This is a genomic window from Neorhizobium sp. LjRoot104 (genome assembly GCF_964253725.1).
In the GTDB taxonomy this organism is placed as follows: domain Bacteria; phylum Pseudomonadota; class Alphaproteobacteria; order Rhizobiales; family Rhizobiaceae; genus Neorhizobium.
In genome coordinates this window covers 669,780-1,560,798 of record NZ_CAXURS020000001.1, presented here as the reverse complement: position 1 = coordinate 1,560,798, position 891,019 = coordinate 669,780, and the positions used below count along the sequence as shown (strand labels likewise).

Here is an 891,019-nt window from a genome sequence, read left to right as displayed (position 1 = left end):
GCGCTGCGGCCATCAACATTCAGGGATCGGGAATCCCGCGATTCCTTATTAGCAAGTTGCAGGTTAAGCAAAAAGCTCTGCTGCACCACAAAACCCGGGACAGTTTGGCGGAGTGACCTATCTTAACATTCCTACGCTGTCTTTCAGCGCGGGAGAGTGACAGTTAGCAGCTTGCTTCGGTAGGAAAAAAGTCGTTTTTTACCGCGGCTTTCAGATGAGGAGTGGCAAGATATGTTGAATGACCTGATAGGCGCCTATGGAGGCAACCTCCTGATCGCAGTCGTCGGCGTCGGCATCGGGCTTCTCCTGCTTGTCGGCGTGCTGTGGATCATCCGCAGCCGTACCGGCCCTTCGCCCTTCGTGCGCGGCGGCAAGAACCGGCAGCCGCGGCTGCAGGTGCTGGATGCGGCGGCCGTCGATGCGCGCCGTCGCCTGGTCCTCATCCGCCGCGACGGGGTCGAACACCTGATCATGATCGGCGGGCCGACCGATATCGTCATCGAAAGCGGAATTTCCACTGCGGCACCTGCCATGCCGGCAACCCTGGCGACAGGGGCCAACCGGTTCCAGCCTATGGACATGACGGTTCCCGTCCAAGCGGCACCTCCCATGGAATCCCGACCGGCCGCAGTCGCCGAACCACGCCCCGCCCCGATCCCACGTCCCGCGGCGCCGGAACCGCGCGTCGAGCCGGCCCGTGAAAGCGTCGTGCCGCCGCGAGAGACACCGCGAGCAGTGCCGCCGGCGGCTCCCAACACGGGGCCTATAGCGATGAGCGGCACATTGGCGCCGCGCCCCGCGTCGCCTGCCCCCGCGTCACCTGCCCCGGCCAGCAATGCCGCAGTTCCCGAGCCGGCGGCCGCCCCCAGGATCGAGCCGCCGGCCCGTCAAGCCCCGGAGATAAAACCCGAACAGTTGCGGCCGATCGCGGCACTGGCAGCGGCTGCTGCACCTCCGCCGCCTGCCCCGGTTACCCCCCAGGTTCCGGCCTTCGACGACGCCGTCGATGTGCTCGATGCCGCCCGTGGACGGGTCTTCCAGGAAGCACCCGAGCCGCGCGTCGTGCCGGTCAGCGCCGCGATCGTGCCACCTGCCCTGCAATCGGCCGCCGAAAAGCCGAAACAGCTCGGCAGCGATTTCGAACGGATACTCGAAGAGGAAATGGCCAACAACCTCGCCGCCCGCGAGACCGCCGTCGTCCCGGCGCCGAACCGCCAGATACAGCCGAGGAACCCCGGTGTGCCGCCGGTCACCGGCGCAACGCCGGAACCAAGCCTGCAGTCGGAAGTCGCCCGCATCTTCGGCGAGATGTCCGTCACCCGCGACAAGTGAGCCAACCCGGGATTTGAATTTTCGGCCAAGAAAAAAGGCACGGAAAACCGTGCCCTGAATTCGTTTCCGACTGATCGGGCGAGTTATTCGTCCCGATAGACCTTCTCGCGCCGCTCGTGGCGTTCCTGCGCCTCGATCGACAGCGTGGCGATCGGACGGGCGTCGAGACGCTTGAGGCCGATCGGTTCGCCCGTTTCCTCGCAGTAACCGTAGGTCCCGTCTTCGATGCGCTGCAAGGCGGCATCGATCTTGGAAATCAGCTTGCGCTGGCGGTCACGGGCTCGAAGCTCGATGGCCCTGTCGGTTTCGGAGGAAGCCCGGTCGGCGAGATCGGGATGGTTGGCGCTCTCTTCTGCCAGGTGACCCAGCGTTTCGCGCGCTTCTCTCAGGATATCGTTTTTCCAGGCGATAAGCTTTGCCCGGAAATACGCCTTCTGATTTGCATTCATGAACTCGTCGTTTTCCGAGAGGACATAATTGCTAAGATCGATCTTCTCACTCAACGCGATTCTCCTGAAGAACATCTCATGCGGCGCTCTATATCCTATCCTCCCATCCCGATTCAAGCCTCGCGCTCAGTATTAAGGCATTTTTAAAACTGTCATAAAAATCCGCTAAACGGCTATTTTTTAAGCTTTTATTCTGAACATCCGAAACTCTTCTCCACAGCCGGCTGCGCTCGGGCCGGCTGTATCAGAACATCTGCGGCAGTTGACGAGTCTCGTGCCGAAAGGCTACCCATCGCTTCCATCCTCTCACTAGCGGTGCCGGGCATGACGACGATCACTCCTCCTCCTTCCCGCATCTACCTGCTGCGCCATGCCAAGTCCGGCTGGGCGGAGCCCGGACAGCACGATTTCGATCGGCCTCTCGACAATCAGGGCTTCGCACAGGCCGAGGTCGTTGCCGACAAGGCTGCCGATCGCAACTACCGGCCTGATATTCTTATCAGTTCCACCGCCACGCGATGCCGCCAGACGGCCGAGGCAATCCGACGTGCGATCAGCGAGGAGATCGAGCCTGTCTTCATCGACGAGCTCTACAACGGCTCGCTCGGCACCTATCTCGCTGTTCTGGCAGGCCAGCGAGGCAGCAACTCCGTCATGCTCGTCGGGCACAACCCGACCATGGAAGAAGTGTTGGAAGGGCTGATCGGCGCCGACCAGATGGTTGCGGCCGTCCCCGGCGGCTATCCTCCTGCCGGCTTTGCGGTGCTCGATTATCGCGGTTTTGTCGCCGGCTCGGATGCAGCCTGGACCCTGACCGACTTCCTGACCGCCTGAACTGGACCCGAGCGACGGCGTTGCGGCCTCGCACCGGCTTCCTATATAGGCGTAAACACTGGACCCGGAACGACGCCTTGCCGCCTTCGCTTACCAGCTTCTCGGATGACGCGCGCATCGCGCTCGACAATCTCGCCGACCGTGCCTCGGGCCTCGTGCATCCGACGATCAGGCTCGGTGTGACCGGCCTGTCGCGGGCGGGCAAGACCGTGTTCATCTCGTCGCTCGTCCACAATCTCCTGAACGGTGGCCGGCTGCCGCTCTTCGAGGCGTTCCGGTCCGGCCGAATCGCCGCCGTGCGGCTCGAACCGCAGCCGGACGACGCCATCCCGCGCTTCCAGTACGAAGATCACATCCAGGCACTGGTGCGCGACCGCATCTGGCCGGATTCGACCCGTGCGATCTCGGAACTGCGCATCACCCTCGACTACCAGAGCGCCAGTGGCTGGGGCCGGATGTTTTCGCGCGGCCGGCTGTCGATCGACATCGTCGACTATCCCGGCGAATGGCTGCTCGACCTGCCGCTGCTGGGGCAGGATTTCCGTACCTTCAGCGAAAATACCGTAACACTTGCCGGGACCGGCATCCGCGAGGAACTGTCGCGGGAATGGCTCACCCTTGCAAACAGCATAGATGCGGACGCCCCGGCTGACGAAATGACCGCACGGCGATTGTCGGAGGCCTTTGCGGGCTATCTCAAGGCCTGCAAGGCGGACGAACGGTCGCTTTCGACCCTGCCGCCCGGCCGGTTCCTGATGCCGGGAGACCTCGAAGGCTCGCCGGCGCTGACCTTCGCGCCGCTGCCGAACATGCCGGATGGCAAAGCGCCGAAGGGATCGCTGCGGGCGATGATGGAGCGCCGCTACGAGGCCTACAAGAATGTCGTCGTCAAACCGTTCTTCCGTGAGCATTTCGCCCGTCTCGACCGGCAGATCGTGCTGATCGACGCGCTGCAGGCGATCAATCGCGGGCCTGAAGCGGTGCAGGATCTGGAACGGGCGCTGACCGACGTGCTCGCCTGTTTCCGTCCCGGCCACAACAGCTTCTTCTCCTCCCTGATCGGGCGCCGGATCGACAAGGTCCTGGTCGCGGCCACCAAGGCGGATCACCTGCACCACGAAAGCCACGACCGCCTGGAACGGCTCACCGGCCGGCTGGTCGATCGCGCCGTCCAGCGCATCGGCATGGCCGGCGCCGGCATCGAGGTGATGGCCATCGCATCGGTGCGCGCCACCCGCGAGGCGACGGTCAAGGAGGACGGTCACCTGCTGCCGGTCATCGTCGGCACGCCGATTTCGGGTGAGATGATCAACGGCGAGCGATTCGACGGAAATAAGAAAACCGCGATATTTCCTGGTGACTTGCCGGAAAATCCTGAAGCATTCTTTCAGCAGCTGGATTCCATCAACGCGGAACTTCCCGAGATCAATGTGGTCCGCTTTCGTCCGCCGGCGCTGGAAGAGGCGAATGGCGGCATCAAGCTTTCGGTGCCGCATATCCGGCTCGACCGCGCCATGCAGTTCCTGTTCGGAGACCGCCTCGCATGAGACCGCCCGAATCACCTCAGAACAATCGGCGCCGGCCCGCATCTTTCTCCGTCGAGGAGGAAAGCGCGTCCCGGCAAGAAACCCTGCCAGTCCCTCGCCGCAGCCCGCGCAGCTTCGAGGATGGCGTCGTGGTGACGCCCGACGAACAGGATCCGTTCGTGACGCCGCCTGAACTCGCCGCGGAGGCCATCCCGGTCGCCGAGCCCCGGGCGCGCAAGAGGTTCTCGTTCGTCAATCTGGCGACGGCCGCCTTCGGTACCTTCCTGTCCCTCGCTTTCGGTCTCTGGGCCGATAGCGTCGTCCGCGACCTGTTCACCCGCGCCGACTGGCTGGGATACGCGGCGCTCACCGCGCTTGCCATCGGGCTCCTCGCTGTCGCCGTGATCGTCGGCCGCGAAATCTTCGGCATGATGCGGCTTTCTGCCGTCCAGACGCTGAAGGCCCAGGCGGAAGAGGCAGTCCTTTCCCCTCGCCCGGTCGCCGCGCGCGCCGTCGTCGCCACCCTCACCAAGATCCTTGGTCACCGGGCAGAGACCGCCAAAGGTCGCGCCAGCCTCGATGCTACGAAGGACGAGATCATCGACGGGCCGCAGCTCATCGAGCTTGCCGAACGAGAACTGCTGGCGCCGCTCGACCGCAAGGCCCGGGTGCTTATCCTCGGATCGTCGAAACGTGTCTCGATCGTCACCGCGGTCAGCCCGCGCGCCATCGTGGATCTCGCCTATGTGCTTTTCGAAGTGACCCGGCTGATCCGTGCCATGGCCGAGCTTTACGGCGGCAGACCCGGCACGCTTGGGCTTTTGAGGCTGATGCGGGACGTCATCGCCCATCTCGCCGTGACCGGCTCGATCGCCGTCGGCGACGGTGTCGCGCAACAGGTTCTGGGGCACGGCCTGGCCTCGAAACTATCCAAGCGGCTGGGCGAAGGCGTGATCAACGGACTGCTGACGGCGCGAATCGGCATCGCTGCCATGGATCTCTGCCGGCCGCTGCCCTTCCGGGCGCTCAAAAGGCCCGGAATCGGCGATTTCATCTCGGATATCGCCACTGTCGGCGGGCGGAAAGATGAACAATAGAGTACCTGACCATGGCTCAGACCGGGCCATCGTTACCAGTCGTTAACCATTCCCGCCTAAATTACGGGACACTTAAGGTTGCTGCTCGTCAGGGGAAAGTTCATGTATTCGCGCTTCTTTTCGCTTCTCGGCGGGTTCGCCATTCTGACGGTCGCTGCGACCTCCGCCGTTGCGCCGCAGGCCGAGGCCGCTCCGCGCGACAAGGCTTTCTTCCAGTCGGTCGCAGGCGTCTGGAAGGGTCCCGGCGAAATCGTCGCCGGGAAGTACAAGGGCACCAAATTCAACTGCAACCTCACGGGCGCCGCGGTCCCGGACAGCAATGTCGGCATCAAGCTCGACGGAACCTGCCGCGTCGGCGTATTCCAGCAGCCGATGTCGGCCACCATCACCCAGAACGGCCGCGGTTATACCGGCAAGTTCCTGGACGGCGCCGAAGGAAAGGGTCTCGACATCATTTCCGGTTCGGTCAGCGGCGACAAGGTCGTCATGGGCATCAACCGCAATCAGCTCAACGGCGCGATGGTCGCGAGCCTGCGCGGCGAGAACAAGATGAACATCACCATCTCGATCAAGGTCGAGGACCAGATGGTCCCGGTGATCGGGCTCAGCCTCGACCGCGACATGGATTCGATCGCCGTCGGCTCGATCCAGCAATAAGACAGCAAGGGGCGCCTCAGGCGCCCCGCCACCAGTCCTGGCTGTCGCGCGCGACCTTGATGCCGGCAATATCGGCTCCACCAAGCCAGTCGCGCACTTTCCTTCCCTTCACAAGAAGATCCGGGGCGATATCGGCAAGCGGCATCATCACGAAGCCGCGGTCGGTCATGCGCGGATGCGGCACTTCCAGTTTTTCGGTTTTCTGTTCCCGCGTCCCATAGGTCAGGATATCGATGTCGATGGTGCGTGGTCCCCAGCGCTCCAGGCGAACGCGCTTCATGCCGCGCTCGATCGACAGACAGACGTCCAGCAGGTCCTCGGGCTCCAGCGAGGTTTCCACCAGGACGCAGCAGTTGAAGAAATCCGCCTGGTCGGTCTTGCCCCAGGGCGGCGTCGAATAGAGTTTCGAGACGGCGAGAACCCGGCAATCCTCGCGCCCATCGAGCTGCCTGAGCGCCTCGGCCATCGACGACGGCGGGTCGCCGATATTGCCGCCGAGCCCGAGCGCCGCGATCTCGAACGTCTTTTCAGGCGAAATGCTCAACACGCACCTCCGCATAATCCAGGATGCCGGGGATCGGCACGCTCGGCTTGCGCACGGCGATCTCTGCCCGGCGGATCTGCGGCGACCAGGCGCAGAGTGCCTTGGCGATGTCCTTGGCGAGCGTCTCGATGAGGTTGCGGCGGTGTTGCGTCACCACCTTCTCGACGATCTCGTAGGCGATGCCGTAGTGCACCGTGCTGGCGACATCATCATTTTCGAGCGCCTCGTCCGCCTCGACATCCATGATGACGTCGATGAAGAAACGCTGGCCGAGCGTGGCCTCCTGCTCGAAAGCGCCATGCTTGGCGTAGAACGCACAGTTCTTCAGCGTGATCGTGTAGGTCGCCATCAAAGGCCCTCTCTTGCGTTGTAGGCGGAGGCTGCGGCGAGAACCGCGTCGGCCATCGCCAGCGCATCGCGGTTGGCGGCAACGTTGTGGACGCGGAAGATCGAGGCCCCCGCAAGGCGCAGGATCGCCGTGGTCGCGGCGGTGCCGACGTCGCGTTCGTTCGCCTTCTCGCGTCCCGTCAAGGCGCCGATGAAACGCTTGCGCGAGGTACCGGCGAGCAGCGGAAAACCAAGCCTATGCAGTTCGGAAAAGCGCGCCATCAATTCGATGTCGTCGTCTCGGTCCTTGGCAAAGCCGAAGCCGGGATCAAGCACGATCGCTTCTTCGGAAATGCCGGCGCCGCGAGCGATCTCGAGCGATTGCCGCAGGAAAAACTCCTGGTCCGCGATACGATCGGGCCGCTTGTCCTGCTCGCGCCCGCGGCCGGTATGCATGATGCAGACCCCGGCGGATGTTTGAGCCGCAACGGTTGCGATCTCCGGCTCGCGCTGCAGGCCGTTGACATCGTTGATGATATGGGCTCCCGCCGCCATCGCCAGACGGGCGGTTTCCGCCCGATAGGTATCGACCGAGATCAGCGCATCGGTCTCGGCCGCGAGCTTTTCGATCACCGGCAGGACGCGGTCCTGCTCTTGCGCCGCCGTCACCTCGGCCGCGCCGGGCCTCGTCGATTCGCCGCCGATGTCGAGGATAGCGGCGCCGTCGCTGACGCAGGCAACGGCATGGGCCACCGCGGCATCCCTGCTTGCGTACCTTCCGCCGTCGGAAAAGGAATCAGGCGTGATGTTGATGATCGCCATAATCTGGCCTTGGCGACTGAGTTCAAGGGCACGCCCGCGCCCGACACGCCAGGTGCTGTTGCGCTGCGATATCACTGGCCGGCCGTCTTTCGAAGGGTAACGCAAAATTTGATGCCTTTGTGTTGCGCTCAGGCTGGCTATGCCCCAAGGTCCCCATAAGTTCAACGTCGCAGGCCATAGAATGTTCTTCATGCGCAGGGTCCGCCGGTTTTTCGGTGTCTTTCTTCTCATCTGCGTGTTCCCTGCGACGGCCATGTCAGAACCGATCATCAACAAGACCTATTCCTATTTCCGGATCGGCGGCCGCACGGCCGAGGACCTCGACAAGGAACTGGAGAACCGTGGTCCCCTCACCCGCGGCACCGGCCATCGGCATCCCGGCGCCACCGAAATCAAGTTCGGCGGCGACGTCACCTATGTGGACAAGGGCGGACGATGCTCGGTCGGCGGGGCGCGGGTGACGCTTCGAACCCACATCATCCTGCCGCGCTGGACCAATCGCGGCCGTGCCACGGCCGATCTCGGCTTCATCTGGGATACTCTGTCGAAGGACATCAAGCGCCACGAGGAGCGGCACGCGGAAATCGCCCGTAACAACGCACGCCAGCTCGAACGGGAACTGCTCAGCCTCCCCTCCAACAGAACCTGCGATGCGCTGGAAAGACAGGTGGCTGAGACGACCCGCCGTGTTCTCGAGGCGCATGACCGGGAGCAGCTGCGGTTCGACCAGATCGAGGCGGCCAATTTCGACGCGCGGATGATGCGGCTGTTGCAGTATCGCATGAAGCGATCCGGCAATTGATCGATTTTTTGGGGGGTGAATCAGCCCGACCAACCGTCGCCGAACTTTTGCGAAGCTTGCGCCAGCCCTCGTCAATGACGGGTGATTTATGGTGATAGTCTAAAATACGAATCTCGGATATAACCTAAGACATAGCTTACCTACCAAGTCTTCGAAAAACGAGGCATACGAGGTAGATAGCCGCAAGATCAGCGTACCTTTCCGGTTTTCGGACCGATGTGTCGGACGCGGTTGTATCAGGTGTTCCTGAGTTTTGGTTTCCGGTGTTTTAGTTCTCCTGGCGCGTCTTCAAGCCGCAGGTGTTTCCTCCCTCCCCTGCTGGTGATGCGCCCGCCTTGCCTCGCTTGCCGCTTTTGCGGGGCGAGGCTTTTTTTTGCCCGGAAACAGGCGGTCGGTTAAGGGACGATCAGGCCGCGGATCAGGCCTGGCGCTCGGGCACGTTGACGACGAGCCCGTCGAGATCCGCCTTGATCTTGATCTGACAGGAAAGGCGCGAGTTCGGCTTCACCTCGAAGGCGAAGTCGAGCATGTCTTCCTCCATGGGCGCCGGCGGGCCGACCTTTTCGGTCCAGGCCTCGTCGACATAGACATGACAGGTGGCGCAGGCGCAGGCGCCGCCGCATTCGGCCTCGATGCCGGGGACGGAATTGCGAACCGCATTCTCCATTACGGTGGAGCCAGGCTCGGCTTCGATATCGAAGCGCGTTCCGTCGAAGGCAACGATGGTCAGTTTCGTCATGATAGGGAAATCCGGGATGTTGAAGGGTCAGGGCACACTATTTAAGCGCGCTGTCTTCCGATAAAACCCCGGCGCAGTCAATATTTCCGGGCGCCGCCGGCTATTCCATCGGCGCCGCGCGAAGCTGATTCGTCGAATCGCTTCAGCGGCAGAGCTTGTTGATGAAGTTTTCGGCCTCGACGACGGCGGCAGCGACCGCTGCCCGCAACGAGGCGTCGGAGCCATTGTCCTCGACGCGCTCGGCAGCGGCCGAAACCTTGAAAGCGCCGACGGCACCGGCGGCACCCTTCAGGCGATGCGCGGCCGCCATGACCTGGGCGATATCGGCGTTCGCCATGTCATGGAGCGCGCGGCGCGCCTGGCGTGCGAACATCTGAAGCACTTCGACTTCCAGGTTCTTGTCGCCCATGGTCTGTGTTGCCAGATGGACGAGATCGATCGGACGGGACTGAGAAGGGCACCCGCCCCTCAACGTTTCTGGAGCTTCGAACGCGATACTGACCGCTGCCATTGCCATGAACCTGTTTTCCCTGTTGCTCTTCTGATAATGTCCCGAATTGTGCGGGGCAATCGCAGCTATCCCGTTAAATTCCGGCACAATCTGGGCCGGTTTCTTTGCGTATGGTTAATTTCCGCTAAGCTCCCGGGATTTTAGGAGTTTTGCATCTTCGCATGGTTTAAATTCTGTTAACAACATTCCACGGCATCGTTCGAAGGCAGGCGTCATAATTGTACAGGGTGGCCGAATGTGCCACTACAATACGCCTAAGGTGGCGAGGAATATCGTCCTTTTGCCCCGGATGGTAGGTTGGTAAGCTTTCATTATCATCCGTTTGAAAGAACGGCCATCCGACTTGAAAATGAATAGGAAACCTCAAGTCCACTTTGTGGATCGAGGGTTTCCGGCAGGCAGCGTTCCATCTGTCGGTCTGCGGGCGGCAGCGCGTCAGATGGGATTTGCCGGGCGAGTATGTAACGAGGCGTAACCGCATGGCAAAGAACCCTAGCAGCGAGTCGATCGATGAGACGGCGTTCCAGGCGTTGGAAGATGCCCTAAAAATCAATTTCAACGATGATCAGTCGCGCCCCAGATCAGTGCCCCATGCCTCGGAGGCCAGAGTGTCAGACACTACCAAATCGCGTCAGACCCAATACCCGGACGATGCTGCCGAATCATACCGATCGGCCGCCGCCGAGACCGCTGCCAAGTCTCCCATATTCCAGCCCGCCAACGACGCGGGCAAGCGCAGTTCGACGGCGATCCTGCGGACGCTGGAAGGCGGCGCGATGCGCTCGTCCATCCGCAATGCGGTGATCGTCTCGATCCTCTGGGCAATCGGCGGCATCGCGCTCGGGCAGATGATCTACGGCAACCAGCTCTGGCAGATCACCTCGGTCGAAGGCGTTCTCGCCGCTCCCGGCATCGTCGCGCTCGCGGTCTGCATCCTCGTTCCCATCATGCTGTTCTTCGCCTTTGCGATCATGATGGCCCGCGCTCAGGATCTTAGAACCGCCGCCCGTTCGATGGCCGAGGTGGCGCTTCGCCTGTCCGATCCGGAAACCGTCGCCTCCGAGCGAATCATGAGCGTCGGCCAGGCCGTGCGCCGCGAAGTCTCGGCGATGAACGAAGGCATCGAGCGCACCATCGCCCGCGCTGCCGAGCTGGAAACGCTTGTCCATTCGGAAGTGAATGCGCTGGAGCGGAGCTTCACCGACAACGAATTGCGCGTTCGCGGCCTCGTCCACGAACTCGGCGCCGAACGCGACGCGATCGTCAACCACGCCGAGCGCATTCGTTCGTCGATCGTCGGAGCCCATGATCAGCTCAAGGAAGAGCTGTCGCTCGCCACCGAAGAAATCTCCATTCGCCTGGCGACTTCAGGCGAAGCCTTTGCCTCGATGATCGAGACGCGCGGCGCGGCGCTGATGGAAAAATCCAACGCCGCCGGCGAAGCGCTCGGCAGCCTGCTGACGACAAAGACCGAAAACCTGCTGCAGACGCTCAACTCCTCCGGCTTCGCGCTCGCCCACGAGTTCGACGAGCGGATGGATGCGATCAACACCGTGCTCTCGCAGCGCGGCCAGGAGCTTCTCAACGAATTCCAGACGCGCGCCTCCTCGCTCGACGCCAATACCGAAAAGCTCAACGCGGCACTTGCGGACCGCACCCGTCAGCTGAACGAGACGCTGCTTGCCCGGACCCGGGAAATCACCGACGGACTTGCCGAAAGCGAACAGACGCTCACCGGTTCGCTCGGCGGCATCCTTGCGGCTCTCAACAGCTCGCTCGAAGAAAAGACCTCGACCTTCCGCCAGAGCCTGCAAAACACGGTCGAAGACGTAGTCCTCGACCTCGACATGCGTTCCGGCTTCTTCGAGGAGCGGCTGCAGACGACCGTCGGCCTGCTCAGCACGACGTTCGACGACAGCATCTCGCAGTTCACCTCCGCCTTCGACCAGCGCGCCGGCACGCTCGACAGCAAGCTGATGGACAGCCTCGCCCGCATCAACGAGACGGTCGCAAGCGGTTCGGATGCGATCGAAAACATCCTCTCGTCCAGCGTCGAGCGCATCAGTTCCTCGCTGACCGACCAGTCGCTCGCGCTGGAGACGACGCTCGGCACCGGTCAGGAAATGCTGGATGCCATGCTCGGAAGCCGCTCGCGCGAACTGTCCGATGCGTTGTCGGCCCGCAGCACTGAAATTCAGGATACGCTGGCCTCCCGCGCCACCGAAATCCAGGATGCGCTCGTGACACACACGGGCGAACTCCAGGACGTCCTCGGATCAACGACCAGCCAGCTTCGGGATGTACTCGGAACACGCACCAGCGAACTCCAGTCCGTGCTCGTGTCGCGGACCGAGGAACTTCAGGAAGCCCTTGGAGCACGCACCAGCGAGTTCCAGGACGTGATCGCCACGCGCACCGGCGAACTTCACGAAGCGCTCGGAACACGTACCGGCGAACTCCAGTCCGTACTTGCCTCGGGCACCGACTCGCTTCACGAAACGCTCGGAGCGCGGACCACCGAACTCCAGGACGTTCTCACCACCCGCACCGGTGAGCTTCAGAACGTACTGGCTTCGGGCAGCGGCGAACTTCAGGATGTCATCGGCGCTCGCACGACTGAGCTTCAGGACGCGCTTGCACTGCGCACCGGTGAACTCAAGGACGTCTTTGCATCCGGCACCGGCGAACTTCACGCCGGTTTTGCGAGCGCACATCAGAACATCGAAGCAACGCTCGCCGAGCGCAGCAGCAGCCTGCTCGGCACGCTTTCGGAAAACCAGGCCAGGTTCGAACAGAGCCTGGCAATTCGCTCCGGCGCCATCGTCGCTGCCCTTTCCGGCAGTCACGATCATCTGACCGAGGTGTTGAGCCAAAAGTCCAGCGCGATCGAAACGCTGATGTCCGGAGCGCCGGAACGCCTTGCCGGCATGTTCGACGAAAAATCGGAGCACATCGCCCGCACGCTCATTGCCAGCGAACAGCGGCTCGGTGACGAGCTGGGTCGGCGCGCTTCCGAAATGCAGACGTCGCTCGATGCCAATCGCGAGCGGATTTCCGAGATCCTCGAAGACAAGTCGATGGAGATCGCCACTTCCTTCGCGCTCGGCGAAGACCGTCTTGCCGGCATGCTCGACGAGAAGTCGGATTCCATCACTCGCGCACTTTCGGAAACCGAACAGCGCATGAGCGGAGACCTGGCCCGCCGTACGTCGGAAATCAACGAGGCGCTGGGCGTCAACCGGGACAGGCTCGCGGAAATTCTCGACGACAAGTCGATGGAAATCGCCACCTCCTTCGCGCTCGGCGAAGATCGTCTCGCCGGCATGCTCGACGAAAAGTCGACGGCAATCGCCAACACCTTCATCGATGCCGACGTCCGCATCGAGCAATCCTTCGCGGCCCGCGCGGAAGCGATCCGCAACGCCTATGCCGACAACCAGCTCAATCTCGACCAGTCGCTCGAAAACCGGACAGCCGAGATCGCCCGCGTTCTCGAAAGCGGCGGCGATCGCCTCGAACAGACCGTCGGCAGTGCAAGCGGCCGCATCGAGACCGCGCTGACAACCGGCGCACAGCGTTTCGAAACGGGCATGGCGGACGGGCTGGAGCGCGTCGAAGCCGTTCTCGGCTCGACGCAGGAGCGTATCGCCGCAACCATCGGCCTTGGTCACCAGCAGCTGGAGACGACGCTCGGCTCCGGTTACGAGCAGATCCGCGACACCCTGGATGAACGCACCAAATCGATCGCGACAACACTCACCGATGCACAGAGCCAGATCGGCGAGCTGATGCAGGATCAGGTCACATCCTTCGGCACCTCGATCGCGGCCAGCGCCGGAATGCTCGAAATGTCGCTCGAAACGCAGCAGAACGCCCTGCGCGGCGCTATCGACACCGCGGGCCAGTCTCTCGAAGAGCGTCTGCGCGACAATGTCGGTACGCTCGCCGTTCGGCTTTCCGATGCCGCAAGCGAAATCGGACGCTCGGCCGACGCCTTCTCCAACCGCATCCGCCAGACGGTCGGCGGGGTTCAGGGCGCGCTCGAAGAAACCGGCAGCCGCATCGAATCGACATTCGGCGGGCTCGAAGGCCGGATCCGGGGAGAGATCCTCGAAGCCGCACAGCTGGTCGATGAGGCCGGCACCAATCTTTCCGCCACGCTCACCAGCCGCACGGCCGACCTGGAACGTGTCGCCGTCGAGGCTTCGGACCGCATCACCGAAACGATGGACGGCCGCACCGCCCGTATCGAGGAACGCCTCGGCACCATCGATCGGGCGCTGACCATCGGTCTCGACAATGTCACCAAGACCATCGAAAGCAAGGCCGTCGGCCTCGCCTCGACACTGCGCGAAGCCGTCGGCGCCGCGGCCCAGAGCATGGACAGCGAAGCCACCCGCTCCGCCGAGGTGCTGGCGCGTGCCGGTGCAGAATTCACCGAGGAACTCACCAACCGCAACGCCGAATTCACCAAGGCGATCGAGGAACGTTCGACCCAGATCGTCGGCCGGATTTCGGAAACCCAGAACCGGCTTGCCGGCCAGGCGGCAACCGTGGCGCTCGCCTTCTCGGAAGCGGGCAATGCGATTGTCCACAAGGTCGCGGAGGCCGACAGCCTGGTGAAGCGCCAGGTCACGGCAATCTCCGAGGCGCTGGACGAAGCGCAGAAGGCGCTCGACTCCCGCGGTGACGGTATCCGCACCACGCTTGCCGATACCGCAAGCCAGCTCGACACCGCCATGGACGCAGTCGACCGGGCACTCGCGGCCCGCGGCGACGCCATCCACTCGGCGCTCGACGCCCGCGCCCGCGATCTGAACTCCATGCTCGCCGGCCGCTCGGCTGAACTGGCACGCCTTCTCGATGAAAAGGCAAAGCCCATGGTCGAGGAATATGCCGCCACCGGCCGCACCGCCATCGAACAGATGACGACCGCCGCCCAGCAGGGTGCGGAGCGCCTCTCGGCCACAGCGCAAGAAACATCGGCGAGGCTTTCCTCCGCCGCGGAAGAGACGACCGCGCGGCTTTCCTCCGCTACGGAAGAATCGACGGCGCGCATCCGCAACGAGAACTCGGCGCTTGTCGATGCGATCGCCGCGCGGACCAACGAGACGCTCGCCGCCATCACCCAGCGGACCGAAAGTGCCGCCGGCACCATGCGCCACGTCGAACAGGGCCTGTCAGCCAGCGTCAACAGCCTCATCGACAAGCTGGCGGAAAGCAATTCGAACATTTCCGCCATGGTCCAGGAGACAGCGAAGGAACTCGGAAGCACCGCCGATGCCGTCGCCCATCACCTTTCGGAAGCCGACCGCAAGCTCAGCGTCACAGCCAACCGGTTCGTTCAGTCGGCAACCAACTCCGCCGATATCGTTTCCGGCTCGACCCGCATGCTCGAAGACAATATCGGGCGCATGTCGGACGTCTTCGGCAATACGCTCGAACAGGTCAGCAGCCTCGTCGGCCGTTTCGACGACCACTCAAGGGTGCTTGTCGAAGCATCCGAGCTCCTCGGTGCAGCACAATCCAACCTCGTCAGCACGCTGGACGAACGTCAGAACGCGCTCCGCAACCTGTCGACCGGCCTGGTCAAGCGTTCCGAGGAAATCGAGACGACGATGCGCAGCCTGACGACCCTGGTCGATGGCGCTTTCGAACGGGCGGAAGAACGTTCGTTGCAGGTCGGCTCGCGGCTTCGCGAGAGCCTGCATGCCTCGTTCGCCGATATCGGCCGGACGCTCGGGGAAACCCAGCACCGCGCCGAAGTGACGGCCGATGCGATGCGCGAAGCGCTGATCAGCGCCGGCAGCGATGCCAACCACGCCATCGAGACCACACTGTCGGACGCCGAGAAGCGCACCCGCGATCTTTCCGAGCGGATGCGCGGCAGCATCTCGCAGTCGCTGAGCGACGTCGAGCAGCTTCTGTCGGATGCCACCAGCCGCTCCGGCAGTGCCGCCGAACAGCTGCGCGATACGCTCAGGGAATCGGTCGAGGAAGCCATCAACCGCTTCGCCGGCGCAACCGACGAAATCCGCCGGTCGGCGCAGGATATCCGCCGCGAACTGGATACGACCCGCACCGAACTCAAGCGCGGTGCGTTCGACCTGCCGGAAGAAGCCAAGGAAAGTGCCGCCGCGATGCGGCGTGCCGTCGCCGAGCAGATCAAGGCGCTGCAGGACATCTCGGCGCTGGTCGGACGCTCGACCCAGAATTTCGAGATCTCCGAGGCCTCGGCACCGCGCCAGACGCCAACTCCCGCTCCGCAGCCGGCTCCTGCGCGTCCGCAGCCGCAGCCCGCTGCCGCAGCCATCCCGCAGCCGGCTCCGCCCGCACCCCGCAACGATCCGTATAGCGGAAACGCGCTACGCGGAACGCTGCCGCTCGATCGGCAGGCGCCCGTCGCCCGCCAACCGGAGCCGCGCGGCACCGACGGCGGCTGGATCAGCGACCTGTTGCGCGGCGCATCGCGCGACGAGATGACGGATACCCCGGCTGCACCCCGTCAGCAGCCGCAGCCGGCACCACGTGCGGCCGAACCGGCCCCCGCTCCGCGCGGCAACGGCGACAACCGCAACCCGCGCCACATGGTGGAATCGCTGAACTCGCTGTCGGTCGATATCGCCCGCGCCATCGATCATGACGCCTCGGTGGACCTGTGGCGGCGTTACCAGCGCGGTGAGCGCGACGTCTTCACCCGTCGTCTCTACACGCTGAAGGGCCAGCAGACCTTCGACGAGATCAAGCGCAAGTACGACCGCGAACCGGAATTCCGCACCGCCGTCGATCGCTATATCGCCGATTTCGAAAAGCTGCTTGCCGACGTCGCTCGCACCGACCGCGACAAGACGGTCACCCAGAGTTACCTTACCTCGGATACGGGCAAGGTCTACACGATGCTGGCCCACGCCGCCGGGCGGTTCAACTGACCAGTACTCGCCCCGAACCCAGAACCGGTTTCGGGGCGATTGTTCACCTGCCAGCCTTTTGACGGCTGGGGCCCGAGGCCCTCGATCCATCCGCTGATAAACCGCAAAATCTAAAAGGCGCCGCCCAGGCGCAAAACCAAGTCCTGCAGGATCGCGTTCAGGTACTCCGGCCGTTCGAGGGGGACGTAGTGATCACATTCCGGGATGACGTGGAGTTGTCCGTGTGGAGTTGACGCAGCCTGCGCTGCGGTCGTTTTTGGTCCCGGAGCGCTATCATCCGCTCCCGTGATGAGAACCATCGGATCGGAAAATCCTGAAAGCACCTCATCGTGGCTCGGCCGCGTGTGAAAGACGGTCACACCCTTTGCGATATCCTGCGGGGACTGACGAAGCGCAATGCCTTTTGCATGGCTTTTCACCTGATTCGAAGCACTGCCTGAAAGCAGCAGGCCCCAGTAGGTTTCCCATGCCTTCTCAAGCCCGCCGTTTCGAATGGTTTCGAGAGCGGCGGCGTGAAGTTCCGGGTCCGGTCGATGCCTGGCCTTCGTCCCGATCAGGACCAGGGCAGCGACGCGGTCGGGGGCAATGGCCGCCACTTCGAGCGCGCAGGACCCTCCAACCGAGCAGCCCACCACGATCAGGCGATCATTGCTGACCAGTTTCAAAGCGGCGGCGGCCCATTCTTCAATGGTATCACCCAGACCGTACAGGGTCGGTGCGCAAGTCGAGCGGGGAAGGATATCCATCTGGCCGGTCCACATCGAGCCGTCCAGCGGCAACGCGTGCAGCAGAAGCAATCCCAACCTTTCCCGGCCAGTCGCCATGAAACCTCATATCAACCGGGCTGGATCTTCGTGACGGCTGAGATCACATCGACTTCAGCGACCAGTCGACGATCTGGGCGCCGACCTTGGCGAAAGCGCGGTCCAGCGCCTCGATGAAATCGCGGTTCTCGGCGCCGGACACCGCAGCCGTCGCCTTGAACACGCTCTGGGCGCGCACCGTGCCGTTGCGGTCGTTGAGGATCTTTGCCGAGATCTCGACATTGGCGAGCCGCGGGCTGCCGGCGGTCACCTCGAAGGCGCGGATATCGGTCACGACCTGGTAGTCGATCGCCAGGCCCTGCCCCGGCTTGCCGACGCCGCCGAGGCGGCCGGAGTTTTCGAAGGCTTCGACCAGCTTCGACTGGACGAGGGCCGGAAGCCGGTCGCCCCAGCGGGAATCGGCGAGATACTGGATTTCGGAAGGCGAGACGCGCACCACGACCTGTTCGCTGTTCAGCAATTTCAGCGCCGTCGGTTCGGGCACGAGGATCTGCCGGTTGCGGGCGGAGACGCCCTGGCCGGACGGCGTGATCGACAGGTCGAACGTGTCGTTGTTCGCCTTGCTGCCGCAACCGCTCAGCAGCGCCGCCACGAGCGGCAGCGCAAGCAGAACCGAGCCGCGGGCCGCCGCGCGTCGCATCAGGAACTCCGAACCGGTCATCAAACCCCACTCTCCAACACTGGAGACGCCCAGCTTACCGCCGCGTCCTGCCGTCATATTCCTTCACCGTCTCGCCGCCGAAGATCAGCCGCTGCGGATTCTGGTCGAAATTGGTGATCGTCTGGTCGAGCGACTGCACCGTGCGGCGCGCGTCGTTGACCAGCGTCTGGATATCCCTCAGGCCGCTTGCCGAGAAACGCGACAGGTTGTCGGCGATCGGCCCGACCCGCGCATTGATGTTGTCGGCGACGGTGCGGAAGGATTCCAGCGTCTTACGCGCCTCGGCGAACAGCCCTTGCGAATCGTCGCTCGAAACAAGTCCGTCCACCTTGGCGAGAATGCCGTCGACACGGCTCGACGCGTCGTTGAGCTTCTTCGCCAGATCGGTGAAATCGCCGATCGCGCGGTCGATATCGTCCTTGCGGTGCGCGAAATTGTCGACCACGCTGCGGGCCGAACCGATCGTTTGGCGGGCGTCCTCGGAGGCGGCAGTGATGTTGCGGATCGTCGTCGCGACCTGGTCGGTATTGACGGCGCCCAGCACGCTGTCGGCGCGCCTTATAAGGGTCTGGGCGTCCGAACCCACCTTTTCGAGGTTGGCGGCAGCATTACGGACATTGATCACCACGTCGTCGAATTTATCCGAGGCCATGGCGACATTGCGGGTGGCGCGCTCGGTATTGGAGACCACGGCGTTGATCTTTTCCGCGTCGATCGCGCTCACCAGCCGCTCGGCGGCTGCAAGCGTCGAGTTCAGCGTTCCGGAAACGCGGTCGATCGTGGTGGAGAGCGTCGAAAGGCTGTTCAGGAACCTGTCGATGCTGTCGGAATTCTGGGCGAGCGCCGAGGTGAAGGTTTCCACATTGCGGATGGTCTGGGTCAGCGGGCCTCGCGCATCGGCGACAAAGCCCTGTATATCACCAATCGCCGCATCTGCACGGTCGAGGATCTTGTCGGCGGTGGCGAGCAGGTTGGTGACGCTGGACTGCTCGGCAATCAGCACGGCCGGCCGGCCGTTCTCGATCGATTTCTGCAGGATGTTCTCTTCGCCCTTGGCGCCGCCGGAAAGCTCGATATAGGCCGCCCCCGTCAGGCCCTGAACTTCGAGTGCCGCCTGGGTGGACTGATAGACCGGCGCATCGGCCCGCACTTCGGTAAAGGCGATCGAATAGCGCGGATCGTCCGGATCGATCGTGAGGCTGCGCACCGAACCGACCGGAATGCCGTTGAACCGAACCGGAGAGCCGACCGACAATCCGTTCGCCGAGCCCGGGATGCGAATCGCCAGTTCGGCCGTCGGTCCGCCGCGGCCGGATTGCGCCATCCAATAGACGAAGCCGAAAGCGGCGGCGATCACCAGCAAGGTGAAGAAACCGACAAGGGCGTAGTTGGCTCTGGTTTCCATAGATTACGTCACTCTTCTACTTCTGCCGCGGGCTGCTTTTCTTGGATCACGACTGACCGCGCCCGCTTGCCGCGGAAATAGGACTGTACCCATGGATCGTCACAGGCAAACATATCCTCAAGCGTACCCTCGACCAAGACCCGTTTCTCTCCAAGCACAGCAATTCTGTCGCAGACCGAGAAAAGACTGTCGAGGTCGTGTGTCACCATGTAGACGGTCAAGCCCAACGTATCGCGCAGCCTGGCGATCAGCGCGTCGAAATCGGCAGCGCCGATCGGGTCGAGGCCGGAGGTCGGCTCATCGAGGAAAACGAGGTCCGGATCGAGCGCCAAGGCACGTGCAAGTGCGGCGCGCTTGATCATGCCGCCGGACAGTTCGGACGGATATTTGTCGGCCGCATCGGGCGGCAGGCCGACCATCTCGATCTTCAGGTAGGCGAGCTCGTCCATCAGCGACTGCGGCAGGTCGAGATACTCGCGCATCGGCAGCTGGATGTTTTCCTTCACCGTCAGGGCCGAAAACAGCGCTCCGTGCTGGAAGAGAACGCCGAGCCGCGTGTCGAGCGCCATGCGTTCGTCTTCCGTGACCGTGTCGTAGTCGGCGCCGAGAATGTGGATCGTGCCGGAACGATGCGGCAGCAAGCCGAGCACGGTGCGCATCAGCACCGATTTGCCGGTACCGGACGCGCCCACGAATCCCAGGATCTCGCCGCGATAGATGTCCAGGTTCAGGTGGTCGAGCACCAGCTTCTCTCCGAAGCCGACCGTCAGGTCGCGGACCGACAGCACCACCTGCCGGCCGTTCGCCTTGTCCGTGATCCCGGTCCGGGGTGCCTCTTCCACATCGTTCTCCATCAGAAATCGATCGCGGAATAGAAGAGGGCGAACATCGCATCCATGAAGATGACGGCGAAGATCGATTTCACCACCGAGGTGGTGACGTGCTGGCCAAGCGATTCGGCGCTGCCGCCGACCTTCATGCCCTCGACGGCGGCAACGATGCCGATCGCCAGCGCCATGAACGGCGCCTTGATCATGCCCGAGGCGACGGATGTATGGTCGATCGCCTCATGAAGGCGCGACAGATAGGTATCGAAGGTAATGCCGGAATAGGCAAGAGCGACGACGGCCGCCCCGAACAGGGCCGAAAAGTTGGCGATGATCGTCAAGAGCGGCAGCGCCACGGTCAGCGCCACGAGCCGCGGAAAGATCAGCACGCCGACCGGATTGAGGCCGATCACCGTCAACGCGTCGATCTCTTCGCGCATCTTCATCGAACCGATCTCGGCGGTGATGGCGCTGCCCGAACGGCCGGCGATCATGATCGCCGTCAGCAGCACGCCGATCTCGCGAAGCTGCAGGATGCCGACCAGATCGACGACAAAGATTTCGGCGCCGAAATACCGCAGCTGGAAGGCGCCCTGCTGGGCGATGATAGCGCCGATCAGGAAGGACATCAGCACGATGATCGGCACCGCCCGCACGCCCATGCGGTCGATATGGGTGACGACGGACGCCGGCGAAACGCCGGCGCCGCGGCCGAGCTTCATCTGCGCGCCGCGGACCGCCGAGCCGAGAATATGCATGGCTGCGTAGAAATCGCCGCCGAGCGAGACCATCACTTCGCCGACCGGCGCAAACAGGCGTTCGAACAGGCCTCTCCTGTTTCCGCCGTCCGCTGGCGGCGCAGGAGCGTGCTCCGGCAAGACGCCGATCAGTTCCCGGATCGGGCCTTCGCCGCCCACCAGGGCCGCGTCTGCGCCCTGCCCGCCCTTGGCGGTCATCAGCCGGCGGATGAGCCAGGCGCCGGCCGTGTCGATGCCGGTGATACCGGAAAGATCGACCTCGACCTTTCCGCGGTTTGCGGCACTTTCGAACCGCTCGAGCTCCTTGAGCACCGGCGCAATCGTCGGGCCGCGCCATTCGCCGGCCAGCACGTACCGTTCACCGCCGTCGCCGGGCATATTTTCGGCCTTGATTTCGGCTGGCTGGAACGTCACGTGTTTCTTTCGCGCTTAAGCTTGTCAGGCGTTTCAATACGATGCGGTTGATCGCACTTTCCAGACCGGCAATATAGCTGCGTCATAGGGATTTGCCACAACGGGACGCGTAAAACCATGAGCCGTCACCTCGAAGCCACAATAGATACGTTTCCGATCTCCGGTTCCTTCACGATTTCCCGCGGCTCCAAGACCGAAGCCGAGGTCATCACCTGCATCGTCAGCGAGAACGGCTTTTGCGGCCGCGGCGAATGCGTGCCTTACAAGCGCTATGGCGAAAGCCTGGATGGTGTCATGGAGGATATCGCGGACATAGCCGACGCAATCCGCGCCGGTTTGACACGCGCAGAGCTGCAGAGACGGATGACGCCGGGTGCTGCCCGAAACGCCGTGGATTGCGCACTCTGGGACCTCGAGGCGAAGCTGAGCGGGCGGCCCGTTGCCGACGTGATCGGCGCCACCAGCCGCAAACCCTTCGTCACCGCCTTCACGCTGTCGCTCGGGGAACCGGAGGTCATGGCGGCGGAGGCGGCCCGGAATGCGTACCGACCGCTTCTCAAGGTCAAGCTCGGAACGGACGATGACGAGGCGCGGCTGAGGGCTGTTCGTGACGCCGCGCCGACCGCGCGGATCATCGTCGATGCAAACGAAGGTTGGAGCGAGGAAAACCTCGCCCACCACATGGCGATTGCCGCGGAAACCAATGTGTCGTTGATCGAGCAGCCATTACCGGCCGGCCAGGATGCGGCGCTTGCCCGGATCCGGCGCCTCGTTTCCGTCTGCGCCGATGAAAGCGTGCATGCCACGGAGGACTTGGCAAGCCTTCGCGACCGCTACGACGCGGTCAACATCAAGCTCGACAAGACCGGCGGACTCACCGAGGCGCTGGCGATGAAGGCGGAAGCACAGCGGCTTGGATTTGCCGTGATGATCGGTTGCATGGTCGGCTCTTCGCTCGCCATGGCGCCGGCCGTACTGCTTGCTCAGGATGCGGACTATGCGGATCTCGACGGGCCGCTGCTACTGGCCCGCGACCGGCCCGACGGGCTGCGCTACGAGGGTTCCCTCGTCTACCCGCCGGAAGCGACCCTCTGGGGCTGAAGTCTTGCCGCAAGCGCGATGATCGACAGGCCAAGCAGCGCCAGGACAGACATCGCCACATAGCTCGTCGGGCCGAACTGGCGGTAAAGGACGCCGGAGAGCACCGTCGAAAGCGCGAGAAAAACGCCGTTGTAGAAGACATAGGCGCCCTGCATCGAGGCTTCCTGGTCCTCGCGCACCGCCTCGACCAGCCGGTGCTGGATGCCGATATGGACAAAGGCGAAGGTGAACGCATGGGTGGCCTGCAGCGCCAGATATCCCCAGAAATCGAGCGGCATCGGAAACAGCGTCCAGCGCAGCACCGCCACCGCACAACCTATCCGCATCAGCGTCCAGGGCGAGATCCTTCGGGCGATCCAGCCGGCCGCGAAAAAGACGATGATCTCCGACAGGACGGCCGCGCTCCACAGGACACCGATCGAGCCGCTCGAAAAACCGACCTGCTGCCAGTGTATGGTGCCGAACGTATAGAACATGCCGTGCCCGGCCTGCGCCACCGATGCCCCGATCATCAGCACATGCAGGTCGAGCCTTTTCAGCGAACTCGGCTGAGGCATCCTGTCGGGGTCCGGCCTTGCGACCGCCCGGCCGAGCTTGGGAGCCGCGAAGGCAACACCGACGGTCAGGAGAAAACCGACCGCCATCGCCGACGGCACGGCCTGGAAACCCCAGAAGCCAAGCAGCTCGCCGACGAAGAGCGTCACGGCCACGAAGCCGACCGAGCCCCAGACGCGCATTGAGCCGTATTGGAAACCCCAGCGCCGGACCCCGCTCACGGCGATCGATTCGACGATCGGCGCATAGGGCGCGAAAACCGCCGCCTGAACGGCGACGACGATGAGAACCGGCCAGAAGTCGCGGGTGAAGAACATGGCGAATGCCGTCAACAATGACAGCGCGCCGGACCAGGCGAGCATCAGGGTGCGTTCCGTCATGCGATCGGCAAGCAGGCCGGCAACCGGGGCGGCCGCCACGCGCAGGAGAAGCTGCGAAGCGAGCACGATGCCGATTTCGAACTCGGTAAAGGCAAGCCCGTCGAGCCAGACGGGCAGATAGGGCAGAATCACGCCGTTCACCCCGAGCGGCGCCCCATAGGCAATCGCACAGCGCAACTGGAAGAACCGGGGCGCTGTCTGCGCCGTATTTAAGGGAATCACGATTTCACGGATGGGTTGCTGAAGTTTCAGCTTACCTAACACACACCCTTGTGCCTGCCTATGGCAAGAAATAGCCCTCGGACCGGCCTGTCGATCTGTCGCAGGCCGCTCAGGCGGCCCGCATGTCCTCGATGGATTGCGGCGCCGGCAAGGCCTTGATCTCCGCCGTGGCGGCGATGTTCTGCCAGGAGATCATCTCCAGCGTGCCGTCGAAGTTCTCGGCGATCGCCGTGCAGCTTTCCACCCAGTCGCCGGTATTGACGTAGTGGATGCCGTCGATGTCTTCCATGACCGCATGATGGATATGGCCGCAGATGACGCCATCGACATTGTTGCGGCGGGCTTCGTCGGCGACGACCCGCTGGAACTCACCGATGAAATTGACCGCGTGCTTGACCTGTAGCTTGGCCCAGGCCGAGAACGACCAGTAAGGCATGCCGAGGCGGCGGCGGATGGCGGCAAGGCCGATATTGATGACGATGGCCGCATCATAGGCCCAGTCGCCGAGATAGGCGAGCAGGCGCGCATTGCGGACCACGACGTCGAATTCGTCGCCATGCAGGATCAGGTATTTGCGGCCGTCGGCCATTTCGTAGATTTCGCGCTCGGCAACTTCGATGCCGCCGAAATGTGTGCCCGGGAAAGAGCGCAGGAATTCGTCGTGGTTACCGGGAATGTAGACAATGCGGGTGCCCTTGCGCGCCTTGCGCAGCAGCTTCTGGACCACGTCGTTGCAGCCCTGCGGCCAGTACCAGTTGCGCTTCAGCCGCCAGCCATCGATGATGTCGCCGACCAGGAAAATGGTCTCCGCTTCATGATAACGCAGGAAGTCCAGGAGAAAATCCGTTCGGGCCGCCTTGGAGCCCAGGTGAACGTCCGAAATGAAGAGCGTTCTGAAATGCCGTGTATCCATCTCACCGGTCACGAAGTCGTCCTTTCGCTGCCGCTTCTGGTGGCTTCAAAACCAGACTCGTGTTTCAGGATGATGACAGGGCGGGGAAAAGCCGCTCCCCGGCGCTCCGATGGCCGTGTTCCAATTTCCGCCGTCACCCCAAATTAGCTGCTGTCGCTGCTGATTGATTGATGTAAGGAGGGGTCTCTCCTTTCGACCCCTCAAAGACAGAACAAGCAAGCCAGGAGGAAACATGAACGCGCAGGACAAACCGAAATCGCCGACGATGCCAGCTACTGGGCCGGCCAGCGGCGATCTCGACGAGCAGGCGCTGTTCTTCCACCGCTACCCGCGGCCCGGCAAGCTGGAGATCCAGGCAACCAAGCCGCTCGGCAACCAGCGCGACCTGGCGCTCGCCTATTCGCCGGGCGTTGCAGCCCCATGCCTCGCGATTCGCGACAATCCGGATATGGCCGCGGACTATACCGCCCGCGCCAACCTCGTCGCGGTGGTCTCCAACGGCTCGGCCGTACTGGGGCTTGGCAATATCGGACCACTGGCTTCCAAGCCGGTCATGGAAGGCAAGGCCGTCCTCTTCAAGAAATTCGCCGGCATCGACGTTTTCGACATCGAGATCGACGCGCCCGGCATCGAGGCGATGGTCTCGACCGTCTCGGCGCTCGAGCCGACCTTCGGCGGCATCAACCTCGAAGACATCAAGTCGCCGGAGTGTTTCGAAGTCGAACGCCGGCTGCGCGAAAAGATGAACATCCCGGTCTTCCACGACGACCAGCACGGCACTGCGATCATCGTCGCCGCCGCGGTCCTGAACGGGCTTGAACTCGCCGGAAAAAACATCGCCGACGTGAAGATCGTTACCTCAGGCGCGGGTGCTGCCGCGCTCGCCTGCCTGCATCTCCTCGTTTCGCTCGGCGCGAAGAAAGAGAATATCTGGGTCCACGACATCGAAGGCCTTGTCTATGACGGGCGCAATACGCTGATGGACGAGTGGAAGGAAATCTACACCCAGAAATCCGAAAAGCGCGTCCTTGCCGACAGCATCGGCGGCGCCGACGTGTTTCTCGGCCTCTCCGCCGCCGGCGTGCTGAAGCCAGAACTCCTGGCACAGATGGCCGAAAAGCCGCTGATCATGGCGCTTGCCAATCCGACGCCGGAAATCATGCCGGAGCTCGCCCGCGCCGCCCGTCCCGACGCGATGATCTGCACCGGCCGTTCGGACTTCCCGAACCAGGTCAACAACGTGCTGTGTTTCCCCTACATCTTCCGCGGCGCGCTCGATTGCGGCGCCCGGACGATCAACGAGGAAATGAAGATGGCAGCGGTCAAGGCGATCGCAGCGCTTGCACGCGAGGAAGTCTCCGACGTTGCCGCTCGCGCCTATTCCGGCGAGACGCCGATCTTCGGAGCCGACTATCTCATCCCCTCGCCTTTCGATCCGCGCCTCATCCTGCGCATTGCCCCTGCGGTTGCCAAAGCCGCTGCCGAGACCGGCGTCGCCTCGCGGCCGATCCAGGATTTCGAGGCCTATCTCGACCAGTTGAACCGCTTCGTCTGGCGCTCCGGTTTCGTGATGAAGCCGATCTTCAGCGCCGCCAAGGCTTCCGAGAGGAACCGGGTGATCTTCGCCGAGGGCGAGGACGAGCGCGTGCTGCGCGCCGCCCAGGTCCTGCTCGAAGAAAAGACGGCGACCCCGATCCTGATCGGTCGTCCTTCGGTCATCGAAGCGCGGCTTGCCCGCTTCGGTATCCGCATCCGCCCGAATGTCGATTTCGCCGTGGTCAACCCGGAAGACGATCCGCGCTATCGCGACTATGTCGACGAATATTTCGCCCTGGTCGGCCGCGAAGGCATCAATCCGGAAGCGGCGCGCACCATCGTGCGCACCAACAACACGGTGATCGGCGCGCTCGCGGTCAAGCGCGGCGATGCGGATGCGCTGATCTGCGGCGTCGAAGGCCGTTACGACAAGCATCTCAGCGACGTGAACCAGATCATCGGCAAGCGGCCGGACGTCTGCGCCTTCTCGGGCCTCAGCCTGGTGATCTCCCAGCGCGGTGCGATGTTCTTCACCGACACTTTCGTCAACTACAACCCGTCCGCGCAGGAGATCGCCGAGATCACGGTTCTCGCGGCCGAGGAAATCCGCCGGTTCGGCATCACTCCGAAGGCGGCGCTGATCTGCCATTCGAATTTCGGCTCGCGCGATTCGGAAAGCGCCCAGAAGATGCGGGCTGCCCTGAAGCTGGTGCGCCAGCGTGCGCCGGAACTCGAAGTCGACGGCGAAATGCAGGGCGGCTCCGCCCTGTCCGAAACGCTGCGCAAGCGGGCCATGCCGAACAGCTCGCTCACCGGCGAAGCCAACCTGCTGGTCTTCCCGAACCTCGACGCGGCAAACATCTCGCTCGGCCTCGTGCGCAACCTGACGGACGCCCTGCATGTCGGGCCCATCCTTCTCGGGGCGGCCCGGCCGGCGCATATCCTGTCGTCCTCGGTCACGTCGCGCGGCGTGGTGAACATGGCGGCCCTGGCCGTCGTGGAAGCATCGCAGCCAAATTTACAAATTCAATCTTAAGTTGTTTAAACTCGCGATTGGCGTGAGCCCCGTTGGGGGCTCACACCGTATCTGAGATCTGTTTTCACATGCGGTGATCGCCGCTTTATGAGATTGTCAACCGGCACGTTCCATGATGCCATCTCCAAACTCTGGAGAGGATGCCGGAATTGCCGATCCCGCTTCGCGGCCTGCTGACCATACCGCTGTTTTTCCTGCCTGCCGCAGCGCTGGCGGGGGACCCCGCCGTTTGCGCGGCGCTTTACCGGAAACTTGGCAATAGCCCGCAGATCATCGGCAGCACGTCCGCGGCACGCAGCTATGCCCAGCAGCTCGGCGAATACAATACCGATATCCGGGAGCTCAGGATCGACATGCGCCGCGCCGGTTGCGGCAATGGCAGCGTCGTGGTTTTGGGCGGCCCGAATGCCGAGGTCTGCGGCCAGATGCGGGATGCGCTGGACAGAATGGAGCAGAGCCGCGATGCGCTGGCGGCGGAACGGAATAGTTCGCGGCAGATGATCCTGCCCTCGGAAGAGCGGAATGCCATTCTCGCCGCCATTCGCGAACAGCGCTGCATCCCCTCTTTCGAACCGCTGCCGCCTGTTATCGACGATCGGCGAAAGGTGCCGGGGATCGAACTTCCGAAGGAAGAGCAGCCCTATTCCGGGATCACCAACCTGCGCACCCGCCCGCCACAAAAGCCACAGGCAGCCGCCGTCCAGCCGCCGATACTCACACCGCCACCGGAGCGGGCCTACGATCCGAACAGGAAGGTGCGCACCGTCGGGCCGACCTTCCTGCCCGACGAGAGTATCGATCTCAGCAATCCGAAATCGGCAGGACCGCAGCCGCAGCAATAGTCAGCGGTTCTCCCATCGGTCATGAAACACCAGTTCGTCCAGAGTCAGGCGCTGGCGCCAGCCCTTGAGCGCCAGCTCCGGCTCGCCATAGAGCCGATCGACGTAACCGAGGCAGAGCCAGGCGATGATCTCGATGCGGTCGGGAATGCCAAGCAGCCCGCGCACGTCCTCGTCGTGAAAGATGCTGACCCAGCCGACGCCGACGCCTTCGGCCCTGGCCGCAAGCCAGAGGTTCTGCACGGCGCAGACGGTCGAATAGGCGTCCATGCGCGAATTGTGGGTACGGCCGAGCACAACCGGGCCGGCGCGATCGGGATCGCAGGTGACGCAGATCGACAGTGGCGCCTTGCGGATGCCTTCGAGCTTGAGACTGCGATAGAGGTCGCGGCTTTCATCCGGAAACATCTCCGCGGCTTCGTCATTGGCGCGCGAGAAGGCGGTCCATGCGGCCTCCCGCACCGCCTGATCGCGGATGAGGATGAAATTCCAGGGCTGCATGAAGCCGACGGAGGGAGCTGCATGCGCAGCGCCAAGCAGTCGCCTTACCAGGTCGTCCGGCAGCGGATCGGGCAGGAACTGGTCGCGCACGTCGCGGCGGGTCTCGATCGCCCGATAAACGGCCGTACGTTCGGCCTTGGAAAATTCACCGGCGGGCCGCAAGGCATGCGCAAAAGGGTCAGGTCGCATCGTTTATCCCCAACAATGCCGTCGCTCCCCAGCCTTTCGGAAGCAAGGAGAGGTCCGAAACCTTGCCGCCGTCCGCGCGGGTTCGGTCTATCGTGTCAGGCCGGTCTTCTGACTTGGCTTCGTCCGCCTCCCGCCGCGGCCTTCCCGGTTTCCCAGTGGCTGAATTCCTGCGGCCGGGCGTCCACCTCACAGCGTTGGGCACGTTCCGGTTCCACCCCGGATTCCCGATTCTCCGGCTTGTCGCCGGCACCTGACCGGATCAGTTATGCCCCTACCCAGTCTTCGCCGCAAGACGCTCATGCGACAGGGAAATAGCGTACATAGACGAATTCATCACCATCCGGCGACCAGTTGGGCGAGTTCATCGTGCCCTGCCCGCCGAAGAGATCGAACAGCGTCTCGGCATTGCCGCCGTCGATGTCCATCAGCCGGACGCGGACGTCGAGATCACGCGGATGGTCGAGGACATCGGCGTCGTAGGAGATGAAGACGATCTTGTCACCCTTCGGCGACGGATGTGGAAACCAGTCGCCGTAATCGCTGTCGGTGATCCGCTCCGCCGGACCACCGGCGGCCGGAACGCGCCAGATCTGCATGAGCCCGCTGCGGCTGGAGTTGAAATAGATCCACTTGCCGTCGGGCGAATAATCCGGCCCGTCATTGCGGCCCTCGCCAAAGGTCAGCCTGGTCTCCTCACCGCCTTCGATACCGATCGTATAAATGTCGAATTCGTCGCCGCGGATGCCGCAATAGGCGAAGCTTTTTCCGTCGGGCGACCAGCCATGCCAGTAGGACGGCAGGTTCCGGGTCACTAGCCTCGGTACACCGCCACCGACGGGAAGCACATAGATCGCCGACTTGCCGAACTCCACCTTGTCGGAAATGGCGATCAGCGAACCGTCAGGCGAAATGCCGTGGTCGTTGTTGCATTGCAGGGCAAAGCCCGTATCGACAAGTTGCGGACCGCCGTCACCGTCCGGTGACAGCCGATAGATCAGGCCCTCGCTGTTCAGCATCAGATATTGCCCGTCCGGAGACCAGTTGGGCGCCTCGAACAGGGCTTCCGTCTGCCAGACCACCCGCATCGTCCGGCTTCGGATGTTGAAGATCTCGACCGAGCTGCGCAGGGCCATGATCCCTCTCCTACCGGTCCCGGAACCGGTTGGTGATCGGGTAACGCCGGTCGCGGCCGAAATTCTTCTTGGTGATTTTTACCCCGGGCGCCGATTGCCGCCGCTTGTATTCGGCGAGATACAGGAGGTGCTCGATCCGGTGCACGGTGGCGATATCATGCCCGCGGGCGATGATCTCCTCGGTGCCCATCTCCAGCTCGACAAGGCATTCCAGGATATCGTCGAGTACCGGATAGGGCGGCAGCGAATCCTGGTCGGTCTGGTTGGGCCGAAGTTCCGCGGATGGGGCCTTGGAGATGATGTTCTTCGGGATCACCTCGCCGCTCGGGCCGAGCGCCGTCGGCGGCAGGTGTTGGTTGCGCCAAGCGGACAGCGCATAGACCTGCATCTTGTAGAGGTCCTTGATCGGGTTGAAGCCGCCGTTCATGTCGCCGTAGAGGGTGGCGTAACCGACCGACATTTCCGACTTGTTGCCGGTCGTCACCACCATCGAGCCGAACTTGTTGGAGATCGCCATCAGGATCGTGCCGCGGGCGCGGCTCTGGAGGTTCTCCTCGGTAATGCCCTCCTCGGTTACCTCGAACAGTTCGGCCAGCGCCGACGAAAAGCCGTCCACCGGCTCGGCGATCTGCACGATGTCGTAACGGCAGCCGAGCGCCCTGGCGCAATCGGCGGCGTCCTTCAGCGAGTCCTCCGACGTATAGCGATAGGGCAGCATCACCGTGCGCACCCTCTCCTCGCCGAGCGCATCGACGGCGATCGCCGCGCAGATCGCGCTGTCGATACCACCGGACAGGCCGAGCACGACCGACTTGAAGCCGTTCTTGTTGACGTAATCGCGGAAACCGAGAAGGCAGGCGCGGTAATCCGCCTCCTCCTTTTCCGGAATGCGCGCCATCGGCCCTCGGGCGCAATGCCAGGTCTCGCCAATCCGTCTCCACTCGGTGACGGCAACGGCCGGCTCGAACTGGCTCATCTGGAAGGCAAGCGACTTGTCCACATTGAAGGCGAAGCTGGCGCCGTCGAAGACCAGTTCGTCCTGGCCGCCGAGCTGAGCCGCATAGATCATCGGCAGGCCGGTCTCGATCACCTGCTTCAGGACGACCTGGTGGCGGATATCCACCTTGCCGCGATAATAGGGCGAACCGTTCGGCACCAGCAGGATTTCCGCGCCGCTCTCCGACAGCGTCTCGCAGACGCCGAGATCGCCCCAGATGTCCTCGCAGATCGGGATGCCGAGCCGCACGCCGCGGAAATTGACCGGTCCCGGCATCTCGCCGGCGATGAAGACGCGTTTCTCGTCGAACTCGCCATAGTTCGGCAGGTCGATCTTGTCGCGCACGGCGATCACCTTGCCGCCGTCGAGCACAGCGATCGAATTGTGGCGACCCTCCTTGCCCAGGCGCGGAAAACCGATGATGACGCCGGGACCGCCGTCGGCCGTATCGGCCGCGAGCTCCTCGACCGCCTTCAGGCACGCCTTCAGGAAAGCCGGCTTCAGAACGAGGTCTTCAGGCGGATAACCGGACAGGAAAAGCTCGGTGAAAAGAACGATATCCGCCTCCTCGCGGGCGGCATCTCTTCGGGCTTCTCGGGCCAGCGCCAGATTGCCGGCGATATCGCCGACGGTCGGGTTGAGCTGGGCGACGGCGATGCGGAAGGTCTGGCTGATGTCCTGGGTCATGGTACCGATTTAGCGTCCGCAGCAGATGGGGGCAACGTGTTCCGAGAGTTTTTTGTCCGTCAGGCGGATGTGGGCCGATCGTCCGGATAATGCGGCACGCCGTCCTCGGGCAATTCATAGAAATCCGCCTTGTCGGCGCAATAGATGTGCTCGCCCATGACAAGCCCGCTCGGCTGGTCGAAGGCGCCCGCCAGGATCGAAATGCTCTGTGCGCCCTCCGCCTGCCAGAACAGCGCCGAGCCGCATTGCGAGCAGAAGCCGCGCCGCGCTTCATCGCTGGCGCGATACCAGCTGAGCGCCTCCTCGCCTTCGAGCGTCATGTTCTCGACGCGAACGCTGGTCGCCGCGTAGTAAATCCCGGTCTGACGGCGGCATTGCGAACAATGGCAAGCCGTAACCGTCCGCAGCGGACCGACCGTTTCAAACCGGATCGCACCGCACAGGCAACGACCGCTGTTCTTCTGCTCCATGCAACATCCCCGACGAAAGCAACATGCTCAGTGTCGCGAGCGCGGGCCACGGGGTCAAATCTATTCGGCTGATCATGCCATCAGGGGAAATAATAGTAAAAGGCCAGCGTCACCGCCGGCCTTCTCCGATTTTCAGCTACCGTGCGTGGCAGTTCAGCCGTTGACGACCATCCGCTTTTCGTCGCGACCGCTCTTCATCCGCTCGGCGAGCAGGAAGGCCAGTTCCAGCGCCTGGTCGGCGTTGAGACGCGGATCGCAATGGGTATGGTAACGGTCCTGCAGGTCGCCGGCCGAGACCGCACGGGCGCCGCCGGTGCATTCGGTGACGTCCTTGCCGGTCATCTCGATATGGATGCCGCCCGGATGGGTGCCTTCCGCACGGTGGATCTGGAAGAAGCTCTCGACTTCCGACAGGATCCGGTCGAAGGGCCGGGTCTTGTAGTTGTTGAGCGTGATCGTGTTGCCATGCATCGGATCGCAGGACCAGACCACCTTCTTGCCTTCGCGCTCGACGGCGCGGATCAGCTTCGGCAGGCTCTCGGCGACCTTGTCGTGGCCGAAACGGCAGATCAACGTCAGGCGGCCGGCCTCGTTGGCCGGGTTCAGCGCGTCGATCAGTTCGATAAGATTGTCGGCCTGCAGCGACGGACCGCATTTCAAACCGATCGGGTTCTTGATGCCGCGGAAATATTCGACATGCGCATGGTCGAGCTGACGGGTGCGGTCGCCGATCCACAGCATGTGGCCGGAGGTCGCGTACCAGTCGCCGGACGTGGAATCGACGCGGGTGAAGGCTTCTTCGTAACCGAGCAGCAGCGCTTCATGACTGGTGAAGAAATCCGTCTCGCGCAGGCTCGGCTGGTTCTCCGCGGTGATGCCGATCGCCTTCATGAAATCCATGGTTTCGCTGATGCGGTCGGCGAGCTTGCGGTAACGCTCGCCCTGGGGGCTATCCTTGACGAAGCCGAGCATCCACTTGTGGACGTTTTCGAGATTGGCATAACCGCCCATCGCGAAGGCGCGCAAAAGGTTCAGCGTCGCCGCCGACTGGCGGTAGGCCATCATCTGGCGTTCCGGATCGGGAATGCGCGATTCCGGCGAGAACTCGATGCCGTTGATGATATCGCCGCGATAGGACGGCAGTTCGACGCCGCCCTGCACTTCGATATTCGAGGAACGGGGCTTGGCGAACTGGCCGGCGATGCGGCCGACCTTGACGACCGGAAGCTGGGCGCCATAGGTCAGGACGACGGCCATCTGCAGGAACGAGCGGAAGAAGTCGCGGATATTGTCCGCACCGTGTTCGACGAAGCTTTCCGCGCAGTCGCCGCCCTGCAGCAGGAAGGCATTGCCTTCCGCGACACTGGCGAGCTGCTTCTTCAGGCGGCGGGCCTCACCGGCGAATACGAGCGGCGGGAAGGTCGCGAGCTGAGCTTCCGTGGCGGCCAGCGCGGCCTTGTCCGGAAATTCCGGGACCTGCTGGATCGGTTTTTGCCGCCAACTGCTCGGGGTCCAATTCTGTGCCATCTCGCTCACCTGTTTCAGCCTCGGCCATCCTCTGCCGGGCAAGTCTTTAAAATCGAGGCGGCTTATAGACCTTAACAGCAGCGTTGCATAGCCGTTTTGACCCGCGTTCCCCCTCCGGCTCGTCCCTGCGATGTGCCACGAAAATCGGGCTGACGCCGTCTCCGCTCGGATCGCATGCAGTATGAAATCAGGACATGCCTTGAATTTTAATCCCGTTCTTAGCCACAATTTCACGAATTTGCGCGACGTTTCGCGCAGGTTTTCTTGCTGGGGAGCAGGCGATGCATCCGATGACACGTTTCTGGAAGGATCGCGGTGGCAATTTTGGCGTCATGACCGCCCTTCTGTTGGTTCCGCTCATTGGGACGGCCGGCATGGCGCTTGATTTCGGCCATGCGCTCACCGTCAAGCAGCAACTCGTCGGCGCGGCCGATGCGGCCGCCGTCGGCGCCATCGCCGAGAAATCGAAGGCCGTCGCCCAGGCGATGCAACTGCCCGGAGACGGGAGCGTGGCGCTCGATCCGGCCGAAGCCCGAAGCATCTTCCTCGGTCAGATGTTCGGCGAACTCGCCTCCCTGCCGGTGAGTGTCGATATCCAGGTGGCAAAGAACAACGGCATCCTGACCTCGCACGTAGCGTTCAGCGCAACCCTGCCGACCACTTTCATGACGATCCTCGGCAAGGACGACATCACCGTTTCCGGCCAGGCCACCGCGCAATACCAGACGCCGTCGTTCCTCGACTTCTACATGCTGCTCGACAACACCCCGTCGATGGGGGTCGGGGCGACGCCTGCAGACGTCGCCAAGCTCCGGGCAGCCACCATCAATGGTCGCAATGGAAAAGACAAGGATTGCGCCTTCGCCTGCCACGTCGTCTCGGAAAGCGGCGTCGAGGACAAGGACAGCTATTACAACCTCGCCAAAACGATCGGAGCAACGATCCGGATCGACGTGGTCGCCGATGCGGTCGCCGCGCTGATGACGACCGCGAAAGAGACGCAGACCGTCAACAGTCAGTTCCGGATGTCGGCTTACACGTTCGGGCGCTCCGCGCTCGACGCGAAACTCTTTACGGTCGCCAGTCCGACCACCGATCTGGAAGCCCTCGGCAAGGCGACAGAAAAGATCGAGCTGATGAGCATCCCAAGTCACGACTATCCCAACAACCAGACCGACTACAACGCGGCTCTCACCGGCATCGACGAGAAGATCAAGTCGACGGGCAATGGCACAAGCACCGCCGATCGGCAAGCAATCGTCTTCCTGGTCGCCGACGGCGTCGGGGATGCGCAGCGCTCCGACTGCAAGAAGAAGTTGACCTACACGAAAAAGGGATCAGAACAACTGCCGCGCTGCATGGAACCGATCGACGTCGAATACTGCAACGACATAAAGCTCCGGGGCGTCAAGATTGCGGTGCTCTATACAACCTATCTGCCTCTGCCGGAGAACGGCTTCTACAACAGCTGGATCGCTCCATTCCAGCCAAGTATACCGAGCAACATGCGGGCCTGCGCCACTGAAGGCTATTACTTTGAGGTGAGCCCGACTGAAGGCATCGCCGCCGCGATGAATACGCTTTTCCGCAAGATCGTCAGCGCGCCACGGATCACCAGCTAACAGGAACTGGCGGGCGCGTCAGACGCGCTCGCCGTTCTTCACCCGGTAGCTCGGATTGTACATCGTGACGAGCTCCTCGGACGCCGTCGGATGCACGGCCATGGTGCGGTCGAAACCATCCTTGGTGACGCCGGCCTTCAGCGAAATACCGAGAAGCTGTGCCATTTCGCCGGCGTCGTGGCCAAGGATGTGAGCCCCGACCACCTTGCGGCTTGCCGCCTCGACGATCAGCTTCATGATCATCTTCTCGGCCCGGCCCGACAGCGTCGCCTTCATCGGCCGGAATTCGGCGCGGTAGACTTCGAGCTCCGGATAGCGCCTGGCGGCTTCCTCTTCCGACAGGCCGACGGTGCCGATCTCCGGCTGCGAAAAGACGGCGGTGGCGATCAGGTCGTGGTCGGGGGCGGTCGGATTGTCCTTGTATTCGGTTTCGATGAAGCACATCGCCTCGTGGATGGCCACCGGCGTCAGCTGTACCCGGTCGGTGACATCGCCGAGCGCATAGATATGCGGCACGCTGGTGCGGGAATATCTGTCGACGACGATGGCGCCGCGTTCGTTTATCTCGACGCCCGCGGCCTCCAGGCCCAATCCCGTGGTATTCGGATCGCGGCCGAGCGCCAGCATCACCGTGTCGATGGCAATCGTCTCACCGTTCATGGTCCTTGCAACAAGTCCGCCGGCCGGCGCCTTGGTGACCTCCTCGATCACATCCGTAAGCATGATGCGGATGCCCTTTTCCACCATCGCCTTGTGCAGGCCCTGGCGCATGTCGTGGTCGAAGCGCGAGAGGATTTCCTTGCCGCGATAGATCAGGGTCACGTCGACGCCGAGGCCGTGGAAGATGTTGGCGAATTCCACCGCGATATAGCCGCCGCCGGCGATCAGGATGGAGCGCGGCAGTTCGGGCAGATCGAAGGCCTCGTTGGACGAGATGCAGAGCTCGTGGCCGGGCAGCGCCGCATGGGGATTGGGCGTGCCACCGGTCGCCACGACGATCTTTTCGGCGGTCACGGTCTTGCCGGTCTTCAAGAGCCGGATCGTATGGGCATCGACCAACTCGGCGCGGGTTTCAAGAATTTCCGCACCGTTGTTTTCAAGACCCTTGCGATAGAGGCCTTCAAGGCGGGCGATCTCCCTGTCCTTGGCGGCGATCAGTTTCTTCCAGTCGAATGTGCTCGCTCCGACCTCCCAGCCGTAACCGACCGCATCCTCGAAATGCTCGTGATATTGCGAGGCGTAGACGAAGAGCTTCTTGGGCACGCAGCCCCGGATGACGCAGGTGCCGCCGAAACGATATTCCTCGGCGATCGCCACCCGCTTGCCGAGCGATGCCGCCACGCGTCCGGCCCTCACGCCACCCGATCCGCCGCCAATCACGAAGAGATCATAGTCATAGGCGGTCATAATATTCTCCTTGAGAGCAGGCGGCTGGATGTGGCTCACATATAGGGACGAGAGGCCCAAAAGGAAAAGCCCGGATTGCTCCGGGCCCTTGAAATTACACGGGTGGGCTATGCCATCACGGCTTCGGCGCGGGCGCCGGGGTCGGAGCTGGCTTGGCAGCCGGAGCGGCGGGCTTTGCCGGAGCGGTGGCGGCCGGAGCTGCCGGTTTGGCGGCAGGCGCAGCAGCGGGCTTGGCCGGTGCCGGCGGAGTAGCAGGCTTTGCCGGTGCGGGTGCTGCGGCCTGTGCTTCCGCCGGAGCCGCATCGACGACCGGCGCCTGGATCGGGTTTGCGTCGATGATGCCGCGCAGCTTTTCCGAGCTCTGGTTGGTCAGGTCGCGGGAAATCCCGTTTGCCCAGATTTCGGCGGCCTTGGTCAATTCGCGGCTGACGAGCGGCTGGTTGGTCAAGAGCTTCTTGCCGGTCTCCGTGTTGAAAAAGGTAGAGATCGACTTCAGTTCATCAACCGAGAAGCTCTTGGCGTAAATGCTCGCGGCTTCCTTTTCCAGATCGGCACGGCGCGGTGCAAGCGCCAGCGCTTGCTCATCGACGACGTTCGAGATCTGGCTCTGGAAGTTCGGCGAGGCCTGGATGAACTGGGCCTTCAGACGCTCTGCCAGATTGGGCAGGATGTTGTCGTAGCGATCGGTGACGTTGAGCGCCGTGATCGCATCGCGTGCAGCGGCAAGCTGGGTTTCCGAAACTTCCTGCGCGCGAGCCGATACCGTGAAGGCGCCGGAGAAGAGGATGGCCACAGCGGCGGCACGGCCGAGAACCGCGATTCTGATCATGAGTTGGTTGCTCCTAGTTTACTTCGCCTCGAGCGTCCGCGCTCCAGCCTCACCGGCAATGATCGCTAAGGACGCCATATGAATGAACAGCCCGTGTTCCACGACACCGGGAATGAAATTAAGCTCCGCCGACAGTGCGTCTGCATCAGGAATGCGGCCAAAAGATGCATCGAAAATGTAGTGGCCGCCGTCGGTCATGAAGATATCGGCACCGGATTTGCGCAGCTTCAGCTCGCCGCTCAACCCCAGCCTGGAGGCCGCCTTTTCGATCGCAATCCGGGTCGCCGCCAGGCCGAAGGGATTGATCTCGATCGGCAGCGGAAAGGCTCCGAGCGTCCCGACCAGCTTGCTTTCGTCGGCAATCACGATCATGCGAGCAGATGCCGCGGCGACGATCTTCTCGCGCAGCAACGCGCCGCCGCCGCCCTTGATGAGGGTCAGGCTGGCGTCGATTTCGTCGGCTCCGTCGATCGTCAGATCGAGTTCCGGAAGCTCGTCGAGCGATTTCAGCGGAATGCCAAGCTCGACACAGAGCCTCGCGGTGCGCTCGGACGTCGGCACGCCCTCGACCTTGAAGCCGCCGTGGACCTTTTCAGCGAGTAGCCTGACGAATTCGTCCGCCGTCGAACCGGTGCCGATACCCAGCCTCATGCCGTCCTCGACATAGGCCAGTGCCGCTTGCGCCGCCTTGACTTTCATTTCCCGGGCGTCCATCCGCCAAAAGCTCCCCGCTGTTTTCGCCGACCCGCTGTGTACACGCCTCTCCTGCCAAACGAAAGTCCCCTCGCGGCGGGTTTTACGAAGCCCTGGATTTTACGAAGACGGGCGAATCTCGCATATTTGCATTTCAAGGCAGCATTGCTTAATCCGGGGTATCTTCCCGAACGACGTTCACGAGGTTCCATTGATCGCTCCACTCGTCATTTTCGACCTCGACGGCACGCTGATCGACACCGCACCGGATCTCATCGACAGCCTCAACTATACGATCGAGGACGTCGGCCTCCAGCCGGTGACCTTCGAGGACCTCACCCATCTCGTCGGCCAGGGCGTGCGCGTGATGATCCGCCGCGCCTTCGAACTTCGCAGGGTTGCGCTCGACGAGCCGACGGCGGCCAGGCTGTTCGACCGCTATATGGAGCATTACGAGTCACAGATGCCGGGCAGAAGCCGCCCCTATGACGGCGTCGTCGCGTGCCTCGATCGCCTGTCGGCAGCCGGCATGCGGCTCGCGGTCTGCACCAACAAGTCCGAACGGCTCGCCTTCCCGCTTCTCGAAAAGCTGGGCCTTCTGGATCGCTTCGTCGCTATGACCTGCGGCGATACCTTTGCCGTCCGCAAGCCGGATGCCAGGCATATTTTCGGTACGATCGAACGAGCCGGCGGCGATCCGGCGACGAGCATCATGATCGGTGACAGCGTCAACGATATCCTTGCCGCGCAGAACGCCGGCATTGCCTCGGTCGCCGTGACCTTCGGTTATTCCGACGTCGCGGTCGACACGCTCGACCCGGATCTGGTGATCAGCGGCTACGAGGAACTGACCGTGGAGATGGTGGAAACGCTGATTTCCGCCGACCTGAAGCGGCTGGCGGCGGCCAAATAAAAAGGCGGCACGAGGCCGCCTTCTGCAATCCTAAACTCGTTCTCAGCCGGAAAGCCGATCTTAACTCTGGGCCGCGCGGACCTTGGTCGTTGCGGCAAAAGCCTTCGCCGTCGCATCGTCGCGGCCATAGACGTCGTCGAAATACTCGACCTTGCCGTCCTTGTTCGGCCAGGCAGTGAAGTAGGCGACGTAGACCGGGATCCTGACCGGCACCTTGGCGGCGACGTTCTGGCCGGCGGCGATCCGTCCGTTCACGTCGTCGATCGTCGTGCCGAGTACGGCGGCCGCCATCTTGCGTGGTTCGGCGAGCCGCACGCAGCCGTGGCTCAGCGCCCGCATGTCGCGCTGGAAGAAGCTCTTCGAAGGCGTGTCATGCATGTAGATCGCATGGCTGTTCGGGAACAGGATTTTCAGGTCGCCGAGCGCGTTGTCGCTCGATGGCGGCTGACGCACGGAGATCTTCTCGGTGGAGCCGAACCAGTTGACGCTGCTCGACGGGACCGCCCTGCCGCCCACCGATACCTCATAACCCATTCGGTCGAGATAACTCGGATCCTGGCGCAGGTGCGGCAGCATCTCGTTGATGATGATCGACTGCGGCACGCCCCAGTAGGGATTGAACTCGACCGTTTCGATTTCGTCCTGGAAGAAGAAAGTCTGGTTGGCCTTGCTGCCGACCACGACGCGCATCGAGAACTGTTCGGCGCCGCGGTCATGGTAATAGGCCATGAAGGCCGGCTGGTTGATGAAGACATAACGCTGGCCGAGATCGTCCGGCAGCCAGCGCGCCTGCTCCATGGCGACTTCGACCTTCTCGATCTTGTCCCTCGACGTATGGCCGACCATCTTGCGCACGGTCGCATTGCCGATGACGCCATCGGCCTTGAGGCCGACTTCCGCCTGGAAGGACTTCACCAGATCGACGAGTTCCGGCGTGTAGTCCGGGGTCTGCTGGTAGGCCGTCAGCGTCGCCGCATGCTTGGTCTTCAGCGCTTCCGAACCGGTGCGCTGGATGGCGGCGATGATGCCCGCCATATCCGGGCTGCTCTTGCCCGGCTTCAGGAGAATGTCGCTCGGCAGCGAGATCTGCGGACCGTCATCGGCGGCCGCGGCGCGCAGCGTTGCAAGCTCGGCCTTCAGCGCCTGGAACTGAGGGCTCTTTGGTGCGAGATCTTCAAGATATGCCGCGGCATCGGTACCGGTCTGCGCGAAAGGCAGGACGAGCGCGAGCTTGACGTCCTTGCGCTTGAAGTCGTGGAAACCGGACAGCTTGTTCGGATCGATGCGGCCGCGCATCATGTCCTGCGCGAATATCAGCACCTTTTCCGACAGCGCCAGTTCAAACTGCATCAGCGCGCGGTCGTGGCTGTCGGCGGCGGAAACCGGAGCAGATGTCGTCGCGGAAACATTGATGGGGGCGGCCGCATCCGTCGGCGCTGCGACGCTTGCAGTGGTCAGAGTCGGGACCGGCAGGATGTAGTCCGCCGGTTCGAGACCGTATTCGCCGGCGCGCTCGAAGAGCGACAGCACACCCCTCGCCTTCTCATTGACGTCGCCTCCTGAAACCCACACGGGCTCGGCAGCCTTGCTGTAGAAGGCCTCGAGAGCGGCTGCGATTTCCGCCGGCGCCGAAACCCGGGCCTCGGTGATGAAGCGGGTGCCGTCCGTCGCAGCGGCTGCAGCAAAGCCGGCCGTTTTTACAGCCCGTTCGGCATCCGGCTTGTACGTGTAGTATCGAGGACCGGAGACTTTCGGCAACGGCTCGGGGTCGGCGAGGCTGCGCTCGGTCGGCATGCCGGTATTGCCGCCGACGCCCGGCAGGCCGTTATCGGCCCGTCTTGCCCGTTCCGCGCCGGGACCGCCGCGCAGGAGGTCGAGAAGGGTCACGGCATGTGCCGGAACGGCAGCACCGGTAAACATCGAGATACCGGAGACGAGCGCCAATGCGATCGAAGTTTTTTTGTGTTTGTGCTGCAATGTCGTCCCCGTCACCTGCATCCGCGTCTTGATCCGCGGGCTCGAATATGTATCACGCCATCTAACCGATCGCGTGAGGGATGGAAAGAAACGCCCGAGTGACCGGAGGATTTCGGCTCCGCCGGAAACAGCATCGGTGCGCAGCCGGAAGGTTAAGAAACTATTCGTTAAATTTTTACTGACGGCGGTCGACAAGCACCCGGCCACAGGGTGGATTCCCCTGTATAATTCCGCGATCCGTGTCATAAAAGGCACGACGAAAGCGTACCAAAAAGCCTGTTTCGGCGGCTTGCGGACGTCCACCAATCGTATAGTAATGCCGCCGGCCGGCTCCGACGCGGTAACGCGTTGTTGATCTTTCAAGACACCGGCAGCGACCACGAGCAAAAAGAGGCAGCGAAGATGGCATCGACCCGCACCGAAACCGATACGTTTGGCCCGATCGAAGTTGCGAGCGACCGGTATTGGGGCGCCCAGGCACAGCGCTCGCTCGGCAACTTCAAGATCGGTTGGGAAAAGCAGCCGCTTCCGGTCGTTCGTGCGCTCGGCATCGTCAAGCAGGCAGCTGCCCGCGCCAACATGGAACTCGGCGGTCTCGACGCCTCGATCGGCAAAGTCATCGTCGATGCGGCCCAGGAAGTCATCGACGGCAAGCTCGACGATCACTTCCCGCTGGTCGTCTGGCAGACCGGTTCCGGCACCCAGTCGAACATGAACGCCAACGAGGTGATCTCCAACCGGGCGATCGAAATGCTCGGCGGCGTGATGGGTTCCAAGAAGCCGGTGCATCCGAACGACCACGTCAACATGAGCCAGTCGTCGAACGATACCTATCCGACGGCCATGCACATCGCCTGCGTCGAAACCATCGTGCGCCATCTCATTCCGTCGCTGAAGCATCTGCACGAGGCGCTGGAAGTGAAGGTCAAGGCCTTCTCCCACATCATCAAGATCGGCCGCACCCATACGCAGGACGCCACGCCGCTGACGCTCGGCCAGGAATTTTCCGGTTATGCGGCGCAGGTCGGCTCGGCGATTGCCAATATCGAACTGACGCTTCCGGCACTCTCCAAGCTTGCCCAGGGCGGTACGGCGGTCGGTACCGGCCTCAACGCCCCGGTCGGATTCGCCGAAAAGGTCGCCGAGGAAATCTCGAAGATCACCGGCCTGCCCTTCGTGACGGCGCCCAACAAGTTCGAGGCGCTCGCCTCGCATGACTCGATGGTTTTCGCACATGGCGCGATCAACGCCGCCGCCGCCGCGCTCTTCAAGATCGCCAACGACATCCGTTTCCTCGGCTCCGGCCCGCGTGCCGGCCTTGGCGAGCTGTCGCTGCCGGAAAACGAGCCGGGCTCGTCGATCATGCCGGGCAAGGTCAACCCGACCCAGTCGGAAGCGCTCACCCAGGTCTGCGCCCATATCTTCGGCAACCATGCGGCGCTCACCTTCGCCGGCAGCCAGGGCCATTTCGAGCTCAACGTCTACAATCCGATGATGGCCTACAATTTCCTGCAATCGGTGCAACTGCTCGGCGACGCCGCCGTCTCCTTCACCGACAATTGCGTGGTCGGCATCGAGGCCCGTGAGGACAATATCAGGAAGGGCGTCGAAAACTCGCTGATGCTGGTCACCGCTCTCAACACCAGACTCGGCTACGACATCTGCGCCAAGATTGCCAAGACCGCCCACAAGAACGGCACGACGCTGCGCGAAGAAGCGGTTGGCGGCGGGTACCTGACGAACGAGGAGTTCGACCAGTATGTCCGCCCTGAAAACATGATCGGCCCTAAATAAGCTTATCCGACTGACAATATAACGCACAAGCCCGCCTTCCGCATGGCGGGCTTTCTCTTGCGGTCAGTCCAAATTGATTAATTCCGATAATATATCAACTTTCTGACGGTGAATATCCTTTCGGGCTCCAAGTCTGCAAACCCATTAATTTTGATGGAAAATCGGGTGTTTCAGAAATGCGAAATAAGTTTAAGAACAAGCTCTTCAGATCGTACCCCTTAATTCTTTTCCAACATTTTTCACATACTAATTCATTTAATAGCATACAGGTGGGATCTAGTGGGGATCGTCGATGACGACGGCAACGGCGCCGAGAGCGCAATCTAGCGATCTGATCGGCCAGATCATCTATGCGGTGCGTTCGATGGGCGTCGCGCCGATCCCTCGTAACTATCAGCTTTTTTACGAGGCCTATATCGGTTCCAACCCCGATCTGACCCGCGATCTGGCCGCGCTCGGAAGCCGCGCGACGCAGGAGGAACTGGACGCGCTTTCGCATCGCTATCTCGGAACGGGCCAAGTGGCGGTCATCGAAGACGCCCATACCCGGCTTCTTGGCGAACTCGACGCGCTCCTGAAACTGTTGCGTCAGGAACAGAGCTCGCTCGAAAGCTATGGCAAACTGCTTGGAGAAACCGCTCAGCGGATCAACTCCAAGAGTAACTTTTCGAACGACCTGCTGACCAGCGCGCTGGTGCTCCTGAGCGAGGCGACGGGCAGCACGATGGCGCATGGCGAGAGGACCGTCGGCGGTGTCGTGGAGCGCTCGCAGGAAATGGACCAGGTCCGCCGGGAACTCGATGAATACAAGCGTATCGCCAACACCGACTCGCTGACCCGGATCGCCAACCGCCGCGCCTTCGACGAACGCCTTGCGGCGACTTACGACAATACGGCACTCCTGCCGGTCACCGCACTGGTGCTGGCCGATATCGACAATTTCAAGAAGATCAACGACAGCTATGGCCATCCGGTCGGCGACAAGATCCTTGCGACCGTTGCCTCCGTAATCCGCTCGAACGTCCGCAAGGATGTCTTCGTCGCCCGCTCCGGCGGGGAGGAGTTTGCAATCATCGTCGAGGGCAATACGCCGGAAGAAGTGATGATCATCTGCGAACGGATCCGCCGCGCCCTTGAAACCCGGATCTTCCGCAATTCGCGCTCAGGCATCGACTACGGCCCGGTCACCATCTCCCTCGGGTTTGCGATGGCCTCGCAGGCGAGCGATCCCGGCGAACTCTACGCCAATGCCGATACGGCCCTTTACAATGCCAAGAACTCCGGCCGTAACCGCTCGGCCTTCTATGATGACGGAATGAAGAAGGACTATGTCGGCAAGAGCTGGCTGATCTACCGGAAATAAGTTTGCCCGTTTCCTGGGAAGGCCCGCTGAACGAACCCGAGCGGGTCACCACATCGTTTTGGCGGCGCGCTCCGGCCATTCGCGGTCGTAGGTTTCCTTGTCGAAATCGGCCTTGGCGGCCTTCAGAAGCGTGCCGGGAGTAGGCAGGCTCTTCGGATCGACAAAATGTTCCGGGTTCCACAGCTCCGCCCGCATCAGCGCGCGGGCGCATTGGAAATAGACCTCGTTGATGGTGATGACCGTGACGCTGCGCGGATGCCGGCCATCCATCTCGAAGCTGTCGAGCAGCGCGGGGTCCAGGGAGATGACGGCGCGGCCGTTGATACGCATCGTCGTCGTCGAGCCAGGGACGAGAAACATCAGCGCCACGCGCGGGTCGCGAACGATATTGATCAGCGAATCGATGCGGTTGTTGCCGCGCCAGTCGGGCAGAAGCAGCGTCGAATCGTCCCTGATGCGGACGGCGCCGCCGAGATCGCCGCGGGGCGAGCAGTCCAACCCTTCCGGCCCGACGGTCGCGAATGCGACGAAGGGCGAGGCTTCGATCATCTGCCGGTATTGCGGGGTGAGCGTCTTCGTCACCTTGGCGAGCGAGGCTTCCGAGACACCGTCATAGATCGCCTTCAGTTCCTCGACGGATGTGATGATGGTCATGGCTCGCCCTTTCGATATCGGCGGGCCTTAGCCCGCGCGGGCGACACTATGATGACGTCCCCTGTGGATCAAGCAGCCGCGTCGTCGCCGGTATTTCCGACGGAGGAGGTCCCGCGCATCTGACGGCCATCATCCGCAAGGAAGCCGGCAATCGTCCTGATCACGCCGCGATCGCTGACGATCCGGCGATGCCCGAGGCCATTTGCCCATTCGAGCCGTGCCGTGGCGAGCCCCTCGAAGCGGCGGGCGTGCTCAGCGGCGACCTCCTTGTCCTCCTCGGCATGCACGACCAGCAGGGGCGTTCCGAGCCGTGCGGCGCTCGCCACCGTGTCGAAGTCATCAAGCGAGGCGCCGGCTACCGTCTCCGCCTGTCGGATCAACTGCGCCTTGACGCGCGGCGGCAAGCCGACCATCCGCGAAAAATCGTCGAACAGCCAATGGATATGGCTCGGTGCGCCGATCACCACCAGCTTCGACGGAGAGATCGCACCGACCCCCTTCATCACCCCGCCGGCCGCAAGCATCATGCTCGCACCGCCGAACGAATGCCCCACCGCCGCATCGAAATGGCCGAACCGCTTCTCAGCGGCAACGATCGCCTCGACGGCCTGGCGCATGTTGAGGCTGCGGCCGCTGGAAAGCCCATGGCCTGGAAAATCGAGCACCACGACCTCGGCTCCGGTTTCGGCAAGACCCGCCGGCAGGGCAGCGATATAGGCGGCACTGGAGCCCCAGCCGTGCACGACCAGATAACGCGGCCGGCCGGGCTTGCCGTCGCCATTGAAGCGATAGGCCATCACGGTCGACCTTCCGACGGCAAGCGCGATCTTCTGGGCGGCCGAGAGCCGCTCCTTTCCCGCGTTCTCCATCGCCCTCGCCTTGTCGCCCCTGGCACGGCGCGACGGCGTCAGGCAGAAGAGCCTAAAGGCCAGCCTGGCAGCGGTTCCGGGCAAAGGCCGCCCCACGGCAGCAAATCCGAAACGGGTGACCTTGAGTGCAAAGGATGGCATAGTGAGAAAACCCAATAATGTTCAATGCTGAACAATAAAGTACAATCATGAACAAAAATCAATCCCTGCTTTGGGATCATCCGCGTTTCCGCAGTTGGATTGCCGTCGCCCGCGCCTGCCAGTTGATGCAAACCGTGCTGACCCGCGAGCTGACCGAACTCGACATCAAGCCGCCGCATCTCGACATCCTGATCAATCTCTACCGGTTCGAGGGGATCTCGCAGCAGGAGCTTGCCCGCAAGCTGCTGGTGGGGCGTTCCAACATGAGCATGGCGCTGCCGCTGATGGAAAAGCGCGGGCTGATCGAACGGCGCGGCGACAAGCAGGACAAGCGTGTGCTGCGCCTCTACCTGACGGAGGAAGGCCGCTCGGTGACGGAAGCGGCGATGGGCATCCAGACGGCGCTGATCGAGCGGACGCTCTCCTCCGAGCCGCTGGATCAATGCATGGCGATGGCGGAGTCCATGGAACGACTGATCGTCACCCTGCAATCGGAAATCCGCGAGGACAGCCGCGAACCGGCCTGATCAACGCTTACCGCGTTCTCTGCGGCGGATCGCGGGAGAGACCCTTTTCGGCGAGATCCCGCTCATAGTCGGCAAACATCTCGGCACCGCGTTCGCCGAGTTCGCGCAGGTATGGCCAGGTGAAGATGCCGCTGTCATGGCCGTCGTCGAAGCGGATCCGCACCGCGTAATTGCCGGCCGGGGTGATCGCTGCGATGCCGACATTGCGCTTGCCGGGAACGGTCACCTTCTGGCCCGGGCCATGGCCCTGCACTTCCGCCGAAGGCGACAGCACGCGCATCGTTTCGGCCGGCAGTGGAAAAGCCGCGCCGTCGCTAAACGCAACGTTCAGCGTGTGGCGGTCCTTGGAGACCCGCAGTTCCGTCGGCCAGATGTCGCTCATGCTTTTCAGGCTCCCGATTGTCATATGCCTGGCGGAGGATTATGAGCTACGGCGTTTCGCCGCAAGCAGTTTTATGGCCAGCCTGTTCATCCAGACCAACTGTCGTATACTTGACGCGAAGGCTCGAAACCCCCACTTTCGGGGCAAGGGAGATTACCACGTGAACAGTTTTGCAGGACCGGTCGCAGGTGCAGCGCCCATCATCGCCGACAAGGCGCCGATGATCGATCCGTTCGGCCGCGCGGTCACCTATCTGCGCGTTTCGGTCACCGACCGCTGCGATTTCCGCTGCACCTATTGCATGGCGGAAAACATGACCTTCCTGCCGAAAAAGGACCTGCTGACCCTGGAGGAGCTGAACAGGCTCTGTTCCGCCTTCATTTCCAAGGGCGTTCGCAAGATCAGGCTTACGGGTGGCGAGCCGCTGGTGCGCAAGAACATCATGTTCCTGGTGCGCGAGCTCGGCCAGCACGTGAAGGACGGCGCACTCGACGAGCTGACGCTGACCACCAACGGCTCCCAGCTCGCGAAATATGCCGACGAACTCTACGACAGCGGCGTGCGCCGCATCAACGTGTCGCTCGACACGCTGAACCCGGAAAAATTCAAGGCGATCACCCGCTGGGGCGATTTCCACAAGGTCATGGAAGGCATCGACGCCGCCCAGAAGGCCGGGCTGAAGATCAAGCTCAACGCCGTGGCGCTGAAGGACTTCAACGAATTCGAGATCGCCGACATGCTGCGTTTCGCGCATGGCCGCGGCATGGACATGACGGTCATCGAGACCATGCCGATGGGCGAGATCGACGAGGACCGCACCGACCAGTACCTGCCGCTGTCCAAACTGCGCGCCGATCTCGAACAACAGTTCACGCTGAGCGAAATCCCCTACAAGACCGGCGGCCCTGCCCGCTATGTCGAGGTGAAGGAAACCGGCGGGCGCCTCGGCTTCATCACCCCGATGACCCATAATTTCTGCGAGAGCTGCAACCGCGTGCGGCTTACCTGCACCGGCACGCTCTACATGTGCCTCGGCCAGAATGACGCGGCCGACCTGCGCACCGCGCTGCGAGCGTCCGAGAACGACGATTATCTCTCGGCCGCGATCGACGAGGCGATCACCCGCAAGCCCAAGGGCCACGATTTCATCATCGACCGTACCCACAAACGCCCCGCCGTCGCCCGCCACATGAGCGTCACCGGCGGGTGAGTCTCGCCGCCGGCTTAGTCCTCAGGTTCTCAAGTCCTGGTGATCGAAACGCCGCCGTCGGCGAGCATGGCGGAGCCTGTGACAAAGCTCGCCATGTCCGATCCCAGGAATAAGGCCACCTTGGCGATCTCCTCCGGCTGCGCAACCCGTTTGAGTGCGTGCAGGCCGTTGATGAAGCTGACCGTTTCAGACGGCGCGTCTGGGAAGTTGATCGGGTTGGCATCGGTATCGACGCCGCCCGGCAGAAGCGCGTTAACGCGAACGCCATGCGCTCCAAGCTCCGCCGCCAGGACCTGGACCAGTCCGGTCAGGCCGGCCTTCGCCGCCGCATAAGCGCCCATGCCCGGCATTCCCGCACTGTGCCCGACGAAGGTGGAGGTGAAGATGATCGAGCCACCGCCTCGCGCGATCATGGCGGGAGCCTGGTGTTTGGCGGCGAGGAAACCGCTGGTCAGGTTGAGGTCGAGCGTTGCGCGCCAGTCATCGGCGGAGGTCTCGGTCACCGGTCCGTAACCCACCGTGCCGCCGGCATTGTTGAAGGCGATGTCAAGCCCGCCGAAGCGGTCCACCGCCGTCGCAACCAGTCGCTGCTGCAGATCCTCGTCGCGGACGTCGCCGGCGAGCGCCACTGCCTTGCCGCCTGCCGCTTCGATCTCCTCCACCAACATGCCGAGAAGTTCAGCCCGTCTGGCCGTGACGACCAAGCTAGCGCCTTCGCTGGCAAAGAGCCTGGCTGCGGCGCGGCCGATGCCGGCGCTTGCGCCGGTCACGATGGCGATCTTTCCGTCGAGGGTTTTCATGGGAATTCCTTTGCTGTTCGCTGAGTTGCGAACATTGAAATCCCAGATCGGACCCTCGCAGACCACCCGTTTCCGGACGCCCAATAAAAAAGCCGGAACTTTCGTCCCGGCTTTCGAAGCAGCCTCAGGCCGCGTCGCTGCGGCGGAAGCCTCCCCGGCGTTCGTTGGCGCCGGCGTGGAAGTTGACGTTCGGATCGCGCGTCTTGAAGCGCTCGATCTTTTCCGACAGCATTTCCACGCGCCGGCGCAGGCCGTGGATCTCGGCATTGTTTTCCTCGACCATGGCCGCGTTGCGCTGGGTGATCAGCTCGACTTCCTGCACGGCCTTGGTGACTTCGCTGATGCCGGTCGACTGCTCGCCGGTGGCCGCCGAAATCTGGGACACCAGTTTGCGGACATCGGTGATGTGCGTGATGATCTCGGTGAGGGCCGTACCCGTCTCCTCGACGAGATGCACGCCGTTGCTGACCTGTGACGAGCTCAACGAGATGAGGCCCTTGATTTCGCGGGCAGCACCGGCGCAGCGCTGCGCCAGTTCACGGACTTCCTGGGCGACGACCGCAAAGCCGCGGCCTGCCTCGCCGGCGCGGGCTGCCTCGACGCCGGCATTCAGCGCCAGAAGATTGGTCTGGAAGGCGATCTCGTCGATAACCCCGATGATGGTCGCGATCTTTTCCGAGGAGCGGCTGATCTCGCCCATGGCATCGACGGCGCGGGATACGACCTCGCCGGAGCGGACCGCGAAATCTTCCGTCTCGTTGACCGAGACGGACGTCTGCTTGGCACTTTCGGCCGTCGAGCGGACGATTTCGCTGAGGTGGCGCAGTGCGCGCGAACTTTCCTCGAGGGCTGCCGCCTGCTGTTCCGTGCGGCGGGCAAGATCGTCCGCCGAAGCGGCGAGATTGCCGGTGCCGCCATCGATTTCCTCCGCGGTCGAGCGCACGTCGGCGAGCGTGGCACGGAGCGCCTCGACAGCCTGGTTGTAAGTGCGCGCCATCTCGATGAAGTCTTCCGGCAGGTTTTCGTCCATGCTGCGCTCGAGGTCGCCCTCGGCAAGTTTGCCGAGCATGTCGTTGAGCGCGTTCAGCGCCTGGCGCTGCTCCCCGGCGATGCGGGCACGCTCGGAGGCGCGGCGCTCGGACTCGGCGGTCGAGAGCTCTCGGGCTGCGGCGGCGTCCTGCTCGAGACGGACATTTTCGACCGCTGCATCACGGAAGACGGTGACCGAGCGAACCATGTCGCCGATCTCGTCGCCACGTTCGCGGCCTTCGATCCTGACCTCGAGATCGCCGTCGGCGAGCCGCTTCATCACTTCGGTGACGCGGCGCAGCGGTCCGCGCAGCGTTTCCACCAGCATCAGGCCGCCGGCAATGGCGAGCAAGGTGCCGACCACCATGGCAACGAGCGACAGCTGGGCGGAACGCTCGCTGTCTTCCTTACCGACCTCCTGGGCCTGGGCGACAAAATTCTTGAGTCCTGCCATGCCGCCCGTCAGGGTTTCGCCGGCGGCGGCACGCGCCTTTTTCCAGTCGGCGGCGATGGTGAGGAGCTTGGCGGTGTCCTCCTCGATCGATTTCAGGCGAGGCTGAAGCGTCGTCGAGAACTCGCGCATGGCAGGGTTTCTGGCGAGTTCGGAAACTTCTGCGCTGGCGGCCTTCAGCCTGGCGATGACGTCGAGGACGACCTTGCGCGCGTCCTCCGTCTGCGTGGCGCGCAACCGCTCGACGTAGAGCTGCATGGCGTCGATCAGGCGAAGCGATTCGGCGCTGCGGTCGAGAAGCGTGCGCAGGCTGGCAACCTCGCCCTCGATATTGGCGAAACGGCTGGCTGCATTGCCGGCCTTGCTGGTGACCTCCGCTTCCATTTTGGCCTGGAATTTCTCCATGCCGGCGACGGTGTCGCGCACCGCCTGCGCCTTTTCCGGAACGTCCTGATTGCCCTTGATGGTGGCGGCAAGAGCACTGATCGCGTCGTTGATCGGCTTCAGCTGCTTGATGCCGTTCGGGGTGAGGAAGGCCTGAACCTCCTGGAACGTCTTGTCCAGTATGCCGAGATACATGTCGGCTGTGCTGATCGCGCCGTCGTCCGTGCCGGTTTCCTTGACGGAATTGCGAAGCTCACCAATCTGTTCGGCGATCGCCTTGTAGGCATAGGCTTCCAGCACCATGCCCTTGGCGAATTTTTCCTTGCCTTCGAACTGCTTGCGGACATTGGCAACCTGATCCGAGACCCCCGTCGCCACGGTGCGCACGTCGTCGATGCTGTCGTCGAGCGCTGCAGCATTTTCGTCGCGCCTCTGCTTGATCTTCCAGAGCATGTCAGTCTCGGTGCGCATCTTCGGCGCGAGGCCGATGACGACGGCGATACGTTCGTGGTCGCCGTCGGTAACCAGCAGATCCTCGAGGACATTGACGCCGCTCTCCTGCTTGTCGATCGCCGCCTTCAAGGCGGCAAGCGACGCATTGTCGGGCTTGCTGTTGAATTCCTGGAGAACCGCCTGGAGATTTTCGAAATCACCGATGTTCTCGATCGTCGCACGCGTCACGGTCATATGACCGTTCAGCATGCTGGCCGTGTAATAACCCGCAAGGCCGACCCCGGCGATCAAAAGCACCAGCGGTATGACAAAAAGAAGGACCTTGGTGACGATCCTGCGGCTCTGAAGAAGACGATCGATAAAGGACATTTTTCCCCCACTGCAAACCAGATGCGGCTTTCGCGTCAGCGGCATTCGCGAAACGGCAACGGCACGATTCCAGCGTCATGCGGAAACGAATGCGATTTACAATCATCAAATTCGGTTGAACAACGGTTAATTCGGGACCCTTACATTTCGTTCTGGTTCTACCCGAAAGAGTACCGCCCGGGAGGCAATCGGGCTGGCGACGCGTAAGCCGTTGCTTTAAGAGACCGGGTACCGGAGGAATCTCGCAGATGGCATGGTCTGAAAATTCGCGGGGCGCACTGTTCATGGCGCTCGCCATGGCGGCTTTCACCTGCAACGACGCGCTGGTAAAGTCGGTCACCCCGGAGCTCAGCATTCCCCAGATCATGGCTGTGCGCGGCGTCATGGCAACGGTGCTGATCTTCTGCGTGGCGCGCTACATGGGCGTGACCCTCTCTGCAAAGGCGATCATGCATCCGCTGGTGCTGCTGCGGACTTTCTTCGAACTTGGCGCCACCCTGACTTTCCTCTCAGCACTTGCCCGTATTGAATTTGCCGCGATGTCGTCGATCATGCAGGCATTGCCGCTTGCGGTGACGTTGGGGGCGGCGCTTTTCTTGAGCGAGCCGGTCGGCTGGCGGCGCTGGACGGCAATCGGCGTCGGCTTCCTCGGCGTGCTCATCATCATTCGCCCGGGCCCGGAAGGCTTCACGCCGGCGGCCCTGCTCGCCGTCGGCGCTTGCTGTTTTACGGCATGCCGCGATCTTACCACCAAGCGCATAAAGGCGGACATCCCTTCGTTGACGGTGACGCTCTTCACGTCCCTCGCCAACACTGTTCTCGGGGCAATCCTGATCGTACCCACGGGCGGATGGCAGCCAGTCAGCGCCTATGCGCTGGGACACCTGGCAATTGCGTCCGTGCTGGTATTCGCAGGCTACCAGGCGATCATCCAGTCGATGCGAACGGGGGAGATCTCCTTCATTGCGCCCTTCCGCTATACCAGCCTGCTCTGGGCCCTGGTCATTGGCATTTTCGCCTTCGGCGAACGTCCGGACGCCTATATGCTAGCGGGCGCGGCAGTGGTTATCGGTTCCGGCCTCTATACCTTCTATCGCGAGCGCCAGCGGCGGGGCATGACCACAGACAAAGCCGCCGCCGCCCCGCCGGCCTGAGAGGAAGAGCCGGAGCGGAAGGGCCGAAAGGCAGGTGTGAAAGGACAAGACGACGTGCAGCAAAGCCGATTTCTGGATAGACGAACCCCACCCCATATCCTGACGCTTGTCGTCTGTGCCGGACTTGCCGCCCTCTCGCTCAATGTCTTCCTGCCGTCGCTTTCCGCCATGGCGGCCCATTTCGGCACCGACTATGCCGTCATGCAGCTCGCTGTCTCCGGTTATATCGCCGGCACCGCCTTGCTGCAGCTGGTGCTCGGTCCGCTTTCCGACCTCTTCGGGCGCCGTCGGGTGATGATCGGCAGTATCCTGATCATGCTGGTCGGCACCGTGATCTGCCTGATGGCCGCAAACGTAACCGTCTTCATGATCGGAAGGCTGCTGCAGACGACGGTCGTCGCCGGCTTCGTTCTGCCGCGCGCGATCATCCGCGATACGGTGCCGATGGAGAGCGCCGCCTCGATGATCGCCTATGTGACCATGGGCATGTCGCTGGTGCCGATGATCAGTCCGACGATCGGCGGCGCGCTCAACGACATGTTCGGCTGGGAGGCGAATTTCGCCTTGATGCTCGGCCTCGGGCTGCTGACCCTGACGCTCGTCCTCACCGACCTGGGCGAAACGAACCACGCGCCGGCCGCCAGCTTCACCGCGCAATTCCGCAGCTGGCCGGACCTTTTCCGCTCGCGGCGATTCTGGGGCTATACGTTTACTTCGACCTTCTCGTCGGGCGTCTTCTTCTCGTTCCTCGGCGGCGCGCCCTTCGTCGGCACGGCGATCTATCATCTGTCGCCGACCATGCTCGGCGCGCAATTCTTCCTGATCGCCGCCGGCTACATGATCGGCAACTTCATTTCGGGCCGCTATACCCGCCAGTTCGGCACGATGACGATGATGATCTCCGGCAGCCTGGTCAGCCTTGTGGGCGTTCTCATCACCGCCGGCTTCCTCGTCGCAGAAGCGCCCTGGCCGCTCGCCTTCTTCGCGCCTCTGGCACTGACCGGCGTCGGCAACGGCCTTACCCTTCCCAGCTCCAATGCCGGCATCGTCAGCGTGCGGCCGCACCTCGCGGGCTCCGCTTCCGGCCTCGGCGGCGCAATCACCGTCGGTGGCGGTGCCGCGCTGTCGACACTTGCCGCGGCGTTGCTCAAGGAAGAGAGCGGCGCCATGCCGCTTCTCGCCGTCATGGGCGTCACGACCGTGCTTGCGCTCGTCGCCACCGTCTATGTCCGGCAGATCGACCGCCGCGAAGGCGCGATCCCGACCAGGGACGACGGCTGATGACAACACCCGCCGCTCCTTCCATCCTGCCTCCCTGCCTGGTCCTTGCCGGCGGAAAATCGAGCCGCATGGGCACCGACAAGGCTTTTCTCACGATCCGCGGAGACACGATCCTCGGCCATGTGGTGCGGCGGCTGTTGCCCCAGGTCTCGGAGATAGCCCTGAACGCGCCTGCGGACTTCCCCAATCCGCTCGGCCTGCGCCTGCTGCCGGACCGAATTCCCGGCCAGATCGGTCCACTTGCCGGCGTGCTCGCCGGCCTGCACGACATCGAGGCCTGCGGCCTCAAGGCAACCCATCTTCTCACCGTCCCCTCCGACAGCCCCTTTGTACCCGCCGATCTGGTACGCCGGCTCGAGGCTGAGGCGGGCGATCCCAACGCGATCGTCATCGCCGCTTCGGACGGCCGCGATCATCCGGTCTTCGGGCTCTGGCCGGTCTCCATCGCCGACGATCTGGAGACCTGGCTCTCCCACCCGGACAACCGGCGGATCAAGGCGTTCCTGCAACATCACCATGTGGTGACTGCCGAATTCCCGATGGTCGATACGACACAGGGGCCGCTCGATCCCTTCTTCAACATCAACACGCCCGAGGATCTCCAGGAGGCGCGTCGCTTTGCAGAGGAGCTGTCATGACCCCTCCCCGCGTCTTCGGCATTTCCGGCTGGAAGAATTCCGGCAAGACGGGTCTGGCGGTGCGGCTGGTGGCGGAATTCACCCGTCGCGGCTACGCCATCTCGACGATCAAGCACGCCCACCACGATTTCGACATCGACAAGGTGGGCGCCGACTCCTTCCGTCACCGCCAGGCCGGAGCCCACGAGGTGGCGATCGTTTCCGGCACCCGCTTTGCGATCATGCACGAACTGCGCGGCGCGCCCGAGCCGAGCTTCGAGGAAATCCTTTCCCGCCTCGCTCCTTGCGATCTGGTGCTGATCGAGGGCTACAAGCGGGAACCCGTCCCGAAGATCGAAGCCCGCCGCATCGAGGCGGCCAACCGTGAACCGCTGGCGCCGAGCGATCCCCATATCGTCGCGATTGCCGCCGACCATCCGGTCACCGATACCACCATCCCCGTCTTCGACCTCGACGATACGAACGCGATTGCCGATTTCATCGCACAGGTGACGGGGCTTCCCGACAAATAGAAAAGCCGCCGGATCGCTCCGGCGGCCTGGTTCGGGGTGGCAGAGACCGCTTACTGGTTGGAAGCGACCGGTTTGACCAGCGGCGTGATGCGGCGCACGGTCACGCGGCGGTTTTCCTGCTCCGGACCGTCGGTGCGCACCTTGAGGTAACGTTCGCCGTAACCCTGGGTCGCCAGGTTTTCCGGCGGGATGCCGAATGCGTCCGTCAGCACCCGGGCGACGCTTTCGGCGCGCTCGTCGGAGAGGACGAGGTTGCTTTCGTCGGCACCGACGGCATCCGTATGACCTTCGATCAGGAAGGTTTCGGAAGGATCCCGCTTGAGAACCTTGTTGATCGCATCGGCGACCTTGCGCAGCGAGCTCGCCTGGTTCATCGGAATTTCGGCACTGCCGGTCGCAAACGTGATCGTATCCAGGTCGATACGCGGCACCTTGTCCCGGATACGGGCGGAGTAGCGCACTTCGTCCAGCGAATAGACCCGCTCGACCCGCTCCACCGGCGGCTGTTCCAGGAACTCGTAATAATCCCGGTCCGGGTCGGTCGAGGTGTCGATGATGTAGTCGTCGAGCGGCACGCTCAGCCGCATCGGCGGCAGGTCGTCGCCCGGATCGCGCCAGACGTAATCGCGGCCACGGCGGTTATCCATCAGCTCCGGCGAATAATAGAGGACGTATTCCTCGCCGCCCCTGACGATTCGCGAGCGCTGCACGATCTCGCCATAGCTGTTGCGGACGGTGACGATCCGCGTGCCGTCGTCGCGGACGATGACTTCACGCACCCGTCCGTCGCGCAGCTGCTCGTATTGCGGCGCCCTGCCCCGGTCGTCGTAGAAACGACGGCTGTCGTCATGGCGCACCACGGTCTGGTTGTCGATCGAGATGATCACGCGGCCGCCATCCCTGTCGCGGTCGCGAGCGCCGTTGCGGTCACGACCCGCCATGTCGCGGAACTCCCAGCCGCGGGGCCGTTCGAACTGCGGACGCTGGTCGAGGCGCTGGCCCCGCTCTTCGGACAGCTGACGAAACTCCTGCTGCTGCTCACGGGTCGCACGCGTGCCGGCCTGGGCCTCGGCATCGGATTTCGGCGGTGCAAGCTGCTGCTGGTCGGCCTGCTGGGGAGCCTGACGGCGCGGACGCTCTCCATCCCGCGGCGGGCGTGCGGAAGGCGCCTCCTTGGCGCTGTCGAGCACGGCGGCACCGTTCTGAACGGGCAATACGACCTGTTCACCGCTCTTGGCCGCAGCGGGATCCTTTGCGAGTTCCTTGGCGCGTTCCACCTGCTGGGGCGTCGTAGCCGCCTGGGGCGCGGTCGGCTGGGTGCCCGGCTGGGCGCCAGTCGCCTGCTGGCCCTGCGGCTGGCCCGGCAACTGCTGACCCGGGGCGGCCTGACCGTCAGCCGGCGTCTGGTTGCGCCTGTCCTGCGCGGTTCCGGTGCCTGGCGCCTGTCCCGGGACCTGAGCGGGAACCTGACCCGTGGCGTTGCCGCGAGCCGGGTTTTCAGGTGCGGCTCCCGGTGTCGCAGCACGATCGGTGGCAGGGGCCTGCGGGGGCTTTGGCGTGTCGGCCTGCTTCTGCGCCGGAGCGGCGTTTCGATCCTGTGCATTGCGGCCGGCCGGAGCCTGGGGCGAAGCGTCCGGCGTCTCGGCACGATTAGTCGCAGGCGGCTGGGGCTTGGGGGTTTCGGCCTGCTTCTCGGCCGGCGCCGCTTTCGGCTGCTGGACGTCGCGGCGCATGGGGGCCTCAGGCGCTGCCTCCGGTGTCGCGGCGCGATTGGTTGCCGGCCGTTCCGGCTTCGGCGTCTCAGCCTGCTTTTCAGCGGGAGCGGCCTTCGGCTGCTGGGCTTCCCTTGCGGCCGGCTGCTCGGTCTGGGGTGTCGCCTGCTCGCGCTGGCGGCGCGGCTGAGCGTCGTTTCCGCCCTGACCTTGGCCTTGGCCTGTCTCCTGCTGCTGGCGGCGCGGACGCTCCTGCGCGGGCGCCTCGGCTGCCGGACGCTCGGCCTGCGGAGCCTGGCGAGGTGCCGCTTCGCGCGGGGCAGCCTCACGTGGGGCGGCTTCCGGCTCAGCCTTGCGCTGGCGCTGCGGCTGTTCCTGCTGTTGGGCCTGGGGCGGCGCCTGCGGTCGTTCGGCCTGAGGAGCCTGCTTTTGCTCCTCCTGCGGCTTGCGGCGCGGACGCCCCTCGCCTTCCTGCGCTTCCGGAGGGATGATGATCTGCTGCTGGACTTCGATGACGCCCGGCATCCGGCCGGCCTCGACGGCGGGTCTCGTCTCGATCGCGGGTTTCAAGGGGACAGCAGCGGCCGGCTGAAGCATCAGCGGCAGCGATACGAAGGGTGCTGCGACGCTGGCGAACAGTCTGAATTTTTTCGACATGGACATTTCCTCTTCTAGGGTGTCATCCCTTTCATGCGCGTCCTTTATTGCCGTATTCGGCGGACTTACGCGGCGGCTCAACTGAATTGCTCCAAAATGGTTCCGTTGCAGCCTGTTGCGGATGGCCTGAACCTCGCATGAATGTGTTGTTCATCGGCTGATGGCAACCAGACGTGCACGTAAAATGCCGTTGCAATTTTTCCCGAGCAGGTATCTAAAAATCCACTCGGAGCGTGCTTGTACGCGTGCCCCGTCTCCCTGCGGCCGAAAAAGACCAACACCGCAGGTTGCCAACAGAGAGGATCAACATGAACATTTCCACCCGATTCCTTGCTGCCGCCTCGATCGCCGCCCTGTCGCTTTTCGCCGGTTCGGCGATGGCCCAGGAGAAACTCGTGATCGGCACCGAAGGCGCCTACCCGCCTTTCAACAACCTGGAAGCCAACGGTCAGCTCACCGGTTTCGACGTCGATATCGCCAAGGCGCTCTGCGACGAGATGAAGGTTACCTGCACCTTCGTCACCAATGACTGGGACGGCATCATCCCGGCGCTGCAGTCGAAGAAATTCGATGCGATCATCGCGTCCATGTCGATCACCCCCGAGCGGAAGGAGCAGGTCACCTTCTCCAAGAAATACTACAACACTCCGCCGGCCATCGCCGTCCCGAAGGATTCGCCGATCAAGGAAGCGACCGCCGCCGGCCTCAAGGGTAAGACGATCGGCGCGCAGGGCTCCACCACGCATTCGAACTATGCCGAAAAGCACATGCCCGACTCGGAGCTGAAGCTTTATCCGACGGCCGACGAATACAAGCTCGACATCACCAATGGCCGTATCGACGCCGTCATCGATGATATCGTCGTGCTGTCGCAGTGGATCAAGTCGGATGCCGGCAAGTGCTGCAAGATCCTGTCGCCGCTGCCGATCGACGTCGAGATCAACGGCGAAGGTGCGGGCATCGCTGTCCGCAAGGGTGAAACGGCGCTTGCCGACAAGTTCTCGGCCGCAATCCTCGCGATCCGCGCCAACGGCAAATACAAGGCCATCAACGACAAGTATTTCGATTTCGACGCCTACGGCCAGTAATCGACCGCAGAACCCGGTCAACGCCCGGCGGGAGGCTTGCCCTTCCGCCGTTTTTCTTTTTAATGGCGTCAAGACAAGACAAAAGCGGCACACAAACAGCCGCGGGGGAAAACGACCTTATGAGCGGATTCTTTTCCGCCCTCTTTTCGGCACTTGATCCGCTCTGCGGACCTGTCGGGCTTTTTTCACTCCTCGGCTCCAATAGCCTGGTCGCCTGCGGCGAAGCCGGCTGGGGCGACGAGATCGCCTTCGGCGTCAAGGTGACCATCACGCTCGCGCTGGCCACCCTTCCCGTCGGGCTGGTCATCGGCTTCCTGATCGCGCTGGCCGCCCAGTCGGAAGAAAAGCTGCTCCGGCTCGCGGCCGGCATCTACACGACGATCTTCCGCGGCCTGCCGGAACTGCTGACCCTGTTCATCGTCTATTACGGCCTGCAGATCCTCATCCAGACGGTGCTCGCCTCCTTCGGCTACGAGGGGCGCGTCGAGATCAACGCCTTTTTCGCCGGCATGGCGGCACTCGCCGTCGTCTTCTCCTCCTATTCCTCCGAGGTCCTGCTGTCGGCCTTCAGGGCAATCCCGCGTGGCCAGTACGAAGCAGGCGATGCGCTCGGCCTCCATCGCTCGCGCACCATGCTTCTCGTCATCCTGCCGCAACTCATTCGCATCGCGCTGCCCGGCCTTACCAATCTCTGGCTGATCCTGCTCAAGGACACGTCCTATGTCTCGGTCATCGGGCTTGCCGATATCCTGCGCCAGACCGGCATTGCGGCGCGCGTCAGCAAGGAAGCCTTCTTCTTCTACGGCATCGCATGCCTGCTCTATCTGATCCTTGCGATGATCTCGTCCGTCGGCCTCGGCTTCGTCGAGCGCTGGGCGAAACGCTCGGAGGGGCCGCGATGAGTTACGTCAGGGAACTGATCCCGCCCCGCGCGCCTCCGGCCCTGATCGACAAGCCGCTGGCGCCGGCGCGCATTGCCGGCATCGTCGTCCTGGTGGTCTGGGCGGCACTTGCGATCGCGCTTGCCTTCATGGTGATCAATGGATGGAACGAGGACAAATTCCAGCGCTACGGCCCGCGTTACCTCCACGGCCTCTGGACCACCATCTCGCTGGTCGGCCTCTCCGTCGTCCTTGGTGCCGTCCTGTCCGTCCCGATCGCCTTTGCGCGGATGTCGAAAAGCAAGGCGCTGAACAGCATCGCCTATGCCTATGTCTACGTGTTTCGAAGCACGCCGCTGCTCGCCCAGCTCTTCCTGATCTATTACGGGCTCGGCAGTTTCCGCCCGCAGCTCGAATCCGTCGGCCTCTGGTGGTTCTTTCGCGAGGCCTGGTATTGCGGCCTCTTCTCGCTGACGCTCAACACCGCTGCCTACCAGGCGGAAATCCTGCGCGGCGCGATCGAAAGCGTGCCGCGCGGCCAGCACGAAGGGGCGGCCGCGCTCGGCCTTTCGAAACGCAATGCCTTCCGCAAGGTCATCCTGCCCCAGGCGCTGATCGTCGCGCTGCGCCCTTACGGCAACGAGATCGTGCTCCTGATCAAGGGATCCGCGGTCGTCGCGATCATTACCGTCTACGACCTGATGGGCGAGACGCGTTATGCCTTCTCGCGCACGTTCGATTACCAGAGCTATCTATGGGCGGCGATCTTCTATCTGGCTATCGTCGAGGCGCTGCGGCACCTCTGGGCCTACATCGAGGCACGCCTGACGCGCCATCTGAAGCGTTAGCAGCACTCGTTGCACATAGCTGCTAACGTACTGTAAAATATCACGAATATGCTCTTAAGGTGCAATTGTAAAGCTTCGGTTAACCGTGGCATGCTCCCCTATCGGGTGACGCAACGACGTCAACTCGAAACAACAACGGGAACTGCTGCATGTCTGAAATGGAAATGATGCTGAAAGGCTACGGACTGACGACCGCCCAGATCTTCTACCGCCTGCCGGACCATCCCGCGCTGCTGCAAAGCTATGTCTGGCAGAACTACGACCTCGCCCCGGATTTTCCCGAGATGAACGGTTTTCTGAAATTCTGGCAAGAGAAACTCGACGGCCCGCTGCATTCGGTCCGCTATGTTCATCGCAAGCTGATTTCGGCCAGCGAATGGCGGGCGGTGAAGGGCGAGATCATCCTGCACTAGAGGACAGCAGCCGCGCGTTTCAGACATGCACTTCGCCATGGGCGAATTCGCCGTCGTCCGGCTCGCGATGCAGGGCTGAGAAAATCACTATGGCATAAAGGACCGCGACGAGCGCAATCACGCTCCATCCCGGCAGCGGACCGAGTGCTGCGTTGTGGACCGCCTCCGACCATGAAAAGACGACATCGGCCCGGTTGTCGTTGGGCAGGAGTTTGGGTGTCGAGATTTTCAGAAGCCACGCCATCAGCAGGATGGCGTACATCCACACGTAATTGCGCCTTACCCGGCGAAACAGGGCCTCGCGGTAACTGATCAGGAAACAGGGATTGCGCAGGCTGCTGGCGATCGTCTGGGCCCAGTCGGGCTTGAGGTCCGCCTGCGGATAAAGCGCCTGCGCGAAATAATGACGTTCGAGCTTGCGAACCCTTGCGCGGTAGACGTCGAAGAAACGGTAGCGCCGTGCTTCGATCAGGAGAAGCAGCGAGATCAGCAGCATCGCAAACAGAACCACCCCGTGATGCGAGGTCGGCGTCGACAGCGAGACCGACAGCAGCGCTGCCACCACCGTGATCGACCAGTTCGTGGTGCGGTCGATCCGATCGCGCCAGCTGGTCATCCGGCCAAGTTCGCCGCGATAATAATGGATGATCATGTTGGCCTTCTCGGCAGAGGTGATCGGCAGCGACGGCGCGCGTCGTTCGACATTCTGCTCCAGCCCGCTCTGAGCCTGATCGGCAGGCATGACGTTCTCCCGAAGGCGTTTCCCAAATCTGTCTCTTCAACGAATGAGCACCCGCCCTGTTCCGGCTGATGGACAAATGCCGGCCATCGGCTTAAAGCCGCTTGCGAAACGAAGGACGCGAGCCATGAAGAAGATCGACGAGGAAGCCCTGGCAGAGGCCTATAACCGCGCGCTGGCGCTGGAAAAGGCGGGCGATATCGATGCCGCCGTCAAGGCCTACGAGCAGGTGCTCGAACTCGATCCCGAGGACCATGGCGGTGCCGCCGTGCGCATCGCCGCCATGGGCCGCGGCGAGACGCCCCCCAAGGCGCCGGACGCCTATGTCGAAACCCTGTTCGACCAGCACGCCGAAAGCTTCGAGGACATTCTCGTCGAGCAGCTGGGCTACGCCGTGCCGGTGATCGTGCGCCAGCGCCTGCAGGAGCTGAAGCTCGGGCCGTTCAAGCGCATGCTCGATCTCGGCTGCGGCACGGGGCTCACCGGCGGCACGCTGCGCGACATGGTCGACGACATTACCGGCATCGACATTTCCGAGAACATGGTCGAGATCGCGCACGAAAAGGATCTCTACGAGACGCTTTACGTGGCGGAAGTCGAGGATTTCCTCGAAGACAATGACGACGAGCCCTTCGACCTGGTGACAGCCACCGACGTGCTGCCCTATCTCGGGGCGCTGGAACCGCTGTTCTTCGGCGCGGCGGAAAACATGGCTCCCGGCGGCCTGTTCATCTTCTCTTCCGAGACCCTGCCCGACGAGACCTTCGCCGGCCGGCCCTATATCGTCGGTCCGCACCAGCGTTTCGCCCATTCCGAGACCTATGTCCGCGAACGCCTCGCCGCCACCGGCTTCGAGCTCCTCGAAATCTCCGATATCAACGTGCGGATGCAGGACGGCAACCCGACCCCGGGGCATCTGGTTATTGCCAAATTGAAGAGCCATCAGTGAAATTGACGACAGATTGCAAATCTGCACCAGGCACCTCACGGTGTGCAATCCTGATCTCCCGACTGGACAGGCGGTTCAAGACGCGGCCCACGGCCACGACATCATAAGCGCCCAAGCCATCTTCTCATCGCGCCGCTTCATCGATAGCTTGCCCTCCGCAACGGAGGGATTCGGATGACGCCGCAGCGCTATCTTCTTGCCCAGGCCTATAACAATGCCTGGGCCAACCACCGCCTGCTGAAAGCCTGTGGAGAGCTCTCACGCGAGGAGCTGGACGCGACGCGGGTCAGCTTCTTCCCGTCGATCATCCACACGCTCAACCATATCCTGACCGTCGACTGGCTCTATATCAGCGCGCTCGAAGGCAATTGCCTTGGCCCCGCCGCCTTCGAGCCGGAAATACCCTTTCCCGTCTTTGCCGATCTCGATCGCGAACAGCGTGCCGCCGACCACCGCCTCATCGATCACTGTCGAAGCCTCGACGAGAAAACCATAGCCGAGGAAATCCGCATTCCCCGGGAGACCTTCGTGCAGGTCGAACCTGCCGATCGCCTGCTGATGCATCTCTTCCAGCACCAGATCCATCACCGCGGGCAGGTTCACGCCATGCTGTCGGGAACCACCGTTGCGCCGCCGCAGCTCGACGAGTTCTTCTGCACGGGCGAAGACCAATTGAGACAACAAGATTTTGCCGAACTCGGCTTCACCGAAGCCATGATCTGGAGTTGACCATGCTGTATTTCGTCATCAAGGCCCTGCACATTCTTTCGGACTTCCTGCTGATCGGCGGCATGCTGATCAACGCCTTCGTCATCGGCATGGTGCCCCCGACCATCCGCACCGGGGTGATCTCGGCGCTCAGGAAATACGACCGCACTGTCACCACCGCGGCGCTCGGCGGCGCCTGGCTGTTCGGCCTGTGGCTCGCCTTCGGCTACGGCTTCTATACGTCCGGCTGGTTCGGCTTCAAATTCCTGATCGTGCTCATGCTGTCGGCGCTGCACGGCATGCAGGGCGCCTGGATGCGCCGCATGGAAGCCGATCCGCATCTCGACCCACCGGCCTTCGTGCGTGCCGGCCTGCCGATCGTGCTCGGCTCGGTCGTCGTCATCGTTGCGCTTGCGGTCATAAAGCCGTTCTGAGCCGAGGCCGCAAGGCGATGCCCGTTCCCTCGCGCCGCCCGCTCGAAACCGAACGGCTCCTGCTGCGGCCGACAACGGCCGAAGATGCCGGCCGGGCACTCGAAATCCAGTCCGACTGGCAGGTCACGCGCATGCTGCGCATGGCCGCCTTCCCGCCGGACCGGGCCGCCACGGAAACCTGGTTTTCCGATCACGAGCGGGAATGGCGTGCCGGCGAAGCCTGCCGTTTCGCCGTGGAAATCGAGGGCCGCATGGTCGGCCTCGTCGATATCGACGAGATTGCCGACGGCGAGGGAGAACTCGGTTACTGGTTCGAGCGAACCGCCTGGGGATCCGGCTACGCGTCGGAAGCAGCGCGCGAGACAATTCGCTTCGCCTTCGAGGAGGTCGGCCTGTCGGCCCTGAAGTCGGGGCATGCGGAAGATAATCCGGCTTCCGGGCGTATCCTCGTCAAGCTCGGGTTTCGCCATCTCGATACCGTCGAGCGTTTTTCGCGGCCGCGCGGAGAAAACATCCGGCAACGCCGCTACGTGCTTTCAGCCACGAGCGGATGAGGGATCGGACAGGGAGGAGACGTGCCGGCCGACGGCTCGGGCGTCTTAAAACCCATCTCCGCAAAGGTTCTCCTCAAACCGAAATCTACGCTTTTCGCCGAACTGCGCTTTTCCGGGCGGCCGCTTTGCTCTAATCCTCTGGCCAACAAAATTGTGGAGGTTCAGCATGGCAAAAGTGGCATTTATCGGTCTCGGGGTGATGGGTTATCCCATGGCCGGGCATCTCAAGGTCAAGGGCGGCCATGACGTGACCGTATACAACCGCACGGCCGCCAAGGCCGGGGACTGGGCCGAAAAATTCGGTGGCAAGGCCGCCGCAACGCCCGCCGAAGCGGCCAGCGATGCCGATTTCGTGTTCGTCTGCGTCGGCAATGACGACGATCTCCGCTCGGTGACAATCACCGAAACCGGCGTTCTCGCCGGCATGAAACCGGGTGCGATCCTGATCGACAACACCACCGCCAGCGCCGAAGTCGCCCGCGAACTCGATGCCGCGGCACGGGAAAAGGGCGTCGGCTTCATCGACGCCCCCGTCTCCGGCGGCCAGGCGGGTGCCGAAAACGGCGTGCTCACCGTCATGTGCGGCGGTGACGAGGCCACTTTCGAAAAGGCCAGGCCGGTGATCGAGGCCTATGCCCGCATGGTCGGCCTCATGGGTCCGGCAGGCTCAGGCCAGCTCACCAAGATGATGAACCAGATCTGCATTGCCGGCCTCGTCCAGGGGCTGGCCGAATCGATCCATTTCGGCAAACAGGCCGGTCTCGACATCGAAAAGGTCATCGAGGTGATCTCCAAGGGCGCGGCCGGCTCCTGGCAGATGGAGAACCGCTACAAGACGATGAATGCCGGCAAATACGATTTCGGCTTCGCGGTCGACTGGATGCGCAAGGATCTCGACATCGTGCTGACCGAAGCCCGCCGCAACGGCGCCAAGCTGCCGGTCACAGCGCTCGTCGACCAGTTCTATGGCGACGTGCAGGCGATGGGCGGCAAGCGCTGGGACACGTCCTCGCTGCTCGCACGGCTGGAAAAGAAATAACCCGCCATGATCGGCCCCTCCTCCGACGTCGCCGGGATCATCGCGCATCTCGAAACGCTGCGCTCGGAGGAGAATATTTCCGGCATGGCCCGTTTCGGCATCGTCACCGACCGGGCGATCGGCATTTCCAATCCCGACCTGCAGAAGATCGCGCGGGCGATCAAGCGCGACCACGGCCGGGCGCTGGATCTCTGGCGCACCGGCATTCGCGAGGCGCGGATGCTGGCGATCTATACCGCCGATCCCGCGGCGCTGACGCCTGCCGAGGCACGCGGCTGGTCGGAGGATTTCGCCTCCTGGGAGATCGTCGATACCGCAGCCGACCTTTTCACCGAAACGCCGTACTGGCAGGAACTGGTTGCCGACTTCGCCAAGGACGAGCGCGAATTCATCCGCCGCACCGCGTTTGCGATGATCGCCGGCGCCGCCGTGCATCGCAAGCAGGAGCCGGACGAAACCTTCGTCGCCTATCTGCCGCTGATCGAAGCCCATTCCACCGACCCGCGCAATTTCGTCAGGAAGGCGGTCAACTGGGCGCTCCGCAATATCGGCAAGCGCAACCGCGCCTGCCACGCTCCTGCCCTCAAGCTTTCCGAAAAACTCGCCGCTTCGAGCGACAAGACCGCCCGCTGGATCGGCAAGGATGCGGTGAAGGAATTGTCAGGCGAGAAGATTTTGGCACGCCTGAAAGCTTAGCCGGCTTTTCCAATCCGGTATTGCCGCGGCGTCGCGCCTGCAAACGTCCTGAATGCCTTGATGAAGGAACTCGTGCTTTCGAACCCGCAGGCGAGGCCGATTTCCGTGATCGGTTCCCGGCCGGCCAGCAGCATTCCCTTGGCCTTCACCATCCGTGCCCGATGCCGGAAATCGCGAAAGCTCATGCCGAGCTCCGCATCGAACCGCCGCGCCAGCGTCCGTTCCGAAAGGTGTAACACCTCCGCCAGAGAGCCGAATTCGAGATCCCGGTCGAAATGTTCCAGCATCCGGTCGATGGCGGCCGCCATGCCAGGTGACCGCGGTTTCGGCAACCATGTCTCGTCCTCCTCCGCAGCCAGATCCCCCGCGACGGACGCGAGGGCCTTGAAGAAGGCATTCGCAGTTTCGTCGCCCGGGTCACGCCCTGCATCCCAACGCATGACATGGCGGATCATCTGCCGCGCCAGATCGGAAAGACCGAAGACCCGGCAGATCGGCAGCGGCGTTTCGAATTGGCTTTCGCCGAACAGGACGGAGGACGCCGTGGCCAGCCCTTGGCTGCGCACCGCAATTGCCGTTCCCCTTGCGATCAACGCGGCCCTTTGTGGCGGCAGCATCCAGCGGCGGTGACCGATATCGAGAATGAAGGTGCCGGTCGAGGCGTAGAGCAGATAGTCGGCGTCAAAAGCCCGCTCGATCTCGAACGGCTCGTCAAACACCCGATGATAGGCATGAGAAATCGTCGCCATCGCTGCCGGACTTTGCCCTATGCCGCCTGCTGTCCCCGCATCTGCTTTAGCAGTTCAGCCGTGTCGAGCAATGCGGAATGATGGACGATCTTGCCGTCCTTCAAGACGAAGGACCGATAGGCCCGCACCCGGATGGCATTGCCGGAGGGTTCGACGCCCTTGAAAGCCGCCTGATGAGTGCCGCGCAATGTCAGCTCGCACATGACGCCATCCTCTTCGGCGGCCATCCGCTCGATCGACCAGACCGCATCCGGCATGATCCGCTTCTGCACCGCCACCATGGCGCAGTGTCCTTCCGAACTGGCCGGCGAATAGGCGGCCTCCTGATAGTCGGCTGCGAAAAAATCCCCGAAGCGGTCGATCAGACCGCGGTTCCAGATCTCTTCGATATATTCGCCGACGATCGCTTTGTTGGTTTTGGCCTGGTCCTGCATGTCGAGCTCCATCTGTTTCGATGAAGCCCAGATAAAACCAAACGGGCCGTTTCAACTCGGCCCGTCCTGCCAGAAAATGATCCCGGTCCGCCAATCGGCGAATTACTCTTCGCCGGACTTCTGGTTGTCCAGCATCATGTAGTCGAGCGGCAGCTCGGTCGTGTACTTGATCTGCTCCATCGCGAAGACCGACGAAACGTCGCGGATTTCGATCTTGGCGATCAGGCGCTTGTAGAAGGCATCATAGGCGCCGATGTCCGGCACGACGACGCGCAGCAGATAGTCGACGTCGCCGCTCATGCGGTAGAATTCAACCACTTCCGGAAAATCGACGACGACTTCCGAAAAACGCTTCAGCCATTCGATCGAGTGGCTGGCGGTGCGGATCGAGACGAAAACCGTGACCTTGGTATTGACCTTGACCGGATCGAGCAGTGCGACGCGGCGGCGGATGACGCCGTCCTCTTCCATCTTCTGGATGCGGCGCCAGCAAGGCGTGGTCGAGAGACCGACCTTCTTCGCGAGGTCCGCGACGGCGAGAGTGGAATCTTCCTGCAGAATGCGCAGTATCTTACGGTCGAGGCGGTCCATCAGAGTCCTTTCGAAATGATTTTTCGTTATACACCGAATTCGTGGCAGTTAACCGAAATTTGTTTCTCGTATCAAGCTATCCACATGCTGTCGCAGCACCGGCAGCAGATCCGCCTGGAACCACGGATTCTTTTTGAGCCAGCCGGTATTGCGCCAGCTCGGATGCGGCAGCGGCAGGATCCTCGGCCCCTGATTGGCGAAAAGATACTCGCGCCAGTTCCGAACCGTTTCCGTCATGCCTTTGCCTCGCCGGCTGCCCAGATGCCAGGCCTGTGCATAACCGCCGACCGCGAGAACCAGCTCGACCTGCGGCATCGCGGCGATCACCCGGGCGCGCCACAGCGGGGCGCATTCGAGCCGCGGCGGCAGGTCGCCGCCCTTGGCATCATAGCCCGGAAAACAGAAGCCCATCGGCACGATCGCAAACTTTTCCGGATCGTAGAACTCTTCGCGGGTCACCGCCATCCAGTCGCGCAGCCGGTTTCCCGAGGCATCGTTGAACGGCAGCCCGCTCTCGTGCACCCGAAGCCCCGGCGCCTGCCCGGCGATCAGCACCCTCGCCGTCTTCGATAACACGGCGACCGGCCGCGGCTCATGCGGCAGACGGTCGCCCTCGCCTTTCACTGGCGCGTCGCGACAGATGCGGCAGGCAGCAACCGTACGGGCGAGCGCGCCGATATCCTCCCCGTCGTTGATCATACCGTCCAAGCTCATTGCCAAGCTGTCATCCGCTTCACCCAATCCATGAACGCCTCCACCATGCTCGTATCATCCATCATGCCGCGGCTGGCGCGCCATTCGCGCGGACTTTCGAACTGGCCGGCCCACAACCCCTGTCGCTCACGCCGGGCGGCCACCTGTTCCTGGGCGTACCGGCCCGAGGCGATGGCGAGGCCCTGCCGGACCAGTGTTCCGTTGACGCTCGTCGTGCCCGCCTGGCAGCGCACCAGGAGCCGATGGTATTTGTCGCGCTCGCGGCCGAGGCACTCGACCTCGCCGCCTGCGACAAGGCGGATCAGCAGCCTCCTCGCTTCTGCTCCGCAGGCCCATGGCCTGCCGTGATCGTCCTTGCAGGTCTGGTCGAGCTCCGGCGCATCCATGCCCTGAAGCCTCAGACGCTCGCCGCCCGCCGAGAGGGTATCGCCGTCGATCACATGGAATGGACCGCGCACGACGCTGTCGGCCGTCTTGTCCAGCTTCGCGGCGATCAGGACCAGAAGGACGAAGAAGGCCGCGAGAACCGCGCCATCGCGAAAAACCCTGAACGTTCTGGCCACAATCCAGCCTTATTGGAAAACGGAAGCTTCAGGAAAATGGCAAACAAAACCTTTCCCGGCAGTACTCTCTTAAGGTTTTGGACATACTCTCTCAACACCCGGGGTATCAGTTTAGTGGCCATGAGTAGCGGCGTCAGCACATCGACCGACAAGAACATCGTTGATCGCTCGCGCGGCCACCGCAACAAGGCCGTCTCCAAAGCTGTTCGCGCCACCCGCGAACGCCTGCAGTCCAGCTCCCAGGGCAACCAGATCTTCGACCGCGACATGATTGCCATGCACGTCAACACCGTGCTGCAGGGCGCATCCGTCATGCCGATCTTCATCGTCGTGGTGACGGCGATCGGCGTCTACCTCAATCCGAATGCCAATCTCTTCGCCTGGGCGCTGCTGATGTTCAGCGTCCATGCCATCAATGTGCTGCTCGCCCGCCGCGCGAGCCGCAAGGAGATCCCTTCGGCCGAGGTCCAGAAATGGCGGCGCAGGCTGCTTGCCGCGCAGATGATCGTCGGCAGCGGCTGGGCGCTGTTTGCGCTGCAGAACTGCGATGCCTGCTCCGGCGACAGCTATTATTTCTACAAGGGAGCGGTGCTGCTCTTCGCGATCTCGATCACCGCGATGAGCAGTTTCATGCTGCGGCTCGGCGTGCTGTTCGGTTTCCTGCCGATGATCCTGGCGCTTCTCGCCACCGCCGTCCTGTCGCGCAACGTGCTCGATATCGGCATGATCGCGATATGCGCTGTCGCGGTCGTCTTTTTCCACTATATCGCCGACCGGCTCTATCGCTCCAACCTGACGCTGATGTCCTATCAGTCGGAAAAGGACGACCTGATTGCCGAGCTGGAAGTGGCGAAATCCATGTCGGACGAAGCCCGCCGCCGCGCCGAAGAAGCGAACCTCGCCAAATCTCGCTTCCTCGCCTCGATGTCGCACGAGCTGCGCACGCCGCTCAACGCCATTCTCGGCTTTTCCGAAGTCATGAGCTCGGAGGTCCTGGGGCCGCTCGCCAACCCGACCTACAAGGAATATGCCGGCGATATCCATCGTTCCGGCCAGCATCTCCTCAACCTCATCAACGAGATCCTCGACCTGTCGCGCATCGAGGCTGGCCGTTACGACCTTGCCGAGGAATCGCTGTCGCTGCTGGAGATCGCCGAGGATTGCATCGGCATGGTGCAGTTGCGCGCCAGCGCCAAGAACATCTCGATCAGCCAGCAGTTCGAACCGCAGCTGCCGCAGGTCTGGGTAGACGAGAAATCGATGCGCCAGGTTCTCCTGAACCTGCTGTCGAACGCGGTCAAGTTCACGCCCCAGGGCGGCGAGGTCACCGTCAAGGTCGGCTGGACCGCCGGCGGCGGCCAGTATGTGGCGATCAAGGACAACGGGCCGGGCATTCCGGAAGAAGAGATCCCGGTCGTGCTGTCTGCCTTCGGCCAGGGCTCGATCGCCATCAAGAGCGCCGAACAGGGCACCGGGCTCGGCCTGCCGATCGTCCAGGCGATCCTTGCCAAGCACGACGGCCAGTTCATCCTGCGCTCCAAGCTGCGCGAAGGCACCGAGGCGATCGCCATCCTGCCGGCAACCCGCGTGCTGCAGAGCGTGCCGGCGGTTGCAGAAGCCCAGACGGTCGCCCGCCGCCGCAAGAGTTTTGCCTGAGGCGATCGACCTCTTTTGCACCGGCCGATTTGCGTGCATACTGCCGCCATGACCAAACTTCTCGACCGCGCCATCGAAGCAGCCAGGGAACTTCCTGCCGAAATGCAGGATGAGATCGCGGGTATTCTTCTGAGGCTCATGGGTGAGGACGACGGAGCCGTCTATCAGCTTACGCCGGAGGAAGAGGCTGACCTGGAAGAGGCTGATCGGGAGATCGAACGCGGGGAGATTGCGACCGAGGAAGAGGTCCGCGCCATGTGGGCAAAGTACGGCCTGTGAAGCTTCGATACACGACCAGAGCTCTCCGTGAAATCGACGAGGCGATCTCCTATATCGGCAGCCACTCTCCGCAAGATGCAGACAATGTCGCTGCACGCATCCGCGGCGCGCTTATGTTCTTGAGCGAGCAACCGTTCGCGGGAAGCACCACGCCAAGAAAAAATACCCGCCGCTTTTTTCTGAAACCCTATCCCTACACGGTTTACTACCGCGTTGGCGTCGACGAAATCATAGTTCAGCGCTTCCGCCATACGTCTCGCAAAATCCAACAGTAATCGCCAACCTCACGTCCACACGCTCCTGACCACCACATAAAGCGCAAAAAACCCGTTCGCACACAGCAGGCAGAAGACCGCGAAGGAGCCGAGATCCTTGGCGTGGCGGCCGACGGTGGAGATTTCCGGCGAGATGCAGTCGACCAGTTCCTCGATCGCGGTATTCAGCGATTCGACCGCAAACAGCACCAGCATCAGGATGGCGAACACGAAATAATCGAGCGCGCCGGCGCCGACGAGCGCGAACAGCAAGACACCGGCCGCGCCGGCGATCAGCTCGTGGCGAAAGGCCTCCTCCTGCCACAGGCGCGTGAGGCCCTGCGTGGAATAGCGGAATGCGGCCACCACCCGGCGGATGCCGGTCGCCTTCTCGATATTGCTGTCGACCGGTGTCTTCCCCATCCGCGGCTCAATGGCTCTTGTTGCTGACGCCGGCCTGCTCGAAGGTCGCCATGCCGGAATGGCAGGCGGCGGCCGCCTTGACGATGCCGGCGGCGAGCGCTGCCCCGGTGCCCTCGCCGAGGCGCATGCCGAGCGCCAGAAGCGGCGTCTTGCCGAGCTGTTCGATCGCACGCAGGTGTCCCGGCTCGCCGGAAACATGGCCGATCAGGCAGTGATCGATCGCTGCCGGATTGGCGGCCTTGAGGATGGAGGCCGCGGCCGTCACCACATAACCGTCGAGCAGGACCGGGATCTTTTCGACCCGGGCGGCCAGGATCGCGCCGGCGATGGCGGCGATCTCGCGGCCGCCGAGGCGGCGCAGGATCTCCAGGGGATCGCTCAAGTGGTCCTTGTGGAATTCGACCGCAGCCTTCACCGCGGCGATCTTGCGCTCCATGAATTCGCCGTGCGAACCGGTGCCGGGACCGACCCAATCCTCCGCCTCGCCGCCATAGAGCGCGAGGTTGATGGCGGCGGCGATCGTGGTGTTGCCGATACCCATTTCGCCGATGCACAGAAGATCGGTGCCGCCGGCGATCGCCTCCATGCCGAAGGCCATGGTCGCGGCGCAATCGCGCTCGGAAAGGGCGGCCTCGCTGGTAATGTCGCCGGTCGGGTAATCGAGCGCCAGATCGAAGATCTTCAGGCCGAGATCATGGGTGACGCAGATCTGGTTGATCGCCGCCCCGCCGGCCGCGAAGTTCTCGACCATCTGCTGGGTCACCGACGACGGGAAAGGCGTCACGCCGTGCCTCGTCACGCCGTGATTGCCGGCGAAGATCGCCACCAGCGGCCGATTGACGGCCGGCGCTCTGCCCGTCCAGGCGGCCAGCCAGAAGGCGATTTCCTCGAGCCGGCCAAGCGCGCCCGGCGGTTTGGTGAGCTGCGCGTCGCGCTCGCGCGCCGCCACCAGCGCCCGCGGATCCGGCCCGGGAAGGTTCTGCAGCAGGACACGGAAATCGTCGAAAGGCAGGCCGCTCACGCTCATGGAAAATCTCTCTTGTAACTCGGTCTCGTATCGCGACGGGAAAACTTGTCTTTCCCGGCAAATCGCGCTTCTGTGCGCAAACTCATAGTCGGGTCGAGAGGGCGGAACAACTGCCAAACGCAACGGAATTCATCGCGGATCTTGCCCGCTCGGTCGGGTTTCTCAGTCGCCTGCCGGTGCAGGATCGATTCTTTCGCGGCCATGACGGCACGATCTCGCGGGCAGTACGGGCTTTTCCGGTCGCGGGACTGATCATCGCGGCACTGCCTGCGCTCGCTCTCATCCTGCTGCAGTCCGGTGATCCGCTGCTCGTCAGCCTGCTTTCGCTTGCCGTGCTGACAGTTCTGACCGGCGCGCTCCATGAGGACGGTCTTGCGGATGCGGCGGACGGCCTCGGCGGCGGGCGGGACAAGGATCACGCGCTTCTTATCATGAAGGACAGCCGCATCGGCGCCTATGGCGTCGTAGCACTGGTGCTTTCCTTTGGCCTGCGCGCCGCGGCGCTTGCTGCGCTGTTCCGCCAGGATGCGGTCACGACGGCGCTCGCCATGCTCGCCGTTGCTGCCGTCAGCCGCGCGGTGATGGTCGCCCACTGGCGTGCCTTGCCATCAGCCAGGGAAAGCGGCGTCGCGGCTGGCGCCGGCTTTCCGGAGGACGGCGCCCGCAATGTGGCGCTCTTCACCGGCGCGGCCATCGCGCTCGTGCTCCTCGTCCCCGTTCTCGGCCTGCCGAAAGTGCTTCTGTCACTGATCGTGGCGGCACTCGCCGGTTTTGGCTTCACCCGCTTCGTGCGTCAGAAACTTGGCGGCCATACGGGCGATACGATCGGCGCTACTCAACAATTGAGCGAGATCGCCATGCTCGCCACTCTTGCTCTTGCGGCATGAAACCCCGATATACTGGGGCATGATTTCACCCTGTACCCTTGTCTGTTCGATCGACCTGAAGACCGGCTATTGCTTCGGATGCGGACGCACGGGCGACGAGATCGCCGCCTGGATGGACTATACCGATACGGAGCGCCGCGCGCTGATGGAAGCTCTGCCCGCACGGCTGGAAACCGTCGAGAGAAAGCCACGGCGGGAGACGCGCCGGCAGCGTTTGGCGCAGCGTCCGGCAAAGGAACGCGACACCGTATGAACGCGCTCACCGGCATTCTCATCGTGCTTGGCATCGGCCTGGCGCTTCTGATCTTCAACCACGATACCGGGCAGACCTTCGGAATCGACAACGACAGTTTCGGCCGGATCATCTACCTCCTGCCGATCGCCGGTCTTCTGTCGGTCGGCATTCTGGCCGGCCGGCGCGGCCATGCCGGGGAAGTGCTGCGCAATCTCGCCATCTGGCTGCTGATCATCCTCGGACTGGTCACCGCCTATCTCTATCGCGACGACGCTCGCAATGTCGCCGCAAGGGTGACCGCCGGCCTGCTGCCCGGCACGGCCGTCGTGGTGACGACGAGCGAAGGCGGCAACGAGGTGATCATTCACAAGACCCAGGGCAGCCACTTCCAGACCAATGTCAGCGTGCAGGGCAAGGTTCTGCCGATGCTGGTCGATACCGGCGCCAGCACCGTCGTGCTTTCCTACAATGATGCGCGTACCATCGGCCTCGATCCGCAGAACCTCAATTTTTCAGTCACGGTGATGACCGCCAACGGCCGGGCGATGGCCGCCCCGGTCCGCCTCGACGAAGTCGCCATCGGCCCGATCGTGCGGAAGAACATCCGGGCGATGGTGGCCGAAGACGGACGGCTCGGCGAAAGCCTGCTCGGCATGAGCTTTCTCTCCACCCTCGGCTCCCTGCAGATGCAGACCGACGAGCTCAGATTGCGAGACTGACGTCAGCCGAAATCCCGGATGGCCTCGCCGCCATTTTTCCGGAAATGGCTCGGCGGCGTGCCGATGATGCGTTTGAACGCGCGGCTGAAGGAGGCTTCGGCATCATAACCGAGCCGTTCGGCGACGGTCGCGACGCGTTCGCCGTCGCGCAGCCATTGCCGCGCCTGGTGCATGCGCACCCGCGCGACGTAACGTGCCGGCGTTTCGCCGACCACTTTGAGGAAGCGTTCGGCAAAGCCCGATCGCGAAGCGCCCATCAACCGCGCCAGTGCCGCGACGGTCCAGTCTCGGTCCGGCTGCAGATGGATGGCGGCCAGCACGCGGCCGACTTCGGGGTTGCGCACCGCGGCGATCCAGCCGGTCGTGTCGCCGCAGCCGTGTTCGACCCAGGTGCGGATCAGCGTCGCGGTCAGGACGTCGGCGAGCCGGGCGAGAATGCCGCCGGCTCCCACCCGGTCCATGTCCACTTCCCGCGCCATCGCGTCGAGCAGATGCGGGATCGACGGTTCGTTCCTGGCGAGATCGCTGGTCAGCATCGCCTCGGGCATCAGTTGCAGCAGCGGGTGCAGCTTGTCGATGTTGAAGCGCATCGAGGCGGTCAGCGCCACGGTGCCGCCACAGGCATCGGCGCATTGCACGTCGAACACGCCCTGGCAGACTTCCTTGCGCCCGAACCGGTCGAAGGGCAACGGTGTCAGCCCCCGCACGCTTGCCAGCACATGCGCATCGCCGCGTGGAAGAAGAGCCGCATCCCCTGCCCGCAATTCCAGCCATTCGCCCGAAGGGGTCTGCAGCCATGCGGAGCCCGATGAAATGAAATGGAAACGTGCCGCCTCCTGGGCCGGAAATGAGGTCGCCCAGGGCTCAGCGAGCCGGCAGCGTCCGTATTCGACGCCGTCGAGCCTTAACCCCCGCAGCATCTCGGTGAGCGGATCGGCGATCTCTAACGGGATTTCCTTGGACGAACGGTCAAGCATATCGGATTTTCTAGCATGGAAAGTACAGGCTGTCACGCCTAAGTCTGGTCCATCCTCCCGGTACGGTGCTCCGTGCCACCTCCCAAGACAGGACATGACCATGACTGACAGCACTTTCGATGAGGACGACGCCGTGCGCGACACGTCGTCCCCGAACACATCGGCCAGGGCACGGTGGGACGCGGTCGTCGCGCTCACTCTCGGCGTCTTCGGCCTCGTGACGGCGGAATTCCTGCCGGCGAGCCTGCTCACGCCCATTTCCGCCGATCTCGGCATCAGCCCCGGCATCGCCGGGCAGACGGTGACGGTAACCGCGGTAGTCGCCGCGTTCGCCGGCCCCGGCGTCGTGATCGGCACCCGCAGCTTCAACCGGCGCTGGACGCTGTTCGGGCTGACCGCCCTTCTTATCCTCTCCTGCGCACTGGCCGCCCTTGCCAACGGCCTGACCGTACTGCTCGTGTCGCGCGTCCTGCTCGGCATCGGGCTCGGCGGGTTCTGGGCCATGGCGGGGGCGCTTGCCATGCGGCTCGTGCCGATGAACCACCTGCCGCGCGCCATGGCGATGATCTTCACCGGCGTCTCGGTGGCGACCGTGATGGCAGCACCGCTCGGCGCCTATATCGGCTCCACGCTCGGCTGGCGGGCGGCCTTCGTGCTCGCCGGCGCCGTCGGCGTGCTGGCGCTGCTGGCGCAGGCCGTCACGGTGCCTTCGCTGCCGCCTGCCGGCCACGCCGGGCTCGGCACGCTGGCCGAAGTCCTCAAGCGGCCGAAGATCCGCATCGGCCTCATCGCGACGCTGCTCATCGTCGCCGGCCATTTCGCGGGCTTCACCTATATCCGCCCCTATCTGGAAGAGGTTCCGCGGCTTGGCGTCGAGATGGTCTCGCTCGTCCTGCTCGCCTATGGCGTCGGCGGTTTCTTCGGCAATATCGCCGGCGGCATCATCACCGAGCGCAGTTCGACGCTTGGGGTTGTCTTCGCCTCCGGCCTGATCGCGGTGGCCTCGGTGCTGCTCGTTACCCTCGGGGCTTCGACGACGGCCGCAGCGGTCGCCATCGCGCTCTGGGGTTTTGCCTTCGGCGCCCTGCCGGTCAGCATCCAGAGCTACATCACCCGGGCCGCCCCCGACGAGGCGGAAAGCGCCGGCGCCCTGCTGCTGACGACCTTCCAGATCGCCATATCCAGCGGCGCCGTCCTCGGCGGCCTGCTGATCGACGCGCAAGGGCCGCTCGGCGTGATGACCTTCCTCGGCATCGCATCCATCCTCGGCTCATCGGTGATGGTCGTGCGCGGCGGCCGCCAGGTGCAGCTCAGCCAGGGCTGAGCCGCTTCAAACGGTTATCGGCTGCGGTCAGTTGCGCAGCCGGTAACCCGTCTTGAAGATCCAGCCGAGGATCGACAGGCAGATCACCAGGAACAGGCCGACCATGCCGAGGCTGATCATCGGATTGACGTCGGCGATCTCGTAGAAACTCCAGCGGAAGCCCGAGACGAGATAGAGGACCGGATTGAAATGGCTGACCGTCTGCCAGAAGGGCGGCAGCATGTTGATCGAATAGAAGCTGCCGCCAAGGAAGGTCAGCGGCGGCACGACCAGCATCGGGATGATGTTGAGCTGCTCGAAATTCTTCGCCCAGATGCCGATGATGAAGCCGAACATGCTGAAGGTGATCGCCGTCAGCACCAGGAAAAGCACCATCATGAACGGATGGGCGATGCGGATCTCGACGAAGAAGGAGGCGGTGGCGAGGATGATCACCCCGATGATCAACCCCTTGGTCGCCGCCGCGCCGACATAACCAATGATGATCTCGGTCATCGCAACCGGCGCCGACAGGATCTCGTAGATCGTGCCTGTGAATTTGGGGAAGTAGATGCCGATCGAGCCGTTGCTGATACATTGCGTCAATAGCGTCAGCATGATCAGCCCGGGCGTGATGAACGACCCGTAGGAGACCCCCTCGACCGTCTGGATGCGCGAACCGATCGCGGTGCCGAAGACGATGAAATAGAGCGAGGTGGTGATGACAGGCGAGATGACGCTCTGCAGCAGCGTGCGCTGCAACCGGGCCATCTCGAACAGATAGATCGACTTGATCGCTTCGAAATTCATGCGTTTTCTCCGACTTTCTGTCCCACCAGCGCCACGAAAATATCCTCGAGCGAACTCTGCCGCGTGGAAAGATCGCGGAAATGGATGTCTTGCGCAGCAAGCGTCGACAGCAGCGCGGCGATCGTGCCCTGCCCCTCCTCGCCCTGGTATTCGTGCACCAGTGCCGTTCCGTCTTCGGAAAGCGTCAGGTTGTAGGCCCGGAGGCTTTCGGGCAGCGCCCTCAGCGGTTCGGACAGTTCGAGCCGCAACTGCTTGCGGCCGAGCTTCTTCATCAGCGCCTCCTTTTCCTCGATCAGCAGCAGCTTGCCGCCGTTGATGACACCCACCCGGTCGGCGATTTCTTCCGCCTCCTCGATATAGTGGGTGGTGAGGATGATGGTGACGCCGCTCGCGCGCAGCTTCTCGACAAGCTGCCACATCTCGCGGCGCAGGTTGACGTCGACGCCGGCGGTCGGCTCGTCGAGGAAAAGGATTTTCGGCTCGTGGGAAAGCGCCTTGGCGATCATCACCCGCCGCTTCATGCCGCCCGAAAGCTCGCGCAGCATGCTGTCCTTCTTGCTCCAGAGCGACAGCTCCTTGAGTATGTTCTCGACCAGCACCGGATTCGGCTTCTTGCCATAGACGCCGCGGGAAAAGCTCACCGTGTTCCAGACCGTCTCGAACATGTCGGTCGTCAGTTCCTGCGGCACCAGGCCGATCTGCGAACGGGTCTGGCGGAAGTCCCTGACGACGTCGTGACCGCCAACCAGCACCTTGCCGGTCGAAGGATTGACGAGGCCGCAGATGATCGAGATCAGCGTCGTCTTGCCGGCGCCGTTCGGGCCGAGAAGCGCCAGGATTTCGCCCTCCTCGATCTCCAGGTCGACGCCCTTGAGCGCCTGGAACCCGTTCTCGTAGGTCTTGGTAAGCTTATCTATGGAAACGACTGACGCCATGGGGAACGGTCTTCTTTAGGAATCGATTTTCGGGATGCGCCGCGAATATAGGCACGCAAACCTCCGAAACCATCCCTCGTGGAAGAATATTGCTGACGGTTTCAGAGGATAATCGACGTGAAGAACTGCGCCGAGATGACGATCAGGAAGATGCCGAAGCCGATCTCGAGCTGCCGCTTCGACATGACATGCGCAAGCCGCGCACCGATCGGCGCCATGTAGAGCGTGATCGGGATCAGCAGCGCCACGGCCAGCCAGTTGATATAGCCGGTCGAGAACGGCGGCAGGCCTGGCTTCCCCCAGCCGCCCCAGACATAACCGACGAGCCCGGGCAACGAAATCAGCACGCCGACGCCCGAGGAGGTCGCCACCCCCTGGTGGATCGACCGGCCGTAGAGCGTCATGAACGTGTTGTTGAGGATACCGCCGCCGATCCCCATCAGGCCGGACAGGATGCCGATGCCGGTACCGACCAGGAACTTGATGGAATTGCCCGGCAGGTCGTCGCCAAGCTTCCAGCTCGCACGGTTGAAGATCATCCGGAAGGCGAGCACCAGCGCGATGACCGCGAAGATCAGCTGCAGTTCGGCGCTGGTCGCCCTGGCGGCGATGACGGTTGCGATCAGCGTGCCGAGCGGCACCGCGACGATCCAGCCCTTGAGCAGATCGGTATCGACCGCGCCGCGCTGCCGATGCGCCATATAGGAGCGGATCGAGGTCGGCACGATGATCGCCAGCGACGTGCCGAGCGCCAATTGCATGCGCACGTCCTCCGGAATGCCGAGCAGCCCGAAGACATGAAAGAAGATCGGCACGAGGATCGCACCGCCGCCGATTCCGAACATGCCGGCGAGAATTCCAGCGACTGCGCCGCCGGCCAGAAGCGCCAGGATGAACGGGAAAAGCGTTGCGATGGACAAGTTCCGGTCTCCAGTCCGACATCGGGTCCGACATCGGGTCCGAAGAAGGAGGTTCATCCACTGCCGCTGTCATTTTTCCGTGACGTTCTTACAGCATTGTCCCCACCAGGCAAGCAACGGTCCCGCCTTTTACGCCGCACGTAACCTCTCGCGCGACCGTCATGACCAGAGTGTTTCAGTCCTTTTCGTTTCCGCTTGCCGCATGTGCAGTGTTTTTAAATACAAGCTCTTGAGTAACCGGAAGCACGGCTCCTCCCCGCGAGCCTCACCTCCACCCTCGCCGGCTCCCTGAGCCGGCTTTCTTTTTGGTTGCGAGGTCCAATCCTCTTCAGGTGACAGAGTGAGACCCGGCGCGCCATGGGCTTGGTCTGCGCGCCGGATCCCGTTGCCGCAGTAGGGGTAAGCCGCGGGGGGGGCGGACTGCGGCGTCGCCATTCTTGCGTCGCCGCCGCTTATGGTTCCAGTTTGGTTGCCGGATATGGTTTATGGACGATTAATGTCCACAGGTTCGCGGCTGCGCCATGTCTCGGGCGTATCCGGCGGGGTGAGGCTCAGGTTCGACCTCTGCCCGGAAGCGCATGCCGCCACGCCGTTTCCAGCGCGTCGCGGAGATCCGTCTCCTGCAATTCCGAAAGAACCGCCGTCGTCCAGCCCTGACGGCCCCAGGCATTCGGGACCGGCAAAAAGGCGTCCGGCAGCATCTCGCATTTGATCTGCTGCTCGTCCGGCGTGAACTTGAAGTTCGCGGTCAGACCATCGGCCGCCAGCGTCACGTAGATGCGCCTGACCTTGAACGCCGCCCTGTCGAAATGCGGCGCTTCGGACGTTTCTTCCAGAGAGAGGGCCAGACTGCGGAGCATGTCGGCATCGGCCATCGTCGGACCTCAGTTGCAGTAGCGCTTGCCGCTCCTGCGGGAGCGCAGGTCGAAGTGGAAATGGTTCCAGTGTTCCGCATTGCTGCCCGGACCGAGCACGGTGTTGAAATATTTGCAGCTGTCGCTGCGCACCGCCTTCAGGAGACCGCCTTCGCGCATCGAGAACAGGCCCTTCTTGCGCACGTCGATCTCGTGGCCGTCCTTCAGCACGATCTGGCCGATATCGATGGCGTTGCCCTTGGCGTGCTCGGACATCGGGTTGTAGCGCTGGTTGCTGTTGTTCATCCGCCGGCAGGAATAGCCGCCCATCGGCACGATCTTCTGGATGCCGGTGAGATAACGGTAACGGGCGGAGGGCGCGAGCTCGTTCTTCACCCATTTGGCAAAGGCGAGCGTCGTCTGGCAGTTCAGCGTGACCGCCGGCTTGACGTCGATATTACCGGAGAGGCCGGAGAGCTTCACCGGATAGGGCACGCTGCAGCTCGGGCCTGCATCGATGGGCGGCCGGTCGTCAAATTCGACGCCGAGCCGCCTCAGTTCCGCACGGCAGCTCACTTCCGACCGCGGCATCACATCGCGCTGCCAGGGCATGTCGCGCTGGCTCATCGGGCCGCTGTCGCTCATCGGATTGTTGGGCCGCAGCATCGCCACCTGCTGGGTGCCGGCAGGCGCCCTGCTTGGCGGGATGACGCGCGACCCATCGCTCCATGTCATGGCGTTGTTCGTGAGGTCGCCCTGCAGGCCGGCGCCCTGGCGCTTCGGCGGCACGATCACCCGGTCGTCGCCGTTCATTGGTTGCGAGATCGGCTGGCGGCGGGGCTGCAGCGCGCGCGGATTGTCGGTGCCGATGCCGTCGACGACGGGCTGGTCGCCGACACCTTCGGCGATATCGGAATCCTGCTCTTCGGCAAGTCCCGTCACGTCGCTCTCGTCGGGACCGAAACCGAGCTCGGCGTCGATGTTGACGCCCTCCTCCGGAATGGTCATCGGTCCGACATTGCGGGTCGCATTGCGCTGCCCGACGGATGCCTGCTGCTGCATCGCCTCGTCGCTGTCGATCATCGGCAGGCGGCCCTGGCGCGCGGCGGACGGTTGCTGCGACACGGGTGCATTCAAGGGCGCGGACTGCACCTGAGCCGGCGCCCGCAGGTAATGGCCGCCGTCATCGGAGCCGGAACCTGGATAGGCCGAATTGGAATAGCCGGTGCCGGCGAGGTTTGGCGTGTTTGCGTAATCGACGCCGCTTGCCTGCGAAACCGGCGCGGCGCTCGTCGGATAGGCCTGTTGCGAGACGGGTTCGCGCGGGATGTCGCGCATCGGCTGGATCGCCCCGACCCGGCCGTTGTCGATCGGCGCGGGCGGAACGAGATCCCCGGCGGAACAGGCGGCCAGCATTGTCGGGATCATCAGCGAGCCGATCACCCGCCGAGAAAAAGGAGCATACGCCATACCAGTTGCCACTCTTCCGGTGCCGAAATGACACACACAGGGAGTTTAGGCAAAGTCGGTAAATGAACCTTTGAGAAATCAAGGCTCTTTCGTGACCTTTCGATGCAATTCAAGATCGTTTCAGGACGCCCGCCTCCCCATGGCCTCCATCCTGGCGATCCATTTCGCGCCATTGAAATTCCCGGCATTGACCATGCCCACAAAGGCCGCGCGCACCGGCCGGATGCCGGCGAAATGCAGGATGCCCACTTTCAGCGCCTTCAGGCTGTGGCAGCCGTAGACGATCCTGTAATACCAGGCGGGCATGCCCATGGTGATCACCACCCGCGCCGACTTGCCGCTCAGAAGACCGCTGTCGAACGGTCCCCGCGACGTGTCGTAGGCAAAGCCTGGCCGCGCCACCTGTTCCAGGAACGCCTTGACCAAAGCCGGCATGCAGCCGAGCCAGAGCGGATAGACGAAGACGAGGTGATCCGCCCGTCTTATCTTCACCTGCGCGTCGAGGATCGGCGGGCTGAGCGTCCCGTGTTGCTGCTCCTTCTGCGAGGTCAGGAACGGCACGCCGATCCGGGCAAGCTCGATGCGCTCGACCGAATGTCCGCCGGCCTCGGCTCCCCTGGCATAGGCGTGGGCCAGCGCATGACAGAGGTGCGGCTCGGCGGCGTCCGGATGTCCCTGGATGATCACGATCCTCGTCATCATATTCTCCGTTGAAGGTGCCCCAGCGTTAGGGACAACGGAGGTTCGCGTATTTGATCTTCGTCAATGCGGCCGGCATCAAAAGGCCGCCGGGCTTGTCGCGCCGGCGGCCTGTGTTTCTCAGCGGTGATCAGTGCGGATCAGGCGGCGCGGGCACGGGACGCATGACCGGAGGTGGCTCCACGGCCGCCGTCAGCGAGCCTGAAGGCCGACAGGAGGCCCTGCAGGTGCAGGCTCTGTTCGGCAAGCGTCTGGCTCGCCGCAGTGGTTTCCTCGACCATCGCCGCGTTCTGCTGGGTCATCTGGTCCATGTGGTTGACGGAGGAGTTGATCTCCTGAAGCCCGGTCGCCTGTTCGCGGGCCGCCGTCGCAATCGTGTCCACATGGGCGTTGACCCGCTCGACCAGCGTGGCGATCTCGACCAGCGCGTCGCCGGTAGAGCGAACCAGCGCCACGCCGCCTTCCACCTCGCGGGCGGAATTGCCGATCAGCGTCTTGATCTCCTTGGCGGCATTGGCGGAACGCTGCGCCAGTTCGCGCACTTCCTGCGCCACGACCGCAAAACCGCGGCCCGCCTCGCCCGCCCGAGCCGCCTCGACGCCGGCATTCAGCGCAAGCAGGTTGGTCTGGAAGGCGATCTCGTCGATCACCGAGATGATCTGGTTGATGCGGTTGGAGCTCTCCTCGATCCGGCCCATGGCGTCGATCGCATTACGGACGATCTCGCCCGAACGGCCGGCGCTGTCCTTGGTCTCGCTGACCATGGTGCGGGCCTCGACCGCCCGTTCCGACGCGGTGCGGACGGTCGCGGTGATTTCGTCGAGCGCCGCCGCAGTCTCCTCGAGCGCCGCCGCCTGCTGTTCGGTGCGCTTGGACAGATGGCCCGTCGCCCCGGAAATGTCGGAAGCGCTGTCACGCACGACAAGGCTCGTCTCGGAGATCGCCGCGATCGCCTGGTGCAGCGAACCGACCGCCGCGTTGAAATCGTGGCGGAGTTTCGCATAGTCCTCGCCGATATCGGCCAGCGCCACCGAAAGGTCGCCCCCGGCCAGCGCCTCGAGCGCCCGGCCGAGTTCGCCGATCGCGCGTCCCTGGCGTTCGGCGGCTGCCGTCATCGTCCGCTCGTTGTCGGAGCGCTCGCTGGCGATCATGCGGGCCTGCTCAGCCTCGCGCGCCTGTAGCTGGACACGCTCGTCGACCGAATCGCGCAGCACGGAGAGCGCCCGGGCCATGTCGCCGATCTCGTTCTTCTGTTCTGTGCAGGGCACGGTGACACGCGCCTCGCCCGATGCGATCGACTGCAGAGCCTGCTTGATCTTGCCGATCGGGCCGGTCACGGTCTTCACCACAAACGTCGCGCCGGCGATCAGCACCAGCGCGCCGATACCGAACATCGAGGCGAAGTTGATCGCGTCGCGACGGAACATGGCGTGCAGGTCGTCGACATAGACGCCGGTGCCGACGATCCAGCCCCAGGGGGCGAAACCGGCGACATGCGAATATTTCTCGACCGGCTGCTCGGCGCCGGGCTTCGGCCAGTAGTAGTCGACGAAACCCTTGCCGGTCGAGCTCGCCTTCACCGTATTGACGAATTCGACGAACAGGAACTTGCCGTTGGGGTCCTTGTCGTTGGACAGGTCCTTGCCGTTCAGTTCGGCCTTGATCGGATGCATGATCATCCGGGGCAGCATGTCGTTGATCCAGAAATAGCCGCTGCCCTCGCCATAACGCATCACCGAGATGACGGCCTTGGCCTCGGTCTGGGCCTGCTCGCGGGTCATGGCGCCGGAGGCTTCGAGGGCCTGGTATTTCTTGAGCACGGTCAGCGCCACGTCGTTCATCTGGGCAAGGCCCGCCTTGCGCTCCCGTTCGGACGAGGCATAGCTCTGGAACAGGCTGAAGACCATCGCGCCGCCGAGGATGACCAGCGACAGAAGCACAAGACTATAAAGGCGCCAGGAAATGGCGAGACGTTGCATGAGACCCCCCTTATTTGCAAATCGGCTTAAATTCTAACGGTTGACGGTTATCAAGTGGTGAAGCCTCCCAGAATCGCGGCTTACGTGAATTAGATATGCCTAAATTATTGATTCGGATGGCTTTTTTCATGGAGTTTTCTTCTCTCCCACTTCCAGATAGTCTTCCGCAGGGAGGAATCGTCCCCAAACCCGAGAGAGAAAAACATGACCGAAAATGCCAAGCCGACCGGCGAACTGACGCTCCGGACGCTCGCCATGCCGGCGGATGCCAACGCGGCCGGCGATATTTTCGGCGGCTGGGTGATGGCGCAGATGGACCTTGCGAGCGGCATCCGCGCCGCCGAGCGCGCCCGCGGCCGCGTGGTCACCGCGGCGGTCAAGGAAATGGCCTTCGAACTGCCGGTGAAGATCGGCGATACGCTGAACATCTACACGGAAATCACCCGCGTCGGGCGCTCGTCGATCACGCTGACTGTGGAAGCCTGGGCGCAACGGGCGCGCCACCGGATGATCGAGAAAGTCACCGCAGGAACCTTCATCATGGTGGCTCTCGACGAGGACGGCCGCCCGGTGCCGGTGCCGGCCGAGGAATAAATCGGGGAACCGCCATGGACGCCGCAACCGCCACCGAGACATTCACGCATATCCGCGTGGTCATGGGCATGGTGGTCAGCCTCAGCCTGGCACGGTTGCTGAACGGCCTTGCCGGCATCGTCCAGCATCCGCGCGCCGCGCGCATCTACCCCGTCCATCTCGGCTGGGTGGCGTTCATGTTCCTGTTCCTGGTGCATTTCTGGTGGTGGGAATACCGGCTGCACGCCCTGCCGGTGATCGGCTTTGCGGCCTATCTCTTCCTGATCGCCTTCTGTGCGCTGTTCTTCTTCCTCTGCGCCCTGCTCTTCCCCACCTCGATGCAGGACTACGACAGTTACGAACATTATTTCCTGTCGCGACGGACCTGGTTCTTCGGTTTCCTGGCGGGGATGCTCGTCACCGACGTCGTCGATACGGCGCTGAAGGGCTGGGATTATTTCGCTTCGCTCGGGGTGGAATATCCGGCCCGCACGGCAATCTATTTCCTGCTCGCGATCATCGCCGCGACGACCGCAAACCGTCGCTATCACGTCGGCTTTGTCATCTTTGCGCTGGTCTACCAGCTCTACTGGATTTTCCGCGTCTACGATTTCCTGACCTAGGCGCACCCCGCCGCCTAGCCCTTCAGATAGGCCGAGGACGTATCGAAGCTCAATCCGGGAAAAACCTTGGCCGTGAGAGTGTCGGGCTCGATGCCGAACTGCCTGTAGAGCATGGCGGCGGCGACCTCACGCACGTCGCCGGTCGGCATCAGGTCGCGGCGGTCGAGCAGCTTGTCTTCGGAAAGGCCCGGCCATTTGCCCAGAACCTTGCCGCCCGGGATCGCTCCGCCGGCGAGCACCGCAAGCCCGCCGGTTCCGTGGTCGGTGCCGTTGGTGCCGTTTTCGCGGGCCGTGCGGCCGAATTCCGTCATCGCCAGCACGGCGGTCTTCTTCCAGGCGTCCTCGCCGAGCGCTGCCTTCAGCGTCACGATCGCGGTCGAAAGATCGCCGACCGCCTTCTTGAACTGTCCCTGCTGGCCCACATGGGTATCCCAGCCGTTGATCGAGAAGCTGGCGATCCGGTAGTCCTCGCGCAGCATGCCGCCGGCGAGTTTCGCCATGTCAGCAATGCCGGCACCCCGCTTGGCATCGCCATAAAGCGAGTCCGCCGACATGTCGGTCTTCTTCGCCTCCTCCATCGCCTTGGCAAACGCCGGGTCGCCGGCATACAGCCGGTCGAGAAAGGCGATCTCGTCCTGCGCCAGCGCGAAATTGCTCTGTGACGACCAGGAGTCGGCCTCGTTCGGACCGCTGAGGATCAGTTCCATCGAGGTGTTGATGTCGATCGCCTTGCGGTCGCTCGAGCGAGGGATGACCGCGAGCGTGCGGTTCAGCCAGCCGGTGCGTTCGCCCTTGCCGTTGCCGCCCGTCTCCAGCATGTCCTGGCCATCGAAATGGCTACGCTGGTCCCGATAGGGCGTCGAGACCGCGTGCACGAAGGAGAGTTCGCCCGCCTGCCACAACGGCATCAGCGCGGAGGCTGCCGGGTTGAGGCCGAAGAAACCATCGAGATCGATGAGGCCGGTATCCGGCCTCAAGCCGAGCTTCGGCCTCAGTGCCGCGTAGGCCGGATCACCATAGGGCTGGACGAAATCGAGCCCGTCCATGGCGCCGCGCAGGATGATCGTCACGAAACGGTTGTCGCCGGGCATGGCCGCGAAACTCACCGGCGTCAGGATGGGAGCCGCCGCGACGCAGCAGGCGCCGGCCAGGAAGCCGCGGCGGGACAGCCGGAAGCCATTGTCAAAGCTCATCGTCTACCTCCTGTTGAACTCTGCGGACGCCAGCACCATCGTGATGCCATGCACCTTGTTGGGCGCCTGCGCGATGATCCTCGCGGTCTCGGGATGGGCGGCTTCGGCAAGTGCTGCCTGAAGGAAGACGGATGGCTCCATCTTCTGCCCGAAGATGCGCGCAACCATTCGCGACCATGAAATTCGCTCGCTCAGCTGGCTCGGGGTCAGCCATGCGCTCGCTTCGTCCGCGAAACCCGCGGGGCTCGGCGGCTGCCAGATCGGCTGTCCCATGCGCTGCAGGGCACCGAGCGTCAGGGCATTGGCACGCCCCGCCTTCTTCTTGGTATCTTCCCTCGCCGCCATGCCGGTCAGGTCCATGGCCTTCTGGACCGGGCTTTCGTCATCGTCGCCGTCGTCCATGTCGCGCAAGAGGTTGGCGAAATTCCTCTCCGGCAGATCGAGCGCGCGGAAACCGGACACCACGAATTCGAACGGCTGCTTGATCTTCTGCCCGGGATCCGACCAGGCACGCGGATGGTCGAGCATGGCGCGGTAGACTTCGGTCAGATTGCCGCGGCTCTTCGTCCAGGCCGTGACCATCGCCGCGACGATCTCCTCGGGCGCGTCGTCGGCGATGAAATGCCGCACGAGCTTGCCGCAGATATGCTGCGCGGTCTTCGGGTTGGCGGCCAGATCTTCGAGCATCAGCACGTGGTCCTGACCGTCGCCCTCGTCGTCCCGATAGGTCCGGCCGAGCAGATCGACAGGTCCCGCCTCGGCGAACCGCGGCTGATAGACGACCTGCATGGCGCGATTATCGACGGAAAGTCCCGTCAGGATCAGCGCCGCGGCCCGCACATCGTCCTGGGTATAGCCGCTGCCGGCGCCCAGGGTGTGGAGTTCGAGCAATTCGCGGCCGAGGTTTTCATTGAGGCCGCGGCCGTTCCTGCGGGCGGCGACGGAATCCGGCCCGACGCTCTGGTCCTGGTCGAGATAGATCAGCATGGCGGGATGCAGGATGGCGGCGGACAGCAGCCCGGTGAAGGAACCGCCGAGATTGGGGCGGATCGCCTGCGCCTCGTAGAGCGGCACGATCATCCGCATCGGCAGCGACTTCATCACGCTGGTCGAGAAATGGTCGACCCAGAAGCTCGCGAGACGTTCATAGAAGCCGAGCGGCGAATGGATCGCCTGGGCAAGCCGCGCCATGGCATCCTGCCGGTAGATGCGCCGGGCCTCGTTCTGGGTTGCCTTGCGGACGTCTTCATTCGGATTTCCGGCCTTGCGGGCTTTCGCCTCGGCGGCGAGCAGCGAGACGACGCGGGTTGCAGTGTCCAGCCGGCCAGTCAGGCCCTCGCGCGGGAAACGGGGCTTTTCGGAAGCCCCTTCCTCGATCTGCCGCAGCAGCGCCCCGACATCACGGGGCGGCTCTTCGCCGGGACGAAGACCATAACCGTATCGGATGGCAGCTAGGGCCGGGTTGGGAAGAGCCATTCAATCACTCCTCGTTGGACCCGCTCAGAGTCCCGAACAAATGTGGTGGAAACCAACAGGAATTGCGGCCATTTCGTGACATGGACAATTTGTAATTCGTGACCGCCCCGGAAGTTCCAGCGCGACGCGAGAAATCGAATATATTGCCGGATTTACCGAGGGATCGGAACAACCCGAAGGCATTCGCTCAATATTGAGGCGCAGACGGCGGACGATTACATCTTCATTTAGGATAAATTGGTCGGCGTGAAGAAGATCTCCCGAAAGCAAGACTTTCTTATCGTCGCCGTTCGATAGTGCTGGGATTGAGTCAGGAACTCCAGCCCGGGCGGATCTATGGAAGCCGACTTCAGAACAGGTCAAATCGACCCGGCTCTCGCATTGGACGTGAAGCGAGCACAGGCTTCGACCATGCTCGAACGCCTCACCTCGACGCTCGCCACCAATGCCGCGATATCCGCTTCCGCCCTGTTCGTCACCACGATCGACCGTGGCCTGACGCTTTCGGCCGGCCTCTGGTTCACGGCGGTGATCGCAAGCCTGGTCCTGCGCGTCGTTCTGGCCTCGATCCTGTCGCGTTGGGAGACCGTGGAACATGCTCCGCAACAGGCACTCCACGTCCTGACCTTCGGGGCGCTGGTCAGCGGCCTTGCCTGGGCGGCTCTTCCGCTGACCGTGCCCGATTTCAGTGCGCTTGGCGGAAACAGCGGCCTCTATCTGATCATGTGCGGCATGGCGACCGGCGCGGTGCTGATGGGCGTCGGACACAATCCGGTTTCCCTGGCATTCGCGATACCGCCCAACATCTCCGTGATGGTCTCGCTCGCCGTCAGCGGCAGCGCCGGCGGCTGGCTCCTCACCATCGACGTCGTGGCGCTGACGATGGTGCTGATCCGCAGCAGCCGCACCAGCGAGGCGACCTTCGTCGGCAACGTGCTCGGCAAGCTGAAGGCGACGGCGCTTGCCGATTCGCTCTCCTGTGCCAACTCGGATATCCTGCGCGCCAACTACCGGCTGGAAGTCCTTGCCAGTTGCGATCCGCTGACCGGGCTTGCCAACCGTGCCGCCTTCAATGCCGCCCTCGATACGGGGATTTCCACCGCCCGGACCGCGGAGGAGCAGCTCGCCCTCCTCATCCTCGATCTCGACCGTTTCAAGATGGTCAACGATACGCTCGGCCACAGCGCCGGCGACGCCCTGCTCGTCGAAGTCAGCGACCGGTTGCGCTCGGCCATCGACGGCAGGGGCACCATCGCCCGGCTCGGCGGCGACGAGTTCGCGATCATTCTCGGCGGCTCCGATGCGGGGGAGCGCGCTCGCGATCTGGCCGCACGCATCCTCGATCGCAGCCGCCAGCCGGTCATGCTCGAAGGCCAGCCGACCGTGGTCGGCACCTCGATCGGACTTGCGTTCTTTCCGCTGCATGCGGATACGGCCGAAGACCTGTTCATCAGCGCCGACATGGCCCTCTACCGGGCCAAGGACGGCGGCCGGCGCCAGTGGCGCGAATTCGAGCCCGCCTTCCGCTCCCAGGCCGACCGCCAGAACCAGATCGAGCAGGAACTCGCCGATGCGCTCGATGCCGGCGATATCGAAGCCTGGTTCCAGCCGCAGGTCGATCTCGGCTCGCGGGAGATCACCGGCTTCGAGGCGCTGGTGCGCTGGCACCATCCCTATCTCGGACCGATCGCGCCGCCGGAAATCGTCGCCGCCGCCCAGGCCGCCAATCTTGCCGACCGGCTGACCGGAACCATCGCCGAAGCCGCCTGCGGCCTGCTCGCCCGCCTGCCCTCGCTCGGCCTGCCGCGCGCGACCGTCGCGATCAACGTCTCGCCGCGCGAGTTCGACCTCTATTCGGTCACCGACGTGCTCGACCGCATCACCAGCGCCCACCGCATCGACCCGGCGCTGTTCGAGATCGAGATCACCGAGGAGGCGATCCTCGATACGCTGGTCGCCGGCGAGCAGCTGAAGCGCATCGAGCGCTCCGGCTACAAGCTGGCGGTCGACGATTTCGGCGCCGGCCATTCCTCGCTCGCCTATCTCGTCGCCCTCAAGGTCGATCGGCTGAAAATTGACCGGCGCTTCATCACCGGCGTGCATCTCAGCCGCCAGAACCAGGAGATCGTCGGCGCCCTGGTCGGCCTCGGCCGGGCGCTGTCGATGGAAGTGGTGGTCGAGGGCGTCGAGAGCGAGGAAGAGGCCAATACCTTGCGCAGCCTCGGCTGCGAATTCGCCCAAGGCTATTTCTTCGGCCGCCCGATGCCGCCGGAACGCATCCCCGGCTGGATCGAAAGCCGCCGCGCCCTTACCGAACGCCGGGTGGCCTGACGCGTCCCGCGCAGAAATCCGTTTCCGATTTGTACTGGTTTTGTGACCCCCGCCCTCTTCACTTTCGCGATGACTCTCTCCATATTCGCGGCATGGCCAGATCATCGAAAAAATCGCCTGCCTCGAACCCGGAAAATCACAACGGTTTCGAGGAAGCCCCGCAATCGTCGTTCGAGGGCGCGCCGCTCTCCGGTCCCTTGGCTGGCAGCGTCTCCGACTGGGTGAAGCAGCTCGAAGCCGAGGCGGAGGCCTCCGGCGTTGAGACGCAGCGCGAGATCGCCTCCAAGGCCGGCAAGCACCGCAAGAAGATCGAGATCGCGGCGCGTGAGGAAGCCATCAAGGCCGCCCGGAAGAGCGCCCCGACGACGGCGAAAAACACCACCGCCTCGAAGACCGCCCGCGGCGTGTCGATCGGCGCCTCCTCCGATCCGAAGACGCGCGCCCGCGCCGGCCTCAACCCGGTCGCCGGCATGGACGTGTCGCTGGAAGAGGCCGGCAGCCTCGCCACCGGTTCGGTCACCGCCACCGTGGAAGCCCTGTCGGCGCTGATCGAGAGCGGCAATCCGCTGTTCAAGGACGGCAAGCTGTGGACGCCGCACCGCCCCGCCCGGCCGGAAAAATCCGAGGGCGGCGTCACGATCCGCATGGCCTCCGACTACGAGCCCGCCGGCGACCAGCCGACCGCCATCCGCGACCTTGTCGAGGGCATCAATTCCGGCGAGCGCAGCCAGGTCCTGCTCGGCGTCACCGGCTCGGGCAAGACCTTCACCATGGCCAAGGTGATCGAGGCGACCCAGCGCCCGGCCGTCATCCTCGCGCCGAACAAGACGCTGGCGGCGCAGCTCTATTCCGAGTTCAAGAACTTCTTCCCCGACAACGCGGTCGAATATTTCGTCTCCTATTACGACTATTACCAGCCGGAAGCCTATGTGCCGCGCTCCGACACGTTCATCGAGAAGGAGAGTTCGATCAACGAGCAGATCGACCGGATGCGCCACTCGGCGACCCGCTCGCTGCTGGAGCGCGACGACTGCATCATCGTCGCCTCGGTTTCCTGCATCTACGGTATCGGCTCGGTCGAGACCTATACGGCGATGACCTTCCAGATGTCGGTCGGCGACCGATTGGATCAACGTCAATTGTTGGCAGACCTCGTCGCCCAGCAATATAAGCGCCAGGACATCAATTTCGTGCGCGGCTCTTTTCGCGTCCGCGGCGATACCATCGAGATCTTCCCGGCCCACCTTGAGGATGCCGCCTGGCGCATCTCGATGTTCGGCGACGAGATCGATGCGATCACCGAGTTCGACCCGCTTACCGGCCACAAGACCGGCGACCTGAAAAGCGTCAAGATCTACGCCAATTCGCACTATGTCACCCCGCGCCCGACCCTGAACGGCGCCATCAAGGCGATCAAGGAAGAGCTGAAGCTGCGGCTAGCCGAGCTGGAAAAGGGCGGCCGCCTGCTCGAAGCGCAGCGGCTGGAGCAGCGCACCCGCTACGATATCGAGATGCTGGAGGCGACCGGCTCCTGCGCCGGCATCGAGAACTATTCGCGTTACCTCACCGGCCGCAATCCCGGCGAGCCGCCGCCGACCCTGTTCGAATACATCCCCGACAACGCGCTTTTGTTCATCGACGAAAGCCATGTCTCGGTCAGCCAGATCGGCGGCATGTATCGCGGCGACTTCCGCCGCAAGGCGACGCTTGCCGAATACGGCTTTCGCCTGCCGTCCTGCATGGACAACCGGCCGCTGCGTTTCGAGGAATGGGATGCGATGCGGCCGCTCACCGTCGCCGTTTCGGCGACGCCGGGCGCCTGGGAAATGGAACAGTCCGGCGGCGTGTTCGCCGAACAGGTGATCCGCCCCACCGGCCTGATCGACCCGCCGGTGGAAGTCCGTTCCGCCCGTTCCCAGGTCGACGACGTGCTCGGCGAGATCCGCGAGACTGCCCAGAAGGGTTATCGCACGCTGTGCACGGTGCTGACCAAGCGCATGGCGGAAGACCTCACCGAATACCTGCACGAACAGGGTGTTCGCGTGCGCTACATGCATTCCGACATCGACACGCTGGAGCGCATCGAGATCATCCGCGACCTGAGGCTGGGCGCCTTCGACGTGCTGGTCGGCATCAACCTGCTGCGCGAAGGCCTCGACATTCCCGAATGCGGCTTCGTCGCCATCCTCGACGCCGACAAGGAAGGTTTTTTGCGCTCGGAGACGTCCCTCATCCAGACCATCGGGCGTGCGGCGCGAAACGTCGACGGCAAGGTCATCCTCTATGCCGACAAGATCACCGGCTCGATGCAGCGCGCCATGGACGAGACCGCCCGCCGCCGCGAAAAGCAGATGGCCTACAATATCGAGCACGGCATCACGCCGGAATCGGTGAAGGCAAGGATCTCCGACATCCTCGACTCGGTCTACGAACGCGACCACGTCCGCGCCGACATTTCCGGCGTCTCCGGCAAGGGCTTTGCGGATGGCGGCCACCTGGTCGGCAACAACCTGCAGGCCCATCTCAACGCGCTGGAAAAATCGATGCGCGACGCCGCCGCCGACCTCGACTTCGAAAAGGCCGCCCGCCTGCGCGACGAGATCAAACGCCTCAAGGCCGCCGAACTCGCCGTCATGGACGACCCGATCGCGAGAGACGAGGCCCGCGCCGTCGAAGGCGGCGGCGGAGGCAAGGCCAAAGGTGGATCCAGGGGCCGCTCCGAGTCGATCTCCCCCCTCGAGGGGGAGATGCCCGGTAGGACAGAGGGGGGTGCAGCCACACCCTCGGCTTCCCTCTTCGCCAAACCCAGCCTCGACGACATGGGCCCGGGCACCGACACCGCGACGCCGCTGTTCCGCAAGCCGCAGCTCGACGAGATGGGCCGCAACATCGCCGAACCCTCGAAAAAGTCGCTGTTCCGCAGGAACGACCTCGACGAAATGACCGTCGGTCGCACCGAGAAACCGGTCACCGGCAAGCTGCCGCCGAAACCGTCATCGCCGCCGCCGTCATCGACAACCTCTCCGTCGTCATCCTCGGGCCCGACCCGAGGATCCACCGACGACCCCCGCCCCCTCGTGCGCGGCAAGATCGGCGCGGGGAGTTATGAGGATGGTGGGGAGCAGAAGCGGAAGAGCCGGACGAAGGGGAAAACCGGGCGACCGGGGCGGTGAATAAAAAGACAATTGAAGCATATGAAATCACAGCCGGTGGCGCATAGTCTGCGGTCCGGACTTTTCAAAGAATTTTTGTAGAATGCCGAAAATCCCCAACCCCTTCGCGGCGATTAGGCTGTAATTGTTTGGACCATAAGTTCGCCTCACATTGAGCCGACAGCTACACTCAAGTTTCGAAGGATAGCTTACCGTAAATTGTGGGGATTGATATGCAGAACACATCTCATGCTGTTATGGCTCAACGCTTTGAGGCCAAAGACAGCCCCGACGACTTTCCCACTCCTCCATGGGCAACACGCGCCTTAGTTGAGCATGTCATTAGACCTGATAAAATTACTGGAATGACTTGTTTAGAACCTGCAGCGGGTAGAGGTTATATGACCCGCCCGTTGCAAGAGTATTTTGGCCACGTGGACTCGGCGGATGCATACCCATACGGCTTTGCGCAGGTGCGTGACTTCCTAGTATACCCCTATGAGGCGCTCTCGCATGATTGGGTTATCACTAACCCTCCCTTTCGACTGGCGGAAGAGTTTTTTGAACGCGCGATGTCTGTAGCTAGGCACGGGGTCGCAATATTGGCGCGAACTGTGTTCCTTGAAAGCGTTGGGCGATACGAAAGTATTTTCAGTAATAATCCTCCGACCCTATTTGCTCAGTTCTGTGAGAGGGTGCCAATGGTAAAAGGGCGCGTAGATCCAAAAGCTTCCACTGCAACTGGGTACGCTTGGTTCGTCTGGTTTAAAAATGCTGAAAATCGCGGTTCCCAGCTAACTTGGATACCCCCCTGCCGGAAATCTCTCGAAAAACGAGAAGATTACTTTAACGTTTTCTCTCGAGATGCTTCAATCCCACTTCCGTAATCTGAAGGCCACCTTTAACTCCCCTAAGCCGGCCGTTAGTTATGTAGTTCCCATCCGCGCCTTTATGCGACCGGATGTTGCGGACACGTTGCTCCCACATCTGCTCCAGAGGGCGCTTGATAGATGGAGCTCGATCCGCCGTTGTAAGTTCTAATATTTTAGGTATTTCGGAGATAAGGTGGCTATAGGGAGCTTGTCCATTTGGCATGTCTTTTAATATTTTAAGTACCGCCTCGGAAAGCTCCGCTTCACTCGTAATTCGGAAACCGCTGCCCACTATATCTCTCCAGCTCAAAGAATAAGTTGCCTATCGTTAAATAATCAGATTTGCCGTGGACGCGCTACCCATGCGGGAAAATTTCTACTTTCCTATGCACCCGCATGCACCGTACCTTCCCCCTCCCTCGCTTAACCATCCCCTCATATCCAAACGGAGACGACTTCACCCATGCGCATGCCAACCATCGTCTTCGCCCTGCTCTTCCCCCTGCTGGCCGCAACCGCCGCCGAGGCGCGCACCTACGCATCCCCGCAGGCGGTGATCAAATCGCTCTATGCCGACACGATCGATCCGGCCGAGGACGATGCGCCCTCGCCCTATTCCGCCTATTTTTCCGATGCGCTCAACGAGAGCCTGGCGGCGAATGGCGAGGCGGTGGATTTCGATCCGATCCTGGCCGGGCAGGATGGCGTCGCCAGCAATGTCCGGCTTTCCCCGCCGATCATCCTCGGCGACACGGCCGAACTGGAAGTGTCGTTCCGCAACGGCAAACGGTCCGCGACGCTCTATTACACTCTGGTGCGCGAAAACGGCGGCTGGAAGGTGGACGACATCGCCGACCAGTCCGGCGACGACCCCTGGAGCCTTCGCGACCTTCTTGGGCAGTAGGGTGTCTGGTCTTTCTTGAAAGGCGTCTTCGGCGGTTCCTTTGAGGCAGCCCTGCTCCTTCGTCGTCCTCGGGCTTGGCCCGAGGATAAGGGAGGAAACCAGGGCTTCATCGCGTCCTGCGCGGAGGGCTCCGCGATCGTGGAGATGCGTAAGGGGGTCGCGTATGACGCACCGCCCCCGGCCCTTCGCTTTAGCTCAGGGCGTTCGAGGCTCAAAACGCTCCACTGGAGCGTTTTGCCGGCCGAAGGCCGTCGCATCTCACCCCACAAACGCCCTTTCGATGACGAATTCGCCGGGCTTGTTGTTGGAACCTTCGACGAGGCCTGCCTTTTCGAGCAGGTCCTTGGTGTCCTTCAGCATCGCGGTCGAGCCGCAGATCATGCCGCGGTCAACGGCCGGGTCGAGCGCCGGGACGCCGAGGTCGGAAAACAGCTTGGCCGACTCGATCAGGTCGGTGATACGGCCCTTATGGGAAAACTCCTCGCGGGTCACGGTCGGGTAATGCTTGAGCTTGTCGCCGACGATCTCCGCCAGGAATTCGTGGTTCCTGATTTCCTCCACGAGGTCGAGACCGTATTTCAGCTCGGCGACGTCGCGGCAGGTATGGGTGAGGATGACTTCCTCGAATTTTTCGTAGGTCTCGGGGTCGCGGATGAGGCTCGCGAAGGGGGCGATGCCGGTGCCGGTCGAGAACATGTAGAGCCGCTTGCCGGGCGTCAACGCATCGAGCACCAGCGTGCCGGTCGGCTTCTTGCGCATCAGCACCGTGTCGCCCGGCTTGATCAGCTGCAGGTGCGAGGTCAGCGGGCCGTCCGGCACCTTGATCGAAAAAAATTCCAGCTCCTCGTCCCAGGCCGGGCTGGCGATCGAATAGGCGCGGTAGACCGGCTTGTCGCCGACCATCAGCCCGATCATCGCGAACTCGCCCGAACGGAAGCGGAAACCGGCCGGCCGGGTCATGCGGAAGCGGAACAGGCGGTCGGTATAATGCTCGACGGCGAGCACCGTCTCGGCATAAACGCCGTCCGGGATTTTTGCCGGAGCCTGGGCCACTGCGAATTCTTCCGTCTTTGCTGGAGCGTTCATGCCTATCGGTCTCTTCGTCTCGTCGTTTTTTTCGCAGAAGCGAAATATACCATATGGCCCCGCATTTGAAGGCATCTGCGTGCCTTTGTCGCGGCCCCTCGGGAAAATACGTGCGGGAAATTCGCCTTTCGGCGGGTCGTCCCCGGCCTCAGGCGGTCACTGTCCGGCGGCGCCAGCTATAGCCCTCGCCCTTTTCGGCGTGGCGGGCCGTCGGCTGGTAGTGCTCGGCGATGCCCGGCAACCGGCCCTCTCCGAGCCGTTTCAGCGCCGTGGCGTTCTTCACCGAAAAACTGTCCATGCCACAGCGCAACATCAGCGGCACCTGGTCGATCAGCACGTCGCCGACCGCCCGCAGCTCGTTCTTGTAGCCCAGCCGGTCGCGCAGCAGCGAGGCATGCGAAAAGGCCCGGCCGTCGTTGAAGGCCGGGAAATCCACCGCGACGATCTCGATGCGGTAAAGATAGGGTTCGAGCTTGCGCACGTCGTCCGCCGGGCGGATCAGCACGCCGAGGCCGACATCGTTGCTCTCCTCGGCCCTTGCGATCATCTCGTCGAGCGGCAGCAGCGCCTTCTGGTCCTCGGTCGCCTTCAGCTCCTCGGTCTCGATCACCCAGGGGTCGTTCTCGACGAAGCCGGTTTCTCTCCAGATACGGGTCATTTACGCGGCCTCCGCCTTGGCGTCGCCATAGAGCGCATCCTTGAAAGGCTGCGGCCCGACGCGGCGATAGGCTTCCAGGAAGGTCTCCTCCTTGCTCTCACGAAGGCCGAGATAGGTATCGACGATCGTCTCGACGGCGTCGGTCACCTTGTTCGGCTCGAAACCGCGGCCGATGATCTCGCCGATCGAGGTATGCTCGTCGCCGGAACCACCAAGCGTGATCTGATAGAGCTCGGCGCCCTTCTTCTCGACGCCCAGGAGACCGATATGGCCGACATGGTGATGGCCGCACGCATTGATGCAGCCGGAGATCTTGATCTTCAGCTCACCAATCTCCGCCTGACGCTCGGCCGCGCCGAACCGGGTGGAGATTTCCTGCGCAAGCGGGATCGAACGGGCGTTCGCCAGCGCGCAATAGTCGAGCCCCGGACAGGCAATGATGTCGGTAATCAGGCCGGCGTTGGCGGTCGCCAGGTTCTGCGCCACCAGCGCCCGGTAGAGCGGCTCGAGATCGGCCAGCGCCACATGCGGCAGGATGACGTTCTGCTCGTGGCTGATGCGGATCTCGTCGAAGGCGAACTCTTCCGCCAGGTCGGCGATCGCGTCCATCTGCACGTCGGAGGCGTCGCCCGGAATGCCGCCGATCGGCTTCAGCGAGATCGTCACCATGCCGTAGTCTGGGTGCTTGTGCGGCTTGACGTTCTGGTCAATCCAGCGGGCGAAATTTTCGTCGGCCTTTTTCCAGCCGGCGAGCTGCGGCCAGCCTTCGGCACGGTCCGGCAGAGCCGGCGGCGCGAAATAGGCGGTGATTGCCTGGATGTCTTTCTCCGGCAGCTTCAGTTCGGTGCCTTGAAGGTGGGAGAATTCCTCCTCCACCTGGCGGGCCAGTTCCTCGGCACCCGTCTCGTGGACGAGGATCTTGATGCGCGCCTTGTATTTGTTGTCGCGGCGGCCATGCAGGTTGTACACGCGCATGATCGCGGTCGTGTAGGAAAGCAGGTCTTCCTCGGGAAGGAAATCCTTGATCTTCTTGGCGATCATCGGGGTACGGCCCTGCCCGCCGCCGACATAGACGGCAAAGCCGATTTCGCCGGCCTCGTTCTTCTTCAGGTGCAGGCCGATGTCATGCACCTGGATCGCGGCGCGGTCGCGCTCGGCACCAGTGACGGCGATCTTGAACTTGCGCGGCAGGAAGGAAAATTCCGGGTGGACCGAGGACCACTGGCGCAGGATTTCGGCGTACGGACGCGGATCGGCGACCTCATCAGCGGCAGCACCGGCGAAATGGTCGGCGGTGACATTGCGAATGCAGTTGCCCGAGGTCTGCAGCGCGTGCATCTCGACGCTGGCGAGCTCGGCGAGGATATCCGGCGTGTCGGAGAGTTTCGGCCAGTTGTACTGGATGTTCTGGCGGGTGGTGAAATGGCCGTAACCGCGGTCGTATTTGCGGGCGATATGGGCGAGCATCCGCATCTGCTTGGCATTCAGCGTTCCATAGGGGATCGCGACGCGCAGCATGTAGGCGTGCAGCTGGAGATAGACGCCGTTCATCAGGCGCAGCGGCTTGAAGGCATCCTCCGCCAGCTCGCCGGAAAGCCGGCGGCCGACCTGATCGCGGAACTGCTCCACGCGGCTCGAAACAAAAGCGTGGTCGAATTCGTCGTAACGGTACATGACTTCCCCGAACTTTCGGTATCAGACTGCGATAAAAGCCGGATCGGCGGCGCGATATCCGGCAGCATATTCCATGGTCGGGCCCTGGGCCCGGATGCGCTCGCGAAGGCGCAGAGGCCAGAGCTTGCCGTCCTGCTCCTGCACGTCGATGACGGCGACGTCAACCACGCGGTTCTCGGCAAAATCGCGCTTGCCGATCGCCTCCAGCGAGGCCACGGCCTCCGCATGGCGGGCGACGATCGCGTCCTGCAGGTCTTCCACCCAATGGCCATTCGCGTCGAGCCAGACGGCGATGCCGTCGGACAGGCGGTTGGCGGTCAGAACCTTGTCGGTCATCTTCTACAGTCCCATTTCCTCGCGAACCAGAACCTTCCCGGCGGAAAGCGGTTCGGACTTCTTGAAATTCGCACCGGCCACGGCTTCGCCGATAATCACCATGACCGGGCCGGAAAGATCGTCGCGGGCTTCCAGATCCGGCAGTTCGCTCAGGACCCCGTGGAAAAGCCGGCGGTCGGAACGGCTGGCATTCTCGATCACCGCGACGGTGGTTTCCGGCGCGAGACCGGCGCCCATCAGGCGTTCGGCGACGGAGGCGGCGACCGTGCGACCCATATAGACGGCGATGGTGGCGCCGGAAATGGCAAGGCTTGCCCAGTCGGGCAGGATATCGCCGGTCAGGTCATGGCCGGTGGTGAAGATCAGCGACGAGGCGACGCCGCGCAGCGTCAGCGGCAGGTCGAAATCGGCGGCGGCGGCAAAGGCGGATGTGATGCCCGGCACGATCTCGTAAGTCACGCCGGCTTCGCGCAGCGCCGCCATTTCCTCGCCGGCGCGGCCGTAAACCAGCGGATCGCCGGACTTCAGGCGCACGACGCGCTTACCTTCGCGGCCGAGCCTGACCAGCAGCCTGTTGATCTCGTCCTGGGATTTCGAATGGCAGTTCTTGCGCTTGCCGACCGACAGGCGCTCGGCATCGCGGCGGCCCATGTCGACGATCGCCTGCGGCACCAGCGCGTCATAGACGATCGCATCGGCTTCCATCAGCACGCGCTGGGCGCGCAGCGTCAACAGATCCTCGGCACCCGGGCCGGCGCCGACCAGCCAGATATGGCCCGCAGCGCGGCCCGTGGTCGACAGAAGCGCATTGGCGGAGCGGCGCGCGGTGGCGATATCGTTGGCATCGACGGCGTCCGCGACATCGGCGGAGAAGAACCGGCGCCAGAAGATGCGGCGCGACACGCCGCGCGGCACCAGACGTTCGGCGGCATCGCGATATTCGGCGGCAAGCCTTGCCAGCACACCGAGCGACGGCGACAGCATCTGGTCGATGCGGGCGCGGATCATCTGGGCAAGAACCGGGCCGGCACCTTCCGTACCGATGGCGATCGCGACCGGCGCGCGATTGACGAGGGCCGGCGTGTAAAAATCGCAGAAATCGGGTTGATCGACAGCATTGGCGGGCACCTTCTCGGCGCGGGCGGCAGAAACGATCGCGCGGTCGAGTTCGGCATCGCCGGTCGCGGCGAACACCATGACGGCGCCCTTGACCTGCCCCAGGATGCGGTCCGGCGACAAATCCTCCTGCACGGTCTCGATGCCTTCGGCGGCCAGCCAGCGGGCATAGTCCGGCTCCGGCGCCGAGGCGCAAGCGACGATGTCCGCATCGGTGTTGCGCAACAGCCGCGCCTTGGCATAGGCTTCGTCACCATTGCCAAACACCACAACGCTCCGTCCGCTGACGCGGAAGAAGGCCGGGAAGACCGACAGGCGTTGTTGGCTTGGAGACATGCGGCTATCCTGAATCATATAACTGCAATATCCACAATAAGGCACCTGAATTGAAGGAATGGATATGCAAAGTGGATTGCGAGCCGGTATTTCTGTTTTACGATCAACCGGTTCTTGAGCAAAAGCCACCGCGGACGATATTTCTCCAGTGTTTCTGTAGACTAAAGTGTTTTTGCCCCGATCCGCTCGTTCGGAGCCATAAACCGCCTGGACACCCGTAATAAAGAGCTCCCATGACAATCGCCGCCCGCCTTCTCGACGTCATCGAAAACGACATCCTGCCTTTGACCGAACAGGGCGTCGCCGCCGGCAACAAGGTTTTCGGCGCGGCGATCCTCAAAAAATCCGACCTGTCGCTGGTGATTGCCGAGACCAATAACGAGCTTGAAAATCCGCTCTGGCACGGCGAAGTGCATACGCTGAAGCGCTTCTATGAAACCACGCGAGAACTTCCGACCAAGGACCTGATTTTCCTCTCGACTCACGAACCGTGCACGATGTGCATGTCGGCGATCACCTGGGCCGGGTTTGACAATTTCTACTACTTTTTCAGCCACGAGGATTCGCGCGATGCCTTCGCCATTCCCCACGACCTGAAAATCCTCAAAGAGGTGTTCGGGCTGGAGCCCGGCGGCTACAGGCGCAATAATGCCTTCTGGCATTCCCACGCGCTTGCCGATCTCATCGAGAGCGAAGACGAGCCGCTCCGCACCGACCTCAAGACCCGGACGGCCCGGATCAAGGCGCGCTATGACGGGCTTTCCGGCGTCTACCAGTCCGGCAAGGACAAGAACGACATTCCGCTCGCCTGACATCCGGCATTGAAGGACAAGATGATGGAAGCATCGAAGGATATTTCGCGGCTGATCGAGATCATGGCTGCATTGCGCACCCCGGTCACCGGCTGCCCCTGGGACCTCGAGCAGAATTTTTCGACCATCAAGCCCTATACGATCGAGGAGGCCTATGAAGTGGCCGACGCGATCGAGCGCAACGACATGGACGATCTCTGCGAGGAGCTGGGCGACCTGCTGCTGCAGGTGGTCTTTCATGCCCGCATGGCGGAAGAGGCCGGCGAATTTGCCTTCGGCGACGTGGTGCAGGCCATCACCAGAAAGATGATCCGGCGGCATCCGCATGTCTTCGCCGTCTCGGATGCGGCGACGCCGGACGCGGTGAAGCTGCAATGGGACGATATCAAGACGGAGGAAAAGCGCGAGCGGACCGAACGACGGGCACGGCGCGGGGTAACCGAGGATTTCAAGGCCGGTTATCTCGGCTCCGTCCACCGCGCCCAGCCGGCGCTGACGGAGGCGCTGAAGCTGCAGCAGCGGGCGGCAAAGGTCGGCTTCGACTGGTCGGCCGCCGAACCGATCCTCGACAAGATCGAGGAGGAGATCGGCGAACTGCGCGAGGCGCTGCGTGACGGCAGCCAGGACAAGGTCGCCGATGAACTCGGGGACCTGATCTTCGCGCTGGTCAATATCGGCCGGCATGTGAAGGCCGATCCGGAAGAGGCCCTTCGAGGCACGAATACGAAATTCCGGCGTCGGTTCAATTACATCGAGACTTCGCTTGAAAAGTCGAGTCAGACGCTGGAAGACGCAACCCTTGAGCGCATGGAGGAGCTCTGGCAGGCAGCCAAGGCGATCGAGCGGCAGATCGGCTGATGGGCGTTCAGATCGGCCGAGCCGTCAGGCTATTCGGCCGGCGGTGGCGACCTTCCCTGCCCGGTTCTGGAAGAGGCGGTTGAGCGCCCTTCGGGCCGGCTTTTCCACGAGATAGAAACTGGCGAGTGCGGTCGCGAGGGCGGCCAGAAGCAGCAAAGGGGTTGGCGCCGCGCCTTCGCGGTAGAGCTTGTAGAAGGGCTGCTGCCACAGATAAAGCGAGAAGGACCATAGTCCGGCATAGGTGAGGACCTTGGCGGACAGGACCTTGCGGAAAACCGGGGCCGCGCTGTCGATCGTGGTGATCGATAGCGCCAGCATGGCGGTCGACAGGCCGAAGGAGATGACCTGGAAAGGCATTCCCTTCGCTACGACCGCAATCAGCAGCGCCAGCGGCGACACCCACCACGGGGCTTGGCGCTTGCGGAGAAACAGCCAGAGGCCGCCGGCCAGGAATATGCCCGCGACGGAGACGTCGCTACGCCAGTGGGTATAGAGAACGCTTGCGCCGAGTTCCGTGCGGATGATGCCGTTCAGCATTGCGGCAGCGCCGAGGGCGACGATCAGAGCCCCGACCGGAAACAGTCTGCGGCGCGACAGGAACGCGACGCCCGCCAGAAGAATATAGGCATGTTCCTCGACGCAGAGCGACCAGAGGTGATCCAGCAACGCCACCGGGTGGGCATAGACCATGGCGTAGTTCAGCGTGAATGTCAGGGCCAGTAATGCCGCGGTAGGGCCGTGCGAAATCTCGGTACCCTGGAAGGCAAGGGTCGTGATGACCACGAATGCGAAGAGAGCCGGATAGATTCGCGAGAAACGCCGGAAAAAGAAGGTCGGCAATTCTGCCCGCCTGACGAACAGGATTTCCGCCATCAGCCGGCCGGACAGAACGAAGAACAGGTCAACGCCGAACGTACTGACGCCCGGCTTGAAATCATCCAGCCAGAAATGGCCGAGGATCACGACGATGACCGCAATCCCTCGCCATCCGTCGAGATAATCCAGGTGTCTTCCGGTCTCTTCGTGCGGCTGCGTTTGCATCATTACGAAAACCATCCTCGCCGGCCTCGCGATGATACTGCAAGAATCCCGGTCGTCGTCCACGGCTCTTTTTGCACTGCAAAAAACCGGCAAGATGATGGCAGCGGCAACCAGTTCGGCACCAAGGCCGCGTGGGAGGCGCCGCCCTTGGGCTGAGGACTCGTCGATCAGAGTCGGAAGATGACGGTGGCGGCAGGGCAGATCGCCGACCTGAAGCTGATGTGCAGCCCTTGGAAATCTCCTCGATTCAAGACAAAGTCATCTTTGCTCTAATATCCGGGGAGGTTCCGATGGAAAACCACGAGCCGTTTTTGCGCGAGGCGATTGCTCTCTCGAGGTCCGCGATGGACCGCGGCGACGAACCATTTGGCTCGTTGCTGGTAAAGGACGGCGAGGTCATCCTGCGCGCCGAAAACAGCGTCTTCACCGGCCATGACATGACGAACCACGCCGAGATGAACCTGATTAAACTGGCTGCACAGCACAACGACACTGCCTTTCTCGCTGACTGCACGCTCTATACCAGCACGGAGCCCTGCGCGATGTGCTCCGGGGCGATCTACTGGTCGGGCATCGGGCGCATGGTGTTTGCGTGCTCGGAAACGCGGCTTGGCGAGATCGCCGGCATCGGGTTGAACGTGCCGAGCCGGGCGGTTCTGCAAACCGGCGCGCGCACCGTCACTGTGGTCGGCCCGACGAACCTCGAAGACGAAGCCGCCGAAGTCCATCAGGAATTCTGGCCGAAGCATCTGGGCAAGGCCTGAAGCCTATCGTTCCCAGTCTTCCTTGCCCTGTTTCGGGCCGTTGCCGAGCTTGCGCTCCAGTTCGGCGGCCTCGGCTTCGGACATACGGACGTCCAGGGTGACGGACCCGTCCTCGTTGTCCTCGCGGCCATCGACGACGGAATTGCTGTAGATCCAGGAGACGAGGCCAAGCTTTTCCGGCGGAATGGTGATCGAGGTTTCGGTGAGCACGCCTGAGAGGCGCCTGGAGATCTCGTCCATCAGGGGCTCGACGCCCTCGCCCGTAATCGCCGATACGGCCATGACGTTTTCGCGGCCGGCGGCGCGCTCGGCGATCGCCTCATGGGCTTCCGGGTCGAGCCGGTCGATCTTGTTCCAGACCTCGATGATGCGCTTGGCCGCTTCCTTCTCGTCGATGCCGAGATCGGCAAGGATGCGCATCACATCGCCGGCCTGGGCGGCGTTGTCCGGATCGGACATGTCGCGCACATGCAGGACGAGATCGGCTTCCAGCACTTCTTCCAGCGTGGCGCGGAAGGCGGCGACCAGATGGGTCGGCAGGTCGGAGATGAAACCGACCGTATCGGAGAGGATGACGGTGCGGCCATGCGGCAGCTTCATGCGGCGAAGCGTCGGGTCGAGGGTGGCAAACAGCATGTCCTCGGCCAGCACGCCGGCGCCGGTGATGCGGTTGAACAGCGTCGACTTGCCGGCATTGGTGTAGCCGACCAGTGCCACGATCGGATGCGGCACCTTGCGCCGCTTGGCGCGGTGAAGCTGGCGGGTGCGCACCACCTGTTCGAGCTCGCGCTCCAGCTTGACGATGCGTTCCTGAAGCAGCCGGCGGTCGGCCTCGATCTGGGTTTCGCCGGGGCCGCCCATGAAGCCCGCGCCACCGCGCTGGCGTTCAAGGTGGGTCCAGCTGCGGACCAGGCGGCCCTTCTGGTAATTCAGATGCGCCAGATCGACCTGCAGCGTGCCCTCCTTGGTGGAGGCGCGGCGGCCGAAGATTTCGAGGATCAGACCGGTGCGGTCGATGACCTTGGCCTGCCATTCCTTTTCGAGATTGCGCTGCTGAACCGGGGTCAGCGGATGATCGACGATGACGAGGCCGGCATCGTGCTCGTCGAGCAGCGCCTTGATCTCCTCGATCTTGCCCGAGCCCATCAGCGTTCCCGGGCGCGGCTGGCTGATCGGCACGATCAGCCCCTGTACGATCTCCAGGTCAATCGCCTTGGCAAGGCCGATCGCCTCTTCGAGGCGGGCTTCGTTGGAGCGCTGCGGTGCGGGTGCCTGGCTTGAGTCGCCCTGCCCCGCCTTCGATCTCGACTGCTTGAGAACCGGCACGATGACGAGCGCGCGCATATCGTCCCGGCGCTTTTCAGACTCCGGGACCATGGATTCGTTGGAAGTATCGCGATTTGAAATCTGTTCTGTCCTGTTAGGCCGCGTTCTCTTCAGTTTCGAACATCTGCATGGGCTGGCCCGGCATGATGGTCGAGATCGCGTGCTTATACACGAGCTGAGAGTGGCCGTCACGGCGAAGCAGGACGCAGAAGTTGTCGAAAGAGGTGACGACACCCGTCAGCTTGACCCCGTTGATCAGGAAGATCGTCAGGGAAATCTTCTGCTTGCGAACGGTATTGAGAAATAAATCCTGCAGGTTCTGAGAACGTTCCGCCATAGCGCCGCTTCTTTCTTTTTTGCCGGCCGATAGCCGGGATCATGATCAAGCTTGATAAAAGACGACCGGAAAGCGCCCCGTGCTTTCCCTTCCCCGATGTTTGACTATCAAATCGCTGTCTTTTCCGCAACGTCGAAAAAGGTGTCGCGAATACTTGACGACACGGTGCCCGGATGGCCGTTGGCGACCGGCTTGTTGTCGATTTCGACGATGGGCACGCAGATCCCGGTGGCGGAGGTGAAAAACACCTCGCGGGCCGCCAGCATCTCTTCCGTCCCGAACTCGCGCTCCACGACCGTCAGGCCGAGTTTCTTGGCGACATCGATGAGCGTCGTGCGGGTGATTCCCTTGAGGATGCCGTGTTCGGCCGGCCGGGTGACCAGCTCGCCATCCCGCGTGACGATCCATACGTTCGAGGAGGCGCCTTCCATGACGATGCCGGATCGGTCGATGAAGATGGCGTCCTGCGCGCCTGCTTCCTTCGCCTGCTGTTTGGCGAGCACGTTCGGCAACAAGCCGACCGTCTTGATATCGACGCGGTCCCAGCGGTTCTCAGGGAGGGTTATAACCTTGATGCCATTGGCATATTTCTTGGCGGCGACAGCGGGATCGGTGCTTTTGGCGGTGATCGTGATGGTCGGCGGTGTGCCTTCGGCGGGGAAGAAATGATCGCGGCGGGCGGCACCGCGGGTCACCTGCAGGTAGAAGATGCCGTTGCTGACCCGGTTGCGGCGGAGCACTTCGCGGATGACGAAGGTGAGCGCCGCGCGCCCCATCGGGGCGGCCATCCTCAGTTCGCTGAGCGACCGGTCGAGGCGGTTCAGGTGGCGGGTCAGATCGACGATCATGCCGTGGCGCACTTCGCAGACCTCGTAGACGCCGTCTGCGAACTGGAAACCGCGGTCTTCCACATGCACCGCGGCTTCGGAATGGCGAACATATTGTCCGTTCACATAGGCAATTCTCGACATCGATATCCCCTGCTCTTTCGGGAGCGCTGGTCAGAAATACTGGATGGAAACCCGGAAAAGCTGTTCCACATGGCGCACGGCTTCGGCGGCGGCAAAGAGCACCACCCGGTCGCGCGCCTTGATCTTGGTGTCGCCGTTCGGGCGGATGACAGCCTCGCCGCGGTAGATGGCGCCGACGCGGATGCCGTCCGGAAGGTCGAGCTCGCGGAACGGCCGGCCGACCAGCGGCGACGTTTCCAACGCCTCTGCCTCGATGATCTCGGCCGCCCCGTTCTGCACCGCATAGACCGAGCGGATGCGGCCCTTGCGGACATGCTGCAGCACGCGCGAGATCGTCACCGCGCGCGGATTGATCTGCGCATCGATGCCGAGCGCGTGGGTGACCTGATGGAAAGACGTGGAGTTGATCAGCACGAGGTTCGACTTGCAGCCGAGCGATTTGGCGAGGACCGCGCCGAGGATATTGATCTGGTCGCTGTTGGTGAGGGTTATCATCAGGTCGGTATCCTGGATATCGGCCTGGGTCAGAATGTTCTGGTCGAGCGCCGAACCGTGCAGCACGATCGTGTTGCGCAGCTTTTCGGAGACGACCAGCGCCCGCTCGCGGTCGCTCTCGATGATCTTCAGCCGCGTCCTCGGCTGGTGTTCCTCGATGGTTCGGGCGACGTAGTAGCCGATATTGCCGCCGCCGGCGATTATGATGCGGCGCGCCTCCTGTTCCTCGTGGCCGAACAGGCCGAGCGTGCGGCGGATGTGTTCGCGCTGGCAGATGACATAGGCGAGATCGCCCACTTCGAGCTGATCGACGGAACGGGCGACGGTCAGGACGCCGCCCCTGAATATCCCCACAACCGTCGCCATCAGGTCCGGAAAGAGGTCCGAGAGCTGATGCAGCGGCGTGGCGACGACCGGGCAATCCTCCATGCACTCGATCGCCACCATGGCGATGTGATCGTCGGCGAAGCGGACCACGTCGGTTGCACCGGGAAAGGAAATGCGTCGCAGCACCATCTTGCCGACTTCGATCTCCGGAGAGATCGTCACGTCGATCGACATGTTCTGGCGGCTGAAGAGATCGGCATATTCCGGCTTCAGATAGTTCTGGGCTCGGATACGGGCGATCTTGGTGGGCACGGAAAACAGGGCATGCGCAACTTCGCAGGCAACGATGTTGACCTCGTCGTAGAGCGTCACCGCGATGATCATGTCGGCGTCTTCGGCGCCTGCCTTTTCCAGCATGTCTGGATGTGCGCCGTGGCCGACGTAACCCTTGACGTCGAGCGTCTCGGTGATCGCCGCGATCAGCGTCGCCGAGGTATCGATGACGGAGACGTCATTGTCCTCCTGAGACAGCCGTTCGGCAATGCCGTAGCCCACCTGTCCCGCGCCGCAGATGATTACCTTCATAGGTCAAACACCGAGCGATTTGAGCTTGCGGTGGAGTGCCGAGCGCTCCATGCCGACGAATTCCGCGGTGCGGGAAATGTTGCCCCCGAAACGGTTGATCTGGGCGATCAGGTAGTCGCGCTCGAACATCTCGCGGGCTTCGCGCAGCGGCAGCGTCATGATGTGGTAGTCGCCCTTGGCGGAGACCTTCGGCAGCATGTCGCCAAGATCGGTCGGCAGCATGTCGGCGGAAATCGGCGAATCCGGGCCGTCGGACCGGGCGAGGATCATCAGCCGTTCGATATTGTTGCGCAGCTGGCGGATATTGCCCGGCCAGTCATGGGCCTGCAGGACCGCCATGGCATCCTCGCCGATCTTGCGGGGTCGGATGCCGGCCTGTTCGGAAATCTGGCGCATGAACATGTCGATGAGGAACGGAATGTCCTCGCGGCGCTCGGCCAGTGCGGGCACCTTGACCGGCACGACGGCCAGACGATGGTAGAGGTCTTCGCGGAACGAACCGTCGGCGATCAGGCTTTCGAGATTGTAGGCTGTGGACGAGATGATGCGGACATCGACCTTGACGCGCTTGGAGCCGCCGACCCGCTCGAACTGCTGGTCGACCAGCACGCGCAGGATCTTGTTCTGCGTCTCGCGCGGCATTTCGCCGACCTCGTCGAGATAAAGGATGCCGCGATGGGCCTCTTCCAGCGCGCCGATCTTGCGGGCCTGGCCGGGGCCGCCTTCGGTGCCGAACAGCGCGATCTCCATGCGGTCGGGCGTGATCGTCGCGGCGTTCAGCGCCACGAAGGGACCGGCCGCGCGTGAAGAACGCTTGTGGATCATGCGGGCGACGAGTTCCTTGCCGGAGCCGGAGGGGCCGAGGATCATGACGCGGCTGTTGGTGGGCGCCACCTTCTCGATCGTCTGGCGGAGCTGCGAGACGGCGACCGACGTGCCGACCAGTTCGGCCGCGTCGCCGGTGCGCTTCTTGAGTTCGGTCACCTCGCGCTTCAGCTTGGAGTTTTCGAGCGCCCGCTCGGCGATCAGGATCAGCCGGTCGGCCTTGAACGGTTTTTCGATGAAGTCGAAGGCGCCGCGCTTGATCGCCGACACCGCAGTCTCGACATTGCCGTGGCCGGAGATCATCACGACGGGCAGATCGGGATGCCGGCTCTTGACCTCGTCGAGCAGCGCCAGACCATCGAGCCTGGAGCCCTGCATCCAGATATCCAGGAAAACCAGACGCGGCACGCGATCGGATATCGCCGCCAGAGCGCTATCGCTGTCGTGCGCCGTGCGGGTTTCATGGCCCTCATCGGACAAAATACCTGAAACGATATCGCGGATATCCGCCTCGTCATCTACGACCAGAATATCAGACGCCATAAGCCAATTCCTTGTTATTATCCGTTCCCGGCACCGCCACCTGTTCAAGATGCGGCAGCAGCACCCTGATCATGGCGCCCTTGCCATGATCGAAATCGGCGGGAGCATCGTGCAGTTCGAGCTGCCCGCCGTGTTCTTCAATGATCTTCTTGACGATGGCGAGCCCCAGACCCGTGCCCTTGTCGCGCATGGTCATGTAGGGCTCCAGAATGCGGTGCCGGTTTTCGGTCGGAAGACCGCTGCCGTTGTCGATGATGTCGACCACATAGGTGTCGCTGGCCTCATCGTAGACCGAGCGCACCTTGACCTTGCGGCCGTCGCGCTCCTGATCGCTCGGCACCGCCTCGATCGCCTCGACGGCGTTCTTGATCAGATTGCCGAAGGCCTGGCCGAGCATGCGCGCATCGAACATGCCCTTCAGCGGCTCGTCGCCGAGCTCGCGGATGAAATCCACATGGGTGGTGCCCATTTCGCGCAGGAAGATCGCGTCGCGCAGGATATCGCGCAGGTCGGCCTCCTCCTTGGCGGGTTTGGGCATGCGGGCAAAGGAGGAAAACTCATCGACCATCCGGCCGATATCGCCGACCTGACGCACGATCGTATCGGTGCACTGGTCGAAGACGGCGCGATCGTCCTCGGCGATCTGCTTGCCGTAACGACGTTTCAGGCGCTCGGCGGACAGCTGGATCGGGGTGAGCGGGTTCTTGATCTCGTGGGCGATGCGGCGGGCTACATCCGCCCAGGCGGTCGAGCGCTGGGCGATGACGAGATCGGTGATATCGTCGAGGGTCACGACGTAGCTGTCATGGGCGGCGCGCTGTTCCTCGCGAGTGACCTGGACCGACAGCGTCCGCTCCTTGCCGCCGCGTATCAGGTTCACCTGCTTGCGGAACTCGCCGCGGGCTCTGCTGCGCGCCTCGGTGAGGACGTTATCGATCTCAGGCGCGACATCCTGCAGCTTCTCGCCCATCAGCTGTTCGGCGGGAACGCCGAGGAAATGCTCCGCCGACGGATTGACGATGGTGATGCGGCGGTCTTCCTCGACGCCGATGACGGCGGCGGTGACGCCTGACAGCACCGCCTCGATGAAACGGCGGCGGTCGTCCACCTCGTCCTTGGCTTCGAGGATCTCGTCGCGCTGGCTGCGGATTTCGGAAATCATCTTGTTGAAGGTGCGCGACAGGCTGCCGACGTCGCCATCGGCGGCGCGCACCGGCACGACGACGTTGAGATTGCCGGTCGCCACGCTGTCGGCGGCGCTGATCAACAGCCGGATCGGCCGGACGATACGGTCGGCGACCGCGATCGCCGTCCAGATCGCCGCGAGCAGCACGATCAGCGCAAAACCGAGATAAAGCACGGCAAAGGCGATCTGCAGCGAGGTGCGGCCGGCCTCCATCGCCTGGTATTCGGCGGTGTTCTCCTCCATCAGCCGCATCGCCGAGATGACCTTCGGATCGACGGCGCGGATGGTATAGAGATAGGAACCCGGGATGGCGTCGAGCTTGATGACGGCGCCGACGAGGTTGGTGACGCCCGGCGGGATCAGCGTCGGCTGGCCGGCCGCCGCCGTCTTCAGCGCGTCCTCGGGGATCGCCGGCAGCGGCTTTTCCGTCTTGATGTCGGCCTGGACGATCGCCTGTCCGTCCTCGCGCACCAGGAACGCACCGAGCATGCCGCGACCGCGCGCCTGGCGGGTCATCAGCTCCACGAACCCTGTCCGGTCGAGATAGAACATCGGCCGGTTGCGCTCGAGGTCGTTCGACATCGACACGGTCTGGCCCTGGAGATAGCTGGCGTTCTCGAGCATGTAGGCGCGGGCGACGTCCTGCGAGGACTGCACGATCGACTGGGTGCGCAGCGAGAACCAGCGGTCGAGGCCGACATTGAGCGTCAGGCTGGCGAAGATTGCCACCAGGACCGCCGGCGTAATCGCCACGATCGAGAACAGCACGACGATGCGGACATGCAGGCGGGCGGCGGCACGACCGCGGTTGCGCGCCTTCACCAACCGGACGATCTCGCGGGCGATCAGATACATGAGCCCGAGGATGAACAGCGAATTCAGGGCCGCCGAGGCGATCACGACATTGGTGGTCGGGGCGATCGGCGTCAGGCCGAGCAGGATGAACAGCGTCACCGACGCGCAGATCAGGGCTCCGCCGGCGAGCAGAAGGCCGGGAAGCGCGAACGACGCGCGCCGATCCTGCACTGACACCGCTGGCTCGTCTTCGGCCATCGGCGCTGTTTCGCCTTCCGTCATCGAATCCACTCCGATCCCCAAAACCCTCGCGGGAGATCGATCCAACCCGGTCAGACCGGGCGAAGCGACAGCCACTTTCCAGAAAAGGGCTGGCCCTACCCCATCAACGGCCGCCACTCCGTCGAGCCTTCACCAAACCCTGCGTGACCTTTAAGCAACGCAATGTGGCGAAAATGCAACGATGAGCGGATGGTGTCAAGCAGTCGGGAAGAAACTAACCTTCAGGCGCCACGAGAGCTGCGGTAGACCGAGACGCCCAGTTCCCGGATCTTCTTGCGCAGCGTGTTGCGGTTGAGGCCGAGGAGATCGGCCGCCTTGATCTGGTTGCCGCGGGTGGCGGTCAGGGCCGCCAGGATCAGCGGATATTCCAGCTCCGTCAGGACCCGATCGTAGAGGCCCGGCGGCGGCAGGTTTTCGCCGAAGCTCGCGAAATAGGTGCGCATGTTTTCTTCCACGGCCTGCGCGATGGTGAGCGAACCGCTGCGGGTACCCATCTTGTCGATGGGGCTGTCGGGAACATCCGAACGCAGCTCCGATTCGATGATCTCGCGGCTGATGACCTCCTGGGGATAAAGCGCCATCAGGCGGCGAACCAGGTTTTCCAGCTCGCGCACGTTGCCCGGCCAGGCATAGGCCTTCATCAGATCCAGCGCTTCGCTGTCGAAACGCTTGGCATCAAGCCCTTCCTTCTCGGCCATCTGCATGAAGTGGCGCACCAGATCCGGAATGTCCTCGGCACGGTCGCGCAACGGAGGCAGGCGCAGCGGCACGACGTTGAGGCGGTAATAGAGGTCCTCGCGGAAAAGCCCCTGGTTGATCAGGTGCTTCAGATCCTTGTTGGTGGCCGCGACGATGCGCACGTCGGTGCGGATGGGCGTCCGGCCGCCGACGGTCGTGTATTCGCCCTGCTGCAGGACGCGCAGCAGACGCGTCTGGGCGTCCATCGGCATGTCGCCGATCTCGTCGAGGAAAAGCGTGCCGCCCTCGGCCTGTTCGAAACGGCCGGTGGAGCGGTTCTGGGCGCCGGTAAACGCGCCCTTCTCATGGCCGAAGAGTTCCGATTCGATCAGGTCGCGCGGGATGGCGGCCATGTTGATGGCCACGAACGGACCGTTGCGGCGCTTGCCGTAATCGTGGAGCGCGCGGGCGACGAGTTCCTTGCCGGTACCGGACTCGCCGGTGATCATCAGCGTCAGGTCGGTCTGCATCAGACGCGCGAGCACGCGGTAGATTTCCTGCATGGCGGCGGAACGGCCGACCAGCGGCATGCCGTCCTGCATGTCGTCGTCGAGGCGGGCGGGCTTGCGCTTCGGCTCGGCGAGCGCCCGGCCGATGATGGCGATCAGCTCGGTCAGGTCGAATGGCTTTGGCAGGTAGTCGTAGGCGCCTTTCTCAGACGCCTTGATGGCGGTCATGAAGGTGTTCTGGGCGCTCATGACGAGCACCGGCAGCTCGGGCCGCGCCTTCTTGATGCGCGGCAACAGGTCGAAGGCGTTCTCGTCGGGCATGATCACGTCGGTGACGACGAGGTCGCCCTCGCCGGCCGAAATCCAGCGCCACAGGGTGGCGGCATTGGAGGTGATGCGCACTTCGTAGCCTGCCCTGGTCAAGGCCTGGTTCAGCACGGTGCGGATGGCCGCGTCGTCGTCGGCGACAAGGATCGTGGCAGTCATTTAACGTTTCCTGTGGAGTTCAAGGCGCGGCCGTCCATGGCCTCTTCCTTGTGCATGGGCATCAGAACACGGAATATCGTCCGGCGCGCCTGGCTGTCGCATTCGACGATGCCGCCATGGCCGCCGATGATCTTGGCGACCAGGGCCAGGCCGAGGCCCGAGCCGTTCGTCTTGGTGGTGATGAAGGGATCGAAGAGATGCGGCACGAGATCGGTCGGAACGCCGGGTCCGTTATCGATGACGCAGAATTCGAGCGGCAGGGAAATCTTGTCCCGGGTGCCGGCGACCGACAGCTTGATGCCGGGGCGATAGGCGGTGGTCAGCATGATTTCGCCGTCCGGCTGGTCGCCGACGGCTTCGGCCGCATTCTTGATGAGGTTGAGGAAGACCTGAACGAGCTGGTCGCGGTTGGCAAAGACCGGCGGCAGCGACGGGTCGTACATTTCGGAAATCTTGATGTTGCGGGCAAAACCGGCCTTGGCGACCGCCTTTACGTGATCGAGCACCGAATGGATGTTCAGCGGCACGCGATCGACGGGGCGCTCGTCGGAGAACACTTCCATACGATCGACCAGGGAGACGATGCGGTCGGTCTCGTCGCAGATCAGCTGGGTCAGCGCCCGGTCGTCGTCGGGAACGACGCTTTCCAGAAGCTGGGCGGCGCCGCGGATGCCCGACAGCGGGTTCTTGATCTCGTGGGCGAGCATGGAGGCCAGACCCGTCACCGAACGGGCGGCGGCGCGATGGGTGAGCTGGCGGTCGATCTTGTCCGCCATCGACCGTTCCTGGAAGACGACGACCACCGAGCCCGGTTCGCTGACCACGGGCGCGACATAGAGATCGACCAGCTTGTCCTGGCCGAGACGCGGCGAAGACAGGTCGACGCGGTATTCGTTGACGGGAGCCTTGCGCTCGCGCACCTGGTCGATCAGGGCGAGCAGCGGGCTGCCGAAGGGAATGAAGGTGGAGATCTTGTTCTTGGCGAGATGGGGAGCGCTGGCGCCGAAGAAGGCCTCCGCCTCCCAGTTCGCGAACGCGACCTTGCCGGCCGCATCCACCAGGATCACCGGGTTCTGCACCGAGTTGAGGACCGCCATGGCGAGCGCATTGCCCATCGCGGCATCCGGCGCCTGGGACTTGCTCATGCGGCCTCCTTCCGAGCGGCGGCGGGCTTTCTGGCGTCGATAGGTTGGCCGCCGAGCGCTGCAGTCATCCGGCGCGACACATCGGCCGGGTCTTTCGAAATCATGATGGCAGCCTTTTCTGAGACGGGCAGGTCGCTCGCGTAGCGATCGAGATACCAGCCGAGCTGTTTTCGCGCATGCCGGAGGCCGGCCTCTCGGCCGTAAAGTTCCAGCATCGCCTCGTAGTGTTCGATGACCAGATCGGCGATCTCAGCCCGAGATGGCGCGGCGTGGCCGGCGAGCCAGCCGACATGCCAGGGCCTCCCCTGAGCACCGCGGCCGACCATGACCGCATCGGCGCCGGAACGCGAAAGGATACCTTGAGCATCCTCGGGCGATTCGACGTCGCCATTGGCGATCAGCGGGATGGAGATCGCCTCACGCACCCGGCGGATCGCATCCCAGTCCGCCCTGCCCTCGTAGAACTGCATGCGGGTGCGGCCGTGGATGGTCACCAGCTGGATGCCCGCCTGTTCGGCGCGGCGGGCGATCTCGGGCGCATTGATGGAATTTTCATCCCAGCCAAGCCGCATCTTCAGCGTCACCGGCACGTTGACGGCGTTGACTGTCGCCTCGATCATCGACAGCGCGTGATCCGGATCGCGCATCAGCGCCGAGCCCGAATAACCGCCCGTTACCTTCTTGGCCGGGCAACCCATGTTGATGTCGATGATGTCGGCGCCGTTATCGGCGGCGATCCTGGCGGCCTGCGCCATCGGCTGCGCCTCGCGGCCGGCAAGCTGGACCATGTGCGGCGAAATGCCGGCGCCCTTGAGCCGCGCCCATGATTCGCCGCGGTTGAGAATGAGTTCACCGCTGGCGACCATTTCCGTCACCACGAGCCCGGCTCCATAGCGCCAGGCAAGCTGCCTGAACGGCAGATCGGTGACGCCGGACATCGGTGCCAGGACGACGCGATTGCGAATGGCGACAGGCCCGATCTGAAAAGGCTTGGCGAGATCTTGAAAACTCAAATGATGATCTTTCGGGCACATGAGGTAGTTGCACTATTTTTATTCAGGTCTCGGGCGTTTGCCAAGAGCAATTCCGGAACTGCGTTATTTTTGAGCGGCGTGCTGGAATTCAGGCTTTTGGTCCTATAGTTCTGCGCCTGTCAATCCAAAACGAATTACGGGTCGGGGACGACAAATCCATGACAATCGGTTCCAAGACAATCGGTATCGTCATCGTCGCCGCAGGCCGCGGGGAACGGGCCGGCTCTCGTGAGGACGGCCCCAAACAGTATCGGCGGATCGGCGACAGACCGGTCATTGCCCATACGCTCGAACGGTTTCTGACCTGGCCCCGCAGCGGCCCGATCGTCGTCGTCATCCATCCGGACGACGAAGCGCTGTTCGCGGCGGCGACCGTCGGCCTCAGGGGAGCGGGCGGCGTGATCACCACGTTCGGCGGAGAAACGAGGCAGCGCTCGGTCTATGAAGGCCTCCGCGCCCTTTCCGGCACCGAGGCCACCCACGTGATGATCCACGATGCGGCGCGACCCTTTATCGACCACGGCGTGCTCGAGCGGGTGGCGCAGGCGCTCGACGAGGGACGGGACGGCGTGCTGCCGGCCGTTCCGGTCAGCGACACCCTGAAGCGACGCGGTTCCGACGGGCTGGTGCACGAAACAGTGCCGCGCGCCGGGCTCTATGCAGCCCAGACGCCGCAGAGCTTTCTTCTCTCCGAGATCCGCACCGCCCATGAAAAGGCGGCGGCTTTGCGCCGGGAGGATTTCACTGACGATGCTTCGATCGCCGAATGGGCCGGCCTGCCGGTAACGCTGGTGGAAGGATCGGTCGACAATATCAAACTCACCGTGAAGCGGGACATCGCCATGGCCGACGAAAAACTCTCGCAGAACGGGGCCTCGACCACCCTCCCCGACGTGCGAACCGGCAACGGCTATGACGTGCATCAGCTGGAGCCCGGCGACGGGGTGACACTCTGTGGCGTGTTCATTCCGCACGACCAGAAGCTCAGCGGCCATTCGGATGCGGACGTCGCGCTGCATGCATTGACCGACGCGCTGCTTGCCACCTGCGGTGCCGGCGATATCGGCGACCATTTTCCGCCCTCGGACATGCAGTGGCGTGGCGCGGCGTCAAAGATCTTCCTCGACCATGCGGCAAAGATCGTCCGCGAACATGGCGGCACGATCATGAACGCCGATATCTCGCTGATCGCCGAAGCCCCCAAGATCGCCCCGCACCGCCAGGCGATGCGCGAAAACCTCGCCGAGATCCTCGCCATTTCGCTCGACCGCTGCTCGGTCAAGGCGACCACCAACGAGAAGATCGGCTTCATCGGCCGCCGCGAGGGTATTGCCGCCATCGCCACGGCGACCGTCGTTTATCGCGGGGACGCCGCGTGAGCCTGTTTCCCGCCGATGTCGAAGACCTGGCCCGGAAGATCGTTGCGGATTTCACGGCGCGCGGGCTGATGGTCGCGACTGCCGAATCGTGCACCGGCGGGCTGATCGCAGGGGCGCTGACGGAGATCTCGGGCTCGTCCGCCGTCGTCGACCGCGGTTTCGTCACCTATACGAACCAGGCGAAGGTGGACATGCTCGGGGTAACCGCCGCCACTCTGGCGACGCATGGGGCGGTGTCGAGGGAAACGGCGCTGCAGATGGTGCATGGTGCGCTTTATCGGTCACAAGCCGCCGTGGCGGTTGCGGTGACCGGGATCGCGGGACCCGGCGGCGGATCGGCGGAAAAGCCGGTCGGGCTGGTGCATCTGGCTGCGAAAAGCCGCTCGGGGAAAATCCTGCGCCGGGAAATGCGCTACGGCGATATCGGCCGAACCGAGGTGAGGCTGGCGACCGTCAGGACTGCGCTGGAAATGCTGGTGGAGGCCGCATGCTGACCGAGGATCCGGCCGCAGACTGGCCTGAACTAGCCGCCCGCCGACGGGAGGTCTTGCCGGCACGCTGACCGGCAATTCCGGCGTCGCCCATCAAGGATCCGGGCAGAGCGAAGCGACATCCGGCCCGAAATCTTCCGGACTGACCTTGTCGCGATCCCACCATGTCTTGCCGCCGATCATGAAGGTGGTCGCCATCCACTGATCCATCGTTTCGCGCAGCTTCTTCGCCGCCGTCTGAAACTGGGCGCTTGCCCGGACCTCCTCGAAACACTTCACGACCTTCAGAGCAGAGGGAAGCGCGCGCGTGACGTAAAGCATATGAAAATCCAGGCTGCTCAACGCCTCGCCGGTTTCGACCGCGGCTACCCTGGCCGCGTCGGCTGCCGAGAGATCGATATCCAGGGGCTCGATATGGACGCGTTCGCCGGTCTTGCGGCCGGGAACGCCGAACTGGTCGCCATCGACGCCGTAGCTGCGGCTGACGATGTCGATGTCCTGCAGCTTCGACGAGACAATGCCGGTGGTTGCGAATGCCAGCAGGGAGGTCTTCGGGTCGGAATTGGGAAGTTTTTCGGTCTGCCTGATCTGGCCGACCTTGCCGACCGGCAGCGAGCCCGGCTCTGGATCATAGGTCAGGCGCACGTTCAGGAAGATTTCGAACTGCGCGATCCGGCGCGGAAACATTTCCCGATCGACGAAAACACCCATGGCCGGCGTCGCGGCGTCTTCGGAATGGACGACGAACTTGAGCTCCGGCGATAGCCAGTATGCCCCGCTGATCGCCTTGCCCTGGCTGTCCGACAGGATCACGTATGCGCCGGGCTGGCGAAGCTTCGAGAGATCGGCCGCACCGGCGGGCATCGCCAGGAGCGCAGCCGGAAACACCGGCCACATCATGCGTGAGAGATGTCCTGCCATGCCAGCCTCCCCTGCGATGAGGAGACTATCCATCAGAGCGAAGGGCTTCGCAAGAGTGAGCGCTGTTTCGCCAGGGGGCATATGTCGGTCAGAAGAAAACCGGTAGTCCCAGGCGGCTCAGGCGTAGATCTTGTCCGCCCTGGTCTCGAAGGCTTCCGCGAACATGCGGAAGGCTCGATCGAACATCGAGCCCATCAGGGCGCCGAGGATCATGCTCTTGAACTCGTAGTCGATGTAGAAATGCACCGTGCAGGAATTCGCGGTGCCGTCCGCCGCCGGCTCGAAGCTCCAGCGGTTGTCGAGATATTTGAACGGTCCCTCGATATATTTCACGTCGATGATCCGCTCGGCGGGATTGAGCAGGACCTGGGTGGTGAAGGTCTCACGGATCGCCTTGTAGCCGACGGTCATGTCGGCGACCAAAAGCGTCTTGCCGTCGCGCTCCTTGGAGGAACGTACGGTCAGCTCTTCGCAGAGCGGCAGGAATTGTGGATATTTTTCGACGTCGGCTACGAGCGCGTACATCTTTTCAGCGCTGTGCTTGACGGGACGGCGGATTTCGAACTTTGGCATGATCCCGAGTTAAGCGCGGGATCTGAGAAGATCAAGAAGATCGCGCATTTCCCGACGGGATTTCAACACCAGAACCGGTTTGTCGCCTGCGTGCTTCTCCAGCCCGGCAAGGACTCGCGGCGCGAATTTCTGCTCCCAGGTCCAGACGAACCGTAAAAATTGCCACTCCATCTTCTCCGGGCAACCGGGCGCCATTTCCGGGCGGGTGCGGCCGAGATGTCGCATCCAGCGGCTGAGGATGCCCCAGACGTTGAGGAGGCGCGGCATCCGCACCCAGAGGACGATTTCGCTGCGCGGCACGCGGATATCGAAGGTCGAGGGGTTGGTGCCGTCCATGATCCAGCGATCCTGGGCTATCAGTTCCCTGATGAGGCGGAGCTGCTCGTTCTTGGTTCGCTGCACCCAGCCCGGCAGCCACAGGACATCCCGGTCGATCGACGTGTAAGGCAGCCCGAAACGATCGGCGATCTTCTGCGACAGCGTCGATTTGCCGTCACCGGAACAGCCGACGACCAGAATTCGGTCGGCATGGGGATCTTGTCTGCCGCTTGCGCAATTCCCACGTAACGGATCGCATTCACGCCGGATTCCATATCCATCATGCTCTCCCGTGAATCAGGCTCTCGGTATCGTGACTGGTGGTAACTGCCGATGACGACAGGAGGATTTCAATGCCAATCGGACGGGGCTATAGAGATCGCCGAATGTGATCGTGACGGAGCGTTGACACGGACCTCAGAGTGATTGATTCAACCACAGGTCATTTGTTGATGACAGATGGCATTCAGATTAATAAGATTTAACGTAGCATCCATTCGGTTGTAGTGATCCAGAGTCGCAAGTGCGCGTACAATTGGTATAATCAACCGACAACAGACGGGCGCAGCCGAAAGAGGCATCCATGGACGATTTCTCGCAGATGATAAAGCTGCTCGAATCCGCAAAGCAGCTTGCAGACATGAACCAGCTCCCCATGCTCGTCTATCTTATTGAAATGGCTAAGGCGGAAGCGCGTGGCCACAGGTTCACGCTGCGCGAAAGAAGACGCGGCCAGGACAAGAGCGAAAAGATCCAGGCAGCCGAATAAGCCTGGAACCGGGTGCCGCCCTACTCGGCGGCAGCCAGGACCTTCTTCTCGCGCGCAGCCTTCAGACGTGCGAAATCGTCGCCGGCATGATGCGAAGACCGGGTCAGCGGGCTCGACGACACCATCAGGAAACCCTTTGCATAGGCCACCGTCTCGTAGGACTTGAACTCGTCCGGGGTGACGAAGCTTTCTACCTTGTGGTGTTTTCGGGTCGGCTGCAGATACTGGCCGATCGTCAGGAAATCGACGTCCGCGGTACGCAGATCGTCCATCAACTGCAACACTTCGTTGCGCTCCTCACCGAGCCCCACCATGATGCCCGACTTGGTGAACATGGTCGGATCCAGCTCCTTCACCCGCTGCAGCAGCCGGACGGAGTGGAAATAGCGGGCACCAGGCCGCACCGTCAGATAGTTGCCCGGCACAGTTTCCATATTATGGTTGAAGACATCCGGCTTGGCGGCGACGACGCGCTCCAGCGCACCGGGCTTCTTCAGGAAGTCTGGCGTCAGGATCTCGATCGTCGTTGCCGGCGACGCGGCGCGGATCGCCCAGATCACCTTTTCGAAATGCTCGGCGCCGCCATCCGCCAGGTCGTCGCGGTCGACGGAGGTGATCACAACGTGCGACAGGCCCATCTGCCTGACGGCCTTGGCGACGTTTTCCGGCTCGTCCATGTCGAGCGCGTTCGGCTTGCCGGTCGCGACATTGCAGAAGGCACAGGCGCGGGTGCAGATCTCGCCCATGATCATGAACGTGGCGTGCTTCTTGTCCCAGCACTCGCCGATATTGGGGCAGCCCGCTTCCTCGCAGACCGTCACCAGCTTGTTTTCCTTCACGATCGCGCGGGTTTCCTGGTAGCCCCTGGAGACCGGCGCACGAACGCGGATCCATTCGGGCTTGCGCATCACTTCCTGGTCGGGACGATGCGCCTTTTCCGGGTGACGGACGCGCTTTTCATCGCCGGATGCGATCGTGTCGAGAATGGTGACCATAGTTACCTGCTTTCAACCGCTTGGAACGCGGGTTTCGTCAACGCCTGACGAGCTTGGCGACAAATAGCAAAATGCAGGAGCCGATGAAACCTGCAACCAGGTAACCCAGCCATCCGTCTGCAACATGGATGTTGAGCCGGTTGAAGATGCCGTTGGCGAGCACCGCGCCGACTATGCCGATCACGATATTCATGAAAATGCCGAAACGGACATCCATCAGCTTGCCGGCGAGCCAACCCGCCAGGCCGCCGATGATGATCGCCGCAATCCAACCTACCTGCATGAAAAACTCCGTAAAAACCAAGTTCGAAAGATATGGGCGACCACTCGCCCGTTCGCAATATTGATGGACAGGCCGGCCCCACCTAAACCGTCATCCTCGGGTTAAACCCGAGGATGAGGATGACGGCGGATGGGGCACATCCCCATCCATCCCAAACGCGGGCAGCGAGCAATGCAGAGCCTGTTACGCATTCAGCGCCTGGCCATAGGCATCCAGCACGCTTTCCTTCATCGTTTCGGAAATGGTCGGATGCGGGAAGATCGTATGCATCAGGTCCTCTTCCGTCGTCTCCAGGTTCATGGCGACGACGAAGCCCTGGATCAGTTCGGTGACTTCGGCACCGACCATGTGGGCGCCGATCAGTTCGCCGGTCTTCTTGTCGAAAATCGTCTTGACGAGGCCCTGGTCTTCGCCGAGCGCGATAGCCTTGCCGTTGGCGACGAACGGGAAGCGGCCGACGCGGATATCGCGGCCCTGCTCCTTCGCCTTGGCTTCCGTCAGGCCGACCGAGGCAACCTGCGGATTGCAATAGGTGCAGCCCGGGATCTTCAGCTTATCCATCGGGTGGACGTTGGGCAGGCCGGCGATCTTCTCGACGCAGATGACCGCCTCATGTTCGGCCTTGTGGGCGAGCAGCGGCGGGCCGGCGACATCGCCGATGGCGTAGACGCCCGGCACGTTGGTCTTGCCGTAACCGTCGATGACGATGAAGCCGCGGTCTGTCTTGACGCCGACGGCCTCAAGGCCGATGCCTTCGATATTGGCCTGCACGCCGACCGCCGAGATCATCCGGTCGGCGGTGATCTGTTGCGTCTTGCCGTCCTTGAGTTCGATCGTCGCGGTGATCGAGTTGGCGCCCTTTTCGACCTTGGCGACCTTGGCTTCGAGCAGGATCTTCATGCCCTGGCGCTCGAACTGCTTCTTGGCGAGTGCGGAGATGTCCGCATCCTCGACCGGCATGACCTGGCTCATGATCTCGACGACGGTGACCTCGACGCCCATGGTGCGGTAGAAGCTCGCGAACTCGATGCCGATGGCGCCCGAGCCCATGACCAGCAGCGATTTGGGCATCTCTTCCGGCTTCATCGCCTCGAAATAGGTCCAGATCAGCTTGCCATCCGGCTCGATGCCCGGAAGCGCGCGCGGGCGGGCGCCGGTGGCGATGATGATGTGCTTGGCGGTATAGGTGCCCTCGCCGAGCGTGTTCTTCGGCACCGGCCCCTGCGGCTGAACGACCGGCTTGGTCGACTTGCCGACAACGATTTCACCGGGCTTGGTGATTTTCGCCTCACCCCAGATGATGTCGACCTTGTTCTTCTTGAACAGGAAACCGACGCCGTTGTTCATGCGGTGGGCGATGCCGCGCGAGCGGTCGACGATCGCCTTGACGTCCGGCTTGATCGTGCCTTCCAGCGTCAGGCCGTAGTCCTTGGCGTGGGTCGCAGTGTGCATCACGTCGGCGGAGCGCAGCAGCGCCTTGGTCGGGATGCAGCCCCAGTTGGAGCAGATGCCGGCGAGGTGCTCGCGCTCGACGACCGCGACCTTCAGCCCGAGCTGGGATGCCCGGATGGCGGCGATATAGCCGCCCGGACCGGAACCGATAACGATGACGTCGTAAGCATTGGCCATAGGCGCTTCACTCCTTGATTTTGAGCGGGCACGGGATAGACCGCAGGCCCTGCTTTTGTTTCTTCGGGAGCGAAGCGCCGGCCTTTCCGGTGTCAGGCGTCGGTCTCTTCGACGACCGGTTCCACCCGCGTCAGCATCCCGTATATCTCGTCCTTCAGGGCCAGCCGCCGCTTGCGCAGCTCGACCATGCGGATATCGTCGCATGGTTCCATTCCTGTCTCGGCCTTGTGGACCTCGTGGTTCACATCCTCGTATTCACTGCAAATCCGGTGAAAATGCCCGTCCGTTTCGCGCAGGTGGCGCATCTGGACGAGATATTCCGGAAACTCTTCCGCAAGATGATGTGGCGTGCTCGACATTTCTATCACTCCATGCTGATGACATGGAGAGGTAGACCCCACCCCTTCCCGCTACTCCTTGACCCTGGTCAACCGCCTCGCACTCATCATAGCCCCAGCATCATTCGCGCGATGGGTTCGAGGCCCCGTCCGACGGCACGGGTATTGTCCGCGCTGAGATGCACGCCATCGATCGGCGTCGTCTCGGCGACCGAGCCCGCATCGAAGAAGCCGCAACCCATCTCATCGGCGAGATCCCGATAAAGCGAAGCGAGCATTGTCGACTGCTCGATGACGCCCTTGTACAACGCGCCGGTCAGCGGATTTGCGGTCTCGCAGAGCGGCGGCGGCGAGACGATGAGAATTTCCGGCGCCTCGCATTCGCGCCCCCAATCGTGGAAGCGAACGAGGCTGACCAGCTTTTTCATGCCTGCCCGGGCGCCGATCGCCGTGCCGTGGATGATCGGCTTCAGGTCGTTGGTGCCGAGCATGATGATCACCAGCTCGAGCGGACCATGGCTATGAAGGACGGTCGGCAGCAGCCGCGCGCCGTTGCGGTCACAATCTGCAAGATTGTCGTCATAGGCCGTGGTACGGCCGCCGAGACCTTCAGCAACCACGTTGACCGACGATCCGAGCGCCGCCTGAAGCACGCTCGGCCATCGATCCTCGAAGGCATGGCGACCGCCGGTCGCGGCATCCGTGCCCCAGGTCAGTGAATCGCCGTAGCAGAGAACGGTTTTCATGCACGCATCTCCAATTCCCCTCCCGCTCCGCGGACACCCTCCCCGCAAGGGGGAGGGAAAGACCGTGCTATACCAGCATCGCCATCGGGTTTTCGATGTAGCGCTTGAAGGCGGACGCGAGTTCCGCACCGAGCGCGCCGTCGATGACGCGGTGGTCGAAGGCGAAGGTTGCGGTCATGACCGTGCCCACCTTGATCTCGCCGTTCTTCACCACCGGCTTCTCGACGCCTGCGCCGATCGAGACGATCGAGGCCTGCGGAAGATTGACGATCGAGGTAAAGTTGGAGACGCCGAACATGCCGAGGTTGGACACGGATGTCGTGCCGCCCTGGTATTCTTCCGGCTTCAGCTTCTTGTCGCGGGCTCGCCTGGCGAGATCCTTCACCTCGTTGGAGATGGCGGACAACGTCTTGGTTTCAGCCTTGCGGACGATCGGGGTGATCAGTCCGTCAGGGATCGACACCGCCACGCCGACGTCCGCATGCTTGTGCAGCACGCGTGCCGTCGAGGTCCAGGAAGCATTTGCCATCGGGACATCGCGCAGAGCGAGCGCCATCGCCTTGATGATGAAGTCGTTGACCGACAGCTTGAAGGCGGGAACTTCGCCCTTGTCGGTCTTCTTCATCGGCGATGACTTGTTGATCTCGGCGCGCAGCTTCATCAGCGCGTCGAGCTCGCAATCCATCGAGACGAAGTAGGACGGAACCGTCTGGCTCGACTCGGTGAGGCGCGAGGCGATCGTCTTGCGCATGCCGTCATGCGGCAGAAGCTCGTAGGAGCCCTCGGGGAAGAGCTTCAGGACCGTATCGTCCGCCGGACCCTTGGCAAGGGCCGGAGCCGCGGCGGATGCGGCCTGCGGAGCGGCGGCAGCCTTGGCGCCGCCGGAAGACACAGCCTTCTCGATATCGGCCTTCACGACACGGCCATGCGGGCCGGAGCCCGAAACGGCGGAGATGTCGAGGCCTGCTTCCCTGGCAAGGCGACGGGCGAGCGGAGACGAGAAGGTTTTCGCACCGCCCGAAGATGCTGCAGCGGCGGCAGCCGGAGCAGGTGCAGCGGCAGCGGCAGCAGGCGCCGGAGCGGCTTCAGCAGCCTTCGGAGCCTCCACCTTGGCAGGAGCGGCTTCAGCCTTCGGCGCAGAACCACCGCCAGCGGCGGCAGCCGAGACATCCTCGCCATCGGCGGCGAGGATGGCGATCAGCGCGTTGACCTTGACGCCTTCGGTGCCGGCCGCAACGACGAGCTTGGCAACGGTGCCCTCATCGACGGATTCGACTTCCATGGTCGCCTTGTCGGTCTCGATCTCGGCGAGCACGTCGCCGGACTTGACCTTGTCGCCTTCCTTGACCAGCCACTTGGAAAGATTGCCCTCTTCCATGGTCGGTGACAGGGCAGGCATGGTGATGTTGATCGGCATCGAAACATCCTCCCCTTATTTGTAGCAGACGGTTTTCACCGCCTGGACGACTTCGCCGACATTCGGCAGCGCCAGCTTTTCGAGATTGGCCGCATAAGGCATCGGCACGTCCTTGCCGGCGATCGTCAGGATCGGCGCATCGAGATAATCGAAGGCCTGCTGCATCACGCGGGTGGCGATTTCGGTACCGATCGAGTTCTGCGGATAACCCTCCTCGACCGTGACGAGGCGACCGGTCTTCTTGACCGACTCGATGACGGTCGGCAGGTCCATCGGGCGCAGCGTGCGAAGATCGATCAGCTCGACGTCGATGCCTTCCTTTTCCAGCTCGGCGACCGCCTTGGTGGCGTAGGTCATGCCGATGCCGAAAGAAACGATGGTGGCGTCGTTGCCCTTGCGATGGATGCGCGCCTTGCCGATCGGCAGGACGAAATCGTCGAGCTTGGGCACTTCGAACTGGTGGCCGTAGAGGATTTCGTTTTCCAGGAAGACTACCGGGTTCGGGTCGCGGATGGCGGCCTTCAGCAGGCCCTTGGCGTCGGCAGCCGTGTAGGGCATGACGACCTTGAGGCCCGGGATCTGGCTGTACCAGGTCGCGTAGTCCTGGCTGTGCTGCGCGCCGACGCGGGCGGCGGCACCGTTCGGGCCGCGGAACACGATCGGCGCACCCATCTGGCCGCCGGACATGTAAAGCGTCTTGGCGGCCGAGTTGATGATCTGGTCGATCGCCTGCATGGCGAAGTTGAAGGTCATGAACTCGACGATCGGCTTCAGGCCCGCCATCGCGGCGCCGACGCCGACGCCGGCAAAGCCGTGTTCGGTGATCGGCGTATCGACCACCCGGCGCGGTCCGAATTCCTGCAGCAACCCTTGCGTGATCTTGTAGGCGCCCTGGTATTCAGCGACTTCCTCACCCATGACGAAGACGTCTTCGTCGCGGCGCATTTCTTCGGCCATCGCATCGCGAAGCGCTTCGCGAACCGTGGTCATGACCATCTCGGTGCCGGCCGGAATATCCGGGTCGGCAGCGACGGAGGCAATCGGCTGGGCCGGGACCGGCGCGGAAGCCGAACCGGTTGCGGTCGGCTTTTCTTCCTGCTCGACCTGCGGGGCAGGCTTCGGAGCCTCGGCGGGCTTTTCGGAGCCGATCGCGTCCGCACTCTCACCATCGGCGAGGAGCACGGCGATCTTGGTGTTGACCTTGACGTTTTCGGTGCCGGCGGCGATCAGCAGCTTGCCGATCACGCCTTCGTCGACGGCTTCCACTTCCATAGTCGCCTTGTCGGTCTCGATTTCGGCGATCACGTCGCCGGAGGTGACCTTGTCACCTTCCTTCTTCAGCCATTTGGAAAGCGTGCCTTCCTCCATGGTCGGAGAAAGGGCGGGCATCAGGATATCGATTGGCATTGGGTTCCCTCCCCGCGATCAGAGCAGAATGTCGGTGTAGAGCTCGGACGGATCCGGCTCCGGATCGGCCTGGGCGAAATCGGCGCTATCCGAAACGACGTCGCGGATGTCCTTGTCGATCGCCTTCAGCTCGTCCTCGGTGGCCCAGCCCTTTTCGAGGAGGCGCAGGCGCACCTGCTCGATCGGGTCGTGCTCTGAGCGCATCTTCTGCACTTCGTCCTTGGAGCGATATTTCGCCGGGTCGGACATGGAGTGACCGCGATAACGGTAGGTGAGCATTTCGAGAATGATCGGGCCCTGGCCGGAACGGCAGTGCTCGAGCGCCTCGTCGCCGGCGGCTTTCACGGCGCGAACGTCCATCCCATCGACCTGGATGCCGGGGATGCCGAAACTGGCGCCACGCAGCGAATAGTTCGACTGCGCTGTCGCACGGGCCGTCGAGGTGCCCATCGCATAACGGTTGTTTTCGACGATATAGACGATCGGCAGCTTCCAGAGGGCAGCCATGTTGAAGCTCTCGTAGACCTGGCCCTGGTTGGCCGCACCATCGCCGAAATAGGCAACTGACACACTGCCATTCCCGCGATACCTGTTGGCGAAGGCGAGACCGGTTCCGAGCGAAACCTGGGCGCCGACGATGCCGTGGCCGCCGTAGAAATGCTTCTCCTTGGAGAACATGTGCATCGAGCCGCCCTTCCCTCGGGAATAGCCACCCTTGCGTCCTGTGAGTTCCGCCATGACGCCACGCGCGCTCATGCCGGTTGCCAGCATATGCCCATGGTCGCGATAGGCGGTGATAACCTGATCACCCTCCTGCTGCGCCATCTGCATGCCGACGACGACAGCTTCCTGGCCGATATAGAGGTGACAGAAACCGCCGATGAAGCCCATGCCGTAGAGCTGGCCGGCCTTTTCCTCGAAACGGCGGATCAGCAGCATCTCACGATAGGCGTGAAGATCCTGATCCTTTCCGAAATCCGGGGTGTTCTTGCCGGTAAACTCCTTGGCGGAGGATTTCGAGGCTGATTTGGTTGCAGACTTTGCCGCTGGCTTGCGGCCGGATACAGACGCGGTCTTGGTCGGCGCCATTCATCCCTCCCTTTGAGTTCTGCGTTGAAGCGAGATTTTACCCTGACGTGTGACGCCAGATTCCCACTCTGGTTTCGGGGCGTACCATAGGCAAGAAAAGCTGCCCCAGCAATGCCATAAACGCATGGCTCACATTCCGTGTAACACGATGAAAAGGTTACAGAAATGTGAAATTAACCTAATTTCGGTTAATTTAGAAGTAGTTGTTGAAGATGACGATTTCATCGCCGCGCGAGACATTCAGCTGATAGCGGGCGATCTCGTCCAGCATGTCCTTGTCGAGCGAACCGTCGCTCAGCAGCTGAACCTGCCGCTCCAGCGTTTCGCGCTTTGCGGTCAGCTTGGCCAACTCCCCTGCCCGCGCCTGCCGCTGGCGTTCGAATTCCTCCGTGGCGATCAGGCCGAGATCGCCGTGGATGGAATGATAGCCGAAGTAGGACAGGAACGCGACTGTAATGGCGGGAAGGACAAAACGGCCGAATTTTCTTTTCTTATGATGCTTTGTCCACATGCCGCTCTAACGCCTTGTCACGCTTACGGGATCTCAAATCAGACCCGAAACAGAGCTTCAAATTCGCAGAACTTGCTTAAGCAATCGTTGACCAGAATCGAGTCCGAAAAAAGCCCGCGTCTTTCGGCGCGGGCTTTGGAATTGTGATGCAATAATTTGCTGGCCCTTCGCTTGGGCTCAGGGCGTACGTCCCTCGAAACGATTCACTGGATCGTTTCGTTGGCTTCGCCAAACAGTCCTTAACCCTTCAGGATGCCGCGGCCGGCATAGAAGGCCTGCGGACCCAGCATCTCCTCGATGCGGATGAGCTGGTTGTATTTGGCAAGCCGGTCGGAACGCGACAGCGAGCCGGTCTTGATCTGTCCGCAATTGGTGGCGACAGCGAGATCGGCGATGGTCGAATCTTCCGTTTCACCCGAGCGGTGCGACATGACGGCCGTGTAGCTCGCCTTGTGAGCGGTCTCGACGGCGTCCAGCGTTTCCGACAGCGAACCGATCTGGTTGACCTTGACGAGGATGGAGTTGGCGACGCCTTGTCTGATGCCGTCGCGCAGGCGGGCCGAGTTGGTGACGAACAGGTCGTCGCCGACGAGCTGAACCTTGGCGCCGATCTTGTCGGTCAGGTACTTCCAGCCGGCCCAATCGTCTTCGGCCATGCCGTCTTCGATCGAGATGATCGGGTATTTGGCTGCGAGTTCGGCCAGGTAATCGGCCATGGCTTCCGGCTCGAGCGTGCGGCCCTCGCCTTCCATCTCGTACTTGCCGTTCTTGAAGAATTCGGTCGAGGCGCAGTCGAGTGCCAGGCACACGTCGTCGCCCGGCTTGTAGCCGGCCTTCTCGACCGACTTCATGATGAAGTCGAGGGCTTCCGGCGCGCTCTTGAGGCCCGGTGCGAAACCGCCTTCGTCGCCGACATTGGTGTTATGGCCCTGGGCTGCCAGTTCCTTCTTGAGGACGTGGAAGATTTCCGAGCCCATGCGCACGGCGTCCTTCAGCGTGTCGGCGCCGACCGGCATGACCATGAATTCCTGGAAGTCGATCGGATTGTCGGCATGGGCGCCGCCGTTGATGATGTTCATCATCGGAACCGGCAGGACATGGGCGTTCGGGCCGCCGATATAACGGTAGAGCGGCAGGCCGGAGGTTTCGGCGGCCGCCTTGGCGACGGCGAGCGAGACGCCGAGGATGGCGTTGGCGCCGAGCCGCGACTTGTTCGGGGTGCCGTCGAGGGCGATCATCGTCTTGTCGATATGGATCTGGCTTTCGGCATCGAAACCGCCGATCGCATCGAAGATCTCGGTGTTGACGGCCTCGACCGCCTTTTCGACGCCCTTGCCGTGATAGCGCTTGCCGCCGTCACGCAGTTCGACGGCTTCATGAGCGCCGGTGGAGGCGCCCGACGGAACGGCCGCGCGGCCCATCGAACCGTCTTCCAGATAGACATCCACCTCAACGGTCGGATTGCCGCGGCTGTCGAGGATTTCGCGGGCGATGATATCGGTGATGGCGGTCAAGGGTCTCTCCCTGGGTTTGGACTTGACGTCACGAGGTCACTGAAAATGTCTCATAATCAATGACACGAAAATTACAATCGAGGCAGGTTGCGCGCTTTTAGTGAGCGGGCTCAAGCCGCCTTGGCGACAGCATCGAGGGCGAGCAGCTTTTCGAGGAGCCGCGGCATGTCCTTCAGATAGACCATGTTGGGGCCGTCCGAGGGCGCGTTGTCCGGGTCCTGGTGGGTTTCCAGAAAGACGCCGGCGACACCGACCGCGACGGCTGCGCGAGCCAGCACCGGCACCATGGTGCGGTCGCCGCCGGTGGAAGCGCCCTGCCCGCCCGGTTGCTGCACCGAATGCGTCGCATCGAAAATCACCGGGGCGCCCAGCGACGCCATGATCGGCAGCGAGCGCATGTCGGAGACGAGCGTGTTGTAGCCGAAGGAAGCACCGCGCTCGCAGAGCAGCACGTTCGGATTGCCGCTCTGTGTGAATTTGGCAAGGACGTTCTTCATGTCCCAGGGCGCCAGGAACTGGCCCTTCTTGACGTTGATGACACGGCCCGTCCTGGCGGCTGCGACAAGCAGGTCCGTCTGGCGGGAGAGGAAGGCCGGTATCTGCAGGATATCGACCGTCTCGGCGACGACTGCGCACTGCTCCTCCGTGTGAATGTCGGTCAAGACCGGAAAGCCGAATTCCTTCTTAAGGTCGGCGAAGATTTCCATGGCGGTTTCGAGCCCGATGCCGCGCTTGCCTGAAATCGACGTGCGGTTGGCCTTGTCGTAGGAGGACTTGTAGACGAGGCCGATGCCGAGCTTGCCGCAGAGTTCCTTCAGCTCGCCCGCCATCATGAAGGCGTGGTCGCGGCTCTCCATCTGGCAGGGGCCGGCGATCAGCGACAGTTTTGCGTCCTGCGCGAAAACCACCTTGCCGTCTCCTTCGCCTACGGAGACGCTGGAATTTGCGGTAACGTCCATGAACCTATTCCTCGAAGCCGAACAAAACACCCTGGCCGGGCGCCGCCGAGACGAGAACACGGCCCTCCCGGCGGACGAATGCGACGTCATTAGCAGCAAGGGTGATCTCTGTCACGGCAAGATCCGTCGTCTTGAAGATGATCACCCGGCCGCGCAGCCCCTCGCCACCCGGCATCGACGGCAGGGCGAATTCCGCTTCGAGCTGCTGATCCTGCAGGATGCGGATGCGGGCATTGGCCGCGGCAAGTTCGATCGACGCCGCCTCCGGCTTGGCCTTGGTCAGCAGCACCTGCTCCGCCAGGGGGGCGAAATCGGAGGGTGCCGATGCCGACAGGATGACCTCGCTCAGCCCCGTGACGGCGTTGGAATGGCGCTCCAGTTCGTCGCGATCGGCCGGCAGGGGATTGATCCGCTGGCACGAAAACATCAGGAAATCCGGCGCGCGGTCATCACCCGCAAAAGCCAGCCGGAAGCTCGCCTGCGTTTCGGAACCGTCGGCCAGGGTCATGCCGCGGGAAAATTCAAGCACGTCGCCTGCCGAGATGCCACGCATCTTGAAACGCGCGTGATCGGCCATCGCGTCACCCGTGGCGATGACGAGCGCGGAGAGCCCCTGCCTGTCGCGCCCCTTGCGGAAGGCCAGATCGCGGGCGGTAAAAACGTTACCGCGTTTGGCGGCAGCGCTTGCATGGCGGCGATTGGCAAGCGCCAGCGGCTCCAGATAGCTGCCATCCGAGAAGAACACGCAAGCATTGGCTGTGCCGAAAGGATGAAAAGCGTCGGGCGCAACTGTAAAACCAAGCTTCGTGAGCCGAGAACGCGCAGCGGCAAGTCCCGCCACCGGCAGCACGAGATGATCGATTGGTCTTGCGTTCACGCGAGGGCCCCCGGAATTGGAATCGCAAAGCTACTTTGGCAGCGGGCTCGCGCCGCGCAAGTGGTGTGACACGAGATATCTGGCACGCATCTATGAAGAAAAATCGTCATACTTCACATAATTTTAGGGGCTTGCGGAACACATATGGAACATATAGTGTCCGTTCTGGATTTGTTTCCGACTCTGAGGGTGCCAAAAGATGCTCACGCGCAAACAACAGGAATTGCTTCTGTTCATTCACGAACGCATGAAGGAATCCGGCGTCCCGCCGTCATTCGACGAAATGAAGGACGCTCTCGACCTCGCGTCCAAGTCCGGCATCCACCGGCTGATCACGGCCCTCGAGGAACGCGGCTTCATCCGCCGCCTACCGAACCGGGCCCGCGCGCTCGAAGTCATCAAGCTGCCGGAAGCCTATTCGCCCAGCATCCAGCCCCGCCGCGGCTTCTCGCCGAGCGTCATCGAGGGCAGCCTCGGCAAGCCGCAGCCCGTCGCGGCACCTCAGAAGCCGGCCGCCAACGACGACGTATCGAACGCCACCACCGTTCCGGTCATGGGCCGCATCGCTGCCGGCGTGCCGATCTCGGCGATCCAGAACAATACGCATGACATCGCCGTGCCGGCCGAAATGCTCGGTTCCGGCGAACATTACGCTCTCGAAGTCAAGGGCGATTCGATGATCGAGGCTGGCATTCTCGACGGAGATACCGTGATCATCCGCAACAGCAATACGGCCAATCCGGGCGATATCGTCGTGGCGCTGGTGGACGACGAGGAAGCGACGCTGAAGCGCTTCCGTCGCCGCGGCGCTTCGATCGCGCTCGAAGCCGCCAACCCCGCCTACGAAACCCGGATTTTCGGGCCGGACCGGGTGAAGATCCAGGGCAAGCTCGTCGGCCTCATCCGCCGGTATCATTGATCAGCTGCCGGAGCGGTTCCGGCAATGACCTATCGAACCCCTGGCTTCGCCAATCATAGTGGCGGTGCCGGCTCCAGGGGCGGTCCTCGCCCTCCATGGCGGCACGGACCTTCCAGCGCCGTATATCGGCCGCCTCGTTGAGGGAAATCTCCAGGGCACCCGCCTTGCGAAGCGTGGCGCCATTGATCATCAGCGCGCCGGACCGGCATTGGTCGAAGCGGGCACGCGGAGCTATGACAAGAGTGGCGGCGTCGCAGGCGGCACCGGCATAACGGCCGTCCTCGATAGCGACAACAATTCCCTTGCCCGTGCGTGCCGCGCACCAGGCTTTCTGTTGACAGGTGAAGCGGCCGGCAGGCGCTCGTTTCATTTGCGACCTTGCCGTTTCGAGTTCCGGTGGGGTCAGTTCGCGCCGCTCGTTTGTTTTCTCGCCGGGAGGCTTGTCGCCGAGCGGTTTGTCGTCGGGCGGCTTGTCCCTGGATGGCGACATTTCAGGCTTGACGGGATCGCCGAGCAAAAGAGCCCTCTTCCATTGGTCGTAGATGAAGTCGGGCGGGCGGGCGCGATTGATGGCGACCCTCTCCCCGTCTAAAAGGGCGACCGTGGTCCCGTCTTCCGAGATCAGTATATCCGGCAGGGGCATCGACCGCTCATGCCAGGAAAGCACCAGGGCGGTCACCATCAGCGGCAGGCCGATCAGTCTCAGTCTCGTCCTTAACAGCGTCAGCAGCAGAAAACCTGCGGTCGAGACGGTCAGGAACCAGGGATGCTGGCGCCCTGTGCCGACATCGCCGCCCCAGGCGGCGATGTGCTTGGCGATGGCGATCACCCATTCCAGGCCGAGGCCCATGAGCTTCATGAAGGGAGCATCGAGGCCGAACGGCATCAGCAGCATGCCGGCCAGCCCGGCGGGCATGACCACGAAGGAGATGATCGGCATGGCGGCGAGGTTCGCGGCTAGGCCGTAGGCGGCGATACGGTGGAAATGCTCGACCGAGAACATTGCTGTCGAGATGCCGCCGATCAGCGATGTCACGAAGACGCCGGCCGCAAAATTCCAGGATGCCAGCACGGGCGTCACCACAGGGTGACGGAACGGCAAAGGTTCGGGATCGCGGCCTTCCGCCCTGTGTTTCCAGAGGGCGTAGCCGGCGACCAGGGCCGCGGTGGCGGCAAACGACATCTGGAAACTCGGGCCCAGGATTTCCGAGGGCGACATGGCGATGATGACCAGGGCCGACAGCGCGACATTGCGCAGGCTGATTGATGGCCGATCGAAGAGCACCGCGACCAGCATGATCGCCATCATGATATAGGCCCGCTCCGCCGAAACGCCGAAACCGGAGATCAGGTAGTAGGCCGTCGCCATCGTCAGGGCGCCGAGTGCGGCGATCTTCTTGACCGGATAGGCCTGGGCGAAGCCTGTGAAGACGGAAAGCACGGTGCGTACGCCGACAAAAAAGATGCCGGCGGCGAGCGCCATGTTCAACCCGGAAATGGCGACGATATGGGCGAGGCCCGACAGTCGCAGCGCCTCGGTGGTGTCTTCGGAAATCGCCCGGCGTTCGTCCGTGACGATCGCCGCGGCAAAGGCGCCGGGATCTCCGGGCACGGTCTCGCGGATACGGGTTGCGATTGCGCTGCGCAGATCGAAAAGTCGGGTTTCGACGTCCGCAATCCAGCCCCGGGGTGAAGGGGCGGCAGCCTGCGTCTTCGGCGCTCCATAGAAAAATCCAACCGCGCCGATGCCGTCGAAATAGGACGAGAAGGCAAAGTCGTTGAGGCCCGGCAGGGCGGGTCCCGACGGGGGTGAAATGCGGGCGCGGCCGCCGATTGTCTCGCCGGTTTTGGCCGGCTCGTGGCGGGACCTTGAAAGCAGAGATACACGCTGCGGTGGGCGCCTGACCTCCGGATTGGAGGTCCGCTCGATGCGGACGATATAACGCCAGCGGCCCTGGGCGTCGATCTCCCTGCGCTCGACCACGCCGGCAAGCTCGGTGGTCACCGGCGTATCGAGAATGACGGTGGACCGCCTCGAGGTCTCGAACTGCGCCAGCATCATGCCTCCGAGAAAGAGCACGAAAGCAAGGGGCAACAGGTGCGTGGCACCGGACCGGTAGCGTGAGGCGATCACAAATATCGCGCAGACGCAAAAGAGGAGAAAATACGGCCAGAAAGCCGGGGTCTGCGGCAGCGCGAACCAGCAGGCAGCCCCTGCCCCGATGATAACGGGTAGAAAAAGGAAACCATGGCCATAAACCGCCTCCTCCTCCAGCATGCCCGGGAGGCCGCGCCTCAGCCGGTCAAGCCGTCGGATTGCCGAGCGGCGAAAGGACCTGCCTGACGTATGGACCGGTGGGCTGCGCTCGATTGCGGGAAAAAGCTCGGCCAGATCCCGGACCTGAACCGAGTCGGATGCACCTCCGTTTATGCGGGGATCCAGGGGCCGGGATATCAGCTTCCCTGCCTCGGCACGCGTCGGAAATGCATTTTCCTCCGGCATGAAACGCTCTATTCGCCCCACCGCCAAACATGCGGCAATGCAACCTGCGCGCTTCCTCTCCTGCCGTCAACCGACGGTTAAATATCGGGAATTCCGAGGTACGAAAAAGGCCTGCAACAGGAAGTTGGACATCCAAGCAAAAGCCGCTGCCCAATATTTTTTCGCGCTGCACAAAATGCCGTCACGACAGCTTGGCATCAGCTTTCGGATCATATAGCTAAACTGTGGACGCTTAATTCTTGTGGCGCTTTTAGGGCGCCATGCCGCCAAAAGGTTGGAGGATCAGCATGACGGATACAAGCGCAAATCTGGTAATCGGTGACAAAAAAGTCGATCTGCCGGTCAAGTCGGGCACCATCGGTCCTGACGTGGTCGATATCGGCGCTCTCTACAAACACACCGGCACCTTCACCTACGACCCGGGCTTCACCTCGACGGCGTCTTGCGAATCCAAGATCACCTATATCGACGGCGACGCGGGCATCCTGCTGCATCGCGGTTATCCGATCGAGCAGCTTGCCGAGCATGGCGACTTCCTGGAAACCTGCTACCTGCTGCTTTACGGGGAACTGCCGACCGCAGCCCAGAAGAAGGACTTCGACTATCGCGTGACCCATCACACGATGGTGCATGAGCAGATGAGCCGCTTCTTCACCGGCTTCCGCCGCGACGCCCATCCGATGGCCGTCATGTGCGGCTGCGTCGGGGCGCTGTCCGCCTTCTATCACGACTCGACCGACATCACCGATCCGCACCAGCGCATGGTCGCTTCGCTGCGCATGATCGCCAAGATGCCGACGCTTGCCGCGATGGCCTATAAGTACCACATCGGCCAGCCCTTCGTTTATCCGCAGAACAACCTGGACTATGCGTCGAACTTCCTGCGCATGTGCTTTGCCGTTCCGTGCGAAGAGTATGTGGTCAACCCGGTGCTGTCGCGCGCCATGGACCGCATCTTCATCCTGCATGCCGACCACGAGCAGAACGCTTCGACCTCGACGGTCCGCCTCGCCGGTTCCTCGGGCGCCAACCCGTTCGCCTGCATCGCGGCCGGCATTGCCTGCCTCTGGGGCCCGGCCCACGGCGGCGCCAATGAAGCGGCGCTCAACATGCTGACGGAAATCGGCTCGGTCGACAAGATCCCGGAATACATTGCCCGCGCCAAGGACAAGAACGATCCGTTCCGCCTGATGGGCTTCGGTCATCGCGTCTACAAGAACTACGATCCGCGCGCCAAGATCATGCAGAAGACCACGCATGAAGTGCTCGGCGAACTCGGCCACAAGGACGATCCGCTCCTGCAGGTGGCGATGGAACTCGAGCGCATCGCGCTCACCGACGAGTATTTCATCGAGAAGAAGCTCTACCCGAACATCGACTTCTATTCGGGCATCACGCTGAAGGCGATGGGCTTCCCCACCACCATGTTCACCGTGCTCTTCGCTCTCGCCCGCACCGTCGGCTGGATCGCCCAGTGGGCCGAAATGATCGAAGATCCGCAGCAGCGCATCGGCCGCCCGCGTCAGCTCTATACCGGCGAAGCGCAGCGCGACTACGTTCCGGTTTCCAAGCGTTAATCGAACGCCGAACCCAACAAAAAACCCGGTCAGAGATGGCCGGGTTTTTTAGTGTCCAGAACCTGGAGAACGATGCCGGCGGCGGCCTCGCCGGGTGGCACGGGCACCTGCAGCCTCTCCCAGGTGAGATCGAAACCTTCGATCATGGCGCGACGCTGCAAGGTGTCGGAGGAGAGGCGTTCCGCCCAGCGGCAAAGACTTGCCGGACGCACCACGTCGTTGACGTATTCGGGCACGACCGCATAATCGGCGATCAGGTTCGGCAGCGCGCCGGACCAGGTCTTGATCCGCTTGGCGAGCATGGTGATCAGCCAGTCGGTCTTGTAGGCCGAGACGACCGGAATTCCGGCAAGGCCGAGCTCGAGGATCACCGTGCCCGAGGCCGCAAGCGCTGCATCGGCTTCGGTGAAGGCTGCCCATTTGCCATCCGAACTGACGGTGATCTCCGGCTTTGTCTCAAAGCCGGCGGCGATCTCGCGCACCAGCTTTTCCTGGCGGGGAACGGTCGGCAGCACGAAGCGGGTCGGCCCGTTGCGCGAAACGAACTCGCGAGCTGCCTCGCCGAAGACCGGCAGCAGCGCCCTGATCTCCGCCGAACGGGAACCCGGCAGAAGCATGATCGTCTTTTCCTCCCCCGGTTCCTTGACCGGGCGCCCGGCGCGGATGCCGCGGACCTTGAGGAGCGACGGATCGGCCGTCAGCCTGTGACCGACGAATGTGGTTTCCGGCCCGCCGAGACGCTTCATGGCCTCAGGCTCGAACGGCAGCACGGCCAGGACATGATCGACATAGGCAAGCATCGCCTTGGCGCGATATTCCTTCCAGGCCCAGACGCTCGGGCAGACATAATCGACGATCGGCAGGTCCGGCAAAGCGGCGCGCACTTTCCTGGCGACGCGATGGGTGAAATCGGGGCTGTCGATGATGATCAGCACGTCAGGTTTGGCGGCAATGATGGCGGCCGCCGTCTGGTTTATGCGCTTGATCAGGTTCGGCAGGCGGGCGATCACCTGGGTCAGCCCCATGATCGACAGTTCGGAAAAATCGAAGAGCGAAGTGAGGCCCTGAGCCTCCAAACTTTCGCCGCCGACGCCGACGAGTTCTACCGGACCGTCTTGGGCTGCCTTCAGGGCCGCGATCAGATCGCCGCCGAGGAGATCGCCGGAGACTTCGCCGGCGATGACGCCGACCTTCAACGTCTTGACCATCACAATCCTCCTTGCGGCAGGCCGGGATCGATGCCGCAGACAAAAATGCCGGCAGCATCGGCCGCGGCAATCATCTTCGCTTCTTCCAGCACCAAGGCGCGTCCCGCCTCCACGGCAATGCCGGCAAGGCCGGCTTTGATGGCATTCTCGATGGTCGATGGCCCGATCGTCGGCAGGTCGGCGCGCATATCCTGCTGCGGTTTGCAAAGCTTGACGAGCACACCTTTGCGGCGGGCGGAGATGCGGCCCTCGGCGCGCAATGCCGTCACCCGTTCCAGCATCCGGTCCGTGCCCTCGACCCCTTCCAAAGCCACGACACGTCCGCCGACACTGACCGCGCCCTGGCCGATGTCGAGTTCGCCGAGACGCTTGGCGGCTTCGGACGCCCGGTCGATGTCGCGACGGTCATCGTCGGACGGCGCATGGGCGCCGAGCGGTCCGGTCTTGGCAAGCAGGCCGGGCACGATCTCGTGGGCGCCCAGCACCTCGCAGCCCATCGCCTCGATCAGCTTGATCACCATCTGGAGCACCGAGTCGTCGCCGCCGGAAAGAAGCGTGCGGACAACCGAGGGGACTTTCAGGATCGTACGGAAGGTCGGATGAATGTCGCGCCAGTCGGGCCTGCGCGCCACGCCGCCCGACAGGATAACGCGGGTGATGCCCTTTTCACGAAACAGGCGCTCGATCGTCGAAAGATCGCCGACACCAACGGAGACCGCTTCGAAACCATCGAAGCTCTGATCGGATTCATTTGCGAGCGCTACGATGAGAGGTGCTTCGCCAGCCGCCCGGGCGGCTTTCGCCACATAGAGGGGCAGGAACCCCTTCCCGGCAATGATCGCCAGCCGGCCCTTCGGCGCAAGGCTCGGGAGGCCGGCCATGTGGTATCAGCCCTTGCCGCGGAAGGTCGAGGAAATCGCACGATCGCTGTCGGCCGCGATGAAATCGAGGATTTCCATCGCTTCCTTGCAATCGGCATAGTCGTTGCGGATCGCCGCTGCGTTGGCGCGGATATTGCTCTCGCCCTCGAAGATCTGCTTGAAGGCGCGGCGAACGGTGTGGATCGTTGCGCGCTCGATGCCTGCCCGGGTCATTCCGACAACGTTCAGGCCGCCGAGGACGCCGGGATTGCCGTTCAGCATGCCGTAGGGAATGACGTCGTAGTTGACGGCCGAAAGCCCGCCGATAAAAGCCTGCCGGCCGATGCGGGTAAACTGATGCACGGCGCAGCCGCCGCCGAGAATGGCCCGGTCCGCCACATGGACATGGCCGGCGAGCATGACATTGTTCGACATGATGATGTCGCTGCCGAGCTGACAGTCATGCGCGACATGCGAGTTGGCGAGAAACAGGCAGTTGTTGCCGACCACCGTCTTGCCGCCGCCGCCGACCGTCCCGCAATTCATCGTCACGCCTTCGCGCATGACGCAATTGTCGCCGACCGTCAGCGTCGAATCCTCGCCTGCCTCATGAAGGCTCTGGGAAACGCCGCCGATCACGGCCATCGGGAAAATCCGGCAATTGCGGCCGATCTCGGTCCGGCCAGACACGACGGCATGCGATATCAGCTCAACGCCATCCTTCAGCACCACCCGCGGACCGACATGCGAAAACGGTCCGACGACGACGTTCTCACCGATGACGGCGCCGTCCTCGACCAAGGCTAACGGATGGATGCGCGCGCTGGCTGCAATGCTGCTCATTCTTCGTCCTTGCGCCGGATCATCGCGCCGATATCGGCTTCGGCAACAAGTACGCCGTCCACCTTCGCGTCACAATGGAATTTCCAGATATTGCCGCGCTGTTTCTGCTTGGTGACGTGGAATTCGACCCGGTCGCCCGGCACGACCGGCTTGCGGAAGCGGGCATTGTCGATGGTCATGAAGTAGACGAGATTGCCGCCCTCGCCTTCCTTCCTGGCGCAGATGGCACCGGCGGTCTGCGCCATGCCTTCGACCAGAAGCACGCCCGGCATGATCGGCCGCTCGGGGAAATGCCCAGTGAAATGCGGCTCGTTGGCGGTGACGTTCTTGATGCCGACTGCGGAATTGTCGCCATCGATCTCAACGATCTTATCGACCAAGAGAAAGGGATAGCGGTGCGGCAGCAGCTTCATGATTTCCTGAATATCGGCCGCGCCGAGCACCGGCTTGGTCTCATCAGTCATTCTTCTTCTCTCCTCTGCGTTTCGCCCGCTCATCCGAACGCATCATGATTTCCGCAATATCGCGGAGGAAATCCGGCATCGGGCGGGCAGGAATGCCGCCATAACGCCCGCCGGCCGGGATATCCGCCACCACACCGCTCATCGCAGCAATCTGGGCGCCGTCACCAATCGAGATGTGTCCATTAATACCGGATGCGCCGCCGATCAATACACCGTCGCCGATCCGCGTCGAACCGGCTATACCAGCACCGCTCGCAATGCCGCAATGACGGCCGATGCGCACGTTGTGGGCGACCTGGACCTGATTGTCGATCTTGGTGCCTTCACCGATGACCGTATCGTCCATGGCGCCGCGGTCAATCGTCGTATTGGCGCCGATCTCGACATTGTCCTGGATGATGACGCGACCGATCTGGACAATCTTCAGCATGCCTCGCGGACCCGGCGCAAAACCGAAGCCGTCCTGGCCGATGCGGACGCCGTTGTGAATGATCACGCCATTGCCGACCAGAGCCGCGACCACGCTCGCCCCTGCGGCGATCGTGCAGTCCCGGCCGATCTTGACGTCGGCACCGATGACAGTTCCGGCGCCGATACGGGTGCCGGTGCCGATTTCCGCCCGCGCGCCGATCACGGCCATGGGCTCGATTTCAACGCCGGGTTCGAGCCTTGCGGTTGGATCCACGAACGCAGCCGGCGAAATTCCCGGCGGAAACGAGGTGATCGGAGACGGCCGCATCGCGATCGGGTGCAGGATAGCGCCCGCCTGCGCAAACGCGGTGTGTGGCGTCTTGGTCAGCAGAACCGGAATATGGGCCGGGATGATCGAACGGATTGCCGTGTCACAGATAATCGCGGAAGCCTTGCAGCTTTCCAGTTCGTGACGGCTTTTCCGGGACAGGATATAACAGATTTCACCCTCACCGGCCCGCGCGACGGGTGCAACGGAACGGATCAGCCGATCGCCGGCGCTGCCATCAAGCAGTTCAGCCCCAAGAAGGGCGGCCAACTCGCGCAGGCTCACGCCATCATGGGGCGGAAAGAATTCATTGTGGTCCATAAAGCCAAAGCTCCGGAACAGATTTCCGCCCGCCATCGCGAGCGGAAATGATCAGAACTGGTTCGCCATGCTGAACCGGAATTCCTGGGTTTCGTCGAAGTCTTCCTTCACGACGGGATGCGCGTAGTCGAACCGGATGTTGCCGAACGGCGACGCCCACATGATACCCGCACCGACGGAAGCGCGCCAGTTCATGCTGGTGCCCTGCGCGGTGCTGGTGCCGAGCGGGACATCATTGCCGTAAAGGGTACCCGCATCGGCGAAGACGGCAGCACGCAGACCGAAGTCCTCCGGAACGGCCGGCATCGGCATCGACATTTCGGCGGAAGCCGTGAAGTAGGTCGTACCGCCGAGCGCGTCGCCGTGATCGACAGTGCGCGGACCGATACCGTCGTTCTCGAAGCCGCGGATCTGACGACCGCCGATCGTGAACTGATCGAAGACATGCAGGTTGTCACCGGTCGAAACCACATGGCCGGCACCGACCGCGATGGACCCGATCAGGTCAGCTTCGGTCGACAGAAGCTGGAAATAACGGGCACGACCGGAAATCTTGTAGAAGTCGGAGTCGCCACCGAGACCTGCATATTCATGCGTGATCGATGCATAGAGGCCTTCGCGCGGCAGCGTCTGGCTGTCGAGCGTGTTGTAGGTCAGGGTCTGCGAAATCGACGACTGGACGAACTTGCCCTGGTCGATCATCGAAACGTACGGCGACGAAAGGTTGTCGTCTACAGTACCAGGAACGCCGTCAGCACCGAAGGCGCCGTCGTTTTCGTAGTTGATTTCCTTGTAGGTGTAGCGGAACGTCGTCGCCAGATCTTCGGTGATCGGCGCCGTGACGCGCAGGGTGACGCCCTGTTCGTCGTAATCGTAGTAGCTGTTCGAAGAGGTCTTGTTCTTGAACAGGTCGAAACCGGCCGCCAGACGATAACCGAGGAAATAGGGCTCGGTGAACGAAAGATTGTAGCTGCGGGCTTCGTCGAGACCACCGCCGACTGCGACGCGGATGAACTGGCCGCGGCCGAGGAAGTTCTTTTCCTCGATCGAAGCTTCGAGCAGGAAGCCGTCGCCACCCGCCGAGTAACCGGCGCCGATACCGAACGAACCGGTCGGCTGGTCCTCGACATCGACAACGATGACGACACGGTCGGGCGAAGTGCCCTGCGAGGTCGAGATGTTGACCGTCGTGAAATAACCCAGCGCCTCAAGGCGACGCTTGGCGCGCGAGATCATTTCCTGGTTGAAGGCATCGCCTTCGCTGAAATCGAATTCGCGGCGGATGACATAGTCACGCGTGCGGGTGTTGCCGCGGATCTCGATGCGCTCGACATAGGCGCGCTCGCCCTGATCGACGAGGTAGGAAACCCCGACCGTGTGGTTTTCCATGTTGCGGTCGCCGCGCGGCGTGACGCGAGCGAAAGGATAACCGGCCGCAGCGACGCGCTTGGAGATCGCTTCCATGGTCTTCTGGATTTCGCGGGCATTGTAGACGTTGCCGGCGCGGGTCTCGACCAGACCTTGAAGGTCCTCGCTGCTGATCCCCTCGACCGTGGATTCTACCGAGACGTTGCCATATTCGTAACGCTGGCCTTCCTCGACCGTGAAGGTGATGTTGTACTTGTTGCCCGATTCATCGAGCACCGCTTCCGACGAGATGACGCGGAAATCGGGATAACCGTGGTTATAATAGAACTGGCGCAGCGCTTCCTCGTCGGCGCGCAGCTTGTCCTCGCTGTAGACGTCCTTGCGGGTCAGGAAGGACAGCGGACCGGATTCCTTGGTGATCAGCACCGACTTCAGGCGGCCGTCGCCATAAGCCTGGTTGCCGACGAAACTGATGTCGGCGATCTTGGTGCGGTCACCTTCGTTGATAGCGAAGGCGAGGTTGACGCGCCCCTGGCCGACATCGGCGGTCTGGGTGGTGATCTGAACGTCGCTGCGGCCGATCCCGCGATAGGCTTCACGCAGGCGCTGGATATCTGCATCGACCAATGCCTGATTGTACGGGCCGAGCGGCTGGGTCTGCACCACGGCCTGAAGCTTGTCGTCGGTGATCTTGCGATTGCCGTTGAACACGACCTGGTTGATGAGCTGGTTTTCGCTCACCGACACAACGAGCGTGCTGCCGGAAACACTGATTTTGACGTCCGAGAAATAGCCGGTCGAATAGAGCTTGCGGACCGATTCATCGATGTCGTTATTGGAGAAGTTGACACCCGGGCGGATGGTCAGGTTGGAACGGACAGCCTCCTCGCCGGCGCGCTGTGCGCCGCGGACCTGAACGCTCCGGATAACCGCCGCTTCGGCAGAAAGTGCGGAAGCAAGTACCAGTACACCTGCGCCCGATGCAACAACACTAGCAGACAGCGCAAACGCCGACACTGCGTTCAAAAACTTTGAACCAGCCTTCATTTCAATTCTTACCTTTTCCCGTTGTCCCTCGGCGGGTGGTGCCCGACTCCGGCCACGTGTGTCGTTTTACCTTCTTTTGACCTACAAGCAAGGCATCGCGTTAATTTCTGTTTACTTACTTCCCTTGCGTGACCCAATGGCCACGCAACTGTTGGAAACATGGTGAATAAACAGTTTCTTTTACGATTTGAAGGACATCAGCCGATCAGATTGCTGATGTCGTTGAAGGTCGCGAACACCATGAGGCTCAAAACCATCGCGAGCCCTATGCGGAAGGCGATCTCCTGCGCGCCCGCGCCGAGCGGCCGGCCACGGATGGCCTCGATCGCGTAGAAGACGAGATGGCCGCCGTCCAGAACTGGCACAGGCATGAGGTTCAAAAGCCCGATCGAGACGGAAAGCACCGCCGCGAGCTGGACCACCGCCGCAAAGCCGAGCGTCGCCATCTGGCCCGACGCCTGAGCGACCCTGACCGGCCCGCCGAGCTGGTCCGCCTTCATCCGGCCGGTCACCAGATTGCCGATATAGCGGAAGGTGCCGGTGACGATATGGCCGGTCTCCGTGACGCCTTCGGCAACGGCCTGCAAGGGGGTGAACGTCTCTATGCGGAAATTGCCGCGCTGTTCGTTGGTGACGATGCCGATCAGGCCGAGCTCGACCTTGTTGCCGAACTGGTCGGTGACTTCGGAGCGCTTGGGCACCATCGGCAGATCGAGATCCCGGCCGTTCCGCTCGACCGTCACGACGATCGGCGTGTCCGGCCTGATGCTGACATAACGCCGTACATCGTCGAAAGTCCGGATGCGCGAACCGTCGAGCGCCACGAGGCGGTCGCCGGGCTCGACGCCGGCCGCAAGGGCGGCGCTGCCCGGCTGGACTTCCGCGACCACGGGATCCGCGATAACTTTGCCGTAGACGCTGAACAGTACGGCGAAGATGGCAATTGACAGGATGAAATTGGCGATCGGGCCGGCCGCGACGGTGGCGGCCCTCTTCCAGAGCTTGGCGCCGGCCAGCGTCTGAGCCTTGTCTTCCTCGCTCATGCCCGCAAGTCCGCTCGCATCCGGCATGCTCGCGGCATCCTCGTCGCCGAAGAACTTGACATAGCCGCCAAGCGGGATCGCCGAGAGCTTCCAGCGGGTGCCGTGACCGTCGGTGAAGCCGACCAATTCGGGGCCGAAGCCGACCGAGAAGGCGGTGACGCGGATGCCGCACCAGCGTCCGACAAGATAGTGGCCCATCTCATGCACGAAGACGAGCAGGGACAGTACCAGCACGAATGGGATGATATAGCCGGTAAGGAAGCTGAGGATGGCCATCAAAATTTCCGTTTCAACATTGTACCGGCCGCCCAGACCTCAAAACCCGAAGAGGAAGCCCGCAACCGATACATCAAGATGGCCCGTCGTGGCCGTATAAACAAGCGTCAGCAGGAACGCTGCGAAACAGGCGAAAACGAGGCCGTCGACGCGATCCATGACGCCGCCGTGCCCCGGAATGAGGTGGCTGGAGTCCTTCACGCCGAACCGGCGCTTGATAAACGACTCGAACAGGTCGCCGACCTGGCTTGCGACGGACAGCAGAAACGCGATCGTTACCGTCCAGACAGACAGCCGGGAAAAGACGCCAAGCGTCAGGGCGGAGCTTGCAATCACGCCCGAAACAGTGCCGCCGATCGCACCGGACCAGGTCTTGCCGGGCGAAATGCGCGGTGCAAGTTTCGGGCCCTTGAGAGCGCGACCGACGAAATAGGCAAGGATATCGGTCGCCCAGACGACCGCGAAGATGAAGAGGGTCGCGACAAAACCCGCCTGGTCCTCGGACCGGATCGCAGCCAGCGAAATCCCGCTCAAGCCTGCGTAGAAAATGCCGCCCGGCAGCCACCAGCTGCCCTTGCGCAGCAGCACGAGAAGAAGGGCGGTGATGATCGCGCCGCCGAGGATCGGCACCGAGAGCCCACCTTCGTCTACCAGCAGGTCGATGGCGATCAGTAAAATGGCGGCCCAGCCGAAGGCATTCGCACGAAAATCGCGTTCTGCCAGCCGGGTGATCGTCGACCATTCGTAATAGATCAGGACCGCCATGGCGGCGGCCACGACGCGGAACGGCAGGCCGCCATACCAGGTGGCCGTCAGGACCACGACCGCCAGAACCAGTGCGGATGCGATGCGGCGCTTCAGTTCAGCGCTCATCAACCACCCACCGCTATCGTCTTGTCCGACAGGCCGCCGAAGCGCCGGTCGCGGGACGCATAGGTTTTCAGGGCGTCGAGGAAGAGTTTCCGATCGAAATCGGGCCAGTAGTCCGGCAGGAAGACAAGCTCGGAATAGGCCGCCTGCCAGAGCAGGAAGTTCGAAAGCCGCTCCTCGCCGCTGGTGCGGATGATGAGGTCCGGATCGGGAATGCCGGCGGTGTCCAACCTTGCGCTGATCTTCTCCGGGTCGATCTCGGAGGCCTTGAGGATACCGGCCTCGACGTCCCGGGCGAGCATGGCGACCGCACGGGCGATCTCGTCTCGCGCGCCGTAGTTGAAGGCGATGATCAGCGTCAGTGCCGTGTTGAACCTTGTCGTTTCCTCGGCTTCGAGAAGAAGCGGAAGGATGTCGCTGCGCAGCTTCTCGCGTTCGCCGATCACCCGGATGCGGACATTCTCACGGTGCAGTTCGGCCAGATCCTGGCGGATGAAGCGCCTGAGAAGACCGAGAAGATCCCTCACCTCGGTTTCGGGCCTGCTCCAGTTCTCCGAAGAAAACGCAAAGAGGGTCAGATATTTGACGCCAGCGTCGCCAGCAGCCCGCACCGTTTCGCGAACCGCTTCGACACCCTTGCTGTGTCCGACCGTACGAGGAAGCCCGCGCTTGTTGGCCCAGCGTCCATTGCCATCCATGATGATGGCCACGTGTTGGGGGATGATTGCAAGCTCGGGGTTCACCATATTCTACGCGGCTCCTTTGGCCGCCGGAATATGGCGGCAAACCAGGCCTAAATTAGACCTGCATGATTTCCTTTTCCTTGTCGCCAAGCAAGCGGTCGACTTCGGAAATCGTATCATCCGTCATCTTCTGCACTTTTTCCGACTGCGAGCGGCTCTCGTCCTGACCGATGTCGCCGTCCTTTTCGGCCTTTTTCAGACCGTCCATGCCATCGCGGCGGACGTGACGGACAGCTACCTTCGCCTTTTCCGCATAGTCATGCGCAACCTTGACCAGCGACTTGCGGCGCTCTTCGTTGAGCTCGGGAAGCGGAATGCGCAGGTTCTGGCCATCGACGATCGGATTGAGACCGAGATGTGATTCGCGGATCGCGCGATCGACGGCGTTGACCATCGACTTGTCCCAGATGGACACGCCCAGCATGCGCGCCTCCGGCACAGTGATGTTAGCCACCTGGTTGAGCGGCACGCGCGAACCATAGGCTTCGACCATCACCGGATCGAGAATATTGGCCGAGGCGCGGCCGGTGCGCAGCGACGCGATATCGCTTTTGAACGCATTGATCGCACCTTCCATGCGGCGCTTGATGTCGTTGAGATCGATTCCACTCATCCGTCTACTCCCGTATGTTGTCTGGCCGGCCCGCGACGCCGCGCCTCAATTGTCCGCTACGATGGTCTTGCGGCCGCCGCCGGTCAAGATTTGGGCGAAGCCGCCCTTCTCATGGATCGAAAAAACGATGATCGGGATGGAATTTTCGCGGGCAAGCGCCACCGCCGCCACATCCATCACCGCCAGACCCTTTTCGAGCACCTCGCCATGCGTCAGCGTGTCGAACCTGGTCGCCGTAGGGTCCTTCTTGGGATCGGCCGAATAGATGCCGTCCACCTGGGTGCCCTTGAAGATCGCTTCCGCACCGATTTCCGCCGCACGAAGTGCCGCCGCCGAATCGGTCGTGAAGAACGGATTGCCGGTGCCGCCGGCGAAGATCACCACCCTGCCCTGCGCCATGTGGTGCACCGCCTGGCGCTGCGAAAAGCTCTCGCAGATCTCTGGCATCGAGATCGCCGACAGAACCACGGTGTCGACGTTCAGCTTGCGCAGCGAGGTGGCGAGCGCCAGCGCGTTGATCACCGTACCGAGCATGCCCATGTGGTCGCCGGTCACCCGGTCGCCACCCTTCGACGCGACGGCGACGCCGCGAAAGATATTGCCGCCGCCGACGACGACGCCAACATCGACGCCCATGGCGCGCGCTTCGGCGATATCGGAGGCGACCCGGTCGGCAACTTCAACATCGATGCCGAAACCCTGGCTGCCCATCAGAGCTTCACCGGAGGCCTTGAGCAAGACACGCTTGTAGAGAGGCTGAGGCGACATGGGGGCTCCTTGAAAATCGAAATGCAATGCGGAGGGTCAAACGGGTTGCGGATACACGAAGGGCACCGGCTTGTCACCGGTGCCCTTGCGCTTTCGACATCTTTCGCTAACGAATATCAGCCTTTGGCGACTGCCGCGACTTCAGCGGCGAAATCCGATTCTTCCTTTTCGACGCCTTCGCCGAGCAGAAGGCGGGCCATGCCGGTGACTTCGATCGAAGCGCCGGCGAGCTTTTCAGCATCCTTGACGGCCTGGCCGACGGTCACGTCCGGGTTGATGACGAAGGCCTGCGACAGAAGGGCAACTTCCTCGAAGAACTTGCGCATGCGGCCATCGACCATCTTTTCGATGATCGCTTCCGGCTTGCCGGAAGCGCGCGACTGCTCGATGAAGACGTTGCGCTCGCGCTCGGCCACGGTTGCGTCGACTTCTTCGGCGCGGATGGCAAGCGGATTGGTGGCGGCGATGTGCATGGCGACCTGACGGCCGAGCGAAGTCAGGACTTCCTTGTCGCCGACCGACTTCAGGGCGACCAGAACGCCGAGCTTGCCGATGCCGTCGCCGGCCGCGTTATGGACGTAGGTCGCGACAACGCCGTGCTCGACCTCAAGCAGGGCCGAGCGACGCAGCGTCATGTTCTCGCCGATCGTGGCGATCGCGTCCTTGATGGTGTCGGCGACCGGCTTGCCGGAAGCGGGGTAGGTAGCGGCCGAGATCGCCTCGACGGAACCGTCAGTCGCCAGGGCGACGCTGGCGATGCCGCGGACGAGGTCCTGGAACGCGTCGTTGCGGGCAACGAAATCGGTTTCCGAGTTGAGTTCGATGACGACGGCCCTGTGGCCGGCGCTGGCGATGCCGATCAGGCCTTCGGCTGCGGTGCGGCCGGACTTCTTGTCGGCCTTGGAGATGCCCTTGGCGCGCAGCCAGTCGATCGCCGCTTCGATGTCGCCGTTCGTTTCGGTCAGCGCCTTCTTGCAGTCCATCATGCCTGCGCCGGACTTTTCGCGCAGTTCCTTTACCAGTGCAGCGGTGATTTCAGCCATTGTTTTGCCTCTTGTCGGTTCAAGTGCTTCTCGCCGGAAAAACGTCGGCGGACTCAAAAGTTTTGGGACGAATGTACCCGGAAGTGTGACAGCGTGATGAACACATCACGAAAGCGATCGCCTCAACGACTAAGCGGTGGCGGGTCGCCTTGAAACGACCAAGGCCAGGGATCGGTATCTCTGGCCTCGATCGAATTTCAGAAAGGAGGAGCGGGCCAAGCCGCTCCGTCCCGCCTCAGGCTTCTGCTTCGCCTTCGAGCGCCGGCTCGATCGGAGCTTCGGAAGAAGCGCCGATGTCGCGGCCCGAAGCGCCCTGCTGGCGGGCGATGCCGTCGATGGCAGCGCGGGCGATCAGGTCGGTATAGAGAGCGATGGCGCGCGAGGCGTCGTCGTTACCCGGGATCGGGTAGTCGATCAGGTCCGGATCGCAGTTCGAATCGATGATGGCGACGACCGGGATGCCCAGGCGCTTGGCTTCGTCGATAGCGATCTTTTCCTTGTTGGTGTCGATGATGAACATCAGGTCCGGGGTGCCGCCCATGTCGCGGATACCGCCGAGAGCCTTGTCCAGCTTCTCGCGTTCGCGCTCGAGGTTCAGGCGTTCCTTCTTGGAATAGCCGGAGGCTTCCGAGTTCAGGATCTCGTCGAGCTTGCGCAGGCGCTGGATCGAGTTCGAGATGGTCTTCCAGTTGGTCATCATGCCGCCGAGCCAGCGGGAGTTGACGTAATACTGGGCCGAACGCTTGGCCGAGTCAGCGATCAGTTCGGACGCCTGGCGCTTGGTGCCGACGAACAGAACGCGGCCGCCGCGAGCGACGGTGTCGGACACGACCTGAAGGGCGCGCGACAGCATCGGAACGGTCTGGGCCAGATCGATGATGTGGATGTTGTTACGGTCGCCGAAGATATACGGCTTCATCTTCGGGTTCCAGCGGTGAGTCTGGTGGCCGAAGTGAACGCCTGCCTCGAGAAGCTGGCGCATAGAAAAATCGGGCAATGCCATGCCTAGTTATCCTTTTCCGGTTGAACCTCCGCAAGGCGAACAGCACCCTCTTCGAGGATGCCACCGGGCGGAACAGTCCGGATTTCTCCCGGACGATCCCATGCCTTACGTGTGGAATGCGGCTGGCCATACATTCGATTTGCCGCAAAAGCAAGTGCTTTGCCGGAAATTGCCTCAGCGTGCCGGCGAGTGGCGGGCAATTACCGAAGGATGGCTATTTGGCCGGTTCCGGGCACGGGTCCTGCTGCGGCTTCAGCAGTTCCAGCTTGACCAGGCTGCCGGACAGCACAAAGTCGCCGTAGTCCATTGTGAGATCGCGGGTGATGCCGTTTTCGTAGAGCTTGAAGGACATGTTGTAGACCGGGGTCGGATCGCCGGTCGCATTCTCGTTGAAATAGGCGATCGTCACCGGCCAATAGGGGGTCTTTGCAAACTCGCCCGCCTTGTCGGCGTCGACATCATCCTTCTGCGCCGTCTGGGACTTGCCGATCACCGTCGTGGTCAGCAGCGCCTGGTCGCCGTTTTCCGATCCGTCGAAGACCCGCGCCTCGAAGAAACTCTTGCCCTGCTTGGCATTCGCGATAACGTCGAGCATGTGGCTGGTTGGAAAATCGCTCGACGGCAATTCGATCTCGCGGCCATCGGGCTGGGTGATTTCCACCTTTATGCCCTTTTCGGCGATCGACGCATCGCCGCTCAGCTGCTTGTCGAGCTGCTCGTCGGTGAAGGACTTGGTCTCGAAATGGAACTGGCTTGCGGCCATGTCCTCGAAGGTGGTGGTCTGCTGGTCGCTGAGGCGCGTTTCCTCGCCCGTATCGATCTTGGTGACCAGCCGGAAATTGGTGGAAAAGCCGGTGCAGGCCGAGCCGGTGAACTCATAGACCATGCGGCCGAACATGCCTTCGATGCCGGAGCGTTCCGAGGCTTTCTTGAGCTTCAGGTCGTAAATGGCGCGATGCGGGACGAGCAGCCGGGCGGCACCGTCGGTCGTCGCGTCCGCGGAGGTGGCGCCCAAAAGGCTCAGACCGCCGGCAAGGATCACCCCGAGGCTCATTCGCAACATTCACATTCTCCTGTTGGACTCAGTTGGTGATGTTATAAGAACGCCATCTGACCAAGCTAAGGCCTTGATGCAGGATTTTTGAAGATTTTACAACAAAACGGGAGTCGAAAATGACCGAAGCCATCGAAGGCCGCCTGCGGGAACTGGGGATCGTCCTCCCCGTCGCGGCAGCGCCCGCCGCCAATTACCTGCCCTATGTGATCACCGGCAACCTGCTGTTCATCTCCGGCCAGTTGCCGAACGAAAACGGCAAAGTCGCGGTCACGGGCCTTGTCGGCGCGGATGTCGACGTGGCGGCAGCCAGCCGCGCTGCGGAGCTCTGCGCGATCAATATCCTTGCCCAGGCAAAGGCTGCGTTGGGCGGCGATCTCGGCCGGATCAAGCGGGTGGTCAAGCTCTCGAGCTTCGTCGCCTCGGCACCCGGCTTTGCCGAACAGCATATCGTCACCAACGGCGCATCGAACCTGATCGCCAATGTTCTCGGCGACGCCGGCAAGCATGCGCGCGCAGCGGTCGGCATGGCCGCGCTGCCGCTCAACGCTTCCGTGGAAATCGAAGCCATCATCGAGATCGAAGCATGACCGACGCCACCTGGATCAAGGACCTTCCGGTCGCCCATCGCGGCTATCACGACATGAACCGCGAAGTCTGGGAAAACACGCTCTCGGCGTTTTCCCGGGCACTCGAAGCCGGCTTTGCGATCGAATGCGACGTGCAGCTTGCCGCCGACAGCGTGCCGGTGATCTTTCACGACCATGACCTCGAGCGGCTTTGCGGCATCAAGGGCGACATTCGCGAGAAGACCTCAGCCGAACTCGGCATGCTTTCGGTCGGGGCTACCCAGGACAAGGTTCCGACGCTGAAGCAGATGCTTGCCCTCGTCGCCGGCAAGGTGCCCCTTGTTATCGAGATCAAGGGACGCGAAGGCGACGGCGAGGACGACGGGTTCGCCGAGGCGGTGCTGGAGGTTCTCGAAGGTTATCAGGGCAAGGTGGCGCTGATGAGCTTCGACTACCACATCCTGCGCGACCTGAAAAACGCCGGCTCGCCCTACCCGCTTGGCCTCACCGCCATGGGCGACAAGCCGGAGGAATTTTTCGAGCACGACGAGGCCATGCAACTTGGCCTCGACTTCATTTCCTATCACTATCCACACCTGCCGAACACGTTCATCACGGCTCAGAGAGCGACCGGAATTCCGGTCATTACCTGGACCGTAAGGGATGCAAACGGCCGCGAACATACCTATAAATATGCCGACCAGATGACCTTCGAAGGTTTTGATCCGCGGGAGGCTTCCTCCCCCTCCCTGTAAAGCAGCGTATGACCGGCAATCTTACCATCCGTATCGAGAAATCGTTCTGCGCGATCAGCCCGGCAAGCTGGTCGCGCCTTTCGGGCACATCCAAGTCCTCCTCTTCGGAAACGCCCTACAATCCGTTCCTGTCGCACGCCTACCTGTCGGCGCTGGAGGAATCCGGCTCCGCCACCGCCAAGACCGGCTGGCTCGGCCACCACCTTCTCCTTGAGGACGACAAGGGCACGCTGATCGGCGCCGTCCCCGGTTACCTCAAGAGCCACAGCCAGGGCGAATATGTCTTTGACCACGGCTGGGCCGACGCATTCGAGCGGGCCGGCGGGCGTTATTATCCAAAACTGCAATGTACCGTGCCTTTCACGCCGGCGAGCGGACCGCGGCTGCTCGTCGCGGCAGGCTACGACAGGGATTCAGCGGAGCTGACGCTGGCGGCCGGTCTCCAGGAGGTGACACGCCAGCTCGGCATATCGTCGGCGCATGTGACCTTCGTCGCGGAAAACCAGATCGCCGCCTTCGAAGAGGCCGACTACCTGCATCGCACCGACAAGCAGTTCCATTTCATCAACGAGGGTTACGAGAACCACGATGCCTTCCTCGAAACGCTTGCCTCGCGAAAACGCAAGGCGCTGAAGAAGGAACGCCGGGCGGCGCTCGAAAACGGCATCAGTATCGACTGGCTGACCGGCAAGGACCTGACCGAGGACATCTGGGACCAGTTCTTCGAATTCTACATGGATACCGGCGGCCGCAAATGGGGCCGCCCTTACCTGACGCGAAAATTCTATTCGCTGATCGGCGAGCGGATGCCCGAAGACATCCTGCTGGTGATGGCGAAACGCGAGGGCAAATATATCGCGGGCGCGATCAACTTCATCGGCGCGGATGCGCTCTACGGCCGGCACTGGGGCTGTATCGAGGACCACCCCTTCCTGCATTTCGAGGTCTGCTACCATCAGGCGATCGATTTCGCGCTCGCCAAGGGCCTGAAGCGGGTCGAAGCCGGCGCGCAGGGCGAGCACAAGCTGGCGCGCGGCTACCTGCCTGTCACCACCCACTCGATGCACTATATCGCCCACGCGGGGCTGAGACGGGCGATTGCCGACTATCTGGAACACGAGCGCGAAGACGTGGAGCAGATGACGGAATATCTTGCCGAGCACAGCCCGTTCCGCAAAGGCGAGCGCCAGCAGGAACAGGACTAGAGCCCGGAAAGATCGGGCCGGAAGAACAAGGAGAGGACATCGCGATGAGCGGCCAGGCTTACGACAGCAACAACATCTTCGGAAAAATCGTGCGCGGCGAGATCCCGTGCCACCGGGTCTACGAGGATGCGGATACGCTCGCCTTCATGGACGTCATGCCGCAGTCGCCCGGTCACCTGCTGGTCGTTCCCAAGGCCCCGTCACGCAATATTCTGGACGCCGATCCGGCGGTGCTTTCGAAGGTGATCCCCGTGGTGCAGAAACTCGCCAAGGCCGCCAAGGACGCTTTCGAGGCGGACGGGGTCACCGTCATCCAGTTCAACGAACCGGCCGCCGGGCAGACGGTCTTCCACCTGCATTTCCACGTCGTCCCGCGCTACGAGGGACAGGCTCTGAAACCCCATTCGGGCCAGATGGAAAACAACGAGGTGCTGGCGGCAAATGCCGAGAAGATCATCGGCGAACTGGGAAACTAAGGCTTTCTAAAAGCCGACCCACCAGAGGCAGGCAACCAGCAGCGCCATCGGCACCGCAACCCCGATCCAAACCTTTCGGCCGGTCGCCAGGAAGACGGCAAAACCGATGCCGGCCGCCGCCAGCCTCAGCCAGAGCGGCGAGCCGGCGAGCGTGCCGTTCGGGAAGACGATCAGCTTTGCGGTGACCGCCATGACCAGCGCGGTCGCCACAGCCCTCACCCAGTAAAGCGCCTCGGAATCCTCGTCGAGGCGATTGCCGGTGAAGACGCCCAGCCAACGCCAGATGTCCGTCGCCAGAAAGCCGGCGACCGCGATGACGATAAATGTCCAGTATTCGGCGATCATCGCTTTATCCCCTGCCCGGCACGCTTCCTCTTGCGGCGCGCCCTGTCGATCAGATAGGCGGCCGTGCCACCGCCCAGGCCGGCGCACAGCACGTCGAATTCCGGCGTGACCAGCGCCATGATGGGACCGAGGATCACCCCCATGACAAAGGCGATCCTGACCACCGGCTGGCGGGCGCTCGCCCAGATCGAGGCGTTGAAATAGACGGGCGTCAGAAAGAAGAGCACGCCCGCGACGGCCGGCGGAAAGGCCGAGACGATATCGTAGAAGACCGCCACCACCAGCGTGCCGGTCAGTGTCAGTGTCACGCCGAAACCGGCGAAATAGATCGCCCGGTACTCGCGCGGCACGTTGCGAAGCGTGGTGATCGCGAAGACCCAGGATGTGATGGCGATGAAATGCGACAGGAGCAGCAGCAGCCAGATCGGCGTGCGCCTTGTTCGCATTTCCGGGATGACCGAGGCGACCATCGGCGTCATGCGGATCGAGGAGAGCGTCACTGCAAGGAAGCAGGCGGCAATGTTCGCACCGCTCGCCATCGTGCCGATCAGGATGACCTGCGCCGGCAGCGCCCAGATCGCAAAGGACATGAACACGGCTTCGGCGCGCGTCAGGCCCGATTCCAGCGCAAACGCGCTGAAGCCGACGATCGAGGTGAGCAGGATGAGCGCCGGCAGGGACAGGAGGCCCCGCATGCCGGTAAAGAACCAGGATAGGGCACTGCGGTCGTCATGTTCAGGCGTTACATCCGTCATTCGGCGTTCGTCTTCCGCTCAGGCCTGAAGATAGGCCGGCGGAACATGATCCGTCAGCCAGACGCCATTGTCGGCCCGGAAAAAAGCACGACCATCGCGATACATCCTGCCGGCATCCACCTTAAGCACGACGGGTTTGCCATGCCGGCTACCGACCTTGACGGCGGTTTCCTCGTCGAGAGACAGATGCACATGCTCGCGTTTGCCGGGTTTGAGACCTTCGATCATGATCGGCTCAAGATTATCCCTCGCCGTGCCATGAAACAGGACTTCCGGCGGCTCACTGGGCTCCAGCCCGAGATCGACGGCGACGGAATGTCCCTGCGCCGCCCGGATCAGCTGGCCATCTTCGGAAAGCGTGAAACGCTTCTTGTCACTGCTGGCGACGACTGCCTCCAGGATCGGGCGATCGATTGCAAAACCCTGTTCGCGGGCTTTGGCGATCAGGATATCGACGGATGTCCAACCATTTGCGTCCAGAACGATGCCCAGGCGTTCGGGTGCGTGGCGAAGCACATGGCTGAGAAGCTTGCTGATTTCGGTCGACATCCGGCAGTTCCTGACTGAGCAATGCCCGTATTCGTGACAATGCTGCCGGGCTTACAAAAACGACGATGCCGGGACAAGCCCGGCATCGCAAGACTTCAATCCGAAAGCCTATTTGGTCTTCGGCACGCGCGGCACCGTGGTGCCCTTGCGTGGGGTCTTGGGCGCATCGTCCGATGCGATCACGTCTGCATCGACCATGGCGCGGGCCCGGGCTTGGCCGCCGTCCTTGTCCTTCGGTGCCGACTTCTTCGGCGCCTTGGCCTTCACGACCTTGGCTTCGGCCTCCTCGGCAGCCTCTTCGACCTCGGCCTCCGGCTTCGGCTTCACAGGCGTCGCTTCGGAAATCGAGTCGAGGATGAGCTTGTCCTTGCCATCCTCACCCTTGCCGACGGTCACTCGCACGACGCCACCCTTACGCAGCTTGCCGAACAGGATCTCGTTGGCGAGCGGCTTCTTGATGTATTCCTGGATGACGCGCGAGAGCGGCCGGGCGCCCATCTTTTCGTCGTAACCCTTTTCGGCCAGCCAGGCGATTGCGTCCTGATGCAGGTCGAAGGTGACGTTGCGTTCCGAGAGCTGCGTCTCGAGCTGCATGACGAACTTCTGCACGACCTGATGGATGACATCCGTCGGCAGCCCTGCGAACTGGATGATCGCATCGAGACGATTGCGGAATTCCGGCGTGAACAGGCGATTGATCGCCTCTTCGTCCTCGCCGGTGCGCTTGGACGAACCGAAGCCGATGGCGGCCTTGGCCATTTCCGACGCGCCCGCATTGGTCGTCATGATCAGGATGACGTTACGGAAGTCGATCTTCTTGCCGTTGTGGTCGGTCAGCGAACCATGGTCCATGACCTGCAGCAGGATATTGTAGATATCCGGATGCGCCTTCTCGATTTCGTCGAGCAGGACCACCGAGTGCGGATGCTGGTCGACGCCATCGGTCAGCAGACCGCCCTGGTCGAAGCCGACATAACCGGGAGGCGCGCCGAGCAGCCGCGAGACCGTGTGGCGTTCCATATATTCCGACATGTCGAAGCGCAGCATCTCGACGCCGAGCGAGGCGGCGAGCTGCTTGGCGACTTCCGTCTTGCCGACGCCGGTCGGGCCGGAGAAGACGTAGGAGCCGATCGGCTTGTTCGGTTCGCGAAGGCCTGCGCGGGCCAGCTTGATCGCCGTCGAGAGGGCCTCGATCGCCGCATCCTGGCCGTAGACGACCGAACGCAGTTCCTTCTCCAGGTTGGCGAGAACCATCTCGTCGTCCTTGGAAACGGTCTTGGCCGGAATCCGCGCCATGGTGGCGATCGTCGCTTCGATCTCCTTCTCGGTGATCAGCTTGCGGCGCTTGGAGGCCGGCAGCAGCATCTGCGCCGCACCGGTCTCGTCGATCACGTCGATCGCCTTGTCCGGCAGCTTGCGGTCGGAGATGTAGCGGGCCGACAGTTCGACGGCCGACTTGATCGCCTCGTTGGTATAACGAAGCTTGTGATAATCCTCGAAATAGGGTTTCAGGCCCTTCATGATCTCGATCGCATCCTCGATCGACGGCTCGTTGACGTCGATCTTCTGGAAACGGCGGACCAGAGCCCGGTCCTTTTCGAAGAACTGGCGGTATTCCTTGTAGGTGGTCGAACCGATGCAGCGGATCGCGCCCGAAGACAGAGCCGGCTTCAACAGGTTGGAGGCATCCATCGCGCCGCCGGAGGTGGCGCCGGCGCCGATGACGGTGTGAATCTCGTCGATGAACAGGACCGCACCCGGATACTCTTCGAGTTCCTTGACGACCTGCTTCAGACGCTCCTCGAAATCGCCGCGATAACGGGTGCCGGCGAGCAGCGTGCCCATGTCGAGCGAGAAGATGGTGGCGTCGGCGAGAGCCTCCGGCACCTTGCCTTCGATGATCCGCTTGGCCAAACCTTCGGCGATCGCCGTCTTGCCGACACCCGGATCACCCACGTAGAGCGGGTTGTTCTTGGAGCGGCGGCACAGGACCTGGATGGTGCGGTTGACTTCGGCATGGCGGCCGATCAGCGGATCGATCCGGCCGTCGCGGGCCTTTTCGTTCAGGTTGACGCAATAGGCCTTGAGGGCATCCTGCGGCTTTTTGGCCGAACCCTCTTCCTGGTCGCGGGACGAGGGCTTGGATTCCGGCTCGCTGTCGTCGGCGCCGCGCGGCGTGCGGGTCTGGGAGGAACCCGCGCGCTTGCCGATGCCGTGCGAAATGTAGTTGACCGCGTCGTAGCGGGTCATTTCCTGCTCCTGCAGGAAGAAGGCCGCATGGCTTTCCCGTTCCGCGAAGATCGCGACGAGAACGTTGGCACCGGTCACTTCCTCGCGGCCGGAAGACTGGACGTGGATGACGGCGCGCTGGATGACGCGCTGGAAGCCGGAAGTCGGCTTGGAGTCCTCGTCATAACCGGTGATCAGGTTGGCAAGCTCGTTATCGACATAGTCGGTGACGGTCTTGCGCAGTGTTTCCAAATTGACGTTACAAGCTCCCATGACCGCGGCTGCATCGGCATCGTCGATCAACGCCAAAAGCAGGTGCTCGAGCGTGGCATATTCGTGATGCCGCTCGTTGGCAAAGGTCAGTGCCTGATGCAGCGCCTTTTCTAAACTAGGCGAAAATGTTGGCACGTCGGGTTCCTCACTTCTTTTCCATGACACATTGCAGCGGATGCTGGTGTTGCCGGGCGAAGTCCATGACCTGGGACACTTTGGTTTCCGCTACTTCATATGTAAATATTCCGCATTCCCCCACGCCGTGGTTGTGGACGTGGAGCATGATCCGCGTTGCCGCTTCCCTGTCCTTCTGAAAGAAACGCTCCAGAATGTGGATGACGAACTCCATGGGCGTATAATCGTCATTCAGCAGCAGTACGCGGTAGAGATTTGGCTTCTTTGTTTTTGGCTTCGTGCGGGTAATGACGGAGGTACCGCGATTTGCGTTGTCTCCGTCGCCACCCTTTTCAGCTTGCATCAAGATCGGCAGTGCGATCATCTTCATTCATTCCCCAGTCATCCGGCGGGTTCGTCCGAATGGCCGAACGGCCGGACTTCAGTCTTCCTAACTTAGTTCATTGAATGCGGATTTTAAGCCCCCTTTGCGGCCACGCAATCACTATTCCGCTAAAGAGATCACGGAACATACGGAAAAGCGGAAATTTCGGCATTGGCATGAATCAAAAAGGCCGGCAGCGTTGAACGCCGCCGGCCTTCTGTAGTGAAGGCGTCGCTTGGAGGGGCCGCTATGCGCGTTACGCGGCGTTTGCGGTCACCACGGCGGTCGACTTGGCGACCGGCGCTTCGTAGGGCTTGTAAGCCGTCTTGGCGAGATCGGCATACATGTCGGTGATCTTCGTCGACTCGGCAATGAAGCCCTCGTAAGCCGACTTTACGTAATTGGTCTGGAGTTCGAACATCGCCTCGACGCTGCGGGTGGAGGCGAGCGCTTCCATGAAACCCGTCATGTCCTGAAAGGACTTCTTGGAATAGTCGGTCGCCTCGGTGGCGATCGCCTGATAACTCTTGGCGATCTCGGAATAGCTCTTCAGCATTCCGTCGATTGCTTCCTTGCTCTTCTTGTTGGCTTCATCGAAATTGAACATCGCCGGTCCCTTTGTTCTATTCGGATGCGCTGATAGAAAGCGGCACGCCGATAAAAGTCAAGGCTGATTTGTGCGTCGCAAAATCACCTTTGGTTGCAGCCGCATCCATGCGGATGCATAGACCGATTCAGGTTTCTGATTTTACGAAGATATATCAGCCGGTCACAACTCCGGCGCAAAACGTCGCAGCCATTTTCTTTGCCCGAGGCAGCGACTCACGAATCAAAAAAGCGGGCCTATCAGCCCGCCTTCAAAACCCGGGACCGGAACGATCAGAGATCGACGTCGAGGATCGCCATGGAGAAATTGTAAGAGCGGTCGCCGTCCTCGTCGTCGATATAGATGACGCCGAGAAACTCCTCGCCGAGGTAAACTTCGGCCGAGTCGTTCTTGCGCGGACGCGCCTTGACGATCGCCTGCGGATTGATCACGCGCTTGAAATAGGCGTCGAGCCTCTTGATTTCGTCCGGTTTCACGTTTCTCTCCGTCAGCGGTTCTCGGTTGCCGCGCTTTTGGCATGGGACAAAGGCGAAAGTAAAGTCGCTAGAAATAGCCGTGCCGCTCTTTTCGATGCTCGTGGGGGCCGATGTTCAGCGAACCCCAAACGTCGACAAGCCGCAGGCAAACGCGGGCGAATCAGTCGTCGGCACCAAGAATCTGGTCCATCAGGCGCGACGGTTCCGAACACCCCGCGCTCCCGACCACCTTTGCCGGCACGCCGGCGACGGTCGATTTCGGCGGGACGGCCTTCAGGACCACCGAGCCCGCAGCAACGCGCGAGCACGATCCGACCTCGATATTGCCGAGGATCTTGGCGCCGGCGCCGATGAGGACGCCGTTGGCGATCTTCGGATGGCGGTCGGCGCCCTCCTTGCCGGTGCCGCCGAGCGTCACGCCGTGAAGGATCGAAACGTTGTCGCCGATGACCGCGGTCTCGCCGACCACGAGGCCGGTGGCGTGATCGAGGAAGATGCCCTTGCCGATGCGGGCTGCCGGGTTGATGTCGGTCTGGAAAACACTGGAGGAGCGGCTCTGCAGATAAAGCGCGAAGTCGCGACGGCCACGCAGGAACAGCCAATGCGCCAGCCGGTGCGTCTGGATGGCGTGAAAGCCCTTGAAATAGAGAACCGGCTCCATGAACCGCAGGCAGGCTGGATCGCGGTCGTAGACGGCCTGGATATCGACGCGCATGATCGCGCCCCATTCCGGCCAGTCGGCCAGCATTTCCATGAAGGTCTGGCGCAGAAGGACGTCCGGAATATCCCCATGAGCGAGGCGCTCGCAGATGCGGTGCACGACGCATTCCTCGAGCGAGCGATGGTTGAGCACGGCAGAATAGAGAAATGCGGCAAGCAGCGGGTCCTGCTCGGTTGCCACGCGCGCTTCCTGGCGCAGCGTATCCCAGATGGGATCCATCGTCGCGAGCGGCTCCTGGCGGATTTCAGTTCTTGCGGCCATCGCCGTCTCCTCGTTTGCCTACGGCAGAACTTCGTGCAGCACTATATAGAATAAGTTTACGCCAACACCAATGGCCGCAAAATTGCATTCCGTTGATCGTAAGAATGAGGAAACCTACGGCCGTGCGGAGAGTTCCGCGTAGAACTCCAGAACCGCCTTCTTGAACACGCGGTCGCCGACGGCAAGCATGTGGTCGCGGCCGGGGATATCCAGCGCAATCGCATGCGGCATCAAAGCCGCCAGTTCCTGCGCGGAACCGGCAATGTCGTCCGTGGTCCCGACCCCGATCAGCGTCGGCGCGTCGATACGACCCATGTCCGCGCGGGTCACCAGATCCCGCGAACCGCGGATACAGGCGGCCAGGGCTTGCCTGTCGCTCTTCGTCTGGTCGGCAAAGGCGCGGAACATGCGGCCGCGGGCATGGCTGACGTCATCGAGCGAGGGGGCGAGCAAGGCGTCGGCGATCGGGTCCCAATCCCCTACCCCGTCGGTCATGCCGATGCCGAGACCGCCGAGCACCAGCGAGCGCACCCGGTGCGGATGGGCGAGCGCGGAAAACACCGAGATGCGGGCGCCCATCGAATATCCGAAAAGATGCGCCTCCGGGATCCTCAGGTGATCGAGGAGCGCCATCGAATCCCTTGCCATCACCCAAGGCCGATAGGCTTCCGGATCACGCGGCTTGCCGCTTGCGCCGTGCCCGCGATTGTCCATGGCGATCACCCGGTAACCGGCATCGCCCAGCGTCTTCAGCCAGCCCGGATGCACCCAGTTGACCAGAGCGCTGGAGGCAAAACCGTGGATAAGCAGCACCGGATCGCCGGACGGATCGCCTTCGTCGAAATAGGCAAGATCGAGACCATCATGGGAAAAAGTGGAGAAGGCGGGCGCATTGAGATTCATCGGGGCAGTCCTTATTGAAGCCGGGAACATAAGGGATGAAAGGCTGCGTTTGAACCCGTGAACGACAGGAAATCAACGCGCCTGCGGCGGTTTTCCCACTACACAATCACTGAACGGGCGGGTAATGTCCGGCGCAAATCAGACACGCCGCATTCAAGTATCGGAGACCATCATGGCCGGGCACAGCATTCCCCACTTCCAGAACGACGGCGGGCATCGCTTGATCCAGATCGGCGTCAAGGAATTCATGTGCACCGGCGCTTCGGTTCCCTTCGACCATCCGCACATCTTCATCGACATGGGCGACGACAACGAGAAAGTCTGCTCCTACTGCTCGACCCTCTACCGCTACAATCCGTCGCTGAAGGCCGAACAGACCGACCCGCCGGGCTGCGTCTTCCACGTCAAGGCCGCCTGATCGGCAATCCGACATGTCCATTGAAAGAGTAGCGATCATCGGTGCCGGCATGGCCGGGCTGACGGCCGCGCTCTCGTTTGCCCGCCACGGCATCGCCTGCGACATTTTCGAGGAAGCGGCGGATCTGATCGAAGTCGGCGCTGGCCTGCAGGTCTCGCCGAACGCTTCGCGCGTGCTCTCCGAACTCGGCGTCCTGCCCGCGCTCGAAGCCGTCTGGACCGAGCCCGAGCGGATCGCACTCGTTTCCGGGACGTCGCTCCGGCCGCTTGCCCATGTGCCGGCCGGGCGTTTCGCCCGCGAGCGCTGGGGTTCGCCCTACGGCGTCCTCCATCGCGCCACGCTTCAAAAGGCGCTGCTTGCGGCGGTCGAACAGAACCCGCTCTGCGGCGTCCATCTGGATACGCCTGTCCGCAAGGATCCGCACGCGACGCTGACCGGGATCACCGGCAAAACCTATCCGCTGATCATCGGCGCCGACGGCGTGTGGTCCAATCTGCGCGCCAGCATCCCCGACAGTCCGGAGCCGGATTTTTCGCGCAACGTCGCCTGGCGCTTCACGATCCCCGGCAGCGCCCGGCCCGACTGGCTGAGTGCCGGCCAGGTCACCGCCTTTCTCGGGCCATCGACCCATGTCGTCGCCTATCCGCTGAAAGAGATCGACGGGTTCAACATCGTCGCGATCGCGTCGGGCATCAGCCCCGGCAAGACGTGGGATGCGCAAGCCAGCGATGCGCAGCGGCGGATGCTGCTCACCCAGTTCCGTCGCTGGGACCGGCGCATCGTTCAACTGATCGAAAGGGCCGAGCGGCCGACCTTCTGGCCGCTTTACCAGGTGACCGCCGGGCGCTGGCACAACGGCCGCGACCTGGCGCTGATCGGCGATGCGGCGCATGCGATGATGCCGTTTGCGGCCCAGGGCGCATCGATGGCGATCGAGGACGCCTTCGTGCTGGCAAACCGGGTGGCCGGTCCCCTGCCCCTTGCACTGGCGCTGACGGATTTCGAGAGCGAACGCGCGCAGCGGGTCGCCAAGGTGCGCGCCCGCGGCCTGTTCAACCGCTTCGCCTATCACGCCCGCGGCCCGGTCAGGCTCGGCCGCGATATCGTCCTGTCGCTGCGTCCGCCGCAATCGCTCGCGGCGGATTTCGACTGGCTTTACGGCTTCAAGGCGACGTGATCAGACCTCGGCGGCAGCCGCGAAACCGATTTCCAGGTCCTTCTTCAGGTCGGCCCCGTCTTCGAGGCCGATCTGCAGGCGGATGACCGGCCCCTCCGGCGGCGCCTTGCGGATCGTGCGGTCCGACAGGTTGACCGGCACGGCGAGGCTCTCGTAGCCTCCCCAGGAGTAACCGAGGCCGAAGAAGGTGAGCGCATCCAGAAAGGCGTGCGCCTTGGCTTTCGCCCTTTCGCTTTCGGCCTTCAGTACGAAGGAGAAGACGCCGCTGGCGCCCTTGAAGTCGCGCTTCCAGATCGCGTGGCCCGGGAAGCTCGGCAGCGCCGGATGCAGGACGCGGACAACGTCGTCGCGGCTCTCCAGCCATGTGGCGATATCGAGCGCGCTCTTCTGATGGTGCGCAAGGCGCACGCCCATGGTGCGCAGGCCGCGCAGGATCTGGTAGGAATCATCCGGCGCACCGCAGATGCCGAGCGCGAGGCGGGCTTCCTCGAGTTTCGGCCAGTGCCTGGCATTGGCCGAGACGGAGCCCATGATGATGTCCGAATGGCCGGACGGATATTTCGTGGTCGCGTGGATCGAGACATCGACCCCGAAATCGAGCGGTCGGAAATAAAGCGGCGTCGCCCAGGTATTGTCCATCGTGACGACGCAATCGTGCCGATGAGCCACCTCCGCGATCGCCCGTATATCCTGCATTTCCATGGTATTGGAGCCCGGCGCTTCGGTGTGGATCAGCCTGGTGTTCGGCTTGATCAGCGCCTCGATGCCCGCGCCGATCTCCGGATCGTAATACTCGACCGCAACGCCCAGGCGCTTCAGCATCGTGTTGCAGAAATTGCGGCACGGCGTGTAGACGGAATCGACGATCAGAGCGTGGTCACCGGCCGAGAGATAGGCCAGAAACGGTACCGAAATCGCCGCAAGCCCCGAAGGAACGAGGATGGTGCCGGCCGAACCTTCCAGTTCGTCGAAGGCCGCGCAGAGCGCATCCGTGGTCGGCGTGGCGCGCGTCCCGTAGGTGTATTTCTGGGCCCGCTTTTCCATCGTCGCGGCATCGGGAAACAACACGGTCGAAGCGTGCACGACCGGCGGGTTGACAAAGCCGTGGTAACCGGACGGATCGTTGCCCATATGCGCGAGGCGCGTGTTGGGTCCAGCGCTGGTGAACAGGGATTCGTTCGTCTTCTTCATGTCGGGGAGAGCTTTCATTGGCAATTGAAGCGCCAAGTTTTGCCGTTGGAACAAGGCCCGGTCAACCCTGAGAAAGGCGCCTGGGCCAGATACATCAGGCTGCCTGCCATATCACGGAAAACGCACGTCTTTTGATCACACGTTGCCCAAACTTTGGGTAAGTGAGCGTTTTCTGAGCCAGGTTAACGATTTTACCTCATTTCGGACGCAATTCGAAAAGGCGACACTTGACCCTGCGTTGTTTTGCGAATGAGATAGCAACGCCTGCACCGGGAGGGTTAGCGGGCGGTCGGCCGTATTCGAAAAGACAGGGGAGCGGCCGGTGTCATCAAGTCACAGAAAACCACAGATAAAGGTTGGGAAAATGAAAAAGACGCTTCTGTCAGCCGCGATTGGCGCAGCGGTCCTTGGCTTCGCATCGACGGCATCGGCCGCGACGCTTGATACCGTCAAGTCCAAGGGTTTCGTTCAGTGCGTCGTCAACACCGGTCTCGCCGGCTTTGCCGCACCGGACGCATCGGGCAACTGGTCCGGTTTCGACGTTGACTACTGCAAAGCCGTTGCTGCCGCCATTTTCAATGACGCAACGAAGACGAAATACACGCCGACCACCTCGCAGACCCGCTTCACGGCGCTGCAGTCGGGCGAAGGCGACGTCCTGTTCCGCAACACGACCTGGACGATCAACCGCGACACCGCGCTTGGCTTCAACTTCCGCACCGTCAACTACTACGATGGCCAGGGCTTCATGGTGCCGAAGAGCCTCAACGTGAAGTCGGCTCTGGAACTGTCCGGCGCCGCCGTCTGCGTTCAGTCCGGCACCACCACCGAACTCAATCTCGCCGACTACTTCAAGGCCAACAAGCTCGAATACAAGCCGGTCGTCTACGAAAAGCTGCCGGAAGTGAACCAGGCCTATCAGGAAGGCCGTTGCGACGTTTACACCACCGACCAGTCCGGCCTCTATTCGCTGCGCCTCTCGCTTTCCAACCCGGACGAGCACATCATCCTGCCGGAAATCATTTCCAAGGAGCCGCTCGGCCCGGCCGTTCGCCAGGGCGACGACCAGTGGTTCGATATCATTTCCTGGACGCATTACGCGATGGTTCAGGCTGAAGAGTTCGGCATCACCAAGGCGAATGTCGATGACATCCGCAAGTCGTCCACCAACCCGGACGTCCGCCGCTTCCTCGGCGTCGAGAAGGATACCAAGATCGGTACCGATCTCGGCCTGACCAACGACTGGGCCTACAACATCATCAAGGCCGTCGGCAATTACGGCGAAGTGTTCGAGCGCAACATCGGCCAGAACACTCCCCTCAAGATCCAGCGTGGCCTGAACGCGCTCTGGACCAAGGGCGGCCTGCAATACGCTCCGCCGGTTCGTTAATCGGCCAGACCAAGACGAGACAAGGCGGCCGACGCCGCCTTGTCTCCGCATAAAACAAAACGCATAAAAAGAAAAAGATCTCAAAAATGAGGTCACAGGGGAAAAGGCCAGCATGACAGATCACGCTGCAATTGCGCCTTCCGAAGCGCGTACTCTCAGATCCTATGTTTACGACCCCAAGATCCGGGGTATTTTTTTCCAGGTCCTCACGCTCGTCATCGTGATCGGCGTCGGCTGGTCGATTTTCGACAACACCGTCGCCAACCTTGCACGTTCCGGTACCGCTTCCGGCTACCAGTTCCTGAAGGGCCGCGCCGGTTTCGACATCGGCGCCTCGCTGATCGAATACTCGAGCGATTCGACCTACGGGCGCGCCATCCTCGTCGGCTTCCTCAACACGATCCTGGTGGCTTTCTTCGGCATCATCACCGCCACGACCATCGGCTTCATCATCGGTATCGGCCGTCTTTCGAAGAACTGGCTGATCGCCAAGCTCTGCACCGTCTATGTGGAAGTCTTCCGCAACATCCCGGTGCTGCTGATCATCTTTTTCTGGTACAAGGGCGTGCTTTCGTCACTGCCGCAGGTTCGGGACTCACTCAAACTGCCGCTCGGCATGGTGCTCAACAACCGAGGCCTCGCCTTCCCGAAACCCGTCTGGGGCGATACAGCGTGGGTCATCCCCATCGCGCTGCTGATTGCCATCGTTGCGGCTTTCGTCGTGGCGCGCTGGGCAAAACAACGGCAGATGCGGACCGGCCAGCAGTTCCATACGATCTGGGCGGCAACCGGGCTGATCGTCGGTCTGCCGGTCCTCGCCTTCCTTGCCGTCGGCGCTCCGCTGACGTTCGATTTCCCGATCGCGGGCCGCTTCAACCTGTCGGGCGGTTCCGTGATCGCCCCGGAATTCGTGGCCCTCTATCTGGCCCTGTCCTTTTATACGGCCTCGTTCATCGCCGAGACGATCCGTGCCGGCATCCGGGCCGTGGCCAAGGGGCAAAGCGAAGCGGCGGCAGCACTCGGATTGCAGCCCAGCACCACGACCCGTCTCGTCGTCGTGCCGCAGGCGATGCGCGTCATCATCCCGCCGCTGACCAGCCAATATCTCAACCTTACGAAAAACTCGTCGCTCGGCATCGCGGTCGGGTTTCCGGAACTGGTCGCCACCGGCGGCACCACGATGAACCAGACCGGACAGGCCATCGAAGTGGTGTCGATCTGGCTCGCCGTCTATCTCAGCATCAGTATCACGACATCGCTGTTCATGAACTGGTTCAACGCCAAAATGGCACTGGTGGAGAGGTAAGATCATGAACACGAAAAACCTTGCCTATGTCCGCCAGGAGATGATCGGTCCCACCCCCGCCCCGCTCAGCACCAAGAGCGCATCGGGCTGGATCCGCACCAACCTTCTGGCCACGCCGAAAGACGTCGCGCTGACGATTATCGCGATTGCACTCCTGGTCTGGACGCTGCCGGGCATGATCAACTGGCTGTTCATCCAGGCAGCGTGGTTCGGGACCGACCGTTCGTTCTGCACCACCGCCGTGCAGGGCGGCATCAATCCGAACGGCTGGAGCGGCGCCTGCTGGGCTTTTGTCGGCGACCGCTTCCAGCAATTCATGTTCGGGCGCTATCCGCTCGACGAGCGCTGGCGGCCGATCCTGGTGGCGATCCTGTTCATCGCCCTGCTCGTGCCGATCCTGATGCCGAAAATTCCGCGCAAGGGCCTGAATGCGCTGCTGCTCTTCGTCGGCCTGCCGATTGTCGCATTCTTCCTGCTGCATGGCGGCGTGTTCGGGCTCCAGAAGGTCGAGACACCGCTCTGGGGCGGCCTGATGGTGACGCTGATCCTGTCCTTCGTGGGCATTGCCGTCTCGCTCCCCGTCGGCATCGTGCTGGCGCTCGGGCGGCGCTCGACGATGCCGGTGATCCGCATTCTCTGCGTCACCTTCATCGAGGTCATCCGCGGCGTTCCGCTGATCACGGTGCTGTTCATGGCGAACGTGATGCTGCCGCTCTTCCTGCCGACCGGCTGGACAATCGACAACTTCCTGCGGGCGCTGGTAGGCGTGGCGATCTTCGCCTCCGCCTATATGGCCGAGGTGGTTCGCGGCGGCCTGCAGGCCATTCCGAAGGGACAGTTCGAAGGCGCCGATTCGCTCGGCCTCAGCTATTGGCAGAAGATCCGGCTGATCATCATGCCGCAGGCGCTGAAACTGGTCATCCCGGGCATCGTCAACACCTTCATCGGCCTGTTCAAGGATACGTCGCTGGTGTCGATCATTGGCATGTTCGACCTTCTCGGAATCGTGCAGCTGAACTTCACCGACACGACCTGGATCAGCCCCGTCACACCGATTACGGGCCTCATCTTCGCAGGCTTCATCTTCTGGCTGTTCTGCTTCGGCATGTCGCGCTACTCCGCCTTCATGGAGCGGCATCTCGACACCAACCTGAAGCGATAGCCGGCCTGAAGCGACAGCCAGCCACAAACGATAACTAAGGGGATATAAATGGCAGACGCCCAACCCAAAAAAATGACCGCCTCGGCCACCGACGTTGCCGTCGAAATCATCGGCATGAACAAGTGGTACGGCGATTTTCACGTTCTGCGCGACGTCAATCTGAAAGTGATGAAGGGCGAACGCATCGTCATCGCCGGCCCGTCCGGCTCCGGCAAATCAACGATGATCCGCTGCATCAACCGTCTTGAGGAACACCAGGCGGGCAATATCATCGTCGATGGCATCGAGCTTACCAACGACCTCAAGAAGATCGACGAAGTGCGCCGCGAAGTCGGCATGGTGTTCCAGCACTTCAACCTCTTCCCGCACCTGACGATCCTGGAGAACTGCACGCTCGCGCCGATCTGGGTCCGCAAGATGCCGAAGAAGCAGGCGGAAGAGATCGCCATGCATTATCTCGCCCGCGTCAAGATCCCGGAACAGGCCAACAAATATCCGGGCCAGCTCTCCGGCGGCCAGCAGCAGCGCGTGGCGATCGCCCGCTCGCTGTGCATGAAACCGAAGATCATGCTGTTCGACGAGCCGACCTCGGCGCTCGACCCGGAAATGGTCAAGGAAGTGCTGGATACGATGGTGAGTCTTGCCGAAGAAGGCATGACCATGCTGTGCGTCACCCACGAAATGGGCTTTGCCCGCCAGGTCGCGCATCGGGTGATCTTCATGGACCAGGGCCAGATCGTCGAGCAGAATTCGCCGGCGGAATTCTTCGACAACCCGCAGCACGAGCGCACGAGACTCTTCCTGAGCCAGATCCTGCACTGATCGACCTTACCGGGACCCAGTCATGGGGCGCTTCGGCGCCCCATTTTCGTCTCACCAACGGAACGAATAACGGGCGTTGAGGCTCGTGACGGGTTCGGGCGCATCCGAAGTCCGATCGAGCGCACCGCTGACCGTCATGTACCGGCCGAGCCGCTTTTCCACGGCGATGCCGGCTGCGAGCGTGCGAAACCCGTTGCGGCCGCTTGCCCGGCCGACCAGCGCCGTGCGGCTTGGACTGTGCGACAGGCGAACCGACTGGCTCGCGTCGAGGCCGCGCCATTCTCCCGAGGTCCCGTCATACCGCAGGCCGTAGCTGCTGCGCCTTTCGATATCGATCGTCGGCGTGGCGATTTCCTTTTCGTAATAATTCATGGTGATCCCGGCGCTGCCGGTATTGCCGTCGAGATCGACACCGACGCCGCGGTTTAGCTGATAGGCGGGCGTCTGGATCTTTTCCGCCGTAAAATTGCTCCAGAACTTGACGGGCGTATCGATCGGGGTGCCGCTCTTCGACGTATCGACACCCATCGACACGCCGGCCTCGGCTTCGAGCCGGGTCGGCAGCTTGAGGCCGAGCCTGACGGAATAGCTAGTGTCGGAATTGCGGGTCGGCTTCCAGATCAGGGGCTTGTCTTCCGCAAACCCCGGGCCCGCCGTCAAAAGCGACGCAAGCGCCAAAACCGCGCCGGCGGATGATATCCTTTTCATATGAATCCCCACACGAAGCTCAAAACAAGCAAAGGGTCCGGGCAATTCGAACTGCCCGAATGAAAACCATTTCAATGTGTTGGAGGCGTTTTCCGAGGGCCGTGGCCGCTCAAGCGCCGGTCTGTCTTCCGCCCGCGTAACGCCACGGGACTGACAGCACCCATGATACGAAACAATGCGGCCATTCCGAATCCGCAATGCGGCAAGAATGGGGTTTCACGGGCACCGCCATTTCTTGGCGGCCGCGGCGGGCTGCCTTTCAGGTGTTACGCAAAACGCTCGTCTATGTGTTGCACCGACGCCGATATCACATTGTCGATGACGACGTGGGACAGAAGTACAGGCCCCACGGCCCAAAGCGCCCGCATATGATCGGTATCCTCATGCCGGCGGTGAGCTTCCTCACTGGTGAAGGCTTCCGCGAGCAGTATCCTGTCGGGATGATCCGGCATCGGCACCAGTTCGATATAAAGGCAATCGGGATCGAGCCGGCTTTTCTCCAGATGATCGCGCGCCGCCTCCAGATATTGCTCACGCTTGCCAGGTTTGGTTATGAAAAACCCGATGATGCATTTCATCTTCCCCTCCCAAGGAGAGCCACGCCGACCGGCGATACACCGGCTTGAGTATAAGCCCACACGCAGCTCGGGAACAAATCGCCCGACATCGCGTTCCACGCGGCATCGTATCAAGCGGAGAGCGGACAGATGAAACTCAAGCTCGCATTGGGCGTGGCACTTGGCCTGGCCTGCATTTCGATGCCGGCCAAAGCACGGTCGGATTTGCGGCTCTACGGTGCAGTGCCGGTGGAAAGCAGCCCTCGGCTCATGCAGGCCTACAACAACGCGCTGGCCCGATGCCTCCCTGAAGCCGGCCTGGCGGAGACCGGAGCGATCGCCGGGGCCAGTCTGCCCGCGGTACGGCTGCGGGGTTGTTTGTATCGCAACGGCTTCTTCTACCGGGGCGTCTATGCATACCCGGTCGCCATGTCTGTGTATCACATCCGGTAGTCGGGCGGATCAGTCGGGACGTTCGGGCTGATCAAGGCTTATCGCCCGACACATCGCATGAGAATAAAGGTCATTGGGAAACCTTGGCTTTTTCCTAAATGAAGCCACTTCAAATGCGAGTCCTCGACACAACCTTTGCAAACGCAATAGGTTAGCGACACATCTGATGCTAGTCTCAGCCGAAGCTGCCGTCAACGTTCCTTGCAAAGAATGATCGATTTGGATTGCGCCAAGCTGTTGCCGCAGGACAGCGCCTTTAATGTCAGCGTCGAGCAGAAAACAGCTGAGGATTGTAGCCTTGAAGCAATTGCCATTTCCTGTCGCCTGAACGAGCATATTCGGTAAGGCTGGAGGAAATGCTATGAAGCTTAAAACTGTTAGAGTGACAAATTACCGAAGCATAAAGGATACGGGCGTCATCGATATCGAGCGTCAAAAGACGATATTTGTCGGCCCAAACGAAGCCGGAAAATCGGCGATTCTTCAAGCTATCCAGCAATTGAAGCGTCCTGATGGGGTGCCGAAACTTGATGCCCTTCGTGACTATCCGAGATCGCTCTATAACGATATCACACGCGGAAAGGTCAATCCCACCCTCACCAAGGTGGTTACGGCAACCTTTGACCTTGAGGACAGAGATAAAGAGGACCTACCGGCCGAGTTCAAGGATAAGGTGACCACCTACACCTACACTCGGTATCTCGACAATACAGGTACCCATACTTGTGATTTACCCTCGACGGGAACGACCCTAAATCAGATTCAGAAGGATTTGGACAGAATCGCTTCTCATGCAGACGCGCGACTTAGCTCTGAGAGCGGCACCGAATCCAGCAAATCCACTTCTGATTTGGAAGCCGCAGCGGCGGGGATCAATGGAAGGCACAATTTAAGCAAAGACGAGCGCATCAAGATCAAGGGATGGCTTAAGAAACAAATTGGGCACATTGAGTCTGGCTCCAGTATCGAAGAACGATATGATGCCGTCGTTGATGCGCTGGACTTTGCGGATGGCGCAGATGAGGTGCTGTCCGTTCTTCACAAGAACATGCCAGTCTTCGTCCTTTCTAACAACTACTTCCGTGTAAGGCCTCGTATTCATCTGGCACATCTCCATCAGCGTGTTTCGCAGAAACTGATGGATGACGAGAAGTACGACTACGGTAACCTCTGCTTGCTCAAATTGCTTGGTTTCGATGCACAGGAGTTGGCAAAAGCCGGTACTGTCACAGACGAGCAGCGTAGAGACGCAAGTGAAGGTAATCTATCGGCAATCGAACGACGCGCCGACGAGCGTCAGTATCAGTTGGACGCGGCAAGTGCTCGACTTACCGAGGAAATAAGGTCAATCTGGAATCCGAACCCTGATCGCGCAGAAGCAGATCGCCTTCGTGTCCTTGCTGATGGTCAATACCTCAAGGTCGTTGTCGAAGATGATCTTGGTGTTTCGGTTGAACTGGATCAAAGGTCAGAAGGTTTCCAGTGGCTTGTGTCATTCTTCGTCGTCTTTTTTGCCGAGGCTGAAGACAATTATGAGAACGCAATCCTTCTGCTCGATGAACCTGGAGTTAGCCTGCATGCCTTGAAGCAGCGTGAATTCCAGAAAACCATCACCAGATTGTCAGAGAACAATCAAACGATTTTCACCACGCATTCGCCATTCCTGGTTGGCAGCGACGAACTCGATCTCGTGCGTGTAGTTGAAATGACCGACCGGAAAGTTGGAACCAAGGTCCACACGACGGTGACGTCGAGCGATCCAGCCGGATTGCTTCCGTTGCAGGAGGCTCTTGGATATGATCTCGCGCAAAGCCTCTTTACGAAGAAAAAGAACTTCATTTTGGAGGGTTTGACCGACTATTGGTATATCGACGCCGTTTCAAACCTGTTGAACGCAGCAGGCAAGGTTCACCTCGATCCGAAGGTCGCCCTTATTCCTGCAGGAACCGCGAGCAAAATAACATATTTCGCCACGATCCTGCACGCTCACAACCTGAAAGTTGCCGCCCTGCTCGATTCCGACCGTGCTGGGGACGACGTTGCCAAACAAGAAGTTCTGGTCCACACGTTGAAACAGAAGGCTATCCTGAGAACAAAGGATTTCCTTGTAAATCCCGTCGAAAAGTCAGAAATCGAAGACCTGCTACGAGAGACGCTAGTCGAAGTGGTCAGGTCTGAGTTCGAGATCGACGTAAAAGCGATTTTTGAGAAGCAATCCGATAAACCAGCTGTCGATATTCTCGCGAAGGAAATAAAGGACTTCAGCAAGTACAAACTTGCGAAAGCCTTTCTCCGCTGGAGCAGGGACCACGACGCATCGCACTTTTCGCAAACAGAGGTGGAGCAATTTGAAAAGCTATTTGCTGCGGTCAATAAGGCGCTGTCCTGATCTTTTGCGTGACGCCGTCTAGCTCGGCAGCGTCACGCAGTTTTTTATCGGGTCTTAATCGAGACTTTAGGCCGCTGTTTTCTTTGTCCGACGCGTCCCGTTCATGAGTTCGCTGACTCTTTGGGGATCAAGGGTTCCGAGTTCGAACAATTCCTTGCCCAGAGCGACCAGGGCATCTTGTTCCTTTTCCAGAATTGCTTTTGCTCTGCTGAACTCCTTGGCAAGCTTCGCGTCGATCCTTCCCCTCAATTCCGGATCACTCCGTCGCAGATTTTCCAAGGCATCATCATCTGTTGCCCCACAATGACGGTATGATGCCCCCATACCGAGTGTTGTTTCCATCATCGTGGCCAGCCTAGTTGCTCGCGCAAGATCGGACGACGAACCAGCACCCGCCCCGTCGTAGGTTTCACCGAAAACGAGTTCTTCGGCTGCCAGACCTGCCAAGATCATCGCGATCTGGTTATCGTAGTTGGCTCGTCCCCGGTGCGCGATGATGGGCATCTCGAAATATGCAGCCCCTGCCTGATTGCTGGCACCTTTGCCGAGGCAAATTTGCTCGACCACGCGAGTACCAACATATTTCCCGACACCGAGCTTGATCCCGACCAGAGTGTGCCCGGATTCGTGAATGGCATTCGCGTACCGGTGTTCATCGGTCAGCCGGACGACTTCAGGCAGTCCTTCCAGCAAATCATCGACCGTGACCGTTCGCTTTTCCCGACGTGCGATGCGCCGGGCGTTGCGAGCAGCTTGGGCCAGGTCGGCACCGGACATTCCTTGTGTCGGAACGACCAGCTTGTGCAGTTCGTCAACCGGAATGCAGAAATCTACATGTTGCGACAAAATCCCTACACGGTCGGCCGCATCTGGCAACGGGATGACCACGTGGCGCTCCAGACGTCCCGACCGGACAACGGCAGGGTCGATCCTGTCATAGTGATTTGTAGCACCCACAACGATGATGCCTTCTCTCCCACCCACACCGTCCAACAGCTCCAAGAAGGCGTTGACGACCTGGATCGAATATTCGGAATTGTCATTCTTGAACTTCTGCCGGTCGCCGATTGAGTCCAACTCGTCGACGAACAGAATGGATGGCGAATCTTCCCTTGCTGCCGAGAAGTCCGCTCTCATGGCCTTCAGCAAGTCCCCCAAATGCCCCTTTGATTGCCACTGGCCGAGTGATGTTGCGATCAGTTTCACGCCACACTGTTTCGCTACGGCCTGAGCAAAGATGCTTTTGCCAACGCCTGGAGCGCCGCTCAGAACAATGCCACGGTCAACGTCATCCCAATCAATGTTGCCGTTGCGCCAATCAGCCAAGTCCTGTGCGAGCTGCATTCCCCAAGCCTTCGCGTCGCCATAGCCGAACATGTCTGCCAGAGCAGGAACCTCCCGAGCCGATCTACGCGTAGGCGTATCGTCGTCATGCGGCCGTACTGCTGCCAGGCGTTCCAAGACCGTCGAGATAGGCCGCCCAGGACGCAAGGCTGCCCACAAGAGCCGTTCGGGATAGGACATAGCCTGTAGCGCGGCCTGAACAGGCACTCTGATCCCCAGAACAACCCGACAGGCGATCTGCAAATCTCGGTGGTTCACGGGAGGAATGTCAGCAACGACGTCTGCCCCGATACTGATTTCGGCTGGAATCGACGCGCCATGCTCGACGACGATGATGGCTCTTCGCTTCTTCAGGCAATCATCCCGGAAATCGTTCAGCGTCTTAGACAGCTTGTCGCCCTTCAGGACGTACATGAAGCCTCGATCATCGCGCCGGAAGTCGTCATCCGGAAACAGTTCATCTAGAATGGCTGGACCATAACGCGCGGGTACGTGGTCTTCAGGCGTGATCAACACCAGAATCCCCTCGCCACCTTTTGCAAACACCGGGTGGGATTTCAGGGCTCGCTTCATGGAGCACAACAACGCGAAATCTTCTGCGGATTTCGCAACCTTCGATTTTCTCTTGAACATAGTAACCTCGGAGCAGCCCAGCTGCTTTCGAAACCTGAGGTCAGCCGCGACGGCGGCGGACGGTGGATTCGGGTCCGATCAACGCTTCATCCATATCAAGGTCGATGAAGCGGTTGAGAACCATGGACGCCAGGCCTGCTATTGGCCGGGTCTCTCGAAACACCGATAGGCATTCGGCTAGCGTAAGGGTTCCGTGCTCTTCCAGGGCCGCAAGGAGACGGACGCGATCTTCCAGGCCCGCCTGAAACTTTCCGTATCGGAGAAGGTCCTTGGCGTTTTTTAGCCGGATCGCGGGCAGATCAGGGCGGCGCACCGCTTCATACTTATGACCACTCTGATAGACCGCCTCCGCGATCCACGATGGCGTATCATCGGTGATCGCATCGATCACAACGAGATGATCATCAACTCGGGCCACGAGGTCAGGTCGATAGGTATCGCATCCATTGACGAACGCCAGCGACTGGCATCGCCATTCAGTAACGACGTCATCAACGTCGAGGAGGCAAGCCACGTCTCTGGCGAACTGGCTGCGAAAGATCACAGGGCCATCACATCGGATTGTGGCTGAAGGGTAGAAAATCTGACCCTGGGATACTGTCTTCCAGGGTTGAGAAGACGACGGTTCAACACTCATCTGAACTACTCACGTAAACGCGTGGGAACGGCCTCCAATCGGAGGCAGCGATCAAGGCGTTATTCGTAGTCGGTGTAGCGCGAGTTTCGTCATAAACGGAACAAATAAAGAACAAAATATGGAATGTCAACGGGTGTTCATCCGGCTATCGCCGTTTATTAAGCGTTTCACCGTGCCCAAAGCAGTAAGTTCACGCGTGAGCGTCCGGTGAGCCGGTTTTGGTCGTGTGCATAATTGGCGCAAGTTACGTCACAGATGAATCATTTGTGACGTAACAGGGTATGAATGGCCAAGGTTGAGATCCTGACGGGTGCGGAGCGACAGCGGCGGTGGTCGACAGAACAGAAGCGTTCGATATTGCGCGAAGCGTTCAGCGCGGATGGCAGCGTGTCGGATGTGGCACGTCGGCACGACGTTCTTCCACAGCAGATTTACGCCTGGCGAAGGAAGCTCTCGCCACCCGAATTGAAACCTTCAGAGACCGTATCGTTCGTCCCGGTGTCGCTTGTCGGGGGAGCTGAGAGCTTGAGTGACGGCTTCAAGAGGAGCGGCGCTCGGTCTCGATGGAAAGGCGTTGAAATTGTCCTGAGGAATGGCCGCTTGCTGAGAATTGCGGCTGACATGGATCTTGAGGTGCTGTCCTCACTGGTCGCTTGCGTGGAGGCGGCATGATCGGGCCTTCCGGGAATGTACGGGTCTATCTGGCCTGCGGGGTAACCGATATGCGGCGTGGCATTGATGGTCTATCGGCGCTGGTCGAAACGGTCGTGAAGGAGGCACCGAGTTCCGGTGCGATCTTCGGCTTCCGCGGCAAGCGCGCTGACCGGATCAAGCTTCTCTGGTGGGACGGTCAGGGGTTCTGCCTGTTCTACAAGGTTCTGGAGCGCGGATACTTTCCGTGGCCGACGGCGAAAGAGGGCGTAGCGCACCTGACGCAGGCGCAGCTTTCCATGCTCGTTGAGGGGATCGACTGGCGCCGCCCGGCGTGGACGTCCGCTCCTGGTCGAACGGGGTAAAAGCTATATTTTGCAGGGAGATCCGGGGCAAAAAACTGGCGTTTTTGGCGCAAATCGGCTACCTTTGCGGGTATGGAAACAACGCCGCTGGACAGTCAGGACGAGCTATCTGCTTTGCGCGCGCTCGTCGCCGAGCAGGCGGCGAAACTTGAGAGCCAGGAAGCCGAGGTCATCAAGCGCGACTCCATCATCGGGCTTTTACGCGCGCAGTTGGAACTGCTCCGCCATCGGCAGCACGGCGCTTCTTCGGAAAAGGTCGACCGGAAGATCGAACAATTTGAGCTGATGCTGGAGGAGATCGAGGCCTCCCGTGCCGAGGCTGAACTGCGCTCCGGGAAAACTCCTCTGCCGGAGTTGGACCACGCATCCGAGAAGCCGAAGCGCAAGCCATTGCCCGATGGTCTTCCAACCGAAGAGCTGGTCTATGCGGCGCCCTGCAATTGCCCGACCTGTGGTGGCACTTCGTTCCTGAAGGCGGCCGACAGGGTGGTCCAGGTGTTGGAGCATGTGCCGGCGTCGGTCAAGATTGTCCGTCATGTCGAAAAGCGCATGATCTGCAGGGAGTGCGACACGACGGTAGCGGGTGAGATGCTGACCCTGCCGATCGAGCGCGGCAAACCCGGGCCGGGATTGCTGGCCCATATCATGGTCGCCAAATTCGACGATCACATTCCCCTCTACCGCCTGTCCGAGATGTACGACCGGTTGGGGATAGACATCTCCCGATCCGTGATGGCGGACTGGGTCGGTCGCGTCTCCGTTCTACTGGCTCCTCTCATCTTGCTGATCAGAGCCCATATTGCCGCGGTCGACCGAATACATACGGACGATACCCCGGTCGATGTTCTCGACCCCGGGCGAGGAAAGACGAAGACCGGCAGGGTCTGGGTCTATGTCTTCGATGGAAGCGGTTACCAGGACCCCACTCCCGGCGCGATCGCCTACTACTATAGCCCTGACCGCAAGGGCGAGCATCCGGCTGACCACCTCGCCACCTTCAGCGGTGTGATGCATGCCGACGGCTATGGGGGCTACAAGAAACTCTACGGCAACCAGATCATCGAAGCCGCGTGCATGGCGCATGTGCGCCGCAAGTTCCATGATGTGATCAAGCTGAAGCCGTCTCCGATCGCTGAGGAAGCGTTGTCGCGGATCGGAGCGCTCTACGATATCGAGGATCGTATCCGCGGCATGCCGGCTGACGAGCGGCGTACCCTGCGCCAACAACATGCCAGACCCATACTGGGAGAGTTGAAGGCCTGGATCGAGGATACGCTTCCGACGCTGCCACAGAAGCAGAAGCTGGCCGAAGCAATGCGATACGCCCTCTCGCGATGGACAGCCTTGAGCGTTTACATCGACGATGGCCGGGTCGAAATCGATAACAACATCGCTGAACGGGCCATGCGTCCGCTTGGAATCGGAAGAAAAAACTGGCTGTTCGCCGGCTCCGACAAGGGCGGCGAGCGCATCGCCAACATACTGACCATCATCGAGACTGCCAAACTCCATGGCCACAATCCGGAGGTCTATCTCACAGACGTGCTGACCCGGATCCAGGATCACCCCAAGAACCGACTTGAGGACCTGTTGCCCTGGAACTGGACACAGGCGAAAGACCGATACGAGGCGGCGTGATGGCACGATCGAGGTTCATCTATACGCTGAAAGAGGTCGCCAGTATGATCGGCGAGAACCTCGAACTCATCGAGGAGGTGACCGCCAACTCGGACAATATCGCCGGGGGTGAATTGGTTTATGTGCGCGATGGCAGTGAAGATGGCACGAAGGGTCTGACCGAAAATGGAATCGACGACCTTCAAAATCTACTCGCCGACATCAGGACCTGGGATGGTGGTATCCGCCAGTTCCTCGTCGACGAAAAATGCGATCCCGAGCTCATCGAGCGAGTCATGGCAGATGAGGTGAAGCGCGTCCCATAGATTCCTTCAACCACGCCATAATTCGTTCGCCGGACGCTCACGTTCACGCTGCCTGAAAACACTCGACTTCCTCTGCGGAAGCGTCAAATAGACGGACACGTTCACCGTCATTATCGATTTCGGCAGATACAAACCCGCTTAGGACGTCAGAACGGAAGATAGCCGCCGTAATTCTGCCCGTCCGATACGAACCGGTATCGATGGCAATGCGATTGGAGTGAACTTCCGGCAGCTCCGACGGCGTTATCGAATGGCCGTGAACGATCATTTTCTCAAATGGTAACGTGTGATCGAGAAACCCTTTCCTGATCCACATCAGGTCGTGCGCTAATTGCTCCGACAACGGCACCTCCGGATCAACTCCGGCATGAACGAAGAAATGGTTTTCGGTCTCAAAATGCGAAACAGCGTTCTGAAATAAGGTGACGTGTTTGGGCCTTATGCGCCGCAGTACCTTTCCTGCGGCAATCAAATCACTGTCGTCCAAGCCGTAGGACTCCAATGTGTTCAGGCCACCCTGAGCGAGCCACCGGTCTTCTTCGTCTCTCGCTAATGAAAGATTGATCAGGTTACGCAGGAAAAAGTCATGATTGCCAAGGATCATCACCGAGCCTGGGAACGTCTCGATGATCCTGCAGACTTGATTTACCGCCGGAAGCGAATCCGGTCCCCGGTCGATAATGTCGCCAAGGAAAACGAACTGTGCGTCTTCCGGGGAGAACTCGTTTTCGAGGTGTTGCAACAGAAATTTCAGGACGTGAGCCATCCCGTGGATGTCGCCGACAGCTATCAAGGTCTTCTTGTTCATATCGACGATGCCACTGGTTTTACGGGATGCAGGAACTGATGTTGTTTCATATACTTGGTATCACAATACGTCATTAACAAGCACAGGCATCCACGGCGAGATCAGTTACGCCAGGATGAGCTTGAGACCGTTCATCATTGTCGCCATTTCCCGCGCCTGAGACCGCGTCGTGACATTGAACGTGATATCGAAACCCTTGCCGTCCGCCGTTGGGGTCCAACGCCCCGAAGCCGCGACGCGGCGCAATTCCTCCTTATCCTCCTGATAACGGTCCCACCTGCGACGGGTAAGTTCCGGATGCAGGGTCAAGACAAGGCAGAAAGCGCGGGCGCTGGCCGTGACCGTCATTGCGAGCTTGCGGTTGCTCGTGAAAATCTGGAAGTCACCACATGCATCGTCTGGAACTTTGAATGCCGGGCATACCTCGTTCAAACGCGAACGGAAGCATTCCCAAAGAGTGACGAGATCAGCTTCGTGATGCGCGTTTTCCTCAGCATCGTTCTGAGCCCCAGAGACCACCTGAGGCGGATTAAAATACATCGACCTGAACCCGGGCCGTTCCTGGTCGACAGCGTCGGGAACCAGATTTCCTTCCACGATACGCAGTGCCAGATCACCCTGGCTGATACCCAGATGCTTGGCATAGGAAAAGAACGTCATCATTTCACGCCTCGTCTTTCGCTGAACTGAGTCCGTTAATTTCCGGATCAAGCTGGTTACGGCTCGCGCTGAGACCCGACCGCCGCGTTTCCCGTCGACCGGCAATCCAAAGAACTCCTGTATCTTGCCCGCCTTTACCAGCACGCGGAATTCGTGACTGGGAAGCCCTGCGATATCCCATGTGTCGGTCGACGGGATCAAATCCTCGACGGCGTCCTTCAGCTTTCGAAACGTGTCCTCGTTGAACGACAAAGCATCGCCGTTCCATTTTGCATACGGCAGGAGACCGAGCTTCTGCGCGAATTTGCTGACCCCTTTTGGAGGCAAGCCAAGTTCCCGCGCTGTTTCCAACAGCGTCCGTTCACCTCGCTCCGAGGGCCGGTACCGCACGAACTTGCGTCCCAATGTGCCGACCTTGGCAAATTCCTCGAACAACACCGTCTCGATGTACGATCTCAAACGGCTAGACGGCCGGTTACGCCAATAACCCGAAAAGCCTGGCAACGATGCGTGGAAGCCATTGCGCAAGGCCTCCTCAGGGACTTTGGCGACAAACCAATCCCGGATACATTCACGCAAGTCACCTTCTTCCAGCTCAAGGATCGAGAAACCGTATTCGACATCAGTTGCCGATGGCGGACCAAGCTTTGCGGGGTTGTCACTTTGCATCCACCGGCTAAAGAAGGTTGCACCATCGATAACATCGAAGAGATCGTATCCTGCGAGCGAACCACTTTCTCGCTCACCCGAAGTCAGCCGGTTGAGAACGAGGGAATGGAGGCGGAGAGAAGTCCCCTCGGTCTGTGTCACACTCACCTTCGTAAGGGGGTAACCCTGAGGTGAATTATCGAAGTGCGGCCAGCTCCAGTTCAAGCGATGACCTTGCACATCCGTCGCCAAGAGAACCTCGTGAACGGGACATGCGTGGAGGTCGACGATATCCCACCAGACACGGTGAAAACGGTTTTCGCAAAGACACTTCGGGCAGAAGCGCCTGGTTTGGAACGAGACCTGTTTTTGCCTCAGGCGTTCATGCCCCAGCGAATAAAACCCTTCTCTCAGAATGGGCGTAGCGTACCTCAAACGGTCCTTGTACATCTGATCCAGCGGCAATCGTTCAAGGGAGTGCAGTAGTTGTTCCGGATTGATGTCGCGACCATCAAGGCCGATTTCGTTTGCGTAAACCCGAAGGCTGTCATGGCCTTCGTCAGCCACTTCCCGGGCGAAATAACCGTAGGACGGTTCGCCAACGTCCGGCTTCAATCGCCATCGGGAGAATGGGCGCGCAAGTTTGAAATCCAGACTCATTTCTTGGCTCCGATCTCGAAATAGCGATAGGAGCGATCCGGATGCGCCGGGACCAGCCTCCGTGAGGCATCTCGCAGATGTTCGCGCATGATCTGAGCTGAACCATCGTCGATTGCGAAATAGGATGCCTGCCGAATGAGGTTTACCAGACGACCAATCAGGCCGCCGCTGAAACGGTGGAGATCGTCGGCAATGCTCTTGTCAATGAAATTCGAAGGTTTCGCAAATGGCAGGCGGTCTTCGATGGCCAGCAACAGGTTCCGGAAGTTCTTCTTTTCATCGTCCTTCGAAAAAGCACGCAAAGACTCATAGACGAAGCCCCGGCCCGACAGCGTCGGCGTTGCGTCAATCGTGTCGAGAATGCTGTCTTCTCCCACCAGCAGGACGCTGGCCAGTTTCTGGTCCGCAACCATCTTCACGAAACTGATGAAGTTTCGACGGTCCGTCTGGTTGCGACCATCGTACATGAAATGGGCATCATCGATGATCAGAAGCTGGGTCTTTGCAGCCGCCAGGCGAAGCAGCGTCGCATCAACCACCAGCTTATGTTTGACCGTGAGAGATCGGGCACCGGTCGCGATGCAGATGCGGTCAGCCAATGAAGGCAATTTCATCTCATCCGAAGCCTGGACGTATACGACCGGGTAGGACTCGCCTTCATCGTCGTAGGAAGGTGGATTCTGTGACACGAAGTAATTGCAGATCACCGTCTTCCCGACGCGAGATTCACCAAGAAGTCCACCAATTCGTCCGGCTGAAGGGTTTCCGCCTTCCACCGGTACGTGGAACTTCCTGATGAATTTGATCCCGTCACGAAACTGCGGATATGGTACCAGCATCGTTTCCATCAGTGCTTGCCGGACACTGGCTGACTGCTTCGACGCTTCGACCCGTTCCTCTGCCGTCATCGGCTTGCTGTTACGCCTGTACTCCATAAGCAATCCTCTCAGAAATAAGGTTTGTCAAAATCGGGATCACGGTCGTCGTGCAGTCCCAGATTAGGTTCGTTCTCCTGGCTCCCCAGTTCCACTGGCTCATCGTCACCCGTGGCGCGGTCATTGGTGGCAGGAGTGATCGGCACCTCCTGATCGCCGTCCTCAGGCTCGGGCATCCGGCTACGACGGTTGTCGCTCAATTTCACCGCAGGTGACGCGACCTCGGGGCTGAAGTAGTCGATGTGCGTGTCGACGGCTTCGTCAGGTGTCAGCTCCACGATCCGGGACAGCCGGGCCTTGGCCGCATCCGAACGGATGAATTTCGCCAGTTCCTTTGCGGGCTCGTATTTCCGATGGCGCTTGTGGAATTCCAGCATTCGCAGTTCCAGGTCGCGACGGGCCCTCATCAAGCCCTTGCTGTCCGTCACTTTGCCAATCGTCGCCTTGTGGTGTTTAATGGCCTTCTGATGTTCGAAGAGTGTCAGGCCACTCGCGTACTTGGCGTCCCGATCAATTACAGGCACCTTGATCACGACGTTCCGATACGGGTCGTTGACATAGAGAAAACCGACCTCGTTCGGATCGCGTGTCACCTGGTAGGTGGTGCCTTTGTGCTTGCCTTTGCCATCCCGGTGGTCCGGGTGCTGCTTCAGCGCATGAAGTTCTGGTGACCAGTAATGCAGATAGTCCAGCCGGATGCCGTCTCGCTGCACGGTCACTCCATCGGTGTAACCGACGATGCGGGTAAAGACGTCCGGGTTGATCGGAGCACGCGTGGGCGATCCGATGATACCCCGGTCCCAGCGATCACAGGGATAGTCTTCGAGCGTGATCAACGGTCCCAGCCCAGCTTTCAGGCTGCAATTGTGAATCTCAGCGAAATAGTGCGTCAGAAACCCGTGCAATTCATCTAATCGCAGTTGTGGAACAGCCTTCTCCTTCTCATCGTCGAATTCGTCACGCTCAGCAGGTGATCCGGCCGTAGAACCCGGCAGACGATGGATGAGCTGTTTGTTCAGGATGGAGAACAAACGTTCGGTTGCCCCCTTTTCCCACGGATGACCGGGCCGATACTCGATCAAGGTGAAACCCAGCTCGCGTGCGGCACTACGGATATCGCTGCCGATCAGGTGCATGTCGTTGTCAACACCGATCCGGAACGGGATGCCGAACCAGGGCCAGGTCACACCTACAGGCAGCGTCGCCGGGTCCTTGGGGAAGATCGCGTGCTTCAGGCCAGCGATAAAACTGGTGATCGATGGTGCACCGAATGTGATGTAAAATCCTAACACGATGCCCGAGTGGCGATCACGAAACACCAAGATGTTCGGACGGCCAAAGGCAAAGCGCGATGTCGGATCAAAGACGAAAACATCCAGTGTGGTGTAGTCGACATCGACGACATCGAGCGGATGATCTGGCAGTGCCAAACGCATCTTCGCTGAACTCAGGCGAGCAGCCGCACCTGCCCCCTGGCCAAGATAGATTTTGCTGAAAGGATCGGCGTTTTTCAGGATGCGTTGGTAATGGCGGTCCGAGCATTTTCGAAACTCGGCAATTACATCATGGAACTCTGCACCTTCTGCGGTCAGGGATTCCATCGCCGCTTTGATGGTGAGATAGGTTCTCTCCGGATCGCTGAGGGCGATGACGAGAGCTTCGCGTAAAGCCTCATAAAATCGTGCACTCTTCCGTTTACTGGTGTTTCCGGGATTACGCTTGGGGGCCATCTTGGCGATAGGATCATCGCTCCGGACCCGAGCCTTTTTGATCCACCGGTACATGGTCGCATCGGAGGGTGGCGTCTCCTCTTGCCTCATTTTTGCAACTTCGGCCCTGGCAATGCGCAATGCAGCAGTTGTCTCTTTGAAGCCGTATTGCTCCTCCACGATCTTGAAATAGAAATCGGTATATTCCTTGGCGCGATGAGCACGTTCACGCTGATTGATTGTCAGGTTCAGTGCATTTTGCGGCTGACCCGCGTCCGGCTGCAGGCTGAAACTCATTGCCCGGCCTTGCCCCACCAGCCAGAAGTATTGGTGCGCCGTCATCGGAAACGGCGTCGCGTACTGGAACTCGTGGAACAGCATTGTTTTTGGCATTCCGGGACCGGAATTTTGCCAACCTTTGAATTCGTAGACGGAGAACGTCCGTTTATCAGCCAGGTACAGAGCAATGCGCTCGCCCATGGCGATCCCAGGAAGCTGAGAGTCATATTGATCGACCGGCGTTTCCGGCAGATTGAAATCGCGAGGCGACAGGATTGCTGTCGCCTTAGCCAAGAGAAACTCAAATTTTTCGGACGCAATCGACATTGGTTAAACCTTCAGGATCAGGGAATTCATGGTCAGCCGTTTGCCAAGGTCGAGGCGGACTTCTCCGCGCATCGCCAGTTGCATCACAGCTGTGAAAACAGGATTGGACTGAGGAAGGACCGTCGGCGCGACGTCGCCTTTCCAGACAACCGCGTGCTGCGGTGTGCCCAGGTATCGCCAGACATCATCGATAGTAACCGGATGCCCAAGTGAGGCGATGGCGTCGCGAACACGATCCAGATCGACCGACTGCGAACGGACCTCGCGGTGCTGCCACATCTGGCGCAGGTTCGAGAAACGAGGCTCGATATGAAGCGAAGCCTCGTTCAGCACCCGGAAGTCACAGCCGAAAACTTCCAGATAATAATCGGCAAGAGCCCTGGCCTCGCTGACATGCCACGGCCGCTCTTCCTGCATGTAGAAATTTTCATACTTCAGGAAGACGACAGAACCGTCACGGCGCTTGGCAGCCACATCCGCGAAATGATGCAGACGATCCTCAACTCCAGGCTCAATCTCGACCCAGGCATCAGCAGTTAGCGGATACGGAGAGATCGCCACGACATCCGGATCGGTGTCGAGGTGAAGAACGCCATCGGCCATGAGAGGAGAACGGCAACGAATGCCGCCACTGACGCATTTGCGAGTGGGAAATTCCACCGGCAGCGTTTTATGGCGTACACGCTTGGGCGGGTCATAGACCGGCTCATGCTCTGCCGAAAACAGGGAATTTAGTACCGCATAGACCGATTTAGCGCGCATTACGCACCTCACGATCCGGCAACGGTACACCCTCGTTGCCGATAGCCTTGGGCACGGTCGACATCGCACGCAGCGACATGACAATGTGCTCAGGCACCCCCAGCACGACAAGTTGCTCGACGGAAACGGGCTTACAAGCCACGCGCCCGCTATCGAAAGAGCCGTTCATCACAGCCTCCATCGTTCGCGCTCCTGACAGGAAGCGCGGTGGAACTCGGATAGGAATGGATGTCGCTGACCCTCGAAGGGGTCAGAATCCTATCGCTAGACCGTGGTGATGGAAGAAGTTCGGAATAGGCTTCATCGCACGCAGATGCCCTTCGTCACGGGACGACCGGGGTGTACAGCGATGGTAGCTTTTGAGGAATTTCATTTTATCCACCGTTCCCTAACTTGGGTTGACCTCGGTGGGATGGCGCTCAGCAAATCAGCCGAGCAAAAACGCTTTGCTAGCTGACGATTGCCGAACGGACATCCCGTTCGTTTCGTATGCATAGCTTATAGGTCACAGCGTTTTTCCTTTGCTTTTCGGCGCAGACGAGAAGGTACCTCGACAAATCCGAACAAGAGATTGCATTTTTCTCAGGCATTTTAAACGACCAAAGGAATTCTTCAGAACTCCTTCGTTTCCAGGCCTCGCGACCTCGATTTATTTCCGGTTCGGACACGTCATCTGCCCGGTGGCCGGTATATGTTCACGTATTGTTCTATATGTCAAGCGGCCTTTGTGTCATGCTTTGCATCGCGTCAGCCTGACGGATATCGACGCCGTGAGACACACCATGAAACATGACCCGCATCCCGTTCGCTTCCTCGACCTTCCCGGCATCCTCGAAAACCGTCCGGAGAAAATCGGCTACGAGGCGGCAGTCTCACACCGTGGCCTGTCCGGACGTCGTTCACGCAAGGAGAATGATGTCGCACTAACTTGGGCTGATAACCGCGACCTCGAAAACATGTCTGCTGAGCAGCAGCAGTTCTATATGCTTCGCGTCGAGAAGCTGAAAGAACTGGTTGGGAGCGTGTTGGTGTCAGGAGACGTGCCGAACGTTTACGATGTGTCGGCCCTCGTCGGCAAACTGCCCGATCAGGACATCTCCGGCTGGAACCTGTCCGACCTCGTCATATCGGGTGGCGGTGGGTTTTCATATTTCCATTTAGGACACCAGGAAGCACTGGTCATCGACAAGGATCAGAACCTGTATTTTGAAGGTGCGTACGTCGAGATGACGGAATCCGAGGACGAGCGCAGCAGGTTCGACTTCTATCTCGTCCTCAACGACCCTGAATTTTACAAGGATGGATTGGAGCGAACGACTGCGGCGACCCTGGCACGCATGGCCAATTACGTTCACATGCGCATCTGGGAAGAGAATACGATTGAAGGTGCGTACCAATTTTTTCCGTACTGGAACAGCTCCGTCAACGTCAGCGAAGAGCTACGGGACGATTGGAAGCCCGCGAGGGCTGCGATAAACACCCTCATCAAGGCCGCTACTTACATCGCTTCTGAATTCATCGGGGATATCGAGTTCCGATACAGCAAAGATGCCCCGAGACCGTTGGTCGTGGCGGCCTCCGAGGGCAACCTCGACGCTATCGAAAAGCTCACAAAGCAGGGATTTCCGATGATCAAGCATGTCGGTCGCAACATCGGTCCGATTGCTGAACTAGAAGAACCTCGCTTCGAGACGACAGCGACCTACGGGCGGTGATGCCTCAGATGCAATTTCTTGGGGAATCCTGCGAGTGAAGTAAGTTTCCGTTGCGTAGCTGTCACGATATCCGTCAATATCACTTCATTAGAGGATCGGGGCAGTCAATGAAGAATGATCAACAAGAAGCGTATGAACGTGTCCTTACATCGTCACTTGCTCGGGTTCTGGATTTCCTGAAGTTTGCGGAAACCAAGAATGCCGCCCTGCTTACATTCGCCTCTGCCTCGATAGTAGCTTCGATAAGCAACCTTAATAATGCGACGCTTGGAAGTGAGTGGAGAACGGCTTTTACCTTCGCGTTGCCATTGTTCATTCTCACTGCGCTGACGGCATTATATTCGTTTCTCCCTAAAACCCTGTTGAATAGATTTCACAAAGACCCGGAGCAATCGAAGGCCCTCTTGTACTTTGGTGATGCTGCGTCCTTCGCTCCCGCTGCATATAAAAAGCGGGTATTGGAGCGATACCTTCCGCCAGAAAATGAATCCGCCACCCAAAACTACCTAGACGACCTAGCGATCCAAATCGCTGTCAACAGTCAGATCACGAAGCGAAAACTTACGATATTCAACACCGGCGCTTTGATCGTGTTTTCGGCGATTCTTGTTGTCTCGGTGCCCGGCATCCTCGGTCTTTGTCGATTTCTGTCTGCGGCGTTCGGGAGCAATCCATGACGATGAAGGACCTGCGTGACGAGATTGTCGAAGATGTCAGCACTATTTTAGCGGCAGATTTTCAGATCGATGTGACAGGGACAAAGACGGTTCCACATTCAGGCGACCCAGCAATCACGTTTCCCAATTTGGACGCCAAGCGACAAGGCGCGAAGCTGATCCAGACCTGCGTGCTTTACATCGACATACGCCGGTCAACCGAGCTGAATATAACTCACAAGCCGAAGACTGTAGCCAAGCTTTACTCAGCTTTTGTCAGGGCGATGACGCGTTGTGCTCGTTACCACAAAGGTCACGTCAGAGGCATTATCGGTGACCGTGTCATGGTCATATTCGATACCGCAGACGCGTACGTGAATGCGGTGGAATGCGCGATTGCTATGAATACGATTTCCCAGCATGTGATCAACGTGCATTTCAAGCGGGGCGAGGTTGAATGCGGCATTGGGATTGATGCTGGGAATATGTTAGCGACCAAAACAGGTGTGCGTCGCCGGGGCGTCGATCAAGCTGCCTACCGAAATCTTGTATGGCTGGGAAGACCTGCGAACGTTGCGAGCAAACTGACGGACTTGGCCAACAAACCCGAGGAAAGCGTTCCTATTCCAATCGTGTCCGCAAACTTCAAGTCACCCCTTGGCATTTTTGCCGGGCTGGGTGGAGATGGAACCTGGAGAGACTTTTATCCCAGTGACTTCGTACGTCAGCTTTCATCCGAACTACTCGGGAATCGCATCCAACACTCTGACCCGAACTTCCAGATGATGTTGGTATCCGAACGCAGCATTGTTACGCGGGCGGCAACGAAACCCATCATGATGACCGAGACGGTCTGGAACGGATACAAGGCCGCCGCACCGGCCTCGAAATCAGTGGTCAATGGCTGGTTCTCCGAGGTGCCCATAAAGGTACCGGGCTATACAGGCAAAGTTTACGCCGGAGACGTATACTACCCAGCGCTGAAGGCCTGATCCACGCGAACCTCGGATATACGACCACCGACGTCATTGCGTCTAGGGTGATGACCGTATCGATATCCCGGGTTATTGAAGCGCAATATTTAACGCATCAGTTGTATTATCAACGATCCCCACGGTAAGAATCCATACTTGCATCTGAACCGATTCGTCGGCTTTCAGGATGGATCGCGGGGATGTCGGTGCACATTACAAAAGTCGTCATCAAAAACTACCGGTGCTTGCTGGACTCGTCGGTTGATCTCAATCCGAACCTAAACGTCATTGTCGGTGACAATGAATGCGGGAAATCGACCCTTCTGGAAGCAATACACCTTGCCTTGAGTGGGCAGATCAACGGCCGTGCTATCCAGGGGGAACTGCACCCTTACCTCTTCAATTCCAAGGTCGTCACCGAATACATCGCGGCATTGCACAAGAAGTATGTCGGTCCACCGCCTTCGATACTGATCGAGCTTTATTTCTCGGACGATCCCGACCTGACAAAGCTGAAAGGACGGATAAACTCCCTGAAGCTTGACGTTCCAGGCGTCAGAATGCTGATCGAATTCAACGAAGGCTACCGGGCTGAGTACGACGACTATATCGCCGATCCCTCGCTCATTCGAACGGTTCCAGTAGAACATTACATTGTCCGGTGGCGCGATTTCGCTGACAACGATGTGACAGCACGATCCATTCTTGTTCGACCAAGCTACATCGACGCAAGCACCCTGCGGAACAATGGTGTTGCCAATCGATATGTCCTGGATGTGGTCAAGGACAGCCTGACGCGTGAGGAACAGGTTAGTCTCGCTCTCTCATATCGGCAGATGAAAGATCGCTTCCTGGCCGACCCTAAGGTGGCCGCGATCAATTCAGGCCTCGAAGCGAAAAAAGGGCATGTTTCTGACAAGGCGATTACCGTGTCGCTCGATAGTTCGGCTCGGGCAAGCTGGGAGTCAGGTGTGATGCCGCACCTAGATGAGATTCCGATGACGCTCGTTGGCAAAGGTGAACAAAGCTCCGTCAAAATCAAGCTAGCCCTGGATGTTGCGGACAACTCCCACGTTTTCTTGATCGAGGAAGCTGAGAATCATCTTTCATTTACGAATCTCGCAAGCTTGATCGCTCATATCGCCGCCAAACGCGGAGACCGGCAACTCCTGATAACCACCCACAGCAGCTACGTGATAAACAAGCTTGGGGTCGATTCTGTTTTAATGTTCATGAACGGCATCGCAACCAAGCTAACCGCGCTCGACCCGAAGACCCGGGATTACTTCCTGAAACTGCCCGGCTACGACACGCTTCGACTGGTGCTATCGAAGCGAGCGATCCTGGTTGAAGGGCCTTCCGATGAGCTAGTTGTGCAGAAGGCCTTTCATCGAAAGCACGGAAAGATGCCCATTGAGGCAGGCGTCGATGTCATCAGTGTCAGCTCTCTCGCATTCAAACGCTTTTTGGAGATCGCTGACATTTTGAATATCAAGGTCGACGTGGTGACCGACAACGATGGGGACGTGGCTCGGCTGCAGCAAAAATACGCCGATTATCTCAAGCATAAACACATCGCAGTTCGGTACGATACCGACGAGAGCGCCAGGACATTGGAACCGCAGCTTCTGAAGGCCAATGACCGGGCTGTGTTGAATGATATCTTCGACACCGCGTACACCACGGACGAAGAGCTGCTGAAGTTCATGCAGAATAACAAGACTGAGGTCGCTCTACGGCTTTTCGAAACCGATAAAGCGTGGAACGTACCGGAGTATATCAACCGTGCGGTCGCCTAACCGGATCGTCATCGCCGCTGCAGGTGGTGGAAAGACGACACGCATCGTTGACGAGGTGTTGGCCGACAAGTCGACCCGGTCGGCAATCATCACCTACACCAGAAACAACGTTCGCGAGATACAGGCCAAGTTCTATCAGCGTGGGAAAGCCATTCCGCCGCATGTGGAAATAATCCCCTGGTACACCTTCCTTCTGCGAGAGATGGCTCGGCCGTACAGGAACCATAAATATGAGAAGCGCATAGACGGGATTTTTTGGACAGAAACGACGGTCGACAGGTTCGCCCTCAAATCGGACGTCGGCCGCTATTATTTCGGCAATTCGTCGGACATCTACTCGAACAAGCTCGCGGAATTTGTCTGCGATTGCAACGCGACTTCCCAGAACGCCATCATACGCCGTTTGGAAAAGCGCTTCGAACGGGTGTACATCGACGAAATTCAAGATTTCGCTGGATATGACCTCGACATCCTCGAACTGATGCTTAGGTCTAATCTCGAAGTCGTTCTTGTGGGCGATCCCCGGCAATCCACGTTCGCGACCAATAATTCAAACCGCCACAAAGGTTTTCGCGGACCTGATATCATCAAGAAATTTCAGGAGTGGGAAAAAAAGAAGCTGGTTGAACTGCAGCATCTGGTCGAGACCCATCGGTGCAACCAACTGATCGCTGACCTAGCCGACAGCTTTTATCCCGAGCACGAAAAGACACAGTCGCGAAATGAGGACGTGACCGGTCATGACGGCGTGTTTTCGATAAAGACAGGGCACGTCACCGAGTACATCAACAAGTTTAAGCCGCAGGTCCTACGATTGTCTGTGAGAACGGAATGCGCTGGTTTTCCGGCCCTGAACTTTGGAGAGTCGAAGGGCATGACTTTCGACCGGATACTAATATTTCCCCATAAGAAGGCGCAGAAATGGCTGAAGACGGGAGATTATGAGCTTGTCAGCGGTGTCAAACCCGAGCTGTACGTCGGGGTTACTAGGGCCCGCTACAGCGTGACATTCGTGTATGACGGAACTTCGGCTCTGGACGAGATTATTCCACATTAAGTCTATGGTGGCGTTTGCAGGAGCTATCCAGAGCGCAGTGCTGCAAAGCCGCATGGGGAGGGGTTAACCAAATGTCGGCTTAGCCCCGAGGAGGGCCTGCCAGTCCTTTTCCTTTATCGCAGTCTTCACTGCGTCCCTAAATGTATGCAAGTTGTCACCAAAGGACTTATCCAGCAGCGCAAAAACGTCTGGAGGAGCATCCGCTACCTCCAGCAAATCCTTGATGCCGTCTCGAAGATTTTGCTCCGCCTCCGCGCGCGCATCTGCGACGCGCATGTCAGCAAAGATCGGAAGGATCATCTCTAGATTTTTCTTCGTCTGCTCATCCATATTCAATTCCAGTGCAAATTTTGCAGTCGCTGGCTTGTTCATCGCCGCTACGATCAAGGCTGTTCGAAGTTTCAGCCGCTCAGTTGCATCAGACAAAGAATCTATTTCGGCTGCCGCTTGCCAAAAGAGCCCAAAATCATTCGCATCTCGTCTCGATAGACGCAAAATCCGACTGTATATGTTGTCATTCTCAAGATCACCGGCCGATATTTGATTGAGATCGAGGAACAGATGCCGGACAACTTTCTCTTCTATTTTGTTGTGCTTTTCTCGGGCCTTAGCCTTTCCCATGTCGTTGCCAGAGTAAAGAACGACAAATTCAAGATTGTTTCCATCTAATTCACCGCCGAACGTCTCATCAAATGCTTCTCCATACATAAACGTACGAAGGAGCATTCCGGTGTTTTCGGTGGATTGGTATTCATATCCGACGACCGGATAAGGCGTTTCCGGTCTGAAGAAACCGTCCCCTCGCAATTCTTTCCAGGGCTTGGTTTGATGCAGGGCTTGGGCCACCCGTCTCGAACTCATATCGGAAGGCATCTGCTGCCATTGAGACAGCGCATTTCGCGGTAGTTTGAATTGCTCTTCGACTAGGGAACGTATGACATTTGATTTTGGTGCAAGAACTTTGAAGAAGGAGTCCCACTGAACCTGCCAGCTGAGCTTCTGATCTTCATTCCATTGGCTTGGCAAAAGCATTCCGTCGTTCTCACTCCATATCGCGGATGCCATACCCGGTATTGTTTACAAAATCATTCTTTCCAATTGGAAAATCAGAAAAGTTTCATTGCAATGATCTGGAGCGTGAATTGCCCCATTCTCATCCGTTGAGTCGATCAATCGCAAAGGATTGTCGTTTCAGTCAACGGATGAGTCGGGCTATAAGGCTGGCGACCCCTGCAGGACTCGAACCTGCGACCTGCTGCTTAGAAGGCAGTGAATCGGACCCTTCACGACCCTTCATAGCTTTTCAACAGCTTTGCTGAAGCCCCTGATTCATAAGGGCTTGCGCTGGTAATGATCGGTCGTGCATTGTCACGACCTTGCACGGCCTGCCGGCCAATTCTGTTACCCCAGCGTTACCCCGAGAATTCCCCAATGGCAAAAGCTCTGACCGCAAAAGCAATCGAGGCGATGAAGCCGACCGCGACGAGACAGGAAATCCCTGACGGCGGTTTGCCGGGGCTCTACCTGATCATTCAGCCGAAGCGCGAACGCCACGGGAAGGAACTGCCGGCGGCGATGAGCTGGGCAATCCGATACCGCTTTGACGGCCGGCCGAAGAAACACACGATCGGATCATATCCAGCCTATTCGCTGGCGCAGGCTAGGGAGGAAGGGGGGAAAGCGCTAAGGGCCGTCTCTGAGGTGCGAGACCCGGCCGCGGAGAAAGCCGCAAGGAAGGAGCGCAAGCTTGACCTTGTGGAAGACGCGATTGACGAATTCATCAAGCGTCACGTCGAGAAGGAGAACCGCCCGAACACGGTCAGGGAGCGAAAGCGGCTATTCGAGAAAGAGGTCAAACCGAAATGGCGCGGCCGGAACATGCAGACTATCACCCGCCTGGAGATTATCCAGTTCATAGACAAGACTGCCGATCGGGCGCCCGTGCTGGCGAACCGGCTGCTTGCCCTGCTTCGGAAGTTCTTCGGCTGGGCCGTCGAGCGCGACATTCTCGAAGTGTCGCCTATGAACAAAAAAATAAGGCCCCCAGGTCAGGAGACCACAAGGGACCGGATCTTGACCGACGATGAAATCAGGCTGCTGCTGCTGGCTGCCGACAAGCAAGGCTATCCTTTCGGCCCCATGGTCAGGATGCTGCTTTTGACCGGCCAGCGGCGCAGCGAGGTAGCAGACGCGGAATGGATCGAGTTTGAGCTAGGCGGCAATAATCAGCTATGGGTGATCCCGCCCGAGCGATCGAAGAACCGCAAAGAACATTTCGTTCCCCTGCCCGCCTTGCTGCTTTCCATCATCGAAGCCCTGCCCCGCATCAAGCCGTCAAACGACGAGAAGGCCAAGCCGGTCTATCTGTTCACGACGAGCGGCACGACGCCCGTATCTGGCTTCTCGAAGGCCAAGACGCTGTTGGATGCCGCCATGCTGGAGATAGCCAGGAAGGAGGCCATAGAACGCGGTGACGATCCGAAGGCGGTGACGATCGAGCCTTGGACGTTCCACGACCTGAGACGCACGGCGGCGAGCGGAATGGCCCGCCTCAGCGTTCCGGTTCATGTCGTCGAGGCGGTGCTTAATCACCGGTCGGGATCGATCAAGGGCGTTGCCGCCGTTTATAACCGCTATGACTATGCCGACGAAAAGCGGGCCGCGTTGACAGCCTGGGCAGCGCGGATTGCCGAACTTATGCCCAAGCCTTAGGAGAGACTACCGGCCCGGGCGGCCCTGCTGGTTCGCTTCCATCCTTTGAAGGATCTCGCGAACAACCTGCAAATCCGCGCCGTATTTGTTCAAGCCGGCTTGCAGCTCTTTGATAGATGAGGTGATGGACACCGCCGACTGTTCCGCCACTGTGACGCGATAAGTCAGGTTGTCGATCTTCCTATCAACCTCGTTGCCGCGGTTCTCTTCGGCCCTCAGTCTCTCATTGAAGCTGGCTTCCCGGGCCCTGGTCTCTGCTAGGCGTTCTTTGTGGTATTCCTCATGGGACAGGCGCCATTTCATGAGGTCTTCGATATCCCGAGTCGTATTGGCCCAGATATAAACACCGCCGGCCAACATGCCGACGAGCGTCAGCAGGTTTAGGATCGTGTTTAGATTCCATGTGTGCCAGGTAGGCGACTTCTTTGGAAACATCATCTCTTCACTTCCCGCCATCAGTTCTCATGCCCTTTCAATGCATCAGTCTGTATCTCGTGCATCATCAGGCCGCTAAACGTGTCGAGGTCGATCGAGACCCGCGTACCTGTTCCATTGAGACGGAAGTAAACCAGTCCGTCCCGGATCTTTTCGACGTGGTATGCAGTGCCATGACAGCCGCGATAGGCGCGGCCGGCTAAAATGTCCGAGGGGTTCACGAGCAATAGGCCTTTCGCGCCTCGTTGTTCGCGCGTACCTGCAGAACCGTTTCCGGAGTGTCCCGCCTGGAATAGCTCACGGCCTTCCATGCGCGGCAAACGTCCGCGGCGATCGACTGTTCCGTTCCCGCCGCACTAGTCCCGCCGGTTAGGGTCGTCAGGGTCGGGCTGCAGCTCGCCAGCAAGAACAGAGTCACGAGCAGCGACCGCCTTATCAACGCGCTTTCCATGAAGGTTCTCCAGTTGGGCGAGCAGCGCGGTTTCAATTTCAGTCTGCTTCGCCCGCTGTGCAAAGTACGCAGCGAGCGAGAGCAGGAGCTTGAGGATCGCAAGCGCCGTCGAAACGGTCATTTCTCGACCGGCGGCTGTGGCTTGGCGAGCCCGGTGACGCCATCGCGGAAGACATTGATAACGGTCTTCAGGACCGCCAGAGCCGTAACGGCAATGGTGGTATAGGTCGGGCTGATCCAGGAGGCCGAGCATTCGAGCGCGCCAGTGGCGAGGGTCGTGCAGCCGGTCGCCATGAGGAACGCCGTGACGGCGCCGAGAACGGCAATGACGATATTGAGGATGTTATGGAAGGCATTGGAATTGAACACGGGATTTCCTTTCAGGACTCTTTGGTTGAAATTCTGCCGTTGAACACGGTCAGCGGCATTTGCTGGGTTGGGAACGGATAGGTCGCCGGGAAGCGCATCCCGGTAATCTGGTCCTTGCGGATCTTCACGACGCTGATGCTGTCGCTCTGATTACCGCCGGCCGCGTGAACGTGCGTCTTGTCGTGGCCGACGATGGTAAAGACGTGATTTCCGCCCGTGCGGGCTTTCACGCCAATGGCGCCGAGGTAATATTCGCCCTGCTTGACCGGGACGCCGAAGCGCAGCCAGTTCGCAGCCCAATAGGGATTGGCAATCATCGGCTCTTTGGGGAGCGATACGGCGATGATGGTTTCCATCAGGTCGCCGCACCAGGGCAGCTTCGACGGATCGCCCAGCGCATGCCCGTCACTCTTCAGGAACTCGCTCAGTTCCTTCTTGTCCCGGGTTTCATGCAGGCCCATCTTGCGGTTGACCAGATCGACCCACGGCGGGACCAAGGCGGAGGGAGGATTATCGATCTCCAGCGCCTTGAGCGTCTTGGGACCGATGGTTCCCGGATACTTGATGTCCAGCTTTCTATCGGCCTGGAATTTGGCAACAGCCGACGCCGTGAAGCGTCCGGTATCACCATCAGCCCCACCGGGGCCAAGGTCATAACCGAACGCAATCAAGCGCCGCTGCACCGCTTGCACGGTGGCGTTCATGTCGTTTTCCTTGTGGGGATTGGGTGGTCTCGGAGCCGTAAGGCTTATTCGGCAGGCGCGTAGGTCAGGACTCTCCCGACACCTACTGGGGCGTCGGGATGTCCTCGATGCTGTTGATCGTCATCAACCTGAATTGCTTGGTTGGCGTAGTCTCGCCGGTCGGGGCGATTAGAAAGGTGAGCTGTGTGAAAGTGAATTCGCTGTTAGTCTTCGTGATCTCCAGCACATCCCAAGCTGTGTTGTCGTCTGGATCAGTGATTGTGAAGATAGTCATTTCAGCACCTCGTTGCTTTGTTAAAGACACCAAACATTGATGGCCCTACGGCCAGACGATTTCCGGCAATTCGCCGAGAAACGCCGTCACAGTCGGCTGTTCACGCTCGCGCGCCTGAACCTTCGACATTTCGGCATAAGCGTACTGCCAGACGATATCGCGCCAGGCGACGAATGCTTGCGCTTGAGCAGCCCACGGCTCGACAGTGGAGTTGACATAGCTCGCTAACGTCACGCCGTCGTTGAATTGCTGCGCACGCGCCGTCTCGTCCACCATTGACTGAATAGCGGTCTGGTAGTCTTCAACCCTGGGCGCTGCCCTTACTGGGTCAATCTTGATAATGCTCATGCGCCGACTCCATCGGTAAGGTCCGCCTCATCAACGATCCATCCAATGCGTTGCGACCGGTCAGCCGGTATGTCTGTCACATTGATGATCTTGTATGGCCGTCCTGTAGGAACATCCTTTGCCGCGATTTTGTGAATCGTCGAGCCGTAGTCACATGGGGTGATGATAGACACGCCCCCGTCGTCGTTCTGATAAATGATGCGTTTGTTTGGATCGATTGCCATGTCTGATTACCTCACAACTATCACGGTTCCAGTGCCGGGATCCGACGCATTGGTGGCCCCGACATGGTTCCATTGGCACCGGAAACTCGTCGTCGTAGGGGTGTCATCAACGTAGGCGGAGCCGTTGTAATGACTGAAGGGGCGGAAGCCCATGACCCCGATGTTTGAGCCCGAGGCGGGCGTGCCGGACCCGACAACCCCAAAATTGCTATCTGACGTCGCGCTGGTCATGTTGTATGAGAAGTCGCCCAGGCCATTGTCAGTTATGGATGACATGTTCTTGCTGGCGATGATGGCTGGGGTTCCCGATGTCACAGAGAACCTCACCCAGGCCTTAATATCAGGAGCAGTGATATCGCCGAGATTGACGTCCGCGTTGGGCATCGTGATTGCGCGATCGGCCGTCAACGCCGTGGTGTTGAAGGTCAGGGCCCGCGGCGTTCCCGCTGCATTGAAGAGTTTGAACGTTGCGCTTGCGAACTGTGCGCTTGCGATAGTCCGCGCCGTGGTGAAGATGCTGGAAATGAGCCCCAAAAGGGTGCCCCTCTTCGCCGTCGCGCCGTCCAGGTAGATAAGCTCGTTTGCGTCGGCAAAAGTATCGTCCGAGGTCGCGCCGGTAAGAACTCCAGCCGCTGCACTGGCAGCATTCGACGCACTCGTTGCAGCCGCGCTTGCTGATCCAGCGGCGGCACTGGCGGAGCCTGCGGCGGCCGAAGCGCTGGCGGCAGCAGCAGTGACGTAGGCGTTGAGCCCTGCAATCGAGAACACGACAACGAACTTGACCCCATCGAAGAGCAGGACGCTTTGACGCCCCGTCGTGAATTCGTTTGCAAGAAGGTCGGAGCCGTCGCCATACTTCGCGTCATAGGTTCCGACCCCAGACACCTGGATAGTTACCGCGGTCGTATTGTCGGCGGTCGGAGTAATGAGATAAAGCCGATCGGCCTTGAAGCCGGACGGCTCGGACACGACGACGGCGTTACCTGTACCCCCCGTGACCGTAAGTTCGCCGACAGCCGCGCGGCCGAATAGACGATCGAACGTCATCGGAACCCAAGAGGAGCCGGTTGAGTCCCATTCCTTCAGAACGGCAGGATCAAAGTTCTTGTCGAGCCACAGCTTATCGGTCGCTGGCGCGCTCGTTCCATCAATCATGTTGTCGAATACGCCGGCCGCCCTCAGGGCAGCCAAGGTCAGTTCTGACATTCGGACCCGCATAACTGTGCTGGAATCCAGCCGGTTAGGGTTCGTCAGGAACAGGCCATAGTGCTCTGAATCGTCAAATTCAGTTACGGGCATCGTTTACCTCAACGGGAAATAGGCCGGGGTGCGACCTTGCATTGATGGGGATTTCGGAGTTTTATGGCGGCTTCCTCAAAGGAGCCTTGAGAATGGTCGCCGTAAGCGCGCTACTTATTGCCCAGCTAGTGGACCCGATCCGCATTGCCGGCGTTCTGCTCGGGATGTGGTTCGTTTGGAGTTCTTACGAGGGCAAGCGTCGGTTACTCCCGCTTGTCATCGCGCTTGCCGTGGTAGCAGTTCTTTCCGCATTGATGCTTAGCCAGATGCGGGAACTTCGGATGCCGTTCGCCTATCACGCATTCACAACCACAGTGGGCTTTGTTGCAAATTGCATCATCGCTGGAGCGGTCTACGGCATCACGCGGCTTTTCAAATCAAAATCTAAAGTCGCGACGAGGCGTTAATTCCCCGTCCCTTCCATCAGCGCAGGCTTCAGGCCAACGTTGATACCAGTTCTGAACCCGGGCAGCGTTGCGCCGGGAAGTTGACGGACAGCGGCATTCACGCCGGACTTCTTAATGTCACCGCCGATGAGCTGGTCAAGGATGGTCGTCAGATCCTCGAAGGTGCCGACCGTTGGACCGGCAATCGCACCGAAGCGCCCACGGCTGGCATAGCGAGACGCCCCCCCGCCCTGGTCCTTGTCGCCGGCCGCGAGCTGTGCCGCCGAGGTGATCCCCGGAACGCCCCACTTCTCGACTGTGTTGCTGATCTCGAAGGGTATGGACAGGACGCCCGATCGATCGACGCCGTTCGCGATCCAGAGCCCGGGGTTTTCAAGCAGGCGTTCGGCCTCGTCGAAGTCCCCACGCTCGACATATTTCAGGTAACTGATCAGCATCCCCAATGTTGTGCCGAAAATGAGCTGTTCGGCAAGCCTGTGCTGGCGCTGCTGCAGGCCGGCGATCAATACCCGCTGATGGCTGGCGAGCATGAAGCTCTTGAACTGGAAAAACAGCTTGCCGACGTTGGATTTCATCCAGAGCGGGTTATCGGCAACGCCCTTCATGATGATGGTCATGTCAGCACTCTTGTTCAGAGCCGCCGCCCAGGTGCGGGCCGCCAGGTCGTCTTCCCATTGCGTTGCGTTCGGGCCATAAATGCCGTCTTCGACCATCCCGAATTTGCGCTGCTGGTCGGCAATCCGAGCCGCCATGTTCTCGTCAATGCCGAGGCTGGCAAGATGGGCCTTTTCTGCAGGGTGGATCTTGGCGAAGTCTATCCGGCCGGTTGCCTCATCGAGGGCGCCGAAGATGTTTTTCATCAGACGGTTTTGCGACATGACGCCGACGATCGAGCGAAGCCCGTCATTCCAGTAACCGAGGCCGGTTGCTTTCGTGAACACGTTGGAGGTGTTTGAAAGGAACCGCTCGAAGGTGGAGCCGTAGCGGTAAGGGTCTTGAAGCTCTGCCAGGTTCGCAAGCCGAGACTGAAGGACGCGCTCAGTCACGACACCAAGTTCCCGGGCGTCTTCCATCGAGATCCGGAGCGCCTTGTTGCCCTTGAGCTTTGCCGCGAACATCTTGGCAGGTTCCGTCAGGGTGGCGCGCATCCCGAACTTGCCGAGGAAGGAGGCAGCGTCCGTTATGCTGGTCAGGGTTACGCCGCCCATCATCCGGATATAGTTCCAGGTCAGGGCTGCCCGGGTTATTGCGCTCCAGGAACTCCCCTCGTCCGCCGCGCGGTAGGTGCCGCGGATCATGTCACGGAAGGCCTTGAGGTTTCCGAGGTCGCGCCTTTCCGCCTCGTTCAGCGTCTCCAGATCGGCCGCCGACTTGGCGCCCTTGCGAAGCTCCGCATATTCCCGAACGATTTCGTCAAGCTGCTCCTGCATGTCGGCGCGGCCGAACCGGTCGGTCAACTCGACTTCCGCCGCCATGGTGCGGGCATAGCGGCGCAGGATCAATTCCGCGTCGTTCTCCAGGAAGTCTTCAACCTCCTCGTCCGCGATGTTAAAAACGCGATCCTTGAGCGGCCCACGCTTGACCGGGACAAGCCATTCCGGAACATCGGTCGCACCCTTGCCAGTCAGGTTGTTGAAGACCGACGAAACGATTTCCTCGACATAATCGGCGCGGTCGCCCTCATCCACGAACTCCGGGATTTCCTCTTTCTGCTTTGGAAGGAAGGGCTTCAGCTTTTCGGAAGTCGCGTTGGCCTTGGCAAGCCGAACCTCAACCTCCTTGGCCTCCTTTGCCAGAACGTTCAGTTCCGCTTCAAGCTCAGGCGTCAGCCGGCCCTCAGCGTCCACGCGCTTGATTGCGTCGGTCCTCGCCTTGATCCGGGTTTGGTCATAGCGGGCTTTGCCATAGTCGCGACGGGAGCGGGCATAATCGACCATGCGCTTGATGGCCGGCGACTGCTTCACCTGGTCAACGTTCGCGTTGATCTCGTCCTCAAGATCCTGAAGCTCTTTCGCAACGTTCTTGGCCTGGGCTTCCGACACCAGGCGCTCATTGCGAAGCCCGTCAGTCGCCTTGTCGAAGTCGTCGATTTCCTGGTTCAGCCGAGAGATACGGCTGTCCACGTCATCCAGAACCTTTTCGGGCCGCAGCTTTTCGGCCATGATTTCGCGGATCTCGCGGATAGTCGAGTTTTCGTCGATCCCCACGCTCTTCAGCCATTCCGAAACGTTGGCGCCGAGGGCGTCGGCATTGGCAAGCTCGTTCTCCTGGGCCGCCGATCGGAGAGCGTTGCCGCTGACTTCAGCACGAATAGCATCCATCAGGGCGTTTTCATCGACATAGCCGTTGGCATCGGTCGGCAGGCTATCGAATAGCTCGAACTCAGACCCGACGATATTGTCAGCAGAGCCGCGCCCGCCTTCCTTCTTGAAGAGACCGGGAACAGTCTTCGGCGTAACGCCCATGGCCCGCAGGTTCGCGTCAAGCGATGAGCCGATCCGGACACCACCGCGGCGCTTGAGGATCGTAAGCACAGGGGTTTTCGCGAGCCGCACGTTCTCAGCCGTCCGAGCTTCCTTCACGGCCTTGACCAGGCTATCGCCGGCCTGGGCTTCGCGCAGCGCGGTCACAACCTCTTTCGGCGCCCGATCCTTCAGCACGTCGAAGCGGCGGCTTTCCTCGCCACGAACGCGGCCGAGCATCGCGTCCCGCGTCTTCTGGCGGGCAGCAAGACGATCCTCAACATTCTGGAGCCGGGTGAACGCCTTGTTATAGCGGTCATCGACAAACATCGTGTCAACGACCTTGTTGCCGATCTTGCGCTCTTCCTGCCTCAGAATGGCTTGGTCTAGCTGTTCCGAGAAATAGCGACGGGCAATGTCACGGAAGCGGGTTTCCTCGCCCATGAGACGCTGACGGTTCCAGAGGCGCGTCACGTAGCTTGCCGCGGTCGTTACCTTCACGTCTTCCGGCAGCAGGCCAGAGCGTTTCGCACGTTCGAGGAGCGGATCGAAGACCTTCGAGCGGGCTTCCTGGGCAGCGCGGGTGACGAACTCATTGCCGCCCTCGTCGATATCGCCACGACGGCCGGCCCGAGCTACAGCCGTGTTGAACTCGCCTATCGTCCCCGTGAAACCGTTCTTTCGAGCATCGCGATAGAGAGCCCTGGACGACTTCAGCCAGGAGGCAACCGCGCCGCGCTCATAGAGCTTCACGAGGTTTTCCACGTCGGCGCCGAGCGTCTTCCCTTCCATGTTCATGCGCGTCATGATCGGGTTATCGACCATCTTCGCATAGACTTCGCGGACCCGCTTGGAGGGGGAAAGCATGGTCTGAACGCCGGGATTGATTCGAGCCGCAGCAGTCGCCCGCGCGACCAGCTCCGCAGCCTTGGAACCGCCGATCCCTAGATCTTCGAGATTGATGTTATCGGAAGCAGCGGCACCGGCCGACTGCATGCGCTGCACAATCGTTTGCGTCAGCGCCTCAGGATTGGGAACGTCATCGGCCAAATCTGTTTCGAGCTGGCGAGCGGCAGCGTCCCATTCCCCTTTGCTGAAGAACTTCGCGCCGGCCATCCCAATGACGCCGCCCAGGATAACCGAACCGCCGATGTTCATGGCGCTTTCGCCGGCAGTGCGGGTTTCTTGCGTTGCCTGCAGCGCGCCTTCCTGGACAGCAGCCCCGACGCCAGCAGCCACACCCACGGAAGCCGCTGAACGCACGCCACTGTAGCCAAGGCGGGCGCCCTTCACGAACTCACCGCCAGGAAGGAGGATTGTAGGATCGAGAACGGTCGAAATCGCAGCAGCGCCGAGCCAGGGAACCCAGCCGCTTGCCTTGAGAGTGGCGGCATCCCGCTTTTCTCGTTCAATATCCAACCGAACGACATCCGCCGCCTTGCGGTTATAGATCGTTTCGAAGCGTTCCGGATCTGCCTTCACCAGATCGGCAAAGTCAGGGTCTTGATAGACGTTGTACGTCTGATCGATCTTCGAAAGCTCGTCAGCGGAGCCATCGAGATACGCACCTGACGCCGCCGATCCAAGAGGGTTATTCAGGCTCAGGGTAGCCTTCAAGGTTTCGAAGAACGTCGGGTCCGGCTTGTCATACTGCGAGAGGATAAGCGGGCCGGCACCTTCAACCATACTGTTCATATCGAGAGGCATCAGTAACCACCCCCGCCGCCGGCCTTGTCGTTCGTCGAGGGGCTTTCTCGCATGATCGGCCCGCCGAATGCCTTGTCCATCCGCTGCTTTTCGACAGCGGTTTCCGCAGCCCGCGCCTTCATCCAGTCCGTTCCGACCGGATCGGCAAGAGCGCGATCGACCGCCTGCTGTTCGTTCACGTCCTGGGTTCGCTGTTCAATCATACGGGTTTCGGCATCCTTGATTTGCTTTGCAGCCTCTTCCTTGGCCTTGATTGCCGGCGCTGCAGGATCGGCCTGGAAATACCGCGGGGAAAGCTGCAACCCGTCATCGGTCTCGACAAACACGCGATAGCGTGGCGGCCGGCCGGCGCGAATATCCTTTTCCGTCTCCCCGTCAGGCTGGAGATAGATGTTTTCCACGTTCTGCAGCCCGAGGCCCTTCATGTCTTCGATTGCCTGTTCCCGGATATAGTCGTGGGTTCCGTCTGGAGCGGCCGGATAGCTCGCCTCAGGCGGGTTGCGAATGATGACGTTCGAGCCGAACACGGTGAACTGTGAAGGCCCGTGACGCTTGGCAAAGCGCTGCTTGGCAACCTCTTTCGCCGCCGCCTCGTTGCCGTTGGTGTCAACCAGCGCCTCACGGAAGGCTTCCCGATAGTCTTCCACCAGGACGGCTTCAGCTTCGGAATTGACCCCCACCTTGATTTGCTCAGGAGTTGCCAGGCCACCCACGGAAGGCGAAGACCAGCCCTTTGAAAACTCGCTCGCAACCGTGTCCGCGTCGATCCCGTCAATCAGCTTCTTGATCGGCTTCGAATCCAGGAGGGCGTCACGTGCCCGCACCTTGTCAGGGTCGTTGCCGTCGATGAGGCGCCGAGCGGCTTCCTCAGGAGTAAAGCCGAGGTCATTCGTGTATGTCCGGAACAGATCGAGGTTCTTCCGTACCGCCTCGCCACCAGGGAAGGCACCGAACGCGATCGGGGCGTTCTTCTGCAGAACGTTGGCCGCAGTCATCGCCTGCCCCATGGAGGCAACGTCGGTCGATGCGGCACCGCGGCGCAAGTCCGCCTGAACCTGCTTCGGAATGTATTTCGTGCCGGCGACGAACCCGGAGGCAACAACCGCCTGCTGGTCATCGGGAGCGCCGGCAACCATCTTCTCATAGGCCTTGTCCGCGACCTTGGTTTCGTCGGGATCGAACGGGTTGACGCTTGCACCGCCGCCAGCCAGGGAGCGGATAAAACCGTTGACCTGCCCGGTATCCTTCATGGCGGTACGGAGCGAGTTGATCAGCGCGGCCTTGTCGCCGTCGTCGATCGTATTATCCCGCAGGATGACATTCGCATCGACTTCCTCAGGCTTGGACGCGATCAGGAGGTTATAGCTATCCTTTACCCTCGTCCGCTCAAGAGTGCGCTGCTGGCTGTATTCCGTCTCCCCCCAATTCGCGAGCTGTTCGCGCCGGTCATAGGGAATGGCGTCGAGATCCGGATCAACAGGCGCCGCCTTCCCGCCCCGAGTGCTGGCGTCTTCGATATGCCAGTTCTCATTCGCCAGCGGGAACTTCAGGCCATATTGCGGCGCATTCTCATGGACCCATTTGACGACGTTGGCCGGCGCGTTCTTCAGCGATTGACCGTTAAACGCGACATCGGCAGCCCTTGCCTTGTGGCCGTCCTTGGAATTGTGGTTGCTATGACCTGGAGGCGCTACATTCCTTCTGGCTTCGTCGATCGAGCCATATTTCGCAAGGGCTTCCTTCCAAAGTTCAGCCTGTCGCTCATTCGAGCGGGCGCCGGAATAGATCCCAAGGCCAGACTGAATTTCAGGCGGCGCAGACTGGAACATGCGAGCGAGCTTGACCGAGAACCCATCGTCCAACCCGTCGATGTGGGTCGCGTCCTTGTCCGTCCGAGACTGTAGAAAAACTTTAGCCTGGGAAGCGTCCTGTGACGTGAAGGTGGCGACCTTGGCCTTGCCCAGCACCTTCTTGTAATAGTCGGCGCTTTCCTTCGGGATCACTGAATCGTCACGGCCGGCGGCAATCCACGCGTCCGCCCTCGTCTGTCCGCCATTGTAGGCGATCAGCGCGGCTTCCTTGTCTCCGCTATAGCGGGTGAGCATCTTCTTATAGAAATGCTCCCCATACTTTTTGCTGACATCGCGGTTCTTCAGATAGGCCTTCTGCTCTTCGACCGTGCCGCTTGTCGGGAACGCGCTGTCGCCCAGCTCGCCCGCAATCTCGGCACCGGTTTCCGGCATAACCTGCATCAGGCCCGAAGCGCCCTTGGACGACTCCGCATTCGGATCACCCGAGCTTTCGACTTCCTGCATGGAAGCCAGGACGGCATCAGTCCCGCCCGTGCCGCGGATCTCGTCTAGCGCCTGCTGAGGAGCGTTCTGGAACTTCCACCGCCATTTGCTTTCGGCCGCGTCGGCTTCCCATTCCTGCCGGCGGATAGCCTTCCAGGTTTCCGGCATGTCGGCGCTGTTGATCGCTTCGAGGCCCTGAACCTTGAGCTGGTCGAAAGGCGCAGCGCTGTTGCGGATCAGCTTGCGGACGTTATCCAGGCTGCTGTTTGTGTTCCGGTCGTAATAGAGCGTTTTCGCCTTGGTCTCGAAGTCATAGGCCTTTTCATAAAGACTGTTGCCACGGCCCAAGAGCGTGTTGTTGTACTTCGTCTGATCGTCGTCGCTAAGACCGGCAAAGTTTGCCTTGGCGAAGTCATCCGCCCGCTTCTGATACCCTTCGATATACTGGCGAGTGAAGCCGATCCCGCTTTCGGTCGAACCGTCACGAGCCTTCAGGAACCCTTCTTCCTCGCTGTTGAGGAAGTTCGTCAGAGCTGTCGAAACGTCGTTGCCGCGCTTGTTGCTAAGCTCCTGGACTTCCTTGTCCGCCAGGTCTTTCAGGTTGAAGGCGGATTGAACAAGATCCTGCCCAAAGCCGGCCATCGCCGCCCCGACGTTTGAGACCGGACCAGAATTCGCAATGCGGCCCGAGCGGGTACTATCGCGCGAAATATCTCGTGCTGTAGGGATTTTCACTATCAGCTATCCTTAGGACTTTGAGCCGTATGGAGTGCGAACGCTGGGAGACGGCGCGCTCTTCTGAGGAGCCCCGAACCGCGAAAACATGCTGGTCACGCCGCTGAAGAGAGCGCCGGCCGCGTTGTAGTAGGAAGCCCGCCGAGCCGCCTTCCCCTCGTACCTGGAGACCTTGGCAGCATCGTTATAGCCGCGCGCCTGCTGCTCGCCCTTGTAGATCGAGGTTTCGGCCGAAAGAGCCGTTTCGCCGGCCGTCTCGCCCATCATGTCGATAACGGACGGATCGTTCACGCTGCCGCCGCTACCGGCAATCGCCGCGCGCTGCTGGCTAAGCATGTACTGGCCTTGGCGGTACTTCTCGGATGCTTCCCGCTGCGAAGCCGCCTGCGCTTCATCGGCCTGCTGCTCTTGAACCTTGGCCTCATACTTGGCCTTCGCTTCGGCGTCCTTGCCCTGCTGGAGCGCGCCGGAAACGGACATGATAGTCCCGGCCACCCCGGCAATACCCGAGACGATCGAACCGATTGCGGCTAGTTCTGCCATTTCCAAAGAACCTTTCCGTTGACTGTCTCGTCGGTTGGCTCGAAGCCAAGCCGCCGCATCAGTTCCTCAGCGCGGGGAATTGAGGTGTCGCAAACAGCCTTGATGACCGTCGCCCCCTCCTCTTTCACCCGCTCGAAACCTTCGAGCACGTGCCGGTACAGAGAGGGCTTCCGTTCCGAGTTGGGGATTTCAAGGAAGGCGACCCACTCGCCAGCGGCGGTTTCGATCGCCCCACCGAAGCCGGCGACCAGGAGGCCGCGCCGCATCGCCTTCCCGATCCATCGAGCTTGACACTCGTTGCCGTGATAGTACCGGGCAAAGTCTTCGTCATTCGCCCATGCAACCTTAGCCACTGGTGCGGGTATCCAGGACGAGAGCGGCGGCAGTGAAGGGATACGGCGCCCGCTGCTCAATGCAGATCCGGCTATCCGTGTCCCAATCGCTGCTAATGCTCATCAGGTCAGCATCGAAGTTTTGGAAGAGCTGCCCGGGAACGATCGGCTTGCCCGCCTTGGTGGTCGTGAACCGTCGCAGCGTGTCGAAGTCCTTGCCGACCCGGAGGCCGTCGAGAACCGTGTCCAGCAGGTACAGACCGAGCTTGGACACCTTCTTGCGCTGGAATAGCGCCGTGCCGCCTGCAGCCCCATAGGCAAGCTTGGTTGACCGCCACCGCGCATTGTAGGGCAGACCTATGACGACGTTGCTCGCAGCCGTTTCTAGCACGACCTGACCAGACGCGACCGTATAGAGGTCGTCCTGATCATGCACCGCGGCGCCATCGGCCCACACAACCACGTCGAGCCCATCCAGTTGAGGAACTGAAAACGTCGTGGTTGGCGACCCCGTAAACCGAGTGAAGCCATCGGCAACGCAATTGATCGCGCCGCCCTTGCAGTCGTTGAGGTTTGCCAGGCGTTCGAGCCTTTGCGTCCCGTTACGGACGACGGCGAAATAAACCGAATCCTGGTTGGAGCCGCGGCTTGTCGAAACGCTCTTGAACTCGCCATCCGTCAGGACGCGCGACCAGGCTATAACCTTTTCAGCCGGCTCATAGGTCAGGGCCCGAGCCTCACCGTTCGCCAGGACGAACCAGACGACGGTATCAGGCCGGCGCTGGACTGCCATGTCCACGACCTGAGACCCGTCAAACAGATCCTCATGCATCGCGAGCAGATCGGTTGACGTGTAATCGACGCCCTGGGCATCGGGAGAAATGCGGAAGACGCCCGTTCCGGAGGCCTGGACGAACACGCCGTCCTTGTCCGCCTTCACCGCCCGAATGCTGGCACAGCCACGCGTCGAGGCATCGACAGGAAACCAGCTATCGGCGGTAAGAGGTTCATCGAAGGAGGAGGCCTTGACCGAGATTTCGGACATGTCGGTTCCGGCAATCAACCGCTGCAGGCCGAGGAGCCACAGAACGCCACGCGCCGAGCTGGAGTTGACGGATCGAGCAATCGGAGCCGAGGCCCCTTCCACTTCATCGTCAAAGCTCCTGAAGGCGTCCGGAACGGAACCATGGATGAGATCCACGTTCGCCCAATAGAGGCGCCCGCCGAACGTCTCGACAGCCGCCGGCCAGCCGTCATGATCCGACCAGGTAGAGCTATCCCATTCGAACGTTGCGACAGTCGAATAGAGGCGGGTCAGGACTTCGGCCGACGCCACAGTCTTGCTCGTGTACCCGGTGACGCGCACAATGCCGGACTGACTACCGCCGCTATAGGTCAGGTTGGTGACGATCGAGCCGCTGGTATAATCGCCGCTGCCAAGGGCGAAGCGGAAGAACTTGACGACGTTGTTGTCAGGATCGGTATAGGTAGTGGCCGCAGCAGCGGCAAAGCTCAACAGGGTGGTCCAAGCCGATGGATTTCCCGAACCGTCATCTACCGAAACCTGCAGTCGGACAGTGCCGGAAAAGGTTCCCGAGACAGAATAATTGAAGCGCCTCGCCACACCCACACCCGCCACGCGGATGAAGGCGCCGTTTGCGGGCGCGCTTGTGAACGTTTCATCGATCGTCTGCCCGCTCTGAAAGAGCCGAAAAAGCTTTCCGATCATCGTTGAAGCGAAGAAATCGCGGTTTGACGTGAGCGTGATGTTGCCGACAAGCGCGCTCGGCTGGAGGGACACCAGACCGTCAGAGGTGACGAACGGCCCGTCGCTCACCTTGTAGCGCTGGATACCCCATGAGGCATCGCCGCGGCGCTGGATTTCGCGCTGCTGATATACCCCCGAGGCGATATACAGCACGTCCTTGTTCTGCTTGTAGCGCAGGATATTGTCTTCCAGATCGTCCGAAGTCCAAGGCGTCGTCAGAACCATGATGCCGGCCGCCTCAATCTGGCAGGACGACATGATTGCAAGGCGCGGCTGTTCGTTGATCAGCTCAAGGAAGATGCTTGCCGTCGTCGGCGTGAAGGCGATCGAGTGAACGCCGTCGTCTAGGATCGCTTCAAGGATCAGGTCATCTGAACCTGCTGTGGAGCCCAAACGAACCTTGATCGGGCCGCGCGTGACTTCGAGGCGCAAGGCGTGTTCAACATCCCGATCGGCCAAAGCAACGGAAATCGTCTGTTTCGCCCACGCCCTGGACTGCGTTGCGCCGGCAAGCTGGAGATCCCCGCCCGATACCGAGGCGGAGGCCGTGCCCGTGCTGGCATTCGTCCAGCCGGTGAAGGCGGCAAAATCCCCGTTCGTCACAGTCGTAGCGACGGAAACGCGAGAGATCAGCGCATCGCCCTTGACCACCCTCAGAGCTTCATTCGAGAGAACCGGAACGAAAGTCGAGCCGCCAGAATAGGAATGTTCGAGAAGCTGGACCTGTCCAAAGTCGATATTGGTTATATGTTCGAGGCCAGGGCGGAAGGTCATGGAGCCGATCACGCGCGGCAAGGCGTTCTCATAGAGCGAGCCGGCAAACTGTTGGCCTTCGAGATCGAGACGGGCAAGAGCCTCGTCACCAACCTCGCCACCGTTCAGCGAATAGACTGGAGCGTTTACGGTCGGCATTAAACGTCACCCTCGCCCGGGCTGATTTCGCCGCCGACAAGCGTTCCACCGCGACCATAGCCGTCACCGTACCCATAACCACCTTGACGCGCTCGCAGCCAGGAGCCGGTTCCGATAACCTTGTTGTTCTCGTTGCGGGCATCGACGCTTTTCGCCTGCCTCAGAGCCTTGTCGAGCTTCTTGTCTAGCTTCGCTTCGAGTGCATCGCTGGACGTGAGCTTCCCCACCGTTTCAAAGGCGAGCTTTACCGCCACATAGCGCCAGAACATGGTAGGCCACGTGGCGACATCGGTCATATTGGCCTTGGAAATGTAGCGCAGGAACATCGGGTTCGTGTTCGAGTGCAGATAGCCGCCCTCGTCCGCATACTCCCGGAAGCCGCTGCGAAAGTCCGGCACGTTGGAGACGGCGACAGTCCGAGAGTAATCGTCCGGATAGTCGAAGACATACGCCCAGCCGAGCGCCGCCGTCCCCGTTACGCTTTCCTCCAGGGCAACAGAGACCTTGAACGCGTTCCAATCGCCCGCGCTGAAAGCCTCCTCGACAACGCCGGTCCAGGCATTGTCCAGAACATAGCGAGCCTCGACATCATCCGTCAGGGTGACAATGGATGCCGCCTGAAGGTGAATGAGCGCCTGTTTGTAGACCTGGAGTTTGTCGACCATTATTGACCCTTCAAAATCTCGAAGTATTTCTTGGCGGCGGTCTCCGCATCGGCCTTCGAATGGAAGCCGTGCTGGATGACTTCCCCGTTGTGGATGAAGCGCCACATGTGTTTCGGTCCACCGTGGGAGACTTCCGGCGCCTTGACATCGGCCGTCCGAACTTCCGGAGCATTTTCGGCATCGAACACGCGCAGGACGCGGACCCTTGCCGAGGTCTTGGTCACGGATACAACCCGGAGGTCACAGTCCAGCGCCATGTCATCCGAAACCACGGCGATATGCATCCCGGGCTTCAGAACACTGAGGTGGTTGGAGAAGAATTGCGGATGCGTCACGTCGTCGAGCGTCGTTTCGGACGGGACAGTCGCCGCATAACGGCCGATCGAGTAGTCAGCCTGCATGAAGCGGCCACCCGAAAGCTTAGGATTGCTCACTGGCAGATCCATGATGTTCACCTATGGGAAAGAGAAATGGAAAAGGGGTACGCTCAGATTTGAGCGCACCCCCGGGACACGTTAGTCGGTGTCGGTTGCGGTGACGGCCAGGCCGTCCGTCAGATCCACGCCGAGCGTATCGGTGCCCGTCGCTTCGTCGATGACCCAGCAGATATGCACCGCCGTTACAGCGCCCGTCATTGTGCTTGTGCGGGTACGGACCAGCACAATGTCACCCTGCCGAGCGCCCTTCTTGTAACCGTCCGACACATAGTTGGACGTGTTGACCGTTGCGATGGCATCGGTCGAGTCGAGCAGCCAGAGATTGGTCATCCCAACACCGGAAAGGCTGCCAACGAGGAGCTTGAAGCCCTGAGATACATAAGCCATGTGTGCGCCTCCTTAGCTGAACGCTGCGGTGTCGTCGGTGACGACCTTGATCACACCGGCCTGCTGCAAGATCACGGCGCCGTCGAAAATGGTGTGACGCGAGTACGAATAATCGTCCTCGTCGTTGTACCCGACGCCGACCATGATGTTGTCCTGAGCAATGGCGTGACCGACTGCCGGCTTGGCGAAAATGAAGTTCGAAGCCGTAGCCGTGCCCTTGCCGGGAAGGCCGTTGTGCATGATGTGCTTGGCGCCGAGCCAGATCTTCGGACGGTCAAGCGTCAGGCCCACGAGAACCTTTTCGTCAACATAGTCCGCCGACTTGAACTCCTGGAACGTCAGGAGCCGCGCCCATGCCTTCGGGGTCCAAAGGCATGTGATTTCGTTGCCGACCATGACATCCGCTTCGAAGAGATCCGAGAGCGCATCGACGGTTTTGCCGTAGGTCAGGGTTTGCGCAGCGCCGCTGGCGTAGGAGTTTGTAGCGGTCGCGAGGGCATCGATGATGGTGTAATCGATCTCGCGAGCTGCAGCGTTGGCGCCGGCATTCTGCATCGCTTCGCGAACGTTTGCGGGAGCGGTGAACACGTCGAAGCCGGTGCGGGTTTCCTTCGAATGCTTTTCTTCGAGGGTGACAGTCGGCTGCGTGTCGGTGCGGCTACGGGACGGAATGAGACCGTTCGTACCGCGGGAGGTCATGCGGCCGGCGGCGGCCTGCAGAGCGAACTTTGCAGTGAGACCGGACAGCACTTCTTCGGTTGTGACCGAATCCTTGAGGTAGGTTTCGCCCCGCTGGAAGGCGACAACCCATTCCTCAACGAATTGGTCTTTAGTGATGGGATAAGCCATGCACCTAGATCCTTGTGTTGATTGATGGGATTGGGGGTTTTCCAGCCGTTGGACAGGGTGCCGTCATGCTCTTTTGCGGGATGCCCTGGACATGCCAGAGGGCCGCAAGGCCGAGCCAGACGGGGCTTTCTCATCAGCTTTTCATTTCAGGAGATTTGCGGGGCCGTTCCCGGGATGCCGCGGGTAGTCAGAAAGACCGCTTACTTGCGGGCCTTAAGCTTGGTGCGTTGAGCGTAGAGCTTGGTAATCTTCTCCTGCACTTCATCGCTCTTGTATTTCTTCGGATCGGAAACGCGCAGTTGCAGCAGTTCGTCAATCCGAGCTTGGACTGTCTTGGACGTGGTTTCGACATCGCCCGTAATGATCGAGTTGCCGCCGTAATAGTCGGAGCCGATCTGCGCCATCATCTTGACGAACTCGGGCTTGTCCTGGAGCCGGGAGCCGTCCATGAGGCGAAGCCCCATCATGTTTTCGAAGCCCTCTTCCCCGAGGTGCGTCGTCATGATCTGCGCGGCGGCGCTGATATTGCCGTCGTATTCACCGCCCCACTCAGTGCGGAGAGCCGCTTGCGTGGCCTTGGCCGTCTTCGCCATGTTGCCGTCAAGCTCTTGGCGCTGCGCAACCGCGAAGTCCTGGAACCAGTCGATCGCCGCCGCCGCCGTCTTCGGATCAGCATGCTTTCCGTGCATGTGCTCCTTGAAGGAGGAGAGCGCTTCCGTGTCGAACTCGGAGGCCTCGAAATCCTGCCTGAAGGATACGGGATAGGCCGCGGGATCGTCGGGAATGCCGACCGCCTCGCGATAGGCCTTGATTTCATCAGGCGTTGACTTGTCCGTCAGCGGCGAAACGCCCTTGCCGGCATTCTTGGCAACCTGGGCAGCTTCGCGGACAGCCTTGGAAATTGCTTCCTTGGACTTGTACCGTTCGAGCTGCTTCAGAAACTTCTCATCGCCCCCCGCCAGCATTTCGCGGAAGGTCTGCAGCTCGCCTACCTCAGGACCGGCGCCAGCGTCGGAAGCGCCGGCACCGGCCCCACCTACATCAGCCGCCGCGTTCCCGGCCTGTAAGCCAGGCTTGGGAGCAGGGGCAGCATTGCCGCCCTTGCCGGTATCAGCCGACCCGCCTTGAGCGGGTGGCGTTACGTTCGTCGGCTGGGCGTCCGCTGCTGCGGTCGTGTTCTCGTCCGTCATGTTTCTCACCTGTGAGCAAATTCAAAGGAAAAGTGACGAGCTTTCGAAGCTGAAAGCCCACGTGCTGCTTGCCGGCGGCAAAGGTCGAATCCCTTTCCCCGCCAAGCTCTTCCGGCATCCACACCATATCGTTCAATCCACTGATGAAGAGGATCGCCGCCCATGCGCGTTTCTGCTGGTCTTCACTCGCAACACCGGCCGCGAGCGCCTGGAGCGCCACGCAATCAGCCTTGCGGATTTCGAGATTGTTTTCGGGCGCCCTGTTGTCAGGTCTGACCTGGACAGGATGCCACGGACGATAGGCGCGCTTGGTTTCACGCTCTGCCATCGATCACCTATGAAATGGAAACCCGGGATACCGACCCGGCACGGTCAAACGACTTCGGCCGCCTGGAGCTGCTGGGCAGCGTTGCCGACCTGTCCGGCGACTTCTGCGCCCTGCCCTACCTGCTGCATCATGGATTGCTGCGCTTGCGCTGCTTGCGCTTGAGCGCGGCTTTGAGCGGCCTGTTCAGCATCGACAAGCCAATCAGCATGACCGCCGGGAACGGACTGGAATGCGTCACGGAAGGACTGCCGAACGTCCACCTCGACGACCATCGTCGGATCAAGCTGCATAGCCTTGGCGATCAGGTCGCCGCTTTCGTGGAATGCGTTGATCGTCTGGCGGTCGCGGGCTTCCTTGAGCGAGTTGTTGAACTCGTAAACGAGGTTTTGGCCCAGCAGTTCTTCCGGCATATCGACCGGAACGCCGTTAGCATCGACAGGGCCATAGCCGCCCGCCCGCATAACCTTCTCTGTGACGAGATCCAGCGTCCGGCCTGTCCACTCGTCCTCGATAGGCTCGAACAGCGGCAGAGCGTTGCGAATGTACTCCTGCACGACCTGAGACGCCTGATAGGCGGTAATGTCCCGGCCCTGAAGTGCAGCCATCGGCTGGAGCTTGTTGATGTAGAAGGCATCAGCCAGCAGGCCACGGGCATCCGTCAGGGCATCGACGCCGAGGCCTGGGTTCTTCCCGAAATCAACCGTCCGGATCGCAGGGCCGAGGCGTTCGTCATACTCGCTATCGATGTACGTCACGCCGCGCGAACTGAGGTCGATCGGAGAGGTAACGACATCTTCCATCGCGATAACCGGAGGATCGAGCGTCTTTTCGGCCGCTTCGATGATGGACATCGCCATGCGTTGGATCATGCGAGCCTGTGGCAAGGCAATGATGGTTGCCGGCGAGAAGGCGTAGAACATGCCGCTAACGGTCTGCCAGCGGTCTACGATGTAGTCAAAGGTGAAAGCCGGCTGTTCCTGAAGGATCTTGCCGCCCTCAGTCACATAGACATCGGCCCATTTCGCGCCCTTCGGAAACTTCCGATAAGGCTCGTATTTGTCAACCGGGATGAAGATATGACGCAGCTTGAACTTGCTGGTCGTGTCCTTCTTCTTCAGCGCATTCTTGACCGGCTGGGGCAGCTCGGATTCACCGAACCAATAGGCCATTGCATGCGCGGTCATATCGCATTTGCGGTGCACGTGATCGACACGACCGTCAGGCCCCTCCGAGCCGGCGCAGTCCTTGCCGTGGTGCGTCCTGAACATCAGGTTATCGCGGGCCTTGTTATAGGACACCTGGGTCCAGCCCATGCCGAACGTTGCGAAATCCTGCTCGTTCTGTCCGGCAGCGCGGCGATAGTTGCTGTCATTGGAATACAGGATCGAGCGGTTGACCGTCGTCATGAACTCCAGGAACATCGAAGGACCGCGGCGCCGAGCAACATCAGGGTTGGACGTTGCAGCCTTGAACCATTCCCGGTCAGCAGGCCGGACCATGGAGCCGATAGCGTTCCCCAACTCGCGGCGGATCAGCACGGGCGAGAAGTCAGTCAGGTGAGAAGCGAACTCCTGCCCATAGGTGATTTCTTGCGTGAAGTTCGCCCGCTCCGGATAGAAGAACTCGGCAATCTCCTGATGGAGGCTGTCGATACTCTCCTTGGCCGCGAACATGCGACCGTCGATTTCCAGCAGATCACGGCCGGCCTTGTCGAACGACATCAGCGAGCACCAAGCGTTGAGCGCGAGAACTCACGGCCAATCGTGCCAGGCACAGGGGCGAGTCGATCGGCAGCCTGAGAACTGCCCGTTCGAATCTGCCTGTTGTTCTGCTGGCGCTTGCGCTTTGCCAGCGGATCGTCGGCGTCCGGCATCGGAGCCGGCGGCTCGGGATCGGGCATCTTTGCTGAAGCTGGTTTGGAGAAGAGAGCACCCATCTAGCGTTTACCTCGCAGTTTGTCTTTCATGGCACTGTTGGACGTGACGGATTTGAATTGCCTGTGGCGCATATCCCGGCGCTCTTGTGCGGCTTTCGGGCGTCTGAGGCCCCCCATCTTCGAGGCCGACAGCATGACGGTCGTGTCGCCCTTGTCAGGCGAGCGGCCGAGCAATTCCTTTTGCTCTTCCTTCGGCAGGACCAGGATCACTTCACCAGCGCCAGACGGCACAATGTCGAAGCGGTATGAGCAGAGGTCCGCCACCATTTCAGGATCAGGCGGAAGAGCGATGCGAGAGCCGTATTCAGGATCAAGCTGCTCACGTAGCTGCCAGACCGCTTGCGCCCTGAGGTTCTTGAACCCGTACATGCCGTCACGAGTATGTGACGTTGAGCCCGAGCCGCCTTTGAAGCCGTAGCAATCGACATCGCTATGAGCGAGCTGGGTTAGCGTGTCCCCGCCGTATCCGCCGCCGGCATCGACGACCACGCGGCAGCGGTCCCGCATTTCCTTGACGATCAGGCCCGCAACGGTTGGCCCGTCCGGAGTGTCAACGCCCTTGTAGCTGGTAAACCGGGAATACCACCAATCGCGCCGGGACTGTATTTGCGTCTTGTCAGGGCCGCCCTGGGCAACGTCGGCGGCAACGGCAGTCATCGGCACGTCTTCAGGCGGAGTTTCCGTCCAGCGGGCTTGCGCAAGCTTTATCCAGCGTGTCGGGATGACCTGCCAGTCGTCATCGTCGCCCTCGACAGAGAAGTTGCCATCCCTCAGGCGGTCCCGAAGCTCCTTCGGCAGCGCTTCCAGCGTCGAGGCATAGCCGGTTTCCATGAGATCCGGATTGTCTTCGAGACGCGAGCGAATGAAGGTTCGAGACCTGGGAAGCTCCCCCTTCGGGCCGATGTAATCGCGGCTGACTTCCACGTCTTCCCCGTCGATCGCCGTGAACCATCGCAGTTCGCCGGACTTGGCAGGGTTCGGATGCGAAGGATCGAGCCACGGCGCCCAATACTTGATCACCCATTGGCCTTGCGAGGAGGTCGGAGGATTGCCCGTCGCGACCACACGGCACCGCCGGCCGAGCGCATCGCGAAGCCATGCGATGATGTAGCGGTATTGGGATTCCGTGAACTGCGTTATTTCGTCGAAGCCTTTGAGCCTATGCGGCCGGCCCTGATATTTCTCTTTGTCCGCCTCGTTCGGGACACCGCCTAGTTCGATCGTGCCGCCACCAGGAAGCCGCCAGATATGCGACTGGCTGTTGTACCCGTCACGAGTGCCGAGGATGCGGGAAAGCTCATCCTCAATGCCCTTGACCTGTGTCGCCTGCCTTCGGAGGATCAAGGCCGGCTGATATTCGTCTGCAGCCAGGCCACAAAGCAGCGCCGTCTTGCCCCCGCCAGCCGAGCCACCATAGAAGGTCTCATCTGCTTCGGAGAACCAGGCGTCGGTCTGAGGACCAAGGTTAGGAACGAATATCTGATCCTTTGTCCCCTCAAGGGCCAGCGCCTTCAGTCCCTCGCGTTCTTCCGGTGACAGCGCGTTGAGCGCCGCCAGAACCTCGCTAAGATCCACTGGACGCCTTGGCCGACATCAGGCCCTTTGCCAGCATGAAGCCGATACGACGGGCCAGCTCATTATCGCTGACTTCCTTCGTCTCGATCGCGCCGCCATCCTTGCCGGTCACTTCCGACCGATCGGCCAGACCGAGGTCACGGGCGATAATCGAGGGGTTCAGGAGGTCGGCAGAGGCGCCTTCGAACTTCTGCGTCCGGATCGTTTCCTCTACAGCCTCACAGACTGGCAGGAAATCTTCGCGCTTGCGGTACTCATCCCAGGATCGCCGGCCGATATCGAGGAAGATGCAAAGCCCACTGATCGACATTGCCCGCATCTTCGGGAACGTCTCTTTCGTCACGACGCCCTGAAAGGCAAAGCCCTTCACCTCATAGAGCGGGTTCGCTTCCACCCACTCGAAATACTCAATGCAGGCCGTCCACAGATCATCCGGAGAGGCGAAGATCGGCTTTCGACCATGTGAGCTGCGAGCCTTCCAGAACTCGTTACCGATCGGGGCACTCATCAGGAGGCGTCCTTGACGATGCTGACCATATGGCGGCGCATGACTTCCCGGAGGGCGATAAGCCGTTCAGGCAGATAGATGGTCCAGTCCCCGGAGGCGTTCGCCGCTGCGATCAGTTTGGACGCCTCAATAGACGCCGCCTGATACGACAAGCCCGCATATTCGCGAAAGCTATGTTCGATAGGCCCAGCGAGGTTTCCGAGAACCTTAGGCGCCAAGGGACTTTCCGAAAACTTCCTTGCCATCTGCTTTTCGCGGATGGCAAGGATATGCTGGGCGACCTTCTGAGTATTGTCGGAAAAACATTCCAGCCTAGCACAGAGCTGATCGATCTCCTTGCCGAACTCCTCCGCCCGCGTCACCAACGCGGAAGTGTGCCGTGCATAGATCGCGTCAACCTGCGCTGCAAACTCATCGAGGGTTACGCTCATCAGATGGCACCCCCCGGAATTGCGAAGGAGACCTTCCGCGTCTCACGCAAGGAGAACCCGAGCTTTCGAGTTCCGGCCTTCTCCTGGTACTCGATTTCACGGCGAGCCATGTTAAACATACCGACAAGGCCGACCTTCTGGGGATCGATACCCTTCGCAGCTTCCTGCAGTGCGTCCAGGTCAGCCGCAACGGCTACAAAGTCCCACATGGTTCCAGCCGTCCAGACCCACGGCGCAACAACCTCGCTAGAGCCCTTCTTGAACATCAGCACATAGCCGCCTGTATGGGCTTCATGCAGTTCCAAGATATCGAAAGACGAACCCGCGCTTTCATCGGTCATCTCATCACCTCGTAAATTGAAAACCGCTTTGCCCGCGGCAGGGCTTGGAATGCCGGTCTCCTCAGATTTGAGGAGATCTATCGGGACTCGCTGTCTTCGATCTCGTCGATGATGCGGCCGAGGGCGTATTGCAGATCTTTCAGGTCTTCGAGCTGGAGACCGTGGATTTCCTTGTCGCCGTCGCTACGGATCGTGATCCATACCGGATGCGGCTGCGATGCTTCCACTTCGAACCGGCCGACGCGCTTCTTGGCAGGGAGCGGCATCAGAGGAAGTTCCCGCATGGGAAGCCGACGACCATCGAGGCGCCAGGCTTCAGCGTCACGCGACCAATGCGGCAGTGCCAGGACGGATCAGCGAGCATCATCGAGAACGCGGTCATGTTCAGCCCCCAGGCGCTTAGCCAAAGCTATTGCAGCGAAGACGTAGGAGAACGGGCCGAGTCGTAGATTCGCGTACATGATTTCACGCTCTGCCCTGCTCTTCCCCCGCGCATGCTGGAGGATCACCCGAGCGTTCGACCGGATGATTTCCCCCTTGTCTGTCATGGTCGGACGAGGATGGCGAACGCGGCGGAAAAACCTGTCGCCCACGACATCATTGCCAGAGCAGCGCCGGCCGTCAGCAGTTCGCTATAGTAGTCGCTGGCATCGCCGCGGCGGACAGCAGTGTTGCGAACCTCTTCCGAGAAGAACGCGAGCGCTGCCGTGATGCCGGCGAAGATCCACGCCGAATCCACGCCCTTGACCAGTCCGGCAGCGGCGATGATCGAGAGCAAGAGAGCGCTGAAGATTGCCTGAGTGGTGTGCATGTCAGTCTCCAAATTTAAAGGGTGTAACGCGTTACGGGCGTTACGGTCACGTTACCGTAACGTTACAAGGCGCTTTCAGCCGGCTCAGATTTGGGCCCGTCGATTGCGTGGCCTTGGCTATCGGCAATGAAGGAGACGAACATTCCGCCGCCGATGCCGGTAAGCTCGCGAGCGATGCCGGGAAGGATTCGCCGGGACTTGCCCACCGCCGCCTTGTCCTTGTGGCTGTCCTTCGAGACATGAAGCCATCCAGGTTCGTCCGAGGTGACTAGCATCAGGTCATGAGAGCCGGGAAGCTTTACGCCGAAAGCGCCGCTGGTAAGCTCTACAGGCTTTGGACCCATGGCGGGGAAGCCACGGCTGCCAGCATGTCCGAGTTCGATGAAGCATGTCATTGCGCGGTTCCCTTCTTGGGCTGCGTATGATCAATGATTGTCGCCACGTCACTCCAATAGCGGTCCTCTGTCGATCGGCAGGCGCCGAGAACGAGAAGCATGCAGATGACGCCTAGCCGGACGGCCATGTCTTCACCTCGCGGCTATGGAGATTTTAGGGAACGCAACGGCTGACAAGTTGTCGTCTGTTCAATCCTGTGCGGACGCAAACTTTTCGTTCGCATCAGGTGTCCCCAGATCTGGGGAGAGCTTACCGAGCAGAATTTTGGGCGCATTTCTGGGGAGGGAGGAAAGCAACTAGCTTCCCCGTGGCCCCGTGGGTGATCCTTAGACCCCCAACTGCAAATCAGGCCAAATCAAGTTGTGCACAATCTAAGCTGCAAGCCTCAGATTTGCAATACGGAGTTCGATTTCCCGCATGTTCTCAACATTTTCGATGATAGCCATCACGGCGCGCTTGCCGGAGCCCTTGGCTCGGGTGACGCGGGCATAGGCGCCAGCGAGCGGGCCGGACTCGATCCGAACCCTGACATCGGCCGCGAATGATGCGGCGACGGGCGGGCGCATGATGTCGTATTCGCCGCGGTTCTGGGCCTCGCATAGGGCAATCACGTTTTGCGTCGGGATCGGGATAGGCCCGTCACTTCCGCCGAGGACCGCCTGAACGTGGTCCATTTTGCGAAGGGCGTCGAAATCAGCCTCGCCATGCAGGCAGGCGAACACATAGCCGCTGAACAATGGAAACCGCCGCATTGACCAGCTTTTGGTCTGAAAATGCATGACTTCCCGCCTGATAACGGGGGCGATTGCGTCTATTCCGATTGCTTCCAATTCATCGAGAGCAAGGGATTGGCGACCTGGAGCCGTCCGCAAGACAAACCACATTCTGAACCTCGTTCCGTCCGTTATGATCTAACATCACGCATAGCACTTTATTGGAATCATTGCACTATTCGGACATGACGCGGCGGTATTCTTCCGAAAGATAATCACCGGTTTCCCCAGGCTGTCCCGCCGATGTCGACGTAACGTGACCTATGCCCATCATCGAAAGCTCGTCGGCCCGCTCATTGCCGGGGTTGCCGGAATGGCCCCTGACCCAAACAAGTTTCGTTGGATAGATCGTTAGGGCATCATCCAAGGCCTTCCATAGGCCCAGGTTCTTGATCTCTTCCTTGCCGCGCTTCCAGTTCTTGGCCTTCCACGAATGCCGCCACTCGTTACAGCCTCGCACCGTGTATTGGCTATCGCTGAAAAGCACCGCCTCACGGCCAACACAGTTCACCGCCATCCAGCTTAGGGCATTGAGGGCGGCGGTTAGCTCCATGGTGTTGTTCGTCGCGATCGGGTCGCCGCCGAATGCGCTATGGATCTCAGCGCCATCCTGAAAGGCGACAAAACCCCAGCCGCCTACGCCGGGGTTCGGTTCGCATCCGCCATCGCAAAAGACTTCGATCAAAGTTCAATTCCCTTCAAAGCGCGGGGACCGGGCAGTTCGCCCATCATCTCCGAAAAGAGCAGGACGTTCGAATAGGCGTGGCCCCAAGCCCCGTTCGCCCGGATCTTCACGACGTTGCCGGACTTCTTCAGCTCCAGCTCTGCGAAGATTGATTCCCCCGATCGGAACCACTGCTTGAGAATGTCTATGTTGCCAGCGCTGAAGAACTGCCTGGTATCCGCTGCCAGGTTGCGCAGCTCGGGGAGCCTCTTCAGCAGCGAATAGGCTTCCTTGCCCCGCTTCGTGATTTCGTCAAAGGTCGGATGATGGCCGGTTCCATCCACGGGCAGCGGCGGCAAGTCCTTTTGAAGGTCCGCAAGTATCCTGCTGATCTTCACCAGTTCGGAGACAGGCCGGAAGTTCGGGCGAACGAACTCGAAGCCGGCCAGCGTTCCGATGCTGCCTTTCTGGAGCACCTTCCGGCCGCTGCCGTCCCGAATGTTGAAGTCTTGCGCGATGCGGATTTCGCCCTGGCTCCACTTCAGTTCCCTGTAAAGCCGCTCGGCAAACAGGGGCGCGTCTTTGTCCAGGCGTTCCCGTACCCACTGGACAGGTTTTAGAACCCGCTCGATTTTCGAGAAGTAGTCCGTCAGATCCGGGAGCATCTTTTGCAGCTCAGGCCACGCGCGCGCGAAGCGCCGGCTTTCGCTCTGCTTCCTCCATAGGTCATCGGCCTTCTCGTAATCGCTGATATGCGTCGAGGCGCAGCGGTGCCCGATAATCGCGACCGTCTTTTCGTTGGGGAAGTAGGATAGCCGCCCGCGCCGGAACTTCGGGGTCGTCGGGCTGCATAGCGGACACGGGATCTCCGATCGAAACCGGGTTATCTCGGTCAGCAGAACTAGGCCGTCCATGTTCGCCGGCTTGTCGGTGGAAATCCCTTCGAAATCTACGGGGTCTCCGCCATGATCGACATGGGACCGCCACCGCTCGACAAACGCGATCGAGGGGGTTGCATCAAAGATTGCTAGATGGCGAGCTTCGGTCATGCCGTTTCTCCCGGCATCATCGGGCGCCAAGCCGATCCAAGTTTTCGGCATTCTTCATATATCGAGAATATGAAATCCGAGCGTTCCAGATCGATCTCCGCATCCGGGATAGAAGCGCTGTGCATTTGCCGTTCATAGGCATTAAGTGCGCGCGACAGGATGTGTTCGGCCTCGCGGTCGCTGCGCGACCTGGACAGCTGATCGGCTATTTTTCGGGCATGTCCGGAGCGTCGTTTCGACGGGAACGGTATGATCAAGGTCATGCTGCTTCCTCTCTATCGAACTCAGTTTCGATAAGCCGGTAGGCTCGCCCAAGTATCGGGTCCCCCTGGTGGTGGTCTTCGTCTCCTCCCTCGTGGATCTCTTCGAGGCGACGGCGGATGTCCTCCGCTAGGCCGCGGCTGAAACGCCGGCCGGCACTGACTTCCCTGTCGAGGGAACCGAGGAACCCGTAATCTTCACGGGTTGCGAGGATACGACGACCGACCGCGTCGTCCTCTTCTATTTTTGCTTCAGAGCGAAGCATAGATAGGGATACGTCGTCTTCCGATTTCTCGGAAGTGACGCCGACCCGGAACATGGGTTTCTTCCCAGAGTTCACTTCCGAGAGTTTGGGTGCAGTTTCCTGCGCCAGGCTAGGCGCAATTTCCTGCGCCTGGTAGGTGCAATTTTCTGCGCCTACTTTCTTGCTCAATCTCTCTTTCCGCTGATTTGTGGTTACGACCGCGACCCTGCTCTTAGCTTTCCCTTCATATTCGGAAACAACCTCGCTCAGTCGTTTCCAACTAATTTCATAAGAGCTGCTTTCATTCTTTCGCAGCTTCCTGGACACAACGTCTAGCTCAATGAGCTGCTGAACTGCGGTCTGAATTGTTCTGCGGGAAAATCCCGTTTCGTCGCGCAACCTTGCTTGCCCCGGATCACAGCGACCAGTCGCCGCATTGGCATGCCAGATCAGCCAAGCCCCGACAGTTCGCGAAGCTGGCGCGAGCTTCGGCACCCAATGCAGCGCATAGAGGGCCTGCATCTTCTGACCCTTGCCTGGAGCCTTAGCCATTCAGCTTTCCCCTTCCTGAACGGATTTCCTGCGCCAGCTTGCAGACTTCGCAGCTCTGGAGAGCCGTGAGGCTGAACTTCTGGCGAATGGCAGTGATTGGATTGGGCGGCGCCACCGTCTGCTCTGAGAGCCAGCGCGCCGCGGCGCTGACCCTGCTGTCTTCTTGAACCTCACCCATCAAGCCGCGGCCCTCACCATGTCGGAGAGGATATGAAGCTTGCTATGAAGCCTGTACCGAGCATGCGAGCCCGGGAAATCGCCACCATGCTTTTCATGCACCGTCTCGATTGCGAAGCCATATCCGCGAAGCTTGTAGACGTAATGGGAAGTTCTTGGGCCGATGTTATCCAGGCTGGACACGCCTTTGTCGCCAGCATCAACCAGCTTGCGGAGCGTCCAGCACTCCCGGCCGATGACTGTGATTGGACTGCTGGTAACCTCGTTATTGTCGTCCAAAATCTGGACTCTCATCGAGAACGTGTTATTACGAACAGACATTGACGGTCCTTCCGTTGATGTAGGGAGTGGCGCCAGAAATGGCGTTATTACGATCGAGGCAGTGGGGTTTGATCTTGCAGGATGGACCCTGCTGCCTTTCGTTGTTGAGGCTCTTCATGCAGCCTCCGTGGAGCGCTTTCGCTCCCATTCAATCAACCGAGCTTCATCAAACAGCTTGCGCCGCTTGACCTTCATCGGCTGAGGGAACTCCAGATCCTTGTCGCGGGTCCACCGAAACAACGTGGCATCCGAAATCTTGAACCGGTCGCGCACTTGGGCGCTCGTCATGTAGGTCATCAGTCTGATCTTCCTTTCGTGGACTGTGATCGGTCAGCAACATTCTTAATCTATCATAAACCATACGTTGATGGTTTGGTAGAGTCGCGTTATCCACAAAAACCGCATTTCCTGTGGGAAAATAAGCAAAGATTTCCGCGAGATAGGCCGGAAACGTGAACCAAAACTGAACCTTGTGTGTTCAAGCTTTGTTCTTCGGAGATTTTGAGTCGATTCGAATGTCAATCCACCTTGGGTTTCGCCAGCCGGACGCCAGCGCCGCCGCCGTTTTCGTCGATGAAAACAATGCCTGCACTCTCAAGTGTCATGCGGAGAAGGCGTCTATTAGATTCCCGCATATCGCCCCCCTTCTCAAAAGCCCGGATCGAGACGGCGCTTAACAGGCTCCGCTCCGCGAGGTCGCCCTGCGTCCAGTCCAGGAGTGCGCGCGCCGCTCGGCACTGTTCCGGGGTTATCATCAAACTTTCCTTTTTCACAAGTTACCTCTTGCAATCACTCTAATACACGGTTATGTTTTTCGCAAGTTACATATCAAAAACGAAACCACAAGCGTTCTTGACGAATATCAAGCCGGGAGTTGACAGCATGGTTAATTTTTTTGGAAGCGCCTTCAACATCAGCGCTCGCCGCGTCGGCGGGATCAGGTTCTTGAAGGTCGGAAGACTGACGTTCGCGTTCAGCGTCTCGCGCGCTTATCGCCCCATCGGAGCCCGCTAAAGCGGAACGGATCGGGAGGGAGCTGGAACTCCTCCCCGATCCAAGATCACAACGAAACCCTTGGAAGGAACCGAAAATGACCAACAACAAAGCTATCACAGTCGCTGCAGCCTTGGAACCCAAGATGAGCCGCCGCCAGATGCTTACCGGCATCGCAGCCGCATCGGCTTCCGTCGCCGTCGTCGCAACGCCTTCCCCGGCGAAGTCTGCAGCCGCTTCCACCGCCGAGAACCCCGAACTGCTGCAGGCTCACGCTGAACTGCTGGCATCTCGCGCCGAACATGAACAGGCAAAGACGGCGCTGGAATGGCTTGTCGATGAATGGCGGCACCTGTGGCCGCTCGCACCTGAAGACCTGCTGGGCGGCGCCAACGCGCAGTCTTCCCACGGCTGGAGAGAAACCGCGGAGCGGGACATTGCCGGTCGGCTCTTGATGCGGGACACCAGCGTCCTCACCAAACGGCTGAATGCGAGGCAGCGCGCCAAACAAGAGAAGACATGCTTCCATGTCCTCACACATGAGAACGCCAAGGAAGCGCTTGCCTCGTGGGAGAAATGCACTCCGGTCGGCCGGACTGAAAAGTCCCTCGCTCGCCACCGCGCCCACCGCGAAGACATGATCCGGAAGTATCGCAGACTGATCCCTGTCGCCAAAGCCTATGAGGAGGAGACTGCACGGCTCAGGGCTGCATCGGGCGTAGACGCCCTGAAAGAACGCATCTGGAAGACTGACGCGAAGGTGGACAGGGCAGCTTCGAAAATCTCCCGCATTCCGGCCTTCACGCCGGCCGGCCTCGCGATCAAGGCGGAGATCCTTGCCGCCAGCCCCGTCTTCGCGTCGGAGATCGGGAACCGTGGGTTCCTCGGAGACACCGCCCGCTTGATCCAGGCGGTCATTGATATGGCCGGGAGGGCATGAAGATGAAGACCAACGACGCCATTACCCCGGCTGACGTAGCGCGCAGCTATCTGATAATCGCCCTGCTGCAGGTTACCCGCGATGCGGCGGATTATCTCAACGACCACGGGGAGCCCGCGGGCAGGCTCAGGGAACGTTCCGGCAGCATCGCGGCCGTTCTCGATCATATAGGCGAACTGCATGGTGAGTTACACGACGCTGTTGAGCGCGCCACCCGCGAAGGCGATGGAGAAGCCGAATGAGCATCGCCCTCAAGAAGCGCAAGCAGCTCGATCAGTTCATGAGCCGCGTCATGGAGCCCCTTCCCCAGGGGGGCTCTAACGGACATCGAATATAACCGCATGCTCCGTGACGCGCGCCGGACGGCATGGCACAAGGGCGAAGCCACGCTGAGGCTCCATCATGCGCGCCTCGAAATCCATGACGCCATGCTGATCTTTGATCGCGTCGTGGTCGAGCAGCATCTAACAGATGAGGATGAGGTTGCGATTTACAGCAAGCGCGATCGGATGCTTGCCAACATGAAAGCGGCGACCGAGAGACAGATCAGAACGCCCGCGCCAGATCAGGCCGCTATCGAATGGAAGCGGCGGAGGATGGGGGACCTTTATTCAACCGCCCGAATCAGTCGGGAGGAGATTGCCGAGTTGATCGCGGCCGACGAGGCGTTCCTTGCAGCCCATCCGATCAAGAAGGGCCGAGCCTCGTAATCGAGTGGACAAATTGGCCACTTGATCGCGCCTAACGTTCCCTGCCCTGCCCGCTTCGCGAATGGAGCGGGCTTTTTTGCGCCCTCGTTACCCCAGGCGTTACCCCGAAAAGGACACCTGAGTTTTCAGGGCTGCTATGTTGTTGAATTTGTTGGCGACCCCTGCAGGACTCGAACCTGCGACCTGCTGCTTAGAAGGCAGCTGCTCTATCCAGTTGAGCTAAGGGGCCGATCTCGGCAGCGGCGCCCGGGAAAGCCCGAGCGGCTAAAATCAATGCGTCCAGGGCTGGCTGCGGTTGAAACGGAAGTTATCGGTGTAGGAAACGATCTGGCGATTCGGATCCTTCGGCTGAATGACGCGGTATTCGATGCCTTCCCGCCTGGCGTAGGCTTCCGCCTGTTCCTGGCTCTCGAAGGTCAGGCGAAGCTGCTGCTTCATGTCGCCGGAGGACGTGTAGCCAAGGATCGGATCGATGCGGCGGGGCTGTTCCTGGTCGAATTCCAGCACCCAGAGATGGGTCTTGGCCTTGCCGGACTGCATGGCGGTCTTTGCGGGACGATAGATCTTGGCGGCCATTCCTGTAACGCTCCATGGAATGGAACGGATGAGGAGCTCCTCCTGAAAGCGTGGTCGGAGTGGAGAGATTCGAACTCCCGACCCTCTGGTCCCAAACCAGATGCGCTACCAGACTGCGCTACACTCCGTTCCTACGTTGGTTGCGAGATACACGGTTCCCCCTTGTGCCGCAACAGCAAAATGGAACCGCGGTTACGCTAAAGCAAACAAGCCGAGGATAACCCGGAAGATGACCACAAGGGATCACCACTGATTGCCGATACGTTTGCTAATCACCTTGTCGCCCACCTTGAGCCCAAGCGACTTCGCGCGGCCGGCATTGAGCTCCAGCACAAATTTCACCGGTCCGCGCGAATCGATGATGTCACGCGAATAGGGCACCGCGTTCTCGCGGATGTGCGAGATCGTGCCATCCCCTTGGATGAACAGCATGTCGAGGGCGAGGATGGTGTTCTCCATCCACATGGAAACCGACCGCGGCGTGCCGAAATCGAAGAGCATGCCGGCGTCCGGCGCCATCACCTTGCGGTACATCAGCCCCCGCTCGCGCTGGGCATCGGTAAAGGCCAGTTCGACGGAGAACTTGTAGGTCTGGCCGGAGGCCGTCTTGATCGAAAGCTCGTCGCGCGGAAAGGTCACGTCCTGCGCAACCGCGCTGCCCGCCAAGATGAGAAAAAGCGCCGCAAGGGCGCTTTTCAGAAACGATGGAAACGAGAAACGCATCAGTGCGACCGGCTCACGGGATTGGGATTGTCGGGGTGGATTTCTGCCGCCATCAGGCCCTTGTCACCCGGTCCGAAGCGCACCAGCACGACCTGGCCCGGACGCAGCTCAGTGAGGCCGAACCGGCGCAGCGTCTCCATATGCACGAAGATATCTTCCGTCCCCTCGCCGCGCGTCAGGAAGCCGAAACCCTTGGTGCGGTTGAACCATTTCACCAAAGCCCGCTCAAGGCCGCTGGTTGCCGTCACCTGGACGTGCGTGCGTACCGGTGGAAGATCCGAAGGGTGCACGGCGGTCGACTGATCCATGGACAGGATGCGGAACGCCTGATAGCCGCGATCCCGCTTCTGGATCATCGCGACGATGCGCGTGCCTTCCAGAATAGTCTGGTATCCGTCTCGACGAAGGCAGGTGACGTGGAGAAGCACGTCCTGCATGCCGTTGTCGGGAACAATGAAGCCGAACCCCTTCGCCACATCGAACCATTTGACGACGCCGGTGATTTCGATCAGCTCGACCGGTTCGCCCGGAAGCTCCTCGAAACTGCCAACGTCTTTCGATGACATTCTGTCTGCCATATCCTGTCGGCCCCTCGATTACGCGTTACGACGTGACGATCAACTGATTCTTAGAGGATAGATTAACATCCTGCTAACCATCTAGCGCAAGTCCCTGCCTTGGTTTTATCCACGTTCATCTCTATCCAGAGTGGCTTGCTCCGGGCTTGCGTCTGCGCCATATCCAGCACGGACCCGAACGCGGTCTATTGGCGACTGGATTTATCGGAGGAAGACACCATAATGCGTTATCTTCATACCATGGTCCGGGTGAAAGACCTGGACGCCTCACTTCATTTCTACACAACCGTTTTCGGCCTTGAAGAGATCCGCCGCATCGAGAACGAGAAGGGCCGTTTCACGCTCGTCTTTCTCGCAGCACCCGGCGATCTCAGCGACGCCAAGACCAATCTCGCACCCTGCGTCGAGCTGACCTACAATTGGGACACGGAAGATTATACCGCAGGTCGCAACTTCGGTCACCTCGCCTATGAGGTCGATAACATCTACGAATTCTGCCAGCACCTTTCGGACAACGGCATCACCATCAACCGTCCGCCGCGCGAAGGCCGGATGGCGTTCGTCCGCTCGCCGGACGGAATTTCCATCGAACTGCTCCAGAAAGGCGACAACCTGCCGGTTGCCGAACCCTGGGCTTCAGCGCCGAATATCGGCAGCTGGTAGAAGTTCTCGACGCGGCGGTTCGATTTTACCCGACCGCCGCGTTCCTTCCCCAACCTTTCCTTAGGCCCCAACCTTTCCCCAGGCCCTAACCTTTCCCCAGGCTGACCTCGCCTGCCCCGACCGGCTTGTCGATGGCGCCCTTCCGCGAGATGCTCGGGCAAGATGATTCGCGGCATGACGCCCGCGAAACGAGCCGACGGGGCATGCCTTGCCAAAAACGCCTTTCCTTTGTTCGAACGTCCGCATGGCGCTGGTGATCGCCTGTCTTTCCGCCTTGACGCTCGGCGGCTGCACCACCAGCAAAAAGACGGCTGATGCCGCGACGCCCGCGCCGCGCACCACGGTGCCGGCAAGCGCCAAGGGCATCCTTGCCAAGGGCGGCACCACGGCTTCGAACCGCCATGTCGCTCCGGCCGCCCCCAAGGCGGAGGCGCAGTCAGCCCAGGCAACCGCCGCAATCGCACCGGCTGCCGTTCCCACCGCGGAAAATACGTTCCCGCCGGCGCCGGCACAGCCACAGCAGGCCTCGATTGCCGGCCTTTCGACCCAATCGACCGGCGTGCGCGCCGACAGCGGTACGATCTTTTCGGCGAACCCGCCCATGGCGGCCGCGCCATCCGGCAACGGCCCGGTTCCGGCCAATCTGCCGAGACGGAATTTCAACGCCACCACCGCCAGCGTCTACAGCATGCCGCAGGCCACGCCCGCCGCAGCCTGCGGGACCGACGCTCAGGGCAATCCTTTAAGCTGCTGATTCGACGCTATTTTCGCTTGAGTGACCAATGTCGGGAAGGCCGTCATTTTTTTGTAAAAAAGATGGCTTTAGCGCTTGCGGGAAAGAAATCCCCTCTCTATAAGAGCGCCACGAAGCGCAGGCGCCCTTCGTCTATCGGTTAGGACACCAGATTTTCATTCTGGGAAGAGGGGTTCGACTCCCCTAGGGCGTGCCACTTCCACCTCCCCCAAGCTTTTGTTTTTGTTTCCGTATCCAGCTTTCGCGCAACGTTTTGCGGCCGCGTGATTTTTTGCGTTCGCAAGCGCTGGAAAATGCAATTTTGCGCTTGCGGGATAGAAACACCCTGACTATAAGGGCGCCACCACGAAGCGCACGCGCCCTTCGTCTATCGGTTAGGACACCAGATTTTCATTCTGGGAAGAGGGGTTCGACTCCCCTAGGGCGTGCCACTTCTTTTTCTTCCCCAGCAAATGTAACGACCGACAAGACAAATTTGCTCCTCAGCAACATTCTTGGTTTCGGTATCAGCCTCGATATCTGCGGCCTGATCTCGCCGTTCAACGAAGTGTTCTTTCCCTGAAGACAAAAGAGAAAGCTGGGGATTACTGAATTTTGCCGAACAACCGTTCCAACCAAAGCGGGTATTATTTGCCCGAAGGTGGGGAACGTCTATGTCCAACAAGCCGACACAGAAGCATATTAATTACGGCTCGGTCTCATTTTCTTTAGTTGGCCTGAAAGCCCTGATGTCGGACCTCAGCGCTATTGTGAGCGAACAGGGAGAGATTGAGCTTGCGCAAACTAAAAAACGGGATGATCAAACTCAGGAAGATCACGAGGAGTTTCTTGCTAGAGCGAGAACAGATATCTTCAAAATCCTGGCAACAGTGAACTATAGTGACGGCTCGTCAGTCCACACTTCCGACCCAGTTGATATTGAGTTCGATGCAGAGGGGCATCTTATAGAGAGCTTTTACGTCTCCAACGTCACACCCTATAAGCAAAATGCCGGCTTCGACCCCTCGCACTACTTCCATCTTTTTTTGGATTTTAGCCAGCCACCTTTGCTAGACGCCGCACAACTCATTTCGAGCCCGACCGCAAACAATACGCACCTCAACATCCAAGGACGTCGGGCTGGTTGTGACCTGCCACGGGTAATTTCCTCCAGAATGGATTAGAGTCCGGCCCATAAAAGGACGGACGAATGAAGAAGCAGCGATTTACGGAAGAGCAGATTATTGCGGTGTTGAAGGAGCAGGAGGCAGGAGCGAAAGCGGCCGATCTCTGCCGCAAGCACGGAATTTCAGAAGCGACGTTTTATAATTGGAAAGCCAAATACGGCGGCATGGAGGTCTCCGAGGCGAAGCGGCTGAAGGCGCTTGAGGACGAGAACGCGAGGCTGAAGAAGCTGCTGGCCGAACAGATGCTGGATGCAGCCGCACTGCGCGAGCTTCTTGCAAAAAATGTATGGTCCGCCTCGTCCGTGCAAGAGTTCGCGACATCGCAAATGACGATTCCAGTTGCATAAATGTATCCGGCCTCTCGCGAGTGGACTGCGGTTGCAGCCAGGCCATGATGAGATCCGCACACGCCGTTCCCAATAAATGGTCCAGGCACGAAGCCCGCTTTTTTGCACAGGGCTTACGGCATGTTGATCCACTGTTTCGTCATCACTATTCCCGAGCCTTGCAATCGAGCTTGGATCCTCAGGTGAAGGCAGGGTCTCTGCGTTCGTAGAGCGCTCCAGGCCTGGTCAGGACGACCCAGACGATCCGGGCCATTTTAGCGGCAAGTGCGACGACAGCTTTGTTGGGGTGCATCCGAGCCTGAAGGCCATCCAGCCAGTTCCCCAATCGATCTCGTGTTCGGTCGAGGTGCCGAAAGCAGGATCGTGCTCCATGTACGAGGAGCTTGCGCACATAGCGGTTCCCCCGCTTGCTGATGCCGAGAAGCTTCTGCTTTCCTCCGGTCGAGTATTCCCGTGGCACAAGGCCAAGCCACGCTGCCAGATCGCGAGCTTTCTGGAATTGCCGGCCGTTTCCAATGGCAGCCAGGAGCGCAGTTGCCCCCAACGCTCCGATCCCAGGGATCGTCATGAGCCGTCTTGCGGCATCCTCTCGACTGGCTACAGCTTCGATCTCGCGTGTGACGTCGCCGATGCGTCGTTCCAACTGGCCTAGATCGGTGAACAAATCTGCAAGCAGCTTACGCATCGCCGACGAAAGGTCGTTTGACCGGTCCTCGATAACTTGCGGCAGGTCGAGCTTGAACAGGCCCGCGCCTTGCCGCAGGGCGATCCCGTATTCGAGGCAGAATGCTCGCATTTGATTGATCAGGCGTGTCCTTGTGCCGATCATCTGATCCCGCACCCGGTGCAAAGCCTGAAGATCGGCTTGTTCTTCGCTTTTGAGTGCTGCAAACCGCATCGTTGGTCGGGTCGCCGCCTCAGCGATCGCCTCCGCATCGATGATATCGGACTTGTTCGATTTGACGTAGGGCTTCACAAACTGTGCGGGGATCAAGCGTACCCTATGCCCGAGAGCCTGTATCTTCCTGGCGATCCACTGAGATCCCGCGCACGATTCCATCCCCACGATCGCCGGCGCCGCTCGTTCGAAGAACTGCAGCAGTGTGTCGCGTCGGAACCGAACCTTCTGGACGGGCACGCCATCGCTTCTGAGACCGACGACGTGGAATATGTTCTTGCCGATATCAATTCCGTAGACAGCCGCTGGGCGCGGCACATTGCGCTGTGGCATTGCAACCTCCTTCAGTTTGAAAGCCTCATGATGCGGCAGGAGGACGAGGCGGACCATCCCATTAATGGTAGGGCCTGCCGCCAAGCGTGACGCCGTCACGCATCTGAAGGCCGTGATGGGTCTTTCGGAACGGCGGGCCTGCCAGATCATATCCGCTGACCGCAAGATGATCCGCTACCGGTCGTGCCGACCGCCGGAGGTGGCGCTGCGAGCAAAGCTGCGCGACTTGGCCAATGAACGACGGCGCTTCGGTTATAGAAGGTTGTTCATCCTGCTCCGGCGGGACGGAGAGCGGTCTGGCGTCAATCGCATCTACCGGCTCTATCGCGAGGAAGGTCTTTCCGTCCGCAAGCGGAAAGCCAGGCGGCGTGCCGTCGGCACGCGTGCGCCGATCCTGGTCGAGGCGAAGGCCAATGCCCGCTGGTCGCTGGACTTCGTGCATGACCAGTTTGCCTGCGGCAGACGCTTTCGCGTGCTCAACATTGTCGATGATGTGACGCGCGAATGCCTGGCAGCGATCCCGGACACGTCTATCTCTGGTCGGCGGGTCGCCCGAGAACTGACGACGCTGATCGAACGACGCGGCAAGCCAGGAATGATTGTCTCCGACAACGGCACCGAACTCACGTCGAATGCCATCCTCGCCTGGTCGAAGGATCACAAGGTCGAATGGCACTACATCGCGCCAGGAAAGCCGATGCAGAATGGCTATGTCGAGAGTTTCAACGGGCGCATGCGCGACGAGCTGCTCAACGAAAGCCTGTTCTTCGGCCTCGATCATGCCCGCAGCGCCATTGCTGAATGGGCGGACGACTACAACCATTTCCGGCCGCACTCCTCGCTCGGATACCAAACCCCGGCAGATTTTGCCGGGACCATCGCCGCAACCGGCTCCAACGCTACGCAAGATGAAGGCTACGCGTTTCCGCCGGTTGCTCACACCGCGCCACTTGGCGTATTCAAAACCGCCGGGGCTCTAGTCGCCGCTGGATGAAAGTTCCATGGCAGGTCAGTTGGCGAACAGCCATCGAAGAGGCTGTAAGTAAGCGGATCAAAAAACGGCGGCACATTCGAAACCTCTTCCATAAGGGCTTTATTTATGACTTCGGGCTCTTAATCATGGGCCTGCCGGCTAGCATCTATGCCTGCTGGTACGCGTCGCCGTTAATCCAGCAACACTTCGGCAACGTGAATGCCGTCGTGACATCAGCGGCTTATCTCTATGTCGGTTTTTGTGCCCTATGGTTTTACCGGCTATTGTTTTCTTACACCAAGTGGGCGTTTCCACTTGTAGAACTCACCGATCAAGACACTCGGCCGAAGTTCCATCGGAAAATATGGTGGACTATTGTGACCGTCCTTGCGGGCAAGCTGTTCTGGGATTTGGGGGACCCTTATGTCTCACTCCCTCTATGGTGGAAAGCGCTCAATCCATAACAGTACTGTGCAAACATGTTGCGCAACGAGAAAAACGCCGCCCTGCCAAAGCAGGTAACGCTCGCTCCCGCAAACCCACTTGAGCGCTCTTACAGAGCCTTCACCGCGTCGAGCAGGCGAAGCTGCATCCGGCGCGTGCCCTGCCATTGATCGGCGCTGAGGCAGCCGGCGGCGTGGATCTGGGCACCCCTCGAATTCAGCAGCATGTTCCCAAGCGGCGTTTCCGCCGCCCGGAAGGCGATGCCTTCGAGACGCGAGCCGTCGGCCGCCTCCAGCGTCACCTTGATATGAGCGGTGCCGACAAGGCGGGCATCCTTCAGGCGGTGGGCGGGGATGGCAAAGACGGGCTGCGAATGGCCCGAGCCATAGGGGCCGGCCTGCTCGAGCTGGTCGAAGAGTTCGAGTGTCGCGCCCGACGCAGATAGCGCGCCGTCGATCTTCAGCACGTGATTGGCGACCAGCGCCGGCACGCCCTCGCCCGCCATTTCCTCAAAGAAGGCGCGCAGGCGGCCGAGATTGCTGCGCTCGACCGTCAGCCCCGCCGCCATGGCATGGCCGCCGCCCTTGACGAGCAGGCCGGCATCGACGGCCGCGCGGACCATGCGGCCCATGTCGAAGCCGTTGATCGAACGGCCGGAGCCCGTGCCCTTGCCGGAGGGATCGAAGGCAATCGCAAAGGTCGGCCGCTTGAATTTCTCCTTCAGCCGCGCCGCAATCAACCCGACGATGCCGGGATGCCACTTGTCGCGCGCCGTGACGATGACGTTTGCCCCCTCGCCGTTGCCGTATTCGGCAAGCACTTCGGCTTCCGCCTCGGCAAGCATGGCCGCCTCCATGGCCTGCCGCTCGCGGTTGAGCTCATCCAGCCGAGCGGCAATCACCTCGGCCTCAATCGGATCTTCCAGCGTCAGCAGACGGCTGCCGAGCGCCGCATCGCCGATGCGTCCGCCGGCATTGATGCGGGGGCCGATCAGGAAGCCGAAATGATAGGGCGTCACCGGGCCGCCCAGCCCCGCCTTGCGGAACAGCGCCGCAAGCCCGGCATTGCCCATATGGCGGGCCGCAATCAGGCCCTTGACCACGTAGGCGCGATTGAGGCCCTTCAGCGGCACCACGTCGCAGACGGTCGCCAGCGCCACGATATCGAGCCAGGCGAGCAGGTCGAGCGACCTGGCGCGTGGATCGCCGATTTCGCGCAAGTGCCGCGCGGCCGCGACCAAGACCAGGAAGACGACGCCCGCGGCGCAGAGATGACCCTGGCCGGAAAGATCGTCCTCGCGGTTGGGGTTGACGAGCGCGAGACACGGCGGCAGTTCGTGGCCGAGCTGGTGGTGGTCGATGACCACGACATCGCAGCCTTCGTCGCGGGCCGCGGCGAGCGCATCATGGCTGGTGGAGCCGCAATCGACGGTGACGATCAGGCTTGCGCCATTGGCGATCAGCTGGCGGATCGCCGTCGGATTGGGGCCGTAGCCCTCGAAGATGCGATCAGGAATGTAGATTTCCGCCTCGACGCCGAAATGGCGGAGGAACCGGTAGAGCAACGCCGAAGAAGACGCACCGTCGACGTCATAGTCGCCAAAGATCGCGACCTTTTCCCGCCTGGCGATCGCGTCACTGAGCCGGTGCACAGCCTTTTCGCAATCGGTCAGCGTGTAAGGATCCGGCATCAGCGAGCGGATCGTCGGGTCGAGGAAAGCCGGTGCATCGTCGAGCGCGACGCCGCGGCCGGCGAGCACCCGGGCGACGAGATCGGGAATGCCATGAATCTGGGCGATCGCCAGCGCCCGGTTCTGCGCCGCCTGGTCGAGACGCGACACCCAGCGCTGGTCGCCCGCGGAGCGTTCGACGCCGAGGAATGCGCGCGGGACGGGATCAACCGTTTCCGCCGAGGATGAAAGCGCGGAGAAAATTCTGGTCATGAAGCGCTTCTAGCGTATCGCGGGTGCGAGAGGAATCGATTTGACGAGATCAGTGGATGGATCGGGCCGTCTTTCGATTGGCGACCCATCACAGCAGCGACCAGACAAATGCCGAGCCGCTGATGCTGGCCGCAGCCGCGAAGAAGACAAGCAGGAAGGTAAAACTCCATCGCCCGTCAAGACCGTCGCCGCTCGCCTGATCGTTGGCGTGGACAAGACGAATGGGCCGGCAGTCATGTGGCCTGGGGTGGGCCTCACCGAGTTGCAGCCGATACCCCTTGTTCCGGGTGCTGATTTTCCGCCTATCCATAGCCCGCGTATTCATGGCGATCGCGCAAGCCTCCTCGACGGTGATTGCCACTGACAAGCTACGTCCGGAGGCCCCTCAGCGGCCAGCCGGGGAGCCTTTGCGGCATTCGTTTTCGCGAACGTTCCTGAAAGGTTCCTGCGTTTCCCACAGGAAACAGCTGGACCGGCTTTGGAACGCTGCGGCTTTTCAGAAAGCCTTGGGCCGCTCGATGCGAATCACCTGGGGCTCGCCGACGAGATAGCTCTCGGCCTTGATCGCATCGACCGCCTTGCGGACCGAATCCTCGGTGGTCGCATGGGTGACGAGAATGATCGTCTTCGGCGTGTCGGTCGCGGCATCCGGCTTGGGGCGCTGCATGATCGATTCCAGCGAGATGCCGTTTTCCGCCATGCGGGCGGCGATGCTGGCAAAGACGCCGGTGCGGTCGGCGACCGTCAGGCGGATGAAGTAACCGCCCTCGTGGCTCTGCATGCGGGCGCGCTTGTAAGGCGCCAGGGAAGCAGCCGGGGTGCCGAGGACCGGTACGCGCTGCGCGCCCGGGCTGCTCTTGGCGATATCGGCGATATCGCCGAGAACGGCGGACGCGGTCGCATCGCCGCCGGCGCCGGGGCCGACCATCAGCAATTCGCCGAGGATATCGGATTCGATCGCCACCGCATTGGTGACGCCATCGACCTGCGCGATGACCGAGTCATGCGGCACCATGGTCGGATGCACGCGCTGCTCGATGCCGCTGTCGGTCTGCTGGGCGACGCCCAGGAGCTTGATGCGATAGCCGAGGTCGGCCGCCGCATGAATGTCCTCGATCGAGATATTGCTGATGCCTTCGAGATAGATCTCGTCGGCGGCAATCTTCGTGCCGAAGGCGAGCGTCGTCAGGATGGCGAGCTTGTGGGCCGTGTCGTTGCCCTCGATGTCGAAGGCCGGGTCGGCCTCGGCGTAACCGAGCCGCTGCGCTTCCTTGAGGCAATCGGCAAACGACAGGCCTTCCTTCTCCATCCGGGTCAGGATGTAGTTGCAGGTGCCGTTCATGATGCCGTAGACGCGCGACACGGTGTTGCCGGTCAGGGACTCGCGAAGCGCCTTGATGACCGGAATGCCGCCGGCGACGGCCGCTTCGAAATTGAGAAGGACGCTCTTCTCCTCGGCGATCCTGGCGAGTTCGACGCCGGAAGCGGCGAGCAGCGCCTTGTTGGCCGTCACCACATGGAGACCGCGGGTCAGCGCTGCCTTAACGGAATCGGCAGCAGCGCCCGAGGCGCCGCCCATCAATTCCACGAAGACGTCGATATCGGCCTCGGCGGCCAGCTTTTCGGGCGTGTCGAACCAGGTGATGCCGGAAATATCGATACCGCGGTCGCGGGATTTGTCGCGCGCCGTGACCGCCGTGATCTCGATCGCACGGCCGCATGTGGTCGCCAGTTCATTCGCGCGGGTCTGGATGATCCGGACGAGCGAGGCACCCACAGTGCCGAGACCCGCAATGCCGACTTTGAGGGCGTCTGCCATGCTATTTCTTCCTGATTGCCTGGGAGGTGGCGGCCCGCATGGGCCGCCGGAAATGCTGGTCCGATCAGCGGCGCGTGTTGAGCGAGATGACGTTGTGCATCGTCTCGTCGGCCGTCGACAGGAACTTCTTGATGCTGCGTGCCGCCTGGCGGATGCGGTGTTCGTTCTCGACGAGTGCCAGACGAACGTAGTCGTCGCCCATCTCGCCGAAGCCGATGCCCGGTGCGACCGCGACGTCGGCCTTTTCGACGAGAAGCTTCGAGAACTCGAGGCTGCCGAGGTGGCGGAACTTTTCCGGGATCTTCGCCCAGGCGAACATGGTGGCGGCCGGCGGCGGCACTTCGAAACCAGCCTTGCCGAAGCTTTCGACCATCACGTCGCGGCGGCGCTTGTAGACGTTGCGGACTTCCGCGATGTCGGAACCGTCACCGTTGAGCGCATGGGTCGCGGCAACCTGGATCGGCGTGAAGGCGCCGTAGTCAAGGTACGACTTGACGCGGGTCAGCGCCGAGATCAGCCGCTCGTTGCCGACCGCAAAGCCGATGCGCCAGCCGGGCATGGAGAAGGTCTTCGACATCGACGTGAATTCGACGGCGATATCCATGGCGCCCGGCACCTCCAGCACGGACGGTGGCGGCTCGCCTTCGAAATAGATTTCCGAATAGGCAAGGTCCGACAGCACGATGATGTCGTGCTTCCTGGCGAAGCTCACCACCTCTTTATAGAAGTCCAGCGAAGCGACATGCGCCGTCGGATTGGACGGGTAGTTGAGGATCAGCGCCAGGGGCTTCGGGATCGAATGCTTCATCGCACGCTCGAGCGGCGGGAAGAAGCTGTCGTCCGGCTCGACATTCATCGAACGGATCACCCCGCCTGCCATCAGGAAGCCGAAGGCATGGATCGGATAGGTCGGGTTCGGGCAGAGGATCACGTCGCCAGGCGCGGTGATCGCCTGCGCCATGTTGGCGAAGCCTTCCTTGGAGCCCAGCGTCGCGACAACCTGGGTATCAGGATTGAGCTTCACGCCGAAACGGCGGGCGTAATAGGCGGCCTGGGCGCGGCGCAGGCCGGGAATGCCCTTGGAGGACGAATAACGGTGGGTGCGCGGATCCTGGACCACTTCGCACAGCTTGTCGACGATCGCCTTCGGGGTCGGAAGGTCGGGATTGCCCATGCCGAGATCGATAATGTCCGCGCCACCCGCTCGCGCGCTGGCCTTCAAACGGTTGACCTGTTCGAAGACGTATGGCGGCAGGCGTCGGACTTTATGAAACTCTTCCATCTTTCTCCCCGTGGAGGGCGCGCAGCGTCGGACGCGACGCGCCGGTGTCGCATGATTGGCGATTTTTTGCTTTGCGACCAAAAGCGCCGAAACGCAAGTGCTAATTGCCGATACCGATCGCCCAGATGACCTGGTTTGTCCGGACTACTTGGCGATATTGGCCAATGCGTCCTTGCCGTGCTCGGCGGCGAGCTTGCGGTATTCGGCGACCCGGCGCTGATATTCGGCTTCCGAGATCGAGCCCGACCTGCGCAGGCGGGCGAGCGACGCAAGGCGCGGCTCGGTCTTGTTGTAATCCTCGTCCTCGATCTGCTCGGCCGCGGCGCGCAGCGTCGGATCGAAGCTCGGATAGACGCCGGTGTTCTGCCTGGCGACGGGGCCTGGCGGCGGCGCGGTCTTGTTCTGGACGATGACGGCCGGCGGTGCGGTGTTTGGAATACCGTCATCCAGAGCAAAGGTGTTGCTGTTGCAGCCGGCCAGCAGAGAGAGCGCGCCAAGACCGATGAAAAGCGGTAAGCTGCCGACCCGATGCCTCAGTTTTTCCATTTCCGTAACCCAGTTTCCGTCATCGGCCAATGCACCTGAAGGCGCCGATCGCTGGCACTTGTATTCGCTTTCAGGCACAATGTACAAACGAAAACAACCAACAAACTGTGGGGAGGCTGCACGTGGCGGAAAAGACCGACGATAAAGGGCAAGCCGGACAGGAATTTCCCGGATTCGACCCCAAATCGGTCGAGGCCTATGTGGTCAAGGACCCGCAGGCGCTCGCCATGAACTTCGCCCGGGCGCTCGAAAATCTCGGCAAGGCGGCATCGGAATGGCTCGGTCCCCGCGAACGCGGCGAGATCGGCGATTCGGTCGCGGACCCGGTGACCGATCTCGTGAAGACCCTTTCCAAGGTCACCGAATACTGGATTTCGGATCCGAAGCGGACGCTCGAGGCGCAGACCCTGCTCTTCTCGAGCTATATCGGCATCTGGACCCGCACTCTCGGCCAATTCTCCGGCCAAGCGGTCCCTCCCGAAGCGGATACCCTGCCGAAAGACAAACGTTTCGCCGACGATGACTGGATGAAGAACCCGTTCTTTGCCCTCCTCCGGCAGCTCTATCTGGTCACCGCCTCCTGGGCGGACAAACTGGTCAACGAAGCCGAAGGGCTCGACGAACACACGCGGCACAAGGCCGCCTTTTACGTGAAGCAGATCACGGCAGCCCTTTCGCCGGTCAATTTCGCTCTCACCAATCCGGAAGTCTACCGCGAGACGGTCGCCAGCAACGGCGCCAACCTGGTGGCCGGCATGAAGATGTTCGCCGAGGACGTCGCTGCCGGAGGCGGTGAACTGAGGCTGCGCCATACCGATACCACCAAGTTCGCGATCGGCCGCAACATTGCGCTGACGCCGGGCAAGGTGATCGCCCAGAGCGAGGTCTGCGAGGTCATCCAGTACGAACCCTCGACGGAAATGGTGCTGAAGCGCCCTCTCCTCATCTGCCCGCCCTGGATCAACAAATTCTACATTCTCGACCTCAACCCGCAAAAGAGCTTCATCAAGTGGTGCGTCGACCAGGGCCATACGGTGTTCGTGATCTCCTGGGTCAATCCGGACGAGCGGCATGCCAAGAAGGACTGGGAATCCTACATGCACGAAGGCATCGACTTCGCGCTGACGACGATTGAGAAGGCCACAGGCGAAAAACAGGTGAACGCGGTCGGTTATTGCGTTGGCGGCACGCTGCTTGCCGCGACCCTTGCCTATCACGCGCAGAAGAAGAACAGCCGCATCGCGTCTGCGACCTTCCTCACCACCCAGGTGGATTTCACCTATGCGGGCGATCTCAAGGTCTTCGTCGATGAGGAGCAGATCTCGGCGATAGAAAAGCAGATGAATGCGGTCGGTTATCTCGACGGTTCTAAGATGGCGACGGCTTTCAACATGCTGCGCGCCTCGGAACTGATCTGGCCCTATGTCGTCAGCAACTACCTGAAGGGCCAGGAGCCGATGCCCTTCGACCTGCTCTACTGGAATTCCGACAGCACCCGCATGGCGGCCGCCAACCACGCCTATTACCTGCGCAACTGCTATCTCGACAACAAGCTGAGCAAGGGCGAAATGAAGCTTGCCGGCAAGACGATCTCGCTGAAGGACATCAAGATCCCGGTCTACAATCTCGCCACCCGGGAAGACCATATCGCGCCGCCGAAATCCGTCTTCCTTGGCTCCTCGCTGTTCGGCGGACCGGTGGATTTCGTGCTGACCGGCTCCGGACATATCGCCGGCGTCGTCAATCCGCCCGACAAACAGAAATACCAGTACTGGACCGGCGGCAAGGCCGAAGGCCCGTACGAGGACTGGATGACGAGTGCCGAAGAGAACAAGGGATCCTGGTGGCCGCACTGGCATGCCTGGATCGAAGCCAGAGACGACAGCCGCGTGCCGGCCCGCAAGCCCGGCGGCAAGGCGCTGAACGCGATTGCCGATGCTCCCGGCACCTATGTGCTCGAGCGCGTCTGATCCTTTCGCCGATGCGTTTCGATCCGCCGCTGGTGCCTGCGACCCTCCTGCAACGCTACAAACGTTTCCTGTTCGACGCCGTGCTGGAGGACGGCACGCCGTTTACCGGGTCCTGCCCCAATACCGGCTCGATGCGCGGGCTGACGACGCCGGGCTCGAAAATCTGGGTGTCGCTGCATGACAGCCCGACCCGCAAATACCGGCACATGTTCGAGATGGTCGAGGTGGACGGCGAGCGCATCGGCATCAATACCGGCCTGCCGAACCGGCTGGCGGAAGAAGCGATCCGCGCCGGGCTGATCCCGAGCCTCGGCGGTTACGAAACCATCCTGCGCGAACAGCGCTACGGCCGCAATTCCCGCATCGACTTCCTGCTTCTGGGCGGTGAATTGCCGAACGCCTATGTGGAGGTCAAGAACGTGCATTTCTGCCGCGAACCCGGATTGGCCGAATTTCCCGATACGGTCACCAAGCGCGGCGCCAAGCACCTGGAGGAACTGGGCGACATGGCGGCGGCTGGTCACCGGGCGGTGATGATCTATCTCATCCAGCGGCTCGACTGCTCGCGTTTCCGGATCTGCGGAGATCTCGACCCGTTCTATGCGGTGGCCTTCGAGCGCGCCAAATCCCGCGGCGTCGAGGCCTATGCCCTCCATTGCCGCGTTTCGCCGGAGGAAATCGCGCCGTCGGGGCTGATCGCCATGGACGAACCGGGCTAACGCTTTTCAGCGGCCCTGTAGACTGCGTCTCGATCTCGCCGGCCGACGGCGATCACCAGTACGACCAGTTGCGTGTCCCGAACCTCATAGACGAGGCGATAGCCGATGGCACGCAGCTTGATCTTGTAACGGTTCTTGGATCCATGAAGCTGGGCGGCAGCGACGCGCGGACTTTCGAGGCGCTCAGTCAATTTCTTCTTGAACTGCTCACGGATATTCGAGTCGAGCTTACGCCATTCCTTCAGCGCAACATCCAGAAACGCGAGCTCATAGCCCATCCAGCGTCACCTTGATGACGGCTTCTCCGGTCCGGCTCTCCGCAAGCGCGTTGAGCTCCAGGTCTTCCAGCCGATCCATCATCGCTTCGTAAGCCTTGGCGGGCACACAATAAAAGGCCGGTTCGTTCCGGTTGAGGATAGCCACAGGAGCCCCGTCTCCTGCTGCGACGGTTCCCATGGGATTGCGCTTCAGTTCGGAAACGCTGGCGGTGACTTCGGCGAGGACGATGCTGACCATAGCGGCTTCCTTCGGGCTGTTATCCGTACTCTATATAGCCCTGTCAAAGGTGCATTAAAAGGCCTTCTGGATAACGTCACGGCCTGTGTCTCTGTAAGAAACCGTCTTGAAATCACCGATCGCCATGGACGAACCGGGCTCTGCTGTTTTATGAACGAAGAGATTGCGAGAGAAGAACCATGGTCAGCTATATCGAGGCGGTTTCCGCCCCCCTGAAGAATACGGGTGCGATCCGCCTCTATAGTGCGGAAGATTTTGCCGGCATGCGCAAGGCCTGCCTGCTGACGGCGCGCTGCCTCGACGAGCTTGCGGCGATCGTGCAGCCCGGCGTCACCACCAATGCGATAGACCGCTTCGTCTTCGAGTTCGGCATGGACCATGGCGCGCTGCCGGCGACGCTGAACTATCGCGGTTATACGAAATCCTCCTGCACCTCGATCAACCACGTCGTCTGCCACGGCATTCCCGACGACAAGCCTTTGCGGGAAGGTGATATCGTCAATATCGACGTCACCTATATCCTCGACGGCTGGCACGGGGACTCGAGCCGCATGTATCCGGTGGGCGGGATCAAGCGCGCCTCCGAACGCCTGCTCGAAGTCACCTATGAATGCCTCATGCGTGGCATCGCGGCAGTGCGTCCCGGCGCCCGCACCGGCGCGATCGGCGAGGCGATCCAGACCTATGCGGAAGCGGAGCGCTGCTCGGTGGTGCGCGATTTCTGCGGCCATGGCGTCGGCCGGCTTTTCCACGACTCGCCGAACATCCTCCATTACGGCCGCGCCGACGAAGGCCCGGAGATGAAGGAAGGGATGATCTTCACGATCGAGCCGATGATCAATCTCGGCAAGCCGCATGTGAAGGTGCTGTCCGACGGCTGGACGGCGGTCACCCGCGACCGGTCGCTGTCGGCGCAATACGAACATGCGATCGGCGTCACGGCCACCGGCTGCGAGATCTTCACCTTGTCGCCGGGAGGCTTCGATCGGCCCGGCCTGCCGCCGCTTTCGAGGTAACGGATGGCAAGCCGCTCCGCTCCTCCCCCGGACGAACAGACCTTCTTCATCGAGGACGAGCGCGGCTTTTTCGCCGAACAGCTGACCAAGCCGAAAGCCATCAAGAAACCCGCCTCGATGGACGACGAAGAACCCGGCGCGCATTACCACGGTCACCGCGAGCGCCTCAAAACCAAGTATCGCGAACATGGCGATACCGGGCTTGCCGACTACGAGATCCTTGAACTCCTGCTGTTCCGGTCGATCCCGCGCCGCGATACGAAACCGCTTGCCAAGGCGCTGATCGCCCGGTTCGGAACCCTTGCCGGCGTCCTGGGAGCGCCGCTCGGATTGCTGCAGGAGGTCAAGGGTGTCGGCGAGGCGGTGGCGCTCGACCTGAAGCTCGTCGCGACCGTCGGTCATCGGATGCTGAAGAGCGAGCTGCGCGGCAAGCAGGTCCTGTCGTCGTGGTCTTCCGTGATCGATTATTGCCACGCGATAATGGCCTACGAGCCCCGCGAACAGTTCCGTATCCTCTTCCTAGACAAGCGCAATGCATTGATCGCCGACGAGGTGCAGGGCCACGGTACCGTCGACCATACGCCGGTCTATCCGCGCGAAGTCGTGCGCCGGGCGCTGGAGCTCTCGGCGACGGCGATCATCCTCGTGCACAACCATCCGAGCGGCGACCCCACCCCTTCCCGCGCCGATATAGACATGACGAAGACGATCGTCGACACCGCGAAACCCCTGGGTATCACGGTGCATGACCACATCATCATCGGCAAGGACGGGCATGTCAGCCTGAAAGGGCTCAGGCTGATCTGAGTTCTCACGGCCTCAGGCGGCGAAACGGCCAAACCCTGCCCTCATACCACCTGCACCATATGGCCTTGCGAAACCTCGCGATACTGGCGCGCCGGCGGCTGGAAACCCATCGGGCGGACCGGGCTCTTCAACTCGTCGTTGGAAATGCCCCGGCGGATGCCGCGGCGGGCCGGATCCGGCACCGGCACGGCGGCCATCAGCTTTTTCGTATAGGGATGCTGCGGGTTGTCGAAGACAGATGCCCGGGGGCCGATCTCGACGATCTCGCCGAGATACATGACCGCCACCCGGTGGCTGACCCGCTCGACGACCGCCATGTCATGGCTGATGAACAGGAAAGCCAGATTGAGGCTCTGCTGCAGGTCCAGCAGCAGGTTGCAGACCTGCGTCTTGATCGACACGTCGAGCGCCGAGACGCTTTCGTCAGCGACGATCACCTTGGGATCGAGCGACAGGGCGCGGGCGATGGCGATGCGCTGTCGCTGGCCACCGGAGAACTCGTGCGGATAGCGGCCAGCCATGTCGGGCGACAGGCCGACCTTGCGCAGGAGGTCGGCGGTCTTCTCTTTCGCTTCCTTCGCGTTGCCGAGCTTGTGCTTGACGAAGGGTTCGGAGATCGCGGCGCCGACCGTCATGCGTGGGTTGAGCGACGAGAACGGATCCTGGAAGATCATCTGGATGGTCTTGCGCATGTTGCGCAGGCCGGTCTGATCGAGGCGCAGGACATCGTAACCGTCGAGCGCCACGTCGCCGCCGGTCGGCTCGATCAGCCGCATGATCGAGCGGCCGGTCGTCGACTTGCCGCAGCCGGATTCACCCACCAGTGACAAGGTCTCGCCCTGAAACAGATCGAAGGAAACGTTCTCGACCGCGTGGACCGCCCCCGTCTGCGTCGCGAAGAGGCCGGAGCGGACCGCGAAGCGGGTAACGAGGTTCCTCACCGCCAGAACCGGGGTCCTGCGGGTATCGACGGTACCGGCGACTTCCTTGGGCTCGGCAGCTTCGCCGGTGGTGATATCGACGACCGGGAAACGGGTCGGCCATTTGCGATCCTGCATCGAGCCGAGCCGCGGCACGGCGGAGAGCAGCGCACGGGTATAGGGATGTTTGCCGCGGTGGAAGATTTCCTCGGTCGGGCCGCTTTCGACCGCTTCGCCGCGATACATGACGATGGTGCGGTCGGCGATTTCGGCAACCACGCCCATGTCATGGGTGATGAAGAGCACCGACATGCCCTCCTCTTCCTGCAGAATCTTGATCAGGTCTAAGATCTGTCCCTGGATGGTGACATCAAGTGCGGTGGTCGGTTCGTCGGCGATCAGAAGCTTCGGCTTCGATGCGAGCGCCATCGCGATCATGACGCGCTGGCGCATCCCGCCGGAGAACTGGTGGGGATAATCGTCGAAACGTGCCCCGGCATTCGGAATGCGGACTTTTTCAAGCAGCCGCACGGTTTCGGCACGCGCTTGCGCTCTCGTCAGTCCCTTGTGGCGGGTCAGCACTTCCGAGATCTGCCGCCCGATCGTGAAGATCGGGTTGAGCGAGGTCATCGGCTCCTGAAAGATCATCGAAGCGTCGTTACCGCGCACGCCGCGCATCTCTTTTTCAGAGATCGAGAGAAGGTCCTTGCCAGAGAGCATGATGCTGCCCTCGATCCTGCTGGTGTTCGCGGCGAGCAGGCGCATGATCGACAGCGACGTGACGCTCTTGCCTGAGCCACTTTCACCGACGATCGCCACCGTTTCGCCCTGACGCACGTCGAAGGAGACGTCGCGGACGACGCTTTTCCATTCGCCATCGACCAGGAAGGATGTCGTCAGGTTCCTGACGGAAAGAACAGGTGTCTCGGTCATCAGGGCTTCCGTCATTGGGGTTTCCACGGGGTGGCAAAGGAGGCCGAGGCGCGGCCTTCCGCCTCGCGGGCGGCTTCCAGCTCGGCGATCTTCTGGTCGATGACCCGGCGGTCGATCATGCCGTGCGGGTTTTCGCGGGTCGGCATGGTTTCGGCGACATGCAGGAAACGCTCCTGCGCCACCGCATAGAGCCGGCGCAGTTCGCCGAGCGGATCGGTGTGGTCGTCGGCATTGATGCGCAGCCAGGGATAATCCTGGTCGCGATAGAGAACGAGTGCCGCGGACTGCCTGCCGCGCTTGTCGCCGCCCGCCGCCTCGCCGGCATCCATGGCGGCGAGCAGGCGTTCGGCGAGCGGTGCGCCCTCGGCCACCTTTTGCTTGTAGACCCGCAGTGTCTCGGCGATCACCTGCGGGCCGGCCAGCATGTTGCCGGCGACCGAGACGTTGCCGTCGATCAGATGGCCGGCCCAGTCGACGCAGATTTCGCCGGTATAGGCGGCATTGCGGCCATTGGCGTCGATCAGATGAAACTGGCGCTGGCGACGGCCGTCATCGCGCGCCGTCAGCACCTCGATGATTTCCTCCGGCGACTTGCCCTCTTCGAGCAGTTTCAAGCCATCCGTGCCGTAGAGGGGGCTGACGAAGGCCTGGGTTGCGATGGCGCCCACCCTGCCCTTGATATGCGGCACCGCAGCGCCGACCGCGAAGAAGCGGCTGGCGACGGAAATTCCGAAATGACCCGTTTCCGGATCGCGTGCGACGATCGACCAGGTCATGGCTTATCTCCCCACCGCATAGGCCTGCATCAGGCGCGGCGTTGCGGCTGCCCGCATCAAGCCGTCCGCATCGCGGCGCGCGGCGGTCAAACGGCCGACACTCCAAGGATCGGCCACCGTGATCTGATGGCCGCGGCTGCGCAGCTCGGCGAGCACGTCGGCACCGATATTGCTCTCCACCATGATGTTTCCCGGCTGGCTGGTACGCGGATAGAAGGAGCCGGGGAAATGCGTCGTGTGGAACAGCGGCATGTCGATCGCCGCCTGCAGGTTCGGCTTGTGGTGGACGTAGCGCAGGAAAAACGGCAGCTGCCACTGGTCCTGCTGGTCGCCACCGGGCGTGCCGAATACCAGCGTCGGACGACCCTGGTGCAGCGCCAGCGACGGGGTGAGCGTCGTGCGCGGCCGCTTGCCCGGTTCGAGCGAGGTCGGCAGGCCGGGCTTCAGCCAGAACATCTGGGCACGGGAGTTCAGCGCGAAACCGAGGCCGGGCACGATCGGCGAGGACTGCAGCCAGCCGCCGGACGGCGTGGTCGAGACCATATTGCCCCAGCGGTCGATGACGTCGATATGCACCGTGTCGCCGCGCTTTTCGGTGAGGTGGGACATGGTCGGCTCATAGACCGCGCCCTTGCCGCTGACTTCCGCCAGCATGCCCATGGTGAGGTCGAACTGGTGGTCGTAGCCAGGCACCCGGCCCGGCCGCAGTTCGAGCGAGGCCTGCCCGCCGATCAGCTTGCGGCGCTCGGCATTATAGCCTTCCGACAACAGGTATTCGGTCGGGATCTGCGCGAAATCCGGGTCGCCGTAATAGACTTCGCGGTCGGCGAAGGCGAGCTTCATGGCTTCCACGACGACATGCACGAAATCAGGACCGGCCGGATCCATCGCCGAGAGATCAAAGCCCTTCAGCAGCGCCAGCGATTGGAGAAGCACCGGCCCCTGCCCCCAGGCCGGCGTCTTGGCGACGGTCCAGTCGTGATAGTCGTAGGTCTGCGGCGCCTCGACAGTCGCATGCCAGTTGGCCATGTCGTCGGCGGTCAGCACACCCTTGTGGCGGGCGCCGCTCGCATCCATGACCTCGGTTGTCGAGACATAACGGTCGATCGCCTCGGCGACGAAACCGCGGTAGAAGGCGTCGCGGGCGGCCTCGATCTGGTTCTCGCGGCCGGTCTTCGCTTCGGCTTCGGCGATGAGGCGCTTCCAGGTATCGGCGAGAACCGGGTTCTTGAAATTGCTCAGCGCCTCGGGAGCCGCGCCGCCCGGCAACCAGGTTGCGTAGGAGGTCGGCCACTCGCTCTCGAAGAAGCTCGCCAGCCCCTTGATGGTGGCGGAAACGCGCGCAAGCATCGGGTGGCCATGCTCGGCATAATAGATCGCCGGCTCGAGCACGTCGCGCACACTCATCGTGCCGTAGTCGCGCAGCATCAGCATCCAGCCGTCGAAGGCGCCGGGAATGACGGTCGCCAGCAGCCCGTCGCCCGGGATCAGCTTCAGGCCTTCCGACGTGTAGTGCTCGATCGTCGCGCCGGCCGGCGCCGGTCCCTGGGCGCAGATGACTTCGACCTTGTCCTTTTTCTTCGAATAGAAGATGGCCGGCATATCGCCGCCCGGGCCGCAGAGGTGCGGCTCGACGATCTGCAGCACGAACCCGGTTGCGACGGCCGCGTCGAAGGCATTGCCGCCCTTTTCGAGGATGGCCATGCCGACGGCAGACGCGATCCAGTGCGTGGAGGTGACGACCCCGAAGGTTCCGAGGATTTCCGGCCGTGTGGTGAATTCGGTCATGGGTATCATTCCTTTCAGATCATGCTTCGCGCGGCCATCATGCTTCCCGGGGATCCAGCGCGTCGCGCAGGCCATCGCCGAGAAGATTGAAACCGATGACGACGAGGAAGATCGCAGCGCCGGGCCACATCGCCATCCAGGGCGCCTGGCTCAAAAAATTCTTGGCAACGTTCAGCATCGAGCCCCAGGAAGGGGCCGGCGGCTGCTGGCCGAGGCCAAGGAAGGAAAGGCTCGCCTCGGCGATGATCGCGGTTGCGATCGTCAGCGTCGCCTGGACGATGATCGGTGCGAAAACGTTCGGCAGGATGTAACGGACCATGATTTCAAAGTGGTTCAGGCCGACTGCACGCGCGCCCTCGACATAGTCCTCAGTCTTGACCGCCAGAACCTGGCCGCGGGTCAGCCGCACGAAGATCGGCATGGCGGAAAGGCCGATGGCGATCATCGCGTTCATCAGGCTCGGGCCGAGGAAGGCGGCAAGCGCGATCGCCATGATCAGGAAGGGCATGGCGAGCAGCGCCTCGGTGATCCGCGAGATCACCATGTCCACCCAGCCGCCGAAATAACCGGAGATGAGGCCGAAAGGCACGCCAATGCCGACTGCGATGACGACCGAGAACACCCCGGCCATCAGCGACGCCTGGGCGCCCCAGATCATGCGGGACAGGATATCGCGGCCGAGATCGTCTGTGCCCAGCCAATACATGGCCGAGGGCGCCTTGCGGATCGCGGTCCAGCTCGTGGCGACCGGATCGATGATCGGCAGGATCGGCGCGCTCACCGCCAGGATGGTGAAGAACAGCACGATGACGGCGCCGACAAGCGCGCTCCGGTTCTTCTTCATCTTGCGCCAGGCGCGGCTCTTTTCGCGCTTCACCGCCGCCACGGGCGGCGCTTGATCGATCGTGGTCATAGGGTGGCCCTCAGACGCGGATTGAGGAGGACATAAAGCACGTCGGCAATCAGGTTCATCAGGATGAAGCCGACGGCCGTGCACAGCACGACACCCTGCACCACCGCATAGTCGCGGTTGAAGACGGCATCGACGATGAGCTTGCCGAAGCCCGGAATGGTGAAGATCTGTTCTGTCAGCACGGCGCCGGCCAGCAGTTCGCCGAACAGCAGCGCCGACAGCGTCACGACGGGCAGAAGCGCATTGCGGAAACTGTGGCTGAGCACGACTTCGCGCGGAGACAGCCCCTTGGCGCGGGCGGTGCGGATATAGTCGGCGCTGAGCACGCCGATCATCGCCGAGCGGGTATGGCGCATCAGCGTCGCCGCCAGCGCATTGCCAAGCACGAAGGCGGGCATGATCATGGTCTGCAGCGAGCGGACCGGATCGACGAAGATCGACTCGTAACCGGAGGCCGGCAGCCAGCCGAGCTGCACCGAGATCAGCAGGATCAGCATGATGCCGAGCCAGAAGTTCGGGATCGACAGGCCGGTCAGCGCCAGCACGTTGGCGATGTAGTCAATGAAGGTGTTCTTCTTGACCGCCGCCAGGATGCCGATCGGTATGCCGATCAGCATGGCGAAGAACATCGCCATGACCGCAAGCTGGATCGTCACCGGCAGCTTCTGGAGGATCAGTTCCAGGACCGGCTGGTTGGTACGCAGCGAAATGCCGAAGTCGCCGGTCAACACGCCGCCAAGCCAGTAGAAATATTGCACCACGACCGGATCGTTCAGCCGGTACTTGTCGCGCAGGAACTCGATGACCGCAGGGTCGCGCTCCTCGCCGGCCATCGCCAGGATCGGATCTCCGGGGAGCAGTTTCTGCAGTGAGAAGACAAAGATGGAGATGATCAGCAAGGTCGGGATGGCGACCAGCAGACGCTTTCCGATGTAGACAGGCATGACGCCGTCCCCCGTTGAGCAGTGTTGCTACAAATTGATGCGGGAAAAGTGCCGCATGGGTCCACTCCCATGCGGCACGGGAGGCTTAACCCTTCTTGACGCCTTGCAGGCGGATCATGCCGTCAGGACTGGGCACGAACCCTGTGACGCTCTTCTTGTAAGCCCAGATCCACGACTGATGGCCGAGATAGATGACCGGCAGGTCTTCGTTGAGGATCACGGAAGCGGCATCGTATTTCTGCTTGCGGACCGCATCGTCGGTCGAGGCGCGTGCTTCGTTGAGCAGCTTGTCGACGTCCGGGTTGCAGTATTTCACGTCGTTGATGCCGCCCTTGCAGGTGATGAACTGATGGATATTGCCGTCAGGATCGACGCGGCCGGACCAGTCGGAGCGGCTGAGCTGGAAGTTACCGCGGGTCTGCTCCTCGAGCAGGGTGGCGAACTCAGTCGACTTCAGGCTGACGTCGAAGCCGGCTTCGGCGACCATCGACTGAAGGATCTGCATCATCTGCTGGGCGACCGGGTTGTTCGGGATCTGCAGCTCGACCGGGACGCGGTCGAAACCGGCGGCCTTGATGAGAGCCTTGGCCTTGGCGACGTCGCGGGCCGGAACCGGGATTGCCTTGTTGAACCACGGGCTGTTTGGCGGGAACGGCTGGTTGCCGCCGACGGCCGTGCCTTCGTAGACGATCTGGTTCATCGCATCGCGGTCGATCGCCAGCGAGAAGGCCTGGCGCAGGCGCTTGTCCTTGCCGAACGGGTTGTCGGCGCGCGGACCGTTGCCGACGTTGGCGTAGAGGGCCATGTAACCGATGTTGACGGTCGCGTCGTATTTCAGGCTCGAGTCGCCCTTGACGGCTGCGACGTCGGTCGGCGCCAGGCGTTCGATGAAGTCGAGGTCGCCGGAACGCAGGTTGGCGAGGCGGACGGTTGTATCCGGGATCGGCAGGTAGGTGACCTTGTCGACGAAGATCTTGTCCTTGTTCCAGTAATCCTTGAATTTTTCGAGCACGATACGGTCCTGCTGGACTCGCTCGACGAACTTGAACGGGCCGGCGCAGACCGGCTTGGAGCCGAAATTGGCGCCGAGCGCCTTGGCGGCGGTCGGCGATACGATCATGCCGGCGCGGTCGGAAAGCTGGGCGAGCAGCGTCACGTCCGGGGACTTCAGCGTGAACTTGACTTCGAGGGGGCCGGTCGCTTCCACCTTTGCGACGGAGGTCAGCTCGCTCTTGCGGCGAGATTCCGGCAGGGTCATGTTGCGTTCGATGGTGGCGACGACGGCTGCGGCGTCGAGCGGGGTGTCGTCATGGAACTTGACGCCCTCGCGGAGCTTCATCGTCAGTTCCTTGCCGTCGGCGGACCATTTCCACTCGGTGGCGAGCTGCGGAACGATCTTGAGGTCGGGCGAAACGTCGACCAGCTTGTCGCACAGGGCGGTATAGACGATACGTCCGACAAAGGTGCGGGACTGGGCCGGATCGAGAACGTCGGCATCGTCCTGCAGGCCGATGCGCAAATCGACCGCAAGCGCCGGAAAGGCGAAAAGCGCGCCGGCCAGCAATGCGGTCGTAAGCTTGGTAAGTCGCATCATGATGAACATTCCTCTCTTGTTTTCAGGTTCCTGTTTTTAGTCTTGGCCGGTTTTCCGGCTTCTGGTGGGGACGGCCGCGCGACGGCCGTTCAGCTTACCTGGCTCAGCGGCCCCGGCTCCATGGAGCCGAGGGATGTTGCCCGGATCAGCCGCTCCTGGAGCATCAGCAGGTGTTCGCGCATCGCCTCCCCCGCCCGCACCGGATCCCGGGCGGCGATCGCGTCGATGATGGTCTGGTGCTGAGCGAAGGAGATGTTGACCGCGTTGCCGCTCGAGCGGGCGCGCTCGCGGATCGCCTGCCATGCCTCGTCCTGGCGGACGCGATTGATGACGTCGAAGATCGACAGGAAAAGCTGGTTGCCGGCACTCTGGGCAATCAGCCGGTGCAACGTCCCGTCCCACAACTCGCGGGCGTCGGCATCGCTGCTCTCGATGATCTTCAAGGCGATCTCGTGCATCTTGGCGATATCCGCCGGCTTGGCCCGCATCGCCGCCAGCTGGGCGAGTTGCGGTTCGATCCTCAAACGGACTTCCATGATCTCCATGAAGTCCGTGCCGGCGACGATCGCTCCCACATGGTTGCTCCACTCGCTCGGCCTTTCGCCGATAAAGGTGCCCGAGCCCTGGCGGCGCCAGATGAGACCTTCGGATTCAAGCACCTCGAGTGCGCGTCGCACCGCACGCCGGCTGATGCCGAGCATATCGGTCAAAGCCCGCTCTGTCGGCAGGCGGCCCTCGGAACCGAATTCTCCCGCCCTCAAAAGCTCTCTCAAGCGATCCAGCGCGTAGCTCGAATTGTCATGAGCCTCGCTCACGTTATCCTGCACCATTTAGCGTACCAATTTATAATTGGTTCAAATGGACGGCATTTACCGATCATCGTCAAGTTAATTTTTCGGCAATTTTTGCAGTGCAAAAAATTTATGCATAAAGGCCGAAATCAAGGCTTGGACGCGCCGCAATCAAAACTTTAGAATAGGCGGCTACAAAGGGATTCGTGAGTGCTGCCGCATCGCGGCAGCCGTCAGATTCGGAGCGGAGCATCCCATGAACCAATACGACCTCATCGTCGTCGGCAGCGGACCGGCCGGTCGCCGCGCGGCCATCCAGGCAGCCAAGCTCGACAAGAAGGTTCTGGTCGTCGAACAGGGCAAGAGGGTCGGGGGCGTTTCCGTCCATACGGGCACGATCCCGTCGAAGACATTGCGCGAAACGGCGCTCAACCTGTCCGGCTGGCGCGAACGCGGGTTTTACGGCAAGGCGTACCGGGTCAAGCAGGAGATCAGTGCGGAGGACCTGCGTCGTCGCCTGCTGATCACGCTCGATCATGAAGTCGAAGTGCTCGAACATCAGTTCGCCCGCAACCGCGTGCAGAGCATCCGTGGCAAGGCGACTTTCGTCACGCCCGACACGATGGCGATCGCCAAGGACGACGGCGACGTCATGCACGTCATGGGCAAGTCGATCCTGCTCGCGGTCGGGACCAAACCTTTCCGCCCCGGTTACATGCCGTTCGACGGCAAGACGGTTCTCGACAGCGACGAGTTGCTCGAAATCGAACAGCTCCCCCGCTCGATGGTGGTCATCGGCGCCGGCGTTATCGGCATCGAATATGCGACGATTTTCAGCGCCCTCGATACGGCCGTCACCGTCATCGATCCGAAATCGACCATGCTGGACTTTATCGACAAGGAAATCGTCGAGGACTTCACCTACCAGCTGCGCGACCGCAACATGAAGCTGCTGCTCGGCCAGAAGGCGGACAAGGTGGAATGCCTGCCGGACGGCAAGGTTTTGGTGCACGTCGACAGCGGGCGCAGCATCGTCACCGACATGGTACTGTTCGCCGCCGGCCGCATGGGTGCTACCGATACGCTGAACCTCGCCGCAGCCGGCCTTGAGGCCGACAGCCGCGGCCGCCTCAGGGTCAATCCGGAAACCTTCGAGACCTCCGTTCCCAACATCTACGCCGCCGGCGACGTCGTGGGTTTTCCGAGCCTCGCCTCAACCTCGATGGAACAGGGCCGCGTCGCGGCGCGCGTCGCCGTCGGCGCGATCGCCAAGGAACCGCAGAAATATTTCCCCTACGGCATCTATGCCGTGCCGGAAATCTCCACCTGCGGCCTCACCGAAGAGGAAATGAAGGAGCGCGGCATTCCCTACGAATGCGGCATTGCCCGCTTCCGCGAGACCTCGCGCGGTCACATCATGGGCCTCGATACCGGCCTCTTGAAGCTGATCTTCTCGCTGAAGACCCGCCGCCTGCTCGGCGTCCACATCGTCGGCGAAGGCGCGACCGAACTCGTCCACATCGGCCAGGCCGTCCTGAACCTCAAGGGCACCGTCGAGTACTTCGTCGAGAACACGTTCAATTACCCGACGCTCGCCGAAGCCTACAAGATCGCCGGCCTCGACGCCTGGAACCGCATGGGCGAAGGCCCCAAGGAAGCGCCCGTCGCAACCTCCCAGTCCACGGACACGACCGCCACCACTACGGAACCTGCCAGCGAGAAGAAAAAAGCCGCCTCCAAGTGAGGCAGCCGCCTCCAGGTGAGGCGGCAGGCAGCTCCGGCCAACCTGTCCGATCAACGAGAAAAGCCGCCCCGAAAGGCGGCTTTTCTTTTGTGTCTTGGAAACGCCCCGAAGGGCATTTCATCAACGCGAGTAGAATTCGACGACCAGCTGCGGTTCCATGATGACGGCGTAGGGAACGTCCGTCAGGCCCGGAACGCGGGCGAAGGTGGCAACCATCTTGTTGTGGTCGACTTCGATATAGTCCGGAACGTCGCGTTCAGCGAGCGAAACGGCTTCGAGAACCGTGACGAGCTGCTTCGACTTCTGACGGACTTCGATAACGTCGCCGGCCTTGCAACGGTAGGAACCGATGTTGACGCGAACGCCGTTGACGGTAACGTGGCCATGGTTGACGAACTGGCGGGCAGCAAAGACCGTCGGTACGAACTTGGCGCGGTAGACGATCGCGTCGAGGCGCGATTCGAGCAGGCCGATCAGGTTCTCCGAAGTGTCGCCCTTGCGGCGGTTGGCTTCGTCATAGATGGAGCGGAACTGCTTTTCGCGCAGGTCGCCGTAATAGCCCTTGAGCTTCTGCTTGGCGCGCAGCTGCACGCCGAAGTCGGAAAGCTTGCCCTTGCGGCGCTGGCCGTGCTGGCCAGGACCGTATTCGCGGCGGTTCACCGGGGACTTCGGACGACCCCAGATGTTTTCGCCCATACGGCGATCGATCTTGTATTTGGACGATTCGCGCTTGCTCATCGTATTTCCTTATCAACAGGTTACACCAGCTTGTTACCAAGCCGGATCAAGGAAACACGCCCTCCTCTGAGCTCTGATTTAAGAGCTCTGACAGGTTTCTCACGAAAGCGTCCGGAGAAAACCACGGGACATGTCAGTGAAACACCGGGTCTTGTCAGCCCGGCGTTGGCGCGGTGTTTAGGCGGATGTCACAGGAATGTCAACTGCACCGGGCTCTTAACCTTTCGGCAAGGCTGTCTGCAGGCTTTTTTGACGGAGCAAGGCGGTAGCACCATCTTATGGAAAGGAGGTGGTGTGTCATGAAATCGAAACTCTGGAGCAGCCCGATCAGGATCGAAAATCCCGAAACCGGCATGGTCCGCACCGTCAAGACGGTACGCGATGCGAAGACCGTCCTCGACCGCTTCTGGCCGGCCTATCACGGCAGCCAGCATCATCTGGCGGAACAGGTCTGCGACGAGGCGTTGAAGGGGAAATCAAAGCCTTCGGAGGCCCGGCGCGCCTTTATCGCCGCGGCGGTGGAAGCGCATTTCCACATCCACTGAGGCGCCTATTCGGCAGCGGCTCTCGCCTCACCCTCATCCGGCGCGTCGGCGCTGCCAGGGGCGGTTTCGGCTTGGAGATCCGGGAAGGCGACGATGCGCTTGCCGGAAAAGTCCGCATGCACGACGACCAGGCCCTGCTCCTCGAAATAACCGAGCAGGCGGCGGGCGCGACGCGCCGAATGAGTGCCGTAGGCACGGGCAATCCGTGCGTCCGATGGACATGGTTCCCCGCCGATCGCCGCCTTCGCCATCAGCAGGAATACGCCCTGGAGGTCATCCGAGACGCCCGATGACAGCGACAGCGCCGTCGCCCAAGCTTCGCCTGAGGCGGTTTCCTCATCGACACCCGAGCGCGCTATCGCCACGCGGCGGCGGAACTCGCCGAGCGACAGCGGCGGTCCAGGCAGGCGCCGCATCCGGGCGCGGACAAGAAAATCCTGATAGAGGACGGAATCCGTCCGGTAGGCGGATTGCGGATCGTCGAGAATTTCCGACAGCACGGCGGACAACCGTTCCTCGCGCTCTTCGGCGGACAATTCCGGTTGGGCGACGCGCGGTTCCTGCGGCGCCGGCATGGCAGCGGGCGTGGAGCGCGACAGTTCGGCGAGGATATCGGTCGTCGGCCGCGGCGCCGGCGGGGCACGGCGGACGATCGGCCGGGCGAATTCTTCGGGATCGGGCGTGAAGATCAGGTCCTCGACGTCCTGGGGTGCATCCGGCAGCGGCATCAGTTTCGGGCTCGAAGAGCGCGCCGAGGTCTCGACCGTGCCGATGACGATCGGCAGCGGGCGGCGCGACAAAGCCGGGCCGAGGGCGACGAAATTACCGCGCTTCAGGTCACGGAACATTTCGGCCTGGCGACGGTCCATGCCGAGCAGGTCGGCGGCGCGGGCCATGTCGATATCGAGGAAGGTGCGGCCCATCAGGAAGTTCGAGGCTTCCGCCGCGACGTTCTTGGCAAGCTTTGCGAGGCGCTGGGTGGCGATGACGCCGGCAAGCCCGCGCTTGCGGCCACGGCACATCAGGTTGGTCATCGCACCAAGTGAAAGCTTTCTGGCGTCTTCCGAGACATCGCCGCCGACCGACGGCGCAAACATCTGCGCCTCATCGACCACGACCAGGACCGGATACCAGTATTCACGGTCGGCATCGAACATGCCGTTCAGGAAGGCGGCGGCGGCGCGCATCTGCTCTTCGAGATCGAGTCCTTCCAGCGTCAGGACACAGGAGACGCGGTTCTTGCGGATACGGTTGGCGATGCCGGCAAGCTCCGCCTCGCTCCGCTCGCCATCGACCACCACGTGGCCGAATTTTTCAGACAGCGTGACGAAATCGCCTTCCGGATCGATCACCACCTGCTGCACCCAGGGCGCGGATTGTTCGAGCAGCCGGCGCAGGAGATGCGACTTGCCGGAGCCGGAATTTCCCTGCACGAGCAGACGGGTCGCCAGCAGCTCCTCGATATCGAGCTTGGCCGGATCGCCCCCGGACACAATTCCCATATCGATGCCGACCTGCAATGCACTTACCTCGTATGCTGTCTCTTCGCGGTGACCGTTAGAAGCCGCGACTCCCGAACTCTAACAGAGATCGGGATTCGTTTCGCCGGGCAAGATCGAAAATGCACAGGCCTTTGCGAAACCGCTCAGGATGCCGCGCGACGATAGAATGCGAGCGACCCTGCGAGCGCCAGAAGTGCGCCGCCGCAGAGCCTGTCCAGCCAGAGCGCACCCTTCTTCTTCAACAGGTGCACCGCCCGCGAACCGAGCAGCGCATAACCGAACATGACGGCGAAATCGATCAGCGCGAAGACGAGCGCCAGGATCGCATATTGCTGAAACTGCGGCGCATCGGGGACGATAAATTGCGGCAGGAAAGCCGAAAAGAACAGGTAGCCCTTGGGATTGGTGACCGCCACGAGAAAGCTTTTCAGGAAGATCGACGTTGCGGAACCCGAACCGGCGGCGGCATCACCTGCCGTTACGTCAAGCGAACCTTTCGAGCGCAGAAGCATGAACCCGAGAAATGCGAGATAACCGGCGCCCAGCCATTTGACGACCGAGAACCAGAATTCGGAAGCTGCGAGCAGCGCGCCGAGGCCGAGCGCGACCGCACCGATCAGCACGAAGTCGGAGATCATCGCACCTGCCATGCCCGGCAGCGCACGGCGAAGGCCGTAGCGCGAGCCATTGGTGAGTGCCAGCAGCACGGTCGGCCCGGGTGTGGCGATGCCGATGAACGCAACGATCGCAAAGGCAAGCAGGGTGACTTCACTCATTTCATTGCTCCTACCAGAGATTCCGACCGTCGATGACCGTATGCGGCCAATCTTCGGCATCGAAATCGTCGAACAGCCGGGCATTCACGCCAATGCGGCGCGTCTTGCCGTCCCAGGTGCCGTCCATCTGAAAATCCGGGCTGTCGCTATAGGTGGTACAACCGCATGTGCCGCAGAAATGATGCGCCACCATTTTCGAATTCCAGCGATAGACCCTGTCGCTCGCGGCATCGGCGGTCACCTTGACCTGCTTCGGCTCGTAATAGGCATGCAGTGCGCCGCGCCTGGAGCAGAAGGTGCAGGTGCAGCGGGTGAGCGCCTGCGGCAGTTCACCCTTGATCTCGAAAACGGTCTCGCCGCAATGGCAACGCCCGGTGATCATCCGCTATTCCTCCCCCTACGAAGCTCAGGCGGCCGCGCGCTTGAAGCCGACCGACAGCAGCCCGGCACCGATCATCAGCGAACCGCCGGTGCGGTTGACGATGCGCTGGACTTTCGGCTTGCGGATCGTGTTGCGCGCCATCGAGGCAAGCAGGCCATAAAGCGTGGCGTTCAATGTTGCGAGTACCAGGAACGTGACTTCGAAGACGGCCATCTGGAAGAATAGCGGCTGGCTGAGATCCAGGAACTGCGGCAGGAAAGCCACGAAGAAGACGATGCTCTTCGGGTTGAGCGCGGTGACCACATAGGTGTGCAGGAAAATCTTGAGCGGTTTGATCGAGGTTACCTCCGCCTCGCCGAGATCGGCGGCCCGTTCCGAGACCGGCGCGCGCCAGAGCTTGATGCCGAGATAGACGAGGTAGGCCGCACCCGCCCATTTCAGCACCGTGAAGAGCGCCGCAGAGGTTGCAAGCAACGCGCCGAGACCGAGCATGGAGGCGGTCATCGCCGTGAAATCGCCAAGCGCCACGCCGGCGACCGTGGCCGATGCCACCTTGCGGCCATGGCTCAGCGCATAGGAAATGACGAGCAGGATCGTCGGCCCCGGAATGGCCAGGAGAACCGATGAGGCGGCGACGAAAGCCAGCCAGTGTTCAAGCGACATGCGAATGTTCCTCCAGAGAATGGAGGGAGCAAGCCACCGAATTTTTCACTTGGCAAGCAGTGTTTTATTCAACCCTCGCGCGCCCAGCGATAGAGCACATCCGGCTCCTTCTCCTCATTGCCCGAGCCATCGGTCTCCTCGATCGCAATGAAACCACGCGTCTCGTAGAAACGGCGGGCTACGGTATTGCGCTGGAAGGTCCAGAGGAAAAGCTGCGGATATGCTGCCTTGGCGATATCGATAAGCCGGGTGCCGATCCGCTCGCCCTGTGCGTTCGGCATAATATAGAGCTGGTCGATCCAGTCCTTGCGGAAGGCGATGATGCCGAGCAATACGCCCTCACGTTCCGCGCCGAAAATCCGACATGTCGGGAAGAGATGGCCGCTCCAGTAATCGCGATCCTCCTCCGGCGTATGCAGGCCGGCGAGCCAGGGTAGCCGCTCGTCGAAGGAGGTGCGATGAACCTTAGCCGCAGCCGGCATGTCGTCTTGGCCAAGTTTGCGAAATACGACCATTCTTTAAGCCCCAAACCTCGGATCCTTGAAAGAGCGGCCCCGGCAGCAAGCCCGCCGGGGCCCCATCTCAGTCCTTTCACAGCCGGATATCCCAAGGGCTGAACCGGACATTTCGGCGGTCGTCCTTGAGTTCGGGGAAACCGATATCGCGGCGCATCCGATTGGAAAGATCCGAGATCTGGTTCTTTTCCGCACGGTGTTTCCAAGCTGCCAGGAACAGCGCACCAGCAGTCCTCCAGACGCCATGTTCGCGGCAGAGTTCATGAACCGCGACCGAAAGGGTATCGGCAACCAAAAATTGTGATTCACGCATGATTTTTCCGTCCCGGCGCAGGTCGCGACCAGGTCCTCTGAGATGAAGAAAGACGTGCTGGTGCGGACAAGGAAACGCGGTAAACCGCGTCGTCAGCCGGTCACGTCGGATCAATAGGAAAATGCCGAAAACGGCAGAAATCCAGCCTTATACGGACTGGGAGCACATGCCGGTCGGCATCGATGTGCGAGACACCGAGGCCACAATGGCCGTTCCGCCAGATAGGCGCATAAACATGATAATGGACTTCATTTCACGCCTCCTGTGTTCGATTTGCGGAATAGATAAATAATACACGGGATCTCCCGACGAGCAAGCGCGCAATCGCGAATTGCATCCGTCACGAGAAAAGCGTGGCAAATAAGCCACATTGCTTGTTGGCGCTCAGGCCCTGAGCCCAAATCCCTGCATCAGCCGTCTCGTGGCGAAGTCGGGGTTGCCGGAGGTGAAGACGGCGAAGTCGAAATTGTCGGGATGCTCGGCGCCCTCGACCAGCGGCACTTTTCGCCGCGCCTGCCGGGCGATCGCTTCGGCGGGGTCCAGCCAATCGACCGGCCAGGGCGCCAGCCGGCGAAAGACATTGGCCATGAAAGGATAGTGGGTGCAGGCGAGCACGACGATATCGGTCTTCCTGTCGTCCTTCTCGACGAAACAGGGCTCGATCTCCGCCAGTACGGCCTCGTCGGAAATCGTCTCGCCGCGGATATAGGCTTCCGCCATGCGCGCAAGGTTCTGCGAACCGACCAAGCGCACATGGCACTGGGTGGCGAAGGACTGGATGAGGTCGCGGGTATAGGCGCGCTTGACCGTGCCCGGCGTGGCGAGCACGGAGACGAGGCCGGAACGGGTGCGTTCGGCAGCCGGCTTGATCGCGGGCACGGTGCCGACGAAGGTCATCTTCGGGAAGGTTTCGCGCAGGTCGGCGCCGACCAAGGTGAAGGCGGTGTTGCAAGATATGACGCAGACTTCCGGATCGTATTCGTCGAGAAGCTTTGCGAAGAGCGAGATGATCCTCTCGCGCAATGCCGCCTCCTCCCAGTCACCATAGGGAAAACCCGCATCGTCGGCGACATAGATGAAGCCGCGTTCCGGGATCAGCACGCGTGCCTCGCGCAGCACCGTCAGCCCGCCGATGCCCGAATCGAACATCAGCACGGGCTTCGATTCATTCTTCTGCGTCATTTCCCGTGGTCTCCCCAGATGCCCCTTCGGGCGGAACAGCCTTTTCAGGCTTCGGCCCGTCCTTTTTCGACCATCCGCGGGGAAAACGGTCGAGCGAGTTGATGACGCCCCGGAACACGCTGATCTCCTGCTCCGTAAAACCCCGCCGCGAGATGACGGCGCGGAGGTTGTCGATCATTCTTGGCTTTTTCGCGGGCGGATGGAAATAATTGCGGGCGTCCAGCGCCTCTTCCAGGTGCTCGAACAGGCCGATCACCTGTTCCTTGGTGGAAGGACGCTGCTCGATCGGCAGAAAGACGGTCTCGGCAAGATCGTCGATGCCGGATTTCATCCATTCATAGGACATCAGCAGCACGGCCTGGGCGATGTTGAGCGAGGCGAAGGCCGGGTTGACCGGAAAGGTGACGATCTCGTCGGCGAGCGCCACTTCCTCGTTGGTGAGGCCCCAGCGTTCGCGACCGAAGAGAATGCCGGTCTTCTCACCGGCCTTGAACTTGCCGCGCAAGGTCTCGGCGGCGGTCACCGGCGAGCGCACCGGCTTGAAGCCGTAACGCTCGCGCGCGGTCGTCGCATAGACGAAATTGAGATCGGCGATCGCTTCCTCGAGCGTTTCGAACACCTTGGTGCCATCGATGACGTGATCGGCCTTGGAAGCGGCGGAACGGGCCTTTTCGCTCGGCCAGCCGTCGCGCGGGTTGACCAGGCGCAGTTCGGCGAGGCCGAAATTGGCCATGGCGCGCGCCACCATGCCGATATTCTCGCCGAGCTGCGGCTCCACCAGGATGACCGCCGGTCCTTCGGCTATGAGTTCACGCTCGCTGTTGGTGCCTGACATGTCCGTTTCCGTATTCAAATCCGGGGCCGGAATAGCGGTGCCCGGGGCAATCGGCAAGTCTTATGCCGATGCCGGATAAAGCCTGCCCAGCATGGTGCCGATCATTTCGACGCCGACGCGGCTGCCATGCTTGAAGATCGGCAGGTGCCGGCCGGCGCTTCTGCTCGTCTTGCGCTTGACCACGAAACACTCAGAACCGCGGGCCGAAAGCGCGTCAATGGTGCGCAACGCCTCCTCCAGCGCCGCCAGCACATCGCCCTCCGGCCTGTGCCCCGCCTGAACCGCGTTGCGGGCGAAGATGCGCGCCCAATAGGTGGCGCCGAGGAAGATGGCGAGCGTCTGGCGGACCTGGCCCGGCCGGGTGACCACCGACCAGGTCGTGCCGAGCGGGCGCGCGGCAAGCGTCACCTCGCGATAGGCGGCATCGAGTTTGCGGGAGAGAGCGACGATCTCGAAGCCGCCCCTGCCCTCCTTGACCGCGGAAAGAAGCTCGCGCAGCCCATCGAACCAGCGCCCGAGCGCGAGATCGAGGGTCGAGCGGGTCGGCGCCGGGAAGACGAGGAAGGCAACCACGGTGCCCGCAAGCGCGCCGATCAGCGTTTCCTCGATCCGCAGCTGCAGGAGGTCGAGGGTCAGCACGCCGGTCATGCCATAAATCAGGCAGAGCACGATCGAAATGAAGAAAGTCATCCCCGCATAGGAGATCTGCAGGCAATAGAAGCCGAGAAATATGCAGAGCACGGCGATCGGCGCGGCGACCACGGGATAACCGCCGATCAGGGTCGCAAGCAGGAGCCCGGTTGCGATGCCGAGCAGCGTACCCACCGAGCGCTGCAGGGCCCTGATCGCCGTATCGCCGCGTGACTTGGTATTGGTGAAGATCAGAAAGGCGGTCAAAACGGCCCAGAACCAGCGGTCGCGCGACAGCATCAGGCCGAAGACCATCGCAAGGCCCGATGCGACGGTGATCTGGACCGCGGACCGCATCACCGGGTTCCTGAGCGAGAAATCGATCCTGGCCGGCGCCGGCGCCGTGCGGGCGTCCTCGATCGACCGGAACCGGTCGCGCCGCCCCTCCTCGATCGTTTCCGTCAGCGCTACCCTCGCTTTGTGCAGCCACATCAGGGCGCGGGCGCCCTCCGCCACCCGGTCGTCGCCAACAACCGCGGAGCTGGCCGCGATCTTCTCGGCCATATCCTGATCCTCTTCGATCAGCGCGTGGACGAGCATGAAGGGCGGCAGCGCCTCGAACGACAGAACGATCGCGCTTTCCGCAGCGAGATGCGCATCGAAAATCTTCATGGTGAGGGCGGTGACCGCCTCGTCTTCCGGATCGATCGTGCCGTCACCGGTTCGCGGCAGAAACCCTTCCGCCATCAGCACCACGTCCTTCAGCCGCTCCTCGAGCTGGCGCAGTTCGCGCCGGTCGCCGTCGGTCACGGTCCCGCCGCTCGACAGAACTGCGAGCTTCATCAGGATGTCCCCCACCCTGCCCTGGATCGCCACCAGCGACTGGAGAAGATCGCGCCGCCAGTCGTCCGGCAGGAGATAGGTGCGGACCAGATGGCCGGTGACGACGGCAATCGCGGGGCCGATGGCCGCGAGCGGAAGATCCGCAAGGTTCGGCTTCAGATAGGCGCCCATGAAATAGGACGTGAACGCGAACATGCCGACCGCGAACCCGCGCGGCCCGTACACCCGCCCGACCGTGGCGCAGGCGATGACGACCAGAAACATCGGGTCGGAAATGGAGCGGTAGTCTTCCAGTGCCGCGGCGAGCCCGACGCAAACGAGGCTGACGACCCCGCCGATCAGCCTCGTCTTCAACTGGTCCGACGGCAGCCGGTCGCGGACCGCGATGCCGCCCTCGATCGACAGCATTATGGCAAGCCCGTAGGCGATCGTCGGCAGTGCCAGCCCGGCGGCGTGGGTGAGCGCAAGGCACGCGACCGAGGCGATCACCGTCAGCGTCACCCGCCCTGCCATGCGCAGGCGCGACAACGCCGGGTCGTTGGCGAGCAGCCAGTCTCGGATCTTTGCGGCAAACGTCATCAACCACCCCGGCCGGGTGCCGGCACCCGCTTCTGGCCGCCGATTATATCGCCTGGGCAGAGATTGGCGATACCGTGCACAGGCCTGGGAACTACGATCGAGAGAACGGCGCGCCGCCCGATCACCGGCGAGCTACTCGCCCTTGGCGATCGACTGCATCTCTTCGACGACCGAATCCCGCTCGCCATCTGCGACACGGTGGATGTCGTCGATGACAGGCTTGCCGGCCTCCTGGATAACGTCGAAATGCAGTTCGTTGACGCTGTCCTTCACCGCCGCCTCATCGACGCAGGTCCACATCTTGAAGGTCACTGTAACATCGGTCATGCCGTTGGCGCCCGGTGCCGAGGTCGTCTTGATGTCCTTCAGCGGACAACCGTCCTGCGACGAGGTGATCACGTCATATCCGAAGGGATCGCCTGGCTGGTTGTTTTCCGTGTCATAGGCCGGGTGCTTGGCGGCTTCCGCATAGGCGCCTTGGAATTTCTTGCTGAACAGGCGCGACAACGGGTCGGCCTCGAAGATGTATTTCCATTCGCTGTCGATGGTATTCCAGTTGTCCTCGGTGATCTTCATCACCTCCTTCACGGGATCGGTCACATCAGCCGCCGCGGTAAAGGTCGAGATCAATAAAAAGGCAAGAGCAGGCGGCAAGGTCCGCATAAGATCAAATCCGGCTGTTGGAGAGCGATTTGGGCGGACATTAATCCGGCTTTGTGGTTTGGCAAGGGCAATCGTCCGCGGGTCCGGAGGCATGGCGATTTCTCGCACGAAAAGCCGCATATGATGGCCTCAATACCTTTGCGTTCCAGCCCGGCGATGTTATAGCGCACCCACTGGTGTCCACCCGTCGGGACCTTGAGGTCCCTTCTACGTCCAAGAGGAATTCCATGCAAAAGATCAAGGTAGCCAACCCGGTCGTCGATCTCGACGGCGACGAGATGACCCGCATCATCTGGCAGCTCATCAAGGACAAGCTGGTCCTTCCCTATCTCGATCTCGACATCGAATATTACGACCTCTCGGTCGAGAACCGCGACGCCACCAACGACCAGGTGACGATCGACGCCGCCAACGCCATCAAGAAGCACGGCGTCGGCATCAAGTGCGCGACGATCACGCCGGACGAAGCCCGCGTCAAGGAATTCAACCTCAAGGAAATGTGGAAGAGCCCGAACGGCACGATCCGCAACATCCTGGGCGGCGTCATCTTCCGCGAGCCGATCATCTGCAAGAACGTGCCGCGCCTGGTTCCGGGCTGGACCAAGCCGATCGTCGTCGGCCGCCACGCCTTCGGCGACCAGTACAAGGCAACCGACTTCAAGTTCCCCGGCAAGGGCACGCTGTCGATCAAGTTCGTCGGCGAAGACGGCCAGGTGATCGAGAAGGAAGTGTTCAAGGCACCGGACGCCGGCGTGGCGATGGCCATGTACAACCTCGACGAATCGATCCGCGATTTTGCCCGCGCTTCGCTGAACTACGGCCTGATGCGCAAGTGGCCGGTCTACCTGTCGACCAAGAACACCATCCTCAAGGCCTATGACGGCCGCTTCAAGGATATCTTCGAGGAAGTCTTCAACGCCGAATTCAAGGAACAGTTCGACGCACTGAAGATCACCTACGAACACCGCCTGATCGACGACATGGTCGCCGCAGCGCTCAAGTGGTCCGGCGGCTACGTCTGGGCCTGCAAGAACTACGACGGCGACGTCCAGTCCGACATCGTCGCCCAGGGCTTCGGCTCGCTCGGCCTGATGACCTCGGTCCTGCTGTCGCCGGACGGCCGCACGGTCGAAGCGGAAGCCGCCCACGGCACCGTTACCCGCCACTACCGCCAGCACCAGAAGGGCCAGGAAACCTCGACGAACTCGATCGCCTCTATCTTCGCCTGGACCCGCGGCCTCGCACATCGCGCCAAGCTCGACGACAATGCAGCCCTTGCGAAGTTCGCCGCGACGCTTGAAACGGTCTGCGTCGATACCGTCGAATCCGGCTACATGACCAAGGACCTGGCGCTGCTCATCGGTCCGGATCAGCCGTGGCTCTCGACCACCGCCTTCCTCGACAAGGTGGACGAGAATCTCAAGGTAGCCATGGCTGCCTAAGCCCGAAATTTTCGGATAAGACTTCAACGGCGGGGAGCGATCTCCGCCGTTTTCTTTTGTCAGGGAATTTTGTCATGGCCGCCGCAATGTCAACCGCCATCATTCGCCCGCTCGAACCATCCGACCGCGCCGCCTGGGAACCGCTCTGGGAAGCCTATCTGCGCTTCTACGAGACCGTGCTGCCCAAGGAGATGTACGACCTCACCTGGAACCGCTTCCATGATCCCGCGGAGCCCATGCATGCGCTCGGTGCCTTCGACGAGACCGGCAAGATGGTCGGCATCGTGCATGCGATCTTTCATCGCTCCTGCTGGCTGCCGGACTCGAGCTGTTATCTGCAGGACCTCTACGTGCATATGAGCCAGCGCGGCAAGCGCACCGGCGAGGCGCTGATCGAGGCGGTCGCAGACCTCGCACGCGCAAACGGTGCGAGCCGGCTCTACTGGCTGACGCATGAAAGCAACGCGACCGCGCGGCGGCTCTACGACCGCATCGCCCAGAATGCCGGCTTCATCCAGTATCGAAAACCGCTCTAATTGATGACGACGTCTTGATTGACGGCGAGGCTGCCCCAAAACATAGGCATCACTCCCGGGAGGATCGCATGACGGACGAACTGGTGCTTTACACGAATCCGATGTCGCGCGGCCGGATTGCCCGCTGGATGCTGGAAGAGGTCGGCGTCCCCTATCGCACAGAGATCCTGCATTTCGGCACGACGATGAAGGGCGAGACCTATAAAAGCGTCAACCCGATGGGCAAGGTGCCGAGCATCGCGCACGGCAAGACCATTGTCACCGAATGCGCGGCGATCTGCGCCTATCTGGCCGATGCCTTTCCGCAGGCGGGTCTTGCGCCCGCCCCCGCCAAGCGAGCCGATTATTACCGCTGGATGTTCTTTGCGGCCGGTCCGCTGGAAGCAGCCGTCAGCAACCGCGTGCTCGGCTTCGAAGTACCGAAGGAACTTGAGCGGATGGTCGGCTACGGCACCTATCAGGATGTCATGGATACGCTGGAATCGGCTGTCCGGACGAACGCCTATATCGCCGGCGACATGTTCAGCGCCGCCGATGTCTATGTCGGCTCGCAGCTCGGTTACGGCCTGCAGTTCGGCACGATCGAGAAACGCACCGCGTTCGAACAATATTTCGGACGGCTTGCGCTGCGCGAGGCTTATCGGCGGGCCAGCGACAAGGACAAAGCCGCAGCTGCCGAACTTCAAAAAGCAGGATAAGCTTTAGGGATCAGCGGTCGATACCGGCCGGCGATCGCTTGGGTGACGGGGTGGGTATCGGCTTCGCGTTGCCGGCGTCGAAACGCAGCATCCACTCATTGCTCATGGAGCTGGCAAGGACCACCTGCGCGACAGGAGGTTTTACAGGCTGGCTGGCTGCCGGCTGACTGCCTGCCGAATGGACCGTCAAGGGATCCGGCCGCCCGATCGGAACCGGAACATTCATCGCCACCAACGGATCCGTGCCCGTCGCCGGGATCGACGCAACGTCGATTTCCCTCGCCTGGATCAGGCTGAACGGATCGGGATCGCTCTGCACCAGCGCAAGCACGTATTCATCGACGGGTTTCGGGGGTGGCGTCTGCAGATCTCCGTCCCTGTCCCGCTTCTCGTAGAACGCGTTGCCGCCGGCGACCGTGACATAATGCATGTTCTGGTAGGGAAAACGTAAGCCGGCCGTGTGAAAGAACATGGCGTCCTTGACGTCCGGGTTCCGCTCGCCGCGAATGATCGCATCGACGGCCGCATCGAGTTCCGGAACCGTTGCTTCATTTATCGCCCGCGTCATCACGCCCGGTGCGAACTGCCGCTCCTGGGCGACGATGCCGCAAATGGTGGACGGATAGGCGTCGGAGGTCAGCCTGTTCATGATCACGGTGCCGACGGCCATCAGCCCCTCACGGCTCGACCGCTGCGACTCGAAATACATTGCCCGCTTCATGCAATCGCGATCGGCCGGCGTGTAGTGGTAGACTTGTTTCTTCGAAACCGGTGCCGGCTTGATAGTCGTGGTAGCGGGAGAAATGGACGCCGTCGTCTGAGCCGACGTGCATGCCGACAGGAACATCATTCCAACCAGACCGATTGCCGGTCGGAGAAGGGCCTTATCGCTCGCCGTCATGAATATCCCCCCTTGCGGTATAATTCCAGAAATCGCTACGGCGGGGAAAGGGATACCTTAAAAACTGATTCAGATCAAATGGCATATGAGACAATCAAAACTGTGCGGAAAATCGTTCCGGCTGGAGGTCGGCGCTGCGGCACCCCTCTTCGAACCGAGGCCTTTCCGCGGGTGCCGGACCGACGTCTTACGATGGTCTTCCTAACGGAAAGTTGACTTCCCGCCCTGCCGTTCACGGATCCTTGCGACACTCTCTGAGGCTGCCCTTAACCAGCGGCGTCAGGACACCTATAGGGACTTGGCAGGGACTCAACAGCTGTGTATCTCTTGACCTTCTACCGGGGGGTTACATGCATACCGTTCTAAAGGCACTATCTGCGCTCTCTCTCTTGGCCGTTTCCGGATGCGTTACATCCGAGGACATCAGGGCAGGGACTGACACCCTAAAGGGACAGCCGTATCAGGTTGCCTTCCAGCGTCTTGGCTTCCCCGATCGCGAGAGTCACATCGCGGGCCATACCGTCTATAGCTGGGAGAACCAAAATTCCGGCAGCTACTCGGTGCCAACCAGCCAAACCGCGACCTCCTATGTAAATGGACAGGTCGTGTACACGACCGTCCAAGGAAGCCGTACTGAGAGCTATAGCTACAGCTGTAAGCTCGACCTCATTGTAGACCCCAAGGGCATCGTTGTTGATACAAAGCTTGAAGGAAACATCGGCGGCTGCGAGCGATACGCTTCCTTGGCTCCAAAGAAGAAGTCTTGAGGTCCAGTCGCGCGCCACGGCCTAACAACCCAGCCCCCAAGATCGTCTGGGATTCTTGGCCGGCTTAATGGCCCTCTTCCTGCTCAGTCTCGTGTTTCCTAACGGTCTCTCGGCGGGTGACAAACTTTCTAGTGACCGATGATGTTTGCATCCGCGCTTGTAAGGCCTGGGTCAGCCCCCGCCTTTGACCCTCAGCTCCGCAGCCCGGGCGCCTCGTAACCGGTGCGTTCCACATATTCCGTGTAGCCGCCGTCATAGCGCTGGATGCCATCGGGTGTCAGTTCGAGCACGCGATTCGACAGTTCGGCAAGGAAATGCCGGTCGTGGCTGACGAACAGCATGGTGCCTTCGTATTCCGACAGCGCCTTGATCAGCATTTCCTTGGTGTCGAGGTCCAGGTGGTTGGTCGGCTCGTCGAGGACGAGGAAATTCGGCGGGTCGAACAGCATGGCGGCCATCACCAGACGCGCCTTCTCGCCGCCCGACAGCACCCGGCATTTCTTCTCGACGTCATCGCCGGAAAAGCCGAAACAGCCGGATAGCGCCCTGAGCGAGCCCTGCCCGGCGCGCGGGAACTGCTGTTCCAGCCATTCGAAGACCGTCAGGTCGCCATCCAGCAGATCCATGGCGTGCTGGGCGAAATAGCCCATCTTGACGCTGGCGCCGATCGCAACGCTGCCTTCGTCCGGCTCGGTCGAGCCCGTCACGAGCTTCAGCAGCGTCGATTTGCCGGCGCCGTTGACGCCCATGATGCACCAGCGCTCGCGGCGTTTCACCATGAAGTCGAGACCTTCGTAGATCGAGCGGCTGCCGTAGCGCTTGACGACGTTCTTGATGTTGACGACGTCTTCACCGGAGCGCGGTGCCGGCTGGAATTCGAAGGCGACCGCCTGGCGGCGCTTCGGCGGCTCGACGCGTTCGATCTTGTCGAGCTTCTTCACCCGGCTCTGCACCTGTGCGGCGTGGCTGGCGCGCGCCTTGAAGCGCTCGATGAACTTGATCTCCTTGGCCAGCATCGCCTGCTGGCGCTCGAACTGGGCCTGCTGCTGTTTTTCGTTCTGGGCCCGCTGCTGCTCATAGAAGCCGTAGTCGCCGGAATAGGTGGTGAGCGACCCGCCGTCGATCTCGATGATCTTGGTGACGATGCGGTTCATGAACTCGCGGTCGTGCGAAGTCATCAGCAGCGCGCCGTCATACCCTTTGAGGAACTGTTCCAGCCAGATCAGGCTTTCGAGATCGAGATGGTTGCTCGGTTCGTCGAGCAGCATGACGTCCGGGCGCATCAAAAGGATGCGGGCGAGTGCCACGCGCATCTTCCAGCCGCCGGAGAGCTTCCCGACATCGCCATCCATCATTTCCTGGGTGAAGCTCAGGCCGGCCAGAACCTCGCGGGCGCGGCCTTCGAGGCCGTAACCGTCCAACTCCTCGTAACGCGCCTGCACCTCACCGTAGCGTTCGATGATCTGGTCCATCTCGTCGAGGCGATCAGGATCAACCATGGCGGCTTCGAGCTCGCGCAATTCGGCCGCGACGACGCTCACCGGACCTGCACCGTCCATCGTCTCGGTGACGGCGCTGCGGCCGGCCATTTCGCCGACGTCCTGGTTGAAATAACCGATCGTGACATTCTTCTCGACCGAGACCTGCCCCTCGTCCGGTATTTCAGAACCGGTGATCATCCGGAAGAGCGTCGTCTTGCCGGCACCGTTCGGGCCGACGAGGCCGATCTTCTCGCCGCGGTTCAGCGCCGCGGCTGCCTCGATGAAGAGGATTCGGTGGCTGTTCGATTTGCTGATGTTTTCGATGCGGATCATGGGCGTCTGGCTCGGAGGGTTTCATGACAACAAAAAGCCGGGTCGTCGCCGACCCGGCTTTTCTACATAATCAATGCGAAGCTTATTCGGCGCTGTCTTCAGCAGCCTTCTTCTTCGGTGCAGCCTTCTTCTTCGGAGCGGCAGCTTCTTCGCCTTCGGCAGCCTCGTCAGCAGCCTCGGCCTTCGCAGCCTTCTTCGGAGCGGCCTTCTTCTTGGCCGGCTTCTCAGTGCCTTCCGAGCCTTCCTCGTCTTCCGCCATCAGCTCTTCCTTGGTCACGGTCTTGTCGGTGACCTTGATCTCGGAGAGCAGCTTGTCGACGACCTTCTCTTCGAAGATCGGCGCGCGCAGCGAAGCGGAAGCGCCAGGGGTGTTGCGGAAGAAATCGAGGATTTCCTTCTGCTGGCCCGGGAACTGCTGGAGCTGCGCGTAAAGGGCGCGCTGCATTTCTTCCTCGGTCACTTCGACGCCGGCCTGTTCGCCGATCTCGGAGAGAACCAGGCCGAGACGAACGCGACGTTCGGCAAGCTTGCGATACTCGACGCGCGCATCTTCCTCGGTCGTTTCTTCGTCTTCGAAGGTCTTGCCGGACTGCTGCAGGTCGGTGTTGATCTGGCGCCAGATGTTGTCGAACTCGGCGTCGACGAGGGTCTGCGGGGTGTCGAACTGGTACATGCCGTCGAGCTGGTCAAGGATCTGACGCTTGACCTTCTGGCGGGTGACGTTGCCGTACTGGCTTTCGATCTGGCCGCGGACGATCTCCTTCAGGCGATCGACGGATTCGATGCCGAGCTTGGAGGCGAGTTCGTCGTTGATCTCGAGAGCGGCGGGAGCTGCGACTTCCTTGACGGTGACGTCGAAGGTGGCTTCCTTGCCGGCAAGGTTCGCTGCCGGATATTCGGCCGGGAAGGTCACGGTGATGGTCTTGTCTTCACCGGCCTTGACGCCGACGAGCTGGTCTTCGAAGCCCGGGATGAAGCGGCCGGAGCCGAGAACCAGTTCGGCATCTTCGGCGGTGCCGCCGTCGAAGGCAACGCCATCGACCTTGCCGAGATAGTTCATAGTGACGCGGTCGCCGTTGGCGGCCTTGCCGGTCTTGCTCTCGAAGGTGCGGGCGCTTTCGGCGATCTTCTCGATCTGCTCGTTGACTTCGTCCTCGGTGACTTCGACGACTTCACGAATGACGGAAAGGCCATCGGTCGGCTGCAGTTCGATGTCCGGAATGACTTCGTAGGAAAGCGTGAATTCGAAATCGACCTCGGCGTTGAGGATCTTTTCGGCTTCTTTCTCGTCCTCGGTCATGGCAACCGACGGCTGGGTCGCCGACTTCTCGCCGCGGTCGGTGAGGATCTCGGTCGGGCGCTCGCGAACGATCTCGTTGACGAGATCCGCCATGATCGACTTGCCGTACATCTTCTTCAGATGGGCGAGCGGCACCTTGCCCGGACGGAAACCGTTGATGCGGACCTTGTCCTTGGCGTCGGCGAGGCGCACGTTCAGCTGCGCTTCCATTTCCCGCTGAGGAATAACAACCTTGATTTCGCGCTTCAGCCCTTCAGCGAGCGTTTCGGTAACCTGCATTTTCATACCTTCATATCGTGGCGGCGGTGCTCAGACAGCCGTTGGTTTCAATGAGCACACGCCGGAATCTATTGACCGGCCGCGGCAAGCGCTCACCAGATACCTTCCCGATCGGCTCGCGCCACTATCGTGAGCATCTGGTGCGGGTAGAGAGACTCGAACTCCCACGCCGAAGCGTTGGTACCTAAAACCAATGCGTCTACCAATTCCGCCATACCCGCGCTTCAAACCGCGTCGAAAACCCTCGCGCTGAGGCCTTCCGGAGCGCGCGTCTCTATATCACCCGTTTCAGCCCACGCAAAGGGAAAATGACGCTTTTTTGGCAGTTCAAAAAAAGCCCGGGAAAGCGGCAATTTCGCATGCAACCCGGCCGCTGGAGCGGCGCCGAAATACCGGATCATTAACTTTTTATTAAATTCTAATGTGTACATTGCAGAGTATCAGCGATGGAAGTCATGCGCGGTTCGCATATCAACCATTCTGATATTGCAGTGCACAATACCGCTGAAATCCCATAGCATGCAAATGCAGAGATTGATTGGAAGGTTTCGATCTCTCTGCTTCGGACGGTTTGGCGCCCGTGCGAATGCGACAACTGCCCTCGGGGAGTTTCCCGTGACAGGAATTCGAGCCGCGCACTCCTCCTCCCAGCGCTGGCTCGATGGGACTGGCGATCCTCCTCCTCCCAAATCGCCAGTCGTTACAAATGACGCCCACCGGACCTCCTCCCCCGGTGGGCGTTATTTTTTGTTCTGCAGCACGCGAACTGCTCAAAACACGCGCAATATTTCATCACTTCTGCATGGTAAACGATCTCGTAATGCGCCGAATGCATAGGTGGCATACCGAATAGGCGCTGTTACTTTTTGCAGCGCAGCATATATTACCGGTCATGAGATTGAAGTCAGCGCCGAACGGGCTGCTGGCAAGGGCCTAGAAAGGGACAAGATCATGAACATCGCACAGAAGCTCACCACCTGGCGCAAGTACCGCGAAACCGTCAACGAGCTCGGCCGCATGAGCGACCGTGAACTCAGCGACCTCGGCATCGGCCGCGCCGACATCCGCCGCGTTGCCCGGACCGCCGTCGGCTTCTAAGCCACGCGCAGACATCGCTGCACCGTTTCAAAAGCGCTCCCTTCGGGGGGCGCTTTTTCTTTTTGTTCATGGAAATTTAACACCTAAAATACCTGCCTGATTTTCGGACTGAGCCGTAAAATTCGGCAATCCCCTGCACATTTGCATGGCAGTCGCACATTTTTTGCACTGCACATTCTTATTATGCGGATGTATAAGACCCTCATCGCTGATGACGACAGAGCATCAGGAAAATCTTGAGGAAACAACCATGAACCCGATCCGTATCGCCAAGAACTGGATCAGCTACCGCCGTACGATGAATGAGCTTGGAAATCTTTCGAGCCAGGCCCTCAGCGACATCGGTCTGACCCGCTACGACATCCGCCACATCGCGGCCCGCTCTTTCCGCTAATCCGCTGCTCGCAGGCGGACCCGCACGGTATGAGGCTGTTGCGGCGAGATAAAGCGGTCCGAGAGGACATCCAAGGACGTATCAAAGGCACCTTCCCGGGTGCCTTTTTGATTCCGGTTCGGCAAATGCCGTGATAATGAGCCGGCCATGAGCAACACTTCTTCCTCCCCTACCTATCCTGCCATCCATGTCGTCGGCGGCGGCCTTGCAGGTTCCGAGGCCGCCTGGCAGATCGCCTCGGCCGGCGTGCCTGTGATTCTCCACGAGATGCGCGGCGTGCGCGGCACCGATGCCCACAAGACGGACGGACTTGCCGAGCTCGTCTGCTCGAATTCCTTCCGCTCCGACGATGCGACGGCGAACGCCGTCGGCGTCATCCATGCGGAGATGCGGCTCGCCGGTTCACTGATCATGGCATGTGCCGACAGACACCAGGTGCCGGCCGGTGGCGCGCTTGCCGTCGATCGCGACGGGTTTTCCGATGCGGTCACCGAAGCGATCGGAAAACATCCGCTGATCACCGTCGTGCGCGAGGAGATCCAGGGCCTGCCGCCGAAGGAATGGGATCTGGCCATCATCGCCACCGGCCCCCTCACCTCGCCGGCGCTGGCGGCTGCCATCCAGGCGGAGACGGGCGAGGATCAGCTCGCCTTCTTCGACGCCATTGCGCCGATCGTGCACCGTGATTCGATCGACATGGATATCTGCTGGTACCAGTCGCGCTACGACAAGGTCGGCCCCGGCGGCAACGGCAAGGACTATATCAACTGCCCGATGGACGAAGCGCAGTATAACGCCTTCGTCGATGCGCTGATCGCCGGCGACACCGTCGGTTTCAAGGAATGGGAAGGCACGCCGTATTTCGACGGCTGCCTGCCGATCGAGGTGATGGCAGAACGCGGCCGCGAGACGCTGCGCCACGGGCCGATGAAACCGATGGGCCTCACCAATGCCCATAACCCGACTGTCAAGGCCTATGCGGTCGTGCAGCTGAGGCAGGACAACGCGCTTGGCACGCTCTACAACATGGTCGGGTTCCAGACGAAGCTGAAATACGGCGCTCAGGCCGACATCTTCCGGATGATCCCCGGCCTCCAGAACGCAGAGTTTGCAAGGCTCGGCGGCCTGCACCGCAACACCTATATCCACTCGCCCGTACTGCTCGACAAATCGCTGACGCTGAAAAGCCGGCCGGGCCTCAGATTCGCCGGCCAGATCACAGGCTGCGAGGGCTATGTGGAAAGTGCGGCGATCGGGCTCCTCGCCGGCCGCTTCGCGGCGGCCGAACGCAAGGGCGAAACGCTCCCGGCTCCGCCTGCGACGACCGCCCTGGGCTCGCTGCTCGGCCATATAACCGGTGGACATCTGGTTTCGGAAGACGAGGCGGGCAAGCGCTCGTTCCAGCCGATGAACGTCAATTTCGGGCTGTTTCCGGAGCTGGAGCCGGGCTCGATCGTCAAGCCGGAGGGCGTCAAGCGTTTCCGTGGCAAGGACAAGACGGTGATGAAGCGGCAGTTGCTCTCCGCCCGCGCGCTTCAGGATTGCGCTAGTTGGCTCGGTCGGGGCTGATATCAGAGGCCGGTGACGCCGGCTTTTCCTCGATATCGCGATCGGCGACACTGACATAGTTGTCGAGCAGCCAGAGGGCGACTTCGGCCGCCTCCTTTTCCGTCGAAAAGAGGTAGGTACCGTTCTGTGACGATGCGTCGAGGAACTCGACAGTGAAACCCTTGGCGTTGGGCAAAGGGGTTACCCGCACCCGGCCGGGCTCGATCAGAAAGCAGGCGTAGTGGTTGCGGTGGCTGCGCATGAAGCCGGCCTTGTTGTCATGCAGACGCACGAAGATCGCCTCGCCATTGGCCGTCACATGCAGGCTGCGGATGGCTTCATTGGGAAAGGCGCGGCCGAACTCGAGGATGGCCATGCCCGTATCGTGCAGGTTGCCGTCCTTGTCCCGGTCCTTGCCCGACATCCGCGTAATGTAATAGGCAAGCGCCATGAGGAGCACGAAGATGATCGACCAGACGACGATGGGGCTCACACCATTTCTCCTTGCGAGGGCACCGGATTGCTATCTCGCTGCTTAGCCGGCGAGCCTTGCGCGAATTTGGCGTCCGTCAAAAGCGCCGGGTGACGGAAGCCTTCATGAGCCGCAATTGGCGCCGCCACTGCGGCAGTTGCAGGGTCGAATCGAGTACCGAGGCACCGGCGCGCGCCGCGCGGCGCAGCACCGGTTCGGCAAGCGCGACGGGCAGATAGGCCGGAAAGATCGCCGCCGGGATAGTTCCGGATTTTCTCGCCTTGGCCAGATGCTCCAATCCAAGCCCGGCAAAGGCCTCTATCGCGGCCGAAATGCGCGGCTTGTCCTCGCCACGCAGAAATGTATCACGGTCGAGCCCGGTCGCCGAGAGAATATCGAGCGGCAGATAGAGCTGGTGACGCCGGCGATGGATCGGCATCAGGAGCAGGAAACCGGCGATCGCCTGCGCGACGCCCGCATGGCCTGCCGCCTCCGCAGATCTTGCCGCATCGGCGGGAGAGAGAACCAGGCTCGCGATCTGGATGAGCGCCGATGCGGTCTCGCCGGCATAACCTTCGAGCGCGTTCCGATCGGTCAACGGATCGTCGTAAAGATCGAAGATGCGCGCCTCGATCATGTCGATGAGCGTCTGGCGCGGCAGGCGGTGGCTCTCGATCGCTTCGAGGAGGCCTGCCGCGATAGGGTTACCAGTGCTGTCGCCCAGGGCGCTGCCTTCCAAGAGGTCGCGCCACCATTGCAGGCGGATTTCGCCTGGAAGCGGTTCTCGCACCACGTCGCGGACACGGGCAATCTCGGCGTTGAAGGCATAGATAGCCGCAAGCGCGCCGCGCTTGTCCTGCGGCGACAGAAGACAGGCGAGATAACGGTCGCGGTCGGTATCGCGGAGCGTCGCGAGGCAGATATCGCCGTTTTGACTGGCTGGATCGGCCATGCGTCAGACAGCGACCAGAGCTGCCGCGACGGCACGCGATTCGGCCAGCATGATATTGAAAGTGCGCACCGCGGCCCCGGTGCTCATCGGGTCGGAGGCGATGCCCCTGGCCTTCAGCGCCGCCTTCACGTCAGGCGGAATGGGCTTCAGGTTGGCGCCCATGCCGACAAGCAGCACTTCGATCTCAGCCGATTCGGCGAGCACCTTCATCAGGGAAGCGACCGTCAGCGGTTCGCCTTCCTGCAACTCCCAGCCGTGGATACCCGAGGGAAGGCAGAGCAGCGAGCCTCGATGCGACATGTCGGCAAACCGGAAACCGCCATTGCCATAGGCATCGATCGGAGCACGACCGGGGAAATGGGCGTCGCGGATTTCGATGCCTTTCGCCATGGGTCACATGCCTTCTCGAGAGGTTGCGAGCCGGAGATGGTCCGGCTCCGTGAGTCCAAAGCCCCGTAGCAAACAGGGCCCTGTCTCTGTGAAGCTTTAGGAAGCCGTTCCCGTCTTTGCCGGTTCGGTCTTGACCGGCTCGCCCTTGACGCGGACTTCGGCGATATAGGCGCGCATGGCGCGGATCTTCACGCCTTCGGCGATTTCGACTTCCACTTCGGCGTCGTCGATAACCTTGGTCACCTTGCCGGTGATGCCGCCGCCGAGAACGACCTGGTCGCCGCGACGGACGTTGGACAGCGTTTCCTGGCGCTTCTTGGCCTGGGCGCGCTGCGGACGGATCAGGAAGAAGTACCAGACAACCATCAGCGGCGCGAAGAGGAAGAGCATCTCAAGGCCGGAGCCGAACGCGGAGGCTCCCGGTGCTGCGGCCGGGGCCTGGGCGAATGCTTCGGTAATGAACATCGAAAACTCCTAAGATTACCGGAGACGCTAGGCCCCCGTTACAAGCCGCCGGAATATAGTTGCGATAAGCCGGAATGCAACAGAAACACGCCGTCCGGCGTACCGAATCCACGGCTCTCAGGCTTTTGATGCACAAACGAGCGTGTTACCGCAGCGAAAAGGCTCAAGAACTGGCCGATGCGACTGGAGAAACACCATGAGCGAAGACTTCAACACCCTGATCCTGAACGAGGTCCGCAGGCTTGCGGATGCACTGGAGCGGCTCGCCGGTCCCCCACCCGCCGTCAACGACTGGAACGCCGCCGACTGCTTCGTCTGGGTACCGGCCAACCAGCGCCTGCAGCCGGTGCCGCGTCCGAACCGCGTGGCCCTGACGCTGATCCGCGGCGTCGACCACGTGCGCGACATCCTGCATGAAAACACGCTGCGGTTTGCGGAAGGTTTTGCGGCCAACAACGTGCTGCTCTGGGGCGCCCGCGGCATGGGCAAGTCCTCGCTGGTGAAGGCCGTGCACGAGGACGTGCGCGCCGCGACCGGCATCTCGCTGAAGCTTATCGAGGTGCATCGCGAGGATATCGCCTCGCTGCCTGCCCTGCTCGATATCCTGAAAGCCTCCGGCCAGCGCGTCATCGTGTTCTGCGACGACCTCTCCTTCGATCATGACGACACCGCCTACAAGTCGCTGAAGGCGGCACTCGACGGCGGCATCGAAGGCCGGCCGGACAATGTTCTGTTCTACGCGACCTCCAACCGCCGCCACCTCCTGCCGCGTCACATGATGGAGAACGAGCAGTCGACGGCGATCAATCCGTCCGAGGCGGTCGAGGAAAAAGTGTCGCTGTCGGATCGGTTCGGCCTGTGGCTCGGCTTCCACAAATGCAGCCAGGACGACTATCTGACGATGATCGATGGCTATGCCGAACATTTTGATCTCGGCCTCGAACGGGACGTGCTGCATCACGGGGCGCTCGAATGGGCGACGACCCGCGGCGGGCGTTCGGGCCGCGTCGCCTGGCAATATATCCAGGATCTCGCCGGGCGGCTGCGGAAGCCGCTCTCCCGAGATTGAAACCCAAGAAAAGCGCTGAGAACGCAAAAAGCCCGGCACTGCCGGGCTTTTCTCCGTCCCCTGAAACGCACTACTTATTCAAGGAAGGTAATCGGGTTGACCGGGGTCGCGTCCTTGCGGACTTCGAAGTGGACCTGCGGGCGCTTGGCGTCGCCGCTCATGCCGGACGAGGCGACCGTCTGGCCGCGGGTGATCTTCTGCCCGCGCGTGACGTTGATGCTGCCGGCATGGCCGTAGACGGTGACCTTGCCGTCGTCGTGACGGACGAGAACCGTATTGCCGAGTTGCTTCAGGCCGTTGCCCGCATAGATGACCACACCGTTTTCGGCAGCCTTGATCGGCGTGCCTTCCGGCACCGAGATGTCGATGCCGTCGTTGCGGTTGCCGTCGACGTTCTGGCCGTAACCGGCGATGACCGCACCGTTGACCGGCCAGCGATACTTGCCGATGCCGGTCGACTGCGGCGCCACGGAGGCGACGTCCGACTTCTTCTCGACGTCGGCGACCGATGCGCTGTCGACAGCCGCCTTGGCTGCGGCCGGTGCCACAGACACCTGGGCGACCTGAGCAGGTGCGGAGGCGGCTGGCTTCGGGGCCGCGGCTGCGGCCTTTTCGACCGGCTTCTGCGGAATCGACGCGGTCTTGACCGGATCAGCGACTGGAGCCGCAGTACCGTTCGCGACCTTGAGCGTCTGGCCGATCCGGACGCCCGTTGTCAGGTTGTTGGCAGCCTTCAGCTGGTCGATCGGCGTGCCGGTCTCGCGGGCGATCTTGTTGATCGTGTCGCCCGGCTTGACCACATAGGTGCCGCCGACCGGCTTGCCGCCCGGAGGCGTCAGCTTGGCGGGTTCGGCCATCGCCTTGTCGCGTGCCGGGGTCGGCAGGACGGCGAGTTTCTGCTCGGGTTCGCGGGCCGGTGCCGGAGCCTTGTTCTGGAGGTCGATCGAGCCGGCGGCATTCTTGGCGGAATTCTGCGCCGTGCCGAAGGTCGGGATGAGGACGGACTGGCCGGGGGCAACGGCGCCGCCGTTTGCCTTGAGGATTTCCTTTTCCGGAACGCCGTAGCGCTTGGAAAGGGTCGAGACCGTTTCGCCGGGCCGCAGCGTCACCTTCGGTGCGTTGACCGTGGACCAGCCGGACATCGGCTTTGCGGTCGTGCCGGTGACGACGTTGTCGGCCTTCAGCGTAGACGCGGATGGAGCGACCAGCGTGTGAGCAGCCGGCTGACGGCCCGGGAACGGCTGGGCGAGCGCCTCCTGGCGGGTCGCCGGATCGCGACCCAGAGGAGCGGCGTTACGCTGCGCCGTGGCGCCGGTCGGAGCGGCGAGTTCCGAGCGCTGAACGGCGACTGGAGCGGATGCGGTGCGCGCCGGCGAGGTATATCCACCGGAGTTGCCGGGATAAGGCTGCGCCATGGCGGTATTGCGCGAACCGTAGTCGTTCCGCGGAATGGGCGGCAGAGCCTGAGCCTGCCCCGAACCGAGATCAGCCTGCGGCGTGGGTGCGCGGCCATAGCCCCCACCACCCTGTCGCTGCGGTATGGACGCCGTCGTTATATTGTCGGATTTCGAAAAGAGCCCCGAGAAACGCGTTGCGTCCGAACTGCACCCGGTCGCAGCACTGGCGAGCAGCGCCGCGACGGCAAATTTGATTACAGATTTTCCGAATTTCGGAGAACTCTTCATACGCATGACTCGACCTACAGATACGCAACCATCGTGAGAGTCATTAAAACGCGTTAGTCTTACTGCACCGTTAAAGGGCAGACATTCTCCTAAAATTTTAGGGAAATTGATAACCATGACGGCCGAAACGCCGTAAAGCCATGGAACAAAACGGCCTAAAGCGCCGCCGCGATATGCGGGACGATCGGCAGAAAAGGCACCGCAAACAGATCCTCGCGCTCGAATCGGCTGCCGGTCTTGGTCAGGCGCACCATGATGCAGGCGTCGCCGTCCATCAGGGGGGCGACCATCGACCCGCCATGGGTGAGCTGCTCGGCATAGAATCGCGGCAGCGTCGAGAAGGCCGCCGTGACGAAAATGCGGTCGAACGTGCCCTCGCCCGGCATGCCGTTGCCTCCGTCGGCCTGGCGCACGACGACATTGCGCAGTCCCAGCGCATCCATGCGGCTCTGGGCGGCGGTGACAAGGGTGCGGTATCGCTCGACGGTCAGCACCCGCTCGGCGATGCGGGCGATGACGGCGGCGGTGAAGCCGCTGCCCGTGCCGATTTCGAGCACCCGATGTCCGGGCTTGACCTGAAGGCGATGCAGCAGGCGCACGGCGAGATCGGCGCCTTCCATGAAGGAACCGCAATCGATCGGCACGGTACGGCTGGAATAGGCGTCCTCGGCAAGCGATGGCGGCACGAACTGCGAGCGCGGCGTCTGCTCAACGGCGGTCAGCAGATCGAGGTCGGAAATGCCTTCCGACCTGAGGCGCAGCACGAGCGCCGCAAAACCCTCTTTTTCGACCATGCCCGATTTCAATCGGCAGCTCCGAATCCCAGTACTTTCGCCACGCGATCCTGAACCGAATGATCGGTCAGGTCCAGCTTCAAGGGTGTTACGGAGATCTTGTTTTCCTTGACGGCCTGGATGTCGGTGCCGTCGCGGAAATGGCCCTTCCGTTCGCCGAATCGCAGCCAGTAATAGGGCAGACCGCGCCCGTCATTGCGGGCGTCGATCGTCAGGCCGAAATCGAGCTTGCCCTGCGATGTCACTTCAACACCCTGCACATCGGCGGGTTCGCAGTTCGGGAAGTTCAGGTTGAGGAAGGTACCGTCCGGCAGGTCCACGTCGATCAGCTTGCGGATGAGGTCCGGTGCGTAGGATTCAGCGACTTCCCACGGCGCATAACGGCCGTTCTCGCGGCGTACAGCCTGGCTCAGGGCGAAAGAGCGCACGCCTTGGAGCGTCCCTTCGATGGCGCCGGCGATGGTGCCCGAATAAGTGACGTCATCGGCCATGTTGGCGCCGTCGTTGACGCCCGAGAGCACCAGGTCCGGTTTTTCAGGCAGGATCTCGCGGATGCCCATGATGACGCAATCGGTCGGCGTGCCGCGCAACGCGAAATGCTTGTCGCCCACCTTGCGAAGACGCAGCGGCTCGGAGAGCGTCAGCGAATGCGCGAGGCCACTCTGGTCGGTCTCCGGCGCAACGATCCAGACGTCGTCCGAAAGTTTGCGGGCGATACGCTCGAGAACGGCGAGGCCCTCGGCGTGAATGCCGTCATCATTGGTCAGGAGTATCCGCATCAGGCCGCCCGCTCGATCTTGGTCAGGCCACCCATATACGGCAGGAGCGCGTCCGGAATTGTGACCGAACCGTCCTCGTTCAGGTAATTTTCCATGACGGCGATCAGGCAGCGGCCGACCGCCACACCCGAGCCGTTCAGCGTGTGAACGAACTTCAGCGTCTTGTCGTCCTTGGCGCGATAACGCGCATTCATGCGGCGCCCCTGGAAATCGCCGCAGACCGAGCAGGAAGAGATTTCGCGGTAGGTATCCTGGCCGGGGAGCCAGACCTCGATGTCATAGGTCTTGCGCGCGCCGAACCCCATGTCGCCGGTGCAGAGCGTCATGGTGCGGAAATGCAGGCCGAGACGCTTCAGCATGTTCTCGGCGCATTCGGTCATCCGCTCGTGCTCGGCGATCGACGATTCCTGGTCGGTGATCGACACGAGTTCGCACTTCCAGAACTGGTGCTGGCGCAGCATGCCGCGGGTATCGCGACCGGCGGAGCCGGCTTCCGAGCGGAAGGACGGGGTCAGCGCCGTGAAGCGCAGCGGCAGCTTTTCCTGTTCCAGTATTTCGCCGGAAACAAGGTTGGTGAGCGTCACTTCCGCCGTCGGGATCAGGTAACGGCCGTCCGTCGTCTTGAACAGGTCTTCCTCGAACTTCGGCAGCTGGCCGGTACCGTACATGGCATCGCCCTTCACCATCAGCGGCGAAGAGACTTCCGTATATCCATGCTCGGTCGTGTGCATGTTGATCATGAACTGGCCGAGCGCCCGTTCAAGCCTGGCGAGCTGGCCGGTCAGGACTGTGAAACGCGAGCCTGAAAGCTTCGTGGCGCGCTCGAAATCCATCATCCCGAGCGCTTCGCCGATCTCGTAATGCTCGCGCGCCGCATGGTTCCAGCGCGGCTTTTCGCCGACCATGTGCTTGACGACGTTGTCGTGCTCGTCCTTGCCGACCGGAACGTCGTCAAACGGTATGTTCGGGATGCGCGACAGGGCGTCTTCGAGGGCGGCGACTGCGTCGCGCTCTTCCTGCTCGGCAACCGGCATCGTCTCCTTGATGGTGGCGACTTCGGCCTTCAGCTTTTCGGCAAGCTCGGAATTCTTCTGCCCGAGCGCAATGCCGATCTCCTTGGAGGCGGCGTTGCGGCGGGACTGCATGTCCTGAAGTTTCTGGATGACGGAACGGCGCTTGTCGTCCAGCGCCAGAAGGGTTGCCGCCATGGGCTCCGCACCGCGCTTGTTCAGCGCCGCATCCAAAGCCCCTTCGTTTTCACGGATCCACTTGATATCGAGCATCTTGCCTTGCCTTTAGAGCGGAACGCCGCGGACTCGCAAAGCAGGCCGGATGGTTTCAAGCCTTGTCCGTCTCCGCAACATCCGAAGGTTCCTGCTCCGAAAGCTTTTCCTCGGCACGTTTGCGCTCGACGAGTCGTGCGGCGTAGATGGAAATCTCGTAGAGAAGGATGGTCGGCAGTGCAAGACCGATCTGGGACATCGGATCGGGCGGGGTCAGCACGGCCGCGACCACGAAGGCCAGCACGATCGCGTATTTGCGCTTCTCCCGCAGCCAGTCGCTGGACAGGATGCCGACGCGGGCGAGCAGCGTGGTGACCACCGGAAGCTGGAACACCAGGCCGAAGGAGAGGACGAGCGTCATGATCAGGCTCAGATATTCCGAAACCCGCGGCAGGAGCGAAATACCGACTTCACCTTCGGTCGGCGCCTGCTGCATGGCAAGGAAGAACCACATGACCATGGGAGTGAAGAAGAAATAGACCAGCGCGGCGCCCATCAGGAAGAGGACCGGCGAAGCCACCAGGAACGGCAGGAAAGCTGCCCGCTCGTTTTTATAGAGGCCAGGCGCCACGAACTTGTAGATCTGCGAGGCGATCACCGGGAAGGCGATCACCAGCGCGCCGAACATCGCCACCTTCACCTGGGTGAAGAAGAATTCCTGCGGCGCGGTATAGATCAGCTCGGACTTGGCAAGATCGAGGTGGGCCCAGAGAACCGCCCATTTGTAGGGAACGACAAGCAGGTTGAAGAGCTGCTTGGCGAAGAAGAAGCAGACGACGAAGGCGACGAAAAAGGCGCCGATCGACCACATCAGCCGGGTGCGCAGTTCCATCAGATGCTCGATGAGCGGCTGCGGCTTGTCTTCGATGTCACCGCTCATGCGTCGTCCTTCGGGCTATCGGTCTTTTTCGGCGTGCGCTTGCGCACCGGGGCCTTGACGATCGCCTCATCCACTGCCTGGGCGGCCGGGGCCGGTTTCGCCGCCGCGCGGGCACGCTTCGGTTTTTCGACGATGGCGACCGGAGCCGCGGCGGTCTCGACGACGGGTTTTACCCTTGCGGCAGTCTTGCGGACCGGCTTCGGCTTTTCTGCGACGATTGCCGCCGCCTCAGGTGAAGCAGGCGCGGACTGGGCCGGAGCCGGGACAGGTGTCGAGGATGAAGGTGCTGCCGACGGGAAGTTGGCGGGGATCTCGGGAGCCGTGTCGACGGGCGACGTGCCCTCGACAGCCTGCCGGGCCTCGATATCGGTCTCGGCGACAGCCGGCGTCGGCATCTGCGTCGCCTTCTGCAGATCGGCGCGGATTTCCTGCCCCATCTGCCGGAGCGGGTTGATCGCATCCCTCAGCGCATTTGTCGGGTTCAGCCGCTGCGCATCGGAAATCGTCTTGCGCACGTCGTCGAGTTCCGACTCCTTCAGCGCTTCATCGAATTGCGCGCGGAATTCCCCGGCCATCTTGCGCAGATTGGTCGTCATCTTGCCAAAGGCCCTGAGCATGGGCGGCAAATCCTTCGGACCAACCACGACGATCAACACGATCGCGATGACGAGAAGCTCGGTCCAGCCGATATCTAACATTCAACGAGGCTCCTGGAACCCTCCACTCGGACATTACGACCGAGTGGTATCCTTGGCCTCTTCAGCCTTGAGATCAACGGTCTTCGTCGTGGTCGTCGCGCCGTTCGCCTCGGGGGCGTCCTCGTCGCTCATGCCCTTCTTGAAGCTCTTGATGCCCTTGGCGAAATCGCCCATCAGTTCCGGAATCTTGCCGCGTCCAAAGAGGACAAGCACGATGACCAGAACGATCAGCCAATGCCACACACTGAAAGAACCCATAAGTCCAACTCCATTAGTACCGTTTCATCGATGTAAGCTCTTTATGATGCTTTTTCAAACACCAAAATGTCGCCGATGGACACCGTTATCGAGACGTCCTTAACCCTGGGCGACAATTTGTCGACCCGGATCCCGCCAAGACCCTGCTGACCGGCGCCGCGAACCACGAGCATCAGGAACCCGACGCCGCCGAGGAACCGTGTCGGCAGGATGCGCCCCGCGATCTGCCCGCTTTCCAGCGCTAGGCCGGCATCGCCCAGCATCGGTCGGATCGTGTCCTTTAGCCGAGAAACGAGGCCGGACAAGGGCTTGCAATATCGCTGCCTGCCGCCAGAAGAGAGCGCATACGGGCGTTTTGCGCATGGTGCGGCAGACCGACGCGCTCCAGGGCCGTAATCGCTTCGGCTGGTCATTCCTCCGCTTCGCCGCCCGGCGTCAGGAGGCCAAGTTCCTCGAGGTCAAGTTGCGTGATCGGGTCCTCGTCCTCGGAAAGATCGTCCGCATTGATCGGGACGGGTATCGCAAAGCCCGGCGGGATGCGGCCGGAAAGCAAACCTGCGCCCTTCAATTCTTCGAGACCAGGGAGATCGCGCAGTTCTTCCAGGCCGAAGTGGTCGAGGAAATCGGGCGTCGTGCCAAGCGTCACCGGTCGTCCCGGAGTGCGGCGGCGGCCGCGGAAACGGACCCAGCCAGCTTCCATCAGTACATCCAGCGTACCCCTGGACGTCTGGACGCCGCGGATCTCCTCGATTTCGGCGCGGGTGACGGGCTGATGATAGGCGATGATGGCCAGCACTTCGAGTGCGGCGCGTGACAGCTTCTTCGTCTCGTTGTCTTCCTTGTGGATGACGAAGGAGAGATCGGCGGCGGTGCGGAAGGCCCAGCGGTCGCCGCTGCGAATCAGGTTGACCCCGCGGGGCGCGTAGACATCCATCAGCCGTAGCATGACGGCATTGACATCGGTGCCGCGCGGCAGGCGTTCGGCCAGAAACGCCTCAGAGACCGGCTCGGCGGAGGCGAAGACCAGCGCTTCTGCGATCCGCTCGACTTCCGCCGACGAGAAGGATGGAATCTCCGCCTCTTCTTCCGCATCGATCGGAAGATCGTCGTCTTCTGGCGGCGTCAATCGACGCCTCCCTTGGCGGGCTGCGGCAGGGCGGGCAGCTGTGGCCCGGTTCCCTTGCGCAGAAAGATCGGCTGGAAGGCGCCGTCCTGGCGGATTTCGAGCTTGCCTTCGCGCACCAGTTCGAGCGACGCGGCAAAGGCACTGGCGGTCGCCGTGACCCGGTCCTCCGGCGGCAGATAGGGCAAGAGATAGTGCTGTAGCGCCGTCCAGTCGACGATCTCGCCGAGCATGCGGGTCAGCAGCTCGCGGGCATCGACCAGCGACCAGACCTTGCGCCTCTCGATCGTCACCTGGGTGACCGCCGTGCGCTGGCGCAGGTTCGCATAAGCCGAGAGAAGGTCGTAGAGCGTCGCGTCATAGGCGGATTCGACGCGATGCGGGATATGCTCCGGCGCCCCACGGGCAAAGACGTCGCGGCCGAGCCGGTTGCGGTTGACCAGCCGGGTCGCCGACTCCCGCATCGCCTCAAGGCGTTTCAGGCGGAAAGCGAGCGTTGCGGCCAGTTCCTCGCCGCTCGGGCCGTCGTCGCCCTTGGCCTGCTGCGGAATGAGCAGCTTCGATTTGAGATAGGCGAGCCAGGCGGCCATGACGAGATAATCGGCGGCAAGCTCGATGCGGACCCGCCGAGCGCTGTCGATGAACAACAGATATTGCTCGACCAGTGCCAGAACCGAAATGCGGGCGAGATCGACCTTCTGGGTGCGGGCCAGATGAAGCAGCAGGTCGAGCGGACCTTCGAAACCGCTGACATCGATGACAAGTGCTGGATCGTCCGTCGCACGTTCGGCGCCGGCATCCTGCCACAACTTGTCCATCGGAATGGCGTTCTGCGGTGTCGTCGTTGCCATTCCCCAACCTCTTGCTGTCGACCGCCGTCAGGAGACGGCGAGAAGACCGTGGAATTCCGCGCGTACCGCCTCTTCGCTCAAGCCGTCGCCCGGGCCGAAGGCGGCTTCCACCGCCTTTGCACGCCGCAGCGCCTCGCCGGCAAGCGGGATCGCTTCCTTCACGACGGCCTTCATTTCGTCCATGACGCCGTTGCAATGCAAGACAATATCGCAGCCGCCCCCAACGATTCTTGCCGCACGCTCACCGATCGTGCCCTTCAGCGCATTCATCGACGTGTCGTCGGACATCAGCAGCCCGTCGAAACCGATATGGCCACGGATGATCTCGTCGATCACCTTGCGGGAAATGGTCGCCGGCTCATCAGGGTCGATGGCCGTAAAGACGATATGCGCGCTCATCGCCATCAGCTCGTCCTTCATGGCGACAAAGGGCAGGAAGTCGTGCGCTTCGAGTTCTGCGCGCGAGACGGTGACCACCGGCAGTTCGTGATGGCTGTCGGCCATTCCGCGCCCGTGGCCCGGCATGTGCTTCATCACCGGCAGCATGCCGCCCGCCTTGAGACCGTCGGTGGCAGCCTGCCCCATTTCGGCAACCGTCTTCGGATCGAAACCGTAGGCGCGATCGCCGATGACGTTGCTTGCCCCTTCGATCGGCACATCGAGCACGGGCAGGCAATCGACATTGATGCCGAATTTCATGAGGTCGAAGGCATGCAGGCGCGACATCAGCCAGGTTGCCCGCAGGCCCTTTTCGCGATCCCGGCGGTAAAGCTCCCCGAGCACGGCGGCCGACGGATACCGCTCGATCATCGGCGGACGGATGCGCTGGACGCGGCCGCCCTCCTGGTCGATCAGCACCGGCGCATCCGGCCGGCCGATACTATCGCGCATGCCGGCGACGAGATCGGCAATCTGCGACGGCTCGACGCAATTGCGGGCGAAGAGGATGAAGCCCCAGGGCCGCTCGTTCCGGTATAGCGCCACTTCGTCGGTGGTGAGGGTCGGGCCGCTGGAGCCCAGGATCATTGCTTTTGATTCGCTCATGGCTCGACCTTAGATCATGGAACGCCCAACGAAAAACGGGGCGCCGAGGCGCCCCGTCCGATTTCTTCGCTTTTCAGCCCTTACCGGCCGACCAGGCAGGTGCCTCCGGCGGCGCGATACCGTTCGCAGAGCGCCACGGCGTCGTTCTTGCTGCCGGCCGGAATGCGGACGCGGTAGAACGTGCCCTTTCCGGCAATCTCGGCCGACTTGATATCGACGCCGCGGCCACCGATGACGCTGCCGAACTTGGACGACAGGTTCTGGTAGGATTTCTGGGCCTCCGCCTGGGACGGCAGCGAGGCGATCTGGATCACGTAGTCACCGGGGCCTGCCGAAGCGACCTGATTTGCGGCAGACGCCGGAGCCGCCGCCGGCTGCACCGGTGCGCGGACATTGCCTTGATCAGTCACGGCAGCGACCACGTTGACCGGCTGCTCGGCCGGACGCGCAATCGGAACCGGAGCCTTCGCCGCCGGTGCAGAGGCCTGAACCGGAGCGACAGGCGCCTGAGCCTGCGCGGCAGCAGGAGCCGGGGCAGCCGGCGTCGGCTGGGCGGGAGCGGCTGCGACCGGCGGCGTGACCGGGTTCGTTCTCACCACGTTGACGTTTTCGGCCGGAGCGGCCGGATTGGCGGGCGCCGAAACCGGAAGGATACCGCCGGTGCCGGCATTCGAGTTAGCCGGCGAGTTAGCCGGCTGGGGTTGCGTGCGGACCGGTGTCGCCGGCATGGAGGCCGGGACTTTTTCGGGGAAAGCGGCCGCCGTTTCGACCGGCTTTGCGCCGGCGGCGGGCAGCTTGGCGGTTTCCGGCGCGGCGAGTGCCGGGGCGGCAATTTCCTGCTCGACCAGCTTGCCGTCGGGGCGGACGATCATCGTCTTGACCTTGCGCGGCATGACAGTCACGGGCTGCTGCTCGGCAGAGGTATTGTTTTGCGCGGTCCGATCCTGCGGCAGGAGGCGCGGATCCTCCGTCTCGCCGACATCGGTCGGCTCGATATCGTTCTCGCCTTCGAGCGGCAGCGTATCGGGCATCAGGGTCTTCTGCACGACGTCGATAGGCTCCTCGTTGGAGGAGATCAGGGTGCGCTGCTTCGGATCCTTCGGCGAAACGCCGGCGACGCGGTCGTAGACCGCCTTGTCCTGGTTGGGGACGGTCTTGCCGCCCGGATTTTCAGGCGCAATCTTGATCGGTTCGTTGTCGGCCGCAATGATAACCGGTTCGCCGCCTGACACGACACCCGACACGCTGCTGCCGAAGAACGCGTAGGCACCGACGCCTCCAAGGATAACAACCCCGGCAAGGACCAGCGGCATGGCCCAACTGCGGACGGAACGGCGGGCGTTCTCGACGGTCGCGACATAGTCGGCGTCGGAATAGTGCAATTCCTCATGCTCGGCGGTCGGCAGCGGCGTCGTCAGGCTGCGGCGGAAGTCCTCTTCCAGAGCCCGCTCGAAATCGTCGAGATCGGTATAGGCCGGCGAACGGCCAGCTTCGGCCGCAGCCTGCTGGCCTCTCGGCGCGATATCGATCTCCGGCTTGCGTGCCGGCGCAGAGGCCGGCTTGCCCGGCGCGGCCAGCAACGTGGCAAGCTCGGCATCGATGTCGAGTTCGTAGTCGGGACGATAGGCCGGCGGCTGTTCCGGCTCTTCTGCCGGTAGCGACGGCACGTCGAGTTCGGCGATGGCCTCCACCTGATCTTCCGAATCGGCAATCTGGGCCGGATCGAATGGCAGATCGGCAATCGCTTCAGGCTCTTCTACGACCTGCGCCTCCACGACCGGTGCCGCCATAGCGGTAACAGGCGCAACGCGCGCGACCGGCACCATGGAAGGAGCGACGGCAGGTGCGGGTTCCGCTTTCGCAGGGGCAACCGCCGGAGGCGGTGCCTGAACCTGGTGTACCTGCGCCTCTTCGACGACGATCTCGGCAAGGTCGAGTTCGAGGCCATCGAGCGCCAACTCGAATTCTTCATCGGAGAACGGATCCGTCTCGTCCAGAGAATGCAGTTCGGCAACCGGGGGCTTGGCAACCGGCGCATCGGCAACAACGGAGGCAGCGGACGCCACGGATGCGGCGGTGTGCGTGAAGACCGGCTCCGGCTTAGCCACAGGGGTCGCGAGCGGCTGCCCGTTCGATGTCGGCAGCGTATAGCGCTGGACGTCGTAGATCAGTTCGTCAAGCGCGGAGAACCTATCCTTCTGCGGCGCAGCGGCTGGTACGGCGGCGATCGGCGCAACGGTGACGGGTGCAGGCCGCGGTTCCTGGGCCTGCGGTTCCGGGACTTTTACGGAAACCTGCGGCCCGGCAGCCGGTGCCGGCTCGATCTTCGGGCTCAGGCTATCCTCCAGAACCGAAGGCTCGAAAGCATATTCGTTCGGTGCAGGTGCCGCCACTTGAGAAGTGGTTACAGCCGCCTGTGCGGAGGCCGCAGAGACGTCCCGTGCGACGCTGAAATTGCTGAGCGGCATCCGGAAGCCGGGAATGTAGGCGCCCTTGCCCCTCTCCGTCTTTGGCTCAAGCTCAAACTTCGCTTCGGGTTCTGATTTCGCTTCAGGCTCGAATGCCGCCTCGGGTTCAGGGGCTGCCTCGGGTTCGAACGCCGCCTGAGGTACGAACCGGACCTCCGGCTCGAATTTCGCCTCCGGCTCGAACGTCACTTCAGGCTCGCTTGCCGCATAGGGCTCAGCGGCGATCGAGGTTTCCAACTCCGCGGCGAGATCGAACTCGTCCGCCGGGTCTTCCATCGACGCGGCGGCCGACATCGAACCTGCGGTGGTGAAATCGGGCAGATCGAAAACGGGCTCCATGCGCGCGGTTTCGGTAGCCGGCTCGAATTCCGGCTCCGCAGCAACATTCTCGTCGATGGCGTCAACTGCCAACGGCGGCTCCTCGTCACCGAAAAGGTCGGCGCGTGTGTCGATACCGCTATCGGCCGGCAGGAAGGCCTGCGGCACTTCTACGGCCGGGGTTTCGGACGGAACGAACTCCAGTTCCTCCGGCTCTACCGGCGGCGCGGCAACCGTGATATCGGGCGCAGGCTCGGCGAAAGGATGACGGGCATCATCGACCGCAATATCGTGAACGGGGTCGAGATGCGGCGCGTCATAGCGTTCGAACTCCTGAAGAAGCTCGTCCTCGAGATTGAAAGCCGGATCCCGCCGCGCAGACGATAAAGTATCTGCGGAAGATGATCCAGGCTTGGCAGCGACGGGGAGATCGTCGTAGCCTACGATGCGGGCGAGCTCTGCCAGCGGGTCATCATCGGCAAAGAAGTCCGGCAAATCATTCCGGCTACGCGCAAGGTTGTTATCGGCCATTACCTCGTCCACTCACCTACATTACAACGCATATGCCAGTGCAATGTGGGGAAATGGTGGCGATATCTACCGCATTTCTTCCGGTGCCGCAGTGCCCATGATTGCAAGTCCTGACTTCAAGACAGAGGCGACAGCATGCACCAGCCCAAGCCTGGCAATGCTCAATTCTCGGTTTTTATCATTAACAAAACGTAATTCCGGTTGTTCTTTACCTTTATTCCAGTGCGCATGGAAGAAACTTGCCAGATCATAGAGGTAAAAAGCAAGCCGATGCGGCTCCTGCGCCTGGGCAGCAGCCTCAATGATCCTGGGGTATTCCGCGAGCTTGGCTACCAGCTGCATCTCGTTCGGATCGTTGATCAGGCTGCTCGAGCCTTTGAGGTCGAGCGAATCAAAATCGAGACCCGGGAAGGCTTCCTTTGCCTGCCGGAACACCGACGAGCAGCGTGCATGCGCATACTGCACGTAGAAAACGGGGTTGTCCTTCGACTGTTCGGTCACCTTGGCGAAGTCGAAGTCCAGCGGCTCCGAGCTCTTCCTGTAGAGCATCATGAAGCGCACCGCGTCGCGACCGACCTCGTCGACCACCTCGCGAAGGGTCACGAAGTTGCCGGAGCGCTTCGACATCTTCACCGGCTCGCCATTCCGGTACAGCTTGACGAGTTGGCAGAGGAGCACGGTGAGCTTCGCCTTACCGCCGGAAACGGCGCGCGCGACGGCTTCCAGGCGCTTGACGTAACCGCCATGGTCGGCGCCGAGCACATAGATCATCTCGTCGTAACCACGATCGAACTTGTCCTTGAAGTAGGCAACGTCGGCCGCAAAATAAGTATAGCTGCCGTCCGACTTGATCAGCGGCCGATCCATATCGTCGCCCACGTCGGTGGAGCGGAACAGCGTCTGTTCGCGGTCCTCCCAGTCTTCCGGCAACTGGCCCTTCGGCGGCGGCAGCGTGCCCTTGTAGACGTGCCCCTTGAAGGTAAGGTCGTTGATCGCCTGGCGGATGCGCTGCGCGCCGTTGGCATGCAGGGCCCGCTCCGAATAGAAGAGGTCGTGATGGACGTTGAGGGCGTCGAGATCGTCGCGGATCAGCGCCATCATCGCATCGATCGCCTTGTCCTTGACGATCGGCAGCCAGGCGTCTTCCGGCATGGTGCGCAGGCCCGGACCGTATTCCTCTGCGAGAGCCTGGCCGACCGGCACGAGGTAGTCGCCCGGATAAAGGCCCGAGGGGATTTCGCCGATCGTCTCTCCGAGAGCCTCGCGGTAACGCAGGAAGACCGAGCGAGCCAGAACATCGATCTGGCTGCCGGCATCGTTGATATAGTATTCCTTGGTCACGTCGTAGCCGGCGAATTCCATCAGGTTCGCCAACGCATCGCCCACCACCGCGCCGCGGCAATGGCCGACATGCATCGGGCCGGTTGGGTTGGCCGAGACGTATTCGACATTCGCCTTCTTGTCGGCGCCGACCGTCGAGCGGCCGTAGTCCGTGCCCTCGGCAATCATCGAGGCGAGCACGCGCTGCCAGTAAGGGGCGCCTAGACGGATGTTGATGAAGCCGGGACCGGCGACAGAAACCTCGCTGACATCGGCATCCGCACGCAGCGCTTCGGCGATGATATCGGCAAGCGCACGCGGATTGGTGCCAAGCGGCTTGGCCAGAACCATGGCGGCATTGGTCGCCACATCGCCGTGGCTCTGATCCCGCGGCGGCTCAACTGCGATACGGCCAAAATCAAGCTCGCTTCGCTTTTCCTTGATGATATCAAGGCTTTCCAAAGCGTTCTTAATTCTGGTTTCGAAGTCGGCAAAAAGATTCATGTTCAATCATCCCCGGGGATATGCCCGAGGACCCTTGCTGGCCAGTGTCATTGGTGGCGGTGCCTAGCGCAAATCCGGAGTCTGGTCAAACAGCTCGCCATGCGCCTTGATCGCAAACGTGTCCGTCATTCCCGCTAGATAATCGCCCACGTGACGCGCCCTCGCCGTCTCGCCGAGCCCGGCAATATGGTTGACCCAATAGTGGCTGCGCATCAGCGACGGATCGTTCATATAGGCGCTGAAGAGATCCGTGACGATCTGGGAGGCGCCGGCGCGGATGCGCATGATGTCCGGATGCCGGTAGATCCGCGAGAACAGCAGCTTCTTGATACAGCGGTCGGTCTCGGCCATCTCCTCGGAGAACGTGGCGATGACATGCCCCGCGGCACGGACGTCGTCGGCGCTCTGCGGATCCACCTTGCCGAGATTGTGCTGCGCCACGTCGATGACGTCCTCGACCATGTGGGTGATCTGCCGGCGCATGATCTCGTGGGCGAAACGGCTCGGTTCGAGATGCGGATAACGCGCCCTCACCTCCGCCATCAATCTGGCGAGGAACGGGACCTCATCCAGCATCTCGAAGGTCAGCAGGCCGGAGCGCAGTCCATCGTCTATGTCATGGGTATTGTAGGCGATATCGTCGGCGATCGCCGCGACCTGCGCCTCCAGGCTGGCATAGCTGGCGAGCTCCAGGTCATGCAGTTCGCAGTAGTCGCGGATCGGCTGGGGCACTGGTCCGCGCGTCCCTTCACCAGCCGGGGTCAGGAGCGGGCCATTGTGCTTGACCAGGCCTTCGAGGCTTTCCCAGGTCAGGTTGAGCCCATCGAAATCCGCATATCGGCGCTCCAGCTTGGTGACGATGCGCAGCGACTGGGCGTTGTGGTCGAAGCCGCCATAAGGCTTCAGCATCTCGTCCAGCGCGTCCTCGCCGGTATGGCCGAACGGGGTGTGGCCGAAGTCGTGGACCAGCGCCACGCCTTCGGCGAGATCCTCGTCGAGCTTCAGGGCGCGGGCGAGCGCCCGGGCGATCTGCGCCACTTCGACCGTGTGGGTGAGCCTTGTGCGGTAATGGTCGCCGTCCGGGCTGATGAAGACCTGTGTCTTGTGCTTCAGCCGCCGGAAAGCGGTGGTGTGGACGATGCGGTCGCGATCGCGCTGGAACTCGGAGCGCGTCAGGCTGCCATCCTCGGGAAACAGACGCCCGCGCGACGCCCAGGGATTGGCGGCGTAGACCGCCCGCTCGCCACTGCCGAAACCCAGCGCCCTGGTATCGATCGTCATGCCGTCACCTGTTTGTTCATCCGTCGCCTGCCGCCCATTGACGTGCCGTTCACGTCTTCATACCTATAGTGAAGCTGTGCGCAATGCCGGTGACAGGAATCTCTCCGGGCCTTGAACCCGGCAGGAGGCGGATAATATGGAAACCAATGTAACTCTTTCAAATGCGGCGGCCAAGCGCATCGCCGAAATCGTCGGCAACGAAGCCGGCAAGCAGGCGCTGCGCGTCTCGGTCGAAGGTGGCGGCTGTTCGGGCTTCTCCTACAAGTTCGATCTCGCCGAAGCGCCCGGAGACGACGACGTGGTGATTGCCAATGGCGACGCCAAGGTGCTGATCGACAGCCTCTCGCTCGTCTACATGGCGGGTTCGGAGATCGACTTCGTCGACAACCTGCTCGGCCAGTCCTTCCAGATCAAGAACCCCAACGCGGTCGCCAGCTGCGGCTGCGGCACCAGCTTCTCGATCTGATAACATCTCCCCCGACGCACTTCGCCCTTTCCAACGCTTCCTCTTTCGCTAAAAGAGAAAGCGAACATGGAGGCAAGGGCCGATGAAGATCGCCACCTGGAACATCAACGGCGTCAAGGCGCGGATCGACAATCTGCGCCAGTGGCTGGCCGATTCCTCACCGGACATCGTCTGCCTTCAGGAAATCAAATCCGTCGACGAAACCTTCCCGCGGCTCGAGATCGAAGCGCTTGGCTATCACGTCGAGACCCACGGCCAGAAAGGGTTCAACGGCGTCGCGCTGCTGTCGAAGACCAGGCCCGACGAAGTGATGCGCGGCCTGCCGGGCGGGGAAGGTCCGGACGGACAGATGGACGAGCAGTCGCGTTATATCGAGGGCGTGTTTTCGGTGCCGGGCGGCGCGATCCGCGTCGCCTCCATCTACCTGCCGAACGGCAACCCGGCGGACGACCCGGTCAAATATCCTTACAAGCTCGCCTGGATGGAGAGGCTGCGCCAGCATGCGCAGAACTGCCTTCTCCTTGAAGAACCGCTGATCCTTGCCGGCGACTACAATGTCATTCCCGAGCCGCACGACTGCTTCGACCCGGCGGTGTGGGCGACGGACGCGCTGTTCCTGCCGCAGACCCGCGCCGCCTTCCGCAGGCTTGAAAATCTCGGTCTCGTCGATGCCGTGCGCGCCACCACGGATGCGACCAAGCTCTATTCGTTCTGGGATTACCAGGCCGGCGCCTGGCAGAAGAACAACGGCATCCGCATCGACCATCTCCTGCTATCGGCGGAAGCCGCCGACAGGCTGAAGTCCACGGCGATCGAGAAACATGTCCGGGCCTGGGAAAAGCCGTCGGACCACGTCCCCGTCATCGGCATGTTCGATTTTAGCTGACCGTCAAGGATAGTGGCGAGGCGTCGGTTATTCGACGCCTCGGGCGAATTCCTGCGACAGGGCAACCGCGCCGCGGCGATCCTCCTCGCCGACGACGGAAAATGCCTGTTCCTGCAATTGCTGCATCCAGATACATTCCTTGGCCGTACACTTGTCGAGTGCTGCCGTCATGAAGGCGAGCCCCCGCACCGTCTGGCCTTCCTGGAAGAGAACATTGCCGAAAATCGACATGGCGCCCGCATGGCCGCTCTTACGGGCCTGGTTCAGCCATTTCTTCGCCTGCTGGATATTGGCGGTACCGCCCTCGCCGGCCAGAATCATCCGGGCAAGCTGGAACTGGGCTTCGGCCACGCCGAACGTGGATGCCGCCTGGAAATAGAGTTGGCGGGCCTGCGACAGATCGGGCTTGACCGGGCTGCCGGGAATGCCGCGGCGATAATAGTTGGCCAGCGACAGAAGCGCGTTGATGAAGAAGCCGGTATCCTCGGAACCGGGTTCGACGCCCTGTGCAGCGATCTCGTTATAGATCTTGAAGGCTTCGAAATCGTCCTTGGCGACGCCGTCGCCATAGGCGTACATGTTGGCGAGCGCCCAGCGCGAACCGGTATGGCCTTTTTCGGCGGCATAACGATAAGCTTCGACCGCGTCTTCCTTCTGGCCGTTCTTGTAGGCCTTGAAGCCGAACTTGAAGAGGTCGAACGGCCCGGACTCCTTCGTCACGCCGGACTTGATATCGAAGGCCGCCGCCGATCCCGCCAAAATCGAGGCGAGCGACGCTCCAAGAAGCAATACTCTCATGGATCCGATGTCAGACTTCGGCATTTCAGTTTCTTTCACTCCGCACGCAAGTACCCGCCGCAGCCCGAGCATAGCTCGCTGCCGGAAAAAGGTTCGTCCGGGGATATCCCGTGCCTGCTCCTCCCGAGAGACGAATGAAACTGTAGCCGCCGTTTTCGGCAAGACTAGGACCCGTAACCGCAGCAATTGCGGCAGGACAGGACGGCATCAAAATCCGCCTGCCTGAGCGCAAAAAGCCCGGCTTTTCATAAAGAAACCCGCCCATGATACTCCAATTACGCGCCCCGCCCCCGCGTTCCGCGCCTGTTCTTCCTCTATCGCTGCTCCCCGTTTGTGGCGGGAAGTGGACAGAAACGCCCCTCTCGAGGCCCCCGACAATAGTCTCGAAAAAGTGTTGCCAAATCGTCACAAGAGAAACGACGAGACCGCTCCTCCTTTGAATTAAAATTCGCCACAAAAAAGCCCGGTCGCGACCGGGCTTTCAGGCTTCATCCCGCTAGACCTAAAAGTTAATGCGATAGGAAGCAGTGAGCGCATACGCCCAGTCGTCGCCAACCGTCGCATTATAGTCGCCGTAGCCTGTCGCCTGTTTTTGGCTGCCGCTCGTGAGATAACTGACAGCACCGCCCACACGCAGTTCACCCGGGCCGCCCTTGAACGAAGCACCTAGCCCAAAGGTCCAAGTGTCGGTCATGATGTCAGCGCCTGTGCCGACGCCGCGGTCCCAGGTGATGCTGGCGAGACCGGAAATCTTATCCGTGAAGGCATGACCGATACCGCCGGTCAGTGTCCAGCCGTCCTTGAAGCGGAAGTTTTTCTGCTGCGGGCCGAGACCGGTGACTGTGTAGTTCAGGGACTGCAGCACGCTCCAGTCTGTCCACTTGACGGACCCGAAGGCGAGCCAGCCAGGAGCAATGCCGCTCTGGAGATTAAGCTCCAGAGACTGCGGCAGCGTTCCGGCGCCGTTGGAGGAGAGAACTGTGCCGGTGGGAACCGCAAAACCGAGGGCACCACTGGCCACAGCGGCACCATACGGCGTCAATGTCAGGCCACCATCTGCCTCGTGGTCGATTTTCGAGCGATAGAGCAATTCCGCGCGCAGAGCATACTCGGTAATTTCATAGGCTGCCCCAATGCGGTAGCCCACTTGGCCATCGTCCTTGAGGTTGAGCGTACCGACCCGCGTCTTTTCCTCATAGTCAAAGCTCTGGATGAACGCACCACCCAGAAAATGGAGGTCGCCCGGACCGACGTCGAGTTTCACAGAGCAGGTAGCGCCATATTCTTCGGTCTTGAACTTAGCGGAGATCGTGTAGTTGCCGATCCCAGAGGTCAATGCATCGGCTGCCTGGGTCTGCGAGCCGTATTCGGACTCCGCGCCGAATGGCTGCGTGTAGGTCAGCGCGCATGAAAACGTGTCGGCTGCAGTGAACTTGGCAGCGAAAGTCGGGACAAAATAGCTCTTGGTATAGTCGCCATCAGTCGCAGTCGCGCCGTTGATCGTCTCGTAGCCGCGCTGCGGAGAGACGTAGAGCACACCACCACGGAAATTGACCGTGCCTGGATCGTATAGGATGTCCGTATCCGCATCGCCGCGTGCGAAGCCACCTGCCAGCGCTGTCGTCTGAAACAGACATACTGCCGCAGCCGCCAGAAGCCCCTTAGAAAAAAAAGTGCTTACCATAAATTCTCCCACTCCCTGGTAAGTGACCGAAATCAGTCTAGATGGTTCGTTCTAATTGACAACTTTCGGCTGTCGGGCGCTTTGCTGCGCAAACGCCCAACGGATTTACGTAAGCAAACCAGGAACCTGGGCTTTGATGCCGATTTCGGCACAAAATTGCTCTTTCTCTGTTAATGGATTTGGTAAAATTAGAATTTTATTATTTTAAGCCGGCTACCTGTGTCAATGTGGCAACAATGCGGCTTTCTGCAGGTGAGCAGTTGCACACATGCGGGACCGGACCAACAACGGTTGCGAAAGCGAAATGCCGCGTCCGTTCCCGGCGCGGCACTCGTTATTCCCCTAATTCACAATGAAGACCGTCAGCCGGCTTCGCTGATGCGCAGGAGAGCGGTCTTCAGGTTCGCCATCTGGATTTCCAGCTCCGCGAAGCGCTCGCGCTCGGCGGTAACCACCTCGGGATCGGCATTGGCGACGAACCTCTCGTTGGCCATTTTCTTGCCGATACGGTCCATCTCGGCCTCGGTCTTGCCGACCGCCTTCTCGATGCGCGCCTTCTCGGCCACGAGGTCGATCAGGTTGCCGAGCGGCAGGCAGGCGGTGGCCTCGCCGACGACGATCTGGGCCGAACCCTTCGGAGCCGCGTCGGCGAGCTCAATGGTCTCCACGCGCGCAAGCCGGCGGACGGCCGCCTCGTGACGGCGCAGACGCGCCTGGGTCAGATCGTTGGCGCCGACGACGATCAGAGGCGCGACCGCCGATGGCGGCACGTTCATCTCGGCGCGGGCGGAGCGCAGGCCGGTCACGAGATCGACCAGCCAGTTGATCTCCTCCGCAGCCGCCGGATCGGCGAATTCCGGTGCCGGCCAGTCGGCGTGGCAAAGCAGGCCGGCGCGCGTTTCAGTATGGGCCCAGAGTTCCTCCGTCATGAACGGCATGAACGGATGCAGGAGCTTGTAGGTTTCTTCCAGCACGTAGGCCGCACAGGCCTGGGCCTCCGCCTTGGCGTGTTCGTCCTCGCTGGCGAAGATCGGCTTCAGGAGTTCCAGATACCAGTCGCAGACCTGGTTCCAAACGAAACGGTAGAGCGAACCCGCCGCCTCGTTGAACCGCTGGGTCTCGATCGCCTCCGTGACGTCGCGGATGGTTTCGGAAAGCTCCGTCAGGATCCAGCGGTTGACGGTGAGCTTCGTCGCCTCCGGCAGGAAGGCCGGATCGCGCTTGACGCCGTTCATTTCGGCAAAGCGGGTTGCATTCCAGAGCTTGGTGCCAAAATTGCGGTAACCGGCGATGCGGGCCGGATCAAGCTTCACGTCGCGGCCCTGGGCCGCCATGATCGCCAGCGTGAAACGCAGCGCATCGGCGCCGTATTCGTCGATCAGGTCGAGCGGGTCGATGACGTTGCCCTTCGACTTCGACATCTTCTGACCGTTCTTGTCGCGAACAAGCGCGTGAACATAGACGGTGTGGAAGGGCTCGACCGGATTGCCGTCCTCGTCCTTCATGAAGTGCAGGCCCATCATCATCATGCGGGCGACCCAGAAGAAGATGATGTCGAAACCGGTGACCAGCGTGCTGGTCGGATAGTATTTTTCCAGCTCCCGCGTCTGGTCAGGCCAGCCAAGCGTCGAGAAAGGCCAGAGCGCCGACGAGAACCAGGTGTCGAGCACGTCTTCGTCACGGGTCAATATCTCGCCCGGCTTGAAATTCTCCAGAAGATCCTCAACGAGGGCCTTCATCGGGCCTTCGTGCGAGAGGTAGTGCTGGATGGCGGCCTGCAGCGCCTCTTCCTCGGTCTTTTCAACGAAGACCTGCCCGTCCGGGCCGTACCAAGCCGGAATCTGGTGCCCCCACCAGAGCTGGCGGGAGATGCACCAGGGCTGGATGTTCTCCATCCATTCGAAATAGGTCTTGTCCCAGTTCTTGGGCACGAACTTGGTGCGCCCTTCCTTGACGGAAGCGATCGCCGGCTGCGCCAGGGTGTTGGCATCGACATACCATTGTTCGGTCAGCCTCGGCTCGATCGGCACCCCGCCGCGGTCGCCATGCGGAACCATGTGCTTGTGCGGCTCGACCTTGTCGAGCAGGCCCGCCTCCTCGAAAATCTCGACGACGATCTTGCGGGCGGCAAAACGGTCCTGGCCTTCGAGCCGGTCCCAGGCGCCGTGAAGGGCGGCTGGATGGTCGAGGCCTTCGAGGAAATCCTCGTTGTCCTTGAGGGTGATCGTGCCATCGATATTCATGATGTTGATGGCGCGCAGCCGTGCCCGCTTGCCGACCTCGAAGTCGTTGAAGTCGTGCGCGGGGGTGATCTTGACCGCACCGGTACCGGCCGTCGGATCGGCATAGTCGTCCGCAACGATCGGGATTTTGCGACCGACGATCGGCAGGATGACGTGCTTGCCGACGATCGCCCTGTAGCGCTCGTCCTCGGGGTTCACGGCAATGCCGGTATCGCCGAGCATGGTTTCGGGACGCGTCGTCGCGACCACGATATAGTCGCGCGTCTCGAATTCGGTCGCATTGCCGTCTTCGTCGAATGTGACCGGATACTGGTAGGTGACGCCTTCCTCGAGCGGATAGCGGAAGTGCCAGAGATTGCCGTTGACCTCGTGCTGTTCGACTTCGAGGTCGGAGATCGCCGTCAGCAGCTTCGGGTCCCAGTTGACGAGGCGCTTGTCCTTGTAGATCAGGCCCTGCTTGTAGAGCGTGACGAAGACTTCCAGGACAGCGGCCGACAGGCCCTCGTCCATGGTGAAACGCTCGCGCGACCAGTCGCAGGAGGCGCCGAGGCGCTTCAGCTGGTTGAAGATCAGGCCGCCGGATTCCTCTTTCCATTCCCAGACCCGGTCAATGAAAGCCTCGCGGCCCATCTCGCGGCGGCCCGGAAGCTGGCGCTCCATCAACTGGCGCTCGACGACCATCTGGGTGGCGATGCCCGCATGGTCCATGCCCGGCTGCCACAGCACGTCCTTGCCGCGCATCCGCTCGAAGCGGATCATGATGTCCTGCAGCGTGTTGTTGAGCGCGTGGCCCATGTGCAGCGAACCGGTCACGTTCGGTGGCGGAATGACGATCGTGAAGGCTTCCGCGCCCGGCTTGGCGTTGGCGCCGGCGCGGAAAGCGTCGGCCTCGTCCCAGGCCTTGGCGATCCTCGGTTCTACTTCTGCGGAATCGTAGGTCTTTTCGAGCATTTCCTGACCCGTTTTTGTTCTTTGAGAGCTATCGCGGTGTAAATAGGATGGGGTGTTCCAAGTCAATAAAAAAGCCGCCCCGTCACCGGAGCGGCCGCCTTGGTCGATCTGGGAACGGTTTAGCGGCGCGTGCCGCGGGACACACGTTCGATTTCCTCGCGCACCAGTCGCTCGACCAGCGTCGGCAGGTTGTCGTCCAGCCATTCCTGCAGCATCGGGCGCAGCATGTCGCCGGCCATGTCTTCGAGCGAGCGGCGCTCCATGCCGTTGAACACCGAGGCGAGTTCGCTGAAGGATTTCGCGACCTGGGCGCCTGCCTCGGCGGACAGCAGGTTGGCGGTTTCCTCGATCTTCGCCGGCAGGCTGCGCGGGGCCGGTTCCGCGGCGAAGTTCGGTTCTGGCTTCGGTTCAATCTTCGGTTCCGGCCGAACCGCCGTTTCAGCTCTGAGCGGGGCCGACAGCGGCGGGTCGAAGACCGGCATCATGACGCGCTCGACCGGCTCCGACCGCTGTGCAGCCGGCTGAGAAGCCGGAGCGGCCTGCGTGACGGGAGCAGCCTGGGAAGCCGGCTCGCGGAATTCCGGCATGCGCGGCATCTGGGGACGAAGCGGAGACGGTTCTCCCTGGCGTGCCACAGGTGCGGGCGAAGATGACGTCTGTGTCGATGGTACCGGAGCCGGGGCCGGCGCAGTCGAGGCGGGCGACAGGCGCACCGTGCCGGTCTCCTGCTGGCGGGTCGAAGCGGCCCGGACCCGCGCGGCGACATCGGCAAGCGACAGGGTGCGATCCTGCTGGGCCGCCTGGCCCGACGATCCTGACGCGTAGTTCATCGTTTCGCCCAGCGATGGCGCGCCGCGATCATTGGCAGCCATCTCGGGAACAAAGCTCGTCTCTTCGCCGTCCTCGATCTCGTCGTCGCCATAGACGGGAGGGATCTGGCCGCTGAGCGCGTTCTCGGCATTCGGCTCATTGCTTTCAATGATCCGGCGGATGGACGCCAAGATTTCTTCCATGGAGGGTTCACGCGCTACATTTGGCTGAGCCATTTTCATCCCCGCTGTTACCGGCACTCGAATCGGCCCCGTGGAGGGTGAACCGAATCGACGTTACTCTAAGGTGTTGGGGGGGCTGGAAACAATGACAAGTGCCCCAGGCCTCCTACCGATACACAGTTTTGTTGGCGTTGTGAATCCCGTAAGTCACACTTGGCCGAAACAGGTGACACTTGCCTGAGACAGGTGACACTGGCGTGAAACAGACAGATGGCGACCCCGGAAACGACAAAGGGGCCCCAAGGCCCCTTCCCGTTCCACGCGTTCGAGCCGCGCGATCGATCAGAACACGAATTCCCTCGCCTTGCGGAAGCCCGGCAGCGGCTTCACCGACGCGTTGAAATAGGCGCTTTCGGAAATCGCACCTTGCTCCTTTACCAGCACCTTCGCCTGGGCGGCATTGCCATAACCGACGACCGCGACCAGCCGGCCGCCATCGCGCAGCTGCTCCAGAAGAGCGGCAGGCACTTCCTCGACGGCGCCGTTTACGAAGACCAGGTCATAAGGAGCCTCGGCGGCAAACCCCTTTTCGAGCTCGCCGGTGACAACCGCGACATTGTCGTAGCCGAGCGCGGAAAGCGTTGCGCTTGCCTGCGCGGCCAGCGCCTCATCCGCCTCCAGGGAGACGACGGAGCCGGCGATCAGCGACAGGACGGCGGTCGCATAACCGCTGCCGGTGCCGATCTCGAGCACGACGTCATCCTTGGTGATTGCGGCAAGCTGCAGCAGCTTGGCAAGCGGCGAAGCCTCCATCAGGTAACGGCCCGAAGCCACCTCGATATCCGTGTCGATATAGGCGAGCGACTTTGCCTTGGCCGGAACGAAGGCTTCGCGCGGAACGTTGTAGAAGGCCCGCAGAACCGAATGCGACGTGACATCGGTGGTGCGGATCTGATTTTCGACCATCTTCGTCCGTGCTGCTTCGAAATCCATCATCTCAGTCGTCCCAAATCATTCGGCAATGCGCCGGTTCACGCATGACCGTCTTACTGACGGGAGGTCATGCTTTCAAGACACTGGCTGGTTTCGAAGCAAAAAAGCGGAGGAGATCGGTCTCCTGGCGCACCCCGGGCTCAAGCGTAGGCCGGAGGCGCCTCTTCCAGCTTGCGGATGGTGAGATAGTCCCGGCCATAGGAGGAGCGCAGGCTGTGGTCCTTGTCGAAGGCGGACTGCTCTGCGGAGGTCAGCGGGAAGATGCCGTCGGCGAATGTGCCGGTGCCTTCGACCTCGTTGGCCGCCTGGCGGTGTACGTTGATTATCCTGGTGATCATGGCGCCTTCCCTCCGTTCCACACAACAATCGCTGAGCGAGCCTTTCTGTTCCAAGCCTAGGAGGAGAAGGTTAAAAATTAACCATGTTGCAGCGCACACAAAAATGCGTGGTAAATGCTTGGTATCAAAGCACCTTTGGATTTTAGGGATAGGTTCCGGAGAAGGGGAAATTGGAGGCCTCGCCGAGAATCGAACTCGGGTGCAAGGATTTGCAGTCCTCTGCGTCACCACTCCGCCACGAGGCCGTCCGAACGCATAAAGAGCGAGTGGTGTCGGGCGTTTAGAACGAATCGAATAACGGCGCAAGCGGGTTTGGGCCGATTGTCATTTTTTTCTGCACGAGGAGAAAAGGGCCGCTGCCGACAGATCCATAGGTCGCCTCCGCGCGGCGCCCGAGTACGCGGGGATGAGCGCCGGGCCGCATCCGGCGGGTTCATAAAAAATTCACCAAACTCACGGAACCAAATCCTTCCGGATCAGTTTCCTACGCCGCAATGCAAGGTGTGGACATGACGAGTAGCGTAACCGAAACAGATGATGCCGTGTGGAGTTCTCCGGTTAGAGTACGCATAGGCTATGGTTTCCCCGAGACGATTCGCGGGCCAAAAGAAGCCCTGGAATACCTCAACTGGCGCTGGCCGGTGCGCGAAGGTACCTATTACATCAGGGCCCTGAAGGAATGCGCCGCCTGCCTGCAGCGCAAGCTCCCCCTGGAAAATGTGCGGGAAACCTTCGTTCTTGCCAGTATCGAAGCGAAGATGCTGAACTGACTTCGATCCAATGTGGAGCGGGTCCCGCCATGAGGCGGAGCCTCAACCCTCGGCCACCTCCGGAAAGGACTCATTAAGCTTTCTTACCAGGACGTTCGTTAAGGGATTTTCCCTAAACCAGTGGGCGACGGCGATGTTGTCGTCTTTTGTCCTCGTTAGAAGGATCGCCATGACGGCGATGATTCAAGATGAAACTCAGTGTTTCTGACGCCGTAGCGGCGTGCGCAACCGTTGGTTCGCTTTCCAGCATTCTGTATGTAGGGCATCTTTTCATGACCCTGTTTTAGGCCCGCCTATCGCACGGCGGCGCTTATGCCGGCCAGTAGAGGTCGGAACGATAATCCGCTGGAATGTCGGCCAACCTGGCGATGGCTTCGGCCACGAAACCGATCTGCATGGCCAGATAACGGATTTCGCTCGGCACCGGCATGCCGGTCAGTGTTTCGCGATTGCGCCAGGTCTCGTACCCGGTCGAGCGGATCCTCCGCTCGGCCTCGCGAAGAACGTCGTCGCGGCTCGGCATGTCGCCCTCAGCCAGATCGGCAGGCTTCGCCACGCAGGCCGCAAGCCCGCCTTCGATCACTCTCAGACCCATGTTCACCCTCGTCTTCAATCCCGGGAGCAATCCTAGTGATTCGGGGTGAGATGCGCCAGAGTCTCTGCCGCAACACTCAAGTGGCGATAGTCCGGCGACTATGCTAAAATACTGTCGTTGCCGGGTGGGGGAGCATCGGGCAGCGAACATGCGGTAGGAGGAGACCGTAATGCAGTATCTGGAATTCATCACCACGCTCAATCCGGTGGTACTGGCGATCCTTGCGATCGTGCTGGCCTGCGGAGCGTACGACTATTGGGCACAGTCCCGATAGCGGGACGACGCAGGCCTCCTGATTTTCCGTGAGACGCCGGGCGTTCACGTTTCCGGCAGGGTTGAGACTCGCGCCTTTGCGAGAACACGGTTTGTTGCTATCCATGCCGCCGGTTTGAAGCGGAATGGAGAAACGAAGAGTGAGCGCAGGCATCGAATTCGACGACACCTCAACTTCGCTGAGCGGCACGCTGCGCCAGCTTATAGCCGGCATCACGGGTCAGTCGGTAACGTTGCGCCAGTTGATGGACGCGGTCGGCGAACAGGGCCTGCTGCTCATCTGCGCCGTCGCCTCCCTGCCCTTCCTCCTGCCCGTGTCCATCCCCGGCGTCAGCACCGTGTTCGGGGCGGCGATCATCCTGATCAGTCTGGCGATCACCGCAAACCGCCTGCCGTGGCTACCGAAGAAAATCCTCGACCGTGAGCTCGATACCAAGAAACTGCTGCCGGCGCTGGAAAAAGGCGTCAGCATCGTCTCGCGGCTGGACCGGTTCCTGAAGCCGCGCATCTCTCCCTTGACCACCGGGCGGCTCGTCAACCGGGTGAACGGCCTGGCGATTACGGTCGGCGGCGTGCTCCTGATGTTTCCGCTGGGTCTGGTGCCCTTCTCCAATACGCTGCCGGCGATCGCAATCCTGCTTCTATCGACCGGCATGATCCAGCGCGACGGGCTGGTCGTGCTCGGCGGCTACCTCTTCAACGTCGTGACCGTGATCTATTTCGCCGTGCTTGCCTACCTGGCATTTAGCGCCGGCCAGGGTATCGCGTCGATGTTCGCCTGATCGGGCGACCTCACCGCTGCCCGGTCTTGGATGCCCGCCGCCTTGCCCACCAGAGCGCCACACGGCGCCGCTGACGCCGCACGAAGGGCAGATCGTGCGAGAGCACCAGGAAGCCCAGCGGCAGCATCCAGAAGCCAAGGATAGGCAGGAAGCCGAGCACACCGCCGGAAATCAGGCCGAGACCGACGACGACCCGGCCGATCCGCGAGCGTGGCATGGGAATCTGTGCGCTGCCGACCGCCAGCTTGCCGCTCTGCGGGTCCATTCCAAATCGCTTCGGTTTCCGTTCGCCTGCCACTCTCGATTATCCTCGCCGGTTAAAGACGTAAGCTTTGCCCGGAAATAGGGCTTTACCGGGGATAAAACAAACAAGTTGGATTTTTTTGCAAAAACCGCTTGGCAAAAGCGAAAAGCATTTGTATTACCCGCCGCACACGCCGCAGCCCATCGCGGATGATCCCTGGTAGCTCAGCGGTAGAGCATTCGACTGTTAATCGACAGGTCGCCGGTTCGAATCCGGCCCGGGGAGCCAATTTCAACAAAAGCGCGCTTTTTGGCGCGCTTTTGTCGTTTCAGGGCTAAAAACCTCCGCTTATCTTTCACGGTGCCGCCCGCAGCCCGGGCGGCGAGATCCGTTTCATGATGTCGATAGAGAAGTCGGCGTCGTGCTCATTTCAGGCCAAACAAGTCCACCGCATTGTCACGGAAAATGGCGGAGCGCTCCGCCGGCGTCAGCGGCACCTTGAAGGCGAAGCGCGGATCGTCGAAATCCCAATGCGGGTAGTCGGTCGAGAACATCAGCCGGTCGGTGCCGATCCAGCGCAGGATGTCGAGAAGGTGGCGGTTGTTCTCCGGCTCCTCGATCGGCTGGGTCGTGTACCAGAAATTCTCGCGCACATATTCCGACGGCTTGCGCTTCACATGCGGAACCTCGTCACGCATGCGCTTCCATTCGCGGTCGAGGCGCCAGACGAGCGACGGCAGCCAGGAGAAGCCGCCTTCGACCAGTACGATCTTCAGCTTCGGGAACTGTTCGAACACGCCTTCGAGGATCATGCTCGATAGCACGGTCTGGAGGCTGTTGGAGGCCGCGTAGTGCTCCTCCAGATAAAACGAGCTCCAGCCGGACGGCGTGTTCCCCCGATAGCCGAAGGCGCTGGTATGCAGCCCGATCGGCAGGCCGTAATGCTCGGCCGCCTCGTAGATCGGCCAGTAGCGGCGGCGCCCGCAGGGCTCCAGCGTGCGCGGCGGCATGGCGATCTGCACGAAGCGGCCGTCGGTAAAGCGCCGGTCGATCTCGGCAACCGATTCCCTTGCGTCTTCCTGGGGTACGCAGATGGACGCTTTCAGGCGCGGCTCAGGTCCGGCAAACTTGTCGATCTGCCAGTCGTTGAGGGCCGCACAAAGGGCCGCACCGAGCTCCTGGTTGAAGGCGACGCTGCCGGCGGCGAGCGGCTGAAGGATGCCGTAGTCGATATTGCACTGGTCGAGCAGCTGCTCCTGCAGGAAGGCAAGGTCGGATGCCGGCGGACCGCCGTTCGGCGGCCAGGAATCGCGGCGCATGCCGTTGCCCGGCGTCATGCGCGGATAGGGCAGCGTGCCGAGCAAGGGGTTTGCCGTGCGCACGGCATAGTCCTTCACATGTTTTTTCCAGCGTTCGGGGAGATAGTCGAGCAACTGGTCCGGCCTTGAGAAGGACGGATGCACGTCGCAATCCACCACGCCCTGCATCTGGGCTTTTTCGGAGCTGCGTTCGAGTACCGGGGTTTCCATGGGGATCAGCCTCCAAATCTCGGATAGGTGGCGAGAACGTTGTCGCGAAGGATCTTGTTCACCCTGGCTTCCGGCAGGCCTTCGGGCAGCACGTCCAGCCCTTCGAAATGCCAGTGCGGATAGTCCGAGGAGAACAGCAGCATATCATCGCTGAGCAGGTGGTCGAGCGTTTTGGCGACATCCTCGACGTCGTCCGGGCCATCGAAAGGCTGCGAGGTCATGCGGATGTGCCGGCGGATGATGTCGGCCGGCGCGTCCTTCACCCAGGGCACCTCGATGCGGGTGCCGCGCCAGTCCTTGCTCATGCGCCACATCAGCGCCGGCATCCAGGTAACGCCGGATTCGATCATGACAGCCCTCAGCTTCGGGTATTTGACGAAGACGCCCTCGGAAATCAGGCTCGCGACCTGAGTGGAGAAACCCTGCGGCTGCACCACATGGTCCTCGATCAGGAAGGAATGGAAGCCGCTGTGGCTCGGCGCGTGGCGGAAATTCGATCCGGCGTGGATGCCGATCGGCAGGCCATGTTTCTCGGCCGCCTCGTAGATCGGCCAATAGGTGCGGCGGCCGAGCGGCAGCTCGGTCATGGCGAGCGTCAGGACCTGCACGAAACGCTTGTCGTCGGCCCGGCGCTCGATCTCCTCGACCGCGGCCTCGACGTTCTGGAACGGCACCAGCATCGACGCCCTGAGCCGGCTGTCGCGGCTCAGCCACCTGTCGGCGAGCCAGTCGTTGGTGGCACGGCATATGGCCGCCGCCAGGTAAGGATCGAACAGGGCGTGAGCGCCTGAAACCACGTTGAGGATGGCGCCTTCGAGGCCGAGCGGGTCGAGCAGGTTCTGCTGCATCTGCGCGAGCGGATCGCCACTCCACGTCCAGTCGGGCCGCATGTAGGGACGCGTTCGCTCAGGGTATCCCATCAGCTCCAGCACATCGACTTCGCGGGAGGTGACGATCTCCTGCCAGTAGTCGTCGAGATAGGGAATGAGGTCGGCGCGACGCGGTGTCGGCGGGTGGACGTCGCAATCGATTGCCCCGGCGGTTTCGAATCTAGCCATTTTTGTCTGCGTCTCGCTCATCGTTGACATCTGTGCTGCTTTCCTGAGCCCGGCTCATGCCGCCTGCGCTCCCATCTTTTCCTCGCGGATAAAGTCCGCCGCCTTTTCCGCGATCATCACGGTCGGGGCCTGGGTATTGCCGGAAACGATGGTTGGCATGATCGAGGCATCGACGACGCGCAGGCCGGCAAGGCCGTGCACCCTCAGCCGGTCATCGACCACCGCCATCCGGTCGCGGCCCATCTTGCAGGTGCCGACGGGGTGGAACGTGGTGTTGAGAGTGGCGCGCGCGTAGTCGAGCATGTCGTCATGGGACTGCACGGCTGCCGTCGGCGCAATTTCCTCCGGCTCGAAACGCGCCATGGCCGGGCTGGCGGCGATCCTCCGCACGGCCTCGATCGACCGTATCAGGATCTCCCGGTCCGCTTCCTCTTTCAGGAAATTATGCAGGATGCGCGGCTGGGCCGAAGGGTCGCTCCCCGCGACATGGCAATGGCCGCGGCTTTCCGGCCTGAGGATGCAGGCCGACGAGGTGATGCCCGGAAACGGATGCATGGCGCCGCCGAAACTCGGCGAGGTGGACCCGGAGACGTGGATCTGGATTTCCGGAGCCGGCGCATCCGGCGTGGTCTTGAGGAAGGCGCCCAATAGCGTCGGCGAACCGCCGAGCGGCCCCCGTTTGGTCGCAAGATACTGCATGCCCAGCAACATCCGGCCAAGCCGCGTGCCGGCGCGAGTATTCAGCGTGTGCGTGTTGTGAAGACGGTGCTGTACCCTGATGTGCCAGTGGTCCTGCAGGTTTTCGCCGACACCCGGCAATGCGTGAAGAACCTCTATTCCGGCAGATGCAAGCGCCTCCGGCGCGCCGACGCCGGAGCGTTCGAGAATGGCCGGCGAGCTATAGGCTCCGGCCGACAGAATGACCTCGCGCCCGGCCCTCGCCTCTTTGGCCTGGCCGTCGAGGCTGAACATGACACCGCTGGCCCGCCTGCCCTCGAAGGTAATGCGATCGACCAGTGCGCCCGTGACGACGGTCAGGTTGCTGCGGTTGCGGACCGGATCGAGAAATGCGCGGGCGGTGGAATGGCGTACGCCTTTCCTGATGGTGGCGACGAAGAAGGCGACGCCTTCATTGTCGCCGCAATTGTAGTCGTCAGCAGCCGGAATACCCTGCTCTATCGCCGCCCGGCGATAGGCCTCCAGGGCTTCCCAGCGCACATTGGGATCGGAAACCGCCCATTCGCCCTGCGTGCCGTGAGCCTCTGAATCGTCACGATGGAACGTTTCGGAACGCTTGAAATAGGGCAGCACGCTTTCCCAGGACCAGCCGCGATTGCCGAGCTGCGCCCATTGGTCGTAATCGTAGGCATGGCCGCGCACATAGATGAGGCCGTTGATGGCGGAACTGCCCCCGAGCATTTTTCCCCGCGGCAGCGCCAGCTGGCGGCCGTTGAGATAGGGTTCGGGCTCACCCTTGTAGAGCCAGTCATATTGGGGCCTGCCGATGAGATAGGCGAGACCGAGCGGCATGTCGACGTAGAAGCCCCGCCCCTCGCCGCCGCCCTCGATCATCAGCACCTCGACCGTCGGGTCCGCCGATAGCCGGTTGGCCAGAACGCAGCCTGCCGTACCGCCGCCCACGATGACGTAATCGTATGTACGGGAATGCTGGAACGCACCCATGGTCTCTCCTCCACTTTCCGCAACCGGCACCGCCGCCTGCCTCGCGGTTGCGGTGCCGGACCAGGCACCGAAAGAGCAAAGGACACAGCGGCCGCGCCATCGCAGCCTCCCATACAACCATGGCACATGGTCCGGTGGGAAGGAAGTCATTTGCTGTAAAAACCGAATGCAAAAGTATACATCGGCTTCCTCCTGCTATAGGTTTTCCCCACGGCAGGTTGCTGCAATTCGGGAGGAGGAAGCCGAATTGCGGGTTCAATGTATGCATCACCAGCCCTGCCGGCAGGAGTTTGTTTCATCAATCCGTTTCATTGGGGAGGAGCCCAAAGATGAGCAAGACGAAGGACGGCGCGCCGTCCATCATCCATAACGGCAGGATCAGCCGAAGAACGCTTCTGGCGTCGGGTGCGGTGCTGGGAGGCGCGATGCTGTTGCCCGGACAGGTATCCGCTCAGGCATCGACGCCCAAACCGGGCGGCACCTTGCGCATCGCCATGCCGTTCAATCCTGCCGCCCTCGACCCGATGACCGGGCGCAACGTGCCGGATTTCAACGCGCTCTACGCGCTGTTCGACGCGCTGATCGCCTTCGATCCGGCAACGCTCGAGCTGAAGCCGATGCTCGCCAGGGACTGGACCTTCAGCGATCCGACGACGCTGGTGCTCAACCTCGTCGATGGTGTGAAATTCCATGACGGCACGCCTTTCAACGCCGAGGCCGTGAAGTTCAACCTCGACCGCTTCATCAGCGACCCGCGCTCCAACGTGAAATCGGACCTGGTTTCGGTCGCGTCGGTGGCGGTCACCGGTCCAAGCCAGGTGACGCTCAAGCTCAAGCAGCCGAACTATTCGCTGCCGACCATCCTTACCGGCCGGGTCGGCTGCATCGTCTCGCCCGCCTCCATCAAGGCGGCGGCCGACGGCAATGTCGATCGCAACCCGGTCGGCACCGGGCCGTTCAAGTTCGCCGAGTGGCGCGACAACGACCTGATCCGCGTCGAGAAGAACCCGAACTACTGGCAGGCGGGCCTTCCCTATCTCGACGGCATCAATTTCCGCATCATCAACGAGCTGAACACGGCGGCTCGCACGGTGACGGCCGGCGAAACCGACCTTGCGCTCAACATGGCCGCGCAGCAGATCGCCACCGCCCGCCGCGTGCAGGATCTCACGGCCGAAGCCAATCCTTCGATGATCTTCTTCACCCTGATGATGAATTTCGCCAAGCCGCCGCTCAACGACATCCGGGTTCGGCAGGCGATGAACTACGCCATCAACCGCGACGAACTGAACCAGGTCCTGATGCTTGGCCTGGGCGAGCCGACGTCCACCATGTTCCCAAAGGATTTCTGGGCGGTGGATGCCGATACGGCGCAGTTCTACAAGCATGATCCAGACAAGGCGCGCAGGCTGCTGGCCGAGGCCGGGCATCCGAAAGGCCTGGAAGTCGAGACATGGAGCTGGCCGGACCAGACATCGATGCAGCGCATGGAACTGGTCGGCAACCAGCTCGAACAGGTCGGCATCCGCCTCAAGGTCACCCCTTCGCCTCCGCAGGTGGTCAATCAACGCTTCTACATCGAGGGTCAGGGCGCGATGATCCTCAATCCGCAGGGCGGCTGGCTCGATCCGAGCCAGACCTATGAGCGGCTGTTCGGCGCGACCGGCCAGTTCAACGCCGGCAAGATGGAGGATCCGCAGTTCCGCAAGCTGCTCACCGCGACCGGCACCTCGGCTGATGCCGGCGAACGCAAGAAGGCGTTTGCCGCCCTTCAGCGCTTCGTGGTGGAACAGGCGCTGCACCTGCCGCTGGTAACTTCGGCCGCCATGTCGATCCGTAACAAGAAGGTCAGGGACTTCAAGTACGACCGGCTGCACTCACCGCGGTTCCACCGGGTCTGGCTCGACCAGACCGCGTGATCCGCAGACCGGCGCCAAATGAAACAGCCCGGCCGAAACCTCAAACCATCATCCTCGGCCTTGTGCCGAGGATCTGCATCCGTCACCCAACTTCTCAAGGTAGATGCTCGGGAAAAGTCCGAGCATGAAGGAAGAGGTTTTGCCGACAATCTGAGCCCGATGGTCGGCCGGGTAGTTTCAGGCTGCAAAAAAGTGACTACCGGCGCTTGATGGTTGGATCCAGGAGCACGCGGATCGACTCGCCGAGCGTGTTGAAGGCAAGCGCCGTGAACAGGATGGCGAAACCGGGCGCATACATCTGCTCGGGGGCGACCTCGACATAATGATAGGCGCGCGCCAGCATGCCGCCCCAGCTCGACTCGGGCGGCTGGACGCCGAGCGACAGGAAGCTCAAGCCGGCTTCCGCCAGAAGCGCCACGGCCAGCATCAGGGTCACCTCGACGATGACGGGCTGGATCGCATTGGGCAGGATATGGCGCAGGATCAGATGCAGGCGCGAGGCGCCAAAACCGGTTGCGGCCTCGACATAGAGCGCATTCTTCACCACCAGCGTCTGCGCCCGCATCGTGCGGGCAAGCACCGGGGCGAAGGCGAAGCCGACGGCGATCATCGCATTGGTGAGGCCGATGCCGAGCGCGCCGGTGACGGCGACCGCAAGCACGAGCGGCGGAAAGGCCAGCACCCCGTCAATGATGCGGCTGCCGACCTGGTCGATCCAGCCGCCGACAAAACCGATGAAGACGCCGAGCGGCACGCCGATCGCCACGCCGATGCCGACGGCAAGGCTTGCGGCATAAAGCGCGTTGTAGGAGCCGTATATCAGCCGGCTCAGCGTATCGCGGCCAAGGTCGTCGGTGCCGAGCCAATGCGCGCCGCTCGGCGGCGCCAGAAGGTCCATCAGGTTCTGCTTGTTGGGCGCATAGGGCGCGATCACCGGCGCGAAGATCGCCGCCAGAACCAGAACGGAGAGGTAGGCAAGGCTGATCAGCGCGCGCTTGTCGGCCCATAACCAGGCCCAGAAACGGAAGCGGGCGGGAGGCGGCAGGGTCTGCCGGGTAATCGGCGCGGCAGCGGTCTGGGTCATTGCGGTCATGTTCGTATCGGTCATGTGGAGGCTGCCACTCTGGGGTCGAAAGTCGCGTTGAGCACGTCGACCAGAAGATTGGTGAGGATCACCACCAGTACCAGCACGAGCGCGACGCCCTGCACGACCGGGAAATCCTTGTTGAGCGCCGAATAGCTGATGAGGTTGCCGACACCGGGGATGGCGAACACGGCCTCGATGATGACGGCGCTGGAGAACAGCCGGTTCACCTGCAGGCCGGCAATCGTCAGCATCGTCGCCGCCACGTTGCGAAGCCCGTGCTTCCACAGGATGGCGCCCGAGCTGAGCCCCTTGGCGCGCAGCGTGCGGATATATTGCGAACCCAGAACCTCGAGCAGCGCGCTGCGCACCTGCCTCGCCAGAACCGCCACAACACCGGTCGAGAGCGCTATCGCCGGAAGGGTCGCGTAATAAAGGGCCTCGAGCGGCTTTTCGAAGACGGATACGGCGCCCGTCGCCGGGAACCAGCGATAACCGAGCGAGAACAGCGTCACCAGAATGATGCCGAGCCAGAAATTGGGAACCGCGACACCAAGCGAGGCGACGCTGGTGATGATCTTGTCGAGCGTGGTGCCCTGGCGCGTGGCGGCGAGGATGCCGAGCGGAATGCCGAGCGCGGCGCCGAGAACCAGCGAATAAAGCACCAGCAGGATCGTATGCGGCAGGCGCGAGAGGATCAGCCGCAGGACCGATTCGTTCGAAAACAGCGAATGGCCGAGATCGCCCTGCACGGCATTTCCCAGCCAGAAGAAATACTGCACTAGCATCGGCCGGTCGAATCCGTAGATATGACGGATTTCCGCGATCCGTTCCGCCGTCGCATAGTCGCCCGCGATCATCATGGCCGGGTCGCCGGGCATCATGTAGACGAGCGAAAACACCACGAACGTGGCCACGATCATCACGGGCACGAGCTGCATGAGCCTTTGCGCAACCATCCCGGGGACGCCGTACATCATTGATACTCCGTCAATCCGCAATTGACGCCGGCCAAATCAATGGCCTGCGCAGGAACACCGGATGCGCGGAAGCGCTGTCGTCCGATGCGGTGGGAGAGAGACGGGCGACCCGCCCCGCTCCGGTTTCCGGGCGATCCCCGACGCGCCGGTCGCATCGGGCAATCGCATCGCTTGCGCCTCAGGCCTCCATCCACACCTTGTGGAAGCGCGGGCGCTGCAGCAGGCTGAAGTTGAAGCCGTGCACCTTCGGCGTGCGAATGATGATGCCGGCGGACGAGAACTGCGGCAGGTGCAGCGCGTTCTCCAGCACGAAACGCTGCATCTTGTGGAGAACGTCCTTGCGCTTGGCGTTGTCGAACGTGTTCATCGACGCATCCATCAGCTCGCGATAACCCGGCAGCTCGATCTTCGCCGCGTTGCGATAGGCAGTCGCCGAGAACTGACGGTCATAGGCGGTTGCCGGATCCGGAAGGCCACCGGTCGGGGTCATCAGCATGTGACCCTTTTTCTCGGTGAGGAAGTACTGCATCGTCTGGGCCGGCTGCGCCGGCGTGACCTTCAGCCGGATGCCGGCCTCCGCAAGCTGGGCGCTGAGGACTTCCTGGCGCTGCACCGCCGCCTGGTCGGCCCAGGTGAAGGTGGAGATCTCGATGCCGTTGGCGAAACCTGCCTCTTTCAGGAGCGACTTGGCGCGGTCGAGGTCCAGCTTGTAGAAGTTCTCGGTCGCGGGATCGTTGGCCCAGAAGCCCGACGGGAACATGCTGCAATGCCCGCCGCCAAGGCCGCCCCAGAGGACCTGGTTGAGGACCGGACGGTCGAGCGCCCAGTTCATGGCCTGCCGAACGCGAACGTCTTTCAACGGCCCCTCACCGTAGTTCAGGAAGGCCGTGTAGTAGATCATCGACGGCGTCGCTTCGGCGACCAGTTTCGGGTCGCGCTTGGCGACGGCCATCTGCTGCGCGCTCATGTTGAGGACGATATCGGCTTCGCCGGCGGTCACCGTGCGGACAGCCGTGTTGAACTCGTTGACGATGCGCATGTCGACGCCGTCGAGATAGGGCTTGTCACCCCAATAGTTGGCGTTCTTCACCACCTTGATCAGCGTGTTGTCCTGCCATTCCACGAATTTGAACGGCCCGGTGCCGACCGGCGCGCGATCGACATTGCCACCCGCGGCAGCCTTGACCGAGGCGGGCGACACGATGAGGCCGGCGCGGTCGGTGAGGATCGCAGGCAGGGTGGCGTCCGGATATTTCAACTTGATCGAGACCTGATAGGGGCCGGTCGCCTCGACCTTGTCGACGACAGCAAGATCCGATTTCACGTTCGAGCGATCGTAGGTGCTGCAGCGCTGCAGGTGGAAGACCACCGCTTCGGCATTGAACGGGGTGCCGTCATGGAACTCGACGCCCTGGCGCAGTTCGAGAACCAGCGTGGTGGGGTCGGTGAATTTCCACGAGGTCGCCAGCATCGGCTGCAGTTCGAGCGTCTGCGGATCGAAGCCGATCAGGGCGTCGAACATCAGGAGAAGGGCGTTGAAATCGGGATTGTTGCGGCCCGTCAACGGGTCGAGCGCCGCCGGGTTGAACGGCATCACGGCCCTCAGCGTTCCGCCGGATCTCGGCTGGGGGGCCTGAGCCCGCGCCATTGCCGGCAACAGGGCCAGGCCGCCCGCGGCGACCGTTCCGGCCAGCAGCGAGCGACGGGTGAGATCCGGTATCTTTGCAAATGGATTTATGGTCACGTCTTCTCCTCCTTGATCATGACCGGCCTTATTCGGCCCCTATGTCAGTGCATTCGTCGCAGGTGCGACATGGTCCCCGCCGTGCCCCCCGGCAGGACCAAGACCCCTCCTATCCTTTTCGCCAAGCATCTCCTCGGCGAAGTGGCATGCGACATGCCGCCCGGGCAGCAATTCCCGCTGCTGGGGTTCCTGCGTGCGACAGACGTCGCGCACCCGCGGACAGCGCGTATGAAAGCGGCAACCGCTCGGCGGCGCGATCGCGCTCGGTATCTCCCCCTGCAGGATGATTCTCTGCCGGGCATCGGCTGCCGCCGGGTTGATCTCCGGTTCGGCCGAACGCAACGCCTCCGTATAGGGATGCAGCGGCGTTTCGATCACGGCGTGGGCGGGGCCGAACTCGACGATCTTGCCGAAATACATCACCGCCACGCGGTCGCTGATATGGCTGACCACTCGTAGATCGTGGCTGATGAAGACGTAGGTGAGGCCGAACTGTTCCTGCAACCGGGCGAAGAGATTGAGCATGTCGGCCTGGATCGACACGTCGAGCGCCGCCACCACCTCGTCGCAGACGATCACGTTCGGGTCGAGCATCAGCGCCCGGGCGATATTGGCGCGCTGCTTCTGGCCGCCGGAAATCTCGTGCGGATAGCGGTTGGCCATTTCCGGCGACAGCGACACCCGGTCGAGCATCGCGAAAGCCTTTTCGCGCCGTTCGGCCTTCGTGCCCTCGCCGGCGATGTTCAGGGGCTCGCAGATGCTCTGAAGGATGGTCATGCGCGGGTCGAAGGCGGCATTCGGATCCTGCGAGACGATCTGGTACTTGCGCCGGTGACGGTTGAGTTCGCGGCGGGAAAATTTGAACGGATCGACTTCGCCATGCAGCACGCCGCCGCCGCTTGGACTGAGCAGACCGACGAGACAGCGCCCGAGCGTCGACTTGCCGGAACCGGACTCGCCGATCACGCCAAAGATCTCGCCCTTGCGGACGCTGAAGCTGACACCGTCGACGGCCCGGATCAGCGAGCCGCGCCGGGGATTGCCGAAGCTGACATGCAGGTTATCGACCTTGAGCGCGGTCTGATCCGAAGCAGCGCCGGCACTCATGCTCCTACCCCCCTCAATTCGAGTTCTTCCCAACGGTTGCAACGCACTTCCCGGCGATCGACGTCCTCGATGCCCTCGTTCTCTATGCTCTGGGGCAGTTCGCAGGGCTGCATGGAATAGGAACAGCGCGGCGCGAAGCGACAGCCCTTCGGCATGTGACGCAGGGACGGAACACGGCCGGCGATCGAGGGCAGCGTGCCACGCGCGCGGTTGCTGTCGGGGATAGAATGCAGAAGTCCGGCCGTATAGGGATGGCGGGGGCCGGCAATGACGTCCCTCACCGGGCCACCTTCCACGACCTGCCCTGCATACATCGTCACCATCCGATGGCAGCTCTGCGCCACTAGTCCGAGATTGTGGGTGATGAACATGATGGCCGTACCGGTGCGGTCGGCAAGGCCCAGGAGCAGGTCCATGATCTGCGCCTGGATCGTCACATCCAACGCCGTGGTCGGCTCGTCGGCGATCAGCAGGCGCGGCTCGCAGACCAGCGCCATGGCGATCATCACCCGCTGGCGCATGCCGCCGGAAAGGTTCATCGGATAAAGCGTGGCAACGTGGCGGGGCGATGCGATGCCGACCGAATCGAGCGCCGCGACGGCGCGCTCCGCGGCTTCCTTGCGATCGATCTTGAAATGCCGCCGAAGCGTCTCTTCGATCTGGTAACCCACGGTAAACACCGGATCGAGGGCGCTCATCGGCTCCTGGAAAATCATGCTGATGTGCCGGCCGCGAATACGATTCATCTGCGATTCGGAACAAGACGCGAGGTCTTGCCCGCCGAACATGATCCTGCCGCCAAGGCGCGAATCGCGCGGCGGCAGGAGGCGCAGGATCGAGAGGGCGGTCATCGACTTGCCGCAGCCACTTTCGCCGACGACGCCGAGAATTTCCTTCGGCTTTACCGAAAAGGAAACATTGTTGAGGACTTCGACCCAGCCTGATTGGTCGCGCAGTGACAATGTCAGGTTCTGGATATCCAGAAGCGTGTCCTGACCGGCCGTCGTGGTCTCGGCAAGCTGCTGCATCCGGCCTTGCTCCTCCCTATAGACCCGCTGCCCGCATGATCAACAGGTGACATGCCGGCGGCTGCTATCGCATTTTCCCCACCGCGCCGAAAACCCCATCAGGGATCCTGATACGCGATGCAGACTCCTCCCGAGAGCCTAGTCGTGTATACATTACACGTCACGATGGCGAAAGCCAGAATGAAAATCGTTGTCCTCCGAAAGCCTGGTTTTCACCCCAGGCTTTCCCGGATCGCCTCCCAGCTCGCCGCATCGGGCGCAAGCAGCAGCCGCCCTTGCGCCATTTCGGGCCGATAGGCCTCGCCGCTCAGGAGACCGCTATGGCCGCCGGCTTCGCGATGGATCAGTTCGCCGGCGCATGGTCCCAGGGCTTCATGTCCGCATTCAGCAAGAAGCCCATCGCCCCGGTCGCCACCATCCGGTATTCGAAGGCGGAGCATCGCCACGTCGTGGTGCGGCCGAACCGCAGGACCCGCGGCGCGAAGGCCGCCTGCTCTTGCGGAGAGAACATGTGCAGCGGCACGAAGCCGCTCATTTCGGCGACCGGGACAGCGGCGGCAACGCTTAGGCGGGTGCGGGCGCCATCGCGGGCGATATGCCAGGCGCCCTCGCCCGGACGAGCCGCGAGAAAATCGCCGGTCAGCGGATAGTGGATCAACCCGGCGACGGTCTTTCCCCCGGAAACGATCGCCACGATCATGCCGAACAGCGGCACCCCATGGGCGAAATTCCAGGTACCATCGACGGGATCGATGATGGCCGCGAGTTCGGCATCCGCAAGGCGGTCGAGCAGTGCCGGATCGGCGGAGACCGCCTCCTCGCCGACGATCAGCGCGTCTGGAAAATGCGCCGAAAGTGCTGCGGAAAGCCGGCGTTCGGCCCCCAGATCGGCATCGGTGACGATGTCGTCGGGGGCGGTCTTGGCGCGGATGCCATCCGCCGTTACGCCGAGGAAACGGGGCAGGACCTCCGCCTCCCCCGCCTGGCGCATATCCTCCATCAGGAGCGAGAGGACGGCCTCGGAAATGATCGTCATGGCTGGCGGGCCTTTATGTAGGATTTCAGTGCGGCGGGCTGGTCGGTCTGGATGACGCTGATACCCGCATCGATCAACCGGCCCCAGATCAGATCGGGGTTGGCAAGAGCCGCACTGTCCGTCCATTCGCCACTGCCGGGCTGATCGAGGGTGTTGACCCACAGCGCCATGCGGGCTCTCGCGAAAGCCTCGCGGTGATGCGCGATCGTTTCGAGGCTGTCGAAGCGGATCTCGCACATGAAGGGCGAGAGGTTGGCAAGGACAGCAAGCGAGTCGCCGATGTTTTCCGCGGTGAAGCGCGCCATGCCCATGAACGGCACGCCGTCGATGTTCTGGTCGCGCACCCAGTGGACATCCGCCAGACCGTGGACCTTGGTCTTGAGATCGACGCCGGCATGGGCGCCCATTTCTCGGGCGCAGGCGGCGACTTCGGAGAAAAGGCCGCGATCCTTCAAATCCAGATCGGCGAAGATACGGCCGCGGATGACTTCCAGCGCCTGCCTCAGCGTCGGGATGGGCTGGTCGCTTGCAGCGCGGCCTTCGCCGCCATCGCTCTCGCGCAGCCTGATCGCCTGAAGTTCGGCCATGGTCATGCTCTCGGCGTCGCGGTCGATGCCGGCCATACGTTCGAGCGTATCGTCATGCATCAGGAAAAGCTCGCCGTCGGCGCTCTTGCGCACGTCGAGTTCGACGATCTCGCAGCCGAGCGCGATCGCGTTCTCGATGGCCGCCAGGCTGTTTTCCGGGGCGTCGTGCCAAGCACCGCGATGGGCAACGACGGCGCAGCTACGTGCGGGATCGGCGATGAAGTCTTTGTAGTTCATGTGGGTTTCTTTCATAGGGCGCCTGTGGCGCCGGGCTTTCATTGGGCGCAGAAGGCACCGGGTATGACCCGGCCCGTCACTGCATCGAAGAGATGCAGTCGCGAGGTCGGGAAGTTCAGGTCGAGTTCGAGCCGGTCGGCGATATCAGCACCGAAAGGCGTGGCAATACGGACGATCGAACCGCCGAGATCGGCGGCCAGTACCGAATGGGAACCGAGGTCCTCGCGGAACCGGAGTGCCGCCCTGACCGCATGGCCATTCGCCTTGCCATCGACGACGATATCCTCGGGTCGGATGCCGAGCTGGTAGGCGCCGGTCAGCGGGGCGTTCGCCACCACCTGCCCGTCGGCAAGCCGCAGTGCCGACCCGTCGCCGGTCACGGCCAGGATGTTCATCGGCGGGGCACCGATGAATTTCGCAACGAAAACCGAGGCCGGATGGTGGTAGATCGCCTTCGGCGTATCGAATTGCTCGATGCGGCCCTTATTGAGGATGAGGATACGGTCGGCGAGCGTCATCGCCTCAACCTGATCGTGGGTGACGAAGACGGTGGTGGCGCCGATGCGGCGATGCAGGTCGGCGAGTTCGACGCGCATGTCGTGGCGAAGCTGCGCATCGAGATTGGAGAGCGGCTCGTCGAACAGCAGAACGGCCGGTTCGCGGACGATTGCTCGGCCGATCGCAACACGCTGGCGCTGGCCGCCGGAAAGCTGTCCCGGCTTGCGGTGCAGATAGTCGGCAAGGCCGAGCATCCTGGCGACCGCAGCGACCCGCTCGGCCCGCTCCGCCTTCGGCGTGCCGGAGACCTTGAGGCTGTAGGCCATGTTCTCGAACACCGTCATATGCGGATAAAGCGCATAGTTCTGGAACACCATGGCGCAGCCGCGGTGTTTCGGTTCGAGGTCCTGAACCTCGCGGGTGCCGATCAGGATCTTGCCGCTGCTCACCCGTTCGAGCCCGGCGATCATCTGCAGAAGCGTGGACTTGCCGCAGCCGGAGGGGCCGAGCACGACGGTGAATTCGCCGGCCTTGAGCTCGACATCCATCGGCGGGATGACCACCGTCTGGGGATCGTAAGCCTTGGTCAGGCCCTGTACCGTGATGCTCGCGGCGGCGGCGCGGATGGCTGTATCGATGGCGTTCATCGTCATTTCTCCGAAAGCACGAGGCCCTGCACCAGATACCGCTGCAAGAGCGCGATCATCAGGAGGGGCACGAGGGAAACGATCACGGCGCCTGCCATGATCATCGGAAAGTCGGGGACCTCGCCGTCGGAATCCGGCAGCAGCCGCGCCAGGCCGACGACGGCGGTCTGCATGTCGGGCGTCGAGGAGGCGACGAGCGGCCAGAGATACTGGGTCCAGCCGCTCAGGAAGGTCAGCACGAAAAGTGCTGCAAAACTGGTGCGCGACAAAGGCAGCAGGATATCGAACATGAAGCGCACAGGGCCTGCCCCGTCCATCCGGGCGGCCTTGAACAGGTCTTTCGGCAGAGTGAGAAAGAACTGGCGGAACAGGAACGTGCCGGTGCCATGGGCGACCAGCGGCGCCACCAGGCCGAAATGGGTGTTCAGCACGCTCAATTCGAGCTGCACCGGCGCCCCGAAAGCCTTGGCGATCAGTCCGTTGAGGCCGGTGATGTCGAGCAGTGCATTGATCGGCGAAAATATGTTCGACGCCACCTGATAGGTGGTGATGACGCGGATATCGACCGGCAGCATGATCGTCGCGAGGATCAGTGCGAAAGCGACACCCGCCCAGCGGATGCGGAAATAGACGATCGCATAGGCCGACAGGAAAGACAGGATACAGGTGGCGATCGCCAGGCTGAATGCGACGGCAAGGCTGTTGACCATCTGGATCGGGATGCGCGTCTCGGTGAAGATGCGTGCCACGTTGTTGAGGAACTGGTCGCCGGGATACCAGGCAAGCCCGTTGCGCAGCAGGAATTCGTAGGATTGGGTTGCCGTCGCGAGCGTCAGGTAGAGAGGCCCGAGAATGTAGATCATGCCAACGAGCAGGATCAGGCTCGCGACGATGTTGAGGGAGCGTGCGTTCTCGATCATCTGTCAGCGCTCGTAGTTGATGCGCCGGCCGAGGAAGACGAACTGGGCGGCGGTGAGAAGTATGACGAAGACCATCAGGATCGCCGTCTGGGTGGAGGCGCCGGAAAGATCGTAGCCGCTGAAGCCGTCCTTGTAGATCTTGTAGACGAGCAGCGTGGTCGCGCCGCCCGGACCGCCATGGGTGATCGTATCGATCAGCGCGAAGGCCGAGGTGACGCTTTCGGTGAATTCCAGCACCAAAGTCAGGAAGAGCTGCGGCATGATCAGCGGCAGCTGCACGTCAAAAATCCGCCGCCAGGGTCCTGCCCCGTCCATCGCCGCCGCCTGATGCATGGTGCGGGGGATCGATTGCAGCCCGGCCAGGAGGATGACGAAATTGAACGGGATGCCGCCCCAGACATGCGCGGCGATCAGGGTGATGAAGGCATCCGTGCCGTCAATGCCAGGCGCCCAGATGCCCGGAAATGCCTTGTTGAGCGGCGCCAGGATGCCGACGAACGGATTGAAGACGAAGGCGAACACGACACCGATCGAGGCGCCCGCCACGCCTTTCGGCCAGACCAGCACGTTGCGGGCCGGCAGCGACAGGCGGATCTTCCTGTCGGCGGCGACGGCTAATATCAGCGGGATCAGCACGGCGAGCGCGGATGCTGTCACCATGAAGATAATGGTGCGCCAGCCAGCCTGCCAGAATTCCCGGTCGGAAAGAACCCGGGCGAAATTGTCGAAGCCGACGAATATCGAACCGCCGCCGAACGGCTGCTCGAGGAAGAAGGACCAGTAGAAGGCCTGGAAGATCGGCACGTAGAAGAACAGGACGGTCAGAAGCAGAAGCGGCGCGAGCAAAAGGACCGGCAGCCAGCGATTGCTGAAGAGAGTGGATTCGGAGGTCATGGGAAAAGCCCGCAGTGAGGGAGCGGCACGGACAGGACTTGTGTCCCGCCCGCGCCGATCAGGCTTGGATCAAGGCAGCTTGACGCTCTTGTAGGTCTGCTCGAAGCGGCGCAGCAGCTCGTCGCCACGCTTCTTGGCATTGTCGAGCGAGACCTGCATGGTCTGCTGGCCGGCATAAGCCTTCTGGGTTTCTTCCATGAAGATCTCGCGGAACTGCACGTAGAAGCCGAGGCGAATACCGCGGCTGTCTGCGGTCGGCGGCTGGTTCATCGATTCGATGCCGATGGCAGCGGTCGCGTATTTCGCGGCCTTGGCGTCGCCGCTCTTGTTGATCGCGTCGAGCACGTCGTTGGTGACGGGGACGTAGCCGGTGGCGGCGGTAAACGCCATCTGCTGTTCCGGCTTGCGCAGGAAGTCGAGGAAAGCCTTGGCGCCATCGACCTCTGCCTGGTCATGGCCCTTCATGACATAGATCGAAGCACCGCCGACCAGCGTGTTGTGGCGCTCGTAACCTTTGTACATCGGCGCCATGTTGACGGTGAGCTGGTACTTGCCGTCGAAAGCCTTGGTGGAGGCGGCGTAGGAGCCGGAGGAGCCTTCCATCATGGCGCATTCGCCGGCGTTGAAGGCGGCGGTGTAATTGCCGGCCTTGGTGTCGGCATTGAGCCTGACGAGGCCTTCCTTGCGCCAGTCGACCAGGTTCTGGAGGTGCTTGGCAACGAAAGTGGTGTTGAAGACATATTCGGCGTCGAGGCCGTCATAACCGTTGTGCCTGGAGGCGATCGGCAGGCCATGACGGGCGGAGAACTGTTCGAGCACGCGCCAGGTATCGCCATCGGTGACGAACGGGCAGGCATGGCCGGCGGCCTTCAGCTTGCGGGCGGCGTCGATCACCTCTTCCCAGGTGGTCGGGGTCTGGGTGACGCCGGCTTTCTCGAGCTCGGTCTTGTTCGTGTAGAACAGCAGCGTCGAGGCGTTGTAGGGCTGTGCGAAAAGCTTGCCGCCGGATGTTTCGTAATAGGCGCGGGCGCCGGCGATATAGTTGTCCCATTTGACGTCGGGCAGGATTTCCTGGACCGGCACAACTGCGTTCGACAGCATCAGGTCGAGCGTGCCCGCGTCGAAGAACTGGATCAGCACCGGATGGTTCTTGGCGCGATAGGCGGCAATCGCCTTCTGCATCGACACTTCGTAGCTGCCTTGGCCGACGCAGGTGACCTTGTGCTGCGACTGAGCGGCGTTGAAGGCATCGCACTGCGCCTTGATTGCGGTCTCCACCGGCCCCGTGTTGCCGTACCAGAATTCGATATTGGCGGCCTGCGCGGAACACGCGCCCGCCATCAGGGCGGCCGCGGCCGCCAGAATGGAAATCTTCATCATTGCCCTCGCCTGTTTTGGGATCGGCCGAGTGAGCTCGGCACCGGAACGAGGGCATTACTACACTTTATGTGTAACAATTAAATGACGCAGCGAAGACCTTGTCGCGAAAGGGATTTCCATCTAATCAGTGGTAAACGCGAGGTAGCGGCCAGCATGCAACCGCAATTATTACACCTCCATGGTAATTGTTACGACGGAGGTGGATCAGTGGCCTATTTTCCAGAAGCTCAGATTCCACCACAATTCCTGCGCGCCGGTGAAAGCGTCGTTTCTCCGAACGAGCGCAGCCTGCTCAAGCTCATCTGGCGACACCCCGGCCTTTCCCGCTCCGAAGTGACCGATCATACCGATCTCACCCAGCAATCGGTCTACCGGATCATCGATCAGCTGGCGGAACGCGGCGTCGTCTTGCTCGGCTCTCCGAAACCCGGCGTCGGTCGCGGGCAACCAAGCCCGACGATCCGGCTCAATCCACGCTACGCCTATTCCTGCGGGATCTCGGTCAATACCGATGTCATCGGCATCTGCCTGATGGATCTTGCCGGGAATGTGCTCGCCGAAAGCAGCGTGACGCTGCGCGAACACACGATGGCACAGTCCCTCGATCTGGTCAGAGCGCGGCTCGTGGAGGCGCAGAAACTCAATGAGCTTTCCCCGGATGCCCTTTTCGGCATCGGGTTCGCGATAGCAGGCTTTCATGTCGGCGGAACCCGCTACAACGCGCCCCTGCCGCTCCATGAGTGGTCGCTGATTGAACTCGGCCCGTTGCTGGCGGAATTTTTCGGCAAGCCGGTCTGGGTACACAATGGCGCCAATACCGGCGCAATCGCCGAAGCGATGTTCGGCGTCGGGCGCCATATCAAGCATTTCGCCTATCTGAGCTTCAACTACGGTTTTGGCGGCGGACTGATCAGCAACGGCGAATTGCTGCTCGGCGGCAACGGCAATGCCGGCGAGTTTTCGGGCATCTATGACGAAGAGGAGAACAGGCGGCGGCCGGCGCTGCAGTTGCTCATCGAAAGGCTCGTTCGCAACGGCGTCGACGTCCCTTCCATCAACTACATGCGCAGGCATTTCGACGCGCAGTGGCCAGGGGTCATCGAGTGGGTGAACGAGGTCGCACCAGCTTACAACCGCCTGGTCAATGCCATCCGGGCGATCTTCGACCCGCAGGCGATCGTCTTCGGCGGTCAGGTGCCGCGAGATCTGGCGCAGATGCTGATCGATCGAACCCGCTCTTACGACCGGCCCCGGTACGGCGTACCCCGCCCCAGCCCCAAGCTGATCATCTCGGAAATCGCCAGCGATGCATCGGCAATCGGAGCTGCGGTCACCCCTTTCCACTCGACGTTCTATTGACGCAGGCAGCCGGCCTATCTCTCGTGCGCCCGGATCACCTCCAGGAAGGCATCGCCGTAGCGCTCGAGCTTCGACTGTCCGACGCCGGAAATGCCAAGCAGCGCGTCACGGCTGGTCGGGCGCTCAGTCGCGAAGGCGACCAGCGTCGTATCGGGAAAGACGACATAGGGCGGCACCGCAAGCTCCTTGGCAATCGCCAGGCGCGCGACACGCAGCGCCTCGAAGAGTTCGGCATCGGCCCCTTCCAGCGCGGACCGGGCGCTTGCGGCGCTCGGCGAGGCGCTTCTCGATGCCTTGCCGGTCGTCGGGCGGTCCTTGCGGAAGCGAACCTCGCGTTCGTGCTTGAAGACGGCGCGGGCCTCCGGCTCCAGCTTCATAGCGCCGAAGGCGGCATGATCGACGCTGACGAACCCGGCAGCCAGCAATTGGCGGTAGACCGATTGCCAGGTCTTTGACGGGATATCCTTGCCGACGCCGAAGACCGGCATGTCGGCATGGCCGAAGCGGGTGGTCTTTTCGTTGCGGTTTCCGAGCAGCACGTCGATCAGGTGGCCCGTTCCGAAGCGTTCGCCGGTCCGATAGATCGCCGCCAGCGCCTTGATGGCGGCCTCCGTCCCATCCCAGGTTTCGACCGGCTTGAGGCAGGTATCGCAATTGCCGCATTGGCCGCCATGCGCCTCGCCGAAATGTGCCAGGATCGCCTGCCTTCGGCAGCCGGGCGTCTCGCAGATGCCGAGCAGCGCATTGAGCTTGGCGCGTTCGACGCGCTTGATATCGTTGCCCGACGTCCCCTCGTCGATCATGCGGCCGCGCTGGATGACATCGGCCATGCCATAGGCCATCCAGACGTCGGACGGCAGACCGTCGCGCCCGGCGCGGCCCGTCTCCTGGTAATAGGCCTCCACCGACCCGGGCAGATCGAGATGGGCGACGTAGCGCACATTCGGCTTGTCGATACCCATGCCGAAAGCGACGGTCGCGACCAGGCAGAGATCCTCCTCCTTGAGGAAGGCGTCCTGGTTGGCGTCTCGAACGCTGCGGTCCATGCCGGCGTGATAGGCAAGTGCGCGGACACCCTGCCCGTTCAGCCATTCGGCCGTGTCCTCGACCTTGGCGCGCGACAGGCAATAGACGATGCCGCTCGAACCCTTGTGGCGGGACAGAAAACGCAGGAGCTGCTGGCGCGGCTGATCGCGCTCGACGATCTCATAGGCGATGTTCGGACGGTCAAACGAGGTGGTGAACACCTCGGCGCGCCGCAGGCCAAGCTTGTCGATAATGTCTTCGCGCGTGTGCGGGTCGGCCGTCGCGGTCAGCGCCATGCGCGGAACGCCGGGGTAAAGTTCGGCGAGATGGCCGAGTTCGCGATATTCCGGGCGAAAATCGTGACCCCATTGGGAAACGCAATGCGCTTCGTCGATCGCGAACAATGCGATCCTGGCATTACCGATCATTTCCTTGAAAGCCGGCGTGACGATGCGCTCCGGCGTCACATAGAGAAGATCGAGATCGCCATTGACGATCGCCCGGCGAACATCGAGAAATTCTTCGCGCGTCAGGGATGAGTTGAGGGCGGCGGCCCGCACGCCGAGCTGCTTCAAGGCCTCCACCTGATCGCGCATCAGCGCGATCAGCGGCGAAACGACAATGCCGACGCCATCGCGGCAGAGGGCGGGGATCTGGAAGCAGAGCGACTTGCCGGCACCGGTCGGGAACAGGACCACGGCATCGCCGCCCGACACGACCTGTTCGACGACGGCGGCCTGCTTGCCCCGGAATGATGAATAACCGTAGACGCGCTTCAGCACATCGAGCGGGTTCTTCGTGCCGTCGTTGTCGAACAGGGGAGCAAGGCGGTTTTGGGTCGGCTGCATGGAATCGCTTTCATGAGGAAGCCTGGACTATGGCACAGGTCCGGCGGCCGTCGCGAGTGTATGCGAACATTGAGCTTAAATCGGCATGGCATGGATGAAACCTGATGCAACTATACCGCTGCCACTTCTGCTTGCAAGCCGTGCGGCTTGAAGCGCCTTTCGCAGACGTATAAGCCTCGTCTACCCGCTCCCTGCCCCTTCACTCATATCGATATCCAGCATGGCTGCAGACCAACCAGATCGACATACTGACGGCGAACCTGATCATGCCCGCGTGGCGATCAAGGTCGATATCGTCGTCATCGGCGCGGGCCAGGCGGGCCTGTCCTCGGCCTATCATCTACGAAAGCTCGGCCTTGCCCCGGACAGGGATTTTGTCGTCTTCGACCAGTCGCCGGAGCCGGGAGGCGCCTGGCAGTTCCGCTGGCCGTCCCTGACGCTTGCAACCGCCAACCGTGTTCATGACCTCCCCGGAATGCGGTTCGACGAGGCGGTCGATACCGCCGCCGATCAGGTGAAGGCATCGGTCGCCGTGCCGCAATATTTCTCGGCTTACGAGCGCGCCTTCGATCTGCGCGTCCATCGTCCCGTCAAGGTGACGGTCATCTGCGACCGGGGAGATCGGCTGAGGGTGGAAACCGACCGCGGCGCCTTTTCGGCGCGGGGTCTCATCAATGCCACCGGCACATGGGAATCGCCCTATATTCCGGACTATCCCGGCGCCGACCGTTTCCACGGACGGCAGCTCCACACGCGGGACTATCGTACGGCCGAGGAATTTGCCGGCCAGCATGTCGTCGTGGTCGGCGGCGGGATTTCGGCGATCCAGCTGCTCGATGAAATCTCGCGTGTCACCTCGACCACCTGGGTGACGCGACGCGAACCGAAATTCCGCGACGAGCCGTTCACGCCGGAGGCAGGACGCGCTGCCGTGGCGCTTGTCGAAGACCGCGTCCGCCAGGGCCTTCCGCCGGGTTCGGTGGTTTCGGTCACCGGCCTGCCCGTGACGCCGCCGATCCAGGCGGCGCGCGAACGGGGAGCGCTGAACAGGCTGCCGATGTTTTCCGGGATCAGCGAGCACGGGATACGCTGGGCTGACGGCTCCGAACAGCGGGCCGACGTGATCCTGTGGTGTACGGGCTTTCGCAGTTCGCTCGACCACCTCGCCCCGCTGCAACTGCGCGAGGCGAGCGGCGGCATCCTTATGACCGGCCGGCTGGCGACGCAGGTCGCCAGGGATCCGCGCATTCATCTGGTCGGTTACGGCCCATCCGCTTCAACCATCGGGGCGAACCGGGCGGGCGGCGCGGCCGCGCGAGAATTGGCAACTTTCCTCGGCGTTCCAGTCAATCGCGACAAATGATGCGACCTAAACGGCGCGCCTCGCAAGCTTGCCCTCTTCCGCCTTGTAAAAATATTGGCTCGCCACCAGCCAGCCCTTCAGCGGGCGAAGCGGCGGGATGCAGGTCAGAAGCATGAAGGGCAGCGTCACCAGAAGGTGAACCCACCAGGCCGGCTGGAATTGCACCTCCAGCCAGACGCCAAGAAGCACGCTCGGCACGCAGGCAAAGCACATCACGAAAAAGGCCGGGCCGTCGGCAGGGTCGGCGAAGGAATAGTCCAGTCCGCAAGCTTCGCACTTCGGCTTGAGCGTCAGGAAGCCGTTGAACAGATGCCCCTGACCACAACGCGGGCAGCGCCCGCGGATACCGGTCTGCATGGGCGGGAGAGGAGGCCATTCGTGATCCATGATCATTGTCCTTGGGAGCAAAGCGATCAAGCCGATTATTGATTGCATTCATTATATAGATTGATGCATTCAATTCGTCGATTAGCCAGAATGCCGCAGGCATTCCGGCCACGGATCGCAGAGAGGACGGATCAGAAGAAGGAGCCGGCCATTTCGGGCGAGCTTTCCAGCGCATGTCCCATGAATTCCAGGGCGGCCTTCAGCGCGGGCCGCTGGATAGGACCGCCGAGGCATACGCGCACCGCCTCCGGAGCCGGGCCATCGACAGTGAAGGCGTCGCTCGCCACGACCCCGATGCCGGCGGAGCGCATGTGGCTGCCGAACGTCGAGCGGGTCCAACCCTGCGCCAACGGCAGCCAGATATTGAAGCTGATCGGGTCGCCGCGATAGCTGCCCTTCGGCAGTATGTCTGCGACCAGGGCCTGGCGGGCCGTCGCTTCGGTCCTGACGAAATGCAGGATGTTCTCGGCCGTGCCATCCTCGATCCAACGGGTGGCCAGCGCAGCCGACAGCGGCGACGCCATGACGTTGTTGGCGCGCATGGCGCTGACGAACGGCCACGCGGCCCTGGTGTCCGGGGCGACGACATAAGCGAGCCTGAGGCCGGCGCCGAGAGATTTGGAAAGCCCGCCGATATGCCAGGTCAGGTCCGGAGCTATCGCTGCCAGCGGTGCCGGCGCGCGCAGAGGAATGAAGCCGTAGGCATCGTCCTCGACGATGGGCACGCCATATTTGCGCGCCACAGCGCAGATCTCCTCGCGACGCCGTTCGGGAACGGTCAGCGTCATCGGGTTCTGCAGGATCGGATTGAGATAGAGTGCCTTCGGCTTGTTCCTCTCGCAGGCCTCGGCGAAACCTGCCGGCAGAATGCCTTCGTCATCCATCGGCAGGCCGACAAGGCTCAGCCGGAGTTGGGCGGTGATGGAGCGTATACCGGGATAGGTGATGTTCTCCGACAGCACCGTCTCGCCCGGCTTTGCCAGCATGCCGAAGATCGCCAGCAGCGCCGGATGCGCGCCGGGAGCGAGGAAGATGCGCTCCTGCGATGGAACCAGGCCACGTCGGCTGAGCCAGGCCGCCGCCGCCTCCTTGTCGATGCCGGCACCGCCGAAACCCTGGTAACGCAGCAAAGGCACGAGGTTGGCGGCGACCGCAGTCAGCCCTCCCTGCATCCGGGCAATCAGTTCCGGGTCATCCGGCTCCGGCGGCATGTTCATGGAAAAATCAACGATCGAGGCCCGCCGCGGATCCGGCGCTGCGTCGGAGACGAAACCCCGGCGCCCCTTGTCGACACCGCCGGTCACGAAGGTGCCGCGCCCCACATGCGAACTGACCAGACCTCGCTTCTGGGCTTCCAGATAGCCGCGCGCCACGGTGGTGAAATCGACGTCGAGCAGCTTGGCCAGTTCGCGCTGCGGCGGCAACCGGTCACCGACGACGAGGTTGCCGCTCCTCAGGTCCATCTCGATGACATCGGCGATCGCCATGTAGCGCGGGGATCGGCTGCGGGTCAGGTCAGGCTTCCAAGTCTTCATCCGTGACATCCGATAGTTAGTCCTGGATTGACTGTATATTGTTGCTCACTGAGTCTGTCATCAGGAAAGAGCGGGCATTGCGCCGCAGCCCACGGACCGGAGATATCGACAATAGCCGCCAACCGTTGCCGGCCGCCCTAGCCGCTCCGGGTATCGCTCTCGCCCAGGACATCCCGGGCGGCCTGGCTCTTGTTCGGTTTGTCCGGAACATTGCCGTTGTCTTCCGCACGATCCCGGTGGAGAGCGGCGCGGGCCAGGAGCATCAAGGTAATCGGGGTCGTCACCGTCACGAATATGCCGATCAGCAGTTCGTGGATGACCGGACGCCCCGAAGACACCGTGAAAAAGATCATCGAGGCCAGCATGACGCCGCCGATCCCCCAGCTGGTGCCGAGCGTCGGGGCGTGGATGCGCTCGTAGAAGGTCGGCAGGCGCAGGAAGCCGATCGCGCCGATCAGCGCCAGGCCGGAACCGATCAGCAGGAAAAACGCGACGGCGATTGCTGCCCAGACGGGCATGTCGGCGGCAGACTGCATCATTCGATCACCTCCCCGCGCATCAGGAATTTTGCCAGCGCCACGGTCGCCACGAAGCCCAGCATGCCCATGACCAAGGCCGCCTCGAAATAGATCACCCGGCCGGTGCCGATGCCGAAGGTCACCAGCAGCAGCATGGCGTTGATATAGAGCGTGTCGAGGCCGATGATACGGTCCTGCGCCCGTGGGCCCCGGAACATGCGCACCGAAGCGATCGCCATCGCCGCCGCCAGCATCAGCTGGGCAAGCGAGACCGCACTGAAGATAATGATGGCGCTCATGCGAATATCTCCATCAGCAGCTTCTCATATCTGTTCTTGATCGTGTTGCGCCATTCCGCCTCGTTGTCGATATCGAGCACATGCAGCAGCACCGTCCGGTCGTTGGAATCGTATTCCAGCCAGGCCGATCCCGGCGTGCTGGTCAGCACCACGGCGAGTACCGCGATCGCCGTGTGGTTCTCGATGTCCAGCGGGACCGTCAGGAAGCCGGGATTGTGGCTGCGCCGGCCGCTCCTGAGAATAATCCGCGCCACCGCGATGTTCGATTTGGCAATATCGTAGAGCACGATCCCGAACAGTTTCGGCAGCAGGTACCATTTGGCGAACCTCGGCTTGTCCGGGCGCAGCGACGCCATCGCCCAGGAGGCAAACACCGCGACCAGGATGCCGAGCACCAGGTGGCCGGGCGTGAAGCCGTTGAGCAGCAGCCACATCAGGATCAGCGACACGGTGAGCAACGGATAGGGCAGCATCACTTGCTCCCTGCGTTGGTGGAGGCTACCCCGTCGTAGTCGGGGACGGGCGCCGCATTGCGCACGGCGTCGATATAGATCCTCGGGTTGCCGAGGCTGCGGATCGTGGTGTCCATGTACTGCATCGCGGGTCCGGCCTGAACAGTCAAAGCCAATGTCAGGGCAAGCAGGAACATTACCGGCACGATCTCGATGACGAGGACGCGCGGTACGGTTCCCTCGATCGAGCTCCAGAAGGTGCGGATGCCGGCGCGCGTCATGGAGATCAGCGCGGCGATGCCGGAGAGGATGACGAGGATGACCAGGACCCAGACGGTCGCCGTGGGCGGCACGCCGATCGCCCCCGTGCCCATCATCGCAGACAGCATGGCGAACTTGGCGATGAAGCCGGAGAGCGGCGGCAGGCCCGAAAGCAGGATGCCGCAGGCGGCAAAGCAGATGCCGAGGATCGCCATCGTGCCGGGCATGGTGACGCCGTCGCCCTCCTCCGGTTCGTCCTCGTCCGCGTCGCCATAGGCTTCCATGGTCACCGCAAGAACGATCGCGCCGGCATCCTGGCCGCGTTCGACAAGCTCGATCAGCATGAAGAAGGCGCTGATCGTCAGCGTCGAGCTGACGAGATAAAGCAGTGCGCCGGACGAGATCGCTCCGTCATTGATGCCGAGCACCATCAGCAAGGTTCCGGACGAGACCAGAACCGAGAAGCCCGCAAGCCTTCCGAGCGCCTGCGACGCCAGCACGCCGATCGTTCCGAATATGATGGTTGCCATCCCGCCGTAGAGCAGCACCTCGGCGCCGAAACCGGCAGACGGGCCCTCGCCGAAAAGCAGCATGGTCAGCCGCAGGATGATGTAGATGCCGAGCTTGCTCATGATCGCGAAGATGCCGGCAACCGGGGCCGACGCCGCGCTGTAGGCCGTCGGCAGCCAGAAGCAGAGCGGCCACATGCCGGCCTTGATAAGGAAGGCGATGCCGAGCACGCCGGCTCCCGCCTCCATCAGCATGCGGCGGTCCGGCTCGATATCGGGAATGCGGGCGGCGAGATCGGCCATGTTGAGCGTGCCGGCGGTGCCGTAGATCAGGCTGACCCCGATCAGGAACAGAAGTGCCGCGGCCAGGTTGACGGCGATATAGTGCATGCCCGCCTTGACGCGCAGCGGACCGGAACCGTGCAGCAACAGCCCGTAGGATGCCGCCAGCATGACCTCGAAGAAAACGAACAGGTTGAACAGGTCGCCGGTCAGGAAGGCGCCGTTCAGCCCCACAAGAAGAAGCTGGAACATGGTGTGGAAATGCGCACCCACTGCATGCCAGCGGGCAAGCGAAAAGACCAGTGCGGCGACCGAGAGCAGCGTCGTCAGCAGCAGCATCAGCGCCGACAGCGCATCGAGAACGAGCACGATGCCGAATGGCGCCGCCCAGTTTCCAAGAAGGTAGACACCGTTGAAATCGTTCGGTCCGCCTTCTATCCGCAGAAGCGCGAGCGAGACAGCAACCAGGATCAGCGTCGATGCGAGGCTGATCATCGCCTTTACGACGCGCTGGCGCTCATCGAAGAGCAACAGCAGCGCGGCCACGACCAGCGGCACGAGGATCGGCGCAATAATGAGGTGATGGCTCCAACCATTCATTTCGGCTCGTTCCTCCCATCGACATGGTCGGTGCCCGTCAGACCCCGGGAGGCCAGCAGCACGACGAGGAACAGCGCGGTCGTCGCAAAGCCGATAACGATGGCCGTCAGCACCAGCGCCTGCGGCACCGGATCGGCGAGCGTCGAATTGGGAACGCCATCGACGAGGATTGGCGGGACATTGGTCTTCACGCCGCCGACGCCGAAGATGAACAGATTGACGGCATAAGAGAGAAGCGAAAGGCCGACGATGACCTGATAGGTACGCGGGCGCAGGATGAGCCAGACGCCGCAGCCCGTCATCACGCCGATCGCGGTGGCAAGAACCAGTTCCATCAGCCCTCCTCCGACCTTGCCGCATCGATCGCCCGCAGGCGGTTGATGCGGATCGACTGGTGTGCCAGCGCCACGAGAATGAGGACCGTCGAGCCGACCACCAGCGAGAAGACGCCGAGATCGAAGAGCAGCGCGGTGGCGGCGGGCATCTTGCCGATCAGCGGCAGCTCGACATACTGGAAATGCGAGGTCAGGAACGGATAACCGAAGAACCAGGCGCCGATGCCGGTCGAAACCGCCGTCAGCAGGCCCGCCCCCATCCAGCGCAGCGGCAGAATGCGCAGACGATCTTCCGCCCAGCGCGTGCCGCCGGCCAGGTATTGCAGCAGGAAGGCGATCGACAGCGTCAGCCCGGCCGAGAAGCCGCCGCCCGGCAGGTCATGGCCGCGCATGAAGATATAGACTGAAAAGGTTATGATAACCGGGAAGAGCCAGGTCATGATCACCGAGGGGACGAGCAGGTAGTCGCGCACGGTATCGCCGGCCGAACGCTCGGGGCGATCCTCGTCAAAACGGTTCTGGATAAGCTGCTGCTCCGGCAGGTCCATGCTGTCGTCGGCTGGTCGGAAACGGCGAAGCAGCGCGAAGACCGTCAGCGCCACGACGCCGAGCACGGCGATCTCGCCAAGCGTGTCGAAGCCGCGGAAATCCACTAGGATGACGTTGACGACGTTGCGCCCGCCGCCTTGCGAATAGGCGTTTTCGAGGAAGTAGTTGGCGATCGCATCCGGCACCGGCATGGTCATGACGGCATAGGCGATGAAGGACATGCCGATGCCGCAGACGACGGCGAGCGCCAGGTCGCGGAAGCGGCGGAAACGGGCGCGCAGCGTGATGGACTCAGCCAGTCCCTCCGTGCGCTTCGGCAGCCAGCGCAGGCCGAGCAGGATAAGGACGGTGGTGACGATCTCGACCAGAAGCTGGGTGATCGCAAGATCCGGCGCCGAGAGCCAGACGAAGGTGATGCAGACGATCAGGCCCACTCCACCAAGCATGACAAGCGCCGCCAGCCGATGGTATTTAGCGAGATAGGCGGTGCCGAAGGCGAGGCAGATGCCGAGCAGCCAGATCGCCGCAAAGGCCGGATCGATGCCGGAAAAGGCGATGTCGCGCGTTTCGAAACCGGAGAGATAGAGCGGCAGCAATCCGGCGAGGAAACCGGTCGCCACCACCCAGCGAAGCTGCGGCTGAAGATTGCGGGTGCCGAAGCGCCGTTCCAGCGTCCTGGCCCAGCGCCAGGACACCTCGACGAGGACACGCTCGAAGATGCGCTGGCCCTTGAGGTTGCGCAGGATCGGCGGGCCGTCCTCGCAGGTCGCGAGATATTTCCTGAGCGCGAAATAGAGGAGCGCTCCGCCGACCAGCGCGATGGCGCTCATGATCAGCGGCAGGTTGACGCCGTGCCAGATGGAGAGGCTGTATTCCGGTGTTTCAGGGCCCAGCACGCTGACGACGGCGGTCTGCAGGAAAGGCCCGATGGAGATTGCCGGGATGATGCCGACGATCAGGCAGGCGACGACCAGAAGATCGATCGGAAAGCGCATCCAGCGCGGCGGCTCGTGTGGCTTCGGCTTGGGCAGGTCGGCCGACGGGGGGCCGAAGAAGACGGTGTGGATGAAACGCAGCGAATAGGCGACGCTGAAGGCGCTGGCGAGCGTCGCCACGTAAGGCAGGATGCGGTCGAGAATGGAATCCGCGTGGGTTTCGACCGCTTCCGCGAAGAACATTTCCTTCGACAGGAAACCGTTGAGCAGAGGAACTCCGGCCATGGCGGCACTCGCCACCATGGCCAGCGTGCCTGTGATGGGCAGATACCGGAAAAGACCGCTCAATCGTCGCATGTCGCGCGTGCCGGTCTCGTGGTCGATGATGCCGGCGGCCATGAACAGCGATGCCTTGAACGTCGCATGGTTGACCATGTGGAAGATCGCCGCGACAGTCGCCAGCGGACTGCCGAGGCTCAGAAGCGTGGTGATGAGGCCGAGATGGCTGATCGTCGAATAGGCGAGCAGGCCCTTCAGGTCCTGCTGGAACATGGCGAAATAGGCGCCGAGTAGAAGCGTGATGATGCCCGCCAACCCGACCAGATAGAACCATTCATAGGTTCCCGACAGGGCTGGCCAGAAGCGCACCAGCAGGAAGACGCCGGCCTTCACCATGGTCGCCGAATGCAGGAAGGCCGAGACCGGGGTCGGCGCCGCCATGGCATTGGGCAGCCAGAAATGGAACGGGAACTGGGCGCTCTTGGTCAAGGCGCCGAGCAGGATGAAGACCAGAGCCGGGACATAGAGGGAATGGCCGCGGATGACGTCACCGGCGGCGAGAATCTTGTCGAGGTCGTAGCTGCCGACGATGTTGCCGAGCAGCAGCAGGCCGATCAGCAGGCAGAACCCGCCGATCCCGGTGATCGTCAGCGCCATGCGGGCGCCATCGCGGGCGGCGGCATTGTTGTGCCAGTAGCTGATCAGCAGGAAGGAAAAGATGCTGGTCAGTTCCCAGAATACCGACAGAAGGATGACGTTGCCGGAGATGACGATGCCGAGCATCGCGCCCATGAAGGCGAGCAGGAAGGAGAAGAAGCGCGGGACCGGATCGTCTTCCGACATGTAATAGCGGGCATAGACGACCACCAGAAAGCCGATGCCGGCGATCAGCATGGAGAAAAGCCAGGCGAAACCATCCATGCGAAGGGTGAAGTTAAGCCCAAGCTGCGGCAACCATGTGCCCTCGAAGCGCAAGATCCCGCCATTGGTGACGCTCGGATAGAAGGCCGCGACGATCACCAGGCAGAGAAACGCGGTGGCACCGGCCACCCAGGACGGCAGGACGCGCGAGCGCGTTCGCAGCAGAGATACGGAGACCAGGCTTCCGAGGAAAGGCAGGACCAGAAGGATAAGAAGAAGATATGGTCCTGACGTTATCCCAATGCTCCGGCCTTTCTATGTGCGGCACATTCGCGAAAGCGCGTGATGCGAAGATGCCTGCGAATGCTCCATCTAGCAATCGAACTCAAATTGCCATATATGAAAGATATTGACCAATATGGGCAGTTTGGTGAGATGGGTCAAGCCGCAAAGAACGCAATTTTGACGCCGGCCTTGTGCCGCGCCGCCCGCGGGTTTCTGGATTGGACGCAGTCCGATCTGGCCGACCGTTCGGGCGTGTCGCGCAGCACCATCCGCGATTACGAAGGCAGCCGGCACGACCTTCACCGCGCGACGGAGGCGCAGCTTCGCCTCGCCTTCGAGGAGGGCGGCGTTGCCTTCGTCCATATGGAAGGCGGCCACTTCGGCGTCTGTCCGAAATCCGTCCAGACGCCGCAATAGGTCGAGCGAAGCGCGGCTCCGACCCGGCGTCGCCAGTTGGTGTCCGAGCCCGCGCGCCTTCCAGCCTCGGCTGGAAGGGAAAAAACTCGGAATTGTCAAAGCCGACATGGGGCTCCGCCGGGCTTCCATGGGTTTGCAGCTCGTGCCAGGCAGATTCGAGACCGACCTGCTGACTCAGTCGGCGATGCTGTCGGGCGCTCAGGTCTTAGGCATGCCTTCGGGCCTCAGCGCCTTCTTCAGCGCCGCGATGCGGAAGATTGCGTTCGGGGCGCCGTAGCCGCGATAGCCGCGCCGTTCGACGATCTCGAAGAAGAAACCCTCGCCATAGGTCATGCTGTAGAGCTGGAAATATTCGCCGTGCTCGTCGCGGTCGTAGAGGATGTTTTCCGCCTTCAGCCGTTCCGAGAGGTCCGCATCGAGGCCGAAACGGGCTTCGACGTCGCCGTAATAATTGGGCGAGATCTGCAACGGTCGAAAACCGTTCCTTCGCAAGGCCGCCGCGGTCGCAAAGATGTCGTCGGTGTGGAAGGCGAGATGCTGGACGCCGGACCCGAATTTTTCGGCAATGAAATGCCCGGCCAGCGTGCGGCGGTTCTCGGCGCCGTTCAGCGTGATCCTGAGCGTGCCGGAGGCGTTTTCGACCACCTGGCTGCGCACCACGCCGGAAGGATCGATGATATCGACCATCGGCGTCTTGTGGGTCTCGAAGATCGACGTGTAGAACAGCAGCCAGGTCAGCATCTCGTCATAGGCAACGGTCTGCGCCACATGATCGACCCGCAGCAGATGCGCCGGCACCACGTCCGCGTCGTCCTCGACGGCCACGAAGTCGATTTCCGAAAACCGGCCGAGATCGCTTTTTTTGTCGAGCAGATAGATCAGACCGCCGCCGACGCCGCGTATCGCCGGGATTTCGACTTCGCCTTCCGCCACCGGCTGGCTGAACGGCTCGGCATCAAGCGCCATGGCGCGCGCAAAAGCCTGTTTGGCATCATCCACCACCAGCGCCATCGCATAGGCGGAGGTGCCGTGGACCGCAAACGAGGTGTTCGCAAAGCCCTGTTCGTCGGTGTTGACGATCAGCCGGATATCACCCTGCTGGAAGATGCTGACCTTTTTCGAACGATGCGCCGCGGTGCGCCGGAAACCGAGCGTGCGCAGGATGCCGGTGAGGTCGGCCAGATCCTTTTCGTCGGTCGAGAACTCGACGAAGCCGACGCTCTCGACCTTCGCCCGGTCCGGCATCCCGGCGACGGTGAGGTTTTCCACATTCGGCGCCCGGCGCACCTGGTCGCCGAGATAGATCAGCGAGCGATGGCCATCGTCGGCAATCGCCCGGCTGGAGCCGCCGCGGAACTGGTCGTTGAAGATCTCCAGCGAGAAATACCCGTCGTAGCCGGTCTCGGCGATCGCGGTGGTAAAGGCCGTCACCGGCAGGTCGCCCTCGCCCGGCATGTTGCGGAAATGCCGTGACCAGTAGAGCAGGTCCATGTCGATCAGCGGCGCATCGGCAAGCTGGACGATGAAGATCTTGTCCTTCGGGATGGAGCGGATCGAATTGATGTCTATTCTGCGCGACAGCGTGTGAAAGCTGTCGAGGATCAGGCCGATACTGGGATGGTCGGCGCGCCGCACGATCTCCCAGGCATCGCGGTGGTCGTTGATATGCCGGCCCCAGGCGAGCGCCTCGTAACCGACGCGCAGGCCGCGTTTTGCCGCCCGCTCGCCGAGTTCGTGGAAATCGGCCGCCGCCCGGTCGATGCCGCCGAGCGAGACCGGCGAGACGTTGGAGCAGACCAGCACGAGGTCGGTGCCGAGTTCCTGCATCACGTCGAACTTGCGCTCGGCTCGATCGAAGGTGCGGCTCCGATGCGAGGCGGGCATGCCCTCGAAGTCGCGGAACGGCTGGAACAGGGTGATCTCCAGGCCGAAATCGCGGACCATCCTGCCGACATCCTTCGGGCTGCCGTCAAAGGCGAGGAAATCGTTCTCGAAGATCTCCACCCCATCGAAACCAGCCTGGGCAATCGCCTCAAGCTTCTCCGGCAGTTCCCCGCTGATCGATACCGTGGCTATCGACGTCTTCATGCGTTCGCTCCCTCCCTGCCCTCCGATGTGCTGCGGAGGCTCCTCGGTTGGTCCGGCGAGCGACCTCCCGCTCTATGCCGGCACCAGACGCGTCATTTTGTACTAAACAGTTCGTAACATCAAATGGAAGATTTTCCATGCCGCTTTTCTCTATGCCTCCGACCGGAGACTTCCGCACTATGCTCCCTGCGCGCCATCAACGTAGCGGGATGAGGGACGTTAACCCGATCAGATCTTCAACTTTCCCGTCCAGGCGAGCACGGTTTCCGCCATCGTCGCGAGATGGTCTGCGGTGGAAAAGCCGGAAATTTTCTTGCGAGGCTTCAGGTCGTGGTCGCCGTCCTCGAGCCAGAGGGTTTCGATGGTTTTCGAGAGTTCGTAGCCGGATACTTCCTCGCGGGTACCGAATTCATCGCGGGTTCCCTGGCAGATCAGCGCAGGAGCCTTGAGACCTTTCAGATGTTGGGTGCGCAGCTGCTCCGGCTTTCCCGGAGGATGGAACGGATAACCGAGGCACAGCAGACCGGCGATCCGGCCTTCGGAATAAAGTTTGTCGGCAACCATGCTCGCAACCCGTCCGCCCATCGATTTGCCGCCGATGATCAGCAGCCCTTTCGCACCGAGTTCGGCGACCGCCGCCATGTATTCGGGATCAAGCGTCTCGGCCCGCGGCGGCGGTTTGCGATCGCCGGAGGTGCGCCGCGCCGCCATATAGCCGAACTCGAAACGCGCCACGCGAAAACCCCTGGCCGACAGTGCGTCCGATACCGCCGTCATCGATGCGGAATCCATCGGTGCGCCGGCGCCATGCGCCAAAAGGATCGTGACGCGCGCGTCCTCCGGTCCCTCGATCAGAAATCGCCCTGACATCTTGCTCCCTCAATTCAGGTTCACTTTTCACACGTGCCTGTCGGATCACGCCGTTGGCGCACGTCCTTTGTATGGGCGGGCCATGGCCGCCCGCAATTTGGCGACTATATCAACGAGAGCAAGGCCAAGTCTCCTGCCCGACCATTACAGATGGAGGAATGTCATGGATATGCAGAGCCTCACCCCAGCAATCGAGCTTGTGAAAAAGAACGGCGTGCACTTCCCGAACGAAAGCGCCGCCTACAGGGAGGCGCGGGATGCGCTTCTCGCCGAGGAAATCGAACTCCGCCGCCATATCGAACGCGTCGCCGAGCAGAGACGTCATCTGCCGCCGGGCGGGCATGTGCCGAAGAACTATCGGTTCGAGGGCGCGAACGGCGCGATCTCGTTCGAAGAACTGTTTGCGGACAAGGAAACGCTGGTCATCTACAGCTATATGTTCGGCCCGGAGCGCGAGCGGCCCTGTCCGATGTGCACGTCGCTGCTCTCCTCCTGGGACGGAGAGGTTCCCGACATCCAGCAGCGCGTCGCATTCGCGGTCGTGGCGCGCTCGCCGCTGCAGCGCCTCACGGATTTCAAGAAGGAACGCGGCTGGCACCATCTGCCGCTCTATTCGGATACGACCGGCGAGTTCAGCCGGGACTATCACGCGCTCGGCAAGGACGGCAGCGATGACGCCGCCTTCAACGTGTTCACCCGCCGGGATGGAACGATGCGGCATTTCTGGAGCGGCGAGATGGGCGGCGCCACCGCCGATCCGGGCCAGGACCCGCGCGGCGCGCCCGATCTGATGCCGATCTGGACGATCCTCGATTCGACTCCGGAAGGCCGGGCGCCGCACTGGTACCCCAAACTGTCCTATTAGGACTTAAGTCCTGCGCTGCTATTGCGGCGGAACGAAAGATGATGTCGCCACGTTCTCCGGCCACCTCAACCGAAAGGGAAGTGTCCATGAAAAAGCTCATCATTCTCTCCGCCGCGGTCGGTCTCCTTGCGACTGGCGCAATGGCCCAGCAGAGCACGGTCAATGGCGCCGTGGGCGGTGCTGTTACCGGCGCGATCGTCGGCGGCCCGGTCGGCGCTGCCGTCGGCGGCGTGGTCGGCGCAGTTGCCGGCACGGCGATCGATCCGCCGCCGGAACGGGTCGTTACCTATGTGCGCCAGCAGCCGGTACAGCAGTCCGTCGTGGTGCAGGAACGCGTCGTCGTCGGCCAGCCGATCCCGCAGCAGGTGGTGCTTACCCCTATTCCGGAATCGCCGACCTATGCCTATGCGGTCGTCAACCAGCAGCGCGTCATCGTCGATCCGCGCACCCATACGGTGGTTCAGGTCGTCGAGTGATCGTTCCGCATTGCTGATGAAAAGCCGTCGTATCGAGAGGTGCGGCGGCTTCTTTTTGCGATCACCGACGGCGCGATCATTTTTTTTCGAATTCGCCGGAACCAATTGCCGGCTTCGCCGTTTTCTAGGGTTGGTATCCAGGGAGGAAACGAAAGATGCCGCAGGCAAGTTGGCAAAAACCGGTGCGCGTCGCCTTCGGGCAACTCGGTACTGAGGTCATAAACGGACCGTTCGAGGCGCTTGCGCTGCTGACGGATCGGTGGCCGGACATGCGCGGACCACACTTTGTCAAGGCGCGCAGCGTCTGCCGGGCAGCGCTCGATGGGCGCAGGTCACCGGAGGAAGCGCGCCAGCAGTTCGAACAGGCAGTCAGCGAAGCGCAATTGCATCTCAACTGAACGAAAAAGGCCGGCGATCGTCGGCCTTGATGGTTCAGAGACCGATGATATCGCCGAAAAGCCGGAGGGTGGAGCCGGAAAGGGCGATTGGCGCGAACAGCACGGAGAAACACAGGCACGGCCCGCGCTTGCCCGCGATCGGCCGGTGGTCCAGCGTTTCGTCCGCGATCGAGACATCACCCTTTCCGAAATTGCCGCGATGGTCATGAAATTCGCCATCGAGCACCAGTGTCAGTTCAAGTCCATGATGGCCGTGCTGAGGCAGCGCCCTTCCGGGTCGCACCCATAAAAGGCTTGCCTCGACATCCTTCGACTTCTCGATGACGTGATGGCGCAGCCCCGGGAGCTTCGTTGTCCATCGGATATCGTCGAGGTCCGCACCGGCATAAGCACGCAGCGACGCGGGAAATCTCGATTTCTCGATGATCCTGGCGGGAAACTCCGCTGGGTCGGCAGAGGCGAAGATTTCGGCCAACCGTCGCTTGCGGGCCGACAATGCCACGGGCGGCGTCGTGTGCAGGGCCTCACCGGCAAGGCCCTCCAGGAGACCTGCCAGTTTCGCGGCTGAAGCCTGCATTTCCAGATGCGAACCGACGAGAACGTGAGCCGGCTCAGGAAGAGAGCCGGACACGTAATGCGCGATCAGAAGATCCAGCCGTTCGAGGTTCTGCAGCATGTCCAAATGCCAGTTTCACGCAAGAAATCCGGTCAAAACGCAGTCAATCGACGCGCAACACGGATCCGTATCTGCTTCAACTGTACGTCTATACGTCTGGAGACAAATTTGGATTACTACTTCCAATATAATAGGGCCGATTTTTTTAAGGGCTTGTCGACACATTAGAGGATGGCGCTTCGGACCTCTTCCATCCGCCCCTCGCAACCGCGGATCCGGCCTCGAAAAGACGGATTTTACCGAGGCCAACCCTTTCCGGAAACAGAATTTCTTGCCCTCGGGTCCTTGTCCGCCGAAAAGACCCTGTTTACATGTGCGATGAACAAGAAGGCACCCCCGATGACCTCCCATTCCTCCGTCCTCGACGTGATCGGCAACACGCCCCTCATCCGGCTGAACGGCGCTTCCGAAGCGACCGGATGCGAAATTCTCGGCAAGGCGGAGTTTCTGAACCCCGGCCAATCGGTCAAGGATCGCGCGGCGCTCTACATCATCCGCGATGCCGAGAAGAAGGGCCTGCTGCGCCCCGGCGGCGTGATCGTCGAAGGCACGGCCGGCAATACCGGCATCGGCCTGACCCTGGTCGCCAAGGCGCTCGGTTACCGCACCGTCATCGTCATCCCGGAAACCCAGAGCCAGGAAAAGAAGGATGCGCTGAAGCTGCTCGGCGCCGAGCTGGTCGAGGTTCCCGCCGTTCCTTACAAGAACCCCAACAATTACGTGAAGATCTCGGGCCGGCTTGCCGAGGAACTCGCAAAGAGCGAGCCTGCCGGCGCTATCTGGGCCAACCAGTTCGACAACGTCGCCAACCGGGAAGCCCATATCCAGACCACGGCGCCGGAGATCTTCGAGCAGACCGGCGGCAAGGTGGATAGCTTCATCTGCGCGGTCGGCTCGGGCGGTACGCTTGCCGGCGTCGCCATGGGCCTCAAGGCCCGCAACCCGGACATCAAGATCGGCATAGCCGATCCGGAAGGTGCCGCGCTCTATGAATTCTACGCCCATGGCGCGTTCAAATCGGAAGGCAATTCGATCACCGAGGGCATCGGCCAGGGCCGCATCACCGCCAATCTCGAAGGTTTCAAGCCGGACTTCGCCTACCAGATCCCGGATGCGGAAGCGTTGCCCTATATCTTCGATCTCGTCGAGCACGAGGGCCTGTGCCTCGGCGGTTCGACCGGCATCAATATCGCCGGCGCCGTTCGGCTCGCCCGGGATCTAGGCCCCGGGCACACGATCGTGACGGTGCTCTGCGACTACGGCAACCGCTACCAGTCCAAACTGTTCAACCCGGACTTCCTGAAGTCGAAGGGCCTGCCGGTGCCTGCCTGGCTTACGCAGAAGCGACAGATCGACATTCCCTTCCAGGCGGTCTGATACCCATAACACAGAGTGATGCATGCCCGTTGAAGCTCTCTACCGCGACGATTTCTATCTATCGACAGCAGAAGCCGCGGTAACGGCCATCCACGAGGACGGCGGTATCGAGCTTGATCGCACCTGTTTTTATGCGGCATCCGGCGGCCAGCCGGGCGATACCGGCTTTCTCGAACGCGCCGACGGCACGAAAATCCAGCTCGGTCAGACCAGACACGGCGCCACCAAGGATATTGTCATCCATGTGCCGCTCGAAGGCGAGGCGCAGCCGCTGGTCGGGGAAAATCTGGTCCTGCATATCGACTGGCAGCGTCGGTACAAGCTGATGCGCATGCACACCGCCTGCCACCTTCTTTCCGTCGTCTGCCAGTATCCGATCACCGGCGCCGCGGTCGGCGAAGAGGAATCGCGCGTCGATTTCGACATGACCGACACGATCGACAGGCAAGAAGTCACGGCCAGGCTGATGGAGCTGGTCGGCCAGAACCACCCCGTCTACCTGCAGTGGATCACCGACGACGAGCTTGCCGCCAATCCGGGCATCGTCAAGTCGAAGAACGTCCGCCCGCCGATGGGACTCGGGCGCGTCAGTCTCGTCTGCATAGGCGAAAATTCCAGCGTTGACAGCCAGCCCTGCGGCGGCACACATGTCTCCGAAACGCAGGAGGTCGGGGCGATTCATATCGCCAAGATCGAGAAGAAGGGCAAGGAAAACCGCCGATTCCGCATCCGGTTCGGCGAGCCCGGCGCAGAGGCCTGACAGCGGGTCCAAAGGAGATTTGACATGAGTGAAACCAGCCGTTTCGTCGTTTCGTCCGAGCGGCTTCACAACGAGCTCGGCAGTCCCGACCTCAAGATCCTCGACGCGTCCTTCTACCTGCCGGCGCAGAACCGCGATGCGGACTCAGAATATGCGGCAGGCCACATTCCCGGCGCCATCCGCTTCGACCACGACAAGGTCGCCGACCATTCGACCGGCCTGCCCCACATGGTGCCGGCTCCGGACGTATTTGCCGAGGCCGTCGGCCGGATGGGCATCCGCGAGAACGACCGGATCGTCATTTATGACGGTCCCGGCATCTTCTCCTCGCCGCGCGGCTGGTGGCTGTTCAGGATCATGGGCGCCAAACAGGTCTTCGTGCTCGACGGCGGCATCGACGCCTGGAAGGCCGAAGGCCGACCGCTCGAGACCACCGTCCCCTCGCCCGAACCGGTCACCTTCACCCCGAATTTCCGGATCGATAAGGTGATCGACTTCCAGACCATGCTGTCGATCGTCAGCGACGGCACGCGCCAGATCGCCGATGCGCGGCCGGCTGGCCGTTTCGCCGGCACCGACCCGGAACCCCGCGCCGGCATGCGCTCCGGCCATATGCCGGGCGCAGCCAGCCTTCCGTCCGGCACGTTCTCGGTCAATGGCAAGCTGCGTTCGCTGCCCGAGTTGCAAAAGGCGATCGAGGATGCCGGCATCGATTTCGGCCGGCCGATCGTGACGAGCTGCGGCTCGGGCATCACCGCCGCGATCATCACGCTCGCGCTCGAATCGCTGGGCCATGAGGACAACGCACTTTACGACGGCTCGTGGACCGAATGGGGCAGCCGCCAGGATACGCCCGTCGTCACCGGCCCGCCTTCGCCGAAGGCGGCTTGAGCGCCATGGCCAAGAAGCCCGCTCCGCTGAAAGCCCATGTCACCAGCCTGGAAATGACCGCGCCGCCGAAAACCAGCCTAGCCGTGCCGGTCAATATCCAGACGGCGATCATCCGCGCGCCCGAAATACCGCTTCACTACTACCGCTATCTCTATCGGCAGGTGGGAAAACGCTGGCACTGGTACAAGCGGCTGCGCATGAGCGACGAGGAGCTTGCGACCACGCTCCACAATCCGCGCACCTCCGTCACCGTGCTTTACGTCAACGGCGCGCCGGCCGGCTTTTTCGAGCTGTTCAAGGAAAGCGACGATATCGTTGAACTTTCCTATTTCGGGCTGTTCGAGCGGGCGATCGGGCTCGGCATCGGCAAATGGTTCCTGCTCCAGGCGCTCTATGCGGCCTGGCAGGACAACCCGCAGAAGGTGACCGTCACCACCAACACGCTCGACCACCCGCGCGCCCTGCAGCTCTACCAGATGATGGGTTTTTCGCCGGTTTCGACCTATGAGGCGCTGGTTCCGCCGATGACGGATGCCGAGCTCCTGAAGGCGCTCGACGGCTGATGTCGCAACTTTCACCCAAGGCGCTACTCGTCGCTTTGGTGTTGATGGTCCTCATTGTCGTCATGCTGTTCCTCTCCTTGTTGGCGGTCAGGATCGCCCTCTACGTTCCGCAAACCGTGAGCATCGACCGGATCGACGTGCTGTGCTCGAAGCGGCCGCCGCGACGGCAGATACCCTGGGTTACACCACCGCGCCGATGGAGTTCGGATTGCGCCGGCTTGAGGCGACAGTTCGGCCGGTCGGATGTTTCAGAAGATACGTTCATCTCGTTTGCATATGCCTCCCCCGCCGACCGCAGGAACTACCGCGGCGTACTGCAGCGCAGCCTGAACGATCTCAGCCAACCAGCCCGGACGGGCGATCGCATCGAGATCGAAGCCTCGCGGCTGATGCCCGAAACCTTCACCGACTGGTCGAGCCCCAGCATCGACCCGGAAAATGTCATCCGCCCAACGCCAAACGGCTACTGATGCCAGCCCACCGATACAGCGGATTTCATATTCCCGATCAGCGGCAAGTATCGGGTGGCGGGACGCGTCCCGCAGGCGCATCTCTTGTTCGACATGCACAGGAGAAAGCCATGACCATCGCCTTCATCGCCATGCCCGCCGCCGATGCCGAGCACCTCTGGAACGGCGGCCCCGACGCCTATGGACGCCTGCCCGAAACCATGACCTCCGACGGCCCCGGCTATCCATGCCGTCATTGCCTGCAGAATATCGATGCCGGCGAGGAACTGCTGGTTCTCGCCTACCGCCCCTTCCCCGAACTGCAGCCCTATGCGGAAACCGGCCCGATCTTCCTGCACAAGCGGCCCTGCCGGCGCTATGCCGCTGAAGAGGTTCTGCCGCCGATGCTGTCGAGCACCGACTACATCGTCCGCGGCTACGGCCATGACGACAGGATCGTCTATGGCAGCGGTGCGGTAACGCCGACCGGGAAAATCGCATCGCGCGCCGAGGAATTGCTCGCCCGCGGCGACATCGCCTATGTCCATGTCCGCTCGGCCCGCAACAATTGCTACCAGTGCCGGATCGACAAGGTCGAGGTGCCGGTATTCGCGGATGCCGCACTGGCGATCTGAAATGCGAAGGCGCGCCGTTCTATCGAAGCGGCGCGCCGTCATGTTCGTTCTCGGGCCTGCTGAGGCTTCAATTCTGGGTATTGTCGCCCTGCTCGTCGTCGCGTTCGAGATTTTCGGCGAAATCGAGCAGCAGCCTGACGATCTCGCCGCCCTTCTTCTCGTCACCCTCGAGCTTGCGGGCGATCACCTCGCGAAGGTTGAGCATGGCGGCATCGACGCTGCGCGGCAATGACGGACCGCTGTCGCGGCCCCGCTCATGGCGCTCCTGCCGCTGCTTGATGCGCTCGGCGAGCTGCGACAGCCGGTCGAGGATGGTGGCGGCAAAGCTGCGGTTCTCGTCGAGATATTTGCGGCCTTCGTCGGTGATCGCATAACGCTTCTTGTTGCCGTCCGCCTCGGCGACGACGTAGCCGGCCTCTTCGAGATAGGTCAGCGTCGGGTAGATGACGCCGGGGCTCGGCGCGTAGAAGCCGTAGGTGAGATCCTCGATATGCTTGATGATCTCGTAACCGTGGCGCGGTTCCTTCTCGATCAGCGCCAATACGACGAGGCGCAGGTCGCCCTGCATCAGGAACCGGCCGATACGGCCATCGCCGTCATCGCCGAAACCGCGGCCGCCACCGGGACCGCCCCGGCCGCCGCGTCCAAGTCCCCCGCCAAACGGCCCGCCGCGCGCGGCGAACACTTCCTCGAAACCCTTGCGGCCGCCGCGTTCGCCGCAGCCATGTCTTCCTTCGAACCTGTGCTTGAACATTTTCTGTCTCCTCAGACTGTCTTTCGATATATCTAAAGATAGCAATCCAGAGTTCTTCGTCAATAAGATAGATATATCTAAATAATATCTGATTGATTTTGAACACAGAAAAACGCCGGACGCGATGCGTCCGGCGTCTCTCCAGCCCCTAATCGATGGCCGGCGGCCCAACTCTTCCCGTTAAGCGACGCTCAGCAGGCTTTCCGGCGCGAAGGCCTCATAGCCCAGAGCTTCCGCAACCGGCTTGCTGGTGACGCGGCCCCTGTGGACGTTGAGGCCGTTGCGCAGGTGTCGGTCTTCGGTGATCGCCCGCAGGCCGCGGTCGGCAAGCGCCAGGCCATGCTGCAGCGTCGCATTGTTCAGCGCATGCGCAGACGTCACCGGCACGGCGCCCGGCATGTTGGCCACGCAATAATGCACGATGCCATCGACCTCGTAGGTCGGCTCGGAATGCGTCGTTGCATGCGAAGTCTCGAAGCAGCCGCCCTGGTCGATCGCGACATCGACCATGACCGCGCCCTGCTTCATTCCCGACAGCATTTCGCGGCTGACCAGTTTTGGCGCGGCGGCGCCTGGAATGAGCACGGCACCGATGATGAGGTCGGCGCTGAAGACTTCCTCTTCCACCGCGTCGATCGTCGAATAGCGGGTGTGGACGCGGCCGTTGAAGATATCGTCGAGCTGGCGAAGACGCGGCAGCGACCGGTCGATGATCGAGACGTCGGCGCCGAGACCGGCGGCCATCCGGGCCGCATGCAGGCCGACGACGCCGCCGCCGATGACGGCGACCTTGGCCGGCAGCACGCCCGGCACGCCGCCGAGCAGGATGCCGCGGCCGCCATTGGCCTTCTGAAGCGCAGTCGCGCCCGCCTGGATCGCAAGACGTCCGGCGACTTCCGACATCGGAGCCAATAGCGGCAGGCCGCCGCGGTCGTCGGTCACGGTTTCATAGGCGATGGCGGTGACGCCGGACGCGAGCAGGCCCTTGGTCTGTTCCGGATCGGGCGCCAGATGGAGATAGGTATAGAGAAGCTGGCCGTCGCGGAGCTGCGCCCATTCGGAGGGCTGCGGTTCCTTGACCTTGACGACCATGTCGGACTTTTCGAAGATTTCCTTGGCCGAACCGACGATCCTGGCCCCGGCTGCCATATAGGCGCCGTCATCCGCGCCGATGCCGGCGCCGGCCTTGGTTTCGATCAGCACTTCGTGGCCATGGGCCACATATTCGCGTACCGCACCGGGTGTCAGCCCTACGCGATATTCATGGTTTTTGATTTCCTTCGGGCATCCGACACGCATTCAGCGTTCCTCTCAGTTGTGGCTCTCGCCGTTGATGTTCCCGGCCCAAAGCAAACCAGAAAATCGCCAGAATGTCCTTGCGAAGACGAATTGCGGAATATCGAATTTTCGCAGATAATTGCGCAGTTGAACGATTTTTCGAAGGATCTACGAGTGAGCGCATTGGATGCCATCGATCTTGCGATCATGCGGACCTTGCAGCAGGAAGGCCGCATCTCCAATGCGGAGCTTGCCGAGCGGGTCGGGCTGTCGCCATCCGCCTGTTCGCGGCGGCTCGACATCCTCGAAAAGAGCGGCACGATCAGCGGCTACCATGCCCGGCTTTCCAACAAGGCGCTCGACTACAAGATGATGGTGATCGTCCACATCTCGCTGTCCGGCCAGTTCGCCAAGACGCTCACCGAATTCGAGGCGGCGGTGAAGCTCTGTCCCAACGTGCTGGTCTGTTACCTGATGTCCGGCGAATATGACTATATCCTGCGGGTCGCAGCCAAGGATCTCGAGGATTACGAGCGCATCCACCGCGACTGGCTGTCGGCGCTGCCGCATGTGGTGAAGATCAATTCCAGCTTTGCGCTGCGCGAAATCATCGACAAGCCGAATGTCGGGTTATGATTGGATTCGCTCGACTTTTATGGATCGTCCTAAAGGGATTTCAAGAGGGGGCGTGTATCCTTCGCCATCAAGGAAACAACGAGGGACAAGACCATGGCCGCGATCACCGGACGGATGAAGACCCGCAGCACCGAGCGCAAGAAGACCCGCATCCTGGGCACGGTCAAATACTTCAACCAGGCGGTCCAAGGCCGTGTCACCGATCTCTCGGCGACCGGCATGGCGCTTGATCTGGGCGGACGCGTCCTGCATGCCGCGGACGGCAGTCCGGTCAGGGTCGAAAGCGAAGAACTCGGCATCCTGGAAGGCACCGTCAAGTGGCGCCGCAGCGGTCGTCTCGGCGTGCAGTTCAGCGTCAATAGTAACGCGATTGCGCAGGTCTCGTCCTACTTCCGCTTTTTTCACAGGGAAGTTCCGGCCTCGCGTTGAGACGGACTGCAGTCTTTTTCGCAGTGCATCCCATTTTCAACACATTCACGATCTGGCGAATCAGCTCGATGCATAAACTTGACCAATGTAAAGGCCGTCAAAGCGCGAAATATCTAGCCGTCACTGGCATTTACCGAATATTTACTACTTGCCGTTGAGTCGATAAGTGATAAGGTCCTAATTTATTCAGAGCAAACAAACTAAAAACCGTCCTCGTTAAGAGTAGCGGCTGTTCAAGCGTCCATGTTTTTCCCGCCTGCATTGAGCTGATAGCCACGGCGCGCAGGCAAGACCAAGGATGCTTCGATGGTTGCAGTGCCCTTTACCTCGCCGTCCCCGATATCGCGGGCGCCCCGCCGGCTCGTGACCCTCGTTACCTGGCTGGCAATGGCGCTGCTGGGTCTGGGCGGGCTGCTGGCGGCCTCGCACGGACCGCCCCATTCTGCCTTCACCCTCGGCGAGGGATTCGTTCTCCTGGTGCTTGCAACGGCTTTGTTGGCAACCTCTATCTGGGCAAAGCGGAGGATACAGCGCGATATCGACGCGAAATTCTATCGGCTTGAAAGGTTCACGCAGGCGTTCGGGCAGACCCAGGGCACCTTGCGCAGCCTCGAGGGCAGGATCGTGTTCTGGGGGATCGGCGCAGAACGCCTGTATGGCTATTCGGAAAAGGAAGCGCTGGGGAAAAACGCGACCGAGCTTTTGCAGACCCGCTACCCGGTCCCTATCGAGGAAATCAATGCGATCCTCGCCCGCGACGGCGAATGGCAGGGTGAGCTCACGCGCCGGCACAAGGACGGCAGAGAGATCCATATCATCAGCAGATGGTCATTGGACCGCGGCGAGGCCGGGGAACCGGAAGTTGCGATCGAAATCAGCACCGACATCACCTCCATCAAGCTCGCCGAACGGCAACTCCATCAGACCAATGCCCTCTTGCGCGCCATTCTGGAGACCGCGCCGGGACTGATCTATGCCAAGGACATGCAGGGCCGCCTCATCCTGGCCAACGTCTCGACCCTGGATTTGATCGGCAAGCCATGGTCCGAAGTCGAGGGCCGCACGGATCTCGAATTCCTGGACAGCAAGACGCAGGCCGAGTCCGTCATGGCCAATGACCGTCGGATCATGGATCAGGCAAGAACCGAAGAATTCGAAGAGGCCATCAGCCATGAGGGCCGCCATCCCCGGGTCTGGTCGTCGACCAAGGCCCCTTTGCGCGATGCCGATGGCAAGGTCATCGGCCTGGTGGGCGTTTCGGTCGAGATCACCGAGAGGAAACGGATCGAAGAGCGGTTGCAGCTCATGGTCAACGAGTTGAACCACCGGGTCAAGAACACGCTTGCGACCGTCCAGGCCATCGCCTCCCAGACCCTGCGGGGCGGCGATCCGATCGTGCGGCAGACTCTGGAACGACGCCTCATGGCACTCGCCGCCGCCCACGACGTCCTTACCCGCGAAAATTGGGAGGGGGCCGATATCGACGACGTGGTGACCGGCGCGCTTGCACCGTTCGGCGAGGGCGGGGACTATCGCTTTGCCGTCTCCGGGCCGTCGCTCCGGCTGCTGCCGCGGGCAGCACTCGCGCTTGCCATGGGTTTGCACGAACTGACGACCAATGCCCTTAAATACGGCGCGCTCTCGACGCTCGCAGGTCAGGTCGCGATAGACTGGCAGATTGTCGAGGGCGCCAAGCCTCTGCTGCGATTGACATGGACGGAAAGCGGCGGCCCGCGGGTGGTTGCGCCCTTGAGGCGCGGGTTCGGCGTCAGGCTGATCGAGCGCAGCCTTGCTCAGGATCTCGGCGGCAAGGCATCGGTGATATTCGACCAGCCTGCGGGGATCATCGGTACGATCGAAGCGCCGCTGGCCGACGTCGCCGTTTCGGCGGAGGTGACGCCTTTCGTGCAAACGGGTGCAAGGTGAACGACACCCATATCTTCGCCGGAATTCGCGTCCTCATCATCGAAGACGAAGCACTCGTTTCGATGATGCTCGAAGAGTTCCTGGAGCAGATCGGATGCAAGATGGTCGGCACCGCCTCGCGGCTCGACGATGCGATCATCAAGGCCCGGTCACTTCCCGTAGACATGGCGCTGCTTGACGTAAACCTCGCCGGCGAAACCAGTTTTCCGGTCGCCGAGATCCTCACCGCGCGGGACATTCCGTTCATTTTCGTGACCGGATACGGGGCGCTCGGACTGCCAGCGGAAATGCGCCATATCCCCATCCTTCCCAAACCCTTCCAGATGGCCCAACTGATCGACGCGATGCGAATGGCGGCCTATTGACGCCTGGCTTGCGCATCTCGCCCGCGCGGCATCCGGGACAGAGGCAGCCCCCATATATTCCTCTCCTCCGACGCTTCAGAATCCGCTTGGCGATGCAATGCACGCGGGTCAATATGGCGCCGAATTGTTGCTTACCGGTCCGTACCAAGGAGGCTGCCCATGTCGTCGCTCAACGATCTTCATCCGATCACCCGCCGCTCGCTGCTCGGAGGTTTTGCCGCCTCCTCGGCGCTCGTGATGCTGCACCCGTTTGCCGCCCGCGCGGCCGGCAATCAGGCGCATCTGCGCATCATGGAAACGACCGATATCCACGTCCACGTCTTCCCTTACGACTATTACGCCGACAAGCCGAACGACACGCTCGGCCTTGCCCGCACCGCCTCGATCATCGACGCGATCCGCGCCGAAGCCGGCAATTCGATGCTGATCGACAATGGCGACTTCCTGCAGGGCAATCCCATGGGCGACTACATGGCCTATGAGCGCGGCATGAAGGACGGCGACAAGCACCCGGTCATCAAGGCGATGAACGTGCTCGGCTACGATGCCGGCACGCTCGGCAACCACGAATTCAACTACGGCCTCGACTTCCTGTTCAAGGTTCTGGCCGGTTCCGGTTTTCCTTATGTCTGCGCCAACCTCACCAAGGGCGCGCTGGCGTCCGACGCCAAGAAGGACGAGCTTTTCCTGAAACCCTACGTGATCGTCGAAAAGCAGATCCGTGACGGTTCGGGCGCGACGAGCCCGGTCAAGGTCGGCTTCATCGGCTTCGTGCCGCCGCAGATCATGACATGGGACGCGAAGAACCTCGAAGGCAAGGCACAGACCCGGGACATCGTCGATGCCGCCAAAGCCTGGGTTCCGGTCATGAAGGAGGAAGGCGCCGATATCGTCATCGCCCTCTCCCATTCCGGCATCGACGGAGGCGGACAGAGCGAGCGGATGGAAAACGCCTCGCTCTATCTCGCGGGCATCCAGGGCATCGATGCGATCTTCACCGGCCACCAGCATCTGGTCTTCCCCGGCACCAAGGATTTCGACGGCATTGTCGGTGCCGACACCAAGAAGGGCAAGCTGATGGGCAAGCCCGCCGTCATGGGCGGCTTCTGGGGCTCGCATATGGGCCTGATCGACCTTTTGCTCGAAAAGGACGGCAAGAGCTGGAAGATTGTCGATTCCTCCTCGGAAGCCCGGCCGATCTACCATCGCGACGATGCCCGCAAGATCGTCGCCGACGTCAAGGACAAGCCGGAAGTCATCGCCGCCGCCAAGGAAGAGCACGAGGCGACGCTCGCCTATGTGCGGCGCGCCGTCGGCAAGAGCTCGGCACCGCTCTACTCCTACTTCGCGCTGGTCGCCGATGACCCGTCGTTGCAGATCGTCTCCAATGCCCAGACCTGGTACATCAAGGACATGCTGAAAGAGGGCCAGTACAAGGACCTGCCCGTCCTGTCCGCCGCCGCTCCCTTCAAGGCCGGCGGCCGCGGCGGCGCCGAATATTTCACGGACGTCCCGGCGGGCGCCATCGCCATCAAGAACGTCGCCGACCTCTATCTCTATCCGAACACCGTGCAGGCGGTGCTGATCACCGGAGCACAGGTCAAGAACTGGCTCGAAATGTCGGCCGGCATGTTCAACCAGGTGACCTCAGGCGCCAAGGACGCGCCGCTGCTCAACAACGATTTCCCGTCCTACAATTACGACGTCATCGACGGCGTGACCTACCAGATCGACCTGTCGCAGCCGGCCCGGTTCGACAAGGACGGCAAGCTGATCAATGCGAACTCCAACCGCATCGTGAACCTGCAGTACAACGACAAGCCGATCGACCCCGAACAGAAATTCGTGGTGGCGACCAACAACTACCGCGCCGGCGGCGGCGGCAAGTTCCCGGAGATCGCCGGCGACAAGGTGATCTTCGTGGCGCCCGACACCAACCGCGACGTGATCGTGCGCTATATCGTCGACCAGGGCACGATCAACCCGTCGGCCGACGCCAACTGGTCGTTCAAGCCGCTGCCCGGCACCACCGCGATCTTCGAGACCGGCCCCAAGGCCCGCCACTTCGCCGGCCAGATCAAGGGCGCCAAGATCGAGGATGCCGGCGACGGCGAGAACGGCTTTGCGAAGTTCCGGCTGGTGCTCTAGCATCCGACGGAACGCGTGCAATCCATGACAGCAGGACGGCAGCCCCAGCGGCTGCCGTCTTTCTTTCCAAGCCCGTCTCCAGCCAGTGACGAGAGGCCGAATGCCCGCATTTTCTTTTCAGCAGGTCGATGTCTTTTCCAGCCAACCCATGCGTGGCAATCCGCTCGCGGTGGTCGCCGATGCCGACGCACTCGGCGAGGCGCAGATGCAGGCCTTCGCCAACTGGACCAATCTCAGCGAGACGACCTTTCTCCTATCGCCCCGCGACCCCAAGGCTCACTACCGGGTGCGGATCTTCACGCCGAAACAGGAACTGCCATTCGCAGGCCATCCGACGCTCGGCAGCTGCCATGTCTGGCTGTCGCAGTCCGGCGCGGTCGCAGCGGATGAAATCGTGCAGGAATGCGAGGCTGGCCTTATCCGCATCCGCCGCGACAGCCAGCGGCTTTCCTTCGCCGCACCGCCGCTGCGGCGGGAGGGTCCGGTGGAGGCCGAAATCGTCGAGCGGGTTGCGCGCGGGCTTGAGATCCCGATAGGCTCGATCCGCGCCGTCAACTGGATCGACAACGGTCCAGGCTGGATGGGCGTGCTTCTCGATTCCCGCCGGGACGTGCTGGCCGTGAAGCCCGACTTTGCGGTGCTCGCCGGGCTCCGGGTCGGCATCGTCGGTCCGTTCGATTCGGCTGAAGACGGTACGGAGGCGCAATTCGAAGTCCGCGCCTTAACGGCAGCCGGTTTCGAGGACCCCGTCACCGGCAGCCTGAATGCGGGACTGGCACAATGGTTGATCGGCGGCGGGATCGCACCCCCGACCTATATAGCGGCCCAAGGCACGGCGCTCGGGCGGGCCGGACGCGTCCATGTGCACCAACAGGGCGACGATATCTGGATCGGCGGAGAGGTCGCCAACTGCATCAAGGGCACTGTCACCCTCTGACGCAGTTGGGGCCCTTGTCTCCTTAAGCAGCCTCGGCCTTTTGCCCGATCCGCGACAGAAGCAGCTTCAGCTCGGCCGGTGGTTTCTGTTCGATCCGCCGGTACTCCCGGCCATCGCGGGTGCGCTGGACGAGACCGAAATCGAAGAGGTCCCGGCGCAGCATCGCGGCGTCGCCGAAGAGGTGCAGCGTGTTCAACAGTTCGCTGATCTGGCGCTCGTTGAAATCGCGGCCCGCGGGTATCCTCGACCACAGGAACCAGAGGCAGATTTCCTGCTGCCCGCGCTTGGCCGGCCAGCGAATGAGCCTGCCCTCCTCGTCGAAATGCCGGGCGGTCTTCAGCACCTTCGCCTCATCGGGCGGCGGTGTGTCGTCCAGCACCGGGCGCCATTCCGCGAGGACGTCGGCCGTCTTGGCGATGGCCCGAAAATGCTGGTAATTGCGGAAACCCGCGGCCCGGGTCAGGAGATTGAGCATCTCCAGATGGCTCGGCTTGTGATCGCACCTGGCGATTTCGCTGCGGAGAGATTTGGCGAAAGCCGAAAGGTCGGCGATCTCCATGGGAAAGATGGATCTCGGCATGTCTTATCCTCGAACGCGCCGTTCCCCAAAAAGTCGGGGTGTCGCTGGTCGCCGGCTTGTCGACTCGAGCACGGGATAAGTGCTGATCATCTTGTCTTGGGCAGGTTTAGCTTCCCTTTCGGGACGGCGACGCCTCGGTGAACTGCAGACCGTGGCGTCGTTATAGCAGAGGCTGGAACAGCGTCAACTCGCAGCGGCGCTTGGGCGGTTCCGCCCTTCTGAAGGGAATAGTTACGCTTCGCGGGCACGATACTTGCTGATAAAATCGATGGACCTGGCGTGAGGAGGACTCGCATCAATGCTCGAAAAGACCAAGACCGCAGTGAGCTACGGAGACGAGCCCGGCCTGCGCTTCGCCCTCGCCCTCGACGGGCATGGCGGCTGCAGGACGATGACCATGGCCGAGGCCTGCAGCTGGACGCCGGGGGACGGTATCGTCTGGCTGCATTTCGAGCGCGATCATCCGGCAACGGCGGAGTGGATAAACACCAGCGGCGGATTCGATCCGCTGGTGGCGGAGGCACTTCTTGCGGAGGATTCTCGCCCGCGCGTCGAGCCCCTGGGCGACGGGCTGCTGATCATCCTGCGCGGTGTCTGCGCGGCTCCGCCGGAAGAAGCAGAGAAAAGCTCCGACGAGATCGATCTCGTCCCCCTGCATATCTGGGTGGACGAACACCGGCTGGTGACATTGCGGGACAGCGGCCACTATATCACGGCGCTGCGCGATATCCGGCGGGCGCTCGACAACGGCAAGGGTCCCCGGCAGGCGGGAGAACTGCTGGCGCTCGTCAGCGACAAGCTCGTTCGCGATCTGGAGCCGGTGCTCGACGATATGGACGAAGAGGTCGATGAACTCGACGAGCTGATTTTCAAGGGGGAAGCGAGCGAGGTCCGCCAGAGGCTCAAGCTTCTGCGTCGCCGCGCCGTGCAGCTGCGCCGTTATCTGGCGCCACAGCGCGACGCGCTCAACAGGATCGAGCACGACGACGCGCCATGGCTCAAGGAACGGGACAAGCTCCGCTTTCGCGAGGTGATCGACAAGCTGATGCGGTTCATCGAATATCTCGACGCGATCCGCGACCGGACCGGCATCCTGCATGACGACCTTTCCACGGTCATCGGCGAGCGGATCGCGCGCAATTCCAACAGGCTTGCCGCGTTGGCGGCGCTGCTCCTGCCGCCCAGCGTCGTCGCCGGCCTGTTCGGCATGAATGTCGGTGGCGTTCCCGGCGTCAACGAGACCTGGGCTTTCCTGATCATCGTCGGGCTCGTCATCGTTATTTCCGCGGCAACGCTGTGGATCCTCAAGCGCATTGAGTGGCTTTGAGCCCGCTTTGGTGCGCCGCGGCCCGCACAGCTTCGGCTATTCGGCAGCTTGAGGGAGCGCTTCCCGAGATTCGATGCCGAGCATCTGCTTGAAGTCGCCATGGCTCGGGCAGGTGGAAAGCCGTCGCTCCATGGCGTCGATCAGCCATCGGCCCGCAGGTCCCAGCGGATTCGCGGTCCTGCGCATGGCATAGAGCGGATATTGGCTCTGCTCGTAGGCCTGGAGATCGAGCGCCACGAGACTTCCGTTCATGATGTCCTTGCCAGCGACCGACGCCGGCAGACCGCCCCAGCCGAGACCACCCTTGATCAACTGGTGCTTTGTGGCGATGTCGCCCACGCGCCACGTCTTGTAGGACAAGACATTGAAATCGCGTCCTTTCGTCAGCCCGGACATATCCTTGACAACCATCTGGACTTCCTCGCGCACGTCTGCGAGCGTCAGAGGCCGGCCGAATTTTGCGAGCGGATGTTCGGCGGCGGCGACGGGAATCATGAACGAGTGGCCGATCTTCTGCATCACCAGGGAGTCGTCCTGCCGAAGGATCGATCCGCCTATTCCGATATCGGCCTTGCCGGCGATCACCATCTCCATGACCATGCCGAGCTCGCCGACATTGAGGTTGAGCGAGACGCTCGGAAACCGGTCGCGAAATTCCCTGAGCTCCGCGACGACGGCATCCGAGGGCACCATCACGCTCAGCGCCAACGACAGTTCCGCTTCCAGCCCCTGCTTGATGCTCTTCGCCCGGGCGCGCATCACCTGAAGGTCGGCGACGATGCGCCGCGCATCGGTCAGCATCGCCTTGCCGGCTTCCGTCAGCTTCGGCTGGCGGGCGCCGCTGCGCTCGAAAAGCGGCATCTCAAGCTGGGCTTCCAGATTGCCGATCGTATAACTCACCACGGATTGAGCCCGGTTCAGCACGCGCGAGGCGGCGGAAAAGCTGCCCGTCTCGGCAACAGCCAAAAACACCTGCAGCTGATCGAGGGTGGGGTTGGCATCCATGGGCATCATCCAAGTTTTCGATAGATAGCTTCGAGATTATCTCAGTTTTATCGATGGGCGTCCACGCCTATCTAAATTCTCGAACACCGCGGATCCACCCGCTCCCCAATCCTTCTGCGAAGCCCAAGACCGCAGATAGGATCTCCAGACAAGGAAAAAAGCATGTCCTCCATCCTTCTCGTCACTTCCAGCCCCCGCGGCGACGACTCGCTGTCCAGCAAGGTCGCCCACGACCTCGCCAACGAACTGAGCGCCCGCGACAACGGAACCTCGGTCGTGCATCGCGACCTCGGCGCCAACCCGATCCCGCATCTCGACAGCGTCACCACGTCCGCCATCCGCAAGCCCGCGGCCGACCGCAGCCCGGCGGAAGCCGCCGCCGCGGACTATTCGGACAAGCTGGTCGCCGAACTGCTGGCTGCCGATACCCTGGTCATCGCCACCGGCCTCATCAACTTCAACATCTATTCGACCCTGAAGAGCTGGATCGACAACGTCGCCCGCGCCGGCCAGACGTTCCGCTATACGGCTGAAGGCCCGGAAGGCCTCGCCACCGGCAAGAAGGTCTATATCGTGCTCGCATCCGGCGGCGTCTATTCGCAAGGTCCGGCCATCGGCATGAACCATGCCGTCCCCTACCTCACGACCGTCCTCGGCTTCATGGGTATGAAGGATGTGGAAGTGATCTACGTCGAAGGCCTCGCCTTCGGCCCGGAAGCTGCTGAAAAGGCCATCGCCACCGCCCAGCAGCGCAACAGGCAGCTCGCTCTCGCCGCTTAAGCCGTCCCTGCGCCTGACGGGACGAGCCTGCCGTGACGGCCGTGGACATTGTCCCGGCCGTCATTTTTTGCGTGGTAGAGCCGTTCGTCGGCGCGCCCGAGCAGCGTATCGAGCGCGTGTCCGTCTTCCGGAGCCGTGGCCACGCCGATCGATACCGTCACGCACTGGCCGTCGGGACGAACGACCGACCGGCAGATTGCGGTCCGCAGGCGCTCAGCGATCGTCAAAGCGCTGTCGTGATCAGTATCGGGCAGGATGAGTACGAATTCCTCGCCGCCAAAACGGGAGAGATGGTCGCTCGGGCGCGAGCCGACCTGCAGGCAGAGCGCAATTTCTTTCAGCACCTCGTCCCCCTTCAGATGGCCGAAGAGGTCGTTGACCTGCTTGAAATGATCCGCATCGACGATGATGAGGCTGAGCCCCGTTCCGCGATCGAGACAGCGGTGAATGAGCTTGGGAACATCCGCCTCCAGCCGGCCACGGTCGAAAAGACCGGTCAGCCCATCGACGCCACTCTTGGCAAGCAGTGCCTGATAGCGCTCGCGAAACGTCAGGTCGTTGAAGATGTCGGTGATCTCGCGCGTCGATCTGGCGAGCCGCGGGATCTGCTCGATCTTGAGATAGACGGCAAAGAGCAGCGAATAGAGCACCACGGACAGGAGCTTGGCATACCACCCGCCGAAGAAGACCGAAGGTGGAGCACCGAAGAGGACGTTCAGTGCCGCGTAGAAGCCGATCTGGTCGAAGGTCAGGACGGCTGCGCCGCTGATCGCGAAACGCAGCACGACATTGCTGCGCAGCACCCGGCCCAGCCTTTCGTAGAGCAGGATGATGCCGATTGCATCGACATAGAGCAGCGCCGTGCCCCACACCATCAGCCAGCCCATCTCGCTCAGGAACACCATATCGGCGGCGCGTCCCCCCGGCAATGCCACGACCTCATGCGCCTGGAGAATCTGAGCGATGCCGACGGTCAGGAGATTGCCGAGGAAGAGCCCGTAGATCGGCTGGCGGACGACTGCCGCATCCTCCTTCAGGTAAAGAAGCAGGATCATCATCAGCTTGCCGGCAAAAAAGACCGACGAGCCGGGGGAAACGGCGCCGAATGGAAGTTGAATGTAGAAGACCGCGGCGAGGTAGGTTTCCATGAAATGCATGACGCCGAGTGCGGCCAGGAACACTCCAAGGCCGAGCTGACGACGGAAATGCAGGAACGCCGTCATGACAGAGAAGTAGATCACCGCTTCCAGCAGAAAGAGGGCCAGATTGAACGCTTGCATCTCGATCCGCTCCACCCCTCAAGGTGCTATGCCGCTGTAACGGCTATCGTTTTACGTGCTCCAGCCCCATGAGGATTATGGGCATTATGCATGACTATGCAATAACGGCTGGTAGGTTTCCCCTTCGAACGTCGGGTAGTCCTGGATCTCGGGCAGCTTCTTCGGCACGTTGCGGAGCTGAGTGGCGATCGCCGGATCGATTTCGCGCGTGATCTCGCCCAGTTTCCGGGGTTTGCCGAGAAGATAACCCTGCAGCTCGTCGCAGCCCGCATGGGCGAGGAACAGCGCCTGCTCCGTCGTTTCGACGCCTTCCGCGACGACCTTCATGCCGAGGCCGGTGCCAAGGTCGATGATGGTGCGCACGATGATCTGCGCGTTGTCGACCAGGTTCAGGTTGTTGACGAAGCTGCGGTCGATCTTGATCGTGTCGAACGGGTAGCGGCTGAGATAGCTCAGCGACGAATAACCCGTGCCAAAATCGTCAAGCGCGATGTGGAAACCCATGCGCTTCAGATCGTTGAGGATCTGCACGGCGCGCTTGTCGTCCTCGATCAGCACGCTTTCGGTGATCTCGAGTTCGATCCGGTGCGGGTCGGCGCCGGTGCTTTTCAGCAGGTCGGCTAGATCGGCGACGAAATCCGCATGGCGGAACTGCAGCGGGCTGACGTTGACGCTGATATGGCCGTCGATATCGTCCAGGAGCCTGCAGGCTTCGGCGAGCACCCAGGCGCCGAGCCGGATGATCTTGCCGGAGGCTTCGGCCACCGGAATGAAATCGCCGGGGCTGATCATTCCGCGCTTTGGATGAACCCATCGCAACAGCGCCTCGTAACCGATGATGATGGCGCTTTCCGCCTCGACGCGCGGCTGCAGGTACAGTTCGAACTCGCCCCGCTGCAGGGCGATCTCCAGATCGACCTCCAGCGCCCGTCGCTTTTCGATCAGTTCGTTCATGCCGGGCTTGAATGTTCGGCAGGCGTTCCGGCCGGCATTCTTGGCGTGATAGAGCGCGACGTCGGCACAGCCGATCAGCGCGTCCACGTCCCCCGCATTTTCGGGGCACAGGGCGCCGCCGATGCTGACGCTGATATTGACCTGTTCGCCGTGACCGATATCGATCGGATAGGCCATCGCGGCGAGCAGCCGATCGCCGAACCCCTGAAGCTCGTCGATATCGGACGTGTGGGCGATGATGACGGCGAACTCGTCTCCACCGAGCCGGGCGACGATGTTGTCCGCACCGGCTTCGGCCGCAAGGCGTGCGGCGGTCTCGCGGATCACCGCGTCGCCGGCCTGGTGGCCATGGATGTCGTTGATGTCCTTGAAGCGGTCGAGATCGACCATCAGGCGCAACCCCTGCCGTTTCCGGCCTCCCCCACCAGTTCGGTCAGCCGCTCGGAAAACAGCACGCGGTTCGGCAGCCCGGTCAGCGGATCGTGGAGAGCGAGGTAACGCATGCGGCTCTCCGCGAGCTTCCGTTCCCTAAGGTCGACGAGGCAGCCGATGCGGGCCTTCTCGCCACGGTAGAGAATGTCGCGGCCCCGTGCCTCGACCGGGATTTCCTCGCCGTTCGCCAATGCCACGACGATTTCATGGCTGTTGTCGTCGTTGAGTTTCATGATGTCCGCCACACGGATCTTCTCGCCGTCTCGGAGGATATCGAAAACGGACCGGCCGATGATCTCGATCAGCGGCAGGCCGACCAGTTTGCCGAGCTGTTCGTTGCCATCGACGATGATGCCGCCCCGGTGGATCAGGATCGCCTCGAACGTGGCGTTCGCAAGCGCTGCGACGCGTTCGGAATCCTCGTTCTTGTGGCGGATCTCCATCAGCTCTCCGCGGCTGCGCTCCTCCTCCTCGATGTTGTCCATCAGCCGGTTGAAGAGCCCCGTGAGCTTTTCGGCCTCGTCGCCCTTCACCACGGGGAGGCGTTGGCGCAGGTCGGCGTTGCCGCCGAGAAGATCGGCCAGCGCGTCCTCCACATGACCGACGCCGAGGCGCGTCGCATGTTCGGCAAGGTTCAGTCCGTCCTCTTCATCCCTGGCCGAAACGCGGATCCGCATCAGCCGGTCCGCCGCCCAGAAGAAGGCGTAGCCGAGGCCGAAGGACCAGTAGAAATTGACGCCGACGCCGACGAGCTGCACATGCAGCTGCGCCAGCCTGCCGCCGGCCGGCAGCTGATCGACCGGAGCGAGCAGCGCCAGAAGCAGCGTACCGGTGACGCCGGCAAAGGCGTGCACACCGATCGCGCCGACCGCGTCGTCGATCCTCAGGGTTCTCTCGACGAAGGCGTTACCGAAGATCGCCACGGCGCCGCCGATCGCGCCGACCATCAGCGCGCTTGCCGGATCGAGAATGTGGCAGCCGGCGGTGACCGCCACCAGTCCGCCGAGCATGCCGGAATTCGACTTTTCGGGAAGGATGACACCGTCCTGGTAGAAGCCGATGACATAACCGACGCAGGTGCCCATGCCGCCGGCCAGGACCGTGTTCATGATGATCGGCGCCACATGATCGGAAACGCCGAGCGTCGAACCGCCGTTGAACCCGATCCAGCCGATGAAGAGCAGCAGCGCGCCGGTGGTCGACAGAACCGGGCTATGACCGGCGATCCTGACCGGCGTGCCGTCGGCATTGAACTTGCCGATGCGCGGGCCGATAACCATGCAGGCCGCAAGCGCTACCCAGCCGCCGGTCGAATGAACGACCGTGGAGCCGGCAAAATCGACGAAACCCATCTGCGACAGGAAAGCCGACGCATTCGGGAACAGCGCCGAACCCCAGGCCCAATGCACGAACACCGGGTAGATCAGCCCCGACATTATCAGCGAGCCGAAAACGTAAGCGGACAGCTTCATGCGCTCGGCAACGGCGCCGGATACGATCGTTGCCGCCGTGCCGCAAAACATCACCTGGAAGACGAAAAACGCCGACTGCCAGCTGTCGAGGTCCCGCAGGGAATAGAACTCGCTCTGCTTCCCGAACAGGAAACCGTCCGAACGGCCGAAGGCGATCATGAAGCCGACCGCGGCGAACGCGACGACGCCGAAGACGAAATCGAGAAGGTTTTTCTGGGCTACGTTGATCGAATTCTTGGAGCGAACCATGCCGGCTTCGAGCAGGAGGAAGCCGACCTGCATCATCATCACCAGCCCGGCGGCGACGAGCACCCATGCCATGTCCAGCCGGGAGGTGTGCGAAAGGAGATCGTCCGCGGAGGCAGGGCCCGGGACAAGGCCACCGGAAAACCCCGAGCCGATAAAAAGCATAAAATATGACCAGCGAGATCGCATTAACAGTCGACCGCAGAAAAGACATCGGAACAGATGCTTCAAGCTATCGCTAATGCTTTAATTTTAAGTGTGACTCGCAATATTTGCGGTCACAATGCGGAACGCAAATCACGCGGAGCGCGACTTCTCCCCATCTGAAAACAGCGACGGGCCATTCTGGTCGATGATCTGCTGCGCCTTGCGGACGGTATATTCGACCGCGTCGTCCATGGAGGTGAAGACGTCGGCGCGGACAAAATTGCGCACCAGCGTCTCGCCGTCGACGTCCTTCTCGATCCGTCCGGCCAGCCGGAACTGCGAACCTTCGCGGATCGGCGCCGGATGGATGATGCAGCCGCCATGCTCGACAGGCTTGGCGGAAGGGGCAGGTGCCTCGGCTGGTTTGCCGCCACCGGAGAACATCGAGAATATACTGGACAGAAACGAAGCCATGTCGGCTGCCTAACATATTCCTGCACCGGCCGGAAGCCGGGCACCCAAGGAAAAGTCACAGTCGGGCGTCTCATATCCACCGGTACGATTAGGAGCCCGACCGCATGAAATGGAAGATCGTCACAGCATCCCTCCTCTCTGTCGCCGGCGCGCTTTGGGTCGGCAATACCTCTCTGTTCTCCCGTTTTCCCAACGATAAGCCGATCAGGATCATCGCCCATCGCGGCCAGCATCAGCTTTTCGATGCCACCGATATCAAGAACGACACCTGCACCGCGAGCCTGATGCTGCCGCCAACGCATGCCCATCTGGAAAATACCGTGGCAAGCATGAAAGCCGCCTTCGATGCCGGTGCCGACGTGGTCGAACTCGACGTGCACCTGACGCCGGACAAGCAGTTCGCCGTCTTCCACGACTGGACGCTCGATTGCCGCACCGAGGGCAAGGGCGTGACGGAACAGACGCCGATGTCGGTCCTGAAGACGCTCGACATCGGCTACGGTTACACGGCCGATGGCGGCCGGACCTTTCCGTTCCGGGGAAAGGGCAAGGGATTGATGCCGACCCTGCCGGAGGTCTTCGCGGCATTACCCGAGGGCCGGTTCCTCATCAATTTCAAGAGCCGCCGGGCGGAGGAAGGCGAAGCGCTGGCCGCGCTGCTCAACAGCCGCCCGCCCGCTCGGGCAGTAGCCTTCGGCGTCTATGGCGGCCATGAACCGACCGAAAGGGCGGTGTCACTGGTCGCGGGCCTTCCCGGTTATTCCAACCGCACGGCAAAATCCTGCCTCCTCAACTACCTGGCGCTCGGCTGGAGCGGCCACGTTCCGGAGACCTGCCGCAATACGCTGGTGCCGGTCCCCGCCAATCTCGCCTTCCTGCTCTGGGGCTGGCCGGAGCGCTTCTACGACCGGATGCGGACGGCCGGCTCGGATGTGGTACTGATCGGCCCGTTCGAGGCCGGCGATGCCGGATCGTCCGGCATCGACGACCGCGACACGTGGGACATGGTGCCTTCAGGTTTTCCGGGTCTCATCTGGACCAATGTCATCGAGAAAACCCGGCCCGAGGTGGAGCGCCGTGGCTTCTGCGCCCTGCCCCGCAAACCGACGATCTGCAGCCGGTAGACTTCCCGCCGTCATGCAGCCCGCCTATCATCCTTTCCGGTTCGGAAGGAGTGCCGGATGCGGGGGAAATTCTTGTCATGGCGGACCATCCTTTATGCCTGCGCGATCCTGCTCGTCGCCTTCGGAGTGCTATTGATGTTCGGCCCGCGCATGCCCGCTGACGGTTTTCCCGCTTTCGACAAGGCCCGCCTCGGCGCCGATATCGATGCTTACCTTGCCGCGAGCGAAAACCGCTTCACCGATATCCGGCCGGGCGCCGCCAAACGCATCGTCTGGGCCGATCCGGCGACCAAAACGAAGACACCTTTCGCAATCATCTACCTGCACGGCTTCTCGGCCTCGGCCGAGGAGATCCGCCCCCTGCCCGACCGGGTGGCGGCAGCGTTCGGCGCCAATCTCTATTTCACCCGGCTCGCCGGCCACGGCCGCAGCGGCGCCGCGATGGGCGAGGCAAGCCTTGGAGACTGGCTGGCGGATTTTTCAGAGAGCCTCGCGATCGGCGAAGCGCTCGGCAACAGGGTGATCCTCATCGGTACCTCGACCGGCGCCTCGCTCGCGACGCTCGCGCTTGCCGACCCGAAGATCGCACCGCGAATCTCGGCCGCCGTCTTCCTGTCGCCGAACTACGGCATCAACAGTCTTGGCGCCTTTCTTCTGACGACGCCGGTCGCGCCGCAGCTCTCACGGCTGCTGCTCGGCGAAAACCGCGGTTTCACGCCCTATAACGACCGCCACGCCGCCCACTGGACGACCCGCTATCCGACAAGCGCGCTGCTGCCGATGGCCGCCCTCGTCAGGCTCTCGGTCGAAAGCCCGGTCGAGCAGGTCAGAACGCCGGCGCTTTTCCTCTATTCGTCGCTGGACCAGGTCATCCGGCCCGACAAGGTGCGCGCGGTTGCCGGCCGCTGGGGCGGACCGCATGAGATCTTCGATCTCGGCAGGACCGGCGATCCCGGCAACCACGTGATTGCCGGCGACATCGTCTCGCCGGCCACGACCGGACCGCTTGCCGACCGGGCCGTCGCCTGGCTGCGGACGGTGCTCAGATGACGAGGTTCGCCAGGATTTCGTTCTCGGTAATGTCCTGATAGCCCATGCCTGCGGCATCGAAGCGTTCGAGCAGGCCGGCGAAATTCTCCGGCCGTGCGGTTTCGATGCCGATCAGGATCGAGCCGAAATTGCGGGCCGATTTCTTGAGGTACTCGAAGCGGGCGATGTCGTCTTCGGGTCCCAGAAGATTGAGGAAATCGCGCAGCGCGCCGGGGCGCTGGGCAAGCCGCAGCACGAAATATTTCTTGAGACCGGAATAGCGCATGGCGCGTTCCTTGACGTCAGGCAGGCGCTCGAAATCGAAATTGCCGCCCGAGACGACACAGACCACCGTCTTCCCGGCAAGCTTTTCGCGTCCCAGCATCTCGAGTGCGGTGATCGACAGGGCGCCTGCCGGTTCCAGCACGACACCTTCGACATTGAGCATTTCGGTGATGGTGACGCAGATGGCGTTTTCCGGCACCAGCAGGACCTGATTCGGCGAAAATCCCTTCAGAGCCTCGAAATTCAGATCGCCGATCCGCGCCACCGCCGCGCCATCGACGAAATTGTCGAGCTTGGCGAGCGTGATCGGTTCGCCGGCTTCGAGGCTCTTCTTGAGGCTCGGCGCGCCTTCCGGCTCGGTGAAGAGAAAATCCTCCCGCTTGACGATATCCTTCAGGTAACCGGTCGTGCCCGACGAAAGCCCGCCGCCGCCGACCGGCAGGATGACCAGATCGGGCGTCACGCCTTCCGGCAATTGTTCGACAAGTTCGGCCGCAACCGTCGCCTGGCCTTCGATGATGTCGGCGTCGTCGAAAGGCGGCACCATGACGCCGCCGGTCTCTTCCACATGGGCGCGGGCCGCCGCATAGCACTGGTCGAAAATATCGCCGATCAGCCTGATGGTGATGAACGGGCCGCCGAACATGCGGGTCTTGTCGATCTTCTGCTGCGGCGTCGTCACCGGCATGAAGACCACGCCCGGCACCTCGAAATGGCGGCAGACGAAGGCAAAACCCTGCGCATGATTGCCGGCCGAGGCACAGACGAACGTCTTGCCCCTGGCACCTGCTGCGATCGCCTTGCGCAGGAAGTTGAAGGCGCCGCGGATCTTGTAGGAACGAACCGGCGACAGGTCCTCGCGCTTCAGCCAGATCTCGGCGCCGTAGCGGCGGCTCAGATGTTCGTTCATCTGCAGCGGCGTCTCGGGGAAAATTTCCCGCATCGCCCCTCTGGCTTCGTCCACGCCGGCTTTCGTCACGCCCGCCTTGGTCACGCCCGCCTTGGTCACGTCTGCCTCGGTCACATCGGCCATCCATTGAATTTCAAGAATGGTCCCGCTATGCCATAGGCTTACGGCTGAGACAAAGCTTCTTTCAGTTGCCGCGAACTTCGGGACAACCATTTTTTGAACGCCAATCTTCTTCGGTCGGTCATCTACATGACGGCGCTCTGCGCGCTCTACCTGTCGCTCGCCATGTTCCTGCCGGCGATGGTGGACCTTTATTATGGACATCGCGACTGGCAGGTCTTCGCGATGTCCGGCTTCATGGTCGGCGGGCTTGCGGCGGCAGCGGCGCTCGCCACCCATGGCCCCCCGCCGGTCTTCAACAAGCGTCTCGGCTTCCTGCTGGTCAACGTCCTCTGGGCGATGTTTTCCGTGGTCGGCGCCGTCCCTCTTTTCCTTGCCGAGCACGAACTTTCATTTGCCCAGGCACTGTTCGAATCGATCTCGGGCATCACGACGACAGGATCGACCGTTCTCGTCGGTCTTGATACCCTGCCGCCCGGCATACTGCTCTGGCGCTCGCTGCTCTGCTGGTTCGGCGGCATCGGCATCGTCGGCCTCGGCCTGTTCGTCCTGCCGTTCCTGAAGGTCGGCGGCGCCTCGATCTTCAAGCTCGAATCGTCGGAAACCAACGACAAGCCCTTCGCTCGGCTCGCCAGCTTCACGCGCGCCTTTCTTGTCGTTTACGTGCTCCTGACGCTTGCCTGTACCATCGCCTACGATGTCGCTGGCATGGACCATTTCGATGCGCTGAACCATGCGATGACAACGATCGCCACGGCCGGTTTCTCGACCCACGACATGTCCTTCGCCTTCTTCGACAGCAACGCGATCCTGCTGATCGGCACGGTCTTCCTGGCGATCTGCAGCATGCCGTTTTCAGTGCTGATCCTGCTTGCCGTGCGGGGTCGGCTGGATACGCTGCGCGATCCGCAAATCCCGGTTTTCGTCGGTTATCTCTGCGTCATCTCGATCGGCGTTGCCGTCTACCATCACCTGAGGAACGGTATCGAACTCGACGACGCACTGATACACTCGTTCTTCAACATGACCTCAATCCTGTCGACCGGCGGCTTTGCAAGCGACGACTATATGCTGTGGGGGCCGTTCGCGGTGCTCGTCGCTTTCTTCGCGACCTTCATGGGCGGCTGCTCCGGTTCGACGGCGGGCGGCATCAAGGCCTATCGTTTCGTGGTGATGGTCAACGTCATTCGCGCCGGACTGAACAAGCTCATCTATCCGAACGCCATCTATCCCGTGCGCTACGGCAACCTGACCGTGGATGCGGAAACACAGCGCGCCGTCTTCCTGTTCGTCAGCCTCTATATATTCCTGTGGGTGGTCGGCAGCATCGGCATGACGCTGTTCGGCTACGACATCCTCACCGCCATGTCGTCGGTGATCACCGCACTGTCGAATGTCGGTCCAGGCATCGGCCCGATCGTCGGCCCGGCCGGCAATTTCTCAACGATCAGCGATCCCGCTCTTTACCTGCTTTCACTGATGATGCTGCTTGGCCGCCTCGAAATCCTGACCGTGCTCGTGCTCCTGACGCCGGTCTTCTGGCGCCACTAGGCTTGCGGGGACGTCAGGAGGGTACGCGAAGGAAGCGGATCGGCCCGCCCGGCTCGTCGTCGTCGAAGACGGCACACGTCAGCCCGCCACCGAACACGCAGCCGCTGTCGATATTGGTACGGTTGCCGAACGTCTGCGGATTGCCGGGAAGCGGCGTGTGGCCGTGACACAGATGCCGGCCCCAGAATTCGCCGTCCTCGTCGCTGGCAAACCGCTTCCAGATCAGGTCGCGCTCCCGCTGCCCGTCCAGCGGCAGCGTCTCGTCGACGCCGGCATGCACGAAGATCCGATGCGCATCGACCAAGATCAAAGGACGGTGCGCGCACCACGAAAGTACCTGCGGCGGCACGTAGCCGTCGAAGGAAGCCATCGTCTCGCGGCCGCCATTGTCGAGCCAGATGATCTCGTCGTGGCCGCGGTTCTGGTGCGCGCGCACCATCATGTCCTCATGGTTGCCCTTGAGCGCCGTCCATCGCCACCCCTCCTTGCGCGGTCCCGCCATGACGAGGTCGAGCACGCCCCTGCTCTTCGGTCCGCGATCGATATAATCGCCGATGAAGACCACGTGCCCGGACGGCGCATGGTCTTCCACCTGCCCGAGCAGTTCCTTCAACTGCGCCACGCAGCCGTGGATATCGCCGATCGCAAAGGTAAAGCCCAAAGAGCACGCCTCCATCCAAGTGGATATCCAACGGTCTGCATCGCAAACGGTTGCAGGAAAGGCCAGGCTTGGTGCGGACGGCGGGGATCGAACCCGCATGACCAAAGGCCGAGAGATTTTAAGTCTCTTGCGTCTACCAGTTTCGCCACGTCCGCTTGGGCGTCCTGTTTCTGGGAGTTGCGCGACCTCGTCAAGCACCCAAATCGCGGAAGCGGTTCGCGGCCACGAAAAAAGCATTGCGGTTACGTCGCATGACGGAAAAGGGCGCGGCGATTTCTCGCCGCGCCCCTCACCAATTCATCTCGATTCGATCAGCCGGCGAGCTTGGCGGCCAGCTTTGCAACGTGGGCGCCTTGGTATTTTGCGCCTTCGAGTTCGATCTCCGAAGGCTGGCGCGAGCCGTCGCCGTTGGTGATCGTGCTGGCGCCGTAGGGAGAACCGCCCTTGACTTCCTCGGTGCCCATCTGGCCGGCAAAGGCATAGGGCAGGCCGACCACGGCCATGCCCTGGTGCAGGAAGGTGGGCAAGAAGCCGAGGATGGTCGATTCCTGGCCGCCGTGCTGGGTTGCCGACGAGGTGAACATCGAGCCGAGCTTGCCGACCAGCTTGCCCTGTGCCCACAGGCCGCCCGTCTGGTCCCAGAAATTGCGCATCTGCGACGCGACCGTGCCGAAACGGGTGCCGGCGCCGACGATGATCGCATCGTATTCGGTGAGTTCGTCCACGGTCGCGACCGCGGCCTGCTGGTCCATCTTGTAGTAGGAGGCCTTTGCGACCTCGTCCGGAACCAGTTCCGGAACGCGCTTCACCGTCACGTCGGCGCCTGCCGACTTCGCACCTTCCGCGACGGCATAGGCCATCTTCTCGATGTGGCCATAAGCGGAATAATAAAGCACGAGAACCTTCGCCATGATCTTCTCCATTGGAATGTCTGATGTATCAACAAGGCCGTCCGCGGCCAGAACCAAGCTCACATGTAACGGCTTCACCGGAGAACGACAGCCCGCGCCGGGTCTACGCACTGTTCAGTATCTGGAGACGATATTTCGCTTGGCGATCATAAATTCGTAACAGACGGGGTTTCTGTGTCGCTCACGACAAAATCGCTTCTGCCTTGAAAAAATTGGGCATAGGAGTGTGGCACTTACGGAGGAATATTCATGTCTGAAGCGTCGCAACCGTCCTTGATCGTCACCGCCGCCATGCTTGCCATCGGCGACGAACTTTTGTCCGGCCGGACCAAGGACAAGAATATCGGCCACCTTGCCGACCTGCTGACGCTTTCAGGCGTCGACCTCAAGGAAGTGCGGATCGTCGCCGACGAGGAGGATGCGATCGTGGAGGCGCTGAATGCGCTGCGCTCCCGCTACAACTACGTGTTCACCTCGGGCGGTATCGGGCCGACCCATGACGACATCACCGCCGACGCGATCTCGAAGGCTTTTGGCGTCGCCTGCATTCATGACCCCGATGCGATGAAGCTGCTCGCCGAGATGTACAAGCGCCGCGAGATGGAATTCACCGAAGCCCGCCAGCGCATGGCCCGCATGCCCGAGGGTTCCAAACATATCCCCAACCCCGTCTCGACCGCCCCCGGCTTCATCATCGGCAATGTCTATGTGATGGCAGGCGTGCCGCAGGTCTTCCAGGCAATGGTCGACAACGTGCTGCCGATGCTGCGCTCCGGCGCCAAAATGCTGTCGCGGGCGCTTCCCTGCCCCTATGGCGAAGGCGATATCGGCACGCTGCTGTCGGCCGTGCAGAAGGCGCATCCTGAGACCAGCATCGGCTCCTATCCGAAATATGACGGGCAGCGGTTCTCGACCGAGGTCGTCGTGCGCGCCCGCGATCCGCAGGTTCTCGATGCCGCCGCGCAAGCCGTGGCGGAGATGATCGCCGGCATCGACCGTGCCAAGATCGCCACCAATCCGACAGCCGACGCCTGACCCGCGGCACCCTGCCTTACTTCTATCGGCGGCCACTCCTTGACCGGGATCAAGGCGCGACACACGTATTTACCAGACACTGGTTCCCAATCCCGCAGAACCAGCTGATGAGGAGATACAGCCATGGCCTATAAGACCATTCTCGCCGTTCTCGACACCCCTCAAAACGCCCGGCCGATCACCGATTACGGGATCGCGCTCGCCGAACGCTTTTCCGCCCATCTGATCGGCGTCCATGCAGAAACCCTGGCAGCCGTGCCGCTGATCGCGCCGATGGAAATTCCGGACCCTTCCGCCGTGCAGATCCTGCAGGACGCGGCGCAGAAAGAGACGGCGGAGGTGGAGCGGATCTTCAGGCAGCAATCGTCCCGCGAGGGGCTTTCCATCGAGTGGCGCAGTTTCATGTCGTCGGCGGGCTACGGTTCCCATTCGGTCATGGACACCGCCCGCTCCGTCGATCTGATCGTTGCCAGCCAGAGCGATCCGGCGCATGCCGATCACCGCGCCGATCTGGAAACTTTCCTGTTCGACAGCGGCCGGCCGATGCTGCTCGTCCCCTATACGATGAAAGTGCCGCAGCCGATCAAGCGGGTGATGATCGCGTGGAACGGGTCGAGGGAGGCGGCGCGGGCAACCTTCGATTCGATGCCGTTCCTCAAAGCTGCCGACAGCGTCGAGGTGTTTTGCGTCGATCCGAGCGACCGCGGCGGCCAGACGCCGGAAATGGCAGGCGCCGAAATCGCGACGACCCTTGCCCGCCACGGGATCAACGTGACGCTGTCGACGCAGGGCAAGAGCGGCATTTCTGCAGCGGCGGCGATCGAGAACCACCTGTCGGAAGGCAGCGTGGATCTTCTGGTGATGGGCGGGTATGGCCATTCGCGCTGGTGGGAAATGCTGTTCGGCGGCGTCACCCGCAGCCTGCTCGATTCGATGACGGCGCTGACTTTGCTTTCCCGCTGACAAATCCTTGCGTCACCGGGCGAATTGCCGCTATTAGCGAGAGCCAGCAACATGCTTTCGCTAATGGTGGCCAGCCTCATGTCTCTTCCCGAAAAAGCCTTCCCCGTTTCCTGGGATCAATTCCATCGTGATGCCCGGGCGCTTGCCTGGCGTCTTGCAGGTCTCAAGCAGGATTTCCGCGCCATCGTCTGTATCACCCGTGGCGGCCTGGTACCGGCGGCGATCATTTCGCGCGAGCTCAATATCCGGCTGATCGAAACGGTCTGCATCGCCTCCTACCACGACTACGTCAACCAGGGCGAAATGAACCTGCTCAAGGGGATCACCCCCGAACTGACGGCCGATGAAGGCGCCGGCGTGCTTGTGGTCGATGACCTGACCGATACCGGCAAGACGGCATCGGAGGTACGCTCCATGCTGCCGAAGGCGCATTTCGCCTGCGTCTATGCAAAACCCTCCGGCGTGCCGACCATCGACACTTTCGTCACGGAAGTCAGCCAGGATACCTGGATCTATTTCCCCTGGGACATGGGTTTCACCTACCAGGAACCGATCGCCAAGGCCGAACGGGGCTAAGGCCTGCAACGGCGGCTTCGGGCGGGCCGGGTTCGGTTATCGCACGGCAAGAAGGGCGACGTGGAGCCTTCTCCACGTATGCGCCTCTGCCCGGCCACGAAGTCCGTCGCGTCCCGGCGGACTGTGGTGAAAATCGTTCGTGACGGCATCGCCAAGGCTCGGGGAGCCCCCCCGAGGCCTGAATTTGGCATTCATCAACAATCGCGCGTCGAAATCTCGTCGTATGCGTCAGGGTTTCACCTGCCTGATGTCGTTTTCCCACCAGGGCGTTCTAATTTATTTTTTATTCATATAAAGAAGGAACACTGTCGCCGTAGGCTTTGCCAGGCAATGGCGACACAGGCATGACGCCTGCCGTGTAACGTTCTCAGCGTACGATGTTCGAGTTCAATCCGCTAGGCTGGGATCGCCCGGTCGCGCCTGCATGACATCGAGGCCCTGGATGCGTGATTTTTTGAATAGGATGCCGCTCACCACAAAACTGGCGGCGCTTATCGTCGCGGTCAACATTTGTGGCGTTTCCGCTTTGGCCACCTATACCTGGATATCAGAAACGCGCCTGCTGATCAGCACAGCGACGGCACATTGGTCGCGCAGCGCCGAGCAGTTCGCATCGGTTGCGGCCGGCGGCGTGAAATGGGGCAAGGTCAATGCGGTGCGGGAAGCCTATGCCTTGCAGCGCGACAATCCGACCCTCGACCTGGTCCAGTTCGCGGCGTTCAACGCCGATCTCGCCCCGGTCGACATCTGGGCACGCGAAGGCGTCGCAGGCGTCCTGTCTTCAGCCGAATTGGCCCAGACCATCGGTCAGAAACCCGACCATCCGGTCGTCGATACGACACTGGCTTCCAGAGGTCTGGTCGGGATCATCGTGCCGCTGCCTCCGGACAAATCCGGCAAGGTCACGGGCTATCTCTTCACCGCCTGGTCGGTGGCGGAAATCCTCGCCACGGCGCAGCAGGAGGTGCTGAACACGCTGCTTATCCAGATGCTGATCATCACCGTCGCGGTCACGGCCTTTCTCTTTGCAATGCGCAGACTTGTCGGACGCCCAATCAGGAACCTCAGCGCGCGCATCATCGCCTTGCAAACCGGTGACCTCACCTCTGCGGTCGAATACCAGCGCAATGGCGACGAGATAGGCGTTCTCTCGCGTGCGCTGGAAGTGTTCCGCGGCGAGGCTATTGCGAAGGTCGAAGAAGAGCGTATCGCCGCGGAGCAGCGCCAATCGCTTGACGAAGAACGGGCCCGTAATACGAGAAGTACCGAGGAGACCAGCAACACGCAACGGGCTGTCATGGCACAGCTCGGACAGGCGCTGGAACGGCTTGCCGGAGGCGACTTTTCAACTCATCTCGACGGTCTCGGCCCGGATTTCGAAAAACTGCAGCAGGACTTCAACAACATGGTCGAGGCGGTTGCCGCCGCCCTGACGGAGATCAAGGAAGCCTCTCACCAGGTGGAAGATCGCTCCAGCGAGCTTGCCGGTGCCGCCGACCAGCTGGCTCAGCGCACCGAACGACAGGCCGCCGCGCTCCAGGAGACAGCCGCCTCCCTGGGTGAAGTCACAACAACGGTCAGAACCTCTTCGCAAAAGGCCGAGAGCGCCGGGCACCTCGTCGAAGAGACGAAGAAAGGCGCCCATTCCTCGGCAACCGTCGTCCGCAATGCGATCGGCGCGATGGACCGGATCCAGGCCTCGTCCAGCCAGATCGGCCACATCATCGGGGTTATCGACGAGATCGCCTTCCAGACCAATCTCCTGGCGCTGAATGCCGGCGTCGAGGCGGCGCGGGCGGGAGAGGCCGGCAAGGGCTTTGCGGTCGTTGCCCAGGAAGTGCGGGAACTCGCGCAGCGTTCGGCCAACGCGGCCAAGGAAATCAAGGTCCTGATCACCAGCTCCAATCAAGAGGTCGCGGCCGGGGTCGCGCTTGTCAACGACACGGGCGACGCCCTTCTCCAGATCGGCGACCAGATCAACCGCATCAGCGACAGCATCGTTTCGATCGTGCAGTCCTATCGGGAACAGGCCATGGGCCTGCAGGAGATCAACACCGCGATCAATCAGATGGATCACGCGACGCAGCAGAATGCGGCGATGGTGGAAGAAACCAATGCCGCCTGCCAGGAACTGCTCTCTCAAGGCCGTCTGCTGCTGAGTTCGGCCAGCCGTTTCATCGTCGCGCAACCAGCCGGAAATGGCGCCCAGGTCCATCCCGGATCGGGGAGGCAGCAAGCTCTTTCCGACAAAAGAGCCGGCTTTGCTGCTCCAATCAGACAGGCGTCCTGAAAACGCCTCTGCAGCCGCATGACTTCATAAACGTCAGCAACCTACGGAAGGGAAACACCTATGCATAAGATCATCATCATGCTCCTTCTCGGCAGCACCGTACTCGCCCTGCCCCTTGGCACGGCTCTGGCGGAGGAGGCCCATGTCGCACCGGTGACCGAATTTGTCACCGGCAAGATAAAGCCCTGGCTCAACGATGCCGTGGTCATCTCGGCGATCAAGGCCCAGAACGCCGCCAACGCCAAGCTGAGCGAGGCCGATGTCCTGGCGCTCGACAAAAAATGGCGCGCCGAGGTCGACAGCTCCAATCGTGCGACGATCGACGGCGTGCTCAACAACGCCCTATCGAAATTTCTCGTGGACAAGAAGGAAAAGTCCCAGGGCGCGATTACGGAAATCTTCGTCATGGATGCCAAGGGCCTCAATGTCGGCCAGAGCGACATAACCTCCGACTACTGGCAGGGCGATGAGGCAAAGTTCAAGAAATCCTTCGGTGTCGGCAAGGACGCGCTCTTCGTCGACGAGGTTGAAAAAGACGAATCCTCCCAGACGCTGCAATCACAGGCAAGCGTGACGATTTCCGACGAGAGCGGCACGCCGATCGGCGCGGTCACCATCGGGATAAACGTCGATTCTCTCTGAGCGGGGCGAGATTGCTTAGGCGCTGCGGCATCGTTGAAGCCGCAGCGCGGGAAACATAAGCCAGACCCTGGCCCTGCCGATCGGCAATGGCTGATTCTCTCCGGCCTCTTCCAAAAATCTCGGTCCTTGTCACGGGCCTGCCGGGTAAAAAACCGCGCGGGCCTGTCTATTGCTGGTGGCCGCAGATTCTTGACGTGGCTCGATATGGCACGGACGAACCCTCAAAACCCCGCTGAACCGGGCTTCCGGCACTTGCCGCTGCTCACGAAATATTTCTGCGCCTCGTAACGCAAGTTTCAGGCTATTCCCGCAACTGCCTGAGAATCCTCGGCTATTTCTTCGTCCCCGTTATCCACAGCCGGGAACCACAATATCTTGTGGTTATAAAAGCGTTGCAATCTACGCCTTGACGAATCTCGCGGCTCGTCCGACAGTGCCCCTTACGTTGCGGCGGCGACTGGACCGGAATTAACGAGGCCGGTTCTTCTTCGAGTTTGACGGGAAAAGACCATGCAGTCCGGCTATGAGGGACGGCCTGCAAGAACGGTCTCCGTGCGCTCGATTTCCGCTCCGAAACAACGGTTGGGACTGGCGGAAAGATTCTGTTAATACTATATGTAGTAGTGTTGCAGCCGTTATCACCACAACATACAGGTTGGCGTCGAAAGATGATTCACCTGGGATCGGGAACATTCAACCGGCTGCGCGCGTCGAACGTGTGGGCTGGAGCGGCACATCTGCGCCTTACCAACGGGCGCCAACTGACGAGGGATTTAAGGCAATGCGCATCGAACGTCGTTTCACCAAGCCGGATACAGGCGCCTACGGGGAAATCGAATTCCGCAAGGGGATCAGCGAGATCCGCAATCCGGACGGCTCGATCGTCTTCCGGCTTGCCGATATCGACGTGCCGGCGCAGTTCTCCCAGGTCGCGACCGACGTTCTGGCGCAGAAGTATTTCCGCAAGGCCGGCGTTCCCAAGATCCTGAAGAAGGTCGAGGAAAACGACGTCCCCTCCTTCCTGTGGCGCTCTGTAGCTGACACGGAAGCGATGAAGGCTTTGCCGAAGGAAGAACAGTACGGTTCCGAAACCGACGCGCGCCAGGTCTTCTCGCGCCTTGCCGGCACCTGGACCTACTGGGGCTGGAAGGGCGGCTATTTCACCTCCGAAGAAGATGCCGCCGCGTTCATGGACGAGCTTGCCTACATGCTCGCCACCCAGCGCGTCGCCCCGAACTCCCCGCAATGGTTCAACACCGGCCTGCATTGGGCCTATGGCATCGACGGTCCCGGCCAGGGCCATTTCTATGTCGATCCCTTCACCGGCAAGCTCACCAAGTCGAAATCGGCCTATGAGCATCCGCAGCCGCATGCCTGCTTCATCCAGTCGGTCGAGGACGACCTCGTCAACGAAGGCGGCATCATGGACCTGTGGGTCCGCGAAGCGCGTCTCTTCAAGTACGGCTCCGGCACCGGCTCCAACTTCTCGATGCTGCGCGGCGAAGGCGAAAAGCTGTCCGGCGGCGGCCGCTCCTCCGGCCTGATGAGCTTCCTGAAAATCGGCGACCGCGCCGCCGGCGCCATCAAGTCGGGCGGCACGACGCGCCGCGCGGCCAAGATGGTCGTCGTCGATATCGACCATCCGGATATCGAGGAATACATCAACTGGAAGGTCAAGGAAGAGCAGAAGGTGGCGGCCCTCGTCACCGGCTCCAAGATCGTCTCCAGGCACCTTAAGGCCATCATGAAGGCCTGCCTCAACTGCGAAGGCGGTTCGGGCGACGATTGCTTCGACCCGGCCAAGAACCCGGCGCTGAAGCGCGAGATCAAGGCCGCCAAGAAGGACCAGGTTCCGGAAAACTACGTCGGCCGCGTCATCCAGTTCGCCCGCCAGGGCTACAAGGACCTGGAATTCAAGACCTATGACACGGACTGGGATTCGGAAGCCTATCTCACCGTCTCCGGCCAGAATTCCAACAACTCGGTCTCGCTGAAGGACGACTTTCTCCGCGCCGTCGAGCAGGACGGCGACTGGAACCTGACCGCCCGCAAGGACGGCCGCGTGATGAAGACGCTGAAGGCCAAGGACCTCTGGGAACAGATCTCCTACGCCGCCTGGGCGTCCGCCGATCCGGGCATCCACTTCAACTCGACGATGAACGACTGGCACACGTCGCCGGCCGGCGGCCCGATCCGCGGCTCGAACCCGTGCTCGGAATACATGTTCCTCGACGACACGGCCTGCAACCTCGCTTCCATGAACCTCCTGCAGTTCAAGGACAAGGCGACCGCCCGCATCAACATCGCCGATTACGAACATGCGACGCGCCTGTGGACCGTCGTGCTCGAAATCTCGGTGATGATGGCGCAGTTCCCCTCGCGCCAGATCGCCGAACTCTCCTACCAGTACCGCACGCTCGGCCTCGGCTACGCCAATATCGGCGGCCTGCTGATGTCGACCGGCATCGCCTATGACTCGGCCGAGGGCCGCGCCATCGCCGGCTCGCTGACCGCGATCATGACCGGTATTTCCTACGCCACCTCGGCCGAAATGGCCTCGGAGCTCGGTCCCTTCCCGAACTACGCCCCGAACCGCGACAGCATGCTGCGGGTTATCCGCAACCATCGCCGCGCCGCCCATGGCGAGACCTCCGGCTATGAACAGCTTTCGGTCAACCCGGTCGCCCTAATCCATTCGGAAAACCCGGACCAGGATCTGGTCGCCCATGCCAAGGCCGCCTGGGACAAGGCGCTTGTCCTCGGCGAACAGCACGGCTACCGCAACGCGCAGGTCTCGGTCATCGCCCCGACCGGCACGATCGGCCTGGTGATGGATTGCGACACCACCGGCATCGAGCCCGATTTCGCGCTCGTCAAGTTCAAGAAGCTCGCCGGCGGCGGCTACTGGAAGATCATCAACGGCGCCGTACCGGAAGCGCTGCGCACGCTCGGTTACACCGAAAGCCAGATCGCCGAGATCGAGGCATACGCCGTCGGCCACGGCAACCTCAACCAGGCGCCCGGCATCAACCCCGGCTCGCTGAAGGCCAAGGGCTTCACCGACGAGAAGATCGAAGCGATCAACAGCGCCACCAAGGCGGCCTTCGACATCAAGTTCGTCTTCAACCAGTGGACGCTTGGCGCCGACTTCCTGAAGAACACGCTGAAGGTCAGCGACGAACAGCTCGCCGACATGAGCTTCAACCTGCTCGAACATATCGGCTTCTCCAAGAAGGACATCGAAGCGGCCAACATCCACGTCTGCGGCGCGATGACGCTGGAAGGTGCTCCCTTCCTCAAGGCCGAACATCTTCCGGTCTTCGATTGCGCCAATCCCTGCGGCAAGATCGGCAAGCGTTATCTCTCGGTCGAAAGCCATATCCGCATGATGGCGGCCGCCCAGCCGTTCATCTCGGGTGCGATCTCCAAGACGATCAACATGCCGAACGACGCGACCGTCGAGGATTGCGGTTCCGCCTACATGCTGTCCTGGAAGCTCGGCCTGAAGGCCAACGCGCTTTACCGCGACGGCTCGAAGCTCTCGCAGCCGCTCAACTCGTCGCTGATCGACGAGGACGACGCCGAAGACGCCGTCGAGGAACTGCTGGCCCAGCCGGCAGCCGCCCAGGCGGTGACGATCACCGAAAAGATCGTCGAGCGGATCATCGAAAAGGTGGTCCGCCACCAGGAAAAGCTGCCCGGCCGCCGCAAGGGTTATACCCAGAAGGCGAAGATCGGCGGTCACACGATCTTCCTGCGCACCGGCGAATACGACGACGGCCGCCTCGGCGAAATCTTCCTCGACATGAACAAGGAAGGTTCGGCGCTGCGCGCCTTCATCAACAACTTCGCGATCTCCGTCTCGCTCGGCCTGCAGTATGGCGTGCCGCTCGAGGAATATGTCGATGCCTTCACCTTCACCAAGTTCGAACCGGCCGGCATCGTCACGGGCAATGACGCGATCAAGAACGCCACCTCGATCCTCGACTACGTGTTCCGCGAACTGGCGATCTCCTATCTCGGCCGCCACGACCTCGCGCATGTCGATACGTCCGACTTCTCCAACACCGCGCTCGGCCGCGGCGTTTCGGAAGGCAAGGCGGATGTGGTCTCCAAGGGCCTGACCCGCGGCTACAAGCCGACGCTCGTTTCCGGCACCGGCGGCGACCGCCCGGCCGCCGAGATCAAGGGCTCGGCCACCGCTGCCCCCGCCCGCGCGTCCTCCGGCACCAACGTCACCGCCTTTGCGGGTGCCGCCGCCCGCAAGCTGGAACCGACGGTCGCCATCTCCACCTCCGAAATCGTCTCCTTCAAGCGGGACTACGAGGAGCGCGCCAAGGAACTCGCCGAAGAGATCGTCGAGGAACTGGCCGAAGAACAGGCCGCCACGACAGCCCTCTTCTCCGACAAGGCAGCGGACGAAGCAGCAACCGCCAAGACGGAAGCCAAGAAGGTGGAAAACGAACGCCGCATGCGCTCGATTGCCCAGGGGTATACGGGGAACATGTGCGGCGAGTGCCAGAACTTCACCATGGTTCGGAACGGGACCTGCGAGAAGTGCGACACTTGCGGTGCTACGAGCGGGTGCAGCTGAGCTGACAAAGCGCTCCGATGAGCATCTTTGACGAGAGTGAAGTAGAGGCGGGCCATCATCGGCTCGCCTCTGCCGTTTCTGCTCAGGTCGATGTTCTTGTGGCCTCGGTTGATCTTATCCGCAAAGCACTGCTTCATCAGGATATCGCGAGGGCCGATCCGGAAGAACACGCAGATTATCTGGCTATTTCGCAACTTGGCTTTCGTGCCGTGAACCACGTTGGTGCGGCAACAGAACTGCTAGATTGTGGATATTTCGTTCAGGCTGCTGGCCTGCTCCGCGACATTGCTGAAATAGGAATGCTCGCGCTGTATTTCACTGAAGTCCCTGAAGATGTGCGCCAATGGCGAAAGCTCACCGGCAAGGATCAGTGGAAAAAATTTGGCCCTATGAAGCTCAACGCCAAGCCTCAGCTGAAAGACAGCGCACGGTTTGCTTTTCTGTACGAGAAATTTCACTTCTTTTCAGATTACGGCACACATCCATCATCGACATCAATAATAGCTCACCATGATGGCAATCGATTCCACATCGGCCCGCACATCAATAAGCGACTTTATGTGAATACCTATAGCGACCTAGCCAATCTGACGTGGCACACCACCGACGCATGCGGCGATGCGTATTTCAGCATATTTAACGTGTCTGCTGCTGACCTCTACCCGACAGAAACGCGACGTTTCATAGAAACTTGGAATGGAATTGCGCCACCACTTGGTCCCTTAGTCTGAACATATTCAAAGAATGCCAGCGGTGCCGCAGACGCCCTATCTCCCCCCTTGCAGGGGAGAATGGAATTTTAACATCTTAGCTTCAGCTAAATGTCAGAAATTCCAAGAGGGGCCCGACGTCGGCGCCAACCGCAAATCCCCTCACCTAAAAAATCTGGCACTTAGCTGAAGCTAAGTACCGACTTTTCTTCCTCCCCCGCAGGGTGCGAGGTAGCCCGCAGCACCGTTGCGTCAAAACGATTGGGCCACGTGAGACGAGGCATCTCTGCCCAGCAACCAGCCAACCTCAAAGCAACCATCTATAGCTGTAGTCGGTTCGTAGAGCCACGCATCGGAATCGCCTAGCTATTTCCTCATCGAACAACGGGAAGATGGATATGGCGACGTGTAGGGATACGAACGGTGACACTTGGGAGATCTACCAAAGCGGTACCCAGTGGCGCTGGAAGCGTACAGCATCCAATGGGAAGGTCGTGGGGGCCTCAACAGAATCTTACGTGAATAAAAGCGACTGCATCGCCAATGCTAAACGGAATGGCATGACGTGCAATCCGGTCTGATTGGTCGGGTGCGGATCTCTCTTGAGGCACCCCCACCAACCCAAGCTCTCCCTCATTCCTGTGCTTGTCACAGGAATCCAGCAGCGCCGCGTCTGCGGCGCGACAGACTCTCTTCAAATTTGGCAACGCGAGAAACCGATAGGCCCCTTCTCGCCGTGCAGACGCACGGCGGCTGGATACCTGTGACAGGCATAGGGATGAGGGAGGAGAGGACATCGCCTCGCATCAAAAAAAGGCACCCTGTCTTGCGACGAGGTGCCGATCTTTTCGCTTTCTCCCATCAAAGGGAAAGGCAAATCCTAGAACTTGTAGTTCACGCCAGCCTTCAACGTCTGATCCCGCACATCGGTGCGCGAGGAAACGCCGCCCGATGAGCTGCGGACGTCGTTGGTCATGGTGTAATTGTATTCGAAGCGGGCCGAGAGGTTGTCGGTGAGCTTCTGCTCGACGCCGGCGCCCAGGACCCAACCCGGCTTCCAGCCGTCCGGACCGGAGGTGCCGTTCTTGCCGCCGAAGCTGGTGAGCGCGACGCCGGCGGTGCCGTAGACGAGCGTCTGGTTCAAGCCGACGCCGGCCTTGGCCTTGGCCGCCACGCGGCCCTTTTCCGTGATCTTGCCGCCGGGCACGCGGCTTTCCACGTTGCCGAGATGGGAGGCTTCGATTTCCGCGCCGACGACGCCGGAATCGAGGTCCATGTTGTAGCCGCCGTGAACGCCGAGAACGAGGCCCTTGTCGCCATCGAACGGGTTCAGCTTGCGGGATGCCATGCCGAGATCGGCACCGACATAGGCGCCACCCCAGCCGGCCTTCGGCGCGCCGGCAGGTTCGTTATAGGCCGGCGGCTCCGAATAGGGCGCCAGGTCGGCGGCCCAGAGGGGCGTGGCAACGGGCATGATGGAGAATGCGGCGAAGATCGCCAGGGCGAAGGGCTTCTTGTTCATGGTCTTGGCTTTACTCCGTACAGCACCTGCGTCGCGAACACATGCAGGCGGTTACTCAAAGGTTACGCACCGCGCGGCAGTCACGGTCATCCCAACCAAGCCCCTCAGGCCCGGACCGCCGGCAAGTATCCATTCATTTTTCACGAATTCATAAACACTTCCTTAACTCGCCAGCCGCTTCCGCGAACCACCCGATCAACAAGTGTAACAGTGTCGGGAGCGGGCTCCCGCGCCGCGGTGAGATGAAGCGAGCAGCCGACAGCAGCGTGGGCCGGGATACAGCGTCAATCCGTCACCGCAGCAAGAATTTGGCCGCCATTGCGCTCCTGAACGAGCAGAGCCCGTTTCTGGTTGGATTTTGCCGCGGGGATCGTCAGGCTTTGCGGCTTGCCGTTCCAGAATCCGAGATGGGTCAGTTCACGCACCACATGGGCATGCGGCAATGTCTCGCCGGCGTTTTCGCCGCGTGCGACAGGAACCTTCACGAGGCCCGCATCGTAACGGACCAGCCAGATATCAGCGGTCGAACCAGGTTTGCCGCCGCCGTCGATCGAGACCGTATCGCCCTTCAGGCTGACCGCCGGCCCGGCGAGCGGCTTTTCGGCGGCGATCAGGCCGCGAACCTCGCCGAGATCCTGGCCGACTGTCGAGGTGCGGCCATTGATGACCATCTGCGGCGTGAACGGGCTAGAATGCCCCAGCGCCGGCTCGTAGGTCACCTGGCGCCGGGTAAATTCCTCGCGACCGAAGATGTCTTTCCAGCCGAGATAATCCCAGTAGGTCACGGCGAAGCTGAGCGCCAGGATGTTGGGATCGCCGCTCAGCTTGACCAGATTGGCATTGGCGGGCGGACAGGACGAGCAGCCCTGGCTGGTGAACAACTCGACCACGACCGGATTTTGCGCGCCGGCCAAGGCTGAGGCGGCGCCGATCAGGCCAAGCGATGCGGCGGCGATCGCGATACGGAACGAATTCAGGTTTTTCACGGGGATGCTCCTTGCAGCATTGCCATCGCAGCTTCATTCGCGCGGGCTCGCGTCCCGGTTACAGGCTCACGGTTTAGTGACCCTCGGAATCGCCGAGCGGTTCGCAAGCGCCGCCGCACGTCGTGCTGGTGGCCGGCAATCCATCCGGCGGTTGCGAAAAACCCCTAAATATTCACGGGTCAGGAACCAATGGGCAGCCGGCGTGTTGGAAGAGCGCAATTTCAAACCAACAAACCGTTATCTTTCAGGAGGTTCACCATGGGACGCGGCATTCTGCTCTGGCTTCTCGGCATCCCGCTGCCGATCGTCATCCTTCTCGTTCTCTTCATGCGTTGAGGAGGCGGGAAATGCCCATTTCATCCATAGGCTCCGCGGTCGCAACTCCCGTGGAGTCGTCGAAATCCGCGATCGCATGGGGGCCGATTTTCGGCGGCGCGGTGGCTGCCACCGGCATCAGCCTCATCCTCATCCTTTTCGGCTCCGGTCTCGGTCTCACGATGGTCTCCCCCTGGTCGGGTGAAAGCAGTTCGGCCGCCACTGTCGGCATCAGCGCGGCAATCTGGCTGGTGGTGGTGCAATGGCTGTCGGCAGCGCTCGGCGGATATCTGACCGGCCGGCTGCGCACCAAATGGGCCGCCGTTCACACCGACGAGGTATTCTTCCGCGATACCGCCCATGGTTTCGTATCCTGGGCCGTGGCGACGGTCTTCGTCGCGGGCTTCCTCGCCTCGTCGCTCGGCTCGCTCGTCGGCGCCGGCGCACAGGCCGTCGGTTCGGCAGCGGCAACCGCCGGAGTTGCGGGATCGGCAGCGGCGGCGTCCGCTTCCTCCGACAATGCGTCGGGAGGCGCCGACATGGCGACGTCCTATTTCACCGATGCGCTCCTGCGTCCGCAACAGGCCCAGGCCCGCGCCCAGAAAGACGATGGGGCGGCAACCGCGGAAGTGTCGCGCATTCTGCTCAACGGCGCCGTCCAGGGCGGGGTGCCGGAAGACGACAAGGCCTATCTGGCAACGATCGTCGCGGCCCGTACCGGCCTTTCGCCGCAGGATGCCCGCGCCCGCGTCGATGCGGTCCTGAAGCGGATCGAGGACGCCAAGGTCGCCGCCCAGCAGGCCGCGGACGAGGCCCGCAAGGCGGCCGCCACGACCGCAATGGTCGGCTCGCTGTCGCTGCTCGTCGGCGCCTTCATTGCATCGGCGGCAGCCGCACTCGGCGGCCGTCAGCGGGACGAGGAGGAAGACCTGCTCGTCGCGACACACTACTGAACGCCACGATCACGATGGAGCGGCCATGCGAGGGCCTGGCCGCTCTTTCGCGTCTCAAGGCTTGACGGCGCGGATGTGCAGGAAGATCGGCGCGACACGGGTATCGGCGACGACCGGCTCGGCCAGCGCCACCTCCTCGGAGGCCATCGGCTCGCCAAAGGCCTCGATCACCAGCCCGGCGCCGACGACCATCGATACCCAGGTGGTCAGCGTCCGGTGGAAACGCGGCACCGCAAACGGCGTCAGCTTCGCCCGTTCCTCGGCCGGGATTTCCGAAAACAGCCAGCGTTCGATCCGCCCGTCCGTCTCGTCGAAATAATCGGCGACCTGCACTGCCACGGCCTCGCCCCTCTCGTCGCGGATGTTCCTGCGCGTCGGCGGCACGAAACAGGGATGCAGGATCGAGAACTGCAGGAAACCGCCCGGCTTCAGCACGCGGTGGACCCCCTTGAGCACCTCGCGCTGGTCGGCCATGTCCATCATCGACATGAAGGCGGTGACGAAATCGAAGCTCTCGTCCGGGAAATCGATCCCCTGCCCGTCACCGAGCACGTAGGTGATGCCGAGCGGATCGGCAGCCTCGGTTTCGCGGGCGAAACGAACGAAGGTCGGGGCGATGTCCAGCCCGCTCATCTCGGCCCCGAGGCGGGCGACGGCGCGGGTATTGGTACCCTCGCCGCAGCCGAGATCGAGGCCTTTCAATCCGGCAACCGGCGGCAGCATGTCGAGAAAGGCCGGCGTGTTCAGCGCATCGCGGTATTTGTCGTAACCGGCACGCGAATAGATCGTCCAGGTCTCGGCATTGCTCTCCCAATGGGCGCCGACATCAGTCGCATCCATGCTCGTCCTCCTCTCAATCGTCGAATGGGCCGCGAGCTATACCCCCACGCGATGACAGTGGAAAGACGGAAATGGAAAAGCCTCCCGGCGGTCGAAACCGCCGGAAGGCATTTGCAAGAACTCGTCTCTGCGGTCAAAAACCGGGAAAGCGGTTGCGGTGGAAACGGTACACGTCCTCGCGAAAGCCGATATCGCGCAGCAGGTGCTCGTCGATCATCGGCAGGGTCTTGAGCCTCGCCCGGCCACGCTCGCCATCGGCATCCTCCACCGAGGCGAACGGACTGAGCCAGCGGCCGGAAATCACGGCGATGGCGCTCAGCAATGTCGTTGCAGGCATGCTCCTCCCTCCCCCCTCAGGCTGCCGCCGCCGGCAGGCAGGCGTCGCAGATCGCCTGCAGATGCCGGTGGTCGGTGCCGCAGCAGCCGCCGAGCACCCGCATTGCCGGATAGTTCTGCCTGAGCGAGCGGTAGCGGGCGCCAAGGTCGAGCGGGTCGCCGATATCCAGTTCCGTCGACTCGTCGAGCTCCTGATGGCTCTTGGCGGACGCATTGGCGCGGATGCCGGAGATCCGCTTCACCCAGTTTTCGCCGCGGGAAAGAGCGTGCTCGAAATGGGTCGGGTGGGCACAGTTGACCATGTAGTAGGCCGCGTAGCCCTCCGTCGCCGCATCGGTTTCCTCGATCGCCGCCCGCAATGTCTTGCCGTTGACCAACCGGCCGTCCGTCTCGACCGTGAAGGAGACGATACAGGGCATGCCGACGCGCCTCGACGCCCGGACGATGCCAATCGCCTCGCCGATATTGTTCATGGTGATCGCCGAAATCATGTCGGCCTCGCTCTCGGCAAAGGCTTCAGCCTGGAAAGCATGGTAGTCCTCCGCCGCATGAGGCTCCATGTTGCCGTCCTTGTAGCCGTCACCACGCGGTCCGACGACGCCGTTGAGGACGATCGGCCGACCCGGCCGCTCCCAGAGCCGGCGCAGTTCTTCGACATATTCCACCGCGCGGATATTGATCGCCCTCAGAGCGTCGCGATCGTAACCGAGCTGCGGCCCCCAGTCCGCATTTGCCCGCCAGGTCGGCGTGTCGAGGATGAAGCCGAGGCTGTGTTGGCGGGCGATCGCCAGATAGGCTTCATAATAAGCGGTCAATTCCTCGCGGCCCGCGGCGTCGTCGAGCAGCGGAAAAGCCGCGAAGGCCGGAAGGTCGATGCCGCGATGGAAGACCAGCGTCGTTTCCAGCCCTCCGTCGGAAAGAAAATCGCCGCTCTTGATCTGCGGCAGGTCGTGGCGATACTTGGCCATCGTCTGTCTCCTGTGGTAAACATGGCAAGCGGGTCCCGGATGTTGTTCCCGGCCGCTCGGTGAATGACCGTTTTTCGCAGATTTAGGTGCTGGGCTTCTAGTAAGCTCATGGTACAGCCGAGCATACTTTTTAAATTTGTCTGAATTTACGGGAGGTTAGCATGTCTGAAAGGGCGGAAAATCTCAACGCTGCCGCGCTGAGGCAGCGCGAAACTGTACCAACGGTCAAGTCTTCGGAAACCCGCAAGGGCGCAGCCACCCGTGATCGCATCATGGAAATCGCGGAAGCGTCCGTGCTCAACAAGGGGTTTGCCGCCACATCGATCGACGAACTGATCGCCGAAGCCGGCATTACCAAGAGCGGGTTCTTCTACCATTTCAAGGACAAGAACGAGCTGGCGCGCGAGATGCTGCGCCGCTATGTCGCCGAAAACGACCAGGTCTTCGACGATATGTTCGGCCGGGCCCGGGAACTCAGCGACGATCCGCTGCAGGCTTTTCTACTGGGGCTGAAGTTCCTGAGCGAGTTGGTGCGCGATCTGCCGGGCGGCCATCCAGGCTGCCTGATCGCCGCGGTCTGCTATCAGGAGCGGCTCTTCGATCATGAAGTATTGAAGCTGAACTCGGATTCGATACGATCCTGGAACGCGCGGTTCCTCGAATATATCGAGGAGATCGCCGAGGTCTATCCGCCCCGCGAACCGGTCGCTCTGGCAGATGTGGCGAACATGCTGTCCTGCATCATGGATGGGGCGATCATCATGTCGAAAGCGCTGAAGGACCCCAGGCAACTGGAGCGGCAGATGCTTGCCTACCGCTCCTATATAAAGCTGCTGTTCTCGAGATAGGCGAACCGGACGTTACTGCAGCGTGCGCTGGAAAGACTGCATGTCCGCCTGAGTGCCCGGAGCGACCCCCGCTTCGCCGCCGTCGAGGCCGGTCGCGACGACCGAGACCCGGAACTTGCCATCGAGACTGCGGTCGAAGATCGCGCCGACGACGATGTCGGCGTCGTCCATGACTTCGTCGCGGATGCGGCTGGCCGCTTCGTCCACCTCGAACAGCGTCATGTCGGAGCCGCCCGAGATCGAGATCAGCACCCCCTTGGCGCCCTTCATCGAGATGTCGTCGAGCAGCGGGTTGGCGATCGCGGCTTCGGCGGCCAGCAGCGCGCGGCCGTCGCCGGAGGCTTCGCCGGTGCCCATCATTGCCCGGCCCATGCCCTTCATCACCGACTTCACGTCGGCGAAATCGAGGTTGATAAGGCCTTCCTTGACGATCAGGTCGGTGATGCAGCCAACGCCGGCAAACAGCACCTTGTCGGCAGTCATGAACGCGTCCGCAAACGTGGTCTTGGCATCGGCGATGCGGAACAGGTTCTGGTTCGGGATGACGATGACGGTGTCGGCGGCGCGGCGCAGTTCCTCGATGCCGGCATCGGCCGTCTTCATGCGACGGTTGCCTTCGAAGGTGAAGGGCTTGGTGACGACGCCGACGGTGAGGATGCCGGCATTGCGGGCAGCATGGGCGATGACCGGTGCGGCACCGGTGCCCGTGCCACCGCCCATGCCGGCCGTCACGAAGCACATGTGCGAGCCGGAGAGATGATCCATGATCTCATCGATCGACTCCTCCGCGGCAGCCCGACCGATCTCCGGCAGCGAGCCTGCGCCGAGGCCTTCGGTCACATGGGCGCCGAGCTGGATACGCCGCGATGCCTTGGACGTTGCGAGAACCTGCGCGTCGGTATTGGCGGCGATGAAATCGACGCCCTCCAGCTCCTCGGCGATCATGTTGTTGATGGCGTTGCCGCCGCCGCCGCCGACGCCGATCACGGTGATCTTCGGCCGCATCTCGGTAATCTGATATTTCTTGCCGTCCGTCATCGCAATCTCCTTGGCATCGGCACCCGCCGCGTGGGCGGCCTGGTGGCGCCCGAATCACATGTATTTTAGCTGGGCAACAAGGCAGAGGCTTGGCGAAAGAACAAGCTCCGCTGCATAGAAAGCCGCTGAGTGAAATTTTCCACAAGTTGAATGGAACCTTTTTCGGCCACGGCAATTGAGAGGATTCGATCACAAAAGAGAGAGGAGCCCAGCGTATCATGCCTACGTCCGCTGCACGTACGTCCATCGCCCCGCCGGATGACCATATCCTCACCGTTCAGGAGGCTCTCGAACCGCTCTTTCTTGCGCTCGAAGAGGAAGCGGAGATCAAGATGATTGCCGCCGCCGTCAAGGCCGGCTGGTCGGTGGAGGACGCCGTCACCGCGATCGACGAGCTTCGCCGGACAGAGCTCGTGTCCGACGGCTGGGCCCATTGATCCATCACAAAAACTCGTTCGCCTGCGCGCCGAAGATGTCCTAGACCTGCCGCACTGCATACAGCTCTGGCGAGGACATCATGAGCATAAGGAATATCTGCATCTACGGGGCCGGCGCGCTTGGCGGCGCGTTCGCGACGAAGATCGCGAGCAGCCTCGGCGCGGAGGCGAATGTCTCCGTCGTGGCCCGCGGCGCACATCTCGCCGCCATTCGCGAAAAAGGCCTGACCGTCGAGCGGGGCGGCGACACCCCGCTGCTCCATGCGCGTGTGACCGCCACCAGCGACCCGTCGGAGCTGCCGAAGCAGGACCTGATCGTCACCGGCCTCAAAGGACACCAGCTTGCGGATGCAGCCGAAGGCCTTGCCGGCCTTCTGAAGGAAGGCACGCGGGTGATCATGATCCTCAACGGCATTCCCTGGTGGTATTTCCATCGGGATTCCGAAAGCGGGCATGCGGAACGACAGCTTCCGGAACTCGACCCAGAGGGCAAGCTCTGGCGGCTGGTGGGGCCGGAACGTGTTATCGGCTGCGTCGCCTATCAGGGCGCCGAGGTAACCGAGCCCGGCACCATTCGCCTCAATGGCGACGGCCGCTTTTTCTTCGGCGAGCCCTCAGGCGAGCTTTCGCCCGACCTTGTGTCGATCTCCGAGCTTTTTGGACGCGCCGGCCTCAACATCATCCCGACCCAGCGGATCCGCGACGCGATCTGGACCAAGCTGATGGGCAATGCCGCCTACAATCCGATCAGCGCGCTCACCCGGGGCCGGATGAACAGCATCATGGACAATGCGCCGCTCGCCGCCCAGGTCGGCAAGGTGATGACGGAAACCAGGGCCGTCGGCGAGGCGCTCGGCGCCGTCTTCAGCGGAAGCGTCGATGAACAGCTCAGCCGCTCTGGCGGTTTCGGCCCCGTCAGGACTTCGATGCTGCAGGACCTGCTTGCCGGCAAGGCGCTGGAGATCGTTCCGCTGACCGGCATGGTGGTGGCGCTCGGAAAGCTTGCCGGTGTGCCGACACCGACCTGCGAAACGGTGCTGGCGCTGACCATCCAGCTCGACCGGGAAACCCAGCTGGAGCGCGAAAGCCTCAGAAACTGATTCAAGGATTTCTGAACTGGAATCCGCAAACCCGGACAACAGATTGAAAAATAGAGACTATGCCGTCGCCGGCAGCCCGGACCTCAAATTCATCTCGAAAAGAAAATCCCGCCGCGAGGAGACGGCGGGACAGGCAGATTGGAGGTCAAAATACTATTCTTTTGCGGCGGCTGCAGGGGACGAAAGCCGCCTGATTGTCTTCAGCGCAGCGCGGGGATGGTGCCGGCTGAAGTTGGTCTTCAGAGAACTAAACACATAGGTAGCCGCAAAGTTCCACCATTCGTTAACGACACATCGTTAAGATTGATGAACTTCTATGTTGGCATCAACGAGGCAGGAATGGCCGGTCCGAATTTCCGCTTTACCCACTACGATCTGAAACCGCAGCGCGCGGGGACGACGATCGAGGTGACGTTGAATGCGGTGAATAACGTCCGCCTGATGAACGCCGCCAACTTCCAGCGTTTCACGGAACTGCTCGACTTCAAATATGTCGGCGGCGTCGCCAAGCGGTCCCCTATCCGTCTGGTGATCCCGGAGGCTGGCCACTGGCATGTCATCGTCGACATGGAAGGCCATCACGGGCTGGCGGAATCCTCCGTCAGGCTGATCGGGGCACCGGCCAACGTCGTGGCCCAGAAACAGGCCTCCTGATCGTCTCAGGAGAGGCTCACTTCGTGTTTCGTTCCTTGCGAAGCTTGGCCCACCAGTCGAGCCGCTTGCGGATGTCGCGCTCGAAGCCACGCTCCGGCGGGTCGTAGAACGTCTGCCGGCCCATTTTCTCCGGAAAATAATCCTGACCTGAAAAAGCATCCGGCTCGTCGTGGTCGTAGCGATAACCGTCGCCATACCCCTCGCCCTTCATCAGCTTGGTCGGGGCATTGAGAATGTGCTTGGGCGGCAGCAGCGAGCCGTTTTCCTTGGCGGCCCGGGTGGCGGCCTTGAAGGCGGTATAGACCGCGTTGGATTTCGGCGCGGTCGCCAGATAGACGCAGGCCTGCGCAAAAGCCAGTTCGCCTTCCGGTGAACCGAGATAGTCATAGGCGTCCTTGGCGGCATTGCAGACGACCAGCGCCTGCGGATCGGCAAGGCCGATATCCTCGACCGCCATGCGCACCAGCCGGCGGCCGAGATAAAGCGGATCCTCGCCGGCGTCGAACATGCGGGCCAGATAATAGAGCGCAGCATCCGGATCGGAACCGCGCACCGACTTGTGGAGCGCCGAGATCAGATTGTAGTGGCCGTCCTGCGCCTTGTCGTAGACCGGCGCGCGGCGCTGGACGATCTGGGTGAGGCCCGTCGTATCGAAGACCTCCCCTTCCCGCGCGGCGCGCCAGACTTCTTCGGCAAGCGTCAGCACGGCGCGGCCATCGCCATCGGCCATGCGGATGAGGCTGGCGCGTGCATCCTCGTCGAGCGGCAGCGGCTTGTCTTCGGCCTGTTCGGCGCGGGTGAGAAGCTCGCTCAGGCTTTCCTCGTCGTGGCTGCGGAACGTCAGCACCCGGGCCCGTGACAGAAGAGCGGCGTTGAGTTCGAAACTCGGGTTCTCGGTCGTCGCACCGACGAGGATGACGGTGCCGTCCTCCATAACGGGCAGGAAACTATCCTGCTGGGCGCGGTTGAAGCGATGGATTTCATCGACGAAGAGCAGCGTCTGGCGGCCGTCCATGCGGCGCAGGCGTGCGGTCTCGAAGACCTTCTTCAAGTCGGCGACGCCGGAAAAGATCGCCGATATCTGTTCGAATGCCAGCCCCGCCTCCCCGGACAGCAGCCGCGCCACCGTGGTCTTGCCGGTGCCGGGCGGCCCCCAGAAGATCATCGAGCCGAGCGAGCCGCTGTCGATCATGCGCCGCAGCGCACCGTCCTCTCCGGTCAGGTGCGGCTGGCCGGTGACTTCGGCGAGCGATTTCGGCCGGAGGCGGTCGGCGAGCGGCCGCCGATTGGCGACCTCTTCCGGAACCTTCGGCGCGAAGAGGTCGCCGCTCATCGGAAGAACTGCCGGATGCGCTGGCCGCCACGTTCGATCTCGACCCTCCAGAAGCCCGGATCGTCGTCGAGCATGGTTTCCATGCCCTTGGTGCTGGTGACGGCGGTGCCGTTCAGGGAGATCAGGATGTCCTTGGGCTCGAAACCGAGGCGGGCCGCGGGGGAGTTGCGCGTCACGTCGGTCACAACCACGCCGGTCTTTTCAGCCGGGATGCGCAGTTCGGTCGCGAGCTTCGGCGACAGGTTGGCAACGCGAAGGCCGGCAAACGGATTGCGTCCCTCGATCAACCGCTCGTCGCGCGGCGTGGTTTCCGGGGCGGTGTTGAGCGCGAGGTTCACCTGCCGCTGGCCGTCGGCTGTCTGGACGGTCAGCACCGCCTGCCTGCCGAGACCGGCGGTTGTCAGCCGGTAACCCAGCGCATCGGGATGCTCGACCGAAATGCCGTTGACGGCTGTCACCACTTCACCGGGCTTGAGGCCGGCCTTGTCCGCCGGTCCGCCCTCGACGACGCGTGTCACCAGCGCGCCGCGGGCGGTCTTGAGGCCGAGCGCTTCGGCGACATCCGAATTGACCGCGTCGAAACTCGCGCCGACGAAGGGGCGTTCGAAGCTGGTCTTGCCCTGGGAAGCGGCGGCCAGAAAGACCTTCACGAGATTGGCCGGGATCGCGAAACCGATGCCGTTCGAGCCGCCGCCGCGTGAAAAGATCGCGGTGTTGATGCCAATCAGCTCGCCGTTCATGTTCATCAGCGCGCCGCCGGAATTGCCCGGATTGATCGAGGCGTCGGTCTGGATGAAGAAGCCGAAATCGCCCGTGGTGACCTGGTTGCGGGCCAGCGCGGAGACAATGCCGCTCGTCACCGTCTGGCCGACGCCGAACGGGTTGCCTATTGCCAGCACGAGATCACCGACTTCGACGCGATCGGAATCGGCGACCGGCAGGGCTGGGAAATGTTCCTTCGACTTGATCTTGAGCACCGCGAGATCGACGCTTTCGTCCTTAAGCACCACATCGCAGGGGAATTCGCGGCCGTCGGCGAGCGCGATCTTGATATCGTCGGCGCCTTCGATGACGTGGTTGTTGGTGACGACGAGGCCGTCTGCCGCAAGGATGACGCCGGAGCCGAGCGACGACTGCTTTTCCGAACGGTTCGGCATGCGCTGGCCGAAGAACTGCTCGAAGAAGGGGTCCCCCGCAAACGGATTGAGACGCTGCACGACCCGCTCGGCATAGACGTTGACAACGGCGCCGGCCGTCTGCTTGACCAGCGGCGAGAAGGAGAGCTGCATTTCCTGGCGGTTCTGCGGCACGACCTTCTCCTGGGCGAGTGCCGCCACGGGCATCAGGAGAGCAAGAGCGAGAAGGCCGGTCGACACGCGTTTCGGCATGGTCAGCATGTAAATCCTCATGTGAGAAAAATCCGGATCGATTTGTAGCGCGAGACGCTAGAAAGGAAAGGTGGCGGAACAACGGAAATTGTGGCGAAAACCGTCAAGCTTTTCACACTATATAGGGCCGATATGCGGAGAAAAACATGACCTGGTTGGCAAGTGCAAAAGGCTGGGCAAAACGGCTGAAACGCGACGTCCTGGCGTTGTGGCTCGCTGCGCGCGACCGCCGCGTCCCGTGGCATGCCAAGCTGATCGCGGGCTCAGTGGCGGCCTATGCGCTGTCGCCGATCGACCTCATCCCCGATTTTGTGCCCATACTCGGTTATCTCGACGACCTGCTGATCGTGCCGCTCGGCATCATGCTCGCCTTAAGGTTCGTCCCGGAGCCGTTGATGATCGAGTTCCGCAGCAAGGCCGAACGCTGGGCGGAACGCCCTACCAGCCGTACCGGTTTCGCCTTCATCATTGCCGTCTGGCTCTGTTGTCTCGCCTTCGCGCTCTGGAGCCTCTGGGAACTGAGGTGATCTCCAGGCGTTGCGCATGGAGAACCGGAGTGCAGCCATGAGACACCTTATCCCCGCCATCGCCCTGAGCGGCCTTCTTCTCGGCCTGACGGCGACAGCCCTTCCCCGGACCGTATCGGCTGCGAGTTTCGATTGCGACCGGAGCGATCTTGCCGCCGACGAGAAGGTGATCTGCGACACACGCACGCTCAACGATGCCGATGTCAAAATGGTCACCACCTTCGACATCCTCACCAGCCTGATGGCGATGGGAAACCGCGGCAAGCTGCAGGACGAACAGAGCGCCTGGCTGAAGAGGCGGCAGGCTTGCGGCGAGGATGTCGAATGCCTCCGGGCGGCCTATGGCGAGCGATTGAAGCAGCTCGACGAGGCTTACAAGAATTTGAACCGGCCGCTGTGAGCGGGCCTACATCTCAGCGCGCGGCGTTATGATAAGATTTCCGCGATGCGGCGAATGACCAGCTGCCTGATCTCATCGGGCAGCTTGCCGATCGGCTCGACATTGTCGCCCTGCTCAAAGATCGGCATAGGCCTTCCGATCAGCATCGCTGTCCCACTCATCGAACGTCGCAAACGGATCGTCGACCGGCTGGGGGGCACGAGTGATCAACACGCGGCCATCCGGCTCGAATGTGTAGACAAGCCCATCACCTTCCCGGAGCTGGAGGGCTGCGCGAACAGGCTGCGGAATGGTCGTTTGCGATTTGCTGGTGAGCCGGCTGGTAATCATCATCGCCTCCTTCAACTTATTGCAAGGAAATTCCTTACCGAGACAAGGAGCATGACGCCGGACGTTTCCGGCCGTCTTGACAACGGCCGGGTCGCTATTCTTACTCCGGCAGGATCCGCACGGCGCCCTTGTCGGCACTCGCGGCAAACGCTGCGTAGGCCTTGAGCGCCGTCGTGACGTTGCGCTTGCGGGGATGCGAGGGCTTCCAGCCCAAGGCGTCCTGCTCTTTGCGGCGCTCGGCGAGTTCGGCTTCCGAGACCGCCAGGTTGATCGTGCGGTTCGGGATATCGATCTCGATCTTGTCCCCTTCCCGCACTAGGCCGATCGTGCCGCCGTTTGCCGCTTCCGGAGAAGCGTGGCCGATCGACAGGCCCGAGGTGCCGCCGGAGAAGCGGCCGTCGGTGATGAGGGCACAGGCCTTTCCGAGGCCCTTCGATTTCAGGTAGCTGGTCGGGTAGAGCATTTCCTGCATGCCCGGGCCGCCTTTCGGGCCTTCGTAGATGATGACCACGACGTCGCCCGCGACGATCTCGTTGGCGAGGATCGCCTTGACGGCGGCATCCTGGCTTTCGAACACACGCGCCGGGCCGGTGAACTTCAGGATCGAGTCATCGACGCCGGCCGTCTTAACGATGCAGCCGTCGATGGCGATATTGCCCTTGAGGACTGCCAAGCCGCCGTCCTTCGAGAACGGATGTTCGACGGAGCGGATGACGCCCGCCTCGCGGTCGGTATCGAGATCGTCCCAGCGGGCGTCCTGGCTGAAGGCGACCTGGGTCGGGATGCCGCCCGGGGCGGCGCGGAAGAAGTTGCGCACGGTTTCGCTGTTGGTGCGGGTGATGTCCCAGCGGTCGATGGCATCACCCAGCGTTTCGGCATGGACGGTGTAGCAATCGCGGTTGAGCAGCCCGCCCTTGTCCAGTTCGCCGAGGATCGACATGATGCCGCCGGCGCGGTGGACATCTTCCATATGCACGTCGGCCTTGGCCGGCGCGACCTTGGAAAGGCACGGCACCTTGCGCGACAGCTGGTCGATATCGTCGAGGGTGAAATCGACCTCGCCTTCATAGGCGGCGGCGAGGATATGCAGAACGGTATTGGTGGAGCCGCCCATGGCGATGTCGAGCGCCATGGCGTTTTCGAAGGCCTGTTTGGTGGCAATCGAACGCGGCAGGACCGAAAAGTCCTCCTGTTCGTAATGGCGGCGGGCGAGATCGACGATCAGGTGGCCGGCCTCGACGAACAGGCGCTTGCGGTCGGCATGGGTTGCGAGCGTCGAGCCGTTGCCGGGCAGCGACAGGCCAAGCGCCTCGGTCAGGCAGTTCATGGAATTGGCGGTGAACATGCCCGAGCACGAACCGCAGGTCGGACAGGCCGAACGCTCGATGACCTTGACGTCCTCGTCGCTCATCTTGTCGTCGGCGGCGGCGACCATGGCGTCGATCAGGTCGAGCGAATGGGTCTTGCCCTTCAGCACGACCTTGCCGGCCTCCATCGGGCCGCCCGAAACGAACACGGCCGGGATGTTGAGGCGCATTGCTGCGTTGAGCATGCCGGGGGTGATCTTGTCGCAATTCGAGATGCAGACCATGGCGTCGGCGCAATGGGCGTTGACCATGTATTCGACCGAGTCGGCGATGATTTCGCGCGACGGCAGCGAATAGAGCATGCCGTCATGGCCCATGGCGATGCCGTCGTCGACGGCGATCGTGTTGAATTCCTTGGCGACACCGCCGGCCGCCTCGATTTCGCGGGCGACGAGCTGGCCGAGGTCCTTGAGGTGCACGTGGCCGGGCACGAACTGGGTGAAGGAATTGACCACCGCGATGATCGGCTTGCCGAAATCGCTGTCCTTCATGCCGGTGGCGCGCCAAAGCCCGCGCGCGCCTGCCATGTTGCGGCCATGGGTCGTGGTTCTCGAGCGGTAAGCTGGCATGGTGTTGTCCTCGATCTCTTGTTCGGGCCGGCACAGTCTACCGCTTTCCGGAGACGCGCGCAAAAGCCCGTGGTTTTGCGGCTTTCCTAGCGCAAAGCGCCCGGAGTGTCACTATCACGACAGGCCAAAGCGGTACGGTTGGACCTGAGCGTCGATCCGGCGCCCTCACCTCTCCCGCAGCTCGTCCGGATGGATACCGAAGTGGTCGAGGATCATCTGAACGTTGCGGCGGTGCGACTTGAAGAAGAGGTCGAAGACATCGCCCGCCAGCGGCACGCTGCCGAGCACGGAGTCGGCTGCGACGAACCCGAGCATCCGGGTGAGCTTTGCGGGCGGCAGGCCGAGCTTGCGGGCTTCGTTGACGATATAAAGGCCGACCAGCGCACCGCCTGCATCGCCTACGAGCGGGATCAGGCCGAAGACGGAGTCGGCGCCGAAACGGATGCGGGTGCCCGGAATCCCGATCGCCGTATCCATCAGCCGCGCAATGCCCGAAAGACGGCGCAGGCGCCGCAATCTCTCGGCGCGATCGGCAAAGGTTTCGTTGCTTCCGGCATCCCATGTGCGTGCCGTCATCTGTTATCTCCTCTTGTCGGGCGAACGGCCCTGCGATGAGAACTGTAGAACTCGAAATGGGGTTCCATCGATGCCATTTCCATCTGCAAGCCTCCGGTTTTTCACGCAAACGTGGTTCGAACCAATCTTCGCGCCGCTGTGAAACCTTTCGGTTCCGCGTTACGTATAGGAGCAAGAAGGCACCCGTTGCCGCAGAGGAGATTTTCGACATGCCCGCCTATCGTCCGCCGCATCTTCCGGCTTCCGAAATCACCCCCCGCGATATCTACATGTCGCGGCGGAATTTTATGGGCGCTGCGGCCGTCGCCGGGCTTGCCTTTGCGGGTGCCGACAGCGCTTTTGCCGCACCGCTGACGGCCAACCCCAGCGCCTACAAAGTGGACGAGAAGCTGACCCCGAAAGAAGCGGTCACCACCTACAACAATTTCTACGAATTCGGCGTCAACAAGGACGATCCCGCCGCCAATTCCGGTGACTTCAAGCCGACTCCCTGGTCGGTCAAGGTGGACGGCATGGTCGGCAAGCCGAAGGAATTCGGGCTTGAGGAACTGATGAAGATCAACCTCGAGGAGCGTACCTACCGGATGCGCTGTGTCGAAGGCTGGTCGATGGTGATCCCTTGGATCGGTTTCCCGCTGTCGGCTCTTCTGGATCAGGTGGACGTGCTCGGCAGCGCCAAATACGTGTCGTTCGAAACCGTGGTGCGGCCGGAGGAAATGCCGGGCCAGAAGGGTTTTTTCCAACCGCTGCCCTGGCCCTATATCGAGGGCCTTCGCCTCGACGAGGCGCGCCATCCCCTGGCGATCCTCGCGGTCGGCCTTTACGGGGAGACGTTGCCGAACCCGAACGGCGCGCCGATCCGGCTCGTCGTGCCGTGGAAATACGGCTTCAAGAGCATCAAGTCGATCGTCAGGATTTCGCTGGTCGAGAAGCAGCCGGAAACCACCTGGAAGAACGCCAACGCCCGCGAATACGGTTTCTACTCCAACGTCAATCCGGCGGTCGATCATCCGCGCTGGAGCCAGGCGACGGAACAGAGGATCGGCGAAGGCGGCTTCTTCGGCGCCAACCGCCGGCCGACGCTTCCCTTCAACGGTTATGCCGACCAGGTGGCAAGCCTCTATGACGGGCTCGACCTGAAAGCGAATTACTGATGGTCTCCATCCCCGCCCTGCCCCGCCGCTACCACAAGGCAAGCGTCTGGGCGCTCTACGTGATCGGGCTCGTTCCGGCCGTCTGGTATTTCTATCTCGGGCTGACGGGCGGGCTGGGCTTCAATCCGGTCAAGGAGTTCGAGCATCAGCTCGGCATCTGGGCGCTGCGGTTCATCATCGCGACGCTCGCGATCACGCCGTTGCGCGATCTCGCGGGGATCAACTGGGTACGCTATCGAAGGGCGCTCGGGCTGATCGCCTTCTACTACGTGCTCCTCCATTTTTCGGTCTATCTGTCGCTCGACCTGCGCTTCGATTTCGGGGCGGTGGGCGGCGATATTGCCAAGCGACCCTATATCACGATCGGTTTTGCCTGCCTCCTGCTGTTGATCCCGCTTGCGGTGACCTCCAACAACTGGTCGATCCGCAAGCTCGCCCAGGGTTGGAACAGACTGCACAGGTTGATCTATCTGATCGCCGCCGGCGGAGCGCTCCACTACGTGCTGGCGGTCAAATCGGTGACTCTGGTGCCGTTCATGCATATCGCGCTGATCGCGCTCTTCCTCGCCTATCGGGCTGTCAGGCGACCGGTCATGAACTGGAAACGGGGCCAAGGCAAACCGGGCAAGCCTGCAGCTTCCCAAAGGGCAAGGCAGAACGGTTGACGCCAAAAGCGGACTGGGCCGCCGCGATCCGCATGCATGCCTCAACGCAAAGAGCCGGATGCGTCGATCCGGCTCTTTTCATGGTCGGCAACCTTTCGGGCCACTCAGAAGTGCTTGCGGAAGAGCAGCTTGTCGAGCGACAGGTAACCTCCGCCGAAGGCGGCGTAGAGGAAGGCGCCTCCGGTCCAGAACAGCGATGCCAGTTCGGCCTTGCCCTGAACCTGTTCGAGGAAGACATGCCCGCCATCCTTCAGCCGCACCAAGGCCTGCGGCGTGAACAGCTGCTGGCCGCCGGCTCTCAGCGCCTCGATGCCGGCAGGCGTCAGGAAGGCTTCGCCATAGGGGTGCGTGACGTGGAACCAGAGCGTGATGGCCAGCATGACGCCATTGGCGAGCGCTATCGGCCGGGTGAACAGACCGGCGGCGATGAACATGCCGCCGAAGAACTGCAGGGCGGCCAGGAAGGGCGACCAGAACCAGCCGGGATACATACCGAGATTTTCGACGAAGCCGACCTGCGCGAACGGTGCGATGATCTTCGGCCATCCTTCGATCACCAGCATGCCGCCGACCGCCAGCCGGAATATGCTCCAGGCCATCGGCTGCGCCAGCTTTTCATAGACGGGAGCCAGGGCGGGAATGACGAGTTCGTCTTTCGCATTATCAAAAACTACATGTTCAACCATTTTTCGTACCTCACGATCTTATCTCAATGCCGAGACCTTATCGCTTTGGCAGGGGAAGCTCTTGACGCAGGTCAAGCCGGCGAACGATCGCTGATATCACATCGCGGGTGACCGCAAACGCGAAAAAGCCGGGCGTTTCCACCCGGCTTTCTTGCTTCCGACGATGCGGAAAATTATGCGGCTTCGGCAGCGTCTGCTTCAGCGGCAACGCGAGCCTTGTCGGCTGCGCCCTTGGCATCGACATCGCGTTCAACGAACTCGATGACGGCCATGGCAGCGTTGTCGCCCTGGCGGAAACCGGCCTTCATGATACGCAGGTAACCGCCGTTGCGGGTTGCGTAACGCGAAGCGATGGCGTCGAACAGCTTCTTGACGGCGTCCTGGTCCTGGATCTGCGAGATCGCCTGACGACGAGCGTGCAGGTCGCCGCGCTTGCCCAGCGTGACGAGCTTTTCAACGATCGGACGGATTTCCTTCGCCTTCGGAAGGGTCGTGACGATCTGCTCATGGGTGATGAGCGAAGCCGCCATGTTGGCGAACATCGCCTTGCGGTGGCTGGCGGTACGATTGAGCTTGCGGCCGGCTACTCCGTGGCGCATGGCTATTCTCCTTTAATGCAGGGACCCATCTATTCTCGGGCCTGCCGTTTCCTGGCACATACGGGCACTCATATCTTTCGATCGGAGGCCCGCTGTTTGACGGGGAAAGGCAGTCAAAACCTGCCTTTGTTGATTTCAGTACTGGTCTTCGTAACGCTTGGCGAGATCTTCGATGTTTTCCGGCGGCCAGGCAGGAACTTCCATACCCAGATGGAGGCCCATGGATGCCAGAACTTCCTTGATCTCGTTCAGCGACTTGCGACCAAAGTTCGGAGTGCGGAGCATCTCGGCTTCGGTCTTCTGGATGAGGTCGCCGATGTAAACGATGTTGTCGTTCTTCAGGCAGTTGGCCGAACGGACAGACAGTTCCAGTTCGTCCACCTTCTTGAGAAGCGCCGGGTTGAACGCGAGTTCGGTAACCGACTCCTCTTCGACGTCCTTCTGCGGTTCGTCGAAGTTGACGAAGACCGAGAGCTGGTCCTGAAGAATGCGAGCGGCGAAGGCTACGGCGTCTTCACCCGTGACCGAGCCATCGGTTTCGATGGTCATGGTCAGCTTGTCGTAGTCGAGAACCTGGCCTTCGCGGGTGTTTTCCACCTTGTAGGACACTTTCTTGACCGGCGAATAGAGGCTGTCGACCGGGATGAGGCCGATCGGAGCGTCTTCGGCACGGTTACGATCGGCCGGGACGTAACCCTTGCCGTTGTTGACCGTGAATTCCATGCGGATCTCGGCACCCTCGTCGAGCGTGCAGATGACATGGTGCGGGTTGAGGATCTCGATATCGCCAACCGTCTGGATGTCGCCGGCGGTTACCGAGCCCGGGCCCTGCTTGCGCACGACCATGCGCTTTGCGTCATCGCCATCCATCTTGATGGCGATTTCCTTGATGTTGAGCACGATGTCCGTCACGTCTTCCCGGACGCCCGGGATGGAGGAGAACTCATGCAATACGCCGTCGATCTGCACGGCGGTCACAGCCGCACCGCGCAGAGACGACAGAAGCACGCGGCGAAGCGCGTTGCCGAGCGTCAGGCCGAAGCCGCGCTCGAGGGGTTCGGCAACTAGGGTTACCTTGGTACGGCCGGAGGAGGAAAATTCCACCTTGTTCGGCTTGATCAGTTCCTGCCAGTTCTTCTGAATCATCACTTGATACCTTCCGTTCGTTGCCACCATCCAATCGTGGCAACCGAGCATGAGGAGCACCGATCGGAACCATGTCCATCGGCGATATGGGTAAAGCCGCCGAACCTCCAGGGAGGGTCAGGCGGCTATTCCCGAGTTCAGGCAGAGGCCGCCCCGGTTCTCAACATGAGATTCGGCAGCCCCTTCGATTTCCGACGATCAGACGCGGCGCTTCTTGCGCGGGCGGCAGCCGTTGTGCGGGATCGGGGTCACGTCGCGGATCGAGGTGATCATGAAGCCGGCAGCCTGCAGAGCGCGCAGAGCCGATTCACGGCCGGAACCCGGGCCGCAGACTTCGACTTCCAGCGACTTCATGCCATGCTCCTGAGCCTTCTTGGCGCAGTCTTCGGCAGCGATCTGAGCAGCGAACGGGGTCGACTTGCGGGAACCCTTGAAGCCCTTCGCACCAGCGGACGACCAGGCAATCGCATTGCCCTGCGCGTCGGTGATGGTGATCATCGTGTTGTTGAAGGTAGAATTGACGTGGGCAACGCCCGACGTGATGTTTTTACGCTCGCGTCTACGGACGCGGGTGGCTTCCTTGGCCATTTTATCCCTTTCGTTGATCTCTGCACCGCCGTAATTCCAGCGGCTCCACCTTCAGGCGAGCAATCAATAACTGTTGGCGAGCGGGACTAATCACCGCTCACCAACACTGCTCACCCGAAAATTACTTCTTCTTACCGGCGATCGCCTTTGCCGGACCCTTGCGGGTGCGGGCATTGGTGTGCGTGCGCTGACCGCGGACCGGGAGGCCACGGCGATGACGCAGGCCGCGGTAGCAGCCGAGGTCCATCAGACGCTTGATGTTCATCGCGGTTTCGCGACGAAGGTCACCTTCGACCTGATAGTCGCGGTCGATGGTTTCGCGGATCTGCAGGATTTCCGAGTCCGTCAGCTGATGGACGCGCTTTTCAGCCGGAAGACCGACCTTCTCCATGATTTCCGATGCGAATTTCGGGCCGATCCCGTGAATGTAGGTCAGCGCGATGACAACGCGCTTCGCAGTCGGGATGTTGACGCCAGCGATACGTGCCACGCCTATTCTCCTTGTTCCAGTTGCCATCCGGCAAGTGGTACTTCTTCCATGAAAGCGGCCAGATGGGCCACCAGTTCAAACACCATACGGAACAGGCCAAAACGACCAGTCCCGGATGTCCTTGCGGGAAATCCGCGCCGATCGCTTAAAGCTGTCGCGAGTTGGCGCGGTGTTTAACGGAATCAGCGCTCAAAAGCAACCGTTCCGCCCAAGATTCTTTAACAGATCGATGACGGCTCTGCTTTGTGCATGTCTTTCTCCCAAAACCGGTATCCACTTTTGGGAGACATGCATCAGAGAGCCGCCAGGATATTTTCGATATCGGCCGTGACCTTGTCCATGTCCGCCATGCCATCGACAGCCTTGAGCTTGCCCTTGGCGTGGTAATAACCGATCAGCGGCGAGGTTTCCTTGTAGTAGACCTCGAGGCGCTTGGTCATGGTCTCGGCGTTGTCGTCGGGACGGCGCTTGAAATGCGTAGAACCACACTTGTCGCAGATGCCCTCCTGAGACGGCTTCTTGTCCGTGTCGTGATAGGTCGTGCCGCAGTTCGCGCAGGAATAACGGCCAGAGACGCGACGCACCAGTTCCTTGTCATCGACACGCAGTTCGATGACGACGGAAAGATCGAGGCCCTTCGCCTTGAGCATCGCCTCGGTCGCATCCGCCTGCACCAGGGTGCGCGGGAAACCATCGAGGATGAAGCCGTTGGCGCAATCGGGCTGGTCGATACGCTCGGAAACGATCGCATTGACGATCTCGTCGGAGACAAGGCTGCCGGCGTCCATGACGGCCTTGGCGCGCTTGCCCACTTCCGTCTCGGCGGCGACCGCTGCACGCAGCATGTCGCCAGTGGAGAGCTGCGGGATACCGTGCTTCTCCACGATCCGCTGGGCCTGGGTCCCCTTACCCGCGCCCGGCGGCCCCAAAAGAATCAATCTCATCGTCCCCTCTTTCCTCCGCGCAGTTTCGACTTCTTGATCAGGCCCTCATACTGCTGCGCAATGAGGTGCCCCTGAATCTGTGCTACCGTATCGAGGGTTACACTGACAACAATCAAAAGCGAAGTCCCACCAAGGGCTAATGGCACGCCGCTGCGGGCCACCAGGAATTCCGGCAGGATGCAGACGAAGACAAGGTAGATCGCGCCGATGACCGTGATTCGGGTCAGCACGTAATCAATGTATTCGGCCGTGCGCTCACCCGGGCGGATGCCCGGAATGAAGCCACCATGCTTCTTCAGATTGTCGGCGGTGTCCTTCGGATTGAAGACGATCGCCGTGTAGAAGAAGGCGAAGAAGGCAATCAGCAGGCCGTAGAGCAGCATGAACAGCGGCTGGCCGTGGCCGAGCGCCGAGATGATCATCGTCGCCCAGTCCGGCAGTCCCGCATTGCCGGCAAAGCCCGCGGCGGTCGCCGGCAGAAGCAGCAGCGACGAGGCGAAGATCGCCGGGATGACGCCCGAGGTGTTGAGCTTCAGCGGCAGGTGCGACGTATCGCCCTGGAACATGCGGTTGCCCACCTGGCGCTTCGGATACTGGATCAGAAGGCGGCGCTGGGCGCGCTCGACGAAAACGATCAGGGCGATGACGCCGATAGCTACCACGATAACGGTGAGAATCAGCGCGGTCGGAAGCGCGCCGGTCCGGCCAAGCTCCAACGTACCGGCCAGCGCGGTCGGCAGACCTGCGGCAATACCCGCGAAGATGATCAGCGAAATGCCGTTGCCGATGCCGCGCGAGGTGATCTGCTCGCCGAGCCACATCAGGAACATGGTGCCGCCGAGCAGCGTCACGACCGTGGAAAGCTTGAAGAACCAGCCCGGATCGACCACCAGGCCCTGGCCGCTTTCGAGGCCGGCCGCGATGCCATAGGCCTGCAGCGTGCCGAGCAGCACCGTTCCGTAGCGGGTGTACTGGTTGATGATCTTGCGGCCGGCTTCGCCTTCCTTCTTGAGGTTCTCAAGCGAGGGAACGACCGAGGTCATCAGCTGCACGATGATCGACGCTGAAATGTAGGGCATGATGCCGAGCGCGAAGATCGCCATGCGCTCCACTGCACCGCCCGAAAACATGTTGAAAAGTCCAAGGATGCCACCGGCCTGGCCGCGGAAGGCCTGCGCATAGGCTTCGGGGTTCAAGCCCGGAAGCGGTATATGGGTGCCGAGGCGATACACGAGAAGTGCCGCAAGGGTAAACCAAAGCCGCTTCTTGAGATCCTCCGCCTTGGCGAAAGTCGCAAAATTCAGATTGGAGGCAAGTTGTTCCGCTGCAGAAGCCATGCAATTCTCCGCCTGACCAATTCTCCGGCGGCGGGGAAATGCCGGGTCCGGAAAGCAGTCTAAAAATTCTGGTTCAAAAAACCGGGCGCGCGAGATTGCCTATGCAATCGGATGCCTCACCCTGTTTTCCGTATGATCCCGGTCAGGCGACCAACAGGATCGCTTCGGGATCGTGAGGCTCACATATGGAGATAAAATCGCCCGGTGTGAAGCACAAACCGGGCGATTTTCTAAACGATTTACTCGGCCGCTGCTTCGACTGCGACGAGCAGCTTGATGGAAGCGCCGGCCTTCTCGATCTTCTCGACGGCAGCCTTGGAGGCGCCGGCAACTTCGATCGAAACCTTCGTCGTCAGCTCGCCGTCGGCGAGGAGACGAACGCCGTCCTTGGGACGACGGATGACGCCGGCTGCCTTGAGGGCAGCAGCATCGATCGTTGCCTTCGGGTCGAGCTTCTTGGCATCGATCGCGGTCTGGATACGGCCGAGCGAAACAACGGCGTAGTCAGTCTTGAAGATGTTGGTGAAGCCGCGCTTCGGCAGGCGACGATAGATCGGCATCTGGCCGCCTTCGAAGCCCTTGATCGCGACGCCTGAACGGGCCTTCTGACCCTTCACGCCGCGACCACCGGTCTTGCCCTTGCCCGAACCGATACCGCGACCTACGCGGATACGGTCCTTGGAAGAGCCTTCGTTGTCCTTGATCTCATTCAGTTTCATGGTCAATTCCTCCGTCTCACTTCTCGTCGACGACGCGAACGAGATGCTGGACAGCCCGGATCATGCCACGAACGGAAGGAGTATCTTCCAACGTACGGGTCCGGTGCATCTTGTTGAGGCCGAGACCGATCAGCGTCTGACGCTGTACGGCCGGGCGGCGGATGGGGCTACCGGTCTGCTCGACCGTAACCGTCTTCTTGGCTTCTGCCTGAGTGGCTTTCTTGGCCATTATCGCTCTCCTTATTCTTCCTGCGCATTGCCGGAAGCGGCGCGGCGAGACTGCAGCGTTGCATACTTGATGCCGCGCTGAGCTGCTACGTCCTTCGGATGCACCTGATGCTTCAGGGCGTCGAACGTGGCGCGAACCATGTTGTAAGGGTTCGACGAACCGGTCGACTTGGCGACGACGTCATGGACGCCGAGCGTTTCGAATACGGCGCGCATCGGGCCGCCGGCGATGATGCCGGTACCAGCCTTGGCCGAGCGCAGCAGAACCTTGCCGGCGCCGTGACGGCCGTTGACATCGTGATGCAGCGTACGGCCATCACGCAGGGGAACGAAGATCAGATCGCGCTTTGCGCTTTCGGTCGCCTTGCGGATGGCTTCCGGCACTTCGCGTGCCTTGCCATGGCCGAAGCCGACGCGGCCCTTCTGGTCGCCGACGACGACGAGAGCTGCGAAACCAAAACGACGGCCGCCCTTGACGACCTTGGCGACGCGGTTGATCGCGACCAGCTTGTCGACGAATTCGCTATCGCGCTCTTCGCGGCTCTGGCGATCTTCTCGCTGGCCTCTTCTTTCTTGTGCCATTGTTCTTTTCCTTTTTCTTTTCCGGGTGCAATGGGCAATTTCCGGGAGCCAACCATCCCCTGCCCGTGAAGGACTAGGATGGAACGACTGATGTGCGCGGCGAACCGCATTTCGCCCGCCTCCCCTGTTCAGGGATGCGGGCGAAAATTCTTAGAAGCTCAGGCCGCCTTCGCGGGCAGCTTCAGCCAGGGCCTTGATGCGGCCGTGATAGATGAAGGCGCCGCGATCGAACACGACTTCCGTCACGCCGGCCTTGGTGGCGCGTTCCGCAACCAGCTTGCCGACAGCAGCAGCTGCCGCAACGTCAGCGCCGGTCTTCAGCGATGCGCGCAGACCAGCGTCGAGCGTGGAGGCGGCAGCAAGCGTGCGGCCGGCCACGTCGTCGATGACCTGGACATAGATGTTCTTGGACGAACGGTGAACCGACAGACGCGGACGGCCATTTGCGACCTTCTTGATCTGGCGGCGAACACGGCTCGCACGCTTGGTGAGTGCTTCTTTTCTCGTTGCCATGATCCGTCGTCCTTACTTCTTCTTGCCTTCCTTGCGGACGATCCGTTCCTCAGCGTACTTGACGCCTTTGCCCTTGTAGGGCTCTGGACCGCGGTATTCACGGATCTCCGCGGCAACCTGACCGACCTGCTGCTTATTGATGCCGGTGACGATGATTTCCGTCGGCTTCGGCACGGCAATGGTGATGCCTTCCGGGGTCTGGTAGACCACGTCGTGGGAGAAACCGAGCGCCAGCTGCAGGTTCTTGCCCTGCAAAGATGCGCGGTAACCAACGCCGTTGATTTCAAGCTTACGCTCAAAACCGTCCTTCACACCCTTGAAGATGTTTTCGATCATCGTGCGGGACATGCCCCACTTCGAACGAGCATCCTTGCTGTCGTTGACCGGGGTCACCGAGACAGCGTTGTTTTCGAGTTCCAGCTTGATTTCGTCGTTTGCGACGAAGAAAAGCTCACCCTTCGGGCCCTTGGCAGTCACTTTCTGGCCATCAATAGTGGCCGTGATCCCTGCAGGAACCTGAACGGGCTTTTTACCGATACGAGACATGTTTCAATCCTGTCTGTTCGCTATGGAGTTCCCCTACCCTGTCTTAGAAGACAGAGCAGAGAACCTCGCCACCAACGTTCTGTTCGCGAGCCTGGTGATCGGCCATCACGCCCTTCGGAGTCGAAAGGATGGTGATGCCGAGGCCGTTCGCGACCTGCGGAATGGACTTTACCGAGACATAGACCCGGCGGCCCGGCTTGGACACGCGGCCGATCTCACGGATCACCGACGCGCCTTCGTAGTACTTGAGTTCGATTTCGATCTCGGCCTTGCCGTTACCGTAGTCGATTTCCGAATAACCGCGGATATAGCCTTCAGCCTGCAGAACGTCGAGAACGCGGACACGCAGCTTGGAAGCAGGCGTGGAAACGGTCGACTTGCGGCGGGCTGCGCCGTTGCGGATACGGGTGAGCATATCGCCCAAGGGATCAGTCATGGTCATCTAACGATCTCCTTACCAGCTCGACTTGACGATGCCCGGCACCTTGCCGAGATTGCCGAGCTCACGAAGCGCGATACGCGACATCCTGAGCTTGCGATAGAAAGCGCGCGGGCGACCGGTGACTTCGCAACGGTTGCGGATACGCGTCTTCGAGCCATCGCGCGGCAGAGAAGCGAGCTTCAGGGTTGCCTTGAACCGTTCTTCGATCGAAAGTTCCTGGTTCATGATGGTCGCCTTCAGGGTCGCACGCTTGGCGGCCTGGTTGGCAACTGTCTTGCGGCGGCGCTTGTTCTTTTCAACTGCGCTGGTTTTCGCCATATGGGAGTTCCTTCTAAACGCTCGTCGTTACGGTTACTGGCGGAACGGGAAGTTGAACTCTTTCAAGAGAGCCCGTGCTTCGTCGTCCTTGGTAGCCGTCGTGCAAACGATGATGTCCATGCCCCACATCTGATCAACCTTGTCGTAGTTGATCTCTGGGAACACAATGTGCTCCTTGATGCCCATGGCGAAGTTGCCACGGCCGTCAAAGCTTTTCGGGTTCAAGCCACGAAAGTCGCGAACGCGCGGAAGCGCGATGTTGATCAGACGGTCCATGAATTCGTACATGCGGGCGCCGCGAAGCGTGACCTTTGCACCGATCGGCATGAATTCGCGAACCTTGAAGCCCGCGATGGAATTCCGTGCCTTGGTGATGATCGGCTTCTGGCCGGCAATGGCGGCCAGGTCGGCAGCAGCCACGGAAGGCTTCTTCGAGTCAGCCGTCGCTTCGCCGACACCCATGTTGATGACGATCTTGTCCAGCCTGGGGATCATCATGTCGTTGGAGTAGGAGAACTGCTCCTTCAGCGCGGCGCGGATACGGGAATTGTATTCCACCTTGAGCCGCGGCTCATACTTTGCCTCAGCCATCGATCACATCTCCCGTACGCTTGGCTACACGCACCTTCTTGCCGTCGATGACGGAGAAGCCAACGCGGGTCGGCTTGCCGTCTTTCGCGACGATCGCGATGTTCGACAGGTGAATGGACGCTTCCTTGTTGATGATGCCGGCTTCCTGCGTCTGAGACTGACGCTGGTGGCGCTTCACCATGTTGATGCCACGCACGACGGCGCGGTCTTCCTTCGGCATAACCTGAAGGACTTCGCCGGTGCGGCCCTTGTCCTTGCCGGCGAGTACGACGACGCTGTCGCCCTTCTTGATCTTGTTCATCGCATGAGCTCCTTACAGTACTTCCGGAGCCAGCGAGATGATCTTCATATGGTTCTTGGCGCGAAGTTCGCGCGGAACCGGTCCGAAGATACGGGTGCCGATCGGCTCTTTCTTGTTGTCGATGAGGACCGCTGCGTTGTTATCGAAGCGGATGACGCTGCCGTCCGGACGACGGATGTCCTTGGCGGTACGCACAACAACCGCCTTCATCACGTCACCCTTCTTGACGCGGCCGCGCGGGATGGCTTCCTTGATCGAAACGACAATGATGTCGCCGATGGAAGCGTACTTGCGCTTGGAGCCGCCCAGCACCTTGATGCACATGACACGACGTGCGCCGGAATTATCCGCCACGTCGAGGTTTGTTTGCATCTGAATCATGTCAGGTCGCCTTTTTCTAATGACCGAAACGACCGGGCGTTAGAAACGCCCCGTTTCGGCTTATGGACAGAATCTCGTTGTGCGCGGGTGGGGTCTTGCCAAGGCGGTTTCCTCAAAAGGACCTTCCCTGCGCTCAAAGCAAAAGAACGCTCGTTTCCGAGCGTCCTGCGCCAGTGGGGTGCTTCTTACAGGATTCTACGCCGGGCGCAAGGCCCAGACGTAGGTCCGAAGCAAATTAAGCCTGGGCGGAAACGACCGTCCAGGTCTTGTCCTTGGAGATCGGCGCGCATTCCTGGATGGAAACGACGTCACCTACCTTGTACTGGTTGTTCTCGTCATGCGCCTTGTACTTCTTGGAACGGCGGACCGTCTTCTGAAGCAGCGGATGCGCGAAGCGGCGCTCGACCCGGACAACAACGGTCTTTTCGTTCTTGTCGGAAACTACGACGCCCTGCAGAATGCGTTTCGGCATATTATTTTTCCTTAGGCCTTGGCTTCTGCCGCCTTCTGGCGGGCAATGGTTTTCACGCGGGCGATGTCCTTGCGAACCTCGGTGATGCGCGAGGACTTCTCGAGCTGGCCGGTTGCCTTCTGGAAGCGCAGGTTGAACTGCTCCTTCTTCAGGTCGGCGAGCTTGTCCTTGAGCTGATCGGCCGTGAGGCCGCGAACGTCTTCGGCTTTCATGTGCCTTGCTCCTTACTCTGCGATGCGCTGTACGAAGCGCGTCTTGACCGAGAGCTTGGCAGCACCGAGACGAAGCGCCTCGCGGGCGAGCTCCTCGGAAACACCGTCGATCTCGAACATCATGCGACCGGGCTTGACCTTGCAGGCCCAGTATTCGACGCCGCCCTTACCCTTACCCATGCGGACTTCGGTCGGCTTTGCGGTGACCGGAACGTCCGGGAACACACGGATCCAGACGCGGCCGGCGCGCTTCATGGCGCGCGTGATCGCGCGGCGGGCCGCTTCGATCTCGCGGGCGTTGACGCGGTTGGGTTCCTGCGACTTCAGGCCGAATTCACCGAAGGCCAGGTCGAAGCCGCCCTTGGCCACACCCTTGATGCGACCCTTGAACTGCTTGCGGTACTTGGTACGCTTTGGCTGCAACATTTTCTTACTTCTCCGAGCTTATCTTTCGCCAGCGTTGATCAAGCGTTTTCGCGGCGGCGATCACCACGGTCACCACGATCGCCGCGTTCGCGGCTTGCGGGACCCTGTGCATCGCCTTCCATGGCGCGACGTTCAGAAGCCATCGGATCGTGCTCAAGGATTTCGCCCTTGAAGATCCAGACCTTGATACCGCAGATGCCGAATGCGGTTTCGGCTTCAGCCGTACCGTAGTCGATGTCTGCACGCAGCGTATGAAGCGGAACGCGACCTTCGCGGTACCATTCGGTACGGGCGATTTCAGCACCGCCGAGACGGCCGGCGCAGGTGATCTTGATGCCTTCGGCGCCGAGACGCATGGCCGACTGAACGGCACGCTTCATCGCACGGCGGAAAGCCACGCGACGCTCGAGCTGCTGGGCGATCGACTGGGCGACGAGCGTCGAGTCGATTTCCGGCTTGCGCACTTCAACGATGTTGAGATGCGTTTCCGAATTGGTCATCGTCGCGATCTTCTTGCGAAGCTTCTCGATGTCCGCGCCCTTCTTGCCGATGATCAGACCCGGGCGAGCCGAGTGGATCGTGACGCGGCACTTCTTGTGCGGACGCTCGATGACCACCTTGGCGATGCCGGCCTGCTTCAGCTCCGACATCAGGTAGGCGCGGATCTTCAGGTCCTCATGGAGGAGCTGACCGTATTCCGCGTTGTCGGCGAACCAACGGCTGTCCCAGGTGCGGTTAATGCCGAGGCGAAAACCGATCGGATTGATTTTCTGACCCATTATGCGGCCTCCCCTTTTTCCTCGACTTCGCGAACGACGATCGTCAGATGCGAGAAAGGCTTCTCGATCCGCGATGCACGGCCGCGGCCACGAGCGTGGAAGCGCTTCATCACGATCGACTTGCCGACATAGGCTTCCGAAACGATCAACGCGTCGACGTCGAGGTCATGGTTGTTTTCGGCATTGGCGATTGCAGACTCGAGGGTCTTCTTCACCGTGCCGGCGATGCGCTTGCGCGAGAATTCGAGTTCTGCAAGCGCGCGTTCGACCTTCTTGCCGCGGATCATGGCGGCAACGAGGTTCAGCTTCTGGGGGCTGACGCGGAGCGTACGCGCAACTGCCTGCGCCTCGTTATCCTTCAGCCGGCGTTCGGTCTTAGCCTTCGCCATGATTACTTCCTCTTCGCCTTCTTGTCCGCGCCGTGACCGTAATAGGTACGGGTGGGAGCGAATTCACCGAACTTGTGTCCGACCATGTCTTCGTTGACGCTGACCGGAATGTGCTTGCTGCCGTTGTAGACGCCGAACGTCAAGCCAACGAACTGCGGCAGGATGGTGGACCGACGGGTCCACATCTTGATTACTTCACTCCGTCCGCCTTCGCGCACCTTCTCAGCCTTCTTGAGAAGATAGCCGTCAACAAACGGACCTTTCCATACTGAACGAGCCATTAGTGACTTCCTCTCTTACTTCTTGCGCTGATGGCGCGAACGCATGATGAACTTGTCCGTGGACTTGTTCGAACGTGTGCGCTTGCCCTTGGTCGGCTTGCCCCAGGGGCTGACCGGATGACGGCCACCCGAGGTACGACCTTCACCACCGCCGTGCGGATGATCGACCGGGTTCATGACGACGCCGCGGTTATGCGGACGCTTGCCACGCCAGACGGTACGACCGGCCTTGCCGTCGTTGATGTTGCCGTGATCCGGGTTGGAAACCGCACCGATCGAAGCCAGGCAGGAGCCCGGGACGAGGCGCTGTTCGCCGGAGTTGAGGCGCAGGATCGCCATGCCGGCATCGCGGCCGACGAGCTGAACGTAGGTGCCGGCGGAGCGAGCCATCTGGCCACCCTTGCCCGGCTTCATTTCGACGTTGTGAACGATCGAGCCGACCGGGATGTACTGCAGCGGCATGGTGTTGCCGGGCTTTACGTCGACGGCCTTTTCGGACGCGATCACCTTGTCGCCGGCAGCAAGACGCTGCGGAGCCAGGATGTAGGCCTGCTCACCGTCGGTATAGGTGATCAGTGCGATGAACGCCGTACGGTTCGGGTCGTATTCCAGACGCTCGACCGTGCCTTCGACGTCGAACTTGCGACGCTTGAAGTCGACCAGGCGATAGGTCCGCTTGTGACCGCCGCCGATAAAGCGGGCGGTGATGCGGCCGAAGTTGTTGCGGCCGCCGCTCTTGGAGAGACCCTCGGTGAGCTTCTTGACGGGCTTACCCTTCCAGAGGCCGGACCGGTCGACGATGACCAGCTGACGCTGGCTCGGGGTCGTCGGGTTGTAGCTTTTCAATGCCATTATCTTATACCTCAGAGACCGGTGGAGACGTCGATCGTCTGACCTTCGGCCAGGGTGACGACAGCCTTCTTGACGTCCTTCTGCTTGCCGACGAAGCCACGGAACCGCTTTACCTTGCCCTTGCGGACAAGCGTGTTGACGGCCGTGACCTTCACACCGAACAGCGCCTCTACGGCAGCCTTGATTTCCGGCTTGGAAGCAGTCTTGGCAACGTTGAAGACGACCTGGTTCTGTTCGGATACCAGCGTCGACTTTTCGGTGATCGAGGGAGATACGATCACATCATAGTGGCGAATGTCGGTCACTTGAAACGCTCCTCTAGAGCTTCCACCGCAGCCTTGGAAAGCACCAGCTTGCCGCGACGCAGGATGTCGTAAACATTGATGCCCTGAACCGGCAGAACATCGACGTTCGGGATGTTCTGGGCTGCGAGCTTGAAGTTGCTGTCGAGCTCAACGCCGCCGATGAACAACACGTTGGTGAGGCCGAGCGAAGCGAAGGAACCGGCGAGCGCCTTGGTCTTTGCTTCGGCGGCAACCAGGTTGTCGACGATGATGATGTCTTCAGCCTTCATCTTTGCAGAGAGGGCGTGACGGAGAGCCAGCGCGCGAACCTTCTTGGGAAGGTCATGCTCGTGGCTGCGGACGACCGGGCCGTGAGCCTTGCCGCCGCCGCGGAACTGCGGAGCGCGAGCCGAATGGTGACGAGCGCGGCCCGTACCCTTCTGCTTGTACATCTTGGCGCCGGTGCGGGAGACTTCAGCACGACCCTTGGTCTTGTGCGTGCCCTGCTGCTTCTTGGCGAGCTGCCAACGAACCATGCGGGCGAGAATGTCTTCGCGGGGATCGAGGCCGAAAATCTCGTCCGACAGGGCTACCTTGCCGGCGTCTTTTCCCTCGAGGGTCTTGACGTTATATTCCATGTGCTTGGCTCCCTTACTTCGCGGCCGACTTGATGGCATCGCGAACGACGATCCAAGCGCCCTTGGAGCCGGGAACGGCACCCTTGACGAGGATCAGGCCACGGTTCTCGTCGGTGGAAACGACTTCGAGGTTCTGGGTGGTGATGCGCGTCTGGCCCATGTGACCAGCCATGCGCTTGCCCTTCCAGACCTTGCCCGGATCCTGGTTGTTACCAGTCGAACCATGCGAACGGTGCGAAACGGACACACCGTGCGTGGCGCGAAGACCGCCGAAGTTATGGCGCTTCATGGCGCCGGCGAAACCCTTACCGATCGAAGTACCGGTGACGTCCACCAGCTGGCCGGCCTGGAAATGATCAGCCTTCAGCTCGGTGCCGACGTCGATCATGTTGTCTTCGGAAACGCGAAACTCGACGAGCTTCGCCTTCGGCTCGACTTCGGCGACGGCGAAATGGCCGCGCAGCGCCTTGGTCGTGTTCTTTACCTTGGCAGTGCCGGCACCCAGCTGAACGGCGGTATAGCCATTCTTCTCGACGGTGCGCTGAGCCACGACCTGGCAGTTTTCCAACCGCAATACGGTTACGGGGACATGCTCGCCTGCGTCATTGTAGACGCGCGTCATTCCCACCTTCTGTGCAATTACACCCGAACGCATCGGTTCAATCCTTCTCACTCAGCCCGAGACCTGAAGTCTCAGAGCTTGATCTCAACGTCAACACCGGCGGCGAGGTCGAGCTTCATCAGCGCGTCCACCGTCTGCGGTGTCGGGTCAACGATATCGAGAAGGCGCTTGTGGGTGCGCATCTCGAACTGCTCGCGGCTCTTCTTGTCGATGTGGGGGGACCGGTTAACCGTAAACTTCTCGATTCGGGTCGGAAGCGGAACGGGGCCCCGGACGCTTGCGCCGGTGCGCTTCGCCGTCGACACGATCTCGCGCGTCGAAGCGTCGAGAATGCGGTGATCGAACGCCTTCAGGCGAATGCGGATATTTTGGCCGTTCATTCGACGTTATCCTTGTTGTCTGTTATCCGCGTGCCAAACATATAGGGCACGGGTTGTTCTCTCTTACCTTAAGGCGGACCACCGGTTTCAAAGATCGAAGGGGACACCGAGAATACGGCATCCCTTTCCAGTCTTCGGGCCCTTGGCCCACCTTATCTGTTCATTCCTGCCTCGAAGCCGAAGCAGCGGGCAAATCACGCTCGCGCGCCATTTGCTACATTTTTGTGTCATACGCAAGCGGCCAAGGCCGCTTGCGTTAAAACTTACTCGATGATCGAGGCGACGATGCCGGCGCCGACGGTGCGGCCGCCTTCGCGGATCGCGAAGCGCAGCTTTTCTTCCATCGCGATCGGAACGATCAGCTCGACGGCAACCGTGACGTTATCGCCAGGCATAACCATTTCGGTGCCTTCCGGCAGCGATACGATGCCCGTCACGTCCGTCGTGCGGAAGTAGAACTGCGGACGGTAGTTGGTGAAGAACGGCGTATGACGGCCGCCTTCTTCCTTCGTCAGGATGTAGGCTTCGGCCATGAACTTCTTGTGCGGCTTGACCGAACCCGGCTTGCACAGGATCTGGCCACGCTCGACGCCGTCACGGTTCACGCCGCGGACGAGAGCACCGATGTTGTCGCCGGCCTGGCCCTGGTCGAGCAGCTTGCGGAACATTTCAACGCCGGTCACCGTCGTCTTCGAGGTCGGGCGGATGCCGACGATCTCGACTTCTTCGCCAACCTTGACAATGCCGCGCTCGACGCGGCCGGTCACGACCGTACCACGACCCGAGATCGAGAACACGTCTTCGATCGGCATCAGGAACGGCATGTTGATCGGACGCTCAGGCGTCGGGATGTAGGCGTCGACAGCGGCCATCAGCTCGCGGATCGAATCTTCGCCGATCTTCTTGTCCGAATCTTCCAGAGCGGCCAGCGCCGAACCCTTGATGATCGGAATGTCGTCGCCCGGGAAATCGTAGGACGACAGAAGTTCGCGAACTTCCAGCTCGACGAGCTCGAGAAGCTCGGCGTCGTCGACCTGATCGACCTTGTTCAAAAACACGACGATCGCCGGAACGCCGACCTGACGGGCGAGCAGGATGTGCTCGCGGGTCTGCGGCATCGGGCCGTCGGCAGCCGAGCAGACCAGGATCGCGCCGTCCATCTGGGCAGCACCGGTGATCATGTTCTTGACGTAGTCGGCGTGGCCGGGGCAGTCGACGTGGGCATAGTGGCGGGCCGGCGTCTCGTATTCGACGTGGGCCGTCGAAATGGTGATGCCGCGCGCCTTTTCTTCAGGAGCCGCGTCGATCTGGTCATAGGCCTTGTACTCGCCGAAGTACTTCGTGATCGCGGCCGTCAGCGACGTCTTGCCATGGTCAACGTGACCGATCGTGCCAATGTTGACGTGCGGCTTGTTGCGCTCAAACTTGCTCTTTGCCATTTCCGGCTTCTCCGTTCTTATCCCCGTCAGGGGTTATTCTCTAATTGATTGGGCGGGGTTACCCCGGTCACTTCTGACCGGAGTACTTAGCCTGGATTTCGTTTGCGACGTTGGTCGGAACCGGTGCGTAGTGATCGAAGGTCATCGAGTACTGCGCGCGGCCCTGGGACATGGAGCGCAGGTTATCGACGTACTTGAACATGTTCGCCAGCGGCACGTGGGCATTGATCACAACGGCGATGCCGCGCGACTCCTGGCCCTGGATCTGACCCCGGCGGGAGTTCAGGTCGCCGATGACGTCACCGACGTAATCTTCCGGAGTGACGACTTCGACCTTCATCATCGGCTCGAGGAGCTGAGCGCCGGCCTTCTTTGCTGCTTCACGGAAGCACGCACGGGAAGCGATTTCGAACGCCAGAACCGACGAGTCGACGTCGTGGAAGGCACCGTCAATGAGCGTCGCCTTGACGCCCAGCATCGGGAAGCCAGCCAGCGGGCCGGAAGACAGAACGCTTTCGATGCCCTTCTGGACACCCGGGATGTATTCCTTCGGAACAGCACCGCCGACGATCTTGGACTCGAACTTGAAGTCGTCGCCATCCGGGTTCGGTTCGAAGACGAGCTTGACGCGCGCGAACTGGCCGGTACCACCGGACTGCTTCTTGTGCGTGTAGTCTTCTTCGTGCTTCTTCGTGATGGTTTCGCGGTAGGCAACCTGCGGAGCACCGACGGTGGCTTCGACCTTGAACTCGCGACGCATGCGGTCGACGAGAATGTCGAGGTGAAGTTCGCCCATGCCGGCGATGATCGTCTGGCCGGACTCCTCGTCGGTCTTGACGCGGAAGGACGGGTCTTCGGCAGCCAGGCGGTTGAGCGCGAGGCCCATCTTTTCCTGGTCGCCCTTGGACTTCGGCTCGATGGCGATCTGGATGACCGGCTCGGGGAATTCCATGCGCTCGAGGATGACCGGCTTCAGCGGATCGCAGAGCGTATCGCCAGTGGTGGTTTCCTTGAGGCCTGCGAGAGCCACGATGTCGCCTGCGAAGGCTTCTTCGATGTCTTCACGGGAGTTCGAGTGCATCTGCAGCATACGGCCGACACGCTCGCGCTTTTCCTTGACCGTGTTCAACAGGGCCGCGCCCTTTTCGAGCTTGCCCGAATAGATGCGGCAGAAGGTCAGCGAACCGACGAAGGGGTCGTTCATGATCTTGAACGCGAGCATCGAGAGAGGCTCGTTGTCATCGGCATGACGGTCGATTTCGGCTTCGGTCTTGACGTCGATGCCCTTGATCGCCGGAATGTCCGCCGGGGACGGCAGGAATTCGACGACGGCGTCGAGCAGCGGCTGAACGCCCTTGTTCTTGAAGGCGGAGCCGCAGAACATCGGGAAGAACTTGACGTCGATGGTGCCGCGACGGATGAGCGCACGGATCTTATCGTTGTCCGGCATGATGCCGTTCAGATAGTTTTCCATGGCTTCTTCGTCGATGTCGACGACAGTCTCGATCATCTTTTCGCGGAATTCCTCGGCACGAGCCTTCAGGTCTTCCGGGATTTCGACGACGTCCCACATGGCGCCGAGGGATTCGTCGCGCCACACGAGAGCGTTCATCTCGATCAGATCGACGATGCCCTTGAACTCGGTTTCAGCACCGATCGGCAGCTGGCAGACAACCGCAGTCGCGCCGAGGCGCGTCTTGATCATCTCGACCGAGCGATAGAAATCAGCGCCGGTCTTGTCCATCTTGTTGCAGAAGATCAGGCGCGGGACGTTGTACTTGTCGGCCTGACGCCAGACGGTTTCCGTCTGCGGCTCAACGCCGGCATTGGCGTCGAGAAGAGCGACAGCACCGTCGAGCACGCGCAGCGAACGTTCGACTTCGATGGTGAAGTCGACGTGGCCGGGGGTGTCGATGATGTTGAAACGGCGCATCTTGCCGTCACGGCCCTTCCAGAAGGTCGTGGTCGCAGCAGACGTGATCGTGATGCCACGCTCCTGCTCCTGCTCCATCCAGTCCATCGTGGCTGCGCCGTCGTGAACTTCGCCGATCTTGTGCGACTTGCCGGTGTAATAAAGGATACGCTCGGTGGTCGTGGTCTTGCCGGCGTCGATATGCGCCATGATACCGAAATTGCGGTAGTCTTCGATTTTATATTCGCGAGCCATAGGACTGCCTTTCGAAATTCGATCGGGTGAAGATTACCAACGGTAATGCGAGAATGCGCGGTTGGCGTCGGCCATCTTGTGCGTGTCTTCACGCTTCTTGACGGCGCTGCCACGGTTGTTCGCAGCATCCATAAGTTCACCGGAAAGGCGATCGACCATGGTGGTCTCATTACGCTTGCGGGCAGCAGCGATCACCCAACGGATCGCTAGAGCCTGGCGACGCTCGGGACGGACATCGACCGGAACCTGGTAGGTAGCACCGCCGACGCGGCGCGAACGCACTTCGACGTGCGGAGCGACGTTGTCGAGCGCCTGATGGAAAACGGTGACCGGGTCCTGCTTGGACTTGCCCTGCACGGCGTCAAACGCACCATACACGATGGTCTCAGCCACGGACTTCTTGCCGTGGAGCATGATCGCATTCATGAACTTCGTGACGACCAGATCGCCGAACTTCGGGTCCGGATTGATCTCACGCTTCTCTGCACTATGGCGTCGGGACATACTTCTCGTCTCTCAATTGTTGCGGGCGCTTTACCACGCGGAGAACCTCGCGCAGCGCCGGATAATCAGAATTCCGAATTACTTCGGACGCTTAGCACCATACTTCGAACGGCGCTGCTTGCGGTTCTTGACGCCCTGGGTGTCGAGAACGCCGCGGATGATGTGGTAACGAACGCCCGGCAAGTCCTTGACGCGGCCGCCGCGGATCATCACGACGGAGTGTTCCTGCAGGTTGTGGCCCTCACCCGGGATGTAGCCGATGACTTCGAAGCCGTTGGTCAGGCGGATCTTGGCAACCTTACGCAGAGCCGAGTTCGGCTTCTTCGGGGTCGTCGTGTAAACGCGGGTGCAAACGCCGCGCTTCTGGGGGTTTTCCTGCAGAGCAGGAACCTTGTTACGCTTTACGTTCGCCTGGCGAGGCTTGCGGATCAGCTGGTTTACGGTAGGCATTCAACCATCCCTTACGTTTTTCTCAGTACCCTTTCGGGCCGATCTGATGCCGTTTCCGGCGGCGGCACACACATTTCCTCATGCGCAAAACGTGGCCCGATCCGCTTTTCGGATGGACCACAGAAAGCAGAGGACGCATTCCTCATGCGTCGTGCGTGCAGCATTCGTGTCTTCAACGTGCGTATGGAACCGTGTCTGAGGCGTACTCCGGAACGAGTCGTTCCGAACGGGCAAGCCTCACATCGCTTCCGATGCGGGGCGTGTACTGTTTTCCCCCCTGCGCGTCAAGACCAAATCCTAAATTATTGCCCCAAACCCCTGGTTTCGGGGGCAAACGGAGGGTTTCGAGACAAGGTTTCGTGAAATATGACATGCCCTCGCGGATAATGTTTGGGAATCATCGCCGATCACACTAAAGAGTGCGGGAACCTTCCGTTCCGCCTCGTCTTCGGACGATACCAGGGATTCGCTCGCGGAGATGACCATGATCGCCACACCCGACAATGACAACAACCTCGACGGGCCGATGGTCTTCATCATCATCGGCAAGGGCTATGAGACGAAGGGCGCCGAAGGCATCGAGCTGCATATCATGCTGCGCGCGCCCGACGACGATTCCGCCGTCCGCGAGGCCCTCAACGCCCTCTCGGAAGAAGGCTTCATCGAGGCCGACCTCGACCAGATCGGCGTCCTGACCGACGAACCCACCGAGGAACCGCATGCCTCCGCCTACCAGGGCGCGCTCGAAGGCGAAGTGGCGATCATCCGGTTCGAGTAGTCCCGATCTTCGAAGAGGCCTGGCTGCCCTCGCCTCTTCCCCATTTGCGGCTTGCATGAGTGCGGACGTGTCCGTTCCAGCCTATCTCTCCCTCCCCTCCCCTCGCCGATCGCGACGCTTGCGCGTTTCGCCAAAGCATGCACGAAGCCGCCGAACTGTTCCGGCGGCTTTTTTGATGTCCGCTCCCTCACCGCCCGGAAAGAAAAAACCGCCCGGATCGCTCCGGGCGGTTTTTGATTTCAATCGACGGCAACCGGATTATTCGGCGGCCGGAGCCTTTTCGCCGGCGAGGTCCTGAAGCATCGGGGTGGCGGACGATGCGCCCGAACCCTTCTTGCGTTCTTCCAGGATGAGCTCGTCGCGCGACGTGGCGATGCGGCGGATCTGGGTCATGGTGCCGCCGGTACCGGCCGGGATGAGACGGCCGACGATGACGTTTTCCTTCAGGCCCTGCAGCGTGTCGGTCTTGCCGGCGATCGCAGCTTCCGTCAGCACCTTGGTCGTCTCCTGGAAGGAAGCGGCCGAGATGAAGGACGGGGTCTGCAGCGACGCCTTGGTGATGCCGAGCAGAACCGGCTCGCCGTAAGCGGGCTTCTTGCCTTCTTCGGCAAGACGCTCGTTGGCTTCGTCCAGTTCGATCCGGTCGACATTGTCACCGACGATGTACTGGCTGTCGCCGGCATCGGTGATCTCGACCTTCTGCAGCATCTGACGGACAATCACCTCGATGTGCTTGTCGTTGATGACAACGCCCTGCAGGCGGTAGACTTCCTGGATTTCGTTGACGAGGTAGGAAGCGAGTGCTTCCACGCCCTTGATCGCCAGGATGTCGTGCGGCGCAGGATTACCGTCTAGGATGTAGTCGCCCTTTTCGATGTAGTCGCCTTCCTGAAGATGGAAGGGCTTGCCCTTCGGGATCAGGTATTCGACCGGTTCGACGCCATCTTCGGCAGGTTCGATCATGACGCGACGCTTGTTCTTGTAGTCGCGGCCGAGGCGGATCGTACCATCGATCTCAGCGATGATGGCGTGATCCTTCGGACGACGGGCCTCGAAGAGTTCGGCGACGCGCGGCAGACCACCGGTGATGTCCTTGGTCTTGGCGCTTTCCAGCGGTACACGGGCGAGAACGTCGCCCTGGCTGACCTTCTGACCCGGCTCGACCGACAGGATGGCGTCGACCGACAGGTTGAAGCGGGCTTCACCACCGCGGGACAGCTTCATGATGCTGCCCGAAGCGTCCTTGATGACGATCGCCGGCTTCAAGTCGATACCGCGCGGCGTCGAACGCCAGTCGATAACCTGACGCTTGGTGATGCCGGTGGATTCGTCGGTCGATTCCGAAACCGAGATCGAGTCGACCACGTCTTCGAACTGAACCGTACCTTCCACTTCCGTCATCATCGGGCGTGTGTAGGGATCCCACTCCGCCAGACGCTGACCACGACGAACCTTGTCGCCATCATCCACGAACAGCTTCGAACCGTAGGCGACGCGCTGCGAGGAACGCTCGACGCCGCGCTCATCGAGAATGGTGACCGCCATGTTGCGGCCCATCGCGACGAGAACGCCTTCGGAGTTCCGCAGCATGTTGCGGTTCTTGATCTGGATCGTGCCTTCGTACGACGCTTCGAGGAACGACTGGTCGACCACGTTTGCCGTACCGCCCAAGTGGAAGGTACGCATGGTGAGCTGGGTTCCCGGCTCGCCGATCGACTGCGCCGCGATGACGCCGACGGCTTCGCCCATGTTGACCGGCGTACCACGGGCCAGATCTCGGCCGTAGCAGACCGAGCAGACGCCCGTCTGGACTTCGCAGGTCAATGCCGAACGGATACGGATCGACTGGATACCAGCCTTTTCGATCTCGATGACATCCGGCTCGAGGATCATCTTGCCGGCATCGACGATGCGGGCACCCGTGACCGGGTGATCGATATCGTCCAGCGCGGTACGACCCAGAACACGAGCACCGATCGAAGCCACGACCTGGCCGGCGTCAACGATCGCCGTCATCGTGAGGCCGCTCTCGGTGCCGCAATCGACGAGGTTGACGATGCAGTCCTGCGCCACGTCGACGAGACGACGGGTCAGGTAACCGGAGTTCGCGGTCTTCAAGGCGGTGTCTGCGAGGCCCTTACGGGCGCCGTGGGTCGAGTTGAAGTACTCGTTAACGGTCAGGCCTTCCTTGAAGTTCGAGATGATCGGCGTCTCGATGATTTCGCCCGAGGGCTTGGCCATCAGGCCGCGCATGCCGCCCAGCTGGCGCATCTGGTTCGGAGAACCACGGGCACCCGAGTGCGACATCATATAGATGGCATTCATCTGCTTCTGGCGACCGGTTTCCGGATCGAACTCGACGGCCTTAATGCGGGCCATCATGTCTTCCGCGACCTTTTCGGTGGCCTTGCCCCAGGCGTCAACGACCTTGTTGTACTTTTCGCCCTGGGTGATCAGGCCGTCATTGTACTGCTGCTCGTATTCCTTGACCAGGGTTTCGGTGTCACCGACGATCTTCGCCTTGGTTTCCGGGATGATCATGTCGTCCTTGCCGAACGAAATGCCGGCGCGGCAGGCATGGGTGAAGCCGAGCTGCATGATGCGGTCGCAGAAGATCACCGTGTCCTTCTGACCGCAGTGACGGTAGACCGTGTCGATCATCTTGGAGATGTTCTTCTTGGTCATTTCCTGGTTGCAGGTCTCGAACGGCACGTTGACGTTCTTCGGCAGGAGTTCGCCGATGATCATGCGGCCGGGGGTCGTTTCATAGATCTTGGAAACCGGCTTGCCGTCGGCGTCCACGGTCTTGAAGCGACCGCGGATCTTGGCATGCAGGGTGACGACCTTGTTTTCCAGAGCGTGGTGCAACTCGCCCATGTCGGAGAAGGCCATGCCTTCGCCCGGCTCGTTCTGGTTCATGATCGCCAGATAGTAGAGGCCGAGAACCATGTCCTGCGACGGAACGATGATCGGTGCGCCGTTTGCCGGATGCAGGATGTTGTTCGTGGACATCATCAAGACGCGGGCTTCGAGCTGGGCTTCGAGCGACAGCGGCACGTGAACGGCCATCTGGTCGCCGTCGAAGTCGGCGTTGAAGGCCGTGCAGACGAGCGGATGCAGCTGGATCGCCTTGCCTTCGACCAGGATCGGTTCGAAGGCCTGGATGCCCAGGCGGTGCAGCGTCGGTGCGCGGTTCAGGAGAACCGGATGCTCGCGGATGACCTCGTCGAGGATATCCCAGACTTCCGGCTTTTCCTTTTCAACCAGCTTCTTGGCCTGCTTGACGGTCGAGGAGTAACCCTTGGCGTCGAGGCGGGCATAGATGAACGGCTTGAACAGTTCGAGCGCCATCTTCTTCGGCAGGCCGCACTGGTGCAGCTTCAGCTCCGGACCGGTCACGATGACCGAACGGCCGGAATAATCGACGCGCTTGCCGAGCAGGTTCTGGCGGAAGCGGCCCTGCTTGCCCTTGAGCATGTCGGACAGCGACTTCAGCGGACGCTTGTTGGCGCCGGTGATGACGCGGCCACGGCGGCCGTTGTCGAACAGCGCGTCCACAGATTCCTGCAGCATGCGCTTTTCGTTGCGGATGATGATGCCCGGAGCGCGCAGTTCGATCAGGCGCTTCAGACGGTTGTTACGGTTGATGACGCGACGATAGAGATCGTTGAGGTCGGAGGTCGCAAAGCGGCCGCCATCCAGCGGAACCAGCGGGCGCAGGTCCGGCGGGATCACGGGCACGACCTTCATGATCATCCATTCCGGGCGGTTGCCGGATTCCATGAAGTTCTCGACGATCTTCAGGCGCTTCATCAGCTTCTTCTGCTTCAGATCCGACGTGGTGTCGGCCAGTTCCGAACGCAGGTCGCCGGCGATCTTTTCGAGATTCATCGAGGCCAGCATCTCATAGATGGCCTCGGCGCCGATCATCGCCGTGAACTGATCTTCGCCGAACTCGTCGACGGCGATCATGTATTCTTCTTCGGAAAGAAGCTGGTTTTCCTTGAGCGAGGTGAGGCCCGGCTCAGTGACGATGTAGTTCTCGAAATAGAGGACGCGCTCGACATCCTTCAGCGTCATGTCGAGAAGGGTCGAGATGCGCGACGGAAGCGACTTCAGGAACCAGATATGGGCAACGGGAGCAGCGAGCTCGATATGGCCCATGCGCTCACGGCGAACGCGCGACAGCGTGACTTCGACGCCGCACTTTTCGCAGATGATGCCCTTGTACTTCATGCGCTTGTACTTGCCGCACAAGCACTCGTAGTCCTTGATCGGCCCGAAGATGCGGGCGCAGAAAAGGCCGTCGCGCTCAGGCTTGAAGGTACGGTAGTTGATGGTCTCCGGCTTTTTGATCTCGCCGTAGGACCAGGAGAGAATCTTCTCCGGAGACGCGATCGAGATACGGATCGAGTCGAAGTGCTGTGCAGGCACCTGCGGATTGAAAAGATTCATGACCTCTTGGTTCATGCCTATCTCCTTTAGGGGCGGAAGCCCTCGGCTTGCGATCGGAGCAGTCCAAATTCCCGGGATGGACCATCCGATGCTTTAAAACGGTATTAGCCGCGAAATGCGGCGAAAGTTTCCCTATCCTGCCGGCGGGTACCGACGGAGGGAGCAGCGCGCGCCTTCAATGGCGCGCGCCTTGTTATGATCATTCGGCTGCGTCGGGCAGCTGGCCGGCGTTCGCTTCGTCGATCTTCGAGTTCTCGAGTTCGACGGACAGGCCGAGAGAGCGCATTTCCTTGACGAGAACGTTGAAGCTCTCCGGAATGCCTGCCTCGAACGTGTCGTCGCCGCGCACGATCGCTTCGTAGACCTTGGTACGGCCGGCCACGTCGTCCGACTTCACGGTCAGCATTTCCTGCAGCGTGTAGGCGGCGCCGTAGGCTTCGAGCGCCCAGACTTCCATTTCGCCGAAGCGCTGGCCGCCGAACTGCGCCTTGCCGCCGAGCGGCTGCTGGGTGACCAGCGAGTACGGACCAATCGAACGCGCGTGGATCTTGTCGTCCACGAGGTGGTTCAGCTTGATCATGTACATGTAGCCGACAGTCACCTTGCGGTCGAACTGTTCGCCGGTACGACCGTCGTAGAGGACGGACTGGCCGGACGGATGCAGGCCTGCCTTGGTCAGCATCGCGGCGACGTCCGGCTCATGCGCACCGTCGAAGACCGGCGTTGCGATCGACAGACCACGCTTGGACTGCTCGGCCAGACGAACGAGGGACTCGTCGTCGAAGCTGGCAACTTCGGCGTTTGCCTCGCTCTGATAGGCTTCGGTCAGCTCTTTCTTCAGGTCCGTGATGTCGTTCGACTTGCGGTACTCTTCGAGCATAGCCCCGATGCGCTTGCCCATACCGGCGCAAGCCCATGCAAGGTGGGTCTCGAGGATCTGGCCGACGTTCATGCGCGAAGGCACGCCGAGCGGGTTCAGAACGATATCGACATGCGTGCCGTCCTCGAGGAACGGCATGTCCTCGACCGGTACGATGCGCGACACCACGCCCTTGTTGCCGTGACGGCCGGCCATCTTGTCGCCCGGCTGGATCTTGCGCTTCACAGCGACGAAGACCTTGACCATCTTCATGACGCCCGGAGGCATTTCGTCGCCGCGCTGGACCTTCTCGACCTTGTCCATGAAGCGCTGTTCAAGGCGCGACTTGGATTCGTCGTACTGGCCGCGGAGCGCTTCGATCTCGCCCTGCACCTTTTCGTCCTCGACTGCGAACATCCACCACTGCGAGCGGGGGTATTCGGAGACGACGGCGTTGGAAAGCTCGACGCCCTTCTTGAAGCCCTTCGGACCGGCAACCGACATCTGGCCGCGCAGCATGTCCATCAGCCGGCCGTAGACGTTACGGTCGAGGATGGCCTGTTCGTCGTCGCGGTCCTTGGCGAGGCGTTCGATTTCCTCACGCTCGATCGCCATGGCGCGTTCGTCCTTCTCCACGCCGTGGCGGTTGAAGACGCGAACTTCGACGATCGTGCCGAAGGTGCCCGGAGGCATGCGCATGGAGGTGTCGCGAACGTCGGACGCCTTTTCACCGAAGATGGCGCGCAGAAGCTTTTCTTCCGGCGTCATCGGGCTTTCGCCCTTCGGGGTGATCTTGCCGACGAGGATGTCGCCCGGCTGGACTTCGGCGCCGATGTAGACGATGCCGGCTTCGTCGAGGTTCTTCAGCGCTTCTTCCGAAACGTTCGGAATGTCGCGGGTGATTTCTTCCGGACCAAGCTTGGTGTCGCGCGCCATCACTTCGAATTCCTCGATGTGGATGGAGGTGAACACGTCGTCGGCAACGATACGCTCGGAGAGCAGGATCGAGTCTTCGTAGTTGTAGCCGTTCCAGGGCATGAACGCGACGAGCGCGTTGCGGCCGAGCGCCAGGTCACCGAGGTCCGTGGACGGGCCGTCGGCGATGATGTCGCCCTTGTTCAGGATGTCACCGACGGACACCAGCGGACGCTGGTTGACGCAGGTGTTCTGGTTCGAACGCTGGAACTTCATCAGGCGGTAGATATCGACGCCCGACTTCGACGGATCGAGGTCTTCGGTGGCGCGGATAACGATACGGGTCGCATCGACCTGGTCGACCACGCCGCCACGGCGGGCAGCAATCGCGGCGCCGGAGTCACGGGCGACGACCGGTTCCATGCCGGTGCCGACGAACGGAGCTTCAGCCCGTACCAGCGGCACGGCCTGACGCTGCATGTTCGAGCCCATGAGGGCGCGGTTGGCGTCGTCGTTTTCCAGGAACGGGATCAGAGCGGCCGCAACCGAGACAAGCTGCTTCGGCGAGACGTCCATCAGGTTGATGGTGTCGCGCGGGGACAGCATGACTTCGCCGGCGTGACGGCAGACAACGAACTCCTCGACGAAGGCACCTTCCGGCGTCAGCTCGGAATTCGCCTGCGCGACGTAGTACTTCGCCTCTTCCATGGCGGAGAGGTAAAGCACTTCCTTCGTCACGACGCCATCGACGATCTTGCGGTACGGGCTTTCGATGAAGCCGTACTTGTTGACGCGGGCGAAGGTCGCAAGCGAGTTGATCAGACCGATGTTCGGGCCTTCCGGCGTTTCGATCGGGCAGATACGGCCGTAATGGGTCGGGTGAACGTCGCGGACTTCGAAGCCGGCGCGCTCACGGGTCAGACCACCCGGGCCAAGTGCCGAAAGACGGCGCTTGTGGGTGATTTCCGACAGCGGGTTCACCTGGTCCATGAACTGCGACAGCTGCGAGGAGCCGAAGAATTCGCGAACCGCGGCAGCAGCCGGCTTCGCGTTGATCAGATCCTGCGGCATGACGGTGTCGATCTCGATCGACGACATGCGTTCCTTGATGGCGCGTTCCATGCGGAGCAGGCCGAGGCGATACTGATTTTCCATCAGTTCGCCGACAGAACGGACGCGGCGGTTGCCGAGGTTGTCGATGTCGTCGATCTCGCCCTTGCCGTCGCGCAGTTCGACCAGCATCTTGACCACGGCCAGGATGTCGTCCTTGCGGAGCGTGCGGACGGTGTCGGCGACCTCGAGATCGAGACGCATGTTCATCTTGACGCGGCCGACGGCGGAGAGGTCGTAACGCTCCGCATCGAAGAACAGCGAGTTGAACATGGCTTCGGCCGATTCCATGGTCGGCGGTTCACCCGGACGCATGACGCGGTAGATGTCGAACAGAGCGTCCTGACGGTTCTCGTTCTTGTCGGCGGAAAGCGTATTGCGGATATAGGCGCCGACATTGATATGGTCGATGCCGAGAACCGGAATCTCGTCGAAACCTGCATTGAGGATGATCGGCAGGGTCTTTTCGTCGATCTCGTCGCCGGCTTCCAGATAGATCTCACCGGTCTGGAAGTTGACGATATCTTCGGCCAGATAGTTGCCGTAGAGGTCGTCATTGGTCGCCTTCAGCGCCTTCAGGCCCTTGTCCGTCAGCTGACGGAGAAGGCGCGGCGTGAGCTTCTTGCCGGATTCGACAACCACTTCGCCGGTATCGGCGTCGACCATGTCGGAAAGGGTCTTTGCACCCTTCAGGGTTTCCGGCTGGAACGGAATCCGCCAGCCATCGCCGTCGCGCTGATAGGACGACTTCGTATAGAAGGTCGACAGGATTTCTTCGCCGTCCATGCCGAGCGCCATCAGCAGCGAGGTCACGGGGATCTTGCGGCGGCGGTCGATACGGGCGTAGACGATATCCTTGGCGTCGAACTCGATGTCGAGCCAGGAACCGCGATACGGAATGACGCGGGCTGCGAAGAGCAGCTTGCCGGAAGAGTGGCTCTTGCCCTTGTCGTGGTCGAAGAAGACGCCCGGCGAACGGTGCATCTGGGAGACGATCACGCGCTCGGTGCCGTTCACGATGAACGTACCGTTGTCGGTCATGAGCGGCATGTCGCCCATGTAGACCGACTGTTCCTTGATGTCCTTGATCGACTTCGCGCCCGTATCCTCGTCGATATCGAACACGATGAGGCGCAGCGTCACCTTCAGCGGCGCTGCATAGGTCAGATCGCGCTGACGGCATTCTTCCACGTCGAACTTCGGCAGTTCGAATTCGTAGGACACGAATTCGAGCATGGAGGCGCCGGAAAAATCGGTGATCGGAAAGACCGACCGGAAGACAGCGTTCAGACCTTCGTCCGGACGACCGCCCTTCGGTTCATCGACCATCAGGAACTGGTCGTAGGATGCCTTCTGAACCTCAATGAGGTTCGGCATTTCCGTGACTTCGGGGATTTTTCCAAAAAACTTGCGTACGCGCCTGCGACCATTAAAGGAAAGGGTCTGAGCCATCGTCGCTCCTTCAAACTTGCATCCGGGCCTGCAACGGACGGGGTTCGCTGGCCAGTCGATCCCGTCGATCATGGGTATTCTCAATCTCGTCCCACCTCTCGAACACGCCAGGCCGGATTGCCTTTTCGGTTCGATTCGGGACCATCCTCTTGAGAACCCATTACCCAGGAACCGTTTTGGACGGTTCCTGGGTAATATGTTCGGAGGAAACCGGCGGGAGAGGAGACCTCTCCCGCCGCATTCCGATATTACTTAACGTCGACCTTGGCGCCGGCGTCCTCAAGCTTCTTCTTGAGGTCAGCGGCTTCAGCCTTGTTGACGCCTTCCTTGACAGCCTTCGGAGCGGCTTCAACGAGATCCTTGGCTTCCTTGAGGCCCAGGCCGGTGATGGCGCGGACTTCCTTGATGACGTTGATCTTGTTGACGCCGGCATCAGCGAGGATGACGTCGAATTCGGTCTTTTCTTCTTCAACAACGGCAGCAGCAGCGCCACCGCCGGCAGCAGCAACAGCTACCGGAGCAGCTGCAGATACGCCCCACTTCTCTTCGAGCAGCTTGGAAAGCTCAGCAGCTTCCAGAACGGTCAGAGCAGAGAGGTCTTCAACGATCTTTGCGAGATCAGCCATGTTATTAGTTCCTTATATTCGGTTCGAACTTGATTTGGGTATGAACAGCGAAAAACCGCCTTAAGCGGCTTCCTCGTCCTTCTTGGCGTAGGCCGCGAACACGCGGGCAAGCTGGCTTGCCGGTGCTGCAACAACCGTAGCAACGCGGGTGGCCGGGGCATTCAAGAGGCCCAGCAGCTTGCCGCGAAGCTCGTCCAGCGAAGGCAGGGTCGCAAGCGACTTGACCGCATCCGCAGAGAGCGTGGTTGCACCCATGGAACCACCCAGAACAATGATCTTGTCATTGGTCTTGGCGAAATCCATGACGACCTTCGGAGCCGTTACCGGGTCTTCGCTGAATGCGATCAGCGTCTGACCCTTGAAGAGATTGGACATCCCTTCCGACTCCGTACCCTGAAGAGCGATCTTGGCCAGACGGTTCTTCGCGACTTTGACGGTGCCGCCAGCAGCGCGCATCTTCGAACGAAAATCGTTCATCTGCGCAACTGTGACACCAGCATAGTGGGCCACGACAACCGAACCAGAAGCCTTGAAGACTTCGTTCAGCTCCGTGACAAATTCGCGCTTTTCCGCTCTTTCCACTGTCTGTCTCCAGTTGACGGGACCGCAATCCTGCAGGCCCCATCGGGTTGCCTTTGCCTCAAGGGATCCCTTGTTTAGGACCCCAAGCGACGCTTGAGGATCCTGTCCCCTCGCTCTGTCGCCGCATGGCTCCAGGCACAAGGCACACTAGGCTCGAACCGAACTTACGAGGCGCATGGCACCTCAAAATCTCGGGTCTTACCCGTCTCATGCAGGCAAAAGTGATTAAGGCATAACCACCTGCAATCTCGGACAGGAATTCCGGATTTCTCCGGAAACTCCCGGCCCCGAAGGACCGGGAATTCATGCAGTCCGGAACCCGAAGGCTCCGGACAAAACTTTAGATCGTCACCGTCGACGGATCGATCTTGACGCCCGGACCCATGGTCGAGGAGATCGCTACCCGCTTGAGGTAGTTACCCTTGGCGCCGGCCGGCTTGGCCTTGATGACGGCGTCAGCGAAGGCCTTGATGTTCTCTTCGAGAGCCTTGGCTTCGAAGGATGCCTTGCCGATGCCGGCGTGGATGATGCCAGCCTTTTCGACGCGGAACTCGACAGCACCGCCCTTGGAAGCCTTCACGGCGCCCGCGACGTCCATGGTGACGGTTCCGACCTTCGGGTTCGGCATCATGCCGCGCGGGCCGAGTACCTTACCGAGACGACCGACGAGCGGCATCATGTCTGGAGTGGCGATGCAGCGATCGAAGTCGATCTTGCCGCCCTGGACGATTTCGACTAGGTCTTCGGCGCCGACGATGTCCGCTCCGGCTGCCTTGGCTTCGTCAGCCTTGGCGCCACGTGCGAAAACGGCAACACGAACGTCACGGCCGGTGCCGTTCGGCAGGTTGACCACGCCGCGGACCATCTGGTCTGCGTGACGCGGATCGACGCCGAGGTTCATGGCGATTTCGACGGTTTCGTCGAACTTGGCGACTGCACGTTCCTTGACCATCGAGATGGCGTCGGTGAGCGCTACGAGCTTGGTCGGATCCACGCCTTCGCGGATCTTCTGAATACGCTTTGCAAGCTTTGCCATGTTAAGCCACCACTTCCAGGCCCATGGCGCGGGCAGAGCCCTCGATCATGGCCATTGCGCCTTCGAGATCGGCCGCGTTCAGATCCTTCATCTTCGCCTGGGCGATGGTCTGGATCTGAGCCTTGGTCAGGGTGCCAGCCTTGGCGCCCTTGCCCGGGGTCTTGGAACCCGAGGTGATCTTCGCTTCCTTCTTCAGCCAGTAGCTGACAGGAGGCTGCTTCATCGCGAAGGTGAAGGACTTGTCCTGGAAATAGGTGATGACGACCGGGATCGGCATGCCCTTTTCCATTTCCTGCGTGGCGGCGTTGAATGCCTTGCAGAATTCCATGATGTTGATGCCGCGCTGACCAAGTGCAGGACCGATCGGCGGGGACGGATTGGCCGACCCTGCCTTTACCTGCAACTTGAGCTGGCCCATAACTTTCTTAGCCATTACTCTCTGCCTTTCGTTAGAGACCGGTTTCCCGATCCGACATGCCGGCCTTCGCCGGCGGCTGCGGTTGCGTGGTTCGGCCAAAGTGCCCGGCTAAGGCACCGAACCTCCCACGCGCTTGCGGCAAACGCCGCACGATGCCCGCTGAACAAACAGCAGGCCCCATTTCGAAACTCATCAGACCTTTTCGACCTGAGCGTATTCCAGCTCGACCGGGGTCGCACGGCCGAAGATCGAGACCTCGACCTTGAGGCGCGAACGCTCCTCGTCGACGTCCTGAACGGTGCCGTTGAAGGACGCGAACGGACCGTCCGATACGCGAACCTGCTCGCCGATCTCGAAAGTGATCGATGACTTCGGCCGCTCGACGCCTTCCTGGACCTGACCGAGGATGCGCTCGGCCTCGAAGTCCGGGATCGGAACCGGCTTGTTGTCGGAGCCGAGAAAGCCGGTGACCTTCGGCGTGTTCTTGATCAGGTGATAGGCTTCGTCGGTCAGGTTTGCCCGGACCATGACGTAACCCGGGAAGAACTTGCGCTCGGAATCGACCTTGCGGCCGCGACGCACCTCGACGACCTTCTCGGTCGGAACCAGGATCTTCTCGAACAAATGCTCAAGCCCCTTCTGGCGAGCCTTGTTCTCGATGTCCTCAGCCACCTTCTTCTCAAAATTGGAATATGCGTGGACGATGTACCAACGCGCCGCCATCTTTATTCTCCAGAAATCAAACGCTGACGTTCAGTACGAGACGGAGCAACCATCCCATGAGCTGGTCTGCAGCGAAGAAAAACAGCGCAGCGAACACAACCATTACCAGAACCATGGCCGTGGAAATCATGGTCTCGCGACGCGAGGGCCAATGGATTTTCGACGCTTCGGATCGCACCTGGCGCAGAAACGTAACTGGATTGGTCTTGGATGCCATTGATTGCCCACGCAATTACGGCGCGTAAAGCTGAACTTGCTCAGCCCCACGCACCGCGTGTCTGTTTTGACCTACATAAACACCCCTTCCCCTTTACACAAGAGGGAAAACAGTGTTCGATGAAATTTCGCCGTTTTGCACGGCAGCCATTTCCCGACAATTCCGCTGCGGATAATTTCGCGCCAATCATCTGAAAATGGCAGGGGCGGCCGGGCTTGAACCGACGACCTGCGGTTTTGGAGACCGCCGCTCTACCAACTGAGCTACACCCCTTCAACCCTGGCGGAACCGAAACCGGAAACTCCGGCTCGCCGCCAACTGGCTAGGCGCTCCCTTTAAGGGGATGCGCCGCGCTTTGCAAGAGCATTTTTGATATCCGGACAGTTCTACCTGAGCTTTCCTCCGGACCGGTCGAATGCCTCGGCAAAGCGAAGAGCCGAATGCGCCGTTTCGGCGCCGCCTGCGGGGATTTTCGCCTGGGAGCAGGCCGGAGGAACGGGTTTTCAATCGTCATCAGAATGGAGCTACCCCCGCTCAGTAGAGGCCCCCCAAATGATCGACAGAGACCTTCCCGGGATCGGTCGGCGTGCGATTCGCAAGGGGAAGCGACTGACGGCGCCGCGCTCACGCCGGTAGAGGTGACCGCCGACAGGCATTTGCGCTTGCTTCGCAACCGGTCACCGGGCGGCGACCCCTCGCCTCGGACGGATGGCTGCCCGCTTCTCTGCCAGCAGCCGTCAATTCCGCGATCGGCTGCAGGCCCGTCAGCGCGTGGAACTCGGCAAATCTGCGATGCGCCGGGCCGCCGCCAAACTCATTCCCGTTGCGAGAGCGAGCTTTTTTCCAAAACTCACTCTGCGTGAGCCGCCCGGCCGACTCGGCGTCAGCGCCTGAAAGCGAAAGGCCCCGCCGTTGCCGGCAGGGCCTTTGTTATTTCGATGTCGCTATCGATTACTCGATGATCGAGGCGACGATGCCGGCGCCGACGGTGCGGCCGCCTTCGCGGATCGCGAAGCGCAGCTTTTCTTCCATCGCGATCGGAACGATCAGCTCGACGGCAACCGTGACGTTATCGCCAGGCATGACCATTTCGGTGCCTTCCGGCAGCGATACGATGCCCGTCACGTCCGTCGTGCGGAAGTAGAACTGCGGACGGTAGTTGGTGAAGAACGGCGTATGACGGCCGCCTTCTTCCTTCGTCAGGATGTAGGCTTCGGCCATGAACTTCTTGTGCGGCTTGACCGAACCCGGCTTGCAGAGAATCTGGCCACGCTCGACGCCGTCACGGTTCACGCCGCGGACGAGTGCACCGATGTTGTCGCCGGCCTGGCCCTGGTCGAGCAGCTTGCGGAACATTTCAACGCCGGTCACCGTCGTCTTCGAGGTCGGGCGGATGCCGACGATCTCGACTTCTTCGCCGACCTTGACGATGCCGCGCTCGACGCGGCCGGTCACGACCGTACCACGACCCGAGATCGAGAACACGTCTTCGATCGGCATCAGGAACGGCATGTTGATCGGACGCTCAGGCGTCGGGATGTAGGCGTCGACGGCGGCCATCAGCTCGCGGATCGAATCTTCGCCGATCTTCTTGTCCGAATCTTCCAGTGCGGCCAGCGCCGAACCCTTGATGATCGGAATGTCGTCGCCCGGGAAATCGTAGGACGACAGAAGTTCGCGCACTTCCAGCTCGACGAGCTCGAGAAGCTCGGCGTCATCGACCTGGTCGACCTTGTTCAAAAACACGACGATCGCCGGAACGCCGACCTGACGGGCGAGCAGGATGTGCTCGCGGGTCTGCGGCATCGGGCCGTCGGCAGCCGAGCAGACCAGGATCGCGCCGTCCATCTGGGCAGCACCGGTGATCATGTTCTTGACGTAGTCGGCGTGGCCGGGGCAGTCGACGTGGGCATAGTGGCGGGCCGGCGTCTCGTATTCGACGTGGGCCGTCGAAATGGTGATGCCGCGCGCCTTTTCTTCAGGAGCCGCGTCGATCTGGTCATAGGCCTTGTACTCGCCGAAGTACTTCGTGATCGCGGCCGTCAGCGACGTCTTGCCATGGTCAACGTGACCGATCGTGCCAATGTTGACGTGCGGCTTGTTGCGCTCAAACTTGCTCTTTGCCATTGAATGCTTCCTGTGAACATAAGTGTGGACCCGGCGACCGGGTTTGGTGTCGCCGTTTAAGGCTTTCCACTAGAATGCGCAAGACATAATTACGACGCGCGCCGGGACAAGGGGGGCGGGCGAAATCGGCCGGAAAACGCCCGGGGACAACCCGGTTCAGCACCTACCGACTTCAAGATCCAGACCGGCTCTTACTTCGGGCTTCAGCGGGTTTGCGAGCGCCAGCGCCGCAAAAAGCTACGTATCCAGCCCGCCTCAACAAGAAACCGGAAAACGCGGCACCAACCGGCACACGTCTATGTAAATCGTTGGAGATTGTGGAGCGGGTAGCGGGAATCGAACCCGCGTATTCAGCTTGGAAGGCTGCTGCTCTACCATTGAGCTATACCCGCGGTGTGGTGTCCGATCAGAGACGAATGGTGGAGAGAGTTGGATTTGAACCAACGTAGGCTGAGCCAACGGATTTACAGTCCGTCCCCTTTAACCACTCGGGCATCTCTCCAGTTTTTCGTCCGGATCGTGAGACCAAGTTCGTCAGACCGTGAAGCTTGCCGCCCCTCGATCTGCGCCGCGTATATGACCGCCTCGTCCGCATCTGTCAACACGAGCTTTGTGCAAAAATGACGAAAATAAATCAGTCGTTCCAACGAGCGCTTTCTCTATCCGGGGCTTTGCCCGGAAAGCGCGGATGGCTATAAGGCCTGATGAGCAAGGACGACAAACAAGATAAATCCACCCGCGACACCCATTACGCGACGCTTCGGCGCGCCGTGCGCGATGCCAAGCGCGAACGCGGAGAAATTCCGACGCCTCCGCAGAGGCGGCCGAAATCCAACAAGGACTGGAAGCCGCCGCAGCTTCAGGCGGAACAGGTCTTCCTTTATGGCCTGCATACGGTGCGGGCGGCCCTCGACAATCCCGAACGCAAGCTCATCAAGCTGTCGGTGACGCAGAACGCCTTCGCGCGGCTCGATATCGGCGAGCCGGAGACGCTGTCCTTCCCGGTCGAATTCGTCTCGCCGCAGGATATCGACAAGGTGCTCGGACCCGAGGCCATCCACCAGGGCGTGATGCTGGAAACACGCCCCCTGCCCGTGCGCCGGCTGGAAGGCTTGAAGGCAAGTCCGCTCCTGCTGGTTCTCGACCAGGTGACCGATCCGCACAATGTCGGTGCGATCATGCGCTCAGCCGTCGCCTTCGGGGCCGGCGCGATCATCACCACCCAGAGACATAGCCCGACCGAATCCGGCGTGCTCGCCAAATCGGCGTCCGGTGCGCTTGAGCTCATACCTTATATACAGATTACCAATCTCGCCGACGCGATCGAGGAACTGCACCGGCTCGGCTTCCAGACGATCGGGCTCGATTCGGAAGGCCCCGCCCCGCTCGAAGGCACGTTTGCCGGCGACCGGATCGCCCTGGTGCTCGGCTCCGAGGGCAAGGGCCTGCGCCAGAAGACCCGCGAGACGGTCAACGCGCTTGCCCGCCTCGACATGCCGGGCGCGATCAAATCGCTCAACGTCTCGAACGCCGCAGTGATCGCCCTCTACGCGACACAGCAGCATCTCGCCAAGGTCGGTTGACTGCGCCGTTTAAGACTCCCAAGAACGGGGTAAACGTGTCATTGGAAGTCTAAGCAACTGACGTGACCACCTGCCATGGAATTCATGCTCGCCACATTCGAAAAAGCCGCGCTTCTGGCCGGCAAGGCCATCCTGGAGATCTACAGGGCTGGACCGAACACCAGCTACAAGGCCGACCGGTCCCCGGTCACCGAGGCGGACGAGCGGGCTGAAGAAATCATCCTTGCCGAGCTCGCCCAAGCCTTTCCGGAGATTCCGGTGATCGCGGAAGAATCGGTGGCGATGGGGCGCATCCCGTCGATCGAAGGGCGCTCCTTCATGCTTGTCGATCCGCTCGACGGCACCAAGGAGTTCATCAACAACCGCGAGGATTTCACGGTCAACATCGCGCTGATCGAGAACGGCGCGCCTATCCTCGGCGCCGTTTATGCCCCCGCCCTCAAGGTCGCCTATCTTGGCGGCGGCGGACGGGCGGAAAAACTCGTCGTCGATGACGCGTTCGCGGTGACGAGCCGGGAACCGATCGCCGCAAGGCCGGTCGGGAGCCGGCCGATCTGCGTCGCGAGCCGCTCCCACAATTCCGCCGAGACCGAGGCCTTCCTCGAAAAATCAGGCGCCGCCGATATCCGCTCGATCGGTTCCTCGCTGAAATTCTGCCTGCTGGCGGAAGGTGTCGCCGATCTCTATCCCCGCTTCGGCCGAACCATGGAATGGGACACGGCCGCCGGAGATGCCGTATTGCGCGCGGCCGGCGGCAGCACGGTCACACTCGACGGGGCGCCGCTTACCTATGGCAAGACCGGCCGAGCAGACATGCTGGATTTCGCCAACCCGGATTTCATCGCCTGGGGATCGCGGCCCGGAAAGTCGTAGCCGTCGTCCCATTGTCATCGCCCGGTAACATTGCCCAGTCAGGGCGACCGTCTGGAGTAACGCCTGGCCCAAGCCTGATGCGGAGAGCCAAGCCGACGCGTTGCATTCCCTTTCGGATGCGCTTAGGAAACCGCTGCGCGTGAGATTGCCGGACAAGGATGAGGATTATTGATGCGTATCGTGATGGTTGGATCGGGTTATGTCGGCCTCGTGTCGGGAGCCTGCTTTGCGGATTTCGGACATGACGTGATCTGCGTCGACAAGGCGGCCGAAAAGATCGAGGCCCTGAAAAAGGGCGTCATCCCGATCTTCGAGCCGGGCCTCGAGGCGCTGGTCGAATCGAACGTCAGATCCCGTCGTCTTTCCTTCACCACCGATCTCGGCCCGGCCGTGGCCGATGCCGATGTCGTCTTCATCGCGGTCGGCACGCCGTCGCGCCGTGGCGACGGCCATGCCGACCTCGGCTATGTGCATGCCGCAGCACGCGAGATCGCCGAAGCGCTGACCGGCTTCACCGTCATCGTCACCAAGTCGACCGTTCCTGTCGGAACCGGCGACGAGGTGGAGCGGATCATCCGCGAAACCAATCCGGATGCGGATTTCGCCGTCGTCTCCAACCCCGAATTCCTGCGCGAAGGCGCTGCGATCGAGGATTTCAAGCGCCCGGACCGGATCGTCGTCGGTCTTTCCGACGAACGCGCCCGCGGGGTGATGACCGAAGTCTACCGGCCGCTCTATCTCAACCAGTCGCCGCTGCTCTTCACCAGCCGCCGCACTTCGGAACTGATCAAATACGCCGCGAACGCCTTCCTCGCCATGAAGATCACCTTCATCAACGAGATGGCCGACCTCTGCGAGCGGGTCGGCGCCGACGTCCAGGACGTTTCGCGCGGTATCGGCCTCGACGGGCGCATTGGCTCGAAATTCCTGCATGCCGGCCCCGGCTATGGCGGTTCCTGCTTCCCGAAGGACACGCTGGCGCTCGCAAAGACCGCCCAGGATTATGACAGCCCGGTCCGCCTGATCGAAACCACCATCGCCGTCAACGACACCCGCAAGCGCGCCATGGGCCGCAAGGTGATCGCGGCGGCCGGCGGCGATGTGCGCGGCAAGAAGGTCGCCGTCTTCGGGTTGACCTTCAAGCCGAACACCGACGACATGCGCGACAGCCCCGCCATCGCCGTCATCCAGACGCTGCAGGATGCAGGCGCGATCGTCTCCGGCTATGATCCGGAAGGCATGGAAAACGCCAGGCAGATGATGGATATCGAATTCGCCAGCGGTCCCTACCAGGCAGCGGAGGGCGCGGATGTCGCGGTTCTGGTCACCGAGTGGAACGAATTTCGCGCACTGGATCTCGAACGGCTGAAGTCCGTCATGAAGAGCCCCGTCCTCGTTGATCTGCGCAACGTCTATCGCGCCCGGGAAGTCGAAGCGCACGGCTTTGCCTATTCCGGCGTCGGAAAACTGCACTGAAGTAGGCCGGAAAACGCCGGGCCGGCGGCAACTTCCGGCTCGGCCCCCGGGGTTGCGCCGCGCTCGCCGGTCCTGCCGATCTCTTCCGGAGCAATCCGGGCGACAGGCATTCCGGCCGCCTGTTCTTGTCGCGAAGGCTTTCAAGCCGGGACTTGATTAGGCATATTACATGGCGATGATGTTTCGCCGCCTCATGCAGACAGGTTTCTGCTTGTCTTTGGCCGTCCCGCCCTTTGGCGGGAGCATCGTTGCTGCCGACGAGGCCCCCGCTTCGAAATGCCTATACGAGCGTGCGACCGCAGACGGGAATGGCCGGTTGTGCATCCGTCCCGAAACCTACAACGAGGATCTCTGCCGCGTCATGGAACGGCTGGCAGTTGCGAACGGACTGCCGCCGGAATTTTTCGCGCGCCTGATCTGGCGGGAAAGCCTATTCCGGCCGAACGCGGTGAGCCCGAAAGGCGCCGAAGGCATCGCCCAGTTCATGCCGGCGACCGCGAAGATCCGCGGCCTGCAAAACAGCTTCGATGTCATAGAAGCCCTGGCCGCGTCCTCGCTCTATCTCAGGGAGCTGCGAGACCGTTTCGGCAATCTCGGCCTTGCTGCCGCGGCTTATAATGCCGGTGAGGCCGGGCTGGAAACATTCCTGAGGGTCGGACGGCTGCCGATCGAGACGCGCGACTACGTGTTTGCGATTACCGGTCACCCGGCGGAGACATGGAGGGACAACCCGCCGAAGACGGCGGCGCAGGCCCTCGCCCCCCAAAAAAACTTCTACGACGGATGCGTGCAGCTTGCAGCGACGAGGCGTCTCAACGAGACCGTCCTGATCGCCTCGGCCGATTGGGCGCCATGGGGCGTGCAGCTTTCCGCCCACTACAATCCGAATATCGCCAGCCAGCTGTTTGCCAACACGATCGGCAGACTGCCGGCGCCGCTCAACTCGGAACGGGCGCTGGTCGTGCGGCAGAAGCGGGGCAATTTCGGCTATCGCCCCCGCTATGCGGCGCGGATCGGCCGCGCCACCAGAGCCGAGGCGACCGACTTGTGTAACAGGATCAGGGCACGGGCGGTGCCCTGCACCGTTTTCAGGAACTGAAGCGGCATGCGGCACGCGGAAGCAGACCTCCCACTTGCCGCCCAGCATTCTCCGTCAGCAGTACTGTGCCTGCCCGGTCGCCCGAGTCCCATCCGCATTGGTCGTGGCGGAGCCGGAACCCTGCGGCAGGTTGTTGGACGGGCATTTGGAGCCGCCCGAATTGCCAACCGTACTGCCGGTCGTATTGGAATCAAGCATACCGCTCCCCGCTCCATTCAGCGGACCAGTGGTATTGCCGTTGAGCGTACCGGAGCCGCTGGCGCCCGAACCCGAAACGGATCCGCTGGCTCCCGCAGACCCTGAGCCCGAAGCGGCGCCGGATCCTGATCCGGTTCCCGAGCTCGACTGGGCAACTGCGGCAGTGGCGAGACCGAGCGACAATGCGCCAACGGTGACTATCTTTACAAACATTGGGTTTCCTCTCGTGGGACTTTGAGACATGCCCTACGAAGGCTCTAACCCGGTCGGTCGCATAAGGTTTCCGGGATTCTCCGCGGCCTCACCTGTTGTGGACAATGGCGAGGCAGAATCCGGCGCTGCCGCGGTCTCGGCGAAGTCCGCCGTAGACCTCGACCTGAGAAATTGACACCAAATGCTCGGATGAAAAATGGTGCCCCCGCCAGGGTTCGAACCCGGGACCCCCTGATTACAAATCAGGTGCTCTACCAACTGAGCTACAAGGGCACTTTCGAGTGGGGAGTTACCAGATTTTCCCCTCCTGTAAAGAGAAAATCGCCGTAACATCACACACCATGCATTCGAGTTGCGTTGTTTCACTCACCGGCGATGGCGCAAGGCGCTTGTCCAAAAGCCTGTTTTTCCTGTACTTAATGCCGTCGCGCCGGCATGCTCCTGTCACAGGCTCGTGTTGGCTCAACTGGTTTCAGCGTCCCTTGCGCGGCCCCGTCGGGCGGCGGCACCCTCAAAGGCCCGTTCATGTCGTCCCAGACGAACAAGCTCTCCATCATCGCCTCGACGGCCCCGGAAGCCCAATCCGCGCTGGAGGACCTCGTGCGGCTCTACGGCAACGTGCCGACCGCGGAGGCCGACGTGATCGTCGCGCTTGGCGGCGACGGCTTCATGCTGCAGACGCTGCATGAAACGATCAATACGGGAAAAAGCGTTTATGGCATGAACTGCGGTTCGGTCGGCTTCCTGATGAACGACTATCGCGCCGAGAACCTCCATGAGCGGGTGGGCGAATCGATCGAGAACGAATTTCATCCACTCAAGATGACGACGGTGAACGACGATGGCTCGACGTCGGTCGCCCTCGCCATCAATGAGGTCTATCTTTTCCGGCAATCCTATCAGGCGGCCAAGCTCAGGGTCGAGATCGACGGCCATGTGCGGCTGGAGGAGCTGATCTGCGACGGCCTGATGATCGCCACGCCGGCCGGTTCGACAGCCTACAATCTCTCGGCGCATGGGCCGATCCTGCCGCTGGAAGCGCCGCTGCTCGCCATGACGCCGGTCTCGGCCTTCCGTCCGCGGCGCTGGCGCGGCGCGCTGCTGCCGAACCATGTCTGTGTCGATATCCACATCCTCGAAGCGGAGAAGCGGCCGGTCAACGCGGTTGCCGACAATACGGAGGTGAAGTCGGTGCTGAAGGTGCGGGTAGCACAATCGACCGAAATCACCGCGCGCATCCTTTCCGACCCCAACCATTCCTGGTCCGACCGGATTCTCGCCGAGCAGTTCAACAACTGACTCAGCGCCAGCTCACCGCTCATGAAGCCTGCTGCCCTCGCGTGAAGCTCAGCGCTTCGGGGTGAAGGCGCGCAAAAACGTGCGGGTGGCGTTCGCCGCCATCTGGTCGATCTCCGATTCCGGCGTCTGGCGGCCAAGCTGCTGGTCGTAACGCAGGTCGCTCGCGAGAAGTGCCATATACTGGCGGGCGGCAAGCGCCGGATCGTCGATTTCGAGATAACCGCCATGGGCGAGCTGCGCCAGGCGGGCCGCAATTGCCGGATATTTCTTGCCCGGCCCGTATTCCTTCCAGGTTTCGAAAAGCTCGGGGAACCGGGCGCCCTCGGTCTCGACCACCTTGCGCAGCCAGCGGCCGTTCGGGTCGCAGATCGCCTTGCGCAGGAGCTGGGCCGAGAAATGCGTCAGTTCCGCCTCGATATCCTCGGGCGCCACCGGGAAAGTATCGAGGACGCGGAAGAAACCGGCGCTGGAGCGGTCGGTGATTTCAGCGACCACGACCTTGAAAAGATTATCCTTGTCGCCGAGCTGATTGTAGATCGTCTGGCGCGATACCCCTGCCCTTGCGGCGATCGCATCGATGCTGGCGCCGCCAAAGCCCTGCTCGGCGAAAACATCGGCTGCAGCGTTGAGGATAGCCTGGCGCTTGTTCTGCGCCGGGGGCCAGGTGTCGTAATCGCGCGAAAGCTCGGCAGACGAATTTTTCATGACATCACCATAGCGGGGCTTGACGGATTGGACAATTGTGTCCAAAATCTTTTACATGATTGTTTAGGCCCATCCTCCCGTATCTGGCCGGCTCTCATATTCATCTCCCATAATCGTCCTCGCCCTGCCGTTACCACGGCAGATGTGGTGACGGGAAAGGTTTTTTCCAAATGCAAAGCAGAGCTCCTTCGCATGCCCTGTCGCTCGGGCTGCTCTCGGCTATAGGGCTTTTCGCCCTCGACATGTATCTCCCGGCATTGCCGACCATCAGCGCAAACCTCAATGCCGACAGCCATGAGGTGCAGGCGAGCCTGATCTCCTTCTTCGCCGCCATGGCGGTTTCGCAGATCGTCTACGGCCCGCTCTCCGACATGTTCGGCCGCAAGAAGCCGCTTTATGTCGGTCTCGCCCTTTATGCCATCGGGGCGGTCGGCTGCGCATTGTCGCCGTCGATCGAGTGGCTGATCGCCTTCCGGTTCCTGCAGGGCATGGGCGCCTGCGCCGGCGTCGTCATCTCCCGCGCCATCGTCCGCGACCTGCATACCGGTCCGGCCGCGGCCCAGCTGATGTCGCGGCTGATGCTGGTGTTCAGCGTCTCGCCCATCCTCGCCCCGCTTGCCGGCAGCATCGTCACCGTGTTCGGCGACTGGCGGCTGATCTTCTGGGTGATGGTCGGCGCGGGTGCGGTCGGCGCCGTCGTCGCCGTTTTCTTCCTCGAAGAAACCCGGCTGCCGGCTGCGCGCAGTGAAAGCAGCCTCGCCGGCGCGCTCAAATCCTATGGCACGCTGCTGCGGGACCCCTACTATCTCGGGCTGGTGCTGATCGCGTCCTTCGGCATGTCGAGCTACATGATCTACGTGGCCAACTCGTCCTTCGTGCTGATCCAGCACTACGGCCTGTCGCCGACCTTCTACAGCATCGTCTTCTCGTGCAATGCGGTCGCCTTCATCGGCATGTCGCAGTTGAACGGCTGGCTCTCCCGCAAGATCGGGCTCCGCAAAGTGATCCGCGGCGCAGTGTTCGGCTATTCGACGATGATGGTGCTGCTGGCACTGGTCACCTCGCTCGGCGTCGATCGTCTCGACGTCATGGCGGCCTTCCTGTTCGGCGGCTACGGGTTCCTGGGCATGATCATTCCGACGGCGGCGGTGCTGGCGCTCGAACACCACGGCCGGATCGCGGGTACGGCGTCGGCGATGATGGGCACGATCCAGTTCGTCACCTCGGCGGTCGTGATCGGCCTCGGCGGCATGTTCGTGGACGGCACCTCGCTGCCGATGGTCACGGTCATCGCGATGTGCTCGGTGGTGGTTTTCCTGCTGTCGCTGGTCGTGCTGCGCAGCCAGCGCGGTGCGATGGCGGCTGCGGCGGAATAGTCCCCGCCTTACCTGGCAAAAAGAAGCGGCCGGGCTTTGCAGTCCGGCCGCTTTCGTTCGTGCTTCTTCAAAATCCTCAGTCGACGTCGGCGACGTCCACATCCGGCTTGCCGCTGATGCGGTGCGCCAGGGCCGCTTCCATGAACGGATTGATATCGCCGTCCAGCACGTCGTCCGGCGCCGTGCTGGTCACGCCTGTCCGCAGGTCCTTGACCAGCTGGTAGGGCTGCAGGACGTAGGAGCGGATCTGGTGACCCCAGCCGATATCGGACTTGGAAGCCGCCTCGGCGTTGGCCGCGTCCTCGCGCTTCTTCAATTCCGCCTCGTAAAGCCGCGCACGCAGCATGTCCCAGGCCTTGGCGCGGTTCTTGTGCTGCGAACGTTCCTGCTGGCACTGCACCACGATGCCCGAGGGAATGTGGGTGATGCGCACCGCCGAGTCGGTGGTGTTGACGTGCTGGCCGCCGGCGCCCGAAGACCGGTAGGTGTCGATGCGGCAATCGCTCTCGTTGATCTCGATGTTGATCGAGTCGTCGATGACCGGATAGACCCAGATGGACGAGAAGGACGTGTGACGGCGCGCGTTGCTGTCATAGGGAGAAATGCGGACCAGGCGGTGCACGCCCGATTCGGTCTTCAGCCAGCCATAGGCATTGTGGCCCTTGACGAGAATAGTCGCGGACTTGATGCCGGCTTCTTCGCCGTCATGAACTTCCAGAAGCTCGACCTTGAAACGCTGGCGCTCGGCCCAGCGGGTATACATGCGCAGCAACATGTTCGCCCAGTCCTGGCTTTCCGTGCCGCCGGCACCGGAATGGACTTCGACATAGGTGTCGTTGCCATCCGCCTCGCCCGAGAGCATGGCCTCGACCTGGCGCCGGCCGGATTCCGCCTTCAGCGCCTTCAGCGCCTCCTCGGCTTCCTTGACGATCGCTTCGTCGCCCTCTTCCTCGCCGAGTTCGATCAGCTCGATATTGTCGTTAAGCTGCTGCTCCATGGCCTTGACGCCATTGATGCCGTCATCGAGCTGCTGGCGCTCGCGCATCAGTTTCTGCGCTTCGGCGGCATCGTTCCAGAGGTTCGGATCCTCCGCCTTGTTGTTCAACCAGTCCAGTCGTCTTACCGCCTGATCCCAGTCAAAGATGCCTCCTCAGCAGGCTTATGGCCTGCTTGATTTCGTCGACTACATTGATGATTTCCGCACGCATGGCGCTTGTTCTTCGCTCTTGGTGTTGGGGTTTTAGGTGCCGTGGACATAGTTGCAGCGAGCCCGGATGTAAAGCCCGGGCACCTCGCCAAGCCATTCGCTTCCGGCAGGATCAGAACAGTCCCGGCATGCCGGAGGTGACCGCCTGCTGGGCCTGGGGCGAGTTGGTGAAGATCTGGTCCTGGGTCATGTATTCGCCGTCGCCGATGACCTGGAAGACGTCGGCCGGGCCGGTGCCGGGCTTGAAGGCTTCGACGATCGTGTCCGGCTCGCCTTCCATGGCCGCCATGCCGGTCTTGCGGTTGACCGCGACGAGCTGCATGCCGTCCGGCACATGGAATTTTTCAGCCGGTGTCAGCTTGGCGGCCTGGGCCAGGAACTCGCCGAAAATAGGCGCTGCAAGGCCGCTGCCGGTGCCGGCACGGCCGAGGGGTGCCGGCGTGTCGAAGCCGACATAAAGACCGGCGACCAGGTTCGGCGTGAAGCCGACGAACCAGGCGTCCTTTTCGTCGTTGGTGGTGCCGGTCTTGCCGGCGACATCACGGTCCTTGACCGGGATCTTGCCAGCCGCGGTGCCGCGCTGGACGACGCCCTGCATCATCGAGGTGATCTGGTAGGCGGTCATCGGGTCGAGAACCTGCTCGCGATTGTCGACGATGCTCGGTTCTTCCTGGTTGGCCCAGTCATTGGCGTTGCAGCCGTCGCAGGCGCGTTCCTCATGACGGAAGATGGTCTTGCCGTAACGGTCCTGGATGCGGTCGATGACGGTCGGCTTGATCTGCTTGCCGCCGTTGGCGATGACCGCATAAGCCGAGACCATGCGCATGACGGTGGTCTCGCCGGAGCCGAGCGACATGGCGAGAACCGGCAGCATCTTGTCGTAGATGCCGAAACGTTCGGCATATTCGGCAACCAGTTCCATACCCATGTCCTGCGCCAGGCGCACGGTCATCTGGTTGCGGGATTTCTCGATGCCGGTGCGCAGCGTCGATGGGCCGCCCGCCTCGCCGCCATAGTTTTCCGGCCGCCAGACCTGACCGCCGGAGACGATCTCGATCGGGGCGTCCAGGATGACCGAAGCCGGCGTATAGCCGTTGTCGAGCGCGGCCGAATAGACGAACGGCTTGAACGACGAACCTGGCTGGCGCATTGCCTGGGTGGCGCGGTTGAATTCGGATTGCGAATAAGAGAAGCCACCCGCCATCGCAAGAACGCGGCCCGTGTTCGGGTCCATGGCGACGAAACCGCCCTGGACCTTCGGCGGCTGGCGCAGCCTGTAGGTCCTGGCCTGCGGATTGATCGGCTCCACGTAAACGACGTCGCCCGGCTTCAGCACGCCGTCCGGCGATTTCGCCGGCTTGCGGGTGTTGGTCGAGTCGCGATAGGCCCATTTCATGTCGTCGCCGTTGATCGTGCCGGTCTCGCGAGCCGCATCGACCTTGCCGGCCGCATCAGACGAGGGCTGCAGGCCGATCGTGGCGGACTTCGCCGAGACCTCGGTGACGACCGCGAGCTTCCATTCCGGCACGTCCGAAAGCGATTTCTGCTTGGCGAGTTCCGGCCCCCAGTCGCCAATCATGGCGATCTGTGCGATCGGCCCATGGAAACCGCGGCGCTCGTCATATTCCACCAGACCGTTCTGCAGGGCGGTGCGGGCGATGACCTGAAGGTCGGGATCGAGCGAGGTGCGCACCGAAAGGCCGCCCTCGTAGAGCGCCTTGTCGCCGTAACGCTCGATGAGCTGGCGACGCACTTCTTCGGAGAAATAATCCGATGCGAAGACATGGGCGCCGGTACGGCGCTGCTTGACGCCGAGCGGCTGCTTCTTGGCGTCCTCGGCATCGGCCTGAGTGATGTAGCCGTTCTCGGCCATGCGGTCGATGACCCAGTTGCGACGCTCGAGCGCCGCCTTTTCGCGACGGAAAGGATGGTAGTTGGCCGGTCCCTTGGGAAGGGCGGCAAGATAGGCGGCCTCGGCCGTCGTCAGCTCGGTCACCGACTTGTCGAAATAGGTGAGCGCTGCGCCGGCGATGCCGTAGGAGTTCAGGCCGAAAAAGATCTCGTTCAGGTAGAGTTCGAGGATCTTGTCCTTCGAATAGGTCTGCTCGATGCGGAAGGAGAGGATCGCTTCCTTGACCTTGCGGTCGATCGTCTGGTCGGCGGAGAGCAGGAAGTTCTTCGCCACCTGCTGGGTGATCGTCGAGGCGCCTTCCGGGCGACGGCCGGAACCGAGGTTCTGGAGGTTCGAGAGGACGGCTCGCCCAAGACCCGTGATGTCGATGCCGGGATGGCTGTAGAAATTCTTGTCTTCAGCAGAAAGGAACGCCGCCTTGACCCGATCCGGCACCGCCTGAATGGGCAGGAAGAGGCGCCGTTCGCGGGCATACTCCGCCATCAGGGCACCGTTGCCGGCATGAACGCGGGTCGCGACCGGCGGCTCGTAGGAGGCAAGCACCTCGTAGTTCGGCAGGTCCTTGGTCATACCGGTGAGGTAGATACCCACGCCGGCAGCCACGACCAGAAACAGGACGCAGGCCAAACCAAAGAGATAACCAATCAATCTTACCATATCGGAGCTACCGTTCAGCTTTCATTCGGCGCGTAAAACACACCATCGCATGGTTAGAGGCGTTTTGCACGGTGATTGCACCAGCGCAAGGCGAAAGCGGATCAATTGCCCCTCGTCCTTTGCGCCTGGTAATCCCCGAGTAACCGCCCGAATGTGAGTAAAATAGGGCTCTTATCTGCAATTTCCGGTAACCGGCATCCCCTGCACCATATTCGCCAGCGCCTGTGGCAGCCGCGCCACGCGCGTCAGCCAGAATCAGCCGCCGTTCGCCACCGCGCGGTCGCGATAGCGCCTGATCGCGTCGACCATGCGATCAATCACCTTGGAGCGCCACGACTCATCCAGCAGCAGCTTTTCGTCTTCGACATTGGACAGGAAGCCAAGTTCGAGCAGCACCGACGGAATGTCCGGTGCGCGCAGAACCTGGAAGCCCGCATAACGGTGGGGATTGTTGATGAGCCCGATCTGCCCTTCGAAGGACTGGACGACATTGGTGGCGAGCGCGATCGAAAACGCCTGGGTCTCGCGCCGGGTCAGGTCGAGCAGGATATCGGCGACCTCGGGCGGGCCGCTCTGGAGCGTGTAGCCCGCAAGCTCGTCGGACAGGTTTTCGCGCGCGGCAAGGTTTTCGGCCATGCGGTCGGAGGCCTTGTCGGACAGGGTATAGACGGTCGCGCCGCGAATGTCCTTCTGGCCGAGCGTGTCGGCATGCAGGGATACGAAGAGATCGGCGTGGCCCTGGCGGGCAAGCGTCACGCGCTCGGAGAGCGACAGGAACGTATCGTCGTCGCGGGTCAGGAAGGCCTTGATACCCTCGACCTTGTTCAATCGTTCGGCAAGCGTCCTGGCGAACGCAAGCGTGATGGTCTTCTCCGGCGTCTTGGTGCCCGCCCCCGTCGCGCCGGCATCGATCCCGCCATGCCCGGCATCGACCGCAACCGTAAAGACATTGTCCTTCTCGGCCATCGCCAGCGCGTCCGGAGCCGCCGCAGTCGATGTCGCCCAGTTCTGGGTCTTCACCAGATCGGCAAAAACGTCCCTGGACGTCATTTCCGCATCCAGGACCAGCCTGTAGCTGCCGTTATCGTTGGATTGAACCTCGGCGATCGACAGTTTCACCGGCCTCTTGGCGGTCAGCACGATGCGGGCGCTCGACTCACCCATCGTGCCGTAGCGGATATCCTTGAAGAGACCGCGCGCGGACAGATCCTCGGCGGGGAAGCCGAAGGCGGTTGCCGGCAGATCGACGATCACCCGTTCCGGCGCGGCGACGTAATGGACGGAGAATTCGGGTTTTTTCTCGAACTCTATGACGATCCGGGTGCGCGCCTCGTCGCCGGCGACCCGCGCGCTGAAGGCGAGAAGCGGCGGCTGCGGCGTCGCGCGCGCGGAACTCAAGGGAGGTGTCGAGACGAAGGCTGCCAAAAGAAGAACCGCGCAAGCGATTCGCGCAAAAAAACGCTGCGGGCGTCCGCCGCAGGCCCTCGCCGCGCTTGCCTTTAAATCCGCCCTCAAAACGCCACTCGCATTCAAAGCCCCGCCGCCTATCGGCCAACCCGCGTCAAAGTGCCCGTTTCAGAAGGCATCTGCATGTCCAAAGACGCGAATCATCCGCCCGTTCCCTGCCATCCATAAGGGGTCTAATTCCATCGAGAATATGGCAAACTTGGCTTTTCCCTTGCTATTGTGACAGATAAACCATACAACGCCGGTGAGGGTTAAAGTGTTGACGGGATAGTCTGCCGATAGGCTGGCCAGCCTCTTCAGGACCTGGCGCCGAAGACCGACAGTCATCCGCCGTCGCTACACTTTTCCTGATACTCGATCCATCCGGCGGTGGCCGGAATAGTACCGGGTGGCGTGCCACCCACCGCTCATGCGGAGCACATTCATCGGGCCCATGCGGGCCTATGGTATCGTCATTCTCGTTTGGTTTTTGATGTCGCGGCACAATTTGCAGAACCTGGAGGGACTGAGGGAGCAATGCTCCCCATCATCTTTCCGGTTGCCGTCACAACCGCGCCCGACGGGAACATTTTTATCCGGCGCAACGACCGTATTGCATGACGGGCCTGTCCTCGTGGCAGGCTTTTCTGCATTCTCCCGGCGGCGCCGAGGAGCAGAATTTCAATGGCAGACAAAATGCTTATCGACGCGTCTCACGAAGAGGAGACGCGCGTAGTTGTCGTTCGCGGTAACCGGATCGAGGAGTTCGATTTCGAATCGCAGCATAAGAAACAGATACGCGGCAATATCTATCTGGCGAAGGTGACGAGGGTGGAACCCTCACTGCAGGCCGCCTTCGTCGATTACGGCGGGAACCGTCACGGCTTCCTCGCCTTTGCCGAAATCCATCCCGATTACTATCAGATCCCGCTTGCCGATCGTCAGGCGCTGATGCAGCAGGAAGCCGAGGATCAGCGCAAGATCGCCGAGGCGGAAGCCGCTGATCCGGTGGTCGATCTTGCCAACCAGGATCAGCCGGATATCGGCATCTCCACCCCGGCAGCCGCCGCCGAGCCCGCAAGCGAAGCCGGCGCGGAAGCAACCGAGGCGAGCCCGGCCGAGGCGGTCGCCGCCGAAGCGGCTGAAAAGCCGAAAGCCAAGCCGCGCCGCAGCCGCGCCCGCAAGAAGCCGGTAGAAGAAGCAGCGGCTCTTGAAGCCGGAGCGTCCGAGGGTGAAGGCGTTCCTTCCTCCGAAAACAATGACGACGACAGCTCGACGCCCGGCGAAATGGCCGCGATGGTCGAGACCGATTCGATTTCGGAAGACGTCGACGCCCGCCGCGGCGGCCGCAACGACGATTTCGATGACGACGACGATGACGATCACGGCGAGAAGGAAGTGATCGAGTCGGTCGGCGCCGAAGACGCCATGGAAGAAGTTCCGGACCGCGTCGTGCGCAAGCCGCGCAAGCAGTACCGCATCCAGGAAGTCATCAAGCGCCGCCAGATCCTGCTCGTGCAGGTCGCCAAGGAAGAGCGCGGCAACAAGGGCGCTGCTCTCACCACCTATCTTTCGCTTGCCGGCCGTTACTCGGTGCTGATGCCGAACACGGCGCGTGGCGGCGGCATTTCCCGCAAGATCACCCAGCCGCAGGACCGCAAGCGCCTGAAGGAAATCGCCCGCGAACTCGACGTGCCGCAGGGCATGGGCGTGATCCTGCGCACCGCCGGTGCGAACCGCACCCGCGTCGAAGTCAAGCGCGACTTCGAATACCTGATGCGCCTTTGGGAAAACGTCCGCACCCTGACGCTGAGCTCGACCGCCCCTACCCTCGTCTACGAGGAAGGCTCGCTGATCAAACGCTCGATCCGCGACCTCTACAACAAGGACATTTCCGAGATCATCGTGTCCGGCGAAGAAGGCTATCGTGAAGCGAAAGACTTCATGAAGATGCTGATGCCGAGCCATGCCAAGGTGGTTCAGCCCTATCGCGACCTGCATCCGATCTTCGCCCGCTCGGGCATCGAGGCGCAGCTCGACCGCATGCTGCAGCCGCAAGTGACGCTGAAGTCCGGCGGCTACCTGATCATGAACCAGACGGAAGCTCTCGTCGCCATCGACGTCAACTCCGGCCGTTCGACCCGCGAACACTCGATCGAGGAAACGGCGCTCCAGACCAACCTGGAGGCGGCAGAGGAAGTCGCCCGCCAGCTCCGCCTGCGCGACCTTGCCGGCCTGATCGTCATCGACTTCATCGACATGGAAGAGAAGCGCAACAACCGCGCCGTCGAGAAGAAGCTGAAGGATTGCCTGAAGAACGACCGCGCCCGCATCCAGGTCGGCCGCATCTCGCATTTCGGCCTCTTGGAAATGTCGCGCCAGCGCATCCGCGCTTCGGTTCTCGAATCGACGACGCAAATCTGCACCCATTGCGGCGGCACCGGGCATGTCCGCTCGCAGTCGTCGGTCGCCCTGCATGTGCTGCGCGGCGTCGAGGAATATCTGCTCAAGAACACCACGCATGACATCACCGTGCGCACCACGCCGGAGATCGCGCTCTATCTCCTCAATCACAAGCGCAGCAGCATCGTCGATTACGAGAACCGCTTCGGCGTCTCGATCTTTATCGAATCGGATGTCAGCATCGGCTCCAGCCACTTCGCGATCGATCGCGGCGAGCCGGTCGAAAACCCGGTCAAGATCGAAAGCCTGATGCAGTTCGCGGCCATCCCCGTCGAAGAGGATGATGACGACATCATCATCGAAGCCGACGAGGAAGAAGAAGATGAGACGGTTGCAGCGGCGCAGCCGGCAGCGGCCAATGCCGAGCGCACCCAGCAGCAGGGCGATGACCCGAACGGCCGCAAGCGCAAGCGCCGTCGGCGTCGTCGCAACCGTGGCGGAGAAAAGGGCGCAGACGCCCAGAGCGCCCAGGGCGGCAGCGACGACATGGCCGACGGCGACGAGGACGGCGATGAAGGCGAGGACGACGTTTCCGAAGCCGGCGACGCATCCGACGCAACTACTGCCGCCGATTCGGACTCGGAAGAAAACCGCCGCAAGCGCCGTCGCCGCGGCAAGCGCGGCGGTCGTCGCAATCGCAACGGTGAGGACGGACAGGAGCTGAACGCTTCGGAGGACGGCGACGCAGCCGACGAAGACGCATCCAGCGAAGATGTCGCCGCAGCACCGGCAGCAGCCGTAGCGGAGGCCTCCGAAGAGGTGGCAGCCGAGGCCGTGCCGGCTCCCGCCGAGACGGAAGCGGCACCTGGCGGCAAGTCGGAAGCCAAACCGCGCCGTTCGCGTCGTGGCAAGGCAGCGACTGCGACCGACGCACCGGCCGCGGAAGAAGTTCAGGCGACTGTCGCCGCTCCGGCTCCGGTGGAAACCGTCGTCGAGCAGGTCGAGGCAGCACTCGGCGAAGAGCCGCAGGCTCCCGAGGCAGCTCCGGTCGCACAGACTCCCGTCGAGGAAGCACCCGCAGCAGCAGCCGAGCAGGCAGATGCCGGCGAAGCGAAGCCGGCCCGAGCCAACCGCGCGTCCAACATCTCGTCCTCAGCCGAGGCTGTGGTGAAGAGTTCCGACCCGGTGGCGGCTCCCGAGGCCGAAAATGACCCTTCAAAGCCGAAAAAAGCCGGCTGGTGGCAGCGCCGCGGCTTCTTCTGAGCCTGACGAGAACCGATGAAACGGCCGCGCAAAACGCGGCCGTTTCTGTTTTACGCCGCGTTTCAGGCTGAGAAACTGCATCAACCTCCTGCCGAAGTGAATCCGAAAACCCAGCCAGCCCCTTGAAATCAGACTCCATTCCCCGTCGGGTTCGCCATCCGGCCAAGCGTCATACGCAGTTGTGAACTGGCGGAAACCGGGGGGAAATGATTTTGAGGTTTTTTGCAAAGCCCGACTGGCTTACTTTGGGCACAAATCGCAACAATGGTGTGCGGGATTCGTGCGCCCGACCCAAGAGGATATGGATGACCCGCCTGTTCAAGACGCCCGTTTTCAAGACATTGGCCGCCGGCTCGATGCTGGCCCTGGCACTTTCCACAGCCGCCCCGGCTGTCGCCCTGGACGACCAGCAGAAAAAGGAAATGGGCGCGTTCATCCGCGAATACCTGATCCAGAACCCGGAAGTGCTGGTCGAGGTTCAGAACGCGCTGGAAGCCAAGCAGCAGGCCCAGCGTGTCGATCAATCCACCAAGGCCATCGCTGACAACAAGCAGGAGATCTTCTCCTCGCCGAGCGACATCACGCTCGGCAATCCGAAGGGCGACGTCACGGTCGTCGAGTTCTTCGATTACAATTGCGGCTACTGCAAGCGGGCGCTTTCCGACATGGACGACATCCTTTCCAAGGACAAGAACGTCCGCTTCATCCTGAAGGAATTCCCGATCCTCGGTCCGGACTCGGTCGCCGCCCACCGGGTCGCCAACGCCGTGCGTCTGGTCGCGCCTGAGAAATATGCGGAGTTCCACCGCGAACTGCTCGGCGGAAAACCTCACGCCTCGGAGGCGACCGCCATTGCAGTCGCCAGCGCGCTCGGCGTCAAGGAGGCGGCGATCCGCAAGTCCATGGCCGACCAGCCGAACGACGACCTGGTGCGCGACGCCTACCGGCTCGCCAACGCGATCGGCATCACCGGCACGCCGACCTACGTGGTCGGCGACGAAGCCGTGTTCGGCGCCGTCGGCCTCGAGACGATCGAGCAGAAGGTCGAGAACGTACGTGCCTGCGGCAAGGCGACCTGCTGACAGGGCAAACCCAAACAGATAGCTGTTCCATCGCAGTGGACTCACGGGCTTTCGGCGCGGCGGGGGCTTTCCCTTGCCGCCTCGCCGGTCTATAGGTGGCCCCTGAATTTCTGCATGGAACAATAAATCAGTGATGAGCAAGACGATCTTCGTCCTCAATGGCCCCAATCTCAATATGCTGGGCAAGCGCGAGCCGGGCATCTATGGCGCGGCGACGCTGAAGGACGTCGAGAAGGACTGTATCGCAGCCGGCAGGGAACTCGGCTTCGATGTCGATTTTCGCCAGAGCAATCATGAAGGCGTGCTGATCGACTGGATGCACGAGGCCAACGAAAAGGCCGTGGGCGTCGCCATCAATGCCGGCGCCCTTACTCACACCTCGATCGCCTTGCACGACGCCATCAAGGCGATCTCCGTGCCGGTGATCGAACTTCATATCTCGAATGTCCATGCGCGGGAGGAATTCCGCCATCATTCGATGATCGCACCGGCGGTAAAAGGCGTGATCTGTGGTTTTGGCACCGCGAGCTACATTCTGGCGCTGCACGCCTTGAAATCCATTACCGCCTGACAAGATAAACAGAACAATAGGGTTTGCCATGTCTGACAAGAAGAACGGTATCGACAAGGGACTGATCCGCGACCTCGCGAACATCCTCAACGAGACCGACCTCACCGAGATCGAAGTCGAACAGGACGATCTGCGTATCCGCGTGTCCCGCGCCGGTACGACGCAGTATGTCCAGGCCCCGATCGCAGCACCCGCCTACGCCCCGGCTGCCGCAGCCGCTCCGGTTGCCGCTGCCGCGCCCGCAATCCAGGACAACAAGAACGCCGTGACGGCGCCGATGGTCGGCACCATCTACCTCTCCCCGGCCCCGGGCTCGCGCGCCTTCGTCGAAGTCGGTGCCACCGTCAAGGAAGGCCAGACGCTGCTGATCATCGAGGCCATGAAGACGATGAACCAGATCCCGTCGCCGCGCTCCGGCAAGGTCACGGAAATCCTGGTCAACGACGCTCAGCCCGTCGAGTATGGCCAGCCGCTCGTCATCATCGAGTAAGGCGCATCCATGATTTCCAAGATCCTCATAGCCAACCGCGGTGAAATCGCGCTTCGCGTGCTTCGCGCCTGCAAGGAACTCGGCATCGCGACCGTCGCGGTCCATTCCACCGCGGACGCCGACGCCATGCATGTCCGGCTCGCCGACGAAAGCGTCTGCATCGGCCCGCCGCCGTCGCGCGACAGCTATCTGAACATCCACCAGATCGTCGCCGCCTGCGAAATCACCGGCGCCGACGCCGTACACCCGGGCTACGGCTTCCTGTCGGAAAACGCCAAGTTCGCGGATATTCTCGACGCGCACGGCATCACCTTCATCGGTCCGACCGCCGACCATATCCGCATCATGGGCGACAAGATCACCGCCAAGCAGACCGCGCAGGAACTCGGCATCCCCGTCGTTCCCGGTTCCGATGGCGAGGTGAAGCCCGAGAACGCGATGGAAATCGCCCGGCAGATCGGGTTCCCGGTGCTGATCAAGGCAACCGCCGGCGGCGGCGGACGCGGCATGAAGGTCGCCAAGACCGAAGCCGATCTCGACGAAGCCGTATCGACCGCCCGTTCCGAAGCGCTCGCCGCTTTCGGCAATGACGCCGTCTACATGGAAAAGTATCTCGGGAAGCCCCGCCATATCGAAATCCAGGTGGTCGGTGACGGCGAAGGCAATGCGATCCATCTCGGCGAGCGCGACTGCTCGCTGCAGCGCCGCCACCAGAAAGTCTGGGAAGAAGCCAATTCCCCTGCCCTCAACGTCGAGCAGCGGATGAAGATCGGCGAAGTCTGCGCCGATGCGATGCGCAAGCTGAAATATCGCGGCGCCGGCACGATCGAGTTCCTCTACGAGAACGGCGAGTTCTATTTCATCGAGATGAACACCCGTCTCCAGGTCGAACACCCGATCACCGAAGCGATCACCGGCATCGACCTCGTGCACGAGCAGATCCGCGTTGCCTCCGGCGGCGGCCTGTCCGTCAAGCAGGAGGACATCGTGTTCTCCGGCCACGCCATCGAATGCCGCATCAATGCCGAGGATCCGCGCACCTTCGTGCCGTCGCCCGGCACGATCACGCATTTCCACGCACCGGGCGGCCTTGGCGTGCGCGTCGATTCGGGCGCCTATGCCGGCTACAAGATCCCGCCCTATTACGACAGCCTGATCGGCAAGCTGATCGTGCATGGACGCACCCGCGTCGAATGCATGATGCGCCTGCGGCGTGTGCTGGACGAGTTCGTCGTGGACGGCATCAAGACGACGCTGCCGCTTTTCCAGGATCTCGTCGACAATCCGGATATCGCCAACGGCGATTATGACATTCACTGGCTGGAGCAATATCTCGCCGGCGACAAGACGCATTAGGGAGATCGATGGCAGGGCGACGCGGCAGATATTACCCGGCGATAACCCCGGAAATCCTGTTGCGCGCCTATTCCATCGGCCTTTTCCCGATGGCCGAATCCGCCGACGACCCGGAAATCTTCTGGGTCGAACCGGAAATGCGCGGCATCCTGCCGCTCCACGACTTCCACGTTTCGAAAAGCCTCGCCAAGGCGGTCCGCAGGACCTCGCTGGACATCCGGTTCGACACGGCCTTCGAACGGGTGATCGCCTTCTGCGCCGAGCCCGCCGGGGACCGGCAGAGCACCTGGATCAACTCCACCATCCGCAAGCTTTATATCGAATTGCACCGCATGGGCCACGCGCATAGCGTCGAGGCCTTCGAGGGCGATGAACTGGTCGGCGGTCTCTATGGCGTCTCGCTCGGCTCCGCCTTCTTCGGCGAGAGCATGTTTTCCAGGCGCACCAACGCCTCCAAAATCTGCCTCGTGCACCTTGTCGAGCGGCTTCGGAAACACGGCTTTACCCTGCTCGACACGCAGTTCACGACCGAACATCTGAAGACGTTCGGCGCAATCGACATCCCCAAGGACGACTATCTCAAGCTGTTGAGAACCGCGGTCGATTCGCCGCATTTGAGATTCTGAAGGAAGATCAGTTGGTCGCTTTCGGCGGCGGCACATCGGACTTCTGTTTGCAGCCGGTCAGCCAGACGTCGTAGATGGGATGCTCGACGGCATTGAGGCCGGGGCTGTCGGCGAACATCCAGCCGGTGAAAATCCGGCGGATCTTGCGGTCGAGGGTGATCTCGTCGACTTCCACGAAACCATCGATCTTCTGGGCTTCCGTCTCGTCGCGGGAATAGCAGACCTTTGGCGTCACCTGCAGCGCGCCGTACTGGACCGTCTCGTTGACATAGACGTCGAACGTGGTGATGCGACCGGTGATCTTGTCTATGCCGGCAAAGACCGCGACCGGGTTGCTCAGCCGCGCCGCAGATACACCATCCGCCGCAAGCACGGATGCCAGCGCGATCAAAGCGCCGATCATTGGCTTGCGTGGAAAAACCGTCATCAATCCCATTATGCTTCCCGTCTCGGCAGATCCCGTCGGCATCGACCCCTAGAGATCGAATGTGGCCAAAACAGGTGTCAGTTGCCGGGCGTCCAGGCGTCGTAATCGCCCGTAACGCGGGGACGTTCACCGGTCGCGGCAAGCGAGCCCTGCGGGCGATAGGCAAGCGGCGTGCCGGTGCCGTTCGGCTTGTGCGCCTTTTCCCATTCGCGCGCCTTGTAGTCTTCCTTGGACGGAGGAACGTCGGTGCGGTAATGCATCCAGCCGTGCCAGCCGGGCCCGATCGCGGAGGCTTCTGCGTAATCCTTGTAGATCACCCACCGCTTCGGCTTGCCCCAGGAGGTCATCGGGCCTTCGTAATAGACATTGCCGAGTTCGTCTTCGCCGACCTTCTTGCCGAAACGCCAGGTGAAGAACCGGGTGCCCATGGTCTGTCCGTTCCACCAGGTGAAGATCTGCAGCAGGAGGTTTTTCATGGATGTTCCGTCGGCTTGGCAAACAGGATGACGATCGAAGTGGTTGATCCGCTTATGCCGCTTGGCGCCTTCGATGTCCAGTGATTCCAAATGTCGCGCACGGTCATTTGAGCTTCATCTTGAAGCCGAAATGGCTTTTGGCGAAGCCGAGCCGTTCATAAAAACGATGCGCGTCGGTGCGCGCCATGTTGGAGGTGAGCGTGACCTGGCGGCAATCGCGGCGCCTGGCTTCCTCGACCGCATGTCCGATCATCCGGGCGCCGATGCCCTGGCCGCGCATGTCGCTGCGTGTCTGCACCGCTTCCAGGATCATCGACAGCGATCCCCGGCCCGTCAGGGTACGGTTGAAGAGGATCTGGAACGTGCCGACCACCTCGCCTTCCCGTTCGGCGACGAAGAGCTGTTCGTTCTGCGAGGCATCGATGACGTTGAAGGCGCGCAGGTAGTCGTCGAAGGCGGCCTCGTCCGTCGTGTCGCCATGGCCGCCGACGTCATCCGCCGCAAACAGGGCGATGAGTTCGGGAAGATCGGCTTGCCGCGCCCTGCGGATCACGATATCGGCCATGCAAAAAGTCCTCCTCGGTGGATCAGCGCAACTCCAGCCGCTTCTCCATGATGATCGCCGGCAGGCCGGAATTGGGAGCACCCCATTCCTCCATCCGGTCGACCTCGGAAAACCCGAGCCGCTCGTAGAAGGACATCGCGCGCACATTCGGCAGCGCCACTTCGACCCGCATGATCTCGGCATCCGGAAAGCAGGTTTCGAGTTCGGCGAAGATATCCCGCCCGATACCCTCGTTCTGGCAGGACGGCTTGACGTAGAGCTGATGCAGCATCGCCGTCTTCACCATTTTCGGATACATGGCCGCATATCCGATGCCGCCGATATTCTTGCCGTCGTCGGCAACCAGGAACTCGCCGCCGCGCTTCTGGATGCGCGCCTTGACGGCGGCGGGAGAATGCCAGCCGTCGACCATTTTCCTGACCTTGTCGGCCCCGTAGAACGGATCATAGGTATCGTGAAAGGTCACCGCCAGCAGGGCGCGGATCTGCTCGACGTCAGCTTCACCGGCGGTGCGGACGAAGTAGACCATCGGGCCTACTCCTCTTCGATCCCGAGCTTCGCCTTGACGAGCGCCTGGACGGCCTGCGGGTTGGCCTTGCCACCGGTCGATTTCATGACCTGGCCGACGAACCAGCCGGCAAGCGTGGGCTTGGCCTTGACCTTGGCGACCTGGTCCGGGTTGGCGGCGATGATCTCGTCGACGGCGGCCTCGATCGCGCCGGTATCGGTCACCTGCTTCATGCCGCGGCTCTCGACGATCTCGGCCGGATCGCCGCCCTCGTTGAGCACGATCTCGAAGAGATCCTTGGCGATCTTGCCGGAAATCGTCTCGGCCTTTATGAGGTCGATGATGGCGCCGAGCTGGGCGGGAGAAACCGGAGTCTCTTCAATGTCTTTGCCGGTTCTGTTCAAGGCGCCCAGCAGGTCGTTAATCACCCAGTTGGCGGCAATCTTGCCGTCGCGGCCCTCGGCCACGGCCTCGAAATAATCGGCGATCGCCTTTTCGGACACCAGAACCGAGGCATCGTAAATCGACAGGCCGAGTTCGCGCACGAACCGGGCCTTCTTGTCGTCCGGCAGTTCCGGCAGGTGACGTTCCAGCTCGGCGACAAAGGCGTCGTCGAATTCGAGCGGCAGCAGGTCTGGGTCGGGGAAATAACGGTAGTCGTGCGCGTCTTCCTTGGAGCGCATCGAGCGCGTCTCGCCCTTGTTGGGGTCAAAGAGCCGGGTCTCCTGGTCGATCGAGCCGCCGTCTTCGAGAATGCCGATCTGGCGGCGCGCTTCGTATTCGATCGCCTGGCCGATGAATCGGATCGAGTTGACGTTCTTGATCTCGCAGCGCGTGCCGAATTCAGCGCCCGGACGGCGTACCGAGACGTTGACGTCGGCGCGCATCGAGCCTTCGTCCATGTTGCCGTCGCAGGTGCCGAGATAGCGCACGATCGAGCGAAGCTTGGTCATATAGGCCTTGGCTTCGTCGGACGAGCGCATGTCGGGCTTGGAGACGATCTCCATCAGAGCCACGCCGGAACGGTTGAGGTCCACATAGGACATGGTCGGATGCTGGTCGTGCATCGACTTGCCGGCATCCTGTTCCAGATGCAGGCGCTCGATGCCGATCTCGATATCCTCGAACTGGCCCTGGCGGTCCGGACCGAGCGAGATGACGATCTGGCCTTCGCCGACGATCGGGTCCTTATACTGGGAAATCTGGTAGCCCTGCGGCAGGTCCGGATAGAAATAGTTCTTGCGGTCGAACAGCGAACGCTTGTTGATCTGAGCCTTGAGGCCAAGCCCGGTGCGCACCGCCTGCTTGATGCATTCCTCGTTGATGACCGGCAGCATGCCCGGCATCGCCGCATCGACGAGCGAGACGTTCGAGTTCGCCGGCTTGCCGAACTCGGTCGAGGCGCCGGAGAAGAGCTTGGAATTGGACAGGACCTGGGCGTGCACCTCCAAACCGATGATGACTTCCCAGTCGCCGGTGGCACCGGGAATGAAGCGTTTCGGATCGGGCGTGCGGACGTCGACAAGGGTCATCTGATGCTCGTGAAATGGTCTCGATTGGGTTTTCTGGAGGTAGAGCAAATGGCGTTGCGGTGCAAGGCTGGTGCGCAAAAGCATCGCTGTAGAATGCGGCCGTTCGTTCAGCCGGCTTTAACCGGACTCTGGTGAAATCGCGGAATGGAGCTTTCAACCCCACTCACGCTGTTTGTCCTATATCTGCTCCTGAACGTCATCGTCTTCTGCGTTTATTGGTGGGACAAGCAGGCGGCCATCGATGGCACATGGCGGATCAGCGAGCGTACGCTCCTCGGTGTAGCCTTCATCGGCGGTAGTCTGGGTGCCGTGGCCGCGCAGCAGATGCTGCGACACAAGACCCGTAAGGAACCTTTCCGTACGTTGCTGATGATCATAGTCACCCTTCACACGCTCGGCGCGGCGTCCTGGCTGCTTGCTCCGGACTTGACGCGGCGGGCGATCGCGGTCATCGCCGGGGCGATCTAGAAGCTCGGCCCGTAGGTGTCGGGCGCTTCCGCGACGAGGCGTTTCGACAGGCCCACCGACTGCACGTCCCTGTCGATCTTCGGCGAATAGATGGTCGAGAGCCAGTTGATGGAATAGCCCTGCTTCTCGAAGAAGCCGACCGCCTCGGCATTGCGGGCGTGGGTCTCGACGCGGGCGACTTCGAACCTCTGGTGGACGATCTCGGCCTCGACCTCGACAAGAAGCGCGCGGCCAAGCCCCTGCCCCTTGAAGGATGGATCGATCCAGAAGTCGGAAATCAGCTCGTCGAGCTTTTCGCGCGCCGCCCAGCCTGCAAGATTGCCGGCCTGCTCGACGACGGTAATGGTGAGCCAGGAGGAGCGCGTGAAATTCTGGAAGGCAGTGCGGGCGCTGGAGCGCATATCGGTCATCTCACCGATCGAAATCATGGCCTTCTCCCAGGAGCGGAAGCCGATTTCCGCCAGGATATCCACCTCGTCCTCACGCGCATTGCGAATATGGGCCATAGCTTCCCCTGTTGCAATTGCAGTAGACCACTGAGTCCGCGCTTTGACCAGTGCAACAAATAGGGCCTTTCAGGCAGGTGCTTGACGGCCAAGGAAAACCCGCCTAGTGCGGATTTCGCATTGATGGAGTTTTGATGTTCTCTTCCGTAGAGACCCGCTGAGGGGCCGGCCCCGCATCCAGCCGCGCCGGCCCAGACAAAAACGAGAACCCCGACGTCCCGCGACGCCGGATACGTTTTTGCGCGCTCGTCTGCGAGCGCTTCTCCGGACATCAAGACAATGGATATTTCCCGCGCCGAACAGCGCATCCTCCACCTGCTCGCCCAGGGCGGCAGGATCGAGATCACCCGCGACGACAACAGAAAGATCGAAAAGCTGCAGCTCGTCACCCGCGAAGGCTGGGCCTTTTCCGGCCTGGACCTCGTCACCTTCCGCAAGCTCAAGCAGAAGAAGGCGATCAGATCCCAGGGCGGCAGGCCCTACCGTATCACCGAACGGGGATTGGTACTGGTGAGGGCCGAGCAGGATAACCGGTGATATGGAAGGCCGGTTTTACGGTCAAAACCGGCCTCTTCATTCCCGATCTGGCGGAAACTTCTGACGGTCATGGATAATCGCTATCACTTCGATATCGATCTCATCCACGATTCTATAGACCGCGAAATAGGACAAGCGAACGATCGACAATTCGCGTGTTTCGGCAACGCGCCCGACCCGCCCCAGAAACGGAAACTGCTCCAGCATAGCTATGGCTTGAAGGATACGTGCGATCACACGCTTGGCCGCGTGATCGTCTTCCAAAGATATATAGGAATAGATAGCGTCTAGGTCAGCTTCCGCTCGCGGCGTTAAACTAATGTTCAAGGCCGAATTTCTTCCATACCTTGTCTAACGGGATGCGGCGCTCCGGATATTGTTTAGCTTCCTCGAGAGCCTTTTCGATCTTGGCGTTTGCCCACGCATCATAATCTCGGTCAGTCGATATCAAATCGGCTGCAATAGACCCTTCCGGCTTCTTCGCTTCGTTTTTGGGCGCGCTCATTTCAACAGTATAGCACGGCCCCACGGGGAACTCTATCTCGATAGCGCCCCGCTTCAGCCCGTCTTGAAAAGCCCCGCCTTCATCGCCGACCATTCCTCCGCGACCGACCCCGAGCGCCTTTTTCCGGCGCGGCGGTACCAGTAGTCGGCGTTCCAGTCGTCGCCTTCGATGCGGTGGCAGAGGGCGTGGCCCCAATCGAACGGTTGTTCGCCCTCATGGGCTTGGCAGATGTTATGGACCGCCTGCCAATCGGCGCCCATGGTGAAGCCCGAAGCCGCGAGGCGATCGAACGCTTCGATCAAACGTGCAAGATCAGTCTCGGCCATGAACCATCTCCCCGGGCAACCGCCCGATGATCGGCGGCCGTCATCCTGCAGATCGTGCGCCTGTTACCACCACTTCGCCGGCGTGAACCGGCCGGCGGCCTGTTCGATGACATAAGCGGTGCGGAACAGCGTTTCTTCCTCGAACGGCTTGCCGATCAGCTGCAGGCCGAGCGGCAGCCCCTTATGGTCCAGGCCGGCGGGAACGGCGATGCCCGGCAGGCCGGCCATGTTGACCGTCACCGTAAAGATGTCGTTGAGGTACATCTTGACCGGATCGGACGCGAGGTCCTCATCGGCGATACCGAAGGCGGACGACGGCGTGGCGGGCGTCAGGATGGCATCGACGCCGGCGTCGAAGACGATCTCGAAGTCGCGCTTGATCAGCGTGCGGACCTTCTGGGCCTGCAGGTAATAGGCGTCGTAATAACCGGCCGACAGAACGTAGGTGCCGATCATGATGCGGCGCTTGACCTCGGTGCCGAAACCGGCGGCGCGGGTCTTTTCGTACATGTCGACGATGTCCTTGCCATCGACGCGCAGGCCGTAACGCACGCCGTCGTAACGGGCGAGGTTCGACGAAGCCTCGGCGGGGGCGACGATGTAATAGGCCGGCAGCGCGTATTTGGTGTGCGGCAAGGTGATATCGACGATCTCGGCGCCGGCATCCTTCAGCCAGGCAATGCCCTGAGCCCAGAGCTTTTCGATCTCTTCCGGCATGCCTTCGACGCGGTATTCCTTGGGAATGCCGATCTTCATGCCCTTGAGCGACTGGCCGAGCGAGGCCTCATAGTCCGGCACCGGCAGGTCAACCGAGGTCGTGTCCTTGGCATCGACCGAAGCCATCGACTTCAGCATGATCGCCGCGTCGCGCACGTCGCGGGCGATCGGGCCTGCCTGGTCGAGCGACGAGGCGAAGGCGACCGTGCCCCAGCGCGAGCAGCGGCCATAGGTCGGCTTGATGCCGACTGTGCCGGTGAAGGCGGCCGGCTGGCGGATCGAACCACCGGTATCGGTGGCCGTTGCGCCGGCGCAGAGGAATGCGGACACCGCAGCGGCAGAACCGCCGGAGGAACCGCCCGGCACCAGCTGCTGGTTGGAGCCATTGGCGCGCCAGGGGTTGACCACCGCGCCGTAGTGAGAGGTCTCGTTGGAGGAGCCCATCGCGAACTCGTCCATGTTGAGCTTGCCGAGCATGACCGCCCCGTCGTCCCAGAGGTTCTGGGTGACGGTCGATTCGTATTTCGGCAGGAAACCGTCGAGGATGTGGCTGCAGGCCTGGGTATGGACGTCGCGGGTGGCGAACAGGTCCTTGATGCCGAGCGGGATGCCTTCCAGCGCTCCGGCCTGGCCGCTGGCGCGGCGCGCGTCCGAAGCTTTCGCCATGTCGAGCGCCTTTTCCGGCGTCACGGCGACATAGGCATTGAACACCGAGTTGGCGGCATCGATCGCGGCGAGATAGGCCTGGGTCAGCTCGACCGAGGTGAACTCCTTGGCTTTCAGCTTTTCGCGGGCTTCGGCAATGGTGAGGCTGGTGAGTTCGGTCATGGGCTCTTCAAACGGTTCGAAAACGAGGAGGAGGTTCGTCGTGGCGCTATTTGAGCGCTCACTCGACGACCTTCGGCACCAGGAAGAAATTATGGTCGGTGGTCGGCGCGTTGGCGACGATGTCGTCGGCCTTGTCGCCATCGGTGACATTGTCGGTACGCTTGCGCATCTCCATCGGGGTGACAGAGGTCATCGGCTCGACGCCCGCGACATCGACTTCGGAAAGCTGCTCGACGAAATTGATGATGCCGTTCAGCTCGCCCACCATGCGATTGGCATCCTCCTCGGTGACCGCAATGCGGGCAAGGCGCGCAACGCGCTTGACGGTGGCGAGATCGACGGACATGGCATGACTCCGATGGGAAATTTCCCCTTCGCTATAATGGCCATGTCCGCCCTTCGCAACAGGGAGCGCGCCTCAATTTGCGAAGGCGCGCCGCCTTGAGAGAGGCGACTTAGAACGTCAGTATGCCGCCCGGAGCCGGCGTCTCGACCCGGGTGCGCGAACCTTCCATGCCCTTGACGAACTTTTCCGGCGTCTGATCGACGCCCGGCAGACCGTAGTGGCAGGGCAATGCGTGCTTGAAATCGAAGAAGCGCTGGCAGGCAAGCGCCGCCACAGCGCCGCCCATGGTGTAGCGGTCGCCGATCGGCACGATGCCGATATCCGGCTGGTGCAGTTCGTTGATCAGGGCCATGTCGCTGAAGATGTCGGTGTCGCCCATGTGGAGGACCGAGGGCTCGTCGTCGAAATGCAGCATCAGGCCGTTGGCATTGCCGAGGCAGTGCGACACGCCGTCTTCGGTGAGCGAAGCGGAGGAATGCAGAGCGTTGGTGAAAGTGGCGGTGAAGCCGCCGAGGTCGATCGTACCGCCGGTATTGCCCATTTCGAGCTTCTCGACGCCCTTCTTTGCCAGCCAGACGCCGAGGTCGTAGTTTGCAAGCACGACCGCGCCGGTTTCCTTGGCGATCTGCACCGTGTCGCCGACATGGTCGCCGTGGCCGTGGGTGAGCAGGATATGGGTCAGGCCCTCGGCGGCAGCCTTGATGTCCTGGCCGGCAAAGGCGGGATTATAGGTCAGGAACGGGTCGACCAGGATCTTGGCCTTGGCGGTCTCGATGCGGAAGGCGGCATGGCCGAGCCAGGTGATCTTCATGGAAAACTCTCCTTCAATATGGTGCGGGATGATAACGACACATAGCCGATATGAGGCTAAAGGGAAGTGGGACAGAGGGTGGGACAAAACCCACTCTGGATCCCAAGGATGAAGAACGCATGACTGTGATGACCATCGAGGAACTGGCTGAAGCCCTGAAACCCGGACAGGCGATTGCCGGGCTCGACCTCGGCACCAAGACGATCGGGCTCGCCATGTCGGATCTCGGCCGGCGGTTTGCCTCTCCCCGCCCGGTCATCAAGCGGGTGAAGTTCACCAAGGATGCCGAAGTGCTGATGGCCTTTGCCGAGAAGGAAAAAGTGGCGGGCTTCGTCATCGGCCTACCGACCAACATGGACGGCTCTGCCGGTCCGCGCGTGCAGGCGACGAGGGCGTTCGTACGCTCGATGTCGGAAAAGACCGCCCTTCCCTTCGTCTACTGGGACGAACGGCTATCGACCGTGGCCGCCGAGCGGGCGCTTCTGGAAATGGACGTGTCGCGCGCCAAACGTGCCGAGCGAATCGATTCCGCCGCGGCAAGCTTCATTCTTCAGGGGGCTCTCGACAGGCTCTCGTCGCTCGGCAGGGAGACGGATTTCGTCAGCTGACGCTTGCGCCACCAGGCAGCAATCTCGCGGCGCTTGCGGAAGGCGATGATGGCGAACACCACCAGGCTGTCGAACGCGATGGCGCGCGCCACCAGCGGCGGAATGGTTTCCGGCGGAATTCCGAGGATATTGCCGTAGATCTGGAAGACCAGATCATGGGTCTGGCGGGTGAGCATGAAGAAGCCGAAGCTCATATCGTAGTAGGAAAGCCCGTACCAGCTGGACAGCAGCAGGACCGGGCCGGCCCACAATATCAGTAACCACTTCATGCGGTCTTCCCCCTCGGCTCGACTGGATAGATTTCCAGCGACACGAGCCATCTCGATAGGGCCATCAGGCTCAGGACAAGTGCGGGAACGGCGATATCAAGCGCCAGCACCGCGAAGATCGTCGTCATGACGAGCAGCAATGCACTCTCCCTGATTGTCGTTCCCATCCTGAGCACGTCCGGCCGATGCCTTGGTTAACAATGTGTTAATGGCAATTTAGGTCGTGGCGGATTTCCTGCAACGGAAACCGGGCAGCATGGTTAATTCCGGCGCGGCGGCTGTGGATAACGCGGATCAGCCGTAAATGGCCCGGACCAGGCGGCGGAGCGCGTTGCCGACCTTGTCCCAATCCTTCTCCGTCTTGAGCGCCAAACCGGAGAACTGGCCGCTGACGGCGGCCGATATCACCAGGTGCTGGATTGCCGCAAACAGCAGCGCGTTGGTGGTCGCGGCATCGACGCCCTTGGGCGGCGTCAGCGAGCCCCGCATCTTTTCGAGCCATTTGCCCAGCGCCTTGGTGCGGGCATCCGACAGCCGGCGGACCTGCGGCGTATCCTGCGAAACCTCCCAGGCGACGATCTTGCAGACCAGCGGGTCGTCCCGCAATGCTTCCATGAAATAGATGGAGAGCTTTTCCATCAGATCGCCGTAGGTCAGCAGGAACATGCCGCCGGTATCTTCCGGGATACGATCCTTGACCCAGGTGCCGAGATCGGCGCCGATCGCCTCGATCAGCCCGTCGAGACCGCCGTAGTAACGATAGATGAGCTGTTTGTCGCAGCCGGCGCGGCGCGCCACTGCATTGATGCCGAACCCCTGGAAACCCTGTTCGGCGAGCAGCGCGCGGGCAGCCAGGAAGATCGCCCGCTCGGTGCCGGCGCGGCTGCGCGCCTTGGCGACCGAACCTTCTTGCGCTGTAACCTCGGGAATCTGGAGCATTTTTCGCCTGTTCGGTTTCGTCCTACCAACCGCGATAGTCCGAGCCATGGGCCACCGCAAGCGGTCTCGGTCGCCATGCACAGGATTGCGCGCGCAGCACTTGAATTCGCCAGGCGGTACATTGCATTATAGGCATGGGAGGACTAACGAGATCGTATTCTCCCACCGACGTGTCCTCCCCATGCTCATCGTATTCCAAAGCGTTCTGCCGATTTTCCTGCTGGTTCTCCTCGGCATGGGACTGAAACGCGCACCGATCATCAATGCCGACTTCTGGGACGGGCTGGAGCAGTGCAGCTACTGGGTGCTGTTTCCCGCGCTGTTGTTTTCCACCATGGCCAAGGCGGATTTCTCCAATACCGAGAACCTGACGGTCAGTTTTGCGGCGATCGTTTCTGTTCTCGTGATGTCGGGCGGGTTGTTGCTGGCATGGCCTCTGATGCGGAATTTGCGCGTCGGCGCGCCGGCCTATACGTCGCTGTTCCAGACGGCGACGCGCTGGAATGCCTTCATGGCGCTGGCGATCGCCGCCAAGACCTATGGCCCGCAGGGGCTTACCATGGTCGGCCTGGTGATGGCGGCGATCATCATTCCGCTCAACTTCATCAATGTGACCGTGCTCCTGTGGTTCTCCGGCCATGACCGGAACTACAAGGCCATCCTCTACCGGATCTGCACCAATCCGCTGATCCTTTCGACGGCGCTCGGCATCGCCGTCAACATCATCGGCATTCCGATCTACGAGCCGGTGATGGTGACGGTGGACCTGCTCTCCCAGGCGTCGCTCAGCCTCGGCCTGATCACGGTCGGCGCGGGCCTGAGGATCATGGACGCACTCAAGCCGCGGCCGATCACTCTCCTGGCCGTCGTTCTGAAGCTGATCGCCTTCCCGATCGTCGCCGTCGGTGTCGGCGCGCTGTGCGGGGTCCAGGGCAACGGCCTCGTCCTGCTGGCCCTGAGCGCCGCGGTTCCGACCGCGATGAACGGCTATCTCCTGGCCAAGCAATTGAACGGCGATGCCGACATGTACGCCGCGGCGGCCACCCTGCAGGTCGTCGCCTCGTTCCTCACCATTCCGGTGGTGATGACGGCTGTCGCTTACGTGGCGGCCGGATAAAGCAGATCGACGATGTAGCGGGCGTCGAACCGGGCATCAAGCATGCCGTAGGTAGAGCGCCAGCCGCCCGCGAGCCGCGTTTCCAGGAAGGCATCGGCGATCTTGCCGGCGCCGAGTCGCACCAGTTCGGAAGCCGCGGCCGCGAGTGCAAGCTGCTCCACAAGAAGCCGGGCAGCCCCTTCGTCGGTTTCGCAGAGCGCCATCGCGGCGCGCAGAACCTCGACGGTCTTCCGGCCCGCAGGACCGAGATCCCGTTCGAAACCGGCGAGCACCGTGTTGAACAGGTCCCGCCCACGCGACAGGACCCGGAGCACGTCGAGCGCCATCACATTGCCCGAACCTTCCCAGATCGCATTGACCGGAGCCTCGCGATAATGCCGGGCGATCGGCCGTTCCTCGATATAACCGTTGCCGCCGATGCACTCCATCGCCTCGTAAATCAGCGAAGGCGCGATCTTGCAGTTCCAGTATTTGATGACCGGCGTCATGACGCGGGCGAAGGCGGCATCGGCCGGGCTGCTGGCAGCCCTGTCGAAGGAATCGGCCAGCCGGAAGCTCAGCGCCGTCGCCGCGGCAACGTCGAGCGCCATGTCGGCGAGCACGCGGGTCATGAGCGGCTGATCGACGAGCCTCTTGCCGAACACGCTGCGGCCGCGGGTGTGGTGAACCGCCTCGGCAAGCGAGGCACGCATGATGCCGGCGGAGGCGAGCGCGCAATCGAGCCGCGTCAGGGTCACCATGTCGAGAATGGTGCGGATACCGCCGCCGGGTTCGCCCAAGAGATAACCGAAGGCGTCGGTGAACTCGACTTCGGAAGAGGCGTTCGAACGGTTGCCGATCTTGTCCTTCAGTCGCTGGAACTGCAGGCCGTTCGCCGACCCGTCCTCCAGCAGCCGCGGCACCAGGAAACAGCCGATCCCGTCGCCGGTTTTGGCAAGCATGACGAAACCGTCGCTCATCGGCGCCGACATGAACCATTTATGGCCGGAAAGCCTATAGATGCCCTCGCCGACCCGTTCGGCGGTCGAGCGGTTGGCGCGCACGTCGGTGCCGCCCTGCTTTTCGGTCATGCCCATGCCGAGCGTCACCGCGCTCTTCTGCAGCGCCGGACGATTGGTCGAATCATATTTGCGCGACAGGATTTTCGGCGCCCACTCCTTCTGGACGCGCGGCGAGGCCATCAGCGCGGCAATCGAGGCGCTGGTCATGGTCAGCGGGCACAGATGCCCGCATTCGAGCTGCGCCGACAGATAGAATCGCGTCGCGCGCGCCTTATGCTCGTGGCCCTTGGCTTCCGGAATGTTTTCCCAGACGGAGGAATGCAGGCCGGTCTGCATCGAACGGCGCATCAGCGCGTGCCAGGCCGGATGGAACTCCACGACGTCAAGCCGCTCGCCGCGCGGACCGTGGGTCTTCAGCTTCGGCGGGTTTTCGTTGGCCATGCGCGCCAGTTCCTGCGCCTCCGGCGACGTCACGTAACGGCCGAGCTGGTCGTATTCCTCGCGGATGGTGCGGTTCAGCGTGCTCGTCAGGTCGACGACCAGCGGATCGGATCGGTAGGCATTGATGCCGGACCAGGGTTTTGGCTGGTTCAGTTCGGCAAATTTTTCTTCGGCGCGCGACATCTGGTTCATGAAACGGGTTCTAGCGGAAGTTACCGGGCCTGGGAACGGCGCCCAATCAGGAATCCGGGCGTTCTCAACAAAAGGCCGCACCTGCCTCAAAAAACCTTCATGTCGCGATCCTTTCAAACAAGCAGTGAGATAAACCCCTCGCCGGCTTGCGGCTCCTGCCGTCAGACCTTATAGACCGCCGAACGCAAGCGGAGACGTGTCCATGGTCTTCTTCCCTCACCGCCATCTGATCGGCATCAAGGGCCTTACCGAACAGGATATAACCTTTCTTCTCGACAAGGCCGACGAGGCCGTGAAGATTTCAAGGCAGCGGGAGAAAAAGACTTCCACGCTGCGGGGCCTCACCCAGATCAACCTGTTCTTCGAAGCTTCCACCCGCACCCAGTCGTCCTTCGAGCTCGCCGGCAAGCGCCTCGGCGCCGATGTGATGAACATGTCGGTCGGCAATTCCTCGGTCAAAAAGGGCGAAACGCTGATCGATACGGCGATGACGCTGAACGCCATGCGCCCGGACGTGTTGGTGCTGCGCCATTCTTCCGCCGGTGCCGCCGCACTTCTGGCGCAAAAAGTCGCCTGCTCGGTCATCAATGCCGGCGACGGCCAGCACGAACATCCGACCCAGGCGCTGCTCGATGCGCTGACCATCCGCCGCGCCAAGGGCAAGCTGTCGCGGATCATCGTCGCCATCTGCGGCGACGTGCTGCATTCGCGGGTGGCCCGCTCCAACATTCTTCTGCTCAATGCCATGGGCGCGCGGGTCAGGGTCGTGGCGCCTGCGACGCTGCTGCCCTCCGGCATCAAGGATATGAGCGTCGAAGTCTTCCATTCGATGGAAGAAGGCCTCAAGGATGCCGATGTGGTGATGATGCTGCGCCTGCAGCGCGAGCGCATGGCCGGCGCCTTCGTGCCGTCGGTGCGCGAATATTTCCGCTTCTACGGGCTGGATGCCGAAAAACTGAAGGCTGCCAAGCCCGATGCGCTGGTCATGCATCCCGGCCCGATGAACCGCGGCGTGGAGATCGCCTCCGAAGTGGCGGACGGCCCGCAGAGCGTCATCGAGGAACAGGTGGAAATGGGGGTCGCGGTGCGCATGGCCGTGATGGAGGCCCTGCTCGTCTCCCAGAACCAGGGAGAACGCGCATGATCCAGACCCCTATGACCCCGACAATCCTCAAGAACCTGCGCATCATCGACCCGTCGCGCAACCTCGACGAGACGGGCACGATCATCATCGGCGCCGACGGCCGCATTCTCGCCGCCGGCAAGGGCGCTCAAAACCAGGGCGCACCGGAGGGTGCGACGGTCCGGGACTGCAAGGGCCTCGTCGCGACGCCGGGCCTCGTCGATGCCCGCGTCTATGTGGGCGAACCGGGCGCCGAACATACCGAAACGATCGAATCGGCAAGCCGGGCTGCGGCTGCCGGCGGCGTCACCTCCTTCATCATGATGCCCGACACAGATCCGGTACTCGACGACATCGCCCTGGTCGAATTCGTGCAGAAGACCGCCCGCGACAAGGCGGTCGTCAACGTCCATCCGGCCGCCGCCCTCACCAAGGGGCTGGCCGGCAAGGAGATGACCGAGATCGGCCTGCTGCAGCAATCCGGCGCCGTCGCCTTCACCAACGGTCGGCACGGGCTTTCCGACACGCTGCTGTTGCGCCGGGTGATGACCTATGCCCGCGAGTTCGATGCCGTGGTTTCGCTGGAACTGCGCGAAAAATATCTCGGCAACGGGGTGATGAACGAGGGCCTGTTCGCAAGCTGGCTCGGCCTGTCGGGCGTGCCGAAGGAGGCCGAGATCATCCCGCTCGAACGGGACTTGAGGATCGCGGCCCTGACCCGGGCGAAATATCATGCGGCCAAGATTTCAGTGGCTGAATCGGCCGAAGCGATGCGGGTCGCCCGCAACCGCGGCGCCAACGCCACCTGCGGCGTCTCGATCAACCATCTGGCGCTCAACGAGAACGACATCGGCGAATACCGCACCTTCTTCAAGCTGTCGCCACCGCTGCGTTCCGAAGACGACCGCGTCGCGATGGCCGATGCAGTGGCCGACGGCACGATCGACATCATCGTCTCCTCGCATGACCCACAGGACGTCGACACCAAGCGCCTGCCGTTCGCCGATGCCGAGGACGGCGCGATCGGGCTGGAAACCCTGCTTGCCGCAGCCCTCCGCCTGCATCACGACGGCCGTGTGCCGCTGATGCGACTGATCGATGCGATGTCCACCCGGCCGGCGCAGATCTTCGGTCTCGATGCCGGCACGCTGAAACCCGGCGCCAGGGCGGATATCACGCTGATCGACCTCGACGAGCCTTGGATCGTCTCGAAGGATATGATCTTGTCGCGGTCCAAGAATACGCCGTTCGAAGACGCGCGATTCTCGGGCCGCGCCGTCGCCACCTATGTGGCCGGCAAGTGCGTCTACACGCTTTAAGGGGAGCAAGGGCGTGAGTGAACTCTTCAACTGGCAGATCACTCTGCCGATCGCGCTGGCCGCACTGGCGTTCGGCTATCTGCTCGGCTCCATTCCCTTCGGCCTGATCCTCACCCGGGCGGCGGGGCTCGGCGACATCCGCTCGATCGGCTCTGGCAATATCGGCGCCACCAACGTGCTGCGCACCGGCAACAAGAAGCTCGCCGCGGCCACCCTGCTGCTCGATGCGCTGAAGGCGACCGTCGCGGCGCTGGTCGCCTGGTATGTGTTCGGCAAGGAAGCGGGGCTGCTTGCCGGTTTCGCGGCCTTCATGGGTCATCTCTTCCCGGTCTGGCTGGGCTTCAAGGGCGGCAAGGGCGTGGCCACCTATATCGGCACGCTGCTCGGCGTCGCTCCCTGGATGGTGCTGGTCTTTGCTGCAATCTGGCTCGGCGTCGCCAAGGTCAGTAAATATTCCTCGCTCTCCGCTCTGGTTGCAACTCTTGTCATTCCGGTTGTGCTGTGGTTCTTAAACGAGCCGAAGATCGCGCTGGTCATGGCCATCATGACGGTGATTTCCTGGTGGAAACACGAGGAGAACATCAAGCGCCTGATCGCCGGCACCGAAAGCAGGATCGGCCAAAAGGGATAGACCGGGGGAAACAATGCCGGACGGAAGCGCGAGACGTACAGGAATTGCGCTGACGGAGAGGCAGAGGATCGCCTGGCTGCGGTTGATCCGCTCCGACAATGTCGGCCCCGCCACGTTTCGAGATCTCATCAACCATTGCGGCTCGGCGGAAAACGCGCTTGCCATGCTGCCCGAACTCTCCGCCCGCGGCGGAGCGACCAGGGCGATCCGGATTGCCGGCGTGCAGGAGGCCGAACGCGAACTCGAAGCCGCCGATCGCTTTGGCGCTCGCTTCGTCGGCATCGGCGAACCCGATTATCCGCCGGCGCTGCGCCAGATCGAAGGCGCACCCCCGCTTCTTGCCATGAAAGGCGAACTTTCCGCCGCAACTCGTCCGTCGGTCGGGGTCGTCGGGTCGCGCAATGCCTCGATATCGGGCGCCAAGTTCGCGGCGATGATCGCAAGGGATTGCGGCCGTGCCGGATATACGGTGACGTCAGGTCTTGCCCGCGGCATCGATACATCAGCCCACCGCGCCAGCCTGGAGACCGGGACGATCGCGGTGCTTGCCGGTGGGCTCGACCAGCCCTATCCACCGGAAAACGTGCCTCTGCTCGACGAGATCACCGAAGGCGCAGGCCTTGCCGTCAGCGAAATGCCCTTCGGCTGGGAGCCCCGCGCACGGGATTTTCCCCGCCGCAACCGGCTGATATCCGGCATCTCGCTCGGCCTCGTCGTGGTGGAGGCCGCGGAGCGTTCCGGTTCACTGATTACCGCGAGGATGGCGACCGATTTCGGACGGCTCGTCTTTGCAGTTCCCGGTTCGCCGCTCGATCCGCGTTGCCACGGCACGAACGGGCTTCTGAAACAGGGGGCGATCGTCACAACCGGGTCGGCCGACGTCATCGAAGCGCTGGCGCCGCTCTCGCAACTTGATCTGTTCAACGGTCCGGTGGTGGAAGAGCCGAAGAAATTCAGCGACATACTGCCGCCCAACGACGACGACCGGGCGATCATCGTCTCGGCGCTGGGGCCAACGCCGGTCGAGGTGGACGACATCATCCGCCATACGGGACTGCCCGCATCCACCGTTTATCTCATCCTGCTGGAACTCGATCTCGCCGGTCGGCTGCATCGGCATGTCGGCGGTCTCGTCTCAATCGCGATGGACGCCTGAGTCGCGATGGAAGACTGAGCGGGGACGTCGGCCTGCCTGTACGTCGCCCGCCTCCACATAGGCCATCTCGATGAGATAACAGAGCATATCGGCTCCCTCCCCCAGGGCGACCTGCCGGAGCTCTCCGAGCATCTGCCTTATATAGGCTATATTTTCCCTGGTATCATCCTCGCGCCGGCCGTTTGTCTCGCTCCGAGAAATCATATTCTATCCTGTCAAAAAAAGTCGGCCACCGGTCCAAATAAATTCACCCTGAGGTATGCGGCGGACCATATCGCATTTATTTAAGATTGCAACCAATTGTAAATCTTCCCCAGGTTGCATCTCGTTGTACCCTATAATTTGGCATACGCCCCTTGACCGCGAGGCAAACGCCCTCCATGTCGGGAGGTCAAGATTTCCGCCTGGACCGCAAGGGTTCCGGGCCAAGCCTCTATTGCAGAGAAGCAAAATGAATGTTGTCGTCGTAGAATCTCCCGCCAAGGCCAAGACAATCAACAAGTATCTCGGCTCCGGCTACAAGGTTCTCGCCTCTTTCGGCCATGTGCGCGATCTTCCGGCCAAGGACGGGTCCGTGCTTCCCGATCAGGACTTCGAAATGCTGTGGGAAGTCGATAGCGCTTCCCAGAAGCGCATGAAGGATATCGCCGACGCCCTGAAAAGCTCGGACGGCCTGTTTCTCGCGACCGACCCGGATCGTGAAGGCGAAGCCATTTCCTGGCATGTGCTCGACCTTTTGAAGAAGAAGCGCCTGATCGGCGACAAGCCGGTCAAGCGCGTCGTCTTCAACGCCATCACCAAGAAGGCGGTGCTCGATGCGATGGCCAATCCGCGCGATATCGACGTGCCGCTGGTCGACGCCTATCTGGCTCGCCGCGCCCTCGACTATCTGGTCGGCTTCAACCTGTCGCCAGTCTTGTGGCGCAAATTGCCGGGCGCTCGCTCCGCCGGCCGCGTGCAGTCGGTTGCGCTGCGCCTCGTCTGCGACCGCGAGTCGGAGATCGAGCGTTTCGTCTCGGAAGAATACTGGAACCTGTCGGCGCTGCTGCGCACCCCGCGCGGCGACGAGTTCGAGGCGCGCCTCGTATCTGCCGACGGCAAGCGGCTGCAGGGCCGCTCGATCAAGAACGGCGAGGACGCCAACCGCCTGAAGGCGCTTCTCGACGGCGCGACCTATGTGGTCGACACGGTCGAGGCAAAGCCCGTCAAGCGCAATCCCGGCCCGCCCTTCACCACCTCGACGCTGCAGCAGGCCGCCTCCTCCAATATCGGCTTCAACGCCTCGCGCACCATGCAGGTGGCGCAGAAGCTCTACGAAGGCGTCGATATCGGCGGCGAGACGGTCGGTCTCATTACTTATATGCGTACCGATGGCGTGCAGATGGCGCCGGAAGCGGTCGATGCTGCCCGCAGCGCCATCGTCGGCCAGTTCGGACAGCGTTACCTGCCGGAAAAGCCGCGTTTCTATTCCACCAAGGCGAAGAACGCCCAGGAAGCGCACGAAGCGATCCGCCCGACCGATTTCAACCGCACGCCGGACCAGGTGCGCGGTTATCTCGATGCCGACCAGGCCCGTCTTTATGAACTGATCTGGAAGCGTGGCATCGCCAGCCAGATGGCATCCGCCGAAATCGAGCGCACCACGGTCGAGATCCTCGCCGACAACAAGGGTGAGAAGGCGGGCCTGCGCGCCGTCGGTTCTGTCATCCGTTTCGACGGCTTCCTCGGCGCCTATGTGGACAGCCGCGAGGACGCCGAAAAGACCGAGGACGACGACGAAGATGGCCGCCTGCCCGAGATCAACGCCCGCGAAAAGCTCGACAAGAGCAAGGTCAACGCCAGCCAGCATTTCACCGAGCCGCCGCCGCGTTATTCGGAAGCGTCGCTGATCAAGAAGATGGAAGAGCTCGGCATCGGCCGTCCCTCCACCTATGCCGCGACGCTGAAGACGCTGAGCGACCGCGAATATGTGACGATGGACAAGCGCAAGCTGATCCCGCATTCCAAGGGCCGGCTGGTGACGGCGTTCCTGGAGAGCTTCTTCACGAAATACGTCGAATACGACTTCACTGCCGATCTCGAGGAAAAGCTCGACAAGATCTCGGCTGGCGAACTCGACTGGAAGCAGGTACTGCGCGAATTCTGGCAGGATTTCTTCGCCCAGATCGAGGACACCAAGGAACTGCGCGTCACCAACGTGCTCGATGCGCTCAACGAGACGCTGGCGCCGCTGGTCTTCCCGAAGCGGGAGGACGGCAGCGATCCGCGCATCTGCCAGGTCTGCGGCACCGGCAACCTGTCGCTGAAACTCGGCAAATATGGCGCCTTTGTCGGCTGCTCGAACTATCCGGACTGCAATTACACCCGCCAGCTTTCCTCCGAAGGCGGCGCGGATGCGGAGGCGAACGGCCTCAACGAACCGAAGGCTCTCGGCGCCGATCCGCATACGGGCGAGGAACTGACCCTGCGTTCGGGGCGGTTCGGACCCTATATCCAGCGCGGCGAAGGCAAGGAAGCCAAGCGTTCGTCGCTACCCAAGGGCTGGAAGCCGGAGGACATCGACCACGAAAAGGCGCTCGCCCTGATCAATCTGCCCCGCGACGTCGGCAAACATCCGGAATCGGGCAAGATGATCTCGGCCGGGCTCGGACGTTACGGACCTTTCCTGCTGCATGACGGCAGCTATGCCAACCTCGAGAGCATCGAGGACGTGTTCTCGATCGGCCTCAACCGCGCCGTGACCGTGCTTGCCGAAAAGCAGAGCAAGGTGGCGGCTGGCGGCGGCCGCGGCCGTGGCACGCCGGCGGCGCTGAAGGAACTCGGCGACCATCCGGACGGCGGTTCGATCACCGTGCGCGACGGCAAATACGGCCCTTACGTCAACTGGGGCAAGATCAACGCCACGTTGCCTAAGGGCTTGGACCCGCAGTCGGTGACGATGGAGCAGGCGATGGCCTTCATCATCGAAAAGGGTGGCAAGACACCGTCGGCCAAGGCGAAGCCTAAGAAGGCCGCCGCCAAGGCGTCCACCGATACCAAGAAGGCCGCGACGAAGACCAAGACGGCAGCGAAGGCCAAAGCTCCGGCAAAGAAAGCCGCACCGAAGGCGAAGAAGACAGGCACGTGAGAGAACCACGCGACAGATCGAGACATCAGGGAAAACGCCCCGACAAGGTTGCCCGCGGTCACGCCGCTTCCGCAACGGAGAAGCCGGTGATCATCCACGGTGCCGTGCCGCCGCGTGATGTCCTGCTCGAATTCATCGCCGAAAATCCCGACAAGGGGTCGAAGCGGGAGATCGCCAAGGCTTTCGGGCTGAAGGGCGACACCCGCGTCGAACTGAAGGATCTCCTGCGGACGCTGGAGGAGGAAGGCCTTCTCAAGAAGAGCCGCAAGTCGCTCACCCGGCCCGACGCCTTGCCGCCGGTCACGGTGCTCGACATTACCACCCGCGACAAGGATGGCGAACTGATCGCCCGCCCGGCGGAATGGCCGGAGGATCTGGGTGCGGCGCCGGCGGTGCTCATCCGCCAATCGTCGGACAGCCGCGGCAAAGGCAGGGTGGCTGCCGCAGGCCTCAATGACCGGGTGCTTGCAAAGATCTTCCCGAACAAGGACCGGACCGGTCCTGCCTATACCGCACGCGTCATCAAGATCATCGACAAGCGCCGCGGCGCCTCGCTCGGCATCGTCCACAAGCTCGCCGATGGCGAACTGCGCCTGCTGCCGATCGACCGGCGCGGCGAGGAAATGGTGATCGAGCCCGCCGATATCGGCGAGGCCAAGGACGGCGACCTGGTCGAGACGGAAGTCGTCCGTTCCGGGCGTTTCGGCCTGCCCCGCGCCCGCGTCCTGTCGATCGTCGGCACCATCGGCTCGGAAAAGGCGATCTCGATGATTGCCGTCTATTCGCACGGCATTCCGCATATCTTCCCGAAACAGGTGATGGACGAGGCCGAAGCGGCCAAACCCGCCACCATGGCGCAGCGCGAGGACTGGCGCTCGCTGCCCCTGATCACCATCGACCCGGCCGACGCCAAGGACCATGACGACGCGGTCTATGCCGAGCTCGATCCCTCGCCCGACAATCCGGACGGCGTCATCGTCACCGTCGCGATCGCCGACGTCTCCTGGTATATCCGCACCGGCTCGCCGCTCGACCGCGAGGCGCTGAAGCGCGGCAACTCGGTCTACTTCCCGGACCGCGTCGTGCCGATGCTGCCGGAGCGCATCTCCAACGACCTCTGTTCGCTGCGCGAGGGCGAGGACCGACCCGCACTTGCCGTGCGCATGGTGTTTTCGAAGGAAGGCCGCAAGGCCGGCCACACCTTCCACCGGATCATGATGAAGAGCGCCGCCAAGCTGTCCTACCAACAGGCGCAGGCGGCGATCGACGGCAAGCCGGACGACAAGGCCGGGCCGCTGCTCGAGCCAATCCTGAAACCTCTCTGGCATGCCTATGGGGTGATGAAGCGCGGCCGCGACCGCCGCCAGCCGCTCGAACTCGACATGCCGGAGCGCAAGATCATCCTGAAACCCGACGGCACCGTCGACCGGGTCCATGTGCCGGAACGGCTCGATGCGCATAAGCTCATCGAGGAAATGATGATCCAGGCGAACGTCGCCGCCGCCGAGACGCTGGAAAAGAGACGGCAGGCGCTGATCTACCGTATCCACGACACGCCCTCGCTCGCCAAGCAGGAGACGCTGCGGGAATTTCTCGCGACATTGGGCATTCCGATGGCCAAGGGCGGCCAGATGCGCGCCAACTCGTTCAACGGCATCCTCGCCAAGGCCGAGGGCACCGCGCATCAGGTGATGGTCAACGAGATGGTGCTGCGCTCCCAGAGCCAGGCGATCTACAGCCCCGAGAATATCGGCCATTTCGGCCTCAACCTGATGAAATACGCACATTTCACCTCGCCGATCCGCCGTTATGCGGACCTGATCGTGCACCGCGCGCTGGTCGGCTCGCTGGGCCTCGGCGAAGGCGGCATCAAGCCGGAGGAAGAGGCGCAGCTCGACGATATCGCCGCCGAGATCTCGACCTTCGAGCGCCGCGCCATGGCTGCCGAGCGCGACACGATCAACCGGCTGATCGCCCATCACTTGAGCGAGCGGATCGGCGAGGAATTCGTCGGCCGCGTCTCCGGCGTCACCAAGGCGGGACTATTTGTCTCGCTTCCGACCTATGGTGCGGACGGATTCATCCCTATATCCACGCTCGGCAACGACTACTTCATCTACGACGAGGCGCATCAGGCGCTTTCCGGAGAGAAGACCGGTCTCGGCTACCAGATCGGCGATACGGTCGATGTTCGTCTGAAACAGGCGATCCCGCTTGCCGGCGCGCTGCAGTTCGAAATGCTGAGCGAGGGCAAGAAATTGCCGACCGCGATCCGCTCCTTCCATAAATCGGGGCGGCGCGGCCGGGCACAACCCGGCACGCGGCCTCCGCGGAGCGGCCGAAGGAGATAGGATGCAGAAGCAGGGCGAACAGACAATCCGATACGGTGGCGCACAGGAGGCCGAAAGGCCGCTCGGCCGCTCCATCAAGCGGGGCTTGCTCTGCACTTGTCCTGCCTGCGGCACCGGCCGCCTGTTCCGGGCCTTCCTCAAACCGGTCGATACCTGTGCCGTCTGCGGCGAGGAGATCTCCCACCACCGCGCCGACGACTTGCCGGCCTATCTCGTCATCGTCGTCGTCGGCCATGTGCTGATGACCGGCTACATGCTGACCGACATGACGCTCAGGGTCTCGCCCTGGGTGCATCTGGCGATCTGGGTGCCGCTCGCGATCCTCGCGGCCCTCCTGACGATCCAGCCGATCAAGGGCGGCGTCATCGGCTTCCAGTGGGCGCTGAAGATGCACGGCTTCGGGGGCAAGGAGGATGAGGCGGTCGATCCGGGCCGGGGCGGACCGATCGCATGACATCCTCCGCCGAGGAACAGGCTCCGTTTGCAATGGACACGCCGAAACATGCCCGCGTTGCCGGCGTGACGCCCAAGGACGCGGCCTCGCTGATCCTGATCGATCGTTCGAACGAGGCTCCGCGGGTCCTGATGGGCCGGCGCGGCAGCGGCCACGTCTTCATGCCGGACGTCTACGTGTTCCCGGGCGGAAAGCGCGATGCCCGCGACCATGCGCTTCCCTTCAGCGCCGACCTCGACCCGCGCGTTCTCGAAAAGCTGGTTGCCGGCACCGCCGCCCGCATGACCTCGGCTCGCGCCCGGGCCTTGGCGCTCGCGGCTCTCAGAGAACTTCATGAGGAGACCGGGCTTGCCGGCGGCGGCGCTGCAAACCTCTCCCGCCTGCGCTACGTTGCCCGCGCCATCACGCCGCCCGGCAATGTCCGGCGCTACGACACGCGTTTCTTTCTTGCGTTCACCGACGAAACCTTCTTCGACATGGGACGCCTGTGCGACTCAAACGAACTTCAGGACGTGCGCTGGCTTGACATTGCCGAGCTTTCGGGTCTGAAACTCCCGCGCATCACCCAGGCGGTCATGGAGGACGTGAAAAACCTGATGGCATCCGATCCGTCTTTACCGTTTGGAAGCCCGGTGTCCTTCTACTTCATGCGTCATGGACGATTCGTCCGCAGCCGACTGTAAGGAATAACGAATGGCTCAGCCGACGACAGACGCCAACGGCCATGTCGAAAAGATTCACTGGCCGTCGCTGATCGCCGCCATATCCGCCATCAGTGCCGTTGGCATCGCCATCGGCCTCGGACTGCCGCTCCTCAGCATCATTCTTGAAAAGCGCGGAATTTCCTCCACCCTGATCGGCCTCAACGCCGCCATGGCCGGCGTCGCCTCGATGGTCGCGGCGCCGATCACCACCAAGATCGCCCATGACTACGGCGTGGCGCGGACCATGATGTTCGCGGTGCTCGTCGCCGCCATCAGCGCCATCGGCTTTTATTACGCGGATGCCTTCTGGATGTGGTTCCCGTTGCGCTTCACCTTCCATGGCGCGACGACGACGCTATTCATCCTGTCGGAATTCTGGATCAACGAGGCCGCCCCGCCACGCCGCCGCGGGCTCGTTCTCGGCATCTATGCGACGGTACTCGCCATCGGCTTCGCGATCGGCCCCCTGCTCTTCTCCGCGCTCGGCAGCGACGGCATCCTGCCCTTCCTGGTCGGCGCGGCGATTATCATGCTGGCGATCATCCCGATCTTCGTCGCCCGCCACGAAAGCCCCGTCCTGGACACCAAGCCGGACCGGCATTTCTTCCACTATATCTTCCTCGTCCCGACAGCGACGGCGGCGGTGTTTGCCTTCGGCGCCGTTTCGGCGGGCGGACTGTCGCTGTTCCCGATCTATGCATTGCGTTCCGCACTGACCGAACCTCAGACCGCAGTGCTGCTGACGGTGATGGGGATAGGCAACATGGCCTTCCAGATCCCGCTCGGCCTCTATTCCGACAAGCTGAGGGACCGGCGGCCGCTCCTGACCGCCATGGCCGTCCTCGGCGTTGCGGGGTCGCTGGCACTGCCCTTCCTGATCCAGAACTGGATCATGATGGCGGTGGTCCTGTTTTTCTGGGGCGGCTGCGTTTCCGGCCTCTATACGGTGGGTCTGGCGCATCTGGGTTCGAGACTCAGCGGCGCCGACCTTGCCGCGGCCAATGCGGCTTTCATCTTCTGCTATGCGGTGGGCACCGTCGCCGGCCCGCAGGGCATCGGCGCTGCCATCGATATCGCCGGCAATGACGGTTTTGCCTGGGCATTGGCGGGATTCTTCGGCTTCTATGTGCTGGTTTCCATCTGCCGAATGCTTTTCCGATCAAAACGGAGTTGACTTTTCGGGCGCGATTTGTAATTTCGCGCCAGATTTCGCCGTGGACCCAACCCGCGTCCGCGGCTTCATTTTTTCTTAGAGGCAGAACACCATGGCGAAAGCTACGACCATCAAGATCAAGCTGCTGTCGACGGCTGACACCGGTTTCTTCTACGTCACCACGAAGAACAGCCGCACGATGACCGACAAGATGACCAAGACCAAGTACGACCCGGTCGCCAAGAAGCATGTCGAGTTCAAGGAAACCAAGATCAAGTAAGTCTTGATCCGAGGGTTTCTCGAAGGGCGCCAGCCGATACGGCTAGGCGCCTTTTCTTTTGGGCCTCACTTCATTTGGGTGATCCAGAGCAGTACGGGTTGCGTAGAAATGGAAAAGCGCCGCTCCAGAGACTGGAAGCGGCGCTTTTAATTGGGGGTCGACCAGCCTGCAATCACGGCACGAGGAACCGCTTTGGTATGCCTGCCAGTCGACCGACCCCACGACCCAGGAGATGCGGCGGACCTGAGCATCATGGGGTATCTATGTACCACTTTGGGTACACTGTCTGGTCGCGGCCAAAATTGCGCAAAACGAAAAGAAAATCAACACAATCTTAATCTCGAACCGATTCCATCGCTGTTGTTGGTTAAAATCCGCGGCGACTACTGATATTTTTGCGATTTTTATCGCATAAATACAAAGTTACTTCCGGCGCCTTAGATGCTTACTTTTATCTCACGGCTAGAAATGTCTTCCCGGTTTCAAGCACATCCCTGACGAGTGCTGGCTATACTCTCAGCCATGCAAAAAATTCAAAGCCATTTTGAAAAGCTATTCTCTGCCAGCAGATCTTAAAAAAGCGCCGATACATTCAAAATTTCCTGAATGCGCTGCAGCACTCCAGTTAACCGACTGCTGTTCATGAAATTCTTCCATTAATTAGCACCTGTAAAAAGTTGGGTTTCCGCCAAAAATAACTGGGGATCGGGTGCCGTTCCTCGATGTTTTCGCCGTTCGGAACGGCGGACTGGCATTTCAGGATCTACTGATTCTCTACGCGGCTGCGGCAACCACCCGGTTGCGCCCGCCGTTTTTCGCTTCATACAGCGCGCGGTCGGCCTGCTTCAGGAGCTGTTCCGGCGTCTCGGCGCCCTGCGTGTTGCAGGCGAGGCCGAGCGAGGCGGTGATATTCAGCATGATACCCGCCGTCTTCAGATGGAACGGCTGGCTCTCGATGATGCTGCGCAGCCGTTCGGCAATCGCGGCGGCCGACATGGCGTCGGTATCGGGCATGACGACCACGAATTCCTCCCCCCCGTAGCGGCAGGCAAGATCGGCACCCCTGACCGTCGAGCGGACGCGGGCTGCGAACTCCTTCAGCACCTCGTCGCCGGCATCATGGCCATAGGCGTCGTTGACCGACTTGAACCGGTCGATATCGGTGATGCAGACGGACAGCGGCCGTGAGCGTGCGGCAGCCCGGTTGAACAGCACCTTCAGGTGATTGTCGAGATAACGCCGGTTGTTGAGGCCGGTCAGCCCGTCGGTGACGGCGAGCTCGATCGTCTGGCGGACGCTCATGCTCAGGCGATCGTTGTAGCGCTTGCGCTTGATCTGGGTGAGCACGCGAGCCACGAGCTCGTTCGGGTCGATCGGCCGGACGATATAATCGTTGACGCCGAGATCGAGCGCCCGCACGATCAGATCGTCGGCGCCCATTTCGGTCACCAGCAGCAGCGGCAGGAAGCGCGTGCGCTCCAGTGAGCGCAGCTGCGAGCAGAGCCTCAGCGGATCATATTCGTCGAAATTGGCGTTGACGATCACCAGATCGACCGGGCTCTCCGCCGCTTCGAAAAGGGCCGCCTGCGGATCGGACATGGCAATGACGCCGGCGACCGGCTTCAGCGCCTTGATGATGCGTTCCTGCGAGCTTGCACGCCCATCGACGAGCAGAACCTGGGCCATCTCTTCGCGGCCGTCTGCCCCCTTCAGCATGTCTTCCAGCCCGATATTGCTGGCAGTGTCGGCGCGGATGCGCAGTTCGTCGCTGAGCGTCTTCAGCCTTACCAGGCTTTTCACGCGCGAAATGAGTTGCAGGTCGTTGACCGGTTTGGTCAGGAAATCGTCGGCACCGGCCTTCAGACCACGCACGCGGTCGGAAGGCTGGTCGAGCGCGGTGACCATGACGACCGGAATATGAGCGGTGCGCGGATTGGCCTTCAGCCGTTCGCAGACCTCGAAACCGTCAATGCCGGGCATCATGATGTCGAGCAGGATCAGGTCCACATGCGTGCTGTCGCAGATCGCCAGCGCCTTGTAGCCGTCGTCGGCGGTCAGGACGTCGAAATATTCGGCGAGAAGCCTGGCTTCGAGCAGCTTCACATTCGCCGGAATATCATCGACTACCAGTATCCGCGCCGTCATGAGGTCCGTCCCGTTTTCACGCGTCGCCGAGATATGTTTTTATCGTCTCGATGAACTTCGGCACCGAGATGGGTTTCGAGACATAGGCTTCGCAACCACCCTGGCGAATGCGTTCCTCGTCGCCCTTCATGGCAAAGGCGGTCACCGCGATCACCGGAATGACGTGCAGTTCATCGTCTTCCTTCAGCCATTTTGTGACTTCCAGACCCGAAACCTCGGGTAGCTGGATGTCCATCAAAATCAGATCGGGTCGATGTTTGCGTGCAAGATCAAGCGCTTCCATACCGTTGCGGGTCTGGATGGTATCGTATCCCGATGCTTCGATCAGGTCGCGGAAGAGCTTCATGTTCAGCTCGTTGTCCTCGACGATCATGACCCGTTTGGGCATAGCGATCCGTTCCTTAAATCCCGGCTTGCATGAGTGCCTTCAGTATATAAGCTCCCGGAACGGCCGATTCCACGGAGCGCCTGTCAGGCACGGTAGAGCCATTTAGTTGAAAAAGAGGTAACTCGTCGGATAATGCGGCGCGATCCCGGTAATGCTCGAAGCAACAAAGACAACGCGGAAGAGACGGCAGGCGCCATTCTCGGGTGGCTCGCCAACGAACCCGACATGCTTGGCCGGTTCCTCGCCCTTTCCGGCGTACAGCCCAACCAGTTGCGCAATGCGGTAAACGATCCGGGCTTTCTCGCCGGGATGATCGATTTCCTGATGGGTCACGAGCCGACACTGCTGGCCTTCTGCGAGGCGACGGGTACAAAGCCCGAGACCGTCGCGGCAGCCTGGCAGCATTATTCCGGTCCCGGGCCCGGTTCCGGCGACTATTGAAATGGGAGAGATCCTCGACCTTTCCCATGTGCGCCTCGGCGACCGGCCGCTCGTCGTCTGCGATATCGACGACGTGGTGCTGCATTTCGTTGCCCCCTTCCAGGAGTTCCTGCGCGGCGAAGGCCATGAGCTCTTGCCGCGCTCGTTCCGGCTTACCGGCAATATTGTTTCCATAGAGACCCAGATCGCGCTCGAACATCCGGACGTGCGTCGGTTGATCGAGGACTTTTTCGAAGCCCAGGAAAACTGGCAGATCCCGTTCGACTTCGTCGTCCAGACGCTCGACGCGCTGTCGAAGGATGCCGACGTCGTGTTCCTCACCGCGATGCCGCCGCGCTACCGGGAGCCTCGCCGCCGGCTTCTCGACCAGATCGGCCTCACCTTCCCGCTGATCGCCAGCGAGGAACCGAAGGGACCGATCATGCAGCGCCTGCATGCGGGACGTCCCCTGCCCTCGGTCTTCATCGACGACATGGCGCATAATCTTCACTCCGTGCGGGATCATGTCGCCGAATGCCTGCTCCTCCACATGATGCCGGACTCGCCCCTGCATCTGCTTGCGCCGAAACCGGACGAAGGCATCGTCCGGGCGACGGACTGGCCGCATGCCGCCGGGCTGATCCGGAACCATATCAAGCCCAAAGCCGCCTGACATCAGCGTTCCGGCCGCATCAGCGACCCTCCGTGCTGATGGCGCGACGCGACGCGCCAACAGTGGTAGAAGGCGCCGTGGGAGCAGAAGAGCATTTCGAAATCCTCCCAGCGCCTCACCGTCACAGGCTCGAAGCGACGATCGATATCCACGCCAAACCTCCACGCTCTCCCTTGTGACTCACGAGCTTAGGCCTTAACGTCGCAGTGTTCAATCTTTGTTCTCTGCCATGACGCCTACGCCTGACAAGACACCCGGCTTCTGTCGCGACTGCCTTGCGGAGCAGAAGGCGGAAGTGCGCCGTTGCCGCGCCTGCGGCAGTCCGCGTCTCGTCTATCACAAGGAGCTCTACGCGCTGACGCTGGCGCATATCGACTGCGACGCCTTTTATGCGACGATCGAAAAACGCGACAACCCGGAACTCGCCGACAAGCCTGTCATTATCGGCGGCGGCAAGCGCGGCGTCGTCTCGACGGCCTGCTATATCGCCCGGATCAACGGCGTGCGGTCGGCGATGCCGATGTTCAAGGCGCTGGAACTCTGCCCCGACGCCGTCGTCATCCCGCCGAACATGGAGAAGTATGTCACCGTGGGGCGGCAGGTGCGCTCCATGATGCACGATCTGACGCCGCTGGTTCAGCCGCTGTCGATCGATGAGGCCTTTCTCGAACTCGCTGGCACCGAACGGCTGCACCATGCCCCGCCGGCGCGAATTCTGGCCAAGTTCGCCAAGCGTGTACAGGACGAGATCGGCATCAGTGTTTCGGTCGGCCTCTCCTACTGCAAGTTTCTCGCCAAGGTCGCTTCGGACCTGCAGAAACCGCGCGGGTTTTCGGTGATCGGCCAGGAAGAGGCGCTGGAATTCCTGGCGGCCCGGCCCGTCACCACCATCTGGGGCGTCGGCAAGGCGTTCAACGCGACGCTGGAGGCGGACGGGATCCGCACCATCGGCCAACTCCAGACCATGCAGGAAGCCGACCTGATGCGCCGCTACGGCTCGATGGGCCAGCGGCTCTATCGCCTCTCGCGCGGCATCGACGACCGGGTGGTCCATGTGAACGAGGCCGCGAAGAGCGTTTCGGCCGAGACCACCTTCTTCGACGATATCTCGGGTTATGACGATCTCGTGCCGATCCTGCGGCGGCTTTCCGAAAAGGTCTCGGCGCGGCTGAAGAAACACGGCATTGCCGGGCAGACCGTCGTTCTCAAGCTGAAGACCGCCGACTTCAAGAGCCGCACCCGCAACAAGCGGCTGGAGGACCCGACCCAGCTCGCCGACCGCATTTTCCGTACTGGGCTGTCGCTGATGGAACGGGAGACCGACGGCACCAAATTCCGCCTGCTCGGCATCGGCGTCACCGATCTTGGCGATCCGACGCTTGCCGATCCGCCCGACCTCGTCGATCGCCAGGCAGGCCGCCGGGCGGCCGCGGAAGCGGCGATGGACAAGCTGCGCGACAAGTTCGGCAAGGCTGCGGTCGAGACCGGATATACTTTCGGAAGCCGCCGTCGGGATCAATGAAATGTGATCCGTTATTAACCATAAGGTTAAAACTACTCGCGACGCGGATAACCTTCCTTAAACCTCATACGCTAGTGTGCCGGTCCATGTATTGCGTATGGGGTCGGTCATGTTGCGTCGCTTGGTGTTCGGGTTAGGTCTTTTGTCTGCGACCATGTTGTCGCATGCGGCTTTTGCGGAAGGTGCCCGCACGCTGCAGATCATCGTTTCCAAGGACAAGCAGTCGCTTGTCGTCTATGACGGCGAAACGGTGGTCACCACATCGAAAGTGTCGACCGGCAAGGATGGCCACACGACGCCGAGCGGGATCTTCTCGATCCTCGAAAAACAGAAATATCACGAATCCAACCTCTATTCGAACGCGCCCATGCCTTGGATGCAGCGCCTGACCTGGTCGGGCATCGCGCTTCACGAATCAAACAGCGTGCCGAATTATCCGGCCTCGCATGGCTGCGTGCGCATGCCGGGCGCATTTGCAAAATCGCTCTTCCAGATGACCGAGCGCGGCGCGCATGTGATCATCACCGATGCGCCGGTCGTGCCGCAATTGATCGAGAACGCCAACCTGTTCCTGCCGCGCAAGCCGCTGCCGACAGGGCCGCTGCTCTCCGATGTCCAACTGCGGACCTCGTCGATCGGCAGCAGCTCGAAACCGGTCGAAGTGGCGATGAACGTCGTTCCGAACAATCCCTCGATCGTCCATCCGACGAGCGACGCGCGGCCGGCTCCGACCCAGCCGGTGGCGGTCGCGAAGGAGGATGTCGCACCGCTGCGCATCCTCATCACCCGCCGCGGCGAGCGCGAAACGCTGATGGATGCCCAGATCCTGCTGCAGCAGCTGGGTTTCGACACCGGCGGCGGCGATGGATTCGCCGGTCCGATGACCCGCAGCGCAATCGCCGGCTTCAAGCGCTGGAAGAACCTGTCGCCCAAGGGCGCGCTGGTGACGCCGGAATTCCTCGACTCGCTTTACGAGACCGCAGGCGAGCCGCGCCCGCCGATGGGCCAGATCATGGTGCGCCAGAATTTCCAGCCGCTGTTCGAGGCGCCGGTCGGCATCAAGGACCCGGAAATAGCGCTCGGCACGCATTTCTTCAGCATCGACAAGGTCGAGCGCAAGGAAGAGACGGCCGAATGGCACGCAGTCACCGTTCCGAACGGACTGAGCGCCGCGATGAAGCAGCGGCTCGGGATCACGGTCTCCGACGACCCCTACGCGCCGGGTGCTGCCGCGCAGGCCCTCGCCCGCATCGAGATCCCGGCCGATATTCGCGACCGCATCGAGACGCTGATCAGCGATGGCTCCTCCCTCACCATCAACGACCAGGGCATCGGCCAGGACACCGGCGACGGCACCGACTTCATCACCGTCACCCAGCCGGTGCAGCGGGTCGCCGAAGCGCAGTCCTCGATCGCCAGGCCGCAGCCAGTCAGCCAGCGGCGCACGGCAGCAAAGCCCCGCGCTTACGGCCTCTATTGAGGCTCCTGAAGCGTGTAGCGACCCCTCGGATCACCGCACGCTGCAAGTGTTTCTGATTACATCTCTATCGAAAAACGCTGCGCGCGCTTCCGAGATCCGAGCTAGACCAGTTCGACGTCGAGAACGCCCGGCGCCGTCCTCAGCGCCGCGGCGATTTCCGGTGAGATGCGGTATTTTTCCGTCAACTCCACCTCGATTTCCCGCTTGCCGTCATCCTTGATGACCACGAACGACACCAGCCCGTCGCCCCGGGCGTTCAAGTGCCGCGCGACAGTGCGCAGCGGGCCTAAATCGCGGACGAAGACGCGCAGCGCCTTCTGCATCTGCACCGACTTCTCTTCAAGCGACTGCGCAGTCTGGATGCGCAGGCCGATGCCTTCCGGCCGCTCTTCCGCCTGCACGGTGATGACCAGCGACTTGCCGGGTTCGAGCAGGTCGCGATATTGCGCCAACCCTTCCGAAAACAGTACCGCCTCGAACTGGCCGGTCGCATCCGAGAAGGTGACGATGCCCATCTTATTGCCGGTGCGGGTCTTGCGTTCCTGTTTGCCGGTCACTGTCCCCGCCAGCCGGCCGGCGGTGGCGCCCTGTTTCACGGCGGCGGAAAAGTCCGCGAAATTCTGGACGCGCATTTTGGCGAGTACATTGGCATAGGCGTCGAGCGGGTGGGCGGAGAGATAGAAGCCGAGCACCTGGTATTCGCGCATCAGCATTTCGGACGGCATCCACGGCGTAAACGACGGGAAGATCAGCGTCTCCGGCCCGGAGGCGGAAGACGAGCCGAACATGTCGTGCTGGCCGCTCACCTTTTCGCCCTGGGCACGCTGCGCATAACCGATGATGCGGTCGAGGCCGCCGCTCAGCTCGGCGCGGTCGCGGCCGAAACAATCGAAGGCGCCTGCCGAGATCAGGCTTTCCATGACGCGGCGGTTGACCTGTTTCGGATCGATCCTGAGGCAGAAATCCTCGATGCTGGCGAAAGGTACATCGCCGCGCACTTCGGTAATGTGATCAACCGCCGATTCACCGACGCCCTTGATGGCGGCGAGCGCGTAGTAGATCCTGTTGTCGCCGGTCTCGAAATGCCGGAACGAGGTCTGGACCGACGGCGGAATGACCGAGATCCCGAGGCGGCCGGCATCCTGCCGGAAATCGTTGAGCTTCTCGCTGTTCGACATATCGTATGTCATGGAAGCGGCGAGGAACTCGACCGGGTAATGCGCCTTCATGAAGGCGGTCTGGTAGGAGACGATCGCGTAGGCCGCGGCGTGCGACTTGTTGAAGCCGTAATTGGCGAACTTGGCGAGCAGTTCGAAGATGTTGTTGGCCTGCGGCTTGGAGACGCCGTTCTTGATGGCGCCATCGACAAAGCGTTCGCTCTGCTGGTCCATCTCCGCCTTGATCTTCTTGCCCATGGCGCGGCGCAGGAGGTCGGCCTCGCCGAGCGAATAGCCCGAAAGGACCTGGGCGATCTGCATCACCTGCTCCTGGTAGACGATGACCCCTTGAGTCTCCTTCAGGAGATGGTCGATCATCGGATGGATCGACTCGATCTCCTCCTCGCCATGCTTGCGGGCGTTGTAGGTCGGGATGTTCTCCATCGGACCCGGGCGATAAAGCGCCACGAGCGCGATAATGTCCTCGATGCAGTCCGGCCGCATGCCGATCAGCGCCTTGCGCATGCCCGCACTTTCCACCTGGAACACGCCGACCGTCTCGCCGCGCGAGAGCATTTCGTAGGTCTTCTGATCGTCGAGCGGGATCTTGGCCAGATCGACCTCGATGCCGCGCTTGCGGCAGAAATCGACGGCGGTCTTCAGCACCGTCAGCGTCTTCAGGCCGAGGAAGTCGAACTTAACGAGGCCCGCCTGTTCCACCCATTTCATGTTGAACTGGGTGACCGGCATGTCGGAGCGCGGGTCTCGGTACATCGGCACCAGCTTCGACAGCGGCCGGTCGCCGATGACGATACCGGCGGCGTGGGTGGAGGCGTGGCGATAGAGGCCTTCGATCTTCTGGGCGATATCGAGGAGGCGGGCGACGACCGGTTCCTTGTCGGCCTCCTCCTGAAATTTCGGATCCTCCTCGATCGCCTTCGACAGCGGCGTCGGGTTGGCCGGGTTGTTCGGCACCAGCTTGCAGATCTTGTCGACCTGGCCATAGGGCATTTCGAGCACGCGGCCGACGTCGCGCAAGGCGGCGCGCGCCTGCAGCGAACCGAAGGTGATGATCTGCGCCACCTGCTCGCGGCCGTATTTCTGCTGCACGTAGCGGATCACCTCCTCGCGGCGATCCTGGCAGAAGTCGATGTCGAAGTCGGGCATCGAGACGCGGTCGGGATTGAGGAAGCGTTCGAACAGAAGCGAGAAGCGCAGCGGATCGACGTCGGTGATGGTCAGCGCGTAGGCGACCAGCGAGCCCGCACCGGAGCCACGGCCGGGACCGACCGGGATGCCCTGCTGCTTGGCCCATTTGATGAAGTCGGCAACGATCAGGAAGTAGCCCGGGAATTTCATCTTCTCGATGACGCTGAGCTCGAAATCGAGTCGCTCGCGGTAATCCTGCTCGGTATAACCGCGCGTCATGCCGAGCGTCGCGATCCGCTCTTCGAGACCTTCCACGGACTGGCGACGAAGCTCTTCCGCCTCCGCGCGTTCGGCTTCCGCCGGATCGTCGGTGGCGCCGGTGAAACGCGGCAGGATCGGATTGCGGGTCTTCAGCACGAAGGAGCAGCGGCGGGCGATCTCGACCGTGTTCTCAAGCGCCTCCGGCAGGTCGGCGAACAGCTTCGCCATCTCGGCACGGCTCTTCAGATAATGGTCCGGCGTCAGCCGGAAGCGGCTGTCGTCAGAGACGATCGCATTGTGGGCGACCGCCATCAGCGCGTCATGGGCATCGTAATCGGCCTTGGACGGAAAGAACGCCTCGTTGGTGGCGACCAGCGGCAGGTCGTGATCATAGGCGAGCGTGACGATCTTGTGCTCATGGCGCCGGTCGTAGGCGCCGTGGCGTTGCAGTTCGACATAGAGCCGGTCGCCGAAGATCTCCTTGAGCTTCAACAGCCTTGCTTCGGCAAGCGTGGCATTGCCTTCCTTCAGGACCACGTCGACCGGCCCGCCGCCGGCGCCGGTCAGCGCGATCAGCCCCTCGGTGCCGCCCTCTTCCAGCCAGGAGCGGCAGATATGGGTCGACTGATGCCCTTCGCCGCCGAGATAGGCGCGGCTGATGAGATCGACGAGCCGCTCGTAACCGACGGCATTGGCCGCCAGCACGACGATCGCCGGCAGTTTGGCGAGCTGCTGGTGGCTGTTGCGCCGCTCGTCCGACTGGTCTTCCATATCGATCGACAGCTGGCAGCCGATGATCGGCTGCAGGCCGTCGCCGATCGCCTTCTGGGCGAATTCCAGCGCGACAAACAGATTGTTGGTGTCGGCTATCGCGATCGCGGGCTGATTGTCCGCGATCGCCTTCGAGAGGATCTTCTTGAGCGGCAACGCGCCCTCAAGCAGCGAATAGGCGGAATGGACGCGCAGATGGACGAATTGAGGGGTAGTCCCCAGCTCTTCCGATGCCGATTTTACGTCCATGTTGTCTGCCATGCCTGCGCCTTACCCGTTTGATGAAGCGGGAACCATCTCATGAATCAGGCTATTGTCCGGCGCAGGGCCTTGAGAGTCCAGTTCGGATTTCCCCCCTCAACCGCTTTCGGCCGAGGGTGTCAGATCACATGGCCATCATGATCATGGAGAGGCTGGCCACGAAGGTGGCGATGGAAGCGAATGCGGCAATGTCACGAAGCAGGTCAGTCATCGTCGTCTCCCGTGTTCTCTTATGTTTTTAATTTGTTCTCTTTTTGTTTGAGAGTCAACAAAAGAACAGACCGGAAACAAACGCATCGCGATATCCTCACCCGCCTGGTAAACAAGGTGTTAATGCCGGAGTTTCTAGGCGGCTGAAAGCATACGGATACGTCCGGACCGGGACGACCATCCGGGCGTGAGCAGTTTCCGACGGGTCAGGATCATTGTGGGCGAAGCCGCCCGTACCTTCACATCTCGACGACCTTGCCGCCTTCGATCGTCACGCGGCGGTCCATGCGGCTGGCGAGCTCGTGGTTGTGGGTGGCGATCAGCGCCGCCAGGCCCGACTGGCGCACCAGGGCCTCCAATGCGTCGAAGACATAAGATGCGGTCTTCGGGTCGAGATTGCCGGTCGGCTCGTCGGCGAGAAGGACACGCGGGGCGTTGGCGACCGCGCGGGCTATCGCCACCCGTTGCTGCTCGCCACCGGACAGCTCGGAGGGGCGGTGCTCGGCGCGGTGGCCGATGCGCATGTAATCCAGCAGCTGGCTCGCCCGCTCCTTCGCCTCGGCCTTGGAAAGGCCGGCGATCAGCTGCGGCATCATGATGTTCTCGACGGCGGAAAACTCCGGCAGGAGATGGTGGAACTGATAGACGAAACCGATCTTGTTGCGGCGCAACGCGGTGCGTTCAGCGTCGGGAAGTCCGTTGCAGGCATGCCCGGCGAGAAAAACCTCGCCGGCGTCGGGATGTTCGAGCAGGCCGGCGAGATGCAGCAGCGTCGATTTGCCGGTGCCGGACGGGGCGACCAGCGCGACGATCTCGCCCGTCTTCAGCTCGAAATCAGCCCCCTTCAGGATCGAAAGCGTGGTCTCGCCCTGGCCGTAGTGACGTTCGACGCCCGAGAGCTGCAAGACGGTTTTGCGTGTCATGAAGTATGCCAAGTCCTATTCGTATCGAAGGGCCTGGACAGGATCGAGCCGGGAGGCCCGCCATGCCGGGAAGATGGTGGCGATGAAGGACAGGACCAGCGCCATCATGACGACCGAGAAGGTCTCGCCAAAGCTCATTTCAGCCGGCAGCTGGCTGAGGAAATAGAGCTCCGGATCGAAGAGGATGGTGCCCGAGATCCAGGAGAAGAACTGGCGGATCGATTCGACGTTCAGACAGACGACCACGCCAAGCAGCACGCCCGCGAAAGTACCGACGAGGCCGATCGCCGCCCCGGTCATGAAGAAGATGCGCATGATCGCGCCCGCGCCGGCGCCCATGGTGCGCAGGATGGCGATATCGCTGCCCTTGTCCTTCACCAGCATGATCAGGCCCGAGATGATGTTGAGCGCCGCCACCAGCACAATCAGCGTCAGGATCATGAACATGACGTTGCGCTCCACCTGAAGGGCGGAGAAGAAGGTCTGGTTGCGCTGCCGCCAGTCGGTGATGAAGATCTGGCGGCCGGCCGCCGCCTCGATCTTCGGGCGCAGGTCATCGACATTGTCGGGATTGTCGATGAACAGCTCGATCGACTGCACCAGGCCCTCGGCATTGAAATAGAGCTGAGATTCCTCGAGCGGCATATAGATGATCGTCGCGTCGTATTCCGACATGCCGATCTCGAATATCCCGGAGACCGGATAGGATTTGACGCGCGGATTGACGCCCATCGGCGTTACGTCGCCTTCCGGCGAGATGAGGGTGATCTGGTCGCCGGCCGACAGGCCGAGCTGGGCCGCGAGCCTGGACCCGACCAGCACGCCCTGCCCCGAGGCAAAACCGACCATGTCGCCCGACTTGACGTTGCCGGCGACTTCCGAGAGCTTTTCGAGGTCTTCCGGGCGCACGCCACGCACCAGCGCGCCGGAACCCGCACCGCCGCGGCCCGATGCCAGCGTCTGGCCTTCGACCAGCGGCAGCGCCATCCGCACACCCGGTACGGCCGAGAATTTCTGGGTGAGTTCCGCGTAATCCGTCAGCGGCCCGTCGATCGGCTGGACGATCATATGGCCGTTGATGCCCAGGATACGCGAGATCAGCTCGGTGCGGAATCCGTTCATGACTGCCATGACGATGATCAGCGTCGCGACGCCAAGCATGATGCCGATGAACGAGAAGCCGGCGATGACCGAGATGAAGGCTTCCTTTCGGCGCGACCGCAGGTAACGCCAGGCGACCATCCGCTCAAAGGCCGAGAAAGGACCGGCCGCAGGCGAACCACCCGCCTTTACCGCTTCACCATTCGCCGCGACGCTCGCCATGCCGTTTCCTCAATTTTGTGGTCGCAATTCCGGACGGAAAACCGCTTCACACTCTTCCTGGAATTGCTCCGGCGGCCTGCCGGCTTATCGGCCGGCGAGCCTGTTCATGGCCGCCTCGACGGTCAGCGTTTCGCGCTGGCCGGTCTTGCGGTCCTTGACCTCCACCTCGCCACCTGCGGCGGAGCGGGGTCCGACAATCACCTGGACCGGCACGCCGATCAGGTCGGCGGTCGCGAACTTGGTGCCGGCGCGCTCGTCCGTGTCGTCGTAGAGCACGTCCTTGCCGATCGTTTCGAGACCGCCATAGAGCGTTTCGCAGATCCGGTCGCAGGCCTCGTCGCCGGGCTTCATGTTGATCACCACGACGTCGAACGGTGCGACCGATGCCGGCCAGATGATTCCGTTGTCGTCATGCGATGCTTCGATGATGGCGGGAACAAGGCGTGTCGGGCCGATGCCGTAGGAACCCATGTGGACATGGTGTTCCTTGCCGTCCGGTCCCTGCACCTTGGCGCCCATCGGCTCGGAATATTTGGTGCCGAAATAGAAGATATGGCCAACCTCGATGCCGCGGGCGGACAGCCGGTCGGTCTCGGGGATGGCGTTGAAGGCTTCCTCGTCGTGCATTTCCGAAGTCGCCGCATAGACCGAGGTCCACTTGTCGAACACGGCCTGCATGGCCCCGACATCATCGAAATTGGTGTCCGTACCGGGAATGTCGAAATTGACGAAATCCTTGTGGGAAAACACTTCCGACTCGCCGGTCTCGGCCAGGATGATGAACTCGTGGGACAGGTTGCCGCCGATCGGGCCGGTATCGGCACGCATCGGGATCGCCCGCAGGCCCAGACGCGCGAAGGTGCGCAGGTAGGCGGTGAACATCTTGCGATAGGAATGCTCGGCATCGTCCTTGGTCAGGTCGAATGAGTAGGCGTCCTTCATCAGGAACTCGCGCGAGCGCATGGTGCCGAAGCGCGGGCGGATCTCGTCGCGGAACTTCAGCTGGATGTGATAGAGGTTGAGCGGCAGGTTCTTGTAGGATTTGACGTAGGACCGGAAGATGTCCGTGATCATTTCCTCGTTGGTGGGGCCGTAGAGCATCGGCCGCTCCTGGCGATCCTTGATGCGCAGCATTTCCTTGCCATAGGCATCGTAGCGGCCGCTTTCCTGCCAGAGCTCGGCGGACTGCAGCGTCGGCATCAGCACCTCGATGGCGCCGGCACGGTTCTGTTCCTCGCGGATAATGGCGTTGACCTTGTCGAGCACGCGCTTGCCGAGCGGCAGCCAGGAATAGATGCCCTGGCTCTGCTGGCGGACCATGCCGGCACGCAGCATCAGCCGGTGGGACACGATTTCCGCTTCCTTGGGGTTTTCCTTCAGGATGGGCATAAAATAGCGGGACAGGCGCATCGAGATTTCCGCAGTTGCCGGGCCTATCCTTCAATCCAGGAATCGCCCGTTTCTTCAGTGATATGGCGAGGGTACATAGCCGTTCCGGGGCTCCAAGGGAACCCGCCCCCGCATGAATCGCACGATGTCATGATCACACACCCGGCATCTGCAGACCCGCTAAAAATGGGGATTTCGTGGCAAACGTGCGACATTTATGTCAACTGAAAAATTTTATCGAAGTGTAGCAAAAATACAAAAAAAGCGGATGACAAAGCACATCCTTTGAGCTAGGTTCAGCTCACAAAAGAGGCAAGGAGTTCAAATTCTTGCCATTTCGCGGTCAAGTCTTGGGAGGATCAGATCTTAGGCGCGCTTGTCGCTGCCCCGGTAACGGTTACAGATCACGCGAAACTAGAAACAAGGCTTAACCGCCTTGTTTTTTTTTGCTTTTTCGCCGGCAGAACAGCCAGCGCAGCGTCTTCGCCGACGCTCCTATGCCCGTAAATCATGACAGGGAAATGACAGGCCCGACGCTCCTGCCTTATTGCCGCGCTTCAGTCGAAGGTCGGCACGATGACGGGAATATCGGCGATGCCGACGCCGAAATAGACGGATGCGACGTGGTAGCCGGCATAAATCAGTGTCGAGATCACCGTCGTCAAAAGCACGACGCGTCCGCCGCGAAACTTGCTCGGGGCGCTTTCCACGGTCCCGCTGGTCACTTCACCATCTTCCTGCTGGCTGCGATAGCCGAGCGGAAGGACGATGAAGAGCACGGTCCACCAGATGATGAAATAGATGGCCGCGACCGTCAAAAGAGGCATGATATCGACTCGATCCCGGTTCGAAGAATTGGCGCCCTTATAGGCTGAAAGGCGGGCAAGCTCAAACCTGCAGGCCGTGACGTGATGTCATAGCTGTGGGAATCATACCTGTTCGAGCTCGACCAAGGTGCCGTTGAAGTCCTTGGGATGCAGGAAAAGCACAGGTTTTCCATGGGCCCCGGTCTTCGGATTGCCGTCTCCCAGCACTCGCGCACCGGCCGCCTTCAACGTGTCGCGCGCAGCAATGATATCCTCCACCTCGTAGCAGATATGATGCATGCCGCCGGACGGGTTCTTCTCGAGGAAGGCCACAATCGGGGAGTTGGCCCCAAGCGGCTCGAGCAATTCCACCTTGGTGTTGGGAAGCTCGACGAAGACCACGGTGACGCCGTGCTCGGGCAAGGCTTGCGCCTGCGAGACGCGGGCGCCGAGCGTGTCGCGATAGGTCGAGGTCGCGGCGGCGAGATCCGGCACGGCGATGGCGATGTGGTTTACGCGTCCGAGCATGGTTGGGTCCTCCCGAGTTCAATTCAGCGCATAAGGGGCCGCGAGGCTCCCTTTGATCTCCCCCCTTGAGGGGGAGATGTCACCGAAGGTGACAGAGGGGGTGGCGACGGTGCGGCAGATCAGGTGGCCGATGAATATAAGGAGAGGTTACCCCACTCTGCCCTGCCGGGCATCTCCCCCTCAAGGGGGAGATCGAACCGTGGCGGGCGTTCTCATTCCAAAACGAACACCGCTTCCGCCCCTCAGAGCCGCGTAACGAACACCGTCACGATCGGTTTCTTGCCCCAGGCCTCGTTGGCGGCGGAGCGGACGGCGCGGCGGATCGCCTCGCGGACCATGTCGAGATCCTTGCGGCGGGCGCGCGGAATGCTCTCGACGGCGCCGAGGACGGCGTCATAGAGCGTATCCTCCATGTCTTCGCCCTCGTCGTCGAATTCCGGCAGGCCGAAAGCGATAAGATCAGGATCGGTCACGAAGTCATAGCGGGAGTCGAGCAGGACGTTGACCGACACGTGGCCGACGAAGGAGAGCTTGCGGCGGTCGCCGATGCCCATTTCCTCGAAGTCGCCGATCAGCTTGCCGTCCTTGAAGATGCGGCCATGCGGCGCATCGCCGATCACTTCGGCCGGGCCTGGCGCGAGGCGCAGAATATCGCCGTTGCGAACGCGAGGGATGCTCTTGATGCCCGCGGATGCGCCGAGCTCGGCCTGGGCGGTCAGATGCGCCGCCTCGCCGTGAACGGGCACGAGGATCTGCGGGCGGGTCCATTCGTACATCTGCACCAGTTCGCTGCGGCGCGGGTGGCCGGAGACGTGGACAAGCGCGTCGCTGTCGGTGACGATCTTGATGCCCTGCTCAATCAGGCCGTTCTTAATCTCGAGGATCGCCTTTTCGTTGCCGGGAATGGTGCGCGAGGAAAAGACCACCGTATCGCCCGAGGTCAGCGCCACGTGGCGCATCTCGTCACGGGCGATCTTGGCGAGCGCCGCGCGCGGTTCGCCCTGGCTGCCGGTCAGGATCACAACGATCTTGTCGCGCGGGATATAGCCGTATTCGTCCTCGGCGATGAACGGCTTCAGGCCCTCCATGATGCCGATATCGCGGGCGACGCCGACGACGCGCTTCAGCGAAGAACCGAGCAGCAGGACTTCGCGGCCGGCAGCATCTGCGGCTTGCGCGATCGAGCGGATACGGCCGACATTCGACGAGAAGGTGGTGATCGCCACCCGGCCCTCGGCCGCCTCGATGATCTGGCGCAGGCCCTCCGACACTTCCTCCTCGGAGGGCGAGACGCCCTCGCGCATGGAGTTGGTGCTGTCACACATCAGCGCCAGGACGCCCTCGTCGCCGATCTTGCGGAAACGCGCCTCGTCGGTGAAAGGTCCGAGCGACGGCGCATGGTCGATCTTCCAGTCGCCGGTATGGACGACATTGCCGAGCGGGGTGCGAATGACCAGAGACATCGGCTCCGGGATCGAATGATTGACGCCGACCGCCTCGATCTCGAACGGGCCGACATTGATGCGGTCGCCGGCCTTGAAGATCGTCACCGGGATTTCGGCGCGCGAACCTTCGTAGTCGCGTTTCGCCTCCAGCATGCCGGCGGTGAACGGCGAGGCATAGACGGGCACGTTGAGGCCCGGCCAGAGGTCGTTCATCGCGCCGTAATGATCCTCATGCGCATGGGTGATGATCATCGCCTTGAGATTGTTGCGCTGGCTGGCGAGGAAGCGGATGTCCGGCAGCACGAGATCGACGCCAGGCAATTCCGGTCCGGGAAAGGTCACGCCGCAATCGACCATGATCCACTGGCGCTTCTCCGGCGTTCCATAGCCGTAGAGGGCGAGGTTCATGCCGATCTCGCCCACGCCGCCCAGCGGCAGAAACACCAGTTCTTCTTGGTTTGCCATTTTCTTTGTCTATTCCATTCCTTGAAAGAATACATCACCGGCGGCGATCGGCGTAAGCGCGCCCAGTCCGGTATCGAGCAGTAGAAATCCTTTGTCATCGATACCTGCGAATGTGCCAACAAGCGAGCGATCCGGCAGGTTCACGGTAATTTTTTCGCCGATACCGCAGGCGACCTCGCGCCAGCGCCGGCTGATCTCCGGCGTGCCGCGACCCTCATTCCAGATACCCAGAACCACTGCCATCTCCCTGAAAAGATGCGCAAAAAGCTCATCTGGCGAGATGTTGGCACCGTGGTCGGCAAGCCGCGTGACCGCGTAAGCTACGCTGTCAGGCATGTGGCGGATATTGATGCCGATGCCGATGACGAGCGCGCGGCGGCCGTCCGGCAATCCTTCGCCTTCGAGCAGGATGCCGCAGGTTTTCCTGCGGCCGATCAGGATATCGTTCGGCCATTTGACATCAAGCGGTTCACCGCCCGGTGGCAGAACGGACCTGACGGCGGCGTGGACGGCGACGGCGACCGCGAGCGGCAACGAGCCGATGCGCTCCGGCGGCGCGGGATCGATCAGCAGCAGCGATGCGTAGAGATTGCCAGGTTCGGACGTCCAGGCCCGGCCACGGCGACCACGGCCGGCGAGCTGGCGTGTCGCGGTCAGCCACAACAAACCGGGATCGCCCGCGCGAGCGCGGGCGAGACATTCGCTATTGGTGGATCCGACTTCGTCGAGCGCCTCGTGGCGAAACGCATCGAGCGAGAAACGGTCCCTTTCTCCCGGCATTCTCAGAAGAAGGACTTGGCGGCCGCGCTCGCCGCCGTACCGATCGGTCCGCCGATCAGCACATAGGCAACGACGAAGAGGCCGGAGAGACCGAAGACCAGGCGCAGTTCGCCGGAGATGCGGGCGAATTCGCCCTTGGCTTCATCGAACCACATCAGCTTCACGATACGCAGGTAATAATAGGCGCCGACGACCGAGGAGAGCACGCCGATGATCGCCAGCGCATAGAGCTTGGCTTCGATCGCCGCGACGAAGACGAAGTATTTCGCGAAGAAGCCTGCCAGCGGCGGAATGCCGGCCATCGAGAACATCAGCGCGGTCAGCACCACGGCCATGAACGGCTTGGTGGAAGACAGGCCGGCAAGATCATCGACATTCTCGACATTGCCGCCTTCCTTGCGGCGCATCGCCATGATGCAGGCAAAGGTTCCCAAGGTCATGACCATGTAGATGGTCATGTAGAGGACGACGCCGGAGACGCCGGTCTCGGTGCCGGCCGCGAGGCCGACCAGCGCATAGCCCATGTGGCCGATCGAGGAATAGGCCATCAGTCGCTTGATGTTGCGCTGGCCGATCGCGGCAAACGAGCCGAGCAGCATCGAGGCAATCGACACGAAGACGATGATCTGGCGCCAGTCGGCAATGATCGGCAGGAAGGCGTCGGAGACGATCCGCACCAGGATCGCCATGGCGGCGACCTTGGGGCCGGCCGCGAAGAAGGCGGTGACCGGGGTCGGCGCGCCTTCGTAGACGTCGGGCGTCCACATGTGGAACGGCACGGCGGAAATCTTGAAGCAGGCGCCGGCCAGAACGAAGACCATGCCGAAGATCAGGCCCAGGCCACGGGTCTCGGCCGAGAGAACCTTGGCGATGCCTTCGAAGCCGGTATTGCCGGTGAAGCCGTAGACCAGCGACATGCCGTAAAGCATCATGCCGGAGGAGAGCGCACCGAGGACGAAGTATTTCAGGCCGGCTTCGGTCGAACGAAGGCTGTCTCGATTGAACGCGGCGATGACATAGAGCGCCAGCGACATCAATTCGAGCGCAAGATAGAAGGCGATCAGGTCGTTGGCGGAGATCAGCAGCAGCATGCCGAGCGTCGAGAGCACCAGCAGGACCGGGAACTCGAAACGGTTGAGCTGATCCGACTTGGCATGACCGACCGACATGACCATGGCGGTGATCGAACCAATGAGCGCCAGCACCTTCATGAACCGGCCGAAGGCATCGAGCTTGAAGGCGCCGCCATAGGCCACGCCCTCGCCGGGCATGAAGATCAGCCAGAGACCAGCGACGGCCAGCAGCGCCACCGCAAGACCCGTCACCGTCGGCGCGGACTTGTCGCCGGAGAAGACGCCGATCATCAGAAGAGCGAGCGCGCCCACGGCCAGGATGATCTCCGGCATGGAGAGCTGCAGGCTTAGGGAGAGAATTTCAGCGGTCATGTCCAGTCGTGTCCCGTCTCAGTGCGCATTGAGCGCAAGGGTTTTCGCTGCTGCCAGGGCTGCGGAATAATTGTTCACCACGAGATCCACCGATGCTGCCGTCGCATCGAAGATCGGTGCCGGAAAGAAGCCGTAGAAGATGGTGATCGCGATCAGCGGATAGAGGATCAGCTTTTCGCGGCCGGAAAGGTCGAGCAAGGCCTTCAGGCTTTCCTTCTCGAGTGCCCCGAAGATCACCCGGCGATAGAGCCAGAGCGCGTAGGAAGCCGAGAGGATGACGCCGGTCGCGGCGAAGAGCGCGACCCAGGTATTGACCCGGAAGACGCCGATGATCGTCAGGAATTCGCCGACGAAGCCGGACGTGCCCGGCAGGCCGACATTGGCCATGGTGAAGATCATGAAGGCGACGGCATATTTCGGCATGTTGTTGACGAGGCCGCCATAGGCCGAGATCTCGCGGGTATGGAGGCGGTCGTAAACGACGCCGACACAGAGGAAGAGCGCGCCGGAGACGATGCCGTGCGACAGCATCTGGAAGATCGCACCCTGCAAGCCCTGCACGTTGGCCGCGAAGATGCCCATGGTCACGTAACCCATATGGGCGACGGAGGAATAGGCGATCAGCTTCTTGATGTCGTCCTGCATCATCGCCACCAGCGAGGTGTAGATGATGGCGATGACCGACAGCGAGAAGACCAGCGGCGCGAAATGCTCCGACGCGATCGGGAACATGGCGAGCGAGAAACGGATCATCCCGTAGCCGCCGAGCTTCAGCATGACGCCGGCAAGGATGACCGAACCTGCGGTCGGGGCCTGGACGTGCGCGTCCGGAAGCCAGGTATGCACCGGCCACATCGGCATCTTGACCGAGAAGGCGGCGAAGCAGGCGAGCCAGAGCCAGGTCTGCATGCCAGCCGGGAAGCCGTATTTCAGGAGTTCGGTAATGTCGGTCGTGCCAGACTGCCAGTACATGGCCATGATGGCGAGCATCATCAGCACCGAGCCGAGCAGCGTGTAGAGGAAAAACTTGTAGGATGCGTAGACGCGGTCCTTGCCGCCCCAGACGCCGATGATGACGAACATCGGGATGAGGGTCGCTTCGAAGAAGACGTAGAAGAGCACGACGTCGAGCGACACGAAGACGCCGGTCATGACCACTTCCAGAAGCAGGAAGGCGATCATGTATTCCTTGAGGCGCTTTTCGATCGTATTCCAGCTGGCAAGCACGCAGAACGGCATCAGGAAGGTCGTCAGGATGACGAACAGCATGGAAATGCCATCGACACCGAGATGGTAGGAGATGCCGGTGCCGAGCCAGTTATGCTTTTCGACCATCTGGAAGCCGGCGTTCGAATTGTCGAAGCCGATCCAGATGAAGAGCGAGACGATGAAGGTGAAGACCGTCGTGAACAGCGAGACGTTCAAGATGTTGCGGCGCCCGAAGGGGCCGTCTTCCCGTGTCAGAAGCAGCAACAGCACGCCGACCAGCGGCAGGAAGGTGACCGTCGAGAGAATTGGCCAGTCGGTCATTAGATTGAGCTCCCGAGCATCATCCAGGTGACGAGGGCGGCGATACCGATCAGCATCGCGAACGCATAATGATAGAGATAACCGGACTGCAGCTTGACCACCCGGTTGGTGACGTCGACCACGCGGGCGGCAACGCCGTTCGGGCCGTAGGTATCGATGACGCCGATGTCACCCTTCTTCCACAGGAACCGGCCGAGCGCCTTGGCGGAACGGACGAAGAGGAAGTCGTAGAGCTCGTCGAAATACCACTTGTTGAGCAGGAACTCGTAGAGGACCTTCTGCGAAGCGGCGAGACGACGGGGCGTCGAGGGCGACTTGATGTAGAAGTACCAGGCGGTGACGAAACCGATCAGCATTGCGATGAAGGGGCTGAGAGCCACCAGCGCCGGCACATGATGGAATTCGTGCAGCAGTTCGTTATGTTCGGAGGTGAACAGCGCGCCCTTCCAGAATTCGAGATATTCCTCGCCGTAGAAGTAACCTTCGAACAGGACACCGGCCAGAACCGCGCCGAGCGCCAGGATGTAGAGCGGAACGAGCATGACGCTCGGCGATTCATGCACATGGTGCATGACGTCGGCGGACGCGCGCGGCTTGCCGAAGAAGGTGAGGAAGGCAAGACGCCAGGAATAGAAGCTGGTGAACAATGCGGCGATCACCAGGAGCGTGAAGGCGAAGCCCGAAACCGGCGAATGCGAGGCATAGGCGGCTTCGATGATCACGTCCTTGGAGAAGAAGCCGGCAAAGCCGATCGGCGTGAACGGAATACCGACGCCGGTCAGCGCCAGTGTGCCGATCGTCATCATCCAGAAGGTGATCGGGATGTGTTTCCTGAGGCCGCCCATGTAGCGCATGTCCTGCTCGCCATCGACGGCATGGATGACCGAGCCGGCGCCGAGGAACAAGAGAGCCTTGAAGAAGGCGTGCGTGAAGAGGTGGAAGATAGCCGCGCCATAGGCACCGACGCCAAGCGCCACGAACATGTAGCCGAGCTGCGAGCAGGTGGAATAGGCGATGACGCGCTTGATGTCGTTCTGGACGAGGCCGACGGTCGCCGCGAAGAAGGCGGTGATCGCGCCAACCATCGTCACCACCAGCAGGGCGTTGGGCGACAGTTCGAAGATCGGCGACATGCGGGCGACGAGGAAGACGCCGGCGGTGACCATGGTCGCGGCATGGATGAGCGCCGAGACCGGGGTCGGGCCTTCCATGGCGTCCGGTAGCCAGGTGTGCAGCAGGAACTGCGCCGACTTGCCCATCGCGCCCATGAACAGGAGCAGGCAGACGACGGTGACGGCGTTGGCCTTGTCGAGCGACATTCCGAAGATGTTGACCACCGCCTGGGCCGCATCCGGAGCACCTTCATGCGGCAGGTAGGTGGCGGCAGCCGCAAAGATCGTCTCGAAGCTGATCGAGCCGAACAGCACGAAGACGCCGGCAATGCCGAGCACGAAACCGAAGTCGCCGACGCGGTTGACGATGAAGGCCTTCATCGCGGCGGCCGACGCGGACGGCTTCTTGAACCAGAAGCCGATCAGCAGGTAGGACGCCAGGCCGACGCCTTCCCAGCCGAAGAACATCTGGGCGAGGTTGTCCGAGGTGATCAGCATCAGCATCGCGAAGGTGAACAGCGACAGGTAGGCGAAGAAACGCGGGCGATGCGGATCGTGGTGCATGTAGCCGATCGAATAGACATGCACGAGCGTCGAGACGGTGTTGACGACGACGAACATGACGGCCGTCAGCGTGTCGATGCGGAAGGCCCATTCGACGTCAATGCCGCCGGACTGGATCCAGCGCATAACCGGAACCTTGATCACCTCGCCTGCCTCGCCATGGGCGAGCGCGACGTTGAAGAAGACGATCCAGGAGAGCACGGCGGCGATGATCATCAGGCCGCTGGTCACGTATTCGGAGGCCTTTGCGCCGATCGAGCGGCCAAACAGGCCGGCGACTAGGAAGCCGATCAGGGGAAGAAAGACGATTGCCTTGTAGATCATGACCCGATCAGCCCTTCATCATATTGACGTCTTCGACGGCGATCGAACCGCGGTTGCGGTAGAAGACGACGAGAATTGCAAGACCGATGGCGGCTTCGGCGGCCGCGACGGTCAGAATGAACAATGCAAAAACCTGGCCGACGATGTCGTTCAGGAAGGAGGAGAAGGCCACCATGTTGAGGTTGACCGAGAGCAGGATGAGCTCCACCGACATCAGGATGATGATGACGTTCTTGCGGTTCAGGAAGATGCCGAATACGCCGAGCGTGAAGAGGATGGCGCCGACCGTGAGATAGTGGGAAAGTCCGATTTCCATGTGTCTGTTCCTTGTTCCCGCTTCAGACGCCCTGGCCCGGCTTGACCTTGACCACTTCGACAGCGGTCGCGGGGGTACGGGCCACCTGCTGGGAGATATCCTGCCGCTTGATGTGGGTGCGGTGACGAAGGGTCAGCACGATCGCGCCGATCATCGCCACCAGCAGCACCAGACCGGCGATCTGGAAGAAGTAGACATAATTCGTATAGAGCACGTCGCCGAGCGCGGCGGTATTGGTGCGGCTCGCCGGGTTCGGGATCGGCATGGTGATCGCCTTGGCGGCCTCGGGCGTCAGGATGCTGCCGCCGACGACGACCACCAGTTCCGCCGCCACGATAAGGCCGACCAATATGCCGATCGGGGCATATTGCAGCACGCCCGACCGCAGTTCCGCGAAGTCGATGTCGAGCATCATGACCACGAACAGGAAGAGGACCGCGACCGCACCGATATAGACGACCAGCAGGATCATCGCCAGGAACTCGGCACCCGTCAGCAGGAAGAGCCCGGCTGCGTTGAAGAAGACCAGGATGAGGAACAGCACCGAGTGTACCGGGTTCTTGGCCGAAATGACCATGAACGCCGACGCCACCGCGATGAACGCGAAAAGATAAAAGAAGATTGCCTGCAGACCCATCGTGGTGCCTTTTCGTCCCTCACCGGGATCGGGGCGAATGCCCCTACCCGTCGAAACCCGGCCTTGTGATAGGCGCCGGGCATTTCATCCAGATGTCACCGGCTCACTGCCCGCTGAGTGGGGGCGGCGCCGGACAAATAACCCCGCCTTAGCGGTAGGGCGAGTCGATTGCGATGTTGCGAGCGATTTCGCGCTCCCAGCGGTCGCCGTTTTCCAAGAGACGCGCCTTGTCGAAATAGAGTTCTTCGCGCGTCTCGGTCGAAAATTCGAAATTCGGGCCTTCGACGATCGCATCGACCGGGCAGGCTTCCTGACAGAAGCCGCAATAGATGCACTTCACCATGTCGATGTCGTAACGCACCGTGCGGCGGGTGCCGTCGTTGCGGCGGGGACCTGCCTCGATGGTGATCGCCTGGGCAGGACAGATCGCCTCGCACAGCTTGCAGGCGATGCAGCGCTCCTCGCCGTTCGGATAACGGCGCAACGCATGCTCGCCGCGGAAACGCGGAGAGACGGGGCCCTTCTCGAACGGATAGTTGATCGTCGCCTTCTGCTTGAAGAAGTAGCGCATCGACAGGAAGAACGCCCCGACGAACTCCTTCAGGAACAGCGAATTCACGGCCTGGCCGAGACTTGCCATGTTTATTCTCCAATACTGCCGGAAGCGTTGGGGGACACGTTCATGATCATGCCCATCCCATCAGCTTCAGCACGAATGCGGTGATGACGACCATGGCGAGCGACAGCGGCAGGAAGATCTTCCAGCCGAGACGCATGAGCTGGTCGTAGCGGTAGCGCGGTACGAAGGCCTTCACCATGGCGAACATGAAGAAGACGAGCATCGACTTCAGCATGAACCAGACGATGCCCGGCACCCAGTTGAGGATCCAGATATCGACCGGCGGCAACCAGCCCCCGAGGAACAGGATGGTCGTCAGCGCGCACATAAGGCAGACGGCTGCGTATTCACCGAGCATGAACATCATGTACGGGGAAGAGCCGTATTCGACCATGAAGCCGGCAACCAGTTCCGATTCCGCTTCGGGAAGATCGAAGGGCGGGCGGTTCGTTTCGGCCAGTGCCGAGATGAAGAACACCACGAACATCGGGAATAGCGCCAGCCAGTGCCAATCCAGGAAGGAAGCGGGCAAGCCCATCATTGTGCCGAGGCCGTTATGCTGGGCGTTGACGATGTCGGTCAGGTTCAGCGACCCGACGCAGAGCAGCACGGTGACGATGACGAAGCCGATCGAGACCTCGTAGGAGACCATCTGCGCCGCCGAGCGGAGCGCACCGAGGAACGGGTATTTCGAGTTCGAAGCCCAGCCACCCATGATGATGCCGTAGACTTCGAGCGAGGAGATCGCAAAGATATAGAGGATGCCGACATTGATGTTGGCGATCACCCATCCGTCCGCAAGCGGCACCACGGCCCAGGTCGACAGGGCCAGAAGCACGGCAACCAGCGGCGCGAGCAGGAAGACGGCCTTGTTGGCGCCGGCCGGAATGACCGGCTCCTTGAAGACGAACTTCAAAAGGTCGGCGAAGGACTGAAAGAGACCGAAGGGACCGACGACATTCGGACCGCGGCGCAGCTGGACGGCTGCCCAGATCTTGCGGTCGGCGAGCAGGATGTAGGCGATGAAGACGAGCAGGCAGACCAGCAGCAACAGCGACTGCGCTACCATGACGAGGCCCGGCCAGACGTAGATGGAAAAGAACGAATCCATGTTCAAAATTACTCCGCCGCAGCCTGGAAATTGTTGCGGGCCAATGCCGAGCATTCAGCCATGACGGCAGATGCGCGGGCGATCGGGTTCGTCAAATAGAAGTCTTTGATCGGCGACGCAAACCCGGACTTGGTCATAGCACCAGCTTTTTGGCCGAGTGCGGCAATTTCGTTCACCGAGCCTGTTGCAATCTCGTCGATGGCGGCGAAATGCGGGTAGTCCGCGTAGAGTTTCGCGCGCAGAGCATTGAGCGAATCAAACGGCAGCTTGCTTCCGAGCACGTCGGAAAGGGCGCGGATGATCGCCCAGTCTTCGCGGGCCTCGCCCGGCGCGAAGCCGGCGCGGCTGCCCATCTGGACACGGCCTTCGGTATTGACCCAGGTGCCCGACTTTTCCGTGTAGGCAGCGCCCGGCAGAATGACGTCGGCATTGTGCGCGCCGGCATCGCCGTGGCTGCCGATATAGACGGTGAACTTGGCACCCTTCTTAGAGAAGTCGAGTTCGTCGGCACCGAGCAGGAAGAGAACATCCATGCCGGCGAGCTGGGCGGCGGCATTGGCGCCGTTGGCGCCAGGCACGAAGCCGAGGTCGAGGCCGCCGACGCGGGCAGCGGCGGTGTGGAGAACCGCAAAGCCGTTCCACTCTTCGGTCAACGCGCCGACCGAACCGGCAAGCTGGGCAGCGGCGGCGAGGATGGCCGCGCCATCCGGACGGGAGAGAGCCCCCTGCCCTACAATGATCATCGGGTTCTTGGCTGCGCGCAGCTTGTCGGCGAAGCCGTTCGAGCCGGAAGCAAGATCGGAGAGCGTTTCAGCGCCGGCACCGAGATAGTCGTAGACGTAGCGCAGTTCGCTGACTTCGCCGATCACGCCGATCGGGAAGTTGCCGCGACGGAAGCGCTTGCGGATGCGGGCGTTGAGGACAGCTGCCTCGAGGCGCGGATTGGCACCGATCAGAAGCAGAGCGCCGGCCTGTTCGATGCCCTCGATCGTCGGGTTGAAGAGGTAGCTTGCGCGGCCGAGCGACGGATCAAGCGCCGTCCCGTCCTGGCGACAGTCGAGGTTTTCCGAGCCGAGCGACCGGATCAGCTCCTTCAAAGCGTACATTTCCTCGACCGAGGCCAGATCGCCGGCAATCGCGCCGATCTTGGCTGCCGAAGTGCCGGAAACGGCGGCCTTGATGGCGCCGAAGGCTTCGCCCCAGGAGGCAGCCTGAAGGCGGCCATTCTTTCGGACGTAAGGCCGGTCGAGGCGCTGGGTCTTCAGTCCGTCCCAGATGAAGCGGGTCTTGTCGGAAATCCACTCCTCGTTCACCTGCTCGTTGACGCGCGGCATGATGCGCATCACTTCGCGGCCGCGGGTATCGACGCGGATCGCCGAGCCGACGGCGTCCATGACGTCGATCGATTCGGCCTTGTTCAGTTCCCACGGACGGGCGGTGAAGGCGAAGGGGCGCGAGGTCAGCGCACCGACCGGGCATAGGTCGATGACATTGCCCTGCAGTTCCGACGTCATGGCGCTTTCGAGATAGGTGGTGATCTCGGCATCCTCGCCGCGGCCGATCAGGCCGAGTTCGGAAATGCCGCCGACTTCGGTGGTGAAGCGGACACAGCGCGTGCAGTGGATGCAGCGGTTCATCACGGTCTTGACCAGCGGGCCGATATACTTGTCCTCGACGGCGCGCTTGTTTTCCGTATAGCGCGAACTGTCGATGCCGAAGGCCATCGCCTGGTCCTGCAGGTCGCACTCGCCGCCCTGGTCGCAGATCGGGCAATCCAGCGGATGGTTGATCAGCAGGAATTCCATCACGCCTTCGCGGGCCTTCTTGACCATCGGCGTGTTGGTGAAGACTTCCGGCAGTTCGCCGTTCGGGCCGCCGCGGATGTCGCGCACGCCCATGGCGCAGGAGGCTGCCGGCTTCGGCGGTCCGCCCTTCACCTCGATCAGGCACATGCGGCAATTGCCGGCAACCGAAAGACGTTCGTGGAAACAAAAGCGCGGGACCTCGGCGCCGGCTTCCTCGCACGCCTGGAGCAGCGTGAAATGATCCGGAACCTCGACCTCTTTGCCGTCAACCTTCAGCTTAACCATCGTCTCACTTGCGTCCTTAGTTCCATCCTTGGGTCTCCTGGGGGTCAGGCGACTCGGGGACATATTCTTTTATTTCAACAGAGCTTTCGCCTGGCCGACCCAATCGTCGCGGCCAATGCGTCCGTTCAATCCCAATTCGCTGTCGAAGCGGGCGATATCGGCTTCGCCCCAGGCAGCGACCTGCGCCAGGTTCGTGACGCCCAAGCCATTCAGCACTTCCACCAGCTTCGGACCGATGCCCGAAATCTGCTTCAGATCGCCGCCGCCAAGTGCCTTGGCCTTGGTCACCTTCGCCTTGGACGCCTTGACCGCCCTCGCCTCGACCGCCGGCTTTGCCGGAGCCTTCGGAGGCACGGTCTTCGCCGTCGCAACCTTGGCCTTGACGGCCGGCTTCGTGGCCGGTTTGGTCTTCGTCGCCGTCACTGCAGCCTTGGGTGCCGGTGCGGCCGCTTTTGGCTTCGGCTTTTCAGCGGCAGGTACAGGCTCCGCGGCTACGGCCGCGGCGACCGGCGCCTGTGCTGGAGCCGGCGTTTCAGTAGCCATGGACGCTTCAGCCGGGACCTCGGCGGAAGGAGCTTCGCCGGCGGCCTTCTGGCGATTGCCTGCTTCCATCGCGCCCTGCAGCGCGCCAAAGAAGGCACCGGCCATCTGGCTGGCGATGCCGAAGCTGATCGCCGTTGCAGCCGCCATGTTCGCCATCAGCGGATTGAGCTTCATCGCCTCGGAAAAATCGGACACGCGCGCGGGATCGAGCGCCGGACGATCCGCCGCCTCCCCTTCATGCTCTTTGCCCGACTTGGTCACGTGGCTACTCCGCAGCTTCCAGGACGGCGCCATGTGCCGTCGCGTTTCGGGTATACTGGTCGATACGCGCCTCGATCTCGGGACGGAAATGCCGGATCAGGCCCTGGACAGGCCAGGCCGCCGCATCGCCGAGCGCGCAGATGGTGTGACCTTCGATCTGCTTGGTCACCTGGAACAGCATGTCGATTTCGCGCTTCTGGGCATTGCCCTTGACCATGCGCTCGAGCACGCGCCACATCCAGCCCGTGCCTTCGCGGCACGGCGTGCACTGGCCGCAGCTCTCGTGCTTGAAGAAGGCCGAGATACGGGCGATCGCCTTGATGACGTCGGTGGACTTGTCCATGACGATGGCGCCGGCCGTGCCGAAGGAGGAGCCGACGGCGCGCAGGCCGTCGAAATCCATCTGGCAGTCCATGATGTCCTTGGCCGGTACGATCGGGCAGGATGCGCCGCCCGGAATGACCGCCAGCAGATTGTCCCAGCCGCCGCGGATGCCGCCGGCATGCTTGTCGACCAGTTCGCGGAAGGTGATGCCCATCACTTCTTCGACGGTGCACGGCTTGTTGACGTGGCCGGAGAGCATGAACAGCTTGGTGCCGACATTGTTCGGACGGCCCATGGACGAGAACCAGCCGGCGCCGCGGCGCAGGATGGTCGGGGCAACGGCGATCGATTCGACGTTGTTGACCGTCGTCGGGCAGCCATAGAGGCCCATGTTTGCCGGGAACGGGGGTTTAAGGCGCGGCTGGCCCTTCTTGCCTTCGAGGCTTTCGAGCAGCGCGGTCTCTTCGCCGCAGATATAGGCACCGGCGCCGTGATGGACGTAGATGTCGAAATCCCAGCCAAGCTTGTTGTTGCCGCCGAGCAGGCCGAAATCATAGCACTCGTCGATCGCCGCCTGCAGCGCCTCGCGTTCGCGCATGTATTCGCCGCGCACGTAGATATAGGCGGTATGGGCACCCATGGCGAAACCGGCGATCACGCAGCCTTCGATCAGCGTATGCGGATCGTGGCGCATGATTTCGCGGTCCTTGCAGGTGCCGGGCTCGGATTCGTCGGCATTGACCACGAGGTAATGCGGACGGCCGTCCGATTCCTTCGGCATGAAGGACCACTTGAGGCCGGTCGGGAAGCCAGCACCACCACGACCGCGAAGGCCGGACGCCTTCATCTCGTTGATGATCCAGTCCCGGCCCTTCTCGATGATTTCCTTGGTGCCGTCCCAATGGCCACGGCTCATCGCGCCCTTCAGGGACTTGTCCTTGAGGCCGTAGATATTGGTAAAGATGCGATCCTGATCTTTCAACATGATCTATTCCACAAGTCCGTAGCGATTACGCCGGTTGTCAGTCGATATAATGCAGCCTTTTTCAAAGGCCGCACACAAATTCTCTAGTCTCACGCCTCGCCCTCGGTCGTGGTCTTGCGCCGCGTGCGCTTCGGCTTCAAGTCCCCGGAGACCGCGCCCTCTTCCGGCGGGGCGCCTTCTGCGGCGCTGCCGGGCGTCTTCGGAGCCGATTTGCTCTTGGCGGTCGCCGAGAGGGGCTGCTGCTCCGCGGCCTTGGCATTCGCGGCGGCAGCCTCGGGAGCGGTGACGGGGGTCTTCAGTTTCGGGTCCGTCTCCGGCGCCGTATCCTTCGGACGACCGGCATCGGCCGGCGGGACGCTTGCAGCGGCAGCAACCTCTTCGGCGTTCGGATGCGGGTCTAGATTGGTGCGAACCGGCCTGATCTCGTCGTTCAACGTCTGCGGTCCGCCCTCGGGGGCCGAGAAGATGCGGTCGATCTGCGGGCCGGGCTTCACCTCGTGGCCCTTGCCGGCCTCGAAAGCATCGATGATCTCTTCGAGGCGCTCAGGCGTCAGATCCTCATAGGCATCCTTGAAGATGATGACCATCGGCGCGTTGACGCAGGCGCCCTGACACTCGACCTCTTCCCACGACAGCGTGCCGTCGGCGTTGAGCGCGAACGGGTCGTGATGGATCTTGTGCTGACAGACCTTCATCAGGTCTTCGGCGCCGCGCAGCATGCAGGGGGTGGTGCCGCAGACCTGGATATGGGCGCGGGTGCCGACCGGCTTCAGCTGGAACTGCGTGTAGAAGGTGGCGACTTCGAGGACGCGGATATAGGGCATGTCGAGCTGGTTGGCGACGAACTCGATCGCCGCGCGGGTCACCCAGCCGTCCTGCTCCTGCGCCCGCATCAGAAGCGGGATGACAGCCGATTGCTGCCGGCCCGCCGGATATTTCCTGATCGTTGCCTCGGCCCAGACGGAATTCTCGTCATTGAAGGCGAATATTGCCGGCTGCACCTGGTCTTCGGCTAATCGACGAACGGACATTCTTTTCCACGCCTTATCAGTTTATGGATCCACACCGCGATTTCGTGAGCGACACGAATTCGCAGGCATAGGCAGACTTGTCTTTCTGCATGAACACTATGAACTTTGTTCCACTGGGAACGGAGGTCTTGATCTCATATCCTTCGGACAGGAGATCGCGCATCGATTTCGATCCGCCGGCTTGCGTCGAAATCGCGCCGTCCGTCTGAGCCTGCTGCGCGAACGCAACCGGGGCAGCAGACAGAAGGCCAGCGAAAACGACAGCGCGGAGCATCAGCGGTCCACCTCACCGAAGACGATGTCGAGCGAACCGAGCACCGCCGAAACGTCGGCGAGCTGGTGTCCCCGACAGATGAAATCCATGGCCTGGAGATGCGCATAGCCCGGCGCGCGGATCTTGCAGCGATACGGCTTGTTGGTGCCGTCGGCGACCAGGAAGACGCCGAACTCGCCCTTTGGCGCCTCGACGGCTGCATAAACCTCGCCCGCCGGCACGTGATAGCCTTCGGTGTAAAGCTTGAAGTGGTGGATCAGCGCTTCCATCGACCGCTTCATCTCGCCACGCTTCGGCGGCACGACCTTGCCGTCCGTGGACGAGAACGGGCCGGTCCTGGCATCGCCGAGCAGGCGGTTGACGCACTGCTTCATGATCTTCACCGATTCGCGCATCTCGATCATGCGGATCAGGTAACGGTCGTAGCAGTCGCCGTTCTTGCCGATCGGGATGTCGAATTCCATGTCCGAATAGCACTCGTAGGGCTGCGAGCGGCGCAGGTCCCAGGCAGCGCCCGAACCGCGCACCATGACGCCCGAGAAACCCCAGGCCCAGGCGTCCTCGAGCTTGACGACGCCGATATCGACGTTGCGCTGCTTGAAGATGCGATTGCCGGTGAGCAGGTCGTCGATATCGTCGAGCTTTTCCGGGAATTCATCGCACCACTTGCCGATATCCTCGACCAGCTCCGGCGGCAGGTCCTGATGGACGCCGCCCGGACGGAAATAGGCGGCATGCATGCGCGAGCCGGAGGCGCGCTCATAAAACACCATCAGCTTTTCGCGCTCTTCGAAACCCCAGAGCGGCGGCGTCAGAGCGCCGACGTCCATCGCCTGCGTGGTGACGTTGAGGAGATGCGAGAGGATGCGGCCGATTTCCGAATAGAGCACGCGGATCAGCTGGCCGCGGATCGGGATCTGGATGTCGAGAAGCTTTTCGACGGCGAGCGCGAAAGCATGTTCCTGGTTCATCGGCGCGACGTAGTCCAGGCGGTCGAAATAGGGAACCGCCTGCAGATAGGTCTTGCTCTCGATCAGCTTCTCGGTGCCGCGGTGCAAAAGACCGATATGCGGATCGACGCGCTCGACGATTTCGCCGTCCAGCTCCAGCACGAGACGAAGAACCCCGTGCGCCGCAGGATGCTGCGGCCCGAAATTGATGTTGAAGTTACGGACGTTATGTTCAGTCATGCTGCTCGCTCCATGCCGGGCGGATAACCGCGCCAAGCGGGAAAGAAGTGCGGTTGGCCGGCGCTGATGCGTCGGTCTCAGGCCTTGGCTTTTTCGTCACCGGGAAGGACGTAGTCGGTCCCTTCCCACGGGGACAAGAAATCGAAACTGCGGAATTCCTGGCGCAGCTCCACGGGTTCGTAGACGACGCGCTTGGCGTTGTCGTCGTAGCGAACCTCTACGAAACCGGTGGTCGGGAAATCCTTGCGCAGCGGGTGACCCTCGAAACCGTAATCCGTCAGGATGCGGCGCAGGTCCGGGTGGCCGGTGAAGAGGATCCCGTACATGTCCCAGGCTTCGCGCTCGAACCAGTCGGCGCCCGGATAGACCGGGCAGGCCGACGGAACGGGCTCGTCCTCGGCGGTCGCGACCTTGATGCGGATACGCTGGTTCTGGCGGGGCGACAGAAGGTGGTAAACGACGTCGAAACGCTTTTCGCGGGCCGGATAATCGACGCCGCAGATATCGATGAAGCTGATGAACCCGCACTGCACGTCGTCGCGCAGGAAGGTGAGCAGCGGCAGCAGGGTTTCCGCAGTCGCAGTCAACGTCAGCTCGCAATAGGCGACCTGCGCATCCGCCACCAGCGACGGGCGCGCTTCGCGAATGTAGGTCGAAAGCTCGTTCAGGGCTTCACTCATGATCTTGTCCAATTACCCTTGGCCTGTGGCCCTCAGCGCTCGATCGTGCCGGTCCGCCGGATCTTCTTCTGCAGCAGAAGCACACCGTAAAGCAGCGCCTCCGCCGTGGGGGGACAGCCCGGAACATAGATATCGATCGGCACGACGCGGTCGCAGCCGCGCACCACCGAATAGGAATAATGATAATAACCGCCGCCATTGGCGCAGGAGCCCATCGAGATGACGTAACGCGGCTCCGGCATCTGGTCATAGACCTTGCGGAGCGCCGGCGCCATCTTGTTGGTCAGCGTACCGGCGACGATCATCACGTCCGACTGGCGAGGCGAGGCGCGCGGCGCGAAACCGAAGCGCTCGACGTCGTAGCGCGGCATCGAAAGCTGCATCATCTCGACCGCGCAGCAGGCAAGGCCGAAGGTCATCCACATCAGCGAGCCCGTGCGGGCCCAGGTGATCAGTTCGTCGGTGGAGGTGACGAGAAAACCCTTGTCGGCGAGCTCATTGTTGATCTCGCCGAAGAACGCGTCGTCGCTGCCGACGGGCTTGCCGGTATTCGGATCGATAATGCCCTTGGCCTGCGGCGCGACGAGGGTGCTGCCGTTGTCGACTACTCCCATTCGAGCGCTCCTTTCTTCCATTCATAGATGAAGCCGATCGTCAGAACGGCCAAAAATACCATCATCGACCAGAAACCGAACCAGCCGATGGCGCCGAAAGACACCGCCCACGGGAAAAGGAAGGCGACTTCGAGGTCGAAGATGATGAAGAGGATCGAGACCAGGTAAAATCGAATGTCGAACTTCATTCGGGCGTCGTCGAAGGCGTTGAAGCCGCATTCGTAGGCCGACAGCTTTTCCGAATCGGGCGCCTTGAAGGCGACGGCGAACGGCGCAACCAGAAGCGCGATGCCGATCACCAGGGAAATGCCGATGAAAATCGCGATCGGGATATAGGAAGTGAGGAGTTCACTCATTGTATTCGATCCCAGCTTGCCTGAAGCGTCGGGAGACGACGCCTGAATATCAATGCACAGGCAAAGCGAACGTGCATTGCAACAAGCCGTGGTTAGCGCAGCCGAAGCCGCGGCGCAAGCGTTTTGAATGTCGCATCCTGTGCCAAAATGGAGCATTTCAAACGATTACCGGCGGCTGTATCACAGCGACAACCAAAGACGGCGAGCAGGAAGGCCGGCGAAAGCCAGGTCGTTTTCAGTGAATACGCTTTTCCGTGCGATAAATGGCGCGAGTGACGGGGCTCGAACCCGCGACCTCCGGCGTGACAGGCCGGCACTCTAACCGACTGAGCTACACCCGCGCATAATGCCGACTGACGGCACGCCCTTTACGCAAAAGCGCAAAAAGCGGATTGTTCGAGAAGAGAATGGCGCGAGTGACGGGGCTCGAACCCGCGACCTCCGGCGTGACAGGCCGGCACTCTAACCAACTGAGCTACACCCGCGCATTTCTCTTGAGGTCGAAACCTCCTCACCGGGCGACCTCGATCGCTCGGTTGAGCGGCTAACTAAGAGGTTCGGGATCGGGTGTCAAGCGCGTTTCAAGACAAAAGGATGACGTCCCGTCGCTTTAGCTTCCCCTGCCCCCGTCCAGCCGGCTCTTCCCCAAAATTTTCAAAAAAACATCATGAAAGGCCTTGCGGTTTTTCCGCGATCCGCATAGATCACGGCCACCGACGCGGCGGGCTTCAGGCTCCGCAAACGCGAACGGGCGATTAGCTCAGTTGGTAGAGCGCCTCGTTTACACCGAGGATGTCGGGAGTTCGAGTCTCTCATCGCCCACCATTCCCTTGAAAAAAACCAAGCCTTCTAGCCTTAAAAACGGAAGCGCACGGACCTGGTCCGGAAGCTCAAAAAACTCATCAGCATGCTCCTGGCTCGTCAGAAGATGCCGCGCTTTGTAGATGACCATTTCCGCTGTTACGCAGGGCTATCCCATGACTTGTCGAAGGCGTCATCAGCGGCTCGCCCAAAGACATCGTCATCGGCCGCGTCAGGTCGGGCCATCCGAAGGACGAGCGTTTCCAGCGGACTCGTTTCGGTATCGGCGCCGATCTCCAACGGCCTCGGCATTTCGCCGCATTCTAGGAACGGCAGAGACCGACTTCACGTTTTGAAATGAACGGTCACCGAAAATGAGTTCCCATTCGGCGCAAGTGCGGTCATGTCTTTGTGAAGCTCGTATGAGCCATTGCTCGACGACACACGAATCAAAGAGCTGACAGCATGGAAAATCCGGTTGCACTGAATCGTCTTTCCGAGAACACGGTCTTCCGTAAAGGCGATGTTTTCGTACTCTTCGGCGAACTGTTCGGCCGCGGATACGCCACCGGCTTGCTCGAGGAAGCCAGGCGGGCTGGAATGGAGATCGTGGGGATCACCGTCGGGCGGCGCGACGAGAACAACGCGCTGCGGCCACTCGACGCCGAGGAACTGTCTTCGGCAGAGGCCCGGCTGGGCGGCAGGATCATCAACATACCGCTTATGGCGGGTTTCGATCTCGATGCGGCCGCAGGTGGCCCAACTCCCACCGATCTCCTGGCAAAGATGACGCTTGAGAGCTGGGAACACGACAAGCTCGATTGGGACTATATCGGGCAATGCCGCGACATCGCCACTGCCCGTTTTACGGAGTCGCTTTCAAAAGTCATGGCCGTTCTCGACGGAATGATCGCCGCTGGCCGCAATGTTTTCTTCGCCCACACAATGGCCGGAGGCATCCCGAAGGCGAAGGTATTCCTGGTCGTCGCCAATCGAATCTACAAGGGGACCGGAACCCGCCACATGTCGTCGCAGACCTTGATCGACAGTGATCTGGGGAAACTCATCCTGCAGAATTTTGACGACGTCTCCGCAAATACCTTTCGCCATCTCATTGATTTCAGCGCGGCGATCCGCGAGCGCGTGGAAGCTTCGGGCGGTCAGACACGATATACGGCCTATGGTTACCACGGATCGGCGGTCCTCATTGACGGAAGTTATCGTTGGCAGACCTACACCAACTACACCCAGGGTTATGCGAAGATGCGGCTCGAAGGCATTGCAGAGGAAGCCTGGGCGACAGGGATCAAGGCGACTGTCTATAACTGTCCCGAAATCCGGACCAATTCGTCCGATGTGTTCACGGGTATCGAGCTGCCCCTGATACCGCTGCTGCTTGCGTTGAAGAAAGAAAACGGTGGCCAGTGGGCAGACGAGCAGTGGCAGGCCTGCCAGCAGCTTCTGGCAGACGGCTTAACCATGGAGGATGTGTTCCGGAAGATCACCGACATGCAGGCCAGCGAGGTCATGCGCCCGTTCTATGACTTTTCGGCATGGCCCATGGCAAACAGCCAGGCACAGGCCGATTTGACCATCGGCACGTCCAACGCGATCACCCAGATGCATCGGGATAGCAAGTCGATGATCAGCGACCTCCTGAGCGGTCTCGTCGTGAAGGCAACCGGGCAGCTCATTTTTGGCGAATCTTCCGAACCCTCCGGTCCCGTCCTGTGGCTCAACCACGATATCGTGGCTCGGCGACTTAACGCTTCCCACCCGCATTCGAAGTCTTCCGAGCCGCATGTCGCGCATGGAACGGAATCCTCGCACCTTGAGATGGCGTGACGGCTTCCCGGCTTAGCTTGGAAGCTGGCAGCAGTTCTGCGCCATAGGATGCGCCGCTGGTCAAGTTTCGACCGGGGGCGTATAATCTCCAAGCGTGCAGGTTCAGTCCTATGGCGCCGTTCCTCACGCGGGCATCCGTTGTGGTCGTTTTTGTCTGTGACAAGAATGGAGAGGAATTGTTATGGCACATTTTCACGTGATCGCGGGAGGCGCCAAGAAGATGGCCTATCCCACCGTGCGGCGCATCAATGTGGCAGATGTCTTCAACTCGCTGCGTCAGGGGTTGGATGATTTCTGGACCAAGCCGTCGCACTACGTCTTTCTCTGCCTGATCTACCCTATAGCCGGCGTGGTCCTCGCCTATTGGACATCTGGTGCCAATGCGCTGCCGCTGCTGTTTCCGCTCATGTCAGGCTTTGCCCTGGTCGGTCCGATAGCGGCGCTGGGTCTTTATGAAATCAGTCGCCGGCGGGAGCTTGGCCTTGACACCTCCTGGCAGCATGCGCTCGAAATCAGGCATTCTCCGGCGGTCCCGGCAATCCTTGCCATCGGGCTTATGCTGGCGGTGATTTTTATCCTGTGGCTTCTGACGGCGCAGTCGCTCTATGTCAGCCTGTTCGGGCCGGAACGGCCGGTATCGCTGATGACCTTCTTCAACGAGGTGTTCTCGACGAGCAGGGGCTGGCAGCTGATCCTCTACGGCAATGCCCTCGGCTTCCTCTTCGCTCTGGCCGTGCTTTGCACCACAGTCATTGCATTTCCGCTGCTTCTGGATCGTGACACCGGTGCGGCGACGGCGGTCTATACCTCGATGAAAGCCTTCGCGGTCAATCCCATGGAATTCATACTCTGGGGGCTCATCGTGGCGGTGCTTCTGTTCATCGGTTTTGCGATGTTCTTTGCCGGTCTGGCTATCGTGATCCCCGTACTTGGCCATGCGACCTGGCATCTGTATCGCAAGGTCGTTGAACCGGAAACCGGCATGGGGAATAGCGGCGGTCGGTAGCTCGGAAACCGGATTGGGCACTGCTCGTCAGGGAGCAGTGCCGAAGAAGGCGAGTCGGGTGAAGATCGTGTAATCGGCCTCCGATACCATCAGCGCGACGAAAACCAACACCAGCAGCGGCGGCAGCAGGATGGCGTAGACGAGCGCCAGCCGTTCCCAGGCCATGTGCATGAAGACGGCAACGATCAGCCCGGCTTTCAGCATCATGAACAGCAGGATCAGCGTCCACCTCAGATAGCCCTGAATACCGAGGTAATCGACCATGTAGGAAAGGGCGCTGAGCACGAAGAGCAGGCCCCAGACGAAGAGGTAGAGCCGGATCGGATGCTGCTGTCCGGTTTGGAGCTGCTGTCCAGCTTGGATGTGTGCATGCGCCGTTGTCTCGTTCATGACGACCTCACCACAGATAGAAGAATGCGAAGATGAAGACCCAGACCAGATCGACGAAGTGCCAGTAGAGGCCCATGATCTCGACGGCCTCGTAGCGGCCTCGCCGGCTGGTGAAGAAGCCGCGCCGTTCCTCATCGAAATCACCCCGCCAGACTTTACGGGCGACGATGAGGAGGAAGATGACGCCGATCGTGACATGGGTGCCGTGAAAGCCGGTGATCATGAAGAAGGTCGATCCGAACTGCGCTGCCCCCCAGGGGTTTTCCCAGGGGCGCACGCCTTCGGTGATCAGCTTCGTCCACTCGAAGGCCTGCATGCCCACGAAGCATGCCCCGAGAAGCGCCGTCAGCAGCAGCAGCATCGCGGTCCTTTGCCGGTCGCGGCGATAGCCGAAATTGACCGCCATCGCCATGGTGCCACTGCTCGAGATCAGCACGAAGGTCATGATTGCGATCAGGATCAGCGGCACGTCCTGGCCGCCGATATGCAGCGCGAAGACCTCGCTCGGATTGGGCCATGCGACCGGCGTCGATATGCGGGCCGTCATGTAGGCGATCAGGAAACAGCCGAAGACGAAGGTGTCGCTGAGCAGAAAGATCCACATCATCGCCTTGCCCCACGAGGCGGTCTTGAAGGCGCGCTGGTCCGACGCAAAATCGGCGGCGACACCGCGCAGGCCCGCCGGCCCGAGATCTGGTTCGCCGTGTGTCCCGACAGTCTGTGCCATCTGCAAATCTCCTGGTTGAGCTCCCTTGGTTCAGCCCCTAGTTCAGCAATGTGCGGCAGAGATCGACGAAATCATTCGCCCACCCGGCAAAGAGCGCAAAGAGCAGGAGCCAGACGACGAGCATGAAATGCGAATAGATGGCGGAAAGATCGACGCTGAGGCGCAGCCTGTCCGGCCGAATGTCGCTCGCGAATGCCCTGACCGTCGTCAGAGCAAGCACGGCGAGCCCGCCGAGGATATGCAGGCCATGCAGGCCGGTGAGCATGTAGAAGAAGCTGTTGGCGGGATTGTCGGCCAGCACGTAGCCGGCCGCCGTCAGTTCCCGCCATGCCTGGACCTGTCCGACGAGAAAGAGGACGGCCAGGGCAAAGGCGGCAGCAAGTACCGGCCGCAGGCTTTCCATGCGGCCGTGGCCCGCTTCTCGTCTCGCCCATTGCAATGCGAGACTGCTCAGGGCGAGCGCTGCGGTGTTGACCCAGAGCAGCCGGGGAACAGGTGTGGCCCACCAGTCTGCCGACGCCATGCGCATGAAATAGGCGCTGACGGCAAGACTGAAGAGTGCGCCGACGACGCCGAGAAACACGAAGAGGCCGATTTTTACCGCCGGCACAGGCGGCTGTTGCCGATCGGCGCCGTGACGATCCGGCAGCTGCACGGACCCGGTTTCGAGCCAGGGTTTCGAGGTCAGCCGCTGTCCGGCCAGCCACCAGACGATGATGGCGCCGATGACGGCAAGGAAGGCCAGCGTGACGTTCATGCCGGAACCTCCCGTGTGACGCCGCCGCTTGCCGGCACTGTCTGTGGTATGAAGTCCTCGGCCGCTCCCGGTACGCTGTAGTCATAGGCCCAGCGATAGACCACCGGCAACTCCTTGCCCCAGTTGCCATGGGCGGGCGGCGTCTGTGGCGTCTGCCATTCCAGCGTCGTTGCCCGCCATGGATTGCCGCCTGCCTCTCTTCCCCGAAAAAGGCTCCAGACCAGGTTGAACAGGAAAACCATCTGCGCGGCCCCGACGATCAGCGCCATGACTGTTATGAAGATGTTCAACGTATGGGCCGAAGGCGGAACGAAGGCCGTCTCTCCAAGCTCGAAATAGCGGCGTGGCACGCCGAGCAGCCCGAGGTAATGCATCGGGAAGAAGATCGCATAGGTACCGAGGAAGGTGACCCAGAAATGGATCTGGCCGAGCGTCTCGTTCAGCATGCGTCCCGTCACCTTCGGATACCAGTGACAGATCGCCCCGAAGATGACGAGGATCGGCGCCACACCCATGACCATGTGGAAATGCGCGACGACGAACATCGTATCCGACAGCGGCACGTCAACGACGACATTGCCGAGGAAAAGGCCCGTCAGGCCGCCGTTGACGAAGGTGACGATGAAGGCGAGTGCAAAGAGCATCGGCAGCGTCAGGTGGATGTCGCCGCGCCACAGCGTCAGCACCCAGTTGTAGACCTTGATCGCCGTCGGGATGGCGATGATCAACGTCGTGGTGGCGAAGAAGAAGCCGAAGGCCGGGTTCATGCCGCTGACATACATGTGGTGCGCCCAGACGATGAAGCTGAGCGCGCCGATGATGACGATCGCCCAGACCATCATGCGATAACCGAAGATGTTCTTGCGTGCATGCGTGCTGATGAGGTCCGAAACGATGCCGAAGGCCGGCAGTGCGACGATATAGACTTCCGGATGCCCGAAGAACCAGAACAGGTGCTGGAACAGGATCGGGCTGCCGCCGCCATGCTGCAGCTGCTCGCCCATTTCGACGATGGCAGGCATGAAGAAGCTCGTGCCGAGCAGGCGGTCGAACAGCATCATGACGCAGGCGACGAACAGGGCTGGGAAGGCGAGCAGCGCCATCACGGTGGCGGTGAAAATGCCCCAGACGGTGAGCGGCATGCGCATCAGCGTCATGCCGCGCGCGCGTCCCTGCAGCACGGTCACCACATAGTTCAGGCCGCCCATGGTGAAGCCGATGATGAAGACGATCAGCGAGGTGAGCATGAGGAGGATGCCCCAGTCCTTGCCGCCAGGCGTACCTGACAGGACGGCCTGCGGGGGATAGAGCGTCCAGCCGGCCCCTGTCGGACCGCCGGGGGCGAAAAAGCCCGCGGCCAGGATCAGGACGGCGAGCAGATAGATCCAGTAGCTCAGCATGTTCGCATAAGGGAACACCATGTCTCGCGCGCCGACCATCAGCGGAATGAGGTAATTGCCGAAGCCGCCGAGGAACAGCGCGGTCAGGAGATAGATCACCATGATCATGCCGTGCATGGTGATGAACTGATAATAGTGGTCGGCATCGATGAAGGCGAAATAACCGGGAAAGGCAAGCTGCAGCCGCATCAGCCAGGAGAGCACCAGGGCCACGAGGCCGATCGAGATGGCGGTCAGCGAATATTGCACGGCGATGATCTTGGCATCCTGGCTGAACACATATTTCGTCCACCAGCTTCTCGGATGATAAAGCTCGACATCCTCGACCTCGGCGGAGGGGATGGCGCCTGCGCTGCCGGATGGAATCTCGACCATGATGTCTCTTCCCTTTCCTGCCGATGCGGCCTGAAACCGCTTCGCCGGTTCAGTTTGCCGGCGGCGGCTCTCCCGATGACGCCATAAGCTGGGTGAATGTCTGTTGCTGTCCGAGCCAGGTCTGATAGTCCGCCGCTTCGTCGACGACGACGGTCCCGCGCATTTGCCCGTGGCCGACGCCGCAGAGCTCGGCACAGAGAATCTCGAAGGTCCCCGTCCGCGTCGGCGTGAACCAGAAATAGGTGATCATGCCGGGAATCATGTCCATCTTGGCGCGGAATTCCGGCACGTAGAAATCGTGGAGGACATCGACGGAGCGCAGCAATATGCGCACCGGCTTGCCGATCGGCAGATGTAGCTCGCCGCCCTCGATGATCACGTCGTCGAGGCCGCTTGCGTCGCTCTTGTTCAGGCCGAGCGGATTGTCGGGGCTCACGTCGCGCGTCTCCGCGCGGCCGAGCTTTCCGTCCGCGCCCGGCAGGCGGAAGCTCCACAGCCACTGCTGGCTGACGACCTCGACCGGCACGGCATCGTCAGGCACTGTGATGAACTGGTTCCAAACAACCAGGCCGGGCGCCAGCATCGCCGCGACGCCGACCGCCGTTCCCCCCGCCAGCAGCACCTCCAGCCTGCGGTTCTCCGGCTCGTAGGCCGCGCGGTTGCCTGGCTTGTGTCGGAAGCGAAAGACGCAATAGGCCATGAACGAAACCACCGCCACGAAGACGATGCCGGTGATCCAGAAGGTGATGACGAGCGTGCTGTCGATATAGGTCCAGTTGGAGGCGATCGGCGTCCACCACCACGGGCTCAGCACATGGAACAGCACGGAGCCGACAACAATCAAGACGAGAATCAGCACAACAGCCATTTCCGCCCCTCCCTGAGCAGGTCGACCGTGAAACCGCATTCCGCAAAAATACCGGGTTATTATCGCACGAATGGAAAAGATGGGCAATTACTGCAATTTAGGCATGTCCAGTCGGTGGCCTCTCGGCCGGTTACTGGGAATATTGCTTGAGATAGGCGATGAGATTGGTGATCTCCTGCTCGTCCTTCACGCCGACGAAGGCCATCTTGGTGCCCTTCACCTTCGCTTTTGGATTGTGCAGATAGTCGCGCAGCGCCGCCTCGTCCCAGACGAGGCCGCCGTCTCCGGCCTCTTTCATCCCGCTCGAATAGGCGAAATTAGGATGCGTTCCCGCCTTTCGGCCGAACAGCTTGTTCAGCGACGGACCGACCTTGTTCGTATCGGAATCGACGATATGACAGGTCGCGCATTTCTTGAAAACGGTGGCGCCCGCCGTCGCGTCACCTTCCTGAGCTAGGGCTTCAAGCGAAGAAATGGCGACGATGGACGCGCCGATCAACAGAACAACACGATAGGTCATGGCAAACCTCATCCTCCTCAAGGTTGCCCAATCGCCACATCATCCACCGTCATCCTCGCGCGGATATGTTTGCGAATACTAAAAAAGTAGTCCTTCGGGTTGGTAAGTCAACCGGCCCCACAAGAGGTCGCGGATCATATTTGGCCCAATGGCCCTAACGGCGACTATTGTCGTTGGGCAGCGCAACGGACCGGCGGAGTAACCGCTACCACCCTTTGTGCCGGCTTAGCAGGCGTTGATGTCAGTGCGAGCATCCAGAATATCATGCAAGTAGTCTTGGGCTATCCGCCCGCGTGGTCGTTGCCACCGTGCGCGGCGATGAACATGGCGACGGCTGAGCGGCAATAGGATTCGATCTCGTCGTCGTCCTCTGCTCTCGCCTGATCGAAGCGTGCGATAATCAGGAGATCGGATCCTTTGAAAAGCGCGGCAAACAAGCGGGCGGAGCGGAGAGGATCGGGCACGTTCAGAACCGCCTTCGCGTGCAACTGGCGCAACAGGGCCTCGATCTGGGCGATGATATGGGCGGGGCCGGCTTCGTAGTGGAGCTTGCTCAAAGACTTTTGGCTCGTGACGTCGGCCATGACCATGGCTTCGACATTGCGGACCTCCGGGCGCAGAAGCGTGCGAAGCAGCGATGATCCCACCGTCATGAGCTGATCTTCGGCCGAACCGTCGATACCTTCAAACAGGGTCTCGGGTATAAACTGCTGGCAACGGGCAGCAAAGGCCGCGCCGAACAGCGCCTCCTTGTTCTCGAAGTGCCTGTAAATGCTGAGCTTGGATATCTTCGCTCGATGGGCGACCTTGTCCAATGTCGTCGCTTGAAAACCCAGTTCCGCAAAGAGTTCGCCCGCGGTGTCGACTATGGTTTGGCCAAGCGCCTCGTTTGCGGGCCGACCGCGCCGGCCTCGACTATTTTCGGTCATGTCAATTCCAGTCCTTGACAGTATCTTTATTATCGAATTACGATACCATTCAGTTTCACAAATATGCAAGCCAAAATGCGCCGACCTACAGCACGAGGGTGCCATGCAACGACGAACATTGCTGAAGCTGGCCGCGCTTTCCACCCTCGGCGTCCCCCGTGCCCAGGCCGCGACCACGCCCAACTCAACGCACTCGATCCGCAACCCGGAGTCTACCACCATGGATAATGTCATCATCATCGGCGGCAGCTTTGCCGGCCTCGCAGCCGCTCTGCAGCTCGGCCGTGCCCGCCGCAAGGTCACCGTTCTCGATACCGGCCTGCCGCGCAATCGCTTCGCAGGCCGCTCGCACGGAGTGCTCGGCCACGATCACAAGCCACCATCGGCCATCCTGACCGAGGCGCGGCAGCAACTGGCGCGCTATCCTGCGATCAGAATGGTCAATGCCCGCGCCGACAGCATCTCAGGTACCCTCGACAATTTCTCCGTCCTCACTGGCGATGGCGAAACCCTTAGCGCGCGCCGCCTGATCCTGAGCTATGGCGTTGTCGACAAGATGCCTGCTGTTCCGGGATTTGCCGAAAGCTGGGGCACATCCGTCATCCCATGCCCCTATTGTGACGGCTTCGAAGTCGCCGGCCAGCATTGGGGCCTCGTCTGGTCCGGCCCGCAGTCGATGAATCAGGTCAGGCTGTTCCACGATTGGACCGACAGGCTGACGGTCTTTGCCGATGGTCACGACATCGCACCCGACATCCGGGCCGATCTGGCGGGCAGAAAGGTACCAGTCGTTGATGGCCGGATCACCGGGATCGCCCGTCACGGGGACCACAATGCCACGATCAAGCTCGATATCGGCCCGGATGTCGCAGTCGATATCCTGTTCGCGCATCCGCGCAACACGCCGTCCGCAAGCTTGCATGAATCACTCGGCCTTGACACAGTCAATACGCCAACCGGCATCGCTATCAAGACCGACGAGCGCCGCGAAACCAGCGTACCCGGCATCTATGCCGCTGGCGATCTCGCCAATCCTGGGATCCCGTCCGTCACCACCGCCACATGGCAAGGCGCGATGGCTGGCATCTTCGCCCAGCAGTCGATGCTGGTTTGAAGGCACAGATTGGAGATGAGCATGGCCGTCGAACCGGACAGCGCGGGTGTACGCTTCCCTCCGCCCTTCGTCTATCTGGGAGCGCTACTGTTGGGGCTGGCGGCGGAGCGGTTCGTCACCCTGCGCTCTTTCGGAATCGACTGGCGGTTGCTGGTCGCGACGGGCGCGCTGCTGTTCGTTGCCGGCGCGGCGATGATGCTTGCGGCGGCGGGGCTGTTCCGGCGGCTGGGCACCAACGTTCCACCGTCGCGGCCAACGACCCTCATCGCAACGACCGGTCCTTATCGGTGGACCCGCAATCCCATGTATCTCGGCATGGCGCTGATCTATGCCGGCCTTGCGATCGGCTTCGACGGGCCGATCGCCTTCGCCTTGCTCCCGTTGGTGCTGTTCGTCATCCAGACACAGGTGATCGCCCGCGAGGAGCGCTATCTCGAAGCGAAGTTCGGCGACGACTACCGCCGCTACAAGGCCGAGGTTCGCCGCTGGCTCTGACTATTCCGCCGCTGCCGCCTGCGAGGCCGTTGCAACACGTCACCTTCGACCTGCCACACTGCATTTTTCACTAAGCCGTTGGAAAAAGGGAGAACGGTTGGGCTCTCATCGCCCACCATCTCCCAATTTTCTTCTCATGTCATTTCGGCTTTTTCGCCAAATCCGAACGCCGCGCATTCCGGTTTTCGCCCGGACATGGGCAGTCCCGCTCGATTTTCCTGGCTATCGCGGGGAAGAACATCTGCCGTCAGCGCGACGGCTCGCTCCATTCCGGCCGCTCGATAGCATCCGATCCGTGAGGCATATCAGGTATTTCACTGCCGGGCGCTTCCGCGTGCCATCGATCATTCATCGAATCTTTTCCGTCATTTCGTCCCCGCTCCTCAACCCGTTCCTAAAATCGGGTCCTGAAACGCCGCCTGCGGATAATCGCCTAGCGGTTCGGAGCCCGAGGAGACAGGCATGGGAAAACAGCACTTCAGACACGGGATCGCCGCGGCGGACGCCGGATATGCTCGAATCGGCAGGAGCCGGATGGCCGGCGTTCGCGGCGGGAGAGGATGATGCTGGAGCTCGGACTTTCCCTGACAGGCTCTGGCGCCTTTCCCATCGGCGGCGGTGAGCCGCCCGAGGAGGACGGGTTCATCCTGACGGATGCAGACGGCAATGCGCTTGCCGACGCGCAAGACAATCAACTCACGATCAGCCAACTCACCGGTCCGGAGGACTGAACGATGCCATCGCGCCAGATTCCGAAACTCTACATTCCTTCCGATGCCACCGAGACGGCGATCCGGGCCGTGCATGCGGCGGCGGTCGCGACAGGCGGCGGGGGCACCATTCTGCTGCCGGATGCGGTAATCACGCTCACGGAACCGCTCCCGGTCGCCTCCGGCATTGGTTACCAGGGGGTGCAGCCGGTGCTCGACTATCTCCACGACACCGTGCCGGACAGCGGATGGGGTTTCATCGGCGGCACCGTGCTTGCCGGCGACGGGTCGTTTCCGGCTTTTGCCGCCAATGATGCCGATCTCGGTTCGCCGAATGCCGGCATCACCGACGACTGCATTACCGGCTGGCATTGCGCGCATATCGGTTTTACCGGGTTCACGCGGGCGATCAGCATCGGCGCGGTCAACAATATCGGCTTGCAGTTTTCCACCATCCACGATCTCTTCATCCGCGACTGCGGCGACTGGGGCCTGTTCCTCGCCAACTTCATGCATACGGATGTCTCGCGCATCTGGACGCATCTCTGTGACAACGGCCAGTACTACGGCGCCCTGCTGCCGGCCTCGACGCTGATGCCCGGAAATAGCCGCTTCGATTCGCTCTTCAACATCATCCCCGCAGACGGCCGGGACAACCGGCTCTGCCGTGGCATCGTGTTCGAAGCGGGCGGCAGTGGTGCGCATCTGAACGAGATCTATGCCGACCGCATCCAGAACAACGCCTTCAACCGGGCCGAGCTTCTGGTGAACGCGACATTCTCGAACGGCTCGGCGAATATTACCGTTCCGGACGGGCCCAAGTTCCGTCCGCGCATGCCGATCACTTTCACGGGCAGCAATTACGGGGTGACGGCGGGGCGAGCCTATATCGTCCAGTCGGTGAGCGGCAACACGATCCAGATCGGAGCCGCATTCACCTCCCCGGCCCTGACCGCGTCCGGCAGCGGCTCGCTGACGCTCTCGTCCTGGGGCATGCCCTGTGTCGAGCTGAGTTCCCGCAACGAGGGCGCGTTCGTCTCCAATTCGCGATTTCTCGGCGTGGACGCGGAGGGCGGCTCCGGGGCGGGTGTCTATGTCGAGAACGCGCAGGGCTGCGACCTCAACATTTCCGAGGTGCCCGGCGACCGGAATGCCGACATCGTCGGGCGTAGCGCGGGCTTCAGCCGGTTCTATAGTGGCAACACGGCGATCACCGATTTCGACAACGCTTCAGCCACCAGCCAATTCCACGGCGCTCGCGGAATTGGTCGTCATGCTATGCTTTCAGGCCTCTGGACCGATCAGACCCGCAACGGGTTGGCGGCATTCAACATTCGCGGCGATGCCGGGGAAAACCAGGGTGACCTGGAAGTCAGAGGCGGCAACAGCTTCATCTATCCCAGGTTCGGGATGGGGATGAAATCGACGCTCAAGACTGCGAACACGACACTTCATCCACTGGATGCTGGTCTCGTCACGTTCGACGCCTCATCGGCGCTCGTGTGTACCCTGCCCGCGATCACGAATTCATCGGACGCGTCCTCGCTGGTGGGGTTGCCGTTTCATATCGTCAACTCCGGATCGGCAGATCTGACGGTCAATACCAGCAGCGAGCAGCTCTTCAACAAGGCGGCAGCCAAGACCAGCTATACGTTGAATGCCGGCAAGAGCCTGCTGGTGGTTGCCGCCGAAGGAGCGAGCTCGACGCTCTTCTGGGCCGCCTTTCCAAGCGTAGGCGTCGCGTAACCGTAAAATCCTGCCCATGCTCGACCGGCCTGCCCCGCTACAGCGGCAGACCGGTCAGCCTTGCCAGCTCCGCGCGCTTTTCCTCTGTCGTCACCAGCAAACGGATCGACCGGTCGAATTCCAGGACCTTCGCGCCGACGAGGAAACGGTACCAGTAACCTTGCAGCACATGGTAGATCAGCCCTTCGCGGCCATCGAGGAAACCGAGCTGGCCGACATAGCGGAACAAGAAGAAACCGAGCGCGGCGACAGGGAACGGGAGTCGGTTATAGATGCGTTCTTTGATGCGACGCTTGGTGGTTGCCTGTTGTGAGGACGCTTCTCTCCACAGCCCCAAGTCTTCGGGAAACAGCCCGTAACGCCGACCGAGAACGTCGGCCGCCTCTCGGGTTGCATAGCCGTTATGCTTGCCCGTGAAGAAGCCGAGATCGTTGAGATTGTGATCCGAAAACGGCGCATTGAAGAGCACCGTACGTCCCCTCACGACGATGTGCTCGTCCATCCAGCGGTCTTCGACACGCCCCTGTCCCCGCCGCCAGATCCGGGTGAGGATGAGCGGATAGCGACCGCCATGGCGAATCCAGCGTCCCAGAAAAATGTGTTTTCTTTTCAGGTTCACGCCTGCGACATCGGCGGCAAGAGAGGGGAGCTTCTCGGCGATCTCGACCGCGAGTTCGGGTTCGATCACCTCATCCGCGTCGAGCCGCATGATCCAATCGGCGGCGATCGGCAGATTGTCGAGCCCCCATTGGAACTGCTTGGAATAATTGATCCACGGGTTGCTAAGCACGGTTGCACCCAACGACCGGGCGATCTCGACCGTCTTGTCGGTGGAGAAACAATCGATGACGAAGACCTGCGAGGCGAATGGCGCGACGCTTTTCAGCGCGCGAGCGATATGGAGCTCTTCGTTATAGGTGAGGATGAGGACGGCGAGGCTGGCCATTCGAGGACGTATCCCGATCAGGAGTTCAATCGCGCTGGAAAGATGTCGGGCCCGTCCTGCTCAAAGCGCCGCCGCAGTTTCCGGGCGGGATTGCCGGCATAGATCGTCCAAGGTTCGAGATTGCGAAACGTGACGGCGCGGGCGCCGAGCACGGCCCCCTCCCCGACGGTGACGCCCGGTCCGACGAATGCTTCCGCGGCGATCCAGGCATTCGCGCCGACCACGATCGGCATGGTGACGAGCTGGAAATCGGCGTGATCGACATCATGCGTGCCGGTGCACAGATGTGCGCCCTGGGAGACTGTTGCGTGGATGCCAAGTTCGATGCGGTCCATGCAGTAGCAGGTCACATCCCTTCCGAGACAGGAATACGCGCTCATGGCAAGGTTCGGCGGATACCAGACCTCGACGCCGGGATAGATCCGCGCCCTGCGGTCGATCCGGGCTCCGAAACGGCGCAGCAGGAACCGGCGCCAGGCAAACAGTGGCACCGGCGTCCAGCGGCCGAAAAGGTTCCAGACGAGGTTCCAAGCGAGCCGGAACAACCGATGTCGCGCCGGAAAACTTGGGGCTCCCAGCCGAGGATTGGACGCCTTCGCGTCAAGCGGCTTCATCAAGGCCTCGTGCGGAGATGGAGTGCAGAATGGCGATGAGATCGCGCGCCGCCGCCTCGATGCGGAAATGCCGTTCGAAGCCCGCGCGGGCCTGGGCGCGCATGGCGCTTTTGCCGTCGTCGGAGAGCGAGAACCATGACCGGAGCAGGCTTTCGATGCCCTCCGCTGTGTCGGCACCGACAAGGCCGCCGCCGCTCGCCTTCACTTCACGCCAAATATTGACCTTGTCGGTCAGCAGGACCGGCGTTTCGCAGGCCATGGCTTCCGCGACGACGATGCCGAAATTCTCCTGATGCGACGGCAGGACAAAGGCCTCGGCGGCCCGGAAGGCACCCCACTTTGCATCACCTGCCAGCATGCCCGACCAATGAATACGATCGCTCATGCCTGCCTTCACGGCTTGCGCCAGCAGTTTCGGCCTCAGCCCGGATTGATCCGGTCCGACCATCACCAGGTCGATATCAGGCTGGATCGCGGCGATCTTCGCGAAGGCTTCAACAAGAAGATCGCAGCCCTTCTTTGCGTGGAAACGGCTGAGGAACAGCAGGAACCGCCTGCCCTTCAATTCCGGCAGAAGCCGGTGGAATGCGGCAAGCTGGCTCTCCACGCCGGCTGGCGGATCGGCGGTGCCGAAGGCGACGACACGCTCCGTGTAACCATGCCCCCGGAAAATGCCGCGCGCCCGGCGGCGCTCTTCTTCGCAGGTGAAGAGCACCGCCGCTGCATCCCGGAGAACCCTGCCCTGCCAGGCAAGCCAGAACGCCTGCTTGGCAATGTGTTTGAGGGGATGGGTTTCGCGGAACCATGGATCCATCATGCCGTGGGCGAAGACGACATAAGGCAGGCCTGCCCGCCGCAGGGCCAGCCATCCGCCGACGCAAGCATGGTTCCACAGCCCGTGGATGACCGCGGCATCGAAACGATGGGCGTTCGCGGCGATCCAGCGTGCCAAGTCCGGCGTGTAACCGTATCTCCGGGTCCACCCTCCGCAGGCATGAACGGGAAAGGGAAACTCTCCCGCATGAGGCGCCGAAGGCTTGTCGAGCGTGACGACTTCCACCGCATGGCCCAGACGCGCCATTTGCAGGCCGGTCAGCCGCAGCGCTTCGATCGGGCCTCCGGTTTCGGGATCGGCGCTCGCAATGATGTTGAGGACCCTCATGGCAGCTCCGCGATGATTTTTCCGAGATTTCCCTTGAAATGTTCCATGAGATAGCCGGAGCGGACTTTTTCCGCCCCCGCCTCTCCCATTGCCGCTGCCATGTCCGGAAGGGCGAGAAGCACCGCCATTTTCCCGGCAAGCGTTTCGATATCCCACGGGTTCACGGCAAACCCGTCGATACCCTCGCGAACGATCTCCGCCGCGGCATCCTCGGTGCCGCAGATCACCGGCAGGCCGTGCAGCCAGGCTTCCAGGAAAACGATCCCAAAGCCTTCCTTGGACGAGGGCATCGCGAAAAGAGAGGCCTGGGCGTAGATCCCGGCCAGGCCTGCATCCGATACGCGGCCCAGGAATTCGACCCTGTCTTCGACCGCAAGCTCACGGGCCAACGACGCCAGTTCCGGCTTGAGCGGCCCCTCGCCGACGACCTGGAGGATGCACTCCACATTCCGGCGCTTGAGCAGAGCCACCGCCTTGATCAGGGCGTCGATATTCTTGCCACGGTCATGCCGATCCAGCCGAGCGACCGTCAGAATGTTGCGCCCGCTCTTTCCGGGCTGCCGGTCGATGTCGTCGACTGCGTTCGGAAAGAGCCTGAACGTCTCGGCGGGAAGCGTGAACGCCTTGCGCATCCGGTTTGCAGTGAAGGCGCTGACGGAGGCGATGCGATTGAGCGCTCTCGCCATGAGCGGTTCATAAAACCGCATGCGGCGATAGGCAGGGTCGTTCCAGACCTCGTCGCCATGGACGAAAAGCACGAGTTTGATCCTCGGAGCGACCAGCTTGCAGATGAGCCCGACGGGCAGAAGGTTGATATGCCCGAGAAACAGGATGCGGCAGTCACGGCAAGCGGTAGCGGAGCGAAGGATGAAGGCGAGGCGCCGAGAGCCGAAGGCGCGGATTGCGGCCGACGTGGTTTCCGGAATGTCGGCAGGACCATCGCGCATGATATGTACGACCGGCCGCTTCCAGCCCTTGTCGGCGGAAATCTCCGCCAGGGCAGCGACAACTCTTCGATTGAAGCTCTGGATACCGCCTATCCGGCCATAGGTGTCCAGGGCCAGGAACAGAATGCCGCGATTGTGAGCCTCCGCCTTCCTCATCGCGCGCCGCCTTGCGTTATCTCAGCGGCCTGCTCGACGATCCGGCGGGCCAGGACCTCGTTGTAGGTCCCGTTGACGAACGTCCGCCGGTGCCCGGCATCGGCGATCGTTTGGCGCCGGCCGTCGTCCGCCAGAAGCCGTTTGCAAGCCTCTGCGCAGTCATCGGCTCCGTCGAAGAAGACGGCTTCCTCACCCTCCCTGTAAAGCTGTTGATGATGCGGAGTGCGGGGAGCGCACATGGCCGTGCCGATGGCGGGAATCTCGGCGGAGCGCGTCGTGTGCAGATCGGCATTTTGGCCGTTCAGCAGAACCAGAGCGATCTTCGCGCCGGCAACTTCCCGGGTATAGTCGGGCCCTTCAAGATAACCGGATCCGATAACCCGGCGGAGCAGCCGGTATTCCGGCGCTCTGTTCCAGCGCGGGCCGTGGATCGTCAGCGGCACGCCCTTCTCGATCAGCCGCGCCATAAAGGCGCCGCGTCCTGGCATCCATGTCCCGACGAATATGACATCGGACGACCCGCGTCCCTTCTCCTCCAGCGGTGGCGAGAGAGGGCGGTGCACGACCTCGTCCGCACACTGCCAGATCGTGTCGATCCGCCTTGCACCTCTCCTCGCCATCATCGCCTCGATGCCGTCACGGCGCACGGTGACGACCAGATCGTAGTGCGGAAGGGCGCGGTGAAGGATGCTCCAGCGGAAGCGCTCCGGAGACGGGTCCAGATAGGGATTGTCGGCGTTGTAGTTGACGATGATCGGTGCCGTCTTGCGGATGACGTCCAGGGCGGCCGGTCCGACCACGTCGCCGCAATCCACCAGGGCGAGATCGAGGCGCCGGTCGCCGATCCGCCTGCCGAGCCCGTTTGCCACGAGGCGATCGATGCCGAGGCCGCCGGTCCTGTTCAGCCACAGCGCCCAATGGGGCGGCAGGTGGGAATAGGGCGACAGGTGCAGAACATCGACCCCGATGCGCCTGAACGCCGTTGCCCGCTGCAGGCTGGTCCCCGATTCTGCGCCGACATAGAGGAGCCTCATCTCAGCCTCACGCCCCTCGTCAGCCAGAACATCAGGACGTAGAGCAGTACGATCTGCGGCAGCGCGCGGACGAGGTTGCCGGCCTGGACCGCGACGGATTCGTCCATGAGGCCGTTCATGAAGAAGCGGACGATGCAGATGCAGGCCAGAGCCGAAAACAGCACATGTCCGTTCCGTATCCGGATCGCGAGCGCGTCGCCGACAGTGAAATTCGCGAGGGCGAAGATGGCGAACACGACCAGATAAAAAGCGCCGAGGACAATGAAGCCATCCGCGACCGACGAGCCGGTGCGGTAACCTCCCAGTTCATCGCCGTTGACGAGAAAGTTGTAATAATCGCCGGACGAGAAGGCGTTGCCGGATTTATCCAGTTCCGGCGCGAAAAGGTTCAGAACCGGCGTCGGAAACAGCAACAACAGCTGCTTGATGGCGTTCTCACGCGCAAGCCCTTCGCCGGTCTGCGACAGCGAAAGCCCGAGCGCGACGTTCCGATCGATGTATTTGGTGGATACGAATCGCGCCAGAAGCGGGTTGTCGATGTAGATTTCGTTATAGCCGCCCCCGGTCGATATCCGCTCCATCTCCCGCCGGGACAGCAGCGCCTCGCCGTCGAAATATGTGCCGATGGTCGATAAGACGAGATCTTGCGACGAGATTTCGGAACGTTCGTCACGGGCGATGACCATGGCGGTCGCGAGATCCGAGAGGATGCCGGCCGGGATGGGGCTGAGCAGGACGGCGACCGCGAGCCAGATCATCCGCCGCCTGGTCAGGATGAAGCGCCCGATCACCAGCGCGACGAAGAGACAGATCAACACGGTCAGGACGGCAACCGCGAAAACGCCGCGGCTGTTGCGCGCCAGCGCGATATAGAGGGCCAGGGCGCAGTAGGCGGCCAGCGCGAGCCAGTTGACCGAGCGTTTCCGGTCAGGCGGGTCGATGAGGTAGCCGGCAACCGGGATCAGGAAGGGGGCGACCGAGAGGTGTGACAGGCCGGCGAGCAGCTTGAAGGCGATATCGCCGAAATTGTCCTCGCCCCAGCGGTCGGCATGCGTATACCAGGAGGCGAACGATCCGAGCAGCCCCATCCACCATAACTGCCGGTTTGTCGGGGCGAGATAGAGGCCGAGCGGCGTCAAGATTTTTCGACGGATCGTGACGGTGATCGCCTGCATGACCCGCGACTGCGTATAGAACCAGTGCAGCGCCACCGCCCATAACTGCAGAAGTGCCAGGACGGAAAAGGTGGTTGCCGGTGCTTCGAGGTTGAAGGTGAGCGGTTTCCAGGCGAATGTCTGGACGATCAGGGCGGCCAGGCTCGAATGGACCTGAAAGCCGAGCACCATCAGCGTCGAGATCGGGCACCCTTCGATCCGTCTCGGCTTGGTGCAGTAGGACAATACCAGGATGCCGATCAGTCCGGCTGAAACGGCACTGAACATGTTGGCCGCATCGGGCGATATGACCAACTGGATTGCCGTACAGAGCAGGACTGCAATCGCTACGCTCCAGCGCGCGTGGGTGACGCAGCGGGAATTGCCGCGAGCTTGCCGGTGTACCGAGCACCTGCCGAATACCGCATCGCCGCCCGCCGGCTCTCCGCTCCCCATCATGGCCCGTCTCCCGCAAGAGCGGCACGCTTCCGGGCGAGGTTTGGAAAATGATGCGAGAGAGTGATCCGCAGGCTGGCTGGCAAGGACCGATAGGCCATCCGCGCCGCCAGCAGCGAGCCCATCGCGGCCGGAATGGATGCCCAGCCGCCCGATTGAGGCCAGACCGCAAGGGCGAACAGTCCGACGATGGCCGAGATGCCGCCGCAAACGGATGCGGCGAAGGCATGGATTGGTATGCGCAACCGCAGCTTTCGGAGCACGGCGCCGGCGGCCGCCGCGTAGATCAGAAAACCGGCGATCTCGGCCGCCAGAAGCGACAAGCCGGCGCCCGGCAGCCCCCATCGGCTCAAGGTCAGATAACAACCGATCACCGTGATCAGCAGGGACATGCCGCTCGCGACGACCTGCGGCAGCAGGGTATTGGTTCCCCGGACGACCGGAACCAGCGGCTGGGCGAAACCGTAGACGATGATGCAAGCGCAGAGCGAGCCAAACAGCAGCGGGTCCAGGTGGAGGTTGCCGCGGGTCCACCACAGGAAAAGGCCCGGCGCCACCCACTGGAGCAGAATGCAGGAGGGCCCGATGACGACCAGCACGAAAATCCAGCTTAGAGTGACCGCGGCTTCCGCCGGCTCGTTCTGCCGGTCCCTCAGATAATGCAGAAGCTCGGGTTCGACCGGGGCTGCCAGAGCGTTGATACCCTGCGTCGCGATATTCGACAGCGTCCGGGTCGCACTGAACGCACCGAGAAGGCCAACGCCGGCGAGCGGCGCGATCAGCAGCCGGATGCCCTGCTGGTTTCCGATTGCAAGCAATTCGCGGAGCGACACGAACAGGCTCCGCACGAGGTTCGACCAGCCCCTGCGCAGATCCGGCACTGCAAAGCCGATTTCTTCGCGCCGCCAGAGGCGAAAACAGTCGATATGAATGGCGATATTGACGGCCACGTTGGCGACTGACGAGAGGATCACGGCGTCGAGGACGTTACCGCCGGAAAGGACTGCCGCGAGGGCCGCGAGGTTGACGACGACCAGCAGCGCAAACCGCCACCACGCCATTCTCGCGTAATAGCCGAAGGGGACGAGCGCCCGGCCGAGGATGCCGCCCACGGAGCTGGTCACGAGCCAGGTGAGCGCATAGACGATCATCGAGGCTGTAAGCTCGTCCATCAGCTCTGCAGGAACGAACTCACCGAACACCGTGTCGGCCAGTCCGAAGGTCGGCACAGCCGTCCAGAAGCACAGGAGCGCGCTTCCAAGGAGAAGGGCGATGGGGATGGACGAGGCGAAGTCGCGCCTGACGGCGTCCCTGGTGGCGAGACGTTGGAACTCGTAACCGAGGTAGTTCTGATGACCGAGGTCGAAGACGACAGACAGGGAATGGAGCGTCTGCAGCAGGATCCAGAGCCCGAACTGCTGCGCCGACCACCAGCCGAGCATGATCGGCACGCCGATCACCTGGATCAGGATATTGCCGGCGAGGAACGCCCCATTGGCGATCGAGCCCGAGATTAGCCGTACTGACACACTCATCGAAAACGCGACCTACGGCTACACGGTTGACCTTCTCAATAATTTCCGCGCGACGATGCGGACGTCCGTTGCACGGTCGGCAAGCATGTTTTCCAGGAAATCGACAAAACCGAGCGGTGCGGTTTCCTGGCTCGGGTTCATGAAAGAAGAGGCAAAGGCGGGCTGCCTGCCGGGAAAGCGGATCGCCTTTGGCCAGAACAGCGGTGTGACGGGATGAAGGTAGGAATGGGCGGGCGTCCATCCCAGCCATTTCAGCCGGAACCATTTTTGCGCATTCACCTGATGCGCGTGGCCCCAGCTGGTGATCTTTTCCCACATCTCGGCGTCGCTCATGACGTAGCCGTAGTGGTAACATGGCGCATCGATAAGAATTGTCGCAGCCGGGGTGGTCTTTCGGGCCGTATCGAAGCGAACGCCGCTTTTGCAGCGGATCGCGAACCCCGCGTTGACATCCCTGATCGAGCCGTCGCCGCTGGTCAGCACCAGCTCGGGCGTTTTCCAGAAATTATGCCATGGGGTCAGTATCCGGTCATGCCTGCGGTCCGTCGCCATGAATTTGAGCAGCGTTTCCCAGCCGCTGTCCGGATAGAACTCGTCGGCGTCCTGGATGACCAGCCAATCGAAACCTTCGGCAATCGCCCGGTCGAGGCAGTCGTTGCGGGTGTCCTCCTCGGTCTCGAAGTCGCTGCAGATCACCTCGATCTCGCAACTCACGCCTTTTGAGCGGGCGAAGGCGATCACTTCATCCACCGTGTCCCTGGTCGTCGGATTTGTCCTCGTGGCGCGAGAACCGGGGGCATAGGCCCAGGGACGCTCGGGCCGGACGATGAAGATCTTGTCGACGAAACGGCCACAGTTCTCGACGACGTGCGGCAGAAAACGATCGACATTGTAGGCGAGGACGTGACCGGCGACCCTCATGACTCACCGCTGTCGATGAGCTGCCTGATAGCGATGATGGCCGGCCGTTTCGACAGGCTCTGCACGAGAGCATACTGGGAATGCGGCTGCCATTCGTCCCGTTCGGACATCGCGCGGACAATACAGGCCGCCAGTTTTTCCGGATCGTTCGGCGGCGTCAGATAGACGGCATCCTCGACGAACCGCGCAAGTTCCGTTCCCGCGTCGGCGGTGACAAGGACAGGCCGTCCGGAAGCAAGCATGCCGCCGAGTTTCGACGGCAGTGTCAGGTCGGCGGCGCTCCTGTCCTGCGGCAGCACGTGCAGATCCGGCATGTTGAGGAACGCATTCAGTCGGGAATAGGGCTGAAAGGCCAGGAAACGGAGATTGTCGAGATGGCCGTAACGGGCTTCGAGTTCCGGCTTCTGCGGCCCCTCGCCGGAGATCACGAAATGAATGCGCCGCTCGTCCTTGAGACGCTCGGCCGCATCGAGCAGCACGTTCAGGCCCTGCTTGGCGCCGATACTGCCCGAATAGAGGACGACGAAATCGTCGCGGCCGAAGCCAAGTTCCGAGCGATAAGGGCTGACGTCTTCCATGGGGTGGATATGCGCAAGATCCACCCAGTTGCGGACGACGGACAGTTTTGCGTTCGGAACGCCTTTCCGGGCGAGGCTTTCCGCCATGCGGTTGGAAATGGTGACCAGCCGGTCGAACCTGGCAAGCACGCCGCGCTCGAAAACGTGGCCGACCGTCTTCAGCCAGGCCCTGGAGCTCAAATGCCCGACCGCGAACGCGGCATCCACCTCGAGGTCGTGAACATGCAGCACGGTCCGCGCGCCGACGCATTTGGCGGCGAGTTGCGCGACGGGAGCGGCAAACAGCGTCGGCTCGACGCAGAAGACGGTGACCGGGCGGCGGCGCAGGATCTGCCAGAAGACCAAAGGCGCCGAGCTCAGCGCGAAGGAGAGCGGCGCCAGCAGCCTCCAGATGCCGCCCATCTTCCGCCTGAGCATCAACGGCGCCCGCAATACCCGGACACGGCCCTCGATCTTCGAGGAATAGCGGTTCCGATATCCGGGCTGGACCGCCCAGCCGGGATAATGAGGCGGCGTCGTCACCACCGTGACGTCCATGCCCTCGGCGGCGAGATATTCGGCGATTTCACCGGTATATTTGCCGACGCCCGCCGTTTCCGGCGCATAGTTCATCGCATAAACGACCACGCTTTTTCGTGGCGACGTGGCGGCTGCCGTGGCCAGCCCCGGTGCAGCGTCGAACGTTTGTTCGCATTCGTCGCTGAGGGGCTGGGCGGCGGCTGTCATCAGGCAGCGTCTCCGCGTTTGCGCTCAAGGTACTCGCCCTTGAGGAAGGCTTGGTAGGCATCCGTTATGCCTTGCTCCAGCCCGATCCTCGGCGACCAGCCGAGCGCCCTGAGCTTGGCCGCGCTCATCAGCTTGCGCGGCGTGCCGTCCGGCTTGGTGAGATCATGAGAGATATCCCCCTGGAAACCGACGACCTTGGACACCAGTTCGGCGAGCTCCAGGATGGTAACGTCCTCGCCGGACCCGACATTGACATGGGTCTCGGCCGAATAGGTCTTCATCAGGTGGACGCAGGCGTCGGCGCAGTCATCGACATGCAGGAATTCGCGGCGCGGCGTGCCGGTGCCCCATACGGTGATGTCCGGAAGGCGGCCGGTCTTCGCCTCATGCGCCTTGCGGATCAGCGCCGGCATCACATGGCTGGACTTCAGGTCGAAATTGTCGCCGGGGCCGTAAAGATTGGTCGGCATGGCAGAAATGAAATCGCTGCCGTGCTGCTTGCGATAGGCCTGGCAGAGCTTGATGCCGGCGATCTTGGCGATCGCATACCATTCGTTGGTCGGCTCCAGCGAGCCGGTCAAAAGCGATTCCTCGACGATCGGCTGGTCGGCGAATTTGGGATAGATGCAGGAAGAGCCGAGGAACATCAGCTTTTCGACGCCGACCTTGTGGGCGGCCTCGATGATATTCGCCTCGAGGATGAGGTTGTCGTATAGGAAATCGGCCGGATAGGTGTCGTTGGCAAGGATGCCGCCGACCTTGGCGGCCGCCAGGAACACTGCGTCCGGGCGGTTCTTCTCCATCCATGCCTCGACGTCCGCCTGGCGCGTGAGATCGGCATCGCCGCGCGTCGCCGTCAGGATCTCGCAGCCTTCCGCGGCCAGACGGCGGACGATCGCCGAGCCGACCATGCCGCGATGTCCCGCGACATAGACCTTCTTCCCCGCAAGGCTGTAGATCGTCTCAGGCATGGGAGAGACCCTTGTTGCCGCCAGCGGTCGGCACGTTGCGCGCCATCACCTTCAGGTCCTCGCGGACCATTTCGGCGATCAGCTGGTCGAGGTTGGTCTCATGCTTCCAGCCGAGCTTCCGGTGCGCCTTGGTGGGGTCGCCGATCAGGAGGTCGACTTCCGTCGGGCGGAAATAGCGCGGGTCGATCGCCACGACGCATTCGCCCGATGTCGTGTCGTAGCCCTTCTCATCGACGCCCTCGCCCCGCCACTCGATCGGCATGCCGACCTTGGCAAAGGACTTTTCGACGAAGGAGCGCACCGTATGGGTCTCGCCGGTCGCGAGCACATAGTCGTCCGGCTCGTCCTGCTGCGTCATCAGCCACATGCCGCGCACGTATTCGCGGGCATGACCCCAGTCGCGCTTGGCGTCGAGGTTGCCGAGAAAGAGGCGTTCCTGGAGACCGAGATGGATGGCGGCGGCGGCGCGGGTGATCTTACGGGTGACGAAGGTTTCGCCGCGGATCGGGCTCTCGTGGTTGAACAGGATGCCGTTCGAGGCATGCAGGCCATAGGCCTCGCGGTAGTTCACGACGATCCAGTAGGCGTAGAGCTTGGCGACCGCATAGGGCGAACGCGGATAGAAGGGCGTCGTCTCGCTCTGCGGCACTTCCTGTACCTTCCCATAGAGTTCCGAGGTCGAGGCCTGGTAGAAACGGGTCTTCTTGGAGAGGCCGAGGAGACGGATCGCCTCCAGCAGACGCAACGTGCCGGTGCCGTCGGCATTGGCGGTATATTCCGGCGTCTCGAACGAGACCTGCACGTGGCTCTGGGCGGCGAGATTGTAGATTTCGTCCGGCTGGGCTTCCTGCACGACGCGGATGAGGTTGGTCGAATCCGTCATGTCGCCGAAATGCAGGATGAAGCGCGGGTCCGCCACATGCGGATCCTCGTAGAGATGCTCGATGCGGTTGGTGTTGAACGAGGAGGAGCGCCGTTTGATGCCGTGGACGGTGTAGCCCTTGGACAGCAGCAGTTCCGCAAGGTAAGCGCCGTCCTGGCCCGTCACCCCGGTGATCAATGCTACCTTACCGTTGCTCTTCACATTTCCAGTCATCATATCCCCCTAACGAAACCCGTCAGTCTTTAAGTGAAACGTGCACGTCTACGTGCAATGTGCCAGTCGCAAGCACTGGGAACACCATTGTGATGTCCCCCGGAATGCGGCGAATCCGAGACATACAGTGATTCGTAGCATCCCGGGCTTATGCCAAACATTGCGATCAAACGCTTCAGAAAAGATCGTCGGCTGTTGCTGGGCTCCTCAATCCTCGTTTTCATTCTGTTTGCGGCATCGACGGAAACCGGCACCGGATCAGGATGCGCCGTCATGATAATAGTGCGAGTAGCGCGATGCATAATAATCCGAGGAACCATATCCCTCATAAAGCTTCATCCTGGCGGCATCGACCTTGTTGAGGATTACGCCGAGGCAACGGCCGGCGACCTGCGGTTCGGCACTCAGCATATCCTTGACGGCCTTTCGGGATGTCACGCCCCATTCGACGACCATGATGAAGCCATCGACGCGTGGGGCGATAGCCCTCGCATCGACGACGGGGCCAAGCGGCGGCAGGTCGAGAACGATATAGTCAAATTCACCTGTCACCTGTGCCAGCAGCCTGCCCATCGCAGCCGATGCCAGCAGCTCCGATGAATGAGGTATCCGTCGCTTTACGACCGCCGGGAGAAATCTCAGGCCGGTATCGGGATCGGTCAACATCGCGGAGGCAGGCGCACGGCCTTCCAGCAGAACGTCGAGCAACCCCTCTTGCGCATGCGGACCCAGCGTTCTGGTGGCACCCGGATTGCGAAGATCCGCATCGATCAGCAGCGCCCTGGCACTCCCGGCCAGCGTGCGGGCGAAATTCATGGCGATCGTCGATTTACCCTCGCCCGGCAGCATCGAGACGATGCCGATGACCTTGTGGGCCCTGTCGATATGGACGTCCGCCGCGATCCGGGCGCTGCGCAACGTTTCGGCAAAGGCGGAAGACGGATGCTCCAGCGCAAAGGACGACACCCCGTTTTTCCTCCAGACCTCTCCCTTCACCGGCTCGGCGGACGGCCTCGTGTCCGGGGGCGGCTCCACGAGCGGCACTGACCCGAGATATTCCAAACCCAGAACGTCCCTCACCTGCTGGCCGCCGCGGAAGAACCGGTCCCTGAACTCGCGGAATGCTCCGAGAACTGCGCCCGCGCCGCAGCCAAGCGCGAGGCAGAGCGCCAGGACCAGCGACGGCCGCGGCTCGCTGGCAGCCGTCGGCGGCATGGCACGGGAAATGATCCTCGCCTCCGTGACGGGAAAAGACTGCTGCTGCAACGCCTCCTGATAGCGCTGCAGAAACGTCTGGTAGAGGTTCCGGTAGGTTTCGGCGGCCCGCTCCAGCTCCCGCAACTGCACCTGCGTTTCCCCTGCGGTGGCGCTGATGTCGGTGGCGTTGCGCACCCCCTGCGTAATCTGGCGCTCGCGCGACCGGGCGACTTCGAGTTCGCTTTGATAGCTCCTGGCGATCCGCCTGAGTTCGTCGAACATCAGCCGCTCATATTCAGCCATATCCTGGCGAAGGCGGGCCGCCTGAACATGGTCCGGCCCCAGCCGCCTGGATATCTCGGCCTCCCGCTTCGACGACTCCAGGTATTTTTCTCGCAACGAACCGATCACGGAACTGTCCAGCGCGTCGGTGACGATCGCGTCCCTCTCGCCGCTCGCGATGATCGCCTCGATGCGGTCGGAGCGTGCCTGAGCTCGGGTCGTATCGGCGCGCGCTGCCGTCAGGGCGCTGTTCATTTCGCTGAGCTGCTGGTCGGAGACCAGCTTGTCATTGGCAACGACGAGGCCGTTTTCGGCGCGAAATCTCTGGACCGCCAGATCGGATTCCAGCGAGCGCTGCCGCAGTTCCCCGATGCGCTCCTCCAGCCAGTTGCCCGCCCGCCGGGTGGCATCGTATTTCGCATCCAGCTTGTCGGTCAGATAGGCATCCGCGATCGCGCCGGCGACGGCTGCGGCAAGCCCGGGCGATGTCGCCGTGAAAGAAATTTCCAGGACATAGGAACGTCCGACGCGCGAGACCCTCATATTGTCGAGGAGCATGGCGAGCGCCCGACGGCGATTTGCCTCGATCTGATCGGCACGTGACCGGCTATCCCCTCGCAGCCATTGCCCGATATGGAGCATCGACCGCAAATCGGAAGCCGCCGCGAGCATAAGGTTGCGGCGGCCGGCCATGAATTGTGGATCGTCCTGCAGCTTCAGCCTGTCGACCGCCGACAGGCCTATCGTCTCCGAGCGCAACAGCTCGACCTGGCTGAGAACCGACGCCTCGTCATCCATGACCCCGCCGATCGTCGACAATTGCTCGACGACCTGCCGGTTGCCGCGGTCGATCAGCACGCTGGTCCTGGCGGTATATCGGGGCACGGCAGTGAGGAGGTATCCGATGCCAAGCGCCACCGACACCGCGACGCAGAGGCCGACGACCCGCCACTGCCGCCGGACGATGGCGATCAGGCCATCCAAGTCCAGTTCCGGAGCTTCCTCGTCGCGGGGCTCCTGCTGGTGGCGAGCGGGAAAAACGGGCCGCTGGTTCATCGTATTACCCCGCCGAGGTGCGCCAGGCTCCGAACCGACCCGGGGCGGCCGCACGCGGCCTGAATGTCAGTCGCGCCAGGCATCATGACTACTCGCGATATCCCGGGTGGAGGCGGTGACCGAATTGAGGATGGCAAGGAATTTCACAAGCTCGACGGCATCGGCCGTCGATACATAGATCACATCCTTGTCCTGCATCGGAAATTGCTGGACGGCGAAGAATGCGGCGGGATCCCGCAAATTGGCGCGGAAGATCACCGGCACGTCTCCGGCTCCGAACCGGCTGACGTCGAGGCCGATATTGCGCAGGAAATCGCGGTCGGCAATCCGGTAAAGCAGGACCGATTGCGGCTCGGCCTTGTCGTCGAGCAACCCGCCGGCCTTCGCCAAGGCTTCCCCGAGCGACAGATTGGGACCGTCGAAATCGAAGCGTCCACTTTCGCCCGTCAGCCCGAAGGCCAGGAAGGTCCGGCGGTTGCGATCGACGAAGATCGTGTCGCCCGGCTGCACATAAATATTCTCCTGCGGGCGCTCGCTCAGCGTCCTGTAGGCAACGGTGACGCTACGGCCCCGACGCTGGAGCGTCACCGTCGCCTCCTCCTTGGGGACGCTCAAGCCGCCGGCCTCGGAAATGACATCGATGATGCGTTCGCCGGCCGGGCTGAGTTCGATCTTCTTCGCCTGCTTGACGTCGCCAAGCACGGACGCCCCCATCGAACGGCTGATCACCGTCGAGATGACCACCTGGGGCTCGATGGCGCGGTTGGCCAACCGGTCGGCGATATCGAGCTGCACGGCATCGACCGGACGACCGGCGGCCTTGACCTTGTTCGCGTATGGGACGCTCAATGTGCCGTCACGACCGATCGTCTGGTTCGGAAGCGTGATGTAATTGCCCGGGCGGGCGCCGGCATCGGCGGGAATGAACAGGCCGCCGCTCTGCGCCTCGAAGACGGAGACCTGAACGACGTCGCCAACACCGAGCATGACCGGCGGCGGCATGTTGCTTCCACCGTTGAAACCCGTGCTCAAGCTCGGGCTTTCGGACTTCGGCAGACCGGCCAGGACGGCCTTGTTGATGTCGACGAGCGCATAGTCGATGCCGGCCCTGTTGCCGGCGGCGGAAAAGGCCTTTACGGTTGCATTGGCTTCAACGGCGTGGGGATCCGGACCGGACCTCGGCAGTGCCGTGCAGCCGGACGAAAACGCAATAGTAGCAAGTGTTAAAACAGCACCCAAAGAACTACGCATACGCCCCGCCATACAACCCAAAGTATGGTATCGGTTTAGCCGATGAGCGGACCCCGTGATTCTAAGGGGAAAGCCGGGGGCGAATCAAAAATCTCCAAGCTGTGGCAAATCAACAACATGGCTGGTTAATCATTTGCTATCCACAGAATACGGATCCTTCGCCGCCGGCGCTGCCGATGGACCTGGCCGCCTGCGGAATTGTCCCGCAGATGGCGGTGACATCGCCAATTTCCGTGTCCAGAAGTCCGGCGCTTCGGACGTTGTTAACACTCGTTCGGGCATCCACTTCTCATTGGCGGCGGGATCATACATATCAGGCGGATGGCGGTAAGCATGCGAAAGTTGACGGACTGGGTTTGGAGACGCCGGCCGGCCAGGCCGACCCGGCCTAGCCGCCGCCGGATCGATCTCGGCCATAGCCCGCCCCCCTATCCGATCTATGCGGTCGGCGATGTACATGGCTGCATCGACCTGCTTCGGGATGCCGAGGCGCGCATCGCTCACGACATCGAAGAGAACCGACGTCCCGGCATGGTCATCCTGCTCGGCGACTATGTCGATCGGGGACCGGCTTCGAGCCACGTCATCGAGCACCTGATCAGGCCGAGCGAGCACGGCCTGAGGCGGATAGCGCTCTGCGGCAACCATGACGATATTTTCCTGAGGTTCGTGGACGACCCGGAACGTTATTCCGAATGGTTGGGAATGGGCGGCGAACAGACGCTGCTGTCCTATGGCATGGACCCATACCAGTTCGGCGCGCGCGGCAGGAAGCGCGACGCCAGGTTCGGCGACCTGCTGATGGAAACCGTGCCGGTGCCGCACAGGAAATTCCTCGCCAATCTTCCGGCCAGCCTGACGATCGGCAAGCTCGTCTTCGTCCATGCGGGCCTGAAGCCGGGAATACCGCTCAAACAGCAGACCGAGGAAGACATGCTTTGGATCCGCGATGCCTTTCTTGCGACCGGACCGCAGCTGCCGCTTCTCGTCATCCACGGACATACGCCGCAGCCGGAACCGGATTTCGGACCCGGCCGGATCGGCATCGATACGGGCGCCTATTACTCCGGCAGGCTCACGGTCCTCAAGATCGACCGCGGCCGCTTCTCGTTCCTTTAAAAGGCGGAGAATATCCGGCGAGCCAAAGCCGACACCGCTGGCACGCCAGAGGCTTGCAGTGCCCCGCGATCGGCATAAGCTTCCGCTCATCGCATAGTGACTGAGCGGTATAAGGCTGGTCCAGGCTATGTTGTGGAGGGGGCCGGACGCGGGCCGTCCTCGATCGGAAACGGAGCCATGCCGGAAGAGGACAAGGCAGATAGACAGACACCAGCCGATCGCCGCCGCAGGCAGCGTCCGGCGGTTCTGGTTTTCGGCTTTTTCCTTGCGGTCGTGCTGGCCGCCCTCGCGACGACCGTGCTCGTCGTCAACAACGGCCGGAACTACAAGCGGCTGGTCCGGCAATTCGCGCTGGAGCAATACCTTCTTCCCGCCCCACCGGCGCCACCCCTGCGGGTCGGCAGGCACAAATCGCTACCGCCGGCGAAACATTATCCGTCCTGGCTTCTCAAGGCCGGGCTCGAGCGGATTGCCGTGTTCGAGAAGACCGAGGCACTTTCTGCCGAAGACCGCTGCGAGCTATTGCGGGACGACAGCGGCACCGCACCCACCTTCACCCGTTCGGGCGACGAGTGGGAATGCCTGTTCTTCGAGGAATTCGGGAATGCGCCGGAACCGGCTGCGCTGTTCATCCAGGCCCGCGGCACGGAGCCCGACATCGTCAGCGGCTTTCGCATCAAGGTCAGTCTGACGGATCCGGCGACGGAGCTTGCGGTGCTCAGCAAAGCGATCGGGGCCACCGAGCGTTTCGGCCTGCCGATGACGCCGGAGACGCGCAGCTACCTGATCGAGAAACTGGCGGGACGCACCGAGTTCAGTTCGATCGTCGAAAACTACCGGATGACGTTCAGCCCGGAGATCACCGACGCGCGGCGCTACAATCTGCTGATCCTGCCGCGCCGCCAGACGGCCGGTTGCGGCGAACGCCCGTCACCCCCGCCGGACAGGTGGACGACGCCGATCTATCGCATGCCGGTCGCCTGCCTGGCGCTGCGCAGCCTGTCCCAGCCGCAGTCCGCTTCTTAGCCCCGCTCCAGCTGGACGAGATCGAGCTCGTCCCCCAGTTCCCGGCGCGCGGTCTCGACCAGGCTCATCTGGTGGGTAAAGAGGACCGTCTGGAATTTTTCGCCGGCCGCCGCCAGCGTCCGGATGCCGGCGGTGGTCCGCTCGTCGTCGAAGGTCTGGAAAATGTCGTCGAGGATCAGCGGCGCCGGCTCGTTGCGGCTGCAATAGTCCTCCAGGAAGGCGAGCCGCAGCGCCAGATAGAGCTGATCGCCGGTGCCTTCGCTCAAGCCGTCAAGCCTCACCTGCTCGCCGGTTTTCCGTTCGACCGCGAGCTGCAGCTCGTCGCGCTCGTCGTAAACCTGGACGAGGCGCGAGAAGCGGCCGCCGGTGAGATCGGCAAACACCTGCCCTGCCCGCTGCATGACCGGATCGGCCTGGCGTTCGCGATAGGCTTCCATAGAGCTCGCCAACAGACCGGCGGCGAGCTTCAGCACCACCCAGCGCCGCGCCAGTTCCCTGGCTTCCGCCTCGGCGCCAAGCTTCTGGAAGACGGCGCGCTCGGCGCCGATGCCGGTTTCCAGGTCTCGCCTTCGCCGCTCGCTGTCGGCCTGGGCAATGCCGAGCATCTTCATCCGCTCGACCTGGCGGGCATCCTCCGCATCGAGCCGCTCGATTTCCAGGCCGGCGGGGATCCTGTCGAACCCGACAAGCGCAGCGCGTGCCTCGTCCTCGGTCGCACCGTCCGCCTGTTCGGCAAAGCGGCTGCGGCATTGCGCGAGGCTCGCTTCCAGCCGGCTACGGTCTCGAAGGTCACGCAGAAGGCCATCGGCCTCCCCGATATCCTTGGATGCGGCGGAGGCGAGCCCCCGCAGGTCCGTCACAAGTCTTTCCGCGTCGGCCGCGTGGCGGGCCACGGCGAGTTCGGCGCGCTCCAGCGCTGTCGCGAGTGTGGCCTGCTGGTTTGCGGCGGTCTTTGCATCCGTCGCGCGGTCATTCAGCATGCCTGCCGCGGCATCGGCGGGCAGCGAGACCAGACCCGGCGCCACCGCGGCGGCGAGCGCCTTCACCTCCGCTTCGAAATCCTCCATGTCCCGCGCCATGCCCTTGACGCGGCGGTCCCGGTTTTCCCGTTCGGAGAGAAGATCGGGAACGGTGCGCCAGACATCCAGCGCCGCGAGAGCCATGTCGGCCGTCGCGTCTTCCGAAAGGCCAGCCAGGACTGCGGCATTGGAGAATGCGGAGCGCCAGCGTTCGATATCCCGGCGCAAACCGGTTTCACGCTCCTCCAGCTTTTCCAGCGCCTCCTCGGCGGAATGGCGTTTGCCTTCCAGCGACCGGCTCTCGGTCCAGCGCTCGGTCAGTTCCCCGATCCGGCGTTCCAGCCCGCGGGCAAGCGCCAGCGGCGGAAGTGCGGAGGCGGCGAGACCAATCGCATCGGCCAGCGCCAGCAATGCCGGCTTGAGCTTTTCCTCCCGGAGGCGAAGCGCCTCCAGCCCGTCGCGCGCCTCGTTCAATGCACCCGACAGCAGCGAAAGTCCATCGACGGCACGTCGCCATTCGATCATCCGCTCCGGCGCGGACGGCGCAACCGGGGCTGCGTGGAAAAGGTCCTCGAATTCGGTGACCGCGTCGGCGGCTGCAATGCCGCTTTCCTTCGCGGCAATCTCGGCAGCGCCGAGCGCCTGTTGCAGTTCCCGCTGCCGCAAGGTGAGCTGGGCATGGCGCGAGACACGTTCGGCATCGGCGAGCGCCGTATCGGCCAACCGGTCCGCATCCTCCACGGCGATCTTCAGTTCGCCGAGTTTCTCGGCCGACGGCTTTGCTCCGAGCGCATCGATCTTCTCGTCGCGGCCGGCTCTTGCCGCTGCGATATCCTCGCGGGAGACGATCCGCCCCTGCCCTTCCAGCGCCGCAAGCTGGCTGGTGATCGCCTTGGCCTCGTCGCGGATGCCCGTAAGCTTCTGGGCCGCTTGGCCGCTCTCGGCTTTGGCTGCGTCGATCAGCCGGCGATGGTGCGTGAGCGTCGCGATGTCCGGCAGCGGCGCCGAGAGAAGACGGTCGATATCCTTGACCGGCGGGTCGAGGCGCGCGGCAGCGGCAGCGAGTTCACTTTCCGCACGGGCGACGCGCACCTGCAGGGTTTCGACGCCGGAGAGCTCGTTGATATCGGGGCGCAGCGCGGCAAGCTGTTCCGCCCAGGGTTTCGGGTCGATCAACCGGCCATCCGGACCGTGGTCTCCGAGCCGCCGCAAAACATCCTGCACGTCCTCGATCTGCTGGCGAAGCTGCTTCAGGCCGCGGTCGAGCTCACTGCCCTCCTCGACGAGCCTGCGGAGGCGCACGAGATCGGCGTCGGCCGGCTGGGCACGCTGAAGCTCTTCGAACCTGGCAAAGCCGAGCCGGCGCGCCGCCTGGGCGATGCGCTGGTCGAAATCGTCCACCTCGCCGCGCACCCGGGCGATATCTTCCCGCGCCTTCAGATAGGCGCCCTTGTCCGCGTGGGCGGCCAGGATCCTGGGCGCAGCTGCGATCAGTGCGTCATCGACATGCACGGCGCCGATCTCGTCGCGGAGACGCGATACCTCGGCCTCCGCCGCCCTGAGCGCTTCGGCGTTCCTGCGCTCCGCCTCCAGAGCCCCTGCCAGCCGCTCCTCGAAACCGACCGGCAGCGCAGCCAGCGCCTCATATTGCGTCAGCATTTCCCGCTCGCGGTCGATCTCCCGCAGCACCGGTTCCAGCCGGAGCAGTTTCCGCAAGCGATCGAGGGCGCGCTTGGTTTCCTGCCGCTCTGCCTGCACCGCGGCAAGGCCAGCGTCTATCTCGGCTTGTTCGGCGAGCAGCTTCTTCCAGTCGCCGGCTTTCAGTTCGTTGTCGCGTTCGGCCTTGCGCGCCTCGTCGTGACTGTCGAGCACCTGATAAAACAGCCGGTCCTTGGAACGACGGGGCGCATAAATGCCGTCGGCCTCCGCGTCGAACGACTTGCGAAGGTCCGAAAGCCCCGTCAGGCCGGAGGCAGCGGAAAACAGCAGGCTGCCGATCTCTCCGCCGCTCTTCAGCATCGTTTCGCCGCCAGCCCTCAGAGAGGCGGAATCGAGCCCGAAGGCGCGTTCGAACACGTCGCGGGACAAGGTGCCGAGGAATGGCGCCAGGGTGTCCTCGGCCAAGGCCTCTTCCGCCTCGTTGGCAGCCAGCAGCGTGTTCTTGCGGCCGCGGCGGCGGCGGAATTCGAGCGTCTGGCCGTCGCGTGCGGTGATCGCGGCACCAACGCGAAGTGCGGTCGGGTCGTGCAGGAAACTGTATTCGGCGGCGGTCGGGAACCCGAACAGCAGATCGGAGATCGCCGACAGCGCGGAGGACTTGCCGGCCTCGTTGGGTCCGTAGATCACGTGCAGCCTGGCATCCGGGCGGAAGGTCAGCACGCGGTCGGTGAGCGCGCCATAGCGCAGAATGTCGAGGCGGTTGAAACGCATGGATCAGCCAGCCCTCGCCGCACGCGAGAGCAGGAGATCGCGGGCCTCCGCCAGCAGCGCTTCGGCATCGTCGCCGAGCGCCAGATCGCCGGCGCCGATGCCGCCCGGCAGGCGGGCGGTGATCTCGGCGATCTTGGCGTTGGCATCGGCGAGCAATTCCGGGGAGAAGCCATCCAGGGGGATGAGCCCTTCGAGGCCGAGCATGCCGGTGGCGACGCTCGTCCCGTTCGTTACCGGTTCCAGCCGTACTTCCAGCTTTTCGAGCCAGATATCCTGATGAGATCGATGGCAGGCGGCCTGCACCTCGTCTCGAAAGTCCTCGGCGCGGGCGGTCAGCTCGTTGCGGAAGCGGCTCCTGCCGGTCAGACGGATGCGCAGCGCCAGGGGCCGGCCTTCCATCCGCTCCACGACATCTTCCAACGCATTTTCGATGCGGCGCAGGATCGCCGGGATGTTGTCGTCCGGCTCGACCATGACGACGAGTTCGGCAAAGCGGGCGCTGTCGGTGATGATCCGCTCATGAGTGATACGACCGTCCTCGACGGTCACCAAAACCGCGCCCTTCGGGCCCTGCTCGCGGATCGACCGGCCCTGGAGATTACCCGGGAAGACCACCAGCGGGTCTTCGGCGACGATCTCGAAATCGTGCACATGGCCGAGCGCCCAATAGTCGTAGCCGCGCGAGCGCAGGTCTTCGATCGAGCACGGCGCATAGGGCGCGTGCGGCTCACGACCGGTGAGCGACGTGTGCAGCACGCCGATGTTGAACCAGCCCGTTTCCGGCTTCGGATAGGCGAGCGCCAGGTTTTCGACCGCCGAGCGCTCTGCGAACCCCTGGCCGTGCAGCGCCACCTTCAGATGATCGAGCCTAAAGCTGCCCGGCTTGTTGACCGGGAATTCGCTGACATTTTTCGGCAGCGTGATCGTCTTGGTGATGACGCTTTCGGCGTCGTGGTTGCCTTTCAGCAGGAAGACCGGGATGCCGGCGCGCTCCAGCCGCGCCACCTCGCGGTTGAAGAACAGGCCGATCTTGTTGTCCTTCCAGTCACCGTCATAAACGTCGCCGGCGACGATGAAGAAATCCACCTTCCGCTCGACCGCCTGATCGACCAGCACGGAAAAGGCGCGGCGGCTCGCCTCGATGAACAGTTCGGCGAGTGCGGCATCCTTCAGCGCCAGTCCCTGGAAGGGACTGCCGAGATGGAGGTCGGCGGCGTGCATGAACTGGAAGGAGGTCATCGAATCGCTTGTTTCGGTTGCCGGAGCTGATCAGGTGTTTTAGGCAAATGCCGGGCACGAAGAAAGCTCGGGGTTCCGCAGCCTGTGGATAGCCCAATCTTGTTCGGAGGACATCATGAGAAACCACGCGTTCGGACGCACATCCTTCACCGTCAGCGAGATCGGCTTCGGCGCCTGGCAGATCGGCGGCTCCTGGGGCGACGTCAGCGAAGCGGAGGGAAGCAAAGCGCTAGAAGCGGCGCTCGATGCCGGCGTTACCTTCATCGACACCGCCGATGTGTACGGTGACGGGCGCTCGGAAAAGATCATTGCCGGCGTCCTGAAATCGCGCGGCGGCGATCGGCCGATGGTCGCGACGAAGGCAGGCCGGCGCCTGAGCCCGCATGTCGCGGACGGTTATACCAAGGCCAATCTCGAAGGGTTCATCGACCGCAGCCTCAAGAACCTCGGTATCGACAGCCTCGACCTCGTGCAGTTGCACTGCCCGCCGACCGAAGTCCTCTACCGCCCGGAAGTTTTTGGCGCGCTCGACGATCTGCGCCGCGCGGGCAAGATCAGGAATTATGGGGTGAGCGTCGAGAAGGTCGAGGAGGCCTTGAAGGCGATCGAATATCCCGACGTCACCAGTATCCAGATCATCTACAACATCTTTCGCCAACGCCCGGCGGACCTGTTCTTCGGACAGGCCAAGCAGAAGAACGTCGCGGTCATCGTCCGCGTGCCGCTCGCAAGCGGGCTGTTGTCGGGCAGGATTTCTCGCGAGACCGCATTCGCCAAGGACGACCACCGCAACTTCAACCGGCATGGCGATGCCTTCGATGTCGGCGAGACTTTTGCCGGCGTGCCGTTCGAAGTGGGCCTTCAGGCGGTCGAGGAAGTCCGCAAGCTGGTCCCGGCGGGAGCTTCGATGGCGGCGTTTGCGCTGAAATGGATCCTCATGAACGAGGCGGTCACCGTCGTCATCCCCGGCGCCCGCAACGAGGCACAGGCCAAGGGCAATGCGGCGGCGGCCGACCTTGCCGCACTTTCGGCCGACGTGATGACTGCAACGAAGGAAATCTACGCGCGGCTGGTTGCTCCGCATGTGCATCAGCGCTGGTAGGATTTATAGATCGGCGGTGTGCCCCTCATCCCCCTGCCGGGACCTTCTCCCCGCCCGCGGGGAGAAGGAGGATGGAGCGCCGGCCGTGCCCCAAGTCCCTTCTCCCCGTCAGAACGGGGAGACGGTGGCGGCAGCCGGATGAGGGGCAGTTCCGAGCATCAAAAGTGTGGCGCCTGGAACAGAGCCAGCCGGAAACGCAGAAAGGCCGGGCAAATATCCCGGCCTTTCCACACACCCTGGAAAGGGCTCAGTTGGTGCCCTTCAGGTCAACCGGGAAGAACAGGGTCTCGCCAGAGCTATCATCGACGCCGTCGTTGTCGGTGACGGCGAAGGCCTTGCCGGACTTGTCGAAGGTGAAGCCTTCGAGCTTGTCGACGATATAGCCGTTCGATGCCTTCAGATCCGGGATGAAATCGTAGGCTTCCTGCTTCTTGACCACCGGCAGTTCGCTGCCGATCTTGGCCGGCTTCAGGTCGGCGATCGCCGCCCTGTAGAGCTTCTTCAGCCTGGCGGCGTCGCCGATCAGGTTGTCGCGCTCGACGATGTAGACATACTCGCCGCGGGCGGTGATTTCGGAAAGGCCGACCCAGCCGCTTTCGGTCTTTTCGAGCGGGTAACGCACGGCGCCCCATTCCTTGGACTTCGGCTTGTAGGAGACGAGCTTGACGGTGCCCTTCGGGTCGTCCTTCCACTCGCGCTGCATCGCCATCCACAGAACCATGTCGTCACCTGACCCAACCGTCGTCACGCCTTCGAAACCGAAGCGGGTCTCGCCGGCCAGCAGGTCCGCGGGCAGGCCGATCTCGGCCTTGATCTCGCCCTTGGCATTGACATTGTAGAGGCCGTGACCGGTCAGCTTGGCCGAGTCACCTTCCGACGCCAGCCAGAAACCGCCCTTGCCATCGAGCGTGATGCCCTCGATGTCGAGCTTCTGGGCCGGTTGGCCATCGCGGGTGATGCGCAGGACACCGGTGATCTCGGCCGGCGTCCTGGAGGTGTCGATGGTGAAGATCGACGGCTGCATGTTGTAAACCGAGTCGCTGACGGCATAGAGAATGCCGTCCTTCTGGGCATCGCCGACCAGACCGGAGAGCGCGCCCCAGCCGAGCACGTTGCCATCGACGTCCTTGGAAACGAGCTTCGGATAATTGGCCACGCCTTCTTCCAACGCGTAGATCATGACATGCGAACGGGCGCCGCCGTCCTTGCCGAGATCGACTTCATTGGCGGTGGCGAAGAGATTGCGGCCTGGAATGGCGACGGCGCCTTCCGGCGAAATGCCCGAGGGCAGGATCTGCATGAGCTGCGGCTCGGCGCCGCTATCCTTGTAGACGGCGGCGACCGAAGCGCGCTCGGCGAGCAGGAAGATGTATTGCTGGCCGTTGAAGGTCGCGACTTCCATGCCTTCGACTTCGATACCCTTCGAGCGCGCGCGCTTTTCCGGGAAATGGCCGAGGCGGGCAACCGCGCGCTCCAGCGAGGCGCCTGATTCGTAGAGAACCTTGCCGGTGCGGTCGAAGATGGTGAAGCCGCGCGAACCGCCCTTCCAGTCGCCTTCATTGGCGACGACGAGGCGGTTGTTGTCGAGCCACTTGACGGCGTCAGGCTCGCGCAGCGCGCCCGAAGCCTTGCCGGTGAAGGACAGCTGGCCGTCGGTCTTGTTGTCGATGCCTTCGAGATCGGCCTTACCGGCGGAGAAGTGGCCGGTGACCTGGCCGGTCTTGCCGTCGATGATGACGATCTCGTTGTTTTCCTGCAGCGTCAGGGCGATTTCGCCCTTGTCGTTGATGGCGACGAATTCAGGCTCCGGATCTTCCGGCGCGATCCCGGCAAGACCGGTCAGCGTGACGTGCTTGATCGAGGCGCAGTCGGCCGAGCCGTCCTTCAGGGAGACGATCACCAGGTCGCCGGCCGGCATCTGCGGGAGGGCGCCATCGTTGACGTCCTCGTCGCGCTCGTTCTCGATGGCGATCGCGGCGAAGGTCTTGTCCTTCGAGACGGCGATCGAGTCCGGCTGGCCGCCGAGATCGCAGGTCAGGTCGACCTTCTTCGTCGCGATATCGACGACGGCAAGCATGCCGGTCGGCTTCTGCTTGCTTTCGCCGGTGTTGACGGCGGCGAGAACCTTCTTGCCGACTGCCGCAACCGAGGTCGGCTCACCCTTGAAGGTGACGGCGCCGAGCGCCTTCGGGGCCTTCGGATCGGTGATGTCGATGAAACCGATCGCGCCGAGAGGGCTGTCGGAATAGATGAGCGTCATGCCGTCTTCGCTGGCGGTGACGATTTCGGCCGAGCTGGTGCTCAGCTTGTCCTTGCCGGCAGGCATGTTGCCGGCGACCGGGAAGGATGCGATGCGGTTGAAAACCTGTTCCGCGCTCGCCGGGACGGCGACCGAGGCAAGAAGTGCTGCGGTCAACGCGGCACGAAGTGAAAACGTCATGGGAAGCCCTCCTGTCCATGAAACACAGGTGGCTTGTGAGCCACAGTCGTGACAGGCGGATGACAGTTTTCGCATCCAGGCCCGTGGTGGACGGAGATTAGCGGCTCGTAAAAAAGGCCCGGGAAACCCGGGCCTTTTCAAAAGCGAGACTGTAACAGGATGCCAAGAAGGCAGCGCGTTAGCTGTTGACTGCGTCCTTCAGGCCCTTGCCGGCCGAGAACTTCGGCACGTTACGTGCCGGGATGTCGACTTCGGCGCCGGTCGAGGGATTACGACCCTTGGACGCTTCGCGACGGGAAACGGAGAAGCTGCCGAAACCGGCAAGGCGGATATCGCCGCCCTTCTTCAGTTCAGCCTGTACGGTCTCAAAAACGGCGTCTACAGCGGATGCGGCATCAGCCTTGGAGAGGCCGGCCTTCTCGGCCACTGCGGATACCAACTCATTCTTATTCATGTTTCCACCCCTTTCAAACGGTTTTGGAACGACTCATGTAACCGGGGCAGACAATAGTCAGGAGCCCGCCCGTGGCAACCCAAAAGCTCCGCAATCGCCTGAAAAACAAGGGGTACGCGTTATTTTTCACAAAAAAAGCCGGCGTTGTGCCGGCTTTTTTCATTGCTGGTGCCAATTTGGCATAACCAAAAGGCTGACGATCAGTGCGCTACGGGCATACCTGCGTCGTCAACCCCATCGACCGTGGTGATCAGCGGTGTTTCCACCGTGCCATCCCATTCGATCGCTTCCGGCTGACGGACGAGCGCGTGACGGATCACCTCGCCCATCCGGGAAACCGGAATGATTTCCATGTTGTTCTTCACGTTGTCCGGAATCTCGGCCAGATCCTTGGCATTTTCTTCCGGGATCAGAACGGTCTTGATGTTGCCGCGAAGGGCGGCAAGCAGTTTTTCCTTGAGGCCGCCGATCGGCAGCACGCGGCCGCGAAGGGTGATCTCACCCGTCATCGCCACGTCCTTGCGGACCGGAATACCGGTCATGATCGAGACGATCGCGGTTGCCATGCCGACACCGGCGGACGGGCCATCCTTCGGGGTTGCCCCTTCGGGAACGTGGACGTGGATGTCCGACTTGTCGAAGCGCGGCGGTTCGATGCCGAAATCCACGGCTCTGCTGCGGACATAGGACGCCGCCGCCGAGATGGATTCCTTCATGACTTCCTTGAGGTTGCCGGTGACCGTCATGCGGCCCTTGCCCGGCATCATCACGCCTTCGATCGTCAGCAGCTCGCCGCCGACTTCCGTCCAAGCGAGACCCGTGACCACGCCGACCTGATCCTCGCCCTCGGCTTCGCCGTGGCGGAAGCGCGGAACGCCGAGATAGTCGGAAATGTTGGCCGCGGTGATCGCAACCGACTTGGTCTTGCCCTTGATGATCTCGGTGACCGCCTTGCGGGCGAGCTTCATCAGCTCACGCTCGTAGCTGCGAACACCGGCTTCCCGGGTGTACTGCTGGCTGATCGCCATCAGGGCATCGTCGGTGACCGAGAATTCGTTCGGCTGCAGGGCATGTTCCTTGATCGCCTTCGGCAGAAGGTGACGCTTGGCGATCTCGCGCTTCTCATCCTCGGTGTAACCGGCGATGCGGATGATTTCCATGCGGTCCATCAGCGGTGCCGGGATGTTCAGCGTGTTCGCCGTGGTGATGAACATCACGTCGGACAGGTCGTATTCGACTTCCAGGTAGTGGTCCATGAAGGTCGAGTTCTGCGCCGGATCCAGCACTTCGAGCAGGGCCGAAGACGGGTCGCCGCGGAAATCCATGCCCATCTTGTCGATTTCGTCGAGCAGGAAGAGCGGGTTGGACTTCTTGGCCTTCTTCATCGACTGGATGACCTTGCCGGGCATCGAGCCGATATAGGTGCGGCGGTGACCGCGGATTTCAGCTTCGTCACGGACGCCGCCGAGCGCCATGCGCACGTATTCGCGGCCGGTCGCCTTGGCGATCGACTGGGCGAGCGAGGTCTTGCCGACGCCCGGAGGGCCGACGAGGCACAGGATCGGACCCTTGATCTTGGTGGCGCGGGCCTGCACGGCGAGATATTCGACGATGCGTTCCTTGACCTTGTCGAGGCCGAAGTGATCCGCTTCGAGGATCTTCTCGGCATTGTTGAGGTCGGCCTTGATCTTCGACTTCTTGCCCCACGGAATGCCGAGCAGCCAGTCGAGATAGTTGCGCACGACGGTGGCTTCCGCCGACATCGGGCTCATCTGCTTGAGCTTCTTCAGCTCCGCATCGGCCTTTTCGCGGGCTTCCTTGGACAGCTTGGTCTTGGAGATGCGCTCTTCCAGTTCGGCCATCTCGTCGCGGCCTTCCTCGCCGTCGCCGAGCTCCTTCTGGATCGCCTTCATCTGTTCGTTGAGGTAATACTCGCGCTGGGTCTTCTCCATCTGGCGCTTTACACGCGAGCGGATTCGCTTCTCGACCTGCAGAACCGAGATCTCGCCTTCCATGAAGCCGAGCGCCTTTTCGAGGCGCAGCTTGACGGAAACCGTTTCCAGCATTTCCTGCTTTTCGGTGATCTTGATCGACAGATGCGACGCAACCGTATCGGCCAGCTTCGAATAGTCCTCGATCTGGCTTGCGGCGCCCACCACTTCCGGCGAGATCTTCTTGTTGAGCTTCACGTAGTTTTCAAATTCGGAAACCACGGAGCGCGACAGGGCTTCGACCTCGACCGCATCCTCGTCGGGTTCGGCAAGAACGCTGGCAGTCGCTTCGTAGAACTCTTCGCGATCGGTATAGCCGTCGATCTTGGCGCGCGAGCGGCCTTCGACCAGAACCTTGACTGTGCCGTCCGGCAGCTTCAGGAGCTGCAGTACGTTGGCGACGGTACCGACCTTGTAGATTGCCGAGGGTTCGGGATCGTCGTCGCCGGCATTGATCTGGGTGACCAGCATGATCTGCTTGTCCGAACCCATCACCTCTTCGAGCGCGCGAATAGACTTCTCCCGTCCGACGAACAAAGGCACGATCATATGCGGAAAGACCACAATGTCGCGCAACGGCAGGACCGGATAGGTTTCACCGCCGGGTGCTGCAGACGTTGAATTCGTCATTTCATTTCCTTTCATCGTCCCGTTTCCGGGATACGTCCCGGGCAAATCACCCGGGCACTTCACTCTCGCCCAAAGTGGAGTTTTTGAAATTTGATTTCAAGCCTTGCAAGGCCGCCGCCGCATGGGATTGTGACAGAGGTATTACAAAGCGTGCGCACACTACGCCACGCGGAACGCCAAAGGACACGGGACGCGACTGACCAGGATGCCACCTGCGATCACCTGCAGGCGAAGCAGTCCAAGTATCGATGATCTTCCCGCACCGTCTCTAATGCAAGACGAATATGGTGCAATTCTTCGCGAGGCAAAAATGGTGGAAAAATCAAAATAGGCAAGGCTGTCCACTGACATAAAAAAGAGGCCCCGACAGGGCCTCTTCACGGTGTCGTCCGGATCGAGCGTATCACGCCGAAACGTTCGCCTTTTCATCCTGCCGGTCGGCATAGATGTAGAGCGGACGGGCGTTTCCACGCACGACGTCGTCCGAAATGACCACTTCGCGCACGCCTTCGAGCGTCGGCAGTTCGAACATGGTGTCGAGAAGGATCTTCTCCATGATCGAGCGCAGGCCGCGGGCGCCGGTCTTGCGGGTGATGGCCCGCTTGGCGATCTCGCGGAGCGCATCCTCGTGGAAGGTCAGATCGACATCCTCCATTTCGAACAGGCGCTGATACTGCTTGATCAGCGCGTTCTTCGGCTCGGAGAGGATCTGGATGAGCGCGTCCTCGTCGAGGTCTTCGAGGGTCGCCAGAACCGGCAGACGACCGATGAATTCCGGAATGAGGCCGAACTTGACCAGGTCTTCCGGCTCCAGTTCGCGCAGCACTTCGCCGACGCGACGGTCTTCCGCCGACTTGACGGAGGCGCCAAAGCCGATCGAGGTCTTTTCGCCGCGGGCCGAAATGATCTTGTCGAGGCCTGCGAAGGCGCCGCCGCAGATGAACAGGATGTTCGTCGTGTCGACCTGCAGGAATTCCTGCTGCGGATGCTTGCGGCCGCCCTGCGGCGGTACCGAGGCAACCGTGCCTTCCATGATCTTCAGGAGCGCCTGCTGCACGCCCTCGCCCGACACGTCGCGGGTGATCGACGGGTTGTCGGACTTGCGGGAGATCTTGTCGACTTCGTCGATATAGACGATGCCGCGCTGGGCGCGTTCGACATTGTAATCCGCAGCCTGCAGGAGCTTCAGGATGATGTTTTCGACGTCCTCGCCGACATAGCCGGCTTCGGTCAGCGTCGTGGCATCGGCCATCGTGAAGGGAACGTCGATGATGCGGGCGAGCGTCTGGGCAAGATAGGTCTTGCCGCAGCCGGTCGGGCCGACCAGCATGATGTTCGACTTCGCAAGCTCGACATCGCCGCCCTTGGAGGCGTGCGCCAGGCGCTTGTAGTGGTTATGCACCGCCACCGACAGGATGCGCTTGGCCTGCTTCTGGCCGATGACATATTCATCGAGGACCTTGATGATGTCCTGAGGCGTTGGCACGCCGTCGCGGGACTTGACCATCGAGGTCTTGTTCTCTTCGCGGATGATGTCCATGCACAATTCGACGCATTCATCGCAGATGAATACGGTCGGCCCGGCAATCAGCTTCCGGACTTCGTGCTGGCTCTTTCCGCAGAAAGAGCAATACAGGGTATTCTTGGAGTCGCCGCCGTTGCTGCCGCTGACTTTGCTCATATCACTTTCCTTCCAGCACTCCGCACTCACGTCAAAACGGGCGCGGTCCACTCTACCGCTTGCCGGCGCGCCCCTGACGGGCCTTGCGCGCCTGCCTTGCCTCAAGGGGTACTCTACCGATCCTGCGCACATCATGCCGGATCAGCGGCAACGAAACCCCTAAGAAACGAATGCTATGTCACAAAAGTTCAACACAGCATTAATAAGTACTAATAGCGCTTTCCGTGCGACTTGAAACCCCTTTTTGCTCACATCGGGGTGAGGTGCACGGGTTGCGCCATCAGACTCAGTCTCCGGAGCCACCTTCCATTTCCTGACGCGATGTCAGGATCTTGTCGATGACGCCCCAATCCTGGGCTTCGTCGGCCGTCATGAAGTGGTCGCGGTCGAGGGTCTTTTCGACTTCCTCCAACGTGCGTCCCGTATGCTTCACGTAGACCTCGTTAAGACGTCTTTTCATCTTCAATATGTCACGGGCATGGCGTTCGATATCGGACGCCTGGCCCTGGAAGCCGCCGGAGGGCTGGTGAACCATGATGCGCGAGTTCGGGGTCGCGAAGCGCATGCCCTTCTCGCCGGCGCACAGGAGCAGCGAGCCCATGGAAGCGGCCTGACCGATGCAGAGCGTCGAAACCGCCGGCTTGATGAACTGCATCGTATCGTAGATCGCCATGCCGGCGGTCACGACGCCGCCGGGCGAATTGATGTAGAGGGCGATTTCCTTCTTGGGGTTTTCCGCCTCGAGGAAGAGAAGCTGGGCGCAGATCAGCGACGCCATATAGTCTTCGACGGGGCCCGTCAGGAAGATGATGCGCTCTTTCAGAAGGCGCGAATAGATATCGTAGGAGCGCTCACCGCGGTTGGTCTGTTCGACGACCATCGGCACCAAGGCCATTGCGGTATCAACTGGATTTCTCATGTCCGTCCTTTGTCAAGCTTCTCTTGATCCCTGGCCGAAGGCAGAAAGGCGCTCCGGAATCAAATGGAATGGGTCATCCCTACATAGAGTGTCAACGCCCGGTACTTCAAGACGGAGCATCCGATATCCTTAACTGCCCGGGGATGCGCGAGGCTGACCGCTATTACGATTCCTGCTCGGCCACAGCCGGCAGGCGCGCCATTTTGCCTGATGGCACAGTTTTTTGCGCGATCAGGGTAAAGCAGGTGTGAATACCGTCTCGAAAACCCCCGCCGCGACCGGCCAGACCCGGGATTTTCCGCGTTTCGATGCAACGTCGTCTTAAAGACTGCATGTCATGCTGTGCGCGCTCGACGTCGAGCATTGGAGTTTCGGGTGGATATTTTAACGGGTCTGATGATCTGGGCGGCGGAGGCGTTGACGCTTGCCGTCCTCCTTTGCTCCCGCTGGTATTTCGAGCGAGACCGCTTTTATCTGAGCTGGGGCGGTGGTTTCGCGCTGCACGGGATCGGCGTCATACTGGTCACGATGCGCGGCGATATCCCCGATTTCATCTCCATCGAGATCGCCAACACGGCGGTGCTCGCCGGCGTCGGCATGTGGATCGCCGGCCTCCTGCAATTCGACCGAAAGCCCGTCGAAGCCTACATCGCCATCCCGGCGCTTCTCTGGGTAGCGGGCATGTTCCTTTACCCGATCCGCGAGAACTTCGCCAACCGGGTCGCCCTTCACAACGGCGCGACCATGGTCGGCCATGCGATCATGATCACCATTCTCCTCAGCAACGACGGTACCTCGAAGATAACCCGACGGACGCTTGCCGCATTCCTCGGCATTCAGTTTCTGGCCAACGGCGTGGTCGCGGTTCTGGCGGTTACCGGCGAGGCAAAATCATTCGGCACGGCGCCACAATCCCCCTGGCTGCTGTTCCCGGCGGCAATCTGCTTCGTCGCCAGCATCATGACCGGCGCCAAATTGCTGACCGAGCGCTCGGAACAGAAACTCAAGGCGCTAGCCGTCACCGATCCCCTCACCGGCGTTCTCAACCGGCGCGGCCTGATCGACCAGTTCCATGCCCTGAAGAAGCTCGACAGCGAGGAGAAGCCGCTGATCGCGCTCCTGCATTTCGACCTCGACAACTTCAAACAGATCAACGACCGCTGCGGCCATCAGGCCGGCGATTCGGTGCTGGTCGCCTTTTCGCAGGTCGGCCAGACCTCGATGCGCGGGCGCGGCTTCTTCGGCCGCATGGGCGGCGAGGAATTCGCCTCCATCCTGCGCGTCGCCGACATGATCGAGGCCGCGAGTATCGCCGAAGCGATCCGCCTGACGCTGAAGCGACAGACCATCGTCGCCGGCGAACACAGCATCACGGTCACCGTCAGCGCCGGCATCGCGCTGGCTGCCGCCGAAACCGCCGACCTCGACCTGTTGCTCAGCTCCGCCGACCGTGCGCTCTACACCGCCAAGGATAGCGGCCGCGACCGCACCGCGATCGACACCGGCGCGGAAGCCTCGATCGTTCCGGCCGTCGACCGGCAGGGCGAGGACGAAGCCCCGACGGACGTGCGCGCCAGCCGTCAGGTCGCCGCCCTGAAACGCATCGCTTCGCTCGGCAAGCGCTGACATCCTCTTGTTCTCTTCGTCCTGAAACCCACATTCGTCCGCAGGGATAAACGCGGAGGGTGCGTCATGCGGGCTGGATTTTTGGGGATCAGACTTTTCGGGGGCATTTTTCTTTCCTCGGCGCTTTCCGTCCTGATGCTTTCGGCGGATGCAACCCTTGCGCAGCAGGCGTCCGATACGGTTGCCCCGGAACGGGCGACCGGGTTCACCTCGGCCAAGCGCGTCGAGACCAAAAACTTCATGGTCGCCGCCGCCAATCCGCTGGCGGCCGAGGCCGGACGGGACGTAATCGCCAGCGGCGGCAATGCGATCGACGCCCTGATCGCCGTGCAGACCGTGCTCGGCCTCGTCGAGCCGCAGAGCTCCGGCCTCGGCGGCGGTTCCTTCCTCGTCTACTACGATGCGGCCACCGGCAAGCTCACCACCTTCGACGGCCGCGAGACGGCACCGATGGAGGCAACGCCAAAACTCTTCCTCGACGCGCAGGGCCAGCCGTTGAAATTCATGGACGCAGTGGTCGGCGGCCGCTCGGTGGGCACGCCGGGCACGGTGCGTCTCCTCGCCGAGGTCCACAAGCGCTACGGCAAGGCCGACTGGGCGAGCCTGTTCCAACGCGCGGAGAAGCTCGCCGCCGACGGCTTCCAGGTCTCTCCCCGCCTGGCTTCGCTGATTGCCGCCGAGGGCGACCGGCTGAAGAAATACGATGGTCCGCGCGGTTATTTCTACGACGCCTCAGGCGCGCCGCTGAAGGCCGGCGCGGTGCTCAGGAACCCCGCCTATGCCGAGACGCTGAAGACGATCGCGACCGGCGGCGCGGATGCCTTCTACAAGGGGCCGATCGCCGAGGCGATCGTCAGGACGGTACGCGAGGCTACGGGCAATCCCGGCGTCCTGTCGCTTGCCGACCTGGCCAACTACCGCGTCAAGGAACGCGAGCCCGTCTGCGCCGCGTATCGGACGCTCGACATCTGCGGCATGGGGCCGCCCTCCTCCGGCGCAGTCGCGGTCGGCCAGATGCTGGGCGTGATCGAGAATTTCGACATCAAGGCACTCGGCGCACGGAACGTCGAAAGCTGGCGGATCATCGGCGATGCGCAACGCCTCGCCTTCGCCGACCGCGAACGGTATCTCGCCGATCCGGATTTCCAGCCCCTGCCGATCAAGGGCCTGTTGAAGAAGGACTACCTCGGCAAGCGCGCCGCACTGCTCGACGGGACCAAGGCTCTCGGTTCCGACCAGGTGAAGGCCGGCGAGCCGGAATGGGACCATGCGCTGCTGTTCGGCCGCGATGCGGCGATCGAGATGCCCTCCACCAGCCATTTCGTCATCGTCGACAAACAGGGCAACGTCGTCTCGATGACCACGACGATCGAAAGCGGTTTCGGCTCGCGGCTGATGACCAACGGCTTCCTGCTCAACAACGAACTCACCGACTTCTCCTTCAAGACCCATGACGGGAGTTTGCCTGTCGCCAACCGCGTCGAACCGGGCAAGCGGCCGCGCTCCTCCATGGCGCCGACGATAGTGATGAAGGACGGCAAACCGCTGCTCGCGATCGGCTCACCCGGCGGCAGCCAGATCATCGGCTACGTCGCCCAGGCGCTGATCGCCTATATCGACTGGGGCATGCCCGTGGAGCAGATCGTCGCCCAGCCGCATTTCATCAACCGCTTCGGCACTTACGAAATCGAGGCCGGCACCGAGGCCGAGAAGCTCGCCGAGCCCTTGAAGGCGCTCGGTTACGAGGTAAAACCGGGTGAGATGAATTCCGGCCTGCACGCGATCGAGATCACCGCGAGCGGCCTTGCCGGCAGCGCCGACCCGCGCCGCGAGGGCGTAGCCGTCGGGGAATGATCAGACTTCGGCGGAGCCATAAACCAGGGCCGTCTTGGTCGGGCCTGCCGGATCGACCCATGACGAGGCAAAGAGCGTCTTCATCACCGCCCAGGCCCTGCGCACCACCTTGATATCCGTCTCACCTTCCTCGAGCGGGAAGCGGAAGCTGAATTCCGCGGCGATCGGCTTCAGAAGCTCTCCTTCCGTCCACCAGAGGATGAGGGCACATTCCGCCTCGACATCCTCGGAGAGCCGTATCCAACCGTCCTCGTAGACGTGTTCGACGACATGCAGGCCGGCGACCGTCTGAACCGGCGTCCCGGGAGCCGGCAGCGGGGCTTTGCGAATCTCCGTATAAGGCGCAAGGCAATCGCCGACGGTTGCGGGCATGTGCCGCGGATCGAACTCCGCTTCCACCGAGCGGCTGAACAGCGCCCAGAAACGGGGCGTGTCGACAGGGGGATTGACCTTCACGTCCTCCTCGAACTTGGGCTCATCGTCACCCTTTTTCCGCAGATCGAAATCCTGTGCTTCGGCAAGCAGGCGGTCGCCATGGCGGAACTTCAGGGTCGCCTTCCAGTCCTTCCCGGAACGCAACGGACGGCGCATCCGAAAAACCAGGTCGCAACCGTGGTAGAGATCCCGGTTATCGGTATCCAGAAAGAAGACGCTGCGCTGCTTATTGTCCTTCTGGACGTCCAGCCCGGCGCGCGTATCGACGCCGGCCGCTCGCAGGACCGTCCTGACATGCTGCCAGAAGCGCCCCACGGCGGTACGGCACGCGGCCTTGTCACCGGCGAAGGCCTCCGCATGCAGCATGACCTTGTATTCGCGCGACGACAGGCTCACAGGCTTTTCTCCTTGCCGGACAGTGGCCCCTTGCATCCGAATATGATCACAATCCTGAATTGCGTCAATTGCTCAATCTTTTCCGTGGCCGGGAAATCCGCTAGGTCTCCTGAATGACCATTCAGCCCGATTTTCTCCGCATCGACCCCGAAACCCGCCGCGTCTCGCTCGACGGCCGCAATCCAGCTTTCTACGGCGATCCGAACCGCGTCTACGCCCTCCTGCACGAACATTGCCCGACCTTTTACTGGGAAGAGCAGAAGCAGTGGTTTTTCACCGGCTACGACCACGTGAACGGGCTGTTGCGCGACCGGCGGTTCGGACGGCAGATCCTGCATATCGCCAGCCGCGAGGAGCTCGGTCTTCCCGAACCTTCGCCGCATCTCGAAAACTTCGATCTCTCCGAGCGGTATTCGCTGCTGGAACTCGAGCCGCCTGAACACACGCGGCTTCGCACGCTCGTCAACCGCGCCTTCGTCTCCCGCCATATCGAACGGCTCCGGCCGGAGATTGCGGAGCTTGCCGAAAAGCTGATCGACGGGTTCGAGGTCCAGCGCGAGACGGAACTGCTCTCGTCCTTCGCCGACATCATTCCGGTGACGATGATCGCCCGGATGATCGGCATTCCGGACGAGATGGGGCCGCAGCTTCTCAAATGGTCGCACGCCTATGTCGGCATGTACATGTTCAAGCGGACGGAGCAGGACGAACATGCCGCCGACCGCGCGGCCAGGGAATTCGCGGATTACGTCAAAAGCTTGATCGCAGAGCGCCGCAGGCAGCCCCGCGAAGATCTGCTCACCCACATGATCCACACGGAGCACAAGGGCCAGTATCTCAGCGACGACGAACTGGTCTCGACGACGATCGTGCTGCTCAATGCCGGCCACGAGGCGACGGTGCACCAGATCGGCAATTCGGTGCGGGTGATCCTGGAGAGCGGCCTTCCGCCAGCAGACCTATTCCGCGACGAGGCGGCGACCGAGCGGACGGTCGAGGAAACGCTGCGCATCTGTGCGCCGGTGCATATCTTCCAGCGCTGGGCGCTCGAGGACGTCGAGATCGGGGGGCTTAAATTCAAGCGCGGCGACAAGGTGAGCCTCATCCTCGCCGCCGCCAATCTCGATCCGACGAAATTCTCCGATCCGCTGGCCTTCAAGCCGGATCGGCAGGAAGCCCCCAACCTCTCCTTCGGCGCCGGCATCCATTTCTGCATCGGCGCACCGCTTGCAAGGCTGGAACTCAACACCGCGCTGCCGATCCTCTTCCGGCGGCTGCCCGGGATGCGGATCGCCAGGCCGCCGGCGGTAAAGGACGTCTACCATTTCCATGGGTTGGAGCGGCTGGATCTGGCCTGGTGAGCGGGAGTTTTCGGCACCGCAAATAACGCGTATATTGGTTGCTCAAAATTGACTTTGAGGGATTCAGGTTTTGGATAATGAATCTAAGGAAAATCACTCGGGTACCTTGTCGCTCTTCGAGCTTTCTAATTTTCCTAGCAAGGAGCAAATGGAAAAGCTGGTAAGCGCTCTTGAAGCTGGTGACGTCGATGCCGCCCTCAAAACATTGTTTGAGACCCGAGAAAAAACGTCTCACCGTTCCGTATCGGCCAGAAGAAAGCCAGGGCGCTTAAAGGATAAACTCGTTGTAGGCCCCGAGTTCTTTGAACCTTTGAGCGAGGCTGAAATCAGAGAGCTGACCGGCGAATGAGATATCTGCTGGACACGCATGCGCTCCTTTGGTGGCTGAACGATCATCCTGATCTTTCAGCCGCAGCGCGCGAACTGATCATAGACGAAAAGAACGACATATATGTTAGCGCGGCGTCCGCTTGGGAAATCGCCACAAAACATAAGAAGGGCAAATTTCCTACGGCAATCAGCGTCTTGCCAAACTTCTCCGAAATCGTTCAGGAGAACGGCTTTGCCGACCTTCCCATTACAAGCGCTCATATGGTGAGGAGCGTTCTGCTACCGGGAATACATCAGGATCCGTTCGATCGGATCCTTGCGGCTCAAGCCATCATTGAAGACATGGCCTTGATCTCAATTGATGAAAAGATGGCCCCACTCGGTGTGCTGACCCGGTGGTGAAACGCCAAAAAATAGACTGCCGGAGGCACTTCTGCTCCCGTGGCAGCGATACAGTTGCCCGTTCCATCAGCGAGATGGAGAAATGTAGCGTTGCCAGGCACGAGCGTGGGCGCCTTCGATGAGCAACTGTAAAAACTTGCGCAGTTGCTCATCGATTGTCTCCATCAAGCCTGGGCGCCAACTCCGTACCGGGCGGCGGGCTTGTTGAGCGAAAGATAAGGGCGCAGCCCGCCGCGAGCCGCGGCGTAGGTATCGTAGAGCTGCGTATCGGCGAGCGACGGCATGGTGACGAGTTCGCCGCGGTCGAGACCGGCGAGCGCCGCATCCACGAGGTCGCCGGCTTCCATGACCGAGTTCGGGTCGAGACTGTCCATCGAGCCGCCGACGCGATCGAAGATTTCTGTGCGGGTATAACCGGGCAGGACGGCCTGGATCCTGACGCCGGTGTCCTTCAGCTCGGAGCCGAGCGCTTCCGTCAGGGCCAGGACGAAGGCCTTGCTGGCGGCATAGGTGCCACTGAAGAATTCTGCGGCAAGCGCCACGGCGGAGGCGATGTTGACGATGGCGCCCTTGCCCCGGGCGGCAAAGGCCTGGGCGGCCGCGACCGCGAGACGGTTGGCGGCGGTGACATTGAGATCGACCATCTGATCGAGGTAATCCGGATCGGCCTTCAGCAGCGGACCCTTCGGGCCGATGCCGGCATTGTTGACGAAGAGCGTGATCGAGCCGTCCTCGCGCAGGCGCCTTTCGACGATGAGCACGTCGGCGCGCTGGCTAAGGTCGGCGCGCAGCACATCCGCCTTGACGCCATGTTCGCTCGCCAGCCTACCGGCAAGCGCCTTCAGGCGATCCGCGTCGCGGGCGACGAGCACGAGATCGTAGCCGCGCTTGGCGAGCTTTTCCGCATAGGTCGCGCCGATGCCCGACGATGCGCCGGTCACGAGCGCGGTCCCGAGTCTCGTATTATTGGTCATGGTCCATCTCCTTTGGTTTTAGCTGGAATTGCGGCCGACATCTTCGGCATCTGGAATTTACTGGTATATGCCACTATATATGAAAGGCACTATTTGAGGCTGCAAGGGGCGGGCGCAAATTTTTCGTCGGAGTGGAAGGGCCAGACAAAAGCGGGCATTGTCCCGCGACAGGATCGGAACGAGACATGACGGGCAAAAACAAGCAGGACAAGCACGCACAGATCGAGGACGGCATCTGGCTTCATTGCAGCAACAGCGCGGTGCGCCGCGCGTCGCGGCAGCTCGGCCAGCTCTACGAGGATGCGATGGGCGACACGGGCCTCAAGGGAACGCAGTTCTCGCTGATGTCGCAGATCGCTGGATCCAACGAGCCAACATTGAAAAACCTCGCCGATGCGATCGTGATGGACCTTTCGGCGCTCGGCCATACGCTGAAGCCGCTGATCCGTGACGGGCTGGTGGAACTGGTGCCTGATCCCCAGGACCGCCGCGCCAAGCGCGTCCGCCTGACGGCGAAAGGCGCGGCCATGCAGCGCGACCTCACCGCCCGCTGGCAGATCGCCCAGAACCGCTTCGACAAGGCGTTCGGGAAGGAAAAGTCGGAGGAATTGCGGCGGACGCTGGCATTCATTTCGTCGGATGAATTCGCGAAGGCCTTCAATAGGAATGAAGAAGCCTGATCATCACACCTTGATGACGTAATCCTTGCGAGTCGTTTCAACGACTTCCCAGGTTCCCTTGAACCCCGGCCTGAGGATCATGCTGTCGCCGGCGGTCAACTGGACCGCCTCGCCACCCTCCTCGGCGACGATCGAGTGGCCGGAGAGGATGTGGAAATACTCCCACTCCTCGTAGACGATCCGCCACTTGCCGGGCGTCGCTTCCCAGATGCCGGCATAGAGCCTGCCTTCGGCTTCCTCGAAATTCCAGGTGCGGAATGTCGGGGTGCCGGAGACCAGCCGGTCCGGTGCCGGGGCGCCCTCTTCGGGTTCGATGACGGAGAGGTCGAATTTGATCCAGGCGCTCATTGTTTGACGCTCTCCTTCATCATCGGTTCGGACGATCGGCGGTTTCGGCGCCTGACGCCGAAACCGCCATGTCATATCACATCTTCGACAAGGCCTGGTCGAGGTCGGCGATGATGTCGGCGGCATCCTCGATGCCGATAGACAGGCGCACCACGTCCGGCCCGGCGCCGGCGGCGATCTGCTGTTCTTCGGTGAGCTGCCGGTGCGTCGTCGAGGCCGGATGGATGACCAGCGAGCGGGTGTCGCCGATATTGGCGAGGTGGGAGAAAAGCTGCAGGCTTTCGACCAGCGTCTTGCCCGCCTCATAACCGCCGGTGACGCCGAAGGTGAAGACCGAGCCGGCGCCCTTCGGCGAATACCGCATCTGCAGGGCGTGGTTGGGGTCATCCTCCAGGCCGGAATAGCTGACCCAGGCGACTTTCGGATGCGCCTTCAGCCATTTGGCGACGGCCGCGGCATTGTCGGAATGTTTCTGCATCCTGAGCGGCAGCGTCTCGATGCCGGTCAGGATCATGAAGGCGTTGAAGGGCGAGATCGCCGGACCGATATCGCGCAGGCCAAGTACCCGGCAGGCGATGGCAAAGCCGATATTGCCGAAAGCCTGGTACAGGACGATGCCGCCATATTCCGGGCGCGGCTCCGAGAGCATCGGATAATTGCCCGATTTCGACCAGTTGAACGTGCCCCCGTCGACGATCATGCCGCCCATGGAATTGCCGTGGCCGCCCATGAATTTGGTCAGCGAATGGATGACGATATCGGCGCCGTGTTCGAGCGGGCGAACGAGATAGGGGCTCGCCATCGTGTTGTCGACGATGAGCGGAATGCCGCGCCGTTGCGCCACCTCGGCGATCGCGGCGATATCGACGAAGGTGCCGGCGGGATTGGCAAGGCTCTCGATGAAGATTGCGCGGGTGCGCTCGTCGATACCGGCCTCGAAACTCGCGGGATCGTCGGTATCGGCCCAGCGCACCTGCCAGTCGAAGTTCCTGAACGCATTGCCGAATTGGTTGATCGAGCCGCCATACAGCTTGCGCGCCGCGATGAAATTGTCGCCCGGCTGCATGATCGTGTGGAAGGTCAGCATCTGCGCCGCATGGCCGGAGGCGACCGCGAGCGCCGCGGTCCCCCCTTCGAGGGCGGCCACCCGTTCCTCCAGCACCGCCTGGGTGGGGTTCATGATGCGGGTGTAGATATTGCCGAACTGCTGCAGGCCGAAAAGTGCGGCTGCGTGGTCCGCGTCGTTGAAAACGAAGGATGTCGTCTGGTAGATCGGCGTCGCCCGCGCCCCGGTCGTCGGGTCGGGCTGCGCGCCCGCATGCACGGCCAGCGTCGAAAACCCCGGATTGAGTGTCGGCATTTTAGTCCCTCCCCTTGAAATGGCGCTCGCGTTGATAGCGCTGCAACAGACCCCGGCGGTTGATCACGATCAAGGTATATCGTTCCCCAGAACCTATCCTCCGAGGAAATAGAGAGGAGTTCACAATGGGCAACACGATCCCTACCCCGGAAAATCTTACCGACAGGCTCAAGCGCTGGTGTTCCGCCACATGGGCGGCGATCAACGAGGCGAAACTTCTCGCCAGCCTCGATGACGAGACCGTCAAGCTCCTGGCGCAGGACAACGCCCTGTCGGAGCAGGAACTGCGCGAACTGATCGCCAAAGGCCCGCATGCTGCCGACGAGATGCTGGCGCTGATGAAGCTGCTCAACATCGATCCGGAGGAAGCCAGGCTGGAAGAGCCGGCGGAATTCCGCGAGATGAACATCACCTGTGTCCATTGCGGCGAGAAGACCCGCTGCCGGCGCGAACTGGCCGACGGCAGCGCCGCCGCCGATTTCGCAAGCTTTTGCGGCAATGCCGAGCTGCTCGACGACATGCGCAGCCGGCCGGAACTGCTCGCCAAATAACCCCGGCTTAGGCGGCCCCCTCAGGCAACCAATCGGGGATACTCGATCGCCGGGCAGCGGTCCATGACGACTTTGATGCCGGCGGCTTCGGCCTTTTCGGCGGCCTTGTCGTCACGCACGCTGAGTTGTCCCCAGATCACCTTCGGCCTGGTTTCGAGCCCTATCGCCTCGTCCACGACACTGTCCAGATATTCAGCGGCGCGAAAAACGTCGACCATATCGACCGGCTGCGGCACGTCCGCCAGCGTCCTGTAGACCGTCTGGCCGAGGATCTGCTTGCCGGCCTGGCCTGGATTGACGGGAAACACCGTATAGCCCTTGGAGATGAGGAACCCCATGACCCGATTGCTCGGCCTGTCGGGATTGGGGGACGCGCCGAGAAGCGCGATCGTCCTGGTGCCCTTCAGGATCTCGGCGATATAGGCATTGTCGTAATGGTCATGGTTCATGACGGTGGCTCCCGCAATCGTGTACCTCTGGCGGCGCACCGCTTCTGCGCTATGTAAGTCCGGGTCTCGCCAAAAGGGATGAGGATCATGAAAAAAATTCTCGGCTTCCTTGCAATCATGGCCTCCGGCACCCTCCTCTCGGGCGAGCCGGCCGCCGCGATATCGCGCTACAACTCCACCGGGATGTCCTGCGCCGCCGTGCAGCGGGCGATCGGCCGGGAGGGCGCGGTGATCCTGCGATATCCCTCCCGCAACAAGGCGGGGATGACGCTCTACGACCGCTATGTCATCGACAGCGGCTACTGTGACGGCCACGAGTTCGCCGATCGCGCGACTGTGCCAACCTCGGACACACCGAGCTGCCCCGTTCGCGCCTGCAAAAGAAGACCCGATCCGGAAGATTGTTTTCCTCTACAGGCAGGCTGCCTGCGATTTTAGGCGGCTTCCTGAGTGAAAAAATCGAGAAAGCTCAGCATGCTGAAGTTCGCCAAAGGTTCACAGAATATTCTTCTTTTGTGCAGGCACATATTAGCACCATCTTATGGTTGAATTAGAAAGTGCTACTAGATTTCAGTAGGCAAAATTGGGTTTCCGAACATTTGTCAGTTTCCTCCCTCCACGGTGCACCGTACTGAAACATGAGCACCTGACAGCTATCCTGCCTAGCAGAATCCACTTAAAACGCATCCGGAAAGCACGGACCGGGTCAATTTTCTCATCGCTCGCCGTCCTCGATTGATACAACTCAAGATATAAATCGAACGAGCGATAGGCACGATGGGTGGCGCAACTCGGCCTGCCGTGTCGGCAGGTCTTTCGGGGCGTCCGGCTGCGGTTCGCAACAGGGATTTGCCGCGAGACGGATTTCCGGCCTGCGGGTATCGGATGGGTTTTCTTTCCCATCGGCAGAGACACGGGGGGAGACGCCCCTCGCCGGATGCCCGCTTTGCCCGCCGCGGCGGGCAGAACCAGCAATTGGCGCATCAAGGATGCCTTATTCCGCTCAGAAAATTGTGGTACCATGAAACCACATGCGTAAGTCATTGATTTTACTATATCTATTTTTCACTCCTGAAGAGCCATCACCTTGACGCTTTCGGACTCCCTCGGTATAAGCCGCCCCAGATCGCGGACCCTCTCGGCCCGCTTTCTTTTTGCCGGCCCCGGCCAAGGCAATCCAAGCAACAAAAAACGCCCTGCATTCGAACCTTTCGAGTGTCACGGGTTCCAGATGAAAGAGTTAAAAACATGTCAACCTTCGTTCAGAAGCCCGCCGAGGTGGAGAAGAAGTGGGTGATCATCGATGCCGAAGGCCTCGTTGTCGGTCGCCTCGCCACCATCGTTGCCAACCGGCTCCGCGGCAAGCACAAGGCCACCTACACCCCGCACGTCGACGATGGCGACAACGTCATCATCATCAATGCGGAAAAGTGCGTCCTCACCGGCAAGAAGTATTCCGACAAGACCTATTACTGGCACACCGGTTATCCGGGTGGCATCAAGGAGCGCACTGCGCGCCAGATCATCGAAGGCCGCTTCCCGGAGCGCGTCATCGAGAAGGCTGTCGAGCGCATGGTTCCCCGTGGCCCGCTCGGCCGTCGCCAGATGAAGAACCTGCGCGTCTACGCCGGTTCCAACCATCCCCATGAAGCACAGCAGCCGGTCGCTCTCGACGTGGCATCGCTGAACAGCAAGAACGTAAGGAGCGCCTGATAATGGCCGATCTTTCCTCCCTGAAGGACCTCGCGCCGGCTTCCGAAGCTGCCGCTCCGGTCTATGTCCGCAAGGTCGACAGCCTCGGCCGCTCCTACGCGACCGGCAAGCGCAAGAACGCTGTCGCCCGCGTCTGGGTCAAGGCCGGCACCGGCAAGATCACGGTCAACGGCCGCGACTTCTCGACCTACTTCGCCCGTCCGGTCCTGCAGATGATCCTGCAGCAACCGGTGATCGCCGCTGCCCGCACCGGCCAGTTCGACATCGTCGCGACCGTCACCGGTGGCGGTCTCTCCGGCCAGGCCGGCGCCGTTCGTCACGGCGTTTCCAAGGCACTCACCTACTTCGAGCCGGGCCTTCGCGGCGTGCTCAAGAAGGGTGGCTTCCTGACCCGCGACAGCCGCGTGGTCGAGCGTAAGAAGTACGGCAAGGCGAAGGCCCGCCGCTCCTTCCAGTTCTCGAAGCGTTAATCGCTTCCGGATCTTTGGACTTTCAAAAGGCGGGGCTTCGGCTCCGCCTTTTTCGTTTGGGCTTTCCTCAGATCGGCAGTTCGGTCGTCGATTTCAGTTCGCGCAGGACGAAGCTGGAGACCACATTGCGCACATGCGGATTGCGCATCAGGTGACGGGTCATGAAGGCCTCATAGGCCTCGACATCGCGCGCCCTGATCTTCAGCATGTAGTCGAAGGTTCCGGAGAGCGCATAACATTCCATGATCTCCGGCCGGTCGCGCACGACCGCCGCAAAGGCCTCGATCGCCTCCTCGTGGTGATCCTCGAGCGTCACATGGGCGACGATGCAGAGTTTCAGGTCGAGCTTTGCCGGATCGAGAAGTGCCACCCGCTTTCGGATGACGCCCTCGGCCTCCAGTTCCTGGATCTTGCGCCAGGCGGTGCTCTGCGACATGCCGGCTTTCTCCGCAAGGTCGGCGAGCGACGAACCGTCGCCAGCCTGCACGAGTTGCAGAAGCTTGCGGGCGGCCTGCAGGTTTTCTTTCATAATTTCCTCTCCTTCCGAGATATTCTCCCACTATTCAATCTTAATTCGGCAAAACTGAAATGTTTATCCGCATTTTCGGAGATATAATGGTGATCTGACAGCCGGCGGCTGGAGCGCCGCGGTTCATTCCAGCGAGGAACGGCCAGCGAGGAACGGCCAGCGAGGAACGGGAGGTCGCGCATGAGCAAGCAAAGCACCTATACGGCGGCCCTGCCGGATGCGGACGGCGTCTATCACTACACGAGCGAAGAAGACCGGATCTGGAGCGAACTCTATCAGCGACAGATGACGCTTCTGGCCGACAAGGCCTGCCGGGAATATCTGGAGGGCGTCAAGGCGCTCGGGCTGAAACCGGACAAGGTGCCCCAGCTTCGCGATATCGACCGGCGCTTGAACGAGACCACCGGCTTCGGCGTGGAGGGCGTCCCCGCCCTCATTCCGCCCTCGCGCTTTTACGAATTGCTCTCCCAGGGCAAGTTTCCGCTGGCGACGTTTATCCGCCGGCGCGAGCATATCGACTATATCGAGGAGCCGGACATTTTTCACGAGGTGTTCGGCCACTGCCCTCTCCTGACCAACCAGAGCTACGCCAATTTCGTGCGCCGTTTCGGCGAAAAAGCCGTCGGGCTCGGCAAGGAATACTCCTGGCACCTGTTCCGGATCTTCTGGTTCACCGTCGAATTCGGCCTGATCGACACGCCGCAAGGGCGACGCTGCTTCGGCGCCGGCATCGTCTCCTCGCCCAACGAGACGCGGGCGGCTATGGAAGGCAGGGACGCCGAATTCCGGCCCTTCGACCTCATGACGGTGCTCAGAACCCCCTACCGCATCGATATCGTCCAGCCGATCTACTATGTCATCGACAGCTTCGCGCAGCTGGAATCGATCATCGAGGAGGATATCGGCGCCCGCATCAAGGAGGCCAAGGCGCTGGGGGATTTTCCGCCGGTGTTCGAAGCCAAGGCTTCCTGAGCGGGAGGAATTCTCTCCCGTCCGGGCTTGCCTTGCCTGGCCTTATTGTCCAACGTCCCGCCACTCAAGGATGGAGGGACGCCATGGCAAACAAGACCATCGACCATGCCTTCACGGCAGGGAACCTGACCTCGGCCGCATCGGATCCGACCTTTGCGGGCGCGCTGTCGTTCATGCGCCGCCGCTTCACCAAGGATCTGGCGGGCGCCGATACGGTTGTGTGGGGCATTCCCTTCGATGCCGCGACCTCCAACCGGCCGGGCGCGCGGTTCGGGCCGCAGGCGATCCGGCGGGCCTCGGCGATCTTCGACAACGATCCGCAATACCCGTTTGAGCGCGATCTGTTCGCCGAAATGGCCGTCATCGATTACGGCGACTGCCTCATCGACTACGGCAACCACCAGAAGACGCCTGATGCGATCGAGGCCCAGGCGAATGTCATTCTCGACAGCGGCGCCTTCCTGCTGACGCTCGGCGGCGACCACTATGTCACCTGGCCACTCCTGAAAGCGCATGCCGCCCGGCACGGGCCGCTGGCGCTCGTCCAGTTCGACGCCCATCAGGATACCTGGCTGGACGACGAGGGGCGCATCGACCACGGCTCCTTCGTGGCGCGGGCGGTGCGGGCCGGCATCATCGATCCTGCCCGGTCGATCCAGGTCGGCATCCGCACCCATGCGCCGGAGGATTTCGGCATCCGCCTTCTCTACGGCCATGAGGTCGAGGAGATGACGGCGGCCGAACTCGCCCGGGCGATCCTCGATCACGTCGGCGAAACGCCGACCTACCTCACCTTCGATATCGATTGCCTCGATCCCGCCTTTGCGCCGGGCACCGGCACACCGGTCGCCGGCGGGCCTTCGAGCGCGAAAATTCTGTCGGTCCTGCGAAAGCTTGGGGGCCTCGATATGCGCGGCGCCGATGTGGTCGAAGTGGCGCCGGCCTATGACCATGCGGATATTACCGCCATTGCGGGGGCGACGGTTGCGATGTATATGCTCGGGCTTCGCGCGGAACGACGCGCGGCCCGTTAATTTTCTGAATCAACTTGCTGGTAAACTGAATCCGACGCTCAATCCAAGGCACTGATCTAACAGGATAATGACCATGACAGCGAAAATCTTCATCGATGGCGAACACGGAACCACGGGACTGCAGATCCGCACCCGCATGGCCGGCCGCCGCGACGTCGATCTGCTGTCGATCCCGGAAGCGGAGCGGCGCAACGCCGCCATGCGCGAGGATCTCCTGAACAGCGCCGATATCGCCATCCTCTGCCTGCCGGACGATGCGTCGCGGGAGGCCGTGACCATGCTTGCCGGCAACAACAGGGTGCGGGTGATCGACACCTCGACCGCCTTCCGCGTCGATCCTTCCTGGGCCTATGGCTTTGCGGAAATGGAGAAGGCGCAGGCCGACAAGATCAAGGCATCCCGCCATGTCGCCAATCCGGGTTGTTACCCGACCGGCGCGATCGGCCTCATCCGGCCGCTGCGCGCCGCCGGCATCCTGCCCGACGGCTATCCGGTCACGGTCAATGCCGTCTCCGGTTATACGGGCGGCGGCAAGCAGATGATCGGCCAGATGGAAGACCAGTCGCGCGAAGACGCGATCTCTGCCAACAACTTCCTCTATGGCCTGCCGCTCAAGCACAAGCATGTGCCGGAGATGAAGATCCACGGCCAACTCGACCGTGCGCCCCTCTTCTCGCCGTCGGTCGGCCGCTTCGCGCAGGGCATGATCGTCCAGGTGCCGCTCTTCCTCGAAGACCTGAAGGACGGCGCGACGATCGAAGGCATCCACAAGGTGCTGGTCGAGCATTATGCCGGCCAGGACATCGTCACCGTCGTGCCGCTCGAAGAGAGCAAGGCGCTGCCCCGCGTCGATGCGGAAGAGCTGGTCGATACGGACACGATGAAGCTCTTCGTGTTCGGCACTCCGGGCGGCGCGCATGTCAATCTTGTCGCCCTGCTCGACAACCTTGGCAAGGGCGCTTCGGGTGCTGCCGTCCAGAACATGGACCTGATGCTTTCGGCCTGATGGCGGGAAGCTTTTCCTTTCCTGACGACTGGCGGATCGAAACCGCCAGCCCCCAATCCATTCGACCTGACGCGTGACCGCTTCGCCTGTGGCCGCCGCGGTTCTTAGTGTGCTGCGGCAGGCTTGAAGCTCAAGCGAACCTGCGCTTGAACCCCAGATGGATCGCAAGTGTCTCGCCTGGGCCGTGCACGGCGGCAAACAGCAGGCCGGCAAAAAAGGTGAAGTGATCGACGAAAAAGCCGAACTCCGCCTGGTTGGCTTGCCAATGGCTCGGACCATGGAAGGCGAAAGCCAGGAAGATGACATAGACGCCGGCGAGCAAAGCGGCTTCGGAGAAGAAAGCGCCGGTCAGGAATGCGAGGGCCAGCCCCACCTCGAAGATCGCCGCACACCAGGCGAGGAACAGCGGGAACGGAAAACCCGCGCCCGAGATGAAGACCGCGGTCGCCTGCATGTCGAGAAACTTGAACGTCGTCGCCATGACGAACAGGCCGCCGAAGATCAGCCTTGCGACGAGAATTGCGATTGTCCTTGCCATAACCCTGCCCTCTCCTTGGCCGAAGCCCTTGAACTATGCCTCAAGGACGGGCGATGGACACGATCTCCGACATGGGAGCGTGATTTTTTCACAGAGAAAAGGCGGACGGAATTCGATCCGCCCGCTTCCGCGGGTATTGGGCAATGTGCCGGGAGATCAGCTCTGCGTAACGATCGCGGTCTCCGGCGGATATTCGCCGACGAAACCGCGCCAGTGGGCGACGGCGAAGCCGAGCACGATCAGCGCGGCAGCCTGGTGCGTCAGCGCCAGATCGAGCGGCACCTGCATGACGAGCGTCGAGATGCCGATGATCGCTTGGCCGGTCACCAGCCCGAACAGCAGGACGGAACGGCGGGCATGGGTCGAGCCCGGGGCAAGCCGGAGAGAAACGATCATGTGCACGAGAGTGGCGGCCCACAGGACATAGGCCCCACAGCGGTGGACGAACTGCACCGTCTTCGGGTTCTCGAACAGGTTGATCCACCACGGCTGCCGGACGAAGAGATCGGCCGGCACCAGGGCGCCGTCCATAAGCGGCCAGGTGTTGTAGGAAAGGCCGGCATCGAGCCCCGCCACCAGCGCGCCGAGATAGATCTGGAAGAGCACGAGGAAGGCAATCCCGCCGGCCGCCCATTTGGATCTTGCGGTCGGCGGAAGGTCGCGGCTGTGCGGCGTGAGCCCCCGCATGATCCAGATACAGGCGGCGAAGATCAGACAGGCGATGACGAGATGGGTGGCGAGACGGTATTGCGAGACGCTGACCAGCTTGGTGAGGCCGGAGGACACCATCCACCAGCCGATGAAGCCTTGAAAGCCGCCGAGCGCCAGCAGGCCGACCAGCGGTCCGCGCAGTCGCTTTTCGATGCGGCCGGTGAACCAGAAGAAGATCAGCGGCAGGGCGAAGACCATGCCGATCGAACGGGCGAGGAAACGATGCGCCCATTCCCACCAGAAGATCGACTTGAACTCCTGGACGGTCATGTCCTTGTTGATTTCCTGATATTGCGGGATGCGCTGGTAGAGGCGGAACTCCTCGTCCCATTCCGCAGCCGACAACGGCGGGATGACGCCGTGGATCGGCTTCCATTCGGTGATCGAAAGGCCGGAATCGGTGAGCCGCGTGGCCCCGCCGACCAGGACCAGACAGAACAGCGTAAAAACGACGACGCCGAGCCAGATGCGCACCGCCTTGCGGTCGCGCTCGCGGCGCTTGGTGTGGTTCAGGACATCGATGATCACAGCATCGGTCGCCGACATGGGTATGCTCCTGTCGCTCAAGCCAAGAGGACGCGGCATAGGGCGGGCATCCATCAAGCATTTCGCGTTGCTTTGCCCCATCAACCCATGCAAAACAAGCCCCGGCGCTTTGCGGCATGCGGTCGCGGATAGGAGAAGACGTATTGGTCCCGCGTTTGAGAAGTTTCATCGGCACGATCCTGATCATCATCCTGGTGATCTTTTATGCGCTTGCCGCAACGACCTTCGCGACGCTGCTGCTTGGCACCGCGCCCTGGTGGGTGCATTTCCTCTACTTCCTGATCAGCGGCCTCCTCTGGATCCTGCCGGCCATGCTGATCATCAAATGGATGGCCGGGCCACGGCCGAAACCGTGATCCGTTTACCCGCGGTTAACCAGCGGCAGCGGTTTCGCAGCGCTCAAGCCCGGCGGTAAACCGATTTTTGGTGCCCTCCCCCTATCTTGCCGGCCAAACGGCATCAGCGGGCGAAGCCATGCAGCAGCAGAAAATCCACCACGAAGAGCAGATCGGTAACGTGGTTCTCCCCGAAACCGATGATCCGTCGATCCGGCTCTGCGAACTCACACTCGTTTCGACCGACGATCCACGCTCCGTAGAGGCGGAATGGCGGCGCCTCGAAGGCCTCACCAGGAACTCCCTGCATCAGGGTTTCGACTGGTGTCTCGCCTGGGCCCGGGCGCATCGGAGCGAACTCGTGATCGTTCAAGGCGTCCTCGACGGTCGCACGCTCTTCATACTGCCGCTCGAAATCATCCCGGAACGCCGCGCCCGGATCGCCCGCCTGCTCGGCCACCGGTTCAACAACATCAATACCGGCCTTTTCGATGCCGAACTCGCCGACCCCGATGCGGAGGAGTTGCAGAATTTCGCCTATGCCCTGAAGCTCGCGCTCTCGGACAAGGCTGATCTGGTCCTGCTCGACAATATTCCGCTCGTCTGGCGCGGCATACGACATCCGCTGTCGCCGCTTGCCTCGATCGCGAACCAGAACCATTCCTTCCAGCTACCGCTGTTTCCGAACTTCGAGGCGACGCTCGCCCAGCTGAACGCCAAGAGCCGCCGCAAGAAGTTCCGCTCGCAGAGCCGCAAGATCGAGGCGATCGGCGGTTATGATCATATCGCCCCGACCGATCCCGCCGAAAAACACGCGCTGCTCGATATCTTCTTTCGCCAGAAAGGCGATCGGCTGAGACTGTTCGGCCTGCCGGACGTCTTCCAGCTGCCCGGCATCCAGGATTTCTTCCACCGCCTCATGGATGTCCCGACGAACGGAACCGATACGCCGCTGACGCTGCATGCCATCCGGCTGCGCGGCGAGCACGAGGGGCATATCGCGGCGATTGCCGGCCTGTCGCGCAAGGGAGATCATGTCATCTGCCAGTTCAGCTCGATCGACGAGACGATCTGCCCGGAGGCGAGCCCCGGCGAATTGCTGTTCTGGCTGATGATCGAGCAGTCCTGTCGCGAGGGGGCCTCGGTGTTCGATTTCGGCGTCGGCGATCAGCCATACAAGCGCAACTGGTGCACCCAGGAAACGGTTCAGTACGATATCCTGCTGCCGCTGACCTGGAAGGGTTCGCTGATGCGGCCGCTTCTGATCGGGGTGACCAAGGCGAAGGCGGCGATCAAGCGCAATCGACATCTCTATGCGATGGCGCAGCGCTGGCGGTCCCGCCGGTGCCCGAAAGCGTCGGAAGCTCCCGCCTCCGACGCGGAGTGATCCATCAGGCGGCGCGGCGCTTGCCGGGGCGCGGCGAGTGCCGGTCGCCCGCTTGCGCCATCACCAACAGGTTGCTGTAGCCGGCAGCTTCGAAATCGGTCACCAGCTCGGCGACCTCTTCATCCTTGAAACCCGGAACCGACAGGACGATCTCGGCCATCGCGTTGCGGGTCAGGCGCGAAATGCCGGCGATCTCGGCCGGGCCGCATTCGATCAGCACCAGGTCATAGGCATCCGCCAGCGCATCGATGATCATCGACAGGCGATCGACGCCGCGCATGGCACGCGCCGGGTCCGAAGCGCCGTGCGGGATGATATGCGCGTCGGAGAGCCGGTCCGGATGGATCGCGTCGCCGAAGGCGGTCTCGCCGCAAAGAAGGTCGGTGATGCCGGGAAGTTTCGGATCTTCGGTCATCAACTCGGTCGGAGTGGCGGAACCGGTCATATCGACCAGTACGACGGTGCGGCCGCGCTCGGCGATTTCGCGGGCAAGCATGACGGTCGCGGTCGAGCCCTCGTCACCGCCCGGTGAAATAGCGATCGCGACAGGCACATCGTGGCGTTGCAGGTAATGCGCGACGGAACCGATGGTGAAGCCGCGGTCGTCGGCCTCCGCCACGACCTCCTCCGCTTCGCCCTCCTTCTCGGACAGCGACTGTTCGGCGATCTTGGCATAGGCGAGCGCTGCCGCATTCTTCGCGCTTTCACGGGCAGGTTCCGGCCGGTCGAAACGGGCGGCCTCGGCCTGCATCTGATGGACCGGCAGCGGAGCGGCCGCAGCGGGTGCGGGTGCGGCAAGGTCGAGCACGAGATCATCCTCGCCGTCACGAACGCCGGAGGGGCGCAGCGCGCGGCCGGAGAAAAGCTCGATGACGATGACGATCAGGCAGCCGAAAATGAGCGTCGCGAGCGAGACGACGATGACGATCGGGATGATCTTCGGGAAATAGGGTTCCGACGGTTCGACGGCCTTCGAGACGACGCGGGCGTCGGCCGGGCTCGAATTGCCCTCGAGGCGGGAACTCGCCTCGCGGTAACGGGCAAGATAGGTTTCGAGAAGCTGGCGCTGGGCGGCGGCCTCGCGTTCCAGGGCACGCAGGCCCACTTCCTCTTCGCCCGCCTTGGCGGAATCCGCCTTCAAGCCGTTGAGCTGGCCTATCAACTGGCGTTCACGGATGCGCGACATTTCGGCTTCGTTGTCGAGGCTCGCGAGGATCTTCTTGGTCTCGCTCTCGATCTGCTGGCGGATGCCGGAAAGCTGGCCGCGCAGGCCTTTCAGCCGCGGATGGCCTTCGAGCAGCGAGGTCGAGGAATCGGAAATCTGCGCCTGAAGATTGGCTTCCGCTTCCTTCAACCGCTGGATGACCTGCGAACCGACGACGTCGCTCAACGTATCGGAAGCACGACCAGCCTTCAGAGCGGCACGGACGTTTTCGGCGCGGGCCTCCGCATTCGCCCGCTCGCCACGGATGCGGGCAAGCTCGGTCGAAATGTCGTTGAGCTGCTGGGTCGAGAAACTGTTGGTCTCGGTGGTCTGGAACAGGCCGTTGGAGGAGCGGTAGTCCGCCACCTTCTTCTCGGCCTCCTTGACCTTCTGGGTCAGGTTGGCGATTTCCGGCTCCAGCCACTTGGCGGTCTCGGAATGGGTGTCGAGCTTTGCGCCGCTCTGGATCTGGAGGTAGACGTCCGCCATCCGGTTCGGGATGTCGGCGGCAAGCTTGGGATCGCGCGAGGAGAACTCGATGGCGATGACGCGCGAATTCTCGACCGCATAGACATTCAGCTTGTCGCGGAATTCCTGGATCACCCGGTCTTCGGGATCAAGCTTCATCGGATCCTGTTTCAGGCCGATCAGAACCAGCGGATCAGGCAGCAAGGACTGTGCAGCCGGATCGAATTCCTTGAGCTTGGCGAGGTTGAGGTCGCGGGCGACCCGCTTGATGAGATCGGTCGATTGCAGCAGCTGTGCCTGGCTGGTGATGTTGAGCGAGTCCAGCAGCGGGTCGTTGGCCTGTGCGGCCGCATCCCCTCCCGAGAGGTTCGGCGAGCGGGATTCGATCAGCAGCCGCGTCTCGCCCTTGTAGCTGGGCTTCATCAGGCTCGTGCCGACCAGTGCGATCGCGGCGGCGACGATCGTCGCGCCCAAAATCCTGCCCTTGCGTTCCCAGACCGCCGAAATGACCCGCCCGAGGTCGATATCCACGTCCTGATTGCCACCGTTTACGCCTGACATGATACGCTCCAACTGATCGGTTTCGGCAAAGAGTAAAGGATCATGGTAACGCGAGGGTTAATGGCCAAGTACAGTACCGGCACCCCAAGAAAATCCTCATATTCCCGGCCTCTTTACCGGGCATTAACCCTAACGGATCGATAACGGGGGCAGATGGTATGAACAGCCGGAGCCTCGACCGCGGAAATGTCCTTCGCCCCCTTCAAACGCGTGATGGCCAAACAGGCGCTGGCGTTAGCTCTCGCTGCGACGGCGCTTGCCGGCTGCACGAGCTATGCGCCCGCCCCGAAAAGTTTCCAGCAGGCAACCATTCAGCCATACAGGCTGGATAGCGGCGACCGGCTGCGCGTCAGCGTCTTCGAGCAGCCGGGCCTCACCAATACCTATACGGTCGATCAGGCCGGTTACATCGCCTTCCCGCTGATCGGCCAAGTGGCAGCCCGCGGCCAGACGCTGCCGGCGCTCGAAGGCTCGATCGCGTCGCGCCTGAAGCAGGGTTATCTGCGCGATCCGGACGTTACCGCCGAGATCGACCGCTACCGCCCCGTCTTCGTCATGGGCGAAGTCGGCCGGCCCGGGCAATATTCCTACGTGCCGGGTATGACCGCCCAGAACGCGATCGCGATCGCCGGCGGTTTCACCTCCCGCGGCAACCAGCGCGATGTCGATGTCACCCGCAAGATCAACGGCCAGGTGATCACCGGCCGCACCGTCATCTCTTCCACGGTGCTTGCCGGCGACACGATCTACGTCCGCGAGCGGCTGTTCTGACCGGTCCATGGCGGAAGGCGCTCCCTTGCGGATACTCCACTGCTTCAGGTCGCCCGTCGGCGGGATTTTTCGTCACGTGCGCGATCTCGTCGAGGAGCATCGGGCGGCCGGCCACGAGGTCGGCATCCTGTGCGACAGCTCGACCGGCGGAGCCCATGAGGACCGCCTCTTCGACAGCATCCGGCCGCTGCTTTCGCTCGGCCTCACCCGCATTCCGATGCGGCGCGCCATCGCCCCTTCCGATTTCGGGGCGATATACAGGAGTTACAAACATATCAAGAGCTTGCAGCCGGACATATTGCACGGGCACGGCGCCAAGGGTGGCGCCATTGCCCGGCTGATCGGCTCAGCCCTGCGGGTCAACAGGTATCGCGTAGCCCGCCTCTATTCGCCGCATGGCGGCAGCCTGCATTTCAGCCGGTCGAGCCTTTCCGGCCAGGCCGTGCTGCGGCTGGAACGTTTCCAGGAGCATTTTGGCGATGCGCTGGTGTTTGTCTGCGACTATGAGCGGCGGACCTACGAGGCCAAGGTCGGCAAGCCGCGCAAAGTCTCCCGCATCATCTACAACGGCATCAAGGATGCCGAGTTCGAGCCCGTTGCGACCGAGCCGGCGGCACCGCATTTTCTCTATATCGGCATGCTGCGCGACCTCAAGGGGCCGGATGTCTTCATCGACGCCTTCGCCCGCACCGAAAGGGCGGTCGGTCATCCGCTTTCCGCTCTGATGGTCGGCGATGGCCCGGATCGCGACCGCTACGAGGCGATGATGGCCGAGCGCGGGCTTGGCCGCCGTATCCGGATGAGGCCGGCCATGCCGGCGCGCGACGCGTTTGCCATGGCAAAGATCGTCGTCGTCCCCTCCCGTGCCGAGGCGATGCCCTATATCGTGCTCGAGGCCCTGGCAGCCGGCAAGCCGGTGATCGCCTCGCGCGTCGGCGGCATTCCCGAAGTGCTCGGCGAGACCAGTGCAGCACTTGCCCTTCCCGGCGACGCCGGGGATCTGGCCCGCGTCATGACGGAGGCGATCACCACCCCCGGCTGGCAGGAGGCGGTGATGCCCAAACCCGAAGCCTTCAAGGCAGTGTTTTCCGCTTCGGTCATGGCCCGAGAAATGCTCAACCTGTATCAAGATCTGACCGGTTTGAGGCCCGATCCGGGCCGCGGCTAAAGGCTTCCTTCACCTCTTTTTGTTAAGCGTTTCCCATATCTTCCTGCGCCGACGGGCCGGGAAGGCCAAAGGGATCGGTCCATGAACCAGCCGAACAAGTCCGAGCAGTTCGATGTCGAAAGCCTTCGCAAGAAGGTTTCGGAACTCCGCGCAGCCGACGAAAAGCACGATCCGGCCAATGCCACCGTGCTCAATCCGTTTGCCCGCCAGATCGCCGAGCAGTTCCGCGACGACAGCTATTCGCCGGCGATGCTGATCGGTCTGTTCCGGTTGTTCGAGCTCCTGGCGATGCTCGCCATCGGACTTGGCGTCGGCGCGCTTTTCGCACCGATCGATCTTACCGGCTTTTTTGCCCGCTTCGCGCTCATCGCCTGGGGCTCGACACTCACGGTCCTGCTTCTGCAGGTCGCCGACACCTATCAGATCCCGGCGCTGCGCGGCGCCTCGCGCAGCGCCAAGCGGGTCTTCGTCGGCTGGGTGATCGGTTTTCTGCTGACCGCGTCCACCCTCTATCTCGTCGAACCCAAGCCCTATCCGCTTGCCGGCCTTTTCGCCTGGTTGGCGACCGGCGCCAGTTTCCTGTTCCTGGAACGACAGCTCACGGCCTTCGCCATCCGTCACTGGGGCCGCAACGGCGTGATGGAACGCCGCGCCATCATCGTCGGCGGCGGCGAACCGGCCAAGCAACTGGTCCGCCAGCTCGAGCAGCAGCCCGACAACGACATCCGCATCTGCGGCATATTCGACGACCGCAACAGCGAGCGTTCTCCGACCGTGGTCGCCGGTTATCCGAAGCTCGGCACCTTCGCGGAGCTCATCGAATTCGCCCGCCTCGCCCGTATCGACATGCTCATCATCGCGCTGCCCGCGACCGCCGAGGCCCGCATCCTGCAGCTGCTGCGCAAGCTCTGGGTGCTGCCGGTCGATATTCGCCTCGCCGCCCATGCCAACCGCCTGCGCTTCCGCCCCCGCTCCTATTCGCATGTGGGCGCCGTGCCGATGTTCGATATTTTCGACAAGCCGATCCGCGACTGGGACTCGGTCGCCAAGCGCGTCTTCGACATCGTCTTCTCGGTGGTCGGCCTTCTCCTCACCTGGCCGATCATGCTGGCCGCGGCAATCGCCGTGAAGGCGACCTCGAAGGGGCCAATCCTGTTCCGCCAGAAGCGCCACGGTTTCAACAACGAGATCATCGACGTCCTGAAGTTCCGCTCGATGTACACCGATCTCGGCGACCAGACGGCGGTCAAGGCCGTCACCAAGGGCGACCCGCGGGTCACGCCGGTCGGCCGCTTCCTGCGCAAATCCTCGATCGACGAACTGCCGCAGCTGTTCAACGTTTTGCGCGGCCAGCTTTCGCTCGTCGGCCCGCGCCCGCACGCGGTGCTCGCCCAGACGGGTGAGCGTAAATATGTCGATGTGGTCGAGAGCTATTTTGCCCGCCACCGGGTCAAGCCGGGCGTCACCGGCTGGGCGCAGATCAACGGATTGCGCGGCGAGCTCGACAGCGACGAAAAGATCCGCGCCCGCACCGCCTACGACCTCGACTATATCGAGAACTGGTCGCTGCTTTTCGACCTGAAGATCCTGTTCCTGACGCCGATCCGGCTGCTCAACACGGACAACGCCTATTGAGCGCGCTCGACTATAGCCGACCGGCCGGTCACCCAGTGGGTTTCGACGGCCGGCTTGCCGCCGTGAAGCTGGCCGGTTCCGGCCTGATCGCTTTTGGCGTCTTCCTTTCCGGCTTCGTCATTTCCGAGCCTGCCCCTTACGAACTGATCATGGTGATCCAGATCGGCATCTGGTTCCTGCTCGGCCTGAAGATATCGCGTACCGTCGCGCCGCTTCTCGTGATGCTGCTGACGTTCAACATGAGCGGCCTGTTCTCCATGTTCGTCATGAAGGACATGAGCGAGGCGCCGATGTATTTCGCCGTCTCCACCTTCCTGGCGCTGAGTTCGGTCTTTTACGCGGCGATCATCGAGAACGACCACCGGCGCCTGAACCTGATCTTCAAGGCCTGGGTGATCGCCGCGATCATCACCTCGTTGCTCGGCGTCCTCGGCTATTTCAACGCCTTTCCGGGCTCGCATGTCTTCACCCGCTACAATCGCGCCATGGGCGCCTTCCAGGACCCGAACGTCTTCGGCCCCTATCTCGTCGCCCCCCTCCTCTACCTCCTCTACCGGTTGCTGACCGGACGGCTGGTGAAGGCACCGATGCTGATCGCCGGCATCCTCGTCCTCGCGCTCGGCATCTTCCTCTCCTTCTCGCGCGCGGCCTGGGGCCTTCTCATATTTGCCGGTATCGCGCTCGTCATCGTCATGCTGCTCAAGGAGCGCACGACCGCCTTCCGGTTCAAGATCCTGGCGATTGCCGGCGGGGCCGCGATCTTTCTCGTCCTGGCGCTGGCGATCGCGCTGCAGTTTCCGCAGGTCTCCGACCTGTTCACGAACCGCGCCAAGCTGGTACAGGACTATGACGGCGCCCGCCTTGGCCGCTTCGAGCGTCACAAGATCGGTTTCCTGATGGCCATGGAGCGGCCGCTTGGTCTCGGCCCCATGGCCTTTGGCAAGATCTTCGGCGAGGACGAGCACAATATCTGGCTGAAGACGCTGACCACCTACGGCTGGCTCGGCGCAATCACCTATCAGATCATGATCTGGTCGACGCTCTGGTTCGGCTTCCGCTACATGCTGCGTGAACGCCCGTGGCAGGCCTATCTGATGATCGCGTGGGTGATGATATTGGGTCATGCGATCATCGGGAACGTTATCGACACCGACCACTGGCGGCATTTCTACCTCCTGCTCGGCATCGTCTGGGGCTGCATTGCGCTTGAACACCGCTTCATCCGGTCGCAGCGACGATTCCCTTCGCCGACGGCCAGCACTGCTTGACTTTGAGGCCCGGCGCTCCAGATCTTGTGGTATGCTGACGGTTTCTCAACTCCGCGCCGCACGCGCGATGACAGGAATGACGGTGGAGGAACTCGCCGCCGCATCCGGGCTTTCCAAATCCGTGATCGAAGAAGCCGAGGCCTCTCATGTCTTCGCGAACGCAGCCGTCACCGATCGGCTACGCTCGATATTTGAATCAAAGGGCGTGCTTTTCCTTGGCGCGGGCGAGGACGATGCAGGCGCCGGGCCGGGGTTGAGGCTGCGACAGCAGTTTCATGACGAGGGAATCCGCCCCCAGAACCTCAACGCCGCCAACGACGACTGAAATCGCTGCGACGCGGGAACTCTTTGAGATCTCACGCGTTTCCCCGCGCACAGACGATATGCAGGGGGTTACGCATGACACGCACGAACAATCTCTATCTGGTTATCGGCGCTTTGCTGATCGCCGTCGTTGGGCTTGGTTTTTACGTCTATCGCGAAGAAACGAAGCCGAAGGGCGTCGAGCTCAGCATCGGCCAGGATGGTATAAAAGTCCAAGAGAAGTGAGGGTTCGTTAGAGGATACATTTTTAACGATAGAAGCTCAGAGTTGTCCGGAACAAAATTCACCATGTGAATTTAGTTTCAAATAAGCAAGAAAGGGGATCGTTATGAGCACGCATGTGAATCTCGACGAGATCGACAGTAAAGGCTTGAAGAAGGTCTGGAGCGTTGCCGAATTCGCCAAGCGCTATCGCCTTGACCGTGGCGAGGAAACCCGCCTGCTGAAGCTTCTCGGGCCGTTTGCGTCCCAGCAGGAACTGCTGATGAATGCCAGCCGCGCGCCGCGCTTCCGCTAGACATCCTTTATTGAGTCTTTTGCCCAGCTTCCATGCCGAAGTCGAGCATGGCCAGCGCTGGTTTGCACGCAAAATCTCCCTTCTCAGGAACCTTTGCAATCCTCTGCCAGTTGGTCTGTCGTAAACCAATTGGCGCTTGGGCGGTCAAACCGCCGCGCGGAAGGAGGATAACCATGATCAGACTGATTTCGCACACCGGGCTTGCAGTTGCCCTCTCGCTGGGCGCCCTCGGCGCCTTCTCCGTTCCCGCTTCCGCACAGGATATCCAACTGCGCGTCGGACCAGATGGCGTGCGGCCGATGATCCGCGACCGGGACCGCGATTATGATCGTCGCGGCTGCAGTCCGGGTGAAGCACGTGCCGCGGCCCGCGACGAAGGTTTTCGCGACGCCCAGGTCGTCCGCGTGACGAGCCGCAGCATCACGGTGGAGGGCTTCACGCGCAACGGGCCGGATCGCATCACCTTCGCCAACCGCCGCGGCTGCCCGGAAATCTGACCTGTCGCCGAGGCTGATCGCGCAACCGGCCTCGAAAGCCGCGCCCGAATTCCGGACGCGACTTTTATGTTCACCGGCACATTCTTGTGCCGGCCATCCTCTTTTTCTTCCGATCAAGGGATTTTGAGCTTGCGCCGCGATAGCGGAGCGACTAGGGAAAACATGCTCATCGAGCAGGTCGGGGCGTAGCGCAGCCCGGTAGCGCACTTGACTGGGGGTCAAGGGGTCGTCGGTTCAAATCCGGCCGCCCCGACCAATTAAATCCCCTTGAAATCTCAGTCAAAACAACAAAGCGGACGTTCCTCCCGAAACAGGGAAGCAGAGCAAACACCGCTCAAAATGCGAAATTGGAAGCAGCAAGCTCCGGTGTTCCCAGACATCATCCCAAAATGTTCCCGTTCGCGCCAGAAACACGCCCCTAAGCCTGCGCTAAAGCAATCTTGACGCTATTGACGTGAGATCGGCGGAAAGTTCGGCGTGCGGGCGTTCCGCCGCGAAGCATTATCCCGAGTTTACTTTAATATTTGTAGGGTTGACACTGCTAGAGCATTGCGATGATACGTTGTGGTTTCCCCCTTGTTAACGATTGCTTGTTGACTTATATGGCAACACTAGAAGAATTGGAAGCGGTCAGCGTCCTTAAGAGAGTCAGAATCCGAGTTGCCCCGCCGGATAGGGAGAGACGGTCCCTTTGGGTGATGCCGGCGGTGGAAAACTGGATCCGAAATGAGTTGAAAGAACTTGTGGCTTTCGAACCAACGGATATCTCCCCGCAACTCCAAGCGCGCGCTCTATTTAAGATGTTTATCACGGGAGAGGCTTTGTCGGAGGGAGAAGAATTTCGTCTTATGCTGCCCATGGAGCACGACGTGTATGAACTGAAGAGCGCCGATCTACGCTTTTTTGGCTGGTTCTACAGACCATCCGTTTTTATCGCAGTGGCTGCGGACACGATGGAGCGCGTACACACTATCGCAGGTTTATCTTCCGCATATCGAAACGCAGTCTCGGCGGCGCGTGCCAGTATCGATCTTGATCCGCCCAAGTACATCGAAGGAGCGAGCATTCGTCATGTCTTTTCTATTTGAGCTTGATCCGAAGGACGAAGCTATTGCTGACCTTGTCGCCGACGTTGGGAAGAAGCTGCAGCGCACGGTCAATCTGCGTGGCCTCACGCAAAATGAGATAGCCCAGCGGCTTGAAGTCGATCGCTCTCGCGTCAACCGTTGCCTATCTGGCTTTAACAATCTCACACTAAAAAGCTTGGCGGAACTTACGTGGGCGATGGACAGTAAAATTAGGTTTGAAATAGAGCTGAACGAAGAGGAGCAGGTTCAGGCAGCCGACGAAACTCGTGTAAACGTAGTCACTTTGGCAGAGTGGCAGGGGGCTAGTCAGCAACAATCTGCGGTGCCCGATCTCGCCATGCTTAGGAAGGCATTTGGCTAATGCAAATCGATGTTGTGTTTTGTGATTTAATCCGCACGGAGGTCAACGGAAAGCAGCTGCTGGTCGGTGTCTACCCTGGAGACGTCATTATGGCTACTCATATCCCCGGCCCGATCCACGTGGCGGCATGGGCTCGGGTACGCGAGCTACCGGTGGGTAAACACCAATTTGAGATGTCTTTTTTTTCGCCACAGGACTCGGTGAGGACTGCCGTCAGCTTTAACGGAACGATAGAAGTCGCATTTGCAGGAATGATTTCAACCATCCATGCCGGGCCGGCGGTGATTCACGTTGAAGAGATCGGCTTCATTAATGTGCAACTGAAGGTCACTACTGCTCAGGGGCGGACCATAGGCGATCAGTTCGCGGGGAAAATTTTTGTCGGCAAGGCTCCCTGAAGAATCTCATCGCTCTCCAGGCGATCCCTAACCATAAATCAATTGAGGCCGAGGGATACAGGCATAGGGAGACGCGCTGCAGCTGACCTCGGTGTTCGAAGCTTCTTCCGGTCAGACATTCGCGCCTGAAGATGCAATGGAAGGAGTTGCGCAAGGACACAGAACCGGGGCTTCCACACGCCATTTACCCGCCCCACCGGTTCGGCAGGGCGGGCTGAGATCTTCGTCCGGTTCCACGACGGATATCAGTAGGGCGAATAGCACTGCTGGCGCGGGCCGTAATAGGGCTGGAACGTGTTGTCATAAGCCCTGTAGGACCGGTAGCGGGCATAACACCAGTTCACGTGCGCATTTCCGCCGCGGATATAACGCCGAGGCGGGTAGTAGCGCGGTGCGTATCTTCGCTCATAGCGCGGCTGTGCCAGCGCTCCGCCGATGATCGCGCCCAGCGCAAGCCCCCCGATGATCGCACCGGCATCCGGGCCCCGGCGGTGGCGTCGGTAGTCACGGTCGCGATAATAGCGGCGCCCTTCCCATCTGTCGCGATGGCGCCAGTATTGCACCTGCTGGATATCCTGCGAACTCTCGATGCGCGGGGCACCGATCGACGGGAAGGCCTGGGCGGGAGCGACGCCACTGAAAGCCGTGATCAGGGACAAAAAGGCGACGGCGAGCTTTTTCTTCATAATTCACCTCCTCTGATTTCCTCATGAAGAAATGATCCTCCATTTCTCCTGAACCAGAGGTGAATGGTAAATTTTGCTTAACGTTGCCGTGCGTTGAGTTAGCGAACCTGATCCAAGAGGCGCTTGCACTCCAAAAGGTCGAAGAGCGCTTCCTGCAGCAACGCCCGGTCTTCCTTGCCGACGCTGGACTTGCCGATCGACACTTCCATGTCGTCCTCGTGGGAGCCGCCGAAACCGAAAAAGCGCCCGCTCGGCTTGACCTTCGGGCGACCGACGATCTGATCCTCTTCGGCCGTGCTGATCTTCGGCTCGGCCTGCTTTTCGCTGTTTGCCGCCATGATCGCTTCCATCGTGGCGAGATCGCCCGAAGCAATCGCCGAGACGAACTTGTTGCCGTTCGTCTTCAGAAGCTTCTGCACGCCTTTGATGGTGTACCCGTGGTCGTAGAGCAGGTGCCGGATGCCCTTCAGGAGATCGACGTCCTCGGGACGATAATAACGCCGCCCGCCGCCGCGCTTCATCGGCCGGATCTGCGGGAAACGGGTTTCCCAGAAGCGCAGCACATGCTGCGGCAGGTCGAGATCGTCGGCGACCTCGCTGATCGTACGAAAGGCGTCCGGGCTCTTCTCCAAGGTTCTTACTCCAAACGGCAGGCTGCCCATGCCCCAAGGGCAGACTCATAGCCTCCGATACATGCGCGAATTATGCGCCGAATCGGACATATCTCAACGGTTTAAGCCGGGAGATTCAAGCATGTTCACAGGATTGCGGAAAAGGTCGGGGAGTTCAGGCGACCGGGCTTGCCGGCTTCAGTTTCGCCTTGCGCGCCGTGTGCGCCTTGAGGATACGGCTCTTCAGCACGTTGGAGGCCTTGAATGTCATGACCCGGCGCGGAGAGATCGGCACTTCCTCGCCGGTCTTCGGATTGCGGCCAATGCGCTCGTTCTTGGAGCGTACCTGGAAGGTCGCGAAAGAGGATAGCTTGACCACCTCGCCCCGCACGATCGCATTGCATATCTCATCGATGACCGTCTCGACGAGCTCGGCCGATTCCGTCCGCGAAAGACCGACTTTGCGGAAAACCGATTCCGCCAGATCCGCGCGTGTTACTGTCTTGCCGGCCATGATCCCCGCCCAATTTTCGAAATTGATCTTATCAAAGCCGATAGAGAGTATTTTGCTTGAGCGCGAGGGTCAAGCACCTGTGCTCAATCGCTTATTTAGGTTTCGGCCGACCGTCGGCGCCCTACCAGCGGACCAGCAACGCGCCCCAGGTAAAACCGCCACCCATGGCTTCGAGCATCACCAGATCGCCCTTCTTGATACGCCCGTCGGAGGCGGCAACCGAAAGGGCCAAAGGAATCGATGCAGCCGAGGTATTACCATGCAGATCGACCGTCACGACGACCTTTTCCAAAGGAATGCCGAGTTTCTTCGCCGAACCGTCGATGATGCGGCGGTTGGCCTGGTGGGGGACCAGCCAGTCGAGATCGTCGGCCGTCGTGCCGGTCGCGGCAAACGCGCTGTCGATCACATCGGTGATCATGCCGACGGCATGTTTGAAGACCTCGCGGCCCTCCATGCGCAGATGCCCGACCGTGCCCGTCGAGGACGGACCGCCATCGACATAGAGCTTGTCCTTGTGCGAGCCGTCGGAGCGCAGATGGGCGGTGAGCACACCGCGATCGGCGATCGTCCCCTCGCCTTCCGCCGCTTCCAGCACCAGCGCGCCGGCGCCGTCGCCGAACAGCACGCAGGTGGTGCGGTCCTTCCAGTCGAGAATGCGCGAAAAGGTCTCGGCGCCGATCACCAGCACGCGCTTTGCCATGCCGCCGCGAATATGCAGGTCGGCGGTCGCCATTGCATAAACGAAGCCGGTGCAGACGGCCTGCAGGTCGAAGGCGTAGCCATGGGTCATGCCCAGCCGGTTCTGGATATTGACGGCGGTCGCGGGAAAAGTGTTGTCGGGCGTCGAGGTCGCGACCAGCACAAGATCGATGTCATCAGGCGTCAATCCGGCATTGTCGAGCGCGGCACGTGCCGCCTGCTCGCCGAGGGAAGCGGTCGTCTCGCCCTCGCCGGCAATGTAGCGCTGACGAATGCCCGTGCGCTGCACGATCCACTCATCGGAGGTCTCGACGGTGTCTTCCAACTCGCGATTGGTCACTACCCGCTTGGGGAGCGCTGCCCCGTAACCGCGAACCACTGAACGGATCATTCTTAACTCACATCCTGTCGTCATGCCGCTTCGGGGCCAGCCGGCGGCTGGCGACGCGCATGGTAAATTGCCAGATCCTGCCGGATCTTGGCGTTGAGATCATTGCGTGCCATGTCATAGCCGACATCGATCGCGGCAGCAAAACCGTCGGCATTGGCACTGCCATGGCTCTTGATGACGATGCCGTTCAAGCCCAGGAACACGCCGCCATTGACCTTGTTCGGATCCATCTTCTCACGCAGCCTGTCGAATGCGGGCTTGGCGAGAAGGTAGCCGATCCTGGCCAAGAGCGTGCGCGACATCGATTCGCGCAGCAGCGTGGCGATCTGCCGGGCCGTGCCCTCGGCCGCCTTCAGGGCGATATTGCCGGTAAAGCCTTCGGTCACCACCACATCGACAGTGCCCTTGCCGATATCGTCGCCTTCGACGAAACCGTGATAGGCGATCGTCGGCAGGTTGGCCTCGCGGATCAGCCGCCCGGCCTCCTTGACCTCTTCCTGGCCCTTCACCTCCTCGACGCCGACGTTCAAAAGCCCAACGGTCGGCCGGTCCACCTCGAAAAGCGAGCGCGCCATGGCGCCACCCATGATCGCAAAATCGAGAAGCTGCTGGGCGTCGGCACCGATCGTCGCGCCGACATCGAGAACGATGCTTTCGCCCTTCAAAGTCGGCCAGATGCCGGCGATCGCCGGGCGTTCGATATTGGCCATGGTGCGCAGACAGAACTTCGCCATCGCCATCAGGGCGCCGGTATTGCCGGCGGAAACCACGACCTCCGCCTCGCCGAGCTTCACCGCCTCGATCGAACGCCACATGGTGGAGATATAGCGGCCGCGGCGAAGCGCTGCACTCGGCTTCTCCTCCATGCTGACGGCGAGTTCGCACTCGTGGAAGACGGATTTATCCCGCAGCTTCGGATATTTCGCCAGAACCGGCTCGCACTGGGCCTTCAGGCCATAGATGAGAAAGGTCACATCCGGGTGGCGCTCCAGTGCCTTGGCGGCACCGGCAATGACGACCTCGGGACCAAAATCGCCGCCCATGGCATCGATAGAAATTCTGATCACGCGTCCCTGATCCTTATCTTCGCCGAACGCACCATCCCCTTGGGGGATCATGCGCCAGTTCTCATGTCTCCAACGACCTTCCGCTCCTCATGCGGGGCCGTGTCGGCGAATTCGTGGCCAAAATATAGTTTTTGCTGCCGCTTACAACCCGTCCTCAATCCTTTTTCCAGTCCTTAAGGACGGCAAAGGGATTGGGGCGTCCGGACTTTTCATCCGCATCGCCTTCCAGGTGATCGGCAAACTCGGCGCCCGGTTCGCGCGGATAGGGATCGATCGCAAGTGCCACGAATTCGGCCACCACCTCACCGACATCGATCGTGTCGCCGATAAACATTTCGGGAAGATCGGGTCCATCGGGATCGATCACCATCTCTGCGGTATCGCTGGTGACAATCCGCGCGAGCTTCGATCCCTCAGGCACGAAGATCTGCTCGAACTCTTCGTTTATCTTCGATGCTACCGGCTCGAGCGTGACGACCGAGGACTGGACGATATCGGCCTCGACGCGGCCCTTGAGACGTACGCCGTCCTTCTTCCAGCGGGCGATCTGCAGTTCGGCCTTCAGTGAACCGACCGAAACCACCTGCCACAGGCCTGCGAGACCCTCGAGTTCGCGCGCATCGGCTTCGAGCTTCACGGTCACCGCGTTGGCGGAAATGTTCCCGACCTTGACGGGATAGGAAAACGGAGGCTTTTCGCCTGCGCCATTGTCGTTCTTCATCAAACCTCACTCTTCTCGCGGCAGCGGGCCCGGCAGGGGCAGAACCGCGTGGCCGCGGGAAATCTCATCTTCGGAAATGCCGGCGAGCGCCGTCTCCGCAACAATCATCCAGTCCGCCAGCCCTCGCATCCCGGGCGCATCCTCCGCCTTGGGATAGATATTCCGGCTAAGGGCTGCGGCAAGCGCCTCGCCGTCCTTGGCTTCGAGGGCGGCGGCATAGGTTTCAACCCGGCCGTAGAACATGCCGGCCAGCTTTTTCATGCGCTTCGGCACGCTCTGGTCGCCGATGCCAAGTTCCCGGATCGAATGGTCGATGTCCTGAAAAAACGCGTCCACGATCTCCTGGGCCAGTTCCTGCCCGCTCGAATCGGATTTAGCCGTCCGCCTGAAGAACAGGATCATCACGATCGAGAGCATCTCGAAACGGCCCATGACCGTGTCCGGCACGTCCAGATCGCTGTAGAAGAACGGAACGCGCGCCACCGACGTCAAGGTCGAATACTGGCGGTCAACGATCGCCTGGTTCTGGTTTTTCTTCTTGAAAAGGCCGAAGATCATCTCAATTCCCGTTATTTGCCTCCAGGAACGCCCTGGCCTGCCACCGGCCATGTTGCATGGAAACGAAAGCTGGTTTACCGAAGCATGCACGAATTGCAATGCCGTTCCGCCGGATCAGCGAACGGGGTGGGATCTTCGCGACCTTAACATCCGGGTCGGGATCGGTCTTATGTCCCTGAATAGCCACAATGGTAGGGTCAGCAGGGGCAGGTTGAGTTTGGGGGATGCCGTTGAACAAGCGGGTTTTCGGATACGAGATGACATTCTTGAGTAAAACCGCGATGGCAATGGTCGTCGCATCCATCGCCGTCTCGGGTTGCACGTCCATGCAGATCGGCGACACCATGTATAACGGCTACGTGGTCGATCAGAAGTCGCTGGAGCTCATTCCGGTCGGGTCGAGCCGCGAGCAGGTGCTGCTGACGATGGGCACGCCCTCCACGACGGCGACCTTCGATACCGAGGTGTTCTATTACATTTCGCAGAAACGCACGCGCGCTGCGGCCTTCATGAAGCCGAAGATCGTCGATCAGACGGTGCTCGCCATCTATTTCGACAAGGACGGCGTCGTCGCCCGCCGCGCCAACTATACGATGCAGGACGGCAAGGTGTTCGACACCATATCGCGCACGACGCCGACCGGCGGCCGCGACCTTACCTTTCTGCAGCAACTGCTTTCCGGCGGTTCAAGCGCCGGTGGGGCAGCAGCCCGCAGCATTCTTTCGGGCTTCGGCAGGTAAGCACCGGGAACGAGATCAAAAGCCCGCGAGGATTGCTCCCCGCGGGCTTTTTTTATTTCGCGTTCGGACCGGATATCAGCCGGCAAGCACCGCCAGCAGCAGAAGCGCCACGATATTGGTGATCTTGATCGCCGGATTGACGGCGGGGCCTGCCGTATCCTTGTAGGGATCGCCGACGGTGTCGCCGGTGACCGATGCCTTGTGGGCCTCGGACCCCTTCATGTGGCGGGTGCCGTCCTTGTCGACGAAGCCGTCCTCGAAGCTCTTCTTGGCATTGTCCCAGGCGCCGCCGCCCGAGGTCATGGAGATCGCCACGAAGAGGCCGTTGACGATGACGCCGAGCAGCGATGCGCCGAGCGCCGCGAAGGCCGAGGCCTTGTCGCCGCCGGAGATCAGCAGAACGCCGAAATAGACGACGATCGGGGCGAGAACCGGCAGCAGCGACGGAACGATCATCTCGCGGATCGCAGCCCGGGTCAGGATATCGACGGCGCGGCCGTAATCCGGCTTTTCCGTCCCCTCCATGATGCCCGGCTTCTCGCGGAACTGCTTGCGCACTTCCTCGACGATCGAGCCCGCGGCGCGGCCGACGGCGGTCATCGCGATGCCGCCGAACAGGTATGGGATGAGGCCGCCGAAGATCAGGCCGGCGACGACATAAGGGTTGGAGAGGCTGAAGGAGATTTCGCCGATGCCCTGGAAGTACGGATACTGCGCGGAATTGGCGGCGAAATATTGCAGGTCGTTGGAATAGGCGGCGAACAGGACCAGAGCGCCGAGGCCCGCCGAACCGATCGCGTAACCCTTGGTGACGGCCTTGGTGGTGTTGCCGACGGCGTCGAGCGCATCGGTCGACTTGCGCACTTCCGGCGGCAGGTGAGACATTTCGGCAATGCCGCCGGCATTGTCGGTGACCGGGCCGAAAGCATCGAGCGCAACGATCATGCCGGCGAGACCTAGCATGGTGGTAACGGCGATGCCGGTGCCGAACAGGCCGGCGAACTGGTAGGTGGTGATGATGCCGCCGACGATGACGATCGCCGGAAGGGCGGTCGATTCCAGCGAGACCGCGAGGCCCTGGATGACGTTGGTGCCGTGTCCGGTCACCGAGGCCTGGGCGATCGAGTTCACCGGGCGCTTGTTGGTGCCCGTGTAGTATTCGGTGATGACGACGATCAGCGCCGTTACCACGAGGCCGAGCAGGCCGCAGATGAAGAGGTTCGTGCCGGTGATCTCCTTGCCCGCGACGGTGCCGATCGTGCCCCAGCCGATGGTGAGCGAAGTCGCGGCGCCAAGGCCGAGGATCGACAGCAGGCCGGTGACGATCAGGCCCTTGTAGAGAGCCCCCATAATCGAGCCGTTGGAGCCGAGCTTGACGAAGAACGTGCCGATGATCGAGGTGATGATGCAGGCGCCGCAGATCGCCAGCGGATAGACCATGACGGTCGCGAGGATCGGCGCGCCGGCGAAGAAGATCGCCGCAAGCACCATGGTGGCGACGACGGAGACCGCATAGGTCTCGAAAAGGTCGGCGGCCATGCCGGCGCAGTCACCGACATTGTCGCCGACGTTATCGGCGATCGTCGCCGGGTTGCGCGGATCGTCTTCCGGAATGCCGGCTTCGACCTTGCCGACGAGGTCGCCGCCGACGTCCGCACCCTTGGTGAAGATGCCGCCGCCGAGACGGGCGAAGATCGAAATCAGCGAAGCACCGAAGCCGAGCGAGACGAGCGCGTCGATGACTTCACGCGAGCCGCTCGGATGGCCGAGACCGGCCGTCAGAATCAAGTAGTAAATCGAGACGCCGAGGAGAGCGAGGCCTGCCACCAGCATGCCGGTGATGGCGCCGGATTTGAAAGCGATGTCGAGACCGGCCGCAAGGCTTTGGGAAGAAGCCTGTGCCGTGCGCACGTTGGCGCGGACCGAGACGTGCATGCCGATGAACCCGGCGGCACCCGAAAGCACGGCGCCGATGACGAAACCGACCGCGGCCGTGCCGGACAGCAGCACCCAGGCGAGGATCGTTACGACGACGCCGACGATTGCAATGGTCATGTATTGACGCGCCAGATAGGCCTGTGCGCCTTCACGAATATATCCGGCGATCTCCTGCATGCGGATACTGCCCTGATCGGCAGCCAGCACGGAACGCGTCGCCCAGACGGCATAAATGATCGATAGCAACCCGCACACGATCACACCCAGAATTACGGTCATTCGCTTTTCCTCTCCCTTAGCGCCGGGTGGTCCATACCCTCCGGCCGTGCACCCCTGCAGCGGCGCACATCCACGAGATGAGCAAGACCGCCGCAATACTCCATAGTGCGCATTCCCGCGCAGCCGACCGCTCCCCTCCCAAGGAATCCGGGATCGCCTACGCGGACGGGAGATTGCGGTGGAGATGAATTGGCGTCAAGCCCCGAAGGGACAAGACTCTAGGCGGATTTCACGGAAGAGCGCTTGAACATCAGCGCCAGCACCAGGCCGAGGCAGACGATCGTCACCGGCCAGATGATCAGGTTCATGAAGGACCAACCGTAGGCGGTGAACACCTTGCCGGAGGAGAAGGAGGACAGTGCCACCGTGGTGAACAGGATGATGTCGTGGAAACCCTGCACCTTGTCCGCCTCGTGCGGGCGGTAGCTGGAGGCGACAATGGCAGTCGAGCCGATGAAGGCGAAATTCCAGCCGACGCCGAGCAGCACCAGCGCGCCCCAGAAATTCCAGAGCTCGATGCCCATATGGGCGATCACCGCGCAGCCCATCAGGATCAGCAGCCCGGCGGCGACGATCTTCTCGACGCCGAAGCGGGAAATCAGCATGCCCGTGAAGAAGCTCGGCGCGAACATGGCGAGCACGTGCCACTGGATGCCGAGGGTGGCCATTTCCGAGGGGAAACCGCAGCCGATCACCATCGCAAGCGGCGCTCCGGTCATCATGAAGGTCATCAGCGCGTAGGAGGAGATGCCGCAGATCATGCCGGTCAGGAACCGCTGGGTGACGACGATCTCGCCGAGCGAACGTGCCGGCACCGAAGCCGCGTGACCGCCGCTCATCTGAGGCAGTTTCAGCGGCGCCAGCATCAGCAGGGCGATCAGATAAAGCGGAATGACGGCCACGAAGGCGCCGGCAAATAGAACCGGCGACAGCAGGTCCTTGGTCCAGATCGCAAGCTGCGGCCCGAGCACCGCCGAAACGATGCCGGCCGCGAGTATCCAGGAGATCGCCTTCGGCTTGTAGAACGAGGGCGACGCATCGGCGGCGGCGAAACGGATCTTCTGGGTGAAGCCATTGCAGAGGCCGATCAACAGCAGGCCGACCGCAAAAAGCCAGAAGTTCGAATGGAACAGCGCGATCGCCGCGGTGGCGGCCCCAGCCGCTCCGAGGATCGAGCCCAGCATGAAGCTCGCCTTGCGACCGAGGAACCGGGAGGCGATGGCAACCGCGACGGCGCCGGCCGCCATGCCGATATTGAAGCCGGTCAGCGGCGCGGTCGCCAGCGACTTGTCATCGCCGAGCAGCTGGTAACCAACGAGGCCGCCGAGGGCGAAAACCAGGGGCGGCGCCGAACCGAGGACTGCCTGGGCGCCGGCCAGAAGAGCGACACTGCGCCGGGCGGAACTCATCTGTGTCTGAAGACCGTCTACCGCGCCGTCCATACTGCCCCTGCCCTGCCTTGCCGTTGACTTGTTATTTCTTGGTTTCGCCGCGCACCTGCTTGGCAATGCGATCGAGGACAGCGTTGACGATACGCGGCTCTTCCTCTCCGAAGAAGGCGTGTGCGATCTCGACATATTCGGTGACGATGACGGCGACAGGCACGTCCTTGCGTTCGAGAATCTCGAACGTGCCGGCGCGCAGGATGGCCCGCAGCGTCGAATCGAGACGCGACAGCGGCCAGTCTTCCTGCAGCGAGGCGCGGATCAGCGGGTCGATCTTCACCTGGTCGCGCACGACGCCGGCAACGATCGAGCGGAACCAGGAGGCGTCGGCCTTCAGATAGGTGTCGCCGTCGAGTTCCTGGCCGAGGCGATGGGTCTCGTATTCGGCCACGACCTCCAGCACGCCGGTCCCGCCGACATCCATCTGATAGAGCGCCTGCACGGCCGCCAGGCGGGCAGCGCCGCGCTGGTTGGCCGGCTTCACCGGGTGTTCGCCTTCCTTGGCCATCAAATCAACCACCGTTCAACTTTTCACGCAGCGCGATCATGGTCAGCGCAGCGCGGGCGGCAAAACCGCCCTTGTCCTTGTCCGAACGGCGGGCGCGTGCCCATGCCTGTTCGTCGTTCTCGCAGGTCAGGATACCATTGCCGATCGCAAGCGATTCCGAAACGGCAAGATCCATGAGTGCGCGTGAAGATTCGTTCGAGACGATATCGAAATGATAGGTCTCGCCGCGGATGACCATGCCGAGCGCGACGAAGCCGTGGTATTCGGTGCCGCCTTCTTCCGACGCATCGAGCGCCATGGCGATCGCCGGCGGGATTTCGAGCGCGCCTGGAACAGTGACCACGTCGTAGGTCGCCCCGGCCTCTTTCAGCGCATGGGTCGCGCCATCGAGCAGCGCATCGGACATATCGTCGTAGAAACGCGCCTCGACGACGAGGAGATGTGGAGCGGTTTCGCGTGACATGGTTCACCTTTGTTCAAAATCGGCCCAGCATGACCTCGTATCGCCTTCAAGGCGGGCCGAAAGGCATATGGGTCTCGGGCAGGTGGCGGTCAAAACACGCTCTGAGGGGAATGGCAAGCAATTTTCGCTGAACGCAGGGATGCGAATCGGGAATAGCTGGGTGAGTGACGATATGGATCAGTGCCATACCAGACCGCGGAGCCCGCCATGACCACCATCCCGACGCTTGAAACCGAACGGCTGATCCTGCGCCCCCACCGGCTGGAGGAGTTCGAGACCTATGCCGAATTCTGGGCCGACCCGGACGTGGTTCGCTACATATCCGGTATCCCCTCGTCCCGCGAGAACAGCTGGAGCCGCATGCTGCGCGTCACCGGCATGTGGCATCTGATGGGTTTCGGCTTCCTGGCGATCGAAGAGAAGGAAACGGGGCGCCTTCTCGGTGAAGCCGGTTTCCAGGACATGCGCCGGGAGTTTCAACCCTCGATCGAAGGGACGCTGGAGACGGGCTGGGCGCTCATCCCGTCCGTCCATGGCCGCGGTTATGCCACCGAAGCGGTGGGCGCGATGATCTCCTGGGGCGAGGCCTATTTCCCCGATCGCCGGATGACCTGCATCATCAGCCCCGAAAATGCCGCCTCGCTCAGGGTCGCATCCAAACTCGGCTTCCGCGAGTTCGCGCGTGCCGACTACCATGGCCCGATCGCGGTGCTGGCGCGCGAAAACCGATCGTCGTGAGCCGTCAGCCTTTCGCCGGGAACTCCGCGAGCCGTGCGGCGTAACGCGCCATCGTATCGACTTCGAAATTGACGAAATCGCCCGCCTTTCGATCGCCCCAGGTGGTGACGGCGAGCGTGTGGCGGATCAGCAGTACGTCGAAATCGCTCCCCTCCACGGCATTCACGGTCAGCGACGTGCCGTCCAGCGCGACCGAGCCTTTCGGCGCGACGAAGCGGGCAAGCGCCTCGGGCGCGCGAAGACGAATGCGTACCGCCTCGCCTTCATGTTCGATGCCGAGAATTTCCGCCTTGCCGTCCACATGGCCGGAGACGATATGGCCGCCGAGTTCGTCGCCGATCTTCAGCGCCCGCTCGAGGTTGACGCGTGTGCCCTCGGTCCAGGCGGCGATCGTCGTCAGGCGCAGCGCCTCTTCCCAGGCCTCGACCTCGAACCAGCGCTCGTTGCTGCCCGCGTCCGGGAGCCTGGTGACCGTCAGGCAGACGCCGCCGTGCGAAATCGAGGCGCCCATGTCGATGGTCTTCGGGTCGTAATTGGTGGCGATCCTCAGCTTGACCCCCTCGTCCATCGGCGTCGTTGCCGCGACCGTGCCGACATCGGTGACAATTCCGGTGAACATCAGAAACCTCTTTCGTATTCAAAACAGCGGTCGGGGCCGAAGCTTTCCTCGCGGACGAGCTTAAATCCTGCCGGCACATCGGATGGCGCCAGGGGCGATTCAAGCCCGCCTTCGCCGACGGTTTCCACGCCCTGGAAAAGGATTACGCGATCAACGAGGTCTGCTTCGAGGAAGGCCTGCGCAACGGTCGCACCGCCTTCGACCAAAAGCGAGGACATGCCGCGAACCGCGAGGATCGCCAGGAGGATATCGAGTCCGGTGTTGTCCAAGATCTCGACGCCGGCCTCGATCAGTTTCTCGCGCTTGTCCTCCGGGATACCCCCCTCAACCCGAGAAGCTAAACCCGGTGCCGCAACAACAATCACCGGCACATCCCTCGCCGTCTGCACCAGCTTGGAGGTCAGCGGCAGTTCCAGCCGCCGATCGAGCACGATGCGGATCGGAGAGCGTTTCTCCAGCCCCGGGACGCGCACCGTCAGCTCCGGATCGTCGGACAGCACCGTCCCAATGCCGACCAGGATCGCATCCGCCTCGGCCCGCAGCCGGTGCACTTGCGCCCGCGCCTCGGGTCCGGTGATCGACACTTCCTCGCCGCGCCGGCCGAGCATGCCGTCGGCGGAAACTGCAAGCTTCAGAGTCACATGCGGGCGGCCCTTCGTCTGGCGGGTGAGGTAGGCGGCAAGCGCCCGACGCCCCTCCTCCTCCATCAGGCCGGTCTCGACGACTATGCCGGCATCGCGCAGGATCGCGATCCCCCGGCCTGAAACGCGCGGGTCCGGATCGGTCAGCGAGATGACGACGCGGGCGACGCCCGCCTCGACTAGCGCGTTGGCACAAGGCGGCGTGCGGCCGTAATGCGAGCAGGGTTCGAGCGTGACATAGGCCGTGGCTCCCCTCGCCTTTTCGCCGGCGATATCGAGCGCCTGGGTTTCCGCATGCGGCCGACCGCCGGGCGCGGTGACGGCGGAGCCGACGATCTCGCCGTCCCTGACGATCACGCAGCCGACCGAAGGATTGGTGCCTGTCTGGCCGGTATTAAGGCGGGACAGCCGCAGCGCCGACGCCATGAACCACCGGTCTTCGGCAGCGCTCGTCATGGCTACGGCTCGATGCCGGGATCGCGGGCGATCTTGGCGTTGATCTCCTGGATCACCTTTTCGAAATCCTCCGCATGGGAGAAGTCGCGATAGACGGAGGCATAACGCACGAAGGCGACGTCATCGAGGCTCTTCAGGGCTTCGAGCACCTGCAGGCCGATCTCTTCCGAGGAGATTTCGTTCTCGCCGGAACTTTCGAGCCGGCGCACGATGCCCGATACCGCCCGCTCGATCCGGTCGTTGTCGACCGGCCGCTTGCGCAGTGCGATCTGGAACGACCGCACCAGCTTGTTGCGGTCGAACGGCACCTTGCGGCCGGTCTTCTTGGTGACCATCAGTTCGCGGAGCTGGACGCGTTCGAACGTGGTGAAGCGGCCGCCGCAATCCGGGCATATGCGCCGCCGGCGGATGGAGGTGTAATCCTCCGCCGGACGACTATCCTTGACCTGCGTGTCTTCCGAACCGCAATAGGGGCAGCGCATCGCCTCTCCTTAGGCTTGCCAACAAGGGATCGCCCAGGCGGCGACCCGGGGATCACATGTAGGGATACATGGGGAAGCGGCCCGTGAGCGCCACGACTTTTTCGCGCACGCCGGCCTCAACCGAAGCATTGCCCTCGTCGGAATTGGCGACCTTCAGGCCGTCGAGAACCTCGATGATGAGATTGCCGATTTCCTTGAATTCCGCTTCCTTGAAGCCGCGCGTCGTCCCGGCCGGGGTGCCGAGGCGGATGCCCGACGTAACGAAGGGCTTTTCCGGGTCGAAGGGAATGCCGTTCTTGTTGGTGGTGATGTAACCGCGGCCGAGTGCCGCCTCGGCGCGCTTGCCGGTGGCGTTCTTCTTGCGCAGGTCGACCAGCATCAGGTGGTTGTCGGTGCCGCCGGAAACGATATCGACGCCGCCGGCCATCAGCGTTTCGGACAGCGCCTTGGCGTTCTTGACGATCTGGGCGGCATAATCCTTGAAGTCCGGCTGCAGCGCTTCGCCGAAGGCGACCGCCTTGGCGGCGATGATGTGCATCAGCGGTCCGCCCTGGAGGCCGGGGAATACGGCCGAATTGAACTTCTTGGCCAGGTCCTCGTCATTGGTCAGGATGACGCCGCCGCGCGGGCCGCGCAGCGACTTGTGGGTCGTCGTGGTCGCGACATGGCAGTGCGGGAACGGCGACGGATGCTGGCCGCCAGCGACGAGGCCGGCGATATGGGCCATGTCGACCATCAGGTAGGCGCCGACCGAATCGGCGATCTCGCGGAAACGCTTCCAGTCCCAGATGCGGGAATAGGCGGTGCCGCCGGCGATGATCAGCTTCGGCTTGTGCTCCTCGGCCTTGCGCTGAACTTCGTCCATGTCGAGCAGGTTGTCGCCTTCGCGCACGCCGTAGGAGACGACGTTGAACCACTTGCCGGACATGTTGACTGGCGAACCGTGGGTGAGGTGGCCCCCGGAATTCAGGTCGAGGCCCATGAACGTGTCGCCCGGCTGCAGCAGCGCCAGGAACACGGCCTGGTTCATCTGGGAACCGGAATTCGGCTGGACGTTGACGAAGTTGACGCCGAACAGCTTTTTAGCGCGCTCGATGGCGAGCTCCTCGGCGATATCGACGAACTGGCAACCGCCGTAATAACGCTTGCCCGGATAACCTTCCGCATATTTGTTGGTCATGATCGACCCTTGAGCCTCAAGCACGGCGCGGGAAACGATGTTCTCCGATGCGATCAGCTCGATTTCGTGGCGCTGGCGACCCAGTTCCTTCTCGATCGCGCCAAAGATTTCCGGATCGGATTCGGCCAGCGGGCGGGAGAAGAAGACGTCGGTGTTCGACATGTGCGAGGCTCCTCAAAGGGGTGGGCATTGCAATGTCGCGTCTTAGCCTTACGCCTTGCCCAGAGCAATACGGGGAACGACATTTGCTCGCCGGAAGACGCGGAGATGCTCCTGGAAACGAAAAAGCCGCACCCATGGCGGATGCGGCTTCCCGTAAACGGAAGATAGCGCCGATCTTATTGCGGCAGGAGGTCGTCGTCGGCGGCGCCGGCCGGCTTCTCGATGCCGGTGGTCGTCTGCAGTGCGAGCTCCTGGTTGCCGTCGCGCTCGTAGATGTCGTCGCGGAACTGCACGACGCGGTCCTTCGCCGACCATGCGGTGATGTAGACGATATAGACCGGAACTTCCACGGCAAGCTTGATCGGGTTGTTCTGGCGCGTCGAGATCACCCGTTCGATCTCCTGGCGCGACCAGCCGGTGGTGTCGCGCAGAAGCCAGGTGATGAGGTCGCGGACATTCTGGACACGCATGCAGCCCGAGGATTCGAAACGCATGAGCTTGTTGAACAGGCCCTGCTGGGGCGTGTCGTGCATATATTCATTGTTCGGGTTGTGGAAGTTGATCTTGGTCGAGGCCATGGCGTTGATCTTGCCGGGGTCCTGCCGGAACATCAGGTTCGGTGCCTTCGGCGCGAACCAGTCCACCGTTTCCGGCGCCACTTCATTACCCTTGCCGTCGATCAGGCGGATGTTGTTGCGGGTGAGATAGGTCGGATCCTTGCGCATCAGCGGCACGATGTCCTTCTCGACGATCGAGCGCGGCGCGGTCCAGTAGGGGTTGAGGATGACCTCGTAGATCTTCGAGTTGATGGCATGCGTCGGCCGGTCGATGCGCCCGACAACTGCATTGGTGCGTAGCGCCACGCGGTCGTTTTCCACCGCCTCGATATAAGCGGCCGGAATGTTGACCATCACATAGCGGGGGCCGAGATCGCCGGACATGGACTGCAGGCGCACGAGGTTGGTCCCCAGCTGGCGCAGCCGCACGTCGGCCGATATGTTCATCGCCTTGACGGTGAACTCACCCATCACGCCATCGGCGGGCAGGCCGTGACGGGCCTGGAAACGCTTAACCGCGCCATCGACATAACTGTCGAACGAGGAGGACATGCCCGCTTCGCGCGGCAGGTCGCCCGAAATCATCAGACGCTGGCGCAACTGCTGTACGGAGGGATCGACGACGCCGAGGCGCAGGCGCTGCTGACCGGGATTGACCTCGGGCCAGCCGCCGTTGGAGACGATCTGCTGGTAGTCCATGATCGCCTGCTGGATGTTCGCCGGTCCGCCGGCGCCGAGCACCGGATTGTTGGAAACGACATTGACCGCGGTTCTGGATGCGGCCTTGGCGTCGAACTGGTCGTCCCAGGTGCCGCGGCGCGGCGCATTGATCAGATCGTCCATCGCAGTCTGGGCGAATGCGGGCGCTGCAAGTGCGGCCGCACCGGCAGAGAAGGCCGTGCGAAGCAGGGCACGGCGGGAAAGAGCTTCAGATCCGATCTTCTTCGACATCATAATACCCATCTGGTCCCGAGCAGCATCAACGACGCCTACAGGGATATGGTTAAGAACGCGCAAAAAGTGAGCGCTGCCACGCAGGGCTTCGTCGTCATCGCAATGTCGTGAAAGCGCGAATTCCCGCGAGCCCGTTGCATCCAGCCGGTCCCATAGCAATATGGCCAATTCGTGTCAGGTACTTGCGCGTCACAAAGCCGTGTTGGCACGTGATTTTTTGAGGCGGTAAATACGCCACACCGCCGGACCGCCGCGATGCCGGGACTTTCCGCGAGATGGTCGGTCGAGATCTGCCTCTTGATAAAACCCGGCCAAGCCGTCTGGCCATCGGTCCGTTGCCGCGCGCAAAAGCCGTAAGCCTGGGGCAAGCGGACTGGCTAAAAATTACCCCTCATTAGTGAGGAATTTGAGAATTGAACTGGTACCCGATCGAAGCCCTTGAGCCTGGAAAGCTGGTTGTCCTGCATTTTCGCGATGAGACCGCACCGCAATGCGTCGGCTATATCGAACAGGACGGGGTGTGCGGGTGGCCCGAAACGGTGACGGGCCGCAGACCTGACGGCTGGCTTGACCTTTCCTCGATGTTTGAGGGCATGACAACCGAAATTCGCCGGGTTGCGGCGGCTGCGTTGTAGGCGAATATTCCGGCGCAAATGGATCTATCGGGACGTATTTCCGGCTGATGGCGGAATTTGTCTATCTACCCGGGCTCCATACTGGTAGGCACCCCGTACATCACCGATTGGAGAGCTACCGTGACCCTGGACGAAAAGTACCAAATTATTGTCAATGCTTTCCAGAACAACAAGTTTGGGGTCTCGCCGACCTCCACACGGGGAGCCGTCCAGAACTACTGCAAAAAGCACGGCCTCCAGGGCGAAGACTATACCGAGACACTCGCTGCAGCGATGTCTGCCGGGTTGATTGCACAGATGGCCGACTCGGCGCTCACCATCAGAAACGCCGGCCGCGCCCTGCTGGCCCAGCGATAGGCTGGTATCCGCAGGAGCCTATGCCACTCCAACGCAAAACAAGCGTAACGGTGCGTCTTTCGACACCCCGTTACGCTTTTGCGTAGCACCGCATGACTGGAGGTAATGGAGTGTTTCGCAAGCCCCCGGTGGATCAAAGGCGGTAAAGGATCTGGTCGTTCCAGAAGCGGTCGAGGCGCTGGAGCAGCTTGTTCATCTGGGAGAACTCGCCCTCGCCGATGCCGCCGACCTTTTCGATCGAGCCGATATGGCGCTCGTAGAGCTTGCCGACGGCCTCGGCGATCTCCTGGCCTTCCGGCGTCAGGCTGATGCGGACCGAGCGGCGGTCGATGCGCGAGCGCTGGTGGTTGATGAAGCCGAGATCGACCAGCTTCTTGACGTTGTAGGAGACGTTGGAGCCGAGATAGTAACCGCGGGAGCGCAGTTCGCCGGCCGTCAGTTCCGAATTGCCGATGTTGAACAGCAGGAGCGCCTGGACGGCGTTGACGTCGTCGCGACCCTGGCGGTCGAACTCGTCCTTGATTACATCGAGAAGGCGGCGGTGCAGGCGTTCGACCAGATGCAGCGACTCCATGTAGAGGGCGCGAATGGTTTCTTCATGCGGATCTGCTACTGCCGGTGCCGCCTGCGGCTTCAGTTTCGTGTTCATCATGACTGCCTCATCCTGTTTTGTTTGGCGGTGTTTGTTTTCTTCCCGCCTTGAGACAGACACTATCCAATACGCATAAAATTCGACTTAAAACATAGGCTTAACAAGCGCTTAACGCGTTCCGGGGAATTCCGCCGCCCCGTCACCGCCAGGAACCTCCCCCAAGCGGATTTAAAATAAATCAATCACTTAGCAGAAAATTCCCGGTCGAATCCGGCCGTCAAAGCTTTAATTTCAGGGTGAATCAATCCTTACCCGCTCCGCCTTGCGCCGCGCCTCGATCCATAAAGAGAGCCGAAATACGACGTAAAGCGCGGCGACCAGGCCGTGCATGAGGGGAACGAGACGGTTGTGCCCGAAGATCTCCGGCCAGACGATATACATCGACACCTGCGAGATGGCGGCAATCGCCCAGAGCACGGGGCCCCAGGACACGGTGAGCCAGAGGCCGAGCGAGGCGACCGGAAACAACACGGCAAGCGAAGACGCCGCAACCTTCCAGGGAAGCGCCAGCAGATCGAAGCGGGCCATGCCCTTCAGCGAATAGCCCACCAGCATCGCCCAATATTGCAGGCCGAACCAGAAACAGGCGACCGCCACCAGCCTGAGGAAGGCGACGTAGAGAAGTTCGGTCAGCGTGCGCTTCGGCACCGTGAGTGAATCGGGTTCCATGACCGCCACCATAACGACGAGATGCGGCCTTCGCCAGCACCCGCCGGCGACCGCATGCGGCGATCCCGCCCATTCATAATCGTTGGGCCGCATGATATGGACCCTCGCAAGGACGAGAACGGAGACATCAGTCATGGACAAGACGCATCTGGTCGACGAGATCACCGGCCACCGCCGCATGCGGCGCAACCGCAAGGCCGACTGGACGCGCAGGCTGGTGCAGGAGAACCGGCTGACGGTGGACGACCTGATCTGGCCGATCTTCATCGTTCCCGGCACCGGCATCGTCGATCCCATCGCCGCCATGCCCGGCGTCAACCGCATGAGCATCGACAAGGCCGTCGAGGCGGTGAAGGAAGCGGCCGGTCTCGGCATTCCGGCGATCGCCACCTTCCCGGACATAGAGATGGAATTGCGCGACGAGACCGGCTCCAACAGCCTCGTCGCCAACAACCTGATCAACCAGGCGACCTCCGCCATTAAAAAGGCCGTGTCGAATATCGGCATCATCACCGACGTGGCGCTCGATCCGTTCACCAGCCACGGCCATGACGGGATTCTCCGGGACGGTATCATCGTCAACGACGAGACGGTCGATCAGATCGTTCGCGCCGCCGTCATGCAGGCCGATGCGGGCGCCGACATCATCGCGCCGTCGGAAATGATGGACGGCCGGATCGGCGCCATCCGCCGCGGGCTCGATGCGGCCGGCCACCAGGATGTCGGCATCATGTCCTATGCGACGAAGTTCTCGTCGGGCTTCTACGGCCCCTATCGCGAGGCGATCAACACGAGCGGCCTGCTGAAAGGCGACAAGAACAGCTATTACATCTCGCCGGCCAACGGCACCGAAGCGGTGCGGGACGCGGCTCTCGACGTCGAGGAAGGCGCCGACATGCTGATGGTCAAGCCCGGCATCGCCTATCTCGACATCTGCTGGCGCATCAAGGAAGCGTTCGGCCTTCCCGTCTTCGCCTACCAGGTTTCCGGCGAATACACACAGATCAAGGCAGCGGCGATGAACGGCTGGATCGACGGCGACCGGATCATGATGGAGACGCTGCTCTGCTTCAAACGCGCCGGCTGCGACGGCATTCTTTCCTATTTTGCGGTCGACGTGGCGAAGAAGCTGGCGAAGAACGGATAAGCCTTGTTACCAGGGCGGTTTCTTCCCATATCGATATGCGAGAAACAGGAGACGTTGAACGATGAGCCTCGACCCGAACCCCGCCTATGCCGCACCGGACGACTGGCGCGCCTATAGCGGCGTCCTTTCGCGCCGGGTGTTCGCCTTCATCATCGACTATGTGATCGTGCTTCTGCTGTGCATTCCGGCTGCGGTCGTGGTGTTTTTCCTCGGCATCATCACGCTCGGCCTCGGGTTCATGCTCTATCCGGTACTGTTCGTGATCGTCGCGCTTCTCTATTTCGGGATGACGCTCGGCGGCTCCGCCCAGGCCTCGCCCGGCATGCGCGCCATGGGGCTCGCCATGGTGCGCCTCGACGGCCGGCGGATGGATTTCCTGACCGCCATGGCCCATACGGTGATCTTCTGGATCATCAATTCGGTGCTGACGCCTCTCATCCTGCTCGCGGGTTTGTTCATCGAGCGTTCTCGCCTCGTGCACGACCTGTTGCTCGGCACGGTCGTCGTGCGCACCTCGTAACCTTCACGCTACTGGCCAAAAGTTTATGGTACAAGCCGGCTGCGCGTCGCAGCATATGGTTGACGTTTCGCTTTTATGCGCCATGGTATGACATTTACGACCCTAGAGACCGGACTGCCACGACGCAATGAACACCCAGGCAACGCCCTCACCGCAGTTCTACCTGACGGCCCCGGCAGTTTGTCCCTATCTCCCGGGTGAAATGGAGCGAAAGGTCTTCACTCACCTGGTAGGCCCCCGCGCCGCCGAGATGAACGACCTACTGACCCAGGGCGGTTTCCGCCGTTCGCAGAACATCGCCTACCGGCCGGCCTGCGAATCATGCCGCGCGTGCATTTCCGTGCGCATCCTCGCTCACGAATTCGAGCCCGTGCGCTCGATGAAGCGAGTTCTCGCCACCAATCGCGACGTGATCGCGACGGTCTACCCCGCGCAGCCCTCGACCGAACAGTTCTCGCTTTTCCGCCGCTATCTCGACGACCGCCATCAGCGGGGCGGCATGTCGGACATGTCGGCGCTCGACTATGCGATCATGGTCGAGGACACGCATGTCAACACCCGGATCATCGAGTATCGCCGCCGCGAGCCGGGCTCCGGCATCAGCGCCGAGCCGAAGGGCGAACTGCTCGCCGTGGCACTCACCGACATGATGAGCGACGGCCTTTCGATGGTCTATTCCTTCTTCAATCCGGAGTATGAAAAGCGCTCGCTCGGCACGTTCATGATTCTCGACCACATCGCCCGCACCAGGACACTCGGCCTGCCGCATGTCTATCTCGGCTATTGGGTGAGAGGTTCGGCGAAGATGGGTTACAAGACCCGCTTCCAGCCCCAGGAGCACCTGACCCCGCGCGGCTGGGAAATCTTCGATCCCGCCACGGACATCTGAAATCATTCCCCAAAGTGTTCTCATGAACGATCATAAAAAGGGCCTCTTGCTCACCGCAATTGGCGGGCTTGCACTTTCCTTCGACGTGCCGCTCGTGCGCCTCGGGCACGGCGAGATGTGGTCGACGGTGGCGCTGCGCAGCACGGCGACCTTTGTCGCCGCCATCGTCCTGTGGCTGCTCGTCCGCCGCTTCGGCACCAGCCGCCCGGTGCTGATCCCCGGCAGGGCGGGCCTTGCCGCAGGCTTCTGTTACGGCATTTCGACGATCGCCTTCCTCGGCGCCGTCTTCAACACGGCCACCGCCAACGTCGTCTTCATCGTCGCCTTCACGCCGATGTATGCCGCCATTCTCGGCTGGCTGATCCTGAAGGAGCGCCCCTCGCCTTCGACGCTCGTCACCATGCTGGTGATGTTTTTCGGCGTCGGCCTGATCGTCTCGGGCGGGCTTGCCGGCGACCACATCTTCGGCGACGTCCTCGCGGCAACCGCCTCGTTCCTGCTGGCTTTGGCGATCACGCTCAGCCGGGCGGCCCGCATCGACATGGGCTTCGTGCCGCTGGTCGCGACCGTCATACCCGCAACGATAGGGCTTTCCTTCGTCGGCGCATCTTCCCTCGCCGGCACGGGCGGCTTTTCGGTCGCCGACCCGATCTGGGTGGCGTTCGACGGCGCGATCATGATGCCGCTCGCCTTCTGGTGTCTGGCGACCGGCCCGAAATATCTCTCCGGCCCCGAGGTCGGCATGTTCTACCTGCTCGAAACCATCCTCGCGCCGATCTGGGTCTGGCTGATCTTTTCCGAAATCCCGTCCGCCCGCACCCTTCTCGGCGGCTCGATCCTGGTGCTGGCGCTGATCGGTTATTCGGCGTGGCAGGTGCGGCGGGTGGAGAGGTTGCGGGCCGGGGTGGTAACCTCGCAAACGATTTAATATTCGCAAGCCCCTTTACCTGTGGTAGCGTCCAGATACTACTATAGGTGGCCGACGATGAGCGCGAAGAGCACTGTTCAGAAAATCACTATTCAAAAGATCGGCGAAAATCACAGCATCATCCTGCCGCAGGACGTCCTTGATCGTCTTGACTGGAAGGAAGGCCAGGTGTTGGAACTTCATGTCGATGATACCGGGGTCGAGCTGTTCGATCCTAAGACGGTATCGGATGACGATTTCCAGCGTCAGCTCCTCGCCGCCAAGATGGCGATGAGGAAATATCACGTAGCTCTCAGCGCACTCGCCAAAAGCTGATCACCCCGCAAACTTCCCGCTTCGCGGAAAGCCCTTCGGAACGGCGCGGCCGGCGGTGGCGCGGTCGGCGATCCATTCCAGCAGTTCGTCCTTGTTACGGGTGAACGAGCGGCCGGCGCTATCTTCCCAGGAAAGACCGTCCGCCATGGTGAAGCAGCGGATGTCGGAAATGCCGCCGTCCTTGTAGCGCTGCAGGCGCACGCCCTTGCCGCGGGTCATTTCCGGAAGCTGGGTCAGCGGGAAGACCAGCAGCTTGCGGTTCTCGCCGACGACCGCGACGTGGTCGCCCGAGACCGGAACGACCAGCTTCGTCTCGTCGGGCATCGCGACATTCATGATCTGCTTGCCCTTGCGGGTATTGGCGACCATCTCGCTTTCCGCCACCACGAAACCGTTACCGGCCGTGGAGGCGAGGATCAGCTTGCGCTGCGGATCGTGGACGAAGGCGGTCAGTATGTCCTGGTCGTTCTCCATGTCGACGATGATGCGGATCGGCTCGCCGTGACCGCGGCCGCCCGGCAGCTTGTCGGCGCCGAGCGTGTAAACCTTGCCGCCCGTGGTGACGAGTAGCAGCTTGTCGGTCGTCTGCGCCGTAAACGCGATCTTCGGCCCGTCGCCTTCCTTGAAGGTGAGCGTCGAAGTATCCGAGATGTGACCCTTCAGCGCGCGGATCCAGCCCTTCTGCGAGACGACGACGGTGATCGGTTCCTTTTCGATCATCGCCTGGTTGATCGCCTCGATATCGGCATCCGGCGCGTCGGCGAAGGTGGTCAGGCGGGCATAGGGCTTGCCGCGGCCCTTGGCGAAATTCTTGCGGACGTCCTGGATCTCGTGCTCGATGACCCGCCACTGCTTGTCCTCGGAGGCGAGCAGCGTTTCGATATCCGCTTTTTCCTTGGTGAGGTTGTCGTTTTCGGTGCGGATCTCGAATTCTTCGAGCTTGCGCAAGTTGCGCAGCCGCATGTTGAGGATCGCGTCGGCCTGAATATCGGAGAGCGACCAGCGCTCCATCATCACCGACTTGGGCTCGTCCTCCTCGCGGATGATGCGGATCACCTCGTCGATATTGAGGTAGGCGACCAGCAGGCCGCCGAGGATTTCCAGACGCCGGTCGATCGCCGCCAGGCGGAAGCGCGAGCGGCGGACCAGCACGTCGCGGCGGTGCGCCAGCCATTCCAGCAGCACTTCGTTGAGCGCCATCACCTTGGGCACGCGGCCCATGGAGAGCACGTTCATGTTGAGCGGCAGGCGGGTTTCCAGCTCGGACAGCTTGAACAGCGATTCCATCAGCAGGGTCGCATCGACGGTGCGGTTCTTGGGCACCAGCACGACACGCACGTCTTCCGCCGATTCGTCCCGCACGTCTTCGAGCAGCGGCAGTTTGCGGGCGAGCAGCAGTTCGGCGATCTTCTCGATCAGCCGCGACTTCTGCACCTGGTACGGGATCTCGGTGACGACGATCTGGTAACCGCCACGGCCGAGATCCTCGATCGTCCAGCGGGCGCGGACGCGAAAACCGCCGCGGCCCGTCTTGTAGGCTTCGACGATCGAGGCGCGGCTGTCGATGATGATGCCGCCGGTCGGGAGGTCGGGACCTTCGATGCCGCCCTTGGCGGGTTCGGCAGGATCGGCCATCAGATCCTCGATGGTCGCCGTCGGATGCTTGATCAGATGCAGCGCCGCGTCGCACAGTTCATGGACGTTGTGCGGCGGGATCGACGTCGCCATGCCGACAGCGATGCCGGAGGTGCCGTTGGCAAGCAGGTTTGGGAAGGCGCCGGGCAATACGACCGGTTCCGAATTCGATTCGTCGTAGGTATCGCGGAAATCCACCGCGTCCTGGTCGATGCCTTCGAGCAGCAGTTCGGAAACCGCCGTCATCTTGCTCTCGGTATAACGCATCGCAGCGGGACTATCGCCGTCGATATTGCCGAAATTGCCCTGGCCGTTGACGAGCGGATAACGCTGCGAAAAATCCTGCGCGAGACGCGCCAGCGCGTCATAGATCGACTGGTCGCCGTGCGGGTGGAAGTTACCCATCACCTCGCCGACGATCTTGGCGCATTTGCGGAAGGCGGCGTTGGGGCGCAGACCCATCTCGCTCATCGCGTAGACGATGCGGCGGTGGACGGGTTTCAGGCCGTCGCGCACGTCCGGCAGAGCGCGGTGCATGATGGTGGAAAGCGCATAGGCGAGGTAACGCTCTTCGAGCGCCGCTTTCAGATCGACCGGCAGGATATTGTCGCCGCCGTCGCCGCCGGGTGGTGTCAGATTTTTTCCCATGGGCCTTGACTAGCGGAAAGCCCGATTCTCGGCAAGAAAGTACCGGCGACAGCCTGTGGATGAAGGCTTTTCCCAAGCTGAAATCAGTGTTTGATTTACCGTGATTCGTCAGCCGCAATTTTGACGAAAGGAATGTGGAACACAGCCATAAACCTTTTACCCGGCTTGCCTATAAGATGCCGCGAACAAGCAGACCGAACTACCGACAACCCTTAAACAATCGCGGGCGGGCCGTTGCCCCGCCAGGAGGAACTCCGATGCAATACTCCACCAAGATCCGGCTTCTGCTCGCCGGCGCAGCGCTTTCTACTTTCGCCGCCCCGGCCTTTGCGCTGGATGGCAACGATCTCGTCGCCAAGATCAACAGCGCGGTCTCGATCCAGGGCGGGCCCGGTTTCTCGGCGGAAAAGGCCACCGTCAACGGCTCGGACGTCACCCTCACGAATGCCAAGTTACTGATCGAAGCCGGCAAGCAGAGCCTGCCGCTCGGCACCGTCAAGTTCGAGGGCGTCGAAGAGGATAACGGCGGCTATACGGTCGAGAAAGTCACGTTCGACAATATCAACGTCACGGAGGACAAGACCAACTTCACCGCTTCCGATATCTCGATCAGCGGCCTTACCGTGCCGGCCAACGCGACCGGCGCCGGCCTCGATGCGATCCTCCTCTACGACGAAGCCCATGTCGGCAAGATAACGGCCACCATCGACGGCAAGCCGGCCTTCACTGTCGATGAGACGAACGTCACCACCGAGGTCGCAGACGACAACTCCTCCGTCGGCTTCGACCTCCAGGTCAACGGCATCAAGAGCGACCTCAGCCTCGTCGAGGACGCGCAGGCCAAGGACACGCTGCAGCAGCTCGGCGTCACCTCACTTGACGGCAAGGTTAGCATGTCCGGCGCCTGGACCCTTGAGGACGGCACGCTCGATATCGACGAATACGCTCTCGATTTTGCCAAGGTCGGCAAATTAAACCTCGCCTTCAGCATGTCCGGCTACACGCTCGACTTCATCAAGTCGGCAAACGAAACGGCCAAGGCCATGGAAGCCAATCCCAACAAGGAGGAGGCCCAGCAGGCCGCCGGCCTTGCGATGCTCGGCCTGATGCAGCGCCTCACCTTCAACAGCGCCGAAATCCGCTTCGAGGACGCCGGCATCACCAAGAAGGCGCTCGACTATGCCGGCAAGAGCCAGGGCACCACGGGCGAAGCCATGGCGCAGATGCTGAAGGGCATGACGCCGCTGATGCTGGCGCAGTACAACGTCCCGGAACTGCAGAACATGGTGAGCGCCGCGGTCAACACCTATCTCGACAAGCCGGGCAGCTTGACGATCACCGCGGAACCGGCCGATGCCGTCCCCTTCCCGATGATCATGGGCGCCGCGATGGGCGCACCGAACACGCTGCCGAAGGTCCTCGGCGTCAAGGTCACCGCCAACGACTGAGGCCTCCCGGCCTTGAATCAAAAAGCCCCGGCAAGCGATTGCCGGGGCTTGTCTTTTAGTGAGCGGACGAGTTTGCCATCGAGACATGGGCCTTGTCATGGAGCGCGAAGCGATCGATCATGCCGGCACTCGCCTCGTTGGCGCCGCGCACGGTCACGTCCACGCCTCTGCGGCGAAACTTGAGGACGACATCGTCCAGCGCGCCGACCGCGGAAATATCCCACAGATGCGCGCCGCCGACGTCGATCATCACCGTCGCGACGGGCTCCTCGAAGTCGAAGGACTTGAGCAGGCTTTCGGCGGAGGCAAAGAAGATCTGCCCTTCGACATGGTAGGTCCGAACCTCGCCGTCCGAAGAAAGCTCGGAACGGACGCGGAAGAGCCGGGCGACCTTGCCGGCGAAGAAAATGCCCGAAAGCAGGACGCCGACGAGGACGCCCTTCGACAGGTCCTGGGTGGCAAGAACCGTCGCGACGGTCGCCAGCATGACGATCGAGGAAGTTCCTGGATGGCGCTTGAGATCGACGACGGACTTCCAGGAAAATGTGCCGATCGACACCATGATCATCACCGCCACGAGCGCGGCCACCGGCACCACCCGCAGCACCTCGTCGAGCACGAGCAGCAGCACCAGCAGAAAGGCGCCAGCGACGAAGGTCGAAAGCCGCCCTCGCCCACCCGACGTGACGTTGATCACCGACTGGCCGATCATGGCGCAGCCGCCCATGCCGCCGAACAGCGCTGCGACTATGTTGCCGGAGCCCTGGCCGAAACATTCCTGGCTCTTGCTGCTGGTCGTATCCGTCATGTCGTCGATGATCTGCGCCGTCAGCAGGGATTCCAGCAGGCCAACGGCGGCAAGCGCCACCGAATAGGGAAAGATGATCTGCAAGGTTTCGAAGGTCAGAGGCACCTGCGGCCAGCCGAAGGCGGGCAGCGAGGTCGGCATCTCCCCGAGATCGGCGACGGTATGGACGTTGATGCCGAAGACGAGCGCCACCACCGTGACCACGACGATCGCAACCAGCGGCGACGGTACCGCCTTGGTTACACGGGGAAACAGATAGATGACCGCGAGCGCCAGAGCGATCAGCACATAGGTGACGTTGGGGACGTTGGTGAGCTGCGGGATCTGGGCGACGAAGATCAGGATCGCCAGCGAATTGACGAAACCGGTCATCACCGAGCGCGACACGAAGCGCATCAAGCGGCCGAGCTTCAGGAAACCGGCGAGAATCTGCAGCAGGCCCATCAGGATCGTCGCAGCGAACAGATATTGAATGCCGTAATCGCGCACCAGCGGCCCCATCAGCACAGCGGTAGAGGCTGTTGCGGCCGAGATCATTGCCGGGCGGCCGCCGGTCAGCGCGGTGACGCAGGCGATCGCCACGGAGGCGAAGAGCCCCACTTTGGGATCGACGCCGGCAATGACCGAAAACCCAACGGCTTCCGGGATGAGAGCCAATGCCACGACGATACCGGAAAGAACGTCGCCGCGAATGTTGGAAACCCATTCGCGGCGGTAAGCGGAAATTCTGTTCATGAGGGGAATGATCGCAAAAAAATCGCATCCGCCGGGAGGGTCATCCAGGTTTGGCCAGACGTATGATGGCTGATGCTTTGCGTTGTCCGGCGGATCGGCGGCCGGAAGAGCCACCCGGGAGTCGCACCCGAGTCCTTGTGATGGCGAACCATAACCTTGCGGATGCTGCGGCGCAATACGCAAGACGAAAAGCCCGGGACTCCCTCAGTCCCGGGCTTCCTTACTCCGGCATGAGATCGGAACGGTCATTCCAGAACCTGGATGACAGTGCGGGTCTGCGGATTGACGATGACGCGGCGCTCGTTGACGACCGTGTAGGCATAGTCATTGTAGCCATCGACCGTGTGCACCTCGACCGTATCCGGCAGAGCCGTGCCGACGGCGATGTCGCCCTGGTAGGAGACCGACGGAATAGTCTGCTGCATTACATAGGTGCGAACTTCGCCCGGCATGACAACCGTCGAATTGGTGGTGACAGGATCCTGGGTGATGACCGTCGTCTGGGCATAAGCTGCGCCCGAGAGTGCGATCAGGACCGCCGAGGCGGCCAGTAGGGTCTTGCGCATGTCTTTTTCTCCCTGTGCTTCTGCTGCCCTAACAACACGAGCGCACGGATATGGTTCCGCTCTTCGCCCGGCGCACGGGAAAGCCAAGTCCGGTGACTTGACGCCGCAGGCAGACACGCGATCATCTCCACACAAGTGGTCCGATATTTTTGTCGCCCATCGGGTCGTTCCCCTCAGGCGCGACCCTAGATAAAAGCGTCTTTAGCAGAGGTTTTGCCCCATGAATTTGCCGATCAGTCGCTCGAACCGAACAGCCTGCCCCGCGATTGACGCGGTGATCGATGATGCCCTCGCCGCAAAACGGCTCGTCGGCACCGTGGTGATGGTCGCCAGGGAAGGCGAAATCGTCTACCGCCGGGCCGCCGGATTTGCGGACCGGGAAGCGGGTCTGCCTGCCCGCGAGGATACGATCTTCCGGCTCGCCTCGGTGACCAAGCCGATCGTCACGATCGCGGCCATGCGGCTCGTCGAACAGGGCCGCATCGGGCTCGATGAGCCGGTGACGAAATGGCTGCCCGACTTTCGACCCCGACTCGAAGACGGTTCCGAACCGGACATCCTCATCCGTCACCTTCTCACCCACACATCCGGCCTCAGCTATTGTTTCCACCTGGAAGACGGGCCTTATGCGCGCGCCGGCGTTTCCGATGGCGTCGACCAGCCGGGCCTTTCGCTCGACGAAAACCTGCGCCGCATCGCCTCGGTGCCGTTGCTTTTCGCGCCCGGGACCGGCTGGCAATATTCGGTCTCCATGGACGTCGTCGGCGGCGTCATCGAGAAGGAGACCGGCAAACGCTTGGGCGAGGCGGTCGCTGAACTGGTGATGCAGCCGCTCGGCCTCTCCGATACCGGTTTCACCGTCACCGACCGCAATCGCCTGGCCGCCCCCTATGTCGACGGGTCGCCCGAACCGAAGCGGATGGGCGGCACGGAAAAGGTCCGCGCTCTCGACGGTTCGGTGATGTTCGCGCCCGACCGCATCTTCGACCCCTCCTCCTATCATTCGGGCGGCGGCGGCATGGCCGGGACCGCCTCCGACGTGTTGGCCGTGCTCGAGACCATCGCCAAGGGCGGCGCGCCGCTGCTCTGCGAAAACACGGTCAAGGTGATGACGACCAACCAGATCGGCGACCTGCTGGAGCCGACCCGGCCGGGCTTCGGCTTCGGTTTGGGCTGGGCGATCGTGCGCGATCCGGCAAAGGCGGGCCTGCCGGTCTCGCCCGGTTCGCTGCAATGGGGCGGCGTCTACGGCCACCACTGGTTCATGGATCGAGCGAAGAAAGTCACGCTGGTGGGGCTGACCAATACCACGCTCGAAGGCATGTGGGGTCAGTTCACCCTCGACCTGAAAAAAGCCGTGGCCGCCGACCTTTAGCCCGGGCATCCTCAGAGATCGAATCAAGAAGCCCGGCGCGTAGCTCAAATCCCGCATCGAAATCGAATTTCGACAAACCGACATCGGTGTCATCGACATGGCGCATTTTATCAGAGATCAATTTGCCACAAGACGAAGCATGCTTTTGAATCGACGAACCTTGTTCGCAATGGGAGTGCTTGCGGTGACGGGTCCTATATCCGCCGGGGCGGCTATGTCCAAAATTCTGTACCGGGGAAATCTCTTCGCCGATTACTTTCAAATATATCTGCGTGACGAGGCATATCCGGATCTGCCCGACGACTACACCGACGAAACGATCGCCCGCCGCCTCATGGCCGGGCCGCATGCGGTCATTCTCCACACGGCTCGCAACATGACGGTGCCGATCCACGTCGAATGGCACGATCAACGGCCCATCCTTGATCTCGACTCCTACCAGCACGTTGTCGAAGCTCGTTTCGATTGCCCCTCGGGCCAGCTCGTGCTGGGCGGCTTGATGGATTACGATCGCACCGCCCCGCGACTTCCGGTTAAGGCGGGTCCGCTCGGCGTGCGCGTGAGCTTTTCCGGCCTCGATACACTTAGCGAAGATGGTCTCGAGGGTGATGACCGCTACCGAGTACAGCTTTGGCCCGGAGCCGAACCGGTGGGCGTGCAAGTCTTGAAGGAATGGTTACCCACATAGTGTAGTCACAAAAATACCAGCGTCCGCATTAGAACGGGATCGCTGGCTTTTCTGGAAAAAATCTGCCGCAAAGCCAGAACTTCGCGGCAAATATTCTGCGGGGCATTCCCATTCAGGTTAAGCCGGGCAACCTGACCGGCTTTTCTGTTTATCGCAGGAACTCAGTCCTTCTTCGGCGTCGGCACGACGCGGATCGCCAGTTCGCGCAACTGCTGCGGAGTGGCCGGCGACGGGGCGCCCATCAGCAGATCCTGCGCCTGCTGGTTCATCGGGAACAGCGTCACTTCGCGCAGGTTCTTGGCGCCGACGAGCAGCATGACGATACGGTCGATGCCGAAGGCGGCACCGCCATGCGGAGGCGCGCCGTACTGGAAGGCACGGTACATGCCGCCGAACCGGTCCTCGACATCAGCCTGGCTGAGGCCGACCTTTTCGAAGGCCTTGACCATCAGTTCCGGCGACTGGTTGCGGATCGAACCGGAGGCGATTTCGAAGCCGTTGCAGACCGCGTCGTACTGGTAGGCCTTGATCGTCAGCGGATCCTGGTTTTCCAGCGCCTCGATGCCGCCCTGCGGCATGGAGAACGGGTTGTGGGCGAAATCGAGCTTCTTTTCTTCCTCGCTCCATTCGTAGAAAGGGAAGTCGACGATCCAGCACATGTCGAACCGGTCGCGGTCGACGAGGTTCAGTTCCTCGCCGGCGCGGGTGCGGGCTTCGCCGGCAAATTTGTAGAACTTGGCCGGGTCGCCGGCGACGAAGAAGCAGGCGTCGCCGTCTTCGAGACCGAGCTGGGTGCGGATCGCCTCGGTGCGCTCTTCACCGATGTTCTTGGCGAGCGGGCCGGCGCCTTCGAGCTTGTCGCTCTCCTTGCGCCAGAAGATGTAGCCGAGGCCCGGCTGGCCGGTCGACTGCGCCCAGGCGTTCATGCGGTCGCAGAATGCTCTGGAACCGCCGGTCTTGGCCGGGATCGCCCAGACTTCGACCTTCGGGTTCGAGGCGATCATGCCCGCGAACACCTTGAAGCCGGAGCCGGCGAAGTGTTCGGTGACGGCCTGCATCTCGATCGGGTTGCGCAGGTCCGGCTTGTCGGAACCGTATTTGCGGATCGCCACGTCATAGGGAATGCGCGGCCAGTCCTTGGTGACCGGCTTGCCTTCGGCGAACTGTTCGAACACGCCGGTCATCACCGGACCCATCGTGTTCCAGACGTCTTCCTGGGTGACGAAGCTCATTTCCAGGTCGAGCTGGTAGAATTCGCCTGGCAGGCGGTCGGCGCGCGGGTCTTCGTCGCGGAAGCACGGAGCGATCTGGAAATAACGGTCGAAGCCGGCCACCATCAAAAGCTGCTTGTACTGCTGCGGCGCCTGCGGCAGGGCAAAGAACTTGCCTTCATGGATGCGGCTCGGCACCAGGAAGTCGCGCGCGCCTTCCGGCGAGGACGCGGTCAGGATCGGCGTCGAATATTCGGCGAAACCGATCTCGCCCATGCGGCGGCGCATGTCGGAGATGATCTGGGTGCGCTTGACGATGTTCCGGTGCAGCGTTTCGCGGCGCAGGTCGAGGAAGCGGTACTTGAGGCGCACGTCTTCCGGATAGTCCGGCTCGCCGAACACCGGCAGCGGCAGTTCCTTGGCGGCGGAGAGCACTTCGATCTCCTGGGCGTAGAGTTCGATCTCGCCGGTCGCCATGCCCTTGTTGACGGTCTCTTCCGAGCGCGCCTTGACGAGGCCGTCGATGCGGATGACCCATTCGCCGCGGACGATTTCGGCGGTCTTGAAGGCGGGGCTGTCCGGGTCGGCAACCACCTGGGTCATGCCGTAATGGTCGCGAAGGTCGATGAACAGCACGCCGCCATGATCTCGCACGCGATGCACCCAGCCGGACAGGCGGACGGTCGATCCGACGTCGGACTTCTTGAGGGCGGCACAGGTATGGCTGCGGTAACGGTGCATTTCGGTATCCTGGACGGTTATGTTTTGCGGTCTTTCGGCGTGCGAAGCACGGCCTGCCGGCTTTATGGAAAATCGGCGGGAAAAGCGCATGGCCCGCCCCGTTTGTCAAGGCTTGGCAGCGGAGCCTCCCGGGACCGTCGCGGCCGCGGCGCCGTCCACAACCAGATTATCCGCCATGAAATCCACGAATGCACGGATTTTTGGCGACAGAAAGCGGCCGGTGGGCCAGAGCACCCGGAAGGTTCCCGTCTGGACGATGTGGTCGTCCAGCAGGGTGACGAGACGACCGTCATCGAGCTGTGGCCCGATGACGAAAGGAGGGAGGCAGGCTATGCCAAAACCTTCCTCGGCAAGATGGATGATCGGCTCAAGCGTGCTGGCGGTGACGGAGACCGGCAGGACCAGGCGCGCATCGCCATCTTCGACGGCAAGCGGCCAGGGCTCGAGCTTGCCGGTACTCGGATAGCGATGATGCAGGCATCGGTGATTCAGAAGGTCGAATGGCACTTCAGGCCGCCCGCGGGCCTGGACATAGCCGGGTGAGGCGACGATCCGATGGCGGAACGAGCCGAGCTTGCGGCTCATCAACCGCGTGTCCCTTACTTCGCCGGTGCGGATGACCGCATCGAACCCCTCCTCGATCACATCGACCAGACGATCGGTAAAGTCCAGATCCATGGTGATTTCGGGATAGGCGCGCATGAAGGCCGAGATGGTCGGCATCAGGAGCATGCCGACCAGCGGCAGGCTGACGCGCAGCATGCCGCGGGGGACTGCTCGCAGCCGCGACAGCTCCGATTGCGCCGCATCCAGTTCGGACAGGATGCGCCGGCACGTATCCAGAAAATAACTGCCCTCCTCCGTCAGCGTCATGCTGCGCGTGGAACGGTGGAAAAGGCGCACGCCCATCTCCTGCTCCAGCCTCGCCACCGCCTTGCCAACGGCGGAACTCGATATCCCGAGCCGTCGGGCGGCGACGACGAAACTGCCCCCCTCCGCCGCCTGCACGAAGATGCCGAGCGTTCCCAACTTGTCCATCAACCGCTCCATTACAGAATTTATGTCCGTACTATTATGAATAGCGGATTATTTATCTATCATCATCACGTCCGTATCCAGGTGCGGCGCGGCTCAGACCGCCTCCCGACCGAAAGGACCTAAAAGATGGATACGAACCTCACCGCCGGCTTCTCCACAACGCCGGAACCGACCACGTTCATCGTCAATGTGATCCACGCCCATCCCGGCAAGCAGGAAGAGGCCTTCCGCATCATTCAGGATGTCGTTCACTACGTAGCGGAACGGAAGCAGGGCTTTCTCTGGAGCAACCTTGCCAAAAGCGCGGACGGCAAGACCGTGGTGAATATCGAAGCCATCCGCGATGCCGGCAATGTGGACGAGTTCTTCTCCGATCCGGTCTTCCGCGAAAAGTTCCGCCAGCTCGACGAAGTTTCCACGTTCGAGTTCCATACCTATGCAGTCGCCGACCTCGTCATGCCTAGGCTTGGCCGACAGGGTTAGCACTGCCTTGGCGGAAGCCCTGTCCGCAGGGCTTCCGCCTCCGGCGACAAAACTCTCGCAGGAGAAGCCGGGCAAGGTCGTTTATGAGCTGTATCGGACGTCGCCGACGCGATAGAACCGTCTTGTCACCTTCGACAGCGATTCTTTTCCCCCGACGCCCATGAGCCATATCCGTCCGCTGATCCCCCTCCTCGTCACCGCAGGCATCCTGATCGGCGGCAACGGCTTGCAGGGCACCTATATCGCGCTGCGCGGCTCGGCCGAGGGTTTTTCGCCCTCGACGATCGGCATGATCGGCGCCGGCTACAGCATCGGCTTCGCCTTCGGCTGCATGTATGTGACGCGCCTGCTCCGTCAGATCGGCCATATCCGCACCTTCTCGGCGATGGCGGCGGTCACCGCATCCGCTTCGATCGGGCTATCGATGATCATCGACCCGATCTTCTGGTTCGCGATGCGCTTCGTGATTGGTATCGCGGTCGCCAGCCTGTTTGCGACCGTCGAGAGCTGGATCAACGCCAAGGTCACCAATGCCAACCGGGCGCGCACCCTCTCCGTCTACCGTTTCGTCGATCTCGGTTCGGTGACGGTGGCGCAATACATCATCCCGACGGTCGGGATCGAAGGGCCGATCATCTTCAACATCATCGCCATTGCGCTGATCCTGTCGCTGGTGCCGATCTCGATCGCCGACAAGTCGAGCCCGGCGCCGCCGGAAACGATCACGTTCGATCTGAAGGCGGTGTGGCGCATCTCGCCGCTCGCGGTCGTCGGCGTCATCTCGGTCGGCCTTTCGATGGCGGCCTTCCGCAATATCGGGCCGATCTATGCGGCAGAGATCGGCATGAGCATCACCTCGATCGCCACGTTCATGAGCGCCGGCATCATCGGTGGCGTGGTGCTGCAATATCCGCTCGGCCTCTATTCCGACCGGCTCGACCGACGCCGCGTCATCCTGTGGACGACGATCGGCTCGATCATAACCGGCGCCTATCTCTCCTTCGGGGCAGGTACCAACGAGACCGCCAATATCGTCAGCGTCTTCCTGTTCGGTGCCTTCTCGATGCCGCTCTATTCGCTGTGCTCGGCGCATGGCAACGACTACGCCAAGCCCGGCGAGCATGCGCTGGTCTCCGCCGGGCTGCTGTTCTACTGGTCTGTCGGCGCGACGATCGGGCCGTTGCTCGCCTCGATCCTGCTGCAGTATTTCGGGCCACGCGCCTTTTTCGCCTACACCTCGTTCATTTTCCTCGGCTTCATGATCTTCACCCTGAGGCGGATGCGGGCGCGTCCCTCCGTGCCTCCGTCGGAGCGATCCTGGCGCTTCCGCTCGCTGCTTCGAACATCTGCCTATTTCAACAGGCTCGCCGGCCCGCCCGATAAAGATGAGCGCGAGTAACGCTTAGACACCGTTCCGTATTGACATATGCGGCCGGAAGGAGAAGGAAGGTTGATCACCCTCACGTGAATGAAACGATGATCCAGACGACCGCCGCACTCGAAGAAGCCTGCATCCAGCTGGCCCAATCGGACTTTATCACCATCGACACCGAATTCCTGCGGGAAACGACCTTCTGGCCTGAGCTGTGCCTCATCCAGATGGCGAGCCCGACTGTCGAAGTCCTCGTCGATCCGCTCGCCAAGGGGCTGAGCCTGAAACCCTTCTTCGAGCTGATGGCCAATTCCGCCGTCACCAAGGTGTTTCACGCCGCTCGCCAGGATATCGAAATCATCCACCATCTCGGCAATCTGGTGCCGCATCCGATCTTCGACACGCAGGTCGCCGCTATGGTCTGCGGTTTCGGGGACTCGGTCTCCTACGACCAGCTCGTCAGCCGCATCAAGGACGTCCATATCGACAAGTCGTCGCGCTTCACCGACTGGAGCCGCCGGCCGCTTTCCGACAAGCAGCTGGAATATGCGCTGGCCGACGTCACCCATCTGCGCGACGTCTATCTCTTCCTGAAGGCCCAGCTCGAGCGCGAAGGCCGCGCCCTGTGGCTGACCGAGGAAATGGCCGTGCTGGAATCGCCCGGCACCTACGACCTGCACCCGGACGACGCCTGGCAGCGCCTCAAGTCGCGCCTGCGCAAACCGACCGAGCTCGCCGTCCTCAAATTCGTCGCCGCCTGGCGCGAGCGCGAGGCGCGCAGCCGCAACGTGCCGCGCTCGCGCGTGCTGAAGGACGATGCCATCTACGAGATCGCCCAGCAGCAGCCGAAGGACGTGGAAGCCATGTCGCGGCTTCGCACCATTCCAAAGGGCTGGGAGCGTTCCGCCTCCGGCACCGCGATCATCGAGGCGGTCAATGCGGCGCTCGCCCTGCCGAAGACCGAGATGCCGCATGCGCCGAAACACGTGCATGTGCCGGAAGGCACCGCCGCCGCCGTCGAACTGCTCAAGGTTCTGCTGAAGCTGATCTCCGACAAGCAGGGCGTCGCCGCCAAGATCATCGCCAATTCCGACGATCTGGAAAAGATCGCCGCCGAGGGCGAAGCGGCCAATGTAGGAGCCCTCTCGGGTTGGCGTCGCGACCTCTTCGGTGACACCGCACTCAAACTGATCAGCGGCGGCGTGGCCCTGCGCTTCGTCAACAAGAAGGTCGAGGCGGTGGAGCTTTAAGGGTATGCGACGATCGCTTGCCCCGAGCTTCGCGGCGCAGGAGGCCTGAGCGACCGATGCGTTACCCGACATCGAATGTCCTGATCGCTGTCGTCATCCTGCTGTCGCTGCTGCTCGTCCTCCTCATGGAAGCGGCAGGCCTTGGAGCCTTCTCGCCGCTCTGGGTCCGCCCGATCATCCGAGTGATCTGCGCCGCCAACCTGATCGTGGCACTGGTGGGTCTAGGATCCCCGCGATCAACCGGCTGGATCAACTATCTGCTCCTCAGCATCACCACCTATGTCGTGGCCTCGACCACGCCGACCGCCGCGCTCTGGGTCATTCCGCGGACGATGCTCGTCGCGGTCAGGCATGCATTTTCGAGCCTTTGGTGATCTTGTCGACGATCTTTTTCTCGGCCCTGAGCGCAATGCCCACCAACCTGGCCTCCTCCGGCGCAAACTGCGCGAATACCTCGCGGTTGGCCGCGTCATGGCCGGTCGAGAACATTTCCTCGATATAGGCCGAGGTCGTCACTTCGCGTTCCAGCGAGCGCCGGTGGATGGTGCGCAGCATCTCCCGGTCGGCGGTCAGCACCACGATCGGCTGGATGCTCATCGGATTGTAGACATGACCCGCCGCATCCCGATATGGTTCACCGATGATCGCGGGATTTTGCGCGATGATGCCGCTCGTCAGAAACGCGGTCACATTGAGCTCCTGCCAGGGGGCGAGGTCATCGCGAAGCACGATCGCGATCTTGGTATCGAACATGAAGAACAACTCCGTCGAAGGTTATGCCAAAGGCCATGCAAGAACCGACGAGATAGCGGCAGCCGACGCGCCGGGTCTTGAACGTTCGTGCAGCGCTCCAGGCACATCTGGCGGCAACTCAGATTCTACGCCGGACGGCAGCGCAAGGGACGCGCCTGACGGCAGCGCAAGAGGCGCGCCTGATGGCAGCGCAAGAGGCGCGCCTGATGGCATCGTCCAGGCGCCCTCCTCGCGCGGCATCGAGCGGATCGAGGCCCGCTTCCATGGGCTCGGTTTCGAGCCGCACCGCCACGACACCTATGCGCTGGGCCTGACGCTTTCCGGCGTCCAGACCTTCCAGTATCGCGGCGCCGCGCGCGCCAGCCTGCCCGGCAATGTCATCGTCCTTCATCCGGACGAAGTGCATGACGGTGCGGCCGGCACGGATGACGGCCTGCGCTACCGCATGCTCTACCTGCCGCCGGAACGGCTGATCGAGGCGGCCGGCGGCGCGCGCGGCCTGCCCTTCGTGCCGGATCCCATCATCATGGACGCGCAATTCCGCCAGTGCCTTGCCGAAGCCCTGAACGATCTCGAAGCCGAACCGCAGGACCTGTTGCTCGACGACCTGATCGGCCGCATGGCGACAAGCCTCTGGCGTCATGCGGACGGCAAGGGCGGTGCGCCGGGCACGCCGCGCGCGCAAAAGGCGGTTCTGCGCTGCCGCGATTACCTGCAGGCAAATTCGGAGCGGGTCGTCTCCTCCGAAGAACTCGAAGCGGTGAGCGGCTTCGACCGCTATACGACCGCCAGGCAATTCCGGAAACTTCTCGGAACCAGCCCGCACCGCTATCTCGTCATGCGCCGCCTCGACCGGGCGAAGGTCCTCCTGTCGCAAGGCGGCAGCCTGGCGGAGATCGCGGCCGATACGGGCTTTGCCGACCAGGCGCATTTCACCCGGCATTTCAAGAAGACCTTCGGCATGACGCCGGGGCGCTGGATGGCGCTTCGCAGGAGCGCGTAAAGCCTCCATGCGCCTGTAAAATTTCAGTCACCAAAGCTTCATCGAAGCGTCAACCTTCCATCACCTCGCCGTCACGCACCCGCCTTAACCGGTTGGCGTCTTCGACACGCCAACCAACAGGTGATCCATGATCCGCTTTCTGCTTACCACCGTCGCGCTTTCCGCGCTGATCGGCGGCTCCGCTTCCGCTGACGACAAGGTTTTTCCGGCCAAGCTCACGGGCCAGGCGATCCTGCCGGCCAACACGGTCGTTCCGGCTCCGGCCGATGCTCCGGCCTTCCTCAAGACCTCCGGCAAGTTCACCACCCCCGACCGCAAGCGCACCGAAGCCCTCGGTACCCTGCCGGGCAAGGACGGCGCCCGCATGACCGAGGTCAAGCTGCCGCTCGACGGCCAGCCGGTCCAGGGTTTCTCCGGCATCAAGACCATGGCTGACGGCACGTTCTGGACGCTCTCGGACAACGGCTTCGGCAGCAAGAGCAATTCCTCCGACGCCATGCTGTTCCTGCACCAGATGAAATTCGACTGGGCCGCCAACAAGGCCGAAGTCGTCAAGAACGTCTTCCTCTCCGACCCGAACAAGATCGCGCCGTTCCCGATCGTCACGGAAGCCTCGGAAACCCGTTACCTCACCGGCGCCGATTTCGACATCGAATCGATCCAGCCGGTTGCGGACGGCTTCTGGCTCGGCGAGGAGTTCGGCCCCTACCTCATCAAGGTCGATAGCCAGGGCCGCCTCACCGACGTCATCGCCACCACAGTCGATGGTAAGCCGGTCACGTCTCCCGACAACCCGCTTGTCCAGCTGCAGGCCAACCCGGTCGCCAAGGCACCGGTCTTCAACTTAAAGCGTTCCGGCGGCTATGAAGGCCTCGCCATGTCGAAGGACGGAGCCAGGCTCTACGGCCTGCTCGAAGGCCCGCTCTTCAAGGAAGACGGCAAGGTCGAAGACGCGGACGGGCTGACCGCGCTGCGCGTCATCGAATTCGACGTCGCCTCCAGGACGTGGACCGGCCGCTCCTGGCTTTACCCGCTCTCCAAGGGCGGCGAGGCGATCGGCGACTTCAACATGATCGATGCGACGACCGCTCTCGTCATCGAACGCGACAACGGCGCCGGCACCGCCGACAAGCCCTGCGCCGACCCGGCGAAGCCTGAGCCGACCTGCTTCAACGCGCCCGCCAAGCACAAGCGCGTCTACAAGATCGAAATGACCGACGCCAATGTCGGCAAGGCCGTCCGCAAGATCGGCTATATCGACCTGATGAACATCCAGGACCCGGACAACAAGAAGAAGGCCGGCAGCGTTGCGGGCGTCTACGACATGCCGTTCGTGACGATCGAGAACGTCGATGTGATCGATGCCACCCACATCATCATCGGCAACGACAACAACCTGCCATTCTCGGCCGGCCGCGCCGTCGACAAGGCCGACAACAACGAGTTCAGCGTGCTCGAAGTGGGTGAGTTCCTGGCTGCGAAGTAAGCGGCAATCGCTACAAAAGCGAAGAGCGTCCGGTGGAAGCCGGGCGCTCTTTTTTTTGGGGGGTCGGGCGCTAGTGGGCGCTTTCGGGCCCAATCGGACAGGCGACAATCAAACTGCCCCTCCAATCCCTTTTTTTACGAGTGATGCCCTGTTAAGTTGCAAGGCAACGATTGCACAGGAGGTCTGAGGGTCATGAGTAACGTTACTCAATCTAGTGCTTCAGGAATTCCTTTAGATAACGCGAAAGAGGCCGTCCGCATGTCTGAGGCATACATTGACGCGACCCTGCGAATATCAATCGCGGCGGACAGTCGCGCCATGCAGCTTTCTGGCATGACTGCTACGGCTTCAACGGCTCTCCTGGTTTTCGGCCTTACCAGTCTTTATAATTGGACAACACCGAACGATGTATTTGCCGTGGCTTCTTTCACTGCGTCAGGATTGTTCTTCGTCGCTTTGCTTTTTGCATTGTGGGCCGCATCGCCAAGAGCAATGGGGACCGCGGGCACACCGGTCAAAAATTGGAGTACAGAAGAACTTACCGGAGACCTCGTTGCTCCGCTGATTAGTCAAGCACATATCTATTCTAAACAAGCAGATGAAAACCTGATGGTGCTACGACGAAATGCTCTTCGCATCAGGGCAACCCTGTTGGTCCTAGGAGCAACGCCAGGGCTTTCTGCGGTAGCGGCTTGGCTTCGCCACGCATATGCAAACAACCTATGGCCCTTTTAGTCTAGTGGGTCGATTGGTTTATGGGGGGCTTGGATCGGTTTGGTAGACTCAGTGGGCATGTTAGGCCTCCTTAAATCTTGCAGCTACTTTGGATAATATCACAGATGCTGGCGCATTTCGCGAGCGAATCGAGCCGGAGAACCGATCTTGCCAAAACTCTGTACTTTAACGAACGGACAGACAGAAAATGATGGCAGCGTACCTTTCCACGGAGTCTGACAACCCCAATTGTCAGTAGACCGCTTCTGGCACAAAGCAACCGGTCGGCGTCTCATCCGATACCCGCAAGCTCACTCGCGATAATTGAACAACCACTTGATGAACGCAGTCGATATCGTCACGAAAGCCATCAACCCCGCCCAGGTTTCCACATAGAACGGCGGTTGGGCCGGCAGTTTTCCTTCAATGTCGAAATAACCCAGGGTCATAAGAGACGCACAGACGACGAAAGCGAACGTCGCACAGATCCAGATCCGCAAATAAGACATCCATCTCCCCCTTCGTCGCGCGCCGTAAAATAAATCAACGGCGGCATCGGGAAAGTCGTCCAATCGGAGTAGACCGCCAGCCCAATGAGGGATCCGGCATGGCGGCGAACCGCCTCATGCCCGTGTTTCCAATTATTCCCGCTTGGCTCACTCGAACCTGAACGCCAGCCGTTTGCCCGTCAGCCGTGCCAACTGCTGCAAACGCCCGTCCAGCCGCTCGCCGGCGAAATCGCGGTAGGCTGAGGGGACAACGAATTCGAGGTCGAGGTCCGGCTCGGAGGACGGGCGGAAGGTCAGGTTGTGGACGAGGCCCGGCATCGAGGCCGAGAACAGGTAGACGACCCGGAGCAGCCCACCGAGCAGCTTTGCGAGGTCGAGCAGGCGCGGCGTGGCGATCGTCGCCAGCGGCCCGGTCGCGCCGTCGTCGTGCAGGCCTTCGAACCGGTAGTAGTTGGCGAGCGCCAGGTAGGCGCGGCCGGCGTGAGTGATGCCGACAAAGGAGGAGTGGGCGATCAGGTTCAGCGCCTGCAGGCCGCGATAATCGGGATGCGCGCGCCAGCTGATATCGGCGAGCAGGCAGGCGGCCTGGCGATAGCGGCTTTCCTCTTCCGTCTCGACGATCCCAAAGGCCGGCACCATGCGGCCGGTCCAGTCGGCGAGCTCGCGGGCGTGTTCGGGCGACCGGGCGCGCAGGATGGCGAGCTGGTCGGCGGCGACCAGCAGCGGATCGCCCGCCTTCTCTTCGTCGGAAAGCAGCGAATAGAGATAGCCTTCGCGGACGCCTTGCGCCGAAAAGCTCACCCTGGCGGGCTTCATCACCGCAAGGACTTCCTGCATGGCGATGGCGCCGAAGGGCAGCAGCGAACGGCGGCTCTTTGAAACGGCCTGCCAGGCGGGATCCTTGCTGTCCTTGGCGGCGATCACCTCGTCGAGGAATTTCTGCATATCCTCGAGAGACAGCTCGTAGCCCTGCATCATGTGCAGCGGATATTTGCTGATTTCCATATGCAGCTTGGCGATGTTGCGCCAGGTGCCGCCGACGGCATAGAAGGTGCGGCCCGCGCCGTTCTCCAGGAACCGCGCCGTGTTGACCTGCTTGCGGGCGAAGGTGCGCGCCTTGGAGAGCGAATTGCCGGAGGATTCCGACAGCCGCAGGCCGCCCAGCGGCAGGGTGATGCCCTTGCCGAATTCCGTGCCCTTGATGTCGATCAGCTCCAGCGAGCCTCCGCCGAGGTCGCCGGCAATGCCGTCAGGATCATGAAACCCGCTGATGACGCCGAGCGCCGAATACCGCGCCTCTTCCTCGCCGGACAGAAGTTGGACCTCCTGGCCGAGGATCTTTTCCGCCTGGGCGATGAAATCCGGCCCGTTCGACGCTTCGCGGGCGGCAGCGGTCGCCAGCACGTAGACCTCGGTTGCCTGGGCCTGGCTGGAGAGCGCCCGAAAGCGCTTCAGCGACAACAGTGCGCGCGCCACGCCCTCGTCGTCCATCCGGCCGTTCGAGCCCAATCCCTTGCCGAGGCCGCACAGCACCTTCTCGTTGAAGAGGACGGTCGGCGCACGGGACAGGCCTTCGTAGATGACGACGCGGACGGAGTTCGAGCCGATGTCGATGACGGAGACAGGAGCGATCCCCGGAAGGCGCCCCTGGGCTTCTGATCGTACCATATTGCCTATTTCTTGCGTCCGGACACGAGGCCGGCGATAAGTTTCGGAGCACTCGACTTCAGGGCTTCACCGCGCCCCGAGAGGCTCGGATTGGTCATGAAATAGTGCTGCGCGTTAAAAGGTTCCTCGCCCTTGCGCACTTCCATGCGCCGCGACGTGCCGTCGGCCAATATCTCGTAGCTCTGCTGGTTGTCAATCAGGTTGCCCAGCATGATCTGTGAAAGCACCTGCTCATGCACAGTCGGATTGAGGAGCGGCACCAGCGTTTCGACGCGGCGATCGAGGTTGCGCGGCATCATGTCGGCCGAACCAATATAGACGAGCGCCTTGTCGGACGGCAGGCCGAAACCGTTGCCGAAGCAGAAGATGCGGCTGTGTTCCAGGAAGCGTCCGACGATCGACTTGACGCGGATATTGTCGGAGAGACCGGCCACCCGCGGACGCAGGCAGCAGATGCCGCGCACCACGAGATCGATCTCGACGCCGGCGCGGCTGGCGCGATAGAGCGCGTCGATGATCTCCGGATCGACCAGCGAATTCATCTTCATCCAGATCGCCGCCGGCTTGCCTTCCTGGGCGTGGCAGATCTCCTCCTCGATATGGCGCAGGATGCGCGGCCGAAGCGTATAGGGCGAGACCGCCAGCTTCATGCTCTCGGCCGGCTCGCCGTAACCGGTGATGAAGTTGAAGATGTTCGCCATGTCGTGGGCGATCTTCGGGTTGCAGGTGAAGAAGGACAGGTCCGTGTAGATCTTGGCGGTGATCGGGTGGTAGTTGCCGGTGCCGAGATGGCAATAGGTCCTGAGCTTGCCGTCCTCGCGGCGCACGACCATCGACATCTTGGCATGCGTCTTCAGTTCGATGAAACCGAAAACGACCTGCACGCCGGCGCGTTCCAGGTCGCGCGCCCAGCGGATGTTCGCCTCTTCGTCGAACCGGGCCTTGAGCTCGACCAGCGCCGTCACCGACTTGCCCATTTCGGCCGCGTCGATCAGCGCCCGGACGATCGGGCTGTCGTTCGAGGTGCGGTAGAGCGTCTGCTTGATGGCGAGCACGTCCGGGTCGCGCGCCGCCTGCAGAAGGAACTGCACAACCACGTCAAAGGATTCGTACGGATGATGGACCACCATGTCCTTTTCGCGGATGGCCGCGAGGCAGTCGCCGGCGTGTTCGCGGACCCGCTCGGGAAATCGGGCGTTGTGGGTTTCGAAGCGCAGGTCGTCGCGCGGCGCCTTGGTAATCTCCGACATGGTGTTGAGCGCCAGAAGGCCCGGCAGAACCGCGACGCGGTTGTCCGGCACGCCGAGTTCCTGCACCACGAACTGACGGAGCGACGCCGGCATTTCCGAATCGGTCTCGATGCGGATGACCTTGCCGCGGCGGCGACGCTTCAGCGCCGTCTCGAAGAAGCGCACCAGGTCTTCGGCCTCTTCCTCGACTTCGATATCGCTGTCTCGGATGATGCGGAACGTGCCGGCGCCCTTCACCTCATAACCGGGGAAGAGCCGGTCGGTGAACATGCCGACCACATCCTCGAGCGTGATGTAGCGGATCGCGGTGTTGAGGTCCGGCAGGCGGATGAAACGGTCGAGCGTGGTCGGCAGGCGCAACAGGCCGGTCATCGGCTCCTTGCCGTGCTTGCTGTGCAGCTGCAGGCCCATCGAGAAGCCGAGGTTCGGGATGAACGGGAACGGGTGCGCCGGGTCGATCGACAGCGGCGTCAGGACCGGGAAAAGCTCGTCGTCGAAGGAGTTCGACAGCCAGGCGCGGTCCTCGGCTGACAGCGCCGCGGGCCTGACGATCAGGATGTCTTCCTTGGCGAGATATTGCTGCAGCACGGCGAGCGAGGCCTGCTGTTCCATCTGCAGGTTGTCGATTTCCTGCAGGATATTGTCGAGCTGTTCGGCCGGCGTCTTGCCGTCGGGTGAGCGGATGACGATGCCCTGCCGCACCTGGCCTTCGAGGCCGGCGACGCGCACCATGAAAAATTCGTCGAGATTGGCCGCAGAGATCGACAGGAACCGGACCCGCTCCAGAAGCGGATGGGCGGTATTCAGCGTTTCCTCGAGGACGCGGCGGTTGAACTGCAGCCAGGAGAATTCACGATTGATGAACCGGTCCGGACTGGTCATCAGGTCGAGGTCGGTATTGGCCGCCTCCAGGCCGGGCTCGCGCGCTTCAGTCGTGATCGAATCCATCCCGTCCATCCCATGCTGACCCTTGGCCAATGCCGACCCTAAGGCCTGATTACAGTTTGACGAGCGAACTGTCACAGTCAATCGTCAGAGCCGGCGCCGGTTCCGGAATTCCCAAAATCATTCAGCACTTCGGCGGCGAGCGGGCGGGTGATCCGTGTACCGCGCGCCAGCGCCAGCCGGTCCAGGCGCTCGACGATCGTCTGCGCCGCGCCGAGCGACCGTTCCATCCGATTGACGATGTAACCCACCAGCTTGTCGTCGATATAAAGCTGGCGGTCGGCGAACAGCTTGACGATCACCTGGGCCAGAAGGTCCTCGTCAGGCTCACCGATCTCCACCACGGTGGCCGCCTTCAGCCGGGATTTCAGGTCCGGCAGGGCGACGCCCCAGGAAACCGGCCAGAGGCGCGAGGTCATCAAAAGGCTATGACCGTTCTCGCGCACGCTGTTGATGACGTGGAACAGTTCGGTCTCGTCAAAACCGCGGCGTTCGGCATCCTCGAACAGGACGGGACCGGCGGCGGCAAGGGCTTCGGCATTCGAACCGGTGACGGGATGGATGTCGGCAGCACCCGCCTTCTCGCGCCAGATATGCGCCAGGTGTGACTTTCCCGACCCGACCGGGCCGGCCAGCACGACGACGGGCGACGGCCAGGCCGGCCATTCGTCGACGATCGCCACCGCCGCAGCCAGCCGTTCGGAAACCAGGAGGTCGTCCCGGGTTCTCGCCGCATCATGGGTGAATTGCAGCGGCAACTGTTCTTGCCTGCGCCGCTCGCGCTCGCTCGTCTCGGTCATTGGTCTTTCAAATGCTCTTCTGAGAGGCATTCGCCTGGGAATCATCCGGCGCGTGAGGATCATTCGGGGCGGTTACCTCTGCACCGTTTCGGGCATGTTCCAGCACATGCGGCGGCTCGGCCTCTTCCCAGGGAAGAACGGCCGCCCGGCCGTAATAGATATCGCTGTCAAGATACCGCGACAGCACGAAACGGACAAGCACGCCGACCACGGCGGCGGCCGGCACGGCGATCAGCAGGCCGACGAAGCCGAATATCGCGCCGAAGGCGAACAGCGCGAACATCAGCCAGACCGGATGCAGGCCGACGCTTTCGCCGACCAGCTTCGGCTGCAGGATATTGCCCTCGATAAACTGGCCGACGAAGAAGACGCCGGCGACCGCCATGATCCACGGATAATCCGGCCAGAACTGCACCAGCGCCACGCCGACCGAGAGCACCAGGCCGATCAGCGACCCTATATAGGGAATGAAGCTGATCATGCCGGCGACGAAACCGATCAGAAGCCCGAAATTGAGGCCGACCACCGACAGGCCGACCGCATAGAAGATGCCGAGAATGAGGCAGAGCGAGCCCTGGCCGCGAATGAAACCGGCGACCGATTCATCCATTTCGCGGGCGATCTCGCGGACCGTCGCCACCTGGTCGCGCGGCACCCAGCTATCCACCTTGGCAACCATGCGGTCCCAGTCGAGCAGGATGTAGAAGGCGACGACGGGCGTGACGATCAGGAGCGACACGACGTCGATGATCGCCTTGCCGGAATTCCAGATCTGGGTCAGCAGCGAACCGACGAAACCGGCGCCCTGGCTCAGCACCTCGGAGAAATTCTGCTTGACCGTCTCGATCTGGGCGCTGATCCAGTGCGGCAGGAACGAGCTTTCCGGGCTCGATATGATCTGCTGTAGCTGGGAGATATAACCCGGCAGGGCAGCCGCGAACTCGGTGAACTGGTTGATGATGATCGGGATCACCAGCATCAGCGACAGCGCGAAGACCAGCACGAAACAGACGAGGATCACCACCGTCGCCATCAGGCGGCTCAAGCCCCTCCGTTCCAGCCAGTCGGCCACCGGATCGAGGAAATAGGCGAGCGCCATGCCCGCCACGAAAGGCAGGAGAATGGAGCGGAAGAACCAGAGAAACACCACGAAGACGATGAGAACGCCGACCCAGAAGAAGACGTAGCGCTTCAGGCTCGCGCCGCTGATATGATATGCCATCACCGCTTCCTCTGAATTGCCCGGGCAAAAAAGGGATAGGGAAGCCCGCAACCCAGGTCAAGGGTTTGGAAGCGGTGCAGCAAGGCCTGTGAAAAGCCTTCAAAACCGCGTCCAACGCTTGCATCCGGCGCCATGTCGTGCAATTGCGGGCCGCTATAACGATCATTGGAGATGAACGATGAGCGAGGCGGGCAAGAACGGTCTCACCTATAGCGATGCCGGCGTCGATATCGACGCGGGCAACCTCATGGTCGAGAAGATCAAGCCGGCGGTGCGCTCCACCCGCCGGCCCGGCGCCGACGGCGAGATCGGTGGCTTCGGCGGCCTCTTCGACCTCAAGGCCGCCGGCTTCACCGACCCGATCCTGGTTGCAGCAAACGACGGCGTCGGCACCAAGTTGAAGATCGCCATCGACGCCGACTTCCACGACACGGTCGGCATCGACCTCGTCGCCATGTGCGTCAACGACCTGGTGGTCCAGGGCGCCGAGCCGCTGCTGTTCCTCGACTATTTCGCGACCGGCAAGCTCGATCCCGACCAGGGTGCCGCGATCGTTTCCGGCATCGCCGCCGGCTGCCGCGAGGCGGGCTGCGCGCTGATCGGCGGCGAGACCGCCGAAATGCCCGGCATGTATTCCGACGGCGACTACGATCTGGCCGGCTTTGCGGTCGGTGCTGCCGAGCGCGGCCAGCTTCTGCCGGTCGGCGATATCGCAGCCGGCGACGTCATCCTCGGCCTGACCTCCTCCGGCGTCCATTCCAACGGCTTCTCGCTGGTGCGCAAGATCGTCACGCTTTCCGGCCTCGGCTGGGATGCGCCCGCCCCCTTCCGTGAGGGCATGACTCTGGGTGAGGCGCTGCTGACGCCCACCCGCATCTACGTAAAGCCGCTGCTCAAGGCGATCCGCGAGACGGGCGCGCTGAAGGCGCTCGCCCATATTACCGGCGGCGGTTTTCCGGAAAACATTCCGCGCGTGCTGCCGAAGCATCTGGCAGCCGAAGTCGATCTCGACAGCATCCCCGTACCGCCCGTCTTCTCGTGGCTGGCCAAAACCGGCGGCGTCGAGCCGAAGGAAATGCTGCGTACCTTCAACTGCGGCATCGGCATGATCGTCGTGGTCGCCCCTGAAAACGCCCAGGCGGTCACCGATATCCTGACCAACGAAGGCGAGATCGTCGTGCCGCTCGGCCGCATGGTGAGCCGTTCCGAAGGTGGCGCTGGCGTGATCTACCAGGGCACGCTCGGCCTATGAGCACGTCAGCGGCCGAAACGGCGCGCAGAAAGCGCGTCGCCGTTTTCATTTCCGGCGGCGGCTCCAACATGCTGGCGCTCGCCGATGCCTGCGCCGCGCCGGACTTCCCCGCCGAGATCGTCGCGGTGTTCTCCGACAAACCGGCTGCCGGCGGCATCGCCAAGGCGCAGGCGCGCGGCATCAAAACCTTCGTCTTCGAGCGCAAGGGTTTTGCCGGCAAGCCCGAACACGAGGCGGCGATCCTTGCAGCACTCGCGGAGGTGAAGCCGGATATCCTCTGCCTCGCCGGCTACATGCGGCTTTTCTCCGCCGAGTTCATCAGCCGCTACGAAGGCCGCATCCTCAACATCCACCCCGCCCTGCTACCGCTCTTCCCGGGTCTCCACACCCATGAACGCGCCATCGAGGCCGGTGTGAAGGTCGCCGGATGCACCGTGCATTTCGTTACCGAAGGCATGGATGAAGGCCCGATCCTGGCCCAGGGCGCCGTCCCCGTGCTTGCCGACGACACCGCCGAAACCCTGGCCGGCCGCGTGCTGACCGTCGAGCACAAGCTCTATCCGCTGGCGCTGAAGCTTCTGGCGGAAGGTCGGGTAAGGATGGAAGACGGAAAAGCGGTCTTCGAGGGCCTTTCGGCGGGTGATGAAGCAAGGCTGATCTCGCCCGATCTGCCGTAATTGACCGCAACCGCAACTGCGGTCATCATTGTGTCGGTCCACGGGAGCCCGGACATGACGATCACGGTGAATATCAGCGATACCAATCTTGCCGAACTGCTGGCAAAGGTGGAAGCTGGCGAAGAGATCATCCTCGCACGGGGCGACATTCCGGTGGCAAGGATTGCCCCGGTCACTACCGGTGATGCCGAGCGCCGCAAGAAGGCGATCGAGGAAATCCTCGCCTTTCGGGCGAGGATGCCGAAGATCACGCAGGAGGAAATCGCCGAATGGAAGGCAATCGGCAGACGCTGATGGCTGATTTCGTCGTCGATGCGTCGGTCGTATGCGGCTGGGTTCTGCCTGATGAAAATTCGCCAGTCGTCTCGTCGGCCTTCGAGAAGCTGCAAACCGTGAACGCCATCGCTCCCGATATTCTCTGGCACGAGGTGCGCAACGTCCTCATGATGGCGCGAAGACGCAAGCGCATCGATTTCGCGGCAGTCCGCGAGGGCATCGGCCTGTTGCGTCAGCTCAACATCGTGACACGCCCGTCGCCGGACGACGATCTCATCCTCGACCTCGCGGAACGCCACAAGCTAACCGCTTACGACGCTGCCTATTTCGCGCTTGCTGTCGAGATGAAATTGCCGCTGGCGACGCTCGACCGCCAGTTGATCGACGCAGCGGCACAAGAAGGCGTACCGCTGCTGGCCTAGCTTTACGCCGCCAGCGCCCGCAGCGGGTGCAGCGTGCCGTCGCTGTAGACGAAGCGGCCGGCGCGGAAGGTGGCGCGGATGCGGTGCACGTCGCCCTTTTCCACCACGACCAGGTCGGCGCGCTGGCCGATGGCGATCTCGCCGCGGTCGGTCAGTCCGGCGGAACGGGCGGCATTGCCGGTCGCCATGGCGACGGCCGCCGGCAGGCCGCCTGCGGAAACGTCGGCAAGCTTGAAGACGCCGGGCACGAAAGCGGCCGGGTGGTAATCGGCGGCAATGACAGTCAGCAGGCCGGCCTTGGCGGCGTCTTGGGCGCTCAGATTGCCGGACATGGACTGGCCGCGCAGTGCGTTCGGCGCGCCCATCAGCGTCCAGAGCCCGCGGCGGCGGGCTTCTTCGGCGGCCGGCAGCGTCACCGGAAACTCGCTGATCGTAACGCCGAGATCGAACATCTCGGCCACCTTCCCGACGCTGTCGTCGTCATGGGAGGCGAGCGACAGGCCGTGTTGTAAGGAGAGCGAGACGATTTCCTTCAGCTTCACCTCGATCTCAGGGTTGTCGCGCATGGCGATACGCTTGCGAACAATTTCGGCCGCCATTTCCTCGGAAATCGCCCGGCGTTCGGAAATGCTGGCGACATAGGCGGCGATATTGTTGTACTGGCCCTGGCCCGGCGTGTGGTCGGTGAGCGAAACCATGTCGATCTCGTCGGCCTTCAGCAGCCGCTCGAGCGTCGGGGCGGCACCGATATTGGTGATCTCGTAGCGGGCATGAACGCGATGGTCGATCAGCAGGTTGTCACGCAGGCGATTGATGCCTTCGATGATGGCCGAGGTCGTCTCGAGCGAGCGGACATTGCCGTAGACGCTTTCGGTGGCGAAGGAAACGGCGGCATAGGCCGTGGTGACTCCGGCGGCGGCGAGCTTCTTGTCGAGTTCGTGGATGCCGAAATCGATCGGCATCTGGGCGTTCGGCCGCGGCGCGATCTCGCGCTCGATCATGTCGCCGTGGAGATCGACGAAACCCGGCATCAGCAGCCGCCCGCCGCCGTCGATCACTGCGCCTGCGACCGGCTCAGTGCGGATTTCGGCGATCATGCCATCTTCAACCCGCACAGAACCTGAGTTCACCACCTCGTTCGGCAGAACGAGGGTGAAATTGCCGAGCCACATGGCTTTCTCCTGACCATATAAGGATGATTATCAAGAAGCAGCGCTTAGCCGCCATTCGTGACAATCATGTGAAATCGGCACGGCACGCGGTCAAGTCACAATCAAACGGCGGCTGAAACAACAGGCGAGGCAGATAATTTTATCGCTCCCGCTTTCAGCTTGTAAGCGAAGCCCGATTGATCACCGCCCATTGCAGCAGCATGATCGTCTTGGCGTCGATGATATCGCCGGAGCCGATCATCGCCACCGCCTCGCCGAGCGGCAGTTCCAGCACCTCGATATCCTCGTGCTCCTCGGCCAGACCGCCGCCACCATTGATCCGGTCGGACAGGTCGATCGGCGCATGGAAGAAATGCACGAGCTCGGTGATCGCCCCGGGCGACATGAACGCCTTGAAGACAAACCGCACATCTCTCAAGCGATAGCCGGTTTCCTCCATTGCTTCACGCCGGATCGCATCCTCCGGATGGTCTTCGTCAAGCAGCCCGGCGGGCACCTCGACAATCCAGGGCGGCTTGCCGGAGAGATACGCGGGCAGCCGAAACTGCTTCACCAGCACGACCGTGTCACGCCTAGCGTCGTGGAGAAGAATGCAGGCGGCCTCGGACTTATGGTAGATTTCCCGGTGCAGGCGGTGCGTCTCGCCGCCGCGATCGGTGTAATCGAGCTCGTAGTTTGACAGCCGCGTCCAGCCGTCCGACAGCGTCTTTTCGCTGACGATGTTCACCCGATCATTCCGCTCGGTCATGCCAGTTCCTTGCGAAGCCATACCTTGTTGTCGTGGAAGGCGGCGCCGCCATAGGGCGCCACGGCATCGGCGCCGGTCAGCACGTTGATGCCCTCGCCGTCGAGATGTTTGTGGTTCGGCCACAGCCCTTCGGCGATCAGCACGCCCGGCCTTGCGCCGGCCACCAGCTTCGCATGCAGGCGGATTTCGCCGCGCGCGTTGCCGAGCCGGACGATATCCCCGTCGATTATGCCGAGGCGTTGCGCGTCGGTCGGCTCGATCATCACTTCCGGCCGCCCTTCCCGCTCATAGGAGCTTTTCGTCTCGGTAAAGGATGAGTTGAGGAAGCTGCGGGCCGGCGAGGTCGCCAGCCGGAACGGGTGCGCCTCGTCGGCCACCTCGATGACGTCGACCTGATCCGGGAAGACCGGCAGTTCGGCGACCGGTCCCAGCGGCCCGACATTTTTCGGCGGCTTGTCCGGCGACGGCCCGTTCGACCAGTCCGGACGAAAGCGGAATTTGCCGTCCGGATAACCGAAGCCCTTGATGTAATGGGCGGTTTCGAAATCCGGCTGCGCGTCGATCCATTTTTCGCGCGCAAGGTCGTCGTAGCTACCCCAATGGCTGGCTTTCAGGATGCGGTCGATATGCTGGCGCTCGTCGAGGCCGAAACCGGGGAAATGATCGACGCCGAGGCGTTTGGCCAGCTCTTCGATGACGAAGAGATTGGTGCGCACGGTCGATGGTGGTTCGACCAGCTTCGGCCCGAGCAGGATGTGCTGCTGCCCGCCTGCGCGGTAGAGGTCGTCATGCTCGACGAACATGGTGGCCGGCAGCACGATGTCGGCGACTTCCGCCGTATCGGTCATGAACTGCTCATGGACCGCCACGAACAGGTCGTCGCGCAAAAAACCCTGGCGGACGAGGCGCTGTTCGGGCGCAACGTTCATCGGGTTGGTGTTCTGGATCAGCAGCGCCGTCACCGGCCCGCCGCGGCGCAGGGCTTCCGCATCGCCGGTCAGCACCCGGCCGATCTGCGACTGGTCGAGCTGGCGGATATCCGGATCGGCATAGGCCGTGCCCATCAGTTCCGCCTTGTTGAGCCGGAAAATCTCGCCGTTGTTGTGGAAGGCGCCGCCGCCCTCGTATTGCCAGGCGCCGAGCACGGTCGAAATCGACAGAGCCGCATGCATGGCGACCGTGCCATTGCGCTGGCGGGCGAAACCGTAGCCCAGCCGGAAGAAGGTCTTTTTCGTCGTACCGACGAGTTTGGCGAAGGCCTCGATCTCCGCGGTCGACAGGCCGGTGATGGCGGAGGCCCATTCCGGCGTCTTCGTCTTCAGATGGTCTTCGAGGCCGGCCGGGTCATCGGCATATTGCGCCATGTAGGCCCGGTCGGCGTAACCGTCGCGGAAGGCGACGTGCATGACGGCGCAGGCGAGCGCGGCATCCGTGCCGGGGCGCACGGTCAGCGCCATGTCGGCCTGTTTCATCGTCGGGTTGTCGTAGATGTCGATCACGACGATTTTTGCGCCGCGTTCCTTGCGGGCCTTCACCGCATGGGTCATCACGTTGACCTGGGTCGAGACGGCATTGGTGCCCCAGATCACCACGCAATCGGACTTCGCCATCTCGCGCGGGTCGGGACCACGCAATGCGCCAGTGCCCATCACATAGCCGGTCCAGGCCATGTTGGTGCAGATCGTGCCGAAGAAGCCGGAGTATTTTTTCGCGTGCCGCAGCCGCTCGATCGAATCGCGCTGCACCTGGCCCATCGTGCCGGCATAGAAATAGGGCCAGACCGCCTCGGACCCGTGTTTCGCCTCAGCCTTCACGAAGGCATCGGCGATCTCGTCGAGGGCTGCCTCCCAGGAAATCTCCTGCCAGTTCCCTTCGCCCTTGCGGCCAACGCGGCGCTTCGGATGCATCAGCCGGCCGGGATGGTAGAGCCGTTCGGTATAGCGGGCGACCTTGGCGCAGATGACGCCGGCCGTGTAGGTATTGTCCGCCGCACCGCGCACCCGGCCGATCCTGCCGTCGGCGGTGAGATCTATATCCAGCGCACAGGCCGAGGGACAGTCGTGCGGACAGACGGTGTGTCCGACGGAATTGTGGCCGAGGGTGCTTTTCGCGGTGATCGGGGTCGCAACGTTCATGGCTTTTCTATATTGCAAGCTGACGTCCGCAAAAAGCGTGATTTGCAGCGCATCAATTTAATTCAAGCGAGACACCAGCAACGATGAACTACCGGCACATCTATCACGCGGGCAATTTCGCCGACGTTCTGAAACACGCGGTCCTGGCGCGGCTGATCCGTTATGCCCAGAACAAGGACAAGGCTTTTCGCGTGCTGGATACCCATGCCGGGATCGGGCTCTACGACCTTTCGTCGGACGAGGCGCAGAAGACCGGCGAGTGGCGCGACGGCATCGGTCGGCTGATGGAAGCCGAACTGCCGGCAAAGGTCGCCGACCTGCTGGAGCCCTATCTGACGGCTGTCAGGGACTTGAACCCCGGCGGCGCGCTGAAACTCTATCCCGGCTCGCCAAAACTTGCCCGCATGCTGTTCCGTCCGCAGGACCGGCTGTCGGCGATGGAACTGCATCCGGACGATTTCAACCGCCTGCACAATCTGTTCGAAGGCGATTTCCAGGTGCGCGCCACAGAACTCGACGGCTGGCTGGCGCTCGGCGCTCATCTGCCGCCGAAGGAAAAACGCGGCATCGTACTCGTCGATCCGCCTTTCGAGGAGGAAGGCGAATACAAGCGGCTGGTGAAGGGCCTGTCGACCGGCTGGCGCCGGTTCCAGGGCGGCACCTACTGCCTCTGGTACCCGATCAAGAAGGGCGCCCCGCTCAAGGCCTTCCATGACGAGTTGAAGGCGCTGGAAATCCCGAAGATGCTGTGCGCCGAATTGACCGTTCGAAGCGACCGCGAGACGACCGGGCTCTCCGGATCCGGCCTCATCATCGTCAACCCGCCGTTCACGCTGAAGGACGAGTTGCACGCGTTCCTGCCGGTCTTGAAAACCATCCTGGCGCAGGACCGGTTCGCCTCGCAGCGTGCCTTCTGGCTGACCGGCGAAACCGCCGACGGCGACCTCGATTCGGACGCTTGACCGGGCGGGCCTTCCCGCCCATGGTGCCGCGCATTGCAGGGGGCCGGCCGATGACCAACCGATTTATCGCTTTCCTTTTTCTCGCGTTTTTTGCGTCCCCGGCATCCGCCCAGGAGCGGCGCCCGGATTATGCGGGGCAGTTCGATTTCTACGTCCTGTCGCTTTCCTGGTCGCCGACCTTCTGCGCTTCCCAAAGCGGGGGCAAGAGCGGTAATAAAAACGACCAGCAATGCAGCACGGACAAGGATTTCCGCTTCATCGTCCACGGGCTTTGGCCGCAATACGAAAAGGGCTATCCGGATTTCTGCGAAACGAAGGAGCCGGGCCGCGTTCCGCAATCGCTCGGCGAGCCGCTGTTCGACATCATGCCGTCGATGGGCCTGATCGGCCATCAGTGGCGCAAGCACGGAAGCTGCACGGGCCTTAGCCAGCGCGATTATTTCGGCAAGCTCCGCGACGCCTTTTCGCGGATCAAACTGCCCGCCGACCTGTCCCGCGGCGATGCGGCCGTGACGCTGTCGGCCGACCAGATCGAGGAGAAATTTCTTGCCGCCAATCCGGGCATGAGCCGCCGCGGCATTTCGACGAGCTGCGAGGGCCGGCAGCTCGAGGAAGTGCGCATCTGCCTCAGCAAGGACCTGCAATTCCGCGATTGCGCCGAGGTCGACCGCGACGGCTGCCGGATCAGCCAGATCACCCTGCCCCCGGCGCGCTGAAAATTATCGAGAGGACAAGACCATGAAGCTGCTTTATTCCCCGGCCTCGCCCTATTCCGCCAAGGTGCGCATGGCGGCGCGCCATCTCGGCATCGAGATCACCGAGGTGAAGACCGATACCAACGCCGCCCCGCCGGAACTCATCGACAACAACCCGCTCGGCAAGATCCCGGTTCTGATCCGCGAGGGTGAGCCGCCGATCTACGACAGTATCGCGATCATGCACTGGCTCGACCGTCAGTCGGGCGGCAAGCTCTACCCGAAGAAGGATGCCAAGCGCACCGAGGCCGAAGTGCTGGAAGCGCTCTGCGACGGCATCATGGATTGCCTTCTGGCGATCGTCTACGAGCGTCGCTCGCGCGAAGAAAGCAAGGTCCATCAGCCCTGGATCGACAAGCAGTGGAGCAAGGTGGTGCGCGGGCTCGACCATCTCGAAAACAACCTGCCGAAGACCGGCAGGAAGCTGCATGGCGGCCATTTCGCGCTGGCCGCGACGATCGGTTACCTCGACCTGCGCTTCAACGGCCAATGGGCCGAGGGCCGGCCGGAGCTTGCCTCCTGGCCGGATGTCTTCGCCAAGCGCTTCGCCTCCTACACCGCCATGAAATCGGCGGCGTGAAACAAAAAAAGCCCGGACCGAAGCCCGGGCTTTCCCCAGCCTGTTAAGGCTATCGAACTTAGAACTTCACGCCGATACCAACCTTGACGCTGTGATCGTCGAAACCCTTCGAGACCGAACCGGAATCGAGCGAGTAGCTGTCCGAACCGTAGTCCGTGTAACGGTATTCCACACGAGCGGTGATGTTGTTGGTGACGAAGGCTTCGGCACCGGCACCAACCGTGTAACCGACGCCGGTCTTGTTGTCGGATGAGGTAGCGTCGCGCAGTTCGTTGTCCTGCAGGGCAACACCGGCCGTACCATAGATCAGGAAGGGGTTGAGGTCGTAGCCGACGCGGCCGCGAACCGAGCCGTTCCAGCCAGCCTTGCCTTCAAAGCCGTCGTCCGTGGTGCTCTTCGTGCCGTTGTAGCCGACGTCTGCTTCAACGCCGTAGACGATCGAGCCGCTCTGGAAGTTGTAGCCCGTATAAGCACCGCCGCCGAACTGGCCGTCACGGTCGCCGCTACCGAAGCGGCCCCAGTCATACTGACCATAACCACCGAGATAGAAACCCTGCCAGCTGGCAGCCGGGGCCGGCTCTTCGACTGCAACCGGAGCCTGCGGAATTTGTTCGACGGCATCAGCGGCATTGGCCGCAGAGATGGCGATGAAGCTGGCTGCCGAGGCCATCAGAGTTGCGATGAGAGTACGCATACATTTTCTCCTTTTACTGCTGCGCCGGGAATTCGCCGCGACAACATGGTTGGCGACACATTTGTTCCCTGCTCGCTGAAACGGAATGTGGAGGTCAATTGAGGAATAGAAAGAGCCGAAATGTGAATTGATTGTGGCGCACAGAAGGCCAAAATTTGATGTTGCTGTATCGCAACACACGTTTGATTAACCTTAATCAATACTTACTTTGAATATAAATATTTTTACATTCATAAATTACTTCTTAATACGGAAGAACAACTCAGTCAATACACATGCCGGCATGAGCCGGCGCCACCGCCGCTCGCCGGGTTCCATTTGTATTCGCAGCAAAACCGGATCGGTCGGCTGTAGAAACCGAAATCTGAGCAGAAACACGGACGTATTTCCCCTCTCCGCAGGCGGGCGGCTGGAGCCGGCAGCGCCTGCCGCCGGATTTCCGCCTTAAATATTCCACCCCGGGAACGGCCATTTCGGCCTTCGTCAAGAGCACAGGGCGGAATTCTCGCCAGCGCTTTCAAAATCCGCATCGAGACACTATTTCTCCGGCAGCGGCCTTCGTGCAGGGAGTCGGGCTGCTTCAGCGCAATATTTTGACAAGCTGCCGGTCGCCTGCACATGTCATGGGCGCGTGGTTCGAATCGGTGATGGCCGGATGTCGATATCCGGCGGAGACTATGGAATGAACGGAACGAAGCTGCCCGACGGCGGCGTTCTCTATGACGAGACGGAAGAAGACGACGATGATGTGGTCGTGGCAGAACCGAGCCAGGGCCCCGCTGCGCCCATCGATTGGAACGAGGGCTGGAAGAACGAGACGGGGCTGAAGGGCGCCGACCTGATCGCCGAATTCGTCAAGCACCTGCCGAATGCGCCGGGCGTCTACCGCATGTTCAACGATGCGCAGGACGTGCTTTATGTCGGCAAGGCGCGCAGCCTCAAGAAGCGCGTCGGCAATTATGCGCAGGGCCGCGTCCATTCCAACCGCCTTGCCAGGATGGTGCGCGAAACCACCCATATGGAATTCGTCACGACGCGGACGGAAACTGAAGCCCTGCTGCTCGAAGCCAACCTCATCAAGCGCCTGCGGCCGCGCTTCAACGTTCTGCTGCGCGACGACAAGTCCTTCCCCTATATCATGATCACCGGCGACCACCGGGCGCCGGCGATCTTCAAGCATCGCGGCGCACGCGCACGCAAGGGCGATTATTTCGGCCCCTTCGCCTCGGCGGCCGCCGTCGGGCGCACCATCAACTCGCTGCAGCGCGCCTTCCTTTTGCGCACCTGCACCGACAGCGTGTTCGAGACCCGCACCCGCCCCTGCCTGCTCTTTCAGATCAAGCGCTGTTCGGGCCCCTGCACCCACGAGATCAGCGACGAGGGTTATGCGGAACTGGTGGGCGAGGCCAAGGATTTCCTCTCCGGCAAGAGCCAGAACGTCAAGTCGGCGATCGCCCGCCAGATGGCGGAAGCCTCCGAAGACCTCGATTTCGAGCGCGCCGCGATCTATCGCGACCGGCTGGCGGCGCTCTCCCACGTCCAGAGCCACCAGGGCATCAATCCGGCCGGTGTCGAGGAGGCGGACGTCTTCGCCATCTACAACGAGGGCGGCCTCTCCTGCATACAGGTGTTCTTCTTCAGGACCGGCCAGAACTGGGGCAACCGCGCCTATTTCCCGAAGGCCGATCCGCAGCTCTCCGGCCCGGAAGTGCTCAATGCCTTCCTGGCGCAGTTCTATGACGACAAACCGGTGCCGAGGCAGATCCTGCTGTCGGAAACCGTCGAGGAACAGGATCTCCTCGCCCTCGCCTTTTCCGAGAAGGCGGGCCACAAGGTGACGATCTCCGTGCCGCAGCGGGGTGAGAAAAAGGACCTGACAGACCATGTTCTCGCGAATGCCCGCGAGGCGCATGGCCGCCGGCTGGCGGAAACCTCGTCGCAGGCGCGCCTGCTGCAGGGGCTCGCGGAGACCTTCGGGCTATCCTTCGTACCGCGCCGGATCGAAATCTACGACAACTCGCATATCATGGGCACCAATGCGGTCGGCGGCATGGTCGTGGCGGGGCCGGAAGGGTTCGTGAAGAGCCAGTACCGCAAGTTCAACATCAAATCGACCGACATCACCCCCGGAGACGACTTTGGCATGATGCGCGAGGTGATGACCCGCCGTTTCAGCCGTCTTCTGAAGGAGGAAGGCATTCCGGACCGCTCCACCGCTGCCGGCGCCAGCGCCGAGGATGCGGCCGACGCCGCCTTCCCCGCCTGGCCCGACGTAATCCTGATCGACGGCGGCCAGGGCCAGATGACCGCGGTGCGCGCCATTCTCGACGAACTCGGCATCCGCGACGTGGTGACCGCGATCGGCGTCGCCAAGGGCGTCGATCGCGATGCCGGCCGCGAGCGGTTCTTCGCCGACGGACGATCCGACTTCTCGCTGCCGCCGCGCGACCCGGTGCTCTACTTCATCCAGCGCATGCGCGACGAGGCGCATCGCTTCGCCATCGGCTCCCACCGGGCGCGGCGCAAGAAGGAGATGGTCAGGAACCCGCTCGACGAAATCTCCGGCATCGGCCCGGGCCGCAAGCGCAAGCTGCTGCAGCATTTCGGCACGGCGAAGGCGGTTTCGCGCGCGGGCCTGACCGACCTCATGGCGGTCGAGGGAATTTCGGAGGCCGTCGCCAAACAGGTCTACAACCATTTCCACGAGAACCGGGCGGGATGAGGAATTATTCGCCGCCGATCAGCCACCCGAACCCGTCCGACGCAATCGGCTGCAAAAAAGCCGCGAAACCCTGTTGACGCTTCGACCTCAACACATCAACTAGGAGCAAACATCCGGAAGGCTCCCCATGGCGTCGCGCGCGTACAATATTCCCAATCTTCTGACCTATGCGCGCATCGTGGCAGTTCCGATCATCGTCGGCTGCTTTTTCATCGAGGGACAGCTTGAAAGCTCGGACGTGGCACGCTGGACGGCGCTTATTCTCTTCGCCGTCGCCTCGATCACCGACTATCTCGACGGTTATCTCGCCCGCATCTGGAACCAGACATCGAATATCGGCCGCATGCTCGATCCGATCGCCGACAAGCTGCTGGTCGCCGCGGTGCTGCTGTTGCTCGCCGCCGACCAGACGATCGCCGGCTGGTCGCTCTGGGCGGCAATCACCATCCTCTGCCGCGAAATCCTGGTGTCAGGCCTGCGCGAATATCTGGCCGCGCTGAAGGTCTCCGTGCCGGTGACGCGCATCGCCAAATGGAAGACGACGATCCAGATGGTGTCGATCGCCTTCCTGCTTGCCGGGCCTGCCGGCGACAAGATCCTGCCCTACACGACCCAGATGGGCATCGTGCTTCTCTGGCTCGCCGCGATCCTGACCTTCTACTCGGGCTATGATTATTTCAAGGCCGGCGTCAAACATCTGGTGGACGAAGAATGACCGTCAAACTCGTCTATTTTGCCTGGGTGCGTGAACGGATCGGCAAATCCGAGGAAGACCTCGACCTGCCGGCAGGCGTCGTCACGGTCGGCGATCTGCTCGCGCATCTGACGACATTAGGCGAGGAATACGAGAACGCGCTGCAGTTCCCCGACGTCATCCGCGTCGCCATCAACCAGGAACACGCCGAACACGACGAACCGATCGCCGGCGCTCGGGAGATCGGCATCTTTCCGCCGATGACCGGGGGGTGATCGGGATGGCGGGGCGAACCACACGCTCCCTCATTCCTGTGCTTGTCACAGGAATCCAGCGCGCCCAAGTCCTTGGGCGTAGAAGACTTGCCTCCGCGAAAACGTTCATTCACGGCGCAGACGCGCCGTGGCTGGATTCCTGTGACAAGCACAGGAATGAGGGAGTACTCTGGTTGGCCGTCGCGGCCCACGGCGAGGCATTCAGATGACCACCCCCAGCATCCGCGTCCAAGCCACCGATTTCGATCTGCAGGCCGAAATCTCCGCCCTCACCGCCGACCGCAAGAACATCGGCGCGGTCGTCACCTTCACGGGCCTCTGCCGCGACGAACAGGGCGCGCTGTCAGCGCTGGAACTCGAACATTATCCCGGCATGGCCGAAGCGGAGATGCGCCGCATCGGCGAACTCGCCATCGAGCGTTTCTCGCTCATCGGCCTCACCGCCATTCACCGCTTTGGCAAGATCATGCCCGGTGAAAACATCGTGCTGGTCATCGCCGCCGCCCCGCACCGGCAGGCGGCTTTCGACGGTGCAAATTTCGTCATGGACTTCTTGAAGACCTCGGCCCCCTTCTGGAAGAAGGAACACGCCGCCGACGGCTCTCAGGGCGACTGGATCGCCGCCAAGGATGCGGACGATACCGCCCGCGACAAGTGGCGGTGATCTACGGCACCACCCGCTCCCGTCGGCTCATCACCAGAACCATGACCAGCACCGCGACCACAAAAAGGTCGCGCCAGACGATCGGGCCGTAACCGCTCCAGAGCGTTTCGGCGAGCCCTATGACGGCGGCCCCCGCCGCCGAGCGCAGCGGGTTGGAGTGGCCGCCGGCTGCCGCGATCAGCACCACTTTCAGACCGAACAGCAGGCCTGCGCCAAAATCCATCGTGCCGTAATGGGAGGTGGCGAGCACGCCGCAGATGGAGGCGTAGAGCGCTGCCGCCGCGTAGGCCGTGACGAAAACCCGTGCGGAATTGGTGCCCGAGAGTTCAGCCGCGAGGGGGTCGTCCGAGACCGCCCGCCACATGCGGCCCCAATGGGTGCATGCCAGCACCAGATAGCCCGCTCCGACGGCCGCCAGCATGATGGCGATGTTGATCAGCTGGATCAGCGTCAGCGTCACCGGAAAGCCGTCCGCGTGCCAGAAGACGACCGCGTCGTTGAGGAAGGGCGGCAGCCACAGTTCGCGCGTATCGGCGGCGATCCGGGCGCCCTCCATCAGCACCATCAGCACGCCGAGCGAGGCGACGATGACCGCATTCGGCGAGATCCTTGCCAGCGGCCTCATCACCAGCTGCCCGATCGTCACCCCTGCCCCGATGCCGCCAGCAATACCCGCCGCGGCACCCAAAGCCAGAGCCGCGGGCAGAACCAGCCACAGCCGGTTCCAGCCGAAATGGGCAAAAAGCAGATAGAGATGGCCGGAGAAGGCGAAGATTGCGCCATAGGTGATGTCGGCCCGCTTCGTCACCGCAAACGCGATCGAATATCCGAAGGCGAGCGTCGCATAAAGCACCGCCAGCGGAAACGCATTCGCCAGTTGCTGCAGCAGATAGGCCATGGGCACTCCGATAGCGGCCACGAATATAACTGGTCAATGGCAGTTTACCAGTTATAATATCGCATGAGCTTTTCCTGGACCCCGCATCGTTTTGCCGGAGGCGCGCTGGCGCTGGATGTCGCCAACAGCGTCATCCTGCGCTTCGACCCGACACGCAGCGTCGACCGGTTCGCCGAGCCGCAGCAGATGGACGCCTTTCCGAAGGCGGCCGAGAAATTCTCCGCCGAGCGGGCGCTGTTCGGCGATCTCGCACCCATGCAGCCCGACAACCACACTCCGTTCATTGCGCTGCGTGAAGCCATAGACCGCTATTTTCGCGCCCGGGTGCTGGGCGACGATGCACAGGCACTGCTTGCCGATTTCCTCGAAGCTACGGCGGTCATCCTGCGCCGGGCGGAAAGGAATTCGCTGGAAGCAGCGACCGCCCATTCGGCACTCAGGCTGCTTGCCGGCGAAGAGATTTCCCGCATGAAGATCTGCGGAAGCTGCGGCTGGCTGTTCATCGATCGCAGCCGGAACCGCAGCCGCACCTGGTGCGACATGGCGGTTTGCGGCAATCGCGTCAAAGCCAACCGCCATTATCATCGCAGGAAAAAGGAGGCCGTCCCATGATGCGCCGGCTTGTGGTTTTCAGCCTTGCGGCCCTTGCTCTTGCGGCCTGCCAGCGGCAAACGGAAAAGCTGGTGGAGGTGAGCGGGCATATCTTCGTGTTCAACTACCGGGTCGCCAGCGCCACCTATCTCGTAACGCTCAACAAGACCGGGCCGATACCGGACGGGGCCGTGGTGATCGCCAAATTCGATGACCCCGCCGGCGGCGATCCGATCGTCGTCAACGAAAAAATCTTCCCCGCCTGGAACAAGATCACACTGCAGAGCCCCAATGTCCGGTGCGTGCGCAAGGACAAGCCGTATTTCGTCGATATCAGGCTGGTGGATGCGAGTGGCGGCACGTTGCAGGAGTTGAGGACCCGGCTCGTCTCCGATGTCGACCAGTCGGTGCTTCCCAGCAAGCCGCTGGTACTCGGTGCCGGCTACGAGCGGAACCCGGAGGTCTTCAAGCCGGACGGGACGGTGGACTACGGCCGGGACGACGACTGCCCTGCCTGAAGCGGCAGACGCCAGCCGAATATCCCAAAACGAAAAAACCGGGGCCAAAACCCCGGTTTCATCAAAATCTTCCGTCGAGACGGGCTGAAATCAGCCGACGATCTCGGTTTCGGAGAACCAGTAGGCGATTTCCTGGGCGGCGGTTTCCGGAGCGTCGGAACCGTGGACCGAGTTTTCGCCGATCGAGAGAGCGAAGGTCTTGCGGATGGTGCCTTCGTCGGCGTTGGCCGGGTTCGTGGCGCCCATGATCTCGCGGTTCTTCAGGATGGCGTTTTCGCCTTCCAGGACCTGGACGATGGTCGGGCCGGAGGTCATGCCTTCGACGAGTTCACCGAAGAACGGGCGTTCCTTGTGAACGGCGTAGAAGCCTTCGGCTTCGCGCTTGCTCATCCAGACGCGCTTGGAAGCGATGACGCGCAGGCCATTGTCTTCAAACACCTTGGTGATGGCGCCCGTCAGGTTGCGCTTGGTGGCATCCGGCTTGATCATCGAAAACGTGCGTTCAATCGCCATTGTTCTATCCTTCGTTTCCTGTGGCCCCGTGATTAAGGGGGAAAGTGGGCGGTCTTTACCCGCCCCTCTCGCTGGAAACAAGGGGGTTCGGGCAATTTCACGCCGCTGTCACACTGCGTCCGACGCCATTGTGCAGGTCGAGGCAGCGTTCGAACCACAACCCGACCGGGTCGTCATCGGAAAACACCTTGGTGCCGGCCGTGACGCGCATCCACTGCAGCGCGCCGAACAGGATGTAATCGACGAAAAGCGGGCGGTCGCCGCCGATAAAGTCATGATACTTCAGCGCATGACGGATCGGCTCCAGCTTCGGCGCGAAACCGTCGATCTCCGCCTGGCGGCTGGCGTCGATCTCTTCGAGCGTCCTGCCGAGCCGGGCCTCGCGGCTGGTGCGGAAATAGACCTGGTCCGTCTCGCCGAGCATGTCGTGAATGTTCTTGACCGCGATCCTGGTGATCGCGGTATGCACCACCATCTGGGAAAACCCCTCGACGAAACGGGCGAGCGCCTTGCCGGCCTCTCCGCCGAACAGCGTCGGGCGGTCCGGATAGGTCTCTTCCAGGTAAAGCGCGATCTCGAAACTGTCGCGGATCAGCTCGTTGCCGTCCCTGAGGATCGGCACGGTCTTCGAAAACCCGCCTTCGAGGCTGGGGATCTCGGTAAACGGTGTCGGCTTCTCGATGAAATCGAGGCCCTTGTGGGCGAGCGCCTGCACGACTTTCCAGCAATGCGGCGAAAACGGGCGGCTCTCGTCGGCGCCGCAGAGCGAATAGAGTATACGGGTCATGGCAGGCTCCTGATCCGGGTGTTGGGCCGGCGATATTGAAAGCAAATTCTCGTTTGAATCCAATCAGGAAATTTCATGGATCGCATTCGATCGACCATTTCGGCGATCTCTTAACCGTAACGCCCGAGGATCCGGCCCTTTTTAGCAAATGTTAAAAGCCGCGGCCGCATGGCTTGTCGCACTATCGAACAAACCGGATCAAACTGTGGGGACGAGACATGGCGGGCGAAGCGAACAGAACGGGACAGGATCGCGGCCTGCAGGCTGTCGTCCAGCTCATGGCGAAGCTGGACGTGAGCGGCCTGCCGCGCAATTACGAGCTTTTCCACGAGGCGCTCCTCGGTGCCGACCCCGCCCTTTCGCGCGAAGTGCTGGCGCTCCCGCCCGGTCCTTCCCAAACGGTGCTCGATGAGATGGGGCTGCGCCATCAGCTCCCCTCTTTCGTCGCGCTCATGCCCGTCAGGGGGCGCGATCAGGAAATAAAGCTGCTGCTGGAACTGCGGGACAAGATGGCAAGCGGCGTTACCCAGAAGAAGGGTTTTACCCGCGTGCTGGAAACCGTCGCCCGCAGCCTGCGCCAGGACAGTACGGCCGGGCCTGAGGATATTCTCGCCGAAATCGAATACCTGAGCGTCTCGCTCTCCGATGCCGTGGTCGCCGAAACCGAGCTGGAAGCGATCCTCAGAGCCGGCGCCGACCGTCTCGTCAAGGCCGAGCGCGAGGCCTCGGCTGCCCGCTCGGTGACACTGCGCGACCGGCTGACCTCGCTGCCGAACCATGCCGCTCTCGCCGAACGGCTGGAGGCGCTTTATGGCGTGGATGCCGACAGCCGCGATACCGCGCTGTTCCTGGTAACGATCCCCGACCTTCCGCACCTCGCCCGCACCTACGGTGAACCCGCCGTCAACCGGATCATCAAAAAGGCGGCCTCGATCTTCCGCAAGGCGATCAAGAAGAACGATTTCCTGGCGCGCATCGGCAAGGGCGATTTCGCCTTCGTCTTCCGCGACGTCGGCCGCGACAGCGTGCAGCCGATCGCCGAACGGCTGATCGCCTCTATCACCGACAATCTCGTCTTCGCCGCCTCCGACGGCACGAGCGGGATCGGTCTCTCGGTCGGCGCGGCGCTCACCGCCGACGCCTTCTCACCGCAGGAGCTCCGCCTCCAGGCCGGCACGGCGCTTGAAGCAGCCAAGGCCAACCCACGCCTGATTGTCGCACTTCACGGCGGCGCGGCGAAACGGACGTCCTAGGGCGATATATCTCCCCGACCAGAAGGCCGCGGTTTCCCACGGCCTCCAATTTATGAACGAGGACCGGTTGCCGGCTGGGGTAACGCGTCCGACCACCGATCCTGTTGAAAAGCCGACGGCGGGCAGCCGGAGGCGTTATGCCGGCATGAACTGGTTCTGCTGCGTGAACCGCACGGAAACGTCCGTGATGCCGGTAAAGCTCACCTCATAGGCCGACGAAGAGGTGGCCGTGTCGATCACCTGGCCTTCGACGAAAGAGCCGGCGAGAATGTAGTATCTCGGTTTCGGAGTGAACTGATAGACGAGGTTGGGCTCGAGCTGGACGGCGATGGTCGGCTTGCGGGCCATGGCGATGCCGACATTGACGTAGACGCTCTTGCTGGTCTGCACCGGGACGGTCGGAATGGTGCCGTCCGCCTTGGCGACGATAAGACCCTTGACACCGTCGGAGGGACCCTCCGGAAAACCGGGGGCACCGTAGGGGAACGGCCCCTGATAGGTCACCGGCACCGTATTCTGGCTGTCGATCATGACGCCGACCGAGCTTGCGGTCTGGAAGGAACGCGGCGAGCCCGCGGAGCCCAGCTGCTGAATGTAGCCGACCGTCAGGGAGTAGTCGATCGTCCAGTTGAACGACGACGTGCTCGGCTGGTCCGGGCTGCCGGCCGCGGCGCCGCCGACCATCCAGGCAAGCGACAGCGGATCGACCGACGGCCCGATGACCTGGGGGATCGTCTGGAACAGGGCGAACTGCTGCCATTTCGCATTCTCGTTCAAAACCGTGAGGCTGTAAGGCTGTCCCGCGGCCTGCGCGCGGAAGGCCTTGATCGAGTTCTGGCCCATATAAATCGTCATAATACCTCTCCTCTTTGGGTTTGCCGCACCACACCACGCGGTGACGGCGTTTGCGCTCCCGGCATCTCTTTGTGCGGAATGCCTTGGCACAAACACAACCTAGAATATTTAAATCTCAAGATATGTAACCAATGCAACAACCCTAGTTTGCATTATTGATAAATATCTGCCCAACGGACGCTAACCGCGCTTCCGGTCACAGGGTGGTCAAGAGCACATGAAAACAACGAAGAATCAGAAAATCTCGGATGAGATGAGAAAAATAGAATTGTTCAGCGCCGCAGATGAATCCGTTATTTCGTCCTTTGCGCGAAGAATAAATATAAATACATACAGAGATCGACAATCGCTGTTCTTCAATGGAGATTCATGCGATACACTTTACATTATACTTTCAGGCGGAATTTCTCTTTATTTTATATCCGAGGAAGGCAACGAGGTGATCTTTTCGGAACTTCAGCCGGGGGACGCCGTCGGCGAGATCGAGTTCGCTCTCAACTACCGGCATTCCTCGAACGCGGTCATCTGCGGGGCGACGCGGCTGCTCGAAATCGACCGCAAGACATTCAACGAGCTTTCGACGATCCCCCAAGTCTCTTCATATCTCATGCGGACGATCGCCAGAAAGCTCCACCGCACCATGATGTTTGCGGAGGGAATGGCGCTTTACCCGCTGGAGACGCGCCTTGCGCGTCTTCTGCTCGACCTCGGCGCCGCCCACGGACGATCGACGAGCGACGGCATCCTCATCGAAAAACCGATATCCCAGAGCCGGATGGCCCAACTCATCAATGCCAGCCGGCCGCGTATCAATGCGCAGCTCCAGGCTTGGAAAAGCGAACGGCTGATCGGCATGCGGCAGCACCGGATCATCATTTTCAACGAGCGATCACTGCAAATCATCTCGCGCCATTCAGACCCTGCGGCCTGAATGGCGCGGATGCCTCTGCGGGCACCGGACCGATGCGGAGATGCCCCCGACGCCACCGGCCCGGGATCCGGGGTCGCTTACGGGCAGCCGTTCTTGACGATGGCGATCAGGTCGGCGGTATCCTGCGTGAAACTCGGACCGTAAACGTGGTCGGGCGCACCGTTGGAGACGACGCTGACTGCCTTATGCACGTTGTCGGCCGTTACGAACCAAGCCCCGCCGCTGGCACCACCGCCATACATGGGATGCGGGCGCGCATCGTAGGCGGTGCCGGCCTGCACCGTGATGCGGGCCGTTTCCCGATACATGTAATTGCCGCCCTCGAGCCTCCCGGGGTAGCCGGTGATCGTCACGTCATCATCCACGTGGGCGCCGTCGATGGCGAGTTCGTATTTTCCGACGGCGGAGGCTGCGGTGGTGCGCATCACGGAATAGTCGAACTGCGAACTTGCCAGGCTCGGCGGGTTGTCCGCGATCTCGGTCCAGCGCAACAGCACGGCCGCCCTGTCCATGTGGTAGAGCGTCCCGCCGCCGTTGGAATATCCCTGATAGAAGCGGATGTTGCTCGCCGCCAAACCGCCTTTCCAAAGACTGTGGGCGGCGCCGATGACGATATTGGCATCCGCGACGAATTGGGCACTGGCGGAATAATCGTGCCCGCCGCGCGTGTAGACCAGTTTGCCGCCATATTTGTAGGGCGCTTCGCCGATCGGCGCCCGCTCCGCATCGCCCACGAGACCGTCTTCGCGGTCGCTTCGAGACCAGGCCGTGGGCGGCGTCTGTAGCATCTCGCCGTCGGGAATTGCATTGGCAATTCTTTCCGGCGTCCAGTATTCGGCAGCCCCCGCCACCAGATCCGCGCCGCCCGGGTTCCAGCACGTAAACTCCACCGCCCCGGCGCCGAGCGGCATCATCATGGCGGATGCCGACACCAGCGCCGCCCAAGTCCATCTTCTCATTCTCATGGCATTCGCTCCCGATTGAAATTCAGCGTGATCACCCACGCCTGACGGCAGTGCCGCCGCAATCATCTACCAGAGCGTGCATCTGCCTTCTGTTTCCCTCGGAACAGCGAGATACCAACCCGCCGGCCGCCCTTGCCAACAAACGGGGTTTCGGCCAAAACCGCCGCCATGATCACGATTACCGAACTTTCCGCCCGCATCGCCGGGCGCCTCCTCCTCGACAATGCCAGCGTGACGCTTCCGGCGGGCACCAAGGCCGGGCTCGTCGGCCGCAACGGCGCGGGCAAATCCACGCTGTTCAAGGTCATAACCGGTGAGCTCGGCTCGGAAACCGGTTCGGTCTCCTACCCGAAAAACGCGCGTCTCGGCCAAGTGGCGCAGGAGGCGCCGGGTACCGAGGATTCGCTGATCGAAATCGTGCTTTCCGCCGACAAGGAGCGTGCCGCGCTGCTGGCCGAGGCTGAAACCGCAACCGACCCGCATCGCATCGCCGACATCCAGATGCGGCTCGTCGATATCGACGCGCATTCGGCAGAGGCGCGCGCGGCCAGCATTCTCGCAGGTCTCGGCTTCTCCCAGGAGGCCCAGTCCCGGCCGGCCTCGTCGTTTTCGGGTGGCTGGCGGATGCGCGTGGCGCTCGCCTCCGTCCTGTTTGCCGAGCCCGACCTGCTGCTGCTCGACGAACCGACCAACTATCTCGATCTCGAAGGCACGTTGTGGCTGGAAGACTATATCCGGCGTTATCCGCATACCGTCATCATCATCAGCCATGACCGCGACCTCCTCAACAACGCGGTCAACGCCATCGTGCATCTCGACCAGAAGAAGCTGACCTTCTACCGCGGCGGCTACGACCAGTTCGAGCGGCAGAAGGCCGAGGCCGACGAATTGCAGACCAAGGCCAAGGCCAAGAACGAGGCGGCCCGCAAGCACCTGCAGAGCTTCATCGACCGCTTCAAGGCCAAGGCCACCAAGGCCCGGCAGGCGCAGAGCCGCGTCAAGGCGCTGGAGCGCATGGGTACCGTTGCAGCGGTGATCGAGGACCACGTGCAGCCGATCACCTTTCCCGAGCCGGGAAAACAGCCAGCCTCGCCGATCGTCGCGATCCAGAACGCCGCCGTCGGCTACGAGCCGGGCAAGCCGATCCTCAAGAACATCACGCTGCGCATCGACAACGACGACCGCATCGCCCTGCTCGGCTCGAACGGCAACGGCAAGTCGACCTTCGCCAAATTCATCGCCAGCCGCCTCAAGGCGGAAAGCGGAGATATCCGCCTCGCGCCCAACCTGAAGATCGGTTTCTTCGCCCAGCACCAGCTCGACGATCTCGTGCCGGCGGATTCGCCCGTTGCCCACGTGCGCCGGCTGATGCCCGATGCGCCCGAGGCCAAGGTTCGCGCCCGCGTGGCGCAGATGGGGCTTGCGACGGAAAAGATGGCGACGGCCGCAAAGGACCTGTCAGGCGGCGAAAAGGCGCGACTGCTGATGGGCCTCGCCGCCTTCCATGCGCCGAACCTGCTGATCCTCGACGAACCGACCAACCATCTCGACATCGACAGCCGCCGGGCGCTCATCGAGGCGCTCAACGACTACGAAGGCGCCGTCATCCTGATCAGCCACGACCGTCATCTGATCGAGGCAACCGTCGACCGGCTGTGGCTCGTCAACAACGGCACCGTGTCGAATTTCGAAGGCGACATGGAGGAATACCGCAACCTGATCGTCAGCTCCGGCAAAAAAAAAGACGAAAAGGTTGAGCTGACCGAAGATCCGTCCTCAAAGGCGGACCAGCGCAAGGCGAATGCCGAGAAGCGCGCATCGCTGGCGCCGCTCAAGAAAAAGATCAACGAAATCGAGGCTGTAACCGCCAGGCTCGAGAAACTGATCAAGGCTCTTGATAAAGAACTTGCGGATCCCGTCCTCTACGAAAAAACTCCCGCCAAGGCGGCGCAGAAAGCCAAGGAACGTGGAGAAGCCGCCGCAAAACTCTCTGCCGCCGAAGAGGAATGGCTGATGCTGTCGTCGGAATACGAAGAGGCGATGGCGAGCTGACCTCGTTCCGCCTGGAAATTCCACCTCTTAGCGGCGGCCAGCTTGCCGAACCGGCGGGCGGTATCGTCGGCGCGGAGATCCCGGCGGGATATCGCCTGGGGCCTAGCACCCGCAATGCGATTAATCATTAAATTAGGAATACATTATAATATTGGCCGAATATTCACAGGGATGATTTTCCGGCCTTATGTCCAATCCGCGGCGGCTTCACGCTCTTTCTGGCCTGCTCGCGGATCGCCGCGGCAATATTGCCATCATGTTCTCTCTGCTTCTCGTGCCGCTGATCACCGCCGTTGGCGCCAGTCTCGATTACGTCCGGGCCTATAACGCCCGTTCGAAGATGCAGGCCGATCTCGATTCCGCTTTGCTCGGCGCAGTGAAAAGTGTCGGAACACTGGACAATGCCGCGCTGAAGACGCGCATCCAGGAGTGGTTCGCTGCCCAGACCGATCTCGGGAACGGCGGTTACATGCTCGAAGAAATCGACATCGACACATCGAACCGTAAGATCACCGCGACGGCCCGCACGACGGTGCCTACGACACTACTCAAGATCGCAGGCATAGACGGCGTTGGCGTGGCCACCTCCTCGTCGGTCGAAGGTCCGGGCCGCGCCTATCTCGACGTCCATATCGTACTGGACAAATCCGCTTCGATGCTGCTCGCGGCGACGAGCGCCGGTCAATCCAGCCTGATGTCCTCACAGGCCAACTGCGCCTTTGCGTGCCATACGCCGGAAGGGGCGACCTTCACCTACAAGAGCAAGACCTATAACAATGTCTACGACCTGTCGGTCGCGATGAACATCAAGCTGCGGGCCGACGTCTCGGTGGACGCCGCGCGCGAAGTGCTCGACCTGATCGACACGGCAGACGCCACCCATGAGCGTATCAGGGTCGGCCTCTACACCATCGGCAAAACCACGACACAGGTATTATCGCCCACCTTCTCGACCTCCGCGGCCCGCACGAAGCTGAACGACAAAACCAGCGGCATGACGAGCGCGACCTCGGAAGACGCGACATATTTCGACACGTCGCTGACAGCCCTCAAACCCATGATCGGGACGGCCGGCGACGGAACCACCAAGGATGCGCCGCTGAAGCTCGTGCTGCTTCTGACCGACGGCGTCCAGTCGGAGCGCAACTGGGTGCTGCAGGGCAATTCCGGCATCCGCTTCCCGACATCGAAGAGCTCGCTGCAGACCGTCGTCACCCCGGTCAATTCCAAGTGGTGCAAGCAGGTGAAAGACGTCAACGCCACCATCGGCGTTCTCTACACCGAATACCTGCCGATGACGTGGGACTGGGGTTACAATGCGACGCTCGGCAAGACGATGAGCAGCAGCGGCTTCAGTTCGATCTGGGGCGGTACGATCGCGTCCGGCAAGAGCAGCAGTACCCGGACCGCCTATATCCCCAAGGCGCTGGAAGAATGCGCAACCAGCAGCGACCTTTTCCTGCAGGCGAACTCCGCCGAGGAAATCGAGGAGGGCCTGTCGTCCCTGTTCAGGCAATATCTCTCCAAGGTAAGGCTAACAAGCTAGATGATGCCGCTGCACCGTTTCAAAGCCCTCTTACGGAACGAGCAGGGAACGGCCGCGGTCGAGTTTGCGCTGCTTGTGTTGCCGTTCTTTGTCTTCCTGTTTTGCATTCTCGACATGGCGCTGATGTTCTTCGTCGACAGCGCGCTCGATTCGGCCCTGCATATGGCCGCCCGTTCCGTCGGGGTCGGTAGCGCCTATTCGAACGGCTGGGATCTCGCCACGTTCAAGAGCAATGTCTGCAACGGCATGGCGCTCGCGTTCAGTTGCGAGGACGAACTCCTGGTCACGACCACGACGATGTCCGACTTCTCGTCTATGAGCTTCACGTCGCCCGTCAGCGGCGGCATCCTGTCCGTGACCGAGAGCTTTTCGCCGGCAGGCTCGGGAGACTACGTCATGATCCAGGCTTTCCTTCCGTGGAACAGCCTGCTGGCCGCCATCGGCGCGGACGTCAACACGCTCGCCGATGGCACCTACGTGCTCTCCGCTTCGGTGGTTTTCAGAAATGAACCCTTTTGAGAAATCGCGCGATGGCACGAAGGCATGATCCCGACCACCGGCAATGTAACCGGCTTGGAAGAAGCATGCGGGCCCTGCTCGCCGACCGCAAAGGCCAGTCCGGCATCGAATTCACCCTGCTCCTGCCGGTGATGGCCCTGCTGTTCGCGGGCACCGTCGATCTCGGCGAAGGCCTGATGGTGAAGCGGAAGATCAACCAGATCGCGGAAGTGGCAAGCGACATCGTCTCCCAGGAAACGAGCTGGAGCACCAGCGAACTCAACACCCTTCTCCGGGGGGCTGCCTCCATTCTCATTCCCTTCGACAGCAGCGCGCTCGCAATCCAGGTGGCCGTCGTCGACTTCAATGCCGTGGGCGCAGCCAAGGTCAACTGGTCGACCGCCTATCAAACCAACGCGCAGGTCTCCGGAGACCCGCCCCCTTTCGAAATCCCCTCCGACCTGATCGAAACCGACGTGCAGCTCGTCGTCGTGCAGGTGGACTATGCGATGACGACGCCTTTCACCTCCTTGTTTTCCACCATTACCGGCTCGGGCGAGTACAGTTTTGTCGGCAGGGCGATCTCCCGCCCGCGCGTGGGCGACAAAGTCACCAGAAAGTAGGTCAGATCTGCCCTGTGGCGGACGCGGTCGTCGTGGCGCTATTCCGCACGTTGCATGCGGTGACCGACGCTTCATAACCAGCCATTAACCATAATCGGCGAATGTGACGACGATTCAACTTCTTAGTCACTTTTTAGCCGAGTCGCTCCCATGTTTGTCCGCGTCCTTTGTGTCGCCGCCGCCGTCGCGTGCCTTCTTTCCTCCTGCGCTGGTCGCAGCCAGACCGAGAGCGGCTCGCTTGCAACTTCATTTGCGCCCGCCAAGGCGCTTTCTGCCGCCAATTCGCCCAAAAAGGCAGAGGCGGATTCGCCGGTCGCGCTGACGCCGGTCGCCTGGGGTCGTTTCAACAAACCCGGCAGCCTTTCCGGCCGCACCCTCACCGCCTCGTCGCTTTCCGACCTGAAGCTCGCCGACAAGGAGGTCGTGCTGACCTTCGACGACGGTCCGATGCCGAAAAAGACGGAGAAGATCCTCTCCATCCTCGACGAATACGACGTCAAGGCGACCTTCCTGATGGTCGGACAGATGGCCAAGGCTCATCCGGAAATCGCCCGCAAGGTGGTCGATGCCGGTCACACGATCGGCAGCCATACCTATCGCCATGCGGACCTGCAGAACCTCTCCTTCGACGCGGCCGTGGCCGAGATCGAAAAGGGGCGCGACGCGGTGACCAGCGTCACCCACGAGGATGCCGGCTTCTTCCGCTTCCCCTATCTCGCCGACACCAGGCGCCTGCGCCAGTGGGTCGCCTCAAACAGCATGGTGGTGCTGGACGTCCAGGTCGATTCGAAGGATTATTTCGGCGTCTCGCCGGCTGCCGTCGCAACCCGGACGATGAATTCGCTACGCGCCCACGGCAAGGGCATCATCCTGCTGCACGACATCCATGCCCGCACCGCGGCCATGCTGCCGGCGCTGCTGACGCAGCTGAGCGCCGAAGGCTACAAGGTTGTTCGCCTGCGGCACAGCAATTCGTCGATGATGATGGCCTGGCTGAACTGAGAGGCAGAATGCGCAGGGTCAGGCTTTCTTGACCCAGCGCCCCTCTTCCGACTGCTGCCAATAGGTCAGCGCATGGCCCTCGCCCTTCAGCTTCTTCCACTGGGCGCGGGCATTGTCGAGCTGGACCGTATCGTAGCCGTCGAACATGAAGACGATCCGGTCATAGTCTGCAATCGGCGGCGGCTCGGCACCGTCCACCAGAAAACGAACCGTCGCACCATTGCCGTTTTCGGCAGCCGATGTCAGCAGCACCGGCTGTGCCTCGGCCATCGGCGAGGCGTCGGTGCCATGCGGCAGGAAACTGTCCTCGCGAAAGGTCCAGAGATGCGCGTCGAGGAAATCCCGGCGCACATCGCCGCTCGTCTGCACCGCCACCTTCCAGCCGCGCTCGACGCTCTTTTCGAGCAGTGCCGGCAGCGCCTCCTCGAGCTTCGATTCGGTCAGATGGTAGAACAGGACTTCGGTCATCACGGTTGAGAACCCATATTTCGTCGAACCGACAAATGTGGGTTCTCAACCCACCTCGTAATGCGCCCGCACGAGTTCGTCCAGCAGCCGGACGCCGTAACCAGATCCCCAGGACTGGTTGATCTCGCTCGACGGGGAGTTCATCGCGGTGCCGGCAATGTCGAGATGCGCCCAGGGCGTTTCGCCGACGAAGCGCTTCAGGAGCTGCGCCGCGGTGATCGAGCCTGCATTGCGGCCGCCGGTATTCTTCATGTCGGCGAATTTCGAATCGATCAGCTTGTCGTATTCCTTACCGAGCGGCATGCGCCACAGGCGCTCGCCGGTCACCTCGCCGACGCCGGTCAACTGGCCGGCCAGCGTGTCGTCGTTGGAGAAAAGGCCAGCCTGGAGATTGCCGAGCGCCACCAGGATCGCACCGGTCAGGGTCGCCAGATTGATCATGAAACGCGGCTTGAAGCGATCGTTGCAATAGTGAAGCGCATCGGCAAGCACGAGGCGGCCTTCCGCATCGGTATTGATGATCTCGATCGTCTGGCCCGACATGGTGGTGACGATGTCGCCGGGCCGCTGGGCATTGCCGTCCGGCATGTTCTCGACGAGGCCGAGGATGCCGATCGCGTTGACCTTGGCCTTGCGGGCGCCAAGCGTATGCATGAGCCCGATGACGGCAGCCGCGCCGCCCATGTCGCCCTTCATGTCCTCCATGCCGGCGCCCGGCTTGATGGAAATGCCGCCGGTATCGAAAACGACGCCCTTGCCGATGAAGGCGACCGGCGCGTCCTTCGGCTTGCCGCCCTTCCATTGCATGACGGCGAGCCGCGGCGGCCTGACCGACCCCTGCGCCACGCCGAGAAGCGCGCCCATGCCGAGCTTCTTCATCTCTTTTTCGGTGAGGATTTCCACCTCGACGCCGAGTTTTTCGAGCTCCTTTGCCCGATCCGCGAATTCGACGGGGCCGAGAACGTTCGGCGGCAGGTTGACGAGTTCGCGGGCCAGAAGCACGCCACCGGCGATCGCTTCGGATTCGGCGAAGGCCTTCCTGGCGGCCGCGTGCTCGGCGGTGACGATCGTCACCTTCACGGTCTTCGGCGCCTTTTCCTCGTCGTCGCCCTTCTTCGTCTTGTAGGTGTCGAAGCTGTAGGCGCGCAGAAGCATGCCAAGCGCAAAGCCGTCGAGTTGCGGGGCACCGACCGCAAGGCCGGGAACATCGGCGAAGATCACCACCTTGGTCATCGACTTGACCGAGGATGCCGCGATGCCGCCCGCCTTCAGCCAGTCATAGGCGGTCAGGCTCTCGGCCTTGCCGAGGCCCAGCACGACCAGCCGGTCGGCGGGAGATCCCTGCGGCGCGATAATGTCCAGCGTCGACATCGGCTTGCCGGAAAACTTCGCGATTTCCGCCGCCCGGGTCACGATGCCGGCAGGGTCGGCATCGGCAGCACCTGCCGCCGGCCCGTCGCCGGCAAGCTTCAGCTGGATGGCAAGGCCGCCGTCGATCTTGGCGGACTTGGCGAAGGAGATATCGAATTTCACGGACATTGCGACTCCAGAAGGCTTTCGAAGAGGAAACGACGATCATCCCCGTTTCGGCCGCAAGCGCAAGGGCGAGAAGTCACAACCGCGTCACCCGGGGACGCCACCTGCCCCGGCGCGGCAAAAAGCCCGATTTCGGGCGCGGACATTCGCTTCTATCGGCAGACGGCTCTGTTCAAATTCCGCGCGCCATGCTCTAGAGCGTTTCCTTGTTAGATTGAAGCATTCTGCCGGAGCAGGTTTTCGTTGGGGCAAAGGCGATTGGCGCAGGACATACCTAATGGTACGTCCAAGCCGATTGCCTTTGATCCCGGCGGAGAGATGCCCGGCCCTTCGGGTTGGCTGAACCGGGCCGCCTGATCGACCGGCTGGCTCGGCCGTAGGGCTGGCTACGACCTGCGCCAGCCGGTCGACCATTCGACTCCGCTTGAGCCAACAGAATGCTTCAATCTAACAAGGAAACGCTCTAGGGTCGCGCCGCCCGACGACCAACGGATCAGTTCGCATGACCTCGCCTTCCCAAACCGTCTCCGAATGGCTTGCCGCCACGCGGCGCTTCTTCGCCCGGCCGAAGGGATGGTTCATCGTGCTGATGGCGCTCTGGTGGGTGCTGCTGGCGGTCTTCTATCTGATGCCCCAGATCGATCTTGCCGTGGCGCGCGCCTTCTTCGCCCAGGCCACCTGCGGCAACGCCATCGAACAGGGCCGCGTCTGCGGCAGTTTCCCCTATGGGACTGAGACCCTTTTCATTCTGATCCGGCGCATCCTCTTCTACCTGCCGGCGCTGGTCGCGGTCTTCATACTCTACCGGCTGATCGCCAACCTGCAGCACCACGGCACGACCTATAGTCCCCGCAAGACGCGGGACTATTCCATCGCCCTGATTTCCTTCCTGATCGGCCCCTATGTGCTGGTCAACCTGATCCTGAAGCAGGTTTCCAACCGGCCCCGCCCCTATGAGACCGACTTTTTCGGCGGCAAGGACGTGTTCACGCCAGCCGGCGATTTCGGCGGCGCCTGCGTCGGCAACTGTTCCTTCATTTCCGGCGAGGCGGCGGGCGCCGGATGGCTGGCCTGCCTCATCGTCCTCATGCCGAAACCGCTGCGCGCGGTGCTCGGCCCGCCGCTGATCGCCATCTCGCTGATCTCGCCGGCGCTCAGGACCTCGTTCGGCGGCCATTACTTTTCGGACGTGACGCTCGGCTGGCTGTCGTCGCTGGTGATCTATGCGGGGGTGGCCGCGTGTTTCGAAATGTCACAGCGGAGAAGAAAACGGAATTCGCAAACAAATTTGTGACGCGGGCCCTGTCGCAATGCTGATATCAATCGCTTAGATAGGCGCGACCGTCATCTCGGGGAAATCAATCGTCACTATCCCCCGGGTGACGTTGTGCAGGGTATCTAGGCCGGAATGAAGCTTCTCGAAGTCTACATATTGCGCCGGATTTTTCAGATGTTCCTGGTGACGCTCCTGCCGGTGCTCACCATCATCTGGACCATCCAGGTGCTGGGACGCATCAACCTGGTCACCGATACCGGCCAGTCGATGGGCTCGTTCGCGACTCTCGCCACCTTCATCCTGCCCACCATCATTCCCGTCGTGCTGCCCTTCGCGCTGGTCATCGGCATCACCCAGACGCTGACGGCGATGAACAACGATTCGGAACTGCCGGTCATCGACGCGGCCGGCGCGTCGCGCAGCATCATCTACCGGCCGGTGCTGGTTCTCGGCCTCGCGCTCAGCCTGTTCTCCTTCCTGGTGACGAATTTTGTCGAGCCGCCTTCCCGCGTCGCCGCCCGCCAGATGGTCGCCGCCGCCTACGCCGACCTGCTCTCCTCGGTGATCGAGGAAAAGACCTTCCGCAGCATCGAGCCGGGGCTCTACGTGCAGATCTCGGAGCGCCATTCCGGCCGCGTGCTCAAGGGCCTGTTCGTCGTCGACTATCGCGACCCGAATTTCGATCTCATCTATTACGCCCGCGAGGGATCGATCGACGAAAGCGGCACGTCGCTCACCATGCGCGACGGCGAGGTCCACCGCAAATCCGCCGACGGGCGCATTTCGATCATCAAGTTCGTCTCCTATGCCTTCGATCTGTCGGCGATGGCGAAGGCGGAAGGCGGCCTGCCGCAATATTCGACCGACCGCAGCCTCGCCTTCCTGCTGAACCCGGATCCGAACGACCCGGTCTACCAGAAGTCGCCGGACGCCTACCGGTCGGAACTGCACAGGCGCCTGTCCGACTGGCTTTTCCCGATCACCTTCGCGCTGATCTCGCTGGTGATTGCCGGCAGCACGCGCTCGCACCGGCAGACCCGGGTCCATCCGATGGTGTTTGCGCTTTTCCTCGCCTTCGGCGTACGCTGGCTCGGGTTCTCGGCCACCAACATGGTCGAGCGCCATCCGCTCTACACCCCGCTCCCCTACGCGGTGCCGATCGTCTTCTCGCTGATCGCGATCTTCATGCTTGCCACCAACCGGCAGTTCTCGGCGCCGCGCTTCATCGCTCGCGGCATGTCGCGCCTGGCCAGCAGCGTGCAGCGACGCATACCCGCTTCGCGGACTTCGGGTGGAGGCACGGCATGATCTTCACGACGCTCGGCCGGTATTTCTTCCGCCGTTATATCATCACAGCGCTCTGGTTCCTGCTCGGCGTCGGCGCCATCATCTTCCTCGCCGACTTCAGCGAAACCAGCCGTCGCATGTCGGGCTTCAACGGCTACACGGTCTCGGCCGGCCTGGCGATGACCGCAATGCGCGTACCGCTCATCCTGCAGCAGACCATCCCGACGCTCAGCCTGTTCATCGGCATGACGGTGCTGATCGCACTCAACCGCCGCTACGAACTGGTGGTGACACGTGCCGCCGGCATTTCCGTCTGGCAGTTCATCTCGCCCTTCGTCGTCGGAGCGTTTCTGATCGGGCTCGCCACCTTGCTTGTGATCAATCCGCTCGCCGCCTGGGGCCAGCGCGAATCCGCTTCCATGGAGGCCAGCTGGCGCGAAGCGAGCAACCGCTCCAGGGCATCCGCCTTCATTCCCTGGATCCGCCAGATCAGCGGCGACGACGATACGGTCATCGGCGCCAAGAGCTATCAGGAGAAGGGAACGCTGCTTGTCGACGTGGTGGCTTTCCAGTTCGACAAGGATGGCCGCGTGATCCTGCGGCAGGATGCCAAGACGGCAAAATTGGAAGATGGTTACTGGCTGCTTAACGAGGTTCTGGAAAACCGGCCGGGCGAAATTCCGGTGCGTCGCGAGACAGCACAGGTTCGCACCAACTTGAAGCGGGAATATATCCAGGAGAGCCTGGCGCAGCCTGATACTGTTGCGTTTTTTGATCTTTCCAGAAAAATCGAGGTCAGCAAATCTTTCGGCATTCCCACAAAGGCGCTCGAGACGCAGTACCACTCGCTGCTCTCCCTGCCGATCCTGCTCGTGGCCATGACTCTCATTGCTGCAACAGTCTCATTAAAATTCAGTCGGTTCGCCCAGTCCCGCTCCGTGATTCTGGGTGGAATAGTTTCTGGCTTCGTGCTTTATGTCGTCACGGTGCTTGTGAAGGCATTCGGGAGCAGCGGGGCAATTCCTCCTTTCGTGGCGGTCTGGATTCCAGTGATCGTCGCGACGGCACTGGGGACGACAATTCTGCTTCATCAGGAGGATGGCTAGTGGCGGTAAGTGACCGCAAACATATAAGACGGCTCGCCGCCGCCCTGCTGACAGGTGTGTCTGTATGCGTATTCGGCGTATCCGCAACGGTTGTGCAGGCGCAGGGTCTGGTGCCTCAGGCAGCGGACGGCGCCAAGATGCTGCTACGCGCCAATGAGCTCGTCTATAATCAGGACGCCGAAGTAGTCACCGCGACCGGTGGCGTGCAGATCTATTACAACCGCTACAAGATGGTGGCGCAGCGCGTCCAGTACGACCAGAAGAGCGGCCGTGTCATGGCGACCGGCAATATCGAGCTGATCGAGCCGGGCGGCAGCCGCGTCTATGCCGAACAGCTGGACGTCACCGACAGCTTCGGCGAAGGTTTCATCAACGCGCTCCGCGTCGAGACCACCGACAATACCCGCCTTGCCGCGGAGAGCGCCGAGCGCCAGCCTGGCGACCTGATGGTGCTCAACAATACCGTCTATACCGCCTGCCTTCCCTGCGCCCAGACGCCGGGCAAGGCTCCGCTCTGGCAGGTCAAGGCACAGCGGGTGGTCCGCAATGGCCAGACCCATACGATTCGGCTTGAAAACGCCCAGTTCGAGCTGTTCGGCCTGCCGATCGGTCGCCTGCCTTTTGCGATCGAAGTGCCGGACGAAACGGTCGAGCGCAAGTCAGGCCTTCTGTTCCCGCAATACAGTGCGAGCGACAACCTCGGCTTCGGCGTGACCGTGCCCTACTATCACGTGTTCTCGCCGAGCATGGACGCGACGCTCAGCCCTACCTATTACTCGAATCAGGGGCTGCTGCTTCAGGGCGAGATCCGCAACAAGTTCGAGACCGGCGAACACACGTTCCGCTTCGCCGGGATCCACCAGAACGATCCGGAAGCCTTCGATCCGAATACCAGCGACCGGGCTGCGGACAACCGCTTCATGGCCGCCTCCAAGGGCGAGTTCAAGATCAATCCGCGCTGGACGTTCGGCTGGAACGTCATGACCCAGAGCGACAACAACTTTTCGCGGACCTACAAGCTGACGGGCGTCGGAGGCGGCACGTTCACCAACGACGTCTATCTCACCGGGCTGGGGACGCGGAACTATTTCGACCTGCACAACTATTATTTCAACATCCAGGACGACACCTACAGCAACACGGCGGAACAGAAGCAGGCGATCGTCTACCCTTCGCTCGACTACACCTATTACGCGCCGGAACCGATCCTCGGCGGCGAGCTTTCGGTCACCTCCAACATTACCAACCTGTCCCGTCGCGAAGACGACTGGTACAGGGATGGCACGACCAATCGCTTCCCGGGTCTTGAAGGCAGCTACAGCCGCCTGACCGTGGAAGCCGAATGGAAGCGCACCTTCAATACGCTCGACGGCCTGCTGCTGACGCCGATCCTCGCCGCCCGCGGCGACGGCATCCGCCATACCGGTTCCGGCACGCCGGGGCCCTATTTCGGCGACATGGAGACTGAAGGCGCCAACGGCCGTTACATGCTCACGGCCGGCCTCGAAGCCCGTTACCCGATCCTGCTGACCACCGAAAACAGCAGCCATATCATCGAGCCGATTGCGCAGATCTTCGCGCGCCCCGACGAGCAGATGGCCGGCGGATTGCCGAACGAGGATGCGCAGAGCTTCGTCTTCGACGCCACCAGCCTGTTCGAGCGCGACAAGTTCTCGGGCTTCGACCGTGTCGAAGGCGGCACACGCGCCAATGTCGGCATGCGTTATACCGGCACCTTCGCCAACGGCATCGGCGTGCGCGGCATCGTCGGTCAGTCCTATCACCTTGCCGGCCAGAACTCGTTCGCGACCGAGGACCTGGTCCAGGCCGGGGCCAATTCCGGGCTCGAAACGCGCCGATCCGACTATGTCGCGATGGCAGCCCTCGATCTGCCGCAGGGCTTTACAATCGGGGCAAACGCCCGCTTCGACGAAAAGACGTTCGCGGTCAAGCGCACCGATGCCTCGCTTGGCTACACGACGCCTCGGGTGAGCGGCACGCTGGTCTACACGCAGGTCGATGCTCAGCCGGAATATGGTTCGGACGATGCGCAAGACGTGCTGAAGCACACGATGAGCTTCCGGATCAACGAAAACTGGGCGCTTGCCGGCACGGCAACCTGGGATCTCGCGGACAAGGAACTGGTCCGGCGCGGCATCGGCATCAGCTACGCGGACGAGTGCACGATCTTCACGGTTGCCTATTCGGACAAGCCGTCGGACACGGCCGCCAACGACTGGACCGTCAGCGCACGCCTGAGCTTCCGCACGCTCGGCGATATCAGTGTCGGCTCGACCGAGGGTTTCGATCAGGACTACCGCTACTGACGTAGCGGGACCTCCGATCGGCTGACTGTCATCGTTTCGCCGCAAGAATTGTGCAAACGGTCGCAAATAGAGTATGAAATGCGAGGCCGGTCGGGCTCAAGTGCCCACCGGGGCGGGAAAGGGATTGGTATCATGTTCGCAATGACCGCAACGCGCAAGCTGGTGCTGGCCGCGGCCGCTTTGGCCGCCTCGGTCGTTATCCAGCCCGCCGTGCAGCAGGCGCAGGCTGCAAGCGAAGTCGCAGCCGTCGTCAACAGGACGGCGATCACCAGCACCGACGTCAGCAGGCGCGTCGCTTTCCTGCGCCTTCAGCGCCAGAAGGCAGACGCCAAGGCGGCGCGCGAGGCGCTGGTGGATGAGGCCCTGAAGCGCCAGGAAATTTCCCGCGTGAAGATGTCGGTCAGCACCGAGGACGTCGACAAGGCCTTCGAGCGGTTTGCTGCCGGCAACAAGCTCAGCGTGGCGCAGATGAGCCAGATCCTCGACAAAGCCGGCGTCGGCGTCGAGCATTTCAAGAATTACATCGCCGTGCAGATGAGCTGGCCGCGACTGGTCAACGCCCGCTACGGCGGTTCGCGCGGCCGCATGTCGAGCCAGGAACTCGTCACGCGCATGATGGAAAACAAGGAAAAGCCGGTTACCACCGAATATTTCCTGCAGCAGGTGATCTTCGTCGTGCCGCCGGCCAAGCGCAACGCCATCATGGCCAAGCGCCAGAAGGAAGCGAACGCCGCGCGCTCCAAATTCCCCGGCTGCGAGCAGTCGAAGGATTTCGCCGCGACCATGCTGGACGTGTCGATCCGCGACCTCGGCCGCGTTCTAGCCCCCGAACTGCCGGCCGACTGGAAGCCGCTGATCGAAAAGACAGCCGACGGCGGCACGACCGGCACCCGCGTCACCGAGCGCGGCGTCGAATTCCTGGCCATCTGCAAACAGCGCCAGGTGTCGGACGATCTCGCGGCGGAAGTCGTGTTCCGCGCCGAGGATCTCGGCAAGGAGAAGAAGGGCGCTCCCGACCCCAACGACAAGAAATATCTCGACGACCTGCGCAGCAAGGCCCAGATCGAGTACCGCTAAGACTATCGCTGACCTCGACATTTAAGTCATTTTCGGAGCCGCAATGCCTCTCGACCGTCCGCTCGCGTTGACCCAGGGCGATCCTGCCGGCATCGGCCCCGATATCACGCTTGTCGCCTGGGCCGCGCGCCAAAAATACGACCTGCCGCCTTTCCTCTTCCTCGGCGATCCGGCCGTGCTCAAGGCACGTGCCGTGATGCTCGGCCTCGACGTGCCGATCCGGGAGGCGGATAGCGAAAGCGCGATGTCGATCTTCGACGACGCCCTGCCCGTGCTGCCGATTGCCGCCGGCGCGGAGATCGCCGCCGGTCAACCGCATGTGGCGACCGCCAGGGCGACGATCGAGGCGATCGAGACCGCCGTTTCACTCTCGCTCGGAGGCAGGGCCGCCGGCACGGTCACCAATCCGATCGCCAAATCCATTCTCTACCAGGCCGGCTTCGGCTTTCCCGGCCACACGGAATTCCTCGCCGACCTCGCCGAGCGCGCGACAGGCAAGAAGGTCCTGCCGGTGATGATGCTGGCGGGGCCGAAACTCCGGGCCATTCCGGTCACCATCCATATCCCGATCAAGGACGTCCCGGCGGCCCTCACCGAGGACCTGATCGCCGAGACCTGCCGCATCGCCCATCACGACCTGAAAACCCGCTTCGGCATCGACAGGCCGCGGCTCGCCGTCGCCGGCCTCAACCCGCATGCGGGCGAGGACGGGGCGATCGGCCGCGAGGACCAGGACATCATCCATCCGGCGATCTTCAAGCTGCGCGCCGAGGGCCTGCACGTGTTCGGGCCGCTGCCGGCCGACACGATGTTTCACGACGAGGCGCGCGCCCGCTACGACGTGGCGATCTGCATGTATCACGACCAGGCGCTGATCCCCGCCAAGGCGCTCGGTTTCGACACCTCCGTCAACGTCACGCTCGGCCTGCCCTTCATCCGCACCTCGCCGGACCACGGCACGGCATTCGGCATTGCAGGCCAGGGTGTGGCCCGCGAAACGAGCCTGGTCGAGGCGATCAAGCTCGCCGGCAATCTCGCATCGAAATCGAAAGCCGCCTGATGGCCACTCTGGACGGCTTGCCGCCTCTGCGGGACGTGATCCAGCGTCACGGGCTCGATGCCAAGAAGGCGCTCGGTCAGAACTTCCTCCTCGACCTCAACCTCACCCAGAAGATCGCCCGCAGCGCCGGGCCGCTCGGCGATGCGACCGTCTTCGAGGTCGGTCCCGGCCCGGGTGGCCTCACCCGCGCTATCCTGTCGCTCGGCGCCAAGAAGGTGATCGCCGTCGAGCGCGACAGCCGCTGTCTTCCAGCCCTTGCGGAGATCGGAGAGCATTATCCCGGCCGCCTTGAGGTGATCGAGGGCGATGCGCTGAAGACCGATTTTGCCGCGCTGGCGCCTGAAGGCCCCGTAAAAATCATCGCCAACCTGCCCTACAATGTCGGCACCCAGCTGCTCATCAACTGGCTGCTGCCCGCACCGGACCAGTGGCCGCCCTTCTGGGAAAGCCTGACGCTGATGTTCCAGAAGGAAGTCGGCCAAAGGATCGTCGCAGACCAGGACGACGACCACTACGGCCGCCTCGGCGTACTCGCCGGCTGGCGCACCGACGCGCATATGGTCTTCGACGTGCCGCCACAGGCGTTCTCGCCACCGCCGAAAGTGACCTCGACGGTGGTGCACCTGACGCCCCGCCAAAATCCCCTGCCCTGCGACGTCAGCAAGCTGGAACGCGTCACCCACGCCGCCTTCGGCCAGCGCCGCAAGATGTTGCGCCAGAGCGTCAAGTCGCTCGGCGGCGAAGCCCTGCTTGTGAAGGCCGGCATCGACCCGGCACGGCGGGCGGAGACGCTGTCGGTGGAGGAGTTCGTGCGGTTGGCGAACTGTTTGTGAGCTGCGGCCAAGACTGCTTTTAGCCCGAAGTTGCCATTGCAGGATTGAGTTGGGTTCGTCTGAGATGGTGGGCGGACAGTCTGGTTTGAAGGATCGCCAACCGATAAGCTGCCGTCCGTCTCACCCTCGAAGCTCGTCGAAGGCATATCGGTACGTCTTCAGACGCCACCTTGCCGATATCTCGGCGGTAGTTCCGCGATGGGTAGATCGTCGGCCTTGAACGGCTTACCGCTGGACCAGGGAAGCATGTTCAGCACCACACCAAAACTCGTGCTGATTGCCCCAAACACGAGTTTGCCAAGCGGCTTTTTCCAGCCAGCAAGAAGAGCACCGAGCGGTTTGAAGATCATAAGTGGGATAAAGAAGAGCGGTAGGATCAAGAAGGTCAGCACCATCGGGGCCACCGCCTCCATCATAGGGTCGCCGCCGTATCGAAGGCGGAGACGCGAGTTACGGGCGATTGCAAAGGGAATCAGTTCTTCCATGAACCGAACGTAGTCGGCGGATCGATCGAGGCCTGTCTCTCCCTGCCAATCCAGCGAGGATAGCTCCCTTGACGCGAAGAGCGTCCGCAAACGCGCGCTATGGACTGGAAACCCAGTGGTGCCGACCCCACTCGTAACGTGAAGGTGCAGGAAACGAAACGAAGTCCAGGGGATGAGTCTGACGGACCGTCCTTGCGTCACCGAAAGGCCTTGGGCGTCGATGACGTAGGCCATTGGGATCCCTGGAGAGCTTTCATGATGCATCGCGACTTTCGCGGTAAAGCGGTAGGTCGGAGGGTCGTCCGTCTGCAATTGAGCTCTCCAATACGGTCCGCCAATGGAAGTGCCGCGTGTCCCGCGAATGACTGCTTACGGCAGACTATAGATCAGCCGCTACCGTCTCCTACGGGTCGTGGGAGCGGACCTTCAAGAACGCTTCGAGTGTCCGCAATGGGGCGCAAAGCTGCCACCGTGACCAGAATCCCTCAGTTTAGGGCGCTGGGTTCAGGCTGGCGACTTGTGCCCGAGATTGTCGAGTTCCGGAAACGGGTAGTATTTGAGGCGGCTGTCTTGGCAACGGATATCGTCCAGCGTGTAGCCCAGAATCTTTCCGTCGCGCATGGATACGCCGTAACGGGCGGGATAATTATATTTCCTTCCAAAGCCGGAAACGCAGAAGGCATGAATATTCTTCTCCGGCTTGAGCAGGACAACGCTTGAGATCTGCGCGCCGTAGATGTCCCGGTCGCGGAAACCCATGCGATAGGCAGTTCTCAGCACCTCCCGCTTCACGGAATCCGTCGGTGGTGTCTGAGACGACGCAACGCTTTCCGGCACGGATGTCTGACAACCCGTCAACAGCAAAAAACTCGCGAGTGCCGCAAGCAAAAATTTCATGAACAACCCCCAGTTACCCTTGGTAGACAGGGATAATACAGAACGGAGCAAGCGGTCTACTCAATCCGCCGTTGTCGCGCGAAACACTTGGAGCGTGTGGACTTGGTGCAACGTCATGACCCCAAGAGGTTGCAACCTCCGCAAATGGCGCAAAGCGGTCCCGTTATACCGGGGCATTTGGTGCGCAAAATCACGAATGCTTCCCGAACCGCCAGGATTCCCTGCCACAGGTAACCCATCCCTGCCTTACAGCTTCGGCTCTTCCGTCAGCAGCTCGCTCACAAAATCGAACAACCCATGCCTCCGGTCGCGGCGGATGCGTTCGGCGTTGACGATGCAGCTTACGTGGCCAAAAGCCTCGTCGAGGTCGTCGTTGACGATGACGTAGTCGTATTCCCGCCAGTGCTCGATCTCGGCGCGGGAATTCAGGAGCCGGGTGCGGATCACCTCTTCCGAGTCCTCGGCGCGGCGGTGGAGGCGCGACTGCAGTTCGGTCATGGTCGGCGGCAGCACGAAGATCGAGACGACGTCGGCTGCCATCTTTTCCTGCAACTGGCGGGCGCCCTGCCAGTCGATGTCGAACAGCATGTCGCGGCCTTCGCTCATCGCCTGTTCCACCGGCTCGCGCGGCGTGCCGTAGAAATTGCCGTGCACTTCGGCCCATTCCAGCAGGTCGCCGGCGTCGCGCATCTTCTCGAACTGCGGCACGGTGATGAAATGATAGTGCTTATCCGCGATCTCGCTCGGGCGCTTGGCCCGCGTGGTGACGCTGATCGAGATTTCGAGGCTGCGATCCGCGTCCAGAAGATTGCGGGCGATCGTCGACTTGCCGGCGCCTGACGGCGACGACAGAACCAGCATCAGACCGCGCCGGGCGATCTTCACCGGCGAGGACGCCTTGCCCTGGGACGATGGGGCCGGGTTCATGTCTTACTCCAGATTCTGGACCTGTTCGCGGAACTGGTCGATGACGACTTTCAATTCGATGCCGGCGGAGGTGACGGCGGCCGAATTGGACTTCGAACAGATCGTATTCGATTCCCGGTTAAATTCCTGTGCAAGGAAATCGAGCCGCCGGCCAACCGGGCCGCCCTTGTCTATGAGTTCGCCTGCGGCCGCCACATGCGCCTTCAGCCGGTCGATCTCTTCGCGCAGGTCCGCCTTGGTGGCGAGCAGCGCCGCTTCCGCATGCAGCCGGTCGCGGTCGAGCGTCGGCGCCTCCTGGAGAAGGGCTGCAAGCTGGAAGGAGAGCTTGCGGGCGATCTCCTCCGGCGTGCGGGAAGGATCGGTCTCGACGATCCCGGTAAGTTCGCCGATGCGGGCGACCTGGCTCCTGAGCACGACGGCCAGCGCCTTCCCCTCGCCTTCGCGCATCCGCTGCAGATGGCCGATCGCTTCGTCGAGGCTGGCGAGGATCGCGGCGTCGCGGGCGGCGACCGTCTCCTCGTCCTCTTCCGCCTCGCGGATATCGACCAGGCCGCGAATGCCCATCAGCGTATCGAGCCTTAGCGGCGACGGATCGACGAGGTCGCCAAGTTCGGCGCGCAGCGCCAGCACGGCCGCCAGCGCATCGCGGTTCAGCACCGCCTCCACCTTGGTCTCGGCAACGGTGAGGGTCAGGGTCGCCTGCAGATTGCCGCGCGAAAACTTTTCCGAGATCAGCCGGCGGACGTCCGGCTCCAGCCGTTCGAGACCCGGCGGCAGGCGCAGCCTCATATCGAGGCCTTTTCCGTTCACCGAGCGCAGTTCCCATGCATAACGGTTGCGCCCGCTCGTGCCTTCGCTGCGGGCAAAACCGGTCATGGACTGCAATGTCATCGGTGTCTCCAGATCATGCTTCAGGGAAGCGGTCAGTTGCTCTTAGGCGGCTTTTCCGCTTCGTCGCCGTCGGGCTGGCCGTCCACCACTTCCGGGTTGGCGGCGCGCTCGGATTCCATTCTACGCCAACGGCGGACATTGGCATTGTGTTCCTCAAGCGTCGCGGCGAACACATGCCCGCCCGTGCCGTCGGCCACGAAATAGAGATCCTTGGTCCGCCAGGGATTGGCAACGGCTTCGAGCGCCGCGCGGCCGGGATTGGAGATCGGCGTCGGCGGCAGGCCCTTGATCTGGTAGGTGTTGTAGGGCGTCTGCTTGGCGAGGTCCGACTTGAAGATCGGCCGGTCCGAGGGTTTTCCCTCGCCGCCGAAGATGCCGTAGACGATCGTCGGGTCCGATTGCAGCCGCATGCCGCGCTGCAGCCGGTTGATGAAGACGGAGGCCACATGGGCACGCTCGTCTTCCTTGCCAGTCTCCTTCTCGACGATCGAGGCAAGCGTCACGAATTCTTCCTTGGTCTTGATCGGCAGGTCCGGGTCGCGGCGCTCCCAGATCTGGTCCACCGTCTTCTGCTGCGCAACCCGCATCTGCTGAATAATGTCGGCGCGCTTGCTGCCGCGCGAGAACTTGTAGGTATCGGGCCTCAAGCTTCCCTCGGACGGCAGTTCGGACGGCAGGTCGCCTTCGAGCACCGTATCCTCGGCAAGCCGCAGCATCATCTGGCGCACCGTCAGGCCTTCCGGCATGACGACCGAATACAGGATCGACTTGCCCGATTCCAGGATGCCCATGACGTCCTTCATGGAGGCGCGGGCCTTGATCTCGTATTCGCCGGCCTTCAGCGTCTCGCCCTTGCGCAGGTAGGTCGCCGTCACGTAGCGGAAGATGCGTGCATCGGAGATTATACCGTTGCGCTCAAGATTGGTGGCGATTTCCGAAAGCCCGTTGCCCGGGCGGACCATGAAATGGGTATTGGCCTCGAGCGGGCCCGGCTGCTGGAAGGCCGAGATCATGTAGTAGAAGCCGGCCACCCCGATCAGGCAGAGAACCACGACCATGGTCATCACGAAATTCAGGAAGATGACCAGCTGGCTGCGCGCCTTCCTGGAACGGCGGGGCGGCTCCGGAACGCGTTCGGGCTTCAGGGCCTCGTTCGGCGATTTCGGAATAATCGGCCCTCTGCCATTGCCGGGCGGCAATTCACTGACATGATTCGTATCGTTCAACCGCGCCCCCCGGGGTTAACGCCCCCTACAGACTCAAAGACTTGAAACCCGCTGTTTGGCCAACCAATGCGGCGAAAAACAGGTCCAGAAGATGATACGAGCCGGCTCGCGAGTCCAGCCGGCATGTGTTTCAGTGCCCGAAACAATCGGCGCCCTGGAAATCGGGCCCGAAAGATCAGGCGTCGTAGCGGCGCAGCACGAGAGATGCGTTGGTGCCGCCGAAGCCGAAGGAGTTCGACAGCGCGACGTTGATCTCGCGCTTGCGCGCCTTGTACGGCACGAGGTCGATCGCCGTCTCGACATCGGGATTGTCGAGGTTGAGCGTCGGCGGCGCGATGTTGTCGCGGATGGCAAGCGCCGAGAAGATCGCCTCGACCGCGCCGGCTGCGCCGAGAAGATGGCCGATCGCCGACTTGGTCGATGACATCGAGATCTTCGAAGCGGCATTGCCGACCAGACGCTCGACCGCGCCGAGTTCGATCGTGTCGGCCATGGTCGAGGTGCCGTGGGCGTTGATGTAATCGATGTCCGAAGCAGAGATGCCCGCGCGCTTCAGCGCCGCGGTCATGCAGCGGAACGCACCGTCGCCGTCTTCCGAAGGCGCGGTGATGTGGTAGGCGTCTCCGGACATGCCGTAGCCGACCACTTCCGCGTAGATCTTGGCGCCGCGGGCCTTCGCATGTTCCAGTTCTTCGAGAACCACGATGCCGGCGCCCTCGCCCATGACGAAACCGTCGCGGTCGCGGTCATAGGGGCGCGAGGCCTTCTGCGGGTCGTCGTTGTGCTGGGTGGACAGCGCCTTGCAGGCGGCGAAGCCGGCAAGCGCAATGCGGCAGATCGGCGATTCCGCGCCGCCGGCGACCATCACCTCGGCATCGCCGAAGGCGATCATCCGGGCCGCGTCGCCGATCGCGTGGGCGCCGGTGGAACAGGCGGTGACGACCGCATGGTTCGGGCCGCGCAGCTTGTGGCGGATCGACACCTGGCCGGAGACGAGATTGATCAGCCGGCCGGGAATGAAGAACGGCGAAATACGGCGCGGACCCTTGTCGCGCAGCGTATAACCCGCCTCGACAATGCCCTCGAGGCCGCCGATGCCCGAGCCGATCAGCACGCCGGTGGCGATCTGGTCCTCGTCGGTCTTCGGGTGCCAGCCGGCATCTTCGAGCGCCATGTCAGCGGCGGCCATGCCGTAGATGATGAAGGGATCGACCTTGCGCTGTTCCTTCGGCTCCATCCACTGGTCGACGTTGAACGTGCCATCGGAACCGTCGCCGACAGGAATGCGGCAGGCGATCTTTGCGGGAAGGTCTTCGACCTCGAATTCGGTGACGACGCGGGCGGAGTTCTCGCCGGCCAGCAAGCGCGACCAGCTGACTTCCGTTCCGCATCCGAGAGGAGATACCATGCCGGTACCGGTGATAACGACCCGTCTCATCGCCAGTGCCCTACCCTATAGTTTTTTGTCGATTTGCGGGGCCGAGCCCCAATTGCTGAAACGGCCCGAACAAGCGGGCCGTTTGCGGGACCTGCCTTGCGGCGTCATCCCCACTATGTCGGGTTGATCAGGCCTGGGCCTTCTCGATGAACTTCACAGCGTCGCCGACGGTCAGGATGGAATCGGCAGCGTCGTCAGGGATTTCAACGCCGAATTCTTCCTCGAAAGCCATGACCAGTTCGACGGTGTCGAGCGAGTCCGCACCGAGATCGTCGATGAAGCTTGCGCCTTCGACGACTTTGTCGGCATCGACGCCGAGGTGGTCAATAACAATTTTCTTAACGCGTTCTGCGATATCGCTCATGTCGGTTTCCTCGACCTTTGTCTTTATCGAATGCCCGATTGGCATCCGCACCCTGTTAAAAACCTGCGACCGCCGCTTCTTCAGCGACGATGCGGGCAAACCCGTTCTCCCCTTTTCAGGTTCCGATCCTATTGCACTCACGCAATATGACGGCCTGCATTTCAGGGTGACCATTCACAGTCATGGCCCGCTTAACATGGTTTCCGTGTTCAGCAAAGCCAGAATTTGTTCCATTGCACAGCCGCCAACAACCGATTGTAACGTGTTTTCCCGAAGGCGGCACGCAATCAGATCATCGCCATGCCGCCGTTGACATGCAGGGTCTGGCCGGTGACGTAGCCAGCCTCGCTGGAAGCGAGATAAAGAACCGCAGAGGCGATGTCCGAACCGGCTCCCATGCGCTTCATCGGGATGGCACCGAGGATCGCCTCTTTCTGCTTGTCGTTGAGCTTGCCGGTCATCGCACTGTCGATGAAGCCCGGCGCCACGCAGTTGACCGTCACGTTGCGGGTGGCGATTTCCTGGGCCAGCGACTTCGAAAAACCGATCATGCCGGCCTTGGAGGCACAGTAGTTGGTCTGGCCCGGATTGCCGGTGACACCGACCACCGAGGTGATGTTGATGATGCGGCCGTAACGGCGGCGCATCATCGGATGAGTAAGCTCGCGGGTCAGGCGGAAGACGGCGGTGAGGTTCACTTCCAGAACCTTGTCCCAGTCCTCGTCGCTCATGCGCACGAACAGGCCGTCCTTGGTGATGCCGGCATTGTTGACGAGGATGTCGACGCCTTCGAGCTCGGCTTCCGCCTTCTCGCCGAGCGCCTTGACCTCGGCGCGGTCGGACAGGTTGGCCGGGAAGATTTTTACCCGGTCGCCGAGTTCGGCGGCCAGAGCTTCGAGCTTCTCGACGCGCGTGCCATGCAGGCCGACGGTGGCGCCCCGGCTATGCAGCATCCGGGCGATCTCTTCACCCAGCCCGCCGGTTGCGCCCGTCACCAATGCCTTGCGGCCGGTCAAATCAAACATGATCGTGTTCCTTCGCGTGTCTTTGGGTCCCAGCAGGGGGTTTCAGCCGAGAATGGCCGTGAGCGCGGCGTCGATATCGGCCGGCGTGTTGACGGCAATGCCGGAGATATTCTTGTCGATGCGGCGGGCAAGGCCGGTCAGCACTTTCCCCGAGCCGATCTCATAAAGCGTGGTGATGCCGTTGGCGCCGAACCATTCCACGGTCTCGCGCCAGCGCACCTGGCCGGTCACCTGGGTGACCAGCAGTGTGGCGATCTCGTCGGCATCGTAGACCGGCACGGCGCGCACGTTGGCGACGACCGGCACGACCGGGTTGTTCTTTTCCACCTTGTCGAGCGCGTGGCGCATGGCGTCGGCGGCCGGCGCCATCAGGTCGCTGTGGAAGGGTGCGGAGACCGGCAGCATGATGGCGCGCTTGGCGCCCTTTTCGGTCGCAAGCCCTGCCGCCTTCTCGACTGCCGCCTTGGAACCGGAAATGACCAGCTGGCCGCCGCCATTGTCGTTGGCGATCTGGCAGACGCCGGCATCGCGCGCCGCGGCGCAGATCGCATCGACGTCACCATGTTCGAGACCGATGATCGCCGCCATGGCGCCCTGCCCGACCGGCACCGCCGACTGCATGGCATCGCCGCGGATGCGCAGGAGCCGCGCCGTATCGGCAAGCGAGAACGTGCCGGCGGCACAAAGCGCCGAATATTCGCCGAGCGAATGGCCGGCGACGAAGGAAACCTTGTCGGCGAGCTTCAGGCCGCGCGCTTCCATCACCCGGATCGCCGCGACCGAGACGGCCATCAGCGCCGGCTGGGCGTTGGCGGTCAGCGTCAGCGTTTCTTCCGGGCCGTTCCACATAACGTCGGAGAGTTTCTGGCCGAGCGCCTCGTCGACTTCATCGAAGACCGCGCGGGCTTCCGGAAAAGCTTCCGCCAGATCCTTGCCCATGCCGACGGCCTGGCTGCCCTGGCCGGGGAACGTGAATGCGATAGTGCCCATGGGGATGATTTCCTTCCCTTATGTTTTGCCTTTCCATTCACATTCCGGCCCGGAGAGTCAAGGGCGGCGCGGTTTTCGAGGCCTTTTACGGCCTGTTGTCCCCTTGCGCTTCGTCAAATCCTGCTTAGAGTGCCGCCGACTTTTTGAGAACGGGATCTCATTTCCATGAAATATAAGAAACTCGGCCGCACGGACCTGTCCGTGTCGGAAATCTGCCTTGGCACCATGACCTGGGGCACCCAGAATTCTGAAGCCGAAGCCCATGAGCAGATGGACTACGCGTTCGAGAACGGCGTCAACTTCTTCGATACCGCCGAACTCTATCCGACCACGCCGGTCACTCCCGCCACCTATGGCCGCACCGAGGAATATATCGGCACCTGGCTGAAGAAGAATGCGGCCAAGCGCAAGGACCTGGTCCTCGCCACCAAGATCGCCGGCAGCGGCCGCCCGCATATCCGCGATGGACGCGACATCGAACCCGCCACCATCCGCCAGGCGGTCGATGCCAGCCTCAAGCGCCTGCAGACCGATTATCTCGATCTCTACCAGATCCACTGGCCGAACCGCGGCACATTCCATTTCCGCAATTCCTGGACCTTCGACGTTTCCAGGCAGGACCGCGACAAGGCCGCCGCCGAAATCGCCGAGATCCTGGAAACGCTCGGCGAGCTGGTGAAGGAAGGCAAGCTGCGCGCCGTCGGCCTTTCCAACGAAAGCGCCTGGGGCGCGATGAAATACCTGCGCCAGTCGGAGAAAAAGGCCCTGCCGCGCATCGCCTCGCTGCAGAACGAATACAATCTCCTCTACCGGCATTTCGATCTCGACCTCGCCGAAGTCGCCCATCACGAGGATGTCGGGCTGATGGCCTATTCGCCGCTCGCCGCCGGCCTGCTGACCGGCAAGTACCAGAACGGCGCCAAGCCGGAAGGATCGCGCGCGACGATCAACACCGATCTCGGCGGCCGCCTGACACCCCATCAGGAGCCGGCGGTGAAGGCCTATATCGAGGTCGCGGCCAAACACGGCCTGGACCTTGCCCAGATGGCGCTCGCCTTCTGCCTGTCGCGCCCCTTCATGGCCGCAGCCATCATCGGCGCGACGTCCATGACCCAGCTCAAACACGACATGGCCGCCGCCGACCTGACACTGTCGAACGAGGTGCTCGCCGACATCGCCAAGGTTCATCGGCAATTTCCGATGACGCTCTGATCTCGCGTCCCCTGACCCGACCGAGGGATGCTCTGCAGCCGCAAAGCATCCCTTTTTCTTTACGAAGCGCTTACCGCACAAGGCGATGCCGCTGTTTTGCGGCGGCGTTCTCCGATAAGCTGTTCTCAATCATTTTCCGGCATGATGGCGGCATGTGAAAGACAGGACTTGCGGCCTCTGACGGGCTGCATGCCGGAGGACAGGGCCATCACCAGCATCACCAACACCTTCTACCGGAACTCCAATGCGGCGAACTACGCATCGCTGCTGTTTACCGGTTCCAGCGTGTCGGCGAGCCAGCCGTCCGGCAGCGCCCAGGGTTTCGGCTCGGGCAGCGCGGGCGGCATCGAACCAGACACGCAGGGGCCGGCGCAGCGGGCGCTGGCGCGGATCGTCGAGATTCTCGCGCTCGGCAAGGGCGACGCATCCTCCGAAACGAGCGTCAGCGAAAGCCTCGGTTATATCACCCACGCTTCCGGCAGCGATGGCGACGACAGCCTGACGATGACCGGCCGCGCCGTCTACAATGTCGAGAGCGGCGCCGGCAACGATACGTTGAAGATCAAGACTGCCTCGGTCTCCGGCGTCGATGCCGGTGACGGCGCCGACAAGATCGAAGCCAAGGCCGATCTGCTGCGGGGGATAGACGGCGGCAACGGCACGGACGACATCCAGCTTGCGGGAAAGCTGGCGATGGACATTTCCGGCGGCAGCGGCGCCGACAGCATCCGGATCTCGGCCGAGACGATGACCGGCATCGATGGCGGTGACGGCGACGATACGCTTTATCTCGAAGGGAACCGCATCTTTGCCGCAGGCGGCGCCGGCAACGACACCGTGACCATCCACCAGACCGGCAAACCGGCCGGCAGGGGCGTCGTCGAATACACGTTCGGCAAGAATGGCGGCCAGGACACGATTGCGACCGATGGGCCGCTCTCTCTACGGCTCGACGGTTATTTCGAGAAGGATGTCAGCATTTCCGTCAAGGACAATGTGCTGACCGCCTCGTTCAAGGGTTCCGACGACAAGATCACCGTGACGCTCGACGAAAAGGCGCTGGAAGACGGCGGCCTCTCCTACAGCTTCGCCTTCGACAAGGGACAGACCGTCCTCAAGATCGGCTGAGCCAGCCTCCCACGAGCCCGACGCCAATCGGGATATCGCCGGTCTCCCTGGCGATATCCCATGGCAAGACCCGATCTCTCACTCCGTCGGCGGTGCCGCGGGCTCGACCACCGGTTCGGGGACCGGCACCGGTGCCGGCCGGAACGGTGCCGCATCGACCGGGAGGCCAGACATGCGGATGATGGTCGGAAGGCCCCATTTACGGCCGTTGACCGCCTCGTCGGCATTGAGGCCCGGCTTGCCGGCGGCCGTCAGATCGGCCTCGATGCTATCCAGCAGTTCGTCCTTGTCCGGGGTCCATCCCGGCTCCAGATTGAAGAACGACAGCGGATCGCCCTTCAGCAGCCCTGCGAACGTGGCAGCGATGATGATCGAGCCGAGGGTTCCCAGCCGGTCGCCGGCGCCGCCGACGGTGAGCGTCGAGCCCTCGACCTGTGCGTCGAACTCGGCCTCGCGCAGGATGTAGTACCAGAGGGCTTCCCGCTCGTCCTCGGCGATGCCGATGATCGGGATGTCGAGCAGCTTGGCGACCTCGATCGCCGATGGCAACTGCATCCTGACGCCGCGCACCAGATTGCGCGCCGCGAGCACGTTGAGGATCTTGGTGTTGTCGCCCGGCTTGTCGGGATCCTCCGGCAGTTCGCGCAGCGCATTCGCCAGCACGCTGTCGAACTTGCGGGCGACCTGCGGGAATGTCGGTCGCACCGAGGACGACATCCTGAGGAACCAGTCCCACTGGACGACACGGTCCGGATGCAGCGCGCGAAACCCTCTGAGGTCCTCGGCATTGAACTTGAAGGTCGGCGTAAAGACGCCGACACCCTTGGCGAAATTCGTCTGGTAGCCGTTGCGGACCAGCGAATGCCCGAACCGGTAGGCGGCGACCGAAAACTCCAGCGGCATGAACGGATTGTTCTTCCAGTCGTAGACGTCCTCATAGCCCAGCTCCCAGAAGGTGCGCCCGTTGCCGGCGTCGCGATCCTTGCGAAGCGCCCGCTTATGGACGGAGGGATCGCAGATGCGGGCCATGTAGTCGTGCCAGATAATCCACTGGTAGAGCCGCCTCAACGTCTTCCTGGCCGCCTCGAAAGCCTTCCTCGACGACATTCCCTTCTTCACCGCCGCCTTGACCAGCGTGTTGTGGGCCAGCAGGAAGGCCAGATGCAGCTGGGCGACAATGGCGTTCTCGTCGTTGCGGGGGTCGCCGATCAGAGCGGTGTCCTGGCCTGCCGCACGCGGCAGATCCCTGAACGACGTGCCGGCGATCTCGCCGATCCGAAAACAGCCCGGCGCAGCCTTGTCGTAGAGATAGGGCTGCGCATCCGGACCCTGCCCATAGATGCAATCGAGATCGAGCCGAGGCGTCCGGAAGTTATGAAGCCGGTTCGGATCGAGCTCCGCCTCGCTGAGCGGCGTCGTGTCCAGCGTCAGATCATGATCGATGAACTGGCCGAAATAGACGTAGCCGGACGGAAGTTTGGAGTCGCCCGCAGGCGGCGCCGTCGTATCGACCATCTTGGTCGCGACGAAATTCATGAAATAGGCTTCCTGTGCCGCAGCACTACCTATCCCTGCACCTGTAAAACCGGTTGTATCCGGCTCCCAGCCCGGAAGCTCGGGAAACAACCGCCCGAAACCTCCCTGGTAAAATCGAGAACGTGGCGCGGTTACCTCAAAGTTCTTCTCTCCATGATGCATGACAAATTCCCCTCCACCTTAGTTGAATACCCTCCAGCACTTTTCCCGCAGCGAACTATACTCCGATTACTCGTATTTTCAACCTTAAGATCCGTTAACTCTACCTTAAGTATAATTTAGGCAGCGCTAATTGAATACATTCGGGGAACCGCCCTTGCCTTCTCTCCAAAAATCCGTATAAGCGCGCTGTTCGAAACACCCGGTCTTCTGGCTGGTGGCTGAACGGAGGGCAGGCTTTCCGAAAGGGAAGCCGCAGGGACCACAGGGTCCAAGCCTCCCGTGTCTCCGCTCTCGACCGTCTCGATACAACACTTTTCTTGCCTGGGTTCGCCCGTTCAGGAGCAGTCGTTGAGGCTTAGCCGCCGAGGTCCGGGTAGACAACCGCAAGAAAAGGCAAAGCTACATGGCTCTTTACGAACACGTATTCCTTGCCCGGCAGGATATGTCCGCTCAGCAGGTTGATGCCCTCGTCGAACAGTACAAGGGCGTCATCGAAGCTAACGGCGGCAAAGTCGGGCGCATTGAAAACTGGGGCCTCAAGTCCCTCACCTACCGCATCAACAAGAACCGCAAGGCTCACTACGCCCTGATGGACATCGACGCACCGGCTCCGGCCGTGCACGAGATGGAACGCCAGATGCGCATCAACGAAGACGTTCTTCGCTACATGACGATCGCCGTCGAGAAGCATGAAGAAGGTCCCTCGGCAATGATGCAGAAGCGCGACCGTGACGACCGTCCGCGCCGCGATGGCGACGATCGTGGCCCGCGCCGCGAATTCGGCGACCGTCCTCCGCGCCGCGAAGGCGGCTTCGGCGACCGTCCGGACCGTGGTCCGCGCGAAGGCGGCTTTGAGCGCCGTCCGCGCGAAGACCGTGCGTAATAGAGGCTAAGGAGAAAAATCATGGCTGACGTATCATCCTCTTCCTCCCAGGCACGCCGTCCGTTCCATCGCCGCCGCAAGACCTGCCCGTTCTCGGGCGCCAATGCGCCGAAGATCGACTACAAGGACGTACGCCTCCTGCAGCGCTACATTTCCGAGCGCGGCAAGATCGTTCCGTCGCGCATCACGGCCGTTTCCCAGAAGAAGCAGCGCGAACTCGCCCAGGCGATCAAGCGCGCCCGCTTCCTCGGCCTGCTGCCCTACGTCGTAGCGTAATTTCCGAATACCGGACCCGCTGATCAAAAGTCAGCGGGTCCATCCCTTCCGCGATGGGCGCGGATCGGAACCTTTGAAATCCCATGTTGGGGATGAAGCGCCTGAGAGATCGATTCAGGACTTGTCCCCTAACTGCTTCAAAAAGCAGGACAGCGAGACCGTGACGAACAAGATACAGACAGTGCTGCCCACCGGCATTCTCGCCGGCATTGCCGCCACCCTGCTCGTGCTGGGTGCGAATGCGCAGCTGTCCTTTGCGTCGGTGCTGTACGCCGCCTCCTCGCTGCCGATCTTCATTGCCGGCCTCGGCTGGGGCAATCGCGCCGCCGTTATCGGCATCGTCACTGCCGGCATCCTTGGCGCCATCCTCGTTTCGCCGATGTTTGCGGTCGCCATGGCGGTGTTCACGCTGATCCCGGCGGGCTGGTTGTCGCATCTCGCCAATCTCGCGCGTCCCGCCTCAGAACTCGGCGGCCCGGACAACCTGATGGCCTGGTATCCGATCTCGGATATCCTCCTGCATCTCTGCGGCCTGGTAACGATCGCCGTCATCGCGCTCGGGGTTGCGATCGGCTACGGCCCGGAACTTACCGACCAGATGGTCGATGCGATGACCGCGGCCCTGCAGGCCCAGGAACCCGCCTTCACGCCGGAACCGGCGGGCATGGCGCAGACCAAATCGCTGCTGGTGCTGATGCTGCCGCTTGTCCAGGGCGGCGTCTGGGTGACGCTGCTGTTTGCCGCCTTCTACATCGCCGTGCGCATCGTCTCGCGCTCCGGCCGGGCGCTGCGTCCGCGCGAGGACATGCCCTCGGCACTCCGGATGAACCGGCACGCGATCTTCATCTTCCTCGGCGGCATCGTGCTGGCCTTCCTCGGCGGCGTGCCGGCGATGATCGGCGCCACCATCTGCGGCACCTTCGGCGCCGGCTTCCTGATGGCGGGGTTCGCCTCCTTGCACTTCCGCAGCCTCGGCAAGGACTGGCGCATCCCGGCCCTCGTCCTCTGCTACCTCTCTTCCATGCTTGTCCTGCCGATGATCGCGATCCTTATCCTGGGGCTCTCCGACACGAGGCGGACGATCGCGCTCACCCCGCTGAAAGGCGGAGCGAGCCCCGATGACAAAACCACCGAAACCAAGAATTGACTGATCGAAAGGAAACCTAACCATGCAAGTCATTCTGCTTGAACGCGTACCGAAGCTCGGCCAGATGGGCGAAACCGTCAAGGTCCGCGACGGCTTTGCCCGTAACTACCTCCTGCCGCTCGGCAAGGCTCTGCGCTCCAACGAAGCCAACAAGAAGCGTTTCGAATCCGAACGCGCTACGCTCGAAGCCCGCAACCTCGAGCGCAAGGGCGAAGCCCTGAAGGTCGCCGAGGTTCTCGACGGCAAGTCGTTCATCGTCGTGCGCGCCGCCGGCGAAACCGGCCAGCTCTACGGCTCGGTCGCGGCCCGCGACATCGTCGAAGTCCTGGCTGCCGAAGGCTTCAACATCGGCCGCAACCAGGTCGACCTCAACACGCCGATCAAGGAAATCGGCCTGCACAAGGTCTCCCTGCACCTGCATTCGGAAGTCGAAGTTTCGGTTGAAATGAACGTCGCTCGCTCGGCGGAAGAAGCCAGCCGTCAGTCCCAGGGCGAAAGCCTCACCTCCGCCGACGCCATCTATGGCGTCGACGAAGATGCGCTGCGTCCGGAAGACTTCTTCGATCCGGAAGCCGACGGCGTCGGCGACGACGAATAATCGTCGTCTTCCAAAGACGTTTCAAAGAGCGCCCGGCCTGCAAAGGCCCGGGCGTTTTTTTGTCTCTTTTCCGCATGTAGGATACAGCTTCACGCCACCGATTCGCCGATTGCCACAGTCAACCGGATTCGTGCCGTCTTTCTTAATTTTGTGGGCAGCCTGTGAATCACTGTGGGTAGCGAATTGAAGCGTTTCAGGACGCCCCGCAACCCGATAGAACCGACAGCTTGGCAGCAGGACAGGACGGACAGAAGACCATGAACGACGCAGTACGCAAGCTCGCCAATATCCAGCCGGCAGAGCCGCATTACCGCGAGGCCCCGAACAATATCGAGGCCGAACAGGCACTTCTCGGCGCCATCCTGGTCAATAACGACGCCTATTACCGCGTCTCCGACTTCCTGAAGCCCGTCCATCTCTACGAACCGCTGCATCGCAAGATCTTCGAGGTCGCCGGCGACATCATCCGCATGGGCAAGACCGCCAACCCGGTGACGATCAAGACCTTCCTGCCCGCCGACGACAAGGTCGGCGACCTGACGGTGGCGCAATATCTCGCGCGCCTTGCCTCCGAAGCCGTGTCGATCATCAACGCGGAAGATTACGGCCGGGCGATCTACGACCTGGCGCTGCGCCGCGCGCTGATCACCATCGGCGAGGACATGGTCAACATCGCCTTCGACGCGCCGCTCGACATGCCGCCGCAGACGCAGATCGAGGATACCGAACGCCGCCTCTTCGAACTCGCCGAAAACGGCCGCTACGACGGCGGCTTCCAGTCGTTCAACGACGCGGTGGCGCTCGCCATCGACATGGCCGGCCAGGCCTTCGAGCGCGACGGCCATCTCTCCGGCATCTCGACCGGCATCATGTCGCTGGACGGCAAGATGGGCGGGCTGCAGCGTTCCGACTTGATCGTGCTTGCCGGGCGTCCCGGCATGGGCAAGACCTCGCTTGCCACCAACATCGCCTATAACATCGCCGCCTCCTACGAGCCGGAAGTGCAGCCGGACGGCTCGTTCAAGGCCAAGAACGGCGGCGTGGTCGGCTTCTACTCGCTCGAAATGTCGGCCGAACAGCTCGCCACCCGTATCATCTCCGAGCAGACGGAAGTCTCCTCGTCGAAAATCCGCCGCGGCGACATCACCGAATCGGATTTCGAAAAGCTCGTCGCCTGCTCCCAGATGATGCAGAAGGTGCCTCTCTTCATCGACCAGACCGGCGGTATCTCGATCGCCCAGCTTTCCGCCCGCGCCCGCCGCCTGAAGCGCCAGCGCGGCCTCGATTGCCTGGTGGTCGACTATATCCAGCTGATGACCGGCTCGGGCAAATCCGGCGAGAATCGCGTGCAGGAAATCACCCAGATCACTACGGGTCTTAAAGCCCTCGGCAAGGAGTTGAACGTGCCGATCATCGCCCTGTCGCAGCTCTCGCGCCAGGTGGAAAGCCGCGACGACAAACGCCCGCAGCTCTCCGACCTTCGCGAATCGGGCTCGATCGAGCAGGACGCCGACGTGGTGCTGTTCGTGTTCCGCGAAGAATATTACGTCAAGAACATGGAACCCCGCGACATCGCCGACCCGAAATATCCCGAATGGGAAACCCTGATGGACAAGGTCAAGGGCACGGCCGACGTGATCATCGCCAAGCAGCGCCACGGACCAACCGGCACCGTCAAGCTCGCCTTCCAGTCCGAATACACCCGCTTCACCGATTTGGCCGACCCGAGCTTTACGCAGTACGAAGAGCATTGATCGGGGGCTTTGCTGATATCCTTCTTCTTCTGATGACGCGGTTCGGGATTGTCGGGAAACAGCTTGATATGAGAGCCAGCCGGCGCTTGATGTTAGGCTCATGGCAAAACGGCCCAAAAGATTGTGCAGCGCGAAGGATTTTGCCGTTGCAGTCTTTTTCCTGCCTTCGAAACCGGTAGGATCGCTGCAACCGTTCTCATTCACCAAGAGCCGACATGACCGATTTCGACAGCGAGCTTTCCTATCCCGACGATTTCGATATCGCGCCCGTCCGGCTGACGGTCGATCTGGGTGCGCTTGCCGACAACTGGCGGGAGATGGCGCGGCGTTCGGGGACAGCGCGGGCAGCGGCTGTCGTCAAGGCGGACGCCTACGGGCTAGGGCTTGAGGATTGCGGCGTTACGCTTTACGAGGCCGGCGCCCGGGATTTCTTCGTCGCCGTGGCGCGGGAAGGCGTCACGCTGCGCGCCTATGCGCCGGATGCCCGCATCTATGTCCTATCCGGCATCTGGCCCGGCCAGGAGGGGATGTTCTTCGAACACGACCTCGTGCCGGTTCTCGCCTCGGAAGAACAGCTCGCCTTCTGGATGTCGGTGACATCGGAATATGGCGACCACCCCTGCGCGCTGCAGGTGGATACCGGCTTCAACCGGCTCGGGCTGCCGCTCGAGGATGCGATCGCCTTTGCCGACGACGTATCGCGGCCGGCCAGTTTCTCGCCGGTCCTGGTATTGTCGCATCTCCATAGCGGCGACACGCCCGCCTCGCCCCTTAACCAGAAACAGCTTTCGGCTTTCCAGAAGGTCGCGGAGGCTTTCGAGGGGATCGAAACAAGCCTCTCTGCCTCCGCCGGGATCTTTCTGGGCCCGGACTATCATTTCGACCTCACCCGCCCCGGTATCGCGCTTTACGGCGGCGAGGCGGTGGTCGGGGTACCGAACCCGATGAAGCCGGTCGCCAAGGCGGAAGCCCGCATCATCCAGATCCGCGATGGCAAGAAGGGCGAGACGGTGAGCTACGGCGGCACATACCAGCTTGCCCGCGACAGCCGGCTGGCGATCGTGTCTGCCGGTTATGCCGACGGCTACAAACGCGCACTCTCCGGCTCCGGCGTGCCGCTGCGCCAGACAGTGGCGCAGGGCGGTTTCGGTTTCGTCGCCGGCCGCAAGGTTCCGGTGATCGGCCGCATCACCATGGACCTGACGATCTTCGACGTCACCGATGTCCCGGCCTCGGACATTGCCGTCGGCGACTATGTCGAACTGTTCGGCCCCAACATCGCCGTCGACGACGTTGCCCGAGCCGCGGGCACGATCGGCTACGAGCTCTTGACCAGCCTCGGCCTGCGATACGAGCGGCGATACATCTATCCCGACGAGTGAGCCTGACGCCAAAGAGCGATAACGAGCATCCTTCGCTTGCCTCTTGGAAGCGGAAATCCCTCGTGCTATACGAGAACAAAAGGAGATCGAAATGACCGAGATCCATCTCAGCGAACAGCACAAGGCCTTCATTGAAGAACAGGTCAAAGCCGGGACCTACAAGGATGCCGACGAAGTAATCGCCGCTGGATTGCAGCGGCTTGGGAGCGAAACTGAACTGCTGCAGCAAATGATTGCGGAGGCAGATGCCCAGTTCGCACGAGGGGAGTACCTGACCTTCACCACCGCCGACGCCCTGGCTGATTCCGTCATCGAGCGGGGGATGCGGCTATTAAACCGAAAGAGCTGACCTACTCTCCTCTCGCCGATCAGGACCTCCTCAACATCTTTCTCTATATCGCCAGCCACGATCCGGTGGCAGCGTCGCATTTCGTCCGCGACCTCGTCCGAAAGATGGAGTGGATCGCGTTAAGCGGCTTTCCCGGCGCTCCCCGTGACGAGCTGTCACCGGGATTGAAAGCTCTCCCCTATCGCCAAAGATGCATCTACTTCCGTACGGATGAGAAAACGGTGCGTATTCTCCGCGTTCTCCACGGCCACCAGAACGTTTCTCCCGACGATTTCATGACAAGCGAAACCTGAACTCCCCATGGCAAAACCAAAAACCCAATTCGTGTGCCAGAACTGCGGCACGGTGCATAACCGCTGGGCCGGCAAGTGTGACGGCTGCGGCGAGTGGAACACCATTATCGAAGACGACCAGATGGGCGGTATCGGCGGAGGCCCCGGCAAGATGCCGAAGAAGGGCCGCGCCGTGGCGCTCACCACGCTGTCGGGCGAGACCGAGGAAGCGCCGCGCATCTTTACCGGCATTTCCGAGCTCGACCGGGCGACCGGCGGCGGTTTCGTGCGCGGCTCGGCGGTGCTGGTCGGCGGCGATCCGGGCATCGGCAAGTCGACGCTGCTGATGCAGGCCGCCGCCGCCCTGTCGCGCCGCGGCCACCGGATCATCTATGTCTCGGGCGAAGAGGCGGTGGCGCAGGTCAGGCTACGCGCCCAGCGGCTGGACGCCGCCAATACCGAGGTGCTGCTTGCCGCAGAGACCAATGTCGAGGACATTCTCGCCACGATCGGCGAAGGCAAGCGTCCCGACCTCGTCATCATCGATTCGATCCAGACGCTGTGGAGCGACACTGCCGATTCGGCGCCGGGCACCGTCACCCAAGTGCGCACCGGCGTGCAGGCGATGATCCGGTTCGCCAAGCAGACCGGCGCCGCCATGGTTCTCGTCGGCCACGTCACCAAGGAAGGCCAGATCGCCGGCCCGCGCGTCGTCGAGCACATGGTCGATGCGGTCCTTTATTTCGAGGGCGACCGCGGCCACCATTATCGCATCCTGCGCACCGTCAAGAACCGATTCGGGCCGACCGACGAGATCGGCGTCTTCGAAATGTCCGACAAGGGGCTGCGCGAAGTCACCAATCCATCCGAACTGTTCCTCGGCGAGCGCAACTCGAAATCGCCCGGCGCCGCCGTCTTTGCCGGCATGGAAGGCACGCGGCCGGTTCTGGTCGAAGTCCAGGCGCTGGTGGCGCCGACTTCGCTCGGCACGCCGCGGCGTGCCGTGGTCGGCTGGGATTCGTCGCGCCTGTCGATGATCCTCGCGGTGCTGGAGGCCCATTGCGGCGTCAAGCTCGGACAGCACGACGTCTATCTCAACGTCGCGGGCGGCTACCGGATCACCGAGCCGGCTGCCGACCTTGCGGTCGCCTCTGCACTGGTATCGTCGCTTGCCGGTCTTGCCCTGCCGGCCGATTGCGTCTATTTCGGCGAAATCAGCCTCTCGGGGGCGGTGCGGCCGGTTTCGCAGACTGCGCAACGCCTTAAGGAAGCTGAGAAACTTGGTTTTGCAGGAGCGATGCTGCCGGCCACGTCCGCCGAGGTGCCGAAAGGTATCAACGGACGCTGGGTGACGATCGAGGACCTGCCGGACCTGGTGTCACGCATCGCCGGCTCCGCTTCCAAGCTGAGACAAACGCCGGAAGATGATTGATCTTCCGTTAACAAGCCCGCTGATGTATGACGGCTGCGGTAAGGCGGGGCGCCGGGCTTGAAGCCGGCAAGTCTTGAAGTCGGCAAGTCTGGAGTAGATCATATATGCCCATCACGATTTTCGATGGTATCGTCATCGGTGTGACGCTGTTTTCCGCCGTACTCGCCATGGTTCGCGGTTTTTCACGAGAGGTGCTGTCGATCGCAAGCTGGGCGGGCTCAGTCGCCGCCGCCTATTACCTCTACCCCCTGGTTCTGCCTTATGTGAAGCCTCACCTCAGTGACGAGCGCATCGCGATTGCCGCGTCCGCGGGCGCCATTTTCCTGATCGCGTTGATCGTCATCTCGTTCATCACCACGCGGATCGCCGATTTCATCATCGACAGCCGCATCGGTGCGCTCGACCGGACGCTGGGCTTCCTGTTCGGCGCCGCCCGCGGCATCCTGCTGCTCGTCGTGGCCGTCGCGTTCTGGAACTGGCTGGTGGCAGCCAACGCCCAGCCGACCTGGGTGACGCAGGCGAAATCGAAGCCGTTCCTCGACACGCTGGTCGCACGCCTCGAAGCCGTGCTGCCCGCCGATATCGAGCCGCAGATCCGCGCCCGCATCCTCGGCAAGGACGCAGCGCCCGCCGATGGCGCTCCGGCTCAGGATCAGCCGGCGGCGGACGACGCGCCTGCGACAAATAATTGACGTGATCTTGCGCTTGATGCGGCGCAAAACGTCACCATTTGTGGTAACATTCGCATTCAAGTGAAAAACAGGCTGGTTTCCGGGGAGGTTCTCCCCGGCCGGCCTTTCCATTTTTCCAAAGGGACAGGTTGTCCAAAGGGATAAGGGGCCAAGATGAATCAGCCGGTTTCCGAGACGTTCGCCGAAGACAGCGTCAACGAGTGGGATGGCGATACGCTGCATGAGGAATGCGGCGTGTTCGGCATTCTCGGCCATCCCGAGGCCGCGACGCTTACGGCGCTCGGGCTGCACGCCCTGCAGCACCGTGGCCAGGAAGCGGCCGGCATCGTCTCCTTCGATGGTCTGCGCTTCCATTCGGAACGCCGCATGGGCCTCGTCGGCGACCATTATACCGACCCCGTCACCCTTGCCCGCCTGCCCGGCAATATCGCCATCGGCCACAACCGTTATTCGACCACCGGCGAAGTGGCGCTGCGCAACGTGCAGCCTCTGTTTGCCGAACTCGAGGTCGGCGGCATCGCGGTTGCCCATAACGGCAATTTCACCAACGGCCTGACCCTGCGCCGGCAGTTGATCGCCGGCGGCGCCATCTGTCAGTCGACCTCGGATACCGAAGTCGTGCTGCACCTCATCGCCCGCTCGCGATATTCGTCGACCGCGGACCGGTTCATCGACGCGATCCGGCAGATGGAGGGCGGCTATTCGATGCTCGCCGTCACCCGCACCAAGCTGATCGCCGCCCGCGACCCCACCGGCATCCGCCCGCTGGTCATGGGCGAACTCGACGGCAAGCCGATCTTCGCGTCCGAAACCTGCGCGCTCGACATCATCGGCGCCAAATTCGTCCGCGACGTGGAAAACGGCGAAGTCATCATCTGCGAGATCCAGCCGGATGGCTCGATCTCGATCGACGCCCGCAAGGCCGGCAACGGCCAGGCCGAACGCCTCTGCCTGTTCGAATACGTCTATTTCGCCCGTCCCGATTCCGTCGTCGGCGGCCGCAGCGTTTATGTCGCCCGCAAGAACATGGGCATCAACCTTGCCAAGGAAGCGCCGGTCGAGGCCGACGTTGTCGTGCCTGTGCCGGATGGCGGCACGCCGGCTGCGCTCGGTTACGCGCAGGAAAGCGGCATCCCGTTCGAATACGGCATCATCCGCAACCATTATGTCGGCCGCACCTTCATCGAGCCGACCCAGCAGATCCGCGCCTTCGGCGTCAAGCTCAAGCATTCCGCCAACCGGGCGATGATCGAGGGCAAGCGCGTCGTGCTGGTCGATGATTCGGTGGTGCGCGGCACCACGTCGCTGAAGATCGTCCGGATGATCCGCGATGCCGGCGCCAAGGAAGTGCATCTGCGCGTCGCCAGCCCGATGATCTTTTATCCGGACTTCTACGGCATCGACACGCCGGACCGCGACAAGCTGCTCGCCAACCAGTATGACAGCCTGGAAGCCATGTGCCGGTATATCGGCGCGGATTCGCTCGAATTCCTGTCGATCAACGGCCTCTACCGCGCCGTCGGCGGCGAAGACCGCAACCCCGCCCGCCCGCAATTCACCGACCACTATTTCACCGGCGACTACCCCACCCGCCTGCTCGACAAGGATGGCGAGACGATGGGGCGCAAGGTTTCGGTTCTGGCCAGCAACGGCTGAGGGCTTGTAAAAGCACGGCCTCATACTCTTCCCTCATTCCTGTCCTTGTGACAGGAATCCAGCCATGGCGCGTCTGCGCCGTGAAAAGACTCTCCCGCGCGCAAAGACTTGCGCGCACTGGATCCCTGTGACAAGCACAGGGATGAGGGAGCTTGAGGCCGGACTGGTGCAAAAAAGCAGCCGCCTCCTCCACAGAGATATCGGCGCGCGCATTGCATTTTTAAGGGCGGAAAAATCATGACTATCGATCTGAAGGGCAGGATCGCGCTGGTGACCGGCGCGTCGCGGGGCATCGGGTATTTCACGGCGCTCGCTCTGGCAAAAGCCGGCGCGCATGTGATCGCCACCGCCCGCACCGTCGGCGGCCTCGAGGATCTCGACGATGCGATCAAGGCGGCAGGCGGCACCGCAACCCTCGTCCCCTTCGACATCACCGACATGGCCGCGATCGACAAGCTCGGCGCCTCGATCTTCGAGCGCTGGGGCAAGCTCGACATCCTCGTGGCGAACGCCGGCATCCTCGGCGTCATCTCGCCACTCGGTCATATCGAAGCCAAAGTGTTCGAAAAGGTGATGCTGACCAATGTCACCGCCACATGGCGGCTGATCCGCTCGGTCGAGCCGCTGCTGACCAAATCCGATGCCGGCCGCGCCCTGATCATGTCGTCCGGCGTCGCATCCAAGGCGCCCGCATTCTGGGGCGCCTATTCGATCTCCAAGGCGGCTGTCGAGAACATGGCCCGCATCTGGGCTGCCGAAACAAACCACACGCCGCTCAAGGTCAACATCGTCAATCCCGGTGCCACCCGCACCGCGATGCGCGCCCAGGCGGTGCCCGGAGAAGACCCGGAAACCCTGCCGCATCCCTCGGAAGTGGCGGAAAAGATCCTCTTCCTCGCCTCCCCCGACCTTCAGGATACCGGTCGCCTGTTCGTCGTGCGCGACAACAAGTTCGTGGATTTTCGCGCACCGGAATAGGCGCGGCCGCTTGTCGCATGGGTGGGCCTGCATTTGACATTTGCCAATTCTGCGGGTGGATGGGCAAACGCCCAAAACGGCCGCCGCAATCCAGGGACGCCCATGCAACCGCACCTTACCGACGAGCAAAGAGAGCAAGCGACGGCAACCGCCAATCTGGTCGCCGCGGCGATGGCCCGCCTTCACCGCGAGCATGGCGAGGCCGCGGTGATGGAGGCGATGCGGCTGATCAGTTCCGCCATGACCGACGACGCGCGGCGCAAATCCATTGCCCAGGCCCTGCTCGACAACAGCAATCCCCCCACCGACAAAGGATGCTGACACCGCCCCGGCTGTTGCCTCAGACGCTCTCCACCTCCTGATTCCCACAAGCCTTGCCACGGCGCTGCAGACCTTCTGCTGAGCTTGCGGAGCTGTTTCTCGTCCACTTGTTCAATGCCGTTGGGCTCGTTGGCGCCCTGGCCGGACAGGATCTGTTTATCGAGCTTCGCCCGAACCGCCTCCACATCCCTGTTTGCTCTCCATCCGATTGGTGGAATTCGTGCCCGTCGATGCGCGACTCCCATGTTTTGAGCCCGCTGCCGCACCACCGGCGGCCGGGAGAGACCCCATGTATGAAAACGGGATTTTCCGCTATGCTGGGGTCCCTGCGATAGAGCGCAGGAATTTCACATCTCGGGGGGAAGATCTGATGAGAAATATCGCTTTCTATTTCTTCGGCGCAGCCGTGCTCTGTGTCACCGCCGGCATGTTCTGGGGCATTCAGATGGCAATCTCCGGCGATCACCTGATGGCGCCGGCGCATGCGCATCTGAACCTGGTCGGCTGGACGACAATGGGGATTTTCGGCCTCTATTACACCGTGACGCCGTCAGCGGCCGACACCCTGCTGTCGAAGGTCCATCTCGGCTTTGCGGTTCTCGGCGTGCTCTGTCTCGTGCCGGGCATCGCGATGGCGGTGTCCTCGGGCGGCGAGGCGCTTGCCGCGATCGGCTCGATCCTCAGCGTCATCTCGATGCTGATCTTCCTGTTCACGGTCGCCAGGAACGGCATCGGCCGCAAGACGGCGTAAGACCGGTTTTGGGCATCCCGTGCGGGTAAAGCCCACTTGACCAAACGGCTTGCCCGCGCCATAACCACGTCCATGAAAACGGCGATTTCCATTTGTGGGATCATTATCCGCTAGCGTTCGCGCTGGCCCGGCCGTTTTCGTCTCTCGAAAAGCCTTGAAGACAAACGACCCGGTCCGGCCGGCACCTTGTTGTCGGGAGATTTTTCGATGAGCATTCCGCTCAGGTTCTACAATACGCTGACCCGTGAAAAGACGGCGTTCGCGCCGATCGATCCCCAGAACGTACGCATGTATGTCTGCGGCCCGACGGTCTATGACTATGCCCATATCGGCAATGCCCGACCGGCCATCGTCTTCGACGTGCTGTTCCGGCTGCTCCGCCATGTCTATGGCGAGGCTCACGTGACCTATGCCCGCAACATCACCGACGTCGACGACAAGATCAACGCGCGGGCGCTGCGCGACCATCCCGGCCTGCCGCTCAACGAGGCGATCCGCCTCGTCACGCAAAAGACCGAGACGCAGTATCACGAGGACATCGCCCTGCTCGGCAACCTGGAGCCGACCATCGAGCCGCGCGCCACCGACACGATTGCCGAGATGATCGAGATCATCGAGAAGCTGATCGGCAACGGCCATGCCTATGTCGCAGAGGGCGAAGTGCTCTTCGACACCAAGTCGATGCGCGACTACGGCCAGCTTTCCAAGCGCCCGCTCGACGAGCAGCAGGCCGGCGCCCGCGTGGCCGTCGATGCGCACAAGAAAAACCCGGCCGATTTCGTGTTGTGGAAGCTCTCCTCCCACAACGAGCCCGGCTGGGAAAGCCCCTGGGGCCGCGGCCGGCCGGGCTGGCATATCGAGTGCTCGGCAATGAGCCGGCGTTATCTCGGCGAGGAGTTCGACATCCATGGCGGCGGGCTGGACCTGATCTTCCCGCACCATGAGAACGAGATCGCCCAGTCGCGCTGCGCCCATGGCACGCAGGTGATGGCGAATGTCTGGATGCATAACGGCTTCGTGCAGGTCGAAGGCCGCAAGATGTCGAAGTCCGACGGCAATTTCATCACCATCTACGACCTGCTGCACACCGAAAAATTCGGCGGCCGCCAATGGCCGGGCGAGGTGCTGCGGCTTGCCATGCTGATGACCCACTACCGCGAGCCGATCGACTTTTCGGTGAAGCGGCTGGAAGAGGCAGAACGCCTTCTCGCCAAGTGGCCGGCGGCGGAAGCCTCCGGCGCGCTCCCCTGCGATACGGTGATCAACGCGCTTGCCGACGACCTCAACACGGTCGCCGCCGTTCAGGCGCTGCACGCCCTGGCGCAGGAGGCCCACGGCGACCCGGAGGCACTTGCGGTATTTGCCGCCAGCGCCGCGTTTCTCGGCGTACTGCCTGAGAAAACCGAGGTCGACGAGGCGCTGGCATCCGCCGTCGATGCGCTGGTCGCCATGCGGCTCGAAATGCTGAAGGCGAAGAATTTCGCCGAGGCCGACAAGATCCGCAACGAATTGTCGGACAAGGGCATCCAGCTCAAGGACGGCAAGGACCCGGCGACGGGCGAGAGGGTGACGACCTGGGAGGTGAAGCGGTAAGCTTCACTTCCCGGAACAACGTGGAGGAGCCAGGCGATGATCGATCACATGGGCATCAAGGTCGCGGATTTCGACCGGGCAAAGGCATTTTACGATGCAGCCTTCGCGCCGCTCGGCGCATCGCTGCTCTACATGGTTCCGGCCCAATATACCGGCGGCGTCAAGGTCGGCGGCTACGGGCAGGAACGGCCGGTCTACTGGCTGCATGAGGACAAGCCGGCCGGCGGCCATTCGCAGCACGTCGCGTTCACCGCCCGCAACCGGGCCGAGGTGGATGCCTTCTACCAGGCCGCAATCACCGCCGGCGGAACCGACAACGGCCCGCCCGGCCTGCGCACGCACTACCACCCGAACTATTACGGCGCCTTCGTGTTTGATCCGGATGGCAACAATATCGAGGCGGTGTGCCACGCGCCGGAGGGTGCCTGATATGACCCGGATCCACACCGGCGGCTGCCAGTGCGGCGCTGTGAGATACCGCGCGGAGGGGGAGCTCGGGTTTCCGCATCTGTGCCATTGCCGCATGTGCCAGAAGGCGGCCGGCAATTATTTCATGCCGCTCGGCGGGGTGACGTACGAGAACTTTTCGCTGACGCGCGGCGAGCCGGCCTGGTTCCAGTCGTCGGAAACGGTGCGGCGCGGTTTCTGCGAGAAATGCGGCACGCCGCTCTTCTATGACGGGTCGAGCGACCATATCAGCATCACGCTCGGTTCCCTCGATGATCCGCAATCGGTGAGGCCTGCGGTGCAGACCAATCTGGCCCACAAGATGCCCTGGTTCGGCGAGCTCGACCATCTGCAGCACGATATCGCCATGGACATGACCGAGGAACAGGAAAAGACTGTCTCGGCCGGCAGCAACCAGCATCCCGACCACGACACCGAGGTCTGGCCGCCTCGAGACAACCGACATGCGGAGGGTCATTCATGAGCGGTACCATCCGAACCGGCGGCTGCCAGTGCGGCGCGAACCGCTTCCGGCTTGAAGGCGAGCCGTTCGACTCCTCCGTCTGCCATTGCCGCATGTGCCAGAAGGCCTTCGGCGCCTATTATGCGCCGCTGGTGGCGACCGGCGAGGCGAAGCTTACCTGGACGCGCGGCGAACTGAAGTATTTCCAGTCGTCGAACCATGTCCGGCGCGGTTTCTGCGGGAACTGCGGGACACCCATGACCTACGAGGCGGCGGACGGGATCGCGATCTCCGCCGGCAGCTTCGACGATCCGGCCCTGCTGCCGCCGGTCGTGCAGTTCGGGGTCGAGGGCAAGCTTCCCTTCGTCGACCGGCTTTCCGAATTGCCGGCGCGCCACACGATGGACGATATCGACACCGCGCCCTTCCTGGCCGATATCGTCTCCTACCAGCATCCCGACCACGACACTGAAATCTGGCCGCCAGAGAACGGTACGCCGGAGAACTGTCCGCCAGAAAACCAGCCACCGGAGAACAAGCGATGAGCGAAACCCTTAGAACAGGCGGCTGCCAGTGCGGCGCCGTGCGCTTCCGGATCCACGGCGAACTCGGCCGCGCCTCGATCTGCCATTGCCGCATGTGCCAGAAGGCCTTCGGCGGCTTTTTCGGGCCGCTGGTCTCCGCGCCGCCCGAGGGAAACGGCTCCGGCGTCGAATGGACCCGGGGCGAGCCCAAATATTTCCAGTCCTCGGTCAATATCGACCGCGGTTTCTGCGAGAACTGCGGCACGCCGCTCACCTATCGTTATCCCGGCGGGCTGGAACTGGCGATCGGCGCCTTCGACGACCGCGGCGATCTCGCGCCGAAGATCCAGGTGAACTATGCCTCGCATATCCCGTGGGTGACGACGATCTTCGACCAGCCGGTGCGCGACTCAGGCGAGGACGCCGTCAAACAGGAGCAGATCATCTCCTTCCAGCATCCCGATCACGACACCGAAAACTGGCCGGCTAAAGGTCTGCATCTATGACTGAAGTTCTGCGTACCCTCTATCCCGAGATCGAACCCTACGCGACCGGACAGCTCGATGTCGGCGACGGTCATGTGATCTATTGGGAGCGGGTCGGCACGCCGGGCGCCAAGCCGGCCGTCTTCCTGCATGGCGGCCCCGGCGGCGGCTGCAACCCGAACCAGCGCCGGCTCTTCAATCCGGACCTCTATGACGTGGTGCTGTTCGACCAGCGCGGCTGCGGTCGTTCCACCCCGCATGCAAGCCTCGAGGCCAACACGACCTGGCACCTGGTCGCCGATATCGAGCGGCTGCGTGAAATGGTCGGCGTCGACAAATGGCAGGTGTTCGGCGGTTCCTGGGGATCGACCCTGGCGCTTGCCTATGCTGAAACCCACCCCGAACGGGTCAGCGAACTTCTGGTGCGCGGCATCTATACGCTGACCAGGCCCGAGCTCGACTGGTACTACCAGTTCGGCGTGTCGGAAATGTTCCCGGACAAGTGGGAAGCCTTCGTCGCCCCCATTCCGGAAGCCGAGCGCCACGAGATGATGGCCGCCTATCATCGCCGCCTCACCGGTGCCGACAAGGCCGAGCAGATCCGCTGCGCCAAGGCCTGGAGCGTCTGGGAAGGCTCGACCATCACGCTTCTGCCGAGCCCCGAACTGGCCTCGGACCACGACGACGACCATTTCGCGCTCGCCTTCTCGCGCATCGAGAACCACTTCTTCATGAATGCCGGCTGGCTGGAGGACGGGCAACTCCTGCGCGACGCCGTGAAGCTCAAGGGCATCCCGGGCGTCATCGTGCACGGCCGCTACGACATGCCCTGCCCGCTGAAATACGCCTGGCAGCTCTCGAAAGTCTGGACGGACGCGGATTTCCACATCATCGAGGGCGCGGGACATGCGGTTTCGGAACCGGGGATTACGGACCAGCTGATCCGGGCGACGGACCGGTTTGCGGGGAAGAGTTGATCATGGCGTTCGCGGCTACCCCCCTCTGCCCTGCCGGGCATCTCCCCCTCAAGGGGGGAGATCGAAGGAGGCGCGGCCTTCCCCAAACAATGACCGTAACAGACGGCCGCGGCAACCCGAAACCTATCTTGGGAGCGAGGCATCGCTTCTGGCCGATCTCCCCCCTTGATGGGGAGATGCCCGGCAGGGCAGAGGGGGGTGTTGCCGCCAACAGCATAACCTTGCTCCAGGAGGAGCAGCCATGACACGCGAACGCATCTATCTCTTCGACACCACACTGCGCGATGGCCAGCAGACGCCCGGCGTCGATTTTTCCGTCGAGGACAAGATCGCCATCTCCAACCTTTTGGACGAGTTCGGCCTCGATTATGTCGAGGGCGGCTATCCCGGCGCCAACCCGACCGACACCGCCTTCTTCTCCCAGAAGCGCACGGTGAAGTCGAAGTTCGTCGCCTTCGGCATGACCAAGCGGGCCGGCATTTCCGCCTCCAACGATCCGGGCCTCGCCGTGCTGCTGCAGGCAAAAAGCGACGCCACCTGTTTCGTCGCGAAGAGCTGGGATTATCACGTGCGGGTGGCGCTCGGCTGTTCGAACGAGGAGAACCTGGAATCGATCCGCGACAGTGTCGAGGCGGCCCGCGGCGCGGGAAAGGAAGCGCTGGTCGATTGCGAGCATTTCTTCGACGGCTACAAGGCCAATCCCGAATATGCGCTTGCCTGCGCCAAGACCGCCTATGAGGCCGGCGCGCGCTGGGTGGTGCTTTGCGACACCAATGGCGGCACCCAGCCGGGCGAGATCCGCGCCATCGTCGAGGCGGTGATCGCGTCGGGCATTCCCGGCACCTCGCTCGGCATTCATGCCCATGACGATACCGGCCAGGCGGTCGCCAATTCGCTCGCCGCGATCGAGGCGGGCTGTCGGCAGATCCAGGGGACTCTGAACGGCATCGGCGAACGCTGCGGCAATGCCAACCTCGTGACGATCATCGCGACGCTTGCCCTGAAGGACGCCTATTGCAGCCGGTTCGAGACGGCGATCGACGCGGAGCGGCTGACCGGCCTCACCCGCCTCAGCCACGCCTTCGACGAACTGCTCAACCGCTCGCCGAACCATCAGGCGCCTTACGTCGGGGCGTCGGCCTTCGCCACCAAGGCCGGCATCCACGCCTCGGCGCTTCTGAAGGACCCGCGCACCTACGAACACGTGACGCCGGAAAGCGTCGGCAACCTGCGCAAGGTGATGGTCTCCGACCAGGGCGGCAAGTCGAACTTCATCAACGCGCTGAAGCGACGCGGCATCGAGGTCGGCAAGGACGACCCGAGGCTCGACCAGCTGATCTCGATCGTCAAGGAACGCGAGGCGACCGGTTATGCCTATGAAGGAGCGGATGCGAGCTTCGAACTGCTCGCCCGCCGCACGCTCGGCACGATTCCGGAGTTCTTCTCGGTCGAAGGGTTTCGGGTGATGGTCGAGCGCCGGTTCGATTCGCATGGCCGCATCAAGATCGTCTCCGAGGCGGTGGTCACACTGGTCGTCGATGGCCAGACGCTGATGTCGGTCGCCGAAGGCGACGGCCCGGTCAACGCGCTCGACCGGGCGCTGCGGAAGGATTTCGGCAAATACCAGCACGAGATCGACGACCTGGTGCTCGCCGACTTCAAGGTGCGTATCTTGAACGGCGGCACCGAGGCGATCACCCGCGTGCTGATCGAATCGATCGACAGCACCGGCGTGCGCTGGTGGACGGTCGGCGTCTCGGAAAACATCATCGACGCGTCATTCCAGGCCCTGATGGACTCGGTCATCTACAAGCTGATGAAGAACCGGGAACTGGCGGGCAAGATCGCGGCGGAGTAATGCTCGTAAACGCTGCGGCTCGATCGGGGTGGCCGGCAATCAGATGCTGTGGGGTCGATCGTTTCCTCGACTTCGGCGGCATGCTGATTTAATGCTCGTATGTCACGACGAATGGACAGAGTTTGGTCGAGCCAGAAACCGGCACCTTTACACCCGATCTGCGGCTCTTCCCCGAGAGAACGCAATCTCAACCTGCGGAAAGCCTGCCCATGACGGCGTCCCCGAATTTTCGTATCGCACCTTGACCGGATCCAACCCGCCCTCATCGCTCGAACGGCTTGGCTGGTCCGATTTCTTCGCGGCTCAGGTCGAGCCCGGCGAAGCGGAACTCCTGCCCCGGCGCATTGCCTCCGTCCACCGGGCGCGCGTCGACGCGATCGATGCCGGGGGGCCGGTCGGGCTCGAGCTTCCCCCCAATGCCAATACTGCGGAGTTTGCGGTGGGCGACTGGGTTCTCGCCGACCCGCTGACGGGCATGTTCGCGCGCCGTCTCGACCGGAAAACCGTGTTTCAGCGACGTGCGGAAGGCGGGCACGGCCAGCAGCTTGCCGCAGCCAATGTCGATACGCTGTTCATCGTCACGTCGTGCAATGCCGATTTCAATCCCGGACGGCTGGAACGCTACCTGATCATGGCCAACCAGGCAGGCACCAACCCGGTGATCGTGCTGACCAAGGCCGACACGGTCGAAGACGCCGGCCCCTTCGAGCAGCAGGCCAGGGCGCTGCAGCGCGACCTGCCGGTTGTCGTCCTGAATGGGCGCACTGCGGAGGCCGTTGCATTGCTGAAGCCCTGGTGCGGTGTCGGGCAGACGGTCGCCCTGGTGGGCTCCTCAGGCGTCGGGAAGTCGACGCTGGTCAACACGCTCGCCGGGCATGGGTCCGACACGATGCAGAAGACCGGCAGCATCCGCGAACATGATGCGAAGGGTCGCCACACCACCACGGCACGATCGCTGCATGCGATTGACGGCGGCGGCTGGGTGATCGACACGCCGGGGATCAGGACGCTCTACGTGAGCGACGTCACCGACGGCATCGATACGCTGTTTGCCGAAATCACCGATCTGGCGCCGAATTGCCGGTTCCGCGATTGCACCCACGCCCACGAGCCGGGTTGCGCCGTGCAGGCGGCCGTCGCCAGCGGCGAACTTTCCGCCGAACGTCTGGAACGCTGGCGCAGCCTGCTTGCGGAAAACCGCGACAGGACGCCGGTGCTGAGCGGGCCACGGGGCAACAAGATCGTCCGCAAGAAGAAATATTGAAGGGTTGGCGCGGGAATACCGTCCCTGCTAGCCGCGCAGGGGAACCGGAGCGGGCAGAACTCGATACAGTGGCTTGCGCCCCTCCAGACCTGACCTTGGGGCTGATCATTGGGCCTGATACTGCGGCCCCCGATTCTGGCCATTGTATATCGGGGGCTTTCGTACCATATAGACGACATATTGAGGCGGCCGCTCGCGGTGATGACGCAGCAGCGCCTGGCAACCAACTCCCTCACTATTTCATTCCCCCAAAGAGGCTGCGGCATCCTGCCGGAGCATCGCGATCGGAGACGTCCATGTCTGATAAAAAAGCAAATGCCCCGGACCAGCCATACCAGCCTATCCCCTTTGCCAAGAAGCATCGCATTTCGGTTGAGGATGCGAAGGCGATCATCGAAAAGCACGGCGCAGACCGCAAGTCGGCCGACAAGGAAGCGCGACGCGTGGCCGTCTAATCCTTCTTTCCTGTAAGACAACTGGAAGAACCGGAGACTGAGGATGCCGCACCCGGCTATTGAACCTTCAGTCCCAGTTCCGCCAGGATATCTCCGGCCTGCTGCCGCGAGATCGTGGCACCCTTGAACTTCCTGGCGTCGATCAGCTTCAGCCCGCCGAGGTCCGCGCCGCGCAGATCGGCCCCTTCGAACCTGGCATCGACGAGCCCCGTGTCACGCAGGCTGCAGCCATCGAATACGACATCCCGAAAATCGCATTTCGACAGATCGGCCATGCCGAAATCGACCCGCTCGATCCGCGATTTCCGGAACGACAGCGCGGGAAGCCTCGCCTGCGCCAGGATGGTCTCCTTGAAGGAGAGGCCGAGCGAGGCGATCCGCGTCAGATTGGCGCCCGTCAGCTTGCAGCCAACGAACCGGGTGTCGTTCATTCTGGCTTCCAGGAAGGCGGCGTTGTTGAAGTCGCAGTTCCGGAATTCCGCTTCCGCGAGGTCTGCGCCTGAAAAATTGGCGAATGGACCCCGGCATCCCTCGAACCTGGCCCCTTCGAGATCCGCGGCCCGCAGATTGACATTCGTCATCCTGCAATTCCTGAATTCCCAGCGCTGAAGACCAAGCCCCGACAGATCCGCCTCCTCCAGCGTGCAGCCGTTCAGGACCACAGTGTTTCCGGCCGCCGTAAACGCGACTGCCTCCGCACGTCCGATCGCCTGCTCGGAAACCTCGATCGGGTTCTGCTCTGACATCGCATTTGCCTCCGCCGACAGTTGTTTGGCTGATTGATCAGAGATTCGGGTTGGAGACAATCGGTGGGACGAGATCGAAACGCGCGGTAGGCTCCCGTTGTCTAGGTGAATGCATATGGGACATGAGCCGGTGCCTCACCTCTAACCCTCCCCCCTCACACCTCCTCGAACGATAGCCCCCAATCCTCCTCGCCGTACCATTCGTCGCCCTGCGGCGGCTGCCGCCAGCGCAGGCTGCGGACCTGATAGCCCCGGCGCGAGCGGAAGGCTTCCGCCAATCCCTCGTGGCGGCCGGCAGGCGCCGGCTGCTGGCCCTCGGCCCAGACGAAGGAAACCGGCTGCAGGAACCGCGCGCCGAAGCCTTTTGCCCGCCGGTCGATCATCAGGAAGCCCGCCCGGCCGGTAAAGCCGCTCCGCCGCCCATTCTCCACCGCCGGGTAGCCGAGCGGAAGGAGCGCCCGCCCCGAGACGGCCAGGTTGTCGATCCAGGCGGCCGGCGGGTGGTCGAGCGCGAAATTGGCGTAGATCGCGTCCGCATCCTCCTTCGGCCATTCCGTCGCGTCACTGCGGACGAGCTCGACATTGGGGTATCCCGCCAGGTTCCGCCGTGCCTTTTCCGCGAGAGCCTCGTCATATTCGACGGCGATCACCCGGCCCGACGGCCCGACCAGCTCGGCAATGATGGCCGTGTAATATCCCGTCCCGGCGCCGAGGTGGGAGACCGTCTCGCCGTCACGGATGCCGAGCGCGTGAAGCCCTCCGGCATGCAGCGACGGCATGCCGTTGTTGACGCCGCGCGCCGTGTCCAGCCCGACCAGCACATCCTGGTAGAGCACCAAAGGATCGGTGGAGGCGAGCTCGCGGTAATTGCGGAAGTCGTTGTAAACCCAGGGCGGCGGACCGACGAATTGTTCGCGCGGCACCGTGGCGAGAGCGGCAAGCAGCCGGTCGTCTGCCCCAACGCCGGCCTTGGCCAGGATCTGGCGGGCATAGATCTGCCGGTGCAGCGGCTGGCTTTCGAAATCCATCCAATTCCTCCGTTCCAACCGGCAACCATCATCGCAAACCAGGCCGACAGAATCGCGACAAGCGATCGGTCCTTCAATGAAATGAATTGGTCCGGCACAACCCATTCGTTTAAACGGAGGGTAACAAAAACAACATACCGGAAACACCCGCATGGCCATCGATACCGCCCCGACGCCAGTGAAGAACGAAGATACGCCGCGCGGCTTCGCCTTCGGGCTGACGGCCTATTTCCTCTGGGGCTTCCTGCCGTTTTACCTGAAGGCGGTTGCCCATATTCCTTCGCTCGAAGTGCTGGCGCACCGGGCGATCTGGTCGGTGCCGGTCGCCGGGGCCGTCCTGTTGATCCTGCGTCGCACGGGCGATCTCAAGGTGGCGGTGCAGAACCCGCGCATGCTTGCCATGGCATGCCTCACCGCCCTTATCATCATGGCGAACTGGGGCATCTATGTGTGGGCGGTCGCCGCCGGCCGGGCGCTCGATGCGGCGCTCGGTTATTTCATCAATCCGCTGTTCAGCATCTTCCTGGCGGCCGTCCTGCTGAAGGAACGGCTGGCGCCGGTTCAGCTTGCGGCGATCGGCCTCGTGGTGGTGGCGGTGGCGATCCTCACCTATGATGCGGGCGGACTGCCGTGGGTTTCGCTGGCGCTCACCGTCACCTGGGGCTTCTATGCGCTGTTCCGGAAAACCCTGCCGATCGGCCCGAACCAGGGGTTCTTCCTGGAAGTGCTTTTGATCAGCATTCCCTGCCTGCCCTATGTGATCTGGCTGGAATCGACCGGGCGGGGCCATCTCCTCCATTCGACCGGCTGGGACACGTTCATCCTGATGGCCGCCGGCATCATCACCGCCGCACCGCTGATGATCTACGCCAACGGCGCGAAACTCCTGAAACTCTCGACCATCGGGATCATGCAATACATCGCCCCGACGATGATCTTCCTGATCGCAGTCTTCGCCTTTCACGAGCCGCTCAGCCCCGTCAAGCTCGGAGGTTTTGTGCTGATCTGGACGGCACTGGCGATCTATACCTGGTCTCTTATGAAACAGGCGCGCGGCCGATAGGCCATTCCGGAGCATTCCCATGAAAATCAGCGATATCCCGTTCGGCACCACCGACTGGAGCACCGTGCCGAAGACCGAGCACAAGGGCGATACGGGACTGGCGACCTGGCAGACATGCCATTTCGGCGGGATCAGGGTTCGGATGGTCGAATATAGCCCGGGCTATCTCGCCGACCACTGGTGCGTCAAAGGACATATCCTGCTCTGCCTTGCAGGCGAGCTGACGACCGAGCTCGCCGATGGCCGGGTCTTCGTGCTGAAGCCCGGCATGAGCTATCAGGTGGCGGACGAGGCCGAGCCCCACCGCTCCTCGACATCGGTCGGCGCAAAACTCTTCATCGTCGACTAGAGCTTAAGGACCGTCCCTCAAAGCCTCGAAATCACCGCGCCTTCACCGCCCGACGGCGGCCGGTCCTCGCCGTGTTCGAGGATCGCCGGGACGATCTCCTCGACATCGGCGATGACGAGCGGCTGGACGAGATGCGCGCGGTGGATAAAACCCTGCTCGCGCATGTGGGTGATGAGGTCGAGCATCGGATCCCAGAAACCGCCGATATTGGCGAACACCATCGGCTTCTCATGCCGTCCGAGCTGCGCCCAGGTCATGATCTCGACGATCTCCTCCAGCGTGCCGATGCCCCCCGGCAGGGTCACGAAAGCGTCAGCGCGCTCGAACATCTTGTGCTTGCGTGCGTGCATGTCCTCGGTCACAATCAGCTCGTCGAGCTGGCCCAGCGAATGCCGCGTAGCCTCCATGTCGACCAGGAATTCGGGAATGATGCCGGTGACCTGACCGCCGTTCGACAGAACGCCGGCTGCGACCGCACCCATGATGCCCTTGGTGCCTCCGCCATAGACAAGCCGAAGCCCGTGGGCGGCGATGGATTTTCCGAGCGCACGGCCGGCTGCAATATAGGCGGGATCGCGTCCCGGCTGCGAGCCGCAGTAAACGCAGATGGATCGAATCGGCACAGTTTTCTCCGCAACGCATTTCAAAGGGAGGGCCTAAGCGAGCCCCGGTCGTCAAAATTGACGGGAAATGCCCGGAAGAGCAAGGGTTTATCGTGTGAAAAGCTTGTGAATGCGGGAGGAAAAGGTTAATCCGGATAGACGACGGCCATAGCTGTCGGGAGAGGCATTGATGATGAAAAACCGCGCCGGCTGGCTGGCTCTGATCGTATTGGCTATCGCTTCGCTGCTGATGGTTTTCCTGGTGATGCCTGCGATAAACAAGGATTCAAAGCCGATCGGCGACGCGATCAATGCTGCGGGCAATGCCGTCAAGGACGCGGTGACGGAACCCCAGCCGACCGCCAGGGCGCCCGATACCGCAAAGCCGGCCGACCAGGCCGCTGCCACGGCGCCGCAGACGGCTCAGCCCACCACGCCTTCCCCAGCAGGCCAGACGACCGCGGCGATGACGCCCCCCTCCTTCGACGTGCTGCGTGTCGAGCCGGACGGCTCGACCGTGATCGCCGGCCGCGCCGCCCCGAATTCCAGGCTCGAAGTCACCAGTGGCGCCGCGATCGTCGCCAAGGTCGATGTCGGCCCGAGCGGCGACTTCGCCGCCATCCTCGAAAAGCCGCTGCCGCCCGGCGACCACCAGCTCGTGCTCAAGGCGATCGGCAAGGACGGCAATACCACCGTGTCGGAAGAAACGGCGACCGTCTCGGTGCCAGCCGACAAGAACGGCAAGCTGCTCGCCATGGTTACCAAGCCCGGCAAGGCAAGCCGCCTGATCGCGACGCCGACCCCGGACGCGGCAACACCGCCTGCCGCGAATGCTGCGCAGCCGGCCGCCCAGACCGCGGCAGCTTCGCCCGCTGCCAATGCTGCCAATCCGGCTCCCGCCAGCCCCGCGCCGGCCGCCCCCCCGGCGGCGCCGGCGGCCAGTCCCTCCGTTGCCACCCTGCCGGCACCGCCGGCCGGCTCGTCCAATCTCGCCTCCTCCGCGCCGAGCGTACCGGTCTCGACGCCCGCCTCTCCGACGGCGACACCGGCTGCGCCTGAACTGCGCATCACCGCTGTCGAAATCGAGGGCAACAAGATCTTCGTCGCCGGCAATACGAAGGCCGGCACCCTGCTGCGCGGCCAGGCCGATGGCCGGCCGATCGGCACCGCCCAGGCGGGCCAGGACGGCAGTTTCGTGATCGAGGGAGCAATCGACCTCGCAGTCGGCGACCACCGAATCGGCGTCGAGGTGCTCGGGGCCGGCGGCCAGCCTCTGGTACGGGTCGAAGTGCCCTTCAACCGCCCGGCCGGCGACCAGGTCGCCGCCGTCGCGGCGCCGCAGGCCGTCAATAACGGCATGTCGGCGGCCGACAGCGGTGCCTTCGACAAGCTGCGCAACGAGACGGTGCGCGCCTTCAACCTGCTGCGCGGGCTTTACGACGACGGCCGCATACCCTCCGCGGAACAGATGGCCGCCGCCCGCTCCGCCACCTCTATCGCCCTCAAATCGCTCTCCGAATACCGCCTGCCGGCCGATGCGGCGGCCGCCGCCCGGGTGCTTGCCGAAACCACCGTCCAGAACGCGGCCGCAGCGGGCGCCGCGCTCGACGCGCTTCCCAAGGATGTCGCAAGCGTCGGGACCGGCCTGAAGCGGATCGGCGAAATGATCGCCCGTGCCGTCGGCCCGACCATCGCCCGCGAGCTGCACGGCATTCAACCCGCCCCAGCCGCCCCGATGACGGTCACCGATGCCAGCGGCACCCGCACCATCCACCAGGAGCCGCTGACCCAGAGCGAACGCAACTCGGTGATCATCCGCCGCGGCGACACGCTCTGGCAGATCTCCCGCCGCGTCTACGGCCAGGGTGTGCGCTACACCACCATCTACCTCGCCAACGAGGACCAGATCCGTAACCCCGACGTCATTCAGCCCGGCCAGATTTTCGGCGTGCCGGGCGAGGCACTGCCGGACTCGGAAGAACTCCACCGCCAGCGGATGATGCATCGCCGGTCGTAAGGGGCGGGGCTGGGGTTCAGTACCCCTCCTGGCCCATTCGGGACATCGCTTGGGACCTCGGTAGCTCCCCGACCACCCTCATTTCTGTGCTTGTTGCAGGAATCGCACCGCTTCGGCAGCGCCAAAGTCTCTTGCAAGCGGCAATGACCACTGCCACTCTTCAACATGAAGGGTTCCGTTATTCTCGCCTCAAAGCGCAACGGCACGCTCTGCATCGGCGTGACGCGCGATCTTCCTGGCCGCCTTTACGAACATCAGAACGAACTGACGCCCGGCTTCACATCGAGATACGGGGTCAAGACGCTCGTCTGGTTCGAGGAATGCGACCTTCTTGTCGATGCGATCGTCCGCGAAAAGACGATGAAGAAGTGGCCGCGGAAATGGAAACTCAATCTCATCGAGGAACGCAATCCGGATTGGGAGGACATCGCCTCGCATCTGCATTCGTTGTGAGGATAGAGTCACTGCCGCGCAGACGCGCGGCTGCTGGATTCCTGTGACAAGCACAGGAATGAGGGTGGTTTAGGCTCAGGCCTTCACTCCAAATCCGATGCATCTGCGGAAGACAGTTCCCAGATTGCCTTTACCAACAAGAACCCAGGTATGGGACGTTGCAGTAGCTGCGGCGGCTCCCCGCCCCCCTCATTCCTGTGCTTGTCACAGGAATCCAGCCGCACCGCGTCGGCGGTGCGAAAGACCCTTCCTGCGCATCTTCCCTGCCGAGAAACCGGGAGCGGATTTCCCCCCGTAAAAAACACATCCAGCCAACCACCGCCGCCATCTCAATCCCCTGCCTAAAAGACCTTTGGGCGCCCATAGCCGCACCGTCTCCTATCCGGCCAGCTTCGCGCAGGTTGGGAGGAATACCGCAATGGCCAGGCGGCGTGCTCGCATATTATCTCCGACTCTTATCCATGCCGTGCGGACAGGAGAAGAAAATGGTTTCCAGCATTAATTCCGTTCGGATTTGGTCCTCTCAGGTGGCCCTCAATGCATTCAAGGATGTCTCCGACAACAGGACACCCGGCAGCTCGACGTCCGGCTCGTCCTCCTCGTCGCTCGCCGACATGCTGTTTTCCAGCGGCAGTGGTGGCGACGATTATGAGGACGACAAGATCGCGGCGCTGATAGCCTCGCTGCAGCAGACCCTGGATGGCAATTCCCCGGATACCGATGTCGACGGATCGGTCGGCGACATGTCCAGCAAGGCGTTCATGAAGGCGCTCCAGGAGAAGCTGGACGCGTTGAAGGCGAGCCCCGACAGCAAGGCGATGGCCGAGACAATGCAGAAGGCACTGGAGGCCGGCACGCTGAAGATGACCGACGCGGTCGCCGGCGACCAGATTACCGCCTGGGACATTACCGACGGCAAACAGACTTCGGCGGGCGTCACCTCCGTCGATAAATCCGACTGGACCCAGTTCCTCAAGGACCGCCTGACGCGGGACGAAAGCGGCAAGTTCGTGCGCAATGCCGATGGCAGCTATATCGAGAAGGCGACCGGCAACAGCTCCTATTTCGGCATGGTCGGCGAGGCCTATTACTACATTTCCTGGGCCGCGTCGGCGGCCACCAAGCCGGCCACCGGCACCGCGCCCGCCTCCTCCACCAACACCAGGTGATTCCAATCGGCGGCGGGCGGGCAATACCCCGCCCTCGCCCCTGATCGCCGCCTGCCTCCGCGCCCGGCCTTCAAGTTTCACGAAACCGTCATTGCAACATTCTTCCCCGGACCTTATGTGCGGGAGGCGTTTTCACGCGCCCGTCCCGGAGACATTGATGGCGAATACCAAGAAGACCATATCGGCGGATGCCAGCAATCCGCTCGGCACGCTCGTCAACCTGTGGCCCTATATGTGGCCGGAAGGGCGCGCCGACCTGAAGGCCCGCGTCATCTGGGCGACCTTCTATCTCTTCCTCGCCAAGTTCGTGCTCCTGACGGTGCCCTATTTCTTCAAGTGGGCGACGGATGCGCTGAACGGCAAGCTGGACATGGCAGGCATCCTGCCCGCCTTCCTGCTCGGCGCCGTGGTGCTGGTCATCGCGCTCAATTTCACCCGCATCCTGCAGGTGGGCTTGAACCAGCTGCGCGATGCGCTGTTCGCCTCGGTCGGGCAATATGCGGTGCGCCAGCTCGCCTACCGCACCTTCGTGCACATGCACCAGCTCTCGCTGCGCTTCCACCTGGAGCGCAAGACCGGCGGCCTGTCGCGGATCATCGAGCGCGGCACCAAGGGCATCGAGACGATCGTCCGCTTCACCATTCTCAACACCGTGCCGACGCTGCTCGAATTCCTGCTGACGGCCATCATTTTCTGGGTCAGCTACGGCTTCTGGTATGTCGCGGTGACGGCGGTCACGGTGGCGCTCTACATCTGGTTCACGGTCAAGGCCAGCGACTGGCGCATCGCCATCCGCCGCTCGATGAACGACAGCGACACCGACGCCAATACCAAGGCGATCGATTCGCTCCTCAATTTCGAGACGGTCAAATATTTCGGCAACGAGGATATGGAAGCCAGGCGCTTCGACTCGTCTATGGCCCGCTACGAGAAAGCCGCGACCGACGTGTGGACCTCGCTCGGCTGGCTGAACTTCGGCCAGGGCGTCATCTTCGGCCTCGGCACCACAGTCATGATGGTGATGTCGGCGCTTGCCGTGCAGCGCGGCGAGCAGACGATCGGCGATTTCGTGTTCGTCAACGCACTCCTGCTGCAGCTTTCCGTGCCGCTCAACTTCATCGGTTTCGTCTACCGCGAAATCCGCCAGGGGCTGACGGATATCGAGCAGATGTTTGAGCTATTGGAAGTGCAGCCGGAGGTCGTCGACCGGGCGGATGCCAAGCCGCTCGATATCGGCCAGGGCTCGATCGCCTTCAAGGACGTGCATTTTTCCTACGATCCGGCCCGGCCGATCCTGAAGGGCGTCTCCTTCGAGGTGCCGGCCGGCAAGACGGTGGCGATCGTCGGCCCCTCGGGCGCCGGCAAATCGACGATTTCCCGCCTGCTCTACCGCTTCTACGACGTCCAGGACGGCTCGATCACCATCGACGGGCAGGACGTGCGCGACATCACGCAACGGTCGCTGCGCGCGGCGATCGGCATGGTGCCGCAGGATACGGTGCTGTTCAACGACACGATCGCCTATAACATCCGCTATGGCAGGCCTTCCGCCAGCGAGGAGGAGGTGCTGGCCGCCGCCGACGTGGCGCAGATCGGCCATTTCATCAACGCCCTGCCGGATGGTTTCGAAACCAAGGTCGGCGAGCGGGGCCTGAAGCTCTCGGGCGGCGAGAAGCAGCGCGTGGCAATCGCCCGCACCGTCCTGAAAGCCCCGCCGATCCTGATCCTCGACGAGGCGACCTCGGCGCTCGACACCACGACCGAACACGAGATCCAGTCGGCGCTCGACGTGGTCTCCAGGAACCGAACGACGCTGGTCATCGCCCACCGGCTTTCGACCGTCATCGGTGCCGACGAGATCATCGTGCTACGCGACGGGCAGATTGCCGAACGTGGCACGCACAATGCGTTGCTCGAACAGGACGGTCTCTACGCCTCGATGTGGAACCGCCAGCGCGAAGCGGTGCAGGCCGAAGAGCAGCTACGCAAGGTGCGCGAGAGCGACGATCTCGGCGTGGTGCTGCGCGGCGTCCCGGCGGCGGAATGAAACGAACAGGACAAGATTTGAAGTGAAGAGATACCTCACTCCCCGCATGCTCGTTCTCGGCAGCATCGCCATCGCCTATATGCTGGTGCTGGTCTTCTTCGGCTCGCCGCTTCTCGCCTTCACCACCTGGATGGGATGGGTCGATCCCCAGGCGGTGCGGTAAGCGGACGCACTGTTCACAGGGCGGTGACTGTGAATGTGGGGGGCGGCGTGCCATCTGTCAGGCAAGTCAATGCGGCTATGGTATTAGGCCGTGGAATGATGGTTGGCGAGCACGCCCGCTCCATCCTCATTCCTGTGCTCGTCACAGGAATCCAGCCAGCCCAAGTCCTTGGGCTGAAAAGTGTCTTCCGCGCCGCAGACGCGGCGCTGCTGGATCCCTGTGACGAGCACAGGGATGAGGGAGGTTGCGGCCCCGGCCCCGCCCCAACACCCGCAGCCGGAAGACCATATGCCGTGCGCCCACCCCTCTCAGAAACGGTAGCATCATGAAAAAGATCGGCTTTCTCTCCTTCGGACATTGGACACCCTCGCCGCAGTCGCAGGCGCGGTCGGCATCCGACGTGCTCCTGCAATCCATAGACCTCGCTGTGGCGGCCGAAGAGCTCGGCGCCGACGGCGCCTATTTCCGCGTCCATCATTTCGCGCGGCAGCTCGCCTCGCCCTTCCCGCTGCTTGCCGCCGTCGGCGCACGCACCAAGAAGATCGAGATCGGCACCGCCGTCATCGACATGCGGTATGAAAACCCGCTCTACATGGCGGAAGACGCCGGCTCTGCCGACCTGATTTCCGGCGGACGCCTGCAGCTCGGCATCAGCCGCGGCTCGCCGGAACAGGTGATCGACGGTTTCCGCTATTTCGGCTACCAGCCGGCGGAAGGCGAGACCGATGCGGATCTCGGGCGCCGCCATGCGGAAGTGTTCTTCGACGTTTTACGCGGCGAAGGTTTCGCCAGGCCCAATCCGCGGCCGATGTTCCCGAACCCGCCCGGCATGCTGCGCCTGGAGCCGCATTCTGCGGGCCTGCGCGACCGTATCTGGTGGGGTTCGAGCTCCAACGCCACCGCCGTCTGGGCCGCCAAGCTCGGCATGCACCTGCAAAGCTCGACGCTGAAGACCGACGAAAGCGGCAAGCCGTTCCACATCCAGCAGGCCGAACAGATCCGCATCTACCGCGAAGCCTGGAAGGAAGCCGGCCACGCCCGCGAACCGCGCGTCTCCGTCAGCCGCAGCATCTTCGCGCTGATGAACGACACGGACCGCGCCTATTTCGGCGGCAGCGGCGAAAGCCAGGACCAGATCGGCAATATCGACCCGCAGACCCAGGCGATCTTCGGCCGCTCCTACGCGGCCGAACCGGACAGGCTGATCGACCAGCTGAAAGCCGACGAGGCGATCGCCGAGGCCGATACGCTGCTGCTCACCGTGCCGAACCAGCTCGGCGTCGAGTACAACGCGCATGTGCTGGAGAGCATTTTGAAGCATGTGGCGCCGGGACTGGGGTGGCGGTAAGCTGCCAATGATCTCCCCTTGGTGCCAGGGCTATCGCATATGAGATGCGTGACGCCGCGAGGAGCCCCTCCCCCTTGTGGGGAGGGGTTGGGGAGGGGATTTTGCTCCTAGCGAAAACCCCTCCCGCCTGCCGGCCACCAGCCGGGGACGGATCGCTTGCCCCGTCCAGTCCTCCGGACCCCCACAAGGGGGAGGGTTAGGGTTGCCGCATCGCCTCACGTTCCTTATGCGATCACCCTTCCCGCAAGGAGAGATCGGCAGATTGCAACGTCTTCCTCCCTATGGACACCTGCATCCCCGGCGATGCGAACCGGCGCCTCAAGCCGGGTGGCGTCAAGACATCGCCATCACTTCGTCATCTCTTTCCATGCCGCATGCCCGGTCAGCTTTTGCATGCCGGCGCGATATTCGGCCTCCGAGGTCGACCAGCGCAGGCGGGCATATTCCTCCACATCCGGGCCGACCTGGTAGCGCAGGCGGTCCGTCTGGTCGATGGCCGCGGCGTAGATCGCCTCGACCACCGACTGCTCCGCCGTCGAGGCGAAGGGATAGTTGATCATCGACTGCAGCATGTGATCGAAATAGGGCTTGTAGCTTTCCGGCACCGGTGCCGCCTGCGAGGCGGCCATGCCGGTGGCGGTGAAATTGGTGCTGCGCATCGCGCCGGGCTGGATCAGCCGCACCGAGATGTTCTGCGAGGACAGTTCGTAGGAAAGCGATTCGGAGAGGCCTTCGACGGCCTGCTTGGAGGCCGTGTAGAGCGACAGCAGCGGCATGGCCGCGATGCCGACGCCAGAACCGACATTGACGACCGAGCCGCCGCCACGCCGGCGCAGATGCGGCACGGCCCCCCTGATGACGTTCATCATGCCGAAGACGTTAGTTTCGAAGATGTGGCGGACAGCATCGGCCGGGGTCGCCTCGAAGATCGAGACCATGGTGATGCCTGCATTGTTGACGACCGCGTCAAGGCCGCCGAAGCGGTCGATACCGGCCTGGATGGCGGCCTCGATGCTCGTCGGATCGGCGACGTCGAGGGCGGCAACCAGGATGCGGTCGGGATATTGATCGGCGAGTTCCGGCTCCGGCCTGCGCATCGTCGCGACGACGTTCCAGCCCTTGGAGGCGAAATGGCGGGCGGTCATCTTTCCGAGGCCCGACGAGCAGCCGGTGATGAGAATGGTCTTGGTCATGGGTCTGTCTCCAATGTGTCGAGGCGCCTTCACTAGACCCAACTTCCGGATCACTCTATAATGGAAACTCCGATATTCATTATGGATCGTCCCGATGGATGCCCTTGCCGATGTCATCAGGCTGCTTCGCCCCGCCACCGTCCTGCTCGGCAGCATGTCGGCCACGGGGCGATGGGGCGTGCGCGTGCCGGAACAGCCGGGGCCGACCTTCTACTTCGTCACCGAGGGCAACTGCTGGTTCAGGACGGACGATACCGGGCCTGTCTCGCTGCGGGAGGGAGACTATATCCTCTCGGCAAAACCGTTCTCGGACTCCTTCCTCAGCGAGGCGGATGGACGGACGGAACTGTCTGACGACGCCTTCAAGGCCCGCCACATGGTGGATGGCGAAATACGAGTGGGTGGCGAAGGATCGGGACCGGTCACCAGGGTCCTCGGCGGCCTCATCCAGTGCGATCCGGCCAATGCCGACCTGCTGATCGGGCTTTTGCCGCGACTCGTGCATGTGCCGGCTATCGAGCGGACGGCCACGCGATTGCGGGCGCTTGTGTCGATCATCCTGGAGGAAGCGGCCGAAAGCCGGCCCGGACGCGATGCGGTGCTCTGCCGCCTGATCGAAGTCATGCTGATCGAGACCTTGCGGCGCGAGGCCGCCTGGTCGCCGCATGCCGGCCTGCTCGGCGGCCTTGCCGATCCGCAGCTCGCTGAGGCGCTCGGGCATATCCATGCCGATGTCGCCCGCGGCTGGACGGTCGGGGAACTGGCAAGGCGTGTCGGCATGTCCCGCTCGGTCTTCGCGCGGCGTTTTTCCGAGGCGGTCGGGGTCGCGCCGGTCGAATATCTGCTCGGCTGGCGCATGGCGCTGGCAAAGGACGTGCTGCTGCGCGGCGGCAATACGCTGGAGGAGGTGGCCGAAACCGTCGGTTACCGGTCGGCCAGCGCCTTCAGCACCGCCTTCAATCAGCGCGTGGGCTGCCCGCCGAGCGAATATGCCGCGTATCTGCAGGCCGAACGGGGGTAACGGCGGCATTTTTGTGCAGCGTGTTCGCGTGGCGGGTTCACCCCAACGGAACCGCATTGCCGCAAAAACGGTTTCGCTGTAGTCAGGTGACCCTGACCATACGGGAGAAAACGTTGATCAACCTCTTCGACACCATCCGCAACACGCTCGTGCCGATCCACAAGGAAGGTTACATCTTCGTCGCCGCGTTCTTCATCGCCTCGCTGGTGCTCGGCTATATCGCCGAGCCGCTGTTCTGGATCGGCCTGGTGCTGACCTTGTGGTGCGCCTATTTCTTCCGCGATCCGGAACGCGCCGTGCCGCAGGACGACGATCTGATCCTCAGCCCGGCCGATGGCCGCATCAGCCATGTCGCCATGGTCGTGCCGCCCACAGAACTGCAGCTCGGCTCGGAACCGATGCTGCGCATCTCTGTGTTCATGAACGTGTTCGACTGCCACATCAACCGCTCGCCGGTGCGAGGCCAGGTGTCGCGCATCGAATACCGCCCCGGCCAGTTCATCAATGCCGAACTCGACAAGGCTTCCGAGGACAACGAGCGCAACGGCCTCGTCATCGAAACCCGCCACGGCAAGGTAGGTGTCGTGCAGATCGCCGGACTGGTGGCGCGTCGCATCGTCTGCTGGGTGAAGCCGAGCGAACCGGTCAATGCCGGTGAACGATTCGGCCTGATCCGCTTCGGCTCGCGGCTCGACGTCTTCGTACCGGCGGGCGGCCAGGCGCGCGTGTCGGTCGGCCAGCTCGCCATCGGCGGCGAAACCGTGCTTGCGGAATTCGGCTCGACCAAGGGTCCGATCATCAGCCGCCGCACGTAAAGGAAGACCAAGCCTCATGGAGACGCCAGCTTCACCGCCCTCGCCCCCCTCTTCCCAGAATGAGCTTCACCGGGAACCGCATCGCCCCAACGACGAGGCCCGCGGGCCTCGCCTGCGCGAAATCCCGCTGCGGCTGCTGGTGCCGAACCTCATCACGGTGCTTGCCATCTGCGCGGGCCTGACCGGGATCAGGCTTGCCTTCGAGGGGCGTTACGAACTCGCGGTCGCCATGGTGCTGCTGGCCGCCTTTCTGGACGGCATCGACGGGCGCGTGGCACGGCTCCTGAAGGCCACGTCGAAATTCGGCGTGCAGATGGATTCGCTTGCCGACATCATCAATTTCGGCGTCGCGCCGGCGCTGGTTTCCTACGCCTTCCTGCTCGACCAGGCGCATTCGATGGGCTGGATCGCCGCCCTGCTCTATGCGATCGCCGCCGGTCTGCGCCTCGCCCGGTTCAACGTCATGGAAGACCGCAACATCAAGGCCGACTGGCAATCGGAATTCTTCGTCGGCGTGCCGGCCCCGATGGGCGCCATGCTGGTGCTGCTGCCGGTCTATCTCGGCTTCCTCGGGCTCGAGGCCACGCCGGTCTTCGTTTATGCAAGCGTCGCCTATACGGTGCTGATCGGCTACCTGCTGGTCTCCCGCCTGCCGGTCTGGTCCGGCAAGTCCAGCCGGATCCGTCGCGACATGATGCTGCCGATCATGCTCGGCGTGGTGCTCTATGTGGCGCTGCTGATGAGCTACACCTGGGAAGTGCTGTCGATCACCGTCGTCGGTTATCTCCTCGTCCTGCCGTTCAGCGCCCGCGCCTGGCACCGGCGCTACGGCACGATTACAATCGAGGATGACAGTGCGAACGTCTGAAGGCTGACGCACTCGGTAAGTTGCAACTTCCGCGCAACAGTTTCCCGCAAGATGACCGTTCTATGAATAGCGGGCGGCGGTGCCGGCTTGCCGGCCACGATTCCGCCCGCTTTTATGGGAAAAGCCGCGATCGCAAAATGCAAACAACAGATTCGCGTGTTGAGGAGACAGCCATGAGCACCGAGAAGAAGATTGAATCCAAACCGGAAATGACCACGCCCTACCGTCCGCTGGGCTTGAAGGCCGTGGTTGCCGCCGCCCTGATGCTGAACCGGAAGCCGAAGCTTACCCCGGCCGGCTGATCCCGCCAGCCGACCCGGGAGTTGGGCCGCCTCACTCGCCGCCGAAAAAACTCCAGAGGAGCCCGAGCGCGAGCAGGCTCATCACCACCCCGATGACGACATCCAGCACCCGCCAGGCGGCGGGTCTGGCAAACAGCGGCGCCAGGAACCGCGCGCCGTAACCGAGCCCGAAGAACCAGACGAACGAGCCGATCGCCGCACCGGCGCCATAGGCAACCCGTTCCATCCCTTCGAAGGCCGCTGACAGGCTGCCGAGCAGCACGACCGTATCCAGATAGACATGCGGATTGAGAAAGGTGAAGGCGAGGCAGGTCAGGACCGCCGCCTTCAGCCCCATCGGCTCCGGCGCGCCCGCGACCATCGCGGCGGGCTTCACCGCCCGGCGGAAGGCCATGACAGCGTAAAACCCGAGAAACACCGCGCCGCCCAGCGTCACGATCGAGATCAGCATCGGGGATCGCGCGACGACGGTGCCGAGCCCGGCAACGCCGGCGGCGATCAGTACCGCATCCGACAGGGCGCAGATCAGGCAGAGGATGAAGACATGGGCGCGGATCAGCCCCTGGCGCAGGATGAAGGCGTTCTGGGCACCGATGGCAATGATCAGCGAAGTACCGAGTGCGAGGCCGGAAAGGCCGGCGGAAAGCAGGTTCATGGAATAGTCCGTACAGGGAGAAAAGCCGAGGGATCAGAAAAGCGACATCTGGGTCGAATCGGGTTTCGGCTTTTTCGGCGGCTCCTCTTCCGGCTGGGCGACGGCGACCGGCTTCTGCAGGTCCGGCCCCATGTTGGCGACCTTGTTGACCAGGTCGGAGACCGGCAGCGCCTCGAAAAAATCCTCCTGCACCGGCCGCATCAGGTCTGCCACTTCGCGCGGTTCCTGCGTCCTGCAGTCGAGCCAGCGTGAAAAATCCTGCGGCTCGATGACGACCGGCATGCGGTCGTGGATATGGCGGATGCCGCCGTTCGCAGCCGTCGTCATGATCGCGGCGGTATCGACTTCGGAACCGTCCGCCGACGACCAGGTCTCCATCAGGCCGGCAAAGGCAATGACGCCGCCGCGCTTCGGGCGGATCCAGTAGGCCTGCGGCTTGACGCCGCTTTCCTTCGGCGGCCGGCGCCATTCGTAAAAGCCGGTCGTGGGAATGAGGATGCGGCGGTGGCGCATGGCGGCGCGGAAGGAGGCCTTGCCGATCGCCGTCTCGGAGCGCGCGTTGATCAAGAGCGGAAACTCCTTCATGTCCTTCACCCAGCCGGGGATCAGGCCCCAGCGGGCGAGAAAGGCGCGGCGCTCCGGCAGGTTGCTGCCCGGCTCGCGCTTTTCCGAGGACATGACAACGAGGATCGGCTGGGTCGGGGCGATATTGTAGCGGGCCGGGAAATCGTCGAGATCCGCCAGGCTGAAGAACTCGGAAACATCCTTGGGGGTCGCCGTCAGGGCGTAGCGTCCGCACATGCGCACTATGTGGCATCGGGCTTTCGACGGGTCAAGCGCCGACGATCAGGCGCTGCGCGGCCCGAACAGGATGATGGCGCCGCCGACCAGGCAGACGCCAACACCGAGAATATCCCACCGGTCCGGCACGCGGGCTTCGACGACCCAGAGCCACAGGATCGAGGCGAGGATATAGATGGCGCCATAGGCCGCATAGGTGCGCCCCGCCGCCTCGCTCGGCACCAGCGCCAGCAACCAGGCGAAGACGATGAGCGACGCGATGCCCGGCGCCAGCCACCAGACCGGCTTTTCCAGCCGCAGCCACGCCCAGAACGCGAAACAGCCGGCAATCTCGGCAAGGGCGGCGGCGGTGTAGAGGGCGTAGGTTTTCATGGGAATACCGACTTAAATGATATGCAATACGCGGCACGTTTCCACATGATCGAGAAGATGGAAACTGAAATCTGGGATACCTGCCCAGACGCAGACATAGGCGGGCGAATGTAAATTATCTGCTTACACATCTTGACGACATGTCAGCAATATACTTACATGTTACATGATCAAATCCTTCAGGAACAAGGCGCTCGCTGCCCTGTTCGAGACCGGCAAGACGGGTAAAATCGATGCAAAGATGCAAAAGCGCATCCTTGTGCGCCTGGATCGTCTCGAGGCGGCCGAGCGGCCGGAGGATATGAGCCTGCCGGGGTTTGATTTTCATACTCTGCACGGCTTTGATCCGACCCGTTATACCGTTCACGTCAACGGGCCGTGGTGCATTACATTCGAATTCGACGGCAAGGATGCTGCCCGTGTCGATTTCGAGCAATATCATTGAGGCGCGGCTTAGGGATGACATCGATGGCGGAATATGACGTGAAAAGGCCGATCCAGCGTTGCCCGTCGCATCCCGGCGCGCTGCTTGAGGAGATCATTCCGGCTACCGGCAAGACAAAGGTCGAGATCGCCGAGCTGCTCGGCATCTCCCGCCAGCAACTCTACGACATCCTGCGCGAACGCAAGCCCGTCTCGCCGAATGTCGCGGCCCGACTGGGCAAGATGTTCGGCGATGGTGCTGCGATCTGGCTGCGCATGCAGGCCGCCTATGACGCCTGGCATGCGGAACGCGAGGTGGATGTCAGCAAGATTCCAACGTTGAGTGCAGCGTAAGACGCGACGAAAAGACCCTGACATGCCCCCTTCCCCGCAAGCCGCGTCCTCCGCCATTCTCGAACGCGATGGCCGGTTCCTGCTGATTCGGCGGATGAACCCGCCGTCGATGGATCTCTTCGCCTTTCCGGGCGGGCGGGCGGAGCCCGGCGAGACGCCGGACCAGACGGCGGTGCGGGAATTTCTGGAGGAGACGGGCATTCCGGTGCGCAATCCCGTGCTCTTCGCCACCTATGACCTCATGAGCGAAAAGGAGGGCGGGCGGCATTTCTTCCTGTCGGTCTTCCGGGTGGAGGCAGATACCGAGCTCGAAGCGATCGCCGCGGACGACGCGGCAGATCCCGGCTGGTATACGGTCGAGGAGATCCGCTCGCTGCCGGTGCCGGCAAGCGTGCTCGAATGCGCCGAGAGGCTGGCGGCGGAGAACAATGCCCGCTAAGACAAGTGCAATCGCGCCCTCTCGAGACCCGTTCATGACCCTCCTTCCGCGACTCGGCTGCCTGATTCTGCCGGCACTCCTGGCGGCGACGCCGCTTGCCGCCCAGTCGACAAGGCAACAGCCGGCAGCGCCGCCGCCGCCTCCCCCGGTGGTCGAGGAAAAGCCGGCGCCTTATGACGTGCAGCTGACGCGCCTTGCGGAAGTGCTCGGCTCCATCCAGTATCTGCGCACGCTCTGCGGCGCACCGACCTCCGAATGGCGGGCCTCGATGCAGCAGTTGCTGGATGCCGATACCGGCACCGAACCGAAGCGCCGCGAGCGGTTGACGGCGGCCTTCAACCGGGGGTATCGGTCATTTGCGGCCGTGCATACATCCTGCACCGATGCGGCAAGAACCGCCGAGGAACGGTATCGTATCGAAGGCGCAACACTTGCGACAGAAATCGCGGCGCGCTTCGGAAATTAGAGGATTATTTACCTCTTTTGGCAGGAGGCCGTGTCGTTTTGATAAAAGGCTGATAAAGTTTTTAACGGGCTAGTAATTAAACGGGCACCGAGGACGACAGAATGCAGACAGGCCGCAACGACATCGACGACATGATTGTGCATGAGAAGATGCAGGCTGCCTTGGAATATCAGAGTGAGGCATGGGCAGACGGCCGTGCCGACGGTATCGAGCCGGAAATCATCGCCGACGCAGCTCTGGTACTTGCCATGCGGGAAACCATCCGCATTCATGGAGAAATGGGCGCCGAGGCCATGCTCGATTCGCTCAAGAGCCGCATGCTCGCCGGCGAATTCTCCCCCGAGCGCACTGTTCAATAAACGATAGAGGTTTCCCGTGCGGAATGCGGCGGAAACGACGATAGCCCAATTGATCATCCGCCTTTCGGCGGCAACCGTGCTTGCCGCGTCGGTCGGCGGCCAGACGCTTGCGCTGTCCGAGCTGCGTCCGGGCGACGAGCCCAACCAGCCGGAACAGGCCCAGAGCCGGGCCATCCTCCAGGCTTTCGACGGCACGACACTGCCGCAGCCGGGTCCTGCGATCAATCGCTCGGCACAGGCCGGCGACCCCAAGGCGACCGCTCCCCCGGCGGACCCCAACGCCGCCAAAACCGCGCCGGCGGACGATAAACCGGCGGAAATCATTCGCGACATGACCAAGCTGCCGGCACCGGTCAAGCACATGCGCGAACAGCTCGTCGAGGCTGCTGCTTCCGGCGACATCACCCGCCTGCGCGCCCTGATGGGAACAGGTGCCACCCAGACGCAGGTGATGAACGGCGAATTCGAGGATCCGATCGAAACGCTGAAGAGCTTTTCGGGCGATGCGGACGGCCAGGAGATTCTCGCCATCCTGCTCGACATCCTGTCCACAGGTGCCGCGCATTTCGACGTCGGCACGCCGGACGAGGCCTATGTCTGGCCCTATTTCGCCGGCAAGCCGCTTTCGACGCTGACGCCCCCCGAACGGGTCGATCTTTTGCGCATCGTGACGGCCGGCGACCTTGCCGGCATGGAAGAGAACGGCAACTACAACTTCTTCCGCGCCGGCATCAGCCCGGACGGCAAATGGAAGTTCTTCTCCGGCGGCGATTGAGGCGGCGGAGGCGCTCCGCTCGCTACGTTGCTCCTTACCGCGCCGTTGCTACCCCCTCCGTCACCTTCGGTAACATCTCCCCCACAAGGGGGGAGAAGCTCCCCGCTGCCGCTCGACAGATTCCCCCGACGTCTACGTCACCCAACCCCACCAAACTTCCCACCAATCGCGTCCCACGCCTTGCCGCCTCAACGGCGAAGACTTAATTGTCAGTCTCAGAACAACCGGATTCCCGAACCATGCCCGCCGCCATTCTTCCCTCGCGAAGCCTGATCCGCCTGACCGGCAAGGATGCACAGGATTTCCTGCAGGGGCTGATCACCACCGACATCGATTCGCTGCCGCAAGGCGAGGCCCGGCCGGGTGCGCTGTTGACCCCGCAGGGCAAGATCCTGTTCGATTTCCTCCTCTGGCGCGACGGCGACGGGTTCGTCATCGAGACAGAAAACAGCCAGCGCGAAGCGCTGATGCGGCGGCTGACTATGTACAAGCTGCGCGCCGCGGTCGATATCGCCGCCGGCCCGGAAGACGGCGTTACCGTTTTCTGGGGCGAGGATGCGGGGAATGGTACCGTGAAGGATGCAGCCTTTGCCAAGGCGGGAATCGCGCTGACCCGTGCGCCCGGCAAGCTGGGTGACGGACCCGAAGCGGCCTATCACGCGCTGCGCATCGAGGCCGGCATCTCGACGTCCGGCCACGACTATGCGCTGCAGGACGCCTTTCCGCATGACGTGCTGCTCGACCAGACGAGCGGCCTGTCCTTCCGCAAGGGCTGCTATGTCGGCCAGGAAGTCGTCTCCCGCATGCAGCATCGCGGCACGGCGCGGCGACGGGTGGCGATCGTATCGGGCGAGGCCGCCCTGCCCGCCTCCGGCACCGAAATCTTGGCCGGCGGCAAGCCGGTCGGCACGCTCGGATCGGTCTCCGGCAACAAGGGACTGGCGATCGTTCGCATCGACCGGGTCGGCGACGCCTTGGCGCGCGGTGTTCCGCTTTCAGCCGGCGACGTCGCCGTCAGCCTGACGCTTCCCGCCTGGAGCGGGCTCTCCTTCCCCGTCGAGGCTGAAGAGGCCGAGACGTGAGCCCAGCGGCAACGGCGCCACGCGCCTGGCAACGGATGCTGTCGGGACGGCGGCTCGACCTGCTCGACCCCTCGCCGCTCGACGTCGAAATTTCCGATATCGCCCACGGGCTTGCCCGCGTCGCCCGCTGGAACGGGCAGACGCGTGGCGACCACGCGTTTTCGGTCGCCCAGCACTGCCTCGTGGTCGAAGAAATCTTTCGCCGCTGCAACGAGGCCTGCACGGCCGATGCGCTACAGATGACCATGCTGCACGACGCGCCGGAATATGTGATCGGCGACATGATCTCGCCGTTCAAATCGGTGGTCGGCGGCGGTTACAAGGCGGTCGAACAGCGGCTGGAGGCGGCGATCCACCTGCGTTTCGGCCTGCCGCCGCATCCGGGCCGCGAGCTCAAGGCGCAGATCAAGAAGGCCGATACGATCGCCGCTTTTTTCGAGGCGACCGAGCTTGCCGGTTTCTCGGTCGCCGAGGCCCAAAAATTCTTTGGCCAGCCGCGCGGCATCACCCGCGACATGCTGCCGATCCAGCCGATGCCGGCTCCTGCCGCGCAACAGCTTTTCCTCGACCGGTTCCACGAGATCGAGGCAGAGCGGGCCGCATCGGGCAAGGCGCCATGACCGCGATCATCGTCTGCCCGCTCGCCGCCATCGCCGAGACCGCCGTCCGGCACAAGGCGCGCGAAATGGTGAGCCTGATCGCCGAGAAACAGGACTTTCACCGGCCGGGGGTTATTGCCGCCGACCGCCACCTGAAGCTTGCGATGAACGATATCGGCTTTGCCGGCACCGGCGACCTGATCGCACCCAGCGAAGCGCATGTGGAAAGCCTGATCGCCTTCGTGCGCGACTGGGACCAGTCTGCGCCGATCGTCATCCATTGCTGGATGGGCGTCTCCCGCTCGCCTGCCGCGGCGGTGATCGCGGCACTGTCTCTCCACCCGGAAGAAGACGATTTCGCACTGGCCGCAAGGCTTCGCGGCGTTGCGCCGCATGCGACGCCGAACACGCGGCTGATCGAGATCGGCGACCGGCTGCTCGGTCGAAATGGACGACTGATCGCCGCCATCAAGGGGATCGGCCGCGGCGCCGAGACCGATGGGCGGGCATCCTTCATCCTGCCGCTAAAAATCTCGCGTTGAACCTGAAAGTTGAACTTTCCTAATTGTTTAGCTAGGCGTGGGAAAGCTCCATTTTTTCCTTGACCTCGCGGTCTGCTGCGCCAATTAACGGCGAAACCCAAGTAGGAGCAGACCGCCGGATGGACCAGGCGTCGGAACTCATTGTTGTCACCAGAGCGGCGCTCGCCCAGTTGAGCGCGTTGGCGGTGCAATATTCCTTCTCCGCCATCGGCGCGATCGTTCTTCTCATCCTCGGCTGGATGGCCGCCGGCCTGATCAGCCGCTGGGCGCATCGCGGCCTGTCGCGCATCCACGGCATCGATGCGACCCTGTCGCAATTCTTCTCCAACATCATCCGTTACGCGATCCTGGTTCTGGTCGTCGTCATGGTGCTCGGCCAGTTCGGGGTACAGACGGCGTCGGTGCTCGCGGCGCTTGGCGCGATCGGCCTTGCGGTGGGCCTTGCGCTGCAGGGCACCCTGCAGAATATCGCGGCGGGGATCATGCTGCTGGTGCTGCGGCCGTTCCGGGTCGGCGAGAGCATCGAGACCGGTAGCGTCACCGGCACGATCGTTGATGTCGGGCTGTTTGCGACCGAGCTTCGGACTGCCGACGGCGTCTACCGGCTGGCGCCGAACTCGACGCTGTGGAACGTGCCGATCACCAATTACAGCCGGCTGAAGACGCGCCGCAACGAGATTTCGGTCGGCACCGACGGCGATATCGGCCGGGCGCAGGCGAAACTGATGGCGATCACCGGCGGCGACAAGCGGGTGCTGAAAGACCCGGCGCCTCTCGTCTACATGGCCGAATTCGATGCGGGCAGCGCCAAGCTGACATTGCGCTACTGGACGAAAAGCAGCGACTGGTGGAGCACCGGCCGCGACCTGACCAAAGAGATCAAGATCGCCTTTGATAAATTCCCTGGCGACAAACTCCCTGGCGACAAGCAGCCAGAACAGATTCCAGACCCTCAGGTAGAAACCCGTGACGTTTCCGGCGAGAGCGGACCTCCGGCTCCTCACGGTGCGGACGAGCCGGTCACGCAGCGGACCTGAAGGAAAGGATGCATCGGGGACGGCTTTTCACGAGGAAGCCGTCCCCGATGCCCAAATTTTTGACGAGACGAGTTCGGCGGTCGGCGTCACACCGCCTTGAGGTCGTATTCCTCGCTGCCCGACCAGACGATGTCCCAGGAGGCGCCGGGGCGGACATTGCGGATCGCCGTCGGTTCGAAGGCGACGAGGCAGCGCCCATCACCGTGGCGCACCGACGGATAGATCAGCCCATCATGCCCGTCGCGCCGCAGTTTCTCGGCAAGCGCCTGCCCTTGGGGGTAACCGACCGCCGGATCCGGATCGAGCGCCGGGTGGTTTCGCTCGTCGCTGATGTCGGGATATTCGCCGATGAAATCCGCCAGCAGTTCGACATACCGCGCCGTTTCCTCGAACAGGCCGATGAACTTCAGTTCGCGGGTCTTGTGGAAGGCGACTTCGGCGAGCGAGGTCATCGTGTCCCAGCTGCAGTACCAGGCGCCGCGGGTCTCGTCATTGAAGCGGTTTCCGCCCTTGCGGGTATAGGTGAAGGCGGCGTTTATATGAGTGTTGCCATAGACCTGCAGGTCATGCTTGCGGCGTTTCCAGGCGAGCTCTCGGCGGTCGAGATAGAGGTTCAATCCGCGCTCGGCGGTCAGCCGGGCGCTGGTCAAACCCTCGATCTCGGCGAGGATCGCCAGCTCCTCGTCACTATCCACCAGGCCGCGCAGGCTCGGCGGCTTGTGGTAGGTCGCCGGGATCAGCCGCACCAGGCCCCGGTCGCTGACGGGCGTCACGATCACGCGCCACCGCGCAGGGCATCGAGATAATTACGGACGGCGAGGAATTGCGGCAGCCCCTCGTCGATCAGCGTATCGATGGGGCGGGCGCCACGGAACAGCGGCCCCTCGTTCGGCAACGTCATCCACTTCGTGGCGATCGGATCGCTGAAATAGAGTTTCAAAGCCTTGTAGATACCGATCACGGCGCTGAGACGCAGCATCTGGTCCTTGGTGAGGCCACCGGAATAGCCGGGCTTGCGGGCGCGTTTCCAGGTGCTTTCGGACATGTCCGCCAAGGCCGCGGCTTCGTTCACCGGCACACCCCATTCGGCGACGACATTGCCGAAGGCCTTGAGGGCCACCGCCGTCAGTTGTTCCGCCTGCTCTTTCCTTGCCGTGACCGCCATGCCGAAGCTCCCTTACGTCAAGAGCAAATGTAGTTCATTTGCACTCGTTGTAAAGGTCAGATGACCTTCGAGTGCTAACATTGCCCTGGCGCGCGGCTGTTGTTATCCCTTTGCAGGAAATCTCCCGCAAGGACCGGTCGAAATGCCCATCCCTCCAGAATTTCATGTCTTCGAGACGCCGCACTGGCTCGTCAACCACCGGACGAATTCCGCCCTTCCCGGCTATCTGATGATCGGTTCCAAGCGCTTTGCGGATGATCTCTTCGAGCTTGCGGACGAAGCGCTCCTAGAGCTCGGGCCGCTGATGGCGAAGGCCCAGACGGTGCTGAAGCGGGAACTCAACGCGGAGCGGGTCTATATCGGGCGATACGGACATACGCCGGGCCATTCGATCCATTTCCACGTGATTCCGATCTACGGGTGGGTGGAAACGCTTTTCTGGCAGGACGAGCGGTACAGGATGCTCAAGACCTTCGCGGAAGGCCCGGGCGAGACCGCGACCGACGGGGCTGAGCTGACATTCTTTGTCTGGCGGGAATTCTGCGAACGCCTGGCGCCGCCGCCGATCCATGGGCCAAGCGTTGCAGAGGTGATCGCGCGCCTGCGGGATGTTTTTCGGGCGGGACCGCAGACGTAACCGGGATCGCAGATGCAGAACCGGCGCGAAAGGCCACGGGCTCGTCAGTTCGACATGGAGGAGCGGTGTGCCCAGCCGGTCATGCGCATTTCGATCCAGGCCATCAGCGCATACATGGCGATGCCTTCGACGGCGAGCATTAGCAGGCCGGCGAAGACCAGCGGCACGTTGAACTGGCTCTGGGCCGAGCTCATCATGTTGCCGAGGCCGTAGTTCGAGGCGACCGTCTCCGACACGACCGAGCCGACGAAGGCGAGCGTGATGGCGATCTTCAGCGAGCCGAAGAAATACGGCATCGAGCGCGGGATGCCGACCTTCAGCATGATGTCCAGCTTTTTCGCGCCGAGCGCCCGCAGCACGTCCTCGGTTTCCGGCTCGATGGTGGCAAGGCCCGTCGCGACGTTGACGACGATCGGGAAGAAGGAGATCAGGAAGGCGGTGAGGATGGCGGGGACTGCGCCGATGCCAAACCAGATGACCAGGATCGGCACCAGCGCCACCTTGGGGATGGCGTTGAAGCCGATCATCAGCGGATAAAGCCCGGCATAGATCGCCTTCGACCAGCCGATGAAGAGGCCGATCGCCAGGCCCGCGACGACGGCGATCGCGAAACCGACGGTGGTCGTATAAAGCGTCTGCAGCGAGTTCTTCCAGATCGGCGACCAGTATTGCACGATCGCCTGGAAGACGCGCGACGGCGCCGGCAGGATGGTGGGCGGCGTCTGCAGCACGATGACCAGCAGCTCCCAGAGGACGAAGAGCCCGACCGTATAGAGCCAGGGAGCGAGCTTTACCCAGTTGATGCGCTGGGCAAGCGGTTTTGCGGGCGTCGTGGACGGTGCGGTGTTTTCCGTGACGACGCTCATGCGACCACCCTCGCGCTGGCGATTTCGCCGTGCAGTTCATGCACCATGTCGTTGAAGCCTTTTTCGTACATGACTTCCAGATCGCGCGGCCGGGCGAAGGGGACGGTGTGTTCCTTCAGCACCTTGCCGGGACGGGCGCTCATCACGAAGATCCGGTCGGCGAGGAAGGTCGCCTCGCGCAGGTCGTGGGTGACGAGGATGATGGTGACGCCTTGCGCCGCGTGCAGGTCGCGGATGACGCACCAGAGTTCCTCGCGGGTAAAGGCATCGAGCGCGCCAAACGGTTCGTCGAGCATCAACAGTTCGGGTTCGTGGATCAGCGCGCGGCACAGATTGGCGCGCTGCTGCATGCCGCCGGAGAGCTGCCAGGGGAATTTCGAGCCGAAGCCCTTGAGGCCGACGGTTTCAAGCAGGTGCTCGGCCTTTTCGACATATTCCTTCTTGTTGGCGCGCAGGCGGTGGCGGTGTCTTTCGACGATCTCCAGCGGCAGGAGGATGTTGTCGAGCGTGGTGCGCCAGGGCAGCATGGTCGGGTTCTGGAAGGCCATGCCGACGATCGAAACCGGCTTGGTCACCTGCTTGTCCGCCACGATGACGACACCGCTCTGGGGGATGTGCAGGCCGGTGACCAGCTTCATGAGGGTCGACTTGCCGCAGCCGGACGGGCCGACCACCGCCGCGAACTCGCCCTTGCCGACCTTCATGGTGAGGCCGGAAACCGCAAGCGTGCCGGCGGCACCGCCATAGCGCATGTCGACATTGTCGATGGATACGAGGTGGGGCAATCAAATATTCCCTTGTCGGAGAATGGTGTAACAAAACCCCTCCCGCCTGCCGGCCACCCTCCCCACAAGGGGGAGGGTTAGATCTCCCGCAAAGCCGACGCCCAATTTGGACGGGAGGGTTCGGCAGTTTAAGCCCCTCCCCCTTGTGGGGAGGGGTTTGGGGCGGGGTCTTTGTGCTCTTACGGCAGCATCCGCTGTTCCTTGGCCGGCAGGAAGCTGGCGTCGAAGACCTGGTCGGCCTTGACGTTGCCCTTGAGACCCATGGAGACTTTCAGCGTGTCGATCGAGGCGGCCAAACGGGCCGGGTCGATGCCGCCGAAGCCGTTGGCGACCACGTAAGGGGTCTTGATGTTCATCGAATTCGCCATCTTCAGGCGCTCGAGTTCGATGTCCTTGTTGAGCGTCTCGTTGCGCTTGAGGACCGCGGCGACGCCTTCTTCCGGCTTGGCGACTGCATCGGCAAAACCCTTGGCGAGCGCCTTCAGGACGCCCTTGACGGCGGCCGGGTTCTTGGCCGCGAAGTCGGTGTTGATCAGCACCGCGTTGCCGTAGAGGTTGAGGCCGTGCTCGGCCATCAGGATGGTGGCGATGTCGTCATCCTTGATGCCCTGGGCCTTCAGGTTGAGAATGACCGAGAAGGCGAAGCCGAAAACCGCATCGACCTTGCCCTGGGCGAGCATCGGCTCGCGCACCGGGAAGCCGATCGACTCCAGCGTGATCTTGGAATCGTCGATCTTGGCGACCTGCTTGAAGGCCTTCCACTGAGCGAAGGCGCCGTCCGGAGGAGGAGCGCCGAGCTTCTTGCCTTCCAGCGACTTCGGATCGGTGGTGATGCCGAGCGACTTGCGGCCGACGACCGCGAAGGTCGGGCGCTCATAGACCATCATCGCGGCCCTGATCTTCTGGTTCGGATCCTCGTCGAGGAACTTGATCAGCGAGTTGATATCGCCGAAACCCATCTGGTAGGCGCCGGTCGCGACACGCGGGATCGCCTCGACCGAGCCGTTGCCGGTATCGATGGTGACATCGAGGCCCTCGGCCTTGAAGTAACCCTTGTCCTGCGCCAGCAGGAAGCCGGCGGCCGGCCCTTCGAACTTCCAGTCAAGCGTGAACTTGACCGCGGTTTGCGCCACAGCCTGGCCGGCGGGCATGGAAAAGCCGGCAGCAAGCGCCAGCGCCGCAACGGCCGAGAGTTTCGAAAGCAGTCTGCGCGAGATCATGAAAGGTCGTCCCCCTGGAGTTTTTTGTACGGATAGACTGCATCCAAGCGTTTATTCCGGTGCCGCGCAAGTCGAAATTGCACACAAAACCATCATACCTTCGTACCGCCTATTATCTAGCCAAGACGCCCATTTAATGCACATAACGCTGAGGAATTCTTGGGCGGAACCGACTGAGAATCACACGTCAGGCGCGAACCTCCAAATTGCTTTTCCATATCGTTCAGCAAGTTAGCGGAGCAGCGAACCATGTCCTCGTCCATCACGGGAATGCGGCAGCCGCGCCTTCGATAAGGAAAACGAGGCAAAAGGCGCGTTGATCGGGTGTCGAAGTGCAGGCGATGCCGCCATCCAGCCCGGCCCCGGACGCAACCCGAACCCAGACCGTTGCAGCCGCCACGGGACTTCCGAAAAATACCAATGGTTTCCATGGCTTCCGATCAGGATCGGTTGTGGAACACGGCTCTTCCCTTCCCTCGCCCGGCAATTGTATAACCGCTTGACCGAACTCCTCACCCGCGAGCGTGCCGATGATCGAAATCCTCCTTCTGCTGCTGGTGATCCTGATGGTGGGTCTCAATCGCAAGACATCGAACCGGGTGACTGCGCTCGAAACGGAATTGGAGGCGATCAAGGCCGGGCTACTTGCCACACAGCCGGTTTCCACAGCCGCATCTACGGCCGCTCCTGCGCCCGTTCCCGCTGCGGCCGTTATCGCCACCGAGGCGGTGACCGAAGAGCCGGCGGTTCGGGCAGAACCCGTGAACCTGGCCGAACCGGGCACGGCAGAGGCCTTGCCGGAGGAGACGATCGCGGCGAGCGCCACCGCCGAGGACGTTGCGGCCATGGAGGAGGCTCCCGCCGCCGCCGCATCGACGGCACCGACGCCTGCAAAACCGAAAAACCGCGAAAACCTCGAAAGCTACCTCGGCGCCCGCTGGCCGGTCTGGGTCGGTGGGGTGGCGCTTGCCTTCGGCGGCATCTTCCTGGTGCGCGCTTCGATCGAGGCCGGGCTGCTCGGGCCGGGAGCGCGCCTCGTGCTCGCCTGCCTGTTCGGCCTCGTCCTGATGGCCGGCGGCGAGATCGTCCGACGCCGGGCGATGCCGCAGGTGTCCGACCGGTTCAGCAATGCGATGATCCCCGGCGCGCTGACGGCGGCGGGCGCGGTGACGCTGCTCGGCGCGATCTATGCGGCTTACGGCGTCTACGAATTCATCGGCGCGACGCCGGCCTTCGTCCTGCTGGCGCTTGTCTCGCTTGCCACCATCGCGCTGTCGCTGCTGCACGGGCAGGCGCTGGCCGGGCTCGGCCTGCTCGCCTCGCTTCTGACCCCTGCGCTCGTCGCCAGCGACGAGCCGAACGCCAATGCGCTGTTCCTCTTCCTCGGCCTCACCTGGGTCGCGGTCAACGCCGCCTCGCGCTTCCGCCGCTGGACGATCGTGCCGATGCTCGCCAATATCGGCGTCGGGCTGTGGGTGATCGCCTATGCAATCGGCGCCGACGATTTCGACCCGCTGCCGCCGGCGCTGACGCTGATCGCGATGATCGGCGGCACCGGCTTCTTCTGGCCGGGTGCCGTCTACGGCAGGGACCGGGTGGCCAAGGCCGGCTGGGGCGCAATGCTCGGGCGCCAGCCGCTGACCATCACGCTGTCGGTGGCGATCATGTCGGTACTGCCGGCGCTCGCCATGCTGGCGACCAACCCGGTAACCGGTATCGACCCGTATTTCGCCGTCGCTGCCGTGATTGCCGCGCTTGCCGCCCTCGGCGCCAGTCGCGCCTATACGGTCTGGCCGGCGATGATCGCGGCCGGCGGGGCGGTGCTGAGCCTCGCCGTCGTGGCGATTTCGCTGCTCGACACCTATGTGCCGCAGCCGGTGGGCAACGAACCGCTGCCGGTCATGACCTATACGACCGAAATCGCCGTCAGCCTGCTGCTCGGCGCGATCTTCACGATGCTCGGCTTTGCCTTTCTCAGGCGCTTCCGCAGGGCGGAGCCGGAATTCGCGATGGTCTGGAGCGTGCTGATGTCCGGCGTGCCGGTGGCGCTGGCGACGATCAGCTTCCTCAATTTCGGCAATCTCGGGCGCGACTGGACCCATGGGCTTTACGGGCTCGGCCTTGGCCTCGTGCTGCTGGCCGGCGCCGAATGGCTGTTCCGTGAGCGTGACGAAACGCGGGAAGGATACATCGACTGGGCGGCCAATCTGCTCGTTGCCGGCTCGTTTGCCGGGTTCACGTTTGCGCTGCATGCGCTGACCAACGGCATCGTCACCACCGTCCTCCTCTCCGTGCTGGGCTTTGCCTATGTGCTCGGCATGCGGGCGCGGCCCTGGCCGGCGCTTCCCTGGATGATGGCGGCGGCGATCCTGATCGTGTTCGGGCGGATCGCCTGGGAGCCGACGCTGATCGGCCAGAACAGTCTCGGCACCACGCCGTTCTTCAACGCATTGTTGCCGGGCTACGGCATTCCGACGCTGCTGGCGATCGCGACGGCCTATCTCTTGAAGGATTCGACCGATTTCCGCATCCGCAACCTGATGCAGGCGCTCGCCTCGCTCGCCTCCCTGATGACGGTGGCGGTGCTGGTGCGCCATGCGATGAACGGCGGCGTGCTGGACGACCGGGTGCCGACGCTCGGCGAACAGTCGATCTATACGCTGCTGACGGTCGGCTTCTCGGGTATCCTGATGACGCTGGATCTCAAGTCGCCCAGCCCGGTCTTCCGCTGGGGTTCGATGATCGCGGGCGTGCTCGCGACGATCAACGCGCTATCGCTGCATGTGTTTGCGCTCAACCCCTATTTCAGCGGCGAAAACACCGGCTCCTGGCCTTTCCTCAACCTGCTGCTGCTCGGTTATCTTCTGCCCGGGCTCGCCTATGCGCTGGTCGCCTATTACGCGCGTGGCCGGCGGCCGATGCCCTACGTGATCATGCTGGCGCTGGCCGGCGCGGTGCTCGGCTTCCTGTGGGCGACGCTTTCGGTGCGCCGTTTCTGGCAGGGCGAAAACATCGCCGACTGGAAGGGGTTCATGGCCGCCGAGACCTATACCTATTCGGTGGTCTGGCTGCTGATCGGCGTGGCGCTTCTGGCGATCGGCTCGAAGCTCGACGCCAAGAGCCTGCGGCTGGCTTCCGCCGGTCTGGTGCTCGTCGCGGTGGTAAAGGTGTTCCTGGTCGACATGTCGAACCTCGAAGGGATCTTGAGGGCGCTGTCGTTCATCGGGCTCGGCGCGGTGCTGATCGGCATCGGGCTTTTCTACCAGCGCATTCTGGTGAACAAGAGCGGTGAACCCGCTACTCCCGATTCCCAGGAACCCGCCGCGTGACCGCTTCGATAGCCGCCGCCTTTTCGCCTTTCGAGGCGCTTGCCGAAACCCTGATCCCGCATGCGACCGAGGGCGACGACGGCTCGCACGACATCGCCCATATTCTCCGCGTCTTCCGCAATGCGATACGCATCCATGCCCGGGAAGGCGGCGACGGGCGGGTGCTGGCCGCCGCCGTGCTGCTGCATGATTGCGTCTCGGTCGAGAAGAACTCGCCGCTTCGGGCACAGGCCTCGCGGCTGGCGGCGGAGAAAGCTGCGGCGATCCTTGCCGGGCTCGGCTGGAGCAAGGCGGATATCGCGGCGGTCGTGCATGCGGTGACGGCGCACAGTTTTTCCGCCAACATCATCCCGGAGACGCTGGAGGCGAAGATCCTTCAGGATGCGGACCGGCTGGACGCAATCGGCATGGTGGGGGCGGCGCGCTGTTTCTATATCGCCGGACGCATGGGCTCCGGCCTCTACGATCCGGCCGATCCGCTGGCAAAACATCGCCCGCTCGACGACAAGGCGTTTGCGATCGACCATTTCGAGGTGAAGCTGTTCAAGCTCGCCGACGGCTTCCAGACGGCGGCGGGACGCGCGCTTGCCACCGAGCGGCACGAGCGACTGAAACAGGTGCTCGACCTCTTCATCGACGAGATCTGAAGGAGAAACCATGCGGATCACCGAGCTCAACGTCTATCCGCTGAAGAGCGGCCGCGGCATCGCCCTGACGGAGGCGGAGATCGCCGCACAGGGCATTCCCGGCGACCGGGAGATGATGGTCGTCGATCCGACGGGCATGTTCATCACCCAGCGGGAATTGCAGCCGTTGGCGAGGCTCGAGGTCTATCCTTCGGCAGATTCGGTGCGTTTCGCGATGGAGGGCAAAGGCGAAATCCGCGTCGCCCGGCCGCCGGCTGAGCGGCGCATGGAGACGGCGGTGTGGAAATCCAGCGTCAATGCGGCGCTTGCCGACGACGCGGCCAATGCAACATTGTCGGAATGGCTGGGGCGGGATATCCGGCTGGTGTTTTTCGACGATCAGGCCAGGCGCGTCGCAAGCCCCGAATGGGCGGGCGACAATTCGCCGGTGACCTTTGCCGACGGCTACCAGGTACTGGTGACCACCACGGGGTCGCTTGCCGCGCTCAATGCGGACATGGCGGCCAGGGACGAAGGCGCGGTCGGCATGGAGCGGTTCCGGCCGAACATCGTACTCGACCACGACGAGGCCTGGGCGGAGGACGGCTGGACCGGCATCGAGATTTCCGGCATCCGCTTCGATTTCGTCAAACCCTGCGCCCGCTGCATCATGACCACCCAGGACCAGCAGACCGGCTCGCGTGACGTGCCGGACCCGATCCCCGCCATGGGCCGCATCCGCATGTCAGCCGACCGGCGCGTTCCCGGCCCGCTGTTCGGCTGGAACGCCGTGCCGCGCGGCACCGGGCAGATCAGGATCGGCGATGTGGCGGCGGTGGTTGGCGAGCGGGCGGAGCCTTGGGCGATCAAGCGGCGGGGTTGAAGGCAAGCGGCTCGCGGCGGATGTTCTGAAATTTGCAGCAGGCCGCCCCTCATCCGCCTGCCGGCACCTTCTCCCCGTACTGACGGGGAGACGGGATATGCCGCGCCTTCGCCGCTCCCCCTCGCCCCGCGTGCGGGGAGAGGGTCGCCGAGCGTAGCGGAGGCGGGGTGAGGGGCCGCCCCCCCCCCGCGAGATCACTTGAGCGATTACTCGGCCGGGTTCAGCGCCCCCGCCCCCAACGTTTCCTCCCGTTCCGGCCGGTTCAGCAATCCATAACCGGCGAGCATCGTCGCGAACGCCACCGCACCGCCCGCCACCGCCACCCAGAAGCCGTTGGAGGCGCCGTAGGCGTCGATCGTCCAGCCCGCGAGCGACGAGCCGGCGGCAAAACCGATGCTCATGCCGGTCATGGCATAGGTGATACCCTCCGTGACCTGCGACGAGGGAACGATGCGTTCGATCAGCGTCATGCCGGAGATGAAGGTCGGCGAGATCGCGGCACCTGCGAGGAAGATGACCGCCGTCAGGCCCCAGAGACTGCCGACGAAGGGCATGGGCAGCGTGGTGACGGCAGCGACTAGGCTGGCGAAGAGCAGCCGGCGGGCGAGCGACGACTTGAACCTGATGGCGCCGAAAACGATGCCGACCACGAAGGAACCGGCGGCATAGGCCGACAGGATGTAGCTGGCGGCCCCCTTGTTGCCCAGCGCTTCTGAGAAGGCGACGACCGAGACTTCGGCGGTGCCGAAAATGACGCCCATGCCCGCGAAGACCACCACCAGGAACCACATGGGCAGCCGCCGCATGACCGAGCCGCTCCTCTTTTCGCGGTGCGGATCGACCTTCGGTTCCGTGGATTTCTGAGCCACGAACAGCGCCGTGCCGACCGCCAGGAAAGCGGCGGAGGCAAGCACGCCGGCTTCCGGGAAGAGCGCGACGCTCAGGCCGATGCCGAAAACCGGGCCGCAGATATAGACGAGTTCGTCCATCACCGATTCGAAGGCGAAGGCGGTGTGCAGTTCCGGCCGGTCGCGATAGATCTCCGACCAGCGGGCGCGCACCAGCGCCATCATGCTCGGCATCAGCCCGGCAACGAGCGCGAAGGCGAACAATGTCCAGATCGGCCAGCGCATCCAGGCGGCGGCGGCAAGGCCAATCAGCGCGAGGAAGGTGACGAACGTCGTCGGCACCAGAACCGCCGACTGGCCCTTCGCGTCCACCCAGCGCGACACCTGCGGGGAGACGAAGGCATTGGCGAGCGCGAAGGTGGCCGAGACCGCGCCGGCCAGCCAATATTCGCCATGCGTCTGGGAGAGCATGGCGACGGCGCCGATCGTCGTCATCGGCAGCGGCAGCCGCGCCACGAAAGCGGCGGCGGAAAAACCTTTCGTACCCGGCCTTGCGAATATTTCGCGATAGGGATTGGGCATAACCTGCTCCTTGGGTTATTTTGAATGAGGACTTACATACGCCGCGTATGTGAGCTAGATAGTCGCATACGTTTCGCATGTCAATTGACATACGATGCGTATGCAAAAAATCCGGAGTCCGCATGGCTGGGAAGATGGCCGACAAGATCGTCACCAAGATGGCTTCAGACGCGACGCGCAAGAGTGCGGCCCGGCCGCGCAAGGACATGATCGCCGAAACGCGGGCCAAGCTGATCGCCGCCGCCCGCCAGGCGTTTGCGCGCCAAGGTTATGCCGAGGCCTCGATGGACGATTTCACCGCCGGCGCCGGGCTGACGCGCGGCGCGCTCTACCACCATTTCGGCGACAAGAAGGGCCTGCTTCTGGCGGTGATCATGCAGATCGACGCGGAAATGTCAGAGCGGCTCAGTGTCATCTCATCGAGGGCCGAAACGCCCTGGCAGGCTTTCGTCGACGAATGCGTCGCCTATATCGAGATGTCGCTGGAGCCGGAGATCCAGCGCATCATGCTGCTCGACGGCCCGGCGGTGCTCGGCGATCCGTCGCAATGGCCGAACCAGAGCGCCTGCATCCGCGCTACCACCGCAAGCCTGCAGAGGCTGATCGACCAGGGCACGATCCGCCCCATCGACGCCGAAGCCACCGCCCGCCTCGTCAACGGCACGACGCTGAGCGCAGCACTGTGGATCGCCAGTGCGGAGGACGCGGAGGCGGTGTCAAAAAAGGCGGTGGAGGCGTTTCTGACGCTGGTTTCGGGGTTGTTGCGGGAGGGGTGAGCGGGTGCACATCAGTTGGACGGAGAAAGAAACCTAGCAAGCGCCTCCGGCCATAACTGCAAGTTGTAAAGCCGAAAGTAGCTTGCTAAGTCGAAGCATGGCTGAGATCGAACTTCCCAAAGGCTGGCAACTTTTATCCTCCGAATCTGCTGAACAGTTTGAACTTGAGTTACATCGAGAACTAAGCCCTGAGCACGTTCTCCATAATGTGCCGGTGCGGGCATTGGCGAGGCTGCAACAACGAGACGACTTCCTGTTTCAGGTCGCCGACAATTGTTATGCCCAAGTGCATCTCACTTGGCATTCTGAGACAAACCCTATGTTTCCCTCTACCGAAATCTTTCCCTCTTTAATCGAGTGGAGACTCTTCCTCGAAGACGACGAAATCAGCTAGATTTTTGCTATTATCGCTAGTGGTGCACAGCTAAAGACGGACCCCGGCTCATCAGTGTCATGGCGGGGTGCGGCCCGAAGCGGTTATGCTGGTCTAGGTACAAGCACGAAATAAGCATCCTCAATTGGATAACCGTCTACGTATGAAGATGCCTTGAGTGCGCTGGATGACAAATCGCCGGGAGCCGGTGGAGACGAAGGTTCAAAGTACCAGTTGGCATAGGCGTGGCTGAAGTTTTTTTCCGGCCCGTAAAGGACATCCCCACCTAGAAGAATGTATTTTGCGTCACGAAGTAGGCCAATTGCAGTGAGAGCCTGCTCTTTGGTCAGGGCCCAGTTACGATGCTCAGGTCCCAGCCAGACACCCGTTGAGAGAATGGCATCTGCTTCTGCGGAATACACGATTGACAACCGGGTTCCTCCTGTCGAACCGTTTGAACAAATACAAGTTTTGAAAGAAGTTCAATGTCGCCTATCTGGCGCAAAGCGGACACAACGACATGGGCCACCCCACTCCCCCGCCCCACGCATGACAGCTATTCCCAAAAGCATATTGTCCGGCCCCTTGCCGAACGGTCACAACGCAATACCATCCTAGCGTTGCCCTCCCCCATGCGCCGGCCGGATATCCGGGCGGTTTCCCGAAAGAGACTGCCTTCATGACCCCTCGGTCCACCGGCCTCATCTGCGCCATCGCGGCGGTGACGATCTTTTCGATGCAGGACGGGATTTCCAAGCACCTGGGCAGCGCCTATCCGCCGATCTTCATCACCATGATCCGCTACTGGGCGTTCGCGGGCTTCGCGTTTGCGCTGGCGAGCCGGTCCTCGGGCGGGGTGAAGGTTGCGGCGAATGCCAGGCGGCCCTGGCTGCAGATCGCCCGCGGCGCGCTTCTGGCGGTGCAGATCGTCATCTCGATCTTCTCCTTCTCGACGGTCGGGCTGGCGGCCAGCCACACGATCTTTGCGGCGACGCCGCTGGTCGTCGCCTGTCTTTCGGTGCCTTTGCTCGGCGAGAAGGTCGGCTGGCGGCGGTGGACGGCGATCGGCGTCGGCTTCGTGGGCATCCTTCTGATCGTCAACCCGTTCAACGCCACCTTCGACGCCGGGATCGTCATCCCGATGGTCGCGACCCTGATGTTCGGGTTCTATTCCGTCATGACCCGGCTTGCCAGCCGCACCGACACGTCCGACACGGCCTTTTTCTACACGGGCGTCGTCGGCGCGGTGACGATCACCCTGGTCGGCCCGTTCTACTGGACGCATGTCACCCCCACCGACTGGCTGTGGATGATGGTGCTCTGCATCACCGGCATGAGCGGGCACTACCTTTTGATCCGCGCCTTCAACCTGCTCGATGCCGTGGTCGTGCAGCCGATGTCCTATATCCAGTCCGTGCTGGTCTGCCTGATCGGCGTCTTCGTGTTCGGCGAGGTGATGACCGCCAACATGATCCTCGGCGCCGCGATCGTCATCGGCGCCGGCATTTTTACGATCTGGCGCGAGGCCCGGCTCGGCCGCGCCGCCCCGCCGGCAATCGACCCGCCGGGGACGCCGTAGGGGCGAGAGGAGGTATTTGCCGGGGTGCCGCTGTCGTGCCCGCGCGATACCCCCCTCTGCCCTGCCGGGCATCTCCCCCTCAAGGGGGGAGAGTGACCTGTGGCGCCGCCCTGCCCTGTCTCCGCTATCTTCCTTGCTGCAAATGATACGGCAAATGTTGCGGGAAGGTCGCGCCACATCCGATCTCCCCCCTTGAGGGGGAGATGTCCGGCAGGACAGAGGGGGGTGCCGCACCCGGAACCACGCTTATACGGGAAGTCCCCGAGCCCGGCTGCATCAATCCCGGTGATGGATTGATTGAGCAAAAGTTGTTTTAAGAACAGCGGCGCACGCGATATGGTTCTCCTGGTTTTCGAGGAGGAATCGCATGCCCACATCCGCATCGCCATCCGTGAAGAGGCCGGCTTCCATGCCCTGGCTGATCATCGTCGCCGGCGCGTTGATCGCCATGCTGACCTTCGGGCCGCGCTCGGCCATGGGCTTCTTCCAGCTTCCGATGCTCCACGACACCGGCTGGGACCGCTCCACCTTCGGGCTGGCGATGGCGATCCAGAACCTCGCCTGGGGCCTCGGCCAGCCCTTTTTCGGAGCGCTTGCCGACAAATACGGAACCGGCCGCGTGCTGGCCTTGTCCGGCGTGCTTTATGCCGCCGGCCTCATCATCATGGCCAATGCCAGTGCGCCGGTCTGGCTGCATATCGGCGGGGGCGTGCTGATTGGCCTGGCGATCGCCGCCGGCTCGTTCAGCGTCATCCTCTCGGCCTTTGCCCGCCACGTGACGCCGGAGCAGCGCTCCATGGCGTTCGGCATCGGCACGGCCGCAGGCTCGGCCGGCATGTTCCTGTTTGCACCGCTGAGCCAGGCGCTGATCAGCAATTTCGGCTGGTCCGACAGCCTGGTCTATCTGTCGGTGATGATGCTGGTCGTGCCGCTGCTTGCCTTTCCCTTGCGCGGCAATGCCAGCTCGGGAAGCCAGTCGCACAGCCAGTTCCAGCAATCGGTGGGTGCGGCCCTGAAGGAAGCCTTCGGCCACCAGAGCTACCTGCTGCTCACCGCCGGGTTCTTCGTCTGCGGCTTCCAGGTCGCCTTCATCACCGCGCATTTCCCGGCCTATCTCGGGGATATCGGCATCGACGCGCGCTATGCGGTGATCGCCATGGCGCTGATCGGCTTCTTCAACATCATCGGCTCGCTCGGGGCGGGTTTTATCGGCCAGCGCTATTCGAAGCCCTATTTCCTCGCCTACATCTATATCGCCCGGTCGATCGTGGTGACGGCCTTCCTGCTTCTGCCGCAAACGCCGCTCTCGGTGATCGTGTTCGCGATCGTCATGGGGCTGCTCTGGCTTTCCACCGTGCCGCCGACCAACGGGCTCGTCGCCATCATGTTCGGCACCCGCCATCTCGGGCTGCTGGGCGGCCTGGTTTTCCTGTCGCACCAGGTGGGCTCGTTCCTCGGCGTGTGGATGGGCGGTTATCTCTACGACCGTTTCGGCTCCTACGATCCGGTCTGGTGGCTCGGCGTGGCGCTCGGCATGTTTGCCGCCGCCGTGCATTGGCCGATCCAGGAAAAGCCGGTGGACCGCGGGGTATTGCAGCCGCAGCCGGCGGAGTGACGGCCGGCCTGCCTCAGCCGGCCCGGCGTTCCGCATCCTTCAAAAGCGCCTTCAGCGCCGCCTGGACGAAACCGTCTCGGGCGGCGTTTTCCGTCAGCCCCCGGGGTTCGTAGACATGGCGGTGCAGGAAATAGCCGGTGAGGCGAAAAGCCTCCGCCATGCTGTCGCGGTCGGCGGCGGAAGCAGCGCCTTCGCCGAGGAAACCCGGCAGCGCAAGCATCCGGTCGGCATAGGGGGCGCCTGCCTCGCGAGAGACGGCGCGGCCGCTTTTCGGCGAGACGTAGACGAGGTTTTCCCGTCCGCCGGTCGCCGCGCATTCGGTGAGGTCGAGGCCGAAACCGAGGTCGTTCAGGACCGCGAGCTCGAAGCGCACGAAAAGCTCGCCGGCATCGGACGGGTCGTCGAAGGCATCGAGGATGACGTCCAGCGCATCGAAGAGATGCGGATGCGGGTCGCGCTCGGGAAGCAGGCGCAGCAGCGCGCCCATGGCCTGGACGCCGTAGACCGCGGTCGCGGTCTCCATCAGCTTGGCGGCGCGCAACCGGACGGGCTCCAGCTTGAACTCGCCGAGATGTTCGTCGAGCCGTGCACGCCAGACGGCCTCGACCCGGTTTCCGGCCTGCAGCACCGGCTGCATCGCCCGCGAGCGGCCGGAGCGGACGAGGCCGAGATGCCGACCGCGATCACGGGTCATCAGCTCGGCGATGACGCTCGTCTCGCCGTGCCGCTTGACACCTATGATGATCGCTTCGTCCTGCCACTGCATGTCTCTGTTCAAGCTCCTTTCGAGCCGATTCAACAATAGAGCATAAGTCCTTCGGACTGAATCGGTTTCTGCTTTCGCGCAGATGCGGCAAAGATGCAGGTGCCCATGGGCTTGCCTGGAACAAAACGGCCTCCATTTGGATTTCTGTGCGAAATGCCGATACGACCCACATCACGCCATCCTTGGGGAGCCTTCATGAAATACGCCCTCTTCGCCGCCGCCCTTCTGGCCGCCTCGCCTGCCACCCTTCTCCCCTCGCCGGCCGCCGCGCAATCGCAGCAGCTCGAGCAGGCCTGCATCACGGTCGCCAAGAATTTCCTGCTGGTGCCGTCGATCAAGACGGGGATCGTCCAGTCCTTCCCCGAGCTGGATCCGCCTGGCGCGCGCCTGACCTATTCCACCCGCGAGGACGCCAAGCCGACCGATTTCAACAACAGCATCGAATGCGAGTTCGACAAGGGGCAGCCGCCCTTCCGCCTGCAGCGCTTCTGCATTTCCGACACCTGCTACGGCCCGAACGAGCAGGACCAGGACAATCGCCGCCGGTACCAGGAGATCAAGGCGCTGATGGACCGGCAGAAATGAGGCGCCAGCCTATTTGCCGAGCACGTTGAGCGCCGACGTGAGGTAGCGTGCGGCGAGCATCTGGCGGCGTTTGGTGGCGAGCCCGAGAGCAGCGCGGCAATGGCGCTCCAGCGGATCGGTCGCGGCAACCGCCGCAGCCGAGGACTGGATCGCGACCGTCCCGGAATAGATATAGGGAACACCGTCTGCATCGCGCAGACAACGGCCGTTCGCGACGACCTCGATCCGGCGGCCGTCCGGATGGGTGAGGCGGTAGTTTTCCCGGTATGCGCCACCGCCGACGATCGCATCGTGGATCGCCTTTGCGACCCGTTGCCTGTCGCCCTCGTTGATGTAGCGGATGACCCTCTCGATGGGCGCACCGGCGGCCAACTCCTCGTCGGAAAGGCCGAATATGTCGGCGATCACCTGATCGCCATACACCTTGTTTTCCGGCACGACCCAACTGTAGAAGCCGAGAGCGTTCGGATCGTCCAAGCCCGCGTCTTCCCCTCCTGACCCGATATCCGACATTCATGACTCTCCATGCCACTTTACCGATAAATTGGATCTTCGGCTCTACGTTAGCAAGTCATTATAATGATGGATAAAAATCACTAACAAGGCCCTTCGTCCGCAGGTGGGGCCAAGAATAATTCACGCCGCCATGCGGCGGCGTCGGCAGAGCTGGCGCTGTGGCTCAGGACTTCGGAAACTCCAGTCCCATCTCGCGGAACCGTTCCGGATCGTCGCCCCAGTTCTCGCGAACCTTGACGAACAGGAAGAGGTGGACAGGCTGTTCGAGGATCTCCGAGAGCTCCTTGCGGGACGCGGTGGAGATCGCCTTGATGGCGTCGCCGTTCTTGCCGAGCGCGATCTTCTTCTGGCTGTCGCGCTCCACGTAGATCACCTGTTCGATGCGCACCGAACCGTCCTTGCGCTCCTCCCACTTCTCAGTCTCGACATGACTGGCGTAGGGAAGCTCCTGGTGGAGGCGCAGGAAGAGCTTTTCGCGGGTGATCTCGGCGGCGAGCTGGCGCATCGGCAGGTCGGAAATCTGGTCCTCGGGATAATACCAGGGGCCTTCCGGCAGCGTCGCGGACAGATAGTCCATCAGGTCGTCACAGCCGGAACCTGTCGTGGCCGAGACCATGAAGGTGCGCTCGAACGCCACGGCTTCGTTGGCGGCAGCAGCCAGTTTCAGCAGGTCCTCATGGCGGACGCGATCGATCTTGTTCAGGACAAGGATCTTCGGCTGCTGGACTTCCTTCAAACCTTCGAGGATCGCCTCGGCATCGCCGCGGATGCCGCGTTCGCTGTCGATCAGGAGAAGGATCAGGTCGGCATCCTTGGCGCCGCCCCAGGCCGACGTCACCATGGCGCGGTCGAGCCGGCGGCGCGGCTTGAAGATGCCGGGCGTATCCATGAAGACGATCTGGGCGTTGTCATGGATGGCGATGCCGCGCACGATGGCGCGCGTCGTCTGCACCTTGTGGCTGACGATCGACACCTTGGCGCCGACGAGCCGGTTGAGCAGCGTCGATTTTCCGGCATTGGTCGGGCCGATCAGCGCCACGAAGCCTGAATGGGTAGCACCAGCGGGCGTCGCCCCGGCGGGAGTCTGGCCGGCTTCGTTCTCGTCACCGGCAGTGTTGTCGTTCTCGGTCATAGTGTCCAATTCATTGTTCGGCAGAGGGTTTCTGCCACACGCCTTCGCGTTCGAGCATCCTGGTGGCGGCCACCTGTTCGGCGGCGCGCTTGGATCGATCCACGCCGGTCTCCGGCGCCACGCCGGTTACCTCGACGGTCACCGTGAAACGGGGATCATGATCCGGCCCGGACCGTTCGTCCACCCGGTAGGCGGGCGTCAGGCCGAATTTCGCATGCGCCCATTCCTGCAGCTCGGTCTTGGCATCGCGCCGCGCGCCGTCGGCGCGGGTGGCGCGGCCTTCCCAATACTTCAGGATGAAGCCGCGGGCGGCTTCGAGCCCGCCATCGAGATAAAGCGCTGCGATCAGGCTTTCCACCACGTCGGCGCGCACGTTCATCATCCGCTTGCCAGTCAGCTTCTTGACGTCGGCACCGGTGCGGATGAAGCGGTGCAGCTCCAGTTCGTCGGCAACCAGCGCGCAGCTGTCGGCGCTGACGAGCTGGTTCAGTCGCACGGAAAGCTCGCCTTCGGCCGCGGTGCGGAACGTCTTGAACAGCAGTTCGGCGACACACAGGCCGAGCACGCGGTCTCCGAGGAATTCCAGCCGTTCGTAATTGGCGCTCTTGGCCGACCCGGTGCTCGCATGAGTGAGCGCCCGGTCGAGCCATTGCTTGTCGGCGAATTCATGACCTATGGCTTTTTCAAGCTGGCCCCGCTCCTCCGCCGAAAGCGTCTTGGACTTCATCACCGGACGACCTTGAAAATCCGGTCCCAGCGCATATTCGTCGGCCACTTCCAGATCTCGCGGAACGAGGTGTCGTTGCCGAGCGAGAAGAAGATGACGCTGGCGCGACCGACCAGGTTTTCGGCGGGCACGTAACCGACGTCGAAACGACTGTCGAGGGAGTTGTCGCGGTTGTCACCCATGAAGAAATAGTGGCCGGCCGGAACGACGAATTCCTGGGTGTTGTCGCCGCGCGAAACCGGGGAATGGTCGAGCGTGTCGTAGGTGACGCCGTTATCCAGCGTTTCGCGGAAGACCGGCACGTCGGTGCCCGGATCGAGGCTGTAATCGGAGGTGAAGGTGCCGTCGCCCTGCTTGGGGACCGGCTTGCCGTTGAGGAACAGCACGCCGTTGGTGACCTGGACGCGGTCGCCCGGCAGGCCGATCAGGCGCTTGATATAGTCGATGTCCGGATGGCTCGGCAGGCGGAAGACGATGACGTCGCCACGCTTCGGCTCATTGAATTCCAGGATGCGGCCTGAGAACAGGTCGGGCGAGAACGGCAGCGAATATTTCGAATAACCGTAGGCGAACTTGTTGACGAAGATATAGTCGCCGACGAGCAGGGTCGGCATCATCGAACCGGACGGGATGGTGAACGGCTGGAACAGCACCGTACGGATCACCATCGCCAGCAGCAAGGCCTGGATGATGACCTTGATGTTTTCCCAGAGGCTGTTCTGCGACTTGGTCTCGGCTTTATCGGACACGTTTGACGTCTTTCTGTTCGGCTCGGCTGTTGCCAGCGGTTTTGCGTTCTCTAAACCCTTCGCAAAGCGGCGGCAATGGTCGATTAGGCCGCGAGGCGCGCTTCGATCACCACAAAGGCCTGCGCATAAGGGTATTCGTCGGTGATGGTGATGTGAATAACCGCTTCGTGGCCTGCCGGCATCATGCCCGCAAGACGTTCGGCGGCGCCATTGGTGAGGACCATGGTCGGTCGCCCGCCGGGCAGGTTGACGACCCCCATGTCCTTCCAGAACACGCCGTGCGCGATGCCGGTGCCGAGCGCCTTGGAACAGGCCTCCTTGGCGGCGAAACGCTTGGCATAGGAGGCCGCGCGGTTCTGGCGGCGGTCGGATTTTGCCCGCTCGATCTCGGTGAAACAGCGATGGGTGAAACGCTCGCCGAAACGTTCGATGGATTTCTCCACGCGTCTTATGTCGATGAGGTCGCTGCCCATGCCGATGATCATGAAATCTCCCTGCGGCGCCCGGCCGCTTCCCGTCAGTCTTTATACTGACTTGAGGGCTCCGGCCCGCGCCGTCAAGCGTTCCAGCCGCCGGTTACGGAAACTGCGCACGCCCAGATACGTGACGGCATAGAAAACCAGGCCGCACAGAATGCCCGGCGGCAGGGAGCCTATCAGCATCGGCTCCAGGATCGGTCGCCAGAGCTGCGAGACATCGAGATGGTGAAAAAGCCTGCCGAGATCGAGACTGTCATGGCCGGCAGCGTCGTTGCCAAGCATCGTCTCGCCGATCTTCCAGGTGAGCGGCCAGATGATCGGGCAGGTGATGGGATTGGCAAAGGTGGTGCCGAGCGCCGCGGCGATCATGCTGCCGCCGAAGAGATAGGCGAGCGGGATCGCAAACAGGATGTGGAGGCCGAGAAACGGAGTCCAGGCGCTGACCACGCCGATCGCAAGACCGGCCGCAACCGCATGCGGCGAACCGCCAATGCGCATCACCTTGAGGCGATAATAATCGAGGACGCGGCGAAAGCCCTTGGGAGGCAGGACGGCACGGCGCAGTCTTTCACGAAATGCAAGCGGTGTACGGCGGCGAAACGGCATCGGAGCGCATCTGGTCGGCAGCGGGATCTTGATCCGTCAGCTGCGGGATTCTTCGGTCGAACAGGCTTTAGCCCAAGCCGAAGATGATGGCGAAAATTGGCCCGTCTCGCATGAGACAAGCTTTTCGCGGAGGTGATCGGGTCTTCGGCCGCATCGAGGCGGCACGCGAAGACCTGCAACTGCCGCGCGGCAATCTTCCGCGCGAACGGGTGGCTGGTCGAGGCGTGTCGCTTAGAAACCGGACTTGCGGAACATGCCGCGGTCGATCTGGCGCATGCGGTATTCGAGGTCGATCCGGTCGTTTGCTTCGTTCAGGTAAGCGACTTCGCGGTCCTGGGTGGTGGGGACGCGGAAAGCGCGGGCGAACTTGCGTACTGAGTCAAACATGATGTTTCCTTTCTTCTAATATTGCACTGCAACAACATAAGGCGCGGCACCGCGCTTTACCAACGCCGCAACCGCCGGGCAGCCCTGCGTGGGAAGCATGGCGGGTTAATGGGGATGCGCAGGAAATGGGCGCGTCGGCGTTCGTCAGGTTCCAACTTGCGGAGAAGCCGACACTCCACAGCAGAGGAACGTGCGCGTTTGAGCCGTATTTGATATGACGGGAGGCATTGTTTCGGGCACGGATGTCGGAATCGCGTTTAGCCGGTCGTCTTCAAGACGAACAAGCCATGGAGGACGACGATGACTATTACCATTACCGCCTTCGAACGGTCGCCGGACCGTGGCCGGGGGCTGGCGCGTGACATGCGCGTTCGCTGGGCGCTCGAAGAAGCGGGACAGCCTTACGACGTCCGTCTTGTTTCGTTCAAGGCGATGAAGGAATCCGCGCATCTGGCGCTTCAGCCTTTCGGGCAGATTCCGACCTATGAAGAAGGCGATCTCGCCCTGTTCGAGTCGGGAGCGATCGTGCTCCATATCGCGGAACGGCACGGAGGCCTGCTGCCCGACGATGCGAATGCCCGGGCGCGCGCCATCGCATGGATGTTTGCCGCGCTCAATACCGTGGAACCGCCGATCTTCGACCGCAGCCTCGCGACAATCCTCGAGCGCGAAGAGCCCTGGTACGAGAAACGTCTGCGCGCGCTCGAGGATAGTATCCGGAAGCGGCTGGCCGACCTTTCCCGCCGTCTCGGCGACTTGGACTGGCGCGACGGTGCGTTCAGCGCAGGTGACCTCCTGATGGTGTCGGTGCTGCTCAGGTTGAAAGCGTCATCGGATATCCTGGGCGGCTATCCGAACCTTTCCGCCTATGTCGCCCGCGGCGAAGAGCGACCCGCATACAAGCGGGCCTTCGACGCACAGCTGGCTGTTTTCACCGCCGCATCGCAGGGCTGACAGCGGCCGGCTCCGGCGCGAAGCCATTCTGTGGATCTTTCGTGGGGTCTGCGGGGCCGATCCTAGCCCAAATCGAGAAAGCTCTATCGGCGGATTGGTGTCTTTCCGAGCAGCGTTTTCCTTGGCTAAATCCCCCCTCGGGCTCGTCGGGCGCGACGACCGGCGGAAATTGAGGAGGATGCCATGAATGATCGCAACGTATCGGTGAAGGAGATACGCCAGAACGAGAACCGCTTCCTGAGTTCCGACATCTTTGAATCAGGCCAATATGTCTTCCCCCGCCGCAACGGTGAGGGCGTTCTTCGCGAAGAGGCGCGCGACATCCCCGTCTATCATCGCTGCGACGTGCTGGTGGTGGGTGGCGGTCCCTCGGGAACGGCAGCGGCACTTGCCGCGGCCCGAACCGGAGCCGAGGTCGTGGTGCTGGAGCGCTACAATCATCTCGGCGGTCTTTCCACGGGCGGCGTGGTGATCTGGATCGACCGGATGACCGACTGGGAGGGACGACAGGTCATTCGCGGGTTTGCCGAGGAGGTTCTCGGCCGCCTTCCCCCTGAAGCCGTCGCTGGGCCGGACCGCAGCCTCTGGGGCGTGCAGGATGCCGAGCTTGCGAAATACTGGCGGCTGCGGACCTCCGCCTTCCACGGCATCGTCACCTGGGCGCCGACCATCGATCCCGAGCGGCTGAAGCTGACCTCGCAGGAAATGCTGATCGAGGCGGGTGTCAGGATCGTCTTCCATTCCTGGGCCGCGACGCCGGTGGTCGAGGATGGCGCGGTCAAGGGTGTCGTCTTCGAAAGCAAGGAAGGCCGCCAGGGGATCATGGCCAAGGTCGTGGTGGACTGCACCGGCGACGGTGACGTTTTTGCACGCGCAGGGGCCGATTTCGAAGCCGATATCGAGGAAGGCGACGTGCATCACTCGATGAATACCGGCTTCATGCTGGGCGGCGTCGACATGGCGACGTGGCTGACATTCCGATCCGAGCAGGAGCAGGCCTTCGCCGACTTCAACGCGCTGGGGCGTGATCAGCTCGGGTTCTTCCAGACGCCTTACGTTTCCTGGCGCAACGACATCGCGCTGTTCCTCGGGCCGCGGCAATCGGGTCTTTCGGCGCTCAATGTCGACGACATGACCGAGGTGGAAATCCGCTCGCACCGGTTCATGCAGTCGCATTGCGAGTTCTTCCGCAAGAACGCGCCCGGCTTCAAGGACGCCTACATGCTCTTGAGCGCCCCGCAGCTCGGCGTCCGGCACACGCGGCGGCTGGCCGGGGTCGGCAGGGTCGAGCGCAGCCAGTGGCCCGAGGGCAAGGTCCTGCCGGACGAAATAGGCGTCAGCCCCTCGGTCTCGCCGAAATTCCCGGCGATCTCCGTGCCTTACGGAGCGCTTGTCCCGGCCAGGCTGAACGGACTGCTGGCCGCGGGACGCCACATCTCCTGCGATGCCAACAGCCACGGTTTCATGCGCGAAATCCCGCAATGCTGGCTGACGGGACAGGCGGCGGGTGCTGCGGCGGGTATCGCGGCCAATCGCGGCGTGACGCCGCGGGATGTGAATATCGCCGAACTGCAATCGACGCTGCGGGCGCAGGGTGCGTTCGTGCGCGATGCGAGCGAGGCTCGTTCCCTAGAGAACAAGGCCGAGACGGTTTCGGGCTAAGGGAAAACTCTCGTTCGGGTAAGCGGCGACTGCATATCGGAACGCCCCTCATCCGCCCTGCCGGGCACCTTCTCCCCGTTTTGACGGGGAGAAGGACATATGCCGCGCCGTCTACGTCCCTCTCCGACCACACGTGTGGCACGTCCCCTCGCCCCGCACGCGGGGAGAGGGTTAGGGTGAGGGGCAAATCCGTCACGCCCCCTCAGTCATACACCCGCTTCACATTCGCCACGCAGTCGAGATCCTTCAGCTGGCTCAACAGCTGGTTCAACTGCCTCAGGTCCCAGACCTCGACTTCCATGGTGATCTCGGAGAAATCGGCGGCGCGGTTGCTGCCCATGGTCAGCGTTCGGATGTTGATGTCGAGATGGGCGATCGTTTGGGTAACGGTCGCGAGCGTGCCCGGCTCGTTCAGGGTATTGACCTCGATGCGGGCGAGGAAGCGCGATTTGTTGGCTTCGTCGAGATCCCAGCGCACGTCGATCCAGCGTTCCGGCTGATCGTCGAAGCGCTGCAGGGCAGACGCCTGGATCGGGTAGATGGTGATGCCCGTGTCCTTCTCCATGATGCCGACGATACGGTCGCCGGGGACTGCGCCGCTCGGCGCAAACCGCACCTGCAGATTGCCGGAGAGGCCGCGGATCGGCAGCGGATCGGGGCCTGCCTCGAGCTCCTCCGGCGAGACGCGCCGCTGGTTCGGCAGCTTGAAGATCATGCCGGAGGCGCTGCGCATGTTGAACCAGCCGTCATCGGCGGCCGGCTTCACGGTGACCCGCTCGTCCTTGTAATCCGGGAAGACGGCGCGCAGCACGTCGAGCGAGGAGAGCTCACCGCGCCCGACGGCGGCAATCGCGTCCTCGACATCCTTGTGCGCCAGGCGGGGCAGCGCCGGTTTGAGCGTATCGCGGGCAAAGACCTTGCCGGCGCGCTCGAAGGTGCGCTCCAGGATGCGGTGGCCGAGGCCGGCATATTGCTTGCGGATCGCCATGCGGGTGGCGCGGCGGATCGCCGAGCGCGCCTTGCCGGTGACGACGATCTCTTCCCAGGCGGCGGGCGGCACCTGAACGCCGGAGCGGATGATCTCCACCTCGTCGCCGTTGTTGAGGCGGGTGACGAGTGGCATGATCCGGCCGTTGATCTTGGCGCCGACGGTGGTGTTGCCGATGGTGGTGTGAACCGCATAGGCGAAGTCGATCGGGGTTGCGCCGCGCGGCAGGGCGATCAACTTGCCCTTCGGCGTGAAACAGAAGACCTGGTCCTGGAACAGTTCGAGCTTGGTATGCTCCAGAAATTCTTCCGGATTGTCGCCTTCGGCCAGCGATTCGATCGTGTGCCGAAGCCAAGAATAGGCGTTGGATTCCTTCGGCAGCAGCTCTCCGCCCTTCACCGCTCCCTGGCCATCCTTGTAGAGCGCATGCGCAGCGATGCCGTATTCGGCGATCTCCTGCATCAGCTGGGTGCGGATCTGCAGCTCGATGCGCTGGCGCGACGGGCCGACGATCGTCGTATGGATCGAGCGGTAGTCGTTCTGCTTCGGGTTGGAGATATAGTCCTTGAAGCGGCCGGGCACGACGCGCCACCGCGTATGGACGATACCGAGCGCCCGGTAACAGGACGGAATGTCGCCGACGATGATGCGGAAGCCGTAGACGTCCGAAAGCTGCTCGAAGGAGAGCGACTTCGACTGCATCTTGCGGAACACCGAATAGGGCTTCTTCTGGCGACCCTTGACGAAGGCGTCCTTGAGACCGTTGGCGATCAGCAATTCACGCAGCTCGTCCTCGATCTTCTTGATCAGGCCCTCGTTGCGGGCTTCCAGATCGGCAAGCCTCTGGGTGACGGTCTCGTAGGCCTCCGGGTTCATGTAGCGGAAGGACAGTTCCTCCAGCTCGTCGCGCATGTCCTGCATGCCCATGCGGCCGGCAAGCGGCGCATAGATATCCATCGTCTCTTCGGAAATGCGCGCCTTCTGCTCGGCCTTCATGTGCTCCAGCGTGCGCATGTTGTGCAGGCGGTCGGCGAGCTTGACGAGGAGAACGCGCACGTCGTCGGAAATGGCGAGCAGCAGCTTGCGCAGGTTTTCCGCCTGCTTGGCCTTCTTGGAGACGAGGTCGAGGCGTTTCAGCTTGGTGAGGCCTTCGACCAGCCGGCCGATATCCTCGCCGAACAGTTCGTCGATCTCGGCCCGGGTGGCGGTGGTATCCTCGATCGTGTCATGCAGCAGGGCAACCGCGATCGTCGACTCGTCGAGATGCATGTCGGTGAGGATGGCGGCAACTTCGAGCGGATGGGAGATATAGGGGTCGCCGCTGGCGCGCTTCTGCTGGCCATGCTTCTGCATGGCGTAGACATAGGCCTTGTTGAGCAGAGCTTCGTTGGCTTCGGGCTTGTATTTCTGAACCCGTTCCACGAGCTCGTATTGCCGCATCATCCTGAAAAATGTCCTCGATACCGCGCCTGTGCCCGTGAATGGGCGCTGGCCGAAAAGAAAATGGCGCGCCAACCGTGAAGATTGGCGCAGCCATCATAAAACATTCAAGCAGATTAGGGCGAGAGAATGAACGAAAACTTGCTAAGCGAATGTTTCGCTTAGTAATCGTCGCTCTTTTCCGGCGGCACCAGGCCTTCGATGCCGGCGAGCAGTTCCTCTTCCGACATCTGGTCGAAGGTGACGGCTTCCGGAGCGTCGTCTTCCTCGTCGCGATCCGAAGCGACGGACACGCCGCCGGCAGCGATCAGCGAAGCCGGATCGGGCTCGGGCTCGTCCACCTCGACATGCTTCTGCAGCGAATGAATGAGGTCTTCCTTGAGGTCGTCCGGCGAAAGAGTCTCATCGGCGATTTCGCGAAGGGCGACGACAGGATTTTTGTCATTGTCGCGATCGATGGTGATCGAAGCGCCCTGCGAGATCTGGCGGGCACGATGGCTCGCGAGCAGGACCAGTTCGAACCTGTTGTCGACTTTGTCAATGCAATCTTCTACTGTGACACGGGCCATTGCCTGTCCTTTGATCGGTGATTTCCGGAATTGATACGCCCGATACAGCCATTGCGCGGCAAATTCAAGTTTTTCCTGATAATTGACTTTTGACAAGCCGCGCGGCGTCTTCTGGGGGCGCCCGCGAAATTCAACCCCAAGCTGCTTGGATTATTGCGAATCGTGCCATAAATGACAGTTATATGAATAGTTCGTAATGTAGTGGATTATTCCGGAGATTTGGTTCGGCTTATATTGACCAGGTCTCCACCTGCAAAGCAGGTTGATAAGAAAAGGGGATGGAGACCACATGTTTGACCCAAGGGAGAAGATTGCTCTCTTCATAGACGGCGCAAATCTTTACGCTGCTTCGAAAAGCCTCGGCTTCGACATCGATTACCGGAAATTGCTCAAGGCTTTTCAGAAGCGCGGTTATCTTCTACGCGCCTATTACTATACGGCCCTGATCGAGGATCAGGAATATTCTTCGATCCGCCCGCTGATCGACTGGCTCGACTACAACGGGTACAAGGTCGTCACCAAGCCGGCCAAGGAATTCACCGACTCGATGGGTCGGCGCAAGATCAAGGGCAACATGGACATCGAGCTTGCGATCGATGCCATGGAGCAGTCGGAAACCGTCGACCATCTCGTGCTGTTTTCCGGCGACGGCGATTTCACCACGCTGGTGGAAGCCTTGCAGCGCAGGGGCCGCAAGGTTTCCGTGGTTTCGACCATGGCGACCCAGCCGCCGATGATCGCCGACGACCTGCGCCGCCAGGCCGATCATTTCATCGACCTGGTGTCGCTGAAGGCGGAAGTCGGCCGCGATCCGTCCGAGCGCCCGGTTCGTCCGGCGGAACCGACCGAGGCCGCCGACGTCTGATCCGGGTGATGTCTCAGATATCGAAAGAAGAATAGGCGCCCGTTTTTCGGCGGCGCCTTTTTTCGTTCTGGGCTAGAAAAGGCGCATGCTTTTCGAACGCCCCTCCGACGACGCTCTTTATGACGCCCTGGTCGCCCGCGATGCCTCCTATGAGGGTTTTGCCTGGGCGGCGGTGAAGACAACCGGCATTTTCTGCCGCCTCACCTGCCCGGCCCGCAAGCCGAAGCGCGAGAATACCAGTTTCTTCGAGACGATCGCCGAATGCCTGGAGGCCGGTTTCAGGCCCTGCAGCCGCTGCCGGCCGATGCTGAAACTCGGCGAGGCGGATCCGATGGTGACCCGGTTGTTTTCGGCGCTCGATGCCGAACCCTTCCGCCGCTGGAGCGAAGAGGATGTCGTTTCGCTCGGCATCGACCCTTCCACCGCCCGGCGCGCCTTCAAGCGGCAGTTCGGCATGAGCTTCCTCGAAATCGCTAAATTGCGGCGGATGGGCAAGGCGGCCGAGACACTCAAGGAGGGGGCGAGCGTTCTCGACGCGCAGCTGGACGCGGGGTACGAATCCGGCAGTGGTTTTCGCAGCGCGGTAACGAAGCTGTTCGGGACGGCACCCGCCAGCCTGCGGGAAAAGACCCTGCTCAGGGCCGACTGGATCGAAACGCCGATCGGGCCGATGATGGCGATCGCCGACCAGCACGCGCTGCACCTCCTCGAATTCGCCGAGCGCAAGGCGCTGCCGGCGGAAATCCGGAAACTTCGGACGTTCACGGGCGGCGGCATCGTCATGGGACGCCATCCGCCGATCGATCAGATCGAGGCGGAGCTGAGGACCTATTTCGCCGGCGAGGATCTGGGCTTCAGGACGCGGCTGGCGGGGCACGGCTCGCCCTTCCAGCGGCGGGTCTGGGAGGCGCTGCGGGCGATCCCGGCCGGGGTGTCCACCACCTATGGGGCCGTCGCCTGCGGACTCAACCTCCCCTCCTCCACCCGCGCGGTGGCGGGTGCCAATGGCGCCAACCAGATCGCCATCGCCATCCCCTGCCACCGCCTGATCGGCGCCGACGGCAGCCTCACCGGTTATGGCGGTGGGCTGTGGCGCAAGCGCTGGCTGCTGGAGCACGAGCGGCGGATGGTGGGGCAGAGAGGGGTAAGCACCCACCACGCTCAATACAAAGTCACGTCGATGCTGGCGCCGTGAGCTCCAGTCCCGACTGCGACTGCTGCCTGGCCTTCCTGGCCCGAAAAATCGCCTCGACGATCAAGGACAGCGGCAAGCCGATAAAGAACGGGATGAAGAAATAGATCACCCGGAACGCGACCAGCGAGCCGATGGAGGCCTGGTCCCCCATGACATGGCGGACGGTCGCTTCCAGGACACCGAGCCCGCCCGGCGCATGGGTAATCAATATCGCCAGGTTGGCGAGCACGAAGGCGGTTGCGGCCTTGAGATAGCTGACATCCGCCGTGGCGGCCATGACCTCGCGCAGGCAGGCGGAGACCAGCGCGAAATTGATCGTACCGATCACCACCTGGGCAATGGCGATCTTCAGCGTCGGCATTTCGAAGGTCCAGGAACGGATCTTCAGCGGCGTGCGGACGAAGGCCGCGAGCGCAAGGTATCCGGCAGTTGCGGCAAGGCAAGCAAACCCGATCGCGATGACCACGGCCTCACCCAGGCCCAGCACCGACGCGGCATCCTTCGGGTTGAGGACCATGACGATGCCCGACAGCATTGCCATGCCGATACCGACCGTGACGCCCGACAGCAGCACGATCTTCGCCACATCCTCGGTGCTCATGCCCCAATGGGCATAATAGCGGTAGCGCAGCGCGCCGCTGCTCAGGCCGGAGAGACCGACGCTCTGGCCGATCGACAGCGCGATGAAGGAGGCAAGCCCGATCTTCGGATAGGCAAGGTCGTTCTTCACATACCGCACGCCGGCCCAGTCGAAACCCGTCAGGCAGACATAGGAGCCGAAAGCGAAGAGGAGCGCCATCATGAGGTTGAAGGTGGGGATGGCGCGGACGGATTCGACGATGTCGGAGACCGAATATTCGCGAAAGGTGTGATAAAGCAGATAGGCGGCGGCGCCGAAGCCGATCACCAGCGTTCCGTAGGTCAGGATCTTCTTTCGCGTCATTGCCCCATCGCCCCGTTTCCCGCTTGCTTCCAAGACCTACGCAACGGAATGGTGCGGATTTTGTTCCTGAGGCGACATTTCACAGCCGTTCGATGATGCGCGAAAAGGCGGGATCGTCGGGGTTATACCCGCGCGCGGGGCTGTGGAAGCCCGCCTCGGTCTGGGTCAGATCGCTGATCTCATCGACATGAAACAGACGCCAGCCGGAACCCGTTCCCCCAATCTGCCAGGCGCTGAGGGCGAGCGCGCCCTCCCCGGCATAACCGAGGATATGCGGGCGCACCCTGCGCTTTATGCCCTTGTAGCGAAGTTCGACGATCCGCCGCCGCTCGATCGCATCGATGATGATATCCGGATAGCTTGCTTTCCGCACGAGACCTCCCTGGTGTCTCGCTTAACGGCTGGGAGGCCCGGAAGTTCACGATCGATAGACGGCGTAGTGGCTTCGGCGGGAGCCGCGCGGTCGATCAGTTTGATTTCAGAAGCCGCGACTTCTGGCGGTTCCAGTCGCGTTCCTTCTCGGTCTCGCGCTTGTCGTGCAGCTTCTTGCCCTTGGCGAGCGCGAGCTCAAGCTTGGCGCGGCCCTTTTCGTTGAAATAGATCTTCAGCGGCACCAGGGTCATGCCTTCGCGGTTGATGCCGGCGCGCAGACGGTTGATCTCGCGCTTCGACAACAGCAGCTTGCGGCGGCGGCGCGGTTCGTGATTGAAGCGGTTGGCCTGCAGGTATTCCGGCAGATGCGAATTGATCAGCCAGATTTCGTTGCCCTCGTCGGAGGCGTAGGATTCGGCAATGTTCGCCTTGCCTTCGCGCAAAGACTTGACCTCTGTTCCGGTCAGGACCAGGCCGGCCTCATAGGTATCCATGATTTCATAGTTGTAGCGGGCCTTGCGGTTCTCCGCGACAATCTTGTTGACCGTGCGCTGGCTGCCTTTGGGGGCCATGGGTGTATTCCGTTCCGCCCTTTATCCGAAAACAAATCCCCGCCCATGGGCTATGAGCGGGGTTACTTGTCTATGTAATGCGGCCGATGCCGAAAGTGAAGCGGCGAGCGCGGAAGCGTCTCAGTTCAACAGGCCGGCGTGGCGCAGCGCCGCGTCGATTGCCGCCTCGGTTGCCGGTTCCAGCGTCGAGACCAGCGGCGAGCGGACCGTGCGGTTCATCCCGCGGATCCGGTTGAGGCCATATTTGGCACCGCAGAGGCCGGGCTCCATGAAGATGGCCTTGTGCAAGGGCATCAGGCGATCCTGGTATTCGAGCGCCTTGGCGTAGTCGCCGGCAAGCGTCGCCGCCTGGAATTCCGCACAGAGGCGCGGCGCGACATTGGCCGTTACCGAGATGCAGCCGACGCCGCCGTGGGCGTTGAAGCCGAGCGCCGTCGCGTCCTCGCCCGAGAGCTGGACGAAATCCTTGCCGCAGGTGATGCGCTGTTCCGAGACGCGCTCGATCTTGCCGGTCGCATCCTTGACGCCGACGATGTTGCGGTGCGCCTTCACAAGCGCTCCCATCGTTTCCGGCGACATGTCGATGACCGAGCGCGGCGGGATGTTGTAGATGATGATCGGCAGTTTCGTCGCTTGCGCGATCGCCGAGAAATGCGCGATCAGGCCCTTCTGGGTCGGCTTGTTGTAATAGGGCGTGACGACGAGGACAGCATCGGCGCCGGCCTTTTCCGCGTGCACGGCAAGCTCGACGGCTTCGCGCGTATTGTTGGAGCCGGCGCCGGCGATAACCGGTACCCGCTTTTTCGCCACTTCGATACAGAGTTCCACGACGCGCCTGTGCTCGTCATGGCTCAACGTCGGCGATTCACCGGTGGTGCCGACCGGCACCACGCCGCTGCTGCCTTCGCCGATCTGCCAATCCACATGCGCGGCAAAAGCCTGCTCGTCCACCGCACCATCGGCAGTGAACGGGGTGACCAGCGCGGGCATCGATCCCTTGAACATGCAAAACTCCCAATCGACAGCGTTCATTCTGCTGCCGCAATCCGTGACTATGAGGGCTCTCGACAACTTTGGACGGGCCGCGACGCAGCCGACCTTTTTCCCGAAAGCCTTTCAGGTCGCGCACCATAAAGCGGCGGGAAAGCGGCGACAAGCGCAAGTGCCAGGGATTTCATATGGAATCTCATATAAGAAACCACGCATTTTCATAAACGTGGTAAGCTTTCGTTAACGTGGCTGGCGGCTAATAAGGGGACGACCATTTTCGCGAGTTACCGGATGTACAGGCCTGTTCTGATCCTCGCAGCACTGGGGCTCGGCGCTGCGGGCATGAATGCGCTTGCCGCATCGCTGCCCGAAAGCATGGCCCCCCTTCCCTATATGAAGCCCGAAAACCCGGTCGCGATCACCATGCCCGCCGCGATGCCTGTGCCGGACGTGACCGGAACGATCCCGAGAACCGGTCCGCTGGTGGTTGCACCCGAACTGAAAGCCGGGCTCGACGCGCTTGCAGGCAACGACATCGCCGCCGCCCTTGCCACACGCAACGGCCTCGCCGAAGGCTCGCTCGACCGGCATATCCTCACCTGGGCGATCGCCACATCCGGCGCGTCGGGCGTGCCGTCCGGCGAAATCGCCGCGGCCCAGACGGAGCTCAAGGGCTGGCCCGGTCTGAAGGGCTTGCGCGCCAATTCCGAACGCGCGCTTTATCGCGAAAACCCGCCCGCCCTAACGGTGCTTGCCGCCTTTGGCGCAACCCGGCCGGAAACCACCGAGGGCACGCTCATCCTTGCCCGGGCGCTCGTCGCCTCGGCCAGGCAGGCGGAGGCCGCCCGCCCGCTGCGGCAGATCTGGCTGACCGAGACGCTCGACAAGCCGACCGAAGACAAGATTCTCGCCGAATTCCCGACGCTGCTTTCCGCCGCCGACCACAAGGCGCGGATGGACTTCCTGATGTACAAGGGGCGTGCGGCGCAGGCCAAACGTTTTGGCGATCTCGGCAAGGCGCAATCGCTCTACAAGGCCTGGACCGCCGTTATCAGCAATGCCAAGAATGCCGAGGCGTTGCTCTCCGGCGTCGATGGCTCGCTGAAGGAGGATGCCGGTTATCTCTTCGCCCGCGTCGAATATCTGCGCCGGCAGGACAAATACCGCGAGGCGGCTGACCTGCTCGAAAAGGCGCCGCGCGACGCGGCAAAACTTGTCAACACCACGGAATGGTGGAACGAGCGGCGCATCGTGGCGCGCGGCCTCGCCGACCAGGGCGAGTTCAAGCTGGCCTACCGAACGGCTGCCAATTATGTCGCCGCCTCCTCCACCGATATCGTCGATGCGGAATTCCACGCCGGCTGGTATGCGCTGCGGGCGCTGCATGAACCCACGACCGCCGAGAAACATTTCCGCAAGATCCTCGATACCTCGAACAAGCCGCTTTCCGCCTCACGCGCCCTCTACTGGCTCGGCCGAGCGGCGGAAGACGGCGGGCCGGGCAGCGCCAAGGAGTTCTTCGCCAAGGCCGCGCATTTCTCCAGCACGTTCTACGGCCAGCTTGCGGCCGCACGGCTTGACCTCAAGTCGCTCGACGTCACCTATCCGACGCCGAGCGGGGCCGACCGCCAGAATTTCGAAAACCGCGAAGCGGTCCGGGCAATCGCAAGGCTGGAAGATGCCGGCCATGGCAAGCGCGCCGCCGTGCTCTACCGCGCGCTGGCGGAAGAGATGACCAGTCCCGGCGAACTCGCGATCCTTACGGCCCGAGCCGAATCGGAAGACAATCACGCCCTGTCGCTGCAGATCGGCAAGACCGCCTTCAGCCGCGGCATCGACGTGGCCGCACTTGCATTCCCGATCGGCGTCATCCCCGCCGGTGCCGATATCGCCGGTTCCGGCAAGGCCCTCGCCTACGCGATCGCCCGCCAGGAAAGCGCCTTCAATCCGGGCGCGGTTTCACCCGCCAACGCCCGCGGCCTGCTGCAGATCCTGCCCGGCACGGCGCAGGGCGTCGCCAAGCGGCACGGCCTCACCTACGCGGCAGCAAGGCTGACCACGGATGCGGGCTACAATGCGACGCTCGGAGCGCATTATCTCGGCGAACAGATCGACACGTTCGGCGGCTCCTACATCCTCACCTTCATCGCCTATAATGCCGGCCCGAAACGGGTACCCGAATGGATCACCCGCTACGGCGACCCGCGCGGCAAGTCGCTCGACGAGGTGGTCGACTGGATCGAGCGCATCCCCTTCCCCGAAACCCGCAACTACGTGCAGCGGGTGATGGAGAATTACCAGGTCTACAAGGTGAGGCTTGGGCAGAAGGCGGAGATCGAGGCGGACCTGCGGTTCGGGCGGCGGTAATCACACCGCGGCCTGATCGGGATCGATTTTCTCTTCTTTTGAATAGGGGCATGGCCTCGCCGGCGATGGACAAATTCACATCGCGGTGGTCGGCCGCTTCGACGCCCGGCGGGACGCGAACGGCCGTTTTCCAAAACCCCAATTACCCGGGAATCATTTCGACCATCCATCCGATGCAGCCGAAATTCCTCAAAACAAGAAGCCCGGCACGAGGCCGGGCTTCAAAAGCTTCATCCGATCAAATCAGATTAGAAGTCGCGCTGCAGGCGGACGATACCCTGTACCGTACCGTCGTTGTCGCCAATTTCCTGATAGTTTACAGCAACCTTGGCAGCGAAGTTTTCGACGATCTGGTAGTTGACGGTTACGCCAGCGCCCCATGCATCATCACCGAAGAAGTCGCCGTCTGCATCAGCTTCCGTATTCCAGATGTACTGGGCTTCCGGAATGATCTCGAGCTTGTCGGTCGCCTTGAAGGAATAGGCAACGGCCAGAGCTGCTTCACCGGCGGCGGTATCGGTTACGCCGTAGTAGGCGTTGTCACCCGACGACCAGACACCGGAGAGGTAGAAGGTGCCCGGACCGACGGCCACGGAGCCGATCGCACGGACAGCGCCGTCTTCAGCGCCGAAGTCATAGGAACCGAGCAGTTCGAGCTTGGCCGGGCCGATCGCTGCCTGGATGACAGCTTCGATACCGACGTTCTGTCCGCCAACGCCCTGAAGACGCGACAGTTCGTCAACCTGGATACCAGCCGTGAAGGCAGAGCCGGTGTAGGTGTAGGAAATCGACTGCAGACGGTTCGAACCGAGGTTGTCGAGTTCGCCCGGCAGGTCGTTAGCATCCCACCAGTTCAACCAGCGACCAACGCGGAAACCGCCAAGCTGGATATAGGCTTCGTTGATGTAAGCGGGAGTGGAGCTGGTGTTGGAAGTGTAACCAACGTCCTGGTTGGCTTCGAAACGAACCGAAGCAACCGAGGTCAGCGTGCCGAGTTCGGTGTCGGACTTTGCCGTGAAGTCGAGCTGAGCGCGGCTGTACGAATCCCAGTCGCCGTTGTTGAAGCTATTCGTGTCCTCACCAAAGCCGACTTCGAAACGGACATAACCACCGATCTTGAGGCAGGTTTCAGTGCCGGGGATGTAGAAGTAACCAGTGCCGAACGCGTCGCAGACACGAACGTATTCCATGGGCTCCGGTTCGGCAGCGACGATGGCGTCGGCAGCCTGAGCACCGGAAACTGCCGCGAGAGCCGCTGCAGAACCGAGAAGAAGGCTCTTAATGTTCATTCTTTTGACCTCCAGTCAAAATCAGCGCGCCGTGCGCTGCATGAGTGGGGCTCGGGAGGATCAGACGAGGCTGGAAAGCTGGATAGTTTTAGGGCCGCCGTTCAAGGATCGGCAGGCAGACGTCTAGGTCATAAGACGCCAGGTGGGCGTAGCGCATCGTCATTTGCAGGGTCTGGTGGCCGAGCCACATTTGCACGCGCCGGATGTCGATCCCTCCCCGTACAAGGCGGGACGCACAGGTGTGGCGGAGGACATGGGGAACAACGTCTTCGTCGGTGCCAAGGCCGACTTCGGCCTTGGCTGCGTTCCAGATTACGCGGAAGCGCTGCTGGTCGATGGAGGCGAAAGGACCCTCCTGGGCGCCAGCCAGTGTCTTGATGATTTCGGCGGTGCGGTTCGTCAGTGGGACGGTGCGGCTTTTGCCGGACTTGGTGATCCAGAAGGTGGCACGGTTCTCATGAAGGTCGTTCCAGCGAAGGCCGATGCCCTCTCCCAGACGCGCACCGGTGTCGACGAGGAAGATGCAGAGAGCGTAATACAGCTCATCCTTGGCGCGGATGGCCGCGAAGAGGCGTTCTTCTTCTTCAAATTCGAGAAAGCGGATTCGGCCGGCCTTTTCCTTTTGGCGGCGGAATTCGGGTAAGCTGTGGATGTCACCCATTTTGAACGCTTTCCGCAGCAGCTTGCTCAGCGCCGCCATCTTTCGATTGATGGTTGCATTGCTGTTGCCACGTTTGCGTAATTCGCCGGTCAGTCGGTCCACCATTTCGTCCGTGAAGGTCTCGAACGCCTGGCCGAGAAGGATCTCGTCGAGTTCGCTGATGAAGGCCTTTACGTTACTTTTATGGCTTCCCGTCTCCCAAAGAATGTCCACGTACCGTTCCAGAAGGGTGGTGAGCCGGTTGGATTTCACAACCTTGATGGGGCCGCTGGTATTGAACTGGTAATTGACAGCGTAGGATTGACCGAAGGAGCGGAGGTCAAAGGCCTCAGGCTTTTTATCGGTTTCCTTTCCCATCCTGCCCTCGCCGGTCGCGGAAGGGCAAGAATCGATGGAACGGCGAAGACTTCAATGGGTGATGATGGCGCCGGGCCCTTGTGGACCCGAATAATTCACCGTGTCGTGGCCGAGCAGCAACAGCCCGCGGTCTTGCGACCGCGGGCTGGCATTTGATTAGAAGTCGCGCTGCAGGCGGACGATACCCTGTACCGTACCGTCGTTGTCGCCAATTTCCTGATAGTTTACAGCAACCTTGGCAGCGAAGTTTTCGACGATCTGGTAGTTGACGGTTACGCCAGCGCCCCAGGCATCATCGCCGAAGAAGTCGCCGTCCGCATCAACTTCCGTATTCCAGATGTACTGGGCTTCCGGAATGATTTCGAGCTTGTCGGTCGCCTTGAAGGAATAGGCAACGGCCAGAGCTGCTTCGCCAGCGCCGGTATCGGTTACGCCGTAGTAGGCGTTGTCACCCGACGACCAGACACCGGAGAGGTAGAAGGTGCCCGGACCGACGGCCACGGAGCCGATCGCACGGACAGCGCCGTCTTCGGCGCCGAAGTCATAGGAACCGAGCAGTTCGAGCTTGGCCGGGCCGATAGCCGCCTGAATGACAGCTTCGATACCTACGTTCTGTCCGCCAACGCCCTGAAGACGCGACAGTTCGTCAACCTGGATACCAGCCGTGAAGGCAGAGCCGGTGTAGGTGTAGGAGATCGACTGCAGACGGTTCGAACCGAGGTTGTCGAGTTCGCCCGGCAGGTCGTTAGCATCCCACCAGTTCAACCAGCGACCGACGCGGAAACCGCCGAGCTGGATATAGGCTTCGTTGATGTAAGCATCGTTCACACCGCCGCTAGCGGCAGTGATGTTCGAAGCGTAGCCGACGTCCTGGTTGGCTTCGAAACGGACCGAAGCAACCGAAGTCAGCGTGCCGAGTTCGGTGTCGGACTTTGCCGTGAAGTCGAGCTGAGCGCGGCTGTACGAATCCCAGTCGCCGCCACTAAAGCCGTTCGTGTCGTCACCAAAGCCGACTTCGAAACGGACATAACCACCGATCTTGAGGCAGGTTTCAGTGCCGGGGATATAGAAGTAACCAGTGCCGAACGCATCGCAGACACGAACGTATTCCATGGGCTCCGGTTCGGCAGCGACGATGGCGTCGGCAGCCTGAGCGCCGGAAACTGCCGCGAGAGCCGCTGCAGAACCGAGAAGAAGGCTCTTAATGTTCATTCTTTTGACCTCCAGTCAATTTCTCTGAATGCTAGTCCGTGGCCGACCAAAAAAGCGATCAAACACGTAAAGGCCGCATAAGCAGCCCCATTCCCCAGTATCATCTCCCCATATGGAGGCCCTACATAGAGGCCAGCCATTTATAATGAACTCCCCCGGCAAGCCGGGGGAGTCCCTGTATTATTAGAACGTGCGATCGAGACGGACGAAGCCATCCCAGAACTCGTCAGCCGCAGTCTGAACCTTGTTGTAGTTCGCGGTGACCTTGGCGGTGAAGCCCGGAACGATCGTGTAGTCGACCGTCAGACCAACGCGATAAGCTTCGTCGCTACCGTAATCGCCGACGCCGTCAGCAGCATTCCAGATGTAGGAACCGCCGGGGGTGATGGTCAGCTTGTCGGCAACCTTGAAGGCATAAGAAGCCGCCAGGGTCCATTCGCCACGGTTAGCGTAGGCATTTTCGCCATTCGCATCACCCAGACCGCTCGACCAGATGGCGAGAGCCTGGAAGGTGCCCGGACCGACCGGAGCCGAGATGAGGGCGCGAACGGCGCCTTCTTCTGCACCAAGGTCATAAGCGCCGAGAAGGTCGAAAGCTACGCTGCCGAACTTGGCAGTTACGAGACCTTCGATACCGACGTTCTGGCCACCAACGCCCTGAAGACGCGACAGTTCGTCAACCTGGACACCGGCGCTGAAGGCGCTACCCGTGTAGTAGTAGCCGACAGACTGCATGCGGGTCGTGCCGGAACCGGAGTTCCAATCGGACTCGCCATTGATGCCCTTATCCCAAGGGTTCAACCAGCGACCAACCTTGAAGCCGCCAAGCTGAATGTAGGCTTCGTTGATATAGGCGTCGTTGATGCCGCTACCACCACCGTTGGTGATGTTCGAAGTGTAACCGATGTCCTGGTTGGCTTCGAAACGAACCGAGGCAACCGAGGTCAGGGTACCAAGCTCGGTGTCCGACTTCGCGGTGAAGTTGAGCTCAACGCGGCTGAAGGTATCCCAGTCGGTGTCGTTGAAGGAGTTTACGTCCTGACCGATGCTAGCCTCGAAACGGACCAAACCGCCGACCTTAAGGCAGGTTTCGGTGCCCGGGATGTAGAAGTAGCCGGTGCCGAAAGCGTCGCAAACGCGAACGTATTCCATGGGCTCCGGTTCAGCAGCTACGATGGCGTCAGCTGCCTGAGCGCCGGAAACTGCTGCGAGGGCAGCAGCGGAGCCGAGAAGAAGGCTCTTGATGTTCATTTTTGACCTCCAGTCAAAGTTTCGTATGGGTCTGGGTTCTTTTTGCTGAAGGACAGCGTTCCCTGCCCCATCCCCGTCGATTGCTAGAAGAAGGACGATCCACCGCCTCGCTTCTGGATTTGAAAATACAAGACGGGGGAGGTCATGCAATCTGGAACTTCAATCGGGCGCCCTTCCGGTACCCGCTTCCCATAAGTCTGTTGCTGAAAGGACACAAAGCGGGGCGCCGCCTTGGGTGGCATTTTACGCTTTGTTAAGAAAGAGCTTATGCCGCAGTCACTTAGCGCAGCGGAAACGTCGCTGAAGGACTCGAGAGGCAGGCCGGGATTCGCCAGTGATTCCCTTGTGCCGCAAACGGCTGAAAAGCCGACAAAGGGAGCCGTATACAGGATTGGGGCGGGCGTCTGGGGCCAGGAATGGCGGAGAAGATGGGATTCGAACCCACGATACCCTCTCGGGTATACTCCCTTAGCAGGGGAGCGCCTTCGACCACTCGGCCACCTCTCCGGTCGGGCCTGATTATTGGGAAACGATATCGATGGCAAGGTCTTTTATGGAAATGTCACGCGATTCCATCGGTCACCACACACGAATCGCAACAAGTGATTCCATTCCTGCCGCTTGCGTGATTCTCAATAACCCGAACGCGGCTTGCCGATCCCCGCGCCGCGGCCGTATCGACCGGCCAGGGACCTGAGCGCGCCGGAAAACTCGGTGACATCGGCGCCGACCGCCACGAAGCTCGCGCCGAGATCGAGATAATGACGGTTCAGGGATTCGCTGAAGGTGAGGATGCCGGCCGCCTTGCCGGATTTGACGATCGTGCCGATCGCCTTCTCGATCACCTCCTGGACCTCCGGGGCCTCCATGCGGCCGAGATAGCCCATGTCGGCGGAAAGGTCGGCCGGGCCGATGAAGACGCCATCGACGCCATCCACGGCCGCAATGTTCTCGAGGTCCCTGATCGATGCCATGGTTTCGGCCTGGACGATCAGGCAGACCTCGTCGGCGGCGGTCTCGGCATAGTCGGGGATGGCGTTGAAGGCCGACGCACGGGCAACGGCCGCGCCGACGCCGCGCACGCCGCGTGGGGGATAATGCACGGCGCGGACCAGTTCCCTTGCCTGTTCGGCCGAATCGACCATCGGCACCAGCAGCGTGCGGGCGCCGATATCGAGCATCTGCTTGATGACCCAGGTCTCGCCGATCGGCGGCCTTACGACCACTTCCGAAGGCGAAGTGGCAAGCGCCTGCAATTGCGCCAGAATGCTGCGCAGGTCGTTCGGCCCGTGTTCGCCGTCGATCACCAGCCAGTCGAAACCGGCATTGCCGGCGATCTCGGCGGTCAGCGCCTCGCCCATGTTCAGCCAGAGGCCGATCTGCGGCAGGCGGGCCTTGAGCGCGGCCTTGAAGTGATTCTTCGGAGCCGGCATGGGCGTTTCCCTTCAGGCGAGGAGCTGTTTCAGGTCGGCGGTCGGATCGGCAAGGACGGTGCGGCTGGGTTCGATGCCGGTTTCGAGCAGCTTCTTGCCGCTCACATAAGCCTTGGCGTCGTTGATAGCATCGACGGCGATGAACCGTCCCTCGTGGAAATACCAGATCGAAAGGCTGCCCTCGCGGGCGCCCTTGCGCACCAGGGTCTCGTCATACCCCATATTGAAGCCGGCGATCTGCAGCTTCACGTCATACTGGTCGGACCAGAACCAGGGCTTCGCGTCATAGGGCGCGTTGCCGCCGGCGAGCACCGCGGCGGCAGCCTCCGCCTGGTCGACGGCGTTCTGTACCGATTCGAGACGGATACGGTTGCCCTTCCAGGGCAACATGGCGCAGTCGCCCATGGCAAAGATCGAGGGATCGGAGGTGCGGGCGAACTCGTCGACGATGACGCCGTTGCCGACGTCGAGGCCGCATTGCTGCGCCAACTCGTCGTTCGGTTTCACGCCGATGCCGACAATCACGAAATCGACCTCGATCGTGCTGCCGTCGGACAGTTCGGCGGCGCGCACCCTGCCATTTTCGCCGACCAGTTTGTGCAGGCCAGTCTTTTCGCGGATGACCACGCCGTGGCCGGCATGGATGTCGCGCATTACGTCGGCGGTTTCCTTTGCGGCAACGCGCTGAAGGATTCGATCGGCCATTTCGATCAGCGTCACTTCGAGGCCGAGATGGCGGGCGACGGCCGCCGCTTCGAGGCCGATATAACCGCCCCCTATAATAAGGAGCCGGCGGCCCGGCTTCATTTCGCCGGCAAGCAGGTCGGCGTCGCGCTTGTCGCGCACGGTGAAGACGCCGTCGAGGTCGCCGCCGACACTTGCCGGCAGGGTGCGCGGAGTCGAGCCGGTGGCGAGCGCCAAAGTGTCGTATTCGATGACCGCGCCGTCCTGCATGCGGACGGTCTTTGCCTTGCGGTCGATCTCCTCGACATAGGTCGAGAGCAGAAGTTCGACATCATGTTCGGCGAACCAGCTTTCGGGCCGGAAGGTCAGCCGGTCGAATTCCATTTCTCCGAGCAGATATTTCTTCGAGAGCGGCGGGCGCTGGTAGGGGATCACGTCTTCCGAACCGATGATCGTGATCGGCCGTGCATCCTTCAAGGCTCGGAGTTTCGCAGCCAGCGCGAAACCCGCCTGCCCGCCGCCGATGATAACCAACCTGCCCGTCACGTTTCGCTCCCCATACCGATCATGGTGTCCCTTGAGATAGCACCATTGATCCGATCGAAAGGGGTATCCCCGCGACACCGGTCCGTCAACAACGCGACATGCCCGATTACGCGCTTTGAGTTCGCAGCTGTTCCATACGCAAGGCAAAAGCCGCCTCGTCGGCGATCAAATGCCGGATTTTTCGGCGATATCCGTCGTATTTTATCATTCCGTTTCAGAATGTGTCAGCGCGGGAGGAATATAGTCACATGGCAGGAATGAAACAGGAGGGTGTCATGCCCTTGAATATGGACCAGGACACCAGAAAAGACGGCCCGCGCGACCAGGCTTTCGAGAAGTTCACGATCGATCGTCCCGGCAAGGTCATCCTCGTCGGTCATCATCTCAGCACCAAGACGAGCTTCCGGTGCCTGATCCGCAGCATCTCGCTGTACGGTGCGGAAATCGAGGTCGGCCCGACCTTGCCGATGCCCAACAACTTCTTCCTCGAAATCCTCGGCATCCACGACGATATCGGATGCACCGTGATCCGCCGCGAAGAAGAACGGGTCACGATCGGTTTCAACATGCTGATCGATGCCGAATTTCTGCATCACGTGATCCGGCTGAGCTTCGAGACGAGTCATTGACCGAAGGACGGGCCGGCGGCCGAAATCCGGCGACGTGGAGCCCCTCCGGTCGGCCGCCGTTTTCCACTCTCTATATATAGAGTGGAGAACGTGTCGAAGCCGAGAGCTTGCGATGGGTTTCGATCGAGCACCCTGAAAGGCTCGACGCGCTTTTCAAACGGGAGGCGAAAGATTTAGCGGCGATGAAGCCCAATCGGTCTCGAGCAGACTTGCATGCCGGTGAATCGATCCTATTGTGTGCCGGTTTTAGAGAACCGGAACTGAAGTCCATGCCTGCATTCTCGCGTTTTACACCGCTGATCAGCGCCCTTCCCGCCAGCGTCCCCTTTGTCGGTCCCGAGGCTATCGAACGCAATCGAGGCCTCATGGTGAAAGCCCGTATCGGCGCCAATGAAAACGGTTTCGGGCCGGCGCCCTCCGTCATCGAGGCGATCGGTGCCGCGGCGGCAGGCACCTGGAAATATGCGGATCCGGAAAATTTCGAGCTCAAACAGGCACTCGCCGCGCATCTGGGCTGTCAGGCCGACAATATTGCCGTTGGCGAAGGCATAGACAGCCTGCTCGGGCTGATCGTGCGGATGGTTATCGAGCCCGGCATGCCGGTCGTTACCTCGTTCGGCGCCTATCCGACCTTCAACTTCCATGTGGCGGGTCATGGCGGCCGGCTGGTGACGGTGCCCTATGTCGACGATCGGGAAAATCTCGACGGGCTGATGGAAGCCGTCCGCCGCGAAAACGCGCCGCTCGTCTATTTTGCCAATCCCGACAATCCGATGGGAAGCTGGTGGGATGCCGACAGCATCACCGCGTTTGCCAGGGCGCTGCCCGAAACCTGCCTGATGATTCTCGACGAGGCCTATTGCGAGACAGGACCGGCCGGCGCGACGCCGGATATCTCCGCCCTGATCGACCAGCCGAACATCATCCGCACCCGGACCTTCTCGAAGGCTTACGGCATGGCGGGCTCGCGGGTGGGTTATGCGATCTCGACACCCGGCACGGCCGAGGCCTTCGACAAGATCCGCAATCATTTCGGCATGAACCGGATCGGCGTCGCCGCGGCGCTTGCGGCGCTGAAAGACCAGGCCTACCTCGCCGACGTGATCGGGCAGATCAAGGCCTCGCGCGAGCGGATCGCCTCGATCGCTGAAGCCAACGGGCTGAAGCCGCTCGCCTCGGCGACCAATTTCGTGGCGATCGATTGCGGCCGCGACGGCGCCTATGCGCGTTCGATCGTCGATGGATTGATGGAGCAGGGTGTTTTCATCCGCATGCCGGGTGTGGCGCCGCTCAACCGCTGCATTCGCGTCAGCACGGGACCGGAGCCGGACATGGCGCTCTTCGAAGAAGCGCTGCCGCGGGTACTGAAGGCTCTCTGAAGCCAAAAGAAAGCGACCGCGCCGGCCTTGTTCCTGCCGGTCGCGGTCTCAATTTCAGGCGTCGGCCCCCGTCCAGATCCGACCGCCTCGTCTCCCGATCCCCTTTTGGGTTTATGCCTTTTGGATTGTTCTCCCGCCGGCCCTCTTGCGGGGCCGGTCAATTCATCGACCATAACGCTCCCTCAAAAGGGCTCAGTGCATGGTCATCCATTCGCGAGCGGCGCGGAGTGCCTCGGCCAGCTGCATCTTGCTCATCGTCTGGGCGAGGTCGGCGCGCAGCTCGGCGGCGCGGTCGGAACCCTTGATCGCGGCGATGTTGAGCCATTTGTGAGCGGAAACGAGATCGACGTCGCAACCACGGCCGGTCGCATACATCAGGCCCATTTCGCAGAAAGTGTCGGCGCGGGTTTCGCCACCCATGGTGGCCATTCCGGAATTGTTCATTTCAAAGCGTGCCATCGGTTTGATCCCTGTTAAAGCCTGTTGTTCGTCGTCTGCCCTGTCTTTGCCCTTTCGGGCTCCGTCCGGATCACCGTCTTCAAGCGGCTGTTTCGATCCTTCCGGCCGGCGGTTTTTTCCGCTCGTTTGATGACTTCACTATGCGGCAAACCTTCCAAAAGACGCCTAAAAAGCATGATTAATTCAACGAAAACAAAGTTCAAACGCTTCGTAAACTTGAGTTTTTGTTAAACATCGGATGCCTTGCATTTTAAGGAATTTGCGGAGATTTTTACGAAAAATTTAGAAAACGATTTAAACTGATCGCTAACCACGAATCCGGGTCGCATCGATGGTCCTGTGGAAAACCCGGCCCTCCCCGGCGCCGAAATTCCCCCCTTTCCAGCCAATCCGATATTTACCTTTACGTGCGGGTAAGATAAATTTCGGACCGAGTTCGCGCAGAGGGGTGCGAATTGGAGGAAACCGCGCCGCCCAGCGCTTCTGAAGGACTGGCGGCGAAGCGAAGGAGGAAAACAATCATGATGCGCAGACTGATGCTTGTTGCGGCGCTGACGCTTGCCGCGACCGGAACCATGGCCGCCGAGCCTATCGAAGGCAGCTGGAAGACCGCCAGCGGCGAGACCGCGGTGATCGGCAAATGCGGCACCGCCTATTGCGTGACGCTGAAGACCGGCAAACATTCGGGCAAGCAGATCGGCAAGCTCTCCGGCAAGGACGGCGAATACAGCGGCGAGATCACCGACCCGGCGGAAGACAAGACCTATAGCGGGTCCGGCTCGGTCAGCGGCAATTCGCTGAAGATGAAGGGCTGCGTTCTCGCCATCCTCTGCAAGTCGCAGACGTGGACGCGCCTCTGAGCCGATCGCCCGGATATCGTCCCATATAAGAAGTGCTGAGATGGTCGCGCCGGCAACGGCTGCGGCCATTTTTCGCTTCTATCCGTCAAGGGCTGACTGAATCTTTTGCTGCGCCGCATCAAGAAAAGGCAATCTGATCACGGAAATGGCATCGGTTTTGACCGCCAATTTGGTGGAATTTCCAATGTCACAGTTTTGTGAAAAACTTGCATACCCCTTGAACACGATTTATGCCGCAAAAAAGCCACAAAAAAGACACGATACGCGAAAACCAACACGCCAAGGGTGCATAACTCCTTTTTACTACATATCTATTTGTTTTTGCTTATTTTTTATCTTACCAAATCGTAACTTAATCGGTTTATTTGTGGCATTTCGCAAAAAATTAGCACGCTCAGCACTTTTTACGAGTATTTCTGAGGCGCCGTTTTCGCTGTCAACGTTTCGTTGACAGCAGTCGCCGAAACGAGGGCTTTCGGATCGAACCGATCGGTCCGATATCAGCATCGCAAACAAAAATTCACTCCGGTTCGACCCAAGACCGAACCGAACATAACCCAAGGATAAAGACAATGACCAAGATCACTTCCGCTATCGCCGCAGCCCTCATCGCTTCGGCCTCGTTCGCTTCCGTCGCCCTCGCTGACGGCGACTATTATGAAGGCGCCTCCAAGGCCTCCGCTACCGTCGATCATGTTCAGACCGGCAGCATTGCTCAGGATCAACAGAACCAGATCCAGGCTTCGGTCGACCGCGGCGACTACTACGAAGGCGCAAACCGCCCGAACTAATCGCAGCTCATTCAAAACACCGAAACAATCGTCCGCAGGCCAGGTCGCAAACTTAAAGCCGCGGAACACTCTGAAAGGACTACTACAATGACCAGGATCACTTCCGCTATCGCCGCTGCCCTCATCGCTTCGGCTTCCTTCGCCACCGCTGCCCTTGCTGAAGGCGATTATTACGAAGGCGTCTCCAAGACCTCCTCCGTCGTCGATCAGCAGCGCCCGGCAACACATCAGAAGGTCCGGGGTTCGGCCAGCTACGGCTACACGGGCTCGGTCTCCAACGCCCAGTCGAACCAGTCGTTCGACGGCACGGTCACCCTGAACCGTGGCGACTACTACGAAGGCGCAGTTCGCCCGAACTAACCGCAGCTCATTCAATACACCGAAACAATCATCCGCAGGCCAGGTCGCAAACTAAGAGCCGCGGACAACTCTGAAGGGACTACCACAATGACCAGGATTACTTCCGCTATCGCCGCAGCCCTCATCGCTTCGGCTTCCTTCGCCACCGCTGCCCTTGCTGAAGGCGACTATTATGAAGGCGCTTCCAAGGCCTCCGCTACCGTCGACCATGTTCAGACCGGCAGCATCGCCAAGGACCAGCAGAGCGCCCACCAGATTCCGGCTCCGGTCGGCCGCGGCGACTATTATGAAGGCGCAAACCGCCCGAACTAATCGCAGCTCATTCAATACACCGAAACAATCCTCCGCAGGCCAGGTCGCAAACTCAAAGCCGCGGAACACTCTGAAGGGACTACAACAATGACCAGGATCACTTCCGCTATCGCCGCTGCCTTCATCGCTTCGGCTTCCTTCGCCACCGCCGCTCTCGCCGATGAAGGCGACTATTACGAAGGTGCGCAGCCCACCGAGCAGGCCCAGTCCGTGCACGGCGCTCGCGTCGATAGCTTCGGCTATACCGGTTCGATCGCTCGCGCCAAGGGTTCCGCCCAGTCGAACCAGTCGTTCGACGGCACGGTCACCCTGAACCGTGGCGACTATTACGAAGGTGCAGTTCGTCCGAACTAACCGGCTGATATTCAAGATACCGAACAATATGTCCGCAGGCGGGTCGCAAACTCACGGCCACGGACAGCTCTGAAAGGCATAAGACAATGACAAAGATGACTTCCACCCTCGCCGCAGCTCTGATCGCTTCGGTTTCGTTCGCCGGTGCAGCACTCGCTGAAGGCGACTATTACCAGGGCGCCCAGAAGACTGCGCCTGTCACGTCCATCGATCGCATGAACACCGGCAGCATCGATCGCCAGGACGGCAAGCTTCCGTTCAACAATGGCGGTGGCCGCGACAACCGTACTTCCGACCTGAACAGCGGCGACTACTACAGCGGCGTCAACCGCCCGAACTAACTCTGAAGTTCGCTCGCCATCGATAGCCGCACAGGCAAGTGCCCGGTGCGGGATCGGAAGACTGAAAAGCAGGATTAAGATGAAATACCAGCCGCGCAAGCGGCTGGTATTCGCAGTTCATTCAAGACACCGATTGGAAAGACGGGTCGCAATCGTCCTTCCGGTGCGTGATGGCCGGACTCTGAAACCAGCCATCGAGATCAAGATTAAGTGAAGCTTTTCCACGAATCAATCACGTTGATGCCCTTCTTCGTGAGATTCGCTATTTTCCACCGCAGGTGGCGCCGCTCTTCCTCACGATTTCCGCCGGTTTTCCAACCGGAGACAGGATTCGCGGCAATTCCCTTTCATTTTTGCTGGAACGATCTTGCCCCGAGGGATTTGTAGCTCCGACGGGGCAGCGTGGACTGGCCCGCACAATGGGAACAATGGAAAGGACAGGAAAATGAAGACCTATCTGACTTCCGGTATTGCCGCTCTTATCGTTTCGGCGGGTTTCGCCGGTGCCGCCATGGCACAAAACGCCGTCTATTCGGACCGCGATGGCCTGCCGCACTCTCCGCCGACCATCCAGCAGGATCGCGGCCAGGATCGCGGCCCGGGCGTTGATGCCATGTCGACCGGCAGCATCTATCCGAACAGCGGCTACATGTATCGCGGTTCGAGCGGCAATGCCGATCTCGATGGTGGACAGGACGAAGGCGACTACTACGACGGCACACTGCGTCCGCATAACTAAGCAGTTGCTTCAAGATACCGCATCCCGCGCTGGTCGCAGCCAAGGCACGGGATGGCCTCTCCACCGACAAAACCCGATTTCGAAGCCGGCCCTCGTGGCCGGCTTTTTCATGACGGCATCGCTCGCCAGGATACTACGCCTTGGTGGACGGGTGATTTGGGTGGGCGGATGATTTGCCGGAGGCGGTCATGGACGATTCGTCGCCTCTTACAGCCGCTTTGGCGTTAACCATTCTGAACCTTGGATGAAACCCTCTCTCAGGACGCGTTCAGGCCCGCGCCTTTATTCTGCCGTCATTGGCTTTGGGGGAAAGAACCATGACCATCCTTGCACGCCGCCTGACCATCATAACGCTGATCATGACCATTTTCGCATTCGTCTTCAGCGCGCTCGTGGCCGCTCCGGCGCGCAACGATCTGCGCGTGCACCTCGGCACGGCGGTGCCGTGCTATCACCCCGCCACGCCGAACTGCGTGGCGGCGCTTTGAAACTCATGTGATCAACCGGCGGCGGCCTCCTGACGTCGTTTGATTGTTATTGAGTTCCCACTATAATAGCGCATGAACACACGAATCTTTTCCCTGACCCCGCTTTCCTTCATCAGCCCGAGCCCCTTCGAGCCGCGCTCCTTCGACAATCCGGTCGAGGCGGTCGATGCCCTGACCGAGCTCTACGAACGCAACACGAAATTCCTGATCGATGCGTTCGCGGCGCTTGCCGATGGCGCTGCCGTGACCGGCCGCTACCGCGCCTGTTACCCGCAGGTCAGCATCGAAACGACGTCCTTCGGCCACGCCGATTCGCGCCTCTCCTACGGCCACGTGTCGTCGCCCGGCGTCTATACGACGACCATCACCCGGCCAAAACTGTTCCGGCATTACCTGAAGGAACAGCTTGGCCTGCTGACGCGCAACCACAGCGTTCCGGTGACGATTTCGGAATCGACGACGCCGATCCCGCTGCATTTCGCCTTTGGCGAAGGCGCGCATGTGGAAGCGTCCGCGACCAGTTCGCTCGCCGACATCTCGTTGCGCGACCTCTTCGACACGCCGGATCTCAACAATACCGACGACCTGATCGCCAACGGCGAATACGACCAGGTGCCCGGCGAGCCGGCGCCGCTTGCGCCGTTCACCGCCCAGCGAATCGACTATTCGCTCGCCCGCCTCAGCCACTATACGGCGACCAGCGCCGACCATTTCCAGAACTTCGTGCTGTTCACCAACTACCAGTTCTATATCGACGAATTCGCGACCTGGGCCCGCGAGATGATGGCAAGGGGCGGCGACGGCTATACGGCCTTCGTGGAGCCTGGCAACATCGTCACGCTCGCGGGCAGCGACAAGCCGGAAACCGATGCGGTGGTGCGCATGCCGCAGATGCCTGCCTACCACCTGAAGAAGAAGGGCCATGCCGGCATCACGCTCGTCAATATCGGCGTCGGGCCCTCGAACGCCAAGACGATCACCGACCATATCGCCGTGTTGCGCCCGCATGCCTGGCTGATGGTCGGGCACTGCGCCGGCCTGCGCAACAGCCAGCGGCTCGGCGACTACGTGCTGGCGCATGCCTATGTGCGCGAGGACCATGTGCTCGACGACGACCTGCCGGTGTGGATCCCCATCCCGGCGCTCGCCGAAGTGCAGCAGGCGCTGGAAAGCGCCGTCGAGGAAGTCACCGGCTACCAGGGCTTCGAGCTGAAGCGGATCATGCGCACCGGAACGGTCGCGACGATCGACAACCGCAACTGGGAACTGCGCGACCAGCGCGGACCGGTGAAACGCCTCTCCCAGTCGCGCGCCATCGCGCTGGACATGGAATCGGCGACGATCGCCGCCAACGGTTTCCGTTTCCGCGTACCCTACGGAACGCTGCTCTGCGTCTCGGACCGGCCGCTGCACGGCGAACTGAAACTGCCCGGGATGGCGACCGCCTTCTACCGCACCCAGGTCAGCCAGCACCTGCAGATCGGCATCCGCGCCGTGCAGAAACTCGCGGCCATGCCGACCGAGACACTGCATTCGAGGAAGCTGCGCAGCTTTTACGAGACGGCGTTTCAGTGATGTTGTGAGGCAGGACGCCTTGGTGTATGATTTTCGAAATTCATACACACGAGGCTGCCATGCGTACCAATATCGATATCGATGACGCCTTGATAACTGAGGCGATGGAATTGACTGGCTTGACGACGAAGAAGGCCGTCGTCGAGAAAGCCTTGAGCGACTTCGTGGCGCATCATAGCCGGAAAAAGGCTTGGGAAGAACTGCGTGGCATGGGTTGGGAGGGCGATCTCGACGCTATGCGCGAGGGACGAAGCCCAGATACGAACAGTAGCCAAGATGCCGCGGAATGATCGTCGTTGATAGTTCTGTCTGGATTTCCAGACTCCGCGACATCTCGACTCCCCAAACCGCGAAATTCGACAAAATCGAAAGTTTTGAGCACATCGTTCTTGGCGATATCGTTCTGATGGAGATTTTGCAGGGCGCGCACAATGATCGCCACGCAGCAAATATACAGAAACGCCTGTCCAAGTTCGGCGTGACCCCAATGCTCTCGCCAGAGCTAGCTTTGAAGGCAGCAAGGAACTATCGGCTGCTACGCGCTCTCGGTAGAACCATGAGCAAGTCAGCTGACCTCATCATCGGCACCTATTGCATCGAAAATGGCCACAGCCTGTTGCATGCGGACAAGGACTACTTGCCGATGGCCGAACATCTCGGCCTGCAGATCGCCTGATCACCCGCCCGTCGTCGGCCTCGCTGCCAGCAGTGACAACGCCGTCCCCACCAGCGACGAAACGATCACCAGGAGATGCGTGTTGACCGCCGCCTGGCCGAGTTCTTCCAGGGGCAACCCGGCCGTGCCGGCGCCGAAGGCGATGGCGCCGGCGGTGATGCCGGCGGGATAGGTGCCGACGCCGGCGGGGGCGTGGACCGGCAGGACGGAGGAGAGCTCCCCGCCGAGGGCGCCGCCAAAGCTTGCGGCGATCGAGAGGCCACCGAGCAGGCTCAGCACCCAGGCAAGCACGGCGATCTTGGTGAACCAGTTGATCAGCGTCGCGCCCCAGGCGCGGGCGAAGGCCTTCGCGTCGAGGGGCAGGCCGGCTTCGATCTCGTCGAGCAGTTTTTTAGCCCTGTTCGGCAGAGCCTTGGCCGCAAGGCGAAAGGCCTGGCGGCGCAGCGCGAAGGCGATTGCGGGGAGGATGAGGAAGGCAAGCCAGAGCGCCCAGGCCCAGAACTTTCCTGTCTGAAGCGCCAGCCCCGTGCCGGCGGCGGCGAGCAGCGCATGCAGGTCGAAGAGCCGCATGACCAACAGCGCAGCGGTACTGCGCGCTACGCCCAGGCCGAATTCACGCTTCATCAACAGCGGAAAGCTCGCCTCGCCGGTGCGGAAGGGCAGCATGATGTTCAAGAGGTTATGGACCTGGACGAGCCGCAGCAGAGTGCCGAAATGGCCGCCGGTCTCGGCCGGGAAATAGTCGTAGATTCGCCAGGTACGCAGCACATAGGTGCCGAGCAGCAGTGCCAGCGCGATTGCCGCAGAGCCCCAGCCGGCGCCGCTCCACAGCGACACGACGCTCTGCCAGCCCCAGACCCACTGGATGAAGGCAGCGTAGACGAGGATGATCGCCATCGTTCCGAGCGTCATCGCGTGGCGAATTATCCACGCCCGGCTGGCAACCGGAGAATTCTTCATATAGTAGGGTGCCCCATGTGATATTTCGGGTTTTGCCGCCATCAGGGCGCGCCGTTTCAAGCCCGTGGTTTAGGAGAAACGCAAGGTGCGTACAACAGCAGAGTCGGTGACGGGCCTCATCGAGACGGCCGGGCCGATCGAACTGTCCCTCGTCGTGCCCCTCTTCAACGAAGAAGAAAGCGTGCGCCCGCTGATCGAACGGATCTGCGCGGCGATGGCCGGTTACCCCGCCAGCTGGGAGCTCATTCTCGTCGATGACGGCAGCACCGATGCGACGATCGCCAATGCGCGCGAGGCGCTCAACCAGCCGGGTCTTGATCTCAAGATCGTCGCGCTGCAGCGCAATTTTGGCCAGACGGCCGCCATGCAGGCCGGCATCAACCAGGCTGTAGGCCGGCTGATCGCGACGCTCGACGGCGACCTGCAGAACGACCCGAAGGACATTCCCGGCATGGTGGCCGAACTGGAGCGGCGCGAACTCGACCTCCTGGTCGGCTGGCGCAAGAACCGCCAGGACGGCCTTCTGCTGCGCAAGGTGCCCTCCTTCATCGCCAACCGGCTGATCGGCCGCATTACCGGCGTGCGCCTGCACGACTATGGCTGCTCGCTGAAGATCTATCGCGGTTCTGTCATCCGGCAGGTCAAGCTGATGGGCGAGATGCACCGCTTCATTCCGGCCTGGGTGGCCGGCGTGGTGCCGAGCTCGCGGATCGGCGAAATGCCGGTGACCCACCATGCGCGCCAGCACGGCGTTTCGAAATATGGCATTTCCCGCACCTTCCGGGTCATCCTCGACCTCTTGTCGGTGATGTTCTTCATGCGCTTCAAGGCGCGGCCGGGACATTTCTTCGGCTCGCTCGGCCTCGGCCTCGGGGCGCTGTCGGCACTCATCCTCTTTTACCTGTTCATCGACAAGTTCGTCATGGGCAACGACATCGGCACGCGACCGCTGTTCCTCATCGGCGTCATGCTGTTCCTCTCGGCGGTGCAGATGATCACCACCGGCATTCTCGCCGAAATGATCGCCCGCGCCTATTACCGGGAAGATACCGCCCTCAGCTACATCGTCAGGGAAGTGTATGAGGGCGATGCGGCGCATCAGTGACGCGCTCGCCCGCCGCCCCGACCTCATCCTCTGGCTGATCGCCGCATATTATGTGCTCGCGATCAGCCTCCGGGTGCTGCGCTCGGAGGCGCTGGAAAGCGACGAGGCGGAACAACTCTACCAGTCGCAGTTCCTGCTGATGGGCTATGGCCGCCAGCCGCCGTTCTACAACTGGCTGCAATACGGGGTCGTGCAGCTGATCGGCCCGTCGGTGTTCGCGATCTCGCTGGTCAAGAACCTGCTGCTCTTCCTCACCTGCGCGGTCTACGGGCTTGCGGCGCGGATTCTGCTCAAGGACCGGCGGATGGTCGCCGTCGCGATGATCGGCGTGATCGCCATGCCGGCGGTCAGTGTCATGGCGCAGCGGGACCTGACGCATGCGATCGCCACGCTGTTTGCCGTCGCGCTGTTCTTCTACGGTTTTCTCAAGACCCTGACACGGCCGAGCCTGTGGACGTATCTGCTCACCGGCATCGCGGTCGGGTTCGGGCTGATCGCCAAGTATAATTTCGTCGTCGTGCCCGTCGCGGCGATCCTCGCGATCCTGCCGGAGCCGGATTTGCGCAAGCGCATCCTCGACTGGCGGCTGATCCCGGCGCTTGTCGTCGTCGCCGTCATCTGCCTGCCGCATGGCCTTTGGGTGCTCGGCAATCTCGGTGAAGCGACGGCCGGGACAATCAAGGCAATGCGGGAGGATGCCTCGGGCAACCCCGTCCTCGACCGGCTGTCCGGGATCGGCACGCTGCTGGCGGCGATAGTGACGGGCGGGCTGCCGGTGCTCGCCTTTTTCCTGATCGCCTTCCGGCGCCCGCTCATCGATGCCTGGCAGGCGACGAACCAGTGGACGCGGGTGATCGGCCGCACGCTGGTCATCTGCCTGATCGCGGTCGGGCTGATCGGGCTCGGTTTCGGCGCCACCAGCATCAGCGAAAAATGGCTGTCGCCCTTCCTGGTTCTGCTGCCGCTCTATCTCTGCCTGAAGCTGGAAGCCGCCAATGCGGATACGACCCGCAGCATCCGGAGGCTGCTGTTTCCGGTGGCAGTGCTGGCGCTCGGTTTCGTCGTCTATATCGCGCTCGGCAATCTCATCGGCCCGATGTTCGGTGACTATACCAAGGAAAACCTGCCGTCCGGGCCGTTCATCGAACAGGTGGTGGCGGAGCATCCCGGTGCAAAGCCCGTCTATGTGATCACCGACGACCCCTATCTTGCCGCGAGCGCTCGGCTGGAACTGCCACAGGCCCGCGTGCTGCTGCAAAGCTTCGGGCAGACGCCGCCGCTCGGCGAGGCGGAGCGGGGTCAAGCGGGATTGATCGTCTGGCAGGGGGGCCATGAAGGGCTCGATGCTCTCCAGCCCTATCTGCATCGGAACGGGGTCGCGGCGGAAGGACTGACGCCGGGTACGAAGGCAGTGCCCTATCTCTTCTCGGGCGGGCGGGACAGCGTCACCTTTGGTTATGCCTGGGTCGAACCGGGCAGATAGCTGCGGCAGGCTCCCTCTCCCCCGCAAGGGGGGAGATTGACTCGTGGTGGCCGCTCAGTCCCTTACATTATCCCTCAGGTGATCCAGTGCATTGCGCAGCTTCTCGATGACCTCGTCCACCTCCGAGCGACTGATCGTCAATGCCGGCGATGCCAGCATGCGGTCGCCGGTGGCGCGCAGGATGAGGCCGTTTTCGACGCAGTGATTGCGCACCAAGGTGCCGATATCGTCGGGCTTTGCGTAGCGGCGGCGAGTTGCCTTGTCCGCCGCGAGCTGCAGGCCACCGATAAGCCCTACGCTTTCGGCCTGGCCGACCACGGCGTGATCCTCGAGGCTTTTCCAGGCCTCCGCAAAATAGGGGCCGATATCGTCACGGACGCGCTCGACCAGCCCCTCCTCCTCGATGATGCGGATGTTTTCGAGTGCGGCGGCAGCCGCGACCGGGTGACCGGAATAGGTGAAGCCGTGGTAAAAGTCGCCGAGTTCCTCGACCATCACGTCGGCGACGCGGTCGCTGACCAGCACGCCGCCGATCGGCAGGTAACCGGAGGACAGGCCCTTGGCGATCGGCGCTAGATCGGGTTCGAAGCCGTAATATTGGTGGCCGAACCATGTACCCAGGCGGCCGAACCCGCAGATCACCTCGTCGGCGACGAGCAGGATGTTGCGCGCCTTGCAGATGCGGGCAATTTCCGGCCAGTAGGTTTCCGGTGGGATGATGACCCCACCTGCCCCCTGGATCGGCTCGGCGACGAAGGCGGCGACGCGGTCCTCGCCGAGTTCGTCGATCTTCGCCTCCAGCTCGCGGGCGACCTTCAGGCCGAATTCGGCAGGCGTCAGGTCGCCGCCCTCGGCGTACCAATAGGGCTGGTTGATGTGGTGGATGCCCTCGATCGGCAGGTTGCCCTGTTCGTGCATCAGCTTCATGCCGCCGAGCGAGGCGCCGGCGACGGTCGATCCGTGATAGGCGTTCTTGCGGGCAATGACTAAGGTCTTTTCCAGCTTGCCCAAGGCCTTCCAGTAGACCCGGGCCATGCGGAACCAGGTATCTGTCGCTTCCGAGCCGGAATTGGTGAAGAAGACGCGTTTCAGGTTTTCGCCGGTGTGGGAGGCGATCTTCTGGGCGAGTAATGCCGCCGGCTCCGTCGTGGTGCCGAAAAAGGTGTTGTAATAGGGCAGTTCCTGCATCTGGGCATAAGCGGCGTCGGCGATCGACTTGCGGCCGTAACCGACATTGACGCACCAGAGGCCGGCAAAGGCGTCGAGATATTTCTTGCCCGTCGAGTCGAAGATATGGACGCCCTCCGCGCGCTGGATGATCCGCGCACCCTTGGCGTTCAACTGCTTCATGTCCGAAAACGGATGCAGGTGATGGGCGGCGTCGATGGCGGCGAGATTGGAAAGCGGCGGCATATCGGTCATGACTGTCTCTCTGCCTCAGATTGTGCCGTCAATTCTTATCGGCTACGAACAGAGTTCCGCAACACCCGTCAAAAGACATTCCTCATGGCTTCAGATCCTGCACCGCCCCGCATCGAAATCCTGCTCGTCGGCATGAACGGCGACCTGCGCGGCAAGCAGATCCCGCTCACGGCGGAAAAAAAGGTCTGGGACGGCACGGTGCGCCTCCCCTCCTCCACCCAGTCGCTGGATATCTGGGGCTACGACAATGACGAGATTACCGGGCTTTCCATGTCGATCGGCGATCCCGACGGCCTGTGCATTCCCGATACGCGCAGCCTTGCGCCAATGCCCTGGGCGCCGGAAGGGTCGAAGCAGGTTCTCTCGACCATGCACGAATTCGATGGCACGCCTTCCTTCATGGATCCCCGCGCCATCCTTGCAGCCCTTCTCAAGCGCTTCGACAAACGCGGCCTGACGCCGGTCGTGGCGACCGAACTCGAATTCTACGTGGTGCAGGACGACTGGCGCGAGACGGGCCGGCCGCGGCCGCCTGCGAGCCTCATGTATCGCGGTGAGCCGAACGGCTTCCAGCTCTACGACATGAGCGCCGTCGATGCGCTCGACGACTATCTGCAGACGGTGCGGTCCTGGGCGAAGGTTCAAGATCTGCCGGCGGATGCGACGACCGCGGAATTCGGCCCCGGCCAGTTCGAGATCAACCTTCTGCACCGCGCCGATGCGCTGGCCGCCGCAGACGACTGCATCTATCTCAAGCGCATCGCCGAACAGGCGGCGAAGAAACATGGGCTGAAATCCACCTGCATGGCCAAACCCTATGCGGATCACGCGGGCTCCGGCCTGCATGTGCATGCGAGCATTATCGACCGGGACGGCAACAACGTGCTGGACGCCAGGGGCGGCGATCCGGTGCGCCTGAAATCCGTCTGCGCGGGCATGCTGAAGACGATGCGGGATGCGCAGCTGATCTTCGCGCCGTTTGCCAATTCCTACCGCCGATTCCAGCCGGACTCGTTCGCGCCGGTCGATATCGACTGGGGCTACGGCCATCGGGGGACTGCGGTGCGCATTCCGGACGCCCAAGGACCGGCCGCCCGCATCGAGCACCGCGTCGCCGGCGCCGACGTCAATCCGTATCTGCTGCTGACTGCCATCCTCGGCGGCATGCTTCTGGGGCTGGACGAGGTGCTCGATCCCGGCCCTGCGACCGAACCCGGCAAGAAGCCGCCGGCGGACACAAGAAAGCTGACCCACGACTTCCTGACCGCGGTCGAGGACTTCTCCGCCTCGCCCTTCATCGCCGACATTTTTGGCGCGCGCTACCAGAAGCTCTATGGCGATACGAAGCGCAAGGAGGCGATCACCTACCTGCGCACGGTCTCGGATTTCGACTACCGGACCTATCTGCCGCGGATTTAGGATTTAGGCGGCTTCGGGATCCAGGGCGCGCTCGCCAGATCGCTGATATCGATCAGCATCGGCGATCCCTCGTCCTCCTTGTAGTCGAAGGCCTTCGTCATCGCAGCGGAGAACCTGCCGAATTCCTCGTAGAGCTGAAACAGCCCTTCCTTATTACCGGTGACCAGGGCCACCGTCTCTTCCTCCGCCATCGCCTTGACCAGATCGCGATAGGTGCCGTTGCCCTCGCTGTCGGGGATGAAGACGACAACGCCGCCTCCATCCTTGAACTTGATGCCGACCTCGATTTCGTCATCCGTGAACAGCTCGCGGTTCTTGGCGATCATCTGCGGAATGGTAAGCGCGAACAGGCTTTCGCGCGTGAGGCCGCCATGCACCTCATACTGCTGGTTCGCCAGTTGCATGAACTGCCAGCCCTTTTCGGAAAGCAGGCCTTTCAGCATCAGTTTTGCTATCGGGTCGCTGATCTTGAACTTATCGGAACCGATGAACGCAATGGCATCGGAAACCAGCTGGCTCTTCTCATCCACGTCGATGAAGGCCGCATTCACCGCAAATGCCGCCCGCATCGTCTCCTTGGCGGGCTCGCCGGTAATGCCGTTCGCCACCTGGACGAGATCAGCCTTCTTTTCCTCGGTCTTGTCTTCATCAGTTTCGGCAGGCTCGGCGTTCGCCTGCTGAAGGATCAGCAGGACCCCAGGTTGAACAGTGGAGATGGAAGTCATGCCGGCCCTCGCCCTCGGCGCACCACCCTTGATGGGCATTGCCGCAATTTGCCGGGCGCCTCATGGCCAGACCAACCAGTGATTCTATCAATGGTTGAAAATCTAGTGTTCCCCAATTAACGAGGTATGAACAGCCGGATGCAAGAGGTTGTATTGCTGGCGGGGCTCGCTCGGCTTCCGCCGCTGTCCCGCTCCGTCCGCCGGTTGACCAGCGCGGCCACCCCGCCAGCACCGCCGCACCGTAAACAGATGACGATCTGCGGTAACGGATCAGGCATTGGCCCCACATGGTCGATCTTTAAGCGAATGTTTCAATCTATCTTAAATTCATGAGGCCTAAGGAAGCTGGATATTTGAAGTCTTGCGGCACACTCGATGCGTATTGTTATCGCCAAGTCACTCCTTACCGGACTTTTGTCCCTCCTCGCTTCCCTGGCCCTGTCGTTTGCCTTCGTTCCGATGCTGGGCGGGGAAGTGGCCGGCGCCGGCCTGGTGATGACCATCGTTTGCCCGCTTGCCATCTCCATTCCCGCCTCGGCCGTGCTCTTCAGCCAGTCGGAACGAATCCGACGCGCGGAAGCCATGGCTTCCGACGCCCTCGCCAAACTCGCCACCGCCTACGAGGAACTGCACCGGCAGTCCCGCCAGGACGGGTTGACCGGGCTGTTGAACCGCGGCGCCTTCATGGAGGAACTGCAGGCCTTCAGCCGGGAAGGCGTAACGGGAGCGCTGATTTTTCTGGATCTCGACCATTTCAAATCGATCAACGATCGCTACGGTCATGCAACCGGTGACGAGGTCCTTCGCCGTACCGGGCAGATCCTCGCCACGTATCGCGGGGAACTCACCATTGCGGGCCGCCTCGGAGGCGAAGAATTCGCTCTCTTTCAGGGCGGCCTGACCGTCAACGAGATGTTGAGATGGTGCGAGGATATGCGGGAACTGATCGAGGGCTTGGACGTGCGCTCCGCCTCGCGATCCATCGTCCCGGTATCGGCCAGCATAGGAGCCATCCGCTGTGTTTCGGGCTTCGATCCTCATGAATGTCTCAGAGCCGCCGATGTAAACCTATACGAGGCCAAAGCGCTCGGGCGAAATCGGGTCGTTTCGTCCACCTGACCAGACGGCATAGCGGATCGGATACGGCCCCGAACTCGCTCAGATCCCGCTTCCGTCGCGTTCCTGCATTTCGCGCTGCTGCGGCTGGCTGACCAGCACGGCCAGTTCGCCCGCATGGATCTTCAGCAGCACGTCGCGGTCCATCGGCAGCAGTTCCCCGTCGATGACGCAGCGGATATCGTGGCGCTCGCGGGGGAAGTGCAGTTCCAGTTCGGTCGCCGTCATCGCCGTGACGGCGGCGTTTTCCTTCAGCCGGCCGCGCATGATGTCGAAAGTCAGCCGCGCCACGCCCGCTGGCGTGAGCGGATCGGCGACATAAAAGCCGAGGCGACCGCCGGTCAGGCTGTCGGCAAACATCAGCGGATCACGACCGAATTCGTTGTTGGAGACGGAAATCGCCGAGACTTTGCGGTGCCCGATCTTGCCGCCGGTGCTGAATTCCACCTCGAATTCCGGCGGATTGAACATCACGCCGATCGCCGCCCGCGTGCTTGCGCGTATCTTGCCCAGCCGTGAGGCGAAAGTCATCGAATTGCGGTAGCGGACCATGCGCGCATGCATGCCGGCAGAAAACTGGTGCACGAAGCTCTTGCCGTTGGCACTGGCGATGTCGATGTTTTCCGGGGTGCCGTCGGCGAGCGCATCCAGCACCTGCCAGATATCGAGCGGCAGCTTCAGCGAGCGGGCGAAGAGGTTCATCGTACCGGCCGGCACGACGCCGAGGGTTAGTCCGCTTTTCCAGGCGATGCCCGCGGCCGCCGAGATCGTTCCGTCCCCGCCACCGGCGATCAGCCCTTCGACGCCGGCCGTCGAGGCCGCCTTTTCCATGGTCGAGACCACGTCCTTACCGGACACCACATGGCATTCGATCTCATGACCGGCCGCCTTGAACGTCTCGACTGCGCGCGCGCAATAGGCATCCATATCGGTGGTCCGGAATGTACCGCCATCGCGGTTGAAGACGGCAAACAGGTTCATTTGATCTCGCTGGCAGAGGAGCGGATTTGGCGCGGGACAACGGCCCATCAGAGAAATGGTTGCGACCCGGGACTTTATCAACAAGCGGGCCGTCGCTTCGGAAAAAAACACACAATCCCGTGAGGGCCGCCTAAATAAATGCCGGCCACTACCGCAACGCACAACGCCATGTTAGTTTGAAGTTCGGTCATTTCGATGACCCGCACACCTCCAGAGCGGGTGGATGTCTCCCACATCCTACCCGCGTTTTTTTCCAGCAGATTTAACGTCATGACCGATACTGCCGCCGATTTTCAATCCGCACGGGACCGTTCGGAAGCCCAAGACTTTGATAGTGCACCCGCTCTTTCGCGGCTCGCCGTCATTCTGATCGAGATCGCACTGGCGGTCGGAGGCTTCGGCATCGGCACCGGTGAATTCGCGATCATGGGCCTTCTGCCCGATGTCGCCTCCACCTATCAGGTCAGCATCCCGATGGCCGGCTACGTGATCAGCGCCTATGCTCTCGGCGTCGTCATCGGCGCCCCGATCATCGCGGTCGCCGCCGCCCGGATGACGCGACGGTCGCTGCTGCTGATCCTGATGACGGTGTTCGCGCTCGGCAACATTTCGAGTGCCATGGCACCGGATTTCTGGAGCTTTACGGCGCTGCGATTCATCACCGGCCTGCCGCATGGCGCCTATTTCGGCGTCGCGGCTCTCGTTGCGGCATCGATGGTGCCGCCAAACAAGCGTGCCCGCGCCGTCGGGCGGGTGATGCTGGGCCTCACCGTCGCGACCCTGGTCGGCACGCCGATCGCCACATTCATGGGACAGATGCTCAACTGGCGGGCCGCCTTCTTCCTGGTCGGCGGCATCGGCGTCGTCACCGTGGCGCTGCTCTGGTATTTCCAGCCGCGAGATACGGTGCATGAAGGCGCCAGCATCTGGCGCGAGCTCAGCGCCTTCGGCCGCGCCCAGGTATGGCTGACGCTCGGCATCGCCGCGGTCGGCTTCGGCGGCATGTTCTCGGTGTTCAGTTATATCGCCTCGACCACGACGGTGACGGCCGGCATGTCGGTCAGCATGGTGGCGATCGTGCTGACGCTGTTCGGCATCGGCATGAATGTCGGCAATATCGTCGGCTCGCGGCTGGCCGACCTGTCGCTCAAGGGCACGATCGGCGGCGTGATGCTGTTTAACATCGTGGTCATGGGCGCGTTCGGGTTGTGGGCGCAATATCCCGTCGTACTCTGCCTCTGCGTCTTCCTGATAGGCTGCGGTTTCGCCGCCGGTCCCGCCTTGCAGACGCGGCTGATGGATGTCGCCGCCGACGCGCAGACACTCGCTGCCGCCTCCAACCATTCCGCCTTCAACATCGCCAACGCGCTCGGCGCCTGGCTCGGCGGTCTGGTCATCGCCTGGGGCTGGGGTTTCGCCGCGACCGGTTATGTCGGCGCGGTGCTGTCCCTGCTGGGGTTTGGGGTGTTTGCGGTATCTGCGGCACTCGACCGGAAGATTGCGGCGAGCTGAGAGCAGGCAGGTCCCTCACCCCGCCTCCGCCTCGCTAGGCCGCCTTGGATGCGGCCTCTTCTTCCGGCATGACCATGTATCTTCTGCCGTCTTCGCAGACGAAATGGGTCTTGCCCCAGATGCGGAGCGCAGTGATGACCGGTTCGAGGCTGAGACCGATCGGGGTCAGCGCATAATCGACGCGCGGCGGCACGACCGGGAATATGGTGCGCGTCAACAGCCCCGCCTCTTCCAGCTCCCTGAGCTGCTTGGTCAACATGCGCTGGGTGACCGACGGAATGCGGCGGCGCAGCTCGTTGAAGCGCAGGGTCCCATCCTCCAGGAGATGGTAGAGGATGACGCCCTTCCATTTTCCATCGAGGAAACTCAACGTCGTTTCCACCGGGCATCCGGGGAAATTGTCGGTCAGCTTGGCGCGGGGTTTCGACATTGGAAGCGTCCTTTCACGGTATACTTTTGGGTACTATAGACCAAAAATGTGCATTCTTGCGCTCTTGGAACATAGGCGCCATCTAGTTTCCGGACAACAGGACGCAAACCAAGGAGACTTTGCATGCGCGCCGTCGGCTTCAACACGCCCCAGCCCATTACCGCCGAAACCTCGCTGATCGATATCGAGCTGCCCGTGCCGGAGGCGACGGGCCGCGACCTGCTCGTCGAGATCAGGGCGGTGTCGGTCAATCCCGTCGATACCAAGGTGCGTGCCTCTGCCGCGGTCGAAACCGGCCAGCACCGGATTCTCGGTTACGACGCGGCGGGCGTGGTCAGGGCGGTCGGCCCGGGCGTAAAACTCTTCAAGCCGGGCGACGAGGTCTATTATGCCGGCGTGATCAACCGTCCGGGCACCAATGCGGAATTCCATCTGGTCGATGAGCGCATCGTCGGCTTCAAGCCGAAAACCCTGAGCTTCGAGGAAGCCGCCGCCCTGCCGCTGACGGCGATCACGGCTTACGAGGCGCTGTTCCATCGCATGAAGGTGCAGGACAAGGTGGCTGGCGCCTGGAACGCAGTGCTGGTCATCGGTGGCGCGGGGGGAGTCGGGTCGATCGCCATCCAGCTGCTGCGCGAACTGTCGGACGTGACGGTGATCGGCACCGGCTCGCGGCCGGAGACGCAAGGCTGGATCAAGGAACTCGGTGCCCACCATGTGCTCGACCATTCCAGGCCGATGGCGCCGCAACTCGCCCAGATGGCGATCGGCGCGCCCGCCTTCGTGTTCTCGACCACCCATACGGAAACGCATTTCAAGGACATCCTGGAGCTGATCGCGCCGCAGGGCCGGCTGGCGCTGATCGACGATCCGAAGGAGCCGATGGACCTGCGCGCCTTCAAGGGCAAGGCGCTGTCGGTGCATTGGGAAATGATGTTTGCCCGGGCAGTCTTCCAGACCGCCGACATGATCGAGCAGCACAAGCTCTTGAACCATGTCGCCGAACTGGTCGACGTGAAAAAGATCCGCACGACGCTTGCCGAAACGCTCGGACCGATCAATGCCGCCAACCTGAAAAAGGCGCATGCGATGATCGAGAGCAACCGTACCCGTGGCAAGCTGGTGCTTTCGGGCTTCTGAGCGCGTGCTGTAAGCGGAAACAAAGAAAGCCCGCCGTGACTGATGAGACGGCGGGCTTTCTTAAAGGCCTGGCGGTGGATCAGGCCTGGAGGACGACGACCTTGGCGCCGACATTGACGCGGCTGTAGAGGTCGATGACATCATGGTTCATCATGCGGATGCAGCCGCTCGACATGGCAAGCCCGATCGATTCCGGCTGGTTGGTGCCGTGGATGCGGAAATGCGTGTCGTTGCCGCCGCGATAGAGATACATGGCGCGGGCGCCGAGCGGATTGTTCGGACCGCCGGGCATGCCGCCCGCGAGCTTCCGATAACGAGCTTCGCGGTTCTGCATGTTCTGGGTCGGGGTCCAAGTCGGCCATTCGGCCTTGCGGCCGACATAGGCGTTGCCGGCAAGCGCTAGGCCGGCGCGGCCAACACCGACGCCATAACGGATCGCGCGGTCATTGCCGAGAATAAAGTAGGCGCGGCGGGCGGGCGTATCGACCACCACGGAGCCGGCGGCATGCGGAGTGACATAGGCGACTTCCGTGCGGCGCAGTTCCGGCTTGATCCTGTCGACCGGCACCGTCTTCAGCGGAAACTCTTCGTTCGGCAGCGCTGCGTAGTTGGTCTGATCGTTGATGGTGGAGGCGCAACCGGCCAGCAGAAGCGGCAGACCGCCAAGAAAGCCGCGACGGGAAATCGTCATGAATGTGTCCTTGATGCGTCGAGATAATGACGCTGAACTTAAGAATATTATGGTTAATGAAGTGCTAAACGGGCGGTTATTGCAGTCATCACGAACGCGTCAGAAGGGTGCTGATGTAGAGATGCCACATTGCCATGTGCGCAATGGGAAATGCACCATCTGGTGCGGCCAATCGGGAGGCCAGGATATGCGCACGACCATAACCGCCGATGAAAAATTACTTGCAGAGGCCAAGGAATTCAGCTGGATCGAAATACCTCGGACGTAGTCAAAAGAGCCCTCATGCTTCTTGTCCAGCACGAGGCAGCGCAAAGGTTGATCATGCTTGGAGGCAGCGCGCCGGATCTGGAAGATCCGCCACGCCGACGCTGGAACCCGGATGGCACTTGGGAGAGTAATCCGGAGTGACATGGTTTGCGGCCTCGCTCTGGCTCGCCCCCCGACAAGCCCAAACCTCACATATTCGGATAGACCGGCCCCTCGCCGCCCTGCGGGGGGACCCAGTTGATGTTCTGGTTGGGGTCCTTGATGTCGCAGGTCTTGCAGTGGACGCAGTTCTGGGCGTTGATGACGTAGACCTGTTCGCCATCCTTCTCGACCCATTCGTAGACGCCGGCCGGACAGTATCGCGTCGATGGGCCGGCATAGACCTCCAGCTCGGAACGCTTCTGCAGGTCCATGTCCTTCACCTTCAGATGGACCGGCTGGTCTTCCTCATGGTTGGTGTTGGACAGGAAAACCGAGGACAGGCGGTCGAAGGTCAGGACGCCATCGGGCCTCGGGTAGTCGATCTTCTTGTGCCGGGCTGCCGGTTCCAGCGAGGCCGCGTCGGTCTTGCCGTGTTTCAGCGTGCCGAACAACGAGAGGCCGAAGAGCTGGTTGGTCCACATGTCGAGGCCACCGAGCGCGATGCCGAGGCCCGTGCCGAGCTTCGACCACAGCGGCTTGACGTTCCTGACCCGCTTCAGGTCGGTGCCGATCGGGGTCGAGCGCCATTCGGTCTCGATCTCGACAACCTCGTCATTGGCGCGGCCGCTCTCGATCGCCTTGGCAATGTTGTCGGCGGCGAGAATGCCCGAGAGGACCGCGTTGTGGCTACCCTTGATGCGCGGCACGTTGACGAGGCCGGCGGAACAGCCGATCAGCGCCCCGCCCGGGAAGGTCAGCTTCGGCACCGACTGGTAGCCGCCCTCGGTGATGGCGCGGGCGCCGTAGGAGAGCCGCTTGGCGCCTTCGAACGTGCCGCGGATCGCATCATGCGTCTTGAAGCGCTGGAATTCCTCGAACGGGTAGAGATAGGGGTTCTTGTAGTTGAGGTGCACCACGAAGCCGACGGCCACCATGTTGTCTTCGAGATGATAGAGGAACGACCCGCCGCCGGTCTTCATGCCGAGCGGCCAGCCGAACGAGTGCTGCACCAGGCCCGGACGATGATGCTCCGGCTTCACCTGCCAGAGTTCCTTGAGACCGATGCCGTATTTCTGGGGCTCGCGATCTTTCTGGAGATCGAATTTGGCAATCAGCTGCTTGGCGAGCGAGCCGCGCACGCCTTCGCCGATCAGCACGTATTTGCCGTGAAGCTCCATGCCGCGGGTAAAATTCGGGCCGGGCTCGCCGTTGCGCTCGACGCCCATGTCGCCGGTCGCCACACCCTTGACCGCGCCATTCTCGTCATAGAGAACTTCGGTCGCGGCAAAACCCGGATAGATCTCGACGCCCAAGCCTTCGGCCTTTTCGGCGAGCCAGCGACAGACGTTTCCGAGCGAGACGATGTAGTTGCCGTGATTGTTCATCAGCGGCGGCATCATGAAATTCGGCAGGCGGATCGAACCGGCCGGGCCTAAGAACAGGAAATGGTCGGCGGTGACCGGCTGCTTGAACGGATGCCCTTCCTCCTCGCGCCAGCCGGGCAACAGCGCGTCGATGCCGACCGGATCGACCACCGCGCCGGACAGGATATGGGCGCCGACTTCCGAACCCTTTTCAAGCACCACGACCGTCAGGTCCGGATTGACCTGCTTCAGGCGGATCGCCGCCGAAAGCCCCGCAGGACCAGCGCCGACGATCACCACGTCGAATTCCATGCTCTCGCGTTCTGGCAGTTCTTGCTCGCTCATATCCAACTCCGCTCGCCGGCCCCTTCCGGCTTTATTCAGGCAACCTGTTTGACAAAAGCGCCCCGGCTTGTCGAGGCGGGAAAACGTCCTCCGCCTTGTCATTCGCGCAAATGACGTTTCGGTTTTCTCATATTACGTTTACGTACACGTCAGTTATAGGCACCGAACCGAAGAAAGCAAGATCGGCCTTTCGCCACCCTCTGCCGCTCCTTATAAAGATCCGACAACCGATGACAGGAATTGGGGAAGGAACAACATCATGGATTTGGGTCTCACCGGCAAACGCGCTCTCGTGCTCGCCTCGTCGCGCGGCCTCGGCCTCGGCATTGCCAAGGCGCTTGCGAGCGAAGGCGCACATGTTCTCCTCGTCGGCCGCTCCGGCGAGCGGCTGGCGGAAAACTGCAAGACGATCAATGCCGAAGGTAAAGGCAAGGCCGACTGGGTGTGGGGCGATCTCGCCGACGACAATTTCGTCGAGGCGATGAAGACTGCCGTCAAGGAGAAGCTCGGCGGCATCGATATCCTGGTCAACAATACCGGCGGCCCGACGCCGGGCACGGCGGAAGACATGACCGCCGACAAGCTCGACACCTTCTTCCAGTCGATGGTTCTGCGCGTCATCACGCTCACCAATGCCTTTTTGCCGCAAATGAAGGAACAGGGTTTCGGCCGCATCCTGACCGTCGCCTCCTCCGGCGTCTTCGAGCCGATCGCCAATCTGGCGCTGTCCAACACGCTGCGTTCGGCGCTGGTCGGCTGGAACAAGACGATCGCGACCGAGGTGGCGGGCTTCGGCATTACCGCCAACATGCTGCTTCCCGGCCGCATCCATACCGACCGGATCGACGAGCTCGACGGCGCCAATGCCAAGCGCACCGGCAAGTCGGTGGAAGACATCCGTGCCGCCTCGCTGAAGACCATTCCCGCCGGCCGGCTCGGCAAGGTCGAGGAGTTCGCAGCCGCCGGCGCCTTCCTCTGCTCTGTCCCGGCAAGCTATGTCACCGGCACGACGCTCAGGGTCGATGGCGGCGCGTCGCGCTCGATCTGAGGTTCTACAACGAGCGTAAATCCCGGTCGTTAAACATTGAATCGAATTGAGGTGCCGCTATTGGCGGTATCTCAATTCGCCTGAGTTAAGAGGCAAGCCGGCCCCCCAAAATTAAAGGATCGCCGGCATGATCGAAAGTGTTTCGGGGGCAACCGAGGCTACCCCGCCCAGTGTACCCTCCGCCGTGCCTCACGCCGCGGCCCCTTCCGCAGCCTCCCCTGCGGCCTCGATCTCGGCGACACTTGCGGCCGGACAGGTCGCGACCTATGCAGGCACCTGGGAAGCGGCGACCCGACACGCGGCCGAGACTTCGGCGATTTCCGGCCGACCGGGGATCATGCATGCGCGAAGCCTCGAGGCCGTGGATGACGTCGTGGTCCGCAATCTTCTCGACAGCCTGTCGCCTTCGAGCCGCATCGCCGGCAGCTTCTTCCTGGCCGATGGCGAGGAGCCGGCGCCACGCTCGCTGATCGCCACCTATTACGAAGACGTCTGACCGGACACGTTCCGGCATCACGCAAATGCGTCTCGCGGGAGAACCCGCCCAAGCCTATGATCTCCAGACACTGCCTTCGGAGATTCTCCCATGAAATTTACTCGACTTGCGCTTTCGGTCATCGGCGTCCTGATGGTCGTGCTCGGCCTCATCTGGATCGGCCAGGGCACCGGCGCATTCCCCTATCCTGCCAGCAGCTTCATGATCAACCAGACGCCCTGGATCGTCCGGGGTGCCGGCGTCGCGATCGTCGGCCTTGCCGTCATCTGGGGCGCCCGGCGGTTTCTCCGCTAGCTCGGGTAGGCGCGGCTATGCTGCGCAGCCAAAAGGCGAAAAAGATTAACTCCAGTTCATCTAAGCCCTTCATTACAAACCTTTAATCCGCCTTCACCGGTTAGTGAGCCGGTCGGGCAGAACTTGTCTTTTTTGCGCCGCAATATGGGCGGTTCGATGGAGCGATACCATTGGCGCAACCATAGGCGAGCGGTTAACTCATGAAGAAGATCTGGATTTTTGCCGGCGTTCTTGTCGCTGCCGGCGTTGCGGGCTGGGAGTTCCGCGATCGGCTTCCCTTTCTTTCATCCTTCGTCCAGCAGGCATCCGCCGATACCGGCGACAGCCAGCAGCCGGGCGCGCAACGCCGACGCGGCGCGGGCGGCCCGCCGCCCGCCGTCAGGACGGTCGCGGCTACCCGGACCGCGTTGCCGATGGACGTGACCGCCTCCGGTGCGGCCAGCGCCGACGAAAACACGACGATCGCCGCCCAGCAGCCCGGCATCGTCGTCGGCATCGCGGCAACCGACGGCGCCTTCGTCAAGGCGGGTGACCTGATCGCCAAGCTCGACGACCGCACCGCCAAGGCAGCACTCGACAAGGACAAGGCGCTTCTCGTTCGCGACCAGGCGACGCTGACCCAGGCCCAGACGGCGCTTGCCCGCGCCAACGACCTCTTGCACGGCAATGCCGGCACGCAGCAGACCGTCGACCAGGCGAAGGCGGCGCAGGATACCGCCGCCGCCACCGTGCAGAGCGACAATGCGGCGATTGCGGCAGACCAGATCGATCTCGACCATACGGATATCCGCGCCCCCTTCGACGGACGGCTCGGCGATATCGGCATCAGCACCGGCGCCTATCTCAGCGCCGGCTCGGCGGTGGTGACGATTGCCAAATACGATCCGATCTATGTGAAATTCCACCTTCCCGAAGCCTATCTCGGCCAGCTCAAGCAAGGCTCATCGGCTGTGGCTGTCGATGCAGTGCCCCAGGGCGGCGGCACTTCGGCCCGGGGAAACCTGAGCTTCTTCGACAATTCCGTCGATCCGGCTTCGGGCACGATCCTTGCGAAGGCCCGGTTCGAAAACCCATCCGGGACGCTGTGGCCGGGGCAATCGCTGAATGTCACCGTGCATTTCCAGAGCGACGACAAGGACATCGTGGTGCCGACGGTAGCGGTCAATCCGGGTGTCGATAGACCGTTCGTCTATGCGGTCGGCGACGACAAGAAGGTCCACGTAACGCCGGTCCGAATTGCCCGCTCCAACGGCCCGAACACGGCGATCGCCAGCGGGCTCACTGAAGGGGCGCATGTGGTGGTCGAAGGCCAGGTTCAGCTCGTCGATGGCGCCACCGTCGTCGAGCAGTTCGGCAACGGCCGGACGACGGCCGATGCCAATGGCAATGGCAATGCTCAGCCGATCGAAATGGGAGAGGCGCAATGATCCCCGAATTCTGCATTCGCCGCCCGGTCGCCACCACGCTGCTTGCCATCGGCGCCGTGCTCGCCGGGCTTGCCGGCTACCAGCTCCTGCCGGTCGCCGCGCTGCCGCAGGTCGATTTCCCGACCATCAACGTGTCAGCCCAGCTGACCGGCGCCTCGCCGTAAACGATGGCGACGGCCGTTTCGACGCCGCTGATCAAGCAGTTCGAGACGATCCCCGGCATCAGCGAGATCAGCGCCACCAACTCACTCGGCAACACGTCGATCGTGCTGCAGTTCGATCTCAACCGCAATATCGATGCGGCGGCAGCTGACGTGCAGGCGGCGATCTCGCATGCGACCCGGCAACTGCCGGACAACATGACGACGCCGCCGAGCTACAGGAAGACAAACCCGGCCGACGCGCCGGTGCTGCTCCTGGCGGTCAAGAGCGATACGCTGCCGCGCAGCAAGGTCGACGAGATCGCCGAGGACGTGCTCTCTCCCTCGCTCTCGACGCTGCCCGGCGTCGCGGAAGTCTCGATCTTCGGCGCCCAGACCTACGCGGTGCGCGTCGAGGTCGATCCGGGCAGGCTGCAGGCCCGCAATCTCGGGGTCGACAACGTCACCAATGCGATCGCCAGCGCCAACAGCCAGGCGCCGGTCGGCTCGCTGGAAAACAACAGCCAGCGGCTGACCATCAATGCCGACACGCAGCGCACCAATGCCGACCAGTTCCGCTCGCTGGTGATCGCCAGCCCGAACGGCGCGCCCGTGCATCTCGGCGATGTCGCCAACGTTCAGGACAGCGTCGCCAATCTCGATGCAGGCAGCTGGTATGACGGCAACCAGTCGATCATCCTCGCCATCCAGCGGCAGCCGGACGCCAATACGGTCGATGTCGTCGATTCGGTGCGCGCAAAACTGCCCGGACTGTCCGCCGAACTGCCGGCCTCCGTGTCGATCGCCGTCATGAACGATTCCTCGACCGCGATCCGCTCCTCGATCTCGGACGTGCAGTTCACGCTGATGCTGACGATCGGCCTCGTCGTGCTGGTCATCTATCTCTTCCTAGGGCGGATCACCGCCACGCTGGTTCCGGGGCTGGCCGTGCCGCTGTCGCTGATCACCACCTTCGGCGCCATGTACGTGCTCGGCTACAGTATCGACAACATCTCGCTGCTCGGGCTGACGCTGTCTGTCGGGCTGGTGGTGGACGATGCGATCGTCATGCTGGAAAACATCATGCGGCATGTCGAGGACGGCATGGCGCCGATGCAGGCGGCGCTCCAGGGCGCCTCGGAGGTCAGCTCGACGATCATTTCCATGTCGGTGTCGCTGATCGCCGTGTTCATCCCGATCCTGTTGATGGGCGGGGTGGTCGGACGGCTGTTCAACGAGTTCGGCATGGTCGTGGCGCTCGCCATCGTCGCCTCGGCGGTCGTCTCGCTGACGGTGACGCCGATGCTCGGCTCGCGCCTTTCCGGCGTCGAGCACCATCCCGGCCTGATGGTCCGGATCTTCGACGCCGGCTTTTCCCGCACGCTCAAAGGTTACGACCGGGCGGTCGGATGGTGCCTCAGAAACCGGGCGGTGATCTTGCTTGTCTTCCTCGCCTCGGTCGGCGGGTCGGTCTACCTGTTCCGGACGCTGCCGACGAGCTTCTTCCCGCAGGAGGATATCGGACGCCTGACGATCTCGACCCGCGCCCGCGAGGATATTTCCTATCCTGCGATGCGCGACCTGCAGGCGCAGGTGGCCGCCGCCGTAAAGCAGAACCCCGCGGTGAACCACGTCACCTCGATCGTCGGCAGCAACGGCCGCAGTTCGCTCAACAACGGTACGATCTGGGTGGAACTGAAGGACCGCGACAAACGCCCGCCGCTCGACCAGACGCTGCGGGAACTGCGGCAGGCGACATCGAAATTCGCAGGCATGAAGGCCTTCATCACCCCGCAGCAGAGCCTGCGCTTCGGCGGCCGCGCCACGGCCAGCCAGTACCAGCTCGTGGTGCAGGCGCTGAAGGCCGCGCAGACCAGCGAATGGTCGGACAAGATCCAGACGGCGATGCGCGCCGACCGGGCGCATTTCACCGACGTCACGTCCGACGCCCAGAACGACGCGATCGAGGCCAATATCAAGGTCGATCCGGAAAAGGCCGCCTCGTTCGGGATTACCGACGACGAGCTGCGCAAGACGCTGCAGATGGCGTTCGGCGGTTATACGGCGGCCGAAATCCAGTCGACCGGCGACAGCTACGACGTCATCACCGAGTTCGACAATACCCAGCAATGGAACGACCAGATGCTTCAGGGTGTGCGGGTGATGTCGTCCAACGGCTCGCTGGTGCCGCTCTCGAATTTCGCGACAATCGTGCGTCAGACGGCGCCGGTCACCATCAACCAGACCGGCCAGCTGGTTTCGACGACGGTGTCCTTCAACCTGCCGGCCGGGGTGTCGCTGTCGGATGCGACGGCTGCGATCGACCAGATCAAGACGAACCTGCAGATGCCGAACGACGTATTCACCTCCTACGGCGGCACGGCGCAGATTTTCCAGCAGAGCCAGGGCAATACGCCGCTGCTGATACTGGCCGCCGTGCTGACCATCTATGTGGTGCTCGGCGTGCTCTACGAGAGCTTCATCCACCCGCTGACCATCCTGTCGGGCCTGCCGGCGGCGGCCTTCGGGGCACTGCTGGCGCTGAAACTGTTCGGTTTCGACCTGTCGATCATCGCGCTGATCGGGCTGTTGATGCTGATCGGCATCGTCAAGAAGAATGCGATCATGATGATCGATGTGGCGGTGGAGACGATGCGCACCAAGGGAGAGACGGCGGCCGCCGCGATCCACGAGGCCTGCGTGCGGCGTTTCCGGCCGATCATGATGACGACCTTCTGTGCGCTGCTCGGAGCGCTGCCGATTGCGCTCGGCACCGGCGCGTCATCGGAATTGCGCCAGCCGCTCGGCATCGCGGTGGTCGGCGGGCTGATCGTTTCCCAGGCGCTGACACTGTTCATCACGCCGGTCATCTTCGTGGAAATGGACCGGTTCGGCCGCTTCCTCGGAAGGCTCGGCCGCCGCAAGACGGAGGACTTGCACGAGGCAAACGACGATGACGACATCCCGACCGCGATTGCGGCGGAATGAACCCCTCGCCTTGAGCGCTCGATCTGCGGCGGCGGGAGAAATCCCGCCTGCCGGATAGATCGGATTGACCGCCTCGGAATGGTGCATTCTGATCATCATCTACAGGAAAACACAGCGGAAACCGGGACAGTCGTCCGAGAATGGCGCAGCGCCCTGCAAGGTAACCTTAACCAATAACCTGAACAGACGAACTCGTTTGCATTAGCCAGCGCTAAAGCTTCTTATTGGTGCTGCAGCGCAGTGTTGAGTACGCGTTGCGGCGGTCGGGCTTGGGGGTCGCCCGGCCGCTTTCAGTTTCAAGCGAATGGCCGGAGAATCAGAAACCTTCTGCCAGCTTGGGGAAATCCCTGATCAGCCCATCCCGCACCACGAAGCTGATCGGGTCCTTCGGATAGCGCTTGGTATCGACCAGCAGCCTCGCGAAGATCACGCGGCGGTCGTCCTTCATCGCCCAGCCGACGAACCAGCCGAGCGGGCGGTCGTAATCCACCTTGCCGGCCTTGTCGCGCAGCCATCCGCTGCCGGTCTTGCCCTGGATGTCCCAGCCGTCACCCGCTTCGAAATGCGGCACGATCGCCAGCGTCATGTCGACAGCGTGTTCGGAGATCGGCAGGCCGCCGGTGAGGAAACGGCGCAGGAACCGCACCTGCTCGTCGGCCGAAATCTTCAGCGACGACATCAGCCAGGATTCGGTCAGGCCATCGGTATTGCCGGGGCCGCCCGAAACGTTGCGGTTGCCGTAACCGAAGCGCTGGATGTAATCCGCAAAGGCTTTGCTGCCGAGCTTGCGGGTGATTTCCTGCGAATACCAGACGATCGATTCCTTTTCCCAGATCAGCGGATCGACGTCCTTGCGCACCCGCTCCGGCCCCTTGAACTTTGCCTGGTATTTCCAGCGCGGGTTCTGAGCGTCCGTGAGGATGCCGGCATCATAGCCCATCATGGCCAAAGGCAGTTTGAAGGTGGATTGCGGGTAAAAACCCTGGTCGCAGGTGCCCTGACGATAGAGGGCATCGCCGCTGTCCTCGTCGATGATGACGGTGCAGCGGATCGGATCGGCGGCACCAGCGGTGGTGCAATCGAAGAAAATCGCTGTAATTCCGAGAGAAAATGCGAGAAGGAAAGAATTTCTGAAAACCATCGAGGTGCTCCAAGTTGGGGTGATGCGATCTTTCTAGGTCGGCTTGCGAGCTCCGATCAAACGATGATATCTGCGGGCAGACATGAATCAAACTAGGGCATTGCCATGGTCCGGCCGTATTTGCCGCTGAACGCGCTGCGCGCCTTCGAGGCGGCCGCGCGTCACCTCTCCTTCACCCGGGCGGCGATCGAGCTCAACGTCACCCAAGCGGCCGTCAGCCATCAGGTTAAGCTGCTCGAGCAGAGGCTCGGCGTGACCCTGTTCCGGCGCCTGCCGCGCGGGCTGATGATCACCGAGGAAGGACTGGCTCTGCTGCCGGCGCTGCAGGAGAGTTTCGACCGGATGGCCGACATGCTGGAGCGGTTCGAGGGCGGCCATGTGCGCGAGGTGGTGAAGCTCGGCGCGGTCGGCACCCTCGCGGTCGGCTGGCTGCTGCCGCGGCTTTCCGACTTCCGCGAGAAATATCCGTTCATCGACCTGAGGCTCTCGACCAACAACAACCGCGTCGATATCGCCGCCGAGGGGCTCGACTACACGATCAAGTTCGGCAACGGCGCTTGGCACGATATCGAGGCGGAAGCGCTGTTCGAAACGCCGCTTTCGGTCCTCTGCATTCCCTCGATGGCCCGCCAGCTCAAGACCCCGGAGGACGTCGCGCATCAGGTACTGTTGCGCTCCTATCGCGCCGACGAATGGCCGGGCTGGTTCGAGGCCGCGCATGTCGCCCCGCCACAGATCCGCGGCCCGGTCTTCGATAGTTCCGTGCTGATGGTGGAGGCGGCGATGCAGGGAGCCGGCGTGGCGCTCGCCCCTCCCCTGATGTTCTCCCGCCAGCTTGCCGCCGGCATGATCGAACAGCCGTTCCCAATCACCATTTCCAAGGGCAGCTACTGGCTGACGCGCCTCCAATCGCGCAGCGTGACGCCGGCCATGGAGATGTTCCGCAACTGGCTTGCGGAACAGGCGGCGGAGACGCGACGTGCTTAGATCGAGGAATTATGGACAGATCGCAGGCCATCCCACTGTGCATGCCCAACTGCTGTAGCTTGCCACGCCCTGGACAATGGTACTCAGGGAAACCAGTCCGGCTGTTACAGTAACCACGGCGGCAGATACATTTTGCCAAAACGAAAACGTTATCCGTTTGTCAACCGTGATGACGCGGCCGTTCCAGTGAAGGACACCACTTCGGTCGATGCCTAAGTTGTCAAGTTCGTCATTTCCAATGACACGAACACCTTTCGGCCAACTGACAGGGTCCGCAACAAAGAGCGGCACATCTTGCAGCGCCTTTTCGTGCTCGTCTTTACCGTAGCCCATAGGGCACCCCCACTTACCTCCAAGCTACCATAGGGCGCAAACCCTATCTCAGCCATGGGATTCTTAAGAGGCCGCATAGCTTCCGAAGTTGCTACTTTGGTCGCCGGTCACCGCCCCCCTTGCCATCCCGGCCGCCCTGTGCCATCACGCGCCCTCTCAAAAATTCCGGGCGCGAGCAGCGCCCCTTTCGCGTTCGGAGCCCTGCCAGCACATGGTCGCGACTTCGGTTCAATGACTTTCGACGGATAAAAGGAGCACGGCGATGGCACGGGCGCTCGGGCTTGATTTCGGCACCACGAATACGGTTATGGCACTGGCGGATGGCGGCAGCGCCACGCATTCGATGCACTTCACCAGCAGCGCCGGCGAGAGCGATTCGATGCGCACGGCGCTGTCCTTCATGAAGGACCCAGTGATGGGCGCGCAGGCGCTGAAGGTCGAGGCCGGGCAGGCGGCGATCCGCCAGTTCATCGACAATCCCGGCGACTGTCGTTTTCTCCAGTCGATCAAGACGTTTGCGGCAAGCGCGCTTTTCCAGGGCACGCTGGTCTATGCCCGCCGCCATGTCTTCGAGGACCTGATGGAGATCTTCCTGAAGCGCCTGAAGGTCTACGCGGAAGACAACTGGCCGACCGACGTGTCGCGGGTGATCGCCGGGCGGCCGGTGCATTTCGCCGGCGCCAATCCGGATGCCAAGCTTGCGACCGAGCGCTACAACGAGGCGCTGACGCGGCTCGGCTTTCCGGAAATCCACTATGTCTACGAGCCGGTGGCGGCCGCCTATTATTTCGCCCAGACGCTGAAGAGCGATGCGACCGTTCTCGTCGCCGACTTCGGCGGCGGCACGACCGACTATTCGCTGATCCGTTTCGAGACCAAGGCCGGCAAGCTGACCGCCACCCCGATCGGCCATTCGGGCGTCGGCGTCGCGGGCGACCATTTCGACTACCGGATGATCGACAACCTGGTCTCGCCCGAAATCGGCAAGGGCAGCAAGTTCAAGAGTTTCGACAAGGTACTCGACGTTCCGGCCGGCTATTACGTCAATTTCGGCCGCTGGAACCAGCTGTCGATCTTCAAGACCAGCCGCGAGTTCACCGACCTGAAATCGCTGGTGCGTTCGGCGCTGGAGCCGGAAAAGCTCGAACTGTTCATCGACCTCGTCGACCATGACGAAGGTTACCCGCTCTACCAGGCGATCTCGGCGACCAAGATGGCGCTGTCGGGTGCTGAGGAAGCCGAATTCAATTTCGCGCCGCTCGGCAAGGCGGGCCGCAGAACCGTGAAGCGCAGCGATTTCGAAGGCTGGATCAGCGAAGATCTCGGCCGCATCGAAGGCGCGCTCGACGAGGTGCTGGAAAAGACCGGCACGGCGCCCTCCGAGATCGACAAGGTGTTCCTGACCGGCGGCACATCCTTCGTGCCGGCCGTGCGACGGATCTTCACGCAACGATTCGATGCTTCCAAGATCGAGACCGGCGGCGAACTGCTGTCGATCGCCCACGGCCTGGCGCTGATCGGCGAAAGCGACGATATCGCGCAATGGGCGGCTTGAGGGTGTGCCCTGCCCCCGAATTGAAGGTATGAGGCGGTGCGAGGAGTTGCTCCCCCTCGTGGGGAGGGGTTGGGGTGGGGTCTTTGCTCCGGATAAAAACCCCTCCCGCCTGCCGGCCACCCTCCCCACAAGGGGGAGGGTTAAGCGTTCCGCGCCCTTCGCGATTGCCCTATATCCGAAACCGGTTCCCTCTCCCGCACCACATGCTGTAACGTGAATGCCATGAACCTCGCCGAAGACATGGACGCTCCCGAACTCGCAGCCCTCCTGCATTTCTATGCGGATGCGGGTGTCGAATGGCTTGTCGAGGACGAGCCGGTCGATCGGTTCGCGCAATTCGCGGCCCAGAAGGCGGCGCAGGCCGAGGCCAGGGCGCCCGCCTCCGCGCGGCAGCAGCAGCCAGCACCGAACGAGCAGGCCCCGGTGTCCCGGCCGGCAACCCCGAATCGCACTGCCCCGACTGCGCGCGCCTCGGCACCGCCGCCCGCTTCCGCCCCGGTCTCTGTGCCCGACGAGCAGGCGGTTGCCTCGGCGCGATTCGCAGCCGACAGCGCCCGGTCGCTCGACGAACTCAAAGCCGCGCTCGAAGCCTTCAACGGCTGCAACCTGAAGAACGGTGCGCGCAACACCGTGTTCGCCAGCGGCAATCCCGGCTCGGGCATCATGGTGATCGGCCCGATGCCGAATGCGGACGACGACCGCGACGGCATGCCCTTTTCCGGCCGGCAGGGGCAGTTGCTCGACCGCATGCTCGGCGCGATCGGGCTTGCCCGCGACGGCGTTCTGCTCACCAACGTCATTCCGTGGCGGCCGCCGGGCAACCGCATGCCGTCGCAGGCGGAGATGGATATCTGCCGGCCGTTCCTGGAACGCCAGGTGGCGCTCGCCGAACCGAAACTGCTGCTGCTGCTCGGCAATTTCCCCGCCCGCTTCTTCTTCGGCGGCAATGGCACGATCCATTCGATGCGCGGCGAATGGCGCGACCTTTCGTTCGGCGGAATCGCCGTGTCGGCGATCGCCACGCTGCATCCCCAGGAGCTGCTGGCGGCACCCGCCAACAAGGCGCTGGCCTGGCAGGACCTCTTGATGTTCAAAATGCGTTTTTCCGGGCACTGACTGCCCGCATTTCAGGCAGATTTCTCAACAATTTACGCAAAGTTACGGAAATATGAAAAGTGCCATGCAAACAGTGCATGGCAGCGCGGCGTTTTGCTGCATTGCAGAATCGATGTTGCGTTGCAATATTCGCAGTGTGTCTTGGGAGGAATTCTAGGTTTAAGGAACCAAGGCCAATGACGACCCGCTTCCGCCCGATCCATTCGGGTTTCGAAACTCTTCGCATCGCCGGCCTGTCGCCGCGATCGACGAAGGGTTATCACCATTTCGGCTCTGCGACGAACGAGCAGCTTACCTCCCGCGCCATGGCGCGTCCGGTCGGCGTCACCCGTCCGGCTTCGGTCTTCGCCGATTTCCGCGAACGTTGATCGCGCGCCTAAGGAAGCATCAGCCATGACAGCCATCCTCCACCCGATCCGGACCCTGCGTGAGAACTTTTCTCACATCGGCGCCGCCGTGAACGCCTCGCGCGAATTCAGCCGCGCGGGCGCCGTACGCGTCTCTGCCGAAGCGACCAACCCGGTCACCGCGGCCATCCCGCTTTAAGCGGCTTCGGGCACCGGGGCCGATCAAGCCCCGGGCGGCGAGGCCTTGCGCGCCGCCTTCCGCTCGAGACCCAGCTGGTGCTCGCGGTAGATGATGAAAATCCCCGCCGATACGGTAATTGCGGTTCCGACCAGCATGGTCGTCGTCGGCACATCCCCGAACAGTACATAGGCAATGCAGATCCCGAGCAGGATCGAGGTGTATTCGAACGGTGCGACCGTCGAGACATCCGCGTTGCGATAGCTCTCGGTCAACAAAATCTGGCCGACGCCGCCGCAGAACCCGGAGCCTATCAGGAATAGCTTTTCCGGCATCGTCATGTCGGTCCAGCCGAAAGGCAGGCTGAGCAGCGAAAACAGCGCCCCCGACAGCGAGAAATAGAGGACGATCGTCGCGGTCTTTTCGGTGCGTACCAATTGGCGAGTCTGGATCATCGCAAAACCGGCCAGCACCGCCGAGAGGATGACGGAGGCAGCGCCAATCGCCTGTTCCGACCCCATACCGCCCTGTTCGAACATGGTGAGCTTCGGCCAGGAGATGATCACCACTCCGACCATGCCGACCATGACCGCCGTCCAGCGGTAGATGCGCACCGTCTCCTTGAGGAAGATCGCCGCGAAGACGACGGCCAAAAGCGGCGAGGAATAACCGATCGCGATCGCATCCGGCATCGGCAGGTGCACCAGGCCGTAAAAGCCGAAGACCATCGAAAGAATGCCGAGAAAGCCGCGCTTAACATGGCCGGTCAGGCTGTTCGTGTGGAAAGCGCCGCGCAACTCGCCCTGGAAGGCGAGGTAGACCATGATCGGCACGAGCGCGAAGGCGGAACGGTAGAAGGTGATTTGCCCCGCCGGGATGTCGGGACCTGCCGATTTGATACAGGTCTGCATCATCACGAAGATCACCACGGAGGTGACTTTGAACATGATCCCACGCAGGGGATTCAGGGCATCGGCGGCCATCAACAACTCATGGGGATTTTGGCGGAAATCCGGCCCGCACTGACGGGACGGTTTGGGGAGACGATCCGGGGAGATTCAGTTTGACGGCAAAGTAACGGAAAAGTGCCGTGAAGGGGATCAAAACTGATGATAGGTCGATCAATATCCGTGACCCAATGAAAGATTACGCGACATATACCAGAATGAAATCGAGCTTTATTTTAGCCAAAGTTTCAACAATCGTTTAGCATTGCGTGTAATTATCCGCGCGGCGACGGGTGTGTGCCAGTCCGGGAATGCTGCGAAGCTCCCGATACCAATTTGAAGAGCCGGTTCAGGAAGCAACATGCGAACAGATACGGGCCAGATCGTTCATCTGGCAGATTACCGCCCCACCGACTTCGTCCTGGAACGCGTCGATCTGACCTTCGAGCTCGACCCTACCAATACGAAGGTTGATGCGCGGCTGATCTTTCACCGGCGCGAAGGCGTCGATCCGTCCGCGCCACTGGTGCTGGATGGCGACGAACTGACGCTGTCCGGGCTGCTGCTCGACCAGAACGAGGTTCCCGCGGCGCAGTATGATGCGACGCCGGAAAGCCTGACGATTCGCGACCTGCCGGCCGAATCTCCTTTCGAAATCACGGTCACCACCTTCATCAATCCGGAAGCCAACACCCAGTTGATGGGCCTCTATCGGACCAACGGCGTCTACTGCACCCAGTGCGAGGCGGAAGGCTTCCGCCGCATCACCTATTTCCCCGACCGGCCGGACGTGCTGGCGCCCTATACGATCACCATCATCGGCGACAAGGCCGCCAACCCGGTCATGCTGTCGAACGGCAATTTCCTGGGCGGCGCCGGTTACGATGAAGGCCGCGCTTTCGCCGCCTGGTTCGACCCGCATCCGAAGCCGAGCTACCTGTTCGCGCTGGTCGCCGGCGATCTCGGCGTGGTGGAAGACAAGTTCGTCACCATGTCCGAGCGCGAGGTGACGCTGAAGATTTATGTCGAACATGGCAAGGAAGCCCGCGCGGCCTATGCCATGGACGCGCTGAAGCGCTCGATGAAATGGGACGAGGAGCGGTTCGGCCGCGAATACGACCTCGACATCTTCATGATCGTCGCCGTGTCGGACTTCAACATGGGGGCCATGGAGAACAAGGGCCTCAACGTCTTCAACGACAAATACGTGCTGGCCGACCCGGAAACGGCGACCGACCAGGATTATGCGAATATCGAGGCGATCATCGCCCACGAATATTTCCACAACTGGACCGGCAACCGCATCACCTGCCGCGACTGGTTCCAGCTCTGCCTGAAGGAAGGCCTGACGGTCTATCGCGACCACGAGTTTTCCGCCGACCAGCGTTCGCGCGCCGTCAAGCGCATCGCGGAAGTCCGGCACCTAAAATCGGAGCAGTTCCCGGAAGACGCAGGCCCGCTGGCGCATCCGGTCCGCCCGACCAAATACCGCGAGATCAACAATTTCTACACGACGACCGTCTATGAAAAAGGTTCGGAAGTCACCCGCATGATCGCTACGCTTCTGGGGCGTGACGATTTCAAGGCGGGCATGGACCTCTATTTCGAGCGCCATGACGGACAGGCGGCGACGGTCGAGGATTTCGTCAAGTCGTTCGAGGATGCGAGCGGCCGCGACCTGACCCAGTTCTCGCTCTGGTACCACCAGGCCGGCACGCCTCTCGTCACCGTGTCGAGCGACTACGACCAGGCAAGCGGCACCTTCAAGCTGTCGCTGGAACAGATGATCCCGGCGACCCCTGGCCAGACGGCCAAGGAGCCGATGCATATCCCGCTCTCCTTCGCGCTGATCCTCGACAACGGTTCGGCAGCAGTGCCGACCAAGGTCGCTGGCGGCGAGGTCACCGGCGACGTGCTGCACCTGACCGAACGCCGGCAGACCTTTACCTTCTCGGGCATTTCCTCCCGTCCGGTGCTGTCGCTCAACCGGTCGTTCTCGGCGCCGATCAACCTGCATCTCGACCAGACGCCGGCCGCTCTCGCCCATATCGCCCGCCACGATACCGATCTCTTCGCCCGCTGGCAGGCGCTGACCGATCTTGCGCTGCCGAACCTGATGCAGGCGGCCCGCGACGCCCGCGAAGGCAAGGCCATCACCTGCGATCCGGCCTTCGTCACCGCCCTTATCGAAGCCGCCGGAGACGAGACGCTGGAGCCGGCCTTCCGCGCCCAGGCGCTGACGCTGCCGAGCGAGGCCGACATCGCCCGTGAACTCGGCGGCAACAACGATCCGGATGCGATCCATGCCGGCCGCAACGCCATTCTTTCGGAAATTGCCAAGGCCGGAACCAAGACCTTCCTGCGCCTGTTCGAGGATATGAAGGTCAAGGGCGCCTTTACGCCGGATGCGGCAAGTGCGGGCATGCGCTCGCTGCGCAACTCCGCACTGTCCTATCTGACCTACGCGGAAGGAACGCCGGCCCGCGCGGCCGCGGCCTTCGCATCCGCCGACAACATGACCGACCTTGCCCAGGCGCTGGCGGTGCTCGCCCATCGTTTCCCTGACGCGCCGGAAACGGCAGATGCGCTCGCCACGTTCCTCGCCCGCTTCGACGGCAACGCGCTTGTCGTCGACAAGTGGTTCTCGACCCAGGCGACCATTCCGGGTGCGGGCGCGCTTGCCCGCGTCAAGGCGCTGATGGAAAACCCGCGTTTCATCGCCACCAATCCGAACCGGGTCCGTTCTCTGATCGGCACGTTCGCCTTCGGCAACCCGACCGGCTTCAACCGCGCCGATGGCGAGGGCTACCGGTTCCTGGCCGAGCAGATCCTGGCGATCGATCCGCGCAATCCCCAGCTCGCCGCCCGTATCCTGACCTCGATGCGTTCGTGGCAATCGCTCGAACCCCAGCGCGCCGATCATGCCCGCGCGGCGTTAAGCACGATCGAACAGTCTGCAACGCTTTCGACCGACGTGCGCGACATCGTCGAGCGAATGCTGAAGGGTTGAGTTGAAGAGACGCGGAGACTTTACGTAATCTTGCTCCGCGTCATCCCCGGCCTTGCCGAGGAACTAAGCCGTTTCGACGGATTTGACCGTTACAGATGCTCGGGACAGGCCCGAGCATGACGGCGGGGAATGTCGGCGCTTCATTTCCCGGCTAAGTCACCTCCTGAAAAACCGCCCTACGAGCGACCGGCAGTAATCCGGTGAAACCTCGCGATCACCGAACAGGATGTGGTAGATGATCGGCGCGACGACGAAGTCGATCGCTTCTTTCACGTCGAAGGCCGCCTCGCCCCTGCCCAAGGCGCGCTCGCGCAGGGTCTCCAGGTGATCGTAGGTGAACTGGCAGCAGCGGCCCGCCGCCTCGCCTTCCATACTGCCCAGCACGTCCGCCAGCATCGAGCGTCCGACCTTGGATGACATTTCCTCCGCATACTGGAGAATGAAGGCTTCCAGGTCGCTTTCCATCGCGCCGGTGTCTTCCGGGTCGGCGATCGGCCGCATGCGCGCCACCGCGACATCCGCCAGGAGTTCCGATAGATCGCCCCAACGACGATAGATGGTCGATGGTGTCACGCCGGACTTTTCCGCAATCATCGGCACCGTGATCTCGCCGCGATCCATGGTCTTCAGCAGATCCTGGACGGTGCGGTGCACTTCCGCCTGAATGCGGGCACTGCGCCCGCCCTGGCGCACCATTTCCCTGGCCATCTGTTCTCCTTGCCGGCACGTCGCCGGGAACATGAAATTTCTTAATGCAAAGATATTGCATTAATTGGGGAATGCAACTACATGCGACTAACGCTAAGAAATTGCGTTAAGGTGAACCGCCATGAGCAATATCCTTCCCTCCTCCCCTTCGCCGTCAGCCCTTCGGATGACGGTCTACAGTTTCCTCGGCGCGGTCCTGATCTCCGCGACCAGCAGCGCGCCGACGCCGCTCTACCATCTCTACCAGGAGCTCTTCGATCTCTCGCCGGCGATGATCACCCTGATCTTCGGTTCCTACGCCTTCGCGCTGCTCGCAGCACTTCTGACCGTCGGCGGGCTTTCCGACTATCTCGGACGCCGCCCGCTGATCCTGCTGGCGCTGATCTTCAACGCCGTGGCACTGATCGTCTTCATGGTGGCGGAATCCGGCACGATGCTGTTGATCGGCCGTATCATCCAGGGTTTTGCCACCGGCATCGCCTTCCCGACCTTCGGCGCGACGATCCTCGATACCGACAAGCGCAGAGGCTCGATGCTCAACAGCATCACCGCCTTTCTCGGCCTGATGATCGGCACGCTTGCCGGCGGCACGCTCGTCGCCTTCGCACCCGCGCCGACGCACCTCATCTATGCGCTTCTTTTCATCGTGACCGTGGGCGGCATCATCGCGCTTGCCTTCATGCCGGAGACCATCACCGGCCGGCCAGGGGCGCTCGCCGCCATGCGTCCGCATATCAGCGTGCCGCAGCGGGCCCGCGCGACGCTTCTGAAGGTTACGCCGGTCAATGTCGCCGGCTGGGCGCTCGGGGGCTTTTATCTGTCGCTGATGCCGACGCTGGTCGCGGTCGCGACCGGCATCACCTCGCCGTTTGTCGGCGGCACGGTCGTCGCGACGCTGATGCTCAGCGCCACCGCCTCGGTCTTCGTGTTCCGCAAATGGGCGCCGCAGCGGGTTCTCTCCACCGGCACGACCGCGCTGATGATCGGTGTCCTGATCACGCTTTCCGGCGTGCATCTGCAGGCCGTCGGGCTTCTCTTCCTCGGCACGACGGTGGCCGGCCTCGGCTTCGGATCGATCTTTTCGAACATTCTGAAGATCGTCCTGCCGCTTGCAGAGAGCCACGAAAGAGCCGGCCTGTTTGCAGCCTTCCTGGTGGAAAGCTATCTCGCCTTCTCGATCCCGGCGATTGTCGCAGGACTGATCGCTCCGACGCTCGGCCTCTCCAATACCGCCTATGTCTATGGCGGTGCAATCATCACGCTGGCGGTGATTTCGATCGCGGCCACCCGCACCAACCTTTCCGAACGCCCGGCCGTCTCCTGAGACGGCCGGTTTGCCGCCCCTGCGGGACCGTTGCGATTCGCAATTGAATCAAATCGTTAAAAAAATCTTAGCAAGCCTCTGGACACGAAGAATCACTAATGATTCATTAAGGCAGATTCGGGCGAGCGGCGCGCCGAATCACCATGAGGGACACCATGAAAACCATGTCGGACGTGCGGCGGGCAACCGCGGCCGAGGGGCGGCTGCGTCTTAAATTTCCGAGCCTTGGAAATTTGCGTCGGGCTATCCCGGACGAGGCGCGGCTCTCCGTCAAGCCCATCGCGCGGCAGCTGCCCCGCGTGGAGCTCGTCCTCAAGCGTTCTATCCCTCTTCTGATCATCGCATTCCTGACCGTCGTCGCTGCGTCGCGCATTCTCGGCATCGTCTCCGAATACACGCGGATGGAAGATGCCGCCCGGCAGGCGACGGCGCTGATGGCCGCCACGGCGAGCGCTGCCTTCTCCGGCGACGCGACCGCACTCACAGGTCGAGACCGCGCCGCCGCGGAAAAACGCCTTGGTACCTTTCTGCCGGAGGAACGCCTGGAGGCGGACGCCTTCTTCCTGTTCGTGGACGAGACCGGCCGGATCTTCGGCGGCACCAAGCAGGCCGCCAGCTATATCGGCAGGCGCCTGACCTCCGTCCTGCCGGAAACCGCGGCGCTCAGGCGGTTCGGCGACGAAAGCGGCGTGATCGAAACCTATTTCGGCGAAATTCCCCATTATGCGGCCATCGAGATGGTCGGCAGCGAAGGTGTGCTGATCGTGGCAGCCTATTCGCTGGAGAGCATCAATCTCGCCTGGCGTCACGACGTGTCCCTGAATGTCACGCTCTTCACCGGCATTTCAGCAATCCTGCTGGTCATCCTCTACGCCTATTACATGCAGGTGAAACGCGCCCGCGAGGCCGACGAGACCTTCGTCGAATCCAATCTGCGCATCGAGACGGCGCTGTCGCGCGGCCGTTGCGGGCTGTGGGATTTCGACGTCAGCAACCGGCGCCTGTTCTGGTCGGGATCGATGTACGAGATGCTCGGCCTGCCGCCGGCCGGCAACGTCATCTCGTTTACCGATGCGGCCCGGATGATGCATCCGACCGACGGCAACATCTACGCGCTCGCCCGCGCCATCAGCCGCGGCAATGCCAAGCAGGTCGACCAGGTCTTTCGCATGCGCCATGCGGCCGGCCACTACGTGTGGATGCGCGCCCGCGCCCAGCTGGTGAAGACCAGCCAGGGCCGCACCCATGTCATCGGCATCGCCATGGACGTGACCGAACAGCATCGCCTCGCCCAGCGTTACGCCGAAGCCGACCAACGCCTCGCGGACGCGATCGAGTGCACGTCCGAAGCCTTCGTGCTCTGGGACAAGAACGACCGCCTGGTGATGTGCAACACCCATTTCCAGCAGGCTTACGGCCTGCCCGACAGCGTGCTGGTGCCCGGCACCGAGCGTCACGCCGTCAATTCGGCCGCAGCCCGGCCGGTCATCGAGCGCCGCGTCGCCGATCCGGACGGCAGCGGCCTTTCGCGCACCACGGAAGTGCAGCTCGCCGACGAGCGCTGGCTGCAGATCAACGAGCGCCGCACCCGCGACGGCGGCCTGGTCTCGGTCGGTACCGACATCACGCTCCTGAAACGCCACCAGGAACGGCTGCGCGACAGCGAGCGCCGGCTGATGGCGACGATCGGCGACCTTTCCTCCTCGCAGAAGAAGCTGGAGCGCCAGAAATCCGAGCTTTCGATCGCCAACGCCAATTACCAGGCGGAAAAGGACCGTGCGGAGGCCGCCAACAAGGCCAAGTCGGAATTCCTCGCCAACATGTCGCATGAACTCAGGACCCCGCTCAACGCGATCCTCGGCTTCTCGGAAATCCTGACGAACGGCATGTTCGGACCGCTCGGCTCGCCGAAATATTCGGAATATTCCAAGGATATCCACGACAGCGGCAAGCACCTGCTCAACGTCATCAACGACATTCTCGACATGTCGAAGATCGAGGCGGGCCACATGCGCATCCAGTGCGAGGCGGTCGACCTGAAGCCGCTGATCGAAGAAAGCCTGCGCCTCACCTCGATCTCGGCCCAGGACAAGCAGATCGCCATCCATCAGCGCCTCTGCGACAGCCTCAACATGGTGGCCGATCGCCGCGCACTGAAGCAGGTGATGCTCAACATTCTCTCCAACGCGGTCAAGTTCACCAACCACGGCGGCAGGATCGAACTGCGTGCCCGCAAGTTGGAAAAAGGAGTTCTGCTGACGATCGCCGATACCGGCATCGGCATTCCGATGGAGGCGCTCAACAAGATCGGCCAGCCGTTCGAGCAGGTGCAGAGCCAGTACGCCAAGAGCAAGGGCGGCTCGGGATTGGGGCTTGCCATTTCCCGGTCGCTGATCGGCCTGCACGGCGGCAAGATGCGGATCCGTTCACGGGTCGGCGAAGGCACGGTCGTTTCTCTGCTGATCCCCGACCAGCCGATGCTGGTGGGTCGCAAGCGGGTGGCCTGAAACACAGCAACACCGAACCAGACACCGGATGAGGGGTGCCGCCGCCCTCATGTCCGGACAAGCGAATGGAAAATCCCCCGCACCGCCTTCGAGAGCCGCTTCACCTCGCCTTCCAGCGTCCTGATATCCGGGCAGTCCCCCGCCCTGCAGACGCGCTCGACAAGCCCGGCAGGCGCATCAGCCGGATCGAACGGCCCATCGACGCAGAGCCGGACGATCTGCGAAAGCTCGGTGAACAGCCGTAGCGCTTCGATGCAGGTATCGAGGTCGCCCGGCTTCATCAGCTTCCCGCCGAGCGCCGTCAGCGCCTCTTGCGTGCTGAAACCATAGGTATCGAGCATCACGCCCCTGGCTGGCGCGATCAGCCGCAGATACTGGGCGATGAACTCGATATCGATCAGGCCGCCGGGGACCAGCTTGAAATCCCAGATATCGCGCGGCGGCTTTTCCTTGTCGATCAGCTCGCGCATCTCGGCGACATCCCTGGCGATCTTCGCAATATCAGGCTTGGTCGACAGCACTTCGCTGACAAGGCTCCTCGCCTCGACGGCGAGGCTCTCCTCGCCGCAGATCAGCCGGGCGCGGGTAAGAGCCATGTGTTCCCAGGTCCAGGCCTCCTGGCGCTGGTATTTGCCGAATGCGTTGATGCGGGTGGCGACCGGCCCCTTGTTGCCCGAGGGCCGGAGGCGCAGGTCGACCTCGAAGATAATCCCCTCGGCCATCGGCGCCGAAAGCGCTGCGACCAGCCGCTGCGTCAGGCGGGTGAAATAGCGCGTGGAATCCAGCGGCTTGTCGCCCCCGCTTTCCATCGCCTCGCTATCGTAGTCGTAGAGAAGGATGAGATCGACGTCGGAACCGGCGGTCAGCTCGAAACTGCCGAGCTTGCCCATGCCCATGACGGCGACGCGTCCGCCCGGATAAAGGCCATGGGCACTGCGGATTTCCGTGACGACCGCCTTCAGCGCGGCATCGATCAGGAGGTCGGCGAGATGGGTGAAGGCGCGGGCCGCCTGGGCACCCGAGATCGCCCCGGTCAGCAGCCGGATACCGATCAGGAACCGCTGTTCGGCGGCAAAGATGCGCAACCGGTCGAGTTTTTCCTCGTAGTGCCGGGCACCGGTCAGGAAGTTGGTCAGGCGATAGGAGAGATAGTCGCGGGTTGGCAGTTCGGCCATCAGGCCGGGATCGAGCATGCCGTCGAATACATGCGGCTTGGAGGCGATGATATCGGCAAGCCGCGGTGCAGACGACATGATCGTGACGATCAGCGCCAGCAGCGGCGGGTTGTTGCCGATCAGCGAGAAAAGCTGGATGCCGGCCGGTAGGCCCTTCAGGAAGCTGTCGAAGCGCAGCAGCGCCTCGTCGGCGCGCTTGCTCTCGCCGAACGCCTGCAGCAGCGCCGGCATCAGCTCGGTCAGCCGCTCGCGTGCCTCGGCCGACTGGGTCGCGCGGTAGCGGCCGTAGTGCCAGGTGCGGATGACGCGGGAAATATCGGCCGGACGCTCGAAGCCGAGCGAGGCCAGCGTCTTCAGCGTGCCCGGATCGTCCTGCTGGCCGGTAAAGACGAGGTTGCCGCCACTGCTGGTCAGCTTCGCCTCCTGCTCGAAGAGCCGGGCATACCGTTTCTCGACGGTGCGCAGCACCTCTTCCAGCCTCGCGGAAAAACCGGCGACATCGGCAAAACCGAGCATGAAGGCAATGCGCTTCAGCTCGGCATCGGTTTCCGGCAGGTTATGGGTCTGCTCGTCGCGCACCATCTGGATACGGTGTTCGACATCGCGCAGGAACCAGTAGGCCTCGGTCAGCTCGGCGGCTATCTCGGGCGTGATCCATTTCGCCTCGGCGAGCGCTTTCAGCGCCACCTCCGTCTCGCGGGCCCGCAAGGGCGGCATGCGGCCGCCGGCGATCAGCTGCTGGGTCTGGGCGAAAAACTCGATCTCGCGGATGCCGCCGCGCCCGAGCTTGACGTCATGGCCCTTCACGGCAATCGCGCCATGGCCCTTGTGCACATGGATCTGCCGCTTGATCGAGTGAATGTCGGCGATCGCCGCATAGTCGAGATATTTGCGGAACACGAAGGGCGTCAGCAGCCGCATGAAGTTTTCACCGGCGGCGAGATCGCCGGCGATCGGCCGCGCCTTGATGAAGGCCGCACGCTCCCAGTTCTGCCCCCTGCCCTCGTAGTAGATCAGCGCCGCATCGAGCGAAACGGCGAGCGGCGTGGAGCCGGGATCGGGCCGCAGGCGCAGGTCGGTGCGGAATACGTAACCGTCTGCCGTGCGCTCCTGCAGGATACGGATGAGGCGGCGCATCATCCGGCCGTAGACTTCCGAGCCATCGAGGGGATCGGTCAGTATCCCCGTCTCAGGATCGAAGAACACGACGATATCGATATCGGAGGAATAGTTGAGCTCGCGGCCACCGAGCTTGCCCATGCCGAGCACGATCAGGCCCGAACCCTTGGCCGGTTCGTCGAGGTCTGCGAGCTTCAGCTTGCCACTCTCGTGGCCGGCGGCCAGAAGGTGATCGATGGTCGCTGCGACCGACGCTTCGGCAAACAGGCTCAGCCAGCGCGTCGTGTCCCTGGCGGAGAAGATGCGGGCGAGATCGGCGAGCGCGACGAGGAAACTCAAGGCCCGCTTGGCGGCACGCAGCGCCGTCATCACCTCGTTTTCGGACGGCGCCTTGCCGTCCTTTTTCTCCCAGGCCCGTCGCGCCGTCTCGACCAGCTTTTCCAGCGCCGGCTCCAGCGGCTCCGTGATCGCGGTTACCAGAAGCCCGGGCGAGATGGCCGCCGTATCGCGCAGATAAGGCGAGAGGGTGAAGGCCGCGACGATGAAATCTTTTAGCGCGCTGTCCTTGCCGAGCAGTGCCGCGACCGGAGGTTCGGACCTGCCGATATCCTTGAGGACAGCCATTGCCGCCTTGGCTTCCGTCTGGTTCATCGGGCGGATCACCCCCGCCCTGACCGTATCGAGCCGGTTTCCGGTCTCCATTCTTTCCCTCCCTCATGCCGTACGCCATTCCCTCCTCATCCCTGTGCTTGTCACAGGGATCCAGCAGCGCCGCGTCCGCGGCGCGGAGGAGTCTTTTCAGCCCAAGGACTTGGGCCGACTGGATTCCTGTGACAAGCACAGGAATGAGGGAGCGAGAGGCATCGCCCTAGTCAAACAGCAGCCTCACGAGTCGGAACTTAGGGCTTCGGCACGGGAAAGACCATGGTGACCGTCAGGCCGGGCGCTGCGGTGTTCGTCTCGTCGGTGGCGGAGAGTTCCAGCGAGCCGCCATGCAGTTCCATCACCGCCTCGACCAGCGACAGGCCGAGGCCGGTACCGGGCTTGGAGCGGCTTTCGTCGAGGCGGAAGAAACGCTTGGTCACCTCGCCGCGCTTGTTGGCCGGAATGCCGGGGCCGTTGTCGCAAACGGAAAGCCGGAGCGTACCGTCCCTCCTGGCGAGCTTCACACCGATCCTCGGGGCTTGGCTTCCCTCGGACGCATATTTGATGGCATTGTCGAGGAGATTGAAGATCGCCTGGCCGATGAGCTCCCGGTTGCCGTTGACCACGAGACCCGGTTCGAGTTCGGTGGTGAGCGACAGACCCGCCTCCTCCGCCGCCGGCTCGTAGAGTTCGGCACTGTCGGCGGAGATCGCCGACAGATCGACGTCGGACATTTCCGCCGCGATCGAACCCGCCTCGACGCGGGAGATCATCAGCAGCGCGTTGAAGGTGCGGATAAGCTGGTCGGATTCGGCGATGATGCCTTCAAGGGCTGCGCGGCGCACGTCGGCACGGTCTTCGCCCAGCGCATCGGCCGCCTTGTTGCGCAGCCTGGTCAGCGGCGTCTTCAGGTCATGGGCGATATTGTCCGAGACCTGGCGCAGGCCTTCGTTCAGCTTCTCGATGCGTCCGAGCATGGCGTTCAGCGAATCCGACAGCCGGTCGAATTCGTCGCCGGACTTGCCGACCGGCAGGCGCTGCGAAAGGTCGCCCGCCATGATCTTCTGGCTCGCCGCCGACATCCGGTCGATGCGTTTCAACGCATTGCGGCCGATGCCGAACCAGATCACCAGCGCCCCGACGCCCATGATGGCCAGTGCCACCATCAGCGCCCGGCGCACGATGCCGCGGAACCGGCTCGGATCGCCGAGATCGCGGCCGACCAGCAACCGCAGACCGTTGTCGAGGCGGATGACGTTGGCGGTCGCCAGATGCCGGCCGCGGCGATCCACTTCCGTATAGGGTTCATAGGTGAAGGGAATGTCCGTCCAGCCCTGCTCGTCGAGCACGCCGGGCTGCACCGCGGCGACGTTGCCGGCGAGCATCTCGCCGTTGGGGCCGGCCATCACATAAAGATTGGCGCCCGGCTGGCGGGCTCGCCGCTCCATCATCCGCAGGAGCAGGCTTATGCCGCCCCGTTCGTAGGCGCGCTGTATCTCCTGCACTTCCTCCTGCAGCGACTGGCGCGTCTGCTGCGCCAGCAGCCGTTCGGACATCGCCGTCACGTAGATGACCAGGAAGGCCGCACACAGGGCGAAAAGCAGGATATAGAGCGCCGACAGCCGCACGGCCGTCGAGCGGAACATCAGGCGGGCACGTGCCAGCAACTCGGCTTACCCCTCGTCCTTGATCATGTACCCGGCGCCGCGGATGGTCTTCAGCAGCGGCTTTTCGAAATCCTTCTCGATCTTCGATCTCAGCCGCGAGACATGCACGTCGATGACATTGGTCTGGGGATCGAAGTGATAGTCCCAGACGTTTTCGAGCAGCATGGTGCGGGTCACCACCTGGCCGGCATTCTTCATCAGATATTCGAGCAGGCGGAATTCGCGCGGCTGCAGCAGCACTTCCTTGCCGGCGCGCTTCACTTCGTGCGACAGCCGGTCAAGCTCCAGGTCACCGACCCGGTAGACCATGTCCTGTTCCGGCGTGCCCTTGCGGCGGCCGAGCACCTCGACGCGGGCCAGAAGCTCGGAAAAGGCGTAGGGCTTTGGCAGGTAGTCGTCGCCGCCGGCGCGCAGGCCGGTCACGCGGTCGTCCACCTGGCCGAGCGCTGAAAGGATCAGCACCGGCGCATTGATACCGCGCTTCCTGAGTTCGCTGATGACGGAGAGACCGTCGCGGCGCGGCAGCATGCGGTCGATGACCATCACGTCGTAGGAATTCTCGGTTCCCATGAACAGGCCGCTCTCGCCGTCGCTTGCATGGTCAACCACTATCCCGGCCTCGCGAAAGGCCTTGGTCATGTAGGCTGCCGCCTCCAGATCGTCTTCTATCACCAGAATCTTCATGTGCGGGACAATAGCGTCCGCGCCGGTCTTTGCACTACGGGAATCTGCCGTGCCGGCTGAATATCGGGTATCCGTTTCCATCGCTCGCTCCATGGAAAGAAGAAGGGCGCCGGCCGTTGCCGGCGGCGCCCCTGATCTTGCGACCTGCTTTTCAGAAATCAGCCTTCGTTGATCGGCAGTGCAACGAAGCGGCTGGCATTGTTTTCACCAGCCACCTGGAACAGCGCACGGGTGCGGCCGTCCTTGCGGGCCTGGTCGAGAACCTTGCCGACGTCGGCGGCGCTGGTGACCTTGCGGTTGTTGACCGAGACGATCTTTTCGCCGGTCTTCAGACCGCGGGCAGCGGCTTCACTGTCCGGATCGACATCGGTGACAGAGAGACCGGAACCGTCCTCGGCCGGAGCGACGGTGATGCCGAGGCTGGCAAGCGCCTTGTCGCTGGAAGGCGCCGGAGCGTCGGGCTCTTTCGGCGTGGCCGCCGAGGCTTCGTCGCTCTGAAGGTTGCCGAGCGTGACCGGGATCTTCTGCGCCTTGCCGTCGCGCCACAGATCGACCTCGACCTTGGTGTTCGGACCGAACGCCGCGACGCGCTTGGCGAGATCACGGGCATCCTTGATCGGCTGGCCGTTGACGGCGGTGATGACGTCGCCTTCCTTGATGCCGGCCTTCTGGCCCGGAGAACCTTCCTGCGGAGCAACGACGAGGGCGCCGGACGCTTCCTTGAGGCCAAGCGAGTCGGCGATGTCCTGGGTGACCGGCTGGATCTGGACGCCGAGCCAGCCGCGATCGACCTTGCCGTCCTTCATCAGGTCGGCGACGACGTCCTTGGCGGTGGAAGACGGGATCGCAAAGGCGATACCGACATTGCCGCCCGATGGCGAGAAGATCGCGGTGTTGATGCCGACCACTTCACCGGAGAGGTTGAAGGTCGGGCCGCCGGAATTGCCTCGGTTCACGGCCGCATCCACCTGGATGTAGTCGTCATAGGGACCGGAGCCGATGTCGCGACCGCGGGCCGAAACGATGCCGGCGGTGACCGTGCCGCCAAGGCCGAACGGGTTGCCGACGGCAACCACCCAGTCGCCGACCCGGACTTTCGAGTCGTCGGCGAAATTGACGTAGGTGAACTTGCGGCTGGTGGCGTCGACCTTGAGCACGGCGAGGTCGGTACGGCTGTCCTTGCCGACCAGCTTGGCTTCAAGTTCCGTGCCGTCATTCAAAACGACCGTGTAGGCCGAACCATCCGAAACGACGTGATTGTTGGTGACGACATAGCCGTCTTCGGAGATGAAGAACCCGGAGCCCTGTGCCGCCGGGCGCAGGCGGTGGGGACGATTGCTGTCCTGGCCGCGCGGGCCGTTGCGGTCGGCGCGATCCTGGTTGCGGTTGTTGCGCTCGCCCGGAGCACCCGGTATCTGGCCACCGAATTCACGGAAGAACCGTTTCAGCGGATGGTCATCGGGAAGCTGGTCGAAGCCGCGGCCGCCGAAGCTGAACGAGCTGCTGTCATCGGAAACCGGCTGTGCATCCGACTGGACGCGGACGGAAACGACGGCGGGGGAAACGGCCGAAACGACATCGGCAAAGCTCGGGGCCTGCGGCGCGGTGACGCTGACCGGAGCAGCAAAAGACTGCGTGATCTGAGCCGGGATGCCGCTCGAGAGCATGACCGCGGCAAGACCAGCAACCGTGGTGGTCTTCAAGACGGTCTTCAGGGAGGGACGTCCGATATTGCGCATGTTTTAAGCTACCTTCTTCTCTTCAGTCATTTTGGCTGGAGGTCAGCCAAGCGGTGGATGACGAGAGATATAGGCGCTCTGAGGTTAACTGCAGGTGGCGGACGAATGAAATATTGGTAATGTTCGCCCGTGGCGGTTTCAGGCCGCTATTTTTTCAGAAGCTCTTCGATGCGCGCCTGCTCCTCGGGCGTCAGCGCCGCAACCGCGCGTTGGCTCGGCCGGGTGCGGACGAAGACAAGGATGGCGATCGCACCGACCAGCAGCAGCAGGACCGGCGTCGCCCAGAGGATCACCGTCTTGGCGCTGAGGCGCGGTTTCAGAAGCACGAATTCGCCGTAGCGCGACACGACGTAGTCGATGACCTGCTGGTCCGTATCGCCGTCCGTCAGCCGCTCGCGCACCAGCACGCGCAGGTCGCGGGCAAGCTCCGCATTGGAATCATCGATCGACTGGTTCTGGCACACCATGCAACGCAATTGCGCCGAAAGGCCTCGGGCGCGTTGTTCCAGCGCGGGGTTGGAGAGGATCTCGTCGGGATTGACGGCGAAGGCCGGGACGGGGGCGAAGAGAGTCACGAGAAGCAGAAAAAACGAGAAAAGTCCGCTTCTGGCCTGCCGGCCATCTCCCCCACAAGGGGGGAGAAAACCCGTGGTGAGGCCTCGCATCCATCTCAACGGTGCGATCGGGCGACGAAGCCCCTCCCCCCTGTGGGGAGGGGTTGGGGAGGGGTCTTTGTCGATAGGTATTCCCATCACTCCGCCGCCTCCAGCCGCGCCTTGACGGGCTTCGCCTTGCGGCTCGGAGCACCCACCCTGAGCCGCCGATCCGACAGCGAGACAAACCCGCCGACCATCATCACCAGCGCGCCGCCCCAGATGCAGAGGATGAACGGCTTCCACCAGATGCGCACCACCATGCCGCCACCCTCCATGGCATCGCCGAGCGAAACGTAGAGCTGACTGAGGCCGAAGGTGAGGATGCCGGCCTCAGTCGTCGGCATGCGCCGCGCCGTGTAGAGCCGCTTCGACGACCAGACGTCCGCCACCTGGACCCCGCCGCGGCTGACCGAGAAATGGCCGCGCTGTTCGGTGTAGTTCGGGCCGACCGCATCGCGCAGACCGTCATAGGTCAGCGAATAACCGCCGGCATCAACGGAAGCGCCTTGCTTCATCTCGACCACCGTCTCAGTGCCGAAGGTCGTCGCGGCAAAAATGCCGAGCACAGTGACGCCGAGGCCGAAATGGGCGATCGCCGTGCCGAACACCGAACGCGGCAGGCCGGCCAGCCGCTTCAGGCCGATCGACAGCCCGACTTTCGAAAAATTGCCGCGATACCAGAGGTCGGCGAATGCGCCGATCATGCCCCAGAAGCCGAGCACCAGGCCGAAGATAGCCATGACCGGCCCGCCGTTCTGGATGTAGAAGAAGGCAAGGCCCGCAACCAATGCCAGGCCGGCGAACACATACAGTCGCTGCAGGGCGCCCAGAAGATCGCCGCGCTTCCATGCCAGCACCGGGCCGAACGGCACGGCGACCAGAAGCGGCAGCATCAAGAGGCCGAAGGTCATGTTGAAGAACGGCGCGCCAACCGAGATCTTCTCGCCGGTCAGCGTTTCGAGGATCAGCGGGTAGAGCGTGCCGGTCAGCACGGTGGCGGTCGCCACCGTGAGGATCAGGTTGTTGAGTACCAGCGCGCCCTCGCGCGAGATCGGCGCAAAAATGCCGCCGGCTTTGAGCATCGGCGCCCGCCAGGCAAACAGCACGAAGGCGCCGCCGATGAAGATGCCGAGAATGCAGAGGATGAAGATGCCGCGGGTCGGATCGGTCGCGAACGAATGCACCGAGGTCAGTACGCCTGAGCGCACCAGGAAGGTGCCGAGCAGCGACAGCGAGAAGGTCATGATCGCCAGGAGCACGGTCCAGATCTTCAACGCCTCGCGCTTTTCCATGACCAGCGCCGAATGCAGCAGCGCCGTGCCGGCCAGCCAGGGCATGAAGGAGGCGTTCTCGACCGGATCCCAGAACCACCAGCCGCCCCAGCCGAGTTCGTAATAGGCCCAGTAGGAACCCATGGCGATGCCGGCGGTGAGGAACGTCCAGGCGGCAAGCGTCCACGGCCGCACCCAGCGCGCCCAGGCGGCGTCGATGCGGCCTTCGATCAGCGCCGCGACGGCAAACGAGAAGCAGACCGAGAAGCCGACATACCCGAGATAGAGAAGCGGCGGATGCACGGCGAGGCCGAAATCCTGCAGAACCGGATTGAGGTCCTGTCCCTCGGCCGGAGCGGGATCGAGGCGCAGGAAGGGATTGGAGGTGAGCAGGATGAAGAACAGGAAGGCTGTCGAGATCCAGGCCTGCACAGCGAGCACATTGGCCCGCAGCGTATCCGGCAGGTTACGGCCGAAGATGGCGACGAGCGCGCTGAAAAAGACGAGGATCAGCAGCCAGAGCAGCATCGAGCCCTCGTGATTGCCCCAGACGCCGGAGAACTTGTAGATCAGCGGCATCAGCGAATGGGAATTCTCCCAGACGTTCGCAACCGAGAAATCGGAGACCACATAGGCCCAGGTGAGCACGCCGAAGGAGAAGGCGACGAGCGCAAACAGCACCAGCGACCCGGTGGGCGCCAGCGCCATCATGGCGACATCGCCGCGCCTTGCACCGATCACCGGCAGGACCGACAGGATCAGCGCTGTGGCGAGCGCCAGAACGAGCGCATAATGGCCGATCTCGATGATCATCTGGTTGCCGTCCCCTTGGCGCCGTTGCCCTTGCTTTCGTTGCCCTGGCCCTCGTTCCAGACGCCCTGCGCCTTCAGCCGGTCGGCGACTTCCTTGGGCATGTAGTTCTCGTCATGCTTGGCGAGCACGCTGTCGGCCACGAAACCGCGCGACGCCGCGTCGAAGGCGCCTTCGGTCACCACGCCCTGCCCCTCGCGAAACAGGTCCGGCAATATGCCCGTGTAGGTGACCGGCACGCTGCCGGTTCCGTCCGTTACCGTAAAGCTCACGGTCGAGCCCTGGCCGCGCTTCACCGAGCCCTCGGCCACCAGTCCGCCGAGCCTGATGCGAGTGCCGGGCTTGACGTCGGCCTTGGCAAGATCGGCCGGCATGAAGAAATAGGCGACCGACTGGCTGAAGGCGAACATCACCAAAAGGACGGCGACGAGGATGAAGCTCATCCCGCCCGCGATCACCGCCAGCCGTTTCTGTTTGCGCGTCATTGCGCCACTCCTTCGACGGCGAGCCCCATTTCGTTGGCAAGCGCCACCAGCTCGCCTGATGACGGGAACTGCTTGAGGCCGCTCTTCAGGGCCTCCTCGGCCTTGGGTTTGTCGCCAAGCACGGAATAGGAGCGTATCAGCCTTACCCAGCCCTCAAGATTGTTCGGGTCCTGTTTCAGACGTTCCGCAAGGCTGTCGACCATGCCGCGGATCATGGCCTGCCGATCACCCCGCGACATGTTTTCCGCCGCCGCCACGTCCGCCGGACTCGGATTGCCGGGCGCCGGCGCCGTATCCCGGCCAGGCGTAATGGTACCGCCGTTCTTGGCGATATGCTGGTTGACGAGCTGCATCCACGGCGCATCCGGGGGCGAGCCTTTGGCAATCGCCTCGAACTGCGCCCTCGCTTCAGCCGCCCTGCCTGCCTGTTCGAAGCCGAGGCCGACATAGAAACGCGAGCGGGGATTGTCCGGATCGAGCTTCATCGCCTGCTCGAATACGGAACGCGCATCCTCGGTGACGATCCCGTCGTTCGAGGCGACCAGCGTTTCGCCAAGCCCCGCGAGCCGGACCGGATTGGGGCCAAGAATGCGGATCGCGTTGCGATAGGCGAGTTCCGCGTCGCCGAGCCTCATGGAGCGAAAATAGATCGGCGCGAGCAGATCCCAGCCGGCGCCGTCTTTGGGATTTTCAGCCAGGTGCCGCTCCGCCTTGGCGACCAGCAGGGCGACATTGTTGCCGGGATTGGCAAGCCGCGCTTCGAGCGGCTGGTCCGGCAGCCCGGGATTGCCGAGCGCCAGGTAAAGACAGAGCCCGACGACGGGCGGAACCATTGTAACCACAGCGGTGGCCAGCGCATATTTTCGCGCCTTCGGGGCGGCGGTCTCCCTGCCCTCCCCGGCACCGGCCGCGGCAAGCAGCCGGCGGCCGATTTCGGCGCGGGCGTATTCGGCCTCCTCCGCATTGATCAGGCCCTGGGCCCGGTCGCGGTCCAGTTCGGCCAGCTGGTCGCGATAGACGGCGACCTCTCCGGCACGGTCGACAGACGCTGTCTTGGTGGCTCGGGCGAACGGCAGGATGAGGATTGCCGCAACGGCCGCCGTCAGAGCTGCAAGGATGATCCATAAAACCATAATGGCCCAATACTGCAACGGCCCGCGCTTTCCAACAGCGCAACCGGCGTTGACGCGAATTTGAGGCCTTTGGCCGCAAGTCCAGACCTGCATATGGGGCCGATCCGATCTGGCGGCCATGACCCATGTCAAACAGCCGCGGAAGAATCGGATGGGAGAATCAGGTGAGCGGCGTCCAGGTGCCGTTCGAATTGCGGCAGGCAGCGCCCCGCGCCGTCATGTCGCGGCCATTCATGGTGACCGTATGGCGATACTGGCGGCAGTTCTGGGTGCCCACCTGATAGGGGGCGTTGGCGACCACCTGGCCGTTCGCATCGTCACCCTTCCAGGTAATTGCCTCGCCGCCGGCGGCCCCTTCCAAAGCGCGATACTCCGCCTCGAGGGCGCGGGAACGGTCGCTTGCCGAAAGCGTTGCGCCGGTGCGGCCGACGATGCCGCCCTGCAGCGCGGAAATATAGGAAGCCGATGGTGAAGGCCGCGGTGTCAGCAGGCCGCGCGCGCCGCCGGTTCCCGCTCCCGAAGACGTGCCGCAGCCAGCCAGCAGGCCAGCAACCACAATCGATGAAACGGCATTTCGGAGGCTCAATAATCGCATCGTGTCGGAAACCGGTCGCGGCTCGTTTTCTTGGCAAATCTTATCGAGACTGGTCCCGTCCCGGCATGGCATCATTATGGCGTCATTGGGAAAACACACAAATCCGACGATCTTTCAGTCTCCCCGTATATTAGCAGACATCATCGAAATGTCTCTTCCGACAAAGATATAGCAGGCGATCCATCCGTCCATAACCAAAGGCAGGGAATAGGCCGGTGTTGCCCTTGCGCAACAGTTGCGCAGCACGGCACTACGAGATTTCCAACGTTACGGGGTTTCCTTGGCGACACCCGGAAGCAGAAGTTGTGCCCTCAGACCACCCCGCGCCCCGCGCGTCAGCTCCACCGAACCCTGGTATTCGCCGGTGATCTCGCGCACGATGGACAGTCCGAGCCCGGCGCCCGGCTTGCTTTCGTCGAGGCGCCTGCCGCGTTTCATCGCTTCGCGGATCTGATCCGGTTCCAGCCCCGGACCGTCGTCCTCGACGGCGACCTCCACCCAAGAGCGCCGTGCGGTTTCCCCTTCGCCGGATTGAGGACCGGATGTGGGCGTCGCAGTGATCCAGACGCCGGTTTTGCAGAAGCGCGCGGCATTTTCGAGCAGGTTGCCGACCGTCTCCTCGACGTCCTGCTGTTCCATGGCAAGCGCCACGCCCGGCGGGAAAACCGACAGGTGGAATTCCTTTTCCGGATTGAGCCGCCGCATCACCCTGACCAGGCGTTCCAGCGCGGGCTCGATCTCCGTCCGGGCAAGCAGCGATTCGCGCTGAGCGGCGATGCGCGCGCGGTTCAGGTAGGATTGCACCTGCGCCTGCATGCCCTCCGCCTGCGACCGCACCATGTCCGACTGCACCTTTTCGACGGCGCGCGATTCGTTGAGCAGGACCGCGATCGGCGTCTTCAGCGAATGGGCGAGATTGCCGACCTGCATGCGTGCCCGCTCGACGATGCGGCGATTGCTTTCGATCAGCGCGTTGATGTCGCTGGCAAGCGGCATGATTTCGCGGGGAAACTCGCCTTCCAGCCGCTCCGCCTCGCCGCGCCGAACCCTTTCCAGCGAGCGCCGTGCGCCGTCGAGCGGCAGCAGGCCGTAAAGGATGGCCAGACCATTGACGACGAGGCTTCCGAAACCGAAAACCGCAAGGGCGATATAGAGACTGCGGGTAAAGGCCTGGATATCCTCCTCGACGACCGCGAGATTGCCCGACACGCGGAAGCGCGCGGCACGGCCTTCGCCATCGAGAACGACCTCCGTCTCGGCAACCAGCACATTGTTCTTGTAGGCGTCGATCGCGGGGTAGAAGCGCTCGTAGCGATTGTTGAAGGGCACCGCCAGGATCGACGGAACGCTGATGTTCGAGGTGCCGAGCGAAGAGGATGAAAGCGGCGTGGCCGCAAAGGTACCGAGCGGCTCGATGATCCAGTACCACCCGGTCTCGGGCTGCGAGAAGCGCAGGTCGCCGAGCTGCGGGCTGCCGGCAAGCTTGTTGTCGTCACCGATCGTGATCGAGTTGATGACATTATAAAGCTGGGCGCGCAGGAGGTCGGTGAAGGCGCGTTCGGCCGATTGCCGGTAGAGCTGCGAGATGACGATCGAAATGACCACCAGGGCCAGCGCCGACCACAACGTGGCCAGAAGCAGCACGCGGGCAGTCAGCGAGCTTGGTCCGATCATCCGGAATTTAGGGCGCATCGTTTGGCGCTTGCATCCTGTAGCCGAGCCCGCGGACCGTCTCGATGAGGTCGACACCGAGCTTCTTGCGAAGCCGGCCCACGAAAACTTCGATCGTATTGGAATCTCGGTCGAAATCCTGGTCATACATATGCTCCACAAGCTCGGTGCGGGAAACGACCTGCCCCATGTGATGCATCAGGTAGGACAGCAGCCTGAATTCGTGCGAGGTGAGCTTCAGGGCGACGCCTTCGACGCTCGCCTTGGAAGCCTTGGTATCGAGCCGCACGGGCCCGCAGACGATTTCGGAGGACGAATGCCCCGCCGCCCGGCGGATCAGCGCCCGGACGCGGGCCAGTACTTCCTCCACATGGAAGGGCTTTGCGACATAATCGTCGGCACCGGCGTCGATGCCCGCCACCTTGTCGCTCCAGCGGTCGCGGGCGGTCAGCATCAGAACCGGCATGCCCTTGCCTCCGGCGCGCCATTTTTCGACGACGGTAATACCGTCCATGACCGGAAGGCCGATATCGAGGATCACCGCGTCATAAGGCTCGGTTTCGCCCAGATAATGGCCTTCCTCGCCATCGAAGGCCTGATCGACCACATACCCCGACTCCTTGAGGGCGTCGGAAAGCTGCCGGTTGAGATTGACGTCGTCTTCGACCACCAGAATGCGCATGCACCGCCCCTCGAATGATATGCCGGCGGCTGACCGCCACCGGACCCGCCTTACATCGGAACCCTGACGGTCACCTTGCGCGGTCTTTGATTGCCATCGCCTTGGACGAGCACCGTCACGACACAGGTCTGGCCATCGGAGGAGGGCTGAGCGGAAAGAAGCTGGCCGCCGGTTTCCCGCACCACGCGGGACGCCGCCGAGCCGCAATCGCCTGCGACGAGGACCAGATAATCACGCGCAACGACCTTCTCCGGCAAAAAGCCGGCGAAACCGGCAAGGCCGGCGGTCAGTATCGCGATGATTGGCAGTCGCGCCATGGTTACAATTTCCACTCACAAGACAAACAGGATTCATGTCCAAAGCATGTGATGGAGTATGTAGCCAAAGGCGGCTGAATGGCAAATGAATGGTCCGTAATGCTTTCCTTCATGGGCCTATTTTCCCCTGATTCCGCTCTGCGCCGCGACGCGTCCATAGATCGCAAAAAGCCCGCCGGCTGCGCCTGCCAGCGTCACCGCGAGGTCCGCGAGATCGGCCTGAACATCCGCTCCGAGCTGAATCCCCGTGACCTGCAGAAGCGAGGCGGCGACCGCGATCAACCCGCCCCAGACCGTTTTCGACTGATACCACACCTTCATGCCGTCCATGCGTCTTCTCCTTGTTTCAGCCTAGAATACTATGGTCGCCTCGGCCGGGGCGCCGAGCGGGACCGCCCGGCCCATCTGCCGGACCCGCAACGAAAGGCTCGGTTGAATCCCGCCGAAGTCGGCGATCTCATCGGTCGCCGGATAGATGAAAGCCGGCTCTGCCACCTCGACGACGCGCCTGACGACAGTTCCGTCCAGCACTTCCAGCCGGTAGCGCTCCTCCGGCTCGTCCAGCGGGATCTCTGTCCCGTCCCAACTGTCCGCCTCGATCCTGCCACGCCTCACCCAGGTCAGCCGGGCGTCGCCGGCAACCTGCCGCGCGCCGCGGATATGCACCGGCGAAAGCGGCGTCTCGGCGCGCATGCCCCCCGCAAACCTGTGCGGGCCGGAACGCCCTCCCGCCTGCCCCGGGCTTTCCGCCAGCCAGTTCATGACCAGGCCCCGCTCCTCCGCCGACAATCCGAGGGGCACAACTGCCTCGTCGAGCACGACGACGGCCGCACCCGCCGCGGCGCCCGCCTGCATCGCATCCTCGGTCCCTGCCAGTCCGCGCAGCAGGTTCGACAATGACCAGCGGTTCGGGCTGATCTCCTCGGCTGCGGCAAAGGCGACTATTTCCCAGGCACCGTCCTGCGCCTTCACCGCAATTCGATTTTCGCCATTCAGGACCGCCTGCTCGTCCGCCGACGACAATCCGCCGAAAAACAATTCGATCTCCATGGCCGGCCCCCGATCGAAGCGCCCGGCAACCCCGCCCGAAAGCGGCGCCGCCAGGATGCCCGCCCTCGCCGGCCGGTCGAGCGCCGAGCGCGTGCGATACCATTCCGCCGTTACAGAGGAAGACAGCGCCATCCGTCGCCACGGCCGGCAGAAGCCCGCGACGCGGGAGAAGCTCGCCGCCTCGCCCGGGGCAAACCGCGGCAGGTCGAGAAAGTGCAGTACAGGCGCAAATGCATCGGAGACGGCGGACCCGCCATTCCTGCGCCCCTCGTCGCCTGCATGGTTCGACGGCGCGAGCGGCGCGTGATGCCGCGCCTCGATCCGCCTTGCAACCCCTTCTTCGATCCGCTCGACGATAAAGGTTCCCTCCGGGCCGCCCGCATCCGGTAAAGCCAAGCGTAGCGCATCGCCGGGTTCGACCGCGATATCCGCCGGCGACAATGCGAAACTCAGCGACCGCCTCGCGACCCTGTGGGTCCGCAGCAACGTCTCGACCGCAGCGAGCGACGTCTCTTCCGGCAGCACCGCCGGCAGATCGTAACTCAGCGTCCGCTGACTTTCCGCCCGCGCCCGGCGCGACCGCACGCCCGCCTGTTCGTAATCCAGGCTCGGATTGTAGGAGGTCAGCACCGCCTCAGCCGCAAAATCGCTGTCATGCCCACGGTTTTCGGACCACAGCGGCTCATCCTCGATATCGGCGACAACGGTGATCTCCTTCGCCGCCAGGCTCGCCGTCAGCCGCGACCAGAAGCGCAGCCTGCCGCGGTCTTCGGCGACATCCACCTGAAAGACCTCGATCAACGGCTCCAGAAGCGCCCTCGCGGAGGTCACCTCGCCCTGCACGTAGCCGGTCAGGTCACCGCTTACCTCCGAAACATCGAACTCTTCAAAATCATGCTCGGCCAGGATCGCGGCGATCGCATCGGCAAGCGTCGTTCCGCCCAGCCGGCCATTGAGCCAATGGCCGGTACGCCAGTTGCCCCCATCGCTCCAGGCCGAAAGATCGCCCGGAAAGGCCGGAACAGGCCGCGCATCCCAGGTCCAGACAAAGACGTGGCCCGGATCGACCATGCCTCCCGGCGCCGCCTCTCCCAGCCAGTGGCCGTGATGCGCTTCCAGGAACCGCCGCTGCATGCCGTCCGATCGCCCGCCGCTCGAAAAATACGGCAGCGCGCTTTCGGCGGATTTCGGGTCGGTAAAGACATTCGGCTGACCGGCGCCCTTGTCGACCGCCGGACACCCGAGTTCGGTAAACCAGATCGGCTTCATGCCCGGCACCCAGGCCGTGGGCATCCCGGCCTCGACACCGTCCACACGATCAAAGTGCTGGTTCGACCACCAGCCCGAGAGATCCTTGTAACGGTAGACCCAGGGCTTCCCTGCCAGCCCATCGCTGATCGGCGACCGCATCCGGTTCCGCCGGTCGGTTTCGCTCGCATAATACCAGTCGAAACCCTCGCCGGCGGCGATCTGCGCCGCCATGGCCTGCTCATCGTCCGCAAGACGAAAGCCATCTGGATTTTCGGTCCAAAGATCCTCGTCGCGCCAATCGCCGAGCGGCATGTAATTGTCGATGCCGACCGCATCGATATCCGGCGAAGCCCAGAGCGGATCGAGATGGAAATGCACCTCGCCCGAACCGTCCTGCGGATGATAGCCGAAATACTCGCTCCAGTCGGCGCCGTAGGTGATCTTCGTCCCCGGCCCGACGATCGCCCGCACGTCTCCTGCCAACCCGACCAATTCCTGCACGAAGGGAAACGCCCCCGTCTCGTCGCGCAACCGCGTCAGCCCGCGCAGTTCCGAACCGATGACGAAGCCATCGACCCCGCCCGTGGCAGCCGCCAGGCCGGCATAGTGCAGCACCATGCGCCGGTAACCTTCCGCGCCGGCGCTGAAAGCCTGCACCTGCGCCCGCGCACCGGCACTCCTATCCGCCGACAGCGGGAAACAAGTGATCCGCCCGCGCCAGGGGAATGCCGCCTGCTCCGCGCCGCCATAAGGATCCGGCCGGGCGTTGCCGGGCGGGATATCCATCATCACGAACGGATAGAGATAGACCTTCAGCCCACGCGCCCTGAGGTCGGCGATCGCCTGGGCCACGCTCGCATCGCTTGGCGTGCCGCCGAATGCCGGCCCGCCGTCCCGGCTTACCAGATGCGCCTCGCGACGCAACATGCCCGCCACTGACCATTCGGCGCTCTCCTCCCACCGCTCGGGCACTTCGACCCCCGGCACGATCCGGCAAAACCCCGCTCGGAGATCCGTCCCGAACCAGGAGACCACCAGCGCCACCCGTTCGAGGTTCGGGCAGATCGCCTGCAACTCGTCGATCGATGCCTGCCAGTCGGTCCGGGATGTCAGCGTATGGCGATTGAGAATGCGCGCACTGCCCTCGCCGGTCTTCTCCGTCACCGGCACAGTCGCATAACCATGTTCGGTCGCGCCCGGAATGACCGTCACGGCGCGGATCTGTTTCTCGAGCCTGCCTACCGGCCGCAGGACTTCGAACTGCAGAAGCGGAATGCGATTGCCGAAACTGTCGAGCGGTAGCCGTTCGAATATGACATAGGCCAGTCCGCGATAGGCCGGCGCATTGCCCTCGCCCTGCTTCGCCTCGATCAACGGATCGGGCAACTGCTCTTCGTCACCACGATAGACCCGCATCTCGATCGCCGTCAGGTCGAGCTCGCGCCCATCGGCCCAGACCCGCCGCACGCCCGCGATCGTCCCCTCGCAGAGCCCGACCGCCAGGTTTGCGAAATAGCGGAACGTCTCCACCCGCGACCCGCTCGTCGCCTTGCCGCCGGAGCGCTCGCGCGTCACCTCCTCCTCGAAACGCGTCGCCCAGATCAGCGTACCGCCGATCCGCACCGTTCCATAGATACGGTTGACCGCCGTCCCCTCGTCCGCACCCGGGATGCGCGCCGTCGCAAGGCGAGGCCCGGAGATGGTCGTGCCGCCACCGCCGATCAGTGCCCGGTCGACCATGCTGCCGGCCAGCGCTCCCGCGGCCCGCCCGATGATCGCGCCGACCGGACCGAACACGCTGCCGAGCGCCGCGCCCGCCGCCTGGAAAAGGATAGTGGCCATGGAAATACCTCGCGTTCTGCAATCACGCGAGTGACCACTTTTCACCCTTCATGATTGCATGCTAAGCTTGTGGAGGTTGTGAGCAAGAGCAGCATGCGCCGCACCAGCCGGCGCGTCGATGACATAGGCCTCATCGACCTTGGCAGAGGCCCTGCTCTCAATCATGGAGGGGATGTTATGGGGCGAAGGCCTTTTAGCGTCACGCTGATGGTGAAAAAAACCCGGACGGGCTGGTCAATAGCCGTCCGGGTCATATTCGCTACCTAAGTAAAACGATGGGCGAGGCGGCAACCTCGCCCATCACTCCACCAATATATACCACATTCGACCAGATGCAACTCGCCGCTCCAAAATTGCAATCAAAGGTTGTTTTTACAGCGTAAAAGGGTGCTCGGTTGCGGGCATCGTGCCTTGACAGGAAACCGGTACACCCCCGCCATCCGCCGCCGCCACGAGGGCACTAGCGCCGAGCGTGTCACCGTGCTCTGCTCATACGCATGGATAAAATGCTGTGGCCCGGCGAGGACCCCCGCGTGCTTGGCCGCACAATCCGGCCGCCACCGGAACAGCAGGACATCACCGGCCTCCGCTTCAGCCATCGGCAGCGGCGGCCCGAAAAGTCGCATCGCCGCCTCCGCGAGCCGGTCTTCGCCGCTTCGCTCCGCCCAATCGGGCGCATAAGCCGGCACAGTCTCCGGTTCCTCGCCGTAAAGCTCGCGCCAGATGCCGCGAATCAGCCCGATGCAATCGCAGCCGACACCGTTCGTCGCGCCCTGATGCCGATAGGGCGTGCCGATCCATCCTTGCGCCAGCGCCACGATCCGTTCACCCTGCCCGCTCATTCGAAGATCGGGCCGCCGTCATGGACCCGCTCCCCATCGGCATAGGAATAGGCGAAATCGGCACCCGGAACATGCGGAAAGCCGCGGAAATTCAAGTGGTTTGCAAAACGCGCCCTGCAGGTCGCAAATGACTTGTCGCAACCGGCGGTCACCGCGAACGTGTCGCCCGGCGAGACCGGCATTTCCAGTGGCAGCCAGAAAGTCAGCTCCACCGAACCATCCGGCCGCTTCTCGTGCGCATCGACATCCACCGTCGCACCGCCCGAAAACGTCAGCACGCCCTGCCGGAAGAAACCGCTCTCGAAACCGCCGAGCCCCGAAACGACAACCCGGCTCGCATCCCTCACCGTGATCACCGCCCCCTCGCCGCGCCACGGATCCAAGTCGACGCCGCACCGGACGTCACCAAGGCTCGCGTCACAGCGCCGGTTGTAGACACGCCCCTGCGGCTGGCTCAGCCGATGCGCCGGACTGCGCAGCTCTGCCCGGAACTGCCCGCCGGCGCGGGAAACCTCGCCGATCTCCCGCACGTTCAAAAGCACGTGCTGATCCGGCGCCGCCCAGTTGACCAGAAACAATTCCACCCGAGCGCCGTCATATCTGCCCGCCGCCAGGTCCTGCTCGCGGATCGCCACACTGGAAAACCCGCCCGCCACCTCGTCCGCACCGGCCGAAAGCCCAGTCGCCGCCTCCGCCTCGCTTGCCGAAAAACCGCTCGCCGCCAGGAAGGTCGTGCCGTCGAATGTAAGGTCATGATCATGCTCGGTAAAACCCAGCACGATGCCGTCACGCCGCGTCACTCGCCATGCATGGCAGGTGGTCGTCGTCTCCCGCGCCAGATGTTCGGCCAGATCAGCCGGTACGGTTCTCATGCCAAAACCTCCGTCAGCGGAATGGTTGGAATATGCCCGGCATCGAAATGCGCGAGATTGATGTCGATCCGGTCCGTATCGAACCGCACCGGCACGTCGAATTCGTAGCCCGCCCGCACAGCGGACCCGACCGGCGGGACATGCCCGGCGGCAAAGCTGACGATCCCCGTCGCCGCATCGACGGACCAGGCCTCCGGCGCTTGGCCTACGCCGTCCACCGACACCACCACCGAGCCTGCGACCGGCTTGGCGATCCGTCTCGTCCAGCCGCCCCCGCCATCCGCGTAGGTTTTGACGAGTTGGAACGCCGCGGTCTCCCCGTCGCCCGTGCCGATCACCTGATCGGTCGCCGACGCAACCTCGCCCGGTGCGCAGGATTTCCAGTCGACCGGATCGCGGAACCGGAATCCGTAAAGCTGCCCGCCCCGCGCCTCGAAAAATTCCAGTACCACATAAAGATCGGCGAGCGATTTCACCCCCGAACCGGCATCATAGCCGCGCCTTGAATCCCGCCAGCGCTGGTTGCGCTGCTCGCGCCCATTGGAAAGGTTGACGATATCGGTGCGCCGCACCGGACCGCCGGTTGCCCCGAGCGCCAGGCGCAGCGGGAACCGGACCTCGTGAAAACCGCTCATCTTTTCCTCATAAATTTCAGGTCACAAGCCGCGCCGGCCGCGCGAAACGCTGCGCGCCAGCATGGCGGAAATCTGCCCCTCGCTTTTGCGGAAGCTCGCCGCGTCGCCCGCCGTCACGTTGAAGACGATCTGCGGGCCAGCGCCGCCGGCCGCCGCCACGCCGAGCGAGCCGTCCGGGCCGCGTCTGAGCGGCAGGATCGCTTCCGCCCCCGCCTCGCCCATCAGGCCCATGTCGCCGCCCATCGGAAAAAAGCTCGGCGCCCGCACCACGCCGCCATCTGCAAATGGCGTCACAGACCCAACCAGCCCGCCAATCGCGTTGCCCAGCATGTTTTCAAGCGGCCGCAGCCCGGCCGCAAGCGCAATGTCGGAAAGCCGGTTGCCGAGGCCGCGCAACACATCCTCCAGCCCCCGCCCGCCCGTCGTCGCTGACCTGAGCGCCCCGGTCAGGGCTGCTCCAAACCGTTGCGAACGGACTTCGAGATCCGCCATCACGTCGGTCAGCGCCTCGGCACCGGACAAGGTCCCGGCCAAACTCTTGTCGTCGTCTTCCATGGTTGCCTTCCGTTTCTTACCGTTCATCGCCGCTGCTATGAACAGGGAACATCAGAGAAACTGCCCCTCATCCGGCTGCCGCCACCTTCTCCCCGTTTTCACGGGGCGAAGGGCGTAAGTCGCACCGACCTTGCTCCAATCACAGGCAACACGCGGGGCACGTCCCCTCTCCCCGTCAAAACGGGGAGAGGGTTAGGGTGAGGGACAATTTTAAGACGCAAAGCCAACTGACAAAACCAGACAAGCGGCACACTCACCGGTCAGGAAACGCCCGCATCAACGCCTCCAGCCCGGCCTTCCCGATCCCCGCCCGCCGCGCCCTCAACCCGCCGGTCATCGCAAAGAACTCGACCGGCGTCAGCGCCCAGAAATCCCTCGGCGGAAGCCGCAGCAGGCAGAGGCCGGCGTGCATCACCGTTTCCCAGGGAAACGGTTCCGGCCTTGATTGTTCGGTCGCAGGTGCAGAGGGATAACCGACTGCCACTGCCCCGTTGCCCGCCACGGCCCTCAAGGGTTTGCCGTAGCGTCCCCGCCCGGCCCCGCAAACGTCGCCGCCAGCAGATCGCCGACAATCTCGGCGTAGCCCAGAATTCCGCCCTCGATGCTCATCGCCGCCACCTCGTCGTCGGAGAACAGGTTGCCGCCGCCGCGCAGGCCGGCGCCGATCAGCCGGATCATGTCCGCCGCCTTCAGCCGGCCGGAGGAAAACCGCTCCGCCAGGCTATTCAGGTCGCCGACGGAAAAGGCCGTCTCCAGTTCCGCCAGCGCGCCGAGCGTCAGGCAGAGAATGCGGCGCTCGCCGTCGATCACCGCCTCCACCTCGCCGCGCCTGCGGTTTGCGTGCCCGCCCGCCATCAGAGCGCTCCGAAGGTCAGGCTGCCGGCCGATTCCAGCGCCAGTTCGAAGCGGATCTCGCCATTGTGCTCCCCGGAATATTCGAGCGCGGTCACCTGGAACGGTCCGGTCAGCATTCCGAAGGCGGGGATCAGGATCTGCCAGGCAAGAATGCTGCCTGCAAAAAACGCGGCCCGGACCAACGCATCGCTTTGCTGGTCCTTGAAGATGCCAGCCCCGGTCAGCGAGGCGCGCTGCACGCCGGCGCCGCCCAGAAGCTCGCGCCAGCGTCCGGCGCTCTCGGCATCGGTAATATCGACGGTCTCCGCATTGAAGGCGAGCCGCTTCGAGCGCAGCCCCGCCACCGTCAGGAATGCGCCGTCGTTGTCGATCTTCAAGAGCAGGTCCTTGCCCTTCTGCGCCACCATGTGGAAGTCCTTTCCAGTGTTGTCGGATTGTCGCTTCCGCCCGCCGCAAAGCGGTGCTAGAGCATCGGGCGCACACCTTTTTCGCGAATGCGCCTCCACGCCATGTCCACACCCCTTCCCCTGCGCTCCGCTCAGACGATCGCCGTGCTTTCCGTCACGCAGATCATTTCCTGGGGCACGAGCTTCGACATGCTCGGCGTCATGGGGCGCGTCATCGCCCCGCAACTCGGCCTGCCAAACGAGGTGGTATTCTTCGGCCTGTCGATCATGATGCTGGTCAGTGCGCTTGCCAGTCCCATGGCGGGCCGGCTGCTCGCTCGCCACGGTGCAGCAAAAGTCATGGCGACGGCTTCCGTCATCTTGGCGGTCGGCCTCCTGCTGCTGGCGGCCGCGCACGAAATCCTGATCTACGGCCTTGCCTGGATCGTCATCGGCATAGGCGGCGCGCTCGGTCTCTCGGCGCCCGCCTATACGGCGGTCGTCGAGCGCGAAGGGCTGGGCGGCAAGCGCATCATCGCCATCCTGATGGTGTTCACGGGCCTTTCGGCCACGATCTTCTGGCCGGCCTTGGCGCTGATGAACAATCTCGTCGGCTGGCGGCTGACCTTCGTTCTGTCCGCCGGGCTGCAGCTATTCGTCTGCCTGCCGCTTTATCTGTTCGGCCTGCCGAAGCCGATGGAAAGCCGGGAACAGGCAGCGGCCGCCGAAACCGTGCCGGTCCCCTTCACCGAGCCGGAGCGCCGCAAAGCCTTTTTCCTGGTCGCCGCGACGACCACGTTGAGTTCCTTCGTCGGCTTCGGCATGTCGCCGACGTTCCTGGCGCTGCTCAATGCTGCGGGCGCGTCGCCGGCACTTGCGCTGCAGCTGGGTTCGGCACGGGGCGCGATCAGCGTTTCCGCCAGGTTCGTCGACATGCTGCTCGGCCGGCGCGGCAATGCGATCATCACCACGATCATCGGAACGGTCCTGACGCTGGCGAGCTTCCTTCTGGCAGCCGCGGTCACGTCCTCGTCGGCGGCGCTGATCGCTTTCGTCGTACTCTTCAGCTTCGGCGCCGGCGTCGTTTCCGTCGCCCGCGCGCTGCTGCCGCTGTCGCTCTTTTCGGCAAAGGAATTCGGTCTCCAATCGGCGCGCCTGTTGCTGCCGCAAAACCTTGCCAATGCCGCGGCACCCGTCATCTTCACCGCACTTCTCGACCGCGCCGGCGCCGGCGCCGTCCTTTTAACGGGCGCAACGCTCTCGGCGGTCTCGCTCATCTTCGTGCTGATGCTGGTGAGGCTGGTGCGCACGGCGGATGCGCGAAGGGAAGACCTCAGTCCCGCTTCATGATCCTGTTTTTCCGCTCCCGATCCAGTTCCACGATGCGCACGCGCATCTTCTCGAAGAAGTCCTTGGGCAGCATGCCGTAGTCCCAGCGGTTTGGATCGTCCGGGCGCGGTCTCAGGTCGTAACCGGGCCACATGAACCGGTTGAGTTCGTCCAGCCGCAGCCAGTGACGACCATCGTCGAAACCGAGGCTTTTGCAGATCGCGGCAGGTATTTCGAGCGATGCCGCCTTACTGTCCCCGGCAGGCGGGGAATGCGTCACCGGCGCCACGATCGTCTGGATGGCACCCGCCTGATTGTAGGCGGCAACAACGATCGCGCAGGGACGATCCTTGGTCGCCTCGACGGAACCGTGATCTTCCTCACTGCTCCAGAGAAACGCATAACGGATGACCAGGCCCGGTTTCGGCTCGGGGATGCTCACTTGGCGATCGTGCCGTATTCGGCGTCTGCGATGGCCGCAAGCGTCGCGTCATCCAGTTCGCCGATGGTCAGGATTTCCCGTTCCTTGCGTTTCAGCATTTCATAGTGGGCAAGCTCGCTGGCGGACAGATAACCGCCCACGACGCGCCCGTGGCTGGTGACGCTGATCACCTTGGCACTGATCGCCTCGTCTTGGTATCTTGCGAAATTGCGAGCGAATTCCGTAGCCGCAACGCGGAGGGGTTCAGCCATGGGGTGCCTCCTTCAATTTGCGTAAAATACGAAAAACACGTAATTTACGCAAGGCTATTCCGTCACCGCCCGGAACCGCATCTCCGCCAGATGGAACTTCGTCTTCGGCTCGCGACGGCTGCGCATGCCGACCTGCTGCAGGTTCACCAGCACCAAGCTGCCGTCGAGCGCCAGCGCCGCGTCGTGGAGCAGGCCATGTACCAGCCCGGCGACTTCCTGCGCCTGTCGCCGTCCCTCGGCTTCGGACCAGATTTCCAGGACCAGAAGATGTTCCTCGCCCGGCCCCCCGTCGGTCGAGAAATCGCGTGTCTCGATTTCGCCGAACACAATGGAGGGAAGTTTCGCCCGCGGCAGCAGCCGGTCGCGGATGCCGTCCGCCCCGATGATCGCGGTCAGCGCCGCATCGCCGGCGAGCGTTCGATGGATCGCCTGCAGAAGTGCATTCGCCGCCGTCATCGGGCCTCCTCCTCGCATTGGCAGACGAGATAACGCCGCGTCTCGTCCGGATCGTGCACCAGCTTCACCAGGAAGACCCGCGCCCCTTTTCGAAACCGCTGGCCGGCCGATATGCCGTCGCGGAACCGCACCCAGATGCGATGGCTGATCGTGCCGCCCTCGGCCGCAGCCTGTTCTTCGACAACGAACGAGACCGGCTCTATCCGCGCCCAGAGCGAGGCCATCACCTCCCAAGTGACGGTCGCGCCGCCCTGACCGTCCGGCTGCGCCTGCGGCACTTCGAGGTCGAGCCGGGCGGTCATCGACCCCGGATCGAAGAACAGGACCATCAGAGCCTCCGCATCCGGAAGGGGGCGATCAGCCGCTCGTAGCCGTCGGGAATGCCGGCCGGCTGCTGGTCCGGCGAAACGACGCCGCGGAACGCGAACATGTGGCCGATATGGAGCGACATCGCCCGCTTCAAGGTATCCGGCACGTCGGTTCCCGCCTCGCCGAAACCGGCGGAAAAGTCGATCTCGATGCCGTTGACGGATCTGCCCGGCTCGGGCGGATGCCTCAGCCACAGCCGGGCCGGCCGGCCTTCACCGTCGAGCAGATGATCTTCCAGTGGAACTTCAAGCTGCATTCCGTCGGCGTCGTAAACGGTAACGTTCTCAATCGCCTGCACCGGTGATCTCGAAATCCGAATCACGCCGTCCGACGGCCAGCGGTCGAGATAAAGACGCCATCCCTGAGACATCAGGCAAAGCCCCGTCTCCCTTTCCAGGTGTTCGCGGGCGGTCCTGATCAGCGAGGCCAGCAGCGCATCCTCGTCACTTCCATCGAGACGCAGATGCGCCTTCACCTCGGCAAGCGTCAGCGGCTCCGCAGCGGGCGGAGTGGTTTGGGCGTAGGTCATATTCGTCCTTGGAAAACTGGGCGGCCCCTCATCCGCCTGCCGGCACCTTCTCCCCGCAGGCGGGGAGAAGGACATATGCCGCACGGGCATCACGAAGAGAGACAGGAGCAGGGCACGTCCCCTCTCCCCGCCTGCGGGGAGAGGGTTAGGGTGAGGGGCAGCCCGTAGCGCCTGCCCGATAACGAGACGCCGGCCGGCTTACGCCGCCGAAAACTTCACCACCTTGATCGCCTCGAAATTCTGCACCCCACCGCCGACGCGCTTGGTGGTGTAGAAGAGCACATAGGGTTTTGCGGAATAGGGATCGCGCAGGATGCGCACCCCCGCCCGGTCGACGACGAGATAACCGGAACGGAAATCGCCGAACGCGATGGAGAGCGAATTCTCCGCCACGTCGGGCATCTCCTCGGCTTCGGCGATCGGGAAGCCCATCAGCGAGGCCGGCTGGCCGGCAGATGCCGGCGGGTGCCAGAGATAGTTGCCATCGGCATCCTTGAACTTGCGGATATCGCCCTGCGCCTTGCGGTTCATCATGAACGTGCCGTTCTGGCGATGGCCGGCCTTCAGCGCATAGATCAGGTCGATCAGCGTGTCCGAAGGCCCGGTCGACTTCCAGCCGCCAGCCACGCCGGTGGCGATGTGGCCGATATTGCCCCAGCTCCAGGCGCTGTCGGCCACCGTCGGATAGGACAGGAATCCCTTCGGCTTGTTGATGCCGTCGCCGCGGATGAAGGCGTCGCCCTCCTGTTCGGCGAACACGATATCCACCTCGCCGGCGATCCAGGCCTCGATATCAACCGCCGAATCGTCCAGCAGCGACTGCGTGGCGGCCGGCATGGCGTAGAGTTCCATGGTCGGGAAGGAGAGTTCGGCCAGCTGCGGCGTATTGGTCTGCGGCCGCGCCGCGGTCTCCGCCACCCAGCCGGTCGAAAGCCCGGCCGCCGCGAACGGCTTCTTCAAGACGGCGGAGGAGACGGTGCGCACGGTCGATAGCGCCCGCATCGGCGAAACAATAGAGATACGCCGGCCGATTTCGGTGTCCGTTTCCGGGGGCACGAGATAACCGCCGTCGGCACCGGTCCCGCCGGAAAACGCCTTGGCCTCCAGTTCGCGCAGGCCGTTCTCATCGCCGCGCCTGACATAGGCGTCGAAGGCCGCCTTGTGCTCGACAGCCTCGGCCGAAAGCTCCGCATCGCCGCGGCCAAGTTGCGGCCTGGCCTTCTTCAGTACCAGCTGGTCGAGCACCTTCTTCTGGTCGTCGACGGCGCGGTTGATGCGGTCCATCTTGTCGCGGGTCACGACGTCGGCGGTCAGCTTCTGCTCGGTCTCGCCAAGACGGCGGTCGTTGACCTCCTTGAAGGCCTCGAACGCCTCCATGAACTCGTCGAAGGCCGCCGTCACCGTTTCCGGGACGGCCTTCACCTCGGGCGCCACACTTGCCATCGTTCTCGCCTGATCCGTCATATCGTTTTTCCTTTGAAGGTTGATTTCATCATCATCTTCGCCGCCCGCCGCATCTGGCGGACGAGTTCGGTTTCCCTGTCGCGGAAGAACCGCGCATGCTTGACGTTGGAGACCCGGGCCGAAGGCAGCATCGGAAAGGTCACCACCGAGATTTCCCAAAGGTCGGCCTCGATGATTTTGCGCACGCCGGTCTTGGCGTCGGTGCGCGCCTTGACCGTGCGGAAGCCGATCGACAGCCCGTCGAGCGCGCCTGATTTCATCAGCGCCAGCACCTCGCGGGAGCGGGCGACACCGGGCGACAGCATGCCTTCGACATAAAGCCCGCGGGCATCCTCGCGGATCGTCCGCCAGGCGCCGATCGGCTCGGAAGGATCGTGCTGGTAGAGCATCCGCACGCCCGGCGCCCCGCGCTCGACGAGGCAGTTGCGGAAAGCGCCGCGCTCGATCGTATCCTTGCCGAGATCGACCTCGCCGAAGACGCTGGCATAACCGGAAAAAACCCCGTCGCCGGTAATGCCGGCGAGTTCCAGATTGGCGAATTTGCGCGCAGTCGGACGCGGCCCGCGATAAGCGTGCATGGGTGGTCTCCCTAAAATTGAAATGATGTCGCCGGCAAAAGGGTTGAGGCCAGCAGCCCCTCATCCGCCTGCCGGCACCTTCTCCCCGCATGCGGGGAGAAGGACATGCGCCGCACCGTCTTCTCCCAATCTCACCGTTCGTACGAAAACGGAGAGCAAGCCCCTTGCGTCCTTCTCCCCGTCACGACGGGGAGAAGGTGGCGGCAGCCGGATGAGGGGCAAAGCCACAAGCCGGAAGCCCCTTATCCGCCCGCCCTCTTCCCATACCTCTCCGCCACCCGCGCCAGCATGCCCAGCACCCACCAGGCACAGAGACTGGCCGCAGCCGAGCCCGTCAGCATCACCTCGGGGCCGGAAAGCTCCCCGCCGATCCCCAGCCTTTCCACCAGCCAAAGCCCGGTCGGCCCGCCGAAGATCATCCCGCAGCTCAAGCCCGTCAGAAACCGGCTCGCCGCCTCGCGGCGGCTTTTCGGCAAAAGATAGATCAGCGACACGCCGGCCCCCGCCGTGGCACCGGCGATCCTCGCAGCCCACATGCCGGGAAGGACGGCCGGATCGTTTCCGAGGTCAGCCATTTTTAATCTCTCTTGTTTATGATGCACGCATATGGATCGAACGGCGCTGCTGCCATGCAACCGGCCGTTCCGCGCTCGACAAGGGGCGGCGGATCCAGTTTCCATCAATGTTCAGAATCGCTTGAGGCTATCTACTGGGAAGTTGAGTCCGGCACTTCGCAAGTTGAGTGAGTTGCACGAAATGCCTGGAGCGGCCGAACCATCCCCGGACGGCATCATCAGTTTCAAGCCGAGCCGTCCGTCTATTGCCTGTAGATGTCCTCATCTTCATCAGGCCTGTCATCCTGCCTGCCATGCCTGACGATCAGGATCAGCACCCCTTCGGGATCGACTTCGTACTCGACGAGATAGGGCGCAATGACCAGAATCCTGACGCCATTGGAGCCCGGCTTGACCTTGCCCATTTCCGGATGCTGCGCCAGAAGCGCCTGGGCATTCCGCAATTTCCTGCTCAGCTCGCGCACCGCCGGAGCGCTGAACCTAGCCAGATAGATCCGCTCCGACCTGATGTAGTCCGCAGCCATCGTGGAGATGCGGACTTTCTTCATGCGGCATCGGTCCGGGATTTCTCATCCGCAGCATTCAAGCCGTCCAACTCGTCGAGAAGGTCGTCCATATCCATGACCTTTCCGTCACGCACGTCCTGGCGCGCAGCGGCAATTTCCAGAAGCTCGCTTCCTTCCGTGGTCAGGTAGGCTTTCAGCGCCCGCACGATCACCCAGCTGCGGCTGCGATCCGCCGTCTCGGCGATCTTCTCGATGTCCGCGAGAATCTCGACCGGCAGACGCAGGGTGATCGGATCGGAGAGAGTAGGTTTGGCCATGGTCGCCTCCATTTGTAATACCGCGTATTACAAATACACCATACCTTACCCGATTAATACCCCACCGCCTCCCGCTTCTCCTCGTCGCTCAGGAACGCCGCCGCCCCGACCCTCGCCCACAGAGCCTCGCGCTCGGCGGAGAGCCCGGCGATCCGGTCGAGGTCAGGTTCCAGCCGCAGCCGCTCCCCATGGGCCTGGGACAGCCAGGCGGAAAAGCTCGCGGCGGTGCGGGAGATCAGCGGCAGCACGGTGAGGCGATAGAAGGCGCGGTTGGCCTCCTGGTAGTTGGCATAGGTATTGTCGCCGGGAATGCCGATCAGCATCGGCGGCACGCCGAAGGCGAGAGCGATGTCGCGGGCGGCCCCGTTCTTCGCCTCGATGAAATCCATGTCCTTCGGCGACAGGCCCATCGCCTTCCAGTCGAGCCCGCCTTCGAGCAGCAGCGGCCGCCCGGCATTGACTGCCCCGGAATAACCCGCCTCCAGTTCATCCTTCAGCCGCTCGTACTGGTCGGCGGAGAGGTTGCCGCCATCCTTCGGCTGGTAGACCAGCGCGCCGGACGGTCTGGCGGAATTGTCGAGCAACGCCTTGTTCCAGCCCGCCGCCGCATTGTGCAGGTCGAGTGCCGCGCCGGCCGCGCCGAGCGGCGGAAAGCCGCAATGGTCGTCGAGCGGATGAAACAGTTTCAGGTGCAGCAGCGCGATGCCGTCGCTTTCAACCGGCAGCCGTCGCGTGGTGCCGCCGGCGCGGTAATCGTAGCCCGCCACCCAGCCGTCACGCCCCTCGACCACGCTCACCCGGTCGGGCCGCAGCAGATGCAGTTCGCGCAACTCCCCGCCGATCGACAGCGGTTCGACATAGGCATTGCCGGACAGCGCCAGGTGCCCGTAGAGCGCCTCGAAAAAGTCGGGGCCGCCCTGCCGTCCGTTCGGCCGGGCGAGCAGCGCCAGCGCCGGGTGGTCGGCAAGCTCGGTCGCTCCGTCATAGGCAAGCCAGGGAACGGCCGCGGCGGCTTCGGCGATCATCCGCACCGCCCGGTAGGCGACCGGGTTCCTCATGAAGCCTGCCCGCGCCAGCGCCGCATAGGACCGCCCGGACCAATGCGCCGCCGCCTCGCCGGAGACGATCGCAAAACCGGAGGTCATCTTGGTTTCGCTCTTCTGGGTTTCCGTCCTCGGAACTTCGGGCACGCCCTGTCGCCCGCCCGTGGAAAACCACGGGCGCCGGAATGGAGATTTCATTGTGACTTGTCCTTTCGTTCGGGCGCCAAGGCCCGCCTTAGGGAAGCGGCAGGGGCGCCTTCACCGCGCTTTCGCTGTCGAAATCGGCTGCCATGCGGATTTCACGGATTGGCCGGACGATGTCGATCGATGCCTGATAGACCGGATGCGCCTTGTAGGCGGCCAGCGCCGCGGCATCCTCGAACTCGCCGTAAACGACCAGATCGACCTCGTTGCCGAGCTGGTCGCTCTTCACATTGGTGCCGATCTCGAGGATAGACGCATGCGGATTGCCGGTCAGCAAGGAAAGGCCCGCCCGTACCCGCTCGATCTCGCCGGCCTCAGCCGTGAAAAACACGATGTGACGTATCATGGGAACCTCCAGCAATGCGGAGGCCTCGCTATCACGGGCTGCCACGGGCCACAATGCGGCCTATTGCAGCGCCTCGGCAAACCCCCGCGCATGCCGCGCCACGAGTTCCGCCCGGTCGCTGCCGTTGATGATTTTTCGCGCGCCCACCCAGTCCGCCCCAGCCTGCCCGAAATAGTCGCCAAGCTTCCGCCCGGTGAAACTGCCGCGCCGCATGCCCTCGATCAGGATCGCGACCGAGACCGGCATTTCCATCGCCCGGCACGGATCGGCCACCAGGTCGATCCCGGTCACGTTGGACATCGCCTCGTAGTTCCGCCGGTGGGTCAGTTGCACCAGTCCGCGGCCAAGCCAGCTTTTTCCGTCTGCGTCCGGCCGCCAATAGGGCGTCTTCACCGACCCGAGCCGGCCCGCCGCGAAAGCCGCGTCCAGCCGCGCGATCGCGGACCTGTCGCTGGCCGCCAGGGTCTCCCGAACGGGCTGCATGGTGGCGGCCGTCTCGTGAAAGGCGGTCGCCAGGACGTAGGCGAGCGGCGGGTGCTCGTCCTGGCCGCCCCTCTCCCGCCAACCGTCGAGAATCGCCGTCAGCCCCTCCACCTGGCCGGTGACCAGCCGGCCTTTGAAGAGCCTCGTCCGAACGAAATCAAAGAAAGCATGCCGGTTGTGAGCCATGTGGAGCCTACTCCCATACCGCGTCGCAAAGTTTCAATCGGTTTAGAAAAACTAAATCGTTTTAAGACCTTAGGCGGCAGTTTACTTTTTTCTAACGATGTGGAACCAACGGCTCCACACGACGTTCATGTCGGCTTTCTAAACAACAGGAGATCATGACGATGCAGCAGCCCGCACCGGCCGCCCCTTCCAAGCCGATCCCGCAGCATGTCGTCGAGCGGATGGAATCCGAGTGGAGGCAGATTCGCGAAAGCGCCCAGCCGAAGCCGGCCACATCGCGCTGATCATCATCGACCTCGCAGAGAGCCGCGCCTAGATGCCCCGCACCCGCGGCTCCCCGTGACCTTCCAGCATCAGCGCCGTCAGCGCCCAGACCAGCGCGTCGAGCCGGTCGGGCGAACGGCCTGAGGACAGGCCGTCGGGTCCGAAATCGCACATCTGGTCCTCCAGTTCCGCGAACCGCCCGGCATGAGCCACCCGCCCCTGTTCGTAGAGCGCCGCCACCGGTTCGGCGCGCAAAAACTTGCCGCGCGTCGCCCGCACCATCGTCACCGGCAGCGCCGCATCGACGCTTTTCAGCATCGCCGTCACCATCTCGCCGCCCTGGTTCACTTCGGCCACCACCCGGTCCGCCTGGAAGCGCGCATAGGCCCGCGCCACCGCATTCGCCCAACCCGCCGGCGATTTGCCTTCGACCGAACAATCGGCCAGCACCACCGCCCGGCCGCTTGCCTCCAAACCGGCGACGACAATGCCGCAGCAGGAATGTTCGCCCGAACCCGAAGGCGGATCGACGGCGACGACGATGCGCCGCAGCGCACCGGTAAAGCGGATCGTGAAGGCTTCCAGGTCGGCCCGTTTCCACAGCGCGTCCTCGCGGTCCTCGATCAGTTCGCCGGCGAGTTCCTGTCGTCCGAGCCGCGTCCCCCCGTAGCGCGCTTCCAGCGCCGATATGAAACCCGGCGAAAGATTGCCGGCATTGGCCTGGGTCGAAATCCGGACGAGTTGCGTGCCGGGATCGGCGATCAGCCGTTTCAGGATCGGCACCGGGCGGGGCGTCGTCGTCACCAGCTGGCGCGGATCGGCCCCGAGCCGTAGCCCGAACTGCAGCATGTCGAAGGTTTCCTCCGCATGCCGCCACTTGGCGAGTTCGTCGCACCAGGCGAAATGAAACTGCGGCCCGCGCAAACTCTCCGGATCTTCCGAGGAAAAGATCTGCGCGATCGCCCCGTTCGGCCAAACCAGCCGCCGGCGCGAAATCTCGAAAGACGGCCGGTTCCTCCGCGCAATCCGGCAGATGCCGGAAACCCCGTCGATCATCACCTCGCGGGCATCGCCCAGCGTTTCCGCCACCAGCGCGATCCTGAGCTGCGACCGTTTCTCCGCCGAAGCAAGCCCATGGATCCACTCGGCACCGGCCCGCGTCTTGCCCGAGCCGCGCCCGCCCATGATCAACCATGTCCGCCAGTTTCCGGCGGGCGGCCTCTGTTCGCAGCGGCCTTTGATATCCCAATCGCGCTCATGATCCCGCATGAAGCCGGTCAGGGACGTATCGGGCTGCTCGTTCCTCTCTGGAAAGTGCCCGCCTGCAGGAAGAAGACCCTGCGGCTGCGGCAAACCCCCATTGATCTCCCCCTCAAGGGGGGAGATCGGGTTGCCGCACCGCCCGGCGTTCCGTTGCCCGATCGCATCGCTCAAAGCCATGCCTTCCGAAACGGCCGCTTGAGATTCCTCACGAAATTCCGTGACCTGACGCAGATCCCGTCGAAACCCCGCCGCCACCGAGACCGATTTGCCCGCCGTCTTTTCCAGAGCCCGCCGCGAAGTCCGCTGGCTCGGGTACCACGCGTCCAAATCTCTCCAAAACGGCGGGTGGCGGCCCATCCCGCTTCCATGCTTCGTAAAGCCGATAGGCATTTTCATTGGCGCGATCCTCGATCATTTTCATGAAGCGGGCTTTCGCCTCCTCATAGCCGCTCTCGTCCGCATCGCGCTCGGCGGCCTCGTCGCGGTCGCGGGCGAGCTGGCGCTGCAGGCTGTCGACTTTTTCGAGGGTGCGGACGATCAGCGACATGGCGTCGGTCGCCGCCTTCACGTCGGCGCGCGCCAGTTTCTGCGCAGCGTCGTCGCCATTTTCGAGCGCCGCCTCCGCCGAGGTACGCATCCGCCGGAAGGTCGAAAACTGATCGCGCATCTCGACCGTCATCTCGTTCAGGAGACGCCGCAGTTCCTCGCCGGGAGAGAATGCGTCCTCGGCCGACTTGATCTCCAGCAGCACGCCGCGCACCGCATCGACCAATGCCGAATCGTCCATCGCGACCGTGTCGCCATAGACAGGCGCCTCCGCCCAGAGCCCGAAAAGCGCCGGATCGAACGTCTCGAATTCATCCATTTCGGTTATCCCCGGGGCCGAATTGAAGGCCAAAAATTCGGCGCGGAAAATCCCGCCGCGCCGTTTCCGGTCGCCGCGCGTCCCCGCCGCCGATTTTCGAGATAAAAAAGGCCCGGCTTCTGAGACCGGGCCAGTTTGACTGGAAGTCTTGCCACCGGCCGCCCGAAGGCTGATTGCCGGCGCAATTCTTCGACTATGCCTAAACCCTATCAAACAACCGTCACGCCGTCAAGGACTATTTTCCTAATTAGCAAAAATTAATTTACAGGCGGAATCACGTCCCGCAGAACGTCTGCGTCACCCGTTCCTCCGGCTTCGGGGGCTGCGTGTAACCTTCGAATTCCGGCCGGTCCTCGTAAGGCTTTTCCAGTGCCTCCAGCAATCGTTCGAAGAAACCGAAATCGCCATAGTTGGCAGCCGAAAGGGCCTCCTGGACCTTGTGATTGCGGGGAATGACCGCCGGATTGACCGCGCGCAGTCGGGCAGCCGTTTCGCCGGCCGGCCGTGCCTCCGTGGCCAGCCGCCCGCGCCAGTCGGCAAGCCAGGCCTGAGCCTTGTCGGGATCGGCAAAACCGCCCAGGAACGCCGCGTCCCTGCCCTCCGCCGCATCGGCGAGCCGCCGAAAGGCCAGCGTGAAGTCGGCCTGCCCTTCGTGCATGGCCGCCAGCAGCGCCTGGATCAGCTCGCCATCGCCGTCGGCCTCGGTCGCAAGACCGATCTTTGCCCGAAAAACGCCGATCCACTCCTGCTGGAACCGTTCGCCGAACGCCTTCAGCACCGCGTTTGCCGCTTCCACGGCCTTCTCCTCATCCTCGTCGAGCAGCGGCAGCAGGCATTCCGCCAGCCGCGCGATGTTCCACTGGCCGATGCCCGGCTGGTTGCGATAGGCATAGCGGCCGCCCTGGTCAATCGACGAAAACACCTTCATCGGGTCGTACTCGTCGAGGAAGGCGCAGGGCCCGAAATCGATCGTCTCGCCGGAAATCGTCATGTTGTCGGTGTTCATCACCCCATGAATGAAACCGACGCCCAGCCAGCGGGCGATCAGCTCCGCCTGCCGCGCAGCGACGCCCTGCAGCAGCGCCAGATAAGGATTTTCCGCCGTTTTCAGCCCGGGGTAATGCCGCTCGATCACGTAATCGGCGAGCAGTTTTACCCCGTCATTGTCGCCGCGGGCGGCAAAGAACTGGAAGGTGCCGATCCGTACGTGGCTTGCCGCCACCCGCACGAATACCGCGCCCTGCTCCACCGTCTCGCGATAGACCTGTTCGCCGGTCGCGACAGCCGCCAAGGCCCGTGTCGCCGGCACGCCGAGCGCGTTCATCGCCTCGGACACGATATATTCGCGCAGCACCGGCCCGAGCGCCGCACGCCCGTCGCCACGGCGGGAATACGGGGTCGGCCCCGCCCCTTTCAGCTGGATGTCGCGGCGGATGCCGTTGCGGTCGACGACCTCGCCCAGCAAGATCGCCCGTCCGTCGCCGAGCTGCGGCACGAAATTGCCGAACTGGTGGCCGGCATAGGCCATCGCGATCGGCATGGCGCCGGGCGGCACGACATTGCCGGCAAGGACCGCCGCCAGCCGGGCGGGATCGGAAAAATCCGCCTCGACGCCCAGCTCCGCCGCCAGTTCCGCGTTGAATTTCAGAAGCTTCGGCCCCTCTACCGGCTCCGGATAGACCGATGCGAAAAACCTGTCCGGCAGGCGGGCATAGGAGTTGTCGAACTGGAACACGGGAAGGACTCCTCTGGCCGACCGGATGCGGCGACCTTTTCTTCAAATATGGGAAATCTGTCCCGCCGAACAAGCGAAATGCGTTTTTGTTGCGCCTCTCAAGGCTTGGCGAGCCGCACGCCGAAACCGAGGACGAAGGTCATGAGGGCGCCAGCCGCGGCGGTCCCGTAGAGCCACAGAGCCGGGCCGGCGGCCTCGCCGTTTTCCAGCGCCGAAACCAGGCCGGTCGATCCCGCGATCATGCCGGCGATCCCCGCCCCGATCGCATATCCCGCGGTCGAAATCGTCGGCAGCAAGGCACTTGCAAGATCACGCTCCTGCCTTGCTGCCGCTTCCATCGCCGCCTGGTTGACGCTTGCCCAGGCGACGCCGAAGCCCGTACCGATCGCCACCTGGCCCGCCAGCAGCAGCAGGAGCGAACCGCTCGCGAACGCGGCGGCGAGGAACAGGAAACCGGCCAGTTGAAACAACGCGCCGGCGCGCATCCACCGATGCCTCGGCCCAAGCGCCGTGACCCTGCTCGCGACCACCGCGACGGCACTCCAGGAGAGCGCCATGGTCACCACCAGATAGCCGACCACGGCCGGCCGGAAACCGAAGACGGCATCGATCATCAGCGCCAGGTAAACGCTGCCGACGGAGTGGCTCGCGGACATCAGGAACAGCACCCAGAACCCGTGTCCCAGCACCGATCCCAGCCGGAAGGCGCCGTCCGGGAACAGTTTCGGCCCGATCCGGCCGTCGAGCCTCAGTGCGGGCAGGAACAGGCCAACGCCTGCCACGACCGCCATCGCCTGCATCGCGCCTCCGGTCGCCACCGAGGAGAGCGACAGGACGAACGATGCCGCCAGGCAGAGCGAAATGGTGGCGACGGACAGCGGCACCGGCGCCGCCTCGGTCACTCTGACCTTCGCGGTCAGCGCAAAGACGGCGAGCAGAGCCACGAAGGGCGCGACGGCCAGAAAAGACGCCCGCCAGGAATAGGCCTCGGTCAGAAGCCCGCCCGCCAAAGGCCCGGCGATCGCCGCCACCGCCCAGACGATCGCCTCCACCGCAAACACCTTCGCGATCAGGGCGGAGGGAAAGTTGGCCGGGATGAGGCTGTAGCAGATCGCCACGATCAGCCCGTCGGCAATCCCCTGCAGCAGGCGCCCGGCCATGATCCAGGAAAACGCCGGCGCCGAAAGCGCGAGCAGCCCGCCAGCCGCGAAGATCGCCGCGGAAAGAAGCAGAATAAAGCGCGCACCGAACCGGTCGCGCATTGCCGCAGCCCCCGTGCCGCCGGCGATCGAGCCCAGGAAATAGAGCGTATAGGCCCAGCTGAAATAACCCGCGCCGCCGATCTCCCTTGCCGCCGGCGGCAGGGCCGCGACGATTGCGAACTGGTTGAAGGCATGCAGCCCGATCCCCGCCGAAATCAGCCCCAGCATCGCTCCTTCGCGGCCCTTGAGAAGCCTCGACCAGCCCACATTAATGTCCTGCAACACGCCCCGCCCCTTTTCCTGTTTTCAGTTCCTGTTTTCAGTCCCGGGGACGCTACAACCTCAAGCATGATTGAGGTCAAGGGAAAAGCCAAAAATTTAAATCACGCTTTTTCAGTATCTTAAGTCGTAATTGCAGATTTTTTCCCTTGTTGTATTTTAGCTACAGCTTTCCAAGCAAATCGCACTATTTGCGTTTTGCCAATCAATCGGAGGGAATATCCATGAAGGCTCTTTTCATTCTTGCAGCGTCGGCCGCCATGACCGCCTCTTCCGTTGCTTACGCAGCCGACGCCGTCGAGCAGATTCCGCAAGCGCCGCAAGCCGTCGAAATGCCGGTCGTGTTCTCCTGGAACGGTCCCTATATCGGCGCCCATACGGGGTATGCCTGGGGCAACGGCGATGGCGCCGGCGGCGGATCGGACGATTTCGACGGCTGGAGGCTTGGTGGCTTCGTCGGCTATAACTGGCAGTTCTCCAGCGGTTTCGTGGCCGGTATCGAAGGCGACGTCAACTACGACTGGAACGAGAACAGCTATGCCGGCGGCATCGATATCGATACCGGCTTCTCCGGTTCGGTTCGCGGCCGCGTCGGTTATGCCATGGACCGGGCGTTGATCTTCGCGGCAGCCGGCTGGACGGCCACCACCGCCCATATCGACGGCGGCGGCTTTGACGACGACGACATGCTCAACGGCTGGACCGTCGGAGCCGGCGTCGACTACGCGTTCACCGACAATGTCTTCGGCCGCCTCGAATACCGCTACAACGACTTCGGCAACGGCAGCCTTGCCGGCGCCGATTTCGACTTCAACCAGCATGTCATCAACGTCGGCATCGGCGTGAAGTTCTAGGCCGCGGCCTCGAGATCTGTTTCAATGCTCCACCTTGTGAAAAGGTGGAGCAAGATCTTGAGGGTCGGCCTGCTTCCTCAGGGGCGTCTCAGCACCTTGAAGGCGATGAACTGTGTCTTCTGTTCCTTTGAGAAATTATTGTCGGAGGCGAAGACCAAGAGGTCGCTGCCGTCGGTGCCCTTGGCGAAGGTAACGGCCTCGATATTGTCCGACTTCAAGCCGATCGCCTGCATGTCGAGCACCTGGGCCTTGCGCACGGGCACGATGCCCGCATCGGCATTGGCGAGCGAAGGGATGGCCGAGACATCGGTCGCGCCCTCGGTATCGACCATGAAGACCTTGATCGAATTGCCGAACCCTTGCGCGAAACCGCGCTCGACCACCAGAAGACGGTGGTCGTCCAGCCCTAGGATTTCCGAGGCGCCGTTGTCGTTATAGCCTTTTTCGACGGTCGGCGCCTGAGGTATCGGCGCGATCGGATAGACATATTCGGCTTGTCGCTTGCCGGTCGCCGCGTCGTAGCGGATCATCCGGGCGAGCGTACCGCGGCCAAGCCCCGAGATCGGTCCGTCCTGGAACAGCGCCGATTCGACCTCCACCATCAGGTCGCCGCCGGGCAGCGTTGCAAGCCCCTCGAAGGCGAGGTTGTCGCGGATGCCGGCGGATTTATCGGCGGTCGGCAGAAACGCCTTGGGAAGCTCGAACTCGCGCAGGAACGCGCCGTCCAGGCTGGCGACACGGACGAAGGGCGGCAGGAGCTGCTTCACGTCGCCCTCGCTCGACCAGTAGATGCCGTCCTTGGCAAGCCGGATCGATTCCGGATCGACGCTCTTGGCTGCAAAAGCCTCGCCGTTCCTGTCCTTCAGGGTCACCGTCTTCACCACTTTCACATCGGTGATGCCGGCGGCGGTGGCCTCGATCGAAAGCTCGTAGAAACGGGCCGGCGCCCGTTCGGAACGGTCGTCGGAAATGGCGATGTATCGATTGCGGACCGGATCGTAGTCGATACCGGACAGACCGCCGAACTCGACGCCGTCGAACAACGTGCCGGTCGGGATCGTATATTCGCCGGCGAAGGAAAGCTCGATGGCCGCCTTGCAATCGCCGAACGGGCAAGGCGTGGTCACCGTCACGCCGGGCTCCGCGGCCTGGGCTGCGGTCGAAAACAGAATGGCAAGGGCGGCGGTTGAAAACAGCGCTTTGAGCATGGGGACGTCCGGCAATTCGAGGGCGGGTGAAAAAACAGCAGGCCAGCCCCACGAATGAAAGCCAGTCCAGGAGCCACCTCTTGTCTGCCATGCGAATTTTGCGGACGTGTAACGTTTGCCCGTCAGAATGTTGAATTTTTCATGACGGGTGCAGAGCAGGGCCGCGACATTGCTCCGCTGAGGCACGAGAAGCCTCGAACGGGAAGATGTTGTCGGTGGGCTTAGCTCGGAAAAAGCTCGTTGCAGCGACGAGCGAAATTGGCGACCAGACTCGGGTCTTTCTTGGCTAAGCCCCGATATGCTCCGGCGAATAGCCCGCCTCGCGGATCGCGTCTTCGGCCTTCGCCGCATCCCCTTCGATCGTCACTTTCTTGGCGGCGAGATCTATCGCCACCACGGCACCCGGCAGGGCTTCCGCCAGCGCGCCGCGCACGGTCTTTTCGCAATGGCCGCAGGTCATGTCCGGCACGGTGAAAATCGCAGTCATCAGAATCTCCTTGTTCGGTGTGCGTATGTGTTCTGCACCTTCCCACGGGGGGAAGGTCAAGCCCGACTCAGGCATGTCAGACGCGTGGGAATTGCCCCTCATCCGCCTGCCGGCACCTTCTCCCCGTCCCGACGGGGAGAAGGACGCAAGTGGCATGCTCCCAGGCTCATCTTGCAACCTCGATAATGGGCAAGCCGGCGCGGCATATGTCCTTCTCCCCGTTTTTCACGGGGAGAAGGTGCCGGCAGGCGGATGAGGGGCATCGCGCCGAAATACATCAGGCATTCTGTTTCGTCTTCCTTTTCATCGCCGGGGCTGCAGTCCTCTCGTCCATCTCCCCGTCTCCCGCCAGGTCGTCGAGGATCGGGCAGTTGGGGCGGTTGTCGCCGCCGCAGCAATGGGCGAGGTGTTTCAGCGTCTTCACCATGCCCTGCATCTCGGCGATGCGCCGTTCGAGGTCGCCGATATGGGCGGTCGCCACCTCCTTGACGGCGGCGCTTTCGCGGCTCTTGTCCTGCCAGAGTTTCAACAGCGTCTCGGTCTCCTCGAGCGAGAAGCCGAGATTGCGGGCGCGTTTGATGAAGCGCAGGATATGCACCTCCTCGTCGCCATAGACCCGGTAATTGTTGCCGGTGCGGCCCATCGGGCGGATCAGGCCGATCTCCTCGTAATAGCGGATCATCTTGGCCGAAACGCCGGACGCGCTGGAGGCCTCGCCGATATTCATCTGGCTTCTCCCACTTTCGCGGTCTTCAGCCTGAGCGCATTGCCGAGCACGAAGACGCTCGACAGCGCCATGGCGCCTGCGGCGATCATCGGCGACAGCAGCCAGCCGAAGGCCGGGTAAAGCACGCCGGCCGCCACCGGGATCAGCGCCACGTTGTAGCCGAAGGCCCAGAACAGGTTCTGCTTGATATTGGTCATGGTGGCGCGGCTGATAGTGATCGCCGAGACGGCTCCCGAAAGCTCGCCGCCGACCAGCACCACGTCGGCGCTCTCGATCGCCACATCCGTGCCGGTGCCGATGGCGAGGCCGATATCGGCCTCGGCCAGCGCCGGCGCGTCGTTGATGCCGTCGCCGACGAAGGCGAGCCTTTTACCGCCGGCCCGCATCTCGTGGATCGCCTTCACCTTGCCCTCCGGCAGGACCTCGGCCACGACGTTGGCAATGCCGACCTGACGGCCGATGGCTTCGGCGGTGCGGCGGTTGTCTCCGGTCACCATGGCCACTTCGACACCCATCGCCTGCAGCGCCTTGATCGCCTCGCGGCTTGACGGCTTTAGCGGATCGGCAACCGCGATGGTTGCAGCCAGCCTGCCGTCAATCGCGGCATAAAGCGGCGTCTTGCCTTCGTCGCCGAGCCGGGCCGCGGCTTCGGCAAAGGCCTGAACCGAGAGCCCCAGCTTTTCCATGTACCGGTCGGCGCCCACCGAAACCCTGCGGCCATCCACCTCCGCCTCGATGCCGTAGCCCGTCACCGACGCGAAGTTTTCCGCCTTGGGGACGACCAGCCCCCTGGCTTCGGCGGCCTTGACGATCGCCTCGGCGATCGGATGTTCCGACTGCGCCTCGACGCTTGCGACCAGCGCCAGCACCTCCTCCTGGCCAAAACCGTCCGCCGTCACCAGGTCGGTCAGCTCCGGCCGGCCCTTGGTGACGGTGCCGGTCTTGTCGACCACGACAAGTTGCACATTGCGCAATTCCTGCAGCGCCTCGCCCTTGCGGAACAGGACGCCGAGTTCGGCCGCGCGGCCGCCGCCGACGACGATCGAGGTCGGCACCGCAAGCCCCATGGCGCAGGGGCAGGCGATGATCAGCACGGCGACCGCATTGACCAGGGCATGGGTCAGCGCCGGTTCGGGGCCGAGAAAGAACCAGACGGCGAAGGTGAGAACGGCCAGCGCGATCACCGCCGGCACGAACCAGGCGGTCACCCGGTCGACCAGCGTCTGGATCGGCAGTTTCGAGCCCTGCGCCTGTTCGACCATGCGGATGATCTGCGCCAGCATCGTGTCGCGGCCAACCTTGTCGGCCCGGAACCGGAAGGCGCCGGTCTTGTTGATCGTACCGCCGACCACGGTCGCGCCGACCGCCTTTGCGACCGGCAACGGCTCGCCCGAGATCATCGATTCGTCGATATTCGAGGAACCGTCGATGACCGTGCCATCGACCGGAATGCGCTCGCCCGGCCGGATCACCAGCACGTCGCCCGCGACCACCTGCTCTGTCGGAATATCCAGCACCTTGCCGTCGCGCTCGACGCGGGCGGTCTTGGCCTGCAGCCGGCTGAGCTTCTCGATCGCCTCGCCGGTGCGGCCCGTGGCGCGCGCTTCAAGCAACCGGCCGAACAGGATCAGCGTGACGATCACGGTCGCCGCCTCGTAATAGACGAAACGGGCGCTTTCCGGCAGCAGGTCCGGAGCGAAGGTCGTCACCAGCGAATAACCGTAGGCGGAGAGCACGCCGACGGCGACCAGCGAGTTCATCTCCGGCGCACCACGCAACAGCGCCGGCAGGCCGATCCGCAGGAAGCGGAAGCCCGGACCGAAGACCACCACGGTCGCCAGCGCGAAATAGATGTAATAGAGGTTCTGCGTCTCGATCACGCCCATCAGCCAGTGATGGAACGGATCGTAGGCGTGGCTTGCCATTTCCAGCACGAAGAGCGGCAAGGTCAGCACGAAGGCGATGGCGAGATCGCGCTTCAGCACGCCCTCCTCGCCCTGGTGCATATGCATGTGGTCATGCCCGCCGGCATGGTCGGCGGGGTCATGCCCCATGGCGGCGTGGTCCATGTGGTCGTGGGCCTGCGGCCCGGAATGACGATGGTCGTGGTGATGCGCGTGCCCGGCATGCGCCATCGGCACCACGGGCGGCAGCATTCCCGCCTCGCGCAGCGCATAGTCCATGGCACCCGGCGAGATCTCGTAACCAACCTTCCGGATCGCCTTTTCGAGATCCTCCGGCGAGAACCCTTCCGCCGATTCCACGGTCAGCTTCCTGGTCGCGAAATTGACGGCACTTTTGTCGATACCGGGCACTTTTGCCGCAGCATTTTCGACGCGGCGCACGCACGACGCGCAGGTCATGCCCTCGACGGGAACGGTGAAGGGCTCTGCCTTGTGGATCGGTTTGACGGTCTGGTTCATGGGAGGGACCTCGCTTTCCCGCCCTATGTGGAGCTTCCCATCATGGGAAGGTCAAGGGGGGGGTGAAATCGATTTCTCTTGAGGCGATCCCAAGAGGCCCTAGACGTCCTGCTGACCGCCGCCAAAGCTTGGCGCATTCAGCCCCGAAAGCAGCAGCACCAGTTCCGCCTGGCGGGTGGTGCCGGTCTTCAGCATGATCTTCTTCAGGTGAGAGCGGGCGGTTTCCAGCGAAATGCCGAGGGCTGCGGCGGCCATTTCCGGTGTCTGGGCCATGGCGATACCGCGCGCCACGCGGGCTTCGGCGGGGGTGAGGTCGAAGAGGCCGCAGAGCACCCGCATGTCCGGCGGGCCGACCTGCCCGACCTGGGTGACGGCCAGTACCGCCATCGAACGGGAGAAGATGTCGCGGGCGGCGCGGCGGATCGGCAGAAGATGCAGGATCAGCGGCGGCGTGCCGTCGCGCGCCGGCATCGGCAGCGACTGGACGGTCGGGGAAGCCTGCACCTTGTAGCGCTCGATCGCCTCGTCCAGCAGGGCGTTGGCGCCCGTCCCTTCCAGCACCAGCCGGTCGCCGGCGCCGGCCCGGATGCGGGGGGTGAGCGCCTCCATTTCCGGGTTCATGGCCACCGCCTGACCGCCGTCGCCGATGACCGCCGCCGGCAGGCCGAGCAGCGACAGCGTCTCCGTCATCGAACGCGCTTCGGTGAAAGCGAGCCGCGACGACATGTAGGCGGCCCGGGCAATATCCGGTTTCAGGAGATCCAGGCGCGCCAGCTGTTCGTCGGAAAAATGCGCCAGGCCCCTGGCGAGCATCATGCTGACGACGACGATATGGCCGGTCGGTTCCTGAAAGGCCCAGCCGGCTTCCCACTCCATGCCGTAGGGCAGCAGGAACTTCCGGCGGATCACGTCTTCCTCGAACTCCTCGCTGCTCATGATGTCGATTTCGCGCGCGAAGGAGAAGGGGGACCGCTCCATCCCGCGCATCGGGCGGATATTGGTGAACCTGTGCTCGCTCTTGACGAACGCGGCAAAGGCGTCCGCAATGTTCGGCGTCGTCACGTAACGATGGTTGCCGTTGCCGTCGATGGTGAAGATGGAGGCGGTGCTGGACCCGGCTTCCAGAGCCAGTCTCTCGCAAGTCTCCGTCCATAGCTCCGGGACCAGGGCTGCCTCGTAGAGGCGGTCTGCGAGCGTGCCTTCTGCACTCATGGGGATGCCATCGGGATGAATTGGGACTGAAACTTGAGTATCACAGTAATCTTAGCACTTCTGCAAGCCGGGGCCTACTGGTAGAATTACCTGGAACTTGGATCGTTCACTTTAACTTATGTTATTGGCAAGTAATAAACTTGTGTTTCGAGCGACTTCCCGCGGGATCCTCGCTCCCGGCCTAACGTTCCTCGCCCACCGTCAGGGGCCAGTCGACCACATAGTCCTCGAAATCCTCCACATCGACGTCGTTTTCGCTGACCGTGCGGCCGCGGGCGGAGATGCCGGCCTGGTGCACGGTATCGGGATCGCCCGATACCAGCGGATGCCACCAGTAGAGGTCCTCGCCGTCGCGGACGAGGCGATAACCGCAGGTCGGCGGCAGCCAGGCGATCTCGTTGACGGTCGTCGGGGTGAGCTGGATACAGTCCGGCACGGTCGCCTGGCGGTGCTGGTAGTCCTTGCACCGACAGCTCTCCCCGTCGAGCAGACGGCAGGCGACGGAGGTGAAGACGACGTCGCCCGAATCCCAGTCCTCGAGCTTGTTGAGACAACAGAGCCCGCAACCGTCGCACAGGCTTTCCCATTCACTTTGGGTGAGCTGGTCGAGCTGTTTGGTTTTCCAGAAAAGTTCGTCGGTCATCGTCGGTATCACATTTGCGGCAGGGCGGAACAAATCCCCGCATCTGCATTTTACCTGTTGCGATTTTGATATCGCGCATCAACCATTTGTCAGCTAAAGCTGATTAACGGTGAGAGGCTAAAGCTCTTGATCCCTTGAAGGGACCGCGTCAAGCACATCTCATCGAAAGGGCGGGGAATTCCAAGGTGCAGGACGAGCCAAAGTCATCGGACGACCGGCCGCGCAAAAAGCGCCACCTGCTGCTGCGCATCGATTCCTGGATCGATTCCACCGTTTGGAATCTCGGTTTCCGGCTTGCCGAAATCTGGGAGGAGATCACCATCTTCTTCCGCCGTTTTCGCGTTCGCGGCTGGAAGCGCATCGGCTTCGAACTCGCCGGCGAGGCGATGACATTGGGCACCGCCGGTTTCGTGCTGCTCTTGGCGCTTGCCCAGCCTGCCTTCGAGGAAACCCACGAGGACTGGCGCAACCGCGGCGATTTCGCCGTCACCTTCCTCGACCGCTACGGCAGCGTCATCGGCCATCGCGGCATCATCCATGAAGATTCGGTGCCGATCGACGAATTGCCGGACCACCTGATCAAGGCGGTGCTGGCGACCGAGGACCGGCGCTTCTTCGACCATTTCGGCATCGACTTCTTCGGCCTTGCCCGCGCCATGAGCGAAAACGCCAAGGCCGGCGGCGTCGTGCAGGGCGGCTCGACGCTCACCCAGCAGCTCGCCAAGAACCTGTTCCTCACCAACGAGAGGTCGATCGAGCGCAAGATCAAGGAAGCCTTCCTGTCGCTGTGGCTCGAAGCCAATCTCTCCAAGAAGGAGATCCTGTCGCTCTATCTCGACCGCGCCTATATGGGCGGCGGCACGTTCGGGGCGGCGGCGGCGGCACAGTTCTATTTCGGCAAGAACATCACGGAAGTAAACCTCGCCGAAAGCGCCATGCTGGCCGGCCTGTTCAAGGCGCCTGCCAAATATGCGCCGCATGTCAACCTTCCGGCCGCCCGCGCCCGCGCCAACGAGGTGCTTTCCAACCTCGTGCAGAGCGGGCTGATGACCGAAGGCCAGGTGATCGCCGCCCGTCGCAGCCCGGCGACCGTCATCGACCGCGCCAACGCCAAGGCGCCGGACTATTTCCTCGACTGGGCCTTCGACGAAGTGCAGCGGCTGGCACAGGCCGGCAAGTTCCGCGAGCATTCGGTCGTGGTGCGCACGACGATCGACATGGGCCTGCAGCAGGCCTCGGAATCGGCGATGGAATCGAGCCTTCGCGAATATGGCGACAGCTTCAAGGTGAAGCAGGGCGCGCTTGTGATGATCGAGAACGGTGGCGCCGTGCGCGCCATGGTCGGCGGCCGCGACTATGGCGAAAGCCAGTTCAACCGCGCCGCCAAGGCGCTGCGCCAGCCGGGTTCGTCCTTCAAGCTCTATACCTATTCGGCGGCGATGGAGAACGGCTTCAAGCCGGAATCGACGATCTCCGACGCGCCGATCACCTGGAACGGCTGGTCGCCGCAGAATTACGGCCGGTCGTACAAGGGCAAGGTGACGCTGCTGTCGGCCATGGCGCAGTCGCTCAATACCGTGCCGGTCAGGCTCGCCAAGGACTATCTGGGCACCGACGTGATCGTGAATACCGCCAAGGCCTTCGGCGTCGAGACGCCGCTGCGCAAGGACAAGACCATCCCGCTCGGCACTTCGGAAATGACCGTGCTCGACCAGGCGACCGGTTACGCCGTGATGCCGGCCGGCGGCATGGAATCGCGCCGCCACGGCATCGAGCAGGTCCTCGGCTACGGCGGCGACGTGCTCTACGACTTCAACCGCGACGAACCGCCGGCGAAGCGCGTGCTTTCCGAGCAGGCGACATCGTCGATGAACCGTATCCTGTCGCAGATCCCGGTGATCGGCACGGCCCGCAAGGCAGCGCTCGACGGCGGCATCGTCACGGCCGGCAAGACCGGCACGTCGCAGAGCTATCGCGACGCCTGGTTCATCGGGTTCACTGGCAACTACACCACCGCGGTCTGGTTCGGCAACGACGACTTCACCTCGATGAACAACATGACCGGCGGCTCGCTGCCGGCCGCGACGTTCAAGACGGTGATGGACTATGCCCATCAGGGCATCGAGCTGCGCGCCATTCCCGGCATCGACAATCCGCTGCCGACCGGCGACCACAAGGGCAACGCCGTCGCCAAGAAGAAGGATGGCACCACCGATACCGGATTGCAGGCGCTCATCCGCCCGCGTTCCCTGTCGGCCGAATCCACCCGGCTGCTGCGGCAGATCGCCGGAAAGCTGAAAGAGGCGGGCCGGTTGGGGCCTGCGACCGCCAAGGTTGCCGACCAGACCACGACGGGATCGGTCGCCGAGGTAACGCCCGTCAGTTCCAGAACCCCCTGAACCCCTGGCTTCCGAGTTTGCCGCGCACGGTCGCGGCGACGCAGAGCGCGGTCACGCCTTCGTGCAGGCCACCCCGGGTCAGCTTGCCGAAGGCGATCCGATCCCGCTCCGACAGGCCGCCGCCTGCCTGCGAGAGCCAGGTGCTGAACTCCGCGCTGCGTTCGGCCTGCCCCACCTCCTGGCCCATCAGCTCGAAAAAGCGGATATAGCTGTCGACCGCGAGGTTCTTGACCGGCGGACTCGTCCAGCCTTCCCGCGCCGGGTGGGGAAGGCAGATCTCGATACCGTCGACGATGGCGCGACGCGCCTCCGTCGGCTGGCTTTCGGTCAGCGTCATGAAGTCGAGGGAAATGTCCTGCGGGGTCGAAGGCCCCGGCGCGGGTTTCAGGTGATAGTAGGCTCCCGAAAATCCGGCAGCCACCGCCATCAATGCACCGGTCGCCATCATCCATGTTCTCATCGTCTCTGCTCCGGAACGTCGTCGCAGACACGGTAGTCAAGGAATGAACCGGACAACGTCTTGCCGGTTTTTAGTCACAGGAACCGCGCGCAACAACCTTATCAAAAGGTTAACCCCGGGATCGATCCTGTGTGGGAATGGCACGCAAAGGCCTTGCCTGACCGATCCCGGCACAGGCGGCGGGCTCCTCGCCATCCATCCGGGGGGAGTAGGCGGAAGGGAGACGGGCGATTCCCGGAGGACAGACGGGGAGCGATTCGCTCCGCGCCGGAAGCCATGGGACGAGCGTGCCGGAAAGACACAGCCCACCCATTCCTTCGCAATAGAATCAATGGTAACCCTCTGGCATAGCTGTCCGAGGGCCAAAGCAAACCCGTGTTCCGTGTTCCCTTCCTCATCGCGATCGCGCTCACCATCGCCTTCGGCGGCGGGATATGGTCCACCCTGGTGGCCCTGGACGCCACGATCGGTTTCGGTGCGATCAAGCTCGGCTCGTGGGAAGCCTTTCCGGACGCGCAGACCGCGCAGGCGGACCCTTACGCGAAATCGCACCGGGCCAGTGCCGGCAAGCTCATCTACGCGAGCGCCGAGGGCCTTGCCTTCATCGCTTCGGTCGATCAGGCCGGCGAGCGCCTGACCGGAAACTGTTCCTATCGCCTCACCGGCCACACGCCGCCGGCGCGTTTCTGGACGCTGTTTGCCGCAGCCCCCGGTGCCGCCCCGCCCTCGGCGCAATCCGACCTGCCGACCGCGCTCAATTCCCGCATCGTGCTGCGCAACAGCGACAGCGACGGCGGTTTCGACATCGCGATTTCCGCAACCGCCAAGCCCGGCAACTGGCTGGCCGTCTCGACGCCCGGCGTGTTCCGGCTGACGCTGACGCTGTTCGATACGCCGACGGCCGGCAGTTCCGGGCTGATCGACCTCACCATGCCGCGTATCGAGAAGACCGGGTGCGGCAATGTCTAGAAGCCTTGGATTCGGAAGCCCCCGGTTCAGACGCCTGAGGTTTAGACGTCCGGGCTCCAGAGGTTGGGGGCTGGGGTCCAGGGATCTTGGGTCCCGGAAGGCCGGATCCCGCGGATTTGCGCTGAAGGTCCTGCTGGCGGTGGCGACCGGCCTCGTCGGTGCGGCGCTCCTGCACCTGATCATCGTGCTGGCGCTGCCCGATTTCAGCGAGCGCGACGCCTATACGCGGGTCCTGGCGGAAGGCGAGATCTACCGTTTCTATCGGCTGGGGGAAAAGCCGGACCGGGCCGGGCTTGCCAAGGACGATCCGTTCGTCGATGCGGCGGTCTGCGCCTTCGACATCTCGGAGGGGCCGGTGAGGCTGACGGCCGCCAATGGCGGCGTGCCCTTCTGGTCGCTCGGCGTCTACGACCAATCGTCCAACGAAGTGTTCAGCATCAATGACCGGACGTCGGCCGGCGGGGTGCTGGATGTGGTGATCGCATCGCCGATGCAACTGACGGCATTGCGCAAGGCGCTGCCGCAGGCGGTTTCCCAATCGATCCTGGTGGAAGCGCGGGAGACGGAGGGATATGTGGTCTTGAGAAGTCTCGTCCCGCAACCAAGCTTTGCGGGTATCGTGTCGCAATTCCTGAACCAGGCCACCTGCGCACCCTTCGAATGGCGCTCCCGAAGCCGGTTCTGATCCGTTATGTGCCGACTATTCGGCGCGAACCGCGTGGTTTTCCGCGTTGCGGTCGCCAAAATCCTCGAACCGTTCGTATCGGACGCCGGTGAACAGCAGAACCTGTCCGGCGTTCTCGCTTTCGCCGATCCTGATCTGCGGCCGGCGCTGATTGTCGCTGCGCCATCTGTTCAATACTACGATCTCTGCCATGCTCGTCTCCGTTTAAGGAATTCGAGACGGATGAAGACGGACCGATCTCACCCTGCCCTCTCCAAGGGCCTGACGCTTCCCGGACAAGTCCGGGCATCCGCGCCTTTCTCGCCTGTGCGCCTTGTTCGAAAGCGCAACGACATTTCCGCTTGAACGGCCGGTTCCGCCTGAACCGGCCGTTATCGAGATGGCCACAGGAACGCGATGGCCAACCGGAACCTGAAAACCCGGCAAAACACACGCCGGTTACTACCTGAATTCAGCCAGACGACCGTTAACAATGTCTTACTGCTAATATAGCACTTGCTACCGGTGCATGTCTGTTGTCCGCCGCTAGAACGCAGGAGCGCCTGTTTGGTTCACGGCCCTTGCGGGCATCGACCGGAGCCGCGATCCCATGCCCGAAACACCGAAACTGCAAGAAATGACAGACGTATCAAAACGACCCATTTTCACAGACCGTTAACCCTCCAAGAGTTAGCATCCGGTTAAACCAAGGCGACCCCATTCTGCAGCTGTTCTCACAGCTGCGTGAGCGGACGGCGCGCCACCGGGAGTTTCCCAGGCAAGGTACGATGAGAACGCCAGGCGAGCTTTTCCGGCACACCTGATCGGCGTTCGGCACTCCGGATTTGTTTTGCGTAGATTGCGAGTTTGCCAGTGACGAATGAATTTCGAGACCTTGAAAGGCCCCGGGCCATGCGTAAGAAGGATGTGGTGCTGATGGCCACCGTGACGAGCTTCGAAAGTCTTCCGTACCCTTCGCGGTCGGAGCTTCGACAGTTCGCCGAGCTCTTCGCCCCCCTGTTTTCCGCATCGTCCGAAGAGGCCCGCCGCGATGCGGTGGCCGCCCTCTCCCAATGCAAGAACATTCCGCCGGCTGTCGCCTTCTTCATCGCCAGCCAGCCGATCGCCGTCGCAGCACCGTTCCTCACCGCCTCGACCTGCCTTTCCGACGATGCGCTGATCGCCATCGCCCGCACGCAAGGGGAAGCGCATGCCCGCGCCATCGTGCGCCGCGAGGCGCTGTCGCCGACCGTGATCGACGCGCTGGTCGGGCTGCGCCACGACCGCACGAAGCGCAGCGACGCGCCTGAAAACCTCGAGGCGCTGCTGCCGCCGAGGCCGACGCCGGAAATGATCGACGAGGCCGAACGCAACGCTCGCGAGGAACTCCTGCGCAGCCGCATCAAGGCGCTCGCCGGCCATGTCGCGCGGCCGGCCGACGACCGGCTGGGTTTGCGCAATCTGTCGGCGATCCAGGAGGCGCTACTCGTGCGTTTCGCCCGCAACCGGGAGACCGGCCTGTTCGCGACCGTGCTTGCCGATACGCTGTCCGCCAGCCACTGGCTTGCGGAACGGATCATGCTCGACATTTCCGGCCAGCAGCTCGCCACGACGCTGAAGGGCCTGGCGATGGAAACGGAGGATGCGCTGTTCATCCTGCAGCGTCTCTACGACCATCTGGGCGTAGCGCAGGACGGGGCGACCCGAGCCGCCGCACTTTGGGATGCGCTCGACGAGGACGAATGCGGCAAACGCGTCGAGGCCTGGCGGCGCGCCGACAGCTATACCTATGCGGAACCGCAACACCAGCCGATGTTTGCCGACAACCGCGCGGAGGACAGCCGCCAGCCGCGGGTGATCCGCACCACCGCCAGCGCCCGCAAGCCGCTCAACGGCCTCTACCGGGTGCGCTGACGGTCATAGCGCGGCCGGTCAGGCAGGCTTCACCACCTCGAAGAGGTCGGCGACGTCGTTGATCTCCAGTTCCAGCAGCCAGAGATCCGGATCGAAGCGCAGTTCGCGCGACAGCATCTCGCGGATCGCCTCCGGCTCGGCCCGTTCCGCCCTCACCTCGAATTTACGCCCGCCATCGTCCTCCTCGCCGAAGAAGTTCTGCGGGGCCGGCGCATAGAGCGTTTCCAGCCCATCGCGAAAACGCTGGCGGATGAAGATGGCGCCCGCCTCCTCCGCCCCCTTTTTCTCGACGGCTGCAAAACCGCCAAGTCCGAAGACGCGGCGGATCATGGCGGAGACGACGAGTTCGGATTTCAGGCGCATGACCCGTCTTAGGGCGCTTCGTGGTCGAGTGCAAATTCGCGCTCGCGCAATTTTACCCGGATATAACTATTGCCATAATATTACCCGGATGATATTGGCTGCACCTCCCTTAAAGAAGGCACGGACATGAACATCATCGACAGGAAGGCGGCGATCTCCGCCTACAAGGAACGCAAGGCTCCGGCCGGCATCTACGCGATCCGTTTCGCGCCCATGGGGCAGCGGTGGATCGGCCGGACGGGCGACCTCGACAAGATCCAGAACCGCGTGTGGTTCACGCTGCGGCACGGCAGCCATCAGAACAAGACCCTGCAGGCGGCCTGGAACGCCAACCGGCCGGAGGATTTCGCGATCGAGCGGCTGGAGGAGATCGACGAGGCGCTGACCGGCTACCTGCGCGACCGGACGCTGAAGGACCGCCACCTCCACTGGGCATGGGAACTCGGTGCCGACGCGATCTGAGCCCGTCACTCGGAAGTCCCTGAGAAGAAACGGGAAATCGCGCGCTGCACCCTTTCCTTTCAGCAAGCGCACCATAATTACCCATCAGTGCCGTTCGGCACTGTCATGAAAAGGAGTTTGGGGCTTGGCTACTTCCGCATTGATCAGCATCCTGATCACCTTCCTGGTGATTGTCCTGGTTCTCTATCTCGTCGCCCGCCTGCCGATCGACGGCCGCGCGAAACAGATCGCGCAGATCATCATCATCATCATCGGCATCATTTCGCTGCTGAAATATCTGGCGGTTTTCTGAGGGAGATGCGCCCGGCCACGCCGGGCGCCAACCCTCCGGCGTATCGCGATCACGCCACCAATGCCTGGCTGCGGCGATATTCCTGGGTCACGCCGTCGAAACCCCAGGCATCCGCTTCCACTTCCCGGACGATGACATAGGTCGCCGGCGGCATCTCGCCGAGGCTTTCCTTCAAGAGCGCATCCATCGCCCGGATGAAGCGCTCCTTCTCCTCTGCGGTGTTGGTGCCGAGCGTGACGTTGGCCTCGACATGCGCGGCAACCTCCAGTGGTTCGCCTCCGACGGTCCAGCCTGCCAGATCGACCTCCTCGACGAGAACCGCGGTGACCTCGCGGCGCTTGCGCATGATCGTATTCATCAGCGTTGTCGTTTCCTGCTGCAGCCTCTGCCTTGCCTGCGGCTTGATGCTCCTGCCGGCGATGATGACGTGAACGAATGGCATGGATTTTCTCCTTTTCGAGCCGGGTTGACGACTGCATGATCCATCGGCACAATTGTTTTGAAAATCGCGAAGTTCAAAACCGATACTTTTGCGGAACTCAACAATATGTTGCCGATCAATCTCGATATCGACCTTCTGCGGAGTTTCGCGCTGGGCGTGGAACTTGGCAGCTTCGCCAGGGCGGCGGACCGGCTCGGGCGTTCGCCTTCCGCGGTCAGTCTGCAACTAAAGAAACTCGAGGAGCAGGTGGGCGAAACGCTGCTGCACAAACAGGGGCGCGGACTTGCCCTCACCGAGGCCGGCGAGATCCTGCTCGGTTACGCAAAGCGGATTCTCGAACTCAATGACGAAGCGCGCGCGGCGGTGCGCGGTGTCGATAAACTCGAAGGCTGGGTGAGGATCGGCGTGCCGCAGGATTTTGCCGAAACCTGGCTGCCGGGGCTGCTCGGTCGTTTTTCGAAGAATCACCCGAAGGTGCGGGTCGAGGCGCGGGTCGATCGCGGTGTCGCCATGGTCCAGGCGATCGACAGGGGCGAGCTCGACGTGGCGCTCACCTGGGGGACGATCGCCAATCCACGGGCCGAAATCCTCGCAAGGCGGGAGATTGCCTGGATCGGCCCGTCAGGTTTTCGCCACGCGCCCGGCGATCCGCTCCCGATCGTCGCCTTTGATCCCCCTTGCGCATTCCGCAAGGCCGCGATCGACGCGCTCGACAGCCACGGCATCACCTGGCGGCATGCTTTCGCCAGCCCCAGCCTCGCCGGCCTCTGGGCGGCGGTCACCGCCGGCCTCGGCGTCACGCCCCGCATCCTTGAAGGCAAGCCGGTACATCTCGCCGCACTCGACCCCGGGGACGCCGCGCTGCCCGATCTCGGCACGATCGAACTTGCGCTACATGTCGCCGAAACCCGGCTGCCCGCTCCCGCCGAGGAGCTGAAACGGCTGGTGCTGGAGGCGGTGGCGACACGCTAGGCGCGCAGCCCGCCACTCCGCGGATCTTGCGCGGCTTCAACCGCCTCGGACCGGGCAGTCTTGAGATATCGGTATTCGGCGCGTGGAACGCACCCGCCGCTACAGCGCGCCGATCGACTTCAGTTTCTTCAGCACCAGTTCGTCCGGCTCGCCGGTTTCGGGCAGGCGGTAGTGGCGCTGGAAGCGGCGGATGGCGGCCTTGGTCTGGGCGCCGGCGACGCCGTCCACCCCGACATCCGCATAGGCGATGTTCGACAGGCCGCGCTGGATCTGCAGCACGAGGTCGCTCGGCTGAGCGGGCGCGTTCGGCCTCTGGGACACTGGCGTTGCGGCCGGCCGGGCGGAACTGGAGGCGGCGTTCGGGATGTTGGCGGGCGGCGTCATGCCCGGCTTGCGTTCGGAGGCGCGGATTGCGGCGGCAACCGGGTCTTCGCCGCGCGCGCTCTCGGCCGGGCGGACCGGAGAAACGGGCTTCGGCGGCAGGGCGGCGGATTGAACAGGCCTTGTCGGTGCGGCAGGGGTTGCCCTTGGCGTCTCGGCGAGCTTCGGCGTCGCGGGCTGCGCCTCATTGGGCGCTGCCGGTTGAGCGGCGGCCTGCTGCGGTTGTGGGCGCGGGATCGGGGCTACGACGGAAGGTGCGGGCTGCAGCGGCGTTGCCGTCTGCTGCGCCGGGGCTGCCGTGGGTGCCACGGCTGGGGCCGGTGTTGCGGCATTCGGGTCGGCGCGCTCGATGCGGAACGTGGTGACGTCCGCCGGCGCTGTGCGCCTTGCCGGGCGATAACCGGCGATCTGATTCGGGTTCTTGGAATCGCGGGTGGCGAGGAACGGCGACGGATGGCCGCCCGGCTGGTACCACAGCGCGTTGGCGGCGACGAAGGAGAAGACGACGCCGAAGGCCGCGCAGCCGAACAGCGTTTTCGGCCGGCGCGCAGCGGCCCGCGCTCCCGCCAGAGCCAAGCTCGACAGTATGCCCGGTTGCTTGACAGGTTTTTTCCTGTCAAGCGATTTTCGCTTCCGCGCGGTCATCGATAAAATCCTGTTCGTCCATCATGGCCGCATGCCGGGCTGCCCTCAGCCGCGGCGGGAATTCGACTTTTTCCTCCCGGGTGCCATCCCGTTTTGCTTCGACGCCCGAGCCGTCCGCCGGCAGGGAGATCGTCACCACGGTCCCCTCGCCCGGACGGCTGGCGATCGTAAAACGACCGCCGTGCAGCGCCACCAGGCCTTTTACCAGAGAAAGTCCGAGACCGGTACCTTCGTAGGTGCGGGTATAGGCATTTTCCACCTGCATGAACGGCTGGCCGATATATTGCAGCTTTTCCGCCGCGATGCCGATGCCGGTGTCGCTGACCGAAATCTTCACGTCATCGCCCTCGAGCACGACGTCGATCGACACGACGCCGCCCGGGCCGGTGAACTTGATCGCGTTGCCCGCCAGGTTGATCAGGATCTGCTGCACGGCGCGGCGGTCGGCGATCACTTCGCCGAGCCCGCGCGGGGCACGGCTGGTGAGCGTCACGCCCTTTTCGCGGGCGGTCAGATCGAGCATGGCGCGGCAGGTTTCGACGGCTTCCGCAATCGCGAAGGGTTCGGCGAGGAGTTCGTAACGGCCAGCCTCGATCTTCGACATGTCGAGCATGGTGTTGACGACGGACAGGAGATGGCCGCCGGACTGGCGGATCAGCCCGACATATTCGCGCTGGCGGTCGTTTTCGAGCCTGCCGAAATATTCGCCGATGAGCACGTCGGAAAAACCGAGAATGGCATTGAGCGGCGTGCGGAGTTCGTGGCTGACGGCGGCGAGGAACCTCGACTTCGCCTCATGGGCGGAGCGCGCCTCCGCGATGTTGGCCGCGGCTTCCGAACGGAGATGTTCCTCCTCCGACATGTCGCGCGCCTGAGCCAGGACGTAGAGGAGTTCCCCCTCGCCGTCGCGGATGGCGGTCATGTCGAGGCGAACGGACAGGAACTGGCGGCCGGCCGCCGAGAACGGCCGCTCGATGCGGATATCGGCGACGGCGCCCGGCACACCCTGGCGCAGCATGTCGAAAGCCTGGACGAGGCCGATCCGGTCGGAGACGTGGACGCGCTCGGCAAGCGGCTCGCCGGCCGTCTCGCGCAGGCTTGGCGGAAACAGATGCTGATCGCGGCCGCCGGTCTTCACCAGCAGGCCATGCGGATCGAGAATGAGCGACAGGCCCGGCATGGCATCGAAGGCCGCGTCTTCCGGCTGCGGCGCGACGACGGAGGCCACGGCGTGGCGGGGAAAGGCGAAGGAGGCGGCCACGGCCAGGAGGAAAAGCGACAGAACCAGCGCGCCGCCGACCGGCAGAGCCAGCGCCGGCGGCAGCAGCAGCGCAAGCGCCGCCGGCATGGTGACGAATGCGCCAAGGCCACAGAACACGAGCCGTCGGAACTGGGCAATTTCACCGGGACGTGCGGTGTCGCCCTCGCCGAGGCGCGTCAGCCAGCGGCTTGCGGTCTCGTCGACCAGCATGACCGCCTTTCCGGCAATGTTACTCAATACGCGCACGCAAAACCCTGCACAGACTCGTTTATCGAAGCCGACAATAGGCCCCCGTGGCTTAAGGAAAGGATAAAAGCAGAGGGTGCGGAAGGTCCCGCAATGAGCCAAAATCCGGCTTTGGGACAGAAGGGCCAAGCCTTCCGAGTTTGTGGTTAACGGGGGGTAAGCGACGGATTTGCTTCAATTTTTCCAAAAACGTTAACCATTGTGGCAGACGAAGAGGGAAGAAAGCCAGGGGTTTCGGGCAGAACGCCGCAATTATGCTTAACATCGATCGCTAAAATTCGATCCGAGTTCGCGACAAAGGCGCTGCAAATGCGGATATTTCGCATTTTAGGCAAATTTGCCGAAAAGCCGAACGATCCCGTCAAAGCCATATTTGCTTCCCGGCGGTACAACCATACTCAAGACCGGCACAGATCCGGCGGCCCGCGAAAAGACCGAGGTGCGGGAAAAACAGGTGGATAGAACGATGTGGTTTCTCATCAAGGGAAGTATGTGGTTCGCGGCGGTGCTGGTGGTGCTCTCCTACTTCAGCAGCAAGCCGGCGACCGAGACCGAGGGGCTTTCGCCTTTGCAGGTCAGCAACGCCTTTTCGGCTGCGACCGAAGCCTATCAATATGTGAGCGCCATCTGCACCGAGAAGCCTGAGGTCTGCGAAAAGGGTGCCGAGACCTTCTCGGCGCTCGGCACGAGGGCCAGGCAAGGCGCCCAGGTCGCCTTCGAGCTGCTCGACAAGCAGTTCGGCGACAAGGGCGCCCAGACCGCGGTCCTCGCCGATCCGCAACCGATCCCATTCCCGGCCAAACAGGCCGAAACGGCAGCCGCCGCCGTTTCCGATACCATCCTGACCGGCACGGTGCCGGTGCCGCAGAGACGCCCGACGCACTAATCCGATTTCGAATTTCAAAGCTTGCACCGGGTCTCATTGCCACGGTTCCCGGTGCCTGATCTGCCTGCCCTGAATTCAGCACATGCTGACGCCGTGAGGATTGAACCCCTCACGGCGCATTTTTTTGCTTTTATCGCAGGCTACAGCGCCTATATGGAGCAGATAGAAGAACCGGAGCGCTTATGGCCAGCCTCGAGCAGATCATCGAAGATTTCGAATACCTCGACGAGTGGGAAGACCGCTACCGTTACGTGATCGAACTCGGCAAGGCGCTGCCGGACCTGCCCGACGACCGGAAGACCGGAGAGAACAAGGTGCAGGGCTGCGCGAGCCAGGTCTGGCTGGTCAGCCACATCGAGGACGGAAGCGCCGATCCGGTGATGACCTTCGAGGGCGATTCGGACGCCCATATCGTGCGCGGCCTGGTCGCCATCGTGCTCGCCGTCTATTCCGGCAGGACCGCCTCTGAGATCGCCGCCACCGACGCGATCGAGATCTTCGACCGCATCGGGCTGGTCGAACACCTGTCCTCGCAGCGCGCCAACGGGCTGCGCTCGATGGTCAAGCGTATCCGGGAAGAGGCGAAGGTCCGGGCCGCGGCTTAGGGCGCAAAGACCTTCTCCCCCCTGCCCACGGGCCAGGTGGAAAGCGCCTGCTCGGCAACGGCCTCCAGCGTCTCGCGACTGAAGCCGGCCTTGGCCTGCACCGCCATGCCGTGAAGAACGGCCATCAGGAACGCCGCAAGTGTGTCGGGCCTGGCCGTCTCCGGCAGGTCGCCCTCGGCCTTTGCCCGCTCGAAGCGTTCGCGAAGCTGCGCCTCGGCTTCGACACGCGTCTCTATCAACGCTTGCCGGACAGGCTCGGCTTCATCCGATCCCGCCAGGACCCCCTGGATGCCGAGGCATCCGGTGTGGTCGGGATAACGGGTGGTGAGATCGATGGCGCCGCGGAGAGCATGCGCCGCGACCTCACGCGCCGTCGGGAGCTGAAGTGCAACGGGAAGATAGTCCACATAGCGCTCGTAGTAGCGCGCCAGAACCTTGCGGAAGAGCGCTTCCTTGTTGCCGAATGCAGAATAGAGCGCCGGTCTCTCGACGCCCGTCGCCTCCGTGAGGTCGGCATAGGACGCACCTTCGTACCCCTTGCGCCAGAAGACGCACAATGCGGCGTCGAGCGCTTTCTCCACATCGAATTCGCGATGGCGTCCCATCAGCCCTGCTCGGTTATTTTCATAATGATCGTTATTAAACCCCTTGACCGTCGCTGTCAAATTTCATACCGATCGTTATCGTAACATTCGTTATGAAATTTGAGGGCCACCCGGTGGGACCGGGCGGAACCCTCGTCGAATAGAGAAGGGATACTCATGTCCGACATATTCAAGGGAAAAGTCGTCCTCATCACCGGCGGCTCACGCGGCCTTGGGGCAGCGACGGCGCAAGCGTTCGCCGATCACGGCGCAGACGTCGCGATCAGCTACGCGGCCTCGGCCGACAAGGCGAAAGCGGTCGTCGACAAACTCCGGGCAAAGGGTGTCCGCGCCATCGCGGTGCAGAGCGACCAGGCCGACCTTTCTTCCGCAAAGCCCCTGATCGACAGGGTGATGGACGAATTCGGCAGGCTCGACATCCTCGTCAACAATGCCGGCATCGCCATCCAGGGCCAGATGGTCGACGACCCGGAACTCGATGGAGAAAACTATAATCGCCAGTGGCAGGTCAACGTCCTCGGTACGATCGCCAACACCCGCGCGGCGGCGCAAAAGCTGACCGACGGCGGCCGGATCATCTTCGTCGGCTCGCTTCTCGGCTCCTACGTCCCCTTCCCCGGCGTCGCCGACTATACCGGGACGAAATGGGCGCTCGCCGGATACGCGAAAGGCATCGCGCGCGATCTCGGCCGGCGCAATATCACCGTGAACGTGGTCCAGCCGGGGATCATGCCGACCGACATGGCCGCGGACGTTGCCGGCGAGCTTCCGAACCGCGACGCCATCCTCGACATGCATCCGATCCGCCGCATCGCGACCCTCGAGGAAGTGGCGGAAACCATCTGCTTCCTCGCCGGGCCGCATGCGGGCTACATCAACGGCGAGCAGATCAACGTCGCCGGCGGCCTCGGAACCTGAGCGTCCAGGGCCGAGGTTTTGCCGCGCTGATCGGCAGACGCCAGAGGCCCCGTCCGCTTCGAGCCGAAGCGGACGTTGGCACCAATTGCGGCGTCAGCCTAACATGTCTCCGTCACAGGACCGGCCGGTAGTCCTCCGCTCCCCAATGATGGTTGTGGCGGCGTTTTGCCGGAACCGGCGGCGCATAGTGGCGGGCGAGCGCCAGCAGCGCGGTGCGCAGCATGAGTTTTGCCGAGCGCGCCGGCCATTGGCGCTCACGCTCCACCGTCTCAAGACCCTTCACAAAGCAGCAGACATCCATCGCCACGCCGGAAAGCTCCGGTCCCATCGCTTCCACCGCCCTCGAAAAACGATTGCGGGCGGATATCGCGCTGTCGGCGATGTCGGCCTGGCCGCCGGCGGCGCCCTTGGCGCGGGTGGCGAGCCGCGGCTCCCACGAGGCGGTGACGCGCGGCTGGAGCTGGCCACGGGTGAAATCGGCAGCCAGACGTTCGCCCGCGTCCAGGGCTTCGGCCGGCAAAAACGGCTTTCCGTCGCGGTCCTTCATCCGTGCAATCACGCCGAGCGGTGATTCGGCAAGGTTCCGGCGCACCGGCTGGCGGATACCCTCGATCTCGACCGAAGCCGTGACGATCTCGCCGTGCTGTTCGACGAACACTTCCTCGCCGGTCACCAGCGCACGGCGCAGGAAGCTGGACGCCGCCGCACTTGCGGCGATCTTTCCGTCGGCAAGCTGCGCCAGTCCGAGCGAGCGGGCCTGCGCGATCACCGCTTCGGGATAGGTCCGCTCTTCGGCCCCGACGAGCCGGACCTCACCCGCCTCACCCGCCTCACCCGCCTCGATCGCGCAAGCGCCACGGGCGAGCTGGCGGATCAGCCGCAGGAGGTGCCGTCTGAAGGCTGGATCCGCAGCCTTGTCCATTGCGGATTTCCGGATTGCCTCAGTCATGCGCCGTTACCTCCGACAGGCCGAAGACGGCGGTGACGATTCGTTCGACGGCCGAGACGAACTCGTCGAAGGCCAGATCGTCGCGGCGATCCTCCACCACGTGGCAGGCATGGCCGACCGTGGTGCGGTCGCGGCCGAAAGCCTCGCCGATGTCGCTCATCGAAATCTGGAGCGCCACATGGCAGACATACATGGCGATCTGGCGCACATGGCAGGAAAGCCGGCGCCGGTCGCGGCGCAGCATCACCCGGTCGCCGAAAAGCAGCACAAGTTCGGAGACCATCTGGCGGACGATGCGGCAGGCGCTCCTGAGCGGCAGGCTGGCGGGAAGCTTCGGCGAACCTGCAGGAACCACCGGCACAGGCGGAGAAAACGGCAAAGATGGAGGCAGAGCGGAGGGCTGGAAATATCTCTCGAAAGGCATGACAACTCCTCAATTAATAGGAATTAATTCATACACCCTAGAGCAAGAACGGGGATGGTGAAAACTGCTTCCGTGCGATCACGCGCTGAAAATGTTGATAATTTCGCCAAGCCCCAGAAAAATAATGGGATTTTTTTCCTCCAACCCTCCCCATGACGTTCACTTACAAAAAGAAAAACCGGGCACTTGATCGGCCCGGTTCTTTATCCGCATCTCCATTTAGATGCCAAAACCAGCCACCCGCCGCTGTCGCGATCGGTCCTCATCGGGCTGGTCTCAAATCCTCCCTGCCTTGTCGGGCGTCGCCCCGGATCAGGCCTTGCCGCGCTTGCGGCGCTGGCCGAGACCCATTTCCTTGGCGAGCCTTGAGCGGGCTTCCGCATAGGCGGGCGCCACCATCGGATAGTCGGCCGGCAGGCCCCACTTCTCGCGATATTCTTCCGGCGTCATGTTGTAGTGGGTCATCAGATGACGCTTCAGCGACTTGAACTTCTGCCCGTCTTCCAGGCAGATGAGATAGTCGTCCTCGATCGATTTCTTGATCGGGACCGGCGGCTTCGGCTTTTCGATGGCCACGACAACCGGTGCCGGCGAAGAGGTGTTGCTCAACGCCGAATGCACGTCCGCGATCAAGTTCGAAAGATCGCTGACGGGCACCACATGGTTGCTCACATAGGCAGCCACAATATCTGCGGTCAGCTCTACCAGCAGATCCGGGCTTTTGCCCAATGCGATGTCTGTCATTTCCTGTCTCCTGTTTAAATGACTGGCTGGCCCCGCGACCTCCGCGACACCTGCCCGTTCGTAGAGTCTTCCCGGAGAAAACCTATGCCGCCCCGCCGTCTTGCGACCGAAGCCTACCCCTAAGCCTCATGCGGAAAAGAAAACGGTTCACGCCGGAAGTTGCGTTCGACTGAAATGCCCTCGCGCGTGAGCGGCGTTTATCGTTCTTCCACTCGAAGAACTTGCCGACTTTACCGAATTGCCGAGGGAACGCCTAATCTAGAACAACATCTGCACTCTACTTGCAATGAAGTACCACTGCTTCGCCTCATCTCCAAGTGCGATTTTTGCTGGTTACCAGCCTTTCTACCGCCTATATCGCCCCTACATCAGCTTTACTGATGAATAGATGGGCATTTGCTCAGTCGTCCCAGCGTTATAACTCGGCTCAGAAAGGATTATATTCGCTTATCATAATCCTTCATCTCGTCCCGGACTGACTCAGCGTAAAGTGGATAGCCAACCTTGTGCGCTGCCATAGCGAGCAGATGCGCCGAAACCGGCGCCGTTAACACAAAGAAGAAGAAGCCTGCGAGCGCCCTTGCAAAAGTCGGCAGGTCGCCCGCATGGACGCCGACGGCCAGAAGCAGCAGGCCCGACCCGACCGTGCCGGCCTTGGACGCCGCATGCATGCGGGTATAGAGGTCCGGCAAACGATTGAGGCCGATCGCCGCCACCAGCGCAAACCCGGCTCCGCCGAGGATCAGAAGAGCGGTTATCGCGGCTACCAGGATGTCCATCATTTCTTTGCCTTCCGCCTGACGGCCGGCCCTGTGCCGGATGGGCTCCTTGCTGCGGTTCTGCGGCGCGGTTCGGAGACCGATGCCGTCAGCGTCTTTATCATGTCACCCTTCGGGGCCTCCCTGTTTCCGCGCGACAGGATGAACCGCGCAAAGGCCACGGTCGCGAGGAAGCCGACAAGGCCGAGCGAGATGGCGATATCGATATAGAGCGTGAAGCCGGTGCGGATGGCGATCAGGGCGATGAAGCCGATGACGATGCCCGTCAGCATGTCGAGCGCCACGACCCGGTCGGGAAGCGTCGGCCCCTTGATCACCCGCCAGACGGTGAGCAGGAAGGAGAAGCAGAGCATCACCAGCGCCGGCCAGACAGCATAGGAGATGATCACTTGCGCCGTCGTCATCGGAACGCCTCCATGATCTTGCGCTCGAAACCGTTGGCGATATCCCGTCTGGTGGCTTCGACATCGGAACAATCGATCGCGTGGACGAACAGGGTGCTGCGGTCCTCCGACACGTCGACCGACAGCGTGCCGGGCGTCAGCGTGATGAGGTTGGCAAGCAGGGTGATCTCGAAGTCGCGGGTCACGGTCAGCGGGAAGGCGAAGATGCCGGGCTTCAGGTCCATGCGCGGGCTGACGACCAGCACCGCCACCTTCCAGGCCGACAGCGCCAGTTCCTTCAGGAACAGGACGAGCAGCGACAGGATGCGGCCGAGCCGCCGCCAATAGCCGCGGGCACCCATCTCGTCGCGGACGATCCACAGCACCAGCGTCGACAGCGCGAACCCGAAGATCAGGTTGTGCAGCGTCGCGCTGCCGGTGATTGCGACCCAGACGACGGCAAAGACCAGTGACAGGATGTAGGTGATCATCGCGCTGCTCCTCCCGGGAAGACCGACTGGATATAGGCCGCCGGTTGGGCGAGCCCCTCCGCCGCCGTCTGGGCGAGGCTAAGCAGCGGTTCCGGCAGCAGGCCGAAAAGGACGACGAGCCCTGTCAGGCAGCCGAGTGGCAGGGCAATGCGCCAGTCGACGGCCGCGCCGCCCGCATCGGCGGCCTCGGGAACAGGTTCGGGCTGCGGCCGCCAAAAGGCAAGCAGGAAGACGCGGGCCAGCGCCAGCGTGACCAGGAAGGCGGAGATGAGGATCGCGGCGGCCAGCCACCAGGCGCCGATATCGAGCGAAGCCTTCAGGAGCGCCACCTTGGGCCACAGGCCCGACAGCGGCGGCAGGCCGGAGGCGGCCAGGAACAGCAGGAAGGCGGCGCCCGAAAACAACGGCGCCTTGCGGTAAAGCCCGCCAAGGCCGGTCAGCGCCCAGGTGCCGCCGAGCCGGCCTATTTCGCCCGCCACCAGGTAGAGGGCGGTCATGGTCACCACCGAGTGCAGCGCATAGAGGATCGCGCCGCTGACGGCCGCCGGCGTGCCGATCGCGACGCCCGCCATCATGTTGCCGATGCCGGCGATGACCACGTAACCGACGAGCCTGCGGATATCGTTCTGCGCCAGAGCGCCGAGCGCGCCGACCAGCATGGTGAGCGCCGCCGATATGGCGACGATCAGGCTCAACGCCTCGCGCTCGACGGGAAAGAGCATGATGGCGACGCGGATCAGCGAATAGATGCCGACCTTGGTCAGCAGCCCGCCGAACAGCGCCGATACGGTGACGCGCGGAGTATGATAGGAGGCCGGCAGCCAGAAATTCACCGGAAAGGCGGCGGCCTTCATCGCAAACGCCAGGATGAACAGTGCCGTCAGCGTCGCCAGCGGCGCGGTCTCCCGCAGGCCTGCCGCCTTGCGGGCGATATCGGCCATGTTGAGCGTGCCGAAGATCGCATAGAGATAGCCGACCGCGATCAGGAACAGCGTCGTGCCGATCAGGTTGAGGACCGCGTATTTCAGCGCGCCATCGATCTGTTCCGGCTCGGAACCGAGGATCAGGAGGCCGAAGGACGCGATCAGCAGGACCTCGAACCAGACATAGAGGTTGAAGATGTCGCCGGTCAAAAACGCGCCCGAGACGCCGGCCATCAGCAGCATCAGGAACGGGTAGAAGCCGTAGCGCCGGCCGCTCGCGTCGATATCGCCGAGCGCGAAGATGCCGGCGGCAAGGGCGACGATGGCCGCCGCAAGCGCCATGACCGCGCCAAAAAGGTCGGCGGTAAACGCGATGCCGAAGGGCGGCAGCCAGCGGCCCATCACCATGGTGACCGGCCCGTGGGTCCAGACGCGCCACAGCAGACCGGCATCGAGGATGACGAGCAGCGCCAGCCCGGCAATCGCGATGCCGCCATGCAGGCGGACGGATTTGCGCACCATCATCAGCACGGCACCGAGGCCGATCATCAGCGCGACGGGGAGTACGACCAGCCATTCGGCCAGCGGCGGGGCGGAGAGGATCAGGGCGGCGGAAAGGTCGATGGCGGCGGCGGGAGAGGCCATTAGTGGATGCCTCCCGGTGGCTTGTCGGATATCGGGGCCGCGGCAGCTTGACCTGCCCGGACGGTTATCGTCGAAGCAGGCAGGGCAGAGGGGGTGCCGCGGGCAGGAGAGCCGATAGCGTAACAACAAGTATCCGGAGAAAACTGCAAAACCATCCTCTCAATATCCCAGCGGCGGGAGTGGTTCTTGCCGCGGTTCGGCGAGCCGCATCTCGTCGGTATCGTCGGTGCCTAGCTCCTGGTAGGCGCGGTAGGTCAGCACCAGGAGGAAGGCGAAAAAGGAAAACGAGATGACGATCGCCGTCAGGATCAGCGCCTGGGGCAGAGGATTGGCGGCACCTGGCGACAGCGTGTCCATGCCGGCCGGAATGATCGGCGGCACTTCGCGCGTCAGCCTGCCGGCGGTGAACAGCAGCAGGTTGACCGCATTGCCGAGCAGCACCACGCCGAGCAGGATGCGCACGGTGGATTTCGACAGGATCAGATAGATGGCGCCCGTAAAGAACAGGCCGATGAGGATCGAAAACAGCGCTTCCATCAGTTCTCTCCCTCCGCGTCGGAACCCGGCTCCTGTTCGAGTGCGAGCGCGATCGAGGTGATCGCCCCGACCACGACCAGATAGACGCCGATATCGAAGGACATCACGGTCGAGAGCGGCAGCTCGACCTCGAAAATGACGGGATAGACCCAGAGCCCGGTCATGAACGGCACGCCGAGGAAGATGGAGAGCAGGCCGGAGAGGGTCGCGAGCAGCAGGCCGAAGCCGGCGATCGCCATCGGGTGGAACCGGATCGCGCGGCGTACCGAAGGCACACCGAAGGCGATGCCGTAGATCGCCAGCGCCGAGGCCGCGATCAACCCGCCGATGAACCCGCCCCCCGGCTCGTTATGGCCGCGCAGCAGGACGAAGACGGAGAACAGCAGCATCAACGCGGTGAGAGAGGGGGCGACGGTACGCAGGATAAGCGTGTTCACGGATGAGCACCTCGCAGGTTGGCCCGGCAGGGCAGAGGGGGGTGCGCCGAGGCGAATGCCATCATTTCCCCTCCCCCTTTTCCACCGTTTTGCGCCCCGCCCTCACCCGGATCAGCGCCAGGACAGCCAGGCCCGTGATCATCACCACCGCGATCTCGCCCAATGTATCCGTGCCGCGGAAGTCGACGATGATGACGTTGACGACGTTGGCGCCGTGGGCGACGGTCTTGGAATAGGTGTTGAAGAAATCGGTGAGCAGGTTGTCGAACGGCACCTGCGTCGATTTCAGAAGGAACAGCGTGAAGCCGAGGCCGCAGGCGACCGCGACCACGCCGTCGAAGAGCGTTTGTCCAAGCGGCCGATGATCCCGGGGCGAGAGCCGCAGCCGGGTCATCACCAGCGCCAGGATGACGACCGACAGCGTCTCGACCATGAACTGGGTGAACGACAGGTCCGGCGCACCGAACAGCAGGAAGATGACGGCGACGGCAAAACCCTGGATGCCGAGGGAAACGATCGCCGTCAGCCGGTCCTTTGCGCGCAGCACGGCAACAACACCAATCACCGCGATCAGAAAGAACGCCGCTTCCTGGACCAGCACGTCTTCCGGCCAGGCGGGCATGGCGGGCAATTCGCCGAACACGAAGGGCGGCACGAGCAGCGTCACCGCCAGCAGGAGGAAGGTTGCGGTGATGTAGATTTCCAGCCGTCCCGGCTGGACCAGGCGGGTGACGACCCCCGAAAGCCGCACCATGCCGGAGACGAAATGATCGAAACCGCGGTCGGGACCGGGGCCGAGGTTTTCCACCAGGCGGACCGCGAGCCCCCGCGCGGCGTCCAGCCGCCAGTAGACGAGCGCTCCAAGCCCCATCGTGGCGAGAGAAAGGAACAGCGGCAGACCGATATGGGGCATCGACGTGATGTCGATCACCACCGGCCTGCCGGCGATCGCACTCGCCATCGGCGAGGAGATGTAACGATGGGCGATATCGGGAAAGAGCGCGCCGAGCAGACCGAGGATGGCGAGATAGAACGGGCCGAGCAGGAGGCTGATCGGCGCCTCATGCACATCCCTGACCGCCTCGCTGCGGGGGCCGAGGAACGGTTTCAACGCGACGGCGAAAGCAAGCGTGAACATCAGCGCATTGCCGATCACCGCAAGGCCGGTGAAGAAGACGGCGCGCGGATTTCCGGCCGCAAGCGCCGCATAGATCTCCTCCTTGGCGAGAAAACCGAAGGACAGCGGCAGGCCGCCCATGGAGAGCGCCGCGAGCAGGGCCGCGGCGAATGTGATCGGCATGGCGGCGCGCAATCCGCCGAGCTGCGTCACGTCGCGAATGCCGGCCTCGTGATCGACGGCGCCCACCGCCATGAAGAGGGACCCTTTGAAGAGGCAATGGGCAATCAGGTAGAGCACCGCCGCCTGCGCCGCATGCGCCGAGCCGAACCCCGTCAACATTACCAGGAGCCCGAGCGACGCCATGGTCGTATAGGCCAGTATCAGCTTCATATCCGTCTGCCGCAGGCCGATCACCGTGCCGGCGGCAAGGGTGATGCCGCCGAAGAAGGGAAGCAGGATTTCCCAGGCCGGCGTGGCGCCCATCACCGGATTGAGGCGCATCAGCAGGTAGACGCCGGCCTTCACCATGGTCGCGGAGTGCAGGTAGGCGGAAACCGGGGCCGGCGCCTCCATGGCGTTCGGCAGCCAGAAATGGAACGGGAACTGCGCCGACTTGGTGAAGGCGCCGCCGAGCACCAGCAGCAGGGTCGCGAGATAGAACGGGCTCTGGCGCAGCGCGTCGCCCAGGTGCACGAGCAGCGAAAGCTGGGTGACGCCGGTAATGTTCCAGAGGAAGACCAGGCCAGCGAGCAGGCAGAGTCCTCCCCCGCCGGTGACCACCAGCGCCTGAAGCGCCGCACGGCGCGCGGCCTCCCGCTCGTGATCGAAACCGATCAGCAGGAAAGAGGTGATCGAGGTGAGCTCCCAATAGACGAACAGCATCAGGAAACTGTCCGAAACGACGAGGCCGAGCATGGCGCCCATGAAGGCTAGGATGAAGGAGAGGAAGCGCCCCAGTCTTTCATGGCCCTTCATGTAGCTTCCGGAATAGGCGACGATCAACATCCCCATGCCGGTGACCAGCAGCGCGAAGGTGAGCGAAAGGCCGTCGAGGAACCAGGAAAAGGAGAGGTTGAAGCTCGGCGCCCAGGCATACCCCCCGGTCACCACTTCGCCGCCGGCGATCTCCGGCAGGAAGGCGCAGAAATGCAGGAAGGCGAGCGCGGGGGCCAGCGCCAGAACCCAGGCTGCCCTGTCTCCCAGAAGACGGGTGAGGAAGGGCGCCAGAGCGGAAGCGACGAAGGGAAGGAAGAGTGCGAAGAACGTCAACGCCGGCGCATTGGCAGCCATGTCATCTCCACGCTTCAAAAGCCTTACACCGCCCCGACCGTTCGGAGGCAGGTGATTTTCTAGGGGAAACATGTCCCCGCCTCAAGCGGAACCGGACGAAACACACAGAAACGCGACTTTTGGGGAATTCGAGGGCAGGTGCGACGGACGCTCGAGGGGAAGCTTTGCGCGATGAGCAGTCACTACTGGCCTCGCAAAACTGCCTATTCTGCGGCCGGCCGAGCCATGTCGGGTTCGCGCTACCGGCTGGTGTTTGGCCTATGCTTAAGCAACGGTTGGGCATCATGCCTCATGAGAAGGCTTCACGAAGAAGCCGAGAATTTCACCGTCACGCCGCGCTGCCGAAAGTAGGCCTGCATTAGCTTCCTGCCAGAACGGTTGTTCTGCACCAGCTTGGCCGGGTCGAATACGGCCTCTTTCAAACCCGTTCGGGCCATCGCCGCCTTGAGCGCCGCGATATGCACGTCGATGTCGGCGTTGTTCGCTTGGAGCGATTCATAAATGCGGCCTGTTGCATCTGCTACGGTCGGTTCGCTCACTATTTCACTCCAGTCGTTATCTGTTTGGCGATTGCAACATTTCAGCTTGACCCTATCGTGGTGAAAGGTGCCCTCGTCAATAGGGGCGGTGGATTGGAACATGGCGCCCTCTTTGGAAGGGACCCGGCACCCTCGCGGTCGAGACGACACGGCCGCTTCGCGCGCCAACTGCGGAGATCGAAGCGCACCTTAGCTTGCATCATACCGAACGCGGGCGCTTCGGATATTGTCCTGATTGCTGTTCGCCCATGTGACGAGCGCCATCACCGGCGCAAGAAGCGTCCGTCCTACCTCCGTCAATTCGTAGTCCACGCGCGGCGGAACAGTGGGAAACAATGTCCGCTTTACCAACCCATCACGTTCCAGTCCGCGCAAGTTGATGGTCAGCATCCGTTGTGAGATTCCGTCGATCTGACGCCGCAGTTCATTGAACCGAACGGGTCCATTTCTCAGCGTCGCGATGATGTAGAGGGTCCATTTGTCGCCGACGAGATCGAGGATTTCCCGAACGACCCGGCAGTCGTCACCTTCGCCGGGGGTAGGAAAATCAATGTCACTTAGTGTCATAGGAGTGCCTTCTTGCGGGGGAAAGGGTGGTCACCTTAATAGTGTTGGTAACAAAAGTGTACCACCCGGTTCACGTCAGAGCAAAGGCCGCCAGGCGGCTGCTCCCAACAACAAAAAGGACCTGTCATGACTACTAAGAAGACGATCGCGATATTCGGCGCCGGCGCGGGGCTTGGCGCCTCTCTTGCCACGCGGTTTGGTCGAGAAGGCTACCGCGTTGCGCTCGTGGCGCGCTCTGCCGAACCT

Annotated in this window: 899 protein-coding genes, 17 tRNA genes, 5 pseudogenes, 1 riboswitch and 1 other annotated feature (1 of these 923 running past the window's edge); of the genes and pseudogenes, 365 read left to right on the top strand and 556 right to left on the bottom strand. The window is 62.1% G+C overall.

Annotation, left to right across the window (positions count from 1 at the left end; genetic code table 11):
- Positions 1-231 precede the first annotated feature (231 nt).
- Positions 232-1,332 (top strand): flagellar biosynthetic protein FliO, encoded by a 1,101-nt coding sequence (locus tag ACSQ8R_RS07955; protein WP_436252848.1) that lies wholly within the window; start codon positions 232-234, stop codon positions 1,330-1,332.
- 83 nt (positions 1,333-1,415) lie between these two features.
- Here the strand turns inward: ACSQ8R_RS07955 and dksA are convergent, their stop codons facing one another.
- The gene (gene dksA / locus ACSQ8R_RS07950) at positions 1,416-1,835 is read right to left on the bottom strand and encodes an RNA polymerase-binding protein DksA (RefSeq protein WP_007771163.1); all 420 of its coding nucleotides are present in this window, start codon (positions 1,833-1,835) and stop codon (positions 1,416-1,418) included.
- A gap of 270 nt (positions 1,836-2,105) precedes the next feature.
- On the opposite strand from dksA, the gene ACSQ8R_RS07945 reads away from it, so the two are divergent.
- From ACSQ8R_RS07945 to ACSQ8R_RS07930, 4 genes are all read left to right on the top strand, one after another.
- Positions 2,106-2,615, top strand: coding sequence for a SixA phosphatase family protein (locus ACSQ8R_RS07945; RefSeq protein ID WP_436252847.1), 510 nt, complete (start codon positions 2,106-2,108; stop codon positions 2,613-2,615).
- Positions 2,616-2,692: 77 nt separating this feature from the next.
- Positions 2,693-4,162, top strand: a complete 1,470-nt coding sequence (locus tag ACSQ8R_RS07940; RefSeq protein WP_436252846.1) for a YcjX family protein — start codon at positions 2,693-2,695, stop codon at positions 4,160-4,162.
- Complete coding sequence (locus ACSQ8R_RS07935; protein ID WP_436252845.1) at positions 4,159-5,238, top strand: YcjF family protein; 1,080 nt, start codon at positions 4,159-4,161, stop codon at positions 5,236-5,238. Before ACSQ8R_RS07940 ends, ACSQ8R_RS07935 begins: the two co-directional genes overlap by 4 nt.
- 102 nt (positions 5,239-5,340) lie before the next feature.
- On the top strand, positions 5,341-5,895 hold the full coding sequence (locus ACSQ8R_RS07930; protein ID WP_436252844.1) for a hypothetical protein: 555 nt from the start codon (positions 5,341-5,343) through the stop codon (positions 5,893-5,895).
- 16 nt (positions 5,896-5,911) lie between these two features.
- On the opposite strand, the gene folK is transcribed toward ACSQ8R_RS07930, so the two are convergent.
- Genes folK through folP form a run of 3 tightly spaced genes read right to left on the bottom strand, consistent with a single transcriptional unit; the run spans position 5,912 to position 7,663 of the window.
- Positions 5,912-6,454 (bottom strand): 2-amino-4-hydroxy-6-hydroxymethyldihydropteridine diphosphokinase, encoded by a 543-nt coding sequence (gene folK / locus ACSQ8R_RS07925; protein WP_436252843.1) that lies wholly within the window; start codon positions 6,452-6,454, stop codon positions 5,912-5,914.
- A complete protein-coding gene (gene folB, locus ACSQ8R_RS07920) occupies positions 6,423-6,788 on the bottom strand; it encodes a dihydroneopterin aldolase (RefSeq protein WP_436252842.1) in 366 nt (121 codons plus the stop codon). Before folB ends, folK begins: the two co-directional genes overlap by 32 nt.
- A complete protein-coding gene (gene folP, locus ACSQ8R_RS07915; RefSeq protein ID WP_436252841.1) occupies positions 6,788-7,663 on the bottom strand; it encodes a dihydropteroate synthase in 876 nt (291 codons plus the stop codon). The genes folB and folP overlap by 1 nt, the downstream gene beginning before the upstream one ends.
- Before the next feature lie 106 nt (positions 7,664-7,769).
- On the opposite strand from folP, the gene ACSQ8R_RS07910 reads away from it, so the two are divergent.
- Positions 7,770-8,390 carry a DUF922 domain-containing Zn-dependent protease gene (locus tag ACSQ8R_RS07910; RefSeq protein WP_436252840.1) on the top strand — a complete coding sequence of 207 codons (621 nt, stop codon included), beginning with the start codon at positions 7,770-7,772 and terminating at the stop codon, positions 8,388-8,390.
- A 418-nt stretch (positions 8,391-8,808) separates the two neighbouring features.
- On the opposite strand, the gene ACSQ8R_RS07905 is transcribed toward ACSQ8R_RS07910, so the two are convergent.
- Positions 8,809-9,129 carry a 2Fe-2S iron-sulfur cluster-binding protein gene (locus ACSQ8R_RS07905; RefSeq protein ID WP_046640358.1) on the bottom strand — a complete coding sequence of 107 codons (321 nt, stop codon included), beginning with the start codon at positions 9,127-9,129 and terminating at the stop codon, positions 8,809-8,811.
- Positions 9,130-9,271: 142 nt separating this feature from the next.
- Complete coding sequence (locus ACSQ8R_RS07900; protein WP_436255410.1) at positions 9,272-9,640, bottom strand: Hpt domain-containing protein; 369 nt, start codon at positions 9,638-9,640, stop codon at positions 9,272-9,274.
- 479 nt (positions 9,641-10,119) lie between these two features.
- On the opposite strand from ACSQ8R_RS07900, the gene ACSQ8R_RS07895 reads away from it, so the two are divergent.
- Positions 10,120-16,569 (top strand): hypothetical protein, encoded by a 6,450-nt coding sequence (locus tag ACSQ8R_RS07895; protein ID WP_436252839.1) that lies wholly within the window; start codon positions 10,120-10,122, stop codon positions 16,567-16,569.
- A gap of 110 nt (positions 16,570-16,679) precedes the next feature.
- On the opposite strand, the gene ACSQ8R_RS07890 is transcribed toward ACSQ8R_RS07895, so the two are convergent.
- The 5 genes from ACSQ8R_RS07890 to ACSQ8R_RS07870 are packed head-to-tail and all read right to left on the bottom strand — an operon-like array spanning position 16,680 to position 21,422.
- Positions 16,680-17,393: an alpha/beta fold hydrolase gene (locus tag ACSQ8R_RS07890; RefSeq protein WP_436252838.1), complete on the bottom strand. Its 714-nt coding sequence runs from the start codon at positions 17,391-17,393 to the stop codon at positions 16,680-16,682.
- Between the two features lie 43 nt (positions 17,394-17,436).
- On the bottom strand, positions 17,437-18,054 hold the full coding sequence (locus tag ACSQ8R_RS07885) for an ABC-type transport auxiliary lipoprotein family protein (protein ID WP_436252837.1): 618 nt from the start codon (positions 18,052-18,054) through the stop codon (positions 17,437-17,439).
- Positions 18,055-18,088: 34 nt separating this feature from the next.
- Positions 18,089-19,459, bottom strand: coding sequence for an MlaD family protein (locus ACSQ8R_RS07880; protein ID WP_436252836.1), 1,371 nt, complete (start codon positions 19,457-19,459; stop codon positions 18,089-18,091).
- An 8-nt stretch (positions 19,460-19,467) separates the two neighbouring features.
- Positions 19,468-20,313: an ABC transporter ATP-binding protein gene (locus ACSQ8R_RS07875; RefSeq protein ID WP_436252835.1), complete on the bottom strand. Its 846-nt coding sequence runs from the start codon at positions 20,311-20,313 to the stop codon at positions 19,468-19,470.
- Positions 20,313-21,422, bottom strand: a complete 1,110-nt coding sequence (locus ACSQ8R_RS07870) for an ABC transporter permease (RefSeq protein WP_436255409.1) — start codon at positions 21,420-21,422, stop codon at positions 20,313-20,315. The genes ACSQ8R_RS07875 and ACSQ8R_RS07870 overlap by 1 nt, the downstream gene beginning before the upstream one ends.
- Positions 21,423-21,575: 153 nt before the next feature.
- Between ACSQ8R_RS07870 and dgcA the strand changes: the two genes are divergently transcribed.
- Complete coding sequence (gene dgcA, locus ACSQ8R_RS07865) at positions 21,576-22,559, top strand: N-acetyl-D-Glu racemase DgcA (RefSeq protein ID WP_436252834.1); 984 nt, start codon at positions 21,576-21,578, stop codon at positions 22,557-22,559.
- Here dgcA and ACSQ8R_RS07860 read toward each other — a convergent pair.
- Positions 22,529-23,716 carry an MFS transporter gene (locus ACSQ8R_RS07860; RefSeq protein ID WP_436252833.1) on the bottom strand — a complete coding sequence of 396 codons (1,188 nt, stop codon included), beginning with the start codon at positions 23,714-23,716 and terminating at the stop codon, positions 22,529-22,531. The genes dgcA and ACSQ8R_RS07860 overlap by 31 nt on opposite strands.
- Positions 23,717-23,825: 109 nt before the next feature.
- Positions 23,826-24,629, bottom strand: coding sequence for a UDP-2,3-diacylglucosamine diphosphatase (locus tag ACSQ8R_RS07855; protein WP_436255408.1), 804 nt, complete (start codon positions 24,627-24,629; stop codon positions 23,826-23,828).
- Positions 24,630-24,861: 232 nt separating this feature from the next.
- On the opposite strand from ACSQ8R_RS07855, the gene ACSQ8R_RS07850 reads away from it, so the two are divergent.
- Both ACSQ8R_RS07850 and ACSQ8R_RS07845 read left to right on the top strand, forming a co-directional pair.
- A complete protein-coding gene (locus ACSQ8R_RS07850; RefSeq protein WP_436252832.1) occupies positions 24,862-27,201 on the top strand; it encodes an NADP-dependent malic enzyme in 2,340 nt (779 codons plus the stop codon).
- A 140-nt stretch (positions 27,202-27,341) separates the two neighbouring features.
- A complete protein-coding gene (locus ACSQ8R_RS07845; RefSeq protein WP_436252831.1) occupies positions 27,342-28,043 on the top strand; it encodes a hypothetical protein in 702 nt (233 codons plus the stop codon).
- Here ACSQ8R_RS07845 and bluB read toward each other — a convergent pair whose 3' ends face one another.
- The 5 genes from bluB to ACSQ8R_RS07820 all read right to left on the bottom strand — a co-directional run bounded on the left by bluB (position 28,044) and on the right by ACSQ8R_RS07820 (position 33,544).
- The gene (bluB, locus tag ACSQ8R_RS07840) at positions 28,044-28,730 is read right to left on the bottom strand and encodes a 5,6-dimethylbenzimidazole synthase (RefSeq protein ID WP_436252830.1); all 687 of its coding nucleotides are present in this window, start codon (positions 28,728-28,730) and stop codon (positions 28,044-28,046) included.
- Between the two features lie 81 nt (positions 28,731-28,811).
- Positions 28,812-28,999: riboswitch (cobalamin riboswitch) on the bottom strand.
- 27 nt (positions 29,000-29,026) lie between these two features.
- Positions 29,027-29,857 carry a TolB family protein gene (locus ACSQ8R_RS07835; RefSeq protein ID WP_436255407.1) on the bottom strand — a complete coding sequence of 277 codons (831 nt, stop codon included), beginning with the start codon at positions 29,855-29,857 and terminating at the stop codon, positions 29,027-29,029.
- A 16-nt stretch (positions 29,858-29,873) separates the two neighbouring features.
- A complete protein-coding gene (locus ACSQ8R_RS07830) occupies positions 29,874-31,547 on the bottom strand; it encodes an NAD+ synthase (protein ID WP_436252829.1) in 1,674 nt (557 codons plus the stop codon).
- A 59-nt stretch (positions 31,548-31,606) separates the two neighbouring features.
- Complete coding sequence (locus ACSQ8R_RS07825; protein WP_436252828.1) at positions 31,607-32,017, bottom strand: GFA family protein; 411 nt, start codon at positions 32,015-32,017, stop codon at positions 31,607-31,609.
- Positions 32,018-32,170: 153 nt separating this feature from the next.
- Entirely contained in the window at positions 32,171-33,544 is a 1,374-nt protein-coding gene (locus tag ACSQ8R_RS07820) for a class II 3-deoxy-7-phosphoheptulonate synthase (protein WP_436252827.1), read from the bottom strand.
- Between the two features lie 281 nt (positions 33,545-33,825).
- Between ACSQ8R_RS07820 and ACSQ8R_RS07815 the strand changes: the two genes are divergently transcribed.
- Complete coding sequence (locus tag ACSQ8R_RS07815; protein WP_436252826.1) at positions 33,826-35,166, top strand: TadE/TadG family type IV pilus assembly protein; 1,341 nt, start codon at positions 33,826-33,828, stop codon at positions 35,164-35,166.
- Between the two features lie 18 nt (positions 35,167-35,184).
- Here the strand turns inward: ACSQ8R_RS07815 and gor are convergent, their stop codons facing one another.
- The 3 genes from gor to rpiA all read right to left on the bottom strand — a co-directional run bounded on the left by gor (position 35,185) and on the right by rpiA (position 38,116).
- The gene (gene gor, locus ACSQ8R_RS07810) at positions 35,185-36,573 is read right to left on the bottom strand and encodes a glutathione-disulfide reductase (RefSeq protein WP_436252825.1); all 1,389 of its coding nucleotides are present in this window, start codon (positions 36,571-36,573) and stop codon (positions 35,185-35,187) included.
- 115 nt (positions 36,574-36,688) lie between these two features.
- A complete protein-coding gene (locus tag ACSQ8R_RS07805) occupies positions 36,689-37,402 on the bottom strand; it encodes a DUF2059 domain-containing protein (protein ID WP_436252824.1) in 714 nt (237 codons plus the stop codon).
- An 18-nt stretch (positions 37,403-37,420) separates the two neighbouring features.
- A complete protein-coding gene (gene rpiA / locus ACSQ8R_RS07800; RefSeq protein ID WP_436252823.1) occupies positions 37,421-38,116 on the bottom strand; it encodes a ribose-5-phosphate isomerase RpiA in 696 nt (231 codons plus the stop codon).
- Positions 38,117-38,306: 190 nt separating this feature from the next.
- On the opposite strand from rpiA, the gene ACSQ8R_RS07795 reads away from it, so the two are divergent.
- On the top strand, positions 38,307-39,008 hold the full coding sequence (locus ACSQ8R_RS07795) for an HAD family hydrolase (protein WP_436252822.1): 702 nt from the start codon (positions 38,307-38,309) through the stop codon (positions 39,006-39,008).
- A gap of 60 nt (positions 39,009-39,068) precedes the next feature.
- On the opposite strand, the gene ACSQ8R_RS07790 is transcribed toward ACSQ8R_RS07795, so the two are convergent.
- Positions 39,069-41,006: a L,D-transpeptidase family protein gene (locus tag ACSQ8R_RS07790; RefSeq protein WP_436252821.1), complete on the bottom strand. Its 1,938-nt coding sequence runs from the start codon at positions 41,004-41,006 to the stop codon at positions 39,069-39,071.
- A gap of 381 nt (positions 41,007-41,387) precedes the next feature.
- On the opposite strand from ACSQ8R_RS07790, the gene fumC reads away from it, so the two are divergent.
- Positions 41,388-42,779 (top strand): class II fumarate hydratase, encoded by a 1,392-nt coding sequence (gene fumC / locus ACSQ8R_RS07785; protein WP_436252820.1) that lies wholly within the window; start codon positions 41,388-41,390, stop codon positions 42,777-42,779.
- A gap of 292 nt (positions 42,780-43,071) precedes the next feature.
- Positions 43,072-44,142: a GGDEF domain-containing protein gene (locus ACSQ8R_RS07780; protein WP_436252819.1), complete on the top strand. Its 1,071-nt coding sequence runs from the start codon at positions 43,072-43,074 to the stop codon at positions 44,140-44,142.
- 45 nt (positions 44,143-44,187) lie between these two features.
- Here the strand turns inward: ACSQ8R_RS07780 and ACSQ8R_RS07775 are convergent, their stop codons facing one another.
- Positions 44,188-44,796, bottom strand: coding sequence for a pyridoxamine 5'-phosphate oxidase family protein (locus ACSQ8R_RS07775; protein ID WP_436252818.1), 609 nt, complete (start codon positions 44,794-44,796; stop codon positions 44,188-44,190).
- A 68-nt stretch (positions 44,797-44,864) separates the two neighbouring features.
- Complete coding sequence (locus ACSQ8R_RS07770) at positions 44,865-45,806, bottom strand: alpha/beta hydrolase (protein WP_436252817.1); 942 nt, start codon at positions 45,804-45,806, stop codon at positions 44,865-44,867.
- Positions 45,807-45,853: 47 nt separating this feature from the next.
- Here ACSQ8R_RS07770 and ACSQ8R_RS07765 point away from each other — a divergent pair, with 47 nt between their 5' ends.
- On the top strand, positions 45,854-46,333 hold the full coding sequence (locus ACSQ8R_RS07765) for a MarR family winged helix-turn-helix transcriptional regulator (protein WP_436252816.1): 480 nt from the start codon (positions 45,854-45,856) through the stop codon (positions 46,331-46,333).
- Positions 46,334-46,340: 7 nt separating this feature from the next.
- Here the strand turns inward: ACSQ8R_RS07765 and ACSQ8R_RS07760 are convergent, their stop codons facing one another.
- Positions 46,341-46,715 carry a gamma-butyrobetaine hydroxylase-like domain-containing protein gene (locus ACSQ8R_RS07760; protein WP_436252815.1) on the bottom strand — a complete coding sequence of 125 codons (375 nt, stop codon included), beginning with the start codon at positions 46,713-46,715 and terminating at the stop codon, positions 46,341-46,343.
- A gap of 220 nt (positions 46,716-46,935) precedes the next feature.
- Here ACSQ8R_RS07760 and moaA point away from each other — a divergent pair, with 220 nt between their 5' ends.
- Entirely contained in the window at positions 46,936-47,925 is a 990-nt protein-coding gene (gene moaA / locus ACSQ8R_RS07755; protein WP_436255406.1) for a GTP 3',8-cyclase MoaA, read from the top strand.
- Positions 47,926-47,954: 29 nt separating this feature from the next.
- On the opposite strand, the gene ACSQ8R_RS07750 is transcribed toward moaA, so the two are convergent.
- Both ACSQ8R_RS07750 and ACSQ8R_RS07745 read right to left on the bottom strand, forming a co-directional pair.
- Positions 47,955-48,725: an SDR family oxidoreductase gene (locus ACSQ8R_RS07750; RefSeq protein WP_436252814.1), complete on the bottom strand. Its 771-nt coding sequence runs from the start codon at positions 48,723-48,725 to the stop codon at positions 47,955-47,957.
- Between the two features lie 124 nt (positions 48,726-48,849).
- Positions 48,850-51,411, bottom strand: a complete 2,562-nt coding sequence (locus ACSQ8R_RS07745; protein WP_436252813.1) for a methyl-accepting chemotaxis protein — start codon at positions 51,409-51,411, stop codon at positions 48,850-48,852.
- Positions 51,412-51,659: 248 nt separating this feature from the next.
- Here ACSQ8R_RS07745 and ACSQ8R_RS07740 point away from each other — a divergent pair, with 248 nt between their 5' ends.
- From ACSQ8R_RS07740 to mobB, 4 genes are read left to right on the top strand one after another with little or no spacing between them, the layout of a single operon-like run.
- Positions 51,660-52,565 carry a DMT family transporter gene (locus ACSQ8R_RS07740; protein ID WP_436252812.1) on the top strand — a complete coding sequence of 302 codons (906 nt, stop codon included), beginning with the start codon at positions 51,660-51,662 and terminating at the stop codon, positions 52,563-52,565.
- Positions 52,566-52,619: 54 nt separating this feature from the next.
- On the top strand, positions 52,620-53,846 hold the full coding sequence (locus ACSQ8R_RS07735; protein WP_436252811.1) for a multidrug effflux MFS transporter: 1,227 nt from the start codon (positions 52,620-52,622) through the stop codon (positions 53,844-53,846).
- Complete coding sequence (gene mobA / locus ACSQ8R_RS07730; RefSeq protein ID WP_436252810.1) at positions 53,846-54,484, top strand: molybdenum cofactor guanylyltransferase MobA; 639 nt, start codon at positions 53,846-53,848, stop codon at positions 54,482-54,484. The genes ACSQ8R_RS07735 and mobA overlap by 1 nt, the downstream gene beginning before the upstream one ends.
- Complete coding sequence (gene mobB, locus ACSQ8R_RS07725; RefSeq protein ID WP_436252809.1) at positions 54,481-54,996, top strand: molybdopterin-guanine dinucleotide biosynthesis protein B; 516 nt, start codon at positions 54,481-54,483, stop codon at positions 54,994-54,996. Before mobA ends, mobB begins: the two co-directional genes overlap by 4 nt.
- A gap of 50 nt (positions 54,997-55,046) precedes the next feature.
- Here mobB and ACSQ8R_RS07720 read toward each other — a convergent pair whose 3' ends face one another.
- On the bottom strand, positions 55,047-57,365 hold the full coding sequence (locus tag ACSQ8R_RS07720) for an OmpA family protein (RefSeq protein ID WP_436252808.1): 2,319 nt from the start codon (positions 57,363-57,365) through the stop codon (positions 55,047-55,049).
- Positions 57,366-57,673: 308 nt separating this feature from the next.
- Between ACSQ8R_RS07720 and ACSQ8R_RS07715 the strand changes: the two genes are divergently transcribed.
- The 4 genes from ACSQ8R_RS07715 (at position 57,674) to ACSQ8R_RS07700 (ending at position 60,595) form a co-directional block, all read left to right on the top strand.
- Complete coding sequence (locus ACSQ8R_RS07715; RefSeq protein ID WP_345921833.1) at positions 57,674-58,453, top strand: ABC transporter substrate-binding protein; 780 nt, start codon at positions 57,674-57,676, stop codon at positions 58,451-58,453.
- Positions 58,454-58,572: 119 nt separating this feature from the next.
- Positions 58,573-59,355, top strand: a complete 783-nt coding sequence (locus ACSQ8R_RS07710) for an ABC transporter permease (RefSeq protein ID WP_436252807.1) — start codon at positions 58,573-58,575, stop codon at positions 59,353-59,355.
- The gene (locus tag ACSQ8R_RS07705; RefSeq protein WP_436252806.1) at positions 59,352-60,182 is read left to right on the top strand and encodes an ABC transporter permease; all 831 of its coding nucleotides are present in this window, start codon (positions 59,352-59,354) and stop codon (positions 60,180-60,182) included. The genes ACSQ8R_RS07710 and ACSQ8R_RS07705 overlap by 4 nt, the downstream gene beginning before the upstream one ends.
- Positions 60,183-60,331: 149 nt before the next feature.
- On the top strand, positions 60,332-60,595 hold the full coding sequence (locus ACSQ8R_RS07700) for an usg protein (protein ID WP_007764766.1): 264 nt from the start codon (positions 60,332-60,334) through the stop codon (positions 60,593-60,595).
- Positions 60,596-60,614: 19 nt separating this feature from the next.
- On the opposite strand, the gene ACSQ8R_RS07695 is transcribed toward ACSQ8R_RS07700, so the two are convergent.
- Positions 60,615-61,337 (bottom strand): DUF2270 domain-containing protein, encoded by a 723-nt coding sequence (locus ACSQ8R_RS07695; protein WP_436252805.1) that lies wholly within the window; start codon positions 61,335-61,337, stop codon positions 60,615-60,617.
- Positions 61,338-61,461: 124 nt separating this feature from the next.
- Between ACSQ8R_RS07695 and ACSQ8R_RS07690 the strand changes: the two genes are divergently transcribed.
- The 6 genes from ACSQ8R_RS07690 to ACSQ8R_RS07665 all read left to right on the top strand — a co-directional run bounded on the left by ACSQ8R_RS07690 (position 61,462) and on the right by ACSQ8R_RS07665 (position 65,714).
- Positions 61,462-62,283: a methyltransferase domain-containing protein gene (locus ACSQ8R_RS07690; RefSeq protein WP_436252804.1), complete on the top strand. Its 822-nt coding sequence runs from the start codon at positions 61,462-61,464 to the stop codon at positions 62,281-62,283.
- Positions 62,284-62,457: 174 nt separating this feature from the next.
- Positions 62,458-63,012, top strand: a complete 555-nt coding sequence (locus tag ACSQ8R_RS07685; RefSeq protein ID WP_436252803.1) for a DinB family protein — start codon at positions 62,458-62,460, stop codon at positions 63,010-63,012.
- A gap of 2 nt (positions 63,013-63,014) precedes the next feature.
- Positions 63,015-63,425: a CopD family protein gene (locus tag ACSQ8R_RS07680; protein ID WP_046630484.1), complete on the top strand. Its 411-nt coding sequence runs from the start codon at positions 63,015-63,017 to the stop codon at positions 63,423-63,425.
- A 17-nt stretch (positions 63,426-63,442) separates the two neighbouring features.
- Positions 63,443-63,979, top strand: a complete 537-nt coding sequence (locus tag ACSQ8R_RS07675) for a GNAT family N-acetyltransferase (protein WP_436252802.1) — start codon at positions 63,443-63,445, stop codon at positions 63,977-63,979.
- Between the two features lie 166 nt (positions 63,980-64,145).
- On the top strand, positions 64,146-65,018 hold the full coding sequence (locus ACSQ8R_RS07670; protein ID WP_436252801.1) for an NAD(P)-dependent oxidoreductase: 873 nt from the start codon (positions 64,146-64,148) through the stop codon (positions 65,016-65,018).
- Between the two features lie 6 nt (positions 65,019-65,024).
- Positions 65,025-65,714: a DNA alkylation repair protein gene (locus tag ACSQ8R_RS07665; protein ID WP_436252800.1), complete on the top strand. Its 690-nt coding sequence runs from the start codon at positions 65,025-65,027 to the stop codon at positions 65,712-65,714.
- Here ACSQ8R_RS07665 and ACSQ8R_RS07660 read toward each other — a convergent pair.
- The 5 genes from ACSQ8R_RS07660 to ACSQ8R_RS07640 all read right to left on the bottom strand — a co-directional run bounded on the left by ACSQ8R_RS07660 (position 65,711) and on the right by ACSQ8R_RS07640 (position 68,765).
- The gene (locus ACSQ8R_RS07660; RefSeq protein ID WP_436252799.1) at positions 65,711-66,463 is read right to left on the bottom strand and encodes a helix-turn-helix domain-containing protein; all 753 of its coding nucleotides are present in this window, start codon (positions 66,461-66,463) and stop codon (positions 65,711-65,713) included. The two genes, ACSQ8R_RS07665 and ACSQ8R_RS07660, sit on opposite strands and share 4 nt — an antisense overlap.
- A gap of 17 nt (positions 66,464-66,480) precedes the next feature.
- Complete coding sequence (locus tag ACSQ8R_RS07655) at positions 66,481-66,897, bottom strand: ester cyclase (protein WP_436252798.1); 417 nt, start codon at positions 66,895-66,897, stop codon at positions 66,481-66,483.
- A 102-nt stretch (positions 66,898-66,999) separates the two neighbouring features.
- Positions 67,000-67,488 (bottom strand): Lrp/AsnC family transcriptional regulator, encoded by a 489-nt coding sequence (locus tag ACSQ8R_RS07650; protein WP_007771498.1) that lies wholly within the window; start codon positions 67,486-67,488, stop codon positions 67,000-67,002.
- 48 nt (positions 67,489-67,536) lie between these two features.
- Positions 67,537-68,187: a uracil-DNA glycosylase family protein gene (locus ACSQ8R_RS07645; protein ID WP_436255405.1), complete on the bottom strand. Its 651-nt coding sequence runs from the start codon at positions 68,185-68,187 to the stop codon at positions 67,537-67,539.
- A gap of 11 nt (positions 68,188-68,198) precedes the next feature.
- Positions 68,199-68,765: a thermonuclease family protein gene (locus ACSQ8R_RS07640; protein WP_436252797.1), complete on the bottom strand. Its 567-nt coding sequence runs from the start codon at positions 68,763-68,765 to the stop codon at positions 68,199-68,201.
- A 120-nt stretch (positions 68,766-68,885) separates the two neighbouring features.
- Between ACSQ8R_RS07640 and ACSQ8R_RS07635 the strand changes: the two genes are divergently transcribed.
- The 3 genes from ACSQ8R_RS07635 to ACSQ8R_RS07625 are packed head-to-tail and all read left to right on the top strand — an operon-like array spanning position 68,886 to position 70,975.
- Positions 68,886-70,421 carry a sensor histidine kinase gene (locus tag ACSQ8R_RS07635; RefSeq protein WP_436255404.1) on the top strand — a complete coding sequence of 512 codons (1,536 nt, stop codon included), beginning with the start codon at positions 68,886-68,888 and terminating at the stop codon, positions 70,419-70,421.
- Positions 70,422-70,469: 48 nt separating this feature from the next.
- Complete coding sequence (locus ACSQ8R_RS07630; RefSeq protein WP_113129522.1) at positions 70,470-70,700, top strand: hypothetical protein; 231 nt, start codon at positions 70,470-70,472, stop codon at positions 70,698-70,700.
- Complete coding sequence (locus tag ACSQ8R_RS07625; protein WP_436252796.1) at positions 70,679-70,975, top strand: type II toxin-antitoxin system RelE/ParE family toxin; 297 nt, start codon at positions 70,679-70,681, stop codon at positions 70,973-70,975. The genes ACSQ8R_RS07630 and ACSQ8R_RS07625 overlap by 22 nt, the downstream gene beginning before the upstream one ends.
- 9 nt (positions 70,976-70,984) lie before the next feature.
- On the opposite strand, the gene ACSQ8R_RS07620 is transcribed toward ACSQ8R_RS07625, so the two are convergent.
- Both ACSQ8R_RS07620 and cobT read right to left on the bottom strand, forming a co-directional pair.
- Positions 70,985-71,377, bottom strand: a complete 393-nt coding sequence (locus ACSQ8R_RS07620) for a diacylglycerol kinase (RefSeq protein WP_436252795.1) — start codon at positions 71,375-71,377, stop codon at positions 70,985-70,987.
- A 7-nt stretch (positions 71,378-71,384) separates the two neighbouring features.
- Positions 71,385-72,404, bottom strand: a complete 1,020-nt coding sequence (gene cobT, locus ACSQ8R_RS07615; RefSeq protein WP_436252794.1) for a nicotinate-nucleotide--dimethylbenzimidazole phosphoribosyltransferase — start codon at positions 72,402-72,404, stop codon at positions 71,385-71,387.
- Between the two features lie 110 nt (positions 72,405-72,514).
- Between cobT and ACSQ8R_RS07610 the strand changes: the two genes are divergently transcribed.
- From ACSQ8R_RS07610 to ACSQ8R_RS07600, 3 genes are read left to right on the top strand one after another with little or no spacing between them, the layout of a single operon-like run.
- On the top strand, positions 72,515-73,291 hold the full coding sequence (locus tag ACSQ8R_RS07610; RefSeq protein ID WP_436255403.1) for an adenosylcobinamide-GDP ribazoletransferase: 777 nt from the start codon (positions 72,515-72,517) through the stop codon (positions 73,289-73,291).
- A gap of 19 nt (positions 73,292-73,310) precedes the next feature.
- Entirely contained in the window at positions 73,311-73,544 is a 234-nt protein-coding gene (locus ACSQ8R_RS07605) for a DUF1289 domain-containing protein (protein WP_436252793.1), read from the top strand.
- Positions 73,541-74,245 carry a TIGR02281 family clan AA aspartic protease gene (locus ACSQ8R_RS07600; protein ID WP_436252792.1) on the top strand — a complete coding sequence of 235 codons (705 nt, stop codon included), beginning with the start codon at positions 73,541-73,543 and terminating at the stop codon, positions 74,243-74,245. The genes ACSQ8R_RS07605 and ACSQ8R_RS07600 overlap by 4 nt, the downstream gene beginning before the upstream one ends.
- Positions 74,246-74,247: 2 nt before the next feature.
- Here ACSQ8R_RS07600 and ACSQ8R_RS07595 read toward each other — a convergent pair whose 3' ends face one another.
- Positions 74,248-75,186 (bottom strand): AraC family transcriptional regulator, encoded by a 939-nt coding sequence (locus ACSQ8R_RS07595; protein ID WP_436255402.1) that lies wholly within the window; start codon positions 75,184-75,186, stop codon positions 74,248-74,250.
- A gap of 136 nt (positions 75,187-75,322) precedes the next feature.
- Between ACSQ8R_RS07595 and ACSQ8R_RS07590 the strand changes: the two genes are divergently transcribed.
- Complete coding sequence (locus ACSQ8R_RS07590) at positions 75,323-76,546, top strand: MFS transporter (RefSeq protein ID WP_436252791.1); 1,224 nt, start codon at positions 75,323-75,325, stop codon at positions 76,544-76,546.
- 27 nt (positions 76,547-76,573) lie between these two features.
- Here ACSQ8R_RS07590 and ACSQ8R_RS07585 read toward each other — a convergent pair whose 3' ends face one another.
- The 7 genes from ACSQ8R_RS07585 to ACSQ8R_RS07555 all read right to left on the bottom strand — a co-directional run bounded on the left by ACSQ8R_RS07585 (position 76,574) and on the right by ACSQ8R_RS07555 (position 84,192).
- Positions 76,574-77,335 carry an ABC transporter permease gene (locus tag ACSQ8R_RS07585; RefSeq protein ID WP_436252790.1) on the bottom strand — a complete coding sequence of 254 codons (762 nt, stop codon included), beginning with the start codon at positions 77,333-77,335 and terminating at the stop codon, positions 76,574-76,576.
- On the bottom strand, positions 77,332-78,270 hold the full coding sequence (locus tag ACSQ8R_RS07580) for an ABC transporter ATP-binding protein (protein WP_436252789.1): 939 nt from the start codon (positions 78,268-78,270) through the stop codon (positions 77,332-77,334). Before ACSQ8R_RS07580 ends, ACSQ8R_RS07585 begins: the two co-directional genes overlap by 4 nt.
- A gap of 101 nt (positions 78,271-78,371) precedes the next feature.
- Positions 78,372-79,190 (bottom strand): sulfite exporter TauE/SafE family protein, encoded by an 819-nt coding sequence (locus ACSQ8R_RS07575; RefSeq protein ID WP_436252788.1) that lies wholly within the window; start codon positions 79,188-79,190, stop codon positions 78,372-78,374.
- Positions 79,191-79,741: 551 nt separating this feature from the next.
- Positions 79,742-80,065 (bottom strand): MmcQ/YjbR family DNA-binding protein, encoded by a 324-nt coding sequence (locus ACSQ8R_RS07570; RefSeq protein ID WP_436252787.1) that lies wholly within the window; start codon positions 80,063-80,065, stop codon positions 79,742-79,744.
- A gap of 9 nt (positions 80,066-80,074) precedes the next feature.
- Complete coding sequence (locus ACSQ8R_RS07565) at positions 80,075-81,514, bottom strand: extensin-like domain-containing protein (RefSeq protein ID WP_436252786.1); 1,440 nt, start codon at positions 81,512-81,514, stop codon at positions 80,075-80,077.
- 120 nt (positions 81,515-81,634) lie between these two features.
- Complete coding sequence (locus tag ACSQ8R_RS07560) at positions 81,635-82,216, bottom strand: NAD(P)H-dependent oxidoreductase (RefSeq protein ID WP_436252785.1); 582 nt, start codon at positions 82,214-82,216, stop codon at positions 81,635-81,637.
- 137 nt (positions 82,217-82,353) lie between these two features.
- Positions 82,354-84,192, bottom strand: coding sequence for a methyl-accepting chemotaxis protein (locus tag ACSQ8R_RS07555; protein WP_436252784.1), 1,839 nt, complete (start codon positions 84,190-84,192; stop codon positions 82,354-82,356).
- Positions 84,193-84,396: 204 nt separating this feature from the next.
- Here ACSQ8R_RS07555 and ACSQ8R_RS07550 point away from each other — a divergent pair, with 204 nt between their 5' ends.
- Together ACSQ8R_RS07550 and ACSQ8R_RS07545 are read left to right on the top strand one after the other, a co-directional pair.
- Entirely contained in the window at positions 84,397-84,786 is a 390-nt protein-coding gene (locus ACSQ8R_RS07550; protein WP_024164254.1) for an acyl-CoA thioesterase, read from the top strand.
- Positions 84,787-84,800: 14 nt separating this feature from the next.
- Complete coding sequence (locus ACSQ8R_RS07545) at positions 84,801-85,388, top strand: hypothetical protein (protein WP_436252783.1); 588 nt, start codon at positions 84,801-84,803, stop codon at positions 85,386-85,388.
- Positions 85,389-85,402: 14 nt separating this feature from the next.
- Here the strand turns inward: ACSQ8R_RS07545 and ACSQ8R_RS07540 are convergent, their stop codons facing one another.
- The gene (locus ACSQ8R_RS07540) at positions 85,403-86,581 is read right to left on the bottom strand and encodes a DUF1501 domain-containing protein (protein WP_436252782.1); all 1,179 of its coding nucleotides are present in this window, start codon (positions 86,579-86,581) and stop codon (positions 85,403-85,405) included.
- 3 nt (positions 86,582-86,584) lie between these two features.
- Positions 86,585-88,057, bottom strand: coding sequence for a DUF1800 domain-containing protein (locus ACSQ8R_RS07535; protein ID WP_436252781.1), 1,473 nt, complete (start codon positions 88,055-88,057; stop codon positions 86,585-86,587).
- 411 nt (positions 88,058-88,468) lie between these two features.
- Between ACSQ8R_RS07535 and ACSQ8R_RS07530 the strand changes: the two genes are divergently transcribed.
- The 4 genes from ACSQ8R_RS07530 (at position 88,469) to ACSQ8R_RS07515 (ending at position 95,316) form a co-directional block, all read left to right on the top strand.
- Positions 88,469-90,388, top strand: a complete 1,920-nt coding sequence (locus ACSQ8R_RS07530; protein WP_436252780.1) for a putative bifunctional diguanylate cyclase/phosphodiesterase — start codon at positions 88,469-88,471, stop codon at positions 90,386-90,388.
- A gap of 92 nt (positions 90,389-90,480) precedes the next feature.
- Positions 90,481-93,561 (top strand): excinuclease ABC subunit UvrB, encoded by a 3,081-nt coding sequence (uvrB, locus tag ACSQ8R_RS07525; RefSeq protein ID WP_436252779.1) that lies wholly within the window; start codon positions 90,481-90,483, stop codon positions 93,559-93,561.
- Positions 93,562-93,773: 212 nt separating this feature from the next.
- On the top strand, positions 93,774-94,427 hold the full coding sequence (locus ACSQ8R_RS07520) for an SAM-dependent methyltransferase (RefSeq protein WP_436252778.1): 654 nt from the start codon (positions 93,774-93,776) through the stop codon (positions 94,425-94,427).
- A gap of 448 nt (positions 94,428-94,875) precedes the next feature.
- Positions 94,876-95,316 carry a DUF3828 domain-containing protein gene (locus ACSQ8R_RS07515; RefSeq protein WP_436252777.1) on the top strand — a complete coding sequence of 147 codons (441 nt, stop codon included), beginning with the start codon at positions 94,876-94,878 and terminating at the stop codon, positions 95,314-95,316.
- A 258-nt stretch (positions 95,317-95,574) separates the two neighbouring features.
- Here the strand turns inward: ACSQ8R_RS07515 and ACSQ8R_RS07510 are convergent, their stop codons facing one another.
- From ACSQ8R_RS07510 to cysG, 5 genes are all read right to left on the bottom strand, one after another.
- On the bottom strand, positions 95,575-96,402 hold the full coding sequence (locus ACSQ8R_RS07510) for a ferredoxin--NADP reductase (protein WP_436252776.1): 828 nt from the start codon (positions 96,400-96,402) through the stop codon (positions 95,575-95,577).
- A gap of 148 nt (positions 96,403-96,550) precedes the next feature.
- A complete protein-coding gene (locus ACSQ8R_RS07505; protein WP_436252775.1) occupies positions 96,551-97,060 on the bottom strand; it encodes a DUF934 domain-containing protein in 510 nt (169 codons plus the stop codon).
- Positions 97,061-98,734 carry a nitrite/sulfite reductase gene (locus ACSQ8R_RS07500; protein WP_436252774.1) on the bottom strand — a complete coding sequence of 558 codons (1,674 nt, stop codon included), beginning with the start codon at positions 98,732-98,734 and terminating at the stop codon, positions 97,061-97,063.
- Between the two features lie 21 nt (positions 98,735-98,755).
- On the bottom strand, positions 98,756-99,070 hold the full coding sequence (locus tag ACSQ8R_RS07495) for a DUF2849 domain-containing protein (RefSeq protein WP_436252773.1): 315 nt from the start codon (positions 99,068-99,070) through the stop codon (positions 98,756-98,758).
- 3 nt (positions 99,071-99,073) lie between these two features.
- Entirely contained in the window at positions 99,074-100,522 is a 1,449-nt protein-coding gene (cysG, locus tag ACSQ8R_RS07490) for a siroheme synthase CysG (RefSeq protein ID WP_436252772.1), read from the bottom strand.
- Between the two features lie 233 nt (positions 100,523-100,755).
- On the opposite strand from cysG, the gene ACSQ8R_RS07485 reads away from it, so the two are divergent.
- Together ACSQ8R_RS07485 and mazG are read left to right on the top strand one after the other, a co-directional pair.
- Positions 100,756-101,334 carry a nucleoside deaminase gene (locus ACSQ8R_RS07485; protein WP_436252771.1) on the top strand — a complete coding sequence of 193 codons (579 nt, stop codon included), beginning with the start codon at positions 100,756-100,758 and terminating at the stop codon, positions 101,332-101,334.
- Positions 101,335-101,358: 24 nt separating this feature from the next.
- On the top strand, positions 101,359-102,192 hold the full coding sequence (gene mazG, locus ACSQ8R_RS07480) for a nucleoside triphosphate pyrophosphohydrolase (RefSeq protein ID WP_436255401.1): 834 nt from the start codon (positions 101,359-101,361) through the stop codon (positions 102,190-102,192).
- 24 nt (positions 102,193-102,216) lie between these two features.
- Here mazG and ACSQ8R_RS07475 read toward each other — a convergent pair whose 3' ends face one another.
- Entirely contained in the window at positions 102,217-103,236 is a 1,020-nt protein-coding gene (locus tag ACSQ8R_RS07475; RefSeq protein WP_436252769.1) for an acyltransferase family protein, read from the bottom strand.
- A gap of 287 nt (positions 103,237-103,523) precedes the next feature.
- Between ACSQ8R_RS07475 and ACSQ8R_RS07470 the strand changes: the two genes are divergently transcribed.
- Positions 103,524-103,997, top strand: a complete 474-nt coding sequence (locus ACSQ8R_RS07470) for a nucleoside deaminase (protein ID WP_436252768.1) — start codon at positions 103,524-103,526, stop codon at positions 103,995-103,997.
- Positions 103,998-104,000: 3 nt separating this feature from the next.
- Here ACSQ8R_RS07470 and hflX read toward each other — a convergent pair whose 3' ends face one another.
- The 9 genes from hflX to dusB form a co-directional block, all read right to left on the bottom strand.
- A complete protein-coding gene (gene hflX, locus ACSQ8R_RS07465) occupies positions 104,001-105,374 on the bottom strand; it encodes a GTPase HflX (protein WP_436252767.1) in 1,374 nt (457 codons plus the stop codon).
- 43 nt (positions 105,375-105,417) lie between these two features.
- On the bottom strand, positions 105,418-105,660 hold the full coding sequence (hfq, locus tag ACSQ8R_RS07460; RefSeq protein WP_007757453.1) for an RNA chaperone Hfq: 243 nt from the start codon (positions 105,658-105,660) through the stop codon (positions 105,418-105,420).
- Between the two features lie 107 nt (positions 105,661-105,767).
- Entirely contained in the window at positions 105,768-106,631 is an 864-nt protein-coding gene (locus ACSQ8R_RS07455; protein ID WP_436252766.1) for a D-amino-acid transaminase, read from the bottom strand.
- 30 nt (positions 106,632-106,661) lie between these two features.
- Positions 106,662-108,038, bottom strand: coding sequence for a Trk system potassium transporter TrkA (gene trkA, locus ACSQ8R_RS07450; protein WP_436252765.1), 1,377 nt, complete (start codon positions 108,036-108,038; stop codon positions 106,662-106,664).
- A 3-nt stretch (positions 108,039-108,041) separates the two neighbouring features.
- Positions 108,042-109,406, bottom strand: a complete 1,365-nt coding sequence (gene ntrX / locus ACSQ8R_RS07445) for a nitrogen assimilation response regulator NtrX (protein ID WP_436252764.1) — start codon at positions 109,404-109,406, stop codon at positions 108,042-108,044.
- Positions 109,396-111,669, bottom strand: a complete 2,274-nt coding sequence (locus ACSQ8R_RS07440; protein WP_436252763.1) for an ATP-binding protein — start codon at positions 111,667-111,669, stop codon at positions 109,396-109,398. Before ACSQ8R_RS07440 ends, ntrX begins: the two co-directional genes overlap by 11 nt.
- Positions 111,670-111,890: 221 nt before the next feature.
- Positions 111,891-113,342: a nitrogen regulation protein NR(I) gene (ntrC, locus tag ACSQ8R_RS07435; protein ID WP_046606310.1), complete on the bottom strand. Its 1,452-nt coding sequence runs from the start codon at positions 113,340-113,342 to the stop codon at positions 111,891-111,893.
- Complete coding sequence (locus tag ACSQ8R_RS07430; RefSeq protein WP_436252762.1) at positions 113,339-114,487, bottom strand: two-component system sensor histidine kinase NtrB; 1,149 nt, start codon at positions 114,485-114,487, stop codon at positions 113,339-113,341. The genes ntrC and ACSQ8R_RS07430 overlap by 4 nt, the downstream gene beginning before the upstream one ends.
- Entirely contained in the window at positions 114,484-115,521 is a 1,038-nt protein-coding gene (gene dusB, locus ACSQ8R_RS07425; RefSeq protein ID WP_436252761.1) for a tRNA dihydrouridine synthase DusB, read from the bottom strand. Before dusB ends, ACSQ8R_RS07430 begins: the two co-directional genes overlap by 4 nt.
- 158 nt (positions 115,522-115,679) lie before the next feature.
- Between dusB and ACSQ8R_RS07420 the strand changes: the two genes are divergently transcribed.
- Both ACSQ8R_RS07420 and ACSQ8R_RS07415 read left to right on the top strand, forming a co-directional pair.
- Positions 115,680-116,900 carry a bifunctional 2-C-methyl-D-erythritol 4-phosphate cytidylyltransferase/2-C-methyl-D-erythritol 2,4-cyclodiphosphate synthase gene (locus ACSQ8R_RS07420; protein WP_436252760.1) on the top strand — a complete coding sequence of 407 codons (1,221 nt, stop codon included), beginning with the start codon at positions 115,680-115,682 and terminating at the stop codon, positions 116,898-116,900.
- Complete coding sequence (locus tag ACSQ8R_RS07415) at positions 116,897-117,394, top strand: CinA family protein (RefSeq protein ID WP_436252759.1); 498 nt, start codon at positions 116,897-116,899, stop codon at positions 117,392-117,394. The genes ACSQ8R_RS07420 and ACSQ8R_RS07415 overlap by 4 nt, the downstream gene beginning before the upstream one ends.
- Before the next feature lie 90 nt (positions 117,395-117,484).
- On the opposite strand, the gene ACSQ8R_RS07410 is transcribed toward ACSQ8R_RS07415, so the two are convergent.
- The 3 genes and pseudogenes from ACSQ8R_RS07410 to ACSQ8R_RS07400 all read right to left on the bottom strand — a co-directional run.
- Complete coding sequence (locus ACSQ8R_RS07410) at positions 117,485-118,312, bottom strand: hypothetical protein (protein ID WP_436252758.1); 828 nt, start codon at positions 118,310-118,312, stop codon at positions 117,485-117,487.
- Positions 118,313-118,429: 117 nt separating this feature from the next.
- Positions 118,430-118,885: a type II toxin-antitoxin system RatA family toxin gene (locus ACSQ8R_RS07405; protein WP_436252757.1), complete on the bottom strand. Its 456-nt coding sequence runs from the start codon at positions 118,883-118,885 to the stop codon at positions 118,430-118,432.
- A 9-nt stretch (positions 118,886-118,894) separates the two neighbouring features.
- Positions 118,895-119,413 (bottom strand): annotated as a pseudogene (locus tag ACSQ8R_RS07400) (AAA family ATPase); the annotation flags it as partial.
- 373 nt (positions 119,414-119,786) lie between these two features.
- Here ACSQ8R_RS07400 and ACSQ8R_RS07395 point away from each other — a divergent pair.
- A complete protein-coding gene (locus tag ACSQ8R_RS07395; protein ID WP_037087239.1) occupies positions 119,787-119,972 on the top strand; it encodes a hypothetical protein in 186 nt (61 codons plus the stop codon).
- A 20-nt stretch (positions 119,973-119,992) separates the two neighbouring features.
- Here the strand turns inward: ACSQ8R_RS07395 and lipA are convergent, their stop codons facing one another.
- From lipA to ACSQ8R_RS07335, 12 genes are all read right to left on the bottom strand, one after another.
- Complete coding sequence (gene lipA / locus ACSQ8R_RS07390) at positions 119,993-120,967, bottom strand: lipoyl synthase (protein WP_436252756.1); 975 nt, start codon at positions 120,965-120,967, stop codon at positions 119,993-119,995.
- A 37-nt stretch (positions 120,968-121,004) separates the two neighbouring features.
- A complete protein-coding gene (locus ACSQ8R_RS07385; RefSeq protein WP_436252755.1) occupies positions 121,005-121,250 on the bottom strand; it encodes a GlsB/YeaQ/YmgE family stress response membrane protein in 246 nt (81 codons plus the stop codon).
- 183 nt (positions 121,251-121,433) lie between these two features.
- Entirely contained in the window at positions 121,434-122,879 is a 1,446-nt protein-coding gene (gene lpdA / locus ACSQ8R_RS07380) for a dihydrolipoyl dehydrogenase (RefSeq protein ID WP_436252754.1), read from the bottom strand.
- A gap of 92 nt (positions 122,880-122,971) precedes the next feature.
- Positions 122,972-123,238 (bottom strand): YdcH family protein, encoded by a 267-nt coding sequence (locus tag ACSQ8R_RS07375; protein ID WP_436252753.1) that lies wholly within the window; start codon positions 123,236-123,238, stop codon positions 122,972-122,974.
- Positions 123,239-123,324: 86 nt separating this feature from the next.
- Positions 123,325-123,963: an SGNH/GDSL hydrolase family protein gene (locus ACSQ8R_RS07370; protein WP_436252752.1), complete on the bottom strand. Its 639-nt coding sequence runs from the start codon at positions 123,961-123,963 to the stop codon at positions 123,325-123,327.
- 67 nt (positions 123,964-124,030) lie between these two features.
- Complete coding sequence (locus tag ACSQ8R_RS07365) at positions 124,031-125,380, bottom strand: pyruvate dehydrogenase complex dihydrolipoamide acetyltransferase (protein ID WP_436252751.1); 1,350 nt, start codon at positions 125,378-125,380, stop codon at positions 124,031-124,033.
- A gap of 15 nt (positions 125,381-125,395) precedes the next feature.
- On the bottom strand, positions 125,396-126,787 hold the full coding sequence (locus ACSQ8R_RS07360; RefSeq protein WP_436252750.1) for a pyruvate dehydrogenase complex E1 component subunit beta: 1,392 nt from the start codon (positions 126,785-126,787) through the stop codon (positions 125,396-125,398).
- An 18-nt stretch (positions 126,788-126,805) separates the two neighbouring features.
- Positions 126,806-127,876, bottom strand: a complete 1,071-nt coding sequence (gene pdhA, locus ACSQ8R_RS07355; RefSeq protein ID WP_436252749.1) for a pyruvate dehydrogenase (acetyl-transferring) E1 component subunit alpha — start codon at positions 127,874-127,876, stop codon at positions 126,806-126,808.
- A gap of 193 nt (positions 127,877-128,069) precedes the next feature.
- Positions 128,070-128,387 (bottom strand): FtsB family cell division protein, encoded by a 318-nt coding sequence (locus ACSQ8R_RS07350; RefSeq protein WP_436252748.1) that lies wholly within the window; start codon positions 128,385-128,387, stop codon positions 128,070-128,072.
- Between the two features lie 239 nt (positions 128,388-128,626).
- Positions 128,627-129,901 (bottom strand): phosphopyruvate hydratase, encoded by a 1,275-nt coding sequence (gene eno / locus ACSQ8R_RS07345; protein ID WP_436252747.1) that lies wholly within the window; start codon positions 129,899-129,901, stop codon positions 128,627-128,629.
- Positions 129,902-130,011: 110 nt separating this feature from the next.
- Positions 130,012-130,860, bottom strand: a complete 849-nt coding sequence (gene kdsA, locus ACSQ8R_RS07340) for a 3-deoxy-8-phosphooctulonate synthase (protein ID WP_436252746.1) — start codon at positions 130,858-130,860, stop codon at positions 130,012-130,014.
- Positions 130,861-130,864: 4 nt separating this feature from the next.
- Positions 130,865-131,737, bottom strand: a complete 873-nt coding sequence (locus ACSQ8R_RS07335) for a VOC family protein (RefSeq protein WP_436252745.1) — start codon at positions 131,735-131,737, stop codon at positions 130,865-130,867.
- Positions 131,738-131,936: 199 nt separating this feature from the next.
- Between ACSQ8R_RS07335 and lexA the strand changes: the two genes are divergently transcribed.
- Positions 131,937-132,656, top strand: coding sequence for a transcriptional repressor LexA (gene lexA, locus ACSQ8R_RS07330; protein WP_436252744.1), 720 nt, complete (start codon positions 131,937-131,939; stop codon positions 132,654-132,656).
- On the opposite strand, the gene ACSQ8R_RS07325 is transcribed toward lexA, so the two are convergent.
- Positions 132,637-135,159: a ComEC/Rec2 family competence protein gene (locus ACSQ8R_RS07325; protein WP_436252743.1), complete on the bottom strand. Its 2,523-nt coding sequence runs from the start codon at positions 135,157-135,159 to the stop codon at positions 132,637-132,639. The genes lexA and ACSQ8R_RS07325 overlap by 20 nt on opposite strands.
- Before the next feature lie 287 nt (positions 135,160-135,446).
- Here ACSQ8R_RS07325 and gltA point away from each other — a divergent pair, with 287 nt between their 5' ends.
- Positions 135,447-136,736, top strand: coding sequence for a citrate synthase (gene gltA / locus ACSQ8R_RS07320; RefSeq protein WP_436252742.1), 1,290 nt, complete (start codon positions 135,447-135,449; stop codon positions 136,734-136,736).
- 29 nt (positions 136,737-136,765) lie between these two features.
- Here the strand turns inward: gltA and lpxB are convergent, their stop codons facing one another.
- The 14 genes from lpxB to ACSQ8R_RS07250 form a co-directional block, all read right to left on the bottom strand.
- Positions 136,766-137,944, bottom strand: a complete 1,179-nt coding sequence (gene lpxB, locus ACSQ8R_RS07315; protein ID WP_436252741.1) for a lipid-A-disaccharide synthase — start codon at positions 137,942-137,944, stop codon at positions 136,766-136,768.
- Complete coding sequence (locus ACSQ8R_RS07310) at positions 137,944-138,825, bottom strand: LpxI family protein (RefSeq protein WP_436252740.1); 882 nt, start codon at positions 138,823-138,825, stop codon at positions 137,944-137,946. Before ACSQ8R_RS07310 ends, lpxB begins: the two co-directional genes overlap by 1 nt.
- 6 nt (positions 138,826-138,831) lie before the next feature.
- Positions 138,832-139,647 (bottom strand): acyl-ACP--UDP-N-acetylglucosamine O-acyltransferase, encoded by an 816-nt coding sequence (gene lpxA / locus ACSQ8R_RS07305; protein WP_436252739.1) that lies wholly within the window; start codon positions 139,645-139,647, stop codon positions 138,832-138,834.
- Positions 139,644-140,111: a 3-hydroxyacyl-ACP dehydratase FabZ gene (gene fabZ, locus ACSQ8R_RS07300; RefSeq protein WP_436252738.1), complete on the bottom strand. Its 468-nt coding sequence runs from the start codon at positions 140,109-140,111 to the stop codon at positions 139,644-139,646. The genes lpxA and fabZ overlap by 4 nt, the downstream gene beginning before the upstream one ends.
- Positions 140,104-141,171: a UDP-3-O-(3-hydroxymyristoyl)glucosamine N-acyltransferase gene (gene lpxD / locus ACSQ8R_RS07295; RefSeq protein WP_436252737.1), complete on the bottom strand. Its 1,068-nt coding sequence runs from the start codon at positions 141,169-141,171 to the stop codon at positions 140,104-140,106. Before lpxD ends, fabZ begins: the two co-directional genes overlap by 8 nt.
- A 51-nt stretch (positions 141,172-141,222) precedes the next feature.
- Complete coding sequence (bamA, locus tag ACSQ8R_RS07290) at positions 141,223-143,586, bottom strand: outer membrane protein assembly factor BamA (protein WP_436252736.1); 2,364 nt, start codon at positions 143,584-143,586, stop codon at positions 141,223-141,225.
- A gap of 197 nt (positions 143,587-143,783) precedes the next feature.
- On the bottom strand, positions 143,784-144,905 hold the full coding sequence (rseP, locus tag ACSQ8R_RS07285) for an RIP metalloprotease RseP (RefSeq protein ID WP_436252735.1): 1,122 nt from the start codon (positions 144,903-144,905) through the stop codon (positions 143,784-143,786).
- 39 nt (positions 144,906-144,944) lie between these two features.
- On the bottom strand, positions 144,945-145,778 hold the full coding sequence (locus ACSQ8R_RS07280) for a phosphatidate cytidylyltransferase (RefSeq protein WP_436252734.1): 834 nt from the start codon (positions 145,776-145,778) through the stop codon (positions 144,945-144,947).
- Positions 145,778-146,521: an isoprenyl transferase gene (locus ACSQ8R_RS07275; protein ID WP_436252733.1), complete on the bottom strand. Its 744-nt coding sequence runs from the start codon at positions 146,519-146,521 to the stop codon at positions 145,778-145,780. The genes ACSQ8R_RS07280 and ACSQ8R_RS07275 overlap by 1 nt, the downstream gene beginning before the upstream one ends.
- Positions 146,522-146,573: 52 nt before the next feature.
- Positions 146,574-147,131 carry a ribosome recycling factor gene (gene frr, locus ACSQ8R_RS07270; RefSeq protein WP_436252732.1) on the bottom strand — a complete coding sequence of 186 codons (558 nt, stop codon included), beginning with the start codon at positions 147,129-147,131 and terminating at the stop codon, positions 146,574-146,576.
- Positions 147,132-147,176: 45 nt separating this feature from the next.
- Positions 147,177-147,899, bottom strand: a complete 723-nt coding sequence (gene pyrH / locus ACSQ8R_RS07265) for a UMP kinase (RefSeq protein ID WP_210009838.1) — start codon at positions 147,897-147,899, stop codon at positions 147,177-147,179.
- A 116-nt stretch (positions 147,900-148,015) separates the two neighbouring features.
- Positions 148,016-148,942, bottom strand: a complete 927-nt coding sequence (gene tsf / locus ACSQ8R_RS07260) for a translation elongation factor Ts (RefSeq protein ID WP_436252731.1) — start codon at positions 148,940-148,942, stop codon at positions 148,016-148,018.
- Between the two features lie 235 nt (positions 148,943-149,177).
- Entirely contained in the window at positions 149,178-149,945 is a 768-nt protein-coding gene (rpsB, locus tag ACSQ8R_RS07255) for a 30S ribosomal protein S2 (protein WP_436252730.1), read from the bottom strand.
- A gap of 214 nt (positions 149,946-150,159) precedes the next feature.
- A complete protein-coding gene (locus ACSQ8R_RS07250; RefSeq protein WP_436252729.1) occupies positions 150,160-151,008 on the bottom strand; it encodes a cell envelope integrity EipB family protein in 849 nt (282 codons plus the stop codon).
- A 110-nt stretch (positions 151,009-151,118) separates the two neighbouring features.
- Between ACSQ8R_RS07250 and ACSQ8R_RS07245 the strand changes: the two genes are divergently transcribed.
- From ACSQ8R_RS07245 to ACSQ8R_RS07230, 4 genes are read left to right on the top strand one after another with little or no spacing between them, the layout of a single operon-like run.
- Positions 151,119-151,589: a RidA family protein gene (locus tag ACSQ8R_RS07245; protein ID WP_436252728.1), complete on the top strand. Its 471-nt coding sequence runs from the start codon at positions 151,119-151,121 to the stop codon at positions 151,587-151,589.
- On the top strand, positions 151,586-152,323 hold the full coding sequence (locus tag ACSQ8R_RS07240; RefSeq protein WP_436252727.1) for a glycerophosphodiester phosphodiesterase: 738 nt from the start codon (positions 151,586-151,588) through the stop codon (positions 152,321-152,323). The genes ACSQ8R_RS07245 and ACSQ8R_RS07240 overlap by 4 nt, the downstream gene beginning before the upstream one ends.
- Positions 152,324-152,331: 8 nt before the next feature.
- Positions 152,332-153,528 carry a GNAT family N-acetyltransferase gene (locus ACSQ8R_RS07235; protein ID WP_436252726.1) on the top strand — a complete coding sequence of 399 codons (1,197 nt, stop codon included), beginning with the start codon at positions 152,332-152,334 and terminating at the stop codon, positions 153,526-153,528.
- 44 nt (positions 153,529-153,572) lie between these two features.
- A complete protein-coding gene (locus ACSQ8R_RS07230) occupies positions 153,573-154,004 on the top strand; it encodes an HIT family protein (RefSeq protein ID WP_436252725.1) in 432 nt (143 codons plus the stop codon).
- A 6-nt stretch (positions 154,005-154,010) separates the two neighbouring features.
- Here ACSQ8R_RS07230 and ACSQ8R_RS07225 read toward each other — a convergent pair whose 3' ends face one another.
- The 9 genes from ACSQ8R_RS07225 to ACSQ8R_RS07185 form a co-directional block, all read right to left on the bottom strand.
- Positions 154,011-154,349: an AzlD domain-containing protein gene (locus tag ACSQ8R_RS07225; protein ID WP_436252724.1), complete on the bottom strand. Its 339-nt coding sequence runs from the start codon at positions 154,347-154,349 to the stop codon at positions 154,011-154,013.
- Positions 154,346-155,104, bottom strand: coding sequence for an AzlC family ABC transporter permease (locus ACSQ8R_RS07220; protein ID WP_436252723.1), 759 nt, complete (start codon positions 155,102-155,104; stop codon positions 154,346-154,348). The genes ACSQ8R_RS07225 and ACSQ8R_RS07220 overlap by 4 nt, the downstream gene beginning before the upstream one ends.
- 18 nt (positions 155,105-155,122) lie before the next feature.
- Positions 155,123-155,653 carry an RNA 2'-phosphotransferase gene (locus tag ACSQ8R_RS07215; protein WP_436252722.1) on the bottom strand — a complete coding sequence of 177 codons (531 nt, stop codon included), beginning with the start codon at positions 155,651-155,653 and terminating at the stop codon, positions 155,123-155,125.
- Between the two features lie 108 nt (positions 155,654-155,761).
- Entirely contained in the window at positions 155,762-158,290 is a 2,529-nt protein-coding gene (gene clpA, locus ACSQ8R_RS07210; RefSeq protein WP_436252721.1) for an ATP-dependent Clp protease ATP-binding subunit ClpA, read from the bottom strand.
- A gap of 10 nt (positions 158,291-158,300) precedes the next feature.
- Positions 158,301-158,654, bottom strand: a complete 354-nt coding sequence (gene clpS / locus ACSQ8R_RS07205) for an ATP-dependent Clp protease adapter ClpS (RefSeq protein ID WP_007758328.1) — start codon at positions 158,652-158,654, stop codon at positions 158,301-158,303.
- A gap of 256 nt (positions 158,655-158,910) precedes the next feature.
- Positions 158,911-159,261 (bottom strand): phasin family protein, encoded by a 351-nt coding sequence (locus ACSQ8R_RS07200; RefSeq protein WP_436252720.1) that lies wholly within the window; start codon positions 159,259-159,261, stop codon positions 158,911-158,913.
- Between the two features lie 272 nt (positions 159,262-159,533).
- Complete coding sequence (locus tag ACSQ8R_RS07195) at positions 159,534-159,737, bottom strand: DUF3126 family protein (protein ID WP_436252719.1); 204 nt, start codon at positions 159,735-159,737, stop codon at positions 159,534-159,536.
- Between the two features lie 160 nt (positions 159,738-159,897).
- A complete protein-coding gene (gene cysE, locus ACSQ8R_RS07190) occupies positions 159,898-160,719 on the bottom strand; it encodes a serine O-acetyltransferase (RefSeq protein WP_436252718.1) in 822 nt (273 codons plus the stop codon).
- Between the two features lie 114 nt (positions 160,720-160,833).
- Positions 160,834-161,622, bottom strand: coding sequence for an alpha/beta fold hydrolase (locus ACSQ8R_RS07185; protein WP_436252717.1), 789 nt, complete (start codon positions 161,620-161,622; stop codon positions 160,834-160,836).
- A gap of 172 nt (positions 161,623-161,794) precedes the next feature.
- Here ACSQ8R_RS07185 and ACSQ8R_RS07180 point away from each other — a divergent pair, with 172 nt between their 5' ends.
- A complete protein-coding gene (locus ACSQ8R_RS07180; RefSeq protein WP_007758304.1) occupies positions 161,795-162,040 on the top strand; it encodes a zinc-finger domain-containing protein in 246 nt (81 codons plus the stop codon).
- Between the two features lie 13 nt (positions 162,041-162,053).
- Positions 162,054-163,217, top strand: coding sequence for an FAD-dependent monooxygenase (locus tag ACSQ8R_RS07175; protein ID WP_436252716.1), 1,164 nt, complete (start codon positions 162,054-162,056; stop codon positions 163,215-163,217).
- On the opposite strand, the gene ACSQ8R_RS07170 is transcribed toward ACSQ8R_RS07175, so the two are convergent.
- On the bottom strand, positions 163,218-164,408 hold the full coding sequence (locus tag ACSQ8R_RS07170) for a cystathionine beta-lyase (protein ID WP_436252715.1): 1,191 nt from the start codon (positions 164,406-164,408) through the stop codon (positions 163,218-163,220). It abuts the gene before it with no gap.
- Positions 164,409-164,772: 364 nt separating this feature from the next.
- Between ACSQ8R_RS07170 and ACSQ8R_RS07165 the strand changes: the two genes are divergently transcribed.
- From ACSQ8R_RS07165 to ACSQ8R_RS07150, 4 genes are all read left to right on the top strand, one after another.
- Entirely contained in the window at positions 164,773-165,798 is a 1,026-nt protein-coding gene (locus tag ACSQ8R_RS07165; RefSeq protein WP_436252714.1) for an amino acid ABC transporter substrate-binding protein, read from the top strand.
- Positions 165,799-165,910: 112 nt separating this feature from the next.
- On the top strand, positions 165,911-167,104 hold the full coding sequence (locus ACSQ8R_RS07160) for an amino acid ABC transporter permease (protein WP_436252713.1): 1,194 nt from the start codon (positions 165,911-165,913) through the stop codon (positions 167,102-167,104).
- Positions 167,105-167,144: 40 nt separating this feature from the next.
- A complete protein-coding gene (locus ACSQ8R_RS07155; protein ID WP_436255400.1) occupies positions 167,145-168,266 on the top strand; it encodes an amino acid ABC transporter permease in 1,122 nt (373 codons plus the stop codon).
- A 48-nt stretch (positions 168,267-168,314) separates the two neighbouring features.
- Positions 168,315-169,088, top strand: a complete 774-nt coding sequence (locus ACSQ8R_RS07150) for an amino acid ABC transporter ATP-binding protein (RefSeq protein ID WP_436252712.1) — start codon at positions 168,315-168,317, stop codon at positions 169,086-169,088.
- Positions 169,089-169,139: 51 nt separating this feature from the next.
- Here the strand turns inward: ACSQ8R_RS07150 and ACSQ8R_RS07145 are convergent, their stop codons facing one another.
- Both ACSQ8R_RS07145 and ACSQ8R_RS07140 read right to left on the bottom strand, forming a co-directional pair.
- On the bottom strand, positions 169,140-169,796 hold the full coding sequence (locus tag ACSQ8R_RS07145; protein ID WP_436252711.1) for a hypothetical protein: 657 nt from the start codon (positions 169,794-169,796) through the stop codon (positions 169,140-169,142).
- Positions 169,797-170,062: 266 nt separating this feature from the next.
- Complete coding sequence (locus tag ACSQ8R_RS07140; RefSeq protein ID WP_436252710.1) at positions 170,063-170,374, bottom strand: putative quinol monooxygenase; 312 nt, start codon at positions 170,372-170,374, stop codon at positions 170,063-170,065.
- A 129-nt stretch (positions 170,375-170,503) separates the two neighbouring features.
- On the opposite strand from ACSQ8R_RS07140, the gene ACSQ8R_RS07135 reads away from it, so the two are divergent.
- Together ACSQ8R_RS07135 and ACSQ8R_RS07130 are read left to right on the top strand one after the other, a co-directional pair.
- Positions 170,504-170,806, top strand: coding sequence for a hypothetical protein (locus tag ACSQ8R_RS07135; protein ID WP_436252709.1), 303 nt, complete (start codon positions 170,504-170,506; stop codon positions 170,804-170,806).
- A 361-nt stretch (positions 170,807-171,167) separates the two neighbouring features.
- The gene (locus tag ACSQ8R_RS07130) at positions 171,168-173,195 is read left to right on the top strand and encodes an AAA family ATPase (RefSeq protein WP_436252708.1); all 2,028 of its coding nucleotides are present in this window, start codon (positions 171,168-171,170) and stop codon (positions 173,193-173,195) included.
- A gap of 66 nt (positions 173,196-173,261) precedes the next feature.
- Here ACSQ8R_RS07130 and ACSQ8R_RS07125 read toward each other — a convergent pair whose 3' ends face one another.
- Together ACSQ8R_RS07125 and ACSQ8R_RS07120 are read right to left on the bottom strand one after the other, a co-directional pair.
- A complete protein-coding gene (locus ACSQ8R_RS07125) occupies positions 173,262-175,172 on the bottom strand; it encodes an AAA family ATPase (protein WP_436252707.1) in 1,911 nt (636 codons plus the stop codon).
- A gap of 40 nt (positions 175,173-175,212) precedes the next feature.
- Positions 175,213-175,809, bottom strand: a complete 597-nt coding sequence (locus ACSQ8R_RS07120) for a hypothetical protein (protein ID WP_436252706.1) — start codon at positions 175,807-175,809, stop codon at positions 175,213-175,215.
- Between the two features lie 285 nt (positions 175,810-176,094).
- Between ACSQ8R_RS07120 and tnpA the strand changes: the two genes are divergently transcribed.
- The 4 genes from tnpA to ACSQ8R_RS07100 all read left to right on the top strand — a co-directional run bounded on the left by tnpA (position 176,095) and on the right by ACSQ8R_RS07100 (position 178,768).
- Positions 176,095-176,481, top strand: a complete 387-nt coding sequence (gene tnpA, locus ACSQ8R_RS07115) for an IS66-like element accessory protein TnpA (protein WP_436252705.1) — start codon at positions 176,095-176,097, stop codon at positions 176,479-176,481.
- Positions 176,478-176,825, top strand: a complete 348-nt coding sequence (tnpB, locus tag ACSQ8R_RS07110) for an IS66 family insertion sequence element accessory protein TnpB (protein WP_132442462.1) — start codon at positions 176,478-176,480, stop codon at positions 176,823-176,825. Before tnpA ends, tnpB begins: the two co-directional genes overlap by 4 nt.
- Before the next feature lie 72 nt (positions 176,826-176,897).
- Positions 176,898-178,463, top strand: coding sequence for an IS66 family transposase (gene tnpC, locus ACSQ8R_RS07105; protein ID WP_436252704.1), 1,566 nt, complete (start codon positions 176,898-176,900; stop codon positions 178,461-178,463).
- The gene (locus ACSQ8R_RS07100) at positions 178,463-178,768 is read left to right on the top strand and encodes a hypothetical protein (RefSeq protein WP_436252703.1); all 306 of its coding nucleotides are present in this window, start codon (positions 178,463-178,465) and stop codon (positions 178,766-178,768) included. The genes tnpC and ACSQ8R_RS07100 overlap by 1 nt, the downstream gene beginning before the upstream one ends.
- A 43-nt stretch (positions 178,769-178,811) precedes the next feature.
- Here the strand turns inward: ACSQ8R_RS07100 and ACSQ8R_RS07095 are convergent, their stop codons facing one another.
- From ACSQ8R_RS07095 to ACSQ8R_RS07070, 6 genes are all read right to left on the bottom strand, one after another.
- Positions 178,812-179,576 carry a metallophosphoesterase family protein gene (locus ACSQ8R_RS07095; RefSeq protein ID WP_436252702.1) on the bottom strand — a complete coding sequence of 255 codons (765 nt, stop codon included), beginning with the start codon at positions 179,574-179,576 and terminating at the stop codon, positions 178,812-178,814.
- A gap of 105 nt (positions 179,577-179,681) precedes the next feature.
- Positions 179,682-181,544: a TniQ family protein gene (locus tag ACSQ8R_RS07090; protein ID WP_436252701.1), complete on the bottom strand. Its 1,863-nt coding sequence runs from the start codon at positions 181,542-181,544 to the stop codon at positions 179,682-179,684.
- Positions 181,541-182,479, bottom strand: a complete 939-nt coding sequence (locus tag ACSQ8R_RS07085; RefSeq protein WP_436252700.1) for a TniB family NTP-binding protein — start codon at positions 182,477-182,479, stop codon at positions 181,541-181,543. Before ACSQ8R_RS07085 ends, ACSQ8R_RS07090 begins: the two co-directional genes overlap by 4 nt.
- Positions 182,480-182,490: 11 nt before the next feature.
- Positions 182,491-184,794: a Mu transposase C-terminal domain-containing protein gene (locus ACSQ8R_RS07080; protein WP_436252699.1), complete on the bottom strand. Its 2,304-nt coding sequence runs from the start codon at positions 184,792-184,794 to the stop codon at positions 182,491-182,493.
- A gap of 3 nt (positions 184,795-184,797) precedes the next feature.
- Entirely contained in the window at positions 184,798-185,556 is a 759-nt protein-coding gene (locus tag ACSQ8R_RS07075) for a hypothetical protein (protein ID WP_436252698.1), read from the bottom strand.
- Entirely contained in the window at positions 185,546-185,725 is a 180-nt protein-coding gene (locus ACSQ8R_RS07070) for a hypothetical protein (protein ID WP_436252697.1), read from the bottom strand. The genes ACSQ8R_RS07075 and ACSQ8R_RS07070 overlap by 11 nt, the downstream gene beginning before the upstream one ends.
- A gap of 613 nt (positions 185,726-186,338) precedes the next feature.
- Between ACSQ8R_RS07070 and ACSQ8R_RS07065 the strand changes: the two genes are divergently transcribed.
- The 5 genes from ACSQ8R_RS07065 (at position 186,339) to ACSQ8R_RS07045 (ending at position 191,757) form a co-directional block, all read left to right on the top strand.
- On the top strand, positions 186,339-187,271 hold the full coding sequence (locus ACSQ8R_RS07065; protein ID WP_436252696.1) for a hypothetical protein: 933 nt from the start codon (positions 186,339-186,341) through the stop codon (positions 187,269-187,271).
- Positions 187,272-187,378: 107 nt separating this feature from the next.
- Positions 187,379-187,948, top strand: coding sequence for a Pycsar system effector family protein (locus ACSQ8R_RS07060; protein WP_436252695.1), 570 nt, complete (start codon positions 187,379-187,381; stop codon positions 187,946-187,948).
- Positions 187,945-188,919: an adenylate/guanylate cyclase domain-containing protein gene (locus ACSQ8R_RS07055; protein ID WP_436252694.1), complete on the top strand. Its 975-nt coding sequence runs from the start codon at positions 187,945-187,947 to the stop codon at positions 188,917-188,919. The genes ACSQ8R_RS07060 and ACSQ8R_RS07055 overlap by 4 nt, the downstream gene beginning before the upstream one ends.
- A gap of 182 nt (positions 188,920-189,101) precedes the next feature.
- Positions 189,102-190,700, top strand: a complete 1,599-nt coding sequence (locus ACSQ8R_RS07050; RefSeq protein WP_436252693.1) for an ATP-dependent nuclease — start codon at positions 189,102-189,104, stop codon at positions 190,698-190,700.
- A complete protein-coding gene (locus ACSQ8R_RS07045) occupies positions 190,687-191,757 on the top strand; it encodes a UvrD-helicase domain-containing protein (protein WP_436252692.1) in 1,071 nt (356 codons plus the stop codon). Before ACSQ8R_RS07050 ends, ACSQ8R_RS07045 begins: the two co-directional genes overlap by 14 nt.
- A 63-nt stretch (positions 191,758-191,820) precedes the next feature.
- On the opposite strand, the gene ACSQ8R_RS07040 is transcribed toward ACSQ8R_RS07045, so the two are convergent.
- A complete protein-coding gene (locus ACSQ8R_RS07040; protein WP_436252691.1) occupies positions 191,821-192,789 on the bottom strand; it encodes a hypothetical protein in 969 nt (322 codons plus the stop codon).
- Positions 192,790-193,188: 399 nt separating this feature from the next.
- Here ACSQ8R_RS07040 and ACSQ8R_RS07035 point away from each other — a divergent pair, with 399 nt between their 5' ends.
- On the top strand, positions 193,189-194,469 hold the full coding sequence (locus tag ACSQ8R_RS07035; protein ID WP_436255399.1) for a tyrosine-type recombinase/integrase: 1,281 nt from the start codon (positions 193,189-193,191) through the stop codon (positions 194,467-194,469).
- 6 nt (positions 194,470-194,475) lie between these two features.
- Here the strand turns inward: ACSQ8R_RS07035 and ACSQ8R_RS07030 are convergent, their stop codons facing one another.
- From ACSQ8R_RS07030 to ACSQ8R_RS06990, 9 genes are all read right to left on the bottom strand, one after another.
- Positions 194,476-194,925: a hypothetical protein gene (locus ACSQ8R_RS07030; protein ID WP_436252690.1), complete on the bottom strand. Its 450-nt coding sequence runs from the start codon at positions 194,923-194,925 to the stop codon at positions 194,476-194,478.
- Entirely contained in the window at positions 194,925-195,215 is a 291-nt protein-coding gene (locus ACSQ8R_RS07025; protein ID WP_436252689.1) for a hypothetical protein, read from the bottom strand. The genes ACSQ8R_RS07030 and ACSQ8R_RS07025 overlap by 1 nt, the downstream gene beginning before the upstream one ends.
- Before the next feature lie 45 nt (positions 195,216-195,260).
- The gene (locus ACSQ8R_RS07020) at positions 195,261-195,476 is read right to left on the bottom strand and encodes a hypothetical protein (RefSeq protein WP_436252688.1); all 216 of its coding nucleotides are present in this window, start codon (positions 195,474-195,476) and stop codon (positions 195,261-195,263) included.
- Complete coding sequence (locus tag ACSQ8R_RS07015) at positions 195,473-195,724, bottom strand: hypothetical protein (RefSeq protein ID WP_436252687.1); 252 nt, start codon at positions 195,722-195,724, stop codon at positions 195,473-195,475. Before ACSQ8R_RS07015 ends, ACSQ8R_RS07020 begins: the two co-directional genes overlap by 4 nt.
- 11 nt (positions 195,725-195,735) lie before the next feature.
- Complete coding sequence (locus ACSQ8R_RS07010) at positions 195,736-196,428, bottom strand: peptidoglycan-binding protein (RefSeq protein ID WP_436252686.1); 693 nt, start codon at positions 196,426-196,428, stop codon at positions 195,736-195,738.
- A gap of 82 nt (positions 196,429-196,510) precedes the next feature.
- Positions 196,511-196,702 (bottom strand): hypothetical protein, encoded by a 192-nt coding sequence (locus tag ACSQ8R_RS07005; RefSeq protein WP_436252685.1) that lies wholly within the window; start codon positions 196,700-196,702, stop codon positions 196,511-196,513.
- 45 nt (positions 196,703-196,747) lie between these two features.
- Entirely contained in the window at positions 196,748-197,050 is a 303-nt protein-coding gene (locus ACSQ8R_RS07000; protein WP_436252684.1) for a hypothetical protein, read from the bottom strand.
- A complete protein-coding gene (locus tag ACSQ8R_RS06995; protein WP_436252683.1) occupies positions 197,047-197,274 on the bottom strand; it encodes a hypothetical protein in 228 nt (75 codons plus the stop codon). Before ACSQ8R_RS06995 ends, ACSQ8R_RS07000 begins: the two co-directional genes overlap by 4 nt.
- A gap of 6 nt (positions 197,275-197,280) precedes the next feature.
- Positions 197,281-198,573 carry a hypothetical protein gene (locus ACSQ8R_RS06990; RefSeq protein ID WP_436252682.1) on the bottom strand — a complete coding sequence of 431 codons (1,293 nt, stop codon included), beginning with the start codon at positions 198,571-198,573 and terminating at the stop codon, positions 197,281-197,283.
- 92 nt (positions 198,574-198,665) lie between these two features.
- Between ACSQ8R_RS06990 and ACSQ8R_RS06985 the strand changes: the two genes are divergently transcribed.
- Complete coding sequence (locus tag ACSQ8R_RS06985) at positions 198,666-198,980, top strand: hypothetical protein (protein WP_436252681.1); 315 nt, start codon at positions 198,666-198,668, stop codon at positions 198,978-198,980.
- Here the strand turns inward: ACSQ8R_RS06985 and ACSQ8R_RS06980 are convergent.
- From ACSQ8R_RS06980 to ACSQ8R_RS06840, 29 genes are all read right to left on the bottom strand, one after another.
- The gene (locus ACSQ8R_RS06980; protein ID WP_436252680.1) at positions 198,977-203,149 is read right to left on the bottom strand and encodes a hypothetical protein; all 4,173 of its coding nucleotides are present in this window, start codon (positions 203,147-203,149) and stop codon (positions 198,977-198,979) included. The two genes, ACSQ8R_RS06985 and ACSQ8R_RS06980, sit on opposite strands and share 4 nt — an antisense overlap.
- Positions 203,149-206,178, bottom strand: a complete 3,030-nt coding sequence (locus tag ACSQ8R_RS06975) for a transglycosylase SLT domain-containing protein (RefSeq protein ID WP_436252679.1) — start codon at positions 206,176-206,178, stop codon at positions 203,149-203,151. Before ACSQ8R_RS06975 ends, ACSQ8R_RS06980 begins: the two co-directional genes overlap by 1 nt.
- A 12-nt stretch (positions 206,179-206,190) precedes the next feature.
- A complete protein-coding gene (locus tag ACSQ8R_RS06970) occupies positions 206,191-206,721 on the bottom strand; it encodes a hypothetical protein (RefSeq protein WP_436252678.1) in 531 nt (176 codons plus the stop codon).
- Positions 206,709-206,987 (bottom strand): hypothetical protein, encoded by a 279-nt coding sequence (locus ACSQ8R_RS06965; protein ID WP_345921943.1) that lies wholly within the window; start codon positions 206,985-206,987, stop codon positions 206,709-206,711. Before ACSQ8R_RS06965 ends, ACSQ8R_RS06970 begins: the two co-directional genes overlap by 13 nt.
- Positions 206,988-207,066: 79 nt before the next feature.
- Positions 207,067-209,733 carry a hypothetical protein gene (locus ACSQ8R_RS06960; protein ID WP_436252677.1) on the bottom strand — a complete coding sequence of 889 codons (2,667 nt, stop codon included), beginning with the start codon at positions 209,731-209,733 and terminating at the stop codon, positions 207,067-207,069.
- Positions 209,733-210,398, bottom strand: a complete 666-nt coding sequence (locus ACSQ8R_RS06955; RefSeq protein WP_436252676.1) for a hypothetical protein — start codon at positions 210,396-210,398, stop codon at positions 209,733-209,735. The genes ACSQ8R_RS06960 and ACSQ8R_RS06955 overlap by 1 nt, the downstream gene beginning before the upstream one ends.
- On the bottom strand, positions 210,398-210,844 hold the full coding sequence (locus tag ACSQ8R_RS06950) for a hypothetical protein (RefSeq protein WP_436252675.1): 447 nt from the start codon (positions 210,842-210,844) through the stop codon (positions 210,398-210,400). The genes ACSQ8R_RS06955 and ACSQ8R_RS06950 overlap by 1 nt, the downstream gene beginning before the upstream one ends.
- Before the next feature lie 69 nt (positions 210,845-210,913).
- Positions 210,914-211,222: a hypothetical protein gene (locus tag ACSQ8R_RS06945; protein ID WP_436252674.1), complete on the bottom strand. Its 309-nt coding sequence runs from the start codon at positions 211,220-211,222 to the stop codon at positions 210,914-210,916.
- Between the two features lie 12 nt (positions 211,223-211,234).
- On the bottom strand, positions 211,235-212,071 hold the full coding sequence (locus tag ACSQ8R_RS06940) for a phage capsid protein (RefSeq protein WP_436252673.1): 837 nt from the start codon (positions 212,069-212,071) through the stop codon (positions 211,235-211,237).
- A 200-nt stretch (positions 212,072-212,271) separates the two neighbouring features.
- The gene (locus ACSQ8R_RS06935; RefSeq protein ID WP_436252672.1) at positions 212,272-213,261 is read right to left on the bottom strand and encodes a hypothetical protein; all 990 of its coding nucleotides are present in this window, start codon (positions 213,259-213,261) and stop codon (positions 212,272-212,274) included.
- Positions 213,182-213,589, bottom strand: coding sequence for a hypothetical protein (locus ACSQ8R_RS06930; protein WP_436252671.1), 408 nt, complete (start codon positions 213,587-213,589; stop codon positions 213,182-213,184). The genes ACSQ8R_RS06935 and ACSQ8R_RS06930 overlap by 80 nt, the downstream gene beginning before the upstream one ends.
- Positions 213,590-213,633: 44 nt before the next feature.
- Complete coding sequence (locus ACSQ8R_RS06925) at positions 213,634-215,310, bottom strand: portal protein (protein ID WP_436252670.1); 1,677 nt, start codon at positions 215,308-215,310, stop codon at positions 213,634-213,636.
- Positions 215,310-215,525: a hypothetical protein gene (locus tag ACSQ8R_RS06920; protein WP_345921952.1), complete on the bottom strand. Its 216-nt coding sequence runs from the start codon at positions 215,523-215,525 to the stop codon at positions 215,310-215,312. The genes ACSQ8R_RS06925 and ACSQ8R_RS06920 overlap by 1 nt, the downstream gene beginning before the upstream one ends.
- Positions 215,526-217,100 (bottom strand): terminase large subunit domain-containing protein, encoded by a 1,575-nt coding sequence (locus tag ACSQ8R_RS06915; RefSeq protein ID WP_436252669.1) that lies wholly within the window; start codon positions 217,098-217,100, stop codon positions 215,526-215,528. It lies immediately after the preceding gene.
- Positions 217,090-217,608, bottom strand: coding sequence for a DNA-packaging protein (locus ACSQ8R_RS06910; RefSeq protein ID WP_436252668.1), 519 nt, complete (start codon positions 217,606-217,608; stop codon positions 217,090-217,092). Before ACSQ8R_RS06910 ends, ACSQ8R_RS06915 begins: the two co-directional genes overlap by 11 nt.
- Complete coding sequence (locus tag ACSQ8R_RS06905) at positions 217,608-218,039, bottom strand: hypothetical protein (RefSeq protein WP_436252667.1); 432 nt, start codon at positions 218,037-218,039, stop codon at positions 217,608-217,610. The genes ACSQ8R_RS06910 and ACSQ8R_RS06905 overlap by 1 nt, the downstream gene beginning before the upstream one ends.
- Positions 218,039-218,380 carry a hypothetical protein gene (locus ACSQ8R_RS06900; protein ID WP_436252666.1) on the bottom strand — a complete coding sequence of 114 codons (342 nt, stop codon included), beginning with the start codon at positions 218,378-218,380 and terminating at the stop codon, positions 218,039-218,041. The genes ACSQ8R_RS06905 and ACSQ8R_RS06900 overlap by 1 nt, the downstream gene beginning before the upstream one ends.
- Before the next feature lie 77 nt (positions 218,381-218,457).
- Positions 218,458-218,646 (bottom strand): hypothetical protein, encoded by a 189-nt coding sequence (locus tag ACSQ8R_RS06895; RefSeq protein WP_436252665.1) that lies wholly within the window; start codon positions 218,644-218,646, stop codon positions 218,458-218,460.
- 278 nt (positions 218,647-218,924) lie between these two features.
- A complete protein-coding gene (locus tag ACSQ8R_RS06890; RefSeq protein WP_436252664.1) occupies positions 218,925-219,191 on the bottom strand; it encodes a hypothetical protein in 267 nt (88 codons plus the stop codon).
- A gap of 62 nt (positions 219,192-219,253) precedes the next feature.
- Positions 219,254-219,586, bottom strand: coding sequence for a hypothetical protein (locus ACSQ8R_RS06885; RefSeq protein ID WP_436252663.1), 333 nt, complete (start codon positions 219,584-219,586; stop codon positions 219,254-219,256).
- A 372-nt stretch (positions 219,587-219,958) separates the two neighbouring features.
- Positions 219,959-220,471, bottom strand: a complete 513-nt coding sequence (locus ACSQ8R_RS06880) for a transcription termination/antitermination NusG family protein (RefSeq protein WP_436252662.1) — start codon at positions 220,469-220,471, stop codon at positions 219,959-219,961.
- Positions 220,472-220,535: 64 nt separating this feature from the next.
- On the bottom strand, positions 220,536-221,045 hold the full coding sequence (locus ACSQ8R_RS06875) for a ribonuclease H family protein (RefSeq protein WP_436252661.1): 510 nt from the start codon (positions 221,043-221,045) through the stop codon (positions 220,536-220,538).
- Positions 221,042-222,073 carry a hypothetical protein gene (locus tag ACSQ8R_RS06870; protein ID WP_436252660.1) on the bottom strand — a complete coding sequence of 344 codons (1,032 nt, stop codon included), beginning with the start codon at positions 222,071-222,073 and terminating at the stop codon, positions 221,042-221,044. Before ACSQ8R_RS06870 ends, ACSQ8R_RS06875 begins: the two co-directional genes overlap by 4 nt.
- Complete coding sequence (locus ACSQ8R_RS06865) at positions 222,070-222,336, bottom strand: DUF6074 family protein (protein ID WP_436252659.1); 267 nt, start codon at positions 222,334-222,336, stop codon at positions 222,070-222,072. The genes ACSQ8R_RS06870 and ACSQ8R_RS06865 overlap by 4 nt, the downstream gene beginning before the upstream one ends.
- Entirely contained in the window at positions 222,333-223,130 is a 798-nt protein-coding gene (locus tag ACSQ8R_RS06860) for a helix-turn-helix domain-containing protein (protein WP_436252658.1), read from the bottom strand. Before ACSQ8R_RS06860 ends, ACSQ8R_RS06865 begins: the two co-directional genes overlap by 4 nt.
- Positions 223,123-223,308, bottom strand: a complete 186-nt coding sequence (locus ACSQ8R_RS06855) for a hypothetical protein (protein ID WP_436252657.1) — start codon at positions 223,306-223,308, stop codon at positions 223,123-223,125. Before ACSQ8R_RS06855 ends, ACSQ8R_RS06860 begins: the two co-directional genes overlap by 8 nt.
- A complete protein-coding gene (locus ACSQ8R_RS06850; protein ID WP_436252656.1) occupies positions 223,308-223,628 on the bottom strand; it encodes a winged helix domain-containing protein in 321 nt (106 codons plus the stop codon). The genes ACSQ8R_RS06855 and ACSQ8R_RS06850 overlap by 1 nt, the downstream gene beginning before the upstream one ends.
- A gap of 114 nt (positions 223,629-223,742) precedes the next feature.
- Positions 223,743-223,925 carry a helix-turn-helix domain-containing protein gene (locus ACSQ8R_RS06845; protein ID WP_436252655.1) on the bottom strand — a complete coding sequence of 61 codons (183 nt, stop codon included), beginning with the start codon at positions 223,923-223,925 and terminating at the stop codon, positions 223,743-223,745.
- A gap of 221 nt (positions 223,926-224,146) precedes the next feature.
- The gene (locus ACSQ8R_RS06840) at positions 224,147-224,401 is read right to left on the bottom strand and encodes a transcriptional regulator (RefSeq protein WP_436252654.1); all 255 of its coding nucleotides are present in this window, start codon (positions 224,399-224,401) and stop codon (positions 224,147-224,149) included.
- A gap of 317 nt (positions 224,402-224,718) precedes the next feature.
- On the opposite strand from ACSQ8R_RS06840, the gene ACSQ8R_RS06835 reads away from it, so the two are divergent.
- The 3 genes from ACSQ8R_RS06835 (at position 224,719) to ACSQ8R_RS06825 (ending at position 226,271) form a co-directional block, all read left to right on the top strand.
- Complete coding sequence (locus tag ACSQ8R_RS06835; RefSeq protein ID WP_436252653.1) at positions 224,719-225,561, top strand: hypothetical protein; 843 nt, start codon at positions 224,719-224,721, stop codon at positions 225,559-225,561.
- Positions 225,558-225,803, top strand: coding sequence for a hypothetical protein (locus tag ACSQ8R_RS06830; protein WP_436252652.1), 246 nt, complete (start codon positions 225,558-225,560; stop codon positions 225,801-225,803). The genes ACSQ8R_RS06835 and ACSQ8R_RS06830 overlap by 4 nt, the downstream gene beginning before the upstream one ends.
- A 99-nt stretch (positions 225,804-225,902) precedes the next feature.
- Positions 225,903-226,271: a hypothetical protein gene (locus ACSQ8R_RS06825; protein WP_436252651.1), complete on the top strand. Its 369-nt coding sequence runs from the start codon at positions 225,903-225,905 to the stop codon at positions 226,269-226,271.
- 152 nt (positions 226,272-226,423) lie between these two features.
- Here ACSQ8R_RS06825 and ACSQ8R_RS06820 read toward each other — a convergent pair.
- The 5 genes from ACSQ8R_RS06820 to ACSQ8R_RS06800 all read right to left on the bottom strand — a co-directional run bounded on the left by ACSQ8R_RS06820 (position 226,424) and on the right by ACSQ8R_RS06800 (position 228,148).
- Positions 226,424-226,500 (bottom strand) — tRNA-Arg (locus tag ACSQ8R_RS06820).
- 41 nt (positions 226,501-226,541) lie between these two features.
- Entirely contained in the window at positions 226,542-226,847 is a 306-nt protein-coding gene (locus ACSQ8R_RS06815) for an ETC complex I subunit (protein ID WP_436252650.1), read from the bottom strand.
- Positions 226,848-226,898: 51 nt separating this feature from the next.
- A tRNA-Pro gene (locus tag ACSQ8R_RS06810) sits at positions 226,899-226,975 on the bottom strand.
- A gap of 115 nt (positions 226,976-227,090) precedes the next feature.
- Positions 227,091-227,570: a DUF192 domain-containing protein gene (locus tag ACSQ8R_RS06805; protein ID WP_436252649.1), complete on the bottom strand. Its 480-nt coding sequence runs from the start codon at positions 227,568-227,570 to the stop codon at positions 227,091-227,093.
- A complete protein-coding gene (locus ACSQ8R_RS06800; protein ID WP_037084473.1) occupies positions 227,570-228,148 on the bottom strand; it encodes a cold-shock protein in 579 nt (192 codons plus the stop codon). Before ACSQ8R_RS06800 ends, ACSQ8R_RS06805 begins: the two co-directional genes overlap by 1 nt.
- A gap of 222 nt (positions 228,149-228,370) precedes the next feature.
- Between ACSQ8R_RS06800 and ACSQ8R_RS06795 the strand changes: the two genes are divergently transcribed.
- The 6 genes and pseudogenes from ACSQ8R_RS06795 to ACSQ8R_RS06770 all read left to right on the top strand — a co-directional run.
- A complete protein-coding gene (locus tag ACSQ8R_RS06795) occupies positions 228,371-228,811 on the top strand; it encodes a VOC family protein (protein WP_436252648.1) in 441 nt (146 codons plus the stop codon).
- Between the two features lie 244 nt (positions 228,812-229,055).
- Entirely contained in the window at positions 229,056-229,565 is a 510-nt protein-coding gene (locus ACSQ8R_RS06790) for a hypothetical protein (RefSeq protein WP_436252647.1), read from the top strand.
- A gap of 121 nt (positions 229,566-229,686) precedes the next feature.
- Positions 229,687-229,761, top strand: a tRNA-Glu gene (locus ACSQ8R_RS06785).
- A 160-nt stretch (positions 229,762-229,921) separates the two neighbouring features.
- Positions 229,922-229,996 (top strand) — tRNA-Glu (locus ACSQ8R_RS06780).
- 222 nt (positions 229,997-230,218) lie between these two features.
- Positions 230,219-230,728, top strand: a complete 510-nt coding sequence (locus ACSQ8R_RS06775) for a hypothetical protein (protein ID WP_436252646.1) — start codon at positions 230,219-230,221, stop codon at positions 230,726-230,728.
- Positions 230,729-230,754: 26 nt separating this feature from the next.
- Positions 230,755-231,018 (top strand): annotated as a pseudogene (locus tag ACSQ8R_RS06770) (transposase); the annotation flags it as partial.
- A gap of 238 nt (positions 231,019-231,256) precedes the next feature.
- On the opposite strand, the gene ACSQ8R_RS06765 reads toward ACSQ8R_RS06770, so the two are convergent.
- Positions 231,257-232,309 (bottom strand): IS110 family transposase, encoded by a 1,053-nt coding sequence (locus tag ACSQ8R_RS06765; RefSeq protein WP_436251768.1) that lies wholly within the window; start codon positions 232,307-232,309, stop codon positions 231,257-231,259.
- 64 nt (positions 232,310-232,373) lie between these two features.
- Here ACSQ8R_RS06765 and ACSQ8R_RS06760 point away from each other — a divergent pair.
- Both ACSQ8R_RS06760 and ACSQ8R_RS06755 read left to right on the top strand, forming a co-directional pair.
- Positions 232,374-233,303: pseudogene (locus ACSQ8R_RS06760) on the top strand (IS3 family transposase); the annotation flags it as partial.
- Positions 233,300-233,746 carry a hypothetical protein gene (locus ACSQ8R_RS06755; RefSeq protein ID WP_436252645.1) on the top strand — a complete coding sequence of 149 codons (447 nt, stop codon included), beginning with the start codon at positions 233,300-233,302 and terminating at the stop codon, positions 233,744-233,746. The pseudogene ACSQ8R_RS06760 and the gene ACSQ8R_RS06755, both read left to right, overlap by 4 nt.
- A gap of 89 nt (positions 233,747-233,835) precedes the next feature.
- Here ACSQ8R_RS06755 and recJ read toward each other — a convergent pair whose 3' ends face one another.
- From recJ to ACSQ8R_RS06730, 5 genes are all read right to left on the bottom strand, one after another.
- Complete coding sequence (recJ, locus tag ACSQ8R_RS06750; protein WP_436252644.1) at positions 233,836-235,668, bottom strand: single-stranded-DNA-specific exonuclease RecJ; 1,833 nt, start codon at positions 235,666-235,668, stop codon at positions 233,836-233,838.
- A gap of 88 nt (positions 235,669-235,756) precedes the next feature.
- Entirely contained in the window at positions 235,757-236,029 is a 273-nt protein-coding gene (locus ACSQ8R_RS06745; protein WP_436252643.1) for a hypothetical protein, read from the bottom strand.
- A 135-nt stretch (positions 236,030-236,164) separates the two neighbouring features.
- Positions 236,165-237,487 carry a homoserine dehydrogenase gene (locus ACSQ8R_RS06740; RefSeq protein WP_436252642.1) on the bottom strand — a complete coding sequence of 441 codons (1,323 nt, stop codon included), beginning with the start codon at positions 237,485-237,487 and terminating at the stop codon, positions 236,165-236,167.
- A gap of 64 nt (positions 237,488-237,551) precedes the next feature.
- Positions 237,552-238,769: an LL-diaminopimelate aminotransferase gene (locus ACSQ8R_RS06735; protein ID WP_436252641.1), complete on the bottom strand. Its 1,218-nt coding sequence runs from the start codon at positions 238,767-238,769 to the stop codon at positions 237,552-237,554.
- 144 nt (positions 238,770-238,913) lie between these two features.
- Positions 238,914-239,315 (bottom strand): hypothetical protein, encoded by a 402-nt coding sequence (locus tag ACSQ8R_RS06730; RefSeq protein ID WP_436252640.1) that lies wholly within the window; start codon positions 239,313-239,315, stop codon positions 238,914-238,916.
- Between the two features lie 122 nt (positions 239,316-239,437).
- Here ACSQ8R_RS06730 and ACSQ8R_RS06725 point away from each other — a divergent pair, with 122 nt between their 5' ends.
- On the top strand, positions 239,438-241,285 hold the full coding sequence (locus ACSQ8R_RS06725; protein ID WP_436252639.1) for a PHA/PHB synthase family protein: 1,848 nt from the start codon (positions 239,438-239,440) through the stop codon (positions 241,283-241,285).
- Between the two features lie 11 nt (positions 241,286-241,296).
- The gene (sfsA, locus tag ACSQ8R_RS06720; RefSeq protein ID WP_436252638.1) at positions 241,297-242,004 is read left to right on the top strand and encodes a DNA/RNA nuclease SfsA; all 708 of its coding nucleotides are present in this window, start codon (positions 241,297-241,299) and stop codon (positions 242,002-242,004) included.
- Here sfsA and ACSQ8R_RS06715 read toward each other — a convergent pair.
- Both ACSQ8R_RS06715 and ACSQ8R_RS06710 read right to left on the bottom strand, forming a co-directional pair.
- Positions 242,001-242,282: a type II toxin-antitoxin system RelE family toxin gene (locus tag ACSQ8R_RS06715; RefSeq protein WP_436252637.1), complete on the bottom strand. Its 282-nt coding sequence runs from the start codon at positions 242,280-242,282 to the stop codon at positions 242,001-242,003. The genes sfsA and ACSQ8R_RS06715 overlap by 4 nt on opposite strands.
- Positions 242,272-242,520: a type II toxin-antitoxin system Phd/YefM family antitoxin gene (locus ACSQ8R_RS06710; RefSeq protein WP_436252636.1), complete on the bottom strand. Its 249-nt coding sequence runs from the start codon at positions 242,518-242,520 to the stop codon at positions 242,272-242,274. Before ACSQ8R_RS06710 ends, ACSQ8R_RS06715 begins: the two co-directional genes overlap by 11 nt.
- 179 nt (positions 242,521-242,699) lie before the next feature.
- On the opposite strand from ACSQ8R_RS06710, the gene map reads away from it, so the two are divergent.
- Together map and radC are read left to right on the top strand one after the other, a co-directional pair.
- Positions 242,700-243,536, top strand: coding sequence for a type I methionyl aminopeptidase (gene map, locus ACSQ8R_RS06705; protein WP_436252635.1), 837 nt, complete (start codon positions 242,700-242,702; stop codon positions 243,534-243,536).
- A 3-nt stretch (positions 243,537-243,539) separates the two neighbouring features.
- On the top strand, positions 243,540-244,343 hold the full coding sequence (gene radC, locus ACSQ8R_RS06700; protein ID WP_436252634.1) for a RadC family protein: 804 nt from the start codon (positions 243,540-243,542) through the stop codon (positions 244,341-244,343).
- Between the two features lie 41 nt (positions 244,344-244,384).
- On the opposite strand, the gene ACSQ8R_RS06695 is transcribed toward radC, so the two are convergent.
- From ACSQ8R_RS06695 to ACSQ8R_RS06665, 7 genes are all read right to left on the bottom strand, one after another.
- Positions 244,385-246,196, bottom strand: coding sequence for an ABC transporter ATP-binding protein (locus ACSQ8R_RS06695; protein ID WP_436255398.1), 1,812 nt, complete (start codon positions 246,194-246,196; stop codon positions 244,385-244,387).
- A gap of 11 nt (positions 246,197-246,207) precedes the next feature.
- Positions 246,208-246,972: a DUF1028 domain-containing protein gene (locus ACSQ8R_RS06690; protein WP_436252633.1), complete on the bottom strand. Its 765-nt coding sequence runs from the start codon at positions 246,970-246,972 to the stop codon at positions 246,208-246,210.
- A gap of 3 nt (positions 246,973-246,975) precedes the next feature.
- Positions 246,976-248,760: a gamma-glutamyltransferase family protein gene (locus tag ACSQ8R_RS06685; RefSeq protein ID WP_436252632.1), complete on the bottom strand. Its 1,785-nt coding sequence runs from the start codon at positions 248,758-248,760 to the stop codon at positions 246,976-246,978.
- 37 nt (positions 248,761-248,797) lie between these two features.
- Positions 248,798-249,673 carry an ABC transporter permease gene (locus tag ACSQ8R_RS06680; protein WP_436252631.1) on the bottom strand — a complete coding sequence of 292 codons (876 nt, stop codon included), beginning with the start codon at positions 249,671-249,673 and terminating at the stop codon, positions 248,798-248,800.
- Positions 249,670-250,617, bottom strand: coding sequence for an ABC transporter permease (locus tag ACSQ8R_RS06675; RefSeq protein ID WP_436252630.1), 948 nt, complete (start codon positions 250,615-250,617; stop codon positions 249,670-249,672). The genes ACSQ8R_RS06680 and ACSQ8R_RS06675 overlap by 4 nt, the downstream gene beginning before the upstream one ends.
- Before the next feature lie 85 nt (positions 250,618-250,702).
- A complete protein-coding gene (locus ACSQ8R_RS06670) occupies positions 250,703-252,208 on the bottom strand; it encodes an ABC transporter substrate-binding protein (protein ID WP_436255397.1) in 1,506 nt (501 codons plus the stop codon).
- Positions 252,209-252,300: 92 nt separating this feature from the next.
- Positions 252,301-253,041 carry a FadR/GntR family transcriptional regulator gene (locus ACSQ8R_RS06665; protein ID WP_436252629.1) on the bottom strand — a complete coding sequence of 247 codons (741 nt, stop codon included), beginning with the start codon at positions 253,039-253,041 and terminating at the stop codon, positions 252,301-252,303.
- Between the two features lie 217 nt (positions 253,042-253,258).
- On the opposite strand from ACSQ8R_RS06665, the gene sthA reads away from it, so the two are divergent.
- Positions 253,259-254,746 carry a Si-specific NAD(P)(+) transhydrogenase gene (sthA, locus tag ACSQ8R_RS06660; RefSeq protein ID WP_436252628.1) on the top strand — a complete coding sequence of 496 codons (1,488 nt, stop codon included), beginning with the start codon at positions 253,259-253,261 and terminating at the stop codon, positions 254,744-254,746.
- Between the two features lie 120 nt (positions 254,747-254,866).
- Here the strand turns inward: sthA and rpsD are convergent, their stop codons facing one another.
- Positions 254,867-255,484: a 30S ribosomal protein S4 gene (rpsD, locus tag ACSQ8R_RS06655; protein WP_007751555.1), complete on the bottom strand. Its 618-nt coding sequence runs from the start codon at positions 255,482-255,484 to the stop codon at positions 254,867-254,869.
- Between the two features lie 299 nt (positions 255,485-255,783).
- Between rpsD and ACSQ8R_RS06650 the strand changes: the two genes are divergently transcribed.
- The gene (locus ACSQ8R_RS06650) at positions 255,784-256,029 is read left to right on the top strand and encodes a DUF982 domain-containing protein (RefSeq protein WP_436252627.1); all 246 of its coding nucleotides are present in this window, start codon (positions 255,784-255,786) and stop codon (positions 256,027-256,029) included.
- A gap of 5 nt (positions 256,030-256,034) precedes the next feature.
- On the opposite strand, the gene ACSQ8R_RS06645 is transcribed toward ACSQ8R_RS06650, so the two are convergent.
- The 10 genes from ACSQ8R_RS06645 to ACSQ8R_RS06600 form a co-directional block, all read right to left on the bottom strand.
- Complete coding sequence (locus ACSQ8R_RS06645; RefSeq protein ID WP_436252626.1) at positions 256,035-257,549, bottom strand: helicase HerA domain-containing protein; 1,515 nt, start codon at positions 257,547-257,549, stop codon at positions 256,035-256,037.
- Positions 257,550-257,674: 125 nt separating this feature from the next.
- Positions 257,675-258,307 (bottom strand): LysE family translocator, encoded by a 633-nt coding sequence (locus tag ACSQ8R_RS06640; RefSeq protein ID WP_436252625.1) that lies wholly within the window; start codon positions 258,305-258,307, stop codon positions 257,675-257,677.
- 10 nt (positions 258,308-258,317) lie between these two features.
- Positions 258,318-258,689, bottom strand: coding sequence for a GFA family protein (locus ACSQ8R_RS06635; protein ID WP_436252624.1), 372 nt, complete (start codon positions 258,687-258,689; stop codon positions 258,318-258,320).
- A gap of 24 nt (positions 258,690-258,713) precedes the next feature.
- Positions 258,714-259,352 (bottom strand): LysE family translocator, encoded by a 639-nt coding sequence (locus ACSQ8R_RS06630; protein WP_436252623.1) that lies wholly within the window; start codon positions 259,350-259,352, stop codon positions 258,714-258,716.
- 68 nt (positions 259,353-259,420) lie between these two features.
- Positions 259,421-259,867: an N-acetyltransferase family protein gene (locus ACSQ8R_RS06625; protein WP_436252622.1), complete on the bottom strand. Its 447-nt coding sequence runs from the start codon at positions 259,865-259,867 to the stop codon at positions 259,421-259,423.
- Between the two features lie 76 nt (positions 259,868-259,943).
- The gene (locus ACSQ8R_RS06620; protein WP_436252621.1) at positions 259,944-260,180 is read right to left on the bottom strand and encodes a DUF1127 domain-containing protein; all 237 of its coding nucleotides are present in this window, start codon (positions 260,178-260,180) and stop codon (positions 259,944-259,946) included.
- Positions 260,181-260,564: 384 nt separating this feature from the next.
- Positions 260,565-261,362 (bottom strand): glutamate racemase, encoded by a 798-nt coding sequence (murI, locus tag ACSQ8R_RS06615; RefSeq protein ID WP_436252620.1) that lies wholly within the window; start codon positions 261,360-261,362, stop codon positions 260,565-260,567.
- Entirely contained in the window at positions 261,346-262,197 is an 852-nt protein-coding gene (locus ACSQ8R_RS06610) for an RNA methyltransferase (RefSeq protein ID WP_436252619.1), read from the bottom strand. The genes murI and ACSQ8R_RS06610 overlap by 17 nt, the downstream gene beginning before the upstream one ends.
- A gap of 60 nt (positions 262,198-262,257) precedes the next feature.
- A complete protein-coding gene (locus ACSQ8R_RS06605) occupies positions 262,258-264,249 on the bottom strand; it encodes an FUSC family protein (protein ID WP_436252618.1) in 1,992 nt (663 codons plus the stop codon).
- Positions 264,250-264,381: 132 nt separating this feature from the next.
- Positions 264,382-264,912 carry a hypothetical protein gene (locus ACSQ8R_RS06600; RefSeq protein ID WP_436252617.1) on the bottom strand — a complete coding sequence of 177 codons (531 nt, stop codon included), beginning with the start codon at positions 264,910-264,912 and terminating at the stop codon, positions 264,382-264,384.
- 227 nt (positions 264,913-265,139) lie between these two features.
- On the opposite strand from ACSQ8R_RS06600, the gene ACSQ8R_RS06595 reads away from it, so the two are divergent.
- The 3 genes from ACSQ8R_RS06595 to ACSQ8R_RS06585 all read left to right on the top strand — a co-directional run bounded on the left by ACSQ8R_RS06595 (position 265,140) and on the right by ACSQ8R_RS06585 (position 267,588).
- Positions 265,140-266,354: an NADP-dependent isocitrate dehydrogenase gene (locus ACSQ8R_RS06595; RefSeq protein WP_436252616.1), complete on the top strand. Its 1,215-nt coding sequence runs from the start codon at positions 265,140-265,142 to the stop codon at positions 266,352-266,354.
- A 74-nt stretch (positions 266,355-266,428) separates the two neighbouring features.
- Complete coding sequence (locus tag ACSQ8R_RS06590; protein ID WP_436252615.1) at positions 266,429-266,890, top strand: N-acetyltransferase family protein; 462 nt, start codon at positions 266,429-266,431, stop codon at positions 266,888-266,890.
- 68 nt (positions 266,891-266,958) lie between these two features.
- A complete protein-coding gene (locus ACSQ8R_RS06585) occupies positions 266,959-267,588 on the top strand; it encodes a glutathione S-transferase family protein (RefSeq protein WP_436252614.1) in 630 nt (209 codons plus the stop codon).
- A gap of 10 nt (positions 267,589-267,598) precedes the next feature.
- On the opposite strand, the gene ACSQ8R_RS06580 is transcribed toward ACSQ8R_RS06585, so the two are convergent.
- Positions 267,599-268,489, bottom strand: coding sequence for a cell wall hydrolase (locus tag ACSQ8R_RS06580; RefSeq protein WP_436252613.1), 891 nt, complete (start codon positions 268,487-268,489; stop codon positions 267,599-267,601).
- 350 nt (positions 268,490-268,839) lie between these two features.
- Here ACSQ8R_RS06580 and ACSQ8R_RS06575 point away from each other — a divergent pair, with 350 nt between their 5' ends.
- Positions 268,840-269,256, top strand: a complete 417-nt coding sequence (locus ACSQ8R_RS06575) for a hypothetical protein (RefSeq protein WP_436252612.1) — start codon at positions 268,840-268,842, stop codon at positions 269,254-269,256.
- Between the two features lie 191 nt (positions 269,257-269,447).
- Here ACSQ8R_RS06575 and ACSQ8R_RS06570 read toward each other — a convergent pair whose 3' ends face one another.
- The 4 genes from ACSQ8R_RS06570 to ACSQ8R_RS06555 all read right to left on the bottom strand — a co-directional run bounded on the left by ACSQ8R_RS06570 (position 269,448) and on the right by ACSQ8R_RS06555 (position 273,080).
- A complete protein-coding gene (locus ACSQ8R_RS06570) occupies positions 269,448-271,070 on the bottom strand; it encodes an ABC-F family ATP-binding cassette domain-containing protein (RefSeq protein ID WP_436252611.1) in 1,623 nt (540 codons plus the stop codon).
- An 82-nt stretch (positions 271,071-271,152) separates the two neighbouring features.
- On the bottom strand, positions 271,153-272,649 hold the full coding sequence (tig, locus tag ACSQ8R_RS06565) for a trigger factor (RefSeq protein ID WP_436252610.1): 1,497 nt from the start codon (positions 272,647-272,649) through the stop codon (positions 271,153-271,155).
- A gap of 138 nt (positions 272,650-272,787) precedes the next feature.
- Positions 272,788-272,870: transfer RNA gene (locus ACSQ8R_RS06560), tRNA-Leu, on the bottom strand.
- 3 nt (positions 272,871-272,873) lie between these two features.
- Positions 272,874-273,080 (bottom strand): hypothetical protein, encoded by a 207-nt coding sequence (locus ACSQ8R_RS06555; protein WP_436252609.1) that lies wholly within the window; start codon positions 273,078-273,080, stop codon positions 272,874-272,876.
- Between the two features lie 520 nt (positions 273,081-273,600).
- Here ACSQ8R_RS06555 and ACSQ8R_RS06550 point away from each other — a divergent pair.
- From ACSQ8R_RS06550 to trmFO, 3 genes are all read left to right on the top strand, one after another.
- The gene (locus tag ACSQ8R_RS06550) at positions 273,601-273,747 is read left to right on the top strand and encodes a DUF1127 domain-containing protein (protein WP_065814416.1); all 147 of its coding nucleotides are present in this window, start codon (positions 273,601-273,603) and stop codon (positions 273,745-273,747) included.
- 250 nt (positions 273,748-273,997) lie between these two features.
- Positions 273,998-274,141, top strand: a complete 144-nt coding sequence (locus tag ACSQ8R_RS06545) for a DUF1127 domain-containing protein (protein WP_007762204.1) — start codon at positions 273,998-274,000, stop codon at positions 274,139-274,141.
- Between the two features lie 147 nt (positions 274,142-274,288).
- On the top strand, positions 274,289-275,710 hold the full coding sequence (trmFO, locus tag ACSQ8R_RS06540; protein ID WP_436252608.1) for a methylenetetrahydrofolate--tRNA-(uracil(54)-C(5))-methyltransferase (FADH(2)-oxidizing) TrmFO: 1,422 nt from the start codon (positions 274,289-274,291) through the stop codon (positions 275,708-275,710).
- On the opposite strand, the gene ACSQ8R_RS06535 is transcribed toward trmFO, so the two are convergent.
- The 4 genes from ACSQ8R_RS06535 to yajC form a co-directional block, all read right to left on the bottom strand.
- Entirely contained in the window at positions 275,688-276,140 is a 453-nt protein-coding gene (locus ACSQ8R_RS06535) for a hypothetical protein (RefSeq protein ID WP_436255396.1), read from the bottom strand. The genes trmFO and ACSQ8R_RS06535 overlap by 23 nt on opposite strands.
- A 118-nt stretch (positions 276,141-276,258) precedes the next feature.
- The gene (locus tag ACSQ8R_RS06530) at positions 276,259-277,113 is read right to left on the bottom strand and encodes a phytoene/squalene synthase family protein (RefSeq protein ID WP_436252607.1); all 855 of its coding nucleotides are present in this window, start codon (positions 277,111-277,113) and stop codon (positions 276,259-276,261) included.
- A 3-nt stretch (positions 277,114-277,116) separates the two neighbouring features.
- Entirely contained in the window at positions 277,117-277,503 is a 387-nt protein-coding gene (locus ACSQ8R_RS06525; RefSeq protein ID WP_436252606.1) for an Mth938-like domain-containing protein, read from the bottom strand.
- Between the two features lie 96 nt (positions 277,504-277,599).
- Positions 277,600-277,968, bottom strand: coding sequence for a preprotein translocase subunit YajC (gene yajC / locus ACSQ8R_RS06520; protein ID WP_007754668.1), 369 nt, complete (start codon positions 277,966-277,968; stop codon positions 277,600-277,602).
- 196 nt (positions 277,969-278,164) lie between these two features.
- Between yajC and ACSQ8R_RS06515 the strand changes: the two genes are divergently transcribed.
- Positions 278,165-279,037 (top strand): ATP-binding protein, encoded by an 873-nt coding sequence (locus tag ACSQ8R_RS06515; RefSeq protein ID WP_436252605.1) that lies wholly within the window; start codon positions 278,165-278,167, stop codon positions 279,035-279,037.
- A 74-nt stretch (positions 279,038-279,111) separates the two neighbouring features.
- Here ACSQ8R_RS06515 and ACSQ8R_RS06510 read toward each other — a convergent pair whose 3' ends face one another.
- From ACSQ8R_RS06510 to ACSQ8R_RS06445, 14 genes are all read right to left on the bottom strand, one after another.
- On the bottom strand, positions 279,112-280,728 hold the full coding sequence (locus ACSQ8R_RS06510) for a peptidoglycan DD-metalloendopeptidase family protein (protein WP_436252604.1): 1,617 nt from the start codon (positions 280,726-280,728) through the stop codon (positions 279,112-279,114).
- Positions 280,729-280,877: 149 nt separating this feature from the next.
- Positions 280,878-281,516: a protein-L-isoaspartate(D-aspartate) O-methyltransferase gene (locus tag ACSQ8R_RS06505; RefSeq protein ID WP_436252603.1), complete on the bottom strand. Its 639-nt coding sequence runs from the start codon at positions 281,514-281,516 to the stop codon at positions 280,878-280,880.
- Between the two features lie 8 nt (positions 281,517-281,524).
- On the bottom strand, positions 281,525-282,295 hold the full coding sequence (surE, locus tag ACSQ8R_RS06500; protein ID WP_436252602.1) for a 5'/3'-nucleotidase SurE: 771 nt from the start codon (positions 282,293-282,295) through the stop codon (positions 281,525-281,527).
- Complete coding sequence (serS, locus tag ACSQ8R_RS06495) at positions 282,295-283,578, bottom strand: serine--tRNA ligase (RefSeq protein ID WP_436252601.1); 1,284 nt, start codon at positions 283,576-283,578, stop codon at positions 282,295-282,297. Before serS ends, surE begins: the two co-directional genes overlap by 1 nt.
- Before the next feature lie 55 nt (positions 283,579-283,633).
- Complete coding sequence (gene tatC / locus ACSQ8R_RS06490; RefSeq protein WP_436252600.1) at positions 283,634-284,458, bottom strand: twin-arginine translocase subunit TatC; 825 nt, start codon at positions 284,456-284,458, stop codon at positions 283,634-283,636.
- The gene (gene tatB, locus ACSQ8R_RS06485; RefSeq protein WP_436252599.1) at positions 284,455-285,156 is read right to left on the bottom strand and encodes a Sec-independent protein translocase protein TatB; all 702 of its coding nucleotides are present in this window, start codon (positions 285,154-285,156) and stop codon (positions 284,455-284,457) included. The genes tatC and tatB overlap by 4 nt, the downstream gene beginning before the upstream one ends.
- A gap of 33 nt (positions 285,157-285,189) precedes the next feature.
- The gene (locus ACSQ8R_RS06480) at positions 285,190-285,414 is read right to left on the bottom strand and encodes a twin-arginine translocase TatA/TatE family subunit (protein ID WP_436252598.1); all 225 of its coding nucleotides are present in this window, start codon (positions 285,412-285,414) and stop codon (positions 285,190-285,192) included.
- 41 nt (positions 285,415-285,455) lie between these two features.
- Positions 285,456-285,677, bottom strand: a complete 222-nt coding sequence (locus tag ACSQ8R_RS06475; RefSeq protein ID WP_436252597.1) for a hypothetical protein — start codon at positions 285,675-285,677, stop codon at positions 285,456-285,458.
- Positions 285,678-285,823: 146 nt separating this feature from the next.
- Positions 285,824-286,510, bottom strand: coding sequence for an SMC-Scp complex subunit ScpB (gene scpB / locus ACSQ8R_RS06470; RefSeq protein ID WP_436255395.1), 687 nt, complete (start codon positions 286,508-286,510; stop codon positions 285,824-285,826).
- A gap of 26 nt (positions 286,511-286,536) precedes the next feature.
- The gene (locus tag ACSQ8R_RS06465; RefSeq protein WP_436252596.1) at positions 286,537-287,388 is read right to left on the bottom strand and encodes a segregation and condensation protein A; all 852 of its coding nucleotides are present in this window, start codon (positions 287,386-287,388) and stop codon (positions 286,537-286,539) included.
- Between the two features lie 27 nt (positions 287,389-287,415).
- A complete protein-coding gene (gene nagZ, locus ACSQ8R_RS06460) occupies positions 287,416-288,432 on the bottom strand; it encodes a beta-N-acetylhexosaminidase (RefSeq protein WP_436252595.1) in 1,017 nt (338 codons plus the stop codon).
- Positions 288,433-288,512: 80 nt separating this feature from the next.
- Positions 288,513-291,749 (bottom strand): SPOR domain-containing protein, encoded by a 3,237-nt coding sequence (locus tag ACSQ8R_RS06455; protein ID WP_436252594.1) that lies wholly within the window; start codon positions 291,747-291,749, stop codon positions 288,513-288,515.
- 66 nt (positions 291,750-291,815) lie between these two features.
- Complete coding sequence (argS, locus tag ACSQ8R_RS06450; RefSeq protein WP_436252593.1) at positions 291,816-293,573, bottom strand: arginine--tRNA ligase; 1,758 nt, start codon at positions 293,571-293,573, stop codon at positions 291,816-291,818.
- A 63-nt stretch (positions 293,574-293,636) separates the two neighbouring features.
- Entirely contained in the window at positions 293,637-294,854 is a 1,218-nt protein-coding gene (locus ACSQ8R_RS06445; protein ID WP_436252592.1) for a deoxyguanosinetriphosphate triphosphohydrolase, read from the bottom strand.
- Between the two features lie 136 nt (positions 294,855-294,990).
- On the opposite strand from ACSQ8R_RS06445, the gene erpA reads away from it, so the two are divergent.
- Together erpA and xth are read left to right on the top strand one after the other, a co-directional pair.
- A complete protein-coding gene (erpA, locus tag ACSQ8R_RS06440; RefSeq protein WP_037084555.1) occupies positions 294,991-295,320 on the top strand; it encodes an iron-sulfur cluster insertion protein ErpA in 330 nt (109 codons plus the stop codon).
- Between the two features lie 82 nt (positions 295,321-295,402).
- The gene (gene xth, locus ACSQ8R_RS06435; RefSeq protein ID WP_436252591.1) at positions 295,403-296,206 is read left to right on the top strand and encodes an exodeoxyribonuclease III; all 804 of its coding nucleotides are present in this window, start codon (positions 295,403-295,405) and stop codon (positions 296,204-296,206) included.
- 27 nt (positions 296,207-296,233) lie between these two features.
- Here the strand turns inward: xth and exoR are convergent, their stop codons facing one another.
- From exoR to ACSQ8R_RS06400, 7 genes are all read right to left on the bottom strand, one after another.
- Positions 296,234-297,028, bottom strand: coding sequence for an exopolysaccharide production regulator ExoR (gene exoR, locus ACSQ8R_RS06430; protein WP_436252590.1), 795 nt, complete (start codon positions 297,026-297,028; stop codon positions 296,234-296,236).
- 478 nt (positions 297,029-297,506) lie between these two features.
- Positions 297,507-298,688 carry an OmpP1/FadL family transporter gene (locus ACSQ8R_RS06425; protein ID WP_436252589.1) on the bottom strand — a complete coding sequence of 394 codons (1,182 nt, stop codon included), beginning with the start codon at positions 298,686-298,688 and terminating at the stop codon, positions 297,507-297,509.
- 362 nt (positions 298,689-299,050) lie between these two features.
- Positions 299,051-301,882, bottom strand: a complete 2,832-nt coding sequence (locus tag ACSQ8R_RS06420; protein ID WP_436252588.1) for a valine--tRNA ligase — start codon at positions 301,880-301,882, stop codon at positions 299,051-299,053.
- A gap of 119 nt (positions 301,883-302,001) precedes the next feature.
- A complete protein-coding gene (locus tag ACSQ8R_RS06415; protein ID WP_436252587.1) occupies positions 302,002-302,928 on the bottom strand; it encodes a PopZ family protein in 927 nt (308 codons plus the stop codon).
- Positions 302,929-303,216: 288 nt separating this feature from the next.
- Positions 303,217-303,870, bottom strand: a complete 654-nt coding sequence (locus ACSQ8R_RS06410; protein ID WP_436252586.1) for a protein-L-isoaspartate O-methyltransferase family protein — start codon at positions 303,868-303,870, stop codon at positions 303,217-303,219.
- A 137-nt stretch (positions 303,871-304,007) separates the two neighbouring features.
- The gene (locus tag ACSQ8R_RS06405) at positions 304,008-304,205 is read right to left on the bottom strand and encodes a hypothetical protein (protein WP_436252585.1); all 198 of its coding nucleotides are present in this window, start codon (positions 304,203-304,205) and stop codon (positions 304,008-304,010) included.
- Positions 304,206-304,376: 171 nt separating this feature from the next.
- Positions 304,377-304,450: transfer RNA gene (locus tag ACSQ8R_RS06400), tRNA-Cys, on the bottom strand.
- A 264-nt stretch (positions 304,451-304,714) separates the two neighbouring features.
- On the opposite strand from ACSQ8R_RS06400, the gene ACSQ8R_RS06395 reads away from it, so the two are divergent.
- The gene (locus tag ACSQ8R_RS06395; protein WP_436252584.1) at positions 304,715-304,975 is read left to right on the top strand and encodes a DUF982 domain-containing protein; all 261 of its coding nucleotides are present in this window, start codon (positions 304,715-304,717) and stop codon (positions 304,973-304,975) included.
- A 310-nt stretch (positions 304,976-305,285) separates the two neighbouring features.
- On the opposite strand, the gene ACSQ8R_RS06390 is transcribed toward ACSQ8R_RS06395, so the two are convergent.
- Positions 305,286-305,570 carry a hypothetical protein gene (locus ACSQ8R_RS06390; RefSeq protein WP_436252583.1) on the bottom strand — a complete coding sequence of 95 codons (285 nt, stop codon included), beginning with the start codon at positions 305,568-305,570 and terminating at the stop codon, positions 305,286-305,288.
- A gap of 413 nt (positions 305,571-305,983) precedes the next feature.
- Between ACSQ8R_RS06390 and ACSQ8R_RS06385 the strand changes: the two genes are divergently transcribed.
- Entirely contained in the window at positions 305,984-306,625 is a 642-nt protein-coding gene (locus tag ACSQ8R_RS06385; protein WP_436252582.1) for an exopolysaccharide biosynthesis protein, read from the top strand.
- A gap of 10 nt (positions 306,626-306,635) precedes the next feature.
- Here the strand turns inward: ACSQ8R_RS06385 and ACSQ8R_RS06380 are convergent, their stop codons facing one another.
- Entirely contained in the window at positions 306,636-306,890 is a 255-nt protein-coding gene (locus ACSQ8R_RS06380) for a hypothetical protein (protein ID WP_436255394.1), read from the bottom strand.
- A 192-nt stretch (positions 306,891-307,082) separates the two neighbouring features.
- On the opposite strand from ACSQ8R_RS06380, the gene ACSQ8R_RS06375 reads away from it, so the two are divergent.
- Positions 307,083-307,157, top strand: a tRNA-Asn gene (locus ACSQ8R_RS06375).
- A 137-nt stretch (positions 307,158-307,294) separates the two neighbouring features.
- Here the strand turns inward: ACSQ8R_RS06375 and ACSQ8R_RS06370 are convergent.
- Genes ACSQ8R_RS06370 through ACSQ8R_RS06360 form a run of 3 tightly spaced genes read right to left on the bottom strand, consistent with a single transcriptional unit; the run spans position 307,295 to position 311,139 of the window.
- Positions 307,295-308,398: an amidohydrolase family protein gene (locus ACSQ8R_RS06370; protein ID WP_436252581.1), complete on the bottom strand. Its 1,104-nt coding sequence runs from the start codon at positions 308,396-308,398 to the stop codon at positions 307,295-307,297.
- A gap of 5 nt (positions 308,399-308,403) precedes the next feature.
- Positions 308,404-309,456: an amidohydrolase family protein gene (locus ACSQ8R_RS06365; RefSeq protein ID WP_436252580.1), complete on the bottom strand. Its 1,053-nt coding sequence runs from the start codon at positions 309,454-309,456 to the stop codon at positions 308,404-308,406.
- 54 nt (positions 309,457-309,510) lie between these two features.
- Positions 309,511-311,139 (bottom strand): GMC family oxidoreductase, encoded by a 1,629-nt coding sequence (locus tag ACSQ8R_RS06360; RefSeq protein WP_436252579.1) that lies wholly within the window; start codon positions 311,137-311,139, stop codon positions 309,511-309,513.
- 329 nt (positions 311,140-311,468) lie between these two features.
- Between ACSQ8R_RS06360 and ACSQ8R_RS06355 the strand changes: the two genes are divergently transcribed.
- A complete protein-coding gene (locus ACSQ8R_RS06355; protein ID WP_436252578.1) occupies positions 311,469-313,058 on the top strand; it encodes an ABC transporter substrate-binding protein in 1,590 nt (529 codons plus the stop codon).
- Between the two features lie 196 nt (positions 313,059-313,254).
- Here ACSQ8R_RS06355 and ACSQ8R_RS06350 read toward each other — a convergent pair whose 3' ends face one another.
- The 11 genes and pseudogenes from ACSQ8R_RS06350 to ACSQ8R_RS06300 form a co-directional block, all read right to left on the bottom strand.
- Positions 313,255-314,166, bottom strand: a complete 912-nt coding sequence (locus ACSQ8R_RS06350) for an ABC transporter permease (RefSeq protein WP_436252577.1) — start codon at positions 314,164-314,166, stop codon at positions 313,255-313,257.
- Positions 314,163-315,122 (bottom strand): ABC transporter permease, encoded by a 960-nt coding sequence (locus ACSQ8R_RS06345; RefSeq protein ID WP_436252576.1) that lies wholly within the window; start codon positions 315,120-315,122, stop codon positions 314,163-314,165. Before ACSQ8R_RS06345 ends, ACSQ8R_RS06350 begins: the two co-directional genes overlap by 4 nt.
- A 178-nt stretch (positions 315,123-315,300) precedes the next feature.
- On the bottom strand, positions 315,301-316,866 hold the full coding sequence (locus ACSQ8R_RS06340; protein ID WP_436252575.1) for an ABC transporter substrate-binding protein: 1,566 nt from the start codon (positions 316,864-316,866) through the stop codon (positions 315,301-315,303).
- A 39-nt stretch (positions 316,867-316,905) separates the two neighbouring features.
- The gene (locus ACSQ8R_RS06335; protein ID WP_436252574.1) at positions 316,906-317,973 is read right to left on the bottom strand and encodes an ABC transporter ATP-binding protein; all 1,068 of its coding nucleotides are present in this window, start codon (positions 317,971-317,973) and stop codon (positions 316,906-316,908) included.
- Positions 317,970-319,001, bottom strand: coding sequence for an ABC transporter ATP-binding protein (locus ACSQ8R_RS06330; protein ID WP_436252573.1), 1,032 nt, complete (start codon positions 318,999-319,001; stop codon positions 317,970-317,972). Before ACSQ8R_RS06330 ends, ACSQ8R_RS06335 begins: the two co-directional genes overlap by 4 nt.
- Before the next feature lie 212 nt (positions 319,002-319,213).
- Positions 319,214-320,037, bottom strand: a pseudogene (locus tag ACSQ8R_RS06325) (inositol monophosphatase family protein).
- Positions 320,034-320,861 (bottom strand): glycerophosphodiester phosphodiesterase family protein, encoded by an 828-nt coding sequence (locus ACSQ8R_RS06320; protein ID WP_436252572.1) that lies wholly within the window; start codon positions 320,859-320,861, stop codon positions 320,034-320,036. Before ACSQ8R_RS06320 ends, ACSQ8R_RS06325 begins: the two are co-directional and overlap by 4 nt.
- A gap of 38 nt (positions 320,862-320,899) precedes the next feature.
- Positions 320,900-322,006, bottom strand: a complete 1,107-nt coding sequence (locus ACSQ8R_RS06315; protein ID WP_436252571.1) for an ABC transporter ATP-binding protein — start codon at positions 322,004-322,006, stop codon at positions 320,900-320,902.
- Positions 322,007-322,008: 2 nt separating this feature from the next.
- Entirely contained in the window at positions 322,009-322,926 is a 918-nt protein-coding gene (locus tag ACSQ8R_RS06310; RefSeq protein WP_436252570.1) for an ABC transporter permease subunit, read from the bottom strand.
- Between the two features lie 3 nt (positions 322,927-322,929).
- On the bottom strand, positions 322,930-323,820 hold the full coding sequence (locus tag ACSQ8R_RS06305) for a carbohydrate ABC transporter permease (protein ID WP_436252569.1): 891 nt from the start codon (positions 323,818-323,820) through the stop codon (positions 322,930-322,932).
- Between the two features lie 69 nt (positions 323,821-323,889).
- Positions 323,890-325,197, bottom strand: coding sequence for an extracellular solute-binding protein (locus ACSQ8R_RS06300; protein ID WP_436255393.1), 1,308 nt, complete (start codon positions 325,195-325,197; stop codon positions 323,890-323,892).
- A gap of 210 nt (positions 325,198-325,407) precedes the next feature.
- Between ACSQ8R_RS06300 and ACSQ8R_RS06295 the strand changes: the two genes are divergently transcribed.
- On the top strand, positions 325,408-326,559 hold the full coding sequence (locus ACSQ8R_RS06295; RefSeq protein WP_436252568.1) for an ROK family protein: 1,152 nt from the start codon (positions 325,408-325,410) through the stop codon (positions 326,557-326,559).
- 14 nt (positions 326,560-326,573) lie between these two features.
- Here the strand turns inward: ACSQ8R_RS06295 and recQ are convergent, their stop codons facing one another.
- The gene (recQ, locus tag ACSQ8R_RS06290) at positions 326,574-328,433 is read right to left on the bottom strand and encodes a DNA helicase RecQ (protein ID WP_436252567.1); all 1,860 of its coding nucleotides are present in this window, start codon (positions 328,431-328,433) and stop codon (positions 326,574-326,576) included.
- 220 nt (positions 328,434-328,653) lie between these two features.
- On the opposite strand from recQ, the gene ACSQ8R_RS06285 reads away from it, so the two are divergent.
- Complete coding sequence (locus tag ACSQ8R_RS06285) at positions 328,654-329,796, top strand: NAD(P)-binding domain-containing protein (protein WP_436252566.1); 1,143 nt, start codon at positions 328,654-328,656, stop codon at positions 329,794-329,796.
- Between the two features lie 6 nt (positions 329,797-329,802).
- On the opposite strand, the gene ACSQ8R_RS06280 is transcribed toward ACSQ8R_RS06285, so the two are convergent.
- The 8 genes from ACSQ8R_RS06280 to ACSQ8R_RS06245 form a co-directional block, all read right to left on the bottom strand.
- A complete protein-coding gene (locus tag ACSQ8R_RS06280) occupies positions 329,803-330,183 on the bottom strand; it encodes a DUF983 domain-containing protein (RefSeq protein ID WP_436252565.1) in 381 nt (126 codons plus the stop codon).
- Between the two features lie 131 nt (positions 330,184-330,314).
- Positions 330,315-331,718: a PLP-dependent aminotransferase family protein gene (locus ACSQ8R_RS06275; protein ID WP_436252564.1), complete on the bottom strand. Its 1,404-nt coding sequence runs from the start codon at positions 331,716-331,718 to the stop codon at positions 330,315-330,317.
- 137 nt (positions 331,719-331,855) lie between these two features.
- Positions 331,856-332,257, bottom strand: coding sequence for a monovalent cation/H(+) antiporter subunit G (mnhG, locus tag ACSQ8R_RS06270; protein WP_436252563.1), 402 nt, complete (start codon positions 332,255-332,257; stop codon positions 331,856-331,858).
- Positions 332,254-332,535 (bottom strand): K+/H+ antiporter subunit F, encoded by a 282-nt coding sequence (locus tag ACSQ8R_RS06265; RefSeq protein ID WP_436252562.1) that lies wholly within the window; start codon positions 332,533-332,535, stop codon positions 332,254-332,256. The genes mnhG (ACSQ8R_RS06270) and ACSQ8R_RS06265 overlap by 4 nt, the downstream gene beginning before the upstream one ends.
- Positions 332,532-333,008, bottom strand: coding sequence for a Na+/H+ antiporter subunit E (locus ACSQ8R_RS06260; RefSeq protein WP_436252561.1), 477 nt, complete (start codon positions 333,006-333,008; stop codon positions 332,532-332,534). The genes ACSQ8R_RS06265 and ACSQ8R_RS06260 overlap by 4 nt, the downstream gene beginning before the upstream one ends.
- Positions 333,008-334,639: a monovalent cation/H+ antiporter subunit D gene (locus ACSQ8R_RS06255; RefSeq protein WP_436252560.1), complete on the bottom strand. Its 1,632-nt coding sequence runs from the start codon at positions 334,637-334,639 to the stop codon at positions 333,008-333,010. The genes ACSQ8R_RS06260 and ACSQ8R_RS06255 overlap by 1 nt, the downstream gene beginning before the upstream one ends.
- A complete protein-coding gene (locus ACSQ8R_RS06250) occupies positions 334,636-334,974 on the bottom strand; it encodes a Na+/H+ antiporter subunit C (protein ID WP_046630827.1) in 339 nt (112 codons plus the stop codon). The genes ACSQ8R_RS06255 and ACSQ8R_RS06250 overlap by 4 nt, the downstream gene beginning before the upstream one ends.
- The gene (locus tag ACSQ8R_RS06245) at positions 334,974-337,895 is read right to left on the bottom strand and encodes a monovalent cation/H+ antiporter subunit A (protein WP_436255392.1); all 2,922 of its coding nucleotides are present in this window, start codon (positions 337,893-337,895) and stop codon (positions 334,974-334,976) included. The genes ACSQ8R_RS06250 and ACSQ8R_RS06245 overlap by 1 nt, the downstream gene beginning before the upstream one ends.
- 93 nt (positions 337,896-337,988) lie before the next feature.
- On the opposite strand from ACSQ8R_RS06245, the gene ACSQ8R_RS06240 reads away from it, so the two are divergent.
- Complete coding sequence (locus ACSQ8R_RS06240) at positions 337,989-338,300, top strand: helix-turn-helix transcriptional regulator (protein ID WP_436255391.1); 312 nt, start codon at positions 337,989-337,991, stop codon at positions 338,298-338,300.
- A 198-nt stretch (positions 338,301-338,498) separates the two neighbouring features.
- Here the strand turns inward: ACSQ8R_RS06240 and ACSQ8R_RS06235 are convergent, their stop codons facing one another.
- Complete coding sequence (locus ACSQ8R_RS06235; RefSeq protein ID WP_436252559.1) at positions 338,499-340,388, bottom strand: bifunctional sugar phosphate isomerase/epimerase/4-hydroxyphenylpyruvate dioxygenase family protein; 1,890 nt, start codon at positions 340,386-340,388, stop codon at positions 338,499-338,501.
- Between the two features lie 228 nt (positions 340,389-340,616).
- Positions 340,617-341,258, bottom strand: a complete 642-nt coding sequence (locus ACSQ8R_RS06230; RefSeq protein WP_436252558.1) for an alpha/beta hydrolase family protein — start codon at positions 341,256-341,258, stop codon at positions 340,617-340,619.
- Positions 341,259-341,421: 163 nt separating this feature from the next.
- On the opposite strand from ACSQ8R_RS06230, the gene ACSQ8R_RS06225 reads away from it, so the two are divergent.
- The 3 genes from ACSQ8R_RS06225 (at position 341,422) to ACSQ8R_RS06215 (ending at position 342,997) form a co-directional block, all read left to right on the top strand.
- Positions 341,422-342,123, top strand: coding sequence for a DUF899 family protein (locus ACSQ8R_RS06225; protein ID WP_436252557.1), 702 nt, complete (start codon positions 341,422-341,424; stop codon positions 342,121-342,123).
- Positions 342,124-342,209: 86 nt separating this feature from the next.
- Complete coding sequence (locus ACSQ8R_RS06220; protein WP_436252556.1) at positions 342,210-342,599, top strand: DUF1236 domain-containing protein; 390 nt, start codon at positions 342,210-342,212, stop codon at positions 342,597-342,599.
- 155 nt (positions 342,600-342,754) lie between these two features.
- Complete coding sequence (locus tag ACSQ8R_RS06215; RefSeq protein ID WP_436252555.1) at positions 342,755-342,997, top strand: DUF982 domain-containing protein; 243 nt, start codon at positions 342,755-342,757, stop codon at positions 342,995-342,997.
- A gap of 34 nt (positions 342,998-343,031) precedes the next feature.
- Here the strand turns inward: ACSQ8R_RS06215 and ACSQ8R_RS06210 are convergent, their stop codons facing one another.
- On the bottom strand, positions 343,032-343,673 hold the full coding sequence (locus tag ACSQ8R_RS06210) for a ChrR family anti-sigma-E factor (protein ID WP_436252554.1): 642 nt from the start codon (positions 343,671-343,673) through the stop codon (positions 343,032-343,034).
- Positions 343,674-344,012: 339 nt separating this feature from the next.
- Here ACSQ8R_RS06210 and ACSQ8R_RS06205 point away from each other — a divergent pair, with 339 nt between their 5' ends.
- From ACSQ8R_RS06205 to ACSQ8R_RS06180, 6 genes are all read left to right on the top strand, one after another.
- Positions 344,013-345,050 carry a cysteine synthase A gene (locus ACSQ8R_RS06205; protein WP_436252553.1) on the top strand — a complete coding sequence of 346 codons (1,038 nt, stop codon included), beginning with the start codon at positions 344,013-344,015 and terminating at the stop codon, positions 345,048-345,050.
- A 22-nt stretch (positions 345,051-345,072) separates the two neighbouring features.
- A complete protein-coding gene (locus ACSQ8R_RS06200; protein WP_436252552.1) occupies positions 345,073-345,810 on the top strand; it encodes an alanyl-tRNA editing protein in 738 nt (245 codons plus the stop codon).
- A gap of 24 nt (positions 345,811-345,834) precedes the next feature.
- Positions 345,835-346,701: a 3-mercaptopyruvate sulfurtransferase gene (sseA, locus tag ACSQ8R_RS06195; RefSeq protein WP_436252551.1), complete on the top strand. Its 867-nt coding sequence runs from the start codon at positions 345,835-345,837 to the stop codon at positions 346,699-346,701.
- 5 nt (positions 346,702-346,706) lie between these two features.
- Positions 346,707-347,264: a GNAT family N-acetyltransferase gene (locus ACSQ8R_RS06190; protein ID WP_436252550.1), complete on the top strand. Its 558-nt coding sequence runs from the start codon at positions 346,707-346,709 to the stop codon at positions 347,262-347,264.
- Complete coding sequence (locus tag ACSQ8R_RS06185; RefSeq protein ID WP_436252549.1) at positions 347,264-347,734, top strand: hypothetical protein; 471 nt, start codon at positions 347,264-347,266, stop codon at positions 347,732-347,734. Before ACSQ8R_RS06190 ends, ACSQ8R_RS06185 begins: the two co-directional genes overlap by 1 nt.
- Before the next feature lie 110 nt (positions 347,735-347,844).
- On the top strand, positions 347,845-348,348 hold the full coding sequence (locus ACSQ8R_RS06180; RefSeq protein WP_436252548.1) for a DUF1203 domain-containing protein: 504 nt from the start codon (positions 347,845-347,847) through the stop codon (positions 348,346-348,348).
- A 67-nt stretch (positions 348,349-348,415) separates the two neighbouring features.
- Here ACSQ8R_RS06180 and ACSQ8R_RS06175 read toward each other — a convergent pair whose 3' ends face one another.
- Positions 348,416-349,102, bottom strand: a complete 687-nt coding sequence (locus ACSQ8R_RS06175) for a PadR family transcriptional regulator (RefSeq protein ID WP_436252547.1) — start codon at positions 349,100-349,102, stop codon at positions 348,416-348,418.
- 180 nt (positions 349,103-349,282) lie between these two features.
- Positions 349,283-350,401 (bottom strand): alanine dehydrogenase, encoded by a 1,119-nt coding sequence (gene ald / locus ACSQ8R_RS06170; protein WP_436252546.1) that lies wholly within the window; start codon positions 350,399-350,401, stop codon positions 349,283-349,285.
- 153 nt (positions 350,402-350,554) lie between these two features.
- On the opposite strand from ald, the gene ACSQ8R_RS06165 reads away from it, so the two are divergent.
- The 6 genes from ACSQ8R_RS06165 (at position 350,555) to ACSQ8R_RS06140 (ending at position 356,821) form a co-directional block, all read left to right on the top strand.
- The gene (locus tag ACSQ8R_RS06165; RefSeq protein ID WP_436252545.1) at positions 350,555-351,016 is read left to right on the top strand and encodes an Lrp/AsnC family transcriptional regulator; all 462 of its coding nucleotides are present in this window, start codon (positions 350,555-350,557) and stop codon (positions 351,014-351,016) included.
- A gap of 93 nt (positions 351,017-351,109) precedes the next feature.
- On the top strand, positions 351,110-351,445 hold the full coding sequence (locus tag ACSQ8R_RS06160; RefSeq protein ID WP_436252544.1) for a PilZ domain-containing protein: 336 nt from the start codon (positions 351,110-351,112) through the stop codon (positions 351,443-351,445).
- A gap of 306 nt (positions 351,446-351,751) precedes the next feature.
- Positions 351,752-353,371: a sensor histidine kinase gene (locus ACSQ8R_RS06155; RefSeq protein ID WP_436252543.1), complete on the top strand. Its 1,620-nt coding sequence runs from the start codon at positions 351,752-351,754 to the stop codon at positions 353,369-353,371.
- On the top strand, positions 353,368-353,736 hold the full coding sequence (locus ACSQ8R_RS06150; protein WP_436252542.1) for a response regulator: 369 nt from the start codon (positions 353,368-353,370) through the stop codon (positions 353,734-353,736). The genes ACSQ8R_RS06155 and ACSQ8R_RS06150 overlap by 4 nt, the downstream gene beginning before the upstream one ends.
- Before the next feature lie 159 nt (positions 353,737-353,895).
- On the top strand, positions 353,896-355,884 hold the full coding sequence (locus ACSQ8R_RS06145; protein ID WP_436252541.1) for a bifunctional 2',3'-cyclic-nucleotide 2'-phosphodiesterase/3'-nucleotidase: 1,989 nt from the start codon (positions 353,896-353,898) through the stop codon (positions 355,882-355,884).
- A gap of 100 nt (positions 355,885-355,984) precedes the next feature.
- On the top strand, positions 355,985-356,821 hold the full coding sequence (locus ACSQ8R_RS06140) for a PhzF family phenazine biosynthesis protein (RefSeq protein WP_436252540.1): 837 nt from the start codon (positions 355,985-355,987) through the stop codon (positions 356,819-356,821).
- Positions 356,822-356,843: 22 nt separating this feature from the next.
- Here ACSQ8R_RS06140 and ACSQ8R_RS06135 read toward each other — a convergent pair whose 3' ends face one another.
- Positions 356,844-357,401: a DUF2087 domain-containing protein gene (locus tag ACSQ8R_RS06135; RefSeq protein ID WP_436252539.1), complete on the bottom strand. Its 558-nt coding sequence runs from the start codon at positions 357,399-357,401 to the stop codon at positions 356,844-356,846.
- Between the two features lie 298 nt (positions 357,402-357,699).
- On the opposite strand from ACSQ8R_RS06135, the gene ACSQ8R_RS06130 reads away from it, so the two are divergent.
- A complete protein-coding gene (locus ACSQ8R_RS06130; RefSeq protein WP_436252538.1) occupies positions 357,700-358,728 on the top strand; it encodes a CorA family divalent cation transporter in 1,029 nt (342 codons plus the stop codon).
- 36 nt (positions 358,729-358,764) lie between these two features.
- Here the strand turns inward: ACSQ8R_RS06130 and ACSQ8R_RS06125 are convergent, their stop codons facing one another.
- Positions 358,765-359,733, bottom strand: coding sequence for a LysR family transcriptional regulator (locus ACSQ8R_RS06125; protein ID WP_436252537.1), 969 nt, complete (start codon positions 359,731-359,733; stop codon positions 358,765-358,767).
- Positions 359,734-359,895: 162 nt separating this feature from the next.
- Here ACSQ8R_RS06125 and ACSQ8R_RS06120 point away from each other — a divergent pair, with 162 nt between their 5' ends.
- On the top strand, positions 359,896-360,513 hold the full coding sequence (locus ACSQ8R_RS06120) for an FMN-dependent NADH-azoreductase (protein ID WP_436252536.1): 618 nt from the start codon (positions 359,896-359,898) through the stop codon (positions 360,511-360,513).
- On the opposite strand, the gene ACSQ8R_RS06115 is transcribed toward ACSQ8R_RS06120, so the two are convergent.
- From ACSQ8R_RS06115 to ACSQ8R_RS06100, 4 genes are all read right to left on the bottom strand, one after another.
- Positions 360,510-361,793 carry a diguanylate cyclase gene (locus ACSQ8R_RS06115; RefSeq protein ID WP_436252535.1) on the bottom strand — a complete coding sequence of 428 codons (1,284 nt, stop codon included), beginning with the start codon at positions 361,791-361,793 and terminating at the stop codon, positions 360,510-360,512. The two genes, ACSQ8R_RS06120 and ACSQ8R_RS06115, sit on opposite strands and share 4 nt — an antisense overlap.
- Positions 361,794-361,877: 84 nt before the next feature.
- On the bottom strand, positions 361,878-363,137 hold the full coding sequence (locus ACSQ8R_RS06110; RefSeq protein WP_436252534.1) for a putative bifunctional diguanylate cyclase/phosphodiesterase: 1,260 nt from the start codon (positions 363,135-363,137) through the stop codon (positions 361,878-361,880).
- Positions 363,137-365,062 (bottom strand): ammonium transporter, encoded by a 1,926-nt coding sequence (gene amt / locus ACSQ8R_RS06105; protein ID WP_436252533.1) that lies wholly within the window; start codon positions 365,060-365,062, stop codon positions 363,137-363,139. Before amt ends, ACSQ8R_RS06110 begins: the two co-directional genes overlap by 1 nt.
- 132 nt (positions 365,063-365,194) lie before the next feature.
- Positions 365,195-365,518 carry an HlyU family transcriptional regulator gene (locus ACSQ8R_RS06100; RefSeq protein ID WP_436252532.1) on the bottom strand — a complete coding sequence of 108 codons (324 nt, stop codon included), beginning with the start codon at positions 365,516-365,518 and terminating at the stop codon, positions 365,195-365,197.
- A 104-nt stretch (positions 365,519-365,622) separates the two neighbouring features.
- Between ACSQ8R_RS06100 and ACSQ8R_RS06095 the strand changes: the two genes are divergently transcribed.
- Both ACSQ8R_RS06095 and ACSQ8R_RS06090 read left to right on the top strand, forming a co-directional pair.
- On the top strand, positions 365,623-366,642 hold the full coding sequence (locus ACSQ8R_RS06095) for a glycerophosphodiester phosphodiesterase family protein (protein WP_436252531.1): 1,020 nt from the start codon (positions 365,623-365,625) through the stop codon (positions 366,640-366,642).
- Between the two features lie 57 nt (positions 366,643-366,699).
- Positions 366,700-367,692: an alpha/beta hydrolase gene (locus tag ACSQ8R_RS06090; protein ID WP_436252530.1), complete on the top strand. Its 993-nt coding sequence runs from the start codon at positions 366,700-366,702 to the stop codon at positions 367,690-367,692.
- On the opposite strand, the gene ilvA is transcribed toward ACSQ8R_RS06090, so the two are convergent.
- A complete protein-coding gene (ilvA, locus tag ACSQ8R_RS06085; protein WP_436255390.1) occupies positions 367,685-368,899 on the bottom strand; it encodes a threonine ammonia-lyase in 1,215 nt (404 codons plus the stop codon). The two genes, ACSQ8R_RS06090 and ilvA, sit on opposite strands and share 8 nt — an antisense overlap.
- 183 nt (positions 368,900-369,082) lie before the next feature.
- Between ilvA and ACSQ8R_RS06080 the strand changes: the two genes are divergently transcribed.
- Positions 369,083-370,537, top strand: coding sequence for a TrkH family potassium uptake protein (locus ACSQ8R_RS06080; protein WP_436252529.1), 1,455 nt, complete (start codon positions 369,083-369,085; stop codon positions 370,535-370,537).
- 13 nt (positions 370,538-370,550) lie between these two features.
- Here the strand turns inward: ACSQ8R_RS06080 and ACSQ8R_RS06075 are convergent, their stop codons facing one another.
- The 3 genes from ACSQ8R_RS06075 to wrbA form a co-directional block, all read right to left on the bottom strand.
- Positions 370,551-371,198 carry a metallophosphoesterase family protein gene (locus ACSQ8R_RS06075; protein WP_436252528.1) on the bottom strand — a complete coding sequence of 216 codons (648 nt, stop codon included), beginning with the start codon at positions 371,196-371,198 and terminating at the stop codon, positions 370,551-370,553.
- A gap of 69 nt (positions 371,199-371,267) precedes the next feature.
- Positions 371,268-371,353 (bottom strand) — tRNA-Leu (locus tag ACSQ8R_RS06070).
- A gap of 156 nt (positions 371,354-371,509) precedes the next feature.
- Entirely contained in the window at positions 371,510-372,109 is a 600-nt protein-coding gene (gene wrbA, locus ACSQ8R_RS06065) for an NAD(P)H:quinone oxidoreductase type IV (protein ID WP_436252527.1), read from the bottom strand.
- A gap of 249 nt (positions 372,110-372,358) precedes the next feature.
- Here wrbA and ACSQ8R_RS06060 point away from each other — a divergent pair, with 249 nt between their 5' ends.
- The 7 genes from ACSQ8R_RS06060 (at position 372,359) to ACSQ8R_RS06030 (ending at position 382,940) form a co-directional block, all read left to right on the top strand.
- Complete coding sequence (locus tag ACSQ8R_RS06060; protein ID WP_436252526.1) at positions 372,359-373,144, top strand: competence/damage-inducible protein A; 786 nt, start codon at positions 372,359-372,361, stop codon at positions 373,142-373,144.
- Between the two features lie 123 nt (positions 373,145-373,267).
- Positions 373,268-374,107 carry a universal stress protein gene (locus tag ACSQ8R_RS06055; protein ID WP_436252525.1) on the top strand — a complete coding sequence of 280 codons (840 nt, stop codon included), beginning with the start codon at positions 373,268-373,270 and terminating at the stop codon, positions 374,105-374,107.
- A 78-nt stretch (positions 374,108-374,185) separates the two neighbouring features.
- Positions 374,186-374,683, top strand: a complete 498-nt coding sequence (gene gpt / locus ACSQ8R_RS06050) for a xanthine phosphoribosyltransferase (RefSeq protein ID WP_436252524.1) — start codon at positions 374,186-374,188, stop codon at positions 374,681-374,683.
- 442 nt (positions 374,684-375,125) lie between these two features.
- A complete protein-coding gene (locus tag ACSQ8R_RS06045) occupies positions 375,126-376,973 on the top strand; it encodes a methyl-accepting chemotaxis protein (RefSeq protein WP_436252523.1) in 1,848 nt (615 codons plus the stop codon).
- A gap of 60 nt (positions 376,974-377,033) precedes the next feature.
- Positions 377,034-377,615, top strand: a complete 582-nt coding sequence (locus tag ACSQ8R_RS06040; RefSeq protein WP_436252522.1) for a hypothetical protein — start codon at positions 377,034-377,036, stop codon at positions 377,613-377,615.
- 781 nt (positions 377,616-378,396) lie between these two features.
- On the top strand, positions 378,397-382,209 hold the full coding sequence (locus tag ACSQ8R_RS06035; RefSeq protein WP_436252521.1) for a vitamin B12-dependent ribonucleotide reductase: 3,813 nt from the start codon (positions 378,397-378,399) through the stop codon (positions 382,207-382,209).
- A 17-nt stretch (positions 382,210-382,226) separates the two neighbouring features.
- Positions 382,227-382,940, top strand: a complete 714-nt coding sequence (locus tag ACSQ8R_RS06030; protein ID WP_436252520.1) for a hypothetical protein — start codon at positions 382,227-382,229, stop codon at positions 382,938-382,940.
- Positions 382,941-383,799: 859 nt separating this feature from the next.
- On the opposite strand, the gene ACSQ8R_RS06025 is transcribed toward ACSQ8R_RS06030, so the two are convergent.
- Both ACSQ8R_RS06025 and ACSQ8R_RS06020 read right to left on the bottom strand, forming a co-directional pair.
- Entirely contained in the window at positions 383,800-384,441 is a 642-nt protein-coding gene (locus tag ACSQ8R_RS06025) for an outer membrane protein (RefSeq protein WP_436252519.1), read from the bottom strand.
- Between the two features lie 284 nt (positions 384,442-384,725).
- Positions 384,726-385,427 carry a DUF1223 domain-containing protein gene (locus ACSQ8R_RS06020; RefSeq protein ID WP_436252518.1) on the bottom strand — a complete coding sequence of 234 codons (702 nt, stop codon included), beginning with the start codon at positions 385,425-385,427 and terminating at the stop codon, positions 384,726-384,728.
- A gap of 347 nt (positions 385,428-385,774) precedes the next feature.
- On the opposite strand from ACSQ8R_RS06020, the gene ACSQ8R_RS06015 reads away from it, so the two are divergent.
- Positions 385,775-386,695 carry a hypothetical protein gene (locus tag ACSQ8R_RS06015; protein ID WP_436252517.1) on the top strand — a complete coding sequence of 307 codons (921 nt, stop codon included), beginning with the start codon at positions 385,775-385,777 and terminating at the stop codon, positions 386,693-386,695.
- A 54-nt stretch (positions 386,696-386,749) separates the two neighbouring features.
- Here the strand turns inward: ACSQ8R_RS06015 and ACSQ8R_RS06010 are convergent, their stop codons facing one another.
- The 3 genes from ACSQ8R_RS06010 to ACSQ8R_RS06000 all read right to left on the bottom strand — a co-directional run bounded on the left by ACSQ8R_RS06010 (position 386,750) and on the right by ACSQ8R_RS06000 (position 388,839).
- Positions 386,750-387,535, bottom strand: a complete 786-nt coding sequence (locus ACSQ8R_RS06010) for a class I SAM-dependent methyltransferase (protein ID WP_436252516.1) — start codon at positions 387,533-387,535, stop codon at positions 386,750-386,752.
- Positions 387,536-387,668: 133 nt separating this feature from the next.
- Positions 387,669-387,872 (bottom strand): hypothetical protein, encoded by a 204-nt coding sequence (locus tag ACSQ8R_RS06005; RefSeq protein WP_436252515.1) that lies wholly within the window; start codon positions 387,870-387,872, stop codon positions 387,669-387,671.
- A 16-nt stretch (positions 387,873-387,888) separates the two neighbouring features.
- Entirely contained in the window at positions 387,889-388,839 is a 951-nt protein-coding gene (locus tag ACSQ8R_RS06000) for a homocysteine S-methyltransferase family protein (RefSeq protein WP_436252514.1), read from the bottom strand.
- Positions 388,840-389,111: 272 nt separating this feature from the next.
- Here ACSQ8R_RS06000 and ACSQ8R_RS05995 point away from each other — a divergent pair, with 272 nt between their 5' ends.
- Entirely contained in the window at positions 389,112-389,687 is a 576-nt protein-coding gene (locus tag ACSQ8R_RS05995; protein WP_436255389.1) for a TetR/AcrR family transcriptional regulator, read from the top strand.
- A 12-nt stretch (positions 389,688-389,699) separates the two neighbouring features.
- Here ACSQ8R_RS05995 and ftsZ read toward each other — a convergent pair whose 3' ends face one another.
- Positions 389,700-390,725 carry a cell division protein FtsZ gene (ftsZ, locus tag ACSQ8R_RS05990; RefSeq protein WP_436252513.1) on the bottom strand — a complete coding sequence of 342 codons (1,026 nt, stop codon included), beginning with the start codon at positions 390,723-390,725 and terminating at the stop codon, positions 389,700-389,702.
- 218 nt (positions 390,726-390,943) lie between these two features.
- Here ftsZ and ACSQ8R_RS05985 point away from each other — a divergent pair, with 218 nt between their 5' ends.
- The 3 genes from ACSQ8R_RS05985 (at position 390,944) to ACSQ8R_RS05975 (ending at position 392,916) form a co-directional block, all read left to right on the top strand.
- A complete protein-coding gene (locus tag ACSQ8R_RS05985; RefSeq protein ID WP_436252512.1) occupies positions 390,944-391,162 on the top strand; it encodes a hypothetical protein in 219 nt (72 codons plus the stop codon).
- 80 nt (positions 391,163-391,242) lie between these two features.
- Positions 391,243-392,262, top strand: coding sequence for a ketopantoate reductase family protein (locus ACSQ8R_RS05980; protein WP_436252511.1), 1,020 nt, complete (start codon positions 391,243-391,245; stop codon positions 392,260-392,262).
- 339 nt (positions 392,263-392,601) lie between these two features.
- Positions 392,602-392,916 (top strand): DUF1883 domain-containing protein, encoded by a 315-nt coding sequence (locus ACSQ8R_RS05975; protein WP_436255388.1) that lies wholly within the window; start codon positions 392,602-392,604, stop codon positions 392,914-392,916.
- Positions 392,917-392,932: 16 nt separating this feature from the next.
- Here ACSQ8R_RS05975 and ACSQ8R_RS05970 read toward each other — a convergent pair whose 3' ends face one another.
- Both ACSQ8R_RS05970 and ACSQ8R_RS05965 read right to left on the bottom strand, forming a co-directional pair.
- Positions 392,933-394,249, bottom strand: coding sequence for a replication-associated recombination protein A (locus tag ACSQ8R_RS05970; RefSeq protein WP_436252510.1), 1,317 nt, complete (start codon positions 394,247-394,249; stop codon positions 392,933-392,935).
- Complete coding sequence (locus ACSQ8R_RS05965) at positions 394,246-395,646, bottom strand: DegQ family serine endoprotease (RefSeq protein WP_436255387.1); 1,401 nt, start codon at positions 395,644-395,646, stop codon at positions 394,246-394,248. Before ACSQ8R_RS05965 ends, ACSQ8R_RS05970 begins: the two co-directional genes overlap by 4 nt.
- A 137-nt stretch (positions 395,647-395,783) precedes the next feature.
- Between ACSQ8R_RS05965 and ACSQ8R_RS05960 the strand changes: the two genes are divergently transcribed.
- Positions 395,784-396,164, top strand: a complete 381-nt coding sequence (locus ACSQ8R_RS05960; RefSeq protein ID WP_436252509.1) for a YkvA family protein — start codon at positions 395,784-395,786, stop codon at positions 396,162-396,164.
- Between the two features lie 37 nt (positions 396,165-396,201).
- Positions 396,202-396,564 carry a lysozyme inhibitor LprI family protein gene (locus ACSQ8R_RS05955; RefSeq protein ID WP_436252508.1) on the top strand — a complete coding sequence of 121 codons (363 nt, stop codon included), beginning with the start codon at positions 396,202-396,204 and terminating at the stop codon, positions 396,562-396,564.
- 114 nt (positions 396,565-396,678) lie between these two features.
- Here the strand turns inward: ACSQ8R_RS05955 and ACSQ8R_RS05950 are convergent, their stop codons facing one another.
- The 3 genes from ACSQ8R_RS05950 to ACSQ8R_RS05940 all read right to left on the bottom strand — a co-directional run bounded on the left by ACSQ8R_RS05950 (position 396,679) and on the right by ACSQ8R_RS05940 (position 399,406).
- Complete coding sequence (locus tag ACSQ8R_RS05950; RefSeq protein ID WP_436252507.1) at positions 396,679-396,897, bottom strand: type II toxin-antitoxin system PrlF family antitoxin; 219 nt, start codon at positions 396,895-396,897, stop codon at positions 396,679-396,681.
- Positions 396,898-396,994: 97 nt separating this feature from the next.
- A complete protein-coding gene (gene ilvD, locus ACSQ8R_RS05945; RefSeq protein WP_436252506.1) occupies positions 396,995-398,830 on the bottom strand; it encodes a dihydroxy-acid dehydratase in 1,836 nt (611 codons plus the stop codon).
- 165 nt (positions 398,831-398,995) lie between these two features.
- The gene (locus ACSQ8R_RS05940) at positions 398,996-399,406 is read right to left on the bottom strand and encodes a DUF4112 domain-containing protein (RefSeq protein WP_436252505.1); all 411 of its coding nucleotides are present in this window, start codon (positions 399,404-399,406) and stop codon (positions 398,996-398,998) included.
- A gap of 209 nt (positions 399,407-399,615) precedes the next feature.
- Between ACSQ8R_RS05940 and msrP the strand changes: the two genes are divergently transcribed.
- Together msrP and msrQ are read left to right on the top strand one after the other, a co-directional pair.
- Positions 399,616-400,560, top strand: coding sequence for a protein-methionine-sulfoxide reductase catalytic subunit MsrP (gene msrP, locus ACSQ8R_RS05935; RefSeq protein ID WP_436252504.1), 945 nt, complete (start codon positions 399,616-399,618; stop codon positions 400,558-400,560).
- Positions 400,560-401,225 (top strand): protein-methionine-sulfoxide reductase heme-binding subunit MsrQ, encoded by a 666-nt coding sequence (gene msrQ, locus ACSQ8R_RS05930; protein WP_436252503.1) that lies wholly within the window; start codon positions 400,560-400,562, stop codon positions 401,223-401,225. The genes msrP and msrQ overlap by 1 nt, the downstream gene beginning before the upstream one ends.
- Before the next feature lie 104 nt (positions 401,226-401,329).
- Here msrQ and ACSQ8R_RS05925 read toward each other — a convergent pair whose 3' ends face one another.
- The 32 genes from ACSQ8R_RS05925 to rpsL form a co-directional block, all read right to left on the bottom strand.
- Positions 401,330-401,911 (bottom strand): DoxX family protein, encoded by a 582-nt coding sequence (locus tag ACSQ8R_RS05925; protein WP_436252502.1) that lies wholly within the window; start codon positions 401,909-401,911, stop codon positions 401,330-401,332.
- Between the two features lie 173 nt (positions 401,912-402,084).
- Positions 402,085-402,510, bottom strand: a complete 426-nt coding sequence (gene rplQ / locus ACSQ8R_RS05920) for a 50S ribosomal protein L17 (protein WP_007766870.1) — start codon at positions 402,508-402,510, stop codon at positions 402,085-402,087.
- 135 nt (positions 402,511-402,645) lie between these two features.
- The gene (locus tag ACSQ8R_RS05915) at positions 402,646-403,656 is read right to left on the bottom strand and encodes a DNA-directed RNA polymerase subunit alpha (RefSeq protein WP_007766867.1); all 1,011 of its coding nucleotides are present in this window, start codon (positions 403,654-403,656) and stop codon (positions 402,646-402,648) included.
- Between the two features lie 198 nt (positions 403,657-403,854).
- Complete coding sequence (rpsK, locus tag ACSQ8R_RS05910; RefSeq protein WP_007766864.1) at positions 403,855-404,244, bottom strand: 30S ribosomal protein S11; 390 nt, start codon at positions 404,242-404,244, stop codon at positions 403,855-403,857.
- 121 nt (positions 404,245-404,365) lie between these two features.
- Complete coding sequence (gene rpsM, locus ACSQ8R_RS05905; protein ID WP_037084707.1) at positions 404,366-404,734, bottom strand: 30S ribosomal protein S13; 369 nt, start codon at positions 404,732-404,734, stop codon at positions 404,366-404,368.
- A gap of 293 nt (positions 404,735-405,027) precedes the next feature.
- Positions 405,028-405,678 carry an adenylate kinase gene (locus ACSQ8R_RS05900; protein ID WP_436252501.1) on the bottom strand — a complete coding sequence of 217 codons (651 nt, stop codon included), beginning with the start codon at positions 405,676-405,678 and terminating at the stop codon, positions 405,028-405,030.
- Positions 405,675-407,015: a preprotein translocase subunit SecY gene (gene secY / locus ACSQ8R_RS05895; RefSeq protein WP_436252500.1), complete on the bottom strand. Its 1,341-nt coding sequence runs from the start codon at positions 407,013-407,015 to the stop codon at positions 405,675-405,677. The genes ACSQ8R_RS05900 and secY overlap by 4 nt, the downstream gene beginning before the upstream one ends.
- Positions 407,016-407,254: 239 nt before the next feature.
- Complete coding sequence (gene rplO, locus ACSQ8R_RS05890) at positions 407,255-407,734, bottom strand: 50S ribosomal protein L15 (RefSeq protein WP_436252499.1); 480 nt, start codon at positions 407,732-407,734, stop codon at positions 407,255-407,257.
- A gap of 16 nt (positions 407,735-407,750) precedes the next feature.
- Positions 407,751-407,963, bottom strand: coding sequence for a 50S ribosomal protein L30 (gene rpmD, locus ACSQ8R_RS05885; RefSeq protein ID WP_037084714.1), 213 nt, complete (start codon positions 407,961-407,963; stop codon positions 407,751-407,753).
- An 11-nt stretch (positions 407,964-407,974) separates the two neighbouring features.
- Positions 407,975-408,544 (bottom strand): 30S ribosomal protein S5, encoded by a 570-nt coding sequence (gene rpsE / locus ACSQ8R_RS05880; RefSeq protein WP_037084719.1) that lies wholly within the window; start codon positions 408,542-408,544, stop codon positions 407,975-407,977.
- Between the two features lie 150 nt (positions 408,545-408,694).
- On the bottom strand, positions 408,695-409,057 hold the full coding sequence (gene rplR, locus ACSQ8R_RS05875; protein ID WP_037084721.1) for a 50S ribosomal protein L18: 363 nt from the start codon (positions 409,055-409,057) through the stop codon (positions 408,695-408,697).
- 12 nt (positions 409,058-409,069) lie between these two features.
- Positions 409,070-409,603, bottom strand: a complete 534-nt coding sequence (gene rplF / locus ACSQ8R_RS05870) for a 50S ribosomal protein L6 (RefSeq protein ID WP_436252498.1) — start codon at positions 409,601-409,603, stop codon at positions 409,070-409,072.
- A 43-nt stretch (positions 409,604-409,646) separates the two neighbouring features.
- Positions 409,647-410,045, bottom strand: coding sequence for a 30S ribosomal protein S8 (gene rpsH / locus ACSQ8R_RS05865; protein ID WP_436252497.1), 399 nt, complete (start codon positions 410,043-410,045; stop codon positions 409,647-409,649).
- 12 nt (positions 410,046-410,057) lie between these two features.
- A complete protein-coding gene (gene rpsN / locus ACSQ8R_RS05860; RefSeq protein ID WP_007770129.1) occupies positions 410,058-410,363 on the bottom strand; it encodes a 30S ribosomal protein S14 in 306 nt (101 codons plus the stop codon).
- Between the two features lie 33 nt (positions 410,364-410,396).
- Positions 410,397-410,954, bottom strand: a complete 558-nt coding sequence (gene rplE / locus ACSQ8R_RS05855) for a 50S ribosomal protein L5 (RefSeq protein ID WP_345922119.1) — start codon at positions 410,952-410,954, stop codon at positions 410,397-410,399.
- Positions 410,947-411,255, bottom strand: coding sequence for a 50S ribosomal protein L24 (gene rplX / locus ACSQ8R_RS05850; RefSeq protein WP_046635342.1), 309 nt, complete (start codon positions 411,253-411,255; stop codon positions 410,947-410,949). The genes rplE and rplX overlap by 8 nt, the downstream gene beginning before the upstream one ends.
- A gap of 12 nt (positions 411,256-411,267) precedes the next feature.
- Positions 411,268-411,636: a 50S ribosomal protein L14 gene (gene rplN, locus ACSQ8R_RS05845; RefSeq protein ID WP_007770138.1), complete on the bottom strand. Its 369-nt coding sequence runs from the start codon at positions 411,634-411,636 to the stop codon at positions 411,268-411,270.
- A gap of 235 nt (positions 411,637-411,871) precedes the next feature.
- Entirely contained in the window at positions 411,872-412,108 is a 237-nt protein-coding gene (rpsQ, locus tag ACSQ8R_RS05840; RefSeq protein ID WP_007770140.1) for a 30S ribosomal protein S17, read from the bottom strand.
- An 11-nt stretch (positions 412,109-412,119) separates the two neighbouring features.
- Entirely contained in the window at positions 412,120-412,320 is a 201-nt protein-coding gene (rpmC, locus tag ACSQ8R_RS05835) for a 50S ribosomal protein L29 (RefSeq protein WP_007770142.1), read from the bottom strand.
- Positions 412,321-412,332: 12 nt separating this feature from the next.
- A complete protein-coding gene (gene rplP, locus ACSQ8R_RS05830) occupies positions 412,333-412,746 on the bottom strand; it encodes a 50S ribosomal protein L16 (RefSeq protein ID WP_007770145.1) in 414 nt (137 codons plus the stop codon).
- 38 nt (positions 412,747-412,784) lie between these two features.
- Complete coding sequence (gene rpsC, locus ACSQ8R_RS05825) at positions 412,785-413,525, bottom strand: 30S ribosomal protein S3 (RefSeq protein ID WP_007770147.1); 741 nt, start codon at positions 413,523-413,525, stop codon at positions 412,785-412,787.
- Positions 413,525-413,914, bottom strand: a complete 390-nt coding sequence (gene rplV / locus ACSQ8R_RS05820; RefSeq protein ID WP_007770149.1) for a 50S ribosomal protein L22 — start codon at positions 413,912-413,914, stop codon at positions 413,525-413,527. Before rplV ends, rpsC begins: the two co-directional genes overlap by 1 nt.
- 2 nt (positions 413,915-413,916) lie before the next feature.
- On the bottom strand, positions 413,917-414,195 hold the full coding sequence (gene rpsS, locus ACSQ8R_RS05815; RefSeq protein WP_007770151.1) for a 30S ribosomal protein S19: 279 nt from the start codon (positions 414,193-414,195) through the stop codon (positions 413,917-413,919).
- Between the two features lie 15 nt (positions 414,196-414,210).
- Positions 414,211-415,047: a 50S ribosomal protein L2 gene (gene rplB, locus ACSQ8R_RS05810; protein ID WP_436252496.1), complete on the bottom strand. Its 837-nt coding sequence runs from the start codon at positions 415,045-415,047 to the stop codon at positions 414,211-414,213.
- A gap of 11 nt (positions 415,048-415,058) precedes the next feature.
- The gene (locus ACSQ8R_RS05805) at positions 415,059-415,352 is read right to left on the bottom strand and encodes a 50S ribosomal protein L23 (RefSeq protein WP_436252495.1); all 294 of its coding nucleotides are present in this window, start codon (positions 415,350-415,352) and stop codon (positions 415,059-415,061) included.
- Complete coding sequence (gene rplD, locus ACSQ8R_RS05800) at positions 415,349-415,969, bottom strand: 50S ribosomal protein L4 (protein ID WP_007761052.1); 621 nt, start codon at positions 415,967-415,969, stop codon at positions 415,349-415,351. Before rplD ends, ACSQ8R_RS05805 begins: the two co-directional genes overlap by 4 nt.
- Positions 415,970-415,982: 13 nt before the next feature.
- Positions 415,983-416,624, bottom strand: a complete 642-nt coding sequence (gene rplC, locus ACSQ8R_RS05795; protein ID WP_436252494.1) for a 50S ribosomal protein L3 — start codon at positions 416,622-416,624, stop codon at positions 415,983-415,985.
- Positions 416,625-416,662: 38 nt separating this feature from the next.
- The gene (gene rpsJ, locus ACSQ8R_RS05790) at positions 416,663-416,971 is read right to left on the bottom strand and encodes a 30S ribosomal protein S10 (protein ID WP_003547547.1); all 309 of its coding nucleotides are present in this window, start codon (positions 416,969-416,971) and stop codon (positions 416,663-416,665) included.
- Positions 416,972-417,234: 263 nt separating this feature from the next.
- Positions 417,235-418,410, bottom strand: coding sequence for an elongation factor Tu (tuf, locus tag ACSQ8R_RS05785; RefSeq protein WP_037088622.1), 1,176 nt, complete (start codon positions 418,408-418,410; stop codon positions 417,235-417,237).
- A gap of 67 nt (positions 418,411-418,477) precedes the next feature.
- Entirely contained in the window at positions 418,478-420,577 is a 2,100-nt protein-coding gene (gene fusA / locus ACSQ8R_RS05780; protein ID WP_436252493.1) for an elongation factor G, read from the bottom strand.
- Between the two features lie 33 nt (positions 420,578-420,610).
- On the bottom strand, positions 420,611-421,081 hold the full coding sequence (gene rpsG, locus ACSQ8R_RS05775) for a 30S ribosomal protein S7 (protein WP_113131341.1): 471 nt from the start codon (positions 421,079-421,081) through the stop codon (positions 420,611-420,613).
- Between the two features lie 78 nt (positions 421,082-421,159).
- The gene (gene rpsL, locus ACSQ8R_RS05770) at positions 421,160-421,531 is read right to left on the bottom strand and encodes a 30S ribosomal protein S12 (RefSeq protein WP_003547537.1); all 372 of its coding nucleotides are present in this window, start codon (positions 421,529-421,531) and stop codon (positions 421,160-421,162) included.
- A gap of 484 nt (positions 421,532-422,015) precedes the next feature.
- Here rpsL and ACSQ8R_RS05765 point away from each other — a divergent pair, with 484 nt between their 5' ends.
- Positions 422,016-422,309, top strand: coding sequence for a hypothetical protein (locus ACSQ8R_RS05765; RefSeq protein WP_046635345.1), 294 nt, complete (start codon positions 422,016-422,018; stop codon positions 422,307-422,309).
- A 258-nt stretch (positions 422,310-422,567) separates the two neighbouring features.
- Here ACSQ8R_RS05765 and rpoC read toward each other — a convergent pair whose 3' ends face one another.
- The 12 genes from rpoC to ACSQ8R_RS05705 form a co-directional block, all read right to left on the bottom strand.
- On the bottom strand, positions 422,568-426,779 hold the full coding sequence (gene rpoC, locus ACSQ8R_RS05760) for a DNA-directed RNA polymerase subunit beta' (protein ID WP_436252492.1): 4,212 nt from the start codon (positions 426,777-426,779) through the stop codon (positions 422,568-422,570).
- Between the two features lie 184 nt (positions 426,780-426,963).
- Positions 426,964-431,100 carry a DNA-directed RNA polymerase subunit beta gene (gene rpoB, locus ACSQ8R_RS05755; RefSeq protein WP_436252491.1) on the bottom strand — a complete coding sequence of 1,379 codons (4,137 nt, stop codon included), beginning with the start codon at positions 431,098-431,100 and terminating at the stop codon, positions 426,964-426,966.
- A 248-nt stretch (positions 431,101-431,348) separates the two neighbouring features.
- Entirely contained in the window at positions 431,349-431,726 is a 378-nt protein-coding gene (gene rplL, locus ACSQ8R_RS05750) for a 50S ribosomal protein L7/L12 (RefSeq protein WP_436252490.1), read from the bottom strand.
- Positions 431,727-431,786: 60 nt separating this feature from the next.
- Complete coding sequence (rplJ, locus tag ACSQ8R_RS05745; RefSeq protein ID WP_436252489.1) at positions 431,787-432,308, bottom strand: 50S ribosomal protein L10; 522 nt, start codon at positions 432,306-432,308, stop codon at positions 431,787-431,789.
- 340 nt (positions 432,309-432,648) lie between these two features.
- The gene (gene rplA / locus ACSQ8R_RS05740; protein WP_046635348.1) at positions 432,649-433,344 is read right to left on the bottom strand and encodes a 50S ribosomal protein L1; all 696 of its coding nucleotides are present in this window, start codon (positions 433,342-433,344) and stop codon (positions 432,649-432,651) included.
- Between the two features lies 1 nt (position 433,345).
- Positions 433,346-433,777 (bottom strand): 50S ribosomal protein L11, encoded by a 432-nt coding sequence (rplK, locus tag ACSQ8R_RS05735; RefSeq protein WP_046635350.1) that lies wholly within the window; start codon positions 433,775-433,777, stop codon positions 433,346-433,348.
- A gap of 177 nt (positions 433,778-433,954) precedes the next feature.
- Positions 433,955-434,485, bottom strand: coding sequence for a transcription termination/antitermination protein NusG (gene nusG, locus ACSQ8R_RS05730; RefSeq protein ID WP_007770615.1), 531 nt, complete (start codon positions 434,483-434,485; stop codon positions 433,955-433,957).
- 16 nt (positions 434,486-434,501) lie between these two features.
- On the bottom strand, positions 434,502-434,702 hold the full coding sequence (gene secE / locus ACSQ8R_RS05725; protein WP_037088459.1) for a preprotein translocase subunit SecE: 201 nt from the start codon (positions 434,700-434,702) through the stop codon (positions 434,502-434,504).
- A gap of 197 nt (positions 434,703-434,899) precedes the next feature.
- A tRNA-Trp gene (locus tag ACSQ8R_RS05720) sits at positions 434,900-434,975 on the bottom strand.
- 678 nt (positions 434,976-435,653) lie between these two features.
- The gene (gene tuf / locus ACSQ8R_RS05715) at positions 435,654-436,829 is read right to left on the bottom strand and encodes an elongation factor Tu (protein ID WP_037088622.1); all 1,176 of its coding nucleotides are present in this window, start codon (positions 436,827-436,829) and stop codon (positions 435,654-435,656) included.
- A gap of 318 nt (positions 436,830-437,147) precedes the next feature.
- A tRNA-Gly gene (locus ACSQ8R_RS05710) sits at positions 437,148-437,221 on the bottom strand.
- 25 nt (positions 437,222-437,246) lie between these two features.
- A tRNA-Tyr gene (locus tag ACSQ8R_RS05705) sits at positions 437,247-437,331 on the bottom strand.
- A gap of 202 nt (positions 437,332-437,533) precedes the next feature.
- Here ACSQ8R_RS05705 and ACSQ8R_RS05700 point away from each other — a divergent pair.
- From ACSQ8R_RS05700 to ACSQ8R_RS05685, 4 genes are all read left to right on the top strand, one after another.
- The gene (locus tag ACSQ8R_RS05700) at positions 437,534-438,412 is read left to right on the top strand and encodes a TrmH family RNA methyltransferase (protein WP_436252488.1); all 879 of its coding nucleotides are present in this window, start codon (positions 437,534-437,536) and stop codon (positions 438,410-438,412) included.
- Positions 438,413-438,496: 84 nt separating this feature from the next.
- Complete coding sequence (gene cysQ / locus ACSQ8R_RS05695; RefSeq protein WP_436255386.1) at positions 438,497-439,285, top strand: 3'(2'),5'-bisphosphate nucleotidase CysQ; 789 nt, start codon at positions 438,497-438,499, stop codon at positions 439,283-439,285.
- 171 nt (positions 439,286-439,456) lie between these two features.
- Positions 439,457-440,761, top strand: a complete 1,305-nt coding sequence (locus ACSQ8R_RS05690; protein WP_436252487.1) for a UDP-glucose dehydrogenase family protein — start codon at positions 439,457-439,459, stop codon at positions 440,759-440,761.
- 193 nt (positions 440,762-440,954) lie between these two features.
- On the top strand, positions 440,955-441,860 hold the full coding sequence (locus tag ACSQ8R_RS05685) for a transglycosylase SLT domain-containing protein (protein ID WP_436255385.1): 906 nt from the start codon (positions 440,955-440,957) through the stop codon (positions 441,858-441,860).
- A 54-nt stretch (positions 441,861-441,914) separates the two neighbouring features.
- Here the strand turns inward: ACSQ8R_RS05685 and ACSQ8R_RS05680 are convergent, their stop codons facing one another.
- Both ACSQ8R_RS05680 and ACSQ8R_RS05675 read right to left on the bottom strand, forming a co-directional pair.
- Complete coding sequence (locus tag ACSQ8R_RS05680; protein WP_436252486.1) at positions 441,915-442,271, bottom strand: hypothetical protein; 357 nt, start codon at positions 442,269-442,271, stop codon at positions 441,915-441,917.
- Positions 442,272-442,468: 197 nt separating this feature from the next.
- Positions 442,469-442,544: transfer RNA gene (locus ACSQ8R_RS05675), tRNA-Thr, on the bottom strand.
- A 252-nt stretch (positions 442,545-442,796) separates the two neighbouring features.
- On the opposite strand from ACSQ8R_RS05675, the gene ACSQ8R_RS05670 reads away from it, so the two are divergent.
- Positions 442,797-443,570, top strand: a complete 774-nt coding sequence (locus tag ACSQ8R_RS05670; RefSeq protein ID WP_436252485.1) for an NAD kinase — start codon at positions 442,797-442,799, stop codon at positions 443,568-443,570.
- Positions 443,571-443,618: 48 nt separating this feature from the next.
- Here ACSQ8R_RS05670 and ACSQ8R_RS05665 read toward each other — a convergent pair whose 3' ends face one another.
- A complete protein-coding gene (locus ACSQ8R_RS05665; protein ID WP_436252484.1) occupies positions 443,619-444,275 on the bottom strand; it encodes a TetR/AcrR family transcriptional regulator in 657 nt (218 codons plus the stop codon).
- A 170-nt stretch (positions 444,276-444,445) separates the two neighbouring features.
- Here ACSQ8R_RS05665 and ACSQ8R_RS05660 point away from each other — a divergent pair, with 170 nt between their 5' ends.
- On the top strand, positions 444,446-445,651 hold the full coding sequence (locus ACSQ8R_RS05660) for a multidrug effflux MFS transporter (protein ID WP_436252483.1): 1,206 nt from the start codon (positions 444,446-444,448) through the stop codon (positions 445,649-445,651).
- A gap of 76 nt (positions 445,652-445,727) precedes the next feature.
- Here the strand turns inward: ACSQ8R_RS05660 and prfB are convergent.
- The 3 genes from prfB to ACSQ8R_RS05645 form a co-directional block, all read right to left on the bottom strand.
- A protein-coding gene (prfB, locus tag ACSQ8R_RS05655) for a peptide chain release factor 2 (RefSeq protein WP_436252482.1) occupies positions 445,728-446,859 on the bottom strand; the annotation gives its coding sequence in 2 pieces (ribosomal slippage) (positions 445,728-446,789 and positions 446,791-446,859; 1,131 coding nt in all).
- 111 nt (positions 446,860-446,970) lie between these two features.
- Positions 446,971-449,427, bottom strand: a complete 2,457-nt coding sequence (locus ACSQ8R_RS05650) for a penicillin-binding protein 1A (RefSeq protein ID WP_436252481.1) — start codon at positions 449,425-449,427, stop codon at positions 446,971-446,973.
- Positions 449,428-449,682: 255 nt separating this feature from the next.
- Positions 449,683-450,873 carry an N-acetylmuramoyl-L-alanine amidase gene (locus ACSQ8R_RS05645; protein WP_436255384.1) on the bottom strand — a complete coding sequence of 397 codons (1,191 nt, stop codon included), beginning with the start codon at positions 450,871-450,873 and terminating at the stop codon, positions 449,683-449,685.
- 684 nt (positions 450,874-451,557) lie between these two features.
- Here ACSQ8R_RS05645 and ACSQ8R_RS05640 point away from each other — a divergent pair.
- The 6 genes from ACSQ8R_RS05640 (at position 451,558) to aat (ending at position 458,664) form a co-directional block, all read left to right on the top strand.
- Positions 451,558-454,539 carry an Rne/Rng family ribonuclease gene (locus ACSQ8R_RS05640; protein WP_436252480.1) on the top strand — a complete coding sequence of 994 codons (2,982 nt, stop codon included), beginning with the start codon at positions 451,558-451,560 and terminating at the stop codon, positions 454,537-454,539.
- Positions 454,540-454,844: 305 nt separating this feature from the next.
- Positions 454,845-455,621 (top strand): DsbA family protein, encoded by a 777-nt coding sequence (locus ACSQ8R_RS05635; RefSeq protein ID WP_436252479.1) that lies wholly within the window; start codon positions 454,845-454,847, stop codon positions 455,619-455,621.
- A 133-nt stretch (positions 455,622-455,754) separates the two neighbouring features.
- Entirely contained in the window at positions 455,755-456,192 is a 438-nt protein-coding gene (aroQ, locus tag ACSQ8R_RS05630) for a type II 3-dehydroquinate dehydratase (RefSeq protein ID WP_436252478.1), read from the top strand.
- 28 nt (positions 456,193-456,220) lie between these two features.
- Positions 456,221-456,682 (top strand): acetyl-CoA carboxylase biotin carboxyl carrier protein, encoded by a 462-nt coding sequence (gene accB / locus ACSQ8R_RS05625; protein ID WP_436252477.1) that lies wholly within the window; start codon positions 456,221-456,223, stop codon positions 456,680-456,682.
- Positions 456,683-456,691: 9 nt separating this feature from the next.
- Positions 456,692-458,038 carry an acetyl-CoA carboxylase biotin carboxylase subunit gene (accC, locus tag ACSQ8R_RS05620; RefSeq protein ID WP_436252476.1) on the top strand — a complete coding sequence of 449 codons (1,347 nt, stop codon included), beginning with the start codon at positions 456,692-456,694 and terminating at the stop codon, positions 458,036-458,038.
- 8 nt (positions 458,039-458,046) lie between these two features.
- Positions 458,047-458,664: a leucyl/phenylalanyl-tRNA--protein transferase gene (gene aat, locus ACSQ8R_RS05615; protein WP_436252475.1), complete on the top strand. Its 618-nt coding sequence runs from the start codon at positions 458,047-458,049 to the stop codon at positions 458,662-458,664.
- 7 nt (positions 458,665-458,671) lie between these two features.
- Here the strand turns inward: aat and ACSQ8R_RS05610 are convergent, their stop codons facing one another.
- From ACSQ8R_RS05610 to gatB, 5 genes are all read right to left on the bottom strand, one after another.
- Entirely contained in the window at positions 458,672-459,091 is a 420-nt protein-coding gene (locus ACSQ8R_RS05610; RefSeq protein ID WP_436252474.1) for a DUF2155 domain-containing protein, read from the bottom strand.
- A 77-nt stretch (positions 459,092-459,168) separates the two neighbouring features.
- Complete coding sequence (locus ACSQ8R_RS05605) at positions 459,169-459,567, bottom strand: NADH:ubiquinone oxidoreductase subunit NDUFA12 (protein WP_436252473.1); 399 nt, start codon at positions 459,565-459,567, stop codon at positions 459,169-459,171.
- A gap of 103 nt (positions 459,568-459,670) precedes the next feature.
- Positions 459,671-460,132, bottom strand: a complete 462-nt coding sequence (locus tag ACSQ8R_RS05600) for an N-acetyltransferase family protein (RefSeq protein WP_436252472.1) — start codon at positions 460,130-460,132, stop codon at positions 459,671-459,673.
- Positions 460,133-460,154: 22 nt separating this feature from the next.
- Entirely contained in the window at positions 460,155-460,661 is a 507-nt protein-coding gene (locus ACSQ8R_RS05595) for an N-acetyltransferase family protein (protein WP_436252471.1), read from the bottom strand.
- A gap of 5 nt (positions 460,662-460,666) precedes the next feature.
- Positions 460,667-462,172 (bottom strand): Asp-tRNA(Asn)/Glu-tRNA(Gln) amidotransferase subunit GatB, encoded by a 1,506-nt coding sequence (gene gatB / locus ACSQ8R_RS05590; RefSeq protein ID WP_436252470.1) that lies wholly within the window; start codon positions 462,170-462,172, stop codon positions 460,667-460,669.
- Between the two features lie 144 nt (positions 462,173-462,316).
- Here gatB and ACSQ8R_RS05585 point away from each other — a divergent pair, with 144 nt between their 5' ends.
- Positions 462,317-462,640 (top strand): DUF1294 domain-containing protein, encoded by a 324-nt coding sequence (locus tag ACSQ8R_RS05585; protein ID WP_436252469.1) that lies wholly within the window; start codon positions 462,317-462,319, stop codon positions 462,638-462,640.
- On the opposite strand, the gene ACSQ8R_RS05580 is transcribed toward ACSQ8R_RS05585, so the two are convergent.
- On the bottom strand, positions 462,637-463,146 hold the full coding sequence (locus tag ACSQ8R_RS05580; RefSeq protein ID WP_436252468.1) for an N-acetyltransferase family protein: 510 nt from the start codon (positions 463,144-463,146) through the stop codon (positions 462,637-462,639). The genes ACSQ8R_RS05585 and ACSQ8R_RS05580 overlap by 4 nt on opposite strands.
- Positions 463,147-463,425: 279 nt before the next feature.
- Between ACSQ8R_RS05580 and ACSQ8R_RS05575 the strand changes: the two genes are divergently transcribed.
- Complete coding sequence (locus ACSQ8R_RS05575) at positions 463,426-463,683, top strand: YjhX family toxin (protein WP_436252467.1); 258 nt, start codon at positions 463,426-463,428, stop codon at positions 463,681-463,683.
- A gap of 36 nt (positions 463,684-463,719) precedes the next feature.
- On the opposite strand, the gene ACSQ8R_RS05570 is transcribed toward ACSQ8R_RS05575, so the two are convergent.
- The 6 genes from ACSQ8R_RS05570 to ACSQ8R_RS05545 all read right to left on the bottom strand — a co-directional run bounded on the left by ACSQ8R_RS05570 (position 463,720) and on the right by ACSQ8R_RS05545 (position 467,216).
- A complete protein-coding gene (locus tag ACSQ8R_RS05570; RefSeq protein WP_436252466.1) occupies positions 463,720-464,010 on the bottom strand; it encodes a type II toxin-antitoxin system RelE/ParE family toxin in 291 nt (96 codons plus the stop codon).
- Positions 464,000-464,281 (bottom strand): hypothetical protein, encoded by a 282-nt coding sequence (locus ACSQ8R_RS05565; protein WP_436252465.1) that lies wholly within the window; start codon positions 464,279-464,281, stop codon positions 464,000-464,002. Before ACSQ8R_RS05565 ends, ACSQ8R_RS05570 begins: the two co-directional genes overlap by 11 nt.
- Positions 464,242-464,514: a hypothetical protein gene (locus tag ACSQ8R_RS05560; RefSeq protein WP_436252464.1), complete on the bottom strand. Its 273-nt coding sequence runs from the start codon at positions 464,512-464,514 to the stop codon at positions 464,242-464,244. The genes ACSQ8R_RS05565 and ACSQ8R_RS05560 overlap by 40 nt, the downstream gene beginning before the upstream one ends.
- A 63-nt stretch (positions 464,515-464,577) precedes the next feature.
- Complete coding sequence (gene gatA / locus ACSQ8R_RS05555; protein ID WP_436252463.1) at positions 464,578-466,059, bottom strand: Asp-tRNA(Asn)/Glu-tRNA(Gln) amidotransferase subunit GatA; 1,482 nt, start codon at positions 466,057-466,059, stop codon at positions 464,578-464,580.
- A 58-nt stretch (positions 466,060-466,117) separates the two neighbouring features.
- Positions 466,118-466,405 carry an Asp-tRNA(Asn)/Glu-tRNA(Gln) amidotransferase subunit GatC gene (gene gatC / locus ACSQ8R_RS05550; RefSeq protein ID WP_436252462.1) on the bottom strand — a complete coding sequence of 96 codons (288 nt, stop codon included), beginning with the start codon at positions 466,403-466,405 and terminating at the stop codon, positions 466,118-466,120.
- A 109-nt stretch (positions 466,406-466,514) separates the two neighbouring features.
- Positions 466,515-467,216, bottom strand: a complete 702-nt coding sequence (locus ACSQ8R_RS05545; protein ID WP_436252461.1) for a metal-dependent hydrolase — start codon at positions 467,214-467,216, stop codon at positions 466,515-466,517.
- A 119-nt stretch (positions 467,217-467,335) separates the two neighbouring features.
- On the opposite strand from ACSQ8R_RS05545, the gene ruvX reads away from it, so the two are divergent.
- Complete coding sequence (gene ruvX, locus ACSQ8R_RS05540; RefSeq protein ID WP_436252460.1) at positions 467,336-467,824, top strand: Holliday junction resolvase RuvX; 489 nt, start codon at positions 467,336-467,338, stop codon at positions 467,822-467,824.
- On the opposite strand, the gene ACSQ8R_RS05535 is transcribed toward ruvX, so the two are convergent.
- The 3 genes from ACSQ8R_RS05535 to ACSQ8R_RS05525 form a co-directional block, all read right to left on the bottom strand.
- Positions 467,767-468,093 (bottom strand): DUF6105 family protein, encoded by a 327-nt coding sequence (locus ACSQ8R_RS05535; RefSeq protein WP_436252459.1) that lies wholly within the window; start codon positions 468,091-468,093, stop codon positions 467,767-467,769. The genes ruvX and ACSQ8R_RS05535 overlap by 58 nt on opposite strands.
- Positions 468,090-468,260 carry a hypothetical protein gene (locus ACSQ8R_RS05530; protein WP_310211827.1) on the bottom strand — a complete coding sequence of 57 codons (171 nt, stop codon included), beginning with the start codon at positions 468,258-468,260 and terminating at the stop codon, positions 468,090-468,092. Before ACSQ8R_RS05530 ends, ACSQ8R_RS05535 begins: the two co-directional genes overlap by 4 nt.
- 127 nt (positions 468,261-468,387) lie before the next feature.
- Positions 468,388-469,032, bottom strand: coding sequence for a TetR/AcrR family transcriptional regulator (locus tag ACSQ8R_RS05525; protein WP_436252458.1), 645 nt, complete (start codon positions 469,030-469,032; stop codon positions 468,388-468,390).
- Between the two features lie 181 nt (positions 469,033-469,213).
- On the opposite strand from ACSQ8R_RS05525, the gene ACSQ8R_RS05520 reads away from it, so the two are divergent.
- The gene (locus ACSQ8R_RS05520; protein ID WP_436252457.1) at positions 469,214-470,149 is read left to right on the top strand and encodes an AEC family transporter; all 936 of its coding nucleotides are present in this window, start codon (positions 469,214-469,216) and stop codon (positions 470,147-470,149) included.
- Here the strand turns inward: ACSQ8R_RS05520 and ACSQ8R_RS05515 are convergent.
- Positions 470,131-471,783 carry an acyl-CoA dehydrogenase family protein gene (locus ACSQ8R_RS05515; protein ID WP_436252456.1) on the bottom strand — a complete coding sequence of 551 codons (1,653 nt, stop codon included), beginning with the start codon at positions 471,781-471,783 and terminating at the stop codon, positions 470,131-470,133. The genes ACSQ8R_RS05520 and ACSQ8R_RS05515 overlap by 19 nt on opposite strands.
- A gap of 202 nt (positions 471,784-471,985) precedes the next feature.
- On the opposite strand from ACSQ8R_RS05515, the gene ACSQ8R_RS05510 reads away from it, so the two are divergent.
- Genes ACSQ8R_RS05510 through dprA form a run of 4 tightly spaced genes read left to right on the top strand, consistent with a single transcriptional unit; the run spans position 471,986 to position 476,012 of the window.
- The gene (locus ACSQ8R_RS05510; protein ID WP_436252455.1) at positions 471,986-472,927 is read left to right on the top strand and encodes an aspartate carbamoyltransferase catalytic subunit; all 942 of its coding nucleotides are present in this window, start codon (positions 471,986-471,988) and stop codon (positions 472,925-472,927) included.
- Complete coding sequence (locus ACSQ8R_RS05505) at positions 472,924-474,225, top strand: dihydroorotase (RefSeq protein WP_436252454.1); 1,302 nt, start codon at positions 472,924-472,926, stop codon at positions 474,223-474,225. Before ACSQ8R_RS05510 ends, ACSQ8R_RS05505 begins: the two co-directional genes overlap by 4 nt.
- Before the next feature lie 13 nt (positions 474,226-474,238).
- A complete protein-coding gene (gene plsY / locus ACSQ8R_RS05500) occupies positions 474,239-474,856 on the top strand; it encodes a glycerol-3-phosphate 1-O-acyltransferase PlsY (protein WP_436252453.1) in 618 nt (205 codons plus the stop codon).
- 13 nt (positions 474,857-474,869) lie between these two features.
- Positions 474,870-476,012: a DNA-processing protein DprA gene (dprA, locus tag ACSQ8R_RS05495; protein WP_436252452.1), complete on the top strand. Its 1,143-nt coding sequence runs from the start codon at positions 474,870-474,872 to the stop codon at positions 476,010-476,012.
- Here the strand turns inward: dprA and ACSQ8R_RS05490 are convergent.
- Entirely contained in the window at positions 475,992-476,216 is a 225-nt protein-coding gene (locus ACSQ8R_RS05490) for a hypothetical protein (RefSeq protein ID WP_436252451.1), read from the bottom strand. The genes dprA and ACSQ8R_RS05490 overlap by 21 nt on opposite strands.
- 247 nt (positions 476,217-476,463) lie before the next feature.
- Here ACSQ8R_RS05490 and topA point away from each other — a divergent pair, with 247 nt between their 5' ends.
- From topA to rpmG, 6 genes are all read left to right on the top strand, one after another.
- Entirely contained in the window at positions 476,464-479,139 is a 2,676-nt protein-coding gene (gene topA / locus ACSQ8R_RS05485; protein WP_436252450.1) for a type I DNA topoisomerase, read from the top strand.
- On the top strand, positions 479,136-481,490 hold the full coding sequence (gene rnr / locus ACSQ8R_RS05480; RefSeq protein ID WP_436252449.1) for a ribonuclease R: 2,355 nt from the start codon (positions 479,136-479,138) through the stop codon (positions 481,488-481,490). The genes topA and rnr overlap by 4 nt, the downstream gene beginning before the upstream one ends.
- 1 nt (position 481,491) lies before the next feature.
- Positions 481,492-481,944 (top strand): DUF983 domain-containing protein, encoded by a 453-nt coding sequence (locus ACSQ8R_RS05475; RefSeq protein WP_436252448.1) that lies wholly within the window; start codon positions 481,492-481,494, stop codon positions 481,942-481,944.
- Complete coding sequence (locus tag ACSQ8R_RS05470; RefSeq protein ID WP_436252447.1) at positions 481,941-482,627, top strand: NUDIX hydrolase; 687 nt, start codon at positions 481,941-481,943, stop codon at positions 482,625-482,627. Before ACSQ8R_RS05475 ends, ACSQ8R_RS05470 begins: the two co-directional genes overlap by 4 nt.
- A 10-nt stretch (positions 482,628-482,637) precedes the next feature.
- On the top strand, positions 482,638-483,822 hold the full coding sequence (locus tag ACSQ8R_RS05465) for an MFS transporter (protein WP_436252446.1): 1,185 nt from the start codon (positions 482,638-482,640) through the stop codon (positions 483,820-483,822).
- 91 nt (positions 483,823-483,913) lie between these two features.
- Positions 483,914-484,081 carry a 50S ribosomal protein L33 gene (gene rpmG / locus ACSQ8R_RS05460; protein ID WP_003547442.1) on the top strand — a complete coding sequence of 56 codons (168 nt, stop codon included), beginning with the start codon at positions 483,914-483,916 and terminating at the stop codon, positions 484,079-484,081.
- A gap of 774 nt (positions 484,082-484,855) precedes the next feature.
- On the opposite strand, the gene ACSQ8R_RS05455 is transcribed toward rpmG, so the two are convergent.
- Positions 484,856-486,226, bottom strand: coding sequence for a PleD family two-component system response regulator (locus ACSQ8R_RS05455; protein ID WP_436252445.1), 1,371 nt, complete (start codon positions 486,224-486,226; stop codon positions 484,856-484,858).
- Between the two features lie 16 nt (positions 486,227-486,242).
- Positions 486,243-486,614, bottom strand: a complete 372-nt coding sequence (locus tag ACSQ8R_RS05450) for a response regulator (RefSeq protein WP_007765577.1) — start codon at positions 486,612-486,614, stop codon at positions 486,243-486,245.
- Positions 486,615-486,746: 132 nt separating this feature from the next.
- On the opposite strand from ACSQ8R_RS05450, the gene ACSQ8R_RS05445 reads away from it, so the two are divergent.
- Both ACSQ8R_RS05445 and ACSQ8R_RS05440 read left to right on the top strand, forming a co-directional pair.
- Complete coding sequence (locus ACSQ8R_RS05445) at positions 486,747-487,055, top strand: DUF3572 domain-containing protein (RefSeq protein WP_436252444.1); 309 nt, start codon at positions 486,747-486,749, stop codon at positions 487,053-487,055.
- 1 nt (position 487,056) lies between these two features.
- Positions 487,057-487,707, top strand: a complete 651-nt coding sequence (locus ACSQ8R_RS05440; RefSeq protein ID WP_436252443.1) for a hypothetical protein — start codon at positions 487,057-487,059, stop codon at positions 487,705-487,707.
- Positions 487,708-487,709: 2 nt separating this feature from the next.
- On the opposite strand, the gene ACSQ8R_RS05435 is transcribed toward ACSQ8R_RS05440, so the two are convergent.
- Entirely contained in the window at positions 487,710-487,859 is a 150-nt protein-coding gene (locus ACSQ8R_RS05435; RefSeq protein ID WP_436252442.1) for a hypothetical protein, read from the bottom strand.
- 77 nt (positions 487,860-487,936) lie between these two features.
- On the opposite strand from ACSQ8R_RS05435, the gene ACSQ8R_RS05430 reads away from it, so the two are divergent.
- Both ACSQ8R_RS05430 and ACSQ8R_RS05425 read left to right on the top strand, forming a co-directional pair.
- Positions 487,937-489,229, top strand: a complete 1,293-nt coding sequence (locus ACSQ8R_RS05430; protein WP_436252441.1) for a DNA polymerase IV — start codon at positions 487,937-487,939, stop codon at positions 489,227-489,229.
- Positions 489,230-489,338: 109 nt separating this feature from the next.
- Positions 489,339-490,709: a L,D-transpeptidase gene (locus ACSQ8R_RS05425; protein ID WP_436252440.1), complete on the top strand. Its 1,371-nt coding sequence runs from the start codon at positions 489,339-489,341 to the stop codon at positions 490,707-490,709.
- Positions 490,710-490,810: 101 nt separating this feature from the next.
- Here the strand turns inward: ACSQ8R_RS05425 and dnaE are convergent, their stop codons facing one another.
- From dnaE to ACSQ8R_RS05295, 26 genes are all read right to left on the bottom strand, one after another.
- The gene (dnaE, locus tag ACSQ8R_RS05420; RefSeq protein WP_436252439.1) at positions 490,811-494,308 is read right to left on the bottom strand and encodes a DNA polymerase III subunit alpha; all 3,498 of its coding nucleotides are present in this window, start codon (positions 494,306-494,308) and stop codon (positions 490,811-490,813) included.
- 449 nt (positions 494,309-494,757) lie between these two features.
- A complete protein-coding gene (locus ACSQ8R_RS05415) occupies positions 494,758-495,441 on the bottom strand; it encodes an ABC transporter ATP-binding protein (protein ID WP_436252438.1) in 684 nt (227 codons plus the stop codon).
- Positions 495,442-495,456: 15 nt separating this feature from the next.
- The gene (locus ACSQ8R_RS05410; protein ID WP_436252437.1) at positions 495,457-496,764 is read right to left on the bottom strand and encodes a lipoprotein-releasing ABC transporter permease subunit; all 1,308 of its coding nucleotides are present in this window, start codon (positions 496,762-496,764) and stop codon (positions 495,457-495,459) included.
- An 84-nt stretch (positions 496,765-496,848) separates the two neighbouring features.
- Positions 496,849-498,174 (bottom strand): proline--tRNA ligase, encoded by a 1,326-nt coding sequence (proS, locus tag ACSQ8R_RS05405; protein ID WP_436252436.1) that lies wholly within the window; start codon positions 498,172-498,174, stop codon positions 496,849-496,851.
- Positions 498,175-498,710: 536 nt separating this feature from the next.
- Positions 498,711-498,980: a DUF1467 family protein gene (locus ACSQ8R_RS05400; RefSeq protein WP_436252435.1), complete on the bottom strand. Its 270-nt coding sequence runs from the start codon at positions 498,978-498,980 to the stop codon at positions 498,711-498,713.
- Positions 498,981-499,082: 102 nt separating this feature from the next.
- Positions 499,083-499,487, bottom strand: coding sequence for a methylmalonyl-CoA epimerase (gene mce, locus ACSQ8R_RS05395; protein ID WP_436252434.1), 405 nt, complete (start codon positions 499,485-499,487; stop codon positions 499,083-499,085).
- Positions 499,488-499,729: 242 nt separating this feature from the next.
- On the bottom strand, positions 499,730-501,397 hold the full coding sequence (locus tag ACSQ8R_RS05390) for a ribonuclease J (protein ID WP_436252433.1): 1,668 nt from the start codon (positions 501,395-501,397) through the stop codon (positions 499,730-499,732).
- 9 nt (positions 501,398-501,406) lie between these two features.
- Positions 501,407-502,177: a biotin--[acetyl-CoA-carboxylase] ligase gene (locus ACSQ8R_RS05385; protein WP_436252432.1), complete on the bottom strand. Its 771-nt coding sequence runs from the start codon at positions 502,175-502,177 to the stop codon at positions 501,407-501,409.
- A gap of 2 nt (positions 502,178-502,179) precedes the next feature.
- Positions 502,180-503,622: an NADH-quinone oxidoreductase subunit NuoN gene (nuoN, locus tag ACSQ8R_RS05380; protein ID WP_436252431.1), complete on the bottom strand. Its 1,443-nt coding sequence runs from the start codon at positions 503,620-503,622 to the stop codon at positions 502,180-502,182.
- A gap of 18 nt (positions 503,623-503,640) precedes the next feature.
- Positions 503,641-505,152 (bottom strand): NADH-quinone oxidoreductase subunit M, encoded by a 1,512-nt coding sequence (locus tag ACSQ8R_RS05375; RefSeq protein WP_436252430.1) that lies wholly within the window; start codon positions 505,150-505,152, stop codon positions 503,641-503,643.
- Positions 505,152-507,152, bottom strand: coding sequence for an NADH-quinone oxidoreductase subunit L (gene nuoL / locus ACSQ8R_RS05370; protein ID WP_436252429.1), 2,001 nt, complete (start codon positions 507,150-507,152; stop codon positions 505,152-505,154). The genes ACSQ8R_RS05375 and nuoL overlap by 1 nt, the downstream gene beginning before the upstream one ends.
- 7 nt (positions 507,153-507,159) lie before the next feature.
- Entirely contained in the window at positions 507,160-507,468 is a 309-nt protein-coding gene (gene nuoK / locus ACSQ8R_RS05365; RefSeq protein ID WP_436252428.1) for an NADH-quinone oxidoreductase subunit NuoK, read from the bottom strand.
- Positions 507,469-507,490: 22 nt separating this feature from the next.
- A complete protein-coding gene (locus ACSQ8R_RS05360; RefSeq protein WP_436252427.1) occupies positions 507,491-508,105 on the bottom strand; it encodes an NADH-quinone oxidoreductase subunit J in 615 nt (204 codons plus the stop codon).
- 148 nt (positions 508,106-508,253) lie between these two features.
- Positions 508,254-508,745, bottom strand: a complete 492-nt coding sequence (gene nuoI / locus ACSQ8R_RS05355) for an NADH-quinone oxidoreductase subunit NuoI (RefSeq protein ID WP_113131579.1) — start codon at positions 508,743-508,745, stop codon at positions 508,254-508,256.
- A gap of 46 nt (positions 508,746-508,791) precedes the next feature.
- Positions 508,792-509,835: an NADH-quinone oxidoreductase subunit NuoH gene (gene nuoH / locus ACSQ8R_RS05350; protein WP_436252426.1), complete on the bottom strand. Its 1,044-nt coding sequence runs from the start codon at positions 509,833-509,835 to the stop codon at positions 508,792-508,794.
- 8 nt (positions 509,836-509,843) lie between these two features.
- Positions 509,844-511,925, bottom strand: a complete 2,082-nt coding sequence (gene nuoG, locus ACSQ8R_RS05345; protein ID WP_436252425.1) for an NADH-quinone oxidoreductase subunit NuoG — start codon at positions 511,923-511,925, stop codon at positions 509,844-509,846.
- Between the two features lie 69 nt (positions 511,926-511,994).
- Positions 511,995-512,729: a 5' DNA nuclease gene (locus ACSQ8R_RS05340; protein WP_436252424.1), complete on the bottom strand. Its 735-nt coding sequence runs from the start codon at positions 512,727-512,729 to the stop codon at positions 511,995-511,997.
- A gap of 4 nt (positions 512,730-512,733) precedes the next feature.
- Positions 512,734-514,038 carry an NADH-quinone oxidoreductase subunit NuoF gene (nuoF, locus tag ACSQ8R_RS05335; protein ID WP_037080528.1) on the bottom strand — a complete coding sequence of 435 codons (1,305 nt, stop codon included), beginning with the start codon at positions 514,036-514,038 and terminating at the stop codon, positions 512,734-512,736.
- A gap of 89 nt (positions 514,039-514,127) precedes the next feature.
- A complete protein-coding gene (gene nuoE / locus ACSQ8R_RS05330; RefSeq protein WP_436252423.1) occupies positions 514,128-515,069 on the bottom strand; it encodes an NADH-quinone oxidoreductase subunit NuoE in 942 nt (313 codons plus the stop codon).
- A gap of 16 nt (positions 515,070-515,085) precedes the next feature.
- Positions 515,086-515,346 (bottom strand): hypothetical protein, encoded by a 261-nt coding sequence (locus ACSQ8R_RS05325; protein WP_436255383.1) that lies wholly within the window; start codon positions 515,344-515,346, stop codon positions 515,086-515,088.
- A complete protein-coding gene (locus ACSQ8R_RS05320; RefSeq protein ID WP_436252422.1) occupies positions 515,343-516,533 on the bottom strand; it encodes an NADH-quinone oxidoreductase subunit D in 1,191 nt (396 codons plus the stop codon). The genes ACSQ8R_RS05325 and ACSQ8R_RS05320 overlap by 4 nt, the downstream gene beginning before the upstream one ends.
- Before the next feature lie 77 nt (positions 516,534-516,610).
- Positions 516,611-517,213, bottom strand: coding sequence for an NADH-quinone oxidoreductase subunit C (locus tag ACSQ8R_RS05315; protein ID WP_436252421.1), 603 nt, complete (start codon positions 517,211-517,213; stop codon positions 516,611-516,613).
- A gap of 32 nt (positions 517,214-517,245) precedes the next feature.
- Entirely contained in the window at positions 517,246-517,827 is a 582-nt protein-coding gene (locus ACSQ8R_RS05310) for a NuoB/complex I 20 kDa subunit family protein (protein ID WP_113131585.1), read from the bottom strand.
- Positions 517,818-518,183: an NADH-quinone oxidoreductase subunit A gene (locus ACSQ8R_RS05305; protein WP_436252420.1), complete on the bottom strand. Its 366-nt coding sequence runs from the start codon at positions 518,181-518,183 to the stop codon at positions 517,818-517,820. The genes ACSQ8R_RS05310 and ACSQ8R_RS05305 overlap by 10 nt, the downstream gene beginning before the upstream one ends.
- Before the next feature lie 264 nt (positions 518,184-518,447).
- Positions 518,448-518,524: transfer RNA gene (locus ACSQ8R_RS05300), tRNA-Asp, on the bottom strand.
- Between the two features lie 67 nt (positions 518,525-518,591).
- A tRNA-Asp gene (locus ACSQ8R_RS05295) sits at positions 518,592-518,668 on the bottom strand.
- Positions 518,669-518,932: 264 nt separating this feature from the next.
- On the opposite strand from ACSQ8R_RS05295, the gene ACSQ8R_RS05290 reads away from it, so the two are divergent.
- The 3 genes from ACSQ8R_RS05290 (at position 518,933) to ACSQ8R_RS05280 (ending at position 521,835) form a co-directional block, all read left to right on the top strand.
- Positions 518,933-519,008 (top strand) — tRNA-Val (locus tag ACSQ8R_RS05290).
- 441 nt (positions 519,009-519,449) lie between these two features.
- Positions 519,450-520,829 (top strand): enoyl ACP reductase FabMG family protein, encoded by a 1,380-nt coding sequence (locus ACSQ8R_RS05285; protein ID WP_436252419.1) that lies wholly within the window; start codon positions 519,450-519,452, stop codon positions 520,827-520,829.
- A gap of 181 nt (positions 520,830-521,010) precedes the next feature.
- The gene (locus ACSQ8R_RS05280) at positions 521,011-521,835 is read left to right on the top strand and encodes a DUF2189 domain-containing protein (RefSeq protein WP_436252418.1); all 825 of its coding nucleotides are present in this window, start codon (positions 521,011-521,013) and stop codon (positions 521,833-521,835) included.
- 27 nt (positions 521,836-521,862) lie between these two features.
- Here ACSQ8R_RS05280 and ACSQ8R_RS05275 read toward each other — a convergent pair whose 3' ends face one another.
- The 7 genes from ACSQ8R_RS05275 to ACSQ8R_RS05245 form a co-directional block, all read right to left on the bottom strand.
- Positions 521,863-522,225 (bottom strand): cytochrome C oxidase subunit IV family protein, encoded by a 363-nt coding sequence (locus ACSQ8R_RS05275; RefSeq protein WP_436252417.1) that lies wholly within the window; start codon positions 522,223-522,225, stop codon positions 521,863-521,865.
- Between the two features lie 7 nt (positions 522,226-522,232).
- Positions 522,233-522,952: a heme-copper oxidase subunit III family protein gene (locus ACSQ8R_RS05270; protein WP_436252416.1), complete on the bottom strand. Its 720-nt coding sequence runs from the start codon at positions 522,950-522,952 to the stop codon at positions 522,233-522,235.
- A gap of 37 nt (positions 522,953-522,989) precedes the next feature.
- On the bottom strand, positions 522,990-523,709 hold the full coding sequence (locus ACSQ8R_RS05265) for a cytochrome c oxidase subunit 3 (protein ID WP_436252415.1): 720 nt from the start codon (positions 523,707-523,709) through the stop codon (positions 522,990-522,992).
- On the bottom strand, positions 523,706-525,484 hold the full coding sequence (gene ctaD / locus ACSQ8R_RS05260) for a cytochrome c oxidase subunit I (protein ID WP_436252414.1): 1,779 nt from the start codon (positions 525,482-525,484) through the stop codon (positions 523,706-523,708). The genes ACSQ8R_RS05265 and ctaD overlap by 4 nt, the downstream gene beginning before the upstream one ends.
- A 49-nt stretch (positions 525,485-525,533) precedes the next feature.
- Complete coding sequence (locus tag ACSQ8R_RS05255; protein ID WP_436252413.1) at positions 525,534-526,352, bottom strand: cytochrome c oxidase subunit II; 819 nt, start codon at positions 526,350-526,352, stop codon at positions 525,534-525,536.
- A gap of 130 nt (positions 526,353-526,482) precedes the next feature.
- Complete coding sequence (locus ACSQ8R_RS05250; protein WP_436252412.1) at positions 526,483-526,872, bottom strand: c-type cytochrome; 390 nt, start codon at positions 526,870-526,872, stop codon at positions 526,483-526,485.
- A 281-nt stretch (positions 526,873-527,153) separates the two neighbouring features.
- The gene (locus ACSQ8R_RS05245) at positions 527,154-527,801 is read right to left on the bottom strand and encodes a TetR/AcrR family transcriptional regulator (protein ID WP_436252411.1); all 648 of its coding nucleotides are present in this window, start codon (positions 527,799-527,801) and stop codon (positions 527,154-527,156) included.
- Positions 527,802-528,021: 220 nt separating this feature from the next.
- Between ACSQ8R_RS05245 and ACSQ8R_RS05240 the strand changes: the two genes are divergently transcribed.
- From ACSQ8R_RS05240 to ACSQ8R_RS05225, 4 genes are all read left to right on the top strand, one after another.
- Positions 528,022-528,915, top strand: a complete 894-nt coding sequence (locus ACSQ8R_RS05240) for an NAD(P)/FAD-dependent oxidoreductase (protein WP_436255382.1) — start codon at positions 528,022-528,024, stop codon at positions 528,913-528,915.
- A 21-nt stretch (positions 528,916-528,936) separates the two neighbouring features.
- The gene (locus ACSQ8R_RS05235; RefSeq protein ID WP_436252410.1) at positions 528,937-529,410 is read left to right on the top strand and encodes a methyltransferase family protein; all 474 of its coding nucleotides are present in this window, start codon (positions 528,937-528,939) and stop codon (positions 529,408-529,410) included.
- A gap of 560 nt (positions 529,411-529,970) precedes the next feature.
- Positions 529,971-530,141, top strand: coding sequence for a hypothetical protein (locus tag ACSQ8R_RS05230; protein WP_436252409.1), 171 nt, complete (start codon positions 529,971-529,973; stop codon positions 530,139-530,141).
- A 3-nt stretch (positions 530,142-530,144) separates the two neighbouring features.
- Positions 530,145-531,866, top strand: a complete 1,722-nt coding sequence (locus tag ACSQ8R_RS05225) for a hypothetical protein (RefSeq protein WP_436252408.1) — start codon at positions 530,145-530,147, stop codon at positions 531,864-531,866.
- A gap of 37 nt (positions 531,867-531,903) precedes the next feature.
- Here ACSQ8R_RS05225 and ACSQ8R_RS05220 read toward each other — a convergent pair whose 3' ends face one another.
- The 13 genes from ACSQ8R_RS05220 to ACSQ8R_RS05160 form a co-directional block, all read right to left on the bottom strand.
- Complete coding sequence (locus tag ACSQ8R_RS05220; RefSeq protein ID WP_436252407.1) at positions 531,904-532,812, bottom strand: glycosyltransferase family 2 protein; 909 nt, start codon at positions 532,810-532,812, stop codon at positions 531,904-531,906.
- A gap of 17 nt (positions 532,813-532,829) precedes the next feature.
- The gene (locus tag ACSQ8R_RS05215) at positions 532,830-533,426 is read right to left on the bottom strand and encodes a putative colanic acid biosynthesis acetyltransferase (protein ID WP_436252406.1); all 597 of its coding nucleotides are present in this window, start codon (positions 533,424-533,426) and stop codon (positions 532,830-532,832) included.
- Complete coding sequence (locus ACSQ8R_RS05210) at positions 533,413-534,588, bottom strand: glycosyltransferase (protein ID WP_436252405.1); 1,176 nt, start codon at positions 534,586-534,588, stop codon at positions 533,413-533,415. Before ACSQ8R_RS05210 ends, ACSQ8R_RS05215 begins: the two co-directional genes overlap by 14 nt.
- Positions 534,585-535,691 (bottom strand): glycosyltransferase family 4 protein, encoded by a 1,107-nt coding sequence (locus tag ACSQ8R_RS05205; RefSeq protein WP_436252404.1) that lies wholly within the window; start codon positions 535,689-535,691, stop codon positions 534,585-534,587. Before ACSQ8R_RS05205 ends, ACSQ8R_RS05210 begins: the two co-directional genes overlap by 4 nt.
- Entirely contained in the window at positions 535,688-536,725 is a 1,038-nt protein-coding gene (locus ACSQ8R_RS05200; protein ID WP_436252403.1) for a CgeB family protein, read from the bottom strand. Before ACSQ8R_RS05200 ends, ACSQ8R_RS05205 begins: the two co-directional genes overlap by 4 nt.
- Complete coding sequence (locus ACSQ8R_RS05195) at positions 536,722-538,338, bottom strand: hypothetical protein (RefSeq protein ID WP_436252402.1); 1,617 nt, start codon at positions 538,336-538,338, stop codon at positions 536,722-536,724. Before ACSQ8R_RS05195 ends, ACSQ8R_RS05200 begins: the two co-directional genes overlap by 4 nt.
- Complete coding sequence (locus ACSQ8R_RS05190) at positions 538,335-539,870, bottom strand: lipopolysaccharide biosynthesis protein (RefSeq protein ID WP_436252401.1); 1,536 nt, start codon at positions 539,868-539,870, stop codon at positions 538,335-538,337. Before ACSQ8R_RS05190 ends, ACSQ8R_RS05195 begins: the two co-directional genes overlap by 4 nt.
- Before the next feature lie 18 nt (positions 539,871-539,888).
- Positions 539,889-540,791, bottom strand: coding sequence for a hypothetical protein (locus ACSQ8R_RS05185; RefSeq protein ID WP_436252400.1), 903 nt, complete (start codon positions 540,789-540,791; stop codon positions 539,889-539,891).
- A complete protein-coding gene (locus ACSQ8R_RS05180) occupies positions 540,788-542,095 on the bottom strand; it encodes a WcaI family glycosyltransferase (protein WP_436252399.1) in 1,308 nt (435 codons plus the stop codon). The genes ACSQ8R_RS05185 and ACSQ8R_RS05180 overlap by 4 nt, the downstream gene beginning before the upstream one ends.
- The gene (gene fcl / locus ACSQ8R_RS05175) at positions 542,095-543,066 is read right to left on the bottom strand and encodes a GDP-L-fucose synthase (RefSeq protein ID WP_436252398.1); all 972 of its coding nucleotides are present in this window, start codon (positions 543,064-543,066) and stop codon (positions 542,095-542,097) included. The genes ACSQ8R_RS05180 and fcl overlap by 1 nt, the downstream gene beginning before the upstream one ends.
- Positions 543,059-544,165, bottom strand: coding sequence for a GDP-mannose 4,6-dehydratase (gene gmd / locus ACSQ8R_RS05170; protein WP_436252397.1), 1,107 nt, complete (start codon positions 544,163-544,165; stop codon positions 543,059-543,061). The genes fcl and gmd overlap by 8 nt, the downstream gene beginning before the upstream one ends.
- 255 nt (positions 544,166-544,420) lie before the next feature.
- Complete coding sequence (locus ACSQ8R_RS05165; RefSeq protein ID WP_436252396.1) at positions 544,421-546,697, bottom strand: Wzz/FepE/Etk N-terminal domain-containing protein; 2,277 nt, start codon at positions 546,695-546,697, stop codon at positions 544,421-544,423.
- Positions 546,698-546,763: 66 nt separating this feature from the next.
- On the bottom strand, positions 546,764-547,948 hold the full coding sequence (locus ACSQ8R_RS05160) for a polysaccharide biosynthesis/export family protein (protein WP_436252395.1): 1,185 nt from the start codon (positions 547,946-547,948) through the stop codon (positions 546,764-546,766).
- 333 nt (positions 547,949-548,281) lie between these two features.
- Between ACSQ8R_RS05160 and ACSQ8R_RS05155 the strand changes: the two genes are divergently transcribed.
- Together ACSQ8R_RS05155 and ACSQ8R_RS05150 are read left to right on the top strand one after the other, a co-directional pair.
- A complete protein-coding gene (locus ACSQ8R_RS05155) occupies positions 548,282-549,067 on the top strand; it encodes a metallophosphoesterase family protein (RefSeq protein ID WP_436252394.1) in 786 nt (261 codons plus the stop codon).
- A 177-nt stretch (positions 549,068-549,244) separates the two neighbouring features.
- The gene (locus ACSQ8R_RS05150; protein ID WP_436252393.1) at positions 549,245-550,093 is read left to right on the top strand and encodes a DUF6030 family protein; all 849 of its coding nucleotides are present in this window, start codon (positions 549,245-549,247) and stop codon (positions 550,091-550,093) included.
- On the opposite strand, the gene ACSQ8R_RS05145 is transcribed toward ACSQ8R_RS05150, so the two are convergent.
- On the bottom strand, positions 550,090-553,542 hold the full coding sequence (locus ACSQ8R_RS05145) for an AAA family ATPase (RefSeq protein ID WP_436252392.1): 3,453 nt from the start codon (positions 553,540-553,542) through the stop codon (positions 550,090-550,092). The genes ACSQ8R_RS05150 and ACSQ8R_RS05145 overlap by 4 nt on opposite strands.
- Positions 553,543-553,545: 3 nt before the next feature.
- Positions 553,546-554,781 (bottom strand): metallophosphoesterase family protein, encoded by a 1,236-nt coding sequence (locus ACSQ8R_RS05140; protein WP_436252391.1) that lies wholly within the window; start codon positions 554,779-554,781, stop codon positions 553,546-553,548.
- Positions 554,782-554,896: 115 nt separating this feature from the next.
- Between ACSQ8R_RS05140 and ACSQ8R_RS05135 the strand changes: the two genes are divergently transcribed.
- Positions 554,897-555,883, top strand: a complete 987-nt coding sequence (locus tag ACSQ8R_RS05135; protein WP_436252390.1) for an aldo/keto reductase — start codon at positions 554,897-554,899, stop codon at positions 555,881-555,883.
- 247 nt (positions 555,884-556,130) lie between these two features.
- Here ACSQ8R_RS05135 and ACSQ8R_RS05130 read toward each other — a convergent pair whose 3' ends face one another.
- The 6 genes from ACSQ8R_RS05130 to ACSQ8R_RS05105 all read right to left on the bottom strand — a co-directional run bounded on the left by ACSQ8R_RS05130 (position 556,131) and on the right by ACSQ8R_RS05105 (position 564,362).
- Entirely contained in the window at positions 556,131-558,323 is a 2,193-nt protein-coding gene (locus ACSQ8R_RS05130; RefSeq protein ID WP_436252389.1) for an esterase-like activity of phytase family protein, read from the bottom strand.
- 178 nt (positions 558,324-558,501) lie between these two features.
- The gene (hupB, locus tag ACSQ8R_RS05125; protein WP_007753405.1) at positions 558,502-558,777 is read right to left on the bottom strand and encodes a DNA-binding protein HupB; all 276 of its coding nucleotides are present in this window, start codon (positions 558,775-558,777) and stop codon (positions 558,502-558,504) included.
- Positions 558,778-558,977: 200 nt separating this feature from the next.
- A complete protein-coding gene (lon, locus tag ACSQ8R_RS05120) occupies positions 558,978-561,398 on the bottom strand; it encodes an endopeptidase La (RefSeq protein WP_436252388.1) in 2,421 nt (806 codons plus the stop codon).
- Between the two features lie 403 nt (positions 561,399-561,801).
- The gene (clpX, locus tag ACSQ8R_RS05115) at positions 561,802-563,079 is read right to left on the bottom strand and encodes an ATP-dependent Clp protease ATP-binding subunit ClpX (RefSeq protein ID WP_007753415.1); all 1,278 of its coding nucleotides are present in this window, start codon (positions 563,077-563,079) and stop codon (positions 561,802-561,804) included.
- Between the two features lie 286 nt (positions 563,080-563,365).
- The gene (gene clpP / locus ACSQ8R_RS05110) at positions 563,366-563,998 is read right to left on the bottom strand and encodes an ATP-dependent Clp endopeptidase proteolytic subunit ClpP (protein ID WP_007753416.1); all 633 of its coding nucleotides are present in this window, start codon (positions 563,996-563,998) and stop codon (positions 563,366-563,368) included.
- 163 nt (positions 563,999-564,161) lie between these two features.
- Entirely contained in the window at positions 564,162-564,362 is a 201-nt protein-coding gene (locus tag ACSQ8R_RS05105) for a hypothetical protein (RefSeq protein WP_436252387.1), read from the bottom strand.
- An 11-nt stretch (positions 564,363-564,373) separates the two neighbouring features.
- On the opposite strand from ACSQ8R_RS05105, the gene ACSQ8R_RS05100 reads away from it, so the two are divergent.
- A complete protein-coding gene (locus tag ACSQ8R_RS05100) occupies positions 564,374-565,624 on the top strand; it encodes a GGDEF domain-containing protein (protein ID WP_436252386.1) in 1,251 nt (416 codons plus the stop codon).
- A 66-nt stretch (positions 565,625-565,690) separates the two neighbouring features.
- Positions 565,691-567,478 carry a gamma-glutamyltransferase gene (ggt, locus tag ACSQ8R_RS05095; protein ID WP_436252385.1) on the top strand — a complete coding sequence of 596 codons (1,788 nt, stop codon included), beginning with the start codon at positions 565,691-565,693 and terminating at the stop codon, positions 567,476-567,478.
- On the opposite strand, the gene ACSQ8R_RS05090 is transcribed toward ggt, so the two are convergent.
- Entirely contained in the window at positions 567,479-568,309 is an 831-nt protein-coding gene (locus ACSQ8R_RS05090) for a hypothetical protein (protein ID WP_436252384.1), read from the bottom strand.
- A gap of 113 nt (positions 568,310-568,422) precedes the next feature.
- On the opposite strand from ACSQ8R_RS05090, the gene ACSQ8R_RS05085 reads away from it, so the two are divergent.
- The 3 genes from ACSQ8R_RS05085 (at position 568,423) to ACSQ8R_RS05075 (ending at position 570,402) form a co-directional block, all read left to right on the top strand.
- On the top strand, positions 568,423-569,670 hold the full coding sequence (locus tag ACSQ8R_RS05085) for a cytochrome P450 (RefSeq protein ID WP_436252383.1): 1,248 nt from the start codon (positions 568,423-568,425) through the stop codon (positions 569,668-569,670).
- 70 nt (positions 569,671-569,740) lie between these two features.
- A complete protein-coding gene (locus ACSQ8R_RS05080) occupies positions 569,741-570,019 on the top strand; it encodes a hypothetical protein (RefSeq protein WP_436252382.1) in 279 nt (92 codons plus the stop codon).
- A complete protein-coding gene (locus tag ACSQ8R_RS05075; RefSeq protein ID WP_436252381.1) occupies positions 570,016-570,402 on the top strand; it encodes a type II toxin-antitoxin system VapC family toxin in 387 nt (128 codons plus the stop codon). Before ACSQ8R_RS05080 ends, ACSQ8R_RS05075 begins: the two co-directional genes overlap by 4 nt.
- Positions 570,403-570,566: 164 nt before the next feature.
- Here ACSQ8R_RS05075 and ACSQ8R_RS05070 read toward each other — a convergent pair whose 3' ends face one another.
- On the bottom strand, positions 570,567-571,376 hold the full coding sequence (locus tag ACSQ8R_RS05070; protein WP_436252380.1) for an SDR family NAD(P)-dependent oxidoreductase: 810 nt from the start codon (positions 571,374-571,376) through the stop codon (positions 570,567-570,569).
- Positions 571,377-571,561: 185 nt separating this feature from the next.
- Between ACSQ8R_RS05070 and ACSQ8R_RS05065 the strand changes: the two genes are divergently transcribed.
- Positions 571,562-572,056, top strand: coding sequence for a MarR family winged helix-turn-helix transcriptional regulator (locus ACSQ8R_RS05065; protein ID WP_436252379.1), 495 nt, complete (start codon positions 571,562-571,564; stop codon positions 572,054-572,056).
- A gap of 3 nt (positions 572,057-572,059) precedes the next feature.
- On the opposite strand, the gene ACSQ8R_RS05060 is transcribed toward ACSQ8R_RS05065, so the two are convergent.
- Both ACSQ8R_RS05060 and ACSQ8R_RS05055 read right to left on the bottom strand, forming a co-directional pair.
- A complete protein-coding gene (locus ACSQ8R_RS05060) occupies positions 572,060-572,404 on the bottom strand; it encodes a cupin domain-containing protein (RefSeq protein WP_436252378.1) in 345 nt (114 codons plus the stop codon).
- A gap of 76 nt (positions 572,405-572,480) precedes the next feature.
- Positions 572,481-573,764 (bottom strand): O-acetylhomoserine aminocarboxypropyltransferase, encoded by a 1,284-nt coding sequence (locus ACSQ8R_RS05055; RefSeq protein WP_436252377.1) that lies wholly within the window; start codon positions 573,762-573,764, stop codon positions 572,481-572,483.
- A 125-nt stretch (positions 573,765-573,889) separates the two neighbouring features.
- Here ACSQ8R_RS05055 and ACSQ8R_RS05050 point away from each other — a divergent pair, with 125 nt between their 5' ends.
- Positions 573,890-574,315, top strand: a complete 426-nt coding sequence (locus ACSQ8R_RS05050; RefSeq protein WP_436252376.1) for a DUF6455 family protein — start codon at positions 573,890-573,892, stop codon at positions 574,313-574,315.
- A 20-nt stretch (positions 574,316-574,335) separates the two neighbouring features.
- Here ACSQ8R_RS05050 and ACSQ8R_RS05045 read toward each other — a convergent pair whose 3' ends face one another.
- On the bottom strand, positions 574,336-574,764 hold the full coding sequence (locus tag ACSQ8R_RS05045; RefSeq protein ID WP_436252375.1) for a CoA-binding protein: 429 nt from the start codon (positions 574,762-574,764) through the stop codon (positions 574,336-574,338).
- An 87-nt stretch (positions 574,765-574,851) separates the two neighbouring features.
- Between ACSQ8R_RS05045 and ACSQ8R_RS05040 the strand changes: the two genes are divergently transcribed.
- The 3 genes from ACSQ8R_RS05040 (at position 574,852) to rpsI (ending at position 576,947) form a co-directional block, all read left to right on the top strand.
- Positions 574,852-575,202, top strand: coding sequence for a hypothetical protein (locus tag ACSQ8R_RS05040; RefSeq protein WP_436252374.1), 351 nt, complete (start codon positions 574,852-574,854; stop codon positions 575,200-575,202).
- 810 nt (positions 575,203-576,012) lie between these two features.
- Positions 576,013-576,477: a 50S ribosomal protein L13 gene (gene rplM, locus ACSQ8R_RS05035; protein WP_210011467.1), complete on the top strand. Its 465-nt coding sequence runs from the start codon at positions 576,013-576,015 to the stop codon at positions 576,475-576,477.
- 2 nt (positions 576,478-576,479) lie between these two features.
- Positions 576,480-576,947 carry a 30S ribosomal protein S9 gene (gene rpsI, locus ACSQ8R_RS05030; RefSeq protein WP_037080614.1) on the top strand — a complete coding sequence of 156 codons (468 nt, stop codon included), beginning with the start codon at positions 576,480-576,482 and terminating at the stop codon, positions 576,945-576,947.
- A gap of 67 nt (positions 576,948-577,014) precedes the next feature.
- On the opposite strand, the gene ACSQ8R_RS05025 is transcribed toward rpsI, so the two are convergent.
- Entirely contained in the window at positions 577,015-577,476 is a 462-nt protein-coding gene (locus ACSQ8R_RS05025; protein WP_436252373.1) for an Lrp/AsnC family transcriptional regulator, read from the bottom strand.
- Between the two features lie 180 nt (positions 577,477-577,656).
- Between ACSQ8R_RS05025 and ACSQ8R_RS05020 the strand changes: the two genes are divergently transcribed.
- The 3 genes from ACSQ8R_RS05020 (at position 577,657) to argC (ending at position 580,488) form a co-directional block, all read left to right on the top strand.
- Positions 577,657-578,448 carry a phenylalanine 4-monooxygenase gene (locus tag ACSQ8R_RS05020; RefSeq protein ID WP_436252372.1) on the top strand — a complete coding sequence of 264 codons (792 nt, stop codon included), beginning with the start codon at positions 577,657-577,659 and terminating at the stop codon, positions 578,446-578,448.
- Between the two features lie 83 nt (positions 578,449-578,531).
- Entirely contained in the window at positions 578,532-579,482 is a 951-nt protein-coding gene (gene speB, locus ACSQ8R_RS05015; RefSeq protein ID WP_436252371.1) for an agmatinase, read from the top strand.
- 73 nt (positions 579,483-579,555) lie between these two features.
- Positions 579,556-580,488 (top strand): N-acetyl-gamma-glutamyl-phosphate reductase, encoded by a 933-nt coding sequence (argC, locus tag ACSQ8R_RS05010; RefSeq protein WP_436252370.1) that lies wholly within the window; start codon positions 579,556-579,558, stop codon positions 580,486-580,488.
- 130 nt (positions 580,489-580,618) lie between these two features.
- Here argC and ACSQ8R_RS05005 read toward each other — a convergent pair whose 3' ends face one another.
- Together ACSQ8R_RS05005 and ACSQ8R_RS05000 are read right to left on the bottom strand one after the other, a co-directional pair.
- Entirely contained in the window at positions 580,619-581,026 is a 408-nt protein-coding gene (locus ACSQ8R_RS05005; RefSeq protein ID WP_436252369.1) for a DoxX family protein, read from the bottom strand.
- A gap of 156 nt (positions 581,027-581,182) precedes the next feature.
- A complete protein-coding gene (locus tag ACSQ8R_RS05000; RefSeq protein ID WP_436252368.1) occupies positions 581,183-582,283 on the bottom strand; it encodes a COX15/CtaA family protein in 1,101 nt (366 codons plus the stop codon).
- Positions 582,284-582,426: 143 nt separating this feature from the next.
- Here ACSQ8R_RS05000 and ACSQ8R_RS04995 point away from each other — a divergent pair, with 143 nt between their 5' ends.
- Positions 582,427-582,639, top strand: a complete 213-nt coding sequence (locus ACSQ8R_RS04995) for a DUF2842 domain-containing protein (protein ID WP_210011459.1) — start codon at positions 582,427-582,429, stop codon at positions 582,637-582,639.
- 118 nt (positions 582,640-582,757) lie between these two features.
- A complete protein-coding gene (locus tag ACSQ8R_RS04990; protein WP_436252367.1) occupies positions 582,758-584,005 on the top strand; it encodes a GNAT family N-acetyltransferase in 1,248 nt (415 codons plus the stop codon).
- A 4-nt stretch (positions 584,006-584,009) separates the two neighbouring features.
- Here the strand turns inward: ACSQ8R_RS04990 and ACSQ8R_RS04985 are convergent, their stop codons facing one another.
- Positions 584,010-586,238 carry a GumC family protein gene (locus ACSQ8R_RS04985; RefSeq protein ID WP_436252366.1) on the bottom strand — a complete coding sequence of 743 codons (2,229 nt, stop codon included), beginning with the start codon at positions 586,236-586,238 and terminating at the stop codon, positions 584,010-584,012.
- Between the two features lie 186 nt (positions 586,239-586,424).
- Here ACSQ8R_RS04985 and ACSQ8R_RS04980 point away from each other — a divergent pair, with 186 nt between their 5' ends.
- The 12 genes from ACSQ8R_RS04980 to ACSQ8R_RS04925 all read left to right on the top strand — a co-directional run bounded on the left by ACSQ8R_RS04980 (position 586,425) and on the right by ACSQ8R_RS04925 (position 594,265).
- The gene (locus ACSQ8R_RS04980) at positions 586,425-587,009 is read left to right on the top strand and encodes a polysaccharide biosynthesis/export family protein (protein ID WP_436252365.1); all 585 of its coding nucleotides are present in this window, start codon (positions 586,425-586,427) and stop codon (positions 587,007-587,009) included.
- A gap of 7 nt (positions 587,010-587,016) precedes the next feature.
- Positions 587,017-588,177, top strand: a complete 1,161-nt coding sequence (locus ACSQ8R_RS04975) for a glycosyltransferase family 4 protein (RefSeq protein ID WP_436252364.1) — start codon at positions 587,017-587,019, stop codon at positions 588,175-588,177.
- Between the two features lie 81 nt (positions 588,178-588,258).
- The gene (locus tag ACSQ8R_RS04970; protein ID WP_436252363.1) at positions 588,259-589,812 is read left to right on the top strand and encodes an undecaprenyl-phosphate glucose phosphotransferase; all 1,554 of its coding nucleotides are present in this window, start codon (positions 588,259-588,261) and stop codon (positions 589,810-589,812) included.
- Positions 589,809-591,080, top strand: a complete 1,272-nt coding sequence (locus tag ACSQ8R_RS04965; RefSeq protein ID WP_436252362.1) for an O-antigen ligase family protein — start codon at positions 589,809-589,811, stop codon at positions 591,078-591,080. Before ACSQ8R_RS04970 ends, ACSQ8R_RS04965 begins: the two co-directional genes overlap by 4 nt.
- A gap of 31 nt (positions 591,081-591,111) precedes the next feature.
- A complete protein-coding gene (locus ACSQ8R_RS04960) occupies positions 591,112-591,405 on the top strand; it encodes a helix-turn-helix domain-containing protein (RefSeq protein ID WP_436252361.1) in 294 nt (97 codons plus the stop codon).
- A 74-nt stretch (positions 591,406-591,479) separates the two neighbouring features.
- Complete coding sequence (locus ACSQ8R_RS04955) at positions 591,480-591,629, top strand: hypothetical protein (protein ID WP_436252360.1); 150 nt, start codon at positions 591,480-591,482, stop codon at positions 591,627-591,629.
- A gap of 103 nt (positions 591,630-591,732) precedes the next feature.
- Positions 591,733-591,921 (top strand): hypothetical protein, encoded by a 189-nt coding sequence (locus ACSQ8R_RS04950; protein WP_436252359.1) that lies wholly within the window; start codon positions 591,733-591,735, stop codon positions 591,919-591,921.
- Between the two features lie 173 nt (positions 591,922-592,094).
- Positions 592,095-592,418, top strand: coding sequence for a hypothetical protein (locus tag ACSQ8R_RS04945; protein WP_436252358.1), 324 nt, complete (start codon positions 592,095-592,097; stop codon positions 592,416-592,418).
- 179 nt (positions 592,419-592,597) lie between these two features.
- Positions 592,598-592,674: transfer RNA gene (locus ACSQ8R_RS04940), tRNA-Pro, on the top strand.
- 451 nt (positions 592,675-593,125) lie between these two features.
- A complete protein-coding gene (locus tag ACSQ8R_RS04935; protein ID WP_436252357.1) occupies positions 593,126-593,506 on the top strand; it encodes a hypothetical protein in 381 nt (126 codons plus the stop codon).
- Entirely contained in the window at positions 593,490-593,867 is a 378-nt protein-coding gene (locus tag ACSQ8R_RS04930; protein ID WP_436252356.1) for a helix-turn-helix domain-containing protein, read from the top strand. Before ACSQ8R_RS04935 ends, ACSQ8R_RS04930 begins: the two co-directional genes overlap by 17 nt.
- The gene (locus ACSQ8R_RS04925) at positions 593,867-594,265 is read left to right on the top strand and encodes a hypothetical protein (RefSeq protein WP_436252355.1); all 399 of its coding nucleotides are present in this window, start codon (positions 593,867-593,869) and stop codon (positions 594,263-594,265) included. Before ACSQ8R_RS04930 ends, ACSQ8R_RS04925 begins: the two co-directional genes overlap by 1 nt.
- Positions 594,266-594,510: 245 nt before the next feature.
- Here ACSQ8R_RS04925 and ACSQ8R_RS04920 read toward each other — a convergent pair whose 3' ends face one another.
- The 8 genes from ACSQ8R_RS04920 to ACSQ8R_RS04885 form a co-directional block, all read right to left on the bottom strand.
- The gene (locus ACSQ8R_RS04920) at positions 594,511-594,951 is read right to left on the bottom strand and encodes a BA14K family protein (RefSeq protein ID WP_436252354.1); all 441 of its coding nucleotides are present in this window, start codon (positions 594,949-594,951) and stop codon (positions 594,511-594,513) included.
- A 98-nt stretch (positions 594,952-595,049) separates the two neighbouring features.
- Positions 595,050-595,583: a MerR family transcriptional regulator gene (locus ACSQ8R_RS04915; RefSeq protein WP_436252353.1), complete on the bottom strand. Its 534-nt coding sequence runs from the start codon at positions 595,581-595,583 to the stop codon at positions 595,050-595,052.
- 154 nt (positions 595,584-595,737) lie between these two features.
- Positions 595,738-596,076 (bottom strand): integration host factor subunit alpha, encoded by a 339-nt coding sequence (locus ACSQ8R_RS04910; RefSeq protein ID WP_007770264.1) that lies wholly within the window; start codon positions 596,074-596,076, stop codon positions 595,738-595,740.
- A 121-nt stretch (positions 596,077-596,197) separates the two neighbouring features.
- Positions 596,198-597,169: a beta-ketoacyl-ACP synthase III gene (locus ACSQ8R_RS04905; protein WP_436252352.1), complete on the bottom strand. Its 972-nt coding sequence runs from the start codon at positions 597,167-597,169 to the stop codon at positions 596,198-596,200.
- A gap of 20 nt (positions 597,170-597,189) precedes the next feature.
- Positions 597,190-598,236, bottom strand: coding sequence for a phosphate acyltransferase PlsX (plsX, locus tag ACSQ8R_RS04900; RefSeq protein WP_210011372.1), 1,047 nt, complete (start codon positions 598,234-598,236; stop codon positions 597,190-597,192).
- Positions 598,237-598,390: 154 nt separating this feature from the next.
- Positions 598,391-598,957 (bottom strand): YceD family protein, encoded by a 567-nt coding sequence (locus ACSQ8R_RS04895; protein ID WP_436252351.1) that lies wholly within the window; start codon positions 598,955-598,957, stop codon positions 598,391-598,393.
- 6 nt (positions 598,958-598,963) lie between these two features.
- The gene (locus ACSQ8R_RS04890) at positions 598,964-599,515 is read right to left on the bottom strand and encodes a ubiquinol-cytochrome C chaperone family protein (protein ID WP_436252350.1); all 552 of its coding nucleotides are present in this window, start codon (positions 599,513-599,515) and stop codon (positions 598,964-598,966) included.
- A 1-nt stretch (position 599,516) separates the two neighbouring features.
- On the bottom strand, positions 599,517-599,819 hold the full coding sequence (locus ACSQ8R_RS04885) for a hypothetical protein (RefSeq protein ID WP_436255545.1): 303 nt from the start codon (positions 599,817-599,819) through the stop codon (positions 599,517-599,519).
- Between ACSQ8R_RS04885 and ACSQ8R_RS04880 the strand changes: the two genes are divergently transcribed.
- Positions 599,740-600,255 (top strand): outer membrane protein assembly factor BamE, encoded by a 516-nt coding sequence (locus ACSQ8R_RS04880; protein WP_436252349.1) that lies wholly within the window; start codon positions 599,740-599,742, stop codon positions 600,253-600,255. The two genes, ACSQ8R_RS04885 and ACSQ8R_RS04880, sit on opposite strands and share 80 nt — an antisense overlap.
- Before the next feature lie 75 nt (positions 600,256-600,330).
- Here the strand turns inward: ACSQ8R_RS04880 and ACSQ8R_RS04875 are convergent, their stop codons facing one another.
- The 4 genes from ACSQ8R_RS04875 to ribH all read right to left on the bottom strand — a co-directional run bounded on the left by ACSQ8R_RS04875 (position 600,331) and on the right by ribH (position 604,888).
- Positions 600,331-602,472: a sodium-translocating pyrophosphatase gene (locus tag ACSQ8R_RS04875; protein ID WP_436252348.1), complete on the bottom strand. Its 2,142-nt coding sequence runs from the start codon at positions 602,470-602,472 to the stop codon at positions 600,331-600,333.
- Positions 602,473-602,690: 218 nt separating this feature from the next.
- Positions 602,691-603,914, bottom strand: a complete 1,224-nt coding sequence (locus tag ACSQ8R_RS04870; RefSeq protein ID WP_436252347.1) for an MFS transporter — start codon at positions 603,912-603,914, stop codon at positions 602,691-602,693.
- A 31-nt stretch (positions 603,915-603,945) separates the two neighbouring features.
- Positions 603,946-604,425: a transcription antitermination factor NusB gene (gene nusB / locus ACSQ8R_RS04865; RefSeq protein ID WP_436252346.1), complete on the bottom strand. Its 480-nt coding sequence runs from the start codon at positions 604,423-604,425 to the stop codon at positions 603,946-603,948.
- A gap of 4 nt (positions 604,426-604,429) precedes the next feature.
- Entirely contained in the window at positions 604,430-604,888 is a 459-nt protein-coding gene (gene ribH, locus ACSQ8R_RS04860; RefSeq protein WP_436252345.1) for a 6,7-dimethyl-8-ribityllumazine synthase, read from the bottom strand.
- Positions 604,889-605,095: 207 nt separating this feature from the next.
- Between ribH and ACSQ8R_RS04855 the strand changes: the two genes are divergently transcribed.
- Positions 605,096-605,626 carry a GNAT family N-acetyltransferase gene (locus ACSQ8R_RS04855; protein WP_436252344.1) on the top strand — a complete coding sequence of 177 codons (531 nt, stop codon included), beginning with the start codon at positions 605,096-605,098 and terminating at the stop codon, positions 605,624-605,626.
- A gap of 4 nt (positions 605,627-605,630) precedes the next feature.
- On the opposite strand, the gene ACSQ8R_RS04850 is transcribed toward ACSQ8R_RS04855, so the two are convergent.
- The 5 genes from ACSQ8R_RS04850 to ACSQ8R_RS04830 all read right to left on the bottom strand — a co-directional run bounded on the left by ACSQ8R_RS04850 (position 605,631) and on the right by ACSQ8R_RS04830 (position 610,674).
- Positions 605,631-606,245: a riboflavin synthase gene (locus ACSQ8R_RS04850; protein WP_436252343.1), complete on the bottom strand. Its 615-nt coding sequence runs from the start codon at positions 606,243-606,245 to the stop codon at positions 605,631-605,633.
- The gene (gene ribD, locus ACSQ8R_RS04845; protein WP_436252342.1) at positions 606,245-607,342 is read right to left on the bottom strand and encodes a bifunctional diaminohydroxyphosphoribosylaminopyrimidine deaminase/5-amino-6-(5-phosphoribosylamino)uracil reductase RibD; all 1,098 of its coding nucleotides are present in this window, start codon (positions 607,340-607,342) and stop codon (positions 606,245-606,247) included. The genes ACSQ8R_RS04850 and ribD overlap by 1 nt, the downstream gene beginning before the upstream one ends.
- 2 nt (positions 607,343-607,344) lie before the next feature.
- Positions 607,345-607,824 carry a transcriptional regulator NrdR gene (gene nrdR, locus ACSQ8R_RS04840; RefSeq protein WP_007771094.1) on the bottom strand — a complete coding sequence of 160 codons (480 nt, stop codon included), beginning with the start codon at positions 607,822-607,824 and terminating at the stop codon, positions 607,345-607,347.
- A 52-nt stretch (positions 607,825-607,876) separates the two neighbouring features.
- Complete coding sequence (gene glyA, locus ACSQ8R_RS04835) at positions 607,877-609,166, bottom strand: serine hydroxymethyltransferase (RefSeq protein WP_436252341.1); 1,290 nt, start codon at positions 609,164-609,166, stop codon at positions 607,877-607,879.
- 176 nt (positions 609,167-609,342) lie between these two features.
- Positions 609,343-610,674, bottom strand: a complete 1,332-nt coding sequence (locus tag ACSQ8R_RS04830; protein ID WP_436255381.1) for a L,D-transpeptidase family protein — start codon at positions 610,672-610,674, stop codon at positions 609,343-609,345.
- Between the two features lie 758 nt (positions 610,675-611,432).
- Here ACSQ8R_RS04830 and ACSQ8R_RS04825 point away from each other — a divergent pair.
- Positions 611,433-611,669 carry a hypothetical protein gene (locus tag ACSQ8R_RS04825; protein ID WP_306865211.1) on the top strand — a complete coding sequence of 79 codons (237 nt, stop codon included), beginning with the start codon at positions 611,433-611,435 and terminating at the stop codon, positions 611,667-611,669.
- A gap of 133 nt (positions 611,670-611,802) precedes the next feature.
- On the opposite strand, the gene ldtR is transcribed toward ACSQ8R_RS04825, so the two are convergent.
- Entirely contained in the window at positions 611,803-612,318 is a 516-nt protein-coding gene (gene ldtR / locus ACSQ8R_RS04820; protein WP_210011720.1) for a transcriptional regulator LdtR, read from the bottom strand.
- 234 nt (positions 612,319-612,552) lie between these two features.
- Positions 612,553-612,990: a DUF6163 family protein gene (locus ACSQ8R_RS04815; protein WP_436252340.1), complete on the bottom strand. Its 438-nt coding sequence runs from the start codon at positions 612,988-612,990 to the stop codon at positions 612,553-612,555.
- A 91-nt stretch (positions 612,991-613,081) separates the two neighbouring features.
- On the opposite strand from ACSQ8R_RS04815, the gene hemB reads away from it, so the two are divergent.
- The 5 genes from hemB to ACSQ8R_RS04790 all read left to right on the top strand — a co-directional run bounded on the left by hemB (position 613,082) and on the right by ACSQ8R_RS04790 (position 616,789).
- Positions 613,082-614,137, top strand: coding sequence for a porphobilinogen synthase (hemB, locus tag ACSQ8R_RS04810; protein ID WP_436252339.1), 1,056 nt, complete (start codon positions 613,082-613,084; stop codon positions 614,135-614,137).
- 61 nt (positions 614,138-614,198) lie between these two features.
- The gene (locus tag ACSQ8R_RS04805; protein WP_247137304.1) at positions 614,199-614,657 is read left to right on the top strand and encodes an RDD family protein; all 459 of its coding nucleotides are present in this window, start codon (positions 614,199-614,201) and stop codon (positions 614,655-614,657) included.
- A 127-nt stretch (positions 614,658-614,784) separates the two neighbouring features.
- A complete protein-coding gene (locus ACSQ8R_RS04800; protein ID WP_436252338.1) occupies positions 614,785-615,546 on the top strand; it encodes an arginyltransferase in 762 nt (253 codons plus the stop codon).
- Positions 615,547-615,568: 22 nt separating this feature from the next.
- Positions 615,569-616,474 carry a DMT family transporter gene (locus ACSQ8R_RS04795; protein WP_436252337.1) on the top strand — a complete coding sequence of 302 codons (906 nt, stop codon included), beginning with the start codon at positions 615,569-615,571 and terminating at the stop codon, positions 616,472-616,474.
- A 57-nt stretch (positions 616,475-616,531) separates the two neighbouring features.
- On the top strand, positions 616,532-616,789 hold the full coding sequence (locus ACSQ8R_RS04790) for an AbrB/MazE/SpoVT family DNA-binding domain-containing protein (RefSeq protein ID WP_436252336.1): 258 nt from the start codon (positions 616,532-616,534) through the stop codon (positions 616,787-616,789).
- Here ACSQ8R_RS04790 and parC read toward each other — a convergent pair whose 3' ends face one another.
- Positions 616,790-619,072 (bottom strand): DNA topoisomerase IV subunit A, encoded by a 2,283-nt coding sequence (parC, locus tag ACSQ8R_RS04785; protein WP_436252335.1) that lies wholly within the window; start codon positions 619,070-619,072, stop codon positions 616,790-616,792. It lies immediately after the preceding gene.
- Between the two features lie 257 nt (positions 619,073-619,329).
- Between parC and ACSQ8R_RS04780 the strand changes: the two genes are divergently transcribed.
- Positions 619,330-620,520, top strand: coding sequence for a hypothetical protein (locus tag ACSQ8R_RS04780; RefSeq protein WP_436252334.1), 1,191 nt, complete (start codon positions 619,330-619,332; stop codon positions 620,518-620,520).
- Between the two features lie 55 nt (positions 620,521-620,575).
- On the opposite strand, the gene ACSQ8R_RS04775 is transcribed toward ACSQ8R_RS04780, so the two are convergent.
- A complete protein-coding gene (locus tag ACSQ8R_RS04775; RefSeq protein WP_436252333.1) occupies positions 620,576-622,063 on the bottom strand; it encodes a SulP family inorganic anion transporter in 1,488 nt (495 codons plus the stop codon).
- 80 nt (positions 622,064-622,143) lie between these two features.
- Positions 622,144-622,201: a sequence feature (sul1 is cis-regulatory element that is thought to sense ions involved in sulfur or methionine metabolism; They are found in Alphaproteobacteria), on the bottom strand.
- A 107-nt stretch (positions 622,202-622,308) separates the two neighbouring features.
- Positions 622,309-622,629 (bottom strand): DUF1236 domain-containing protein, encoded by a 321-nt coding sequence (locus tag ACSQ8R_RS04770; protein ID WP_436252332.1) that lies wholly within the window; start codon positions 622,627-622,629, stop codon positions 622,309-622,311.
- Between the two features lie 220 nt (positions 622,630-622,849).
- Between ACSQ8R_RS04770 and ACSQ8R_RS04765 the strand changes: the two genes are divergently transcribed.
- Together ACSQ8R_RS04765 and ACSQ8R_RS04760 are read left to right on the top strand one after the other, a co-directional pair.
- Complete coding sequence (locus ACSQ8R_RS04765) at positions 622,850-624,004, top strand: serine hydrolase domain-containing protein (RefSeq protein ID WP_436252331.1); 1,155 nt, start codon at positions 622,850-622,852, stop codon at positions 624,002-624,004.
- 214 nt (positions 624,005-624,218) lie between these two features.
- On the top strand, positions 624,219-624,692 hold the full coding sequence (locus ACSQ8R_RS04760; protein WP_436252330.1) for a hypothetical protein: 474 nt from the start codon (positions 624,219-624,221) through the stop codon (positions 624,690-624,692).
- Positions 624,693-624,853: 161 nt separating this feature from the next.
- Here the strand turns inward: ACSQ8R_RS04760 and aspS are convergent, their stop codons facing one another.
- On the bottom strand, positions 624,854-626,644 hold the full coding sequence (gene aspS / locus ACSQ8R_RS04755) for an aspartate--tRNA ligase (protein ID WP_436252329.1): 1,791 nt from the start codon (positions 626,642-626,644) through the stop codon (positions 624,854-624,856).
- A gap of 105 nt (positions 626,645-626,749) precedes the next feature.
- Positions 626,750-627,682, bottom strand: a complete 933-nt coding sequence (locus ACSQ8R_RS04750; RefSeq protein WP_436252328.1) for a LysR family transcriptional regulator — start codon at positions 627,680-627,682, stop codon at positions 626,750-626,752.
- Between the two features lie 126 nt (positions 627,683-627,808).
- Between ACSQ8R_RS04750 and ACSQ8R_RS04745 the strand changes: the two genes are divergently transcribed.
- The 4 genes from ACSQ8R_RS04745 (at position 627,809) to ACSQ8R_RS04730 (ending at position 631,161) form a co-directional block, all read left to right on the top strand.
- On the top strand, positions 627,809-628,165 hold the full coding sequence (locus ACSQ8R_RS04745) for an antibiotic biosynthesis monooxygenase (protein ID WP_436252327.1): 357 nt from the start codon (positions 627,809-627,811) through the stop codon (positions 628,163-628,165).
- Positions 628,166-628,325: 160 nt separating this feature from the next.
- Positions 628,326-629,564, top strand: coding sequence for an MFS transporter (locus ACSQ8R_RS04740; RefSeq protein ID WP_436252326.1), 1,239 nt, complete (start codon positions 628,326-628,328; stop codon positions 629,562-629,564).
- A gap of 77 nt (positions 629,565-629,641) precedes the next feature.
- On the top strand, positions 629,642-630,787 hold the full coding sequence (rnd, locus tag ACSQ8R_RS04735) for a ribonuclease D (protein WP_436252325.1): 1,146 nt from the start codon (positions 629,642-629,644) through the stop codon (positions 630,785-630,787).
- Between the two features lie 56 nt (positions 630,788-630,843).
- A complete protein-coding gene (locus tag ACSQ8R_RS04730) occupies positions 630,844-631,161 on the top strand; it encodes a hypothetical protein (RefSeq protein WP_436252324.1) in 318 nt (105 codons plus the stop codon).
- Here ACSQ8R_RS04730 and ACSQ8R_RS04725 read toward each other — a convergent pair.
- Positions 631,133-631,540, bottom strand: a complete 408-nt coding sequence (locus ACSQ8R_RS04725) for a DUF2000 family protein (RefSeq protein WP_436252323.1) — start codon at positions 631,538-631,540, stop codon at positions 631,133-631,135. The two genes, ACSQ8R_RS04730 and ACSQ8R_RS04725, sit on opposite strands and share 29 nt — an antisense overlap.
- On the opposite strand from ACSQ8R_RS04725, the gene ACSQ8R_RS04720 reads away from it, so the two are divergent.
- From ACSQ8R_RS04720 to ACSQ8R_RS04710, 3 genes are all read left to right on the top strand, one after another.
- The gene (locus ACSQ8R_RS04720) at positions 631,539-632,543 is read left to right on the top strand and encodes an AraC family transcriptional regulator (RefSeq protein ID WP_436252322.1); all 1,005 of its coding nucleotides are present in this window, start codon (positions 631,539-631,541) and stop codon (positions 632,541-632,543) included. The genes ACSQ8R_RS04725 and ACSQ8R_RS04720 overlap by 2 nt on opposite strands.
- A gap of 127 nt (positions 632,544-632,670) precedes the next feature.
- Positions 632,671-634,029, top strand: coding sequence for an esterase-like activity of phytase family protein (locus ACSQ8R_RS04715; RefSeq protein ID WP_436252321.1), 1,359 nt, complete (start codon positions 632,671-632,673; stop codon positions 634,027-634,029).
- Between the two features lie 192 nt (positions 634,030-634,221).
- On the top strand, positions 634,222-634,764 hold the full coding sequence (locus ACSQ8R_RS04710; protein WP_436252320.1) for a hypothetical protein: 543 nt from the start codon (positions 634,222-634,224) through the stop codon (positions 634,762-634,764).
- 290 nt (positions 634,765-635,054) lie between these two features.
- Here the strand turns inward: ACSQ8R_RS04710 and ACSQ8R_RS04705 are convergent, their stop codons facing one another.
- From ACSQ8R_RS04705 to ACSQ8R_RS04685, 5 genes are all read right to left on the bottom strand, one after another.
- Positions 635,055-635,315, bottom strand: coding sequence for a hypothetical protein (locus tag ACSQ8R_RS04705; protein ID WP_436252319.1), 261 nt, complete (start codon positions 635,313-635,315; stop codon positions 635,055-635,057).
- A gap of 84 nt (positions 635,316-635,399) precedes the next feature.
- Positions 635,400-636,920 carry an exopolyphosphatase gene (gene ppx, locus ACSQ8R_RS04700; RefSeq protein WP_436252318.1) on the bottom strand — a complete coding sequence of 507 codons (1,521 nt, stop codon included), beginning with the start codon at positions 636,918-636,920 and terminating at the stop codon, positions 635,400-635,402.
- Positions 636,921-636,925: 5 nt separating this feature from the next.
- Entirely contained in the window at positions 636,926-639,118 is a 2,193-nt protein-coding gene (locus ACSQ8R_RS04695) for an RNA degradosome polyphosphate kinase (protein WP_436252317.1), read from the bottom strand.
- Between the two features lie 77 nt (positions 639,119-639,195).
- Positions 639,196-639,915: a DnaA regulatory inactivator HdaA gene (hdaA, locus tag ACSQ8R_RS04690; RefSeq protein ID WP_436252316.1), complete on the bottom strand. Its 720-nt coding sequence runs from the start codon at positions 639,913-639,915 to the stop codon at positions 639,196-639,198.
- 7 nt (positions 639,916-639,922) lie between these two features.
- On the bottom strand, positions 639,923-641,137 hold the full coding sequence (locus ACSQ8R_RS04685) for an AI-2E family transporter (protein ID WP_436252315.1): 1,215 nt from the start codon (positions 641,135-641,137) through the stop codon (positions 639,923-639,925).
- A 178-nt stretch (positions 641,138-641,315) separates the two neighbouring features.
- Between ACSQ8R_RS04685 and purM the strand changes: the two genes are divergently transcribed.
- Genes purM through ACSQ8R_RS04665 form a run of 4 tightly spaced genes read left to right on the top strand, consistent with a single transcriptional unit; the run spans position 641,316 to position 643,764 of the window.
- Positions 641,316-642,389, top strand: a complete 1,074-nt coding sequence (gene purM, locus ACSQ8R_RS04680) for a phosphoribosylformylglycinamidine cyclo-ligase (RefSeq protein WP_436252314.1) — start codon at positions 641,316-641,318, stop codon at positions 642,387-642,389.
- Complete coding sequence (gene purN / locus ACSQ8R_RS04675; RefSeq protein WP_436252313.1) at positions 642,386-643,066, top strand: phosphoribosylglycinamide formyltransferase; 681 nt, start codon at positions 642,386-642,388, stop codon at positions 643,064-643,066. The genes purM and purN overlap by 4 nt, the downstream gene beginning before the upstream one ends.
- Before the next feature lie 54 nt (positions 643,067-643,120).
- Positions 643,121-643,360: a type II toxin-antitoxin system Phd/YefM family antitoxin gene (locus ACSQ8R_RS04670; RefSeq protein WP_436252312.1), complete on the top strand. Its 240-nt coding sequence runs from the start codon at positions 643,121-643,123 to the stop codon at positions 643,358-643,360.
- Positions 643,336-643,764: a type II toxin-antitoxin system VapC family toxin gene (locus ACSQ8R_RS04665; protein WP_436252311.1), complete on the top strand. Its 429-nt coding sequence runs from the start codon at positions 643,336-643,338 to the stop codon at positions 643,762-643,764. The genes ACSQ8R_RS04670 and ACSQ8R_RS04665 overlap by 25 nt, the downstream gene beginning before the upstream one ends.
- A gap of 2 nt (positions 643,765-643,766) precedes the next feature.
- On the opposite strand, the gene ACSQ8R_RS04660 is transcribed toward ACSQ8R_RS04665, so the two are convergent.
- From ACSQ8R_RS04660 to ACSQ8R_RS04650, 3 genes are all read right to left on the bottom strand, one after another.
- On the bottom strand, positions 643,767-644,936 hold the full coding sequence (locus ACSQ8R_RS04660) for an alpha-D-ribose 1-methylphosphonate 5-triphosphate diphosphatase (protein WP_436252310.1): 1,170 nt from the start codon (positions 644,934-644,936) through the stop codon (positions 643,767-643,769).
- 154 nt (positions 644,937-645,090) lie between these two features.
- Positions 645,091-645,684, bottom strand: coding sequence for an NUDIX domain-containing protein (locus ACSQ8R_RS04655; RefSeq protein WP_436252309.1), 594 nt, complete (start codon positions 645,682-645,684; stop codon positions 645,091-645,093).
- Positions 645,681-647,819, bottom strand: coding sequence for a molybdopterin-containing oxidoreductase family protein (locus ACSQ8R_RS04650; protein ID WP_436252308.1), 2,139 nt, complete (start codon positions 647,817-647,819; stop codon positions 645,681-645,683). The genes ACSQ8R_RS04655 and ACSQ8R_RS04650 overlap by 4 nt, the downstream gene beginning before the upstream one ends.
- Positions 647,820-647,902: 83 nt before the next feature.
- Between ACSQ8R_RS04650 and ACSQ8R_RS04645 the strand changes: the two genes are divergently transcribed.
- Genes ACSQ8R_RS04645 through ACSQ8R_RS04635 form a run of 3 tightly spaced genes read left to right on the top strand, consistent with a single transcriptional unit; the run spans position 647,903 to position 650,116 of the window.
- A complete protein-coding gene (locus ACSQ8R_RS04645; protein ID WP_436252307.1) occupies positions 647,903-648,781 on the top strand; it encodes a 23S rRNA (adenine(2030)-N(6))-methyltransferase RlmJ in 879 nt (292 codons plus the stop codon).
- 50 nt (positions 648,782-648,831) lie between these two features.
- Entirely contained in the window at positions 648,832-649,497 is a 666-nt protein-coding gene (locus ACSQ8R_RS04640; RefSeq protein ID WP_436252306.1) for a ribonuclease T2 family protein, read from the top strand.
- Positions 649,498-649,519: 22 nt separating this feature from the next.
- Entirely contained in the window at positions 649,520-650,116 is a 597-nt protein-coding gene (locus ACSQ8R_RS04635; RefSeq protein WP_436252305.1) for a glutathione S-transferase, read from the top strand.
- Between the two features lie 58 nt (positions 650,117-650,174).
- Here the strand turns inward: ACSQ8R_RS04635 and ACSQ8R_RS04630 are convergent, their stop codons facing one another.
- Entirely contained in the window at positions 650,175-650,810 is a 636-nt protein-coding gene (locus ACSQ8R_RS04630; RefSeq protein WP_210011322.1) for an outer membrane protein, read from the bottom strand.
- Positions 650,811-651,492: 682 nt separating this feature from the next.
- Here ACSQ8R_RS04630 and uvrC point away from each other — a divergent pair.
- The 4 genes from uvrC to ACSQ8R_RS04610 all read left to right on the top strand — a co-directional run bounded on the left by uvrC (position 651,493) and on the right by ACSQ8R_RS04610 (position 655,165).
- Complete coding sequence (uvrC, locus tag ACSQ8R_RS04625) at positions 651,493-653,532, top strand: excinuclease ABC subunit UvrC (RefSeq protein WP_436252304.1); 2,040 nt, start codon at positions 651,493-651,495, stop codon at positions 653,530-653,532.
- A 127-nt stretch (positions 653,533-653,659) separates the two neighbouring features.
- On the top strand, positions 653,660-654,247 hold the full coding sequence (pgsA, locus tag ACSQ8R_RS04620) for a CDP-diacylglycerol--glycerol-3-phosphate 3-phosphatidyltransferase (RefSeq protein WP_436252303.1): 588 nt from the start codon (positions 653,660-653,662) through the stop codon (positions 654,245-654,247).
- Positions 654,244-654,501: a molybdopterin converting factor subunit 1 gene (gene moaD / locus ACSQ8R_RS04615; protein ID WP_436252302.1), complete on the top strand. Its 258-nt coding sequence runs from the start codon at positions 654,244-654,246 to the stop codon at positions 654,499-654,501. The genes pgsA and moaD overlap by 4 nt, the downstream gene beginning before the upstream one ends.
- 205 nt (positions 654,502-654,706) lie before the next feature.
- Positions 654,707-655,165 (top strand): molybdenum cofactor biosynthesis protein MoaE, encoded by a 459-nt coding sequence (locus tag ACSQ8R_RS04610; RefSeq protein WP_436252301.1) that lies wholly within the window; start codon positions 654,707-654,709, stop codon positions 655,163-655,165.
- A 1-nt stretch (position 655,166) separates the two neighbouring features.
- On the opposite strand, the gene ACSQ8R_RS04605 is transcribed toward ACSQ8R_RS04610, so the two are convergent.
- Positions 655,167-656,063, bottom strand: coding sequence for a branched-chain amino acid ABC transporter permease (locus ACSQ8R_RS04605; protein ID WP_436252300.1), 897 nt, complete (start codon positions 656,061-656,063; stop codon positions 655,167-655,169).
- 63 nt (positions 656,064-656,126) lie between these two features.
- Here ACSQ8R_RS04605 and ACSQ8R_RS04600 point away from each other — a divergent pair, with 63 nt between their 5' ends.
- Together ACSQ8R_RS04600 and ACSQ8R_RS04595 are read left to right on the top strand one after the other, a co-directional pair.
- Positions 656,127-656,675: a CGNR zinc finger domain-containing protein gene (locus ACSQ8R_RS04600; protein ID WP_436252299.1), complete on the top strand. Its 549-nt coding sequence runs from the start codon at positions 656,127-656,129 to the stop codon at positions 656,673-656,675.
- Entirely contained in the window at positions 656,675-657,172 is a 498-nt protein-coding gene (locus ACSQ8R_RS04595; RefSeq protein ID WP_436255380.1) for a hypothetical protein, read from the top strand. Before ACSQ8R_RS04600 ends, ACSQ8R_RS04595 begins: the two co-directional genes overlap by 1 nt.
- A 90-nt stretch (positions 657,173-657,262) precedes the next feature.
- Here the strand turns inward: ACSQ8R_RS04595 and ndk are convergent, their stop codons facing one another.
- A complete protein-coding gene (gene ndk, locus ACSQ8R_RS04590) occupies positions 657,263-657,685 on the bottom strand; it encodes a nucleoside-diphosphate kinase (protein ID WP_007769585.1) in 423 nt (140 codons plus the stop codon).
- 97 nt (positions 657,686-657,782) lie between these two features.
- Complete coding sequence (locus tag ACSQ8R_RS04585; RefSeq protein WP_436252298.1) at positions 657,783-658,472, bottom strand: glutathione S-transferase family protein; 690 nt, start codon at positions 658,470-658,472, stop codon at positions 657,783-657,785.
- Between the two features lie 218 nt (positions 658,473-658,690).
- Here ACSQ8R_RS04585 and ACSQ8R_RS04580 point away from each other — a divergent pair, with 218 nt between their 5' ends.
- On the top strand, positions 658,691-659,725 hold the full coding sequence (locus tag ACSQ8R_RS04580; protein ID WP_436252297.1) for a GGDEF domain-containing protein: 1,035 nt from the start codon (positions 658,691-658,693) through the stop codon (positions 659,723-659,725).
- Positions 659,726-659,860: 135 nt separating this feature from the next.
- Here ACSQ8R_RS04580 and ACSQ8R_RS04575 read toward each other — a convergent pair whose 3' ends face one another.
- Positions 659,861-660,580 (bottom strand): hypothetical protein, encoded by a 720-nt coding sequence (locus tag ACSQ8R_RS04575; protein WP_436252296.1) that lies wholly within the window; start codon positions 660,578-660,580, stop codon positions 659,861-659,863.
- A 217-nt stretch (positions 660,581-660,797) separates the two neighbouring features.
- Between ACSQ8R_RS04575 and ACSQ8R_RS04570 the strand changes: the two genes are divergently transcribed.
- Positions 660,798-661,511, top strand: a complete 714-nt coding sequence (locus ACSQ8R_RS04570) for a Crp/Fnr family transcriptional regulator (RefSeq protein ID WP_436252295.1) — start codon at positions 660,798-660,800, stop codon at positions 661,509-661,511.
- A 77-nt stretch (positions 661,512-661,588) separates the two neighbouring features.
- On the opposite strand, the gene ACSQ8R_RS04565 is transcribed toward ACSQ8R_RS04570, so the two are convergent.
- On the bottom strand, positions 661,589-662,476 hold the full coding sequence (locus ACSQ8R_RS04565) for a hypothetical protein (RefSeq protein ID WP_436252294.1): 888 nt from the start codon (positions 662,474-662,476) through the stop codon (positions 661,589-661,591).
- Positions 662,477-662,644: 168 nt separating this feature from the next.
- On the opposite strand from ACSQ8R_RS04565, the gene ACSQ8R_RS04560 reads away from it, so the two are divergent.
- From ACSQ8R_RS04560 to ACSQ8R_RS04540, 5 genes are all read left to right on the top strand, one after another.
- Positions 662,645-664,528, top strand: coding sequence for an ABC-F family ATP-binding cassette domain-containing protein (locus ACSQ8R_RS04560; protein ID WP_436252293.1), 1,884 nt, complete (start codon positions 662,645-662,647; stop codon positions 664,526-664,528).
- Between the two features lie 187 nt (positions 664,529-664,715).
- Positions 664,716-666,074 carry a TadE/TadG family type IV pilus assembly protein gene (locus ACSQ8R_RS04555; protein ID WP_436252292.1) on the top strand — a complete coding sequence of 453 codons (1,359 nt, stop codon included), beginning with the start codon at positions 664,716-664,718 and terminating at the stop codon, positions 666,072-666,074.
- The gene (locus ACSQ8R_RS04550) at positions 666,075-666,593 is read left to right on the top strand and encodes a TadE/TadG family type IV pilus assembly protein (RefSeq protein WP_436252291.1); all 519 of its coding nucleotides are present in this window, start codon (positions 666,075-666,077) and stop codon (positions 666,591-666,593) included.
- Between the two features lie 65 nt (positions 666,594-666,658).
- A complete protein-coding gene (locus ACSQ8R_RS04545) occupies positions 666,659-667,195 on the top strand; it encodes a TadE/TadG family type IV pilus assembly protein (protein WP_436252290.1) in 537 nt (178 codons plus the stop codon).
- A gap of 150 nt (positions 667,196-667,345) precedes the next feature.
- Positions 667,346-668,197: a polysaccharide deacetylase family protein gene (locus tag ACSQ8R_RS04540; RefSeq protein WP_436252289.1), complete on the top strand. Its 852-nt coding sequence runs from the start codon at positions 667,346-667,348 to the stop codon at positions 668,195-668,197.
- An 18-nt stretch (positions 668,198-668,215) separates the two neighbouring features.
- Here ACSQ8R_RS04540 and ACSQ8R_RS04535 read toward each other — a convergent pair whose 3' ends face one another.
- A complete protein-coding gene (locus tag ACSQ8R_RS04535) occupies positions 668,216-668,665 on the bottom strand; it encodes a DNA polymerase III subunit chi (RefSeq protein ID WP_436255379.1) in 450 nt (149 codons plus the stop codon).
- A gap of 45 nt (positions 668,666-668,710) precedes the next feature.
- Positions 668,711-670,204 carry a leucyl aminopeptidase gene (locus ACSQ8R_RS04530; RefSeq protein WP_436252288.1) on the bottom strand — a complete coding sequence of 498 codons (1,494 nt, stop codon included), beginning with the start codon at positions 670,202-670,204 and terminating at the stop codon, positions 668,711-668,713.
- 499 nt (positions 670,205-670,703) lie between these two features.
- On the opposite strand from ACSQ8R_RS04530, the gene ACSQ8R_RS04525 reads away from it, so the two are divergent.
- The 7 genes from ACSQ8R_RS04525 to rsmA all read left to right on the top strand — a co-directional run bounded on the left by ACSQ8R_RS04525 (position 670,704) and on the right by rsmA (position 679,167).
- Entirely contained in the window at positions 670,704-671,495 is a 792-nt protein-coding gene (locus tag ACSQ8R_RS04525) for a phosphatase PAP2 family protein (RefSeq protein WP_436252287.1), read from the top strand.
- 114 nt (positions 671,496-671,609) lie between these two features.
- Positions 671,610-672,785 (top strand): LPS export ABC transporter permease LptF, encoded by a 1,176-nt coding sequence (lptF, locus tag ACSQ8R_RS04520; protein WP_436252286.1) that lies wholly within the window; start codon positions 671,610-671,612, stop codon positions 672,783-672,785.
- A complete protein-coding gene (lptG, locus tag ACSQ8R_RS04515; protein ID WP_436252285.1) occupies positions 672,782-673,870 on the top strand; it encodes an LPS export ABC transporter permease LptG in 1,089 nt (362 codons plus the stop codon). Before lptF ends, lptG begins: the two co-directional genes overlap by 4 nt.
- Positions 673,870-676,197: an LPS-assembly protein LptD gene (locus ACSQ8R_RS04510; protein ID WP_436252284.1), complete on the top strand. Its 2,328-nt coding sequence runs from the start codon at positions 673,870-673,872 to the stop codon at positions 676,195-676,197. The genes lptG and ACSQ8R_RS04510 overlap by 1 nt, the downstream gene beginning before the upstream one ends.
- A 132-nt stretch (positions 676,198-676,329) precedes the next feature.
- Positions 676,330-677,274, top strand: coding sequence for a peptidylprolyl isomerase (locus tag ACSQ8R_RS04505; protein ID WP_436252283.1), 945 nt, complete (start codon positions 676,330-676,332; stop codon positions 677,272-677,274).
- A 43-nt stretch (positions 677,275-677,317) separates the two neighbouring features.
- Positions 677,318-678,334 carry a 4-hydroxythreonine-4-phosphate dehydrogenase PdxA gene (gene pdxA / locus ACSQ8R_RS04500; protein ID WP_436252282.1) on the top strand — a complete coding sequence of 339 codons (1,017 nt, stop codon included), beginning with the start codon at positions 677,318-677,320 and terminating at the stop codon, positions 678,332-678,334.
- Positions 678,334-679,167, top strand: coding sequence for a 16S rRNA (adenine(1518)-N(6)/adenine(1519)-N(6))-dimethyltransferase RsmA (rsmA, locus tag ACSQ8R_RS04495; protein WP_436252281.1), 834 nt, complete (start codon positions 678,334-678,336; stop codon positions 679,165-679,167). Before pdxA ends, rsmA begins: the two co-directional genes overlap by 1 nt.
- A gap of 158 nt (positions 679,168-679,325) precedes the next feature.
- Here rsmA and ACSQ8R_RS04490 read toward each other — a convergent pair whose 3' ends face one another.
- The 9 genes from ACSQ8R_RS04490 to fabD form a co-directional block, all read right to left on the bottom strand.
- A complete protein-coding gene (locus tag ACSQ8R_RS04490; protein WP_436252280.1) occupies positions 679,326-679,964 on the bottom strand; it encodes a hypothetical protein in 639 nt (212 codons plus the stop codon).
- A 192-nt stretch (positions 679,965-680,156) separates the two neighbouring features.
- Complete coding sequence (locus tag ACSQ8R_RS04485; protein ID WP_436252279.1) at positions 680,157-680,600, bottom strand: hypothetical protein; 444 nt, start codon at positions 680,598-680,600, stop codon at positions 680,157-680,159.
- Between the two features lie 195 nt (positions 680,601-680,795).
- A complete protein-coding gene (gene gmk / locus ACSQ8R_RS04480; RefSeq protein WP_436252278.1) occupies positions 680,796-681,476 on the bottom strand; it encodes a guanylate kinase in 681 nt (226 codons plus the stop codon).
- 3 nt (positions 681,477-681,479) lie between these two features.
- Entirely contained in the window at positions 681,480-682,367 is an 888-nt protein-coding gene (locus tag ACSQ8R_RS04475; RefSeq protein ID WP_436252277.1) for a YicC/YloC family endoribonuclease, read from the bottom strand.
- Positions 682,368-682,399: 32 nt separating this feature from the next.
- On the bottom strand, positions 682,400-683,593 hold the full coding sequence (mltG, locus tag ACSQ8R_RS04470) for an endolytic transglycosylase MltG (protein ID WP_436252276.1): 1,194 nt from the start codon (positions 683,591-683,593) through the stop codon (positions 682,400-682,402).
- A 175-nt stretch (positions 683,594-683,768) separates the two neighbouring features.
- Positions 683,769-685,031, bottom strand: a complete 1,263-nt coding sequence (gene fabF, locus ACSQ8R_RS04465) for a beta-ketoacyl-ACP synthase II (protein WP_210011297.1) — start codon at positions 685,029-685,031, stop codon at positions 683,769-683,771.
- Positions 685,032-685,158: 127 nt separating this feature from the next.
- Positions 685,159-685,395 (bottom strand): acyl carrier protein, encoded by a 237-nt coding sequence (locus ACSQ8R_RS04460; protein WP_003502080.1) that lies wholly within the window; start codon positions 685,393-685,395, stop codon positions 685,159-685,161.
- A gap of 287 nt (positions 685,396-685,682) precedes the next feature.
- Positions 685,683-686,420, bottom strand: coding sequence for a 3-oxoacyl-[acyl-carrier-protein] reductase (gene fabG, locus ACSQ8R_RS04455; RefSeq protein ID WP_436252275.1), 738 nt, complete (start codon positions 686,418-686,420; stop codon positions 685,683-685,685).
- Positions 686,421-686,462: 42 nt separating this feature from the next.
- Positions 686,463-687,410: an ACP S-malonyltransferase gene (gene fabD / locus ACSQ8R_RS04450; RefSeq protein WP_436252274.1), complete on the bottom strand. Its 948-nt coding sequence runs from the start codon at positions 687,408-687,410 to the stop codon at positions 686,463-686,465.
- 165 nt (positions 687,411-687,575) lie between these two features.
- On the opposite strand from fabD, the gene ACSQ8R_RS04445 reads away from it, so the two are divergent.
- Complete coding sequence (locus tag ACSQ8R_RS04445; RefSeq protein ID WP_436252273.1) at positions 687,576-688,622, top strand: aldo/keto reductase; 1,047 nt, start codon at positions 687,576-687,578, stop codon at positions 688,620-688,622.
- A gap of 168 nt (positions 688,623-688,790) precedes the next feature.
- The gene (locus tag ACSQ8R_RS04440; protein ID WP_436252272.1) at positions 688,791-689,750 is read left to right on the top strand and encodes an RTX toxin; all 960 of its coding nucleotides are present in this window, start codon (positions 688,791-688,793) and stop codon (positions 689,748-689,750) included.
- A gap of 78 nt (positions 689,751-689,828) precedes the next feature.
- Here ACSQ8R_RS04440 and ACSQ8R_RS04435 read toward each other — a convergent pair whose 3' ends face one another.
- Complete coding sequence (locus tag ACSQ8R_RS04435; protein WP_436252271.1) at positions 689,829-691,286, bottom strand: peroxidase family protein; 1,458 nt, start codon at positions 691,284-691,286, stop codon at positions 689,829-689,831.
- Positions 691,287-691,851: 565 nt separating this feature from the next.
- Here ACSQ8R_RS04435 and rpsF point away from each other — a divergent pair.
- The 23 genes from rpsF (at position 691,852) to ACSQ8R_RS04320 (ending at position 712,005) form a co-directional block, all read left to right on the top strand.
- On the top strand, positions 691,852-692,331 hold the full coding sequence (gene rpsF, locus ACSQ8R_RS04430; protein WP_038541657.1) for a 30S ribosomal protein S6: 480 nt from the start codon (positions 691,852-691,854) through the stop codon (positions 692,329-692,331).
- Between the two features lie 21 nt (positions 692,332-692,352).
- Positions 692,353-692,607 carry a 30S ribosomal protein S18 gene (rpsR, locus tag ACSQ8R_RS04425; protein WP_007771634.1) on the top strand — a complete coding sequence of 85 codons (255 nt, stop codon included), beginning with the start codon at positions 692,353-692,355 and terminating at the stop codon, positions 692,605-692,607.
- 160 nt (positions 692,608-692,767) lie between these two features.
- On the top strand, positions 692,768-693,754 hold the full coding sequence (locus ACSQ8R_RS04420; RefSeq protein ID WP_436252270.1) for a DUF2232 domain-containing protein: 987 nt from the start codon (positions 692,768-692,770) through the stop codon (positions 693,752-693,754).
- A gap of 22 nt (positions 693,755-693,776) precedes the next feature.
- Positions 693,777-694,352 (top strand): 50S ribosomal protein L9, encoded by a 576-nt coding sequence (gene rplI, locus ACSQ8R_RS04415; RefSeq protein WP_436252269.1) that lies wholly within the window; start codon positions 693,777-693,779, stop codon positions 694,350-694,352.
- A 257-nt stretch (positions 694,353-694,609) separates the two neighbouring features.
- The gene (locus ACSQ8R_RS04410; protein WP_436252268.1) at positions 694,610-696,106 is read left to right on the top strand and encodes a replicative DNA helicase; all 1,497 of its coding nucleotides are present in this window, start codon (positions 694,610-694,612) and stop codon (positions 696,104-696,106) included.
- Positions 696,107-696,321: 215 nt separating this feature from the next.
- A complete protein-coding gene (alr, locus tag ACSQ8R_RS04405) occupies positions 696,322-697,488 on the top strand; it encodes an alanine racemase (RefSeq protein WP_436252267.1) in 1,167 nt (388 codons plus the stop codon).
- Between the two features lie 91 nt (positions 697,489-697,579).
- A complete protein-coding gene (locus tag ACSQ8R_RS04400) occupies positions 697,580-697,837 on the top strand; it encodes a type II toxin-antitoxin system ParD family antitoxin (RefSeq protein WP_436252266.1) in 258 nt (85 codons plus the stop codon).
- Positions 697,819-698,130, top strand: a complete 312-nt coding sequence (locus ACSQ8R_RS04395; RefSeq protein ID WP_436255378.1) for a type II toxin-antitoxin system RelE/ParE family toxin — start codon at positions 697,819-697,821, stop codon at positions 698,128-698,130. The genes ACSQ8R_RS04400 and ACSQ8R_RS04395 overlap by 19 nt, the downstream gene beginning before the upstream one ends.
- A 7-nt stretch (positions 698,131-698,137) precedes the next feature.
- A complete protein-coding gene (radA, locus tag ACSQ8R_RS04390) occupies positions 698,138-699,541 on the top strand; it encodes a DNA repair protein RadA (RefSeq protein WP_436252265.1) in 1,404 nt (467 codons plus the stop codon).
- A 104-nt stretch (positions 699,542-699,645) separates the two neighbouring features.
- On the top strand, positions 699,646-700,233 hold the full coding sequence (locus ACSQ8R_RS04385; RefSeq protein WP_436252264.1) for a CvpA family protein: 588 nt from the start codon (positions 699,646-699,648) through the stop codon (positions 700,231-700,233).
- A gap of 153 nt (positions 700,234-700,386) precedes the next feature.
- The gene (gene purF, locus ACSQ8R_RS04380; protein WP_436252263.1) at positions 700,387-701,889 is read left to right on the top strand and encodes an amidophosphoribosyltransferase; all 1,503 of its coding nucleotides are present in this window, start codon (positions 700,387-700,389) and stop codon (positions 701,887-701,889) included.
- A gap of 237 nt (positions 701,890-702,126) precedes the next feature.
- Positions 702,127-702,867: an SDR family NAD(P)-dependent oxidoreductase gene (locus ACSQ8R_RS04375; protein ID WP_436252262.1), complete on the top strand. Its 741-nt coding sequence runs from the start codon at positions 702,127-702,129 to the stop codon at positions 702,865-702,867.
- A 102-nt stretch (positions 702,868-702,969) separates the two neighbouring features.
- Positions 702,970-703,188, top strand: coding sequence for a hypothetical protein (locus tag ACSQ8R_RS04370; protein WP_436252261.1), 219 nt, complete (start codon positions 702,970-702,972; stop codon positions 703,186-703,188).
- Positions 703,189-703,558: 370 nt separating this feature from the next.
- On the top strand, positions 703,559-703,939 hold the full coding sequence (locus ACSQ8R_RS04365; RefSeq protein WP_436252260.1) for a hypothetical protein: 381 nt from the start codon (positions 703,559-703,561) through the stop codon (positions 703,937-703,939).
- 207 nt (positions 703,940-704,146) lie between these two features.
- Positions 704,147-705,532 carry a cysteine--tRNA ligase gene (cysS, locus tag ACSQ8R_RS04360; RefSeq protein WP_436252259.1) on the top strand — a complete coding sequence of 462 codons (1,386 nt, stop codon included), beginning with the start codon at positions 704,147-704,149 and terminating at the stop codon, positions 705,530-705,532.
- A gap of 36 nt (positions 705,533-705,568) precedes the next feature.
- Positions 705,569-705,961: a VOC family protein gene (locus tag ACSQ8R_RS04355; protein WP_436252258.1), complete on the top strand. Its 393-nt coding sequence runs from the start codon at positions 705,569-705,571 to the stop codon at positions 705,959-705,961.
- 1 nt (position 705,962) lies between these two features.
- Positions 705,963-706,463, top strand: a complete 501-nt coding sequence (locus ACSQ8R_RS04350; RefSeq protein WP_436252257.1) for a GFA family protein — start codon at positions 705,963-705,965, stop codon at positions 706,461-706,463.
- Positions 706,460-706,987 carry a GFA family protein gene (locus tag ACSQ8R_RS04345; protein WP_436252256.1) on the top strand — a complete coding sequence of 176 codons (528 nt, stop codon included), beginning with the start codon at positions 706,460-706,462 and terminating at the stop codon, positions 706,985-706,987. The genes ACSQ8R_RS04350 and ACSQ8R_RS04345 overlap by 4 nt, the downstream gene beginning before the upstream one ends.
- Positions 706,984-707,472 (top strand): GFA family protein, encoded by a 489-nt coding sequence (locus ACSQ8R_RS04340; RefSeq protein ID WP_436252255.1) that lies wholly within the window; start codon positions 706,984-706,986, stop codon positions 707,470-707,472. Before ACSQ8R_RS04345 ends, ACSQ8R_RS04340 begins: the two co-directional genes overlap by 4 nt.
- The gene (gene pip / locus ACSQ8R_RS04335) at positions 707,469-708,428 is read left to right on the top strand and encodes a prolyl aminopeptidase (RefSeq protein WP_436252254.1); all 960 of its coding nucleotides are present in this window, start codon (positions 707,469-707,471) and stop codon (positions 708,426-708,428) included. The genes ACSQ8R_RS04340 and pip overlap by 4 nt, the downstream gene beginning before the upstream one ends.
- A 241-nt stretch (positions 708,429-708,669) precedes the next feature.
- Positions 708,670-710,286 (top strand): citramalate synthase, encoded by a 1,617-nt coding sequence (gene cimA / locus ACSQ8R_RS04330; RefSeq protein ID WP_436252253.1) that lies wholly within the window; start codon positions 708,670-708,672, stop codon positions 710,284-710,286.
- A 241-nt stretch (positions 710,287-710,527) separates the two neighbouring features.
- Positions 710,528-711,550 carry a ribosome small subunit-dependent GTPase A gene (gene rsgA, locus ACSQ8R_RS04325; RefSeq protein ID WP_436252252.1) on the top strand — a complete coding sequence of 341 codons (1,023 nt, stop codon included), beginning with the start codon at positions 710,528-710,530 and terminating at the stop codon, positions 711,548-711,550.
- 296 nt (positions 711,551-711,846) lie between these two features.
- Positions 711,847-712,005: a hypothetical protein gene (locus ACSQ8R_RS04320; protein ID WP_436252251.1), complete on the top strand. Its 159-nt coding sequence runs from the start codon at positions 711,847-711,849 to the stop codon at positions 712,003-712,005.
- A 56-nt stretch (positions 712,006-712,061) separates the two neighbouring features.
- Here ACSQ8R_RS04320 and ACSQ8R_RS04315 read toward each other — a convergent pair whose 3' ends face one another.
- Together ACSQ8R_RS04315 and ACSQ8R_RS04310 are read right to left on the bottom strand one after the other, a co-directional pair.
- Entirely contained in the window at positions 712,062-712,751 is a 690-nt protein-coding gene (locus ACSQ8R_RS04315) for a pentapeptide repeat-containing protein (RefSeq protein ID WP_436252250.1), read from the bottom strand.
- Between the two features lie 155 nt (positions 712,752-712,906).
- Entirely contained in the window at positions 712,907-713,779 is an 873-nt protein-coding gene (locus ACSQ8R_RS04310) for a protein-L-isoaspartate O-methyltransferase family protein (RefSeq protein ID WP_436252249.1), read from the bottom strand.
- Between the two features lie 151 nt (positions 713,780-713,930).
- Here ACSQ8R_RS04310 and rarD point away from each other — a divergent pair, with 151 nt between their 5' ends.
- Together rarD and ACSQ8R_RS04300 are read left to right on the top strand one after the other, a co-directional pair.
- Entirely contained in the window at positions 713,931-714,842 is a 912-nt protein-coding gene (gene rarD, locus ACSQ8R_RS04305) for an EamA family transporter RarD (protein WP_436252248.1), read from the top strand.
- 19 nt (positions 714,843-714,861) lie between these two features.
- Positions 714,862-715,191, top strand: coding sequence for a DHCW motif cupin fold protein (locus ACSQ8R_RS04300; RefSeq protein ID WP_436252247.1), 330 nt, complete (start codon positions 714,862-714,864; stop codon positions 715,189-715,191).
- A 17-nt stretch (positions 715,192-715,208) separates the two neighbouring features.
- Here the strand turns inward: ACSQ8R_RS04300 and ACSQ8R_RS04295 are convergent, their stop codons facing one another.
- Complete coding sequence (locus ACSQ8R_RS04295) at positions 715,209-715,838, bottom strand: TIGR00730 family Rossman fold protein (RefSeq protein ID WP_436252246.1); 630 nt, start codon at positions 715,836-715,838, stop codon at positions 715,209-715,211.
- Positions 715,839-715,983: 145 nt separating this feature from the next.
- On the opposite strand from ACSQ8R_RS04295, the gene ACSQ8R_RS04290 reads away from it, so the two are divergent.
- The 6 genes from ACSQ8R_RS04290 to ACSQ8R_RS04265 all read left to right on the top strand — a co-directional run bounded on the left by ACSQ8R_RS04290 (position 715,984) and on the right by ACSQ8R_RS04265 (position 722,990).
- A complete protein-coding gene (locus ACSQ8R_RS04290) occupies positions 715,984-717,810 on the top strand; it encodes a LysM peptidoglycan-binding domain-containing protein (protein WP_436252245.1) in 1,827 nt (608 codons plus the stop codon).
- 165 nt (positions 717,811-717,975) lie between these two features.
- Positions 717,976-718,263, top strand: a complete 288-nt coding sequence (locus ACSQ8R_RS04285; protein WP_436252244.1) for a GIY-YIG nuclease family protein — start codon at positions 717,976-717,978, stop codon at positions 718,261-718,263.
- A 485-nt stretch (positions 718,264-718,748) separates the two neighbouring features.
- Positions 718,749-719,432 carry a hypothetical protein gene (locus tag ACSQ8R_RS04280; protein ID WP_436252243.1) on the top strand — a complete coding sequence of 228 codons (684 nt, stop codon included), beginning with the start codon at positions 718,749-718,751 and terminating at the stop codon, positions 719,430-719,432.
- 157 nt (positions 719,433-719,589) lie between these two features.
- Positions 719,590-721,479 (top strand): ABCB family ABC transporter ATP-binding protein/permease, encoded by a 1,890-nt coding sequence (locus ACSQ8R_RS04275; RefSeq protein WP_436252242.1) that lies wholly within the window; start codon positions 719,590-719,592, stop codon positions 721,477-721,479.
- A gap of 22 nt (positions 721,480-721,501) precedes the next feature.
- Positions 721,502-721,642, top strand: a complete 141-nt coding sequence (locus ACSQ8R_RS04270; RefSeq protein ID WP_436252241.1) for a hypothetical protein — start codon at positions 721,502-721,504, stop codon at positions 721,640-721,642.
- Between the two features lie 325 nt (positions 721,643-721,967).
- Positions 721,968-722,990, top strand: a complete 1,023-nt coding sequence (locus ACSQ8R_RS04265) for an LLM class flavin-dependent oxidoreductase (RefSeq protein WP_436252240.1) — start codon at positions 721,968-721,970, stop codon at positions 722,988-722,990.
- 347 nt (positions 722,991-723,337) lie between these two features.
- On the opposite strand, the gene ACSQ8R_RS04260 is transcribed toward ACSQ8R_RS04265, so the two are convergent.
- The gene (locus tag ACSQ8R_RS04260; RefSeq protein WP_436252239.1) at positions 723,338-724,183 is read right to left on the bottom strand and encodes an SDR family oxidoreductase; all 846 of its coding nucleotides are present in this window, start codon (positions 724,181-724,183) and stop codon (positions 723,338-723,340) included.
- Positions 724,184-724,277: 94 nt separating this feature from the next.
- Between ACSQ8R_RS04260 and ACSQ8R_RS04255 the strand changes: the two genes are divergently transcribed.
- From ACSQ8R_RS04255 to ACSQ8R_RS04240, 4 genes are all read left to right on the top strand, one after another.
- A complete protein-coding gene (locus ACSQ8R_RS04255) occupies positions 724,278-725,204 on the top strand; it encodes an AraC family transcriptional regulator (RefSeq protein WP_436252238.1) in 927 nt (308 codons plus the stop codon).
- A 116-nt stretch (positions 725,205-725,320) separates the two neighbouring features.
- Positions 725,321-726,019 (top strand): phosphatidylserine decarboxylase, encoded by a 699-nt coding sequence (locus ACSQ8R_RS04250; RefSeq protein ID WP_436255377.1) that lies wholly within the window; start codon positions 725,321-725,323, stop codon positions 726,017-726,019.
- A gap of 16 nt (positions 726,020-726,035) precedes the next feature.
- Positions 726,036-726,887, top strand: coding sequence for a CDP-diacylglycerol--serine O-phosphatidyltransferase (gene pssA, locus ACSQ8R_RS04245; RefSeq protein ID WP_436252237.1), 852 nt, complete (start codon positions 726,036-726,038; stop codon positions 726,885-726,887).
- Positions 726,888-727,060: 173 nt separating this feature from the next.
- Positions 727,061-727,189 carry a hypothetical protein gene (locus tag ACSQ8R_RS04240; protein ID WP_255759033.1) on the top strand — a complete coding sequence of 43 codons (129 nt, stop codon included), beginning with the start codon at positions 727,061-727,063 and terminating at the stop codon, positions 727,187-727,189.
- Positions 727,190-727,220: 31 nt separating this feature from the next.
- Here ACSQ8R_RS04240 and ACSQ8R_RS04235 read toward each other — a convergent pair whose 3' ends face one another.
- The 3 genes from ACSQ8R_RS04235 to ACSQ8R_RS04225 are packed head-to-tail and all read right to left on the bottom strand — an operon-like array spanning position 727,221 to position 729,017.
- Positions 727,221-727,838 (bottom strand): LysE/ArgO family amino acid transporter, encoded by a 618-nt coding sequence (locus tag ACSQ8R_RS04235; protein WP_436255376.1) that lies wholly within the window; start codon positions 727,836-727,838, stop codon positions 727,221-727,223.
- 39 nt (positions 727,839-727,877) lie between these two features.
- Positions 727,878-728,645, bottom strand: a complete 768-nt coding sequence (locus ACSQ8R_RS04230; protein WP_436252236.1) for an SOS response-associated peptidase — start codon at positions 728,643-728,645, stop codon at positions 727,878-727,880.
- A 45-nt stretch (positions 728,646-728,690) separates the two neighbouring features.
- Positions 728,691-729,017, bottom strand: a complete 327-nt coding sequence (locus ACSQ8R_RS04225; RefSeq protein WP_436252235.1) for a YnfA family protein — start codon at positions 729,015-729,017, stop codon at positions 728,691-728,693.
- A 166-nt stretch (positions 729,018-729,183) separates the two neighbouring features.
- Between ACSQ8R_RS04225 and ACSQ8R_RS04220 the strand changes: the two genes are divergently transcribed.
- From ACSQ8R_RS04220 to ACSQ8R_RS04175, 10 genes are all read left to right on the top strand, one after another.
- Entirely contained in the window at positions 729,184-729,462 is a 279-nt protein-coding gene (locus ACSQ8R_RS04220; RefSeq protein ID WP_436252234.1) for a type II toxin-antitoxin system RelE/ParE family toxin, read from the top strand.
- Positions 729,463-729,476: 14 nt separating this feature from the next.
- Positions 729,477-729,794: a HigA family addiction module antitoxin gene (locus ACSQ8R_RS04215; RefSeq protein ID WP_436252233.1), complete on the top strand. Its 318-nt coding sequence runs from the start codon at positions 729,477-729,479 to the stop codon at positions 729,792-729,794.
- 22 nt (positions 729,795-729,816) lie between these two features.
- Positions 729,817-730,233 (top strand): NUDIX hydrolase, encoded by a 417-nt coding sequence (locus ACSQ8R_RS04210; protein ID WP_436252232.1) that lies wholly within the window; start codon positions 729,817-729,819, stop codon positions 730,231-730,233.
- 34 nt (positions 730,234-730,267) lie between these two features.
- Positions 730,268-730,699 carry a TIGR02301 family protein gene (locus ACSQ8R_RS04205; protein ID WP_436252231.1) on the top strand — a complete coding sequence of 144 codons (432 nt, stop codon included), beginning with the start codon at positions 730,268-730,270 and terminating at the stop codon, positions 730,697-730,699.
- A gap of 101 nt (positions 730,700-730,800) precedes the next feature.
- On the top strand, positions 730,801-731,058 hold the full coding sequence (locus ACSQ8R_RS04200) for a hypothetical protein (RefSeq protein WP_007752665.1): 258 nt from the start codon (positions 730,801-730,803) through the stop codon (positions 731,056-731,058).
- Positions 731,059-731,074: 16 nt separating this feature from the next.
- Positions 731,075-731,833 carry a hypothetical protein gene (locus ACSQ8R_RS04195; RefSeq protein WP_436252230.1) on the top strand — a complete coding sequence of 253 codons (759 nt, stop codon included), beginning with the start codon at positions 731,075-731,077 and terminating at the stop codon, positions 731,831-731,833.
- A 239-nt stretch (positions 731,834-732,072) separates the two neighbouring features.
- A complete protein-coding gene (gene ygfZ, locus ACSQ8R_RS04190; protein ID WP_436252229.1) occupies positions 732,073-732,915 on the top strand; it encodes a CAF17-like 4Fe-4S cluster assembly/insertion protein YgfZ in 843 nt (280 codons plus the stop codon).
- Positions 732,916-732,950: 35 nt separating this feature from the next.
- The gene (locus tag ACSQ8R_RS04185) at positions 732,951-733,535 is read left to right on the top strand and encodes a YfbR-like 5'-deoxynucleotidase (protein ID WP_436255375.1); all 585 of its coding nucleotides are present in this window, start codon (positions 732,951-732,953) and stop codon (positions 733,533-733,535) included.
- A complete protein-coding gene (locus ACSQ8R_RS04180; protein WP_436252228.1) occupies positions 733,532-734,056 on the top strand; it encodes a tyrosine phosphatase family protein in 525 nt (174 codons plus the stop codon). The genes ACSQ8R_RS04185 and ACSQ8R_RS04180 overlap by 4 nt, the downstream gene beginning before the upstream one ends.
- Positions 734,057-734,175: 119 nt before the next feature.
- Positions 734,176-735,093 carry a mechanosensitive ion channel family protein gene (locus ACSQ8R_RS04175; protein WP_436252227.1) on the top strand — a complete coding sequence of 306 codons (918 nt, stop codon included), beginning with the start codon at positions 734,176-734,178 and terminating at the stop codon, positions 735,091-735,093.
- Between the two features lie 86 nt (positions 735,094-735,179).
- On the opposite strand, the gene ACSQ8R_RS04170 is transcribed toward ACSQ8R_RS04175, so the two are convergent.
- Positions 735,180-735,866, bottom strand: a complete 687-nt coding sequence (locus ACSQ8R_RS04170; RefSeq protein ID WP_436252226.1) for an RES family NAD+ phosphorylase — start codon at positions 735,864-735,866, stop codon at positions 735,180-735,182.
- 2 nt (positions 735,867-735,868) lie between these two features.
- Positions 735,869-736,258 carry an MbcA/ParS/Xre antitoxin family protein gene (locus tag ACSQ8R_RS04165; RefSeq protein WP_436252225.1) on the bottom strand — a complete coding sequence of 130 codons (390 nt, stop codon included), beginning with the start codon at positions 736,256-736,258 and terminating at the stop codon, positions 735,869-735,871.
- Between the two features lie 142 nt (positions 736,259-736,400).
- On the opposite strand from ACSQ8R_RS04165, the gene ACSQ8R_RS04160 reads away from it, so the two are divergent.
- Positions 736,401-736,895, top strand: a complete 495-nt coding sequence (locus tag ACSQ8R_RS04160; protein WP_436252224.1) for an HIT family protein — start codon at positions 736,401-736,403, stop codon at positions 736,893-736,895.
- A 44-nt stretch (positions 736,896-736,939) separates the two neighbouring features.
- On the opposite strand, the gene ACSQ8R_RS04155 is transcribed toward ACSQ8R_RS04160, so the two are convergent.
- The 3 genes from ACSQ8R_RS04155 to ACSQ8R_RS04145 form a co-directional block, all read right to left on the bottom strand.
- The gene (locus ACSQ8R_RS04155) at positions 736,940-737,761 is read right to left on the bottom strand and encodes an ABC transporter permease (protein ID WP_436252223.1); all 822 of its coding nucleotides are present in this window, start codon (positions 737,759-737,761) and stop codon (positions 736,940-736,942) included.
- A complete protein-coding gene (locus ACSQ8R_RS04150; protein WP_436252222.1) occupies positions 737,758-738,546 on the bottom strand; it encodes an ABC transporter ATP-binding protein in 789 nt (262 codons plus the stop codon). The genes ACSQ8R_RS04155 and ACSQ8R_RS04150 overlap by 4 nt, the downstream gene beginning before the upstream one ends.
- 179 nt (positions 738,547-738,725) lie before the next feature.
- Complete coding sequence (locus ACSQ8R_RS04145) at positions 738,726-739,766, bottom strand: ABC transporter substrate-binding protein (protein ID WP_436252221.1); 1,041 nt, start codon at positions 739,764-739,766, stop codon at positions 738,726-738,728.
- A gap of 530 nt (positions 739,767-740,296) precedes the next feature.
- Between ACSQ8R_RS04145 and ACSQ8R_RS04140 the strand changes: the two genes are divergently transcribed.
- From ACSQ8R_RS04140 to ACSQ8R_RS04130, 3 genes are read left to right on the top strand one after another with little or no spacing between them, the layout of a single operon-like run.
- Entirely contained in the window at positions 740,297-743,095 is a 2,799-nt protein-coding gene (locus ACSQ8R_RS04140; protein WP_436252220.1) for a DUF2339 domain-containing protein, read from the top strand.
- A complete protein-coding gene (locus ACSQ8R_RS04135) occupies positions 743,092-743,742 on the top strand; it encodes an HD domain-containing protein (protein ID WP_436252219.1) in 651 nt (216 codons plus the stop codon). Before ACSQ8R_RS04140 ends, ACSQ8R_RS04135 begins: the two co-directional genes overlap by 4 nt.
- A gap of 10 nt (positions 743,743-743,752) precedes the next feature.
- Entirely contained in the window at positions 743,753-744,604 is an 852-nt protein-coding gene (locus tag ACSQ8R_RS04130) for an MOSC domain-containing protein (protein ID WP_436252218.1), read from the top strand.
- A 206-nt stretch (positions 744,605-744,810) separates the two neighbouring features.
- Here the strand turns inward: ACSQ8R_RS04130 and ACSQ8R_RS04125 are convergent, their stop codons facing one another.
- A complete protein-coding gene (locus ACSQ8R_RS04125) occupies positions 744,811-746,034 on the bottom strand; it encodes an MFS transporter (RefSeq protein WP_436252217.1) in 1,224 nt (407 codons plus the stop codon).
- A 158-nt stretch (positions 746,035-746,192) separates the two neighbouring features.
- On the opposite strand from ACSQ8R_RS04125, the gene ACSQ8R_RS04120 reads away from it, so the two are divergent.
- Entirely contained in the window at positions 746,193-746,810 is a 618-nt protein-coding gene (locus tag ACSQ8R_RS04120; RefSeq protein ID WP_436255374.1) for a TetR/AcrR family transcriptional regulator, read from the top strand.
- A gap of 97 nt (positions 746,811-746,907) precedes the next feature.
- On the top strand, positions 746,908-747,204 hold the full coding sequence (locus ACSQ8R_RS04115) for a hypothetical protein (RefSeq protein ID WP_436252216.1): 297 nt from the start codon (positions 746,908-746,910) through the stop codon (positions 747,202-747,204).
- 83 nt (positions 747,205-747,287) lie between these two features.
- Here ACSQ8R_RS04115 and ACSQ8R_RS04110 read toward each other — a convergent pair whose 3' ends face one another.
- Entirely contained in the window at positions 747,288-747,614 is a 327-nt protein-coding gene (locus tag ACSQ8R_RS04110) for a hypothetical protein (protein ID WP_436252215.1), read from the bottom strand.
- A 248-nt stretch (positions 747,615-747,862) separates the two neighbouring features.
- Between ACSQ8R_RS04110 and ACSQ8R_RS04105 the strand changes: the two genes are divergently transcribed.
- Both ACSQ8R_RS04105 and ACSQ8R_RS04100 read left to right on the top strand, forming a co-directional pair.
- The gene (locus ACSQ8R_RS04105; RefSeq protein ID WP_436252214.1) at positions 747,863-748,762 is read left to right on the top strand and encodes a DMT family transporter; all 900 of its coding nucleotides are present in this window, start codon (positions 747,863-747,865) and stop codon (positions 748,760-748,762) included.
- 367 nt (positions 748,763-749,129) lie between these two features.
- On the top strand, positions 749,130-750,377 hold the full coding sequence (locus ACSQ8R_RS04100; protein WP_436252213.1) for an MFS transporter: 1,248 nt from the start codon (positions 749,130-749,132) through the stop codon (positions 750,375-750,377).
- Positions 750,378-750,390: 13 nt separating this feature from the next.
- Here the strand turns inward: ACSQ8R_RS04100 and recO are convergent, their stop codons facing one another.
- On the bottom strand, positions 750,391-751,143 hold the full coding sequence (gene recO, locus ACSQ8R_RS04095) for a DNA repair protein RecO (RefSeq protein ID WP_436252212.1): 753 nt from the start codon (positions 751,141-751,143) through the stop codon (positions 750,391-750,393).
- Between the two features lie 195 nt (positions 751,144-751,338).
- On the opposite strand from recO, the gene ACSQ8R_RS04090 reads away from it, so the two are divergent.
- Positions 751,339-751,728: a hypothetical protein gene (locus ACSQ8R_RS04090; protein WP_436252211.1), complete on the top strand. Its 390-nt coding sequence runs from the start codon at positions 751,339-751,341 to the stop codon at positions 751,726-751,728.
- Positions 751,729-751,737: 9 nt separating this feature from the next.
- Here the strand turns inward: ACSQ8R_RS04090 and ACSQ8R_RS04085 are convergent, their stop codons facing one another.
- From ACSQ8R_RS04085 to ACSQ8R_RS04055, 7 genes are all read right to left on the bottom strand, one after another.
- Complete coding sequence (locus ACSQ8R_RS04085; protein WP_436252210.1) at positions 751,738-752,241, bottom strand: PAS domain-containing protein; 504 nt, start codon at positions 752,239-752,241, stop codon at positions 751,738-751,740.
- A 166-nt stretch (positions 752,242-752,407) separates the two neighbouring features.
- Positions 752,408-753,376, bottom strand: coding sequence for a GTPase Era (gene era / locus ACSQ8R_RS04080; RefSeq protein ID WP_436252209.1), 969 nt, complete (start codon positions 753,374-753,376; stop codon positions 752,408-752,410).
- A gap of 10 nt (positions 753,377-753,386) precedes the next feature.
- On the bottom strand, positions 753,387-754,106 hold the full coding sequence (gene rnc / locus ACSQ8R_RS04075) for a ribonuclease III (RefSeq protein ID WP_436255373.1): 720 nt from the start codon (positions 754,104-754,106) through the stop codon (positions 753,387-753,389).
- Positions 754,103-754,852, bottom strand: a complete 750-nt coding sequence (gene lepB / locus ACSQ8R_RS04070; RefSeq protein ID WP_210011236.1) for a signal peptidase I — start codon at positions 754,850-754,852, stop codon at positions 754,103-754,105. The genes rnc and lepB overlap by 4 nt, the downstream gene beginning before the upstream one ends.
- 83 nt (positions 754,853-754,935) lie before the next feature.
- Positions 754,936-755,337, bottom strand: coding sequence for a holo-ACP synthase (gene acpS / locus ACSQ8R_RS04065; protein WP_436252208.1), 402 nt, complete (start codon positions 755,335-755,337; stop codon positions 754,936-754,938).
- Positions 755,338-755,376: 39 nt separating this feature from the next.
- Positions 755,377-755,937, bottom strand: coding sequence for a DUF2062 domain-containing protein (locus ACSQ8R_RS04060; RefSeq protein ID WP_436252207.1), 561 nt, complete (start codon positions 755,935-755,937; stop codon positions 755,377-755,379).
- A 231-nt stretch (positions 755,938-756,168) separates the two neighbouring features.
- Positions 756,169-756,324 carry a DUF3563 family protein gene (locus ACSQ8R_RS04055; protein ID WP_080954080.1) on the bottom strand — a complete coding sequence of 52 codons (156 nt, stop codon included), beginning with the start codon at positions 756,322-756,324 and terminating at the stop codon, positions 756,169-756,171.
- Between the two features lie 300 nt (positions 756,325-756,624).
- Here ACSQ8R_RS04055 and ACSQ8R_RS04050 point away from each other — a divergent pair, with 300 nt between their 5' ends.
- Both ACSQ8R_RS04050 and ACSQ8R_RS04045 read left to right on the top strand, forming a co-directional pair.
- Positions 756,625-757,278 (top strand): glutathione S-transferase family protein, encoded by a 654-nt coding sequence (locus tag ACSQ8R_RS04050; protein WP_436252206.1) that lies wholly within the window; start codon positions 756,625-756,627, stop codon positions 757,276-757,278.
- Positions 757,279-757,461: 183 nt separating this feature from the next.
- On the top strand, positions 757,462-758,940 hold the full coding sequence (locus ACSQ8R_RS04045; protein ID WP_436252205.1) for an FAD-dependent oxidoreductase: 1,479 nt from the start codon (positions 757,462-757,464) through the stop codon (positions 758,938-758,940).
- Positions 758,941-759,142: 202 nt separating this feature from the next.
- On the opposite strand, the gene ACSQ8R_RS04040 is transcribed toward ACSQ8R_RS04045, so the two are convergent.
- Complete coding sequence (locus ACSQ8R_RS04040; protein ID WP_436252204.1) at positions 759,143-761,371, bottom strand: RelA/SpoT family protein; 2,229 nt, start codon at positions 761,369-761,371, stop codon at positions 759,143-759,145.
- A 158-nt stretch (positions 761,372-761,529) separates the two neighbouring features.
- Positions 761,530-761,937, bottom strand: a complete 408-nt coding sequence (gene rpoZ / locus ACSQ8R_RS04035; RefSeq protein WP_306864869.1) for a DNA-directed RNA polymerase subunit omega — start codon at positions 761,935-761,937, stop codon at positions 761,530-761,532.
- 289 nt (positions 761,938-762,226) lie between these two features.
- Between rpoZ and ACSQ8R_RS04030 the strand changes: the two genes are divergently transcribed.
- Positions 762,227-762,802 carry an NYN domain-containing protein gene (locus ACSQ8R_RS04030; RefSeq protein WP_436252203.1) on the top strand — a complete coding sequence of 192 codons (576 nt, stop codon included), beginning with the start codon at positions 762,227-762,229 and terminating at the stop codon, positions 762,800-762,802.
- An 85-nt stretch (positions 762,803-762,887) separates the two neighbouring features.
- Positions 762,888-763,997, top strand: a complete 1,110-nt coding sequence (locus tag ACSQ8R_RS04025; RefSeq protein WP_436252202.1) for a bifunctional transcriptional activator/DNA repair enzyme AdaA — start codon at positions 762,888-762,890, stop codon at positions 763,995-763,997.
- Here ACSQ8R_RS04025 and ACSQ8R_RS04020 read toward each other — a convergent pair.
- The 4 genes from ACSQ8R_RS04020 to dapA form a co-directional block, all read right to left on the bottom strand.
- Positions 763,975-764,940, bottom strand: a complete 966-nt coding sequence (locus tag ACSQ8R_RS04020) for a lysylphosphatidylglycerol synthase transmembrane domain-containing protein (protein WP_436252201.1) — start codon at positions 764,938-764,940, stop codon at positions 763,975-763,977. The two genes, ACSQ8R_RS04025 and ACSQ8R_RS04020, sit on opposite strands and share 23 nt — an antisense overlap.
- Before the next feature lie 79 nt (positions 764,941-765,019).
- Positions 765,020-765,313 carry a WYL domain-containing protein gene (locus ACSQ8R_RS04015; RefSeq protein ID WP_436252200.1) on the bottom strand — a complete coding sequence of 98 codons (294 nt, stop codon included), beginning with the start codon at positions 765,311-765,313 and terminating at the stop codon, positions 765,020-765,022.
- A 94-nt stretch (positions 765,314-765,407) separates the two neighbouring features.
- On the bottom strand, positions 765,408-765,884 hold the full coding sequence (gene smpB / locus ACSQ8R_RS04010; protein ID WP_210011223.1) for an SsrA-binding protein SmpB: 477 nt from the start codon (positions 765,882-765,884) through the stop codon (positions 765,408-765,410).
- Positions 765,885-766,004: 120 nt separating this feature from the next.
- Positions 766,005-766,889, bottom strand: a complete 885-nt coding sequence (gene dapA, locus ACSQ8R_RS04005; protein WP_436252199.1) for a 4-hydroxy-tetrahydrodipicolinate synthase — start codon at positions 766,887-766,889, stop codon at positions 766,005-766,007.
- A gap of 360 nt (positions 766,890-767,249) precedes the next feature.
- On the opposite strand from dapA, the gene ACSQ8R_RS04000 reads away from it, so the two are divergent.
- Positions 767,250-769,241 (top strand): lytic transglycosylase domain-containing protein, encoded by a 1,992-nt coding sequence (locus ACSQ8R_RS04000; RefSeq protein WP_436255372.1) that lies wholly within the window; start codon positions 767,250-767,252, stop codon positions 769,239-769,241.
- A gap of 248 nt (positions 769,242-769,489) precedes the next feature.
- Here ACSQ8R_RS04000 and ACSQ8R_RS03995 read toward each other — a convergent pair whose 3' ends face one another.
- The 7 genes from ACSQ8R_RS03995 to ACSQ8R_RS03965 all read right to left on the bottom strand — a co-directional run bounded on the left by ACSQ8R_RS03995 (position 769,490) and on the right by ACSQ8R_RS03965 (position 776,674).
- Positions 769,490-770,530, bottom strand: a complete 1,041-nt coding sequence (locus ACSQ8R_RS03995) for a porin (RefSeq protein WP_436252198.1) — start codon at positions 770,528-770,530, stop codon at positions 769,490-769,492.
- Positions 770,531-770,618: 88 nt separating this feature from the next.
- The gene (locus ACSQ8R_RS03990; protein WP_436252197.1) at positions 770,619-771,548 is read right to left on the bottom strand and encodes a tyrosine-type recombinase/integrase; all 930 of its coding nucleotides are present in this window, start codon (positions 771,546-771,548) and stop codon (positions 770,619-770,621) included.
- A gap of 156 nt (positions 771,549-771,704) precedes the next feature.
- Positions 771,705-772,760 carry a porin gene (locus tag ACSQ8R_RS03985; RefSeq protein WP_436252196.1) on the bottom strand — a complete coding sequence of 352 codons (1,056 nt, stop codon included), beginning with the start codon at positions 772,758-772,760 and terminating at the stop codon, positions 771,705-771,707.
- A gap of 183 nt (positions 772,761-772,943) precedes the next feature.
- A complete protein-coding gene (locus tag ACSQ8R_RS03980; RefSeq protein ID WP_436252195.1) occupies positions 772,944-774,011 on the bottom strand; it encodes a porin in 1,068 nt (355 codons plus the stop codon).
- Between the two features lie 417 nt (positions 774,012-774,428).
- Positions 774,429-774,518, bottom strand: a tRNA-Ser gene (locus ACSQ8R_RS03975).
- A 125-nt stretch (positions 774,519-774,643) separates the two neighbouring features.
- Positions 774,644-775,444, bottom strand: a complete 801-nt coding sequence (locus ACSQ8R_RS03970) for an aldolase/citrate lyase family protein (RefSeq protein WP_436252194.1) — start codon at positions 775,442-775,444, stop codon at positions 774,644-774,646.
- A 12-nt stretch (positions 775,445-775,456) separates the two neighbouring features.
- Positions 775,457-776,674, bottom strand: a complete 1,218-nt coding sequence (locus tag ACSQ8R_RS03965) for an NAD(P)/FAD-dependent oxidoreductase (RefSeq protein ID WP_436252193.1) — start codon at positions 776,672-776,674, stop codon at positions 775,457-775,459.
- Between the two features lie 275 nt (positions 776,675-776,949).
- On the opposite strand from ACSQ8R_RS03965, the gene ACSQ8R_RS03960 reads away from it, so the two are divergent.
- Both ACSQ8R_RS03960 and ACSQ8R_RS03955 read left to right on the top strand, forming a co-directional pair.
- A complete protein-coding gene (locus ACSQ8R_RS03960; protein ID WP_210011216.1) occupies positions 776,950-777,303 on the top strand; it encodes a PilZ domain-containing protein in 354 nt (117 codons plus the stop codon).
- Between the two features lie 269 nt (positions 777,304-777,572).
- A complete protein-coding gene (locus ACSQ8R_RS03955) occupies positions 777,573-778,682 on the top strand; it encodes a pyridoxal phosphate-dependent aminotransferase (RefSeq protein WP_436252192.1) in 1,110 nt (369 codons plus the stop codon).
- 192 nt (positions 778,683-778,874) lie between these two features.
- Here ACSQ8R_RS03955 and ACSQ8R_RS03950 read toward each other — a convergent pair whose 3' ends face one another.
- The gene (locus ACSQ8R_RS03950) at positions 778,875-779,141 is read right to left on the bottom strand and encodes a sel1 repeat family protein (RefSeq protein ID WP_345922412.1); all 267 of its coding nucleotides are present in this window, start codon (positions 779,139-779,141) and stop codon (positions 778,875-778,877) included.
- A 524-nt stretch (positions 779,142-779,665) separates the two neighbouring features.
- Here ACSQ8R_RS03950 and ACSQ8R_RS03945 point away from each other — a divergent pair.
- The 11 genes from ACSQ8R_RS03945 to vapC all read left to right on the top strand — a co-directional run bounded on the left by ACSQ8R_RS03945 (position 779,666) and on the right by vapC (position 785,637).
- Positions 779,666-780,001, top strand: coding sequence for a DUF2147 domain-containing protein (locus tag ACSQ8R_RS03945; protein WP_436255371.1), 336 nt, complete (start codon positions 779,666-779,668; stop codon positions 779,999-780,001).
- Positions 780,002-780,573: 572 nt separating this feature from the next.
- Positions 780,574-780,792 (top strand): hypothetical protein, encoded by a 219-nt coding sequence (locus ACSQ8R_RS03940; RefSeq protein ID WP_436252191.1) that lies wholly within the window; start codon positions 780,574-780,576, stop codon positions 780,790-780,792.
- Positions 780,793-780,879: 87 nt separating this feature from the next.
- On the top strand, positions 780,880-781,152 hold the full coding sequence (locus ACSQ8R_RS03935) for a hypothetical protein (protein ID WP_436252190.1): 273 nt from the start codon (positions 780,880-780,882) through the stop codon (positions 781,150-781,152).
- 87 nt (positions 781,153-781,239) lie between these two features.
- A complete protein-coding gene (locus tag ACSQ8R_RS03930) occupies positions 781,240-781,464 on the top strand; it encodes a hypothetical protein (protein ID WP_436252189.1) in 225 nt (74 codons plus the stop codon).
- Between the two features lie 87 nt (positions 781,465-781,551).
- Positions 781,552-781,818 (top strand): hypothetical protein, encoded by a 267-nt coding sequence (locus ACSQ8R_RS03925; protein ID WP_436252188.1) that lies wholly within the window; start codon positions 781,552-781,554, stop codon positions 781,816-781,818.
- A gap of 86 nt (positions 781,819-781,904) precedes the next feature.
- The gene (locus tag ACSQ8R_RS03920; RefSeq protein WP_436252187.1) at positions 781,905-782,159 is read left to right on the top strand and encodes a hypothetical protein; all 255 of its coding nucleotides are present in this window, start codon (positions 781,905-781,907) and stop codon (positions 782,157-782,159) included.
- Between the two features lie 445 nt (positions 782,160-782,604).
- Positions 782,605-782,898 (top strand): hypothetical protein, encoded by a 294-nt coding sequence (locus tag ACSQ8R_RS03915; RefSeq protein WP_345922419.1) that lies wholly within the window; start codon positions 782,605-782,607, stop codon positions 782,896-782,898.
- A gap of 317 nt (positions 782,899-783,215) precedes the next feature.
- Positions 783,216-783,386, top strand: a complete 171-nt coding sequence (locus ACSQ8R_RS03910) for a hypothetical protein (RefSeq protein WP_436252186.1) — start codon at positions 783,216-783,218, stop codon at positions 783,384-783,386.
- 72 nt (positions 783,387-783,458) lie between these two features.
- Complete coding sequence (gene amn, locus ACSQ8R_RS03905; protein WP_436252185.1) at positions 783,459-784,961, top strand: AMP nucleosidase; 1,503 nt, start codon at positions 783,459-783,461, stop codon at positions 784,959-784,961.
- A gap of 59 nt (positions 784,962-785,020) precedes the next feature.
- Positions 785,021-785,251, top strand: coding sequence for a type II toxin-antitoxin system VapB family antitoxin (locus tag ACSQ8R_RS03900; protein WP_436252184.1), 231 nt, complete (start codon positions 785,021-785,023; stop codon positions 785,249-785,251).
- Complete coding sequence (gene vapC, locus ACSQ8R_RS03895) at positions 785,248-785,637, top strand: type II toxin-antitoxin system VapC family toxin (protein ID WP_436252183.1); 390 nt, start codon at positions 785,248-785,250, stop codon at positions 785,635-785,637. The genes ACSQ8R_RS03900 and vapC overlap by 4 nt, the downstream gene beginning before the upstream one ends.
- Here the strand turns inward: vapC and ACSQ8R_RS03890 are convergent, their stop codons facing one another.
- Positions 785,638-786,597, bottom strand: coding sequence for a lysylphosphatidylglycerol synthase transmembrane domain-containing protein (locus ACSQ8R_RS03890; protein WP_436252182.1), 960 nt, complete (start codon positions 786,595-786,597; stop codon positions 785,638-785,640).
- A gap of 85 nt (positions 786,598-786,682) precedes the next feature.
- Here ACSQ8R_RS03890 and ACSQ8R_RS03885 point away from each other — a divergent pair, with 85 nt between their 5' ends.
- Together ACSQ8R_RS03885 and ACSQ8R_RS03880 are read left to right on the top strand one after the other, a co-directional pair.
- The gene (locus tag ACSQ8R_RS03885) at positions 786,683-787,702 is read left to right on the top strand and encodes a glycosyltransferase family 2 protein (RefSeq protein ID WP_436252181.1); all 1,020 of its coding nucleotides are present in this window, start codon (positions 786,683-786,685) and stop codon (positions 787,700-787,702) included.
- Complete coding sequence (locus ACSQ8R_RS03880) at positions 787,686-789,185, top strand: ArnT family glycosyltransferase (RefSeq protein ID WP_436252180.1); 1,500 nt, start codon at positions 787,686-787,688, stop codon at positions 789,183-789,185. Before ACSQ8R_RS03885 ends, ACSQ8R_RS03880 begins: the two co-directional genes overlap by 17 nt.
- A gap of 54 nt (positions 789,186-789,239) precedes the next feature.
- On the opposite strand, the gene ACSQ8R_RS03875 is transcribed toward ACSQ8R_RS03880, so the two are convergent.
- Positions 789,240-790,607 carry an aspartate aminotransferase family protein gene (locus ACSQ8R_RS03875; protein WP_436252179.1) on the bottom strand — a complete coding sequence of 456 codons (1,368 nt, stop codon included), beginning with the start codon at positions 790,605-790,607 and terminating at the stop codon, positions 789,240-789,242.
- Positions 790,608-790,691: 84 nt separating this feature from the next.
- On the opposite strand from ACSQ8R_RS03875, the gene ACSQ8R_RS03870 reads away from it, so the two are divergent.
- Positions 790,692-792,026: a glutamine synthetase family protein gene (locus ACSQ8R_RS03870; protein ID WP_436252178.1), complete on the top strand. Its 1,335-nt coding sequence runs from the start codon at positions 790,692-790,694 to the stop codon at positions 792,024-792,026.
- Here the strand turns inward: ACSQ8R_RS03870 and ACSQ8R_RS03865 are convergent.
- Positions 792,023-792,751 (bottom strand): hypothetical protein, encoded by a 729-nt coding sequence (locus ACSQ8R_RS03865; protein WP_436252177.1) that lies wholly within the window; start codon positions 792,749-792,751, stop codon positions 792,023-792,025. The genes ACSQ8R_RS03870 and ACSQ8R_RS03865 overlap by 4 nt on opposite strands.
- A 375-nt stretch (positions 792,752-793,126) precedes the next feature.
- Here ACSQ8R_RS03865 and ACSQ8R_RS03860 point away from each other — a divergent pair, with 375 nt between their 5' ends.
- On the top strand, positions 793,127-793,870 hold the full coding sequence (locus tag ACSQ8R_RS03860; protein WP_436252176.1) for a GGDEF domain-containing protein: 744 nt from the start codon (positions 793,127-793,129) through the stop codon (positions 793,868-793,870).
- 39 nt (positions 793,871-793,909) lie between these two features.
- Here the strand turns inward: ACSQ8R_RS03860 and ACSQ8R_RS03855 are convergent, their stop codons facing one another.
- On the bottom strand, positions 793,910-794,848 hold the full coding sequence (locus tag ACSQ8R_RS03855) for a diacylglycerol/lipid kinase family protein (protein ID WP_436252175.1): 939 nt from the start codon (positions 794,846-794,848) through the stop codon (positions 793,910-793,912).
- Between the two features lie 270 nt (positions 794,849-795,118).
- Between ACSQ8R_RS03855 and ACSQ8R_RS03850 the strand changes: the two genes are divergently transcribed.
- The gene (locus tag ACSQ8R_RS03850; RefSeq protein WP_436252174.1) at positions 795,119-796,360 is read left to right on the top strand and encodes an MFS transporter; all 1,242 of its coding nucleotides are present in this window, start codon (positions 795,119-795,121) and stop codon (positions 796,358-796,360) included.
- A gap of 34 nt (positions 796,361-796,394) precedes the next feature.
- Here the strand turns inward: ACSQ8R_RS03850 and ACSQ8R_RS03845 are convergent, their stop codons facing one another.
- A complete protein-coding gene (locus ACSQ8R_RS03845; protein ID WP_436252173.1) occupies positions 796,395-796,790 on the bottom strand; it encodes a winged helix-turn-helix transcriptional regulator in 396 nt (131 codons plus the stop codon).
- Positions 796,791-796,913: 123 nt separating this feature from the next.
- Between ACSQ8R_RS03845 and ACSQ8R_RS03840 the strand changes: the two genes are divergently transcribed.
- The gene (locus ACSQ8R_RS03840) at positions 796,914-797,930 is read left to right on the top strand and encodes a zinc-binding alcohol dehydrogenase family protein (protein WP_436252172.1); all 1,017 of its coding nucleotides are present in this window, start codon (positions 796,914-796,916) and stop codon (positions 797,928-797,930) included.
- A 79-nt stretch (positions 797,931-798,009) separates the two neighbouring features.
- Here ACSQ8R_RS03840 and ACSQ8R_RS03835 read toward each other — a convergent pair whose 3' ends face one another.
- Complete coding sequence (locus ACSQ8R_RS03835) at positions 798,010-798,621, bottom strand: L,D-transpeptidase (protein ID WP_436252171.1); 612 nt, start codon at positions 798,619-798,621, stop codon at positions 798,010-798,012.
- Here ACSQ8R_RS03835 and ACSQ8R_RS03830 point away from each other — a divergent pair.
- Positions 798,620-798,889 carry a hypothetical protein gene (locus tag ACSQ8R_RS03830; protein WP_436252170.1) on the top strand — a complete coding sequence of 90 codons (270 nt, stop codon included), beginning with the start codon at positions 798,620-798,622 and terminating at the stop codon, positions 798,887-798,889. The two genes, ACSQ8R_RS03835 and ACSQ8R_RS03830, sit on opposite strands and share 2 nt — an antisense overlap.
- A 187-nt stretch (positions 798,890-799,076) precedes the next feature.
- Here ACSQ8R_RS03830 and ACSQ8R_RS03825 read toward each other — a convergent pair whose 3' ends face one another.
- Positions 799,077-800,738, bottom strand: a complete 1,662-nt coding sequence (locus ACSQ8R_RS03825; RefSeq protein WP_436252169.1) for an electron transfer flavoprotein-ubiquinone oxidoreductase — start codon at positions 800,736-800,738, stop codon at positions 799,077-799,079.
- Between the two features lie 259 nt (positions 800,739-800,997).
- On the opposite strand from ACSQ8R_RS03825, the gene ACSQ8R_RS03820 reads away from it, so the two are divergent.
- From ACSQ8R_RS03820 to ACSQ8R_RS03800, 5 genes and pseudogenes are all read left to right on the top strand, one after another.
- Positions 800,998-801,786 carry an SDR family oxidoreductase gene (locus ACSQ8R_RS03820; protein WP_436252168.1) on the top strand — a complete coding sequence of 263 codons (789 nt, stop codon included), beginning with the start codon at positions 800,998-801,000 and terminating at the stop codon, positions 801,784-801,786.
- Between the two features lie 127 nt (positions 801,787-801,913).
- Positions 801,914-802,282 carry a hypothetical protein gene (locus ACSQ8R_RS03815; protein ID WP_436252167.1) on the top strand — a complete coding sequence of 123 codons (369 nt, stop codon included), beginning with the start codon at positions 801,914-801,916 and terminating at the stop codon, positions 802,280-802,282.
- 90 nt (positions 802,283-802,372) lie between these two features.
- Complete coding sequence (locus ACSQ8R_RS03810; protein ID WP_436252166.1) at positions 802,373-802,576, top strand: hypothetical protein; 204 nt, start codon at positions 802,373-802,375, stop codon at positions 802,574-802,576.
- A gap of 200 nt (positions 802,577-802,776) precedes the next feature.
- A complete protein-coding gene (locus tag ACSQ8R_RS03805; protein ID WP_436252165.1) occupies positions 802,777-804,003 on the top strand; it encodes an efflux RND transporter periplasmic adaptor subunit in 1,227 nt (408 codons plus the stop codon).
- Positions 804,000-807,131, top strand: a pseudogene (locus ACSQ8R_RS03800) (efflux RND transporter permease subunit). Before ACSQ8R_RS03805 ends, ACSQ8R_RS03800 begins: the two are co-directional and overlap by 4 nt.
- Positions 807,132-807,447: 316 nt before the next feature.
- Here ACSQ8R_RS03800 and blaOXA read toward each other — a convergent pair.
- Positions 807,448-808,272, bottom strand: coding sequence for a class D beta-lactamase (blaOXA, locus tag ACSQ8R_RS03795; RefSeq protein WP_436252164.1), 825 nt, complete (start codon positions 808,270-808,272; stop codon positions 807,448-807,450).
- A 105-nt stretch (positions 808,273-808,377) separates the two neighbouring features.
- Here blaOXA and ACSQ8R_RS03790 point away from each other — a divergent pair, with 105 nt between their 5' ends.
- On the top strand, positions 808,378-809,259 hold the full coding sequence (locus tag ACSQ8R_RS03790; protein WP_436252163.1) for a LysR substrate-binding domain-containing protein: 882 nt from the start codon (positions 808,378-808,380) through the stop codon (positions 809,257-809,259).
- A gap of 9 nt (positions 809,260-809,268) precedes the next feature.
- Here ACSQ8R_RS03790 and ACSQ8R_RS03785 read toward each other — a convergent pair whose 3' ends face one another.
- Entirely contained in the window at positions 809,269-809,592 is a 324-nt protein-coding gene (locus tag ACSQ8R_RS03785) for a hypothetical protein (protein WP_436252162.1), read from the bottom strand.
- A 262-nt stretch (positions 809,593-809,854) separates the two neighbouring features.
- Here ACSQ8R_RS03785 and ACSQ8R_RS03780 point away from each other — a divergent pair, with 262 nt between their 5' ends.
- The 4 genes from ACSQ8R_RS03780 to ACSQ8R_RS03765 all read left to right on the top strand — a co-directional run bounded on the left by ACSQ8R_RS03780 (position 809,855) and on the right by ACSQ8R_RS03765 (position 812,809).
- Entirely contained in the window at positions 809,855-811,147 is a 1,293-nt protein-coding gene (locus ACSQ8R_RS03780; RefSeq protein ID WP_436252161.1) for an Hsp70 family protein, read from the top strand.
- Positions 811,148-811,369: 222 nt separating this feature from the next.
- Positions 811,370-812,263: a uracil-DNA glycosylase gene (locus tag ACSQ8R_RS03775; RefSeq protein ID WP_436252160.1), complete on the top strand. Its 894-nt coding sequence runs from the start codon at positions 811,370-811,372 to the stop codon at positions 812,261-812,263.
- A gap of 176 nt (positions 812,264-812,439) precedes the next feature.
- Entirely contained in the window at positions 812,440-812,631 is a 192-nt protein-coding gene (locus ACSQ8R_RS03770; RefSeq protein WP_210011178.1) for a hypothetical protein, read from the top strand.
- A 25-nt stretch (positions 812,632-812,656) separates the two neighbouring features.
- Complete coding sequence (locus tag ACSQ8R_RS03765; protein WP_436252159.1) at positions 812,657-812,809, top strand: hypothetical protein; 153 nt, start codon at positions 812,657-812,659, stop codon at positions 812,807-812,809.
- Between the two features lie 23 nt (positions 812,810-812,832).
- Here the strand turns inward: ACSQ8R_RS03765 and ACSQ8R_RS03760 are convergent, their stop codons facing one another.
- Positions 812,833-813,771, bottom strand: a complete 939-nt coding sequence (locus ACSQ8R_RS03760; RefSeq protein WP_436252158.1) for a DMT family transporter — start codon at positions 813,769-813,771, stop codon at positions 812,833-812,835.
- A gap of 325 nt (positions 813,772-814,096) precedes the next feature.
- Between ACSQ8R_RS03760 and pepN the strand changes: the two genes are divergently transcribed.
- A complete protein-coding gene (pepN, locus tag ACSQ8R_RS03755; protein WP_436252157.1) occupies positions 814,097-816,745 on the top strand; it encodes an aminopeptidase N in 2,649 nt (882 codons plus the stop codon).
- A gap of 156 nt (positions 816,746-816,901) precedes the next feature.
- Here pepN and ACSQ8R_RS03750 read toward each other — a convergent pair whose 3' ends face one another.
- Positions 816,902-817,453, bottom strand: coding sequence for a TetR-like C-terminal domain-containing protein (locus ACSQ8R_RS03750; protein WP_436252156.1), 552 nt, complete (start codon positions 817,451-817,453; stop codon positions 816,902-816,904).
- 121 nt (positions 817,454-817,574) lie between these two features.
- Between ACSQ8R_RS03750 and ACSQ8R_RS03745 the strand changes: the two genes are divergently transcribed.
- Both ACSQ8R_RS03745 and ACSQ8R_RS03740 read left to right on the top strand, forming a co-directional pair.
- A complete protein-coding gene (locus ACSQ8R_RS03745) occupies positions 817,575-818,777 on the top strand; it encodes an MFS transporter (protein WP_436252155.1) in 1,203 nt (400 codons plus the stop codon).
- 164 nt (positions 818,778-818,941) lie between these two features.
- On the top strand, positions 818,942-821,284 hold the full coding sequence (locus tag ACSQ8R_RS03740; protein ID WP_436255370.1) for a PAS domain-containing sensor histidine kinase: 2,343 nt from the start codon (positions 818,942-818,944) through the stop codon (positions 821,282-821,284).
- 47 nt (positions 821,285-821,331) lie between these two features.
- On the opposite strand, the gene ACSQ8R_RS03735 is transcribed toward ACSQ8R_RS03740, so the two are convergent.
- From ACSQ8R_RS03735 to ACSQ8R_RS03635, 21 genes are all read right to left on the bottom strand, one after another.
- Positions 821,332-824,280, bottom strand: a complete 2,949-nt coding sequence (locus ACSQ8R_RS03735; RefSeq protein WP_436252154.1) for a bifunctional [glutamine synthetase] adenylyltransferase/[glutamine synthetase]-adenylyl-L-tyrosine phosphorylase — start codon at positions 824,278-824,280, stop codon at positions 821,332-821,334.
- 197 nt (positions 824,281-824,477) lie between these two features.
- Positions 824,478-825,869: a sensor histidine kinase gene (locus ACSQ8R_RS03730; RefSeq protein ID WP_436255368.1), complete on the bottom strand. Its 1,392-nt coding sequence runs from the start codon at positions 825,867-825,869 to the stop codon at positions 824,478-824,480.
- A gap of 27 nt (positions 825,870-825,896) precedes the next feature.
- On the bottom strand, positions 825,897-826,574 hold the full coding sequence (locus ACSQ8R_RS03725) for a response regulator transcription factor (RefSeq protein WP_037081175.1): 678 nt from the start codon (positions 826,572-826,574) through the stop codon (positions 825,897-825,899).
- A gap of 158 nt (positions 826,575-826,732) precedes the next feature.
- Positions 826,733-828,313 (bottom strand): Do family serine endopeptidase, encoded by a 1,581-nt coding sequence (locus ACSQ8R_RS03720; protein WP_436252153.1) that lies wholly within the window; start codon positions 828,311-828,313, stop codon positions 826,733-826,735.
- Between the two features lie 146 nt (positions 828,314-828,459).
- Positions 828,460-828,888, bottom strand: coding sequence for a cytochrome c-type biogenesis protein (locus tag ACSQ8R_RS03715; RefSeq protein WP_436252151.1), 429 nt, complete (start codon positions 828,886-828,888; stop codon positions 828,460-828,462).
- Between the two features lie 176 nt (positions 828,889-829,064).
- On the bottom strand, positions 829,065-831,053 hold the full coding sequence (locus ACSQ8R_RS03710; RefSeq protein ID WP_436252149.1) for a heme lyase CcmF/NrfE family subunit: 1,989 nt from the start codon (positions 831,051-831,053) through the stop codon (positions 829,065-829,067).
- Positions 831,050-831,535 (bottom strand): cytochrome c maturation protein CcmE, encoded by a 486-nt coding sequence (ccmE, locus tag ACSQ8R_RS03705; protein WP_436252147.1) that lies wholly within the window; start codon positions 831,533-831,535, stop codon positions 831,050-831,052. Before ccmE ends, ACSQ8R_RS03710 begins: the two co-directional genes overlap by 4 nt.
- The gene (gene ccmI / locus ACSQ8R_RS03700) at positions 831,532-832,668 is read right to left on the bottom strand and encodes a c-type cytochrome biogenesis protein CcmI (RefSeq protein ID WP_436255367.1); all 1,137 of its coding nucleotides are present in this window, start codon (positions 832,666-832,668) and stop codon (positions 831,532-831,534) included. Before ccmI ends, ccmE begins: the two co-directional genes overlap by 4 nt.
- A 160-nt stretch (positions 832,669-832,828) precedes the next feature.
- Positions 832,829-833,263: a hypothetical protein gene (locus tag ACSQ8R_RS03695; RefSeq protein ID WP_436252146.1), complete on the bottom strand. Its 435-nt coding sequence runs from the start codon at positions 833,261-833,263 to the stop codon at positions 832,829-832,831.
- Positions 833,264-833,530: 267 nt separating this feature from the next.
- On the bottom strand, positions 833,531-834,955 hold the full coding sequence (locus ACSQ8R_RS03690; protein ID WP_436252145.1) for an ATP-binding protein: 1,425 nt from the start codon (positions 834,953-834,955) through the stop codon (positions 833,531-833,533).
- Complete coding sequence (locus ACSQ8R_RS03685; protein ID WP_046628321.1) at positions 834,945-835,616, bottom strand: response regulator transcription factor; 672 nt, start codon at positions 835,614-835,616, stop codon at positions 834,945-834,947. The genes ACSQ8R_RS03690 and ACSQ8R_RS03685 overlap by 11 nt, the downstream gene beginning before the upstream one ends.
- 50 nt (positions 835,617-835,666) lie before the next feature.
- Positions 835,667-835,933: a hypothetical protein gene (locus ACSQ8R_RS03680; RefSeq protein ID WP_436252144.1), complete on the bottom strand. Its 267-nt coding sequence runs from the start codon at positions 835,931-835,933 to the stop codon at positions 835,667-835,669.
- 117 nt (positions 835,934-836,050) lie between these two features.
- On the bottom strand, positions 836,051-836,263 hold the full coding sequence (locus tag ACSQ8R_RS03675) for a hypothetical protein (protein ID WP_210011164.1): 213 nt from the start codon (positions 836,261-836,263) through the stop codon (positions 836,051-836,053).
- A 21-nt stretch (positions 836,264-836,284) separates the two neighbouring features.
- Complete coding sequence (locus ACSQ8R_RS03670; RefSeq protein ID WP_436252143.1) at positions 836,285-840,076, bottom strand: baseplate multidomain protein megatron; 3,792 nt, start codon at positions 840,074-840,076, stop codon at positions 836,285-836,287.
- A gap of 359 nt (positions 840,077-840,435) precedes the next feature.
- Entirely contained in the window at positions 840,436-840,918 is a 483-nt protein-coding gene (locus tag ACSQ8R_RS03665; protein WP_436252142.1) for an NlpC/P60 family protein, read from the bottom strand.
- On the bottom strand, positions 840,915-841,790 hold the full coding sequence (locus tag ACSQ8R_RS03660; RefSeq protein WP_436252141.1) for a DUF2163 domain-containing protein: 876 nt from the start codon (positions 841,788-841,790) through the stop codon (positions 840,915-840,917). The genes ACSQ8R_RS03665 and ACSQ8R_RS03660 overlap by 4 nt, the downstream gene beginning before the upstream one ends.
- Positions 841,787-842,425 (bottom strand): phage distal tail protein, Rcc01695 family, encoded by a 639-nt coding sequence (locus ACSQ8R_RS03655; RefSeq protein WP_436252140.1) that lies wholly within the window; start codon positions 842,423-842,425, stop codon positions 841,787-841,789. Before ACSQ8R_RS03655 ends, ACSQ8R_RS03660 begins: the two co-directional genes overlap by 4 nt.
- 21 nt (positions 842,426-842,446) lie before the next feature.
- On the bottom strand, positions 842,447-842,980 hold the full coding sequence (locus tag ACSQ8R_RS03650) for a phage tail tape measure protein (protein WP_436252139.1): 534 nt from the start codon (positions 842,978-842,980) through the stop codon (positions 842,447-842,449).
- Positions 842,981-843,233: 253 nt separating this feature from the next.
- The gene (locus ACSQ8R_RS03645; protein WP_436252138.1) at positions 843,234-843,464 is read right to left on the bottom strand and encodes a rcc01693 family protein; all 231 of its coding nucleotides are present in this window, start codon (positions 843,462-843,464) and stop codon (positions 843,234-843,236) included.
- Between the two features lie 23 nt (positions 843,465-843,487).
- Positions 843,488-843,835: a gene transfer agent family protein gene (locus ACSQ8R_RS03640; protein ID WP_436252137.1), complete on the bottom strand. Its 348-nt coding sequence runs from the start codon at positions 843,833-843,835 to the stop codon at positions 843,488-843,490.
- Positions 843,835-844,242 carry a phage major tail protein, TP901-1 family gene (locus ACSQ8R_RS03635; RefSeq protein ID WP_436252136.1) on the bottom strand — a complete coding sequence of 136 codons (408 nt, stop codon included), beginning with the start codon at positions 844,240-844,242 and terminating at the stop codon, positions 843,835-843,837. The genes ACSQ8R_RS03640 and ACSQ8R_RS03635 overlap by 1 nt, the downstream gene beginning before the upstream one ends.
- A gap of 102 nt (positions 844,243-844,344) precedes the next feature.
- On the opposite strand from ACSQ8R_RS03635, the gene ACSQ8R_RS03630 reads away from it, so the two are divergent.
- On the top strand, positions 844,345-845,571 hold the full coding sequence (locus ACSQ8R_RS03630; protein WP_436252135.1) for an MFS transporter: 1,227 nt from the start codon (positions 844,345-844,347) through the stop codon (positions 845,569-845,571).
- Here the strand turns inward: ACSQ8R_RS03630 and ACSQ8R_RS03625 are convergent.
- From ACSQ8R_RS03625 to ACSQ8R_RS03565, 13 genes are all read right to left on the bottom strand, one after another.
- Positions 845,555-845,992, bottom strand: coding sequence for a hypothetical protein (locus ACSQ8R_RS03625; RefSeq protein ID WP_436252134.1), 438 nt, complete (start codon positions 845,990-845,992; stop codon positions 845,555-845,557). The two genes, ACSQ8R_RS03630 and ACSQ8R_RS03625, sit on opposite strands and share 17 nt — an antisense overlap.
- The gene (locus ACSQ8R_RS03620; RefSeq protein ID WP_436252133.1) at positions 845,989-846,243 is read right to left on the bottom strand and encodes a hypothetical protein; all 255 of its coding nucleotides are present in this window, start codon (positions 846,241-846,243) and stop codon (positions 845,989-845,991) included. Before ACSQ8R_RS03620 ends, ACSQ8R_RS03625 begins: the two co-directional genes overlap by 4 nt.
- Before the next feature lie 54 nt (positions 846,244-846,297).
- Positions 846,298-846,699 carry a DUF3168 domain-containing protein gene (locus ACSQ8R_RS03615; protein WP_436252132.1) on the bottom strand — a complete coding sequence of 134 codons (402 nt, stop codon included), beginning with the start codon at positions 846,697-846,699 and terminating at the stop codon, positions 846,298-846,300.
- On the bottom strand, positions 846,696-847,028 hold the full coding sequence (locus tag ACSQ8R_RS03610; RefSeq protein ID WP_436252131.1) for a phage head closure protein: 333 nt from the start codon (positions 847,026-847,028) through the stop codon (positions 846,696-846,698). Before ACSQ8R_RS03610 ends, ACSQ8R_RS03615 begins: the two co-directional genes overlap by 4 nt.
- A complete protein-coding gene (locus ACSQ8R_RS03605) occupies positions 847,028-847,597 on the bottom strand; it encodes a head-tail connector protein (protein WP_436252130.1) in 570 nt (189 codons plus the stop codon). The genes ACSQ8R_RS03610 and ACSQ8R_RS03605 overlap by 1 nt, the downstream gene beginning before the upstream one ends.
- Positions 847,598-847,795: 198 nt before the next feature.
- A complete protein-coding gene (locus ACSQ8R_RS03600) occupies positions 847,796-849,061 on the bottom strand; it encodes a phage major capsid protein (protein ID WP_436252129.1) in 1,266 nt (421 codons plus the stop codon).
- The gene (locus ACSQ8R_RS03595; protein ID WP_436252128.1) at positions 849,058-849,639 is read right to left on the bottom strand and encodes an HK97 family phage prohead protease; all 582 of its coding nucleotides are present in this window, start codon (positions 849,637-849,639) and stop codon (positions 849,058-849,060) included. The genes ACSQ8R_RS03600 and ACSQ8R_RS03595 overlap by 4 nt, the downstream gene beginning before the upstream one ends.
- Positions 849,640-849,881: 242 nt before the next feature.
- Entirely contained in the window at positions 849,882-850,214 is a 333-nt protein-coding gene (locus ACSQ8R_RS03590) for a DUF6107 family protein (RefSeq protein ID WP_436252127.1), read from the bottom strand.
- Positions 850,215-850,456: 242 nt separating this feature from the next.
- Entirely contained in the window at positions 850,457-850,762 is a 306-nt protein-coding gene (locus ACSQ8R_RS03585; protein ID WP_436252126.1) for a type II toxin-antitoxin system RelE/ParE family toxin, read from the bottom strand.
- The gene (locus ACSQ8R_RS03580) at positions 850,759-851,037 is read right to left on the bottom strand and encodes a CopG family ribbon-helix-helix protein (RefSeq protein ID WP_436252125.1); all 279 of its coding nucleotides are present in this window, start codon (positions 851,035-851,037) and stop codon (positions 850,759-850,761) included. Before ACSQ8R_RS03580 ends, ACSQ8R_RS03585 begins: the two co-directional genes overlap by 4 nt.
- A gap of 53 nt (positions 851,038-851,090) precedes the next feature.
- On the bottom strand, positions 851,091-852,278 hold the full coding sequence (locus ACSQ8R_RS03575; protein WP_436252124.1) for a phage portal protein: 1,188 nt from the start codon (positions 852,276-852,278) through the stop codon (positions 851,091-851,093).
- A gap of 37 nt (positions 852,279-852,315) precedes the next feature.
- The gene (locus ACSQ8R_RS03570; RefSeq protein WP_436252123.1) at positions 852,316-852,630 is read right to left on the bottom strand and encodes a Dabb family protein; all 315 of its coding nucleotides are present in this window, start codon (positions 852,628-852,630) and stop codon (positions 852,316-852,318) included.
- A gap of 60 nt (positions 852,631-852,690) precedes the next feature.
- A complete protein-coding gene (locus tag ACSQ8R_RS03565; RefSeq protein ID WP_436252122.1) occupies positions 852,691-853,299 on the bottom strand; it encodes a hypothetical protein in 609 nt (202 codons plus the stop codon).
- Between the two features lie 155 nt (positions 853,300-853,454).
- On the opposite strand from ACSQ8R_RS03565, the gene ACSQ8R_RS03560 reads away from it, so the two are divergent.
- A complete protein-coding gene (locus ACSQ8R_RS03560; RefSeq protein ID WP_436252121.1) occupies positions 853,455-853,583 on the top strand; it encodes a hypothetical protein in 129 nt (42 codons plus the stop codon).
- Positions 853,584-853,611: 28 nt separating this feature from the next.
- On the opposite strand, the gene ACSQ8R_RS03555 is transcribed toward ACSQ8R_RS03560, so the two are convergent.
- The 4 genes from ACSQ8R_RS03555 to ACSQ8R_RS03540 form a co-directional block, all read right to left on the bottom strand.
- A complete protein-coding gene (locus tag ACSQ8R_RS03555) occupies positions 853,612-854,832 on the bottom strand; it encodes a DNA-packaging protein (RefSeq protein WP_436255366.1) in 1,221 nt (406 codons plus the stop codon).
- Between the two features lie 199 nt (positions 854,833-855,031).
- Positions 855,032-855,691 (bottom strand): hypothetical protein, encoded by a 660-nt coding sequence (locus tag ACSQ8R_RS03550; RefSeq protein WP_436252120.1) that lies wholly within the window; start codon positions 855,689-855,691, stop codon positions 855,032-855,034.
- A 274-nt stretch (positions 855,692-855,965) separates the two neighbouring features.
- The gene (locus ACSQ8R_RS03545; protein ID WP_436255365.1) at positions 855,966-857,453 is read right to left on the bottom strand and encodes a protein adenylyltransferase SelO; all 1,488 of its coding nucleotides are present in this window, start codon (positions 857,451-857,453) and stop codon (positions 855,966-855,968) included.
- 71 nt (positions 857,454-857,524) lie between these two features.
- On the bottom strand, positions 857,525-858,913 hold the full coding sequence (locus ACSQ8R_RS03540) for an MFS transporter (RefSeq protein WP_436252119.1): 1,389 nt from the start codon (positions 858,911-858,913) through the stop codon (positions 857,525-857,527).
- A gap of 218 nt (positions 858,914-859,131) precedes the next feature.
- Between ACSQ8R_RS03540 and ACSQ8R_RS03535 the strand changes: the two genes are divergently transcribed.
- The gene (locus ACSQ8R_RS03535; RefSeq protein WP_436252118.1) at positions 859,132-859,761 is read left to right on the top strand and encodes an outer membrane protein; all 630 of its coding nucleotides are present in this window, start codon (positions 859,132-859,134) and stop codon (positions 859,759-859,761) included.
- Between the two features lie 77 nt (positions 859,762-859,838).
- Here ACSQ8R_RS03535 and ACSQ8R_RS03530 read toward each other — a convergent pair whose 3' ends face one another.
- The 6 genes from ACSQ8R_RS03530 to ACSQ8R_RS03505 form a co-directional block, all read right to left on the bottom strand.
- Positions 859,839-860,969, bottom strand: coding sequence for an esterase-like activity of phytase family protein (locus ACSQ8R_RS03530; RefSeq protein ID WP_436252117.1), 1,131 nt, complete (start codon positions 860,967-860,969; stop codon positions 859,839-859,841).
- A 286-nt stretch (positions 860,970-861,255) separates the two neighbouring features.
- On the bottom strand, positions 861,256-861,456 hold the full coding sequence (locus tag ACSQ8R_RS03525; protein ID WP_436252116.1) for a heavy-metal-associated domain-containing protein: 201 nt from the start codon (positions 861,454-861,456) through the stop codon (positions 861,256-861,258).
- Positions 861,457-861,733: 277 nt separating this feature from the next.
- Entirely contained in the window at positions 861,734-862,183 is a 450-nt protein-coding gene (gene cueR / locus ACSQ8R_RS03520; protein WP_436252115.1) for a Cu(I)-responsive transcriptional regulator, read from the bottom strand.
- Positions 862,180-864,606, bottom strand: a complete 2,427-nt coding sequence (locus tag ACSQ8R_RS03515) for a heavy metal translocating P-type ATPase (RefSeq protein ID WP_436252114.1) — start codon at positions 864,604-864,606, stop codon at positions 862,180-862,182. Before ACSQ8R_RS03515 ends, cueR begins: the two co-directional genes overlap by 4 nt.
- 99 nt (positions 864,607-864,705) lie before the next feature.
- Positions 864,706-865,818 (bottom strand): helix-turn-helix transcriptional regulator, encoded by a 1,113-nt coding sequence (locus tag ACSQ8R_RS03510; RefSeq protein ID WP_436252113.1) that lies wholly within the window; start codon positions 865,816-865,818, stop codon positions 864,706-864,708.
- Positions 865,819-865,999: 181 nt separating this feature from the next.
- A complete protein-coding gene (locus ACSQ8R_RS03505) occupies positions 866,000-866,461 on the bottom strand; it encodes a YcgN family cysteine cluster protein (protein WP_436252112.1) in 462 nt (153 codons plus the stop codon).
- A 185-nt stretch (positions 866,462-866,646) separates the two neighbouring features.
- Between ACSQ8R_RS03505 and ACSQ8R_RS03500 the strand changes: the two genes are divergently transcribed.
- On the top strand, positions 866,647-868,860 hold the full coding sequence (locus ACSQ8R_RS03500) for a transglycosylase domain-containing protein (RefSeq protein WP_436252111.1): 2,214 nt from the start codon (positions 866,647-866,649) through the stop codon (positions 868,858-868,860).
- Here the strand turns inward: ACSQ8R_RS03500 and ACSQ8R_RS03495 are convergent.
- Complete coding sequence (locus tag ACSQ8R_RS03495; RefSeq protein WP_436252110.1) at positions 868,841-869,320, bottom strand: hypothetical protein; 480 nt, start codon at positions 869,318-869,320, stop codon at positions 868,841-868,843. The two genes, ACSQ8R_RS03500 and ACSQ8R_RS03495, sit on opposite strands and share 20 nt — an antisense overlap.
- Before the next feature lie 375 nt (positions 869,321-869,695).
- Between ACSQ8R_RS03495 and ACSQ8R_RS03490 the strand changes: the two genes are divergently transcribed.
- Both ACSQ8R_RS03490 and ACSQ8R_RS03485 read left to right on the top strand, forming a co-directional pair.
- Positions 869,696-870,289: a DUF1214 domain-containing protein gene (locus tag ACSQ8R_RS03490; protein WP_436252109.1), complete on the top strand. Its 594-nt coding sequence runs from the start codon at positions 869,696-869,698 to the stop codon at positions 870,287-870,289.
- A gap of 139 nt (positions 870,290-870,428) precedes the next feature.
- Positions 870,429-870,974: a DUF1254 domain-containing protein gene (locus ACSQ8R_RS03485; RefSeq protein WP_436252108.1), complete on the top strand. Its 546-nt coding sequence runs from the start codon at positions 870,429-870,431 to the stop codon at positions 870,972-870,974.
- 15 nt (positions 870,975-870,989) lie between these two features.
- On the opposite strand, the gene ACSQ8R_RS03480 is transcribed toward ACSQ8R_RS03485, so the two are convergent.
- Complete coding sequence (locus ACSQ8R_RS03480; RefSeq protein ID WP_436252107.1) at positions 870,990-871,166, bottom strand: hypothetical protein; 177 nt, start codon at positions 871,164-871,166, stop codon at positions 870,990-870,992.
- Between the two features lie 660 nt (positions 871,167-871,826).
- On the opposite strand from ACSQ8R_RS03480, the gene ACSQ8R_RS03475 reads away from it, so the two are divergent.
- Entirely contained in the window at positions 871,827-872,867 is a 1,041-nt protein-coding gene (locus tag ACSQ8R_RS03475; RefSeq protein ID WP_436252106.1) for a DUF2336 domain-containing protein, read from the top strand.
- Positions 872,868-872,885: 18 nt separating this feature from the next.
- Here the strand turns inward: ACSQ8R_RS03475 and ACSQ8R_RS03470 are convergent, their stop codons facing one another.
- A complete protein-coding gene (locus ACSQ8R_RS03470; RefSeq protein ID WP_436252105.1) occupies positions 872,886-873,230 on the bottom strand; it encodes a DUF1491 family protein in 345 nt (114 codons plus the stop codon).
- Positions 873,231-873,356: 126 nt separating this feature from the next.
- Between ACSQ8R_RS03470 and ACSQ8R_RS03465 the strand changes: the two genes are divergently transcribed.
- Positions 873,357-873,692, top strand: coding sequence for a GIY-YIG nuclease family protein (locus tag ACSQ8R_RS03465; RefSeq protein WP_436252104.1), 336 nt, complete (start codon positions 873,357-873,359; stop codon positions 873,690-873,692).
- Between the two features lie 124 nt (positions 873,693-873,816).
- On the top strand, positions 873,817-873,984 hold the full coding sequence (locus ACSQ8R_RS03460; protein WP_007772654.1) for a Thivi_2564 family membrane protein: 168 nt from the start codon (positions 873,817-873,819) through the stop codon (positions 873,982-873,984).
- 49 nt (positions 873,985-874,033) lie between these two features.
- Here the strand turns inward: ACSQ8R_RS03460 and ACSQ8R_RS03455 are convergent, their stop codons facing one another.
- Complete coding sequence (locus ACSQ8R_RS03455) at positions 874,034-874,426, bottom strand: tautomerase family protein (protein ID WP_436252103.1); 393 nt, start codon at positions 874,424-874,426, stop codon at positions 874,034-874,036.
- Positions 874,427-874,531: 105 nt separating this feature from the next.
- Between ACSQ8R_RS03455 and ACSQ8R_RS03450 the strand changes: the two genes are divergently transcribed.
- Positions 874,532-875,398, top strand: coding sequence for a LysR substrate-binding domain-containing protein (locus tag ACSQ8R_RS03450; RefSeq protein WP_436252102.1), 867 nt, complete (start codon positions 874,532-874,534; stop codon positions 875,396-875,398).
- Positions 875,399-875,497: 99 nt separating this feature from the next.
- Here ACSQ8R_RS03450 and ACSQ8R_RS03445 read toward each other — a convergent pair whose 3' ends face one another.
- Positions 875,498-876,424 (bottom strand): peptidoglycan-binding protein, encoded by a 927-nt coding sequence (locus tag ACSQ8R_RS03445; RefSeq protein WP_436252101.1) that lies wholly within the window; start codon positions 876,422-876,424, stop codon positions 875,498-875,500.
- The gene (locus tag ACSQ8R_RS03440) at positions 876,396-877,895 is read right to left on the bottom strand and encodes a sensor histidine kinase (RefSeq protein ID WP_436252100.1); all 1,500 of its coding nucleotides are present in this window, start codon (positions 877,893-877,895) and stop codon (positions 876,396-876,398) included. The genes ACSQ8R_RS03445 and ACSQ8R_RS03440 overlap by 29 nt, the downstream gene beginning before the upstream one ends.
- Before the next feature lie 502 nt (positions 877,896-878,397).
- Between ACSQ8R_RS03440 and ACSQ8R_RS03435 the strand changes: the two genes are divergently transcribed.
- Complete coding sequence (locus ACSQ8R_RS03435; RefSeq protein ID WP_436255364.1) at positions 878,398-878,817, top strand: DUF5330 domain-containing protein; 420 nt, start codon at positions 878,398-878,400, stop codon at positions 878,815-878,817.
- A gap of 182 nt (positions 878,818-878,999) precedes the next feature.
- On the top strand, positions 879,000-879,422 hold the full coding sequence (locus tag ACSQ8R_RS03430; RefSeq protein WP_436252099.1) for a SufE family protein: 423 nt from the start codon (positions 879,000-879,002) through the stop codon (positions 879,420-879,422).
- On the opposite strand, the gene ACSQ8R_RS03425 is transcribed toward ACSQ8R_RS03430, so the two are convergent.
- Positions 879,419-880,027 carry a TetR/AcrR family transcriptional regulator gene (locus ACSQ8R_RS03425; protein WP_436252098.1) on the bottom strand — a complete coding sequence of 203 codons (609 nt, stop codon included), beginning with the start codon at positions 880,025-880,027 and terminating at the stop codon, positions 879,419-879,421. The two genes, ACSQ8R_RS03430 and ACSQ8R_RS03425, sit on opposite strands and share 4 nt — an antisense overlap.
- Positions 880,028-880,183: 156 nt before the next feature.
- On the opposite strand from ACSQ8R_RS03425, the gene ACSQ8R_RS03420 reads away from it, so the two are divergent.
- Entirely contained in the window at positions 880,184-880,945 is a 762-nt protein-coding gene (locus ACSQ8R_RS03420; protein ID WP_436252097.1) for an SDR family NAD(P)-dependent oxidoreductase, read from the top strand.
- A gap of 112 nt (positions 880,946-881,057) precedes the next feature.
- Here ACSQ8R_RS03420 and ACSQ8R_RS03415 read toward each other — a convergent pair whose 3' ends face one another.
- The 12 genes from ACSQ8R_RS03415 to ACSQ8R_RS03360 form a co-directional block, all read right to left on the bottom strand.
- Positions 881,058-881,894, bottom strand: a complete 837-nt coding sequence (locus ACSQ8R_RS03415) for a DUF6456 domain-containing protein (RefSeq protein ID WP_436252096.1) — start codon at positions 881,892-881,894, stop codon at positions 881,058-881,060.
- Entirely contained in the window at positions 881,887-882,318 is a 432-nt protein-coding gene (locus tag ACSQ8R_RS03410; protein ID WP_436252095.1) for a helix-turn-helix domain-containing protein, read from the bottom strand. Before ACSQ8R_RS03410 ends, ACSQ8R_RS03415 begins: the two co-directional genes overlap by 8 nt.
- 312 nt (positions 882,319-882,630) lie before the next feature.
- Positions 882,631-883,062: a MucR family transcriptional regulator gene (locus ACSQ8R_RS03405; RefSeq protein WP_210011115.1), complete on the bottom strand. Its 432-nt coding sequence runs from the start codon at positions 883,060-883,062 to the stop codon at positions 882,631-882,633.
- Positions 883,063-883,499: 437 nt separating this feature from the next.
- Entirely contained in the window at positions 883,500-883,844 is a 345-nt protein-coding gene (mnhG, locus tag ACSQ8R_RS03400; RefSeq protein ID WP_436252094.1) for a monovalent cation/H(+) antiporter subunit G, read from the bottom strand.
- Entirely contained in the window at positions 883,841-884,245 is a 405-nt protein-coding gene (locus ACSQ8R_RS03395) for a cation:proton antiporter (RefSeq protein WP_436252093.1), read from the bottom strand. Before ACSQ8R_RS03395 ends, mnhG (ACSQ8R_RS03400) begins: the two co-directional genes overlap by 4 nt.
- A complete protein-coding gene (locus ACSQ8R_RS03390) occupies positions 884,242-884,715 on the bottom strand; it encodes a Na+/H+ antiporter subunit E (RefSeq protein WP_436252092.1) in 474 nt (157 codons plus the stop codon). The genes ACSQ8R_RS03395 and ACSQ8R_RS03390 overlap by 4 nt, the downstream gene beginning before the upstream one ends.
- Complete coding sequence (locus tag ACSQ8R_RS03385) at positions 884,712-886,283, bottom strand: Na+/H+ antiporter subunit D (protein ID WP_436252091.1); 1,572 nt, start codon at positions 886,281-886,283, stop codon at positions 884,712-884,714. Before ACSQ8R_RS03385 ends, ACSQ8R_RS03390 begins: the two co-directional genes overlap by 4 nt.
- 159 nt (positions 886,284-886,442) lie before the next feature.
- Positions 886,443-886,820, bottom strand: a complete 378-nt coding sequence (locus ACSQ8R_RS03380) for a Na+/H+ antiporter subunit C (RefSeq protein ID WP_436252090.1) — start codon at positions 886,818-886,820, stop codon at positions 886,443-886,445.
- Positions 886,820-887,257 carry a Na+/H+ antiporter subunit B gene (locus ACSQ8R_RS03375; RefSeq protein WP_436252089.1) on the bottom strand — a complete coding sequence of 146 codons (438 nt, stop codon included), beginning with the start codon at positions 887,255-887,257 and terminating at the stop codon, positions 886,820-886,822. Before ACSQ8R_RS03375 ends, ACSQ8R_RS03380 begins: the two co-directional genes overlap by 1 nt.
- 61 nt (positions 887,258-887,318) lie before the next feature.
- Positions 887,319-889,667: a putative monovalent cation/H+ antiporter subunit A gene (locus ACSQ8R_RS03370; protein ID WP_436252088.1), complete on the bottom strand. Its 2,349-nt coding sequence runs from the start codon at positions 889,665-889,667 to the stop codon at positions 887,319-887,321.
- Positions 889,668-889,969: 302 nt separating this feature from the next.
- Positions 889,970-890,209 carry a hypothetical protein gene (locus ACSQ8R_RS03365; RefSeq protein ID WP_436255363.1) on the bottom strand — a complete coding sequence of 80 codons (240 nt, stop codon included), beginning with the start codon at positions 890,207-890,209 and terminating at the stop codon, positions 889,970-889,972.
- A 186-nt stretch (positions 890,210-890,395) separates the two neighbouring features.
- Entirely contained in the window at positions 890,396-890,773 is a 378-nt protein-coding gene (locus tag ACSQ8R_RS03360) for a winged helix-turn-helix transcriptional regulator (protein ID WP_436252087.1), read from the bottom strand.
- Positions 890,774-890,899: 126 nt separating this feature from the next.
- On the opposite strand from ACSQ8R_RS03360, the gene ACSQ8R_RS03355 reads away from it, so the two are divergent.
- Positions 890,900-891,019, top strand: the beginning of a protein-coding gene (locus ACSQ8R_RS03355) for an SDR family NAD(P)-dependent oxidoreductase (RefSeq protein ID WP_436252086.1). It continues 606 nt past the right edge of the window; 120 of the gene's 726 nt are visible here — the first part of the coding sequence; its start codon is at positions 890,900-890,902; its stop codon lies off the right edge, out of view.

Bases quoted from the DNA above. Each gene is read 5' to 3' on its own strand.
- ACSQ8R_RS07955 (WP_436252848.1), top strand. From the start codon at position 232: ATGTTGAATGACCTGATAGGCGCCTATGGAGGCAACCTCCTGATCGCA.
- ACSQ8R_RS07945 (WP_436252847.1), top strand. From the start codon at position 2,106: ATGACGACGATCACTCCTCCTCCTTCCCGCATCTACCTGCTGCGCCAT.
- ACSQ8R_RS07935 (WP_436252845.1), top strand. From the start codon at position 4,159: ATGAGACCGCCCGAATCACCTCAGAACAATCGGCGCCGGCCCGCATCT.
- ACSQ8R_RS07930 (WP_436252844.1), top strand. From the start codon at position 5,341: ATGTATTCGCGCTTCTTTTCGCTTCTCGGCGGGTTCGCCATTCTGACG.
- folK (WP_436252843.1), bottom strand. From the start codon at position 6,454: ATGCGGAGGTGCGTGTTGAGCATTTCGCCTGAAAAGACGTTCGAGATC.
- folB (WP_436252842.1), bottom strand. From the start codon at position 6,788: ATGGCGACCTACACGATCACGCTGAAGAACTGTGCGTTCTACGCCAAG.
- ACSQ8R_RS07910 (WP_436252840.1), top strand. From the start codon at position 7,770: ATGTTCTTCATGCGCAGGGTCCGCCGGTTTTTCGGTGTCTTTCTTCTC.
- ACSQ8R_RS07905 (WP_046640358.1), bottom strand. From the start codon at position 9,129: ATGACGAAACTGACCATCGTTGCCTTCGACGGAACGCGCTTCGATATC.
- ACSQ8R_RS07900 (WP_436255410.1), bottom strand. From the start codon at position 9,640: ATGGCAGCGGTCAGTATCGCGTTCGAAGCTCCAGAAACGTTGAGGGGC.
- ACSQ8R_RS07895 (WP_436252839.1), top strand. From the start codon at position 10,120: ATGGCAAAGAACCCTAGCAGCGAGTCGATCGATGAGACGGCGTTCCAG.
- ACSQ8R_RS07890 (WP_436252838.1), bottom strand. From the start codon at position 17,393: ATGGCGACTGGCCGGGAAAGGTTGGGATTGCTTCTGCTGCACGCGTTG.
- ACSQ8R_RS07885 (WP_436252837.1), bottom strand. From the start codon at position 18,054: ATGACCGGTTCGGAGTTCCTGATGCGACGCGCGGCGGCCCGCGGCTCG.
- ACSQ8R_RS07880 (WP_436252836.1), bottom strand. From the start codon at position 19,459: ATGGAAACCAGAGCCAACTACGCCCTTGTCGGTTTCTTCACCTTGCTG.
- ACSQ8R_RS07875 (WP_436252835.1), bottom strand. From the start codon at position 20,313: ATGGAGAACGATGTGGAAGAGGCACCCCGGACCGGGATCACGGACAAG.
- ACSQ8R_RS07870 (WP_436255409.1), bottom strand. From the start codon at position 21,422: ATGCCCGGCGACGGCGGTGAACGGTACGTGCTGGCCGGCGAATGGCGC.
- dgcA (WP_436252834.1), top strand. From the start codon at position 21,576: ATGAGCCGTCACCTCGAAGCCACAATAGATACGTTTCCGATCTCCGGT.
- ACSQ8R_RS07855 (WP_436255408.1), bottom strand. From the start codon at position 24,629: ATGGATACACGGCATTTCAGAACGCTCTTCATTTCGGACGTTCACCTG.
- ACSQ8R_RS07850 (WP_436252832.1), top strand. From the start codon at position 24,862: ATGAACGCGCAGGACAAACCGAAATCGCCGACGATGCCAGCTACTGGG.
- ACSQ8R_RS07845 (WP_436252831.1), top strand. From the start codon at position 27,342: ATGCCGGAATTGCCGATCCCGCTTCGCGGCCTGCTGACCATACCGCTG.
- bluB (WP_436252830.1), bottom strand. From the start codon at position 28,730: ATGCGACCTGACCCTTTTGCGCATGCCTTGCGGCCCGCCGGTGAATTT.
- ACSQ8R_RS07830 (WP_436252829.1), bottom strand. From the start codon at position 31,547: ATGACCCAGGACATCAGCCAGACCTTCCGCATCGCCGTCGCCCAGCTC.
- ACSQ8R_RS07825 (WP_436252828.1), bottom strand. From the start codon at position 32,017: ATGGAGCAGAAGAACAGCGGTCGTTGCCTGTGCGGTGCGATCCGGTTT.
- ACSQ8R_RS07820 (WP_436252827.1), bottom strand. From the start codon at position 33,544: ATGGCACAGAATTGGACCCCGAGCAGTTGGCGGCAAAAACCGATCCAG.
- ACSQ8R_RS07815 (WP_436252826.1), top strand. From the start codon at position 33,826: ATGCATCCGATGACACGTTTCTGGAAGGATCGCGGTGGCAATTTTGGC.
- gor (WP_436252825.1), bottom strand. From the start codon at position 36,573: ATGACCGCCTATGACTATGATCTCTTCGTGATTGGCGGCGGATCGGGT.
- ACSQ8R_RS07805 (WP_436252824.1), bottom strand. From the start codon at position 37,402: ATGATCAGAATCGCGGTTCTCGGCCGTGCCGCCGCTGTGGCCATCCTC.
- rpiA (WP_436252823.1), bottom strand. From the start codon at position 38,116: ATGGACGCCCGGGAAATGAAAGTCAAGGCGGCGCAAGCGGCACTGGCC.
- ACSQ8R_RS07790 (WP_436252821.1), bottom strand. From the start codon at position 41,006: ATGCAGGTGACGGGGACGACATTGCAGCACAAACACAAAAAAACTTCG.
- fumC (WP_436252820.1), top strand. From the start codon at position 41,388: ATGGCATCGACCCGCACCGAAACCGATACGTTTGGCCCGATCGAAGTT.
- ACSQ8R_RS07780 (WP_436252819.1), top strand. From the start codon at position 43,072: ATGACGACGGCAACGGCGCCGAGAGCGCAATCTAGCGATCTGATCGGC.
- ACSQ8R_RS07775 (WP_436252818.1), bottom strand. From the start codon at position 44,796: ATGACCATCATCACATCCGTCGAGGAACTGAAGGCGATCTATGACGGT.
- ACSQ8R_RS07770 (WP_436252817.1), bottom strand. From the start codon at position 45,806: ATGCCATCCTTTGCACTCAAGGTCACCCGTTTCGGATTTGCTGCCGTG.
- ACSQ8R_RS07765 (WP_436252816.1), top strand. From the start codon at position 45,854: ATGAACAAAAATCAATCCCTGCTTTGGGATCATCCGCGTTTCCGCAGT.
- ACSQ8R_RS07760 (WP_436252815.1), bottom strand. From the start codon at position 46,715: ATGAGCGACATCTGGCCGACGGAACTGCGGGTCTCCAAGGACCGCCAC.
- moaA (WP_436255406.1), top strand. From the start codon at position 46,936: ATGATCGATCCGTTCGGCCGCGCGGTCACCTATCTGCGCGTTTCGGTC.
- ACSQ8R_RS07750 (WP_436252814.1), bottom strand. From the start codon at position 48,725: ATGAAAACCCTCGACGGAAAGATCGCCATCGTGACCGGCGCAAGCGCC.
- ACSQ8R_RS07745 (WP_436252813.1), bottom strand. From the start codon at position 51,411: ATGTCCTTTATCGATCGTCTTCTTCAGAGCCGCAGGATCGTCACCAAG.
- ACSQ8R_RS07740 (WP_436252812.1), top strand. From the start codon at position 51,660: ATGGCATGGTCTGAAAATTCGCGGGGCGCACTGTTCATGGCGCTCGCC.
- mobA (WP_436252810.1), top strand. From the start codon at position 53,846: ATGACAACACCCGCCGCTCCTTCCATCCTGCCTCCCTGCCTGGTCCTT.
- mobB (WP_436252809.1), top strand. From the start codon at position 54,481: ATGACCCCTCCCCGCGTCTTCGGCATTTCCGGCTGGAAGAATTCCGGC.
- ACSQ8R_RS07720 (WP_436252808.1), bottom strand. From the start codon at position 57,365: ATGTCGAAAAAATTCAGACTGTTCGCCAGCGTCGCAGCACCCTTCGTA.
- ACSQ8R_RS07715 (WP_345921833.1), top strand. From the start codon at position 57,674: ATGAACATTTCCACCCGATTCCTTGCTGCCGCCTCGATCGCCGCCCTG.
- ACSQ8R_RS07710 (WP_436252807.1), top strand. From the start codon at position 58,573: ATGAGCGGATTCTTTTCCGCCCTCTTTTCGGCACTTGATCCGCTCTGC.
- ACSQ8R_RS07705 (WP_436252806.1), top strand. From the start codon at position 59,352: ATGAGTTACGTCAGGGAACTGATCCCGCCCCGCGCGCCTCCGGCCCTG.
- ACSQ8R_RS07700 (WP_007764766.1), top strand. From the start codon at position 60,332: ATGTCTGAAATGGAAATGATGCTGAAAGGCTACGGACTGACGACCGCC.
- ACSQ8R_RS07695 (WP_436252805.1), bottom strand. From the start codon at position 61,337: ATGCCTGCCGATCAGGCTCAGAGCGGGCTGGAGCAGAATGTCGAACGA.
- ACSQ8R_RS07690 (WP_436252804.1), top strand. From the start codon at position 61,462: ATGAAGAAGATCGACGAGGAAGCCCTGGCAGAGGCCTATAACCGCGCG.
- ACSQ8R_RS07685 (WP_436252803.1), top strand. From the start codon at position 62,458: ATGACGCCGCAGCGCTATCTTCTTGCCCAGGCCTATAACAATGCCTGG.
- ACSQ8R_RS07680 (WP_046630484.1), top strand. From the start codon at position 63,015: ATGCTGTATTTCGTCATCAAGGCCCTGCACATTCTTTCGGACTTCCTG.
- ACSQ8R_RS07675 (WP_436252802.1), top strand. From the start codon at position 63,443: ATGCCCGTTCCCTCGCGCCGCCCGCTCGAAACCGAACGGCTCCTGCTG.
- ACSQ8R_RS07670 (WP_436252801.1), top strand. From the start codon at position 64,146: ATGGCAAAAGTGGCATTTATCGGTCTCGGGGTGATGGGTTATCCCATG.
- ACSQ8R_RS07665 (WP_436252800.1), top strand. From the start codon at position 65,025: ATGATCGGCCCCTCCTCCGACGTCGCCGGGATCATCGCGCATCTCGAA.
- ACSQ8R_RS07660 (WP_436252799.1), bottom strand. From the start codon at position 66,463: ATGGCGACGATTTCTCATGCCTATCATCGGGTGTTTGACGAGCCGTTC.
- ACSQ8R_RS07655 (WP_436252798.1), bottom strand. From the start codon at position 66,897: ATGCAGGACCAGGCCAAAACCAACAAAGCGATCGTCGGCGAATATATC.
- ACSQ8R_RS07650 (WP_007771498.1), bottom strand. From the start codon at position 67,488: ATGGACCGCCTCGACCGTAAGATACTGCGCATTCTGCAGGAAGATTCC.
- ACSQ8R_RS07645 (WP_436255405.1), bottom strand. From the start codon at position 68,187: ATGATCAACGACGGGGAGGATATCGGCGCGCTCGCCCGTACGGTTGCT.
- ACSQ8R_RS07635 (WP_436255404.1), top strand. From the start codon at position 68,886: ATGAGTAGCGGCGTCAGCACATCGACCGACAAGAACATCGTTGATCGC.
- ACSQ8R_RS07630 (WP_113129522.1), top strand. From the start codon at position 70,470: ATGACCAAACTTCTCGACCGCGCCATCGAAGCAGCCAGGGAACTTCCT.
- ACSQ8R_RS07620 (WP_436252795.1), bottom strand. From the start codon at position 71,377: ATGGGGAAGACACCGGTCGACAGCAATATCGAGAAGGCGACCGGCATC.
- cobT (WP_436252794.1), bottom strand. From the start codon at position 72,404: ATGAGCGTGAGCGGCCTGCCTTTCGACGATTTCCGTGTCCTGCTGCAG.
- ACSQ8R_RS07605 (WP_436252793.1), top strand. From the start codon at position 73,311: ATGATTTCACCCTGTACCCTTGTCTGTTCGATCGACCTGAAGACCGGC.
- ACSQ8R_RS07600 (WP_436252792.1), top strand. From the start codon at position 73,541: ATGAACGCGCTCACCGGCATTCTCATCGTGCTTGGCATCGGCCTGGCG.
- ACSQ8R_RS07590 (WP_436252791.1), top strand. From the start codon at position 75,323: ATGACTGACAGCACTTTCGATGAGGACGACGCCGTGCGCGACACGTCG.
- ACSQ8R_RS07585 (WP_436252790.1), bottom strand. From the start codon at position 77,335: ATGAATTTCGAAGCGATCAAGTCGATCTATCTGTTCGAGATGGCCCGG.
- ACSQ8R_RS07580 (WP_436252789.1), bottom strand. From the start codon at position 78,270: ATGGCGTCAGTCGTTTCCATAGATAAGCTTACCAAGACCTACGAGAAC.
- ACSQ8R_RS07570 (WP_436252787.1), bottom strand. From the start codon at position 80,065: ATGGCCGATGCCGACATGCTCCGCAGTCTGGCCCTCTCTCTGGAAGAA.
- ACSQ8R_RS07565 (WP_436252786.1), bottom strand. From the start codon at position 81,514: ATGGCGTATGCTCCTTTTTCTCGGCGGGTGATCGGCTCGCTGATGATC.
- ACSQ8R_RS07560 (WP_436252785.1), bottom strand. From the start codon at position 82,216: ATGATGACGAGGATCGTGATCATCCAGGGACATCCGGACGCCGCCGAG.
- ACSQ8R_RS07555 (WP_436252784.1), bottom strand. From the start codon at position 84,192: ATGCAACGTCTCGCCATTTCCTGGCGCCTTTATAGTCTTGTGCTTCTG.
- ACSQ8R_RS07550 (WP_024164254.1), top strand. From the start codon at position 84,397: ATGACCGAAAATGCCAAGCCGACCGGCGAACTGACGCTCCGGACGCTC.
- ACSQ8R_RS07545 (WP_436252783.1), top strand. From the start codon at position 84,801: ATGGACGCCGCAACCGCCACCGAGACATTCACGCATATCCGCGTGGTC.
- ACSQ8R_RS07540 (WP_436252782.1), bottom strand. From the start codon at position 86,581: ATGAGCTTTGACAATGGCTTCCGGCTGTCCCGCCGCGGCTTCCTGGCC.
- ACSQ8R_RS07535 (WP_436252781.1), bottom strand. From the start codon at position 88,057: ATGGCTCTTCCCAACCCGGCCCTAGCTGCCATCCGATACGGTTATGGT.
- ACSQ8R_RS07530 (WP_436252780.1), top strand. From the start codon at position 88,469: ATGCTCGAACGCCTCACCTCGACGCTCGCCACCAATGCCGCGATATCC.
- uvrB (WP_436252779.1), top strand. From the start codon at position 90,481: ATGGCCAGATCATCGAAAAAATCGCCTGCCTCGAACCCGGAAAATCAC.
- ACSQ8R_RS07520 (WP_436252778.1), top strand. From the start codon at position 93,774: ATGCAGAACACATCTCATGCTGTTATGGCTCAACGCTTTGAGGCCAAA.
- ACSQ8R_RS07515 (WP_436252777.1), top strand. From the start codon at position 94,876: ATGCGCATGCCAACCATCGTCTTCGCCCTGCTCTTCCCCCTGCTGGCC.
- ACSQ8R_RS07510 (WP_436252776.1), bottom strand. From the start codon at position 96,402: ATGAACGCTCCAGCAAAGACGGAAGAATTCGCAGTGGCCCAGGCTCCG.
- ACSQ8R_RS07505 (WP_436252775.1), bottom strand. From the start codon at position 97,060: ATGACCCGTATCTGGAGAGAAACCGGCTTCGTCGAGAACGACCCCTGG.
- ACSQ8R_RS07500 (WP_436252774.1), bottom strand. From the start codon at position 98,734: ATGTACCGTTACGACGAATTCGACCACGCTTTTGTTTCGAGCCGCGTG.
- ACSQ8R_RS07495 (WP_436252773.1), bottom strand. From the start codon at position 99,070: ATGACCGACAAGGTTCTGACCGCCAACCGCCTGTCCGACGGCATCGCC.
- cysG (WP_436252772.1), bottom strand. From the start codon at position 100,522: ATGTCTCCAAGCCAACAACGCCTGTCGGTCTTCCCGGCCTTCTTCCGC.
- ACSQ8R_RS07485 (WP_436252771.1), top strand. From the start codon at position 100,756: ATGACAATCGCCGCCCGCCTTCTCGACGTCATCGAAAACGACATCCTG.
- mazG (WP_436255401.1), top strand. From the start codon at position 101,359: ATGGAAGCATCGAAGGATATTTCGCGGCTGATCGAGATCATGGCTGCA.
- ACSQ8R_RS07475 (WP_436252769.1), bottom strand. From the start codon at position 103,236: ATGATGCAAACGCAGCCGCACGAAGAGACCGGAAGACACCTGGATTAT.
- ACSQ8R_RS07470 (WP_436252768.1), top strand. From the start codon at position 103,524: ATGGAAAACCACGAGCCGTTTTTGCGCGAGGCGATTGCTCTCTCGAGG.
- hflX (WP_436252767.1), bottom strand. From the start codon at position 105,374: ATGGTCCCGGAGTCTGAAAAGCGCCGGGACGATATGCGCGCGCTCGTC.
- hfq (WP_007757453.1), bottom strand. From the start codon at position 105,660: ATGGCGGAACGTTCTCAGAACCTGCAGGATTTATTTCTCAATACCGTT.
- ACSQ8R_RS07455 (WP_436252766.1), bottom strand. From the start codon at position 106,631: ATGTCGAGAATTGCCTATGTGAACGGACAATATGTTCGCCATTCCGAA.
- trkA (WP_436252765.1), bottom strand. From the start codon at position 108,038: ATGAAGGTAATCATCTGCGGCGCGGGACAGGTGGGCTACGGCATTGCC.
- ntrX (WP_436252764.1), bottom strand. From the start codon at position 109,406: ATGGCGTCTGATATTCTGGTCGTAGATGACGAGGCGGATATCCGCGAT.
- ACSQ8R_RS07440 (WP_436252763.1), bottom strand. From the start codon at position 111,669: ATGACGGAAGGCGAAACAGCGCCGATGGCCGAAGACGAGCCAGCGGTG.
- ntrC (WP_046606310.1), bottom strand. From the start codon at position 113,342: ATGACTGCCACGATCCTTGTCGCCGACGACGACGCGGCCATCCGCACC.
- ACSQ8R_RS07430 (WP_436252762.1), bottom strand. From the start codon at position 114,487: ATGAGCAAGTCCCAGGCGCCGGATGCCGCGATGGGCAATGCGCTCGCC.
- dusB (WP_436252761.1), bottom strand. From the start codon at position 115,521: ATGTGCCCGAAAGATCATCATTTGAGTTTTCAAGATCTCGCCAAGCCT.
- ACSQ8R_RS07420 (WP_436252760.1), top strand. From the start codon at position 115,680: ATGACAATCGGTTCCAAGACAATCGGTATCGTCATCGTCGCCGCAGGC.
- ACSQ8R_RS07410 (WP_436252758.1), bottom strand. From the start codon at position 118,312: ATGGCAGGACATCTCTCACGCATGATGTGGCCGGTGTTTCCGGCTGCG.
- ACSQ8R_RS07405 (WP_436252757.1), bottom strand. From the start codon at position 118,885: ATGCCAAAGTTCGAAATCCGCCGTCCCGTCAAGCACAGCGCTGAAAAG.
- ACSQ8R_RS07395 (WP_037087239.1), top strand. From the start codon at position 119,787: ATGGACGATTTCTCGCAGATGATAAAGCTGCTCGAATCCGCAAAGCAG.
- lipA (WP_436252756.1), bottom strand. From the start codon at position 120,967: ATGGTCACCATTCTCGACACGATCGCATCCGGCGATGAAAAGCGCGTC.
- ACSQ8R_RS07385 (WP_436252755.1), bottom strand. From the start codon at position 121,250: ATGCAGGTAGGTTGGATTGCGGCGATCATCATCGGCGGCCTGGCGGGT.
- lpdA (WP_436252754.1), bottom strand. From the start codon at position 122,879: ATGGCCAATGCTTACGACGTCATCGTTATCGGTTCCGGTCCGGGCGGC.
- ACSQ8R_RS07375 (WP_436252753.1), bottom strand. From the start codon at position 123,238: ATGTCGAGCACGCCACATCATCTTGCGGAAGAGTTTCCGGAATATCTC.
- ACSQ8R_RS07370 (WP_436252752.1), bottom strand. From the start codon at position 123,963: ATGAAAACCGTTCTCTGCTACGGCGATTCACTGACCTGGGGCACGGAT.
- ACSQ8R_RS07365 (WP_436252751.1), bottom strand. From the start codon at position 125,380: ATGCCGATCAACATCACCATGCCTGCCCTGTCACCGACCATGGAAGAG.
- ACSQ8R_RS07360 (WP_436252750.1), bottom strand. From the start codon at position 126,787: ATGCCAATCGATATCCTGATGCCCGCCCTTTCTCCGACCATGGAGGAA.
- pdhA (WP_436252749.1), bottom strand. From the start codon at position 127,876: ATGGCGCCGACCAAGACCGCGTCTGTATCCGGCCGCAAGCCAGCGGCA.
- ACSQ8R_RS07350 (WP_436252748.1), bottom strand. From the start codon at position 128,387: ATGTGGACAAAGCATCATAAGAAAAGAAAATTCGGCCGTTTTGTCCTT.
- kdsA (WP_436252746.1), bottom strand. From the start codon at position 130,860: ATGGACGTTACCGCAAATTCCAGCGTCTCCGTAGGCGAAGGAGACGGC.
- lexA (WP_436252744.1), top strand. From the start codon at position 131,937: ATGCTCACGCGCAAACAACAGGAATTGCTTCTGTTCATTCACGAACGC.
- ACSQ8R_RS07325 (WP_436252743.1), bottom strand. From the start codon at position 135,159: ATGCCGGAGGAAAATGCATTTCCGACGCGTGCCGAGGCAGGGAAGCTG.
- gltA (WP_436252742.1), top strand. From the start codon at position 135,447: ATGACGGATACAAGCGCAAATCTGGTAATCGGTGACAAAAAAGTCGAT.
- lpxB (WP_436252741.1), bottom strand. From the start codon at position 137,944: ATGGTCAAGACGTTGAAGGTCGGCGTCATCGCCGGCGAAGTCTCCGGC.
- ACSQ8R_RS07310 (WP_436252740.1), bottom strand. From the start codon at position 138,825: ATGGCCGGCCTCCCGAGCCTTGCGCCGAAGGGCCGGCTGGCGATCATT.
- lpxA (WP_436252739.1), bottom strand. From the start codon at position 139,647: ATGAGCAGCATTGCAGCCAGCGCGCGCATCCATCCGTTAGCCTTGGTC.
- fabZ (WP_436252738.1), bottom strand. From the start codon at position 140,111: ATGACTGATGAGACCAAGCCGGTGCTCGGCGCGGCCGATATTCAGGAA.
- lpxD (WP_436252737.1), bottom strand. From the start codon at position 141,171: ATGGACCACAATGAATTCTTTCCGCCCCATGATGGCGTGAGCCTGCGC.
- bamA (WP_436252736.1), bottom strand. From the start codon at position 143,586: ATGAAGGCTGGTTCAAAGTTTTTGAACGCAGTGTCGGCGTTTGCGCTG.
- rseP (WP_436252735.1), bottom strand. From the start codon at position 144,905: ATGGCCATCCTCAGCTTCCTTACCGGCTATATCATCCCATTCGTGCTG.
- ACSQ8R_RS07280 (WP_436252734.1), bottom strand. From the start codon at position 145,778: ATGAGCGCTGAACTGAAGCGCCGCATCGCATCCGCACTGGTTCTGGCG.
- ACSQ8R_RS07275 (WP_436252733.1), bottom strand. From the start codon at position 146,521: ATGGTGAACCCCGAGCTTGCAATCATCCCCCAACACGTGGCCATCATC.
- frr (WP_436252732.1), bottom strand. From the start codon at position 147,131: ATGAGTGGAATCGATCTCAACGACATCAAGCGCCGCATGGAAGGTGCG.
- pyrH (WP_210009838.1), bottom strand. From the start codon at position 147,899: ATGTCGCCTCAGCCTCTCTACAAGCGTGTCTTGCTCAAGGCCTCCGGT.
- tsf (WP_436252731.1), bottom strand. From the start codon at position 148,942: ATGGCTGAAATCACCGCTGCACTGGTAAAGGAACTGCGCGAAAAGTCC.
- rpsB (WP_436252730.1), bottom strand. From the start codon at position 149,945: ATGGCATTGCCCGATTTTTCTATGCGCCAGCTTCTCGAGGCAGGCGTT.
- ACSQ8R_RS07250 (WP_436252729.1), bottom strand. From the start codon at position 151,008: ATGTTGCGAATGAGCCTCGGGGTGATCCTTGCCGGCGGTCTGAGCCTT.
- ACSQ8R_RS07245 (WP_436252728.1), top strand. From the start codon at position 151,119: ATGACCGAAGCCATCGAAGGCCGCCTGCGGGAACTGGGGATCGTCCTC.
- ACSQ8R_RS07240 (WP_436252727.1), top strand. From the start codon at position 151,586: ATGACCGACGCCACCTGGATCAAGGACCTTCCGGTCGCCCATCGCGGC.
- ACSQ8R_RS07235 (WP_436252726.1), top strand. From the start codon at position 152,332: ATGACCGGCAATCTTACCATCCGTATCGAGAAATCGTTCTGCGCGATC.
- ACSQ8R_RS07230 (WP_436252725.1), top strand. From the start codon at position 153,573: ATGAGCGGCCAGGCTTACGACAGCAACAACATCTTCGGAAAAATCGTG.
- ACSQ8R_RS07225 (WP_436252724.1), bottom strand. From the start codon at position 154,349: ATGATCGCCGAATACTGGACATTTATCGTCATCGCGGTCGCCGGCTTT.
- ACSQ8R_RS07220 (WP_436252723.1), bottom strand. From the start codon at position 155,104: ATGACGGATGTAACGCCTGAACATGACGACCGCAGTGCCCTATCCTGG.
- ACSQ8R_RS07215 (WP_436252722.1), bottom strand. From the start codon at position 155,653: ATGTCGACCGAAATCAGCAAGCTTCTCAGCCATGTGCTTCGCCACGCA.
- clpS (WP_007758328.1), bottom strand. From the start codon at position 158,654: ATGATCGCACTGCCGATCTTGATGCAAGCTGAAAAGGGTGGCGACGGA.
- ACSQ8R_RS07200 (WP_436252720.1), bottom strand. From the start codon at position 159,261: ATGTTCAATTTCGATGAAGCCAACAAGAAGAGCAAGGAAGCAATCGAC.
- cysE (WP_436252718.1), bottom strand. From the start codon at position 160,719: ATGGCCGCAAGAACTGAAATCCGCCAGGAGCCGCTCGCGACGATGGAT.
- ACSQ8R_RS07185 (WP_436252717.1), bottom strand. From the start codon at position 161,622: ATGAATCTCAATGCGCCCGCCTTCTCCACTTTTTCCCATGATGGTCTC.
- ACSQ8R_RS07180 (WP_007758304.1), top strand. From the start codon at position 161,795: ATGGCCGGGCACAGCATTCCCCACTTCCAGAACGACGGCGGGCATCGC.
- ACSQ8R_RS07175 (WP_436252716.1), top strand. From the start codon at position 162,054: ATGTCCATTGAAAGAGTAGCGATCATCGGTGCCGGCATGGCCGGGCTG.
- ACSQ8R_RS07170 (WP_436252715.1), bottom strand. From the start codon at position 164,408: ATGAAGAAGACGAACGAATCCCTGTTCACCAGCGCTGGACCCAACACG.
- ACSQ8R_RS07165 (WP_436252714.1), top strand. From the start codon at position 164,773: ATGAAAAAGACGCTTCTGTCAGCCGCGATTGGCGCAGCGGTCCTTGGC.
- ACSQ8R_RS07160 (WP_436252713.1), top strand. From the start codon at position 165,911: ATGACAGATCACGCTGCAATTGCGCCTTCCGAAGCGCGTACTCTCAGA.
- ACSQ8R_RS07155 (WP_436255400.1), top strand. From the start codon at position 167,145: ATGATCGGTCCCACCCCCGCCCCGCTCAGCACCAAGAGCGCATCGGGC.
- ACSQ8R_RS07150 (WP_436252712.1), top strand. From the start codon at position 168,315: ATGGCAGACGCCCAACCCAAAAAAATGACCGCCTCGGCCACCGACGTT.
- ACSQ8R_RS07145 (WP_436252711.1), bottom strand. From the start codon at position 169,796: ATGAAAAGGATATCATCCGCCGGCGCGGTTTTGGCGCTTGCGTCGCTT.
- ACSQ8R_RS07140 (WP_436252710.1), bottom strand. From the start codon at position 170,374: ATGAAATGCATCATCGGGTTTTTCATAACCAAACCTGGCAAGCGTGAG.
- ACSQ8R_RS07135 (WP_436252709.1), top strand. From the start codon at position 170,504: ATGAAACTCAAGCTCGCATTGGGCGTGGCACTTGGCCTGGCCTGCATT.
- ACSQ8R_RS07130 (WP_436252708.1), top strand. From the start codon at position 171,168: ATGAAGCTTAAAACTGTTAGAGTGACAAATTACCGAAGCATAAAGGAT.
- ACSQ8R_RS07125 (WP_436252707.1), bottom strand. From the start codon at position 175,172: ATGTTCAAGAGAAAATCGAAGGTTGCGAAATCCGCAGAAGATTTCGCG.
- ACSQ8R_RS07120 (WP_436252706.1), bottom strand. From the start codon at position 175,809: ATGAGTGTTGAACCGTCGTCTTCTCAACCCTGGAAGACAGTATCCCAG.
- tnpA (WP_436252705.1), top strand. From the start codon at position 176,095: ATGGCCAAGGTTGAGATCCTGACGGGTGCGGAGCGACAGCGGCGGTGG.
- tnpB (WP_132442462.1), top strand. From the start codon at position 176,478: ATGATCGGGCCTTCCGGGAATGTACGGGTCTATCTGGCCTGCGGGGTA.
- tnpC (WP_436252704.1), top strand. From the start codon at position 176,898: ATGGAAACAACGCCGCTGGACAGTCAGGACGAGCTATCTGCTTTGCGC.
- ACSQ8R_RS07100 (WP_436252703.1), top strand. From the start codon at position 178,463: ATGGCACGATCGAGGTTCATCTATACGCTGAAAGAGGTCGCCAGTATG.
- ACSQ8R_RS07095 (WP_436252702.1), bottom strand. From the start codon at position 179,576: ATGAACAAGAAGACCTTGATAGCTGTCGGCGACATCCACGGGATGGCT.
- ACSQ8R_RS07090 (WP_436252701.1), bottom strand. From the start codon at position 181,544: ATGAGTCTGGATTTCAAACTTGCGCGCCCATTCTCCCGATGGCGATTG.
- ACSQ8R_RS07085 (WP_436252700.1), bottom strand. From the start codon at position 182,479: ATGGAGTACAGGCGTAACAGCAAGCCGATGACGGCAGAGGAACGGGTC.
- ACSQ8R_RS07080 (WP_436252699.1), bottom strand. From the start codon at position 184,794: ATGTCGATTGCGTCCGAAAAATTTGAGTTTCTCTTGGCTAAGGCGACA.
- ACSQ8R_RS07075 (WP_436252698.1), bottom strand. From the start codon at position 185,556: ATGCGCGCTAAATCGGTCTATGCGGTACTAAATTCCCTGTTTTCGGCA.
- ACSQ8R_RS07070 (WP_436252697.1), bottom strand. From the start codon at position 185,725: ATGAACGGCTCTTTCGATAGCGGGCGCGTGGCTTGTAAGCCCGTTTCC.
- ACSQ8R_RS07065 (WP_436252696.1), top strand. From the start codon at position 186,339: ATGAAACATGACCCGCATCCCGTTCGCTTCCTCGACCTTCCCGGCATC.
- ACSQ8R_RS07060 (WP_436252695.1), top strand. From the start codon at position 187,379: ATGAAGAATGATCAACAAGAAGCGTATGAACGTGTCCTTACATCGTCA.
- ACSQ8R_RS07055 (WP_436252694.1), top strand. From the start codon at position 187,945: ATGACGATGAAGGACCTGCGTGACGAGATTGTCGAAGATGTCAGCACT.
- ACSQ8R_RS07050 (WP_436252693.1), top strand. From the start codon at position 189,102: ATGTCGGTGCACATTACAAAAGTCGTCATCAAAAACTACCGGTGCTTG.
- ACSQ8R_RS07040 (WP_436252691.1), bottom strand. From the start codon at position 192,789: ATGCTTTTGCCAAGCCAATGGAATGAAGATCAGAAGCTCAGCTGGCAG.
- ACSQ8R_RS07035 (WP_436255399.1), top strand. From the start codon at position 193,189: ATGGCAAAAGCTCTGACCGCAAAAGCAATCGAGGCGATGAAGCCGACC.
- ACSQ8R_RS07030 (WP_436252690.1), bottom strand. From the start codon at position 194,925: ATGGCGGGAAGTGAAGAGATGATGTTTCCAAAGAAGTCGCCTACCTGG.
- ACSQ8R_RS07025 (WP_436252689.1), bottom strand. From the start codon at position 195,215: ATGGAAGGCCGTGAGCTATTCCAGGCGGGACACTCCGGAAACGGTTCT.
- ACSQ8R_RS07020 (WP_436252688.1), bottom strand. From the start codon at position 195,476: ATGACCGTTTCGACGGCGCTTGCGATCCTCAAGCTCCTGCTCTCGCTC.
- ACSQ8R_RS07010 (WP_436252686.1), bottom strand. From the start codon at position 196,428: ATGAACGCCACCGTGCAAGCGGTGCAGCGGCGCTTGATTGCGTTCGGT.
- ACSQ8R_RS07005 (WP_436252685.1), bottom strand. From the start codon at position 196,702: ATGACTATCTTCACAATCACTGATCCAGACGACAACACAGCTTGGGAT.
- ACSQ8R_RS07000 (WP_436252684.1), bottom strand. From the start codon at position 197,050: ATGAGCATTATCAAGATTGACCCAGTAAGGGCAGCGCCCAGGGTTGAA.
- ACSQ8R_RS06995 (WP_436252683.1), bottom strand. From the start codon at position 197,274: ATGGCAATCGATCCAAACAAACGCATCATTTATCAGAACGACGACGGG.
- ACSQ8R_RS06990 (WP_436252682.1), bottom strand. From the start codon at position 198,573: ATGCCCGTAACTGAATTTGACGATTCAGAGCACTATGGCCTGTTCCTG.
- ACSQ8R_RS06985 (WP_436252681.1), top strand. From the start codon at position 198,666: ATGGTCGCCGTAAGCGCGCTACTTATTGCCCAGCTAGTGGACCCGATC.
- ACSQ8R_RS06980 (WP_436252680.1), bottom strand. From the start codon at position 203,149: ATGCCTCTCGATATGAACAGTATGGTTGAAGGTGCCGGCCCGCTTATC.
- ACSQ8R_RS06970 (WP_436252678.1), bottom strand. From the start codon at position 206,721: ATGGCAGAACTAGCCGCAATCGGTTCGATCGTCTCGGGTATTGCCGGG.
- ACSQ8R_RS06965 (WP_345921943.1), bottom strand. From the start codon at position 206,987: ATGCGGCGCGGCCTCCTGGTCGCCGGCTTCGGTGGGGCGATCGAAACC.
- ACSQ8R_RS06960 (WP_436252677.1), bottom strand. From the start codon at position 209,733: ATGCCGACCGTAAACGCTCCAGTCTATTCGCTGAACGGTGGCGAGGTT.
- ACSQ8R_RS06955 (WP_436252676.1), bottom strand. From the start codon at position 210,398: ATGGTCGACAAACTCCAGGTCTACAAACAGGCGCTCATTCACCTTCAG.
- ACSQ8R_RS06950 (WP_436252675.1), bottom strand. From the start codon at position 210,844: ATGGATCTGCCAGTGAGCAATCCTAAGCTTTCGGGTGGCCGCTTCATG.
- ACSQ8R_RS06945 (WP_436252674.1), bottom strand. From the start codon at position 211,222: ATGGCTTATGTATCTCAGGGCTTCAAGCTCCTCGTTGGCAGCCTTTCC.
- ACSQ8R_RS06940 (WP_436252673.1), bottom strand. From the start codon at position 212,071: ATGGCTTATCCCATCACTAAAGACCAATTCGTTGAGGAATGGGTTGTC.
- ACSQ8R_RS06935 (WP_436252672.1), bottom strand. From the start codon at position 213,261: ATGACGGACGAGAACACGACCGCAGCAGCGGACGCCCAGCCGACGAAC.
- ACSQ8R_RS06930 (WP_436252671.1), bottom strand. From the start codon at position 213,589: ATGGCAGAGCGTGAAACCAAGCGCGCCTATCGTCCGTGGCATCCTGTC.
- ACSQ8R_RS06925 (WP_436252670.1), bottom strand. From the start codon at position 215,310: ATGTCGTTCGACAAGGCCGGCCGTGATCTGCTGGAAATCGACGGTCGC.
- ACSQ8R_RS06920 (WP_345921952.1), bottom strand. From the start codon at position 215,525: ATGGGTGCTCTCTTCTCCAAACCAGCTTCAGCAAAGATGCCCGATCCC.
- ACSQ8R_RS06910 (WP_436252668.1), bottom strand. From the start codon at position 217,608: ATGAGTGCCCCGATCGGTAACGAGTTCTGGAAGGCTCGCAGCTCACAT.
- ACSQ8R_RS06905 (WP_436252667.1), bottom strand. From the start codon at position 218,039: ATGAGCGTAACCCTCGATGAGTTTGCAGCGCAGGTTGACGCGATCTAT.
- ACSQ8R_RS06900 (WP_436252666.1), bottom strand. From the start codon at position 218,380: ATGACCGATGAAAGCGCGGGTTCGTCTTTCGATATCTTGGAACTGCAT.
- ACSQ8R_RS06895 (WP_436252665.1), bottom strand. From the start codon at position 218,646: ATGCCGCTCCCTGCCAAGAAGCGCGTCGGCCGGTTCGAAGTGGAAGCA.
- ACSQ8R_RS06890 (WP_436252664.1), bottom strand. From the start codon at position 219,191: ATGCACACCACTCAGGCAATCTTCAGCGCTCTCTTGCTCTCGATCATC.
- ACSQ8R_RS06885 (WP_436252663.1), bottom strand. From the start codon at position 219,586: ATGACATGCTTCATCGAACTCGGACATGCTGGCAGCCGTGGCTTCCCC.
- ACSQ8R_RS06880 (WP_436252662.1), bottom strand. From the start codon at position 220,471: ATGTGGTTTGTCTTGCGGACGGCTCCAGGTCGCCAATCCCTTGCTCTC.
- ACSQ8R_RS06870 (WP_436252660.1), bottom strand. From the start codon at position 222,073: ATGACCGAAGCTCGCCATCTAGCAATCTTTGATGCAACCCCCTCGATC.
- ACSQ8R_RS06865 (WP_436252659.1), bottom strand. From the start codon at position 222,336: ATGACCTTGATCATACCGTTCCCGTCGAAACGACGCTCCGGACATGCC.
- ACSQ8R_RS06860 (WP_436252658.1), bottom strand. From the start codon at position 223,130: ATGGCTAAGGCTCCAGGCAAGGGTCAGAAGATGCAGGCCCTCTATGCG.
- ACSQ8R_RS06855 (WP_436252657.1), bottom strand. From the start codon at position 223,308: ATGGGTGAGGTTCAAGAAGACAGCAGGGTCAGCGCCGCGGCGCGCTGG.
- ACSQ8R_RS06850 (WP_436252656.1), bottom strand. From the start codon at position 223,628: ATGTCTGTTCGTAATAACACGTTCTCGATGAGAGTCCAGATTTTGGAC.
- ACSQ8R_RS06845 (WP_436252655.1), bottom strand. From the start codon at position 223,925: ATGACCTACATGACGAGCGCCCAAGTGCGCGACCGGTTCAAGATTTCG.
- ACSQ8R_RS06835 (WP_436252653.1), top strand. From the start codon at position 224,719: ATGACCAACAACAAAGCTATCACAGTCGCTGCAGCCTTGGAACCCAAG.
- ACSQ8R_RS06830 (WP_436252652.1), top strand. From the start codon at position 225,558: ATGAAGATGAAGACCAACGACGCCATTACCCCGGCTGACGTAGCGCGC.
- ACSQ8R_RS06825 (WP_436252651.1), top strand. From the start codon at position 225,903: ATGCTCCGTGACGCGCGCCGGACGGCATGGCACAAGGGCGAAGCCACG.
- ACSQ8R_RS06815 (WP_436252650.1), bottom strand. From the start codon at position 226,847: ATGGCCGCCAAGATCTATCGTCCCGCAAAGACCGCCATGCAGTCCGGC.
- ACSQ8R_RS06805 (WP_436252649.1), bottom strand. From the start codon at position 227,570: ATGCGTTTCTCGTTTCCATCGTTTCTGAAAAGCGCCCTTGCGGCGCTT.
- ACSQ8R_RS06800 (WP_037084473.1), bottom strand. From the start codon at position 228,148: ATGGCAGACAGAATGTCATCGAAAGACGTTGGCAGTTTCGAGGAGCTT.
- ACSQ8R_RS06795 (WP_436252648.1), top strand. From the start codon at position 228,371: ATGCGTTATCTTCATACCATGGTCCGGGTGAAAGACCTGGACGCCTCA.
- ACSQ8R_RS06790 (WP_436252647.1), top strand. From the start codon at position 229,056: ATGGCGCTGGTGATCGCCTGTCTTTCCGCCTTGACGCTCGGCGGCTGC.
- ACSQ8R_RS06775 (WP_436252646.1), top strand. From the start codon at position 230,219: ATGTCCAACAAGCCGACACAGAAGCATATTAATTACGGCTCGGTCTCA.
- ACSQ8R_RS06765 (WP_436251768.1), bottom strand. From the start codon at position 232,309: ATGCCACAGCGCAATGTGCCGCGCCCAGCGGCTGTCTACGGAATTGAT.
- ACSQ8R_RS06755 (WP_436252645.1), top strand. From the start codon at position 233,300: ATGAAAGTTCCATGGCAGGTCAGTTGGCGAACAGCCATCGAAGAGGCT.
- recJ (WP_436252644.1), bottom strand. From the start codon at position 235,668: ATGACCAGAATTTTCTCCGCGCTTTCATCCTCGGCGGAAACGGTTGAT.
- ACSQ8R_RS06740 (WP_436252642.1), bottom strand. From the start codon at position 237,487: ATGGCAGACGCCCTCAAAGTCGGCATTGCGGGTCTCGGCACTGTGGGT.
- ACSQ8R_RS06735 (WP_436252641.1), bottom strand. From the start codon at position 238,769: ATGGAAGAGTTTCATAAAGTCCGACGCCTGCCGCCATACGTCTTCGAA.
- ACSQ8R_RS06730 (WP_436252640.1), bottom strand. From the start codon at position 239,315: ATGGAAAAACTGAGGCATCGGGTCGGCAGCTTACCGCTTTTCATCGGT.
- sfsA (WP_436252638.1), top strand. From the start codon at position 241,297: ATGCGTTTCGATCCGCCGCTGGTGCCTGCGACCCTCCTGCAACGCTAC.
- ACSQ8R_RS06715 (WP_436252637.1), bottom strand. From the start codon at position 242,282: ATGGGCTATGAGCTCGCGTTTCTGGATGTTGCGCTGAAGGAATGGCGT.
- ACSQ8R_RS06710 (WP_436252636.1), bottom strand. From the start codon at position 242,520: ATGGTCAGCATCGTCCTCGCCGAAGTCACCGCCAGCGTTTCCGAACTG.
- map (WP_436252635.1), top strand. From the start codon at position 242,700: ATGGTCAGCTATATCGAGGCGGTTTCCGCCCCCCTGAAGAATACGGGT.
- radC (WP_436252634.1), top strand. From the start codon at position 243,540: ATGGCAAGCCGCTCCGCTCCTCCCCCGGACGAACAGACCTTCTTCATC.
- ACSQ8R_RS06695 (WP_436255398.1), bottom strand. From the start codon at position 246,196: ATGACCGAGACACCTGTTCTTTCCGTCAGGAACCTGACGACATCCTTC.
- ACSQ8R_RS06690 (WP_436252633.1), bottom strand. From the start codon at position 246,972: ATGACCTGGTCGATCGTCGCACGCGATCCGGAAACGGGTCATTTCGGA.
- ACSQ8R_RS06685 (WP_436252632.1), bottom strand. From the start codon at position 248,760: ATGACCGAATTCACCACACGGCCGGAAATCCTCGGAACCTTCGGGGTC.
- ACSQ8R_RS06680 (WP_436252631.1), bottom strand. From the start codon at position 249,673: ATGACCACGATCGATCAAGCGCCGCCCGTGGCGGCGGTGAAGCGCGAA.
- ACSQ8R_RS06675 (WP_436252630.1), bottom strand. From the start codon at position 250,617: ATGCCTGTCTACATCGGAAAGCGTCTGCTGGTCGCCATCCCGACCTTG.
- ACSQ8R_RS06670 (WP_436255397.1), bottom strand. From the start codon at position 252,208: ATGCGACTTACCAAGCTTACGACCGCATTGCTGGCCGGCGCGCTTTTC.
- ACSQ8R_RS06665 (WP_436252629.1), bottom strand. From the start codon at position 253,041: ATGGTGCAGGATAACGTGAGCGAGGCTCATGACAATTCGAGCTACGCG.
- sthA (WP_436252628.1), top strand. From the start codon at position 253,259: ATGAACCAATACGACCTCATCGTCGTCGGCAGCGGACCGGCCGGTCGC.
- rpsD (WP_007751555.1), bottom strand. From the start codon at position 255,484: ATGAGCAAGCGCGAATCGTCCAAATACAAGATCGATCGCCGTATGGGC.
- ACSQ8R_RS06650 (WP_436252627.1), top strand. From the start codon at position 255,784: ATGAAATCGAAACTCTGGAGCAGCCCGATCAGGATCGAAAATCCCGAA.
- ACSQ8R_RS06640 (WP_436252625.1), bottom strand. From the start codon at position 258,307: ATGAGTGAAGTCACCCTGCTTGCCTTTGCGATCGTTGCGTTCATCGGC.
- ACSQ8R_RS06635 (WP_436252624.1), bottom strand. From the start codon at position 258,689: ATGATCACCGGGCGTTGCCATTGCGGCGAGACCGTTTTCGAGATCAAG.
- ACSQ8R_RS06630 (WP_436252623.1), bottom strand. From the start codon at position 259,352: ATGTCGCTTGAACACTGGCTGGCTTTCGTCGCCGCCTCATCGGTTCTC.
- ACSQ8R_RS06625 (WP_436252622.1), bottom strand. From the start codon at position 259,867: ATGGTCGTATTTCGCAAACTTGGCCAAGACGACATGCCGGCTGCGGCT.
- ACSQ8R_RS06620 (WP_436252621.1), bottom strand. From the start codon at position 260,180: ATGCGTGAATCACAATTTTTGGTTGCCGATACCCTTTCGGTCGCGGTT.
- murI (WP_436252620.1), bottom strand. From the start codon at position 261,362: ATGACGCAGAAGAATGAATCGAAGCCCGTGCTGATGTTCGATTCGGGC.
- ACSQ8R_RS06610 (WP_436252619.1), bottom strand. From the start codon at position 262,197: ATGTCAGGCACCAACAGCGAGCGTGAACTCATAGCCGAAGGACCGGCG.
- ACSQ8R_RS06605 (WP_436252618.1), bottom strand. From the start codon at position 264,249: ATGACGTTTGCCGCAAAGATCCGAGACTGGCTGCTCGCCAACGACCCG.
- ACSQ8R_RS06600 (WP_436252617.1), bottom strand. From the start codon at position 264,912: ATGCGGACCTTGCCGCCTGCTCTTGCCTTTTTATTGATCTCGACCTTT.
- ACSQ8R_RS06595 (WP_436252616.1), top strand. From the start codon at position 265,140: ATGCAAAAGATCAAGGTAGCCAACCCGGTCGTCGATCTCGACGGCGAC.
- ACSQ8R_RS06590 (WP_436252615.1), top strand. From the start codon at position 266,429: ATGGCCGCCGCAATGTCAACCGCCATCATTCGCCCGCTCGAACCATCC.
- ACSQ8R_RS06585 (WP_436252614.1), top strand. From the start codon at position 266,959: ATGACGGACGAACTGGTGCTTTACACGAATCCGATGTCGCGCGGCCGG.
- ACSQ8R_RS06580 (WP_436252613.1), bottom strand. From the start codon at position 268,489: ATGACGGCGAGCGATAAGGCCCTTCTCCGACCGGCAATCGGTCTGGTT.
- ACSQ8R_RS06575 (WP_436252612.1), top strand. From the start codon at position 268,840: ATGCATACCGTTCTAAAGGCACTATCTGCGCTCTCTCTCTTGGCCGTT.
- ACSQ8R_RS06570 (WP_436252611.1), bottom strand. From the start codon at position 271,070: ATGATCCGCATCGAAAACATCAGCAAATCGAACAGCCACCGAATCCTC.
- tig (WP_436252610.1), bottom strand. From the start codon at position 272,649: ATGCAGGTTACCGAAACGCTCGCTGAAGGGCTGAAGCGCGAAATCAAG.
- ACSQ8R_RS06555 (WP_436252609.1), bottom strand. From the start codon at position 273,080: ATGTACACATTAGAATTTAATAAAAAGTTAATGATCCGGTATTTCGGC.
- ACSQ8R_RS06550 (WP_065814416.1), top strand. From the start codon at position 273,601: ATGAACATCGCACAGAAGCTCACCACCTGGCGCAAGTACCGCGAAACC.
- ACSQ8R_RS06545 (WP_007762204.1), top strand. From the start codon at position 273,998: ATGAACCCGATCCGTATCGCCAAGAACTGGATCAGCTACCGCCGTACG.
- trmFO (WP_436252608.1), top strand. From the start codon at position 274,289: ATGAGCAACACTTCTTCCTCCCCTACCTATCCTGCCATCCATGTCGTC.
- ACSQ8R_RS06535 (WP_436255396.1), bottom strand. From the start codon at position 276,140: ATGGCGCTTGCCTATTACATTACGCGGATGTCGGGCAAGGACCGGGAC.
- ACSQ8R_RS06530 (WP_436252607.1), bottom strand. From the start codon at position 277,113: ATGGCCGATCCAGCCAGTCAAAACGGCGATATCTGCCTCGCGACGCTC.
- ACSQ8R_RS06525 (WP_436252606.1), bottom strand. From the start codon at position 277,503: ATGGCGAAAGGCATCGAAATCCGCGACGCCCATTTCCCCGGTCGTGCT.
- yajC (WP_007754668.1), bottom strand. From the start codon at position 277,968: ATGTTCATTACCGAAGCATTCGCCCAGGCCCCGGCCGCAGCACCGGGA.
- ACSQ8R_RS06515 (WP_436252605.1), top strand. From the start codon at position 278,165: ATGAGCGAAGACTTCAACACCCTGATCCTGAACGAGGTCCGCAGGCTT.
- ACSQ8R_RS06510 (WP_436252604.1), bottom strand. From the start codon at position 280,728: ATGCGTATGAAGAGTTCTCCGAAATTCGGAAAATCTGTAATCAAATTT.
- ACSQ8R_RS06505 (WP_436252603.1), bottom strand. From the start codon at position 281,516: ATGGTCGAAAAAGAGGGTTTTGCGGCGCTCGTGCTGCGCCTCAGGTCG.
- surE (WP_436252602.1), bottom strand. From the start codon at position 282,295: ATGCGGATACTCCTGACCAATGATGACGGCATTCACGCCGAGGGCCTC.
- serS (WP_436252601.1), bottom strand. From the start codon at position 283,578: ATGCTCGATATCAAGTGGATCCGTGAAAACGAAGGGGCTTTGGATGCG.
- tatC (WP_436252600.1), bottom strand. From the start codon at position 284,458: ATGAGCGGTGACATCGAAGACAAGCCGCAGCCGCTCATCGAGCATCTG.
- tatB (WP_436252599.1), bottom strand. From the start codon at position 285,156: ATGTTAGATATCGGCTGGACCGAGCTTCTCGTCATCGCGATCGTGTTG.
- ACSQ8R_RS06480 (WP_436252598.1), bottom strand. From the start codon at position 285,414: ATGGGTTCTTTCAGTGTGTGGCATTGGCTGATCGTTCTGGTCATCGTG.
- ACSQ8R_RS06475 (WP_436252597.1), bottom strand. From the start codon at position 285,677: ATGCTGGGCGATGCCGGCCTAGCGCTGGAAAGCGGGCAGATCGCGGGG.
- ACSQ8R_RS06465 (WP_436252596.1), bottom strand. From the start codon at position 287,388: ATGGCAACGACGACACCGCAGAACGCCATTCCGATGGACAAGTTGTGG.
- nagZ (WP_436252595.1), bottom strand. From the start codon at position 288,432: ATGAGCGAATCAAAAGCAATGATCCTGGGCTCCAGCGGCCCGACCCTC.
- ACSQ8R_RS06455 (WP_436252594.1), bottom strand. From the start codon at position 291,749: ATGGCCGATAACAACCTTGCGCGTAGCCGGAATGATTTGCCGGACTTC.
- argS (WP_436252593.1), bottom strand. From the start codon at position 293,573: ATGAATCTTTTTGCCGACTTCGAAACCAGAATTAAGAACGCTTTGGAA.
- ACSQ8R_RS06445 (WP_436252592.1), bottom strand. From the start codon at position 294,854: ATGACGATCGATACCAGGGCGCTGGGTTTCGGCAGTGGCGAGCGGGCG.
- erpA (WP_037084555.1), top strand. From the start codon at position 294,991: ATGGAAACCAATGTAACTCTTTCAAATGCGGCGGCCAAGCGCATCGCC.
- xth (WP_436252591.1), top strand. From the start codon at position 295,403: ATGAAGATCGCCACCTGGAACATCAACGGCGTCAAGGCGCGGATCGAC.
- exoR (WP_436252590.1), bottom strand. From the start codon at position 297,028: ATGCCGAAGTCTGACATCGGATCCATGAGAGTATTGCTTCTTGGAGCG.
- ACSQ8R_RS06425 (WP_436252589.1), bottom strand. From the start codon at position 298,688: ATGGTAAGCACTTTTTTTTCTAAGGGGCTTCTGGCGGCTGCGGCAGTA.
- ACSQ8R_RS06420 (WP_436252588.1), bottom strand. From the start codon at position 301,882: ATGCTCGAAAAGACCTACGATTCCGCAGAAGTAGAACCGAGGATCGCC.
- ACSQ8R_RS06415 (WP_436252587.1), bottom strand. From the start codon at position 302,928: ATGGCTCAGCCAAATGTAGCGCGTGAACCCTCCATGGAAGAAATCTTG.
- ACSQ8R_RS06410 (WP_436252586.1), bottom strand. From the start codon at position 303,870: ATGATGGATTTCGAAGCAGCACGGACGAAGATGGTCGAAAATCAGATC.
- ACSQ8R_RS06405 (WP_436252585.1), bottom strand. From the start codon at position 304,205: ATGATCACCAGGATAATCAACGTACACCGCCAGGCGGCCAACGAGGTC.
- ACSQ8R_RS06395 (WP_436252584.1), top strand. From the start codon at position 304,715: ATGACGAGTAGCGTAACCGAAACAGATGATGCCGTGTGGAGTTCTCCG.
- ACSQ8R_RS06390 (WP_436252583.1), bottom strand. From the start codon at position 305,570: ATGGGTCTGAGAGTGATCGAAGGCGGGCTTGCGGCCTGCGTGGCGAAG.
- ACSQ8R_RS06380 (WP_436255394.1), bottom strand. From the start codon at position 306,890: ATGGACCCGCAGAGCGGCAAGCTGGCGGTCGGCAGCGCACAGATTCCC.
- ACSQ8R_RS06370 (WP_436252581.1), bottom strand. From the start codon at position 308,398: ATGGAAACCCCGGTACTCGAACGCAGCTCCGAAAAAGCCCAGATGCAG.
- ACSQ8R_RS06365 (WP_436252580.1), bottom strand. From the start codon at position 309,456: ATGGCTAGATTCGAAACCGCCGGGGCAATCGATTGCGACGTCCACCCG.
- ACSQ8R_RS06360 (WP_436252579.1), bottom strand. From the start codon at position 311,139: ATGGGTGCGTTCCAGCATTCCCGTACATACGATTACGTCATCGTGGGC.
- ACSQ8R_RS06355 (WP_436252578.1), top strand. From the start codon at position 311,469: ATGAGCAAGACGAAGGACGGCGCGCCGTCCATCATCCATAACGGCAGG.
- ACSQ8R_RS06350 (WP_436252577.1), bottom strand. From the start codon at position 314,166: ATGACCGATACGAACATGACCGCAATGACCCAGACCGCTGCCGCGCCG.
- ACSQ8R_RS06345 (WP_436252576.1), bottom strand. From the start codon at position 315,122: ATGATGTACGGCGTCCCCGGGATGGTTGCGCAAAGGCTCATGCAGCTC.
- ACSQ8R_RS06335 (WP_436252574.1), bottom strand. From the start codon at position 317,973: ATGAGTGCCGGCGCTGCTTCGGATCAGACCGCGCTCAAGGTCGATAAC.
- ACSQ8R_RS06330 (WP_436252573.1), bottom strand. From the start codon at position 319,001: ATGCAGCAGCTTGCCGAGACCACGACGGCCGGTCAGGACACGCTTCTG.
- ACSQ8R_RS06320 (WP_436252572.1), bottom strand. From the start codon at position 320,861: ATGAACTACAAAGACTTCATCGCCGATCCCGCACGTAGCTGCGCCGTC.
- ACSQ8R_RS06315 (WP_436252571.1), bottom strand. From the start codon at position 322,006: ATGAACGCCATCGATACAGCCATCCGCGCCGCCGCCGCGAGCATCACG.
- ACSQ8R_RS06310 (WP_436252570.1), bottom strand. From the start codon at position 322,926: ATGATCGAGAACGCACGCTCCCTCAACATCGTCGCGAGCCTGATCCTG.
- ACSQ8R_RS06305 (WP_436252569.1), bottom strand. From the start codon at position 323,820: ATGACCTCCGAATCCACTCTCTTCAGCAATCGCTGGCTGCCGGTCCTT.
- ACSQ8R_RS06300 (WP_436255393.1), bottom strand. From the start codon at position 325,197: ATGAAGATTTCCATTCTGGCGGCCGCGGCCGCCCTGATGGCGGGCGCG.
- recQ (WP_436252567.1), bottom strand. From the start codon at position 328,433: ATGCAGCCGACCCAAAACCGCCTTGCTCCCCTGTTCGACAACGACGGC.
- ACSQ8R_RS06285 (WP_436252566.1), top strand. From the start codon at position 328,654: ATGGCTGCAGACCAACCAGATCGACATACTGACGGCGAACCTGATCAT.
- ACSQ8R_RS06280 (WP_436252565.1), bottom strand. From the start codon at position 330,183: ATGGATCACGAATGGCCTCCTCTCCCGCCCATGCAGACCGGTATCCGC.
- ACSQ8R_RS06275 (WP_436252564.1), bottom strand. From the start codon at position 331,718: ATGAAGACTTGGAAGCCTGACCTGACCCGCAGCCGATCCCCGCGCTAC.
- mnhG (WP_436252563.1), bottom strand. From the start codon at position 332,257: ATGATGCAGTCTGCCGCCGACATGCCCGTCTGGGCAGCAATCGCCGTC.
- ACSQ8R_RS06265 (WP_436252562.1), bottom strand. From the start codon at position 332,535: ATGAGCGCCATCATTATCTTCAGTGCGGTCTCGCTTGCCCAGCTGATG.
- ACSQ8R_RS06260 (WP_436252561.1), bottom strand. From the start codon at position 333,008: ATGCTGCCCTATCCGTTGCTCACCGTGTCGCTGATCCTGATGTGGCTG.
- ACSQ8R_RS06255 (WP_436252560.1), bottom strand. From the start codon at position 334,639: ATGAATGGTTGGAGCCATCACCTCATTATTGCGCCGATCCTCGTGCCG.
- ACSQ8R_RS06250 (WP_046630827.1), bottom strand. From the start codon at position 334,974: ATGGAACTGGTTCTTGCCACCGCGATCGGCGTGATGACGGGCTGCGGC.
- ACSQ8R_RS06235 (WP_436252559.1), bottom strand. From the start codon at position 340,388: ATGAAGACGTCGATAGCCACGGTATCGATCAGCGGGGAACTGCCGGAG.
- ACSQ8R_RS06230 (WP_436252558.1), bottom strand. From the start codon at position 341,258: ATGTCAGGGCGATTTCTGATCGAGGGACCGGAGGACGCGCGCGTCACG.
- ACSQ8R_RS06225 (WP_436252557.1), top strand. From the start codon at position 341,422: ATGGATATGCAGAGCCTCACCCCAGCAATCGAGCTTGTGAAAAAGAAC.
- ACSQ8R_RS06220 (WP_436252556.1), top strand. From the start codon at position 342,210: ATGAAAAAGCTCATCATTCTCTCCGCCGCGGTCGGTCTCCTTGCGACT.
- ACSQ8R_RS06215 (WP_436252555.1), top strand. From the start codon at position 342,755: ATGCCGCAGGCAAGTTGGCAAAAACCGGTGCGCGTCGCCTTCGGGCAA.
- ACSQ8R_RS06210 (WP_436252554.1), bottom strand. From the start codon at position 343,673: ATGCTGCAGAACCTCGAACGGCTGGATCTTCTGATCGCGCATTACGTG.
- ACSQ8R_RS06205 (WP_436252553.1), top strand. From the start codon at position 344,013: ATGACCTCCCATTCCTCCGTCCTCGACGTGATCGGCAACACGCCCCTC.
- ACSQ8R_RS06200 (WP_436252552.1), top strand. From the start codon at position 345,073: ATGCCCGTTGAAGCTCTCTACCGCGACGATTTCTATCTATCGACAGCA.
- sseA (WP_436252551.1), top strand. From the start codon at position 345,835: ATGAGTGAAACCAGCCGTTTCGTCGTTTCGTCCGAGCGGCTTCACAAC.
- ACSQ8R_RS06190 (WP_436252550.1), top strand. From the start codon at position 346,707: ATGGCCAAGAAGCCCGCTCCGCTGAAAGCCCATGTCACCAGCCTGGAA.
- ACSQ8R_RS06185 (WP_436252549.1), top strand. From the start codon at position 347,264: ATGTCGCAACTTTCACCCAAGGCGCTACTCGTCGCTTTGGTGTTGATG.
- ACSQ8R_RS06180 (WP_436252548.1), top strand. From the start codon at position 347,845: ATGACCATCGCCTTCATCGCCATGCCCGCCGCCGATGCCGAGCACCTC.
- ACSQ8R_RS06175 (WP_436252547.1), bottom strand. From the start codon at position 349,102: ATGTTCAAGCACAGGTTCGAAGGAAGACATGGCTGCGGCGAACGCGGC.
- ald (WP_436252546.1), bottom strand. From the start codon at position 350,401: ATGCGTGTCGGATGCCCGAAGGAAATCAAAAACCATGAATATCGCGTA.
- ACSQ8R_RS06160 (WP_436252544.1), top strand. From the start codon at position 351,110: ATGGCCGCGATCACCGGACGGATGAAGACCCGCAGCACCGAGCGCAAG.
- ACSQ8R_RS06155 (WP_436252543.1), top strand. From the start codon at position 351,752: ATGGTTGCAGTGCCCTTTACCTCGCCGTCCCCGATATCGCGGGCGCCC.
- ACSQ8R_RS06145 (WP_436252541.1), top strand. From the start codon at position 353,896: ATGTCGTCGCTCAACGATCTTCATCCGATCACCCGCCGCTCGCTGCTC.
- ACSQ8R_RS06140 (WP_436252540.1), top strand. From the start codon at position 355,985: ATGCCCGCATTTTCTTTTCAGCAGGTCGATGTCTTTTCCAGCCAACCC.
- ACSQ8R_RS06135 (WP_436252539.1), bottom strand. From the start codon at position 357,401: ATGCCGAGATCCATCTTTCCCATGGAGATCGCCGACCTTTCGGCTTTC.
- ACSQ8R_RS06130 (WP_436252538.1), top strand. From the start codon at position 357,700: ATGCTCGAAAAGACCAAGACCGCAGTGAGCTACGGAGACGAGCCCGGC.
- ACSQ8R_RS06125 (WP_436252537.1), bottom strand. From the start codon at position 359,733: ATGGATGCCAACCCCACCCTCGATCAGCTGCAGGTGTTTTTGGCTGTT.
- ACSQ8R_RS06120 (WP_436252536.1), top strand. From the start codon at position 359,896: ATGTCCTCCATCCTTCTCGTCACTTCCAGCCCCCGCGGCGACGACTCG.
- ACSQ8R_RS06115 (WP_436252535.1), bottom strand. From the start codon at position 361,793: ATGCAAGCGTTCAATCTGGCCCTCTTTCTGCTGGAAGCGGTGATCTAC.
- ACSQ8R_RS06110 (WP_436252534.1), bottom strand. From the start codon at position 363,137: ATGGTCGATCTCGACCGCTTCAAGGACATCAACGACATCCATGGCCAC.
- amt (WP_436252533.1), bottom strand. From the start codon at position 365,062: ATGCTTTTTATCGGCTCGGGGTTTTCCGGTGGCCTTGTCCCGGGCCCT.
- ACSQ8R_RS06100 (WP_436252532.1), bottom strand. From the start codon at position 365,518: ATGGCTTCGTTTCTGTCCAGTATATTCTCGATGTTCTCCGGTGGCGGC.
- ACSQ8R_RS06095 (WP_436252531.1), top strand. From the start codon at position 365,623: ATGAAATGGAAGATCGTCACAGCATCCCTCCTCTCTGTCGCCGGCGCG.
- ACSQ8R_RS06090 (WP_436252530.1), top strand. From the start codon at position 366,700: ATGCGGGGGAAATTCTTGTCATGGCGGACCATCCTTTATGCCTGCGCG.
- ilvA (WP_436255390.1), bottom strand. From the start codon at position 368,899: ATGCGGGAAATTTTCCCCGAGACGCCGCTGCAGATGAACGAACATCTG.
- wrbA (WP_436252527.1), bottom strand. From the start codon at position 372,109: ATGGCGAAGGTTCTCGTGCTTTATTATTCCGCTTATGGCCACATCGAG.
- ACSQ8R_RS06060 (WP_436252526.1), top strand. From the start codon at position 372,359: ATGTCTGAAGCGTCGCAACCGTCCTTGATCGTCACCGCCGCCATGCTT.
- ACSQ8R_RS06055 (WP_436252525.1), top strand. From the start codon at position 373,268: ATGGCCTATAAGACCATTCTCGCCGTTCTCGACACCCCTCAAAACGCC.
- gpt (WP_436252524.1), top strand. From the start codon at position 374,186: ATGTCTCTTCCCGAAAAAGCCTTCCCCGTTTCCTGGGATCAATTCCAT.
- ACSQ8R_RS06045 (WP_436252523.1), top strand. From the start codon at position 375,126: ATGCGTGATTTTTTGAATAGGATGCCGCTCACCACAAAACTGGCGGCG.
- ACSQ8R_RS06040 (WP_436252522.1), top strand. From the start codon at position 377,034: ATGCATAAGATCATCATCATGCTCCTTCTCGGCAGCACCGTACTCGCC.
- ACSQ8R_RS06035 (WP_436252521.1), top strand. From the start codon at position 378,397: ATGCGCATCGAACGTCGTTTCACCAAGCCGGATACAGGCGCCTACGGG.
- ACSQ8R_RS06030 (WP_436252520.1), top strand. From the start codon at position 382,227: ATGAGCATCTTTGACGAGAGTGAAGTAGAGGCGGGCCATCATCGGCTC.
- ACSQ8R_RS06025 (WP_436252519.1), bottom strand. From the start codon at position 384,441: ATGAACAAGAAGCCCTTCGCCCTGGCGATCTTCGCCGCATTCTCCATC.
- ACSQ8R_RS06015 (WP_436252517.1), top strand. From the start codon at position 385,775: ATGCCCATTTCATCCATAGGCTCCGCGGTCGCAACTCCCGTGGAGTCG.
- ACSQ8R_RS06010 (WP_436252516.1), bottom strand. From the start codon at position 387,535: ATGGATGCGACTGATGTCGGCGCCCATTGGGAGAGCAATGCCGAGACC.
- ACSQ8R_RS06005 (WP_436252515.1), bottom strand. From the start codon at position 387,872: ATGCCTGCAACGACATTGCTGAGCGCCATCGCCGTGATTTCCGGCCGC.
- ACSQ8R_RS06000 (WP_436252514.1), bottom strand. From the start codon at position 388,839: ATGGCCAAGTATCGCCACGACCTGCCGCAGATCAAGAGCGGCGATTTT.
- ACSQ8R_RS05995 (WP_436255389.1), top strand. From the start codon at position 389,112: ATGGAAATCGCGGAAGCGTCCGTGCTCAACAAGGGGTTTGCCGCCACA.
- ftsZ (WP_436252513.1), bottom strand. From the start codon at position 390,725: ATGACGGACGGCAAGAAATATCAGATTACCGAGATGCGGCCGAAGATC.
- ACSQ8R_RS05985 (WP_436252512.1), top strand. From the start codon at position 390,944: ATGCCTACGTCCGCTGCACGTACGTCCATCGCCCCGCCGGATGACCAT.
- ACSQ8R_RS05980 (WP_436252511.1), top strand. From the start codon at position 391,243: ATGAGCATAAGGAATATCTGCATCTACGGGGCCGGCGCGCTTGGCGGC.
- ACSQ8R_RS05975 (WP_436255388.1), top strand. From the start codon at position 392,602: ATGGCCGGTCCGAATTTCCGCTTTACCCACTACGATCTGAAACCGCAG.
- ACSQ8R_RS05970 (WP_436252510.1), bottom strand. From the start codon at position 394,249: ATGAGCGGCGACCTCTTCGCGCCGAAGGTTCCGGAAGAGGTCGCCAAT.
- ACSQ8R_RS05965 (WP_436255387.1), bottom strand. From the start codon at position 395,646: ATGCTGACCATGCCGAAACGCGTGTCGACCGGCCTTCTCGCTCTTGCT.
- ACSQ8R_RS05960 (WP_436252509.1), top strand. From the start codon at position 395,784: ATGACCTGGTTGGCAAGTGCAAAAGGCTGGGCAAAACGGCTGAAACGC.
- ACSQ8R_RS05955 (WP_436252508.1), top strand. From the start codon at position 396,202: ATGAGACACCTTATCCCCGCCATCGCCCTGAGCGGCCTTCTTCTCGGC.
- ACSQ8R_RS05950 (WP_436252507.1), bottom strand. From the start codon at position 396,897: ATGATGATTACCAGCCGGCTCACCAGCAAATCGCAAACGACCATTCCG.
- ilvD (WP_436252506.1), bottom strand. From the start codon at position 398,830: ATGCCAGCTTACCGCTCGAGAACCACGACCCATGGCCGCAACATGGCA.
- ACSQ8R_RS05940 (WP_436252505.1), bottom strand. From the start codon at position 399,406: ATGACGGCACGCACATGGGATGCCGGAAGCAACGAAACCTTTGCCGAT.
- msrP (WP_436252504.1), top strand. From the start codon at position 399,616: ATGCCCGCCTATCGTCCGCCGCATCTTCCGGCTTCCGAAATCACCCCC.
- msrQ (WP_436252503.1), top strand. From the start codon at position 400,560: ATGGTCTCCATCCCCGCCCTGCCCCGCCGCTACCACAAGGCAAGCGTC.
- ACSQ8R_RS05925 (WP_436252502.1), bottom strand. From the start codon at position 401,911: ATGGTTGAACATGTAGTTTTTGATAATGCGAAAGACGAACTCGTCATT.
- rplQ (WP_007766870.1), bottom strand. From the start codon at position 402,510: ATGCGCCACGGAGTAGCCGGCCGCAAGCTCAATCGTACCGCCAGCCAC.
- ACSQ8R_RS05915 (WP_007766867.1), bottom strand. From the start codon at position 403,656: ATGATTCAGAAGAACTGGCAGGAACTGATCAAGCCGAACAAGGTGGAA.
- rpsK (WP_007766864.1), bottom strand. From the start codon at position 404,244: ATGGCCAAGGAAGCCACCCGCGTCCGTAGACGCGAGCGTAAAAACATC.
- ACSQ8R_RS05900 (WP_436252501.1), bottom strand. From the start codon at position 405,678: ATGAGATTGATTCTTTTGGGGCCGCCGGGCGCGGGTAAGGGGACCCAG.
- secY (WP_436252500.1), bottom strand. From the start codon at position 407,015: ATGGCTTCTGCAGCGGAACAACTTGCCTCCAATCTGAATTTTGCGACT.
- rplO (WP_436252499.1), bottom strand. From the start codon at position 407,734: ATGAAACTGAATGAGATCAAGGACAACGAAGGCTCTTCCAAGGACCGT.
- rpmD (WP_037084714.1), bottom strand. From the start codon at position 407,963: ATGGCCAAGAAAGCCACTCAGGCAGAAGCCAAGAAGACGGTTACGGTC.
- rpsE (WP_037084719.1), bottom strand. From the start codon at position 408,544: ATGGCACAAGAAAGAAGAGGCCAGCGAGAAGATCGCCAGAGCCGCGAA.
- rplR (WP_037084721.1), bottom strand. From the start codon at position 409,057: ATGGCAACGAGAAAAGAAGCACTCACCAAGCGTGCGAGCCGTGTTCGC.
- rplF (WP_436252498.1), bottom strand. From the start codon at position 409,603: ATGTCTCGTATCGGTAAAAAGCCCGTTCAGGTTCCTGCAGGGATCACG.
- rpsH (WP_436252497.1), bottom strand. From the start codon at position 410,045: ATGACCATGACTGATCCCTTGGGCGATATGCTCACCCGTATCCGCAAC.
- rpsN (WP_007770129.1), bottom strand. From the start codon at position 410,363: ATGGCGAAAACCAGCGCAGTTGAAAAGAACAAGCGCCGCCGCAAGACA.
- rplE (WP_345922119.1), bottom strand. From the start codon at position 410,954: ATGGCTGAGGCAAAGTATGAGCCGCGGCTCAAGGTGGAATACAATTCC.
- rplX (WP_046635342.1), bottom strand. From the start codon at position 411,255: ATGAACAAGATCAAGAAGGGCGACAGCGTCGTCGTACTCGCCGGCAAG.
- rplN (WP_007770138.1), bottom strand. From the start codon at position 411,636: ATGATTCAGATGCAAACAAACCTCGACGTGGCGGATAATTCCGGCGCA.
- rpsQ (WP_007770140.1), bottom strand. From the start codon at position 412,108: ATGCCGAAACGCATTCTGCAGGGCGTCGTAGTTTCCGACAAGAACGAA.
- rpmC (WP_007770142.1), bottom strand. From the start codon at position 412,320: ATGAAAGCCGAAGACGTTCGCGGCCTCACGGCCGATCAGCTCAAGGAC.
- rplP (WP_007770145.1), bottom strand. From the start codon at position 412,746: ATGTTGCAGCCAAAGCGTACCAAGTACCGCAAGCAGTTCAAGGGTCGC.
- rpsC (WP_007770147.1), bottom strand. From the start codon at position 413,525: ATGGGTCAGAAAATCAATCCGATCGGTTTTCGCCTCGGCATTAACCGC.
- rplV (WP_007770149.1), bottom strand. From the start codon at position 413,914: ATGGCGAAGGCTAAGACCGAACGCCGGCTGAAGGATAACGAGGCGCAG.
- rpsS (WP_007770151.1), bottom strand. From the start codon at position 414,195: ATGGCTCGTTCAGTATGGAAAGGTCCGTTTGTTGACGGCTATCTTCTC.
- rplB (WP_436252496.1), bottom strand. From the start codon at position 415,047: ATGGCATTGAAAAGCTACAACCCGACGACCCCGAGCCAGCGTCAGCTG.
- rplD (WP_007761052.1), bottom strand. From the start codon at position 415,969: ATGGAATATAACGTCAAGACCCTCGAGGGAAAAGACGCCGGCAAGGTA.
- rplC (WP_436252494.1), bottom strand. From the start codon at position 416,624: ATGCGTTCGGGTGTAATTGCACAGAAGGTGGGAATGACGCGCGTCTAC.
- rpsJ (WP_003547547.1), bottom strand. From the start codon at position 416,971: ATGAACGGCCAAAATATCCGCATTCGCCTGAAGGCGTTCGATCACCGC.
- tuf (WP_037088622.1), bottom strand. From the start codon at position 418,410: ATGGCAAAGAGCAAGTTTGAGCGCAACAAGCCGCACGTCAACATTGGC.
- fusA (WP_436252493.1), bottom strand. From the start codon at position 420,577: ATGGCTCGCGAATATAAAATCGAAGACTACCGCAATTTCGGTATCATG.
- rpsG (WP_113131341.1), bottom strand. From the start codon at position 421,081: ATGTCCCGACGCCATAGTGCAGAGAAGCGTGAGATCAATCCGGACCCG.
- rpsL (WP_003547537.1), bottom strand. From the start codon at position 421,531: ATGCCTACCGTAAACCAGCTGATCCGCAAGCCTCGCCAGGCGAACGTA.
- ACSQ8R_RS05765 (WP_046635345.1), top strand. From the start codon at position 422,016: ATGATCGCCACACCCGACAATGACAACAACCTCGACGGGCCGATGGTC.
- rpoC (WP_436252492.1), bottom strand. From the start codon at position 426,779: ATGAACCAAGAGGTCATGAATCTTTTCAATCCGCAGGTGCCTGCACAG.
- rpoB (WP_436252491.1), bottom strand. From the start codon at position 431,100: ATGGCTCAGACCCTTTCCTTTAATGGTCGCAGGCGCGTACGCAAGTTT.
- rplL (WP_436252490.1), bottom strand. From the start codon at position 431,726: ATGGCTGATCTCGCAAAGATCGTTGAAGACCTCTCTGCTCTGACCGTT.
- rplA (WP_046635348.1), bottom strand. From the start codon at position 433,344: ATGGCAAAGCTTGCAAAGCGTATTCAGAAGATCCGCGAAGGCGTGGAT.
- rplK (WP_046635350.1), bottom strand. From the start codon at position 433,777: ATGGCTAAGAAAGTTATGGGCCAGCTCAAGTTGCAGGTAAAGGCAGGG.
- nusG (WP_007770615.1), bottom strand. From the start codon at position 434,485: ATGGCGGCGCGTTGGTACATCGTCCACGCATATTCCAATTTTGAGAAG.
- secE (WP_037088459.1), bottom strand. From the start codon at position 434,702: ATGGCATCCAAGACCAATCCAGTTACGTTTCTGCGCCAGGTGCGATCC.
- tuf (WP_037088622.1), bottom strand. From the start codon at position 436,829: ATGGCAAAGAGCAAGTTTGAGCGCAACAAGCCGCACGTCAACATTGGC.
- ACSQ8R_RS05700 (WP_436252488.1), top strand. From the start codon at position 437,534: ATGAGCAAGGACGACAAACAAGATAAATCCACCCGCGACACCCATTAC.
- cysQ (WP_436255386.1), top strand. From the start codon at position 438,497: ATGCTCGCCACATTCGAAAAAGCCGCGCTTCTGGCCGGCAAGGCCATC.
- ACSQ8R_RS05690 (WP_436252487.1), top strand. From the start codon at position 439,457: ATGCGTATCGTGATGGTTGGATCGGGTTATGTCGGCCTCGTGTCGGGA.
- ACSQ8R_RS05685 (WP_436255385.1), top strand. From the start codon at position 440,955: ATGCAGACAGGTTTCTGCTTGTCTTTGGCCGTCCCGCCCTTTGGCGGG.
- ACSQ8R_RS05680 (WP_436252486.1), bottom strand. From the start codon at position 442,271: ATGTTTGTAAAGATAGTCACCGTTGGCGCATTGTCGCTCGGTCTCGCC.
- ACSQ8R_RS05670 (WP_436252485.1), top strand. From the start codon at position 442,797: ATGTCGTCCCAGACGAACAAGCTCTCCATCATCGCCTCGACGGCCCCG.
- ACSQ8R_RS05665 (WP_436252484.1), bottom strand. From the start codon at position 444,275: ATGAAAAATTCGTCTGCCGAGCTTTCGCGCGATTACGACACCTGGCCC.
- ACSQ8R_RS05660 (WP_436252483.1), top strand. From the start codon at position 444,446: ATGCAAAGCAGAGCTCCTTCGCATGCCCTGTCGCTCGGGCTGCTCTCG.
- ACSQ8R_RS05650 (WP_436252481.1), bottom strand. From the start codon at position 449,427: ATGGTAAGATTGATTGGTTATCTCTTTGGTTTGGCCTGCGTCCTGTTT.
- ACSQ8R_RS05640 (WP_436252480.1), top strand. From the start codon at position 451,558: ATGGCAGACAAAATGCTTATCGACGCGTCTCACGAAGAGGAGACGCGC.
- ACSQ8R_RS05635 (WP_436252479.1), top strand. From the start codon at position 454,845: ATGACCCGCCTGTTCAAGACGCCCGTTTTCAAGACATTGGCCGCCGGC.
- aroQ (WP_436252478.1), top strand. From the start codon at position 455,755: ATGAGCAAGACGATCTTCGTCCTCAATGGCCCCAATCTCAATATGCTG.
- accB (WP_436252477.1), top strand. From the start codon at position 456,221: ATGTCTGACAAGAAGAACGGTATCGACAAGGGACTGATCCGCGACCTC.
- accC (WP_436252476.1), top strand. From the start codon at position 456,692: ATGATTTCCAAGATCCTCATAGCCAACCGCGGTGAAATCGCGCTTCGC.
- aat (WP_436252475.1), top strand. From the start codon at position 458,047: ATGGCAGGGCGACGCGGCAGATATTACCCGGCGATAACCCCGGAAATC.
- ACSQ8R_RS05610 (WP_436252474.1), bottom strand. From the start codon at position 459,091: ATGACGGTTTTTCCACGCAAGCCAATGATCGGCGCTTTGATCGCGCTG.
- ACSQ8R_RS05605 (WP_436252473.1), bottom strand. From the start codon at position 459,567: ATGAAAAACCTCCTGCTGCAGATCTTCACCTGGTGGAACGGACAGACC.
- ACSQ8R_RS05600 (WP_436252472.1), bottom strand. From the start codon at position 460,132: ATGGCCGATATCGTGATCCGCAGGGCGCGGCAAGCCGATCTTCCCGAA.
- ACSQ8R_RS05595 (WP_436252471.1), bottom strand. From the start codon at position 460,661: ATGGTCTACTTCGTCCGCACCGCCGGTGAAGCTGACGTCGAGCAGATC.
- gatB (WP_436252470.1), bottom strand. From the start codon at position 462,172: ATGACCCTTGTCGACGTCCGCACGCCCGATCCGAAACGCTTCATTCCC.
- ACSQ8R_RS05585 (WP_436252469.1), top strand. From the start codon at position 462,317: ATGGAGCTTTCAACCCCACTCACGCTGTTTGTCCTATATCTGCTCCTG.
- ACSQ8R_RS05580 (WP_436252468.1), bottom strand. From the start codon at position 463,146: ATGGCCCATATTCGCAATGCGCGTGAGGACGAGGTGGATATCCTGGCG.
- ACSQ8R_RS05575 (WP_436252467.1), top strand. From the start codon at position 463,426: ATGGATATTTCCCGCGCCGAACAGCGCATCCTCCACCTGCTCGCCCAG.
- ACSQ8R_RS05565 (WP_436252465.1), bottom strand. From the start codon at position 464,281: ATGGTCGGCGATGAAGGCGGGGCTTTTCAAGACGGGCTGAAGCGGGGC.
- ACSQ8R_RS05560 (WP_436252464.1), bottom strand. From the start codon at position 464,514: ATGGCCGAGACTGATCTTGCACGTTTGATCGAAGCGTTCGATCGCCTC.
- gatA (WP_436252463.1), bottom strand. From the start codon at position 466,059: ATGACCGAACTCACCAGCCTCACCATTGCCGAAGCCCGCGAAAAGCTG.
- gatC (WP_436252462.1), bottom strand. From the start codon at position 466,405: ATGTCCGTCGATCTCGCCACCGTCAAGCGCGTTGCGCGCCTTGCCCGC.
- ACSQ8R_RS05545 (WP_436252461.1), bottom strand. From the start codon at position 467,216: ATGAAGATCACCTGGCTCGGCCATGCCGCCTTCCGCATCGAGACCGCC.
- ruvX (WP_436252460.1), top strand. From the start codon at position 467,336: ATGACTGTGATGACCATCGAGGAACTGGCTGAAGCCCTGAAACCCGGA.
- ACSQ8R_RS05535 (WP_436252459.1), bottom strand. From the start codon at position 468,093: ATGAAGTGGTTACTGATATTGTGGGCCGGCCCGGTCCTGCTGCTGTCC.
- ACSQ8R_RS05530 (WP_310211827.1), bottom strand. From the start codon at position 468,260: ATGGGAACGACAATCAGGGAGAGTGCATTGCTGCTCGTCATGACGACG.
- ACSQ8R_RS05525 (WP_436252458.1), bottom strand. From the start codon at position 469,032: ATGCTCCAGATTCCCGAGGTTACAGCGCAAGAAGGTTCGGTCGCCAAG.
- ACSQ8R_RS05520 (WP_436252457.1), top strand. From the start codon at position 469,214: ATGCTCATCGTATTCCAAAGCGTTCTGCCGATTTTCCTGCTGGTTCTC.
- ACSQ8R_RS05515 (WP_436252456.1), bottom strand. From the start codon at position 471,783: ATGAACCAGATGTCGCGCGCCGAAGAAAAATTTGCCGAACTGAACCAG.
- ACSQ8R_RS05510 (WP_436252455.1), top strand. From the start codon at position 471,986: ATGGTCTTCTTCCCTCACCGCCATCTGATCGGCATCAAGGGCCTTACC.
- ACSQ8R_RS05505 (WP_436252454.1), top strand. From the start codon at position 472,924: ATGATCCAGACCCCTATGACCCCGACAATCCTCAAGAACCTGCGCATC.
- dprA (WP_436252452.1), top strand. From the start codon at position 474,870: ATGCCGGACGGAAGCGCGAGACGTACAGGAATTGCGCTGACGGAGAGG.
- ACSQ8R_RS05490 (WP_436252451.1), bottom strand. From the start codon at position 476,216: ATGATTTCTCGGAGCGAGACAAACGGCCGGCGCGAGGATGATACCAGG.
- topA (WP_436252450.1), top strand. From the start codon at position 476,464: ATGAATGTTGTCGTCGTAGAATCTCCCGCCAAGGCCAAGACAATCAAC.
- ACSQ8R_RS05475 (WP_436252448.1), top strand. From the start codon at position 481,492: ATGCAGAAGCAGGGCGAACAGACAATCCGATACGGTGGCGCACAGGAG.
- ACSQ8R_RS05470 (WP_436252447.1), top strand. From the start codon at position 481,941: ATGACATCCTCCGCCGAGGAACAGGCTCCGTTTGCAATGGACACGCCG.
- ACSQ8R_RS05465 (WP_436252446.1), top strand. From the start codon at position 482,638: ATGGCTCAGCCGACGACAGACGCCAACGGCCATGTCGAAAAGATTCAC.
- rpmG (WP_003547442.1), top strand. From the start codon at position 483,914: ATGGCGAAAGCTACGACCATCAAGATCAAGCTGCTGTCGACGGCTGAC.
- ACSQ8R_RS05455 (WP_436252445.1), bottom strand. From the start codon at position 486,226: ATGACGGCGCGGATACTGGTAGTCGATGATATTCCGGCGAATGTGAAG.
- ACSQ8R_RS05450 (WP_007765577.1), bottom strand. From the start codon at position 486,614: ATGCCCAAACGGGTCATGATCGTCGAGGACAACGAGCTGAACATGAAG.
- ACSQ8R_RS05445 (WP_436252444.1), top strand. From the start codon at position 486,747: ATGCGGCGCGATCCCGGTAATGCTCGAAGCAACAAAGACAACGCGGAA.
- ACSQ8R_RS05440 (WP_436252443.1), top strand. From the start codon at position 487,057: ATGGGAGAGATCCTCGACCTTTCCCATGTGCGCCTCGGCGACCGGCCG.
- ACSQ8R_RS05430 (WP_436252441.1), top strand. From the start codon at position 487,937: ATGACGCCTACGCCTGACAAGACACCCGGCTTCTGTCGCGACTGCCTT.
- ACSQ8R_RS05425 (WP_436252440.1), top strand. From the start codon at position 489,339: ATGTTGCGTCGCTTGGTGTTCGGGTTAGGTCTTTTGTCTGCGACCATG.
- dnaE (WP_436252439.1), bottom strand. From the start codon at position 494,308: ATGGCAGACAACATGGACGTAAAATCGGCATCGGAAGAGCTGGGGACT.
- ACSQ8R_RS05415 (WP_436252438.1), bottom strand. From the start codon at position 495,441: ATGACACGCAAAACCGTCTTGCAGCTCTCGGGCGTCGAACGTCACTAC.
- ACSQ8R_RS05410 (WP_436252437.1), bottom strand. From the start codon at position 496,764: ATGGCGAGCGTCGCGGCGAATGGTGAAGCGGTAAAGGCGGGTGGTTCG.
- proS (WP_436252436.1), bottom strand. From the start codon at position 498,174: ATGCGCCTGTCCCGCTATTTTATGCCCATCCTGAAGGAAAACCCCAAG.
- ACSQ8R_RS05400 (WP_436252435.1), bottom strand. From the start codon at position 498,980: ATGCCTCTTTTGACGGTCGCGGCCATCTATTTCATCATCTGGTGGACC.
- mce (WP_436252434.1), bottom strand. From the start codon at position 499,487: ATGCTCGGACGCGTAAACCACATCGCCATCGCCGTGCCGGATCTCGCC.
- ACSQ8R_RS05390 (WP_436252433.1), bottom strand. From the start codon at position 501,397: ATGGCAAACCAAGAAGAACTGGTGTTTCTGCCGCTGGGCGGCGTGGGC.
- ACSQ8R_RS05385 (WP_436252432.1), bottom strand. From the start codon at position 502,177: ATGCCGGGAGAAAGGGACCGTTTCTCGCTCGATGCGTTTCGCCACGAG.
- nuoN (WP_436252431.1), bottom strand. From the start codon at position 503,622: ATGACCGCTGAAATTCTCTCCCTAAGCCTGCAGCTCTCCATGCCGGAG.
- ACSQ8R_RS05375 (WP_436252430.1), bottom strand. From the start codon at position 505,152: ATGACCGACTGGCCAATTCTCTCGACGGTCACCTTCCTGCCGCTGGTC.
- nuoL (WP_436252429.1), bottom strand. From the start codon at position 507,152: ATGATCTACAAGGCAATCGTCTTTCTTCCCCTGATCGGCTTCCTAGTC.
- nuoK (WP_436252428.1), bottom strand. From the start codon at position 507,468: ATGGAAATCGGACTTTCCCACTATCTCACGGTCGGCGCCATCCTCTTC.
- ACSQ8R_RS05360 (WP_436252427.1), bottom strand. From the start codon at position 508,105: ATGGGTCTGCAGGCAATCTTCTTTTATCTTTTCGCGTTCATCGCGGTG.
- nuoI (WP_113131579.1), bottom strand. From the start codon at position 508,745: ATGGCAAGTCTCGGCCAGGCCGTGAATTCGCTGTTCCTGAAGGAGTTC.
- nuoH (WP_436252426.1), bottom strand. From the start codon at position 509,835: ATGGATTCGTTCTTTTCCATCTACGTCTGGCCGGGCCTCGTCATGGTA.
- nuoG (WP_436252425.1), bottom strand. From the start codon at position 511,925: ATGGTTAAGCTGAAGGTTGACGGCAAAGAGGTCGAGGTTCCGGATCAT.
- nuoF (WP_037080528.1), bottom strand. From the start codon at position 514,038: ATGTTGAAAGATCAGGATCGCATCTTTACCAATATCTACGGCCTCAAG.
- nuoE (WP_436252423.1), bottom strand. From the start codon at position 515,069: ATGTCCGTTCGTCGATTAGCCGAAGACCAGGTGCAGCCGGCAATATTC.
- ACSQ8R_RS05320 (WP_436252422.1), bottom strand. From the start codon at position 516,533: ATGACTGAACATAACGTCCGTAACTTCAACATCAATTTCGGGCCGCAG.
- ACSQ8R_RS05315 (WP_436252421.1), bottom strand. From the start codon at position 517,213: ATGAGTGAAGCCCTGAACGAGCTTTCGACCTACATTCGCGAAGCGCGC.
- ACSQ8R_RS05310 (WP_113131585.1), bottom strand. From the start codon at position 517,827: ATGGGAGTAGTCGACAACGGCAGCACCCTCGTCGCGCCGCAGGCCAAG.
- ACSQ8R_RS05305 (WP_436252420.1), bottom strand. From the start codon at position 518,183: ATGAGTGAACTCCTCACTTCCTATATCCCGATCGCGATTTTCATCGGC.
- ACSQ8R_RS05285 (WP_436252419.1), top strand. From the start codon at position 519,450: ATGGAAAATCCGGTTGCACTGAATCGTCTTTCCGAGAACACGGTCTTC.
- ACSQ8R_RS05280 (WP_436252418.1), top strand. From the start codon at position 521,011: ATGGCACATTTTCACGTGATCGCGGGAGGCGCCAAGAAGATGGCCTAT.
- ACSQ8R_RS05275 (WP_436252417.1), bottom strand. From the start codon at position 522,225: ATGAACGAGACAACGGCGCATGCACACATCCAAGCTGGACAGCAGCTC.
- ACSQ8R_RS05270 (WP_436252416.1), bottom strand. From the start codon at position 522,952: ATGGCACAGACTGTCGGGACACACGGCGAACCAGATCTCGGGCCGGCG.
- ACSQ8R_RS05265 (WP_436252415.1), bottom strand. From the start codon at position 523,709: ATGAACGTCACGCTGGCCTTCCTTGCCGTCATCGGCGCCATCATCGTC.
- ctaD (WP_436252414.1), bottom strand. From the start codon at position 525,484: ATGGTCGAGATTCCATCCGGCAGCGCAGGCGCCATCCCCTCCGCCGAG.
- ACSQ8R_RS05255 (WP_436252413.1), bottom strand. From the start codon at position 526,352: ATGGCTGTTGTGCTGATTCTCGTCTTGATTGTTGTCGGCTCCGTGCTG.
- ACSQ8R_RS05250 (WP_436252412.1), bottom strand. From the start codon at position 526,872: ATGACCTATCGTGTTGTTCTGTTGATCGGCGCGTCCATCGTCGCCATT.
- ACSQ8R_RS05245 (WP_436252411.1), bottom strand. From the start codon at position 527,801: ATGACCGAAAATAGTCGAGGCCGGCGCGGTCGGCCCGCAAACGAGGCG.
- ACSQ8R_RS05240 (WP_436255382.1), top strand. From the start codon at position 528,022: ATGGATAATGTCATCATCATCGGCGGCAGCTTTGCCGGCCTCGCAGCC.
- ACSQ8R_RS05235 (WP_436252410.1), top strand. From the start codon at position 528,937: ATGGCCGTCGAACCGGACAGCGCGGGTGTACGCTTCCCTCCGCCCTTC.
- ACSQ8R_RS05230 (WP_436252409.1), top strand. From the start codon at position 529,971: ATGATGCTGGAGCTCGGACTTTCCCTGACAGGCTCTGGCGCCTTTCCC.
- ACSQ8R_RS05225 (WP_436252408.1), top strand. From the start codon at position 530,145: ATGCCATCGCGCCAGATTCCGAAACTCTACATTCCTTCCGATGCCACC.
- ACSQ8R_RS05220 (WP_436252407.1), bottom strand. From the start codon at position 532,812: ATGGCCAGCCTCGCCGTCCTCATCCTCACCTATAACGAAGAGCTCCAT.
- ACSQ8R_RS05215 (WP_436252406.1), bottom strand. From the start codon at position 533,426: ATGAAGCCGCTTGACGCGAAGGCGTCCAATCCTCGGCTGGGAGCCCCA.
- ACSQ8R_RS05210 (WP_436252405.1), bottom strand. From the start codon at position 534,588: ATGAGGGTCCTCAACATCATTGCGAGCGCCGATCCCGAAACCGGAGGC.
- ACSQ8R_RS05205 (WP_436252404.1), bottom strand. From the start codon at position 535,691: ATGAGGAAGGCGGAGGCTCACAATCGCGGCATTCTGTTCCTGGCCCTG.
- ACSQ8R_RS05200 (WP_436252403.1), bottom strand. From the start codon at position 536,725: ATGAGGCTCCTCTATGTCGGCGCAGAATCGGGGACCAGCCTGCAGCGG.
- ACSQ8R_RS05195 (WP_436252402.1), bottom strand. From the start codon at position 538,338: ATGATGGGGAGCGGAGAGCCGGCGGGCGGCGATGCGGTATTCGGCAGG.
- ACSQ8R_RS05190 (WP_436252401.1), bottom strand. From the start codon at position 539,870: ATGAGTGTGTCAGTACGGCTAATCTCGGGCTCGATCGCCAATGGGGCG.
- ACSQ8R_RS05185 (WP_436252400.1), bottom strand. From the start codon at position 540,791: ATGAGGGTCGCCGGTCACGTCCTCGCCTACAATGTCGATCGTTTTCTG.
- ACSQ8R_RS05180 (WP_436252399.1), bottom strand. From the start codon at position 542,095: ATGACAGCCGCCGCCCAGCCCCTCAGCGACGAATGCGAACAAACGTTC.
- fcl (WP_436252398.1), bottom strand. From the start codon at position 543,066: ATGCCTGAGACGATCTACAGCCTTGCGGGGAAGAAGGTCTATGTCGCG.
- gmd (WP_436252397.1), bottom strand. From the start codon at position 544,165: ATGATGACTGGAAATGTGAAGAGCAACGGTAAGGTAGCATTGATCACC.
- ACSQ8R_RS05165 (WP_436252396.1), bottom strand. From the start codon at position 546,697: ATGAACCAGCGGCCCGTTTTTCCCGCTCGCCACCAGCAGGAGCCCCGC.
- ACSQ8R_RS05160 (WP_436252395.1), bottom strand. From the start codon at position 547,948: ATGCGTAGTTCTTTGGGTGCTGTTTTAACACTTGCTACTATTGCGTTT.
- ACSQ8R_RS05155 (WP_436252394.1), top strand. From the start codon at position 548,282: ATGCGAAAGTTGACGGACTGGGTTTGGAGACGCCGGCCGGCCAGGCCG.
- ACSQ8R_RS05150 (WP_436252393.1), top strand. From the start codon at position 549,245: ATGCCGGAAGAGGACAAGGCAGATAGACAGACACCAGCCGATCGCCGC.
- ACSQ8R_RS05145 (WP_436252392.1), bottom strand. From the start codon at position 553,542: ATGCGTTTCAACCGCCTCGACATTCTGCGCTATGGCGCGCTCACCGAC.
- ACSQ8R_RS05140 (WP_436252391.1), bottom strand. From the start codon at position 554,781: ATGACCTCCTTCCAGTTCATGCACGCCGCCGACCTCCATCTCGGCAGT.
- ACSQ8R_RS05135 (WP_436252390.1), top strand. From the start codon at position 554,897: ATGAGAAACCACGCGTTCGGACGCACATCCTTCACCGTCAGCGAGATC.
- ACSQ8R_RS05130 (WP_436252389.1), bottom strand. From the start codon at position 558,323: ATGACGTTTTCACTTCGTGCCGCGTTGACCGCAGCACTTCTTGCCTCG.
- hupB (WP_007753405.1), bottom strand. From the start codon at position 558,777: ATGAATAAGAATGAGTTGGTATCCGCAGTGGCCGAGAAGGCCGGCCTC.
- lon (WP_436252388.1), bottom strand. From the start codon at position 561,398: ATGACGAATTCAACGTCTGCAGCACCCGGCGGTGAAACCTATCCGGTC.
- clpX (WP_007753415.1), bottom strand. From the start codon at position 563,079: ATGAGCAAAGTCAGCGGCAGCAACGGCGGCGACTCCAAGAATACCCTG.
- clpP (WP_007753416.1), bottom strand. From the start codon at position 563,998: ATGAGAAATCCAGTTGATACCGCAATGGCCTTGGTGCCGATGGTCGTC.
- ACSQ8R_RS05105 (WP_436252387.1), bottom strand. From the start codon at position 564,362: ATGCTCGACGTCGAGCGCGCACAGCATGACATGCAGTCTTTAAGACGA.
- ggt (WP_436252385.1), top strand. From the start codon at position 565,691: ATGCGGGCTGGATTTTTGGGGATCAGACTTTTCGGGGGCATTTTTCTT.
- ACSQ8R_RS05085 (WP_436252383.1), top strand. From the start codon at position 568,423: ATGACCATTCAGCCCGATTTTCTCCGCATCGACCCCGAAACCCGCCGC.
- ACSQ8R_RS05075 (WP_436252381.1), top strand. From the start codon at position 570,016: ATGAGATATCTGCTGGACACGCATGCGCTCCTTTGGTGGCTGAACGAT.
- ACSQ8R_RS05070 (WP_436252380.1), bottom strand. From the start codon at position 571,376: ATGACCAATAATACGAGACTCGGGACCGCGCTCGTGACCGGCGCATCG.
- ACSQ8R_RS05065 (WP_436252379.1), top strand. From the start codon at position 571,562: ATGACGGGCAAAAACAAGCAGGACAAGCACGCACAGATCGAGGACGGC.
- ACSQ8R_RS05060 (WP_436252378.1), bottom strand. From the start codon at position 572,404: ATGAGCGCCTGGATCAAATTCGACCTCTCCGTCATCGAACCCGAAGAG.
- ACSQ8R_RS05055 (WP_436252377.1), bottom strand. From the start codon at position 573,764: ATGCCGACACTCAATCCGGGGTTTTCGACGCTGGCCGTGCATGCGGGC.
- ACSQ8R_RS05050 (WP_436252376.1), top strand. From the start codon at position 573,890: ATGGGCAACACGATCCCTACCCCGGAAAATCTTACCGACAGGCTCAAG.
- ACSQ8R_RS05045 (WP_436252375.1), bottom strand. From the start codon at position 574,764: ATGAACCATGACCATTACGACAATGCCTATATCGCCGAGATCCTGAAG.
- ACSQ8R_RS05040 (WP_436252374.1), top strand. From the start codon at position 574,852: ATGAAAAAAATTCTCGGCTTCCTTGCAATCATGGCCTCCGGCACCCTC.
- rplM (WP_210011467.1), top strand. From the start codon at position 576,013: ATGTCAACCTTCGTTCAGAAGCCCGCCGAGGTGGAGAAGAAGTGGGTG.
- rpsI (WP_037080614.1), top strand. From the start codon at position 576,480: ATGGCCGATCTTTCCTCCCTGAAGGACCTCGCGCCGGCTTCCGAAGCT.
- ACSQ8R_RS05025 (WP_436252373.1), bottom strand. From the start codon at position 577,476: ATGAAAGAAAACCTGCAGGCCGCCCGCAAGCTTCTGCAACTCGTGCAG.
- ACSQ8R_RS05020 (WP_436252372.1), top strand. From the start codon at position 577,657: ATGAGCAAGCAAAGCACCTATACGGCGGCCCTGCCGGATGCGGACGGC.
- speB (WP_436252371.1), top strand. From the start codon at position 578,532: ATGGCAAACAAGACCATCGACCATGCCTTCACGGCAGGGAACCTGACC.
- argC (WP_436252370.1), top strand. From the start codon at position 579,556: ATGACAGCGAAAATCTTCATCGATGGCGAACACGGAACCACGGGACTG.
- ACSQ8R_RS05005 (WP_436252369.1), bottom strand. From the start codon at position 581,026: ATGGCAAGGACAATCGCAATTCTCGTCGCAAGGCTGATCTTCGGCGGC.
- ACSQ8R_RS05000 (WP_436252368.1), bottom strand. From the start codon at position 582,283: ATGTCGGCGACCGATGCTGTGATCATCGATGTCCTGAACCACACCAAG.
- ACSQ8R_RS04990 (WP_436252367.1), top strand. From the start codon at position 582,758: ATGCAGCAGCAGAAAATCCACCACGAAGAGCAGATCGGTAACGTGGTT.
- ACSQ8R_RS04985 (WP_436252366.1), bottom strand. From the start codon at position 586,238: ATGTCAGGCGTAAACGGTGGCAATCAGGACGTGGATATCGACCTCGGG.
- ACSQ8R_RS04980 (WP_436252365.1), top strand. From the start codon at position 586,425: ATGTCCTTCGCCCCCTTCAAACGCGTGATGGCCAAACAGGCGCTGGCG.
- ACSQ8R_RS04975 (WP_436252364.1), top strand. From the start codon at position 587,017: ATGGCGGAAGGCGCTCCCTTGCGGATACTCCACTGCTTCAGGTCGCCC.
- ACSQ8R_RS04970 (WP_436252363.1), top strand. From the start codon at position 588,259: ATGAACCAGCCGAACAAGTCCGAGCAGTTCGATGTCGAAAGCCTTCGC.
- ACSQ8R_RS04960 (WP_436252361.1), top strand. From the start codon at position 591,112: ATGCTGACGGTTTCTCAACTCCGCGCCGCACGCGCGATGACAGGAATG.
- ACSQ8R_RS04955 (WP_436252360.1), top strand. From the start codon at position 591,480: ATGACACGCACGAACAATCTCTATCTGGTTATCGGCGCTTTGCTGATC.
- ACSQ8R_RS04950 (WP_436252359.1), top strand. From the start codon at position 591,733: ATGAGCACGCATGTGAATCTCGACGAGATCGACAGTAAAGGCTTGAAG.
- ACSQ8R_RS04945 (WP_436252358.1), top strand. From the start codon at position 592,095: ATGATCAGACTGATTTCGCACACCGGGCTTGCAGTTGCCCTCTCGCTG.
- ACSQ8R_RS04930 (WP_436252356.1), top strand. From the start codon at position 593,490: ATGTCTTTTCTATTTGAGCTTGATCCGAAGGACGAAGCTATTGCTGAC.
- ACSQ8R_RS04925 (WP_436252355.1), top strand. From the start codon at position 593,867: ATGCAAATCGATGTTGTGTTTTGTGATTTAATCCGCACGGAGGTCAAC.
- ACSQ8R_RS04920 (WP_436252354.1), bottom strand. From the start codon at position 594,951: ATGAAGAAAAAGCTCGCCGTCGCCTTTTTGTCCCTGATCACGGCTTTC.
- ACSQ8R_RS04910 (WP_007770264.1), bottom strand. From the start codon at position 596,076: ATGGCCGGCAAGACAGTAACACGCGCGGATCTGGCGGAATCGGTTTTC.
- ACSQ8R_RS04905 (WP_436252352.1), bottom strand. From the start codon at position 597,169: ATGATCCGTTCAGTGGTTCGCGGTTACGGGGCAGCGCTCCCCAAGCGG.
- ACSQ8R_RS04895 (WP_436252351.1), bottom strand. From the start codon at position 598,957: ATGAAGAACGACAATGGCGCAGGCGAAAAGCCTCCGTTTTCCTATCCC.
- ACSQ8R_RS04890 (WP_436252350.1), bottom strand. From the start codon at position 599,515: ATGATCTTCGGCCTTTTCAAGAAGAAAAACCAGAACCAGGCGATCGTT.
- ACSQ8R_RS04880 (WP_436252349.1), top strand. From the start codon at position 599,740: ATGCCGTTGAACAAGCGGGTTTTCGGATACGAGATGACATTCTTGAGT.
- ACSQ8R_RS04885 (WP_436255545.1), bottom strand. From the start codon at position 599,819: ATGGATGCGACGACCATTGCCATCGCGGTTTTACTCAAGAATGTCATC.
- ACSQ8R_RS04875 (WP_436252348.1), bottom strand. From the start codon at position 602,472: ATGACCGTAATTCTGGGTGTGATCGTGTGCGGGTTGCTATCGATCATT.
- ACSQ8R_RS04870 (WP_436252347.1), bottom strand. From the start codon at position 603,914: ATGGACGGCGCGGTAGACGGTCTTCAGACACAGATGAGTTCCGCCCGG.
- nusB (WP_436252346.1), bottom strand. From the start codon at position 604,425: ATGGCCAAGGAAGGCGAACACCCGGTGAAGCCGGCCAACCAGCGCGGC.
- ribH (WP_436252345.1), bottom strand. From the start codon at position 604,888: ATGTCACGCGAAACCGCTCCACATCTCCTCGTCGTCGAGGCGCGTTTC.
- ACSQ8R_RS04855 (WP_436252344.1), top strand. From the start codon at position 605,096: ATGACCACCATCCCGACGCTTGAAACCGAACGGCTGATCCTGCGCCCC.
- ACSQ8R_RS04850 (WP_436252343.1), bottom strand. From the start codon at position 606,245: ATGTTCACCGGAATTGTCACCGATGTCGGCACGGTCGCGGCAACGACG.
- ribD (WP_436252342.1), bottom strand. From the start codon at position 607,342: ATGACGAGCGCTGCCGAAGACCGGTGGTTCATGGCGTCGGCGCTGCGG.
- nrdR (WP_007771094.1), bottom strand. From the start codon at position 607,824: ATGCGCTGCCCCTATTGCGGTTCGGAAGACACGCAGGTCAAGGATAGT.
- glyA (WP_436252341.1), bottom strand. From the start codon at position 609,166: ATGTCGAACACCGACGTCTTCTTCTCCCGCCCGCTGGCCGAATCCGAT.
- ACSQ8R_RS04830 (WP_436255381.1), bottom strand. From the start codon at position 610,674: ATGTCGAAGAAGATCGGATCTGAAGCTCTTTCCCGCCGTGCCCTGCTT.
- ldtR (WP_210011720.1), bottom strand. From the start codon at position 612,318: ATGAACACGAAACTGAAGCCGCAGGCGGCACCGGCAGTAGCAGATCCG.
- ACSQ8R_RS04815 (WP_436252340.1), bottom strand. From the start codon at position 612,990: ATGGAACCCGATTCACTCACGGTGCCGAAGCGCACGCTGACCGAACTT.
- hemB (WP_436252339.1), top strand. From the start codon at position 613,082: ATGATATGGACCCTCGCAAGGACGAGAACGGAGACATCAGTCATGGAC.
- ACSQ8R_RS04805 (WP_247137304.1), top strand. From the start codon at position 614,199: ATGAGCCTCGACCCGAACCCCGCCTATGCCGCACCGGACGACTGGCGC.
- ACSQ8R_RS04800 (WP_436252338.1), top strand. From the start codon at position 614,785: ATGAACACCCAGGCAACGCCCTCACCGCAGTTCTACCTGACGGCCCCG.
- ACSQ8R_RS04795 (WP_436252337.1), top strand. From the start codon at position 615,569: ATGAACGATCATAAAAAGGGCCTCTTGCTCACCGCAATTGGCGGGCTT.
- ACSQ8R_RS04790 (WP_436252336.1), top strand. From the start codon at position 616,532: ATGAGCGCGAAGAGCACTGTTCAGAAAATCACTATTCAAAAGATCGGC.
- parC (WP_436252335.1), bottom strand. From the start codon at position 619,072: ATGGGAAAAAATCTGACACCACCCGGCGGCGACGGCGGCGACAATATC.
- ACSQ8R_RS04780 (WP_436252334.1), top strand. From the start codon at position 619,330: ATGCAATACTCCACCAAGATCCGGCTTCTGCTCGCCGGCGCAGCGCTT.
- ACSQ8R_RS04775 (WP_436252333.1), bottom strand. From the start codon at position 622,063: ATGAACAGAATTTCCGCTTACCGCCGCGAATGGGTTTCCAACATTCGC.
- ACSQ8R_RS04770 (WP_436252332.1), bottom strand. From the start codon at position 622,629: ATGCGCAAGACCCTACTGGCCGCCTCGGCGGTCCTGATCGCACTCTCG.
- ACSQ8R_RS04765 (WP_436252331.1), top strand. From the start codon at position 622,850: ATGAATTTGCCGATCAGTCGCTCGAACCGAACAGCCTGCCCCGCGATT.
- ACSQ8R_RS04760 (WP_436252330.1), top strand. From the start codon at position 624,219: ATGTCCAAAATTCTGTACCGGGGAAATCTCTTCGCCGATTACTTTCAA.
- aspS (WP_436252329.1), bottom strand. From the start codon at position 626,644: ATGCACCGTTACCGCAGCCATACCTGTGCCGCCCTCAAGAAGTCCGAC.
- ACSQ8R_RS04750 (WP_436252328.1), bottom strand. From the start codon at position 627,682: ATGGACAAGTTGGGAACGCTCGGCATCTTCGTGCAGGCGGCGGAGGGG.
- ACSQ8R_RS04745 (WP_436252327.1), top strand. From the start codon at position 627,809: ATGGATACGAACCTCACCGCCGGCTTCTCCACAACGCCGGAACCGACC.
- ACSQ8R_RS04740 (WP_436252326.1), top strand. From the start codon at position 628,326: ATGAGCCATATCCGTCCGCTGATCCCCCTCCTCGTCACCGCAGGCATC.
- rnd (WP_436252325.1), top strand. From the start codon at position 629,642: ATGATCCAGACGACCGCCGCACTCGAAGAAGCCTGCATCCAGCTGGCC.
- ACSQ8R_RS04730 (WP_436252324.1), top strand. From the start codon at position 630,844: ATGCGTTACCCGACATCGAATGTCCTGATCGCTGTCGTCATCCTGCTG.
- ACSQ8R_RS04720 (WP_436252322.1), top strand. From the start codon at position 631,539: ATGAAGAACAACTCCGTCGAAGGTTATGCCAAAGGCCATGCAAGAACC.
- ACSQ8R_RS04725 (WP_436252323.1), bottom strand. From the start codon at position 631,540: ATGTTCGATACCAAGATCGCGATCGTGCTTCGCGATGACCTCGCCCCC.
- ACSQ8R_RS04715 (WP_436252321.1), top strand. From the start codon at position 632,671: ATGATCCGCTTTCTGCTTACCACCGTCGCGCTTTCCGCGCTGATCGGC.
- ACSQ8R_RS04710 (WP_436252320.1), top strand. From the start codon at position 634,222: ATGAGTAACGTTACTCAATCTAGTGCTTCAGGAATTCCTTTAGATAAC.
- ppx (WP_436252318.1), bottom strand. From the start codon at position 636,920: ATGGTACGATCAGAAGCCCAGGGGCGCCTTCCGGGGATCGCTCCTGTC.
- ACSQ8R_RS04695 (WP_436252317.1), bottom strand. From the start codon at position 639,118: ATGGATTCGATCACGACTGAAGCGCGCGAGCCCGGCCTGGAGGCGGCC.
- hdaA (WP_436252316.1), bottom strand. From the start codon at position 639,915: ATGACCGAGACGAGCGAGCGCGAGCGGCGCAGGCAAGAACAGTTGCCG.
- ACSQ8R_RS04685 (WP_436252315.1), bottom strand. From the start codon at position 641,137: ATGGCATATCATATCAGCGGCGCGAGCCTGAAGCGCTACGTCTTCTTC.
- purM (WP_436252314.1), top strand. From the start codon at position 641,316: ATGAGCGAGGCGGGCAAGAACGGTCTCACCTATAGCGATGCCGGCGTC.
- purN (WP_436252313.1), top strand. From the start codon at position 642,386: ATGAGCACGTCAGCGGCCGAAACGGCGCGCAGAAAGCGCGTCGCCGTT.
- ACSQ8R_RS04670 (WP_436252312.1), top strand. From the start codon at position 643,121: ATGACGATCACGGTGAATATCAGCGATACCAATCTTGCCGAACTGCTG.
- ACSQ8R_RS04665 (WP_436252311.1), top strand. From the start codon at position 643,336: ATGGAAGGCAATCGGCAGACGCTGATGGCTGATTTCGTCGTCGATGCG.
- ACSQ8R_RS04660 (WP_436252310.1), bottom strand. From the start codon at position 644,936: ATGTGGCTCGGCAATTTCACCCTCGTTCTGCCGAACGAGGTGGTGAAC.
- ACSQ8R_RS04655 (WP_436252309.1), bottom strand. From the start codon at position 645,684: ATGACCGAGCGGAATGATCGGGTGAACATCGTCAGCGAAAAGACGCTG.
- ACSQ8R_RS04650 (WP_436252308.1), bottom strand. From the start codon at position 647,819: ATGAACGTTGCGACCCCGATCACCGCGAAAAGCACCCTCGGCCACAAT.
- ACSQ8R_RS04645 (WP_436252307.1), top strand. From the start codon at position 647,903: ATGAACTACCGGCACATCTATCACGCGGGCAATTTCGCCGACGTTCTG.
- ACSQ8R_RS04640 (WP_436252306.1), top strand. From the start codon at position 648,832: ATGACCAACCGATTTATCGCTTTCCTTTTTCTCGCGTTTTTTGCGTCC.
- ACSQ8R_RS04635 (WP_436252305.1), top strand. From the start codon at position 649,520: ATGAAGCTGCTTTATTCCCCGGCCTCGCCCTATTCCGCCAAGGTGCGC.
- ACSQ8R_RS04630 (WP_210011322.1), bottom strand. From the start codon at position 650,810: ATGCGTACTCTCATCGCAACTCTGATGGCCTCGGCAGCCAGCTTCATC.
- uvrC (WP_436252304.1), top strand. From the start codon at position 651,493: ATGAACGGAACGAAGCTGCCCGACGGCGGCGTTCTCTATGACGAGACG.
- pgsA (WP_436252303.1), top strand. From the start codon at position 653,660: ATGGCGTCGCGCGCGTACAATATTCCCAATCTTCTGACCTATGCGCGC.
- moaD (WP_436252302.1), top strand. From the start codon at position 654,244: ATGACCGTCAAACTCGTCTATTTTGCCTGGGTGCGTGAACGGATCGGC.
- ACSQ8R_RS04610 (WP_436252301.1), top strand. From the start codon at position 654,707: ATGACCACCCCCAGCATCCGCGTCCAAGCCACCGATTTCGATCTGCAG.
- ACSQ8R_RS04605 (WP_436252300.1), bottom strand. From the start codon at position 656,063: ATGGCCTATCTGCTGCAGCAACTGGCGAATGCGTTTCCGCTGGCGGTG.
- ACSQ8R_RS04600 (WP_436252299.1), top strand. From the start codon at position 656,127: ATGAGCTTTTCCTGGACCCCGCATCGTTTTGCCGGAGGCGCGCTGGCG.
- ACSQ8R_RS04595 (WP_436255380.1), top strand. From the start codon at position 656,675: ATGCGCCGGCTTGTGGTTTTCAGCCTTGCGGCCCTTGCTCTTGCGGCC.
- ndk (WP_007769585.1), bottom strand. From the start codon at position 657,685: ATGGCGATTGAACGCACGTTTTCGATGATCAAGCCGGATGCCACCAAG.
- ACSQ8R_RS04585 (WP_436252298.1), bottom strand. From the start codon at position 658,472: ATGACCCGTATACTCTATTCGCTCTGCGGCGCCGACGAGAGCCGCCCG.
- ACSQ8R_RS04580 (WP_436252297.1), top strand. From the start codon at position 658,691: ATGGCGGGCGAAGCGAACAGAACGGGACAGGATCGCGGCCTGCAGGCT.
- ACSQ8R_RS04575 (WP_436252296.1), bottom strand. From the start codon at position 660,580: ATGACGATTTATATGGGCCAGAACTCGATCAAGGCCTTCCGCGCGCAG.
- ACSQ8R_RS04570 (WP_436252295.1), top strand. From the start codon at position 660,798: ATGAAAACAACGAAGAATCAGAAAATCTCGGATGAGATGAGAAAAATA.
- ACSQ8R_RS04565 (WP_436252294.1), bottom strand. From the start codon at position 662,476: ATGAGAATGAGAAGATGGACTTGGGCGGCGCTGGTGTCGGCATCCGCC.
- ACSQ8R_RS04560 (WP_436252293.1), top strand. From the start codon at position 662,645: ATGATCACGATTACCGAACTTTCCGCCCGCATCGCCGGGCGCCTCCTC.
- ACSQ8R_RS04555 (WP_436252292.1), top strand. From the start codon at position 664,716: ATGTCCAATCCGCGGCGGCTTCACGCTCTTTCTGGCCTGCTCGCGGAT.
- ACSQ8R_RS04550 (WP_436252291.1), top strand. From the start codon at position 666,075: ATGATGCCGCTGCACCGTTTCAAAGCCCTCTTACGGAACGAGCAGGGA.
- ACSQ8R_RS04545 (WP_436252290.1), top strand. From the start codon at position 666,659: ATGCGGGCCCTGCTCGCCGACCGCAAAGGCCAGTCCGGCATCGAATTC.
- ACSQ8R_RS04540 (WP_436252289.1), top strand. From the start codon at position 667,346: ATGTTTGTCCGCGTCCTTTGTGTCGCCGCCGCCGTCGCGTGCCTTCTT.
- ACSQ8R_RS04535 (WP_436255379.1), bottom strand. From the start codon at position 668,665: ATGACCGAAGTCCTGTTCTACCATCTGACCGAATCGAAGCTCGAGGAG.
- ACSQ8R_RS04530 (WP_436252288.1), bottom strand. From the start codon at position 670,204: ATGTCCGTGAAATTCGATATCTCCTTCGCCAAGTCCGCCAAGATCGAC.
- ACSQ8R_RS04525 (WP_436252287.1), top strand. From the start codon at position 670,704: ATGACCTCGCCTTCCCAAACCGTCTCCGAATGGCTTGCCGCCACGCGG.
- lptF (WP_436252286.1), top strand. From the start codon at position 671,610: ATGAAGCTTCTCGAAGTCTACATATTGCGCCGGATTTTTCAGATGTTC.
- lptG (WP_436252285.1), top strand. From the start codon at position 672,782: ATGATCTTCACGACGCTCGGCCGGTATTTCTTCCGCCGTTATATCATC.
- ACSQ8R_RS04505 (WP_436252283.1), top strand. From the start codon at position 676,330: ATGTTCGCAATGACCGCAACGCGCAAGCTGGTGCTGGCCGCGGCCGCT.
- pdxA (WP_436252282.1), top strand. From the start codon at position 677,318: ATGCCTCTCGACCGTCCGCTCGCGTTGACCCAGGGCGATCCTGCCGGC.
- rsmA (WP_436252281.1), top strand. From the start codon at position 678,334: ATGGCCACTCTGGACGGCTTGCCGCCTCTGCGGGACGTGATCCAGCGT.
- gmk (WP_436252278.1), bottom strand. From the start codon at position 681,476: ATGAACCCGGCCCCATCGTCCCAGGGCAAGGCGTCCTCGCCGGTGAAG.
- ACSQ8R_RS04475 (WP_436252277.1), bottom strand. From the start codon at position 682,367: ATGACATTGCAGTCCATGACCGGTTTTGCCCGCAGCGAAGGCACGAGC.
- fabF (WP_210011297.1), bottom strand. From the start codon at position 685,031: ATGAGACGGGTCGTTATCACCGGTACCGGCATGGTATCTCCTCTCGGA.
- ACSQ8R_RS04460 (WP_003502080.1), bottom strand. From the start codon at position 685,395: ATGAGCGATATCGCAGAACGCGTTAAGAAAATTGTTATTGACCACCTC.
- fabG (WP_436252275.1), bottom strand. From the start codon at position 686,420: ATGTTTGATTTGACCGGCCGCAAGGCATTGGTGACGGGCGCAACCGGC.
- fabD (WP_436252274.1), bottom strand. From the start codon at position 687,410: ATGGGCACTATCGCATTCACGTTCCCCGGCCAGGGCAGCCAGGCCGTC.
- ACSQ8R_RS04445 (WP_436252273.1), top strand. From the start codon at position 687,576: ATGAAATATAAGAAACTCGGCCGCACGGACCTGTCCGTGTCGGAAATC.
- ACSQ8R_RS04435 (WP_436252271.1), bottom strand. From the start codon at position 691,286: ATGAATTTCGTCGCGACCAAGATGGTCGATACGACGGCGCCGCCTGCG.
- rpsF (WP_038541657.1), top strand. From the start codon at position 691,852: ATGGCTCTTTACGAACACGTATTCCTTGCCCGGCAGGATATGTCCGCT.
- rpsR (WP_007771634.1), top strand. From the start codon at position 692,353: ATGGCTGACGTATCATCCTCTTCCTCCCAGGCACGCCGTCCGTTCCAT.
- rplI (WP_436252269.1), top strand. From the start codon at position 693,777: ATGCAAGTCATTCTGCTTGAACGCGTACCGAAGCTCGGCCAGATGGGC.
- ACSQ8R_RS04410 (WP_436252268.1), top strand. From the start codon at position 694,610: ATGAACGACGCAGTACGCAAGCTCGCCAATATCCAGCCGGCAGAGCCG.
- alr (WP_436252267.1), top strand. From the start codon at position 696,322: ATGACCGATTTCGACAGCGAGCTTTCCTATCCCGACGATTTCGATATC.
- ACSQ8R_RS04400 (WP_436252266.1), top strand. From the start codon at position 697,580: ATGACCGAGATCCATCTCAGCGAACAGCACAAGGCCTTCATTGAAGAA.
- radA (WP_436252265.1), top strand. From the start codon at position 698,138: ATGGCAAAACCAAAAACCCAATTCGTGTGCCAGAACTGCGGCACGGTG.
- ACSQ8R_RS04385 (WP_436252264.1), top strand. From the start codon at position 699,646: ATGCCCATCACGATTTTCGATGGTATCGTCATCGGTGTGACGCTGTTT.
- purF (WP_436252263.1), top strand. From the start codon at position 700,387: ATGAATCAGCCGGTTTCCGAGACGTTCGCCGAAGACAGCGTCAACGAG.
- ACSQ8R_RS04375 (WP_436252262.1), top strand. From the start codon at position 702,127: ATGACTATCGATCTGAAGGGCAGGATCGCGCTGGTGACCGGCGCGTCG.
- ACSQ8R_RS04370 (WP_436252261.1), top strand. From the start codon at position 702,970: ATGCAACCGCACCTTACCGACGAGCAAAGAGAGCAAGCGACGGCAACC.
- ACSQ8R_RS04365 (WP_436252260.1), top strand. From the start codon at position 703,559: ATGAGAAATATCGCTTTCTATTTCTTCGGCGCAGCCGTGCTCTGTGTC.
- cysS (WP_436252259.1), top strand. From the start codon at position 704,147: ATGAGCATTCCGCTCAGGTTCTACAATACGCTGACCCGTGAAAAGACG.
- ACSQ8R_RS04355 (WP_436252258.1), top strand. From the start codon at position 705,569: ATGATCGATCACATGGGCATCAAGGTCGCGGATTTCGACCGGGCAAAG.
- ACSQ8R_RS04350 (WP_436252257.1), top strand. From the start codon at position 705,963: ATGACCCGGATCCACACCGGCGGCTGCCAGTGCGGCGCTGTGAGATAC.
- ACSQ8R_RS04345 (WP_436252256.1), top strand. From the start codon at position 706,460: ATGAGCGGTACCATCCGAACCGGCGGCTGCCAGTGCGGCGCGAACCGC.
- ACSQ8R_RS04340 (WP_436252255.1), top strand. From the start codon at position 706,984: ATGAGCGAAACCCTTAGAACAGGCGGCTGCCAGTGCGGCGCCGTGCGC.
- pip (WP_436252254.1), top strand. From the start codon at position 707,469: ATGACTGAAGTTCTGCGTACCCTCTATCCCGAGATCGAACCCTACGCG.
- cimA (WP_436252253.1), top strand. From the start codon at position 708,670: ATGACACGCGAACGCATCTATCTCTTCGACACCACACTGCGCGATGGC.
- ACSQ8R_RS04320 (WP_436252251.1), top strand. From the start codon at position 711,847: ATGTCTGATAAAAAAGCAAATGCCCCGGACCAGCCATACCAGCCTATC.
- ACSQ8R_RS04315 (WP_436252250.1), bottom strand. From the start codon at position 712,751: ATGTCAGAGCAGAACCCGATCGAGGTTTCCGAGCAGGCGATCGGACGT.
- ACSQ8R_RS04310 (WP_436252249.1), bottom strand. From the start codon at position 713,779: ATGGATTTCGAAAGCCAGCCGCTGCACCGGCAGATCTATGCCCGCCAG.
- rarD (WP_436252248.1), top strand. From the start codon at position 713,931: ATGGCCATCGATACCGCCCCGACGCCAGTGAAGAACGAAGATACGCCG.
- ACSQ8R_RS04300 (WP_436252247.1), top strand. From the start codon at position 714,862: ATGAAAATCAGCGATATCCCGTTCGGCACCACCGACTGGAGCACCGTG.
- ACSQ8R_RS04290 (WP_436252245.1), top strand. From the start codon at position 715,984: ATGATGAAAAACCGCGCCGGCTGGCTGGCTCTGATCGTATTGGCTATC.
- ACSQ8R_RS04285 (WP_436252244.1), top strand. From the start codon at position 717,976: ATGAAGGGTTCCGTTATTCTCGCCTCAAAGCGCAACGGCACGCTCTGC.
- ACSQ8R_RS04280 (WP_436252243.1), top strand. From the start codon at position 718,749: ATGGTTTCCAGCATTAATTCCGTTCGGATTTGGTCCTCTCAGGTGGCC.
- ACSQ8R_RS04275 (WP_436252242.1), top strand. From the start codon at position 719,590: ATGGCGAATACCAAGAAGACCATATCGGCGGATGCCAGCAATCCGCTC.
- ACSQ8R_RS04265 (WP_436252240.1), top strand. From the start codon at position 721,968: ATGAAAAAGATCGGCTTTCTCTCCTTCGGACATTGGACACCCTCGCCG.
- ACSQ8R_RS04260 (WP_436252239.1), bottom strand. From the start codon at position 724,183: ATGACCAAGACCATTCTCATCACCGGCTGCTCGTCGGGCCTCGGAAAG.
- ACSQ8R_RS04255 (WP_436252238.1), top strand. From the start codon at position 724,278: ATGGATGCCCTTGCCGATGTCATCAGGCTGCTTCGCCCCGCCACCGTC.
- pssA (WP_436252237.1), top strand. From the start codon at position 726,036: ATGGAGACGCCAGCTTCACCGCCCTCGCCCCCCTCTTCCCAGAATGAG.
- ACSQ8R_RS04240 (WP_255759033.1), top strand. From the start codon at position 727,061: ATGAGCACCGAGAAGAAGATTGAATCCAAACCGGAAATGACCACGCCC.
- ACSQ8R_RS04230 (WP_436252236.1), bottom strand. From the start codon at position 728,645: ATGTGCGGACGCTACGCCCTGACGGCGACCCCCAAGGATGTTTCCGAG.
- ACSQ8R_RS04225 (WP_436252235.1), bottom strand. From the start codon at position 729,017: ATGAAAACCTACGCCCTCTACACCGCCGCCGCCCTTGCCGAGATTGCC.
- ACSQ8R_RS04220 (WP_436252234.1), top strand. From the start codon at position 729,184: ATGATCAAATCCTTCAGGAACAAGGCGCTCGCTGCCCTGTTCGAGACC.
- ACSQ8R_RS04215 (WP_436252233.1), top strand. From the start codon at position 729,477: ATGACATCGATGGCGGAATATGACGTGAAAAGGCCGATCCAGCGTTGC.
- ACSQ8R_RS04210 (WP_436252232.1), top strand. From the start codon at position 729,817: ATGCCCCCTTCCCCGCAAGCCGCGTCCTCCGCCATTCTCGAACGCGAT.
- ACSQ8R_RS04205 (WP_436252231.1), top strand. From the start codon at position 730,268: ATGACCCTCCTTCCGCGACTCGGCTGCCTGATTCTGCCGGCACTCCTG.
- ACSQ8R_RS04200 (WP_007752665.1), top strand. From the start codon at position 730,801: ATGCAGACAGGCCGCAACGACATCGACGACATGATTGTGCATGAGAAG.
- ygfZ (WP_436252229.1), top strand. From the start codon at position 732,073: ATGCCCGCCGCCATTCTTCCCTCGCGAAGCCTGATCCGCCTGACCGGC.
- ACSQ8R_RS04185 (WP_436255375.1), top strand. From the start codon at position 732,951: ATGCTGTCGGGACGGCGGCTCGACCTGCTCGACCCCTCGCCGCTCGAC.
- ACSQ8R_RS04180 (WP_436252228.1), top strand. From the start codon at position 733,532: ATGACCGCGATCATCGTCTGCCCGCTCGCCGCCATCGCCGAGACCGCC.
- ACSQ8R_RS04175 (WP_436252227.1), top strand. From the start codon at position 734,176: ATGGACCAGGCGTCGGAACTCATTGTTGTCACCAGAGCGGCGCTCGCC.
- ACSQ8R_RS04165 (WP_436252225.1), bottom strand. From the start codon at position 736,258: ATGGCGGTCACGGCAAGGAAAGAGCAGGCGGAACAACTGACGGCGGTG.
- ACSQ8R_RS04160 (WP_436252224.1), top strand. From the start codon at position 736,401: ATGCCCATCCCTCCAGAATTTCATGTCTTCGAGACGCCGCACTGGCTC.
- ACSQ8R_RS04155 (WP_436252223.1), bottom strand. From the start codon at position 737,761: ATGAGCGTCGTCACGGAAAACACCGCACCGTCCACGACGCCCGCAAAA.
- ACSQ8R_RS04145 (WP_436252221.1), bottom strand. From the start codon at position 739,766: ATGATCTCGCGCAGACTGCTTTCGAAACTCTCGGCCGTTGCGGCGCTG.
- ACSQ8R_RS04140 (WP_436252220.1), top strand. From the start codon at position 740,297: ATGATCGAAATCCTCCTTCTGCTGCTGGTGATCCTGATGGTGGGTCTC.
- ACSQ8R_RS04130 (WP_436252218.1), top strand. From the start codon at position 743,753: ATGCGGATCACCGAGCTCAACGTCTATCCGCTGAAGAGCGGCCGCGGC.
- ACSQ8R_RS04125 (WP_436252217.1), bottom strand. From the start codon at position 746,034: ATGCCCAATCCCTATCGCGAAATATTCGCAAGGCCGGGTACGAAAGGT.
- ACSQ8R_RS04120 (WP_436255374.1), top strand. From the start codon at position 746,193: ATGGCTTCAGACGCGACGCGCAAGAGTGCGGCCCGGCCGCGCAAGGAC.
- ACSQ8R_RS04115 (WP_436252216.1), top strand. From the start codon at position 746,908: ATGGCTGAGATCGAACTTCCCAAAGGCTGGCAACTTTTATCCTCCGAA.
- ACSQ8R_RS04105 (WP_436252214.1), top strand. From the start codon at position 747,863: ATGACCCCTCGGTCCACCGGCCTCATCTGCGCCATCGCGGCGGTGACG.
- ACSQ8R_RS04100 (WP_436252213.1), top strand. From the start codon at position 749,130: ATGCCCACATCCGCATCGCCATCCGTGAAGAGGCCGGCTTCCATGCCC.
- recO (WP_436252212.1), bottom strand. From the start codon at position 751,143: ATGCAGTGGCAGGACGAAGCGATCATCATAGGTGTCAAGCGGCACGGC.
- ACSQ8R_RS04090 (WP_436252211.1), top strand. From the start codon at position 751,339: ATGAAATACGCCCTCTTCGCCGCCGCCCTTCTGGCCGCCTCGCCTGCC.
- ACSQ8R_RS04085 (WP_436252210.1), bottom strand. From the start codon at position 752,241: ATGTCGGATATCGGGTCAGGAGGGGAAGACGCGGGCTTGGACGATCCG.
- era (WP_436252209.1), bottom strand. From the start codon at position 753,376: ATGACCGAGAACGACAACACTGCCGGTGACGAGAACGAAGCCGGCCAG.
- acpS (WP_436252208.1), bottom strand. From the start codon at position 755,337: ATGATCATCGGCATGGGCAGCGACCTCATCGACATAAGACGCGTGGAG.
- ACSQ8R_RS04060 (WP_436252207.1), bottom strand. From the start codon at position 755,937: ATGCCGTTTCGCCGCCGTACACCGCTTGCATTTCGTGAAAGACTGCGC.
- ACSQ8R_RS04055 (WP_080954080.1), bottom strand. From the start codon at position 756,324: ATGTTTGACTCAGTACGCAAGTTCGCCCGCGCTTTCCGCGTCCCCACC.
- ACSQ8R_RS04050 (WP_436252206.1), top strand. From the start codon at position 756,625: ATGACTATTACCATTACCGCCTTCGAACGGTCGCCGGACCGTGGCCGG.
- ACSQ8R_RS04045 (WP_436252205.1), top strand. From the start codon at position 757,462: ATGAATGATCGCAACGTATCGGTGAAGGAGATACGCCAGAACGAGAAC.
- ACSQ8R_RS04040 (WP_436252204.1), bottom strand. From the start codon at position 761,371: ATGATGCGGCAATACGAGCTCGTGGAACGGGTTCAGAAATACAAGCCC.
- rpoZ (WP_306864869.1), bottom strand. From the start codon at position 761,937: ATGGCCCGTGTCACAGTAGAAGATTGCATTGACAAAGTCGACAACAGG.
- ACSQ8R_RS04030 (WP_436252203.1), top strand. From the start codon at position 762,227: ATGTTTGACCCAAGGGAGAAGATTGCTCTCTTCATAGACGGCGCAAAT.
- ACSQ8R_RS04025 (WP_436252202.1), top strand. From the start codon at position 762,888: ATGCTTTTCGAACGCCCCTCCGACGACGCTCTTTATGACGCCCTGGTC.
- ACSQ8R_RS04020 (WP_436252201.1), bottom strand. From the start codon at position 764,940: ATGACGCGAAAGAAGATCCTGACCTACGGAACGCTGGTGATCGGCTTC.
- smpB (WP_210011223.1), bottom strand. From the start codon at position 765,884: ATGGCCCCCAAAGGCAGCCAGCGCACGGTCAACAAGATTGTCGCGGAG.
- dapA (WP_436252199.1), bottom strand. From the start codon at position 766,889: ATGTTCAAGGGATCGATGCCCGCGCTGGTCACCCCGTTCACTGCCGAT.
- ACSQ8R_RS04000 (WP_436255372.1), top strand. From the start codon at position 767,250: ATGGCCCCCCTTCCCTATATGAAGCCCGAAAACCCGGTCGCGATCACC.
- ACSQ8R_RS03995 (WP_436252198.1), bottom strand. From the start codon at position 770,530: ATGAACATTAAGAGCCTTCTTCTCGGTTCTGCAGCGGCTCTCGCGGCA.
- ACSQ8R_RS03990 (WP_436252197.1), bottom strand. From the start codon at position 771,548: ATGGGAAAGGAAACCGATAAAAAGCCTGAGGCCTTTGACCTCCGCTCC.
- ACSQ8R_RS03985 (WP_436252196.1), bottom strand. From the start codon at position 772,760: ATGAACATTAAGAGCCTTCTTCTCGGTTCTGCAGCGGCTCTCGCGGCA.
- ACSQ8R_RS03980 (WP_436252195.1), bottom strand. From the start codon at position 774,011: ATGAACATCAAGAGCCTTCTTCTCGGCTCCGCTGCTGCCCTCGCAGCA.
- ACSQ8R_RS03970 (WP_436252194.1), bottom strand. From the start codon at position 775,444: ATGCCGGCTCCGAAGAATCACTTCAAGGCCGCGCTCAAGGCCCGCCTG.
- ACSQ8R_RS03960 (WP_210011216.1), top strand. From the start codon at position 776,950: ATGCCCTTGAATATGGACCAGGACACCAGAAAAGACGGCCCGCGCGAC.
- ACSQ8R_RS03955 (WP_436252192.1), top strand. From the start codon at position 777,573: ATGCCTGCATTCTCGCGTTTTACACCGCTGATCAGCGCCCTTCCCGCC.
- ACSQ8R_RS03950 (WP_345922412.1), bottom strand. From the start codon at position 779,141: ATGGCACGCTTTGAAATGAACAATTCCGGAATGGCCACCATGGGTGGC.
- ACSQ8R_RS03945 (WP_436255371.1), top strand. From the start codon at position 779,666: ATGCGCAGACTGATGCTTGTTGCGGCGCTGACGCTTGCCGCGACCGGA.
- ACSQ8R_RS03940 (WP_436252191.1), top strand. From the start codon at position 780,574: ATGACCAAGATCACTTCCGCTATCGCCGCAGCCCTCATCGCTTCGGCC.
- ACSQ8R_RS03935 (WP_436252190.1), top strand. From the start codon at position 780,880: ATGACCAGGATCACTTCCGCTATCGCCGCTGCCCTCATCGCTTCGGCT.
- ACSQ8R_RS03930 (WP_436252189.1), top strand. From the start codon at position 781,240: ATGACCAGGATTACTTCCGCTATCGCCGCAGCCCTCATCGCTTCGGCT.
- ACSQ8R_RS03925 (WP_436252188.1), top strand. From the start codon at position 781,552: ATGACCAGGATCACTTCCGCTATCGCCGCTGCCTTCATCGCTTCGGCT.
- ACSQ8R_RS03920 (WP_436252187.1), top strand. From the start codon at position 781,905: ATGACAAAGATGACTTCCACCCTCGCCGCAGCTCTGATCGCTTCGGTT.
- ACSQ8R_RS03915 (WP_345922419.1), top strand. From the start codon at position 782,605: ATGAAGACCTATCTGACTTCCGGTATTGCCGCTCTTATCGTTTCGGCG.
- ACSQ8R_RS03910 (WP_436252186.1), top strand. From the start codon at position 783,216: ATGACCATCCTTGCACGCCGCCTGACCATCATAACGCTGATCATGACC.
- amn (WP_436252185.1), top strand. From the start codon at position 783,459: ATGAACACACGAATCTTTTCCCTGACCCCGCTTTCCTTCATCAGCCCG.
- ACSQ8R_RS03900 (WP_436252184.1), top strand. From the start codon at position 785,021: ATGCGTACCAATATCGATATCGATGACGCCTTGATAACTGAGGCGATG.
- vapC (WP_436252183.1), top strand. From the start codon at position 785,248: ATGATCGTCGTTGATAGTTCTGTCTGGATTTCCAGACTCCGCGACATC.
- ACSQ8R_RS03890 (WP_436252182.1), bottom strand. From the start codon at position 786,597: ATGAAGAATTCTCCGGTTGCCAGCCGGGCGTGGATAATTCGCCACGCG.
- ACSQ8R_RS03880 (WP_436252180.1), top strand. From the start codon at position 787,686: ATGCGGCGCATCAGTGACGCGCTCGCCCGCCGCCCCGACCTCATCCTC.
- ACSQ8R_RS03875 (WP_436252179.1), bottom strand. From the start codon at position 790,607: ATGACCGATATGCCGCCGCTTTCCAATCTCGCCGCCATCGACGCCGCC.
- ACSQ8R_RS03870 (WP_436252178.1), top strand. From the start codon at position 790,692: ATGGCTTCAGATCCTGCACCGCCCCGCATCGAAATCCTGCTCGTCGGC.
- ACSQ8R_RS03865 (WP_436252177.1), bottom strand. From the start codon at position 792,751: ATGACTTCCATCTCCACTGTTCAACCTGGGGTCCTGCTGATCCTTCAG.
- ACSQ8R_RS03860 (WP_436252176.1), top strand. From the start codon at position 793,127: ATGCGTATTGTTATCGCCAAGTCACTCCTTACCGGACTTTTGTCCCTC.
- ACSQ8R_RS03855 (WP_436252175.1), bottom strand. From the start codon at position 794,848: ATGAACCTGTTTGCCGTCTTCAACCGCGATGGCGGTACATTCCGGACC.
- ACSQ8R_RS03850 (WP_436252174.1), top strand. From the start codon at position 795,119: ATGACCGATACTGCCGCCGATTTTCAATCCGCACGGGACCGTTCGGAA.
- ACSQ8R_RS03845 (WP_436252173.1), bottom strand. From the start codon at position 796,790: ATGTCGAAACCCCGCGCCAAGCTGACCGACAATTTCCCCGGATGCCCG.
- ACSQ8R_RS03840 (WP_436252172.1), top strand. From the start codon at position 796,914: ATGCGCGCCGTCGGCTTCAACACGCCCCAGCCCATTACCGCCGAAACC.
- ACSQ8R_RS03830 (WP_436252170.1), top strand. From the start codon at position 798,620: ATGAATGTGTCCTTGATGCGTCGAGATAATGACGCTGAACTTAAGAAT.
- ACSQ8R_RS03835 (WP_436252171.1), bottom strand. From the start codon at position 798,621: ATGACGATTTCCCGTCGCGGCTTTCTTGGCGGTCTGCCGCTTCTGCTG.
- ACSQ8R_RS03825 (WP_436252169.1), bottom strand. From the start codon at position 800,738: ATGAGCGAGCAAGAACTGCCAGAACGCGAGAGCATGGAATTCGACGTG.
- ACSQ8R_RS03820 (WP_436252168.1), top strand. From the start codon at position 800,998: ATGGATTTGGGTCTCACCGGCAAACGCGCTCTCGTGCTCGCCTCGTCG.
- ACSQ8R_RS03815 (WP_436252167.1), top strand. From the start codon at position 801,914: ATGATCGAAAGTGTTTCGGGGGCAACCGAGGCTACCCCGCCCAGTGTA.
- ACSQ8R_RS03810 (WP_436252166.1), top strand. From the start codon at position 802,373: ATGAAATTTACTCGACTTGCGCTTTCGGTCATCGGCGTCCTGATGGTC.
- ACSQ8R_RS03805 (WP_436252165.1), top strand. From the start codon at position 802,777: ATGAAGAAGATCTGGATTTTTGCCGGCGTTCTTGTCGCTGCCGGCGTT.
- blaOXA (WP_436252164.1), bottom strand. From the start codon at position 808,272: ATGGTTTTCAGAAATTCTTTCCTTCTCGCATTTTCTCTCGGAATTACA.
- ACSQ8R_RS03790 (WP_436252163.1), top strand. From the start codon at position 808,378: ATGGTCCGGCCGTATTTGCCGCTGAACGCGCTGCGCGCCTTCGAGGCG.
- ACSQ8R_RS03785 (WP_436252162.1), bottom strand. From the start codon at position 809,592: ATGGGCTACGGTAAAGACGAGCACGAAAAGGCGCTGCAAGATGTGCCG.
- ACSQ8R_RS03780 (WP_436252161.1), top strand. From the start codon at position 809,855: ATGGCACGGGCGCTCGGGCTTGATTTCGGCACCACGAATACGGTTATG.
- ACSQ8R_RS03775 (WP_436252160.1), top strand. From the start codon at position 811,370: ATGAACCTCGCCGAAGACATGGACGCTCCCGAACTCGCAGCCCTCCTG.
- ACSQ8R_RS03770 (WP_210011178.1), top strand. From the start codon at position 812,440: ATGACGACCCGCTTCCGCCCGATCCATTCGGGTTTCGAAACTCTTCGC.
- ACSQ8R_RS03765 (WP_436252159.1), top strand. From the start codon at position 812,657: ATGACAGCCATCCTCCACCCGATCCGGACCCTGCGTGAGAACTTTTCT.
- ACSQ8R_RS03760 (WP_436252158.1), bottom strand. From the start codon at position 813,771: ATGGCCGCCGATGCCCTGAATCCCCTGCGTGGGATCATGTTCAAAGTC.
- pepN (WP_436252157.1), top strand. From the start codon at position 814,097: ATGCGAACAGATACGGGCCAGATCGTTCATCTGGCAGATTACCGCCCC.
- ACSQ8R_RS03750 (WP_436252156.1), bottom strand. From the start codon at position 817,453: ATGGCCAGGGAAATGGTGCGCCAGGGCGGGCGCAGTGCCCGCATTCAG.
- ACSQ8R_RS03745 (WP_436252155.1), top strand. From the start codon at position 817,575: ATGAGCAATATCCTTCCCTCCTCCCCTTCGCCGTCAGCCCTTCGGATG.
- ACSQ8R_RS03740 (WP_436255370.1), top strand. From the start codon at position 818,942: ATGTCGGACGTGCGGCGGGCAACCGCGGCCGAGGGGCGGCTGCGTCTT.
- ACSQ8R_RS03735 (WP_436252154.1), bottom strand. From the start codon at position 824,280: ATGGAGACCGGAAACCGGCTCGATACGGTCAGGGCGGGGGTGATCCGC.
- ACSQ8R_RS03730 (WP_436255368.1), bottom strand. From the start codon at position 825,869: ATGTTCCGCTCGACGGCCGTGCGGCTGTCGGCGCTCTATATCCTGCTT.
- ACSQ8R_RS03725 (WP_037081175.1), bottom strand. From the start codon at position 826,574: ATGAAGATTCTGGTGATAGAAGACGATCTGGAGGCGGCAGCCTACATG.
- ACSQ8R_RS03720 (WP_436252153.1), bottom strand. From the start codon at position 828,313: ATGCGCAATATCGGACGTCCCTCCCTGAAGACCGTCTTGAAGACCACC.
- ACSQ8R_RS03710 (WP_436252149.1), bottom strand. From the start codon at position 831,053: ATGATCATCGAGATCGGCCATTATGCGCTCGTTCTGGCGCTCGCCACA.
- ccmE (WP_436252147.1), bottom strand. From the start codon at position 831,535: ATGACGCGCAAACAGAAACGGCTGGCGGTGATCGCGGGCGGGATGAGC.
- ccmI (WP_436255367.1), bottom strand. From the start codon at position 832,668: ATGGTTTTATGGATCATCCTTGCAGCTCTGACGGCGGCCGTTGCGGCA.
- ACSQ8R_RS03695 (WP_436252146.1), bottom strand. From the start codon at position 833,263: ATGCGATTATTGAGCCTCCGAAATGCCGTTTCATCGATTGTGGTTGCT.
- ACSQ8R_RS03690 (WP_436252145.1), bottom strand. From the start codon at position 834,955: ATGCGCCCTAAATTCCGGATGATCGGACCAAGCTCGCTGACTGCCCGC.
- ACSQ8R_RS03685 (WP_046628321.1), bottom strand. From the start codon at position 835,616: ATGCGCATTCTGGTGGTCGAAGACGACGTCAATCTCAACCGGCAGCTT.
- ACSQ8R_RS03680 (WP_436252144.1), bottom strand. From the start codon at position 835,933: ATGGCGCGACTGCCAATCATCGCGATACTGACCGCCGGCCTTGCCGGT.
- ACSQ8R_RS03675 (WP_210011164.1), bottom strand. From the start codon at position 836,263: ATGGACGGCATGAAGGTGTGGTATCAGTCGAAAACGGTCTGGGGCGGG.
- ACSQ8R_RS03670 (WP_436252143.1), bottom strand. From the start codon at position 840,076: ATGGCCACTATCCTTTTCCAGGCGGCGGGCGCGGCGCTCGGCAGCGTG.
- ACSQ8R_RS03665 (WP_436252142.1), bottom strand. From the start codon at position 840,918: ATGAGCGGGCAGGGTGAACGGATCGTGGCGCTGGCGCAAGGATGGATC.
- ACSQ8R_RS03660 (WP_436252141.1), bottom strand. From the start codon at position 841,790: ATGAGAACCGTACCGGCTGATCTGGCCGAACATCTGGCGCGGGAGACG.
- ACSQ8R_RS03655 (WP_436252140.1), bottom strand. From the start codon at position 842,425: ATGAGCGGTTTTCACGAGGTCCGGTTCCCGCTGCGCCTGGCGCTCGGG.
- ACSQ8R_RS03650 (WP_436252139.1), bottom strand. From the start codon at position 842,980: ATGGAAGACGACGACAAGAGTTTGGCCGGGACCTTGTCCGGTGCCGAG.
- ACSQ8R_RS03640 (WP_436252137.1), bottom strand. From the start codon at position 843,835: ATGGCGGGCGGGCACGCAAACCGCAGGCGCGGCGAGGTGGAGGCGGTG.
- ACSQ8R_RS03635 (WP_436252136.1), bottom strand. From the start codon at position 844,242: ATGGTGGCGCAGAAGGGCAAGGACCTGCTCTTGAAGATCGACAACGAC.
- ACSQ8R_RS03630 (WP_436252135.1), top strand. From the start codon at position 844,345: ATGTCCACACCCCTTCCCCTGCGCTCCGCTCAGACGATCGCCGTGCTT.
- ACSQ8R_RS03620 (WP_436252133.1), bottom strand. From the start codon at position 846,243: ATGGCTGAACCCCTCCGCGTTGCGGCTACGGAATTCGCTCGCAATTTC.
- ACSQ8R_RS03615 (WP_436252132.1), bottom strand. From the start codon at position 846,699: ATGACGGCGGCGAATGCACTTCTGCAGGCGATCCATCGAACGCTCGCC.
- ACSQ8R_RS03610 (WP_436252131.1), bottom strand. From the start codon at position 847,028: ATGGTCCTGTTCTTCGATCCGGGGTCGATGACCGCCCGGCTCGACCTC.
- ACSQ8R_RS03605 (WP_436252130.1), bottom strand. From the start codon at position 847,597: ATGACCTACGCCCAAACCACTCCGCCCGCTGCGGAGCCGCTGACGCTT.
- ACSQ8R_RS03600 (WP_436252129.1), bottom strand. From the start codon at position 849,061: ATGACGGATCAGGCGAGAACGATGGCAAGTGTGGCGCCCGAGGTGAAG.
- ACSQ8R_RS03595 (WP_436252128.1), bottom strand. From the start codon at position 849,639: ATGCACGCTTATCGCGGGCCGCGTCCGACTGCGCGCAAATTCGCCAAT.
- ACSQ8R_RS03590 (WP_436252127.1), bottom strand. From the start codon at position 850,214: ATGGCTGACCTCGGAAACGATCCGGCCGTCCTTCCCGGCATGTGGGCT.
- ACSQ8R_RS03585 (WP_436252126.1), bottom strand. From the start codon at position 850,762: ATGAAGAAAGTCCGCATCTCCACGATGGCTGCGGACTACATCAGGTCG.
- ACSQ8R_RS03580 (WP_436252125.1), bottom strand. From the start codon at position 851,037: ATGGCCAAACCTACTCTCTCCGATCCGATCACCCTGCGTCTGCCGGTC.
- ACSQ8R_RS03575 (WP_436252124.1), bottom strand. From the start codon at position 852,278: ATGAAATCTCCATTCCGGCGCCCGTGGTTTTCCACGGGCGGGCGACAG.
- ACSQ8R_RS03570 (WP_436252123.1), bottom strand. From the start codon at position 852,630: ATGATACGTCACATCGTGTTTTTCACGGCTGAGGCCGGCGAGATCGAG.
- ACSQ8R_RS03565 (WP_436252122.1), bottom strand. From the start codon at position 853,299: ATGGCTCACAACCGGCATGCTTTCTTTGATTTCGTTCGGACGAGGCTC.
- ACSQ8R_RS03560 (WP_436252121.1), top strand. From the start codon at position 853,455: ATGACGATGCAGCAGCCCGCACCGGCCGCCCCTTCCAAGCCGATCCCG.
- ACSQ8R_RS03555 (WP_436255366.1), bottom strand. From the start codon at position 854,832: ATGCGGGATCATGAGCGCGATTGGGATATCAAAGGCCGCTGCGAACAG.
- ACSQ8R_RS03550 (WP_436252120.1), bottom strand. From the start codon at position 855,691: ATGGATGAATTCGAGACGTTCGATCCGGCGCTTTTCGGGCTCTGGGCG.
- ACSQ8R_RS03535 (WP_436252118.1), top strand. From the start codon at position 859,132: ATGAAGGCTCTTTTCATTCTTGCAGCGTCGGCCGCCATGACCGCCTCT.
- ACSQ8R_RS03530 (WP_436252117.1), bottom strand. From the start codon at position 860,969: ATGCTCAAAGCGCTGTTTTCAACCGCCGCCCTTGCCATTCTGTTTTCG.
- ACSQ8R_RS03525 (WP_436252116.1), bottom strand. From the start codon at position 861,456: ATGACTGCGATTTTCACCGTGCCGGACATGACCTGCGGCCATTGCGAA.
- cueR (WP_436252115.1), bottom strand. From the start codon at position 862,183: ATGAATATCGGCGAGGCCTCCAGCGCGTCCGGCGTTTCGGCCAAGATG.
- ACSQ8R_RS03515 (WP_436252114.1), bottom strand. From the start codon at position 864,606: ATGAACCAGACCGTCAAACCGATCCACAAGGCAGAGCCCTTCACCGTT.
- ACSQ8R_RS03510 (WP_436252113.1), bottom strand. From the start codon at position 865,818: ATGAGTGCAGAAGGCACGCTCGCAGACCGCCTCTACGAGGCAGCCCTG.
- ACSQ8R_RS03505 (WP_436252112.1), bottom strand. From the start codon at position 866,461: ATGACCGACGAACTTTTCTGGAAAACCAAACAGCTCGACCAGCTCACC.
- ACSQ8R_RS03495 (WP_436252110.1), bottom strand. From the start codon at position 869,320: ATGAGAACATGGATGATGGCGACCGGTGCATTGATGGCGGTGGCTGCC.
- ACSQ8R_RS03480 (WP_436252107.1), bottom strand. From the start codon at position 871,166: ATGGCAGAGATCGTAGTATTGAACAGATGGCGCAGCGACAATCAGCGC.
- ACSQ8R_RS03470 (WP_436252105.1), bottom strand. From the start codon at position 873,230: ATGCGCCTGAAATCCGAACTCGTCGTCTCCGCCATGATCCGCCGCGTC.
- ACSQ8R_RS03465 (WP_436252104.1), top strand. From the start codon at position 873,357: ATGAACATCATCGACAGGAAGGCGGCGATCTCCGCCTACAAGGAACGC.
- ACSQ8R_RS03455 (WP_436252103.1), bottom strand. From the start codon at position 874,426: ATGCCATTCGTTCACGTCATCATCGCCGGCAGGAGCATCAAGCCGCAG.
- ACSQ8R_RS03450 (WP_436252102.1), top strand. From the start codon at position 874,532: ATGTTGCCGATCAATCTCGATATCGACCTTCTGCGGAGTTTCGCGCTG.
- ACSQ8R_RS03445 (WP_436252101.1), bottom strand. From the start codon at position 876,424: ATGACCGCGCGGAAGCGAAAATCGCTTGACAGGAAAAAACCTGTCAAG.
- ACSQ8R_RS03440 (WP_436252100.1), bottom strand. From the start codon at position 877,895: ATGCTGGTCGACGAGACCGCAAGCCGCTGGCTGACGCGCCTCGGCGAG.
- ACSQ8R_RS03435 (WP_436255364.1), top strand. From the start codon at position 878,398: ATGTGGTTTCTCATCAAGGGAAGTATGTGGTTCGCGGCGGTGCTGGTG.
- ACSQ8R_RS03430 (WP_436252099.1), top strand. From the start codon at position 879,000: ATGGCCAGCCTCGAGCAGATCATCGAAGATTTCGAATACCTCGACGAG.
- ACSQ8R_RS03425 (WP_436252098.1), bottom strand. From the start codon at position 880,027: ATGGGACGCCATCGCGAATTCGATGTGGAGAAAGCGCTCGACGCCGCA.
- ACSQ8R_RS03420 (WP_436252097.1), top strand. From the start codon at position 880,184: ATGTCCGACATATTCAAGGGAAAAGTCGTCCTCATCACCGGCGGCTCA.
- ACSQ8R_RS03415 (WP_436252096.1), bottom strand. From the start codon at position 881,894: ATGACTGAGGCAATCCGGAAATCCGCAATGGACAAGGCTGCGGATCCA.
- ACSQ8R_RS03410 (WP_436252095.1), bottom strand. From the start codon at position 882,318: ATGCCTTTCGAGAGATATTTCCAGCCCTCCGCTCTGCCTCCATCTTTG.
- ACSQ8R_RS03405 (WP_210011115.1), bottom strand. From the start codon at position 883,062: ATGACAGACATCGCATTGGGCAAAAGCCCGGATCTGCTGGTAGAGCTG.
- mnhG (WP_436252094.1), bottom strand. From the start codon at position 883,844: ATGATGGACATCCTGGTAGCCGCGATAACCGCTCTTCTGATCCTCGGC.
- ACSQ8R_RS03395 (WP_436252093.1), bottom strand. From the start codon at position 884,245: ATGACGACGGCGCAAGTGATCATCTCCTATGCTGTCTGGCCGGCGCTG.
- ACSQ8R_RS03390 (WP_436252092.1), bottom strand. From the start codon at position 884,715: ATGATCACCTACATCCTGTCACTGGTCTTTGCCGTCGTCTGGGTCGCA.
- ACSQ8R_RS03385 (WP_436252091.1), bottom strand. From the start codon at position 886,283: ATGGCCTCTCCCGCCGCCGCCATCGACCTTTCCGCCGCCCTGATCCTC.
- ACSQ8R_RS03380 (WP_436252090.1), bottom strand. From the start codon at position 886,820: ATGGAAGCGCTGTTTTCGATCCTCATCGGCCTGTTCTTTACGGGCGCC.
- ACSQ8R_RS03370 (WP_436252088.1), bottom strand. From the start codon at position 889,667: ATGGCTGCCAATGCGCCGGCGTTGACGTTCTTCGCACTCTTCCTTCCC.
- ACSQ8R_RS03360 (WP_436252087.1), bottom strand. From the start codon at position 890,773: ATGACACTAAGTGACATTGATTTTCCTACCCCCGGCGAAGGTGACGAC.